Raw genomic sequence first — 870,793 nt, 5'->3', positions numbered from 1 at the left:
GGTCGGGGAGTCGGGCTGCGGGAAATCGACGGTGGCGCGGATCGCCGCCGGGCTCCTGCCGCCCAGCGCCGGCCGCGTGCTGATCGACGGGCAGGACGTCGCCGAACGGCCCGCCGCCGAGGCGCGGGCCGCTAGGCTGCGCGTGCAGATGGTCTTCCAGAACCCCCACGCCAGCCTGAACCCGCGCTTCACCGTCGAGGAGATCGTCGGCGAGGCGGTGCGCTACCACCGGCTGGTGCCGCGCGCCGCGCTGGCCGAGCATGTGGCGGCGCAGCTTCTGCGCGTCGGCCTCGACCCGGCGCTGCGCCACCACCATCCCCACCGCTTCAGCGGCGGGCAGCGCCAGCGCATCGGCATCGCCCGCGCGCTCGCCGTGGGGCCCGACCTGCTGGTCTGCGACGAGCCGGTGACCGCGCTCGACGTGTCGGTGCGCGCCGGCATCCTCAACCTGTTTCTCGATCTGCGCGACCAAGACGGTCTGGCGATCCTGTTCATCAGCCACGACCTGTCGGTGGTCGGCCACATCTGCGACCGGGTGGTCGTCATGTATCTCGGCCGCGTGGTCGAGGAGGGGCCGGTGGACGCCCTGTTCGAGCGCCCGTGCCACCCCTACACCCAGGCCCTGCTGGCCGATTCCCGCCGTGCCCTGCCGGATGGCGTGGCGCCGGTGCGCGGCGAGGCGCCGTCCCTGGCGCAGCGGCCCGCCGGCTGCCCCTTCCACCCGCGCTGTCCGGCGGCTCGGCCGGACTGCAAGCGTGAGGTGCCGGCGTTGCGTGGGGTGGGGGAGGGGCATCGGGTGGCCTGTCTGCTGGCGGGGTGAGCGGTTCGAAAGGGTGGAGTGGTTGCCCCCACCCTTCCCACGACTGCGCCGCGGGCCCCTTCCCTCCCCCGCTCCGCAGGAGAGGGAAATTTAGTCCCCTCCCCTGCGAAGCGGGGGAGGGCTAGGAGGGGGCAAGCCCCCGCTCCCGCAGACTGCCGAAAAGAGCCGATGTCCTTCTACCTCGTGCAATTCCTCAGCGGCCTCGCCACGGCGGCGACGCTGTTCCTGGTGTCGTCCGGGCTGACCATCGTGTTCGGCGTGACGCGGATCGTGAATTTCGCGCACGGCTCCTTCTACATGCTGGGCGCCTATCTCGGCTGGACGCTGGTGGAGCGTTGGGGGACCACGCCGCTGGGCTTCTGGGGCGCCGTGGCTGCGGCATCGCTGGCGGTCGGGCTGCTCGGCGCGCTGATGGAGGTCGGGCTGCTGCGCCGCCTCTACCGCTCGCCGGAGCTGTTCCAGCTGCTCGCCACCTTCGGCGTGGTGCTGGTGGTGCAGGACGCCGCCTCCTGGATCTGGGGGTCGGAGGATCTGCTCGGCCGGCGGGCGCCGGGGCTGCGCGGCTCCGTCGAAATTCTCGACCAGCCCTTCCCGCTCTACGACCTCGTGCTGATCGGGCTGGGGCCGCTGGTGCTGGGCCTGCTCTGGCTGCTGTTCAACCGCACGCGCTGGGGCACGCTGGTTCGCGCGGCGACTCAGGACCGCGACATGGCCTCGGCGCTCGGCGTCGATCCGGCGCGGCTGTTCACCGGGGTGCTGTTCCTGGGGTCGGCGCTGGCCGGGCTGGGAGGCGCGCTCCAGGTCCCGCGCGAGGCGGTGAACCTGCACATGGACATGGCCATCGTGGTCGAGGCCTTCGTCGTCGTCGTGGTCGGCGGCATGGGCAGCCTGACCGGCGCCTTCGTCGCCTCGCTGCTGATCGGGCAGTTGCAGGCCTTCGGCATCCTGGTCTTCCCGCAGATCACGCTGGTCCTGGTCTTCCTGTTCATGGCGGTGGTGCTGGTGATCCGCCCCTACGGGCTGCTCGGCCGCGCCGAGGACGCGCCGCCCACCGCCGCCAGCCCCGGCCCGCCACTGATCGCCGCGGCCGGCGCGGCGCGCTGGGCGCCCGCCCTGCTGCTCGCCCTGCTGGCCGCGGTGCCGCTGGTCGCCGGCGACTACGCGCTGATCGTGTTGACCGAGGTGGTGATCCTGGCGCTGCTGGCGGCCAGCCTGCATCTGCTGATCGGGCTGGGCGGCCTCGTCTCCTTCGGGCACGCCGCCTATTTCGGGCTGGGCGCTTACGGCGCGGCGCTGCTGGTCAAGCATCTGGCCGCCCCCATGCCGCTGGCGCTGGCCGCCGCCCCGCTGGTCGCCGGGCTGGGCGCGCTGGCCGCCGGCTGGTTCTGCGTGCGGCGGTCGGGCCTCTACTTCGCCATGCTCACGCTGGCCTTCGCGCAGATCGTCTGGTCGGTGACCTTCCAGTGGTACGGCTTCACCGGGGGCGACAACGGCATCCTCGGCGTCTGGCCGCCGGACTGGGCGGCGGGCAAGGCGGCCTATTACTGGCTGACCCTGGCGCTGTCCGGGGGCGCGCTGCTGCTGCTGCGCCGTGCCGCTTTCGCGCCCTTCGGCTACACGCTGCGCGCCGGGCGCGACTCCGCGCTGCGCGCCGAATCGGTGGGCATCGACGTTCGGCGGCACCAGTGGCTGAGCTTCGCCCTCGCCGGCTCCGCCGCCGGGCTGGCCGGCGGGCTCTACGCCTTCGCCAAGGGCAGCGTCTTTCCCACCCTGATGGCCGTTCCTGTGTCTGTGGACGCGCTGGTCATGGTGTTGATGGGCGGCATCCAGACGCTGAGCGGCCCGGTGGTGGGTGCGGCCCTGTTCCACCTGCTGGAGACCGAAGCGATGAGCCGGACCGACTGGTGGCGGCTGGTCCTGGGCGCCGTCATCCTGGTGCTGGTGCTCGCCTTCCCCAAGGGCGTCGCCGGCTTCGTCCGCGACCTGTGGACCCGCGGGAGGGACTTATGAGCCGCCGCCTCTCTGTAGAAAATCTCCAACGGGCCTTCGGCGGCGTGCAGGCCGTGCGCGGCGTGTCCTTCGCGCTGGACGCCGGGGAGGTTCTGGCGCTGATCGGGCCGAACGGCGCCGGCAAGACGACCTGCTTCAACCTGCTGAACGGCCATCTGCGGCCCGACGCTGGGACGGTGCGGCTGGACGGGGTGGACATCGTCGGTCTGCCGCCGCGCCGCATCTGGCGGATGGGCGTCGGTCGCACCTTCCAGATCACCGCCACCTTCGCCTCGATGACGGTGCGCGAGAACGTGCAGATGGTCCTCCTCTCCGTCCACAGGCGCCTGTTCGGGCTGTGGGTCCCGGCGGCCTCCGGGTTCCGCGACGAGGCGATGGCCCTGCTGGAGCGCGTCGGCATGGGCGCACAGGCGGAGCGGCCCTGCGGCGTGCTGGCCTATGGCGACCTGAAGCGCGTCGAACTCGCCATGGCGCTGGCCGGCGCCCCGAAGGTCCTGCTGATGGACGAACCCACCGCCGGCATGGCCCCCGGCGAGCGGCAGGAGCTGATGGCGCTGACCTCCTCCCTCGTCCGCGAGCGCGGCCTCGCCGTTCTGTTCACGGAGCATGACATGGACGTCGTGTTCGGCCACGCCACCCGCATCATCGTGCTCGACCGCGGCCAGCTGATCGCCGAGGGCACGCCCGACGCCGTGCGCGCCGACCCGCGGGTGCAGGCCGTCTATCTGGGAGGTGCGGCATGACCGGCCAGCCCCTTCTGAGCGTTCGTGGGCTCCAGGCCTGGTACGGGCGCGCCCACATCCTGACCGGAGTCGATCTGGCGGTGGGTCGGGGCGAGGTGGTCGCGCTGATGGGCCGCAACGGCGCCGGCAAGACGACGACGATGAAGGCGATCATGGGCCTGCTCGACCGGCGCTCCGGCGCGGTGGCCTTCGACGGGCGCGAGGTCTCCGGCCTGCCGCCGCACCGCATCGCGCGGCTCGGTCTCGGCTATGTGCCGGAGGACCGCCGCGTCTTCACCGACCTGACGGTGGAGGAGAATCTGGAGGTCGGCCGCCAGCCCCCCCGCGACGGAGCGCCCCACTGGACGCCGGAGCGGCTCTACGCCCTCTTCCCCAACCTCGCCGAGATGCGGGGCCGCCGCGGCGGGCGGATGAGCGGCGGCGAGCAGCAGATGCTGACGCTCGCCCGCACGCTGATGGGCAACCCGTCGCTCCTGCTGCTCGACGAACCGTCGGAGGGGCTGGCCCCGCGCATCGTGCAGCAGATGGCCGACGCCCTGCGCGCCCTGAAGGCCGAGGGGCTGTCGATCCTCGTGTCCGAACAGAATCTCGCCTTCGCCGCCGCGGTCGCCGACCGCGCGAGCGTCATCGAGAAGGGGCAGATCCGCTTCGAAGGCCCGATGCGGACGCTGCTGGAGGATGAAACGGTGCGCCGGGCCTATCTGGCGGTGTGAGGGCTGGCGGTGTGAAGACTCACACCAGCATGTCGAGGACGCGCTTGGTGTTCTCCTGCGCGACCTGCATGACCTTGACGTTGGCGGCAAAGTCGGTCTGGGCCGAGGAGAGGCTGACCACCACCGCTGGGTCGAGGTTGCCGGCGGCGAGTTGCGCGCCCGCCTCGTCGGCGCGGGACTGGGCGCCCTGAAGCCCCGCTAGGGCCGAGGCCTGGGCGTCGGGCAGGGACGGCATCCGCGGTGCGCCGAGCGCGCCGATGTCCATGGTGGAACCCCTCGATTGATCGGCGACCAGCGTACCCCTTTTTCGTCGGAAAAGCGATGGGGACCCGCCTGTGGGGACCGGCGGGCTGGTTCAACCCTCCGCCAGCCAGACGACCAGACGGTCGAGAAAGGCGCCGGCCTCCGCCGGGTCCTTCAGGCTCCATCCGGCGGCGCTGGGGGCTGGCGGGTCCATGACGCGGATGCCCACTCCCCGCCCCTCTCCACGCGCCGCCAGGGCGCGGAAGGCGTCCTCGTCCGTCTCGTCGTCGCCGAGATAGAGCGGCAGCGTCTCCGGTCCCGCCAGACCCAGGGTGTCGAGCAGCGACAGGACCGCCTTGCCCTTGTCCCAGGGGACGTTGGGCCGCAACTCGTGGATCTCCTTGCCGCCGGTGACGCGCAGCTCCGTAAAGGCCACAGCAACGTCCTGCACCGCGTCGCCGACCGACGCTTTGTGGTCCGGGACCACCCGCCGGGTGTGGATGGCAATGGCGAAGCGCTTGCGCTCGACCAGCGCGCCCTCGACCCCGTGCAGGCGCCGCAGCAGGTCTGCTTCGGCCGCGTCGAGGGCGCCCAGATACTCCTCGCCGATCTGGGTGCGCAGGCCCGGGCCGCGGATGTCGAAGCCGTGGCTGCCGGCGTAGATCAGATCGTCGATCCCGACATGGCGGGCCACATCCTCCAGATCACGCCCGCTGACCACCGCCACCGGGCACAGCCCGGCCAGCCGCCGGATCACCGCGCGCACGGACTCGTCGAGGATCGCCAGATCGGGCCGCTCCACGATGGGCGTCAGGGTGCCATCATAGTCGAGGAAGACGGCGGGCCGCCGGTCGCCCAGCATCGCCGCGAAGGCGTCGAACCGGACGAGCGCCGACGGCTTGCCTTCGGTGGAAGCAGGGGGGTGCTGGTCGGTCACGGGCGCTCTCCTTCGTGTCCGGGGCATCGTCGGTGGGCGCTGTCGCGCCGGCGCATGATCGGAACAACGGGCAAGCGCGCCATCAGGTCCGGATGCGTTAACCAACGACGTTATCGCACTCGATACGATTGTGACTCTTCGGTCACAGCGACCCCGGAAAAAGCAACGGCCCCGCAAGGGGCCATTGCTTCGGGGTTTTCACCCGCCTGAGATCTTTGTTAATTTTGCAGCGCAGCAAGAGATTGCTGCTTCGCCCTTCTTGGGCGTTTCCTCCCTAAACTCAGGCCGCTGTTCGTCAGCGGCCTTTTTTCTGCCAGAAACCTGTCCCTTCTGGCAATCCCTAACAAACACCATACCCCAACAAATCCAGCGGCATAATCCGCACAGATGAAAGGGTTTTGCCCCCACGACGCGCTCTTGCGCCGTCGGCCCCGCCGGGTTTTCCTGTCGGCCCACCGCCGATCCCCGCCGCAACCACCGGGTGCCGACTTGAATCACGCACACAGCCCCGCCGACGACCGGCCGCTCAAGGCGCTGGTCAACGCCACGCTCCATACCGGCGACTCGGTGCTGGCGGGCGCCGCCCTGCTGATCGACGGCCCGGCCATCGCCGCCATAGTCGCGCCCGAGGCGATTCCGCCGGAGACCGAGGTGATCGATCTGGGCGGCGGCATCCTCGCCCCCGGATTCATCGACCTCCAAGTGAATGGCGGTGGCGGCGCGCTGTTCAACGACACGCCCGATCTGCCGACGCTGCGCCGCATCGCCGAGGCGCATCGCCGCTTCGGCACCACCGGCCTGCTGCCCACCCTCATCACCGACTCGGCCGAAAAGCGTGGCGCCGCCGTCGCCGCGGTGCGCGCCGCGCTGGCACAGGGGATGCCCGGCGTGCTCGGCATCCATCTGGAAGGCCCGCACATCGCGCCGGAACGCCGCGGCGTCCACGACGCGCGCTTCATCGCGCCCCCCGACGCGGACGACCTCGCCCTGCTCGGCGGCCTCTCCGGCCTGCCGGCCCTGGTCACGCTGGCGCCGGAGGCGGTTCCGCCGGAGCCGATCCGCCGGCTCGCCGCCGCCGGCCTGCGCATCGCCGCCGGTCACAGCACCGCCACCTGGGCTCAGGCCAAGGCCGGCTTCGCCGCGGGCATCACCGGGGTGACCCACCTGTTCAACGCCATGAGCCCGCTCGGCTCCCGTGAGCCCGGCATGGTCGGGGCCGCGCTGGAGGACGATGCGGTCTGGTGCGGGATCATCGTCGATGGACACCATGTCCATGACGCCTCCGTCCGTCTGGCCTGGAAGGCGAAGGCCCCCGGCCGGCTGTTCCTGGTGACCGACGCGATGCCGCCGGTCGGCACTCCCGAAGATCACCCGGCCGGCAATTTCCAGCTCTACGGCGAGGACATCCGGGTGGAGGACGGGCGTTGTGTCACCGCCGACGGCACGCTGGCCGGTTCCGCCCTGGACATGGCGATGGCGGTGCGCAACGCCGTGGAACGGATCGGCATCCCGCTGGACGAGGCGCTGCGCATGGCCTCCGCCTACCCGGCCGATTTCATGGGGATGGCGGGACGGCGCGGCCGCATCCGGCCCGGCTTGGTCGCCGACCTCGTGCATCTCGACGAGCGGCTGCGGGTGCGGGCGACCTGGATCAGCGGCAAAATGGCCGTTCCGTGAAACACCCCCTGCACGCACGCGCAAATCTGTCGTATAGAGGCCGCAGAATTTTGACCCTCATACGCAGCATCGAGGAGATTTACCCATGGACATCGCCCTGATGGTTCTGGCCGTCGTGTTCTTCTTCTGGCAGACCGTTTCCGAGTGATCGGGGTCCGGACATCCGGACAAGCGAAAGGGCGGCTCCCTGGCGGAGCCGCCCTTTCGCGTTTCTGACCCATCAGTTCGGCCGCTGGCCGGAACCCTCAGTCGGCCAGCGCACCGCCATGGATCTGCGGGTGTTCCAGCCGCGCATGGGCGGAGGCGACCAGCCTCAACGTTTCCATGATCGTTCCGATCGCCTCGTTCAGGTCGGCCCGGCCAGCGGGCATCGGCATTCCCGACAGGACCGATTCCAGGTCGTCGGCGGCGTCCTGAAGAAGGACGCAGGCCTCCTCCAACTGACGTTTGACCATTACGCCGTTTGCAGGATGCGACGAAGGCGCCTTGTGCATATTGCGATAGGCATTTTGATTTGCAGTTTGCAGCGAAGACCCGCGCCGCCCCTTCTGAAATCCCGTGATGAAGCCGAACATGGGCCCTCTCCCTTCCGTGTCGGAGGGTATAGAGCAAAAGCCGCGCCAATTTCGAAACATCGGCCGAAGGGATCACTCCCTGGGCCAAAGCCACGCCGCGCCGCGCATACCGCTTTCGGCGCCATGGCGCGCCCGGAGGAAGCGGGTGCGGGGGGCCGGACTCAGCGCCCAGCGTCCCCACCGGGCCGGCACGGCCTCGAACAGCCCCGGCAGCTCCGACAGGCCGCCGCCGACCACCACCACGTCGGGGTCCAGCAGATTGATGACGGCGGCCAGCGCGCGGGCCAGCGCGTCGGCATGGCGGTCCAGCGTCGCCCGCGCCGGCGCGTCGCCGGCCGCGGCGCGGGCGGCGACCTCCGGCGGAGTTAGCGTCTCCCCCGTCCGCCAGAGATGCAGGCGCGCCAGACCGGCGCCGCACAGCAGCGTCTCGATGCAGCCCTCCCGCCCGCAGCCGCAGGGCACGGGCGGGCCGTCCTCCGCCACCCGCCAGGGCAGCGGGTTGTGCCCCCACTCTCCGGCGAGCGCGTTGGCGCCGGGCAGGATGCGACGGTCCGCGACGATCCCGCCGCCGACCCCGGTGCCCAGGATGATCCCGAAGACCAGGGGCGCCCCGGCCGCGGCGCCGTCCATCGCCTCCGACAGGACGAAGGCGTTGGCGTCGTTGGCGATGCGCACCGGACGGTCCAGCGCCCGCGCCAGATCGGCGGCGAAGGGTCGCCCGTCCAGCCAGGGCAGGTTGACCGCGCGCACGGTGCCCGCGGCGCCGTCGACGATTCCCGGCAGGCACAGGCCGACCGTGGCGTCCCGGCAGCCCGCCCCCTCCTCCAGCGCCGCCACGGTGCCGGCCAGCGCCTGCAGCGTCTCCGCATAGCCGCGCGGCGTGTCGGCGCGGTGCCGCGCCCGCTCCGTCCCGTCGGGTGCCAGGAGGATGGCGGCGATCTTGGTGCCGCCCAGATCAACGCCGATTCGCATCGGACCCATGCCCATGACGGACTCCCAGCGCGGGTGGACAGTGAAGGGGGTGGAAAAAGCAGTCCCCCCTATAGCGCAGCGCTCCGCCCGAATCAGCCATCCCGACGCGTGCCTCCTCCATAAGAGGTGGCGGTCCCGTCCCTTTGCACCGTCGCAGGACGACGGCGGACCACTAGAGTCAGGAGTGTAACGTCCCATCAATTGGATTGCGCGCGCCCCCATGGACCGTTCCGCTCCGAAAGCCACGCCATCCTCGAATCGCTCTGCGGCGAAGGCGAAGCCCCAACCCCAGGCCGCCGGCCTGCGCCCCGACCAGACGGAGGTCTTCGACGGCCTTCTCCTGGCCCTGCTGGCGCGCAAGCGGCTGCTGGTGCTGGTCGGCGAGGCCGGGTCCGGACGGGCCGCGGTCTTCCACCAACTCGTCGAGCAGGTCGGCTCCGACGGGGCGCTGGTTCTTCCGGTCGCCGCCAGCGCCGGGGCGCAGGTGGAGGATCTGGTGTCCGCCGCCGGCGACGCCGCCCTGCCCTCCGACAGCGACGACCGCGATTTCGACACGCTGATCGAGGAGTTGGAGGAGCGGCTCGACCTCGCCGGCACCGGCCTGCTGGCAGTGGAGAACGCGGGAGTCCTGGCCGCCCCGACGCTGGCCGACCTGATCGACCTCACCCGCTCCGAGACGCCGAGCGGGCGTTTCCTCCAGGTTCTTCTCTGCGGCACGCCGGAGATGGAACGGACCCTGGCCCGCCCCGGACTGGCCGAGGCGGTGCGCGAACTCGGCGTGATCTACCGCATGACGCCCGGCGCCGGCCCGTCCGTCGCCCCTGCCGCCGGGCCGGTGGCTGCGCCGCCGCGCGCCGCGCCGCCGCCGCCGCGCCGCGCCGCGGAGCGCGACGCCAACGACTGGCCGGCCAACGATTGGGACGCGCCGGACGGCTGGACGATCCCGGAAACCGGTGCCCCGGTCGCCGATCTGCCCGCCAAGCGCCCGCGCCGCCGTGCCGCGCTGGCCGGAGCTGCGATCACCACGCTGATCCTGCTGGGCGCCGCTGGAGCCGGCGTCGCCCTGACCGTTCCCGGGGCGACGCCCGAACGGGCGCTCGATTACGCCCGGCAGGGCTGGCAGGACATCCGCAGCTTCGTGACGGAGCGGGTGCACAACCCATTCGCCGACGAGCCCAGCCTGGGCAGCCGCGGCCCCGACACGCTGGCGATTGCCCGGCCGCAGAACCCCTACCTCGCCTCCCTCCCTGCCGAGGCGGGTGTGCCGGTGGCGGGTGTGCCGGTGGCGGGTCCGGCGCCGACCAGGGCCGACGCTCCGCCGCCCGCCGCGCGCACCATGAACGCCACGCCGGCCCCGAACCCGACGCCGACCCAAGCGCCGGCCCCGGCCCCGACCCCGACCCCGACCATCGCGGCGAAGCCGGAGCAGCCGGCCGTCGCACCGGCGGCCCAGGCGCCGAAGCCGCCGGTGCCGGTGCCGGTGCCGGTGCCGGTGCCGGTGGCCGATCCACTGGCCACGGAGACCGCCCAACCGCCCAAGCCGCGGGCGACGGAATACCGCACGGAGCAGAGCGAAGGCCCGACCGGTTCCGCCACCCTGCCGCCGCTGGTCGATGAGCCGGCGCCCCAGATGGCCGCCCCGGCGATGCCCCAGCCCGCGCCCCCCACGGCGTCCACGCCCTTCTCGGCCAGCGACAATGGCCTGAACCCACGCGTCCGCACCCTGGTCGATCAGGCCCGCCGGCAGATCGCCGCCAAGCTCCTGACCACCCCGCCGAACAACAACGCCTACGAGACGGTGTCGCGCCTGCGTGAGATCGCTCCGGCGACGCCGGAGATCCAGGAGCTTCTGACGACCATGGAGGAGACCTACCGCCGCTGGGCCTCGCTGGCGGAGCGCGACGGCAATTGGGACGAGGCGCGGCGCTTCTACGAGCGCGCCCTGATCGTCGCCCCCAGCACCGGCGATCTGCGCGACCGCATCAAGGCGGCCGGTGAAGGGCGCGTGCTTCCCGCCACCACCGCCTCCGTAGGAGCCGCCGCCGCGTCCGGCACCCCGTCGGCGCCCCCGGCCAACGCGGAGGTCCGGCCCGGACTGGACAGCCGTGACGGCGCCATCGCCCTGATGCACCGCACCGACGAGCTGAAGCGCGCGCTGGACGGCGGCGCCGATCCCAACAAGCGGGTGGACAACGGCAAGACCTTGCTGATGCTGGCCTCCGAGCAGGGGCTGACCGACGCGGTGCGACTGCTGATCGACCGCCGGGCCAAGACGGAGCTGCGCACCGCCGACGGCGCCACCGCGGTGATGTACGCCGCCTGGGGCGGGCACGAGGCGGTGATCCACGCACTGGCCGCCGCCGGCGCCGAACTCGACGCCACCAACGATGACGGCAAGACCGCCCTGATGGCCGCCGCCGCCCGAGGCCATGAAGGGGTGGTGAGGATCCTGGTCGACCGTGGCGTGTCGGTGGACCGGGTGGCCAGCCACGGCTGGTCGGCCCTGATGTACGCCGCCAACAACGGCCACGACCGCGTAGCCCGGATGCTGGTGGAGCGCGGCGCCAACCCATTCCGCATGGACACCGCCGGCAACTCCGCCCTCACCCTCGGCGCGCTGCAGGGCCACATGCAGGTGGTCGAGGCGCTGAAGCCGCACTGAGCGGCAAGCCAAGCAAAAAAGGACGGCGGGCGCCCCCAGGGACGCCCGCCGTTTTCGCATGTCGATCCTGCCCAACCCCCGGACGTTCAGGCGGCTTTGATCTCCGCCAGGAAGCTCTCGATCTCCTTGCGCAGCGTTTCCGACTGACGGGCCAGTTCGCCCGATGCGCTCATCACCTGACCGGCCGCGGCACCCGTTTCGCCCGCAGCCATCGTGACCTCTGTGATGCTGCCCGAAACCTGATGGGTGCCCGCTGCGGCCTCCTGGACGTTGCGGGAGATCTCGTTGGTCGCGGCGCCCTGCTCCTCGATGGCCGCGGCGATGGCGGTGGAGATGTCGTTGATCTGGCCGATGATGCCGCCGATGGCCGAGATGTCGCGCACCGCGCCGTCGGTCGCGCCCTGGATGGCAGCGATCTGGGCGGCGATCTCGTCGGTGGCCTTGGCGGTTTGGGAGGCCAGATGCTTCACCTCGCCGGCGACGACGGCGAAGCCCTTGCCGGCCTCGCCCGCGCGGGCCGCCTCGATGGTGGCGTTGAGCGCCAGCAGGTTGGTCTGGCTGGCGATGTTGGTGATGAGACTGACCACCTCGCCGATCTTCTGCGCGGCCTCGACCAGACCGCGCACCGTCTCGTTGGTGCGGGTCGCCTGCTCCACCGCCTGTCCGGCGATCTGCGAGGAGCGCGACACCTGCGTCGCGATCTCGCGGATGGAGCTGGCCATCTCCTCGGTGGCCGAGGCGACGGTCTGGACGTTGGCGCTGGTCTGCTCCGCCGCCGCCTGGACGGTGGTCGCCTGGATGTTTGTCCGCTCGGCCATGGAGGTCATGCTGTGGGCGGTGGCGTCCAGCTCCGAGGCTGCGGCGGCCACCGTGCGAAGGGAGGCCGCGGAGGAGTCCCCGAAGCGGTTCACCAGCCGCTCCACGGCTTCCGACCGGCGCTGCTTGGTCGCCTGTTCCGCCGCCTGGGCGGCGGCCAGCCGGTCCGCCTCGATCAGGCCGTCCTTGAAGACTTGCACCGCGCGGGCCATGGCGCCCAACTCGTCCTTGCGCTGCGCGCCGTCCACGGCGACCGTCAGCTCACGTCCCGCCAGCCGGTTCATCACCCCGGTGAGCTGCTGGATCGGCTTGGAGACGCCGGCGATGATCAGCAGCCCCATCATGGCGCCGAGGAGGGTCACGACGGAGATCGCGACGATGAGCAGGGTCTTGCTCGACCCGTAGGTCGCCTCGCCCCGGTCGGCGGCGATCCGACCGTTGCGGATGTTGAATTCGGACAGTTCACGCATGAGCGCCTGGGCCTTGCGGAACTCGGCGCGCGATTCGCCTTTGTAGAGTGCGGTCGCCTCGTTGTTGCGATTGCCCCGGGACAACGGAAGCAATTTTCGCTGGCTCAGTTCCTGGTAACGCTCCCAATGGCCCATGAGCTTCTGGAACGTTTCGGTCTCGTAGCCGGGGGTCAGCATGGATTCATATTTGCGAACCGCGTCCTGGAAGTTCTCCAGGGTCGCCGCCATGGTCTTCTCCTCCTCGGCCTGCTGGGCAGGCTCGATGGATAGAATGTGCGCGGACTCCAGAATCCGGTAGAACTCGAAATAATCGGTCATCCGGGCAATCTCGCCGACGCTCGGCAACCAGTTGTCGCGGATGTCCTTCCCCGCGTCATTCACCGTCGAAATGCGGTCTATGCTGAAAAGACCCAATGCGATGATAAACATGACGAGTATGGAAAACGAAGACACGATCTTCGCTTTTATCGTGACGTTCGATAGAACAGACATGCGACATTCCCTCCACGAATTCCCGAGCAAACCAGCGCGCCACCTTGTGCATAACTTGAATTTTTCATTGTCTGCAACGCGTTTCTAAGGGATTCTCCGACTACGACACACGCGATACCGACAGGGTTTCAGATTATGCAAGAGTTTCCCCAAAACAGGAGCGGAAAGCTCACACGCTTGACGTCGACAACGGGTTCATGATTCCTTTTAATCTAGGCGACAGGACCTTTTGACATTCTACGCCGCGTGCCGATGCCAACCGGTACTGCACTCGCCTCACTGTTTATCTCACATCATAAGTAAACTAGCTATTAAAGCGTTACGAACGCTAAAAACTTTTTTCTTTTTATTTATTGCATTGATGGTTTTGTAAAGTTTCTCACTTGAGAAACGTTTGTTTCGCGAGAGAATCACAGAACTCCAGCGAAGGCCGAAGGCGCAAAAAAAGCCCGCGGCCGCATTATGCACAGCCGCGGGCTGAACCACGAAAACTTGCGGTCCGGGACGGATCAGAGAGCGGCGAAGCGCGCCAGCATGGCCGCATGCGAGCGGATGCCGTTGTGCAGGCACTTCACCTCGAACTTCTCGTTGGGCGAATGGATACGGTCATCCTCCAGCCCGAAGCCGACGAAGATCGAATCGAAGCCCAGCGCCTGCCGGATGTAGCCTCCGACCGGGATCGAGCCGCCGCTGCCGACCAGCGCCGGCCTGTTGGCGAAGACGTCGCCCAGCCCCGCCATGGCGGCGCGCAGATAGGGGCTGTCGGTCGGCACCTGGACCCCCGGCGAACGACCGAACACCTTGATCTCCCAGCGCCCGTCGGCCGGTGTGCGCTCCTCCAGGAAGCTGCGGATGCCGGACAGAATCTTTTCCGGGTCCTGAGCGGGCACGAGGCGGCAGGACAGCTTGGCCGACGCCTTGGACGCGATGACCGTCTTGGACCCCTCGCCGGTGTAGCCGCCCCAGATGCCGTTGATGTCGCAGGTCGGGCGCGACCACAATCGCTCCAGCGCGCTGCGCCCGGCCTCGCCCACCGGGGTCTTCAGCCCGACGCCGGCCAGGAATGCCCCCTCGTCGAAGCCGAGGTCGCGCCACATCCCCTTTTCCTCGTCCGTCGGCTCGGCCACGTCGTCGTAGAAGCCGGGGAAGCGGACGCGGCCGTCCTCGTCGTGGATCTGGCCCAGGATGCGGGTCAGCGCGTTGATCGGGTTCAGCACCGCCCCGCCGAACATGCCGGAATGCAGGTCGTGGCTCGGCCCATGCAGCGTCGCCTCGACGTAGAGCAGGCCCCTCAGCCGGGTGGTGATGGCCGGCGTGTCGATGTTCCAGGCGTTGGTGTCGGTGATGACGCAGACGTCGGCCTTCAGCTCCTCCGCGTTGGCCTTCAGGAAGGGCAGCAGGTTCGGGCTGCCGGTCTCCTCCTCGCCCTCCAGCAGGACAGTCACGCGGATGGGCAGCGTGCCGTGCACGGCATGCCAAGCGCGGAACGCCTCGATGAAGGTCATCACCTGACCCTTGTCGTCCACCGCGCCGCGGGCGACGATGCGGCGGCCATGCTCGGCCTCGACGATGGCCGGCTCGAAGGGCGGGCTGTTCCACAGCTCCAGCGGCTCCGCCGGCTGCACGTCGTAATGGCCGTAATAGAGGATGTGCGGCACATCCGCGCCGCCCGGACCCGGATGGTGGGCGACGACCGCGGGATGGCCGGCCGTCTCGCGCACGGAGGCGTCGAAGCCCAGCCCGCTCAGTTCGCGCACCAGCCAGTCCGCGGCGCGGCGCACGTCGCCCTTGTAGGCCGGGTCGGTGCTGACGCTGGGGATGCGCAGCAGGTCGCAGAGGCGGCCAAGGGAGTCTTCGAAACTGCGGTCAACCTGCTGGAGAACGGGGTCGGCTGACAGGACGCTCGACATTCGGAACTGCCTTCGGTGTGAATGACTGGCACCGATGGTAGCGCATCGCGGTTCCGCGCCAAGCTCCACAAAGCGCAGGGGTGCCATCCTCGCGAAAGCGGCGTTCCCGGTTCCCGCCACGGGAAGCACAGGATGGCGGGACCGCGGCTCCGCCTTCGCGAGGATGCCCTGGACGCCGGCGTGTCAGACGGTCAGGTACCGCCGGACCTCGCTCTCCTCCAGCCCGTCGCGGCTGCCCGCCAGCATGACCTCGCCGCGTTCCATCACCGCCCAGTCGTCGGCCAGATCGCGGGCGAACTCGAAATACTGCTCGACCAGCAGGATCGCCATCGTGCCCTTGTCGCGCAGGTAGGCGATGGCCCGCCCGATGTCCTTGATGATGGAGGGCTGGATGCCCTCGGTCGGCTCGTCCAGCACCAGCAGCCGGGGCCGCGTCACCAGTGCCCGCCCGATGGCGAGCTGCTGCTGCTGACCGCCCGACAGGTCGCCGCCGCGGCGGTCCAGCATGGACTTCAGCACCGGGAACAGCTCGAACACCTCGTCGGGGATGGAGCGGTCGGCGCGCTTCAGCGGCGCATAGCCAGTCAGCAGGTTTTCCCGCACCGTCAGCAGCGGGAAGATCTCGCGCCCCTGCGGGACATAGGCGATGCCACGCCGCGCCCGCTCCGACGGGGCGAGCTTGGTGATGTCGCCGCCGTCCCAGGCGATGGTTCCGCCGGTCACCGGCTTCAACCCGACGATGGCGCGCAGCAGCGAGGATTTGCCGACGCCGTTGCGCCCCAGCAGGCAGGTGACCTTCCCCACCTCCGCCGTCAGCGACACGCCGCGCAGCGCCTGCGCCGCGCCGTAATGGAGATCGACAGACCGTACGTCGAGCATGCTTGCTTTCTCCTGAATCCCTTCTCCCCTCCGGGGAGAAGGTTAGGATGAGGGGGCGGCCGCAGGCCGGAAACGCTCTGCAATGAGGCTGCGTTTCCGCCCTTCAGGCGCCCCCTCACCCCGACCCTCTCCCCAAAGGGGAGAGGGGAATGTGGTTCGGTCACCGACCCAGATAGACGTCGATGACCTGCTTGTTGGCGCTCACCGTGTCGAGCGAGCCTTCGGCCAGCACCGAACCCTCGTGCAGGACCGTGACCTTCACGCCCAGTTCACGGACGAAGACCATGTCATGCTCCACGACGATCACCGAATGCTTGCCGGCGATGTCCTTCAGCAGATGGGCGGTCTGTTCCGTCTCCGCGTCGGTCATGCCGGCCACCGGCTCGTCGACCAGCAGCAGTTTCGGGTCCTGCGCCAGCAGCATGCCGATCTCCAGCCACTGCTTCTCGCCGTGCGACAGGCTGCCCGCCGGGCGGTCGCGCCGCGGCGACAGGCGGGTGATGTCGAGGATCTCCTCGATCCGCGCCCGGTCTTCCCGTGTGGCCGAATAGGTCAGCGTCTTCAGCGGGCGGCGCGGCGCCTTGAGCGACAGTTCCAGATTGTCCCAGACCGTGTGCATCTCGAACACGGTGGGGCGCTGGAACTTGCGGCCGATGCCCAGGTTGGCGATGGCCGGCTCGCGCAGGCTGGTCAGGTCGGTGCGGCCCTCGAACAGGATGGTGCCAGTATCGGGGCGGGTCTTGCCGGTGATGACGTCCATCATGGTCGTCTTGCCGGCGCCGTTCGGCCCGATGATCGCCCGCATCTCGCCCGGTTCGATGACCAGCGACAGGCTGTTCAGCGCGCGGAACCCGTCGAAGCTGACCGACACGCCGTCCAGATACAGCAGGGTGTCTTCCGTGCTCATGTCTCTCAGACTCCCTTCTGGTCCGCCGGCTTGGCGGTGACCGTGGCGCGCGCCGGCAGCCGGTCGCGGAGCTGCGCCGCCAGACCCAGGATGCCCTTGGGCAGGAACAGCGTGACCAGCACGAACAGGCCGCCCAGCGCGAACAGCCACAACTCCGGCAGCGCCGCCGTGAAGTAGCTCTTTCCGAAATTCACCAGCACCGCGCCCAGCACCGGCCCGGCCAGCGTGCCGCGCCCGCCGACGGCGACCCAGATCACCGCCTCGATGCTGCTGGCGGGGGAGAATTCCGACGGGGTGATGATGCCCACCTGCGGCACGTAGAGCGCGCCCGCCACGCCGGCCATACAGGCCGACAGCGTCCAGGCGAACAGCTTGTAGCGATCGGTCTCGTAGCCCAGGAAGCGCACCCGGCTCTCGGCGTCGCGCACGGCGATCAGCACCTTGCCCAGCTTGGACGCCACCACGGCCGACGCCAGGATGTAGCCGGCCGCCAGCGCCACCACCGTCGCCACGAACAGCCCGACGCGGGTCGAGGCGGCCTGGACGTCGAAACCCAGGATCTCCTTGAAGTCGGTCAGGCCGTTGTTGCCGCCGAGCCCCATGTCGTTGCGGAAGAAGGCCAGCATCAGCGCGAAGGTCATCGCCTGCGTGATGATCGACAGATAGACGCCGGTGACGCGCGAGCGGAAGGCGAACCAGCCGAAGGCGAAGGCGAGCAGGCCCGGCACCAGCATCACCATGATCGCGGCGAACCAGAACTGGTCGAAGCCGTGCCAGTACCAGGGCAGCTCCGTCCAGTTCAGGAAGACCATGAAATCCGGCAGGTCGGCGTTGCCGTAGACCCCGCGCGAGCCGATCTGCCGCATCAGATACATGCCCATGGCGTAGCCGCCGAGCGTGAAGAAGGCGGCGTGGCCCAGCGACAGGATGCCGACGAAGCCCCAGACGAGGTCGAGCGACAGCGCCAGCAGGGCGAAGCACAGATACTTGCCGAGCAGCGCCACCGTGTGGGTGGACAGGTGCCAGGGCGAATCCGGGGCCGTCCCCAGCGCCATCACCGGCACCGCCACGGCCAGCACCGCCAGGACGGTCAGCAGCACGCCGGCCTTCTTGTCCAGGCCCATCAGGAAGAAACGGGTCAGCATCGGATCAGGCCTCCACCGCCCGGCCCTTCAGCGCGAACAGGCCGCGCGGACGCCGTTGGATGAACAGGATGATGAAGATCAGCACCAGGATCTTGCCCAGCACCGCGCCCGCGTAGGGCTCCAGGAACTTGTTGACGCCGCCGAGCGCCAGCGCGCCGACCAGCGTGCCCCACAGGTTGCCGACGCCGCCGAACACCACGACCATGAAGCTGTCGATGATGTAGCCCTGGCCCAGGTTGGGGCTGACGTTGTCGATCTGGCTCAGCGCCACCCCGGCCAGCCCGGCGATGCCGGAGCCGAGCCCGAAGGTCAGCGCGTCCACCCGCGCGGTGCGGATGCCCATGGCGTTCGCCATGCTGCGGTTCTGGGTGACGGCGCGGATGCTCAGCCCGAACCACGTCTTGCGCAGCGCCACCAGCAGCGCGCCGAAAACGAGGAAGGCGAAGACGACGATCCACAGACGCCCGTAGGTGATGGTCAGCCCGCCCAGCTCGAAGGCGCCGGACATCCAGGACGGGGCGCCGACCTCGCGGTTCGTCGGCCCGAAGATGGAGCGCACCGCCTGCTGAAGCGCCAGCGACAGGCCCCAGGTCGCCAGCAGCGTTTCCAGCGGGCGCCCGTAGAGCCAGCGGATCACGCTGCGCTCGATGGCGACGCCGACCGCGCCGGAGACCAGGAAGGCGACGGGCAGCGCCACCAGGATGGAGAAATCGAACAGGCCCGGCGCCCACTGGCGGAAGGCCTCCTGCACCAGGAAGGTGGCATAGGCGCCGATCATCACCATCTCGCCATGCGCCATGTTGATGACGCCCATGACGCCGAAGGTGACGGCCAACCCGATCGCCGCCAGCAGCAGCACCGAGCCAAGCGACAGGCCGTACCACAGGTTCTGGGCGGCGCCCCACAGAGCGAGCCGCTGCTCGACGGACGCGATGGCCTTCGTCGCGGCGTCCTTCACCGCGTCGCTTCCGGTGTTGGCAGCGCCGTTCAGCAGGGCCCGCGCGTCCTGGTCGCCGCGCTCCTGAAGCACCGCGACGGCGGCGATCTTGTCGGCGTCGGGCGCGTCCCCGGCCAGCAGGACGGAGGCCCGCGCCTGGGTCATCGCGCGGCGGACGCGCTCGTCGGTTTCCTTGGCCAGCGCCGTGTTCAGCGCGTCCAGCGCGTTGGCGTCGCGGCTCTTGAACACCGCCTCGGCGGCCTGCCGCCGCGTGCCGGCGTCGGGGCTCATCAGGGTGAGCGCGCCGAGCGTCGCGCTGATCGTGCGACGCAAAGCGTTGTTGATGCGGATCTTCTCGACCGCGTTGCGGTCCGCCTCACCCAACGCGGCGCCGGTCAGCGGATCGGTCAGTGCGTAACCGCCGCCGGCGCGTTTGGCGACGACCACGGCGCCGTCCGCCTTGCGGACGTGCAGGTCGCCGGCCTGTAGGGCCTCGATCACCGGCACAACGGCGGGATCGCCGGTTTCGGCTAGCCCGGCGAGGGCCTTTTCGGTCTCGGCGTAGTTGCCGGCGCCCAGGCCACGGACCAGCGGGGCCAGATCGGCGGCAAAAGCGGCGGGTGCGGCCAGCGCCAGAAACGCGGCCAGCAGCCAGCAGAATGCGCGGTGCATCGCGGTTCCTGTGATGTGTCGGAAGGCAATTTTTCGAGAAGGGCGTTGCCCCCACCCCGGCCCTCCCCTGCTTCGCAGGGGAGGGAGAATGATCCCCTGCGTCAGCGGGGGAGGGTTAGGGAGGGGGCATCACGCAGACAGTTACCGAAAGACGTTCAGGCAGTCCTCACGACCCCTTGCCGCCGCACTTGCCGGTCTTCACGTTGAAGTTGCCGCAGGACATCGGGGCGCGCCAATCGGAGATCAGGTCCTTGCTGTCCGGCAGGAAGTCCGACCACTCGTCGCCGACCACGAGGCCCGGCGTCTTGGAGACGGTCTCGAACTGGCCGTTCTCCTGCACCTCGCCGATCAGCACCGGCTTGGTGATGTGGTGGTTCGGCAGCATGGCCGAGTAGCCGCCGGTCAGGTTCGGGACGGACACGCCGACGAGGCTGTCGATCACCGCGTTGCTGTCGGTGGTGCCGGCCTTCTCGACCGCCTTCACCCACATGTTGAAGCCGATGTAGTGGGCTTCCATCGGGTCGTTGGTGACGCGCTTGTCGTTCTTGGTGAAGGCCTGCCACTTCTTGATGAAGTCGCTGTTCTCCGGAGTGTCCACCGACATGAAGTAGTTCCAGGCGGCGAGATGGCCGACCAGCGGCTTCGTGTCGATGCCGGCCAGTTCCTCCTCACCCACGGAGAAGGCGACCACCGGGATGTCCTGCGCCTTGACGCCCTGGTTGCCCAGCTCCTTGTAGAAGGGGACGTTGGCGTCGCCGTTGATGGTCGAGACCACTGCGGTCTTCTTGCCGGCAGAGCCGAACTTCTTGATGTCGGCGACGATGTTCTGCCAGTCGGAATGGCCGAACGGGGTGTAGTTGATCATGATGTCCTCGGACTTCACGCCCTTGGACTTCAGGTAGGTTTCCAGGATCTTGTTGGTCGTGCGTGGGTAGACGTAGTCGGTGCCGGCCAGCACCCAGCGCTGCACGCCTTCCGTCGCCGCCAGATAGTCGACGGCGGGGATCGCCTGCTGGTTCGGAGCGGCGCCGGTGTAGAAGACGTTGCGCGAGGACTCCTCGCCTTCATACTGCACCGGGTAGAACAGGATGCTGTTCAGCTCCTCGAACACCGGCAGGACGGACTTGCGGCTGACCGAGGTCCAGCAGCCGAACACTGCGGCCACCTTGTCCTTGCTGACCAGCTCGCGCGCCTTTTCGGCGAACAGAGGCCAGTTGGAGGCGGGATCGACGACGACCGGCTCCAGCTTCTTGCCGAGAACGCCGCCCTTCTTGTTCTGCTCTTCGATGAGCATCAGCATGACGTCCTTCAGCGTGGTCTCGCTGATCGCCATGGTGCCCGACAGGGAATGGAGGATGCCGACCTTGATGGTGTCCTGGGCCGACGCCGGGGCGGCGAAGCCCGCGGCGAACGTGACGGCAAGGCCGGCGGCAGCCGCAAGGGTGCGACCGGTCTTGAAGCCCGACTGGAACCCCGTCTTGAACATTGTGAATACCCCCCGTTCTTTGGTCTGGCGCCCGCCTCAGGCGCCCGGGGGTGTCCTTCGCAAATGTGATGCCACAACGGGTTTTCAGGAAGGCGGGTCAGGGAATCCGCAGCGATTTACAGCCCAGCATTCGATTACGAATTATGCATGTCACTCTTTTATGATCAAATTTTACTCATTTCCGCCAGAATGACTGCTTTTTAGGCGCCGCTTCACACCGAAGACCGATGCCGTTCGACACAGACCGACAGCACCTCATCCAAAGGTCGTGCCCACCACCGGCGCGAGAATATTTCGACCTCGGAATAGCCTTGGAATCCAACGGCTTCCACCCAGCCACGGATCATTGGGATGTCGATCATTCCATCGCCCATCATGCCGCGATCCTCCAGCAGGTCGGCGGTCGGCACCAGCCAATCGCACACATGGAAGGCACACAGGCGATTCCGGCCCGCCCGGCGGATCTGCGCCTCCAGCTCCGGGTCCCACCAGACGTGGTAGACGTCCAACGCCACGCCCAGCGCTCCGGTTCCCTGCGGGTCCAGCCGGTCGCAGAGGTCGAGCGCGTGGCGCATCGTGTTCACGCAGGCGCGGTCGGCGGCGTACATGGGGTGCAGCGGCTCGATGGCGAGCGGGATCCCGGCGCCGCGGGCGTGGTCCAGCAACTCGGCAATGCCGTCCTCGACCTGGGCGCGGGCCAGCGCGATGTCCTTGGACGGCGGGGAGCCGGGGCGGGAGAATTGCGGCAGCCCGCCGACCACCAGCACAAGGCAGGGAGCGCCCAGCGCCACCGCCTCGTCCACCGCGCGGCGGTTGTCGTCGCGCACCTCGGCCCGGCGGTCGGGATCGGCGGGGAACATGCCGCCGCGGCAATAGCCGGACAGCTCCAGACCCAACTCACTCACCGCCCGGACGGCGCGGTCCAGCCCCACCGCGGCCACCTGATCCCGCCAGGGGGAGACGGCGCGGATGCCGTGGCGGGCGCAGGCGTCGAAGATCTGCAGCAGGTCGCCCTGCTTGCGCACCGTGGCCGTGTTGATGGACAGCCAGCGATGATCGCCGGAGAAGTCGCGCATGATCTGGAATCTCCTATCATTCTTGTCCCCTCTCCCCTCTGGGGAGAGGGTCAGGGTGAGGGGGTCCCTCAATGCCTGAGCGTCCGGTCCCCCGAAAACCCTCTCACCCGGCGCCTTCGGCGCCACCCTCTCCCCAGAGGGGAGAGGGAGTTATCCTCACACCGCTTCAATGCCGCGGACGGCCAGGACGTCGGCCATGCGCCACACCGCCTCTTCCGGGTCGCGCAGCAGCCCGGCCTTGTCGGCCAGCCGGAAAATCTCGGCCAGATGCAGGGTGGAGCGCGTGCCCTCCTGCCCGCCGATCATCGTGAAATGGTCCTGGTGGCCGTTCAGGTAGGCCATGAAGACCACCCCGGTCTTGTAGAAGCGGGTCGGCGCCTTGAAGATGTGGCGGGACAGCGGGACGGTCGGCTCCAGAATTTCGTGGAAGCGCCCCTCCTCGCCCGCCGCCAGCTCGGCCAAGGCCGCCGCCGCCGCCGGGGCAATGGCGTCGAAGATGCCCAGCAGAGCGTCGGAATGGCCCTCCGCGTCGCCGGCGATCAGCTCCGCGTAGTTGAAGTCGTCGCCGGTGTACATGCGCACGCCGGGGGCCAGACGGCGGCGCATGACGATCTCCTTGTCCTTGTCGAGCAGGGAGACCTTCACCCCGTCGACCTTGGCCGCGAAGTCGTTGATGATGCCGACCGCCGTGTCGACCGCCACCGGGAAATCGTCCGTCCCCCAATAGCCGGCCAGCGCCGGATCGAACATGTCGCCCAGCCAGTGAAGGATCACCGGGCTGCGCACCTGGGAAAGGATGCGGCTGTAGACGCGGACGTAATCCTCCGGCCCCTTGGCCACGCGGGCGAGCGCGCGCGACGCCATCAGGATCACCCGCCCGCCGAGGTCCTCGACCGCGGCGACCTGCGTCTCGTAGGCGCGGATCACGTCGTCGAGGGACCGAGCGTCCTCCGGCGCCAGATGGTCGGTGCCCGCCCCGCAGGCGATCAGCGCGTTGCCGCGCGCCTTCGCCGCGGTCAGGGAGCGCCGGATCAGCTCCAGCGAGGCGTTCCAGTCCAGCCCCATGCCGCGCTGCGCGGTGTCCATCGCCTCGGCCACGCCGAAGCCGAGGTCCCACAAATGCTCGCGGAAGGCGATGGTGCGGTCCCAGTCGATGGCCGGAGTTAGCCAGGGGTCGTTGTCGGCCAGCGGGTCGGCCACCATGTGGGCGGCGGCGTAGGCCACGCGGTTCAGCGGTCGGTCGGTGCGGGCGGGGAAGCCCCGCGCGGGGGCGACCTCGTAGCTTTCCAGCGAGCGGTCGGCGCGCGGCAGCTTGATGGTCAATGCCATGGACAAGGCCCTCCGGTCAGGCGGTCAGCGAGGGAACGTCGACCCAGCGGCGCTCCTTCCAGCTCTTCAGCGCGGCCTCGACGAGTTGGACGCCCTTGGCGCCCTCGATCAGGCCGTGGTCGAAGGGGGCGTCCTCGACGACGTGGCGGATGAAGGATTCCCACTGCGTCTTGAAGCCGTTGTCGGTCGGCTGGTTGTCGGGCACCGGCTGCCACGTCGCGTAAAAGTCCATGGTCTGCTTCTGGTCCGGGTTCCACACCGGGCGCGGCGTGCCCTGGCGCGGCTGGATCACGCAGTCGCTCAGACCCGCGACGGCCGAGCCGTGGGTGCCGTCCACCTGGAAGGTCACCAGATCGTCGCGGTAGACGCGCGTCGCCCAGGAGGAGTTGATGTGGGCGATGACGCCGCCCTCCAGCTCGAAGGTGGCGTAGGCGGCGTCGTCGGCGGTGGCCTGATAGCGCTTGCCCTGCTCGTCCCAGCGCTCCGGGATGTGGATGGCGCCGAGGCAGGAGACGCTCTTCACCTGCCCGAACAGGTTGTCGAGCACGTAGCGCCAGTGGCAGACCATGTCGAGGATGATGCCGCCGCCGTCCTCCTCCCGGTAGTTCCAGGAGGGGCGCTGCGCCGGCTGCCAGTCGCCCTCGAACACCCAATAGCCGAACTCGCCGCGCACCGAGAGGATCTTCCCGAAGAAGCCGCTGTCGCGCAGCATCTTCAGCTTCTGCAGGCCGGGCAGGAACAGCTTGTCCTGCACGGTGCCGTTCTTCACCCCGGCCTCCTCGGCCAGCCGGACGACGCGCAGCGCCTCCTCCAGGTTGGTGGCGATGGGCTTCTCGCAATAGACGTGCTTGCCGGCGCGGATCGCCGCCTCCAGCAGCGTCGGGCGCATCTGGGTGGTGCCGGCGTCGAAGAAAATCGTGTCGTCGGGGTTCGCCAGGGCCGCGTCCAGATTGTCGGTCCAGCGCTCCACGCCATGGCGCTGGGCCAGTTCGCGGATCTTCTCGGCGTTGCGCCCGACCAGGATGGGGTCCGGCATGACGCGGGACCCGTCGGACAGCGTGACGCCGCCTTGCGCCCGGATGGCGAGGATTGACCGGATCAGGTGCTGGTTCATGCCCATGCGGCCGGTCACGCCATGCATGATGATACCAAGGCGCTTCGTGCTCATGTCGGGGACTCCCTAGGGGATTATTCGTTCTGCAGGGGGGACAGGCGGTCCCACCGGGGCTGCGCCGCGCTGGCGAAGCCGGGGACGGCCAGGGTTTCGGTCGGCAGGCTGCCGCCCGCCGTGGCGAGGCGGACGATGCCGTCCCGCCGGGTGTAGAAGCCGGGATGCGCGTCGAGGAAGGCGTCGGCCTCCGGCGCTCCGTCGAAGCCGTTTCCGTACTGGTGGCCGTTGCGCTCCGCGTCGGCGATGCCGAGCAGCGCGACCAGGGCCGTGTCCTGCTGCACCGCCAGCCCGGCCTGACAGGTCAGGTCCTCCGCGGCGATGAAGTGCGGCGCGCCCCAAGCGGCGCAGCGCGCCCGGTTGAGGACGGCCTTGTAGAGGCCCTTGCAGGACTTGGACGACACGCCGCGGTAACCGGCGGCGCGGGCGCGCGGGAAGGCGTCGTAGCCGTCGTCGGACTCGTCGATGATGAAGGGAATGCGCTCCGCCACCGCGCCCAGCGGCGCCTCCAGAGCGCGCTCCCGCGCCACCGGCTGCTCGATGTAGAGAAGGCGCCCGCGGAAGCCGGCCAGCGCCGGCTCGCGCTCCAGCCCGTCCAGGAAGGCGGCGAGCGCGGAGGCATCCGCGTATTGCTCGTTGCCGTCCAGCGTGGCGCGGTAGTCGCCCGCCGCCGCGTCCAGAACGCCGGCGATCTCGGCCAGTCGTGCCAGATCGGCGGACGGATCGCCGCCCAGCTTGATCTTGAAGCGGCCCAGCCGCTCCCGCGCCAGCAGGGCGCGCAGCGCCTCCGGCTCGTCCAGCAGCCCGACCGTGTGGCGGAGCGCCACGGACGTCCGCGGCTCCAGCCCGGCGAGGAAGCCGTCAAGGTCGAAGCCCGCGAGATCCGGCGTCAGCCGCGCGTCGATCCCGGCGCGGTTCGCCCGCATGCCGGTGAAAAAATCCGTATTCAGAACCCGCAGCAGCCCGTCCAGCACCGCCTTGTCGATCAGCGCCGGCCCGTAGGCGGCGGTCAGGTCGGGCAGCCCGGCGGCGCGGCAGACCGCCCGCTGCGTCCCGTATGCCGCCGCGTGATGGCCGAAGGCGGTGTCCGTGCGATCCGTCCCGTAGGCGTCGCGGGCGAGGCGCAGGGAGCGGCGCAGGCCGTTCACCGTCTCGTCCGGGCTGCGGTCCGGGCGTTTGTCAAACCACTTCGGCATCATCATCTCGGCGGTGCCGCCCCACGCCTCGCCGACGCCGTCCACATGGACCAAAGCGCGGACGAAGGCCTGGGGAGCCGCCTCCACCGTCACGCTGCCGAAGCGGAAGGGCTTCACGAAGCGGACGGGGCGTTCATACAGGTTGATGGCGCGGATGGTGAGGAGGGGTGCATTGCCCCCACCCTTCCCACGGCTCTGCCGTGGGCCCCTTCCCTCCCCCGCTGACGCAGGGGAGGGAGTTGATTCCCCTCCCCTGCGAAGCGGGGGAGGATCAGGGAGGGGGCAAGACTCGTCCATCTCCTCACGCCCCCTCAGTCCAGATGCCCTTGGGCGTTGAAATGCGCCCGGATGCGCTGGGTCAGCTCGATAAAGACCGGGTGGCCCATGACATCCAGCGAGCGCGGGCGGGGCAGCGGCACCTCGTAGGTCGCGGCGATAGCGCCGGGACGCTCCGACATCACCATCACCCGGTCGGCCAGGAACACCGCCTCGGGGATCGAGTGGGTGATCAGCAGCACCGTCTTGCCCGTCTCGTGCTGGATGCGTTGCAGTTCGACGTTCATCTTCTCCCGCGTCATGGCGTCGAGCGCGCCGAACGGCTCGTCCATCAGCAGGATCTTCGGGTCGTGGACCAGCGCCCGGCAGAGCGAGGCGCGCTGCTGCATGCCGCCGGAGAGCTGCCAGGGGTACTTGCTCTCAAACCCCTCCAGCCCCGTCATGCGGATCAGCGCGCGGGCGCGCTCCAAATACTTATCGCGCGGCAGGCCGCGGACCTCCACCGGCATCATGATGTTGCGCAGCACCGTCCGCCAGGCGAGCAGCACCGGGCTCTGGAACACGATGCCGACGTCGTCGTGCGGCTCGGTCACCGTGGTGCCTTCGATGGTGATGGCGCCCTCGCTGACCGGCAGCAGGCCGGCGACCAGCTTCAGCAGCGTGGACTTGCCGCAGCCGGACGGGCCGACCACCACCAGGAACTCGCCGTCCCGCACGTCGAAGGTGATCGGGCGCAGGGACGGCACCTCCCCGTCGCGGGTGCGGTAGGTCTTGGTCACGCCGTCGATCTGGATCAGGGTCTTCTGCGACAGGCGGGCCGTTTCGGCCGATCCGACGACTTTCAACTGGGGCTGAGCCATGTCCCTGCTCTCCTGTCCGTCCGGCCTCACTGGCCCGCCGCGGCGGGATCGGGGAGGAAGTCGCGGGTGTAGAAGGCCTTCGGGTTCTTCTTCGCCGCGGCGTCCAGACCGCCGTATTCGACCAGCAGGTCCACGGTCTCGGCCATGTTGGCGTCGGTGACGCGGAAGGGCCGCTGCCCCTTGGTCTCCGCCGTGCGGTAGAGCGGCGTGGTGAGTTCAAAGCCCTCCAGCAGGGTGGCTTCCTGGCCGCCCTTGGGGTTGGCCTTGAGGATGGCGGCCACGGCCTCCTTCGGGTTCTTCTCCGCCCCTTCGACCGCCTTGGTCGTCGCGGCCATGAAGCGCTTCACGAGGTCGGGCTTGTCCTTCAGCGTCTCGGTGTGGGCGATGATGCCGGAGGAGACCATGTTGACGCCGTAGTCGGCGAAGCGGATCGGCGTCACCGACTTGCCGGTGGCGTCCTTGATCTTCATGCTCTGGTCCATGACGTAGCCCAGAAGCAGGTCGGCCTGCCCGTTGATGACGGCGTTCAGCTTGGTCTGGGCGTCGCCCGACACGACGCGGAAGTCACTCTCCTTCAGCCCGGTCTTCTTCAGGAACAGCGGCCAGATCTGGGACATGCTGTCGCCCGGCGTCATGGCGACGGTCTTGCCCTTGATGTCCTCGGGCTTGCGGATGTTCTTGTCGGTGAAGCCCATGGCCGACATCGGGCTGGTCTGGAGCAGCACGCCGGGCGAGGTGACCGGGGCGCCCTTCACCGCCGCCTTCATCATGGTCGGCACGTCGACGTAGCCGAAATCAACGGTCTTCGCGGCCACCGCCTGGGTCGTCACCGCCGACCCGCGGCCTTCCTGGATCTCCAGGTCGATGCCCTCGGCCTCGTACAGGCCCTTGTCCTTGCCGTAGTAGAAGGGGGCGTGCTCGCCATACACGTACCAGTTCAGCATCAGCACGACCTTGTCCGCGGCCTGGGCCGGAAGCGTTGTGGCCGTGAGGGCGCAGAGCGCCGCGAAGAGCGTCCGTTTCATCTCGTCTCCTCCCGAAGTGTGTCCGGCGTCGCTGTTGGTTTTGTTGTTGGCGTTACGACGTCGGGATGTAGTTGTGGCGTTGGCTCGCGTGCCAGGGGATGGCGAGCCGCTCGATCACGTCGATGACCCAGAAAAGCACCACCCCGATCAGCGCCAGCACCACCAGGGCCGCGAACATCAGGGGAAGTTCGAAATTGCCGATGGAGCGCTGCAGGACGAAGCCGATGCCGGAATTCGCCCCAACGAACTCGCCCACCACGGCGCCCACCACGGCCAGCGTGATCGACACCTTCAGGCCGGCGAAGATGGCCGGCATGGCGTGCGGCAGGCTGACCATGCGGAAGGTCTGAAGGCGCGTCGCCTTCATGGACTTAGCGAGGTCCATCATGTCGCTGTCCACCGACTTGAAGCCCTGCACCGCCGACACGACGATGGGGAAGAAAGCCAGCAGGAAGGCGGAAATCACCTTGGGCAGCAGCCCGAAGCCGAACCACACCACGAACAGCGGCGCGATGGCGACCTTCGGGATCGACTGCGAGAAGACCAGCAGCGGGTAGACGTAGGATTCCACCGTCTTCGACCCGGCGATCAGCATGGCGATGGGAATGCCGAACAGCACCGACAGGGCGAAGCCGCCCAAGGTCGCCAGCGTGGTCGGCACCGACGCCGCCAGAAGCTGGTCCCAGTCCGAGGCGAGCGCCAAGGCCACGTCGCCCGGTTTCGGTATCAGATAGGGCGGGATCGCGAAGATCCGCACCGACAGGTCCCACAGGACGGTCAGGACCACCAGGAACAGCACCGGCCGGAACCAGCCGGAATTGAGCAGACGCAGCAGCGTGGCACCCGCCCCGCCCCGTCGCGCCGCCGTTCCCGAAGCGGAACCGCCACGGGATGCATTCCCGTGAGCCGCCGCATCGACAGCCATCGCTCCTCCTCCCCCGGTCGTTGCGGCGCCGACGTGAGGCGCTCTTTTAACCGGCTGGTTAAAAGTAAGCCCGGCGCGGCAAAGCGGTCAACCCTGCCAAAGAGGTAGGACGGATGGTCAGGTATGCGGATTATTCATGATGAAACCACCAGCAGATTCACGCCCGCAGCGACGACAGGATCAGCTCCACCATATGGTCCAGCCGCTCCGCCTTGGCCTCCTCGGCCAGCAGGTCGCGACCGAAGATGACCGATAGGGTGTGGACGTTGGACAGGTAGAAGTAGGACTGCCCGGCGATGGAAATGTAGAGCTGCACCGGGTCCACCCCCGCCCGGAAGATCCCGGTGGCGACGCCGCGCTTCAGCACGTCGGCGATCATCTGCACGAAGGGCGAATGCATGGCGTGCACCTTGTCGGAGGTCTTCAGCAACTCCGCCCGGTGCAGGTTCTCGATGTTCAGCAGCGCCATGAACTCGGGATGGTCGAGGAAATATTGCCATGTGAAATGGATCAGCCGGGCGATGGCGGCGGGCGGGTCCAGCGTCTCCAGGCTCAGCGTGCGTTCGGTGGCGCGGATGTGCGCGTAGGCGCCCTCCAGCACCGCCAGATACAGGCTCTCCTTGTTGCCGACATGGTAGTAGAGCATGCGCTTGTTGGTGCCGGCGACCTCGGCGATCCGCTCCACGCGGGCGCCACCCAGCCCGTGGCGCGCGAACTCCTCCGTCGCGGCGGCGAGGATGCGCGCGCGGGTGCCCTCCGGGTCACGGGTGACCTTCGCAGCTTTGGCCGGCTTGGCTGCGGAAAGGCTCTTCTTCGGGTCTGTCAGCGTGTCCATCCAGGCCGGTCCTCGCATGGCGCGGCCGGAGGGCGAGCCGCAATGCGTTCCAATGTGGGGCATATCAGCCGAAACGGAAAGACGCGTTCCCTCTCCCGACAGGCTCATCGCCTATCAAGTCCCCTCTCCCCTCCGGGGAGAGAGTTAGGGTGAGGGGGGTGCGCTGTCATCGGACGTGTCGCCAAAGCACATCCCCCTCACCGGCCCTACGGGCCACCCTCTCCCCAGAGGGGAGAGGGCTATAAGGCCAAGGGAATTCAACGGCTCAGCAGCGTCGCGCCGCGCCAGATGCCGGGCTGCATCGAGCCGGCGGAGTCGATGGCCGCGCCCGGACCGTCCTGGATGCCGCCGCGGAACTGACCGACATGACGGGTGCCGCCGCGCATCGACAGTTCGCCCGGCCCAGCCGGAAGCCGGTCCACCACCACGCCGTTGAACCGCTCTCCGTTGGTGAAGGCCAGTTCGCCGTGACCGTCGACGCGGCCCTGGCGCACCTCGCCCGCGTAGGAATCGCCGTTGGCGAAGCGGTAGACGCCCGGCCCGTTCGGCACGGCGTTCACGAACGTCCCCTCGAAGCGGTCGCCGGATGGGAAGCCCAGGACGCCGTAGCCGGACATCTGGTCGTTCTTCCACTCCCCCTCATAGACCTGACCGTTGGCGAAGCGGTAGACGCCGACGCCGTTCCGGCTGATCGTCCCCTGGAGGGAAAAGTTGCCCAGCCCGCGGTTCCACGCCCCCTCGTAGACATCGCCGTTGGGGAAGCGGTGCACCCCGAAGCCCGACTCCCCTCCGCGGGCCTGACCGGCGGCGCGGCGGGCGGCGGCCTGGGCCTCGCGCGCCTTCGCCTCCGCCCCGCGCCCGGCGGTGGCCGAACGGGCGGCACGGGCGGCGGCGTTGCGGCCCGCCTGCACGGCGTCGCGGTAGGGTTCGGCCAGCCCGGCGAGGACCGGGTCCGCCCCGGAGGCGGAGCGCCCCGCGGCGCTCTCCCCGCTGCTGTCCGGAAGGGCGGCCAGCCGCGTCGGACCGGTCGTTCCGGACAGCGCGCCGGCCACCGGATCGACGTCGTTGCGGACCACCGTCGGCGGCGGGTAGGCGCTGGGCGCCGCTCCACCCGCCCCACCGCCCATGGACACCGCCTCGCCCGACCGGCCGGCCAGTGTCCCGGTGGTGATGTAGCCCTCCTGCCCCGACGAATCCCGCACCAGCACCCATCCGGAATCGGGCGCCGCCTGGAGCAGCGTCACCCGCTGCCCCTGCTCCAGATCGCGCAGGCTGCGGGCGCCCAGCACCGGGCGGGCGAACAGGTTGGCGTCGCGCGCCACCGTGTAGACGCCGGGCGCCAAAGCCGCCGGCTGAGGTTGTTGCGGCGGCTGGGCGGAGGCGACCGGTACCTCCTCCGGCTTGGCGAGGTTGCTGGCGAAGGCGAAACCGGTCTTCCCGTCCTGCTCGACGCGCAGCCAGCCGCCGTTGCGGCGGGTCCGCCCGGTGACCGCGACCTCGCTGTCGTGACGCAGCGTGCCGACGACCGCCGCCTTGGTGTCGGGACCGGCGCGCAGGTTGGTGTCGCGCGTCACCACCCGCTTCTCGTTCAGCGGGTCCACCTCCACCTCGGCGACCGCCGGGGCGGCGGGCTTTTCCTCCGCCTTCTGTGGCAGCGGCTTGGGTTCGATTGGCTTGGATTCGATTGGCTTGGATTCGGCCGGCTTCGCTTCGGGGGCCGTCGCCACCACGGCGGGCGGCGCCTCCTCCGTTCGGGCGACGACGGGGGCGGACGGCGCGCGCGGGCCGGGCACCAGCACGAGATCCGTGCCCAGCCGGTCCTGCAGCCAGGGGTGCTGCGTTCCGCGGGTGCGTCCGACGACGGTGCGGGCGACCTCGGCCAACGCGTCGCGCAGCGGCACGCCCGGCTTGACCATCTCCTGCGCCAAGGCGGTCGAGAAGGCGTCGGCCCCCTTGCCGGACGGCGTGGCGGGCGGCGTGCCGGGCCGGTGCGAATAGACGACGAACAGGTTGTCGAGCGCCGCCGGGGCTGCCAGCGCCGGTTTCACGGAGCGCCCCTCCTCGCCCATCGCCGACGCCAGCTTGTCGGCCAGCGGGTGGGCGGGCACCGGGTCGAACACGGCGACGGCCTTGCGCCCGCTGCGCTGGATCTCCTTCAGCGCATAGTCCAGCTCGATGGTGTCGAAGATCACGTCGTATTCCGAACCGGGCTTGGCATCCACCGGGACCAGGAAGCCCTTGGCCGACAGGCTCAGCGCCACGCCGGAATAATAGAGGAAGCCCAGGTCGGCCTGCCCCAGCGCGTCCTGGAACCGGCTCAGCGCCGCGACCATGCCGCGATGGTCGAGGTTCTCGGCGGCGGTGACGGTGAAGCCGGCGCGGCGCAGCGCGTCGGCGACGACCGCCGTGTTGGCGCCCACCCCGGCGGCCGGGCCGCCCTCCTGGTACTGCGCGTTGCCGATCACCAGCGCGACGCGCTTGTCGTCGGCGAACGCCAGGGGGGCAAAGGCAACGTTCGCCGTCACCAGAACCAGCGCAACAGTCCAAACGGCGCTCCGGGGCCAGCGCAACACGTCGATACCCTCCACCTGATTTTCTCTTTGACCACCCCTTTAGGGAGTCTTAGGCAGCGGCGGCTGTAATGATTTTGGTCGAAGGCCCGCCGGCCTCCCGTGAGCGGGCCGTCCGGTTCACGGATCGCCAAGCCTTTGAACGGTCAAGTCTAGCGCACCGGTCCGGCGCCCTTTTCTGCAATTTCGGGGGCGCCGCGGTCCCTTCCGCAGACGGTGCGTCCCACCAACGAACGCGAGCGGAGTCAGTTCAGATCGCGGGCGACCCGCAACCCGTCGGCGAAATAGCGCACGTCGGCGTCATAGCCGATGCGGGCGGTGACGGCGATGGCGTCCTGTCCGTCCCGCCAGGAGCCGCCGCGCAGCACCCGTTTGCGGCAATCGCCCTCCGTCCAGGCGCTGCCGTCCGTCGGGGCGCCCTTGTAGCCGGGGTTCCAGCAGTCGGCGACCCACTCCGCCACGCCGCCGCTGGTGTCGTAGAGGCCGAAGGCGTTGGGCTGGAAGCTGCCGACCGGCGCCGGCAGGGAGCGGTCGTCGCCCCCGCCGCAGTCGCGGCAGTTGGCGAGCCGCGCCCCCGGCGTCAGACTATCGCCCCATGCGAAGCGCGCCGCACTGCCGCCGCGCGCCGCGTATTCCCATTCAGCCTCGCTCGGCAGGCGGTAGCGCTGCCCGGTCTTACGGCTGAGCCACTCGGTGTAGGCCAGCGCGTCCTCGACATGGATGTTGTGGACCGGCGTGTCGTCGGAGGGGTTGCGCATCCGCGGCATGGCGGCGCAACCGCCGCCCTCCACGCAGGCCCGCCAGTTGGCGACCGTGACTTCGTAGACCCCGATGGCGAAGGGCCGGGCGAAGGTGACGCGGCGGGGCGGGCGCTGGCTGGCGTCGCCGCGCTCGCTGCCCATGACGAAGCTGCCGGCGGGAATGCGCATCATCGGCGGGCAGGCCGGGCAATCCTGGAAGCTGCTGCCGTTGCCCTGCGCCCGCCCCTGCGAGCCCCCCGGCTGGACCGGTGCGGCAAGCGCCAGCCGCTGGCGGTCCTCCGGCCCGGCGGGACGCAGCGCGGGACCACGGACGAAGCCCTGCACGCCGCCCTGGGTGCCGTCATCCAGGGCGACCCGGTACCAGTCGGCGTCGGCCACCCGGCCCAGCACCCGAACCGCACCCTCCTTGGCGAGGGTGCCGACCCGCTCCGACCGCGCATCCGGCCCGGCGCGCAACTCCGCGTCGGCGACGGCCACGTACATCCCCTCCCCGGCGGTGTCGAGCTGAAGCTCCGGCGGCGGAGACGCCTTGCCGCTGGATGCTCCATTGCCCGCACCATTGCCAGACCGCCCGCTGCTCCCCGCCCCACCCGCCGAGGAGAGCGCCGCGACCTTGGCCGATTCGGCGCGCAACCGGTTCAGCCGGTCCCGCGCCGGGGCGGCGAAGGGGCCGGTGCCGAACAGCCGCAGGAAGGCGTCCAGCGCATCGGCGTCGCGGCTGTCGCGCACGCGGCGCCACAGCGACTCCTCAAGATCGGCCTGCGGCGGGGCAGCGCCGGCCTCCTCCACCTCCAAAAGCGCGCTCATCGTCGTACGCCCGCCGCGCCCGTCCTCGACCAGCACACTGAACACCCCGGCGCGGCCCGCCGGCGCCCGTTCCGGGTCGAAGGTCAGGGCGGTAAGCCGCTCCGGCGCCAGCTTGTCGCCGGGCTTCAGCGGGGTGGTGCCGTCATGGACCTTGCCCCGCTCCGGCACGGTGCTGACCGTGAAGGTCAGCGGATCGTTATCGGGGTCGGTTGGCACCTCCAGCCGCAGGCTGTTGACCACGGCGCGCACGCTGCGCTCGGCGACGGCGACCGGCGGGCGGTTGCTCGGCTTGATGAGGATCGGCACGGCGCCCCGCGCCACCCCGCCGCGCCCGTCCATCACCGCAAACTCGAAGCTGCCGGCGTCGCCGAGGTGGGTGGCGTCGGCCCGGAAGGTCGCGGCGGTGAGCTGGTCGAGCGTCAGATAGTCGCCGATCAGCACCACCCGGTCGCCGATGCGCACCCCGCCGCCGCGCGGCAGGCCGGTCACCTGGGCGAAAAGCTGGTCGTTGTCGGGATCGCTGGGCCGCGCGATGCCCATCCCCTCCGTCCCACCGCGGTCGAACACCTCCAGCGTCTTGAAGGCGGCGAGCTGCGGCGGCCGGTTCTCCGGCAGCGGGTTGAAGTAGAAGGGGGCGGCCCCCAGCGATCCGTAGAGGAACGGTTCCTGGCGGCCCTGGGTGACCTGCATGACGTCGTCGCGCACGCGGCGGAAGAACAGGCTCAGCTCCAGCCCCGGCACGTCGAAGTTCTTCAGGAGCGACGCGGTGTAGGGGCTGTGGTCGCCCTGCCCGTCCTCGGCCACCGCGTCGGCGCGGGTGGCCATGGCGACCAGCGTGTCGGTCGGCGTGTCGTCGACGCGGGCGAATCCGGAATGAACCTCCGTCCGCTTGGTGCCGGACCGCACCAGCCGGTCGGCGAAGGGGTTGTTGCGGCAGGCGTCCAGGATCAGGATGCCCAGCTTGCGCGCCTGGGCCAGCTCGCCCATCGGCAGGTTCAGCGGCAGCGCCTCGTAGACCAGATCGCGCTCGCGCTCCAGCCGGGCGTCGGCGGGGATCAGGAAGTTGGTGCCGCCGACCTGCATGCCGTGGCCGGCGAAATAGAGCAGCGCCACGTCGGCCTGCGCCGCCTGGATGCCGAAGCCGCGCAACGCCTCCGCCATGCCGCGGTTGTCGAGGTCGTAGCGCTCCTCCACCGCGAAGCCAAGCTTGCGCAGGGCCGCCGACATGGCGCGGGCGTCGTTGCGCGGGTTGGGCAGTTCGGTGGCGTGACGGTAGGCGCCGACGCCGATGACCAGGGCGATGCGCTGCTCCGGCACGGTGGCCGCCAGACCGGGCGCCTCCCATGCCGCCACGGCCAGCAGAAGGCCGGCGGTCAGCGCCAGGAAAATGCGGCACGAGACGAAACGGCGAAGGCGTGCAGCCATGGTCACCCCATGCCATGGTCACCGGACGGCGGGGCGCGGACGCCCCCACATTCCAATCCGTCCAGTATTTGGCCGCGCCCCCAGGAACAAGAGGACAAAACCGGCTAAGGGCTTCCCACAGGCGGGGGCATGGTCCCCCGCAAGAAAGACGGGGCCTGCGGCGGGCGGCGCGGCGAATGCGCGATCCGGGGCGATCCAGGGCGATCCAGGGCGATGTTGTGCTTTCCCTTTGCCCGAAAGGTTTCTATATGACCCCTTCGACAACACAGGGATCATGCCATGCCGCCCGCCAAGCCGACGGTCGCCAAGATGACCGAAACCGAAATCGCCCGTGTGCAGAGCTATCTGCGCAAGACGCTCGGCAACGACAAGATCATCATCCAGCCGCCCGAGAAGGCCGGCCAGTCCGCAGAAGTCATGCTGGGCGACGAATTCGTCGGCACCCTGCACCGTGACGTGGACGAGGGTGAGGTCTCCTACGCCCTGCACGTCGTCATCCTGGAAGAAGACCTGCCGGCAGCCCCGACGGCCCGTCGCTGAGTCACGTCTTTCCAGCGCGGTCCTCTCCCGTCCCCGCGGCGGGAGGGGCGCTTGCCCGCGCGCCACTGCGCGCCGAATAAAAAGCCAGATGAGTGTCAGCCCGGCCGGCTGTGGCGGCGCAGTTCCGCGGCCAGCCCGGCCATCAGCGTCTCACCGCCCGACAGGGTGAGGCCGCGCACCAGGACCAGCGCCGGCAGATGGTTCCGGCGCAGCAGAAGCAGCCGGTAGCCGGCGCGCCGCCGACGGCCCTTCCCCGCTTTCCCGTCCTCCTCCGCATCCACGTCCCCGCCGGCCAGCGCCAGTTCCTTTTGGTGCTGCTGTACGGTCATCGTCTGGATGCGCGCCACGAACAGCGGGCGTTTGCCCTGCGGTGGGTAGAGCGCCACCCCGCGGATCGTGTCGTGGGGGACAAGCTGTCCGTGGGCGGTCAACCCTTCCGGCGCCACGACCAGCCGCACGGCGCTGCGCCGGGCCGCCCGCAGCAGCGTGATCATCCACATCAGCAGAAGCGGCACCGCGCACAGGACCCCCAGCCAGCGCAGCATCGAGGCCGTCGGCTCCAGCGTCAATTCGGCCACGACGACGAAACCGGCCAGCAGCAGGGCAGCGTAGAGGAGATGGGCGTAACGCTGGGGCGGCACACTGGACGGCGACGCCTCAAACACCGTCGCCTGCCCCTTGTCCTCGCGGGAGATCTCGACCTCGGGCATCCCGTCCGCATCCTCATCACGCCGCCACACACCGCCCTAATACCCTCGACGCGCCCAACATGCCAGAACAGCGGCGCCCACCCGCCTGTCCAGCGATCCGGTCACCTGTCCAGTCTTCCAGACAGGTTCGCTCCGGAGGCCCTTCCCGAAAGCACGGAAAACCGGCGCCGGAAACCCGCTCAAGCGCTGGCATGGGCATTGCTTTCCTTTGCAACGAAGCGTCCCGTGGCCGCGTCGTTCCCTGTGGCCATGGCGGCGATTCCTCCAAAGCATCTGGCCGGCCGCACCGTCGTTTCCGCGACGGGTGCGACCGGCACTTTTTTGGCCGGCACTTTTTTGGCGGGTGCGGCGTCAGTCCCCGGCGGGCGCTTCGGCCCCCTCGGTCGGGAAGTCGGCGGGAAGCGTGATCTCCAGCATCTCCAGATCGTCGGAGTGCGCGATCTCGACATGGCGGATGCCCGGCGGCTGGTGCACGCAGGAGCCGGCCTGCAACAGCACCTCTCCCACGCCTTCATAGGCGAATTTCACCCAGCCCTTCAGCACGTAGACCATCTGGAAATCCAGCGCGTGCCGGTGCCAGCCGCCGTGCGACGGCTCGCCGGGGCGGGCGCGGATGACGTGGGCGTTCGCCTTGCCTGCCGTGGCGGCGCGGATGCCGAGGTCGCGGTATTCGAAGAAGGGTCGCAGCCCGTCGCGCTTGAAGTCCGCCGGATCGGGGTGGCTGACCGCGAAGGTCACCGAATCATTCGCGGGCGCGTCGTTTTTGGACATGCCGTTTCCTCCCATCGTCATTGATTGCTCCAAGTATGACCGAAAGCCGCGTATACGGCATACCCCCGCCGCGCACGGCGCCATTGCGGCCCATGCAGGGCGCCGCGCTATAGTGATGCCCGCCGCGCACAAGACGTGGCCGCCAAAGAAGAAATGCCCGATCGGGAGGAAAGCATGGATCACGCCGTCGCGGAGTCCACCGGACAGCCGCCGCTGCCGCAGGACGTCGCCGTCAACCCCATCCGCTCCGCCGCGGACTGGCAGAGCCAGCGCGCCGCCTGCGAGGGCGACCCCGGCGCCTTCCACGGCGCCATCGCCGCGGAGACGATCCACTGGTTCGACGGCGCGCACTGGCTGATGCGCGATGCCGACGGCGTCTGGCGAGGCTGGAACGCCGCGACGGGTGAGGCGGCGGAGCGGGCGGACTGGACGCCCTGGACCCAGGCGTTCGACGGGTCCGAAGCGCCCTTCTACCGCTGGTTCGCGGGCGGGCTGACCAACGCCGCCTTCAACGAGGTGGACCGCCACGTCCTGTCCGGCCATGGGGCGGAGACCGCCTACTGGTACGAGGGCGATCGCTGGGACGCCGCCGCCAACGGCGAGCGCGGCGGCCCGGTCCATCACGTCACGCTGACCCGGCGCGAGTTGCTGATCCGCTCCACGCTGGCCGCTCTGGCGCTGCGCGGGCTCGGCCTCCGCCAGGGCGACCGAATCGCGCTGAACATGCCCAACATCCTCGACCAGATCGTCTGGACCGAGGGGGCGAAGCGCCTCGGCGTCATCTACACCGCCGTCTTCGGCGGCTTTTCCGACAAGACGCTGTCCGACCGTATCGAGAACGCCGGTGCCCGCGTCGTCATCACCGCCGACGGCGCCAGCCGCAACGCCGAGATGGCCCCCTTCAAGGAAGCCTACAGCGACCCGGCGCTCGACCGCTTCGTCGCCCTGCCCACGGCGCTGCGCATCACCGAGGAGGTTTTGCGCGCCAAGCTGGGAGACGACGCCCTGATGGAGCCGGTGCGCCGCGGGCTGGCGGGCGAGATCACCGTCGCCCCCGCCGACGTGATGCGCGAGCTTGGCCGGGCTCTGGACCGCGCCGGGACGCTCGACGCTGCCACCGTGGCCGACCTGCGCGCCAGCGTCGCCGAGGCGCTGACCGCCGCCCCGCCGCGCGTCGAGGCGGTGATCGTCGTCCGCCACGCCGGGCTTCCCGACATTCCCTGGACCGAGGGGCGCGACGTCTGGGCGCATGAGCTGCTGGCGACGGCCGAGGCAGCGCTGTGCGCCGCCGCCGGCCTGCCGGACATGGAAACCCTGCGGGCGCTTGACGACCGGGCGCTCTACGCCGCCGTGGCGAAGGCCGCTCCCTGCGTTCCGGTGGATGCCGAATATCCGCTGTTCATCATCTACACCTCCGGCTCCACAGGGAAGCCGAAGGGCGTGGTGCATGTCCATGGCGGCTACGTCGCCGGCCTCGCCCACACCATGAAGGTCAGCTTCGACGCCCTGCCGGGCCGCGACGCGATCTACGTCGTCGCCGATCCCGGCTGGATCACCGGGCAGAGCTACCTGATCACGGCCAGCCTCGCCGCCCGCATCCCTGGCATCGTGACGGAGGGAGCGCCCGTCTTCCCCAACGCCGGGCGCTTCGCCTCGATCATCGAGCGGCACAAGGTCACCATCTTCAAGGCGGGCGTGACCTTCCTGAAGACGGTCATGACCCACCCGGAGAACCGCGCCGACGTGGAGCGCTACGACCGCTCCAGTTTGCGCGTCGCCACCTTCTGCGCGGAGCCGACCAGCCCCGCCGTCCAGGCCTTCGGCATGGCGGTGATGACGCCGCAATACATCAACAGCTATTGGGCGACGGAGCATGGCGGCATCGTCTGGACCCACCCCTACGGCAACCCCGACCAGCCGCTGCGCGCCGACGCCCACACCTATCCCCTGCCCTGGGTGCTGGGCGACGTCTGGGTTCCCGAGAGCGAGCCGGACGCCACGGGCCGCGTCGCCTTCCGCCCCGCCGAGGTGGAGGAGAAGGGCGAGATCGTCGTCACCGCCCCCTATCCCTACCTGACCCGCACCATCTGGGGCGACGCGGAGAATGTCGGCAAGCCGGGCTGGAAGGGCGATTTCGACCGCTTCGTGGCGACCTATTTCGGGCGCTTCCGCAACGCCGAGGGCCGGCCGGTCTGGGCCTACCTGCAAGGCGACTTCGCGCGCAAATACGAGGATGGCAGCTTCAGCCTGCACGGGCGGTCCGACGACGTCATCAACGTGTCCGGCCACCGCATGGGCACGGAGGAGATCGAGGGCGCGATCCTGCGCGACAAGCAGATGAACCCCGACAGCCCGGTCGGCAACGTCATCGTGGTCGGCGCCCCTCACCGCGAGAAGGGGCTGACCCCCGTCGCCTTCGTCCTGCCCGCCAAGGGCCGCGACATCACCGCCGACGACGAGCGCCGGCTCAAGGATCTGGTGCGGCAGGAGAAGGGCGCCGTCGCCGTCCCCTCCGACATCCTCGCCGTTCCGGCCTTTCCCGAGACGCGGTCCGGCAAGTACATGCGCCGCTTCCTGACGGCGATGATGAACGGGGAGCCGTTGGGCGACACCTCCACCCTGCGCAACCCGGAATGCCTGACCGACCTGGAGGCGCGCATCGCCACTTGGAAGCGCGGCCAGCAGCGGGCCGAGGAACAGACCCTCATCGAGCGGCAGCGCTTCCTGTCCGTCCAGTACGACCGGCTGGCCGACGGCGTGCGCATGGCGACGGTGACCATCGACAACCCGCCGGTCAACGCCCTGTCCGACCGGCTGCTCGACGAGCTGGACACGCTGGTCGCCCATCTCGCCCGCCGGGCCGACGTGCGCGCCGTGGTGATCACCGGCACGGGCCGCAACTTCGTGGCCGGCGCCGACATCCGCCAGCTTCTCGACGAGGTGCGGGACGAGAGCGAGGCCCGCGCCCTGCCCGCCAAGGCCCACGCCGTCTTCCGCGCCATCGCGGCGATGGACAAGCCGGTCTATGCCGCCATCCGCGGCGTGGCGCTCGGCGGCGGCTGCGAGCTGGCGATGGCCTGCCATGTCCGGGTGGCCGATCCCCGCGCCCGGCTGGGCCAGCCGGAGATCAACCTGTTCCTGCCGCCGGGCTATGGCGGCACGCAGCGTCTGCCGCGCCTGCTGCTGCGCAAGGCCCCGGAGCGGGGTTACGGGCGGGCAGGGGCGGGGACTTCTTCTCCAAGAACAGGGCGATGCCATTCTTGGCGCCGTGCTCGGAGTCGAGGAGGAAGCGCGCAAAGGCGGCGATCTCGGCAGCAGAACCGGCGTCGAAGCCGTCGCGCAGGCCGGTGTCGACCAACTGGACGATGGTGTCGGCACTTGCCCCCACGACCGCGCATGCCCCCACCCTAACCCTCCCCGCTTCGCAGGGGAGGGAACTCCGCCGCCCGCCGATAAAACCCTCCCCTGCGCAGCGGGGAGGGAGGACCCGCGAAGCGGGAGGGTGGGGGCAATGCGCCCGTCTGCTGAAACAAGCCCACAGCGTCGGCCGCGGCCCCGTCGCCGACACCATCGTCCAGTTGGTCGACACCGGCCTGCGCGACGGCTTCGACGCCGGTTCTGCTGCCGAGATCGCCGCCTTTGCGCGCTTCCTCCTCGACTCCGAGCACGGCGCCAAGAATGGCATCGCCCTGTTCTTGGAGAAGAAGTCCCCGCCCCTGCCCGCCCGTCCGCGGCGCGACAGCCGCGACGGCGTGCTGCCCATCGGCAGCCCCTTCGTTCCCGGCGCCACCCCCCTGCCCCGCTGGCAGCTCGCCCAGGCCGTCGTTCGCGACCTGGAAACCGGCGCGGCAGCCCATGGCGACCCGGCACAGGCCGAAACCGAGGTGGTCATCCCCGTCCCCGAGCCCGGCCCCAACCAGGCGCTCGTCTACGTCCTGGCTTCCGAGGTCAACTACAACGACGTCTGGGCGCTGACCGGCATCCCCATCTCGCTGTTCGACGAGCATGACGAGGACGTGCACGTCACCGGCTCCGGCGGCGTCGGCATGGTCGTGCGCATGGGCGAGGCGTTGCAGGCCCAGGGGCGGCTGGCGGTCGGCGATCTGGTCGCCGTCTATTCCGGCGTCTCGGACCTGCTGGACCCGGAGGCCGGGGCCGACCCGATGTTCACCGATTTCCACATCCAGGGCTACCAGTCGCCGGACGGCAGCCACCAGCAGTTCATGCTGGCCGACGGGCCGCAGCTCTTCCCCCTGCCGCCCGGCCTCGCGCTGGAGGAGGCGGGCAGCTACATGCTCGCCGCCGGCACCGGCTACCGCGCGCTGTTCACGGCGCTCGACGTCCAACCCGGCAAGCGCCTGCTGGTCGAAGGTGCGGCGGGCGGCACCGGCGCCTGGACGGTGGAGCTGGCATTGGCCCGGCGCATGAAAGTGACCGGCATGGTGTCGTCGGAACGCCGTGCCACGGCCATCCGCGCCCGTGGGGCGGAGGCGGTGGACCGTTCCGTTGCCGAGGCCGCCTTCACCCGCATCCCCGCCGATCCGGCGCACTGGGGGGCGTGGGAGGAAGCCGGGCGCCCCTACATCGACGCGCTGCGCGCCGCCAACGGCGGCCACCTTGTGGACTACGCCGTCAGCCACGCCGGCGAGACGACCTTCCCGCGCACCTTCCAATCGTTGGCGGACGGCGGCGCGCTGACCTTCTTCGGCGCCTCCAGCGGCTACCACATGACCTTCCTCGGCAAGCCCGGCGCCGCCGAGCCCGCCGAGATGCTGCGCCGCGCCCGCCTGCGCCCCGGCGAGGCCGTGCTGGTCTTCTACGGCGCCGGGGCGGTGGGGCTGCGCGACGACATGGCGCTGTCGGCCATCGAGGCGGCGCGCGAGAGCGGCGCCCGCGTCTGCGTCGTTACCGACCGGGATTCCGAACGCGACTTCGTGCTGTCGCTGGGCTACGGCGAGGCGCTGGCCGGCGCCGTGTCGCTGGCCGAGATCACGCGCCGTGTGCCGCATTTCGACTGGCCCGACACCATGCCGGACCTGCCCGACCCGCAGCGCGAGACCGCAGCCTTCAAGGAGGCGGTGCGGCTGTTCACCGAAGACAGCTTCAAGCCGCTGGGCCAAGCGGTGGGCCGTATCCTGCGCGCCGCCGACAATCCGCGCGGCATGCCGGACGTGGTGGTGGAGCGGGCGCGGCGCGACACGCTGGCCGTCTCGACCATGCTGGTCAAGCCGCACACGGGGCGCGTGGTCTATTGCGGCGACATGAGTGGTCGTCGCTACAGCTTTTACGCGCCGCAGGTGTGGATGCGCCAGCGCCGCATCCTGATGCCATCCGCATCCATCGTCGGTACGCATCTTTCGAACGCTGCGGAAATCGCAGGGCTGAACCGCGTCATTGCGTCGGGGGCGGTCCGTGTGCCAACGACATACCTCGGGAACTGGGACGAGCTGCCCACGCTCCATCAGGCCATGTGGGAGAACCGCCTGCCGGAAGCGACCGGCGGCGCCGCCAAGGCCGTCGTGAACCACGCGCTGCCGGAAGCGGGCCTGACCTCGCGCGACGAACTGCTGATCGCCTGGGCGGGGTCGGCAACAGGAAAGGGACAATGAGGCTTATCATCAAGGACCTGTGCCACCGCTACGACGACCTCGTCGTGCTGGACGGCATCGACCTGACGGTGCAGGAGGGAGAGGTTCTGGCCGTCATCGGCCCGTCGGGCTGCGGCAAGTCCACCCTGCTCGGCATCGCCGGCGGCATCGTGGCGCCCACCTCCGGCACCATCGCGGTGGCGGGCGAGGTGCCGGACGGCTGCTTGAACCCGATCACCTTCATCTTCCAGGACTTCGCCCTGCTGCCCTGGCGCAGCGTCGAGGACAACCTGTCGCTCGTCCTCGAACACCACCCGCTGTCGACGGCGGAGCGGCGGGAGCGCATCGAATCCGGCCTGCGCCGCATGGGTCTGTGGGACTTCCGCAAGGCGCTGCCCAAGCAGTTGTCGGGCGGCATGCGCCAGCGCGTCGGCATCGCCCGCGCGCTGGCCGTGCGCCCGGCCATGCTGCTGCTGGACGAGCCGCTGTCGGCGCTCGACGCCCAGACGCGCGAGCTGCTGATGGAGGATTTCCTGTCGCTTTGGCAGCGCGAGCGGACGACCGCCCTCTACGTCACCCACAATCTGGACGAGGCGCTGCGGCTGGCTGACCGGGTCGTCGTGCTCAGCCGCCGCCCCGGCCGCCTGCGCGAGATCGTGACCATCGAGGAGCCGCGCGACCAGCGGCTGGAACCCTCCGCCCAGGCCCATCTGGCGGAGGTGCGCGACCGGCTGTGGCACCTGATCCGGGCCGAGGCCCAACTGGCCGACCGGGAGATCGCCGATGCCTGACACCAGCCTCCCCATGACCGAACGTTCCGCCACGCCGTCGCAACCCGTCCGCTTCCGCGGCGGCGGCTTCACGGTCAAGGGGCACCGCTGGGCGGCGCTGCTCGCCTTCGTGATCCTGATCGCGGTGTGGGAATCCACCAACCGCTTCGGCCTCGTCAGCGAGCTGTTCTTGCCGCCGCCGAGCGCGGTCGCCTCGGCGCTGGCCGCCATGGCGCAGGATGGATCGCTGTGGCAGCACCTGAAGGCGTCGCTGATGCGCATCGGCGTCGGCTGGGTCATGGGCACGGTGGCCGGCATGGCCGTGGGATTCGCCATGGGCATCGGGTCGGTGGCGCGGGCGGTCGGCGTGCCCCTGGTCTCGGCCTTCTTCCCGATCCCGAAGATCGCGCTGCTGCCGCTGTTCATCCTGTGGTTCGGCATCGGCGAGCCGTCGAAGTTCGCCACCATCGGCTTCGGCGTCTTCTTCCCTACGGTGATCGCCACCTACAGCGCCATCGATTCGGTGCCGCGCAACCTGATCCGCATGGCGCAAAGCTTCGGCCTGCCCTGGGCGTCGATCCTGCGTAAGATCGTGCTTCCCGGTGCCCTCCCCGGCATCCTCGCCGGCTTCCGCATCACCGCCTCCATCGCGCTGATCCTGGTGGTCGCGGCGGAGATGATCGGCGCGGAATACGGCATCGGCGCCTTCGTCCTGACCGCCGGCAACCTGATGCTGACCGACCAGCTCCTGGCCGGCGTGCTGGTTCTCTCGCTGCTCGGCCTGAGCATCGGGACCGTGCTGTCCATCCTGGAACGCCGCCTGCTGAAATGGCGGTGAGAAAAATGATGATTGAGAAAGGGAGACTGAGAATGACCGTCGTGCGTTGGAGCCGCCGTTTGGTTCTGGGTGCAATGGGTGCCGCGGCCCTGGCGCTGGCCGGGACGCCCGCCGCCGAGGCGCAGGGGTTGGAGAAGACCTCCATCGGCGTGCTGGCGCTGGCCTCTTCCGGCCCGATCTTCATCGCCAAGTCCAAGGGCTATTTCGAGAAGGAAGGGCTGGACGTTGATCTGAAGATGTTCACCTCGGCCCAGCAGGTGCCGGTGGCCGTTGCCTCGGGCGACGTGGATTTCGGCGTCACCGGCCTCACGGCGGGCTTCTACAACCTCGCCGCCAAGGGCGCCGTCACCATGATCGCGGCGCAGAGCCGCGACGAGCCGGGCTTCCAGCTCAGCGCCTATGTGGCGACCAAGGCGGCGCATGAGGCTGGGCTGACCAAGCCGGCCGACCTCAAGGGCAAGCGCATCGCCATCACCACGGTGGGCTCGACCTTCCATTACATGGTCGGCCTGCTCGGCCAGAAGCACGGCTTCACGGTCAAGGACGTGACCATGGTGGCGATGCAGGACGTGCCGAAGATGGTCGCCGCCTTCAAGGGCGGTCAGGTGGACGCGGTGATCGCCCCGGTGACGGTGGCCCGCCAGCTCGCCGCCGAAGGCTCCGGCACCATCCTGGGCTGGGTCGGCGACGAGACGCCGTGGCAGCTCGGCGCCCTCTTCACCAGCCCGAAGACCGTCGCCCAGCGCCGCCCGCTGGCCGAGAAATTCGTCAGCGCCTATCTGACCGCGCTGGCCGAATACCACGCCGCCTTCAACGCCAAGGACGCGTCGGGCGCCGTGGTGAAGGGCCCGGGCTACGACGAGCTTCTGGCGATCATCGCCGAGGCCACGAAGCAGAAGCCCGAGGTCGTTGCCGCCGGCCTGCCCTATGTCGAGCCGAAGGGCAAGCTGCTGGTCGACGACGTCGTCAATCAGGTGAAGTTCTGGCAATCCGAAGGCCAGGTGGACAAGACGCTGGACGCCAAGTCCGTGATGGACCTGACCTTCGTGAAATGAGCGGGAGACTTACCGCTTGCCCGGCCCGTAGACCTTCGGCTGGGAGAAGTTGATGTGGTCGAGAAGCTCCTGCGTCGGACAGCCGTCCACCGGGAGCTTCGCGGCCTTCTGGTAGGCGCGGATGGCGGAACGGGTGTTGGGACCGATCTTCCCGTCGATCACGCCGGGGCGGAAGCCCTGCTCGGTCAGCGTCTTTTGGATGCCTTCGACATAGGCAAAGTACATGTCCGGCGTCATGCTGTCGGTCGGACAGGCGGCGTAGGCCGGCGACGCGAAGGCCGTGGCGGCCAGGAAAGCGGCGAACAGGCTGCGGTTCATGGTCTCTCTCCGTTTCTTGTTGCGGAGATCAACAACGCAGAGGCCGCGTTTCTTCCCAAGGGATAAAAAGGGGGGGCTGCTTCGCCCCCTCCCCGGCCCTCCCCCGCTTCGCAGGGGAGGGAGGATCAAGTCCCCTCCCCTGCGTAAGCGGGGGAGGGTTAGGGTGGGGGCGAGACCTACCCCCACCCGCACTCACGCCGCAGCGTCGTCGCTCTGCCCCTTCAGGCGCGCGGCCAGTGCGGCTTCCAGGAACATGTCCAGGTCGCCGTCCAGCACCGCCTGGCTCTGCGAGGTCTCCACCTCGGTCCGCAGGTCCTTCACCATCTGGTAGGGGTGCAGGACGTAGGAGCGGATCTGGTGGCCCCAGCCGATGTCGCTCTTGGTCGCCTCAAGCGCGGCGGCGGCGTCCTCGCGGATCTTCAGCTCCCGCTCGTACATGCGGGCACGCAGCATGTCCCACGCCTTGGCGCGGTTCTTGTGCTGCGAGCGCTCCTGCTGGCAGGCCACCACGATGCCCGTGGGCAGGTGGGTGATGCGGATCGCCGAGTCCGTCTTGTTGACGTGCTGGCCACCGGCGCCCGACGCCCGGAAGGTGTCGATGCGGCAGTCCTTCTCGTTGATCTCGATGTTGATCTTGTCGTCGATCACCGGAGACACCGAGACGGCGGCGAAGCTGGTCTGGCGGCGGGCCTGGCTGTCGAACGGGCTGATGCGCACCAGACGGTGCACGCCGGCCTCGGTCTTCAGCCAGCCATAGGCGTTGTGGCCGCTGATCTGCGCGGTGGCGGACTTGATGCCGGCCTCTTCGCCGGGGCTCTCCTCGAGCCACTGCGTCTTGTAGCCGTGCTGTTCCGCCCAGCGGAGGTACATGCGCATCAGCATCAGCGCCCAGTCCTGGGCCTCCGTGCCGCCGGCGCCCGCGTTCACCTCGATGAAGCAGTCGTTGGCGTCCGCCTCGCCCGACAGCAGGCTCTCGATCTGGAGCTTCGCGGCGCGGTCGCGCAGCGCGTAGAGCTGGGCCTCGGCATCGGCAACCACGGTCGCGTCGCCCTCGGCCTCGCCCATCTCGATCAGCTCCAGGCTGTCGGACAGGTCGCGCTCAAGCGCGCGGTAGCCGTTCACCGAGGTTTCGAGCTGGGTGCGCTCGCGCATGATGGTCTGCGCGCGGGACGGGTCGTCCCACAGCTTGGGGTCTTCGGCGTGGGCGTTCAGTTCGTCGAGACGACGCAGCGCGTTATCCCAGTCAAAGATGCCTCCTCAGCAGCGCCAGCGATTCTCTAATCTCGCCGGCGGCCGCTTCGATCTCGGCCCGCATCGCAGTGCCTCCTCGTCAGCCAGAGTTGAACCAGTGTCTTGGCCCTTATGTAGCGGGTTGGGCGCGGCGTTGCACCCTCTTATTCCACAGCCTCCCCGGCTTCCGCGACGCTGGGCCAGACCGGAACGGTAACCCGCCGGAGCGCCGCCCCGTCACCGGGGCATCCCACCAACCCACTCGGATGAAACCGTTTTTGCGCCGCAAAACCACTTTCGCGGCGCGAATAAGTGGCAGCCCCCCGTGATAGCGTCACCAACGTTCGTGCCCGTCTCCCGGCGGGCGCGGGCTGTCGGCGCCCCCGTTTCCCAACAACAATAGCGTGGCCCCCCGATGAACTTCACCAGCCTGGGGTTCCTGCTGTTCATCACGGCCTTCACGGCGGGCTTCATGATGCTCGCCAGGACGCGGCTGTTCACGCCGCTGCTGCTGGTGTCCAGCTATGTCTTCTACGGCTTCTGGGATTACCGCTTCTGCCTTCTGCTCGCCGGCACGACGCTGCTCGACTTCTATTGCGGCCTGCGCATCGCCGACGCGCCGAACCGGGCCACCGCGCGCATCTTCATGCAGCTCAGCCTCGCCGCCAATCTGGCGATCCTGTTCTTTTTCAAATACTTCAACTTCTTCATCGACAGCGCGCAGGTGGCGCTGGCCTCGCTCGGCCTCGACGTCGGGCACCGCACGCTGTCCATCATCCTGCCCGTCGGCATTTCCTTCTACACCTTCCAAAATCTCAGCTACACGCTGGACCTCTATCTCGGCCATCTGGAGAAGCCGGAGCGGTCGCTGCTGCGCTACGCGACCTTCGTCGCCTTTTTCCCGCAGCTCGTCGCCGGGCCGATCGTCCGGGCGCGCGACCTGCTGCCCCAGATCCAGAACGGCCCCCGCCACGACGTCAGCTTCGCCTTCCGCTTCGCCGGGCTGGAGAAGATCATCTGGGGCTATTTCCTCAAGCTCGGTCTGGCCGACAACGCCGCCGCCGTGGTCGACGCCCGCTTCGCCCAGCCGGAGTTCTTCAACGCGCTGAACCACGCCATCGGGCTGATCTGCTTCTCGCTCCAGATCTACGGCGACTTCGCCGGCTACTCGCTGATCGCCATCGGTCTGGCTCAGATCTTCGGCTACACGCTCTGCCAGAACTTTGCCCGCCCCTACTTCGCCATGGGCATGAAGGACTTCTGGCGGCGCTGGCACATCTCGCTGTCCACATGGTTCCGCGACTACGTCTACATCCCGATGGGCGGCGGGCGCACCCACTGGCTGCGCATCCGCAACCTGACCATCGTGATGCTGGTGTCCGGCCTGTGGCACGGCGCCGCCTGGACCTTCGTCCTGTGGGGCGCCATGCACGCCACCCTGATGGCGGCGGAGGACGGCGTGCGCTGGCTGGCCAAGCGCAGCCCGCTGCGGCTGAGCGGCGCGCCGCTGATGGCGGGCAAGCTGCTGACGGTCGGGCTGGTCTTCCTTCTCATCACGCTGACCTGGCTGCCCTTCCGCGCCGACGACATGCACACGGTGCGGACCATCCTGGGCATCATCGCCGAGGGCGATTTCAGCCTGCCGCGCGGCATGCAGCAGATGAGCTATCTGGTCCGCGTCGCCCTGTTCGGCCTCGTCGTGCTGATGATCGACGCGATGATCGAGTTCGGGGCCGGGCGCCGCTACGCCGGGGTGAACGTCGTGGTCCGCTCCGCCGGCTGCGCCACGCTGATCCTGATGCTCCTGCTCTTCGGCAATTTCGCCAACCGATCCTTCATCTATTTCCAGTTCTGAGGGAGCCCGAACCATGATCCGCCTTTTGGCCGTCGTCGGACTGATCCTGGGCATGGTGGTCGCCATGGACCGCGCGGTGGCGTCCTGGATGGGCGACACGCTCCTCCAGTCGTCGGACCGCTTCATGACCGTCTACCGCGACGGGCCGCCCGCCGACGTGGTGATCCTGGGCAACTCCCGTGCCGACAACCACTTCCCGGTGGAGGAGGTGCAGGCGCTGACCTGCGGCCGGGTGCTGAACCTGGGCATGGGCGGCGCCCCCACCACGGTCGGCGACCTGCTGTGGGAGGATTACCTGGACCGGCACGGCGCCCCCCGCCTGCTGCTGGTCGAGCCGACGAGCGTGGTCGACGACCCCAAGGCGCTCGCCGACCTGCCGCTGCTGGCCTACTACTCGGAGCGGGTGGACGGCTTCATCCGGCAGGTCGACGCCACCATGTGGGCCTCCAACAAGCTGTTCAACACGCTGATCTTCAACAACAACCAGACGATCCGGCTGGCCTTCGACGGGCTGCACCCGACCGGCGACCGGACGCTGAGCGGCACCATGTCGCCCTTCCTCAAGGCCCAGCTCGAAAAGGCGCCGACGGAGCGGATGGAGGGCTTCCAGCCGAACTGGGACGCGCTGGACCGCATCATCGGCACGGCGCGGGAGAAGGGCACGCGGGTCGCCGTGGTCATCACGCCCTTCTTCCCCGGCTACATCGAGAAGGTGACCAACTTCGACGCCTTCTTTGAGGATCTGAAAGCCCGCCTGCCGCCCGACGTGCCGGTGATCGACACCCGCCGCGAGGTCGAGGACGAGGCCCATTTCGTGGACGCCCTGCACATCAACCAAGAGGGAGTCCGCGTGATGCTGGCGCGGATGGAAGACCGGTTGCGCCCGCTGGCCGACTGCCCCACCGACACGGCCCCGGCCGACGCCATCGCCCAGCTCCGCCCGGACACCCACACCGCCGCGCGGCCCTGAACCTCCGCACAAAAGAAAAGCCCCGCCTCCCGAATCGGGAAGCGGGGCTTTTTCCTTGTCGAACCCGTCCGGTCGAACCGGCCCGGTCAGTAGAGACCGCCAGTCCCCACCGTCGCCGCCGATGGCGGAGCCGCCGGAGCGCCCCAGCCGCCCGGCTGCTGCTGGGCCGCCGCGTCGCCGCCGGGCACCCCGCCGGTCCAGCCGCCGTCCGCGGCGTGGGCCGAGCCGTCCAGCACCATCTGCGGCTGGTCTGGGTTCGGCTCGGTGCCGGGGATGAAGGCCTCCCAGATCGCCTTGCGCTCGCCGGGCTGGGCAAGACGCCCGTTCTCCGGGTTGACGCGGACGAGGCGCAGGCCGCGCGGCACGCGGAACGGCGTGGCCGGCTGGTCCTTCAGCGCCACCTCCATCACGTCCTTGAACACCGGCACCGCCGCCGAGCCGCCGGTCTCCTTGGCGCCCAGCGAGCGCGGCTGGTCGAAGCCGATGTAGGTGCCGACCACGAGGTTGGGCGAGAAGCCCATGAACCACGCGTCATGGCTGTCGTTGGTCGTGCCGGTCTTGCCGGCCAGCGGCTTGCCCAGCGACAGCAGCTTCGTCGCCGTGCCGCGCTGCACCACGCCCTCCAGCATGGAGACCATCTGGTAGACGGTGCGCGGGTCGTTGACCTGCTCCCGGGTGTCGGCGACGGCGGGAACGGCCAGCCCGTCGTTCCAGGCCACCTGATTGCAGGAGGCGCAGGGGCGCGTGTCGTGGCGGAAAACGGTCTTGCCGTTGCGGTCCTGCACCCGGTCGATGAAGGTCGGGCTCACCCGTTTGCCGCCGTTGGCCAGCATGGCGTAGGCGGTGGCGAGGCGCAGCACAGTCGTCTCGCCGGCGCCGAGCGACATCGGCAGATAGGGCTGGAGGTTGTCGGTGATGCCGAAATTCTCGGACAGCGCCTTCACCTTGTCCATGCCGACGGCCTGGGCCAGACGGACGGTCATGACGTTCCGCGACTTCTCGATGCCGGCGCGCAGCGGCGTCGGGCCGTAGAACTCGTGGCTGTAGTTCTCCGGCCGCCAGATCGGCTGGCCGTGGCCGGGGTCGTATTCGAACGGAGCGTCCATCACCAGCGAGGACGGGGTGAAGCCCTGGTTCAGCGCCGTCAGATAGACGAAGGGCTTGAAGGAGGAGCCCGGCTGCCGCATCGCCTGGGTGGCGCGGTTGAAGGAACTCATCTGCGGGGAGAAGCCGCCGACCATGGCGAGCACGCGGCCGGTGTGCGGGTCGAGCGCGACAAGACCGCCCTGCACCGCCGGAACCTGCCGCAACGCGTAGGTGCCCGCCGGCGCCTCCTTGCCCTTCTCGTCCTTGCCGGCGGCCTCGACCAGGATCAGGTCGCCCAGCTTGGCAACGTCGGAGGGACGGCGGATCTCCGGGCCGAGCCGGTTGTCGTCGCGTTGCGCCCGCGCCCAGCGCAGCTCGGCCAGCGGCACCCGGCCGCGCGAGCCGTCCGGCAGGCCGATGTCGAGCGCCGCCGCCTCGTCGTCCTTCAGCACCACCGCCAGATGCCAGCCCTCAGACCCCGGAGGCGGCGCCATGGAGGCGAGCTTCTTCGCCCAATTGTCGAAATTCTCCATCTTGCCGACCGGCCCGCGGTAGCCGTGGCGGCGGTCGTATTGCACCAGCCCGGTGCGCAGCGCCTTGGTCGCCGCCCGCTGCAGCACCGGGTCCATCGAGGCGCGGACCGACAGGCCGCCCTCGTAGAGCGCCTGTTCGCCATAGAGCTTCACCAGCTCGCGCCGGACCTCCTCGGCGAAATACTCCGACGTCACATACTCCTGCTCGTCGCGCTTGCGCACGACCAAGGGCTTGGACTGGGCGATCTTGGCCTCTTCCGGGGTGATGTGCCCGTCCTCGGCCATGCGCCCGATCACCCAGTTGCGCCGCGCGATGGCCGCATCGCGCTGGCGTTCCGGGTGGTAGTTGCTGGGCGCCTTGGGCAGGGCCGCCAGATAGGCCGCCTCCTCGATGTCCAACTCGTCCAGCGCCTTGTTGAAGTAGTTCAGCGCCGCCGCCGCCACGCCGTAGGAGCGGTATCCCAGGAAGATCTCGTTCAGGTACAGCTCGAGGATGCGGTCCTTGCTGAAGGCCCGCTCGATGCGGACCGCCAGGATCGCCTCCTTGATCTTGCGCGAGAAGGACACCTCGTTGGTCAGCAGCATGTTCTTGGCGACCTGCTGCGTGATCGTCGAGGCGCCCATCGGCCGGCGGTCTCGGCCGAGATTCTCCACGTTGGTCAGGATGGCGCGGGCGATGCCGACGGGGTCGATGCCCTTGTGGTCGTAGAAGTTCTTGTCCTCGGCGGACAGGAAGGCGTTCGTCACGCGCTTCGGCATGGCGTCGATGGGGACGAACACGCGCTTTTCCGACGCGAACTCCGCCAGCAGGCGCCCGTCGCCCGCATGGACGCGGGTGGTCACCGGCGGTTCGTAGTTGGCGAGCTTGGTGTAGTCCGGCAGTTCGTGATCGTAATGGTCCAGCATGTAGACCAGCCCCCCCGCCCCGGCCAGGGCGAGGATCACGACGGCCATCAGGGCGGACAGAATAAAGCGCATGACGGTTCCCAGACAGGCATGGCGGCGGTCCCGCCGCCTTCGTCCGGGACAGAGACCGGGAAGACGCGGAACCGTCCGATGGGCGGCATCCTACACCGCGAGGGGCGGCAGTCCGACTCCCTCGCAGCCATGTCAGGAAAATGTGACGGCCACAAGGCGCATGCAAGAAAGTGGTGACCCGGCAGCGCGTATGCCCGCCCGCCCCCACCCGCATGGCTGTGACCGGATGGCGGCGCCCAACAGTCGATGCCTCAGCTCTTCTGCGCCCCGGTCAGCCATTTGAAATAGGCGTCGATGGTGCGGACCATGCCGCGGCCCAGCTTCTCGCGGTGGGCCGACTTGCTCAGCAGGCTGACGTCCTGCGGGCTCGACAGATAGCCCATCTCGACCAACGCGGACGGCATGTCCGGCGCGGTCAGCACGGCGAAGCCGGCCTGACGGTGCGGCTTGTTGGGGATCAGCTTGACCTCGCGGCCGAGATGCTCCAGCGCCATGTTGGCGAACCGCTTGGAGTGGTTCATCGTGTCGCGCTGGGCGAGGTCGATCAGGATCGAGGCCACCAGATCGTTCTCGGAGGACAGGTCCATGCCAGCCAGCGCGTCGGCCCGGTTCTCCTTGGCGGCCAGCATCTCCGCCTCGCGGTCGGAGGCCCGGTCGGACAGGGTGTAGATGGACAGGCCGCGCATGTTGGCGGAGCCGATGCTGTCGGCGTGCAGCGACAGGAACAGGTCGGCGTTGGCCTCCCGCGCGATGGCGACGCGGTCGCGCAAGCGGATGAACACGTCCTTGTCGCGGGTCAGCCGCACCCGGTAGCGGCCCGAACCTTCCAACTGGCGCTTCAGCTCCCGCGCCATCGCCAGCGTGATGTCCTTCTCATAGACCCCGCCGACGCCGACCGCACCGGGATCGACGCCGCCATGGCCGGGATCGACCACGACCATCGGCTTTTCGGGGACCGGCGCCGCCCGCGGCGGGACCGGCGGCGGCAGGGCCGCGGCGACCGGCACGATGGGGTCCTTGCGCGCCGGCGGGCGGACCGCGTCGCGGCTCACCGACGCCGTGGCCGTGGTGGCTGCGACCGGGGCGGAGGCGGCGAACTGCGCCGGGGTGGTGCGGGCGATGTCGAGGACGAAGCGCGGCTTGAAGCCGTCGCGCGGCGGGATGAGGTAGGACTCGACCACCCGCGCCGGGCCATCGGTTTCCACCACGAGGCGGGAAGCGCCGCCGTCGCGCCCTTCAAAGCGGTAGCGGGCGACCACCCCCTTTCCCGCCATCACCGTGTTGCCGCCCGGCCAGCTCACGTCCGGCAAATCGACCACGACGCGGTAGGGGGAGCCGTGCACCGACACGGTGAAGGGAACCGAGTCGGTGAGTTCCAGAACCAGCCGCGTCTTGTCGGGATGCAGACCGAGACGCGCGTTCAGGACGGCCACCCGCTCCTGGAGCGGCGGCGGAAAGGGCAGGGCCGCGGTGGTCTGGGCCTGCGCCGGGGCGCACGGCGGCGCGACCGCCCCCAGAAGGGCGCCCAGCACAGCGACAATCGCGAGCAATCGGGGCATCCGTTCCACCAGAAACCGCAAACCGGCAAAGCCAGCGGTCAGCTATAGCGCAGCGAAATCAAGGCGCTCAACGGTGGCGTCCGGAGGCGTGGCGGAATTGTCGGCGAGGGTGCCGTTCGTGCAACAGTGCCCTGCTATGCCCTCATCCCGGTGGAATGCAGCCGAACCGGATGCGGCGGACCGCAACTTTCGCCGAATTCCACGTTGTGCATGGTTTCGTGCTTGTCTATGGTAGCTCTGCGACATACCGCGACCCACCAGCCCACTCTTCCGAGAGGTTTCTCTCCGGGGTGACTGTGGGCGTCGCCCGCGGACCCCCACGGCCGAAATTTACATCATCGGGCGCGGTCCGGGGCGTGACGCTTCTGGGTTGCCGGTGGATTGGGACGAAACCTCGAAGCTGGTGCCGGCCGCAAGGCCGTAACCCGGAGGCCGAAGCCCGACCCGTCCTGGCTGCTTCGTCAGCGCCGTTCGACGGGTTAGGGGCCGGTTCCGCAGGCTTCGCTCACAACGATGACGCGCCCCGGCGGCTTGACCGTCGCGCGGGCGGCCTGGGGCGTCATGGGGATCTTGTATGGCCAAGCGCATGCTGGTGGACGCCACGCACCCGGAGGAAACCCGGGTTGCCGTGGTCAATGGGAACAGACTCGAAGATCTCGACTTCGAAATCGCCACCCGGAAGCAACTCAAGGGCAACATCTACCTTGCCAAGGTGACCCGGGTCGAGCCGTCGCTCCAGGCGGCCTTCGTGGAATATGGCGGGAACCGGCACGGCTTCCTGGCCTTCTCGGAAATCCATCCCGACTATTACCGCATCCCGATCGCCGACCGTGAGGCCCTGCTGGCCGAAGAGCGCCGGCTGGAGGAGCAGGCCGAGGCCCGCGCCGAGGCCGCCGCCGACGGCGCCGTGATGGCCGAGCCGATCCGTCCGGAGCAGGTGGAGGAGGAAGTCTCCCCGATGCCGGGCTCCTACGCGGAGGCCGAGGGCGACGGTTTCGAGGGCGACGTCCCGGCCTTCGCCACGGATGGCGGCTCGGATGAGGCCGCTGAGTCGGATGAGGCTCCGGAAGGCGCCGCTCCGGCCGAAAGCCCGGACGTCATCGGCGGGGACGAGGTCGAGGAGGCCCACCGCCGCCGCGCCCGCCCGCTGCGCAGCTACAAGATCCAGGAAGTCATCAAGCGCCGGCAGGTCATGCTGGTCCAGGTGACCAAGGAGGAGCGCGGCAACAAGGGCGCGGCGCTGACCACCTACTTGTCGCTGCCGGGCCGCTACTGCGTGCTGATGCCCAACACGGGCCGCGGCGGCGGGATTTCCCGCAAGATCACCAACCCCGCCGACCGCAAGCGCCTGAAGGAGATCCTGTCCGATCTCGACATTCCGGAAGGCATGGCGGTCATCCTGCGCACCGCGGGGCTGGAGCGCTCCAAGCAGGAAATCAAGCGCGACCTTGAATACTTGCTGCGCCTGTGGGACGACATCCGCGTCCAGACGCTGAAGTCCTCCGCGCCCTGCCTCATCTATGAGGAGGCGAACCTCATCAAGCGCTCGATCCGCGATCTCTACACCGACGATATCGACGAGATCTGGGTGGAGGGCAGCGCCGGCTTCAACACCGCGCGCGACTTCATGCGCATGATGATGCCGAGCCACACCAAGCGCGTCATGCAGTACCAGGACGACACGATCCCGCTGTTCCACCGCTATCAGGTTGAAACGCAGATCGACGCGATCCACAGCCCGGTCGTGCAGCTCCGCTCCGGCGGCTACATCGTCATCAACCCGACCGAGGCGCTGGTTTCCATCGACGTCAACTCGGGCAAGTCGACGCGCGAGCGCAACATCGAGGAAACGGCCTACAAGACCAACCTCGAAGCCGCCGACGAGGTGGCGCGCCAGCTCCGCCTGCGCGACCTCGCGGGCCTCATCGTGATCGATTTCATCGACATGGAGGAGCCCCGCAACAACGCCGCGGTGGAGCGCCGCCTGAAAGAGGCGATGAAGAACGACCGGGCGCGCATCCAGCTCGGCCGCATCTCCGCCTTCGGCCTGCTGGAGCTGTCGCGCCAGCGTCTGCGCCCGTCGCTGCTGGAAACCAACTTCGAGCGCTGCCCGCACTGCTCCGGCACCGGCGTCATCCGCTCGGTGGAGTCCGCCTCGCTGCACGTGCTGCGCGCCATCGAGGAGGAGGGCATCCGCAAGCGGTCGTCGGAGATCACCGTCTTCGTGCCGACCCGCATCGCGCTCTACATCCTCAACCAGAAGCGCGGCGAGCTGACCAAGATCGAGGACCGCTACCGGTTCCGCGTCATGGTCCAGGCCGACGACACGCTGATCGCGCCGGACCTGCGGCTTGAGCGCGTGAAGGCCCGCACGCCGGAGGACGACGTGCCGCTGGTCAGCGCCGAGCGCGTGCTGGCCGAGACCGACCGCATCCTGGCCGCCGAGGCCGAGGAGGCCGAGGAAGAGGCGCCCGTCGTCGAGGCCGCCGAGGTCGCCGGGGCCGAGGTCATCGAACGCGCCGACGCCGTCGGGGAGAGCGAGGGCGACCGCCGCCGCCGCCGCCGCCGCCGCCGTGGCCGCGGGCGTGACCGCGAGGATGGCCGCGCGCCGTTCGGCGAGTCCGCCGAAGCGTCCGACGAGGCGACCGAGGGCGACGAGGTCGAAGCGGAGACCGCCGACGCCGACGAGACGGCGGTCGACGAGGAAGCGATCGAGCGCGCCCAGATCGAGGCTCCGGAGTTCGTCATCAACGATGTCGATGTCGGCCCTGCCCACATCGAGGACGACGAGGACGAGGAGGCCGAACTGGCCACGTCCGACGCGGACGACGGCGCCGACGCGTTTGAGCCGAACGGCGATGGCGAGAGCAATGGAGAGCGCAAAAAGCGCCGCCGCGGCAAGCGCGGTGGTCGCCGGCGGTCCCGCCAGCGCGAGGGCCTGGAGGCCGGCGAGGGCATGCCTTCCGACGGCACCGAGGGCGAGGCGGACGCCGAGTCCTTCCCGACCGCCGTCGAGGCTGGCCGCGCCGTCAACCCGCCGGAACTGCCGGCCGACATGGAGCCGGTCGAGTTCGACTGGGTCCTGACCAGCGCGGTGGCCGCCGAGGCTGCTCCGGAAACTGCGGCGGACACCGCCGCGGAGGGTCCGGCCGCCGATGAGGCCGCCCCGGTGGCCGAGGAAGCTCCGGCCCGCAAGCCGCGCCGTGGCCGCGCCAAGGCGACCGCCGCCGAGGCCGCCGAAGCGGTGACGGCGGAGCCGGAAGCGGCCCCAGCCAAGCCGAAGCGCGCCGCGAAGGGCGCCGCCAAGGGTGGCAAGGCCGCCGCGAAGGCCGCCGCTCCGGAGGAAACCGCTCCGCCGCCGGCCAAGCCGTCGCGCAGCCGCAAGGCGAAGACCGCGGCAGCCGAGGCCGCCCCTGCTCCGGCGCCGGTTGCGGCCCCGGCCGCAGAGGAGCCGAAGAAGCGTCCGGCGGCGCGCAAGCGCAAGGCCGCTGCGGACGCTCCCGCCGAGGCGGCGCCCGCTCCGGCTCCGGTTGCGGCTCCGGTCGTCGAGGAGGCGAAGAAGCGCCCGGCGCGCAAGCGCAAGACCGCGGCGGACGCTCCCGTCGAGGCGGCGCCCGCTCCGGCGGTCAGCGAGGCGCAGGCGACCCCGACCCCGGCCAATGAGCCGGCCAGCGCGAACCCCGCTCCGGAGGCCAAGCCGCGCCGGGGCTGGTGGAACCGCTAAGCGCGTTTCATCGCCGTAAAGACTGGAAAAGGCGCCTCGCGGCGCCTTTTCCTTTTCCAGAAACCGCGAAGGGTCCCGACCATGAGCAAGGCCTTCACCCGGGAGAACGACTCCGCCCCCGACGACGACGAGGCCGACGATCCCAAACCCTTGCCCAAGGGCGTGAAGAACTACATGACGCCCGAAGGCTTCCAGCGCATGCAGGAGGAGCTGCGCTCGCTGCTGCGGGTCGAACGCCCGAAGGTGGTCGAGGTGGTGTCCTGGGCGGCCGGCAACGGCGACCGCTCGGAAAACGGCGACTACATCTACGGCAAGAAGCGCCTGCGCGAGATCGACCGGCGCATCCGCTTCCTGACCAAGCGGCTGGAATCGGCGGAGGTGGTCGATCCCACGCTCCAGAAGAACCGCGACCGCGTGTTCTTCGGCGCCACCGTCACCTACGCGCGGGAGGATGGAGCAGAAAACACCATCACCATCGTCGGCGCCGACGAGGTGGACATGGACCGCGCCCGTGTGAGCTGGATATCGCCCATCGCCCGCGCCCTGCTGAGGGCGCAGGAAGGCGACGTGGTGGATCTGCGCACCCCCGCCGGGCTGGAGCAGATCGAGGTCGTCGCCATCCGCTATCCGGGCGACGATGCGTGAAGAAGGCTGGGGCTACAGAAGCCCCAGTTCCTCCAGTTCGGCGCGCAGGCTGGATGCGCCGGAAAAACGGTGCGCCGTCATGCCGAGTGCGCGGGCGGCCTCGACGTTGGCGGGGCTGTCGTCGATGAAACAGCAGTCCGCCGCCGCCAAGCCGTAGCGGTCGAGCAGGAGTTGGAAGATCGCCGGGTCCGGCTTCACCAACCTCTCGTCGCCCGACACGATGATCCCGTCGAAGACGTTCAGGAAATCGAAGCGCGTGCGGGTCAGCGCCAGCTTCTCCGACGAGAAGTTGGTGATGGAGTAAAGCGGCGTTCCGCGCTGCCTCAACTCCATCAGGATCTCCGGGGTCCCGGCCATGGGGCCGGGCACCATCTCCTCCCACCGCTCGTGATAGGCGCGGATCAACTCGCAGCAGTCGGGAAACTCGGCAGTCAGGACGGCGACCGCCTCGTCCCACGGGCGACCGCGGTCCTGCTCCAGGTTCCAGGCCGGGGTGCAGACGTTGTCGAGGAAGTCCTCCATCAGGTCCTCGTACCCGTCGAACAGTTCGCGGTAGAGATGCCGCGGGTCCCATTCGATGAGCACCTGGCCGATGTCGAAGACGACGGTGGTCGGCTTGGTCATCGTCAATTCCCGCCCCGGCCTCAACCCTTGCGGGCCGCGGCGACGAGGTCCTTCATCTGGTCCAGCTTGATGGCGCCGGGGACCAGCTCGTCGCCGATGACGAAGGCCGGGGTGCCGCGGATGCCCAGTTCCTCGGCCAGCGCCTGGTTGGCGGCGATGACCTTCAACACCTCGGGGCTGTTCATGTCCTTCTTCAGCTTGTCGGTGTCCAACCCGACCGACTTGGCCAGCCGCTGGATCACGTCGTCGTCGAGCTGGCCGCGGTGGGCCATCAGGGCGTTGTGGAATTCCAGATACTTGCCCTGGCTGCGCGACGCCAGCGCCGCCTTGGCCGCGGTCATCGAGGCCGGGCTGAGGATCGGGAACTCCTTGAAGACGAAGCGCAGCTTGCCGTCGTCCTTGATCAGGCGCTCGGTGTCGGCTTGCACGGCCTTGCAGTAACCGCACTGGTAGTCGAAGAACTCGACCACCGTCACGTCCCCCTTGGGGTTGCCGGCCACCGGATCGGCGGGGTTCTGGAACAGCGCGGCCTTGTTGTCGGCCAGCGCTGCCTTGGCCTTCTGCTCCTCGGCCATCTTCTGGCGCTTCTGGAGCGAGTCCACGGCCTCCAGGATGATCTCGGGGTTCTTCAGGATGTAGTCGCGCACGACCTCTTCGACGGCCTTGCGCTGGGCGTCGTCCATCGGGCTCTGCGCCTGGAGGGCGGGGGCCAGCAGCCCCGTCGGAAGGGCCAGCGCTGCGGCGAGCGCCAAGGCGGCGGGGCGGAAGCGGGTCATGGCGAACTCTCTCGTGTGGAGCCTGGAGGGCGCGATTCGGGGCGATACTGTGGACCGGGACGGCGGGGTCAGGCAAGACGGCTGTGCGCCGCGCGAACGGGGGAGACTCACTTGCCGCCCGCCTGCCCGCGGATGTCCTGGGCGCGCAGCCAGCCGGGGGAGCCGGCGGGCAGCAGCTTCTCCGCCCGTTCCGCCTGGAAGCGGGCCATCGGCTTGTCGCCGCGGGCGAAGGCCTCCTCCGCGGTGGCGTAGGCGACCATGCCGGCGTTGCCCTTCATGCTCCAGGCCTGGGCCATCAGCCGCCACAGGAAGGCCGACTGCGCCTGCGTCTTGGACGCCACCTGAAGGTTGCGCAACGCCTCGTCGGCCAGCCGGCTGTCGTTCTGTTCCATCAGGGAGTGGGCCAGCGAGACGCGGATGCTGCCGGCGTCCGGCTCCAGCTCGATCGCCTTGCGGTAGGGCGCGGCGGCGTCCACCGCCCGCCCGTTCTGCAGCATCAGATCGCCCTTCATCTCATAGAGGAAGGCGTTCTTCGGCTCCTGGGCGATCAGCCCGTCGACCAGCGGCAGGGCCTGCCGGACCTCGCCGCGGCGGAAATAGGCGTAGGCCCGGCCGTAGCGCGCCACGAAGGACGGGTCGTCCGCCTTGTAGCGGCGCAGCGCCCCATTGGGGTCGAGATAGGCGTAGAGCTTGGCCTGGATGCGGCGGAACTCCTCGTTCCACTGGGCAGGAACCGGCTTCCTGCCGGCGCGTGACCGCTCCACGAAGTTGCGCACCGTCTCGATGCGCTCGCGGGTCAGCGGGTGGGTGCGGCGGTAGCCGGCGTCGCGGTCCACCAGCAGCGGGTCGTCGGCGGCGCCCAGCTTCTCCAGGAAGGTGACCAGCCCCTCCGCCGAGATGCCGGACTGCTCCATGTAGGACAGGCCCGCTTGGTCGGCCGAGGATTCCTGGCTGCGCGAGAAGGACAGGAAGTTGCGCTCCGCCAGATGCTGGCCCAGCATGACGCCCGCCGCGCCGGCCCCGGCGTTGCCCGCGGCGATGCCACCGACGATGCCGATGCCCATGCCGATCAGCGAGGACAGGAAGGCGTTCTCCATCGCCTCCGACCCGCGGACCAGATGGCCGCCGGCGATGTGGCCGGTTTCGTGGGCGATCACGCCGATGAGCTGCCCAGCATCCTCCAGCCCCAGCAGCAGGCCGGTGTGCAGGAAGATGTTCTGCCCGCCGGCGACGAAGGCGTTCATGGTGTTGTCGTTGACCAGGACGATGTTCACCGCGTCCGGATCGATGCCGGCGGCCTGGAAGATTGGCCGCGCCATGTCGCGGATGATATGTTCCGTCTCGGCGTCGCTCAGGAACTGCATTTCCTGGCGCCGCTGCGCGCCCGCGGGCGGCGACCACGACAGAACCATCACGGCAACCATGGCGATGACCGAAACCAGCCTGCTGGGCTTGCGCACCGTTACTTCCTCCGCACACCGGGGCACCGGGCAGCCGGTCAAGATGCCGGTCCGGGCGCCCCATTCCACCCGCCGAATCTGGCAAGGGTTGGGCGCGATTGCCATAGCCGCATCGCTGGTCGGCGGATGCGTCAACACGAAATACCGCACCGGCGCACCGGCCCAGAGCTTCGTCGCGGCCGACGAGCCGCGCGCGGCGGAGATCGGGCGCGACATCATCGCCCAAGGCGGCAAGGCCGGCGACGCCGCCACCGCGATGGCGATGGCGATGGCCGTCACCCTGCCGTCGCGCGTCGGGATGACCGGCGGCGGCGTCTGCGTGGTGTTTGACGCCGCGAGGAAGGAAACCCGCACGCTCGACTTCCTGCCCCGTCCCACCGGTGTCGGTGGCGCCGCCCTGCCCGGCTTCCTGCGCGGCGTCTACGCGCTCCAGGCCTCCACCGGGGCGATGCGCTGGGAGCAGGCGGTGGTCCCGGCCGAGCAGCTCGCCCGCTCCACCCCGGTCAGCCGGGCGCTGGCGCGCGACCTCGCCGACTCCGCCACCCGCCTGTCCGCCGACCCGGAGGCCCGCCGCGTCTTCCTGCCGGCCGGTGCGCCGCTGGCCGAAGGCGCGCCGCTGAGCCAGCCGGAACTGGCCGCCAGCCTGTCGCAGGTGCGCCGCAGCGGCATCGCTGCGATGTATGGTGGGCCGCTGGGTGGTGCCGTGGCGCAGGCCGCCGCCATCGACCCCACCACCGTCCGCGGTTTCCAGCCGCGCTGGACCGGCACCGCGGCGATCCCTCTGGGCATCGTCTCGATGCATTTCGCCCAGCTTCCCGAGACCAACAACGGCGCCGCCCTGACCGCCGCCTGGAACGCCGCTGCCGACCTGCCGCCCGATCAGCGTGCCGCCCGCGTGGCCCAGACGCTGGGCGCCACCGGCAACGGCGCCTCCGCGCCCGGCGCCGGCCTCGTCGTGATCGACCATGAGGAGAACGGGGTCGCCTGCTCCTTCACCATGGGGGCGCCCTTCGGTAGCGGCCGCATGGTGCCGGGCACCGGCCTGCTGGCCGCCCGCGGGGTGGATGGCGCCGGTTTCGGGGCACCCGCCCTGCTGACCAACGCCATCGTCGGTCGCACCCAGTTCGCCGGGGCGGCCAGCGCCGCCGGCAACGACGGCCCCGCCGCCGCTCCCGCCGCCCTGCTGACCGCCGCCCTGCCCGCCGCGCTGGACAAGGAGCCGGGCGCCGCCATCCGGGTCAGCCGCGCCGCGTCCGGGCCGGGCCGGGCCACCTTCGTCACCTGCCAGACCTCGATGGAGAGCGGCTGGAAGGAATGCCAGGTCGCCGCCGACCCGCGCGCCCACGCCCTGGGCATACTGGTCGAAACCGAGCGTTGATGTTCAGAAGTCTGGAATCATGAGCAAAGCACCCAAAGTCTCCAAACGGGGCGCCATCCCGCCCTTCTTCGTCATGGAAGTGATGCGCGCCGCCGCCGAGCGCGAAGCCGCCGGCCTGGAGGTCCTGCACATGGAGGTTGGGCAGCCCTCGACCGGCGCGCCGAAGGGCGTGCTGGAGGCCGCCCACCGCATGCTCGACGCCGACGTGCTGGGCTACACCGGGGCGCTGGGCATCCCGGCGCTGCGGGCGGCCATCGCCGGCTGGTACCGCGACCGTTACGGGATCGACGTGCCGGAGCGGCGCGTGGTGGTCACCACCGGCTCGTCCGGGGCCTTCCAGCTCGGTTTCCTGGCGGCCTTCGATCCGGGTGACCGGGTGGCCATGGCCTCGCCCAGCTACCCGGCCTACCGCCACACGCTGACCGCCATCGGGGTCGAGCCGGTGGAGCTGCCGACCGGTCCGGAGCACCGCTTCCAGCCGACCATCGACCTGCTGGAGCGGCTCGATCCGCCCATCCAGGGCCTGATCGTCGCCAGCCCGGCCAACCCGACCGGCACGATGCTGAGCCGGGAGGAGCTGACCGCGCTCGCGAACTGGTGCGACGCCAAGGGCGTGCGCCTCGTCTCCGACGAGATCTACCACGGCCTGACCTATGGACCGGAGGCCGTGACCGCCGCCGAGGTCAGCGAAAGCGCGCTGGTGGTGAACAGCTTCTCCAAATACTTCTCGATGACCGGCTGGCGGCTTGGCTGGATGATCGTTCCGGACGACCTGATCCGCTCGGTCGAATGCCTCGCCCAGAACCTGTTCATCTCCGCCCCCAGCCTGTCGCAGGCCGCCGCGGTCGCCGCCTTCGCCTGCACCGAGGAACTGGACGGCCACGTCGCCCGCTACGCCCGCAACCGCGAGCTTCTGCTGAGGGAACTGCCGAAGGCCGGCTTCGACAAGCTGGCTCCGGCGGACGGCGCCTTCTACATCTACGCCGACGTGACGGAGATGACCGACGACAGCGAGGCCTTCTGCAAGCGCATCCTGGCGGAGACGGGCATCGCCTGCACCCCCGGCGTCGACTTCGACCCGGCCCGCGGCCTCCGCTTCGTGCGCTTCAGCTTCGCCGGCTCGGAGGAAACCATCGCCGAGGCGGCCCGGCGGCTGATCGCCTGGAAAAAGTAAATCGGCCTTTCAATAGAAAAAGCCCTCTTCCGGGATGCCGGAAGAGGGCTTTTTCTTTAGGGTCTCAGTACGCGTATTCCTTGAACACCGGGTCCACGCTGCCACCCCAGGGGCCGTTGAACCTCGCCAGAAGCTCGTCGGCCGGGGTCTGGCCGGATTCGGCGATGTCGAGCAGCGTGTTCAGGAAATGCGCCTCGTCGTCGCCCCAGTTGTCGTTGCGGGCGCGGCGGGCCAGACCGCCGCGGGCGATCTCCAGAACCTCAAGCGCGACCTCCCGCACCGTGCGGCCGCGGAAGGGGGTGCGAAGGGCGTGGCGCGGCACCTCGGCGCGCAGATGGGCGCGCTCCTCCGTCGTCCAGCCCTTCACGAGGTCCCAGGCGGCGTCGAGCGCCTGAGTGTCGTAGAGAAGCCCGACCCACAGGGCCGGCAGGGCGCACAGGCGGCGCCACGGGCCGCCGTCGGCGCCGCGCATCTCCAGATACTTCTTCAGACGCACCTCGGGGAAGGAGGTGGTCATGTGGTCGGCCCAGTCTGTGATCAGCGGGACCTCGCCCGGCAACGCCGGCAGGCGGCCCTGCATGAAGTCGCGGAAGGACTGGCCGGAGGCGTCGATGTACGCGCCGTCGCGGTAGACGAAGTACATCGGCACGTCGAGCAGGTAGTCCACGTACCGCTCGAACCCGAAGCCGTCCTCGAACACGAAGGGCAGGTCGCCGGTGCGGTCAGGGTCGGTGTCGGTCCAGATGTGGCTGCGGAAGCTCTGGAAGCCGTTCGGCTTGCCCTCGGTGAAGGGCGAGTTGGCGAACAGCGCCGTGGCGATGGGCTGAAGCGCCAGGCTGACCCGGAACTTCTTCACCATGTCGGCTTCCGACGCGAAATCCAGGTTCACCTGCACGGTGCAGGTGCGCATCATCATGTCCAGGCCGAGATTGCCGCGCTTGGGCATGTAATCGCCCATGATCTTGTAGCGGCCCTTGGGCATCCAGGGGATCTCGTCGCGACGCCACTTCGGCTGGAAGCCGAGGCCCATCATGGCGATGCCCAGTTCGCCCCCGATCTCCTTCACCTGATCGAGGTGGCGGTGCACCTCGGCGCAGGTCTGGTGCAGGGTCTCCAGCGGGGCGCCGGACAGTTCCACCTGCCCGCCCGGCTCCAGCGTGATGTTCGCCATGCCCTGGGTCAGGGCGATCAGGTTGCCCTTTTCCTCCACCGGGTCCCAGCCGAAGCGCTGCAGGCGGGTCAGCAGTTCACCGATCCCGTCCGGCCCCTCGTAGGGCAGCGGCCGATGGTCGGAGACGCGGTAGGCGAATTTCTCGTGTTCGGTCCCGATGCGCCACTGGTCCGCCGGTTTGTTGCCGGATTCCAGATAGGCCGCCAGTTGGCGGCGGTCGGTGATCGGTTCACCACGCGTCTGCGGAGGTGCGGACATGGAAGCTCCCGCTTTCAAAAAGTCTGAATTGGCCAACGAGTCAAACGGCCCGCCTCGGAACAGCGGCGCGTCGAGCGGCCCTTACTCCCCGACGGTGGGGTCGGCCGGCGCGCGGAAGGGCGGTCGGGTGTCGCCCCCGTCCGCCGTCCAGTCCCCCGCAAGGGCCTGCCAGCAGGCGAGCGCCGCGACCACCGCCGTGTCGGCCCGGAGAATGCGGGGCCCCAGGCCGACGGGAACAACAAAGGGGAGTTTGCAAATTTCGTCAAGTTCGGACTGCGCAAAGCCGCCCTCCGGCCCGATCAGGAAGGCGGCGGGGCCGCGCGGACGGCCGCGGACGGCCTCCGCGATGGGGCGTACGTTCCCGGCTTCGGCGCACAGGTACAGCGTACGTTCGGCCGGCCAGCCGGCCAGCGCCTTGTCCAGCGGCAGCGGGTCGGCCATCTCCGGCACGGTCAGCCGCTCCGACTGCTCGGCGGCCTCGATGGCGTTGGCGCGCAGCCGGTCGGTGTTGACGCGGTTGGGGTCGGTGCGGCGGGTGAAGACCGGCCAGAGCCGCGACACGCCCAGCTCGCTGGCCTTCTCCGCGACGAAATCAATGCGCCCGCGCTTGATCGGGGCGAACAGCAGCCAGAGGTCGGGCCCGGCCGCCTGAGGACGCCGCTGCACCGTCACGGTGAGCGAGCACCAGCCCTTGCCGAAGCCGTCGATGGCGGCCAGCCATTCGCCGTCCTGCCCGTTGAAGACGGCCACGACATCGCCCTTGTCGAGCCGCAGGACATGGCGCAGGAAATGCGCCCGCTCGTGGTCGAGCCCCACCGCCTGCCCCTCGCCGAGGGGGCTGTCCACATAGAGGCGGGTCTTCGGTTGGTCTGACATGGCGCAAAGGTCTCCGGTGTGCGGCGCCGACTATAGCGATAACGCTCCGGGGCGGAAACGGCCCAGCCTTGCGGGGACCCACCCCCGCCGCTACCTTGCCCCCGGCTTCTTCCACTTCTCTTCCCGAGTCCGCCATGACCAGCCCTGCCTCCCCCGCTCCCGGCGCATTCACCGACATCCGGCGCGGCGATTGGATCGACCGCTTCGCCCCGGCGGCGGTCCGTCCCTATCTGCGGCTGGCCCGGCTGGACCGGCCCATCGGCACGTGGCTGCTGCTGTTTCCCGGCTGGTGGAGCATCGCGCTGGCCGGGTCGGGGCCGCTGCCCGACCTCTGGCTGATGGGCCTGTTCGCGGTCGGCGCGGTGGTGATGCGCGGGGCCGGCTGCACGGTCAACGACATCCTCGACCGCGACTTCGACGCCATGGTGGAGCGCACGCGGACCCGCCCTATTCCCTCCGGGCAGGTGTCGGTGAAACAGGCGCTGGCCTTCCTCGCCGTCCAGCTCCTGATCGGGCTGGCGGTGCTGGTGCAGTTCAACCCGCTGACCATCGGGCTGGGAGTGCTGTCGCTGGTCCTGGTCTTCACCTACCCGCTGATGAAGCGCATCACTTGGTGGCCGCAGGCCTTCCTGGGGCTGACCTTCAACTGGGGCGCCCTGATGGGCTGGACTGCGGTGCGAGGCGAGTTCGAGTGGCCGGCGCTGGCGCTGTACGCCGCGGGGATCGTCTGGACGCTGGGCTACGACACCATCTACGCCCACCAGGACAAGGAGGACGACGCACGAATCGGCGTGAAGTCCACCGCCCTGCGGCTGGGCGACCAGAGCAAGATCTGGATCTACGGCTTCTACACGCTGACTTTCGTGGGGATCGGCATCGCCGGGCGTCTGGCCGGGCTGGGCGGGCTGTTCCTGCCGCTGCTCTCGCTGGCCGCGCTGCAGCTGTCCTGGCAGGTGGCGACCTGGAACCCCGACGATCAGACGGATTGCCTGAAGAAGTTCAAGTCGAACCGCTGGTTCGGCTGGCTGGTGCTGGCGGCCTTCCTGGCCGGAAAGATCTAGGCGGCCGGGGACTTGGAGGGAGCTTAGCGCGTCAGCTCGGCGACGGTGCTGTCGGCGGAGCCCGGCTTGCGCGGCGGCAGGACCGCACGGACGCCCTCGGTAGAGGCCACCATCTCGACACTCTTCCGGGAAGCCGGCAGGGTCGGCTTGCGGGCCGGCAGCACGGCAGCGGTCTGGAGCGGCGGAACCGTCTTCGCGGCGGCGCCCTTGCCGGAGAGGGTGAGGGACGCGGTCAACACCTGCGGCTTGCGGCCCGGAACGGCAACGGCCTGCCCCTTCAGCGAGGCCTCCATCAGGCGCGGCCCGGCGGCGGGCTTGGGCGTGGCGCGGCCCTGCGGAGCCACGGCGAAGGTGCTGCCGATGCCGGCACCCCGGGCGTCGGCCTGACGGATCTCCGCCTCCTCGCCCTCCGGCAGGATGAAGCCATAGGTGGTGTAGACGCGCAGGCCGAGCTGGTCCGACGGCTCGTGCCAGACGCGGACGGCGGACCAATCGTTGCGCGGCGACACGTCGACCACACGCATGTTGCGGCGCAGACCGCGGCCGTCGAGCCAGGAGTGATCGACCTCGATGGTGCGGCGGTCGACAATGTGGCTGACCAGGGAAACGTGGCCGCGGCCCAGCCGCTGCGACCGCTTGAAGACGAGGACGGAGCCTAGGGTCGGACGCTGGTCGCGCTCATATTGTTGATTGGCGGCGGTGTTCCACCACGTCCAGGCGTCGCCCCGGATGTCGAAATCCGATATGGAGCGCACCGTGCGGACGCAATCCCCGTCCTGGGCCTGGGCTTTGGATATGACAAACGGGCTGAGAGCGATGAACGCCGCGAACGATGCGCAGAGTGCAATCCCTTTCGACCGCATATCAACCCCATGACCTTTGTTTTTCTCCTTTCGAACGGGTAACACGGGACAGCAGGTGTGTCTACTCCGTTTGAATTATGTAACCAAAACCGGTTGTGGATAGATCATCCACGCCCGCGCAGCCCCAGCCGGGAGTCCAGTTATGAACAACTTTTCTCAAATCGACTTCATCCGTTCCAACACGGTCGTAACACGGACTCCTTTGCTGCCCGAGATCGCGCTGCATCTGGCGACGGAAATCACACCGCTGTGGGAAGCTACCGAGGATTCTTTGAAAGAGTCCAATGTACCGCCGCCCTATTGGGCCTTTGCTTGGCCGGGGGGTCAGGCGGTGGCGCGGCTCGTGCTCGACCGGCCGGAGCTGGTGGCGGGCAAGTCGGTGCTGGATTTCGCCGCCGGCACCGGGCTGGTCGGCATCGCCGCGATGATGGCCGGGGCGGCGCGCGTGCAGTCCTGCGACATCGACCGCTTCGCCCTGGCCGCCATCGCCCTGAACGCCGAGTCCAACGGAGTCGATGTGAAGGCGGTCAGCGCCGATCTGGTGGACCGCCCCCTGCCCGGCATCGACGTCGTTCTGGCGGGCGACGTCTGCTACGAGAAGCCGATGGCCGACCGGGTGACCGCTTGGCTGCGCGGAATCGCCGCAACCGGCACGCTGGTCCTGCTGGGCGATCCGGGCCGCGCCTATGTCCCGCTCAGCGGAATCGAGCGGGTCGCGCAGTACAGCGTCCCGACCTCCCTGGAACTGGAGGACCGCGAGATGCGCGAAACGGTGATCTGGCGCCTGCTGCCGGAGGCCTGAGCATGACCACGACCGCCCCGCGCAAGGGCGCCACCCGGATGGCCGACATCCCGCCGGAGGTGCTGGCCGACCTGAACGCGGGCCGGCGCGAGACCGCCACGCTGGCCGAATCGCTCGCCATCGATTTCACCATCCTGCTCGCCGCCGCCGTTCCGGAAGCCGCGGGTGCTGTTTCCTTCGACCCGAAGGAGGGCGTGACCCGGCGCATGGCGGCGGCGGGAAGCGCGGCCGTCGAGCGCCTGGGCCTGGGTGCCGTGGAACGGCTGGCTGCCCACCCATCCGACACGGTGCGCGGCTGGGCCTGCTACGCGCTGGCGGCGGCCCACGGCCTGACTTTGGCGGAGCGGCTGGAGCGCGTTCGCCCGCTCGCCGACGACCCGCATTTCGGCGTGCGCGAATGGGCGTGGCTGGCGCTGCGCCCGCACATCGCCGCCGCCATCGACGAGGCGCTGGCTCTCCTCACGCCGTGGACCGCCGAGCCGTCGGAGCGGCTGCGCCGCTTCGCCAGCGAGGCCACCCGGCCCCGCGGCGTCTGGTGCGGCCACATCGGCGCGCTGAAGACCGACCCGGCGCGCGGCCTGCCGGTCCTCGACCCGCTGCGGGCGGACGGCGCGCGTTACGTCCAGGACTCGGTCGCCAACTGGCTGAACGACGCGGCGAAGAGCCAGCCCGGCTGGGTACAGTCCCTCTGCGCCCGCTGGGAGACGGACAGTCCCGCCCCGGACGCCACCCGCCGCATCGTCCGCCGCGCCCTGCGCAGCGTGAAGGAACCCGCGTGAGGCGGCACCTCATCACCCCTTGACGCGGCGCTCTCCAGGCCGATGCTAAGCGCCCCTACCCCTTGATCCGCCCCCATCGCATCCGAACGGACCCTCGACCATGCCCTACACCTCGTTGCGCGACTTCATCGACCGGCTGGAGAAGGCCGGGCGGCTGGTGGTGGTCCGGGAGCCGGTGTCCACGGCGCTGGAGATGACCGAGATCCAAACCCGCCTGCTCGCCGAAGGCGGCCCGGCGGTGCTGTTCGAGAACGTCATCAAGGCCGACGGCACCCGCTCGGAGATGCCGGTGCTGGTCAACCTGTTCGGCACGGTGGAGCGCGTCGCCTGGGGCATGGACCGTGAGCCGCATGAGTTGCGCGGCGTCGGCGAGACGCTGGCCTTCCTGAAGCAGCCGGAGCCGCCGGGCGGCTTCCGCGAGGCGATGGAGCTGATCCCGCTCGCCAAGACCGTGCTGTCGATGAAGCCGAAGACCGTCGGCTCCGCCCCCTGCCAGGAGGTGGTGCTGACCGGCGACCAGATCGACCTCGGCCGCCTGCCGGTGCAGAGCTGCTGGCCGGGCGAGCCGGCGCCGCTGATCACTTGGCCGCTGGTCGTCACCAAGGGGCCAACGGCCAAGCGCGAGGACGACTTCAACCTCGGCATCTACCGGATGCAGGTGCTGGGGAAGAACAAGACGATCATGCGCTGGCTGAAGCACCGCGGCGGCGCGCAGCACCATCACCGCTGGGCCGCCCACCAGAACAAATTGGGCGGCAAGCGCGAGCCGCTGCCCTGCGCGGTGGTCCTCGGCGCCGATCCCGGCACCATCCTGGCCGCCGTCACGCCGGTGCCGGACACGCTGTCGGAATACCAGTTCGCCGGGCTGCTGCGCGGCAAGAAGGTCGAGCTGGTGGACTGCAAGACCGTGCCGCTGAAGGTGCCCGCCCAGGCCGAGATCATCCTGGAAGGCCATGTCAGCCTGGACGAATACGCCGACGAGGGGCCCTACGGCGACCACACCGGCTATTACAACTCGGTCGAGCCCTTCCCGGTCTTCACCGTCACGGCGATGACCATGCGGCGCAACCCGATCTACCTGTCCACCTTCACCGGCCGCCCACCCGACGAGCCGTCGGTGCTGGGCGAGGCGCTGAACGAGGTCTTCATCCCCCTGCTGACCCAGCAATTTCCGGAGATCGTGGATTTCTGGCTGCCGCCGGAAGGCTGCTCCTACCGGATCGCCGTGGTCAGCATGAAGAAGGCCTATCCCGGCCACGCCAAGCGGGTGATGATGGGCGTCTGGTCCTTCCTGCGCCAGTTCATGTACACGAAATGGGTGATCGTCGTGGACGACGACATCGACGCGCGGAACTGGAAGGACGTGATGTGGGCGATGAGCACCCGCATGGACCCGGCCCGCGACATCACCGTGATCGAGGGCACCCCCATCGACTATCTGGACTTCGCCAGCCCCGAGTCGGGCCTGGGCGGCAAGGTCGGGCTGGACGCCACCAACAAGTGGCCGCCGGAGACCAAGCGCGAGTGGGGCCAGAAGATCCGCATGGACCAGGGCGTGGTCGACGAGGTGTCGCGCAAATGGGCGTCCTACGGTCTTCCGGGCAGCGGGACCCCGATCTGGAAGTGAGGCGTTAAGGGACGTCCCGCCTTTTCCAAGGAGTCCCGCCATGCCCAGCGACGCCGCCCATCCCCTCGCCAGCCCCATTGCCACCGTCCGCCTGATCTTCAGCGACGGCGGCGAAACCGCCGGGGACCTGTCGGTGGCCGAACGGGCGGGAAGCAACCTGTTCGTGGCGTCGGACGAGGGCGCTCAGGTCGTCCATTTGGCGGCCGAGGAAGGCGGCACCGTCTACCGACAGGACGCCGTCTTTTCCTTGGCGGACTTCCTTGCCCTGCCGGAGACCGAACCGGGCAAGGACGAGGCGGACATCGAGGGCATGGCCATCGCCGACGGCTGGCTGTGGGTCACCGGCTCCCACGCGCTGGCCCGCAAGAAGCCGGAGCGCGAGGAGAACAGCGCCGAGACGGCGCTGGAGCGGCTGACCGAGGTGCGTTGCGACCCCAACCGCTTCCTGCTCGGCCGCATCCCCCTGGTCACCGAGGCGGACGGGCGCTTCACCCCGGTCCGCCGCGACGGGAAGCGGACGGCCGGTTGCCTGAAGTTCCGCAAGGGCGGCAACGCGCTGACCAAGGCGCTGGCGGAGGACGAGCATCTGGCCCGCTTCGTCGCGGTTCCCGCCAAGGAGAACGGCTTCGACGTGGAGGGGCTGGCCGCCCATGGCGACCGGGTCTGGCTGGGGCTGCGCGGTCCAGTGCTGCGCGGCTGGGCCTGCATCCTGGAACTGGCGGTGGAGGACCATCCGGACGTCGAGGAACGCCTGCGGCTGCGCCCACTCGGGCCGAACGGCGAGAAGTACCGCAAGCATTTCGTCGATCTGGACGGGCTAGGCATCCGCGAACTGACCTTCGACGGTGAGGATCTGGTGATCCTGGCCGGGCCGACCATGGATCTCGACGGTCCCGTCGCCGTGTGGCGCTGGACCGACGCCCTGTCCGTCACCCACGAAACCGTCATCCCGCGCGACCGGCTGGTTCCTCTGCTGAACCTCCCGTACGGCAAGGGCGACGACCACGCGGAGGGCATCGCCTGCGTCCGCCGCGACGGCGCCCCGCCCGCCCTTCTGGTGGTCTATGACAGCCCGTCCAAGGCCCGCCTTCACGACGCCGGGACCACCGCCGACCTGTTCACCCTGCCCTCCCGCTACGATCCGGCCAACGCCTTCCGGGTGTGAACTTTTGTTCTCGATAACGCAACAATCAGTGTATGATTAAGCGGATTATCCCAACTTCGGGCATCGCTATTCTTGGCCTCAGACGACAACGGCCCCGACGCGGGGCACACGCTGAGACAAGGAGACCACGCCATGAACCCCAACACCGCCGCCATCGACAACCGCACCGCCCCCTACGCCGCCTTCCTGCTGCGCGTCAGCCTGGGCCTTCTGTTCATCGCCCATGGCCTGATCCTGAAGGTCTTTACCTTCGGCATCGCGGGCACGGTCGGTTACTTCGAGAGCCTCGGCTACCCCGGCCTCTTCGCCTATCTGGTGATCCTCGGCGAGATCGGCGGCGGCCTGCTGCTGGTGGCCGGTGTCTTCACCCGCTGGATTTCGCTGGCCCTGCTGCCGATCATGATCGGCGCGACGCTCCAGCACACCGGCAACGGCTGGGTCTTCTCGGCCCAGGGCGGCGGCTGGGAGTTCCCGGTGTTCTGGACGGTGCTGCTCGGCGTGCAGGCCCTGCTGGGCGACGGCGCCTTCGCCCTGAAGCTGCCGACCGCCGGCCGCAACACCCTTCAGAGCCGGCTGGCCTGACCCTGAAGCGAGCATGACGAGCGGCGCGCGGGCGGGCACCAGCCCCCGCGCGCCGCCGCATTTGTGCGGCGAGCGGACCGGACCTGAGGCGATATGCCCCTTCCTCTTCTTCTCCGGGCTCCCATTTGCTAGACAAGCCGGAGACCTAGCGGAGACCGTAATGCCCGTTTCGACCACCTCGCAACCTGACGTGCTGGCCCTGCTGGACGATCTGATCCGCAAGGCGAAGGGCGCCGGGGCCGACTCCGCCGACGCCGTGCTGTTCGACAGCGCCTCCCTGTCGCTGAGCCAGCGTTTCGGCAAGACGGAGAAGCTGGAGCGGTCCGAGTCGGGCGATCTGGGACTGCGCGTCTTCATCGGCAAGCGGCAGGCCATCGTCTCCTCCACCGACCGCAGCGCCAAGGCGCTGGACGAGCTGGTGGAGCGCGCCGTCGCCATGGCCCGCGTGGTGCCGGAGGACCCCTTCTGCGGCCTCGCCGACCCGGAGCAGATCTACACCACCCTCCCCGACCTCGACGTGTGCGACCCGTCGGAGCCCTCGGCGGAGCTTTTGATCGAACGCGCCCGCATCGCCGAGGAGGCCGCGCTGGCGGTCGAGGGCGTCACCAACTCCGAAGGCGCCGATGCGGGGTGGAGCCGCTCCACCATCGCCATTGCCGCGTCCAACGGCTTCACCGGCAGTTACGGGGTGTCGCGGCAGTCGCTCTCCGCCTCGGTGCTCGCCGGGACGGGCACGGGGATGGAACGCGACTACGACTATGACAGCAAGGTCTACGGCTCCGACCTGCGCGACCCGGCGTCGATCGGGCGCGAGGCCGGCGAACGCGCCATCCGCCGTCTGAACCCGCGCCGGGTCAAGAGCTGCAAGGTGCCGGTGGTGTTCGATCCGCGCGTTTCCCGCGGACTGCTTGGCCACCTGACCGGCTCGATCAGCGGGCCGAGCATCGCGCGGGGCACCAGCTTCCTCAAGGACAAGATGGGGCAGCGGATCTTCGCCGCCGGCATCACCATCGTGGACGACCCGCATGTGAAGCGCGGCCTGCGCTCCCGCCCCTTCGACGCGGAGGGCATCGCCACCACCCGCCGCAACCTGATCGAGGACGGACACCTGACAACGTGGCTGCTCGACCTGCGCTCGGCCCGCCAGCTCGGCCTGTCGACCACCGGCCACGCGGCGCGCGGCACCTCCGGCCCGCCGGGTCCGGCCCCGGCCAACGTCTACATGGCCCCTGGAACCAAGAGCCGCGACGAGCTGCTGGCCGAGATCCCCAACGGCTTCTACGTGACGGAGCTGATGGGCACCGGCGTCAACGGGGTGACCGGCGACTACAGCCGGGGTGCGGCCGGCTATTGGATCGAGAACGGCCAGATCGCCTATCCGGTCACCGAACTGACCATCGCCGGCAATCTGAAGGAGATGTTCCTGAACCTGGAGCCCGCCAGCGACCTGGAACTGCGCTTCGGCATGGACGCCCCGACCATCCGCATCGACGGGCTGACCATCGCCGGCCTGTGATCGCAACGGGAGGCGCCGCAAGGCGCCTCCTCTTCCTGTCAGCGGACCCCCTGTTAACGAACCACGCCGCGGACGATGTCGGCGATGGTGCCGTGGACCGCGTCCAGGATCAGCATGTCCGCGCCGGCCAGGATGCACTCCCAGCCGTTCATGCACACCGGCACCCGCTGGCGCAGATCGACGGGCGCCACCTTTTTGGCGATGCCCGGCGGCAGCGGCTGGCCGCGCGCCAGCTTCTTCGCGATCCCCGGCGGCAGGGCCGTCACCCCGACCGGATGGGCGACGAAATAGTCCCGGATGATCGTCACCTCGCCGCGGGACACCGACCCTCCTGAGGCGCGCCCTTTGGAGTCGTGCCCCCGGGTTTCGTAAGACGGCCCTCCCTGCGGCTTGCCATGCCCTCCGCCGGGACCACCGGCCCAGTCGGGCTTGTCCGCCAGCGCTGGGCCGGTGGCCGGACTGGCCATGGACAGCACCGCCAGAAGCGCCAGCGCGACACGCCCACTCCGGCGCCGCATCCGATCCTTACTCATGATCCGCATTCCCCTGCCTGCCGAAGGTGAGCCGCCAGCGCACCCCGCGGCCCTACCCCCATCGGATTAGCCTCAAGCTCCGCCGCTGGCCTGTGGCAAGGGCAGGATATCAGACCGTCACGCTCATCGGTCCGCCGGCGCCGCGAACCGACAGGTTGGGCAGGAAATCCCGGAACAGCGACAGGCTCTTCAGGTCGGACACGTATCCCGTGCCCTCCCCTCCCATCGTCTTTCCACCGATGCTCTTCATCACGTCGGCGGTCTGCGCGTCCTGGGCCTCCAGCGCGTCCTTCAGCACCGAGGCGAGCGCACTGCCGTTGCCCAGCCGCTCCATCGGCGCACCGGTTTCCTTCGTCGTTTTCTCGTAGCTGTACTGGAGTGCCGCCCGCTGCACCGACCAGTTGACCGACTCCTTTTCCTCCTGACTGGCCTCGTCAAGGAACTTCACCCCGGCGCGGTAGGCGGCGGCCTTGTCGGTGCCGAGGGGGTCGGCGGCGTCCATCGCCTGCTTCTGCTGGCGGGCCATGACGGACTGTGCCGCCTGCTGCTCGTTCTTGGAGAAGGTTCCGTCCTTGTTGCTGGCGATGGCGTGGAGGCTGCGCCGGTCGAAGCCGCCGAACAGCCGCTCCACGTCCTTTCCGGTGGGGTCGGAGTAGTTCACCCCCTTGCCTTCCTTCGCCATGGCCGTGTAGGTGGCATCCAGCGAGTCGCGGGCGTCCTGCACGACCTTCGCAAAGCCCTGGAGCCCCGGGGTCTGGCTGGTGGTCAGCACCGTGGTGGGCGGCGGCGGCAGGCCGGCGGCCTCCGCCTCCTCCTTGGCGGAGGGCTCGAGGTCTTTGCCCCCTGGGCGGCTCTTGTCGACCTCACCGCGCCCGATGCCGGGAATGTCCACGTCCGCGGCGTACTGCGCGAGACCATTCGCCCAGAGCTTCCCCTCAAAGCCCAGGTCATGCATTAGCTTGGCGGCGGCCTTTCCCTTCTCATTGTCCGGTGACAGCAGCCCACCCTCGCCGCCTTCCGCTTCCGCGCCGAAATCCAGTTTTTCGAACGCCTCCTCTCCCTTCTGCAGGGAATACGCGAAGGCCTTCCCCATGATCTTGTTCGGATCGCCACCGGCGGTTTCGACCGCCTCGCGCTGGATGTCCGCCGCCTCCGCGCGGAAGAGGGCATTGGCCGGGGCCATCGCCGCCTGGAACGCCTCGGTGTCCTCGTCCTTTCCGAAGGCGTCGTAAGCGGCGGTCCGCGCCTCGTTCAGGGCCGACATGGCCTTGCCCATGCGCTCCGTCTTGGTCTTGAAGGCTTTTTCAGCCAGTTCGGCCTCCTCCGCCCAGGCCTTGTCCTCCTCGTCCTGGGGCCGCTCCTTCACGTAGCGGTCCTTCACGGCGTTGGTCGCCATCTGACGCAGCCCAAGCGCCACGTCCTTCTCGGTCATCTTGCCGGACTTGACGAAGTCTTCCAGCATCGCGCGGCCCTTGGAGCCAATGGACGCGAAGACCTTCCCCGCCACACCGGTCAGCGACTTGGCCAGCCCGCTGAGTTCCACGCTGTCCTCACCCTTCAAGGCGGCCAAGGCCGCGGAGCCCGCGGAGGACCCGGCGTCAGAGGCCGCCTTCCAGGTCCCCTCCGCCTCGGCGGCACCCCCGGCGGGCTTCCATTTGGTGGCGGTCGCGGTGGTGCTGGCCGTGGTGGCCGAAAACAGGGCGTTGATCGACGTGGACATGGCTTCCCCCTTGCGGTCCCGCCTGGGCCGCGGGGCCTGAATCCTTAGAGACCAAAGTAATTATCGAATGTTCCCAAGTAATTTTCCCAAGAGATCCCTTAACGGACTCTTAAAAAGCTGTTCAGCGCGCCAGCACCGGCAGGACCCACGGGGCCAGCGCGATCTCCACCGGTAGACGGGCGATCACGTCGCCGTCGCCCTGCACGGGTTCCCCCACCGGCCCATCGATGACCACCCGCCGGGCCGGCAGGATGCGGTAGTCGGGGAAGCGCGGCAGACGACCGGCGGTGACGCCCCACAGATAGCGCAGGGTGTTCCCCCGCCCCGCCCGCGGGAACAGGCAGACGTGCAGCCGCGGGTCGGTCAGCCGGGCGTCGGGCGCGCAGACGAAGCGCCCTCCGTAGAAATGCCCCTTGGCGACGATGACGGAGGCGACCTCCACCGGCTCCGCATCGTCCACCGCCACGCGGTAGGGGCCGCCGCCGCCCGCGGCGATCCGGGCCAGCGTTTCCATCGCGTAGGCACCCTTGCCGATCAGCCGCTTCAGCCGCATGTCCACCCGCTCGACCACGCGGGCGTCCAGGCCGGCACCGGCCATCATGGCGAAGGCGCGTCCATTCGCCACACCCAGATGCACGGGCAGCGTGCGCCCTTCCGCCAGCACCCGCGCCACGCCCTCCGCATCCAGGGGCAGGTCCAGTTCATGGGCGAGCACGTTGGCGGTGCCCAGCGGCACGATGCCTAAGGGTATTGTCGTTTCCCCGCGTCCGCGCGCGCCCAGCCCGTTGACCACTTCGTTGATGGTGCCGTCGCCACCCGCGGCGACCACCGCGTCGAAGGCGCCAGGGGCCACCGCGCGGGCCATCGCCTCCGCGTCGCCGCGCCCGCCGGTGGCCCGAAGCGTCACCGGGGCCCCGTAGCGCTGCTCCAGCAGTTCCAGCACCGCACCCAGACGGCGCGCCCGGCGGGCGCCGGCCACCGGGTTGTGGATGACCAGAAGACGACGCCGGGTCGCCGCGGCCGGCCCGGACGCCTCAGGCACCGATTCGCCCCCGTCAGCCACACCAGCCTCCAATATGACCATCCTGTGTCAGTTTTGATGAAGTCATTTTTCGCCTTTGTTACGCTAACAAGAAGTCTTATCGAAATTATAGGCTCCTACAAATGCGAACACTTGAAAACATTGTCAAGACAATGGCCCACGGATATAGGGAAGACGTTTTACCGAAACCTTGCCGGAACGGCGATGGAGCGGGGCATGAACGCATCACGCGACGTCAAGCGATACCGCAGCATCTGGATCTCCGACGTCCATCTGGGCACGCGGGGATGCAAGGCGGAGTATCTTCTCGATTTCCTGAAGCACAACGAGTCCGACCACCTCTATCTCGTCGGCGACATCGTGGACGGCTGGCGGCTGCGCAAGACATGGTACTGGCCGCAGGCGCACAACGACGTGGTGCAGAAGATCCTGCGCCGGGCGCGCAAGGGTGTGCAGGTCTATTACATTCCCGGCAACCACGACGAGGCCGCCCGCGATTACGTCGGCCTGCAGTTCGGCGGCGTCCAGGTGGTCGAGGAGATGATCCACGTCACCGCCGACGGGAGGCAGCTTCTGGTCACCCATGGCGACCGCTTCGACGTGGTGGTGAAGTACGCCCGCTGGCTGGCCTTCATCGGCGACAACGCCTACGTGTTCCTGCTCCAGGTCAACACGCTGTTCAACTGGGTCCGCCGCAAGCTGGGCTTCCCCTACTGGTCCCTGTCCGCCTTCCTGAAACACAAGACGAAGACGGCGGTCGAGTTCATCGGCAATTACGAGACCGCTCTCGGCGACGAGGCCCGGCGCCGCAGGGTGGACGGGGTCGTCTGCGGCCACATCCACACCGCGGAAATCCGCGACATGGAAGGAATCCTCTATTGCAACGACGGCGACTGGGTCGAGTCCTGCACCGCCTTGGTCGAGCATCCCTGCGGCCGGCTGGAGATCATCGATTGGGCGGCGGACATCCGCCGGCGCGTCGCAACGACGCTGCCCGCCCGCATCCCGGCCAAGGAGAAGCCGGAGACTGTGAAGGAGAAGGCCTCCAAGGAGTCGGTTGCGGCGTGAACATCCTGATCGTCTCCGACGCCTGGCTCCCCCAGGTCAACGGCGTGGTGCGCACCATCGGCACCGTCCGCTCGGAGTTGGAGGCCATGGGCCACCGGGTCGAGGTGATCGGCCCCGACCGCTTCCGCACCGTGCCCATGCCCACCTACCCGGAAATCCGGCTGGCGCTGGGCGCGGGGCGGCGGCTGAACGCGATGATCGACGCGCTGCGCCCCGATTGCATCCACATCGCCACCGAAGGGCCGCTGGGCTTCGCCGCCCGGCGCTATTGCCTGCACCGCGGCCGGCCCTTCACCACCGCTTACCACACCCGCTTTCCCGAGTATGTGCGCGACCGGGCGCCGGTGCCGCTGGCGCTCAGCTACGCGGTGGTGCGCCGCTTCCACAGGCCGTCCTCGGCGGTGATGGTGGCGACGCCATCCATCGAGAGCGACCTCGCCGCCCGCGGCTTCACCAACATCCGGCGCTGGACGCGCGGCGTGGACACCGACCTGTTCCGCCCCCGCGCCAAGGAGTTCCTGGCGCTGCCCCGCCCCATCGCCCTCTATGTCGGGCGCGTGGCGGTGGAGAAGAACCTGGAGGAGTTCTTGAAGCTCGACCTGCCGGGCAGCAAGCTGGTGGTCGGCGACGGCCCGGCCCGCGCGGAGCTTCAGCAGAAATACCCGGACGTCCATTGGGCCGGCGCCCGCCATGGCGAGGAATTGGCCCAGCATTACGCTGCGGCGGACGTCTTCGTCTTCCCGTCGCGCACCGACACCTTCGGTCTGGTGCTGCTGGAGGCGCTGGCCTCGGGCGTGCCGGTGGCCGCCTTCCCGGTGCCCGGCCCGCTGGACGTGGTTGACGGTTCCGCTGTCGGCTGCCTGGACGAGGATCTCAAGGGGGCGATCGAGCGCGCCCTGACCATCCAGCCAGAAGTGTGCCGGAACTATGCCCTGAACTTCTCCTGGCGCCGCTCCGCCGAACAGTTCCTGGCGAACCTGCGCCCATTCACCTGAGGACGACATGGAGCGGGGCCGGCACGCGGCCGGTCCCCGCCCATTCCGATCACGCGGCGCGGATGCGCTGCATGAACAGGTCCACGCTCTCGCGCAGGCGGTCGGATTCGCGGTGCAGGTTGCCGGCGGACCCCAGCACCTCCTCGGCCAAGCTGCCGGTCTCCGACGCGCCGCTGGTCACCGCCCCGATGGTGTCGGTCACGCTGCGGGTTCCGCGTGCGGCCTCCTGCACGTTGCGGACGATCTCCTGGGTGGCGGCGGTCTGCTGCTCCACCGCGGCGGAGACGGTGATGACGATGTCGTTGATGCTGCCGATGGTGGCGCCGATCCCGCTCAGCGCCTCGGCGGAGCCACGCGCGACCTCTTGGATGCTGGCGATCTGGATGGAGATGTCCTCGGTCGCCTTGGCCGTCTGGTTGGCGAGGTTCTTGACCTCCTGCGCGACCACCGCGAAGCCTTTGCCGGCCTCCCCGGCGCGGGCGGCCTCGATGGTTGCGTTCAGCGCCAGCAGATTGGTCTGCCCGGCGATGCTGTTGATGAGCTGAAGCACCGCGCCGATCCTCTGCGCGGCGTCGACCAGCCCGTTCACCGTGGCGTTGGTCCGCTCCGCCTCGGCCACCGCGCCGCGGGCAACCTGCGACGACTGGGCGACCTGCCGGCTGATCTCGGCGATGGAACTGGTGAGCTGTTCGGACGCGGCGGCGACCGTCTGCACGTTGGCCGACGCCTGCTCGGCGGCGGCGGCGACAGCGAGCGACTGGCGGTTGGTGGCGGCGGCGATCTGCGCCATGCGCTGGGCGTTGCCCTTCATCTCGTCCGACGCGGCCACCGTGTTGTCGGCGATACCGCGGACGCTGCCTTCCATGCTGTCGGCGAGCTGGTTCAGGATGGCGCGCTTGCTCTCCTGCTCGGCCGCCGCGTAGGTCTCCAGCAGCACCTCGAGGTCGAGCCAGGCGACGCGGCCCAGCGTGTCGCGCAGGGCTGCCCGCTCCGTCGCCTTTCTCGATCCGAACAGCGATCCGCGCCCGTCCGCCGCGTCGAGACCCAGTTCGCGCACAATGCCGTTGGACACGGTGTGATGGCAGATGGCGACCGCATAGCCCGGCACGCCGTGGTCGTAGAAGGCTTTGGCCAGACGATGGGCGGATTCCAGGAAGCCCGGCCCGAGATCGCCCGAGACCACGCGGCTCCAATGGGCGACACGCGCGGCGTGGACGTCGGGCAGGGTCAGGGCGTCGCGGATTTCCGGCCAAGCCGCGAAGGCGCTGTGCCACTGCTCCAGCAGCGCAGGCAGACGGTGCTGCGCGAAATCCCGGTTGGCGCGCAGACGCGCGATGTCCGCTTCGGTGATGTTGAAGGCCCGGAGCCGGTTTTCCTGGCCGTCACGTTCCTGTACGCCCGCCATGATATTATCATCCCGAAATGTTGGAGGCTGGCGCATTGCCCGCCTTCCTTGAAGTTGCCAACGTTTCTACGCCGTCAGGATAGCATCGGATTGCTTCAAAATTATCATAATGGGTCGCAAAATCGTCATACCCTGGTATGCCGACAGCCCCCATCCGGCCATCAGCCTTCCGGTGGGCGCCAGCGCAAAGCCTTACCTCTGCCACAGCCCCCCGTGCTAAAGTGGTGGGGACCGTGGCCGGGAAATCTGGCCGCGCTGGTTTTGTCGGATGGCGTTTCGACCCGCATGCTTCAGTCACTCTACCGCGGCCTGACGACCCTCGCCGGGCCGGCGGTTCGTCTGTATCTCGACCGGCGTCTGGCCGCCGGCAAGGAGGACTCCGCCCGCCGGGGGGAGCGGTTCGGCACGGCCGCGCGTCCACGCCCTCCTGGGCGGCTCGCCTGGATTCACGCGGCCAGCGTGGGCGAAGCCAACTCGGTCCTTGTCCTCATCGACCGCCTGCTCGACGAAACGCCGGACCTGACGGTCCTGATGACCACCGGCACGGTCACCTCGGCGGAGCTGATGGCCCGCCGCCTGCCGGAGCGCGCCTTTCACCAGTATGTGCCGGTGGACCTGCCGACGGCGGTGGACCGCTTCCTCGACCATTGGCGCCCCGATCTGGTGCTGTGGACGGAATCGGAGATCTGGCCCAACCTGCTCGGCGCCGTTCGGGCGCGCGGCATTCCGGCGGCGCTGGTCAACGCGCGCATGTCGGAGCGCTCCTTCAACCGCTGGCGCTGCGCGTCGGGCCTGATCACGCCGTTGCTTTCGACCTTCCAGATCACGCTGGCCCAGTCGGAGGGGGACGCCGACCGCCTGCGCCGGCTGGGCGCACGGGGCGTCGTCAGCGTCGGCAACCTGAAATTCTCCGCCGAGCCGCCCCCCGCCGATCCCGCGGCTCTGGCGGCGTTGCGCGCGGCCTGCGCCGGGCGCCCCGTCTGGCTGCTCGCCAGCACCCACCCCGGCGAGGACGAGTTGGCCGCCGCGGTGCATGAGGCGCTGGCCCCGCGCCTGCTTGGCCTGCTGACCCTTGTGATTCCGCGTCACGCCCACCGCGGCGCCGACATCGCGGCTCTGCTGCGCGGGCGCGGCCTGACCGTCTCGCGCCGCGGCGAAGGCGCCCTGCCCGCCGCCGCGGACGCCGTGCACATCGCCGACACGATGGGGGAGATGGGGCTGTTCTACCGGCTGGCCCCGGTGGTCTGCATGGGCGGTTCCTTCGTGCCCCACGGCGGCCAGAACCCGGTGGAACCCGCCCTGCTCGGCAGCGCCGTCCTCTACGGCCCGCACATGTGGAACTTCACGGAGATCACCCGCCAACTCGAAGCCGCCGGCGGCGCCCTTCCGGTGGCCGGGGCGGAGTCCCTCCCCGACGCGGTCGAGCGCCTGCTGAGCGACGAGGCCGTCCGCACCCGCGTCGTCGCCGGCGCGACCACGGTGACCGAGGGCAACCGGCGGATCGTCGACCGCGCGCTCGCGGCGCTCGCTCCCGTCCTCGGCGCCGGACGCGTCCGGCCCGCGGCATGAGGACTCCCGGCTTCTGGTACGGGTCCGGCGGAGCCGCCGGGGCGGCTCTCGGCTGGGCGCTCGCCCCGCTGGGCGCGCTCTTCGGGCTGGCCGGACGGCTGCGCATGGCGGCGGGTCAGCCGGAGCGGGCCGCAGCCCCGGTCCTCTGCGTCGGCAATCTGGTGGCGGGCGGCGCCGGCAAGACGCCGGTTTGCATCGCCGTGGCCGAAGCCCTGCGCGCCCGCGGCATCGCCCCCGCCTTCCTCACGCGCGGTCATGGCGGGCGCGAGCGTGGCCCGCTGGCCGTCGATCTCGGCATCCACGATTCGGCCGCGGTGGGCGACGAGGCGCTGCTGCTGGCCGCACATGGCCCCTGCTGGGTGGCGCGCGACCGCGCCGCCGGGGCACGGGCGGCCATCGCCGCGGGCGCCTCCGTCCTGGTGATGGACGACGGTTTCCAGAATCCCGGCCTCGCCAAGGATTTGTCGCTGATCGTGGTGGACGGGGCGGTGGGTTTCGGCAACGGCCATCTCATCCCCGCCGGCCCCCTGCGCGAACCGGTGGCCCGCGGGCTGGCCCGCGCCGGGGCCGTCGTGGTGCTGGGCGACGACCGCGCCGGGGTGGAGCGCCGGGTGGCCGGCGCCCTGCCGGTCCTACACGCCCGGCTGGAGCCGGTCGAGGAGGCCCGTGCCCTGGCCGGACGGACGGTCCTGGCCTTCGCCGGCATCGGGCGTCCGGCAAAGTTCTTCGCGACGCTGGAAGCTCTGGGCGCCCGGGTGGTGGAGCGTGTCGCCTTCGCCGACCACCATCCCTACCGCCCCGAGGAGGTGATGGCCCTGATCGACCGCGCCAACGCGCTGGGTGCCCTGCCGGTCACCACCGTGAAGGACGCCGTCCGCCTGCCGGAGTCCCTGCGCGCCCTGGTCCGGGCGGTGCCGGTGCGCGCCGTCTGGCGGGACCCCGCCGCCCTCGACCGCTTGCTCGCCCCTCTTCTGACCGGGCTTCCGACTGGAGTTCCCAATGGCTAAGCCGCGCGGCCCCCTGGTGTCCTGGCTGACCCGCCGGGTCGGCTACCCGCTGGAGGCCGTTCTCGTCCACGGCTTCTGCGGCCTGTTCCGCGCCCTGCCGCTCGACCGCGCCTCGGCGCTCGGCGGCTGGATCGGACGGACCGTCGGCCCGCGCCTTCGCAGCACCCGCACCGCCCGCCGCAACCTGGAGCGCGCCTTCCCCGAGAAATCCCCCGCGGAGATCGACGCGATCATCCTCGGCATGTGGGACAATCTGGGCCGCGTCATCGCCGAGTACCCGCATCTGGACGCTATCGGCGCGTACGGCCCCGGCGGCCGGACCGAAGTGGTCGGCGGCGAGCACATCGACGCCCTGCGCGAGGACGGCAAGGCCGGCATCCTGGTGTCCGGCCATTTCGCCAACTGGGAAGTGAAGCCCGTCTGCTCCCGCAAGATGGGATTGGAACTGGCTGTGGTCTACCGCGCGCCCAACAACCCCTATGTCGGCCGGCTGCTGACCGAACTGCGGGGGGCCGCCGGCGGCACGCACATTCCGAAAGGGCCGGAGGGGGCGCGCGCGCTGATCCGGGTCCTGACCAAGGGCGGGCATGTCGGCATGCTGATCGACCAGAAGATGAACGACGGCATGCCCGTCCCCTTCTTCGGGCGCGACGCCATGACCGCCCCGGCGGCGGCGCAGCTCGCCCTGCGGCTTGGCATTCCGTTGGTGCCGGCGCGGACGGAACGGCTGGACGGCGCGCGTTTCCGCATCACCGTCCTGCCGCCGGTCGAGCCTCCCGACACCGGTGACCGCAACGCTGATGTGCGGATTTTGATGGAGCGCCTGAACGGCCTGTTGGAGCAATGGATTCGCGAGCGCCCCGCCGAATGGCTCTGGCTGCACCGGCGCTGGCCCGACTGACGGAGAAAGTCCCATGGCCCTGCCGCTCGACCCGCATCTGCTTCAACTCTACCTCGTCGCGGCGTTGGTCCTGACGCTGGCGCCGGGACCGGATTCGCTGCTGGTTCTGTCGCGCAGCGTGATGGACGGGCGCAACGCCGGGGTGGTCGCCACCGCCGGCATCACGTTGGGCAACCTGATCCACGCGCTGCTGGCCGCCGCCGGCATCTCGGCGCTGGTCGCCGCCTCGCCGGCCCTGTTCGACGTGCTGCGCTACGCCGGCGGCGCCTATCTGGGCTGGATCGGCGGGCGGGCGCTGTGGAGCGCCCTGCGGACCGGCTTCGGCCGGCGCGGCGGCGCGGAGGAGGCGACGGTCAAGCCCGAGTCGGCCCCGGCGCACCGCGTCTTCCTCCAGGCGCTGCTGACCAACCTGCTGAATCCGAAGGTCATCCTGTTTTACCTCGCCTTCGTGCCGCAATTCGTCGCACCGGCGCTCGGCCACGTCGCGCTGCAGATCTTCCTGCTGGGCTCGATCCTCGGCGTCATCGGCGGCCTCTACCTGCTGGGGGTCGCGACCCTCAGCGCCGGTGCGGCGCGCCGCGCGCTGTCAAGCGCACGGGTGCGGGCGGTTCTGGACGGTGTCGCGGGGGTGCTGTTCCTGGGTTTCGCGCTGCGCCTGCTGCTGACCGACCGGCGCATCGCCTGACGGCAAATCCGTCAGGCGGGAAAAGACGTTGCGGAGTCAGTGGACGAGCGTGGCCGGGGGTGTCATAGTGCCGCCCGCGTTTAACCGGCCAGCCCGTCCGGCCGAATGGCTTACCGACCGCGAGCGACGATGAGCGAGAAAATCTCCCTGATCACCTGGATGGCGAACATCCACATCCGGTTTGTCACCTGGCGCCGGGGCAACAAGGTCGGCACCGACCGCTTCGGCAACACCTATTACCGTTGCCCCAGCGCCATCGCCGGCGTGAAGGAACGCCGCTGGGTGATCTATGCCGGGGAACCGGATGCCTCCAAGGTGCCGCCGGAATGGCATTCCTGGCTGCACCACACCACCAAGGAGCCGCTGCCGGAAGGCAACAGCGCCTTCCACAAGCCGTGGCAGAAGGAGCATCTGCCGAACCTGTCCGGCTCGCTCCAGGCCTACCGGCCGCCCGGGCACCAGTATGCGGGCGGGCAGCGCGTGCGCGCCACCGGCGATTACGAACCCTGGACTCCGGGCTGAGACGCCTGCGCGGTCCTTTAGGAATCCCTCATGCGCCGCAATGTGATTGAAACCGTGCTCGGCGGGGTCGTCCTCGCCGTGGCCGGCTTTTTTCTGGCTTTTGCCTACACCAGCGCCGATTTGCGCAAGGTGAACGGCTACGCCCTCACCGCCAACTTCACCAGCATCTCCGGCCTGCAGAGCGGGGCGGACGTGCGGATCAGCGGCGTGAAGGTGGGGTCGGTCACCGAACTGACGCTCGACCCGAAGAGCTATCAGGCGGTCGTCCACATGTCGATCCACCCGGACATCAAGCTGCCCAAGGACACCGCGGCGGTCATCGCCTCGGAGAGCCTGCTGGGCGGCAAGTTCCTGTCGCTGGAGCCGGGTGGCGAAGAGGACATGCTCAAGCCGGAGGGCCGCGTCGAGTACACGCAGAGCACCCCCGGCATCGAGCAGCTCCTGGGCCAGGTCATCTTCTCGCTGCAGAACATGAGCAAGCCCGGCCAGGAGGGCGGCGAGCCGCCCAAGCTGTAAACGCCGCGCAATGACACGACGAACGAAGGGGCCTCGCGGCCCCTTTTTTCGTTTGGCGCATCCACTTTTTCCCAACCCCTTCGGAACAGCCGCGGCCACGCTGCCGTTTCCTTGCCCAGACCCAACACGGCACACTCATCAAAGGAGATCAGCGATGAAAGCCCGTTTCCTGGTTCTCGGCCTCGCCCTGCTCGCCGCCGCCTGCGGCGTCAACACCGAGGAGAAGGCCGCCAGCGGCGCGCTGGGCGGGGCTGCGGCGGGCGCCGTGATCGGCGGGCCGGTCGGCGCGGTGGTCGGTGGCGCCGCGGGTGCGGCGGGCGGCACCGCCACCCAGAAGGTCGAGGAGAAGAACGGCACCGCCGGTCCGTCCACCACCAACGCCCCCTATGGCGGCACCCGTCCCAGCGGCAGCATCACCCAGTAAAGCGGGCCCAACAAAGCTGGCATGGAGTAGACGGGGAGACGCTTCCGGGCTAGAAGGCTGTCGGGTTTCGGCCCACGCCGTTCGACATCACGGAAGCGATCCCCAGTGACGACGATCCAAGTGACGACGACTCCGAGAAGCCTCGCCGGCCCGATCGGTGGCAAACGCGTTCGCGGCGCGGCCCTGGCGGCCGCGCTGCTCTGCCTTCCGGTCCTGGGCCTGACCGGCCCGGCCAGCGCCGCTCCGGTGCCGGAAGAGATGGTCAGCCGCCCCGCCGCCAAGCTGCAGGGGCTCGACAAGATCACCGCCCGCACCTCCACCTTCACCATCGCGGTCGGCGAGACCAAGGCGCTCGGCAGCCTGCGCATCACCCTGCGCGCTTGCAAGGAGAACCCGCCGATCGAGCCGCCGGAGACTGCGGCCTTCCTCGAAGTGATCGAAAGCAAGCCCGGTGAGCAGGCGGAGCCGGTGTTCAGCGGCTGGATGTTCGCCTCCAGCCCCGCCCTGTCGGCGATGGAGCACCCGATCTACGACGTCTGGGTCCTGTCCTGCGAGGGCGACTGAGTCCGGCCCAGCGCCCCGCCCTCAGCCCTCCGGGCCGAACAACGCCGTGATGGCCGCGTCCTGGTCGACGCCGCCGAAGTCCGTCGGCACAGCCAGGGCGGCCGCCAGCCGGCGGCGGTACTCGGCGCGCGGGATCTCCATGGCGCCGAACTGGCTCAGATGCTCGGTCACGAATTGCGCGTCCAGCAGCGTGTAACCTGCCGCCCGCAGCCGGGCGACCAGATGCACCAGCGCCACCTTGCTGGCGTCGGTGACGCGGCTGAACATGCTTTCCCCGAAGAAAGCGCCGCCCAGCGCGACGCCGTAGAGGCCGCCGACGAGTTGGCCGCCGCTCCAGCATTCCACGCTGTGGGCGCAGCCGCGCTCGTGCAGTTCGGTGTAGAGCCGCAGGATGTCGCCGTTGATCCAAGTCTTCGGACGGTCCGGCGTCGGCTCCGCGCAGGCTTCGATCACCGCGCGGAAGGCCGTGTCGAAGCGCAGCGCGAACGGGCCGCGCCGCACCGTCTTGCGCAGCTTGCGCGGGACGTGGAAGCCCTCCAGCGGCAGGACGCCCCGCCGCTCCGGATCGAACCAGTACAGCTCCTCGGAGTCGGCGTTCTCCGCCATCGGGAAAATGCCGGCGGCGTAGGCGCGCAGAAGCAGCGATGCGGACAGTTCGATCATCGCGGACACTATAGCCGTTTGCCCCCTCGCCCCCGCAACGTTATCTCAGCGCACCACTTCCGCGCGACAGGTGGCTCCCACCATGGTATGCAACGGAAAGAGGTGTTCACCGCAGGAGCTCCAACATGAAGACGGTTCTGTCAGTCATCACCATATCGGTGGTTGCGTTCCTCTCGATGACCGGCGCGTCATGGGCGCAGCGCAAGGCGGAGCCCGGCACCTTCGATTACTATGTGCTCAGCCTGTCCTGGTCCCCCACCCACTGCGCCAAGAATCAGGGCGACGCCGATCCCGACCAGTGCGGGGTGGAGCGCAAATTCGGCTTCATCGTCCACGGCCTGTGGCCGCAATACAGCAACGGCGGCTACCCGGCCACCTGCACCCGCGACCGCACGGTCCCCCGCACCGTGGTTGACGCCACCATGCCGGTGATGCCCAGCGTCGGGCTGATCGTGCACCAATGGACGAAGCACGGCACCTGCAGCGGCCTGCCCGTCACCGACTATTTCGCGCAGGTCCGCAAGGCCTTCGCCAAGGTGAAGATCCCCGAGGCGCTTCAGGCCCCGAAGTCCGACCTGTCGATCCCGGCGGCCCAGGTGGAGCGCCTGTTCGTTCAGGCCAACCCGGGGTTGGAACCGGAGTCGGTGGCGCTGATCTGCTCCAAGCGCGATGTGGCCGAGGTGCGGCTGTGCCTGAACAAGGACCTGTCCTTCATGCCCTGCGGCGCCAAGGTGGTCGACCGCTGCCGCCGCGACGCCCTGCTGACCGCGACGCCGTGACATCCCATCCAGGATGAACGCTTTCGATGTCCCCTCTCCCCTCTGGGGAGAGGGATAGGGTGAGGGGGTTGCGCGTTGCGATGGGTTCCGGCAAAAGCGCACCCCCCTCACCGGCCCTTCGGGCCACCCTCTCCCCGGAGAGGAGAGGGTTTAGAATCTGCCTTAAACAAAAAGAGCCCTTCCTCCCGATGGGGAGGAAGGGCTCTTTTTGTTGAACCGTTCAACCGCTTACTTCTTCATGCCCATCAGCTGTTCGAGCCAGTGGATGTCGTAGTTGCCATCGATGAAGGCCTGCTGCGCGATGATGCGCTGGTGCAGGGGCAGCGTGGTGTCGACGCCGCCGATCACATACTCCTCGATCGTCCGGCGCAGCCGCATCAGGCACTCGTTGCGGGTGGTGCCGTGGACGACCAGCTTGGCGATCAGGCTGTCGTAGTGCGGCGGAATGCGGTAGCCGTCGTAGAGCGCCGAGTCGACGCGCACGCCCAGGCCGCCCGGCGCGTGGTAGCCGTCGATCTTCCCCGGCGACGGGATGAAGGTCTCCGGATGCTCCGCGTTCACGCGGCACTCGATCGAATGGCCCTGGAACCGGATGTCCGCCTGGCCGTAGCCGAGCGGGGCGCCGGTCGCCACGCGGATCTGCTCGCGCACCAGATCGATGCCGGTGATCATCTCGGTGATCGTGTGCTCGACCTGCAGGCGGGTGTTCATCTCAATGAAGTAGAACTGCCCGTCCTCGAACAGGAACTCCATCGTGCCGACGCCGCGGTAGCCGATGGCCGCCGCCGTCCTGGCCGCCAGATCGCCGATGAAGGCGCGCTGCTCGGCGTTCAGGGCCGGCGACGGGGCCTCCTCGATGACCTTCTGGTGGCGGCGCTGCACGGAGCAGTCGCGCTCGCCGAAATGCACGCAGTTGCCGTGCTCGTCGCCGAGAAGCTGGATCTCGATGTGCCGGGGCCGGCCGAGATACTTCTCGATGTAGACCTCGTCGTTGCCGAAGGCGGCGCGCGCCTCGCCACGGGCGAGCTGGTAGGCTTCCTTGAGCTGGTCGGGGTTGCGGGCGACCTTCATGCCCTTGCCGCCGCCGCCCGCCGCCGCCTTGATGAGGATCGGATAGCCGGTCTCGCGGCCGATCTTCTCCGCCTCCTCCAGCGTCGGCACCGGGCCGTCGGAACCGGGGACCACGGGCAGCCCCTGCTCCATCACCGTCTTCTTCGCGGTGACCTTGTCGCCCATGATGCGGATGTGCTCCGCGGTCGGGCCGATGAAGGTGAAGCCGTGCTCCTCCACCATCTCCGCGAACTGGGCGTTCTCCGACAGGAAGCCGATGCCGGGATGGATCGCGTCCGCCCCGGTGATCGACGCCGCCGACAGGATCGCCGGAATGTTCAGATAGCTTTCGCGGGCCGACGCGGGGCCGATGCACACGCTCTCGTCCGCGAGGCGGACGTGCATGGCGTCGGCGTCGGCGGTGGAATGCACCGCCACGGTCTGGATTCCCATCTCACGGCAGGCGCGGTGGATGCGCAGAGCAATCTCACCGCGGTTCGCGATCAGGACCTTCTCGAACATCGCCAAGGGATGATCCCCGCTCACTCGATGATCATAAGGACTTCGCCGAACTCCACCGGCTGGCTGTCGGAGACCAGGACCTCGACAACCGTGCCGCCCCGCGGGGCCTTGATGGGGTTCATGACCTTCATCGCCTCGATGATGAGGACGGTCTGGCCGGCCTTCACCGTGTCGCCGACGCGCACGAAGGGCGTGCCGCCCGGCTCGGCCGCGGCGTAGGCCGTGCCGACCATCGGCGAGGTGACGGCGCCGGGATGGCTGGCGGGCTTGCCCGCCGGGGCGGCGGCCGCAGCGGCGACCGGAGCGGGAGCGGCGACCGGAGCGTGCACGGCCACCGCCTGGGCGGCCGTCGGGCGGGTGACGCGGATCCGCTTCTCGCCCTCGGCAAACTCGATCTCGCTCAAGCCCGTCTCACGCAGGAGATCCGCCAGCTTGCGGACCAGATCGCCGTCGATGTCGAAGCTTGCCATGGTGTTCGTTTTTCCCGTGTTCCTTAGTCGCGCTCGAGGATATTCGCCATGGCGTCCAGCGCCAGCAGATACCCGTGAGGGCCGAAGCCGCAGATCATCCCCTTGGCCACCGCGGAAATGTGCGAGTGGTGGCGGATGGCCTCACGCTTGTAGATGTTGGAGAGATGCACCTCGACGATCGGCAGCTCGGACAGGATCAGCGCGTCCATGATGGCGACGGAGGTGTGGCTGTAGGCGCCGGCGTTGATGACGATGCCGTCATGCTCCGTCCGCGCCTGCTGAATCCAGGAAACGAGTTCGCCCTCGTGGTTCGACTGCCGGAAGTCGATGGCCAGCCCAAGCTGTTCGGCGCGTTCCTGGCACGCGCCTTCCAGATCGTCGAGCGTCATGGAGCCATAAATGTGCGGTTCGCGCACGCCCAGCATGTTCAGGTTCGGTCCGTTCAGGACCAGAACGGAAGCGTCGATGGCCACGGGCCACGCCCCTTTTCCAAGATCGAGTCCGCGCGTTTATAGCACTTTGCGTCGCGCTGGCAATGCCGCATGGCGCAAACATTACGCCCATTCGGCGTGTCCTGCCCCCTTCGGCGCCAAACGCCTCACGGCGCGGCGGACAGATGGCGGCGCAGGATCCCCTCGAAGGTTCCACCATCCTTCAACTTTCTCAATCCGGCGTTGAAGGCGGCCAGGATCGCCGCCGCCTCCGGCAGCGAGCGGGAGAGAATCAGGTGCTGCCCGGCGCGGGCGTAGGGCAAGGGGGCGATGCGGATCTCGTCCCCGGCCATCGCCTTCGCCACCGCGCTCCGCCCGGTGAATTCGTCGATGACGAAGGCGTCCACACGGCCCGAGGCGACCATCCGCACGCAAGCCGGCAGGTCCGCCGGGCTTTCCCGCGCCAGCGCGCCCGCCGCGGCCAGGTCCGCCAGGTCCGTCGGCAAAGCGTAGCCGACCGGCGCGCAGACCGTGCGGCCCCGGAAATCCTCCGGCGTGTGGAACACCATGCTGCTGTGGGCGGACAGGTAGACGAGCTGGCGCACCTCCAGCAGCGGGTCGGAGAACAGCATCTCCATCTCGCGGTCCGGCGCGCGGACATAGGGAAAGGTGCCGAGGAACCTGCCCGCCAGGACGCCATCGTAGCCGCGGCGCCAGGGCATGAAGCGCACGCCATAACGCAACCCGACCTCGTCGAAGGCACGGCGCACGATGTCGGTCAGCAGGCCGCCCTCCGGAAGATCCTCTCCGGTGAAGGGGGCGAAGTCGTTGCCGGTGACCAGGTCCAGGGCCGAGTCGAGCGGGGCCGCCCGGACGGGACCGATCGCCGCCAGCAGCAGGAGCATGGCCAGAAGACACAGCCGCCCCGCCATCGCCTTTCCCCTACCCCCTCTCCTGCGGACGCCCGCTCATTCCGCCGGGGCGCGGTTGCGCCGCCCGGCGGGGTCGGTGAACAGGTCGTTGATGCGCTGGACATGCTCCGCCACCGCCTCGCGGATGGAGAAGATGCGCTTCTCGGCGCCGCCGCTCCAGCCCGCCGGCTTCTTGCGGAAGATCGAGCGGAAGAAGCGGGTGTTGCGCAGGAAGCCCTGCTGCAGGTTGAGGTCCACGTCGCCGTAGCGCTCCGGCAGGCTGCGGGCGACCCGGCGGCCCATGAAGGAGCGCAGCCAGAAATGGCCGGCGCCGAACAGACCGGCCAGGACCACCAGCGCCACCAGCACCCCGATCGGCAGGCCGCCGGTCCAGGCCGGCTGCGACTGGGTCAGCCAGGTGAGGAAGGCCGACACCGTGTCGCCGCCGGCGAGGCTGGCGATCCCGCCGAACAGCAGGGCGAGCAGGGCCAGCCACACCGCGTCGCCGATCAGCACCAGCTTGCGCCAGCGCTTCATCGCCGCGGCGAGCTGCGGGACGATCTCGCCCTTCAGCTCCTTCACGAGGCTGTCGATCATGCCGACGATGCGGTAGGCGCGGGCGACCTCCACCTCGTTGATGCGCACCTGGAGTTCGGCGAGGTCGGAGTCGCGCCGCGCCTCGTAGCGGGCGCGCACCGCGTCGTCGGCGATGGCGACCGCCGACTTGCTGTCGTAGAGCGCGTAGAAGCGGCCCGAGACCAGACCGGCCTGGGCGATGGCGCGCTGCCACGCGCCGAACACCGCCTCCAGATTGTCTTCCTTCGCCGTGGTGTCGATCTGGTTCAGGATGTAGCAGACCTTGCGCGCGTCGGCGCGGTCCACCGTCTTCGCCACCAGATGCTTCAGCGTGTCCTGCATCGCCCCCGGCTCAGGGTGGCGCCCGTCGAAGAAGACCAGCACGAGGTCGGACAGCTCGACGATGTGGTCAACCAGCCGCAGAACCGAGCGGCGCTGGTCGTCGGCGTCGAAGCCCGGCGAGTCGATGAAGATCTTGCCGCGCGCCCGGTCGCCGGACAGCGTCTTGAGCTGCAGGTAGTTGTCGATGCGCTTGCCCTCGCCCGCCGCGACCTTCTCGATCTCGTCAGCGATCCGGTAGAAGGGAAAGCGCGGGTCGGCGTTCAGCGCGGTACCCGGCAGGGCCTCCCGCCGTGTTTCCGGGCCGTGGCAGATCACCGTGAACTTGTCGTCCACCGCCTGGTTGCCGGTGTTCTGCAGCGGCGCGCCGAGATAGCCGTTGAGGAAGGTGGACTTGCCCGCGGAGAAGGTGCCCAGCACCGCGATCATCGGCCACCACGGAATGCGCGTGGTCAGCGACTCGTGCGGACCCAGCAGACCCAGCCGGACCAGGACCCGGTCGAAATTGCGGAAGGTCGGGATGACCGGGAGAAGGTTCGGGTTTTCCGCGCGGAGATGCGCGTCCAGGGCGGCGAGGCGCTGCTGGAGGGCTTGCCTTGGGGTCATGGCCGGCCGGGTCCCGTCTGCTGTGAATTGGGGTGACGTCTGGTGTCGGGGGCATTCTCTAGCACGAGGCGCCGTTGCGATGGACAGCGAAATCGCCGTGGCCGGAAACGCCATGACGCCGCCGCCGCCTTGTGACCTTCTTTGGTGGTATGGATCGGAAAGGGGGCCTGGAACGTTGCTTTCGGCATGACTGCCGAAAACAACCCCGACACCGATTCCCTGCGCCTGACCGCGGAGGAACTCGCCTTCCTTCTCAGCGATCCGCAGAGCCGCGCGGACCGGGAGGAACGCAACGCCCGCGCCAACCGGAACCGCACCGAACGGCGGCGCAGCGATCCCGCCTATGCGGAGCGGCTGCGCAACGAGGACCGCTTGCGCCAGCGGCGGCACCGCGCCAAGGCGGCCATCGGCCGGCCCGAGCGTGAAGCGGAGTCGCCCGTTGCCCTGCCCGCCCTGTCGGCGACGGACGCCCTGCGCCGCCTGGAGGCCCATCTGGAGGAGGCCGCCACCGCGCAGGCGGCCCAACTGCGCCGCCGTCCGGAAGCCTTGCGGCGCTACGCCGCAGCGTTCGAACTGTACCGCGCCCTGTCGGACCGCGGGGAGCGCCCGACGCGCGGCGCTCTCGCCGCCGCCTTCGCCACGAGGCTGGGCCTCACCCTCACCCCGTCGCAGATCCAGAAGTTGCGCGATCAGGTGGAAGGGTTTGCCCGTCCGGGCGGCCCCTGGCATGCCGGCTGACCGGCGGGGCGGAAAGGCCGATACAGCGCGTCACGCAGACGGGCCGATGCGGCCTCTGTTCAGCTCGCAAACGGTCGTTAACTCGTTATTAACCATGAATTAAGGGGCCGTTAAGCCTTTCCGAGGGCTCCGCTGGGCATCGGAAACCACATCGCCGCGCTGCGTGACAGACTGTATCGGGCTTTACCGCCGCCCTACAGGTCGGTCGGCGCGTTCGGCACCGGGGGTTCGGGGTTCGGCGGCGCGGACTTCGGTGGTGCGGGTTCGGCCGGTGCCGGATTGGGTGGTGCCGGACGGGAGCGGTCGAGCCGTCGGATGACGATGTCGCCTTCCGGCGTGACTTCGGGGGGAGCGAACATCGGCACCTGCCGCACCCACCCCTCCAGCGCCTTCATCAGCAGCTCCACCCCCTGGCGGGCCTGTTCGCCCGGCGTGGAGGGCGCGCCGGGTGGGGGCGGCGTGTCGGCCGCCCCCACCGGCCCCGCCCACAGGGCGCCGGCAAGGACCAGGGGCACCATGATCTTCACGGAGTTGAGGCGGCGCGCGGTCATGGGTTCGTCACTCCCGGTTGGTGTGATGGCCTTCCCTGACAAACGTCCGCGCCGCCTTTTCCATCGCACGCTTTTTTCAGCGCGACCCGGTCAGAACTCCTTCCAATCGTCCTCATCGGCGGAGGCGCGCTGCAGGGTCGCCGCGGCCGCCTTGCCCGCTGTCGCCGAACGGGCCGGAGCCGCCGCCTTGCGGGCCACCGGCTTGGCGGAGGCCGGCTTGGTCGGGGCGATGCTGCGCCGCAGAGCCGGAGCCCCGCCGCCTTGATGACCGGCGGGAGCCGCCATGAAGGCCGCGGCGTCCAGCTTGAAGAAGCTGACCAGCGACCGCAGGTCCGTCGCCTGGTTGGCGAGCGACTGTGCGGCGGCGGTGGTTTCCTCGACGAGGGCTGCGTTCTTCTGGGTCATCTCGTCCATCTGCGAGACGGTGGCGTTGATCTCGTCGAGCGCCGCCGCCTGTTCCGAAGACGCTGAGGCCATCTCGGCGATCAGCCCGGCGACCTGCTGGACGCCCGACACGATGCCCTCCAGCGCGTCGCCGGCCTTCTTGACCAGTTCCACCCCGTCCTTCACTTGGCTGTCGCTGTCGAGGATCAGGCCCTTGATCTCCTTGGACGCCTGGGCGGAGCGCTGGGCGAGGTTGCGCACCTCCTGCGCCACCACCGCGAAGCCTCGGCCCGCGTCGCCGGCCCGCGCCGCCTCCACCGCCGCGTTCAACGCCAGCAGGTTGGTCTGGAAGGCGATCTCGTCGATCACCCCGATGATGTCGGTGATCTTACGGCTCGACGCCTCGATGCGCTTCATCGCGTCGATGGCCGAGTCCGCCACCGTCCCACCCGACTCCGCGGCGGTGCGGGCGTCGGCGGCCATGCCGTTGGCGCGCTGGGCGTTGTCGGCGTTGGAGCGCACGGTCGCCCCCAGCTCCTCCATGCTCGCCGCCGTCTCCTCCAGCGAGGAGGCCTGCTGCTCCGTCCGCTCCGCGAGGTCGCTCGACCCCAGCGAGACCTCGGACGCGGCGCCGGAGATCGCGTCGGTGGCGCGCAGGATCTGGCCGACGATCTCCGACAGCTTGGCGGAGGTGGTGTTGACGTCGGTCTTCAGCGTCTGGAAGGCGCCCTGGTAATCGCGCTCCACCCGCTTGTTGAGGTCGCCCTGGGCGAGCGCGCTGAGCACCGCGCCGAGGTCGGCGATGACCGCCTCCACCGTGTCGGTCAGGCGGTTGATGCCCTCCGACATCGTCCGATAGAAGCCGTCCTTGCCGGTCAGATCGAGTCGGCGCGACAGGTCGCCCTTCGACACGCCGTCGATCAGCGCGGCGATCTCCTCGCCGATCGCCGTCTCGCGGGCGCGCTGCGCCTCGTCGGCGCGGCGCTCGGCCTCCAGACGCTCGCGCTCGGCCTCGTCCATCGCCTTCTTCTGGATGGCGTTGTCCTTGAACACCTGCACCGCTTGGGCCATCCGCCCGATCTCGTCACGGTTGGCCAGCGCCGGAATGGTCACCGTCAGGTCGCCGTCGGCGAGGTTGGTCATCGTCTCGGTCATCGACACGACCGGCTTCACGATGGACCGCGCCACCGCCCAGGCCAGCAGCAGGCCGAACAGGAAGGCGCCGGCCGCGATCGTCATGTTGGCCGACAGGGTGCGGTCCATGCTGCCGGTGGTTTCGGCCAGCACAGCGTCGCGGTCCTTGCCCTCGATCGCGACGGTGCGGTCGGAGAGGTCGGCGAACTCGACGCCGCGCGCGCCCATCACGTCGACCAGCCGGGTGTTTTCCAGCATGACGGCGGCGGTCTCGCGGAACAGCGAGACGTAGCGGTCGGCCAGCTGGTCGGCGGCCAGCGCCGTGGCCCGGCGCGCCGGGTTGTTCAACCGCTCCGTCGCCCGGCGGATGGCCTCGCCGAAGGCGTCGTCGCGGGCCGACACTTCGGTGATGATCGACTCGTTCGGGCTGGTGAAGAAGCGCGACGCGGCCAGCCGCGCCATCAACAGCTGCTCCTGCGCGAGGGCGGCGTTGGCCGCCGCCTCGTGCTCGCCGTCGGCGATCAGGGTGGAGACGAGCTGCGACACGGTCTCGCGCGCCTTCTCGCCCGCCGGGACGAGCTGCTCGGCGTAGAGGCGGTCGCGGCGCAGACGAAGCTCCGCCAGCGTGTTGAAGTCGGTCACGTAGTTGGCGAAGACCTGGTTCATCCGCTCCAGCAGTGCGCGGCGCTCACCGGTCGTGCCGTCCAGGGCACCCCTTAGGTCCTTCACCAGGGTCGCCTGGACGGCGCGCACTTGGTCCGCCACCTTCGGGTCGCCGAACGTGTTGAAGGTCAAGGCGAGGCGGCGCATCTGGGCGACCTGCGCGTCGATGGAGCTGACCTGGATCGAGTGGTTGCTCACCGTCGCATAGGACTCGAAGCCGTCCCGCGCCACCCCGAGGCCTCTCACGCCGATCGCGACGACCACCGCCAGCAGCAGCAGAACCACGAGGAAACCGAAGTAAATGCGGGTTCCAACCTTGAAGCGCCCCGCCAGACTGCTTGTCTGCATCGACCTGATCCTTTGATTGCGATCCGGCGGCGCAGGGGAGCGTCGCCGCCAACCATCGCCGCCCACCGGCACCCCCGCCCCGATGCTGCCGGACCGGCGCTGCCTGTGGCGCGAACTCTATCCCATGCGACCTATCCGAATTTGATTATCAAAGTGTTTCCACACCAAGCTGCGGGCTCCAAATCACCACAATTCGACATAATCAGCACGCATACCGCGCCGTTTCTCTTCGTTTGTTTCCCAACCATCACGCCGGACCGGCACCGCAACCGGCACGCGCGATGCTGGCGCTCCCCCGCAATCGGTGTTTTCAGCATCCCGCTGCAACAAGGGCTCCAGAGAGTCCATATGCCATTATGCCTGTCCAAGTCATGGCATCGGCGCAGTAATCTCGGAGATTCCGCTTGCCTGCTGAAAAGTTCTGTGCAAACAATCCAAGCGACATTCTCAAATCCTACATATTTATTCGCAAGCATTGGAGTTCCGGGTCCATGAGCGAACCTGCGGCACGCAAAAGAGGGCGACGCGGGTCGCCCGAATCCTGGTCGGTCGACGCTCATGTCGGGCAGCGCGTACGCATGCGCCGCACCTTGTTGGGTATGAGTCAGGAGAAGCTGGGCGAAGCCATCGGCCTGACGTTTCAGCAGGTCCAGAAATATGAGCGGGGCTCCAACCGCATTTCCGCCGGAACGCTTTATCGCCTGGGACAGGTACTCGACGTTCCCGTCAGTTTTTTCTTCGATTGTTACGACGACCCGCAGGCACCGGTCGGAAAAACGCCCGCAGCGGACAACGCCCGGATCAGCGACAGTTCGATCAGCCGCCGCGAGGCGCGCATGCTTCGCTTGTGGCGGGCGGCACCGGAAGGCGTGGGCGACGAGCTTCTCTCGCTGCTGAGTTCCCTGTCCCCCCATCTGCATGACGCACGCGAGGACGAGCATGACGGGCCAACGGAAGCCGCGTCCTCGACCGCCATACCGGCAAGGACTTTCCCGCGCGAGGCGATCATGCTGACGGCCCCGGCGGCGCCGAAGGCCGTTCCGCCGGTGCCGGCCGGCAAGATGGTCCTGAAGGCCACCGTCAAGCCCCGCGCCAAGGCCGAGACGACGACCGGTGGCAAGCGGCGGCGTCACGGCGCCGTCTGGGACCCGGCGGACATCTACCGCGCTGGAAAGGCGCCCACCGGCAAACCCAGCAAGGCGTCCACCTGACGGCGGAACGACAATGGGGCGGCGCCATCGGACACCACCCCGCTGCCGGAAAACTCCAGGACGTCAGAATCAGAAACGCAGGATCGCCGCAGTCGAGGCACCGGACGGCAGTTCCGCCTTGGTCACCACATGCACCTCTCCGCCGCGCAGCAGCGTTTCCGTGGCGGCCTCCTCGACGAGGTCGATAGCGCCGTCCGTCTCGTGATGCAACGGGAAGGCCCGGTGATAGTCCTCCCGGAAATGGCCCCAGACCTTGTCGTTCTCAGCCACCAGAAGAACCCCGACCCGCCCTTCGCGCGCCGCCACCATCACGTCCTCGGCCCGCGTCGTCGTACGCTCCGCCGTGTTGCGGTCGCCGTAGAGGGCGTTGAACCGTTCCACCGCCGTCCGCCGCGTCGATTCGAACATCGGCCGGACCACCGCATAGGCGCGTCGATGCAGGTCGTCGATCTCCAGGGCATCGGGGTTCGTCACGACCCCCTCTTCCAGCATCCCCTGAAGATGCGCATCCCTGCGCAGATGCCCCTGGATTTCCTCGTCGGCCACCAGCACCAGCGGACCACGGAACGGTTTCAGGTGATCGCGCGCGCGGCCGGCCACCCGCCCGAGATACTCGATGAGATGGGCCTTGCGCAGTTCTTCCGGGTCTTCGCCGAAGTTGTGCGTCTTGACCATTGACACGCCGCCGCGGTCCGTGCGGTCGGCATGGCGGGCCGGCGGGGCTGAGTGAAGGTTGTTCTCGTAATTGGTTTCGGCATGGATTTCCGCGACGCCCTGCGGCAGGTCGGCATCCTCCTCCGCGATGCCGTGGCGCGTGGCGCAAAACAGGCGGGCCCGCCCGGCAGTGACGGCCAGGATCATGAAGGCCCCGTCGTCCGCCAGCAGCGGCAGCAGGGGCCGCAGCGTGAAGCGGGAGTTGACGACCACCTCCTCCGGCAGTTCAACGGGCACGCGGTGGATGGCCGACACGCCCTTGGCCAGGAAGATGGCCAGACCACGGTCCATGTGGCGCCAGAACTCGTTCTGCTCCAGCAGGTCGGACGCCGGTTTCAGGAAGGCTTCGGCGTCGGGCCGGCGCAGGCCGTGCTTCTCGCACAGCTGGTCCTGGGCCTTGGCAAGCAGGTTGCGCAGCCGGATCACGTCTTGGCGGATGTCGCGCCCGGCGATGTGGGTGGGCAGGAAGATGGACACCGCCGGGGCGGCATCGACGGTCAGGAGTCGTTCCAAGTCGTGTTTGCAGAACATCGCCTTCGTCGCCCTCCGTGTTGCTCGTTCGGGGAATTCCGATTGGAGCAACCGGCGCGTCGGGCCATGGTTCCGGGGTGCCTACCGACTGGGCAGGCGCCCGGAACAGGGCGTACGGCAACTCAGCCTATGACGCCCGCAGCGATGCGTCATCCACATGGGCCTGCAGGTCACCAGGTGCGGACCGGCCCGGTGTCGATGTGCACGAAGCCGCTGCGCGGGTAGTAGCCGACGCCGCCGGCCTCCATGCCGCGGGCCGCGGTGGCGATGGCCTTCAACTCGACATCCGGCAGCATCACGTCGATGGCCATGCCGCGGGTGTGGTAGCTTTCCTTCGCCACCCCGCGCGAGCGGCGGCGGGCCATGGCGTTGGTGCGGCGCGACCGGTAGCCGCAGATGACCCGGAAGGGCTCGTCGCTGTCCAGCGTGTGGTGCAGGCGGGCCAGGACGTCGAACAGGCGCGGATCGTAGCGACCGACCTGCTTGGCCCGATGATCGCGCAGCAACACGTCCAGCTTCTTCAGCGCGTCCGGTCGATAGGCGCCGTCGGCCCAATAGACTCCGCTGAACTGCTCGTTGGTGTTGATGTTGTGCAGGGCCAGTCGGCGGACGCCGCCGGCCAAGGGTGCCGCAAGGGCCGGCCCGGCGGGCACCAGGACCGGAACGGCCAAGGCGGTCAGGGTCGCGGCGGCGAAGGTCAGAAACCCACGGCGGCCAGTCTCGCGCCCATTCATCGGCGCGGCACGGTCGTCACTCCCCAAAAGCATCACTCCCTATGCATTTTGGTGATCGGGCCGCACCGTTCCAGCGCCGGACGGCCCCCTAGGGATTGTTCGAATAGGACCAAAATATTGTGGTCATAGCGAACGACTATTTCCTATAGGCTAGGGCTTGACCGGGATCAACCCGAAAATGGCCCGAATCGGTCACATATCGGCCTCCGGCGCCCCCACGCGCAATGGTTGCCCCCTGGCCGGAGGCCGTACGCCGATTTCCCGACCCCTGGAACGCGCGTCCCCGCCTCGCCGGACGGGGCTTCACGTACTACATTCGATAGAAAGCACGGGGGATCGGGCCACCTGTCAGCCGAGGACGGATCATGCACACATCCCAGAGGCCTACCGACCAACGACGCCGCCCGGCGCCGGTCCTGGCCGCGCTGACGCTGGCGCTGTCCGTGATCGCCGGCACGGCCGCCACGCCGACCACCGCCGAGGCGGCCCCCTACCGCGACACGCTGACCGGCTGGGCCGACCGGCTGGACGCCGCCGCCATGGTGCTGGAGGCGGAACCGGAGCGTCCCATCACCCGAATCGGGTCCGGACCGCTTCTCAAGAGGGGCAGCAGCGGCGAGCGCGTGGAGCGGCTGACGCAGCGTTTGGCCGAACTGGGTTTCCTCGACCGGCTGCGCCAGGGCGATCTGTACGACGAGGATGTGGACACCGCGGTGCGCGCCTTCCAGTTCAGCCAGCGCATGAAGGTCGACGGGCTGGTCGGCGGCGGCACGCGGGTGGCGCTGGATCGCAGCCCGCAAGAGGCCGCCGCCCAGATGCGGCGCAGCGCCCTGTCCATGCGCGCCTTCCGCGACACCGCGCCGGAGACCGTGATCCTGGTGAACCTGCCCAGCCAGACCACCACGCTGGTCCGTGACGGGGAGGAGGCGCTGACCATGCGCTCGATCGTCGGACGCCCGTCGCGCGAGACGCCGCTGCTCCAGGACCAGATCACCCACGTCATCGTCAACCCGACCTGGACCGTGCCGCCGACCGTCCTGAAGGAGGACAAGCTGCCCCTGCTGCGGGCCAAGGGCACGCCGGGCATCGCCAACGCGGTGGTCTATCTGGACGGCGCCCCGGTCGAGCCGGGCGTCGTGGACTGGCGCAACGTCTCGCCGCGCCGCGTGCGGATCGTCCAGCAGCCGGGCGATCACAACGCGCTGGGCCGGTACCGGTTCAACATGACCAACCCCCACAACATCTATCTGCACGGCACCAACGAGCCGCGGCTGTTCGACCGCGAGATCCGCACCGTCAGCTCCGGTTGCGTTCGCCTGGAGGACGCGCGCGGCATGGCCGAGGCGCTTCTGGCGACCGAGCATGTCTCGACCGCGCGGCTCGACCGCATGCTGGACCGGCAGGAGCCGCAGTGGATCAAGCTGACCCAGCCGGTGCCGGTGCGCTTCGTCTACTGGACCGCGACGGTGGATGACCGCGAAGCCGTCCGCCTGCACCCGGACATCTACGACCTGAACGAGGATCCCGCCCCCACAGCCGCGCCGGACCCGACCGGTCCGACCTCGGCCGATCCGATGCCCCCGGCCCAGAGAGCCTGAATTCAAGGAATTCCGTTCCGAGAAAAGCCATTCCAAGAAAAAAGCCCCCGCCGATTGGCGGGGGCTTTCTCGTCAGGTGGCCCGCAATTCGGTGTCGGACCCGGACGCCCGCCAGACCTTGGAGGCGGTCGGGCCGGTGTCGCCCGCGGTTTCCACATATTTCACCGGGTCGCCGGTCTTGAGCTGGTCCATGTCGACGTTCAGGCAGCTGTTCCGGTGGAAATAGAGCTGCGTCCCGGTGTTGGTCGTGATGAAGCCGTGATCCTCGGTCGGGTTGAGCTGCGAGACCCGGCCCGGCTGTTCCGGATCATGGACCTTCACGTCGCGGCGCATCTTGTCCTTGTATTCCTTCAACTGCCGCTCCGCGGCTTCGAAGGCGTCGCGGATCGAGGTGCGGGCGTCGGGGTTGGCGTAGCGCTCCTTCGCCTTGTTCGGCTTGCGGCTGACCACGATGTCCTGGCCCGGCACCATCAGCTCGATGTGGACGTCGAAGACGTTGCCGGTCTTGTGCTGGCGATGCTGGGCTTCCACGGCGACCCGCATGCCGACCAGCCGGTCGAACAGCTTTTCCGTCTTCTCCGCCCGTTCGCGGATGTAGGCCTCCAGCTCCGGCTGGGAGTCCATGTTGTGGAAGGCGATTTCCAGGTTCGTGTCCATGGGGGTCCTCTCTAAGCACGACGTGAGGAAAGCGGTGGGAGCCGCCGTCAGGAGTCGCGGGCCTGGCCGGGAATGCGGAATTCCTCGCCCTGGTCGGCGATGCCGGGCATCTCACCCTGGCTTTCCATGCTCAGCACGGGTTCGACCGGCTCGGTCCGCTCCGCGGTGTCGTCGGGACCGCGCGCCGGATTCGGGCGCAGGGTGTCCCGGTAATTGTCCTCGATGGCGATTTCCTCGCTCGCCAGTTTCCAATGGTCTTCGGCGCGATCCTCCGGACGGCCTTCACGCTCCCAGATCTGGTGAGCGCGCGCTCTGATCCGGCTTTCCAAATCATCCGCCATCCGGGCTGCCTCCTTTCCGTTCTTGTTCCGCGCCGCCCGCACCCTGCTGCGGGATAGGGCTTTGGGCCGGGCGCGCTCCCCGTCAACCGCGCCGGAACACCGAAGGTTCCTCCCGAAGGGATGATCGGAGCGGGCGAACCGATGGAGGCCGCGCCGTTTGAATTAATCCCGAAGGGGTGGTATTCGACGACGGCGACGATCCGGAGGAGAAACGTGTGAATCGGCCTGAACACGGACGCTCCCTCACGTCCTCCCTCCTCACGTGCATGCGCCGTTTCCGCTCCTCCCTGTTCGTGTTGCCGCTGGCCGCGGGAGTGCTGATGGCGCTCCCGGCTGGCGCCGCCCGCGCCGCCGATGGACCGTCGCTGCTGCAACTGGGCCTCTTCCAAAGGGAAGGGGATGCCTGGTGGGCGTGGGACAGCCTGCGCCGCCGCTCGCCCGATCTGGCGGACGGCCTCAACCCGGCGGTCGTTCCGCTCGACGCGCGGCGCCAGGGCGAGGGCGTCGCCCTGCGGGCCACCGCCCCGGTGGGGCTGGACGTGACGGCGCTGTGCCGCCGCATGCTCGGCGCCGGGTTCGGCTGCCTCGTCCTTGACGCCCCCTCCGCGCCGCCGCCCGCGCCTTCCCTGCCCGCGCCGCCTCAGGCATCGCCCCAAGCACCGGAGACCAGACCGCCCGCCGACAGCGCGCAACTCCCCTGCCCCGCCCCAACGTGGACGGCAAGGCCGACGGCGCGATCACCTACCCCCCGGAAGCCGCCCGGACCATGGCCGCCATCGAAAAGTCGGTGCGCCGCAAGGGCCGGCTGGGCGCGGTGATCCCCGACACGGCGCTCGACGTCATGCCGGCGACGCTGAAGGAGGAGGGTTGGAACCTCTGCGCCCTCACCTTCGACGACGGGCCGCACCGGGTGGTCACCCGCCAGATCCTGGACGTGCTGAACCGCGAGAAGATCCCCGCGACCTATTTTCCGGTCGCCAGTGTCGCCGAGAATCAGGGCGAGGTGATCCGCGACTTCATCGCCGCCGGGCACGAGATCGGCAACCACAGCCTGACCCACGCCGACCTGCGCGCCATGGACCCCGAGGCGCAGCGGCACGAGATCGCCGAGGCCAACCGCATCCTGCGCGGGTTCGGCGCCAATCCGGTGCTGTTCCGCCCGCCCTACGGGCGATACACCCCGGACCTTCTGGCCATCGCCCGCGAGGAAAGCATGAGCCCGGTCCTGTGGACCGTGGACACCCGTGACTGGCAGGTCCGCGACCCCGACCGCATCGTGCAGCATGTGAAGACCGAGGCGGGAACCGGCAGCGTGCTTCTGCTGCACTCCACCTACCCATCCACCCTCAACGCCCTGCCCCGTGTGATCGCCGCGATGCGCGCGAAGGGCTGCGAGTTCGTCACCCTGTCGGAATGGATCGAGCGGATGCACCAGATCGCCACGCCGGCGACGGCCATGGCCCCGACCCTGGTGAACGCCGGGGTGAACGCCGGGGCGAACGCCGCTGTCAAGGCCGTGGGGAAAGCCGGCGACGCGGCGCTCCGCACCGCCAATTGAACGGCGGTCGTCCGGTCAAGACCGTGCCCCTTACTTTCCGGTCTTCTGCTTGCGTATCTGCAGGTACTTGCGGATGGTCGCCTCGACCTCCGGCGGCAGCATGTTCCAGGCACCGGACACCGACCCGCCCTTGACCTCCTCGATGGTCACGGTGGCGGCGAAGCTGAATTTGCCATAGGCATCGTCGACCCGCAGCGTGATGCGCGCGGTCTGGCTGGGGATCAGGGACCCGTCGAAGCCGGTCGCCACGAATCCTTTGTGGCTGACTCCGGCCAAGGGAAAGCTCTTGCCGTCGAACTCGATCGCGTTCGACGGGCTCGCGGACGCGTTGGGCCGGCGCGGCGCCGCCTTCTTCTCGTCCTTGACGGTCACCTTCAGAAAATCGAACAACCCCATGCACAGCCCCCGCCGAACAGCGCCGTTCATCGCCACGGCGTCATCACTTTATGCGCGGACTTACAAAAGGGGGCAACCGTGATTTCCCCGACCGATGGCGCTTCAACCTTGCGGCGAAGCCGTCCTCTCACGGCAATCCGATCCGGCCGCCAGCGCTTCCTGAGCCCGCCGGACACACAGCAGGGCAAAGGGAAGCAAGACCACCAGCACCGCCGCCATGCCCACCGCCACAGCCAGCACCCCGACCATGTCGGCCCCGCCCAAATGAGCGGCAAGCGTCAGCAAAAGATGGAGGATCAACGCGGACAGCATCACCGCCGCCAAGGCCGGACCTGCAAATCCTTGCACGCGTCTGCACCGTGGCTCACCGGTCGCCGCGCGCCACGACCATCGCGGACGCGCCGCCGGGCAAGACGTCCCATAGACATCCAGCATGGGCACCCCTCCCGTCATCACTCATCCAGGGCCGGTTGATTTGGAGCAATACGGCAGGATGAGGCGCGACCACTATAGCGGCAAAAACGCGCGAAGCCTAAAATCTGAAGTACTTATTCTGATTGGACGGGCCTCACGCCAAAGGTTATGGGCCGGGGGCTGGGGTCCTCACCTCCCGCTTAGGCTCTCCACAGAGTCTGTGGATAACTGTGTTGACAAGGGCCGGCTTTTCCCGATTCGAGCCAAGCGTGACAAGGCCATAGCGCGAATTGCCCAAATTTTGGGCATGTCACACAAACCATTGAAATGCATTGCCTTTCCAGAACTGAGGGGGTGTTGCAGCGCTCACGCCTGTCAATCGGATTCTGATGCCGAACTCCCGGCGCGGCGATTTCGCGCGGGTCTGTGCCCTGTTGACAACTGAATGTCCGAATCCCCCGCATGGGGCACCCCGATCCCACCACCCCTCCTCCGGCCGATGGCGTTGGTTTGCCCAGCCATCCGTTCGCTGGTGTTACAATCCGGCGTTTCCTCCCGGGGTCAGGGTCACCGTGACCGCGGTTCCGCCGCCCGGCTTGCTGAAAACACGGATGCCGCCGCCCATACGCTCGATCAGAGCCTTGCAGATCAGCAGGCCGAGGCCGCTCCCCACCTCCCCGTCGGCACCGGGCGCGGCGTGGTGCGGATCGATGCGGAACAGATGGGGCTGAAGTTCCTCCGGAATGCCCAGCCCGTTGTCCTGGACCCGCACGGTCACCCGTCCGTCCGCCAGGGTGGACGACAGCATGACCATGCTTCCCGAGGGCGAGAAGCGCACCGCGTTCTCGATCAGATGCTTCAGCACCGTGTTCAGCGCGGACAGGTCGCCCAGCACCGGGGTGGCGACGATGCGGTTGACGATCAGGATATCGCGGGCACGCGCCCCCGGCTCCAGGTCCTCCAGCACGTCCTGGAGCAAGCCGCCCAGCTCATAGACGCGCAGTTCGAGCGGCACCTGATTCAGCTGCAGGCGGGACCACAGCGACAGGTTCTCGATGGTCCGCATCATCTGCCGCCCGGCGTCGCTGCACAGCGCCGCGTAAGCCCCCAGATGCGCGGTCCCCGGGGTGGGGCTGCCGCCCGCCGGATCGGGCGACGCCACGTCGGAGGAGATCATCTGGGTGGCGCCGAGGATGGCGCTCAGCGGGTCCTTCAGCTCCTGGCAGATCTGCCCCAGAAAGCGGTTCATGCGCGCGACCGCGTCCGCCAATTGATCCACCCGCAGGGCGCGCTGCGCCTCCTCTTCGAAACGGCGGGTAATGTCGGTCACGAAGATGCAGAAGCCCGGCGCCATCCCACCATCTTCGCCGTCCAGCCGTGAGTCGTTGAAGATCACGCGGAGCGGCGTCCCATCGGAGCGTGTCAGGGTGACGTCGTAGCTACGGTGCGGGGTCAGGTCACGGATGGCCGCCTGCCGCTCCAGAACGCCTCGGCTTTCCTCGGCCACATAGGCCAGCAGGTGGGTCCCGACCAGTTCCCCGGCCCGATAGCCAAGCAACGCACACAGCGCCGGGTTGACTGCGACAGTGATCAACTCGCCATCCAACACCCAGCAGCCCTGCGCGCTCTGATCCAGAATTCGCCGGCTCAAGGCGTCCCAATCGACCACCGGGTGCTTTGCCTTCGACAGCAGTGCCAGCATGCCACCTCCCGTCATCATCCTACGCGGGCGGTCACACGGCTGTGTGTGTTCGTGAATTTTCTTTCCATCCCGCCACGAATGATAAGCACGGGCGGCAGAAACCTTCAACAGAATGTGGGTTTCACCGATGTTATAGCGCCGTCATCGATTCACAATTTTCCGGAGTCGCAGTTTTCTTTTCAGTAACCGGACAGGTTTTCCAACATCTCGCCTCAATTTCTTATGACGCTTTTCATAGGCGGTATGACGATCGCATCAGAATCATCGATCTTCCGCCGTTGCCGCCCAGCAACGCAGAACCTCCGCCACGCTCCAGGCCTGCGAGATGCAGCCGCGCGGGCTGAAGGGCGGCTCGGCGTCGAAGATCTCCGAGATGGTGCCGATCCCCGCCTGATCGAGATGTGGCAGGAAGCCCTGGAGCAGCTCCCGCGCTCCCGCCTTGTCCTCCGGATGCAGCTTCAGCCACGCATCGACATAGGGACCGATCAGCCACCCCCAGACCGTGCCCTGGTGATAGGCGGCGTCGCGGGCGCGAAGATCGCCGAAGTATTTCGGCTTGTAGTCGCGCTGCCCCGGCGCCAGCGAGCGCAGCCCGACCGGGGTCAGCAGCCGCTGCCGCACCGTCTCCACCACAGGCTCCCAGCGGGCGCGGTCGAGCACCGGGTTGTCGAGCGAGACGGCGAAGATCTGGTTGGGCCGGCAGGCGTCGTCGTCCCCCCGCTCCCCGTCCACCACGTCGTAGAGGTGCCCGGCGTGGGCGCACCAGAAGCGCGTGTTGAAGGAAACGCGGGCCTGCTCCGCCAGCGCCTCCAGCGGGCGGGCGGCCTGGGCGTCCCCTTCCTCGGTCAGCCAGCCGGCGGTCAGGCGCAGCGCGTTGTACCAGAGCGCGTTGATCTCCACCGCCTTGCCCCGGCGCGGCGTGACCACCCAGTCCTCGACCTTCGCGTCCATCCAGGTGAGCTGGTAGCCTTCCCGCCCCTGGCGCAGCAGCCCGTCACCGGGGTCGACGGCGATGCCGAAGCGGGTGCCGCGCCGGTGATGGTCGATCACCTCGACCAGCCGGGGCAGCAGCAATTGCAGCGTGTGCCGGTCCCCGGTCGCCTGGACGTAGCGGTTCAGCGCGTGGAAGAACCACAGGGTGGCGTCGGCGGTGTGGTACAGCCCCTCGTCCTTGCCATCGGGGAACATGTTGGGAATCAGCCCGTCGCGGATGTAGTGCGCGAAGGTGCGCAGGATCCAGCCGGCCTCCATGTGGCGCCCGGTGGTCAGGGTCAACCCCTCCAGGCTGATCATGGTGTCGCGGCCCCAGTCGGTGAACCAGTGGTAGCCGGCGATCACCGTGCGCACCTCGTCGCCCTCGGCGCGGGCGCGCATCTGGTCGGCGACGCGGCCCGCCGGCACGAACAGGAAGCTGTCCGCCGACAGCACAAGCTCCGCCATCGATCCTTCGCGCAGCGACGGATGGGCCGTCCCGACGATGCGCCGCCGCCGCTCCTTCTCGAAGCGCAGGACGTCGGCGGGCGGCAACGCCCACAGCCGCTGCCACGGCTCGGTCGCCGCGACGAAGCTCAGCGTCTGGCCCTGGCTGAGGGGACCGCTGAAATAGCCCGGCGTCCACAGCGAGCCGCGCGATTCATAGCCGCGCTCCGCCTCCACCGGATAGACGATGTCGCGCCGCGCCCCGCCGTCCAGGGTCAGGGGAAGCTCCGCCCCCTCGATGGTCATGCGCAGCACCGGCAGTTCCGGCCCGGCCCAAATCTCGTACTCGTGGCCGCGGGCGGTGACGCGGTAGTCGCGGGCCAGCGGTTCGTCCACCGCGGATTCCAGTTTGCGGAAGGCCATCACCGGGCGAAGCCGCAGAAAGATCGGCTGCGGCGCCTTGACCACCCGGTAGGTGACATGGACGATGTTCTGCAGGTGCGGCAGCACGATCTGCTTCTCGATCACCACGTCGCCGAATTCGTAGCGCCAGACCGGCAGCCCGGACTCCATGCGGAACTCGGCGAGGCCGGAGGGCGCGGCATCGGACGGATAGTTCGGGTCGGGCCACTGGTCCGCCTGCGGGTTGTGGCCGGTCAGCCGCCGCTCGGTCCCGTCGCGCTCGATCAGCACGTCGTTGAGCTGGCTCAGCATCACCACCCGGCCCAGCGGCGCCGGCAGGGCCGCCACCAGAAGCCCGTGATAGCGCCGCGTCACCGCCCCCGACAGGGAGGAGGAGGCGTAGCCGCCTAGCCCGTTGGCGACCAGCCATTCGCGGGACAGCGCGGCGTCCGGCGTGGATCGCAGGGCGTCGCGGGTGATCTTGCGGATGAAATCAGCCATGGGTCTCCTGAGCGCTCGTGCCGTTGCCTTCGCCCCGTTCCTCGTCCGGAACAACGTCCGTGGCGGCCAGGACGACCGCCGCGTGGCCGGGAAGCCGCCAGCCGCCATCCGAGGTTTCCAGCGGGGCGATGCCGCAGCCGCCGTAGCGGGGGTCCTCGCTGGACCACAGGGGCGTCCAGTCCCTGCCAACCGGCGGCGCCAGCAGCGGTTCCGGCAGGATGTCCAGCCGCAGGTCGCGGCCCAGATTGACCAGCAGCAGCCGGTCGTCCCCATCCTCTCCATAAAAGCGCAGGACGAACGCCTCTTGGCCCAGCACGGCACCGTCCAGCCCGCCGTCGCCCTGGGCGCGGAACACCGGGTCCTCGCGGCGCAGACGCAGAAGGTCGCGGTGCAACGCCCAGACCTCGGCGTGGGTCTCCCGCTCCGCGTGGTCGAGCTTGCAGCGCCGGAAGGTCTCCTCGTCCTGCGGGCGCGTCAGATGGGCGCGCATGGCGGGGGTGGCGAGGCTGGGAAACTGGGACAGGAACTCCGCCCGTCCCGTCTCCACCTTGACGGCCAGATCGGGCTCGTGGTCGGCGAAGTAGTAGAAGGGGGCGCTGGCCGCGAACTCCTGCCCCTGGAACAGCATCGGCGTGCCGGGACCCAGCAGCGTCAGCGCGGTCAGCGCCCGGAAGCGCCCCGGCGTGGTCAGGGCGTGGATCCGCTGGCCGCGGCCCGAATTGGCGATCTGGTCGTGGTTCTGCAGGAAGGTGACGAAGGCCGGGCGCGGCAGCCCATGGGTGGGCGTCCCCCGCCGCTTGCCCTGCCAGCGGTACCATTGCCCCTGGTAGAGGAAGCCGTGCTTGACGGCCGACAGCAGTTCCTGCGGCGTGCCGCGGTAGTCGGTGTAGTAGGCCTCGTTCCGCCCGGTCAGCGCGACCCGGGCCGTATGGTGGAAATCGTCGTTCCACAGGGCGTCCAGCCCGCAGCCGCCCCGCTCCACCGGTGTGGCCATGGCGGCCTGCTGGGATTCGTTCTCCCCGATCAGCAGAGTGCCGCGCCCGCGCGCCGCTTGGCGGACGGCCTGCCCGATCTCCTGGATGATGTGTGGGGTGGAGCGGTCGAAGATTTGCTGGGTAGCGTCCAGCCGCAGCCCGTCGAGATGGTACTCGTCGATCCAGAAGGCGGCGTTCGCCCGGAAAAACTCCCGCACCGGGCCGCAGCTCGGGCCGTCGAAGTTGAGCGCGTCCCCCCACTCGTTCTTGTAGCGGGTGGTGAAGTAGTCCGGGGCGAAGCTGGACAGGAAATTCCCGCTGGGGCCGAGGTGGTTGTAGACCACGTCGAGGATCACAGCGAGGCCCAGCGCGTGGGCGCGGTCCACGAAGCGCCGCATGTCATCCGGCCCGCCGTAGAGCCGGGTCGGGGCGAACAGGTTCACCCCGTCGTAGCCCCAGCCGAAGCGGCCTGGAAACTCGGCCACCGGCATCAGCTCGAGGACCGTCACCCCCAGTTCCGCCAGACTTGGCAGTTCGCGCGCCGCCGCCGCCCAGGTTCCCTCCGGCGTGAAGGTGCCGATATGCATCTCATAGACCACCTGCCCGCGCAGGCCGCATCCCGCCCAGCCGGCGTCGGTCCAGGCGAAGGCGGCCGCGTCAACCACCTGCGACGGCCCCTCCGGCCCGTCGGGTTGGAAGCGGGACGCCGGGTCGGGGAAGGCCGGGCCGTCGTCGAGCTGGAACCGGTAGAGGCTGCCCACCGGCACCCCTTCGACCATCGCGGAGAAATAGCCATCGCCCTCCGCGTCCAGCGCCACCGCGCGCTCCTCCGGCCCGACCAGCAGACGGACGTTGCGGCAGGCGGGCGCCCACACCCGCGCCAGCGCGCGATCGCCGGGCGCGGGTTCGACGCCTATGGGACAACGGCGGACGGCGAAAGCCGAACCGCCGGCGTGCGCTGCATCGGGAGGACTCGACACGGGACGTTCCACCGCACTGTTTCGACCACCGCCCCCAACAGGCGCCGACCGGCTTCGTCCCATGGGTGACGGGGTTGACGGCGAACATCTGCGGTATCATCGAAGGGAGCGCCACGAGATGTTGTGCGCGTTCGTCGTCACCCGCCCGTTGGGCGACTCCGCGGGAGCCGAGCCCGCTGTCGTTGCATGAGTCCTACACCCGCTCCCCGAAACTCTCCGCCGCGGCGTCGATCACCGCGGGGTGGGCGCGCAGCCGGTTGAGAGCGGTGTCCCGCTGGGAGTCGTCCAGTTCCAGCGTGACGATGACATCGACGGCGCCGCCGCGCTCCGCGTCGCGCTCCTCGCGTCCGGTCTGGAGGACGTGGCCGCAGCGGTCGCGCAGGTCCCCGACGATCTCGGCCTCGACGCCGCGCCCCTTCTCCGCCAAGTAGGCGTAGACGATCTTCATGGCCTTCCACCCTTCATTCCGGCCCGCCGTCACGGCGCGAAGACGACCCGCATGCAGTCGTCGGTCTTCTCCTTGAACATGCGGTAGCCCTGGGGGGCGTCGTCCAACGCCCATTTGTGGGTCAACAGGTAGGATGGGTCGAGGTCGCCCTTCTCGATGTGCTCGAACAGGCGTTTGACGTAGCGCTGGCCGTGCTGCTGTCCCATGCGGAAGGTCAGCGCCTTGTTCATCGCCGCTCCCATCGGGAACTTGTCGAGAAGGCCGCCATAAACGCCGACGATGGACAGCGTGCCGCCCTTGCGGCAGCACTGGATCATCTGGCGCAGGACGGCGGGCCGGTCGCTCTCCAGCCGCAGGGCTTGCTTGCCGCGGTCGTAGAGATCCTCAATGGCCGAGGCGCCGCTGTCCGCCTCCATTCCCACCGCGTCGATGCAGACGTCCGGCCCGCGCCCGCCGGTCATCGCCAGCAGGGCGTCGTAGATGTCGACACGGCTGTAATCCAGCGTCTCCGCCCCCGCCTTCATCTGGGCGGCGCGCAGCCGGTCGGGAAAACGGTCGATGCCGATCACCCGCTCCGCACCCATCAGGAAGGCGCTCTTCATCGCCATCTGGCCGACGCCGCCGCAGCCCCAGACGGCCACCACGTCGCCCGGCTTGATGTTGCCCATGTCGGCGGCCATGTAGCCGGTCGGCACGGCGTCGGAGACGAAGACCGCCTGCTCGTCCGTCACCCCTTCCGGCACGCGGAAGCAGTTGGTGTCGGCGAAGGGGACGCGGATGTATTCGGCGTGGCTTCCGGCATAGCCGCCGAAGGCGTGGCTGTAGCCGAAGATGCCGGCGGTGCAGTGGCCGTAGGCCGCCTCCTCGAAGGCCGGTTGCGGGTTGGAGTTGTCGCAGAGCGAGAACTCTTCGTGCTGGCAGTGCCAGCACTTGCCGCAGCCGATGATCGACACGGTGATCACCCGGTCGCCACGGTTCAGCCGCGTCACCTCCGGCCCCTTCTCGACCACCTCGCCCAGGAACTCATGGCCGATGATGTCGCCGGCCCGCATGGTGGGGACGTAGCCGCCGATCAGATGCAGGTCCGACCCGCAGACCGAGGACAGGCCGACCTTGATGATCGCGTCCTGCGGGGCAAGGATCGTGGGGTCCGGCACCCGCTCCACCCGCAGGTCGTTCACGCCGTTCCAGCAGAGCGCCCTCATCCCGTCACCTCCTGCGTTCGCGACCGCGACCCGCCCCGCTCGGCCCGCCCGCTCGGCTGGCCGTCGATGGTGGGAAGCTCGCCGACCTCCATGATCCGCTTCAGGCGGCGCAACGCCTCGCGCGCCTGCTGCTCCGGCGCGGTGCCGAACAGGCGGGACACCGCGTTGCCGCCGACACCGCCCGGCGGGTGGTAGGCCAGCGTCAGGCTCACCTCCGTCCCGCGCCCGCCCGGCGCCGGACGGAACAGGACGGTGCCGCGATGCGGCAGGTCGGCCCCCTCCAGCGTGTGCCAGGTGATGAGTTCGTTCTCCCGGACCTTGTCGAGCCGGCTGTTCCAGACCACCGGAACGCCGCCGGGGCCATGGGCCTTCCAGCGGCTTTCCGTGTCGGACAGGATCTCCACGGCGTCGAGGTGGGGGAACAGCGCCGCCAGATGGCGGACGTTGCGCCAGTGGCGGAACAGCTTCTCGGCCGGGACCGCGATGGTGACGTTCGCCTGGGTGGTCGTCGGCTCCCGGCGCATCGCCGGCAGCGCGGCCTGCCGCAGCGGACTGGACAGCGGAACCCCCGCCGCCCCGGCGAGGAACAGCCCACCGCCGAGCGCAGCCAGCGCCCAGCTTCCCCGCCGCGCCCCGGCGAAACCCAGCGCCGTGCCGCCAAGGATGGCGGCCCAACGTTCGAGCGTCCCGGCGGAGCCCTCCGGGCGCCGCCCGCCGTCCCGGCCCCTGGTCATTGCCCGTCCTTCTTCTTCAGCAGGTCCAGCTCGTACAGCCCCTTCATCAGGTCGCGGTGCAGGTCGATGCGCTCCGCAATGTCGGTGTAGTGGGTGGCGTCCGGGGCCCGCCCGGCCTCGTCCAGCGCGCGGTCCCACTGGTTTCCGGCGAAATCGCCGCGCCCGACGAACATGACCGCGCGCAGTTCCATCCGTTGTTCGGGGGTCAGGTCCTCCAGCATCCGGTTCAACTGGCTCAGCGCGCCGCTGGCGTCGGAGGACAGGATGCTGAGGGCGTCGAGATCGGTCGGGTTCCGCGAACCGCGCTCGCTGGTCTGTTCCCCGAGGTCGATGTTGCGCATTCCCGCGAGGAAACGCTGACGGTCGGCCACGGCCTCGTACGCGAGGTCGGCGGCCTGCTTCACGGTATCGACCGAAATCTGTTTGAGCATGTGTCGCACTTCTTTTCAGTTGCACGGCTTTGCCCGACGCCAACAGCCGGGCCGGGGGTTCGTCGCGGAAGCGGTGGCGGTCAGCCGTCCCGCTTGCGCTGCTCGTCGGAGGCGCCGCGGGACCCGCCGGAGCCCGAGCCGCGCTCGCGCCCCTGCCCGCTGGACTGGTTCTGGCCGGGCTTGTTGCCGGCGGCCTTGTCCGGGTCCTCATGGCCGGACTTGGCGGCCTTTCCGGCGCCGCCGGACTGGTGCTTTTCCTGCTCGGTGTCGCGGTTGCTGCGGGACATGGGGTTTCTCCCGGTCTGGTTTGTCGGATTGGCGGCGCCCGGCGCTGCAGGGCGTTGCGCGTGGCCCTGATCGCGGGTTTCGTGTCGCGGACCGCCTCCCGGCACAACCGGAGACGGTGCGACGAGGTTCCGAAGCAACACGCCGGAGCAACAGAGATGCCCCGTGGCTTGTTAACCCCCGCAAGACCTTGGCAAGCCGGAGAACACCCATGCCGCTCCTGTCGGCGCAGATCGGCGAAACCGTGGACGAGGGGTTCGCCCCCGTGCGCCTGGATACCGACCGTGGTGCCGTGGACGCCCGCCTCTACGTCGCCCCCGATGGGCATAAGGCGGCGGGCACGCTGGGCGTCATCTGGCTGGGCGGCGTCGGCGGCGGCTTCGACTCGCCGGCCCACGGGCTTTATCCGCGGCTGGCGGAGGATCTCACGCCGGACGGCATCGCCTCGCTGCGCGTCCGCTACCGCAAGCCGCGCGCGCTGGACGAGGCGGTCTACGACGCGCTGTGCGGACTGACCTTCCTCGGCCGGATGGGCATCCACCATGTTGCCCTGGTCGGCCATTCCTTCGGCGGGGCGGTGGCGATCCAGGCCGCGGCGTCCAACCGCGGCGCGGTCTGCACGGTGGTGACGCTGGCAACCCAGGGGCTGGGCACCGACGCGGTGGCGGACCTCAGCTGCCCGGTGCTGCTGGTCCATGGCGAGGCCGACGAGGTGCTGACGCCGATGTGCTCCATCCATGTCCACCGCATGGCGCGCGAGCCGAAGAAGCTGGTCCTGATGCCCGGCGCCGGCCACTGTCTGGACGAGACCGCCGAGGCCGTCTGCCGCGAGGTGCGCGACTGGCTCAAGGCTCAACTGCTGGCGCGGTAGGGCATATCCTCTCCCCCCACGGCAGGCTCCGGGATTAGGCTGCGGCCACCTCCCCGAAAAGCCCGGAGCCTGCCGATGCTCGGCACCCTGACCCTTCTTCTCTCCTGCCAGCTGGCAGGGGAACTGACCGCCCGCCTGCTGCATCTGCCCGTGCCGGGGCCGGTGCTGGGCATGGTCCTGCTGTTCGTCGGCCTGCTGGTCCGCGGCGGCGTGCCGGAGCCGCTGCAAGAGACGGCGGGCGGCATCCTGCGCCACTTGTCGCTTCTCTTCGTTCCGGCGGGCGTCGGGGTGATGGCGCACCTGAACCGCCTGGAGGCGGAGGCCCTGCCCATCGCCGCCGCCCTGCTGGGCAGCACGCTGATCGGAGTCGCGCTGACCGCCTGGGTGATGAGCGTGCTGAGCCGCCGCGGCCCCGACGCCGAGACCGGCAATGGGGAAACCGGCAGTGGGGAAAACGCGTCATGAGCCCCGATTTCCACGAGATCTGGGTCTATCTGTCGGCCAGCCCGCTTGCCGGCCTGACCCTGACGCTGGCCGCCTATCAGGCGGGAATGTGGGTGTTCGAGCGGTTCGGGCGGCGGCCCGCCCTGAACCCAGTGATGATCGCGGTGCTGCTGATCGCCGCGACGCTGATGGTGGCGGGGATCGACTACCGCACCTATTTCGACGGCGCGCAGTTCGTGCATTTCCTGCTCGGCCCCGCCACGGTGGCTCTAGCGGTCCCGCTCTACCGCCAGTTCCAGCAGGTCCGGCGCTCCGCCGTGGCGCTGCTGGTCGCCCTGCTGACCGGGTCCGCCGCGTCGGCGCTGAGCGCCGTCGCCATCGCCTGGGCGCTGGGCGCGTCGGAGCGGACCATGCTGTCGCTGGCGCCGAAGTCGGTGACCTCCCCCATCGCCATGGGCGTGTCGGAGCAGATCGGCGGCCTACCCTCCCTCACCGCGGTCTTCGTGATCCTGACCGGGATCATCGCCGCGTCCTTCGGCACCTGGGTGCTGAACCTCGTCCGGGTGAAGGACTGGAGGGCGCGCGGCTTCGGCATGGGGGTGGCCGCCCACGGAATCGGCACCGCCCGCGCGCTCCAGGTGAACGAGGTGGCGGGGGCCTTCGCCGGGCTGGGGATGGGGCTGAACGGGCTGGTGACGGCCATCCTGCTGCCGGTCCTCTACCGCCTGTTCTTCACGTAAAGCCCCATTCTGCGAAAGAAGATTTCATGGAATCGTGGCTTGACAGAGCAAGCCTGCCTGCGCACAGTGTGGCCCATGATCCGCATCGACCACACGAACGCCCTTCTGCGACTTATCACCCCGGCGCTTTGAGCGTCCGGGTCGTCTGCGTTCGTCTGCCCTGTTCCCTGGTCGAAGTGTCTGTTTTCCCATGAGCACCTATTGCACGCGCCCATTCGGCACGCGCCCTTGCGGGGCGAAGCGTGTCTCCCGGCTGGGGCCGGGGCTGCGACTTAGGAACGGTCGCTGAGCCGCCCGGCAGCTCGGCGACCGTAGTCCCGCCGGTCCCCACACGACACGAGACAACGCCCCGCCGCGAAACCGGGGCTCCCAAGGGATCACGAAGCGTCATGAACCACATCGCCACCCCCGCCGCCGCCACGTCTGCGACCTCTGCTGCCAAGCACGAGAAGTACGTCCCCTTCGCCCCGGTGAAGCTGACCGACCGCCAGTGGCCGAACCGGACCATCGAGAAGGCGCCGGTCTGGTGCTCGGTGGACCTGCGCGACGGCAACCAGGCGCTGATCGAACCGATGGGTCCGGACCGCAAGCGCGCGATGTTCGACGCGCTGCTGAAGATGGGCTTCAAGGAGATTGAGATCGGCTTCCCCGCCGCTTCGCAGACCGACTTCGACTTCTGCCGCGAGATCATCGAGGGCGGCAAGATCCCCGACGGCGTGACCATCCAGGTGCTGACCCAGGCCCGTGAGGAGCTGATCCGCCGCACCTTCGAGGGCATCAAGGGCGCCAAGCGCGCCATTGTCCACCTGTACAACTCGACCTCCGAGTTGCAGCGCCGCGTCGTCTTCGGGCTGGACCGCCAGGGCATCGTCGACATCGCCGTCGCCGGCACCAAGCTGATCAAGCAGCTGGCCGCCGAGCATCCGGAGACCGAGATCGTCCTGCAATATTCGCCGGAGAGCTTCACCGGGACCGAGCTGGAGTTCGCCCTGGAAATCTGCGAGGCGGTGATGGAGACCTGGGGCGCCGACGCCGCCAACAAGGTCATCCTGAACCTGCCGGCGACGGTGGAGATGTCCACCCCGAACATCCACGCCGACCAGATCGAGTGGTTCTGCCGCAACATGAAGAACCGCGACGCGGCGATCATCTCCCTGCACCCGCACAACGACCGCGGCACCGGCGTCGCGGCGGCGGAGCTGGGCATGCTGGCCGGCGCCGACCGCGTGGAAGGCACGCTGTTCGGCAACGGCGAGCGCACAGGCAACGTGGACGTCATCACGCTGGCGCTGAACCTGCTGACCCAGGGCGTCGATCCGGAGCTGCGCATCGACGACATCAACGAGATCGTCCGCGTCGCCGAATACTGCACGCAGCTGCCCGTCCATCCGCGCCACCCCTACGCCGGCGAGTTGGTCTTCACCGCCTTCTCCGGCTCGCACCAGGACGCCATCAACAAGGGGCTGAAGGCTCTGGCCAAGTCCAACCACGGCACCTGGGAGGTCCCGTACCTGCCCATCGACCCGCAGGACCTGGGCCGCAGCTACGAGGCGGTGATCCGCATCAACAGCCAGTCGGGCAAGGGCGGCATCGCCTATGTGCTGGAGAAGGATTACGGCATCCAGATCCCGCGCCGCCTGCAGATCGAGTTCTCCAAGACGGTGCAGCGCATCGCCGACGAGACCGGCAAGGAACTGGCCCCCGCCGATATCCACAACGCCTTCAAGGCCGAGTATCTGGACATCGACGCCCCGCTGGCCCTGATCGAGCATTCGACCGAGCCGCGCGGCCCGAACTCCGGCGCCCGCGTGCTGAACGTTGTGGTGTCGCGCGACGGCGTGGTCAGCACGCTGAAGGGCTCGGGCAAGGGTCCGATCGACGCCTTCCTGGACGCGCTGCGCCAGGGGGCCGGCATCGACCTGCATGTGGTGGACTACCGCGAGCACGCCGTCGGCGAGGGCGAGGACGCCCAGGCCTGCGCCTATGTCGAGGTGAAGACCAACGACGAGCGCACGTTGTTCGGCGTCGGCATGGACGCGGACATCGTGACCGCCTCGCTGCGCGCCCTGGTCAGCGCCGCGAACCGCGCCACCCGGTAAGAAGTTTGGGGAAAAGGAAAAGGGGCGCCCGCTGGGGCGCCCCTTTTTTGTTGGGTGGGTGGAGAGTGGTCGAGACGGGCCCCCACCCTGACCCTCCCCCATCACCCCTCGATGCGCGAGAAGTCCGCGACCGCGTTCAGCGTCGCCCGGATCTGGCTGAGCAGCCGCAGGCGGTTGGCGCGCAGGTCGGCCTGCTCGGCGTTCACCGTCACCTTGTCGAAGAAGGCGTCCACCGGGCCGCGCAGGCGGGCCAGCGCCGCCATGGTGCCGGTGAAGTCCTCCTGCGCCAGCAGCGGCCGGGCCGTCTCGCCGGCACCGGACAGGGCGCCGTAGAGGTCCTTTTCCTCTGCGAGCGTCAGCAGGGCCGGATCGACCAGCTGGTCGTAGGCCTTGCCGTCCTTCTTCTCCTCGATGCGGACGATGTTGCTGGCGCGCTTGTAGGCGGCGAGCAGGTTCGCCCCCTCCTCCGACCCGACGAAGGTCTGGAGCGCCCTCACGCGGGCCAGCAGGCGGACGAGATCGTCCTCGCCGCCCAGCGCGAACACCGCGTCCACCAGATCATGCCGCACGCCCTGGTCACGCAGCGTGACCTTCAGACGGTCGGCGAAGAAAGCCATCAGGTCGGTGGCGACGCCATCGGCCGCGGCGAAACCGCCCACCGAATAGGCGCCGTGCGCGGCCTTGAAGAGCTGCGTCAGGTTCAGCCGCAGCCCGTTCTCCAGGATCAGCCGGATGATGCCCAGCGCCGCACGCCGCAGTGCGTAGGGGTCCTTCGAGCCCGTGGGCTTCTCGTCGATGGCGAAGAAGCCGACCAGCGTGTCGAGCTTGTCGGCCAGCGCCACGGCGACCGACACCGGCGCCGTCGGGCAGCTGTCGGACGGGCCGAGCGGCTTGTAATGCTCGGCGATGGCCTCGGCCACCGCAGGGTTCTCGCCCTCGCCCAGCGCGTAGTAACGGCCCATGATGCCCTGGACCTCGGGGAACTCGCCGACCACCTCGGTCACGAGATCCGCCTTGGACAGCAGGGCGGCGCGGGTCGCGGCGTCCGCGTCGGCGCCGATGGCGCGGGCGATCTCGGCCGCCAGAACCTGGACGCGGGTGACCTTCTCCGCCACCGTGCCGAGCTTGGCGTGGAAGGTGATGGCGCCCAGCTTGGACACACGGTCTTCCAGCTTCGTCTTGCGGTCCTGGTCCCAGAAGAATTTGGCGTCGGACAGGCGGGCGCGCAGCACGCGCTCGTTGCCGGCGACGATGGCCTTGCCGCCGTCCGCCGTCACCGTGTTGGCGACCACGACGAAGCGCGGGGCCATCTTGCCGGCCTTGTCCAGCAGGGCGAAATACTTCTGGTGCGTGCGCATGGAGGTGATGAGGACCTCCGACGGCACGTCCATGAACGTCTCGTCGATGGTGCCGACCAGCGCGACCGGCCATTCGACGAGGCCGGCGACCTCCTCCAGCAGCCCGTCGTCGGGCGAGAGGGTCAGCCCCTCCTGCGCGGCGAGAGCCTCGGCGTCGGCCTTGATCTTGGCCTTGCGCTCGGCGCGATCCAGCACGACGTGGGCGGCGCGCATCTTGGCCTTGTAGTCGGCAAAGTCGGTGACCGTGAAGGCGTCCGGCGACAGGAAGCGGTGGCCGCGGGTGCTGTTGCCGAACACCAGCTTGCCCTGCGCGCCGCCCAGGTCGAACGAGCCCTCCAGCACCGCGCCGCCGAACAGCGCGATGATCGAGTGCAGCGGGCGCACCCAGCGCACCGTGCCCGTGCCCCAGCGCATCGACTTCGGCCAGGGGAAGTCGCCCATGACCGCCGGGATGATCTCGGCCAGCACTTCGGCGGTGGCGCGGCCCTTCTTCTCCGCCACGGCGAAGTAGAAGACGCCCTTGCCGGTGTCGCGCTGCTCGCACTGGTCGAGGCTGGTCAGGCCGGCGGACTTCAGGAAGCCGGCGACCGCCTGCTCGGGCGAGCCGACGCGCGGCCCCTTCTTCTCCTCGCGGACGTCGGCGGCGCGCTCGGGCAGGCCGTCGATCACCAGCGCGAGGCGGCGGGGGGTGGAATGGGCCTCGGCCGACGCGAAGGTCAGGCCGTTGGCGGCCAGCTTCTCGGTGACGAGGCGCTTGAGGTCGTCCGCCGCGCGCGCCTGCATGCGGGCCGGAATTTCCTCGGAGAAGAACTCGATCAGAAGTTCGGGCATGTTGACCGACATGTTACTTGGCCCCCCCGGCGGTCCACGCCTCGCAGCAGGCTTTCGCCAGCGCGCGCACGCGGCCGATGTAGGCGGCGCGCTCCACGACGCTGATGACGCCGCGCGCGTCCAGCAGGTTGAAGAGGTGCGACGCCTTGATGCACTGGTCGTAGGCCGGCAGCGCGACGCCCTTGGCGATCAGCGACTGGCACTCCGCCTCGGCGTCCTTGAAATGCTGTAGCAGCATGTCGGTGTTGGCGTGCTCGAAGTTGTGGGCCGAATACTCGACCTCGGCGCGCTTGAACACGTCGCCGTACTTCACGCCCTGTCCATTGAAGTCCAGGTCGTAGACGTTCTCCACGCCCTGGACATACATGGCCAGACGCTCCAGCCCGTAGGTCAGCTCGACCGCGACGGGGTCGCACTCGATGCCGCCGACCTGCTGGAAGTAGGTGTACTGGGTGACCTCCATGCCGTCGCACCAGACCTCCCAGCCGAGGCCCCAGGCGCCCAGCGTTGGGCTTTCCCAGTCGTCCTCGACGAATCGGATGTCGTGCAGGGACGGGTCGATGCCCAGCACCTTCAGGCTTTCCAGATACAGCTCCTGCGGGTTGGCCGGCGAGGGCTTCAGGATCACCTGATACTGGTAGTAGTGCTGGAGCCGGTTCGGGTTCTCGCCGTAGCGGCCATCCTTCGGGCGGCGCGAGGGCTGCACATAGGCCGCCTTCCACGGCTGCGGGCCGAGGGCGCGCAGCGTCGTCGCCGGGTGGAAGGTGCCCGCACCCACCTCCATGTCGTAGGGCTGGAGGATCACGCAGCCCTGCTCCGACCAGAACTGGTGGAGCTTGAGGATCAGGGCCTGAAAGGACAGGCCGCGGCTGTCTTGGGAAGACCCGCTCGGGGAGGCCATCGGCGGTCACTTATGATTGGTGTGGAAAAACGCGCCGCACGATACGCGGCGGTATCCCCGGAATCAAGCGCCCGCCTGGGTTTAAGGTTCAGCGCCCGTAGGGGCAGACCGGCCGGCCGCAGGCCACGGCGGAGCGCGGGGCGACGTAGGCGCCGCATTCCGGGCACTTCTCCATGTCCTCAGCGCCCAGTTGGGACGAGCCGGCGGTGGCGGTGGGCTTTCCGGAGCCGCGACGCTCCCGCTCGCGCAGGCGCTCCCGCCCGACCGCGCCGACGCGGTTGTACCAGCGCCAGCCGAACCACACGGCGCCGATCACCAGGATCAGGAACAGGATTTTGGACAAGCTGAACATGGATGCAGGATTAGGGGGTGCGAGGCCACCCGGTCAAGAGGGGCCTTCACCCCGAGCGCACCCCGAACGGCTGATCCGTCGAAAATGGATCGAACATCGAAAGATGCGCCCGTCCAGCGCAAAGAATCCTTGTCGTCCGCAGCGGAAGCGGCACCTAATGGATGAAAACCGTGCGCAGAGGAGACGCAACGTCATGAACGCCAGCGCCTATCCGGTCATCGTCCGCCCCCTGCCCCCGGAACAGGGTGTCGGCTATGTGGCCGAGGTGCCCGACCTGCCGGGCTGCACCGCGGGCGGCGCCACCCCCGCCGACGCCAGCACGGCGGCGCTCGACGCCATTACCGCCTGGATCGAGAACGCCCGCCGCACCGGCGCGCCGGTCCCGCCCCCGTCCGAGCGTTTGCGCGAAGTCACCCAGTGAGAGTCCGGGATATTATTTGCAACGGGACATAAGCCTTCGCACCGAGCCCCCACCCTAACCCTCCCCCGCTGCGCAGGGGAGGGGATTGAGGGTCGTGCGGCGGAGTTCCCTCCCCTGCGCAGCGGGGGAGGGCTAGGGTGGGGGCCTCACGGCGACCACAAACGGAAAACTCAGAGGCCGTAGCGCGACCAGAGCGCGCGCTCCTCGACGGCGGACAGAACTGCCGCGGGGAGGTCCGCCGCAAGACGGTCCAGCACCGCTGTGCCCACCGGCGCGTCAACGCGGAAGCCCATGCGGCGGAACCAGCGCCGGTCCTCCTGCACCACGCGCAGCCGGACCTTTTCGCCGAAGCGGCCGCGCAGCACGGTGCGCAGGTCGCCGATACCGTCGATCAGCCCCAGTTCCAGCGCGCGCCGCCCCGCCCAGAAGGCGCCGGAGAACAGCTCCTCCTCCGCTCCGGACAGGCGGGCGCCACGGCGGTCGCGCACCATGGCCTTGAAGGCGTCGTGGATCTCCACCTGGATCGCCTTGAGATGGGCCACCCCGTCCTCCCGCTCCGGCGAGAAGGGGTCGAGAATCACCTTCTTGTCGCCCGCGGTGTAGAGCCGCCGCTCGATGCCGTAGCGCTGGATGAACTCGTGTGCGCCGAAGCCCGACGACACCACGCCGATGGAGCCCAGGATGCTGCTCTCGTCCGCCCAGATCTCGTCCGCCGCGCAGGCCAGCCAATAGCCGCCGGACGCCGCCGCGTCCTCGCAGAAGGCGAAGACCGGCACCTTCTTCTCGGTGGCGAGGTCGCGGATGCGCTTGGCGATCAGAGCCGACTGCACCGGCGATCCGCCCGGCGAGTTGACGACCAGCGCCACCGCCGCCTGACCCTTTGGCGCGAAGGCGCGTTCGATCAGCCCGGCCATGTTGGCCATGGTGAGACCCTGGCGGAAGGCTCCGGCCTGACCGATGACACCGGACAGGCGGAGGACGGACACGATCGGCCCGGCGTCGCGCCAGGGGCCGAACGGGAGTTTGGCGAGCAGCTTCGTCATGTTCATCGCCGGTTGAAATGGTGGCGCTGACGCCGGATTGAAAGCGTTGGCTTAAGCGATCAGCGGTTCCATGTCGCGCAGAATCCGCTGCGCCTGCCCGCCGTAGGCGCCGTCGGAGCCGTGCAGCACCAGCCCGGCGCTGAATCGCGCCGGCGAGCGCCCACCCTTCCGCGCCGCCAGCAGGATGCGCCGCGCCTCCTCCCCCGCCTTCGGCCAGAGCGGGACGAGCGTCAGGGCCCCGAATCGGGCGCCGTGCAGCGCGGCCAGGATCTCGTCCACCCGGTCGGCGCGGTGGACCATGGTCAGCGTGCCACGCGGCTTCAGCATCACGGCGGCGAAACGCACCCAGTCGGCCAAGCCCGCCTCCCCCTCCACGTTGGCGGCGGCCTTCCAAGGGTCGGGCGGGACGCTGGCCGCCCCGGCGCGCAGATAGGGTGGGTTCATCATCACCCGGTCGAAGCTCCCCGCGACCAGCTGCGGCGGCGGGGCCAGCAGGTCGCCCTCAAGGACGCCCACCCGGCCATCCAGCCCGTTGAGGGCGGCGTTGCGCCGGGCGAAGTCCGCCGCCTCCGCCCGCTTCTCCAGCCCGACGACCATGACACCCGGCACACGGGCGGCGAGGCACAGCGCCGCCGCCCCGGTGCCGGTGCCGACGTCCAACACCCGCTCCCCCGCCCCGGCGGCGGTGAAGGCGGCGAGCAGCACTGGGTCGATGGCGGCGCGGTAGCCGGCCTGCGGCTGGTGCAGGCGGACGCGCCCGTCGAGAAGCGTGTCGAACGCCGCGTCGCTTTCCATCGTCACGCCCCCAGCTCCTCCCCGGCGTCGCGCAGCAGGCGACAGGCGGCCGCATGATCCTCCTCGGCCACCATCAGGCGGCGGGGGATGGCGCCGATGGAGCCCTCCAGGATGCTGGTGTGGGTGTCCAGCACGATCCCCTCGATTCCCGCGTCGGTCAGCAGGGCGAGAAGCCAGCTCAGACGGACCGGATCGGTGGTGCGCAGAAGTTCCTTCATGAAATCCCGGCTGTTCTGTGCCCTTATTCGCCTTGCGGACTTGACCGAAGAGGCTATGCCGTTATGCTCCCTGCCGGAATTCGTCACGTCAATCATCATTGGAGTCGACCTTGGCGGTCGTGACCAACCTCGAGCCGAAAAGGCGGAAGTCCACCCCGCTCGACGATCTGACCGCCCTGGTGGCCGATGACCTGAGCGCGGTGAACGAGATCATCGTCCAGCGGATGCATTCGTCCGTCGATATGATCCCGCAGCTTGCCGGCTACCTCATCGCCGCCGGCGGCAAGCGCCTGCGCCCCGTCCTCACCCTCGCCGCCGCCGAGCTGTGCGGCTACAAGGGCGAGGACCACAAGATGCTGGCCGCGGTGGTGGAGTTCATCCACACCGCCACCCTGCTGCACGACGACGTCGTGGACGAGAGCGACCTGCGCCGCGGGCTCGCCTCGGCCAACGCGGTGTTCGGCAACAAGGCCAGCGTGCTGGTCGGCGACTTCCTGTTCTCCCGCAGCTTCGAGCTGATGGTGGAGGTTGGGTCGCTCGACGTGCTGCGCATCCTCTCCAAGGCGTCCGCGGTGATCGCCGAGGGCGAGGTGCTGCAGCTGCGCACCACCAACGACACCGAGACCAGCGAGCAGGCCTATCTGGAGGTCATCAAGGCCAAGACGGCGGAGCTGTTCGCCGCCGCCTGCCGCGTCGGCGCCGTGGTGGCCGCCCGCCCGCAGGCGGAGGAGCTGGCGCTCTACGACTACGGCATGAACCTGGGCATCGCCTTCCAGCTCGTCGACGACGTGCTCGACTATTCGGCTTTCCAGGCGAAGCTGGGCAAGACGGTCGGCGACGACTTCCGCGAGGGCAAGATCACCCTGCCGGTCGTGCTGGCCTTCCGCCGCGGCAACGACGAGGAGCGGGCCTTCTGGCGCCGCACCATGGAGGAGCTGGACCAGCAGGAGGGCGACCTGGAACGCGCCCAGGAGCTGATGGCCAGGCACAACGCGCTGAAGGACACCGTGGAGCGCGCGCGCCATTATGGCTCCATCGCGCGCGACGCGCTGGGCCTGTTCCCGGACACGCCGGTGAAGACCGCCCTGCTGGAGGTGCTGGACTTCGTGATCGAGCGCGATTTCTAAGCTCTGGGAACTTTTTCGCCGCCGGGGGTGATTTTCACGTTGCAGCCCCCGGATCGAGCGGCTATATACGCGGCCCACGGTGACGCTGGCGACGGCGCCACCGACGGACCGGAGAGTAGCTCAGCCTGGTAGAGCACTGCTTTCGGGAGGCAGGGGCCGGAGGTTCGAATCCTCTCTCTCCGACCAGCACGAAAAGGGCCGATGCGGCAACGCATCGGCCCTTTCGCTTTTCCGGCCCGGCCAACCAGCCGTTGCAGCGGCCTCCGCACCGGCTTTCGCGGTCCCGGCAAAAAAACATTCCGCAAATGCCGCTTATTCCCATTGCAGCCCGCGGGCAATGGGTCTATACACCCGCTCCACGGCGACGCTGGCAACGGCGGCACCGACTGGACCGGAGAGTAGCTCAGCCTGGTAGAGCACTGCTTTCGGGAGGCAGGGGCCGGAGGTTCGAATCCTCTCTCTCCGACCAACACGAAAAGGGCCGATGCGGCAACGCATCGGCCCTTTCGCTTTTCCGCTCCGCCGCTGCGGCACAGGCCGCGCTCCCGCCTGTTCTCCCTGGTAAGCGACACAAGACGGGGAGCGGACCCATGGAACAGGCGATCGGACAGGAACCCCAGGCGGCGGGCGGCCCGGTGGGGACTGAGATCGACCCCAAGGCCGTCGTGGTGTCCCGCGCGGTGCGCGACCTGCTTCAGCCCCACGGCTTCCGTCCCCGCGACATCGGCAGCGGCGTGGGCGGCGGCATGGCCTGGAACCGGCGCGGCGGCGATGACACCCACGAGATGATCACCTGCAACGGACGGTTGTCCGGCGACCCCGACCGGGCGGAATGGACCGCCGGGCGCTACGGCAACCGCGGCGGCTTCGTGGAGGTCACCGGCCTGACGCTGCGCGGCGCGCTGGACGCCGTGGCGGTCCTGCCCCGGCCGGTGCGGGTGGACGGTTCGATGGCCGAGGGCATCTACCCGTCGCTGGAGGACGCCCTCGACGACATCGCGTGACGGGTACTTCAGCGCCTCGTCGATCTCCACCTGATAGCCCTTGGCGAGGCGGTTGGTCTCGTTCGCCATGCCGACGACGGCCATCAGCTCGCCGAACTGGGCGTCGGTCATGCCGGCGCGGCGCGCCGCCGCCTCGTGCGAGCGGATGCAATAGTCGCAGCCGTTGGTCACGCTGACCGCGACGAAGATCATCTCCTTGACCAGCGGGTCCAGCGCGCCGGGGGCCATCACCTCCCTCAGGCTCTCCCAGGTGCGCTTCAGCGTGGGCGGGTGATGGGCGGCCATCTTCCAGAAATTGTTGACGTCCGGCACGTTGCGGGCCGCCTTGATGTCGTCGTAGACGGCGCGCACCTCGGGTGCGGCGTCGGCGTGCTCGATGGGCTTCAGGGGCATGATGGTGCTCTCCGCGGCAGGTTGAACGGTCATGAGGACGTCCGGTGCTGCGGCATTGTCTCCGGTTCCGCCCTGCGGAGCCATGGGAAGGGCCATATCCCCATGGCGTCCCCCACTGAAAGTCATAGGGCCGCCGGAAAGTTCAGGTTGCCCCGGCTGCCACGGACCGGCATAGCTTCTGGGCCACGGTGGCCCGCGCATGGCGCCCCGCCCCATCGCCACCCGTGATCGCGTTCCCCGCCTCCAACACCGCAGCCCATGCCTCTTCGTTACCTCTCCGCCCTGGCAACCGAATCAGCGAGAATGGTGCGCCTTCTGCGCATCCTGCTGGTGGCCTCCGTCCTGGTCCCCGCCCTGCTGTTCACCGCCATCGCCTGGCGCGACTTTCAAGAGGAGGAAGCGCAGGCGGAGCGCAACATCCGCAAGACCGTGCTGATTCTGCACGAGCACATGCAGAAGGTCTTCGACACGGTCGAGCAGGTCCTGGACCGGCTGGACGAGCGGACCACCGGCATGAGTTGGGACGAAATCGGCCGGTCCGATGACCTGCACGGCTATCTGAGGACGCTGGTCGAGGAGCTTCCACAGATCGGCGTCGTCGGGCTGGTCGATCCCAACGGCACGCTGCGCAACGACAACCGCCTGTTTCCCGCCCCGTTGATCAACGTCGGCGACCGGGAGTATTTCCGCACCCAGGCGGCCGGCGACGCCGGCATCCTCGTCAGCGAGGCGATCACCGGGCGCGGGTCGGGCAAACGGCAGTTCAACGTCACGCGCCGCCGCGCCGCCGCGGGCGGCCCGGATGGGCCGTTCAACGGCGTGCTGCTGACCGCGGTGCTGACCGATTATCTGGCCGATTTCTATCAACTCGTCGTCGCCGGTCCGAAGGAGGCGATTTCCCTCGTCCGTGGCGACGGCTCGGTTCTGGTCCGTTTCCCCTCGATGGGCGACCGGCAGGCCCGTCATGCCTCGGACAGCTTCCTGCTCGGCGCCATGGCGGCCGGGAAGACCGAAGGCGTGTTCCGCACGCGGGGCCGCATGGACGGCATGCCGAGGCTCAACGGCTTCATGCAGGTCGCGCCCTACCCGATCTACGTCACCTATGGCATCCCGATCGCCGAGATCCGGGCCGGATGGGCGCACAACGTTCTGACATACGCCGCCTTCACCGTGCCGGCGATGCTGGCTCTGGTCGGCATCACCCTGTTGGCGCTGCGCCGCGCGCAGAGCGAGATGCGGGCCGTCCGCCGCTGGACCGACGAGGCCCGCGCCCGCGAGTCCCTGGAGAACGCGCTGCGCCAGTCGCAGAAGCTGGAGGCGTTGGGCCAGTTGACCGGGGGTGTCGCCCACGACTTCAACAACCTGCTGACCGCCGCCCTGGCCAATCTGCATCTGATGGAACGGCATCTGCCGGCGGAGGGCGCGCGCTATCTGGACGGCACCCGCACCGCGCTGGAGCGCGCCCGGACGCTGACCGGGCAGTTGCTGGCCTTCTCGCGCCAGGAGGCGGTGGACCCCAAGGTGGTCGATCTGGGGGATGCCCTCCGCGCCATGGCCGATCTTCTGGAACGCTCCATCCGCGCCGACATCGCGCTGGACTGGGCGCTTCCCAGCGCCCCGCTGCGAGTGGAGGTGGACCCGGTCCAACTGGAGTTGGCGGTGCTGAACCTCGTGGTGAACGCCCGCGACGCGATGCCGGAGGGCGGGCGCATCCGCATCGCCGTCCGGCAGGAGGAAACGCCCGACGGCCCGCTGGCCGTTCTGGAGATCACCGACACCGGCGGCGGCATGCCCCCGGAGGTCGCCGCCCGCGCCTTCGAGCCCTTCTTCACCACCAAGCCGCACGGCAAGGGGACGGGTCTGGGCCTGTCGATGGTCTACGGCTTCGCCCGGCAGTCGGGCGGCAACGCGACCATTTCCAGCGCGCCGCGCCGCGGCACGGTCGTCCGCGTGACCCTGCCGGTGTCCGGCCGGGCGCCGGAGCCGGAAGCCGTGCCGGACGCGGTGGAGGCGGCTCCGAGCGGCCCGGTCCGCCTGCTCGTGGTCGAGGACAACGCGCTGGTCCTGATGGCCACCGTGGAGGGGCTGACCCAGGAGGGCTTCGAGGTGATGACCGCCGACCACGGCGCCGCCGCCCTGGAGATCCTGGAGCAGGACACCGCTTTCGACGTGATCGTGACCGACGTGGTGATGCCCTACGGCGTGTCGGGAATCGATCTGGCGCGGCGGGTCCAGGAGCGCTGGCCCGGCATCCGGGTCCTGCTGATTTCCGGCTACAGCCCGGAATCGCTGACCGGCCTGAAGGCCGACGCCGCCGTCCTGCCCAAGCCCTTCACCCCGGACCAACTCGCCGCGCGCGTCCGCGCCCTTCTGCGCACCGCGAAGACCGCCTGACCGGGGCCGTGCGACCGGAAGGACGGGTCAGAGCAGGACGCTGATGAACATCGGCGCCCACAGCACCGCCGACCAGATCAACCCCAGGAAGATGCCGTGGGTGAGGTCGGTGAAGGTCGGTTCCGACAGGCAGTGCATGCGCCAGAACGCTTCGCGGTCGTTCATTCCCTGACGCTGCCCGTGACGCTGCGGGGTGTGGTTCTGAGCGTCCTTCATGACCGTTTCCTTGCTGGGGACCAAATGGAAGGAACCGGTGAAGGGCGCCACGGTTCCGCACCGCAACGGGAACAATGATGGGGCAGGATGGGGCATGCCGAAAAGAGAAAGGCCCCCTGCCCTTTCGGACGGGAGGCCCTCCGGTCGGATGGGATGAGCCGCTTACTTGGTGCGGATCATCGGGGTGAGCTGGTCGCCCCAGTTGCCCGTCGCGTTGTGATAGCGGGCGGTGCGCATCAGCTCGACCGTCACGCCGGCTTCCACGGCCTTGACGACGGCGTCGTTCAGGCGGTGCAGGCTGTTGGCGAGGACGCGGATGGCGCTTTCCTGCTCGTCCGTGAGGTTCGAACGCTCGTCCGGCGGCGCATCCTGGAAACCCGGCTGATTCGTCATGCGGCTATCCTTCCCTTGTTCTCCGGCCCGGGTCTTGCGGCCCCGGCTCTGGCCCTGGTTCACCGGCGCCGTTGCGCCGGCATGGCCGGGTGCTGCGCTGCAAACCCGGCATTCAACGTCTTAACACATCACGCGCCGGGAGCAAGGGCGCGGCAAGACAACCTCGTTCGAAAGAGTCATGCCTCCCGCGGCAGAGTGCCGCTGCCCGGGGATGCCGGATGGGGGAAGGACCCCGCCGCGCTTCAATCGCACTGCGTTCGACGGACGGCGTTTGATCGGGGCGCGCTCCCGGCCTAGCTTTGCCGTCCAAGGGCAGACGCCGACAAAAACGATCCGCAGCCGATACAACGAAGAAAGACAGGACCATGGCCGACACCGCGACCGATTCCCGCTCCGTCGCCTTTCTGGGGCTTGGCACCATGGGCTTTCCCATGGCCGGCCATCTGGCCGTCCGGGGCGGCCACCGGGTGACCGTCTTCAACCGCACCGCCGCCAAGGCCGAGGCCTGGACCGCCCGTTTCGGCGGCACCAGCGCCCCGACACCCGCCGAGGCCGCACACGACGCCGAGGTGGTCTTCCTCTGCGTCGGTGGCGACGACGACGTGCGGGCGGTCGCCGGCGAGGCGATGGGCGCCATGAAGTCCGGCACCATCGTCGCCGACCATTCCACCGTGTCCGCCACCGTCTCGCGCGAGATGGCCGAGCTGGCCCGCGAGCGCGGCCTGTTCTTCCTCGACGCGCCGGTGTCCGGCGGGCAGGCCGGGGCGGAGAACGGGGTGCTGACGGTGATGGTGGGCGGCGACGCCGACGCCTTCGCCCGCGCCCAGCCGCTGATGGCCTGCTACGGCCGCTCCGTCACCCATATGGGTCCGGCGGGCGCCGGCCAGCTGACCAAGATGGTCAACCAGATTTGCATCGCCGGGCTGCTCCAGGGGCTGGCCGAGGGCATGGCCTTCGCGCAGAAGGCCGGGCTGGACGGGCACAAGGTCGTGGACGTGATCGGAAAGGGGGCGGCGCAGTCCTGGCAGATGGACAACCGCGCCAAGACCATGCTGGACGGCAAATTCGACTTCGGCTTCGCCGTGGACTGGATGCGCAAGGACCTGGGCATCGTGCTGGGCGAGGCCCGCAACAACGGCGCCAGCCTGCCCGTCACCGCCCTGGTCGACCAGTTCTACGCCGATGTCCAGGCGATGGGTGGCAACCGGCTGGACACCTCCAGCCTGATGACGCGCATGACGCGTTGAACAAAAAAGGAAAGGGGAGCGCCGCGGCGCTTCCCCTTCTCTCACCTCAGATGCGGACGACCTTGCCGGGGTTCATCCGGTTCTCCGGATCAAAGGCACGCTTCAGCTCGCCCATCACGGCGAAGGCGTCGCCGGCCTCCTTCTCCAGGAACTCCATCTTGCCGTAGCCGATGCCGTGCTCGCCGGTGCAAGTGCCGCCCATGGCGAGCGCCCGGTCGACCATGCGGTCGTTCAGGCGCTTGGCCTCGGCCAGTTCCTCCGGCTTGTCGGGGTCGATGACGTAGACGAGGTGGAAGTTGCCGTCGCCGACATGGCCGACCAGCGGGGCCAGCATCGAGGATTCGGCGATGTCCTTCTTGGTCTCCAGGATGCAGTCGGCCAGCCGCGAGATCGGCACGCAGACGTCGGTCGGCCAGCCCTTGGAGCCGGGGCGCAGCGCCAGCGCCGCGTAATAGCCGTCGTGGCGGGCCTGCCAGAGCTTGGAACGGTCCTCCGGACGGGTTGCCCAGGTGAATTCGCTACCGCCAAACTCCGCGGCGATGGCCGCGACCATCTCCGCCTGCTCCTTCACCCCGGCGGCGGTGCCGTGGAACTCGAAGAACAGGGTCGGGGCGACCTTGTAATCCAGCTTGGAATACTTGTTCACCGCGTCCATCTGGACCTCGTCCAGCAGCTCGATGCGGGCGACGGGGATGCCGGACTGGATGGTCTGGATCACCGTGTCCACGGCGCCGCGGATGTCGTTGAACGGGCACACCGCCGACGAGATCGCCTCCGGAATGCCATAGAGGCGCAGCGTCACCTCGGTGATGATGCCGAGCGTGCCCTCCGCCCCGACGAACAGGCGGGTCAGGTCATAGCCGGCGGCGGACTTGCGGGCGCGCCCGCCGGTCTTGATGATCCGGCCGTCGGCCAGCACCACGGTCAGCCCCAGCACGTTCTCGCGCATGGTGCCGTAGCGCACGGCGTTGGTGCCGCTGGCGCGGGTGGAGGCCATGCCGCCGAGCGAGGCGTCGGCGCCGGGGTCGATGGGGAAGAACAGGCCGGTGTCGCGCAGATGCTCGTTGAGCTGCTTGCGGGTCACGCCGGCCTGGACGGTGACGTCGAGGTCCTCCGGGCTGACGCGCAGGACCTCCTTCATGTTCGACACGTCGATGCAGACGCCGCCGGCCAGCGCCGCGACGCCGCCCTCCAGCGAGGTGCCGGTACCGAAGGGGATGATCGGCAGCTTGTGCTTGGCGCAGAGCTTGACGATGGCGCTGACCTCCTCGGTGGAGGTGGCGAAGGCGACGCCGTCGGGCGGGAAATTGGGGTGGTAGGACTCGTCCTTGCCGTGATGCTCGCGCACCGCTGCGGCGGTGGTGAAGCGGTCCCCAAGCAGGGCCTTGAACTCGGCCTTCATCTCGTCGGTGAAGGCGACGCGAGGCTGGGTGGCGGGTACGGCGGTCATGGACGAATCTCCCCGGGGGTCCTTTTGGCACGATGCCGTGCGGTGGTAGGACCGGAGAAGCTAAGCCCCGCCGCCCGCGCAGACAAGCGACTCGCGCGCATGGGTGGGGGGCTTGCGCTTTGATCCCCTCTCCCGCCCCGGGAGAGGGTGCCCGCGCAGCGGGCGGGTGAGGGTTGCGCAAGGATCAGGTGCTGATTCTCGGTGTTACCCTCACCCTTCCCGCGCGTTGCGCGGGCCCCTTCCCTCTCACGGGGCGGGAGAGGGATTCTCCCCGTCACGCCTCCTCGTAGCCGCCGCCGCCCGGCGTCTCGACGACCAGCACGTCGCCCTCCCCCATGGCGGTCTTGTCCTGGGGGCCGAGCTCCTCCACCGAGCCGTCGGTGCGCTGGACCCAGGTGCGGCCGATCTGGCCGGGGGCGCCGCCCTTCAGGCCGAAGGGAGGCACCCGGCGGTGGTTGGACAGGATGGCGGCGGTCATCGGCTCCAGGAACTTCAGGCGCCGCACCACCCCGTCGCCGCCACGCCAGCGCCCCGCCCCGCCCGATTCGCGGCGGATGCGGAAGCTGTCCAGCAGCACCGGGAAGCGCCATTCCAGCACCTCGGGGTCGGTCAGACGCGAGTTGGTCATGTGGGTGTGCACCGCGTCCGTCCCGTCGAAGCCGGGACCGGCGCCGGAGCCGCCGCAGACCGTCTCGTAATACTGATAGCGCTCGTTGCCGAAGGTCGTGTTGTTCATCGTCCCCTGGGCCGAGGCCAGCACGCCGAGCGCGCCGTACAGCGCGTCGGTGACGCACTGGCTGGTCTCCACGTTGCCGGCCACCACCGCGGCGGGATAGCTGGGCGACAGCATGGTGCCCGGCGGGATGACGATCTCGATGGGCTTCAGGCAGCCCTCGTTCATCGGGATCTCGTCGTCCACCAGCGTGCGGAAGACGTAGAGCACCGCCGCCCGGCACACCGCCGTCGGAGCGTTGAAGTTGCTGGTGAGCTGCGGGCTGGTGCCGGTGAAGTCCACCCGCGCCGACCGCTCGTCCTTGTCGATGGTGATGCGGACCTTGATGACCGCGCCGTTGTCCAGCTCCTGCACGAACTCGCCGTCGGTCAGCACGTCGATGACGCGGCGGACCTGCTCCTCGGCGTTGTCCTGGACCAGCTTCATGTAGGCGTTGACCGTCTCCAGCCCGAACTGGGCGACGATGCGGCGAAGCTCGCGTGCCCCCTGCTCGTTGGCGGCGATCTGGGCCTTCAGGTCGCCCAGGTTCTGCGCCACGTTGCGCGCCGGCTGCGGCCCGGCGGTGAAGAGGGCGACGACCTCCTCCTCCAGGAAGCGGCCGCGCTCGACGAGCTGGATGTTGTCGAGAAGGACGCCCTCCTGATCGATCGTCGTGCTGTCCGGCGGCATCGAGCCGGGGGTGATCCCGCCGACGTCGGCGTGGTGCCCGCGCGAGGCGACGTAGAACAGCACACGCTCGCCGGCCTCGTCGAAGACCGGGGTGATGACGGTGATGTCCGGCAGATGCGTGCCCCCGTGGTAGGGGTCGTTCAGCATGTAGACGTCGCCGGGGTTCATTTCCCCTTGGCGCCGCTCGACGATGGCGCGCACGCTCTCGCCCATCGAGCCGAGATGCACCGGCATGTGCGGAGCGTTGGCGATCAGCCCGCCGTCCGCGTCGAACAGGGCGCAGGAGAAGTCCAGCCGCTCCTTGATGTTCACCGAGTAAGCGGTCTTCTCCAACGTGAAGCCCATCTGCTCGGCGATGGACATGAACAGGTTGTTGAAGACCTCCAGCATCACAGGGTCGGCCTTGGTGCCGATGGCGAGGCGCTGCGGCAGTTCCTCGAAGCGGGTGAGCACGAGGTGGTTCTTGCGCGTCACCTCGGCGATCCAGCCGGGCTCGACCACCGTCGTGGCGATCCTCTCCTTGATGACGGCGGGACCGGTGACGCGGTTGCCGGGCTGGAGCCGGTCGCGGTCGTAGACCGGCGCCTCGCGGTCGGCGCCGCCGGTGTGCAGGGTGACGGTGGCGAGGCGGCGCGGCAGGGCGCCGGTGACGCTGGGCAGGTCCTCGTCGTCGGCGCTCTCGGTGCGGCCCACCGCCTCCACCGACACGGCCTCGACCACCAGGGCCTTGCCCTCCATCATGAAGCCGTAGCGCTGGCGGTGCGCTGCCTCGAAGGCCGCGGCCATGGCGTCGAGCGGCCCGAAATCGACGACCAGCGGGCTGTCGGAGCCCTCCACCTTGATGTGCGCCTTGCGCAGCACGGCCAGCCGTCCCTCCGGAACGCCCTGGCGGAGCAGTTCCATGCGCCCCTCGGCCTCCAAGGCGGCAAGCGTGGCGGTCAGCTCCTCGACCAGCGCGGCGTCGAGCCGCGCCTCCACCGCGCGCTCGCGGATCGCCACCGTGTCGGCGAGGCCAATGCCGTAGGCGGACAGCACGCCGGCGTGCGGGTGCAGGAAGACCTTGCGCATGCCCAGCGCGTCGGCGACCAGACAGACATGCTGCCCCGCCGCCCCGCCGAAGCCGTTCAGCGTGTATTGGGTGACATCGTAGCCGCGCTGCACCGAGATCTTCTTGATGGCGTTCGCCATGTTGTCGACGGCGATCTTCAGGAAGCCCTCGGCCACCTGATGCGGGGTCATCTCGGTGCCCAGCGCCTCATTCACCTCCTCGGCCAGCTCGGCGAACTTCTCGCGCACGATGACAGCGTCGAGCGGCTGGTCGGCCTCCGGCCCGAAGACGTGAGGGAAGAAGTCGGGGTGCAGCTTGCCGACCATCACGTTGCAGTCGGTCACGGTCAGCGGCCCGCCGCGGCGGTAGCAGGCCGGGCCGGGGTTGGCGCCGGCGCTCTCCGGCCCGACGCGGAAGCGCGCCCCGTCGAAGAAGCAAACCGAACCGCCGCCCGCCGCCACGGTGTGGATGTGCATCATGGGCGCGCGCATCCGCACCCCGGCCACCACCGTGTCGAAGGCGCGCTCATACTCCCCGGCGTAGTGCGACACGTCGGTGGAGGTGCCGCCCATGTCGAAGCCGATGACCCGGTCGAAGCCGGCCATGCGCGCGGTGCGCACCGCCCCGACGATGCCGCCCGCCGGGCCGGAGAGGATGGCGTCCTTGCCCTGGAACCAGCGCGCGTCGGTCAGCCCGCCGTTCGACTGCATGAACATCAGCCGCACGCCGGAGAGGTCCCCCGCCACCTGCTCCACATAGCGGCGCAGGATCGGCGACAGGTAGGCGTCCACCACCGTGGTGTCGCCGCGCCCGACGATCTTCATCAGCGGGCTGACCTGATGGCTGACCGACACCTGGGTGAAGCCGATGGAGCGGGCCAGCGCCGCCACCTGCTTCTCATGGTCCGGGAAGCGGTAGCCGTGCATCAGCACCACCGCGGCGGCGCGGAAGCCGTCCTGGTAGGCCTGCTCCAGCTGGACCCGCACGGCGCGCAGGTCCACGGCCTTCAGCACCGTGCCGTCGGCCTTGATCCGCTCCGGCACCTCGGCCACCCGCTCGTACAGCAGCTCGGGCAGGACGATGTGGCGGGCGAAGATCTTCGGGCGGGCTTGGTAGCCGATGCGGAGCTGGTCGCCCAGCCCTTCGGTGATGAGCAGCAGCGTGCGCTCGCCCTTGCGCTCCAGAAGCGCGTTGGTGGCGACGGTGGTGCCCATCTTCACCGCCTCGACCGCCTCCGCCGGGATCGGCTGGCCGGAGGCGAGGCCCAGCAGGTCGCGGATGCCCTGGATGGCGGCGTCGCGGTAGCGTTCCGGATTCTCCGACAGCAGCTTGTGCGTGACCACCGACCCGTCCGGGCGTTTGGCCACGATGTCGGTGAAGGTGCCGCCGCGGTCGATCCAGAACTGCCACCGGCCCTGCGCTTGGGACGCCATACCCAACTCCCTGATGTCTTGTCTCGACGCCTGATGTCTTGACGGGAGTGTGACGATACGCCGCCGCGGGTCAAGACGGGGTGCACGAAAGGGTGGGATGCGCCCCCTCCTCCTGCCCGTCCGGTCAGGCCGCCTTGAGCAGCGCGGGCAATCCGTCCAGCACGGCGTTCACCGCACCCGCCCCGTCCTCGAACGCCTCCAGCGCCAGCGAAACCTGGGAGGGCCGCGGCAGATCGAAAGTGATGGCGAATTCGCCGCCGTCGCGCTCCATCGTTCCGCCGAAGCGGCGCGACAGGGTGCGCATGCGGGTGTTGTCGGACAGGCACATCAGGTGGACCTGCCGGATGCCCCGGTTGGCGGCGATGGACAGCGAGCGGCGAACCAGGGTGGAGCCGACACCCCGCCCCTGAAACCCCTTTTCGACGCTGATCGCCAGCTCCGCGGCACCCGGCCACAGCAGCCGGTCGAAGCACAGCTCCACCGCGCCGCGCAGTTCGCCGCGGTCGAACAGGCCGAGCAGCGTCGTCCGCGTCCAGTCGAGCGACTCGCAATGTTTGACGATGACCTCGTCGGAGACGGTGCCGGTGAAGCGGGCGTAGCGGTCCGCCTTGTCCAGCCGCAGCAGATGCGCGCGGTACTTACCGCGCTCGGTGGGGAGAAGCTTGCGGATGGCGGACATGGGAGGACTCGTGGCGCTGGTTATTCGGGACATCGCACCGCTTCGCGTCGTCCGCTTCCCCATCGGCGGCATGGACCGGCCGCCCTCTTTTGTTGCGATGCAACATGGAGAAGACGGGAACCAAGGGCAAGGCCCCTGGCGACGACGGCACGACTCTGTTGCAGCGCAGCAACATCCCGCCTCGCCGGAAAATCCCATACCTCCAACGGATGAAAAGGGCGCGGCGCACGAAGATTTTTGGGAAACAACGAAAAAGTATGGGCCGGTTGGCGCGATACCGGACTGCCGGTATGCTGCTCAAGCGGTCGAAAGGCGGATAAAAATGAGCATCTGGGGCAGCGTCCTGGGCGGGGCGGCCGGTTTCACCATCGGCGGGCCGATCGGGGGCCTGATCGGTCTGGCCGCCGGTTACGCGATGGGGCGCGGCATCCGCGGCCTGTGCGGCCCGGCGGACGCCACCAAGTCCATCGCCTTCACCATCGGCGTGATCGCCCTGTCGGCGAAGATGGCCCGCGCCGACGGCGTGGTGAAGCGGGTTGAGGTGGATACCTTCAAGCGCCTGTTCCGCGTCCCGCCGGAGGAGCTGGACACGGTGGGCCACGTCTTCGACCTCGCCCGCAAGGACACCCACGGCTTCGAGGAATACGCCCAGCAGATCGCCGGCCTGTTCGAGGACCGCCGCGCCGTGCTGGAGGAGCTGCTCGACAGCCTGCTGGCCATCGCCGAGGCCGACGATGAACTGCACGAAACGGAAGTCGAGTATCTGCGCACCGTCGCCCACATCTTCGGCTTCAGCGACGACGAATTCGAACGCATCGTCGCCGGCCACCACATCGCCGGCACGCCGAACGAGACCGACCCCTACGGCGTGCTCGGCGTCTCCCGCCGGGCCAGCGACGAGGCGATCAAGGCCGCCCACCGGCGCCTGGTGCGCGAGCATCACCCGGACGTGCTGATCGCCCAGGGCATGCCACAGGAGTTCGTGGATCTGGCGACGCAGAAGGTCGCCGCCATCAACGCCGCCTTCGACCGGATCGAGAAGGAGCGCGCGCGCGGCTAAAGCCAGGCGTCGCGCCTTCCTTCCCGGCCGACGCATCCCCGCCCCGGCGCAATCGGGTGTCGCGAGCCTGCGGACCGCACGCTATATAAGCACACCTCCGCACACCGTATCGTTGGGTCATGGCTCCTCCCGCTCCGATCACCGCGCTCCAGGGCGTGTCCGTCACCTTCGGTGGCCGTCCGCTGTTCGAAACCATCGACCTGTCCATCGGGCGGGGCGACAAGGCCTGTCTGGTCGGGCGGAACGGGTCCGGCAAGTCCACGCTGATGAAGGTGCTGGCCGGCATGATCCAGCCGGACGGCGGTACCGTCTTCACCCAGCCCGGCGCCCGCATCGCCTACCTGCCGCAGGAGCCGGACTTCACCGACTGCGCCACCGTCCACGACTACGTCGCCGCCGGCCTGCCCGCCGACGAGCGCGACGAGACGCACCGGGTGGACGCCGTGCTGGACCGGCTCCAGGTGCCCGGCCATCTCGACCCCAACACGCTGTCGGGCGGCGAAGCGCGGCGCACGGCGCTGGCCCGCACGCTGGTCGGCGCCCCCGACGTGATGCTGCTGGACGAGCCGACCAACCACCTCGATCTGCCCACCATCGAGTGGCTGGAGGAGGAGTTGCTGGCCTACCGTGGCGGCCTTCTGCTGATCTCGCACGACCGCAGCTTCCTGAACCGCCTGGCCAAGCGGACGCTGTGGCTGGACCGCGGCACGGTGCGCGCCACCGACCGCGGCTTCGCCGAGTTCGAGACCTGGCAGGCCGAGGTGTTCGAATCGGAGGAGATCGCCGCCCAGAAGCTCGACCGCAAGATCGAAGGCGAGATGAAGTGGCTGCGCGAGGGCATCTCGGCCCGGCGCACCCGCAACATGGGCCGCGTGCGCGCCCTACTCCAGCTCCGCACCGACCGCGCCGAGCGCATCAAGGGCGGCCAGCAGGCCAAGCTCGCCGTCGCCGAGGCCGATCGCGGCGGCCGGCTGGTCATCGAGGCCGAGCACATCGCGAAGGGCTTCGACACGGCGGACGGCCGCAAGACCATCGTCAACGACTTCTCCACCCGCATCCTGCGCGGCGACAGGGTCGGGCTGATCGGGCCGAACGGCGCCGGCAAGACCACGCTGCTGAAGATGCTGACCGGCCAGATGGAGCCCGACAGCGGCACGATCCGGCTGGGCACCAACCTGGAAACCGCCTATTTCGACCAGCGGCGCGACGGGCTCGACCCCGAGGACACCATCCGCAAGGTGCTGTGCCCCTTCGGCGGCGACAGCGTGATGGTCAACGGCCAGCCGCGCCACGTCGCCGGCTACATGCGCGACTTCCTGTTCGACACGCGCCAGCTCGACAGCCCGGTCAAGGCCCTGTCCGGCGGTGAGCGCAACCGGCTGCTGCTCGCCCGGCTGTTCGCGCGGCCCAGCAACATGATGATCCTCGACGAGCCGACCAACGACCTCGACATGGACACGCTGGACCTGCTGGAGGATGTGCTCGGCGACTATCAGGGCACGCTTCTGCTGGTCAGCCACGACCGCGACTTCCTCGACCGGCTGGTCACCAGCACCATCGCGGTGGAGGGGGACGGGGTGATCGCCGAGTATCCCGGCGGCTATTCCGACTATCTGGTGCAGCGCCCGCCGCCCAAGGAGAAGGCCGCCGCCCCGGCCAAGGCGAAGCCCGCCGCCGCCCCGGCGGCCGCCAAGCCGAAGGGCAAGCTCAGCTACAAGGACCAGCGCGAACTGGACGACCTGCCCGCCCGCATGGACAAGCTGACCGCCGAGGTGGCGAAGCTCGAATCGGCGCTGGCCGACCCCGACCTGTTCGCCCGCGACGCCGCCAAGTTCCAGAAGACGTCCGATCAGTTGCAGGCGAAACAAAACGAGCTGGCCGCCGCCGAGGAGCGCTGGCTGGAGTTGGAGGCCCTGCGCGAGGAGCTGGAAGGCGGCCGCGGATGAGTCTGCGCGACTCGCTGCTGGCGCTCCTGGTCATGGCGACCTGGGGCCTGAACTTCGTCGTTGCCAAATGGGGTCTGGCGGAATTCCCGCCGCTGTTCATCATGGCGCTGCGCTTCATCGCGGTGGCGGCGCTGATCCTACCCTTCAAGCGGATTCCCTGGAGCGCGGTGCGGCCCATCGCGATCCTGTCGGTGACGCTGGGGACCGTGCATTTCCCGCTGATGTTCACCGGGCTGAACGGCATCGATGCGGCCACCGCCTCGCTGGCCGCGCAGGCGCAGGTGCCCTTCTCCTCCCTGCTGGCCGCGCTGGTCTTCAAGGACAAGCTGGGCTGGCGCCGCGCCGCCGGCATGGCCGCCGCCTTCGCCGGCGTCATGGTCATCGCGGGCGAGCCGCGACTGTCCGGATCGTTGCTGTCGCTGTTCATGATCCTCGGCGCCAGCTTCGCCTTCGCCGTCGCCAGCATCCAGATGAAGCTGATCGTCGGGGTGGACGGCTTCGCGCTGAACGGCTGGATGGCGCTGTTCGCGGCCCCGCAGTTGCTTCTGCTCTCCCTCCTGTTCGAGGAAGGACAGATGGCCGCGCTCACCGACGCCACCCTGTGGGGCTGGGGCGCCATCGCCTACATGGCGGTGGGCGTCACCATCGGCGCCTATGGGATGTGGTACCCGCTGTTGCGCAAATACTCGGTCAACCAGACCATGCCCTTCCTGCTGACCGTGCCGGTCTTCGGCGTTCTGGCGGGCGTTCTGCTGATGGACGATCCCTTCACGCTCCGTCTGGTCCTGGGCGGGCTGTTGACCGTGGGCGGCATGGCCGTCATCGTGAAGCGGCGCCCCACGGCGCTGGCGGAGAAGGTGACGAATCCGACCTGAGGACACCATGACGCTTACGGGCCTCGGATGCATCGACCGCCCCTCCCCCAACCACGGGCCGCGGCCCGAGGGGGTGGGGGTGGAGCTGCTGATTCTCCATTACACGGGAATGCCCACCGCCGAGTCGGCGCTGAGCCGGCTGTGCGATCCCGCCGCCCAGGTCAGCGCCCATTACACGGTGGACGAGGACGGCGCCATCCACGCCCATGTGCCGGAGGACCGGCGCGCCTGGCACGCCGGCCTGTCCTCCTGGCGGGGCCGGGCCGACGTCAACAGCCGCTCCATTGGAATCGAGATCGTCAATCCGGGGCACGAGTTCGGCTACCGCCCCTTTCCCGCCGCCCAGATGGCCGCGGTGGCCGATCTCTGCCTGGACATCATGGGCCGGCATGGAATCGCGCCCGCCGATGTGCTCGGCCACAGCGACATCGCCCCGGCCCGCAAGGAGGACCCCGGCGAACTGTTCGACTGGCCGGGGCTGGCCGCGTGCGGAATCGGGCTGTGGCCCCAGCCCACCGCGGCGGACGACTCGCCGGTCGACTCGGCGGAGTCCGTGGAGGATGTGACGGCGCTTCTGGGACGTTATGGGTACGACACCGCCGAATCGCGGGTCCTGATGTCCTTCCAGCGCCATTTCCACCCCGAACGCCTGACCGGGGAGCCCGATCCGGAAACGCTGCGCCGCCTGCGCGCGCTGCTGCGGATGACCGGGCGCTGAGAATCCGAATCGCCCCCGAACACCGTTGCGAATCGAAGTTGCGAATCGAACGGCGACCCTATACACAGTGCCGCGCCAGATGGCCGGATGGCCGCCTTCGACCTTTTGGATCGGGGGAGGAAAGTCCGGGCTCCACGGAAACACGGTGCCGGCTAACGGCCGGCGGGGGCGACCCTAGGGAAAGTGCCACAGAGAGCAAACCGCCACCGGCCTCGTGCCGGCGGTAAGGGTGAAAGGGTGCGGTAAGAGCGCACCGCGCGCCTGGCAACAGGGGCGGCACGGTAAACCCCACCGGGAGCAAGACCGAATAGGGGCGGCACGGCCCGCCATCTCTTATGGGATGGTCTGGGGCCAAGCGCGTTTCCGCGCCGCCGCCCGGGTTGGTTGCGTGAGGCGCCGGGCAACCGGCGTCCCAGATGAATGGCCATCCATCAGGGTAACCTGAGGACAAAACCCGGCTTACAGGCCATCTGGCGTTTATCCCCACCACCTCCGGATCACCGGACCACCCCTTTTCCGCGGCGCGGGACTGGGATGGCCCTCCCTTGTCCACAGATGTCCCCAGCTTCATCCACAGGCGGTGGATAACTGTGGGGCAAATTCCCATGCCGTCCCATGCCACGCCTCGGCAGGTTACCCCAGCAGGCTATACCATTCGTAGGGTGCGATTCGCCTTTATGGAAAGCCACATGATGGGAACCATTCGCGGGACTCACGGAACATCCTGCGAACTCTGTGAGGCAATGCCGCGTAATCGCTCATTAGCGCGCTGATACGTTGCCGATTCTCGCCGATTCGGATCACCTATTTGCACGCTGGCAACACATCGGCCCAAAAGTCTTGACAGCACCATATGAATACTGGAGGGGGCGTTGACGCCCAAACTGTCCCATGCTATCCCATGAAAGCCCAGTTCGGAGGGGGAACTACCCAACCAAGGTAGCCAAACCGGGCGCGTTCAGCGGCAAGAGCGGATAGGGCTTCGCGGCGGCGAAGACCGGCAACGGGATAAGGGGGGGCGTTCGTCAGGCCGATGGCCATTTTCCTGTCCACATACGTCAACAAAGTTGACAGGAAAGGCCGCTGCTCCATCCCGGCGCAGTTCCGGCAGTCGCTTGCCAAGACGTCGGCTCCCGGCACCGTCTATCTCTGGCCTTCGCTGAATCATCAGGCGCTGGAAGGCGCCGATCAGGATTATCTCGACGTGCTCTCCGAAAGCCTGGAATCCCCCGATCTGGATTCGGACGAGCGCGACATGATCGAGACCTTCATCTTCGGCAAGCTGATCCCCGTCTCGCTGGACACCGAAGGCCGAATCGTCCTGCCCAAGGAACTCGCCGAATTCGCTGGAATCGACGAGGAAGCCGCCTTCATCGGCCGCCGCAAGACCTTCCAGATCTGGGAGCCCGGCGCCCTGAAGGCCCATGAACAGACGCTGCGCGACCAGGTCGTGCGCAAGGACATTTCGCTGAGCCAGATCGTCGCCAAGGCGTCCCGCGCCGCCGCCGGCCGGGGAGGGGAGGGCGCATGATCGTGAAGCCCCCTGGCCCCGCTCCCACCTCCGCCGCCGTCCCGGCCTCTCCCCACATCTCCGTCCTGCTGAACGAGGTCGTGGACGCGCTCTCCCCGCGCGACGGCGGCGTCTATGTGGACGGCACCTTCGGCGCCGGCGGCTATGCCCGCGCGATTCTCGACCGGGCCGACTGCCGGGTCTGGGGAATCGACCGCGATCCCGAAGCCATCGAACGCGGCCGTAAGCTCGCCCTCGCCTATCCGGGCCGGCTGGAGATCGTCGAAGGCCGATTCGGCGACATGGACCGGCTGCTCGCCGAGCACGGCGTCGAATCGGTGGACGGCGTGGCGCTGGACATCGGCGTCTCCTCCCCGCAGATCGACGAGCCGGAGCGCGGCTTCTCATTCCGATTCGACGGCCCGCTCGACATGCGGATGGGACGCGATGGGCCGACCGCCGCCGACGTGGTGAACACCGCCACCGAGGCCGAACTGGCCGACATCGTCTTCCATTACGGCGAGGAGCGCATGGCCCGCCGCGTGGCCCGCGCCATCGTCGCCGCGCGTTTGGACACCCCGTTCGCGCGCACCAAGCAGCTGGCCGACGTGGTACGGTCGGTGGTGCCGAAGGGGAAGGGCGACGCCATCGACCCGGCGACCCGCACCTTCCAGGCGCTGCGCATCCATGTGAACGACGAGCTGGGCGAGCTGCGCCGCGGCCTCGCCGCCGCCGAGTCGCTGCTGAAGCCCGGCGGCCGTCTCGCCGTCGTCTCCTTCCATTCGCTGGAGGACCGGGAAGTGAAGACGTTCCTGAAGGAACGCTCCTCGCCCCCGCCCTCCCCGTCCCGACACGCGCCGAGCCTTGCGGCGGACGCGCGTTCCCCATCCTTCCGGCTCCTGTCGCGCAAGCCCATCGTGCCGACGGACCAGGAAGCCCACAGCAACCCACGCGCGCGCTCTGCCCGGCTGCGCGCGGCTGAACGCACGGCGGCGCCGGCCTATCCGGCGCCCGGCAAGGAGGCGGCATGAAATACAAATCCGCACTTTTCTGGGGGGGCCTGATCGCCGCCGCCGGCTTCGTCCTGTTCGAGACCAGCTACGAGGTTCAGGAGCTGGAGGAAAAGCTGGGCTCGCTCAACCGCAAGATCATGGTGGAGCAGGAGGCCATCCAGGTCCTGAAGGCCGAATGGAGCTTCCTCAACGACCCGACCCGTCTTGAGAACCTGTCGCGCGAGCATCTGGCGCTGCAGCCGACCGAGGCGCGCCAGTTCGTGGCGATGAACATCGTCCCGATGCGCCCCTCCCCCACCGTCGCGCCGGAGGAAGCTCCGCTGCCGCCGATGGTCCGCAACCAGACGCCGGGCAAGGCGCCGAACGTGGCGACGGCCTCCACCGGGGACAGCGTCGTGGGCGGCGGCGCCATCGTTCAGGGCGGCATTCAGGGCGGCGTGATCATTCCGGCCTCGGCCTCGCCGATCAAGCCGGCCCCGATCAAGCCCTCGGCCATCGTGCCCGCCTCGGCCAAAGTGCCGCCCCTGCCCTCCGCCGCCAAATCGGCCCCGGCGCCCGTGGTGACGACCAAGCCGACGGAGGTCGCCACCAAGCCGCCGGTCACCTCCCGGACGCTGGCGCCGCCGCCCGTGGCCCGTCCGCAGCCGCAGCAGGCCGGCTTCCAGGCCGCCCCGCCGCCGGCCGCGCCGGCCCAGCATGACAGCATCGGTCTTCTCGTCGCCCGTCTCGGAGCCAACCGATGAACGTTCCGCCGCCCGGCGTCGATCCCGCGCACGGCGCCTACAGCGTTCCGCCCCCGGCCTCCAAGCCGCGGACGTCGCTGTCGGTCGCGCTGGAGCAGAGCCGGAACCGGTTGATGGTGACCGCGGCCATGGTCGCCGTGGTCTTTACCGCCATCGGCGTGAAGCTGGTGGACGCGACCCTGTTCAACCACGCGGCGGAACCGCGCCCGCGCATGGCCGCGGAGGTCGACGCCCCGCCGGTCAACCGCGCCGACATCGTGGACCGCAACGGCAACCTGCTGGCGACCTCGCTCGCCACGCAGTCGCTCTACGCCGACCCGAAGCTGGTGAGCCGCCCGGACGAAGTGGCGCGCAAGCTGACCACCGCCCTGCCGGAGCTGGACTACAAGGACCTGCTGACCAAGCTCAGCGGCGACAAGCGGTTCGTCTGGATCAAGCGCAACCTGACGCCCAAGCAGCAGGCGGCGGTGTTCCGGCTGGGCCTGCCCGGCGTCTATTTCGAACGGGAGGAGCGCCGCTTCTACCCGGCCTCCAACCTGACCTCGCATCTGGTCGGCTTCACCGGCGTGGACAACAACGGTCTCGCCGGACTGGAGCAGCAGTTCAACAAGCGGCTGACCACCGACCCGAAGCCGCTGCAACTTTCGATTGATCTGCGCCTTCAGCACATCATGAAGAAGGAATTGCAGACAACGATCGAAGAATTCAGCGCCATCGGCGCCGCCGGAATCATTTACGATGTCCGCAACGGCGAAGTCATGTCGATGGTTTCGCTGCCCGACTTCGATCCGCACAACCCGACAGGACTTGACCCGGACACGCTGTTCAACCGCGCGACGCTCGGCGTGTACGAAATGGGCTCCACCTTCAAGATCTTCAACACGGCGATGTCTCTGGATTCGGGCAAGATCCGCGTGTCCGACACCTTCGACACCATCAACAACATCAAGGTCGGCCGCTTCACGATCCGCGAATTCCACGCGTTCAAACACAACCTGACCGTGGCGGAGGTGTTCCAGGAATCGTCGAACCTCGGATCGGTGCGCATGGCGCTGACGCTCGGCGTGCAACACCAGAAGTCCTTCATGACCAAGCTGGGCATGACCCGCCCGACCTCGCTGGAACTGCCGGAGAACGGCTGGCCGCTGGTGCCGAATCCGTGGCGGGAGGTCAACACCATGACCATCTCCTTCGGCCACGGCATGTCGGTCAGCCCGATGCACACGGTCAACGCCGCGGCCTCGATCATCAACGGCGGCGTGCTGCACCCGCCGACCCTGCTGAAGCGCGACCCCGCGGTCGAGGTTCCGGGCGAGCAGGTCATCAGCCCGAAGACCTCGGCGATGATGCGTCGCCTCTTCCGCTTCGTGGTCACCGACGGCACGGCGAAGTCGGCCAACGCCAAGGGTTACGTCGTCGGCGGCAAGACCGGCACGGCGGACAAGCAGAAGGGCCGGAGCTATGCCCGGAACTCCCGCATGTCGTCGTTCCTCGGCGCCTTCCCGATGCACGACCCCCGCTACATCGTCTATGTCCTGATCGACGAGCCGAAGGGCACCAAGAAGACCTACGGCTTCGCCACCGGCGGCTGGGTCGCCGCTCCCGCGGTCGGCCGGATCGTGAAGCAGATCGGCCCGCTGCTGGGCGTCCAGCCGGTGGACGAGGCTTCCCCAGAGGTCATCAACGCCACCTACATCAACACCGCCGGTCAGACGACCCCTCCCGCACCGCCGCCTCCGCCCGCGCAACCGAAAGGCAGCACCGTTGCTTCTGTCCCACCTGCTGGCAACAAGCCGCGCTGACGCGACGTCCTCCTCCGTCGAGGGGTCCGCCGTCGAAGTGCCAGCCGTCGATGTGACCGGGTTGACCGCGGACAGCCGCGCGGTCAGGCCCGGTTTCGTCTTTGCGGCCCTGCCGGGCGCGAAGGCGGACGGGCGCGCCTTCATCGCCGACGCGCTCGCCAAGGGCGCCGTCGCGGTGGTGGCGCCCATCGGGACCGCCCTGCCCGCCGGCAGCGCCGCGACGCTGGTCGCGGATGAGCAGCCGCGCCGCCTCTTCGCGCGCCTCGCCGCCGCTTTCCACGGGCGGCAGCCGGACACCGTGGTCGCCGTGACGGGGACCAACGGCAAGACCTCCACCGTCCAGTTCGCCCGCCAGATGTGGGACCTGATGGGCCTGAAGGCGGCCAGCCTGGGCACGCTGGGGCTGATTGGGCCGGGGCTGGACGACTACGGCGGGATGACCACGCCGGACCCGGTGTCGCTCCACCGCGACCTCGCCGCCGTCAAGGACAAGGGGATCGAGCATCTGGCGATGGAGGCGTCCAGCCACGGGCTGGAGCAGTTCCGTCTCGACGGTGTGGTCCTCAAGGCCGCGGGATTCACCAACCTGACCCGCGACCATCTGGACTACCACGGCACAATGGAGGCCTACCTCCAGGCCAAGGCGATGCTGTTCGGACGGGTGTTGCCCGATGGGGGAACCGCCGTCCTGAACGCCGACAGCGGCACCTTCGCCGAACTTGCCGGGATTTGTTCACAGCGCGGTCACCGCGTCTTCGGATACGGTCTGGCCGGTCGCGAGATCCGGGTGAACGGGGTCGAGCCGCTGACCCACGGCCAGCGCCTGGACCTGACGGTCCTGGGCCGCGACATCACCGTGGACCTGCCGCTGGCGGGCCGCTTCCAGGCGTGGAACGTGCTGTGCGCGCTCGGCCTGGTGATCGGCTCCGGCGCGGACCGTGACGAGGCTATGGCCACCCTGACCCGCCTGGAAGGCGTGCTGGGGCGTCTGCAGCACGTCGCCACCCACCCCTGCGGGGCGGCGGTCTATGTCGATTTCGCCCACACGCCCGACGCGCTGGAAACGGTGCTGCTGGCGCTGAAGCAGCACGCCCGGAGCCGCCTGATCGCGGTCTTCGGGTGCGGCGGCGACCGCGACCGCGGGAAGCGGCCGGTGATGGGGGAGCTGGCCGGCCGTCTGGCCGACCGCGCCATCGTCACCGACGACAACCCGCGCACCGAGGTGCCGGCGGCCATCCGCAAGGAGGTCCTGGCGGGCCACCCGGCCCTGGAGGAGATCGGCGACCGGCGCGAGGCCATCCGCGCCGCCGTCCGCAGCCTTCGGCCCGGTGACGTGCTGGTCATCGCCGGCAAGGGACATGAGCATGGTCAGATCGTCGGGACGGAGGTCCTTCCTTTCGACGACGCGACCGAGGCACGAGCCGCCGTGGCGGAGGTTGGAGCAGCATGAGCGAGGCCAAGACCGTCCTGTGGACCGCCGAGGACGCCGCCGCCGCCACCAGCGGTCAGGCGACGCGCTCCTGGGCGGCGACCGGGGTCAGCATCGACAGCCGCAAGGTGGCGCCGGGCGACCTGTTCGTCGCCATCAAGGGGCCGAACTTCGACGGGCACGACTTCGTGGCGAAGGCGCTGGAGGCCGGCGCCGCCGCGGCGCTGGTCAGCACCGTGCCACCCGGCGTGCCCGGCGACGCCTCCCTTCTGGCGGTGGAGCAGGACACGCTGGCGGCGCTGGGCGATCTCGGCCACGTCGCGCGGCTGCGCACCCAGGCCAAGGTGGTGGGCGTCACCGGCTCGGTCGGCAAGACCAGCACCAAGGAGGCGTTGCGCCATGTCCTGTCGGCGCAGGGCCGCACCTTCGCCACCGAAGGCAGTCTGAACAACCATTGGGGCGTGCCTTTGTCGCTGGCCCGCATGCCGGAGGACAGCGAGTTCGGCGTGTTCGAGCTGGGCATGAACCACGCCGGGGAGCTTGGCCCCCTGTCGCGGCAGGTGATGCCCGACGTCGCGGTCATCACCACGGTGGACGCGGCGCATCTGGAGTTCTTCGACTCCGTCGAGGCGATCGCCGACGCCAAGGCCGAGATCTTCGAGGGCATGAACCCCAACGGGATCGCCGTGCTGAACCGCGACAACCCGCATTTCGCGCGGCTGCTCGCCGCCGCGCGCACCCAGGGGCTGAGCCGCATCTGGAGCTTCGGCTCCCACGCCGACGCCGACGCGCGTCTGGTGGAGTGCTCGCTGCACGCCACCTGCAGCGCCGTGACCGCGGTCGTCCGGGGCGAGCGCATCCAGTACAGCCTGGCGCTGCCCGGCCGGCATTGGGTGATGAATAGCCTCGCCGTGCTGCTGGCGGTGAAGGCGCTGGGCGCCGACGTCGCCGCCGCGGGGCGCGCGCTGTCCACCATCGCGCCGGTGAAGGGCCGCGGCACGCGCAAGCGCGTCCAGGCCGCCCGGGGCGCCTTCACCCTGATCGATGAGAGCTACAACGCCAGCCCCGCCGCCATGGCCGCGACCTTCGCGGTGCTCGGCAAGACCGACCCCGGGGCCGGCGGCCGGCGCCTCGCCGTGCTGGGCGACATGCGGGAGCTGGGCGACCGCGCCGACACCCTGCACGCCGCGCTGGCCGAACCGCTGCGCGCCGCGCATGTGGACGCGGTCTACGCCTGCGGCCCGCATATGCGCGCCCTGTTCGACCGCCTGCCCGCCGCCATGCGCGGCGCCTGGACGGAGTCCAGCGCCGAGCTGGCCCCCATCCTGGCCGGTGCGGTGCGCGGCGGCGATGTGGTGCTGATCAAGGGTTCGCTGGGCAGCCGCATGGCGACGGTGGTGGACGCCCTGTCCGCCCTGGACACCAAAGACAGCAAACAAACCGAAAAGAACAACAACGGCTCCTTGCCCGCGGCTGACACGGATCAGACCGCGGCGCACGGGCACAAAGGCTGACCGCTTCACGATGCTCTACAACCTGCTCTTTCCCCTGGCGGACGTCTTCACGCCGTTCAACCTGTTCCGGTATCTGACCTTCCGGACGGGAGGCGCGGTGCTGACGGCGCTCGTCATCAGCTTCGTGTTCTTTCCGCGCCTGATCGCGTGGCTGAAACGCAAGCAGGGCGAGGGCCAGCCGATCCGTTCCGACGGGCCGGAAAGCCATGCGAAGAAGAAGGGCACGCCCACCATGGGCGGCCTGATGATCCTGATCGCCGTCTCGATCAGCACGCTGCTGTGGGTCGACCTGACCAACGCCTACACCTGGATCGTGCTGCTGGTGACGATCGGCTACGGGCTGATCGGCTTCGGCGACGACTATCTGAAGCTGACCAAGCGCAACACCAAGGGGCTGTCGGGCCGCTTCCGCCTGACCTGGGAGATCATCATCGGCGTCTCCGCCGCCGCCGCCATCATGTATGTGTCGGCGCCGCCGCTGTCCGGCGGTCTGGCCGTGCCCTTCGTGAAGGACTTCCTGATCCAGCTTTCCTGGTTCTTCATCCCCGTGGGCGCCTTCGTCATGGTCGGCGCATCGAACGCGGTGAACCTGACCGACGGGCTGGACGGGCTGGCCATCGTGCCGACGATGATCGCGGCGGGCTGCTTCGGCCTGATCGCCTACCTCACCGGCAACGCGATCTTCGCCAACTATCTCCAGATCCACCATGTGCCCGGTGCTGGTGAGCTTGCCGTTTTCTGCGGGGCTCTGGTCGGTGCGGGGATCGGTTTCCTCTGGTACAACGCGCCCCCCGCCATGGTCTTCATGGGCGACACCGGCTCGCTGGCCCTCGGCGGCGCGCTGGGAGCCGTCAGCGTGGTCACCAAGCACGAGTTCGTGCTGGCGATCATCGGCGGCCTGTTCGTGCTGGAAACCGTGTCGGTGATCGTCCAGGTCGCCTCGTTCAAGCTGACCGGCAAACGGGTGTTCCGCATGGCGCCTCTGCACCATCACTTCGAGAAGAAGGGATGGGCGGAGTCCACCGTGGTCATCCGCTTCTGGATCATCGCCTCCATCCTGGCCCTGGTCGGCCTGTCCACGCTGAAGCTCCGTTGAGGGTCGCCGCCCGATGATCAACCTGTTCTACATGGAAGGACTGCCGGTGGCGGTCATGGGGCTGGGCAAGTCCGGCCTCGCCACGGCGGAGGCGCTGACCCAAAGCGGCGCCGACGTGTGGGTGTGGGACGACAACGAGTCCAGCCGCGCCGCCGCGCTGAGCAAGGGCTACAAGGTCGTCGACCTGACCACCGCGGACCTGACCGAGCTGACCACCATCGTCTGGTCGCCGGGCATCCCGCACACCCACCCGAAGCCCCATCCGGTCGCCCTGCGCGCCCGCGCCGCGAACATCGAACTGGTCTGCGACATCGAGCTGCTGGCCCGGTCGGAGCGCGATTCGGCCTACATCGGCATCACCGGCACCAACGGGAAGTCCACCACGACGACCCTGATCGGCCATGTGATGGAGGCCGCCGGGCGGCGCATCGCGGTCGGCGGCAACCTGGGCACCCCGGCGCTGACCTTCCCCTCCGTGGGGGCCGGCGGCAGCTACGTGCTGGAGATGTCGAGCTACCAGCTTGAGCTGACCTACTCGATCACCTTCGACGTGGCGGTGCTGCTCAACATCACGCCGGACCATCTGGCCCGCCACGGCGGCATGGACGGCTACGTCGCCGCCAAGAAACTGATCTTCCACCGCCAGACCAAGCCGCGCACCGCAGTGATCGGCGTGGACGACCCGACCTGCCGGGCGATCTGGGAGGAGCTGAAGGCCAAGGGCGACCAGGTGATCTGGCCGGTCTCCGCCCTGGGTCCGGTGCCCGGCGGCGTCTACGCCGAGAACGGCTGGCTGGTCGACGACACCTTCGGCGCCGCGGAGCGCGTGGCCGAGCTGGCCGCCTTCCCGGCGCTGCTCGGAACGCACAACTGGCAGAACGCCGCCGCAGCCTATGCCGCCTGCAAGGCGGCGGGCGTGCCGACCCCGGCCATCGTCGCCGCCATGACCACCTTCCCCGGTCTCGCCCACCGCCAGCAGCTGGTGCGGACCATCGACGGCGTGCGCTTCGTCAACGACAGCAAGGCGACCAACGCCGACGCGACGGAAAAGGCGCTGGCGACCTTCGACCCGATCTACTGGATCCTCGGCGGTCAGGCGAAGGAGACCGGGCTGGACGGGCTGGAGGCCTACGCGCCGCGCGTCCGCCACGCCTTCCTGATCGGTGAGGCGTCGGACCGCTTCGCGGTGTGGCTGGAGGCCAACAAGGTTCCGCACACCCGCTGCGGCACGCTGGACGTGGCGGTCAACGCCGCGGCGGAGCTGGCGCTGGCCGAGGCGCTGCCCGGCGCCTGCGTGCTGCTGTCGCCCGCCTGCGCCTCCTGGGACCAGTTCGCGAATTTCGAGAAGCGCGGCGAGGCCTTCGCCGACGCCGTGAACCGCCTCGAAGGCAACGCCGTTCCGGGGGACCGCGCCTGATGATGACCTTCGACCGCACCGATCAATCCATCTTCGGCCGCTGGTGGTGGACGGTCGACCGCTGGCAGCTCGCCGCGCTGGCGGCGCTGATGGCGCTCGGCACGGTCCTGATCACCGCGGCCAGCCCGCCGGTGGCGGAACGCATCGGCATCCAGGACACCTTCTACTTCGTCGAACGCCACCTGATGATGCTGATCCCCAGCGTCGCCATCATGTGCGGCGTCTCGCTGCTCAGCCCGCGCGGCGTGCGGCGGGCGGCGCTGGTGGTCTTCCTGATCGCGGTGGCGATGGTCTACGCGACGCTGGTCGTCGGCGTCGAGATCAAGGGCGCGCGGCGTTGGATCCACATCCCCGGCCTGTCGATCCAGCCGTCGGAGTTCGTGAAGCCGGCCTTCGCGGTGGTCGGGGCATGGCTGTTCTCGCTGTCGCGCACCAACCCGGGCTTCCCCGGCACGATCCTGTCGATCCTGCTCTACGGCCTCACCGTCGGTGGCCTGCTGCTCCAGCCCGACCTTGGCATGACGGTGGTGGTGTCGGCGGTGTGGTTCTCGCAGTTCTTCCTGGCAGGTCTGAACATCATGCTGGTCGGCGGCCTGGGCGTGCTGGGCGTCGCCGGCCTCGTCGGCGCCTATTTCACGCTGCCGCACGTCCACAGCCGCATCAACCGCTTCCTCGACCCGTCGAGCGGCGACACCTATCAGGTCAGCCGCTCGCTGGAGGCCTTCGCCAACGGCGGGCTGATGGGCACCGGCCCCGGCCAGGGAACGGTGAAATACTCGCTGCCGGACAGCCACGCCGACTTCATCTTTGCCGTCGCCGGCGAGGAGATGGGGCTGATCTTCTGCCTGATCATCATCCTGCTGTTCGCCTTCATCGTGCTGCGCGGCTTCGCGCGGGTGTTCAACGACACCAACTACTTCGTGCTGCTGGCGGCGAGCGGACTGCTGATCCAGTTCGGCCTGCAGGCGGCGATCAACATGGGCTCCGCCCTGCATCTGATGCCGACCAAGGGCATGACGCTGCCCTTCATCTCCTACGGCGGCTCCTCGCTGCTGGCGCTGGGCTTCGGCATGGGCATGGTGCTGGCGCTGACCCGCAAACGCTTCGGCCCGGCGGAGTGACGCGCATGGCCGACACCCAACGTCCTATTGTCCTCGCCGCCGGCGGCACCGGCGGCCACTTCTTCCCGGCGGAAGCGCTGGCGCGCGAGCTGCTGGCCCGCGGCGAGGCGGTGGCCCTGGTCACCGACAAGCGCGGCCAGGCCTTCGGCGACAGCCTGCCGGAGGTGACGGTCCACCGCATCCGCTCCGCCGCCCCCGGCAGCAACCTGCTGGCCAAGATGAACGCGGCGTGGCAGATGGGCCTCGGCCTGCTCGGCGCCAACGCGCTGATGCGTCACCTGAAGCCGGCGGCGGTCGTCGGCTTCGGCGGCTACCCCTCCGTCCCCACGGTCTACGCCGCCGCGCAGAGCCGCGTGCCGGTGATGCTGCACGAGCAGAACGCCGTGCTGGGCCGCGCCAACCGGATGCTCGCCGCCGCCGCGCGCCGCATCGCCGTCGCCTTCCCCGAGGTCGCCTCGGTGAAGGAGGAGCACCGCCCGCGCCTCGTCCGCACCGGCAACCCGGTCCGCCCCGCCATCGCCGCCCAGCGCGACGCCGCCTACGCCGTTCCCGCCCCCGGCGGCCCCGTCCGCATCCTGGTGATGGGTGGCAGCCAGGGCGCCCGCGTCTTCTCCGAAGTCATCCCCGAGGCGCTGGGCCGGTTGCCAGCCGACCTGCGCGCCCGCATCCATCTGGCGCAGCAGTGCCGGCCCGAGGATCTGGAGGCCGCCCGCGCCGCCTACTCCGGCATGGGCCTCGGCGGGCTGGAACTGGAGAGCTTCTTCCGCGACGTGCCGGACCGGCTGGCCGCCTGCCACCTCGCCATCACGCGGGCCGGCGCCTCGACCATCGCCGAACTGACCTGCATCGGGCGCCCGGCCATTCTTGTGCCATATCCCCATGCCATGGACGACCACCAGACGGCCAACGCGCGGCAGCTTGCCGCCGCCGGGGCCGCCTGGGTGATGGCGCAGCCGGACTTCACCGCCGACGCGCTCGCCGCCCGCCTGACGGCGCTGCTGGAGTCGCCCGACGCGCTGACCGCCGCGGCGCAGGCCGCCCACGGCTGGGGCATGGCCGACGCGGCGCGCCGGCTGGCCGACGCCGTGCTCGACATGATCGCCAACCCCAACCACGCCCGAACCAAGGAAGCCGCGGAATGAACAAGGCAACGCGCAGCACCATCGCACGCCCCCGCTCGTCCCGGCCCCCCTCGTCCCGGCCCCTGGGCGACTGGCCGGCGGACATGACCCGGACCGAAGGCGCCTGGAGCAACCGGCCCGACTGCCCGCTGCTGCCGCGCGCCGGCGCCGGCTTCCTGCGCGACCGCCTGCACGTCACGATCGGTTCCCAGCCCCTTCCCTACGGCCTGTCCGACATGGCCGTGGACGCCACCCTCAGCCTGATGCTCCGCCGCGGAAAGTAATCCAGACATGCGCGCCCTCCCCCTCTCGATCGGCACCATCCATTTCGTCGGCATCGGCGGCATCGGCATGAGCGGCATCGCCGAAGTGCTGCGCAACCTCGGCTACACCGTCCAGGGCTCCGACTTGGCGGAGAGCGCCAACGTCAAGCGCCTGCGCGGGCTGGGCATCCAGATCAGCATCGGCCACCGCGCGGAGAACATCGCCGGGGCCGCGGTCGTCGTCGTCTCCTCTGCCGTCAAGCGCGACAACCCCGAGGTCGTCGCCGCCCGCGCCGCCCTGGTCCCGGTCGTCCGCCGCGCCGAGATGCTGGGCGAGCTGATGCGCCTGAAATGGGCCATCGCCATCGGCGGCACCCACGGCAAGACCACGACGACCTCGATGGTCGGCAACATGCTGGAGCACGCCAACCTCGACCCCACGGTGATCAACGGCGGCATCATCAACGCCTACGGCACCAACACGCGGCTGGGCTCCGGCGACTGGATGGTCGTCGAGGCGGACGAGAGCGACGGCACCTTCATCAAGCTGCCGGCCTGCATCGCCGTGGTCACCAACATGGACCCGGAGCATCTCGACTATTACGGCACCTTCGACAACATGCGGGCCGCCTTCGACAGCTTCGTCCAGAACATCCCCTTCTACGGCTTCGCCGCGCTCTGCATCGACCATCCGGAGGTGCAGGCGATGATCCCGCGCGTGTCGGACCGCCGCATCATCACCTACGGCTTCAGCCCGCAGGCCGACGTGCGCGCCGTGAACATGCGGCTGGGCACCGAGGGCGCCGAGTACGACGTGGTGATCGACGACCGCCACACCGGGGAGAGCCGGACGATCATCGGCGTGCGCCTGCCGATGTACGGCCCGCACAACGTCCAGAACTCGCTGGCCTGCTTCGCGGTGGGCAACGAGATGGGCCTGCCCGACGTGGTGATGCGCGACAGCATGGCGAAGTTCCAGGGCGTCAAGCGCCGCTTCACCAAGACCGGCGAGTCGAACGGCATCACCGTCATCGACGATTACGGCCACCACCCGGTGGAGATCGCCGCCGTGCTGAAGGCCGCGCGCACCGCCGGTACCGGCCGCACCATCGCCGTCGTCCAGCCGCACCGCTATTCGCGCCTCGCCAACCTGTTCGAGGAGTTCTGCACCTGCTTCAACGACGCCGACGCGGTGATCGTGGCCGACGTCTACGCCGCCGGGGAGCAGCCGATCGAGAACGTCAACCGCGACAGCCTCGTCGAGGGCCTGCGCATGCACGGCCACCGTCAGGTGCTCGCCCTGCACGGCCCGGACGAGCTGCCGCAGCTGGTCCGCGAGATCGCGCGGTCCGGCGACCTCGTGGTCTGCCTGGGCGCCGGCAACATCACCCAGTGGGCCAACGCCCTGCCGGGCGAGCTGGACAAGCTGTCGGGCAAGGCGTGACGGGTTTTTCTCCGATGACAGCCACAACCGCCTCCCTCATCGACCGGATGCCCGCCTGCCGCGGACGGCTGACCGCCGCGGCACCGCTGGCGAACGTCACCTGGTTCCGCGTCGGCGGACCGGCGGAGGTCATGTTCCGTCCGGAGGACGCCGACGATCTGGCCGGCTTCCTGGCCGGACTGCCGGACGACGTGCCGGTGACGGTGCTCGGCGTCGCCTCCAACCTGCTGATCCGCGACGGCGGCATCCCCGGCGTGGTGATCCGGCTGGGCCGCGGCTTCGCCGGCATCGCGGCGGACGGGCTGACTCTGGAGGCCGGGGCCGCGGCGCTCGACCTGAACGTCGCCGCGGTGGCGCGCGACGCCGGCGTCGCCGGGCTGGAATTCCTGTCGGGCATCCCCGGCACCATCGGCGGCGCGCTGCGGATGAACGGCGGCGCCTACGGCCACGAGATCAAGGACGTGCTGGTCTCCGCCCAGGGCGTGACCCGCCGCGGCGAACGCGTGTCCTACGACAACACCGGCATGGGCTTCACCTACCGCCACGCCGGGGTGCCGGAGGACGTCATCTTCACCGGCGCCACCCTGCGCGGCACAGTCGGCGACCCGGCGGCGATCGCGCAGCGCATGGCGGAGATTTCCGACCAGCGCGCCGACACCCAGCCGGTCCGCTCGCGCACCGGCGGCTCGACCTTCAAGAACCCGCCCGGCCACAAGGCGTGGGAGTTGATCGACAAGGCCGGCTGCCGCGGGCTGACCATCGGCGGCGCGCAGGTGTCGGAGAAGCACTGCAACTTCCTCATCAACCAGGGCACCGCCACCGCGGCGGAGCTGGAGGCGCTGGGCGAAGAGGTCCGGCGCCGGGTGTTCGAGACCTCCGGCGTCACGCTGGAGTGGGAAATCAAGCGGGTCGGCGTGGCCCGCGAAGGAGCGTCCGCATGACCACCCCCCACAAGAAGCATGTCGCCGTCCTGATGGGCGGCTGGTCGGCGGAGCGCGAGGTGTCGCTGGTCAGCGGCGCCGGCGTCGCCAAGGCGCTGGAGGAGGAAGGCTACCGCGTCACCGCGGTGGACGTGCAGCGCGACCTGGAGGGGCTGCTGCGCGCGCTGACCGACCCGCGCCCCGACGCGGTCTTCAACGCCCTGCACGGGCGCGGTGGCGAGGACGGGACGATCCAGGGCGTCCTGGAATTCCTCGGCATCCCCTACACCCATTCCGGCGTGCGCGCCGCCGCGGTCGCCATGGACAAGGCGATGACCAAGGCGCTGCTCGCCCCGGTCGGCGTGCGCTCGCCCAAGGGGCTCGTCCTCACCAAGGGCGAGCTGACCGGCGGTGCTCACCCGATGCCCGCCCCCTACATCGTCAAGCCGGTGGACGAGGGTTCGACCGTCGGGGTCACGCTGGTGCGCGAGGGGCAGAACAGCCCGGTCGGCGACGCCTGGACCTTCGGCGAGCGCGCCCTGGTCGAGGAGTTCATCCCGGGCCGCGAGCTGACCGTGGGCGTCATGGGCGGGCTGGACGGCGAGTGCCGCCCCCTGACCGTGACGGAGATCCGTTTCGAAGCACAGGTGTATGACTACACGGCTAAATACAGCGCCGGTCATGCCGTTCATACTGTGCCCGCGCAGATTCCCGAGAACGTCGCGGAAGAAGCCAAGAGGTTGGCGGTCCTGGCCCACCGAACCCTGGGGTGCCGCGGCGTTTCGCGCAGCGACTTCCGCTGGGACGATCGTAAAAGTGGGACGGACGGACTCTTTTTCCTGGAAATCAACAACCAGCCGGGCATGACGCCGCTGTCGCTGGTTCCCGAACAGGCCGCTGCCGTGGGGCTCACCTACGGGGCTCTCGTCGCTTGGATGGTGGAGAACGCCGCATGTCAACTCGACTGAGCATCGATCCGCAGTTCCGCGCCGGTTTCGGGGGCTCTGCGAACCGGGCCCGCGACGACATGCCCGTGCCGCCGCGCGCCATGGCGAAGTCGGCCCAGAAAGGCAACCGCCGCCGCGCCTGGCCGCGCTGGACCCGTCCCGCGGTCAAGGCGGCCATTCTGCTGACGCCGGTCCTGGTCGTCGCCGGCATGGCCGTGTCGGCGTGGCAGCGCGGCACCTTCGCCGAGACCACCGCGGCGTTGCAGGAAAGCCTGATCCAGACCAGCGCGTCCGCCGGCTTCGCCATCGCCGACGTTCTGGTCGAGGGCCGCACCGAGACCGACCCGGCGTCCATCCTGCGCGTGCTTGGCGTGCAGCGCGGCGACCCGATCCTCGCCGTCACGCTGTCCGACGCCAAGGAGAAGCTGGAAAGCCTGCCCTGGGTCGCCTCGGCCTCCATCGAGCGCCACCTGCCCGGCATCCTGTTCGTCCGCCTGACGGAACGGGAGCCGATGGCGATCTGGCAGCACGACCGCAAGTTCACCGTCATCGACCGCGAAGGCCGCCCGCTGGCCGACGCGACCGAGCTGGCGCGGCGCGGCAACCGGCGGATCGAGACACTGCCGCAGGTCGTCGGCGCCAACGCGCCGATGCAGGTGCCGAAGCTGCTCGCGGCCCTCGACAACGTGCCGGCTCTGCGCGACAAGGTGAGCGCCGCCTCCTGGGTCGGCGACCGCCGCTGGGACCTTAAGCTGAAGAACGGTGTCGTGGTGAAACTGCCGGAAGCCCGCATGCCGTCCGCGCTGCGCCAGTTGGCGGAGATGGACGCGACGGGACAGGTCCTCGACCGCGACATCGTGGCCATCGACCTGCGCCAGAACGACCGCGCCGTGCTTCAGACCTCCGCCACCGCCGTCCTGCCCTGGACGGAGGAGGACAACAAGAAGAAGCCGGGCAAGAAGACGTGATCCTCCGCCACACCTCCTCCTGAACCCCTTTTCTGAAACGCGGACGACCGGACGCATCGAGGCCATAGGGTTGTGCTGAACATGGGCTTCAACGGGGCGAAAAAGCCAAAACGAGCCACCCGCGGCGGGATCATCGCCGCGCTGGACGTTGGCTCGACCAAGGTGTGCTGCCTCATCGCCCGCGTCGAGGATGCGGGGGCCGTGCGCATCGTGGGGATCGGCCACCAGATCGCCACGGGCGTCCGCGCCGGCGCCATCATCGACATGGAAGCGGCGGAGACCTCCATCGGCGCCGCCGTCCACGCGGCCGAGCAGATGGCCAACGAGACGATCCGCGACGTGATCGTCAACGTGTCCTCCCCGATCTCCCACGGCTTCAACGCCGAGGTCCCCGTTTCCGGCCAGGAGGTGACGGAGAGCGACGTCCGCCGCGCGCTGGCCCACGCCCGCAGCCTGCAGGTCGGCCCGGACCAGGCGCTGGTCCACGCGATCCCCGTGGGCTTCGCGCTGGACGGCAGCCGCGGCATCCGCGACCCCAAGGGCATGTACGGCGAGCGGCTGGGCGTCCAGGCCCACGTCATCACCTCGCCCGCCGGGGCGGTGCGCAACCTGCAGACCTGCGTGGCCCGCTGCCATCTCGACATCGAGGGTCTGGTCGCCAGCCCCTACGCGTCCGGCCTCGCCTGTCTGGTCGACGACGAGATGGAGATGGGCTCCGCCTGCATCGACATGGGCGGCGGCACCACGACGATCTCGGTCTTCTCCGAAGGCACGCTGGTCTGGTCGGACTGCATCCGGCTGGGCGGCAACCACGTCACCAACGACATCGCGCGCGGGCTGACCACGCCCGTCGTCCATGCGGAGCGCATGAAGACGCTGCACGGCAGCGCCATCACCAGCCCCGCCGACGAGCGCGAGATGATCGACGTCCCCCAGGTCGGCGAGGAGGAGCGCCTCGGCGCCAACAACCTGCCGAAATCCTATCTGGTGCGCATCATCCAGCCGCGGCTGGAGGAAATCTTCGAGCATGTCCGCTCGCGGCTGGAGCATTCCGGCTACGCGAAGCTGGTCGGCCGGCGCGTCGTCCTGACGGGCGGCGCCAGCCAACTTCCGGGCATGCGCGAGCTGGCGCAGCTGATCCTGGACAAACAGGTCCGCATCGGGCGACCGACGCGGATCACCGGTCTGAACGAGGCGCAAGGCGGTCCGTCCTACGCGACCGCCGCGGGCCTCCTTCTCCACGCCGTGCGCAATCCGGCGGAACTTCCCGTGGCGGGCCATGAGGCTGGTGCCGGCACGGGGTTCTTCGGGCGTGTCGGCCTGTGGCTGCGGGAGAACCTATGACCCACCGGACATGGTTCCCGGCCCCAAAAAGGCTCCCGCAGCACCACCGCATTCCTGCCTAAAAACACCACCCGGACCCAACCGGGCAAAGAACCCGCGACGCAAAGCATCGAACCAATCAAAAGGTTGTGGAGGCCATAACATGATCAACGTGACCATCCCCAGCATCGAGCCCGAACTGAAGCCCCGCATCACCGTCTTCGGTGTCGGCGGCGCCGGCGGCAACGCCGTGAACAACATGATCAAGTCCAACCTGGAAGGCGTGGACTTTGTCGTGGGCAACACCGACGCGCAGGCCCTGAAGGGCTCGCTCTGCGAGAAGCGCGTCCAGCTCGGCACCACCATGACCCGCGGCCTGGGCGCCGGCTCCAAGCCGGACGTCGGCCGCGCCTCCGCCGAGGAGCAGCTCGAGGAGATCATCGGTCACCTCGAAGGCGCCAACATGGTGTTCATCACCGCCGGCATGGGCGGCGGCACCGGCACGGGCGCTGCCCCGGTCATCGCCCGCGCGGCCCGCGAGCGCGGCCTGCTGACCGTCGGCGTGGTGACCAAGCCCTTCCATTTCGAGGGCGCGCACCGCATGCGGCTGGCCGAATCGGGCATCGCCGAGCTGCAGCAGTATGTCGACACGCTGATCATCATCCCGAACCAGAACCTGTTCCGCATCGCCAACGAGAAGACGACCTTCGCGGACGCCTTCAAGATGGCCGACGATGTTCTGCATTCCGGCGTGCGCGGCGTGACCGACCTGATGGTGATGCCCGGCCTCATCAACCTGGACTTCGCCGACATCCGCTCGGTCATGACCGAGATGGGCAAGGCGATGATGGGCACCGGCGAGGCCGGCGGCGAGCGCCGCGCCATCGAGGCCGCGGAGGCCGCCATCTCCAACCCGCTGCTCGACGACGTGTCGATGAAGGGTGCCCGCGGCGTCCTCATCAACATCACCGGCGGCTACGACATGACCCTGTTCGAGGTCGACGAGGCGGCGAACCGCGTCCGTGACGAAGTCGATCCGGACGCCAACATCATCTTCGGCTCGACCTTCGACAGCTCGCTGGACGGCGTGATGCGCGTGTCGGTGGTCGCCACCGGCATCGACGCCGCGGCCATGTCCAACCCGCGCACCCTGCACCCGGTCAACCTGTCGCTGGTCTCCGACCGCAACGGCGGCAATGGCGGCGCCAAGAAGCCCGCCGGCGCGGCCGGCCTGACCCAGGCCGCCCCGGCGCCGCTCGCCTCCCCCGGTCAGCTCGCCCCGGCGATCCCCGGCGCCGGTCTGGCCCCGCGCCCGATGGGCGGGGTCGCGCAGCCCCAGGTCCAGCAGCCGCATCCGTCGGAGTTCCAGCAGCACGTTCCGGTCCAGCAGCCGGCGCCGCAGCCGGTCCAGCAGCCCATGGACCCGATGGTTCAGCACGCCCCGCAGCATGCGCCCCACCCGCACATGCCGATGGGCCATGACGGCATGCAGCCGGTGGAAACCGCCCCGGCCCGCAACGTCGCCACCGGTCCGCTGCACAGCGAGCGCCGCGACGGCCACTTCATCGCCCCGAAGGCCGCCGATCCCGGCCCGCGCCAGTCCTCGGTCCCGATGTCGAGCCAGCTCGCCGCCGCCGCCCAGGCTGAGCCGCCGGCCCGCAAGCCGAACTTCCTGTTCGGTCTGGTAACCGGTCTGGCCGGCCGCAAGGCCGAACCGGCTCCCCAGCCGGCCCCGCAGCATCAGCCGCAGCAGCACCATCAGCCCCAGCATCACCAGCCGCAACACCAGCAGCCGCAACACCAGCAGCCGATGATGCCGCAGCCGCCGATGGCCGCCCCGCAGCAGCCGATGGCCCAGCCCCCGCGCCCGCAGGCGATGGGCGACGGCACCACCCAGAAGATCGACGAGGAAGCGCTGGACATCCCCGCCTTCCTGCGCCGTCAGGCCAACTGACGCGTCACCGAGGCTGGCCCAATTGATCTGAGGGCAACAGCAACCCGCCGGTCGCCGCCGCCTCTTTCGAAGCGGCATCGGCGGGCATCCACAACCTGTTAGACTTCAACCGCCTCCAGAGCTTCGCAAGAACGCTCCGGGGGCGGTCTTTTCGTGTCTGGGGAGCGCCCTGGTTTGCGCCCGGCGACGGTGCTCTACCGTCCTGCAACAAACGGTAACAAAGAGTGATTTGTCGTCCACAGGGGGCAGTGATACCTAGCATATGCGGTCATAAGCGCTGACCCGCCCCTCCCAAGGGAGACCGGCGGCAAGTCGCGGACCGATCGCACCAAGACCAAGATTGAAACGGGACAGACACCGTGGCTCAGAATCGCATCAAGACCGAAGGCATGCTGCAGCGTACCCTGGCCAAGCCGGTGCGTTGCTCGGGCGTCGGGCTGCATACGGGCGCGACGGTCACCCTGACGATTTCCCCGGCCGAGCCGAACACCGGCATCGTCTTCCGGCGCACCGATCTCAGCGGCCCCGCCGCGGTGATCCCGGCGCGCTGGGACCATGTGGTCGACACCAAGCTGTGCACGGTCATCGGCAACGCCCACGGCACCACCATCGGCACCATTGAGCACCTGATGTCGGCGCTGGCCGGCTGCGGCGTGGACAACGCCGTGGTCGCGCTGGACAACATCGAGGTGCCGATCATGGACGGCAGCGCCGCCCCCTTCGTGGAGGCCATCGAGCGCGTCGGCACCGTGTCGCAGAACGCGCCCCGCCGGGCCATCCGCATCCTGAAGCCGGTCACCGTGACCGAGGGCAACAAGAGCGCCACCTTCACGCCGGACCACACGACGGGCTTCAGCTTCGAGATCGACTTCGCCAGCAAGGCGATCGCCCAGCAGAGCCACGAGATGGAGCTGGACGCCGAGACCTTCCGTGACGAGATCAGCGCTGCCCGCACCTTCGGCTTCCTGCACGAGGTCGAGGGGCTGCGCAAGATGGGCCTCGCCCGCGGCGGTTCGCTGGACAACGCGGTGGTCATCTCCGGTGACGAAGTGATGAACGAGGGCGGCCTGCGCTTCGACGACGAGTTCGTCCGCCACAAGATCCTCGACGCGGTCGGCGACCTCTATCTGGCCGGCGCGATGTTCGTCGGTCATTTCCATGGTGTCCGGTCCGGCCACGCCCTGAACAACCAGCTGCTGCGCGCTCTGTTCGCCGACGCCAGCGCCTGGTGCTACGAGACCCCGCCGAGCACGGCTCTGCCGGGCGCCGTCTGGCACGCGACCGAGCGGCTGGCCGTCGCCTGAGACGCGCCTCACAGCGTCGCGTTGCCCCTGCCCTCCCCTTCCGGGGAGGGCATTTTCGTTTTGCGCCCCCTCCCCTCTCGGGTTCGCGCGAGGCGAGGCACACGCACACTCCCCTCCCCTTCCGGGAGTGAAAGGATATGATTTCTGCGCCGTTTTCCCAGAATCACAATAAAATTGAATTATATCAATATTTTATGTTGTGTTTTTGAGACTTCGGCTGAGGTGGCTTCGTCGAAATCCCCTCTCCCGGGGCGGGAGAGGGGACATGAGACAACTCACTGCTCCGCGGCGTAGGCGCCGAAGCGGGTGTCTTCCTTCAGGATGTGCTTGCCCAACCAGTCGGCACAGAATTCGAACACCTCGTTGCCGGTGATGGTGTCGCGCTGGGCGTGGAAACGTTCGCGGTAGGATTCGACGTTGCGCGTCAGGGTGTCGTGCAGAGCCTTGTGTGCGGCGAAGGTCGGGTAATTGGTCTGGGCCATGTGCGCTTCTTCGCGCGCGAAATGATCCTTGGTGTAGTGGATCAGTTCGTCCAGGATCGCTTCGACGACATCAGGAGAGTCGCGGTTTTCGCACGCACCCAGCTTGTTGACGATGTCCACGAGAACACGATGATCCTCATCGAGTTCTTCGATGCCGACGCTCATCCAGCGCGACCATTGAATGGAGTCCATAGCGATCCCCCGTCTCATTTTTCTTATGGTGCTTCTCCCCTTTATGGAACCGGCGGCGAGGGGCGTCAACGCGGCACTCAGCCGCGCCGCCCCTCCCCTTCCGCCCCCCGGGCCACCCGGCGATCAGCCGGCGATCAGCTCGGCCCACTCCTGCTCGCTGAGGATGGTCACGCCCAGGTCGCGCGCCTTGGCGGCCTTGCTGCCCGCGTCCGCTCCGCAGATGACGTAATCGGTCTTGGCCGAGACCGAGCCGGCGACCTTGGCCCCCAGCGACTCCGCGCGGGTCTTCGCCTCGGTGCGGGTCATGGTCTCCAGCGTGCCGGTGAAGACCACCGTCTTGCCGGCGACCGGGGAGCCGCCGGCCGCCTTCGGGCGCTCGGCATCGGCCACCCGCACGCCTGCGGCGCGCAGGTTGTCGATGATGGCGCGGTTGCGCTCCTCCTGGAAGAAGCCGGCCAGTTCCTCCGCAGCGACCTCGCCCACGTCGGGGATGGCGACCAGTTCGCCCCAGCCGGGGCCGGGCTGCGCGTCGACGGCGGCGAGCATTGCCGCCTTCCAGTCCGCCAGCGCGCCGTAGCGCTCGGCCAGAGCCTGGGCGGCGCGGCTGTCCACCTTCTTGATGCCCAGCAGCTTGATGACGCTGTCCAGCCGCAACGCCTCCTGGCCGGCGTAGAAATCCAGCTTCGGCAGATTCTCCGGGTCGGCGAACCAGGCGAGCAGAGCGTCGGCCTTCACCGGGCCGAGGCCGTTCAAAGCGTGCAGGTCGCGCCACGCCTCCCCCGGCATGTTGGCGACGGCGCGCTCCATCCCCTCCAGCCAGCCGTCGATCGAGCCGTAATGGCGGGCCAGCGACTTGGCCGTCACCTCGCCGATGTGGCGGATGCCCAGCGCGAAGATGAAGCGGTGCAGGTCGATGCGCTCGCGCCGCTGGTTGATCGCGGCGAACAGGTTCTCGACCGACTTCTCCTTCCAGCCCGGACGGCCGAGGATGGCGATCTCCCCCGCCGCCACCCGGCGCTCCAGCGTGAAGATGTCCACGGGGGAGCGGATCAGCCCGTCCTCCCAGAACTCCTCGATGGTCTTCTCGCCCAGCCCTTCGATGTCGAAGGCGTTGCGCGACACGAAATGGCGCAGCCGCTCCTTGGCCTGGGCGGCGCAGATCAGGCCGCCGGTGCAGCGGCGCACCGCCTCGTCCGGTTCGCGCACGGCGAGGCTGCCGCAGACCGGACAATGGTCGGGGAAGACATAGGGCACGGCATCGGCGGGGCGCTGCCCCTCCACCACCCCGACGATCTGCGGGATCACGTCGCCGGCCCGCTGGACGGTCACCAGATCGCCGATGCGGACATCCTTGCGGGCGATCTCGTCCTCGTTGTGCAAGGTGGCGCGGCTGACCACCACGCCGCCGACGGTGATGTCCTCCAGCTCGGCCACCGGGGTCAGAGCGCCGGTGCGGCCGACCTGGATGGTGATGCCCTTCAACCGGGTCTGCGCCTGCTCGGCCGGGAATTTGTGGGCGATGGCCCAGCGCGGCGCTCGGCTGACGAAGCCCAGCCGTTGCTGAAGCTCCAGGCTGTTGACCTTGTAGACCACCCCGTCGATGTCGAAGGGAAGCGCCGAGCGCTCCTCGCCGATCTTGCGGTAGTGGGTCAGCAGGGCCTCGGCGCCGTCGCACAGGTTGGCCGGACGGTTCAGCGAGAAGCCCCAGCCGCGCAGCCGCTCGCGGATGCCCCATTGGGTGTCGGCGATCGGCTCCGACAGCTCGCCCAGCGCGTAGCCGAAGAAGCAGAGCGGGCGCGATGCGGTGATCCTCGAATCCTTCTGGCGCAGCGACCCGGCGGCGGCGTTGCGCGGGTTGGCGAACAGGTCCTCCCCCCGCTCCGCGTAGGCGCGGTTCATGCCCAAAAAGTCGTCGCGGTTCATGTAGACCTCGCCGCGCACCTCCAGCACCTCGGGGAACGGCGCCTCCAGGGTCTGCGGCACATCCTTGATGGTGCGGACGTTGGCGGTCACGTCCTCGCCCTCCGTCCCGTCGCCGCGTGTGGCGGCCAGGACCAGCCGGCCGTTTTCGTAGCGGAGCGAGCAGGACAGCCCGTCGATCTTCGGCTCGGCCACGAACTCCAGCGGGGCGTCGTCGGACAGGCCGAGGAAGCGGCGGACGCGGGCGACGAACTCGTGCGCCTCCTCCGGCTCGAAGGCGTTGCCGAGCGACAGCATGGGCAGCGCGTGCCGCACCTTGCGGAAAGCCGCCGCCGGGGTCGCGCCGACGCGCAGCGACGGCGAATCGGCCCGGCGCAGCTCCGGATAACGCGCCTCGATCCCGTTGTTGCGGCGGACCAGCGCGTCGTAGGCAGCGTCGGAAATCTCCGGCTTGTCCTGCTGGTGATAGAGCCGGTCGTGGTGGGCGATCTCCTGGGCCAGCGCGGCCAGTTCCGCCTGCGCCTGCTCCACCGTCAGCTCCTCCACGGGGATGCTGCGGAGCGCGGCGGGGGTATCGAACAGGTCGTTCATGGCGGGTCTCTTCGGTGCCTTCTCATGAGGATGACGCTGGAGGACGGCGCTGGATCGGCGGGCGCCGCCGGGGGCGCAGCATAGCGCCGCGGGGGCGTGCCGTGGAGTCCGGCCTTGAGCCGGTCTGGCATTCGGCTCCGGCCGCGCCAACCTTGAAACCGCGGACCTTGAGCAGACCTGGAAAGGTGCGGGGACGCGAGGGTTGCGTGTATGATGAACCGGCGCCCGTGAACGGATGTGCTGCATGAACGAGCCGACCAGCCGTGCGACCGCCGGCAGCCTGACCATCGACGATCGATTCGTCATCGCCGCGGCGCTTGACCGCATCCTGTACGACGATCCCGACCATTTCGCGACGGAGGACGCGCGCCTGCTGCGCCGCATGATCCCGCGCACCCGGTCCCCCTGGCTGCGGCTGGGTTTCCGGGCGGAAAGCCAGGGGCCGTCCATGTCGGGCCGGGCCGCCGGCGTGGGCGACGTGAAGATGGACGGCGACAAGAAGGTGGTCGAGGGCGGCGTGGGCGAGGCTCCGGTCTGGCGCTGCGGCCAGTACAAGATCTCCAACCACGGCGACGACCTGGAGATCTGGCAGGTGATGAGCGACGAGTTCGCCGAGGAGCCGAAGGGCGCCCGCCTGGAATACGGCGCCACGGGCACGCCGGAACGCCTAACCTTCTTTCAGCCCCGCGACCTGGAGTTGCGCATTCCTTTCACTGGCATCGCGATCGGGCTTCGTCTGGGCGGCTGGCAGCCTTGGAAGAGCGCCGCCTGAGACCGGCATAGACCTGCGCTTGGTTGTCGCATACCAGAGTATTAAAACGTTCCGGCAGTGAACAGCCAGACGGCGGGCAAACGTTTCCTCGCGGCATCTTTGCGAAGATTTCCAGCAACTTGATAATCTGCCTTATTTCCTATAACTCCGGCAAAAGACGGGCATGGGAAATTATGTGATTCCCCTGGTTTTCTCTTTTTATCTCCGGGAACTCGATTAATTTAATATTTTACAGAACCGCAATAAAGCATGAAACCAATCGTTAAAATTGTCATGTCCATGATGCCCGCATGGTGATAGCCGAGCGGTGATCAGCCGGGAGGAGCCCCGGCCCAGCCGCAGCTCAACGCTTGCCAACCAAGAACAAAGAGACGAACACCATGGACAGTGGCATTCAAGGCGGCATTCAAGGCAGCGTTCAGGAACGCCTCTCCTTTCTGCGGATTGGCGGTGAGACGGCCCCGCTTCTGAAGGAAGCCTGGAGCATCGCCGAACCGCACCTGCCCGTCATTCTCAAAGACTTCTACGACCACCTTCTCGCCATTCCCGAACTCCGGAAGATCCTGGATGGGAAATCCGTCGCGCGATTGAAGGACGCCCAGGTCAATCACTGGCGACATCTGTTTTCCGGCAGCTTCGACGACGTCTACCTGACGCGCGTGAAGGCGGTGGGCCAAGCGCATTACCGCATCGGCCTGCACCCGCGCTGGTATTTCGGAGCCTACCGGCTGGTCATGGGACGGCTGGGCGGGCTGATCGGCGAGCGGCACCGCCGCGATGCGCCGCGCGCCATGAGGATCATGGGGGCGGTGGAAACCGCGATCTTCCTCGACCTTGACCTATCCTTCGACGCCTATAGCACCGCCGTGATGACCATGACCAACCGGATGCTGGTCGAACTGGCGGAGAATTTCCGAGACACGGTGCAGGGCGCCATTGATAGCGTCGGCCAGTCTGCGGCGGCGGTCAACGCGGCGACCGGCGCGGTGCGCGGCATCGCCCAGGACACCGGCGTGCGCACGGAGCATCTGACCGGCGCGGTTTCCGGCACCGCCAGCAACGCCCGCGCCATCGCCGCCGCCGCCGAGGAACTGACCGCCACCAACCACAGCGTGGTGTCGCGCATGGAGAGCGCCTTCTCCATCGTCAACGAGGCGCAGGCCGCCACACAGCGCTCCACCGAGGCGGTCACCGCGCTGGCCGGCATCGCCGGGCGGATCGGCGGGACGCTGAAGCTGATCAACGCCATCGCCAACCAGACCAACCTGCTGGCTCTGAACGCCACCATCGAAGCGGCCCGCGCCGGCGAGGCCGGGCGCGGATTCTCCGTGGTGGCGGCGGAGGTCAAGGTGCTCGCCAAGCAGACCGCCGGAGCCACGGAGGACATCACCCGCCTGCTTCAGGAGATCGACGGCGCGACGGGCCGGACCCGCGACGAGATCGCCGGAATTGGCTCAGTGGTTGGAGCGTTGCGCGCCCATTCGCAGGACGTGCTGTCTATCATGGGCCAGCAGAACGAGGCGACACGGGAAATCGCCCAGAACATTCACGAGGCCAGCCAGTCCGCCGAACGGATGTCCGACGAGGCCGGGCACCTCGCCGACGGCGCACGGTCGGTCAGGGCGTCGGTCGAGGACGCCTTCCACACCACCGCCCAATTGAGCGGGATGGCGGAGGAACTGCGCGCCGCGCTGGACAAGTTCCTGTCGCACATGATGTCCCTGCGCGTGGCGGCGTGACCGGACGGGGGCGTTTCCACCCCTCGTCCTGATGACACGGCTCAGGGCGCCGTCGCTCAGGCCGCGTCGAACGGATGCAGCGGGTCGAGGTGATGATCCGTCGGCGCGGCGTGGGCGTGGAAATCCCCCGACAGGCCGAGATCCGCCATAGACGGCGCCGTGTCCGCATGGACCGGCGCCGCGGCCTCCAGCCCCTGGGCGACGAGGTGCTGCCACACCGTGTCCTGCCCGTCCGCCGACAGGGCGGAGGCTACGGCACCACTTCCCGAGGCGGTTCCGGAAGACGGGAACCAGGACTTGTCGGCGTCAACGACCAGCGTGCCGTTCCACCACAGGCCGGCCTGCCCCTTGACCACGTCCTTGCCGTCGAGTGCGCCCTTGTCATAGGTGACGTTCGACGCCGTCGGCGCGACGGCGTGGCCGTTGATGGTGAGTTTGTTGACGAACAGCGAGCGGTCCTGCCCATTCACCACGGCGTCGTTGTCGTACTGGACCTGGACCTTGTGCGCCTGATCGGCGGTCAGGTTGGTGGCGAAGGTGAAGTCCTTGCCCGCCGTGCCGACCGTGGCGCCGCCGATGGCCTTGCCGTCCACCAGCAGGTTGAAGTGAGCGTTCACCCCGCCCGCCGCGGCGCCGGAGGCGTTGACCGTGATGGTCGTGTTGGCGGGCACCGCCACAACCGGAGAATTCTGGGCCGGGAAATCCTTGGCCGGAGCATCGACCACCAGCGTGCCGCCCCACCACATCGACGACTGGCCCTTGACCACGTCCTTGCCGTCGAGAGCGCCCTTGTCATAGGTGACGTTGGCGGCGGTCGGGCTGTGGGCGGTGCCGTTGATGGTGACCTTGTTGACGAACAGGTTGCGGTCCTGGCCGTTCACGAAGCCGTCGTTGTCGTACTGGACCTGCACCTTGTGGGCCTGGTCGGCGGTCAGGTTGGCGGTGAAGCTGTAGTCCTTGGCCGCTGAATCCACCGTGGCCTGCCCCACCGTCTTGCCGTCCACCAGCAGCTTGAAATGGGCGTTGACCCCGCCGGCTGGCGCGCCGGAGGCGTTGACGGTGATCGTCGTGGCGCTCTGCGCCGTGGAGACCGGGGCGGACTGGGCGATCTTGGCGAGCAGGGCATCGGTGTCCAGCTCGAAATAGCCGGCGGTGCCCATGGCCTTGCCGGTGCTGCGGACGAGATCGAGGAACTCCCCCTGGGTCAGCCGGGTGCCGGTCTGTTCCACCCACGCCTGCTGCGCCTTCGCCACTGCCGCGGTGACCGCCGGGGCGGCGAAGGAGGAGCCGTTGGCCGTGTAGGTGACGCCCGACAGATTGGTGATGCGCACGTCGGTGCCGTCGGCGCAGACGTCGGTCAGGGTCGGGCTGCGCTGCGCCCAGGACGGGAAGGCTCCGTCGCCGGTGGAAGCCGAGACGCAGATCTGGTTCACGTCGGCCGAGTAGCTGGAGACGCTCTGCGACGCCCCGCCGTCGCCGCTGTTGCCGGCGGCGGCCACGGTCAGCACGCGCTTGGCGGTCAGCGCCGCCAGCTCGTCGGAGATCGAGGTGGTGGCCGCGGTCGTCTGCGCGCCGCCGCCCAGCGACAGGTTCACCGCCGTGATGTTGTAGGCGTCGGCGTTGGCGACGACCCATTGCAGGGCCTTCTCGATGTTGGCCTCGCTGGCGCCGCTGCCGTCGTCGGGCATGACCTTCAGCGCGATGATGCCGACGTCGGGCGCGTTCTCCAGGATCTCCGCGGTGACCAGGGCGCCGTGCGTGTTCGCGTTGGCGACCATGACATCGTTGTCGTTTCCGTAGAAGTCATGCTGGTAGACCAGCTGGCCCGTGTTCCAGGCGGAGGACAGGCCACTGTCGATCACAACGACGTTGCCGGCGGAAGCGGAGCTGTTCGACATCTTGCCAACCTTGTTCGTTCTTGGGCGAACGGCGCCCGGTTACCGGACGCGCTAGGCTGGACTATGCGTGTTTTGCTGTGGCCGCCGTATGACCGCTGCGGGCGATTGCTGTGACCTGAACGGAGGATTCAGCCCTCCCCCCTCTGGGGAGAGGGTGGCCCGAAGGGCCGGTAAGGGGGATGCGCTTCTTGGGAAGCTATCCCCGCCCGGCGATCAGGCTGTCGGCGGCGGCGCGGGCCTCGGCGGTGACGGTGGCGCCGGACAGCATGCGGGCGATCTCCTCGCGGCGGTCGTCGCCGTCCAGCTCGACCACGCCGGTCGTCACCTGCTCGCCCTTCACCGACTTCTGCACCTTGAGGTGGATGGAGCCGCGGGCGGCGACCTGCGGGCTGTGAGTGACGACAAGCACCTGGAGCCCCTGCCCGAGCGTCTTCAGACGCTCGCCCACCGCGGCGGCGACGGCGCCGCCGATGCCGGTGTCCACCTCGTCGAACACCAGCGTGCCGACGGTCGAGGTCTGGGCCAGCACCACCTTCAGCGCCAGCATGAAGCGCGCCAGCTCGCCGCCGGAGGCGATCTTGTTCAGCGCGCCGGGGGGCGAGCCGGGGTTGGTGGCGACCTGGAAGGCCACGCGGTCCATGCCCGACGCCGTCCAGTCCGACTCGTCGGCCAGCGGCTCGACCAGCGTGCGGAACTTCGCCTTTTCCAGCTTCAGCGGGGCAAGTTCGGCGGCGACCGCCGTGTCCAGGCGGCCGGCGGCCTGCTGGCGCTCACGGCTCAGCGACTCGGCGGCCTTGCGGTAGGCGTCGCGGGCGACCTCGGCCTCGCGGGCGAGGCGGGCCAGCAGATCGCCCTGGTCCTCGATCAGCAGCAGCCGGTCGGCCATGTCCTTGCGCAGGGGGGCCAGGGCGTCCACGTCCACCCCGTGCTTGCGGGCGGCGGCACGCAGGGCGAACAGCCGCTCCTCCAGCTTCTCCAGAGCCTGCGGGTCCATGTCCACGTCGGAGGACACGGCCTGGAGACCGGCGATCGCCTCCCCCGCCTCGGTCGCGGCGCGGTCCAGGGCGGCGATCACCGGGTCGAGCTTGCCGGCGGCCTTGTCGGCGATGCGGCTCAGTGTGCGGATGGCCGAGGACAGGGCGCGTTCCACCCCCCGGTCGCCCGACAGCTCCCCATAGGCGGCGTTCAGGGCGTCGACCAGCTTCTCCCGGTGCATCAGCACGGCGCGGGTCTCGGCCAGCTCCTCTTCCTCGCCTTGCTTCGGGGCAAGGGCATCCAGCTCGGCCACGGCGTGGCGGAGATACTCCTCCTCCGAACGGGCGCGGGCGATCTCGGCGGCGGCGTTGGCGCGCGCGTCCTCGACCTGCCTCCACGCCCGGTGGGCGGCGGCGACCTGGGCGGCATGGCCGGACAGCCCGGCGTAGGCGTCCAGCACGCCGCGGTGGGTTTGCGGATTCAGCAGGCCGTGGGTGTCGAACTGGCCGTGAACCTCGACCAGCTCCTCGCCCAGCCGCTTCAGCAGGCCGACGCCGACCGCCTGATCGTTGACCCAGGCGCGGCTGCGCCCGTCGGCGCTGACGGTGCGGCGGACGACCAGCCGCTCCTCGGGATCGAGCCCCTGCTCCCTGAGGATGGCGAGCGCCGGGTGGTCGCCGGACAGGTCGAACTCCGCCGTCACCGACGCCTGATCGGCGCCATGGCGGACAAGGCCCGAATCGGCCCGCGCACCGAGCGCCAATCCCAGCGCGTCGAGCAGGATCGACTTACCCGCACCGGTCTCGCCGGTGAGGACGCACAGACCCTTGCGGAAGCCCAGCCCCAGCCGTTCGATCAGGACGACGTCCCGGATCGTCAGCGACGCCAGCATGGATCGTCCTAGAACAGGGAGCTCCAGGCTCTGCTGATCCAGGACTTCTCGTTTCGCTCCGGACGCACGTTGGCGTCCACCAGCAGTGCGTAGCTGTCCGTGTACCATTCGCTGCCGGGGAAGTTGTGGCCGAGCACGGCGGCGGCGGTCTTCGCCTCGTCCGTGATTCCCAACGCCAGATAGCACTCCACCAACCGGTGCAGCGCCTCAGGGACGTGGGAGGTGGTCTGGTAGTTTTCAATCACCGTGCGGAACCGGCCGATGGCGGCGGTGTACTGACCCTGCTTCAGATAGAACCGCCCGACCTCCATCTCCTTGCCGGCGAGATGGTCGTTGGTCAGGTCGATCTTGATCTTGGCGTCGCGGGCGTACTGGCTGTCCGGGAAGCGGCGCACGACCTCCGACAGCGCGTCGAGCGCCAGACGGGTCATGCGCTGGTCGCGGCGGACGTCGGTGATCTGCTCGTAATAGGACAGCGCCCGCATGTAGTAGGCGTAGGAGACGTCGGGGCTGCCCGGATGAAGCTGGATGTAACGGTCGAGCGCCAGGATCGCGTCGTCGTACTTCAGATCCTGGTAATGGGCGTAGGCCGCCATGATCTGCGCCTTGCCCGCCCATTCGGAATAGGGGTGCTGGCGCTCCACCTCGTCATAGAGCTTGGCGGCGACCTTGAACCGCTCTTCCCGCATCGCGGCGTCGGCCTCTTGGTAGATCTGCTCGGCCGGACGCTCGACATACTGGTCCTCGGGTTTGGTCGAGGAGCAGGCGGTCAGGGCGGAAGCCAGGAGGAGGGCCGCAAGCGGCAGACGGGAAAAACGGCAGGGCATGGTCGTCGCGATGCTTTCGAAGTTGGCCCTATATAGCACGCCGGGGCGCGGGGGCGGCAAGCCGCTTCGGCGAACAAATTTCGAACCTCGCCGTCACGGTGCGACCCGACGTTCGGCGCGGAGGGCCGGAATGGACGGCGATCAGCCGAACTGATCAGCCAAAGAGGGCGTCGATGTCGGCCTGGCTGATGTTGCCCATCTCCTGATGGTCGGCCGGGCCGTGCAGCTCCAGCGTCTCGTCCATCTTGGTGACGGTGGGCGGCAGCGGCATCGCCTCGAACTCGCGCTTGTTCCAGTGGCTCATCATCGCGTCGACGCGCTCTTCGATGAAGGACAGGGCGCGGACGACCTTGGTGATGCGCTGGCCGGTCAGGTCCTGGAAGTTGCAGGCCTCGTAGATGCGGACGATCACGTCGTTCATGTCGTTGACGCGGTCGGCGTGGTAGCCCTCCGGCAGCGACGACTTCAGTTCGTGAACGACCTCCTCCAGCTCCTCGGCACAGGCCATGATGGTGTTGGTCGCGGCCTCGGTCGCCGAGACGACGGCGTTCAGTTCCTGCGACGCCTGCACGAACTTGTCGTCGCCGGCCAGCGGGTGGCGGATCGCCGCCATCTCCACCTTGGTGGCCTTGATCCGGCCCGAGATGTCGGCGATCTCGACCTGGATCTGGTCGATCTGCTGGGCGTCCATGGTCAGGAAGCGGTCGAGCTTCGCGCCAAGATCGCCGATGGCGCGGATGACGTCGCTGTTGTCCACGATGACCGGACCGGACGGCAGCGACGCCAGCGCCGGCGCCAGGGCAGAGGCGTCATCCACCACCGCCTGATAGGGATTGCCGGTCCGGCGGGCCTTCTGAAGCTCCGCCATGAAGGGTTTCGAGAGATTCCTCATGCGGGCTGCGCCTCTTTCCGAAGGGACGTCCGGGGCATCCGCGCACGCCGGCCCGTCTGGTCAGGATTGCCCGCTAAGGCCGGCATCGGCCCGGCGGGCGACGATCGTCATAACAAACTTCATGTCCCAATTCGCCCGCCGATTGGAGCGGCGGCAACTCTTCACAAATCCGACGCCGAACCGTCTTGTCGACCGTGAGGTCAGCCGAACAGAGCGTCGATGGCCGCCTGATCCAGCGGCGTCGGAGGCTCGTCCGCCGCGGGCGACGGGGCGGCCGCCGGCTTGGCCGCCGGCTTCGGGGCGGGCTTTGCCGCCGAGGCCGGCTTCGGCACCGGCTTCTTGGCGGCGGGGGCCGCAGCCGCAGCCGGAGCGGGTGCCGGCGGAGCCGCGGCCGGAGCGGGAGCCGGACTGTCGAACAGGCTGTCGATATCGGCTTGGCTGGCCTTCGCCGGGGCAGCCGGTGCCGGTGCCGGGCTGTCGAACAGGCTGTCGATGTCGGCCTGACTCGCCTTGGCTCCGGCCTGGGCCGCCTGGGCGGGAGCGGGCGCCGGTTCGGGCGGCGGCGGAGGGGGAACCGCCATCGCCGGGCTGTCGAACATGCTGTCCACGTCGGCCTGGCTGACGCCGAGGCCGTCGAGCTGGGGACCGTTCAGCAGATGGGAATCCGGCCGGGTGTCCGTGTTCTCAGGCGCGATCTGGAGGCCGGCGAGTTTCTCGACGCCCCAGATGTTGATCATCGCGTTGACGCGCTGCTCGATGTAGCGGAGCGCGTTGACCACCTTGCTGGTGCGCTGGCCGGTCAGGTCCTGGAACGAGCAGGCGGTGAAGATGTTCGTCACCTCCCCCTCGATCTCGGAGCACAGGCCGGGGTCGGCGCCGTCCGCCTTCAGCTTGCCCGACAGGTCCATCAGCCGCTCGGCGGCGTTCAGGATCTCGAAGGACGCGCGTTCGGTCGAGATGACGATGGCGTCCAGCTCGTTGGTCGCCGACATGATCTTGTCGCCGCCGGCGTCGGGCGGACGCAGGGCCGCGACCTCGCGCCGCGCCTGCTCAATGGAGGCCGCCATCTCCATCAGCTCCAGCCGCAGCACCTCGACGTGCTTGGAGGCTTCCACCGCCTCGCTCTGCTGATGCCAGGAGCTGCGGAACTCCAGCAGCATGTTGCGCACCTCCTCCGCCGCGGCCCCATGGGCCCGGCGGTGGAAGCGGCGCAGGAAGGCTCGCCCCTTGGTCGTGCGGGCGATCGCTTCCTCGATCTGGTCGAACTCTTCCTCGGAAAGCTGCGGAAGCTGATCCAACCCAACCACTCCTTACCCGCCGATGACGGCCTGGATCTTCTGCTTCAGGGTATCGGCGTTGAAAGGCTTGACGATGTAGTTGTTCACACCGGCCTGCTTGGCGGCGATCACGTTCTCGGTCTTGCTTTCGGCGGTGACCATGATGAACGGGGTCGAGGCGAGCTTGGCGTCGGCGCGGATCTCCTTGAGGAGCTGCAGGCCGGTCATCGGTTCCATGTTCCAGTCGGAAATGATGAGGCCGAACTTGCTCTCGCGCAGCTTCTGCAGGGCCGAGACGCCGTCGCCGGCCTCGTCGATGTCCGTGTAGCCGATCTGGGTCAGGAGGTTCCGCACGATGCGCCGCATGGTGGCGTAGTCATCGACGACAAGGATCTTCATCTACGCGTCTCCGCATTCTTCCGTTGCTAGGCCCCGGCCCGGCGTTCAGCCCGCCCGGCGCGGCATGGCGTGCGCCGAGGTCGGGCTGGTCCGACTGTGATGCCTTAAGTCTGCCGAAAAGTCATCCCTCACGGCCACACTGACGTACGCCCGTAAATATCGGGTTACCAAGACCGCCGAATTTGCGCCTCGCCCCGATGCGATGAGGCATCGCTCCAAGGCACGGATACGCGTCCGGCGGCGGTCCGATCAGACATACCCCTGCGCCGGGTGGGGACCTTGCCAGATTTCACAGGCGAACGCACGGGCTGATTCTCGCTCCACACACCCCCGCCAGCAACGGTCCACCCTGGGCCATTTCCCTCAAACGATGATCGGAGAGGTCGCCTGCCTCAACCAATGCGACACTTCCACATCTCCCTCACCCGCGAGCCGCGGCTCCAGCGCCTCGCGCACCTGTGTGTGGTAGGCGTTCAGCCAACCGATCTCTGCCTGGGTCAGCAGCGCCGGCTCGACCAGATTGCGGTCGATGGGGGCCAGGGTCAGCACCTCGAACCCCAGCATGGGCCGCTCCGCCATGGGCAGGTCGAGCGGCTGGACGACGATCAGGTTCTCGATGCGGATGCCATAGGCGCCGGTCTTGTAGTAGCCGGGCTCGTTGGACAGGATCATGCCGGGCTGCAGCGCCACGCTGTTCGGCACCTTGGAGATCCGCTGCGGCCCCTCATGCACCGAGAGGTAGCTGCCCACCCCGTGGCCGGTGCCGTGGTCGTAGTCGAGCCCCAGCGACCACAGCGGCAGGCGGGCCAGCGTGTCGAGCTGCGATCCGGTGGTGCCGCGCGGGAATCGCGCCGTGCTGACGGCGATGTGCCCCTTGAGGACCAGCGTGAAACGCTCGCGCATCTCCGGAGTCGGCGCGCCGATGGCGATGGTGCGCGTCACGTCGGTGGTGCCGTCTTGATACTGGGCGCCGCTGTCCAGCAGGAACAGGTTGCCCGGCTCCAGCCGGCGGGCGGTCGCTTCCGACACCCGGTAATGGACGATGGCGCCGTTCGGCCCGGCCCCGGAGATCGTGTCGAAGCTGAGGCCGCGGAAGCGGTCGTTGGCGCGGCGGAAGGCCAGCAGCTGGTCGGCTGCCGCGATCTCCGTCACAGTGCCCGAAGGCGCCTCCTGCGACAGCCAGTGCAGGAAGCGGACGAGCGCCGCGCCGTCGCGGATGTGGGCGGCGCGGGTACCGGCCAGCTCTGCCTCGTTCTTGCAGGCCTTGGGCAGGGCACAGGGATCGGGGTCGCGCTCCAGCTTGGCGCCGGCCATGTGCAGCCGGTCGAAGATCCAGGCTGAGGTGCTGGCCGGGTCGGCCATCACCTTGCGCCCCTCGCGCCCCAGGCCGTCGAGCGCGGCCCCCAGTTCGTCCGGGGCGCGCACGGCGACCTGGTTGCCGAGATGGGCCTCGACGCCCGGCGCCAGCTTGCGACGGTCGATGAACAGGTCCACCTGCGCGTCGTCCTTCAGGATCGCGAAGGACAGCGGCAGCGGCGTGCAGGGCACGTCCGCTCCGCGCAGGTTGAGCAACCACGCGATGGAGTCGGGCTGGGTCAACACCACGGCGCCGATTCCGTTGCGCGTCAGGTCACCGGCAATGCGGGCACGCTTGTCGGCGGCGCTCTCCCCGGCGAAGACAAGGTCCTGGGCGACCACCGCGGCCAGCGGGGGCGGCGGCTGGTCCGTCCACACCCGGTCCACCGGGTTGTCCGGGCAGGGCACCAGCGACAGGCCGATGCGCTCCAGCTGCTGGCGGGTGCGCTCCACCCAGCCGGCGGTGTGCAGCCACGGATCATAGCCGAGCCGTCCCCCGCGCGGCAGCGCCTCTCCCGCCCATTCGGTCAGCGGATCGTCGACCAGATGCCGGTATTCGTAGAGATCGCCCGACACCTCCGTCTGGACCTGGAGAGTGTAGCGCCCATCCACGAAGATGGCGGCGCGCTGCCGTCCCACGATGGCATGGCCGGCCGATCCGGTGAAGCCGGTCAGCCAGGCAAGGCGCTGGGCGCGCGGCGGCACATACTCGCCCTGATGCTCGTCGCCGCGTGGCACGATGAAGCCGTCGAGGTCAGCGCGCGCCAGCACGCCGCGCAGGGCGGCGATGCGGGCGGCGTAATCCGGCACCGCAGTGGGACGGCTATCGGCGATTTCGGCCTTCAGGGCGCGGAGCTGCCCGGCGAGATCCTCTGGGAACCGCACCCCGACCAGAACCATCCAGCCGTCGGGGTCTTCCCCCTCCGGCGCGGCGAGCACCCCGGCGACGAGGCTGCGAATGTCCGCGGGGGTTTGAGGCAGGCCCGCTTGGGCCAGAAGCTGCGCCAGGGTTTCGTCGCCGCGGTAAGCGCTGGACACGGGGGCTGATCCTCATCCGGTGAAGCCGTCCGCGACAGGCTAGGCAGGGACGCCCCACCGCGCAAGCGCGGGAAAGGGCATAGCCGCGCGAAGGCCCCGGCGGGACGCCTTACAGCCCCGAATCGTCGGGCAGGCCCAGCCGCTCCAGGACGCGCTTGCGGGCGAGGCCGCGGTCGACGTCGGGAACGTGCAGCAGGCCGCCGATGCGGCGCAGCAGGTTGGCCTCGAGGTCGTTCAACTCGCCGTCGGCGTAGGCGACCTCCCACAGCATCTCGATGATCCACAACCGCTTGTCCGGCGGGCAATGGTCGTTGATCACCGTGACGTAGCGGTAGTAGGGCGAGGCACCCTCCGTGTCGAAGACGGCGGCGGACAGCAGGTCCTGCGCTTCCTCCTCGCTCAGGTGGAAGTGGCGGCGGGTGACGTCGAGGATGCGCTCGCGCTCCGCCTGGGAAATGGTGTTGTCGGTGCGTGCGGCCTCGACCAGAAGGGCGGCGGCGGCGGCCTCCAGCCTGTGGCGGTCGTCGCCGGGGTCGTTCTCCTGGAACAGCGCCCTGATCCGGTTCAGCATCGGTCCTCCGCGGGTCGTCCATATATCCGGAAGACATTGGCGACGGGAGGACCGAAATCCAGGGGCTTCAGCCCTTTACGGCCTTCCGCTTCGGGCGCTTCACCACAAGGGTGGTCCATTCGCCGACCGGGATGCGCGCGACCAGATGAAGGCCCTGCGTGCGGTGCGCCTGGATGACGTGGCGCTCCTGCCGGTTCAGCAGGCCGGCCAGAACGGCCACGCCGCCGCGCTGCAGATGGCGCTTCAGTTTCGGCGCCATGCGGGCCAGCGGGCGGGCCAGGATGTTGGCGGTGATCAGGCGGTAGGGCTTGTGCTTGCCCACGATGGCGGTGTGGTAGCCGTCGCCGCCCTGCGAGCGGATGCGGGCCTTCACCCCGTTGAGCGCGGCATTGACGCGGGTGACGCGCACCGCCTCCGGGTCGATGTCCACGGCGGTGACCGGCACCCGCCAGCGCTTGGTCACCGCCAGCGCCAGGATGCCCGAGCCGCAGCCCATGTCGAGCGCCCCGCCCCGGCCGCGGCGCGGCAGGCTCATCCGGCGGGCCAGCCGGTCCAGCGCCATCAGACAGCCTTTGGTGGACCCATGCTCGCCCGTGCCGAAGGCGGTGGCGGCGTCGACCAGCAGCGGGATGCTGCCCGCCGGGACGATGCCCTCATGATGGGAGCCATGGACGAAGAAGCGCCCGGCCTGGATCGGCGGGAAGCCTTGATAGCTGTGCGACACCCAATCGATGAGCGGCAACTCCTCGACGATCAGCTTCGGCTCGGGGATGCCCATGGCCTCCGCCAGGACGGCGACGCGGGCGTTCAGCCGCGGCTCGTCCGGCTGCCCGTAGACCGTCGCCTCGACCAGCCAGTCGCCGTGCTCCTCCAGCTCGAAGGTGGACACCGCGTCGGCATGATCGCCAATCGCCTCGGCGAACGCGGGGGCGTGGGCTTCGGGAATGACGAGCGCGATGCGCCAGAGCTTGGAGGAGGACATGGGGAAGGTCGCCGATGATGGGGTGGTCGTTGTCTGGTGGGAGACTTAACCACAGAGACGCCGAGACACAAAGATTTCCTGCGGCCGGACGCACGGCTCCATCGCCGCACAGGGTTGCCGCATTCGGAAGCGGGCTGGCCAGAATGGATCGACCGCAGGGTGCGACGTTTTGGCCGACGAAAACGCGGCACGGGCCTGCCACCACTTTTCTTACCACTTTTGAGCGGGCACACTGTACCCGGGGATCAGCGGACCAGGGATCCGCAAGTGGCTGTTTTGTGGGTGCAGGGGGAGACGGGCTTGATGCAGCGTGCTTGCAAAGCGGCCAGGGCATGGATGACCGCGCTGGTGGCGGTTTCGGGAGCGGCGATGGTGTCGGGCTGCGCGCTCGATCCGGTCGGGCTGGCGATCGGAGCGGCAGGCTCGGCGTCTGGATCGGAGGCGTCGATGACGGCCGATGTCGCGTCCGCCTATCGGGGGACGGATTGCCCGACGCTGGCGGCGTTGCTGAAAGCCTACAACGACCCGCTGCCCACTCTGAGCGGCAGCGAACGCCAAGCGCAGATGATCCACATCACCGCGGTGCGGCAGCTCATGGCGGAGCAGCGCTGCCCGGCGGAGGGCACCGCGGCGGCGGCGAATGCGGGCTCCGCTCCGGCGGCGGCGCGCGAACCGCAGGGGGCGATGGGGGCGGCCGTGAGCCCGTTGACCGCCCAGCTGGCGCAGGCGGTGGGGCTGGAGGTGCCGCGCGGCCTGGTGGTGACGGCGCTGATGCCGGGCAAGGCGGCCGAACTGTCGGGCATCCGCGGGGGTGACGTGATCCTGGAGGTGCGCGGCGTTGCGGTGGACGATGCGGTGCAGATGCGCCGCGTGCTGGGCGCGGTGCCCAGCGGGCAGAGCGTGCTGGTGAAGCTGTGGCGCGCCCGCGAGTTGCGCGAGTTGATCGTCGGCCCCATCACCAGCACCACCCCGGCCCTGCCGCCGGGCGCGGTGTACGCCGAGGCGCCGGTCCTGCCCGCCGCGCCGGTGCGGGAGCGCTTCTGCGTGGCCCAGGTGATCGGTTCGGGCCTGTTCGCGAGCGGCGTGCACTCGCCGCTGTTCACGGTGCGCAACGACGGCAGCGAGGCGGAAAGCGCCAAGCTGACGGCAGCCTTTTTGGAGGCGGCGCGGAAGGCTCAACCCGGATACTGGCTGGCGCCGCACCCGCGGCCGACCTGCACCCGGGATTCGAAGGTCTGCACGTCGGCCAACGCCGACTCCGACGTGCTGATGATGATGTGCGAGACGGACCGCGGGAAGGGCGCGGAGATCTACGAAGCGCTGCGGCGGGAGCAGCCGCTGATCGAACTGGCCTGGTCGCCGTCGGCGCCGTGAGGCGAAGCCCCGGTCCGACCCGGCACCACCGCTCCGCCGCTCACCGACCCGACAGCCGGTCCGCGATGTCGTGCATCCCCTGCTCGCGCAGGATCGCCTGACGGTGGCGGATCAGGCGGCGGGCCAGCGCCTTCTCCACCTCGGCGCCGCCGAGCAGGCGCCCCTGCGGATCGCGCAGATGGGTGGCGAGGTGGTCGGCCAGCAGCGCCTCCTTCTTCGGGTCACGGCGGTCGAGCGGCTGGGTGCCGTTCAGCGAGTGCTGGATGCGCTCCAGCAGGACGGCGCGGCAGCAGGGCGCGCGCCCCCGGACGATCAGCGCCCCGACATGGGCGAGCAGGGGGCTGACCGGCTCGCTCTTCGGCTGCGGGTCGCGGCCCAGGATCAGGTCGGCCAGAGCGCACAGCCCCAGGGCGAGGTTCGGCTGCGCGCCCAGAAGCTCCTTCACCAGCTCGGCGGAGCCCAACGCGTCGGCCATCACCCCATCGAGTAGGGCGAGGTGCCGCGGCTCCACCTCCGGCCCGATCAGGTCGAGCAGCATCGCCAGCTTGCCCGCCAGCGAATTGCGGTCGGCCAGCTGGACGGTGAGCTGGCTGAGAAAGGCGAAGTCGTGTCCCTCCTCCCCCACCGCGGCGGCAAGGGCACGGCTGGAGCGGGACAGGTCGGCGGGATCGAAGGCCGGCAGGGACTTGCGCTCGGCCTGGAAATCGCGGGCGCGCGCCATCACGACGTCAGCGAAAGCCCGCAACTCGCGCGCCCGCGCCGGAACCGCGACGCCATGCCGGTCCGCATGGTGGCGGGCCACCGCCTGGAGCGCCGCCCCCAGCAGCAGGCCCTGCTCGTCGAGCTTGCGCAGGTAGGTCCAGGAATGGAGAAGCTCGGTCGGGGTGATGCGGAACTTGTCGAGGAAGGGGCGCAGCAGCCGGCCGGCGACCACCCGCGACTCGAACCCGTAGAGATCGCCGGGGGCCGTGCAGTAGGGCGCGCCCTCCGCCGTGCCGCCCAGCGCCATCGGCTTGTCCTTCACCACCGGGACGGCCTTCTGGAAGATCACCGTCTCCAGCGACAGTCCGGCCAGCGAGCGGAACTTGATGGCCTTGACCTCCTCAACCCCGCTGACCGCCAGCCAACTGCGGGCGGAGGCCAGGGCCCGGCGCTCGTCGTCGTAGGTCCCCTCGATGGTCCAGCGGCTCTCGCGGCGGATCTGGACCTCGAACGCGGTGCTGCTCTTGCCGAACACTGGGCGGGTTCCGTGGCTGTGGGTGCGCTGTCTGGACCCCACCAGTAGCCGAACGCCGCCGCCCGGCCTGTGACGATCGTCACCGCAGCGGGGCGCTGCGGCAATCGGTCACCCTGCCCCGACCATCCCGCCTGCGTCAGCCCGCCTTCTCCGCCGGCACCACGAAGCTGTCCATCACCTTCTTGCTACCGGCCTGGTCGAAGTCGATCTCCAGCTTGTCCTGGTCGACCGCCGTGACGGTGCCGTAGCCGAACTTCTGATGGAACACCCGCGCCCCCTTCGGGAAGGGCGCGTTCGGGCGGGCGCGGGGAGCGACCTGATAGGAACCGCTGTCCAGCGTGATGGTGCGCGGCGACGGGGGCTGCTGCCGGCCCGCCGCCTGCTGGCCGGCGCGGAAGGCGGCGTAGCTCGACGAGTCGCGGAAGCTCCCTCCTCCGCCGAAGCCGCCGCCGAAGCCGTTGCCGGCGTTGCCGCCGGGGTAGAGGCCGCTCGCCGCCTCCGCCTCGACGTCGCCGCCGGGGATCTCCTCGACGAAGCGGGAGGGGATGGCGCTGACCCAATTGCCGTAGAGCCGTCGGTTGGCGGCGTGGCTGATGTAGGCCCGCTTGCGCGCCCGGGTCAGCCCGACATAGGCGAGGCGGCGCTCCTCCTCCAGCCCGGCGATGCCGGTCTCGTCCAGCGCACGCTGGTTGGGAAACACGCCCTCCTCCCAGCCGGGCAGGAAGACCATGTCGAACTCAAGCCCCTTGGCGCCGTGCAGGGTCATCACCGTGACCTGATCGACGCCGGCGGCCTCGGCGTTCTCCATGACCAGGGCGACATGCTCCAGGAAGCCCGACAGGTTCTCGAACTCCGCCATGGCGGTGATGAGTTCCTTCAGGTTCTCCAGCCGGCCCGGCGCCTCGGGCGTCTTGTCCTCCTGCCACATGCGGGTGTAGCCGGACTCGTCCAGCACCATGCGGGCCAGTTCGGTGTGCGGCATGGTCGCCGACAGGGTGCGCCAGCGGAAGAAGTCCTGAAGCAGGTTGCGCATCACGCCACGCACCTTGGGCTTCAGCTCGTCCGTCTCGGTCAGCGCCCAGCCCGCCTCGGTCAGCGGCATCCCGCGCGAACGCGCCGCCTGATAGAGGCATTGCAGGGCCGCCGGGCCGACACCGCGCTTGGGCACGTTGACGATGCGCTCGAAGGCCAGATCGTCGTCGGGGGAGTTGACGACGCGCAGATAGGCCATCGCGTCGCGGATCTCCTGCCGCTCGTAGAAGCGCGGGCCGCCGATCACCCGGTAGGGCAGGCCCAGCGTGATGAAGCGCTCTTCGAACTCGCGGGTCTGGAAGCCGGCGCGGACCAGCACGGCGATCTGGGCGAGCGAGACGCCCTGGCGCTGCAGCGCCTCGATCTCGTCGCCGACCCAGCGGGCCTCCTCCTCGCCGTCCCAGACGCCGCGCACGCGCACCGGCTCGCCGCCGTCCGCCTGGGTCCACAGCGTCTTGCCGAGCCGCCCCTTGTTGTTGGCGATCAGGCCGGAAGCCGCGGACAGGATGTGCCCGGTGGAGCGGTAGTTCTGCTCCAGCTTGATGACGGTGGCGCCGGGGAAGTCGGCCTCGAAGCGCAGGATGTTGCCGATCTCGGCACCGCGCCAGGCGTAGATCGACTGGTCCTCGTCGCCGACGCAGCAGATGTTCTTGTGGGCCTGCGAGAGGATGCGCAGCCACAGATACTGGGCGACGTTGGTGTCCTGATATTCATCCACCAGGATGTATTTGAACTTGCGGTGGTATTCCGCCAGCACGTCCGGGTGCTTCTGGAACAGCGTGATGTTGTGCAGCAGGAGATCGCCGAAGTCGCAGGCGTTCAGCGTGCGCAGCCGCTCCTGGTAGGCGCGGTACAGCGCCACCACGCGCCCGCCGGCCACGTCGCCGCCATCGCCCTCGTTCAGCCGGTCCGGGGTCAGGCCGCGGTCCTTCCAGCGCTCGATCACGCCCAGCACCTGCCGCGCCGGCCACTTCTTGGAATCGACGTTCGCCGCCTCCAGAAGCTGCTTGATCAGGCGGATCTGGTCGTCGGTGTCGAGGATGGTGAAGTTGGACTTCAGCCCCACCAGCTCGGCGTGGCGGCGCAGGATGCGCGCGGCCAGCGCATGGAAGGTGCCCAGCCACCAGCCCTCCGGCTCGATCCCCACCAGATGGGCGACGCGCTCCCGCATTTCGCGGGCGGCCTTGTTGGTGAAGGTCACCGCCAGGATCTGGAAGGCGGCGGCGCGGCGCGTCATCAGCAAATGGGCCAGCCGGGTGGTCAGAACGCGCGTCTTGCCCGTGCCGGCGCCGGCCAGCACCAGAACCGGGCCGTCCATGGCCTCGACCGCCTCGCGCTGCACGGGATTCAGCCCGTCCAGATAGGCGAAACGCTGCGCCGGCGCGGGCGCCGGGGCGCCCGCGTGGCTGAGGGGATCATGGCCCAGCGGATCGTCGTAGGCGTAGGGATCGGACATGCGGCACCGGAGTTCCTGGGTGGGCTCTCCCGCGGTCGGGAGACGCCCTTCATCGAATGAGGACACCGTATATAGCACGCCCCCCGGCGCATCGAACCCCTTCCCTTGACGGAACGGCCGGGACGCTCCGCCAATGGGCATGGAACTAGGCCCATGGGCCAGGATGAACTCTGTCCGCACTATGTCCGACACCATAGCGCTTGTCTTATCACAATCGCTCGAAGTCACATCGGCCATAGGATCCCAAGAATCACCCACAGTCACAGACAAATCACAGGCTGAATCGAATTCAGGACCGATTGATTATTCCAGGTGAGACATTCGTGAACGGTTCGTTGGACGTTTTGTCTTATTTCGGCTTAGGGCATATGCCCATTGCGAGACATAATTTTTCCTTTGGGGAAATTTTCTGTTCCGCAAATCCGGGGTAAGGTCCAATCAGATCGTGGCACCCCGGAACCAAACGGACAGCCGCGGAGAGCGGCCCTCCCCCCGGACCGGATGTCCACGGAGGCGCCAGACGAACGACCGAATTGAAACAAACAGAGGGCGGGTAGGAACAATGGACCCCGTGAACGTTTTCCTGATCGACGCGAACAAGCTCTTCCGCGAAGGCATGAAGCGTCTGTTCGAGAACACGCCCTTCAAGGTGATGGGCGAGGCCGGCACCCTGCGCGAGGGCGTCCCCGCGGTCGAGGCGGCGGGCACCCAGCCCGACCTGGTCCTCATCGACCTCGTCAACGGCGGCGAGGACGAGGCCGACCAGCTCCGCGCCCTGCGCGACGGCCACCCCGGCATCCGCGTCGTCATCCTGACCACCGACCTGTGCACCCGCCGCCTGTCGGGCGCGCTCGGCGCCGGCGCCCACGGCTACCTGATGAAGGACATCGCCTGCGAAGCGCTGATGCAGTCGCTGAAGCTGGTGATGATGGGCGAGAAGGTGTTCCCGACCCATCTGGCCGAGCTGCTGATCAACGGCCGCAGCGAAGAGCTGGCGACCGAGGTCCCGGCCCGCCGCAAGGGCCTGTCCCAGCGCGAGATCCAGATCCTGCGCTGCCTGCTGAACGGCAACTCCAACAAGATGATCGCCAACCACCTCCACATCACGGAGGCCACGGTGAAGGTCCATCTGAAGAGCCTGCTGCGCAAGATCAACGCCTCCAACCGCACCCAGGCGGCGATCTGGGCGCTGAACAACGGCATCGGCGACCAGCCGGCGGAAGCCGCCGGGGTCAGCGCCAACGTGGTCTGATCCATCGTCTTGCGGTTCTGCCTTCCCGGCATCCACAGCGCCGGCCGCGCCATCCCGCGGCCGGCGCTGTCGCGTCCGGAGCACCCGCTTTGGGTGCGACGGCACGCCATAAGTGGTGCGCCATAGGACCAAAGGCCCTCTTCCGCCTCGAAATGATGATGGCTATTTCGGCAATACGCTCCGAATTTGTTTGGATCGCAGCCCCGACACGATGAGCATCATGGAATACAGCGCGGAAAAGCCGACCCTGAACGTTCTGCTTGCCGACGATCACCTGCTGTTCCGGGACGGGCTGCGGCGCCTGCTCGCCCAGTCGGACGACAGCATGGTGTTTCACGAGGCCGGGACGTTCGACGACGTCCGCCGCCTGTGCGACGGCGCCATCGCCTTCGACCTGATCCTCCTGGATCTCGGCATGCCGGGATGGAACGGCTTCTCCCTGCTCGGCGAGATCCACCAGCGGCTTCCCAAGGCGCTGCTGGTCGTGGTGTCGGGGTCGGAGAAGCGGTCGGACCTGCTGGCCGCGCTGGAAAACGGCGCCGCCGGCTTCATCCCGAAGTCGAGCAGCGCGAAGGTGATGATGGGTGCCCTGCAGCTGGTGCTGGCCGGCGGCGTCTATCTGCCGGAACAGGCAATCCGCGGCGACCGGATGGCCGATAGCGCGGCGCACGCCGGCAACGGTGCGGGGGACGCCGGTCCGCTGGGCTCCCTGGCCGACGGGGCGGGCGACCAGCTGACCCCGCGCCAGCGCGATGTGCTGAACCGCCTGCGCGACGGCAAGTCCAACAAGCAGATCGCGCACGAGCTGGGCCTGACTGAAGGCACGGTGAAGGTGCATGTGACAGCGATCCTGCGCCAGCTCGGCGTGCGCAATCGGACCCAGGCGGCGATCACCGCGAACGGTCTCTGACCGGACGCCCTTTTCCGGGCCTGTCCCGCTCAGGCCCCTCCCCGCTCCACCGAAGCGACCAGCGCGGCCAGAGCGCCGCGGATGGCCGCTTCGTGCTTGGCGGGCAGAACCTGCTGACCGGGAACGGTCACCACCGTCAGGTTGCGGCAACCGGTCAAGCGCTGCTCCAGAAAGGACGCGCCCGCAAAGCCGTCCGGCACGTCCTTCCCCTGCACCAGCGTGACCGGCACACGGACCGCGTCGAGCGCGGGCGCCATGGCCTGAAGCTCCGCCGCGCTGTCGCGGACGACCGGTGGCAGGATGCGGGCGGCGATGCGGCGGAACACGCCCGGCCGGGCCGCCTCCTCGGTCATCGGGTCGATCAGCAGAAGGCCGCCGATCAGTTCCGGAAATTCCAGCACGGCCCGCAGCGCCACCGGCACGCCGTTGCCGCAACCGATCAGCAGCGGCTTGCGCGAACGGCGGAGCGTCAGCAGCGGGCGCAGCGCCGCCGCCGGCACGCCGGGGTCGCCGCCGCGCAGACGGGAGGCGCCGCCGATCGGCGCCGGATCGGGACGCGGCACGGCCACCCACTCCTGCCCCGCCGGAACGGCGCGCAGCAGGCGGGTCCAGGCGCGGGATTCGCTCGACGCCGCATGGACCAGGATGATGCGCCGTCCGGTGGGATCGCCGGCGACGACGCAGCCCGGCCCCACCTCCCGCGATGCGCCGCAGCGTGACGTCGGCGCCTCGCCAGGCGACGACGGCACGATGCCGAACGCGGCCCCCGCGGGCCGCCCGGCGCTGCTGTGTATGGTCAAGGCTCCGCTCCCCGATTCCCGAACACGTCGCGGAGATCGTCTCCGCCAATTGACAGGGAGCCTAATGGAGGGTCTGCAGCCTTGTCCCGTACCATAAAAAGGCCCGAAATGGCGCGAACGGTGGCCGCAAATCCCGAAAATCGCAGGTTTTTACCCCAATTGTTGTGCAGTCCCGCCATTATAGGCGGAATCCACACAAGAATTGGGACTATCAAGGGCCGGAAACGTCAGTCAGCCGGCACCATCAATGAATGGTGTTGCCGTCGGGAAGCGCCTCGACCGGACGGTCGTCGCGCGGCTCGGACGGCCGGTGCAGCTCGCGCATCAGATCCCGCCAGTCCGGCGACCCGCCGAGCTGCTGGATCAACTGCGTGGAGAAGGCGAAGACGGCCATCTCCAGCGGTCCGTTGTCCTCGGCATGGGCGTTGACGGTCAGGCAGGATTCCGCGGCGCTGACGAAGATGGCCGACGCGATGGCCACCCCCGGTCCCGGCTCGGGCAATGGCACCGGGACCGGGGCGGACCCGGTGGTGCGCAGGGCCGACAGGTTCTCCACCAGCAGGCGCGTGCGGATGGCGGTGTCGATCGCCGCCCCCATGGTGTAGCCGGCCTCCGATTCCGCGGCGGAGCGCAGCAGGCGCAACCCCGCGATCACCCCGTGGGCGACGTCGGCGGTGCCGGCGCGCTTGGCCGCCGCGGCAATGGCGGTGCCAAGGATGGCGGTGACCACCGGCGCCATGCTTTCGGCGTCGTCGCCCATGACGGCGGCGTCGGTGGACTCTTCGTGGTTCTGGACCTCGTTCATGCGGCCTCCGATCCGGTGATACCCTGGATGGCGTGCGGCGCGGACCCCGGTTCCCTGCGGAACCGCTTTTTGCTCAAAGGTCCCTCTTTCGATCTGTGGCCTTTCCGGAGGGCATTCAAGCCACCGGAAGCCGGGAGGGGATGAATCTTTCGATGCGCCACTTTCGCCGATCCCTCCTCTGGGCGAAGCCGCCCGCCATCCCCACATGTGCGGGCAAAAGGAGAAACACCCGATGCCCTTCCTCAGCCTTCTTCTCAACATCCTGTGGGTGGTGACCGGCGGCATCTGGATGGCCGCGGGATGGCTCTTCGCGGCCGTCCTGATGGTCCTCACCATCGTCGGCATTCCGTGGGCGCGATCCGCCTTCACGATCGCCTGGTACACCCTGTTGCCCTTTGGACAAACCGCCGTCCGCCGGGATGAGTTCCGTGGCCGCGAGGACATCGGCACCGGCCTGCTCGGCACGCTGGGCAACATCCTGTGGTTCGTGCTGGCCGGCTGGTGGCTGGCGCTCGGCCACTTGGTGGCCGCGGTCGGCCTCGCCATCACCATCATCGGCCTGCCCTTCGCCTGGGCGCACCTGAAGCTCGCCCTGCTGGCCCTGTGGCCGGTCGGCACCGAGATCGTGACGGTGGACGAGGCGGAATCCCGCCGCCGCCTGCTTGGCCGCGGGGCCTACTGAGCGGACGGCTCCCGCTCCGCCATACCCTTCAGCATGACCGAGGCCCGCCAGAAGCCGAGGTCCGCCCCATCCACGAAATGGACGTGCCGGTCGGCGGCGAGGTCGCCGACCAGGCAGGTCACCGTGGAGGCCATCGCCCGCGCCGTGCCGTAGCGGATGCGCCCGGCCGCCGCGTGGCCGGCCAGCATGGCCTCGATGGCGCTGGCCTCCGCCTCCGTCACGTCCAGGACGAGGCGCGGCCCGCCCGCCGACTTGCGGAAGTCCGACCGTTCGGCCATGCCGCGGCGGTAGCGGTCCGGATCGAAGCCGGCCACCCGCCACCCGCCGCCCAGAATCGCGGCAAGCAGCGCGGATTTCCCGAGAAGCGACAGGGCGCAGGCCAGCCGCCGCCCGCGCGGGCGCGTCCGCGCCTCCAGCCACAGCGACCGCCAGGAGGGCGGCCAGCGCACCGCCAGCCGTTCCCCCATGCCGAGCGGCGCCGCCGTGACGGTCGGCACGATCCGTTCGATATCGGCCTGGACCCGGGCCAGAATCGACAGCCCCGGACTGCCACCGGGCAACGGATCGACGATCACGCACAGGATCACCCCGCGTCCGCTGTTCACCGGATTCCAGCGGCAGGATACACCCTCCAGCCCGGTCAGCGGGCCGGGCCGCGGCTCCAGCCGCCAGCGCGGATCGGCCTTCACCCAGGCGTCCGCCGCCGTGACCCCGCGCCCGAGGAACAGGCCGAAGGCGTCGCCATTGCCGAAATCCTGCAGGGCGACCAAGACCTCCAGCCCCTCGTCGAGAAGCGCCTGCACCGGCACGAGGCCGACGCGCAGAGGCACGTCCATCTCCGTCGCCGCCCAATGGGCGAGCGCCGACAGCGCCTGCTCCGCCGCCGCGCGGCGGCCCGGCGGAACCGCGGCGATGGCGCCATCCCCACCGAACTGGCAGGCGGGGGCCTGTTCCGGCTCCCGCACCGCCTCCGACAGGACGGCGACCACCGCGGCGGCCACGAAATTCACGTCGCGGTGCCGCCCCTCTCCGGCCAGACGGGTGCTCGCCACCACGTCGGCGACGGCCAGCGACCAGTCGCCGTCCAACGCCGCGTAATGGGTGGGATCGGCGGCTTCGGCGGTGAAGTCGCGGATGGACGGCAGAAGCATCGCCTTCCTCACGCCAGGAGTTTCCGGAGACGGGCCGCTCCAGTCTACGCCCCGGCCCGCGCCCTGTGAATCACTCCCATGAATCGCTTCCTGAACCCATCCGCAATGGACCCATCCCGGATTGTCGCTCAAAGCCGTCCGTTCCATCGTGCCGCCGTCCAATCCGGGGAGGAACGCCATGGGATTCGCGAACGACTGGAAATCCGCCAAGACGGCTTTTGAAACCGCCACCGGCAAGAAGAAGCCGAGCGCCAAGTTCATGGGCGTCTTCCACAAGTCCGGGCTGGAGGACGTGACCAAGGCGCTCGACAGCGCGCTTGGCAAGAGCGACGCCAAGGCGCTGGAGAAGGCGCTGCTCGACTATGTGAAGAGCGCCACCGCCTATCAGACGACGCTGGAGAAGTCGGCCAAGGCCGAAGGCGTCGCGACCATCGCCGCGGAGCTGAAGAAGCTCGGGCAGTCGCTGGACGACATCGGGCGCCGCGCCGGCGTGGCCGTCAACGAGCGCATCGCCGAGATGCGCGAGGACGCCGAGGCGGAAAAGGCCAAGGAGGCCGAGGAGCAGGGCAAGGCCGCCCGCGCCATCGCCGACAAGGTCGCGGTGCAGATCGACGGGCTGCTGAAGACCGCCAACGCCGACGTCAAGCTGCTCGATCAGGCCGCCGCCAACGCCGACCTCGCGCTGCGCAACGTGCTGGAGGCGCAGGGGGCGGGCAACGCCAAGGAGGCGAAGGCCCAGGCCGCCGCGGTCCAGACCGCCGCCAAGGCGGTGGACGCCCAGGCGAAGAAGATCGCCGCGACCGCCGTCCAGGCCGCCAAGCTGTTCTCCCAGGGCAAGGCCGCCGTCGCCAAGATGAAGCTCGACCCCAAGCAGTATGGCGGGCGCGACCCGGCCCAGGGGGCCTTCGACCGGGCGGACGGAATCGTCATGAAGCTCGACCAGATGAAGGATGACGCCGCCCAGGCCGCCAGCGAGGCCGCCGGCATCGTCAAGGAGGCCGCACAGGCGCTGAAGGGCGCCCTGGACCTGCGCGCCACCTACCTGTCGAGCTGCCGCAAGCTGGCCAAGCGGGCGCAGGACGCCGACGCCTTCTACGACACCGTCGCCCGCGACGTCGGCGGGCAGGCCGACCGCGCGCAGCAGGAGCAGATGGTCGCCGAGGAGGCGGAGGACGACAAGCGGGCAGCCTCGATCAAGACGGCGACCTTCTACATCACCCAGGTGCGCCAGCAGGCCGCCCAGGCGAAGAAGGAGATCCTCGCCGCCGCCAACGAGATCACCAGCACCCGCAAGTCCTTCCCGACCATGGTTTCCGACAAGGATCCCGACTTCGGCCCGCTGCTCGCCGAGGCGAAGGTGTCCCTGGACGGGCTTAAGGAATCGCACGCCGCCCTGACCAAGGCCGAGACCAAGATCGACAAGGTCGAGACCGCTCTCAAGAAGCTGGGGTAAGAAGCGCGACCGCCGAAGCCTCCCGCGCTGCCCGGAGTGCGTGGGAGGCTTCGGGCGCGGTCACATCATGACTTCGGTCAGGCTGTCCATCATCTCCCGCTCATGCTCGATCAGCATCAGCTCCTCGCCCATGAAGTCGCGCATGGACACGACGCCGACGACGCGGCCGTCGCGGACGACAGGCAGATGCCGCAGGCCATGGTCGGCCATCCGGCGCAACGCCTCGCCCACCGTGATGTCGTGGGCCGCGGTGACCGGGCACGGGGTCATCACCTCCGACAGCCGGGTCTGATCCGGATCCAGCCCGTCGGCCACCACGCGGTCGGTCAGGTCACGCTCGGTGAAGATGCCTTCGATCTGTTCGTCGACGGAGGCGGTGACCACGACGGACGCCACATGGGCGGCCTTCATCTGCCGCGCGGCATCCCGCACCGACGCCCCCGCCGGAAGGCTGATCACGCGGCGGCGGTTCAAAAGATCTCCGATGTTGCGATGCATCATGGCTTTCCTCCTCCAAGTGCGGATGTTTTGGAAGACCACGGCGGCTGTTTTCATTGGTCTGACCGCCGCGCCCGCGCCTCGTCGTCGGCGCGCGCCTCCTTTTGCTGTTCATTTGCGAACGCGAAAAGAATGCCGCATCTGCGAAATGCCGAAATGGGCGGAATCTGCCCACAGACCTATTTATCAAGTGTTGAAAAGGTAATCACTTTCTCATCACTTGACGAGCAAAGCCACCGTAAAACAACCTCATGGTTGCCATGACAGCGCAACATGCGACAAAACCACTCACCATTGCCTGACGGTGGTGGTTCTGGCACGGAAAATCAGACCATTTTCGCTGGCGGATCAAGCTTAACCATTATTAAAGGAAATAGGTCCGAAACTCCGGACAATTGCAGTTCTGTCACGATGTCGTCTGGAAAGGGCCTGGGCCGCCATGTCGTGGTTGTCGAAATTGAGCGGACGAGGCAAATCCACCGCGGCTTCCGCGTCCAACGCCAAGGAACGCCCCACCGATCCCCCGACCATCCGGATCGACAGCCACGAATATGTGCCGGAGGAATTCGTCCTCGGGTCTTTCCGCATCCGCCCCTATGACGGGGACTTGATCGCCAAGCAGCAGTTCGACTTCCGCATCCTCTTCCGGCTTGGCGAGGAACATTCGGATTTCGCCTGCCGGGGCGTCGTCGTGAAGATGGACGAGCAGGCCGGTCTGGTTGCCCGCTTCCACCAGCCGCCGCCGCTCCACACGCGCAAGTTGATCGAGTATCTGAAGCTCTGGAAAGGTCTGTAAACGCCGACCGCTCTCCCCCGCAAAAGGAAGGCCCGCCGTCACGACGGCGGGCCTTCTTCATTCAGCCTTCATTCGGCGGCCCCGGACGGACCGCCGGTCAGGCGGATTCCAGCGCCTTGCGGCTGTGCAGGGCGATCATCTGCTCCTCGTCGGTCGGGATGACGTAGACGGGGATGCGACTGTTCGGGGCGGAGATCAGCGGGCCGTTGGCCTCGTTCGCCGCCGGGTCGAGGACCACGCCGAGCCAGGCCAGCTTATCGCCCACCCGCGCCCGCACCGGAGCGGAGCGCTCGCCGATGCCGGCGGTGAAGACCAGGGCATCGATGCCGCCCATCGACGCGGCGAGCGCGCCCGTCTCCTTGGCGATGCGGAAGCAGAACAGCTCCACCGCCTCCTCGGCTTGCGGGTCCGCGCTGTCCAGCAGGGCGCGCATGTCGTTGGACAGGCCCGACACGCCGAGCAGGCCCGACTTGTTGTAGAGCAGCTTCTCGATGGCGTCGGCGCCCATGCCCTTCTGGCGCATCAGGTAGATCAGTACACCGGGGTCGATGTTGCCGCAGCGGGTGCCCATGGGCAGCCCGTCCAGCGCCGTAAAGCCCATGGTGCTGTCCACGCTGCGCCCGGCGTGGATGGCGCACATGCTGGCGCCGCTGCCCAGGTGGGCGACGACCACGCGGCCGTCCGCCAGTTCGGGCGCCAGCTCCGGCAGGCGGCGGGCGATGTACTCGTAGGACAGGCCGTGGAAGCCGTAACGGCGCACGCCCTCGTCGGTCAGCTCCCGCGGGATGGCGAACATCTGCGACTGCCAGGGCTGGCCGCGGTGGAAGGCGGTGTCGAAGCAGGCGACCTGCGGCAGTTCCGGATGGGCCTCGGCCAGCGCGCGGATGGCGGCGAGGTTGTGCGGCTGGTGCAGCGGGGCCAGCGGGATGAAGCTCTCAAGCTCCTCCATCACCGCCGGGGTCAGCAGCACCGGGGCGGCGTGGCGGGTGCCGCCATGCACGACGCGGTGGCCGGCGGCCAGCAGCTTCGCCCCGTCCAGCCGCCCTTCGATCCACTCCAGCAGGAAGGCCAGCAGGGCGGTGCGGTCGGACGGCTCGCCGGCCGCCCAGACCCGCTCGGCCAGCGGGCGCTTGGCGGCGTCCTTGGCCTCGAACTTCGGTTCGGTGCCGATGCCGGAGATCTGGCCGTTGATGGTCACCCGCAGCCCCCCCGCCCCGCTTTCCCGGAAGACCGAGAATTTCAGGCTGGAGGAGCCGGCGTTGATGACCAGGATGGCGTTGCCGCCACCCGCGTTCTGGCTGGTCATGACGGTCGCCCCTCTCACTCGGCCGCGGCGGCGGCGCCGCGGCGGCGGGCGGCGGCGGCCAGAACGGCCACGGCGCAGGACGCCAGACGGGTGCGCACATTGTCGGCGCGGCTGGTCAGGATGATCGGCACGCGGGCGCCGAGCACGATGCCGGCGGCGTCGGAGTTGGCCAGGAAGGAGAGCTGCTTGGCCAGCATGTTACCGGCCTCCAGGTCCGGAACGAGCAGGATGTCGGCTTGGCCGGCGACCTCGGACACGATGCCCTTGGTGCGGGCGGCTTCCAGGCTGATGGCATTGTCGAAGGCCAGCGGGCCGTCGAGGATGCCGCCCTTGATCTGGCCGCGGTCGGCCATCTTGCAGAGTGCTGCGGCCTCCAGCGTCGAGGCGATCTTCGGGTTCACCGTCTCGACCGCCGACAGGATGGCGACGCGCGGCGTTTCGACACCCAGAACCTTGGCGAGGTCGATGGCGTTCTGGACGATGTCGACCTTGTCTTCCAGCGTCGGGTAGATGTTGATCGCCGCGTCGGTGATCAGCAGCGTGCGCGGGTAGGTGGGCACGTTCATCACGAAGACGTGGCTGAGCCGCCGGCCGGTGCGCAGGCCGGTCTCCTTGCGGACGACCTCGGCCATCAGCTCGTCGGTGTGCAGGCTGCCCTTCATCACCGCCTCGCACTCGCCGGAGCGGGCCAGCCGGACGCCGGTCTCGGCCGACGCGTGGGAATGCGCCACGTCGACGATGCGGTAGCGGCTGATGTCCAGCCCGTGGGCCTCGGCGACCGACTTGATCTTGGAGGCCGGGCCGATCAGCACCGGGTCGATCAGGTTGGCCTCGGCGGCCTCGACCGCGCCCTTCAGCGAGCTTTCGTCGCAGGGATGGACGACGGCCGTCGGCACCGGGGGCAGCGATTCGGTCTTGCCCAGCAGCTCGTCATGGCCGTCGTGGCGGATGACCTGGACCTGCGGCAGCTCGTGCGCGGCGCGGCGGACCTTGCGGGTCGGCGCGATCACCTCGGCGAGGCCGGAGACGACCTCCTTGCCGTCCTGGTTGCGCGCCACGCAATCGAAGACGACGATGTTCTTCTCGCCGTGCTTCTCCTTGGCGGTGACCGTCACGGTGATGACGTCGCCCAGGCCCACCGGTCGCTTGAAGCGCAGGTCCTGGCCCATGTAGATCGTCCCCGGGCCCGGCAGCAGCGTGCCCAGGACGGCGGAGATCAGCGAGCCCGACCACATGCCGTGGCCGATCACCTTGTGGAACTGGCTGTCCGCCGCATACTCCTCGTCGAGGTGCGCGGGGTTGATGTCGCCGGACACCGTGGCGAACAGCTCGATGTCGGACATGGTCAGACGCCGCGACAGGCTCGCCTGCTGGCCGATCTGTATTTCCTCGAAGGTGACGTTCTCGATCATGGCTGAGCCGTTCTTGCCGAAGTCGGGGGTGGCGGGCGCGGTAACACGGTCCATTGGAGAAGCTCCTCAATCGGATAGCGGCTCGGAATCGTCTGATCCCCGGGCCGAATCCTCCCGGCCTGCGGATCGCCCTGTCGTCCGCGGCCTTTTTGTTGGACCCCTGGATTGGCCGGCCCTGGAAGGGCCGCCCGCCAGGGGCCGGTTCGGGGTGCCCTGAATAGCCTGGCACCGTGAAAGAGATGTGACAGGGTGGCGCATTTCGCGGTTCCGTTGCGGTGCAACAATGTCGCACCCCGTCGCCGCGCCGGTCCCGCCGCCTCACCGCACCCCGCGCCGACCGTCTTCGACGACCAGCGGAAATGTCGTTCCGTCACGGTCTTACGACGGCCCAAGGTCTCACCCCATGACCTATGTCAAGCGGTTGGAAGACGGAAACTGTTTACTTTCCAGCACCGCAAACCGCTCGCGCAGCATTGTATCACTGAGCAGGCGCAGCATGGCAAGACCTTGCGTGCGGAGACGCAGGATTGACGGATCGTTGGGATTTTCGTGGAAAGGCGAAGAAGGCGCCCGTCCATCCCTGCCGATTTTGCGGCGCACACACCCGCCGCACGCATGGCGAAGATGGCGAGGCCGGACAGGCTCAGGCGCTCACCGCCGACGAGGTGGGTTCCTCGGGCAGCGGGTTGTGGCGGTCGCCGATCATCAGCACGGAAATCGAAAAGACCGTGCCCTTGCCCACGCGCGACCGCACGTCGACCTGATGGCCCAGGATCTGCGCCGTGCGCCGCACGATCGACAGCCCCAGCCCCAGCCCGCGCCCGCTGTCCCGCTGGTCGGTGCCGCAACGGTAGAAATCGTCGAAGATCAGCTTGAGCTGGTCGGCGGGAATGCCCGGCCCGGTGTCCCACACCTCGACCAGCGTGTGGCCGTCGCGGCGCCGGCAGCCCAGCAGGATCGTCCCGGTCTCGGCGTAGCGCAGCGCGTTGACCAGCAGGTTGCGCACCATGCGCTCCAGCAGCACGGGATCGCTGAGCACATAGGCCGAGGTCGGCACCATCCGCAGGTCCATGCCCTTGCTGGCCGCCTGCTCCGCGAACTCGCGGCTCAGCCGGTCGGCGATGTCCTGGAACGGGAAGACCGTGGGGCGCGGCTTGACGTTGCCGGCCTCCAGCGCCGAGGTGTCGAGCAGCGTGTTCAGCAGCGTGTTGCCGGAGGCGATCGCCTCCCCCAGCTTGTCGGCCACCTCCATCTGCTTGGCGTCGGACAGGCGGGCGGACAGGATGTGATGGAACAGGCTCATCGCCTGGAAGGGCTGGCGCAGGTCGTGGCTGGCCGCGGCGAGGAAGCGCGACTTGGCCCGGTTTGCCCGCTCCGCCTCGGCATGGGCCTCGGCCAGCGCCTCGCGGATGCGCACCCCGTCGGAGATGTCGATGGCGGCGCAGATCACGCCCGACACCGCCCCGGCCTCGTCCCGCAGCGGTTCGACGATCAGGTCGAACACCTGCTCCGCGCCGGGCGCCGCGCCGACGCGGACCTCCTGCCGGGCTCCGGTGCCGGAGTCCAGAACGGCCCTCTTCACCGCGTCCAGCCGCGCCGCGTCGTCCGGCGCGTGGATGTCGGTGTTGGTCCGCCCGATGAAGGTCTCCGCCGCCCGCCCGGTCTGCGGGTTGTACATCCACATGTAGCGCAGGTTGCGGTCCAGGCTGAACACGGCGACTCGCGAATGGCGCAGCGCCATGCGGAACCGTTCCTCGCTTTCGCGCAGCGCGCGGGCCATGGCGGCGCGGGCGCGGGCCTCGGTCACCAGAAGGCGCTTGGCCTGCGCCTCGCGCCGGGTGTAGCCGGCCAGCGCGCCGGTCAGCAGAAGCCCCATCACCAGGACGATCCAGGCCGGATAATCCACCGACGCCAGCCCCGGCTCGGACGAAATCGCCAGCGCCAGGGTCCAGCGCCGGCCACCGATCACCAGATCGCGCTCGAGCACCGCGTCCCCGTCCTTGCGGAGTTCGCCGAAGGGAACGCCTTCCCGGTTCTCGGACGCGCCGGTGAGGTCGCGGGACGCCAGGACGCGCCCGCCGCCGCCCGCCGGCCCGTCGAGCAGATGCACGGCCCCATGCAGGCCGTCCACACGGTTGCCCGCCTCCTCCAGGAGGCGGGTGATGCCGAAGACCGAGGAGACGTAGCCGGCGACCTCCGCGCAGCGGTCGGCCCCGTCCATCTCATCCACAGGGTAGCGGTAGACGGGAAGATACAAACCGATGCCGCGCCCGGTCTCCCCCCGCGGACGCGGCGGCAGGGCCTCCGTCGCCGTCAGGTCACCCGACGCGCAGGCCCGCGCCAGAACCTCCGCCCGGTTGGGCAGGGAGAGGATGTTGATCCCCTGCCCAAAGGCCCCCCCGCGCTCCGGCTCCACCAACGTGTTGACGAAGAGATCCCCTTGGGCAGCCGCCGGGACCAGGCCGGGACCCTCATCTCCCGTCTCGCCCGCATTCCGAACGGTGAAGTCCCGGCGGCCGGCGGCCCGCATCGCCGCCTCCAGCGCGGGCACCTCCGCCGAGGACACCCGGCTTACCCAGGCGACCGACCACAAGCCGGGATAGAGCGGCATGATCGGCCGGACCGCCGCCGCGAAGCCGTCGCGGTCGGCCGGGCGGGGGTCGGAAAAGGCTGAGCGCAGAGTCCGCAGCAGCAAGGTGTGACTGCCGATCCGCTCCGTCAGGGCGTCATGGAACTGGGCGAACTGCCGCTCGTGCTGTGCGCGCTCCGCCTCGCGGTTGGCGGCGCGCATCTGGAAAAAAGCGCCAAAGGTCAGCGTCAGGCCGGCGGCGACCAGCACCGGGACCGCAAACGAGACCCTTCTCCTTCTGTCCAGCAGCGCCATCCCACCCGTTCCCAATGGCGTTTTCACCGAAATCGTCGGATCGTTCGACTATAGCAAGCGGTCCTGCGCCTCGATAATGGAAAAGCCCTTATCCTCCCAAATGGATAGTCGGTTCCAGCAAAAACACCGGGCGCGCTGACTATTGATTGTCGTTTGCATGGGCATTGAGCCCTCACTTTGATGTCAATTCTGCAATACAAGGTGAAGCGCCCCGCCCAAGCATTGGCAGCGACCCGAAACGTTTTCACGACTTCAGGCGTTCGCGGCCGAGAAGCCGCGCCACGGCACCCCGCAGGGCCATTGGCGCCACCGGCTTGTGAAGCAGCGGATAGCCGGACAGCCGCGCCTCGCGCAGGCGCATCGGGTCGGTGTCGCCGGTCAGGATCAGGCCGGGCAGCGTGGCGTCGAGCGCCTTGCCGATCTGGCGGATGGCGACGATCCCGTTCATCGCCCCCTTCAGCCGCAGGTCGGAGATGACGAGGTCGGGCGGCTGCGGGCCGGGGCCCAGCCGCTCCAGCGCGGCGTCCACCGAGTCCGCGGCGACCACCGCGCAGCCCCACTGGCCGAGCAGCGCGCCAAGCGCATCCAACACCATCGGGTCGTCCTCGATGACCAGCACGCGGGCGCGGCTGACGTCCTCGCCGGGCGCCGTGGCGTTGAGTGCGGCAGGCTCCGCGAGCGCCGGCGGCTCCTCGGCGCCGTCCGCGGCCCGCGGCACCAGAACCGCCAGCATCGTGCCGCGGCCGGGCGCCGAGTCCACCTCCAGCCGGTGCCCCAGCCGCCGCGCCAGCCCGCAGGCCAGCCGCAGCCCGAGGTCGATCACCGACGGATCGCCCGCCCCGTCCGGGCACCGCAACTCCTCCCGCAGGATGCGCAGTTGTTCGGGCAACAGGCCGCGCCCGGTGGACCACAGCTCGACCCGCAGGTCCGGCCCCTGGCGACGGCAGCCGAGCACCACCCGGCCCCGCTCGGTGTGGCGCAGGGTGTTGGCGATGAACCCCTGGAGAATGCGCTCCAGAAGCGAGGCGTCGGTGGCGATCCGCACCGAGCAGGGCAGCACCGAGAAGCGCAGCCCCCGCCCGTCGAAGCGCGGGGCCGCGTCCAGCGCCACCCGCGTCAGGATGCCGTTGACCACGGGGGCGCCGATGTCCGGCTGCACCAGACCGGCCTCCAGCCGCACGAGGTCGAAATGCCCGTCCACCATGCCGCGCAGCGACTGCACCGCGTTGCCCATGGCGCTCAGCAGATCGCGCGCCGCCGGGTCGGCCGGGGCGTTTCCCCGACCGGGAACGCTCTTCCCACCACCACCCGCGGCTCCGTCGAGGCGCCCTTCCAGCGCTCCAAGCAGCAGCGACAGGGCGGCCAGCGGCTGGCGCAGGTCGTGGCTGGCCGCGGCGAACAGGCGGCCCGACAGGTCGGCACCCGCCGCGGGTCCATTTCCGGCGGCCGCTTCGCCGGCAGCGCCCTCGCCAGCGGTGCGGCGGACGAACCCGCCGCCGCTGAGCGGCCAGTCGGTGACGGTGTGGCCGGCTGGCAGGCCACGGAAAAGAGGGGCCAGCGTTTCCGGCAGGGCGCCCTGGACCAGAAGACGCGCGGCGCTGGGCAGAGCCTCCGCCTCATCGTTCCAGGCGGACAGCCGGTCGTTGGTGTCGAAGACCAGGACCGCGCCATGCCGCCCCGCGCCTTGCCGATAAGCTCCCTCGCTCGTCACGGGCGGCGCCCCCCTGCCTGCACGCGGTTTCCTGATGACCGGAAGCGGTCCCGAGCAATCCAGGCTACGGAAGCGGCGCCAAGGATCAAGCCCGCCGTTCGTCCGATCCCCTGCAGGATAATCGGTTTGCAGGATGACCCAGCCGCGCAGCGTTCCGGCACGGCGCCCAAAGCCGCTGGCCTTCAGAACATTTGTGCGCATTTTTATATAAAAGTCAAGAAAAGGCACTGAATTGACGGCATAACCACGCAATAACACGATGGATTGTCGCAATTTGTCGGTTGCATGTTTCTCGAATCTTTTCGACTATGCGATCAATGGATGCCGTGACCGAAACCCCTTTCCGCGACCGACAACCGGAGGCGGCAACGCCGGCTGGCGCGGGGCATTCTGTGCTTTCGGACCGGGGTGAGCCGGAGGCCGGCGGATCGACCGGCGATGCGTTGGTGGGTGCAGCAATGGCGGCCCTTGCCGATGGTGTCGGTGTGCTGGCCGCGGTGCGGGATGCCACGGGTGCTGTCGGCGATTTCGAATGGCTCACGGCCAACCGCGCGGCGGAGCGGCTGTTCGGGCACCCCCTCGCCGGGCGCCGGCTGCGCGCGGACGATCTCCAGGATGGCGAGGACGCCGGTCTGTTCGCCTGCCTGGCCGATTGCGTGGCGGAGAAGCAGACGGTGCGCCGCCTGGTGATGGCGCCCGGAGGCGCGCGCTGGCGGATCGCCGCGACCCCGTTCGACGCCGGCATCGCGTCACCCTCCGTCTGCGTAACCCTCGTGGAACTCGGCCCCGAGGTTCCCGCCGTTCCGGAATCGGACCGCGCGCACCGAGCCAAGGCGGAATTCCTGGCGCACATGAGCCACGAGCTGCGCACCCCGCTGAACGCGGTGCTGGGCTTTTCCGAAGTGCTGCTGGCCGAGACCTTCGGCCCGCTCGGCTCTCCCCGCTACCACAGCTACGCCGCGGACATCCACGCCAGCGGCACGCATCTTCTCTCGCTGATCGACGGCATTCTCGACCTGTCGCAGAGCGAGGCCCCGCGGACGGAAATGCAGGAGGAGGCCATCAACGTGGCCGACGCCGCCCGTCAGGCGCTGGCCCAGGTCGGCGACAAGGCCGCGGCCCGCGGCGTCGACATCGGAGAGGATCTGTCCGGCGACCTGCCCCTGCTCTACGGCGACGCCCGGGCGCTGCAGCGGATGCTGACCAACCTGCTGTCGAACGCGGTGAAGTTCACCCCGTCGGGCGGGCAGGTGATGCTGTCGGCCAGCCCCATGCCGGACGGCGGGATCGGGCTGATGGTGGCCGACACCGGCGCCGGCATCGCCGAGGACGAGATGGCCCGCGTCCTGGAACCCTTCGGCAGCGCCGACATGACCGTTCCCCGCGGCACCACCGGGACCGGCATCGGCCTGCCCGTGGTCAAGCGGCTGATGGAGATGCACGGCGGACGCCTGGACCTGTACAGCGAGCCCGGCGCCGGCACGACCGCCATCCTGATGTTCCCGCCGCGGCGCAGCCTGCCCCACGCCGCCTCTCATGGCGCTCCCCTCGGCATGGCTTGAGCCGGCGCCCGCGCCTGCCCCTTTCGCGCGGCCCGGATTCGGCAGAAGTCCCTTGGCAAAGCCGCGAAGCCGGGTCATGGTGCCTTGTCGTTCCCGAACTGTTCCGTTTCAAATGGCTGATATCCTCTTGCAGGGCGACGAGCCGCCGCTCCCAGCGGGCGGCGCCGTCCCGATCTTCCGTGGGGTGCGCCGGGCGCTGGCCGCGCGCGGCTTCGTCAGCATGGCGGAGTTCCGGTTGGCCAGCGGGCGCCGCGCCGATGTCCTGGCGATGGACGGCGCCGGCACCGTCGTCATCGTCGAGGTGAAAAGCTGCGTGGCCGACTTCCGCTCCGACCAGAAATGGCCGGAGTACAGGGATTGGTGCGACGCCTTCTACTTCGCCGTGGACGACGCCTTTCCGCCGGAGCTGATTCCCGACGACTGCGGCCTGATGGTGGCCGACGCCTACGGCGCGGAAATTCTGCGCGAGGCGCCGGAACACCGGCTGGCTCCGGCGCGGCGCAAGGCGCTGACCCTGCGCGCCGCGCTGACCGGGGCCGGGCGCCTGCACCGGATCGAGGACCCGTCCTGGACCCAGGCCACCTCGCCGGTGTGATCGCCCCCCTTTGACTCTTTAACGCGTGATTGTCGGGCATGACCGAAGTCCCATGGCAAACCCTTGCCAAGCCGGTGTAAGCTCCGCCAGGAACGGGAACCGTCGGGCGGACATGCACGCACAGGATGCCAGCCCATCCACAGCGGCGGAACCACGCCGCGAGCGCCGGATTGCGCGGCTGAGCGCTCCCAGGGCTGGAGCTCCACGGCTCCGCGCACCCTGGGTCGGTGCACCCTGGGTCGGTGCGCTGGCCCTGGCCGCGCTGCTGACCGGTGCCGGCGCCGGCGGCTCCACATGGCTCGCCTTGGCCGAGACGGACGCCCGTGCCCGCGGCCAAGCCGCCCGGAACCTGGATGAGGCGCTCGACCTCATGCGCATCGCGGAGTTGGCCACCGGGCTGTCCGCCGACGCGGCCGAGCTGGAAGCGGCGGGCACCGCCCAGCGCCGGCTGACCGCTCACAACGCGTTGCGCCAGAAGACGCACCGGCTCGGCGCCACACTGGAGAGCCTGCCGCGGGAATGGGGCGCGGACCTGCGCTTTGCCGCCTTGGCCATCCGCGCGGAAGCGGACGAGCTGAACGCCACGGTGGAGCGCCGTCTGGCCGCTCAGCGCAGCCTTCAGGACCTCACCGAACAGGTGGCGGACCGCAGCGAGGCGCTGGCGGAGGCGCTCGCCACCCTACGCACGCCGTCACCAGGCGACGAAACCATGCGCCGGATCGACGGCTCACGGCAGGCGGTGGCTCTCCGGCTGCTCGCCGCCGGGACGGCGCCGGCCTCGGCCACCTCGGCGCGGGCCGAATTCCGCAAGGCCACGGCGGCGCTGTTCGACGCCCTGAACGATCTGCCGATCGACGCCGCCAGCCCCCGCCGCGCCGACGCCGCGCGCCAGCTCGTCGCGCTGGGAATGGACGAGCAGAACGTCTTCGATCTGCGGCAGGAGCAGGAGGGGCTGACCGCCAAGGCGGTGGGGATCGCCACGCTGCTGCGTGGCACCGCCAGCGACCTCGCCCACCGGGCCGGCCGCGGTGCGCAGGCCCTGCGGGACGGGCTGCGGGATGGGCTGGCCGCACCGAACACCCCGCGGTCGGGGGCCGAATTGTCCGCCGCCGCCCCCGCCGGGGTCGGGCTGCTCACAGGGTTGGCGGTCTTCGCGGTCGGCCTGGGCATCGCGCAGAGCCGCGCCCAGCGCACCGCGCCGCCCGATCCGGACAGGACGGAGCGGACCGGCGCGACGAACGAAGGGCCCTCGCTGCGCGTCCTGCTGGCCGAGGACGAGCCGGTCAGCCAGCAGGCCGCGGCCGCGCTGCTCCGCCGCGCCGGTCACGAGGTGACGGTGGTGGGCGACGGCCGGGCCGCCCTGTCGGCGGTGGAGCGGGATCGCTACGACCTCGTCCTGATGGACGTGCAGATGCCGGACATGGACGGGATCGAGGCGACCCGCCGCATCCGCGCCCTGCCCCATGGCGCCGGAAGCGCGGCGGCGGGGCTGCGCATCGTGGCACTGACCGCCTCCGCCGAGCCCGGCTCGGCGGAGCGTTGCCGGGCGGCGGGGGCCGACGCCGTTCTGGAAAAGCCGCTGCGCCTGTCCGCGCTGGACGCCATCCTGGACCACCGGTCCTCCGGCGCCGGCGTCGCGTCCGCGCTGGCGGGCATGCTCGCTCTGCCGGGCGGCGAACCCGGCCTTCCCGTGTTCGATGAGGACGCCATCCGCCAGATGCGCGAGCATCTGCCGGCGGAGCGGGTCGCCACCCTGGTGACCAACACCCTCGTCACGCTGCGCGGCTATCACGCCGCCCTGGAGCAGGCCTGGAACGCCGGGGACCGGGCGACCGCCGGGGCCATGGCCCACAAGATCGCCGGGGTGGCCGGCATTTACGGCTGCATGGCGCTGCGCAGCGCGGCACGGTCACTCGAAGTCGCGCTGGAAACCGGCGAGGGCGATCCCGACACCCTGTGCCGTGCGCTGGACGCCGCCGTTCCTCCGGCGCTCGCCGCGCTGGACCGGTGGAGCGACGGCGCCTAAAGCGAACTTCCGTTCGCTTTAGGCTCATATCGCCTCATTCGCCGGCTCTCAGCGGATGCCGATGGCATCCGCCTGCCGCCAGCGGGAACTCTGTTCCCGCGAGAGGCGGGCTCCGGTCGCATGTGCGACCGGGACCGCCGGCGCGGTCCAAAGCGGATTGCCATCCGCTTTAACGCACCGCCACCGGCTGGCTCGGCCCCGCGCCTTGCGGAATGTCCGACCGCCCCGCCCCCAGGTCCTTCTGCATCATCACTACGTCCAGCCAGCGCCCGAACTTCAGCCCCACGGCCTCGACCACGCCGCAGGTGCGGAAGCCCAGCGCGGCGTGCAGCCCGACGGACCCGGCGTTCTCCGACCCGCCGACCAGCGCCACCATCTGGCGGTAGCCCTGCTCCACGCAACGGTCGATCAGCGCCTGGAGCAACAGACGGCCGAGGCCCTGGCCGCGCGCCTCCTCGGCGATGTAGACGGAGTCCTGGATGGTGAAGCGGTAGGCGGAACGGACGTGGTAGGCGCTGCCATAGGCGTACCCCAGGACCACGCCGTCGCGCTCGGCGACCAGCCAGGGCAGGCCGGCGCCGGTGATGGCGCGGAAGCGCCCTTCCAGCTCCACTACGTCGGGCGGCTCCTCCTCGAAGGTGCCGACGCCATGAAGGACATGGTGCTCGTAGATTCGCTGGAACGCGGGGACATCCTCGATGCGGGCGTCGCGGACGGTGGGGATGCTGGTCATGGCGGGACGAGTCCGACGGGTGAAGGGGTGGACGACCATCCTGCCGCACGCATTTTGCTGTCGCAACCGTGCCACCCAGCCGATATGTACAGAACTGGAACGCGCTGTGTGCAACAGGGCTTTAGGGCAGGTCTTTTCAGGGCAAGGGGTTGGAAGCGATGAAGATCAACGGCCGGACGGTGCTCGTCTGCGATTGCGCCCACAGCATGGCGCTCGACGGCAAGGCGTTGGCCAGGGCCTGCGGGGCCGCGGCGGGGGCCGAGGGCGATTTGTCCGTCGCCACACAGCTCTGCCGCACCCAGCTCGACCGGTTCGAGGCGCGCATGGCGGAGGGCGCTCCGCTGCTCGTCGCCTGCACCCAGGAGGCCCCGCTGTTCGCGGAAATCGCGGCCCAGGACAATCCGGACGCCTCCTTGGCCTTCACCAACATCCGTGAGCGCGCCGGCTGGTCGGACGAGGGTGCCCTGGCGGGACCGAAGATCGCCGCGCTGCTGGCCGAGGCGGCCATGGACATCCCGCCGACCGGCACGATCACCCTGGCCTCGGAAGGCACCGCGCTGGTCTACGGCATCGACGAGCGCGCCATCGAGGTGGCCCGGCAGCTGTCCGGCAGCCTGGACGTCACCGTTCTGCTGAAGTCCCCGAAGGACGTCGCCCCGCCGCGCGTCATGGACGTGCCGGTCTTCAAGGGCACCATCCGCGCCGCCAAGGGCTGGCTCGGCAACTTCGAGATCGTGGTCGACGACTACGCCCCGGCCATTCCGGCCTCGCGCGCCGTCCTCGGCTTCGAGACGCCGCGGCACGGCGCCGCCTCGCGCTGCGACGTCATCGTGGACCTGACCGGCGGCGCGCCGCTGTTCCCGGCGCACGGCAAGCGCGACGGCTATCTGCGCCCCGACCCCGACAGCCCGGCAGCCGTCGCCAAGGCGGTGTTCGAGGCCGCCGATCTGGTCGGCGAGTTCGAGAAGCCGCGCTACATCGACTTCAAGGCCGACCTGTGCGCCCATTCGCGCAGCCGCAAGACCGGCTGCACCCGCTGCCTGGAGGTCTGCCCGACCGGCGCCATCACGCCGAACGGCGACCATGTGGCAATCGACCCGCACATCTGCGCCGGCTGCGGCTCCTGCGCCTCGGTCTGCCCGACGGGGGCCAGCACCTACGCCCTGCCGCCGCTCCAGACCGTCTACGAGCGGCTGCGCACGCTGCTCTCCTCCTACGCCAAGGCCGGCGGGACGGAGCCGGTCCTGCTCGTCCACGACCCGCGGCACGGCGACGAGATGATCTCGCTGATCGCGCGGTACGGCCGCGGCCTGCCGGCCCGCGTGCTGCCCTTCGCGGTGAACGAGGTGACGCAGCTCGGCTTCGACGTGTTCGCGGCGGCGCTGGCCTATGGTGCCGCGCGGGTGCGCGTTCTGGTCGGGCCGGGCAACGCCGGCGAGACGGCCGGGCTGGCCAGCCAGATCGGCTTGGCTGAAACCGCCATGGCGGGCCTGGGCTACGGCTCGGGCCGGGTATCGATCATCGACGCGCAGGATCCCGACGCGGTGGCCGCAGAGCTGTGGAGCCTGCCGCGCGAGGGCGCTCCCGCCCCCGGCACCTTCCTGCCGATGGGCGGCAAGCGCACCGTGACCATGCTGGCGCTGCGCCACCTGCACAAGGTCGCTCCGGAACCGATCGAGGTCCTGCCGCTGCCGCCGGGCGCCCCCTTCGGGCGGGTGCAGGTGATGACGGAGGGCTGCACGCTCTGCCTGTCCTGCGTCGGCGCCTGCCCGACCGGGGCGCTGCTCGACAACGCCGACAAGCCGATGCTGTCCTTCTCGCAGGACGCCTGCGTGCAGTGCGGCCTGTGCAAGACCACCTGTCCGGAGAAGGTCATCGCACTGGTTCCGGAGATCGATTTCCGCGACAGCGCCCGCGGCGCCAAGGTGCTGAAGGAGGAGGAGCCCTTCTGCTGCGTCAAGTGCGGCAAACCCTTCGCCACCAAGTCCTCGATCGACAAGATCGTCGCGGTGCTGGCCGGACGGCACGCCATGTTCGCCACGCCGGAGGCCGCCGACCGCATGCGCATGTGTGGCGACTGTCGCGTCGTGGACCAGTTCGAGCGGGGCGACTCGCCCTTCGCGCTGGGCGCCCCACGCGCGCCCCGCACCACCGAGGACTATCTGCGCGAGCGGGAGCTGGCCCAAAACGGCAAGGACGGCGGTCCGGACGGCGGCAGCGTCCACTGAGCGCGGTCGCTGGAAGGCGCGCGGTGCCGGGATTTGATTCCCGTCAAGTCCCGGCTCGGCGCTTCGTGGTCTCCTGCGCCTGAAATTCCAGGTGGCGAAAAATCCGTAACTCGGACCTATATATCAGGATCGGGTTCGGGGTCATAATCGCCGCCCGGACTGCACGATACGGACCCCCTTGGGGAGAAGCCTGACGATGACGACCGTTCCGCCGACCGCCGCCGCCCCGCTCGTCGATCCTTTCGGGCGGACCGTCAGCTATCTGCGCGTGTCCGTCACCGACCGCTGCGACCTCCGCTGCGTCTACTGCATGGCGGAGGACATGAGCTTCCTGCCCAAGGCGGAGGTGCTGACGTTGGAGGAGATCGACCGCGTCTGCTCCGCCTTCGTCAAGCTGGGCACCCGCAAGCTGCGCCTGACCGGCGGCGAGCCGCTGGTCCGCAAGGGCATCCATGAACTGATCCACAGCCTGGGCCGCCATGTGAAGGCCGGCGATCTGGACGAGCTGACCCTGACCACCAACGGCACCATGCTGTTCAAGTATGCCGGCGATCTGGTGGAGGCCGGGGTGCGCCGGATCAACGTGTCGCTGGACACGCTCGACCCCCATAAGTTCCAGGCGATCACCCGCTGGGGCCGGTTGGACAAGGTGCTCGGCGGGCTCCAGGCCGCCAAGGAGGCGGGGCTCCAGGTCAAGATCAACACGGTCGCGCTGAAGGGCGTGAACGACGACGAGTTCCACCGGCTGGTCGGCTGGTGCGGCGAGCAGGGCTTCGACCTGACCTTCATCGAGGTCATGCCGATGGGCGAGATCGGCGACGAGACGCGGCTCGACCAGTATCTGCCGCTCAGCCTCGTGCGGGCGGAGCTGGCCAAGCGCTGGACGCTGGACGAGATCGACTACCGCACCGGCGGCCCGGCCCGCTATGTGCGGGTGGCCGAGACCGGCGGGCGCATCGGCTTCATCACGCCCCTGACCCACAATTTCTGCGAAAGCTGCAACCGCGTGCGGCTGACCTGCACCGGTACCCTCTACATGTGCCTGGGCCAGGAGGACGCCGCCGACCTGCGCACCCCGCTGCGCCTCAGCGACGACGACGGGCTGCTGGTCCAGGCGGTGCGCGACGCCATCGCCCGCAAGCCCAAGGGCCACGACTTCATCATCGACCGCCGCCACCAAGGCCCGGCGGTGCCCCGCCACATGAGTGTGACAGGCGGATGATGGGCCACTCCGGCGCTGCCTCCAATCCCTCTCCCGCCCCGGGAGAGGGTGCCCGCGAAGCGGGCGGGTGAGCGTCGTGCGAGAAACAGGGCTTTCTTCCTGGCGGTACCCTCACCCTTCCCGTGCTTCGCACGGGTCCCCTCCCTCTCCCGGGGCGGGAGAGGGATGTGAAGTGCAACCGCGCCACCCTTCGACCGAAGCGGCCTTCTGCAACCGGGCACTCTGCGCTATGGTCCTCTGGACATGACCGAAACCGCCGCAAAGCTGCCCGCCGATCCGACCCTGGACCCGCTGGCGCCCGATTCCTCGGCCCGCAAGCCCGCCGATCTCCGCATCGCCTTCTGCGCGGCGAACACGGAAGAGGCGATGCGGGCGCGCACCCGGCTGGTCCACCGCTACGGCAACGCGCCGCTGGAGGACGCCGACGTCATCGTGGCGCTGGGCGGCGACGGCTTCCTGCTGGAGACGCTGCACCGCGCGCTGAAGCGCGACGGGCAGAACCCGCCGCCGGTCTACGGCATGAACCGGGGATCGGTCGGCTTCCTGCTGAACGTCTTCCGCGAGGACGAGTTGGCCGAGCGGCTGGCCAGCGCCCAGAGCGTCACGCTGCACCCCCTGCGCATGAAGGCCACCCGCTGCAACGGCGAGCAGATCGAAGCGCTGGGCATCAACGAGGTCTCGATGCTGCGCGAGACGCGGCAGGCCTCGAAGCTGCGCATCACCGTGGACGGCGTCGTCCGCCTGCCGGAGCTGATCTGCGACGGCGTGCTGGTCGCCACCCCCGCCGGCAGCACCGCCTACAACCTGTCGGCCCACGGCCCGATCATCCCGCTGGGCGCCGGGGTGCTGGCGCTGACTCCCATCAGCTCCTTCCGGCCGCGGCGCTGGCGCGGCGCGCTGCTGCCGCACAGCTCCAAGATCACCGTGGACATCCTGGAAGAGGTCAAGCGCCCGGTCAGCGCCGTGGCCGATTCGACCGAAGTGCGCGAGGTCATCCGCGTCGATGTGGAAGAAGCACGCGACGTCGCGCTGACCCTGCTGTTCGATCCGGAGCTGAATTTCGAGGAGCGGATCCTCAAGGAGCAGTTCTCGCCGTAACGCCCCTGCCCCGCCTCTTTGGCCCGGCCGTTACTCGGCGGCGCGGCGCGCGGTGCTGGCCTGCGCATGGGCGCAGATGCGCCGGGTCAAGGTGGTCAGGTCGGCCTGGAGCCGGGCGAAGCCCTCGTTCCGCTCCAGCGTTTCCTCGTTCATGTAGAGCCGGCGGTTGATTTCGAGCTGGAGGGAATGGCGGCCCCGCGCCGGGTTGGAATGGCGGGACACCAGCTCGACCCCCTTGAAGGGATGGTTCCGCGTGACCGTGTAGCCAAGCCCGGTCAGCACCTGCTCGACCAAGACGGTAAAGCCCGGTTCGCAGGTGGTGCCGTCGCGGTCGCCCAGCACGAAATCCATGCCCAGCTTGTGCGCCGCCCCCGGCCCGACCGCGGAGGGCATGGAATGGCAGTCGATGTGCCAGACGGCGCCGAACCGGTCGGCCAGATCGTCCATCACGCTGGCGACCTGGAAATGATAGGGCCGGTAGTAGCGGTCGATGCGCTCCGCTACCTCGGCCACCGACAGCCGCCCGTCGTAGAGCGGCATTCCCGGACGGCACAGCGTGCGGATCAGCCCCATGCCGGCGGCGCTCTTCTCGGTCGGGCGCAGCGGCTCGGGCCAGCGCCCGTCGAGAAGCGCCGGGTCGATGTCGTCGATGGCCCGGTTCGCATCGATGTAGGTGCGCGGAAAGAGGGCGCAGAGCAGCGTCGCGCCGTGCTCCGGCGCGTGGGCGAACAGCTCGTCCACATGGGTGTCCTCGGCCTGCCGCAGGGTGGACAGCGGGCAGACGAAGGCGAAGTCGCGCGGGTAGACGGTGCCGCTGTGCGGTGAATCGAAGAACACCGGCAGGCGCGGGACGATCGGATCGTTGCGGACGAGCACGTCCTCGATCACGAAACTCATGGCTGACCCCGGTGTACCAACTGCGCCGACCGACCACGGCACCTGCCCGGATGGCATAGCAGGGCGCTGCGGCGGATGGATTCGGGTATAGACGATGGCCGGGTGCCCGTCGACCAAAAACCGTCATACACCGGTAAGGCAAAAGACATGATCGGCCAGGGAAATGGCGGGGCTGGCGCAGCGCCGGACTCTCCGCCATACTGACCATTCAGCGAAAGCGCCCGGCACCGGCCAGACCCGCAAAGGCGAGATCCGCTTGACCGAATCCCTGCCACCGATCGAATTGACGCCGCCGGACATCGGCCCCTACCGTCGTGGAAACACCGGCATCGACCATGTCACGACGCTGGAGTCCGGACGCCCCGGCCAACACGCCGTCATTGTCTCGCTGATCCACGGCAACGAGATCAGCGGCGCGGTGGCGATGGACCGGCTGTTCCGGATGGGCTTGCGGCCCACCCGCGGGCGGCTGACTCTGGTCTTCGCCAACACCGCCGCTTATCAGAGCTTCGATGCCGAGCGCCCCTATGCCTCCCGCTTCGTGGACGAGGACATGAACCGCGTCTGGTCGCCGGAGGTTCTGGACGGACCGCGCGACAGCGCGGAACTGCGCCGCGCCCGGCAACTCCGCCCGGTGTTCGACGCCGCGGACGTCATCCTCGATCTGCATTCCATGACGGCGGACACCCCGCCCCTGACGCTGTGCGGACGGACGGACCGCGCCCGCGCGTTGGCCCGCCGGCTCGGCCACCCGGCCTGGATCGTCGCGGACGAGGGGCACGCGGCGGGGCGGCGCGTGATCGACTACGCGGATTTCGCCGAAGCGGACGGGCGGCGCACCGCCATCCTGGTCGAATGCGGCCAGCACTGGCGGAATGAGACGGCGCTGGTCGCCCTGGAAAGCGCCATGCGCTTCCTGCTCGCCCAGGAGATGATCGACCCGTCGCTGGCCGATCGCCACATCCGCCGCCACCCCGATCCGCTGCGCACCGTCGAGGTGACCGAGGCGGTGACCGCGGAAACCGACGAGTTCTTCTTCGACCAGCCCTATGTGGGCATGGAGATCATTCCCCGCGCCGGAACGGTCCTGGGCCATGACGGCAACCGCCCGATCGTGACGCCTTACGACGACTGCGTGCTGATCATGCCGGCGCGGCGACCCAAATCCGGACAGACCGCCGTCCGGCTGGGGCGGATCGTTCCTTGAACCGGACACAACGAGCGGCATGACCATCGGACCGGGGCTCCGGCCCTTCGCGCTCGCCCTCGCGCTGGGGACGGCGGGGGGCGCGCTGTTCAGCTATTTCCATCTGCCGCTGGCCTGGATGATCGGCGCCATGACCGCCACCACGGTCGCCGCCATGGCCGGTGTCGCGCTGCATGTGCCGAAGCCGCTGCGCAACGCCATGATCATGATCCTCGGCGTGATGCTGGGCAGCGGCTTCACCCCGGACATCCTGGGGCGGCTCGGCGAATGGAGCCTGTCGCTGAGCGCGCTGGCCGTCTATCTCGTGCTGGCGACCACGCTGGGCGTGCAGTACCTGCGCCGCGCGGCCCGGCTGGACCCGCCCACATCCTTCTTCACCGCCACCCCCGGCGGGCTGAACGAGATGGTGATGGTCGGCACGCAGATGGGTGGCGACAGCCGGACCATGGCGCTGTCCCACGCGCTGCGGGTGATGCTGGTGGTGCTGGTCATCCCCTTCGCCTTCCAGGCGCTGGGCCTGTACGACCCGGCGCGGCGCGGCGCGCTCGGCCCGCCTCTGCTGTCGCTCGCCCCGCTGGACGTGGCGCTGCTGTCCGCCTGCGCGCTGGGCTATCCCCTGGCGAAGCTGCTGCGCATCCCCGCCGCCCAGATCGTCGGGCCGATGTTGCTGTCCGCCGCGATCCACCTCGCCGGCCTGACCGAGGGCAAGCCGCCGGGCGTGCTGGTCGCCGCCGCCCAGGTGGTGATCGGCGCGTCGCTGGGTTGCCGCTTCACCGGGCTGAACATTCGCCGCATCGGGCGCGACGGGCTGACCGCGCTGGGTCTCACCGGGTTGATGCTGCTGGTCACCACGGCGGCGGCCTGGATGGTTGACGAGGCGACGGGGCTGGGACTCGCCGCGCTGATCCTCGCCTTCGCACCGGGCGGGCTGGCCGAGATGACGCTGGTCGCGCTGGCGCTGAACATCGACGTGGCGCTGGTCGCCACCCACCACATGGTGCGCATCATCCTGATCGTGACGCTGGCGCCCGGCTTCTATCTGCTGTGGCGCAAGTGGCGATCCCGCCGCGGCAAGACCTGACGAAACGCCTCGGGTTCGGCCGGCCAATCCGTCGCACACGCATGCGTGGAGTTTCCGTTGCGCCCGTCCCGCACCCCGTGCGAGGTGGAGGCGCGGACGGGTGGTGGGTGGCCACCACCCCGCCGCTCAACAAGGAGGCTCGGAGGATGAAGGAAATCCTCGGTCTCCTGATCCTGCTGCTCCAGATCGTCAAGGCGATCCTTGATCTTCTGAACCGGCAGTGATCGGGCCGGGAGGCGGGGGATAGGAGCCCCTGCCTCCCAAGCCTGATGATGGCGCCGCGCCCGCCCGATTGCAAGCCATCCGATCATTTCACGGCAGGCTTACCCTTTTCCCACTGAGGGTTCGTATCGATCAGCGGCACGCTGGAGATGGACATCTTCGCCGAGGCGTCCTTCACCTGCCGGCTGTAGACGACGTAGATCAGCGTGTCGTTCACCCGGTCGTAGATGCGGCGGATGGCGATGGACTTGAAGACCAGGCTCTTGCGCTCGGAGAAAACCTCCTCGCCCTTCTGCGACAGCTCGATGTCGCCGATCACCAGCGGCCCGGTGCGCCGGCAGGCGATGGAGGCGTTGGACGGGTCCTCGAACCAGTTTCCCTTGGTCAGCCGGTCGAGCACGCTGCGGTCGAAATCCACCAGATGGCAGGTGATGCCCTTGACCTTCGGGTCCTCGATCGCCTGCACCTGAAGCCCGTTGCCGGTCCAGTCGTTGGAGAAGCGCCCGACGACCGGATCGTCGGCCAAAGCAGCGGTGGAGGCGGCCATCGGTGGCAGCACGGATAGCGCCAGGACCATCAGGCCGCGGCGGATGTTTATCGAAGGGAACGGGCTGCGCATCTCGTGGAACTCCGGTCATCGCGAAGCGGGGCCGCGTGGGCGCGGTCCTGGAATACCCCTAAATCGGGCGGGGGTCCGGCGCCGTCAAGCGCTCCCCGGCCCGCTACTCCCGGAGTCCCTGCCCCCGATGAGCGACCGCACGATCGATCCGCCCCTCACCCCGCCACCGGAGCCGGTGACCGAGCCCCTGCCCCCGGCCCGGAACCCCCGCGACCCGGTGCGGGTGGCGGTTGTGGGGCTGTTCGTCATCGCGCTCCTGTTCACGCTGTATTTCGGGCGCGACGTTCTGCTGCCGATCATGCTGGCGCTGATCCTCAGCCTTCTGCTGCGCCCCTGCGTGCGCGGCCTCTACCGGCTCGGCCTGCCGGAGGCGCTGGGCGCGGCGGTGGTGGTGATCACGGTGTTCGGCGCCGGGCTGGGGGCCATTTACACGCTGGCGACCCCGGCGACCGAATGGGTCAACCGGATGCCCCGCGTGGTCAACGAGCTGGAGTTCAAGCTGGGCGACATCCGCGAAGGGATCGACCGCGCCCGCGAAGCCTCCCGTCAGATCGAGCAGATGGCCTCCGACCGCAATGGTGCTGCGCGGGAAGTCGTGGTGCGCGGCCCGTCGCTGGCCGAACAGGTGCTGCATCAGGCGGAGGCGGTGATCGCCAACGTGGTGATCCTCCAGGTGCTGCTCTATTTCTTCCTGGCCCGCGGACGGCAGAGCCTGGAGGCGCTGATCGGCACGATGCGCGACGTGGACGACCGCGTGCATTACGCCATGGTCGCCGCCACGGTGCAGCAGAACATCGCCGCCTATCTGGCGACCATCACGGTCATCAACATCGGGCTCGGCCTCGCGACGACGCTGGCGATGTGGCTGTGGGGGGTGCCCAACGCGGCGCTGTGGGGAACGCTCGCCGGACTCATCAACTACGTCCCCTTCATCGGGCCGGCGGTTATGACGGCGGTGCTGTTCCTGGTGTCGGCGCTCAGCTTCGACGGGAGCCTGAACATCTTCGGGCCGCCGCTGACCTTCGTGGCGCTGACCATGATGGAGGGCAACTTCCTGACCCCGATGATCGTCGGTCGGCGGCTGGCGCTCAATCCCATCGCGGTGTTCGTGTCCATCCTGTTCTGGGGCTGGATGTGGGGCATTCCCGGCGCGCTGCTGGCGGTGCCGATCCTGGCGATCCTGAAGATCCTGTTCGACGCGCACGAGCCGCTGAAGCCGATCGGCGCCCTGCTGGGCTGACGCTGTAGCTCTGGCCGGGGCGGCCCCGCCGTGGCATGGTCCGAGGGAGGAAACGACCGGATGGGAGGTGGGGTGATGGTGCTCAGCGGCCTGACGCTCTTCGTCATCGCGCTCCTGATCTTCGCGCTGGCGCTGGTTCTGCTGGGGGTGCGAACCGTGGCGCAGGGTCAGGAATGGACGGTGGAGCGGTTCGGCCGCTACACCCGCACGCTCCAGCCCGGCCTGCATCTGATTCTCCCGCTGATCGACCGCATCGGGCGCAAGCAGAGCATGATGGAGACGGTGCTCGACGTGCCCTCGCAGGAGGTCATCACCCGCGACAACGCCATGGTCACGGCGGACGGCGTGGTCTTCTTCCAGGTGATCGACGCCGCCAAGGCTTCCTACGAGGTCAACAACCTGGAGCTGGCGATCCTGAACCTGACCATGACCAACACCCGCACGGTCATGGGCTCGATGGACCTCGACGAACTGCTGTCCCAGCGCGACCAGATCAACGCCCGCCTGCTCGGCGTGGTGGACGAGGCGACCAGCCCCTGGGGCGTCAAGGTGACGCGCATCGAGATCCGCGACATCCAGCCGCCGCGCGACCTCGTGGACAGCATGGCCCGCCAGATGAAGGCGGAGCGCGACCGCCGCGCCTCCATCCTGGAAGCGGAGGGCCAGCGCCAAGCGGCCATCCTGCGGGCGGAGGGCGCCAAGCAGGCCGCCATCCTCCAGGCCGAGGGCCGGCGCGAGGCCGCCTTCCGCGACGCCGAGGCGCGCGAGCGCTCCGCCCAGGCGGAGGCCGAGGCCACCCGGCTGGTCTCCGACGCCATCGCCGGGGGCAGCGCCCAGGCCATCAACTATTTCGTCGCCCAGCGCTATGTCGATGCTCTGACGGCGGTGGCCGCCGCCCCGAACCAGAAGGTGCTGTTCATGCCGCTGGAGGCCGCCAACGTGATCGGCGCCATCGGCGGCATTGCGGAGATCGCCCGCGAAGCCTTCCCGAACCGCCCGCCGAACCAACCGGCGCCTTCCGGAACGGCCGCCGCCCCGCCGCCGGCACCGCGCAGCTCCTGGAATCGCGATGAACGGAATCAGGACGAGCCGAACAGGCGCGATGCGCCGATGCCGCCGGAGTCGTAAGATTGGGCGAAACCCCGAAGGCGGACCCGCAATGATCGAATTCTGGCACTGGTGGGTTCTGGCCGTGCTGCTGGGCGCGCTGGAAACAGTGGCGCCAGGGGCGGCCTTTCTCTGGCTGGGCGGGGCCGCCGCTCTGGTCGGCTTGGTGCTTCTGGTCTGGCCGTCGCTGCCGTGGGAGCATCAGGGACTGCTGTTCGCCCTGCTCGCCATCGCCGCGCTGGTGGGAACCCGCTTCCTGTCCCGCGGGTCAGCGCATACGACGCACACGCCGCATCTGAACCGCCGGACGGCGCAATACATCGGGACGCTGCACACGCTGGACGGCCCCATCGTCAACGGGCGGGGCCGGGCGCAGATCGGCGACGGGCTCTGGACCGTCGAGGGACCCGACCTCCCCGCCGGAACCCGCGTCCGCATCGTCGGTGCCGAGGGCACTCTGCTGAAGGTGGAGAAGGCCTAGGCGCCAGCCGAAACGGCGCGTCGGGGCTTCGGCCAGATCGTGCCGGATCTGTTCGGCGTGGCGTTCCAGCCGTTGTGCCAGAGCGTCCATCCTGCCGTCGCCGGTGGCCGCCGCGCGCTCCGCCGCCTGACGGCTGAACGCTTCCAACTCCCGCGCCATGGCGCGGTAATCGGGAACGTCGCCTCTCGATCCGGAAGTCCCGTCCATGGCCTCGCCATGCTGCATTGCCACAAATTACGAGGGTATGCTGGCACAGCGTGGAAGCGTCTGGAATCGGGCTTACGGCGGGTCCGGCTTCTCTTTCGGCACAGCGGCCAGGGACGCCTGGCTCTTCGGCCTATACCGTTCCGGAGAGTGGAGGTGTCAGTCGATCAGTTCGTCCAGGGTCGCGCGGACGACCTGCACGATCTCGCCGCCGAAGTGGCCCACGCCAAGGTCGCGGGCGCCGACGATGATGGACAGTTCGCGCTCCGTCGTAGGGGCGAAACGGGCGATTTCCGGCACCAGCTCGTCCGACAGGACAGCGTCGCGCGACAGCCCTTCACGGGCGGCCGCGCGATCCCGCCAACCGTTGAGGGCGGCGTTGATCGCGGCTTCGATCTGGAGGGATTCCTCCTTGCGCTTCAGATCCTTGTAAAGGACGAGAACACGCCAGCCGCCGTCGGCGTAGGCCGTGTCGATGCGCTGCACCTCGACCGTGCGCAGGAAGGAGGAGAGGTGCCCCTGGGCCTCGTCCGCGCTCGCGTCGGGGATCGTGAAGGTGCGGATTTCGGTGCTCATCCTGTGCCTCGATGCGTGCCTCGTCTTTCGCGCAAGACTACACGAAAGCGCCCGTATCCGGCTACTCCGGCACGATCCGGACGGATGCCCCCTTCGTCATAGGAAAACATGGCGGCACACGGGACCCTGCTCCCTCCCGGAGTGTTTGAGTCATAGGACACCGCGCGTCACTTGGGCGCGTCACTTGGGCGCATCACTTGGGCGCGTCGCTTGGGCGCACCGCTGGGAGGAGCAGAGGGACCATGACCGGGCCTGTTGAACCGCAAAAGCACCGGAAGGAAAGGAGCAGGCCGCAAGCGAAGCCGCGGCGGTTGTGGATCACCCTTCTGGCGGTGTTCCCCGCCCTGTTCGCGGCCGGGACGGCGGGGGCCTTCTGGACCGGTTACAGCCTCCATGACCGGCCCTTCGCCTGGTACAACAGCAACCGCATCGCTGCGACGGCGGAGCGGGCGGCGCGGGACCTGTCCCCCGTCGTGGTGGTGGCGCTGGGTGATTCGGCGCTGCGCCACGCCACCCTGGATGAACCCGGCATGGCCGCGCTGGCGGCGAAGCACGGGGTGGAAAGCCTGCATTTCCTGCGCATCGTCCACGACCACGCCCGGATCGAGGACTTCGAACCGCTGCTGGGGGACGTGCTGAAGCTCAAGCCGGCTTTGGTCCTCCTGGACGTGGACCTGCTGTTCGCGGAGCGCGGCGACTTCGCCGGCTTGCGCCGCTATGGCTCCCACCTGACCGAGGTGGCGATGCTCGGCCGTTCCTACCTGCCCGACCAGAGCACCCTGCAATACGCCAAGCCGTGCCACGCCGTCGGCCCGCAGGGCTGGACCGCCGCCGCCGCCGACCGTTGGGTCGAGACCCGCGACGACGCTGTCCGGATGAACGACGACTCGCCCGCCTTCGAGCGGGTGCGCCGTTTCGCCGATCAGGCGCGCGCCGCCGGGGTCGGAATCGCCCTGCTGCTTCCGCCCCGCCCGGCGGCGGTGGAGGAAAAGCTGTACGGCGCGGGCAACGGCTACCGCCCGGCGGCGCTTGACCGGCTGAGCGGGCAGGCCGACCTGCCGCTCTGGCGTTTCCCCGACTCGGCGCTTTCCAAGCCGGCCAAGGCGTCGGCCTTCTGCCGCAACGGCATGCTCGGACCGGAGGGCCGCGATGCCTATTCGGCATGGCTGGCCGGCGGGATCGCCGAACGCCTGTCGCATCCAAGGGTGGAAGAGGCCGCTCTCCAGTAAAAGTTGGCCCATCCCCGCCCGATGACCCGGTGCCGACACGGCAGCGTCATCAAAGTGCAATTCCCGGCGACCTAGAATGCGCCCGCATCCCCGCCGGACCCAGACCCACTGGCCCGACCGGCGGGGGATTGCGCCTCTCTTCGGCCACGGGGGAACCACAGATGAGCGCCGCCATGGATTTCTCCGTCCGCGAGGCCCCGGCCAGCACCGAGATCGTGCTGAGCGGGCGCATGACCTTTGCCGACCACGACACCTTCCGCGACGTGATCGCCACCTTCGAGCGCCCGGCGGGGCACCGGGTGGTCTTCGACCTGTCGCGGCTCGACTTCGTCGATTCCTCCGGCCTCGGCATGTTCATCATCGCCCGCGACACCGCGCAGCGGCGCAACCTGGACTTCGCGATCCGCGGCGCCCGCGACGAGGTGCGGCGCCTGATCACGATCGCCAAGTTCCACACCATGTTCAACATCGCCGACTGACGCGGCGGGAACGGACGCGATGGGGCACGCCCGCGCCATGACGGTGCCGCCCGGCACGGACGCCGCCGCTCCGCCGCGCCCCGCCCGCCCCGGCGCCGGTGCGTCGGTCTACGGGATGGAGCTGGGCATTCCGCTCGGCGGCTGCCGGGTGCTGATCGCCGACGACAGCGCCTTCAATCGTCGGACGTTGTCCCGCTTCCTGCAATGGGCCGGCATCACCCAGGTCGCCTTCGCCTCCTCCGCGGAGGAGGTGATGGAGCGGCTGGAGAGCTTCGCCCCCGACCTGCTGCTGCTCGACGCCGCCATGCCGCGGATGGACGGGATCGGCGTCTGCCGCAGCCTGCGCGGCGACCCGCGCTGGCGCGACCTGCCGATCCTGATGCAGAGCGCTCTGCACTCCGACCAGATGAGGACGGTCTGCTTCAGCGCCGGAGCGACCGACCTGATCGCCAAGCCGATCAACCCCGGGGAATGCATCGCCCGCGTGCGCTATCACCTGGAGCGCCGGTCGATGGTGCAGGAGCTGCGCGCCTTCCACGAGCGGGTGGAGCGCGACCTGCGGCAGGCCCGCGCCATGCAGCTCGCCCTGGTCCCGGAGGCGGCGGAGCTGGCTGGCCTCGCCGAGCGGAACGGGCTGGCGGTGGATTCGGTCTTCCGCGCGTCGGACGAGATCGGCGGCGATTTCTGGACGGCCTTCGCGTTCGATGAAAGCTGCGTCGGGGTCTTCGCCGCCGACCTGTCGGGCCACGGCATCGCCGCGGCGATCAACGCCTTCCGCCTGCACACGCTGCTGACCCGCACCCCGCCGGAGGAGTTGCGCGATCCCGCCCGCCTGTTGCGCCAATTGAACGGTCGGCTGTGCGAGATCCTGCCGCTGGGCCAGTTCGCCACCGCCTTCTACGGGGTGATCGACCGGGCCGACGATACGCTGCTCTACGCCGCCGCCGCGTCGCCCAGCCCCCTCCTGATGACCAACTTCGGCATCCAGCCGCTGGACGCCTCCGGCCCGCTCCTCGGCGCCTTCCCGGACTCGGCCTACACCAACCAGCGCGTGCCGCTGCGGCGCGGCGACAGCCTGTTCCTCTATTCCGACGGGCTGAGCGAAGCCCGGGACGCCGAGGGCGCCATGCTGGGCGAGGACGGCCTGCTCCGTCTGGCCGAGCGGGCGGCGGCGGAAGCCCCCGACCGCCCCCTTCCCGCCGTGATGGCCCGCCACGCCGCGATCCATGGCGACCACTTGAACGACGACGTGACCGCGCTCTGGATCACCCGCCGCTGACGCGCCGCAGCAATTTATCCATTGGCCCCATACCCTTATTCGAGTTATGGATATTTCTGCGTCGGGCGACGTGTAACAGGAGACGGAACGGATATGGCTTCGATCATGATCAAGAAGGCCGGCGAGGGCCTGATTTCCCAGGCTCACCGCAACGCCGACGTTGGCCCGACCAGCGGCAGCTCGGTCGTGTACGAGATTCTCAACGTGCCGGCGGGCGTGTCGGTGGACGACGTCATCGCCGCCTTCAAGACCTTCAAGCCGGCGGACAAGAAGTACGAGTACGACTACGCCGACCTGTCCAAGTAAGGCGCTCGTTCGCCCTTCCCGCGGTTCCCGCAAGGGCGGAAACCGCGGGAAACGGCCTTTACCCCTTCTTGGGGAAGCGCTCGATCCAGCGCTCCAACTCCGCCACATGCTCCGCCTCTTCCGAGGCGAACTCCTCGGCCATCATGCGGACCTCCGGGTCCGTGGTGGAGGCCGCCACGTCGGCGTAGAAGGCGTGCCCGCGCTTTTCGCTGTCGAGCGCCAGTTCCAGCGCGTACTCCACCGTCATCAGATAGTGCGAGCCTTCCATGGAGGCCGCTTCCGGGCTCTCGTCGTCCGGCCACTGGAAGTCTTCCGGGGCGAGCACCGGCACGTCGCGGAAGGCGGAGCGCTTGCGGGCGTCCGCCAGATGCAGGCGCGAGAACTCGGCCATCTTGGCGAAAAAGGCGGCGACGTCCGCGTTGCCGTAGGTCTTCATGGCCTCCGACAGGTCGGCGAAACGGTTGGCGGCGTTCTCCTCCAGCGCGCAGGCGTGGGCGAGGAACAGGGCGGGGTCGTGAATGTTGGCCATCGGGTCCCGAGATCGTTAAGTCACAAATGTATTGTGGTTATTTGAACCATAACGCCTTGTTGCGAAAGGTTCTCGGATCGCTGGCCGGTTGCGGGCGTCTGCGACACTTTGACACGCTCTCGACGATCTGCATCCGGAGGCGCAGCCCTCGCTCCGACGGCGAAGGGCGGGCAACATGAAACCTCTGCAATGATCGCCAAGAAACGCCGCCACGCGCTTGACCGGCTTCAATTCCAGGAATAGATCAGCACCAACGTCACCGCATGATTGACGGGCGTCCGGACGCGCGGTCCGGTCCCGCGCCGAGAAAGCAAGAGATGGACAGCCACAGTCGTCGACCCCGACCAATCTTCGGTACTCTGCCGATCCTGGGCTGACCTTTTCGCAGGTTTGCCACGGCCGGCCGCGATGCCGACAGCCGCACAGGTGAACCATGGTGACGTCTTCCATCACCATTCCGATGCCGTTCCGCGCGCTCACACACCAGGGCGCGTGCGTGCCCTTGCCGCCGCCAGCGCCGGGCTGACCGCCATCCTCCCCCTTTGACGCCCGCCCGACGCCGCACAGCGTCGGGTGCCTGCACACGCCGATTGCGCATGCCGAACGCGGCCGGACTCCGATCCGGCCGCAGGATGGAAGGGCCATGGTCTGGACCCAGACAAGCGTTTCCGTGAAAACGGCGGCCGCCACGCCCAATCGCTGGGACCTCGTGGCCCTGCCGCTGGTCGTCGGCCTGCTCGCCCTGGCCGCCGTCGGCGGTCACCAGATGACAGCACCATTGGCGAGCCTCGACGCGCCGGCCGTCGCGCTCGACCCCTGGAACCTGCCGGACTACGCGCTGCGCTCGACGCTGCGCATGCTGGCGGCGATGGCGGCCTCGCTGCTCTTCACCTTCACCTACGCCACGCTAGCGGCCAAGAGCCGCCGGGCCGGCATGGTGCTGATCCCGGTTCTGGACGTGCTCCAGTCGGTGCCGGTGCTCGGCTACATCTCCTTCACCGTGGTCTTCTTCCTGTCGCTGTTCCCCGGCAGCGTGCTGGGCGCCGAATGCGCGGCGATCTTCGCCATCTTCACCAGCCAGGCCTGGAACATGACCTTCAGCGTCTACCAGTCGCTGCGCTCGGTGCCGCGCGACCTGGACGAGGCGGCCACCAGCCTCCGCTTCTCCGGCTGGCAGCGCTTCTGGCGGCTGGAGGCGCCCTTCGCCATGCCGGGGCTCGTCTGGAACATGATGATGTCGATGTCCGGCGGCTGGTTCTTCGTCGTCGCGTCGGAGGCGATCACCGTCGGCGACCACACCGTCACGCTGCCCGGCATCGGCTCCTATCTGGCTGAGGCCATCGCGCAGAAGAACCTCGGCGCCGTCGGCTGGGCGGTGCTGGCGATGCTGGCGGTCATCCTGCTCTACGATCAGTTCCTGTTCCGCCCGCTGGTCGCCTGGGCCGACAAGTTCCGCTTCGAGCAGACCGGCGCGCAGGAGGCGCCCGAGTCCTGGGTGCTGCGGCTGTTCCAGCGCACCCGCGTCTGCCGCTCGCTGCTGGCGCCGGTCGAGGCTCTGCTCGGCCGGGTGGCGTGGCTGCGCCTGTCCCCCTCTCCTCACTCACCGCCGCCCTGCCCCCGGCCCTGCGGTGTCGGATCACCGGCCCGCCCTCCCCGCGCTTGAGTGCACGCTCGACCAAGTGTGGTACGCGGTCGTCGCGGCGGCAGCGCTCGGCCTGGGCTGGACCCTGGTGAGCTTCATCGCCGGCGGCGCCGGCTGGAGCGACGTCGGGACCGCGCTGCTGCTCGGGGCGGCGACCCTGCTGCGCGTCGTGGTGCTGATCGCCATCGCCTCGTTCGTCTGGGTGCCGCTCGGCGTGCTGATCGGGCTGCGCCCGCGCCTCGCCGAGGCGGTCCAGCCGGTGGCGCAGTTCCTGGCGGCCTTCCCGGCCAACCTGCTGTTCCCGGTCGCCGTCGTCGCCATCCTGCGCTTCGACCTGAACCCGGACGTCTGGCTCAGCCCGCTGATGATCCTCGGCACGCAGTGGTACATCCTGTTCAATGTCGTCGCCGGAACCTCCGCCTTCCCCAGCGACCTGAAGGAGGCCGCGTCCAGCTTCCGCATCCGCGGCTGGCAGTGGTGGCGCGACGTCATGCTGCCCGGCGTCTTCCCCTACTACCTGACCGGTGCGGTGACCGCGGCCGGCGGTTCGTGGAACGCCAGCATCGTCGCCGAGGCGGTGCGCTGGGGCGACGCCGAGGTCACCGCGCACGGGCTGGGCAGCTACATCGCCCAGGCGACCGCCGCGGGGGACTACCCGCGCATCGTGCTCGGCATCGCCGTGATGTCCCTGTTCGTCACCCTGCTCAACCGGCTGCTCTGGCGTCCGCTCTACGGCTACGCCGAACGCCGCCTGCGCCTTGCCTGACGGAGGCCGTACCCATGACGCAGAACTCGCCCCTTTTCGAACTCCGCGACGTCCGGCAGGCCTACCGCAAGCCGTCCGGCCAGCAGTATGTCGTGCTCGACAGCGTGGACCTGACGCTGCGCGACGGCGAGATCGTCGGGCTGCTCGGCCGCTCCGGCTCGGGCAAATCCACGCTGCTGCGCATCGTCGCCGGGCTGGCGCGGCCGACCTCCGGACAAGTCCTGCACCACGGCGCGCCGGTGGCCGGGCCGACCGACGGGGTGGCGATGGTGTTCCAGTCCTTCGCGCTGTTCCCCTGGCTGACCGTCGAGGAGAATGTGCTGGCCGGGCTGAAGGCGCTGCGCGTTCCCGCGAACGAGGCGGCGGCGCGCGCCGAGGAGGCCATCGACCTGATCGGCCTGTCGGGCTTCGAAAGCGCCTACCCCAAGGAGCTGTCCGGCGGGATGCGCCAGCGCGTCGGCTTCGCCCGTGCGCTCGTCGTCCAGCCGGAGATCCTGCTGATGGACGAGCCCTTCTCGGCGCTCGACGTGCTGACGGCGGAGACGCTGCGCACTGACCTGCTCGACCTGTGGATGGAGCGCAAGCTGCCGACCCGGTCGATCCTGATGGTCACCCACAACATCGAGGAGGCGGTGCTGATGTGCGACCGCATCCTGGTCTTCGCCTCCAACCCGGGCCGCGTGGCGGCGGAGATCCGGGTGGACATCCCGCACCCGCGCAACCGGCTGGCCCCGGACTTCCGCGATCTGGTCGATGACATCTATGGCCGGATGACCACGCGCAAGCCGCTGACCGCACCGGCGACGGCACCGGGGACAACGGCCGGGCGTCCGCGGCCGGTCTACGCCGAGCCGCTCCAGCACGTCTCGACGAACCTGCTGTCCGGCCTGATGGAGACGCTGGCCGCCCCGCCCTACCAGGGCAAGGCGGACCTGCCGCACCTCGCGGCGGCGCTGCGGCACGAGATCGACGACCTCTTCCCCATCGCCGAGACGCTCCAGATGCTCGGATTCGCCGAGGTGGCGGAGGGCGACATCCGGCTGACCGAACCGGGCCACCTGTTCGCCGAGGCCGGGGTGGACGACCGCAAGGCGCTGTTCGCCGAGCATCTGGTCCATTTCGTGCCGCTCGCCGCGCACATCGACGCCGCCCTGGCGGAGCGCGCCGACCACCGCGTTCCCTACGCCCCCTTCGCCCGCGAGCTGGAAGCCTTCATGAGCGAGGACTACGCCGAGGAGACGCTGAACGCGGTGACCGGCTGGGCCCGCTACGCCAAGCTGTTCACCCACGACACCGAGGCCGGGGTCTTCTCCCGGGAGGAGACCGAATAGCCGCCAGGACCCGGCGGAAGGCTTGACCGGGGCGCCCGCCGCTGCCAGGAACACGGGCGGCGCCCTTTTCCACCATCTTGCAGTGTCCATGAGCATCCCGCCCCTTCCCATCGCCCCCGTGCTTCCCGAGCTGCTGGCCGCGCTGGACGGCCGCGGCGTGGCGGTGCTCCAGGCGCCGCCGGGGGCCGGCAAGACAACCCGCGTGCCGCTGGCCCTGCTCGACCGGCCCTGGCTGGCCGGGCGCAAGGTGATCGTGCTGGAGCCGCGGCGGCTGGCCGCCCGCGCCGCCGCCCGCCGCATGGCCGCGATGCTGGGGGAAAGCGTCGGCGAGACGGTCGGCTACCGCGTGCGGCTGGACACCAGGGTCGGGCCGAAGACCCGGATCGAGGTGGTGACCGACGGCCTGTTCCTGCGCCAGCTTCAGGAGGACCCCGAACTGCCGACGGTCGGCGCCGTGCTGTTCGACGAGTTCCACGAACGCGGCATCGACAGCGATCTGGCGCTGGCCCTGGTGCAGGAGGCGCGCGGCGCATTGCGCGACGACCTACGGCTGGTGGTGATGTCCGCGACGCTGGACGGCGCCCCCGTCGCCGCCCTGCTCGGCGACGCCCCGATGGTGACCAGCGAGGGCCGGGCCTTCCCGGTGGAGACCCGCCACCTCGATGCTCCCGCCACCAACACCAGCGGCGGCACCCGCGTCGAGGACGCCGTGGCCGCCGCCGTCCGCCGCGCCCTGCGCGAGGAGAGCGGCAACGCGCTGGTCTTCCTGCCCGGCGCCGGGGAGATCCGGCGGGTGCAGAGCCTTCTGGAGAGCGGGGACCTCGGCCCCGGCACGGTGATCGCCCCGCTCTACGGCGACCTGACGGCGGACGCCCAGGACCGCGCCATCGCCCCCAGCCCGCCGGGCACGCGCAAGATCGTGCTCACCACCCCCATCGCCGAAACCAGCCTGACCATCGAGGGCATCCGCATCGTCGTGGACGGCGGGCTGATGCGCGTCCCCCGCTTCGACCCGCGCAGCGGCATGACGCGGCTTGTCACCGCCAAGGTTTCCCAGGCGTCGGCGGAGCAGCGGCGGGGCCGCGCCGGCCGGCTGGAGCCCGGCGTCTGCTACCGCCTGTGGCCGGAGCCGTCGCACAAGGCGTTGGCCCCCTTCACCCCGCCGGAGATCATGGACGCCGACCTCGCCCCGCTGGCGCTGGAGCTGGCGGTGTGGGGCGTGTCCGACCCGGCGTCTCTGGCCTGGCTCGACCCGCCGCCCGCCGCCGCCATGGCCCAGGCGCGGGAGCTGCTGCGCGAGCTGGGGGCGCTGGACGCCGGCGGCGGCATCACCGCCCACGGCCGCCGCATGGCCGGCTTCGGCGTGCATCCGCGGCTGGCCCACATGATGCTGAAGGGCAAGGCGATGGGGCTGGGCGCACTGGCCTGCGAGGTCGCCGCCCTGCTCGGCGAACGCGACATCGTCCGCGCTCAGCCCGGTTTCCGCGACGCCGACCTGCGGCTGCGGGTGGAACTGCTGCGCGGACTGGACGATGACGGGCGGATGCGCGGCGCCGGGCGCGGCCTGACGGTGGAGCGCGGCGGCGCCCAGCAGGCGTTGAAGCAGGCCCGGAACTGGAAGCGGCAGTTGGGCGTAAAAGGCAATGGTGGTGATCTCGGCGCCACCGGCCTGCTGGTCGCCCTCGCCTACCCCGACCGCATCGGCCAGCGCCGTCCCGGCGGCAACACGGGTGGGGCCGCCGCGCAATACCGGCTGTCCAACGGGCGCGGCGCGTATTTCCAGGACGCCGAGCCGCTGAGCGCCGAGGACTGGCTGGCCGTCGCCGACCTGGACGGCGCCGCCCGCGAGTCGCGCATCTTCCTCGCCGCCCCGCTCTCCCGGGCCGAGCTGGAGGAGGCCTTCGCCGAGCACATCCGCAGCGAGACCGTGGTCGCCTGGGAGGGACGGGAGCAGACGGTGCTGGCCCGCCGCCGCCGCATGCTGTTCGCCCTGGCGCTGGAGGACAAGCGCCTGCCCAACCCGCCCGCCGAGGCCATCGCCGCCGCCATGCTGGAGGGCATCCGGGAGATGGGGCTGACCGCCCTCCCCTGGACCGACGAGCTGCGCAAGTGGCAGACGCGCGTCCTGTTCCTGCGCCGCCGGGAGGGCGAGGAGTGGCCGGACGTCTCCGATGCCGCCCTGCTGGAGACGATGGAGGAGTGGCTGGCGCCCTTCCTGAACGGCGCGTCGCGCCGCGCCCATCTCGACCGGGTGGAGTTGGGCAACGCGCTGCGCGGGCTGCTGCCCTGGGCGATGCAGCAGCGGCTGGACAAGGAGGCGCCGACCCATGTTGAGGTGCCCAGCGGTTCCCGCATCCCCATCGATTACAGCGGGGACGAGCCGGTGCTGGCCGTCCGGCTCCAGGAGATGTTCGGGCTGGCCGAAACGCCGCGCATCGCCGGCGGGCGGGTGCCGCTGCTGCTGCACCTGCTGTCGCCGGCCCGCCGCCCGGTGCAGGTGACGCGCGACCTCGCCAGCTTCTGGGCCAACGCCTACAAGGCGGTGAAGGCCGACCTCAAGGGCCAGTATCCCAAGCATTATTGGCCCGACAACCCGCTGGAGGCCGAACCCACGGCGCGGGCGAAACCACGCGGACGGTAACAGGGAGGCGGATGGATATGGCGATCATCGGGGTGATGGGGTCGGGGCAGGAGGAATGGGCGGACTACGCGGAGCCGCTCGGAGCGTGGATCGCCGGGGCCGGGCACGACCTGCTGACCGGCGGCGGCGGCGGGGTGATGCGGTCGGCCGCGCGAGCCTTCCACGGCACGCCGGGGCGCCGCGGCCGCTCCATCGGCATCCTGCCGTCCGAGCCCGACCCGATCCGCGGCCATGCGCCCCTGCCCGGCTACCCCAACCCCTACATCGACCTGCCCATCCTGACGCCCTTCGCGCGCAAGCCGGCCGGCGCGCCGCCGACGGAGCTGAGCCGCAACCACGTCAACATCCTGACCAGCGACGTGATCGTCGTCCTGCCGGGCCGCCACGGGACCTTGGACGAGGTGCGGCTGGCCCTGCGCTTCGGAAAGCCGATGATCGGTTTCGGACCGGAGCTTGACTTTCAGGCCATGCCCGCCGAATTGCGGACAACCGGCGACTTCGGAACGGTCACGGCCTTCATCGCGGACGCCCTGTCCCGCCGCTGACCCTCCGTTCCCGGACAATACGACCTGTGGCAGGATGGCGGGCATGGATGCGCAAGGGATTCTCGACCTCAGCCGCTGGATCGCGGAGGCCGGGCTGCGGGGGGTGCCGGAGACGGACCTCATCGGCGGCTTCTGCGAACGGCTGGTCGCGGCGGGCGTGCCGCTGACCCGGACGGTGGTCGGGGCGGACACGCTGCACCCGACCATCGCCGGCCATGTGGTCACCTGGGACAGCAGCGGGCGCAACGCCGCGGAGGTGCGCCGGACCGAGTATGGCGGCGACGGCAGCGATCCCGACATCGACGAGAAATGGCTGCGCAGCCCCTTCCACCGGCTCTACACCTCCGGCGAGACGATGCTGCGCCTGCGGCTGACCGACGGCACGGAGGGCGGCGAGTTCCCGATCGTCGACGAGCTGCGGGCGCAGGGCGCCACCGACTACATGGCCATCGTCAACCGCCTCGGCCCCCGCGCCGCCATCGGGGAGCTGGATTGCATCTTCTCCTCCTGGGTGTCGCACCATCCCGACGGCTTCAGCGACGCCCAGCGCGACGCCCTTCTCACCCTCACCGGCAGTCTGGCGCTGGCGCTGCGCGGCCACGCCATGGCGCACATCGCCAACACGCTGGCGGAGACCTATCTGGGACGGGACGCCGGCCACCGGGTGCTGCGCGGTCACATCCGCCGTGGCGTCGCGGAGGAACTGGACGCCGTGCTGTGGTTCAGCGACCTCCAGGGCTTCACCCGCATCACCGACACCGCCGCCCCGGAAACCATCCTGCCGCTGCTGAACGACTATGCGGAGCTGGTGGTAACGGCGATCCATCGGCACCACGGGCAGGTGCTGAAGTTCATGGGCGACGGCATCCTGGCCGTCTTCGACCGCTCCAACGCCGAGGACGCCTGCCGGGCCGCCCTCGACGCGGCGGAGGAGGCGCGGGAGCGCTGCAAAGAGCTGAACGCCCGCCGCTCCGCCGCCGGGCTGCCGGTGACGCGCTTCTATCTGGGGCTGCACCAGGGGAAGGTGTTCTACGGCAACATCGGCGGGGTGGACCGGCTGGACTTCACCGTGGTCGGCCCCGCGGTGAACGAGGCCAGCCGCATCGCCGCCATGTGCCGGTCGCTCGACCAGGACATCCTGCTGTCCTCCGCCTTCACCGAGTCCGCTCCGGAATGCCGGGAGCGGCTGATCTCGGTCGGGCGCTACCTGCTGCGCGGCGTCGGCCGCCCGCAGGAGCTGTACACGCTGGACCCGGAGGCGGTGCCCCCACCCTGACCCTCCCCGCTAACGCAGGGGAGGGGACTGCCGCCGCCCCGCAATCATCTCCCTCCCCGCCCAGCGGGGAGGGTTGGGGTGGGGGCAACACGCGGCCCCACCCCGCCCCCAATCACCCCCGATGCCGCTGGGCGCGGTGACCGCGTGCTCCTTCAGGATGGCGTCGGACAGGGCCGACACCTCGACGAGCTGGACCTCGTAGCCCCACAGGTTGGCGATGTGGCGCAACACCGCCTTGGCGTCGCTCTCGTCCAGCAGCACGCCGTTGGTCACGCGGTGGTGCAGGATCAGCTTGCGGTCGCCGGCCAGATCCACGTCGACGATCTGAATGTCCGGCTCCAGGAAACCCAGGTCGTACTGCCGCGCCAGCAGCTTGCGAATGCCGCGGTAGCCGCGCTCGTTGTGGATGTTCTCGACCAGCAGATAGGGGTCTTCCGCGTCGTCGCGCACGCTGAACATCTTGAACTTCCGCATCAGGTGCGGGCTGAGATACTGGAGCACGAAGCTCTCGTCGCGGAAGTTGGCCCAGGCGTCGCGCAGGGCGCCCATGCCATCGCCCCGCCCGGCGAGATCGGGGAACCAGTAGCGGTCCTCGTCGGTCGGGGTCTCGGCGATGCGCTGGATGTCCTGCATCATCGCAAAGCCGAGCGCGTAGGGGTTGATGCCCGAGAAGCGCTGGTCGTCGAACTCCGGCTGGAACACCACCGAGGTGTGCGAATGCAGGAATTCCAGCATCGCGCCTTCGCTGATCATCCCCCGCCGGTGCATCTCGTTCAGGATGGTGTAGTGGGTGTAGGTCGCACACCCCTCGTTCATCAGCTTGGTCTGCTTCTGCGGATAGAAATACTGCGCCATGTGGCGGACGATGCGGAGGATCTCGCGCTGCCAATGCTCCAGCCGCGGCGCCTTCTTCTCCAGGAAATAGAGCAGGTTCTCTTCCGGCAGGCCGAGCAGCTTCTTGCGCTCCGACACCGACTTGGACGGGCGGTTGCCGCCGACAGCGACCTTCGGCACGGTGCGCCACAGGTCGTTGAAGGTCTGCTCCTGGTACTCCTGCCGCTCCCGCTCGCGCTTCTGCTCCAGCCGCAGGTCGAGGCTGCGCTTCTTCGGATACTTGTGCACGCCCTGGTTCATCAGCGCGTGGGCGGCGTCGAGCACCCGTTCCACCGCGTGGTGGCCGTAGCGGTCCTCGCACTGGGCGATATAGGACTTGGCGAATTCCAGATAGTCGAGAATGCCCTCGGCGTCCGTCCACTGCTGGAAGAGCTGGTTGTTCTTGAAGAAGTGGTTGTGGCCGAAGGCAGCGTGGGCGATCACCAGCGTCTGCATCGTCATGGTGTTCTCTTCCATGATGTAGCTGATGCAGGGGCTGGAGTTGATGACGATCTCGTAGGCGAGGCCGCGATAGCCTTTGCGGTAGAGCATCTCGTCGCGGGCGAAATGCTTGCCGAAGGACCAGTGCTTGTACATCAGCGGCATGCCGATGGACGAATAGGCGTCGAGCATCTGCTCGGCGGTGATGACCTCGATCTGGTTGGGATAGACGTTGAGGCCCATGTCCTTCAGGGCGATGTCCTCGATGGCGTCGTAGACGCGCTTGATCTGGTCGTAATCCCAGTCCGCCCCGTCGTAGAGCAGGCTGTTGGGCTTGTCGATCACAGCGCTCATGCCTCACATCCTCTCAAAACTCTGCGGGGCGTTGGCCCCGATTCTTGGTGTGGCCTCGCGGTGGCGGGCATTGCCCCCTCCCTCACCCTCCCCGCTTCGCAGGGGAGGGAAACGAAGCCCCCTCCCCTGCGTCAGCGGGGGAGGGTTGGGGTGGGAGCAAGGAGACGCCTACGCCCCCGCCTTCTCGCGGGCGAACAGGTCACGGAAGACCGGGAAGATCTCCCGGCGGGAGCGGACGCGGCGCATGGCAATCGGCAGGTCCGGCCCCTGGACCGTCTTGTAGGTCCGCCACAGCTCCGTCTCGCGGCCCAGCGCCGACAGGCCCATGTTGTGCTCCGCCGCGACCTCGATGTAGGCGAAGTACTGGCACAGCGGCAGGATGCCGTCCCGCAGCAGACCCGCCGACCGCGCGTTGTCCGACGACATGTTGTCGCCGTCCGACGCCTGGGCGGCGTAGATGTTCCACTCGTTCTCCGGATAGCGCTCCTTGACGATGCGCTGCATCTCCTCCAGCGCCGTGGAGACCACGGTGCCACCGGTCTCGGTTGAGTAGAAGAACGTGTCCTCGTCCACCTCCTTGGCCTCATGGGTGTGGCGGATGAAGACGATGTCGACCGAGCGGTAGCGCCGCTTCAGGAACAGGAACAGCAGCATGAAGAAGCGCTTGGCGAGATCCTTCATATGCTCGGTCATCGAGCCGGACACGTCCATCAGGCAGAACATGACCGCCTGCGCGATGGGCTTCGGCACCGTCTCGAACCGGTTGTAGCGGACGTCGATCGGGTCGATGAAGGGGATGCGCTTGGAGCGGAGATAGTGCCGCTCCAACTGGTCGCGCATCTCCCGCAGCTTCTCAGGGTCCTCGCCGCGGTCCTCCGCCTCGCGCAGAAGCGCCTCCAACTCCAGCATGTCCGCCGGCTTGGGCCGCTTCAGCGCGATGCGCCGGCTGAGGCTGTTGCGCATGGTGCGGACGAGGTTCAGGTTGGCCGGCGAGCCGGTCACCGAATAGCCCGCCCGCGTCAGCGAGTGGGACTCCGTCTGCTTGACCTTCTGCTTGACGAGGTCGGGAAGCTCCAGGTCCTCCAGGAAGATGTCCAGGAACTCCTCGCGGGACAGGACGAAGCGGAAATCGTCGTCGCCCTCCCCGTCCGGACTGCCTTCGTTGCCGCCGCGACCGCCGCCGCTCTCGGGCCGCGCGATGGTGTCTCCTTCCACATACTCCTTGTTGCCCGGCACGACGTAGTCGCGCACGCCGCCGGCGCCGGAGCGGTGGAAGGAGGGCTCCCGCACGCCGCCGGTCGAGATGGTCACCTTCTCGCCGTTTTCGATGTCCTGGATGCCACGTTTGCCGGAGGCATCCCGCACCGCCTTCACCACCTGCTCCTTGGCACGGCGCAGGAAACGCTGGCGGTTGGCCAGGCTCTTGCCTTGCGGATTCAGGCGACGGTCGATGATGTTCATCAAGGGGGAGCCCCTCCTACCCGTTCACGCTCGTGTGGCGAAGCGGGCCGTCAACCGGCCTGCTTCACGCGCATGTACCACTCGACCAACCGGCGGACCTGCCGCTCGGTGTAGCCGCGCGACATCATGCGCGACACGAACTCGTTGTGCTTCTTCTCGGTTTCGCCGTCCTTCTTGGACCCGAAGCTGATGACCGGAAGCAGATCCTCCACCTGGGAGAACATGCGTTTCTCGATCACCTCACGGATTTTCTCGTAGGACGTCCAGGAGGGGTTGCGCCCAGCGTTCGCCGCCCGCGCGCGCAACGCGAACTTGACGACCTCGTTTCGGAAGTCCTTCGGGTTGGCAATCCCGGCGGGCTTCTCGATCTTGGTCAGCTCCTGGTTCAGAAGCTCGCGGTTCATCAGCTGGCCGGTGTCCGGGTCCTTGAAGTCCTGGTCCTCGATCCACGCGTCGGCGTAATCCACATAGCGGTCGAACAGGTTCTGCCCATAGTCGCTGTAGGATTCCAGATACGCCTTCTGGATCTCGTTGCCGATGAACTCCGCGTAGCGCGGCGCCATCTCGGCCTTGATGAACTCGATGTATTTCTTCTCGGTGTCGTCGGGGAACTGCTCCCGCTTGATCGACTGCTCCAGGATGTACATCAGGTGGACGGGATCGGCCGAGATCTCGTTGGAGTCGTAGTTGAAGGTCGCGGCCAGAACCTTGAAGGCGAAGCGGGTGGAGATGCCGTCCATGCCCTCGTCCACGCCCGCCTGGTCGCGGTATTCCTGCATGGACTTGGCCTTGGGGTCGGTCTCCTTCATGCTCTCGCCGTCATAGACGCGCATCTTGGAGTAGAGGCTGGAGTTCGGATGGTCGCGCATGCGCGACAGCACCGAGAACTTCGCCAGCATCTCCAGGGTCGACGGCGCGCAGGGCGCGGTCGCGAGGTCGGAGCCCTTGACCAGCTTGTCGTAGATCCGCTGCTCCTCCTGCACGCGCAGGCAGTAGGGGACCTTGATGACGCAGATGCGGTCGATGAAGGCTTCGTTGTTCTTGTTGTTCTTGAAGGACTGCCACTCCGCCTCGTTCGAGTGGGCGAGGATGATGCCTTGGAACGGGATGGCGCCGATGTTCTCCGAACCGACGTAGTTGCCCTCCTGGGTCGCCGTCAGCAGCGGGTGGAGCATCTTGATCGGGGCCTTGAACATCTCGACGAATTCCAGCAGGCCCTGGCTGGCCCGGTTCAGGCCGCCGGAGAAGCTGTAGGCGTCGGGATCGTTCTGGCTGTAGACCTCCAGCTTGCGGATGTCGACCTTGCCGACCAGCGAGGAGATGTCCTGGTTGTTCTCGTCGCCCGGCTCCGTCTTGGTCACGCAGATCTGGCGCAGCTTGCTGGGGTGCAGCTTGACGACGCGGAAGCGGGAGATGTCGCCGCCGAACTCGTCCAGCCGCTTCACCGCCCACGGGCTCATCAGGCCGGTCAGGCGGCGGCGCGGGATGCCGTAGCGGTCCTCCAGCAGGTCGCCCATCTCGTCCGGGTTGAAGAGGCCGAGCGGGCTTTCGAAGACCGGGCTGATCTCCTTGCCGGCCTTCAGAACATAGACCGGGCACTTCTCCATCAGCGACTTCAGCCGCTCCGCCAGCGACGACTTGCCGCCGCCCACCGGGCCCAGCAGGTAGAGGATCTGCTTGCGCTCCTCCAGACCCTGCGCGGCGTGGCGGAAGAAGCCGACGATCCGCTCGATCGTCTCCTCCATGCCGTAGAAGTCGGCGAAGGCCGGATAGATCTTGATCGTCCGGTTCATGAAGATTCGGCCAAGGCGCGGGTCCTTGGCGGTGTCGACGATTTCCGGTTCGCCGATGGCGGCGAGGATGCGCTCCGGTGCGGAGGCATACATCATCGGGTCGTCGCGGCATTCCTGGAGGTATTCCGTGAGGCTCATCTCGACCTCACGGCGCCCCTCGTAGGACTGTGTGTAGCGCGTGAACAGTTCGTCGGCCGGGAACATTCCGCTCTCCGTGTCTCTTAGTCCGATGCGTCGGGGCTGCCGCCGGGAGACCCGGGCGGCGGGGGCGGCACCTGCCGCAGGTGCGAACTCTGGGGTGTCACGGACACAACGGTCCCGCGGCACCCCCGCTCACCGTCGAAAGCCAGACCTTTTATCCAGTTGCCCTTCAAATGAAGCGCCCCCTTCGGAGTGCTAAACTCGAATGCTTCAAAACTGAATGTAATGCTCGACCTAGAGCTTTCCAGGAGGAAAGCCTTGATAGTCTGAAAAGAGAGGCGGCCGGAGACACCGGTCATTTGTAATAGACCACGCGGCCGGGTTGTCCGGAATGGCCGGGGTGCAAGCACCGGCGGAGCGGGCAGCAAGAAAAACGAAGGTCGGCCGGGCTGAGACTTGCAACCGGCTTCCGGAGCACAGCCCGGATGCCGTTTGTCGGGGACTCGCTGGACCTTGCCGATCACCCATCGACCTCCAGTGCATCCTCGCGCCTTAACCAACTAAGGCGCTACGGTTAACAGCAAGCGTGACGGATATTCCTTAACAACCCGCTTCCACGTCCATCGCCGCCGCCTTGCCTCAGGATATTAACGCATGGGCGACGGGCATGGTCCACACCTTCCAAAGAAGGATGGTGAGCCTCATCACAGCAGATCAACAAGGCAGAATTTGGGTGAGCCGCCTTTGCCATTGCGGCGCACAATCCGTAGGGAATCCGGAAGGCGGCTTGAATCAAGCACTTGGCCGCGTTTTTGCAGTCCTGCCACAGGTCGGGGAAAAAGTGTGACCGACGGGGCCGCCCCAGATCGCCTCGCGTCCTCAGCCGAGCTTGGCGCCCAGCGTCCCCTTCAACGACTCCGGCGTGGCCGGCTTGACGATGAAGGTGTCGGCGCCGAAGGCCGCGGCCTCGTCCATGCGGCTCTGGTCGGCGCGGTTGGTCATGAAGACCACCGGCAGCGCGCGGTGGCGGGCGTCCGTGCTGGCCCGCAAGGCCTTCAGGAACCCCAGCCCGTCCATCGGCTGCATTTCCACGTCGCAGACGACCAGATCGGGTTCGTGCGCCTGCACCGCGGCCAGCCCGGCCTCGCCGTCGGCGGCCTGATGGACGGAGCGGAAACCCAGCGTGGCCAGCATCTTCGCCAGCACCATGCGGGTGAAGCTCTCGTCCTCGATCACAAGAACCGAAAAATCCCCGAACGCCGCCGACATCGCCTTGTTCCCCCGAGTCCGATAGGTCGTGTGTGTACGCCGCAAGCACGTCCTTTGCAACCGGCTCGCAACGCCTCCGGCCGGCTGGGAATCAGCTCGCGGAAGAACGGTTGCACGGCGGGGGGCGCTGGGGCTACACGGAGTCGCATGAGCTATCTCGACCACATCCGCGCGTGCAACGCGCACGACCTCTCCGGCTTCCGTCCGTTCGAGCTGGAAGGCCATCGCCTCGGCTGGATCCGCCACGCGCTGGCCGAGCAGCTTCCCGGCGTCGATCCCGGCTTCGTCGTCACCGCCGACCGGGTGACGCTGGCCCCGGAGGTCCGCGATTTCGAGGCGCGATCCTCGGTGCTGGCGCACGCCGCCCAGTTCCTCGTCGAGACGGGGGCGGTCTCTGCCCTGCGCGGCGAGTTTTACCCGGTCATGCCGGCCTGGGGAGCGGAGCCGCTGATGCGCATCGACCGCGCGGTGGTGGCACAGTTCGGCACTCCTGCCTATGGGCTGCACGTCAACGGTTTCGTCCGCCAGCCGGACGGCGGCCTGTCGCTGTGGATCGGGCGCCGCGCCCGCGACCGCGAGGTGGCGCCGGGCAAGCTCGACAACATGATCGCCGGCGGCCAGCCGATCGGCCTGACGCTGGCGGAGAACCTCGTCAAGGAAGCGCAGGAGGAGGCGGGGATCGACGCCGCCCTGGCGTCCCGCGCCGTCCCCGTCGGGGCCGTCACCTACCGCATGGAGACGGAAGCCGGGCTGAAGCAGGACACGCTGTTCCTCTACGACCTGGAACTCAACGCGGATTTCGTCCCGCAAAACACCGACGGCGAGGTCGAGCGTTTCGAGCTGTGGCCGCTGGACCGCGTCGCGGAGTCGGTGCGTGCGACGAAAGACTGGAAGTTCAACGTGAATCTCGTCGTCATCGACTTCATGGTCCGTCACGGCTGGCTGACGCCGGATGAGCCGGACTATCTGGAGATCGTGACCGGCCTTCGGCGGTAGACGCCGCCTCGGCAGCCATCGCCACGGTCACTCCGCCGCGGCCCGCGCCCGCGCCTCCTCCAGGTGGGACGACAGCTCGGACAGGGTGACCGGCTTGTGCAGGACGGTGAAGCCGCTGCGCCGGGCCTCGCGGATGCGGTCGGGGCTGGTGTCGCCGGTCAGCAGGATCGCCGGGATGAGGTCGCCGGCGAAGGCGTGGATGTCGCGGATGGCGTCCACCCCCGTCCGGCCAAAGCGCAGGCGGTAGTCGGCGATGATGACGTCGGGGAGCCGCTCCGCCCCGTCGAGTTGGCGTAGCGCCTCCTCCCCCGATGCGGCGGCCAGCACGTCCCATCCCCACTGTTCCAGCACCAGCCGCAGGCTTTGCAGGATCAGTTCCTCGTCATCGATGATCAGGGCCAGCGCGCCGGGACGGTCCAGGGACGGCATGGCGCGTTCCGTCCCGTTGGGATTCCAGGAAGCGTGCAAGGGAACCTCCACCGTAAAGCATGTGCCCCGCCCAGGACGCGACCGCACGCGAACCGGCAGGCCGAGCAGACGTGACAGCCGCTTCACCACCGCCAGCCCGAGGCCGAGGCCGCGGCTGCGGTCGCGTTCGGCGTTGCCGAGCTGGACGAACTCCTCGAAAATCTCGTCGAGCTTGTCGGTGGGAATACCGACGCCCGTATCCGCCACCTCGATGCACAGCATCATGCCGCGCCGCCGGCAGCCCAGAAGCACACCGCCCGACGCCGTGTAGCGCACCGCGTTGTCGAGCAGGTGGCGCAGCAGCCGTTCCAGCAGAGTGGCGTCGCTGCGGACCTGCGCCTTGAGCGGGCGCACCCGCAGCTTCAGCCCCTTGGCGGTCGCGCGCGGACCATAGTCGGCCTCCAGCCGCTCCATCATCTCGGCCACCGCGAAGGGCGCCATGTCGGGCGACACGATCCCGGAGTCGAGCCGGGCCACGTCCAGCAGCGCGTCGAGCAGGCCGCGCATCGCCTCGACCGCCCGGTTCATCGTCTGGACCAAGGGCAACTGCGGATGGCCGGACAGCCGTTCCGCCAGGACCGCACCGAACAGGGTCAGCGACTGGGCGGGCTGGCGCAGGTCGTGGCTGGCGGCGGCCAGGAACCGCACTTTGGCTTGGCCGGCGCGCACCACCTCATCCCGCGCGGCGCGCAGGGAATCCTCCTGCCCACGCAGCCGTGCCTCCACGCCCATGCGGCGGCTGGCGTCCACCGCGGTCATGACGATGCCCGTGGGCTCGCCACCGGGCTCCGCCGTCAGCGGCGTCAGCGCGATGTCGAACCAGTTTCCGTCACCCGTCAGGGTCAGTTCCTGGACCAGTCCCCGGCCCGCGGCGGCCATCGCCTGGGCGAAGCGCTCCGCCGCGTCCTCCCGGCCGCCCCAGACGAACGCGCCAACCATGGGTTGCCCGATCAGCAGAGCTTGCGGACATCCGATGGCGCGCAGCATCGCCGCGTTGAGATCGGCAATGCGTCCCTGTCGATCGAGCAGGGCGATCGCCACGCCGATCGTGTCAAAAACCCGCCGCAGCCCGGCGGGGTCGGCGGGACAAGGGTTGTCCTCCGCCTCCTCCTCTCGCATTGCTTGCCTCCTTCGGATTGCAAGCCGACCGACCGTTTGGCGCCAACCATTGGGCGGTGCAAACAATCGGTCGCGATTCAAAAGATACGTGCAAGAGGAAGAAGATTCCAGACAACCCGCCTCAAACGGATAGTTTGATCATCGTTGTAATACACACTTGGTGGTAGATCATAACTCTTCCGGAAAGCCGGCCTGGGCGCGGACCGCCGCCGCCGTCAGCCCTGATTCCCGAAGGGATCGCAAGGTCTTGGCGTTGTCCCGCTTGGCAAGACGCTCGCCCCGCTCATTCACCAGCAGAGAGTGATGATCGTAATCAGGAGGGACGACTCGAAGGAGTTCCTGAAGAAGTCGATGCGCGTGTGTCGCGAAAAAGAGATCGCTCCCGCGCGTAACCAGCGTCACGCCCTGGAGGTGATCGTCCAGGGTGACCGCCAAATGATAGCTTGTCGGGACGTCCTTGCGGGCCAGGACGATGTCGCCGAGGAGGCTCGGCATGGCGTCCTGCCAGCCGCGCCGCCGGTCGTGCCAGCGCAGCGGCCCGGTCATCGCCATGGCCTTTCCCACATCCAGTCGCACGGCATAGGCCGCCCCCGCGGCGATGCGGTCCTGCCGCTCCGGCTCCGACAGACCGCGGCAGGTGCCTGGATAGAGCGGACCGTCCGGACCGTGCGGCGCGTGGCCGGCGCGGGCGATCTCCGCGGCGATGTCCTTGCGGGTGCAGAAGCAGGGATAGACGGCGCCCAGATCGGCGAGCCGCGCCAGCGCGGCGCGGTAATCGTCCAGATGCTCCGACTGGCGGCGCACCGGCTCCTCCCAGGTCAGGCCCAGCCAGGCCAGATCCTCGCGCAGGTCGCGGTCGAACTCGGGACGGCAGCGCTGCGGATCGATGTCCTCGATGCGCAGCAAGAAACGCCCCCCGGCCTTGCGGGCGGTGATCCAGCCGAACAGGGCGGAATGGGCGTGCCCGAGATGGAGGTGGCCGGTCGGGCTCGGCGCGAAGCGGGTGACGACGTCGGTCATTCCCGCCTTATACCCCAACCGCGCCCGGCCCGCATGCGGGACCGCGGGCGCAACGGGTGGGAGTGCAACGGGCGGTCAGATGTGGGGGCGGTCAGATGTAGGGATTGTCCTTGATCGGTTCGACCGGGATGTCCTCGCCCTCCAGATACATGGCGAGGCGGCGGCGCAGTTCGCGGTCGAAGGCGTCGATGCGGCGCTGGCGGTCGCGCTCCTCGCGCTCGGCGCGTTTCTCGGCAAGGTCGATGATCGTGGCGCTCATGGATGTTCCCTTTGAAAGCGTCCCCCTCGGGCGCCGTCACCATCTCAGAGCATGGTTAACGCTCAGTAACCACGATGTCGGAAAATGCATGGTCAAGGCACCACAACCAAATGTCACAGGTTTCCGGTCGGCCTGCCGGAAACGCTGGAACCCGGTCCATCGAAAGGGTTACAGGATCGTGAAGAAATGACGCAGTGCGGCGCGACATATTGAGTTCGAAGCACAAATCAACTATGTATCTGGTGTTCCGGTCACCCGGCGGCGTGTCATCCCGCAAGGGGGAGCGGAACACCAGAAAGGTTCCAGACACGCCTCAGATAAGGGAGTGGCCATTGGCTCCACCACCCGATCACTGTCCGGCCCTGGTGCTGAACGCCGACTTCCGGCCGCTCAGCTACTTCCCTCTGTCGCTCTGGTCCTGGCAGGAGGCGGTGAAGGCCGTCTTTCTGGACCGGGTGAACATCATCTCCGAGTATGACCGCGTCGTCCGCTCCCCCACCTTCGAGGTCAAGCTGCCGAGCGTCATTTCGTTGAAGGAGTTCATCCCGGCGACGCGGCGGCCGGCCTTCACCCGATTCAACGTTTTCTTGCGCGATCGCTTCGCCTGCCAGTATTGTGGTCACCACTTCCCCACACAGGAACTGACCTTCGACCACGTCATTCCACGGTCGCGCGGCGGGCGCACCACCTGGGACAACGTCGTCACCTCCTGCTCGGCCTGCAATCTGGCGAAGGGAAACAGGCTGCCGCACAGTTGCGGCATGATCCCCCTCAGTCCCCCGTTCCAACCGAGTGCCTACCAGCTTCAAGAGAACGGACGTGCATTCCCGCCAAACTTCCTTCACGAAAGTTGGCGGGATTTTCTTTATTGGGACACCGAACTCGATCCGATGTAGAAACGCCGCGATCGGAAAGGCTGGACCGGGGAAGATTTGGGTATGGACGACGAGAACCCCTGCGTGGGCATCTGCATCATCGGCGAGGATGGCTATTGCGAAGGCTGCGGGCGGAGCGAGGACGAGATCTACGGGACTCCGCCCGCCCCGTCCCCCATTCCGGCGGAAACGGGAGTGGACGATAAGGCCGCCTGAGTCTGCTCGGTCCGCCCCCGGTCACACCCGCTCGGCCACCCAGATGACCGCCTTGGTGCCGGCCTTGATGGCGGCGGACAGCACCGGATAGGCCGGGGCCTGCTCCGCGCCGTTGAGAAGGCCGATGTCGCGGTGCTCCACCTCCTCCGCCTGGAATTTGAGAATGGAGGTCTTCAACTCCTCCTCCTCCGGGCCGAGGTGCTTCAACTGCGCCTCGTAATGGCCGTCGATGACCTGCTCGACGGCGACGGTGCAGGCCATGGCCGCCCGCTCGCCCATCACCGCGGTCCCGGCACCCAGCAGGAAGCCGGCCACGTGCCACAGCGGCTGCAGCACGGTCGGGCGCACCTGACGGGCGACGAGCTGCTTCTCGAAATACTGGAGATGCTCCAGTTCCTGATCGGCCATGTGGCGCAGGGTCTTGGCGTGCCGTCCCCGGCCCATGACGGAGAGCTGGCCTTCGTAGATGCGCTTGGCCCCATACTCGCCGGCATGGTCCACGCGCACGATCCGCGCCAGCCGTTGCTCCGGAGTCGGGTCGCCGGGCAAGCGCCCGCGCGGACGGGGCCGGGGGGCGGGAGACTCGCCGGTGGACGGGGCAGCGGCGGACGGGACAGCGGCAGCGGTGTCGAGCGGGGTCATGCGAAGGTCCTGGAAACCGAGGTCCGGATGTAGGCGGCGCGGGCCGCCGCGAAGGCGAAGGCGGACAGCGCCAGCGAAATCACGACGTTGTAGCCCGCCATCGAAATCCCGAACAGCGACCACGCCACTTCGTCGCAGCGGGTGACCGGGGCAGCGAGCACCTGGGCGCGCAATTCCTCCAGAGTCTGGGGCGCGCGCCCGCCGGCGCCGCAGGCCGAGGTGCCGGCCCACCAATGCTGCTCCACCCCCACATGATAGGCGGCGATCCCCGCACCGGCCAGCAGGGCCAGCCCGCTCGCCACCAGCAGCGCGTCGCCCAGCCCGCGCCATTGGCGGAACAGCAGGGTGACGATGCCAAAGGCCATCACCGCGCCGTAGGGCACGCGCTGCCACAGGCACAGGACGCAGGGCTGGTAGCCCAGCACGAACTGGAAAAACAGCGCGGCGGCCAGCACGCCGGCGCTGGCGATGGCCAGAAGCCCGGCGGTGTAGCGCGGATCGTCGATGGGGAGGCGGTTCATCATGCGGGTGAGATTAGCGCGCCCCACAGGCTTAGGCCAGACACGCCGACGCATCCGCACAAAACACTTTGTCCCAGGGCGATTTCCCCTCTATATAGCGGGCACCGGTCGCCGCGAGCGCCGGGTCCGGCAGGCACCGTGCGGGCGTGGCGGAATTGGTAGACGCAGCGGACTCAAAATCCGCCGTCCTCACGGATATGTCGGTTCGAGTCCGACCGCCCGCACCATCTTCCCTCCTGTGCCTACTCCACGGACCGCCGCAAGGCCACATCCGCCCTCCCCGCTTGTTTCCGTCACGCAGCCCCGGTCTTGGGGACCACAGCGGAGGACTCGACCATGGAGATCACTCGGGTTGGCGCTCAGCCATCCGTCACCGGACCGGCCGACTGGTTCACCGGCACGGTCCGCATCGACCCCATAATTCAGGCCAACGCCCCGGCCCGCACCGCGGCGGCCAGCGTCACCTTCGAACCCGGCGCCCGCACGGCGTGGCACACCCACCCTCTGGGGCAGACCCTGATCGTCACCGCCGGCTTCGGCCGGGTCCAGCGCGAGGGCGGCCCCATCGAGGAGATCCGCCCCGGCGACGTCGTCTGGTTCCCGCCCGGCGAGAAGCATTGGCACGGCGCGTCGCCGACCATGTTCATGACCCACATCGCCATCCAGGAGCAGTTGGACGGCAAGGCCGTCGACTGGATGGAAAAGGTCACCGACGAACAGTACGGGGCGTGAGGCAACAGGACCGCCCCAAAACCTCATTGCGTATGCGGGCTTGTTCCAAAGTCCAATTCGGCGGCCCGCCCCAGCCACTTAAAATGCGCGGCATCGACCGCCGCCGCGACCGGCGCCGCGGAGTTTTGGCTGGGGAGCCATCTCACATGACCGTTTCCAGATTCGTCATCGCCGCCGCCCTTCTGCTTGCCGCCGGCACGGCCAACGCCGAAAGCGGGCCGCAGCCCAAGACGGCCGAGGAGGCCGCCGGCAAGCAGATCTTCCATCAGTGCGCGGCCTGCCACTCGCTGGATTCCAGCAAGAACGCCTTCGGCCCGAGCCTGTACAACGTCGTCGGGCGCAAGGCCGGCTCGATCCCGCGCTTCGACTATTCCAACGCGCTGAAGACGTCCAACATCACCTGGACCGAAGACAACCTGCGCCATTGGATCGCCGGCAACGACAATTTCGTCCCGGGCACCCGCATGCGCCACGTCGCCATCACCGACCCGGCGGAGCAGGACTACCTGATCGCCTTCCTGAAGTCGCTGAAGCAGTAAGCATCGAAAAGCCGGTTACGGTGCGGCGACCGGAACCGGCTTTCCCTCCTCGGTGGGCAGGCCCGCCTCGGCCCAGCCGTCCGCCCCGTCGCGGTACCAGAGGACGCGGCGGTAGCCCATCGCCAGGGCGCGCTTGCCCGCGTTCCACGACATCCAGCAATCCGCCAGACAGTAGAACAGCAGGCCGCGCCCGCGGTCGCCGCCGGTCAGCCGCTCCAGGCTGGACCGGAAATAACCGTCCAACTCCGGCGTCAGAGTCCCAAGCCCGACGTTGGGAAGCCAGACGCTGCCGGGGATCTGCGGAAAGGGCTTCGGCACCAGCCAGGGGCCGCCGGGCAGCGTGCTGCGGTCCAGTTTCATCACGTTGATGGGAAGAGCGGCACCCGACTCCACCAGCGCGCGGGCCTGCGCTGTGTTCACCGTCTCCGCGCCGGGCAGCGACGCCGGGGTCGGCGACCGGTATTCGGTCATCCGGTAGCCGTCGGGCACCGGAACCGCGTCCGCTGCGGCGCCTCCCGCCGGCCCGGCCAGCAGCAGCGCCAACCCGGCGGCGCTCAACCAACGTGCGCGCACCACATCCCTCCCCCATTGTTCTGCGGCATCCACGAAATCCCCCCGTGCCCGACAGGGTCAAGTTGCCCGATAGTCGAATACCGGGGACCGATGGGCGGGGCCTAAGCTCAACGTTCGCCATCGTGGGATTCCCGCGTTCCGCTGCGCCACCGCACCGCAGAGGCCTGCCTTGCAAACGACCGCAGGACGCATCATCATCAGGCTAGGGAGGCAGGGGTCTAGCCACCCCTGCCTCCCGGCCCGATCCTTAGCGGTTCAGGAGATCAAGGATGTCCTTGATCAACCGAACCAGCAGGATCAGGAGAGTGAGGATCTTTTCGATCCTCGACGCCTCCTTGTGATGGGACACGGGCGGTGGCCAATCCGCCGCCCGGTCCACCGCGCAACCATGACGCGGCCCACCTTCCACACAAATGCAATTTTTGACGCAGGGGCGGTGCCATGCGCCTGATGTCCCTCGTCCGGCTGTTCCTGCTCCTGGCGCTGGTCTGCGTCGCCTCCGTGGCCCGTGCGGCGGACCGGCCCGCGGTGACCATCGGGGTGCTGAAATTCGGCACGGTCGCTTGGGAACTGGACGTCATCCGCCACCACCGGCTGGACGAGGCCGCCGGCTTCGAGCTGAAGCTGATGGAGCTGGCGAGCGGTCAGGCAGCGCAGATCGCCCTGCAGGGCGGCGCGGTGGACATGATCGTCAGCGACTGGCTGTGGGTGGCCCGCCAGCGCGCGGCAGGGGCCGACCTGACCTTCATTCCCCATTCCGCGGCGGTCGGCGCGCTGATGGTGCCGGCGGCCTCCCCCATCGCCTCCGTCGCCGACCTGAAGGGCAGGCGCATCGGCGTCGCCGGAACCCCCATCGACAAGAGCTGGCTGCTGCTGAAGGCGCTGGCCCGCGACCGCTACGCGCTCGACCTCGACGCCGCGGCGACACCGGTCTTCGCCGCCCCGCCCCTGCTGAACCAGAAGGCCACGACGGGGGAGCTGGACGCCGTGCTGAATTTCTGGCCCTACGCCGCCCGGCTCCAGGCGGCGGGGATGCGGACGGTCATCGGGGTGGACGGGATGATGCGGGACCTCGGCCTGACGGCCCAGGTGCCGGCGGTCGGCTTCGTCTTCCATGAGGGCTGGGCCAAGGCCAACCCGGCGGCGCTCGACGCCTTCGTCGCCGCCTCGCGCAAGGCCAAGGCGATCATGGCGCAATCCGACGCGGAGTGGGACCGGCTGCGCCCACTGATGAAGGCGGAGAACGAGGCCACCTGGGCGGCGCTGCGCGACCAGTTCCGCGCCGGCATCCCGAACCGCTGGACGGAGGAGGAGCGGGAAGCCGCGGCCAGGCTCTACGGGCTGATGGCCAAGCTCGGCGGGCGGGAGCTGGTGGGCAACGCCATGGCCCTGCCGGACGGCACCTTCTGGCCGGGGGTCCGCTTCTGATGCGGTGGCGGCGGCTGGCCCCGGTCCTGTCGCTGGCTCTGCTGGTCGGGCTGTGGGCCGTCGCCGCCGAACTGGCGGCCAGCCGCAGCCTGCCCGGACCCGCCGCGGTGCTGTCCGTGCTGGTCCGCGAGGCGGCGGACGGCGTGCTGTTCCATCATCTGGGGATCACGCTGGCGCGCATGGCCGCGGCCTTCGCTATCGCCATGTCCATCGGGTCGGCGCTGGGCATCCTGCTCGGCCGCTCGGCCACCGCCGACCGTCTGTTCGGTCTGTGGCTGACCGTGTTCCTGAACATCCCGGCGCTGGTCGTCATCGTGCTCGCCTATGTCTGGTTCGGCCTGACCGAGGCGGCGGCGGTCGGCGCGGTCGCCGTCAACAAGATCCCCAACGTCGTGGTCGTCCTGCGCGAAGGGACGCGCGCCATCGACGAGCAGTATGTCGAGATGGCGCGGACCTTCCGCATGGCGCGGTCCGACGTGCTGCGCCATGTGCTGCTGCCCCAACTCACCCCCTACTTCGCCGCGGCGGCGCGGTCCGGCCTTGCGCTGATCTGGAAGATCGTGCTGGTGGTCGAGCTTCTGGGCCGCAGCGACGGGGTGGGATTCCAGATCCACCTCTACTTCCAGATGTTCGATGTGGCCGGCATTCTTGCGTACACCGTCGCCTTCGTGGCCGTCGTCCAACTTCTCGAGCTGTGCGTCCTGCAACCCGTCGAGCAGCGGCTCACCCGCTGGCGGCCGGTGCGCGCTGAGGCTTGAGATCCGCTCCAAGCGCTTTGCCGGGCGGGAGGTCATCCGCGGCCTGTCGCTGACGGCAGCACCGGGCGAGTTCCTGGCGCTGGTCGGCCCGTCCGGCTGCGGCAAGACCACCGCGCTGGCTATCGCCGCCGGGCTGGACCGTGATTTCGATGGAACGCTCGACTTCGGCGGGCCGGAGCCGGTGCTTGGCTGCGTCTTCCAGACGCCCCGCCTGCTGCCCTGGCGCACGGTGCGGCAGAACGTGGCGCTGGTGCTGCCCAAGATGCGGCGGAGCGACGGCACCGCGGAGCGCTGGCTGGCCGCCATGGGTCTGGAGGCGGTGGCCGACGAGTATCCGGCCCGCCTGTCCGGCGGCATGGCGCGGCGGGTGGCCCTGGCCCGCGCCTTCGCGGTTGAGCCGGGCCTGCTGCTGATGGACGAGCCCTTCGTCTCGCTGGACGAGCCGACGGCGCAGCGGATGCGCAGACTCCTCGCCACCATGCTGGAACGGTCCCCGGCCACAGTGCTGTTCGTCACCCACAATCTGCGCGAAGCGATCCAACTGGCCGACCGCATCCTGGTGATGGCCCCCGGCCCGACGCGGGTGGCGGCGGAGGTGCCGCTCGGCACACCGCGCGCGCTGCGCGACGATGCGCTGGTCGAGCGCGTGCGGGCGGAGCTGTTGGCCCGACCCGACCCGGCCTTCCGACTGCTCGCCTGACTCTTTCGTCGAAACTGTGAAGCGGCTCACACCCGCGGCCGTCCACCGGGCGCAGTCTGTCCCGCTGCGATGAAACCGGCGGAGACGACGATGCGCACCCTGTTGCTGCCCCTGTTCCTGCTGGGCGCCGGCCTGGCGCTCCCGTCCGGCGCGGCGCGCGCCGGGGAGATCGTGATTTTGCAATCCGGCTCCCATGGCCCCAACCACGCCGACCGGTCGCGCGATCTGGCGATCATCGGCGATTTGGTCACCGGGTCCTCCATCATCATCGAACGGACGACGCGCGACGAGCAGCTCGGGCGGCGCGACCCCGGCCTGGAGGCCCGGCGCGCCGTGCGCAAGGCGGAGGCGAAGCGGCGCAGCAAGGACAAGGATTGGTCGGATTGGGCGGAGTTCGACGGCCACGCCCTGGACGGCTTCGGCTGGCTGGACGGCCCGGTGCCGCTCGGCTTCGGGCGTGGCGATCCGGGACAGGAGGCGGCGCGCGCCGCCGCGGACGCGCGGCGGATGCGGAACCGTTAGGCAAACCCCCGCGGGGCTATCGCCGTTGGCGCTCCATCCCTCTCCCGCCCCGGGAGAGGGTGCCCACGCAGTGGGTGGGTGAGGGTCGTGCGAGGATCAAGCCACCGATCCTTGGCGGTACCCTCACCCTTCCCACGCTTCGCGCGGGCCCCTTCCCTCTCCCGGGACGGGAGAGGGAACCTCAGATGCCGAAGCGGGCCTTTTCCAGTTGCAGCCGGTTGGCGAAGACCACGGCCTGGGTGCGGCTGTAGACCTTCAGCTTTTGCAGGATCGCCGAGACATGGGCCTTCACGGTGGTTTCCGTGATGCTCAGCTCATAGGCGATTTCCTTGTTCAGCTTGCCGGTGCCCAGCATCTCCAGCACGCGGAGTTGCTGTGCGGTCAGGGTCGACAGGCGGCGGGCGATCTCCGCCGTTTCCTCGTCCTCCGCCGCGGCGCCCTCCTCGACCGAGGCGGGCAGATAGACCTCCCCGGCCAGGATCTGGCGCAACGCGCCGGCGATGGCGTCCCGCGGCGTCGATTTGGGGATGAAGCCGGCGGCGCCGCAGCGCACCGCCTCCAGCATCACCTTGCGGTCCTCGTGCGCCGAGACGACGGCGACGGGGATGGCCGGGAAGCGGCGGCGCAGGGCGATCAGCCCGGTCAGACCGTTCATGCCCGGCATGTTGAGGTCGAGCAGGACGAGGTCCGGCTCCCCCTTGCCGCCGTGCATGGAATCGAGGATGGAGATGGTCTCGTCCAGGCAACCGGCCTCGTGGATCTCCTGCGCCTGGCAGGAATAGAGGACGGCGCTGCGCAGGGCGTCGCGCACCAGCGGATGATCGTCCGCAATCAGAATTCGGCTCATGGCGTGGTTCCCACGCTCATCGTTTCGGGGCGTTTCCGGGTGCGATCATGCCGGACTGTTCAAGAATGCGCAAGGACGGGAACGGGTATTCCCCAAAACAGCCGATCGCAGGCAATTCCGTTTCAAATCCATGCCCAAATCCTCTTGCAAGCGGTTCGCAAGAAAAGACGGCCCGAAGCTTTCGGGCCGCCCTTTCGTGGTCCGGTCACGGCACGGGGTTTCCCCGTCAGGCCTTCGGCAGCTTGAAGACCCAGAGCGAGCCGCCCTGGTTGATGTCCTTGACCAGCTTGGCGACATCGCCGCCCCACAGCGGCACCGCACCGCCCCAGCCGGAAACCACGGCCACATACTGCTCGCCGTCCTGTTCCCAGGTGACCGGGGAGCCGACGACGCCGGAGCCGGTGTTGAACTTCCAGACCTCCTTGCCGGACTTGGCGTCGAACGCCTTCAGATAGCCTTCCGGCGTGCCGGTGAAGACGAGGTTGCCGCCGGTGGTCAGCACGCCGCCCCACAGCGGCGCCGGGTTCTTGTATTCCCAGACGATCTTGCCGGTCTTCGGATCGATGGCGCGCAGCGCGCCGATGTAGTCATCATACAGCGGCTTGATGGTGAAGCCGGCGCCCAGATAGGCCGCACCCTTCTTGTAGGTGATCGGCTCGTTCCAGATGTCCATGCCCCACTCGTTGGCCGGGACGTAGAACAGCTCGGTCGCCGGGCTGTAGGCCATGGGCATCCAGTTCTTGGCGCCGAGGAAGGCCGGGGCGGCGAAGACCGACGTGCCCTTTTCAGCGCCGACCGGGGTGCCCGGACGGTTGTCGTCGTTGTAGACCGGCCGCCCGGTCTTCACGTCGATCTCCTTGGCCCAGGTGATCTTGGTCACGAAGGGCGAGGCGCTCAGCAGCTTCCCGTTGGTGCGGTCGAGCACGTAGAAGAAGCCGTTGCGGTCGGCCTTGGCACCGGCCTTGATGGTCTGGCCGTCCTTCTTCAGGTCGAAGGACACCAGCTCGTTCACGCCGTCGAAGTCCCAGCCGTCGTGCGGCGTGGTCTGGTAGTGCCACTTGATGTCGCCGTTGGCCGGATCGATGGCCAGGGTCGAGGAGGTGTAGAGGTTGTCGCCCGGACGCAGGTGCGAGTTCCAGGGCGCCGGGTTGCCGGTGCCGAAGAACAGCGTCTTGGTTTCCGGGTCGTAGGTGCCGCCCAGCCAGGTGGCGCCGCCGCCGGTCTTGTAGAGATCGCCCGACCAGCTGGCGTTCATGACGCCGGTCATGGTCGATTCCTTGCCATTGAGGGTGCCCATGTTGCCCTCGATGGTCGGGCGCTGCCAGACCAGCTCGCCCGTCTCGGCGTCGCGCGCCTCGACCATGCCGATGATGCCGAACTCGCCGCCGGAATTGCCGGTGATGACCTTGCCATCGACGATCAGCGGAGCGGCGGTCGCCGAATAGCCGGCCTTGTAGTCCTCGATCTTCTTCGACCAGACGACCTTGCCGGTGTCCTTGTTCAGCGCGACCAGACGGGCGTCCAGCGTCGCGAAGTAGATCTTGTCCTTGTAGAGCGCGGCGCCGCGGTTCACGACGTCGCAGCAGGGCATGATGCCCTCCGGCAGGCGGTGGTCGTACTGCCACTTCTTCTGCCCGGTCTTCACGTCCACGGCATAGAGACGCGAGTAGGAGCCGGTGACGTAGATCGTGCCGTCATGGATGATCGGCTGCGACTCCTGCCCGCGCTGCTTCTCGCCGCCGAAGGAGAAGGACCACACCGGGGTCAGCCCCTTGACCGTGTCCGGGTTCAGCTTGTCGAGCGGGCTGAAGCGCTGCGCCTGATGGCCCATGCCGTAGGTCAGGACGTCGCCCGTCGACTTGGCGTCGTTCAGCAGGTCGTCGTTGCTCGGCCCATCGGCGGCCAATGCGGGGCCGCTCAGGCCAAGGCCGGCGGCCATGGCGCTCGCAAGCAGGCAGGTGCGGAAGAGACGCTTCATGGTGCGGATACCTCCCAGGGGAATGGACAGCCGGAGTCGCGGGCAGAGATCATGCGCAGACGAATTGGCGGAACCCGCCTGCTTCGCCCGCCCGGCCTCGGCTTCTTTTCGGAACAATCAGGGGTTCGACGCGGGGCGACGCGGTCTCGCGAAGCCCCTATCCTTTTGACAGTAAAGCAGTTTACCGGCGCCCCGGATGGGGTCCATTGGCAAATAGTAGGATGGGCGGAGCGTTCTGCTGGAGGACGAGAACCGTTTCATTACGAACGGCTTCAATTCACCCGCGGCAACACGGCCTGCTCGATCCGCGGCCAGAGGTGCGAGACGGAGCGCCGGTACTCCTCGCGCAGTACGCCCATCCCGGCGAAGCGCTCGGGGATCGGCGCGTCGAGCAGTTCGGCCATGTCGGCCCCGGCCTCCGCCCGTTCGCGCAGCGTACGGTCCAGCCAGTTCAGCCAATCGCGGGTCTGGGCGATGGCCGCCTTGTCGGTGCGGATGCGCCCGTGGTTGGGCACCAGAACCGTCACGTCCAGCGCGTCCAGGGCATCCAGCGCCGCCAGCCATTGGCCGATGTCGGCGTGGGGCGTCGTCGGCGTCCGGTCGGAGAAGACGACTCCACCGGCGAACAGCACGCCCGTCGTTTCGTCCAGGATGGCGAGATCGGCGGCGGTGTGCCCCTCCAGCGGAATCAGCCGCAGCCGGTGCGCGCCGAAGACGACGGTGGAGCCGTAGACCGTCTCGGTCGGGACCAGCGGCTCGGTGCCGCGCATCCAGTCGCCGACGAGGCGGTACATGTTCTCAGTCATCCCCTGCCCCTCGGCCTTGATGCCCTCGATGGTGCCGGGAAGTGCGGCGATGGGCACGTCGGCGAAGGCGCGGTTGCCCAGCCAATAGTCGGGGTGCAGGTTGCTGACGAAGACCTTGCGGATCGGCTTGTTGGTGACCGTGGCGATGGCCGCACGCATCTCCTCGCCGAAGCGACGCGACGGGCCGGTCTGGATCACGATCACCCCGTCGTCGGTCACGATGAAGCCGGGGTTCAGGATGTTGCCCCCGTTGGTGCGGGTGAAATGCTCCCGCGTGCCCTCGAAGACCCAGGTGTCCGGCGCGATGGCGACGGGCTTCAGGTGATAGCTCAGCGGGCCCGCGGCCCAGCCGGGCGCGGCGGAGGCGATCAGAAGGAGAAGGGCGACGAGCGCTCTCATGGCAGCGCCCCTTGGACCCAAGGCAGCGGGATGGCCGCCTTGACCTCGCCGCCCTGGTTGTCGCGCCCGTCGAGCGTCAGGCTGCGCGCGCCCGCTGCGGGCTGAACCTCCAGTGTGAAGACGGGGTTCTCGGACAGCGGCTCTGCCGTCTGCAGCCGGGCCAGCGCCCGCCCGTCGGCGTCGCGCAGGGTCAGCGCCTCGATGAAGTAGGCGGGGATGCCGGCGACCAGACCGGTGTCCATCGGGTGGCGGACGAGGAAGCGCACGCGCGTCGCCTTGTCCTCTCCGCTCGGCGCCCAGGCACGGCCTTGCACCTCGCCCACATGGTCGGCCCAGTCGGTGGCGGCGTAGGTCGCGGGCGGCGCGGTGCAGCCGCCGCCCGCCGCGTCGAGCAGCTTGCCGCCGATGTGCCAGACACCGTCCGGCGTGCGGGCGGCGGCGCGCAGCGGTGTCGCCTGCTGCACCTTGAAGCGCGTGGCGATCACCGGCTTCGCCGCCAGTGGCTGGAAGCGCAGGATGACCGGGAAGGGGTTGAGGTCGGCGAACAGCACCATCTCCTCCACCGTGCCCAGGGCGGTGGCGTCGGCCATCACCGGGACAGCGGCGGCGTTCTCGGCGTTGTCGGGGGCGGTGACGGTCACGCGGTCGTCGAATTGCACGGGAGCCGTTCCGAACAGCTCCGGCCGCAGCACGTCCCACATGACGGAGGCGAGCGGGTCGGCGGGGTCCGGCGGGCCGGCATAAGCCGGGTTGGAGAGCGCGGCCAGGAGTGCCGCGGCGGCGAGATGGCGGTTCATGGCGGTTTTCCCCTCCCTTGCGTCGTAGTTTTTGTGCGGGCTCTTGCCCCCCACCCTGACCCTCCCCCGCTTTGCAGGGGAGGGCCGGGGTGGGGGGCAAGCGCCGTCACTCCACCGGAATCGCGTTGTGTGTCACCCCATGTTTCCGGAAAATCTCCGGCAGCGTCCCGTCCTCCAGCATCGCGGTTACCGCGTCGCCCACCGCGTAGGCGAGGTCGCGGGAGTTCTCCTTCACGGCCATGCCGATGTCCCAGCTCGACGCCATCATCCCGGGGAAGGTCACCGGCGTGATCGGGAAGCCGGCAGCGCGGTCGCCCAGCGCGGCCTCCACCTGGCTCTGCGTCGCGACGACGGCGGCGAGGTCACCCTTGACCAGGGCCTCGACCGCCTCGGGGATCGTCATGTAATGGACCAGACGCTCGCGCAGCCGCCCGCCGAAGGCCCCCAGCAGGTAGAAGTCGGGGATGCTGTCGATCTCCACCCCCACCGGCTCGTCGGGCAGGGAGGCGAGCATCGGCTGGGTCATGCGCATCGGGTTGCGGGCCAGCGCGAAGCCCTCCCGCTGATAGGGGCCGAACAGCACGGCCTCGGGGTTGCGCAGCCCGAACTCCTTCTGATAGGGCACATGCATCATCACGTCGGCCACGCCGCCCCCGACGACCGGACCGCGCCACACCGCGTTGCGCAGGTCGTCCGACACGGCCTCACCGGCGGTCAGCTCCATGAACTCGACGCCGACGCCCAGCCGCCCGGCGATGGCGCGGGCGAGGTCCACGTCCACACCGACCAGGGCGCCGCCCTTGCGGTGGGAGAAGGGCGGGTTGTCGCGGTAGACCGCGACCATCAGCCGCCCGGCGGCCACCACGTCGTCCAACGGGCGCGCGCCGGCGCGCCGGGGGAGAACCCCGGCGGCCAGCGCGGCGGCGGCGAAGGACAGCAGGTGGCGTCGCGTCGGAAGCCCCGTCATTCCAAACGCATTCATTCCTCGTGCACCGTCTCCAGCCACGACCGGATGGCCCACAGCGCCTCCTGGCCCAGCGCCTCGCCGAAGCGCGGCATGTAGGTGACGCCGTTGCGGATCGAGCCGTTGATCACCCGCTCCTTGAACCACTCGTCCCCGGTGTCGCCCTTGTCCAGAAAGCGCAGGTCCGGGGCGATGCCGCCCGACACCGCGCCCAGCCCATGACAGCGCGCGCAGTTCTGGTTGAAGGCGGAGGAGCCGATCTCGATCGCCCGCGGGTTGCCGCGGTAGGGGTTCGCGTCGCGCCATTCCTCGCCCAGCTTGTCGAGGCCGGTGGTGTCCACCGCCTGGGGGGTCACGTCGCCGTGGGCGAAGGCCGCCGTGGGGACAATCGTGGAGGCGACGGCGGCCGCGCCGGTCAGGAAACCGGCCATCGCAAGCCGGAGAAGCCGTGCGTTCATAAGGGGCGTCCTCATTCAGAGAAGATGCGAAGGGAGCGTTGTCCGTTGCCCCGGAGCATAGCGGGCGGTCCGTGCCGCCAATAATTGGACTTTGGTAGCAACCGTGCGTGGAGTCGGTCGCGATCGGACCGAACCGCAATTTTCCGACCGCGCAATCGTACCAAAGTTGCATTCCGGGACGCCGCCCGGCGGGGATACCCTGGTCTCCCGAAACCAAGCGAGTGCAAGCCCGCGATGCGTTTCAGCCTTTGGTTACCCTCCTTGATGCAGATCGCCTTGCTGGCCGGCGGGCTTTGCGCCTCGCCGGCCGCCTTTTCGCAGGAGGCGGCGCCCGCGGACAACTCCACGGTCCGCATCGCCTACCTGACGCAGGAGGTCGAGCATCCCCCCGCCCTGTCCAACCTCGACGAACCGCCCGCCGACGAAGGGTTGGCCGGCGCCCATCTCGCCGTGGCGGACAACAATTCCACGGGCCGCTTCCTCAAGCAACGCTTCGACCTGGAGGCGGTGACCGTCCCCATCGACGGCGACCCGGCGCAGGCGTTGCGCGACCTCGCCACCGCCGGGCACCGCATCGTCGTGCTGGACCTGCCCGGCGAGGCGCCCGGCGCGCTGGCCCGCCTGCCCGAGGCGGCGAACCTGCTGCTGTTCAACGCCGGATCCACCGACGACAGCCTGCGCAACGCGCTGTGTGCGCCCAACCTGCTGCACACGGCACCCGACCGCGCCATGCTGGCCGACGCGCTGGCCCAGTATCTGGCGGTCAAGCGCTGGACGAAATGGCTGCTGATCGTCGGCACCCGGCCCGAGGACCGGCTCTACGCCGCCGCGGTGAAGCGGGCGGCCAAGCGCTTCGGCGCCGAGGTGGTCGAGGAGAAGACCTGGAGCGAGGACCACGACGCCCGCCGCACCGCCCAGGCCGAAATGCCGGTCTTCACCCAGGGCAAGCGCCACGACGTGGTGATCGTCGCCGACGAGATCGGCGACTTCGGCGACTATGTGCTGTACCGCACCTGGGAGCCGCGCCCGGTCGCCGGAACGCAGGGCCTCGTCCCCACCAACTGGCACCGCGCCCACGAGGCCTGGGGGGCCGCACAGCTCCAGTCCCGCTTCAAGGCCGCCGCCCAGCGCGTCATGTCGCCCCGCGACCACGCGGTCTGGGCCGCCATCCGCGCGGTGGGCGAGGCGGCGACGCGCACCCGCTCCACCGATCCGGCGGCGCTGGCCGCCTACATCCGCGGGCCGGATTTCACGCTGGCCGCCTTCAAGGGTGTGCCGCTGTCCTTCCGCAGCTGGGACGGGCAGTTGCGCCAGCCGGTGCTTCTCGCCGCCGACCGCTCGCTGGTGTCCGTCTCGCCGCAGGACGGCTTCCTGCACCCCCGAACCGAACTCGACACGCTGGGCCACGACCAGCCCGAAACAGGCTGCCGCCGTTGATGGGCCGCCGCTGATTCTTCCCAATCATTTCCGCCAAGAGGACGCCGCCCCGATGACCACCGCCCGCTCCCTTCTTCTCGCCGCCCTGCTGGCCGGCTGCGCCGTTCCCGCCTTGGCGGAGACCGTGTATGTCTCGAACGAGAAGGACAACACCCTGTCCATCATCGACGGCGCGACCCTGACGGTGACGGAGACGGTGAAGGTCGGGCGGCGCCCTCGCGGCATCACGCTGAGCGCGGACGGCAAGCATCTCTACATCTGCGCCAGCGACGACGACACGGTGCAGGTGATGGACCTCGCGACGAAGAAGATCCTGCACAACCTGCCTTCGGGCGAGGACCCGGAGCTGTTCGCCCTGCACCCCGACGGCAAGCACCTGTTCATCGCCAACGAGGAGAGCAACGTCGTCACCATCGTGGACGTGCCCAGCCGCAAGGTCGCCTATCAGGTGGATGTCGGCGTGGAGCCGGAGGGCATGGCGGTCAGCCCCGACGGCAAATGGGCGGTGAACACGTCGGAGACGACGAACATGGTCCATTGGATCGACACCGAGAAGCGCGCCGTCGTCGACAACACGCTGGTCGACGCCCGCCCGCGCTACGCCCAGTTCAACAAGGACGGCAGCCGCCTGTGGGTGTCGGCGGAGATCGGCGGCACCCTGTCGGTGATCGACACGGCCGACCGCAAGGTGACGCAGACCATCCGCTTCAAGATCAAGGGCGTGCCCCAGGACCGCATCCAGCCCGTCGGAATCAAGCTGACCGACGACGGGCGCTACGCCTTCGTGGCGCTCGGCCCGGCCAACCACGTCGCGGTGGTGGACACCCAGACCTTCGCGGTGAAGGACTATCTGCTGGTCGGCCGCCGCGTCTGGCAGCTCGACCTGTCGCCCGACCAGAAGCGGCTCTACGCCACCAACGGAGTGTCGGGCGACGTGTCGGTGATCGACGTGGACAGCCTGAAGGTCGTCAAGTCGATCAAGGTCGGCCGCTACCCCTGGGGCGTCGCGGTGAAGGGGTAACGGAATGGGGACGCCCGCGCTGTCGGTCGAAGGGCTGAGCTACGCCTATGGGCGCGGGGCCTTCGCGCTGAAGGACGTGTCGCTGGCGGTCGGGGCTGGGTCCTTCACCGCCCTGCTCGGCCCCAACGGGGCGGGCAAGACGACGCTGTTCGCTCTGGTCACCCGCCTGTTCGAATCACCGGGCGGCACCATCCGCATCGGCGGCGTCGACCTGCGGCGGGAGCCGGCCAGGGCGCTCGGCCGCATGGGGGTGGTGTTCCAGCAGCCGACGCTCGACCTCGACCTGACGGTGCGGCAAAACCTGCTCTACTTCGCGGCTCTGCACGGCATCCCCCGCCGCACCGCCGAGGCGCGGGCGCGGGAGTCGTTGGAGCGGCTGGGCATGGCGGAGCGCATCGGCGAGACGGTGCGGGCGCTGAACGGCGGCCACCGCCGCCGGGTGGAGCTGGCCCGCGCCCTGCTGCACGAGCCCGCCCTTCTGGTGCTGGACGAGCCGACCGTCGGGCTGGACGTCCCGGCGCGGCGCGCCATCGTCGAGCATGTCCACGCCCTGTGCCGGGAGCGCGGCATCGCCGTGCTCTGGGCCACCCACCTGATCGACGAGATCGGCGAGGGCGACCGCGTGGTGGTGATCCACCGCGGCCGGGTCCGGGCCGCCGGGCCGGTGGCGGAGGTGAACCGCGCGACCGGGGCGGACTCGCTGACCGAGAGCTTCACCCGGCTGACCGCGAAGGAGGCGGCGTGACGGCCACCACTCACCATGCCGCTGCCCATTACGCGCGCGCTCTCGGCGGGATCGTCGGGCGCGAGGTGCTGCGCTTCGTCCACCAGCGGGAGCGCTTCCTGTCGGCCCTGGTCCGCCCGCTGCTCTGGCTGTTCGTCTTCGCGGCGGGCTTCCGCGCGGCGCTGGGCATCGCCATCACCCCGCCCTACGAGACCTACATCCCCTACGAGGTCTACATCGTCCCCGGCCTCGCCGGGATGGTGCAGCTGTTCAACGGAATGCAAAGCTCGCTGTCGATGGTCTACGACCGCGAGATGGGCAGCATGCGGATGCTGCTGGTCAGCCCCCTGCCCCGCTGGTTCCTGCTGACGGCGAAGCTGCTGGCCGGGACGGCGGTGTCGATCCTCCAGGTCTACGCCTTCCTCGCCGTCGCCTGGGTCTACGGGGTGCAGGCGCCGCCGCTCGGCTACCTCACGGTGCTGCCGGCGCTGGTGGTCAGCGGGCTGATGCTGGGGGCGCTGGGGATGCTGCTGTCCTCGGCCATCCGGCAGCTGGAGAATTTCGCGGGCGTGATGAACTTCGTCATCTTCCCGACCTTCTTCCTGTCCACCGCGCTCTATCCGCTCTGGAAGATGCAGGAGGCGGGGGAACTTCTGTATTTTCTGTGCACCGTCAACCCATTCAGCCAAGCGGTCGAGCTGATCCGCTTCGCGCTGTATCTGGACGTGAACCTGCCGGCGCTGGGCTGGACGGTGCTGGCGTTGGCGGTGTTCCTGGGCGGGGCAGTCTACGGCTACAATCCGGCGCGAGGCTTCCTCGCGCGGAAGGCGGGTGGGGAGTAGGTGGGGGCCCGTCGCCACCACTTTCCACGAAGGCTACCCCAGCAACCCCGTCATCACCGCCCGAAGCTGCGCCGGCCGCACCGGCTTGTTCAGCACATGGCAGCCCTTGGCCTGCGCCTCCTCCACCACCTCCGCGGTGCGGTTGGCGGTGATGAGGACCGACGGCAGATCGGCCCCGCAGCGCTCGCGCACCCGCGCGATCTCGGTGAAGCCGATCACTCCATCGTCCAGGTGGTAGTCGGCGAACAGCACGTCCGGAGCCAACGCCCCCAGCCCGGCCAACGCCTCGTCGCCCGATGCCGCGGTGGCGACGCTGCACCCCCAGCCCTCCAGCAACGCGCGCATGCCGGCGAGCACCGCCGGCTCGTTGTCGATCACCAGCACCCGCGTGCCGGCCAGCCGGTTCGAGGCGGTCTGCACCGGCGCCTCCAGCGCGCGCACCGGGCGGGCGTAGCGCCCGAAGGGCACCGTCACCGCGAAGACCGATCCCCGCCCCGGCTGCGACCGCACGGTGATGGGATGGTCGAGCATCCGCGCCACCCGCTCCACGATGGCGAGGCCGAGGCCCATGCCGCGCACCCGCTCGTTGGCGCAGGGCGTGTCGAGGCGGCGGAATTCCTGGAAGATCTCGCCCAGCTTGTCGGCGGGCACGCCGGGGCCGGTGTCCCACACCTCGATCCGCAAGCCCTCGCGCGTCCGTCGGCAACCGACCAGCACGCGCCCGGACCCGCCCCGCGCCGCCCTCTTCGCCTGGGTGTAGCGCAGGGCGTTGGACAGGAAGTTCTGCAAAATCCGGCGCAGCAGACGGATGTCGCTGCGCACCACGGCGTGGCTGGGAACGACGCAGAGGTCCAGCCCGCGCTCCTTCGCCACCGCCGCGTATTCGGTGGCCAGCGCGCCGAACAGGCTCTTGATCGGGAAATCGGCGATCTCCGGCCGCACCGCCCCGGCGTCCAGCTTGGAGATGTCCAGCAACGCCGACAGGAGGTCTTCGACCGAGGCCAGGGCGACGTCGATGTTGTCGACCAGCCCGCGGTTGGGCTCCGGCTGCTCCAGGTCGCCCAGCGCCGAGACGAACAGCCGCGCGGCGTTCAGCGGTTGCAGCAGGTCGTGGCTGGCCGCCGCCAGGAAGCGCGTCTTGGACAGGTTGGCCTGCTCCGCCTCCGCCTTGGCCAGCCGCAGCGCCTCCTCCGCGGCGATGCGCTCGGCGATCTCCTGCTGGAGCTGGCCGTTGAGCCGGGTCAACTCGGCGGTGCGCTCGACGACGCGACGCTCCAGGCTGTCCTTGGCGTCGGCCAGGGCCTCCGCCGCCACGCGCCGCTCGGTGATGTCGTGGATCAGGCCGAAATAGCCCAGCACCTCCGGCTTGCCGCCGCCGCGCCGCTCGCCGAAATGCGGGATGTAGGTGGCGACGGCGTAGCGCGGCGACCCGTTCTCGCCGGGCAGTTCCAGGTCGAAGGTGACCTCCTCGCCGGCCAGCGCCCGCAGCACGTAGGAGCGCCGCACCTCGTAATAGAGGTCGCCCAGCGCCGCCCACATGGGCTGGCCCTCGATCTCCTCGCGCTTGCGGTTGAACCAGCCCTCGTAGGCCTTGTTGACGAAGCGGAAGCGCTGCTCGGCGTCGACGTAGGCGATCAGCGCCGGCACCGCGTCGGTGACCAGCCGGATGCGTTCCTCGCTGTCGCGCAGCGCCTGCTCGGCCCGCTTGCGCTCGGTGATGTCGGTGAAGGTCAGGACGAAGCCGCCGCCCGGCATGGGGTTGCGGCTGATCTCCAGGACCGTGTCGTCCAGCCAGGGCTGCTCGACGAGGCAGCTCGGCATCATCAACGCCTTCAGCGACAGGCCATGGTCGCCGAGTGCGGCGTGGTGCAGCACGAAGTCGGCGAAGCCCGCCCCGCGCTCCGCCACGTTGGCGGGCAGGCGCAGCAGGCCGGTGAAGCGCTCGTTCCAGGCGACCAGCCGCTGGTCACGGTCGTACACCCCGACCCCCTGGGCGATGTTGTCCAGCGTCGCCTGCAAAAGCGCCGACTTCTCGGCCAGTTCGCGTTCGCGGCGGCGGGTCTCATGCTCCTTGATGTCGGTGATGTCGGTGTAGACGCCGACCACCCCGCCGTCGCGGGTCCGCCGCTCGTTCACCTGGACCCAGCGCCCGTCGGCCAGCCGGTATACGTAGGGACCCTTCAGAGCCCGGTGCTGGGCCAGCCGTTCCGACAGCCAGCGGTCAGGCCGCGGGTAGGCGTCGGCGATGGTGCGCGAGGAGGCCGCCAGCTCGGCGATCTCCTGGAAGCGGATGCCCGGCAGGATGCGGTCACGGATTTCCGGCCACAGGGCGAGATACTTGCTGTTGCACAGCACCAGCCGATCGTCGCTGTCGAAGATGGCGAAGCCTTCATTGACGGACTCGATGGCCTCCGACAGCCGGCCGCGCATGGTGTCGGCCAGTTCCTTGGCGCGGGCCAGCGCGCGGTGGCTGTCCTCCAGCTCGCGCAGGGCGCGCTCCAACTCCAGCGTGCGCTCGCGCACCTTCTGCTCCAGGACGATGGCGGTCTGAAACAGGGAGAAGGCGCCCCCCTGCACGTCCATCGACCGCTCCACCCGGTCCATCAGCACCTGGTTGATGCGGCGGAGCTTGGCGTTCTCGCGCTCCAGCGCCTCCAGCCGGCCGCGCTCGTCGGATGAGGGCGGATGGGTGGCGAGCGGCGGTTCGGCGGGGGGACGGGACGGTTCCCGCCAGTCGAAGATGAGCGTCATCGCGCACCTATCGCGACACCGGTGAAGGTCTGGTTGACGTGCATGGCGTTGTACTGTTCGCCGTAGGCGCAGAAGCCGATGACGTTGTGCCGCGCCAGCGCCGCCGACATGACGTGCTTGAGCTGCCGCTGCTCCAGCTCCAGCCGGCGCAGGATGCAGTCGCAGCCGAGCACGAGGTCGGGCGGCCCGCCGACCTCCGCGGCCAGCTTGCGCATCATCTCCTCAAGATTCTCCACGGGGTCGACGCCGCGGGCGACGGTCAGCACGATCCCCTCGTCGATGGCGCAGTAGAAGGTCAGGCTCTCGTCGTCGTTGACCTTCTGGATGGAGCGGACATGGTACTCGCCCCCCACCCGCACGACGACGGGATAGGCGGCGAAGATCAGGGGGGTCAGCGGCTCCCCCTCCAGCCCGACCATGCGGGCGTATTCGCGGCCCGCCGGCTCGGCGTTGATCTCGGTGACGATGCGGCGCTGCGGGTCGGCGCCGGTCACCACCATCTTGGCGTCGGACGCCACGAAATGCTCGGTCCGGAAGACCACGAAGCGGCGCGCCGTGGTGACCAGCATCAGCACGGCGGCGTTGGTGTGGAACCGCCCCTCGTGCAGGACGAAGGTGCGCTCGAAGCGCAGCTCGTCCCCGGCGGAACCGCCGAACAGCGGGATGTCCATCAGCACGCTGTGCAGCGCGCTGACCACCATCTCCTCCGCCCGCGACATGCCGTCGATCATCAGGAAGGCGAAGCTGCCATGATCGGGGAAGGCGTCGGTCCGGGCGGCCAGCGCGACGTCGCGCTGCTCCATCAGGCTGCGCAGGACGCGCGGCGCCTCGGCGATGGAGAAGCGGTCGAGATCGTCGATGCGCTGGGTGGCGATGGTGAAGTCGGCGCGCGGAAAGCCGATGCCGACCAGCGACCCGGCGGCGTAGCCGAAGGGCGTGATCTCCCCCGCCGTGGTGCAGCCGACCACCGGCACCGGCCCAAACAGCTCGGCCAGGGCCGCCGCCAGTTCCACTTGGTCGTAATGGGCGGAGCAGAAGACCAGCACCATCTCCAGTTCGGCTGCGCCGGCGGGGTTCCGTCCGCACAGCCCCTCGAACAGGTCACGCGCGGCGGCGCGGGCGTCCTCCGCCATCGAGACCGCCCGCGGCAGGGACGGGCTGGGCGCGGGGGAACTGGGCGGAGCATCGGAGAGAAGAGCGTCCGAGGCCGGATGGCTGGTCACAATGCGGGTCCCGAGAAGCATCGGCATGGCATCCAACACCCCAGACAGCCACCCGACACCGGAAGACCGGCCGGGAAACGTGGGCGGATGACCTATAGGTTACTTCAGCGACGCCCGCTGGGCAAAGCCGGCGCGGGGGTGCGGGCATGCGACCATGGTCTAAGGTCCGGCGGGGGACTGTTTCCCACGCAACGAAAAAGGCGCCTTCCGCCGTCGCGGAAAGCGCCTGAGTTCGGTTCCATATGCACCGCCACGCGGGGGAGCCGGTCTGAACACGGATCAGACCGCCCGGCGGCCGTGCCGACTGGGAAAGTCCCAAAGTCGAATCCTGAATACCGCATTCCACCGAACAGCGCTATGCCTTTTTCGTCATATCGCGTGGATCGGAACGCAGCGCCTCCACCTCGCCATCGGAGAACAGGCGCGAGCGGGTGAGAAAGCGCACGCCCTCCGGCGCCTCCAGCGAGAAGCTGGCGCCGCGGCCCGGCACCACGTCGATGATGAGTTGGGTGTGCGACCAGTATTCGAACTGCGCCGCCCCCATGTAGAAGGGACAGCCGCCGATCTCCCCCAGCCGGACGTCCTGCCCGCCGGGGCGGAACTCCCCGTCCATGAAGCACATCGGCGCGCTGCCGTCGCAGCAGCCGCCGGACTGGTGGAAGAACAGCGGCCCGTAGAGCCCGCGCAGCTTTTCGATCAGTTCCAGGGCCGCCGGTGTGGCGACGACTCGTTCGACCATGGGCGGATGCTCCCAGAAGGAATTCAGCCGGACAAGAAAAGGGCCGGAGGCCGAATGGCCGCCGGCCCAAGGTCGTCAGGGAGGAGACAGGAAGGTTAGAAGAAGCCCAGGGCCTTCGGGCTGTAGCTGACCAGCAGGTTCTTGGTCTGCTGGTAATGGTCGAGCATCATCTTGTGGTTTTCGCGGCCGATGCCCGACTGCTTGTAGCCGCCGAAAGCCGCGTGGGCCGGATAGAGGTGGTAGCAGTTGGTCCACACGCGGCCCGCCTGGATGGCGCGGCCCATGCGGAAGGCGCGGTTGCCGTCACGGCTCCACACGCCGGCGCCCAGGCCGTAGAGCGAGTCGTTGGCGATGGCGAGCGCCTCTTCCTCGGTCTTGAAGGTCGTCACGGACACCACCGGCCCGAAGATCTCCTCCTGGAAGATGCGCATCTTGTTGTGGCCTTCGAAGACCGTCGGCTGGACGTAGTAGCCGCTCTCCAGTTCGCCGCCCAGATGGGCGCGCTCGCCGCCGATCAGCACCTTGGCGCCCTCGGCCTTGCCGATGTCGATGTAGGAGAGGATCTTTTCGAGTTGGTCGATGGAGGCCTGGGCGCCGATCATGGTGGCGGGGTCCAGCGGGCTGCCCTGCTTGACCGCGGCGACGCGGGCCAGGGCCCTCTCCATGAACTTGTCGTAGATGCTCTCCTGCACCAGGACACGCGAGGGGCAGGTGCAGACCTCGCCCTGGTTCAGCGCGAACATGGCGAAGCCTTCCAGCGCCTTGTCCAGGAAGTCGTCCTCCTCGGCCATCACGTCCTTGAAGAAGATGTTCGGCGACTTGCCGCCCAGCTCCAGCGTGACCGGGATGATGTTCTCCGTGGCGTACTGCATGATCAGGCGGCCGGTCGTCGTCTCGCCGGTGAAGGCGATCTTGGCGATGCGCGGGCTCTGGGCCAGCGGCTTGCCGGCCTCGACGCCGAAGCCGTTGACGACGTTGATGACGCCGTCGGGCAGCAGGTCGGCGATGATCTCCATCATCACCATGATGGCCATCGGGGTCTGCTCGGCGGGCTTCAGCACGACGCAGTTGCCGGCGGCCAGCGCCGGGGCCAGCTTCCACACGGCCATCAGCAGCGGGAAGTTCCACGGGATGATCTGGCCGACGACGCCCAGCGGCTCATGGAAATGATAGGCGTAGGTGGTGTTGTCGATCTCCGCGATGGAGCCTTCCTGGGCGCGGATGCAGCCCGCGAAGTAGCGGAAATGGTCGATGGCCAGCGGCAGGTCGGCGTGGGTCGTCTCGCGGATAGGCTTGCCGTTGTCCAGCGTCTCGGCCAGCGCCAGCACGTCCAGACGCTCTTCCAGCCGGTCGGCGATCTTGTTGAGGACGCGCGCGCGCTCCGCCGGTGAGGTGCGGCCCCAGGCGTCCTTGGCCTTGTGGGCGGCGTCCAGCGCCTTTTCGATGTCTTCCGCGGTGGAGCGGGCGACCTCGCACAGCGGCTTGCCGGTGATCGGGGTCAGGTTGGTGAAATACTGACCCTTCGTCGGCGCCACCCACTGGCCGCCGATGAAGTTGTCGTAGCGCGGCCGGATGGCGACCTGCTTGCTGAGCGTTTCCAGGGCCTGATGGATCACGGCGGTTTCCTCCCGAAGCGGATTGCCCGAACTGAATGTCGTGGAATGACGTTTGGCGGGTTGTGCGCCCTGTGTCCGTTCGTCCGATGATCGGTATCCGTCACAGCGCCCCGCCGTTATCGCGGTTTCGGGGAAGGCCGGTAAATTCGACTTTGGTTGCAGAAGCTCGGGCCCCCAGATTCGGGACCGACCGTTGGCCGACAGATGATACCTTGGGCGGAGACCCTTCCGTTTCCCGGCGAGACTTCAGGACATGACGACCGACATCCGGCTGCGCTTCCTCCACCCCTCCGGCGCCATCGGACCCGGCAAGGTGTCCCTGCTGGAGGAGATCGACCGCACCGGCTCGATCTCGGCGGCGGCGCGGGCGCTCGGCATGTCCTTCCGCCGCGCATGGTTCCTGGTGGAAACCATGAATTCCGCCTTCCGCGAGCCGGTGGTGCGCACCAACGTCGGCGGGCGGGAGGGCGGCGGGACCGGCCTGACCGCCTTCGGCCAGGAGGTGATCGCCCGCTACCGCCGCATGGAGGAGGAGGCCCGCCGCGCTGCCGCCCCCCACCTCGCCTGGCTGGACGAGGCGCTGAAACCGGAGGCGGCGCTCGAAAAAGGCGCGGAATCCGCTGATCCAAAGTCCAATGGCCCGGACTCCGGCGATCCGTAAAGTCTCCCTCGACGCCGCGACCTTCCGCCGCGGCGAAACGAAGGAGGCCCCCGACCCATGCGCACCGCCGCCCGCACCGCCGCCCGTACGGCCTTGACCGCCCTGGTCCTTCTCGCCGCGGCGCCGCTCCCGGCCCTGGCCGACGGCGATCCGGCAAACGGCGAAAAGCTGTTCCGCCAGTGCAAGGCCTGCCACACCGTGGAGGCGGGCAAGAACCGCGTCGGCCCCACGCTGCACGGGCTGTTCGGGCGCAAGGCCGGCGCGGTGGACAACTACGCCAACTACTCCGAGGGGCTGAAGGCGTCGGGCATCCAATGGGACGCAGCGACGCTCGACCCCTATCTCGCCAACCCGAAGGCGGTGATTGCCGACAGCCGCATGGCCTTCGCCGGGGTGGCGAAGCCGGAGGACCGGGCCGACCTGATCGCCTATCTGGAATCCGCGACGAAGTGAGCGTCAGCGGGGCGGGAACCGGGACGGCCGCCAGCCTGTTGCCCGGTTTCTCACCCCGCAGCCGGAGAACGGCCATGGCCGACGACGACACAGCAGGACAAAAAGGCGCCGAGCCCAAGGACATTCACAAGACCGACATCGAGCCTCTTTGCGACGAGCAGAGCGGCGGCGGCGGGTCCAACCCGGACACGCGCTACCGCGGCATGCCGGGCGGTCATCCCGGCGGTTCCCGCGACGGCGACTGCGATCCGGTGTCGCGCGCCGACCCTGAGAAGGCGGAACCGGACACCGCCGAATCCGGGAGCAAGCCCGCGCCCCGCTAGGCCGATGGCTTAGCCTTTCCGGGGCCGCCCCGAATTGGTCGTAGCCGCTGACACGGTCCCCCGCTAAAACAGGGGCTCCCTCACCGGCACAACACGGGCTGCGACCGGCATGCTGAAGCGCCTTTACGACTGGACGATGGCCAAGGCGGCCTCGAAGAACGCCACCACCTGGCTGGCGGGGGTTTCCTTCGCGGAAAGCTCCTTCTTCCCGATCCCGCCGGACATCCTGATGGTGCCGATGGTGCTCGCCAACCGGCAGGCGGCGTGGCGGATCGCGACGATCTGCACGCTGGCCTCGGTGGTGGGCGGCATCGCCGGCTACATGATCGGCTTCTTCCTGTACGAGGCCATCGGCAAGGCGGTCATCGACTTCTACCACCTGGAAGCCCAGTTCGAGACGCTGCGCCATACCTTCGTCGAATACGGCGCGGAGATTCTCATCATCAAGGGCATGACGCCCATCCCCTACAAGCTGCTGACCATCACCGCGGGGGTGGCGAAGCTGAACATCTGGGTGTTCATCGGCGCCTCGATCCTGTCGCGGGCCATCCGCTTCTATCTAGTCGCCGCCCTGCTCTACTGGTTCGGGGAACCGGTGCGCGCCTTCATCGAAAAGCGGCTGACCCTGGTCACCACCGCCTTCGCCGTAGCGCTGATCGGCGGCTTCCTGGCGATCAAGCTGATCTGATCCACCCCGACTTCACTGCGGCACCGCGACGCCGTGCCGTCCTGTCCTGTTGATGCCGCAGCGAGGCATTGATGGGAGAGGACGGATGGACAGCGTGCGCGGGGCCGTGGTGGTCATCACCGGCGCGTCGAGCGGGATCGGGCGGGCCACCGCCCTGACCTTCGCGCGGGAGGGCGCCCGGCTGGTGCTGGCCGCCCGGCGGGAGGCCCTGCTCGGCGAGGTCGCCGAGGAATGCCGGGAATTGGGCGGCGAGGCCGAGGTGGTGCCCACCGACGTCACCGACGCGGAGGCGGTTCGGCGGCTGGCCAACCGGGCGGTGCAGATGTTCGGCGGCATCGACGTCTGGGTGAGCAACGCCGGGGTCGGGGCCGTCGGGCGGTTCGAGGACACCCCGTTGGAGGCGCACCGCCGCGTCGTCGAGACCAACCTGTTCGGCCCGCTGCACGCCGCCCACGCCGTGCTGCCGCTGTTCCGCCGGCAGGGCCATGGTGTGCTCATCAACACGGTGTCGGTCGGGGCCTGGGCGCCCGCCCCCTACGCCGCCGCCTACGCGGCCAGCAAATTCGGGCTGGAAGGGCTTCTGGAAAGCCTGCGGGCGGAACTGGTCGACGCGCCGGGCGTCCATGTCTGCGGCGTCTATCCCTTCTTCACCGATACGCCGGGCATGTCCCACGGAGCCAATTACACCGGCCACCAGCTGGACGCGGAAAGCCCCTTCTACGACGACCCGCAGGACGTGGCGGACACCGTGCTGGCCGTGGCCCTGCGCCCGCGTGCCCAGGCGATGGTCGGGGCGATGACCCCGCTGACCCGGCTGGGGCACGCGGTGGCGCCACGCCTGATGGAGAAGATCGCCGGCCACGGCGCACACCGCCATTTCAGCCGGACCCCGCCCGCCGCGACAAGCGACGGCAACCTGTTCCGTCCGGTGGAACGCGGCCGCGGCGTCACCGGCGGCTTCCGCACCCCGCCGCCCGCCTGGGTATCGCCCCTGCTCGTCGCCGGGGTCGCGGCCGCTGCGGCGGCGGCCTACGCCGGCTACGCGCGGAGCAAGAACGCAAACCACTGAGGGCTTTGAGTTCGGGAACGGGTTGGTCCAGAATGCCGGCCCGTTCCCCCAAGCCCCCGAGTCCATCATGCCGAAGCCGACGACCCCGCGCGGCCGTCCGCCCGCCCCCGCCTGCCCGCTCCCCGCGTCCGGCCCGCGCCGGCAAGGACATGCGCCGGGAGGAGCCGCGGGAAGAGCCGGGGAAGCTGTTCCGCGTCGCCGGCCTGTCCGCCGTCTCCGCCCTGTTCGCCCATGACGCGGCGCGCGTGGAGCGGCTGTTCTTCGAGGAGCGGCTGAAGGCGAAGACCGGCGACTTCTGCAAGGCGATGGCCGCGGCGCGTAAGCCCTACCGCATGGTGGAGGCCGATGAGCTGGCGAAGGTCGCCGGAACGGTCCTGCACGGTGGCGTCGTCGCGCTGATCCCGCCGCGCCCGGTGCCCGCCTTCGACACCGAGGCGGCGAAGCGCTGGGCGGCGGACGGGCAGCCGTTGCTGATCCTGGACGGAGTCGGCAACCCGCACAATCTGGGCGCCATCCTGCGCACCGCCGCCTTCTTCGGCCTGCGGCGCGTCGTCGTGTCGGACCATCCCGGACAGGCCCTGCCGTCGGAGTCCGCCTACCGGGTGGCCGAGGGCGGGTTCGAATGGGTGGAGCTGTACCGGGCGGCCAATCTGCCGACGGTCCTGAAGCGGCTGCGCGAGTCCTACCGGGTGGCCGGAACGGCGCTGGGCCGGGGCCGGGCGGTGGTCACCGACCCGGCGGCCCTCGCCACGGGGGAGCGGCCCGCCGCCGTCGTGCTTGGCAACGAGGAAGACGGGCTTCCCCCCGCCACCCTCGCCGCCTGCGAGGACATCCTGACCCTGCCCGGCACCGGCCGCATCCAGTCGCTGAACGTCGCGGCGACCGCGGCCATCCTCATCCACGCGCTGGCGAAGCCGGGCTGAGAGCCGGACCTCAGCCGCCCAGGGCGATGATCAGCACCAGCGCCACCACGATGACCGAGACGACGGGCAGCATGTCCACCCCGCCGCGGTCCCAGGTCGGCGCCCGGCGTGAGCCGTGATGCGCGCCGTGGGCGTGGCCCAGCCCCTCGTCGGCCCAGCCATGTTCGGACGGGCGGGCGCCGGGTGCGGAGACGGCGGGAGCCGCCGGGCTGGCGATGGTGGCCACCCCGGCCCCGCGCTGGTAATCGCTGCCACCACCGCCGCGCGGGCGCTTCAGCCGCTCGTCGGTCAGTTCCACGTCGATGCCCGCGGCCTCCAGCCGCTCCACCACCACGGCGACCTCCTCCGGGGTCATCGTCTCCACCGGCACGTCCTTGCCGAGTTGCTCGACGCTGAGCCGGTTGCCGTGCTGGCGTCCCTTGGCAATCAGGCGCTGGAGGGTGGCGTCGTCGATCGTCATGATTCTCTCCCCGCGGTTCCACCTTGGACTGAACATTCCGAAGGGTAAACACGCGGGGCCGCGGAAGGCTCCCGCGCAAAGGCGCCGACTTGCCTCCGGGGCGGGGCGACCCGACATAATCCCCAAATCCTACGCCATCGGAGAGGCCGAGATGCTCGGAATGTTCATGCGCAAGCCCCTGGCGCTGCCCAGCGCGGCGGAGGCCCTGCCCGGACGCGACACGCCGGTTCCCGTGCCGCCGCGCCACCATGTCAACGGCAACCCGCTGACCCCGCCCTATCCGGAGGGGCTGGAGGTCGCGGACTTCGGGCTCGGCTGCTTCTGGGGGGCGGAGCGCAAGTTCTGGAAGGTGCCTGGCGTCTGGTCGACCATGGTCGGCTATCAGGGCGGCCACACGCCCAACCCGACCTATGAGGAGGTCTGCTCCGGCCGCACCGGCCACACCGAGGTGGTGCGCGTCGTCTACGACCCGGCCAAGGTCGGGTTCGAGGAGCTGCTGCGCGTCTTCTGGGAGGCGCACGACCCGACCCAGGGGATGCGCCAGGGCAACGACGTCGGCACCCAGTACCGCTCGGCCATCTACACCCACACGGACGCCCAGCGCACCGCCGCCGAGGCCAGCCGCCAGTCCTATCAGGCCCGCCTGGAGCAGGCCGGTTTCGGCCCGGTGACGACGGAGCTGCGCGAGGCCCCGCCCTTCTACTACGCCGAGGACTATCACCAGCAGTATCTGTCCAAGAATCCCGCGGGCTATTGCGGGCTGGGCGGGACCGGGGTGACCTGCGCGGCGTGACGCGGTCTTGCGGTGCGGGGGCTGAACCATGGAGACGGTTCCCGCCCCCACTGCGGCATCCGGGCGACAGGGTTAAGCCGGCTTGAACGGGGCGGTCCCTTGCGGTTGCGCCTGCCCGTCCCTTCCGGGTATGGTTCCGGCGGTCCATGAAAGCTCCAGGGGGTAGCCCCGCGGGGCGCCGCCCGAGAATTCCGCGCCCAATCCATGATCAAGGAAAGAACCGAGCTGGCGACGCCGCACCTGAGCGGCCTGCTTGACTTCTGGCTCACCAAATGCACTGGCGGGAAGCCGCCGGTGTCCAGCAGCATCGCCCCGGCCGACCTGCGGCCGTGGAAGGATAATATTGTGATTTTCGAGGTCATCGGCGACGACGACTTCGTTTATTCCTATTACGGCCAGTCGCTCGCGGCGGCCTTCGGGCATTCGCGCCTGGGCGCCACGCTGGACGATCTGCCGGAGGAGCAGCGGGCGATCCTGCGCCCCGAATACGCCTCGCTCCTGCGCGAACGGCTGCCGGTTGCCCGTGTCTACACCGCCGATTTCAGCGGCGTCATGCGGACCTGGGAGCGGCTGGCGCTGCCGATGTCCAGCGACGGCGAAACCATCGACAAGATCCTGGTCGCCGCCTACGAACTGCCGCCGGACGAACCGCCCTGCGCCGCGCTCATCCCCGCCGCGGCGGATGAGGAGGCGGAGGTGGAGATCGACATTCCGGATGATGACGGGCCGGATGATGACGGGCCGGAGGCGGACGACGCGGTGGACAGCGAATCCGAGTCCCTTGCGGACGAGGGCGCCGACATCGACGACGATACGGACGGGACCGCGGACACCGAAGCCGGAACCGAGACCGAGACCGAGACCGACGATACCCCCGACGACGCCGCCGACGACGGCGAGTCCTTCTCCACCGAACAGAAACCGGGAGCCCCGGCATGACGCCGCGCACGCCCCACCTGACCGCGCCCGCGACCCAGTCGGGAGTCGTCACCGCCGACGAATTCAATCTGTGGTGCGCGCTGAACGGCCGCCCCTTCAACCTGATCCCCAACGCGCGCCCGGACGGGCGGCTGCTGTGGGACGTTGAGGTGCTTCCCGGAACCCCGCGCGCCGGCACGGTCTATTCGACCAACCTCGGCGACGAGGCGCTGGCGGTGGTCGCCGGCTTCGCCTTCCTGTCCGGCGTCGAATGGGCCTATGAGGCGCGCCCCGCGGAAACCGCCGTCCCGCCCCCGGCGTCGGACGCAGCGGTGGACGCGCCGGACGAGGTGGAAGACGTCCTCATTCCCGACGCCGAGGATCTGCCCGAAGATCTGCCCGAGGCCCTGTCCGAGGAAGCGGAGTCGGAGGAAGCCGAGGACGACACCTTGGCCCACGAGGACGACGCGGCCTATGAGGACGACGCGGAGGACATCGGCGACACCGACACCTTCGACGACGAATCCGAGCCCGAATCCGACGAGGCAGCGCTATCCGTCGGCGAGGACGATCCCTACGCCCTGCCCGGCACCACGCTTCTCCAGAATCCGCCGCCACGCCCGCCGCAGCAGCATGACGAGACGGTCCTGGCCCGCAACGCGCGGATGCTGGAGACGGTGCTGCGGAACTTCCGCGTCCGCGGCGAGATCATGGACGTGCGCCCCGGCCCCGTTGTGACGCTCTACGAGTTCGAACCGGCGCCGGGCACCAAGTCGGCCACGGTCATCAACCTGACTGACGACATCGCCCGCTCAATGAGCGTGGTCACCGCCCGAATCGCCATCGTGCCGGGCCGCAGCGTGATCGGCGTCGAGTTGCCGAACCCGGTGCGCGAGATGGTCTATCTGCGCGAGATGTTCGACCATGCGGCCTTCGCCGAATCGCAGGCCCACCTCGCCATCGCGCTCGGCAAGGACATCAGCGGGGAGCCGGTGGTCGCCGACCTCGCCCGCATGCCGCACCTGCTGGTCGCCGGCACCACCGGTTCGGGCAAGTCGGTCGCCATCAACACGATGATCCTGTCGCTGCTCTACCGGCTGCCGCCCGACCGCTGCCGCTTCATCATGGTGGACCCGAAGATGCTGGAGCTGTCCGTCTATGACGGCATCCCGCATCTGCTGACCCCGGTGGTGACCGACCCGAAGAAGGCGGTGATCGCGCTCCGCTGGGCGGTGCGCGAGATGGAGAGCCGCTACGAGGCGATGTCCAAGCTCGGCGTGCGCAACATCGAGGGCTACAACGCCCGCATCGCCGAGATGATCGCCAACGGCGAGCCGATGCCCCGCCGCACCGTCCCCGGCGAGGCCGAGGCCGTCTTCGACCTGACCCCGCAGGAGCCGACGCCGCTCCCCTACATCGTGGTCATCGTGGACGAGATGGCCGACCTGATGCTGGTCGCCGGCAAGGAGATCGAGGCGGCGATCCAGCGCCTCGCCCAGATGGCCCGCGCCGCCGGCATCCACCTGATCATGGCGACGCAGCGCCCGTCGGTGGACGTCATCACCGGCACCATCAAGGCCAACTTCCCGACCCGCATCAGCTTCCAGGTCACCTCCAAGATCGACAGCCGCACCATCCTCGGCGAGGCCGGGGCGGAGCAGCTTCTCGGCCAGGGCGACATGCTCTACATGGCCGGTGGTGGCCGCATCACCCGCGTCCACGGCCCCTTCGTCTCCGATTCGGAGGTCGAGGAGATCGTGCAGTTCATCAAGTCGCAGGGCGCCCCCAACTATGTCACCGCCATCACCGAGGAAGAGGATGAGGCGGTCGCCGACGAGGACGACGAGAGCGGCGGCGGCAATTCCGGCGACGACCTCTACATGCAGGCCGTCAACCTGGTGGTGCGCGAGGGCAAGGTGTCGGTCAGCTTCATCCAGCGCCAGCTCCAGATCGGCTACAACCGCGCCGCCCGTCTGGTCGAACGGATGGAGACGGAGCGCGTGGTCGGCCAGGCCAACCACCAAGGCAAGCGCGAGGTGCTGCTGTCCCCCGCCGGCCTGTCGGCCAAGCGCGCCGGGGTCTGAACGCAGGAGATGGGGCGATGAAGGCGCATTTCGAACGGTTCGCGCGCTACAACCGCTGGGCCAACCGCCGCCTCTACGCGGTGGCGGCCGACTTGTCGGACGCCCAGTACCGCGAGGACCGCAGCGCCTTCTTCCGCTCGGTGCGGGGAACGCTGAACCACATCCTGGTGGCCGACCGGGTGTGGCTGCGCCGCATCGAGGGCGACGGGCCGACGCCCTTCGCCCTGGACGAGATCCTTTATGACGGCTTCGACGATCTGCGCGCCGCCCGCGAGGCGGAGGACGAGCGCATCGTCCGCGTCGTGGCGGAGCAGGAGGAGGCCCGCTTCGCCACCGACCTCCACTACCGCTCGCTGGCCGGGCAGGCCTTCACCATGCCCTTTTCCGCGGTGCTGGCCCATGTCTTCAACCACCAGACCCACCACCGCGGGCAGGCGCACACCCTGCTGACGCAGTTCGGGCTGGCCGCGCCCAGCATCGACTTCGCCTATTTCCTGTTGGACAAGTAGGCGCGCCGGGCCCCTTACACCGTCCTCACATGCGCGACGGCGACAGGCGGAACTCCACCACTTGGCTGGTGTGGGCGAGCTTGTCGATCAGTTCCATCGGGTCCGGCGTGCCGTTGGCCTGGAGCGTGAGCTGATACTCCAGGTGGCCGCTGCCGTTGCGCAGGTGGAAGGCCCAGGACACGATCTCGTAGCCGTGCTCCAGCGCCTTGACGCGGATCACCTCCGCCGGGGGCGCCTGATTGCGCTCGAAGACGAGCATCACCTGGACCACCGTGTGGTGGGGCAGCACCGCCTCCAGCCGGCGGAAGGCGCTCATCACCAGAATGACCAGAAAGGCCAAGCCGATGGCCGCGGCGTAGAAGCCCAGCCCGACGGTCACCCCGATCGCCGCCGCCGTCCAGATCGACGCCGCGGTGGACAGGCCGCGGATGGAGAAGCCCTCCCGCATGATGACCCCGGCGCCGAGAAAGCCGATGCCGGTCACGATGCCCTGGACGACCCGCGTCGGGTCGCCGCCCCCGCCGCTTCCGCTCCCGATGCCGCCGTACCACAGGCCGGGATAGGCGTTGACGACGGTCAGCGCCGTCGAGGCGAGGCAGACCAGCGCGTAAGTGCGCATCCCCGCCGCCCGCCCGTGGAAGGAGCGCTCGTACCCCATCAGAATGCCGAGCCCCAGCGCCCCGACCAGATGCAGCAGGATGACGCCGTTCACGGCTAATTCGGCCGGCGACCAGTAGGCGGACAGGTTCAGCATGACGCCCCTCCCCCCAGGACGATCGGTCCCGGAAAGCACAGTGTAGCGCCGATTGGTTGGCGAAGGATCACCCTACCCCCACCCTAGCCCAGCCCGCCCAGCGTCCAGCGGGCGAGCAAAGCCACCAGCATACCCTCCGCCGTGGCCAGCATCAGCCGCAGCATCAGGCTCACGAGGTCGGTGAAGCGGTCGCGGCGGGGAAATACCTCGGCCAGCATGCCGGCAACGGCACGGCGCAGGCTCAGGCTGACGAGGCCGATCACCAGCGCCACGACGGCGGTGCCGACCACATAATAGAGTGCGCCCTTCCAGCCGGCGAAGCTCTGCGGGTGTTCCAGATAGAAGAGCGTGCCGACGACGATCCAGACGGCGGACGGCCAGACCCCCACCATGTCGGCGCCGCCGGCCGGCCTGGCACCGCCGGGCGCCGGCATCGGAGACTCCGGTGGGGGCTCCGCGCTCCAGGGCACCGCGGCCTCCGTCAACCCCCCGGCACGTGCCGGAAAGCCAGCACGCGGGCCGGGCGGCCGTCCTCGTCGGACAGCGGCAGCAGCAGTTCGACGAAGCGCGCGCCCGGCAGCATCGGGTCGTCGCGCACCAGCAGGCCGCGCGGCTCCCCCGTCTCCAGACAGGCGCGCAGGTCGGCGTTGAAACGCGCCGCCGCTTCGGCGGGGTGGCAATCGCTGACCGGGCGCGGCACCGCGCGCTGGCCGATCCGGCGCTGCACCGCCCGCCCGCAGGCGCGGTAGAGGAAATCCTCGCCGCCGCGCAGCGGCTCCATCAGGCACAGGCGCGGCACGCATTCGCGGATCTGCGCGGTGTCGATGTCGCGCGCCTCCGGCATCGCGCGCCCGCGGCGGACGCGCCGCCAATGGACGTAGATCAGGCTGGCGATCTGCGGGATCTGCTCGAGGTCCAGCGGCTCCGACCGGCAGACCGGCGGCGCGGGGGGCGGCGGCGGAACGGCGGCCGCGGCCGGAACCGCGCGCACCGGCGCGGCCGCCACGGCCTCCGCAACCGGCTTCGCGGCGGCGGGCGCCGGGCGGCTGGCGAAGACCGGCTGACGCTCCGGCCGTCCGCCGTGCTTCTTCAGCATCGGCAGCGGCGCCCAGGTCTGGCAGGTGTGGTAGGAGCGCGTGACCTTCCGGTAATCCTGGCTGGTCGCCGTCCGGCACTCCCCCTCCGCGCTGTAGCGGTCGACGTGGACGAGCGTGTTGTCATCCGACAGGGCGCGGTCGCCCCCCCACGAAACGCAGGCGGCGCAGGCGCGGCTGTCCTTGGCGAAAGCGTGGGTCATCGTCGGGTGCGAACTCCGGAGGCGGTCAGGACGGGTGTGCGGGCTTCTCCCGCTGGCGAGGATCGGAACACGCCGGGTTTCCGGCGCACCCCGATTGATGACGCCCTTTCGGCGCGGGTTCAAGCCTTGCCTCGCCGCCCGCTGGCGATGTTTCAGACATGTGGCCCGCGCATCATCCCACCCCTTCCCCCGCGCCGCCTTGTTCCCTATAAAGGGGCCTCGCAACGACATATTGATCCGTGCCCTCTCACACCCGCGCCCCGAAAGGGGCCAATGGCGCGAGGGGGCTTTTGCTGCACGAACGTCGAGAAGCGGACCCATGCCCAAGCGCACTGATATCAAATCCATCTGCATCATCGGCGCGGGGCCGATCGTCATCGGCCAGGCTTGCGAGTTCGATTACTCCGGCGTCCAGGCGTGCAAGGCGCTGCGCGAGGAAGGCTTCCGCGTCATCCTGGTCAACTCCAACCCGGCCACCATCATGACCGATCCGGGTCTGGCCGACGCCACCTACATCGAGCCGATCACCCCGGCCGTGGTGGCGAAGATCCTGGAGAAGGAGCGCCCCGACGCCCTGCTGCCGACCATGGGCGGCCAGACCGCGCTGAACACCGCCATGGCCCTGTCCGACGACGGCACGCTGGAACGGTTGGGCGTGGAGATGATCGGCGCCAAGCGCGACGTCATCGCCAAGGCCGAGGACCGCATCCTGTTCCGCGACGCCATGGACAAGCTGGGCCTGGAATCGCCGCGCTCGCGCCTCGTGCGCAACATGCAGGAGGCGACCGAGGCGCTGGAGTTCGTCGGGCTGCCCGCGATCATCCGCCCCAGCTTCACGCTGGCCGGCACCGGCGGCGGCATCGCCTACAACCGCGCCGAGTTCGAAGACATCGTGCGCGGCGGCCTGCGCGCCAGCCCGGTCGGCGAGGTGCTGATCGAGGAATCGGTGCTGGGCTGGAAGGAGTACGAGATGGAGGTCGTCCGCGACAAGGCGGACAACTGCATCATCGTCTGCGCCATCGAGAACATCGACCCGATGGGCGTGCACACCGGCGATTCGATCACCGTCGCCCCGTCGCTGACGCTGACGGACAAGGAATACCAGATCATGCGCAACGCCTCGATCGCGGTGCTGCGCGAGATCGGGGTGGAGACCGGCGGCTCCAACGTCCAGTTCGCGGTGAACCCGGCGAACGGCCGTCTGATCGTCATCGAGATGAATCCGCGCGTGTCGCGCTCCTCCGCGCTGGCGTCGAAGGCCACCGGCTTCCCGATCGCCAAGATCGCCGCGAAGCTGGCCATCGGCTACACGCTGGACGAGCTCACCAACGACATCACCGGCACCACCCCGGCCAGCTTCGAGCCGACGATCGACTACGTCGTCACGAAGATGCCCCGCTTCACCTTCGAGAAGTTCGCCGGCACCGAGCCGCTGCTGACCACCTCGATGAAGTCGGTGGGCGAGGCCATGTCGATCGGCCGCACCTTCCAGGAGTCGGTGCAAAAGGCGCTGCGCTCCATGGAGACCGGCCTGACCGGCTTCAACGAGGTGCGCATCGGCGACAGCGACACGCCGGACGCCGCCGCCATCCGCGGCGCGCTGGCCCGGCCGACGCCGGACCGCCTGTTGGTCATCGCCCAGGCCTTCCGCCACGGCTTCACCGTCGCCGAGGTCCAGCAGGTCTCCAAGTACGACCCGTGGTTCCTGGAGCAGATCAAGGCCATCGTGGACCGCGAGCAGGCGATCCGCAGCGGCGGCCTTCCGACCGACAAGGCCGGCTGGCAGGCGCTGAAGCAGATGGGCTTCTCCGACGCCCGTCTGGCCGAGCTGGCTGGCACATCCGAGGGCGAGGTCGCCGAGGCCCGCCGCGCCGCCGGGGTCACGCCGGTCTTCAAGCGCATCGACACCTGTGCCGCCGAGTTCGCCTCGCGCACGCCCTACATGTACTCGACCTACGAGACCGACGGCACGGGTGCCGCCGAGTGCGAATCGGACCCGACCGAGAAGAAGAAGGTCGTCATCCTGGGCGGCGGGCCGAACCGCATCGGCCAGGGCATCGAGTTCGACTATTGCTGCGTCCACGCCGTCTACGCCCTGCGCGAGGCCGGCATCGAGACCATCATGGTCAACTGCAACCCGGAGACGGTCTCCACCGACTACGACACCGCCGACCGCCTGTATTTCGAGCCGCTGACCGCCGAGGACGTGATCGAGCTGGTCCGCGTCGAGCAGCGCAACGGCACGGTGCTCGGCTGCATCGTGCAGTTCGGCGGCCAGACCCCGCTGAAGCTGGCCGACGCGCTGGAGAAGGCCGGCATCCCGATCCTCGGCACCTCGCCGGACGCCATCGACCTCGCCGAGGACCGTGAGCGCTTCCAGAAGCTGCTGCACCAGCTCGACCTGCTCCAGCCGGCCAACGGCCTCGCCCGGTCGCTGGAGGAGGCGGAGACGGTCGCCGCGCGGATCGGCTTCCCGGTGGTCATCCGCCCGTCCTACGTGCTGGGCGGCCGCGCCATGGAGATCGTCCACGACATGGCCGGGCTCAAGCGCTACATGGGCAACGCCGTGAAGGTGTCGGGCAAGAACCCGGTGCTGATCGACAGCTACCTGCAGGACGCCATCGAGGTGGACGTGGACGTGGTGGCCGACGCCACCGGCCAGGTCTACATCGCCGGCATCATGGAGCACATCGAGGAGGCCGGCATCCATTCCGGCGACTCGGCCTGCGCGCTCCCGCCCTACTCGCTGCCCGCCGAGACCATCGCCGAGATCGGCCGCCAGGGCGAGGCGCTGGCCCGCGCCCTGCACGTCGTCGGCCTGATGAACGTCCAGTTCGCGGTCAAGGACGGCACGGTCTACATCCTGGAGGTCAACCCGCGCGCCAGCCGCACGGTGCCCTTCGTCGCCAAGGCCACCGGCACCGCCATCGCCAAGGTCGCCGCCCGCGTCATGGCCGGCGAGAAGCTGGCCGACTTCACGCTGAACGGCCCGACCCCGCCGCACACCGCCGTGAAGGAGGCCGTGTTCCCCTTCGCCCGCTTCCCCGGCGTCGACATCGTGCTCGGCCCGGAGATGAAGTCGACGGGCGAGGTGATGGGCCTCGACCACAACTTCGCGCTGGCCTTCGCCAAGTCGCAGCTCGGCGCCGGCGTCACCCTGCCGGTCCAGGGCACCGTCTTCATCTCGGTGAAGGAGCGCGACAAGCCGTCGGCCGTGCAGATCGGGCAGAAGCTGCACGCCATGGGCTTCCGCGTCCTGGCGACCACCGGCACCGCGGCGGCGCTGCGCCAGGCCGGCGTCCCGGCGGAGTCGATCAACAAGGTGGTGGAAGGCCAGCCGCACATCGTCGACGCGATGATCAACGGCGAGGTGCATCTGGTCATCAACACCACGGACGGCGCGCAGGCCCTGTCCGACAGCTTCAGCCTGCGGCGCACGGCGCTGACCTACAACCTGCCTTACTACACCACCATGGCCGGTGCACGCGCGGCGGTGGAAGCGATTGCCGCACTCCGGAACGGCAGCCTTGAAGTCGCGCCGTTGCAGTCGTACCTTAGCGGTTCCTATTAGGACGGTTTACGGCGCGGCGGACCTCCTCCGCCGCGCCGTAGCTTTCCCAGGGCGCTGCGTCGGCATGGTGATGGATTGAACGATGGAAAAAGTTCCAATGACTGCGGCGGGATACAACCGCCTGCAAGAGGAGTTGAAGCACCTCAAGACTGTCGAACGGCCCAACGTCATCAAGGCGATCGCCGAGGCGCGTGAGCACGGGGACCTGTCGGAGAACGCCGAATACACCGCCGCGCGTGAACGCCAGAGCTTCATCGAGGGCCGCGTCGCGGAGCTGGAGGACAAGATCAGCCGCGCCGAGGTCATCGACCCGACGAAGCTGTCCGGCAGTTCGGTGAAGTTCGGCGCCACCGTCACGCTCGCGGACGAGGACACCGACGAGGAGATCACCTACCAGATCGTCGGCCAGGACGAGAGCGACATCAAGAACGGCATGCTGTCCATCCAGGCGCCGCTGGCCCGCGCGCTGATCAACAAGTCGGTCGGCGACAGCGTGGAAGTCTCCACGCCGGGCGGTTCCAAGGTCTACGAGATCGTCACCGTCGCCTTCAAGTAAGCGCGGGTTCAAGCTTCAGGGGCCGGTTCGCAAGGCGCGGCCCCGCCACCGACCGCGAACCGAAACGCCCCGCACCGACAACCGGTGCGGGGCGCTTTGTTTTCATCCTTTGTTTCATCCCTGGAACAGCCTGCTAGCCCCGCAGCCGCTCCGCCAGGAAGGCGCTGACCCGTTCGATGGCATCCTTGCGGGCGGACTCGTCGGTGCCGACCGTCGCCTCGCCCGCCGGGGCGGTCGCCAGATTGCGGCGCTTGCGCAGCGGCGCATGGGGGGAGTCGAAGCCGTGATGGGCGTCGGGATAGACCACCACCTCGGTGCGCTCCTTCACCGGCTCGCGGCTCGCCAGTTCCAGGCAGCGCTCGGCCGGGGTCCATTCGTCCTTGCCGCCCAGCAGCATCAGCAACGGCCCTTCCGGCTGCCAATCGGTGTCGCTCAGCGGCGTCCGGCAGCCGGGATAGAAGGCGATGGCGGCGCGGAAGCCATTCCCCTGCCCGCCCGGCCCATAGGCGGCCAGCACGGTGCCCGCCCCCTGCGACCAGCCCATCAGGGCGATCCGGTCGCTGTCGACGTCGCTGCGCGCGCGCAGATAGGCCAGCGCCGCCCAGGCGTCGCGCTTGCGCTCCTCCGTCGCCCGGACAGGGCGGTCCTTCACCGTGCAGACCTCCGCCACGCCGCGCGGGCCGAAGCTGTCGACCATCAGCACCGCGTACCCCTGCTCGCGCAGCGTCAGCGCCCAGTCGATGTGCCGGGAGGCCACCCGCCCGGTCTTCGCATAGAGGCCGCTGCAGCCATGCAGCAGGACGACGGCGGGATAGGGGCCGTCGGCCCTGGGGCGCAGGAAGCGCCCGGTCAGGGGCGTCGGGGCGCCACTGGTCAGGTCGGCGTCGAGCGAGGGGAAGCGGACGATCTCCTCCGCATGGACGCCCGGCGTGGCCGCCACCGCCGGCGGGGAGCCGAGCAGGGGCGGCAAGGCCAAAGCGGCGGCGAGCGCCAGCGTCGGCAGGAAAAGGCGCGGCGGAAGGGCACGGCGTCGGGGTGAGGCCATCATCGTCTCCCGGTCACGGGCAATATCGGCATAGTCGGTTGCGCGCAAGTTTATCACCTTCGCCGTGGAAAGCATCGCACGTGCGAAGACGGGCAGGAATCCATTTTCGGAAACGCTCGGCGTTACAAAATTGCGCGAGGGCCGCGTTCCCGAAACGCGAACAGCCGACACCACATCCCATGCGCGGGGTACGGTGCCGGCTGTCCCGGAAAAGGCATCGCGTCGGTGCGGCGCCGCGTCAGCGGCGCGCCACTCGGGTCGAGGACTCGCCCTCGTCCTCCTCGTCGTCATCCTCCAGTGAGTCGGGGATGTCCGGCGAATCGACGTCGATCGGCACACCGGGGGTGTGCTTCGACGTGCGGATCGACAGGGCCGACTTGACGTGCGCCACGTTGGGCGCCGCCGTCAGCTTCGTGGTCAGGAAGCGCTGGTAGTCGTCCCAGTCCTCCGCCACGATCTTCAGCAGGAAATCATACTCGCCCGCCAGCATGTTGCATTCACGCACCATGGGCCAGGAGTTGACGAGTTCCTCGAATTTCTTTAGGTCCACTTCAGCTTGGCTGGACAGGCCAACCTGGGCGAACACGGTGACACCGAACCCGAGCGCGTCGGGGTTGATGTCGGCGTGATAGCCGCGGATGAAGCCCGCCTCTTCCAAGGCGCGGACACGCCGCAAACACGGAGGGGCAGAGATGCCGGCACGCCTCGCGAGTTCTACGTTGGTCATCCGGCCGTCATTTTGCAGGTCGCGCAAAATCCGCCGGTCAATTCGGTCGAGTTTGACCCGCCGCATGGTTTGCTCGGTCGCTCCGGGGGTGATTTGAAGAAAGGATATTACACGGCGAAGCCATCCACGCCAAGCAAGAAACCCGTATCGGCGTTGGTGGAAAAACTTTCTATCGATGTATCCGGCCCCGACGCCCACCCAGACGCGACAACCAGCCGCATCCCCAAACCATTCGTGTGACGATGCATTCCTCTCTTTCCGGTTCCCTTACCTGCTGGGTCGTGTCGGACGGCAAGCCCGGCATGGAAAACCAGTGCATCGGCCTTGCCGAGGCGCTGGGCCTCACTCCCGTCGTGAAGCGCGTGCGGCTGCGCAGCCCGTGGCGTCAGCTCAGCCCCTTCCTGCGGCTGGGCAACCGCTTTGCCGCCGGGCCGGAGGGCGATCCCATCCGCGCGCCCTGGCCCGACCTGATGATCGGCTCGGGTCGCCAGGCCATCGCGCCGCTGCTGGCCGCCAGCAAGCAGTCGCGCGGGCGGACCTTCACCGTCTACATCCAGGACCCGCAGATCAATCCACGCCATTTCGGCCTCGTCGTGGTGCCCCGACACGACCGGCTGCGCGGCCCCAACGTGATGGCCACCCGCGGCGCCCTGCACCGGGTGACGCCCAAGCTGCTGGCCGAGGCCGCGCAGCGCCACGCCCCCCGGCTCGCCGACCTGCCGCACCCGCGCGTCGCCGTGCTGATCGGCGGCACCAACGGCGTCTACGCCCTGACCCCGACCATCATGGGCGACGTCGCGGAGAAGCTGTCGGAGTTGGCCCGCAGCAAGGGAGCCGGGCTGATGGTCACCCCGTCGCGCCGCACCGGCGCCGACAACGAGGCGATCCTGCGCGCGCGCCTGAACGGCCTGCCGGCGGAGGTGTGGGACGGCACGGGGGAGAATCCCTATTTCGCCTATCTCGGTCTGGCCGACGCGGTGGTGGTGACCTGCGACAGCGTGTCCATGACCTCGGAAGCCTGCTCCACCGGAAAGCCGGTCTATGTGATCGAGCTGGAGGGCGGCTCGCCCAAGTTCCGCAGTTTCCACGAAGAACTCTACAAGGAAGGCATCACCCGTCCCTTCACCGGGGCCTTGGAACACTGGACCCACCCAACATTGGACGACACCCGGCAAGTCGCCGAGGAGTTGCGCCATCGCCTTCTGGCCCACCGTGCCAAGCACGGCGCCTGAAATCCGGCGCGCACCACGCTTCGCGATGCCGCGGCGTGTTGTTGTTTGCTTGCGCTGTTCAGGAAGGAATCCTGTCAAACGGTTCATGAACGCTAATTCATTTAGCGCGTGTGCCGCCCTATGGTAATTCGCCTTTACCGCTGGGACGCATTGGATCTTTTCGCATGGTTTCGCCTGACGCGGTCCAGGATGCCTTCATCCGCTCCCTGGACGATGCCCCGACCAAGGATGACCCCTACCGCCACTGGCTGCTGTCGCGCGCGCTCACCGACGAGGCCGCGGACGGCATCGCCGCCTTGCCCTGGGCGCCGCCGCCGATTGGCGACACCATGGGCAAGCGGGACACCAACAACGCCACCCGCAGCTATTTCTGCGCCCGCAGCCGGGCCGAGCATCCCGTCTGCGACGCGGTCGCAACGGCCTTCCAGCGCCGGGCGGTGACGGAGGCGATCGAGCGGACCTGCGGCGTCGATCTGGCCGGCACCTCGCTGCGCATCGAATACTGCCAGGACACCGACGGCTTCTGGCTGGAGCCGCACACCGACATCGGCGTCAAGAAGTTCACGATGCTGATCTACCTCTCCAAGGGGCCGGACTGCGCCAACTGGGGCACCGACGTGCTGAACGCCACCCGCACCGTCGTCACCCGCGCGCCCTACGCCTTCAATGGGGGATTGGTCTTCGTTCCCGCGACGGACACGTGGCATGGCTTCGCCCCGCGCCCGATCCGCGGCGTCCGCAAGTCGATCATCGTGAACTATGTCGGCCCGGAATGGCGCGCGCGCCACGAGCTGGCCTTCCCCGACACGCCCGTGGCCTGAATTGCTGCCGTCTGGAGACCGCCCCATGTCCATGCCCACCTCCCTGCTGGATCTGGACCGCTTCCGCGCCACCCCGCTGCAGCACGAGCCGTTCGACTTCCTCTGCGTCCCCGGCTTCGTGAAGCGGGAGCATCTGGAGACGCTGCACCGCGACTACCCCAAGGTGGACAAGCCCGGCTCCATCCCCCTGGGCGTCTTCCCACAGGGGCCGGCCTTCGACGCCCTGATCGAGGAGTTGCGCGGCGAGGCGGTCTGCCAGGCCTTTTCGGAGAAGTTCGGGCTGGACCTGTCGCGCTACCCGACCATGTTCACCGCCCGCGGCATGTGCCGGGCGACCGACGGCAAGATCCACCCCGATTCGGCCAGCAAGATCGTCACCGTCCTGATCTACATGAACCCGCCCTGGGAGGCGTCGGGCGGGCGCCTGCGCGTGCTGCGCAGCCCGAACCTGGAGGATTACGCCGCCGAGGTGCCGCCGGACGAGGGCACGCTGCTGTGCTTCCGCCGCTCCGACACCTCCTGGCACGGGCACCATTCCTTCGAGGGCCGGCGCCGCGCCGTGCAGATGAACTGGGTCCGCAACAGCGTCTACATCTGGCACGAGCAGTGGCGCCACCGCGTCGGCGCCTGGCTGAAGAACCGCAAGGGCGCCGCGCCGGCCCACTATTGAGGGGCATTCCCCGGGCGGTCGGGGTGAAACATCGTCCCCATGATGGGCCGGCATGGCAGGCTTTCCGATGACAGCGCGCCAGATCTGGACCATATGTTCGGCGCGGCCCTATGGTCCGCACCAGACCAGATCGTGACGGACAGAGCGATGCCCAGCACCCACCACACCAAGGTTCTCATCATCGGCGCCGGTCCTGCCGGCTACACCGCGGCCATCTACGCGGCGCGCGCCAACCTGCAGCCGCTGATGGTGCAGGGCATGCAGCCGGGCGGCCAGCTCATGATCACCACCGACGTCGAGAATTATCCCGGCTTCGCCGACCCCATCCAGGGGCCGTGGCTGATGGAGCAGATGCAGAAGCAGGCCGAGCATGTCGGGACCAAGATGGTCTTCGACCTGATCACCGACGTCGACTTCAGCCAGCGCCCCTTCGTCTGCAAGGGCGACTCGGGCGACACCTACACCGCCGACAGCGTCATCATCGCGACCGGCGCGCAGGCGCGCTGGCTGGGCATCTCCAGCGAGGAGATCTACCGCGGCTTCGGCGTGTCGGCCTGCGCCACCTGCGACGGCTTCTTCTTCCGCGGCAAGGAAATCGCAGTGATCGGCGGCGGCAACTCCGCGGTGGAGGAGGCTCTGTACCTCACCAACCACGCCTCCAAGGTGACGGTCATCCACCGCCGCGACAGCTTCCGCGCCGAGCGGATCATGCAGGACCGGTTGTTCCGCAACCCCAAGATCGAGGTGGTCTGGGACAGCGTCGTCGAGGAGATCGTCGGCGAGGGCGACGGCTCGCTGGGCAACCCGCGCGGCGTCACCGGCGTGCGCGTGAAGAACGTGAAGTCGGGCGAGGAGCGGGTGATCCCGGTGGCCGGCGTCTTCGTCGCCATCGGCCATGTCCCGGCCACCGCCGTCTTCCAGGGCAAGGTGGAGACCGACTCCGAAGGCTACATCGTCACCGCCCCCGACTCGACGGCCACCAACGTGCCGGGCGTCTTCGCCGCGGGCGACGTGAAGGACAAGATCTACCGGCAGGCCGTCACCGCCGCCGGGATGGGCTGCATGGCCGCCCTGGAGGCCGAGCGCTGGCTGGCCCACCACGAGGGCGAGCCGAGCCCGGCGGGCAATTGGTAAACTGTTGGCGGGGGCCGGGCGACCGGTCCCCTCTTACCGCCCCGGTTGGTCAGCGCCGGTTCATCATCCCATCGACGCTGAACCGCCCGGCCCCGGAGGCGATCAGCGCGAGGAAGCCGCCGATGATGGCGAGGTTCTTCATGAACTGGATGCGCTGCATCCCCTGGGCCTCCGGCGGGTAGGTCCAGTAGCGGTGAGCGATCAGCGTCGCCATGATGGTGAAGAGGACCAACGCCGCGGCGGCCAGCCGCGTCCAGGCTCCCAGCACCACGGCCAGCCCGCCGAAGCACTCCACCGCACCGCCCAGCGCGGCCAGCAGCATCGGCATCGGCAGCCCCTGCCCGCCCAGACTTTCAGCGAAGCCGCCGAGATTCATCAGCTTGCCGAAGCCGCTTTCCACGAAGATCGCTCCGATCAGCAGCCTTGCGGCCAGCAGCAGCGCGTCCTGCGCGCCCGTCGCCGCCCGGTCCGCTCCCCGCGTCCGGTCGAAATTGTAGGAGGCCATGGCGCCCTCTCCCGCGTCCATCGGACATCCCAGGAGAACGCGCAGCCCCACCCTGTTGTTTCGTCCCCTGTTCTTTTGTCCGGCCCCAAAAGGACGGGGCGCCGCCCCGAAGGACAGCGCCCCATCGAATCGCAGGCCGCTGGGCGGTGCCGACTACTCCAGCATGGAGCGCAGCATCCAGGCGGTCTTCTCGTGGATCTGCAGGCGCTGGGTCAGCAGGTCGGCGGTCGGCTGGTCGTTGGCCTCCTCGGCGGTCGGGAAGACCTTCCGGGCGGTGCGGGCGACGGCCTCATGCCCCTCGACGAGCTGGCGCAGCATCTCCTGGGCGTTCGGAACGCCCTGCTCCTCCTTGATCGAGGCGAGCTTGGTGAACTGCGAGAAGCTGCCCGGCGCCGGATAGCCGAGGGCGCGGATGCGCTCCGCCACCTCGTCCAGGGCAGTCCACAGCTCCGTGTACTGGGTCATGAACATGGTGTGGAGCGTGTTGAACATCGGCCCCGTGACGTTCCAGTGGAAGGAATGCGTCTTCAGGTACAGGGCGAAGGTGTCGGCAAGCACGTTGTTCAGGCCTTCGGCAATGGCCTTGCGGTCGGCTTCCGCGATCCCGATGTCGATCTGCATGGTTTCTCAATCCTCCGAGGGGTTGTCTTCCATTCTTGGCTGCAATCGAGGCTACGCCCCGCTGCGCCCCGGGTAAAGACCCTACTTTAGAAACTTTCTAAAAAGCAGCCCTGCGCAACCCGCATGCCCCGGCATGCCGTGAAGGCCTCCCCGACAAGCTTGGGCGCGCCCGGTGCGGGTCAAGATGTGCGCCGCAACCGCATCCGTATCAAGCATCGGGATCGGGCATCGGGATCGGGCATCGGTATCGAGCGGCCCGAACGCGCGGCCCCACGGCGTCAATGGTACAGCCCGACATAGGCGACCAGATCCTGGCCCGGCACCCGCTTCACGAAGGTGGTTTTCGGCTCGATCCGGTCGCTGGCCGGGTTCAGCCAGCGGTACTCCACCCAGCCCTCGCCCGAGTCCCGCGCCACCGACAGGATGTCACGGACGATGTCGCGCCCATCGGGGTCCTTCACGTTGATCACGCTGACCCCGACCCCGGCGGGCCGCGGCGGATAGACCTTCCACACCCCGGCGAAGTCGATGACCGTGACGTAGAGCGCCCCGTGCTTGAACTCCCCGTCGCGGTTGAACGCCGCCGCCGCCGCCTCCAGCCCCTGGGCGGCGATCAGCTCCGCCGCCTTCAGCGCGACGGCGCGGACCTGCTCCCGCTCCGGATCGCCGGGCTGCGCGTGCACACCCGCGGGGTGGAGCGCTACGATCAGAAGGGCGGTCAGCAAGCCCCATAGGACCCGGAGCGGCGGCACTCGGACGAAGGCGCTCATGGCAAATCCCCCGGACCGGCCAATGCGGGAACGTCATGCGGAAAAGGGCGCCGATCGGTTCGCCCACTGTCGAAAGAAAGTCGGCCTCCGGCAATCCGCAATCCTGCGGCCTATTGCCGCAAAGTTCCGCGCGGGCCACACTGTCCCCAGCGTCCGGCACCAAAGGCCCGCCCGGCCTCCGCCGATCGATCGGCTCCATCCAACGGTGCGCGCCGGCCCGGACCGCATTTGGGAGGAGCAACGCATGCGCATCGCAATCATGGGGGCGGGCGCGGTCGGCGGCTATTTCGGCGCACGCCTCGCGGCGACCCACGGAGCCGAGGTGCATTTCATCGCCCGCGGCCGGCATCTGGAAGCCATCCGCCGCGACGGTCTGCGCATCGAGAGCGAGGCCGCACCCCTGCATCTGACCGACGTCCGCGCGACCGACGACCCGGCGGAGGTCGGGCCGGTGGACCTCGTGCTGTTTGCCGTCAAGCTGTGGGACACCGACCGCGCCGCGGAGGCCTGCCGCCCCCTGGTGAAGCCGGGCACCGTGGTCGTCACCGTGCAAAACGGCGTCACTGGGATGGACACGCTGTGCCAGATCCTGGGGCGGGAGCATGTGGCGGGCGGTGTCGCCCACATCGGCGCCACCATCGCCGCCCCCGGCGTGATCCGCCACACCGGGACGCTGGCCCGCCTGACCTACGGAGAGCTGGATGGGCGCCCCTCCCCCCGGCTGACCGCTTTCCACGCGCTGGCTGAGGCGGCCGGGTTCGAGGCGGTGCTGTCCGCGGCGATCCTGCGCGCGCAGTGGGAGAAGTTCGCCTTCCTGGCACCCTTCAGCGGGGTCACCGCCCTGACCCGCCAGCCCGCAGGGGTGATCCGCCGCGTTCCGGAAAGCCGCGCCCTGTTTCTGGACGCGGTGGCGGAGGTCGCCCGGCTGGCCCGCGCCCGCGACATCGATCTGGGCACCGGAATCGTCGCCCGCGTCGAGGCGCTGCTCGACGGCCTGCCGCCCGCCATGACCTCGTCCATGCTGAACGACCTGACGCGGGGCGGGCGGCTGGAACTGCCCTGGCTGTCCGGGGCGGTGGTGCAGCTGGGGTCGGAGCTGGGGGTGCCGACACCCGTCCACCGGGTGGTCGCGGCGGCCCTGGCGCCCTACGCCGACGGACCGCCCTAAGGAATGACACCCCAGCGGGGGCGGCGTGACGTCATGCCGCCCCTTTTTTCCATCGACAGGTCCCCCGCCACGGGTGGACCATAACCTTGAAAAGGCACTGTTTTTAAAGCACCGGACCAGTCCGGCACCCTGTCAGGGCCATGCGCGCCGCCGGTGATTCCGGCCACAGCGTCCCACCCGGCCCACCCAGGCCACCCGGCGTTCCGGCCGATGCCCACTCGGGAAGACGCCATACGGGAGGTGTGCATGCCCCATACTCAGATCCAGACGGCCCGCTGCGCTGCGCTGGTCGGCCCCTATCTCAGCGGCAAGACATCGCTTCTGGAAAGCCTGCTGTCCGCCGCCGGGGCGACCACGCGCAAGGGCAGCGTCCGCGACGGCAACGCGGTCGGCGACAGCTCCCCCGAGGCCAAGGCCCGGCAGATGAGCGTCGAGGTCAACGTCGCCTCCTTCGAGTTCCTGGGCGAGCGCTGGAGCGTGCTCGACTGCCCCGGCTCGGTGGAACTGGCCTGCGAGACGCAGAGCGCCCTGATGGTGGCGGACGTCGCCGTGATCGTGGCCGAGGCGGTGCCGGAAAAAGCCGTGCTGCTCGCCCCCCTGTTCAAGTTCCTCGACGACAACCGCATCCCCCACCTGCTGTTCATCAACAAGGTGGACAGCCTGGGCGACCTGCGGGTGCGCGACGTGGTGCAGGCCTATCAGGCGGTGTCGGCGCGCAAGCTGGTGCTGCGCGAGGTGCCGATCCGCGAGGGCGGCAAGATCACCGGCTTTGTCGATCTGGTCAGCGAGCGCGCCTGGCACTTCAACCCTCACAAGCCGTCCAACCTCGTCCAGATCCCCGACAGCCTGAAGGATCGCGAGCACGAGGCTCGGCAGGAGATGCTGGAGGCGGTGGCCGACTACGACGACGCCTTGCTGGAAAAGCTGCTGGAGGACGTCGCCCCCGACACGCAGGAGGTCTATGACCGGCTGGCCAGCGAGCTGGCCGACGACCTGATCGTCCCGGTCTTCTTCGGCTCTGCGGAGAACGACAACGGCATCCGCCGTTTGCTGAAGGTACTGCGCCACGAGGGGCCGGACGTCGCCACCTCGGCGGAGCGCGCCGGCATCCCGGCGGATGCCACGGTGGCCGCCCAGGTCTTCAAGACGCTGAACGGCTCGCACGCCGGCAAGATCAGCCTCGCGCGGGTCTGGCGCGGCACCGTCAACGACGGCATGACGCTGGGCGGGGAGCGGGTGTCCGGCGTCTTCCGCATGATGGGCCACAACCAGGAGAAGCTGTCCCAGGCGGCGGCCGGCGAGGTGGTGGCGCTCGGCCGGCTCGACAAGGCGGCGACCGGCGACCTGCTGACCGACAAGGGCAACGCCGGCCGGTCGGCGCTGTGGCCGGAGCTGCCGCCGCCCGTCTTCGGCCTCGCCCTGCACGCCCAGAATCGCAACGACGAGGTGAAGCTGACCGCGGCCATCCAGAAGCTGGTCGAGGAGGACCCGTCGCTGAAGCTGGACCAGTCCACCGACACCGGCGAGCTGGTGCTGTGGGGCCAGGGCGACATCCATCTCCAGATCGCCATGGACCGGCTGCGCAACAAGTTCAACGTCTCGGTCAAAGGCGTGCCGCCGCAGGTGCCCTACCGCGAGTCGATCCGCAAGGGCACCGCCCACCACGCCCGCTTCAAGCGGCAGACCGGCGGCCACGGCCAGTTCGCCGACATCCATGTCGAGGTCAAGCCGCTGCCCCGCGGCACCGGCTTCCAGTTCGAGGATGGCATCGTCGGCGGCGTCGTGCCGCGCCAGTTCATCCCGGCGGTGGAAACCGGCGTGCGCGATTACGCGGTGCGCGGGCCGCTGGGCTTCCCCGTGGTGGATTTCGCGGTGCGGCTGACCGGCGGGCAGTTCCACGCCGTGGACAGCTCCGAGATGGCCTTCAAGACGGTGGCGCGGCAGGCGATGACCGAGGCGCTGCCGTCCTGCGAGCCGGTGCTGCTGGAGCCGATCCTGACCGTCTCCATCGCCGTGCCCAGCGACTTCACCTCGAAGGTGCAGCGGCTGGTCAGCGGGCGGCGCGGGCAGATCCTCGGCTACGACGCGCGCCCCGGCTGGCAGGGCTGGGACGAGGTGAAGGCCTATCTGCCGCAGGCCGAGATGCACGACCTGATCGTCGAGCTGCGCTCCTTGTCGCTCGGCGTCGGCACCTTCACCTGGAGCTTCGAACGGCTGCAGGAGCTGACCGGCAAGGCCGCCGACAAGGCGGTGGAGATCCGCAAGGAGACGCTGGCCGCACCATAAGCGGCGGTGTGTGGGTGCACGGGGCCGGAGGAGCGTCCTCCGGCCCCTTTGTCATGGCCGGAAGGCGCGTGGCGATCGTTCAGGCGCAAGACCGGAGAAAGAATATCAGCCTAACGATGAATCAGCACACCAAACATTAAGCAAGTCTTCATAACCCGCCATGTGATGATGGCAAGCGAGCGATGCATCGATTGCGCTTCTGGTATTAGGTATACCAGGATACTTTATCTTCATCGAACGATGGAGATGATCATGACCTACGCGACTGCAACCCATCTTCACGCCAACCAGAACGGCACGAAGGGTTCAACTTTCCTGCAGGCATTCAAGTCCTTCATGGAAGCCTGGTGCGAGAAGTCCCGTCTGTACGGCGTCCTGTGAACATGCCTTGCGGACATCCGGACAACACCGGACGACGAAAGGGCCGCGATCCAGTCGCGGCCCTTTCTGATTCCAGTGTCGTTCAAATCGGCGCGTTTTTCGTCTTTCGGCGCTGTCACACCGACACGGCTTCAGTCCACCGTTTCCGTTGCAATCCACAGATGACGGCGGGTTCCGCGGGGAGGCCGGTTCATGTTGGCCGGACGCCCCCAGGGTCGCACGGGAGCGAGAAGGGTGCCCGGATCCCGGTGGCTTTCCCATACCGCGGTCAGTACGGAGGCAATGCCGGTCGCGGCGAAGGTGGCGAGGCACAGCGCCACGGCGAGTGAGATTGGTTCCAGAACCATGGAAGCTCCCGCACAAACTGGTCGGCGTGCCGGCTTCGGGCAGCGCAATCCTCTGAGGCAACGCCCCGACAACAGATTGACCGGCGCGCGTTGCACGGCTTCCCGCTCGCCTTGCCCTTCAGCATAGATGCTTTCCGTTCCGCAGGACCCGCGCTTTTTTCACAGGGCGGCAAACCACATAAATCCGCGCGGAGTGGAGCGGCTTTAAAATTTGGGCAGACCATGGATTAAAAACCTAGATGATGCGTCTCCCGCGCCATCGTCGCCGCGGATTTTGGCGAGCATGGCCATCGGTTTTCATCCATAAAGATACCAAAAAAATTCATACCCATAATACTGAGACAAGAAAAGGCTGCCCCTGACTCAACAGGGACAGCCTTTTGGGAGGCGACGCAGCGTGTGGCCCAAGCTCGCTGAGTCCACCGACATATGGACGTATCAAATACCCTGCGCAACCGGCCGACTTGATCATGAATTCCTTTTCATGACTCACGCATTGATCATAGACGATATGGGTAGAGCCGGTTTTAGTCCCCGATTGTCTCATTTTTTCTGAGTCTGAAAAACGTCCCTCCCCGCCAGATTTTTTTCCTACACATCGCTGATATTTGGCATACCAAACTATGGCGTGTAGGAAACCAGCCCCTGCAGCAAAGCACGGATCGGAAAAGGAGCCGGACGGAACCGGGCCGAAAATTTCTCGAACGGCCCGACGCCAATCGACAGGCCAATCCTAGGGAGGAACGGGAATGAGCGTCAGCTCGACGAACAGCGCGGCCATCGACGCCGATGGCCTCTATGGCGGCACCGCCGCGAACGGAAGCACCAAGAAGGTCATCCGGCTGGATGCCCCCGGCACCGGCTTCATGGACACCTGGAAGGCCATGGGTCCCGGCATCGCCGCGGCGATGACCGGCATCGGCGCCAGCCACATCATGCACGCGCCGACCGCCGGGGCGCTGTACGGCTACGACCTGCTGTGGGTGATCCTGGCCGCCTACATCATCAAATACTGCGCCTTCGAATTCGCCCATCGCTACACGATGGTGAAGGGCGAATCCATCATCAACGCCTATCACCGCGTCGGCACCTGGCCGCTGTGGTTCATGATCTTCCAGGGCTTCGCCAACACCGTGGGCATCGCTGGCCGCGCGCTCGGCTGTGCGGCGTTGATGTGGGCGGCCTTCCCCTTCATGTCGATGCAGCTCTGGGCGGTGGCCATCCTGCTGCTGACCGTCGGCATCCTGTGGATGGGCAGCTACAAGGCGGTGGAGGGCATCTGCAAGATCCTCATCATCGTCTTCGCCGTGTCCTGCTTCGTCGCCTTCGCGCTCCAGGCGCCGCCGCCGGGCGAGTATCTGTCGCGCCTGCTGCCGACCCTGCCGCCGATCGGGTCGATGATGCTGTTCGGCGCCATGTTCGGCTATTTCCCGACCACGCTGGAAGTCGCGCCCATGCAGTCGAACTGGGCCGTCGACAAGAAGGCCGGCATGGTCAAGGTCAACGAGATGCGGACCCAGGGGCACACCGTGCACATGGATCCCAACTACATGAAGAACAGCCTGATCCTGTTCAAGCGCGACATGAATATCAGCTACGTCATCTCGATGCTGTCGGGCATGATCTTCCTGATCGTCGGCGCCGTCGTGCTGCACCCGCAGGGTCTGGTGCCCAAGGGTTCGGAGATGGGCGTGACCATCGCCAGCATCTACACCGACACCTTCGGCGCGTGGATCTTCCCGGTCATCATCGCCGGCGGCGTGGCCGCGCTGTTCTCCACCGTCTTCACCTACTTCGACGGTCAGGCCCGCCTGTTCGAGGAATGCGTGGTCCGTCTGAAGCGCGACTGGGACACCGCGGCGATCCGCAAGCTGCTGTACCGCGGCATGCAGGTGACGTGGCTGGTCGCCGGCATCGCGGTGGTCTACGGCCTGCCCGAGCCGATCTTCGTGGTCCAGCTCGCCTCGGTCATGGCCCTGGTCTTCTCGCCGGTCCTGTTCTGGCTGACCATCAAGGCGGTCAAGGACAACTTCACCAGCGATTTCGAGCGCGATCTGCTGCCGAGCAAGTTCCAGTTCGCCTGGGCCTGGGGTGGAACCATCGGCCTGATTGGCTTGACGCTCTACGTCCTCATCACAAAATTCTTCATGTGATGACGCGCGACTGAATGTGATGACGCGCGACTGAAAATGACGCGCAGCTGATAAGAAACCTGCGATGGCGTCATGGCGAAGCCGCCATGACGCCACATTCTTTTCACAAATTGCGTCTTCACGAACTCCACGACAACTCCGTTCTTCCGGCCGATCAGGACCGACGAACCAGGAAAGGAAACAAGCGCCATGGATGCTCACAGGCAACCCGCCGGCCGGCGCCCGGCAGCCTTCATCAGGGAGTTCATGAGCAACGAGGCCTCGGGCGGCATCCTGCTGATGGTCGCCGCGGCGCTGGCTCTGGTGGTGGCGAACTCCCCCCTGTCCACCGCCTATTTCGACACGCTGCACACCTACGTTCTCGGGCTCAGCATCGGCCATTGGATCAACGACGGGCTGATGGCGATCTTCTTCCTGCTGGTCGGGCTGGAGATCAAGCGGGAGATGCTGGACGGCCAGTTGTCCACCTGGTCGTGCCGCGTCCTGCCCGGTGTCGCGGCGGCGGGCGGCATGCTGGTGCCGGCGCTGGTCTATCTCGCCTTCAACGCCGGCAACCCGGCCACGGTCAACGGCTGGGCCATCCCGGCGGCGACCGACATCGCCTTCGCGCTCGGCGTGCTGTCGCTGCTCGGGCCGCGCGTTCCGGTCTCGCTCAAGATCTTCCTGACGGCCCTGGCGATCATCGACGATCTGGGTGCCGTCATCATCATCGCCCTGTTCTACACCGCCGACCTTTCCCTGCCGGCGCTCGGCGTGGCGGCGCTGCTCCTGGCGGCGCTGATCGGCCTGAACCGGTTCGGCGTGCGCACCCTCCTGCCCTATCTGGTCCTGGGCGCGGGCCTGTGGGGCGCGGTTCTGCTGTCGGGCGTGCACGCGACGCTGGCCGGCGTGACCCTGGCGCTGACCATCCCGCTGCGTCCCGCTTCCGGCGCAGCGGCGGACCCGCACGCGCCGCTGCTCCGGCTGGAGCATGGCATCCACCCCTGGGTCGCCTTCCTGATCGTCCCGGTCTTCGGCTTCGCCAACGCGGGCGTGTCCTTCGCCGGCATGAGTCCCTCGATCCTCACCGGCTCGCTGCCGCTGGGCATCGCGCTCGGTCTGTTCCTTGGCAAAATGGTCGGCGTGTTCGGCACCGCCTGGCTGACGATCCGGCTCGGCTTCGCCGGCATGCCAGCGGGAGCCACCACCGCACAGCTCTACGGCGTCGCCCTGCTGTGCGGCATCGGCTTCACCATGAGCCTGTTCATCGGCGCGCTGGCCTTCCCGACTTCGCCGGAGCTGGGCGACGCGGTGAAGGTGGGCGTCTTCGCCGGGTCGATCCTGTCCGCGACGGCGGGCGCCCTGGTCCTGCGGCTGGTATCGGCCAAGGACGCCGCGCCGGCCCTGCAGGCCGCGGGCGTCGACCGCGGCGCATAAAATCAGCAGTACACAAACGAAAAGAGGGGGCCTTGTGGCCCCCTCTTCCTTTTCCGCCGGTCGCAACCGCCGGAAATCAGTCCTTCAGGCGGATCAGGCCTTCAGATTGCCGCAGGCGCGCTGGATGCGCTTGCAGGCCTCTTCCAGAGCCTCGGTGCTGGTCGCGTAGGAGATGCGGAAGTGCGGGGCGAGGCCGAAGGCCGAACCCTGGACGACCGCGACACCTTCCGACTCCAGCAGGTAGGTGACGAAATCCTCGTCGGTCTCGATCACCTTGCCGTCCGGCGTCGTCTTGCCGATGGTGCCGGCGCAGGACGGGTAGACGTAGAAGGCGCCTTCCGGCTTCGGGCAGGAGATGCCCTTGGCCTGGTTCAGCATCGACACCACCAGATCGCGGCGCTGGGCGAACACCGCGGCGCGCTCCTTGATGAAGTCCTGCGGACCGTTCAGCGCCTCGACGGCGGCCGCCTGGGCGATCGAGGTCGGGTTGGAGGTCGACTGGCTCTGGATCACGCCCATCGCCTTGATCAGCGCCTTCGGGCCGCCGGCGTAGCCGATGCGCCAGCCGGTCATGGCGTAGGACTTCGACACGCCGTTGACGGTCAGCGTGCGGTCGTACAGCGCCGGCTCGACCTGGGCCGGGGTCACGAACTCGATGCCGTCGTAGAGCAGGTGCTCGTACATGTCGTCGGTCATCACCCAGACCTGCGGGTGCTTCACCAGCACGTCGGTCAGGGCCTTCATCTCGTCGCGCGTGTAGGCGGCGCCCGACGGGTTGGACGGGGAGTTCAGGATCAGCCACTTGGTCTTCGGCGTGATCGCCTTCTCCAGGTCGGCGGGCTGCAGCTTGAAGCCCTGCTCGGCCGGGCAGGAGACGAAGACCGGCGTGCCTTCCGCCAGCTCCACCATGTCCGGGTAGGACACCCAGTAGGGGGCCGGGATGATGACCTCGTCGCCGGAGTTCAGCGTCGCCATCAGGGCGTTGTACAGCACCTGCTTGCCGCCGACGCCGACCGTGATCTGGTCGGGCGCGTAGGTCAGGCCGTTCTCGCGCTGGAACTTGGCGCAGATGGCCTTCTTCAGCGCGGGCGTGCCGTCCACGGCGGTGTACTTGGTGTCGCCGGCCTGGATGGCCTTGATGGCGGCGTCCTTGATGTTGTCGGGGGTGTCGAAGTCCGGCTCGCCGGCGCCGAGGCCGATGACGTCGCGACCGGCCGCCGCAAGCTCGCGGGCTTTCTGGGTGACGGCGATGGTCGGCGAGGGCTTGATGCGCGACAGACGGGACGCGATGATCGACATGGCGTACTGGCCCCTATGACGAAGGTGGCGGAAGGTTCGGGTGAGAACTTGGTATGACCGCGCGAACGCGACGCGGGACCTTACTTCCGCCTTATTGCTCTTGCAAGCCGATCACTCCCTGAGCGGGGCGGTTTCCCGGCTGGCGGACGCGCCGTTCGGCGCAAAGGCCGGATGCTGCACCGCACAGGCCCGGCTTGACAGCCCGCGCCGCGGACGGGGTATCTTACCTCTTTCTAATCAAACCCATCATCCGGAGGATCTGCATGCTCACCCGCGTCACGCTGGCCGCCACGGCCGCCCTGCTCCTCGTCGGCGGCACGGCGATGGCCCAGGATTCGATCAAGGCGCGCAAGGACGGTTTCCAGACCAGCAAGAACGCGATGGCCGAGATCAAGGACCTGCTGGGGAGCGACAAGGTCGCCCAGGTCGGCCCGGCCGCCCAGCGCATGAGCGCCTTCGCCGCCCAGATCCCCACCCTGTTCCCCGCGGGCAGCGACAAGGGCGACACCAAGGCCAAGGGCGACATCTGGGCGAACAACGCCGACTTCACCGCCAAGGCCCAGGCCTACGAGGCGGCCGCCAAGGGGCTGGAAGCCGCCGCGGCGTCCGGCGACAAGGCCGCCACCGCCAAGCAGTTCGCCGCCGTGGGCGGCGCCTGCAAGGCTTGCCACGAGCGCTACCGCGCCGACTGATCCGGCCGGTCCGCAAACACGTCCTTCCCCGCCGGTCGCGGGGAAGGACCCTTGCGGCGAGCCTCAGCCCGCCTGCACCACCGCCGCCACCAGACCCGCCGCCGCGGCCAACACCGCCAGGGCCAGAGTGGCCGGACGGCGCTTTGGCGACTCGACCGGCGCATCCGCCGGAATCGCCTTCCGCCCCGTGACCATCGGGCGGATCAGATTGTCCCGCTTGACCAGCAGATAGGCCAGCACGGCCAGCACATGCACGCCGATCAGGATCAGGATTCCGTCGGCCAGGATGCGGTGCAGCGTGCTGAACCCCGCCACCATACTCCCCGATGCCAGCGCCACCAGCGGCCCGTCCACCAGGATGTCGTCGGAGGTGAAGAGGCCGGCCACCGCCTGGAGCGTCAGCGCCCCCAGCAGAGCCAGCACCATCAGCCCGCCCATCGGGTTGTGCCCGACGACCGGCGCGGGTTCCTTGCCGCCGCGCCCGGCGCGGAGCATCCCGCAGGCGTAGGCGAGAACCGCGCGCGGACCCTTCACGAAGTGGCTGAAGCGCGCCGTCTGGCTGCCGATCAGCCCCCAGACCAGCCGGAACAGCAGGAGCGCCAGGATCGCCTCCCCCGCCAGCATGTGGATGGTCATGCGGTCGGTCTTGGCGGAGACGACCGCGACCGTCACCAAAAGGACCAGGCTCCAGTGAAACAGGCGCGTCGGCAAGTCCCAGACGGCCACGTCGCGCCGGGCCTTCGTGCGATTTGTGGTATTACCAACAACCATGAATCACCCCTCGCTTCGTCTGTTCTTCCTTAGACTATGCCCCAAGGCGGTGCCTTTTGCCCAGCTTTCGGAAAAAAAGCGACAATCGAGAGGGTAGGCGGCGGCGCAGCACTGTCATTGCACTTGAAGAAGCGGGCGGACGACGGATATGACGTACTCAAAAATCCGGCCAACCCCGTTCCACCCCCGTCCAATCAAGGATGCCCGCGTCATGCCCGACAAGCAGCTTCTCCACCTCGTCTTCGGCGGCGAACTCGTCCGTCCCGATTCCGACCAGTTCGTCGATCCGACGAAGGTCCACATCGTGGGCATCTTCCCCAACTACGACGAGGCGTACAAGGCGTGGCGCGGCGCCACCGGGATGACCATCGACGACGCCCACACCCGCTACTTCATCGTGCACCTGCACCGCCTGCTCGATCCGTCGGCGGATGGGCACAAGCACGATTGACGGACGGCCGCAGCGGCGGCGCGGGGAACCCTCTGCGCCGCCGCTGTGTTAAGGCCTCCCGATGGCGGTCTTTTTCACCAGCGACACGCATTTCGGCCACGCCGGCGCGCTCAGCCGCTTCCGCCGCCCCTTCACGTCGGTCGCGGAGATGGACGAGGTCATGGCGGCCAACTGGAACGCCACGGTCGGCCCGGACGACGAGGTGTGGCACCTCGGCGATTTCGCCCTACACCGCAAGCCGGACGCCATGGCGGCGCTTCTGGAGCGGTTGCACGGCACCAAGCACCTGATCACCGGCAACAACGACGGCCCCGCCACACTGGCCCTGCCCGGTTGGGCGAGCGTCCAGCCTTACGCGGAACTTTCGCTGGGCGAGCGGCGGCTGGTGCTGTGCCACTACGCCTTTCGCACCTGGAACGGCATGTACAAGGGCGCTTTGAACCTGCACGGCCACAGCCACGGCCAGTTGAAGGGTATGCCCCGGCAATTCGACGTCGGTGTGGATGTGTGGGATTTCCGCCCGGTGACCGTCGATGAAATTCTTGCCTCACGGCAACGGACGAAGAAACGGGAATAGTCCATGCGACGCCTGCCTCGGCCTTCCGCAAAGAAAGGGCGGCGCAGCGGGAATGGCGTGGATGGCGTCCGATGGAAATCGGCTGAGCCGGCTTGGTCTATGGACCGGCTCCACTCAGCGGCTTGCTGAGAAAATCTGGCGGAGGGCCAAGTTCGAGGCGAGGTTCCCTGACCCCGACAAGGCCGCCAAAAGACAGGTGCGGTCGGAGTCCGAGACCGTTCCACTGCTCAACAGGGAAAATACAGGGAAATGCGGCTGGTGCGCTGACGTGGGCTGGCGTTGGGGATACCGTTTGGTGCTGACATTTTCAGCCTTGCGGCGCGCTCAACCGATTCGGACGCCAATCGGAAACAGGGAATTCCTGTTCGTTGTATCCGTGGCCCTGAACGCTTGGTCATGCCCCACAGTTCCCACACCACGCTCGGGGACGCGACCGGTCGTGTTCTGGGAGGAGGGCCGGTTGCGGCCGGCTGGACGGGTCAACATGACCCGCTCGGACCTGGAGGGTTTTGGCCGTTCGCTGACCAAGGAGGATGAGGTCGTTGTTGAAGCGACCAGTAACAGCATGGTTCGCTTCAGGATAAACCCGCCGAGCACGAAATTCCGGATACCCCCAGCAGGACTGCGCACCCCGCATGATGGTCACGGACATGCTGAGGCCGTACGCCGCAGCCAAGCTGGTATATCAGCCGGCGTTGGAGCATTCCCAGCACAAGGGCATCAACAACCGGGCCGAAAATTCGCTCCAACCGACCTGACGCCGTGAGCGTCAGATGAAACGCTTCAAATCAGCAGGCCAAGTTCAGCGCTTCCGATCCATCCGCACCCCCATCGCCAGTTTATTTCCAACTCTGTCGTGACCACCACGCCGCCACCGACTTCCGCACTGTTCGGGCCCAGGCATTCGCCGTCTGGATCGGTGTCGCCGGTGTGCCGTTGATGGAGCACAGCTCTCGGAGCGCGACCAGAACACGCAAGTCCAGGCCATATTGGCACAGAGAACTCCATGCAATGGCAATTGCCCCTCATGGATCTACATTTCCCCCGTCAGGATATCTGTACAGCGGTTCGGGGATCATGTTGGATAATGTCTGTGGGACCGATTAATGTCCCCTTGGCCGACAGAGGAGCGCGGCCCATGCGTGCTCATTCACGTTGCACCCGTTTCGCTTACACGTTTTGCGGCGTTCTTCTGATCGCACTGGCGACCGTTGCCATCGCTTGCCCGGCGGACGCCCGTCCAGGCGATGTCCGGACCGTCTACGCCGTGCCGAAAAACCCTTCGCACGAGGCGATTTACCGGACGTTGCAGGACAAGCGCGTGTTGGAACGCATCCGCGAACGCGTTGAGGGAATCGACCTGCCGCGCGTGCTGACCATCAGGACCGAGGGGTGCGACGGTGAGATCAATGCCTCCTACGAGACCTCCGACGCCACGCTGACCATCTGTTACGAATATCTCGCCTACATCCAGGAACTCGGACAGAACATCCCACCGGCCGGTGTCAGCGAGGGGCTGACGCCTGCGAACTACATCGTCGGCCCCTTTCTGGAGGTCGTGCTTCACGAACTCGCCCACGCCATTTTCGATCTGAAGAAAGTGCCGATCCTGGGCCGTGAGGAGGATGCCGCCGATCAAATTGCCGCCTACACGTTGTTGCAGTTGGGCAAGGACGAGGCCCGCCGGGTGATCGCCAGCGTTGCCGTCATGTACGCGAGCGAGGCGAAGGAAGCGCCGACGGAGTTGAAGGACTTCGCGAACGAGCACAGCTTGCCAGCCCAACGTTTCTACAACTTGATGTGTATCAGCTATGGCTCCGACCGGAAGAGCTTCGGCGATTTCGTGGAGAAGGGCTATCTGCCGGCCGAACGGGCCGAACTGTGCGAAGAGGAGTACCGGCAGGTCAAGTTTGCCTACGAAAAGCTCGTGGCGCCCCATTTGAGGGGGGTGCGAAAGGCGAACCGCTCCGGGTGAGCATCCGCTCCGGCCTTCCCGCGTTGCAAAGGCAAAGTGAAGTTTGACCACCCCCGTTTTCCGTGTAGAGGGAAGCTGGTCAAGTGGCTTCAAGAACGCGATGGCAAAAATCAAAAAATCAATTCCAATGGAAAACCGCTTCTATCGCAGAAGCGGCACGACAATAGGTTTGTTTTCGAGCAGGTGGACATCATTATTATAGCCAAAAATCAGATACCCTGCGATGGCTATTGCCCCAACGACAACAATCGTTTTTGCTATCAGGATGATGAGGTATTTATACTGGGTTTTTTCCATTGGCTTCCTGCGGCTCTGCATCATGTTCATTGCCTCGAGAGAACCGAATGTTATTTGGAACGCAAGGCGCCCGAACGTTCGCAATTTTTCCTGATCTGCGAACGTCGAAGTCCGTTTGTTCCATGTCGCTAACGTCGACCACCCAACCGACCGCCACCTAGCCTGCCTCCACCAAAGCTGCCGCGATCAAACGAGCCGGTCCGGGTTCCGGCGCCACTGCGATCCGGGCCACCGCCGGATCCTGCCGGGAAGCGCGATGGCCCGGCCGCGGCAGGCGTCACGGAACGGAGCGTCCCATCGCGGACGCGGGTCTGCATGCTGGAAACCACCTGTTGTCGCTTCTCCGCATCCAAGCCGCTCCATGCTTGTTGCACGCGCGCGCGCTCGTCGGCGCTGAGAGCGTTCCATCGGTCACGAATCTGCTCCTTCTCCTCGGGTGAGAGCGTGTCCCATTTCCGCTTGAGCGCGGCCTTCTGCTCGTCGGTCAGCCCGGCGAGGAAGTCCACGTCACCCTCATCATAGTAGTAGACCCAATCGTCATCATAGAACGGGTAGCCCCAAGGGTCGTTCACATATGCAACGCTCCCCGATCCGGCACAGCCGGCCAGGACGACGACCCCCAGTGCTCCCGCCAGAAACCCGCGTCGCGACCACATGCCGATCTTTCCCTTGTTTGCAGGTTGGAACAACGTAAGTCTTGGTCGAAATCACGGGCGTGCTGCTGCTCACATGGATTGGCTGCCATTTGGCGTTTGTTACATCCGCATGACCACCCGCCCGTCGATCTCGTTGTTGCGCATCCGGCTGAACACGTCGTTGATGTTCTCCAAGTGCTCGACCGAATAGTGAACCTTCACCTTGCCGTCGCCGGCGAACTGGAGGCATTCGGCGAGGTCCAACCGGGTGCCGACGATCGATCCGCGGATCGTCTTCCGCATCAGAACCGTGCTGAAGATGTCCAGTTCGAACGATCCGGGCGGCAGGCCGACGAGGGCCATGGTGCCTCGCTTGGCGAGCATGCCGAGAGCCTGATTGAAGGCATGCCGGGACACAGCGGTGACGAGCACGCCCTGGGCGCCGCCGCACAATGCCTTGACCTCGGCAACCGGATCGGTCGTCTTCGCGTTGATCGCGGCATCCGCGCCCATGGCACGGGCGAGCGCCAGCTTTTCGTCGGAGATGTCGACGGCGATCACGTCGAGCCCCATGGCCTTCGCGTACTGCACGGCAATGTGGCCGAGTCCGCCGATCCCGGAGATCACAACCGTGTCGCCGGGCTTGGTGTCGGTTTCCTTCAGCCCCTTGTAGACGGTTACGCCGGCGCACAGGATCGGGGCGGCCATTTCCCAGTCAAGCCTGTCCGGCAGGTGGCCGACATAGTTGGGATCCGCGAGCGTGTACTCCGCGAAGCCGCCGTTGACGGAGTAGCCGGTGTTCTGCTGCAGGTCGCACAAGGTTTCCCAGCCGGCGAGACACTGCCGGCAGTGCCCGCAGGCCGTGTGCAGCCAGGGAACGCCGACCCGGTCGCCCTCCTTCACCGCGGTCACGCCGGCGCCCACCGCGGCAACGGTGCCGACACCCTCATGGCCTGGAATGAAGGGGGGGTTCGGCTTCACCGGCCAGTCGCCGTCGGCCGCGTGCAGGTCGGTGTGGCAAACACCCGACGCTTCGATCTTGACCAGGATCTGGCCCGGACCGACCTCCGGCACCGGAACCTCTTCGATCGACAGCGGCATTTTGAATTGGCGGACCACCGCCGCTTTCATCGTTTTTGCCATGGTTCCCTTCCTTGCCGTGGCTTCCATAGGAACGTTGATGATATCCAGCATGGCGGCGATGCCGTTGCCGGGCATTCCGGCGCTTTTCGGTTCAACGCTCCACGCTGGATCAGCTTTTCCGCTCCCTTGACGATCAGAAGGCCAGGACCGTGCGAAGCACGATGACGTGCGCCTTGTCATCCGGCGAGCCCGTGGCCGCGGTCTCGGGGCGATCGCTGTTGGCGAGCACATAGTCGTATTGGGCGTTCACGGTCAGGCCCGAAGCGACCGTGTAACCGGCACCAACTTCGTAGGCCGTCACCCGCCGGCTGCCTGGGTCGAGCATGGAGCCGGGGTCGACGCCGTACTTGTAATTCGCACCCACCACGATGGCTCCGGCGGTGTACTGCACACCCGCGGTCCAGTTGTACATATCGTCCGCGAAGAAACCGGGACGTTTGTTCTGGCCCGATTTGCCGAAGCTGGTGTAACTGCCGCCGACGGCGAAGCCGGCATAACCGAGTTGGGCGCCAACCTGCCAAGCGTTCAGGTCGCGGAAGGAGTCAGCGGCCACCGTGCTGTCCGAGGACGTGCCCCAGAAATAGCCGGCACTGGCCTTGACGTCGAAGCCGAAGACGTTGCCGTCATAGTTCGCGCCAACCTCGACCAGATTGGCGAAGGAGTTGGTGACGCCCTGGTTGGCGATCGCCGAAGACGCTTTCAACCGGTTGACGTCCTGATTGAAGGAATCGTTGCGCGGGGTGTAGCTGGCACCGAACTGCACGCCGGCAAAACGTGGGGAGAAGTAGACGATCTTCGTTGCGTTGGCGTCCGGTGTCAGCGACGGCCACAGGATGCTGGCGGCGTTGACGGCTTCGGCGACCCCACCGAGGACGTCGGAGCCCTGATACCGGCCATTCGCCGGGTTGACGGACTGCCCGGCCGTCGTCGGGCCGACCCAGTTCGTCACCTGATCGAGATCGATGATGCTGGTCGGCAGATAGTCGCCCGGCGTCGAGATGAAGGTCTCATCGTTGAAGGAGTTGGACACGCCGAGGCGCACCTCGCCAAGCCTGCCTTGTGCGAAGATGAAGGCACGGTCGGCGTTGACGCCGGTGTCGGAACCGGAGGCGCGGATGCGGATGCGCCCACCATACTCCAGGCCGTCGTCCGCTTTGGCGACTGGTGTGATGTGCACGCGGAAGCGGTTGCGGAACTCGGTCGAACGCAGGCCGGAGTCAAGGTCCTGATTGACGAAGCCGGCTTCGAAGAAGGCATCGCCACCGATTTTTATCTCGTACTTGGCCTGGGCATTGGCTTCCCCGGCGCCCGTTGCCAGTGCAACGGCAGCGCAGCCCGCCAGAAAACAGCGGTTCATGATCGTCCCCTCCATCCTGGCAGTGATCACTCCACACGTTGAGCCAAAAGACGGAATTGCTCATATCCGCGCCGGGCAGCGGCCGACGCCATCGTGCAAAGGCTCGTCAGCCTTGCAGAGGCGGTGCGTTGCCCGGAGGCGTGTCGATGGTCGTTCTCCACACCCGCAGACCGGAGACAGCGAAGAGAATCGTCACCAAGGGATTGAGAATGTTGAAGAAGCAGTACATGGCGAAGCCCGTCGCCGACACGCCGAGCGCTGCCGCCATGTAGGCTCCGCAACTGTTCCAGGGGATCAGCGGTGAGGTCACCGTCGCCGAATCGCCGACGACGCGCGACAGCAGCACCGGGGCGAGGCCCCTCTTCGCGAATTCCGCCTTGAACAACCGGCCCGGCAGGGCGATCGAAATATACTGGTCCGAGGTGACGATGTTGGCGCCGATGCAGGTGGCGACCACGGTCGCCACGAGCCCACCGACGGACCTCATCCGATGGATCACCGGGTCGATCAGGCGATTGAGGAGCCCGGCATGCTCCACCGTCGCGCCGAACGACAGCGCGGTGATGATCAGCCACACCGTGTTCATCATGCTGGACATGCCGCCCCGCGTCAGGATGACATCGAGGGACTCGTTGCCGCTGTGCGCGACGTAGCCGTTGGCGAGCGCCATCCACACCCCCTTCAGCATGGCGACGGCGGCCGGCATCTCCGGTGCGGCGGCGAAGGCGACGACGCGCGCCGGCTCCAGGACGACCGCCAGAAGACCGCCTGCCAGGGCGCCGAAGAAGATCGTGATGAAGGGCGGGAACCGGGCGATCGACAGGCCGAGAACCAGCAGCAGCGGCGTGAAGGCCCAGAGCGACACCGTGAAGTGGCTTTCGATGCCGGATATCATGGCGGTCGCGTCGAAATCGCCGGGCGCCCCCAGCATCCCGAAGAGAAGGATGGCGGCGAGCAGGGCCGGAACCGAAGTGAACAGCGATTCCCGGATGTGCTCGTAGATCCCGGCCCCCGTCACCGCGGTCGCCAGATTGGCGGTGTCGGACAGCGGGGAGGCCTTGTCGCCGAAATAGGCGCCGGAGATCACCGCGCCGGCCGTGATTTCCGGCGACAGGTTCATGCTGGCCGCCACGCCCATCAGGCCGATGCCGATGGTGCCCGCCACGGTCCAGGAGCTTCCGATGCTGAAGCCGACCAGGGCGCAGATGATTGCGGTCGTCGCGTAAAAATAATGGGGACTGAGGATCTGGAGGCCGTAATAGACCATCGCCACGATGGTGCCGCTGAGCGCCCAGGTGCCGATCAGCGCGCCCACCGCCAGCAGGATCATGATGGCCGCGAGCCCGGTGGCGATGCCGTCGACCACGGCTTGGCGCACCCCCTCCCAGGGCATCCCGTTCTTGTAGGCGATCCCCGCCGCGATGATCCCGGAGAACAGCAGCGCCACCTGGTTCGGCCCGGCGGAGGCGTCCTTGCCGAACAGGAGGTAGGACAACGCGAGCAGAGCGATGAGGGCGATCATCGGAAGCAAGGCGTCAAGCAGGGTGGGCCGACGCGCCTCCCGCTTTTCTCCAGCCGCTGTCGGGATATGGTTCGAGACGTGGTTCGCCATGGTCGCAGCCCCCTTTTCCGGATCGCCGCCCCAATCAGGCCGCCTATCCGTGCCAACTCGTCGTCGTGAAGGCGTTGTCGATCAGCGTGCCCTTTTCGCCGCGCACGATCGCCGGAATGTCGGCGAGCGCCCCGATCGCGGCGGTTCGCCCCGTCGCCGTCGCGAACCGGCAGGCGGCGTCCACCTTCGGCCCCATGGACCCGGCCGGGAACGTGTGCCGGCCCATCGCGTCGGGGCTCGCGCGATGGATGGCCCGCGCGTCCGGCGTTCCCCAGCCGAGGAACACGGCCTCGGCGTCGGTCGCCATGATGAGAAGGTCGGCACCCAGCTCGCGCGCCAGCAGCTCCGAGCAGAGGTCCTTGTCGATCACCGCCTCGACGCCGACCAGCGTGCGTTCCTTGGCCGGCTGGTACATGGCCGGCTGGTACATGGTGGGTATCCCGCCGCCGCCGGCGCAGATCACGATGGTTCCCTGATCCAGCAGCCAGCGGATTGGCCGGATCTCGAAGATGCGCTTGGGGGCCGGCGACGGCACGACCCGCCGCCAGGACGCGCCGTCCGGCTTGAACACCCACCCCTTCTCGGCGGCGATGCGCTCGGCCTCGGCGGCTCCATAGACCGGCCCCACGAACTTGGTTGGATCGCCGAAGGCCGGGTCGTCGCCGTCGACCTCCACCATGGTCAGCAGCGTGGCGAAAGGCACCTCGAACGGCAGCAGGTTGCCCAGCTCCTGCTCGATCATGTAGCCGATCATGCCCTCGGTCTCGGCCCCCAGGACGTCCAGCGGATAGGCCTCGTCCGGCCGGTAGGCGGCGCCCTGGAGCGCCAGAAGCCCCACCTGCGGCCCGTTTCCGTGGCTGATCACGAGCTGATGCTCCCGGGCGACCGGGGCCATGGCCTCGGCGGCGATGCGGATGTTGCGGCGCTGCACGTCGGCGGTCATCGGCTCGCCGCGTTTCAACAGAGCGTTGCCTCCCAAAGCGACGACGACGCGCATGGTCTCATTCCCCTCTCATTCCCCCAACGTGGCGACGAGAAGCGCCTTGATCGTGTGCATCCGGTTTTCCGCCTGTTCGAAGGCGATGTTCGCCTCCGATTCGAAGACCTCGTTGGTCACCTCGAGCCCGTTGGGCATCCCGTAGTCCTCGGCGATCTGCCGGCCGAGCGTCGTCTCGCTGTCGTGGAAGGCCGGCAGGCAGTGCATGAACTTGACCTGCGGGTTGCCGCTTGCCGCCATCAGCTCCGGGTTGACCTGATAGGGCTTCAGCAGCGCGATCCGCTCCCGCCAGACGTTCTTGGGCTCGCCCATCGAAACCCACACGTCGGTGTGGATGAAATCGACCCCGGCCACCGCTTCGGCGGTGTCGCTGGTGATGGTCAGCCGTGCGCCGGACGCCGCCGCGAGCCGGTGAGCGATGGCGGTGTACTCCTCCGACGGCCACAGGCTCTGCGGTCCGCAGATGCGTACGTCCATGCCCATCAGGCAGCCGACGATCATCAGCGAATGGCCCATGTTGGACCGGGTGTCGCCGACATAGGCGTACGTGATGTCGGTGATCGGCTTGTCGCTGTGCTCGCGCATCGTCATGACGTCGGCGAGCATCTGGGTCGGGTGGTATTCGTCGGTGAGGCCGTTGTAGACCGGCACACCCGCGTACTTCGCCAGCTGCTCCACGCCGCCCTGCGCGGCGCCGCGGTACTCGATGGCATCGTACATCCGGCCGAGGACGCGCGCGGTGTCCTTGAAGGACTCCTTGTGGCCGATCTGCGAGCCGGCGGGATCGAGGTAGGTGACGTTGGCGCCCTGGTCGTGGCAGGCGACCTCGAAGGCGCAGCGGGTCCGCGTCGACGTCTTTTCGAAGATCAGGCAGATCTCCTTGCCGCGCAGGTGCTGCTGCTCGGTCCTGGCGTACTTCGCACGCTTGAGGTCGCGCGCGAGGTCGAGCACATAGCGGAACTCCCGCGGCGTGTAATCCTGGACGGTGAGCAGCGACCGGTTGCGCAGATTGAAGCTCATCTTTTCCTCCTGGGGTTCCCTCCGGGCTCGTTGTCCGCGGCTGGTCGTCAGTAGGCGGGCTCCCGCCAGATCGGGCAGGTCATGCAGTGGCCGCCGCCCCGTCCCCGGCCGAGTTCCGCCCCGCGGACGGTGATGACCTCGACGCCGGCCTTGCGCAGCAGCGTGTTGGTGTAGGTGTTGCGGTCGTAGGCCACGACCACGCCGGGTTCGAGGGCGACGACGTTGTTGCCGTCGTCCCATTGCTCGCGCTCCGCCTCGTAGGCGTTTCCGCCGGTGCCGACGACGCGGAGCCTGGAGTAGCCCAGCGCGTCGGCCACGACCTCCAGCAGCGGCCTCGCCTCGGGCCGCACCTCGAAGCGTCCCTCGTCGTCCAGGGGATAGGCGCTGTAACAGCGGATCTGGTCGACGACCTCCCGGAAAACCGTCACCAGATCGCGGTCGCAGAACGAGAACACCGTGTCCAGATGCATGGCAGCACGGCTTTTCGGCATCAGGCAGGCAATGACCCGGGACGCCGCGTTGTTGCGGAACAGCGCGCGGGTCACTTGGCCGACCGCTTGGCGGTTGGTGCGCTCTCCCATGCCGATGAGGACGATGCCCTTGCCAACCGGCATCACGTCGCCACCCTCCAGCGAGGCGCCGGTGAAGTCCTCGTCCGAATCGCCCCACCAGATCGTGAAGCCGCCATCCCGGAAGCGGGGATGGAACTTGTAGACCGCCCGCTGCAGCAGCGTCTCCGGCTTGCGGGCCGGCCAGAACATCGGGTTGCAGGTCACGCCGTTGTAGATCCAGCAGGACGGGTCCCGCTGGAACAGCGTGTTGGGGATCGGCGGCAGCACGAAATCGGTGCCACCGAACGCCTCGTTCAACAGCACGCTCACGGTGTTGTCCGGCAGGTCCGATATGGCGATGCCGCCGATGAGGTGGACGGCGAGTTCCCTGGACGGCATCTCGTCCAGCCAGGGGCGCATGACCTCCACGGCGGCGACCCCGACGGTGTTGGCGGTGACGCGGCGGTCGAGCACGAACCTGCGCGCCTGAGGATCGTCGAGCGTTTGCGCCAGCAGGTCGTGCAGGTCCAGCACCTCGACCCCGCGCTCCTCCATCTTCAGCACGAGGTCGTGATGGTCCTTCTGCGCCTCGTGCACCCAGATGACGTCATCGAACAGAAGGTCGTGGCAGTTGCCGGGGGTAAGGCGCTGGTGCGCCAGCGACGGCCGGCAAACCAGGACGGTCCGCAGCTTGCCGACTTCCGAATGCACGCCGACTTCAGACATGACGCATCTCCCTGCTTCGATGGCCCGGTATTCCGTGCGGGCCTTGTTGTCTTGTGACGGCGCGGCGGCCATCACAGCGGGCTGATCGTGCCGGTCCACATGAGCCAGGCGGCGAGCACGGCGAGGACAGCGATGGCCGCCGCGATGGCCACCTCCACACTGGTGAAGGCGCGCTCTCCGTGCTCGCGTCGGGCCCGGACATAGACGAGGATTCCCGGTGCGAAGAGGACCGCGCACATCAGCAGGTACTGAAGGCCGGCCGCGTAGACGAGCCAGAGGCCGTAGGCCGTCGCCAAGGCACCGACCAGGATGCCCTTCGTCCGCGATTCCGCACCGTAGCCTTCGCCGGTCAGGGCCAGTTTCAACGCGTAGGCGCCGGACAGAACGTAGGGGGGAAGGATCGCGACCGAGGCTATGAAGTAGAAGAACTGGTAAGCGCTGCGCGAAAAGAAGCTGAGCGCGAGGAAGAGCTGGATCAGCAGATTGGTTGCCCAGAGCGCGTTCACGGGCGACCCGTTGGCATTCTCCGCGGCGAACCATTTCGGGAAAGTCCCGTCGCGGCCGCAGGTGTAGGGGATCTCCGCGCACAGCAGCGTCCAGGAGAGGAAGGCGCCGCCGACCGAGATCACCAAGCCGATGTTGATCAGGGCGGCGCCCCACGGGCCGACGAGTGACTCGAACACGCCCGCCATGGACGGCACCTTGAGGTCGGCGAGTTCGGGTTGCCGCAGGACGCCCGTCGCCAGCAGCGAGACCAGCACGTAGATTCCCAGCGCGCCGACGAAACCGATCACGGTCGCCCGCCCGACGTCGGAGCGGCGGGCCGCACGGGCGGAATAGACGCTGGCGCCCTCGATGCCGATGAACACCCACAGAGTCACCAGCATGGTGCTCTTCACCTGCTCCATGAGCGAACCGAGGCCGCCCGTGCCGGACCCGGCGCCGGTTCCCCAGAAATCCACCGTGAAGCGATCCCAATGGAAGCCGACGATGGCCACCAGGACGAACAGGAACAGCGGCACCAGCTTGGCAATCGAGGTGACGACGTTCACGAAGGCCGCCTGTTTGATGCCGCTGAGCACGAGCGCGTGGATCAGCCACAGGCACAGCGACGCGCCGACGATGGAGGGCAGGTTGTTGCCGTCGCCGAAGATGGGGAAGAAGTGGGACAGGGCCGAGAAGATGGCCACCGCGTAGGCCACGTTTCCAAGAAAGGCGCTCAGCCAATAGCCCCAGGCGCTGTTGAAACCGACGAACGGTCCGAAGCCGGCCTTGGCATAGGCATAGGGGCCCGCGTTCAGGTTCGGTTTGCGCACGGCCAAGTTTTGGTACACGAAGGCGAGCATCATCATGCCGATGCCGGTGATCATCCAGCCGATCAGGATGGCGCCGGGCGACGCACCTTTGGACATGTCCGATGGAAGATTGAAAACGCCGCCGCCGATCATCGAGCCGACAACGAGCGCAACGAGGGGGAGCAAGGTCAGCTTGTCCGACTTCTGGGTCTGCGCTACGCCAGCGTTTTTCACCGACACGAGATCGTTCACGTCAGCCGTCGTCATCGCTGCCTCTCCGCTATCCTCGCCTCCCTGCCGTCATCTCCCTGTCGTCAAGGATTTCCTCCAATGAGGCGGGCAATGAGGCGGGCAATGAGGCGGAGCGTCTTCCGCTCCAGCGCCGACCGGTCACGTCCATTGAATGGCCTTCAAGGAATGGAGACCGGGAATGGAAGTCCCAAACTTGACTGTTCGACGGCCCGTTACATAAGTTCGATACGGTTTCCACGTCACTATTCGTCGCTTGCATTGTTTTCTAAGGACTTGGCGGAGCGAAAAGGACTTTCGCCACGCCGTGAACAGGGACGTGATACGGTATCCCAACCAATGATTTTTGACATATCAAAGGACAAGCTCACTTGCGCAATATATTTATTTCGCAATTGCGAATTTGCAGTTGCGAAATAAGAGAGCTGCTTGGCTCCAGCTTAAGGAAGTGCGATTTTACTTTTCATCAACCGCCAAATTTTGATGGATCCGCCGTCGGCAGAACGCAGCTCCAAAGGACTGCAGATTTTCGGCAGTGATCTGGGGCGGTGATCTGGGTAGTCTTGAAACCGTACGTCTTGAGCATCCTGTGTGTCAGCGCGAGGAGCGCGGCGGGAAAACGAAAACCGCGGTACGGGTTGGTGAGCATGCCCGGCAACCAGCCATGCCGGACCGTTTACCACCAACCTGACAACACACGACCGTTCACCGGAAACGGCGAAGTGCCGGTTTATGCTTGGGTTGATCCGATGGATGACATGAACTGCGTGTTCAATCGAACGCGCGATGGAAAGAATCACGGCCGTACAGTCGTGACCGCCTGGTCGTCCGATGAAACGATGCACCAAAAGAGAGGAGAGTTGGAACTCTGTCGTGTGCGTCCATTTTTCCGGTGGGTTTCACTTCTGCTTTCGTCATACAGAATTCCCGTCTGTCGTGCCATTGCGACGCACGGCCAAACAGCGGAGAACATCCGGATATGGCCAAATCCATTCAGTTCAAATCAGGCGATTTGCTGTTCCGGCGGGGGGACGCGAGCGACTGCGTTCTTTGGGTCAAGCATGGGGAAATCGAAGTCCTGCGCGAGAATGGCGACAACGCCATCCTGATCGGGCATGTGCGGGGCGGCGAGTGGCTGGGCGAGATGGGCGTCATTGAAGGCCGCAGCCGGAGTGCCACCGCCCGGGCCGTCAGCGATGGCGCCGCGGAAGTCCTTTCCCCGCAGGAGTTCCTGGACCGGGTGAGCCGGGACGCATCCCTGGCGCGCGGGTTGATCCAGCGTCTCAGCATCCGCCTGCGGACGATCGAGGACAAGATTGCCGGCGACCTGCTGCTCTCGACGCGCGAGGCGGAAACGGCGGAGAACGGCGCGCCGTCGTCGGAGGCCCTTACCAACGACAACGAACGCATTCTATTGACCGCCGGGTCGGACTCCCTGCGCAGCCGGATCGGTCCAAGCTCAATTCAGGTTGGGCAACTGCCCTTCGTGGTCGGTCGGCTCCCGATCAACGGCGAGGCACCGCCCCCACGGTCACCCGATCTGTCCATCGACGATCAGCCGCCGTTTCGCCTGTCGCGCGATCACTTCATGATCAGCCGCAGCCAGGGCCGGCTGCTCGTGTCCGATCTTGGCAGCACGCTTGGGACGGTCGTCAACGGGCAGCCGATCGGGCACGATTTCATGAGGGACACCGCCCTTCTGAACCACGGTGAGAACCGCGTCGTTGCGGGCGGCTGGGGATCGCCCTTCGAGTTCATCGTTTCCATCGGCTGAAGGGGCGTTGCCGAACAAAAGCGCTTTTTCGCATCCCGCGAAGCGGATGCCGGACCCAGGTCATACACCGATGAGACCGAGACGGAATGGGCGGGCACTGGCACTCTGACCGCTGCCACGCTTGGTGGAATGATGGATGCCGCACACCGACCCGATCCAACGCCGAGAGGTCGGGCGTGGCATCGCAGAGGACCGCGTCACATCACCAGGGCTGCGGGAGGCGGGCATGGCCGAAGCGCTGTCAGTCAAGGAAAAGGCTCTCATTGACGCATACTGGCGGGCAGCCAACTATTTGTCCGTTGGACAGATTTATCTTTATGACAATCCATTGCTCAAAGTTCCCCTTACCCTCGAACACATAAAGCCGAGGTTGTTGGGGCATTGGGGAACCACACCCGGCTTGAATTTCATCTATGTCCATCTGAACCGGATGATTCGGCAATTGGATCTGAACATGATCTGTATTGCCGGTCCTGGGCATGGCGGACCAGCCATGGTCGCGAATGCCTATCTTGAGGGAACATACAGCGAAGTCTACCCGAACATCTCGCCGGACGAAGAGGGCATCAAGCGCCTCTTCACCCAATTCTCGTTTCCCGGCGGGATTCCCAGCCACGTGGCGCCGGAGACGCCCGGTTCGATTCATGAAGGCGGCGAACTCGGATACGCCGTGTCCCACGCGTACGGAGCCGCCTTCGACAACCCCGACCTGATTGTTGCCTGCATCGTCGGCGACGGGGAGGCGGAAACCGGACCCCTGGCGACGAGCTGGCATTCCAACAAATTCCTCAACCCGCTCAGCGATGGCGCCGTTCTGCCGATCCTGCACCTCAACGGCTACAAGATCGCCAACCCCACCATTCTCTCCCGGATCAGCCACGAGGAGCTGGAGCAGCTGTTCCGCGGGTATGGATACATCCCCTATTTCGTGGAAGGCCACGAACCGGACGACATGCATGAACGCATGGCCTCCACTCTGGACACGGCCATCGCCGACATTCGGCGGATCAAGGACGACGCGCGCCGAAACGGGGTCACGCAGCGTCCCCGCTGGCCCCTGATCGTGCTCCGCACACCGAAGGGATGGACATGCCCGAAGGAGATCGACGGCAAGCGGGCCGAGGATTTCTGGCGTTCGCATCAGGTTCCGATGGGGGAAATGCATGAGAACCCGGACCATGTGCGTGTTCTCGAAGAATGGATGAAAAGCTACCGACCCGAGGAGCTTTTCGACGAGCGAGGCCGCCTCCGCCCCGACCTCGCCGACTTGGCCCCCCGCGGCATTCGCCGTATGAGCGCCAACCCGCACGCCAATGGCGGCACGCTCCTGCGCGATCTGCGTCTTCCGGATTTCCGCGACTACGCCGTCCCGGTGGAGGCTCCCGGCGTGGCTGTCGCAGAAGCCACCCGCGTGATGGGGCAGTTTCTCCGCGATGTGATGAAGCTGAACCTCGACGCGCGGAACTTCCGGCTCTTCAGTCCCGATGAGAACAACTCCAACCGCTGGCAGGACGTGCTCCAGGTCACGGACCGGACATGGCTTGCCGACACCGTCCCGTGGGACGACCATCTCGCCCCGGACGGCCGGGTCATGGAGATGCTCAGCGAACACCAATGCCAGGGGTGGCTTGAAGGCTATCTGCTGACGGGTCGGCACGGTTTCTTTTCCTGCTACGAAGCCTTCATCCATATCGTCGATTCGATGTTCAACCAGCACGCCAAGTGGCTGAAGGTCTGCCGGACCATTCCCTGGCGGCGTCCCGTCGCCTCGCTGAACTACCTGCTGTCCAGCCATGTCTGGCGCCAGGACCACAACGGCTTCAGTCACCAGGACCCCGGCTTCATCGACCATGTGGTGAACAAGAAGGCCGACGTCGTCCGGGTCTATCTGCCACCCGATGCCAATTGCCTGCTGTCGGTCACGGACCATTGCCTGCGCAGCCGGAACTGCGTCAACGTCGTCGTCGCCGGGAAGCAACCGGCCCCGCAGTGGTTGACGATGGATGAAGCCATCAGGCATTGCACGGCCGGCCTGGGGATCTGGGAATGGGCCAGCAACGACCGCGGCGGCGAACCCGATGTGGTGATGGCCTGCTGCGGCGACGTGCCGACGCTGGAGACCCTGGCGGCGGTCGATCTCCTGCGCCATTACGCCCCGGACCTGAAGGCCCGCGTCATCAACGTCGTCGATCTCATGACCTTGCAGCCCCCGGGGGAGCATCCGCACGGGCTTCCGGATCGCGACTTCGATGCGCTGTTCACCACCGACAAACCGATCATCTTCGCCTTCCACGGCTATCCCTGGCTCATTCACCGGCTGACTTACCGGCGGGCCGGCCACGGGAACCTGCATGTGCGTGGCTACAAGGAGGAGGGCACCACCAGCACGCCCTTCGACATGTGCGTGCTGAACGATCTCGACCGGTTCCACCTCGTGGGCGACGTGATCGACCGGGTTTCGGCGCTCGGCGCGAGCGCCGCCTACGTCAAGCAGGCAATGCGCGACAAGCTCATCGCGCACAAGGAACACATCCGGCGGTATGGCGACGACATGCCCGAGATCGCGGGATGGATATGGGACCAGACGGGCGCGGGCCAAACCGGAGCGGTCGCAGCCGCCTCGACCGAAGCCGACAATGTTTGAACCATAAGACGATGGTCGGGCCATCCGTCGGACGGCGCGGCGGCTGCGACCGGGCGAGGAGGAAACGCCATGAGCAGCGACATGACCATGGCCGACGCAACGGCGTCGAACGTCTCCGGATCGACGGATCTGCTCCAGCGATACGGGTGCGGCCCGATCCACTTCACCGGAACGCACGACGCGCTCTACGAGCGGCACCTGATGTTCGACCATGTGGTCGATCCCACGTCGGTCGGTCCCCGCGAACGCTACGAGGCGGTCGCCCGCTCCGTGCGCGACGTGCTGTCACAGCGGTGGCTTCGCACCGAGCAAACCTACGAACGCGAGAACCCGAAACGCGTCTATTACCTTTCCCTGGAGTTCCTCATCGGGCGCTCCCTGGCCAACAACGTCATGAACCTTCTTCTCGATCCGGTCGTGGCGCGGGTCGCCGACGAGAAGGGGATCGACTGGCTTGCCCTGCTCGACGAGGAGCCCGACGCCGGGCTGGGGAACGGGGGGCTTGGCCGGTTGGCGGCCTGCTTCATCGACTCCATGGCCACGATGCAGATCCCGGCCATGGGATATGGGCTCCGCTACGAATACGGCATTTTCCGGCAGAGCCTGCGGGATGGCTGGCAGCAGGAACAGCCCGACAACTGGCTGCGCCGGCCCGATCCCTGGGAGGTCGCCCGGCCGCAGGAGGCCGTGGAGATCAGGCTTGGCTGCTCGTTCGAGGTGCGCAACGGGACGTTCGCCGCCGTGCCCGGCCGGCCGTCCAGCCTGCTCGGCATTCCGTATGACCGCCCCGTCATCGGATACGGCGGCCGAACGATCAACACATTGCGGCTCTGGGCGGCGGCGGCACCGCACGCGCTGGACTTCCAGGCGTTCAGCGCCGGCGACTTCGTCAGCGCGCTCGCCGAACGGCTCTCGGCGGAGTCCCTCACACGGGTCCTGTACCCCGACGATTCGACGAGCATGGGTCAGGGCCTGCGTTTCGTGCAGGAGTATTTTCTGGTCGCCTGTTCCCTGGCGGATCTCGTGCGGCGCTTCCGCCGGACCAATTTGGTCGGCAGCCCGGCCGATTGGCGGGTGCTTCCCGACAAGGTCGCCGTCCAGCTCAACGACACCCACCCGAGCCTGACGGTGTCCGAACTGATGCGGATCCTGCTCGACGACGCGGGGCTCGGCTGGGAGGAGGCGTGGGATCTCACGCGGCGGACACTCGCCTACACGAATCACACCCTGCTGCCCGAGGCGCTCGAAAAATGGCCGCTGCCCTGGTTCGAGCTTCTGCTGCCGCGCCACCTGGAGATCATCCTGGAGATCAACCGCCGGCTTCTCGACGAAGTGCGGGCCCGCTTTCCCGGCGATGAGGGCCGTATCGAGCGTGTGAGCTTGGTCGAGGAGGGCGGTCCACGGAAGATCCGGATGGCCAACCTCGCCATCGTCGGATCGCACAGCACCAACGGGGTCGCTGCGATCCATTCCGATCTGCTGCGCACCGTGACGGTCAAGGATCTGGCCGAACTGTATCCCGAGCGCTTCAGCAACAAGACCAACGGCGTGACGCCCCGGCGTTGGCTTCGGCTGGCCAACCCCGCCCTCTCCCGCTGCATCACCGACGCCATTGGGGACGGATGGATCACCGACCTGTCCCAATTGGCCAAGCTGACGCCGCTTGCCGACGACGGGGCTTTCCAGGACGCCGTGCGGGAGGCCAAGCGCGCCATGAAGCACCGCTTCGTGGCGTGGCTTGCATCGACCAGCGGCATCGCCGTCGATCCCGACACGATCTTCGACTGCCAGATCAAACGCATCCACGAATACAAGCGGCAGCTTCTGAACGCGTTGCGGATCGTCGTGCTCTACAACCGGATGCGGCAGAACCCCGGCCTCGACATGGCGCCGCGGACCTTCTTCTTCGCGGGAAAGGCGGCTCCCGCCTACCGTCTCGCCAAGGTGATCATCAAATTCCTCAACAACCTCGCCGTCGCCATCGACGACGACCCGGTGGTGCGCGGCCGTCTCAGGGTGGTGTTCCTGCCCGAGTACGGCGTGTCCCTGGCCGAGAAGCTGATTCCCGCCTCCGACGTGTCCAACCAGATCTCGACGGCGGGCTATGAGGCGAGCGGCACCAGCAACATGAAGTTCATGATGAACGGCGCATCGACGATCGGCACGCTCGACGGCGCGACGATCGAGATGGCGCAAGCCGCAGGCGAGGAGAACTTCTTCCTGTTCGGGTTGACGGCGGATCAGGTGAGCGGCAGCGCCGGCTGGTACAGCCCTTTCTGGCATCACCACAACGAACCGGAAACCCGCGCTGCGCTGGATCTGATCTTTTCCGACCATTTCAGCCGCAACGAACCGGGCATCTTCGAACCTCTGCGCAACGTTCTGCTGACGGGCGGGGACCGGTTCATGCATCTCGCCGATCTCACAGCTTATCTGGAGGCGGATCGGCGGTTGCTGGCGTCCTACGCGGCCCCGCAGGACTGGACGCGCAAGGTCATCATGAACATTGCCGGGTCCGGCCGGTTCTCCAGCGATCGCACCATCGCCGAATACGCCGCCGAGATATGGGATGCGAAGCCATGCCCGGTGCCGTAAGGGACGGATCGGCGGTCCAGATGGACGCGGATACGGGGCGGACCGGCACGCCCAGTCCCCCCGCTCGGGGAGCCGCGGCGCCGCTGGGAGCGATCCCCACCGGCCAGGGGACGAACTTCAGCGTGTTTTCGAAGCACGCGACCGGAATCGAGCTGCTGCTTTTCGACCGCGCCGAGGATGCGGGGCCTGCGCGCGTGATCCGCCTCGATCCCTCCACCCATCGCACCTATCATTACTGGCACGTGTTTCTTCCCGGCGTGACGGCCGGCCAAATCTATGGTTATCGCGCCGAGGGGCCATGGGACCCCGCCCACGGCCTGCGCTTCGATCGGGACAAGCTTCTCCTCGATCCCTATGGCCGCGCGGTGGTCGTTCCGGACCGCTACAGCCGCGACGACGCCCGCAAACCCGGAGACGATTGCGGCGGCGCCATGAAAAGCGTGGTTGTGGATCCGGGATCCTACGATTGGGAAGGCGACGCACCGTTGCGCCGGTCGTCCGCGCAGACCATCGTGTATGAGATGCATGTGCGCGGATTCACACGCCATCCCCGTTCCGGCATCGGCGAGAAGACCCGCGGCACGTTTGCCGGGCTGATCGAGAAGATTCCGTACCTTCAGAAATTGGGCGTCACCGCGGTGGAGCTGCTGCCGGTGTTCCAATTCGATGCGCAGGATTGCCCGCCGGGAAAGGTCAATTACTGGGGATACGCGCCGGTCTCGTTCTTTGCGCCGCATGCGGCGTACAGTTCGCGTTCCGATCCGCTCGGTCCGCTGGACGAGTTCCGCGACACGGTCAAGGCTCTGCACCGCGGCGGCATCGAAGTCATCCTCGACGTCGTTTTCAACCACACGGCGGAAGGCGACCACAGCGGGCCGACCCTGTGTTTCCGAGGGTTGGACAATCCCACCTATTATCTTCTCGAAGATGACCGATCCCGCTACGCCAACTACACGGGCACCGGGAACACCTTGAACGCCAATCACCCTGTCGTCCGGCGCATGATCGTGGACAGCCTTCGATACTGGGTCGAGACGATGCATGTGGACGGCTTCCGCTTCGATCTGGCCTCGGTTCTGTCCCGCGACACATCGGGGCATCCGATCCCGAACGCACCGATCCTGTGGGACATCGAAACGGAACCGGCGCTTGCCGGTACGAAGCTGATCGCCGAGGCTTGGGACGCGGCGGGCCTTTATCAGGTCGGCAGTTTCGTCGGCGACAGCTGGAAGGAATGGAACGGACGGTTCCGTGACGACGTGCGTGCGTTTTTCCGCGGTGAACCGGGATCGGTGACCCAGATCGCGGACCGCATCCTGGGCAGCCCGGAGATCTATGGGCATGAGGAGCGGGAGGCTGAACAAAGCGTCAACTTCGTGACCTGCCATGACGGCTTTACGCTCAACGACGTGGTGTCCTACGACCGCAAGCACAACGAGGCGAACGGCGAAGGCAATCGCGATGGCGCGGACGACAACCGCAGTTGGAACTGCGGCGTCGAAGGCCCGACCGACGACCCGGCAATCGAGCGGCTGAGAAACCGTCAGGTAAAGAATTTCCTGACCGTGACGATGCTATCGCTCGGCGTCCCGATGATCACGATGGGCGACGAGGCGCGGCGCACTCAGTCCGGCAACAACAACGCCTACTGCCAGGACAACGAAACCAGTTGGTTTGATTGGACGCTGGTCGAGACGCACGCGGACGTGCACCGGTTCGTGACTGTGCTCAACACACGCCGAAGCCTGCGGGACAGGATGTACGAGCGGGTGCCTTTGCGGCAGCTGCTCCGGAAGGCGAAGATAACCTGGCACGGCGTGACCCCCGAGCAACCGGATTGGAGCCGCGATTCCCACAGCATCGCCGTCGAAGCGAAGGTGGAGCAGGGCCGGCTTCGCATTTACCTGATCCTGAACGCCTACTGGAAACCGCTTCGCTTTGAACTTCCGCCAGCAAATGACGGCAGTGTTGGCCCATGGCACCGATGGATCGACACCTCGCTCGCCCCCCCATGTGATATCGTCGAGTGGAGCTTAGCGCCGACGCTGAGTGAGTTGTCCTATCTGGTGGAAGCGCGGTCCGTCGTCGTGCTGATCCATGACGCCGGCGAACCGACCCACCTGTCGTGACCCGTACCAAGCGTTGGTGTCTGGTTTTGGCGGAGGGAGACCGTGAGCATCCCCCGGCACAATGGACAGCGGGTTATGCGACCTGCAACTTGGCCTGCTCAGGAGTTCTGTAGCCAATCGCCGAGTAGAGGCGTTGGCGATTGTAGTAGGGGCTGTTAGCGCTTGATCCAATCGACGGCGGCGGCGAGGCAAAGGACGCCCATGAAGGAGTTGGCAGTTGTCTCGTAGCGGGTGGCAATTGCCCGCCACTCCTTGATCCTGGCCCAAAAGCGCTCGACGAGGTTGCGGTTGTTGTAGATCCAAGCCGGACAGGCGACCGGCGCATCGGTCTCGCTTATGCGTGATGCACTCTCTCGCATAAGCACCAATTGCCGCTTAAAGAGGAAAGCGACAAAAAATCCCTTGTTTCTAAAGGGGGAAAATGAACTGGCGGAGAGCGAAGTCCGAGGCGGGGTTCCCTGGCCCCAATGTGGCTGACAAGAGACAGGTTCGGCCAGAGTCCGAGACCGTTCCACTGCTCAACAGGGAAAATACAGGGAAAATCGGCTGTTGCGCTGACGTGGGTTGGTGTCATACCGATGGCGCATGAAGGCTTCCATTGCTTGGAATTCATGCGAATTGCGGCCACCAGTGGAACCATGTGGCGGCGCGGATACGGTCGGGATCATCGGCGAGACCGCAGCAGCGATCGGCGAGTGCTTGATCGAGGGCATCGAGATCCTCGAAGTAGGTGTTGGCGATCGTCTCGTTGGTCAGTGGCCAGAGATGCTCGGCGGGCTGCAATTCGGGGGAATACGGGGGTAAGAACTCCAGCGTGATGCCCTCCGGGATGTCCAGCGAGCCGGCGACATGCCAGCCCGCGCCATCGAGGACGATGAGCACCTGCTTGGTGGGCCCGGCCCCGACCTCGCGGGCAAAGGCGTCCAGGATAGCACCGAACATGGGCGCATCGAGGCCATCGACGAGAAACCAGATCACCTGTCCGGTGCTCGGCCGTACGAAGCCCGCGAGATACATCCACTCGAAGCGCTGGTGGCCGCGCGCCACCGGCCGGCGGCCGCGCGGCGCCCACACTCGGCGGAGCACCGGCTTCAGCCCGACGCGATGCTCATCCATCGCCCACACCTCCAAGGGTGTGTCCGGGTCTTCCTGCTGGAGGGCCTGCACACGGCGGCGGAACCGGGCCTTGAAGACCTCCTGGGCCAAGGGATCGGCTTCGGCATGGCGGGGGCGCGGTATTTGGCGGGTGAAGCCGAGCCGGCCCAGATAATCGGTGCCGCGCCGGGGTGAGACGAGCCGGCCAAGCATGCCGGCGATCCACTGGGCGACCGAGTGGCCCGTCCACAAACCGCGGCCGGGCGGCGGATCGGCCAGGCTAGTCCTCAGGCTTTGTCGCTGGTTTTCGTCGAGCAGCGGTCTGGCGCCGGGGTTGAACTGGCGCTGGTCACCCAGCCCCGCAACCCCGGCCTCGTTATAGCGTCCCACGATGACGCTGACCCAGCGCGGCGTGTACCCCGTCACCTCGGCCACGAACTGGGCCGAGCGCCCACTGGTCAGCAGCCAGATGATTTGCAGATGCGTCCGCTCCGTCGCATCCGTCGCGGCCTTGTACAGCCGATGCAACTCATCGGCGTCAAGGTGATGAACCAGGTGAACCTTGCTGCCCATGCCAAATCAGGTGGATCGGGCTCGCCTCAAAGGAAGCCTTCACACGCCGTCGGTATCACTCATACACGGCGTCGCGCGGACCGGTATCTCCCAACGCCATTTTGACGAAGGCATCAGCCGTCAGGTCTGCGTCGAGCAACGCACCATGGTGGGCGAAGCGATCACTCCGGTCGAGCCACAGCCGATCACACAGCGCATCGAGCGAGCCAGAAGCACCGGGGAAGACCGCGTGCGACATCTCCTTGGTACAGATGAACCGGTCCGCCGAGAACGTGTCGGCACCCCATGCGGCGCGTCCGCAGCGCACAAACTCGTAGTTCAGGAAGTCCATCTCGTTCTCATAGGCATGCGCCACCAGAAGGTCCTCGCCCAGAAAGGCGAGAAGCGCGTCGGCCACCTCGGGAAAGCGGGGCGCCACCTTCAGGTCGGCGGGCTTGATGCCGTGCACCTTGATGGCGTCGGGATGGAGAGGGGCGTCGGGGTTGACCCGCGACTCCCAGCTGCGCGCTTTCCTCCAGCCATCGCCCTCACGGATGATCTCAAGACACCCGATTTCGATGATGATGCCGGGCTGACGCAGGCCCTTGGGCGCCTTCCTGATGTCCTGGAGGCTCGGCAGGCGCCGTCCGGTCGTCTCGATGTCGATCGCGACCAGCCGGTCACGTCCTTCCCACGGCTGCATGCTCATTGATATCCAATCTTTCGTCGGTAGAGCCACCTGTGGCACGGATGTGAAACAAGGACAACGCTCCGTCACGCCGCCCAGAGTAGCATGGCGAAAGCGCCGGCCGCCGATCAGCGACACCACGGTCACAAGCGGCCGGCCCATGCCGTCGAGGCTCTTGATCCTGATGGGTCAGGATAAAGAGTCGCTGGCATAAGGCATGACGGCCGCGCCATGACCGGCGCGACTACCGGTGAGCAAGGAGTATCGCTGTGAAAATTCCCGGCCCCGAGCATCCCATCACGATCATCCCCAACCCGAATCGGATCCGTGTCGTCTTCGCCAGCCGGGTCGTCGCCGACACGGCACGCGCCCTGACGCTGACGGAGGCGAAGTTGCCCGTGGTCCAATATATTCCCCGCGCGGATGTTGACATGACGGCCTTCGAGCGCACGGCGCACACGACGCATTGCCCTTACAAGGGCGATGCCACTTACTACAACCTGCGCGTGGGTGATCGCATCGCGATCAACGCTGTCTGGACCTACGAGACTCCCTATCCCGCCGTGGCCGCCATCCGAGAACATTTGGCGTTTTATCCGGAACGCGTCGATTGCATCGAAGAGCACGCGGCCACATAGCGGCAGCTGGCGGAAGGCTCCGCATGCGGTGTTGCTCTCATCGCAATGCCAGCTCCGTCTGCTCCTGACCCATAGCGGACTTCCACCCACGACCGCAAAGCGCCAAAACCCGTCATACCCGATGTTGTCCTGAAACCCGCCTAACAATCATTTAGATCTCCTGTCAAAACCCAAAGGAGTGTGCGGAAGCCGTTGATTTACCTCGGTCCTACTCGGTTTTGATCCGCGCTTTTAGTCCAGAACGCCATCGCCAAAGAAGGTTGACGGGCAAGTTGGAGAATGGCCACCAACCAGCCGATTGGTGGAAGGGAATAGTTGGGGGCTGGGCGCCCACTTTGAATTGGAGGTCGACCGGTAGCCTTCGGTTCACTCGCGCAGAAAGTTGCTATTGGCCAAGCGCCTCGCAATTTTCGGGACATATACATACCATGCAAGGAGCGCCAGATGACCCGGTTCAGAATTTTGGAGCAAAAAGACATTGGCGAAGAGGACTCCCCCAAGCTGGCGTGAGCTCATGCAGCTCCGTCGCGCGCTCCAAAAACGGCTGCCAAACGATCGGTTCTTGAAGACCGTGCTCACCGGCTGCTTCCGTATCGGCCAGGACAAGGAGAATCCCTTGCGGGGAAACTTCCTGGCGAGCGGCTTGCGGGAGGTCATTGGCCATGTGCTACACAGCCTCGCTCCCGATAAGGCGGTTCGAGCCTGCGTATGGTTCGTCCAAGCCAAGGACACCCCGACTGTTACCCGTCAGCAGCGCGCAAGCTATATCGTGAGAGCCGGGCTTCCCGACAACTTCGTCAGCAACACCATCAAAGTTGATGTGCACGAGTACAGCAAGCCCCTGATCGAGGTGATGGATAGGCTCAGCAAGGCGACCCACGTCCGCCCCGACACGATCCTTACCAAGGGCACCAAGATCCGCCAAATGGTTCAGGATGTGCTGCTCGGCATTGATCAACTGCTCCAAGCTGCTGCCGATAGCCGAGAGGCCATCAACAAAGCCGTAGCGGACGTTATGCATGAAGCAGTCTTCGAGAAACTTATCTCTGAGACGATTCAGGAACTCGACGAGCTATCTACCCACACAACGGTCGAGGGGCACCAGATCGAAGAGGTGAGCGTAACGAAGCTGGATTCGGTCGAGATCAGCTACCGTGTCACCGGCGAAGTCGAGGTCGAGTTACAATATGGTTCTAACTCGGACGTGGATAATGACATCGGCTTTCGGCAGGACGATTCCTATCCCTACGTCGTGACCGTCACCTGTGCCGTGGCTAAGCCCATGGACGTGCGGGCTGACGATCTCAATGTCGCGATCGACAATCGGAGCTTCTTTGAGTAACTGACACCAAACGATTAGCCCGTGGCTTCGCCTCTTTAATCTAGAAGAGCCCATTCAGGGACGCGCCCGAGCGCGTTTGGGCATTGATGGATCATATGGGAGGTTTAGCGGACACACCGTAGACCAGTATCGGGTGTCCGCTTCGGCTCAATAGCTGGTCTCCCCAAGCGGCAACTCATGACCCAATACGAACACGCACTCACCGTGTGAGCGAGTCGCCAAATCCCCCTTTGGCGCACTGGGTTGTCAACAATCAATTCTTATGCAAAAGAAAAATTACTCTGAAGCCATGGATACTGATGCGCCGACTACAGCAATTATATTTCTGATCATTGCGTAGCTCGCAATTGTTGTTCTGTATTTACCGCATGTTCTTCGCGAAATCAAAAAGCTCAACTGCAAATTTCTGCATAACGTTTATGTCGTGCGTCGCCATTACCTGACTTACCGCGTTGTTAATGTGGGTTCTGATGGCAATATCCATTTCCCAATATGCTTTTTGATCTAACAATGTGTACTTAATCAATTTAGTGCACTCTCTCCAGTATACAACTCTTCCTTCAGGAATTTCCTCTGACGTGAGCTCTTGAGGCTGATTCAATTGATAGAACGGCCTATCGCTTTGGTTCTTCTGCCCGTGCCAATAGGGCTTATAACTGAAATGGGCTGGCTGCTTTTCAGCGATATACGCCATACACAACAACGAAATAACATCAAGAGCACTGAATTCATATATGTAAACCATAGCTGCCCCGTCAATTTTTATAATTTTTCTGACAGTTTCTGCGCATGATTTGTAGTGTGCAAGCGTTACGCTTGAGCCAAGCGCGCTTTGCATGAGAATCCGCAACTCATTGGACCACCTGTTCAAGAACGACAGAATATCCGGTAAGTGGCAAACAGTCACATTGACAGCACGCCCCTGTTTGATTTGATCAAATTTGGAGTTAAAGCGAATTATATCTGCTTCTATCGATCGCACCGGAAGATCGGCCTTCGTGAGCGCATCAACAACCTCAGAATGTGCCTTGTTTCGATTTTCCACTTGCGCGCGGCGAAGATAAATTAGGAGATCAAGATCTAGGCGTTGAGCCAACCGGCCAGTGCCGTAGGTGGTGCGAAGGTGATCCAAGCCTTCCTTTGCCATTTCACAGGCCCGATTGCTAAGAGCAATATTACCACTCGATAAAACTCTTACCTTTTCCCTGATGAAATCTTCTGAAACGCCGACGTCGTGAGTAAGGGCCATAAACGTTGAGCGAATCCTGCCCCGACACTCAGCACCAAGCTCAGTCCCCAGATGAACTGTTAGTTCATCAATGATACGCTGTTTCTCGGCCGCTTCCTTTATGGCATGGGCATCGTTAAACTCGAATGATGGACGCTTTCGACCTGGCATCTTTAAGAAAGAGCAAAGCTTTGGGCTGCAAAGGCTGCTGTTCAGCCCCACTTGGTATCGGTACAGAAGCTTTATAACCTTGAGGGTAATGGTTCTATCAACTTCGTAGTACGACCTAACTGGTATATCAAGAATCTCCTTGATCAAAAGCTTGGTAGACTTCAAAGCAGAATCATCGGCGCTGGATCGATGTCCAATTTCCCGCTCTAAGGCGGCATAAGTCTGAAACTCATTCGGTAGCCTCCGACCGTTTCCGATGTCGAAAGCCCCAAGCAGGATGCGGCCTCGCTCCTCTTCAGTAAGCACCTCAAATAAAGCTGACAATAGGCTATGGCGTTGCGAGCGGAACAAAGTCCACTGGTGACGATGGTCCGAATATCTCCTGTTGAAGATATACGCCGACCATGTGTGATCTGGTATTTTAGCCATGCCTGGAATATTTGATATGCAATCAAAAATTTTTCCACGCATATACTCTACGCCAATATCATCAATTTCCATTTTTTAGATCCTAAGCTCAAAAAATGGGCGCCGGCACGGTCGGCGCCCATCTTCCGTCATCCATTCCCTCCGACGACCCGCAGATTCGAGCGTTGAGGCGGCTGATTTGCAAGTTTCAAATTGTAGGTATCGATGAAGGTCGTGATCGCTTCGGCTGCGGTTTCACGGAGGAAAGCGTCCCATCCGCCGCGATCACTGATATGGGCAAGCTGGGCGCTTGTGCCGGACAGGTGTCGGCCGTTCCGGATCAGCCTCAGCGAGCAGGGCTTTGCTGAAGTATGGATTTGCTCCGTCATAACGTGATGCTCCGTTTCTAGTGAGGCCGGGTCCCGTTTGTCGGCGCGGCCGCTGGAACCCGGGTCTGAAGTTGACAGGGCTGCTATCGGAAACCAGGGGGAGATATTTTAATGAAGACGCCTGTCGGCTCGAATGCCGTGTAACTCGCGACGGCCGCGCTATAGCGCATCCGTGCAGGAGTTGCCTTCACGCTCAAACCGAATCCACAGGTGGGCATGGCTCCGGTTCCCCGGCTGGCTACAGCCCAAACGGGCATCGCTGGCAAAGGAACATCCTTCCATCTCGTCCGCCAATCGGCCCTTTACCGGCCTACCGCCGACCTGTCCGCCAATCCAACCCGAAGATGGCAAATTGGGCAGGCGTTTGCCGGACGGGTTTCCGGACAGGGAGCAACGACTACCGAAAACGCAATTTGGTCGGCTTATGGCGCAAAGCGGTCTTGGACAAAAGTCCGCTTTGGGTCAGGACGAGCCGGGAGATGTCTCCGTTGCCGAGGGCACTCCCCCATTGCTCTTTAAATCTCGGTCTGCTCGGCCAGCGCCAGAGCATCCTCAACCTGGATCCCAAGATAGCGGACCGTGCTCTCCAGCTTGGTGTGGCCGAGCAGGAACTGGATAGCACGCAGATGCCGGTTCCCCCATGCCAGCGAGCGCACCTCAAGTTTGCTTTGCTGCCCACACCCGCCCGGCCCAGTCGCCGGTCAGCTCCGCCTGTCCCTCCTCTCCCCGGATGAAATCCGCGCAACGGCGCAGAGCCATGTCCAGCGGCAGACGAGCCGGTCCTTTCAGGCTGCATTCCCAGACAGTCAGAAGCCGCCAGCCGGCAGCGCGCAAGGCTTCGGCAGTGCGCCAGTCACGTGTCCGGTTGCCGTCCAGCTTCGCCGCCCAGAACTCCGGCCGGGTCGCAGGCATCTTGCACATGGGGCAGTCATGGCCATGCCAAAAACAGCCATGGACCAGAACAACCGCCCGGTGCCGCGGAAACACCAGGTCGGGGCGACCGGGCAGGTCCCGCGAGTGCAGGCGAAACCGCAACCCCGCCGCGTGCAGCCCCCGGCGCAGCATTAACTCCGGCTTGGTGTCCTTGCCCCGGATCCGGCTCATGTTATGCCGGCGCTGTTCCGGGGTCAGCACGTCCACTAAGGCGATCCTCCTTTGGCATCCGCCACCACCAAGCGCAGTGCCGCCGTGATTTCAGCGGCCGCCATGCCCGGACGCAACGTCACCGCACCGAAACGGAATCCGGCCCGGTAGTCCGGATGAAACAGGCGTCCGGGCAAAGGTGTCTCCTGGTAGCCCGGCTTCAGCACCGGCAGGTGCGGCGTCAGCAGATAGGCCGCCGTGACGATCCCCTCCGCCGCGCCGGACGCGGCCTCGCGTACCAGAGCATCGCGGTAGGTGTGGATGGAGCCCAGCGCGTCGTTCAGCCCGTCATCGATCCGGTACTTCGCATCCAGCACAATGACGCGACCGTCGCCACCAAGCGCCGCAGCCTCCTGCGCCACCACCACGTCCGGCGTCATGGTCCGGCTGTAGGAACCTTGTCCGTCCGGCTCGACCCAGAACTCTCGGTACTGCTTCTGGAAGCAAAGCTTCCAGCCACCGCCCACCGGCACGGTGACGGCGCCCGCGGCCAGCGTCACGCCGCCGGCGCTGTCACCGATGAACAGCTCGCAGATATCGAGGCCATCCGGGCCGAACTCCTCCGCTCCGGCCCTTACCAGCCGCAGGAAACACCACAGCTCGTAGAGCTCGAAGGTCCGGGCCAGCGGCAGATTCAGAAAGTTGCCGAACACTGCAGCAATGCCGAGGTTCATGTCCTGCGCGACACGGTAGAACCGACGATAGGCGGGATCGTGGCGGAACACTGAGGACAGGGTCAGACGCGGCGGAGCATCGCCCGCCTCCGCGAACGGGGCCGCAGTGGCAAGGCGTCCGACCCGCCGCGCGAGCCGGCGACACCGCTCCGCCCAGAGCGCCGCCCCCCGGCGCAGCCCGGCATCATCCCCGTGGCGCCCGTTCGCCAGCGTCTCGGCGACCGCAGTCAGCCACGCCGCCCAAGACCGCAGGCAGGCAGCCATCTGCCGGTGCTCCGGCAGATCGAACGAGTTCTGCCGCTGCCGGACACGGATGCGTTCAGGCAGGAAACCCTGCAACGGCGCTGGCAGGCGCGAGGGGGCGGCGGTTTCCCGGACAACGCGCCCCGACCGGAAGGACCGCAGGATCTCCGGACCGGTGGCGTGGCTTGCGCGGTGATAGGGAAGCACGGCCTCTCCGGCTTTCAGAATGCGGCGCGGGTTGCGCTCGATGGCCGCGATGATGTCTTCCAGCTCTCCAATGCGCGACCGCAGGAATTCCAGCCGGGCGATGGCCGGCGGCCGGTTGCCGGTGCCCTTCGCGATCGCCTTGCGGAAGCTGCTGAGCGCGAACAGGGCGAAGGTGTCGTCAAGGATCTCACGCACCATCGTGTCGAAGTCGTCGCGCGTCAGCTTGCGCCGGTCAGGATCGGTCACGATGTCGAAGCGCCTCGGCGCTTGATTGGGCAACCGCAGTTCCGCGTCCACCACGCCGGCGTGAAAGCCGGGCGACCAGCGCCATCGGACTGAGCCGGGCGTCGGCGAGCGCAGCGCCTCTAATGCCACCTCGTCAATCAGCAGATCGGCCTCGCCGGCTTGCGCACAGTCGCGCAGCTCGAACAAGTAGCTGCCGGTCTCCTGAACCGTGCCCGGCGCTACGGCGTCCGGCTCCGGCCAAACCCGCCATGCTGCACCGGTGGCCTCGCTACGCATGAACAGAGCGTCGGCCATACCGGCACCTCAGCGGTTGGCCTGGAACGAGCCGAAGTCGTCCAGATCGGCGGTGAGCTTCGCCAGGAGGTCCTGCGACCGCTGAAACCCGCCAAGCACCCTGGCCAGCCCGGTCAGCAGCGGTCGCTGGCGTTCGGTGCCGCGCAGCTTGACCAGGATCTTCTGCACCATCAGATCGTCAGCGGTGTCGCCGGGATCAGCCTGAAGATGCTTCGACGCAAAGGCATGATAGCGCACCACCTCCTCCGCCACCCGGTAGCCGAATCCCAGACCGTGCCTAGTCATGAGCTCGTGGACCTGGAGCAGGAGGGGCCCGGCGATCCCCCGGGCGTTCGCCAGCGTCGCGTCGCGATTTTCCAGAGCGTCCAGAAAGCCTTTGAGGTCGACCGCCGACATGTCAATGACATGCGCACGGTCAAGCACCTTGTCGCTGACCGGATTGGTGGTCTCGTCGATGTTGATCGTGCTGATGATGTAGAGGTTGGACGGCAGCGGCAGCGCCGCCGGAATGCTGGTGCCGGTCGACCCCTCCAGGGGCACACCGTTGGAATGCAGCTGCAGCGGCTCCCCGTTCTCGACGCAGGAGAGCACGTCGGAAAGGTAATATTCCACACGCGCCAGATTGAGTTCGTCGAGCACCACGAAGACCGGTGAGTCGCGGTGCGCCGTCGCTAGCAACACCGCCTCCAGGAAGGGGGGCACCATGTATCGGTTCGACAGCACGTCGTAATAGCCGGTCAACCCCGTCGGATCGGTCCACTCCGGGCGCACCGGGCAGACGACCAGAAAGGGATCCTGCTCCTTGTCTGTCTTCAGCCCGTGGACCGCACGGGCGTACTTCAGCGCCAGCTGCGTCTTCCCAGTGCCCGACAGGCCGGCAAGGATGACGAAATGCTTGTGCGGCAGAAAGTTCAGCGCAGCGTGAAAACGGCGGACCTCGCCACCCGGATAATGCCCGCCCAGTTCCCTGACGGCGTTCTCGATCTCCGCAATGCCAATCGTCTCCGGCATGCGCTGCATATCGGGGCGGACTGCGGCGGCATCGGCCCACACCCGGAGCTCATGCACCTTCTCCCGTCCGATCAGGCTGCCGAGGTAGCCGACGAACTCCCGCGCCAGAAGGCTTCGGGCTGCCGAAGCCGCCGGTGGCCAGATGCTGAAGAGAATGGAATCGATCCGCGCCATGCACCCGGCGTCGAGCGGCGGATCATTTGGCCCCGGCCGCACCGACTCCATGAAGTCGTGGTTGTGGAAGAACAGGTGGCCGCTGTCCGTAATGTAGAATTTGACGTTGTTGCTGATCTTCCCTGCCTTTCCGCCGTTCGCGACGGCGTCGGCATTGCGCTGCCCGCCCTCATGGAACAGCTTAAGCAGACCGTCATTCACCCGGCCGGCCTCGCTCGTCACGGTGATGGCGAAATACACTTCGTCCTGCGGCGGGAAAGTCAGCACGCACAGGAAGATGAATTGCCCGATCGGCGGCGTTCTGCCGCCAGCCAGACCCGCCGAATAGGCCTCAAGGTTGTTCGTGCACGCGAACAATCCGCCCTCGATCACCCTGGCGCTGTTGGAGAATCCGAAATTTCTGGCAATGCGGGCGCCCGGCCGGAGATCCGGCCGGGCGGTGATCGCCTGCTCAAATTGCTGCTGCCGTTCGGTGGCCGACATGATCGTCCTGCGCCTCGATGCCCCGCAGGGCGGTCATGATGGTTTCCGCAAGCGCCCTGGCCATCAGCGGCGGAACGGCGTTGCCGATCTGGCGGAACGCCGGGTTCATAGTGCCGCAGAAGACGAAGCCGTCGGGGAAGGATTGCAGCCGCGCCGCTTCACGCACCGAGATGGTCCGCGCCTGCTCGCTGTCGTAGTGGATGTGACTGTAGCTGTCCTTGCCGAGATGCGCCATCAACGTGCGCGCCGGCTGGTCGCGCCACATCTTGCGCCATTTGTTGGGAAACTTGTTGACGTCGTACGGCGGTACGATGGAGGCCCGCAGGCGCTCGTACTCCGCCGACCCCTTCCGCACGGTGAGGCCCTTCTGCTTGAACCCGGCAATGCGCTCGTCGAGCATCGCCAGGGCGTGCCGGTAGGCTTCCGGGTATTGATCGCCGGGATGCAGCCGGGCGAACAGCTCATAATCGCGCGGCAGATAACGGATGACGTGATCCCTGACGCCCTCAGCAGGCGCCTCGAATCCCGGCCAGCTGCGCATCAAGCGGGCGTAGGCCGAGAGGGTCCGTAGTTTCGGGTAGGCGACCGGCTCATCGAAGCGCCGGGCTCCCCGCTTCAGCTCACCGGATGCAAGCTGCCGGCGGGCAAAAATGGGCGCCAGATCATGGAGCGCCTGCTCGGCGGTCACCGCGGCCGGGAAGTCAGGAGTGACCGCCGGCGGTTCGAGATAATCATGCGCATCTCCGACCTGCCCGTTGAGGAGTTTCAGCGCCACCGACCGCGACCCCTCGTAGCCGGGTGGCAGGACGGCCCAGTGTGTCGGCTCGGGGAAGCTGACCTTCCGACCGAGCTCCCGGCGCAGGGCAATCAGGAACATGCGCTCGCGCATCTGCGGGACACCGTAGAAGGCGGCGTTCAGCAGGGTATAACCGCAGACGTAGCCTTTCTGCTCCAGAACCTCGCAGATTTCCCCGGCGATGTTCTGCCCGCCATGGTTCAGGACGTCCGGGACGTTCTCGACCAGCACGGCCAGCGGCTGGAAGGCGTCCACATAGCGCAGATACTCTTGGTACAGCCGGGCGCGAGGGTCATGGCGGAAGGCCTGAGGGTGTGCATCGATCTCACGCAGCTTCGGGCGGCCAACCCGGGCAAAGGCTTGGCAAGGCGGACCACCCACGATCACGTCGAAGGCATCGGCCACCGGTCCCAGCTCCAGCTCAGCTGTGAGGTCTTCCGGATGGGTGACGGTGATGTCCCGGGCGACGCTATGACGGGAATCGCCGCCATGGAAATTCAACCCGTGAGAACGGGCGGCATCGGGATCGAACTCGACAGCCGCGCGCAACGCGTAGCCGACGGCGTGGAAGCCAAGCGACAGCCCGCCACAACCGGCAAACAGGTCAAGCACGCGCGGCTTCGCACCGGCACGTATCCGGGCGATCTTCTGAGCGATGCCATCCATGATCAGTTACCATGCCCCTTCATATCGCCAGCCCGCACCATGACGACGCATCCTGCCATCCGATGAAGTCCAGGAAAAAAGCAACGGCCGCATCGACCGTTCATGCCTTCTTGGCACGATCCGTGCCGGCTTGGCGCCGGTCACATGCAGGCGCACTCTCCCGCAGGAGCAACGCGATGCTGACCGGACGGTTCAAGGCGGCAGGCATAGCCAACTCCTAATATGGGACACCCCATGTATATGCCATGCTCACGCTGAGCACACCACACTTTGCTGGTTACCGAGAGTGGCTCTCAGCCTCGGCCGTTGGCGTGGCTGGCTCCCGCCGGCCCAACTCGCCAAGGCCCATGTCGGCGGCTGGCCATCAGCGAGACGCCATTCGGTTCATCGACCATGATCCTGGACGGCCCAACAGACTGGATCTCAACAACGCTTCACCATCAGACAACTACCGTGAGAGATTGGTTAGATCCCATCTGAATTTCGCGAGAATCTCCACTGGCTCAACTCCAATCGCAAGGCAATAGCGAACATAATCGAGTACGTCCATGAGCACTTCACGGCGTTCATATTTTGATACGAACGACTGCGTTGTTCCCATTCTCTGAGCAACTTCCACCTGCGTGACGTTGCGGCTCTTCCGTTCAGCGATCAACGCCTCCACTAACCGCACATAACTGGGATGATACCGATCCCGGTTCGCCACGCTGACCTCCCCCCTCGAAGTCGAGCAGGGGTAAGACACTGGAGCAAATAGTCATGATATGACTTTTTCTCCTTGACCGGTGTTCAACCTGGAGCCTTACTTGCACCGACCTTGGCGCTCGAAAGAGAGTTCACAGTTGATGATCTCGCCACAAAAAGCCGCACCACAAGAGCTCGAATCATCAAAGCAAGAGCATCTTTCGCATATTCGAAATGAAACAGAGGAGCTCGAATCAAATGCACATGACTCTCAGCACTACGCAGATTGGTAGGATTGGCGAGAACATCGTCGGAGCGCAGCTCATGCTGGCCTCGGCCGGCCGCCTCTCCCCCTTCGTACCGCTCGCCGACGATGGCGGCGTCGACCTCCTCGTGCACGACAAGGTTACCGGCTGCTCGGTCACGGTCCAGGTGAAGGGGCGTGTCGCAAAGGACGACAGCGCGCTCGGCTACGTGCAGTTCGATGTCCGCACCAGCACGTTCCGGGACGGGCCGGACATGTTCCTCCTGGCCGTACTGCTCGACATGCAGCAGGGAAGCGTGCAACGCGCTTGGCTGATCCCCATGGCCGAACTGCCGGCCATATCAATGCGCAAGGCCGAGAAGCTGGCGATCACCCCCAGCCCGAACAGCGCATCGAAAGACCGCTACACCCCCTACCGCTGCCAGGACATGCGCGAGGTGGCCGAACGCCTCATCGACCACCTGGACCGCACCGGTGTGGAAAGCTGACGTCGGGACACGGTCCGGGAAAACGTTAGAACAAGCCCCCTGCCGTCCGGCGCCCGTCCATGGCACAAGAGTGTTGCCTGGAGCGAGGGCCGGCGGCGAGGGCGATCCGAAGCCGCCTGTGGTAGCTCCGACAGTGAGGGCGCGACGCCCGATGGGCCCGTGTCGGAACCGGGATTCCGGTGGACACGGCGAAAGCCATCGCGGGTCACGCCATTTTCATGTTCGGCGTGTCCCCGCTCAACACGGGAGCCACGTCGTGGCCGAACTCCACATCGAATACCGCAGCGTCGCCGCGCTTCAGCCGCACGACCGCAATGCGCGCACCCACTCCCCGAGGCAGATCCGGCAGATTGCCGACAGCATCGGGGCGTTCGGCTTCACCAACCCGATCCTCCTCGACCGCCAGGATCGGATTATCGCCGGACATGGCCGCGTCGCCGCCGCCAAGCTGCTCGGCCTCCCGACTGTACCGGCCATCCGTCTGGAGGAGATGACCGAGGCGCAGAGGCGCGCCTACATCATCGCCGACAACAAGCTCGCCGAAAACGCCGGCTGGGACCGCGACCTCCTGGCTCTTGAATTGAAGTACATCACCGAACTGGACATCAGCTTCGATCTCACCCTCACCGGCTTCGAGGTTGGTGACATCGAAATCCTGCTCGATGGCACGGGATCGGACGAAGCCGCCACGGCTGACCAAGTGCCGGAACCGGATTTCACGGCACCACCGGTATCGCGGCCCGGCGATCTGTGGCTGCTCGGCCCGCACCGTCTCCTGTGTGGTGACGCCCGTGATCCGGCCGCCTTCGCCCGTCTCATGGACGGTCGGACGGCGCAGATGATCTTCACCGATCCCCCTTACAACGTGCCGATCGCCGGACACGTCTGCGGAGCCGACAGCGTCCGCCACCAGGAGTTCGCCATGGCCTCCGGCGAGATGTCCGAGGCCGAGTTCACCACCTTCCTCACCATGGTGCTGCGGAACCTCGCCGATCACAGCGCGGACGGTTCGATCCACTACGTGTGCATGGACTGGCGTCATCTCCACGAGCTGTCGACCGCCGGACGCGCCGTCTACGCCGAACTGAAGAACGTCTGTGTCTGGAACAAGGACAACGGCGGCATGGGAACCTTCTACCGCTCCAAGCACGAGCTGGTCTTCGTCTTTAAGAACGGCCGGGCGCCTCACATCAACAATTTCGAACTGGGGCAGCATGGCCGCTACCGCACCAACGTCTGGGACTATGCGGGCGTCAACACGCTGAAGCCCGACCGGCTCGACGAATTGCGGATGCATCCCACGGTCAAGCCGGTTGCTCTGGTCGCGGACGCGATCAAGGACTGCTCCAGGCGGGGCGGGATTGTCCTCGATGCCTTCGCGGGGAGCGGCACGACGTTGATCGCCGCCCACCGCGCCGACCGGCAGGGCTACGCCATCGAACTCGACCCACGCTACGTGGACACGGCGATCGGCCGCTGGCAGCGGGAAACCGGAGAGCAGGCCGTCCACGCCGACACCGGGCTCAACCACACCGATACCCAGACCCGGCATCCCACCACGCACGACGACACGGCCACCCGGGAAGACTGCCATGACTGGTGATGACGAGGTTGGTTACAAGAAACCGCCGGCATCGCACCGGTTCCAGCCCGGAAAGTCCGGGAACCCGAAGGGACGACCAAAGAAAAGCAGGAATTTGCACACCATGCTGATGGATATCCTCAAGGAAACGGTCACGCTCCGCGAAGACGACAAGGTGAGAACGGTGTCCAAGGGAGAGGCGATGCTGCTGGCCCAGACGCTTAAGGCGATGAAAGGGGATACCAGAGCATTCGAGGTTATTCTGAAGCTGGAAGCCAAAACGGCCTCATCCTCTGAGCCGGAACCAACCGGCGTGCTTGGTGTTCCCGGGCCGCTCACCGAAGAGGAATGGGAGAAGCGGGTCGACCAACATCAAGCCAAATACCGCGGAAATATTGACAACGAGGACGTTGCCTAATCCTTCTTTTTCGAATCTGAAAAAAGAAGAACGGGCGCTGTCCTTCGGAAATGCTCGAACCCAGCGGAAGAAAGCAATGGAACCTTCCTGAAAGGAATGGCTGGCAGCCGCCAAGAGAGCGTGACTGTGGGTCCAAGGCGACGAGCCGCGCACCACCGACCAAGGACCCACAGCCATGCCCGTCTACCTCATCCACCACGATAGCGTCACTGCACACACGACCACCTGCGGCCTTCCCGCCGACGCCCTGCTGATCCGCTCGGAAGAGGAGCTTGCCGCCAGCGGGCTCTCCCTGCCCCGCCTGACCGCTCTGTGGAATGCCCTGCCCGGGGTGCTGTCCAAGCGCTTCAAAACCCGGGCAAGTGCGGTCCACGGCCTCTGGGCCGGCCTCCAGAAGCTGGAGCCCACGCCACCGCCCGCTGAAGACAGCACCCCGGCCATCTCCAAACAGGCGCAGGTGATCGTCCTGCTCCGCCGCAAACAAGGCGCCACCCTCGACGAGATCGTTGCCGTCACCGGCTGGCAGAAGCACACCGTGCGTGGCGCCATTTCCGGCGCCCTCAGGAAGAGGCTCGGGCTCACGATCGAATCGACCCGGACCGACGCGGGCCGCCTTTATCGCATTGTCGATGCCGGTTGAGGATCGGCCCATGGCGCACCGTCCCCCCACCAGCATGCCCGGTGATCCCGAGGCGATCATCGACGCCCTCCGCACCTTGAGCCTCGACGACCTCCGTCTGGAGTGGGGACGCCGGCTCGGGCGCCCCGCCCCGGCGTGCCGGAGCCGGGAGATCCTCGCCGGGCTCATCGCCTGGGAGCTTCAGGAAAAGACCCATGGCGGGCTCACCGCCGAGACGCGGCGGCGGCTGACGCGACTCGCCGGCACCTTCGAGCGCAACCCCAATCACCGCCCGGCTCCCACCCTGTCCCTCAGCCCCGGGACCGTGCTCAGCCGAGAGTGGCGCGGCGTCCATCATCAGGTCCGTGTGCTCGAGGACGGCTTCGAGCATCAGGGCGAGCGCTTCACCAGCCTCTCCCCCATCGCCCGGCGCATCACCGGCACCGCCTGGTCGGGGCCGAAGTTCTTCGGGCTGCGGCTGGACCGCGGCAAGGACCGGCCGGCATGACACGGCCCCCGACCGTCCGCTGCGCCATCTACACGCGCAAATCCTCCGACGAGGGGCTGGAGCAGTCCTTCAACTCGCTCGACGCCCAGCGCGAGGCCTGCACCGCCTACATCGCCAGCCAGGCGCACGAGGGCTGGCGGCTCACCGGTCCGTCCTACGACGACGGCGGCTTCTCCGGCGGCTCCATGGAGCGCCCCGGCCTGCAGCGCCTGCTCGCCGACCTCGGCCAGGGGCGCATCGACGTGGTGGTCGTCTACAAGGTCGACCGGCTCACCCGCTCGCTCGCCGACTTCGCCCGCATCGTCGAGATTTTTGATGCACAGGGCGCTTCCTTCGTCTCGGTGACGCAGCACTTCAACACCACCTCCTCGATGGGCCGGCTCACCCTCAACGTGCTGCTCTCCTTCGCCCAGTTCGAGCGCGAGGTCACCGGCGAGCGCATCCGCGACAAGGTCGCCGCGTCCCGCCGCAAGGGGATGTGGATGGGCGGCACGCCGCCGCTCGGCTACGACGTCCGCGACCGCAAGCTGGTGGTGAACGAGGAGGAGGCGGAGCGGGTCCGCCTGATCTTCGAACGCTACGGCGACCTCCGCTCGGTGAAACAGCTGGTTGCCGACCTCCGCACGCGCGGCATCACCAGCAAGCGCTGGACCACCCAGGCCGGGGGAACGCGCGGCGGCGGCCCGTACGGCCGCGGCAACCTGTACAAGCTGCTGCGCAACCGCGTCTACCTCGGCGAGGCGGTGCACAAGGGCACCCCCTACCCCGGCGAGCACGCGGCGATCGTGCCGCCGGAGCTGTGGGAGCGGGTGCAGGCGATCCTGGAGGCCAACCGGGTCGAGCGGGAGAACCGCCCCCGCGTTGCCGGCCGGCCGCTGCTGACCGGCCTGATCGTCGACGACCGCGGCAACATCATGAGCCCGTCGCATTGCGTCAAGAGGGGACGGCGCTACCGCTACTACACCAGCCAGGCGCTCCTGCAGCACCGTCCGGAAACGGCCGGCACGCTGACCCGGGTGTCGGCCCCGGCCATCGAACAGCTGGTGGAGGATCGACTCTGCGCGCTCATGGCCGATGCCGGGCGACGGGACTGGGAGCGGCTGGCGGTGCAGGAGAAGGTCCGCCGGCTGGCCGTCCTGGTGCGGCGCATCGAGGTGGGCGCGGAGCGGGTCCGCATCACGCTGCCGCATGGCGACGGCGTCGATCCGGGGAATGCGCTGCGCCTGATGCAGAGGGGCGAGAGCCTGATCGAGGACGTCGATGAACGAATCCTGGAAATCCCCGTCCGCCTGAAGACGTGGGGCGGCCGCCGGGTGATCGTCGGTCCCGACGGCCAGGACCTGACCGCCCGGCCGCGTGTCGACGAGGCGCTGGTCAAGGCGCTGGCCCGGGCGCATCGCTGGTGCCGGCGCCTCGCCTCGGGACAGGTGGCGTCGGTGTCGGATCTGGCCACCGAAGCCGGCTGCACCAAGGCCTACATCCGCCAGATCCTGAGGCTGGCCTTTCTCGCCCCCGACCTCGTCGACGCCATCCTGCGCGGGGAGCAGCCGCGCCGCCTCACCCTGGCCATGATGCTGGAAACCGACATCCCGCTGGCCTGGAACGAGCAGCGCCGGCTCCTCGGCTTCCCTTCCCGCTGATCATATCCCGATCCGGGAAAGAGCGCGGCGCCCCCTCGGGGCGCCGCGCTCTTTCGTCAGTGTCACTCACCCAACCTTGGACGGCGCTGTCGGGCGATCGTGGTCTTGGCGGAAACGCGACGGTTCCGGTCATGCGTGGAGTTTCCGCAAACCGGGAGACAGCGCCATGGCAGGCGAGTAACCTTTCGCGCCCGAAAGGGAAGTCGATCACGGACCGGCGGAGAAAACCGGGCACAGACCGGCCAAACAGCGCGGGTTGTGTCCCTCTACAGGGGCGATGTCTGGGGAAGTATAACGCTAACCGCCCGGAAGTACGGTGGTATCTCGTTTCTGCTGACGCCACAGCAAAGTCAGCAGGAAAAACTGGCGGAGGGAGAGGGATTCGAACCCTCGATACCCTTTTGAGGTATACACACTTTCCAGGCGTGCGCCTTCAACCACTCGGCCACCCCTCCGCAGAGGCCGCGTTTATATCCAGCCCGAAGGCGGCGCGCAAGCCCCTGATATCACTTTTTTGGAAAAATCTTGCGCCGCCTTCGGGATGATCCGCGGGGCGGATCGAAGCCACCTTCCCTCAGCCGAGGCCGCGGACGAGATCGCCCACCGTGCGGCACAGCAGGTCGATGTCCTGGTCGCGCGACAGGCGGTGGTCGCCGTCCTTCACCAGCGTCACCCGCACATCCGAACCGCTAAGGCGATCGGCCAGGGTCAGGCTGACCTGCCAGGGCACATCCGGGTCGGCCATGCCGTGCAGCAGGCGCACCGGCTTGTCGAAGGCGATGGGCTGGCGCAGCAGCAGGTGGTTGCGCCCGTCCTCGATCAGGGCACGGGTGATCGGCTGCGGCTCCGGCCCGTAGTCGGAGGGGCGCAGCCAGCGGCCCGTCTCCAGGATCTCGCGGCGGACGGACTCGTCGAAGAGATCCCACATCAGGTCTTCGGTGAAGTCCGGGGCGGCGGCGATGCCGACCAGGCCGGCCACCCGCTCCGGACGGCGCAACGCGGTCAGCAGCATCATCCAGCCGCCCATGGAGGAGCCGACGAGGATCTGCGGCCCCACCGTCACGCGATCCAGGACGGCCAGCGCGTCGTCGGCCCACAGCCCGATGGTGCCCTCGTCGAACCGTCCGCTGGAGGCGCCGTGCCCCTGATAGTCGAAACGGGTGAAGGACAGCCCCTCGCCCGCCGCCCATTCCTCCAGGGCCAGCGCCTTGCTGCCGGTCATGTCGGACATGAAGCCGCCCAGAAACATCACGCCGGGGGCCAGCCCTTCCGGGTCGCGGCCGGGGGTGTGACGATAGGCTATGGTCGCGGCGCCGCGCTTCAGGCTATGGTGCGCGCCGCCCGGCGACGGGACGGGGCCGGCTGCGGGTTCGTTCATATCGGACACCTCTGTGGGCCAGGACTTTAGGAATCTGTGACTATGGACGTCGAATCCCAGCTTAGCACCGGCGAGAACCCGCGCAACCCGGCCAACGCCTTCGCGAAGGGCGCCTTCGCGGCCGCCGGTCGCCGGCCCGTCGTTCTCCAGGTGCTGCCGGCGCTGGTCACCGGCGGGGCCGAGCGCGGCTGCATCGACGTGGCGCTGGCGCTGGCCCAGGCCGGAGCTTTGCCGCTGGTGGCGTCCGAAGGCGGGCCGATGGCGGCGGAGTTGGACCGCGCCGGCATCCGCCACATCACCCTGCCGCTGGCCTCCAAGAACCCGCTGGTCATCCGCCGCAACGCGCGCAAGCTGGAGGCGATCATCCGGGAGAACGACGTGGACATCGTGCACGCCCGCTCCCGCGCCCCGGCCTGGAGCGCCTGGCTGGCCTGCCAGGCGACCGGCGCGCGCTACATGACCACCTTCCACGCCCCGTACAATTACAAGAACGGGCTGAAGCGCTGGTACAATTCGGTGATGGCGCGGGGCGAGCGGATCATCGCCATCTCCGGCTTCATCCGCCGCCACATCCTGGAGAATTACGACGTCGATCCGGCGGTCATCCGCACCATCCACCGCGGCATCGACCCGCTGTCCTTCGCGCCGGAGCGTGTCAGCTCCGCCCGCATGATCCAGCTCGCCCAGAAATGGCGGCTGCCGGACGACAAGCCGGTGATCCTGCTGCCCGGCCGCCTGACCCGCTGGAAGGGCCAGACGGTGCTGATCGACGCGCTGGCGAAGCTGGGGCGCAAGGACGTCTGCGCGTTGCTCGTCGGGTCCGACCAGGGCCGCACCGGCTACCGGCAGGAGCTGGAGGAGCAGGTGCGCCGCGCCGGGCTGGAAGGCGTCGTCACGATGACCGACCATTGCAACGACATGGCCGCCGCCTACCGGCTGTCCACCGTCGTCGTCTCCGCCTCGCAGGAGCCGGAAGCCTTCGGGCGGGTGATCGTGGAGGCGCAGGCGATGGGCCGCCCGGTGATCGTGTCCGCCATCGGCGCCTACCAGGAGACGGTGATTCCCGGCGAGACCGCCTGGGTGGTGCCGCCCGCCGATCCCGACGCGCTGGCCAAGGCGCTGGACGAGGCGCTGTCCCTGACGACGGAGCAGCGCGACGCCATCGGCGCCCGCGCCCGCGCCTTCGTCGCCGAGCGCTACACCAAGCAGCGCATGTGCGCCGACACGCTGGCCGTCTATGCGGAGCTTCTCGCCGAGCCCCGGCGCGCCCGGCAGGGCCGCTGAGCCGCCCCCCTTCCTCCCGCCCGTCACATCACCGGACCTCATGACCGACATCGTCCAGCTTTCCGGCATCGCCCCCGTCATCGACCGTTACGACGGGGTCATCCTCGACCTGTGGGGCGTCCTGCACGACGGTGAGCGGCCCTATCCCGGCGTGCCGGAGTGCCTGGACCGGCTGCGCGCGGCGGGCAAGGTGATCTGCCTGCTGTCCAACGCGCCGCGCCGCACCGGCGGCGTCATCGCCAAGCTCGACGGCATGGGAATCGGGCGCGAGCGCTACCACCATGTCATGACCTCGGGCGAGGCCGCCTATGACGCGCTGCGCGACCGCGACGACCCGTGGCACGCAGCACTGGGGCAGCGGCTGTACCACATCGGCCCCGACCGCGACATGGACGTGTACGAGGGGCTGGGCTACACGCTCGCGGCATCGCCGGACGAGGCCGATTTCGTCGTGAACACCGGCATCGTCGACTTCGGGGAATCGCTGTCGGTCTACGAGCCGGCGCTGGAGGCCTGCCGCCGCCGCAACCTGCCGATGGTCTGCGCCAACCCCGACCTGATCGTGATGGTCGGCGAGCAGATGGTCATCTGCGCCGGCACGCTGGCCCAGCGCTACGAGGCGATGGGCGGCGACGTCTTCTGGCATGGCAAGCCGCACGCCCCGGTCTATGACCGCTGCCTGTCGCTGATGGGCATCAAGGACAAGGGGCGCATCCTGGCGGTGGGCGACAGCCTGCGCACCGACGTGGCCGGAGCCAACGCCGCCGGAATCGACGTGGCGCTGGTCACCTTCGGCATTCATCGCGACGAGCTGGGGGGGGCCTGGGGCGAGGCGGTCGATCCGGACAAGCTGGCCGCGGCGGCGGCGGCGGCCGGCCACCAGCCGACCTACGGCCTGCCCAGCCTGCGCTGGTAAGAGGGACGGCGTCCCGCTCCTCGATTCAATCGAAGGGCGGGATGGCGTCGTCCATGGCCTTGCGCAGAATGCTGGACGGCCCATCTTCGGAGAAGCCGCGGCTTCCGATGGCGTTGCGGAAATAGCTGACAATGAAGACGCGGATCGAGGCGGTCAAATTCGCCTCACCGCGCCTTTGATCGATCTGGGTGCAGATGTCGTTCAGAGTCAGCCCCTCACGCTCACAGATTTCCTTCAAGGAGTCCCAAATATAGGGCTCCATCCGAAGACTGGTGCGTCGGCCCGAAACCTTGACATTGCGACAGACCAGGACCGGCCCTTCCTTGTTCCCCTGTCTGCCCGCCATATCGTTGCCCTTGGTCCCCTGCCGTTGCGGAAAGGCGCTCGCGTTTCCGGCGAATATACATTCACTTGTATGATGATATTGCAAGCGGCGTGTGGGCACAAAGCCAATTTCGACCGGGGGTCGCGATCCCAGCTCGGAGTTCACCGTTCCCGCCACCGCGCAACCTTGGCCCGGGCAAATGCCGCTTCCCTTCCCAGGCGCCTTCGCTGTACCAGTGCTTCGATGGGCCGACACAAGCTGTAGTGGTCACTTCCGGTGGAGAACGAGCGATGGTGCGACCGGCGGCGTGGGGGATCGCGGTGACGCTGATGGCCGGGCTGGCGCCCGTCCTGCCGGCCCGCGCGTCCGACCTGCCCATCGACCGCATCCGCGCCGAGGTGTCGCGCCTCGTCCCGCCGCTCTGGACCATCGAGGAGATGACGGCGGACCCGGTTCCCGCGCCAGCGCCTGAGGGCAGGACCGCCGCAAAATCCGCCGAATCGCGGGCCGCCGTCCGAATCGGGGCCAAGCTTCGGCTCGCCAAGCCGACCTATATGGTGGAAAGCCGGGACGGCGCCATCACCTTCATCCGCCCCGTCGCCGAGGCCGGTCTGGAAAAGACGCTCACCGCCACGGCGCTCGCCACGCTTGGCCCCAACGGCTGGAATGCCCGCATCGAGCTGCGCAACCCGGAGGTGCTGGAAGGCATCGGCCAGCCGCTGGAAGAGCTTCCCGGCCGCCCGGTGCTGGCCGGCTCCGCCGAGGCCAACCGCTTGCGCGAGCAGATCGCCCGCGACGCCGAGGCCCGCGGCGCCGAGGAGGACGCCCGCCGCCGCCGCGAGGAGGATCTGCTCGCCCGGCAGGCCGCCGCCACCAAGGCGGAGGAGGAGCGCGCCGCCGCCGAACGGCGGCAGGAGGAGGCCCGTGCGGCGCGGATCGCCGACCTGCGCACCCGGATTCAGGGCGCGGACCGCCCGTCGCGGATCGCCGCCTACGAGGCGGCGCTGGGCGGCAACGATCCGTCGCTGCGCCAGATCGCCATGGAGGCGGCGCTGCAGAGCCGCGACGCGGTGCTGGGCAATCTGGCGCTGAAGGACTGGATCGCCCGCCGCAAGGCGGTGCCGGTGCAGCTCTACGCGACGAAGGAGGACCCGCATTCCGAAACGGTGCTGAACAACCTGGGTCCGCTGACGCTGGAGATCGATTCCGTCAACCCCGTCAACGGCGCGCTCGCGGGACGTCTGGGCGCCCCCGGCTACAGCATCGCCAAGCCCTCCGCCGCCATGGGCACGCTGGCGCAGACCACCCTGACGGTGAACGCCTACGGCTGCGTCCTGTCGCTGCGCCTGACCGAGCAGCAGACCCTGGACGGGCTGTTCCGCTGCCAGACCCTGCCTGCGCTGATCGCCCGCGTCGTCGTGGACTGAGGCGGCGGATGCGCCGGGTCGCCCTTCCCCTTCTCGGACTTCTGGCGCTGTTCGGCGGCCCCTCGGCGCGGGCGGACGAGGCCGAACCGACCTTCACGCCGCGCCCGCCGCCGACCGCCGTTCTGCCCCGGCTGACGCCGCTGGGAGCGGCGGGGAAGGCGCCGCCGCAGGCTCTGGCGCCGCTGCTTCCCTTGCCGGTGCTGACGGCACCCGCGTCGGCGTCGGCAGCGGAACCGCTCGCCGCTGCTGCTCCCAGGGTGGAGCCCCGGCGCAGGCCGCCACCGATACCCTTGCCGCCCCCTTGCCGACCCGCAAACCCTCCGGCCCCGCCCCCACGACGGTCACGGAAAGCGCGCCGGCAAACCGCTTCAAGGGTGGCTACGCCAAGGCGTCCAAGGAGGATCGCGGCTGCGCGCTGCCCGGTCCCATCGCCGAGGAGCGCAGCGCCGACACGCGCCGCCCGGCCATCGCCGTGGGGACGCGGGTGCGCGTCCGCGCCGCCGCGAACCTGCGCGTCGCCCCCTTCTGCGACGCCAAGGTGGCCGACGTCCTGGAGCGGGGGGAGACGGTCACCGTGATGGCCGCCTTCGGGTCCTGGTACGAGGTCGGGCGGAACGGGCGGTCGCTGGGCTTCGTCGGCGCCTCCCTGCTCGCCGGGGCGAAGGGCCGCTAACCCTTCACCCGGGCCGCCTCGACCATGAAGCGGCGCCAGATCTCCGCCGGGACGGAGCCGCCGGTCACCCCCTTCATCGGCGTGTTGCCGTCGTTGCCGACCCACACCCCCACCGTCAGGCCGCGCCCGGCCACGCCGTCGGCGAAGCCGATGAACCAGGCGTCCCGGTAATCGTTGGTGGTGCCGGTCTTGCCGCCCGCCCCGCTCTTGGCGAGCGCCTCCGGCAGGCGGGCCGTCCTGCCGGTGCCGTCCCGCATCACCTCGCCCAGCATCGCTTTCAGGGCGGCCGAGATTTGCGGGTCGATCACCCGTTCCGCCTTCGGCGGCGTGTAGCTGTAGATCGTCCGCCCGGCGGGATCGCCGATGCGCTGGAACAGATGGCCATTGACCTTGCTGCCGCCGTTGGCCACCGCCGCGTAGGCCTGGGTGATTTCCAGAAGCGACACCTCGCTGACCCCCAGCGCGAGGCCGAGATCCGGCTCCAGCGGCGACTCGACGCCGAGACGGCGGGCGGCGGCGGCGATCTCCTCCGCATGGCCGCGGGTCAGCCGGGCCGAGGCCGTGTTGGTGGAATGGGCGAAGGCGTCGGCCAGAGTCACCGAGGACGGGTAGCGGTTGTCGAAATTGCGGATGGCCCGCCCGTCCGTGAACTCCATGCGGGAGCCGTCGACACGGGAGTCCGGGGTCAGCCCGCGCTCCAGCGCCGCCAGGAAAACGAACAGCTTGAAGGCCGAGCCGGGCTGGCGGCGCGCCTGGAGCGCGCGGTTGAAGTGGTCGCGCCGGGCCGCCGCGTCGCGCCCGCCGATCATCGCCAGGATCGCCCCGTCGCCGTCCAGAGCGACCAGGGCGACCTCCGCGTCGCCCAGGCCCTTGGCGTGGCGCTTCAGGGTGGTTTCCACGCTGCGCAGGGCGGCGGCCTGAAGATCGCGGTCGAGCGTGGTGCGCGCGGTGAAGGTCGGCCCTGGAAGATCGCCGCCGTAGCGGTCGGCGGCAAAACGGTCGAAACGGGCCTTGGCCGTCTCGCGAAAGTGGCCGGTGGACAGGACCGCCGCCTTGTTGGCCGCGGCCAGCATCGGGCGCTGGCGCTTGGTCTGCTCCGCCGTGCGTTCGGTGATGAAGCCGGCGTCGGCCATGGCGTCGAGCACCAGGGCAGCCTTGGCCTCCGCCTTCTCCAGATCGGCGAAGGGGTTCAGGCGGGAGGGGGCGGGCAGCGCGCCGATGAGCATCGCCGACTCCTTCAGCGACAGCTTGCCCGCCGGCTTGCCGAAGAAGACACGGGCGGCGGCGTCCACCCCGTACGCGCCGAAACCGAAATAGGCGCGGTTGAGGTACAGGTACAGGACGTTCTTCTTGCCGAGCTGCTCCTCGAAATCGCTGGCGCTGTACAGCTCGTACGCCTTGCGGGACCAGCGGTTGTAGCGGTTGAGGAAGATCAGCTTCATCGTCTGCTGGGTCAGCGTGCTGCCGCCCTGGCTGAAGCGGCCGGACGTCACCGCCACGGCCAGCGCGCGGGCCAGCCCCTGGAAGTCGATGCCGTCATGCTCCAGATAGCGCCGGTCCTCCTTGGCGATCAGCGCCTGGATCAAATGCTTCGGCATCTTCTCCAGGGTCAGCGTGTCGCCGTACGTCTCGCCGATGGAGCCAATGAAGCGCCCCTGCCGGTCGAGGAAACGCACACCGTGGCCGCGGTTGTACGCCAGCACATCGTCGACGGTGCGGAACTCGTCCCCGAACAGGTCCATCGCCTGGGCGGGGGGCGGCACTGGGAGGCCGGACAGCAGCGGCAGCGCGAGCGTCAAAGCCAGGGCAGCGCGGCGGAGCAGGGATGATCGGAGCATCGGCCGAATGGTGGAGGCGGAATGAGCCTCACGTCGGCGCACCGTCCCGCTTCCGCAATGCCGCTACCCCGTAATTGCGAATCCCTGGAGCGGCATCAGCGAACAAAAAGGCCCGCCGGAACCGGCGGGCCTTTTTGAGGACGCGTGTGCTCTGCGGACGGCGGGCGGGCCGTCGCGCCGAAGGGTCACCTCGGCGCCAGGACCATGACCATCTGGCGGCCTTCGAGCTTCGGCATCTGTTCGACCTTCGCCAGTTCGTCCAACTCGTCGCGCACGCGGACCAGCACGTTCATGCCAAGATCCTGGTGCGCCATCTCGCGCCCGCGGAAGCGCATGGTCACCTTGACCTTGTCGCCTTCCTCAAGGAAGCGGCGGGCCGAGCGCATCTTCACGTCGTAGTCATTGTCATCGATGTTGGGTCGGAGCTTGATCTCCTTCACCTCGATGATCTTCTGCTTCTTGCGCGCCTCGGCAGCCTTCTTCTGCGCCTCGTACTTGTACTTGCCATAGTCAAGGATCTTGCAGACAGGAGGCTCAGCCTGGGGGGCGATCTCGACGAGGTCGAGACCCGCATCCTCAGCGGCCAGCAGCGCATCGCGCAGCGAAACGACGCCCACCATCTCGCCGTCGGCACCGACGAGACGGATCGAGCGAGCCGTGATCTCCCGGTTTACCCGCGGTCCATCGCGGGTCGGAGCGGCTTCGGACGGTATCCTGGCTATGGACGCTTCTCCATGACTGGAAACCCACCGGGGCGCGACCTCCCGGAGGGAAGCCCGCCCGAACGGTGCGGTCGGTTAGAACGGCGAATCGAAGGCGGCGGCGCCCGCGGGGGACCGCGCCTCCTCACTCAGTTTATTGAGAGCGGCTTCGAGGGCAAGAACTTCCTGATCCTTACCACCGAGGGTACGCAGCGCGACCGTCCGCTCCTCCGCCTCGCGCTTGCCCACCACCACCAGGACGGGAACCTTCTGAAGGCTGTGTTCGCGGACCTTCAGGTTGATCTTCTCGTTCCGGGTGTCGAGTTCGGCCCGGATGCCGCGGCGCTTCAGCAGGCTGACCACCTCCTGCCCGTAACCGTCGGCCTCGTTGGTGATGGTGCAGACCACCGCCTGGACCGGGGCGAGCCACATCGGGAACTTGCCGGCGTAATGCTCGATCAGCATGCCGATGAAGCGTTCCAGCGACCCCAGGATCGCCCGGTGCAGCATCACCGGGCGGTGGCGGGCGCCGTCCTCGCCGATGTAGGAGGCGTCGAGCCGCTCGGGAAGGTTCGGATCGTACTGGAGCGTGCCGCACTGCCAGGTGCGCCCGATGGCGTCGGTCAGGTGGAACTCCACCTTCGGGCCGTAGAAGGCGCCCTCGCCCGGCAGGTCCTCATACTCCAGCCCGGCGGCGTCGAGCGCTTGGCGCAGCGCGCCCTCCGCGCGGTCCCACAGATCGTCGGAGCCGGTGCGCACGTCGGGACGCAGCGCCAGCTTCACCGCGATCTTGTCGAAGCCCAGATCGCGGTACACGCCGAGCTGCAGCTTGAAATACTCCGCCGCCTCACTCGCCACCTGATCTTCCGTGCAGAAGATGTGGGCGTCGTCCTGAGTGAAGGCGCGTACGCGCAGGATGCCGTGCAGCGCGCCCGACGGCTCGTTGCGGTGGCAGGCCCCGAACTCCGCCATGCGGATCGGCAGGTCGCGGTAGGAGCGCAGACCGTGCTTGAAGATCTGCACATGGCCCGGACAGTTCATCGGCTTGATGCCGAGCATCTTCTCGCCGTCGTCCGCCGAGACCTTGAACATGTTGTCGCCATACATGTCCCAGTGGCCCGACGCCTTGAACAGCGAGCTGTCGATGAGCTGCGGCGTCTTGACCTCGACATAGTCCGCCTGGCTCAGCTTGGTGCGGATGTAGGTCTCCAGCGTGCGGAACAGCGTCCAGCCCTTCGGGTGCCAGAAGACCGAGCCGACGGCCTCCTCCTGCACGTGGAACAGGTCCAGCTCCTTGCCCAGCCGGCGGTGGTCGCGCTTCTCCGCCTCCTCGAGCTGGTGCAGGTAGGCCTTCAGCTCCTTCTCGTCGCGCCAGGCGGTGCCGTAGATGCGCTGGAGCATGGGGTTCCGGCTGTCGCCGCGCCAGTAGGCGCCGGCCACCTTCATCAGCTTGAAGCCGTTGCCGACCTTGCCCGTGGTCGGGGCGTGCGGGCCGCGGCACAGGTCCAGCCAGTCGTCCTGGCGGTAGACGCTGATGTCCTGGTCCGCCGGGATCGCCTCGATCAGCTCGGCCTTGTAATGCTCGCCGAGCTTCTTGAAGTAGGCGACCGCATCGTCGCGGGTCCAGACCTCGCGCACGATGGGAACGTCCTTGGCGACGATCTCGCGCATCTTCGCCTCGATCTTCTGCAGATCGTCAGGCGTGAAGGGCTCCTCGCGCGCGAAGTCGTAATAGAAGCCGTTGGCGATCGCCGGACCGATGGTCACCTGCGTGCCCGGATAGAGCTTCTGCACAGCGTCGGCGAGGACGTGGGCGGCGTCGTGACGGATGACCTCGAGCGCGTCGGGATGACTGCGCGTGACGATCTCGATCTTGGCGTTGGTGGTGACGGTGGTGGTGAGGTCCTTCACCTCGCCGTCGAGCTTGACGGCAAGCGCATCCTTGGCAAGGCGCGGTCCGATCGACTGGGCAATCTCAAGCCCCGTCACCGGCCGGTCGAACTCCCGCACGCTGCCGTCGGGCAGCGTGATGGCGATGTTGGACGTCACCGAAGTCACCATTTGACTGTTTGCATCGCACCCGGCGGATGCCGGGAGGCGAAATCTCTAATGCGGGCAGGCTTTCTGTCAAGGGCGCCGGGGGCATTTCCGGCCCGAATTCGCCGCCCGAACGGCGAATTTTCTTGCATAATTAATTCACGGCAAAATTATCTCGTGGCGGTTTGCGCGCCGGACGCGGCCCGCCGAACAGGTAGCCCTGGCCAAAGTCGATGCCGCTGCGCAGGATCGCGTCGAGCTGCGCCTCCGTCTCGATCTTCTCGGCGATGAGGTCGACCCCCGTCCCCTCCAGGCGGCGGCGCAGCGCCTCGACGCGCGGCGCCAGGGCGGGGTCGATCAGCAGGGTGCAGTCCAGCTTCAGGTAGCGGATCTCGTGGCGCAGCAGCGCGTCCACGTCGATGTCCAGGTCGCTCACCCGGTCCATGGAGAAGCGGAAGCCGATGCGGGACAGCTGCGACAGAATGCCCATCGTCACCGCCCCACCCGCCCGCAGCTCCTGCTGGCTCAACTCGAACACCAGCTTGGGCACCAGCGTCTGGTTCCGGGCCAACAGATCGAGGAACTGCCGCATGAACGCCGCGTCGCTGAGCGTGGCAGCGGACATGTTGCAGAAGAAGCCGATGGCGTGCTGGCGCCGCTCCGTCTCGCGGATCAGTTGGATGCAGCGGACCAGCAGGAGATTGTCGATGGTGGCCATCAGCCCCGCGCGCTCCGCGATCTCCAGATAACGGTCGGGCAGGATCAGCGCCCCGTCGGCGGCGCGTACGCGCGAGAACACCTCGAAGAAGCGGTGCTTGCGCTGGGGCAGGCTGACGATGGGCTGGAGGTGGATGTCGATCCGGTCGGCGGCCAATGCCTCGCGCACCGCTTCCAGAACCGCGGCGTCGTCCATCGGCGTCGCTTCGGCTCCGGCCGCGGGCGGCGGGTCCGGAATGCGCGGGGCTTGGAGCCCTGGCCGGGCCGGGCGGGATGCCGCCGACGGTTCATGCTCTCCCGACGATCGGGATTCGCCGAGCCGGGCGACCAGCGTGTGCAGGAGCTTGACCTCCTGAAGCACGGCCTCGTGGGCGGCGGAAGAAGGAACGGCGTTGTCGGTTTCCGCCCCCGGTGCGATCCGCTGCTCCAGCCGTTCGGCCAGCGCATCCACGCTCTTCTGAAGGTGGTCCAGCCGGCGCAGGGTGTCACGCTGCCGGCGGGCCAGGCGGCGGTGCAGGTCCGCGACGCCACCCGCCAGAAGGACCAGCCCACCACCGATCCAGCCCACCGCCGGGTCGGTGCCGGGTCGCAATTCCGGCAGGCCGAGGGCGACCGAGGCCGCCGCCGTGGCGACGGCCAGCCCATGCAGGAAGGCCGCCAGGGCCGCCATGCGCCCGCTCAGCGGTGATCCGCCCCCACGGCGTCGCTCAGCGAGGCGAAGCCGTCGCGGCGCAGCAGGGCGGCAAGGTCGCGCCGGATCGCCAGAACCAGCGCCGGCCCGGCATAGACCAGCGCGGAATAGAGCTGCACCAGCGAGGCGCCGGCGCGGATCTTGGCGTAGGCGTCGGCGCCCGACGCGATGCCGCCGACTCCGACCAGCGGCAGCTTGCCGCCGGTCAGCCCGTACATCTCGCGCAGGACCGCGGTTGAGGGCACGAAGAGCGGCTTTCCGGACAGGCCCCCGGCTTCCCCGCGCAGCGGCTCGGGGATCTCCGCCGGGCGGGCGATGGTGGTGTTGGAGACGATCAGCCCGTCGATGCCCGACTCCAGAGCGACCGCGGCGATGTCCGCCTTGTCCTCGTCGGTCAGGTCCGGGGCGATCTTCAGCAGGACGGGCGGCGCCTTGGCCAGCCTGCAGGCCGACCGGGCGTCGAGAACGCGGCCAAGCAGGGTGCGCAGCGGGTCGCGCCCCTGGAGCGCACGCAGGCCCGGCGTGTTGGGGGACGACACGTTGACGACCAGATAGTCGGCCAGAGCCGCCACCCGGGTCACGCCGAGGACGTAATCGTCGGCCGCCTCCACCGTGTCCTTGTTCTTGCCGAGGTTGGCCCCGACAAGTCCCGGCGCCTTGCGCCCGCCGGACAGGCGCCGCTCCAGCCGTTGGGCGAAGGGCTCCAGCCCCTCGTTGTTGAATCCCATGCGGTTGATGACGGCCCCCTGCTCCGGCGCGCGGAACAGGCGCGGCTTGGGGTTGCCGGGCTGCGGGCGGGGGGTCACGCTGCCCGCCTCGACGAAGCCGAAGCCCAGCCGCAGCATGGCGTCGACCACCTCGGCGTTCTTGTCGAAGCCGGCGGCGAGGCCGACCGGGTTGGCAAAGTCCAGGCCGAACACCCGGCTCCGCAGGATGGGATCGTCCTTTTCCCGCACCGGCGGCATCAGCCCGCTCGACAGGGCCTTGATGGTCAGCCCGTGCGCCGTCTCCGGATCGAAGCTGCGCAGGACGGGGCCGACGATGGGAAACAGGTCGATCACGGTGTGGTGTCCTTGAAGGTCGCCGGAAAGAGGTGGCGGCCGTCCGGCCCCAACGGCAGCGGGTCGGCGCGCAGCACCGCCGCGGGCAGCAGCGGGCCGTAGAGATGGGGGAAGAGCTGGCCGCCACGCGACGGCTCCCACTTGAGCGCGTCGCCCAGCGCGGCGCCGTCCACGGTCAGCAGGACGAGGCCGTCCTGCCCGGCGCGGTGCTTGGCGGCACTTTCCTCGACCTGGGCGCCGGTGGAGAAATGGATGAAGCCGTCCGCCGCATCCTGCGACGAGCCGTGGTAGGCCCCGGCGGCGAGCGCCCGCTCCCACTCCGCGGCGCGGCACATATGAAAGATGATCCGTTCAGTCATGGCGGGGCGACCTTACCGCAAAGCCCTCCGCCAATGCCAGCCGTGGCAAAAACGGGAGAACCGGCGGAGCGTTGATAACTTCAGAATGGGACGTTGCGCTGTTTGCTTCGCAATTTGCAAACGTGGCTTTGGGAATCCCCTGACATTTTGCAGAAGGAAAATTCGCCGTTCCGCCGCATCGCACCCCGGCGACCACACGGAAAAGCCGCAAAATCAAGGACTCTCCAGGGCATCCACCCCTTCTTCGGCAACTTTTCGGAGTTGGCATCGGGATTGCTGAGAGATGGGCAAGCAAGGAGATGCCCCATGAACGCGATTGCGATGAATGTTGTGAAGGAACGCCACCCGGTGGAACACGCGCTCGACTCGCGCATCCATGGAGTGATCGTGTCCAGCGTGGACAGCGCCCCCCTGACCGCCTCCGTCGAGCCCAGCAGCACGCCCGTCCCGCTGAAGCCCTCGGCGGCGATGCTGGCCGCCGGGTCGCGCGCCGGCGGCGTCTCGGTCGAGACGGCCTGGAAGATCTATCTGGCGATGATCAAGGAAGCCGCCTGACCGGTCCGTTCCAGCCTCTCCTTCCGCGGCGGCGGTCCGGACCCGGATGTCCGGCCCGCCGGAACGCGACACGGAGGCGTCGGTGCAGCACGAGGCGTCATTCGACGTCGTCGTAGAACTGCAACCCGCCGATCTCGGCACAGACGCTGCGCCCTTGCGCCCATTGCGGGTTCGCCCCCGCCCGGTGCAGGTGAGTCGCTCCGCCCGTCGGGTCGTCGAGCAGACCGGCCACCGCGCGGCGGGCGATCCGTTGGGCGGCGGCGAAGACCGGGTCCGCGGCGGTGACCGACAGCAGCCCCAGCCGTCCTGGCGCGTCCGGGTCCCAGCAGGGAAACTGTCCCGGCAGCCGGCAGACGGCGACCACGTCATTCCCCCACCACCACCCGCCATGGTCGCGCGCCCGGCTGACGCGGTTCATCACGACCGCCGCCACCGCCTCCATGGCCCGCACGGACTCGCCGCGCGCCTCACCCCACAGGGTGCGGGCGAGCGTGTCGACGGCTTGGCCAGGCGCATCGGCGGCCGGCCCCTGCGGCGCGGCCACCGGTCCGGGTTCCGGCTTCAGGACACGCGGCCTCATCGGCGGCCCCCGTCGCCGTAGGGCGGGGCGTAGGGCTGGACGAGCGGCGCGCAGCCGTTCTCCAGCTTGGTCTCGATGCGCAGCAGATGGTCGGTCAGCCGCCGCTCCACATCCTTCAGCGTCGCGACCGAGACATAGGTCTTGGCGACCTCCAGCTTGTAGGCGGCCAAGCTCTCACGCACCTGCAATTGGGCGGTATCGGCGCGCGCCCGCACCGTCTCCAGCGCGGTTTCGGCATCCCGGCGCAGCCGCGCGATCAGCCAGAACAGCCCGCCCATCACCGGCAACTCGACCGCCGTGATCCACCAGGACAGGTCGATGGACTCCTGCATCTCCGTTCTCCAAGGAAAAAGGCAAAAGAAAGGGCCGCCCTCCGGTCAGGGAAGGCGGCCCGTCGAACCACGGGACTTCGCGGGAATGGTCACACGTCCCATTCCTCAACCGGGGGCGGCGCCGCAACGGCGCGCCAGTCCGGCTTGCGGCCCGGCAGCGGCTGGCGGTCGAAGCGGAAGGGCTCGCAGGACAGCGCGCCGGCCACCGCGTCCAGCCCGTCGTCGCGGCCGGCGTAGCGTGCGTCCGGCGACCATTCGCGCATCTCGCGGATGAAGGGCGTCTCCCACACCGCGGCGTGGGCGAGCAGCCGACGGTCAGCCAGCAGCGCGTCGAACGCCTCGCGGATGCGCAGCGCCTTGGCGCGGCGGCTGGCCTCCTCGACCACGGCGGCGGCGACCTTCTCCGTGCGCAGCGCCTTGCGAAGCAGGCCGGGCAGGAAGCGCCCAATGCCGTTGATCTCCACATGCACCGCCGGCAGGTGGTGCCGCTCCAGGAAGCGGGCGACCTGGAGGCATTGCTGCTCCGCCTCGGTGTCCGGATCGCCGGGGTCCACCGACAGGTAGAGCACGCGGTGCAGATAGAAGCGCCCGTCCTCCCCGCCGAACACCGCGGCGACAACGCTGGAATCGCCGGGCTTGCCGCCCTCCGCCGCCGGCCGCGCGAAGGCCGGGTCCCACCAGCAGGAGGCCGAGGCCATGCGCAGGCCGTTCAGCGTCAGCACCGCCCGCCCCGCCGACTCCCGGTAGTCCAGCTCGCCGTCGTAGCGGCCCAGCCGGTCGGGGTCGAGGAACCCTTCCGCCTCGTTGACCGGCTGCAGCAGCATCTGGCTGGTGAACTTGTTGGGGCCGGTCGTCTTGCGGATGCGGTTGACGTGGGCCTCGCCGAAGCGCTGCGGCCAGGCGTAGCGGCGCCGGCCGTCCGGGCCGTCGGTGTAGACCGGCAGGACCAGCCGCGCGAAGCCGTCCAGGAAAGGCCGCGTCTCGCCCGCCTCCGCCCGCGGCTCCTCCGCGTAGATGGAGTAGTAGCTGTGCGGCGTCCCGACATAGAGCTGCACCCCGCCCGGCACCAGCAGATAGTCGATCTCCGCCAGCCTCTCGCGCAGGTCGGCGCGCTTGCCCGGACTGCCGGAGGTGCGCGGCACCTCGACGTCGTCGCAGATCACCACGTCGGCGCGGCTGCCCGTGATGTTGCCACCCACACCCGCCGCCACCATGGAGGGGTCGCGCAACTCCTGAGCCCGCACCACGGTGAACTGGTCGGCCGCCCACTGGTCGCGCTCCTTCGCCGGGGGCTTCAGGCCGCGGGTGTCGGGATGGCGCTCGATGATGCGCTTGACGTTGCGCACCATCTTCTTGGCCAGCTTCAGGTCCGCCGCCAGGACGAGCAGCCGCCGGTTGGGGTCCTGGTAGAGCATCCAGGCCGCGAACAGGCCGACGATGGACGACTTGCCCGCCCCGCGGAAGGCCATCAGCAGAAGGCGCGGCCCGATGCCAAAAGACCCGACTCCGACGGCTTGCCGTTCCAGCCACGCAGCGATCTGCAGATGGTGGCGGGGGGTGGTCAGCTCCGATTGCCGGTTCCAATCCTGGACGAAGGCGAAGAAGCCCTTCTTGCGCGTTTCCGCCGCCTCCATCACACCACCCGTCCCAGAATGTGCCAGCCGGCGCCGTTGGACATCGCCGTGACCGCACTGCCGGTGGCGCCCAGGGTCACCGGAGCGTTGTCCGGCCCACTGCCGCCCTGCACGGTGACGGTGACCGGGTTGCCCGACACGTCGGCCTTCTTGACCGTCACCGTGCGTCCGACCGCGTGCAGCGCCCCCGCCTGCGGCAGCCGCACCGTGACCGCGCCATTGAAGGCGCTGACCAGATACAGCGCCTGATTCAGGTCCGGCTCGAACAGGCCCGGCCGGTCGTGAAAATAGGCGTTGCCCGGCCGATTGTTGCCAGCCACCACCCACCAGCCGGCCCCGTTCGAGACGATGGTCACGAAGTCGTAGCGGTTGCCCAACGCCACCGTCCGGCCGTCCGGTCCCGGCCCGCCCTCCTCGGTGATGGTCAGGCGGTGGAGGGAGGCGTCCGTCCGCTTCAGCGTCACCGCATGGCCATTGGCCGCCCCCGCCGCCGGCAGCCGAAGCTCCACGTCGCCGCTGTAGGCGCTGACCAGATAGACGGAACTGGTCAGGTCCAGCACGACCACCCCGCCGGCCTGCGGCTCCACATACTCGGTGTCGTAGCGCAGGGCCTCGACGACCAGTTCGGAGACGCGGCTGCGCCCCAGCCGGTTCTTTTCCGGATAGCCGGCGTTCACCGCCGTGTAGCGGCCGCCCGACAGGTCGTGGATGGCCGGGCCGGCGGACATCGACAGCAGGTTGACGATGGCCGTTTCCACCGACCCGGCGTCGAGCTGCACATTCGGTACGCCGCCCAGCGACTCCGCGTAGAAATTCAGGATCAGCGTCTTGTCGGTGTTGGCGCCGACGCGGAAGCAAGCCAGCGCCATGGTCGACAGGTTGGCCTCGCAGTCCTGGAAGCTGTTGTTGTACTTGCCCTGCTCCACGAAGAAGCCGCAGCCGGCGATCGGCGCCGACAGGGAATAGACGCGCACCATGGAAAAGCGGTTGGCGTTGGGCGTGTCGCCCTCCCCCGTCCGGGTCAGCCACACCCCGTGCAGCGACGGACGGGCCACCAGCACGCGCGACACCATGTTCCAGTAACAGGGCCAATTGGGGTCGGCATAACCGTCGAACAGCAGCCCGACCCGCGGGTCCCAGACGGTCAGGTCGCTCAGCGTGTTGTGCACGCAGGGGCCGTCCCGCCCAAACAGCTTCACCGCGGCGTCGCCTCGCTCCAGCCGCAGGCCGCTCACCGTGGCGTAGCCGTCCGGCAGATGGATCAGGTCGAACGCGGCCGAGGCGCCGGCGATGACCGACCTTTGCCCCGCCCCATACAAGGTTTGCCCATAGCCCACAGTCAGCGTGTTGGTGATCCGATAGGTGCCCGGCGGCACATGAACGGCGTTCGCACTGGTCAGCGCGGCCTGGATCGCCCGCGTGTCGTCCACGACCCCGTCGCCGACCGCGCCGAAATCCCTCACCGACAGGGCGTCGGCCAGCTTCTCGCGCACCGGGCGGCGCACCGCGCCGGCGCCGGGTGCGACGAAGGTCGACAGCGCCTCCTCGTCCACCGGTGGGCGTGCGATGGGATTTCCCACCGTATCGAAGGCCAGGAGCTGGCCCGCCCGCACCGTCCGTTCCGGCAAGCGGTTGGAGGCCGGCAGGTCGGTGTCGGTGTAGCGCAGCATCAGCTCCTGGTCCCCGGCCACCTGCTGGAGCGCGGCGGTCAGCTGGTCGAACTCGCGGTTCAAGCTGGCGGCCGGCAACGGCCCGCTCTCCAGGAAGTCGCTCATCCGCTCGATGGGCAGGCGGCGGCGCAGCAGGACGGGCGTCCCGGCTTCCGGCGGTATGGCGAAGGCCACCGTGCCGCCCGCCGTCTCCCCGGCGCCGCTCACCGCATAGCCCGTGGTCTGCCGCGCCGCGCCCAGGAAGACTTGGAGGTCGTTGTCCTCGAAGACCGGGAACGGAAAGGTGAAATCCGTCTGCACGCCGTCGGCAAGATACTGGACGCGCGGGTTGCCGCGCGGAACGTCGATTGCGCTGGGCATGGGTGCGCCCCTCCTGCTGCGTAGAACGATAAGATTCGGCGGGGCGGAAGAGTCAGTAGAAGCGGCTCATGAACTCCAGCCGCTGGCGCTCGGCGAGCTGCGCCTGTTCCAGCAGGTTGCGGCGGCGCACGCTGTCGACTTCCTGCTGGATGGCCTCGCGCTTCAGCCGGTCGGCACCCTCCGCCTCCCCGCGCTCCGCGGCGCTGTCCTTGACGACACCGAGCAGGATCGCCTCGCCCGAGCCGTCCGCCGCGCTGACCCCGTTGGAGCCGAGCGTCGCGCGGGTGCGCGCCACGGTGCGGCGCAGGACGTCCACACGCCGCCGCTCGTCGGATTGCGCGGCGGCGGACATCTGGGCCAGCCGCGTGCGGGCGTCCCCTTCCTTATCGGCCAGCGTGGCGGCCTGCCCGGTGCGGAGCTGCTGGGCGGCAAGATTCTGGCTCTGCGCCAGCCAGTCCATCTCGCGGCTGCGCTGCCGCTCCGCCTCAGCGCGGGCCTGCTCCTCCTTCTGGCGCTGAAGCTCCTGGTCCTGGCGCCGCAGTTCGTCCTCGCGCTGCCATTGCAAGCGCTGCTGCTCCGCCTGCTGGGCGTATCGGCGCTCGTCGGCGGCCTGCTGCCGGCGTGCGCTGTCCGAGGTGCCGGAGACGCGGTCCACCGTGTCGGCGACGGAGTTCGCCAGCGGCAGAGCCGTCATGGCCAGGGTCGTGATTCCGCCCATCAGTCGTTCACCCTCAGTTCCATGGTTACGGACAAAAGCGTGAAGGGCAGCGGCGCGTCCTGCCGGATGCTCCACAGCGGCCGGTCGCTGTCGCGCCGCCAGCCCAGCGCCCGCAGCTTGCGGTCGCCGGAGACCAGCGCCGGAACGCCGCCCGTCGGCTGTGGCCCCGTCCGGTGCAGCGGCAGCTCCTGAAGGCCGCGCCCCAGGTCGGCGTGGAGCGCCGCCGTTTCCTCCAGCCGGAAGCCGACGGAGACCAGCCGCACCGCGTCGGTTCCGCCCGCCTGCCCAAGCAGGCTGACCGGCAGCGGCTCAATGCGGTGGCTGTAGGGCAGCCCGGCCTCGACGTGGCGGGCCGGCGGGTCGAGCACGATCTTGCCGGCGGCGACGGTGGCGTCGGCGCGGACCGTCCCGTCGGCGACCACCGCGACGGTGCGCCCCTCCAGATGGTCCAGCCCGCTCCACACCGCGGTCGGGGCCTCGTGGTCGCCGACCAGGGCGGCGTCGAGATTCAGCCCGTCGTCGAAGCGCTCCACGCTCCACCGCCCGGCGCGATCGACCAGCGCGTAGACCTCGTCCCCGACCACCGCAACGGAGCGCACCGCCCCGTCCGTCTCCAGCCGGGTCCAGGCGGTCACCTGCTCCAGGCGGTAGACGGTCAGGGCGCACAGCGCGCCGTCCTCCATCACCACGAACATCAGCCGGCGGCCCTGGTCGTAGTCCTGGTCGCGCGGCTTCACCACCAGATGGCGGGCCAGCAGCGCCAGATCGTTGGCCTGATAGGCGGCCTCGGTGTCGGTGTAGAGGAATTCGCGGATCTCCCGCCCGTTGCGCGACACGAACAGGGTGGCCCCGTCCACATCGCGCGGCGGCACGGAGCGGTCGACGGGCGAGCCGATGCGCGTCTGCCGGTGGACCTGGATGTTCTGCGGGGTCAGCGGATCGCCCGACACCATGTATTCGGCGCCCGAGGTGAAGACCTGGAGATGCCGCCCGGAGAAGACGGCGCGCACCGCGTTCACCTGATCGGACAGGATGCCGAACTCGATGGCCTCGTCGTCCTGCCCGGTTCCCAGGTCGAAGTTCCACAGGTCGGCGGAGCGCGACAGCCACAGCCGGTTGGGCAGGTCGCGCGACCCGCCGATGACCAGCCGGTCCTGGTGGAAGGCCGCCGACACCGGCCAGCCGCGCAGCGGCGAGAAGGACTGTTCGTCCCAGGCCGTCGTCGCGGCGGTTCCGGCCAGCGTCTCCAGCACCGTTGCGGTGACCTGCGTCGCCGAGACCACCCCCTCGACGCGGAGCTGTTTGCCCTGGATGCGCAGTCGGGTTCCCTCCTGCTTCGGGTCGAAGGCCGCGGCGGAGGCGGTCACCGTCACCAGCCCGTCGGTGCCCGACGGGGTCAGCGTCACGGCCGGGTCGGCGAAGCGGTAGAAGGGCATCGCCACCCGCTCCCCGTCCGCGACGTAGCTCCAGCCGCTCAGCGCCCAGGCGTCGGCGCCGCTGCGGGTCAGCTTGCGCGGCGGCACGTCGGGGTGGCAGACCAGCAGCGTGTCGGCGCTCTGCGTCCAGGTGATCTGGGCCAGCTGGGCGGCGGTCCAGGGGGCCTCCACGCTGGCGATGGGCGTGTCGTTGCCGTAGACGTCGATCCGCCCCTCGGAAAAGACCAGCAGATAGGTCTGCTCCGTGTTGAACTCGAAGGCGACCAGCCGCCCGTCGCCGCGGGCCGGATCGACGAAGGCGAGGCCGGAGCGGCGCGTCACGCCGCCGGTCGGGTGGATGAACAGGTTGCGCAGCGCCAGCGCCCCATTGTCGTAGGCGCGCAGGTCGCCGCGCCCGAGCAGCCGGCGGGAAATCTCCCCCGCCGTGAAGTTGGTCTTCACCTGACGAACCCGCGCCATCAGCCCCTCGCGTCGATCAGGGTGAAATCCTCGAAGCCCGGCTGGCTGTCCTGCAGGGCGTCGATCTGGCGGGCGCGGCGGAACTCGCTCTCGGCCAGCCGCTGCAGCAGCTCCGCCCGGCTCGTGCTCTCGGTCAGCGGAATGCAGAACTCAGCGGCCAGCCGGGCGATCAGCGCCTGGTCGAAGAAGGCGGGAAAGTCCTCCTCCGCCGGACGTCCGACATAGGTCAGCACCACCGCGTCGGACGCCGCGTGCAGCGCCCGCCCGGCGATGCGGTAGTCGAGACCGCGGCCCCGCCCGCCCGACCCGGCGCCGAGCGCGCGCAGGAAATCGGCGGGAAGCTGGAACGCCACGCCGTAATCGGCGACCGGGTCGTCGGCCAGCCGCGCCAGCCGCGCCTGCCGGGTGGCGAAGCTCCAGGCGTTGGCGGAGAGCAGCGCGTCGCGCGCCGGCTCAAAGAGCGCCCCCGCGACCTCCGCCTCGGCGGTGCCCTCGTCGAAGGCGGTGATCGCCGTCGCCCCGATCTTGATGAGCGCGCGGCTGCACAGCCCGATAGCCGTCAATGCCATGGGATCGATCCTTCGGATCAGAGGGAGACGAGCTTCCATAGCCCTCTCCCCTCTGGGGAGAGGGTGGCCCGCAGGGCCGGTGAGGGGGATGTGCGTGGCGAAAACGTTCGGCAAACGCGCATCCCCCTCACCCTGACCCTCTCCCCGGAGGGGAGAGGGAACATTGAAGGGAACCCGTCAGTCCGTGTTGGACGCGCCGAAGGGCGACAGGTTGGTGACGTCCACCACCCCCGCCGCGTTGGCGGCGACCACGAAGACGCCGGCGGCGGGCGTCCCGGCGGTGCCGGTGTTGGCCAGGATCATGTCGCCGCTGCGCAGCAGGTCGGACGCGCCGTTGAAATAGCCGCTGTTGTCCACCGCCGCGGCGGCGTCCGGCGTCGTGTAGTGCCACAGGGTGAAGCCGTTGGCGTAGGCAAGGACACTCAGGTCCTTCGGAAGATAGGCCATGGGGAAAACTCCGTTTCGATCGTCGGCAGGGAGGGCGTCAGGCTTCCAGGCAGCGCATGGTGACGACGCCCGCCGCGTCGATCAGGCCGGCGCCCTGCGACATCATGTTGTTCACGAAATGCGCGGCCCGATCGCCGTGCCACGAGATGTCCGTCTTCACGTCGGCGCCGGAAGCGTGGCCGACGGCCGTCTTGTGGTACCAGTGGCACAGCCGCACGCTGCCCTCGGCCTTCAGGCCGGAATGGGGCATCCACAGCGTGCCCAGCCAGCGCTTGGCCTGGGTGCCGCGCCAGGGCAGCTCGTCGGCGCCGACATATTCGGTGCTGGCGAACTCATCGATGCCCAGGAGCTGGCTCCACTGCTTCCAGCCGACGACGGCGTAGCGCTGGCCGTCGTCCGGCACGTCGGACTCGCCCAGCTTCTCGAAGGCCGTCAGCACCTTCGCCTTGGTCAGCCCGTCGCCGGAGCCGCCCGCGTAGTTGGTGGACCGGTTCAACTCGCCCAGGATGAGTTCGTCGGTCTTGCGGCCCAGCGCGTAGGCGCCGGCGCTGGCGATGATCTGCCGCTCGTCGATGTTGGTCTTCAGCTCGTCCAGCCGGTCGACCCAGTCGCCGGCGTAGAAGTCGTAGAGGGTGCATTCGACCGGCGTGTGGTCCAGGTTCATCACCGGAACCGCGCCGTGGCGCGCCTTGGTCGACGCGGTGCCCTTGCCGACCTTCTGGAAGACGGTGGAGGCGCCCTGGACGTTGTTCTTCGTGCGCACCGTGTTGCGCAGCTTGGAGCCCATGCGCTGGTAGGCGTCGTGCACTTCGCGTTCGAACTGTTTGACGAAAGCCTGGGCGACCGAGGTTGACATCGGATTATATTCCTTTCGCGTTCTGCGGGGGTCCCGTCCGGCGGGAAGCATTCCGCCACCCGGTTGTCAGGCGCGCCCGATCCCGGAAAAGGACGAGGGGACGCGCGCCCGGCCGCGGGCGAAGCGCGAAAAAAGAAAGGGGCTGGCCGGGCCTTTCGGTTGTCCGGTCAGCCCCTTTCAGGACAGGCATGGAGGGAGGTTCGGGATGCCGCGGCCCGTCGCGTGAGGGGACGCACGACGGGCGTTGGCAAGTCCGTTTCTAGGACAATCGCCCTGCCATGTCAAGAATATTTTCCTTTGTCGAACAGCCATTCCCTTACCGCGGTACCCCCTCGGGGAACGGAATATCCCCCGGAGCCACGCTGTTGATTGGTTGGCCTCAACGGCCCGAAAACACGGCATAAAAAAGGAATACGCTTCATGAAGACGATCATCACCGCCTGTGGCGTCGCCGCGCTTCTGCTCGCCACGCCGGCCCTGGCCGAAAGCACGTCCGCAACCACCGCCAAGGAGGTCCCGAGCAACAAGGCGACCGGGCAGGTCGCCGCCACCCACGGTTCGCTCGACCCGGCGGTTGCGAAGATGACCGCGGCCCAGCTCAAGGGGAAGGACGTCTACGGCAGCGACGGCAAGGACATCGCCGAGATCGAGGGCATCGTCCGCAAGGGCGGCCAGACCTTCGCGGTGATCGATGTCGATCACATCGCCGACATCAGCGACAGGGACGTCGTCCTGCCGCTGGAGCGGCTGCACATGAAGGGCAAGCGTCTGACCGTCGACATGACGGAGAACGACCTCAAGGGCCTGGAGTCCTGGCAGAAGGACAAGTACGAGGACGTCAAGGGCGCGCTGCGCTGACGTCAGGGCCGAATCGGGAGGACGGACCGGGGGCGACGGCCCCCGGTTCTTCCGGATTTCACGCCGACCGGCGCAGGCGCATGGCCAGCAGATCGGCGGCCTGACCGGCGGGAACCGGGCGCCCGGTCAGCCAGCCCTGGACCAGGGTGCAGTTGTGGTGGCGCAGGAAATTGGCCTGCTCCTGCTTCTCCACCCCCTCCGCCACCACATCCAGCCCCAGCATGTCGGCCATGGCGATGATGGTGGAGACGATGCCGTTGTCCTCCCGCTCGCTCGGCACGCCGTTCACGAAGGAGCGGTCGATCTTCAGCGTCGTCACCGGCAGCCGCTTCAGGTAGCTCAGCGAGGAATGGCCGGTGCCGAAATCGTCCACCGCCACGCGGATGCCCATGGCCTTCAGCGCGGCCAGGACGGACAGGGCGTGGTCCATGTCCTGCATCACCGCGCCCTCGGTGATCTCCAGCTCGACCAGATCGGGCGACAGGCGGTGGCGATCGATGATCCGGCGGAAATCCTCGGCGGAGCGCTGGCGCAGGTGGCGCGGCGAGATGTTGACGGCCACCGGCACCGGCTCCAGCCCGCGGTCGATCCACTCCCGCAACTGCCGGCAGGCCTCGTCCAGCACCCAGTCGCCGAGCGGCACGATGAAGCCGGTGTCCTCGGCGACCGGGATGAACTCGCCGGGCGGGATCATGCCGAAGCCGGGCTTGTCCCAGCGCAGAAGCGCCTCGAACCCTTCCAGCGCTTGGTCGATCAGCGACACCTTGGGCTGGTAGTGGAGCTGGAACTCCCCGCGCGCCAGCGCCGCCCGCAGGTCGCGGTCCAGCGCCAGATGGCGGTGCGCCTGGTCGGCCAGCTCCTTGCGGAAGAAGGCGTGGCGCTTGCCGCCGGCCCGCTTGGCCGCATAGAGCGCCGTGTCGGCGGAGCGGATCAGTTCCTGCGCGCTGTCGGCATGGTCGGGGAACAGGGCGATGCCGATGGACGGGCGGACGTAATGTTCCGTGCCCATCAGCAGCACCGGCTCGTCGAAGGCCGCAAGGATGCGCTGGGCGGCGATCTCCGCCTCCTTCGCCTCGCCCACCTCGTCGAGGATCACCGCGAAGTCGTCGGTGCCGATGCGCCCCACCGTGTCGCTGGCCCGCACCGTGACGACGATCCGCGAGGCGACCTCCTGCAGCAGCAGGTCCCCGGCGTGGTGGCCCAGCGTGTCGGTGATCAGCTTGAAGCGCGACAGATCCAGGCACAGAACCGCGAAGCGGCGGCCATGGCGCCGCGCCCGCTCGATGGAGGTGTCGAGCAGCGACTCGATCAGGGCGCGGTTCGGCAGGCCGGTCAGCCGGTCGCGCGTGGCGAGGCGCAGCAGTTCCCGTTCGTGACGCATCCGCTCGGTCATGTCGGCCAGCGCGCAGACGTAGCTGCGCCGCCCCTGCACGTCCAGGCAGGATAGGGAGAGCGAGGCGTCGATCCGCCCGTCCTCCCGCTCGATCGCCAGCTCCTCGGCGCGCTCCGTGCGGCCGCTGGTGCCCGTTCCCGCCGCGCAGTCCCCGCCCGGCGTCCCCAGCCCAAGCCCCGGCCCGAGCAGCCGGGCGACCCGCTCGCGGTCCTCCTCGGCGAACAGGTCGGCGAAGCGATGGCCGTCGAGCCGCTCCGCGGGCACGCCGAACAGCGCGACGGCGGCGGGGTTGTACTCCTCGACCAGACCGTCCTCGCCGACCAGCACGATGGCTTCGCCGATGTTGTTCATGATGCCGAACAGCCGCTCGTCGCGCACGATCAGCGCCTCGGCGGCCTGCCGGAAATAGTCCATGGCGCGGGCCATGGCGCCGAACTCGTCCTTGCGGTCGCGGCCGGGGATGTCGATGCCGGTCTGTCCTTCGGTCAGCCGCTCCATCCGCTCCGACAGCGCCTCGATGGGACCCAGCACATGCTGCGACAGGAACACCGACAGCGGCCAGCTCAGCACCAGCAGAACGGCGATGAACAGGACGAAGGCCAAGGCCTCCATGGCGAATTCGCGGTCGAGGTCGTCGGTCCCGCTGGCCGCCGCGATGGCCCAGCCCCAGGGCTCGAAGGTCAGGCTGGCCCGGACCGAATGCCCCTCGTCCATCCAGCCCTCGGGCACGCGCCCATCGGTGAAGACGCTGACATGGAAGGGATCGCGCCCCAGCGCCCGCAGAGCCAGCCGCGCCTGCCCCTGGCCTTCGTCCCGCGGCAGGGCGCCCGCCTCGATGGCCGCGTTGATCTCGCCAAGCATGGCGTGGGCCGACCCGACCAACGCGTGGGTCAGCCGTCCCCGCTCCGTGATCAGACCGCTGCGCAGCAGGTAAAGCGCAGGGATTGCCGCCATGAGGCAGCCGATCAGGCCGATCCAGGTCAGCCAACGGATCTTGCGGCGCAGCGTCATCACGGTTCCGGCGGCAATCGTCGCACCCGGCCTGTGCTTCCGGCCGGTTGTCATTCTGCGCGAAAGCGTCGCTTTTTTATTTCAAACACGCAACGGCCAAGTTGCCTGCCCCGTCCCCCCTGCGTCTTTTTCAATCCGTCTGCGACATTTTGCCCATCCGGCGCGGCGTGGCTTCGCAAAACCCTCCCGAGAGGCCGCGCAATGCCACGCCGCGCCAACGGTCCACAGGCTCAGGCGGTGGGATAAAGGCGCCGGAACCCGTCGGTCACCTTCGACACCACCGCCGGGTCGCGGTCCCGCCAATAGCGGGGGTCGCGCATCAGCGCCTGCAGTTCCGCCTCCCCTCCGGCGGACGGCGCGCCGGCCGGCATCGACAGGGCGGCTGGCTCGCCACCGGTCATCATCCGGTGAAGCGCCATCACCCCTTCATAGGTGGTCGACAGCCCCTCCACCGCCGCCGGCGGCAGGTTCTTCACCGCCCAGGCGTGGAGTTGCCGCGACACCTCCCGCCAGCGCTCGGCCCCGCCGAACTGGGCGGACAACCGTTCGACCTCGCGTTCCGCCTGGAACTCGGCGGCCAGTTCCTGGATCAGCGGGACCAGCCGCTCGGCGGCGAGGTCGTAGACGAGCTGCGCCTGCTCCGGCGTGAAGCCGGCGCCGTGCAGGCGGCCGTTGATCGCCGGATCCGGCTCGAACAGCCCGTGGTCGCAGGCGATGCAATAGCCCTCCGGCCCATCGGGCACACCCGACGCCACCAGCAGGCCGGGCCGCTCGCCATCACCAGAGGCGGGGGCGGGAGCGGACAGCTTGCGCTCCAGCTCCAGATAGGATTTCAGCAGCGCCTCCACGCGCACCGCACCGGTTTCCGGGTCGCGGAACTTCTCGGGCACCGCGGGCGGGGCGCCGGGAACGGTCGACGTCAGCAGGTTCTCGGCCATGGATAGCTCCTTATACGATGAAAGAATCAGGCACCCTGCCCACGGGCGGTCAGGGCGAGAATGAGGGCGACCAGACGGCGTTGGCCTTCCAGGTCGCGCAGCGCGGCGTCGGAGGCGTCGGGACCGAGCGTGCGTTCGAGCGTCATCGCCGTCAGCGTGGCCAGCACCCGCGCCCCGTCCGGCCCGGCGAAGCAGCGGGCGAAGCTGGGCGCCGGATCACCGGCCGGAACGGCCTCGGCGAACGAGGCTCCATCCAGCCAAGCCCAGCCGCCATTGTTCCACTCCGCCGGATCAGCCATGGGGCGCCTCCGCCCGCACCAGCTTGGCGGGCACGCCGAAGGCCTCGCCCAGCCAGCGCGCGGTCGCCGCGACGTCCACCGCGGACAGCGCCTCCGGGCCGAGCTGGCGGGCGGTGTCCAGCCAACGCAGCGTCGCCTGGACGTCGCGCTGCGCCTGCGCCTGGGCCAGCGGGGAGCGGTGTTGCAGCGCCACCGTGCGCCCATCCACCGCGATGTCCGGGATCTCGCCGCGGCGGCGCAGGATGCCGACGGCGCGCAGCACCAGCGGGGTCAACAGCTCCGCCTGGAGCCGCCCGTAGGTCGCGCCGAGCAGCCGGGCCATCTCGGCGGAGCGTTCGACCACCTCGGTCGCGGTCATGCGCGGCTGGTCCAACGGCCCCAGCCGGTCGGCCAGCAGCGCGTGGCGGATGCGCGCCCGCAGGTCGTCGAGCACGAGCTGCGACACGTCGAACCGGCCGGGGTTGGCGAGCGGCGTCAGCCCGGCCGACCCCACCGCCTTGGGGATGATCGTCCCCGGCACCAGCCGGATGGTGGCGGGGTTCAGCACCCCGTCGTCGTCGGCCTGCCAGATGCCGGTGACGGCGACGGAGGCGTTCTTCAGCACCAGCTCCACCACCTTGTTGGCGGTCTTGATGTCGGGCAGCGCCTTCATGACCGGCGACCGGCCATAGGTTTCCCCCGGTGCCTTCAACCAACGAAAGTTGATGAACGGCGATTGCGCGAAGCGCCCCTCGGCCAGCGTGGCGGGATCGGCCAGACCGCTGTCCAGCACCACCGTCCAGCGGTAGGCCAGCCCGTCCGGCAGCACCGCCTCGACCAGCGGAAAGCGGCTGTCCGGCTCCGCGGCGCCGCGTTCGCGCACTTCGTCCGGGATGGTCACGCCGGGAAAGCGGCGCTCGATCTGGGCCAGCGTCGCCTCGCTGCACCGGAAGGTGCCGTCCAGCCGCCCGTCCGCCCCCTCCTCCAGCACCGCCTCGGCCAGCGGCACCGCGGTGAAGCGCAGGCTGGACGCGGCGCCCGGCGGGGCCTCCTCCATCAGCAGGCAGGCGGTGCCCACCGTCACAAGGTCGAGGAAGGCTTGGTGGATCTCCACGGCGAAGTTGGAACGGTCGACATGCGCCTGCACGATGCCGGCGGCGCGGTCGAGCATCGGGGCCACGCGGTCGCGCTCCCCATCGGGCAGCGACGGGCCGGGCTGCAGCCCGAACCAGCGCGACCAGGGCGGGGTCAGTTCGGCCAGCAGGCTGGCGGCGAGCTGCTCCACCGCGTCCGGCGCGGTGCCGTCGAACAGCCGGTCCACCCGCCGCTCGCCGGGAGTGCCGCCGCCGCGGAAGGGCTGCCCGTTGGGCAGGGCGTGGTCGTAGCAGTCCTGCCAATGGCTTTCCCAGACCGACCGGCGCTCCCGCGCCGCCCGGTAGCGTTCCAGCAGACGCTCCGGGCTGTTCGGCGACGCGGATGCGGCATCCCCCTTGCGGACCCCCTGGGTGGTGCCGTGTGCGGTGTCCTTCATGGCCTCACTCCCCCAACAGGCGCTTGCGCAACGGCACCAGCGCGCCGACGTCCAGCGCGCCCCGCCAGGAGGTCTGGACGGTCCCCACCCGTCCCCGGTTGCGCCGCTGGATCAGCGCTTCTGCGGCCTTCGCCGGGTCCTTCTCCTCCTCCGTCGCCGAAGGCGGGATGACCGGGTCGACGGTGGGCGGCACCGCGGGAGCCGGGACCTCGACCACCGGGGCGGCGGGTGCCGGCACCGGTTCCGGGGCCGTGTTCCACCAGGGCGTCGTGATGGGAACCGGCGCAGGAGCTTCCACCGGCGCCGGGGTCGGCTCGGGGGCAGGCTCGGGAGCGGGGGCGGCGGGGGTTGAGGGACGGGCGCGGGATTCGGGGTGGGGTCCGGGGCGGGGGCGGGCGGCGCCGTCGGCCGCGGCGCCTTGAACAGGTTCGCCATGGGCGGGGTTTCCTTGTTCGTGGTGAGACAGGACGACTGGAGGCGGGGGCGGGACGGCGGCGCCGATCAGGACGCGGCGGGACGCGCCAGCCACCGGTAAAGCTGCCACGGCGTCAGGACCGCGGGCGCGTGCAGCCCCAGCAGGCGCTTGACCGCCTCGACGCAGGTGAAGGGCGCCCAGGGGGCCGGGCGGGTCAGGCCACGCCGCACCGACGCCGGGGCCACCGCCATCCCAATTCCGCGGTACCAGCCCGGCAGGTCGAAGGCCGCGGGCAGGTCGAGGACCGACACGTCGGTGAAGGGCGAAAGGGGATCGACGATCACCCAGTGGCGCCCGTCATGCAGCAGCGCGAAGCAGTGGCGGAATCCCGGCTTCAGCAGGCGCAGCCACCACAGCTCCGCCTCGCCCCGGAAGACCACCCAGGCGCGCGGCGCGTCCGCTCCGGCCCGGCAGGGCCCCACTTGGCAGGGCCCCACTTGGCACGGCTGGGGCATCGGCGCGCTCACTGGACGATGCCCTTCTCGCGCAGCACCGGGCGGAGCCGGTCGAACGCCTCCTGCCAGAGGGTGTGGGCGCGCTGCTCGTGGTACCGCGCCGGGTCCGGCGCCATCAGGCGGCGCCCGTAGTGGACCAGCACGTGCAGATGGTCGCGGATCAGCAGGCGGCGACGGTACAGCCGGTCCACCGCGCACAGCACGTCGCCGGGCTCGCAAGGACGTTGGACCAGCCCCCGCCCGGCGGCGATGCGCGCGCCGGCGGCCTTGGCGTCCTGAGCCTGGACCGACCAGAACCACGCCTCCTCCGCGCTGCCGAATGGTTCCCCGACGGCGTCGGACAGAACCATGAACGTGTTGCGGTGCTGGACCATGCGTGAGGTCTCCCTGAGAATTGCAGCTTTTGGGTTCGCGGGCGCAGCTTCGCTCTCGGGCGGAGCGCCGGATGGGCCGCGGCACGCGCGGCTGGCGAACACATGTTCACGTTATGTACCGATTAAAGTCCTTCGTCAAGGACAATGTGAATAGGTTCCTAGGGACGGGCTGGTTCGTTTATGTGATTATCCTCCCATGCTCAAACATGCGGACATTTGGCGGGCGATCGACCGCCTCGCGGCCCAGCACGGGCTGTCGGCCTCCGGGCTCGCGCGGCGCGCGGGGCTCGACCCGACGACCTTCAACAAGAGCAAGCGGACCACCGGCGACGGCAAGCTCCGCTGGCCCTCGACGGAGAGCGTGTCCAAGGTTCTGGAGGCGACCGGCGCGTCTCTGTCGGAATTCGTCAGCCTCGTCGGCGATGCCGCGGGCGCCGGCTCGCTCCAGCGGGTGCCGGTCATCGGCTATGCGCAGGCGGGCAACGCGGGTTTCTTTGACGACGCCGGCTTTCCTTCCGGCGTCGGCTGGGATGAGCTTCTGTTCCCCAGCATCGGCGACCCGCACGCCTACGCGCTGGAGATCGCGGGGGACAGCATGGACCCCGTCTACCGCGACGGTGACACCATCATCGTCTCGCCCGCCGCGCAAATCCGGCGCAACGACCGCGTCGTCGTCCGCACCAAGGGCGGCGAGGTGATGGCGAAGCAACTCCTTCGCGAAACCGCCACCAAGGTCGAGCTGATCTCCATCAACCGCGCCCACCCGGACCGCAGCATCCCGCGCGCCGAGGTGGCCTGGATGGCCCGCATCGTCTGGGCAAGCCAGTAAGCGTCGGCCCTGCGGCACTCTGTCCTAGGATATTTTTCCTTTACATCGGTTATCAGAAGGCTTACCGTCCGAGGATGACCGGATCCACCGGGGCGCCGTCGCGTCCACTTCCCGCCCCGCTGTCCCTCATTTCACATCGTTTGGATGATCTCGAACGCCGTCACGACGACGCGCCGCCCCGCGGCGTGCTTCGGACGGCGCTTCTCGACGGAGCGGACCGGCACGCCACCCTGGCCCGCGCCGCGGTGCTTCGCCTGCACGACCGCTTGGCCGCCGAGGCCCGGCAAGGCGTAGCGCGGCGCCGCCGCACCCTGCCCGCCGACCGGACCGCCGGCGACGCGTGGCTGTCCCGCCTCACCGCCGCTTTGGCCCACCATCGCAACGCCGCCAGCCTCCTGCTCCTTGCGGGGGCTTGAGCCGGGGCCGCCCTCACGCGGCCGGAGGAGCGCCGGTCTCGTCCGCCTTGGAAACCTCTGTGTTCAGGGCAACGACACGGGCGGTCTTCGCCTTCCTTGCGCGCGGCTTGCGAACCGGCGCCTCGGCAGGCGGAACCTCCACCGGTTCGGCCACCTCCTTCGCAGCGGCCTGTACGGCGATCGGCGCCGCCTCGGCCCGCTCCGTGGCTTTTTTCAACAGCTTGTTCCTTGAAAAGCCGGAGTCCCGCAACGCCGTTTTCAACTCCTCCCACGCCAAGCGGATTTCCCTGGCGAAGGCCCGCGCGTCATCGTCGCGGTGGGTGCGGAAATATTCCGCCGCCTCCCGCATCTGGGCCGGCAGGGTTTCCGCCCCGGCGCGCACCGCCTCGTTGCGCAAGCGGTTGTGGCGGTCGTCCAGATAGGTGAGGATCTCCGACAACTCCTCAGCCGTGCAGCTTTTCTGGAGCCTGTCAGTGACCACGGGCACGGCCTTGTCGATCTTTCCGACCAGTTCCGATCGACCGCGCTTCAGGTCCGGATCGTAGACGGTGCGGATCACCTGGATCACGCGGCGCCGTTCGCGGAATTGCATCATCTCCCCCCTCGACGGAGTCCTTCGATGGACTGATTCACCGTTTCGAAGAAATCATGCCGCGGAACGGGCCGCCTATCAAGCCGGTTTCCGGGCCGCATACCGCCCGAAAACCGGCATTCCGGGTCATCCGAAGCGGATCAGCGGAAGGCGAACTCCCAATAGAGCCCGCGCGCCCGCGCCGCCAGGGGGCCGGGTTGCAGGGCACGCGTCTCGACGCGGGTGACCGGCACCACCTTCGCGTAATTGCCGGTCGAGAAGACCTCGTCCGCCTCCAGCACGTCGCGGGGGCTCAGGGTGGCCTCCTCCACCGCGACGCCGTCGTCGCGCAGCAGGGCGATCACGCGCTGGCGGGTGATGCCGTTGAGGAAGGTCCCGTTGTGCACCGGCGTGCGCACCACCCCGTCCTTGGCGATGAACAGGTTGGCCGTCGCGAACTCCGCCACGCCGCCGATGGGGTCGAGCATGATGGCGTTGTCGAAACCGCGCTCCCGCGCCTCCTTCAGCGCCAACCCGGCGTTGGGGTAGAGGCAGGCGGCCTTGGCCTCGGTCGGCGCCATGTCCGGCATCGGACGGCGGCGGCTGGACAGGCAGGCGGTGAAACCCGCGGCGCTGGGCAGCGGCGCCTCGTAGACCGACAGGACGAAGCGCGTGCTCTCGGCGTCGGGCGCGACGAAGCCCTCCTCCGCGTAAAACATCGGCCGGATGTACAGCTCGGCCTCCTTGGGGAAGCGGCGGATGCCGTCCCAGCACAGCTCCTCGATTTCCCCGGCGGTCAGCATGGGGGCGAGGCCCATCACCTGGGCGGAGCGCACGACGCGGGCGCAGTGGCGGTCGAGGTCGGGGGCCACGCCCTGGAAGGCGCGAGCACCGTCGAAAACGACCGAAGACAGCCAGAGCGCGTGAGTCATCGGGCCGACGATGGCGGGGTTGCCCGCGATCCATTCGCCCTGGATGTAGCTCAACGCCTGACCGGCCGTGCTGCCCATGATCTTCTCCCTTTTTGGCTTCGGGTTGGTTCTATCCGGATGGTTCGCTCCCTCGAAAAGCATACCCCCTCATCGCCGCCGGTCAACCTGCGCAGACGGGCCAGCCGGACGGTTGATGCAGGACACCCTCACCACACCGGGAGCGACCGACCCATGGGCTGGACCTACTCGAGCGCCTTTCCGCAGCCGTTGCGCGCGGCCCCGCCCTTCCCGCCGCCGGGCCAGGACGTTCCCACCCCGGGCCCCCTGACCGACAACCCGGACCTGCCCACCCCCGGCCCACAGGAGGACATGCCCTCGCCCTGCCCAACGACGACCTGCCGCCGTCCCGGCCCACCGATCCCGACTTCGCCTGAGCCGCGACGACGCCGACGGGCCAAAGCAAACGGGGCGCCCCCTTCCGGAGGCGCCCCGTTCTTCATCGGTGAACCGAAACGGACGGATCAGCGGCGCTGAACCATCAGCTTCTTGATCTCGGCGATCGCCTTGGCCGGGTTGAGGCCCTTCGGGCACGCCTTGGTGCAGTTCATGATGGTGTGGCAGCGGTAGAGGCGGAACGGGTCCTCGAGGTTGTCGAGGCGCTCGCCCGTCATCTCGTCGCGGCTGTCGACGATCCAGCGGTAGGCCTGGAGCAGGATCGACGGGCCGAGGTAGCGGTCGCCGTTCCACCAGTAGCTGGGGCAGGAGGTCGAGCAGCAGAAGCACAGGATGCACTCGTAGAGGCCGTCCAGCTTGGCGCGGTCCTCCGGCGACTGCAGACGCTCGCGGCTCGGGGCCGGCGACTGCGACTGCAGCCACGGCTTGATCGAGGCGAGCTGGGCATAGATGTGCTTCAGGTCGGGGACGAGATCCTTCACCACCGGCATATGCGGCAGCGGGTAGATCTTGACGTCGCCCTTCACCTCCTCGATGGCCTTCAGGCAGGCCAGCGTGTTGGTGCCGTCGATGTTCATCGCGCAGGACCCGCAGATGCCCTCGCGGCACGAGCGCCGGAAGGTCAGGGTCGAGTCGATGTTGTTCTTGATGTAGATGATCGCGTCCAGGATCATCGGGCCGAACTTGTCGAGGTCGACGACGTAGGTGTCGACCCGCGGGTTCTGCCCGTCATCCGGCGACCAGCGGTAGATCTTGAAGGTCTTCGCCCGCTTGGCGCCGCTGGCGGCGTTGATGGTCTTGCCGACGCCGACCTTGGAATTGGCGGGCAGGTTGAATTCGACCATGGTTCGTATCCTTGCCTTGCTCTTGCCGCCTTAGTAGACGCGGGCCTTGGGCGGGAACACCTGCACCTCGTCGGTCAGGGTGTAGAGATGGACCGGACGGTACCCGATCTTCGTCTCGCCCTTGTCCGACACCTCGATGACGGTGTGCTTCATCCAGTTCTCGTCGTCGCGGTCCGGATAATCCTCGCGGGCGTGGGCGCCGCGGCTCTCCGGCCGGTTCTTCGCCGAGTGGAGCGTGGCGACCGCCTGGTACAGCAGGTTGTCCAGCTCGATGGCTTCGACGAGGTCGGAGTTCCAGACCAGCGAACGGTCGCTGATCGCCATGTCGCCCTTCTTGGCAAAGGTCTGGTCGATCAGCTTGACGCCCTCCTCCAGCACCTCGCCGGTGCGGAAGACCGCGCAGTTGTTCTGCATGGTCCGCTGCATTTCCAGGCGAAGCTCCGACGACTTGATGGAGCCCTTGGCGTTGCGGATGCGGTCGAAGCGCTCCAGCGCGACGTCGGTCGCGGCGGCAGACGACGACACCGACTTGCCCTTCTCGACGATCTCGGCGGCGCGGATGGCCGCCGAACGGCCGAACACCACGAGGTCGAGCAGCGAGTTGGAGCCCAGGCGGTTCGCGCCGTGCACCGACACGCAGGCCGCCTCGCCGATGGCCATCAGGCCGGGCACCACGCGATCCGGGTCCTCGGCGGTCGGGTTGACCACCTCGCACCGGAAGTTGGTGGGGATGCCGCCCATGTTGTAGTGCACCGTCGGGAGAACCGGGATCGGCTCCTTGGTGACGTCCACACCGGCGAAGATCTTGGCCGTCTCGGCGATGCCGGGCAGGCGCTGGTGGATGATCTCCGGCGGGAGATGCTCCAGGTGCAGGTGGATGTGGTCCTTGTGCTCACCGACGCCGCGGCCCTCGCGGATCTCGATGGTCATCGAGCGGGACACGACGTCGCGCGAGGCGAGGTCCTTGGCCGACGGCGCATAACGCTCCATGAAGCGCTCGCCGTTGGAGTTGGTGAGGTAGCCGCCCTCGCCGCGCACGCCCTCGGTGATCAGACAGCCGGAGCCGTAGATGCCGGTCGGGTGGAACTGCACGAACTCCATGTCCTGCAGCGGCAGGCCGGCGCGCAGCACCATGCCGCCGCCGTCGCCCGTGCAGGTGTGGGCCGAGGTGGCGGAGAAGTAGGCGCGGCCGTAGCCGCCCGTCGCCAGAACGACGAGCTGGGCGCGGAAGCGGTGGATGGTGCCGTCGTCGAGGTTCCAGGCCACCACGCCCTTGCAGACGCCGTCCTCCATGATGAGGTCCAGCGCGAAATACTCGACGAAGAACTCTGCCTCGTGCTTCAGCGACTGCTGGTAGAGGGTGTGCAGGATGGCGTGGCCGGTGCGGTCGGCCGCGGCGCAGGTACGATAAGCCTGCTGCTTGCCGTAATGGGCGGTCATGCCGCCGAAGGCGCGCTGGTAGATCTTGCCTTCCGGCGTGCGCGAGAAGGGCACGCCGTAGTGCTCCAGCTCGATGATCGCCGGGATGGCCTCGCGGCACATGTACTCGATGGCGTCCTGGTCGCCCAGCCAGTCCGACCCCTTGACGGTGTCGTACATGTGGAAGCGCCAGTCGTCCTCGCTCATGTTGCCGAGCGCCGCCGAGATGCCGCCCTGGGCGGCCACGGTGTGCGAACGGGTCGGGAAGACCTTGGTGATGCACGCCGTCTTCAGGCCCTTCTCGGCCATGCCGAAGGTGGCGCGCAGGCCCGCACCGCCGGCACCGACGACGACGACGTCATAGGAATGATCGATAATATCGTAGGCGGCCATGGCTCGTCAGGCTCCGAACGAAATCTTGAGGACGGCGATGACGCAGGCGGCACCCAGCACGAAGCACAGGGCTTTCACGGCCAGGATGCTCAGGATCTTCGCCATCTCATTGTGCACGTAGTCCTCGATCACCACCTGCAGCCCGGCCTGGGCGTGGTGGAAGGTGACTACGGCGGTCAGCACCATCATCAGCGCCGAGAAGGGCGACTCCAGCCACGCGACGAAGGCCGCGTGGTCGGCGCCCAGATGGCGGATCACCCCGAAGACGAACCAGACGGTCAGCGGAACCAGGGCGATGGCGGTCACGCGCTGGTGCCACCAATGCTCGGTGCCGTGCTTGGCGGAGCCCAGGCCGCGCGCGATCTGCAGCGGCGAGCGGAGGGTCTTGCTGTTGGACGCCATGTCTTCTCTCCTCACCACACGGCCAGGCCGATGATCCAGGTCAGCACGGTCAGCACGACCGCCGCACCGATGACGATCTGGTTGCCGCGGTCGGCCTCGCTCAGCTCGAACGCCTTGCCGGCGTCCCACACCAGATGCCGGATGCCGTTGCACAGGTGATAGTAGAGCGCCAGCGACCAGCCGAACATCAGCAGCAGCCCGAAGAACGAGCCGATGAAGTGCTGCGCGCGCTCGTACGCGGCGGGGCTGGTGGCGGCGGCGACCAGCCACCAGGTCAGCAGAAGGGTCCCGACGGCCAGCCCCACGCCCGTGATGCGGTGCGTGATGGACAGGAGCGCGGTCCTGGGGAGTTTGTAGACTTGCAGATGCGGAGAGAGCGGCCGACCGCTGCCGTTTGCCATTGCGTCGTCCTCAGTTCGGCGACCGGTCGCGGCAAGGAGGGCTGTTGCCGCGACGGCGGGTGATGCGAGACCGAAAGTTTTAAGCCCTGCTGTGTTTGGCGATTGAATTACGCCTCTACCGCACACGAGTCAACGGCAGGGACTTGGCCGTGGCCAAAATGGCGCACCGCGGGAAGTGCCTGAAAACTAACGGGCTTTGCTGCAGCTGGTATTACCAGGGCCGAAACCCGGTTTCGCCGTTCAGCCTATTACTTGTCGAAGCGGCGAACATTCTCCACCATCATCGAATACATCTGGGTAATCAGCTCCGCCGGACGCAGCCGGCCGAAGGGAATGTTCTCCTTGGCCCACTCCACCAGCCCCTCGGGCGGGCGGACCGGAGCGACCTCGTAGCCGGCCTTCTTCAGCGCGTTCATCACCGAACGCGCCTGCTTGGTGTAGTCCTCGTTGAAGAAGGACTTGTCCGCGTCCTTGATCGCCTTGGCAATGATGTCTTCGAGCGGAGTGGCCATGCCCCGGTGTGCCGGTCGCGGTCGTTCGTGATGGGGCGGACACGGTGTCACAACGCGGGCGCTGTTGCAATTCCATTGGGAACCGCATACCTCAAGCCCTCTTCGCACCGCATATCACAGGGATTAACCGCCATGGGCTACACAGTCGCGGTCGTCGGCGCCACCGGCAACGTCGGACGGGAAATGCTGAACACCCTCGCCGACCGCCGCTTCCCGGCCGACGCGGTGATCGCCCTGGCCGCCGACAGCGCGGTGGGCAAGGAAGTGTCCTTCGGCGAGGACGCGGTGCTGAAGGTCGAGGACGTCGGCCGCTTCGACTTCAAGGGCGTGGACATCGCTCTGTTCGCCGCGGACGCCAAGGTTTCGGCGGCCCACGCGCCGCGCGCCGCCGCGGCGGGCGCCGTGGTGATCGACGCCAGCCCGCAGTTCCGCATGGACCCCGACGTCCCGCTGGTGGTCCCGGAGGTCAACGCCGACGCGCTCGCCGGTTACGCGAAGAAGAACATCGTCGCCAGCCCCGGCGGCGCGGCCATCCTGTTGGCCATGGCGCTGAAGCCCCTGCACGAGCAGGTCACGGTGAGCCGCGTCGTCGTCTCCACCTATCAGGCGGCCTCGGACGCCGGCAAGGAGGGGATGGACGAGCTGTTCAGCCAGACCCGCGCCATCTACGTGAACGACCCGGTGCAGAAGTCCGTCTTCTCCAAGCAGATCGCCTTCAACGTCATCCCGCACATCGGCCCCTTCATGGAGGATGGTGCGACGCGGGACGAGTGGGCGATGAACGTCGAGACGAAGAAGATCCTCGACCCCAAGATCAAGGTGAGCGCAACCTGCGTCCGCGTCCCCGTCTTCATCGGCCATTCCGCCGCGATCACCATCGAGTGCGTCGAGCCGGTGACCGCCGAGGAGGCCCGCCGCATCCTGCGCAAGGCGCCGGGCATGCAGGTGATCGACCAGCAGGAGAACGACGGCTACATCACCCCGGTCGAGATCGCCGGCGACGACCCGGTCTTCGTCAGCCGCCTCCGCGAGGACTACACGGTGGACAACGGCCTGTCCTTCTGGGCGTCCACCGACAACCTGCGCAAGGGCGCCGCGCTCAACGCCGTGCAGATCGCTGAGCTGCTGGTGAAGGAGTATCTCGACGCGTGATTCCGATCCGTCCCTCCCGCCCGGACGACGCCCCGGCGCTCTTTGCCGTCTGGCTCGCCGCGGTGCGCAGCACGCACGACTTCCTGAGCGAGGCGGACATCGGCTTCTACGCCGACCTCGTGCGCGACCAGTATCTTCCGGCGGCGGCGCTCATGGTCGCGGTGGACGGCGACGACCGGCCGGTCGGCTTCCTGGGCATGAGCGGGCGGAAGATCGACACGCTGTTCGTCGATCCGGCGTGGCACGGCCAGGGGATCGGCCGTGCCCTGGTCGCCTCCGCGTTGGACAGCGGGTGGGGACTGACGGTCGACGTGAACGAACAGAACAGCGCCGCACGGACTTTTTATCGGCGCCTCGGCTTCCGGGAGGTCGGGCGCTCCGCGCTGGACGACAGCGGCCGCCCATTCCCCTTGCTGCATCTCGCCCTCGATGGCTCCGGCCGACGCGAACCGACCGGAGCCTGAAAGGCTTACTTGACGAACAGCCGGTAGAGGGCGGAATGGTCCAGCCCGCCGTCGCCCTGTTCGGCCAGCAGTTCGAACAGCTCCAGGCTCAGGCCCAGCGCGGGAAGCTGGATGCCGGATTGCTCCGCCAGTTCCTCCGCCTGCTTCAGATCCTTGATCTGGGTGACCACGCGGCCGCCCGGCGTGAAGTCGCCAGACACCATGCGCTGGCCGTGCAGCTCCAGGATGCGCGACTCGGCGAAGCCGCCGCGAATGGCGTCGCGGACCTTGCCCGGCTCCACCCCCGCCGCCTTGGCCAGCGCCAGCGCCTCGGCCACCGCGCCGATGCTCAGCGCGACGATCACCTGATTCGCCATCTTGGCGACCTGCCCCGCCCCGCTGTCGCCGACATGGGTGATGCGCTGGCCCATCGCCTGGAACAGCGGCAGGGCGCGGGCGAAGGCCTCCTCCGTGCCGCCGGCCATGATGGTCAGGGTGCCGGCCTCCGCCGCCACCGTGCCGCCGGACACCGGGGCGTCGACCCACTCCGCGCCCTTGGCGCGGACGGCCTCGGCCAGCTTGCGGGTCGCCCCGACCGCCGTGGTGCCCATGTCAATGACGAGATGGCCGGGCCGCAGCGCGTCGATCAGCGCCGCGGCCACCGCCTCCACCGCCACGGTGTCCGACAGCATCAGCACGATGGCGTCGGCGCGGGCGGCGACCTCCGCCGGTCCAGCGGCGGGGCTCATGCCCTCGCCGGCCAGCTCCTCGACCGGGCCGGGGCTGCGGCTGCTGATCACCAGGGCAGCACCGGCCTTCGCCAGATTGCGGGCCATCGGCCGGCCCATCAGGCCCAGCCCGATGACGCCAACCGTCCGTCCCGCCAGACCTGGCCGTCCGGTCATGTCACCGGCCGTCACAGGCGGGTGTGGCGCGCCCGCGCGCCGCGTTCGATGGCGGCGGCGCACAGCCGGTCCACGCCCAGCTTGTGCCGGATCAGTTCCAGCATCCGCAGTTCCTCCTGCGAGGCCGACGGGTCCGCCGCGGCGATGTCGCAGGCGAGCGCGTAGGCGGTCTCGGACAGCTTGGACGGAATGGCCTCCTTGACGATCTGGAGCGTCGTCTCCAGCCCGTCGGCGTCGGCCAGCAGGCCGGAGCATTCGCGGGTCACATCGGTCAGCCGGTCGATGTCGAAATCCTTGAAGATCGGCAGGTAGCGGACGTTCTCGCCGATGGCCTCAAGCTCCGCGTCCGTCATGTCGCCGTCGCACGCCGACACCAGCACCATGACGTAGATGAGCGCGCTGTGATGGTTGATCATCGAAACTCCTGCGGAAAAAGGGCCCCGCCCAATCTTGCCCGCCCCCCGCGCGCCGTCAAGGGAGGGAGCGCCGTCAAGGGAGCTATGCCCGGGGCGGACGGGTGGGTCCCTCGACAGGGGACGGGTTGCCCCTTAAGGTCGGCCCCATGTCGGTGGTCTTCAACGTGGCGCTCCCGGTCTTCGCCATCATCCTGGCGGGCGTCCTTTCCGGTAAGGCGAAGCTTCTTGGTCCCGCCTCGTCGGAGGCGCTGAACAAGTTCGTCTACTGGATGGCCCTGCCGCCGGTGCTGTTCCTCGGCACCGCGAAGCGCTCGCTGCCGGAGATCTTCAACGGCCCCTTCATCGGCGCCTTTCTCGGCTCGATGCTGGCGGTCTACGCGCTGGGCGCCCTGCTGGGCTGGCTGATCCACCGGGAGCGCACGCAGATCCAGTGCATGCAGGGGCTGAACGCCTGCTTCTCCAACACCGGCTACATGGGCATCCCGCTGTTCCTGGCGGCCTTCGGCCCGGACCGTCTGGCCCCGGCCATCCTCGCCACCGTCATCATGAGCGCGATCATGGTCGGCATCGCGGTGATCTGGCTGGAGTTCGCCAACAGTCAGGGCGGCGGCATCGGCAAGGCGCTGCGCGACGTCGGCCGGGCGCTGGTCAAGAACCCGCTGATCATCTCCACGGCCCTGGGGCTCGCCTGGTCGGTCTTCCTGTCCGGCGTGCCGGTGCCGCGCCCGATCGCCATCTACTGCGACCTGATGGGCGCCTCCGCCGGTCCCTGCGCCCTGTTCGCCATCGGCCTGTTCCTGGCAACCCAGAGCCTGAAGGCCAACCTGCTGGAGGTCGGCTGGATCAGCGCCCTGAAACTGGTGGTGCAGCCGGCGCTGGCGTGGTTCCTCATCCAGACGCTGTTCCCGCTCGACCCCTTCTGGGCCGGATCGGCCATCATCCTCGCCGGGCTGCCCACCGGCGCCCTGACCTTCGTGGTGGCCAGCCAGTACCGCATCTATGTGGAGCGCACCTCCGCCGCGATCCTGATGTCCACCATCGCCAGCGTGGTCACCCTGTCCTTCCTGCTGGCCACCTACGCGCCGCCGCTCTGAACCTTGGCTTGCGGTCGTCTGGTCGCGCTCGCCTCTTGAGACATTCATCTTTCTTAAAAGAAAGAAACCATTTGAAAAGCGGGAGACAGCCTCCCTGCGTCATTCTTGCGTCTTTCTTAATATTTGCTGTTCAATCATTTGATCACGGCAAATCCAGCGCCCAACGCACGGGCGCTGGTCTGCCGAATCCTTTCGTTCAGACTCATAACAATCGACCGCCGCCGCATCGTTTCGGGGGAAAGAGATACGCGCCATGTCCATGCTGAGTTCCATGACCATCCGGACCAAGGTGGTCGCCGCCACCGTCTGTGTCCTGCTGATGTCAGTCGCCCTGGGACTGTTCGCCGTCGACCGGCTGAGCACCGTCAACCACGCCGCGGAGGAAATCCGCTCCAACTGGCTGCCCAGCGTCACCGCCATCGGAGAGATCGACGGTGCGGCCAACGATTACCGCATCCTGGAGGCGTCCCACATCCTGGCGCTCTACCCGGCGGAAATGGCCGAGGTTGAAAAGGAGATGACCACGGTTCTGAACCGCCTGGCGGAGGCCCGGCGGAAATATGAGCCGCTGCTGGCCCCCGGTTGGGAAACCCAGACCTTCAGACGCTGGGAGGCGGCTTGGGATGGCTATCTGAAAATCAGCCAGGGCAAATTGCTTCCCCCCTCACGAGCCAACGAGAACGAGAAGGCTACAGGCATCTACCGGGACGAATCGCGCAAGGCGTTCGATGAGTGCTCCGCGCTCGTCAATGACCTGACCACCTCCAACGTCCAGAACGCCACGAAGGCGGCGGACTCGGGGCGGGCGACCTATGTCGGAGCGCGGAACTGGATTCTGGGCGCCATCGCGTTCGTGGCGGTCCTCTGCCTGTTCGCCGGCATCGCCATGACGAAGTCGGTCGCCCGGCCCATCGTCGCCCTGACCTCCATCATGGACCGTCTGGCCAGGCGCGACCTCGGAGTCGCGGTGGAGGGCGGCAACCGGCAGGACGAGATCGGCGCCATGGCCCGCGCGGTGCAGGTCTTCAAGGACGGCCTGATCGAGGCGGAGCGCCTGACCGCCGCCCAGGCCGCCGAGGAGGAGAACAAGCGCCGCCGCACCGAGCGGATCGACTCGCTGATCCGCAACTTCGACGGCGCGGTGCACAGCGTCCTGCAGACCGTGGGCGCCGCGGCGTCGCAGCTCGACACCACCGCCCGCAGCATGACCGACATCGCCGAGCACACGCGGGCCGAGGCGGGCAGCGCGGCGGCGGCGGCGGAGCTGACCTCCGCCAACGTGCAGACCGTTGCCGCCGCGTCGGAGGAGATGGCCGCCTCCATCACCGAGATTTCCCAGCAGGTGTCGCAGTCGGCCGGCATCGCCGGCAAGGCGGTGGACGAGGCCGACCGCACCAACGCCACCGTGCAGGGGCTGTCGGAAGCGGCCCAGCGCATCGGCGACGTGGTGGACCTGATCCAGAACATCGCCGCCCAGACCAACCTGCTGGCTCTGAACGCCACCATCGAGGCGGCACGGGCGGGCGAGGCCGGCAAGGGCTTCGCCGTCGTGGCGAGCGAGGTCAAGAGCCTCGCCAACCAGACCTCCAAGGCGACGGAGGAGATCGCCCAGCAGATCGGCGCCATCCAGGCGGCCACCGGCGGGGCGGTCGGCGCCATCCGCGGGATCGGGGCGACCATCTCCTCGATCAACGACATCTCCTCCTCCATCGCCGCCGCCATCGAGGAGCAGGGTGCGGCGACCCAGGAGATCAGCCGCAACGTCCAGCAGGCGGCGCAGAGCACCCAGGAAGTGACCAGCAACATCAGCCGCGTGTCGCAGGCCGCGACCGAGACCGGCAGCGCCGCGACCCAGGTGATGTCGGCCTCCGGCGACCTGAACCAGGGGGCGATGCGCCTGAAGAGCGAGGTGGAAAACTTCCTCATCGCCATCAAGGCCGCCTGAGGATCGCAAGACAGGACCGGTGGGCGGCCGCGGGACCGCTCACCGGCAGCCCCGTTGCAGCACGGGTTCCGGCTTCCCGCTTCTCCTCATACTTTCGAAGAAGCGCGCGGCAATCGGTTTGACAACCGGCGGCTGTCACGGCACTCCATGACCGTCACGCGTCTTTTTCCAACAAGAATACAAAATGGAGGAACCGCCATGCTGAGCATCTATGCGCAGCACGCGCAGACCTATTTGCTTGTCCTGATGATAAGCACGACGCTTTTCTTCGCCCTGCCGATTTTCGTGGCGCCGCTCGCCTGGGCTCGCCTGATGCTCTGGCGCATCCCGCAGGACACCGACCTCGCCGTTTATTTCGGCCGCTGCCTCGGGGCATTCATCCTGATCGTCGAATTCCTGATGCTGCGCGGCGCGACGACGGTGGAGGCGACCGCCTACGCCTTCGATGTCCTGTTCGGCGTGTTCGGGCTGATGCTGGCGGTCCATGTCTACGGCGCCATCCGGCGCATCCAGCCGATCACCGAAACGCTGGAGATCGGCTTCTGGGCGCTATTGCTTCTGCTCAACACGTGGTTCTACCCGGCCCCTGCCGCCTGATGGGACCACGGCTCCGCCGCTGTTGCCCCACTCCTGTTGCCAAGCCGCCGCTGCCCGTATAATGTGCACCGTGCATCAAGAGTTGAGCGGACGCTCAACGCCAACCTGCTTTCCCGAGCAAGGTGGCGTCCCGAAGGGGGATGTGGCCGGACCGGCAAACAAACGGGGTTCGCCATGACGTCTGTTCCGACCGATGCACCGACAGCGGAGCCGGACGAGTCATGCCCATCAAGATACCCAACGATCTTCCCGCCTTCACCGCCCTGCAGGCCGAGGGCGTCATGGTCATGCGGGAGGCCGACGCCATCCGGCAGGACATCCGGCCCCTGCGCTTCGGCCTGCTCAACCTGATGCCCGACAAGATCCGGACCGAGACGCAGATCGCGCGCCTTCTCGGCAGCACGCCGCTTCAGGTCGAACTGTCGCTGATCCGGATCACCAACCATGTGCCGCGCAACACCGCGGCCGACCATATGAGCGCCTTCTACCGGTCGTGGGAGGACGCGCGCCGCGAGACGTTCGACGGCTTCATCGTCACCGGCGCCCCGGTCGAGACGATGCCCTTCGCGGAGGTGTCCTACTGGGACGAGCTGTGTTCGGTATTCGACTGGACGCAGAGCCACGTCCATTCCTGTCTGAACATCTGCTGGGCGGCGCAGGCCGCCGTCCATCATTTCCACGGCGTGCCGAAGCATCTCCTGCCGCGCAAGGCATCCGGCGTGTACCGGCACCGCAACCGCGCCCCCGCCTCGCCCTATCTGTGCGGCCTGTCCGACGGCGTGCCCATCCCGGTTTCGCGCTGGACCGAGGTGCGCGAGGAGGACATTCCCCCCAAAAGCGGCCTGCGCGTGTTGCTGGACTCCCCAGAGGCTGGCCCTTGCCTGCTGGAGGACGCCGCCCACCGGTCGCTGCACATGTTCAACCACATCGAGTACGACACGGACACGCTGCGCAACGAATATGTCCGGGACGTCGCCAAGGACGCGGCCACGCCGGTTCCCCAGGGCTATTTCCCCGACGACGACCCGAGCCTCCCGCCCGAAAACCGGTGGCGGAGCCACGCCCATCTGCTGTTCGCCAACTGGATCAACCAGATCTACCAGACGACGCCCTTCGACGTCGCCCACATCGGCACGGGTGGATAGGCCGTCTACCAGCCCCGCAGGAACCCCGCCGTCGCCTCCACCGCCTCCTTGATGCCGACGCGGCGGACCTCCACCCCCTCTGGGAAGGCGCCGAACAGGCGGCTCGGCATCATCGGGTCGAGCAGCACGAACACCCCGGTGTCGTCGGCCCGCCGCACCAGCCGGCCGAAGGCCTGCTTCAGCCGCAACCGCGCGATCATGTCCTCGTAGCGCCGCCGCCCGAAGGCGTCGCGGCGGGCGCGGTGCAGGATGTCGGGGCGCGGCCAGGGCACGCGGTCGAACACGATCAGCCGCAACGAGCGGCCCGGCACGTCCACCCCATCGCGCACCGCGTCGGTGCCGAGCAGGCAGGCGTGCTCCTCCCCCCGGAAGATGTCGATCAGGGTCGCCACGTCCAGCGGGTCGACATGCTGGGCGTAGAGCGGGACGCCGGTAGCGTCCAGCGGCTCCACGATGCGGTCGTAGACGGCGCGCAGCCGGCTGATCGCGGTGAACAACCCCAAGCCCCCGCCCCCCGCCGCCTGGAACAGCGTGCGGTAGGCCGACGCCACCTGCCCCAGATCGTCCTTGCGCACGTCGGTGACCACCATCACCCGCGTGCGGTTGGGGTAGTCGAAGGGCGACGGCACCTGGGCGCGCAGCGCCGGCTTCGGCAGATGGCTGGCGCCGCAGCGGTCCTCCGCCGCCTGCCAGTCCATGGCGACATCGCCGGTGCCGTCGGTCAGGGTGGCCGAGGTGACCACCATGCCGTGCGCCGGCCCGGCCAGCGCCTCGGCGAAGGGAACGGTAGGGTCGATCCAGTGGCGGTAGAGCCCGACATCGACGTCGCGCCCGTCGATCCGCTCCACCGCGAACCAGTCGACGAACTGCGCCGGGGTCTCCACCGGCAGCGTCTTCAGCATGGCCCGCCACGCCTCGACCGTCAGCACGCCGCGCCGGGTCAGGCTGCGCGCCATGGCGTCGATGCGCCGCCGCTGGTCGCTGTCCAGCTCCGCCGTCTCGTCTTCCAGCCTTGCGGCCAGCCGCTTGGCCAGCCCGGCCAGCGGTTCCGACAGCCGGACGAGCGCCGCTTCCAGCGCCTCGGCGGCGTCGAGCAGCCCGTCCACCGGATAGGCCTTGTCGGCCTCCAGGCTGTAGGGGCCGCCCTGCCCCGCCGTGCGGGAATAGACCTGACGCCGCGCGGCGAGCAGGAAGGCTTCGGTCGGCCCCTGCAGGTTGTCGGCGGACAGCCGCGCCGCCCAGCCCTCCGCCGGCAGGACGCGGGCGCCCAGCATCACCGCGTCCATCAACTCCTGCGCCCGCTCGTCGCTGGCGACCAGATCCTCGATGCGGCGCTTCAGCCCGCGGGCGCGGCTGCGCCCCGTCTCCTCCGCCCCCAGCAGCCAGCGCCGCAGCTCCTGGGTCTCGCGCCCGGTCAGATGCCCGGCGAAGGCGCTGTCCGCCGCGTCGAAGACATGGTGCCCCTCGTCGAAGACATAGCGGGTGGGCAGCGTCGGCTCCTCACCGCCGCCGAGCGCGGCCTGCACCATGACCAGCGCGTGGTTGGCGATCACCACGTCGGCCTTGCGGGCGCGGCGCACGCTTTTCTCGATGTAGCAGCGGGCGTAATGGTCGCAGGCGGAGTAGATGCACTCGCCCCGCCGGTCGGCGAGGCCCAGCGTCCGCCCGCGCCCGGCGATGTCGACCAGCCAGCCGGGGAAGTCGCCGCCGGTCAGGTCGCCGTCGCGCGTCGCCGCCGCCCAGCGCGCCATCAGCCCCACCCCAATGGCGTGGTGGGGCTGCATCGGCATGCCGCGGACGGCCTCCTCCAGGTTCAGCAGGCACAGGTAGTTTTCCCGGCCTTTGCGCAGCACGACCTTGCGCGCCTTGGTCGCCGGCTCGGGGTAGAGACGGTCCAGCTCCGCGTCGATCTGGTGCTGGAGGTTGCGGGTGTAGGTGGAGATCCACACCGTGCCGCCGTTCTTCTCCGCCCACACCGTGGCCGGCGCCAGATAGCCCAGCGTCTTGCCGACGCCCGTTCCGGCCTCCGCCAGAACGACGTTCGGCGTGTCGGGCGCGGGGCGCGGGGCGAAGGCGGCGGACACCGCGCTGGCATAGTCGGCCTGCTGCGGGCGCGGCTCGGCCACCTTGCCGGGCACGCTGGCCGACAGCATCACCGACAGCCGGCGGCGCGCCTCGTCCGGCTCCACCGGGTGATGGGCGGGCGGCGGCTCGGGCGGGCCGTCCTGCCATTCCTTGATGCGGGTCCAGACGCGCAGGCCGGCACGTGCGGCGCCCTTCTCCGGCCCGTCCGGCTTGCCCAGCGCGGCCAGAACGGCGGGCGCCCACAGCCAGCCGGCGCGCCCCATCTCCCAGGCGAAGGCCACGGGGTCAGACGCCTCCTCGCGCCCCGGCGTGCCGAGCAACCCCAGCAGCTTGCGCACCGCCCGGTGCAGGGCCAGCGCGTCGTCCTCCAGCCCGTCGGGGATCGGCAGGTCCAGCGCCTCGGCCAACCCGCGCGGGGTCGGCACGCAGAAGCGGGCGGGCAGGACGAAGGCGAACAGCTCCAGCAGGTCGAAGGCGGCGAAGGGCTCCGTCCCCAGCCGCCGCGCCATCGCCCGCGCGTGGCAGACCAGCGGCGGCTGGCGGCGCGCCCGCTTCGCCGCGGCGGCGGGCGGCAATTCCTCCACCTCCCCGTCGCCGGTCAGCAGAACCACGCGCCGCGCGCCGGCGACCAAGGCCGGCGCGTCATCGAGGCTGAAGGACGGGAGGGAGGGCGCCGAGGTCAGATCCATGGCGCGCAGTATAAAGGTCCCCGCCGCCGCAATGCGAGCAAACCCGTGTTGACCGATCGGCCCGCCCCCTCGAAAGTGCTCCCCCGCCCTTGAGCGTCGCAGAGGAGAGGTCGAGCGCATGCGGTTTCCGGTCCGGCGTCTGCTGAGACTCCTGATGGCCCTGGCCGTCGCCCTGGTGGCCTTCAGCGTCGGCTGGGCGGCGCTCTACCGCGTGGTGCCGGTGCCGGCCACGCCCCTGATGCTGATCCGCGCCGCCGGAGGGTCCGGGCTGGCGCACGACTGGGTGCCCATGTCGCAAATTTCTCCCCACCTCGCCCGCGCCGTCATCGCGTCGGAGGACACGTTGTTCTGCGGCCACGGCGGCTTCGACTGGGCGGCCATCGAAGGCGCCTTCGAGGACAACGAGGAGGGCCGGCGCCTGCGCGGCGGCAGCACGATCAGCCAGCAGACCGCCAAGAACGCTTTTCTCTGGCCGGACCGCAGCTGGACCCGCAAGGGCATTGAGGCGTGGTTCACCCTGCTGATCGAGACGCTGTGGCCGAAGAGCCGCATCCTGGAGGTCTATCTGAACAGCGTGGAGTGGGACGACGGCGTCTACGGCGCCGAAGCCGCCGCCCGCCACCATTTCAAGAAGCCGGCCTCGGCCCTGACCCGCCGCGAGGCCGCCCTGCTGGCCGTCGTCCTGCCCAACCCCCGCAACTGGTCCCCGAACCCGCCCGGCGCCTATGTGGCGCGGCGGGCCGGCGTCATCGAGCGGCGCATGGCCGTGGTGGAACGGGACGGGCTGGCCGACTGCGCACGCTAGGCTTTGCCGGCAGTTTTTCAACCTGAGAACTTGATTGTCGACCGTCAATACAGCCTGTGGTAATCTGATCTGAATGCCATAGGCGACGGAGTGTTTCGGCTTACCGACATTCTTCGATTGTTGGCAAACCTCGGCAACGGGAGAGCCGTCAGATGAACGTCACGGAGCCATCGGTGGGTGCGGCCCGGCAGCCGGCCCCCCTGTCCGCCACGACATCGTCCGCTCCCAAGCACGCAGCGGAAGCGAAAGAAGCAACCGGCGGCCCCTCCAACGGCACGCGCGACGCGGCTGCGGTCGTCACGCTGTCAGAGTCGGCCCAGGCGTCCCTGGCGTCCCAGACCTCGATCCAGGCCGCGGGCAAGAAGGATTTCGCGACCGTCGCCAAGGAGGCACGGGCGGCCATCGACGCCAAATACGCGGAGTTGGCCGCGAACGGCAAGCCGATGGACTACATGCACGCCACCCAGGAAAGTTGGGACACCGTCTATGGCGGGCTCGACCGCCGCTCCCTCTTCGCCATCGCCAGCAACAGCGACGGCAGCTTTTCCAAGGACGAGCAGGACACCGCCCAATCGATCATGTCTCAGCAGCAGGGGCAGGCCATGATGGCCGCGGACCCGACGGGCAACGATCACGCCGCCCGCTTCCGGGCCGGCGTCGCCTTCTTGGAGGGCGTCAGCGACGAGGAGAAGGGCTCGGCCAACTGGGCGGTCCAACGCGCCGCCACCCAGTTCGGCTATGAGCAGTCGATGCGGAGCAGCGGCCGCGAGCCGGACGATCTCGACAGCGAGAGCCCGCTGGTCGCCATGATCAAGGGCGCGATGGATCGCCTCAAGGACACGTCGCCCGAGTCCGTCGCCACCGGCGGCTATGTCAAGGATCTGAAGGACATGCCCCTGTTCCGCGACGGCGTGCCGACGGTTGCGGCCGGCCCTGGTCCGTCGCTCGACATCCGGGCATGAGGGCCTACGCCCCGCCCCCCGACATCCGAAGACTGACCACCCCCGCGACGATCAGCAGGATCCCCGCCAGCTTCAGGAAGTTCAGCGACTCGCCGAACACCCAAATCCCGATCGCCGCGATGGCCGCGGTGCCGACCGCCGACCAGATGGCGTAGGCCACGCCGACCTCGATCTCGCGCAGCGCCTGGGCCAGCATCGCGAAGGCCACCAGATAACAGGCCACCACCGCCAGGCTGGGCCACAGGCGGGTCATGCCGTCGGACATCTTCATGGCGACGGTGCCCACGATCTCGAAGGCGATGGCGACGGACAGAAACAACCAGCTCATGCGGGTCCTCGGCGGGTGATCCACATCCAGACATGCGCCCGAACCGTGAAACGGACAAGCGGCGCCCGTTGACGGACGGCGCGCTGCGCCCTAGGGTCGCTGCCTTTCTACATATCCGTCGAGTTTTGAAGGGGCTCTACCATGACCGGCGAGCGGGAATTGGCGTTGCAGGCGAAGGCGTGGCCGTTCGAGGAGGCGCGCAAACTGGTCGCGCGCTTCGCGAAAGAGCCGCCGGCCAAAGGCTACGTCCTGTTCGAGACCGGCTACGGTCCGTCGGGCTTGCCGCACATCGGCACCTTCGGCGAGGTGGCGCGCACCACCATGGTCCGTCAGGCCTTCCAGCGGATGAGTGACATCCCGACCAAGCTCTTCTGCTTCTCCGACGACATGGACGGGCTGCGCAAGGTCCCGGACAACATCCCGAACAAGGAGCTGGTGGCCGCCAGCCTCGGCAAGCCGCTGACCCAGGTCCCCGACCCGTTCGGCACGCACGACAGCTTCGGCGCGCACAACAACGCGCGGTTGCGCGCCTTCCTCGACAGCTTCGGCTTCGAGTACGAGTTCCAGTCCTCCACGGACTGGTACAAGTCCGGCCGCTTCGACGAGGCGCTGCTCGGCGTGCTGCGGCGCTATGACGAGATCATGGCCGTCATGCTGCCGACGCTGGGCGAGGAGCGCCAGCAGACCTACAGCCCGTTCCTGCCCGTCTCCCCCTCCACCGGGCGCGTGCTGCAGGTCCCGGTGCTGGAGCGCGACGTGGACGCCGGCACCATCGTCTTCCAGGACGAGGACGGGAAGAAGGTCGAGGTGCCGGTCACCGGCGGCCATGTGAAGCTCCAGTGGAAGCCCGACTGGGGCATGCGCTGGTACGCGCTGGGCGTTGATTACGAGATGTACGGCAAGGATCTGATCCCGTCGGCCGAGCTGGCCGGAAAGATCGTCAACATCCTCGGCGGCACCCCGCCGCAGGGCTTCAATTACGAACTGTTCCTCGACGACAAGGGACAGAAGATCTCCAAGTCCAAGGGCAACGGCCTGACCATGGAGGAGTGGCTGGCCTACGCCCCGCCGGAGAGCCTCGCCCTCTACATGTTCCAGAAGCCGAAGTCGGCCAAGCGCCTGTATTTCGACGTGATCCCGCGGGCGGTGGACGAGTATCTGGCCTTCGTCGCCAAGCTGCCGGTGGAGGAGCCGGCCAAGGCGCTGGAGAACCCGGCCTGGCACATCCACAACGGCACGGCGCCGGCGGTGCGGTCGGACGTGTCCTTCAACTTGCTGCTGAACCTTGCCGGGGCGGCGAACGCCGAGACCAAGGACGTGATGTGGGGCTTCATCAGCCGCTACGCGCCCGAGGCGACGCCGGAGAACAGCCCCTTCCTGGACAAGCTGGTCGGCTACGCCGTCCGCTACTACCAGGATCAGGTGAAGCCGACGAAACGCTTCCGCGCCCCCACCGACGCCGAGCGCGCCGCGCTGGAGGAGCTGCTGAAGCGTCTGGACACCATCCCCGCCGACGCGGCGGGCGACGTCATCCAGAACGAGGTCTTCGCCGTGGGCAAGGAGCATGGCTTCACCGAGCTGCGCGCCTGGTTCCAGGCGCTCTACGAGGTGCTGCTCGGCCAGACCACCGGCCCGCGCATGGGCTCCTTCATCCAGCTCTACGGCCTGGACGAGACCAAGGCGCTGATCCGCGAGAAGCTGGCTGCCTGAGCACCGTCCATCGGCCTTCTCCCCTCCCCCGTGCCGCGGCCCGCCGCGGGGGAGGGTTTTCCCAGCGGACCGGCAAGCCTCACGAACAATCCGCCCGGCATGCACACCGCCTTCAAGGAAGGTGGCGCCCAAGGGCATGCCCGGATGGATGTCTCTCAGCATTCGACGAGACTTCACCCGCCATAGTTCTGGTCACAAACAATACTCCCAATCCGATCGTTTGCGTTTCCATCATCCGCCTGTTCGGCTCGAATGTGTGCAAACGGTCGAAATCCTGCCCACCCGCTGGGCAAACAACATTTTATTCCCGCATCGCCATGCGCACACCGCACCGCACCAATACCAACTTGGTATTACCATCCGCTAAGGTCAAAGCCTATGATCCGCCCCGTTACTGCTTTTGCAGTGCGTTTCCTCCCTAAACTCTTCAAGGCCGCGCCCCATCGGGGTTGCGGCCCTTTTTCTTTTCAACCTCCGCTTTTCGACGCTTTGACAGCATCAACCGATGGCAGGATTGGCGGCGCAGGGTATGGTTGCGCACAGCGGACGCCGGTGACAAGTTCGGCCCCATTAGCGGCCCGTTAACCGGCGCGTCGTTGGATATTCAGATGCAGCCACGTCAGGCCCCCCACCCCGATCAAGAGGACGACCGTCCCGGCGCGGCCCGCTCGGTGCCGCGGGAAGACTCCTCCGCGGACGACGGGGTGGACCCGGACCTACTCGGCTATCTGTTCGACGATTCTCCCCCCGCTCCTCCTGCGCCGGAACCGGTCCGCCGCCGCGTCGGCACGGCGCTGGTCGAATCGCGGCGGGCCGGGATGGGCGATGCCGGAGTCCGCGCGCATCTGGCGCGCAAGCTGTGCCGGCTGCTGCCCGACCTGCCCCCAGACCGCCAGGACAAGGCCACCGCCACCGCCCTGCGCACTCTGGAGCGGCTGGCCCGCGATCACGCGGCCCATGTGCGGACGGCGCTGGCTGGGGCCCTGAAGGACGTCGCCTGCGCCCCGCCCGCCGTGGCGCGCACGCTGGCCCGCGACGTCGAGCGTTCGGTGGCGGAGCCGATCCTTCATTGCTGCGCCACCCTGACCGACGACGACCTGCTGGAGATCATCGCCAGCCACCCTGCGGGCTGGGCGCTGTCGGCCATCGCGCGGCGGCCGGCGGTCAGCGCGCCGCTGTCCTGCGCCATCGTCGACACGGGCGATGCGGAGGCCACGGGCGTCCTGCTGGACAACGACGGCGCGGTCATCCCCGAAGACCGGCTGGAGGATCTGGTGGAGCGGTCGGGCGGCCATCCGGACTGGCAGGCCAAGCTGGCCAGCCGCCCCGCCCTGTCGCAACGGCTGGCCCTGCGGCTGGCGGAGTTCGTCGACGACTCGGTGGCCGACCTGCTGCGCCGCCGCACCGATCTGGACGCGGTCACCGCGGCGGAGGTCGCCGCCGTGACCCGCCGCCGCGTCGCCTGGGTCGAAGGGCGCGATCCCGCCGAGTCGCCGGGGCGCCGCGCCGTCCGCCTGCACCGGCAGGGCGCCTTGGACGAGACGGCGCTCGGCGACGCCCTGTCCTGGGAGGAAACGGACTTCGTCCGCGCCGCCCTGGCCCTGCGCGCCGCCGTCCATCCGGGAATCGTGGACGACATCCTGCGCTCCGGCGATGCCCGCGCTGTCACCGCCCTGGTCTGGCGCGCGGGCTACTCGATGCGCTGCGCCATGCGGGTGCAGGTCCGTGCCGCCGGCATTCCGCCGCGCGCCGTGCTGAACGCCCGCCAGGGCACCGACTACCCGCTGCCCGCGGCGGACATGACCCGCCACCTCGCGCTCTACGGCGTCCGTTCCTGACGCCGTGGAGCGCTGTCCCCGTTATTTCCCTTACTGGATCTCCAGCGGCCGGCGCGCCGGGGCACGCCGCGTGTCGGGGGCCAGCGTCGGATCGTTCTGATACAGCGGGCGCGACGGATCGGTGTCGATCAGTTGCGGTGGGGTGACGATCTCCTCGCCCGACCCGGAATCGAACTGGATCACCGCCATCCGGCGCACATCCTCGCACAGGGCGCGCTTGCGCAGGGTCGCCGGGTCGCTCGGCCCGTCGAAGGCCACCAAGGGCACCACGATGCCGCTGCGCTCCCCCGGCGGGACGGAGGTGTACACATAGTTCGACACGGGCCGGCAATACAGGATGTCGGTGGCCGACGGGGTATTCACTGGAGCGCCGGCCGCCGCCTCGCCCGGCAGCGCACCGGCCAATGGAGCCTTGGCCAGTGCGGTCTCATAATCTGCGACGGTTTGTCCCAAGGCCGCACCGCCGCTCCCCAGGGCCAGCGTCACAGTCAGGCAAAATGCCGGTGCAAAGCGAATCATGGTTCTTCCCCCCAATCCCGAACAGCCTTGAAAACCTATCCAAAGAATAGTGCGCCGCACCCGCAACGCCAAATTCCTGTTTGCCGTTCCGGCCATTCGCCGTAATCGATTGCACAGTTCCGTGCCTCGTGCTTGCGGTCACGCTTGCCCTCGGGCCGGAATCGCGCTAGGAACCGCCCTCGAAATCTCAGGGCGCTGGATCCCTAGGACGCTAAACTCAATCGGTTCTGTCCTCCGCTGAATGGGGGACGCTCACGCTTAGGGAAACGCTCCATGGCTCGCAAGAAGATTGCGCTCGTCGGCGCCGGCCAGATTGGCGGCACGCTGGCTTTGCTCGCTGCCCAGAAGGAACTCGGCGACGTCGTCCTGTTCGACATCGCCGAAGGCATGCCGGAGGGCAAGGCTCTCGACCTGGCTGAGACCTCGCCGGTCGAAGGCTTCAACGCCAAGCTCAGCGGCGGCAACGACTACTCGGTCATCGAAGGCGCCGACGTCGTGATCGTCACCGCCGGCGTGCCGCGCAAGCCGGGCATGAGCCGCGACGACCTGATCGGCATCAACACCGGCGTCTGCCAGACCGTCGGCGAGAACATCAAGAAGTACGCCCCGAACGCCTTCGTCATCGTCATCACGAACCCGCTGGACGTGATGGTTTGGGTGCTCCAGCAGGCCTCCGGCCTCCCGCCGGAGCGCGTCGTCGGCATGGCCGGCGTGCTCGACTCGGCCCGCTTCCGCTATTTCCTGGCCGACGAGTTCAAGGTGTCGGTCGAGGACGTCACCGCCTTCGTGCTGGGCGGCCACGGCGACACCATGGTCCCGCTCGTCCGCTACTCGACCGTCGCCGGCATCCCGCTGCCGGATCTGGTCAAGATGGGCTGGACCACGCAGGAGAAGCTGGACGCCATCGTGCAGCGCACCCGCGACGGCGGTGCGGAAATCGTCAAGCTCCTGAAGACCGGCTCGGCCTTCTACGCCCCGGCCGCGTCCGCCATCCAGATGGCCGAGTCCTACCTGAAGGACCAGAAGCGCGTCGTTCCGGTCGCCGCCTACCTGACCGGCCAGTACGGCCAGAACGACCTCTACGTCGGCGTCCCGACGATCATCGGCGCTGGTGGCGTCGAGAAGATCATCGAGATCGAACTCTCCGCGGAAGAGAAGAAGATGTTCGATCACTCGGTCGACGCTGTGAAGCAGCTCGTCGAGGTGGTCAAGAAGCAGCAGGCTGAGAAGGCCGCCTCTTAAGGCGGCCTGTTTTTTGCCTGCGCGACGGCCTGCGGCCTTGTCGCCCCGGCGCGGACGGTTGAACCGTCCGCGCCGGGTGGTACAGTGACCGCGGACGTTCGCGCCAGCCGGCGTAAGGCTTCCTGAAGGACTCAGCTCCCACGAAGACTTGCGCCCTGGCGCGCCCGCCAGCAGGAAACGCCTGCCCGATCTTCGCCCATCGTCAGCCGACCACACTCTGTCAGCCGACCATAAAAACAGATGGACGCCCGATGAACATCCATGAGTATCAGGCCAAAGGCCTGCTGAAGAAGTACGGCGTCGCGGTGCCCCGCGGCGGCGTCGCCTACACCCCGCAGGAAGCCGAGACCGTCGCCCGCGAGCTGGGCGGCCCGGTGTGGGTCGTGAAGTCGCAGATCCACGCGGGCGGCCGCGGCGCCGGCCGCTTCAAGGACAACCCCGAGGGCAAGGGCGGCGTCCGCGTCGTCAAGTCCATCGAGGAGGTCGGCAAGAACGCCGCCGAGATGCTGAACCACGTGCTGGTCACCAAGCAGACCGGTGCGGACGGCCGCGAGGTCAAGCGCCTCTACGTCGAGGAAGGCGCCGACATCAAGCGCGAGCTGTATCTCGGCATGCTGACCGACCGCGCCACCGGCCGCGTCACCATCATGGCGTCCACCGAAGGCGGCATGGAGATCGAGGAGGTCGCCCACAACACGCCGGAGAAGATCGTCAAGGTCGCCATCGACCCGGCCACCGGCATCCAGGGCTACCACACCCGCAAGGTCGCCTTCGCGCTGGGCCTCGAGGGCAAGCAGGTCTCCGCCGCCGCCAAGTTCATCGTCGCCGCCTACCAGGCCTTCGTCGACCTGGACTGCGCGATCGTCGAGATCAACCCGCTGATCGTTACCGGCTCGGGTGAGATCCTGGCGCTCGACGCCAAGATGAGCTTCGACGACAACGCCCTGTTCCGTCACAAGGACGTCGAGGAGCTGCGCGACGAGGCCGAGGAAGACCCGGCCGAGATCGAGGCGGCCAAGCACAGCCTCAACTACGTCAAGCTGGATGGCAACATCGGCTGCATGGTCAACGGCGCCGGCCTGGCGATGGCGACCATGGACATCATCAAGCTGTACGGCGGCGAGCCGGCCAACTTCCTCGATGTCGGCGGCGGCGCCACCAAGGAGCGCGTCACCGCGGCCTTCAAGCTGATCCTCTCCGACCCGAACGTCGAAGGCATCCTGGTCAACATCTTCGGCGGCATCATGCGCTGCGACGTCATCGCCGAAGGCGTGGTCGCGGCGGCCCGCGAGGTGCACCTGCACGTTCCGCTGGTCGTCCGTCTGGAAGGCACGAACGTCGAGCTGGGCAAGAAGATCCTTGCTGAGTCCGGTCTGCCGATCCTGTCGGCCGACAACCTCGCCGACGCCGCCGAGAAGGTGGTCAAGGCCGTGAAGGAGGCCGCGTAAGATGGCTGTTCTCGTCGATAAGAACACGAAGGTGATCTGCCAGGGCTTCACCGGAGCCCAGGGCACCTTCCATTCCGAGCAGGCGATCGCCTACGGCACCAAGATGGTCGGCGGCGTCACCCCGGGCAAGGGCGGCACCAAGCACCTCGACCTGCCGGTCTTCGACACGGTGGCCGACGCGGTCGAGAAGACCGGCGCCAACGCCAGCGTCATCTACGTGCCGCCGCCGTTTGCCGCCGACGCCATCCTGGAGGCGATCGACGCCGAGATCCCGCTGGTGGTGTGCATCACCGAGGGCATCCCGGTGCTCGACATGGTGCGCGTCAAGCGCGCCCTGAGCAACTCCAAGACCCGTCTGATCGGGCCGAACTGCCCGGGCATCATCACGCCCGACGAGTGCAAGATCGGCATCATGCCCGGCCACATCCACAAGCGCGGCAAGATCGGCATCGTCTCGCGCTCGGGCACGCTGACCTACGAGGCGGTGGCGCAGACCACCGCGGCGGGCCTGGGCCAGACGACCTGCATCGGCATCGGCGGCGACCCGGTGAACGGAACGAACTTCGTGGACAGCCTGGAGCTGTTCCTGAAGGACCCGGAGACCGAGGGCATCATCATGATCGGCGAGATCGGCGGCGACGCCGAGGTCAAGGGCGCGGAGTTCATCCGCGACTCCGGGACCAAGAAGCCGGTCGTCGGCTTCATCGCCGGGCGCACCGCGCCTCCGGGCCGCCGCATGGGCCACGCCGGCGCGGTGATCTCCGGCGGCAACGACACCGCGGACTTCAAGATCGAGTTCATGAAGTCCGTCGGCATCGCCGTCGCCGACAGCCCCGCCAGCCTGGGTTCCACCATGCTGAAGGTCTTCAAGGGCTGATAAAGCGGTAGGCGGGACCCCATATTCCCGCCGACTGCCGAAGGACCGGCGGCCCCCTGTCTCCTCCCGGAGATCCGGGGGCCGCTCGGTCCCAGCGACAAGCAAAAAAACTCTCTGAGGGAACCGGGCAAACGCCCGAGGCAAACATATGTCCGCTAATCTGGAGAAGACCTCGTTCCTGTTCGGCTCGAACGCCGAATATGTCGCGGAGTTGTACGCGCGCTTCCTGAAGGACCCCTCCTCGGTGGATTCGAGCTGGAACGGCTTCTTCAGGGAGCTGGACGACGACTCCCGCGCCGTCCTGAACGAGCTGAACGGCCCGTCCTGGAGTCTTGAGGAGGGCACGCTCGCCAACGGCGCGCTCGACCCCGTCGCCGCCTCGCTGGAAAGCATCGGCGCCCCGGCCGCGACCAACGGCAACGCCGGCCTCGTCGCCCATGCCCAGCAGGTCTATGGCGGCATCAGCCACCAGCAGCTGCGCGCCGCGACGCTCGACAGCATCCGCGCGCTGATGCTCATCCGCGTCTACCGCGTGCGCGGCCACATGAACGCGCATTTCGACCCGCTGGGTCTCGAGAAGCGCGAGCCGCACCCGGAACTGGACCCGGCGACCTACGGCTTCGGTCCGGGCGACATGGACCGCCCGATCTTCCTGAACTACTCGCTGGGCCTGGAGACGGCGTCGCTGCGCCAGATCCTGGAGATCCTGCAGAAGACCTACTGCGGGAACATCGGCGTCGAGTTCATGCACATCCAGGATCCGGAAGAGAAGGCCTGGATTCAGGAGCGCATCGAGGGCGGGCGCAACCACACCGAATTCACGGTGAACGGCAAGCGCGCCATCTACGAGCGCCTGATCGCCGCCGAGGGCTTCGAGAAGTTCCTCCAGCTCAAGTACACCGGCACCAAGCGCTTCGGCCTTGAGGGCGGCGAGTCGATGATCCCCGCGCTGGAGCAGATCCTGAAGCGCGGCGGCCAGCTCGGCCTCAAGGAGGTCGTCGTCGGCATGGCCCACCGCGGCCGGCTGAACATGCTGACCAACTTCATGGGCAAGCCCTTCGCCGCGGTCTTCTCGGAGTTCCAGGGCAACCCGTCCAGCCCGCAGGACGTGCAGGGCTCGGGCGACGTGAAGTACCATCTCGGCACCTCGTCGGACCGCGACTTCAACGGCAACATCGTCCACCTGTCGCTGACCGCCAACCCGTCCCACCTGGAATGGGTGAACCCGGTCGTGCTGGGCAAGGTGCGCGCCAAGCAGGCGCAGCGCAACGACCTGGAGCGCGAGCAGGTCATGGGCGTGCTGATCCACGGCGACGCCGCCTTCGCCGGCCAGGGCATCGTGGCCGAGACGCTGGGCCTGTCGGAGCTGCGCGGCTACCGCACCGGCGGCACCGTGCATTTCATCATCAACAACCAGATCGGCTTCACCACGAACCCGACCTATTCGCGGTCCGGCGTCTACTGCTCGGACATGGCGAAGATGGTCCAGGCGCCGATCTTCCACGTCAACGGCGACGACCCCGAGTCCGTCGTCCACATCAGCCGCATCGCCGCCGAATTCCGCCAGAAGTTCAAGCGGGACGTGGTGATCGACATGGTCTGCTACCGCCGCCACGGCCACAACGAGGGCGACGAGCCGGGCTTCACCCAGCCGCTGATGTACAAGAAGATCCGCGCCCACGGGACCACGCGGGAGCTGTACGGCAAGCAGCTCGTCGAGGAGAACGTCCTCACCCAGGCCGAGTCCGATCAGATGATCCAGGACTTCATGAAGAAGCTGGAGGGTGAGTTCGAGGCCGCCAACTCCTTCAAGCCGAACAAGGCCGACTGGCTGGAAGGCAAGTGGTCGGGCCTGGAGGCCGCGAAGACCGACGACGAGCGCAAGGGCAACACCGGCGTGGCGATCGACGTGCTGCGCGAGGTCGGCAACAAGCTCTGCGAGTACCCGAAGGACTTCGCGATCAACTCGAAGATCGCCCGCCAGCTCGAGGCCAAGAAGAAGTCGCTGGAGACCGGCGAGGGCATCGACTGGGCGACCGCGGAAGCGCTCGCCTACGGCACGCTGCTGGTCGAGGGCAACGGCGTCCGCCTGTCGGGCCAGGATTCCGGCCGCGGCACCTTCTCGCACCGCCATGCGGTGATGTACGACCAGAACACCGAGAACAAGTACATCCCGCTGAACCACCTGCGTCCCGACCAGGGCCCGTTCGAGGTGCATGACAGCCCGTTGTCCGAGGCCGCCGTGGTCGGCTTCGAATACGGCTACTCGCTGGCCGAGCCGCACAGCCTGACCCTGTGGGAAGCGCAGTTCGGCGACTTCGCCAACACCGCCCAGACCATCATCGACCAGTTCCTCTCGTCGGGCGAGTCGAAGTGGCTGCGCATGTCCGGCCTCGTGCTTCTGCTGCCGCACGGCTACGAGGGCCAGGGTCCGGAGCACTCCTCGGCCCGTCCGGAGCGCTTCCTGCAGATGTCCGCCGAGGACAACTGGCAGATCTGCAACCTGACGACCCCGGCGAACCTGTTCCACGCCTTCCGCCGCCAGATGCGCCGGCCCTTCCGCAAGCCGCTGGTGCTGTTCACGCCGAAGTCGCTGCTGCGCCACAAGCTGTGCGTCTCCAGCCTGTCGGAGCTGGCCGAGGGCACGAACTTCCGCCGCGTGCTGGGCGAGACGGCCACCGACCTGCTGCCGAACGAGCAGATCCGCCGCATCGTGGTCTGCACCGGCAAGGTCTATTACGACCTGCTGCAGGAGCGCACCGCGCGCGGCATCAAGGACGTGGCGCTCGTCCGGCTGGAGCAGCTCTACCCGTTCCCCCGCTCCGCCCTGACCGAGGAGTTCGCCCGCTATCCGAACGCCGAGGTCGTGTGGTGCCAGGAGGAGCCGGAGAACCAGGGCTACTGGGCCTTCGTCGACCGCCGTCTGGAAGGCGCCCTCACCTCGATCGAGCACAAGGCCTCGCGCCCCAGCTACGTCGGCCGTCCGGCCGCCGCGTCGCCGGCCACCGGCCTGCTCAAGCGTCACAACCAGGAGCAGGCGAAGCTTCTGGAAGACGCGCTCGTCATCCGCTGACTCGACGCCCAGGCGTAGAACAAGAAAGTACGAGAGGAACTTATGGCTACCGAAATCAAGGTCCCCACCCTGGGCGAGTCCGTCTCCGAGGCGACCGTTGCCCGCTGGCTGAAGAAGGTCGGCGACGCGGTCGCCGCCGACGAGGCGCTGGTCGAGCTGGAGACCGACAAGGTCACGCTTGAGGTGAACGCCCCGTCCGCCGGCACGCTGGCGGAGATCGTCGCCGCCGACGGCGCCAACGTCGGCGTCGGCGCCCTGCTGGGTGTCCTCGGCGAGGCCGGCGCCGCCGTGGCCGCTCCGGCCGCGGCCGCCGCTCCCGCCACCGCCCCGGCCAAGACGGCCGCCCCGGCGGCGGCCCCGGCCCCGGCGGGCGCTGCCGCCCTGGCCGACGCCGGCCCGGCCGCCCGCAAGCTGGTCGCCGAGAAGGGCCTCGACGCCGCGCAGATCGCCGGCACGGGCAAGGACGGGCGCATCACCAAGGGCGACGTGATCGACCACACCGCCAAGCCGGCCGCGGCCCCCGCCGCCGCTCCGGCCGCCGCGCCGCAGAAGTACCAGTGGACCGCCGGCACCGCGGGCGACCGCCCGCGCGCCGCGCAGGAGGAGCGGGTCCGCATGACCCGTCTGCGCCAGCGCATCGCCGAGCGTCTGAAGGAAGCCCAGAACAGCGCCGCCATGCTGACCACCTTCAACGAGGTGGACATGACCAACGTCATGGCGCTGCGCAACGAGTACAAGGACTTCTTCGAGAAGCGCCACAAGGTGCGTCTCGGCTTCATGTCCTTCTTCGTGAAGGCGGCCATCCAGGCGCTGAAGGAAATCCCGGCGGTCAACGCCGAGATCGACGGCACCGACCTCGTCTACAAGAACTACTACGACATCGGCGTCGCCGTCGGCACGCCGCAGGGTCTGGTGGTTCCGATCGTCCGCGACGCCGACAAGCTCGGCTTCGCCCAGATCGAGGGCAAGATCGGCGAGCTGGGCAAGAAGGGCCGCGACGGCAAGCTGTCGATGGACGAGCTGACCGGCGGCACCTTCACCATCTCCAACGGCGGCGTCTACGGCTCGCTGATGTCCACCCCGATCATCAACCCGCCGCAGTCGGCCATCCTGGGCATGCACAAGACCCAGGAGCGCCCGGTCGTCGTGAACGGGAAGATCGAAATCCGCCCGATGATGTATCTGGCCCTGTCCTACGACCACCGCATCATCGACGGCAAGGAGGCGGTGACCTTCCTCGTCCGCATCAAGGAAAACATCGAGGACCCGCGGCGCCTGCTGCTGGACGTCTGATACGCACAAAGGGATTGCGGGGGGCACCGTCCTCCCGCACCCGACCGCCGGGGACGAAAATCCCCGGACCTCAAAAAAAGGCGCCTCGCGGCGCCTTTTTCTTTGCCGTCCGGGTGCCGAGCGCCTGCCTTCGCAGGCATCACACCAGCGCCGCCGCGATCCTTACGGCGGTGTCTTCCGGCTTCACCACCCGCTCGGCGGGCAGGCGCAGGGTCATGGTGGTCCCGGCGCCCAGCGTGCTGGCGCAGATCAGCGAACCGCCGTGCAGTTCCATGAAGTTCTTGGAGATCGACAGCCCCAGCCCGGTGCCCTCGAACTGGCGGCTGGCGGAGTTGTCGGCCTGCCGGAAGGGCTGGAACAGATGCTTCATGAACTCCTTGGGGATGCCGATCCCGGTGTCGGTCACCGACAGGGCCAGGGCGCCGTCCTCCTCGACGCGGGCGGCCAGGGTGACGCTGCCGCCTTCCGGCGTGAACTTCACCGCGTTGGACAGCAGGTTGAGTAGCACCTGCTTGAACGCGCGGCGGTCCACCCAGACGGTGGGAAGGCTACCGGACAGGCCGTTGCGCAGGTCCACCCCGCTGTCGGCGGCGCGGTCGCGGACCATGGTCAGGCATTGGGCCACCGCCTCGCAGGGGTCGATCACCTCCTCGGACAGCTCGTAGCGGCCCGCTTCGATCTTCGACATGTCGAGCACCGCGTTCACGATGTCCAGCAAATGCTTGCCGCTGTCGTGGATGTCCTTCGCGCAGGACTTCTGGCGTTCGTTCAGCTTGCCGAAGAACTCGCTGTCGAGGATTTCCGAGAAGCCGATGATGGCGTTCAGCGGCGTGCGCAGCTCGTGGCTCATGTTGGCCAGGAAGTCGGACTTGGCGCGATTGGCCATCTCCGCCTGGCTCTTGGAGGCGAGAAGTTCGGCCTCCTGCTGCCGGCGCTTGGTGACGTCGCGGATGACGCCGACGAAGACGCGCCGCGGCGCGCCATTCTCGTCCGGCCCCCCCTCCCCGTCGGGCCCACCCAGCCGCAGCGCGCTGACTGCCAGGTTGATCGGGAAGGTGCTGCCGTCGCGGCGCAGCGCCAGAACCTCGCGGTCGTTGCCGATGATGCGCGATCCGGCGTTCGGACGGTATTCGGCCATCGAGCGGTCGTGGCCGGCGCGGAAACCTTCCGGCAGCAGGATGTTGACGCTCTGCCCCACCACTTCCGCCTCGGCATAGCCGAACATGCGCTCCGCCGCGGGGTTGAAGGTCTCGATGATGCCGCGGGAGTCGATGGTGACCACCGCGTCCACCATGGATTCCAGGATGCCGCGGATGCGCCGGGAGGCGCGCTCCAGCCGGTTCTGGTCCTGCTCCCGCCGGGACTGCTGCCGCTCCACGTACCAGGTCAGCAGGGCGATCACCATGGACATGGCGAGGCCCATGGCGACCCACACCGCGCTGTCGCGCTTCCATTCGCCCAGCGCCTCGGCCTTCGGCAACGTCGCGGCGACGGTGAAGGGATAATCGGCGACGCGGCGGACGCTGGCGATGCTGGGGCGCCCGTCGGTGGGCAGCACGCTGTCCAGCGTCGCCGCGTCCCGTGTGCGCAGCGCGGTGTCGACCTCCGGCCAGTCGGCAAGGGTGGCGAGCCGTCGGCGGCCCTCGTCCCAGGGGCGGTGGATCAGCACCGTGCCATCGGCGAGCGCCAGGGTGACCGTGCCCTCCAGTCCCAGCCGCAGTCCTTCGAAGCCGGCCCCGAGCCGCAACGGGTTGATCATGGCGACGACAACCCCGGCGAAACTCCCGTCCGGGTGGGACCAGCGGCGGCTCATCGGAATGACGTAGGTGCCGGGGAAGGCCATGCTGGGAATCGGCGCGCCGACGTGAAGCCCGCCGTCCGAGGCACCCTCGTCCCGGTGGACCGCAAAATAGGGCCGGTTGGTCAGGTCGAAGGCCGGCGGGCTGCTGTCGGCGGAGTGGTGCAGGACGCGCCCCTGCTCGTCCACCACGATCAAGCCGGAGACCGGGCCGATGGCGTCGCGCCGGTTGCGCAGAAGGGCGTTCACCGACGGCGCCGCCACGGTGCGGGCCTGCGGGTGGGTGTCCAGGACGGTGACCAGATCGGACAGCAGCAGGTCCACGCTGAACACCGTGCGGACGGCCTGCTCCTCCAGGATGCGGGCGAGGTTCCGGGTCGAGCGCTCGGCCCCCTGGACGGCCTCGGCGTGGCGCTGCCAGACGCCGTAGGCGATCATCGCGTTCACCACGACGATGAAGGCCACGCCGGACGCCCTCATCAGGAAGCGCACCGACCCCAGAACCTCGAACAGCCGCTCCCCCAATCCGGAGGGGGCCAATCCGGAGGGGGCCAATCCGGAGGGGGCCAGTCCGGCGGACCCCATTCCAGAGGGCGGCAAGGTCGCGTCGCGAACCGGATTGCGGCTGGCCATGGCTGTGAACAACTCTCCGCACGCAGTACAACAAGGCCGTTGAGGGACCGCCCGCGTGGCATTGCCCAACGTAAGACGGTACCGCCCCCGGCCACCGCCAATCTCACGCGAAAACCATAATGGAAGTTTAACCTTAATGCATCAATGAACCCGATCAGCCGCACGAGCGATTGCCGCTTTGCCTGACGGTCTCCGGGCGTTAAGAATTCGGACGGGTTGGAGACGGTTGCGCAAAGGAACAGGGACGATGGACAGCCAGAAAGACCGCAAGGCCGCGATCCTCGCCGCCACGCTGTCGTCGCTGTGGACGGACACCGAACCCGCCGTGCGCGAGCGTGTGACCGCCATCGCGCTCGCCGACGCCGAGGCGATCTCGGGCGTCTTCTACGCGATCCTGCTGGACCGTCCGGACAGCAACACCTTCCTCAGCCATGCGCTGGTCCAGGAACGGCTGCGCCCCTCGCTGGCGCGCTGGATCGGCGCTCTGTTCACCGCCTCCAGCGACGCGGCCATCGCGGCGGTGCTGGAACAGAATTACCAGGTCGGGCTGATCCACGCCCGCATCAACATCCCGCTGACCCTGGTCAACGCCGGGATGCGGATCATCAAGAAGGAGCTGTCCGCCCGCCTGCTGGCCGCCGACCTCAGCCGCGCGCAGACCGCGTCCGCCATCCTGTTCGTCGGCGAATTGCTGGACACCGTGCTGGACAACATGCACGAGGCCTATCTGGGCGACCTGCTGGGCAACGTCCGCCACCAGCAATCCCTGAAGATGTTCATGAGCGGCCCCAATCTGGCGCTGGAGGGCGAGCGGCTGAAATCGTCGCTGTTCGATTGGCTGCGCAACACGGTGGTGTCCTTCTACGCGCATGAGGACAGCAACCACGCTAGCCCGCCGCCCATCGAATCCTCCGATTTCGGCCTGTGGCTGAACCACAAGGCGGAGCTGACCTTCGGCCGCGTCACCGAATTGGACCTCATCCGCGAGCGCACCAACCGCATCAGCGCCAAGGTGACCGCCGCGGTGGAGGGCGGCTGGATCACCCCCGCCTTCGTGAAGGAGTTGAACAACGACGTCACGGAGATCGCCTACGTCCTCGGCACCATCATCGAGAAGGCGATGGAGATCGAAAGCGGGCGCGACCCGCTGACCCGCCTGCTGACGCGGCGCTTCATGCCGGCGATCTTCCAGCGCGAGGTTGCCATCAGCCTGCGCCACGGCAAGCCCTTCGCCGTGCTGCTGATGGACGCCGACCATTTCAAGACGATCAACGACACGCTGGGCCATCAGGCGGGCGACTCCGTCCTGTCGGACATTGCGGAACTGCTGCACACCCACGTCCGTGCCGGCGATTTCGTCTTCCGCTATGGTGGGGAGGAGTTCCTCATCCTGCTGACCGAGATGGACGAGGCGGCGCTGCGCGTGAAGGCCGACCAACTGCGCCGAACGGTCGAGGAGCACCGTTTTCACGGTGCCGGGAACGGGCTGCGGGTCACCGCCTCGATCGGAGCGGCCCTGCACGAGGGGCACCCGGATTACGAACACACCGTCCGCCGGGCCGACGCCGCCCTCTACGAGGCCAAGCGCCAGGGACGCAACCGCGTGGTGATCGTATGAATGGTGATCGTATGAATGGTGATCGCCTGAGCGCATCTGTATCCCGGCATCGGGCGTTGCCCCGCGGGGATGCATCGGCTACGTAAGACCTTTCCCTGCCGAGACCCGCGAATTCCATGTCTGACGGACCGCTTTCGCTCTACCGGGCCCGCCGCGGCACCGGAACGCTGCGCCCCGACCCCGACCAGGAACTGGCCGCCGAGAAGCTCCAGAGCCTCCACAAGGCGCTGAAGGGCTACAGCCCACAGCCGGCCGGGAAGGCCGGCGGAGCGAAGGCTGGCTGGCTGGAGCGGTTCGGGCTGGGCCGCCCGCGCTCCGAACCGGCTGAGGCGCCGCAGGGCCTCTACATGTACGGCGGCGTCGGGCGCGGCAAGTCGATGCTGATGGACCTGTTCTTCGACACCGCTCCGGTGGAGAAGAAGCGCCGCGTCCATTTCCACGAGTTCATGCTGGAGGTGCACGAGCGCATCCACCAGCACCGCCAGTCGGGCAAGAGCAAGGGCAAGGACGCCGACGACGCCCTGCCCGAACTGGCCCGCGCGCTGGCCGACGAGGCGTGGCTGCTCTGCTTCGACGAGTTCCACGTCACCAACGTCGTGGACGCGATGATCCTGGGCCGGCTGTTCACCAGCCTGTTCGACCTCGGCGTGGTGGTGGTCGCGACCTCCAACTGGCCGCCGGACATGCTCTACAAGGACGGGCTGCAGCGTGAGCTGTTCCTGCCCTTCATCGCGCTGCTCAAGGATAAGCTCGACGTCCTTGCGCTGGAGGGTCCCACCGACTACCGGCTGGACCGGCTCCAGGGCAAGCCCGTCTATTTCTGGCCGCTCGGCCCGGAGAGCGACGCCAAAATTCGCCAGACCTTCGAGACGCTGACCGACGGCGCCCGGGGCGAACCGACCCATCTGTCGGTCCAGGGCCGGAAGGTGGAGATCGCCTGCGCCGCCAAATGCGTCGCGCTGGTGGATTTCTGGAGCCTGTGCGGCAAGCCGCTGGGCGCCGCCGACTACATCGCCATCGCGACGCACTTCCACACCGTGCTGATCCACGGGGTGCCGACGATGAAGGACGAGCTGCGCAACGAGGCCAAGCGCTTCATGACGCTGATCGACGCGCTCTACGAGCACAAGGTCAACCTCGTGGTCGCCGCCGAAGGCCCGCCGGAGCGGCTGTACCCCGAGGGCACCCACGCCTTCGAGTTCGAACGCACGGTCAGCCGCCTGATGGAGATGCAGAGCGAAGACTACCTGCGCCAGCAGCACCTGACCTGAGGGGCCGGGGCGCCGCGCCCCGCCCGTGTTACCACGGGGATGCCGCCCTACTCCCGTTTCGCGCCGAAGATATGCGGGCGCCCGACGTTGTATTGCTGAACGTCGGTCCAATGGTGAGGGAGAGGGCGAAGCATGCCTTGGCGGTCGCGGTGCGGTGCACTGACGCTGGCGCTTTTTCTGACGGCACCGATCCATTCCGCCCCCGCCGCCGCGGCGGGCAGCGTCGATTGCTGGCTGCTCGATGGGGACGCGCTGACCCGGGCGCGCGAGGGCGGCTTGTGCAAGGACGCCTTTTCCCGCAATTCGCAGACCGGGGCGGCGCCGGTCGTCACGGTGACCGCAGCCCCCCTGCCCGCCCGCAAGCCCGACCCGCCCCCGAAGAAGCGGGTCGTCACCGTCCAGCGCAAGGCGAAGGCGCAGCCGGACTCCCAGGCGGCGGCCATCGTCCGGCCCGCGGGCCGGAGCGGAGCGGTCGCCGAGGTGGATTTCGGCACCCAGTTCAAGCGCGACTGGAACGCCCTGATGAAGAAGCTGCTTGAGCCGTAAGGCCCAAGCCAAGTCAGGTGCGGGTCAGGTGCGGGCCTCGTCCAGCCACTTCCGCACCGCCGGCGCCTCATAGGCGGCGAAAGCGTCCAGGATGCCCGGCGCGGTGTCGCGGACGATCAGCATGTCGCGGTGCTTGGGCTGCATGAAGCGCTCCCCCGCCACATGGTCGAGGAATCCGGCCAGCCCGTCGTAGAAACCGGAGGCGTTGAGCAGGCCACAGGGCTTGTCGTGGCGGCCGAGTTGCGCCCAGGTCCACACCTCGAACAGCTCCTCCAGCGTGCCGATGCCGCCGGGCAGCGCGATGAAGCCGTCCGACAGCTCGGCCATCAGGGCCTTGCGTTCGTGCATGGTGGCGACGATCCGCAACTCCTGAAGACCCTGGTGACCGACCTCCTTGTCCATCAGGAATTGCGGGATGATGCCGGTGACCGTGCCGCCCGCCGCCAGGACCGAGTCGGCGATCCGCCCCATCAGGCCGGTCCGCCCGCCGCCGTAGACGAGGCCGATGCCACGCTCCGCCATGTGGCGGCCAAGCTGCTCCGCGGCCTCGCCATAGGCCGGGTTGGTGCCGGGGTTGGACCCGGCATAGACGCAAATCCGCATGTCGTTCCTCTGTTCGCGCCGTCCGTGGGCGCGTGATCGTAAGGGGCTTACCGGACGCGGGTGGCCGTGAAGCGCTGGCCAGGGTTCACGAACTCGTCCTGCGCCGCGATCAGTTGCAGCTCCCGCGTGCCCATCCGGCGGGTGGTCTGGAAGATGGCGTAGATCGCCGCCGCCGCCTGCTCCAGCGCCTCGGCCGGATCGAAGGCCTTCAGGTAATGGGCCAGGAACAGGGCGGCCACCGCGTCGCCCGACCCGTTGGGCGGCGGGTCCAGCGGCAGGCGCGGGGTGGAGACCAGCCACGCGCCGTCCCGGTCGTCGGCCAGCATCTCGATGTGACCGGGGTCGGCGTCCTTGCGGGTCAGGCTGGTCACCAGGACCAGCCGCGGCCCGCGCTCCCGCAAGGCGGCGGTGGCGGCCAGCGCGTCGTCCAGCGTCTCCACCGTCCGGCCGGTCAGATACTCCAGCTCGAACTGGTTGGGGGTCAACAGGTCGGCGGCGGGGACGGCGTGGTCGCGGATGAAGTCCGGCAGGCCGGGGCGCACGAAGAAGCCGCGCCCGACGTCGCCCATCACCGGGTCGCAGGCGTAGACGGCGCGCGGGTTGGCGGCCTTCAGCCGGGCCGCCGTCTCGACGATCACCTGTCCCAGCCCGACGTCGCCCATGTAGCCGGAGAGCAGGGCGTCGCAGGTGGGCAGGACGCCGCGCGCGGCGACGCCATCCATCAGGTCGGCCACATGCTCCGCCGTGAAGACCTGTCCGGTCCATTCGCCGTAGCCGGTGTGGTTGGAGAACTGCACCGTGTTCACCGCGATGGCGTCGCAGCCCAGCCGTTGCAGCGGGAACACCGCGGCGCGGTTGCCGACATAGCCGTAAGCGACGTGGGACTGGATCGAAATGACGGTCTTCATGGGCGGACGATCCGAAAGGTTGGGCGCGCATCCTAAACCGTCCGCACCACACGCTGGAGATGTTTCCATGCAGACCAGCCCTACGCACCGCATGGACAGCCCGCGCTCCTGCGGCTAATCCTGCGGCAACGACACAAGACCGCTTGAGGGAATGCCATGGCCGCCACCGCCCGCCCGCGCCGCAGCGTGCTCTACATGCCCGGCTCCAACGCCCGCGCCCTGGAGAAGGGGCGCAGCCTGCCCGCCGACGGGCTGATCCTCGACCTGGAGGACGCCGTCGCCCCCGACGCCAAGGCGGAGGCCCGCGCCACCATCAGGGCGTCCATCGCCGCGGGCGGCTATGGCGGGCGGGAACTGGTGGTCCGCACCAACGGGCTGAACACGCCCTGGGGCTACGACGACCTCGTGATGGCGGCCGCCAGCGGCGCCGACGCGGTGCTGCTGCCGAAGGTGGAGAGCCCCGACATGGTCCGGCAGGCCGAGGCGGTGCTGCGCGCCAACGGCTCGCCCGACGGGCAGACCATCTGGTGCATGATGGAGACGCCGCTGGGCATGCTCAACGCGAAGGAGATCGCCGGGGCCAGCCCGAAGCTGGGCGGGCTGGTGATGGGCACCTCCGACCTCGCCAAGGATCTGCACGCGGCGCACACGCGTGACCGGCTGCCGATGCTGACCAGCCTGGGCCTTTGCCTGCTGGCGGCGCGGGCTTACGGCCTCGCTATCCTCGATGGGGTGCATCTCGACCTGAACGACGATACGGGCTTCGCCGAGTCCTGCACCCAGGGGCGGGAGCTTGGCTTCGACGGCAAGACGCTGATCCACCCCAAGACCATCGCCGCCTGCAACGCCGCCTTCGCTCCCGGCGCGGAGGAAGTCACCCAGGCCCACCGCATCATCCAGGCCCACGCCGAGGCCGTCGCCCAGGGCAAGGGAGTGGTGCTGGTGGATGGGCGGCTCGTGGAGAATCTGCACGTCGAGAACGCCCGGCGCCTCGTCGCTCTGGCCGAGGCGATCCGGGCGCTGGAGGCGGCGGGCTGACGCCCACCGCCCCTCTCATGAACTGAGCGCTCAGGAATCGCGGCGCGCCTGGGCGTCCTTGACGAACTGCGACACCCGCCCGATCTCGCGCGGGTCGGTTTCGACCGTCCGGCGTCCGCTGGGGATCGGGCGCATGCCCTTGCGGGGGGTGCGTCCGGGGGACGGATGCTGGGGCTCCGCGTCCTTCCTGCGCTTCAGGGCGTCCTGAAGGTTGGCCTGGATGATCTCCCGCCGCCGCTCGGCACGGAACCGCTCCAGCCGCCCGTTCACCCGCTTCAGCGCCCGCGCGTAGACCTGTTTCTTGGCGGACAGGCCGCGCTCGCTGGCGTCGGCCGATTGCTGGCCGGTGCCGCTGGCCTTGCCCCGCCGCCCGCGGCGGCGCGAGGCGATGATGTCGCGCGCCCGGTCGCGCTCCCCACGCAGCCAGCGGGCGAGCGTCAGGGTCTCATCGGGCGGCAAGCCCTCCAGCTCCGGGTAATGGCTCCTGCGGACCTGCTCGAATTCCTTTTCGGACAACAGCCGCCGTTCGGCCGTGAATTCGACTCCCATCGTTGAACCTCCCTGCTTCGTGGTCCCGCTTCGGCTTACCCCCGTCCGCTCAACCGATCGGGCGGCGAAGCGTTCCCGGATGCAGTCCGATGGATCCTGCTGCCACTTAGGGGTGCCGAAGGAATCGGAATCACGACCTCCCCGGAACCAAGTCGCCCCCCATCGGTTTTCCGACATGTGGCAGAGGTGGAGGTTGAAGATGGCCTCGAAAGACAACGGCCAAGACGAAGTCCAATCCGGGAGCGGTCGCACATCGAACCGCGGCTTCGCGTCGATGGACCGTGACCGGCAACGCCAGATCGCCAGCAAGGGCGGGGAAAGCGTGCCAGCCGACAAGCGCAGCTTCTCCAAGAACCCGGAACTCGCCGCGGAGGCGGGGCGGAAGGGGGGCCGGAGCGTACCGGCGTCCTCCCGCAGCTTCTCCAAAAACCCGTCCCTGGCCGCCGAAGCCGGGCGGAAGGGCGGGCAGGCGAGTCATGGCGGACGCGGGGCCGCCCTGCGTCCGGGCGAAGGCGACTGACGGTACCAACGAAAAAGCCCCTCTCCGGAACCGGAGAGGGGCTTTCTTTTCATCGTCCGCCGGTCGGCGTCCTCCGGCCCGTCGGACCGGGGCCGCCGCAACCGGTCAGGAGGCCAGCTTGTCCAGCTCGCGCAGGATCGAGTCGCCCATGACGGTCGTGGAGCAGCGGGCCATGCCCGGCGCCATGATGTCCGCCGTGCGCATGCCGCCCGACAGCACGTTCTGCACGGCCTTCTCCAGCATCTTCGCCTCCTCGTCCATGTTGAACGAGTAGCGCAGGCACATGGCGAAGGACAGCAGAGTCGCGCAGGGGTTGGCGAGGTCGCGGCCGGCGATGTCCGGGGCGGAGCCGTGCACCGGCTCGTAGAGCGCCTTGCGCTGGCCGTTGGCGTCCGGGGCGCCGAGCGAGGCCGACGGCAGCATGCCGAGCGAGCCGGTCATCATCGCCGCTTCGTCCGACAGGATGTCGCCGAACAGGTTGTCGGTGACGATCACGTCGAACTGCTTCGGGTTCTTCAGAAGCTGCATGGCGCCGTTGTCGGCGTACATGTGCTCCAGCGTGACGTCGGAGAATTCCTCCTGATGGAGCTTCGTGACTTCCTGGCGCCACAGGAGGCCCGACTCCATCACGTTGGCCTTCTCCATCGAGTGGAGCTTGTTGCCGCGCTTGCGCGCCAGCTCGAAGGCGACGCGGGCGACGCGGCGGATCTCGCTGGTCGTGTAGACCTGGGTGTTGACGCCGCGGCGCTCGCCGTTGCCGATGTCGGTGATGCCGCGCGGCTCACCGAAATAGACGCCGCCGGTCAGCTCGCGGACGATCAGGATGTCCAGGCCCCGGATGACGTCGGCCTTCAGGGTCGAGGCGTCGACCAGGGCGTCGAACACCACCGCCGGGCGCAGGTTGGCGAACAGGTTCAGCTCCTTGCGGAGCGTCAGCAGGCCGGCTTCCGGACGCTTGGTGTAGTCGGTGGGGTTGTCCCACTTCGGGCCGCCGACGGCGCCCAGCATCACCGCGTCCGCCGCCAGCGCGTCGGCCAGCGTCTCATCCTTCAGGGGAACGCCGTAGGCATCGATGGCCGCACCGCCGACCAGCCCCTCGGTGACGTCGAAGGTGACGTTGCGCTTGCGGTCGAGCCAGTCGATGACCCGGCGCACCTGGCGCATGACCTCCGGACCGATCCCGTCGCCGGGCAAAAACAGAAGCTTCTTGTTGGCGGGCATGGCGCACGCACTCCCCATTGGAGACTTTATCAGTGTTGTCTAATCCGCGGACCGACAGGCCGGAAGTTGGGTCCACCCCCGCCGGTCCGCAAGGCCGTCATGGCCTGATGCCATTGGGCCGGTATCGGTTTGGCTTGGTTCAGCCCCAGAGCCAGGGCTGGCCGCCGCGCTGCTTGCCTTCATACTGGTCGATGAAGGCGGCCTGCTGCATGGTCAGACCGATGTCGTCCAGCCCGTTCAGCAGGCAATGCTTGCGGAAGGGATCGACCTCGAAGCTGATCTTGCCGCCGTCCGGACCGGTGATCTCCTGTTTCTCCAGATCCACCGAAACGATGGCGTTCGACCCGCGCGACGCGTCGTCGAGCAGCAGGTCCACCTGTTCCTTCGGCAGCTTGATCGGCAGGATGCCGTTCTTGAAGCAGTTGTTGAAGAAGATGTCCGCGAAGCTCGGCGCGATGATGCAGCGGATGCCGAAATCGGCCAGCGCCCACGGCGCATGCTCACGCGAGGAGCCGCAGCCGAAATTGTCACCCGACACGAGGATCTTGGCGCTGCGGTAGGCCGGCTTGTTGAGGACGAATTCCGCGACCTCGGCGCCTTCGGGGGTGTAGCGCATCTCGTCGAAAAGATGCTTGCCCAGCCCGGTCCGCTTGATGGTCTTCAGGAATTGCTTGGGAATGATCATGTCGGTGTCGACATTGATCATCGGCAGCGGCGCCGCAACACCGGTGAGAACCGTAAACTTTTCCATCGCCAGAATCCTGTCGCGCAAAAGAGGCGCAAGCGTGTGCATGCGGAGTTCGGTGAATAGCAGACCCGTCCCGCCATTGCCAGAGGAAGCTTGCCGCAAAAGCCGCTCGCGGCGCGCGATTCCGCATCCCGGAACACAGCCGGACGCAACGAAATTGCTCCCGAATTCCCTCCGCCGCCATCGACCCGGCATCCCGTCCTTGCTGCGGGGCGCTCCCTCGCCTACCAAGAGGCGGACGTTTCCCTGGGTTCCGCGATCTCCATGACCTTGCTCCCCGCCGCCCGCCGCCCGCGCACCGCGGCGCTCGCCTTCCTGCTGCTGGCCCCGCCGCTTTACGGCCTGCTCGGGCTGGCGCTCGGCATGGACGCCAATTGGGACCTGCGGAACTACCATTGGTACAACGCCTACGCCCTGCTGACCGGGCGGCTGGGCATGGACATGCTGCCGGCGCAGATGCCCAGCTTCTACAACCCCCTGCTGGACGTGCCCTTCTATCTGCTCGCCAGCCATCTTCCGGCGCGCGCGGCGGGCTTCGTCTGGGGGACGCTGCACGGGCTGAACCTGGCGCTGGCCTTCCTGCTGGCCCACGCCACGCTGCGCGTCGGCAGCGCGGGGCAGCGGGTGACCCTGGCCGCCCTGCTGGCGGTCATGGCCGGTTTCGGGGGCGGGACGCTGGGGCTGCTCGGCACCACCTTTCACGACAACATGGTCAGCCTGGGCGTGCTCGGCGCGCTGGTCGTGGTGGCGGGATCGCTGCCTCGGCTGATCGACGGGCCGGCGCCCGGCGCCTTCGCGCGAGCGGCGGCGGCGGGGCTGCTGGCCGGGGCGGCGATGGGGATGAAGAACCCCACGGTGATCTACGCGGTCGGTCTCTGCCTCGCCTTCCTGGCGCTGCCCGCGCGGCCCTGGCGGCGGCTGTGGCTGGCCTTCTTCTTCGGCGTCGGTGTGCTGGGCGGGCTGGCGCTGTGCGGCGGCTTCTGGATGGCCCACTTGTGGGTGGAGTACGGGAACCCCGTCTTCCCGCACATGAACCAGATCTTCAAGTCGCCCTTCGCCGCGCTGTCCGGCTACGTCAACGTCGGCTTCTTCCCGGACTCGCGGCTGGAGCGCCTGTTCTTCCCGCTGGTCTTCCCCTTCGCACCGCTGAAGGTCGGCGAGGTCCCCTTCTTCGACCTGCGCGTCCTGGTGCTGTTCCTTTTCGTGCCCGTCGCCGCGGCGCTGGCGCTGCTCGGACGGCTGTTCCGCCGCCCCTCTGCGGGATTGACCGAAACAGCCGCCACCCGCTACCTGCTCACCGCCCTGGCGGTGACCTACGCGCTGTGGGTGGGGATGTTCTGCATCTACCGCTATCTGGTGCCGCTGGAGATGCTGGCCCCGCTGGCCATCGTCATGGCGGCGGGCCTGTTGCCGGTGCCGCGCCGGGCGGCGCTCGCTCTGGCGGCGGCGCTCCTGCTGCTGGTCCAGGCCACCGCCCGGCCCGCCGACTGGGGCCGCCTGCCGTGGAGCGAGCGCTGGGTGGAGGCCGCCGTGCCGCCCATCGAGGACCCGGACGACACGATGGTGCTGATGGCCGGCTACTGGGCGATTTCCCATGTCGTCCCGGCCTTCCCGCCGCGCATCCCCTTCGTGCGCATCCAGTCCAACTTCCTCCAGCCGGACTCGGTCGGCAACGGCTACCTCGCCCTGATGCAGGACAAGGTGGGGGCGCACCGCGGGCGCTTCCTGATGCTCAGCACCATCCCCGACACGCCCGGTGCCGCGAAGGCCGCCGCCCTGCTGGGGCTGCGAGTGGCGCAGGACAACTGCCGCGTCATCCCCAACAACCTGGGCGAGCCACTGAACCTCTGCGCTGTGAAGCGAATGGCGGACCTTGAAAGGTCAGTGGATTAAATCAGGCGATTGTGCTGTTTAACCTTACACCGGCACCGTTTCGAAGCGCATCGCCATGACCGTCTCCACCATTGATCGACCGGCCGACCGTCAATCCGACCGGGCCGCGGCCTCCGTCGCTCCAGCCACGGACCCGGACCCGGACACCGCTCCCGTGGTGGCGGTGCTGATCCCCTGCTACAACGAAGAGGCGGCCATCGCCGCCGTCGTGCGCGACTTCCGCGAGGCGCTGCCCGACGCGACGGTCTATGTCTACGACAACAACTCGTCCGACCGCACGGTGGAGGTGGCCAAGGCCGCCGGCGCCGTGGTCCGGCACGAGCCGTTGCAGGGCAAGGGCAACGTCATGCGCCGGATGTTCTCCGACATCGAGGCGGACGTCTATGTGCTGGTGGACGGCGACGACACCTACCACGCGCCGTCCGCCCCGCTGATGGTCAAGCGGCTGTGGGACGACCAGCTCGACATGGTCAACGGCGCCCGCGTCACCGAGATCGTCAAGGCCTACCGGCCCGGCCACCGCTTCGGCAACAAGCTGCTGACCGGCATGGTCGCGCTGATCTTCGGCAACCGCATCCAGGACATGCTGTCGGGCTACCGCGTCTTCTCGCGGCGCTTCATCAAGTCCTTCCCGGCACTGGCCAGCGGATTCGAGACGGAGACGGAGCTGACCGTCCACGCGCTGGAGCTGAACATGCCCATCGCCGAGCTCAAGGCGCCCTACAAGGACCGCCCGCCGGGCTCGCACAGCAAACTGAACACCATCCGCGACGGCGTCCGCATCCTGCGCACCATCGTCAATCTGGTGAAGGAGGAGCGCCCCCTGCCCTTCTTCTTCGCCATCTTTGCGGCGCTTGCCGCGGCGTCGGTGATCCTCGCCTGGCCGGTGGTGGCGACCTATCTGCAGACCGGGCTGGTGCCGCGCCTGCCCACCGCCGTTCTGTCCACCGGGCTGATGCTGTTGGGCTTCCTCAGCCTGACCTGCGGATTGATCCTCGACACGGTCACGCTGGGCCGCCGCGAGGCCAAGCGCATGCGCTACCTGTCCATCCCCGCGCCGGGCGTCCATCCGGTCCGCAAGGCCGCCGGGTCCTGACCATGGGCGATCTCTTCGGACCCCTGTCCGACAGCCGGCTCGGCCGGCTGGCCGTGCAGTTCGGCAAGTTCGGCCTCGTCGGCGTGGTCGGTCTGGTGGTCGACACGGCGGTGGTCTACGCGCTGGTGTTCGGTGCCGGGCTGGAGTTCTTCGCCGCCCGCATCCCCGCCTATCTGGCCGCCGCCACCACGACCTTCGCGCTGAACCGCGCCTTCACCTTCCGCGGGGCGGCCGACGCGCCGCTCTACCGGCAATGGGCGACCTTCCTGGCCGCCAACGCCTTCGGCGGGGCGGTGAATTACGGCGTCTCGGTCGGGCTGGAGGCCGCCCTGCCGCTGGCCGAGGCCCACCCGGTGCTGGCCGTCGCCGCCGGTTCGCTGTCCGGCATGGCGCTGAACTTCGCCGCCTCCAAGCATCTGGTCTTCAAGGGCGCCTGACCTTCGGGCTGCCAAGGGCAACCTCCCCTTCCGGATATCTCCCGAAGCCTCATTGTGCGCCGCCGCGGACACCCGAAGTCCATGGAATGGGGCGCATCCAACGGGAATGGCCCCGACACCGACCTGCCTTGGCAAGGAGCCGGGAGGAAGCCATGAACAACAGCGACGTGCTGTGGGCCTGGGTGGCTGGGGTCACCGTGTCCATAGCCCTGCTGGTCGGGCTGTCCCGCGCGGACGGTCCGCCAACCCACGCTGTGGAGGGGCATTTCACGCTGCCCGACATGGCGATGGGCGCCGCGGGCTGGGATTACGGGGCGTGGGAGCGGACCGGCGGAACGCCGCCGCGGCCCGAGTCGGAGGACACCCTCGCCCGGATGCTCGACCTGCTGGAGGGCATCCCCCCGGCATCGGGCGCCACCCTGCCCGACGGGGACACCGCCGACATCGGCGGGGCCGAAACCCAGTGACCCCGTGAACTGTTTGCCACGACCACCCCGTGCAGCCATGGACTCCGCAGGCCCGGTCGCCATATAACGGCGGTCATGACGCGCGAATTCCTGAAGATGCACGGGCTCGGCAACGACTTTGTCGTGATCGACGCCCGCAAAACGCCGTACTCGCCGGCCGAGGCCGAGGTGCGTGCCATCGCCGACCGCAAGACCGGGGTGGGCTGCGACCAGTTCATCGTGATCGAGCCGGCGAAAACGGACGGCACGGCGGGCTTCATGCGCATCCGCAACGCCGACGGCGGCGAGGTGTCGGCCTGCGGCAACGCCTCGCGCTGCGTCGGCTGGCTGCTGATGGAGGAGGCGGGGGCGGAGCGCGTCGCCTTCGAAACCAACGCCGGCATCCTGCAGGCCGGCCGCGCCGACAACGGGCGCATCACCGTGGACATGGGTCAGGCCAATCTGGACTGGACGCAGATCCCGCTGGCGGAACCGGCCGACACGCTGCGCCTCGACGCGGTGTCGCACGGCGGCTTCGCCGGTCCCACGGCGGTCAGCATGGGCAACCCGCACGCCGTCTTCTTCGTGGACGACGCCGAGGCGGTGCCGCTGGCCGAGGTCGGCCCGGTGTTCGAGAACCACCCGGCCTTCCCCGAGCGCACCAACGTCGAGTTCGTCCAGGTGCTGTCCCCCACCGCCGTCCGCATGCGGGTGTGGGAGCGCGGGGCCGGCATCACCCAGGCCTGCGGGACCGGCGCCTGCGCCACCGCGGTCGCCGCGATCCGCCGCGGGCTGACCAACCGCAAGGTCGACGTGATCCTGGACGGTGGCACCCTGACCATCGAATGGCGTGAGGATGGCCACGTCCTGATGACCGGCCCGGTCGCCCTCAGCTACACCGGGCGGCTGTCTCCGGAGCTGGTCGCCGTCTGAGCGGCCTCCATTGAAGCGTAGGGCCGCCCGTTAGGCTGAAAGAGCATGAGCGACACTGTGACCAACGAGCCGGAGATCGTCACCTTCGGCTGCCGCCTGAACACCTACGAATCCGAGGTGATGCGCACCCACGCCCGCAACGCGGGGCTGGAGGACGTCGTCATCGTCAACACCTGCGCGGTGACCTCGGAAGCGGAACGGCAGGCCCGCCAGACCATCCGCAAGCTGCGCCGCGAGCGGCCGAACGCCCGCATCGTGGTGACCGGCTGCGCCGCCCAGATCGACCCGCAGCGCTACGGCGCCATGCCGGAGGTCGATCAGGTCCTGGGCAACCAGGAGAAGCTCCAGCCGGAAAGCTGGGGCCTGGCCCCGGCGGAGAAGGTGCTGGTCAACGACATCATGTCGGTCAAGGAAACCGCCGGGCACCTGATCGGCGGCTTCGAGGACCGGGCGCGCGCCTTCGTCCAGGTCCAGCAGGGCTGCGACCACCGCTGCACCTTCTGCATCATCCCCTATGGCCGCGGCCCGTCGCGCTCCGTTCCCATCGGCGCGGTGGTGGAGCAGGTGCAGGCGCTGGTGAAGGCCGGCTACAACGAGGTCGTGCTGTCCGGCGTGGACATCACCAGCTTCGGCCCCGACCTGCCGGGCACGCCGACGCTGGGGCAGATGGTGCGCCGCCTGCTGGCGCTGGTGCCGGAGCTGCCGCGGCTGCGCCTGTCCTCGCTCGACTGCATCGAGATCGACGACGACCTGTGGCGCCTGATCGAGACGGAGCCGCGGCTGATGCCGCACCTCCACCTCTCGCTCCAGGCCGGCGACGACATGATCCTCAAGCGCATGAAGCGCCGCCACAGCCGCGCCGACGCCATCGCCTTCTGCGAGCGCGTGCGCTCCCTGCGCCCCGACATGGTGTTCGGCGCCGACTTCATCGCCGGCTTCCCCACGGAAACCGACGAGATGTTCGAGAACACGCTGCGGCTGGTCGAGGAGTGCGGCCTGACCTGGCTGCACGTCTTCCCCTACAGCCCGCGCCCCGGCACCCCGGCCGCCCGCATGCCGCAGGTCGACGGCGGCCTCCGCAAGGAGCGCGCGGCCCGTCTGCGCGCGCTCGGCGCCGAGGCGGAGGCCCGCACGCTGGCCTCGCTGGTCGGGCGCGAGGTGTCGGTGCTGGTCGAGAAGGACGATCTTGGCCGCACCCAGCATTTCGCCGAAATCCGCCTGGGCACGCCCCGGCCCCCCGGCTCCGTCCTGCGCGCCACGGTCACCGGCGTGGCCGGCGGCGCGCTGACCGGCACCCCCCTTTGAGAACAGTGGACACACCATGATCCTGCGTTGGTTCGGCCGCAAGAAGCCCGAAGAGCAAGCCCGCAAGGACGAGACGACCGCCCCGCTCCCGGAGCCGGTTGTCCAGGAGCCGATTGTCCAGGAGCCGCCTGTTCCGGAACCGCTCGCCGAGGAGCCGCCCCCGGTGCCCGAGGTGGTGCCGGAACCCGAACCCCCCCCGCCCGCGGTCGAGACCCCGCCCCCGCCGCCCATCGCCCCGCCGTCCGAGCCGGAGGAGCGCGAGGACGCGCCGGAGATCGTCCGTGAGGACCTCCCCGCGGCCCTGATGGCCGAAGAGGAGAAGCCCAAGAAGGGCTGGTTCGCCCGGCTGAAGGACGGCCTGTCCAAGTCCTCGTCCAAGCTGACCGAGGGCATCTCCGGCATCTTCACCAAGCGCAAGCTCGACGACGAGGCGCTGGAGGAGCTGGAGGAGCTGCTCATCACCGCCGACCTCGGCCCGACCACGGCGGCCAAGGTGACGGCGGAACTGGCCCGCACCCGCTTCGGCAAGGAGGTCAGCCCCGAGGAGGTCAAGGCCACGCTGGCCGCCGAGGTCGCGAAGATCGTCGGCCCGGTGGCCAAGCCGCTGGTCATCGACGCGACGCTGAAGCCGCACGTCATCCTGGTGGTCGGCGTCAACGGCACCGGCAAGACGACGACCATCGGCAAGCTGGCCCGCCAGTTCCGCGCCGAGGGCAAGACGGTCATGCTGGCCGCCGGCGACACCTTCCGCGCCGCCGCGGTCAGCCAGCTGAAGATCTGGGGCGAGCGCACCGGCTGCCCGGTGATCGCCCGCGACACCGGGGCCGACGCCGCCGGCCTCGCCTTCGACGCGCTGGAGGAGGCGCGGCGCCAGGGCGTGGACATCCTGCTGATCGACACCGCGGGCCGCCTGCAGAACAAGGCCGGCCTGATGGAGGAGCTGCGCAAGATCGTCCGCGTCATCAAGAAGGTGGACGAGAGCGCCCCGCACACCACCCTGCTGACGCTGGACGCCACCACCGGCCAGAACGCGCACAATCAGGTGGAGGTGTTCCGCGACATGGTGAACGTCTCCGGCCTTATCCTGACCAAGCTGGACGGGTCGGCGCGCGGCGGCGTGCTGGTCTCGCTGGCCGAGCGGTTCAAGCTGCCGGTGCACGCCATCGGCATCGGCGAGGGCGTCTACGACCTGCGCCCCTTCGACGCCGACCAGTTCGCCAAGTCGCTGATGGGGTTGCCGTCCCAGTAACGGCGCCCCCAAAGGCACAGGCAGGGGGCACAGGCAGGGGGGCCGGGTGAGAAAGGGGCTTCCGACAGCTTCGCCCAAGCCCTATTTGAAGACTATGACGGCTGCCAAGACCTCCCCCTCCCCCGTTCCTCCCGGTCCTGTCGAGCGCTTCACCGACGCGGACGCCGCCCTGGCCCTCGTCAAGGACCTCTACGACCGCAACACCACCTATCTGCGCGACCGCTTCGCCGCCTTCACCCGCGGCGAGGACGGCGGACGGCGGGAACAGGCCCATTATCCCTACGTCCGCCTCTCCACCGCCTCGGCGGCCACGGTGGACACGCGGCTGGCCTACGGCTTCGTCGAGGGGCCGGGCACCTATTCCACGACGCTGACCCGCCCCGACCTGTTCGACCGCTATTACCGCGAACAGCTCTCGCTCCTGCTGCGCAACCACCATGTTCCGCTGGAGGTCGGGGTCAGCGACGAGGCCATCCCCATCCATTTCGCCTTCCCTCAGGGCATGCATGTCGAGGGCGACCTGACGCCGGAGCGGCTGGCCGGGCTGCCTGATCTGTTCGACCTGCCCGACCTCGCCCGCATGGACGACACCATCGTCAACGGCACCTACGAGGAGTCGCTGGACGCGGTGAAGCCGCTGGCCCTGTTCACCGCGCCGCGGGTGGATTTCTCGCTGCACCGGCTGCGCCACTACACGGCGACGGCGCCGGAGGATTTCCAGAACTTCGTCCTGTTCACGAACTACCAGTTCTATGTGGACGAGTTCATCCGCATGGCCCGCGAGATCATGGAGCCGACCGCCGATCCCGAACTGGCCGCCTACCGCAGCCAGTACGACCGCTTCGTGGAGCCCGGCGGCGTCATCGTTCAGAACGCCAATCTGGGTGGCGGCCCCGGCGAGGCGCCGACGAACGGCGCACGGCTGCTCCGCCTGCCGCAGATGCCCGCTTACCACCTGACCCGACCGGACGGCAACGGAATCACCCTGGTCAACATCGGCGTCGGCCCGTCGAACGCCAAGACGATCACCGACCACATCGCCGTGCTGCGCCCGCACGCCTGGATCATGCTGGGCCACTGCGCCGGGCTGCGCAGCACGCAGCGGCTGGGCGACTATGTGCTGGCCCACGGTTACGTCCGCGACGACCATGTGCTGGACGCCGACCTGCCGACCTGGGTGCCCGTCCCGGCGCTGGCCGAGGTGCAGCGCGCGCTGGAGACGGCGGTGGAGCGGGTGACCGGCCTGTCCGGCTACGCGCTGAAGAGCATCATGCGCACCGGCACCGTGGCGACCATCGACAACCGCAACTGGGAACTGCGCGACCACCGCGAGCCGCTGATGCGCTTCAGCCAGAGCCGTGCCGTCGCGCTGGACATGGAAAGCGCCACCATCGCCGCCAACGGCTTCCGCTTCCGCGTTCCCTACGGCACGCTGCTCTGCGTTTCCGACAAGCCGATGCACGGGCAGTTGAAACTGCCGGGGATGGCCGACCGCTTCTACCGCGAGCGGGTGGACCAGCACCTGAAGATCGGCGTGCTGGCCATGGAGCTTCTGCGCGAGCACGGCATGGAAACCCTGCATTCCCGCAAGCTGCGCAGCTTCGCCGAGGCCGCTTTCCAGTAAGACAAGCTGTTTTGCCCCACCCGAAAGCGCAGGCGCCAAAGGGCGCCCGCGTCTTATCTTAGGGTGCCCGGCAACGAAGGGAATTTGACCATTATGGCCGTGCGTTCAGGTTGGAGCGTCATCGCCGCCCTCTCACTCGGGCTGGCGGCGGGACCGGTGCTGGCTCAGGACAATGTTCCGAAAACCGACAGCGTTCCGAACACGGACACCACTCCGCCAGCGGAAACCACGCCCCGGGCCGGCCCGTCCATCGGCTTCTGGGTCGACAACGACCTGTTCGGCGGCGGCACCGACCGTTACTACACGAACGGAGTCCAGTTCTACTACGTCTCCGGCGACCGCCCGACCTACGGCAACATCGACTGGCTGGCCAACCTCGTCCCCTGGATCGGGGAGCATGGGGTGCGGCGCTACGGCATCGCCTTCGGCCAGAACATGTACACCCCCAGCGACATCACCAAGCCGATCCCCGACGCCACCGATCGCCCCTACGCCGGCTGGCTGTACGGGCGCCTGTCGGTGATTTCCGAAGAGACGCGGCAGGTGGACCGCATCGACCTGGACATCGGCATGGTCGGCCCGGCCTCGCTGGCGGAGCAGACCCAGAAGACGGTGCATCGCATCGTGCCGGGCGCCCGCTGGCCGGAGGGCTGGGACTACCAGCTCAAGAACGAGCCGGGCATCATCCTGAGCTACGAGCATGTCTGGCGCGCCGAGCGCCCGGCGCGCATCGGCCCCTTCGAGGCAGACATCAGCCCCCACGTCACGGCCAGCGTCGGCAATGTCCTGACCTTCGGCGGGGCCGGCGTCACGATGCGGCTGGGCGGCAACATGGCGCCGCCGGTCGGCGCGCTGATCCTCCGCCCGACCGCCAGCATCCCCTATCAGGACAGCGTGGCCGCGGGGGCGCCGCGCCCGCCCTTCTCCTGGTACGTCTATGCCGGGGCGGAGGGGCGCGCCGTCGCCCGCAACATCTTCCTCGACGGCAACAGCTTCCGCGACAGCCGGTCGGTGGACAAAAACAACTTCATCGCCGCCTTCCAGATCGGCGTGACGCTGCGCTACGACCGGTTCGGAATCTCCTACGCCCAGAATTTCCTGTCGCCGGAGTTTGAGGGGCAGAAATCCTACAGCAACTACGGTTCGATCCGCGCCTCCTACCGGTTCTGACCGGGCACGGAGGCGTCCCCTCGCTTCCCTCTTTATCCCAGGCCCGGTTCGGTCTATGTGAGGATCATGAACCAATACGCCCGACTGCTGATCGAAGCCGGCCCGCTGGCGGCCTTCTTCATCGCCAATTCCCAGGCCGGCATCATGATCGGCACCGCCGTCTTCATGGTGGCGATCAGCATTTCCGTGCTGGTCTCCTGGCGGTTCGAACGCAAGGTGCCGGTGATGCCGGTGGTCGGGGCGGGCTTCGTCCTGCTGTTCGGCGGGCTGACGCTGTGGCTTCAGGACGACCTGTTCATCAAGATCAAGCCGACGCTGGTCAACCTGCTGTTCGCCGCGGTCCTGTTCGCGGCGCATCTGACGCGGCGCAACGTGCTGAAGCACGTTCTGGGATCCGTCCTGAACCTGTCCGACGCGGGCTGGCGCACGCTGGCGATCCGCTGGGCGTGGTTCTTCCTGCTGCTGGCCGCGCTGAACGAGGTGGTGTGGCGCACCATGACCACCGACGCCTGGGTCAACTTCAAGGTGTTCGGCATCATGCCGCTGACCCTGCTGTTCAGCGCCTTCCAGGCCCCGCTGATCCTGCGCCATCAGGTGCCGGAGGAGCAGTCCACCGAGAAGTCCTCGTCCTCCGCCTCCTGACCGCCCCCCTCCTCCCTGACGGAGCGCCTCCACCATGTCACATGACTACCCGCGCGACCTGATCGGCTACGGGTCCCGTCCGCCGCACCCCTACTGGCCGGGTGGGGCGCGGGTGGCGGTGCAGTTCGTCATCAACTACGAGGAGGGCGGGGAGAATTGCGTCCTGCACGGCGACGCCGCGTCGGAGGCCTTCCTGTCGGAGATCGTCGGCGCCCAGCCCATCGTCGGCATGCGGCACATGAACATGGAATCGATCTACGAGTACGGGTCCCGCGCCGGCTTCTGGCGGCTGCACCGGATGTTCACGCAGCGCGACCTGCCGGTGACCGTCTACGGCGTCGCCATGGCGCTGGAGCGCAACCCGGACGCCGTCCGCGCCATGCAGGACGCCGGGTGGGAGATCGCCACCCACGGCTACCGCTGGATCGACTACCAGCATCTGCCGGAGGAGGTGGAGCGCGAGCACATGCTGCGCGCCATCGAGGTCCACACCCGCGTGACCGGCTCCCGCCCGCTCGGCTGGTATCTCGGGCGGTGCAGCCCCAATACCTGGAAGCTGGTGTCGGAGGAGGGTGGCTTCCTCTACAACGCTGACAGCTATGCCGACGACTTGCCCTACTGGGACGACCGCTTCGGCCGGCCGCAGCTGATCGTGCCCTACACGCTCGACGCCAACGACATGCGCTTCGCGACCAACCAGGGCTTCAACACCGGCGAGCAGTTCTTCACCTATTTGAAGGACAGCTTCGACGTCCTCTACGCCGAAGGCGAAGACCAGCCGAAGATGATGTCGATCGGGCTGCACTGCCGTCTGGTCGGGCGGCCGGGGCGCGCCGCGGCGCTGGCCCGCTTCCTCGACTATGTGCGGGGCCACGAGAAGGCGTGGGTCGCCACCCGGCTGGACATCGCCCGCCACTGGATGGCCGAGCATCCCTACCGCCCAACGGCCTGAACCCGGAAAAAGCGTCCTTGGTGCGCCTTCGCGCCCAACTTTCTCACGCCAATTCGTCGCATCGGCGTTTGAACGAACGTCGAAATACAGTAGAAGGTCTTTGGATCGTGGCGCCGCCCTTCGGGGCCGCGTCCCCGTGACTTCCGACTCCTTGCGATCTTCAACTGGGTGCGCACGCCGCCGTGACGTTCAAGGATGAGATGAAGGCCGCCGGCCAGAAGGCGGAACACAAGCCGTCCCCGATGGCCGATGCCCCCGCTGACGATGGCGGGGAGGCACGGGACGACATCGCCCGCCTTCTGCGCGCCCTCAACGACGACCTGAAGGCCGACCCGGCGGAGGAGGACGATCTCCTGTCCCCGGACGCCGGGCGGAAGGCGGAGCGGCACCTGCCCATCGGCAAGATCGCCGCGGCGCTGGCCGCCGCCATCGGCATCGGCGCGGTCGTCGTGATGCTGGATCAGGGTGGGGAGGCGCCGTCCGCGCCCCCGGCACCGCTCATCACCGCCGTTCCCAGCGCCCCGGCCCCCGGCGGCGCCTCGCCCGGCACCGGAACTCCGGCGAAACCGGAAGCGCTGATCACCCGCGCGGCCCCTGCCGCTGCGCCGGCCCCCGCCGCGCCGGCCCAGGCGCCGATGCAGACGCAGACCGTCGTCGCTCCGGCCGCACCGGCGCCCACGGTGACCACGCCGCCCATGGCGCTGCCGCAGATTCCGCCACCGGCGTTGAAGGTTCCGGAGCCGCCGGCCCTGCCGTCGCCCGCCGCTGCCAGACCGGCCGAGCCCGTCCCCGCGCCGCACCCCGTGGAGACGGCGGAGAGCGCGAAGGTCCCGGCGCATCCGCCGGCTTCGGCCATGGCGCCGTCCCCGGCCGAGCCCGCCAAGGCGCCGCCCCCCGCAAAGACCGCGGAAACGGCAGAGCTTCAGGCCATGCTGTCGGCCCCGCCCCCGCCAGCTTCGGCCCAGCGTCAAGCCGCCGCGGCACGCCCGGCGCCGCAGCCCGCCAAGCCGGCGCCCAAGACCGCCTCCACCCCGCCTGCCACGGCGCCCGCTACGGCGTCCTCGTCGGGCGTGCTGACGCCGCCGGCGTCCACCGCCGCTCCGGACGGGCGCTACACCGTGCAGGTCGGGTCCTTCCAGCAGGCCGACAATGCCGAAGGGTTGGTCCGCCGCCTGCGCGGTCTCGGCTTCAACGCTTACGCGCTGGACTGGACCGACGCCGAGCAGCGGTCCTGGCACGTCGTCCGCGTCGGCGGCTATGCCGACACCGCCGCCGCCCGTCAGGCCGCCGCGTCGCTGAAGGGCAAGGTGGAAGCGCAGCCCATCGTCGTCTCGACGCGCTGACCGCAGGCAACGGCGCCACCGCGACAAACTGTCGCTCCTCTCTATTCCGCTTCTTTCCTTTGGAAAAGCCCGTCCGCAATTTCGGTATTGCAGGCGGGCTTCGTCTTGATCTGTCCTTCTCCTTGCCGCTAACATGGGATTGAACAGGCACGCATATTAGAACAAGCGCAGCCGCAAGAAGCCGGCGCATCAGACCGGCGAACCGGAGGAAACCCTGGTATGAAGCCGACGATCCTGGTCGCCGACGATGAGCCCAGCATCGTCCTCTCTCTGCAAGTCCTGCTGCAGAAGGCGGGCTTTACCGTGCGCATCGCCCGCAACGGCGAGGAAGCCCTTGAGTCGGTTGCGGAAAGCACGCCCGACCTGATCCTGCTGGACGCCATGATGCCGCGGCGCGACGGGTTCGACGTCTGCCAGTCGCTGCGCGCCAATCCCGCCTACCAGTCGCTGCCCATCATCATGCTGACGGCCAAGAGCCGCGACGTGGAGCGGCAGAAGGGCATGGCGCTGGGCGCCACCGACTACATCACCAAACCCTTCTCGACCCGCGACCTCGTCACCACCGTCCGCAAATACCTGAACCCCGAAAGCAACCAGGGCGGAACCGCGGAGCCTCAGCCATGAGTGCCCCGGCGACCACCGGAACCGCCGGAACCGCCGCGCCGGCAACCACCCCGACGGAGCCGCGCCGGATCATCCCCCTGGCCTTCCGCGCCGCCGGCGTCGGCCTGCCCCTGCTGTCGGTGGGGGCCGCGGTCGGCTTCAGCGCGAACGGCGACCCGAACGCCTTCGTCACCTACGCCGTCACCATGACCGCCGCCGTCACCGCCGCGGTCTGGGGCCTGTGGGGGCTGGTCGACCGGCGTCTGCTGCGCGCCTCGGAAACGCTGAGCCGCGAGGCCGGGCTGATCGCCCATGGCACGGCGGACGGCAAGACCGGCGCACGCATCCCGCTGGCGCGCTACGGCGACCTCGCCCCGGTGGCCAAGGCGGTCAACGAGCTGTCGGACAAGCTGGCCGCCGCCCGCCGCGACACCGCGCGCACCGTCGCGGAGTCGACCGCAAAGGCGGAGGAGCAGAAGACGCGGCTGGCCGCCGTCCTGCGCGACCTGCACGAAGGCGTCCTGGTCTGCAACCTGAAGCACCAGATCCTTCTCTACAACCAGACGGCGCTCGACATCCTGCATCTGGCCGGCGACCTCGGGCTGGGCCGCTCGCTGCTGCATTTCGTGGTGGCGGAGCCGGTCACCCACACGCTGGAGCGGCTGACCCTGCGCGTGCGCGAAGGGCGGCACGTCAACCACGAGCACGGCACCACCGCCCAGTTCGTCGGCGCCACGACGGACGGGCGCATCCTGCTGGCCGGGCGCATGAGCGCCATCCTGCAGGACCCGCCGGAGGGCTCGGACGAGCCGCCGACCATCACCGGTTACGTCATCACGCTGTCGGACGCGACCAGCGAGCTGGCCGCGCTCGGCCAGCGCGACGCCCTGCTCCGCGAGGCGACGGAGGGATTCTGCGCCCCCATCGCCAACCTGCGCGCCGTTCTGGAGACGCTGGACGACACGCCGGAGCTGGGGCCGGAGGAGCGGGCCGCCTTCCAGGCCGCGCTGATGGAGTCGTCCAACACCCTGTCGGAGCGGCTGGCCCGCGTCACCAACGAATACCGCAGCGTCGTCACCGGCTCCTGGCCGATGAGCGACATCCACTCCACCAACCTGATCAACCTGATCCGCCACCGCGTCGGGCCGGAGGCACAGTACGGCGTGACGCTGACCGGGCTGCCGCAATGGGTGCACGGTGACAGCTACAGCCTCGTCATCCTGGTCGGCTATCTGATCGAATACGTCTACGCGCTGACCGGGGTCCCCGCGTACGACCTGTCGGTGGAGCCGGGGGACCGCTGGGTCTATCTCGACATCACCTGGCGCGGCCCGTCGGTGCCCAGCGGCATCGTGGACAGTTGGCTCGACCACCCGCTGCCCGACGCGCTGGGCGGCCTGACGGTCGGCGACGTGCTTCAGCACCACAAGAGCACGATGTGGAGCGAGCCGGTGAAGGGGCCGGGGTCGGAAGGCGAGCTGCTGTCGCGCCTGCGCGTGCCGTTGCCGCCCGCGCTGAAGCCGCCCTCCGCCCACACCGCGGCTCGCGGCGGCGCGCGGCCGGAATTCTTCGACTTCAACCTGCTGCACCAGCCGCTGGCCACCAGCGAGCTTGGTCGCACGCCGCTCGACCAGCTCCATTACGTGGTCTTCGACACCGAGACGACGGGCCTGTCCCCCAGCACCGGCGACGAGATCATCCAGATCGCCGCCGTGCGCGTCGTCGGCGGGCGCATCCTGACCGGCGAGACTTTCAACACGCTGGTCAACCCGAAGCGGAGCATCCCGCCGGAATCGATCCCCTTCCACGGCATCACCGACGCGATGGTCGCCGACAAGCCGACCATCGACAAGGTGCTGCCGCAGTTCCGCGGCTTCGTGTCGGGCGCGGTGCTGATCGCCCACAACGCCGCCTTCGACCTGAAATTCCTGAAGATGAAGGAACGGGCCTCGGGCGTGCGCTTCGACAGCCCGGTGCTGGACACCATGCTGCTGTCGCGGATGCTGCTCGGCGAGGGCGGCGACCACACGCTGGACGGCATCGCCGAGCGGCTGGGGATCGAGGTGGTGGACCGCCACACGGCGCTGGGCGACAGCCTCGTCACCGCCGCGGTCTTCCTGCGCATGGTCGAGATGCTCAAGGAACGTGACGTCCGCACGCTCGACGACGCCATCCGCGGCGCCAACATCATCGTCGAGCTGGCGGCGCGGGAGCGCGCCTTTTGACCGGCGGGCCAACCCTGCACCCCGCTTCCCCGCAACCCGCACCCCCTCCACCGCGCCGGGCGGGCGCCGACCGCCTGATCGCGCTGTTCCTGTTCGGCGTGGTCGCCTTCAACCCGCCGCTGCTGCGCGTCTTCGGCGCCGGGGACTCGCTGTTCGGCCTGCCGCTGCTGTACGTGTACGCATTGGGGGTGTGGGGCGGGGTGATCGCGCTGTCGGCGGTGCTCCTGGAACGCAGGGGGCGCTGACATGCCCTGGCCCGCCATCGTCGCCGCCAGCTTCGCCTACCTGCTCCTCCTCTTCGCCATCGCCTGGTGGGCGGACCGGCGGGCCGACGCGGGGCGCAGCGTCATCGCGTCCCCGTACGTGTACGCGCTCTCGCTGGCGGTCTATTGCACCGCCTGGACCTTCTACGGCTCGGTCGGTCGGGCGGCATCGCTGGGCATCGGCTTCCTGCCGATCTATCTCGGCCCGACCCTGCTGATGCTGCTGGGGCCGCTGGTGCTGCGCAAGATCCTGCGCATCGCCAAGGCGCAGCGCATCACCTCCATCGCCGACTTCATCGCCTCCCGCTACGGGCGCAGCCAGGGGCTGGGTGGGCTGGTGGCGCTGACCGCGGTGATCGGAGTGACGCCCTACATCGCCCTGCAGCTCAAGGCCGTAGCGGTCAGCTTCGACGTGCTGTGGGGGACCGACCCGTCCGGCGCCACCGGCGGCCTGTCCCTGCCAGTCGTCTTGGACAACGCCTTTTACGTCGCAGTGGTCATGGCGGCCTTCGCCATCATCTTCGGCACGCGCCACATCGACGCGGCGGAGCATCACGAGGGCATGGTGGCGGCCATCGCCTTTGAATCGGTGGTCAAGCTGGTTGCCTTCCTGGCGGTCGGCGCGGCGGTGGTCTGGGGGCTGCACGACGGCCCGACCGAGCTGTTCGCCACGGCCGCGGAGCATCCTGAGATCCGCAACCTCTTCACCTCCGCCCCGGCGCTGGCCGACGGGTCGTGGCTGACCATGACGCTGCTGTCGATGGCGGCGGTGCTGTGCCTGCCGCGCCAGTTCCAGGTGACGGTGATCGAGAATGTGGACGAGCGACACCTGACCCGCGCCCTGTGGCTGTTCCCGCTCTACATGCTGCTGATCAACCTGTTCGTCCTGCCGGTGGCGGTGGCCGGGCTGATGCGCTTTCCCGACCGGGCGGTGGACCCGGACATGTTCGTGGTGGCGCTGCCGCTGGCCGCCGGGAACGAGTGGCTGGCCCTTCTCGCCTTCATCGGCGGGCTGTCGGCGGCCACCGGCATGATCGTGGTCGAGGCCATCGCGCTGTCCACCATGGTGTGCAACGACATCGTGATGCCGCTTCTGCTGCGCGCCCGCAGCGCCCGGCTGGAGCGACTGCACGACCTGTCGCCGCTGCTGCTGACCATCCGGCGCGCTGCCATCGTGGCGATCCTGCTGCTCGGCTACCTGTATTTCCGCATCGCCGGCTCGGCCTACGCGCTGAGCGCCATCGGGCTGATCTCCTTCACGGCGGTGGCTCAGTTCGCCCCGGCGCTGATCGGCGGCGTCTACTGGGCGGGGGCGACCCGGCGCGGCGCGCTGGCCGGCCTCAGCGCCGGCATCCTGACCTGGGCCTACACGCTGCTGCTGCCCAGCTTCGCGCGGTCCGGCTGGCTGCCCGCCTCCTTCATCGACCAGGGGCCGTGGGGCGTCGCCCTGCTGCAGCCCTACGCCCTGTTCGGGCTGGACGGCATGGACCCGCTGACCCACGCCCTGTTCTGGAGCATGCTGCTCAACATCGGCCTCTACGTCGTGGTCTCCCTGCTCGACCGCCCCGGCCTGGGCGAGCGGGCGCAGGCCACCGCCTTCGTGGAGGTGTTCCAGCACCGCGACACCCCCCTTCCCGCCGGCGCGTGGCGCGGCACCGCCACGGTCGGCGACCTGCAACGGATCGTCGCGCGCTTCCTCGGTCCGCAGCGGGCGGAGGCGGCCTTCGCCCAGTATGTCCGCCGCAACGGGCCGCTGGAGCCGGACCGCCGGGCCGGGGCGGAGCTGGTGCGCTTCGCCGAGCGGCTGCTCGCCGGGGCGATCGGCGCCGCCTCCGCGCGGGTGGCGCTGGCCTCCGCGGTGGAGGGCGGCGAGGTCAGCTACCCCGAGCTGATGCGGATGCTCGACGAGACCAGCCACGTCATCGAATACAGCCGCCAGCTCGAACACAAGACGGCGGAGCTGCAGCGCGCGTCGGCCGCGCTGCGCGCCGCCAACGAGCGGCTGACGGAGCTGGACCGGCTGAAGGACGAATTCCTGTCCACCGTGACGCACGAGCTGCGCACGCCCCTGACCTCCATCCGCGCCCTGACCGAGGTGCTGCACGACAACCCCGACATCGAGCTGGAGCAGCGGCAGGAGTTCCTCGGCCTCGTCATCACCGAGAGCGAGCGGCTGACCCGCCTGATCAACCAGGTTCTCGACATGGCGAAGATCGAGGCCGGGGAGATCGACTGGCAGGTCCGTCCGATGGACCTCGGGGCCGCGCTGGAGCAGGCGGCGGCGGCCACCGCCCGGCTGTTCCACGAGCGCGGCATCGCGCTGGCCGTCACCATCCCGCAAGGTTTGCCGGCGGTGCGCGGCGACCATGACCGGCTGGTGCAGGTGGCGGTGAACCTGCTGTCCAACGCCGCGAAATTCACCCCGGCGGGCGGGCGGGCCTCGCTGTCCGTGACGGTGGAAGGCGACCACCTGCGCGTGTCCGTCACCGACAGCGGCCCCGGCATCGCCGCGGAGCATCAGGCCATCGTCTTCGAGCGCTTCCGGCAGGTCGGCGACACCATGACCGACAAGCCGCAGGGCACCGGGCTGGGGCTGGCCATCTGCAAGCGCATCGTCGAGCATCTCGGCGGCCGCATCTGGGTGGACAGCGCCCCCGGCCGCGGCGCCACCTTCGCCTTCACCGTGCCGCAGGCGGAAGCGCGCGTAAAAGAGGCGTCCTGAATCAATCGGAAGACGAAACGATCGGGGCACCCCGCCCGATAACACCCTTGGTTGACACAGGTCAGTCCAGTTGCCTTAACGAATCCTTATACGTGTTTCTGGCAGGTTTTTTCCCAAATGCCGGACATGGAAGCCCTCCCGGTGCCGGTTCTGCCCGGTCGGGTGGCAAGGAGACGAGCGGTGACACTGATCAAGTGGAGCGACGAGGGGGGGACGGTGCGCCTGGGCCTGCCCAGCGACCTCGACCTTGCCATGGCTCAGCCCCTTCTGGACAGCCTGCGCGCCGGTTTCGCCGCCTCCGAGACCGTCATCGCCGAGGCCGCCGCCGTGGAGCGGGTCAGCACCGCCTGCGTCCAGGCGCTTCTGGTCGCCTCCCGGCATGCCGCCGAACACAACCGGACGTTCGCCATCGCCCAGCCGTCCGAAGTCCTGGCGGAAGCCTGCGAGGATCTGGGGCTGGACGGCTGGTTGAAGCAATGGAGCCAAGCGTGAAGAAGAAGGTACTCACCGTCGACGATTCGCGGACCATGCGGGACATGGTCTCCTTCACGCTGAAGGGCGCCGGTTACGACGTGGTCGAAGCCGCCGACGGCCAGCAGGCGCTGGGCGTCATCGGCGCCAACAAGGTGGACCTCGTCATCACCGACCTCAACATGCCGGTGATGGACGGGCTGACCCTGATCCGCCGCCTGCGCGCCACCCCGGCGCACCGCACGCTGCCCATCCTGATGCTGACCACCGAGGCCGACGAGAAGAAGAAGTCCGAAGGCCGGGCGGTGGGGGCGACCGGCTGGATCGTGAAGCCCTTCAACCCGGAGAAGCTGATCTCCGTCGTGCAGAAGGTGTGCGGCTGACGCCGCGTCCTGGCTTGTGAGGGGGCGCCCGTGGAAGACCTGAGCCGGTTCAAGCAAACCTATTTCGACGAAAGCGCGGAACTGCTGGAGGTCGCCGAATCCGGCCTGCTGCGGCTGACGCCGGGCGAGGTCGATTCCGACGAGGTCAACGCCATCTTCCGCGCCGTCCATTCCATCAAGGGCGGCGGCGGCGCCTTCGGCTTCACCGAACTGGTCGCCTTCGCGCACGAGTTCGAGACGGTCATGGACGGGGTGCGCAACAACACCGTTCCCGTCACGACCGAGCTGGTGGACACGCTGATCCGCGCCAACGACCTGCTGGGCCAGATGCTGGCCTACGCGCGGGAGGGCGACCCAGCCCCGGCGGGGACCACCGACGGCACCGTGGCCGCCCTGCGCCGCCACCTGTCGGTTGGTGCTCCGCAAGCCCAGGCTCCGGCGGCTGCTCCCGCCGCTCCGCCGCTTACCCCCGTCTACGCCGACGACGAGGATGACGAGGCCGGCCTGTTCGGCGATGCCATGGCCGCCATCGCCGCTGCCCGTGCGGAGGAGGACCCGGTCCCCCCCGGCAAGCTGCGCTGGACCATTGTCTTCCGGCCGCGGTCCGACCTGCTGATGTCGGGCAACGAACCGGCCTTCATGCTGCGCGCTCTGCGCCGGCTGGGCGACGCCACCGTCGAATGCCACACCGACGCCCTGCCCAATCTCCAGAACCTGGAGGCGGAGCTTCTCCACCTCTCCTGGACGGTCACGCTGATCGCCGATGCGGACGTCGATCTGGACAAGATCAACGACGTCTTCGAGTTCGTGGCCGACGACTGCGACATTCGCATCACCGCGGAGGCGCCCCCGCCCGCCGCCCCCGAGGCGCCGCCACCCGTCACCGATCCGGTGCCCGTCGCCGCCGCGGCCCCGTCGGCGGTCGCTGTCACGATCCCCGAAGCGTCCCCCAAATCCCCTGGGGCTGAAACCCCGAAAGCCGAAGCCGCCCGTCCGCGCCCCAACGGCGGCGGGGCGGAGCATGCCGGGCTGACCAGCCACACCATCCGGGTCGATCTCGACAAGATCGACCGGCTGGTCAACATGGTCGGCGAGATGGTCATCACCCAGGCGATGATCGCCGAGCATGTGCGCGAGCTGCCCCCCGGCGAGTTCCAGGAGCTTCTGGAAGGGCTGGAGCAGCTGGCCCAGCACACCCGCGAGCTGCGCGAGAGCGTGATGTCGATCCGCGCCCAGCCGGTGTCGAGCGTCTTCTCCCGCATGCCGCGGCTGGTCCGCGAATGCGCCGCCACGACCGGCAAGGAGGTCCAGCTCGTCACCAGCGGCGAGACGACCGAGGTGGACAAGACGGTGGTGGAGAACCTCGTCGATCCGCTGACCCACATGATCCGCAACTCCATCGACCACGGGCTGGAAGGGCCGGAGGAGCGGGAGCGCGTCGGCAAGCCGCGCGCCGGCACCGTGCACCTGTCGGCGCAGCACCGCTCGGGCCGCATCGTCATCGAGATCACCGACGACGGGCGCGGCATCAACCGGCCCAAGGTGCTGTCCAAGGCCATCGAGAAGGGCCTCGTCCAGCCGGGCGCCACCCTGTCGGACGAGGAGATCGACAACCTGATCTTCCTGCCCGGCTTCTCCACCGCCGATCAGGTGTCCAACCTGTCGGGCCGCGGCGTCGGCATGGACGTGGTGCGGCGGAACATCACCTCGCTCGGCGGGCGCATCGGCGTCTACTCCACGCCGGGTGAGGGCTCGCGCTTCGTGCTGTCGCTGCCGCTGACCCTGGCGGTGCTCGACGGCATGGTGATCTCGGTCGGCGAGGAGCGCTTCGTCCTGCCGCTGACCAACATCGTGGAGAGCCTGCGCCCCAAGGCGGCGGACCTGCACGGGCTGGTCGGCAAGTGCGACGTGATGATGGCCCGCGGCGAGTATGTGCGGCTGGTCTACCTGCACCAGCTGTTCGGCATCCCCGACGCCGTCGCCGACCCCACCCGCGCCTTGGTGGTTCTGGTGGAGACGGAGGACGGCTCCCGCCTCGGCCTCGTCGTGGACGAGGTGCTGGGCCAGCAGCAGGTCGTCATCAAGAGCCTGGAAGCGAACTTCCGCCGCCTCGATGGCGTGGCCGCCGCGACCATCCTGGGCGACGGGCGCGTCGCCCTGATCCTGGACGTCGCCGGCCTGCGCGAGATGAGCCGGCACATGGACTCCAGGGCGCCGCGTCCGCCGGTGGCCGCGCTGCCCGCACCCGCACTCGAACCGGTCTGAGGCCACAGCGATGAGCAGTTCCACCGCGCTCGCCACCGTCGGCGGTACCCGCACCGACGCCCGCAACGACGTCATGGCGGTCAACGCCGCCGAGGAGCAGTACGTCACCTTCACCGTCGGCAGCGAGGAATACGGCGTCAACATCCTGTCGGTCCGCGAGATCCGCGGCTGGACGCCGGAAAGCCGCCTGCCGAACCTGCCGGACTATGTGCGCGGCGTCATCAACCTGCGCGGCATCATCATCCCCATCTTCGACCTGCGCGCCCGCTTCGGCGGCGGTGCCACGTCGGTCACCAAGCGCCACGTCGTGGTGGTGATCCAGGTGGGGGAACGCACCCGCGGCATCCTGGTCGACGCCATCTCCGACATCCTGGCGATCGGCCACGACGCCATCAAGCCGCCGCCCGACGTGGACGGCGGCATGGTCGACGCCGAGTATCTCAGCGGCCTCTACACCGCCGACGACCGCATGGTCACGCTGCTGAGCGTCGAGAAGCTGTTCTCCGTCGAGAACAGCGAGCTGGACTCGGCGACCAGGGCCCTGCCGGCGCTGGAGCGGGCGTCCTGAACAGCACCCCACGGAGGTGCCCAGACAGGCGCCGACGGGGGTGCGTCATGTCGCGGCTTTTCACACGGGTTTGTTTCAAATAAGGGCTAACGCCGGTACGACACGGCGGGCAAGGGGGATGGCATGGCGAAAGGGATCGGTTCGTTCGTTGGGGCGATGGGCATCTCGAAGCGGCTGTGGCTGGCCTTCGCGCTCCTGCTCGCCCTGCTGGCCGCCCAGGTCGCCGCCAGCCTGCTGAGCATCCGCAGCCTGAACGGCAGCGTCGACGCGGTGCTCACCGGCGGCGAACTCGCCACCTTCGCCAAGGACCTCTCGGCCCGGCTCGCCAACCAGCGCATCCACGGGCGCGACTATCTGGTGTCCGGCGACCCCGCCGCGCTCAACCGCCAGCGGGCGCTGCGCACCGAGTTCGATCAGGCGCTGGCCGCTCACGGCGCGGCCATCCAACGCTCCAGCCAGGCGGAGGCCTTCGCCGAGCTGGCGCGGCTGCACACCGAGTACCACACCCAGTTCGAGGCGATCCGCGTCGTCCGCGACCGCTACGACGCGGCCATCCGCCAGACCATGGACCCGCTGGGCACCCAGATCACCGGGACGCTGGAGCGCATCGTCGAGGGCGCCCAGGCCACCGGCGACAAGGACGCCGCCCTGGTCGGGGAGGAGATGGAGAAGCACTGGGTGCTGACCCGCCTCTTCGCCAACCGCGCGCTCGGCATGCGCGACGCTGCCGCCGCGGGGCCGATGGAAAAGAACCTCGACGAGATGCTGGAGCATGTGCGCGAGGCGCAGGCCCTGCTGACCGAACCCCGCGTGGCGGCGATGCTGCGCGAGGTCGCGGAGCGCGCGCCGGGCTACCGCACCGCCTTCCGCGATGCCGTCGCCGCCGACAAGGAGATCGACCGCCTGCGCGCCGAGGTCGTCGCCAAGGTCGTCACCGCCCTGAACGCGACGCTGGAGTCCATCGCGACCGCCATCCAGGCCGAGCAGAAGGCGATCGAGGGCCGTGCCGAGGCCGAGGTGGAGAACAGCGTCCTGCTGGCCCTGCTGCTGGGCGGCCTGTCGCTGCTGCTGGGCATCGGCGCCGCGCAGGTCATCGCCCGCTCGATCACCGGCCCGGTCCAGGGCATCCGCAAGGTGATGAGCGATCTCAGCGACGGCCATCTGTCGGTCACCGTCCCCCACACCGACGGGCGTGACGAGCTGGGCGCGATGGCCCGCGCCGTCGCCGCCTTCAAGGAGGACGCGGTGACCGCCGTGCGGGCGGGAATCGCGCTCGACCGCGTGTCGTCCTGCATCATGACGGTGGGCGAGGACGGGACCGTCACCTATTGCAACGCCGCCGCCCTGGCGATGTTCAAGGCCGCCGAGAGCGACCTGCGCAAGGCCCTGCCCGCCTTCGACGCCGCCGGGCTGATCGGGACGACTCTCGACGCGCTCGACACCGAGGCTCCGCGCCTGCGCAGCAGCCTGACCGGCCTCGCCAGCCCCTACAAGGGCATGGTCAAGGCGGGCCGCCGCAGCTTTGAGATCACCGCCAGCCCGGTCGCCGGACGCCACGGCGAGAAGCTGGGCCTCGTCGTCGAATGGCGCGACCTGACCGCCGAGCTGTCCATCGAGGCGGAGATCGCCGGCATGGTGGACAGCGCCGTTCGCGGCGACTTCTCGCAGCAGATCGCGCTGGACGGCAAGACCGGCTTCTTCCGGCTGGTCAGCGAGGGCATGAACCGGCTGGCCGCCAACGTCTCCGGCGTGACCGAGGATCTGGCCGCCATGCTGGAATCGCTGTCCCAGGGCGATCTGTCGCGGCGCATCGACAAGCCGTACGAGGGGGTGTTCCTGCGCCTGAAGGACGATTTCAACGGCACGACGGAAAAGCTGTCGGAGATCGTCCGCCGCATCAACGGCGCCGCCGAGTCCATCGCCGCGGCCAGCCGCGAGATCGCCGACGGCAGCCTCGACCTGTCCGAGCGCACCGAGCAGCAGGCCTCCTCGCTGGAGGAGACGGCGGCGAGCATGGAGGAGCTGGCGGCCACCGTCCGCTCCAACGCCGACAACGCCCAGCAGGTCAACACCTTCGCCAACGACGCCCGGCGCGCCGCCGAGAAGGGCGGTCAGGTCGCCGCCAGCGCGGTGGAGGCGATGCGCGGGATCGAGCGCTCGTCGCAGAAGATTTCCGACATCATCGGGGTGATCGACGAGATCGCCTTCCAGACCAACCTGCTGGCGCTGAACGCGGCGGTGGAGGCGGCGCGGGCCGGCGACGCCGGGCGCGGCTTCGCCGTGGTGGCGCAGGAGGTGCGCAACCTCGCCCAGCGCTCCGCCCAGGCATCCAAGGAGATCAAGACGCTGATCCTCGACAGCGGGGCGCAGGTCAAGGACGGAGTGGAGCTGGTCCGCTCCGCAGGCTCCTCGCTGACCGACATCGTGGCGGGCATCGCGCGGGTCGCCGACCTCGTGTCGGAGATCGCCCGCGCCACCGCCGAGCAGGCGTCCGGCCTGGACGAGGTCAACACCGCCGTCGCCCAGATGGACGAGATGACCCAGAAGAACGCCGCGCTGGTCGAGGAAAGCACCGCCGCCGCCCGCTCGCTGGAGGAGCAGGCCGGGCAGCTGCGCCAGCAGATGGCCTTCTTCTCGCTGGACGCCGGCCACGCCCACGGTGCATCCGAGCTGGCCCGCCACATCCAGCTGATCGAGAACACCAAGATCGACCATGTGACCTTCCGTGACACCGTGCTGAAAACCGTCCAGGGCCACGGCGAGGCCACCGCGGACCGGCTGGCCGACCATCACGGCTGCCGCCTGGGCAAGTGGTACGACACGGTGACGGATGCCGCCGTGCGCTCCTGCCCGTCCTTCGACCGGATCGCCGAGCCGCACGCCCGCTTCCACGAGGCCGGCAAGCGCGCCCTGCGCGCCCATGAGCAGGGGGACGACGCCGCCGAGGCGCAGGCGCTGGCCGATCTCGACCGGCTGTCGGGCATCGTGCTCGGCCTGCTGGACAAGCTCGCCGGCGAAGCGCGGGCCCAGGCCCGCGGGCGGGCGGCATGACCACGGCCCCCAGCCCGGTTCCGGACTCCGATGCCGCCGACCGCGGCGCCGTCCCCGCGGCAACCTCCGGCCGGCGGGAGTTCCCGTTCGAGCGGCGGCACTTCGACTTCATCGCCCGCATGCTCTACCAGCTCGCCGGGATCGCGCTGGCCCCGCACAAGATCGAGATGGTCTATTCCCGCCTCGCCCGGCGGCTGCGCGACCTGCGCCTGCCAGACTTCGACACCTACTGCGCCCTGCTGGAGAGCGAGGAGGGGGCGAACGAGGTCGGCTTCCTGGTCAACGCCCTGACCACCAACCTGACCAGCTTCTTCCGCGAATCGCACCATTTCGACTTCCTGGCGAAGACCGCGGTGCCAGAGATGCGCGCCCGCCACGCCGGGGAGTCCTCCCACCCGCGGCTGCGCATCTGGTCGGCCGGCTGCTCCTCCGGGCAGGAGCCCTACACCATCGCCATGGTCCTGGCCTCCAGCTTCGGTCCGGAGCTGCGGCGCTGGGACGCGAAGATCCTGGCGACCGACATCGACACCCACATGGTCGACACCGCCCGGCGCGGCGTCTATCCCGCCGATCTGGCGAACAGCATCCCGGCCCCCCTGCGCGACCGCTTCACCCGGCGCCAGCGCGAGGCCGGCGAGCCGATGGTGGCGATGGAGGAGGAGTTGAAGCGGCTGATCACCTTCAAGCCGCTGAACCTGCTGGAGCACTGGCCCATGAAGGGGCCGTTCGACGCGATCTTCTGCCGCAACGTGCTGATCTATTTCGACCGCGTCGGGCGGACCCAGGTCATCGGCAACTTCGCCCGCATGCTGGAGCCCGGCGGCTACCTGTTCCTCGGCCATTCGGAGAGCCTGTACGGCGTGTCGGACCGCTTCCGCCAGACCGGCCCCACCATCTACCGGAGGCTGTGACGCATGACCGCATTCGCAAGCCGCCGTGCGGCGGAGGCCCGGCAGACCGGCGGCTACTTCCACCCGCAGTTTCGCGCCCACACGATGAAGGTCTTCCTGGGCCATCATCTGGTCAGCGACCGCTCGGACGTGATGATGGTGACGACGCTGGGCTCCTGCGTGGCCGCCTGCGTCCACGACCCGGCGACGGCGATCGGCGGCATGAACCATTTCCTGCTGCCCGAGGTCCCGGAGTCCGAGGACGCCGGCACCGGTGCGGCGGCGCGCTACGGCTCGGTCGCCATGGAGCGGCTGATCAACGACCTGCTGGCGCGCGGCGCCCAGCGCGGGCGGCTGGAGGTGAAGCTGTTCGGCGGCGCCCGCGTCATCGATTCCAGCTTCGACGTCGGCCAGCGCAACGCCGCCTTCGCGCTCGACTATGTCCGGCGGGAGGGGCTGAAGCTGATGGGCCAGGATCTGGGCGGCGCCTCGGCCCGGCGCATCCACTATTTTCCCCACACCGGCAAGGCCATGCGCAAGATGCTACGGCCCGAGGCCCTGTCGGAGACGGCGAACCAGGAACTGCATTTCCGCTCCAGCCTGCGGCACCAGCCGATCGAGGGCGACGTGGAACTGTTCGGGGAGGACTGAGCCATGACACGCTCCATCCGCGTCGTGATCGTGGACGACAGCAGCCTGATGCGGGAGATGCTGAAGGCCGTCATCTCGGACGAGCCCGGCATCGAGGTCGTCGGCGTCGCCCGCGACCCCTACGAGGCGCGGGACGTCATCAAGCGGACCAACCCGGACGTCGTCACTCTGGACGTCGAGATGCCGCGGATGGACGGGCTGTCCTTCCTGGAGAAGATCATGACGCTGCGCCCGACGCCGGTCGTCATGGTCTCCTCCCTGACCCAGGAGGGGTCGGAGGCGACGATCCGCGCGCTGGAGATCGGCGCGGTGGACTGCGTGGCCAAGCCCGACGGCTCGGAGGGCCACGGCTTCGAGGCGATGGCCCACGAGCTGGTCGGCAAGATCCGCATCGCCGCCACCGCCCGCCTGTCGATGCGGCGGCCCAAGCCCGCGGCCTCGCCCCTCCAGACGCCGCGCCGTGCCGGGTCGGGCACCCGCTTCATCGCCATCGGCGCCTCGACCGGCGGGGTGGAGCGCATCCGCGACGTTCTGGCGGTCATGCCCGCCGACTGCCCGCCCATCGTCATCACCCAGCACATGGGACCGAGCTACGTCCCCAGCTTCGCCGCCCGGCTCGACCGCATCTCGCCGCCGTCGGTGGAGGTCGCCACCCAGGGCGCCCGGCTGGTCCAGGGCACGGTCTACATCGCCCCCGGCGACCGGCATCTGGTGATCATCCGCGACGCCCAGGGCTATTCCTGCCACATCCAGGACGGCCCGGCGGTCAGCGGCCACCGCCCGTCGGTGGACGTGCTGTTCTCGTCCGTCGCCAAGGCGGCGGGGGCGAACGCGGTGGGGGTGATCCTGTCCGGCATGGGCCGCGACGGGGCGTCGGGCATGCTGGCGATGCGCGACGCGGGGGCCTATACCATCGGCGAACAGGAATCGAGCTGCGTCGTCTACGGCATGCCGCGCGCCGCCCGGGAAGCCGGGGCGGTCGCCGTCGAACTGCCGCTGGCGCAGATACCGGCCGAGATGCTGCGCGCGTTCGACGCCATCGGCGAACACCGCACGCGCGCGAACTGAGGAGCAGCACCATGTCTTTCTACGGCCGCGCGCCCCGCCTGGAAGCCGGACCGGAACCGGAGAAGCCGGACCTTCCCGACGATGGCGCTCCCGTGCACAGCCTGCCCGAGATCGGCGAGAAGATCGCGGTCACCGGGGAGCTGCTGGCGACCTGGATGGGCTACGCCGACATCCAGCGCCGCACGCTGGAGGCCGTGCAGAACGAGCTGACCCGCACCTCCTCGACGGTCGAGGACGCCACGCTTGACCTCTCCTCCCGCTTCCGCGAGCTGGCCGAGAAGGCCATGCAGCAGTCGGAGCGGGTGGAGGAGATCGTCGGCATGGCCGGCTCCGTCTCCATCGACGGGGAGCGGGTGCCGATGGACCAGCTGGTCACCGGCATGCAGCAGATGATCGCGGACATGATCTCCAACATCGTCATGCTGTCGCGCCACGCCATGAGCATGGTCTATCTGCTCGATGACGTGCAGAAGGACGTGGCGGAGCTGGAGAAGTCGATCGGCGACATCGACGCCATCAACCGCCAGACCAACTTCCTGGCGCTGAACGCCACCATCGAGGCGAGCCGCGCCGGCGAAGCCGGCCGCACCTTCGCGGTGGTCGCTCAGGAGGTGCGCCACCTCTCCCGCAACACCGGGGCGCTGGCCGACCGCATGCGCTCCAAGGTCACCGCGGTGGTCAAGGGCGTGCGCAACGGCCACGACATCCTGCGCCAGATCGCCGACACCGACATGTCCCCCCAGATGCTCGCCAAGGAGCGGGTGGACAAGACCATGGACAGCCTGGTCGACCAGACCAACCACTTCCAGGCGGTGCTGGAGACGGCGGCGACCGTGTCGTCGGACATGTCCGCCACCATCAGCCGCATGGTCACCGGGATGCAGTTCCAGGACCTGACCAAGCAGCGGCTGGAGGCCATCAACGACAGCCTCGCCATCATGGCGGAAGGGCTGAACGAGCTGGAAAACCGCACCCGCGTCGAAATGCCCGCTTCCTTGGGGCCGCAGGTTCCGCAGGAATGGCTCGACGAACTGCTGGGCCGCTTCAAGCTGAGCGAGATGCGCCAGCGCTTCGTGCGCCGTCTGCTGCTGGAAGGTACGGCGCTGGACGAGCATGGCGTCCTTGACGTCGATGCCGGCCAGGACGACAGTTCCGGCGGCGACATTGAACTTTTCTGAAGCCGAGGGATTCTCTGGAATCCCCGGCCTGTCTTGCTCCATTCTGGCGTGGTCCGCAAAGGCCACCCGCCCCAATGCCCCAAGAACACCCTTCAGGAACACCGGACCGATGGACTACGGAATTGAGGACAAGGAGCAGGAAACCCTGGTTCGGTTGCGCGGTCGTCTGACCTTCAACGACCACGCCAAGCTGCGCGCCCTGATCCGGGAGATGCTGCAGAACAAGGCCAAACGTCAGGTGCTCGACCTTTCCACGCTGGAATTCGTCGATTCGGCGGGAATCGGCATGCTGCTGATCGCGCGGGAGGAAATGGCGAACGCGGACAAGCAGCTCGTCCTGCGCTCCGCCGCCGGACAGGTCAAGCGCGTGCTGACCGTAGCCCAGCTCAACAAGATCGTCACGATCGAGGACTGACCGCCTTGGTCCCCTCCCCCACCCGCGTCGCCGCCCTGCAAGGCCTGGGCGTGCCGTCCGACCGGCTGGACCGGCTGTCGGCGGCGCTTCGGCTTCCGCCCCGGCGGCCCGGCTCCCCGGCGGGGGAGGCGTTCGGCGCCTCCGTTCTGCTTCTGGTGGGCGATGCCGGCGCCGTGGAGGCGCCGGAGTTCTGGCAGCGGCCCTTTGGCGCCTGGATCGAGATCGCCGGACTGTCCGACGCCCAGATCGTCGAGGCCGCGCACCGCGCCGCCCGCGCCGACCTGTTCGCCTGCGTGACGACGGTGACCGCCAACCGCCTGCATCTGGCCGGGCGCATCCTGAACGGGCTTGCCGCCCTGCATCCCATGCCGGAAGCCCAGCGCGACGACATGGAACTGGCGCTGCACGAGGCGATCAGCAACGCGGTGGTCCACGGCAACCTTCAGGTCGAAGGCATGAAGGGGCTGAGCGTCGAGGCGCTGGAGCGCTTTTCCCACGACCTGGCCGCGCGCATGGCCGACCCCGCCTTCGCCGAGCGCCGGATCGAGGTCACCGCCTGGCTGGAAAGCGCTTGCGCGGTGGTCGAGGTGGCCGACGAGGGAACCGGCTTCGCCCGGCCGGAGCGCATCGACTACGGCGCCTCGGGCCGCGGGCTGGACCTGATCGCCGCCATCGTCGAGGAACTTCAGCTTCTCGACGGCGGGCGCCGCATCCGCATGAGGTTCCCTCTCTGATGGACGACGCCATCGCCGCCTGCCGCATCCTGGTGGTGGATGACACCGACTTCAACCGCACACTGATCGGCGCCCTGCTCACCGAAGCCGGCTTCCAGAACATCGCTTATGCCAAGGATGGCTTCGACGCGCTGGAGCAGATCGCGGCGGAGGCGCCGGACCTGCTGATCCTCGACATCATGATGCCGGGAATGGACGGGTTCGAGGTGTGCCGCCGCCTGCGCGCCGACCACGCCTACGCCGACCTGCCGGTGCTGGTGCAGACCGCCCTGTCGTCCAGCGACGACCGCAACCGTGCCTTCGCCGCCGGCACCACCGACCTGATCTCCAAGCCGCTGGACCGGACGGAGCTGGTCGCCCGCGTGCGCATCCACCTCCAGAACCGGGTGCTGATCCGCGACCTGCAGACCTACCGGGCGCGGGTCGAGGGGGAGCTGGCGATGGCCCGCTCCATGTACGACCATCTGCTGCCCTCCGCGGCCCTGTGCGCCGCGCTGACGGACAGCGCGGGGGTGACGCTGCGGTCGCACACCGCGCTGTCCTCCGATCTGGGCGGCGACCTCTGGGGGGTGCTGCCGCTGGCGGGCGGGCGGTTCGGTCTGTTCCTGCTGGACATGGCCGGGCGCGGCGTGTCGGCGGCGCTGAACGCCTTCCGCATGCACACGCTGATCCACGAACTGGCGCCCCATCTCGGCGAGCGGCCCGGCGCCTTCCTGACCGAACTGAACGAGCGGGCCGTCTGCCTGCTGGAGCTTGGGCAGCACGCCACGGTGATCTACGGCGTGGTGGACGGCGCGGCGGAACGCTTCACCTACGCGGCGGCGGCGGCGGCCCCGCCGGTCCTGATCTCGCCCGGCAACGCGGCGTTGGTCTTCGGCGAGGGGGCTGGCCAACCGGTGGGCATCGCCGCCGGCGCCCGCTACGAGGAGCAGAGCCTGCCCTTCCCTCCGGGCTCGGCGTTGGTCCTGCACTCGACCGCCGTGCTGGAGGCGCTGGGCGGGGGCAGCGGCGGCTTCGCCGCCCTGCTGCGGAGCGCCGCCGTCCAGACCGCGATGGCTGACGACGATGGTGGCGGGGGCAGCGGGAGCGGCGGCGCCTTCACCGCGGTGACGACGGCGCTCGCCGCCGCCCAGGGCGACGTGCCGCTCGACGACCACACGCTGGTCTGGATCGGGCGCGGGGGTGCGCGATGAACGACCTGCCGGAGGTGCCGGGGCTGGAAACGGCCCGCGTCCTGGTGGTGGATGACAACCGGGTGAACCGTCATCTGCTCCAGGCCCTGCTGGAACGCGGCGGTGTCACCCGCATCGATATGGCAGAGGACGGCAACGACGCGCTGGCCCGGCTGGACGCCTTCCGGCCCGACCTGATCTTGCTCGACCTGATGATGCCGAACCTGGACGGGTTCGAGATGTGCCGGCGCCTGCGCGCGCTTCCCGCCTGGAAGGATCTGCCGGTCCTGGTGCAATCCAGCCTGAACCGGGCGGAGGACCGCGCCAAGGCCTTCGCCGCCGGGGCCACCGATTACGTGACCAAGCCGATCAACGCGGTCGAGCTGCTGGCCCGCGTGCGCATCCACCTGCAGAACCGGGCCCTTCTGCACGATCTCCAGCGCTTCCACGAGCGGACGGAGAGCGAGCTGTCGCTCGCCCGCAAGATGCAGGAACGGCTGATGCCCTCGCCGGAGCGGTTGGCCGAGGTGGAGGCTGCGGCGGGGGTGGACATCGCCGCTCATTTCGCCCCCTCGTCGGAGCTGGGCGGCGATTTCTGGGACCTGCGGCACGACGCCGTTGCGCCGGGCCAGGGACAGGTGCAGGGACAGGGCCGGACCATGCTCTACATGGTCGATTTCTCCGGCCATGGCGTCGGGGCGGCGCTGAACACCTTCCGCCTGCACGCGATCTGCCAGCAGATGGGAGTGTCCGGCCTGACCCCGGGCGAGTTCCTGTCCACCATCAACCGCCGACTGTGCGCGCTGCTTCCCAACGGGCAGTTCGCCACCATGCTGGCCGGGGTGGTCGAACCGGCGGGGAACCGCTTCGTCTACGCCTCCGCCGGGTCCACGCGCCCGATGGTCTGGGCGCCGGGCGATTCCGCGCCGCTGCTGGGCGACAGCGCCGGCCTACCGCTCGGCCTGCTCGCGTCGGCGGAGTATGAGGAGCGCTCCCTTCCCCTGCCCCCCGGCGGGCGCCTGTTCCTTTATTCGGACGGTGCCATCGAGATCCCGGTCGGCAGCGACGTTCTGGACGAGCCGGGCCTTGCCGCCCTGGTCGCCGAGCGGATGGACGAGACGGATGGTGGCCGTTTCCTGGACGGGTTGCTGGACCGCCTGCGCGCCGTCGGCCCGATCGACGACGACCTGACCGCGCTGCTGCTGACCCGCAAGGGCTGACCGGCCCATGGAACCAACGGGCGCATGACCGCCAGCTCGCCCCACGCCGCCCCCTTCCGGGTCGTTCTGGACACCAACATCCTTGTCGGCTACGCCCTGCTTGGCGCCGAGGTGCCCCGCCGCAGCCTGGCCATCCAGCGCAGCGTCGACGCGGTGCGGGCACAAGGAACCGCCTTCGTCTCCGACGCCACGCTGGCGGAACTGCGCGAGGTGCTGATGCGCCCGGACTTCGACCGCTACCGCCCAGCTGGGGAACGTGCCGCATTCCTGGCCGCCTTCGCCGCGGAGGCCCGGCGGGTCGAGCCCGCCCCGGTGGAGCGGCTGTGCCGCGACCCCGAAGACGACATGTTCCTGGCCGTGGCGCTGGCCGCCGACGCCGACTGGCTGGTGACGGTGGACCGGCAGCTTCTGTCGGTGCGTCGGGTGGGCCGCACCCGCATCCTGCGCCCCGAGCGGTTCCTGGACGCGATCGCCTGACTCCGCGTTTTGCGTTTCCGCCTGCAAAATTTCCGCTCGACTTCCAGCATGCGTTCCCTAGAATGAAAAGAGAACACTTCGCAAACTAGCGGTGAACGGATCGCGGGTGACCGGATGAGCACGCAACCTCTCCTGTTCGACAGCCTGCCCGAGACGGAGCGGGCGCGCAAACCGGCGCGCCGGTCCCGCGCCTCCACCGTGGCGGCGCCGGTGGCCGTCGACGTGGTGCGGGAGGACGTTCCGTCACCATCGGCGCCGCCGCCCATGACCCTCGCGCTCGTCCCGCCGCCGCCCGTCCCGATGGCGCCGCGCGCCGACTTCGACCCGGCGGCCCTGACCAACGCAGAGTTGCGGGCGCTGGCGCAAGCATTGCCGGACCACAAGCTGGCCCATTTGCTGATCGAAGCCGCACGCGAGTTGAAGCGCCGCGCCGCGCCGGGGGCTTGGGAGGAGGAAGGAGAGGACGGCCCGTCCGAACCGAATCCCCTGTTGCTGCGCGCCGCCCGGCAGGCGGTCGGCGAATTGTCGGGCGAGGATGGTTGACCAAGTCACGAACACTGACCGATTCACAGAATACGTGCCTGGAAACAAAATAATCCCGCCGCAATAGATCGTTTCGTACCCCAACTTTGTACGGTTCCCTCCCCCCGATTCGGGAATGATGGCGCGACAAGACACGCACTTATGTGCAATGATGTGTCCGTAGCCTGACCAATGGCCGCGCCTGCGTTTCCCTGGCGCATCGCCGGCGGTCCGAGCCGAAAAGGAACGACCCGCGGGGAGGGTGATTTGGACTGGATGACCTGGCTCCAGGATTGGGGCGATGCCTTCTATCCCCTGGCCTTCATATGGGCCTTCTTCGAAGGCGAGACCTTCGTCATTTTCGGCGGGATGGGCGCGCATCTGGGGATCATCAACCTATACTGGTTGGTTGCCGCCGTCTGGATCGGCAGCTTCATGGGCGATCAGTGCTATTTCTGGATCGGCCGAAAATGGGGCGGCAAGGCGCTGGCCCGCTTCCCGGCGGCGGAGGCCCGTGCGACGCGCGTGCTGTACTGGCTGGAAACCTACGGCGTCGGCTTCATCCTGGCCTTCCGCTTCCTCTACGGGGTGCGCAACATCGCCTCGGTCGCCGTCGGCACGTCCCGCATGCCTTGGCGCAAGTTCCTATTCTGGAACTTCATCGCCGCCGGCATCTGGGCTTGGAGCTTCGCCGGGGCCGGCTACCTGTTCGGCGAGGCCGCTGCCGCCATCGGCGAGAACGGCCCGAAGATCCTCCTGCTCATCGCGCTGGGCATCGGCGTCACCATCTTCGCCGTGAAGAGCGTGATGTGGGTCCGCCGCCGCTACGCCGCCTCTGAGACGCAGGCGTAACACCCCCCTCTCCTCGAGGATCAGGCAAAGAGCCGCCGCGGGCAACCGCGGCGGCCTTTTTGTATCGGCTCCCTCACGCTCGGCGGGCGATCCATACGGCGGTCAGATCGTCGCGCAGCGGCAGGCTGGTGCGGGCGTAGAAGCGCTCCAGCAACGGCCCCAGCGGGCGGGCGCGGTTGGCGGCGATGGCGCCACGCAGCAGGCCGGGGACCCCATCCTGGCCGATCGGTTCGTTGTCCGGGCCGCTGCATTCGATCAGCGCGTCGCTGTAGAGGAACAGGCAGCTCCCGCGCGGCAGGCGCAGGCTGCGGTCGGCATAGACGGCGCGACGCGACGCCCCCAGCACCAGCCCCGCCGAGTCGAGCAGCCGAAGCTCCCCCGCGATCCCCACCACCGGATTCGGCGCCCCGGCCGAGGCGTAGGTCAGCGTGTCGGTGTGCAGGTCGAGGATGCCGAAAAAGGCGGTGGCGAACTGCCCGACCGGCAGCACCTCCTTCAGCGCCAAGTTCAGCCCGGCCAGCCACTCCGAGGGCGGCACATGCTGCATGGGGAAGCGGTCGATCAGCGTGTGCAGACGGAAGGTGTTGATTGCCGCGGTGATGCCATGGCCTGCGAAATCGACCAGCAGGAAGGCGACGCGGTGGCTGTCCAGCGGATAGACGTTCCAGAAATCGCCGCCCAGCTCCGACGAGGTTTCGAAATGGGCGTCCAGCACCAGCTCGTACCGCTCGGCGACGGCCTCCAGCTCCTTCGGCTCGGGCAGCAGGGACAGCTGCATCGCCTTGGCGTGCTTCAACTCCCGCTCGACCCGCCCACGGAAATTGGCGAGGTCGGTGAACAGCTTGCGCTTTTCAAGCTGGTGGCGGACGCGGGCGACGCATTCGCCGGGCTTGATCGGCTTGGAGATGAAATCGCTGCCGCCGGCCTCGAAGCAGCGGACCTGCTCCTCGTCGCTGTCCAGCGCCGTCTGGAACAGGATCGGCAGCTCCTCATGGGTCAGCCGCTCGCGCAGGCGCCGGCACATCTCCAGCCCGTCCATCACCGGCATGCTGACATCCAGCAGGACGAGGTCGGGGCGGAAGCTTTCCACCTTGCGCAGCCCCTCCACGCCGTTCTCGGCGACCTCGATCTGGGTCAGCCCGGCGCGGCGGATCATCAGGGCCAGCGACTTCCTGTTGAACTCGTTGTCGTCAACGATCAGGACACGGCTGGCGGCGAGGGAAATGGGCATGCGCGAACCCGCCCGCCCGTCACAGGTCGAACTGCAGCAGGGTGCAGCGCCCGCCGTCGGTCACATGGATGCGCCGGGCCAGCGCCCGCATGAACACGAAGCCGCGGCCGGAATGGGCGCCGCTGTCGGTGTCCTGCGGCAGGGCCGCGGCGTCGAACCCGTTGCCCTGGTCGACCACCGCGATGGACAGGCTGTCGGCGGTCCAGCGTGCGAAGATATCGATCCGCCGCTGCCGCACGGCACCGTCGCCCAGCCGTTCGCGGAGCAGCCGGCTGAACAGGCGGTAGCCCTCCGGCTGCTCCTTGGTCGCACTGGGGATGCCCAGATTGCCGTGAACGATGGCGTTGGCGATGGCCTCGTGCAGGCACAGCTCGACGTTGCCGCGCCGCTCCGGCGTCAGCACGCCGCGCCGGGTCAGCTCGTCGCACACCAGAACCGCGCATTGCAGGCCGTAAGCGGTGCCGGTGGTCAGCGACAGGTAGAATCCCCGCTCCACCGGCGGGGCGCCCAGCCAGTCGGCGTCGATGGCGCCGGTCCCCTCCTCCCGCTCCGTCAGCTCCACCGTCAGGAAGGGGTTGAGCCCGAAGGCGCCGCGCAGGATGTCCCGGTCGGCCTGGGCCAGCAGCACCGCGGCGGCGGCCCGGCCATCCACCGCGTCTGCGACGCCTCCCGCGGCCCCGCCCAGGCCGAAGCGCGCGGCGACCCGCGCGGCGATGTCCGCCGGCACGCGGTCCCGCACCACGCTGAAGGGTCGCACGGCGCCGGCCGGACCGGGGGGGTGGCTGGCGGAGGGGGCTGGGAAACCGTCCATCACCCGCTCACCGTTCGATGGTGACGACTTCGCCGATCCGCGCCAGGTCGATGGATCGCAGCACATCGCCCTGCAGCTTGCGGAGGACCATCTTGATGTTGCGCTGCTCCGCCTCGTCCTGAAGGATCAGCAGCATGCCGATCCCTGCGGAGTCGATGAAGGTCAGCCCGTCCATGTCCAGGATGAAGCGGCGCGCGCCCTCGCCGTTGAGCAGATCCACGATGTCGGGAAGGCTGTCATGGTCGGTGAACTCCAACCGGCCGCTCACCAGCACCTCGATGGTTTCAGAGGTCCGGCGCACCTGGAAATTCATGACATCCTCTTGTGTTGCACCGCGCAAGCGGCTCCCGCGAACAGTAGTGCAAGGCCGACCCCCCCTCAAGCTTCAAGTATACATTTCGCTAATTTCGTCGACCATAGGAAGAATTTTCACGCTTCACACGCCATAGACGGATGGCACCGGTTGATAGTACAACCGCGTTGCCGGTGAAGGCGGCGCCGTGCCGCCGCCCCGCTCCGGTCATGCGACCCCGCAGCGGGATACCCCTTCATGACGGTGATCGAGCAGGCGTGGAAGACGGTGCCGACGGTGTCGGCGAAGTTCCTGCTGATCCTGATTCCCATCCTGATGCTGACCACGCTCGGCTTCTCCTCGATCTTCTTCTACGGCAAGTACAAGGATCTGCGCGGCGCCCTGCGCGACCGGATCGAGGCGGTGGCGGAGATCAACGCCGTCGCCCTGTCCTCCAGCCTGTGGGCCGTGGACGTTCCGGCGATCCGCAACATCATCCAGGCGATTTCCGTCAACCGCGAGCTTCTGTGCATCGAGGTGGCGGACGAGCTGGCCGACGGCCATTTCGCGTGGCCGGAAGCCGACTGCCGTCCCTTCACCGGGCACGAGGCCGTGCGCCGTCCGATCCAGGTGCAGAACCGGCGGCTCGGCACGCTGACGCTCCATTTCAGCTACGCCCCGGTCGACGAGCAGATCCGGCAGGAGATGGTCAACACGCTGTGGCTCCTGCTTCTGATGCTGGTCGGCACGCTGGTCACCGCGCTGACCGCCCACCGGCTGACCATCGGCGTGCCGCTGGGCCGGCTGATCGCGTCGATCCGCACCGCGGAGCAGGAGCATCTGCGCCAGCCCGTGCATTGGTCGTCGGCCGATGAGCTGGGGCGGGTGATCGCCGCCTACAACGGCATGCTGACCCGGCTTGACGAGGAGGAGGCCGCCCTGCGCCAGAGCGAGGAACGGCTGGGGCTGGCCATCGCCGCCACGCGGTCCTCCGTCTGGGATTACGATCTGCGGACCGGCCAGTACTGGTGGTCGAAGGAGTTTCCCGCCCTGCTCGGCTACGGCCCGGCCGAACTGGCGATGACCGCGCGGACCTGGGAATCGCTGATCCATCCGGAGGAGCGGCGGCGGGTCATCGCGGAGTCCCGCAGCCGCGTGCGCGACAAGGACAGCGCCCATTCCATCGTCTACCGCATGCGGCGGCGGGATAGCGGCTGGAGCTGGATCGAGGACCGGGCGACGGCCCTGCGCGACGGCGCGGGAACCGCGGTCCGCCTCACCGGCACCATGTCCGACGTGACGGAGCGCATGCAGGCCGAACAGGATCTGGCGCGCGAGCGGAACGTCCTTCAGATCACGCTCGACAACACCGACCAAGGCATCATCATGGTGGACCGCAACCTGCGCGTCGTCATGTCCAACCGCCGCGCGGCGGAGCTTCTCGACGTGCCGGCGGCCTTCCTCGCCCGCAACCCGCTGTTTCCCGAGATCATCCAATTCCAGCGCGCCCAGGGTGCCTTCGAGGATTTCAGCATCGATCCCGACCTGGAGTTGGACGAGACCGCCGTGGTCCCCGACCAGCCCTTCGCCTTCAAGCGGCGGCGGCCCGACGGCACGATCATCGAGGTGCGGTCCAACCCCCTGCCGGAGGGCGGATTCGTCCGCACCTTCACCGACGTGACGGTGGAGGCGCGCTCCGCCGAGGAGGTGTTCCACGCCATGGAGGCGCTGGAGACCGCCTACGCCGACCTCAAGGAGACCCAGGACAGCCTCGTCCAGGCGGAAAAGATGGCCTCGCTCGCCCTGCTGGTGGCCGGCGTCGCGCATGAGATCAACACGCCGGTGGGCATCGCCTACAGCTGCTCCACCCATCTGGCGTCGAAGACGCGGACGCTGACCGAGGCCTTCGCGAAGGGCACCCTGAAGAAGTCCGACCTGACCGCCTACGTGGTGGCGGCTGGCGAATCCTCGCGGCTGATCGAACAGAACCTGACCCGCGCGGCGGAACTGATCCAGAGCTTCAAGCGCGTCGCCGTCGACCAGACCAGCCAGGAGCGCCGCCGCTTCGACCTGCGCTCCTATCTGGACGAGATCATCACCTCGCTGGGACCGCGCCTGCGCAAGAGTCCGCACCGCATGACCGTCGCCTGCCCGGACGGCATCACCATGGACGGCTACCCCGGCGCGCTCAGCCAGGTCATCACCAATCTGGTCATCAACGCGCTGATCCATGCCTTCCCCGACGGCCGCGAGGGCACGATGGCGCTGAGCGTGGCGGAGCTGCCGGACGGCGAGCTGGACATCCGCTTTTCCGACGACGGGGTCGGGATCGCCCCGGACAATCTGCCCAAGGTGTTCGAACCCTTCTTCACGACCAAGCGCGGCACCGGGGGCAGCGGCCTCGGCCTTCACATCGTCTTCAACCTGGTGACGCAATCGCTGGGGGGCCGGATCTCGGTGGACAGCCCGGCCCCAAGCGACTCCGCCCCCGACCACCCCACAGGCGGGGGCACCACCTTCCTCCTGCGGATTCCCGTGACGGCGCCCCGGATGGCCAGCGCCACCGGGAAGGGTCCGGCAACCGATGCAGCATGACGGACGCAGCATGACCGACGAGCTGATCATGCCCGACACCGACCCCAACTCAGACGACGAGATCCTGTTCGCCGACGAGGAGGGCGAGGACGGGGACGACACCCCGCCCTGGCCCATCCTGGTGGTGGACGACGAGGACGACGTCCATTCCATGACCGCCCTCCTGCTGGACGACGTGGAGTTCCAGGGCCGCCGGCTGGAGCTGATCGGCTGCCGCTCCGCCGCCGAGGCGCGCGCCGTTCTGCGCGCCCGCCGGGACATCGCCGTCATCCTGCTGGACGTGGTGATGGAGGAGGAGGACGCCGGGCTGACGCTGGTCCGCTGGGTACGCGGCGTGCTGGGAAACCTCGACGTCCGCATCATCCTGCGCACCGGCCAGCCGGGGCAGGCGCCGCAGCGCGACGTGATCGTCGGCTGCGACATCAACGACTACAAGTCGAAGGCCGACCTGTCGGCGGAGGGGCTGTTCACCGCGGTGATCGCGGCGCTGCGCGCCTACGACCACATCCGCTTCATCGAGACCAAGGTGGCCGAACGCACGCACGAGCTGCGGCAGAGTCGCGAGCAGATGCGCGCCATCCTGGAGTCGAGCCCGGTCGGCGTCTGCGCCTACACCCACGACGGCGTCCTCGTGATGTGCAACGACCGGCTGGTCCATCTGCTGGGCGTGCCGAAGGAGCGGCTGATCGGCGTCTCCATCGCGGACCTGTTCATCGAGCCGGACAACACCGAGGCGCACGAGACGCACTGGACCTTCTTCCGCCGCTCGCTGCGCGACGCCGAGGTGCGGGTGCGGCGGGCCGACGGCTCCGTCTTCTGGGCGCTGGTGTCGGTGGACCCGACGCTGCTCGACGGCCGCCCGGTCCATCTCGCCTGGGTCTACGACATCACCCGGCGCAAGCTGGCCGAGCGCCGGATGGAACAGGCCAAGGAACAGGCGGAGCAGACGACCACCGCCAAGTCCGCCTTCCTCGCCACCATGAGCCACGAGATCCGCACCCCGATGAACGGCGTGCTGGGCATGCTGGAGTTGCTGGAGCGCACGCCGCTGGACGGCGGGCAGCGCGACACCGTGGCGACCATGCGGGAATCGGCGGCCTCGCTGCTGCGGATCATCGACGACATCCTCGACTTCTCGAAGATCGAGGCCGGCAAGATGGACCTGGAGCAGGTGCCCGTCTCCGTCCCCGCCCTGGTCGAAGGGGTGGCCGAGACGCTGGCCCCGGCGGCGCGGGCCAAGGGGCTGGCGCTGCTGACCTACGTGGACCCGGCGATCCCGCCGGCGCTGATCGGCGATCCGGTGCGGCTGCGCCAGATCCTGTTCAACCTGTGCGGCAACGCCATCAAGTTCACCGAGCGCGGGCGCATCGTCGTCCAGGCCACCCTGGCCGCCAGGATGGACGGCAACAGCCAGGGCGGCACCCGGCTGCGCATCGAGGTGGCGGACACCGGCATCGGCATTTCCGAGACGGCGCGCCGCCAGCTCTTCCAGCCCTTCACCCAGGCGGAAAGCTCGACCGCCCGGCGCTTCGGCGGCACCGGGCTGGGCCTGTCGATCAGCCGGCGGCTGGTCGCGCTGATGGGCGGGGAGATCGGGGTGGACAGCGCGCCGGGGGTGGGCTCCACCTTCTGGGTCGAGCTGACGCTGAGCGCCACGGCCGACGCCGCCCCGCCCGAGCCCCCGCCCGGTCCCGCGGCGGTGGACGAACCGGGCCTCTCCGGCCTGACCGTCCTGGTCGGCCTGCCGGACATGGAGGAGCGCCGGATCGTCGCCCACTATCTGGAAGCGGCCGGGGCACGCGTGCTGGCCGCCGGACAACCGGACGCCTTGGCCGAACAGGCCCGCATGGCCCAAACGGAACGCGGCGCCCTGAACGTCGTGGTGGTGGACGAGGCTCTGCACACCCCCGCCGCCGCCCAGGCGCCGCAATTGCTGGGCCGCCGCGTCGGGGAAGCGCAGGTGCCGACGGTGCTGCTGCAGGACCCCACCACCGTCGGCGGCCGCCTCGCCGACGGATCGGTCCCGGTGAGCCGACCGGTCCGCCGCACGCCCCTGGTGCGCGCCGTGGCGGTGGCCGCCGGGCGCGCCCTGACGGACGCCGCATCCGGCGAAGACCCGCCGCCCGCCGTGCGCTGCGCCCCGGCCGTGCTGAGTCCGGAGCGCGCCATCACCGAGGCGGAGGCCCGCGGGCGGCTGATCCTGGTGGCGGAGGACAACGCCATCAACCGGAAAGTCCTGCAGATGCAGCTCACCTCGCTGGGCCACACGGCGGAGCTGACCAACGGCGGGGCGGAGGCCCTGGCCGCACTGGGGCGGCGGCGCTACGCCCTGCTGCTGACCGACATCCAGATGCCCGAAGGGGACGGGGTCGAGCTGACCCGCCGCATCCGCGCGGCGGAGCGCGCCACCGGCGCCCATCTGCCGATCGTCGCCCTGACCGCCAACGCCGCCCCGGCGGACATCGAGAGCTACCGCGCGGCCGGCATGGACGAGGCGCTGAGCAAGCCGCTGGATCTGGCGAAGCTCGACGCCGCGCTGTCCCGCTTCCTACCGCCCGCAGTGGCCGACCCGGTGGCACCCTCCCGGTCCTCCCCACCCGCGACGACCCCGCAGCTCGACCAGCCCCCGATCGACCTCGATGTCCTGCGCCGGCTCTGCGGCGACGACCGGGCGCTGATGGACGAGCTGCTGAACGACTTCGTCGGGATCGGCCGCCACATCGCGGACGAGGTCAGCGACGCCGTCGCCGCGCGGAACGGAACGGCGATCCATGCCGGCGCCCACAATCTGAAGGGCTGCTCCCGCAACGCCGGGGCGACGCCGCTCGGCGACGCGGCGCAGGCGCTGGAGCAGGCGGTGATGCAGGACGTCCCGTGGGAGCGGGTGACCGCGCTGGCCGCGGCGCTTGAGCAGGCGATGCGGGAGGTCGAACGATTCATCGCCGCGGCGTCGGAGCCCTGAACGCCCCTTAAAGCGAACTTCCGTTCGCTTTAGACTCATATCGCCTCATTCGCCGGCTCTCAGCGGATGCCGATGGCATCCGCCTGCCGCCAGCGGGAACTCTGTTCCCGCGAGAGGCGGACTCCGGTCGCATGTGCGACCGGGACCGCCGCCGCGGTCCGAAGCGGATTGCAATCCGCTTTAAACACCCTTTGTCCGTTCGAACCGGCGCGCGATTGGGGTATCGTCCCCGCGACCCGCCACGCCGCGAGACGCGCATGAACCGCCGCCAGTTCTCCAGCCTGCTGCTCTCCTTGCCGGTGCTCCCCTACGCGGCCCCGATCGCCGCGCAGGAGAAGGTTCCTGCCCTGGGAGAGGAACTGACCCCCTTCGGCGCGGTGCGCGGCCCCAGCCGAACGCGGGCCATCCCGCCTTGGAAGGGAGGGCTGACCCGTGTCCCCAACGGCTGGAAGCCGGGCACCCATCTGCCCGACCCCTACGACGAGGATGGGCGCTGGTTCACCGTGGGTCCGGCGGATCTGGACCGCTACAAGGTCCGCCTGTCCGCCGGCCTGCAGGCGATGCTGACCAAGTATCCGTCCTTCGAGATCCCGGTCTTCCCCAGCAACCGCAGCGCCGCCGCTCCCCAGCGCGTCTACGACGAAACGATCGAGAACGCCCGGCGCGCCAAGCTGGGCGAGAACGGTCTGGCGTTGAGCGGGGCGCGGGTGGGCGTGCCCTTCCCCATCCCGGCCAACGGCGTGCAGGCGATGTGGAACCACATCCTGCGCTGGCGCGGCAATTCCTTCAGCCGCACCGGCGCCACCGTCCTGCCGGAATCCGGCGGCATCTACACCGCGGCGGTCTACCGCGAGGACTGGCAATCCAGCTACGCCGCCGGGATCGACGGCGGCCGCCCCTTTCACTACCGCCGCACCACCCTGATGCCCAAGGCGGAGGCCGGGACCACCCTGCTGCTGCACGGCACGCTGAACCCGATCCAGGCCGGTTTCGCCGCTTGGTTCCGGCAGGGGGAAACCGGCAAGCCCGTCCGCGCGCCCGACTTCGTCTACGACACGCCGGACCCGGCCAGCGGCGGCATCCGCACCGCCGACATGCTGGACATGTTCGGCGGACCGCTCGACCGTTTCGACTTCGCGCTGGTGACGCGCCGGGAGATGTATGTGCCCTACAACGCCAGCCGGATGAACACGCCCAATCTGGCTCCGGCGGATTTCCTGTGGCTGGGCCATCCCAACCCACAGTTCCTGCGCTACGAAATGCACCGGGTGTGGATCGTCGAGGCGCGGCTGAAATCCGGCTTCCGCCATGCCCTGCCGGAACGCACCTATTATCTGGACGAGGATTCCTGGCAGATCGTCATGGCCGACCATTACGACGCCAAGGGCGATCTGGTCCGCTACGCGGAGGCGCACGGGATCGCCTATCCCCAGGTGCCCGTCTTCGCCCCGGCCTTGGAGATCACCTACGACCTCACGGGCGACCGCTATGTGGTGAACGGCCTCGACAACCAGCTCGCCCCGCCGGACTTCGCCAAGCCCCTGCGGCCCGAGGACTTCGCCACCGACACGCTGGAACGCAAGCGGCGGCCCTGGTGAGAGATTGGCAGAGTGAGATGGGCGGAGAGAGACGGGCGCCGGGCGGCGGTCAGTGCCGGACCGGGCCGGCGACCCATTGGCTGACGATGGTTTCCGCCTGGAAGGGCGGGGTTTCGGGATGGTGGTAGCGGAAGACGGTCACCGCCGCTTCCAGCGCGTAGCGCTCCGGCTGGCCGCAGTCGCACAGGCCGGCGTAGCAGCGCTGGACCGCGTCGCGGCAATTCAGGCTCACCGCCGGGTAGGGGTCGATCGTCAGCCAGCGCATGCTCTTCATCGACGCTCCCCGCCTTCCCCAGAGTTGCCGTCCAGCGCGTCGCCACCGTCGAGAGACACGCTGTCGAGCGGAACGCCGTAGATTTCCAGCCGGTGACCGACGATGCGGTAGCCCAGCTCCCGCGCGATGCGCTCCTTCAGCGCCTCCAGCTCCGGGCTGGCGAATTCGATGATCCGCCCGCTGCGCGTGTCGATCAGGTGGTGGTGATGGTCGGTGGACGCCTCTTCATAGCGGGCGCGGCCGTCGCCCAGGTCCACCTTCTCGATCACCTGCGCGTCTTCCAGGAGGCGCATGGTCCGGTAGACCGTGGCGATGGAAATGCGCGGGTCGATCAGGATGGCGCGGCGGTGGACCTCCTCCACGTCGGGATGGTCCTCCGACTCCGACAGGACCTGGGAGATGACCCGGCGCTGGCCGGTCATCTTCAGTCCCTTTTCCAGGCACAAGGATTCGAGACGCGACGTCATTGCCCCACCGCCTTTGCCATCCGTTGCGGCGCCGTGTCCCGCGATCCGGGGCGCCATGCTGCAGCGCCGATCATAATACTGAAATTCATTCGCAATCCTATACCCCGTTTTTTTGTCCGGGAATTAACGCGGCAAAAAGCCGCACTCCGCGCAAAGCGACACCTCCCGCCCCCACTGTCCTCCGCCATGGCCGCCCGACCCAGGGACATTTCCGGTCCGGAACGCGGCCAAGGCCCTTGTTTGCTTGCCAAAAGCCGCCCCACCGCCTATGTGTGGTCGGTCGATTTTGCTTTGGGGTTGCCGGCTCCTCGTCGTCCCGGTACCGGCGCCGCTTGCGCCTTCCCACGGTGAATTGATGGCTCCGCGCACTCCCGCGGCGGAGCGCCCCAAGCCACGCCGCCCCGGCACCGTCCGGGCACGGCCCAGGTGCAGCCTCTGTTCACGTGACCAGGACCCTCCCCGTATGACCGAATTCAGTGGCCTCGGCCTGATCGAGCCCCTTCTGCGCGCCGTCGCCGAAGAGGGTTACCAGACCGCCACGCCGATCCAGGCCGGCGCCATCCCCGTTCTTCTGGAAGGCCGCGACGTGCTCGGCCTCGCCCAGACCGGCACCGGCAAGACCGCCGCCTTCACCCTGCCGATCCTGCAGCGGCTGTTCCAGAACAAGAAGCGGACGCAGGCCAAGGCGCCGCGCACGCTGATCCTGACGCCGACGCGCGAACTGGCGCTGCAGATCGGCGAGAGCTTCCGCACCTACGGCCGGCACCTGCCGATCCGCCGCACGGTGATCCACGGCGGCGTCGGGCAGAGCCCGCAGGTCGCCGCACTCGCCCGCGGCATCGACGTGCTGGTGGCGACTCCGGGCCGCCTGCTGGACCTGATGGCCCAGAAGCAGTGCGTGCTCGACCAGGTCGAGATCTTCGTCCTGGACGAGGCCGACCGCATGCTCGACATGGGCTTCATCCGCGATGTGCGGAAGGTGGTCGCGGTCCTGCCGAAGCAGCGCCAGACCCTGCTGTTCTCCGCCACCATGCCGGAAGCCGTGGTCGAGCTGGCGCACAGCATCCTGACCGACGCCGAGCGGATCGAGGTGGCGCCGCAGTCCACCACGGTGGAGCGCATCGCCCAGCGCGTGCTGTTCGTGGACCGCGCCGACAAGCGCCGCCTGCTCGCCGACCTCCTCCAGGAGGGCGCCATGGAGCGGACGATCGTCTTCGCCCGCACCAAGCACGGCGCCGACCGCATCGCCGACCATCTGAAGAAGGCCGGCGTTCCGGCCGACGCGATCCACGGCGACAAGTCGCAGTCGGCCCGCGTGCGCGCGCTGGAATCCTTCCGCAGCGGCGACCTGAAGGCGCTGGTGGCGACCGACATCGCGGCGCGCGGCATCGACATCGACGGCATCACGCACGTCATCAACTTCGACCTGCCGAACGAGCCGGAAAGCTACGTCCACCGCATCGGCCGCACCGCCCGCGCCGGCACCGACGGCAGCGCGGTGTCCTTCTGCGACGCGGAGGAGGTGGCCTATCTGAAGGCCATCGAGAAGACCATCCGCCAGCCGGTCCCGGCGGACCACGACCATCCCTACCACGCGTCGGTGGTGGCGGCGATCCACGCCTCCTCGGCCAAGCCGCCGAAGCCGGCGCCCAAGCAGCCCCGTCCGGGCCGCGGCCAGCCCCAGCAGCAGCCGGGTGGCGGCAAGCCGCAGGGCCAGAGGGCTCAGGCGCCGAAGGCCCAGGGTGCGAAGCCGCAGGCGCCGCAGGGCGCGCGGGTTGCCGGCGCCACCGGCGACCAGCCGTTGAAGGCCAAGGTGTCGGCCAACCAGCAGAACCGCCACAACCGCCGCCCGGCCCCGCACGGCGGCCAGCCGGGCGGGAACAAGCGGTCCGCGGCCTGAGTCCAAGCAACCTGTGCCTGTTGGGTGCGCGGCGGGATCACCGCCCGCCGCGCACCGCGCGATTTGCCACGGCCTGCTCGTCGATCACCGCGCCACGGGTCGGCGCAGCGCCGCTGTCGCCGTAGCGCTGGACCTGGGCGCTCCCGCCGAGCTGTTTGGCGATGGCCGCGGCGATCACGTCCCGCCGCTGCGCTTCGGACAGGGCGGCGGTCTGCCGCTCCAGCACGGACCAGTCGAGCCGCGCCGCAAGCCCGTTGCTCATCTGCGTCTGGCCGTCCCGCCAGACGGCGGCGACGACCTGACCGCCCTGCCGGAACACGGTGTGCGCCTGCACGGCGCGGCTGCGTGCCGCGACTGCCGGGTCCACGGCGTTGGGATCACCGGCGATCCTCATCTGCTGCTGAAAGGCGGAATCGCCGACCCCGACCCGCGCCATCATCTCCGGCGTGGCCTTGGTCGCCGCCGAAAAGCGGGTGCCCCCGCCACCGTTCAGTGCGTACGCGCCTGACGGGCCATATCCCGGCGCGGAGATGGACAGGCTGCTCATGAAACACCCCCTGGTTGATCGTTGACTCCCCCTCGGCAACTTCCCCCTTAGCAGTTTCCGTGCCATCGCCGGCAGCGCCTGACCGCAGGCATCCGCCACGGCGGAAGGGGGGCGGAAGGGACGGTGGACCGGATGCGCAGAGCCGAATTTTCCCAGCGAGGGTGAAAGAAATGCCGATGGCGTCGAACCATTTCCTTGCCCATCAAAGAAAAGCCGCCGCGATGGCCGCGGCGGCTTTGCCGTTTCGTGACGATGGGCCGGTCAGAGCAGCGTCGTCAGATTGACTGCGTAAGAGTCGGAGCTGTAAAGATACTCGATGGTGTTGTTGCCACCCAGATAGAAGTCCTGGATGATCACGCCATCATTCAGATAGCCGTCGCTGAAATCGGCCACGCTGGAGATCCACAGGTCGTTGCTTCCCGTCGGACGGAAGAAGGCGAGGTTCGCCATCGTCACATCGGTGAAGTACACGACGTCGGACGTTCCGCCGCCATAGCCCGGCATTCCGGCTTCCGACTTGTCATCGTTGATGAGATCGACGCCGCCATTCGCCGAATGATAATAGACGTCGTTGCCCGCCCCGCCATACAGCGTGTCGTCACCGGCTTCGCCCAGCAGGTGATCGTTCCCCGAACTGGCCAGAAGGCTGTCGCTCCCGTTGCCGCCATACAGCGTGTCGTTGCCGTCGTCGCCGACCAGAATGTCGTTTCCATTGAAACCGTAGAGGAGATCGGCACCGCTCCCCCCCTGGATCACGTCAGGATAGCTGCTGCCATACACGGTGTCGTTGCCTGCACCCGCGGCCGAGCCGTTGGCGGTCTCGTACTGCCCGGGAACCAATCCCCGCAAATCGATCACTTCGGACGCGGACGTTCCATTGATGACGCTCATGTCGATTCCCCACTTATTTCATGCATCTTCCAATGAATGTTCGGAGAATCTTTTCATTTGACCGACCGCCGGCGTTCGCCGATCGGTTGATCATGTTCTCCGAACAAAGGCTCCTCACCCGTGTTCGCTCATGCACACAACAGCACGTGGCTGAACATTGTTTGGCGGATGCTCTCCGAGCAAGATCTGTCATGAGCAAAATAAAGAGTCAACAACAATAAAATGCACACAAGGGCATTATTTTCATTACTTATCTATCTAATCAAAAACAGAATACAAAAGCAGGACAACGAACAGCGTGCTTGCGTCGGTGATATTTCACTTTTTCTTTTGTCGATACACGAATGAAATGAGGAAATAATCGCGTGTCGACATGAAAAAGCCCTCCGCCCGATGGGGAGGAGGGCCAAGCGTGATTGGCATGGACTCATGCCGCCGGCATCACCGCGCGAAAATCTGCCCCATGTCCTGGAAGCTCTTGAACTCAAGGGCGTTCCCGCTCGGATCGAGGAAGAACATGGTGGCCTGCTCGCCCGCCTGACCCTTGAAGCGGATCTGCGGCTCGATGAGGAATCGCACGCCTTCGGCCTTCAGCCTGTCGGCCAGCGCGTGCCAGTCGTCCCAGTCCAGGATCACGCCGAAATGGCTGGCCGGCACGTCCTCGCCATCGACCGGGTTGGTGGCGCGGGTTCCGGCATCCTCCGTCACATGAGCCACCACCTGATGGCCGTACAGGTCGAAGTCGATCCAACGATCGGACTCACGCCCCACCCCGCAGCCCAGCAGGCCGGCGTAGAAGGCGCGCGCCTCCTCCTTGTCGCGAACGGGGAAGGCGAGGTGGAAGGGCGGAACGGGTTTGCGGTCGGTTGCGCTCATGCTCGTCGGGGTCTTCGCCCCCTCCCTGCTGGTGATTGCCTGAGCAGCCTACTCGGGTAATCACCAGCCTGTCTCGGGATCGAACAGGTGTGCCTCTCCCCATCCGGCAAGAGGTCAGGCGATCCCTTCCGCCGCCAGAGCCGCGGCCACCGCCGGGCGCGCGGCGACGCGGGCCATGTAGGCGGTGATGTTCGGGCAGCCGTCCAGCGGCAGGCCGACCCGCGGCGCCCAGCGCAGCACCGTAAAGCAATAGGCGTCGGCCACCGTAAAGCGGTCACCCGTCAGGTAATCCTTGCCGGTCAGCCCGGCCTCCACCACCGCGAACTTGGCCGTCAGCGTCTGCTTGGCGATGTCCTTGAAGGCGTCCGGCGTGGTCGGACGGAACAGCGGGCTGAAGGTCTTGTGCAACTCCGTGCCGATGAAGTTCAGCCACTCCAGCACGCGGTAACGCTCCATCGTCCCGACGGCGGGCAGCAGACCGGTCTCCGGCACGCGGTCGGCGATGCACTGCACGATGGCGGCGCCCTCGGTCAGGATGGCGCCGTCGTCGAACGCCAGCGTCGGCACCTGGCCCTTCGGGTTGACGGCCAGGAAATCGCTGCCGTCCTCCAGTGTCTTGGCAACGAGGTCGACGGCCGCGACATCGAAGGCCAGACCGCTTTCGCGCAGGACGATGTGCGGCGACAGCGAGCAGGCGCCCGGCTTCAGGTAGAGCTTCATGACGTTTCTTATCCTTGTTTCCGGCGGGACATGACGGATCGACAGTGGGGCACGGGACACGGGCGATTGCAACCGCCCCACCCCGTTCAATCCGGCAAACGCCGTCCGCTCTCCGAGTCGAACAGGTGCAGGGCGTCGGGCGGCGCGCCGACGCGCAGGGTTTCGCCCTCGCGGCAGAACGGCAGGCCGGCGACTCGGACCACCATCCCCTCGCCGTCCGGCAGGCGGCCGTAGACCACCGTGTCGGCGCCCAGGGCCTCCACCAGATCGACCGTGACGATCAGCGGCCCGTCGCCGGGCGTGCCCAAATTTTCTGGGGCCAGATGCTCCGGCCGTACGCCGAGCTTGACCGGCCGCCCGGCCATGTCGGGCCGCGGGCGCGGCAGGACGAAAGCGGTGCCGCCGGGCAGCACCACCCCCTGCCCGGCGGCGTCGAAGCGCGCGTCCAGCACGTTCATCGGCGGCGACCCGATGAAGCCGGCCACGAACAGGCTGGCCGGACGCTGGTAGACCTCCAGCGGTGTGCCGACCTGCTCGGCCACCCCGTGATTCATCACCAGGATGCGGTCGGCCAGCGTCATCGCCTCGACCTGATCGTGCGTCACGTAGAGGCTGGTGATGCCCAGCCGGTCCTGGAGCCGCTTGATCTCGACGCGCATCTGGGTGCGCAGCTTGGCGTCCAGGTTCGACAGCGGCTCGTCGAACAGGAAGGCGGCGGGCTCGCGCACGATGGCGCGGCCCATGGCGACGCGCTGCCGCTGCCCGCCGGAAAGCTGGCTGGGCCGGCGGTCGAGGAAGCGGTTCAGCTCCAGGATCTCCGCGGCCTTGGCGACGCGGGCCTGGATATCCGCCTTGGGCAGGCCACGGATCTTCAAGCCGTAGGCCATGTTGTCGAACACGCTCATGTGCGGGTAGAGCGCGTAGTTCTGGAACACCATGGCAATGTCGCGGTCCTTGGGCTCCAGCTTGTTGACCACCCGCCCGCCGATGGCGATCTCGCCGCCGGTGATGCTCTCCAGCCCGGCGACCATGCGCAGCAGCGTGGACTTGCCGCAGCCCGAGGGGCCGAGCAGCACGAGGAACTCCCCATCCGCGACGCTGATGTCGATGCCCTTGATGGCCTCGACGGCGCCGTAGGACTTGCGGACCCGATTCAGATCGACCGTTGCCATTTCTTATTTCTCACTGTCCACAAGGCCTTTGACGAACCAACGCTGCATCAGCACGACCACCGCCACCGGCGGCAGCATGGCCAGCACCGTCGTCGCCATGATGAGGTTCCAGTCGGTCGCGGCCTCGCCGTTGCCGATCATCTTGGTGATGCCGATGACCACCGTCTCCATCTCCGCGCTGTTGGTGATCAGCAGCGGCCAGAGATACTGGTTCCAGCCATAGATGAAGAGGATGACGAACAGCGCCGCGATGTTGGTGCGCGACAGGGGCAGCACCACGTCCACGAAGAAGCGCAGCGCCCCCGCCCCGTCGATCTTCGCGGCCTCCACCAGCTCGTCCGGGATGGTCAGGAAGAATTGCCGGAACAGCAGCGTCGCCGTGGCCGAGGCGATCAGCGGGATGGTCAGCCCGGCGTAGCTGTCGATCAGCCCGAGGTTGGCCACCACCTCGTAGGTCGGGATGATCCGCACCTCCACCGGCAGCATCAGCGTGATGAAGATCATCCAGAAGAAGACCATGCGCAGCGGGAAGCGGAAAAAGGCCACCGCGTAGGCCGAGATGATCGAGATGGCGATCTTGCCCAGCGCGATGACCAGCGCCATGACGAGGCTGTTCCACATCATGATGCGCACGGGCGTGTGCATGACGCGGTTGCCCTGCGATTCGCTCCAGGCCGAGGCGTAGTTGTTCAGCATCTCCCCGCCGGGCGTCAGCGGCAGGTTGCCGCGCCCGATGGTGGCGGCGTCCCAGGTCGAACCGATGACCGTCACGTAGATCGGAAAGGCGAAGATCAGGACGCCCAGCATCAGGATCAGGTGCGGGACCATGTCCATCAGGCGCCCGCCGGAGCGCGGGGTGTCGCGGTCGCGGTTCATGAGTAATGCACCTTGCGCTCGACGAAGCGGAACTGGATGGCGGTCAGCGCGATGACGATGACCATCAGGATCACCGACTGCGCCGAGGAGCCGCCCAGGTCGTGGTTGACCACGCCGTCCTGGTAGACGCGGAAGATCAGCGTCTCCGTGGCCTTGCCCGGCCCGCCATGGGTCAGGGCGTGGATCGTGCCGAAGGTCTCGAAGAAGGCATAGACGATGTTCACCACCAGCAGGAAGAAGGTGGTCGGCGACAGCAGCGGGAAGGTGATCGTCCAGAAGCGGCGCACCGCCCCCGCCCCGTCGATGCTCGCCGCCTCCAGCACGGAGCGCGGGATGGCCTGCAGCCCGGCCAGGAAGAAGATGAAGTTGTAGGAGACCTGTTTCCAGCTCGCCGCCAGGATGACCATGGTCAGCGCCTGCCCGTCGTTCAGCCGGTAGTCCCAGGCGTAGCCGAGGTTGTTCAGCGCGCGGCCCAGGATGCCGATGTCCGGGTTGAAGATGAACATCCACAGCACCGCCGCCACCGCGGGCGCCAGCGCGTAGGGCCAGATCAGCAGCGTCTTGTAGGCGGACGCCGCCCGGATCTTCGCATCGGCCAGCACCGCCAGCCCCAGCGCGGAGACCAGCGACAGGAGGGTCACCGACGCGCTGAAGACGATGGTGGTCTTGACCGTCTCCAGATAGTTCGGGTCGCTCAGCACCGCCTGGAAATTCTCCAGCCCGACGAACTGGCTGCGCAGCCCGAAGGCGTCCTGGAGATGCACCGACTGCCACAGCGCCTGCGCCGCCGGCCAGATGAAGAAGATCAACGTCACCGCCACCTGCGGCGCCAGCAGCAGGTAGGGCAACGCCCTGTTGTCGAAAATCACGCGACGTTGCATGGAATCCCTTTCAACCCTCTCCCCTCTGGCGAGAGGGCAGCCCGAAGGGCCTCTCGCGCTGGCCTATGGCCAGCGCTGACGGCGTCAGGCGGATGCCTATGGGCATCCGCTGAGAGCCGGTGAGGGGGTTGCGCGTTTCCGGCACGTCCGGCAAAAGCGCAACCCCCTCACCCTTAACCCTCTCCCCAGGGGGGAGAGGGGATATGACGTCGGGTTTTGGCCCGTGTTGCTCAGTTCTTGTTGGCGCGCTCGAAGTTGCGCAGGACCGTGTCGCCGCGCTTCACCGCGTTGTCCAGCGCCTGCTGGGCGGTCTGCTGGCCCTGGAACGCCCGCTCCATCTCCTCCTGGATGATGTTGCGGATTTCCGGCAGGTTGCCCAGCCGCAGCCCCATGGTGTTCTCCGTGGTGGCGGTGCGGGTCAACTGCTCCGCCGGCACCTCGGCGCCGGGGTTCTTGTCGTAGAAGCCCTCCTTCTTCGCCATCTCGAAGCCCTGCAGCGTCACCGGGACGTAGCCGGTGTCCATGTGCCACTTGGCGTCCACCTCCGGGCGGGCGAGGTAGCTGAAGAAGGCGGCGACGGCCTTGTACTCGTCAGCGGTGCGCTTGGGCGAGGTCATCACCCAGAAGGCGGCGCCGCCGATGATCGAGTTCTTCGGCGAGGAAATGGCGTCCGGCCAGTAGGGCAGCGGAGCGGCGCCCCAATTGAATTTGGCCTCCTTGACGATGCGCCCGCGCAGGCCGGACGAGGCCTGGATCATCGCGCATTCGCCCGACGGGAACAGCGAGTCCGCGGCGTTGTCGCGGCCGCCGTAACGCAGCGCGCCTTCCTTCTGCAGGTCGATCAGCGTCTGGAGATGCTTCACGAAGAACGGGTCGTTGATCTTCAGCGTGGCGTTCAGCCCACCGAAGCCGTTGGCCTCCGACGCGAAGGGCTTGTCGTGGAGTGCGCCGACCTGCTCGAACTGCGTCCAGGTCGGCCAGGAGAAGGTCATCGGGCAGGTCACGCCCGCCGCCTTCAGCTTGCGCGCCGCGTCGGCCACCTCCGGCCAGGTCGCCGGCGGCTTGTTGGGGTCGAGCCCGGCCTTCTGGAAGGCGTCCTTGTTGTAGAAGGTGATGGTGGTGGAGCTGTTGAACGGTAGGGCCATCATCTTGCCGTCCTTGGAGCTGTAATAGCCCCGGACCGCCGGGATGTAGGCCGCGGCGTCGAGCCCCGACCCCGTCTCGCTCATCAGCTGGTGCACCGGCTTGATGGCCGGGCCGGCGGACAGCATGGTGGCGGTGCCGACCTCGAACATCTGCACGACGTGCGGGGCGTTGCCGGCGCGGAAGGCGGCGATGGCCGCCTGCATCGTCTCCGGATAGCTGCCCTTGAAGGTCGGGTTGACCTGGACCTTGTCCTGGCTGTCGTTGAAGCCCTTCACCACCTGCTCGAGCTGGCCCCCGAGCGGCTGGGGCAGGCCATGCCAGAATTCGACGACGGTTTTCTGCTGGGCGTAAGCGGCGCCGGTGAAACCGGCGGCGAGCGCGAAGGCGGCCGTCGAGACGGCGAGCTTGCGGCGGGTCAGCATGGTGGTCTCTCCCTGGAACCAATCGATTGCGTGATGTGCTGACATGCAGGGCGCGGGTTGCGGTCCCGCGACGGTCTTGTGAAGATTTGGTGACGTGTCCGGAACACGCGCGCAGGGGCGCGCCGCATCCGCTCCTGGCGGTTGCAACGTTGATCCTGCGTAAGGCATGGAACGGGACTTAAGGCGGTGGCGGATGTTGCGCCGACATTGATGATTTTCCTCCCCGCATGTGTGTTTCTTTTTTGCAAGCCTTAAGGACAGAGGGGGAGGCTGTCAATCAGCCGTACGTATCAGTACGGACTATCACCTTTACGTCATCTCTCGGGGTGCCATGTTTGGGCGAGTGCCCACAGCGCGGAGTCGTCCCGGCACAGGGACCCGGCCATCTGCGACAGGCTGTCCCCCATCAGGCCGGAGGAGCGCAGCAGGCAGTAGGACCGGCTCGGCGCCGACAGATAGAGCGACGCCGTCGGGGCCGCGACCGGCGGCGCGGGATACAGCGCGGCGGGCGGCGGGCAGTAGTAGGGCTGCGCACCGGGGTTGTAGCCGGGCACCAGCCGGTCCAGGCCGGGCCGGGGACCGAAGACACAGCCGCGCTGGTCCCAGTCCAGGCTCGTCGTCTGCGCGGCGGCGGGCAGGACGACGAAGACGGCCATCGTCATCCCCGCCAGACAACCGGCCAGCCGGCACCCTGCTTTGCGATGCATGCTTCCCTCCGATCCCAGGCCACGCCCGTGGCGCACCCAGACCATGACGCCGGGGCCGGCGGGCCGTGAACGGCCCCGGCCTTCAGAGGAAGTATGCGCGCTCCATCGACGCCCGGCGCGGCGCCGATGGACGGGTCGGCAAGCGCAAGCGAGGACGGCGCTCTCTGTTCGTTCGGTGGGAAGGAGGAAAGGCGGCTCCCCGCCCCGTCACGCCGCGCTGCTGCTCTCGACCGGCAGTTCCGCGGCGCTCGCCGCCGCCAGCGGGACGTCCACCGCGAAGACGGACCCCTTGCCGGGCACCGAGCGCAGCGAAACCGTCAAACCCAGCAGCGTCGCGAGGCGCCGGACGATGGCGAGGCCGAGCCCCAGCCCGTGCCGGCGGTCGCGGTTCGGGTTGCCGAGTTGGCGGAAGTCGTCGAAGATCGCCGACTGGTCGGCGGGAGCGATGCCGAGGCCGGTGTCCCACACCTCGATGCGCAGCGCCCCGCCGCGCCGCCGCGCCGCCAGCAGCACGCCGCCCGACTCGGTGAAGCGCAGGGCGTTCGACAGGATCGGGCGCAGAAGCTGCTCCAGCAGCACCGGGTCGGTGCTCACCTCCGCGTCCGCGGGGCGGACGTTGAAGCGCAGGGCCTTGGCGTCGGCCTCCGGCGCGAACTCGTTGAGCAGGCGACCCAGCGTCTCGTCGATGGGGAAGGTCTGCACCTGCATCCGGACCAGCCCGGCCTCCAGCTTCGACACGTCCAGCAGGGCGCGCAGAAGCGCTTCCGCCGCCTCGATCGACATTTCCAGCTTCTCGCCCAGATCGCGCGCGCCGGGATCGGTCAGGCGCCCCATCAGCAGATGGTGGAACAGGTGCATGGCCTGGAAGGGCTGGCGCAGGTCGTGGCTGGCCGCCGACAGGAAGCGCCCGATGGCGGTGCGTCCCGTCTCGGCTTCCTGGCGGACCCGCTCGGTCTCGGCCTTCGCGCGCTCGGCCTCGGCGCGGGCGGCAGCCAGAGCGGCGGCGTTGGTGTCGGCGATGGCGGCGACCGCGGTCACGACCCCGTCCGCGTCGCGCACCGGACTCAGCACCATTTCGCCCCGGGGCAGCAGGCCGAAGGCCGACACCGGAGTCCCGGTGAGAACGACACGGCGAACCTGCGCCTCCACCTGGGAGACGATGGCCGCCGGAACGCCCAACTCGGTCAGATCCTTGCCGTCCACCTCCTCCGGCAGCCGGCTGAAGGCCGCGGCAAAAGCCTGGTTGACCACGAGAAGCCGCGCGTCCAGCCCAAGCAGAGCGTGAGCGGCGCCGTTGGCGGAGACCAGAGCCTCAAGCCAGATCGCACGATCAGTCATATGACCTTCGGTTGAGTTCTTTCTGGTATACTCGACCACAACTTCACCGCAAAAACTGAGATTACAGCACACTTATCTGGCCACTTGGGCATCGGAGTCAAATATCACATGCAAAACTCACTTGGGACAAATTCCGTTTGAATGTGAAGGACAACGCCCCCATTGGCCCAAGCCGGCCGCGCGGGCTATAAGTCAGGTATGCTTTTCCGCCGCAAATCCCACCCCTCCAAAACCCAGGCCAAAACCCAGGCTCCACGCCCCAAGGCCCCGCGCGCCCTGGCGGTCGCCGGCCTGCCCGTGCCGCTGGAGCTGCGGGAAAGCGCCCGCGCCCGCCGGATGACCCTGCGGGTGGACGCCGGACGCGGGCTGATCCAAGTGGTGATCCCGGTGGGCGTCCCGGAAGCCGAGGCGCTGCGCTTCGTCGGGCGGCACGACGGCTGGGTCCGGGCGCGGCTGGCCGCCCTGCCGCCGCAGCTTCCCTTCGCCGACGGGGCGGTGGTGCCCTATCTGGGGATCGACCACATCATCCGGCACAGCCCGGACCTGCGCGGGGCGACCCGGCGCGAGGACGGCGCGATCCTGGTCGGCGGCCGGGCGGAGCATGTCGCCCGCCGGGTGCGTGACTTCCTGATGGCGGAGGCGCGGCGCGAGCTGGCCGAGCGGTCGCGCACCAAGGCGGCACTGATCGGCGCGCGGGTCGCCGCCGTCACCGTGCGCGACACCAAGAGCCGTTGGGGAAGCTGCTCGGCCACCGGGCGCCTCTCCTTCTCATGGCGGCTGATCCTGACGCCGGAGTCCGTGCTGGATTACGTGGTGGGGCACGAGGTGGCGCATCTGCGCGAGATGAACCATTCCCAGCGCTTCTGGACGCTGTGCGCGCAGCTGACCGGCGACGTGCGCACGCCCCGCCTCTGGCTGAAGGCCAACGGCACGCGGCTGCTTCGTTATGGCGAGGGCAGCGGCGAGGGGACGGAAATGGTTTCACCTGCAAATGACGGTCATGCCGAAACGCCGTGACGGGGTCGCGCCGAGCCTCTGCTAGAGTGCGCCTCCCCCATCGTTCCCGGCCCGACTCCCTCCATGCCCCGTCCCGATTCCCTGACCGTCCGCGTGCTGCTGACGGCGCTCGTCGCCTTCGGCCCGCTGTCCACCGACCTCTACCTGCCGTCCCTGCCGACGCTGGTCACCGTGTTCGACACGGACATCGCCACGGTGCAGTTGACCCTCTCGGTCTTCCTTGCCGGCTTCGCGGTGTCGCAGCTCGTCTACGGGCCGGTGTCGGACCGGTTCGGGCGGCGGCCCGCCCTGCTCGGCGGCATCCTCATCTATCTGGTGGCGAGTGCCGCCTGCGCACTGACCGACGACATCGAAACCCTGATCGTCGCCCGCTTCTTCCAGGCGCTCGGCGCCTGCTGCGGCCCGGTGGTGGCGCGGGCCGTGGTGCGCGACGTCTTCGGGCGCGACCGGGCCGCCACCGTGCTGGCCTACATGGCAATGGCCATGACGCTGGCCCCCGCCGCCGGCCCCATCCTCGGCGGCGTCCTGACGGAGTGGTTCGGCTGGCGGAGCAACTTCCTGCTGCTGACCGGCTTCGCCGCCCTGATCCTGGCCGCCACCTGGGCTCTGATGGGGGAAACCAACGCCAACCGCGACGAGACGGCGCTCCAGCCCGGCCGGTTGTTCGCCAACTACGCGCTGCTGCTGCGCGACCGCGGCTTCGTCGGGCAGATGTTGACGGTGGCCTTCGCCTACAGCGGCATCTTCGCCTTCATTTCCGGGTCCAGCTTCGTCCTGATCGGGCGGCTGCACCTGACGCCCGCGCAGTTCGGGGCAAGCTTCGGCGCGGTGGTGCTGGGTTACGCGGTGGGGTCCTTCCTCGCCGGGCGGCTGAGCGCGCGGCTGGGCGGGCCGCGGATGATCCGCACCGGCACGGCGGTTTCGCTGGCCGGCGGGCTGCTCGGGGTGGCGCTGGCGCTGGGCGGGGTGCTGCATCTGGCGGCGGTCATCGCCCCGGTCTTCCTCTTCCTGCTGGGCGCCGGGCTGACCCTGCCCAACGCCATGGCCGGGGCGGTTGGCCCCTACCCGATGATGGCCGGGCTGGCCTCCTCGCTGGTCGGCTTCGTGCAGATGACGGTGGCGGCGCTGGTCGGCGTGGTGCTCGGGCACACCCACGCGGACAGCCAGCTTCCCATGATGACGGCCATCGGGCTGGTCGCGCTGGGCGGCGCGCTGGCCCACCGGCTTCTGGTCAGTCCTCGGACTTGACCGAGTCGGGAATCCAGCGCAGGACGTAGGAGAAGACGATCGTCACGGCAAGGCAGAGCGCCAGCGCCATCCCCGCCAGCACGTAGAATCCGGCCCCGCAGGCGATGCCCAGCGCGCCGGCCATCCAGATCACCGCCGCGGTGGTCGCCCCGCGCACCGTCGTCCCGGCGCGGAACATCACCCCAGCGCTGATGAAGCCGATGGCCTGGGCGATGCCCTGGATGACGCGGGTGGGGTCCATGTCGCCCCCGCCGGTCCCCTTCCCGGCCATGCCCCAGTAAAGCTCCAGCGCAACCAGGGTTGTCACCGCCGCGCTGATGGCCACCAACGTGTGGGTGCGCAGCCCCGCCGCCTTGCCCCGGACCTCGCGGTCGAGTCCCAGCGCCGCGCCGCAAACCGCCGCCGCGGCCAGCCGGGCCGCCATGTCCCAGGCCGGAATGGCCGTACTCAAGTCCATGTTATTCCTCCTTATTTTTACCTTTGCGTAACGCTTGCTACTTTTTTGCGCCCGGCCGCATTTTTCACTTTAAAAGGCGGCTCGTTCGATCTATGTAACCGCAACTCGCAAGCGCACGTGCCGCTGGCCCGCCCCTCGTCCTTTTCGAGATGTGGTTATGCAACGACGTAACGCGTGATCCCCGACCGTCCCTTAAGCAAGGCGGCGTCTTGGAGGTTACGATGGTTCATGTTGTTGTGGGTGGGCGCCGGCTCACCCGTCTCCGACTCTTTCCGGTTCTGTCCAGTCCGGTCCTTCCCCGCAAGGCAACACGGCAGTCCAGTATGGGCGGCCTGAGCGCCTGACCGTCTTTTCTTTTTGACCGGTCAGCAGCGCGCGGCCGCTCCGCCCCTGCTTTTTCACAATTCGTCCGACACCTTCATCTTGCGTCCGGGAGACTGAGATGACCGATAAGATTGCGCGCTTTTTCGAAGAGCAGCGCCCGCAGACCCCGTGCCTCGTCGTCGATCTGGACGTCGTGGAAGCGAACTACCACGACCTGGAGGAAGCGCTCCCGGACGCCCGGATCTTCTACGCCGTGAAGGCCAATCCGGCGCCGGAGATCCTCGGCCTGCTGACCCGTCTGGGCTCCGCCTTCGACACCGCCAGCGTCCCGGAAATCCAGATGGTGCTGGCCGCCGGCTGCGCGCCGGAGCGCATCTCCTATGGCAACACCATCAAGAAGGAAGCGGATATCCGCCGCGCCTTCGAACTGGGCGTGCGCCTGTTCGCCTTCGACAGCGAGGCGGAGTTGGAGAAGATCGCCCGCGCCGCCCCCGGCGCCCGCGTCTTCTGCCGCATCCTGACCTCCGGCGAGGGCGCCGAGTGGCCGCTGTCGCGCAAGTTCGGCTGTGACCTCGCCATGGCGCGGGAGCTGCTGCTGAAGGCCAAGGGCATGAACGTCGTTCCCTACGGCGTGTCCTTCCACGTCGGCTCGCAGCAGAAGGACCTGATGCAGTGGGACCACGCCATCTTCCAGGTGGCGCAGCTGTTCCGCGAGCTTGAGGTGCTGGGCGTCGACCTCGGCATGATCAACCTGGGCGGCGGCTTCCCGACCCGCTACCGCACCGACGTGCCGGAGACCACCGCCTACGGCCAGGCCATCTTCGAGTCCCTGCGCACCCACTTCGGCAACCGCCTGCCGGAAGCCATCGTGGAGCCGGGCCGCAGCATGGTCGGCAACGCCGGCATCATCGAGAGCGAGGTCGTCCTCGTCTCCCGCAAGTCGGCCAACGACGTGAAGCGCTGGGTCTATCTGGACATCGGCAAGTTCAGCGGTCTCGCCGAGACGATGGACGAGGCGATCCAGTACCCGATCCAGGTGATGGGCGACGATGGGGAGGGCGACAGCGAGGCCGTCGTTCTGGCCGGCCCGACCTGCGACAGCGCCGACGTGCTCTACGAGCGCGCCGAATACAAGCTGCCGATGGACCTGAAGGCCGGCGACCGCGTGCGCATCCACGCCACGGGCGCCTACACGACGACCTACTCGGCGGTCTGCTTCAACGGCTTCGCCCCGCTCCAGCAGATCTGCATCTGATCGGGCGGCGTTTCGGCTGAGAAAAAGGCCACTTTTCCTTCGGGAAGAGTGGCCTTTTCTTTTGACCGCTTGCGGAAACCCCAGGACCCGGATGCGAAAAGGGCCGCTCCCTTACACAGGGGCGGCCCTTTTCCTTGCGGTCTCCCGCAGCCGTGACGGCGGCATCAAGCCTTCCAGAACGGCTTGCTGATCTCGCCTTCGACGTCGATCTGGGAAATGCCGATGTCGTGCAGCATCCGGTCGTCCAGCCGAGCCAGCTCGCGGCGGGTGATGGTGCGCTGCCGCCACAGGGCGAACGTGTCCAGAACGCTGTCCAGCACATACGCCACCGGAGCAGGGCGCAGGGTACGACCGGCGGGGGCCGTGCGCAGAGCGATTGCCATGGTGGTCATCCTATCTTTGAAGGTCCCGAGGGGGCCTGCCGGAAGTGGCCGCCGCGCCCTCGCTTTGTGAGAAAGAATATTGCTCATCCCGCGCAAACCCGCCACCGCCATGTGGGTATGCGAGCCGTGAGCTTTCTCGATAGCTGTCGTAGGAATATCACCGATGCAAGAATAATGGACGAATGCACAGCTTTTGGGCACCACAAATTGTGCAGTTGACCAACAAACAGTGTTCGAAACGGAGCGCTGGACAGCCGCCGCAGAGCGTCCTACCTGTGATCCCGACCGTCGTCCGACACCGAGTTCTTCCCATGATCGACACCATCGCCTTCGACGGCGACGACACGCTGTGGCACAACGAATCCCTGTTCTCGATGACGCAGGACCGCTTCCGCGCGCTGCTCGCCAACCACTTGGCCGACCCGGCGGACATCGACCGGCGGCTGTTGCAGGCCGAGCGCGAGAACCTCCGCGTCTACGGTTACGGCATCAAGGGCTTCGTCCTGTCGATGATCGAGACGGCGGTGGACCTGACCGACGGGCGCATCGGCGGGCGGGACATCCAGAGCCTCGTAGAGTTCGGCAAGGCGATGCTGGAACACCCGGTCGACCTGCTCGACGGGGTGCAGGAGGTGGTGGAGGGGCTGTCCGGCCGCTACCGGCTGCTGCTCGTCACCAAGGGCGACCTGTTCGACCAGGAAAGCAAGATCGCCCGCTCCGGCCTCGCCGAACGCTTCGACGCCATCGAGATCGTCAGCGAGAAGGACCCGGCCACCTACCGCCGCCTGCTCGACCGCCATGGGGTGGACCCGGCGCGCTTCGTCATGGTGGGCAATTCCGTGCGCTCGGACATCCTGCCGGTGCTGGCCGTGGGCGGCCACGCCGTCCATGTGCCCTACCATGTCACCTGGGCGCACGAGGTGGCCGAGCCGCCCACCGAGAACTACCGCCGCATCGACAGCCTGCACGGCCTGCCGCCGCTGCTCGCCGCCTGGTGAAAGGGAAACCGTGATGAGCTTCGCCCTGCTGACCGACCCCGCCCGCCCCGCCGTGGAACCCGAAACCGGCGGCCCGGCCGCCGACCGCGTCCTGTCCGGCGCGCCAGTCTTCACCACCTGGAACGAGTACGAGTCGGCGGACGGCAAACGCTTCGCCGGGGTCTGGCGCTCCACCCCCGGCTCTTGGCGGATCGTCTACAACGAGTGGGAGTATTGCGAGATTCTGGAGGGCACCAGCGCCATCAGCCACGCCGACGGGCGCCGCTGGACCGTCGGCCCCGGCGACCGCTTCACGCTGGAGCCGGGCTTCGACGGTGTGTGGGAGGTGCTGGAGACCACGACGAAGCGCTATGTGGTCATTCTTCCCTGAGAGGCAGTTCATCTGCACTCGGCCATTTTAACCCTCTCCCCTCTGGGGAGAGGGTGGCCCAAAGGGCCGGTGAGGGGGTTGCGCTTTTGCCGGGCGTGGCGCCACGCGCAACCCCCTCACCCTAACCCTCTCCCCAGAGGGGAGAGGGAACATCAAGCGATTCAGCCAGACGGCCCGAACAGATGGACGGCGCCGAGGTCGGCACGGTTGAGCACGACGACCGCCTTGCGCCCGATCTCCACGGCCAGCGCGCACAGCGCCATGATCGACAGCACCAGCACGATCCGCGCGATGTCGCGCGCCCAGGCGCGCCGCTTGCGCCGCCGTGCCGCCAGATGCGCGGCCAGCTTCTGCCGCAGGGCGCTGCCGCGCCGCCCGTAGCCTCCCGCCCAGCCCCAGCCGCCCCTCGTCGGCGGTGATGGGGGTGGCTCGTTCGGCGCCGTCTCTGGCGTGGGCGTGATGGGAACGGGCAGTCCGGCGCCGCCCGCGGGCGTCGAATCGGCGTTGGGTGCGCTGGTCGGGGTGGCGGTCGCGCCGGTCGGGTCGGTCGCGGTCACGGCGGTCATCCTGCGGCGGAGGAACGGTCGATGGGCCGTTATCTACGCCCTTTTCATGAAAGCGCAACACGCCGCGCCCGAACACCCGGAAAGGCCACATGGAAACAAGCGGGGGGGGAAACAAGCGGGGACGCGGCGGAACGCCGCACCCCGCCCTCGCCTCAGCGCCGGCCGCGCGGGTCGCGGCTCAGCCCCTTGGCCTCCAGCTCCGCCAGATACTCCGCCCACAGGCGGTCCTGGTCCTCGCCCAACTCGTACAGCAGCTTCCAGGAGTAGATGCCGCTGTCGTGCAGGTCGTCGAAGACGATGCGCAGCGCGTAATGGCCGATGGCCTCCAGGCTCATGATGCCGACGTGGCGGCGGGCCGAAACGGTCTGCTTCTGGCCGGGACCGTGGCCCTGCACCTCGGCGCTGGGGCTGTGGACGCGCAGGAACTCCGCCGGGTAGGAGAAGGTCCGGCCGTTGTCGAAATCGACCTCCAGCCGCTTCTCCTCCTTCTTCAGCCGGACTTCCACCGGCCAGTGCTTGGTGCCGAAGGCGTCCGACGCGAATTGCTCGTCGGACATCAGGCGGCCCCCGGCTTCCCGTCGAGGCTGCGGGCCTCGTCGATCAGCATGATCGGAATGCCGTCGCGGATCGGATAGGCCAGCCCGGCGCGGTCGCTGATCAACTCGGCGCGCTCGGCGTCGTAGCGCAGCGGCCCCTTGGTCAGCGGGCAGACGAGGATCTCCAGAAGCTTCGGATCGACGCGCGCCTGCGTCTTGCCGTCGGCGGGCGTGTCGTCGTGGGGGTGGGCGCTCATGGATCGGGCCTCGCAGTCGGAAAGTGCAGTGTCGGTCGAAGGAAACGGTCAGTGACGCAGCGCGCCGCCGTCGCCCTCATGGCCGTCGAGAATGGCCATCTCGACCAGGGCGATCAAGAGCTTCGCGCGCTCCGGCAGGTCCGGCGTCTCCAGAAGGGCCTGCTTTTCGCTGGGCGAGAAGGGACAGATCATCGCCAGCGAGGTGACCAGCCGCTCGTCCGGCGTGCCGTCAATGGCCTTCCAGTCCACCGACAGGCCCTGCATCTTGAAATAGCCTTTCAGCCCGGCCAAAAGCCGTGGGCGGTCCAGCCCGCAGCCGTCGCTCAAGTTCCCGGCGCGCTCCAGCGGGTCGATCAGATCGCCGGTGAAGCGGTCCCAGTCCGCGGCGACCCGGCGGTAGCCGCGCTGGCCCTCCAGCTCCCGCATGATGGCGAAGCGGCTGACCCCGGTCAGGGTGATCAGGTAGCGGCCGTCCTCGGTCTCGGCGAAGCTGGTGATGCGTCCGGCGCAGCCGGTGCCGTAGACCGCCGGCTCGCGCAGGCGGCAGGCCGGATCGGTCGGCTGGACCATACCGATCATGCGGTCGCCGGCCAGAGCGTCCTCGACCATCGCGAGGTAGCGCGGCTCGAAGATGTTCAGCGGCAGGCGTCCGCGCGGCAGCAGCAGGACCCCCGCGAGAGGGAAGATCGGGAGCTGCCGCGGGAAGCGGTCCGGTGACGGGTCGATGGGGTTCCGGCTCATGCGACGAATATAGAACCCCCGGACACGGCGAACAGAGCGACCGCGAACGAAGCGGCCTCCAACGAAACAGACTCGCGGCCCGGAGTCGCCCCCGGGCCGCGAGCCCCCGTGATCAGCGGAACAGGATCGACGACAGCTTGCGGCGGCTCTGCACCGTCAGCGGGTCGGTCGGGCCGAAGGCCTCGAAGAACTTGACGAGCTGCTTGCGGGCGGCCTCGTCGTTCCAGGCGCGGTCGCGGCGCACCAGTTCCAGAAGCTCGTCCACCGCGGCCTCGCGCTTGCCGGCGGCGAACAGCGCGAGCGCGAGGTCGAAGCGGGCCTCGTGGTCGTCCTCGTTGCGGGCGACCTTTTCCGTCAGCTCCGGGATCGGGCCGGCGTTGGCGGCCTGCTCGGCGACCTCCAGCGCGCTGCGCACCGCGGCGATCTCCTTGTCCTTGGCGATCTGCTCCGGCACCTTGTCGAGCATCTGCTTGGCGCGGGCCAGCTCGTCGTTGACGATCAGGCAGCGGACCAGCCCGGCATAGGCCACGGCGTTCAGGTTCTCCGGATCGGCCTGCAGGATCTCGCCGTAGATCTCCGACGCGGTCTGGGTGTCGCCGGCCTCCAGCGCCTCCTTGGCCTGGGCCAGCGCCTCCTCCAGGATGTCGCCCTCGCCGCCGCCCGCGGCGCCGGCCAGCTTCAGCAGCTTCTCCACGAAGGCCTTCACCTGCGACTCCGGCAGGGCGCCCATGAAGCCGTCCACCGGACGCCCCTGGAAGAAGGCGTAGACCGCCGGGATCGACTGCACGCGGAGCTGCGAGGCGATCATCGGGTCCTTGTCGGTGTCGATCTTGACCAGCCGCACCTTGCCCTTCGCGGCCAGAACCGTCTTTTCCAGGATCGGACCGAGCTGCTTGCACGGGCCGCACCAGGGCGCCCAGAAATCGACGATCACCGGCACGGACTGCGACGCCTCGATGACGTCGGCCATGAAGGCGCGGTCGCTGCTGTCCTTGATCAGGTCACCGGCGGCGGGGGCGGCACCGGCGGCGACGGGCTTGTTGGCGGGCGGAATGGAGAACATGGCGGTCACGTATCCCTTTGCGATCTCGCGTGATAGATGAGCGCACGGGGCGCGTTAAGCAAGCGTCGGCTGAGAGTCCGGCGGCTCCTCGCCGAAGGGCACGATCAGCGGCTCGTGCCCGCCGGCCCGCAGGAAGCGCAGCAGGTCCGCGGCAGCGATGGCCGTGGTGCGGTCGTTCAACAGCGGATGGTAGTTCAGCGGGTCGTGGGCCAGCATCTGCTCCTGCAGCACCACCCTCACCCGCCGCTCACGGTCGTTGACCACCGAGAAGGGCGTGACCGAGCCGGGCCGCACGCCGAGATGCCGCCACAGCCGGTCGACTGAAGCGAAGGACAGCCGCGCCGACCCGATCACCTTGTCGAAGCGGTTCAGTTCCACCCGCGCGTCCTCCAGCGCGACGACCAGCCAGTGCTGCTCCTTCTTGTCCTTCAGAAACAGGTTCTTGCAGTGGCCGCCGGGCAGCGCGCCGCGCAGCGCCTTGCTTTCCTCCACCGTGTGCAGCGGCGGGTGGCGGTGGGTCACGGTGCGGATGCCGAGCGCCGCGAGATGCTCCAGGAGCTGCTCCGGGCTCGTCGGCAGCGGCTCCTCGGCCCTGCCCTCGGGGGTGTCGCGGGTGTCCATGGAGCCATCTTTAGCGGCGCCGGTAACATTCGTCCGGGAAAATCTGTCCGGGCGCCCGAGAAAAGTGAAACATGACGCTTGCATTGCGCCGATCCATGAGTATAGTCCGCCGCACGCCGCCGGACGGCACCGCACAACGGTCCGAACGGCAGCGAAACGGAGCGCGGGCGTAGCTCAGGGGTAGAGCACAACCTTGCCAAGGTTGGGGTCGAGGGTTCGAATCCCTTCGCCCGCTCCATTCTCCCGACGGAGGCGGTGATCCTTCGGAGGGAAACAGGACGGTTGATGGAAAGGCTGGACCTTCGGGTGCCGGCCTTTTTCGTTTTCCCCTCCCGACCGCATCCCTTCCCCGCGCGTTGCGATCCCGCAACCGACGCCATCGCTTCCGACGCCGAGTCTGCGCCGCGGCACTCCGCCGCCTGCAACCGACGCCTTGGCCCTGACATTCCCAACCTCGAACCAGCGCAGCCATACAGGGCGGGCAACGCCAAAATTCGCAACCAAAGGGCGTTAACCCTAGCAAACAGCATGCTTTTGTAGGTCATTCCACGCGCACATACCCCATATGAACGCGTGAATAAATTTACTTCTCGGCAACCTACTTGCGTATGACCGCCCGAGAGACTATGCTTCAAATACGAAACAAATAGAACTTCTATCCGGTTAGGGTTGTATGCACCATGGATGGTCTGGTGGCGTCGGACGGGCTGAGCCCGTGATTTTCCCGGACAGGACGCTCCTGTCCGGCTGGCGTCCGCCGCTCCGGCAACACCGGCCCTCCCCCGCCTGATCGTCATCGGCTCCGCTGTCGTCGCACTGCGACCGGCGGTGCCGCTGGTCGCGCTTCCAAGCCCCGCTTCGTACAGCCCAGACGGCAACCCGCCCAGACGACAAGAGGTCCTTCCCATGGCTATGCAACGCTACATCGTGAATTTTCCGCGCCTGTCCCCGGACATGCTGGAAATCTGGAAGACGGTCCCCAGCAGCATCGCGTCCGACGTGCAGAACCGCTGCCAGAGCATGGACGCCCGGATCAAGCCCTGCGCCCCGGGCATGCGCATCTGCGGGCAGGCCCGCACTGCCGTTTCGATGCCGGGCGACAACAGCATGCTGCTGACCGCCTGCAGCCTGGCCGAGCCGGGCGAGGTGGTGGTGGTCGCCGGCGCCGGCCTGGAGGAGGTGGCGCTGGCTGGCGAATGGGTGGTCCGCGGCTGCAAGTCGCGCGGCCTGGGCGGTCTGGTGATCGACGGCTCTGTCCGCGACCTTCAGGAAATCCGGACCATCGGCTTCCCGGTCTTCGCCAAGGGCTCGGTCCCGCGCGGCCCGCACAAGGCCTTCGGCGGCAAAATGGATGTCCCGGCCGGCGTCGGCGGCATGGTGGTCAACCCGGGCGACCTGATCATCGGCGACGATGACGGCGTGACCGTGGTGCCGCTCGCCGTGATGGACGAGGTGCTGCGGCGCTGCCTGGAGCTGATGGCCAAGGAGAAGGTGTGGTCGCAGCAGCTCGACGCCGGCAAGTCGCTGATGGAGGTGCTGGGCGTGCCGGAACCGGAAATCGTCGAGACGCCCACCCTGCGCTGACCCCCGGCATCCGCCGGACCACGCGAGCCGGCGAACCGCACAGCCCTTCGAGCCGCCCCAAGACCGGTTTCCGTCGCCATGACGCTCATCTTTCAAATCGTGCTGCCGATGTTCGTCCTGGTCGCGCTCGGCTTCTACGCCGGGAAATCGGGCAATTTCAGCAACACGGCGGCTCAGGGGCTGTCGCGCTTTCTCGGCATCTACGCCCTGCCGGCGCTTCTGTTTGCGGCGATGGCCAAGGCAAAGATCCCCGATCCCATCGAATGGGGATTCGTGGCGTCCTTCTTCGTCGCGGCCTTCATCATCTTCGGGCTGGGTGCCGCCTGGATGCTGTCCATCCGGCGGCGTGACGAGGCGGCGATCGGCGGCTTCGCCCCCTCCTTCTCCTCCATCGGCCTGCTCGGCGCGCCGATCCTGATGGACGCCTACGGATCGTCGGTGGCCATCCCGGTGATGCTGCTGATCCTGTTCCAGTCGCCGCTGCTCTTCACCACGGCGACGATGATCGCCGAGGCGCAGCGGACGGCGGGCGGACGGCCGGTCGTCGCCGCGGTCAACGCCGTCAAGGCGACCCTGCTCAGCCCGATGATCCTGTCGATCGTCGTCGGCATGGGCTTCAATCTGAGCGGCGTCCATGTGCCGGACGCGGTCATGAAGGCGGCGGACTACGCCGCGGCCACCGTTCTGCCCTGCGCCTGCTTCACGCTGGGGACCTCGCTGTCCTTCGGGAAGCTCTCGGGCAAGTTCGGCCAGGCGCTGGTCCTGGCGGTGATGAAGACGGTCCTGCACCCGGTGCTGACCTGGGTGCTGGCGGTGGAGGTCTTCCACCTGCCGCCGGACTGGCTGGCCCCCGCCGTGACCGCGGCGGCGCTGCCCATCGGCGTCAACGTCTACGCCTTCGCCGAGCGCTACCAGACGGGGCGGGAGCTGGTGTCGATGTCGCTGCTGCTGTCCACCCTGATGTCCCCGATCTCGATTTCCGTCGCCTTCATGGTGGCGATGGGCTGACGCGGTCATTTCGACGCAGGCTGTTTTCATTATGCGTCCATTTGACGCTTGTCACGCACGCTCGATCGCGCGGAACTCCAAGAAACCACGCCAGATAGAAAGCATTCGTCGAAAATCGCCCTGATTTCCAGATGCCCGATCCGGTCAGCACGATTGATACACGAATAGAGAGTCTGTATCTTCCACTTTGAAGCGTCAAAGACGCTTCCATTGGGTCGATTTGACAGCGCTGGGCCTATGAACCGCTCCTTTTCGCGAGAATGGCGACCAAACTCCGCCGCTGTGCCGGCAACGGGATCGGCCATCCACGAAGATAGACATACCGAAGTATGCGTTCATCAAAAGCAAGGCGATGACGGATCTTCGTGTCGTTCCTGACCCAACATTTCAATGCTGTCAAAATCAATGACCATCGATCTTTACGGGAATTTCAGAAAAGGAGGCCCAGCCTGTGTCCGCATCGGGACGGGCGGGATCTCCCGGGACCCCACCGTGTCCGCGGCCAAGGGGGTCTTCCGCAATAACGCAGGAAAGAAGGGCATCCAGATGATCATTCGCAGCAAGTTCCTGGCGCTGGCGACCGGGACCCTGGCGCTGGCCATGTCGACGACCGCTCTGTCGACGGCCCGGGCCGCCTATCCCGAGAAGCCGATCACCGTGGTCGTCGCCTACGACGCCGGCGGTTCGACCGACGTGACCGCGCGCCTGCTGGCTCCCTTCATCGAGAAGCATCTGGGCGGCACCCGGATCGAAGTGGTGAACAAGCCGGGCGCCGGCGGCGAGATCGGCTTCGCGGCCATCGCCGACGCCGCGCCGGACGGCTACTCCATCGGCTTCTGCAACACGCCGAACATGGTGTCGATCCCGATCGAGCGTCAGGCCCGCTTCTCGGCGGACCGGCTGGACGCGCTGGTCAACGTCGTCGACGATCCCGGTGTGTGGAGCGTTCCCGGCGACAGCGCCTTCAAGACGCTGAAGGACGTCGTGGAGCACGCCAAGGCCAACCCGAACACCGTCACCGTCGGCACCACCGGCGTCGGCTCGGACGACCAGCTCGCCATGCTGCTGGTGCAGCGCCAGGCGGGCGTGCAGTTCACCCATGTGCCCTTCTCCGGCTCCGCCGCCAACTACAAGGCGATGCTCGCCAAGAAGATCCAGATCAGCGGCCAGAACCTCGGCGAGGGGCTGCGCGGCCAAGCCTCCGACCAGATCCGCGTGCTGGGCGTGATGAGCAAGGAGCGCTGGAAGGCCGCCCCGGACATCCCGACCTTCGCGGAGCAGGGCTACCCGGTGCTGATGGCCTCGCTGCGCGGCGTCTGCGCGCCGAAGGGCCTGCCCGCCGACGTCCGCGCCAAGCTGGTGGACGCCGTCACCAAGGCCGCGACCGATCCGGAGTTCGTGGCGAAGGCCGAGGCCAAGGAGACCTTCCAGCCGCTGCGCGTCCTCGGCCCCGACGCCTTCGCGGCGGAACTGAAGCAGCTCGACACCGAGCTGAAGTCGCTGTGGCAGTCGTCGCCCTGGCTGAAGTGATCCGGGGCTGACGCGACCCGGGCGGGCTGGTCCGTCCGGGTCCGGCCCATCCGCGAAACCACCCGCCGCCGGCCGCCCGGCCTGCGACGGGTGCGGTTCAAGCCCCCCTGACCATCCGGCGCCAACGGACCGGCCAATGGTTGAAGCAGGTGCTCCATGACTTTCCTCAATCACCTCCACATTCCCACCAAAATGGGAATCCCGGCGGCGACAGCGATCCTGGGCATGCTTGCCATCGCGTTGCTCGGCGGCTCCGCCATCACGGAACAGTCACGCCTGCTGGACACGCTGTTCAACCGCTCCTTCACGCGGGAAGCGGATGTCCAGGCGTTGACCGACACGCTGACCGTCGCCCACGCCGGCCTCTACCGGACGGTGATCCTCAGCACCGCCAACGCCTCCCCCAAGGCGGTCGAGGATGAATCGAAGGCCCTGACCGAACAGATCACCAAGCTGAAGACCCAGGCGGATAAGATGAAGGGCCAGTCCGCCGCGACCGAGGAGGAGGGGCAGATCCTCCAGCGCTTCGGCTCCGACACCGCGGCCTATCAGGCGAAGGTGACCAGCTTCCTCGACCTGCTGAAGATGGGCGTCGATCCGCTCGACTTCCTGCAGGAGGTCCAGGCGGCCTACGGACGCCTGAACGGCACCGCCCGCGACTACCTGACCTACCAGCGCCAGCAGTCGGCCGACGCCTACGCCAACGTGAACGCGTCGGTCGACGCGACCACCCAGGCCTTCATCGCCTCGGCGATCGTCGCCCTGCTGATCACGGTGGGTGTCGCGCTGTTCATCGGCTTCAACATCGCCCGTCCGGTGGTCCGCCTGACCACGGTGATGGAACGGCTGGCCCAGGGCCGGCTGGAGGACGAGGTGCCCGCCGCCGAGCGCGGCGACGAGATCGGCCAGATGGCCCGCACCGTCCGCGTCTTCAAGGAGAACGCGCTGCGCGTCCAGGAGATGGCGCGCGAGCAGGAGGCCATGCGCGCCCGCGCCATGGAGGAGCAGCGGCGGGCCATGAACAGCCTCGCCGCCGACCTGGAGGCGTCGGTCAAGGCGATGATGGGAGAGGTGGTGCGCTCTGCCGACTCCATGCGCGGCGAAGCCAACGTCATGCTGGAGAACGCCCGCCAGACCAGCCACCACAGCGATTCGGTCGCCCACGCCGTGCAGGAGGCGACGAGCGAGGTGGAGAGCGTGGCCGCCGGCGCCGAGCAGCTCCGCGCCTCCATCGACGAGATCACCCGGTCCATCACCCAGTCGACCCAGCTCGCCCGCGGCGCGGTGGACGAGGCCGGACGGACCGACTCGATCGTCCAGGGCCTCAGCGAGGCCAGCCGGAAGATCGAGGAGGTGGTCGGCCTCATCAACAACATCGCCGGCCAGACCAACCTGCTGGCGCTGAACGCCACCATCGAGGCGGCCCGCGCGGGCGAGGCCGGCAAGGGCTTCGCGGTGGTGGCGCAGGAGGTCAAGAGCCTCGCCAACCAGACCGCCAAGGCCACCGACGAGATCGGCGCGGAAATCGCGGCGGTGCAGGCGGCGACCACCGCGGCGGTCAACGCCATCCGCGCCATCGTCAACACCATCCGGCAGGTGGACGAATCGCTCAGCACCGTCGCCGCGGCGGTGGAGGAGCAGGACGCCGCCACCCGCGACATCAGCGAGCGCTCGCAGCGCGCCGCCACTGACACGGTGGCCGTGCTCCAGGAAATGCGGCTGGTGCAGCAGGCGGCGGAAACCACCGGCCATTCCGCCGGCGCCGTCCAGACCACGACCGAGGAGCTGTCGCGCAGCTTCAACCGGCTGGACAACGAGATCGAAGCTTTCATCACCCGCATCACCGCGGCCTGACCCGGCCCGATACGGTGAGGACGCCGTAGCGTCCTCCGGCAGCGCCCATGAAAAAGGCCCCTCTTCCAGGTGGGAGAGGGGCCTTTTTCATGCGGCCTCGCCTGTTTGCTTTTCCCGGATCACTTCAGCCAGGGGAACTCGCGCCAGAGATTGCGGAAATCGCCGTCCAGCTCCTTCAGCTCCGCGGAGAAGGCTTCCGAATCGAGGATGCGCAGCGGCTGGTAGGTGTCGCGGGCCTTGCTCTGGAACTCCGGATCGTTGGCGGCCTTGGTCACCGCCTCTACCAGCTTGGTGCGGATCTCCGGCGGCAGGCCCTTCGGCGCGCCGACACCGCGCAGCGACGCCATGGTGATGTTGTAGCCCAGTTCCTTGAAGGTCGGCAGGTCGGGCGCCATGTCCCAACGCTGCGTGCTCATCACGCCCAGGATGCGGATGTTGTCGCCGCCGGCCTTGCCGCGCAGCCCTTCGCCCAGATTCTGGCCGCAGATCTGGGTGTGGCGGCCGAGCATGGAGCGGTAGTTCTCCGCGCTGCCCGGAAACGGCACGTGGGTGAAGCGGACATTCGCCTGCCGCTGGAGCAGCAGCATGCCCAGATGGTCGTCCGAGCCGACGCCGGTGGAGCCCAGCGTGATGGTGTTCGGGTTGGCCTTGGCCTGGGCAACCAGATCCTCCACCGTCTTATAGGGGCTGTCGCCGTGGACCGTCATGATCCCCGGGTCGTCGACGATGTTCACCAGCGGGTCCAGCCGGTCGAGCGTGAAGCGGGCGTTGCGCTCGATCGGGATGGTGACGACGTTCGGCGTGTTGATGAAGCCGATGGTGTACCCGTCCGGCGTGGCGTCGGCGATGGCCGCGAAGCCGATCTCCCCCCCGGCGCCGCCGCGGTTCATCACCACGATCCGCGCGCCGCCGCCCAGGTATTTCTCGATGAAGGGCGCCAGCATACGCGCGGTCACGTCGGTCGATCCGCCCGCCCCGTAGGCGACGATCATGGTGATCGGCTTCTCCGGGTAGGCGGCCTGGGCCGCCGTCGCGCCCAACAGCAGGGCACAGGAGGTCAGGAGGCTGGAAAAGAAACGTCTGGCTTTCATGGTCGGCTCCGCCAAATGCTGCCGCAAGATCACCACACGGGAGCGCCACCAAGGAACGCCTCTGTGGTATCGGTTGCGCAATTCATAGTAACACGATTTTTTGTACACAATAGTATTTAAGGCGCAACCGGAGTGAGAGAAACGGACACATTGCCGCGCCGCCCATCGTCACCGAAAGGCGACGGCAAAACGGCCTTTCCACCTGGGAAAGGCCGTTCAGTCCCGTTCCGTCACGCGGCAACGGAAATCAGTTGATCGGTTCGGCGCGGTTGCCGAACAGGGCGCGCAGCTTGCGCCCGATGGTCGCCACCAGCATGCCCTGGTTGCCACCCTCCGGCTTGGGGAACCAGTCCGGCTCCTCGGTCTGGATACGGCGGATCACCGTCAGGAACGCCTCGACCACCAGCGGGTCGAAATCCTTGCCCGCCCGCTCGGCGATCCAGGCGATGGCGTGCTCCACCCCCCAGGCCTTGCGGTATTGGCGGTTGGTGATGAGGGCGTCGAACACGTCGGCCACGGCCATGATCCGCGCCGACACCGGGATCGCCCCACCGCGCAGCCCTTCCATGTAGCCCGACCCGTCGTAGCGCTCGTGGTGGTAGCGTGCGATCTCCGCGGCGATCGACAGCAGGCTGCGCCCGCGCAGGGGCAGCGCCGCCTCGCTGAGGATGCGGTGGCCGATCACGGTGTGGCGTTGGATGGCGGCCATGTCGTTGTTCGCCAGCTCGCCCGGAATGCCCAGCGTCTCGTCCGACACGCTCAGCATGCCGACGTCGTGCAGCAGGGCGGCCAACCCGACCTTCTCCGCCAGCTCCTCGTCCAGCTCGTCGGCGAAGCGGCCGTGGATGCGCAGCTCGCGCGCGATGTCGCCGACCAGCCGCTCGATCCGCTGGAGATGGCCGGCGGCGGCGTTGTCCTTGTATTCGGCGAGCGACCCCATGGCGAGGACGGTGGCCTTCTGCGCGGTGTTCAGCTCCTCGAACAGCAGGGCGTTCTCGAAGGCGATGGAGCATTTGTTGCGGAACAGCTCCAGCAGCTGCCACTCGCGCGCGGTGCCCTCGTTGTTGTGGCCCTCGACGTAGATCATGCCGATGATCCCGCCATGGGCGCGCAGCCGCAGGGCGCAGTAGCCCGGCTCCACGATGGTTTCGGAACTCGGGCTCAGCCGCTCCAGCGCAGCGGCCACGTTGGGCTCGCCCAGCTCGGCGACGTCCACGTCCTTCCACTTGGCGAAGCGCCCGGTGGAGGCGCGCACGCGGATGCGGCGGTCGCGCGGCAGCGTGTCGCCCTGGATGCACAGCAGGGCGTGCCGCCCGATGCCCAGCAGCCCGACGACGCGCGGCAGGATGTTGGGGAACAGCACGTCCGGAGTGCGCATCTCCAGCAGGCCGGTGGTCGCCACCAGCATGCGGGCCAGCGCCTTGCGCCCGGCCGCCTGGGTCTGCAGGTTGAGGAAGGCGCGCAGCCGCGGGACGACCGCGGTGCGCAGCGTGCGCGCCGTCAGCCCGTCCTTCAGGCGGTAGTCGCTGACGTCGTGGCCCTCCACCACCACCTCCTCCGGCGCCCGCTCGGGATGGGCGGTGCAGACCAGGATGCGGACACGGCTGTTCCCCAGATCTTTGCGGATGTGGTCGATGAGGCCGAGCCCTTCCGGCACCCCCTCCGCCGCGGGGTCCAGCACCGGCTCCAGCAGGACGGCGGCGGTGCCGGGGTTGCGGTACAGCGCCTCCCGCGCCTCGGCGACGGTCGCGGCGGTCAGCACCGTCACCGGCGCCCCGTCCAGCGCGAAGCCGTCGAGCGCGGCGCGCGTCAGCCCGGCCAGCGCCGGATCGGGATCGACCACGAGGACGTGCAGGCGGGGCTTGGCGGGCGGAACCGGGGTGGCCTCCGGCGGGCGGGCGTCGTCGTTGGGCATAACCGTCTCGATGGTTGCGCGCGGTGCGCGCGCCTGCACAAAAAATACGCCCACTTCTCGATTCATTCAACTTTCATCGGTTTGGACACGAAGGGCTTCTCCGTAATAACCGCCTCTTCCGGTTACGCCCCTCCGCCTGTTGCCTGTCGCGGCAAATCGGCTACCCTTTGCCTACAACGGCGGCAAACCGCCGCAAAAAATCAGGGAAGGATTGGAGCGATGGCTCTCAGGGCCGAACAGCTCAAGGACGAGCTGACCGAAGAGGTCGTGCGGCAGGTTCGCGAGCGGCTGGGCCGCAGCCGCGCGGCACCGGCGGAGCGCTTCGTACGGCAGTTCTACGACAACGTCCCGCCCGACGACATCATCCAGACTCCGGCCGAGCAGCTCTACGGAGCGGCGCTGGCCATGTGGCAGTGGGGCCAGCAGCGCGAGGCGACGGACCGCGCCAAGGTCCGCGTCTACAATCCCCGCGTCGAGGAGCATGGCTGGCAATCCCACCGCACGGTGGTGGAGATCGTCAACGACGACATGCCGTTCCTCGTCGACTCGGTGACCGCGGAGCTGAACCGCCAAGGGCTGACCGTGCATCTGGTCATCCACCCCGTGGTGCGGGTCAAGCGCGACGCCGACGGCCAGCTGGTGGAGATGTACGAGCCGGCGGCGGCCCCCACCGACGCGGCCCCCGAATCCTTCATGCATGTCGAGGTCGGCGCGGTCACCGGCGCCGCCGCGCTGGAGCAGGCCCGTGAGGGGTTGGAGCGCGTGCTGGCCGACGTGCGCGCCGCCGTCGCCGACTGGCGGGCCATGCGCCAGCAGGTGCGCGCCGCCATCGTGGAGGCCGACTGCGCCCGCGCCGCCGTCCCGGCGATCATCCCCGACGACGAGGTGGACGAGGCCAAGGCCTTCCTGTCCTGGGCCGACGACGACCATTTCACCTTCCTCGGCTACCGCGAATACCGCTTCGAGAGCGGCGCCGACGGGGCGGACTCCTCGCTGGGTCTGGTCGCCGGCAGCGGTCTGGGCATCCTGCGCGACGACTCCGTCACCGTCTTCGACGGGCTGCGCAACTACGCCACCCTGCCGCCCGACGTGCGCGACTTCCTGCGCAACCCGCGCGTGCTGATGGTGACCAAGGGCAACCGCCCCTCCCCCGTGCACCGCTCCGTCCCGATGGACGCCATCCTCATCAAGCGCTTCGACGCCGAGGGGCGGATCGTCGGCGAGCGGCTGGTCGCCGGGCTCTTCACCTCCGTCGCCTACAACCGCAGCCCGCGCGAGATCCCCTATCTCCGCCGCAAGGTCGCGGAGGTGATGGAGCTGGCCGGCTTCGACCCGCAGGGCCATGACGGCAAGGCGCTTCTGCACATCCTGGAGACCTACCCGCGCGACGAGCTGTTCCAGATCCAGGTGCCGGAGCTGCTGGACATCGCGGTCGGCATCCTGCACCTGCAGGAGCGGCAGCGGCTGGCCCTGTTCGTGCGCAAGGACCCGTTCGAGCGCTTCGCCTCCTGCCTTGTCTACGTGCCGCGCGACCGCTACGACACCACGCTGCGCCGGCGCATCCAGTCCATCCTGGAGGCCGCCTACGACGGCACCTGCACCGGCTTCACCACGCAGCTGACCGAAAGCGTGCTGGCCCGCCTGCATTTCATCATCCGGACCGAGCCGGGCCGCGTGCCCGCCGTCGACGCCACCGATCTGGAGGCGCGGCTGGTCCAGGCGTCGCGCGGCTGGGACGACCATCTGCGCGACGCGCTGGTCGAGGCCCACGGCGAGGAGCAGGGGCGCACCCTGTTCCGCCGCTACGCCGACGCCTTCCCCACCGCCTACCGCGAGGAGTTCAACGCCGAGGCCGCCGTCTTCGACATCGAGCGGATCGAGAAGGCGACGGCCCAGGGCACGCTGGGCATCAACCTCTACCGCCCGCTGGAGGCCGAAGGGGACGAGCTGCACGTCAAGATCTACCACGAAGGCCGCCCGGTGCCGCTGTCCGACGTGCTGCCCATGCTGGAGCACATGGACCTGAAGGTGATCACCGAAGCGCCCTTCGAGATCGCCATCGCCGGCCACGCCGCGCCGGTGTGGATCCACGACTTCACCGCGCGCTCCCAGAACGGGCTGCCCATCGACTGCGCGATGGTCAAGGAGAAGTTCCAGGACGCCTTCGCCGCCGTCTGGGACGGCCGGATGGAGGATGACGGCTTCAACCGCCTCGTCCTGCGTGCCGGCCTGACCGCGCGGGAGGTGACGGTGCTGCGCGCCTACGCCAAGTACCTGCGCCAGGCCCGCATCCCCTACGGGCAGGACGTGGTGGAAAGCACGCTGGCCGGCCATCCGGCCATCGCGCGCAAGCTGGTCGCCCTGTTCCACAGCCGCTTCGACCCGGCCCGCCGCCCGCAGAACGATCCGGGGCTGGCCGCGGAGATCGAACGCGCGCTCGACGGGGTGAAGAACCTGGACGAGGACCGCATCCTGCGGCGCTTCCTCAACCTGCTGTGCAACACTCTGCGCACCAACGCCTATCAGAACGGCGCGGACGGGCGGCCCAAGACCTACCTCTCCTTCAAGATCGACAGCCGCCACATCGACGACCTGCCGCTTCCCCGCCCGATGGTCGAGGTGTTCGTCTACAGCCCGCGGATGGAAGGCGTCCATCTGCGCGGCGGCAAGGTGGCACGCGGCGGCATCCGCTGGTCCGACCGCCGCGAGGATTTCCGCACGGAGATCCTCGGGTTGATGAAGGCGCAGATGGTCAAGAACACCGTCATCGTGCCGGTCGGCTCCAAGGGCGGCTTCGTGGTCAAGCGCCCGCCGCCGCCGTCCGCCGGGCGCGAGGCGGCGCTGGCCGAGGGCATCGAGTGCTACAAGACGCTGATGCGCGGCCTGCTGGACATCACCGACAACCTCGACGCCGGGGGCGCGGTGGTGCCGCCGCCCGAGGTGGTCCGCCACGATGGGGACGATCCCTATCTGGTGGTCGCCGCCGACAAGGGCACCGCGACCTTCTCCGACATCGCCAATTCGGTGTCGGTGGACCACGGCTTCTGGCTGGGCGACGCCTTCGCGTCCGGCGGTTCCGCCGGCTATGACCACAAGAAGATGGGCATCACCGCCCGCGGCGCCTGGGAGTCGGTGAAGCGCCATTTCCGCGAGCTGGGGCACGACACCCAGACCCAGGACTTCACCGTCGTCGGCGTCGGCGACATGTCGGGCGACGTGTTCGGCAACGGCATGCTGCTGTCGAAGCACATCCGCCTGCTCGCCGCCTTCGACCACCGGCACATCTTCATCGATCCCGACCCCGACGCCGCGCGGAGCTGGGAGGAGCGGCAGCGCCTGTTCGACCTGCCGCGCTCCTCCTGGGCGGACTACGACGCGTCGCTGCTGTCCGCGGGCGGCCGCATCTTCGACCGCTCCGCCAAGTCGCTGGAGCTGACTCCGGAGATCCGCCAGCGCTTCGGCATCGCCAAGGACCACGTAACCCCGCTGGAGCTGATGCAGACCCTGCTGAAGGCCGAGGTGGACCTGCTGTGGTTCGGCGGCATCGGCACCTACCTGAAGGCGGCGGAGGAAACCAACGCCGAGGTCGGCGACAAGGCCAACGACGCGCTGCGCATCGACGGGCGGGACGTGCGGGCCAAGGTGATCGGCGAGGGCGCCAACCTGGGCGTCACCCAGCGCGGCCGCATCGAGGCGGCGCAGCACGGGGTGCGGCTGAACACCGACGCCATCGACAATTCGGCGGGCGTGGACACCTCCGACCATGAGGTGAACATCAAGATCCTGCTGAACGACGTGGTCGTCCGAGGCGACATGACGCTGAAGCAGCGCGACCAGCTGCTCGCCGCCATGACCGACGAGGTGGCCGGTCTGGTGCTGGCCGACAACTACCTGCAGAGCCAGGCGCTGACCGTCGCCCGCGCGCAGGGTCCCGACGCGCTGGAGGCGCAGGCCCGGCTGATCCGCTCGCTGGAGAAGGCGGGCCGGCTCAACCGCGCCATCGAGTATCTGCCCGACGAGGAGGAGCTGTCCGCCCGCATGGCCAACCGCGAGGGGCTGACCCGGCCCGAGCTGGCGGTGCTGCTGGCCTACGCCAAGATCACCCTCTACGACGATCTGCTGGCGTCGGACCTGCCGGACGATCCCTTCATGGCCGACGACCTCACCCGCTACTTCCCCAAGCCGCTGCGCAAGACCCATGCGGAGGCGGTGGGGCGGCACCGGCTGCGGCGGGAGATCATCGCGACCAGCGTCACCAACAGCCTCGTCAACCGCACCGGCCCGACCTTCGTCAAGGAGATGATGGAGAAGACCGGCATGGGGCCGGCGGACGTCGCCCGCGCCTACACCATCGTGCGCGACGCCTTCGGCCTGCGCTCGCTGTGGACGGGGATCGAGGATCTCGACACCGTCGTCCCGGCCGCGCTCCAGACCAGCATGATCCTGGAGACGGTCCGCCACATGGAGCGCGCCGCCGCCTGGTTCCTGGCGAGCTGCCAGCAGCCGCTGGACATCGCCCGCGAGACGGAGGCCTTCCGGCCCGGCATCGAGACGCTTCTGGCCGGTCTCGACAACGTGCTGGACGCCGAGGAGACGGCCCGCCTGACCGCCCGCGTCGCCTCCTACCAGGAGCAGGGCGTTCCCGCCGAGCTGGCCCGCCGCATGGCGGCGCTGCCGGTTCTGGCCGCCGCCCCCGACCTCGTCCGCATCGCCGGGCGCACCGGGCGCGGGGTGGCGGACGTCGCCGCGGTCTACTTCATGCTGGGCCGCCGCTTCGGCCTGGAGTGGCTGCGCGACAAGGCCGCCGCGGCGAAGGCGGAGAACCATTGGCAGAAGCAGGCGGTGGCCGCCCTGGTGGACGACCTGTTCGCCCACCAGACCGCGCTGACCACCCGCGTTCTGGAGGCGGTGGACCAGCTTCCCGCGGAAGCTCCCGTTGAGGCCTGGATCGCCCACCGCCGCCCGGTGGTGGAGCGGGTGGAGCAGCTCCTGTCCGAGCTGCGCACCCAGCCCAACGTCGACCTGTCGATGCTGGCGGTGGCGAACCGGCAGCTCCGCGGACTGACCGCGGGGTAAACGGCTTGAAACCCCTCGTCCGGCCCCCTTCGGGCGGGTCCGGACGAGGGTTTCCCATGCGTCCGCCCCGCTTTCCGGCTATGGTGCGGCCATTCCAAGGAATGTCCGCCCAACCGGAGCCCGCCGCGATGACCGACCCCCAGCCCACCCTGAACGACGCCATCCGCCTGCTGCGGACGAACGATCTGGGCGGGGCGGAGGCGGCCTGCCGGGCGATCCTGGCGACCGACCCGCACAACGCGCAGGCCCTGCACCTGCTGGGAGTCGTCGCCGCCCACACCGGCCATCCCGACGGCGCGCTCGACCTCTTCGCCCTGGCGATTTCCGAGGATGGCAAGGACCCGTCCTTCCACAACAGCCGCGGCAGCCTGCTCTTCCAGCTCGGCCGCGCGGCGGAGGCGGAAGAGGCGTTCCGCGCCGGCATCGCCCTCAACGACCGCCTGCCGGAGCTTCACGGCAATCTGGGCAACGCGCTGAAGGCGCTGGGCCGGCTGGAGGACGCCGAGGGCGCCTTCCGCGCCGCCCTGGCCCTGCGCGGCGACGCGCCGGAGATGCACAATTTCCTGGGCACCACCCTGCGCGAGCTGGGCCGGCTGGACGAGGCGGAGGCCGCCTTCCGCGCCGCGCTGGAACGGGCGCCGGAGTATCTGGAGGCCCGCTACAACCTCGCCGAGGCGCTGAGCACCCGCGGCGCCCTGGAGGAGGCCGAGGAGGCGTTCCGCATGGTGATCGCGGCGGCGCCCCGCTTCGTCCCCGCCCATGTCGGCCTCGCCCACACGCTGCAAAGCCTGGACCGCGCCAACGAGGCGGTGGAGGCCATCGAGGCCGCCCGCGCCATCGCGCCGGACCACCCGCTGGTGCAGTTCACCCGCCGGCTGATCTATTCCAACGCCGTCCCCGGCTGGCACCTGCCGATGATCAACGATTTCGAGCGCAACGACGCCTACGAGGCGGCGCTGAAGCGCGCGGTGACCCCCGACTCGCTGGTCCTGGAGATCGGCACCGGCTCGGGCATCGTCGCCATGATGGCGGCGCGCGCCGGGGCGCGGAAGGTGGTGACCTGCGAGGTGAACCCGATCCTCGCCCGCATCGCCCGCGAGACCGTCGCCAACAACGGCTACGCCGACCGCATCGACGTGGTGCCGAAGCTGTCCACCCGTCTGTCGGTGGGCGAGGGCGGCGACCTGCCGGAGAAGGCCGACGTCTTCGTGTCGGAGCTCATCAACATCGGCATGCTGGCGCCGCGCATGCTGTCGGTGCTGCAGCACGCGCGCACCCATCTGGTGAAGCCCGGCGGCGCGATCATTCCGCGCGCCTCGACCGTCTACGCTATGCTCGTGGAGACGCCGGAACTGGCCCGCATCAACCCGGTGAAGACCATCGGCGGCTTCGACATGTCGACCTTCGACGTGTTCCGCTCCCCCGGCTATCAGCAGATCGACCTCGGCGCCGAAACCCACACGCCGCTGTCGGCCGCCTTCACCGCGCTCGACTTCGACTTCACCCGCAACATGCCCGAGGAGGGCGGCCGCGAGATCGCCGTGGAGATCACGGCGGAGGGCACCTGCCACGGCGTCGCCTTCTGGTTCGATCTGCAGATGGACGAGGAGGTCGTCTACCACTCCGAAAGCCGGGCGCGGACGAACCACTGGAAGCAGGCGATGACCTATCTGGAGACGCCGATCCGCGTGCGTCCCGGCGACCGGCTGACCATCGTCGCCCGCTACGACAACAACCAGATTTCGTTCGGCGTGGGCGGCTGAGCGGACGCGCGCCTTCGGCGTTTCCCGCAAGCCGACGCCAGCCGACCGACGCCGAACCGGAGAGGATCCATGAGCACCGACAAGACGCCCGACCACAACCCCACCGCCCTCTCCACCCCCTTGCCCGACCTGTCCGATCTGGACCGGCAAAAGGCGGAGATCGAGGCGATCCAGGCGCAGATGATGGACTTGCGCGCGCGGATCGACACACGCCTGGACGAACGTCGCCCCACCATCGACGTCGTTCCGGTTCACCTCGACGAACCCGCGCCGTCCAATTCGCCCGCGGCCATTCGCCATACCGAATAAAGCTTCGCTCTTTTGACAACTTCCGCCTGAACGCGCTAGGCTTCCATCAACGAATGGCGGCAGCGACCGAAGTGCCCGCCTGGATGGTCGGGAGGGCCTCATGTCGATCAACCCGTCGAACGCGCCAGCCTCCGGCCTCAGCCTCGGTTTCAGTCTCAAGGCGGCACTGACCGTGCTGGGCGCTGACAAGGGAGCCCCGTCGCAGACCGCCGCCGGTCAGGCGGCGTCGGCCTCCGGCGGCTCGGCTGTCTTCGTCACCCTGTCCGTCGAAGCCCAGGCCTTCATGGCGACCACCACCGCGTCCAAGGCCGGCAAGACCACGACCAGTGCCGCGGCGGGGGACCCCTACGCCGCCTATTTCCCGATGCGGGACGGCAAGCCCGCCACGGCGCTGGCCAAGGCGGTGTCCGATCCGGGGGCAGTGTCCAGCTCGGCGGGCCTGAGCGGGCCGGCCATTGCCAAGGACGCCCGCGCCCGCATGGATGCGCAGTACGAGGCCATGAAGGCCGGCGGGAAGGCCTTCGACTTCGACAGCTTCGAGGGTCGGGACTGGTACTCACTGATGGGCGATCTCGACCGCCGCTCGCTGGAGGCGGTGCGCAGCAACGCCGGTGGCCACTTCTCCAAGCAGGAGCAGGACATCGCCCAATCGATCATGGCGCAGCAGGAGGGGCTGGCCATGGGCCTCTACAACGGTCCGATCAGCCAGGAGGCCAGCTTCACCGATCCGTTCCGCAGCGACGAGGCCGCAAGGATGAAGGCGAACCTCACCTTCCTGGACGCCGTCGGCCCCGAGGAGAAGACCTCGACCGAATGGGCGACACGCCGGGCGTCGGCGCAGGTGTCCTACGAAATCCACACGAGGGAGAAGGGCGATGAACCGGAAAAGCTCGACAGCGACAACCCGCTCGCGACCCTGATCAAGCAGGCGATGGACCGGTCGCAGTCCGACCCGCTGCGGCACATCCCCAAGACACCGGACGAGTTGAAGACACAGGCGTGGTTCAAGGGCTTCGAGTCCCGACTGGACGCCACCGCCGCCCGGAACGTGGCGCAAGGCATCGCCCAGGGCATGGCGCTGGCGAAAGCCACCACGCCGGCGGCGGACTCCGCCAAACCGGCGTAGCTCCGCCCCCGGGTTGGCATTCCCGGCCACTTTGCCTAGAGTGGGCCATCCCGGACAACAGACGGCCGATCCTTCAGCATGCCCCACACCGCCGAGGCGCCGAGCCGCCGTGCCATCGCGTCCTGGTGCCTCTACGACTGGGCGAACTCGTCGTACAACACTATCATCACGACCTTCATCTTCTCCGTCTATTTCGCCCGCGGCGTGGTCGGGGACGAGGTGGCGGGCGCCTCGCGCTGGAGCGCGGCGCTGACCGTCGCCGGGCTGCTGATCGCCCTGCTCAGCCCCGTGCTGGGCGCGGTGGCCGACCGGACGGGGCGGCGCAAGCCGTGGATGGCGCTGTTCACCAGCCTGACCGTGGTCTTCTGCGCCGCCCTGTGGTGGGTGAAGCCCGACCCGTCCCATGCCCTGTTCGCCCTGGTCTGCGTGGTCATCGGCACCGTCGCCTTCGAGCTGGCGAACGTCTTCTACAACGCCAGCCTGACCGCGCTGGCGCCGCCGCGCATGCTCGGGCGGATCTCCGGCTGGGGCTGGGGCATCGGCTATTTCGGGGGCTTGGCCTGTCTGGTGGTCGCCCTGTTCGTCTTCGTGAAGTCGCCCACCCCGCTGTTCGGCCTGCTCGACACGGCGGAGCAGGCGCCGGTGCGCGCCACCGCCCTTCTCGCCGCCGCCTGGTACGGGCTGTTCGCCATCCCCTTCTTCCTGTTCGTCCCGGACGTGCCGGCGACCGGCCTCGGCATCCGTCAGGCCGCGCGGGAGGGCATGGCGACGCTGCGCCGGACGCTGGCGGAGACGCGCAAATACCGCAACACGCTGCGCTTCCTGATCGCCAGCGCGATCTACCGCGACGGCATCAACACCATCACCGCCTTCGGCGGCATCTTCGCCGCCCACGCCTTCGGCATGAGCTTCGAGGAGATTCTGCTCTTCGCCATCGCGCTGAACGTGGTGGCCGGCGTCGGGGCCATCGGCTTCGCCTGGGTGGACGACCGGATGGGGGCCAAGCCGACCATCCTGGTCAGCCTGATCGGCCTGACCGCCTTCGGCGTGCCGCTGCTGCTGGCGACGGAGAAGGCATGGTTCTGGGTGCTGGCCCTGGGGCTGGGTGCCTTCTTCGGGCCGGCGCAGGCGGCCGGGCGGTCGATGATGGCGCGGCTGGCCCCTCCGGGCATGGTGGGCGAGATGTTCGGGCTCTACAGCCTGACCGGCCGCATGGCCGGCTTCGTCGGTCCGCTCGCCTTCGGGCTGGCCACCGCGCTGTTCGAGAGCCAGCGGGCCGGCATGGCGAGCGTTGTGGCTTTCTTCGTCATTGGTTTTGGGCTTATGCTGACGGTTCGGGAGCCGGCACCGGGCGATGCGAATACGGTGCGACAGTCCGCCGCGGCATGACGGCGGATTCACTCAGCGGAAGCTGCTAACTTGCCTTTTGCTGCGACGCACAACGAACTTTGCGCGGAGGGCGGAACGGACATGTTGCACATCAAGGACATCGAGGCCTTCGCGCACATCAACGAGGCGCTGGCCCGCGACCACGCCGCGGCGCGTGGGGAAGACGAGTCGACAGGGCGTCCGTCGGGGCATCATCCAGCGATGCATCCGGCGATGCTGATCGCCATGGCGGCGACCGGGCGGCTGAAGCCGGAAGACGGTGCGGACGGAAAAACGCCGCAGACCGAAGCCGCCCTGCTGGCGCGGCTGATGGGGGCGCGGCGGGGGTCGTGACGTGCTGAGGGTATCGGCGTAATGCCCCCACCCCGACCCTCCCCCACTCTCGGCGGACCAAAGGTCCGCCGAGAGCGGGGGAGGGTCAGGGAGGGGGCAAAAGCCAGCCGAACGGGGTTAGCATGACCGACACCGCCGTCATCGACAGCATGGACACCAGCATGGGCACCGACACCATCATCGCGGACATCGCCGCGGCGCTGAAGACGCGGGGCGTGGTGCCCTATCTCGGGCCGGGCGCCTTCGCGCTGCTGCCGGAGGCCGACTGCCCGATCCCGCGCACCTCGCTGGAACTGGCGCAGCGGCTGAACGCCAAGGTCGCCGCGCCGGGCCGCATCCGCAGCCAGTTGACCGCGGTCGCCCAGTTCATCGAATCGCGGCGCCACCGCAAGACGCTGGACGGCATCCTGAACGAGATCTTCAAGCGCGAGGTTCCGGCGACGCCGGTTCACGCGTGGCTGGCCACCCTGCCCGCCCCGCCGATGATCGTCGATGTCTGGTACGACAACACGCTGGAAAGCCTGCTGACCGCCGATGCGGAGCGGAGCTGGGGCCAGATCCAGGGCCTGTCCCACCCGCAGGGCGTCGGCGAATGGGTGAAATACTACGCGCCGGGCGGAGCGGAGGTCGAGGCCGGCGCGGCGTCGGTCTGGGAGACCCTGCTCTACAAGCCGTCGGGGAGCGCCGCCCCGGCGGGGAACTACCTGATTTCCGACAGCGACTTTGTCGAGATCCTGACGGAGATCGACATCCAGACGCCGATTCCCGCCGTCGTTCAGGAACGCCGGGCGGGCCGGAGCTTCCTCTACCTCGGCTGCCGCTTCGATCAGGAGATCCAGCGCACCTTCGCCCGCCAGATCGCCAAGCGGTCGTCGGACAAGCACTGGGCGGTGATCGAGGGCGAGCTGTCGAAGAACGAGGCGCGCTTCCTGGAGCTGCAGAACATCACCCGCCTCGACCTGCCCCTGGACGAGGCGGTCCGCCGGATCGGCGAGGCGATGGCGGCGTAAAAACCCCTCTCCCCTCTGGGGAGAGGGGACATAAAGAGGGAACGCAGCGTTCCTTACGCCGCGACCGGGGTCGCCAGGGCGTCGATCTCCTGCTGGGCGGCGGCCAGCGCCTTGGCGCGGGCGTCCGGACCCATGCCGACGCCCTCGGCGCGGATCACCGTCACGTCGGTGACGCCCAGGAAGCCCAGAACCGTGCGCAGGAAGGCCTCCTGGTGGTCCAGCGCGCTCATCGCCGCGTTGGTCGAGTAGACGCCGCCGCGCGTCGAGGCGATGTAGACCTTCTTGCCGCCGGCCAGACCGACCGGGCCGGTCTCGGTGTAGCGGAAGGTGCGGCCCGCCTGGGCGATGCGGTCGATCCAGGCCTTGAGCTGGGTCGGGACCGTGAAGTTGTACATCGGAGCGCCGATCACCACGACGTCGGCGGCCAGAAACTCGTCGACCAGCGCGTCGGTCAGGGCCAGCTCCTCCTGCTGGCGGGCGGTCAGGCCCTCCAGGTTGCGGAACTTCACGACCTGCATCAGCTCGCCGGTCAGGTGGTCCGGCGGGGCGACGGTCAGGTCGCGGGCGGACACCTCGGCGTCCGGAGTCGCCTGGCGCAGCGCCGCGACGATGGAGCCGGTGAGCTGGCGCGAAACGGAGGCGTCGCCCAGCGGGCTGGAATCGATGCGAAGGATCTTCATGGTCACGTCTTCCTGTCCGGGAAGCGGGGCGCCGGTCCGGCACCGTCACCGCTTCGGTTTGTCTCGGAGGTGACCATAAGCCCGCCTACGCCAATCGATTGAGCTCCGATTTCGCCAATCTTCGTTGCACAGATCAGAACAATCCCCGGTCAGCGCACCCGATTGCCGCCCTTGAACACGACCATCTCGCCGCCCTTCATGACGGTCCAATCCTCGTCGCGGGTCAACGGGCGGGTGGCGACCACCGTCACCACGTCGTTGGGCGTCGTCTCCTTGGCGAAATCGACGCTCATGTCCTCGTCGATCAGCGTCGCCGGGCCGAAGGGAGCCTTGCGGGTCAGCCAGGCGAGGTTGGTCGCGCAATGGCACCACAGATACCGCCCGTCGCTGAGCAGCATGTTGAAGACGCCAAGCCCGCCGAGGTCGGTGGCGAGGTCGCGGATCAGCCGCATCAGCGCGCCGCTGCTCTTGGGCGGTTCCGGGTACTGCATGCGGATTTGGTCGAGCAGCCAGCAGAAGGCGTGCTCGCTGTCCGTCGTCCCGACCGGCTCGTAGAAGGTCAGCGTCCGGTCCTTGATGCCCTTGAGCTGGCCGTTGTGGGCGAAGGTCCAGACGCGGCCCCACAGCTCCCGCGTGAAGGGGTGGGTGTTTTCCAGCGACACCCGGCCGCGGTTGGCGCGGCGGATGTGGGAGATGACCACGCAGGACTTGATCGAATAGCTGCTGACCAGCCGCGCGATCTCCGACTCGCAGCTCGGCGCCGGGTCATGGAAGGCGCGGCAGCCCTTCCCCTCGTAGAAGGCAATCCCCCAGCCGTCACGGTGCGGACCGGTCTGCCCGCCGCGGCGCATCAGGCCGCGAAAGCTGAAGCAGATGTCCGTGGGCACGTTGGCGCTCATGCCCAGGAGTTCGCACATGGATCGGCCCCCATCGCAGGATTGTCGGATATCAGACAGGACGGGGGCAAACCTACGACAGTCGGGGTTGTCCCGTCACCTCTTTGCGGGCGGTGGACAGGGCGGCATCCCGGCGCGGGCGCAGCCTTCCAGCTTGCCCTCCGGCGCCCCGGCGGCCAGCCCGATCCAGGCGTCCACCCGCTCCGCCTCGAAGCCGCAGTCGCGGCGGTCGCCGACCTGCATCAGCGGACGGCGGATCAGCAGCGGCGTTTTCAGCATCAGCGCCAGGGCGGCGGCCTCGTCCAGCGCGTCCGGGTCGACCTCGCCGTTCTTCACCGCCGGGGCGCTTCGGTTGAACCACTCGGCCACCGGTCGATCGCCGAAGAAGGGGCGCAGGCGGTCCGCCGTCCAGGGCTCGGACAGCAGGTCGCGGGCATGGACGGTGTGCCCGGCCTCCGCCAGCAGCGCCTTCTGGCGGTTGTTGCCGGCGCAGCCGGGCTTTTCGAAGAAGATCACGTCGGCCATGGTCGAAATCACCCCTGCTTGAGCGCCGGGGAGCGGGCGAGCAGCCCGTCCACCTGGGCGCAGATTTCGTTGTAGACGTCGCGGTCGAGCTTGCGCAGCCAACGCGGCGGGATGGTTTCCACGCCATAAGTGGCGCCGGCCAGCATGCCGGCGATGGCGCCGGTGGTGTCGGCGTCGCCGCCCTGGTTGACGGTCTCGACGACGCAGGATTCCACGGAATCGGTCTGGAAATAATAGTGCATGACCGTCTGCATCGTATCGACGATGTAGGCGGTGGCGAGGCCCCGGTAGGGCTGGAACTTGAATTGCCGGTGCTTCGCGATGAGCTTGTTCGATTCGTCGCGCACGTCGCGCACGCTGCCGCCCAGCACCAGACGGCGGACCATATGGCCGAGCGTCAGGGTCGCCGCGTCGGACATCGCGTTGCAGTGGGTGATGTGCGCCTGCTCCACCGTCCAGCGCTCGAAGGCGTCGTCGTCGCCCAGCGTCGCCAGGGCGACCGGCAGGTTGCGCATCGCCGCCCCGTTGCCGGCGTGATACTCGCTCTCCGGCTCCGACAGGGTGCCGTGCATGATGAAGCGGCGGATGCCGCGCCGTGTCGTGTCCCCGACATCGACGGGAACGCCCTTCAGCCAGACGGCGAACTCCTCCGCGGCGCGGCGGGCGTCCCACTCCGGGGCGGCCAGGATGGCACGGCCGAGATGGATCGACATCTCGGTGTCGTCGGTCACCTGCCCGGCCGGCAGCTTCAGCCAGCCGCCGCCCTTGATGTGCTTGTGCACGCCGTATTGGTGGGCGATCTCGCCCTTTGTCAGAAACTCGACGGTGGCGCCCAACGCGTCGCCGCAGGCCAGCCCGAGATAGGCGCCCAGCGCGCGTGAGCGGATGGAATGGTCAGTCATGGGCCGGATCTGTCCCGTGATCGGTTGTCAGAGAAGCGACACCCCCACCCTGTAGTCCCCGCCGACGACCAGATACTCGCCCTCCCCCTTGAAGGGGTAGCGGGGCAGGATGTCGCGGAAGAAGACCACCTTGGTGAGCGGCACCCAGGTTTCGAGGATGTAGTCCCCGAACTGGCCGGCGATGTCGCGCTCGATGGAAAAGGAGCTGAGGTTGTTGAGGCGCAGGACCGCCGTGCGCTTGTCGGGGCGCGCGACGATGTGGTGCTCCTCGAAATTGTTGACGCCGCGGTAGAGCCGGATGTGGCTGGCGCGGGACGGCATCGGCGCGTCCGGCCAGCCGCGGCGCATCCACCACTGGCAATATTCGTACAGCAGGTCGAGCTGCAGGTTGATGTTGTTGTTGTGGAAGCGGGTGGCGACCTTCTCCTCGCCGTAGGTCCGCCACGCGTCGGAAGCGAACCGCAGGATCGGCTCCTTGTGGAAGGTGGGCAGCAGCCCGAACCGGCTCTCCACCCAGCCCTTCAGAACCGCACCCTCGGCGTTGTTGCTGTCGAACAGCCATCCCTTCAGCAGGCGCAGGTAGCTGGCGCGGTAGCGCCGCCGCCCGTCCGCGCCCTCGGCCCCGGAAAAGTCCGGGTTCAGCCCGAAGGTGAAGGCCATGTAGTGCTGGAAGATGTCGGCTGCGATCAGGCTGTCCGGGCTCTCGTCGAGCGCCTCGAACAGCACGGCGTGCTCGCTGCGCGTGCCGCCGATGCGTAGGCGCCGCGGTTCGTCGTTGAAGGACTCCGCGCACAGCGCTTCCGCCGTCACGTTCAGCAGGTTGGTGCGATGCGCCTTCAGCGCCAACGGCGAATCCGGATCGATCAGCCGCCCCCGCGCATCCCTCAAGCCACCGCTCGCCGAACCGTCCGCCATCGCACTCTCAAATCCACAATTAATTCATGGATACCGCGAAGCGGCGCTTCCGCCAAGGGTCCGCGTCACCGCAGGGCGACGTCGCGCAGCCCACGATACATTTCGAATTCAAAAACAATTCGATTAAACAGCCGAAACAACTTTTGGCTTACTCCAAATATCTTAAAAATATCCGTTTGAACGGATGATGAGACGACACCATAGTTCTTCGATTGGGACTCAGTGCATCGCAAGACGAGGCAAGGCCATGTGGCCGATGAAGCGAAAGGAACAGGAGACGCGCAACCGGGCGGCACAGCCCCCGCGCGTTCTTCTTCCTTCCGCCGTCTCGGAAAAGATGCCGATGCGTTCGGGACGGGCGCCGGTTCCGCTGCGTGGCTCCAAGGAAGCCCGCGACGCCGTGACGCTCGCCCGGCTGCTGCGCGGCACCATCACCCCGCTGCGCGGCGATGAGGTGCTGGCCCTGCTGGAGCCCCATCGCCCACGTCTGGTGCCCAAGCCGGTCAACCCGCTGGCCGCCATGCTCGGCCAGCCGCAGGGCCGCCTGCTGGAGGCGCTGCTGCGCCCCACCGCGCCGATCATCCTGGATGTTCTGCTGCCCCGCCTGCGCGACCATCTGATCGACCGCATCGTGCACAACAAGGGCACCGCCGAGGATGGGCTGCCCGGCGCGCTGGAGGTGGCCACCGCCCTGCGCGCCCTGGTCGCCCTGCTGCGCGGCGCCGGGCGCGGCGCCGTGCTGTCGGTGGTGTCGGCCATCGAGGCGGACGCCCGCGCCGACGCCGATCGTCTGGTCCGCGGCGAAGCGCCCGTCGCAACCGCGGAAGACGATCCGGCGGGCGCCGCCGGCGCCATGGACAGCCTCGCCCACGCCCTGCTGCGCTTCGAGGCGCGGCGGCTGGTGCTGGAGACGCTGGGCGCCACCGTCGCCCTGCGCGACGTCGTCTATCAGTCGCGCCGCTTGACCCGCCACGCCCTGCGCCGGGCCGCGGAGGCCATGGACGGCTTCGGCGCCGACCGCGGTATCAAGGCGCTGCACGCCAGCCTCGCCACGCTGGCCTCGGTGGACGGGCTGCTCGTCGTCGCGATGCGGAACCTCGACGACCAGGAGGAGCACCGCGAGGAGGCCAACGCCTTCGTCGAGCCCGCCGACCGCAAGGCGATGAACGACTGCCTGTCGGCGGCGTGGCGGCTTTCCGACACGCTGTTCGATCTTGTCGGAAAGGCCGCCAACGGCGGCGACCTCGACGAGCTGCTGTTCGAGGCGCTGCTGCGCCAACTCCGCTCCCTGCACCAGTTCTGCACCGACCTCGACCATGCCGGGCGCCCGGCGGTGCTCGACACGCTGGAGCGCCGTCTGGCCGAACGCAGCCGCGCGCTGGCCGGCATCGCCGGGGAGCGTCTCGTCGGCATCCTGCTGGCCCGCCCCGCCGACCCGGCCAAGGCACGCCGCCTGCTCGCCCGCGGCCAGTCGCTGGCCCAGCTTCTCTACGACATGGGCCAGGACGGCGACGAGTTGGAGGCGCTGGCGCTGCGCCTCGTCGTCGCCCGCGACGCGCTGAACCACGCCGCCGCCTGACGGCACAAAGGCGCCGTTCGTTCATCCCTTCCGTTTCATTGCGAGAGACCCGACAAAATGTCGGGCTTTGTCGGGTATGTCACAGGCCCGACAAAGCGGACCGCGCGCGTCCGCAATCTTGTTTCTTGTTCATTTTCAATAACTTAAAAATTTTCCGCGAACTGGCACGGGGGATGCAGAGAAGGGGTCGAAGCGGCCGCTGGGCAGGCCGCCCCGGAATTGAAGACACCCTGTAGACCCAAGCAAAGGAGTAACCTCCCATGTCTTTGCGCCAGATTGCGTTCTACGGTAAGGGCGGTATCGGCAAGTCCACCACCTCCCAGAACACCCTGGCCGCGCTGGTCGAGCTGGATCAGAAGATCCTGATCGTCGGCTGCGATCCGAAGGCCGACTCGACCCGCCTGATCCTGCACGCCAAGGCGCAGGATACCGTGCTGCACCTCGCCGCCGAAGCCGGCTCGGTCGAGGATCTGGAGCTCGAGGACGTTCTCAAGATCGGCTACAAGGGCATCAAGTGCGTCGAGTCCGGCGGTCCGGAGCCGGGGGTCGGCTGCGCCGGCCGCGGCGTGATCACCTCGATCAACTTCCTGGAAGAGAACGGCGCCTACGACGACGTCGACTACGTCTCCTACGACGTGCTGGGCGACGTGGTGTGCGGCGGTTTCGCCATGCCCATCCGCGAGAACAAGGCCCAGGAAATCTACATCGTCATGTCCGGTGAGATGATGGCGCTCTACGCCGCCAACAACATCGCCAAGGGCATTCTGAAGTACGCCCACAGCGGCGGCGTGCGCCTCGGCGGCCTGATCTGCAACGAGCGCCAGACCGACAAGGAAATCGACCTCGCCTCGGCCCTGGCCGCCCGCCTCGGCACCCAGCTCATCCACTTCGTGCCGCGCGACAACATCGTGCAGCACGCCGAGCTGCGCCGCATGACGGTGATCGAGTACGCGCCGGACAGCCAGCAGGCCCAGGAATACCGCCAGCTCGCCAACAAGGTCCACGCGAACAAGGGCAAGGGCACCATCCCGACCCCGATCACGATGGAAGAGCTGGAAGAGATGCTGATGGACTTCGGCATCATGAAGTCGGAGGAGCAGCAGCTCGCCGAGCTCCAGGCCAAGGAAGCCGCCAAGGCCTGATCCCTGGGTCCCTGACGGGGCACAGGTCTGAACTGGCCCCCTCCCCAGCCCACCCCGCCTTTGTGCGCGGGGTGGGAGAGAGGGGGCTCGGTCCCGCGCTGAAGTGGCGCGGACAATGAGAGCATGCAGGAGACTGGCACCATGAGCCTGTCCGTGAACGAAGGCGTCGACGTCAAGGGTCTCGTCGACAAGGTTCTCGAAGCGTATCCCGAGAAGTCCCGCAAGCGCCGCGCCAAGCACCTGAACGTGCTGGAGGCCGAGGCCAAGGACTGCGGCGTCAAGTCGAACATCAAGTCGATCCCCGGTGTGATGACCATTCGTGGTTGCGCCTACGCCGGTTCCAAGGGTGTGGTGTGGGGTCCGATCAAGGACATGATCCACATCTCCCACGGCCCGGTCGGCTGCGGCTACTACTCCTGGTCCGGCCGCCGCAACTACTATGTCGGCGACACCGGCGTGGACAGCTGGGGCACGATGCACTTCACCTCCGACTTCCAGGAGAAGGACATCGTCTTCGGCGGCGACAAGAAGCTGCACAAGGTGATCGAGGAGATCAACGAGCTGTTCCCGCTCGTCAACGGCATCTCCATCCAGTCCGAGTGCCCGATCGGCCTGATCGGCGACGACATCGAGGCGGTCGCCCGCGCCAAGTCCGAGGAGCTGGGCAAGCCGGTCGTTCCGGTTCGTTGCGAAGGCTTCCGCGGCGTCTCCCAGTCGCTGGGCCACCACATCGCCAACGACGTCATCCGCGACTGGATCTTCGAGAAGACCGAGCCGAAGGAAGGCTTCGTCTCCACCCCGTACGACGTCACCATCATCGGTGACTACAACATCGGTGGCGACGCCTGGGCCAGCCGCATCCTGCTGGAGGAGATCGGCCTGCGCGTGATCGCCCAGTGGTCGGGCGACGGCACGCTCGCCGAGCTGGAGAACACGCCGAAGGCGAAGGTGAACCTCATCCACTGCTACCGCTCGATGAACTACATCGCGCGCCACATGGAAGAGAAGTTCGGTATTCCGTGGATGGAGTACAACTTCTTCGGCCCGTCGCAGATCGCCGAGTCCCTGCGCAAGATCGCCGCTCTCTTCGATGACACCATCAAGGAGAACGCGGAGAAGGTCATCGCCAAGTACCAGCCGATGGTCGACGCCGTCATCGCCAAGTTCAAGCCGCGGCTCGAAGGCAAGAAGGTGATGATCTACGTCGGCGGCCTGCGTCCGCGCCACGTGGTCGACGCCTACCATGACCTGGGCATGGAGATCGTCGGCACGGGCTACGAATTCGCCCACAACGACGACTATCAGCGCACCCAGCACTACGTGAAGGAAGGCACGCTGATCTACGACGACGTCACCGCCTTCGAACTGGAGAAGTTCGTCGAGGTGATGCGTCCGGACCTCGTCGCCTCGGGCATCAAGGAAAAGTACGTCTTCCAGAAGATGGGCCTGCCCTTCCGCCAGATGCACTCCTGGGATTACTCGGGTCCGTATCACGGCTACGACGGCTTCGCGATCTTCGCCCGCGACATGGATCTGGCCATCAACAACCCCGTCTGGGGCATCATGAAGGCTCCGTTCTAAAGCGGCCTCTGGAAGATAGGAGTAATGAGCATGTCCCACCCCGTTTCCCAGAGCGCCGACAAGGTCATCGACCACTTCACGCTCTTCCGTCAGCCCGAATACAAGGAGCTGCTCGAGCGCAAGAAGACGGAGTTCGAGTACGGCCACTCCGACGAAGAGGTCGCCCGGGTTTCCGCGTGGACCAAGACGGAAGAGTACAAGGAAAAGAACTTCGCCCGTGAGGCAGTCGTCATCAACCCGACGAAGGCCTGCCAGCCGATCGGCGCGATGTTTGCGGCCCAGGGCTTCGAGGGCACCCTGCCCTTCGTCCATGGTTCGCAGGGCTGCGTCGCCTACTACCGCACGCACCTCACCCGCCACTTCAAGGAGCCGAACTCCGCGGTCTCCTCGTCGATGACGGAAGACGCGGCGGTGTTCGGCGGCCTGAACAACATGATCGACGGCCTGGCCAACGCCTACGCGCTGTACAAGCCGAAGATGATCGCCGTGCTGACCACCTGCATGGCGGAAGTCATCGGCGACGACCTCTCGGGCTTCATCAACAACGCGAAGAACAAGGAAAGCGTCCCGGCGGATTTCCCGGTTCCCTTCGCCCACACCCCGGCCTTCGTCGGCAGCCACATCGTCGGCTACGACAACATGATCAAGGGTGTTCTGACCCACTTCTGGGGCACGTCGGAGAACTTCGACACCCCGAAGAACGAGAAGATCAACCTGATCCCGGGCTTCGACGGCTTCGCGGTCGGCAACAACCGCGAGCTGAAGCGCATCGCCGGCCTGTTCGGCATCGACCTGACGATCCTGTCGGATGTGTCGGACAACTTCGACACCCCGGCCGACGGCGAGTACCGCATGTATGATGGCGGCACCCCGCTGGAGGCCACGAAGGAGGCCGTCCACGCCAAGGCCACCATCTCCATGCAAGAATACTGCACCCCGCAGTCCCTGCAGTTCATCAAGGAGAAGGGCCAGCAGGTCGCCAAGTACAACTACCCGATGGGCGTCACCGGCACCGACGAGCTTCTGCTGAAGCTGGCCGAGCTGTCCGGCAAGCCGGTCCCGGCGGAGCTGAAGCTGGAGCGCGGCCGTCTCGTCGACGCCATCGCCGACAGCCACACCCACCTGCACGGCAAGCGCTTCGCCGTGTACGGGGACCCGGACTTCTGCCTGGGCATGTCGAAGTTCCTGATGGAGTTGGGCGCCGAGCCGGTGCACATCCTGTCCACCTCCGGCTCGAAGAAGTGGGAGAAGCAGGTTCAGAAGGTGCTCGACGGCTCGCCGTTCGGCAAGTCCGGCAAGGCCTACGGCGGCAAGGACCTCTGGCACCTGCGCTCGCTGCTGTTCACCGACAAGGTCGACTACATCATCGGCAACAGCTACGGCAAGTATCTGGAGCGCGATACCAAGATCCCGCTCATCCGCCTGACCTACCCGATCTTCGACCGCCACCACCATCACCGTTACCCGACCTGGGGTTACCAGGGGGCTCTGAACGTGCTGGTGCGCATCCTGGATCGGATCTTCGAGGACATGGACGCCAACACGAACATCGTCGGCGAGACCGACTACTCGTTCGATCTGGTGCGCTGACCTCCCTCGGCCGGCGCGGGGTCTCCATCCCCCCGCCCGGCCGCTTCCCCGGAGAGCCGGAGCCCACCGCAAGGTGGGCTCCGGCTTTTCCTTTTGCCGGCCAGTCGCCTCGCCTATAAACAAGGACAAAAATTGTCTGTGTTCTCAGCTTGCGCCCGATAACGCGGACTTATACGGTCAGTGTTGTCGAGACCGTTGGACGGGCCACGCCATGGCACACCTCACCGCAAGCGTCGAAAACGGCATCCACTGCCTGCTCTGGCTGGCCGCCGCCGGCGACACGCCGTTGAGCAGCCGGGATCTGGCGGAGTTGCAGGGCATCTCCCCTCTTTCGTCGCCAAGATCTTTCCGAAGCTGGAGAAGGCGGGGATCGTCACGGCCAGCGAAGGGGTGCGCGGCGGTTACCGCCGCCCCCGCCTTTACGAGGCGGTGCTGGAAGGCATGGCGCCGGACCTCGCCACGCTGTTCGAAGCGGTGGGCGTCACCGGCACCGACGGCGCCCGGTTCACCCTGCCCTACGACCGTTTCGTCCTGGCCGCCGGCAGTCGCTTGTTCACCCCGCCCATTCCCGGTCTCGCCGAGCACGCCTTCAACGTCGGCCAGTTGGACAGCGCGCACGCCCTCGACGCCCACCTGAAGGCTTTGGCCACCCAGACGGAAACGGCGGCGCGCAACACCGTCGTGGTGGCCGGCGGGCGCCCGCGCCAACCCTCTGGCGGCGCAGATCAGCGGCGACCATGACCGGTTCGGACGCGTCCCGGCCGATCCGTTCCTGCGGGCGGGCAGCAGCGACGGAATCTTCGTCACCGGGGACGTGGCGCGGGCGGCCACCGACGATCTCGGCAACGTCGCCGCGATGTCCTGCCAGCACGCCCTCAGCTTGGGCCGCGTCGCCGGCCACAACGCCGCGGCGGAGCTGGTCGGCCTGCCACCCACCCCTATAGCCAGCCCAAATACGTGACCTGCCTCGATCTCGGCCCGTGGGGAGCGCTCTTCACCGAGGGCTGGGACCGGCAGGTCCGGCTGACCCGCGAGGAGGGCAAGGCGGTGAAGCGCGAGATCAACACCAAGTGGATCTACCCGCCCCAGCCGGACCGCGACGCCGTGTTCGCCATCGCCAACCCCGAATATGTGATCGTTCCCTGACGATGGTTCTGCGGAACCGCGTCCCTTGCCACCGCAGGGACGCGGTTCCGTACAGGTGTTACTTCCGGTGGAACGTCCTGACCGCTTCAGCCCACACCTTTCGCAGATGCACCAGCCTCACAGCTTTTCATGGAAAGAGTTCAATGAGAAACGGCCTCGGTCGCTCTTGTGGATCTCCTCTTCGATGCCTGTTGGTTGAACAGAACAGGCATACAGATCTCTGAGCCGTGAGTCGTTACCACCGGAAGAATGACCACAACATCAATAAAAAATTGCGTCCGATTAACTATCGACAAAACGGCATATCTTTATGAATACAATCATCGCCGAAACGGCACGGCACTCCGCGACACCGCATGAACATCAATTAATTGTTTTTTATATAAATTGCCGATAACCTCAAATCATCATTCCCTTCTTGCGCCATAAGGACAATCAACATGACCTTTAAAACCTTTCTAAGGTTGGCAGACACGGAAGCGACGGAAATAACCAGCGCATTAGACAAATCTAATGGCATAATTACCTTTGACACATCTGGCAACATATTGTCGGCAAATGATCAATTTCTCCGATGTATGGGCTACAGCTTTGAGGAAATCAAAGGGAAACATCACCGGATATTCGTCGACCCGAAACTCCACGACAGCCTGGATTACCGGGATTTCTGGGAGCGTCTGCGCCGGGGCGAGTTCCAATCCTCTCTGTACAAGCGCATCGGCAAGGGCGGGCGTGAGGTTTGGATCGAAGCTTCCTACAACCCGATCAAGAACCGCCAGGGCGTCACTCACAAGGTGGTCAAGGTCTGCACCGACGTCACCGAACGCCATCTGGAACACATCGATCTGCGCGGCAAGGCGGAGGCCATCTCCAAGTCCCAGGCGGTGATCGAATTCACCCCCGACGGCAAGGTCATCACCGCCAACGAGAACTTCCTGTCCCTGCTCGGCTACACGCTGCCCGAGATCGAAGGGCGCCCCCACAGCACCTTCGTCGACCCGGCGGAGCACGGAAGCGCGGACTACCGGGCCTTCTGGGAGAGCCTCCGGCAAGGCCGTTTCCAGGCCGCCCAGTACAAGCGGATCGGCAAGGGCGGCCGCGTGGTATGGATTCAGGCTTCCTACAACCCGGTGTTCGACACCAGCAACCGGCTGTCCAAGATCGTCAAGTTCGCCACCGACATCACCCGCCAGGTGGAACTGCTGGATCAGTTGAAGGCGCTGATCGACAACAACTTCACCGAAATCGATGCCGCGCTCTCCGCCGCCGGCCGGCAGGCCGAGGACGCCGCTCAGCGATCGGGTGCGACCCAAGGCACGGTCCAGACCGTCGCCGCCAGCGCCGAGGAACTCGCCGCGTCGGCCCGGGAGATCGCCGACAGCATGATCCGCTCCCGTCAGGCGGCGAGCACCGCGATGGACGAGACGGGGAACGCCGACCGGGCGGCGGCGCGCCTGACGGAGGTCGCCAAGGCGATGGGCGGCATCGTCGATCTGATCAGCTCGATCGCCAGCCAGATCAACCTGCTGGCGCTCAACGCCACCATCGAGGCGGCACGGGCCGGCGAGGCCGGGCGCGGCTTCGCGGTCGTCGCCAACGAGGTCAAGAATCTCGCCAACCAGTCGGCCAACGCGACCGCCCAGATCTCCAAGGAGATCGAAGGCATGCAGGCCGTCTCGTCCGACGTGGTCGCGTCGCTGGGCAACATCCGTCAGGCCACCAGCAACCTGATGGAGTTCGTCACCGTCTCCGCCGGGGCGGTGGAGGAGCAGAGCGCGGTGACCGGCGACATGTCCACCAACATGCAGAACGCGTCGGCCTCGGTCAGCGCCGTCGACCACAACATCGGCGCGATCAACTCCGCGATCACCCAGATCGCCTCGGCGGTCTCGGAAACCAAGGAAGCCGCCAAGGTTCTGGCCCGTTGAGGGCGCGCGCCTTACGCGGCCTGCCATCGCCCTACGCTGTGCGATACCCGACAAAGTCCGCGATTGTCGGGTATCGCACACGAGGCCATTCACAATAACTTATTGAATATAAACAATTCCCCGTCTGGCACACCTCCTGCATATGACTGATCCACAGGCGCCGATGTCGGCCAATGGCGGGAGAAGGTCATGCTCCAGGAAAAGCTCCAGGACGTCTTCAACGAGCCGGGTTGCTCCACCAACCAAGCCAAGTCGGAGAAGGAGCGGAAGAAGGGTTGCTCCAAGGCTCTGAAGCCGGGGGCCGCCGCCGGGGGCTGCGCCTATGACGGCGCGATGATCGCGCTCCAGCCGATCGCCGACGCCGCCCACCTCGTGCACGGGCCAATCGCCTGCCTCGGCAATTCCTGGGACAACCGCGGCACCAAATCGTCGGGCTCGCAGCTCTACCGCACCGGCTTCACCACGGACATGTCGGAACTCGACATCATCCACGGCGGCGAGAAGAAGCTCTACAAGGCGATCAAGGAGATCGTGCAGCAGTACGATCCGCCGGCGGTGTTCGTCTACCAGACCTGCGTCCCCGCCATGATCGGCGACGACATCGAGGCGGTCTGCAAATTCGCCGCGAAGAAGCTGGGCAAGCCGGTGATCCCGGTGATGGCGCCGGGCTTCGTCGGGTCGAAGAACCTGGGCAACAAGCTGGCCGGCGAGACGCTGCTCGACCACGTCATCGGCACGGTGGAGCCGGAGGTGACGACCCCGACCGACATCTGCATCGTCGGCGAATACAATCTGGCCGGCGAGCTGTGGCTGGTGAAGCCGCTGCTCGACGAGATCGGCATCCGCATCCTGTCCTGCATCTCCGGCGACGGGCGCTACAACGAGGTGGCGCAGGCCCACCGGGCGCGGCTGACCATGGTGGTCTGCTCCCAGGCTCTGGTGAATGTCGGGCGCAAGATGCAGGAGCGCTGGGGCATCCCCTATTTCGAAGGCTCCTTCTATGGCGTGTCGGACATGTCGGACACGCTGCGCACCATGGCCCGCATGCTGGTGGAGCGCGGTGCCGACAAGGCCATCATCGACCGCACCGAAGGCGTCATCGCCCGCGAGGAAAGCCGCGTCTGGCGGCGCCTGGAGCCTTACCGGCCGCGCTTCGACGGCAAGCGCGTCCTGCTGTTCACCGGCGGCGTGAAGAGCTGGTCGATGGTCACCGCTCTGGAAGGCGCCGGGCTGACCATCGTCGGCACCTCCACCAAGAAGTCCACCAAGGAGGACAAGGAGCGCATCAAGAAGATGAAGGGCGAGGAGTTCCACCAGTGGGACGACCTGAAACCCCGCGACATCTACAAGATGCTGCGCGACAGCGAGGCCGACATCATGATGTCCGGCGGCCGGTCGCAATTCATCGCGCTGAAGGCCAAGGTTCCGTGGCTCGACTTGAACCAGGAGCGCCACACCCCCTACGCGGGCTATGACGGCATCGTCAACCTGTGTGAGGAAATCGACAAGACCCTGTCCAACCCGATCTGGCGGCAGGTGCGTCTGGCCGCTCCCTGGGATGCCAAATCGGATGCCAAGCCGGTGGGAGCGTAACCGCCATGGGCACCATCCAGCGCTTCCCCCACTCCGCCAAGGCGGCCTCCACCAACCCGCTGAAGATGAGCCAGCCGCTGGGTGCGGCGCTCGCCTTCCTCGGCGTGGACCGCTGCATGCCGCTGTTCCACGGCAGCCAGGGCTGCACCGCCTTCGGGCTGGTCCTGCTGGTCCGCCATTTCCGCGAGGCCATTCCGCTTCAGACCACGGCGATGGATCAGGTCTCCACCATCCTTGGCGGCTACGAGAATCTGGAGCAGGCCGTCCGCACCATCCACGAGCGCAACGCGCCCGCCCTGATCGGCGTCGCCACCACCGGCGTGACCGAGACCAAGGGCGAGGACATGGCTGGCCAGTATTCGCTGTTCCGCCAGCGCAACCCAGCCCTGGCCGGCCTGAAGCTGGTCTTCGCCAACACCCCGGACTTCTCCGGCGGCTTCGAGGACGGCTTCTCCGCCGCGGTGACCGGCATCGTCGAGGAGGTGGTCCAGCCGTCGGAAACGACCGTGAAGGGCCAGATCAACGTGCTGGCCGGCTGCCACCTGTCGCCGGGCGACGTGGAGGAGCTGCGCGACATCATCGAGAGCTTCGGCCTGTCGCCGATCTTCCTGCCCGACCTGTCGCTGTCCATGTCGGGCCGCCAGCCGGACGACTTCACGGCGACCTCGCTGGGCGGCGTGACGGTGGAGCAGATCGCGTCCATGGGCGCGTCGGAACTCACGCTGGTGGTGGGCGAGCACATGCGCGTCGCCGCCGCCGCACTGGAGCTGAAGACCGACGTGCGCAGCGTCTTCTTCGACCGGCTGACCGGGCTGGAGGCGTCGGACCGCCTCGTCCGCACCCTGTCGGAGCTGTCGGGCCGTCCGGTGCCGGCGAAGCTGCGGCGCCAGCGCGAGACGCTGGTCGACGCAATGCTGGACGGGCATTTCTTCTACAGCCGCAAGCGGATCGCCGTGGCGCTGGAGCCGGACCTGCTCTACGCCGTCACCAGCTTCCTGGCGGACATGGGGGCGGAGGTGATCGCCGCCGTCTCGCCCACCCAGACCGCCGTGCTGGAGAAGCTGAAGGCCGCGACCGTAATGGTTGGCGACCATTCCGACGTGGAGACCCTGGCCCGCGACGCCGACCTGATCGTGTCGAACTCCCACGGGCGGCAGGGGGCCGCGCGCATCGGCGTGCCGCTGCACCGCATGGGGCTTCCCATGTTCGACCGGCTGGGCGCCGGGCTGAAGGTCCATGTCGGCTACCGCGGCACGCGCGAGCTTCTGTTCGAGATCGGCAACCTGTTCCTGTCCCGCGAGATGGACCACGACGGGCACGGCCACGGCCATGCCCAGGGTCATCGTCATGGGGACGGGCATGAACACGGCCAGCACTGCGGGAGCGGATCATGCGGATGCAGCGCCGGCTGAGTGTGGTGGGCCAGGCCGAGGAGGGCCGGCCCCGCAAAGGAGGTTCCATGAAGGTCGCTTTCTGCACCCAGGACATGCAGCACGTCGATGCGCATTTCGGGTGGGCCAAGAACATCGTGATCTATGAGGTGGACAAGGCCGGCTACACGATGGTCGAGACCTGCCAATTCGGCGGCTCGATGTTCGAGGACGGCAACGAGGACAAGCTGATCCCGAAGCTCGACGCGCTGGCCGACTGCGCCATCGTCTACCTGTCGGCCATCGGCGCCTCCGCTGCCGCCCGCGTGGTGGCGAAGAAGATCCACCCCGTGAAGGTGGAGGCTACGGACACCATAACCGCCCTGCTCGACCGTCTGGTCGAAACCATCAACGGCAACCCGCCGCCCTGGCTGCGCAAGGCCCTGAACGCCGGCCAGCCGCAGGAGCTGGCCTTCGACGAGGAGGATTGAGAGCATGACCGACACCACCGTGGCCGCCGGGAGCGATCTCGCCGAGGCCTTTCTGAAGACCCTGGTCATGCTGTTCCGCGCCGAAGACAGCTACGGCGCCTGGGAAGGCAAGAGCGACGAGACGATCCTCGCCCCCTTCATCCTCGACAAGGAGGCCCGCGCCGCCATCCCGATCATGGGCGATCCGGACCCCGACACGCTGTGGCGGCTGGAGCTGTTCTACAAGGCCGTCGGCATCACGGTCGAGAAGCAGACCGGCCACATCGCCTCCCCCATCATGAAGATGAGCCACGAGGGCTTCGGCCGCATGGTGCTGACCACGGGCCGGCTGGTCGTGGTGTCCAAGCACCTGCGCGACGTCCACCGCTTCGGCTTCCCGTCGCTGGAGAAGCTGGCCGCCGACGGCGCCAAGATCGTCGAGGAGGCCGTGGCGCTGATCCGCAAATATCCCGACGTCGCCGATCTGTGAGGATTCCGCCATGTCCGACATCGACGCCCTGAAGGACGAGGTCAAGAAGCTGAACGCCCGCGCGACCCAGAAGAAGATGGACCTGCACGACCTGTCGGAGGAGCTGCCGCAAAACTGGCAATCCATCCTCCAGGTCGCCCAGGAAACCTACGACGCCTACAAGACCCTGACCGAGAAGCGGGCCGAGTTGAAGGCGCTGGAGAAGGCGTCCGTCTGAGCGGCCTGACCGGTAAGCCGTGCCCCACCCTACCCCTCCCCCGCTCTCGGCGGACCGAAGGTCCGCCTGTCGCGTCAGCGCAAACCTATGGTTTGCGCGAGAGCTGCGCAGGGGAGGGAACTGCCGCCGCTTCGCAGAAGGCACCCTCCCCCGCCCAGCGGGGGAGGGCCGGGGTGGGAGCAACACCCACGCCCACATCCCCACCAAACACCCCCACACCAAGCCCGATTGAGGAGCAGACGATGGCTGAGTTCGTGACCGGCACCACCCGTGGCGGCGCCGCCTGGACGCCGAAATTCGTGGAAAAGATCGACCAGAAGATGTGCATCGGCTGCGGCCGCTGCTTCAAGGTCTGCGGCCGCGACGTGCTGGAGCTGATCGGCATCACCGAGGACGGCGACATCGTCGACGCCTTCGACGACGAGGCCGAGAAGAAGGTCATGAGCGTCAAGAACGCCGGCAACTGCATCGGCTGCGAGAGCTGCGGCAAGGTCTGCTCCAAGAACTGCATCACCCATTTGCCCCAGGCGGCCTGACGGCCGCCGAACTGGTCTGAGACGGCCTGACGGCCGCCCGCCCCCGGAGGAGGACGCCATGGGCATCCTGCACGCCGCCCCGCCGGGGGTGGGCGACATCACGCGGCTGTACCGTTGGCTGACCGACCGCCAGGGACGCTGCAACGTCTTCGACGCGCATCTGTTCGCTTGCATCCTGTCCCGCCGCTGGCCGGCGGGTCCGGGCGCGTTGGGATTGGACGACCGGGCGCTCGGCCAGCTTCTCGACCGCTACTTTCCTGGCGCCTTCGCGTCCGGCCTGCCGGTTTCCGACAGTTCCCCCACCCCCCTGCCGCCGCTTCTCCAGAGCGAAGCGGACGACATCGCCGCCCTCCTGCTCGCTCACCGCTCGTTGGGCATCGAGGAGGAGGAATGGCTCGCCGCCATCGTCGCGCGGGCCATGCTCGACGAGGGCGAGCTGTGGCGGGACCTCGGGCTGGCCGGTCCGAGCCACCTCGCGGCGCTGATGGAGCGCCATTTCGACTCGCTGGCCCGGCTCAACGCCACCGGCACCCGCTGGAAGGCCTTCCTCTATCGCTTCCTCTGTGCGCGGGACGGGCTGATTCCCTGCAACGCCCCGGTCTGCCGCGATTGCGGTGCGGAGGCCGTGTGCTTCGGGGCAGCGGATTGATCCGATCACCATAATCCCGTTGTGCCGGATCGACACGCCAAGTCAGGATCGCGCCCACCGTTTCACTCCTGAATCTGGCCTAGTCCGCATACGCACGGACTGGAGCAAACCCACGCCTGTGCGCCTTTCCAATGGTCCATGCGGCAAAATCATTCTTTCTAGCCGACCAACGGCTATCGGCATCCGCCCCATGACGTGCGCTATCCATCGCTCTGCCGGCACCGCGTCGGCTTCGACGCAATCAGAAGACGAAAAATAAGCCGATGCGGGCGCAGCATCTCCGTTGTGACTTACGATAGATTGATTTAGCATCACACTCATTCATCCTTCAGTGGCATACCGACGTATGATTGGGTGCCCCAGGCAAGCTGTTCCAAAAATAATCAGGAACGAGGTGATAAGCTATGCCCTACTCCATACCGCTCTCTGAATACTCAGATGCTTTCCAGGTCCACACCTCCGGCCCCTATGTCGGCGATTGGCACCTCAATGGCCTAGGCGGCAACGATACGCTGATCGGTTGGTATGGTAACGACACCTTCGAGGGAGGCTCGGGCGACGACTATCTGGTCGGCGGCGTGGGGCTCGATGATTTGTACGGCGACAGCGGAAACGACACGCTCTACGGTGAAGAGGACGCCGACTATCTGGATGGGGGCAGCGGAAGTGATCTGCTCTATGGTGGAGCCGGAAACGACACGCTGTACGGCGGCGGCGCTCTGCCCGGTGCGCCCAACGCCGACTTTTTGTATGGTGGTTCTGGCAATGATCAGTACTACCATAACTTCTCTGCCGGCGGGATTACGGTCATCAACGATCTGTCGGGCAACGAGTTTAACAACACAGACACCCTTCGCCTTCTAAATGCTACAGGCGCGCTCTCGTTGCGCTGGGGGAGCGACCGCTCAACTCTGTTCATCTATCAGGCTGGCGAATTCGACGATGGTACCTTTGACAACGGGGTGGTGATCACTGGAATGCTCACCAACCTCGGGGCAAGGAGCGTTGGAACAATCGAAAACATGTATGTGAACGGCTCCCACGCGTCCAACTGGCTGACCACCGTGGAGAACGGCTGGCAATCGACGATCTGGTGAGCGCGCGACCTCAATGCCTCACAGGCGCAGTACCGGCGCAAAACGTCGATGCCGTGCCTGTGAGGGCTTTCGGCGGGGACGAATGGGACACCCGCCCAACAGGCGGATGACAGGCCGGGAGTATTTGTCACGCCTCGCCACATGATAAGGTTGAACAACTCGACATGGAGACCATGACATGTCTGTGTCCAGCATCACGCCCGCCCCATCGCCCCTGACCAGCCCGCTGGCCATGCCCAGTCCGTCTCCCCCCGTCAAATCGCTTGGAACGGGCGGCACGATGTCGGTGGAGGACAGCGTATCGCTCAGCGAACTCGGCAGGTCGTTGCGTGGCGACTCCCTCGTCGCGTTCGAAGCCCTGTCGGACAAACAACGCGCCCAACTGGTCGGCTTGGTCGACAGCGGAAAAATCACCGGGGAGGAGGTTCACGACGCGCTGAAGCAACGTCTCAAGCAAGCGCGCAGCAGCGCCGTGGCCGCAACCGATCGTATGTTCGAGATCGATCACGCCGACCTGCTGCGCAACGAGGCCACCAGCGCCGACGACCTGCGCAGCGCGCTCGGCAGCACGCTCGCAAAACGGTCCTCCCTGATGGACAAGTTGGCCTCGGCCATGAGCGAAGGCGACCGGGCCGCCACCTCCGATGCCCTGGCCGCGCGCACCCAGGGACCTCTGCCATTCGCAGACCGGCTCAACATGAACCGCTTGATCATGCCGGGCTTTTTTGGGACGGATTTCACCGACTCCCGTCTGAACTATACCAAAAAGGAAGGCGATGCCGCTTACAAGCTGAAGTCGCTGGGCGTCAGTCTCGACGGCATAGACGGTGCGTTGCGCGGCATCGGGGAGAAGGACGCCGCCGCCATCCTGTCGGAGCGCGCCGGCCTGCCCTCCTCCCGAACCGTGGAGAAAGATTCTGAATTCTCGCTCGAGGACGCGGCCATCAAGCCCCTTATCGCCGGTCCATCCGGCGGCGAGTCGCTCCCTGATCGACGCGCTTGGCTGCGCGCCCTCGACCCGATCCTGTCATCCGCAAAGCCCGGTGCCGTGTACAGGTTCGACGTTCCCAAAGATCACGGCATAAACCGCAGCAATCCAGCCCAAATCACCGAGGCGGCGGGATCGGCGCAATCCGCCGTCAGCGTCGATTACGTGCGGGGCCTAATTCCCCATTATTGATTGCCCTATTCCCCCTGACGCTTAGGCCGCCCCGTCCAGCCCTTTCACCAGCGCGGCGATGACGCCATAGCCCACCTGATCCTGCGGGTCGATCTCCGCCAGCTTGGCGAGGATCGCCCTCGTCTCCTCCACCCGCCCGCTGCGCAGGCTGATGAAGGCCAGCGCCTTCAGGGTGAAGAGGGTGAAGCGCGGCGGCCCTTCCTTCGTCCAATCCGCGCTGTCCGCGCGCAGACTCCGCCAATCGCCGGGATAGCCGCCCTCGCGCGCCGCCGCGTCCAGCCCGATCGTCGCCACTCGCTCCGCGTCCGCGAAGCGCTTGCGGTTGAAGTAGAATTTGTAGAGCGCGTAGAAGACCGGCAGGACGCGCGGCCCCATCCGGTGCGCCTCCCACAGCAGGGCCTCGCAGGCCACGGCGTCGGGGCGGGCCTTCACCGCCTCCTGCAGCTTCTCGTCGATGTGCTCCGGCACCTCGCCGAAGGCCATGCGCCCGTTGGACATCCGCAGTTCGACCGGCCGCTCCATCACCCGTTCCCTTCCGTTGTTTTCCGACACTGTGCGCCTGACCGACAATTCTGTATGAGCCGCAAGCGGACTTCGCAAAAGCCCATAAACAAATTGTGCGTCCTTTCGTCGCAGGATGTCATAAACCCGACAGGGGTCCGACCTGACAATTGTCGGGAAGGCATCAGCCCGCCGGCCTGACAATCATTCAAAATCAATATCTTAGTAGTTGGCACGCCGCTTGCTGTTCTATGACCAGGATCGGTCGGCATGCCCGACGGAGCATTTGGAGGCGGCAGACATGGTGACCCTGACGGATGCGGCGGTGAACACCCTGGAGCGCGTGCTGGCGAAGTCCGGCGGTGCTGCGGCCGGGCTGCGCATCGCGGTGGCGGACGGCGGCTGCGCCGGCATGAAGTACCAGATGGGGCTGGAGGCCACGGCAGGCGACGAAGACGCCGTGCTGACCTTCGGCCCGGTGACGATCTTCGTCGATCCGACCAGCCAGCCCTTCCTGACCGGCGTGGTGGTCGATTTCGTCGAAGGGGTCGAGGGCGCGGGCTTCAAGTTCGACAACCCGAACGCGACGGGCAGCTGTGGCTGCGGCAAGTCCTTCTCGGCGGGACCGGGGGGCAGCTGCTCCTCCGCGCCAGCGGCCGGCGGCTGCGGCACCGCCCACTAACCCCGAACACACTCCCCCCACCCGGTAACGCGGGAAAGGCAAGGCGTCATGTGGAACTACACCGACAAGGTCAAGGAACACTTCTTCAACCCGAAGAACGCCGGCGCGCTGGATGAGGCGAACGCCGTGGGCGAGGTCGGGTCGATCACCTGCGGCGACGCCCTGAAGCTGATGATGAAGGTCAACCCCGACAGCCAGGTCATCGAGGACGCGAAGTTCCAGACCTTCGGCTGCGGCTCGGCCATCGCGTCCTCGTCGGCGCTGACGGAGATGATCATCGGCAAGACGGTGGACGAGGCGCTGGCCGTCACCAACCGTGATATCGCCGAGTATCTGGGCGGCCTGCCGCCGGAGAAGATGCACTGTTCGGTCATGGGCGCCGAGGCGCTCCGCGCCGCCATCGCCAACTTCAAGGGCGAGGAATGGGTCGACGACCATGAGGAAGGCGAGCTGGTCTGCAAGTGCTTCGGCATCGACGCGGCGATGATCGAGCGCGCGGTGACCGTCAACAGCCTGACCACGCTGGAGGAGGTCACCCACTACACCAAGGCCGGCGGCTCCTGCCAGACCTGCCACGAGAAGATCGAGGAGGTTCTGGAGGCCGTGCTCGCCAAGACCGGCGCGCTGGCCCCGCCCAAGGCCCACGCCCCCGGCACGGTCGGCCTGGACGCCATCAAGCCGCTGGCCCCGAAGGCCGAGGCCCCGGCGGCTCCGGCGAAGCTGACCAACGTGCAGCGCATGCAGAAGATCATGTTCGCCATCGAGGAGTTGCGCCCGCAGATCCAGCGCGACGGCGGCGACGTGGAGCTGGTGGACATCGACGGCAAGGACATCTACGTCCGCCTGACCGGCGCCTGCTCCGGCTGTTCACAGTCCGCCGGCACCATGATGGGCGTGCAGGCCAAGCTGGTCGAGGCGCTGGGCGAATTCGTCCGCGTCAAGCCGGCCTCCCTCCTACCGGCGGGGGCCTGAGCCATGACCGCACAGGGCATTTACCTGGACAACAACGCCACCACCCGCGTCGATCCGGAAGTGCTGGCGGAGATGCTGCCGCTGTTCACCGAGCAGTTCGGCAACCCCTCCTCAATGCACGGCTTCGGCGCCGCGGTGGGCGGCAAGATCGAATGGGCGCGCAAGCAGGTGCAGGCGCTCCTCGGCGCCGCCCATGACAGCGAGATCGTCTTCACCTCCGGCGGCACGGAGAGCGACAACACCGCCATCCTGTCGGTGCTGGAGGCTTATCCGAAGAAGAAGAGCATCGTTACCAGCGTGGTCGAGCATCCCGCCGTGCTGGCGCTGTGCGACTATCTGGAGAAGAAGCGCGGCTACACGGTCCACCGCATCGGCGTGGACAACCGGGGCAACCTGGACCTCGACGCCTACAAGGCGGCGCTGGGGCCGGACGTCGCCATCGTCTCGATCATGTGGGCGAACAACGAGACCGGGACGATCTTCCCGATCGAGGAGCTGGCCCAGCTCGCCAAGGCAGCGGGGGCGGTGTTCCACACCGACGCTGTGCAGGCGGTCGGCAAGATCCCGATGACGCTCGCCAACAGCGCGGTGGACATGCTGTCGCTGTCCGGCCACAAGCTGCACGCGCCCAAAGGCATCGGCGCGCTCTACGTCAAGCGCGGCCTGCGCTTCCGCCCGATGCTGCGCGGCGGCCACCAGGAGCGCTCGCGCCGCGCCGGCACCGAGAACGCGCCGGGCATCGTCGGGCTGGGGGCGGCGGCACAGCTGGCCCTGCTGCACATGACCGACGAGAACACGCGGGTGAAGGCGCTGCGCGACAAGCTGGAGCAGGCCATCCTGGCCGCCGTCCCGAACTGCTTCGTCACCGGCAACCCGGCCAACCGCCTGCCCAACACCTGCAACGTCGCCTTCGAGTACATCGAGGGCGAGGCGATCCTGCTGCTGCTGAACGAGGCCGGCATCGCCGCCTCGTCGGGGTCGGCCTGCACCTCCGGGTCGCTGGAGCCGAGCCATGTGATGCGGGCCATGGGCGTGCCCTACACCGCCGCCCACGGCGCCACCCGCTTCTCCCTGTCGCGCGAGACGACGGAGGATGAGATCGAGCGGGTGATCGCGGTGGTCCCCGGCATCATCGCGAAGCTGCGCTCGCTGTCGCCCTACTGGTCGCAGGCGGGCGCCCCGAAGGAGTTCGCACCGGTTTACTCGTAACACCGAGATCGCAGGCCGGGCCGGACCCGCGCCCCGGCAACCCGCCCGACGACACCCGCCGGGACGCGGTTCCCCGGCCCGGTCTGCGACACAACACCCTGGCCCCGTTGCCCCCACCCTCCCCACTGCGTGGGTCCCCTCCCCTCCCCGCTTCGCAGGGGGGGCCTTGATCCCCTCCCTGCGAAGCGGGGGGAGGGTTAGGGAGGGGGCAAGACCCACCGCTGATTACGCTCAGATTGAGGATGTGACCGAATGCCGATGGCCGGTTCCACCATCATCAACGACACGACGCTGCGCGACGGGGAGCAGACGGCGGGGGTCGCCTTCACGCTCGACGAGAAGATCGCCATCGCCCGCGCGCTCGACGAGGCCGGCGTGCCGGAACTGGAGATCGGTATCCCCGCCATGGGGCCGGAGGAGCGCGAGGGCATCCGCGCCGTGGCCGCGCTGGGACTGAAGGCCCGGCTGATGGTCTGGTGCCGCATGCACGACACCGACCTGAAGGCGGCGCTGGACTGCAAGGTCGGCTTCGTCAACCTGTCGATGCCCGTCTCCGACATACACATCACCAAAAAGCTGAAGCGCAGCCGCGCCTGGGCCTTGGCGGAGATCGAACGCAAGGTCAAGACGGCCCGCGACCACGGGCTGGAGGTCAGCCTGGGCGGTGAGGACTCCTCACGCGCCGACATGGATTTCCTGATCGCCGCGGCCACCGTGGCGCAGGAGGCCGGCGCCCGCCGCTTCCGCTTCGCCGACACGCTGGGCGTGCTCGATCCCTTCCAGACGCGCGCCTGCATCGAGCGGCTGCGCCGGGCCACCGACCTGGAGATTGAGATCCATTCCCACGACGACCTCGGCCTCGCCAACGCCAACTCGTTGGCCGCCGTGCTGGGCGGGGCGACCCACGTCAACACCACCGTCAACGGGCTGGGCGAGCGCGCCGGCAACGCCCCGCTGGAGGAGGTGGTGGTGTCGCTGAAGGTGCTCTACGGGCAGGACTGCGGGGTGGACACCCGCGCGCTGGGGGCGATTTCCGACCTCGTGGAGCGCGCCTCCAACCGGCCGGTGGCGGTCAACAAGTCGATTGTCGGCGACGCCGTCTTCACGCACGAGGCCGGCATCCACGTCGACGGGCTGCTGCGCGACCGAGCGACCTACCAGAATTTCGACCCCGCCGAGGTGGGGCGCGAGCACCGCATCGTGCTGGGCAAGCATTCAGGCACGGCCGGGGTGAAGATGGCCTACGGCCAGCTCGGCATCACCTGCGACGACGCCATCGCCCAGGCGGTGCTGCCGCGGGTCCGGGCGCTCGCCACCCGCGCCAAGCGCGCCCCGACGGCGGAGGAACTGCGCGCCTTCCACGACGACGCCACCCGCTGGAACTGCGTCTCCTCGTGATCCGGAGGACCACACCATGGCCGCGATTGACGCCCACCCGGACCTCGCCATGAATGAGACCAGCCTCTGGCGGCTGCTGCGCGAGGATGTCGCCTGCGTCTTCGACCGCGACCCGGCGGCGCGCAACGTCTTCGACGTGCTGACCTGCTACCCCGGCATCCATGCGCTGGTGGTCCATCGGCTGTCCAACGCCGCGTGGCGGCGGGGTCTGCGCTGGCCGGCGCGCTTCCTGTCCTATCTGGCCCGCGCCCTGACCAACATCGACATCCACCCCGGCGCCACCATTGGCCGCCGCTTCTTCATCGACCACGGGGCCGGAGTCGTCATCGGCGAAACGGCGGAGGTCGGCGACGACGTGACGCTCTACCACGGGGTGACGCTGGGCGGCACCTCCTGGACCAAGGGCAAGCGGCACCCGACGCTGGGCGACGGCGTGCTGGTCGGGTCCGGCGCCAAGATCCTGGGGCCGATCACCGTCGGCGCCCAGTGCCGCGTCGGCGCCAACTCCGTGGTGACCAAGGACGTGCCGGAGGGCATGACAGTGGTCGGCATCCCCGGCCGTGTCGTCCGACCGGACACCCAGCGCCGGCTGGCCGCCCACGGCATCGACCTCGACCACCACCTGATGCCCGACCCGGTCGGCAAGGCCATCGCCTGCCTGATCGACCACATCAACCGCATCGAGGCCCGGCTGGAGGCCCACGCGGCGGAGGAGGCCACGCGCCCCGCTCCCCCACTGAGCAGCATCCGGCTGGACGATCTGCCACTCGACGGCATCGTCTGCCGGAGCTGCGGCAACCTGTGTGACCAGGACGCCTGCGGCAACCGCGAAACTCCCGACCCCCACTCTCCCGACTTCGGCGCGCGCGCCGATCACTACGTCATCTGAACGGAAAGGACCCCGCCATGAGCTTCAAGGACGATCTGGAGGATCTGGAGACCGCGGAGGACTTCCTGCGCTTCCTCGGCGTCACCTACGAACAGCGCGTGGTGAACGTGAACCGCCTGCACATCCTGCAGCGCTTCCACGACTATCTGTCCTCCGACACCGGCATGGAAGGGCTCGACGACGAGGGCATGGCCGCCCGCTACAGCGCCCATCTGGAGCGCGCCTATCAGGACTTCGTGGCGTCCAACGCCATCGCCGAGAAGACCTTCAAGGTCCATCAGGAGGAGGCGCGCAAAATGGCCGACCGCTTCGTCCCGCTGGACGCCCTGCTGCCGACCTGATCCGTTTCGTCCTTCGTTTCCAAGACGGCCTGCGGACCCGCCCCCGGCGAGCGCCCGCGGGCCGTTGTGCTTTCCGGACATCCTCCGCGCTCTGTGCGGCCGTTGTCGGGTTTGTCCGGTAGGCGACAGAGGTCGAACCGGGTTGTGGCGTCGGTCCGGCGGTGACGGAAGCCCGCTGTTGAGAAGCCGACACGTCCGTTCTTTGTCGTTTTTGCGACAATCTCTCAACAGTCATAAAGCTATTTAAATTCAATGTTTTACCGCTCTTCGCAAATCTGGCACGCCGCTTGCTGGTAGGGCCATAGCCACGCCGCGCGACAGGCGGCGGAATGTCAAGGAGACCGGGATGCACATCGTTGTCTGTATCAAACAGGTGCCCGACAGCGCCCAGATCCGCATCCACCCCGTGACGAACACGATCATGCGTCAGGGCGTCCCGGCCATCATCAACCCCTTCGACCTCTTCTCGCTGGAGGAGGCGCTGCGGATCAAGGACAAGGTCGGCGCCCGCGTCACCGTCCTGACCATGGGGCCGCCGATGGCCGAAACCTCGCTGCGCAAGGCGCTGTCGCTGGGCGCCGACGACGCGGTGCTGCTGACCGACCGCAAGTTCGCGGGATCGGACACGCTGGCGACCTCCTACGCCCTGACCTCGGCGATCCGGAAGCTGTCGGAGGAGGAGACGGTCGACCTGGTCTTCTGCGGCAAGCAGACGGTCGACGGCGACACCGCGCAGGTCGGTCCGGGCATCGCGACGCGGCTGGGCTTCCAGCAGCTCACCTACATCACGAAGATCGAATCGATCGACCAGGCCGCCAGGGAGATCGTCGTGCACCGCCGCTCCGAAGGCGGCGTGCAGGTGCTGAAGACCGCCCTGCCCTGCATGATCACGATGCTGGAAGGCACGAACACCATCCGCTTCGGCAAGATGGACGACATGTTCCGCGCCGCCCGCTACGGCCTGAAGACCTGGAACAAGGACACCACCGGCGCCGAAGAGACGAAGGTCGGGCTGAAGGGCTCGCCCACCGTCGTGTCGAAGGTCTTCGTGCCGAAGCCGCGCGCCCAGAAGGCGACGATGGTCGAGGCCGAGACCCCCACAGCGGAGGCCCAGGCCGCCGCCGCCGTGGAAGCCATCTTCGGCGCCCAGCCGAAACTCGCCGACGAGCTGCTCGCCCGCGCCGCCGCCGGCCTGTGACGCGCTGGCCTTGACGCGCCGTTCCTGACGAATCCTCCGCCGGAGACATCCCGATGAGCGAACCAAGCAAGCCGCAGGGACGCAAGTTCCAACTGCCCGAGCACCTGAAGGAATACAAGGGCATCTGGGTGATCGTGGAGCAGGAGCGCGGCTCCGTCCATTCCGTGTCGTGGGAGCTGGTGGGCGAGGCCCGCAAGCTCGCCGACAAGCTGGGGGTCGAGGTGGGGGCCGTGGTTCTGGGCGCCGACAGCCCGGAGCTGAACGCCATCTGCGGCGACGCCTTCACCTACGGCGCCGACGTCGTCTACAAGGTGACCGACCCGGTCCTGGCCGACTACCGCACCGATCCCTACACGCGGGTGATGACCGACGTGGTCAACACCTACAAGCCGGAGATCGTGCTGCTGGGCGCCACCACGCTGGGCCGCGACCTCGCCGGCGCCATCGCCACCACGCTCGCCACCGGCCTGACCGCCGACTGCACCGAGCTGGACATCTATATGGACAACCGGTCGCTGGCGGCCACCCGCCCGACCTTCGGCGGCACCCTGCTCTGCACCATCCAGACGCTGGCCTACCGGCCGCAGATGGCCACGGTGCGTCCGCGCGTGATGTCGATGCCCGACCGCGACGACAGCCGCACCGGCCGCGTGGTCGAGGTGTTCCCGAACCTGCGTGAGACCGACGTCATCACCAAGGTGCTGAGCTTCATCGCCGACCGCGAGCAGAACGAGGCGCAGCTCGCCTTCGCCGACATCATCGTCGCGGCGGGCAAGGGGCTGGGCAAGCCGGAGAACCTGAGGCTGGTCTTCGACCTCGCCAAGGTTCTGGGCGGCGAGGTCGGGGTGACCCGTCCGCTGGTCCAGGCCGGCTGGACCGGCTTCGACCGTCAGGTCGGGCAGACCGGCAAGACGGTGCGCCCGAAGCTCTACATCGCCGCCGGCATCTCCGGCGCCATCCAGCACCGGGTCGGCATGGAGAAGTCCGACCTGATCCTGGCCATCAACACCGACCCCAACGCGCCGATCTTCGACTTCGCCCATCTCGGGCTGGTCGGCGACGCGCTGACCATCCTGCCGGCCCTGACCGACGCTTTCGGCAAGCGCCTGTCGGTCAACCGGCTGGCCGGCTAAGCAACCGGACGAACAGGAGCCACAAGGACCATGGTCGAAAAGTTCGACGCCATCGTCATCGGTGCCGGCCCGTCCGGCAACGCGGCGGCCTACACGCTGGCCAAGCAGGGCCTCAACGTTCTTCAGCTCGAGCGCGGGGAGTATCCCGGCGCCAAGAACGTCCAGGGCGGCATCATGTACGCCGCCGAACTGGAAAAGATCATCCCGGACTTCCGCGAGGATTGCCCGACCGAGCGCCACATCATCGAACAGCGCATCTGGCTGCTCGGCGACGACAACTACATCGGCACCAACTACCGGTCGGAGGCTTTCAACAGCGACAAGCCGAACCGCTACACGATCATCCGCGCCAACATCGACAAGTGGTTCTCCGAGAAGATCCGCGAGGCCGGCGGCCTGCAGATCTGCGAGACCACGGTGACGGAGCTGATCCGCGACGCCTCGGGCAAGGTGATCGGCGTGCGCACCGACCGCGAGGGCGGCGAGATCCACGCCGACGTGGTCATCATGGCCGACGGCGTGAACGCCCTGCTGGCCCGCCGCACCGGCTTCCAGCAGGAGCTGGCGCCGCAGAACGTCGCGCTGGCCGTCAAGGAGATCCTGTTCATCGACCCCGAGCTGATCCAGCAGCGCTTCGGCCTGAAGGACGAAGAGGGCGTGGTCATCGAGATCATGGGCAAGGTGACCAAGGGCATGGTCGGCACGGCGTTCCTCTACACCAACAAGGAATCGCTGACGATCGGCATCGGCTGCCTGATCTCCGACTTCAAGGAGGGCGCCATCCCGCCCTACAAGATGCTGGAGGACCTGAAGAACCACCCTGTCATCAAGCCGCTGATCGAAGGGGCGGAGATGAAGGAATACGCCGCCCACATGATCCCCGAGGGCGGCTACAAGGCGGTTCCGCAGCTCTACGGCGACGGCTGGATGGTGGTCGGCGACGCCGCCCACTTCAACAACGCCGCGCACCGCGAAGGCTCCAACCTCGCCATGGCGTCGGGCCGCATGGCGGCGGAGACGGTGATCGAACTGAAGCAGGCCGGCAAGCCCTTCAACGCCGCCAACCTCGCCGCCTACAAGAAGAAGCTGGACGACAGCTTCATCATGAAGGACCTGAAGAAGTACCGGAACCTGCCGGGCATCATGCACGAGAACAAGCAGTTCTTCGGCGCCTATCCCGACACGCTGACCGCCGCCGCCCACAGCTGGTTCACCGTGGACAGTGTGGACAAGAAGACGAAGGAGAAGGAGATCATGAAGTCCTTCGTCAAGAAGCGCTCGATCATGGGTCTGGTCGGCGACGCAATCAAGCTGGTGAGGGCCGTACGATGAGCATCGTGGTCAAGATCGAAGAGAAGCTGTACCAGAACCGCTACATCGTCGACGAGAGCCGGCCGCACATCCAGATCCGCAACGACGCGGTCTGCAAGTCCTGCGAGTCCCAGGCCTGCACCGTCTGCTGCCCGGCGGCCTGCTACACGAAGAACGAGACCGGCAGCGTGACGCTGGCCACCGACGGCTGCCTGGAATGCGGCACCTGCCGTGTGGTCTGCCAGGACAAGGAAAATATTCAGTGGGACTACCCGCGGGGCGGCTACGGCATCAGTTATAAGTTTGGTTGAGGAACGCACCGGCGGTCCTACGGCCTTCGCCGCTGGTCCGCCGGTCGTCTCCCTCTCCTATCCGCCATGACTGAAACCCCTTCCCGCTCCGCGGGGAGGGGTTTTCTTCGTTGCTCCCATCCGAATTTTCAGCCCGCCCAGCGGGTGCAGAAGGGACGAAGACTGCACATATCCGTTGTATCGAGACCCGCGGAACGAGGGAGACGGAACATGCAACTTCGTGTCTGCTTCGAGAACATGAAGTCGGTCAACGTCAACGACGCGTCCATGATGCGGCATTATGCCGAAAGCTATCTCGCCGACTTCCGGCCAGAATGGGCAGGCTTCATCATGCTGCCGCACAACGAGACCCAGCGCGCCACGATGGAGCCGGCTTGGCAGATGCTGATCCGCAACGCCACGCCGGACATGGAACGCCGTCTACTGGAGTATGTCCGGGGCAATCCGATGGCCGCCTACCATGTGCACATCTACCGCCGCGATCATGGGAACGAGGTCAAGGTCCATTGACGCCCGAGGGGTTGGACACGGGGCACCGCCCGTAATCACCCACCGGCTGTTCGGACAGGGCCCGGATCGCCCGGCCCGCTGTGCAGAGCAGAAGCAAGGAATCGCCGTTCGCGCCCATCCCGCGGACGGCGATTTTTTCGTTCCGTCCACGCCTGTCGCCTCCGAAACCCGCACCGTCGCACGACGATGGGAAAAAAGCGGGTGCCTGTCGAAATCCGCGGGAAGTTTGCAATGCGCCTCTCCATCAAAATCCTTCTTCTTGTGGTCCTGAATCTTCTCGGCCTTCTGCTCGCCGTCAGCGACGTCGTCGGGCTGCGCGCTCTCAACATGGCGAACGCCGACCTGCGGTCGGTGCATGACGAGCGCGTGCTGCCGCTGCGCAACCTGAAGATCATCTCGGACGCCTACGCCGTCTTCATCGTCGACGCCTCGCACAAGGCCCGCAACGGCAACTTCACCTGGGACGAAAGCTTGGCGTCGACCCGCAAGGCGAAGGAGGACATCCGGTCGCACTGGTCCGCCTATCTGGCCAACCCGCTCAACGCCGAGGAACAGGCCCTCGTCGATCAGATCAAGCCGGATATGGCCAAGGCCGACATCCTGATCGAGCGGCTGATCGGCATCCTGTCGGACAAGGACGGCCGGGCGCTGGATGGCTTTGTCCGGAAGGAGCTGTACCAGACCATCGACCCCGTCACCGACCGCATCGGCCTGCTGATCGACCTCCAGGTGCGCGTCGCCGGCGAGAATTATGAGGCGGCCCAGAAGACCTACGACATGGCCAGCATGACCGCCTGGACGCTGCTGGCCGTCGGCATCGCCATGGTGCTGCTGGGCGTGATGGTGGTGGTCCGCCGCGTCGTCGGCCCGGTCGGGCGCCTGACCGCCGCGATGCGGCGTATCGCCGATGGGGACTACGCCGAACCGGTGCCGGGAAGCGGCGGGCACGACGAGATCGGCGCGATGGCCCGCGCGGTGGAGGTGTTCAAGGCCAACGGGCTGGAGAACCAGCGCATGCGCCAGGAGCAGGAACGGCAGCGCGAGCAGGCCGAGATCGCCAAGCGCGACGCGCTGGAGAACATGGCCCAGACGGTGGAGCGCGAAACCCGCAACGCCGTGGACCGGGTGGCCGAGCGCACCGGGCAGATGGAAGGCAACGCCGCGGCCATGGCCCGGTCGGCGGACGCCGTCGGGGCGAACAGCCAGTCCGTGGCCGCCGCCGCGGAGCAGGCCCTGCGCAACGCCCAGACCGTCGCCGCCGCCTCGGAGGAACTGGCCGCTTCGATCCGCGAGATCGGCACCCAGGTGGCGCAGGCCAGCAGCATCACCCGAATCGCCGTGGAGAAGGGCGATCTGGCGCGCGGCACCATCCAGTCGCTGTCCAACGCCGTGCAGAAGATCGGTGACGTCGCCCAGCTCATTCAGACGATCGCCAGCCAAACCAACCTTCTGGCGCTGAACGCCACCATCGAAGCGGCACGGGCCGGGGAAGCCGGCAAGGGCTTCGCCGTGGTGGCCAGCGAGGTGAAGAATCTGGCGAACCAGACCGCGCAGGCGACCGAGGACATCGCCACCCAGATCGGCGAGATCCAGGCCGCGACCGGCGGGGCCGTGGCCGCCGTCTCCACCATCACCGACAGCATCACCGAGGTCGATCAGGTGGCCGCCGCCATCGCCGCCGCGATGGAGGAACAGGCTGCCGCGACCCAGGAGATCAGCCGGAACGTCAACCAGACCGCCGACGCCGCGCGCGAGGTCTCCCGCCGCATCGCCGAGGTCTCCAGCGAGGCGCAGGCCACCGGCGACCGCGCGTCCGACGTGCGCACCGTCGCCGACGACGTCTCGGGGAGCATCGACGAGCTGCGCGGCATCCTGGTCCGTGTCGTCCGCACCTCGATGAGCGAGGTGGACCGTCGCCGCGAGGCCCGCTACGCGGTGGAACTGCCCGCCCGCGCCGACACCCCCGCCGGCAATCGGATCTGCCGCCTGCACAACCTGTCCTCCAGCGGTGCTGCGCTGCAGGTGTGGGACGGCGCCACGAACGGCGCGCGGGGCACGCTGCACATCGACGGCTTCGGCATGCCCCTGCCCTTCACCGTCGTGACGGTCGAGACCCAGAGCTGCCACGTCCGTTTCGAGCTGCCGGACGAGGCGAAGGCCGGCTTCGAACAGCGGTTCAACGCGCTGGTCCGTGACCGCGCCCTGCGGCCGATGGCCGCCTGATCGACTGATGGGGATGGCGCCGGCTCGCTAAGCCGGCGCCATCCCATGAATGTAGGCGGCGGCACGGCCAAGTTCATGGTCGGCGCGGGCGACCAGCCCGCCGATGCCGTCCAGCCTCCGGTCCACGCAGGCCAGCTCGATGGCGTCGCTCGCCGCGGCGAGATCGCGCGCGCCCACCGTGCGGGAGGACCCCGCCAGCTTGTGGGCGGCCTGACGCACGCCGTCCCAATCCTCCGCCGCGTGGGCGGCGACCAGACGGTCGCGGCTGGCGCTGTTGGAGATGATGAACTCCTGCAGCAACTGCCCGACGAACTCCATGTCCCCATCGAACAGCGTCGCCAGCACGCCCACGTCGATGGGCGGCGCGTCGGGGCGGTAGTCCGGCGTCGCGACGGATGCCGAGGGAACCGGCGCCGGTTCGGACGCGGGCATGGACGGCAAGTGGCGGTCCAGCAAGCGGCGAAGCTGGCCGATCTCCACCGGCTTCGACACGGCGTCGTCCATCCCCGCGGACAGGCAGCGCTGGGCCTCGCCGGCCATGGCGTTGGCGGTGACCGCGATGATGGGCAGGCGCGGGCGCCCTTTCGCCGCCTCCTCGGAACGGATCAGGCGGGTCAGCTCGAAGCCGTCCATCTCCGGCATCTGGCAGTCGGTCAGCAGAAGCGCGTAATCGCCGGCGCGCCACAGGGCCAGCGCCTGGACGCCGTCCTCCGCCATATCCGCCGTATGGCCGAGCAGGGCGAGCTGCCGCTGGATGACCTGTCGGTTGGTCGGATGGTCCTCGGCCACCAGGATGCGCGGCGGGGTCGCCGTTCCATCTGCCGCCTGGGACGCTCCGGCCGGGCCGGGATGCCCCACCTCGGCCTCGACCGCCGGCCCGCGGCCCGCGGCGGCCAGCACGGCGCGCACCAGATGGCCGCGGCGCACCGGGCGGGCCAGACCGACCGCGTCGATCAGGGAGCCACGCCCGCCCAGCAGCACCCGCCCGCGCGCCAGCCCAAGCGCTGCGGTGTCCAGCGCCTGCAAATCCGCTTCCGAAGTGGTGAGCACGACGTCGCAGGGCGTGCCGGGCGGCAGGGCCCGCATCCCCGCCACCGCGTTCGGCGCGTCCAGCAGCACGGCACCGTCGGTGTTCAGGTAGCGGGCGAGGAACCGCCGTTCTTCCGCATCGGAGGCCAGGAGCAGCACCGACAGCCCGGCCAGCGGCGGAGCCGCGACGCCCGCGGCGTCGCCGTCCGCGGCAAGATCGGCGGTGAAGGTGAACCAGAAGGTGGAACCGCGGCCGGGCTCGCTCGTCATTCCGACTTCGCCGCCCATCAGCTCGGCGAGACGACGACAGATCGACAGACCCAGCCCGGTGCCGCCGAAGCGCCGGGTGGTCGAGGCTTCCGCCTGGGTGAAGGGGCGGAACAGCTGGGCCTGCGCTTCCGTGGCGATGCCGATGCCGGTGTCGGTCACGGTGATCCGGATGGTCGCCCGCCCGTCCTCGAACCGCGCCAGCTCGGCGCGGATGCGGACCGAGCCGGAGGGGGTGAACTTCACGGCATTGCCGGCGATGTTGAACAGCACCTGCCGGATGCGCACCGAATCGCCCATGACCAGCGGCGGCAGGTCGGGATCGACGTAGGTGACCAACGTCAGGTCCTTCTGCCGCGCCGCCGGGGCCAGCGTCTCGGCCACTCCCTCCACCACCGACGACAGCGACACCGGGGCGCGCTCCAGATCCAGCCGCCCAGCCTCGATCTTCGAGAAGTCCAGGATGTCGTTGATGATGGTCAGCAGCGCTCCCGCAGAATCGCGCACCACGGCAACCAGCTCCTGCTGCTCGGGCGTCAGCGGCGTGTATTCCAGCAGCTCCAGCATGCCCTGGACGCCGTTCATCGGGGTGCGGATCTCGTGGCTCATCGTCGCCAGGAACAGCGACTTGGCCTGATTGGCCGCCTCCGCCTCCGCCCTTGCCGCCTCCGCCGCCTCGGTCGCGGCCACCAGCTCGCTGGTGCGGTCGGCCACCTGGTTTTCCAAGTTGCGGTTCAGCGCCGTCAGCTCCTCGTACAGATGCACGTTGTCGAAGCCAACCGCGACCTTGGAGCAGAAGACCTCCAGCAGCCGCCGCTCGTCCTCCGTCAGGGGGCGCCGGTGGCTGATGTGGAACACGGTGTCGTGGTGCCGCGAGGTGGAGCGGAAGACCAGCAGGCTGCGCTCCCGCTCATACCGGTTCCGCCCGTCGGCCAGCGCCTGCGTCACCGCCTCCGCCGCCTCCGCCGGAAGGGCGGCGCGCACCGGCTTGCCCTCCGCCGCCGCATGGATGCCGCCGGCCCCCAGGACCAGCGGGTCGCGCGCGGCACCACCGGTTTCCTCCTCCGTCCAGCGGCTGCACAGGGCGATCCCGTCGCAGGGCGGGCAGATCTCGGCGATCTTCGCCACCGCGCCGCGGACGAACTCCGCCATGGTCCGCTTGTCGAGCAGGGCGGAGGAGGCGTCCAGGATGCGCTCCAGCCCCTGGCGGTGGTCCTCGATGGCGGTGATGTCCTGATAGCCGCGCAGGGCGGCGACGACCGAGGTGAACAGCTTCTGCGCCGTCAGCTCCGTCTTCGATTTGTAGTCGTTGATGTCGTAGTTGAGGATGACGTCGCGTTCCGGCGCCTGCCCCGGCTGGCCGGTGCGCAGGATGATGCGCACCCGCCGGTTGTTCAGCTCGCTGCGGATCATGCGCACCAGCCGCAGACCGGCGTCGTCCGATTCCATTACCACGTCCAGAAGCACCACGGCGATGGCCGGGTTCTGCTCCAGCAGGCTGCGCGCCTCCGCCGCGGTTCCGGCGGACAGGAACTGCGCCGGACGGCCTTCGAAGGTGAAGCCGCGCAGGACCATCTTGGTGGTCGCGTGGATCGCGGGATCGTCGTCGACGATCAGGATGATCCATGGATCGACGGGCTCCGGCGCCGTTTCCCTCGCCGTGTCGGCCTCGATACCCGGCTCGTCGTCGGCGAAAAGAAACTCGTCGCTCATCGAACTCCCTCCGCACCGCCGGCAGTGTCCGGTCGCGGGAGGATATCACAGGGCCGCCGCGCGTGAACATGCTCCTGCGGCCTGCCACAACCCTTCATCGGCAAGGCACCGAGACCGATGACAACCCCAAACTGCGCCCCGCCCATCAGCCGCCGTGGTCGCCACCCGCGGCATCGGCGTTGCAGAAGCGGCGCAACGCGTCCAGGTCGGCGACGGACACCGTCCCGCCCTGTGTCTCCACCCCAACGCCGCGCAGCTTCGCCAGCGCGCGGGAGAAGGTTTCCGGCTGCATGCCGAGGCGCCGAGCGATCAGCGCCTTGTCGAAGGGCAGCGCGAAGCTGGTGGCGCCGCCCCCCTCCGGACAGAAGCGCAGCAGGAAGCTGCCGACCCGCTGCGCCGTCGGCTGCACCTGCAACTGCTCGATCTGCTGAACGAGATGGCGCAGCCGCACCGACAGCGACCCCAGCATGGCGAAGGCGATCTGGTCGTCCTCGCGCAGGCAGCGGGCGAAGCCCTCCGCCGTCAGGGTCATGACGCGCGAGTCGGCCACCGCCTCCGCGCAGACCGGGAACTTGCCGCTGGCGAACATGGCGGCCTCGGCGAAGGTCTCGCCGGGGGCGACGATGGTCACCACCGCCTCCGCCCCGTCGCGGGTCAGGCGGTAAAGCTTCACCCAGCCGTCGAGCAGCGCGAAGAAGCGGTCGGCGTCCTCGTCCTGAACGAACAGGGTGGTGCCGCGCGGCACCGTGCGCACCTGCGCGGTGCTGACGAGAAGTTCCAGAGAGCGGTCGGGCAGGCGCCCGAACAGCGCGTTGGACCGCAGCGTTGCGGCATCCTGGGGCCGGAAGCCCGGCGGATCGTTCCTCATGCCTTCCCTCACCTCTTCACCCTCCCCCACAGTCTCGGCCGGGATGCCCAGCGGACGGGCCATTCCGTCGCACCGGCGATGGACGTTCCGCGCCGTCGGCACGCCCCCCACACCGCCGTGTCCCGGGACCCGCGGGTCCATGCCGCCCTGGCACTGTCGCAGCATGCACAAGGTTTGGGCAAGATGGGGATTCACCACAACGACGCCGGAGCCTTGGGCAATGGCATCGGCGGCCCGGAAACGAACCGGGGCGCCTCCTTGCGGAGACGCCCCGGCCGTTCTTCAAAGGCTGAAGAGGCTTAGCGGTACTCGACCTTGCCGGCCTCAGGACCCTTCTGGCCCTGGCGGACGGTCACGCGCACCTGATCGCCTTCCTGGAGCGACTGCATGCCGGAGCGACGCAGAACGTTCACATGGACGAAGACGTCCTTGCCACCGGTGCTCGGCGTGATGAAGCCGAAGCCCTTGTCGGCGTTGAACCACTTGACGGTGCCGTCGACCTCTTCGCCGCCGCCGGCGTCGTTGCCCCAGCCGCCGCGGTCGTAACCGCCGCCGCCGCCGCCGTAGCCGCCACGGTCATAGCCGCCGCCGCCAAAGCCGCCGCCGGCGCCCGCGCGGGCCGGACGGGCCGGAGCGCGGGACGCGGTGGACGTGTCCACGGATTGAATGGAGGCAACCTGCGGGCCCTTCGGGCCGCGGGCGAGGTCGCAAACGATGGTCGCGCCTTCGTCGAGCGCGTCATAGCCGGCGGCCTGAACCGCGGAGACGTGCAGGAAGGCGTCGGGCGAACCGTCCTCGGGGGACACGAAGCCGAACCCCTTGGTGGGGTTGAACCACTTCACAGTGGCGGTAACGTTGGCCTTGGTGATCTCGGGAGCGCGGTAGCCCTGGCGGGGCGGGCGGTCGAACATGTGTCTTCAAGCTCATAAAGGATGCCGAATTATCTTTGTCACAGGGTACGAGCCGTCCGTCAAGCACGCCAAAGGCCAGACGCCCTTTCCTGCGACATTCGGCCAGGGGAAATCCGCCCGTTCGGAAGGGGTGCCGGTCCCGAAGACGCCCGGCACTGCCCACGGCGGCCTCCGCGCGCCCTCCCCCGCCCCGGCTCGGGGAAGGGAGGAGTTTCTTTCGCCAATTGAATAACTTAGGACATCTTCCACACTTTTCGTAAGAGGACGCGCCGCATACCGGGGCAGGCACCGCAAACGCCGCGCGCATACGTCTGTGACAAAATCCCGACATGGTTGTCTTTGCCAAGGGTCATAGAGGCGCCAGCCATTCCCCCAGTTTCGTCCAGCGCCGCCGCCCCTGCGTCCCACGCACCGCCATGGCGAGCGCGCGGCGCTGGCCGAGCATGACCACGAGCCGCTTGCCCCGCGTCACGCCGGTATAGATCAGGTTGCGGTGGAGCATCGTGTAATGCTGGGTCACCACCGGGATGACAACCACCGGGTATTCGGACCCCTGGCTCTTGTGAATCGTCGTCGCGTAGGCCAGGACGATCTCGTCCAATTCTCCGAAATCATAGGTCACCGGACGGCCGTCGAAGGTGGCCGTCAGCACGCCTTCTTCGGTATCAATGGCGGATACGATGCCGAGATCGCCATTGTAGACCTCCTTGTCGTAGTTGTTCTCAACCTGCATGACCTTGTCGCCGGGGCCAAAGGTCCAGCCGAATCGCTCGACTCGGGACTCGCCCGGTGGGTTCAGCACCCTCTGCAATTCGATGTTCAGTGAGCGCGCGCCGAGGCCCCCGCGATTCATCGGGCAGAGGATTTGCACGTCGCGCACCGGGTCGGCGCCGAATCGGCGGGGAATGCGGTCGCGGACCATCTCGATCAGCTTCGCCACCCCGGCCTCCGGAGTCACCGCCTCGACGAAGTAGAAGTCGCTGTCCTCCCCGGCCTTCGGCATCTCCGGCATCTGGCCGGCGTTGATGCGGTGGGCGTTGACGATGATGCGGCTGGTCGCCGCCTGCCGGAAGATTTCGGTCAGCCGCACCACCGGCACCGCGCCGGAGGCGATCACGTCGCCCAGCACCTGCCCCGGCCCGACCGAGGGCAGCTGGTCCACGTCGCCGACCAGCAGGAGGGCGGCCCGCCCCGGCACGGCGCGCAGCAGGGCGTTCATCAGTGGCACGTCGACCATGCTGGTCTCGTCCACCACCAGCAGGTCGCAGTCCAGCGGGTTGGTCTCGTCGCGCTTGAAGCCGCCGGCCTGCGGGTCGGTCTCCAGCAGGCGGTGGATGGTCCGCGCCTCCAGCCCGGTGCTCTCGCTCAGCCGCTTGGCGGCGCGGCCCGTCGGGGCGGCCAGCGCGATCGACACGCCCTTGGCCTTCAGCATGGTCAGGATGCTGTTCACCAGCGTCGTCTTGCCCACCCCCGGACCGCCAGTGATGACCAGCAGCTTCGACGTCGCCGCTTGGCGCAGCGCCTCCCGCTGCCCTTCGGCCAGCGTGATCCCGGCCTTCGCCTCCACCCAGGGAATGGCCTTCTCCGCGTCGATCTCCGGCCAGGGCACGGGGCCGCCGGCCAGCCGGCGCAGCCGCTCGGCAATAGCCCGCTCCGCCCGGTGCAGGCTCGCCAGGAACAGGCAGGGCTCGTCGCCCAGGCTGTCGGCGACCACCGCGCCGTCCTGCCGCTCCAGCTCCGCCGCGGTCTCCAGGATGGACGCGTCGATCTCCAGCAGCTTCACGGCCATGGGGATCAGCTCGGCCACCGGCACGCCGCAATGGCCCTGGTCGGTCGCCTCGGCCAGCGCGTAGGCGATGCCGGCCCGCGCCCGGATCATCGCGGTCTTCTCGATGCCCAGCCGGGCGGCCACCGCGTCCGCCGTCTTGAAACCGATGCCGCGGATGTCGCGGGCCAGCCGGTACGGGTTCTCGGTGATCAGCCGGATGGCGTCCGGCCCGTAGGTCTTGAAGATGCGCACGGCGCGCGAGGTGCCGACCCCGTGGCTGTGCAGGAAGATCATGATCTCGCGGATCACCTTCTGGTCGGCCCAGCCGGCGATGATGCGCTGCGCCCGCTTCGGCCCGATGCCGGTGACCTGCCGCAGCCGGTCCGGCTCCTGCTCGATCACGTCGAACACCGCCTCGCCGAAGGCCTTGACCATCTTCTTGGCGTAGACCGGCCCGATGCCGCGGATCAGGCCGGAGCCGAGATACTTCTCGATCCCCTCCACCGTGGTCGGCGGGGTGGCGCGCAGGAAGTCCGCCTTGAACTGGAGCCCATGGTTGCGGTCGTTCACCCAGGCGCCGCTGGCCTGAACGAACTCCCCGGCGCCGATGGTGGCGGCGTGGCCGACCAGCGTGACGAGGTCACGCTGCCCGCGCACCTTCAGCCGCAGCACGCAGAATCCCGTCTCCGGGCTGTGGAAGGTCACCCGCTCCACCAGCCCCGACAGCGGTTCCCGCGGGGGTCCCGCCGCGGTGGAGGCATCGCCGGATATGCTCATGCCACCCAACATAGGTGCTGGCGGGCCTTTGGGGGAGTTCCCCGCGCAACCGCCGCGGCGCGGCAATTCGGGGGAAGACCGCGACGCCGCGAATGTGTACCTTGTCGCGCGAATCCCGCGCCGGACACCGGACCGAACGGACCGCGCCGGAGCGGGATTGCGGTGAAAAAAACGTCAGCCAAAGAACGACAAACCGAAAAACCGCGGTGTCTACGACTTCGGAAGGAAAGAGCAGCAATGGTGACGGAACGCATTCAGGTTGGCGGCTTGCAAGTTGCCACGGAGCTTCACCGCTTCATCGAGAACGAAGCCCTGCCGGGCACCGGCGTGACGCCGGAGCAATTCTGGTCGGGCCTTGACGCAATCCTCCACGATCTGGCCCCGCGCAACCGCGCGCTGCTGGCCAAGCGGGACGCGCTCCAGGCCCAGATCGACGAGTGGTACCGCAGCCGCCGCGGCCAGCCGCTGGACCGCGCCGCCCACACCGAATTCCTCAAGGAAATCGGCTATCTCCTGCCGGAAGGCCCGGACTTCGCCGTGACGACCGAGAACGTCGATCCGGAAATCTCCACGACCGCCGGCCCGCAGCTCGTCGTGCCGGTGATGAACGCCCGCTACGCACTGAACGCCGCCAACGCCCGCTGGGGCAGCCTGTACGACGCGCTCTACGGCACCGATGCCATCCCCGACACGGACGGGGCGGAGCGCACCGCCGGCTACAACCCGAAGCGCGGCGAGAAGGTCATCGCCTTCGCCCGCGACGTGCTGGACCGCGCCGCGCCGCTGTCCGACGGGTCGCACGCCGACGCCGCCGGCTACACGGTGGACAACGGCCGCCTCGTCGTCGCGCTGAAGGACGGCCGCAGCACGGGTCTGGCCGAGCCGGAGCGTCTGGTCGGCTACAACGGCGCGCCGTCCGCCCCGACCGCCATCCTGCTGGCCGACAACGGCCTGCACATGGAAATCCGCATCGACCGCAGCCACCCGATCGGCAAGACCGACGCGGCGGGCGTCGCCGACCTCGTGCTCGAATCCGCCCTGACCACCATCCAGGACTGCGAGGATTCCGTCGCCGCCGTGGATGCCGAGGACAAGGTGCTGGCCTACCGCAACTGGCTGGGCCTGATGACCGGCAGCCTGACCGCCAGCTTCCCCAAGGGCAGCGGCACGGTGGAGCGCCGGCTGAACCCCGACCGAAGCTACACCAGCCGCAACGGCGAGACGATCACCCTGCCGGGCCGCAGCCTGATGCTGATCCGCAACGTCGGTCACCTGATGACCAACAGCGCGGTCCTGCTCAACGACGGCAGCGAGGCGCCGGAGGGCATCCTCGACGGCATGATCACCTCGCTGATCGCGCTGCACGACGTCAAGGGCGCCCGCCTCAACAGCCGCGCCGGCTCGGTCTACATCGTGAAGCCGAAGATGCACGGGCCGGAGGAGGTCGCCTTCGCGGACGAGCTGTTCGCCCGCGTCGAGGACGCGCTGGGCATCGCGCGCAACACGCTGAAGATGGGCATCATGGACGAGGAGCGCCGCACCACGGTGAACCTCAAGGAGTGCATCCGCGCCGCGGCGGCGCGCGTGGTGTTCATCAACACCGGCTTCCTCGACCGCACCGGCGACGAGATGCACACGGCCATGGAAGCCGGCCCGATGATCCGCAAGAACGACATGAAGTCGTCCGCCTGGATCAAGGCCTATGAGGACTGGAACGTGGACACCGGCCTGCTCTGCGGGCTCAAGGGCCACGCCCAGATCGGCAAGGGCATGTGGGCGATGCCCGACCGCATGGCCGACATGCTGGCCGCCAAGGTCGCCCACCCGCAGGCCGGCGCCAACACCGCCTGGGTGCCCTCACCCACCGCCGCCACGCTGCACGCCCTGCACTACCATCAGGTCAACGTCGCCGCCCGCCAGGAGGAGCTGGCCCGGCGCGAGCGCGCCAGCCTGGACGCCATCCTGACCATCCCGCTGGCCGACCGCCCCAATTGGTCGGAAGAGGAGATCCAGCAGGAGCTGGACAACAACGCCCAGGGCATCCTCGGCTACGTCGTGCGCTGGATCGACCAGGGCGTCGGCTGCTCCAAGGTGCCGGACATCAACAATGTCGGGCTGATGGAGGACCGCGCCACCCTGCGCATCTCCAGCCAGCACATCGCCAACTGGCTGCTCCACGGCATCACCACCGAGGCGCAGGTCATGGAGACGATGAAGCGCATGGCCGCCGTGGTGGACAAGCAGAACGCCGGCGATCCGCTCTACCGCCCGATGGCCGCCGACTTCGACGGCAGCGTCGCCTTCCAGGCCGCCTGCGACCTCGTCTTCAAGGGCCGCGAGCAGCCGAACGGCTACACCGAGCCGGTGCTGCACCGCCGCCGCATCGAGGCCAAGGCAAAAGCCGCCGGCTGAGCCGACACGCCCCCCGGCACGCACCGCAGGCCCTTTTCCGGAGGCCCTTCCCCGTTCGCGGGGGAGGGCCTTTTCTTTGCAACCCCGCAATAAAATGACCAGAACCAGGACACACAATCACGCCCCACAGGAAACAAAACAAAGATATTTGATTACAAACAAAACCACCGTCCGCTCACAACCTTTTTCCGAACAAACTCCCGCCCACGAACGTCTGATCATCGTACGAACCCTTTTCATACAGGAAACAAACCTTTTTCATAAGGCAAACACCCGCCATTAATCCGTAATAGGAACAACGGAAAACTTGATTCCAGGCTCGATTGGATGAATTGTCCGGCCGGAACATCTGATGGCGGCAAGTCCGCAGCAGAAATATATGGAATGGAGCATTGTCATGAATTTCTTGCACGCCATGACCATCAAACGAAAGACAACGCTGGTCTCGGTGTTTGTTTTTATCGTCATGGCGGTCGCAACATTCTCTGTCGGGACCGAAACATCGCGTCAGGAGCGTCACCTGCTCCACGTCCGCCAGACCGCGGACGAGGTGAGCGGCAAAGTGGTGCCGCTGAGCGAGCTGATCGCCAACATCCGTTACGACGTGGCTCAGGTGCAGCAGTGGTTGACCGACGTGTCTGCGACGCGCGGGCTGGATGGGCTGGATGACGGGCCGGCGAAGGCGGACGAGCACGCGAAGGGCTTCGCCCAGCACGCCGAGGCGGCCCATGCCATCGCGCGGGCGCTGGGGCTGACGGAGATGGTGCGGAGCATCGCCGCCACCCAGGCCGCCTTCCCGCCCTTCTATGAGCTGGGCCAGCGCATGTCCCGCGCCTACGTCGACGGCGGCCCATCGGCGGGGAACGCCATGATGGGGCAATTCGACGCCGCGGCCGAAGGCATGGACAAGGAGATGGAGCGGCTCCTCTCCACCATGGAGAAGGTGCGCGGGGATCGGCTGAACGGCCTCGACGCGGCGGTCACCAACATCGAATCCTCCACCGCCACGCTGAAGACCCTGCTGATCACGACGGCCACGGTCACGCTCCTTCTGATCGCCGCCTCCATCGTCTTCCTGCGCCGGGCCGTGGTCGGGCCGATTGACCGGATGCGGCTTACCATGACCGACATGGCCGCCGGCAACCTGCGGGCGGAGGTCGGATTCGAGGGGCGCGGCGACGAGATCGGCCAGATGGCCGATGCCGTGCGCGTCTTCCGCGAAGCCGGCCTGGAGAACGAACGCCTGCGCGCCGAACAGGAACATGCCCGCGCGGCCGGGGAAGAAGAGCGGCGCCAAGCCCTGGCCACCATGGCCGACACGGTGGAGCGCGAAACCCGCGCCGCCGTGGAGCAGGTGGCCCGGCACGCCGGGCAGATGGCCAGCAACGCCGAAGCGATGGCCGCTTCCGCCGGAATGGTCAGCGACAACGCCCAGAATGTCGCCGCCTCGGCAAGCCAGGCGCTGTCCAACGCCCAGACCGTCGCTGCGGCGGCCAACGAGCTGTCGGCCTCGATCCGCGAGATCGGACGGCAGGTGACCGCATCGGCATCGGTGACCGGACAAGCCGTGGAGAAGGCCGGTTCCGCCAGCGCGATCATCGGCCATCTGTGGGAGGCGGTGGAGCGCATCGGCGCGGTTGCCCGCCTGATCGGCGACATCGCCAGCCGGACGAACCTGCTGGCGCTGAACGCCACCATCGAGGCGGCCCGAGCCGGGGATGCCGGAAAGGGCTTCGCGGTGGTGGCGCAGGAGGTCAAGAACCTCGCCAGCCAGACCGCCCGCTCCACCGAGGAGATCGCCACGCTGATCACCGATGTGCAGTCGGTCACCAAGCAGGCCGTGGACCGGGTGGGCGAGGTTGCCGCGACCATCGACCAGGTCTCCGACATCTCCTCCTCCATCGCCGCCGCGGTCGAGGAGCAGGACGCCGCCACCCAGGAGATTGCCCGCACGGTCAACGAGACCAGCCACGCCGCGCAAGAGGTGTCCAGCCGCATCGCGCTGGTGTCCGAGGAGGCCAACCAGACCGGCGAGCGGGCCGGCGGCATGCGCGCCGTCGCCGGGGACGTGGCGCGGAGCATCGACGACCTGCAGAGCATCCTGGTGCGCGTGGTCCGCACCGCGACCAGCGACGTCGACCGCCGTCGCAACACGCGCTTCCCGATCGACCTGCCCTGCACCATCGACGGCGCCGGTGCCGGCACGGGCAGCAAGGCGCGGATCGCCAATCTCTCGTCCGGCGGCGCGATGATCATGGACGCGCCGATGATGACCGTGGGCACCCCCGGCACCCTGCGTGCGCCCGGCCTGTCCCGCCCCGTGCCCTTCACGGTAAACGCCTGCGAGCCGCGACAACTGCACGTGAAGTTCTGCGTGCCGGAGGCCGATCAGCCGGCGTTGGACCGCGATCTGGAAGCCCTGGTGCGCGGCGCGGCGGCGAACCGCAGCGCGGCCTGACGCACGACGCCGCAAGGCCCTTGCCCACCGGGGCGAGGGCCGACACCAGTCGGATGGCAAAGCCCAGATATGGCGAAGGCCGGAAACCCGTCTGGGTTCCGGCCTTCGAGGATGGTGGGCGCGACAGGGATTGAACCTGTGACCCCTACGATGTCAACGTAGTGCTCTCCCGCTGAGCTACGCGCCCATCCGTGTCGCCGGTCGGTTCGGGGTTCGGCATCCGTCTTGCGTCCCGTCCGGCGTGGGCGTGGGGTGTACCATCATCCCGGAGGTCTGGCAAGCCTGGATTTCACTTTTTTGCGGCCCAACGACGAACGCGGCCATTTTTTCCGCCGGCGGGACGGCAGGCGCCTCACATCTGTTGGGGCGTGAGCGGGACGGTGCGTGACAGAGCCGTCCGGGTCCACTACATCACAGTGCCATGGATGCTTCCGTCGACGCCGCCACACCGGAGCCGGCCTTCGAACTTCTGGCCCCGGACGAACAGACCAAGCCGCTGGTGCTGGCCTCGCCGCACAGCGGCAACCGCTATCCGGCCGAGTTCCTGGCAGCGGCGCGGCTCGACCCGCGCGCACTGCGCAAGTCGGAGGACTGCTTCGTCGACGAGATCTTCGCGGGCGCTCCGGCGTTGGGCATACCGCTGATCCGCGCGCTGTTCCCCCGCGCCTTCCTGGACGTCAACCGCGAAGCCTACGAGCTGGACCCGGAGATGTTCGCCGACCCCCTGCCGCCCTATGTGAACACGCGCTCGCCGCGCGTGGCCGCGGGGCTGGGCACCATCGCGCGGGTGGTCGCCAACGGCGAGGACATCTACCGCGGCAAGCTGCGCTTTTCCGAAGCGGTGCGGCGGGTGGAACAGTGCTACACCCCCTACCACGCCGCGCTGCGCCGACTGATCGAGGACACCCGCGCCCGCTTCGGCCACGCGGTGCTGATCGACTGCCATTCCATGCCCTCCCCCGGCCTGGGCGACCGTGACAACCGGCGCAGCGACATCGTGCTGGGGGACTGTTTCGGCAATTCCTGCGCCCCTGCGGTCACCGAGACGGCGGAGCGGTTCCTGCGCGGTCTGGGTTACACGGTCAGCCGCAACGCGCCCTACGCCGGCGGCTACACCACCCGCCATTACGGACGCCCGCGCCAGGGTGTCCATGTGCTCCAGATCGAAATCAGCCGCGACCTCTACATGGACGAGGCCACGCTGTCGCGTTTGCCCTTCCTGACCGTCCTGACCCGGCACATGCATGAGATGGTGGACAACATCGCCCACCTGCCACCCACCCCCCTTGCCCCGCGCTGACCAGCCCGTCGCGCCGGGCCGCGCACAAAAAAAGGCCGGGGCAAAGGCCCCGGCCCGAGTCTAGGGAGGAAACGCCCAAGAAGTGCGTTACGGCACCGCCCGCGTCGCAGACACGATCGATGCCGCACTGCACAATATGATGACGTCCCGTTCAGGGATCAAGAGGGAAAATGTTTTTGCATGTCATTCAATGGTTTAACCAAAGTTAAGACAAAGCTTCGACGCGGCGCAAACAGCCGTTTATGCTGCATTGCACACAGAATCCCGGCCCTGCTCCCGCACAATCTGGGGCTGGCGGCGCGCCCGCCAACCCACCCCGGTCCTTCGGCATAACCCATTCGACCGATAGGGAACCAACCCCCCACACGGTCGTTTTGTCCCTGCGCGTCCCGGGGTCTGCCCCGCCACACGCGATTCGGCCGCCTTTTCAAGCGGCCGTCCGGCACCGGAGAACCACCCACGTGAGCAGACTGGTCGTCGTATCCAACCGCGTCGCCCCCATCGACGAAGGCAAGCAGGCCGCCGGGGGCCTCGCCGTGGCCGTGCTGGCCGCGCTGAAAAAGACCGGAGGCATCTGGTTCGGCTGGAGCGGCACGGTGGTCGAGGAGGAATCGCAGAGCGAACCCCGGCGCACCGACGTCGGGCGCCTGACCTACGCGACGCTGGACCTCAGCCGCCGCGACTTCGAGGAATACTACAACGGCTTCGCCAACCAGACCCTGTGGCCGCTGTTCCACTACCGCGTCGGCCTGATCGAGGTCAGCCGCCGTACGCGCGAAGGCTACAAGCGGGTCAACGGCTATTTCGCGGAGAAGCTGGTCCCGCTGCTGCGCCCCGACGACATGGTGTGGGTCCATGACTACCACCTGATCCCTTTCGGCGAGGAATTGCGCCAGCGCGGCTGCACCCAGCGCATGGGCTTCTTCCTGCACACGCCTTTTCCGGCCCCGGAGATCCTGGTGGCCCTGCCGAACCACCGGGAGCTGATCCGGGAGCTGTGCGCCTACGACCTCGTCGGCTTCCACACCCAGGTCGACCTGCGCAGCTTCGCCGACTACATCCGGCAGGAGCTGGACGGCGAGGTGGAGGACCGCGGCCCCGAGGGCGGCATGCTGATCCACGCTTTCGGCCGCACGCTGCTGGCCCGCGCCTTCCCCATCAGCATCGACACCGAAAATCTGGTGGGCATCGCCGAGACCGCCGCCCGGTCCCGACACACTCAGCGGCTGAAGGAGAGCCTCGTCGGGCGGCGGCTGATCATCGGGGTGGACCGGCTGGACTACTCGAAGGGCCTGCCGCAGCGCTTCCAGGCCTTCGAACAGCTCCTGGCGGCCTATCCGGAGCATTGCAACCGCGTCTCTTTCCTCCAGGTGGCGCCGCCGAGCCGGGAGGACGTGCCGGAATACATCGCCATCAAGCGCGAGCTGTCGGAGCTGTCGGGCCGCATCAACGGACGCTTCGCCGAATTCGACTGGGTGCCGATCCGTTACCTGAACAAGAGCTTCGGGCGGCGCGTGCTGGCCGGCTTCTACCGCACCGCCCATGTCGGGCTGGTGACTCCGCTGCGCGACGGCATGAACCTCGTCGCCAAGGAGTATGTGGCCTGCCAGGACGCCGACGATCCCGGCGTGCTGGTGCTGTCCACCTTCGCTGGAGCCGCGCGGGAACTCGATTCAGCGCTGATCGTCAATCCCTTCGATATCGAGGCGGTGGCCGACGCCCTCCAGCGCGCCCTGACCATGTCGCTGCCCGAGCGCAAGGAGCGCCACGCCGCGATGATGCGCACCCTGCGCAGCCACGACATCGGCTGGTGGCGGGAAAGCTACGTCGATGCCTTGACGCGCGCGCCGTACGGGTGAAACTGATCCCATGACCACAGACCGCAACGCCGTTTCCGGCCCCGTCACCCTGGTCGCCGACATCGGCGCCACCAACGCCCGCTTCGGCCTGATCGACGGCACGGGCATCCACGGTTCGCGCGTGCTGCGCTGCGCCGACTTCCCGTCGCTGGAGGCGGCGGCGCTCGCCTATCTGGGCGGCGTGGCGCACGACGCCCGGCCCAGCCGCGGCGCCTTCGCCATCGCCGGACCGGTGACCGGCGACGCGGTGCTGATGACCAACCGCGGTTGGTCCTTCTCCACGGCCGAGGTGCGCGGCAAGCTGGGGCTGGAGCGGCTGGCCGTCATCAACGACTTCACCGCCGTCGCCCTGTCGGTACCCCGCCTCACCGCCGCCGACGTCCGTCAGGTGGGCGAGGGAGCGCCGGTGCCGGGCCGCGTCGTCGGCGTGGTCGGGCCGGGCAGCGGGCTGGGCGTGTCGGGGCTGGTGCCCGGTACAGAGGGATGGACCGCGCTGGCCGCGGAGGGCGGCCATGTCACCATGGCCCCAGTCAGCGACCGCGAGAGCGCCGTCCTGGCCCAGCTCCGCAAGAGCTTCGACCATGTGTCGGCGGAGCGGGTGCTGTCCGGGCCGGGGCTGGTCAATCTCTATCAGGCGCTGTGCGTCCTCGACCACCAAGAGCCGGAACCCTTCACCCCGGCCCAGGTGTCGGATGCTGCGACCGCCAACACCAACCCACATTGCGTGGAGGCGGTAGAGATGTTCTGCGCGATGCTCGGCACCGTGGCGGGCAACCTCGCCTTGACGCTGGGCGCGCGCGGCGGCATCTACATCGCGGGCGGCATCGTGCCGAAGCTGGGCACCCTGTTCACCCACTCCCGCTTCCGCAAGCGCTTCATGGAGAAGGGCCGGATGCGCGACTTCCTGGCCCCCATCCCGACCTACGTCATCACCCACGAGCTTCCCGCCTTCCTCGGTCTGGCGGAGGCCGCCGAGCGGGCGTAACGGCGCTTAGGCCGACAGTCGTGAGGCGGCCAGCGTGATGTCGGCCAGGAAGGTGGGCTGCTCGGCGAGTTGGCCGCGCAGGATGTAGCTGGGATGGAAGGTCGCCACCACCTCCGCCCCCGGCACGAGGCGGCAGGGCTGGACCGTGCCGCGCAGCTGCATGATCCCGTTCAGCCCGGTCAGCGCCCACAGCGGCGTGCGGCCCAGCGCGACGATGACACGGGGGGCGAAGCCCTCCAGCGTTCGCTGCAGATGATCGATCTCGCCGGAGAAGTCCGCCAGCACCCAGTCGGAGGTGCCGAACGACCCCCAGCGCTCATCCAGCGCCCGCCCCTCCTTCTTCGCACGGGTGCGGGAGGCGAAGAAATGCCCCACCTTGTTGCCCGGCGGCTGGTAGCGGAAGACGTTGGCAACGAGGCATTCCGCCCGCTCCACCCCGGCCGCCTTCAGCGTCTCGTCGAGGAGCTGCCCGCTGCGCCCGACGAAGGGAACGCCCCGCCGGGCCTCCTCCGCCCCCGGCGCTTCCCCCACGATGGCGAGGCGCGGCCCGGCGGCGGTCTTCGTGGGCTGCTGGTAGTCGGCGAAGGGCAGGTCCGTCATGCGCGCGTCCCTTGCTGGTCGTGAGGCTTGCCGCCGCGAGGCTTCGGCCCCAGCATTGTTCGAAACGAGGAGTCCGAACCAACAACACCGGAGGGCACGAGATGGCGACACAACAGGAGCTGGCGGGAAAGAGCTGCGAACCCTGCCGCGGCGGCATCCCCCCAATGGATCGCGCGATGGCGGAAAATTATCTGGTGCAAGTGCCCGGCTGGTCGATCAGGCCGGACCCCGACCGGCTGGAGCGCGACTATCGATTCTCCAACTTCCGCGAGGCGCAGCACTTCGCGATGCGGGTCGGCGATCTGTGCGAAGCGGAAGGTCACCACGCCGAGATCCTCTACGGCTGGGGCCATTGCACCGTCACTTTCTGGACGCATAAGATCAAGGGCCTGCACGAGAACGACTTCATCATGGCCGCCAAGGTCGAGGGGCTGATGGACGAACCCTACGCCCCGGTGTCGGAGTCCATGGGCGACGTCTCCCCCACCGCGCGGCACGGTTGATTTTCTTGTCTCTCCTCTGTTTTTTCCCCTCTCCCCTCCGGGGAGAGGGTTAGGGTGAGGGGAGTGCGCTTTCGCGGGACTTCCCGCAAAGCGCACCCCCCTCACCCGGCCCTCCGGGCCACCCTCTCCCCGGAGGGGAGAGGGAAAATCAGCTTGAAGGACGAACCATGCCCACCGCCCAGCCCGCCGTCATCCAATGGGGACTGTCCAGCTACAGCGGCTGGGGCGTCAATGGGCTGCAACTGGCGCTCAGCTGGACGCGCAGCGGGCGGCTGGTGCCGGTCTGCTCACTGCCGCTGCGGTTGGAGGACATCGCGCTGTCCCCGCTGGAATGGCGGCGCATGAGCGGCTTCGTCCGCGAGTCCGAGGCGCTCTGCCAGCAGATCGCGCCCCATGGGGGGCAGGAGGTCAAGGTGTCGGTGCCGGTGCTGCGCGGGCTCGGCAACAACCTCGTCGGCAGCCGGTCGGTGGAGGGCGTGACCCTGCAAGGCCTGCCCACCGTCGGCGTCTGCTATCTGGAAGACAGCGCCATCGACGCGGAGGGCCGGGCGCGGGCGAAGCAATGCTCGGCCATCGTCGCCGGGTCCAGCTTCGTCGAGCGGGTGCTGACCGGCGCCGGCATCGGGCCAGTGCGGACGGTGCTGCAAGGCGTCGATCCCACGCACTTCCACCCAGCGCCCAAGATCGGCTGGTTCAAGGACCGCTTCGTGGTCTTCTCCGGCGGCAAGCCAGAGTTCCGCAAGGGGCAGGACCTCGCCCTGCTCGGCTTCCGCGCCTTCGCCGAGCGCCATCCGGAGGCGCTGCTGCTGACGGCGTGGCACAACCCCTGGCCGGAAAGCGCCCGCTCGATGGAGGCCAACCCCGCCGTGGCGCCGGTGTGCTTCCACGAGGACGGGCAGTTCGACGGGGCGGGCTGGGCGGTCGCCAACGGGTTGCGCGCCGATCAGGTGATGGACCTCGGCCCGGTGCCCAACACCGACATGGCCCGCATCCTGCGCGAGGTCGATGTCGGCCTGTTCCCCAACCGCGGCGAGGGCGGGACCAACCTCGTCGCCATGGAAGCGATGGCCTGCGGCGTGCCCGCCATCCTGTCGGCCAACACCGGGCATCTCGACCTGATCGGGGCGGACCGCTGCGTCCCGCTGACCCGGCAGGGCACCGTCCAGGCCTCCTTCGGCACCGAGGGCTGGGGCGAAAGCGACGTGGAGGAGATCGTCGCGGCGCTGGAAGGGCTGTGGGCCGACCGCGACCGCGCCGCGGCCACCGGGCGGGCGGGTGCCGCCTTCCTGGCCGGGCTGACCTGGGACCGCTACGCGGAAGGTGTGGCCGACGTCGTGGAGTCGGTGCTGTAGAGCCTACAGCGCTTTCACCGCCGCCAGAAGCCGCTCCACCTCCGCCTCGTCGTTGTAATAATGGGGAGAGGCGCGGATGACCTCGGTCAGCCCGCGGGCCTCCATGTCGAAGGGGGTCGAGGGCGCGGAGGACACCGACAGGTTGATCCCCTGGCCGCGCAGAGCGGCCTTGATCGCCCGCGGGTCATGGCCATCCACCGTGAAGGTGACGATGGCGCAGCGTTCCGCCCCGAGATCGCGCACCGTCACGCCGGGAAGCGCGTCCAGACCGTGCCGCAGCCTGTCCGCCAGCGCGAAGGCGCGGTCGCGGATCGCCTCCAGCCCCCAGGACAGCGCGTAGTCCACCGCCACCCCCAAACCAAGCCGGGCGGCGGTGTTGCTCTCCCACAGCTCGAAGCGGCGGGCGTCGGGGCGCATGGTGTAGCGGTCCGGCCCGGCCAGCGCGCCGCCGCTGTGGTCGAGCGTGTACGGCTCGATGCGGTCGAGCCACTCCTTGCGGACATAGAGGAAGCCGGTGCCCCGCGGCGCGCGCAGGAACTTGCGCCCGGTCGCCGACAGGAAGTCGCAGCCCAGCGCCTCGACGTCCACCGGCATCTGCCCGACCGTCTGGCAGGCGTCGAGCAGATAGGGAATGCCGTGCCGCCGCGCTACCCGCCCAATGGCGGCCGCCGGGTTGACCAGCCCGCCGTTGGTCGGAATGTGGGTGATGGCGATCAGCCGAACCGGCCCCTTCCCCGGCTCCCCGATCATCGCCTCCAGCGCCGCGACGGAGGTCTGGCCGGTCTCGTCGCTGGGGATCACCTCGACCACCACGCCGGTACGCCGGGAGGCTTGCAGGAAGGGGATCAGGTTGGCGGCGTATTCGGCGCGCGCCGTCAGGATGCGGTCGCCGGACCGGAAGCCCTCCCCCGGCAAGGCGGCCAGCGCGTTGAAGGCCATGCCCCAGGCCGCCGTCGCGCTCTCCGTCAGGGCCACCTCCGCGCGCGAGCAGGCGAGCAGGCGGGCCACGGAGTCGTAGACGCCCTCCAGCCGGTCGTCGGCCCGCTCCGCCGCCTCGTAGCCCCCGATGGTGGCCTCCAACGTCAGATGCGCGGTCACGGCGTCCAGCACCGGCTGAGGCGCCAGGGCAGCCCCGGCGTTGTTGAAATGGGCGACGTGCCGGGTCCCCGGAGTCTCCGCGCGCGCATGCACGACGTCGATGGTCATTCGTCCATTCCTTCAGTCATTCCATCCGGTTCGCCAATGTGGACGGCCAGCCAGACGGTCGGGGCGTCGGGATCGGTCCAAGCCACGCGGTGGCGCCGCCGGGCGGGGATCATCACCCAATCGCCGGGGCCGAGCGCACGTTCCGCCTCGCCCTCAAGCTGCAAGCGGGCGCCGCCCTGGACGACGAGCACGAACTCGTCCCAGTCCTGATCGTACCAGAAGCCGTCCGGCGATGTCTGACCGGTGGACAGGATGCGCTCGATGCGCACCGTCCCGGATGATGCCGTTTCCGACAATGTCGTGAAAAGCTCGTCCGGTAAGGAACCAGACGGCAGACCCGCCAGCAGATTGCCGGCCGGGACGCTCATCCCCAAAGTTCGGGGGCCGGCGGGCACAGCGTGCCGCCGTCGTAATGCAGGGCCGGCGTGCGGTCCTCGGCCAGCAGCAGCGGCCCGTCGAGATCGACGTAGCGCGCCCCCTGGGCCAGCAGGACCGCCGGCGCCATGGCGAGCGAGGTGGCGACCATGCAGCCGACCATGATGTCGAAGCCGGCCTCCTGCGCCGCCTGCTTCAGCAGCAGCGCCTCGGTCAGGCCACCGGTCTTGTCCAGCTTGATGTTCACCACCCGGTAAATGCCCTTCAGCCGGTCGAGCGAGTCCAGCCCATGGCAGGACTCGTCGGCGCCCAGCGGCACCGGGCAGTCGATGCCGCGCAACGCCTCGTCCTCGCCGGCGGGCAGCGGCTGCTCGATCAACTCCACCCCCAGTTCGGCCAGCACCGGGGCGAAGCGGTGGAGCATCTCCAGCGTCCAGGCCTCGTTGGCGTCGACGATCAGACGGGTGGCCGGGGCGGCCTCGCGCACCGCGCGCACGCGATCGAGGTCGCCCTCCCCGGTCAGCTTCATCTTCAGCAGCGGATGGTCCGCCGCCCGCGCCTTGGCGGAGGCGGCCATCGCCGCGGGTTCGTCCACGCTCAGCGTGTAGCAGGTGGTCAGCTTCTTCGGCGCGTCGGGCAAGCCGGCGAGCCGCCAGGCCGGTTTGCTCGCCTGTTTGGCCTCCAGGTCCCACAGCGCGCAGTCCAGCGCGTTGCGCGCGGCCCCCGGCGGCAGGAGGGTGCGCAGCCGCTCGCGGTCCAGCCCATCCGCCACCGCCCCGGCCAGGGACTCCAGCGTCTTGACCGTCTCGTCCAGCGACTCCCCGTAGCGGGCGTAGGGCACGCACTCCCCACGCCCCCGCTTGCAGGATTCGACCACCTCGGCGACCACGACCTCGGCCTCGGTCTTGGCGCCGCGCGATATGCGGAAGGTCCCCGCGATGGGGAAGGTATCGCGGCGGACGTAAAGACGGCGGGCAGTGGACGACATGAAACTCTCCAGCAACGCGGCGGACCCGAAGTGTAAGCAAACCCGCCGCGATGACCAGAGCAGGGTGCGAATGCCAGCCTTACCCGTGAAGCCCGGCCCCATTGACGCCCGTCTGCTGCTGGCGCGGGTCCGGGTCCTGCACGATCACCCCGTACCAGCCCAGTCCCTTGTAGGTCTCGTAGCCCGGCGTCAGGGCGTAGCCGTAGGTGCGCCCGGCCGCGTCGGCGTAATGGCCCATGCTCTCACCGCTGCGGCGGAGTTGGACGGTCTCGCTGAGGATACCGCGCCCGTCGGACGAGGCGATCACCCGGTGCCGTGCGTCCAGCAGAAGGCAGCGCGAACGCGAGCGTTCCTCGTCCTCCAGCCGGACGCCCTGGACGACGGCGGCGGCCTGCGGTTCCCAATCGAAGAAGATGCCCAGCACACCGATCGGGTCGCCGTCCGCCTCGCCGCCGCGCCGGATCGCGGTGGCGTAGGTGGCGACCACCCGGTCCTCCAGACGGCCGTTGCGCGCCACGTCGCCCACCGTGAACTCGCCGCCGTTGCGCGTGGCCAGCGCCTGGCGGAACCACCCCTCGTCCCCCACGCGGGCGCCCTGGGCGCCGGGGTAGCGGCCGGGACGGCCGGTGGCGATCACCTCCCCCTTCAGGTCGGCAATCCACAGGTCGAGATAGACGGTGTAGGATTCCAGGATGACGCTCAGCCGGTGTGAGGCGTGCTGGCGGTTCACCTCGGTCGGGTCGGCGGCGCAGTCCACCACCGCGCTGTCGGTCGCCCACCAGCGCACATCGCAGGACCGCTCGTACAGGTTACGATCGATGATCTCGATCATGTTCAGCGACAGATCGGCCAGACGCCGCCCGTGCATCTCCTGCACCATGGCGCTGCCGGTGGTGGTCAGGTGATCGACGCGCGAGACGATCTCCGACCGCAGCTCCTTGGTGATGGTGTTCACCTGCTTGGAAATCTCGGAGACTTCGTTCGCCACCACCGCGAACCCGCGCCCGGCGTCGCCGGCCCGCGACGCCTCGATCAGGGCGTTCATCGCCAGCATCTTGGTGCGGCGGGTGATGTCTTCGATCAAAGACACCTTCCGGGAGGCGACATCGAGGACGCCTCGGGAAAGCTCGAACAGTTCGTTTCCGGCCACACTCATCCCGAACACCTCTGTGAGTTTGGGTGGGATATCTTTTTAGACGTCCAACCATCAAACGCTGTGCCAAACGCCTTTTCAGAACCATCGGGACGCGCAAAGCCGCGGAACGCCTGTGTTTGCGGGCGGCGCTCCGGGTTCGGCTTCAACGTTCTTGAGATGTCAGTTTCGAAATTGTGATGAATTCGGCGTCATATTGGAGTCCGAACAATCACACGCGGCACCGTCTTCGCTGCGCCACACCCGACGCATCGCGTGCGCCGCAACAAAAGCAACGGTTTCTCCTAAAAAATGAGGCAAAAGGTCGCACACACCCTGCCCGCCGCTGCGACGCTGCTTAGCATGCAAGCAAATGACGGCCTGCTAATCAATGCCCGGTTTTTGAGCAAGCGCAACTTTCAGGCAAAACAGCCCAGGTTGCACAAAATCGTGTCAGGCGACCTTGTGCATCTCGTCCAAGAAAAGCTGCACCTCACGGGTCAGCCGGTCGGCTTGAACACTCATCCGCTCCGACGCGGCGAAGACCTCGTGGGCGGTGCCGCTGGTGCGCTCGGCGGCGGTGGTGACGTCCTGGATGTCCTCGGTGACGGCGCGGGTGCCGGCGGCGGCCTGATCCATGTTGCTGACGATCGAGCGGATCGCCGAGCCCTGCTGCCCGATGCCCGCGGCGATGCCGCCAGCGATCTGGTTGATGTCCTGGATGGTGTGGCCGATGCCGACGATGGAAGCCACCGCCACGTCCGTGGAGGACTGGATGCCGGCGATCTGCCCGGCGATGTCGCCAGTGGCCTTGGCGGTCTGGTCGGCCAGCCGCTTGACCTCCTGCGCCACCACGGCGAAGCCCTTGCCCGCCTCACCCGCACGGGCGGCCTCGATGGTGGCGTTGAGCGCCAGCAGATTGGTCTGGCTGGCGATGTCGTTGATCAGAGTGACCACCTCGCCCACCGTCTTGGCGGCCCCCGACAGCTCGGCGATCAGCGCGTTGGAGCGCTCGGCCTCGCCCGCCGCGTTGGCGGCAACCTTGGCGACCTCCTCCACCTGCCGGGCGATCTCCCGGATCGACGCCGACAGCTCCTCCGTCGCCACGGCGACGCTGCCGACCGAGGAGCCGGTCTGCGACGCGGCGGCGGCGACCGAGGACGCCTTGCCGGTGGCGGTCTGGGCGTCGGTCTCCATGGTGCGGGCCGACATCTCCAGTTGGTGGGCGGTGCCGGACACCTGTTCGCAGACCGCGCGGATCTGCGTCTCGAAGCGGTCGGTCACCCCGGCGAAGCCCTTCACCTTGACGGCGATGGCGTCGGTGGCGGTGTTGATGGTGCGCGACGCGTGCAGGAAGTTGCCCTGCATGCCCTTCAGCACGATCCGCCGGAAATACTTGTTGGCCGACACGTAGCTCATCGAGGCGGTGGCCTCGCGGATGAAGGCGTCGGTGCGGTCGATCGAGTCGTTCAGGGCGTGCATCAGCTCGCCGAGGTCGCCCTTCTCCCGCACATTGACGACCCGCGCCTCGAAATCGCCGCGCGACACCGCCTGACAGACGGCCACCGCCTGCCCCACCGCGACGCGGGCGCGCACCATGCACAGCATGACACCGACCAGCGCGGCCAGCGCCGCGGCCCCGATCCCGATGCGCAGCGGGGCACCGCCGACGTCCAGCGAGTCGGTCACCAACAGCGCTGCGACGAGCAGCGCGGCGACCGCCCCCAGCGCGAACGCCTTAGAGAGAGAAGACGAATTCGTCATACCCGATCCCCTTCTCCGTCAGCAGCCCGACAACGGTGGCAAAGGCCTCGTTCATGCCCTGCTTGCGGTCTTCGTGGCGGTTTTCGATGTCCAGAAGCGTGCGGTAGAGCGGCACCACCTTGTCGATGGCACCGCGGTCCGGAACCCGGCGCGACGAGTGGTAGCCGACGAGCCGACCGTTGACGTCGTAGCTGGGGGTGACGTGAGCGAAGACCCAGTAATGGTCGCCGTTGCGCGCCCGGTTCACGACGTAGGCGAAGATCTCCTGTCCCGCCCCCAGCGTGTCCCAAAGCAGTTTGAACACGCAACGCGGCATGTCCGGATGGCGGACGATGGAATGCGGGGCGCCCATCAGCTCCGCCTCGCTGTAGCCGGCCACGCGCTGGAACACGCGGTTGGCGTAGGTGATCCGGCCCTTCAGGTCGGTCTTGGAAACGATGACCTCGTCGGCGTCGAAGAACCGCTCGACCCCGGTCAGCGTCCGGTCGCGGGGGCCGGGACTGAGAACAGCGCTGTGTGCCATGTGCCTGCGGTCGCGGGCCGAGAGCCCGGCGCCCCCTTATTGGTTCGCGGTCGGTTACAGGGCGTACATCTCCCCATCCGCGCGTTCCCGTCGGGCACTGGCGGACGCCGCAAAATAAAGACCATGCAGGTTATACAAAAGATTAAATTTGTTGCCGGACGGAAATATGATTCAGCTCAACCGTCCGCCCGACATCGCTCAACCGTTGACTGGACGCAACAATGTGGCGTCGCCTCACTCCGGCGGATAGGGAACGGTCAGCAGCCGGCCGATGGGCGGGTTCTCGACGATGGCCGTCATGCCGTCCGGCCAGCGCACCTCCAGCCGCTCCACCGCGCGGGCGCTGCCCAGCCCGAAATGGGCCACCGGCTCCATCTGGCAGAGATAGCCCGACCCCGCGCAGACGGACCGCACCTGCCGACGCCCATTGGCCATGCAGGTGACCACGGCGCCGCGCGCCGGCGCGCCGTAGGGGGTCAACGGCAGCACGCGCAGCCACCCGTTGTGGTTCGCCGCCGTTCGGTACAGCGACAGGGGCTGCGGCGATCCGCCGCCATGCCCGCCGCCCACCCCATTTCCATGAGCGACCAGCAGTTCCAGCCGTCCGTCGCCGTCGATGTCGGCCACAGCGGCCCCGGTCCCCAACCCCTTGGGTTCCAGCGCGTCGCCGATTTCGATGGCCTGCCAGCGCTCATCGCGCCAGCCGAACAGGCGGTTGGGCTCGCCGTGCAGGTTGAAGAACAGCTCTTCATAGCCGTCGTTGTCGAAATCAGCGGCGATCACGCTGGACACCCGGCCCGGAAAGGACATTTCGGGATCGGCCTCGTCCACGAAGCCGCCGCCGGAGCGCTGGACGAACAGGCGCTGCGGTCCCTCCCAGGCGCCGACCAGCAGGCCGAACCCGCCGTAGCCCGGCCCGTCCACCGCGGCCACCGCCCGCCCCGCAAAGCGCGAATCGGCGACCCCCCGCTCCTCGGCGATCTCCTCGTAGGTGCCGTCGCCCAGGTTCCGGAACAGGAAGTTCGGCCCGCCCTCGTTGCAGGCGAACAAATCGACGCGGTCGGACAGGAACGGCAGGGCGAGCAGCCCGCGCCCGGCGCCGATCAGGTCGATGCCCGCGTCCTCCGCCGCGTCCTCCAGCCGCCCGCGCCGGCTGAGTTCGAACAGGCGGAAGGGGCCGCCGTCCGCCGCCACGACGAAGCCGTAGCGGCCATGGCCATGCCGGTCCATGGCGACCACCGACCGCCCGGCGACACGGTTCGCCATGCCGGCGTTCTCCGGCTGGGCCAGCAGGTCGAGCCAGTGCTTGCCGAAGCAGGCGAACAGCCGGTCGCCCATCTCCTTCGGTCCGCTCGCCCGGTCGGAGTTCAGAACGTACAGTTCCTCCCGCCCGTCGCCGTCCACGTCGGCGGCGGCGATGGCGACCGCGCAACCCGAGGCGTCGGCGAGCAGCGGCCCGGCGATGTCCACCAGCCGGGAGCCGTCCCATTTGAGGATGAGGTTGTTGGTGGCGTAGCCCGTGACCACCACTTCGAATGCCCCGTCACCGTCGACGTCGGTCACGGTGATGCCGTTGGACAGGCGCGGCTGGTTGCCGTCGATCAGCCGCGAGCATTCGAAGAACATCGGCCGCCACTCCCTCACTGCCGCGACACGGCCCGGTGAGGGTTTGGCCCGCGAAGGCCGGTCCCTGACGGGCTCTAATCCGTTGATACCTCTTCGAACGGCTGAGGTAAACCCGCACGGAAGTCCAGCCCGCCAGGGAACTGCGGCCTATGACCGCGCAGGAAGCGTCCCGAAGGGCATGAAAAATCCCGCCGCAGCGGGCTGGCTGCGGCGGGATCGGTTCTCCGGGCGCACGGGACGCTCAGCGGCGCTTCTTGACGCCGCCGTTGGTCAGGGAGCCGCCGGCGGCCAGCTTGACCGCATCGGACTCGTCGCCGTCCTTGGCCGCGACCGGACGATTCCCGGCCACCGCCAGCTTGGCGCTTTCCTTCAGCGCCTTGGCGGCCGCCTCGCGGGCCGGCAGCTCGATGTTCAGCTCCAGCGTCGAGCAGTCGCCGCCGCGGTCCAGCTTCACCTCGACCTTGTTCTGGTCGATGTCGATGTACTTGGCGATGACCGCCAGCAGCTCCTGCTGGAGCATCGGCAGATAGTCCGGCCCGGTCCGCCCGGCGCGCTCATGCGCCATGACGATCTGGAGCCGCTCCTTGGCCTGGACCGCCGACGCGCGCGGGGCGGAGCGGAAAAAGCTGAAGATGCTCATGCGGACCTCCGGAGGAGGCGGCTGAACAGGCCCTTCTTCTGGGGCGTGACGAAACGGTGCTCGACGTCCTCGCCCAGGAAGCGGGAGACCGAGTCCAGATAGGCCTGGCCGGCGTTGGACGCCTCGTCGAGGATGACCGGCATGCCGACGTTGGAGGCGCGCAGCACGGCCTGGCTCTCCGGGATCACGCCGAGCAGCGGGATCGCCAGGATCTCTAGCACGTCGTCGACCTTCAGCATCTCGCCGCGCTCCACCCGCTCCGGGTCGTAGCGGGTGAGGAGAAGCTGCTGGGTCACCGGCTCCAGCCCCTGCTCCGCCCGGCGCGAGCGGGAGGCCAGCACGCCGAGGATGCGGTCGCTGTCGCGGACCGAGGAGACTTCCGGGTTGGTCACGATCACCGCATGGTCGGCGAAGTACAGCGCCATCAGCGCGCCCCGCTCGATGCCCGCCGGGCTGTCGCAGACGATGTAGTCGAAGTCCTTGGAGAGTTCGTTCAGAACCTTCTCCACGCCTTCGCGGGTCAGGGCGTCCTTGTCGCGGGTCTGCGAGGTCGGCAGGATCGACAGGTTGTCGATGCGCTTGTCCTTGATCAGCGCCTGGCTCAGCTTCGCTTCACCGTTGATCACGTTGATGAAGTCGAACACCACGCGCCGCTCGCAGCCCATGATGAGGTCGAGGTTGCGCAGCCCGACGTCGAAATCGATGACGACCGTCTTGAAGCCGCGCAAGGCGAGTCCGGTCGCGAAAGCGGCGGAGGAGGTCGTCTTGCCGACGCCGCCCTTGCCGGAAGTCATGACGATGATCTTGCCCAACGGAGCTTCTCCCACGTTCCTAAATGTTGCCGCCAAGGTCCGGTTACCGGGTTACGCAGATCGGGGCCTGTGCCGGGCACGCTTTGCGTGACACCGTCCTCGCACAGAGGGCCGTTCGACAGAAAGCGCTCAAAAGCGTCATCACTGGGGCTCCATGTGAAGGTAGCCGTCGCGCAGGAAGATCTGCACCGGCTTCTTCAGCACGTCGTTCCCGAAATCCTCGCTGACGCGGTACAGTCCGGCCACCGAGACGACCTCGGCTTCCAGGCTGTGACAGAAGATTCGCGCGTTGGTGTCGCCGGACACGCCGGCCAGCGCCCGGCCGCGCAGAGCGCCGTAGACGTGGATGTTGCCGTCGGCCACCACCTCCGCGCCGGGGGACACCGGGGCGGTGATGACCAGATCCGTCTTCTCGGCGTAGATCTGCTGACCGGAGCGCACCGGCTCGGTCACCAGCAGCGCCGGGCGGTAGACCGGCTCGGGCGGCGGAGCCGGAATGGGGGCGGCGCCGGCCTGCGGATCGGCGGCGGGGGGGGCTGCGGACTCCAGCTTGGCGGCCCGCCCGGCGGGCATCGGGGTCAGCCCGGCGGCGAGCGCCCCTCGTGGACCGCGCGCGGCCCGCCCCGGAAGCCGACCGGCAGCAGGTAGAGCGCGCGCAGGTTGGTCACCAGGGCGGCGATGTCGAAGCGCGGAGTGTCCTCCGTCAGCTCCTCGAAATCGAGGACGACGGGGGCGTTGCGGAAGAAATTGGGCGCCTGCCGAACCTTGACGGCGAGTTGGGTGAAAAAGTCCGGCGACGCCGGATCATTCACCTTCAGCACCATCATGGTGAAGGAATTGCCCCGCAACTGGAACGGACCGTCCCGATCGGCACCCTGCCTGGCGCTGCTCACCGCTGCCATCCTGCTTGTGTTCCTGCCGAATCCGTGTCGTCCGCATGTCTGGGGCCATCGGCCAGGCACCAGGGCGGAAGGGTCAACCACCCGGGTTCTAGCGGCGCAGGCCCCATCCGTTCAAGCCTTTCCCAGCGCCGATGGAGTGACAACCACCGGACACACGCGCCTTGGGCCGGAACAGGGGGTCCCCGTCCGGGCTGGAGGTCCATGTGTTGCGTCAGCGGAAGGTCTCACTACAAAGTATGGTAATGGAACTGGATTCGTCGGGCAAAGGGTTTTGCAGGGATATGCCCTTTTCGCGCTGCGGCATCTTTCCCCCTCCACAGCGCCCGCAAAGATGGTTTGCAAGACCTCAACACACCATCTTGGTCGTGACGATGGCGGGTTCCCTCCGCCTCTGGCGGTAGTCCGTCGCCGTCGCGCCTCCACCTGCGGCTCACCCACAACATCTTGTGTGAATCTTTTGCGATGCCCGCAATTTCGCCTGACGTTCGCCGTCGCTCGCCCTATGTTTGTGGTGTGAGGTTCCTATTCTGACGAAGAGGTTCCGCTTGCATCCTGCTTCGTTCACGAGCGTCCGAATGTCGCCGGCACCCCATCACGGGCGTAGCCGACGGGACGCACGCCTCGCACCGGCAAGCCAGACTCCGGCCACCCTGTTGCACAGCAACATCGACGACCTCCCCCTTGCGGGAGGTTTTTTTGTGCCCGGAGCCGCCCGCCCACCAACGTGACGTTAGGAGAGCGATATGGCCAGACGCCAGAGCAAAGGCAGCGCCGTTTCAGCGTCCGAGTCGACGGTCCACCCACTGTTCCCCGCCGCCGGCTGGGACCCCGTGGGCGGCGCCGACCGCCGCGACCAGAGCTATCTCCGCAAGGTCAAGCCCCAGAGCCCCAACCAGAAGAGGCTGCTGGAGGCAATCAAGGACCATAACCTCGTTGTGGCGCTCGGCCCCGCCGGCACCGGCAAAACCTATCTGGCGATCTCCTCCGCGGTGGAGGCGCTGGAGGAGGGCAAGGTCGACCGCATCGTGCTGTCCCGCCCGGCCATCGAGGCCGGTGAGAGCATCGGCTATCTGCCGGGCGATATGCACGAGAAGATGGCCCCCTTCCTGCGCCCGCTCTACGACGCGCTGAGCGAACGGCTGGGCGCCAAGCGCCTGCGCGCCCTGATGGCCGACGGCACCATCGAGATCGCGCCCGTCGGCTTCATGCGCGGTCGCACCCTGAACAACGCCTTCGTGGTGATCGACGAGGCGCAGAACTGCACCTACGCCCAGGTCAAGATGCTGCTGACCCGGCTGGGTTGGCACTCCACCATGGTCCTGACCGGCGACCCCGACCAGACGGATCTCTTGGACAACCTGTCAGGCCTGGCCGACATCGCGCGCCGGCTGGAGGCGGTGGAGGGCATCGCCGTCGTCCGCCTGAGCGACACCGACATCGTCCGCCACCCTCTGGTCGCCAGCATGCTGACCGTGCTCTGAAGCCGTCGGCAAACGAACGGCGTCGACGCGCAACCACCCTTCCGGTACGCAACTGCGGGAGGCCTTCGGGCCTCCCCTTTCTTTTTCACGGCCCCACGAACTTTCTCTTCCAAACTTCTGGACGGCGGCCCGCGACGTTTTCTCACCCTGGGTTGATCCGCCTTGACGACGATCAGGCCCCCGGAGCAAAAGTAACAAAAAATTTAGCAGAATTTCCGGACGGTCACCGCTCCGTCCGGGACCGGCGCCGATGTGCCGGACATAAGGAAGATTCCGGAGGAACGTCAGGTGTTCGAGCGCATCAGCATCAAGGGTAAGATCTCCGTCATCCTGGGCGTCGCGGCCGTCGGCCTCGCGCTGATCTCCGCCGTCAGCCTGTTCGGCCTGCGCGCCGAGATGATGAAGGACCGCCAGGACAAGACCCGCAGCGTGGTGGAGGTCGCGCACAGCCTCGTCGCCCATTACGAGGCGATGGAGCGCAAGGGCACGCTGACCCGCGACGCCGCCCAGGCAGCGGCCAAGGACGCGCTGCGCCGGCTGCGCTACGCCGGTTCGGAGTATTTCTTCGTCATCGACCGCGCGCAGCGCATGATCATGCACCCCATCCGCCCGGAGATGGACGGGCAGGACCAGTCGCGCACCGCCGATCCGAACGGCAAGCTGCTGTTCGTCGAGATGACCCGCGTCGGCGTCGCGGCGGAGGGCGGCTTCGTCGATTACCTGTGGCCGAAGCCGGGCCAGGCGGAGCCGGTGCCGAAGATCTCCTATGTGCGCGGGTTCGAACCCTGGGGCTGGCTGATCGGTTCGGGCATCTATGTGGACGACGTGGCCGCCGCCTTCCGCGAGGCCGCCCTGTTCCTCGGCGGGCTGGGGCTGCTGATCGCCCTCGCGGCGACGGGCATCGCCCTGCTGGTCAGCCGGGCCATCGTCGGCCCGCTGCACGCCATGACCGGAGTGATGCAGACTCTTGCCGGCGGCGACACGGCGGTGACGGTGTCCGGCACGCAGCGCGGCGACGAGATCGGCGTCATGGCCCGCACCCTGGACATCTTCCGCAGCAACCAGATCGACCTGCAGCGCCACTGGGAGCGCCAGCAGGTGGAGCACCGGGTGACCGGGCAGCGCGCCCGCGCCCTGGAACGGCTGACCGAGCGGTTCGACGCCACGGTTTCCGCCATGGTCGGTGCGGTCGGACAGGCGGTGCAGGCGCTGGAGAACACGGCGCGCTCGCTGTCCGACACCGCCGACCGCAACATGCGCGAGGCGGCCTCGGTCGCCGGGGCGTCGCAGCAGGCGTCGGTGAACGTGCAGACCGTCGCTGCCGCCGCCGAGGAGCTGAGCAGCGCCATTGCCGAGATCGGCACCCAGGTCGCCACCTCCTCGCACATCTCGCTGGAGGCGGTGACCGCCTCCCGCCAAGCCAGCGAGCGCATCGACGGGCTGGGCCACGCCGCTCAGAAGATCAACGAGGTCGCCGACCTCATCACCAGCATCGCCAGCCAGACCAACCTGCTGGCGCTCAACGCCACCATCGAGGCGGCGCGGGCCGGCGAGATGGGCAAGGGCTTCGCCGTGGTGGCGGGCGAAGTGAAGAACCTCGCCGGCCAGACCGCCAAGGCGACGGAGGAGATCGCCGCCCAGATCAGCGAGGTGCAGCAGGCGTCCCACGGTGCCGTCACCGCCATCCGCGAGATCGCCGGGATCATCGCCCGCAGCGACGAGATCGGCACCTCCATCGCCGCCGCGGTCCAGCAGCAGGGTGCGGCGACCGGCGAGATCGCCCGCAGCGCCGGGGAGGCGGCCCAGGGCACGCGGCAGGTCTCCACCAGCATCGACGAGGTTTCGGCCTCCGCCCTGGAGACGGAGAAGGCCGCCAACAGCCTGCTCGACGCCGCGGAGAGCCTGGCGCAGCAGGCCGGGTCCCTGCGCGCTCTGGTCGACGCCTTCCTGGTCAATGTGGAGGCGATCAACAGCGCGGAGTTGGTCACCCTCTTCGCCCCCGCCGGCGAGGAGGTCTTCATGCCCTGGAACGACACGCTGGCCGTCGGCCAGGAGGACATCGACAACGACCACATGATCCTGGTCGCGCTGATCAACCGGGCGGCGCGGCGCATCCGGGGCGGCGAAGTGCCGCAGGCCATCGGGGCGGCCATCGACCAGCTCGTCGCCTATACGGTTCTGCATTTCGAAGAGGAGGAGCGGGTGATGCAGCGCTCGGGCTATCCAGACTTCGTGCAGCACAAGGCGCAGCACGACGCACTGCGCAAGCGCGTGGCCGAACTGAAGCAGCGCTTCGCGGCCGGGGAGGCGCGGGTCGGCGACGATCTGCTGGCGCTGTTCCGCGACTGGCTGACCGGCCACATCCAACGCTTCGACAAGCGCATCGGCAACCATCTGGCCCGGCCGGACGCACCCGCGCGCAAGGCCGCGTGAGGAGCGTCCGGCATGGCGGAGTTTCTGAGCGACCTGTTCATCGGCGCCCTTCCAAAGCTGACCGCCGCGCTGCTGGCCTGGGCTCTCATCAGCTTCGTTGTCTGGAAGCCCCGCCTGACCTGGATGCTCCTCGCCCTGCTGCCGGGCGGCATCGCCACCGTCGCGGTCTACGCCGCGACCGGCACGGTGAGCGGCACCGCGCTCGCCCTGATCGTCCTGACCATCGCGCCGGCGGCGCTGGCGCTACGCTGGGCCGCGCGGCGCCTCTGGTGAGCGCGCGAAGCTCCCGCCTTGGGCAGATTGTCCTCTTGACCTGGACCGTGCGCCGCCCCATTCCAGTCGGTCATGAAAGCCCGACTCATCCGCATCGCCGCCGCCTCCGTCGTGGGGCTCGTGATCGCCGCCGGCATCGCCTGGTGGCAGGTCGACAACGCCTCCAGCACGGTGCAGAGCAGCGTGCCCATCGGCGGCCCCTTCACCCTGACCGACCAGGACGGGAAGACGGTCACCGACGCCGACTATCGCGGCAAGTACCTGCTGATCTACTTCGGCTACACCTATTGCCCCGACGTCTGCCCGACGGAGCTGGGCACGATGGCCCGCGCCATGGATCTGCTGGGCGTGCAGGCGGACAAGGTGCAACCGATGTTCATCTCGGTCGACCCGGAGCGCGACACGGTGGCGCATCTGAAGGACTATGTCGGGCTGTTCCACCCCAATCTGGTCGGGCTGACCGGCACGCCGGAGCAGGTCAAGGCGGCGGCCAAGGCCTACCGGGTCTATTACGCCAAGGCGCCGCAGGAGGGCGGAAAACCGGAGGATTATTTGATGGATCACTCCAGTTTTCTTTACCTGATGGGTCCCGACGGGCGCTTCCTCGGAGTGTATCCGGCGGGCACCACCGCCGACCGCGTGGCCCAGGATCTGGGCACCCGCATTGCCGGCTGACGGAAAACATGAGCGGAGCCGCGCCCTTTGACCCGGTAATACCAAGGTTTCGGCGCGGTTTTGTTGGGTTTTCAAGCACTTGTATTAAGGGTTTTGCGACTTGACAGGGTTGTGCCCTGTCCGTATGGTCTCGCCGCTTTCGCGTGGCTGCGAGACAACGGGGACAACGAAGCGACATGAGCGACGAAAAGCCCCCGCCGTCTCTGGCAGAGCTTGACGCCCGACTGAAGAAGGCGCGTGAAGGGAAGGAATCGCAGAGCGGTCCGGGGAAATATCACCGGCTGCCGCAGAGTCCTCTCGGCATCGCCTTTCGAATCGGGACTGAGCTGGTCGCTGCCATGATCGTTGGCGTCGGTGGCGGGCTTCTGCTCGACCGCTGGCTCGGAACGGCGCCCTGGGGATTGATCGTCATGTTCTTCCTCGGCGCGGCGGCCGGAATTCTGAATGTCTACCGGGCCATCACCGGGCTCGGATTAGCCCCCGGCTACCGCCGGGCCCGTGAGGATGACAACGAGCGCCCCAACGGCGACGCACACTGAGCGAGGACGACCTTGGATCCGCTGCACCAGTTCCAGATCAACCCGATCCTCCAGATCGTGATCGCCGGGTATGACGTGTCCTTCACGAACTCGGCCTTCTTCATGGTCGTGGCGGTCGCGCTGATTTACGCGCTGCTCGTCTTCGGCATGTCTGGCCGCGCCCTGGTTCCGGGCCGCCTGCAGTCCCTGGCCGAGATCTTCTACGAATTCGTCGCGAACATGGTTCGGGACAACGCCGGGCACGATGCCCGCCCGTACTTCCCGTTCGTCTTCGCGATCTTCATGTTCGTGCTGTTCGGCAACCTCGTCGGCATGATCCCGTTCACCTTCACCTTCACCAGCCACATCATCGTGACCTTCACGCTGGCGGCGACGGTGTTCGTGTTCGTGACCGTCCTGGCCCTGATGAAGCACGGCCTGCATTTCTTCAGCTTCTTCATGCCGCACGGCGCGCCGGTGGCGCTCGCCCCGATCCTCATCCCGATCGAGGTGATCTCCTACCTGATGCGTCCCGTCAGCCTGTCGATCCGACTGTTCGCCAACATGATGGCCGGTCACACCATGCTGAAGGTGTTCGCGGGCTTCACGGTTATGATGATCAGCGGCCTGGGCGCCGTCGGCTTCCTCGCCGGCCTCGTCCCGCTGGCCATCAACATCGCGCTGACCGGCTTCGAGTTCCTGGTCGCGTTCCTGCAAGCCTACGTCTTCTCGATCCTGACCTGCCTGTACATCCGCGACGCGCTGGAACTGCACTGAGCCCCAGCGCCGACCCGGATCACCTCGTTACCTTTTCCACCACAGTTCACCCTTACCTAGAGGAATGAGTACCATGGAAGCTGAAGCCGCCAAGTACGTCGGTGCCGGTCTGGCCGTTATCGCCCTCGCCGGCGTCGGCCTGGGTATCGGCAACATCTTCTCGACCCTGATCGGTTCGATCGCCCGCAACCCGGCCGTCCAGCCGAAGGTCTTCCCGATCGGCATTCTGGGCTTCGCGCTGACGGAAGCCGTCGCGCTGTTCGCCCTGCTGATCGCCTTCCTGATCCTGTTCGCCTAAGGCCAGAGCGAACTTTCAATTTCGCTCTGACGCGGCGCCGGGCTCTCGAAGTTTCGGCGCCGCATTCTTGCCTAGGGGGACCGATCCATGCCGAACCTGTTGGCCAAGCGACGGCTGGTCCGCTGGTCGGGTGCTGCGGGCGCCTCGCTCGCCACTCTGACCGTGCTTGCCGGTAACGTCCTGGCGGCGACGGCGGAGCACGCGCCGGAAGCCGCCCATGGCGGCGAGCATGCCGCCGGCGGCCTGCCGCAGCTCAATCCCGCCACCTTCCCCACCCAGATCTTCTGGCTGGCGCTGACCTTCATCACCCTCTACTACCTCCTGTCCAAGAAAGCGCTGCCGCGCGTGGCCGAGGTTCTGGAGGAGCGCCAGGAGCGCATTTCGCGCGACCTGAGCAAGGCCGCTTCGCTCAAGGAAGAGGCCGAGGCCGCCATGGCCCAGGTCGATCAGTCCCTCGCCGGGGCCCGTTCCGAAGCCCAGGCCCTGATCGCCCAGGTCGCCGCCGAGATCGACGCGAACAACCACGCCCGTCAGGCCCAGTTGAACGCCGAGAACGCCGAGCGTCTGCGCAGCGCCGAGGCGAACATCGCCGCGGCCAAGGAGCAGGCGATCGCCAACGTCCGCTCCATCTCCGCCGACATCGCCCGTGACGTCGCCGGCCGTCTGGCCGGGCTGAACGTCGACGCGGCCCAGGCCGATGCGGCGGTCGCCGCCGTGATCGAGGAGCGCCGGTCATGAACACGCCTGAAATGTGGGTCGCCATCGCCTTCATCATCTTCGCCGCCCTGGTGTGGAAGAAGGCGTCCGGCGCGATCACCGGCCTTCTCGACGCCCGCGCCGAGAAGATCCGGGCGGAACTGGACGAGGCCCAGCGCCTGCGTGAAGACGCCCAGGCGCTGCTCGCCAACTACCAGCGCCGTCAGCGCGACGCGCTGAAGGAGGCCGAGGCCATCATCGCCCACGCCCGCGAGGAGGCCGACCGCCTCCGCTCGCAGGCCGGCGCCGATCTCGAGGCCTCGCTGAAGCGCCGCGAGGCCCAGGCCATGGACCGCATCGCCCAGGCGGAAGCCGGGGCGCTGGCCGAGGTCCGTAACCTGACCGTCGACATCGCCATGGACGCCAGCCGTCGCATCCTGGAAACCGGCATCCAGCCGGCCCAGGCGGACAAGTTGATCGACCAGTCGATCGCCGAGCTGCCGAAGCACCTGCACTGAGATCGTTGCTCCACCGGCAACGGTCTTTCGAAAAACCCCGGCCTAGGCGCCGGGGTTTTTCTTTGGTCGAATGGTCCGGCAACCCGGAGCCCATTCCATGACCACGACCCAGCCGGCCACCGCCCTGCCCTCTTCCGCCTTCCCCAGCGTCTTCGTCTCGCACGGCGCCCCCACCCTCATCATCGAGGATTCGCCGGGCCGCCATTTCCTGGCCGGTCTGGGCACGCGGCTGGGCCGCCCGAGCGCGGTGATCGCGGTGTCGGCCCACTGGACGACCCAGACCCCGGCGATCAGCGGGGCGGCCCGGCCGGACACCATCCACGACTTCTACGGCTTTCCCCGCGCCCTCTACGCGATGCGCTACACGGCCCCCGGCGCTCCGGCACTCGCCGACCGCGTACGGGCGCTGACCGGCGCCGCGGTGGACCCCGGCCAGGGACTCGACCACGGCGCCTGGGTGCCGCTGATGCTGATGTATCCGGAGGCCGACATCCCGGTCGCCCAACTGTCCGTCCAGCCCGGCGCCACCGCCGCCGACCACATCGCGCTGGGCCGCGCCCTGGCGCCCCTGCGGAAAGAGGGCGTGCTGATCCTGGGCAGCGGCGGCGCCGTCCACAATCTCGGCGATTTCCGCTTCGGCGAGCGCGACGTGGCCGGCTGGGCGGAGGACTTCGCCGGCTGGCTTGACGGGGTGCTGACGGCGGGCGACGAGGCGTCCCTGGCCGGCTGGAAGACGCTTTGCCCGCAGGCCACGGCGGCGCACCCCACCGACGAGCATTTCCTGCCCCTGCCCATGGCCTTCGGCGCCGCCGGAAGCGCGGTGCGGACGGAGCGGCTTCACACCGGGTTCGAGCATGGCAGCATCGGCATGCAAGCCTACGCCTTCCATGGCACGATCTGAGACAAAGCCAGAGATGTTCAAAGAGGGGATGTTTAAAGGGGGCTGAACCTTACGCACTTGTCTGTTTGCGCCGTTGCCTCGCCAAGCTACAATCCGCGCCACCCGTCCGTGCACACGGAGGGGTTTCTGACAACGTCGGGCTTTTCCCGCCCGCAACCTTCGGCCGGATCTCGTGGCTTACGAACGACAGCGCGTACGGGACGTGGCGTGAAGCGGAACGGAACCCTGCCCCGGTCCGGCGACGCCCTCCCCCTCGGTGCCCCGGCCCGCCCCGCGCGCTCCCTTCCGGGGCTCGGTCTTCTGCGCCGCCTGGACGAGCTGACGCTCGCCGCGCGCGTCGGGCTGGGCTTCGGCGTGATTCTCGCCCTGGTCCTTCTGCTGGCGCTGATCGGCGTGGCCTCGCTCTACGGGGTCAGCCGCGAGGTCGGTACCTTCTCCGGCTACGCCGACGCCTCCCAGACCGCCGCCGACCTGGACATCGGGCTGCGCGACCTGGAGGTCTCGGTCCGCGACCATCTAGCCGAGGGCGACCAGCAGAGCCTGCTCGACGCCGGGTTGCGCCGCGACGGCCTGCTTGAGCGGCTGACCGCCCTGGCCGGAATGGTGCAGGACGACGCCGACCGCCGCTCGGTGGAGAGCGCGCGCAAGGCGCTGGACGCCTACTGGAGCGGCTTCGAGGCGCTGGTCGCCCTGCGCGGCGAGCGCGCTCGGCTGACCGAGTCGGTGTTGGAACCCCAGATCTCCCAGATCCGCGCCGGGCTGGGCCGGTTGAAGGACGCGGGTGGCGTCGATTCGGCGGCGCTGGCCGGCGACGCGACCGTCGCCATCCTGATGATGCAGGACCATCTCGGCCGTTACGTGGCGCGTCGCGACGACCGCGACTCGCTGCGCATGCGCGCCGAACTGGGCAACGCCCGCGCCAAGCTGGCGGAGATGAACCGCTATCTCTGGGTCCCCGGCACCCGCCAGACCATCGACGAGGTGGAGGCGGCGCTGGCCGGCATCGACGGGGTGCTCAACGGCATCGAGGCCTCCCTGGTCGACGAGGACGGGCTGCGCGCCGAGCGGCTGACGCCCAACGCCGCCGTCGTCGCCGCCCAGGCGGCGGAAATCCGCCAGCGCAACGACGCCGTGGCGGCGGCGCTGCGCGGCAGTCTGGCCGACCAGTCCTGGCGCACGGTGCGCATCGCCCTGTGGGCGGCGCTGGGGGTGACGCTGGCGGGGCTGGCGATGGTCTGGTTCGTCAACCGCCGGGTCGCCCGTCCGGTCGCCGGCATGGCCGCCGCGGTGACCTCGCTCGCCGCCGGGCGGACCGACATCGCCCTGCCGCCGGACGAGGGGGCGGACGAGGTGGCCGCCATGGCCCGCGCCGTCCGCGTCCTGCGCGACAACACGGCGGAGATCGAGCGCCAGCGCCAGGAGGCCGCCGACCGGCACGGCCAGATCCTGCGCGAGAAGGAGCGCGCCGACGCCGCCAACGAGGCGAAGACCCATTTCCTGGTCAACATCGGGCAGGAGCTTCACGCCCCGCTCAACGAGATCGTCGCCTCCAGCCAGTCGCTGATGGGCGAGCTGCACCGCCTGGGTGCCGGGGAACTGGCGACCGACATCGAGCAGATCCAATGGACCAGCGAGCAGATGCTGACGCTGGTCGACGCCATCCTCGACTACGCCCGGATCGAGGCCGGCAACATGGACGTCGTGCTTCAGGATTTCGACGTGCACCGTCTGCTGATCGAAGCGCGGGAGCGGACGCTGCCGGCCGCCGACCTCAACGGCAACGAGGTGACGCTCCAGGCGGAGGCCGCAGCGCTCGGCCAGATGTATTCGGATTTCGGCAAGGTCCGGCAGGCGCTTCTGAACCTGCTGGACAACGCTTGCAAGTTCACCCAGGGCGGCGCCGTCCGGATGGCCGCCGAGCGGGTCGAGCGTGATGGCGAGCCCTGGCTGCGCTTCACCGTGACCGACAGCGGCAGCGGCTTCGCCACCAGCCAGACCGCCCGGCTGTTCCAGCCCTTCGTCCAGGGCGGCAGCGGCGTCAAGCGGCGCGGTGCCGGACTCGGCCTGACCCTGGTCGGCCATTACGCCGCCATGCTCGGCGGCGACATCGAGGTGGCGAGCGAGCCCGGGCATGGCACCCGCGTCACGGTGGCCCTGCCCGCCTACTACCAGCCCCCGGCGGAGGAACGCCCGCTCCAGGTCGGCACCGCCGGTGCGGCCAAGCGCCCTCTGGTCACCGTCGCCCCCCTGCGCCCCGTCGCCCAGCTGGCCTCCTGACGTCGGGAGCCGTTGGCCGTCAGGCCTCGCGCGGGCGGGCGGTATCCTCCGGCGCGGCCCCCTCGACGGGCGGCAGGCCGTACTTCATGCGGCGCATCTTCTCGGCGACGCGCGCGATCTCCTCGGGCGGCAGGATGACCGGCTCGCCCAGCAGATGGGCGTGGAGATACTGGCGGGCCAGCGTCTCCACCTCCACCGCCAGCGCCAGCGCGCCTTTCAGCGTCTTGCCGAGCACAATCATGCCGTGGTTGGCCAGCAGGCAGGCCAGCCGCCCCTCCAGCGCCGTCACGGCGTGGTCGGACAGCTCCTGCGTCCCGAAGGTGGCGTAGGGCGCGCAGCGGATCGAATCGCCGCCGGCCAGAGCCACCATGTAATGGAAGCTGGGAATGCCCCGGCCATGGACGGCCAGCGCCGTCGCGAAGGTCGAATGGGCGTGCAGCACCACATCCACGTCGGGCCGCGCCTTCAGGATGTCGCGATGGAAGCGCCACTCCGACGAAGGCCGCCGCCGGCCCACATAGGTCCCGTCGAAGCCCATCTCGACAATGTCCTCGGGCGCCGTCTCGTCATAAGGCAGGCTGCTCGGCGTGATCAGGAAGCCGCCCTCCACCCGCACCGACAGGTTGCCCGACGAGCCCTGGTTGATGCCAGCCCCGTTCATGGCGAGGCAGGTGTCGATGATGGCGCGGCGCGGCACCGGGTGGGACAGGCTGCTCATGGGCGGCGGTCTCGCTTGTGGAACGGACGGTAGGCGAACGGGCCATGGGCGTGCCCATCCTGTCAAGGACGGTCGGGGTCAGGGACGGTCGGCGTCCGCCTTGCTCATCAGGTCCCAATGGCGGACCACCGCGTCGTAGCCGGCGGACAGGGCGCCCTGCCCGTCCGGGGTGAAGGCGACCGCCAGGACCGGCTTCTCATGGCCACGGAAGGAGGCGAGTTGCCGCCCGGTGGCGATGTCCCACAGCCGGACGCGCCGGTCGCCGCCCCCGCCGGACAGCAGGGTCCTGCCATCGGGAGAGACGGCGACGGAGGTGACGAAGCCGGTGTGCCCATAGAGCGTGCGCAGCAGCGTTCCGGCCTCCAGGTCCCACAGCCGCACCGTCTCGTCGCTGGACGCCGTGGCGGCCAGTCGCCCGTCGGGGGACAGGGCCAAACCGTAGACGCTGCCCTCATGCCCTTCCAGCACCGCCTTCTCCCGACCGGTCGCGGCGTCCCAGACGCGGATCTGGAAGTCGTAGCCGGCGGAGACCAGCCGCCCGCCGTCCGGGGTGTAAGCCACGGCGTTTACGTTGGCGCCATGCCCCTCCAGCACCCGCAGCGCGGCGTCGCTCTCCGGGTCCCAGACGCGGATGGCAAAGTCCCAGCCCGCGGAGGCGAAGCGGCGGCCGTCCGGCGCCACCGCCAAACCCGCCACGGTGCCGGTGTGGCCTTCGAAACGGCGCAGCGACCGTCCATTTTCCAGGTCCCAGAGGATGATGGCGGCGTCGCGGCTGCCGGTCAGGGCCTGCTTGCCGTCCGGCAGGAAGGCCACGGCGGTGACGCCGGCGGCGTGCTCGTGAAAGGAGGCAATTTGGGAGCCGGAGGCGAGGTCCCAGAGGATGGCCGAATAGTCCCAGCTTCCCGTCAGGGCGCGGGTGCCGTCGGGCGACATGGCGACGGCGTTGACCATGGCGCCATGGCCGATCAGGTCCGCGGCACGGGACAACAGGGGTGCGGTCAGGACAGGCGCGGTCGCGGCCAGCGCGAGAAGCCGGCGGCGGGTGTGGCTCGGCGGGTTCCCCGGATGACACCCTCTGCCCATGCCCGAACCGCCTCCTGAAAAGGAAAAGACCGGCAGCCTTGCAGCCACCGGTCAGGGGGTAACAGGTATTAGCGCCGGTTGTCTTCAGCGCCAAGTGTGCCCGCGGGCGACCGCGGGGTTGTTGGAGGTCCGGTTCGGCTCGTAGCTGCCGCCCTGGGGCAGGCTGTAGCCAGCCGCGTGGTGGCGGAAGGGCGGAAGCGCGAGACCGGTCGCCGCATCGACGGTCAGGGTGTTGACCATGAAGGCGGCGTTGCCGGCGGTCCCCGGCATCATGGCGGCGACCTTGTAGACGGCGGTGCCGTCCTCCAGCGCCGCCTCGGTCACGCGCAGGACCTGCACGTTGTAGGTCTGCTCGACGATCCGTTTCACCTCGTCCGCCGACTTGGCCGCCGGAGAGGCCGGGACGGAGGTTTGTGCGGCGGCCGGAGCGGCGAGCGCCCCGGCCAGCAGCAGGCCGATCAGGAAGGAACGCATGGATGGGATCCTCACTCGGCGGGCGCGCGGTGGCGGCCCTGGTGATGGCCCCCGTGACGGCCGGGGGTCTCGCCGGTGACCTCCTGAACCCACAGCGAATGGTGCTCGCGCGCCCACTGGAGTTCGACGTCGCCGGAGCCCATCGCGTCGAAGGCGCCTTCCATGCCGACCGAGCCGATGTAGATGTGTGCGATGATGACCGCGGTCAGCACCACCGCCACCGCCGCGTGGATCAGCTGGTAAAGCTGCAGGTCGGCCAGCGAGGCGAAGGAGAAGGGCCACAGCAGCTGCACGCCCGTGAAGCCCAGCGCCGCACCGCCCAGCACCGTCGCCCAGAAGATCACCTTCTGGCCGGCGTTGAACTTCTTCGCCGCCGGATGCACGCCCTTGCTGAACAGCCCGCCGGCCTTCAGCGCCCAGGTGATGTCGTTGCGCTCCGGGATGTTGTGCTTCACCCACATCACGAAGATGAGGACGATGCCCAGCATGAAGGCGAAGCCCAGGTAGTTGTGGGCGAACTTGCCGTACTGGGTCATCGTGGCGAACACCTCCGGACCCAGCAGCGGCAGGACGGTGTAGCGCCCGTACAGCACGTTCAACCCGGTGAAGGCCAGGATGACGAAGCTGCCGGCGGTCAGCCAGTGCACGCCCCGCTCGAAGGCGTTGAAGCGCTGGATGGTCCGGCCGGTCTTCTTGCCGTCGATCCGGATGCGCCCGCGCACCAGGAAGAACAGGACGAGCAGCCCGATCATGCCGCCCAGCACCCAGCCACCATAGGTGGACAGCGGGCCGTTGCGGACCGAGCGCCACAGCTCCCCTTCCGACTGCACCAGCACGCCGGCGCTCTTGTTGGGGATGGAGACGTAGCCCTGCTCGCCAGAGCGGATCCCGCGCCACAGGTCGGTCTTGGAGGTGCCGTCGGCCGGCTGGCTGGCGATTGGCGGGAATGCCTCCGCCGCCGAAGCGGAGGAGACGTTGGCCATGACCAGGGTCAGCGCCAGCATCATGACGCCCAGAAGCACGATCTGGAACGGCGACTGGAGCCAGCCCTTGGCCAGCCCGGCCTTGGAATGATTTGACGTCATTGCGTCAGCCCTTCCCTTGAGAACAGCGTCCATCGGAAACGCCCCCTCAGAAACGCTGGCCGGCCGAGCGCTGCTGGAGCGCCTGGACCTGATCCGCGGACAAAGGACTGTCCGCGGCGCCGCGGTAGGCGCCCTTCTCCAGATGGATCGGGCGCGCCTGCTCCTCCTCGTTGCACCCCGCCAGAAGCGGGGTGACGAGAAGGAGCGCCATCGCACAGACGGTGCGGCGGATCACGGTCAAGACCCCGCCTTCATCTGATAGGCGGTGCCCCAGCCCCAGGCGCCGGACCCGAAGCCGCGGGCGACCACGCGCTCGCGGTAGATGTCCGACACCTTGTCGCCGTCGCCGGCCAGAAGGGCCTTGGTCGAGCACATCTCGGCACAGAGCGGCAGCTTGCCTTCGGCCAGACGGTTGCGGCCGTACTTCTTGTACTCCGCGTCCGTGTTGTCGGCCTCCGGGCCGCCGGCGCAGAAGGTGCACTTGTCCATCTTGCCGCGCGTGCCGAAGTTGCCGGCCTGCGGGTACTGCGGGGCGCCGAACGGGCAGGCGTAGAAGCAGTAGCCGCAGCCGATGCACAGGTCCTTGTTGTGCAGGACCACGCCCTGCTCGGTCTGGTAGAAGCAGTCGACCGGGCAGACGGCCTTGCAGGGCGCGTCGGAGCAATGCATGCAGGCGACCGAGATCGACCGCTCACTCGGCTTGCCGTCGTTGATGGTGACGACGCGGCGGCGGTTGATGCCCCAGGGCACCTCGTGCTCGTTCTTGCAGGCGGTGACGCAGGCGTTGCATTCGATGCAGCGGTCCGCGTCGCAGAGGAATTTCATGCGGGCCATGGTGATGAACTCCTAGCGTCTCAGGCCGCCGAGATCCGGCAGAGGGTGGTCTTGGTTTCCTGCATCTGCGTGACCGAGTCGTAGCCGTAGGTCGTGGCGGTGTTCGCCGCCTCGCCCAGCACGATCGGGTCGGCGCCCTGCGGGTACTTGGCGCGCAGATCCTGGCCCTGGAAGTGGCCGCCGAAGTGGAAGGGCATGAAGGCGACGCCGCGGCCGACACGCTCGGTCAGCATGGCCTTGACCTTCACCTTGCCCTGCTCCGCGCCTTCGACCCAGACCATCTGGCCGTCCTTGATGCCGGCGTTGTTGGCATCGAACGGGTTGATCTCGACGAACATGTCCTGCTGCAGCTCGGCCAGCCAGGGGTTCGACCGGGTCTCGTCGCCGCCGCCCTCATACTCGACCAGACGGCCGGAGGTGAGGATGATCGGGTACTCCTTCGACACGTCGCGGTCCTGGATCGACTTGTAGAGCGTCGGCAGGCGCCAGGACTTGGTGTCCTTGTAGGTCGGGTAGCTGGCGACCAGATCGCGGCGCGGCGTGTAGAGCGGCTCGCGGTGCACCGGCACCGGGTCCGGGAAGTTCCAGGCGACGCAGCGGGCCTTGGCGTTGCCCGGCGGGTTCAGGCCGTGCTTGATCGCCACGCGCTGGATGCCGCCCGACAGGTCGGTGGTCCAGGACACGGCGCCGATCTTCTCGCCCCCGATCTTCTTGATGACGGCCATCTCGGCCTCGGTCAGGTCCCCGGTCCAGCCCAGCTTGTCCAGCATGGCGTAGGTGACTTCCGGGTAGCCGTCCTTGATCTCCGACCCGACCGGGTAGGAGCCCTCGGCGAGCAGCGTTACGCCGTTGCGCTCCACGCCGAAGCGCGCGCGGAAGGCGCCGCCGCCCTCGGCGACCGGCAGGGAGGTGTCGTAGAGGTTGGCGGTGCCCGGATGCTTCATCTCCGGCGTGCCCCAGCAGGGCCACGGCAGTCCGTAATAGTCGCCGTCGCACGGGCCGCCGTTGGCGCGCAACGTGGTCTTGTCGAAGGTCGCCTGATGCTGCATGTGCAGCTTCAGCCGCTCCGGCGACTGGCCGGTGTAGCCGACCGACCACATGCCGCGGTTCCACTCCCGCGTCGTGTCCTCGATGTCCGGCTCGTTGCCGTGGAGCTTGATGTTCTTGAACATCGGCTCGGCGAAGCCGAACTTCTTGGCGAACAGGTACATGATCTCATGGTCCGTCTTCGCTTCGAAGAGGGGCTCCATGATCTTGTCGCACCACTGGACGGAGCGGTTGGACGCGGTGCGCGACCCGACGGTCTCGAACTGGGTGGCGGCGGGCAGCAGGTAGAAGTTGTCCTTGCGGTCGGACAGGACGGCGGTCATCGTCGGGAACGGATCGACGACGACGAGCAGCTCCAGCTTCTCCATCGCCTTCTTCATGTCCGGAAGGCGGACCTGGCTGTTCGGCGCGTGACCCCAGAAGACCATGCCCTTGATGCTCTCGGGCTGGTCCATGTTCTCCTTGGCTTCCAGGACGCCGTCGAACCAGCGGGACACCGGGATGCCGGTGGCCTCCATCAGCTTCTTGTCCTTGAAGCGGGCCAGGATCTCGTCATAGGAGACGTCCCAGACGCGCGCCCAGTGGCGCCACGCGCCCTCCGCCAGACCGTAGTAGCCGGGCAGCGAGTCCGAGGTGACGCCGAAGTCGGTGGCGCCCTGCACGTTGTCGTGGCCGCGGAAGATGTTGGTGCCGCCGCCCGTCACGCCGACGTTGCCCAGGGCGAGCTGGAGCACGCAGTAGGCGCGGGTGTTGTTGTTGCCGATGTGGTGCTGCGTGCCGCCCATGCACCAGACGAGCGTGCCCGGACGGTTGGAGGCCAGCGTGCGGGCGACGCGCTTCAGCTGCGAGCCCGGAACGCCGGTGACCTTCTCGACCTCTTCGGGAGTCCACTTGGCGACCTCGGCGCGGATCTCGTCCATGCCGTAGACGCGCTTGGCGATGTACTCCTTGTCCTCCCAGCCATTCTCGAAGATGTGCCAGAGGATGCCCCAGATCAGGCCGACGTCGGTGCCGGGACGGAAGCGGATGTACTCGTCGGCCTTGGCCGCGGTGCGGGTGAAGCGCGGATCGGCGACGATCAGCGGGGCGTTGTTCTGCTCCTTGCCCTTCAGGATGTGGAGCATGGAGACCGGGTGGGCCTCCGCGGCGTTGGAGCCGATGAAGAACATCGCGCGCGACTTCTGGATGTCGTTGTACGAGTTCGTCATGGCGCCATAGCCCCACACGTTCGCCACGCCGGCGACGGTGGTGGAATGGCAGATGCGGGCCTGATGGTCGACGTTGTTCGTGCCCCAGAAGGCGGCGAACTTGCGGATCAGATAGGCCTGCTCGTTGCTGTGCTTGGCCGAGCCGAGCCAGAAGACCGAATCCGGGCCGGACTTCTCGCGGATTGCCAGCAGCTTGTCGCCGACCTCCTGGATGGCCTGGTCCCAGGAGATCCGGGTCCACTTGCCGTCCACCATCTTCATCGGGTAGCGCAGGCGGCGGTCGCCGTGGGCGTGCTCGCGCACCGCCGCACCCTTGGCGCAATGGGCGCCCAGGTTGATCGGGCTGTCGAAGCTCGGCTCCTGGCCGATCCACACGCCGTTCTGCACCTCGGCGGTGACCGTGCAGCCGACCGAACAGTGGGTGCAGACGTTCTTGACCAGCTTGACCGGCGCGCCCGCGGCGGGGGTGGCGGTCACCGCCTCGGCCTTCTTCACCATGCCGAAGGGCATGGTGGCGGCGATGGCGGCGCCACCGGCGGCGATGCCCGAGGTGCGGAGGAACGAACGACGGTCGACGGTGTTACCGGTCAGGCCGGAAACCATCTTCGCCAGCGAACGGCCACCGGACGCGGCCGCTTTCTTCTTTGTCAGCATGTGCGGCGGTCCTTCTTAGAAGCGGCTCAGTTCGTAGACCGTCCGGACATGGTCGGTCTCGCGGTAGCCCTGGGCGGGAGCGGGCTCGGCGGCCTGCACCGGCTCCGCACCCGCCACGGCGCCCACGGCGGCGGCGCCCAGAGCGCCGACGCCCAATCCAGCCGCGCGGAACAGGTCGCGCCGCGCCAGCGTGGTCTTTTCCTTCTTGTCCGTCATAGCTTCACCCTATTCTTCGCGGCTTCCCCGAGACTGAAGACCGATGGGACGCCCGGTTTCCGGGCCTTGTTTTGAGCGTTTCCGGACCGGCCTTGTCGTGGACCGGTCTCGTTGTTGTCGTCTGTTCGGCGGCGGTGCCGGTGTGCGGTCGGGCCCCCCCGTCACGCCGCCATGTCGAAGGCTTTCCCCTCGACCTCCAGATACCGGTGACCCAGCGTGCCCACCGCGCGGTAGAAGGCGGCGGACGGCGTGGATTCCAGATCGGTGAAGAACCTGCCGGCCCAGGAGCCGATGTGGCGGTCGAAGAAGCGGCGCTGCGCCTCCAGATCGGCCGGGGCGTCGAAGGCCCCGGTGATCAGACCCGCCATCATCTCGGCCAGGGCGGCGATGTGGTCTTCGGGTTCCTTCACCTCGTCGGCGCGGGCGATGCCCAGCAGCGCCATGTCGCCGCGCAGCTCGGCCAGCGGCTTTTCGTGAAGGAAACCCGTGAGATAGTAGGACCCGTAGGGGGACAGGATGCCGCCGCCGACGCCGATGAAGAGGGTGTTGAACTCCTCTTCCACCGCGGCGGCGTCCGTGCCGCGGGCGGCCTCGGCCAGACCGCGCAGCGCCTGCCCGAGGGGGCTCGCGTCGCCGTCCAGCGCCGCCAGGGCGGCCAGGAATTCCCCGCCGGGCGGGCGGGCAAGCAGATGCGCCAGCAGCGCGTAGAGCTGCGCCCGCTGCATCTCTTCCGGCGGCAGGGCCGACGGATCGTGTTCACCGGTCACGGACACGGCGTTCATCCCTCCCGACACGACGAAAGGACCAGATTGGCGAAACTCCGGCACCCGGCCCCACCCGTCGCGACAACGGCGGCGCATTGGCTCGCCCGCTGCAGGCTCACGGCGTCATGGGCCGGCGCCCGAGACGCCCTGGACCGACAACCTCATATTGCACCCGCGAAAAGCCTCGCCACATCAGAGGCTTAACGTTCAGTGTCGGGGTATTAAAGGGCAGATTCGCGGTGTTTGTCAACAAAGGTTGACTCAGAAGTGTGCTTACCGCGACTTGGGCTGGACTATCGCTATGCTTTTTTTATCATATCGATGTCCGGTTCCTGCGAAGCAGAGGGGACCTGCTCGGGCTCCGAACCTTCGGGAAGGGCCGCTGTTTCTTTCGCGTCCTCATCGGCGTTGCCGTCTGCGGCCGTCTCACCGGCCATCTCGCCAGTCGCCTGCTCCGCCTTCTCAGCCGCCTCTTCCGCGGCGTCGAGAAAGCCCTTGCCGACGCGGTAGAGCGTCTTCACCGGCGACGAGCCGGTGAACAGGCTGGCGTAGTCGTCGGCATAGTCCTTCAACCCGTCGTCGTTGGCGAAGACCGGGTCGGAGGTCCACAGCTTGCGCAGCGCCTGCCGATGCAGATCGTCCGGGACCTCCGCCCGCAGGAAGGGGGTGAAGTCGGACTCCAGCGTCAGCTCCTCCACGGGGGGGAGGTCCTTCAGCGGGTCATCGGCTTCCGGAGTGGTTTCGACCGGTTCGGCCGCCGCGTCCACCGGGAGTTGCGTGGGCGGTTCCTCGACAGGCGGCGGCTCCACCGGTTCCAGGGCCGGCTCCGGCTCCGGGGCGACGGGCTGCCGCTTCAGGCGGGACCAGCGGGAGAGGAAGGATTCGTCGGTCATGCTGTGTCTCGGGAATTGCCGGACCTTGCCCCCACCCTAACCCTCCCCCGCTTTGCAGGGGAGGGAATCAGTTCCTCCCCTGCGAAGCGGGGGGCGGCCGGGAGGGGGCGCGGCGCCGGAGCCCCATCAAGAAGTCATCACCCCTGCTTCGGGAAGTGCCGCTTGCGCTCGCGCTTCACGAAGGGGACGTCCACATGGTGCTGCTCGGTGAAGTCGCGGACCAGCGCCGTGACCTCTGGCGGCATCGGCACCGTCTCCACCATCTCCACGCCGCTGACCTGATAGGCTTCGCATTCGTGAGCGGAGGCGGTGACGACGAAGGGCACGACTCCCCCAGGCTCGCCCGTCTCGTCCGGGCGCAGCACGACCCAGAGGCGCGGCGGCTCCTGCGACAGGTTCAGCTTGTAGCCTTCGGTGTCGCTGCGGAACAGCTCCAGCGGCAGGGTTGCCGCGTGGAAGTGCGCCCAGCCCTCCCCCTCGCGCAGCAAGCGCCAGGGACCGTCGACCGGCGGGGCGCCGGGAATCACCGACACCGGGCGCCACGCCCATTCCGCCCAGGCGCTGGTGCCTTTGCGGCGCTCCAGCACGATGCCGAGGGCCATCGTCTCGATCTTGTTGAGGGTCTCGCTCATCGGACCAGTCCCGCCGCCATCAGCCGTTCCGCCTCCGCCAGATCGTCGGGACGGTTGGTGTTGAAGAAGGGGTCTACCGGATCGGTGGCGAAGTCGGCAACCGCCAGACGATACCGGGCCGTCCAGGCATCGACCTTGCGCATGTCCTCCTCCACCATGGCGCGGCGCAGGTCGTCGGCGAGGTCAACCCGCCACAGCCCGAAGACCGGATGCTCCTGCCCGTCGGAGCGGGCGCAGGCGAGGTCGGCGCCCTCGCGCTCTACCGCCGCGACCAGACGCGCGACCAGATCGCCGGGAATGAAGGGCGCGTCGGTGGCGAAGCTGGCCAACCAGCGGCAGTCCGGCGCGTGGACCCGCGCCCATTCCATCCCGGTCAACACCCCGGCCAGCGGTCCGGCGAAGCCCTCCACCACGTCCGCCGCCACCGGCAGGCCGAAGGCGGCGAAGCGCGCCGGGTCGCCGTTGGCGTTGAGCACCAGCGGCCCGACCTGCGGGCGCACGGTGGCGACGATGCGCTCCAGGATGCTGCGCCCGCCCAGCGTGCGCAGGCTCTTGTCGCCGCCGCCCATGCGCCGCGACAGGCCGCCGGCCAGCAGCACGCCGGCAATGCCCTCACTCGTCATCGCGGCTCCCCTTGCGCTGGTGGCGCCCGCCCTCGTCCCCGACCGCGGCCGGGTCGGCGTCGAAGTCCAGCCGGTCGGTGCCGGCCAGGGCAAGGAAGCGCTTGCCCTTGGCCCGCCCGACCATGGTCAGGTTGGCCTGCCGTCCCAGCTCCACCCCCCAGGCGGTGAAGCCGGAGCGGGAGATCAGGATCGGGATGCCCATCTGCACCGTCTTGATGACCATCTCGGAGGTCAGGCGCCCGGTCGTGTAAAAGATCTTGTCGTGCGCCGGCACGCCGTGCAGGTGCATGTAGCCCGCCACCTTGTCCACCGCGTTGTGCCGCCCGACGTCCTCCATGTAGACGAGCGGGCGGTCGTCCTGGCACAGCACGCAGCCGTGGATGGCGCCGGCCTCCAGATACAGGCTGGGGGTCAGGTTGATCTTCTTCGACAGGGCGTAGATCCAGGAGGTCTTCAGCCGCGCGTCGGGGTTCAGCCGCACCGACTCGAAGGTCTCCATCACATCGCCGAAGGCGGTCCCCTGCGCGCAACCGGAGGTCAGCGTCTTCTTCTTGAGCTTCTGCTCGTAATTCGTGGCGCGCTCGGTGCGGACGACGACGGTGTCGATCTCCTCGTCGTAGTCGATGCCGGTGATCCGGTCGTCGCGCTTCAGCATGTTCTGGTTGAGCAGATAGCCCACCGCCAGATAATCGGGGTAGTCGGCGATCGTCATCATGGTGACGATCTCCTGCCCGTTCAGGTACAGCGTCAGCGGCCGTTCCACGGTGACCGACGCCTCCACCGGGCGCCCGTCCTGATCCAGCCCGGAAACGCGCTCCGTCAGCTTGGGATTCGCCGGGTCCGGCCTTATGGTGAATTCCGAGAGGTCCATGACCGGAAGAGTGGGGAAGATTGCGCGCCGGGGCAAGCGGCGGATGATCGGCTCCCGCAAGACGGAAGCGATGCGGCCCCGATTTGACGCGCGAGCGCTTGGTATGCACGAGTATCCTTATGCATGAGTTCGGTCTGGCCTTCGTCACCGCCTTCCATCTGATCGCCGATTTCGACCCCGGTCTGGTGGGGATCGTCGGCCTGTCGCTGCGCGTCAGCCTGACCGCCGTCCTGCTGTCGGCCCTGATCGGCCTGCCGCTGGGCGCCGCCGTCGCCGCCTTCCGCTTTCCCGGACGGCGCGCGGTGACCCTGTTCCTGAACACGGCGATGGGGCTGCCACCGGTGGTGGTGGGGCTGATCGTCTATCTGATCCTGTCGCGCTCTGGCCCGCTGGGTGTGCTGGGGCTGCTGTTCACCCCGACCGCGATGATCGTGGCCCAGACGGTGCTGATCGTGCCCATAGTCGCCGCCCTGACCCGCCAGATCGTCGAGGATCTGCTGGTGGAGTATGGCGACCTGCTGCGGGTGATGGGGACCGGGCCGCTGACCACCCTGTTCACCCTGCTATCGGAGGCGCGCTGGAGCCTGTTGACCATCGTGCTGGCTGGCTTCGGCCGGGCCTCGGCGGAGGTCGGGGCGGTGATGATCGTCGGTGGCAACATCGACCGGGTGACCCGCGTCATGACCACGTCCATCGCGCTGGAGACCAGCAAGGGCGACCTGCCGTTGGCGCTCGGCCTCGGCGTCATCCTGATGACCCTGTCGCTGTCGGTGAACTTCGCCGCCGCCATGGTGCGGGAGACGCGGCGGGCCTGAGCCACCGCTGCCTCCGCGATTCTGGAAAATTTGCAAAGCCGTTCGAACTTTCCCATAGTCGCCGCCACAGCCCGCAACCAAGGCGGGCAAGAACCTGGAGAGGGATAGTCCGATGCTGCGCCGTTCTTTCGTGCTGGGATGCGCCGCCGCGGCGGCTCTGCTGCTCGGCTCCGTTCAGCCGTCCACCGCCGCCGACCGCTTCATCACCGTGGCCTCCACCACCTCGACCGAGGATTCGGGGCTGTTCAAGTCGATCCTGCCGAAATTCACCGAGAAGACCGGGATCGAGGTCCGTGTGGTCGCCAAGGGCACCGGCCAAGCCATCGACATCGCCAAGCGCGGCGACGCCGACGTGCTGTTCGTCCACCACAAGCCGTCCGAGGACAAGTTCGTCGCCGAGGGCTTCAGCACCGAGCGCAAGCCGGTCATGTACAACGACTTCGTGATCGTCGGGCCGAAGGCCGACCCGGCCAAGGTCGGCGGCAGCAAGGACGTGTCCGCCGCGCTGAAGAGCATCGCCGCCGCCAAGGCCCCCTTCGTGTCGCGCGGCGACGATAGCGGCACCCACAAGTCGGAGCAGGCGCTGTGGAAGACCGCCGGCGTCGACCCCACGGCGGGTGACGGCTGGTACCGCGCCATCGGCCAGGGCATGGGCGCCACGCTGAACACCGCCGCTGCGGTGAGCGGCTACGCCATGACCGACCGCGCCACCTGGCTCAGCTTCAAGAACCGCGGCGATCTCGACATCCTGGTGGAGGGCGACAAGCGCCTGTTCAATCAGTATGGCGTCATGCTGGTGAACCCAGCCAAGTTCAGCCACGTCAAGGCCGCCGACGGGCAGGCCTTCGTGAGCTGGCTGGTGTCCGCCGAGGGTCAGCAGGCCATCGCGGACTACACGATCAACGGCAACTCGCTGTTCTTCCCGAACGCCAACGAGCCGGGCGCCTGACCGGCCCGCGCTCCGCGGACATGAGAAAAGGCGCAGCCCCGTGGCTGCGCCTTTTTCATTGGGTGGAAAAGAGTGGGCGGAAAAGAGCCGGCTTACAGCTTCTCGTTCAGCGACACCGGGACGCAGCGGTGGCCGCTGCGGGTCAGCTCCGAGCAGACCTTGCGGGCGGTCCCCTCGTCCAACCCGACCATGCGGGCACGGTAGACGGTGGAGCCGTTGGACTTCACCGGAGTCACCGCCGGCTTGGCGGCGCGCAGCAGGAAGGGCGCCTGCTTGGTCGCCTGGGTCAGCGCCCGTTTGCTGGCCTCCCGCGTGGAGAAGGCACCGACCTGCACGCCCCATTTCGACCCGTCCGCCTTCGGCGAATCGGCGTCCTCGTCGCGGGCGCGGGCCGGCGGGCGGACCGCGGCGGGGGTCGAGACGGTGGAGGCGAGCTGCGCGATGGTCTCCGCCTTGGCCGGCGGCTTGCCCTTGGCGGTGACGCGCGGCGCGTCCTCGTCCCCGGCGCGGGCGACGACCGGAGCCTCCGAACCGCGACTCGGCTTGTCGAACGCCTTGTCCAGGATTGCTTCCATGCGGGCGTCGCGCGAGGCCGCGGACTTGCCACCCAGCACCACGGCGACCAGCCGGCGCCCGTCGCGCACCGCCGACGCCGCGAGGTTGAAGCCGCTGGCCACGGTGTAGCCGGTCTTGATGCCGTCCATGCCCTCGTAGCGCGACATCAGCCGGTTGTGGTTGTTCAGGCTGCGCCCGCCATAGACGAAGGCGCGACGGCTGAAATAGGGGTAATAGCGGGAGTGGTCGGACAGCATCGCCCGCGACAGAATGGAGAAGTCGCGCGCCGTGGTCAGCTGCTCCATGTTCGGCAGGCCGTTGGAGTTGCGGAAGACGGTGTTGCGCATGCCCAACTCGCGGGCCTTGCGGGTCATCATCTCGGCGAACTTGGCCTCGCTGCCGCCCAGCGCCTCCGCCAGCACGACCGAGGCGTCGTTGGCCGACTTGGTAACCAGCCCGAGGATCGCCTGCTCCACCCGCAGCGTCTTGCCGGCGCGCAGCCCCAGCTTGGTCGGGGACTGCGCTTCCGCCCAGGCCGACACCGGCAGCGCCTGGTCCAGCCGCAGCCGCCCAGAATCCAGCGCGTCGAAGGTGAGGTAGAGCGTCATCATCTTGGTCAGCGACGCCGGGTAGGTCAGGGTGTCGGCGTTTTCCTCGTGCAGCACCTCACCCGTGCGCGCGTCCACGACGATCGCCGCGTATTTCGCGGCCAGCGCCGGCAACGGGGCCAGAACGGTCACCGCCAGCACCGCCAGGGCGCCGCATAGCCCCCGGCCGCACAGCCCTCGAACGAAAGGGGTAATGCTGAAGGCACTCCCCAGAGTCGAACGTCCATTCGCCAAACGTTCTGTGGCCTGTTCCCCCTCCGTTTCGCGCCCGCGCCAAGCGAACGCCAAAAGCAGGCTTCGAACGGTCTGGCCCGTTACGTTCATGATGCCCCCGCCAAAGGCTAATACTTGCTGTTTGGCGCAATGGTAAATTCCATGCAAAACAGTGTCTAGCGACAATTCGTTAATTTGCCGCTTCGATTTCTTCGGCGGCGCTGTGACGAAATTGGATGAGGCACGGACCCGTAAGGGGCGAACCGCGTTGAAGGAGCGCGACCGCCGATCCATCTTCCCGGAAGCGCAGGACCATTTCCCTTCCCGACTGGACGCGAGGCACCTCATGACCCGCCCGCCCGTGCGACGCCCGACGACTCCGCGCGCTGCCCCACGGGATGGACGAAGAGGGAGATTTGCCAAGCTAACGGGAATGACGGTGGCTGCGGCTGGACTGCTCGCCGGCTGCGCCTCGGTCGGGCCGACCGATAACCCGGTGGCGCGCAAGCTCACCTGGGTCAGCTACCTCAACGGCGACGATCTGCGCGCCGCCTGCACCAAGGGGGAGACCGACCGATACCGGCTGGTCTTCAACGCCGACTACCAGAAGCATGTGCGGACCTACGACATCGTCGGCGACCGCGGCACCGGCGGCGCGATGGTCGAAGCGCGCGTGCTGGAGGCCACCGACCTCGCCCGCATCGATCTGGACGACCCGGCGGCGGTGGCCCGCGGCCCGGTGGCCAAGGCCCAGCTGTCGCCGCGCCAGTTCGCCCTCTTCGTCCTGCGCCTCTACGAGAGCGGCGCCTTCGAGCCGGCGCCGAGCGGGGTGCGCCTGCCGTCGAACGGCGTCTACTGGCTGATCAACGGCTGCCGGCGGGGAAGCTGGTTCTTCAACGCCTACCCCTACCCGTCCGACCGCTTTTCCGACATCCGGTTCGACGGGCCGCTGAAGGAGCTGGAGGGCAGCGGCCAGGGGACCGGCGTGCCCTACCCCGCCCTGCCGCGCCCGCAGGACGCGCCGCGCACCCTGCCGACCGGCGGACAGGTGGACAGCGCGGGCGTGGTGTTCGAGGTCCAGGTGGGCCGCGACGGACTGGTCGGACCGACCGCGCCCTTCGGGACGTGGCTGTTCGCCGGGAAGTAGCGGGGCAAGGCGCTTGCCCCGCCCGGCCCTCCCCGCTGGGCGGGGGGGAGAAAAGCCCCTCCACCTCGAAGAGGGGAGGGTTAGGGAGGGGCTGGAGACTAGACCACCTCTTCCTCAGCGACATCCGCCCGCGCGCCGGCGGACAGCAGCGTGTCCACCCACGGACCGTCCGGCATACGCCGGGCCAGCTCGGTGATGTTGCGGTTCCACCACAGGCGCTGCTCGACCAGATCGTCGTAGTCGAAGTTCGACTGGCGCCACAGCCGCTCCTGGGCGTTGAAGGTCACCATGTCGATGGGGAAGCCGACGTCGTTGGACGAGAAGCGCGTGCTGTCGAAGGACAGGTAGGCGATCTTCAGCGCCGTCTGCATGTCCGTGCTGTAGGACAGCGCGCGGTCCAGGATCGGCTTGCCGTAGGCGGTGGCGCCGATCGACAGGTAGGGCGTGCGCTCGTCCACCTCGATCCAGTTGCCCTCCGGATAGACCAGGAACATGTAGGGCTCGCGGTCCTCGGCGAGCTGGCCGCCGATGATGGCGTGCAGGTTGAAGGCCAGCTTGGACGCCTCCAGCGACTCCTTGTCCTCCGCCGCCACCTGGCGCAGGCAGGCCGTGAAGGCCGACAGCGCGTCCAGCATGGTCGGATAGCTCTCGCCGCGGCGCCGGGACATGTCGCGGCGCAGGTAGGCCAGCGTCTTGTCGCGCACGCTGCGCAGGCCGGAGTTCAGGATGAAGAAGCGGTCGCCGCCGCTGCCCACCATGGTCACCTTGCGCGCGGACGACAGCTGCGAGCCGCTGGTGATGCGCCCGTCGGACAGGCCGATCAGGCCGTCGCGGGTCTTGATGCCGAGGCAATAGGTCATGAAAGAACGTTCCTGAACTGATAGCTGCGACGTTCCGCCGCGGTTGGTCTGACCTTTGGCCGAAGCGCGTCCCTTCGGCGGGCAGGGTAGGATTGGGCAGGATCGGCGGTAAAGCTTTCGTAAAGGCTCCGCCCAGTCGAGCCGAAGTGGATCGGTTTTCCCATGAGGCGGAACGGTGGAGCATTCGCCGTACCGACCAAGCAAAGGGATCGGGCTCAACTGATATATTGTGCGACGCACAAGATTCTTTGTTGACTCCACGGACATCTGCCCATAGTTTAGCCATTGCTGCACTGCAGCATTTTCGGGCCCGGAGCCGTCCGGGTCTCCCCAACGCAGCCGGTCTGCGCCCCGCAGGCGGACAGTCCGCCGGTCCGGGTTGATGCGCGCCGGGCTTCGACGAAGGAAGGAACGCAAGGCATGACGACCGTGACGAAGGCCAAGCCGGCCCCCGCCCCCACCCAGGCGTTCGAGAGCGCCGCCGCCCAGGCCAAGGAGCAGGTCGAGGGCTTCGTCAAGGCTGGCCAGGAGCAGGCCGCGAAGACGTTCGAGCAGACCGCTTCCGCCACCAAGGAGCAGGTCGAGAAGCTGTCCGCCCAGCTCCTGAAGATCTCCGCCGAGCTTCAGGCCTTGAACAAGGCCAACGTGGAAGCGCTGATCCAGAGCGGCAGCATCGCCACCCAGGGTGCGGAGGAGCTGACCCGCGAGGTGACCGCCTACGCCCAGGCCTCCTTCGACAAGTCGGTCACCACCGGCAAGGCCCTGCTGACCGCCAAGTCGCTGAAGGAGGTCGTCGATCTCCAGAGCGAGTATGTGAAGGCCAGCTTCGACGCCTTCGTCGCGGAATCCTCCCGCCTCCAGGGCATCGGCACCCGCGTCGCCACCGCGGCCCTGACCCCGCTGAAGGACCGCGTCTCGGTCACCGTCAGCACCCTGTCCAAGCCGATCGCCGCCTGACGCGGCGACACCCCAGAACCACGAAGCCCGGCCGTTCTCCGACGGCCGGGCTTCGCGCGTGAAGGGGCTGGCCGGGACGCGCCAAAGTTTTTGTGCACCGCACAAAATCCCGTTGACAGGCGCTTTCTCCTGCCTTAAGTTTAGCCATGCTGCATTGCAGCATCGACCCGACGCCCGAAGCCACGGGGTCGCTGGTCGGATCATCCGCGCGGTCGCCAATCGGTGGGTCCGGCGCGGGTCAACCCGATGAAATTCGAGGAGCCGTTCCATGACCGACAAGTTCGCCGCCGCCACCAAGACCTTCGAAGACGCCGTGTCCGCCGCCAAGCTGAACGTGGACGGCCTGGTCAAGTCCCAGCAGGAGCAGTTCGAGAAGGCCTCGGCGCAGATCCTGAAGGGCTTCGACGAGCTGACCGCCCTGACCAAGGGCAACGTCGACGCCGTCGTGAAGTCGGGCACCATCGTCGCCAAGGGCGCCGAGGAAGCCGGCAAGCAGGTCGCCTCCTTCACCCAGTCCTCGCTGGAGAAGAGCGCCGCCACCGGTAAGGCCCTGCTGGCCGTCAAGACCATCCAGGAGCTGGTCGAGCTGCAGAGCAGCTTCGCCAAGGCGAGCTTCGAGACCTTCGTCAAGGAGAGCGCCAAGCTGCAGGAGCTGTCGCTGAAGACCGCCAAGGACGCCTTCGCGCCGATCAACGACCGCCTCCAGGTCACGGTCGAGACGCTGTCCAAGCCGGTCGCGGCGAAGGCCGCCTGATTCAGGCCGGCCCCAGACGTCAGCCTGAGACAAAATGACCCGGAGCCAGCAATTCCACAGACCCGGTCGCGAGGCCGGGGCGGCTCCCCCCTCCATCGCCCCCGGGACGCAACCGTCCGGGGGCATGGACGGCGCAAGGCGGTACCGCTTTAAATCCTGCCGCCTCACGGCATTGTGAAGTTCCGGGAAAGCCCGGCGGTGCAGACCGCCGGGCTTGTTTGTTTTCGGGCGATGGGCATCTACAGGATGCCGGCATCGGGCGCCGGCCGTGCTATTTTTGGCACGCCGGTGCGGCAGTTCTGCCGCAAAGCGGATGTTTTCCACCAATTCCGGGGTAGCCGGGCAGGTTTCGTTCCGAATGGGCCTCTCCCAAATGGGGACTCACCGAAAACGGCCCCTTCCCACCGCGCCCGGAGTTCTCATATCATTCATGCGACGTACATCGCGATGCTGACCTGTTGAGACCATGGCCGAAAACGACAAACACGGCGACGAGGGCACCACTACGGGCGTGGTCATCAAAACCAAGCCTAAGACTAAAAAGCCCTCGATGTATAAGGTCTTGATGTTGAACGACGACTACACACCTATGGAATTCGTCGTTCATGTCTTGGAGCGCTTCTTTGCGAAGTCGCGCGAGGAGGCGACACGGATCATGCTGCATGTGCACCGGCGGGGTGTGGGCTTGTGCGGCGTGTTCACCTACGAAGTGGCGGAGACGAAAGTCACGCAGGTGATGGACTTTGCGCGCCAGAACCAGCACCCGCTGCAATGTACGCTAGAAAAGGATTAAGGCCACAGATGCTGTCGCGTAACTTGGAACAGACGCTGCACCGAGCCCTGGCCCATGCGAACGAGCGCAGGCACGAATACGCGACGCTCGAACACTTGCTGCTCGCATTGACCGAGGATGCCGATGCAATGGCCGTCTTGCGCGCTTGTGGGGTCGATCTGGACCGCCTGCGCGCCGAACTCTCGGATTACCTCGACAACGAGCTTGCGAACCTGATCACGAACAGGCCCGATGATGCGAAGCCGACGGCTGGCTTCCAGCGGGTGCTGCAACGCGCGGCCATCCACGTCCAGTCGTCGGGACGTGAAGAGGTGACGGGAGCAAATGTGCTCGTCGCCCTGTTCTCTGAACGCGAAAGCCACGCGGTCTATTTCCTGCAGGAGCAGGAGATGACCCGTTTCGACGCGGTGAACTACATCTCTCACGGAATCGCGAAGGCCCCGGGCCGCTCGGAAGCGAAGCGCGTTACCGGAGCCGACGAGGACGCGGCGGCGGAGAAGGTCGTGAAGAAAGGCAGCGAAGCCCTAGAGGCTTATTGCGTCAACCTGAACAAGAAGGCGGCCAGCGGGAAGATCGATCCGCTGATCGGACGGGAGCAGGAGGTCGAACGGACCATCCAGATCCTGTGCCGGCGGTCGAAGAACAACCCGCTGTATGTCGGTGACCCCGGTGTCGGCAAGACCGCCATCGCCGAGGGGCTGGCCCGCCGCATCGTCCATGGCGAGGTTCCGGAGGTGCTGAAGGGCGCCACCATCTTCGCGCTCGACATGGGCTCCCTGCTCGCCGGTACGCGGTACCGCGGCGACTTCGAAGAGCGCCTCAAGGCCGTCGTCTCCGAACTGGAGGCCACGGAAGGTGCCGTCCTCTTCATCGACGAGATCCACACGGTCATCGGCGCCGGTGCGACCTCGGGCGGTGCGATGGACGCCTCGAACCTGCTGAAGCCGGCCCTCGCCTCCGGCTCGCTGCGTTGCATCGGTTCGACGACCTACAAGGAATACCGGAACTATTTCGAGAAGGACCGGGCGCTCGTCCGGCGCTTCCAGAAGATCGACGTCAACGAGCCGACGGTCGAGGATGCGATCAAGATCCTCCAGGGGATCAAGACCTACTACGAAAAGCATCACCGGGTGAGCTACACCAACGACGCGATCCGTTCGGCGGTGGAGTTGTCCGCGAAGTACATCGGCGACCGCAAGCTGCCGGACAAGGCCATCGACATCATCGACGAGGTCGGCGCCGCGCAGATGCTGCTGCCGGAGAACAAGCGGAAGAAGAAGATCTCCGTCAAGGACGTGGAGGCGGTGGTCGCCAAGATCGCTCGCATCCCGCCGAAGTCGGTCAGCCGCGACGACAAGGAGACGCTCCTCAACCTGGAGCGCGACCTGAAGACCATGGTCTTCGGCCAGAACAAGGCCATCGACGCGCTGGTCTCCGCCATCAAGCTGGCCCGTGCCGGCCTGCGCGAACCGGAGAAGCCGATCGGCAACTACCTGTTCACCGGCCCGACCGGCGTCGGCAAGACCGAGGTGGCCCGCCAGCTCTCCCTCACGCTGGGCATCGAGCTGACCCGCTTCGACATGTCGGAGTACATGGAGCGGCACACCGTCTCCCGCCTGATCGGCGCCCCTCCGGGCTATGTCGGGTTCGACCAGGGCGGCCTGCTGACCGACGCCATCGACCAGCATCCCCATTGCGTGCTGCTGCTCGATGAAATCGAGAAGGCGCATCCGGATCTGTTCAACATCCTGTTGCAGATCATGGATCACGGTAAGCTGACCGACCACAACGGCAAGACGGTGGACTTCCGCAACGTCATCCTCATCATGACCTCCAACGCGGGCGCCTCGGACATGGCCAAGCCGGCCATCGGCTTCGAGCGCGAGCGTCGGGTCGGCGAGGACATGGAAGCGGTGGAGAAGCTGTTCACGCCGGAGTTCCGCAACCGTCTGGATGCGATCATCCCCTTCGCGCCGCTGACCCAGGAGGTCATCAACCGCGTGGTGGACAAGTTCATCATGCAGATGGAAGCGCAGCTCGAGGACCGCGGCGTCACGATCGAACTCGACGATCAGGCTCGCGAGTGGCTGGGCAAGAAGGGCTACGACCCGCTCTACGGCGCGCGTCCGCTGGGCCGCGTGATCCAGGAGCACCTGAAGAAGCCGCTGGCGGAGGAGCTGCTGTTCGGCAAGCTCGCCAAGGGCGGCCTGGTCAAGGTCACCGTGAAGGACGACAAGCCCGCCTTCGACTACACCGAGGGGTCGCGCAAGCGGCGCTCCGGCGACGAGGACGAGGACGAGGTCGTGCACGAACTGGCGGAATGACGCCGGTTCGCACGGAACGCGAAAAAGGGGGCCGCAAGGCCCCCTTTCTTTTTGCCCGGCTGTTGGATCGCCGAGCGATCACTCCTCGACCAGAACGACCGCGTCGTTGGAACTCTTCATCAGGGTGATCCCGTGCAGACAGTCGCGCTCGGCCGTGTAGCCCTCGCTGCTGACGGCGATGGTCTCGCCGTTGGCGGCGTGGAAGGTCCAGCGCCATTCGTTGCGGTGATCCTTGTAGACCCTGTACTTGGGAGCCTTGCCCGTGGACATGTTTTCCTCCTCGCCGTTGGTCTGATACGGACGGTGGAGGCGGCACGAATGTGAAGGGCGGACGGTTGCATTCCCGATGCCGCATCACGGACACTCCTCCCAGGCGGCACCCCCAAAACAAAGCACGCCGAAACGAAGAATGAGGAAACGCACCATGCCCCTGCCCTTCCTGAGCGGACTGCGCATCATCGATCTCGGCCAGTATCTGCCGGGTCCCTACGCCGCCCAGATGCTGGCCGACCTCGGCGCCGAGGTGGTGAAGGTGGAGCCGCCGAGCGGCGACCCGCTGCGCCAGATGGGCCCCACCGACGCCGACGGCACGACCGCCGCCTACAAGCTGCTGAACGCTGGCAAGACCATCATCCGCCTGAACCTGAAGGACGAGGGCGACCGCACCGCCTTCGAGACGCTGATCGCCAGGGCCGACGCCCTGGTGGAAAGCTACCGCCCCGGCGTGCTCGACAAGCTGGGGGTCGGCCACGCCCGGCTGCGCGCGCTGAACCCGCAGCTGGTCCACGCCAGCCTGTCCGGCTGGGGCAGCAGCGGCCCCTACGCCCGGCGGGCCGGCCATGACCTGAATTATATGGCGGTCGGCGGCGGCCTGGATTCCTCGGGCACGCCGGACCGCCCCTCGATCAGCCACCCGCCGGTCGCCGACTTCGCGTCGGCCCAGCAGGCGGCGCTGGCGGTGGTCGCCGCCCTGTTCGGGCGCCAGCGCAGCGGCGAGGGTTGCTTCCTCGACCTGTCGATCATGGAGACGGTGCTGGGCTGGCAGGGCTTCAACCTGACCGCCGATGCCCGCGGCGAGGTCCCGGCCCGCGGCGAGGCGCTGCTGTCGGGCGGAGCCGCCTGCTACCGCATCTATCGCACCGCCGACGGCCGCTTCGCCACCCTGTCGGCGCTGGAGGCCAAGTTCTGGCAAGGCTTCTGCGAGGCGGTGGGACGCCCCGACTGGATCGCTCGGCAAGCCGACCCGTTGCCCCAGACCTCCCTGATCGCGGAGGTGGACGCCCTGTTCGCCAGCCGCAGCCTCGCCGACTGGAAGGCGCTGCTCGACCCCGTGGACTGCTGCTTCGAGGCCCTGCCGACGCTGGCGGAGATGCCGGAGCATCCGCACATCGCCGCCCGCGGCCAAGTCCGCGTCACGCCGGGGCCGGAGCCGCTGGTGGAGACCTTGATGGGCCTGCGCGTCGATGGCGGTGCTCCGCCCGAGCGTACCCCTTTGCGCGAGTCCACCGCCGCCGCGGTGCTCGCCGCCTGGACGTAAAGCCTACAGGGCGATGAGGGGCCCGCCGCCGTCGCGCGGCGGCCGCGCGTCCAGCGGGCCGCGGCGGGCACCCATCAGGCTGGCCTTCGACAGGTTCGCCGCCGCGTCGTCGCAGCCGCGCAGGTCGGCGGAGGCGAGGTTGGCCATCTCGAAGCTGGCGCCAGCCAGCTTGGCCCCGGTCAAGCGGGCGCCGCGCAGGTCGGCAGCGGCCAGCGTGGCGTTCGTCAGGTTAGCGGGCCAGCTCCGCCCGGTTGGGGTACCGTCCGGGTTGCGCAGGTCCACCGTGCCGAGATCGGCGCCGTGGAGATCCACCCCGGTCAGATCGGCCCCGCTCAGGTTCGCCCCGGTCAGCACCGCCTGGTCCAGCCGCGCCCGGCGCAGGGTGGCACCGCCGAAATCGGCCAGCGAGAGCGAGGCGTTGGACAACCGGGCCTCGTCCAGGTTTGCGTCGCGGAACACCCCGCCCGACAGGTCGCAGGCGGTGAGGTCCAACCCGCGCAGGTCCATCCCGGTGAGGTCCGCCCGCAGCCCGGCCCCGCCGCCGCTGTTGATCCACAGGATGTGGGCGTCCAGCACGCTGCGCACCAGCATCGGCAGAGCGTCGGCGTTCCTCATATAGACGGCACCGCTGAGGTTGGCGCCTTGCGTGTCCGCCACGGTCAGGTCGACGTTGCGCAGGGTCGCCTCGCGCAGGTCGGCGTTGCGCAGGATGGCGCGGGTCAGGTTGGCGCCGTTCAGCACGGCGCGCTTCATCTTGGCCCCGCTGAAGTTCGCCTCGGTCAGGTCGGCCCCGGCCAGATTGGCGGCGAACAGGTTGGCGTTGCTGAAGTCGCCGCCCGCCGTCGAGGCGTTGGCCAGTTCGGCGTGGCTGAGGTCGGCGCCCTTGAAATTGATGCCGTCCATCCGCGCGTCCGTCAGGTTGGCGGGCCGCCGCTCCTCCTCGTCCTCGCGCCCGGCGCGGTGGACCATGATCTGGCCAGGGCGCAGATCGGCTCCCTCGAAGTCGGTGCGGGTCAGGTCGGCCTTCAGGAAGTTCGTCCCGCGCAGGTCCGCCCGCGCGAAGGAGGAGCCCACCAGCTTCGCCCGGCTGAAATTCGCCCCGAACAGGTCGGACATGGCGAAGCTGACCTCCTCAAGCTGGGCATCGGAGAAGTTGCCCTGGGTGAGGATGGCCGTTTGCAGGTTGAAACCCTTCAGCCGGAGCCTCGACAGATCGACGCCCTTCGCCTGAAGGCGCACACCGCCCGGCTTCAGTTTGAGATAGAATAGATGGTCCCGCACCTGCTTCAGGAATTCCATGGTGCGGTCGGTCATCGGGCGGGTCCGTCGGTCGGCTGGTCCCGCCCACACTACGCTTTGCGCATGGGCAGTAAAGGAGAAATCCCCAATCGTCCGCCACCCCTGCAATGCCGGGGGCGCATGCCGGACCGGGGTCATAAGGCAGTCTCTAAACCATTGAACGAAAACGCGGTTAGGGTTTGGGAGAGAGGAAGCATGACGAGTTTCGACACGGAGTGCCTGCGCCGCGCCATCGCGCTCAGCCGCACACACATGCAGGGCAACGCCGGCGGCCCCTTCGGCGCGGTCATCGCGCGGGACGGCCGGATCATCGGCGAGGGGTGGAACTGCGTGACCTCCAGCAACGACCCGACGGCGCACGCCGAGGTCGTCGCGATCCGCAACGCCTGCCGCGATCTCGGCAGCTTCAGCCTCGCCGGGGCGACCGTCTACACGAGTTGCGAGCCCTGCCCGATGTGCCTGTCGGCGATCTACTGGGCGCGGATCGAACGCATCGTCTACGCCAACGCGCGCGACGACGCGGCGTCCATCGGTTTCGACGACGCCTTCCTATACACGGAAATCGCCCTGCCGCTGGAACAGCGGGCGATCCCCATGCAGCGTTTGCTGGCCGACGAGGCGCGCGCCGTCTTCGACGAATGGGCCGCCCGGCCCGATCGCGTTCCCTACTGATCCGGCCTTACTGATCCGGCCCTATTGCTCCGACACGCCATCCTGGCGGTAGGGTGACAGTTCCATCAGCGCCTCCCGCTCCGCTGCCACGCTAGGCCGCTCGCGGCGCAGGTAATCGGCGATGGCACGGTGGAAGCCGGGGTCGGCCACCCAGTGGGCGCTGTAGGTCGGCACCGGCAGATAGCCGCGCTGGATCTTGTGCTCCCCCTGGGCGCCCGCCTCGACCCGGCCGAGGCCGCGCTCGATGGCAAAGTCCAGCGCACGGTAATAGCACGCCTCGAAATGCAGGAAGCGGTAGCTGCCGTCGGATCCCCAGTTGCGGCCATAGAGGGCGTCGGCCCCGATCAGATTCAGGGCGCCGGCCACCCACTCCCCGTTGTCCTCGCACATCACCAGCATGACCCGGTCGGCCATGGTCTCGCCCAGCAACCGGAAGAAGGCGCGGTTCAGATAGCCGCCGCCCCATTTGCGGTCGGCGGTCTCCAGATAGAAGCGGTGGAAGGCGTCCCAATGCTCCGACTTCAGGTCGGCGCCGGTCAGGCTGTGCAGCCGGACGCTGCTCTCCGCCACCTCGCGCCGTTCCTTGCGGATGGCCTTGCGCTTGCGGCTGTTCAAGGTTCCCAGGAAATCGTCGAAGCTGGCGTAGCCACGGTTTTCCCAATGATACTGCACGCCTTCGCGGAGCAGCCAGCCGGCCTCGCCGAGGCGGCGCCAGTCACCCTCCTCCGGAAAGGTGACGTGGACGGAGGAGACGCCGTAGCGCCGCGCCACCTCCTCCATCCCTTGGATCAGGGCGCCGGCGACCGCGTCCATCCCCTGGGTCGAGGCGCCGGGCCGGACGAGCAGGCGCGGCCCCGGCACCGGGGTGAAGGGCACGGCGCACTGCAGCTTCGGGTAATATTGCCCGCCCGCCCGCTCATAGGCGTGCGCCCAAGCATGGTCGAAGACATACTCGCCGTAGGAATGGTTCTTCAGATAGAGCGGCACTGCCCCCATGATCCGCCCCGCCCCGTCGAGGGCGGCGAGGTGGCTGGGCTGCCAGCCGGTGCGGCCGATGGCCGACCCCGATTCCTCCAGCGCCAGCAGGAAGGCGTGGCTGAGAAACGGGTTGTCCGGCCCGGCGCAGGCGTCCCATTCCCGGGGGTCGGCCAGACCGATGCCGGTCAGAACCTTGACGGTGATGGCCTCCCCGGCGCCGGGGCCGATGTCCTTGCCGTCGGGCATGCTCTCTCCTTCACGGATACGCCGAGGGAGGTGGGCGCTTTTCCGCGCCGCGGCAAGAGGCTGGCCCCTCCCCCGGCCGGACCCCCGGATCAGGCCAGTTCGAGGATGGCGTCCACCTCGACCGCCACGTTGCCGGGGAGCGACGGGGCGCCGACCGCGGCGCGGGCATGCTTCCCGGCGTCGCCGAACACCTGCATCATCAGCTCCGACGCGCCGTTGATGACCAGCGGCTGGTCGTGGAAGTCCGGGGTGCCGTTGACGAAGCCGCCCAGACGCAGCACACGCACCACCCGGTCGAGATCGCCGCCGCAGGCCGCCTTCGCCTGGGCGATGATGTTCAGCGCGCACAGCCGCGCCGCCTGCTGGCCCTGCTCCACCGTGAAGTCCTGGCCCAGCTTGCCGATGAAGCGGCGCTCGCCGTTCCACACGGTGACCTGCCCCGACACGTAGAGCGTGTTGCCCGACTGGGTGTAGGGCACATAGGCCGCCACCGGGGCCGCCGCCTGCGGCAGCTCGATCCCCAACTCCTTCAGCCGCGCCTCGATGCGTCCGGCCATGCTTCATCCCTCCGTCTTCGTTGCGGGCGCCGAGAACGCCGCGATGGGTGGCGCCCCGATGGGCGCGACAGCCCGACGATAGCCCCCTCCGCCGCCGTCACCAAGGGCTTACCGGCACCCTTCGCACACGGTCCGACCGACCCCCAACTGGGTAGTTTTGTCCCGGGGTCCGAGGCGCAACACCCTTTCTGCCCGGCAAAACTTTCCGCCGCCCTAGGAAGGGCCGTCCGGCCAACCAAAACCGAATCGTCGGGCACGCTCCATAAATGTCTTTTCAGAACAGTAAGTTATCGGGATTTTTAGGAACTGGCACGGGTCTTGATAGAGGAGGACCGCGCAAATGCACGTTGCCTCGCTTCGGTTTCAAGCACCAGCCGCGGGGCGAGCCTCAGAAGGAGACTTGGAACCATGGCCATCAACGACGTCACTCTCACCGCGTCAATGCGCACGAATCTGCTGCAACTGCAGGGCGTGAACGAAAAGATCGGTGTCAAGCAGAACATCCTCTCGACCGGCAACAAGATCAATTCGGCGCTCGATGGCCCGACTTCGTTCTTCGCAGCGAAGAGCCTGACCCAGCGCGCCGGTGACCTGTCGTCGTTGAAGGACGCCATGGGTCAGTCGATCAGCACCATCAAGGCCGCCGACAAGGGCGTGACCGCGATCGAAAGCATGATCGAGCAGGCGCGCGGCCTGACCACCGCCGCCTATTCCGCGCTCGGCACCGACGCCGGCTCCGTCGCCACCCGCAAGACGCTGTCCGCCCAGTTCAACGCGCTGAAGGAGCAGATCGACAAGCTGGCCGGCGACAGCGGCTATGCCGGCAAGAATCTGCTGGCCGGCAACGGCCTGCGGCTGGACTCCACCAGCGAGTCGCGCCGCGCCGTCAACACCATCCAGGGCATCGAGAACGCCCGCATCACCAACGTGGTGGCGACCGACACCTACACGGTGCGCGTCAAGGGCGACGGCTCCATCGAGGGCGCGGCCGGCGAGATCAACAGCGCCGAAATGGCCCACGGCCTAGTCGGCCTGAAGCTGTCCGGCACGATGACCACCTCGCTCGGCAGCTTCTCCGACGTGCAGATCGAGGTCCGTGGCGCCTCGGGCCGCGAGCGGTCGTTCATCATCACGGACGGCAACGAGTCGCGCACGATCACCTACTTCGACAACAGCCAGACGATGGCTGCCAACACGACGAGGACGGCCTCGACGGGTACCGCGCAGGTCACCAATGTGACGCTGGGCGGCACGATCGAAGCCGGTGACAGCTTCACCATCACCGTCGAAGACCAGACCTTCACCTACACCGCCACCGCCGGCGACGTGGCGATCGGTCAGACCGCGCGCAACAACATCGCCAACCAGCTTAAGGCGTCGATCAACAGCGCGCTGGGCGCCAACGGCCGCCTCAGCGGCAAGGACGTCCAGACCGTCACGGTCGGCTCGACGGGCACGATCACGCTGTCCGGCGCGACGACGACCAATGCCGCCCGCGAGATGACGGTCAAGGCGACCGCCGAGAACGCCCTGACCAAGCGCATCTCCGAGAGCTTCGCGTCGGGCACCATCGTGTCCTTCACGGTCGACCGCAAGCTGCTGGAGCAGGCTGCCAACGCCGGCAACGGCATCTCGACGATCGAGAAGAAGGTCGACATCCAGATCCAGGTCAGCAACCTGAGCGGCGCCACGGTGACCCGCGACGGCATGTCCAAGCGCGGCGAGGGCAAGCTGTCGGACGGCGAGAACGCCTTCGCGTTCGACACCGGCACGGTGCGCTTCAACGTCGATCAGAAGAGCATCAAGCAGGCGGCGGCGGCCAACTCCGCGGCCAACCTGGTCTCGGTGCAGGTGACCGACGCCAACACCTCCAACGATCTGACGGTGCAGCTCAACGAGCGCAACACCAACGCGATCACGGTGAAATCGCAGAACCTGAGCACCAGCGGCCAGGGCCTGCGCATCGACTACGCGCAGAACGACTGGACCGACCGCGCCGACATCGACAAGGCGGTCGCCAGCATCGACTACGCGAAGCAGAACCTGCGGTCGGCTTCTCAGACGCTGTCGACCAACCTGAACATCATCACGACCCGCGAAACCTTCACCAAGGAGTTCAGCGACGTGCTGGTCGAAGGCGCCAACAAGCTGACGCTGGCCGACCAGAACGAGGAAGGCGCCAGCCTGCTGATGCTGCAGACCCGTCAGCAGCTCGGCACCATCGCCCTCTCGCTGGCCAACCAGTCGCAGCAGTCGATCCTGCGTCTGTTCTAACCGGCAAGGTCCAGCCGGCGACCACAGGCCGAGGCAAGGCATTGCGCAGCAGGCGCCCCAACCGGGGCGCCTGTTTCCTTTTGGCCGCCTTACCGCAGGGCGGCCTCGATCAGGGTCCGCGCGTCGGCGGCCAGCTTCGCCCGCTCCGGCGCGCGGGTGTACATCATGTGCCCCCCCTCATAGACCGTCACGGCGACCCGGTCGGCCTGCCCGTCCGGCAGCTCCAGGCGGGACGCCACCCAGCGCGACGCCATGTAGGGGGTGATGAGGTCGGTGCGCCCATGGGCGATCAGCACCCGCAACGCGGGCTGCAAGGTCAGGGCGGCCTGGAGGTCGTCCACCGCGCTGGGCTGGCCGGAGCGCGGCCATTCCCAGCCCCGGTTCACCCGGTCGCTGAGCAGCTCGAAGGGCACCTCCGTCCGCACGCCCAGCCACTCGTGGGCGTAGGCGGCGAAGGCGGTGGTGTAGGTCGGCACCGTGCCCTTCAGGAAGGGATCGAAGGGAAGGCGCGCCGCCGACGGATCGGGGTCCGCGGCGGTGAAGGTGCCGTCGTAGACGCTGGCGACCCGCCCCTTCCCACGCAGCAGCTCGCGGGCAAAGATGTCGGTGGGGATCTCGCCGCGGAAGCGGGTCACCAGCTCCTCCGGCAGGCCGATGGTCCGCGCCACCTCGGCGAAGAAGCCCTGCGCCGCGCCGGGCCGGCGGTAGTCCAGCCCGGCCAGCCCGGTGAGGTATCCGGTGAAGGCGTAGCGCTCGGCCGCCGCCGCCGCCTGCTCCGGGGTGCCGGCAACCAGACCGTTGGCGGCGGCCGAAGCGGCGTAGGCGGGCAGCCGCAGCGCCGGCACCAGAAGCCCGCCGCCGCCGCGGATGGTGGCGAAATCAACCACCGGCGACACCATGATCAGCCCGTTGACCGCGATGCCGGTGTCGTCGATCAGCCGGTTGGCCATCTTGGCGATGCGGAAGCCGCCATAGCTTTCCCCCACCAGGAACTTCGGCGACTCCCAGCGGCCGTTGCGGGTCAGCCAGAGCCGGACGATCTCGACCATGGCCCGGCTGTCGGCATCGACCGACCAGAAGCGCTTGCCAGGGTCCCCGTCCCGCCGCGCGCCCTCCTCCTTTCCACCGTCACGCCGGATGCCGCGGCTGTAGCCGGTGCCGACCGGATCGACGAAGACCAGATCGGTGAAGGCCAGCCAGCTGTCCGGATTGTCCAGCAACGGGGCCGGTGGCCGGGTCAGCGACCCGTCGTCGTTGAAGCCGACCACCTTCGGCCCCAAGGCCCCCAGATGCAGATAGGCCGAGGATGCCCCCGGCCCGCCGTTGAACACGAAGGCGACCGGCCGCTGGCCGCGCGGCGCCCCGTCCAGCGTGCCCCCATCCAGCGTATAGGTGACGGTGAAGACACGGGCCGCCGCCTCCTCGCGCGGACCGTCGCGCAGGGGCAGGAATTCCGCCACCGCCGTATAGGCGAGCGGTCCGGATGGCAAGGGCAGTTGGTGCTTGGTCTCGCTGCGCTGGGCGTCGAACCCGCCGGCGCGGTCCGCCGGCTTCGGGGCGCCCTGGTTCTGTTCGTTCCGGGCCGGAGTGTTCTGGGCCGGAGTATTCTGGGGCGCCGCGTCCTGAGCACCCGCGACATGGAGCGGCGGCAGCGCCAGCGCGGCGAGCAATGGCAGAAGGCGGAGGCGGCGGTTCATGGCACGTCGCATGGCGCATCCCGTCGGCTGTGTCGTCACAGCCCCGCATATTGACCCTCACCCGGTGTCCGGCAAGGACACAGACCTTCTGTCGCGCGCCTCGGATCTCTATCAAAACCGCGACAATTTATCTCAATTCAAACCATTGATGCACATACGACCGTGTTTATGATGCCCAGGCTTCCACCACCTTAAGCCGAGTCATCGCGATCATGGACATGCCCGCCGAGAATTTTCAGGATCTCGTCTGGAGCGACGATCTTGCGTTGGGCGTCGAGCATATCGACGAGCAGCACAAGCATTGGATCGAACTGGTCCAGGCCTTCCATGTCGCCGTCGCCGAAGGCCGCTCCCGCGAGGAGGTCTACCGGACGCTGGCCGATGCGGTGGTCTATACGGAGATTCACTTCGCGAGCGAGCAGAAGGTGATGGAGGAGGCCGGCTATCCTTTCCTGGCCGACCATCTGGTCCAGCATTCCCTGGCCTGGGAGCAGTTGCACGCCTTCACCACCGGCAACGTGCCGGAGGAGAACATCGCCGAGTATCTGGCGACCTTCCTGCCGCAATGGCTGATGCTGCACATCAACTCCGCCGACCGCCAGTTCGCCCGCTGGCTGAAGGAGCGCGACGCCGTCCCGGTGGAGCTGGCCGACGCCCAGCTGTCCGGACGCGTCTTCCCCAACATCCCGGTCTGAACCCGCCGGAGCGCGCTCTCACCGGAGCCCGCACAAAAAGGCCGCATGAAAAAAGGGGAGGTCCGAGGACCTCCCCTTTTCCACGCCATGCCGGGGATGGAACCGGCTGGCCTCAGCTGCAGCCCGTGGTGGAGCCGCAGGTGTCGCACTTCAGGCAGGTGCCGTTGCGGACAAGCGTCATGTTGCCGCACTCCCCGCACTGATCCCCCTCGTAGCCGCGGGCGCGAGCCTCGCGGATGCGGTCGTAGCGCTGGTCGCTGTTGCTGCCGCCGTAGGCCGTCCCGGTGGTGCCGCCGACCGGGGCCGTGCCGCCGGCATGGACCACCGCGGCGCCGACCGCCGGGCTGGAGGCCACCGCCGCATGGGCGGCGGACGCCGTGGCCTGGACCGCTGTGCCGGTGGCGGCCAGGGCCGCCGCCGCAGAGACCCGCTGGGTCTGCCCGCCGTTCAGGACGCGCAGGTTGTTGCGGACGTAGCCGGTGGACGCGACCTTGCGGACGATGTCCGACGGCTGGACCGCGCCGGTCTCCGGCAGGTCGCCCTGCTTGTCGCCGCTGCCGACCGTGAAGGGCACCAGATCCTCCGGCGTGGCGTGCGCCAGATCGGTGCGGCCCAGGTAGGAGATGGCGATCTCGCGGAAGATATAGTCGATGACCGAGGTCGCCATCTTGATGGTGTCGTTGCCGGTCACCATGCCCGACGGCTCGAAGCGGGTGAAGGTGAAGGCCTCCACGAACTCTTCCAGCGGCACGCCGTACTGCAGGCCGATCGACACCGCGATGGCGAAGTTGTTCATCAGCGAGCGGAAGGCGGCGCCCTCCTTGTGCATGTCGATGAAGATCTCGCCGATGCGGCCGTCCTCATACTCGCCGGTGCGCAGGTAGATCTTGTGGCCGCCGACGGTCGCCTTCTGGGTGTAGCCCTTGCGGCGGTGCGGCAGGCGCTCGCGCTCGGTGCGCTTGCGCTCGATGATGCGCTCCACGACCTTCTCGACGATGCGCTCGGACACCATCTGGGTGCGGGCCGCGTTGGCCGCCTCGACGATCTCCTCGACCGCGTCCTCCTCGTCGTCCAGCAGGGCGGCGGAGAGCGGCTGGCTCAGCTTGGAGCCGTCGCGGTACAGCGCGTTGGCCTTGATGCCCAGGCGCCAGGACAGCAGGTAGGCGTCCTTGCACTCCTCGACCGTCGCCGTGTTCGGCATGTTGATGGTCTTGGAGATGGCGCCGGAGATGAAGGGCTGCGAGGCGGCCATCATGGTGATGTGCGATTCCCAGGACAGGAAACGCTTGCCGATGCGGCCGCAGGGGTTGGCGCAGTCGAACACCGGCAGATGCTCGTCCTTCAGGAAGGGCGCGCCCTCCAGCGTCATGGCGCCGCAGCAGAAGGTGTTCGCCGCCTCAAGCTCGGCCTTGGTGAAGCCGAGAGCGGTCAGCAGGTCGAAGCCCGGCGCGTCCATCTGCTCGGCGGGGATGCCCAGCGTGTCGACGATGACGTCGGCGCCGACCGTCCAGCGGTTGAAGGCGAACTTGATGTCGAAGGCGGTGGCGAGGTTGCCCTCCAGCTTCTCCAGCACCTCGGCCGGGAAGCCCTTGGCCGCCAGAGTCTCGTGGTTGACACCCGGCGCGCCCTTCAGCGTGCCGTGGCCGACCGCGTAGCGCTCGATCGCGGCGATCTCGTCGGCGGTGTAGCCCAGCGTGCGCAGAGCCTCCGGCACCAGACGGTTGACGATCTTGAAGTAGCCGCCGCCGGCCAGCTTCTTGAACTTCACCAGCGCGAAGTCCGGCTCGATGCCCGTGGTGTCGCAATCCATGACCAGACCGATGGTGCCGGTCGGGGCGACCACCGTGGCCTGGGCGTTGCGGAAGCCGTGCTGCTCGCCCAGCTCCAGCGCCATGTCCCAGGCGCGGACGGCGGCCATCGCCAGTTCCTGCTCCGGGCACTCGTCGGCGACGAAGGGCACCGGCTTGACCGACAGGCCCTCGTAACCCTCCATCTCGCCGCAGGCGGCGCGGCGGTGGTTGCGGATGACCCGCAGCATGTGGTCGCGGTTCTGCTCATAGGCCGGGAAGGCGCCCAGCTCCTGCGCCATCTCGGCGGAGGTGGCGTAGGCGACGCCGGTCATCACCGCGGAAATGGCGGCGCAGTAGGCGCGGCCTTCCGCCGAGTCGTAGGACAGGCCCGACGCCATCAGCAGGCCGCCGAGATTGGCGAAGCCCAGGCCCAGCGTGCGGAACTCGTAGGAAAGCTGGGCGATCTCCTTGGACGGGAACTGCGCCATCAGCACGGAGATTTCCAGCACCATGGTCCACAGGCGGCAGGCATGCTCGAACGCCTCGACGTCGAAGGAACCATCCTTCAGACGGAACGACATCAGGTTCAGCGAGGCGAGGTTGCAGGCCGTGTCGTCGAGGAACATGTACTCCGAGCACGGGTTCGAGGCGTTGATGCGCCCCGAGGCCGGGCAGGTGTGCCAGTCGTTGATCGTCGTGTCGAACTGCACGCCCGGATCGGCGCAGGCCCAGGCGGCGTAGCCGACCTTGTCCCACAGGTCGCGGGCGCGGAGCTTGCGATGGACCGTGCCGTCGGTGCGGCGGATCAGGCTCCACTCGTCGTCGTTCAGGACGGCCTGGATGAAGTCGTCGGAGATGCGCACCGAGTTGTTGGAGTTCTGGCCGGCCACCGTCAGGTAGGCGTCCGAGTCCCAATCGGTGTTGTAGGTCTTGAACTCGATGCTGGTGAAGCCCTGGCCGGCGAACTGGATCACGCGCTGGACGTAGTTCTCCGGCACCTGCGCCTTGCGGGCGGCGACGATGGCCTTCTTCAGCTCCTTGTTGACCTTCGGGTCCTGGCCGTTCTGGGCGGCGGCCATGATCGCGGTCAGGTGCTCGCGGCAGATCTTGGAGCCGGTGACGAGGGCGGCGACCTTCTGCTCCTCGGTCACCTTCCAGTCGATGTAGGCCTCGATGTCCGGGTGGTCCATGTCCACCGTGACCATCTTGGCAGCACGGCGGGTGGTGCCGCCCGACTTGATGGCGCCCGCCGCGCGGTCGCCGATCTTCAGGAAGCTCATCAGGCCCGACGACTTGCCGCCGCCGGCCAGCTTCTCACCCTCGCCGCGCAGGCGGGAGAAGTTGGAGCCGGTGCCCGAACCGTACTTGAACAGGCGCGCCTCGCGGACCCACAGGTCCATGATGCCGCCCTCGTTCACCAGATCGTCGGCGACGGACTGGATGAAGCAGGCGTGCGGCTGCGGGTGCTCGTAGGCCGAGGCGGAGGAGGTCAGCAGGCCGGTCTTGAAATCGACGTAGAAATGGCCCTGGCTCGGGCCGTCGATGCCGTAGGCCCAGTGCAGGCCGGTGTTGAACCACTGCGGGCTGTTCGGGGCCGCCATCTGGGCGGCCAGCATGAAGCGCATCTCGTCGAAGAAGGCGCGGGCGTCGGCTTCGGTGTCGAAATAGCCGCCCTTCCAGCCCCAGTAGGTCCAGGTGCCGGCCAGACGGTCGAAGACCTGCTTGGCCGACTTCTCGCCGGAATAGCGCTTCTCCTTCGGCAGCGCCGCCAGAGCCGATTCATCGGCGGTCTTGCGCCACAGCCAGGACGGAACGGTGTTCTCCTCGACCGCCTTCAGGGCGACCGGAACGCCGGCCTTGCGGAAATACTTCTGGGCCAGGATGTCGCTGGCGACCTGGCTGTAATTCTCGGGAACCTCGATGTCCGTCTGCTGGAAGACCACAGAGCCGTCAGGGTTGCGGATCTCGCTCGTCGTGCGGCGGAAGCCGAGAGCGGCGTAAGCATCCTGACCCTCTTTCGTGAAACGACGCTGGACCCGCATGTGACTCGTGCTCCCTCTGGCTGGCGAACAAAGGTGTCGCGCTCCGTGCGGCGCAGCTCGCGCTGGCTGACGAACGCAACACCCTGTATGTTGGTGCGCATCCTAGCCTCAAGCTTTAGGCCAAGCAAGACCCGGCCCAAGATATTGTGTGCTTGACGCGGGCCTACCTCCTAGATATGGCGCGTCAGGTCAACGGACCAAGCCGCCGCGGGTTCCCGAGAAAAATCGCCCCACCCCCACATCTAGTCCCGCGCCGAACGCCTCCGGCGCCCGATTCCTGTAAGGAATCCGTCACTTTCGCGGGCTCATCGGACCCCTCCGACTGCAGGAGCCACGGGGGGCGAATCGGCGGTACACCCTTCTCCGGCCTCCCATACCCGCCAACCCACTTTTGCCCGCTGGACCGGTCCCGTGGCGAGGCACCCGGACGGCGCCCCGAGTCGCCCCACGATGTCACAGGCGGTCCCGCGTGACCTTTCCCGCTCCCTCCGGTTGGAAGGGTCGGTTTCGTGCAACGAGGAGACCTTCCATGCACAAGACGGTGATCGCGACCCTGTCCGCCCTGGCGCTGACGACCGGCGTCGCCGCGGCCCAGACCGGCACCGGCGGTTCGGCACAAACCCCGGGCGCCCAGGCCCCGAACTCGGTCATTATGGACCAGGGGCAGAGCGCCCGACCGGCCGGCCCCACAAGCGGAGCCCCGGCCAGCGCCAGCGTCGAGCATCTGATGAGCCGCACGGTGATCGGCGCCGACGGCGAGAAGGTCGGCAAGGTGTCCGACGTGATCCTCGGCCCGGACGGCAACGCACAGCTCCTGGTGATTCAGAGCGGCGGTTTCCTCGGCATTGGCGGCAAGGAGATCGCCGCGGACATCGCGCTGGCCGACGTGCTTCCGGGCAACGGCCCAATTACGCTGCGCGACGTCACTCAGGCGAGCGTGCGCGACATGCCGGAGTTCCAGTACAGCGACAGCATGACCTCGCTGAACCGCGGCCCGAAGCACAGCGGCGAGTCGAACAAACAGTAACCATCAGGTGACACCGCCCCTCTCCCACCGTGGGAGAGGGGCTTTGCCCTTTACGCCTCCACCCCGCGCTCGCGCAGGTAGGCGCCCAGCTTGGTGTCCACGCCCAGAATGTGGCCGGACAGCCATTTGGCGAGGAAGCCGAGCACGAAGGCGCCCTTTTCCCCACCCGCATCCAGCGCGCTGTTTACGTCGTGCAACTGGCGGACGAAGCTATCGTGCAGCGCCTTGTGGGCGGCGTAGTCGGGATAGCCGTGCTCGCGCATCAGCGTCTCTTCCCGGTCGAAATGGGTGTCGGTGTAGTCGAGCAACTCCCCCAGCACGTCCTGGATCTCGCTGTCGGCGCGGAACGCGTTCACCGCGGTGACGAACTCGTTGAACAGCTCGAACAGGCGCTTGTGGTCAGCGTCGATCATGGCGTTCCCGACGCCGAAGCCGTCCTGCCACGCCATCGTCTCCCAACGCGGGTCGGCAAGGTTCGGCTTCATCGTCTTCGGCTGCGTTGTGTTTAATTGCATGACGTTTCCCCCTTCAGGAAACATCCTTATAAGCCGCCGCCCACCCGCAGCCGGGGCGGCAGATAGTCACACTGACAGTATGGCTATAGGATTGCCGGTCAGTTCATCTGAGCCAGCGGCAGGTTGACCAGCAGATTCTGCGGCTTCAGGCGCAGCTTGCGGTCGGCGGTCATCGCCAGGGCCAGATAGACGGGCCGCCCGGCGATGTCGGCGCGCATCGCCGCGGAATCGGCGAACTCGAGCCGGAACAGCGACAGGATGCGGGCCAGCCGTTCCTCCCCCACCTCGGCCCCGTTGTAGAGGTCGTTGAGGATCGCCGTGGCCTCCCCGTCCAACCCGACATGCCAGACCCAGCGCTCGTCGCTGATCCGCTGCACCGGCTGGATCGACACCGCTACCCCCAGGAAATGCCGCACCCAGCCCTCCAGGACACGGCACAGCGCGTCGAGACCGGCCGCGGCGAAGGTCACGTCCAGCACGGTGTCGTGCCGCGAATCGCGCTCCCAATAGCGGGGGTGGTTGGTCTCGTCGAGGACGTCAAGATCGACGGAGCGCGGGGCAGTCCCGGCCTCCACCACCAGCCGGCCCAGGCTGCCGAAGCCGCCGGTCGCGGCCAGCATCTCCACCGTCTCGCTGTCAGCCAGCCGGACGCGCCCGTCGTCCACCGACACGGTCTGGGGCCGGAAGAACAGTTCGCCCGCCCGCGCGCGCAGGCCCGACGGTGTGCCGTCCAGAATGTTGCGCAGGATCACATGGGCCATCTGGTCGATGAACAGCCCCGGCACGCCCCGCGCGCCCTCGCGGAACAGGCGGAGGTAGCAACCCTCGACCGTACCGGCAGCGAGCAGCCGGTCGCGGAAGCCCAGCCAGACCGTCCAGTTCTCCCGCGCGTCCGCATCGGCCAGCGCCTCCACCATGCCCGGCGGGACGGGGCGGGTGGGATCGTCGAGCAGGCCGGCGAACAGTGCGTGCTCGGTCTCGCAGGCGTCCTCGGGCGGGCGCATCTCCGGCCGCATCAGATAGGCGCGCAGGAAGTCCGGCGTGACCGCCAGCCAGCCGTCGGCGTCGCGCGTCAGCAGATGGAAACCGGACTCTTTCCAGAAATCGGACATGGAAGGCAGACCCTTGAACATAAGAGCGGGCGTGGAAGCAGGCGCAAAGCGTCCCTCATGTGGGCGCGCGGGCGCCCGCGCCAAGGACCTAGCACAGCCCGCCCTACAGATGCCCGGCTTACAGAGGTAGGGCGGCGAGGAAGGCGTCGATGTCCGCCCACACCCGGTCACGGATGTCGTCACGCTCCATCAGCAGCTCGTGCTTGGCGTCGGCATGCTCCTTCAACACGGCGTTGCCCAGCCGGGCGGCGGCCAGCCGGTGCGACTCCGAGCGGACGACAGCGTCGGCGGGGGCGCTCAGCAGCAGAATGGGCGTCGTTACCCGCTCCAGCGGCGCGGTGAAGCGGATGTGGTCGGCAGCGCGCAGGGCCGCCCGCACCCAGCCGAAGCTGACCCCGCCCACCCGCAGTTCGGGCCGGTCGCGGAAGGCGTCGTGGTAGGTGGCGTAGCGGCGAGGGTCCGAAGTGATCGGGTTGACCGGGGTGAACAGCCCCTCCACCGGGTCGTAATCGTGCTGGCCGAAGGCGTATTCGGCGGCCCGCCCACGGGCGCACAGGCGCTCGGCCAGCCAGACCGCCATGCGGCGCGGCACCGGGCCGGTGAAGATGTCGAACATCGGCGCCGTCAGCACCGCAGCGTCGCACAGGGCCGGGTTGCGGAGCAGGGCCATCAGGGCGACCAGCCCGCCCATGCTGTGGGCGACCAGCAGCAGCGGCCCGCGCTGCCGCGGCCTCACCAGCCGCTCCACCACCTCGTCAAGATCGCCGGCCAGCGTGTCGAAGCTGTCCAGGTGATGGATCTGAGGGTTGGGCAGGGGACGGTCGGACAGGCCCTGGTTGCGCCAGTCGAAGGCGAAGACCTCGAAGCCGCGGGCAAGCAGCTCCCCCACCGTCTCGGCGTATTTCTCGATGAACTCCGCCCGGCCGGTCAGCAGCAGCGCGGTGCCGCGCGGCGGGGCTTTGGTGGCCGTCCAATGGGCGGTGCGCAGCCGCGTCCCGTCCCCCATCGTCACCCAGCCGAACCGTGGCTCCACACCCAGATCCGCCACGCTCACGGCCATTCCTGCGCTCTCCATCTTTGAGGGGATGATTGAACCATCATCGGACCGGGCAGGTCCAGCCCACGGCGGCGGTGCCGGTGATCCAGTGGAACCCCCGACCTCCCACGGATGTTGTCCAGGTCCAATGGGAGGTACATTCGAATGCACATGGCGCGTACACTGTCCATGGCGCTCTGCGCCTTGTCCCTGTCCTTGCCTCTGTCCCCCATGGCCGCCCAGGCCCAGCCCTCATCCAAATCACAAAGCCCCAAGGACGCGTCGGTGCCGCCGATCGCCGTGGAACGCACGGACGAGGGCGAACCGGTGATCGTCCATGAGGGCGAGGCGTCTTTCTATGGCGGTTCGTTCCACGGCAAGAAGACGGCCAGCGGCGAGCGTTTCGACCAGAACAAGCCGACCGCCGCCTCGCGCGAGCTGCCGCTGGGCAGCAAGGTCACCGTGACCAACCAGGACAACGGCAAGAGCGTCGACGTCATCGTCAACGACCGCGGCCCCTATGTGGACGGGCGGGTCATCGACCTGTCGAAGAAGGCCGCCAAACAGCTCGACATGATCGAGGACGGCGTGGCCCCGGTCCGCGTCGAGGCCAAGCCGTCCGAACAGCCGACCGAGTCCGTGAAGGAGAAGGTCGAGGCCAAGGCCGAGAAGGCCGACAAGACTCAGGTCGCCGAACAGCCCTCGTCTGACAAGAAAGGGATCGGCGCGGCCCGGTCCGGTTCGTCGCGCGCCGATCAGCAAAGCGGGTCGGGGTCCGACCGCTAAACTTTCTCTCGCGGCGGACGGGCGGTCCTGCGCGCGCGCTGGCCGCGGTCGAAGGCGGCCAGCAGCGCGCCCAGCCCGTCCGACGCCGCGTGGCGTGACCACAGGAAGGGGCGCAGCATGTTGCGGGTGCCGAAGCCGTGCACATGCACCGTGCGGCGCCCCAGCGCCTGCAACCCCTCCCGCGCCACGTCCAGCGGATCGGCAGCCCCCGGCAGGGCGTTCAGGGCGAAGCCGGCGCGCTTGCCGAAGGCGGTGCGGGTGGCGCCGGGGCACAGGACCAGCACATCCACCGGCTTGCGCTTCAGCTCCGTCGCCAGCGCCTCGCCATAGGCCAGGATGAAGCTCTTGCTGGCGCAGTAGGTCCCGAGGAACGGGATCGGCTGGAAGGCCGCCGTGCTCGACAGCAGGATCAGCCCCGCCCGCCGCCCGTCGCGGGCCGCCCGCTCGATCATGCCGGGCAGCAGTGCGCGGGTCAGCACCGTGGTCGCCACCACGTTCAGCTCCACCGTCGTCCGCTCCGCCTCCGGGCTGTTGTCGAGCACCGGCCCGAAGGCGCCGGACCCGGCATTGTTGATGAGCAGATCGATCTCCAGCGTCTCCGCCTTCTGGATCAGGGCGTTCCGCCCCGCGTCAGTGGTCAGGTCGGTGGCCAGCACCTCCACCCGGCGTCCGGTGGCCTCCAGCTCCGTCTTTGCGGTGGTCAGGGCCTCGGCGTTGCGGGCGGCCAGCAGCAGGCCGGTGTCGGCGGACAGGGCACGGGCGAAGCCGGCGCCGATGCCGGAGGTGCCGCCGGTGACCAGCGCGAAGCGGTGGGGCATGGGTCGGATTCCGTCGCGGTTCGGGGGGATGAGAGGTGACGGTTGGCCGCGGCGGCGCGAAGTCAAGCCATCCGCCCCCGAGTCGCCCCGCATTCCGCGGTGCAGCAGGCCGAATTGTCAGTGTACATATTAACTGAAGCCGCTCCGGACTTTTACTGTCACGGAACTGAAATCGCCGGACCAGAGGAAATAGGCAGGACGCCGCGACTGCCTCCTCTTTCGAAAGAGGTTAGCGGTTTTTTCACTTTTTCAGGCGAGTCGTGTTGCCATCACGTGGTTGCAGTGCATATATCGCATTGCACCATACGTGTTGTCGCACCGCACGGTCGGCGCTTCTGGCCGGTGCTTGATGAAAAGGAACCGCGGTATGGATGATGTTCGCCAAGTCCTGAAGGACAACGAGGGCCACTGCATCGAGGATTTGACCGTCGGCATGACGGCGTCCTTCGCGAAGACGGTTACCGAGGCGGACATCGTGCTGTTCGCCGGCATCTCCGGCGACACCAACCCGGTCCACCTGAACCAGGAATACGCCAGCGGCACCATGTTCCAGGGCCGCATCGCCCACGGCATGCTGAGCGTCAGCTTCATTTCCGCCGTTCTCGGCACCAAGCTGCCCGGTCCGGGCGCCATCTACATGAGCCAGACCGTGCGCTTCAAGGCGCCGGTCCGCGCCGGCGATACGGTGACCGCCCGCGCCACCGTCACCGAGATCATCCCGGAGAAGCGCCGCGCCGTCGTCCGCACGGTCTGCACCGTCGGCGAGACGGTGGTGATCGAGGGCGAGGCCCTGCTGATGGTCCCGTCCCGCGGGTGATCCCGTCAAGCCCTTAGGGCGGGCAAGCCTTCAACAAGCGAAATGACTTGCCGGTCGCCGGTGCGTAGACCACGCGCCGGCTCCGGTCTATATAAGACGCCCATGGCATGGCCCGCCCCGGCGGGCCGCCATCGTTTCCGGGGGCCGTGCGCGGCCCGCAGACCATCAGGGCGTGACGCATGCGATTGTTCCGACACACCGCCGACCTGCCGGAGGACGCCCGCGGGGCCGTCGTCGCCCTGGGCAACTTCGACGGGGTGCACCGTGGCCATCAGGCGGTGATCGCCACCGCTCAGCGGATCGCCCGCGATCTCGGCGCGCCCTCGGCGGTGATGACCTTTGAGCCGCACCCCCGCTCGGTCTTCCGCCCGGACGACGCCCCCTTCCGCCTGTCGCCCTTCCGCGTCAAGGCCCGCCACATCGAGGCGCTGGGCGTCGATCTGCTGTTCGTCTGCCATTTCGACGAGAGCTTCCTGCACAAGACCGCGAACGCCTTCATCCAGGAGGATCTGGTGGCCGGGCTGGGCGTGCGGCACGTCGTCTGCGGCTACGACTTCCTGTTCGGCCATGGCCGCGGCGGCGATCCCGCCCTGCTGCGGCAGGCCGGCGCGGCCCACGGCTTCGGCGTGACCGAGGTCGGGCCAGTGGCCGACGATGCGGACGGCGTCTATTCCTCCACCCGCGTGCGCGACGCGCTGGTCGCCGGCAACCCGCGCGAGGCGGCCCGGCTGCTCGGCTCACCCTGGGAGATCGAGGGGCGCGTGGAGCATGGCGACCACAAGGGCCGCACCATCGGCTTCCCCACCGCCAACGTCGAGCTGGCCGACTACCTCCGTCCCGCCTTCGGCGTCTACGCGGTGCGCACCGGGGTGGACCAGGGGGCGGGCACGGTCTGGCGCAACGGCGTCGCCAACCTGGGCCGCCGCCCGACCGTGGGCGGAACGGTGGAGCGGCTGGAGACCCACATCCTCGACTTCGACGGCGACCTCTACGGCCAGCATCTGCGCGTCCAGCTCATCGAGTTCCTGCGGCCGGAGCGCAAGTTCGGCAGCTTCAACGAGCTGAAGGACCAGATCGTCCAAGACGCCGCCGCCGCCCGCGCCGTGCTGGCCCGGGAACCGCGGTCGGAAGGCTGAGCGACGATGGACCGCGTGATCCTTCTGCTCTTCATCCTGAACCAGGGCGGCCCGACCACCATCGAGTTCCAGACGATGGAGCAGTGTAAGGCCGCCGAGCCCGCCATCGTCCAGGCCTACCGCGAGATGACCGGCAACCCGGTGCTGACCCGCTGCATCGCGCTGGCGCTGCCGGGGAAGTGAGTCCATATGGACCGCCCGCGGTGTTCCAGGTTAACCTGACGCACGGATTCCACCGGGAGGGTCCCATGCCCGACGGCCACCTCTACGACACCGACTGGTACGCCTGGACCCTGGAGCAGGCCGCCACGCTTCGTCGGATGGCGGAGACGCGCGTCAACTCCGAGTTGGATATGGAGAATCTGGCGGAGGAGGTCGAGAGCTTGGGCCGCAGCCAGGAAAGCGCGCTGGTCAGCGCCCTCACCAACGTCATCGAACATCTGTTGAAGCTGGAGCATTCGCCCGCCCCGGCGCCACGCAACAAATGGATGCTCAGCGTCGTGGAACAGCGCGGCCGGGCGGTCTACGCGCTGGAGGACAGCGGCACCCTGGCGCGCAAGGCGCCCGATCTTCTTCCGAAGGCGTGGAAGCAGGGGCACCGGCTGGCGGTCAAGGCTCTGGAGCTGTTCGACGGCGTGGCGCCCGAAGCCCTCCCCACCGATTGCCCCTACAGCCTCGCCCAAATTCTGGACGACGACTTCATCCCGGCCAACCGGCACGGGCTGGGCTGACCGGCAAGGACCGGCCATTGCGATTCGCACGCCGGGGGGCTACACACGGGGCAGTTTGAGCCTCCCTGGGAGCCGTTAGGCCATGACCACCGCCGCTTTGCCCGCCCCTGCCAATGGTGACCGGGCGACCATCGCCGCCACCGCCGCGAAGATCCTGCTGGAAATCAAGGCGCTGCATTTCAACGCCGAGACGCCCTTCATCTTCACCTCCGGCTGGGCGAGCCCGGTCTACACCGACTGCCGGCGCATCGTGTCCTTCCCGCGCGCCCGCAAGGCGCTGATGGACTTCGCCGTCCAGACCATCGAGCGCGAGATCGGCTACGAGAGCATCGACGCGGTGGCCGGCGGCGAGACGGCGGGCATCCCCTTTGCCGCCTGGATCGCCGAGCGGCTGGAACTGCCCATGCAGTATGTCCGCAAGAAGCCGAAGGGCTTCGGGCGCAACGCCCAGATCGAGGGCGTGCTGACCGAGGGGCAGCGGGTCATCCTGGTCGAGGACCTCGCCACCGACGGCAAGAGCAAGGAGAACTTCGTCACGGCGCTGCGCAACGGCGGCGCCACCGTGACCGACAGCTTCGTGATCTTCCATTACGGCATCTTCCCGCAATCGAAGACCAACATGGACCGCATCGGCGTCCGCCTGCACGAGCTGTGCACCTGGTGGGACGTGTTGAAGGTCGCCCGCGAGAACCAGTACTTCGACGAGAACACCCTGTCGGAAGTCGAAAAGTTCCTGAACGACCCGGTCGGCTGGTCCGCCGCCCACGGCGGCAAGGCCAGCTTCGACTGACGCCGCCCGGAGGCGCCGCGCCTTGACCGCACCGCCCACACCGCTAATATCCCGCGCGATGCTGCATCCGGCGTGGGTCATGGCGCGTATGGCGCGAATTACCAACCCGGCCTCCTGAGGGGGGCCGGGACCGCCTCGTTTGTGCGTGCGTCGGGGGCCTGACCGCTGCCGCCCGACGGTTCTGCTTCAGGTTCAGGAAATCCCCGACATGACCCGCGACTACAAGTCCACCGTCTTCCTGCCCCGCACCGACTTCCCCATGCGCGGCGGCCTGCCCACCAAGGAGCCGGAGCTGCTGAAGCGCTGGGAGGACATGGGCCTCTTCCAGCGGCTGCGCGAGACGGCGAAGGGCCGTGAGAAGTTCGTCCTGCACGACGGCCCGCCCTACGCCAACGGCAACATCCACATCGGCCACGCCGTCAACAAGGTGCTGAAGGACGTCATCGTCCGCTCGCGCCAGATGCAGGGCTTCGACTCCAACTACGTCCCCGGCTGGGACTGCCACGGCCTGCCCATCGAGTGGAAGATCGAGGAGAAGTACCGGGCCGAGGGCAAGGACAAGGACGAGGTTCCGCTCAACCAGTTCCGCGCCGAGTGCCGCCAGTTCGCCCAGAAGTGGGTGGACGTGCAGGCCGGCGAGTTCCGCCGCCTGGGCGTCGAGGGCAACTGGGCCGACCCGTACCTGACCATGACGCTGCCCGCCGAGGCGCAGATCGTCCGTGAGATCCACAAGTTCGCCATGAACGGCGGCCTCTACAAGGGCGCCAAGCCGGTCATGTGGTCGGTGGTCGAGAAGACCGCGCTGGCCGAGGCGGAGATCGAATACCACGACCACACCTCGACCACCGTCTTCGCGCGCTTCGCCATCTGGGGCTCGCCGGCGCCGGAGGTCGACGACGCCAACATCGTCATCTGGACGACCACCCCCTGGACCCTGCCGGGCAACCGCGCCATCGCCTTCGGCGAGGACATCGAATACGCGACCTACAAGGTGCTGGCGGTCGAGGAGGGCAGCCTCGCCGAGGTCGGCGAGCGGCTCGTCATCGCCACCGCGCTGGCCGAAAGCGTCTTCAAGGAAACCAAGATCGCCGACGCGCGGCTGCTGCACCGCTTCCCCGGCTCGCGTCTGGCCGGCGGCTACTGCCACCACCCGCTGACCCGCAGCGGCTACGACTTCAAGGTGCCGCTGCTGGCCGGCGACTTCGTGACGACCGACGCCGGCACCGGCTTCGTCCACATAGCACCCGGCCACGGCGAGGACGACTTCCACCTGGGTCAGGCCAACGGCATCGAGGTGCCGCAGACGGTCGGCGAGGACGGGCGCTACTACGACCACGTCCCGCTGTTCGCCGGCCTGCGCGTCTACACCGCCGAAGGCAAGCCGGGCGAGGCCAACGGCGCCGTGCTGAAGGCCTTCCAGGAGGTCGGGGCGCTGCTCGCCAAGGGCCGCGTCAAGCACAGCTACCCGCATTCCTGGCGCTCGAAGGCCCCGCTGATCTTCCGCACCACGCCGCAGTGGTTCATCTCCATGGAGACGAACGACCTGCGCAAGACGGCGCTGCAGGCGATCTCCGACACGACGTGGTTCCCCGCCCAGGGCGAGAACCGCATCCGCGCGATGATCGAGCAGCGCCCGGACTGGTGCATCAGCCGCCAGCGCGCCTGGGGCGTGCCGATCGCCCTGTTCGTCCGCAAGGACAACGGCGCGATCCTGCGCGACGCCGAGGTGTTCAACCGCATCGCCGACATCTTCGAGAAGGAAGGCTCCGACGCGTGGTTCGCCCGCCCGGCGCAGGACTTCCTCGGCAACGCCTACCGCGCCGACGACTACGAGCAGGTCAGGGACATCGTCGACGTGTGGTTCGAGTCCGGCTCGACCCACGCCTTCGTGCTGGAGCAGCGGCCGGAGCTGAAGTGGCCGGCCTCCCTCTATCTTGAGGGCTCCGACCAGCACCGCGGCTGGTTCCACTCCTCCCTGCTGGAAAGCTGCGGCACGCGCGGCCGGGCGCCCTACGACGCGGTGCTGACGCACGGCTTCACGCTCGACGAGCAGGGCCGCAAGATGTCCAAGTCGCTGGGCAATGTGGTCGCCCCGCAGGAGGTCTGCGACAAGTACGGCGCCGACATCCTGCGCCTCTGGGTGGTCAGCACCGACTACACCGAGGACCAGCGCATCGGGCCGGAGATCATCAAGTATCAGGCCGACCACTACCGCCGCCTGCGCAACACGCTGCGCTACATCCTCGGCGCGCTGGCCGACTACACCCCGGCGGAGCGCATCGCCGTCGCCGAGATGCCGGAGCTGGAGCGCTGGGTCCTGCACCGCCTGTCGGAGCTGGACGCCCTGGTCCGCGGCAAGATCGAGGCCTACGACTTCCACGACCTGTCGGTGGCGATCCACAATTTCTGCGCCGTGGAGCTGTCGGCCTTCTACTTCGACGTCCGCAAGGACAGCCTCTACTGCGACGCGCCGGGCTCGGTCCGCCGCCGCGCGGTCCGCACGGTGATGGAGCATCTGCTCTCCACCCTGACCGCGTGGCTGGCACCGATCCTCTGCTTCACCGCGGAGGAGGCGTGGCTCGCCCGTCCCGCGGGCCTGACCGGCGTCGAGGGCTGGACCGAGGAAAGCGTCCATCTGCGCGTCTTCCCGGCCATCCCGACGGAATGGCGCAACGACGATCTCGCCGCCAAGTGGGAGTCCATCCGCACCGTCCGCCGCACCGTCACCGGGGCGCTGGAACTGGAGCGGGCCAACAAGAAGATCGGTTCGTCCCTGCAGGCCAACCCGACCGTCTTCGTGGACGCGGCGACCAAGGCATTGCTCGACGGCGTGGACTTCGCCGAGATCTGCATCACCTCGCAGATCACCGTGGCGGAGGGCACGGCGCCTGAGGGCGCGTTCGTCCTGCCCGACGTGGCCGGCATCGCGGTGGTGCCCGGACTCGCCGAAGGGGGCAAGTGCGAGCGCTGCTGGAAGATCCTTCCGGAGGTCGGCACGAACGCCGCACACCCGACGCTGTGCCTCCGTTGCGCCGAAGCCGTGGACGCGGAACCGGCGTTCTAATACGCGTTGCCGGAGCCTGCGCCTTATCCCCTCTCCCCTCTGGGGAGAGGGTTAGGGTGAGGGGGTTCCGCTTCCTCGACGCGTCCGGCAAACGCGCAACCCCCTCACCCCGACCCTCTCCCCAGAGGGGAGAGGGAGCAGGAGCACTTCATGAGCAGCCTCTCCACGTCCGGCAGCCGCAGCCACACGGTCTTCGGCCTGTCCGTCGCCGCGCTGGTGGTGGTCCTCGACCAGCTCACCAAATGGTGGATCCTCGACGTGGTCATGCAGCCCTACCCACGGGTCATCGAGGTCACGCCCTTCTTCAATCTCGTGCTGGCCTGGAACACCGGGGTCAGCTTCGGCACCTTCGGCAGCTCCCACGCCTGGATGCCCTACGTGCTGGCCGCGGTGGCCTTCGCCATCGTGGTGGCGCTGCTGCTGTGGCTGCGGCAGGCTGACCGGCGCTACCTTGCGCTGGCGCTGGGGATGGTGATCGGCGGGGCCATCGGAAACGTGATCGACCGGTTCCTGTACGGGGCTGTCGCCGATTTCCTCGATTTCCACATCGGGGGGTGGCATTTCTGGGCCTTCAACGTGGCAGACAGCGGAATCAGCGTCGGCGTGGCGCTTCTCGTGCTGGATGGGCTGTTCGCCGGCCGCGAAAAGTCGTAATAGTTCACGCGACGGAGCCGCTATAAGGGACGCGGCCCGACGACAAGCGGCCTGACGACTAGACGACGGGACTCGAACGTGACCATGCTTTCCTTCGCCTCCTCCATCGCGCGGCGCTCCACCCGTTCCCTGGGGCGGGGTCCGCTGCTGGGCTTGGCGCTCGTCGCGCTGGCGCTCACCGGATGCACCGACGTCCGCCGCTCCATCGGCCTCGACCGCACGAGCCCGGACGAGTTCACGGTCGTGTCCCGCGCGCCGCTGACCATGCCGCCGAGCCTCGCCCGCCTGCCGGAGCCGCGCCCCGGCGCGGCGCGCCCGCAGGACGCCACGTCGGCCGCGGTGGCCGCCGCCTCGGTCTTCGGCGGCTCCTCGCGCGCCACCGCCGCGGGCGGCCGGACGGCTGCCGGTACCGCCGGCGAGTCGGCCCTGATCGCCCAGGCCGGCGCCAAGAGCGGCATCGAGCCGGGCATCCGCAACAAGGTCGACCAGGAGACGACCCAGCTCGTCGTCGCCGACAAGAGCTGGATCGACTCCCTGCTGTTCTGGCAGACGCAGGAGCAGCCCTACGAGGTCGTCGATCCGAAGAAGGAAACCCAGCGCCTGCGCGAGGCCCAGGCCACTGGCAAGGCGCTGAACGACGGCACCATCCCGACCATCGAACGCAAGCGCCGGGCGCCGCTGGAGGGCCTGTTCTAAGCCGATTTCGGGGACCCAATTCAGGGCATTGTTCCGGGCGCTTCGCCGCACCAGTATCTAGGGGGCGTTCCCAGACGGGGACGCCCCCTTTTGCATTCCCGTCCCCTTCGCTCCCAACGAGAGGCCCATGCTCCCCAACGGCCCCACCGCCCCGCCACCCTGGAAACGGCCCTGGCGTCGGCTTGCCGCCGCGGGCGTCCTGGCGTTCGCCCTGGCCGGCGCCACCGCCGCCGCCGCCCCCGCCTTCGCCGCCGAGAAGGGCGTCTTCTTCCCGGAGACCTTCACCCTGTCCAACGGCATGCAGGTCGTGCTGGTGACCAACCAGCGCGTGCCGGTGGTCACACACATGGTCTGGTACAAGGTGGGCGCGGCGGACGAGCCGCGCGGCGTGTCGGGCATCGCCCATTTCCTAGAGCATCTGATGTTCAAGGGGACGGAGGAGGTTCCGCCCGGCGCCTTCTCCCGCATCGTCGCCAAGAACGGCGGGCGCGACAACGCCTTCACCTCCTGGGACTACACGGCCTATTTCCAGAACGTGGCGCGCGACCGGCTGGAGCTGGTGATGAAGATGGAGGCCGACCGCATGTCGAACCTCCGCCTCACCGACCAGCTGGTCTATCCGGAGCGCGACGTCATCATCGAGGAGCGCCGCCAGCGCATCGAGAACGAACCCGCCGACCGCATTGGCGAGCAGGTCAACGCCACCCTCTACGTCCACCACCCCTACGGCACCCCGATCATCGGCTGGCCGCAGGAGATGGCCACGCTGACGCGGGAGGAGGCGGAGTCCTTCTACAAGAGCTGGTACGCGCCCAACAACGCCGTGCTGGTGGTGTCCGGCGACGTGACGGCGGAGGAGTTGAAGCCGCTCGCCGAGAAATACTACGGCGGCATCCCCACCCGCCCGGTGCCGGAGCGCGTCCGCGTGCAGGAGCCGCCGATCAGCGCCGCCCGCCGGGTCATCCTGCGCGACGACGAGGTGCGCCAGCCCTCGATCCGCCGCAATTGGCTCGCCCCCTCCTACCGCACCGACAAGGAGGGTTATGCCTACCCGCTCCAGGTGCTGTCGGAGATCATGAGCGGCGGCCCGACCTCCCGCCTCTACCGCAGCCTCGTCGTCGAGCAGCGCATCGCGACCTCGGCCTGGCTGGGCTACAGCCCGTCGTCCTGGGACATGACCTCGCTGGCGGCGGGCGCCTCGCCGGCTTCCGGCGTCACCATGGAGAAGCTGGAAGCGGCGCTGGAAGCCGACATCCGGACGCTCGTCGAGAAGGGCGTGACCGAGGAGGAGGTGGCCACCGCCAAGAAGCGCATGCTGGCCGAGGCCGCCTACGCCCGCGACAGCCTGACCGGCCCGGCCCAGACGCTGGGCGCCGCCATCGCCACCGGCCAGAGCATCGACGACGTGGAGAACTGGCCGGTGCGCATCGACGCGGTGACCGCCGATCAGGTCAACGCCGCCGCCCGCGCCGTTCTGGGCCAGACCAACCACGTCACCGGCCTTCTGCTGCCGCTCCAGGACAAGGGAAGCTGAGATGATCGTCCTATCCAAGCGCCTCGTGTCCAAGCGCGTCTTCGGCGTCTGTCTTTTCCTTTTCGCCTTCGCCATCACCACTCCGGCAGCCGCCATCGAGATCAAGCGGGTGGTCAGCCCCGGCGGGATCGAGGCATGGCTGGTCGAGGACCGCAAGGTCCCCATCATCGCCCTGGAATGGGCCTTCGAAGGGGCCGGCGCGTCCGACCCCAAGGGCAAGGAGGGCCTCGCCAACCTCGCCGCCCGCACGCTGGACGAGGGCGCCGGTCCCTATGACAGCCAGGCCTTCGCCGCGCGGCTTCAGGACAACGCCATCGCGCTGGGCTACGACGCCGGACGCGACGGCTTCGGCGGCAGCCTGCGCACGCTGAGCGACCGCCGCGACGAGGCGTTCGAGCTGACCCGCCTGTCGCTGGCCGAGCCGCGCTTCGACGCGGAGGCGGTGGAGCGCATGCGCGCCGCCGTGCTGTCCAGCCTGCGCCGCGATCAGGCCGATCCCAACTACGTCGGACGGCGGCTGTTCTATTCCACCGCCTACCCCGGCCACCCCTACGGCGACGAGATCCGCGGCACGCTGGAGTCGCTGCCGACGATCACCCCGGACGACCTGCGCGGCTTCGTGAAGACCGGCTTCGGGCGCGACCGGCTGGTCGTCGCCGCAGCGGGCGATATCAGCCCGGAGGATCTCGGCCGCGCGCTCGACCATGTGTTCGGCGGCCTGCCCGCCACCTCCGCGAACGCCGCCATCCCCGACGTCGAGCCGAAGGGGCTGGGCGAGACGCTGGTCGCCACCCGACCGACCGCGCAGACCGTCATGCTGATGGGCCAGACCGGACTCAAGCGCGCCGACCCCGACTGGTACGCGGCGACCGTGATGAACTACGTCCTGGGCGGCGGCGGCTTCGGCTCCCGCCTGATGGAGGAGGTGCGGGAGAAGCGCGGCCTCAGCTACGGCGTCTACAGCTACCTGATCCCGATGGACCATTCCGCGCTGGTCATGGCCGGCGGCAACACGGTGAACGCCAAGGCCGGTCAGGCCCTGGACATCATGCGCCAGGAATGGAAGCGCATGGCCGACCAGGGCGTGACGGAGGAGGAACTGGCCGACGCCAAGACCTACCTCACCGGCAGCTTCCCGCTGCAGCTCAGCAGCACGCAGGCGATCGCAGGCATCCTGCTCCAGGTCAAGCGCGACGAGTTGGGCATCGACTATCTCGACCGCCGCAACGCCTTCATCAACGGCGTCACCCAGGCGGACGTGCAGCGCGTCGCCAAGCGGCTGCTCGACCCCAACCGGCTGCTGACCGTGCTGGTCGGCCGTCCGGAAGGCGTGACCGCGACGCGGACCATCGACGGGGGGAGCTGAGAAAGGCGCCGCGGTGGGCCCCCCACCGCGGCGACCCTTCTTACGCCAGATCCGGTCTTACGCCAGATCCGGCTGGCTCCCCGGAAAGCGCGGATCGCCGGGATCGATGGGGCGGCCCGGCACCTTGCCGGGGATGATCCCCACCTGATCGGGCCGCTCGTCCTCGCGGCGTTCCTCCTCGGCCGGACCCGGCGGGTTCAGTTCGGGTTTGTTCGGATCGCTCATGGTCACCTCCTGTCCCGAAAAGAACACAGGGCAACGGTTGCCGGTTTCATCCACCGCCCCGCATAGTCCGCTCAAACTAGACCGCTTCACCTAGACCTTTGTGCACGTTGGATGCGCCGCTTTGGCGCGTACCCGGCGCGCACCGATCGGTGCTAGGCTCCGCGCACGCGAGAAGGAGGCAAAATCCCGATGTCAGCGCTCACCCGTTCGCCCGCCTGGGAAGCCCTGGCCCGTCATCGCCAGGACGTTTCGACCCTCCATATGCGCGACCTGTTCGCCGCCGACGCCGACCGCTTCAACCGCTTCTCCCTGGAAGCCTGCGGCCTGCTGTTCGATTATTCGAAGAATCGCATCACCGAGGAGACCCGGACCCTTCTGCTCGACCTCGCCCGCCAGCAGGACGTGGAAGGCTGGCGCGACCGCATGTTCGCCGGGGAGCGGATCAACATCACCGAGGACCGCGCCGTCCTGCACACCGCGCTGCGCAACCGCTCCAACCGCCCGGTCATGGTGGACGGCCAGGACGTGATGCCGGAGGTGAACGCCGTCCTGCACCGGATGGAGCGCTTCGTCCGGCAGGTCCGCGACGGCGCCTGGACCGGCTACACCGGCCACCCGATCACCGACATCGTCAACATCGGCATCGGCGGGTCCGACCTTGGCCCGGTGATGGTGACGGAGGCGCTGACCCCCTACCTGCACCCGCAGATCGGCGTGCATTTCGTCTCCAACGTCGACGGCACCCACATCAGCGAGACGCTGGAATGGCTGGACCCGGAGACGACGCTGTTCGTCATCGCGTCCAAGACCTTCACCACCCAGGAGACTCTGACCAACGCCCACACCGCGCGGCGCTGGTTCCTGGAGAGCGCCGGCGACCCCGCCCATGTCGCCAAGCATTTCGTCGCTGTCTCCACCAACGAGGCGGAGGTGCGCAAGTTCGGCATCGACCCGGACAACATGTTCGGCTTCTGGGATTGGGTCGGCGGGCGCTATTCGTTGTGGTCGGCGATCGGGCTGTCCATCGCGCTCGGCATCGGCATGGACCGCTTCACCGAGCTGCTGGCCGGCGCCCACGACATGGACGAGCATTTCCGCACCGCGCCGCTGGAGCGCAACATGCCGGTGCTTATGGCGATGCTCGGCGTCTGGTACGTCAATTTCTGGGGCGCCAAGTCCCACGCCGTGCTGCCCTACGACCAGTATCTGCACCGCTTCCCGGCCTATCTCCAGCAGTTGGACATGGAGAGCAACGGCAAGACGGTGGACCGGCAGGGCGCGCGGGTGGATTACGCCACCGGCCCGGTGGTCTTCGGCGAGCCGGGCACCAACGGCCAGCACGCCTTCTACCAGCTGATCCACCAGGGGACGGAGCTGGTGCCCGCCGACTTCCTCGCCCCGGCGGAAACCCACAACCCCATCGGCGACCATCACCGCATCCTGCTGTCGAACTTCTTCGCCCAGCCGGAAGCCCTGATGCGCGGCAAGACCGCCGACGAGGTGCGCGCCGAGATGACCAAGTCCGGCAAGCCGGCCGACGCCATCGAGCCGCTGGTTCCCCACCGCGTGTTCGAGGGCAACAAGCCGTCCAACAGCATCCTGTTCAAGAAGCTGGACCCGCACACGCTGGGCGCGCTGATCGCGCTGTACGAGCACAAGGTGTTCGTCCAGGGCATCGTGTGGGCCATCAACAGCTTCGACCAGTGGGGCGTGGAACTGGGCAAGCAACTGGCCGGCAAGATCCTGCCCGAACTCCAGAACGGCCCGACCACCGCGTTGGGGCACGACAGCTCGACCAACGGGCTGATCGGCTGGTACCGCAAGCACCGCTGAGCGGCGGAGGATCGCCTTCCGGTTTTATTGCCAAAGGGGGAAAACAACCATAAAATCATCGTCACGGGATTGCTCGACCGTGAGGGATGCTCTGATGGACGTTTCACCCCCTTTGGCTGGCGCCCCGGCCGTTGCCACGACGAAGACCATGTCGGCGGCCCAAGGCGGCGCAATCAGCTCTCCTGGGGCGGCAACGACCGCCACCACCACCACGGGCGCCAAGGACACGCTGTCCCTGAGCCCCCTGGCGGCGAGCCTGAAGGGGCCTTCGCTGGACCTGTTCAACAAGCTGAAGCAGAACGAGCGCACCCTGCTCAACGGCCTCGTGGACAGCGGCAAGGTCACCGGCGGCGACGTGAACAACGCGCTGATGGGCAGCCTGAAAATGGCTCGGTCCACGGCCTTCATGAACGGAGGCCGGATGTTCGAATCCCAGAACCGCGGCCTCTTCGCCCGCGCCAACACCGTCACGGCGGATGAGATGCTGAAGGCGACCGACGACACGCTGGCCCGGCGCAAGGAACTGGTCGCGCGGCTGGGAGAATTGGACAAGAACGGCCAGGGCGGCTCCGACGACTGAGATCCTGCGCGCTCTTTCCGGAGTGGAGCCCGGCGCGGGCACCGGGCAACCCAGCGCGGAACCCATGGCAACCGCCGGGCGACCGCCCATTTACGCCAGACCCGGCTCATCTCGCCCTATTACATGAAGTTGGGCGACCCCTTTTTCATCCGCAGCGGCGAAGAGGAAGCGGCAAGCAACAAGCTGAAGGACGCTGGCGTCTCCCTGTCCAGCCTCACGGACGCCGCCCGCGGCATGGGCGAAGACGATGTGGCAGGCATGGTGAGGGAACAGGCGTCACATAGGGCCGAGATCATGCGGAGGAACGGCGGCTGAGTCAGCGCAGCGGGGCGCTCCCGCAGTAAATCCTTGTGCAGCACATCGATCGGGCGTAGGGTTCACGCCATGAACCCCGTGCGCCTCACCTCCTCCGCCCTTCTGGGGCGATTTTGGTACCGCTGGTACACACCGGCGGCATAGGTATCGCACACCCACGATGCACCCAAAGCCGCCCGACCCGAGGCGGCTTTTGTGTTTTCAGCACGCGGTGCACGCAAAATCCTCCTGACGGTCACGGCGGCCTCCCTTACCAACCGGAGGTCACATCATGTCCGATTTCGATTTCGACGTCGTCCCCCGCCCCCCCGGCCGCATGCCCCCCCCCCCCCCCAACGGACCGGAAACCGGGGGCGACGGCCCCCCCCGCCGCCAAGCCCGGCCCGCGGTGCCCGCCCCGGGCCGGGGGCGCCCCCGCCTTCCCCGCCCCGCCATGGCGGTACGGGACGGCGGGGCGGTCCATACGCAAGAACGGCCGCCGCTTACGGCAGCGTGACCGGCGCGGCGGTGGCGAAGCCGAGCTGGCCCAGTTGCGCGTCGAAGAAGTAATTGTAGGCCAGCAGCAGGTTGATGCCCGTGTTGACGAAGGCGATGTCGGCGTCCGGCACGACCGGTTCCAGCGACGCCGGGGCCGCCGCGGTGGACAGCGCGGTGTTTATGGCGAAGATGTCCTTGACCGGGGCCGCGCTGGACATGGAGAAGCTGTAGGTCATCACAGGCTCCGCGTCGGGGCTGGACCCGTTCGGCACGGCGATGGTGATTTCCGCTCCGCCGAGATTGGCCACCCAGTTCTTCACCTGCGGAACGCTCATCATCGCGCCGGTGACCCCGCTGTCGAGCAGCAGCGTGGCGCTCAGCGGCAGCGCGTCGTTGATCGTGCTGACGGTGATGGTCGCCGGAGCGGTCAGCCAATAGGGCTGGGCCGGCGCCGCCGGCCAGGAGGTTCCCGATGCCGGGGCGCAGTTGCAGTCGTTGGTGACGTTCGGCGTGACCGGCGGCTTGGCCGAAGTCAGCGCGACGGTCTGCCCGTTGAAGGGGGCGGCCGTGAACTGGGTGGTCGTGACGCCCAGCGCTATGCAGCCGCTCGCCCCGCTCCCCGCCGAGGACAGCAGATAGGACGGGTAGAGCGGCTGGCCGTTCGCCGACGCCGAGAGGAACGGGTTGCTCAGCGTATAGACCACCTGATCGGATTGACCGGCGTTCGCGGTGTAGCCCAGCGCCGGGCGGCCGAAGCCGACGCCCATCATGCCCATGCCCGGATCGACCGGACTCTGGACGCCGGGCGTGCCGGTGTTGCCGGCGTATTGCGCGCCGAAGACCACCAGCGGCCCGGCCTCGCAGACGGAAACGACCTGCTTCGAGTCGTCCAGCGACGCGCCGAGCGCCAGGCTGGGCACGAGATAGAGGCAGCCGGCCAGCGTGTTGCCCGACGGGTGATAGGTGATCTGCGCCGGCCCGAGCGACACAACGCCCGCGGCCAGCCCCTTCGACGTGGCGCCGTCGATCATCAGCAAAGTTGCGGGGATGACGATGCCGGTCGAACCGGTGTCGACCTGCACCTCATGCAGCAGGCCACTCGGCGTGCCGATGGTGACGTTGAGGGAGTTGCTGTAGCCCGGCAGGTTGAAGGGCTGGCGGACCACCGGAATATCGACTGGCGCGGCGTAGGTGATGGGGGTATCGGACATGTGCTGCTCCCACAAAAAATCGGACGGAGCAGCACATTTCCTCAGATCAAATGAACATTCAAACATCTCATCAATACGCACGCATTTGTATTATTATAATTTCCTAGAAAAAAGGAGAAAGAGACCAAGAATGCTTGATGGCTTATATTTTCACGGACCACGACGACGATTCGTCCTCCAGTTTATTGCCCCAAGAAAAGAAGCGGACGCCGACACGCGCCATCCGACCGGACGCTTCCGCCGCATGGACAACCGACCCCGCCCCCGGCATCATCGCTCACCACCTCGGGATGCATCCCGAAGGCCGCACCATCGAAAAGCGGGGGAAGCGCGCATGTCCATCACCGACGTCACCAGCAGCACGCCCGCCGCTTTCGGCGCCAACGCCAAGCCGGCTCCGGCAAAAGGACCCGATGCTGCCACGTCGGGAACCGCCGCGCCAACGATCGGCCGCAACGGCGCGGTGGATATGGTCAGCCTGTCTCCCGACGCGGTCCGGGCCATGAAGGCCGGGGTCATCTCCTTCACGGTGCCAAAGGCCGACGAGGCGGCGGCGAAGGACCCGGTGGCGGCGCGCATGGAAACCATGCTCGCCCGCCGCGACTACGACCTCAAGCAGGCCGACTACATGCGAGAGGCGATGGGCATGCTGCGCCAGACGCTCAACCTGCCCGAGGACCAGCCCATTTTCCTGGGTGGCGCTGCGCATGGCCTGCTGGACAAGCTGGCGGCGAAGAACGGCCTCCGCAAACCCGAGATGCCGGACGCGCTGCGCGCCGCCGGGGTGAAGGACCCGTTCGCGGAGGACGCCGACGCCGAGTCCGGCGTGATCGGCGTCGGCATCCCCAACAGCGGCAAGGAGATGCAGGTCGTCTTCGACCGGCTCGGCCTCGCCGGCCGGTTCGCCAAGACGGACGATCCGCTGCGCATGATCGCGCTGAAGGACGGGAGCGACCACAGCGGCCCGCTGCTCGGCGCCATCAAGGAGGGAACGCTGGGACGCCTCACCGACACCCGGCCGGACCAGGGTGCCAGCCTGTGGGCGGTGACCGACCGAGATGGGGAATCGAACGCCCGGGTCCTCGCCTCCGTCCGCTCGGTCGGCATGGACGACGTCGCCACCGACATGGCCACGAACCTGCTGAAAGGGCTGAAAGGGCTGTTCGCCGGGGCCTGAGGCCCGCCGCGCCGGTTCGCCGCGCACGCCCCCGCTCATGGTGGTATTCCTGGCGTGAGCCTACTATATTTGGCGGATGCCGATCCGCATGTTGCCCGACACGCTCGTCAACCGCATCGCCGCCGGCGAGGTGATCGAGCGGCCCGCCGCCGCCGTCAAGGAACTGGTGGAGAACGCCATCGACGCCGGGGCCACCCGCATCGACGTGGTGGTGCGTGATGGCGGCAAGTCGCTCATCACCATCACCGACGACGGCTGCGGCATGGGACCGGACGATCTGGCGCTCGCCGTGGAGCGGCACGCCACCTCCAAGCTGCCGTCCGACGACCTGCTCGACATCCGCTCCTTGGGCTTCCGCGGGGAGGCGCTGCCCTCCATCGGTGCGGTCAGCCGCCTGACCCTGACCAGCCGCCCGCGCGGCGCCGACAGCGCCTGGGCGCTGACCGTGGACGCCGGCCTGAAGGGCGCGCCGCAGCCCGCCGCGCTGGCCCAGGGCACCCGCGTCGAGGTGCGCGACCTGTTCGCCGCCGTGCCCGCCCGCCTGAAGTTCCTGAAGGCCTCCCGGACCGAGTTCGACCACATCGGCGACTGCATCGAACGGCTGGCCATGGCCCATCCCGGCGTGGCCTTCACGCTGGACGGCGACAACCGCTCCCCGCTGCGCCTGTCGGCGGCGCAGGGCGACCTGCTCGACGCCCGGCTGACCCGGCTGGGCGCCCTGATGGGCCGCGATTTCCAGGACAACGCCGTGCCCGTGCAGGCGGCGCGCGAGGGGGTGACGCTCGCCGGCTGGATCGGCCTGCCCACCCTGCACCGCCCGACGGCCCGCCACCAGCATCTGTTCGTCAACGGCCGCCCGGTGCGGGACAAGCTGATGGTTGGCGCGGTGCGGGCGGCCTACGCCGATTTCCTGCCGCGCGACCGCCACCCCATGCTGGCGTTGTTCCTCGACCTCGACCCGCAGGAGGTGGACGTGAACGTCCATCCCGCCAAGGCGGAGGTGCGGTTCCGCGACCAGGGCTTGGTGCGCGGGCTGATCGTTGGCGCGCTCAAACACGCGCTGGCCGAGGCCGGGCATCGCGCCTCGACCACCGTGGGGCTGGCGACTCTGGGTGCGCTGCGCCCGGAGAGCAGCGAGATGGACGCGGACGGAGCCATTCCATCGCCCTCCCCCCTGCCCTACCGCAGCCCGGGGCACCAGCCGGCGCAGTCCTGGGGCGGCAGCTACGGCTCCGTCGTTCCGCGCGGGCTGGCCGACCGGGCGACCGCCTTCCAGGCGCCCCATCAGGCGCCGCTCCCTCCCTTGCAGGGCCGCCTCGCCGGCTGGCAGGCCGCGCCCGCCGCGCGCCCGCCGGACTACTCGGCCCAGGCCGCCGCCACTGCTCCGCCGCTGGACAGCCACCCGCTGGGCGCGGCCCGCGCCCAGGTCCACAACACCTACATCGTCGCCCAGACCAGCGAGGGCATCGTCATCGTCGACCAGCACGCCGCCCATGAGCGGCTGGTCTATGAAAGGATGAAAACCGCCCTGTTGGAGGGCGGCGTTAAGCGGCAGGCCCTTCTGATCCCGGAACTGGTGGAGTTGGACGAACCGTCCGCCAACCGTCTGCTGGGCCGCGCCGCGGAACTGGCCGAGCTGGGCCTGGCGGTTGAGGGTTTCGGCCCCGGCTGCGTCCTGGTGCGCGAAGTGCCCGCGCTGCTGGGCCAGAGCGACGTGAAGGGCCTCGTCCGCGACCTCGCCGAAGAGTTGGCGGAGTTGGGCGATGCGCTGTCGTTGAAGGAACGGCTGGAGCATGTGTGCGGCACCATGGCCTGTCACGGCTCCGTCCGCGCCGGACGGTCGCTCAGCGTCGAGGAGATGAACGCCCTGCTCCGCCAGATGGAGGCCACCCCCCACAGCGGCCAATGCAACCACGGCCGCCCGACCTATGTGGAGCTGAAGCTGTCCGACATTGAGCGGCTGTTCGGGCGCCGCTAGATTTGTCGGACACCACCTGCGCCCACCATGGCCGAGAGGACCGGGGTTCAGCCCGGTTCGTCATCGTGATCCCCGCGCTTCTCCGGCAAGCCAGTCGACGAAGCCGGCAACCAGCTTTCCGGCAGCGGCCTGACGTGGAATAAGCGCGACATACCCCGTCCTCGGCACCCGGATCTCCGGCAGCGGCGTCATCAGCCTTCCGTTGGCAACGTCGATCCCGAGCATTGGCAACGGGCCGATCCCAATGCCAAGCCCATCTTCCACCGCCTGACGGGTCACGAAAAAGTGATCAAATATCTGGCGGGGATGCCCGGCAAGGTGTTCGAGCCCTGCCGCCTCCAGCCAGTTCGCCCAATCACCGGCGCGGGTTTCGCTTGCAAGCAGCGTATGTCCCTCGATGTCGGCGGGCTTCCGGATCGGCCGTCGCGCGAACAGCGCCGGGCTCATGATCAGCGTATCCACATCATCCAGCACCGGGACGACGCGATGGTGAGGCCACACGTCGTCCCGGGCTACGCCGCGCCGGATCGCCACGTCGACCCCACCGCGCAATTCCTCAAGCACGGTCGAAACCGTGGTAACCGCGACTTCGACCTGCGGATGATCGGCGTGGTACCGGTTGAGGCGCGGGATCAGCCAGCGCATCGCGAAGCTGGTCGGGGCGCTGACACGCAAGATGCGGCGCGCGTCGGGCCGGCCACACGCTTCCGCCGCGACGGCCAGACGATCGAAGGAAAGACCGACCTCGGCGGCGAAAATTCTCGCCATCGGCGTCGCGACCATGCGGCGTCCGTCCTTCATGAAGAGCCTCTGCCCGAGCCAGCTTTCGAGCGCAGCGATCTGGCGGCTTACCGCGCCATGGGTGAGGCCGAGTTCGGCCCCGGCTTCGGCATAGCTGCCGGTCCGAGCCGCAACCTCGAAAATGCGCAAGGCGTTCAAGGGGGGAAGGCGGCGCATGTGCGATCCGTGAGAAAAACGAACGTTACTCGTGATGCAAAGCATACTAGTCGATGAAATCTCACACGTATACCATGCTGTTGAGATGAGCCCAGCTGAGCAATGCCCGTTGCATTTGCGAGAAATCCATCAACGATGAAATCGAGACATTGCAGTAATCAACAAAAGAGAAGCCTGGCGGGGGCATGCCTCGCCCACGCGCTGCACGACGGGTACACCGACGCTCTCTATGTTTTCCTGCCGGTATGGCAGGCGCAGTTCGGCCTTTCCTATGCAGCGCTTGCCGTCGTCCGCGCGCTCTATTCCGGGACGATGGGAGGCCTGCAAATCCCGGCCGACCGAGTGCTCCGCAGCTTGTCGCCGCGAGCGGCGTTGATCCTGTCGACCGTCCTCGCATTGACGGGCTTGCTGATCATGGCGTCGCCGTTCGGCTTTGCGGGTCTTTGCATCGGCCTCGTGGTGGCCGGCGTCGGATCGAGCATCCAGCACCCATGTGGGTCCATGCTCGTCACCGTGAGTTACGGCACGGCATCGCGACACCCGCTCGGCATCTACAACTTTTCGGGCGATCTTGGAAAAGCCGCGCTGCCGGCACTCGTCGCGGTGCTGCTGCCGACTCTCGGCTGGCAGCCGGTGCTGGGGCTGATGGCGGTGCTTGGAATCGCCCTGTCGGTCGTCCTGGTGCCGCTGGTGCCGGCGGTCCCCCTCACCAGGACCGCCAAGACGGGGGCGGCTTCCGGCCAGGGCCGCGGCGGCTTCGGCATTCTGACGGCGATCGGCGCGCTCGATACGGCGACCCGCATGGGCTATCTGCTGTTTCTGCCCTTCCTCATCCATGGACAGGGTGGAGACTCGGCGACGGTCGGAATCGCGCTCGCCCTGCTGTTCATCGGCGGTGCGTTCGGAAAGGCGACGTGCAGCCGGCTCGGGGAGCGGCTGGGGGTCGTCGGCAGCGTCATGCTGACCGAAGCCGCAACGGCCTTGCTGATCACGGCGACGCTGTTCACGCCGTTGACGCCAACGCTCATCCTGCTGCCGCTGCTCGGCATCGTGCTCAACGGCACCTCTTCGGTGCTCTACGGCACCGTGCCGGAGCTTTCCGACGGCGATACGGGCCGGGCTTTCGCGGTTTTTTACACGAGTGTGATCGGTTCCGGAGGCGTTGCACCGATCCTCTACGGCGCGATTGCCGATCACAGCACCCAGACGATTGGTGTGCTGGCCTCGGCGGCGACCGCCGCCCTGATCGTTCCGCTTGTCCTGACGCTGAGGCCCCATCTGAGCAACTCCACCGCGGGACCGTACGGGCAGGCCGGCGTCTCCCGGCACCGGAGTTGAGGTGGATTGGCCAAGGCCGGCAATGAGCCGCCGGCATTCCGTTGCTTCCCGCCACCGCATGAAGGCTCTTCCAATGAACACCATCCCTCAGGCGCCGCTGATTTTGATAACGGGTGGCGGGCGTGGCATGGGCGCGGCGACCGCACGGCTTGCCGCCGCCCAGGGCTACGATGTCGCAATCAGCTTCGTCGCCAACGAGTCCGCGGCCCGTGCGGTGGCGGCGGATGTGGAAGCTCTGGGGCGCCGGGCTTTGCCCGTGCGCGCCGACAGCGCGGACCCGGCGCAGGTCACCCAGTTGTTCGCCGCGATCGACCGGGAGTTCGGCCGGATCGACGTCCTGGTCAACAACGCCGCGGTGCTTGCGCGGCAGTCCCGGACCGAGGATCTCGACTTCGAGCGGATGCAGCGCATCTTCGCGGTCAACGCGATCGGCCCGATCCTCTGCGCGCAGCAGGCAGCGAAGCGCATGTCGTATCGCCACAACGGGCGGGGCGGCGTGGTGATCAACATCTCATCGGCATCGGCCCGGCTCGGCAGTCCGAATGAATATGTCGACTACGCCGCCTCGAAGGGGGCCCTTGAAACCTTCACGATCGGCTTCGCCAAGGAGGTCGCGCGGGACGGCATCCGCGTCAACTGCATCCGCCCCGGGCATATCTACACGGACATGCATGCGAGCGGTGGAGAGCCGGGACGGGTGGATCGAGTCAAGGACTCGATCCCCATGGGACGAGGCGGTCAGCCCGAGGAGGTCGCGCGGGCGATCCTATGGCTGGCGAGCGCCGAGGCCTCCTTCATCACCGGCACGTTCCTCGATGTCACCGGCGGCAAGTGAGCAACGGGGTCGGCGTTGGGCCCTGCCCTCGACGAACCGTACCAACACAGATCATATCAGCGCCTCGGCCTGTGCGAGCGTCTGGCCCGCTGCATAGAGGACCCGCGTCCTTCTGATCGCTGTCGGGTACGCCGATGCCGACGACGGCGATACCCTGCGCAGCGATCCCGTGGTCATCACCGCCCTGTTGGAAACGGCTGCCCTGCGCTTCGCACCAAAGCCGCGAAGTCCTGTTCGGCGTGGTAGGAGGAGCGGGTCAGCGGGCTTGCCGAAACCAACCGGAAACCCTTGGCCCGTGCTGCTCGTTCGTATTCGGCGAACTCCCCCGGCGGGGCGTAGCGCACCACCGGGTGGTGGCGCGGCGTGGGCCGCAGATACTGGCCGATGGTCAGGAAATCGACGCCCGCCACCCGCAGATCGTCCATGACCTGAAGCACCTCGGCGCGCTCCTCGCCAAGGCCCAGCATGATGCCGGATTTGGTGAAGATCTCCGGGTGCCGGTTCTTGGCCTGATCGAGAAGGCGCAACGAGTGATAGTAGCGCGCCCCCGGCCGCACCGTCGCGTACAGGCGCGGCACGGTTTCCAGGTTGTGGTTGAAGACGTCCGGCCGGGCATCGGCGACGGTCTCGATGGCTCCCGTCTTGTTGCGGAAGTCGGGAGTCAGGATCTCGATCGTCGTTGCGGGCGAGACGGCGCGGACCCGTTCAATGCAACGCACGAACTGCCGGGCACCGCCGTCCGGCAGGTCGTCGCGGTCCACCGAGGTGATGACCACATGGCGCAGGCCGAGTTCCAGAACCGCCTCGGCCAGCCGGTCCGGTTCTTGCGGATCGAGCGCGTCGGGCCGTCCGGTCGCCACGTTGCAGAAGGCGCAGGCCCGCGTGCATACGCTGCCCAGGATCATCACCGTCGCGTGCCGCTTGCTCCAGCATTCGCCGATGTTGGGACAGGCGGCCTCCTCGCAGACCGTGTGCAGGGCATGTCGGCGGACGAGGGCGCGGGTGTCCTCATTGGCACCGGTCGACGGCGCGCGGGCCCGAAGCCAAGCCGGTTTCTCGGCCTGATGAACAAGCGCAGTGGGTGACGCGGGCATGGCCGTTACTCCGCCGCGACGGCCGGGGCCGCCGGCTGCACGATGATCTCCACGTTCCGGTCCTTGTTGTGGACCAGTTCTTCGAACCCGCGCGAGACGATCATGTTCGTTTCCTCCAATTGTGTCGTTGCCAATTTTGCCGTTGAACGGTGCGCGTCGGCTCGAAATCGCCGGGTTGCGGTCAGATGAAGACCATTCCGCCGTCGACCAGCAGGGATTGGCCGGTCATGAAGTCGGAATTGGACGAGGCGAGGAAGCGGGCCACCCCCACCAGATCCTCCGCCGTCGAAGGACGGCCCAGCACGGCCCCGGCCGCGAAATGGTTGAACGCCTCGTCCTCGGCCGTCGTCAGGCCAGTGTCGCGGAATCCCTTGTCGATGATCTTCCACATCTCCGTCGCGACGACGCCGGGGCAGATCGCGTTGGCGGTGATCTTCTCCTTGCCGAAGGCGCGCGCCGCCGCCTGGGTCAAGGCAACCACCGCGAACTTGCTGGCCGAGTAATGGGCGAGCGGTTCGTACCCTTGCTTGCCGGCGATGGAGGCGGTGTTGATGATCTTTCCACCCCCGCCTTGCGCGCGGAAGGTCTTGATCGCCTCCTGCATGCCGATCAGCACACCCAGCGCGTTGACGTCGGTGACGAAACGCCAGTCCTCCTCCGTGATGTCGAGAAAGGGCTTGGTCTGGGCGACGCCCGCGTTGTTGAAGATGACGTCGAGGCGCCCGAAGGAGGCGACGGCCGTGTCGATCATGTGGCGGACGGCGGCGCGGTCGCGGACGTCCACCGTGACCGCGACGGCGTCGCCACCCTCCGCGCGGATGGACTCCGCCACCGTCCGCGCATCCTCCTCCGTACGATCGGCAATGATCAGCCGCGCACCGTCGGCCACGAGCGCGCGGGCTATGGTGGCGCCGATCCCGCGGCCGGCACCGGTGACGATGATGCTCTTGTCCTTGAGGTTGGGCATGGTGCGTCTCCAGGGGCCGGCTTGAGAGAGCCGCAAGCCGGCCGGACGGGTGGAAGGGTCAGGCGTTTTTCGTGACGTGGTCCTTGAGGAGGGCGTTGACCTTCCCGGCCGCCTCCATCTGCACCATGTGACCGGCGTTCGGGACCACCTCGACCCGCGCGGCGGAGCGTAGCGCGGTGGCGTGGGCGGCGGGGATGACGCGATCCTCCGCGCCCCACACGACCAGCGTCGGCACCTTCGCGGCCTCGACCGCCTCACCGAGAATGGCCGTCTGTTCCCCGTTCCCGAACATCGAGGACGCAATGGCCCGAAGCGCACCGTCCACGCCGTCCAGCCGCTTGTACTTCAGCAGGTCGTCGGTCATCTGGCGGTTGACGAGGCCGGCGTCGGCGAACAGGGTCTCCAGCACCGGCTTCAGGTCGCGGCGCGAGGTCGCGTCGATGAAGCCCGTGATGTAGCCCTGGTTGATCTCCCGCCCCAGGCCGGCCGAGCAGATCAGCGACAGCGACGCCACCCGCTCCGGCGCGTCGAGCGCCGTGCGCATGGACACCGCACCGCCCATGGAATGGCCGACCAGATGCGCGGCCTTGATGCCCACCGCGTCCATGAAGTCCCGCACCGCTTTCGACAGGCCGGACAGCGTCGGATCGGGCAGCGTCTTGGCGGACTGGCCGTGCCCCGGCAGATCCAGCGCGTAGACCGTGGCGCCCTCCGCCAGGGCGTCGATGGTGAACAGCCAGTTGTCGAGGTCGCCGCCGAAGCCATGGACCAGCAGCACGGTCGTCGCCCCGTCGCCGCGCTTGGCGTAGCGGATGGTGCCCGCCGCCGTCTCGGCGAACTTGTAGCGCGGGCCGGCATCCGCCCCGTCCTCCTCGCCGTCGGCGGCGGGGACGGCGTAACCGGCGATGAAGGCATCGATGTCGCTGTCCGGCACGTCGGGTTCGGCCAGCACGGCGATCAGCGCCTTCACCGGGTAGACGGTGCCGGGCTCGCCCAGCACCCGGCGCAGCACGCCGGTCTCGCCGGCCTCGACCACGTTGGTGATCTTGTCGGTCTCGACCTCCAGCAGGTCGTCGCCCAGGTTGACGGTGGCTCCCGGCTGCTTCAGCCAGCCGGTGACCTTGCCCTCCGACATGGACAGGCCCCACTTGGGCATGACGATGGGCTTGATGCGCTCGTTGAGAGTGGTCATGAAAAAGTGGCTCCGGGATCAGGCGGCGAGGGTGCTGCGGGGCGAGGGGGCCATCGTGCGGCGGACGGCGGCGGCGACGGCCTCGGCGCTGGGGATGTAGAGATCCTCCAGCGAGGGCGAGAAGGGCACCGGCGTGTGCGGCGGCGTCACCATTTGGATGCCGGACTTCAGCGCGCCGAAGGCGTTCTGCGCCACGAAGGCCGAAATATCGGTGGCGAGGTTGCAGCGCGGGTGCGCCTCGTCCACCACGACCAGCCGGCCGGTGCGCTCCACGCTGTCGATGATGGTGTCCCAGTCGATGGGCGACAGGGTGCGCAGGTCGATGACCTCCGCCTCCACCTTGTCCTTGGCGAGCGCGTCCGCGGCCTCCATGGCGCGGTGGACGGTCAGGCCGTAGCTGACGATGGTGACGTGATCGCCGTCACGGAGCACGTTCGCCTCGCCGAAGGGGATGGCGTAGGACTCCGCCGGCACCTCGGTCTCATGGCCGTAGAGGTTCTTGTGCTCGCAGAAGATGACCGGGTCGTTGTCGCGGATCGACTGGATCAGCAGGCCCTTGGCGTCATAGGCGTTCGACGGGCAGACGACCTTCAGCCCCGGGATGTGGGTGAACAGCGGGGTGAGCATCTGCGAATGCTGGGCCGCCGCGCGGAAGCCCGCGCCGACCATGCCGCGGATCACCACCGGCGTTTCCGCCTTGCCCCCGAACATGTAGCGGAACTTGGCCGCCTGATTGAAGATCTGGTCGAAGCAGACGCCCATGAAGTCCATGAACATCAGCTCCGCAACCGGGCGCATGCCGCAGGCGGCGGCGCCGATGGCCGCACCGATGTAGGCGGATTCCGACAGGGGCGTGTCCAGCAGGCGGTCGCCGTGCTTGGCGAACAGGCCCTTGGTGACGCCCAGCACGCCGCCCCAGGCGTCGTCCTCGCCGGGCGCGCCGGTGCCGCCGACGATGTCCTCGCCCATGAGGATGACGGTCGGGTCGCGGCGCATTTCGAGGTCCAACGCCTCGTTGATCGCCGCCTTCATGCTGATTTTGCGGGACATGGTGTTTCCTCCGGTGAATGCCGTTTTTTGGCGTGGGCCGCTCAGTAGGCGACGTAGACGTCTTTCAGCAGGTCGGCGGCGACGGGCAGCGGAGCCGCCTTGGCGCAGCGCACGGCGTCCTCGATCAGCGCGTTCACCTCGCGGTCGATGGCCTCCAGCTCGGCGGGGGCGACGGTGCCGGTTTCGGTCAGGCGCTGGGAGAGCAGCTTGATGCAGTCGCGGTTGGCGCGCAGGTTCTCCACCTCGCCCTTGGCGCGGTAGGTCTGGGCGTCGCCTTCGAAATGGCCGTAGAAGCGGACCATGTTGCATTCCAGCAGCGCCGGGCCGCCGCCTTCGCGGGCGCGCCTGATGATTTCGCCGGCCGCCTCGTGCACCGCGAAGAAATCGGTGCCGTCCACCGTCACGCCGGGCAGGCCGAAGCCGGTGGCGCGGTCGATGTAGCTGTCGCAGGAGACCGCCCATTCCATGGCGGTGGACTCGGCGTAGCCGTTGTTCTCCACCACGAAGACGACCGGCAGGTTCCACACCGCCGCGAGATTCATGCTCTCCAGGAAAGTCCCCTGGTTCGACGCGCCGTCGCCGACGAAGGTGATGCCGACCCCACCGTCGCCCCGGAACTTGGCGGCCAGCGCCGCCCCGCAGATCAGCGGCGCGCCGGCGCCCAGGATGCCGTTGGCGCCCATCATGCCCTTCGACAGGTCAGCGATGTGCATCGATCCGCCCTTCCCCCGGCAGGCGCCGGTGGAACGGCCGTAGATCTCCGCCATCATCTCGTGGACATCGACCCCCTTGGCGATGCAATGACCGTGGCCGCGATGGGTCGAGGCGATGCGGTCGTTGTCGTTCAGGTGCATCATGATGCCGGTGGCGCAGGCCTCCTCACCGGCGTAGAGGTGCACGAAGCCCGGAATGTCGCCCTTGGCGAAGTCGATGTGCAGACGCTCCTCGAACTCACGGATGGTCCGCATGGTCCGGTAGGCTTGCAGCAGGTCCGCTTTGTCGAGTGGATAAGGATTGTTGGTCACTGACGTTTCTCCCTTGTCAGATTTTTCAAAGGCAGGTTTTTCAAAGACGGGCTTTTTCAAAGCTCGGCCGTGACCGGCGCCGGGGCGCCGGTCAGCAGCCTGTTCTGGGCGGCGTACTGCATGCAGCCGCCCACGTTCACGGTGCGGAAGGCGTCGTCCCGGAGCGTCAGGGAGACGCGGTCTTGCGCCGAGAATGCGATTTCCCGCTCGCCGTCGAGCGCGATGGAGCCGGCCTTCACCTCCGGCACGAAGGGCACGCCGGCCGGCATGCGGCGCCAATCAGCGACGCCGACCGAGGCCATCAGCCCCGGCGCGATGGGCGCGCGCAGCACCGTCATGCCGGTCGCCGGCGTGCCGAGACGCACCATCAGTCCGCCGCTCTCCTCCCGCGTTACCGGCTCCAGCAGGCCGGCGATGGCCGACATGCCGATGACCTCCGGGTCGGCGAAGGTGACGAACAGCTCGCGGAAGCTGTCCGGCTTCCACAGGGCGCGGGCCCCGACGTAGCGCTCGGTCACCAGAGCGACATCGACCAGCGCGATCTCCTCCACCCGGCCGTTGAGCGACACGTCGATGCGCTTGTTCGCCGCGAAGGCGATGTCCGCCGGCACCTGCCCGGTCACGGCCAAGCCGGTCGCCAGCCCGGTGATGGTCGGCTCGCGGTGTTCGGGAAAGGCGTTGTTGGTGCCGGTGGAGATGCCGGCCACGGGGACTGCCCCGCAGTGCGCCACCACGGCGCGGTGCGTGCCGTCGCCGCCCAGCACGACAATGGCGGCGACTCCCGTCCGGCGCATCTCGTCCGCCGCCCGATGGGTGTCGGCGACGGTGCCGGTGACCGGCATGGGCAGCGGGTGAATGGTGGGATAGGGCGCCTCGCCGTGCGCCGCCGCCCGTGACAGCCCGCGCGCCACATGACGCCCGATGCCGCCATGCTCCGGCATCATCATGACGTCGGTGACCCCGCAGGCGCGCAGCGCGGCCAGCACCCGCAGGACGATGTTGGCGCGATCCGTGATCTGGAGGTTTGCCGCGTTCGCGACGACCCGGCGGATGTCGCGTGCGGATACTGGATTGGCAATGATGCCGATGACCGGTGCCACGCGTCCTCCCCTTCGCTTCGATGTTTTGAAGGGGTGTATGGCAAGAGCCGTGCCAAATGTGCGTACGGCTGACTATCGTTGTTCTGCAACAGTTTGCGCGACGAGTGGCGGTGTTGCGATCGCCTCACCTGTTGCATGACCTGTTGCAGGGGCGCTGCAACAGGTGTTGCATGCCTCAATCCAACCGGTGCGGCGGGACGATGCCGAAACGGCGCATCTGGCGGTGGATGGTCGAGCGGTCCACGCCCATGTCCCGCGCCGCCGCCGACACGTTCCAGTGCAGGCGGCGCAACACCTCGCGCAGGCGGACGGCGGGGTCGGCGCTGTCCGGGGCGGGCGTCGGAGCGCTGGCCGGCCACGCCTCGAACACGCCGCTGCGCTGCACGGGGTCGGGAATGTCCATCAGTTCGATCAGCCCGTCGGTGCAGACGGCGCAGGCGTAGTCGAGCGCGTTCACCAGCTCGCGCACGTTGCCGGGCCAGCCGTGAGCGCGCAGGGCCGCCAGCGCCGGAGCGGCGATGGTGTAGTCGACGCCGTCCCGCTCCGTCCGCTCGGCCAGCAGCCGGTCGATCAGCCAGTCGAGGTCGCCGCGCTGGCGCAACGGCGGCACGGTGAACACCGCGCCGTTGAGACGGAAATACAGGTCGTCGCGGAACGTCCCGGCCTTGATCAGTTCGACAAGATCGCGGTGGGTGGCGGCAATGACGCGCACGTCCACCGACACCGCCTTGGTGCGGCCGATGGGGGTGACCTCCCGCTCCGCCAGGACGCGCAGCAGGCGTGTCTGCGACGACAGCGGCATGTCGCCGATCTCGTCCAGGAACAGCGTGCCGCCGTCCGCCTCCAGGATCAGCCCCTTCCTGCCCCGCGACGTGGCCCCGGTGAAGGAGCCGGGCTCATGGCCGAACAACTCGCTTTCGATCAGCGCCTCCGGCAGCGCGGCGCAGTTCACGGCGATGAAGGGCTTGGCCGCGCGCACGCTCGACCGGTGCAGGGCCTTGGCGAGGTGTTCCTTACCGGTGCCGGTCTCGCCATGGATAAGCAGGCTCATCCGCGTGTTCACCAGCTTCGCCGCGCGCGTCAGCACCGCTTTCAGCGCCGGATCGCCGCCGCACATCGCCTGGAGCGGTTTGGGCAGGCTTCCCTCGTCTTCTTTGCGTGGGCGCGGGACGGCGATGGCCGGCGGCGGCATCGCCTGCGCGAACAGGGGTGTCCCACTGCGCCGCAGCCGAAGGGTGCGCTGGTCGGTGGGCAGAGAGCGCACGAACCGCACCAGGTCATCCACTTGGCAGTCGAACAGGTCGGAGAAGGACCGCCCGATGAGATGCTCCCGGTCCTCCCCCTCGCCGGCCAGCAGTCGACACGCACGGTGATTGAATCCGATGATCCGCCCGGCGCCATCCAGCGCGATCACGAAGTCCGGATCGACCTCCGCGAACTCCTGGGAGGCGGAGAGCTTGACCACCCACTCCCGGCGGAAATTGTTGTAGAGGTTGGCGTTTTCGATCTTGTGCGTGTAAGCCTTGACCAGCTGGAGGGCCAGATACTGGCTGATCTTGGGCTCCGGCGAACGGAGCGCGGAGATGTCCAGCACCGCCGCAAGCCCGCCGCCGCTGTGGAACACCGGGGCCGCCGTGCAGGTGAGGGGAATGTGGGTCGCGTCGAAATGGTCCGTCTGGTGGACGGTCAACGCCTCGCCCGTGGCGATGCAGGTGCCGACCGCGCAGGTGCCGGCCCGGCCCTCGTTCCAGTCCGCGCCGAGATAGAGGCCGGTCCGGCGCAGGTCGTTGTCCGACGCCCGGTCTCCGATGAAATCGACGGTGACGCCGTTGCTGTCGGTCAGCAGCAGGGCGTAGCCCATGCCGGCCACCTGATGATACAGCGCCTCCAGCCCGAAGCGGGCCATGCGCAGGAACTCGTCCATCGCGTCGCGGTGCAGGCACAGGCGCTCGTGCGGCAGAATGTAGGCCTCGCGCCGGACGGTCGGATCCAGCTTGTGGTCGGCCACGCACCGGCGCCAGGATGCGGTGATGATGGCGTCGCGCTTCGACGCGATCCCTTCCGAGACGCGGACCAATTCGTTGATGTGCGCCGCTTTGGCGTTCTCCATCAGCGTATCCTCCCTGGAGCGCAATCGCTCTGATCTGGTCAGCCAGATCGGAGCAATATATCAAGCGCCTCGTCACACAGGCAATTTGTGCAATAGTATTGCAGGCACTTGAGCCGCGGCCCGGAAATGAGCCCCTCGGCTGGGCCTGTTCAGGTTCCGGCAGCTTTCGTGCCAGCCTCCGTTTCGGAGGTGAAGGATGCGGCGCCGCGCCGCTCTTCGACCAGTGACGGCGACTTGGTTGTGCACCGCAACGCTCCGACGGCGTCCCGCTGACCAAAAGCCATGGTGAAAGCCGCTGCGATCGACTGTTAAAGCCAGGAACCATGCGGGACAACAACGTGCCGACGCACCGGCCTGCCTTCGGACCCTTCATTCTTGGGACTCATCGGCCATAAGGCAGCCTAAGCGTTCGGATCGGGGGCCAGGAACATGAGTCGAGATCCGCACGTCGGGGGAAGCGCACAGGGGAGCACACGGGCGTCCACCCGGCCGCCCGCCCGGTATGATGACGAGTTGGAGCAGGCGCTCACCGCGGCCGAGGATGCCCGCGATGAGGCCATGCGCATGGCCCGGGAAAGCGACCGTCTCCAGGCGCTTCTGATCGACCGCGATCGCGAGGTGGCCCGTTTGCGGGCGGAAGCCGAGCAACGCGAGGCGATCTCCCGGACGCTGTTGAGTCAGGTCGAGACGACGGTGCGCGACCGGCATTTCCGGGACGCCAGCACAGCCGAGGAGTTGCAGGTCGCCTTGGAGGAGTTGGAGGTCACCAACGCCGCCCTTGCCCAAGCCAACGAAGAGCTTGAGAAGAAGATCGTCGAGAGGACCGCGGCCATCCGCGCGAGCGAGACCAAATACCGCCTGCTGTTCGAGGCGATGGACGAGGGCTTTCTGCTCGGCGATGTCCTCTTTGACGAAGCCGACCGGCCGGTCGACATCCGGTTTCTTGAGGCGAATCCCTCCGCGACCCGCTTGATGAGGCAGGATGTCGTCGGGCGGCGGCTTCGGGAGATCGATCCGTCCTTCGAGCCCCATTGGTACGAGGTCTTCGGCCGCGCCGCGCGCGCCGGCAAGGCCACCCGTGCGGAGTTGTGCGCGAAGCCGTTGCGCGCCTGGTTCGACTTTTGCGTCTTCAAGGTGGGCGATGCCGACGACCGGCATGTCGCCATCGTGTTCAAGGACGTCACCGAGCGCAAGCGGATCGAAGACGCGCTGAAGCGGTTCAACGCCACCCTGGAAGAGCGGATCGCCGAGCGCACCCGCGAGCGTGACCACTTGTGGGAGCTCAGCGAGGACCTCCTCGTCTATGCCGATTACGACGGCCGCCTGCTGCGGATCAGCCCGTCCTGGTCGCGCCTGCTGGGCCATGAGCATGCGGCGTTGCTCGCGCGTCCTTACAGCGAGATCATTCACCCGGAAGACATCGGGCTGGTGCAGGCGGCGCTGGACGAGCTTCGCGACCGCCGCCGCCCCATGCGGCTCAAGTGCCGGATCCTTGCGGCGGACGGCTCCTGGCGCTGGATCGCCTGGGTCCTCTCGCCCGATCCGGACGGTTGCCACCTGCACGGCGTCGGCCGCGACATCACCGCCGAGGAGGCGGCCAGGGCGGCGCTTCACACCGCCGAGGAGCAGCTTCATCAGGCGCAGAAGATGGAGGCGGTGGGCCAGTTGACCGGCGGTGTCGCCCACGACTTCAACAACCTGCTGATGGCGGTGCTCGGCAACCTCGATCTGCTGCGCAAGCACCTGGCCACCGACCCCAAGGCCAAACGGCTGATCAGCGGCGCCATGCAAGGGGCGCGGCGCGGGGCGACGTTGACCCAGCGGCTTCTCGCCTTCGCTCGACGCCAGGATCTGCAGACGCAGCCGGTTGCCTTGGGTGCCCTTCTGGACGACATGAGGAATTTGCTGGAACGCTCGGTAGGCCCGCGCATCGTGGTTCGCCTGAAGGTGCCCGCCGCACTGCCGCCGGCCCTGGTCGATCCCAACCAACTCGAACTGGCGATCCTCAATCTGGCGGTCAACGCCCGCGACGCCATGCCGGAGGGCGGCACGCTCACCTTCGACGTCACCGAAGCAGCCGGAACCGCAGCGGGCGGGCGCGCATCCGGCCCCTTCCTGCTCCTGAGCGTTCAGGACACCGGCATGGGCATGGACGCGGACACGCTCGCGCGGGCCGTCGAGCCGTTCTTCTCGACCAAGGGCGTGGGCAAGGGCACGGGGCTCGGGCTTTCGATGGTGCACGGGTTGGCGGTGCAGTCCGGCGGGGCGTTTCGGCTGTCCAGCGCGCCCGGTCGGGGGACCCTCGCGGAGCTGTGGCTGCCGGTGGCCGCCACGCCGGCCGAAGCCGCGGAGCCGACCATGGACCCCGCTGTAGACCCTGCTGTGGAACCGGTCGTGGAAGCAGCCCCGGCCACGATCCTTGTTGTCGATGACGACGCGTTGATCGCCATGAGCACCGTCGACATGCTCACCGATCTCGGCCACACCGTCCTTGAGGCGAACGCCGGCCCGCCGGCGCTCGATGTGCTGAGAGGGAACCAGGACATCGACTTGCTCGTGACCGACTACGCGATGCCCGATATGACGGGGGCTGAACTCGCATGCGAGGCGCACAGGATCCGTCCGGATCTGCCGGTGCTGCTGGTGACCGGCTACGCGGATCTTCCCGACGGGGCCATCATCGATGTGCCGCGGCTCGCCAAACCGTACACGCAACAGCAGCTCGCCATGGCCGTGGCCAAGCTGCTGGCGGGGTAGCCAGAGCCGCTCGAACGTGAAACAAGCGGGCGCGGGAGGTATGAACAGGATGTCTTCCCGGACGCGATATGCCTTTTGAACCAGCGCACCAGGGCGTTGCTGACAGGTTGGCGGAACAGCCGGTTGTCGGCAGAGGCTCAATACCCCGCCAGCACCTCCAGACAGGCAGCCGGTGGCTCGGGGATGGCTTTGGGTGGCCGGGGCACCGGCGCTTCCTTCGGCGGCTCGAACCAGCTCAGAAGCTCCTGGCCGCAGCCGTCGCCCGGCGGAATGGGGGCTTGCGGGACGCAGGCCGTCGATCCGGCCGGGCAGTTCATCCGCACGTGGAAGTGCGAGTCGTGCCCACCCCACGGGCGCACGGCGTTCAGCCAGGAGCGGTTGCCCTGCTCGCTCTGGCACAGCGCCAGCTTGATCGCCGGGTTCACGAACACCCGCGCGACCTTCGGGCTCGTCGCCGCCAGTTGCAGAAGGCGGGCCTGACGGGGACCGAAGCGCTCCGGCAGAACGCGCTGCGTCTGCCGGTTCACCATGGTCGGGAAGTCTGTCCGCTCCCGCGCGTCACGCGCGAGCGGCGGCTGGTCGAGATCGAACCACACGTCGACGTCGAGACCGATCTGGTGACTGGCGTGTCCGCTTTCCATGCGGCCGCCATAAAGCTTGGAGATGTCGCCGATGGCCAGCCGCCCGAGCCGCTCGGCCTGCGCCCGGCGGGCAAGGTCCTGAACGAACGCAATGGTGTCGGGGTGGCCGTGGTTCCGGTTCCGCGACAGGTTGACCGCCTGATAGCCGAGGCCCTCGGGAGGCAGCGTCTGCGCACCGCGAATGCAGCCGTTGGCGTAGCTGCCGATCGGCTGTGCCGAAAGGGACGGCATCGGCGGCTGCAAGGCCACCGTGCTTAGGTCCATCGGCACGGTGCCGGAAACCGGGGACGACGATCGGGGGGCCGCATCGGCCGCCATCGCGTCGCCGGTGAACCAAACCCCGCAAAGGATCGTCAGCGCAGCGAAAGACCATCGTCGAGCCATGACCGGCCTGAAACCTCTCATCTTTGAGCCGACCCGACATTAGCATGGGGCTTGTGGTCTGGGCGTGCATTGCGTGGGAGGTCGGGGTCTCATCACCAAAGCCGCCCGGCGCACACCCGCGAACCGTTGGACGGGGGGTGCGCCGGCAGCGGCGGGTGTCGTCAGAGGCCGTGTTGATCGAGCAGCAGTTGCCCGTCGCGCGCCACGTCGTCGCCATGGTCGAACAGGTTGCGCCAGGACGCGACGCCCGCGGTGATGTCCGGGTGCGACACGGCGGAGGAGAAGGCTTCGACGCCGATCAGTCCCTGATAGTTGGCCGCCTTCAAGCGGCGCAGCATCGGGGCGAAGTCGATGGACCCCTCCGTCAGGCGGCCACGATGGTTCTGGTCGATCTCGAAATAGCCGAGATGGGGCATCGCCAGCTCAAGCGCGCCCAGCAGGTCGTTCTCCTCGATGTTCATGTGGAAGGTGTCGAGATGGATGCGGACGTTGTCGGCGCCGATCAGCTTGAGCATCCGGACGGCCTGCTCCGCCGTGTTGATCAGGTTGCTCTCGTACCGGTTGACCACTTCGAGCGCCAGCAGCATCCCGTAGGACGCGGCCCGTTCGGCGACGATCCGCAACCCGTCCGCCGCCGCCTGGAAGTTGGCGTCGCTCGGCACCCTCGACGCCTTGCCGAAGGCGCTGTAGAGGATGCCGCCCATGCGATCCGCGCCCATGTCGCGCGCCAGGGCGAGCGCCGCGCAATGCCGCTCGACCCCGCGGCGGTGCACCTCCGGGTCGGTGCTCGAAATGTCGTTGTCGACCTGAAGCGGCGAGGTCGCCACGGGGCGCACCCCCGCCCGCTCGCAGAGCGCGGCGATGGCCGCCGGTTCGATGCTGTCATGGTCGCGGATCGGCACCACCAGCTGGCCATAGCCGAAGGCCGCGGCCCGTTCGGCCGCGTAGGCACCGTCCTTGGTGGACCATTTCGGAATCCAGGTGTAGCTGTGGATCGACCGTCTGTTCATCTCGTTTCCTCCTGTTTGCGCCCGCGTGCGGGGCCGTTGGTCTTGCCGCCGGTTCGCAAAGGGCAAGCGGCCCCCTTCCCCGCCGGCGGTCCAACCGGCCTGGGTCTGCGTCCGTCAGTGATGCCCGGATAAACCGTCCGGCGGTGGAGCCCCCCGGCGGGGTCCCGGACGGGGTCTATTCGAAGAGAATGTCGTGACGCTTGAGGATGTCGTCGCGCATCGCCTCGATCATCTTCAAATGGGCCAGCAGGAGTGACTGGGTTCCCGCGACGTCGTTCGCCATGATCGAGCGCATCAGCTTGACGTGGTCGGCGATCGCATCGTCCTCATGATGGGCCTCCTGAAGCTCGAGGAAGCGCACCCGTGTCAGATGCGTCCTCACGTCGCTCAGCATCTCCAGCAGCATGACGTTTCCCAGAACCCCGATGACGGTGTCGTGGAACGCCACGTCCAGTTCGGTGAAACCGACATAGTCCTTCTCCCGCACGACCTGTCTCTGCTGCTCGATCAGCGACAGCGCCTTGCTTTGCGCCGCGCTGTGATCGGCGGTCTTGTTCCAGATGCGCGCCACCTCGCCGAACGCCGACACCTCCAGCGCCTCCCGGATGAACTGGGCCTCCTTCACCTTGGCCACGGACAGGTGGGACACCTGCGCCCCGCGCTGCGGCAGGATGCTCAGCAGCCCTTCGTTCGCCAGCCGGGAAAAAGCCTGACGCACCGGTGTCCGGCTGACGCCGTATTCGTCGGCGACAGCGTTCTCGTAGATCATCGAGCCGGGCTGGAACGACAGCGAAATGATCCTCTTCCGCAGTTCCCTGTAGATCACGCTGTCCAGCGTGTTGCGTTCCAACACCAGCCGTTCGTTCTTCACCGTGTTCCCCCAGCCTCCGTGCAAGCGGACATCGCCCTTTCCGAGCCCAGAATCGCGATTATCGCCGGAGCGGATGAACCCACGCAAGGTCGCAGCGCCGCTGAACACAGTCCGGAACGCGGGCGGAACCGGACCGATGACTGATACAGCCGGACGAACACTTTGACATTACTGGTTGCACCTCCCATCCGTCACGCCGCTCTTGCCCGGCGGAATCCCGCCCGACCGTGCGTTCGATTGGACACCAATCAAAACGCCTTATGGATGATCCGTAGCACCTTGCATCCTTGGATACAAGTGTGCAAGATAACCGAACGTTGCACTGGCCGAGCCGTTCGCCGTCCGTGCATGGCCTGCCCGTTCCCCGTGGACGGTCAGTAAACGAACGAACCAAGGGCAGTCTCAGGCTCCATGCTCAAAGCAACGAGCGCTCTTTGTCTCCGAACTCATAAGAAATTCTAGGGAGTAGGAAGTGACCAACATGTCCAAGCGCCTTGGCGCTCTTCTCGGAGCCACCGCACTGACGCTGATCGCGGGCATGGGAATGGCCCAGGCCCAGACGCAGAAGCACATCCTGCGCATGAACCATGTCCATAGCCCGGTCGAGGCCTATCATTCGGCGTTCCAGGAATGGGCCAAGCGCGTCGAGGAGCGGACCAACGGCGGCCTGAAGATCGAGGTCTTCCACAGCGCCCAGCTCGGCAACGAAGAGGACATCATCGAGCAGATCCGCCAGGGCGCCAACATCGGCCAGAACACCGACGCGGCGCGCCTCGGCAACTACGTCCGCGAGATCGCGGTCCTGAACGGCCCGTACTTCGTCGAGACGCTCGACGAGGCCTTTGCGCTGTCGAAGCTCGACATCGTCAAGAAGTGGAAGACGGAGCTGGCGGACAAGCACGGCCTCCAGGTCGTCTGCTTCGACTTCGTGCAGGGCAAGCGCCATGTCTTCGCCAACAAGCCGGTGCGCAATCCGGGTGACTTGTCCGGGCTGCGAATCCGCACCCCGCCCGCCCCGATCTGGCAGGAATCGGTGCGCGCCATCGGCGCGGCCCCGACGGCGATGAGCTTCGGCGACATCTACCCCGGCCTTCAGCAGCGGGCCGTCGACGGTGCGGAACTGACCTACGCCAACATCCGTCCGGGCAATCTCCAGGAGGTCGTCCGGAACGTCAGCGAGACCGGTCACATCCTGCTGATCAACTTCGAGGTCGTCAGCTCCGCCTGGTTCAAGAAGCTGCCCGCCGACTACCAGACCGCGCTGGTCGAGGAATGCAGCGCCGCCGGCCAGAAGGTGTCGAAGGTGCTCGCCGACGCCGCCGAAGGTGAGAAGGCCGCGCTGGTCAAGGGCGGAATGAAGGTGACCGACAACGTCGATCTGGAGGCCTTCCGCAAGGCCGGCGACGCTGCGTACCAGAAGCTCGGCCTCACCGAGGTGCGCGCGGCCGTCTACAAGGAATTGGGACGCTAAGTCATCCGAAGCCGGCGAGGCCTGCCTTATGAAGACTCTCTACGACTATGTGTTGAAGCTGGAGGCGATCCTCGCCGGCTTGTTCCTGATGCTGATGGTGGGGTTGCTTCTGCTGGGCGGCGTGGCGCGGATGATGCAGCACCCGCTCAACTGGACCATCGATCTGGCGACCTGCTTCTTCGCCTGGGCGGTGTTCCTGTGCGCCGACATCGCCTGGCGCAAGGACATGCTGATGTCCCTCGATCTGGTGACCGCGAAGCTGTCCGAGCGGTACCAGCGGACCCTGCTGTTCGTGAACTACGCGGCGATCGCGCTGTTCCTCTGCTACGCCGTCTACGGCGGAATCCTGCTCGCCTGGACCAGCCGGTCCCGGACCTTCAACGGCATTCCCGGCGTCAGCTATTCCTGGGTCACCTCCAGCATCGCCGTCGGGGCGGCCCTCATGCTCATCACCACGATTCTCAAGATACGGGCCCTGATGCGGTCCGACGGCGTTCCGTGCGCCGCTGCCGCCAGCGGGGAGACCGCCTGACCATGCTGCTCGTCGTTCTGGCCTTCGCGGTCTTCCTTCTCATCGGCATGCCGGTCGCCTTCGCGATCGGCATCTCGGGGGTGCTGTTCTTCCTGCAGCACCCGGAACTGCCCTTCACCATCCCGCTCCAGGTGACGGTGTCCCAGACCCAGAATTTCGCCCTGCTCGCCGTTCCCCTGTTCATCATGGCGGGCAACTACATGAACCGGTCGGGCATCACCGAAAGCCTGCTGAATCTGGCGTCGGTGGCCACCGGACACTTCAAGGGCGGCCTCGCCCAGATTTCGATCGTCCTGTCGGCGCTGATGGGCGGCGTGTCGGGATCGGCCATCGCGGACGCGGCGATGCAATCGCGCATCCTCGGCGAGGAGATGACGAAAAGGGGCATGTCGCGCGGCTTCACCGCCGGCGTGATCTCCTTCACCTCGCTTCTCACCCCGCTGATCCCGCCGGGCATCGGCATGATCCTGTACGGGACCATCGGCCAGGTGTCGATCGGGCGGATGTTCGCGGCGGGCTTCGCCCCGGCGCTTCTGCTCGGCATCGCCATGAGCATCGCCGTCTGGTACACCTCCAACAAGCGCGGATACCCTCCCGAGCGGGCGAAACGGGCGTCCCTGTCGGAGGTCGGCAGCGCCCTGAGGGGCGGTGTCTGGGCTCTGCTGTTCCCGGTCATCCTGCTCGTCGGATTGCGCATGGGCATCTTCACGCCCTCGGAGATCGGCGCCTTCGCGGTGCTGTACGCGCTGTTCATCGGCTTCGCCATCTACCGCCGGCTCAAGGCGAAGAGTTTCATCGAGGCGCTTGAGGTCAGTCTCGCCGACGTCGGCTCCGCGATGTTCCTGATCAGCCTGTCGGCGATCTTCAGCTACGGCATCGTCTTCGAGCGAATCCCGGAAGTCATCGCGTCGTCCCTGACCAGCCTCACCGACAACGTCCAGCTGGTGATGGTGCTGATCGTCCTCCTGGTCCTGGTGGCGGGCCTGTTCATCGACGCGACGGTGATCATCATCATGATGACCCCGATCTTCCTGCCCGCGGTGCGGGCGATGGGCGGCGATCCGGTGCATTTCGGCATCGTCTTCATCGTTGCGGCGACCATCGGCAACTTCACGCCTCCGGTCGGGGCGGCAATGTTCACCGTCTGCTCGATCCTGAGGGTGTCGGTGGGCGCCTATGTGCGGGAGTCCCTGCCCCTGATGATCGCCATCGGGCTGACGACCCTGCTTCTGATCTTCGTGCCCGAGTTCATCCTCCTGATCCCGAACCTGCTCTTCGGATGATGACGGCACGCCGGGAGGGCGGCGGAGACGACGCACTCCCGGCCCCTGGGCACATCGAATCCCTGCGTCCAACCCGGCGTCCGCTGCGGCGCCGACTGGTGGAGTTCCAAACACGATGACCGGCAGACTAGACGGAAAACGCGCGCTGGTGACCGGCGCGGGACAGGGCATGGGACGGGCCATCGCGCTCGCCTTCGCCCGGGAGGGGGCCAGCGTCGTCGCGGCCAGCCGCACGCTGTCCAAGATGGAGGATCTGCCCCGCATCGATTCCAAAATCACCCCCGTCGCTCTCGACGTGACCGATCCGGCGGCGGTGCGGCGCGTCGTCGCCGAGGCCGGGCCGCTCGACATCCTCGTCAACAACGCTGGCTGGGTGCACAACGGCACCATCCTTGACTGCAGCGACGAGGATTGGGCGCGCAGCCTGGACCAGAACGTCACCTCGATGTTCCACACCATCCGGGCGGCGCTTCCCGGCATGATCGAACGGCGCCGAGGCTCCATCGTGAACGTCGCCTCGGTGGCGTCGAGCCTGACCGGCGTCGCCAACCGCACCGCCTACGGGACCAGCAAGGCGGCGGTGATCGGCCTGACCAAGGCCGTGGCCCGCGACTTCATCGGCGCCGGCGTCCGCTGCAACGCGCTGTGCCCCGGCACCACCCACTCGCCGTCGCTGGAGGAACGCATCCAGTCGAGCGCCGACCCGGAGGGCATGCGGGCGCAGTTCATCGCGCGCCAGCCGATGGGCCGCCTGGGCACCGTCGAGGAGATGGCCGCCGCCGCGGTGTATCTGGCCAGCGACGAGTCCGGCTTCATGACGGGCAGCCTGCTCGTCGCCGACGGGGGGCAGACGCTGTGACCGGACCGGCTCACCCGACCGCCCGCTATGGCGCGGATGCCCTGGACTCCTTCTGCCGCGCGGTGTTCCTGGCCGCGGGAGCGGACGAGGCGACGGCGGATGCGGCCACCCGGGCGATGATGCACGGCTCCCGGCTGGGGGTCGACAGCCACGGTGTGCGGCTGCTCGGGCACTATGTGGCCACCATGACCCACGGACGGGTGAACCCGCGCCCCGCCCCGCGCATCCTGTCGGAATTCGGCGCCGTCGCCACGCTGGACGCCGACGACGCCCACGGCGCGCTCGGCGCCTATCGCGCCCAGGAGAAGGCGGTCGAGCTGGCCGGCCGGTTCGGCATCGGCGCGGTCGCCATCCGCAACAACTCCCATTTCGGCCCGGCCGGCGCGTTCGCGCTCGCCGCGGCGGAGGCGGGCTGCATCGGCATGGCCGTCTGCAACTCCGACAGCTTCATGCGGCTGCACGACGGCGCCGAACGCTTCCACGGCACCAACCCGATCGCCATCGCCGTTCCGGTGAAGGACGGCGATCCGTGGCTGTTCGACATGGCCACCAGCGCCATCCCCTACAACCGCGTCCAGCTCTACCGCAGCCTCGGGCTCGCGCTTCCCGAAGCCACCGCGTCGGACCCCGAGGGGCGCAACACCACCGATCCCGAACGAGCCGAGATGCTGGCGCCGCTGGGCGGCGAGTTCGGCTTCAAGGGGGCCGGGTTGGCGGGATTCGTGGAAATCCTCAGCGCCGTCCTGACCGGCATGAAGCTGAGCTTCGAGATCCTGCCGATGCCCGGACCGGACCTGAGCACGCCGCGCGGCATGGGCGCCTTCGTGATGGCGATCCGTCCGGAGGCCTTCCTGCCGCAGGAGAGCTTCCAGGACAACATGGCGCGCTATCTGGCCGCCCTGCGCGGGTCCCAGGCCGTACCGGGCCGAACGGTCATGGCGCCCGGCGACCGCGAATGGGCCGAGGCCGAGCGCCGCAGGACGCTTGGCATTCCCATCGACCAGACGACCGTCGACAGCTTCAACCAACTCGCCCATGCCTATGGCATTCCCGCTCCGGCCCCGGCGGCCTCACCCGCATAAGGCCGGGTGGAATGAAGAAGGTGGCGCCGGAGGCGATCCGGGGCTGACGGTGTCGTGGTTGGTCGCCGGGCACGGCGTCCACCGGTCCCCGATCAAGGCACGGAGGAAGCGTCGCCCGGCTCGTTTCCTCCGCTCCATTCCCGGATGAGGCCGTACGCCACGGCGAGCAGCGTCGGGCCGAGAAAGATGCCGATCAGGCCGAAAGCGATGAGACCGCCGACGATGCCCAGGAAAATGATGATGAAGGGAAGATCGCTGCTTCGACCGATCAGGATCGGGCGCAGGATGTTGTCGAGGCTGCCGACCAGCAGGCCGACCCAGGCCACCAGGAAGATTGCCATGCCGGTGCGGCCCTGGCTGGCCAGCCAGATCGCGGCGGGCAACCAGATCAGCGCCGGCCCCATCGGCACCAGCGTCAGGAAGAAGGTGACGAAGCCGAGGAACAGGGCGCCGGGAAGCCCCACGATCCAATAGCCCACGGTGGCGGCGATGGCCTGAACCAGCGCGGTGCCGAGCACGCCATGGACGACCCCGTTGATCGTTTCGGCGGCGACGTCGAGGGATTGCCGCGCGCGGTCGCCGGCGATCCGCCCCACGATGCTGCGCAGCCGGCGCACGGCGGTGCGACCGTCCCGATAGAGGAAGAAGGCGATCAGGACGCTCAGCGCGATCAGCGACGTCCCTGAGAGAAGATGCCCTCCGCTCGCCAGCACCCCGTCGCGGATCCGGCCGAGATAGGGTTGGAGCGTCGTGCGCAGATTGGACTCGCCGCTCGCCAGCACGCTCCAGACCTCCTGTAGCCGGTCCCCTAGAATCGGAATGCCGGCCAGCCAGTCCGGCAAAGGTGGAACCCCCCGGTCCATGGCCGCGTGAAGCGTCTCGAAGACCTGGAAAACACTCTCCGACAGCTTCATTCCAAGCGCGACGAGAGGCACGACGAGAACCGCCATGATCGCCAGCGTCATGATCGCCGCCGCCAGCGTCGTGCGGCCGCCGAGCGCGCGCTCGATGCGCCGATGCAGCGGCCAAGTGCTGAAGGACAGGATGACGGCCCACAGGATCGCCGCGATGAAGGGGCGCAACACGACGAAGCAGCCAATCAGCAGGACCAGCATCATGGACAGGACGAGCGCCTTGCGGACGTAGCTCATCTCGTGCCGCTCCGGGACCTCCGAGGCGTCGGCGTGCGGCATGAACCGGTCGTGAATGAAGTCCGCCATGGCTTCTGTCCCTTTCAGCGTGCAATGGTCCGAGCACCGCCGGTCTTGCGGAAATTCATCGGGTGGGAATTCGACTCCCGCACACGCATGATATCGAGCCGGACACGGCGGCAGGATTGGCGGCAGGATCGGCGGGTGGTCACACGCCGCTCGTCACCCCCTTGGTGGGCGCCGCGCCCGGCGGGTGCATGGCGCCGTCGTACCTCGGCTTGGCGCGCTCCTCCGCCGCCGGTTCCCGGATCCGGAACCAGGCGACGTAGAGCGCCGGCAGGAAGAGCAGCGTCAGCAGGGTCGCCACGATCAGGCCGCCGATGATCGCGTAGGCCATGGGACCCCAGAACACCTCCGGCGCGATGGGGATCATGCCCAGGCTGGCCGCCGCCGCCGTCAGCAGGATCGGCCGCACCCGGTGCATGGTGGCGTTGATGACGGCGTCCCAGGGATGCTCCCCGGCCTCCAGATGCTCGTCGATCTGGGCAATCATGATGACCGAGTTGCGGACGATCATGCCGATCAGCGCGACCACGCCCAGAATGGCGACGAAGCCCAGCGGCGTGCCGGTCGGCAGCAGCGCCGCGACGACGCCGATCAGGCCGAGCGGCGCCACGCTGATGACCAGGAACAGCTTCTGGAAGCTTTGCAGCTGGATCATGAGGATGGTCAGCATGACGAAGACCATGATCGGGAAGACGGCGGTGATCGAGGCCATGCCCTTGGCGCTGTTCTCCACCGTGCCGCCCGCTTCGACGGTGTAGCCGGGCGGCAGGCTGCGCCGCAGCTCGTCCACCGCCGGGGCAAGCTGCTGCACCACCGTCGCGGCCTGCAACGGGGGGACCAGATCGGCCTGGACGGTGATGGTCGGCAGGCGCGTCCGCCGCCAGACCACCGGCTGCTCCAGGCCGTAGCGCATGGTCGCGACCTCGCCCAGCGGCACGGTGCGGCCGTCCGGAATGGCGATCTGAAGGTTGCGCAGCGTCTCGATGGAGCTGCGCTCCGCGTTGGTCGCCTGGGCGACCACGTCGATCAGGTAGATATCGTCGCGCACCTGCGTGAAGGCGGCGCCCGATACCGTGGCGTTCAGCGCCTGGTTGAGCGACTTGGAGCTGATCCCCAGCAAGCGGGCCTTGTCCTGGTCCACATCGACCCGCACCACCTTCGACGGCTCGTTCCAGTCGTAGTTGACCAGCAGCGTGTAGGGGTTGGTGCCGATGGTGTCGGCCATCCGGGCGGCGATGGCCCGCACCTCGCCCACGTCCGGTCCGGAGACGCGGTACTGGATCGGCCAGCCGACCGGCGGCCCCATCTCCAGCGGGCTGACCCGCGTGTTCAGATCGGAGAAGTTCTCGTTCAGCACCTTCTCCAGCCGGGCGCGGACGGCCTCGCGAACCTTGTAGCCCTTGGTCACCACCACGGCCTGCGCGAAGTAATCGTTGGCCAGCTGCACGTCGAGCGGCAGGTAGAAGCGCACGGCGCCCTGGCCGACGTAGAAGCTCCAGCGCTCGACATCGGGGTCGGCCGCCAGCACCTTCTCGAAGCGATCCACCACCTCCTCGGTCGACCGGATCGAGGCCGTCTGCGGCAGGGTCAGATTGACCAGAAGTTCCGGGCGGTCGGAGGCGGGGAAGAACTGCTGCTGGACGAAGCGCAGGCCGAAGACCGACAGGCCGAACAACAGCAGCGTGGCGACGATCACCAGATAGCGCGCCCGCATGGCCAGGCGCAGGCTGCCCCGGAACATCCGCATCAGGCGTCCCGGTTCGCCGCCATGCTTCGATTTCATGGTCTTGGGCAGCACGTTCACCCCGATGAGGGGCGCGAACAGGACCGCCACGATCCAGGAGAACAGCAGCGCCATCGCCACCACGGCGAACAGCGTGAAGCAGTATTCCGCCGCACCGCCCTGGGCGAAGCCGATGGGGATGAAGCCGGCCACGGTGATCAGCGTGCCGGTCAGCATGGGAAAGGCCGTGGAGGTGTAGGCGAAGGTCGCCGCCTTATCGAGGCTGAAGCCCTCCTCCAGCTTGGTGATCATCATCTCCACGGTGATCATGGCGTCGTCCACCAGCAGGCCGAGCGCGATGATCAACGCGCCCAGCGAGATGCGCTGGAGCGTGATGTCGAAGAACTCCATGCCGATGAAGGTCATGCCCAGCACCAGCGGGATGGAGGTCGCCACCACCAGCCCGGCGCGCAGGCCCAGGCTGATGAAGCTGACCACCAGGACGATGACGACGGCCTCCTTCAGCGCCTTGGTGAAGCCGGCGACCGATTCCTCGACCACCACCGACTGGTTGGCGACGAGGTGGACGCCGATGCCCACCGGCAGGTTCGCCTCGACCTGCCGCATCCGCTCGCGGATGCCCTCGCCGAAGGTCAGCACGTTGCCGCCGGCCGCCATGGAGATGATCATCCCGATGGCCGGCTGCCCGTTGTAGCGGAACAGCGGCGACGGCGGATCCGCGTAGCCGCGCCGGATGTCCGCCAGGTCGGCCAGCCGATAGAATTTGTCGTTGGCGCGCAGGCTGATGGCGCGCAGGCTGTCCTCCGACGTGAAGGCGCCGCTGACCCGGACCGAGATCTTCTCGTCGCCCGCCTGCACCACGCCGGCCGGCGCCACGGCGTTCTGGGCCTGAAGCTCGGCGATGACCTGCTCGCGGTCGATCCCCATCGCGGCCAGCTTGCGCGTCGAGAAGTCGAGGTAGATCCGCTCGTTCTGGACGCCGACGAACTGGATCTTGCCGACGTCCGGCACGCGCATCAGGTCGGCCCGCGCGGTCTCCGCGTAGTCCTTCAGCTCGCGGTAGCTGAAGCCGTCGGCGGTGAAGGCGAAGACCGTGCCGAATGTGTCGCCGAACTCGTCGTTGAAGGCCGGCCCCTGCACGCCCTGGGGCAGGGTGGCTTTCATGTCGGCGATCTTCTTGCGGACCTGATACCACAGGTCGGGCACCGCCTCGGCCGGCGTGTAGTCCTTCAAATTGACGTAGACGACCGAGATGCCGGGCTTGGTGTAGCTCTTGACGTAGTCGAGATAGGGGATCTCCTCCAGCTTCTTCTCGATCGGGTCGGTCACCAGCTTCATGGTGTCCTCGATGGTGGCGCCGGGCCAGTTGGCCTGGACCACCATGGTCTTGATCGTGAAGGCCGGGTCCTCCTCGCGACCGAGGCGCATGTAGGCCATGCCGCCCGCCAAGGTCAACGAGATGATCAGGTACCAGACGAAGGAGCGGTGGCGCAGAGCCCACTCGGAGAGATTGAAGCCGGTCATGGTGCCGCCGCCGTTTCGATTTTCTGGTTGAGCCGGACTCTCTGGCCTTCGCTCAGGCTGTGCACGCCCGCGGTGACCACGACGTCGCCGCGGGTCAGGCCCTCGGTGACGATGACCGGGCCATCGCTTTCCCTGGCCCGGATCACGACCGGCTGGCGCCGGACGGTCTGGGCCTTCGGGTCGACGACCCAGACGAAGCTCCGCCCCCCCTCCTCGAACAGCGCCGTTCCCGGCAGCTCGACCACCGGGGCGGGGGGCTGCTTCAGGCGGCCGACGACGGTCGCGCCGAGGCGCAGGGCGTCGGGCGGGTTGTCCAGCGCGATCCGGACGGTGTGGGTCCGGGTGACGGGATCGGCCTGGGGCGAGATCTCGCGGACGCGGCCCACCGCCGCGATGTCCGGTGCGCCGGCCAGCGCGACCTCGATCACCGGGTCCTTCGGCGCCGCCCGGATGCCGGTTTCGGCGACGTTGAAGACGGCTTCGCGCTCCTCCGGCTGGGCGACGCGCACCACCATCTGGCCGGCTTCGACCACCTGTCCGGGCTCGGCCCCGATGGTGGTCACCACGCCGTCCCGATCCGCCCGCAGCTCCGTGTAGCCGACCCGGTCGCGGGCCGATTGCAGCGCCGCCTGCGTCGCGACGACCTTGGCGTCGGCGGTGCGCATCGCCAGCAGCGCCGCGTCGTACTGCGCCTGGGGCGCGTTGCCGTTGGCCAGCAGTTCCCGCTTGCGGTACTCCTCGTTGCGCGCCTGCACCTGATCGGCCTGCGCGGAGGCGAGGTTCGCCTCGGCGGTCCGCAGCGCGTTGCGCTGGTCCTGGTCGTCCAGCCGCGCCAGCACGTCGCCGGCCTTGACCAGACTGCCGACATCGGCCTTGCGCTCGACCAGTTTTCCGGCGATGCGGAAGCCAAGGTCGGCGTCGGCCCGCGCCTCGATGGTTCCGGTGGCGGAGCCGCCCATCCGGAAGGTCACCGGCTCCACCGTGATCGTTCGCACCGGGCGGATCACCGGCGCCGCGTCGGCGTGATGGCCGCCCTGCGGCTGACAGGCCGCCAGCGTCGGGGCCAGGGCCAGCAGCGCGATGAGAAGCGGGTTCGTGGTTGGCTGCCGCATGCTTGGGGGCCGCATGGTTGGTCGCGCGATGCGGGTCATGCGCCGCTCCCCTGCTTGATGGTGACCTTCTGGTCCGGCCGCAGCTTCTGGACGCCGCCGACCACCACCAGATCGCCATCGCTGAGGCCGCTGGAGACGGTGACCGTGCCGGTGTCGTATTGCAGGACGGAGACGGGGCGCAGGCTCACCGTGTCGGCCGGCCGCGCCACGACCCAGACCGCCGGGTCTCCATTCTCCGTCTGGAACAGCGCCGAGGACGGCAGATTGACCACCGGGCGCGCCGGCAGCTTGGCCCGCCCGACGACGGAGGAGCCGAGCAGGAAGGCGTCGGGGGCGTTGGGCAGGGAAACCTTCACGGTGTAGGTCCGGGTCACCGGATCGACCCCCGGAGACACCTCGCGGATCGTTCCCTCGGTGACGGTCTTCGCATCATTGACGAGCCGCACCTCGACCGTCGGCAGGCCCTCCCGTCCTTCCAGCCGGATGCTGGCGCCCGGCACCTGGAAGACCGCTTCCCGCTCTCCCGGATCGGCCAGCCGCAACACCGTCTGGCCGACGGCGACCACTTGGCCGGGCTCCGCCATCTTCGCCGTGATGACCCCGTCGCGGTCGGCCCGCAGTTCGGTGTAGGACAGCGTGTCGCGGGCCGAGCCCAGCTGTGCCTGGGCGGAGTTCAGCTCGGCCTGCGCCTGCTGGTAGCGCTTCTGGGCGTTGTCGTACTGGACCCGGGTGGTGAAGCCGTTGGCGAGCAGGGAGCGCTGGCGCTCCTCCTGCGTCCGGCTCTGCTCGACGGCGGCCTGCGCCGCCGCCACGTCGGATTCGGCTGACTTCACGGCGTTGGTCTGGTCCTGGTTGTCCAGCCGCGCCAGCAGTTGGCCGGACGTGACCGTCTGCCCCACATCCACCAGCCGCTCGACCACCTTGCCGCCGACGCGGAAGCCGAGGTTGCTCTCGTGGCGGGCCTGTATTTCGCCGGTCAGCGCGGCGGTGCGGTCGAACTGGCTCACCTGCACCGGCAGCGCGCGGATCAGCGTCGCCTCGGCCGGTGGCGGTGCCGGCTGCTCGCAGCCGAGAAGCAGGAGGCCGGCGACGATCGCCGATCTGGATGACCCAAAGCCGGATAACCAGGACATGGTGCCTCTCTCCTTCTCGGGGCCGTGTTACGCGGAGCGGTGGCGGCGGAGGATGTCGCGGGTGTGGAGCGCGATCATCCGTTCCTCGTCGGTCGGGATGACCCAGCCCTTGACCCGGCTGTCCGGCGTCGTGATGCACAGCGCGTTCGCGGCGTTGGCCGCCTCGTCGAGGTCGAAGCCGAGCCAGCGCGCCCGCTCCGCGATGGCCTTGCGGATGGCTGGCGCCCGTTCGCCGATGCCGGCCGTGAACACCAGCCCGTCGATGCCCCCCATGGCGGCGGCCAGCGCCCCAATGGCGAGGCTCGCCCGGTAGACGAAGCAGTCCAGCGCGAGTCTGGCGCGCGGGTCGGTGCTGGCCAGCAGGTCGCGGACGTCGTTGCTGATGCCGGACAGCCCCTTCAGGCCGCAGTCGTGGTACAGCAGCCGTTCGATGGCGCGGGCGTCCATGCCCTTGTCCATCAGGTACAGGACCACGCCGGGGTCGAGCTGCCCCGGCCGCGTGCCCATCGGCAGCCCGTCCAGCGCGGTGAAGCCCATGGTGCTGTCCACGCTGCGCCCGTCCCGGATGGCGCACATGCTGGCCCCGCTGCCGAGATGCGCGACGACGACGCGCCCGCCGGCGATCTGGGGGGCGAGGTCCGGCAGGCGCCCGGCGATGTATTCGTAGCTCAGGCCATGGAAGCCGTAGCGCCGCACCCCCTCCCGGTGGAGAGCCTCCGGGATGGCGTAGCGGTCGGCCGGTTCGGAATGGTGCCGGTGAAAGGCCGTGTCGAAGCAGGCCACCTGAAGCACGTCCGGCAAGAGCTTCCGGATCGCCCGGATCGGCGCCAGATTGTTCGGCTGGTGGAGCGGGGCGAGCGGGACATAGGTTTCCAGAGTCCCGATCACCGCGTCGTCCACCGCCATATGGGTGTCGTAGGTCGGTCCGCCGTGAACCACCCGATGCCCGACCGCCACAGGCATGGCGCCGCTCAGCCGTTCCCGCAACCACGCGCCGAGAAAGGTCAGCGCGCCGGGAACCCCGTCACCGGACTCCGCCGGCAAGGGAACGCCTCCGTCCTGGAGAACCAGCCGGGGCGTCGTGCCGATCCCCTCGATCCGGCCGCGCAGGCGCACCGGCAGCGTCCCGTCCGCCGCATCGAACAGCTGGAACTTGATGCTGGAGGAACCGGCGTTGATGACCAGGATCGTTTCGGTCATGCCCGTCTCGGTCATGGTCGTTTCGGTCATGGCGACCTCACCCCTTCACCGGCTGCTCGACCCGCTGCTGGTGCGCGTACAGGGCCGCCACGGCGCAGGAGGCCATGCGCGTCATGACGCTGTCGGCCCGGCTGGTCAGCACGATGGGCACCCGCGCGCCCAGCACGATGCCGGCGGCATCGGCGTTCGCCAGGAAGGTCAGGTTCTTGGCGAGCATGTTGCCCGCCTCCAGATCCGGCACGACGAGAATGTCGGCCTGCCCGGCGACCGGGGACTCGATACCCTTGATCCTCACCGCTTCGGGGCTGATGGCGTTGTCGAGCGCCAGTGGCCCGTCCAGCAGGCCGCCGGTGATCTGCCCACGGTCGGCCATCTTGCACAGCGCGCCGGCCTCCACGGTGGAGGGGATTTTCGGGTTGATGGTCTCGACCGCCGACAGGATCGCCACCTTCGGCTGGGGATTCCCCAGCGCCCGCGCCAGATCGATGGCGTTCTGGATGATGTCGCGTTTGTCCTCCAGGGTCGGCGCGATGTTCACCGCGGCGTCGGTGATGAACAGCGGCTTCCCGTAGGTCGGCACGTCCATGATGAAGACGTGGCTGATGCGCCGCTCCGTCCGCAGCCCGCTGTCCTTCCTGGCCACCTCGCGCAGCAGCTCGTCCGTGTGCAGGCTTCCCTTCATGAGAAGCTGGGCACGCCCCTGGCGCACCAGTTCCACCGCCGTGGCGGCGGCGGCGTGGCTGTGGGGCACGTCCACGATCTCGTATGGGGCGATGTCGAGCCCGGACTCATCCGCCACCGCCCGGATGCGCGCGGCCGGACCGATCAGGATCGGGGTGATGAAGCCCTGGCGGGCCGCATCGACGGCACCGCCCAGGGACGAGGCGTCGCAGGGGTGCGCCACCGCCGTGGGAACGGGGGGAATCTCGCGGCAGGCGGCGACCAGCCGTTCGTACTTTTCGTGCCGATGCGGAGAGGGTGGCTGGTTTCCGGCCATGGCGTTCCCTCCTCACCAGCGCAGATAGAGTCCGACATCCCCCGGCATGCCGCCGGGATAGTCCAGGATCTGCGCCCGCAACTTGTAGCCCTTGGCCCGCAGGGTCTTGTCGAAGACCTCGTAGGCTTCGCGAGCGAAGCCGGTCAGGGAATTCGGCCAGTCCGGCTCGAAATTGTTGATCGCCCGGCCACCGTCGGTGCAGTAGCTGCTCGGGAAGCGCGCAATCTGGATTTCCTTCACGCCGCGCGACGCGGCGTCGCGCACCGCGCGCGTGAACCGCTCCTTGGCGTCGGGGCGGATGTGCTGGTTCATGAAGGCTTCGCGGACGGTGTCCTGTTCCTTCATGTGCTTCTTTTCCCGCTCCAGGGCTTCCTGGAGCAGCGCCATCTCGTGCTCCTCGGCGAGCTTCCGGAGTTCGGCGGGCGAGATCAGGTCATCGCCGATGTCGGGGACGGCCGTGGCCGCCTTGCTCTGATCAATGTTGCTCATGATGCGTTCCCCTTGTTGTTTGTCAGCCTTGTGCGTCGGCGCCGGGTTCACTTGGCCTTCGCGGTGCCCATCACGCCGCGCTGCGTGTCCGCCCTGCTGATGTCGGTGGCGGCCTTGCCCAGCGACGATCCGCCGGCCCCGGGCAGCACGCGCAGGGGTGGTTCGCGCCCGGCCTCGATACGCTCCTCCTTGTTGTGCAGAAGGGCGTCCACCTGCCGCAGGCGGGCGCGCTGGTCTGGGGTCAGCGGTCCGGATGCCTCCAGAACGCGCTCCGCCAGCGCCATCACCTCCTTGCGCTCCTTCTCGCCGGACAGAAGCTTGGGCAGCGCGCTCATCGCCGCGGCTTCGTCCATCAGCATCAGGAAGACCTGTTCGCGGAAGACCGCGCGAACGGCGTCGACGGTCAGGTGCTGGGTGCCGGAATGCTCCTCACGGATTTTCCGCAGCATCTGGAAGGCGCGCTCGTCGAGGGCGCCTTCGCCGCGCCGCGCGTGGATCAGGACGCGGAACAGCGCCTCCCGCACACCGCCTTCCTCGACGCGGGCCATGATCTCGGCCATCCGCTTCTCGACCAGGGCTTCGAACGCCTCGTCGCGGACATGCGGCGGCCGCGCGTCCTCGCCCGGCGCGGCCAGCCCGACCAGAGCCTGAAGGAGCGGTGCGTTGTAGAGGCCCATGAACAGGCGCTCGACGGCGCCGTCGCGCGCGTCCCGCCAGCGGTCAAGCCCCTGCACGATCTCGTCCGAGACGCGGTTCTGCGCGCTCAGGTACGGGTTGTCCGGGCTCACCGGGCTGCGGTGCTCGCGCACCCAGTCGGCCATGGGGCCGACCGGCGCCATGAAGGGGTTGAGGCGCGAGAACAGGTAATACTGGCTGCGCGCCGGGTTCATCATACGCAGCCATTCGGCGAAGGGCTCGTTGACGGTCGCCTGGATGCAGGGCCGGACGAAGGTGGCGTACAGACCCTTGTTGATGTCCGAGATGCGGGCCACCGCGGCGAAGCGCCGGTCGTCCTCCGGCGTGTTGCCGCCAAGCCCACGGATGTCGTCGAGCGTGCGCGGCTCGAACCGCGTCACGTAATCGCCCGCGACCAGATCGGCGCCGGGGACATTCGGGTCCTTCGGCTGGAGGATCATCTCGTAGAGACCGGGTGGCAGCAGGTCGATGAAGTCGATGTTTTCGACGAACTCCGACGTTTCCTTGCGGGCGACGCGGCCGGACACGAAGATGCCCAGGTGCCCGATGTCGTGATGGAGGTTGTAGACGATGGTCTGCTCGTGGGCCCGGATGTCCTCGACGTCGCTGTAGAGGTCGAGGATCCAGCCCAGCGCCTGTTGCGGCGGCGTGATGTTGTCGCCGAAGGACGCGAAGACCAGGATGGGCGAGCGGATGTTGCGCAAATCCAGCCGGCGCCCGTTCCGGACGATGCCGCCGCTGGTCATCTTGTTGCCGACGAACAGCTCGTCGGTGATGGCCTCAATCTCCTCCCCGTTCATCAGGAAGAAGCCGCTCCACCACTTTTCGAATTCAAGGTACCGGTCCGCTTCCGTGTCGATATGGGCGTACAGGTTGTACGCCTTCTTCCAATAGGTGTTGGCCGGGTCCAGCTTCTCGAAGTTGCCGACCAGATGCGCCCCGTCGAAGCGGCCGTTGCCGAGATCGCTGGCCAGGGCGGCGAGCCAGGCGCCGCCATAGAGCCCGCCGAGGTAGCGCATCGGGTTCCGCCCCTTCACGCCAGCCCAATAGGACAGCGGTGAGCCCGCGATGATGATCGGTCCCATCAGGTCGGGCCGGACCGCGCTCAGCGCCATCACCGCCCAGCCGGCCTGGCAATTGCCGATGACGCACGGCTTGCCGCCCGCATTGTCGTGCAGTTTTCCGACATGCTCGATGAAGAAGGCCTCGGCTTCACCCACGTCGGCGAGGGTCTGGCCCGGCTCTGGTTCAGGATGGAAACCGATGAAGTAGCAGGGGTGGCCGGCGCGTAGAGCGGTGCCGATCTGGCTGTCCGGCTTGAAGCCGCCGATCCCGGGCCCGTGACCGGCGCGCGGATCGACGATCACGAACGGGCGCTTGGCCGGGTCCATGCCGACGGCGGGGTCCGGCAGAATGCGAAGCAGCATGTAATTGCACGGCCGCTTCAGCTTTCGTCCCTCCATCACGACCTCGTACGGGAAGGACAGGACGGGTGGCTTTCCTTTATCGGCGTGGTCCATGAACTGGTCGCCGCGGCGCCGCAGGACATCCAGGAACAGGACCCAGCGCTGCATGGCATCGACGCCATAGTCGAAAGCGTCCTGAAACGGGTTGGGAAGATTGAACGGGTTGGGGAAAGCCGGCGTTGGCCAACCACCATCCGTGTCTTTCCCGGCCACACTCTCTTCGACCGGCTTTGCCCCCGCCTGTTTCACCCCTGTTGATTTTGCTGCGGTCCCGTTTTCTGCGGGTTCGACGAAGGAGCCGAGAAAGGGAAATGCCGCGGTCCAGGCGGAAAACCAGCTCGCCAGAGGCTGCTGTTCCGTCAGGGGACGCACCCGCCGATTTTTCATCACATGTCCTCTTTGGCTGTACGCTCCTGCGCCGGCTGTGCGTTCGCTGTGCCGACCGGCTTCTTTGCATCCGCGAAGGCGTTGCGACGCCGGCGCTGCGGATACCGACCCATGATGAGAACGTGAGGGGCCAAGGCGCTGGCTTCGACACTGGCTTTAAGACACGGGCTTTAAGACACGGGAAATACTGCACCGCATCATCCGCCGCGTTGAAGCATGCAACTGTTGGCGCTGTTACCGTATCAGGCTGCTTTCCCTTGGTGGTTCATTCCCGAAACAGTGCGGCGGCACCGTCTTCCGGTGGGGATTCGGGCTTTGAATTTTTCATGAATGAGATTCGGATTTTGGCAAACCCAACCCAGCGGGTCTTTGTGTGTTTTTGTTTAATAATTTTATGGAATTTTTCTTTCATTAAGTAATAATGCGCCCTGCAAGGGGGTAAATTCGGCTCGTTCATTGGCATAATGAACAGAAGATGACCCTCTTCACATGACCGATACGGTGGGCGTTACCGTAGCATGACTGCGCTTTGGCTTGGAGGAATGCTACCTTCCAAAGCACAGTGTCTTGCGAGTTAAATTCTCGCCCCCGACCTGTGCACCCCGTCCATCCGATCGGCGGTCCATCGATTTCGCATCGGGCCGGCCGGTTCGTCGGGGAAGCGTCTCCTGTCCCTGAAAATCCGCTTACAAAAAGCCGCCCACAAAAAGCGCTGGGAGCAAACCATGAAACACCGAACCAAGGTCGCTCTGGCCGTTGCCCTGACGGCGACGGTGATCACCGCCGCGAACGCGCAGATGGGGCCGGCCCCCACGGAAACCAATTTTCAGGTCCGCACCACGGGCGACCTTGTGCGGCTGTGCGAAGCCACGCCAAACGACCCGACCGGTATCGCGGCGCTCCATTTCTGCCACGGTTTCGCCGTCGGCGCCTATCAATACCATCAGGTCGTAACGGCCGCCGAAGGCAAGCGCCAGCTGGTGTGCGCGCCGACGCCACCACCGTCGCGCAACGACGCCGTTTCCGCTTTCGTCACCTGGGCAAAGCAGAATCCCAAGCTGATGGACACGCCGCCGGTGGATGGGCTGTTCCGCTTCCTGTCCCAGCGCTACCCCTGCCGCGCCTGATCCCGCCGGCATCCGCTTCCTCCGCCGCGGTCCACGGCCTTCGATCAAAGGCCAACCAGGATGGGAAAGACCATGAAACCCACACAAATCCTCCGCGTCGCCGTCGTCGCGCTTCCCCTTGCAGCGTGCGCCGACATGTCACCGACCCAGCAGCGCGCGCTCACCGGCACGACCGGAGGTGCTGCCGGCGGAGCGCTGATCGGCGCCATCGCCGGCAACGCCGGCATGGGTGCGGCCATCGGCGCCGGTGCCGGTCTGGCCGGCGGTCTGCTCTACGACTATCACAAGCGGACCGAGGCCTCGGCCTACCAGCGCGGCGTCCAGCAGGGGTCCACCCAGCAAAGCGGCACCCAGTGACCCGCGGCGGTCATGCTCTGAGGCGGTCATGCGCTGAGGTGGTCATGCGCTGACGGGGACGTTCTCGCCATGCCGCCGATCCCGCTGGATGGCAGGCGCGTCCTCGTCACGGGCATCGCCAACGACTGCGTAAAGGACAATCGTGAAGCTTGGCCAGCCTTTGTCATGCCGTGACGTTGTCATGCTGCGGCGTGGCTGGCATTCTGATGGCCATGATACCGTTCCTGGCGCATGAACCACGATCCTGCGAGCAGACCGTTGCCGCTGCGGCGGTTGTTCGCGACGTTATCGGCGGCGGCGCCTCAGCCGCGTATCTCTACGGATCGGCGGTCGCGGGCGGCCTGCGCCCGAACAGCGATCTCGACATCCTCGTCGTCACCGAGCGATCGCTGTCAAACACTGAGCGCGTCGCGATCATCCGTCAGCTTCTGCCGATCTCGGGAAGCACCGCCGTCGGCGGGCCGGGCCGCCCCATCGAACTCACCATCCTCGCCCGCCCGGCCCTGACCCCATGGCGTCACCCCGGTTGCCTTGAGCTTCAGTATGGCGAATGGATGCGCGCCGAGTTCGAGCGGGGCGGCATGCCCGAATGGCCGTGCCGGGATCCCGACGTCGCCGTCCTGATCGAGACGGCCCGCCGCGGAGCCCTGCCGCTCTTCGGCCCGCCCGTCGACTCGGTCCTCGGCCCGGTGCCGCGCGCGGATCTCGTCCGGGCCATGATGGACATGGTGCCGATCCTGATTCCGGGCATCGAAGAGGGGGACGACAGACGAAACGGGCTGCTGACCCTGGCGCGCATCTGGACGACGCTCACGACCGGCGAGATCCTCCCGAAGGATCAGGCCGCCGATTGGGCGCTCGCGCGCCTGCCCGAGGAACACCGGCGCGTTCTGGCGCACGCCCGGGCGGCCTATCTCGGCGAGGAGCGGGAGGATTGGAGCGATCTCGCGCCGGGGGTGCGACCGCATGTCGACCACATCATCGCACGCATCCGGACCCTGACGGCTGGCACATCACCGGAGTGATGACGGATCGGCGGGGGCTGGCAGGGCGGAAGCGTCCGCGCCATGACAACCCTCACAGCGGTCAGTAACCGGGCGGCGCAGTGACGGTGACGTAGGTGACGCTTCCGTCCACATAGCTGCGGTTGTACCAGGTTCCACCGCAGCCGTAATAGCTGACGCCGCCGTACGGCACGACGGTGGGCGTGCAGGGAAGCACCGTCACGTAGTTGGGACCCGCCGTGGCGGCACCGGCGATGTAGCCGGCGGTCGCTCCCACCGCCGCACCCGCAAGGGCCCAGCCCCAATCGTCATCATCGTCGTCATAATGATGACCATCCCAGTCGTTGGCGATGTTCTGCGCCGCGTAGGCCCGCGATTCCGTGCGTTCGGTCTGGCCTTGCTGGCGGGCTTCCGTGCGTTCGGTCTGGCCCTGCTGGCGCTGGCCCTGCCGCTCGGTCCGCTCCTGCTGGCCCGAAGTGCGCGTGTCGGCCCGGGCTTCCGTGCGCGTCTGCTTCGTCTCGGCGCGCTGCGCGGAACGCTCCGTAGCGCCGGACTGCCGGGACGCCGTCTGTGCGGAGGCCATCCGGTCGCTCGACCGCTGGGTGGCACCGGCCTGACGAGCCCCCACTCCCGCCGTGGATCGTCCCGCCGAGGAACGTTGAGCGGAAAAGCCGCCACCCGCCGCCGGACCGGACCGGGAATAACCCCCTCCGCCCGCTCGGCCACCGCCGCCGCCGCGACCTCCTCCGCCGCGGGCATAGGCATCCGCGACCGATCCGGCCACCAGCAGCAGGGATGCGGCGATGGAAATGGCAATTCGTGAAGTTGGCGTGTTCATTTCGGCGCTCCTTCCGAACCGCCGGCCGCGTTGCGGCGGACACGGATCATGACCGGAATGCGTTCCGCGCCGTCCGGAGGATGGAAGGCGAGTTGCGCCGGCTGGACGTCCGGGTTGAGATTCCAGTCGGAGAATTCGGCCCGGTATTGCGGCTCGCCCTCGTCGGCCTTGTAGGTGATGGTCACGCGCTCCGGCAGCGGCGGGCCTTCGGTGGCGATCCATATCTGGAAGTCGACATCCTCGGTGCGCCCCGCCAAGTGATCGGTCGGCACCGCCGTGAGCATGTCCCGCTCCACATAGTCGAGCGTCTGAAGGCGTTGCTCCAGCTCGTCCGGCAGCGTGCTGACCAGCAGCAGCGCCAGCGGCAGCCGCACCCGAAGATCCTGAACCAGATAGCGCACGGCGTCGTCGATCGTGCCGGCCCGTTCGATCTGGGCATAGACGTTCTCGTCCGGGTTGAACACGGAGATCGCCTTGCCGTCGAACGTCACCAGCGACCGCTTCCCATCGCTTTCCTGCGCTTCGACCCGCAGCCCGTCGGGGCGGTTCAGGGTGAGGGCGCGCCTCTCGCTGAACGTGATCTTTTCCCCCGTGTCCTGAACCACGTCGTAGCTGGCCCGGATGGTCACGGTGAAGCGCTGGGTCTGGGCGAGCGTGTCGGCCATGCGCGTCAGGACGGTCATCGCCTCGTCGTCGATTGCCGAATCTTCCGGCTCGTCCTGCTCGACCGCTTGCGGCGGACTGTCGGACGGTGGCGCCTCGGCCCCGAAGGCCGGCCCGACCAGGGCGAAACCGACCAGGGCGAAAACGCAGAGCACCGGGCACAGCGCCGACCGTATCAGCCACCTGGGTCCGTTCATCGATATCCCTCCTGCCCCGCCTCCTGCCCCGGACGCCGCGCCGGCGGCATTGATGAAAGGCCTGGAGCCATTGAGCCGCGTGGAGCGGAGCCATTGAAAGTAGCAGCCACGGTCGATGCGGGCCGCTACGGTAACGCTGCCCCAAGTTGCCGGTGGGTTGCCGGTGCGCCCGGAACCGGTCGAGGCCCTGTTGGGTGGAACACGGTGATCGCGCCAAGTACGCTACCGTAACATCCATTACGGTAACCGAGACCGCGGAAGCCGTCCGATGCTTACGCTCGTCAACGGGCTGGGCGTTTCCTGAACAGTCGGGCCGACGGCAGGGATCAGCGAAGTCCAGGCTACTGTAGAATACTCGTCAGAGCCGGCGTCTCGGGCTACAGGACTTGGCTGTGGACAACAACGCACCACACCGGACGGCCCCAGATCCGCCCCCCAACTTCGCGCTTTGAAGACGGCGCTGGAGCATGCCGGGCAAGACAGGAGGACAGCATGAAGCGTCGTGCAACCTTGCCAACGGTCACCGCCACCGCAGTGGGCATCCTCTGCGGCGTACTCTTGGTGCCGGGCACCGTTCCGCACCCGGCGTCGGCGCAGGACAGGCCCGTTCTGACGAACGTCATTCCGGAAAGTGCCGCCGTCACGCTCCACGCGAAAATCACGGACATCGATGCGTCCAAGCGGAAGGTCACGCTGGCCGGACGGTCGGGCACGCCAGTCACCGTCATGGCCGGGCCGGCGGTGCGATTGGAGATGCTGAAGGTGGGAGACACCGTCGACGCGCAGTTCTACCGCTCCGTGGCCTTCATGGTGTCCCAACCCGGTGCGCCCGTGCCCGAGGACGAGATCCAGCAGACGGTCGCGCGCTCGGTCGAGGCGCCGGGCGGCATCGGGGTGCAGGTGACGCGGCTCAGCGGGCTGGTCGTCGGCATCGACCTCGGCGCGAACAGCATCGACCTCGTCAATCCCAACGGCGGCGAGGTCTACACCGTCAACGTGACGGACCCCGCCCGTCAGGCGAAGCTTCCCTCGCTGAAGGTCGGCGACACGATCACCGCAGTCGTCAGCGAAGCCCTCGCGGTGTCGATCGAGCCGGCGCGCAAGAGCTGGTTCTGAGAGCTGGTTCTGAACGGCGGTCCTCGCGAAGGCAGTCGAAGGGTGGGGGCCAAGAGCACGGGCGGAGGGCATGGGAGTGCACGCAAGCCAGGATGCCCGGCCAGTGGCGACGGGCGGCGCAGAAGCCCGCGGGATGAGGCGCCCGCCCCTTCCGAGGGGCTTCGCCGCCGCGGTCCTGCTGGTCTGGACGCTTCTTGCCGGGGGATGCGCGACGGCGGTCAGCGTCGAACGCGTGGACCACGGCACCGTCCACCAGCAGCTCACGCACAACGTCCTGTCGGCGCACGCGCTCAGCGATCCGAGCCACAACGTGCTGCGCCGGTGGTCCCTGACGGACCGCTTCCTGACGCAACCGGAGAACGCCATGGCCGATCTCCGCGCGCTGGTCACGCAGGGGCATGGCGGCGCCGACGAGATCTTCGCCTTGGCCGAGATGTCGTTCCTGCACGCCGAGGAGCGGGGAGGGCCGCCCTATTATCTGGCGTCCGCCCTCTACGCCTACGCGTTTCTCTTTCCGGGAGGACTGGACCAGCCGCCCAGCCCCTACGATCCCCGGTTTCGGCTGGCCACCGACCTGTACAACCGTGGCCTGACCTCCGGGCTGTCGACGGAGGACCGAACCGGCATCGCCATTCGGGAGGCCCGCCACCCGCTGCCGTTCGGTGAGTTGGACGTGGCCTTCGATCCTCGGGAACTGGCGTGGGGCGGGCGCCAGCTGACCGGCTTCTTTCCGGTCGCCGAGCTGCAGGTTCACGGCCTCGACGCCCGTTATCGCCAACCCGGCATCGGCGCTCCCTTGGCGGCGGGGACCACGCAGGGCACCCTGGCGAAGGGCTTCCAGGTCGCCCCGCGCGTCAAGACGCCCGTGACCGCGCTGCTGCGCATTCCCGATCCCTGGCGCCAGATCATGGGCGGGCAGGTGCGCGCGCAACTTGAACTCTATCCCGCGTCGGAAACCGAAGCGGTGCTGATCGACCGCCAACCGGTGCCGCTGGAGGTCGAGCACACCGCCACGCTGGCCTACATGCTGGACGGCATGCCGGTCTGGGAATTCGAGTTCGGCGGCTTCCTGCGCGGCGGCCTGCTGGACAAGGTGCCGTCCCGCCTCGTCGCGCTGGAACCGTACCGGTCCGGCCGCATTCCCGTCGTCTTCGTCCACGGGACGGCATCGAGCCCGGTGCGCTGGGCCGAGATGCTGAACGATCTGAGAAGCGACCCGCGCATCCGCGACCGCTTCCAGTTCTGGTTCTTCAGCTACGAGACCGGCAATCCCGTTCCCTATTCCGCCCTGTTGCTGCGTGACGCACTGCAGGAAGCGGTGTCCACCCTGGACCCGTCCGGGCGGGAACCGGCGCTGCACGAGATTGTCGTCATCGGACACAGCCAGGGGGGGCTGCTGACCAAGATGGCGGCGGTGAACACCGGCGCCCAGCTATGGAACGCGGCGTTCCGCAAGCCGCCCGACCAGCTTCCGCTCGACCGGGAAGCGCGCGATCTTCTGACACGCGCCCTGTTCGTGAAGCCGGTTCCGTCGGTCAAGCGCCTCGTCTTCATCGCCACGCCGCACGGCGGCAGCTATGTCGCCGGCAACCGGATCAGCCAATTCGTCGCGAGCCTGGTGCGATTGCCGGGGCGCATCCTGAGAGTGACCTCGGAGATCGGCCAGCTGGACAGCGCCAGCACCACGCTTGCCGGGCAAACAGGGTTTGGCAGCGTCCACGCCATGACCCCCGGCAGCCTGCTGGTCCAGACCCTGGCGCACATACCCATCGCCGAGGGGGTCAAGGCGCACTCGATCATCGCGGTGCGCGGCGACGGACCCGTCGAAACCGGCGACGATGGCGTCGTGGAATACAAAAGCGCCCACATCGACGGGGTCGAATCCGAGTATGTCGTGCGTTCCGGGCACTCGACGCAGTCCGATCCGCGCACCATCGAGGAGGTGCGCCGCATCCTTCTCCTCCATTGGGATGAATCCTGCACGAAACGCAACGCGTGTGGGCCGCCGGGCGCCAGCGCCCCGCGCGTCGCGAGCCGGACCCGATGATGGCGGCTCCCATGATGGCGGGTCTGGCGAGCGCCGTTTCCGCTCTCATTCTGTCCGGTATCCTGCTGTGCTCCGCGTCTCTGCGGGCGGACGAGGCGCCATGGCTGCCCGTCTCGCAAGTCATGTCCGAGCTGGCCCGGAATCCGGATTTCGTGGAAGCCCTGTACCGGCGCCTGGGGCGCAATCCGAAGGCGGGCGGCATTCTGGGGCCGGATGAGATCAAGCGGCTGCGCGAGATGATCCTCGGCAAGGATTTCGAGGGGCTGGACCGGTTTCCCGGGCTGACCGTGCAGGGAATGGGCCGGTCCGTGCGGCTTGCTGGGGCGATGCTGGACCGTCCCAGCGACGATGACCTCGCACCGGAGCCCGCGCCGGTCGAGAAGGCGCCGGCCGAGAAGGCGGTTGAGACGGCGGCCGAGGCGACGATCGACGAGGGGCTGGGCATTCCCGCCGCCGGCACCCCTCCGGCGCTGGATGCCTATCTGCGCCCTCTGGGTTTTGGGCTGGAAGCCGGCGACCGCGTCGATCCCGCGCTGGCCGAACGCTACGCCGATGGCCTGCGTCTGGCCGAACTGCTCAACCGCCTTTCCCTGAACGCGCCGGATGGCGGGCGACGCCACCGGGTCGTCCTTGACGGCCAATCGCTGGACACGCCCCGCGCCCTGGTGGAAGCGTTGGCGCGGAGCGGCCATGACGTGGAGGTTCGCGATTCACGGTATTTCGCCAATTTTGGCGACCTGATCTATCAGGGCCGCGACGTCCTGACGCCGTTCTGGATCGACACCCGACTGCCGGTCCCCGGGACGGACCGCAACCTTCTGGTTCCGGTCAGCCATTCCCAGCACGAACTCGTCGTCCGCGGCCCGGTGGTCAACGCGGATCTGTCCTTCTATTTCGGAATCGACGGCCAGGCCGTGTTCCGCCCGAGCGTGACTCGCGATCAGGCCTGGGTCATGGGCAGGGTGGCGCACCACTACCGTGGGGAGGAGGCGATGGAGGTGATCCGCCTCGCCGGCGTCATTGTGCGCGCCTACGACACGATCAAACGGCGCCATCCGGAGCTGCCGTTCGGTGGCTACTACGCGCTGGGCGTCTGCAACGACGTGAACGCGATGATCGAGCTGCGCATGCGGGGCGAGACGACCCTGTTCCCGCTGACGCTCGATCCGCAATTCTTCACGGACGAGGGTGAGATCGGCCGGCTTGCCGAGAGCCTGCCGTTGGACAGCCGATGGCGGGGGGTGGCGGACCCGCGGCGTATTCTGGGGTCCCTTCCCGTGGACGACCTCGCCGCGCTCCCCCTCCCCTCGCTGAGGGAGGATTTGGAGAAGGTCCGCACGGCGTGGGAGAGTGGTCGCCTCTCACGGCCGGGTGTCGGCGACGTCGCCCTTTTTGCCGTAGTGGCCGGACTTCTCGCCGCCGGCCTGTGGTCGGTTCGCCTGTGGCTCGTGCGGCGGCGGCGCTGACCCAAGGCGCTGACCCAAAGTGACCGTTCGGCCTCACTCCGTGGGCCACTGCAGCTCCGGAATGACCTTCAAGGGGTAGTTGGGGCTCTCGTAGCCGTCCGGGTCCTGGCGCTTGGGCAGCTTCACGGTTTCCCTGGGCAGCTCTTCGTAGGGGATGTGGTCGAGCATGTGGCGGATGATGTTCAGGCGCGCGCGCCTCTTGTCGTCCGACCGCGCGACGAACCACGGCGCCCAGGAGGTGTCGGTCTCCGCGAACATGTCGTCGCGGGCACGCGAATAGTCGTACCAGTGGCCGTAGGATTTCAAATCCATTGGCGACAGCTTCCAGACCTTCCGCCCATCGTTGATCCGTGCTTCAAGGCGGCGCGTCTGCTCCTTCGGGCTGACTTCGAGCCAGTATTTCAGCAGAACCACCCCGGACTCGATGATGGCCTTCTCCACGCTCGGGACGGCGTCGAGAAACCGCTTCGCCTGCTCCTCGGTGCAGAAGCCCATCACCCGCTCGACTCCGGCGCGGTTGTACCAGCTCCGGTCGAAGATGATGACTTCCCCGGCGGCGGGCAGGTGCGGGATGTAGCGCTGAATGTACATTTGCGACTTTTCACGTTCGGTCGGCGTGGGCAAGGCGACAACGCGGAACACGCGTGGGCTCACACGCTCGGTGATGGCCTTGATGGTTCCGCCCTTGCCGGCGGTGTCACGCCCCTCGAAGACGATGCAGACCTTCATACCTTTGTGAACAACCCATTGTTGCAGCTTCACCAGTTCGACATGAAGTTCCGCAAGCGCTCTTTCATAATCCCGCCGCTTGAGCTTTGGTTGCGCGCACTCCACGCGATGGGCGGTCTTCAGTTTCTTTGCCATGCTCATCATCCTCGCGGACGGGTGTTGGGTGTGATCCGTGACGGGACTGGCGGTTCATTGGCAAAAACGGCAAACAGAAAACGGCGAACAGACTTGGCGGCAGCCGGCCGATGGTCATACACCATCGATCCGGCTCTGGAGTTCGAGCAGAATTTCCTGCTCAAGATCCGCGATAAGAGCGCGGCACGCGGCGGTGCGTTTCGAGCGTCGCCCGCTGTTCGACGCCTCCCAACCCCGCAAAATCTCGACGGCCTCTCCGTAGTCTTCGCAGAGACTGCGAAAGAACCGGTTGTCCGCGCTGTGTTGTTTGATCATCTCCTCCAAATCCGGGAACCGCTCCACGACGTGCCGCAGCTTGTCCGACATGGGCGAGTCTCCCCGGTTCTGGAAGAGCGCCGGGGTGCCTGCCTTGTTCCGGACTTTGCTCTTGACCAACCTGCACCGGATCGTCCGCCGCCTTGAAGGGTGAAACGGTTGGCTTTGATACCGTAACAGGCAAAAAGAGCGGCGTTGTGCGCGTCACGAAAAAGGTAAGGACTACCATTCCGAAGGAAGTAATGAAGCCAGGGCGTGGGCGTGAAGCGGCTATACCGTCAGTGAGTGTTCCAGTCTCCATTTCTTAGGAATAAACTGCGCACTGCCCTTGTCCGGCATGGGTTTCTGCAATGATCGCACCCGCCGCTCATGCGCGGAAACTTGCTGTGCATTCGAACAAATTTTCTCGATGTTGTGTCGTGCGCCTCGTGATCATGACGTCTACAGCTTCCAGTGCCCGGCCCCAGCGCTTGGCTAATGTGGACCGTCCCGGCATGGACCGCATGGTGTAGCAACCCCTTGTCCTAAGGGCACGGCTGCCGGATGGACTTAACGGAAGGAGGGCGCTCGTGCTTCACGCCTCCGACGAACCGCAGGCCACTGATTTACCAGCTTCCGCCATCACGGCACCGCTCATCGATGCGGCGTTGGCGCGCGTGCTGGCCAGCCGCAGCCTGCGCGGGTCCGCCCGTGGCCGCCGCTTTCTGCAATTCATCGTGCAGGAGGCTCTGGCCGGGCGCGCCAACCGCATCAAGGCTTACACCATCGCCATGGACGTGTTCGACCGCGACGCCAGCTTCGACCCGCTGCTCGACCCGGTGGTCCGCATCCAGGCCGGCCGCCTTCGCCGCGCCCTGGAGCATTATTATCTGACCGAAGGCGCCACCGACCCCCTGCGCATCGCCATTCCCAAGGGCGGCTACGTCCCCCAGTTCTCCCTGGTGCCGGTCACGGCCGGGGCCGACCTTCCGGACGAAGCCTCCGGTCCGGCATCCGTGCCAACCCGTGCGAGGCTGACCCTATCCCGCGCGCCGCTGATCCTCGGACGCCGCATCGACCGCCCGCTCCGCTGGCTGGCCGCCGCGGTCGCAGTCATGCTTCTGGCCTTGGCCGGTCTGGAACTCTTCGCCGGGTGGCGCGGCGTCGCTCCCGACCCGTCGAGGAGCGCCCTGGAGCGCGCAACGGCGCCGGCCGCGCCACAACGAGCGGTGCGCGGTCCGGCCCTGCTGGTCCTGCCGTTCACCAACGGCTCCGGCGATCCGACGCTCGACCTCGTCGCCGACGGCATCACCGAGGACCTCGTCGCGGCGCTTGTCCGCTTCGACGATTTTCTGGTCTTCGGCGCCGACACCAGCTTCCGCTACCCATCGGCGCCGGCGCTGCGCGAGGCCGTGCCGACCACCCGTGTCGACTATCTGCTGAAGGGCAGCGTCGCTCAAACCGGTGACTACATCCAAGTGACGGCCACGCTGATCGCGGCCAAGGACCATCGCTACCTGTGGTCGGACAGCTTCCGTCGCGCGGTCACGCCGACCAGGCTGTTGGACCTGCGTCACGACATCGCCGTTCAGGTCACCCGCACCTTGGCGCAATCGGACGGCGTGATCGAGCGCGCGGAGGCGCGGTTGAACGAACAGCACGCGCCGCAGGATCTGTCGTCCTACGCCTGCCTTCTGCGCACCCGCCAGTATTGGCGCCAGCTCAGCGTCGCCCTCCATGCCGAGGTGCGGGATTGCCTCGAACGGACGACCAGGAGCGACCCCGGCTATCCGGAAGCCTGGGCGGCGCTCGCCATGGTCACCATCGACGAAGCCCGGCTCGGCTTCAACCCCAGTCCGGCCCGGCCCAACCCGATCGATGACGGGCTGCGGTTGGCCGAGCGCGCGGTGGCGCTGGCTCCGGACAGCGCGTTGTCCCATCAGGCGCTCGGGCTTGCCTGGTGGCTGCGCCGCGAGCCGCAGCGCAGCATCGCCGCGTACGAGCAGGCGCTCGCGCTCAACCCGAACGACAGCGCGATCCTCGCCGACCTTGGGCGCTGCTACAGCTTGACCGGCGAGTGGGAGCGCGGAATTCCACTGATCCGCGAGGCCTTCACGCGCAACCCGGCACAGCCGAGCTGGTACCGCATCGTGATCGCCACCTATCATTACGTAAACGGTCGCTACGAGGACGCGCTCGACGAGATGCGGCGGGCCAATCTGGGGCGCGAGGTCATTCTTGGCCACGTCGCGCTGGCGATGATACACGGTCAGACCGGAAACCGGGCCGAGGCGGCGAAGGCGGTCTCCGAAATCCTGCGGCTCGACCCGAACTTCCCGATCAAGGCGATTTCCGAATTCGAACGCCGCAACATCCACCCCGACATCATCGCCCGGATCGTTGACGGCTTGCGCAAGGCCGGACTTGCCATTCCACCGCCGCAGATGGCCGACGGCGAGAGGCTTTGAGTGCTGTAATGCGACGCGGTGTTACCGTAGCATTCCTGAAAGCGACCGTACGCTTCCTCTGAAACGACGCCGGCTTGCGGTCCCATACCAGGACGAAGCAGAGCATCCTGGTCTGAAAGGGGGGATCGGCCATGGCCGTGAAGGTGCGAATGGCATTCACATTGATGGTGGCTCTGGCAGCCCCCCCGCACATCGCGGCGACCGCGGCGACGGCTTCCATGGAACATGCACGCGACGCCCGGATCTTCGAACTTCTCGACGACGATGAGGACGGCCGCGTCTCCATGATGGAATTCAAGAACAACCAAATGCTGGTGTTCTATATTCTCGACCGCAACAAGAATCTCGCTCTGACCGCCGACGAAACATTTCTACCCGCCGATGTCTTCGCGAGCATCGCCGGAGCTGACGGCAAGATAGACACCCTTGAGTTTCTTGACATCGTCGATGCGGCTTTCAAACAGGCGGACACCAATCACGACGAACTGCTGGACCGGCAGGAATTCGCCGCGCTGCTGAGTCGTGTCCGGAGCCAATGAGTGACGAGACTGTCCGTGAGTGGAAAGAGCCAGCGGGAATTCCAGGCATTGAGCGCCATGGAGGCCGGTTGCGCCGTCATCAGCCGCGCCGTCGTCGGTTGCCGACCTGCGATTGCCGGTATCGAGCGGCGCCGGTCACGTCCTACCGCTCCCAGGCGCGGACGATGGCGTCGATGGTGCCGTCCCGCTTGAGCTTCTCGTAGGCCGCCTGCAACCGCTCGGCCTTCTCCGCCCGCAGTTTGGGGACGGATATGTAGCGCGGCACCATGGCCAACGGTTTGGGCAGGATCTTGACCGCACTCGCCCGGCCCTCGCTCTCGGCAAGGTATTTGAGCACCTGCAAATCGCCCGCGATGGCATCGACGCGGCCGAGAAGCAGGCGCCGGAAGGACACGACGTTGCTGCTGCTGCGGACCTTCTCGAACAGGGACGATTTGTCGAACTCGGGGGTGTACTCGAAGCCCTCGACGACGCCGATCCGCAGACCCTGCAGATCGTCGATGCGCGTGTAGGTGATCTCCGAGTTGCTGCGGACCATGAGCACGGTCGCCCCGACACGATAGGGTCCGACCAGATGGCCACGCTCCAATCGGCGCGGCGACGTGAAGAACTGGAAGGCGACGTCCACCTCGTTCTCGTCGTGCGCACGCACCACCTCCGGCCAAGCCATGGGGCGGTGAACCGGGTAGACGCCGATGTCCTTCAGCATGGCATCGACGATCTCCGTGTCCATTCCCGTGCGCTTGCCGCGCTCGGTGAAATTGTACGGCGGGAAATAGTCCTCGGAGGCAACCGTCCAGTTCTCCGCGCGCGCCGGAACCACGGCCATAAGCAGGGCCAGAACCAAGGCGGCGACCGGCAATCGCGCCACAGTCGCCAAACACACGCTCACCGTCGTCCTCATCAACCGTCTCCGCTCACATCCTGACATCGCCTGTCGCCGGGCACCGCGTACAGGGCAATCCGATCGTCCTCAATGGGAAAAGAGCGGGCGGGTGTGATATCGCATCGGAGACGGCGCTCATGGCTTCCTGCCGGGTGCGGAGGGGACCGGCTCCGTCCGCGAACGGGGGAGCCGGTCCCACTCACTCAACCGAGGCCGGTCAGGCGGCGGCGCGCAAGCGCATCGCCCCGACCAGATCCTCGATGGTCACCACCGGCATGCCGTGACGCTCGGCGAAAGCCACCAGTTCGGGCAGGCGGGCCATCGTGCCGTCGGGGTTCATCACCTCGCACAGCACCCCCGCCGGACGGCGCCCGGCCAGGGTGGTCAGCTCGATGGTCGCCTCGGTGTGGCCGCGCCGCGCCGCCAAGCCCCCGGCGTGGGCGCGGATCGGGAAGACGTGGCCGGGCCGGGCGAGGTCCTCCGGCCGGCAGCCGTCGGCGATGGCGGTGCGGATGGTGGTCACCCGATCCGCCGCCGACACACCGGTGGTCACACCCTCCCGCGCCTCGATGGAGACGGTGAAGGCGGTGCCGAAGCGCGCCGTGTTGCTGCCGACCATTGGCGGCAGGTCGAGGCGGCGCGCGTCGGCGTCGGTCAGGATCAGGCAGACGATCCCCGACCCTTCGCGGATCAGCAGGGCCATCTGTTCGGCGGTGATGGTCTCGGCGGCGTAGATCACGTCGCCTTCGTTCTCGCGGTCCTCGTCATCCACGACGACGACCCCACCGCCCTTGCGGATGGCCTCCACGGCGCGGACCACCCGCTCCTCGGCGGTGCCGAAGCGGTCGAGAAGGCCGGTGGTGGACATGGTGGAAAGCGGGTTGCCGGCAAAGGTCTGATTCATGGTTCTCACTCCGGTTGGGGCGAGCCTGAATCAGGGCGCAAAGAGACATCCGGCGGCGCGCGGGACACCCCGCGCGGACCGCCGTCGCAGGCCAGCGCACGCGGACCACGCGCCACGCCATGCGCAGCGGGCGGACCACGGTCGATGACCGGCTCGTCCTCTTCCATCCGGACTGTCACCGTCGGCTCCGGCCTTGAACCGGATCTGCTGACCCCCCGGCCTGACGGCCGGGAGCGCTCGCGGGCTCCCCCTCTTGCGAGGGGCTACCGCCGGTCGGGATTTTCACCCTGCCCTGAGAACAAGCGTCTGATGCGCCGCCCCCGGATGGGGACAGCGCCGCCAGCGTCCCCCAGCGTGCCGGGCAAAGTCAAGACCGCTTCGCCCCGCCGACCGGCCCTTCCGTCCGGCGCAGCAGGTAGTCCAGCCCGCCCAGCCGGTACCAGCGGTAGCCGTAGGGCTCCAGCACCAGGCGGTGCCGCCCGTCCTCCTCGGGGTCGTTGTGGTCCTCGGCCAGCAGATTGACCAACCGCGGCGATTCCCCCGTGCCATCGACCGCCAACGCCACCTCGTGAGGACGGTCGTCGAGGTTATGGACGACCAGCACCGAGTTGTTGCGCCAGTCGTAGCGGATCGCCAGCACCGCGTTCGACCCGGTGGGCAGCACCTGATAGTCGCCCCAGCCAATTTCCGGGCATTCCTTGCGCATGCGGATGATGCGCTCGGTCCAGTTCAGCAAGGCCGACGGCTCGCGCCGCTGGTGGGCGGCGTTGATCCGCTCATAGCCGTAGGCGCCACCGCTGATGACCGGGTGCACGGGGTCGTCCGCCTTGGTGAAGCCACCCTGCGGCTCGTCCGACCACTGCATGGGGGTGCGGGCGCATTCGCGCTCCGGCAGGGACAGGTCGTCGCCCATGCCGATCTCGTCGCCGTAGCGCAGGACCGGCGTGCCGGGCAGAGTGAACAGCAGGCTGTAGGCCAACTCCAGCCAGCGCCGGTCGCCGCGCAGCATCGGGGCCAGCCGGCGCCGGATGCCGCGGTCGTAGAGCTGCATGTCCTTGTCCGGGCCGAAGGCGTCGAAGACGCGCTTGCGCTGCGCCTCGGTCAGGCGCCCGAGGTCCAGCTCGTCGTGGTTGCGCAGGAACAGGCCCCACTGGTTGGTGCTGGGGCGCGGCACCCGGGTGACGTCCAGGGCCTTGGCCAGCGGCCGCGTGTCCGCCGTCGCCAGCGCGTAGAACAGGGTCTGGTTGACCTGGAAATTGAAGACCATGTGCATGCGGTCGCCGTCGTCGCCGAAATACTCCTGGTCGATGTCCGGCAGCACGTTGGCCTCCGCGAGCAGCACGGCGTCGCCGCACCGCCACTGCACGAACTCCCGGAAGGTGCGGAGCATGTCGAACTGCTGCTTGGGCTTCTTCACCTCCGGCCCCTTGGTCGCGATGACGAAGGGCACGGCGTCCATGCGGAAGCCCGACACGCCCAGCTCGATCCAGAAGCCCATCACCTTCAGCAGTTCGGCCTGCACCTCCGGGTTGGCGGTGTTCAGGTCCGGCTGGAACTCGTAGAAGCGGTGGAAGTAGTAGGCGCGGGCCTCCTTATCCCAGCTCCAGGTCGTCTTCTGCACGCCGGGAAAGACGACTCCTTCGTCGGCGTCGGTCGGCTTCTTGTCCGACCACACGTACCAGTCCCGGTAGGGGGACTCCGGGTCCTTGCGCGCCGCCTGAAACCAGGGATGCTGGTCCGAGGTGTGATTGACCACGAGATCGATGATGACGCGGATGCCGCGCTGTTTGCAGGCGTGGCTGAACTCCACGAAGTCGCCCAACGTGCCGTAGCGCGGATCGACGTTGTAGTAATCGGAAACGTCATAGCCGTGGTCCCGCATCGGCGACGGCTGGAACGGCCCCAGCCAGACGCAGGTCACACCCAGCCCCTGCAGATAGTCCAGCCGGCGCTGCAAGCCCTGGAAATCGCCGACGCCGTCGCCGTTGGCGTCCATGAAGCTGCCGACCGACAGGTTGTAGATGATCGCGTTCTTGTACCAGAGATCCTTGATCATGGCCCGCCCCGCCTTGGACGCGGCGCCCGCCGCCGCTCGTCCTAGGCCCTAACAGGGCCGACCGGCCGAGGTCCCGCCACCCCGCCGCGCCAACCGTAAGGGGGTGTCCTACGCCCTTAGGAAAAAGGTTAATGTATAGTTAAGGTCACAAGAAAGCCTTCTATCCTGCCCGCATGATGTCCCCCAAGACGCACAGAACCAGGGGAATCGTGCCATGAAGCGTGCCATGCGCCAGACCGCCGCCCAGAACGGCACCGCCCAGAACATCGCCAGCCAGAACATCACCAATCAGGGCGGCACCGGCCAGACCACCACGACGCAGGCCGTCAGCTACGCCTACGGGAACAACGCCGGTGCCCTGGCGGCGGCTCCCGCGGCGCCGGTTCCCACCAGCTTCGCCCCGGTGACCATCAACTACGCGGAAACGCGGGCGGACGGCGGCTTCGGCTGGGACGTGAAGTACGACCTCGCTTTCGACGGCACGGCCTTCACCGTGCAAACCCGCATCCATCTGACCGGCGACGACGCCGGCGCGTTGAAGCAGGTCTGGGAGCAGGGGATCGAGGGGATCTGGGGCGACAAGTACAGCCTGTCGGACGGCACCAGCAGCTACGCCATCCGCTTCGACGTGCAGTTCGTGGCGGCCGGGAACCAGCATTACAACGTGAACGTCAGCAACAGCTACGGGCGCTGCGACATGCTGAACTGGTGCACCCAGACCGACTGGGGTCCCGATTACCAGGACGAGCTGGCGGCCCACGAGTTCGGGCACATGATCGGCGCCTTCGACGAGTATGCGGGCGGAGCCACCTACGGCAACTTCGCCGCCACCGGCACCATCATGTCGGACCTGACCCCGACGCTGCGTCCCAACTACATGAACTCCATCGACTATTACGCCGAGCAGTTCACCGGCAAGACCTTCCAGATCGTGGAGATCCCGAAGAACCTGACGCTGACCGGCAACACATGGGCCGACAGCCTCTATGGCGGGGCGGGCAACGACACGCTGAGCGGGCTCAGCGGCAACGACCAGCTGTTCGGCGGTGCCGGCAACGACCTTCTGTGGGGCGACGCCGGAAACGACACGCTGCGCGGACAGGCCGGCAACGACGCGCTCCATGGCGGCTCGGGCGCCGACCTGCTGATGGGGGACGAGGGGAACGACACGCTGTGGGGCGATGCCGGCAACGATACGCTGTGGGGCGGCTCGGGGGCGGACCTGTTCGTCTTCACGCGCGGCGGCGGTCAGGACCGCATCGCCGATTTCAGCCGCACGCAGAACGACCGCATCCAGATCGCTTCCAACATGACCTACCGGCTGGGATCGGACGGCAGCGGCAGTGCCCTGCTCGACTTCGGCGGCGGCGACCGGTTGACCCTGGCCGGCATCGCTCCGAACCAGATCACCTCGGCCTTCTTCACCTACGGCTGAGGCAGCCCGTAACGCAGGAACTGGACGCGGGTGTCGCCGTAGCGGCGCTCGTCCAGTTCCGCGAAGCCGGGCGGCAGGGGCAGCGGATCGCGCCCGGCGACCTCGACCACCAGGATGGCACCGGGGGCCAGCCAGCCGGCCTTCGCCAGCCCAGCCAGCGCCCGCGGCGCCAGATCCTGGCCGTAGGGCGGGTCGAGGAAGCCCAGCGTGCAGGAGCGGCCCAGCGGAGGCGGCGGGCGGGTGGCGTCGGCGCGCAGGACCGCGGCGTTCGCCCCCTCCCCCAACGCCGCGACGTTGGCCCGCACGGCCTCCAAGGCGGCGCGGCCCAGGTCGAGGAAGCTGGCGTGGGCGGCCCCGCGGGACAGCGACTCCAGCCCCAGGGCGCCGGTTCCGCAGAAGGCGTCCACGACGACGGCGCCCTCCAGCAGGTCGGCGCCGTCCGGCCCCCAGTCGGCGTGGGACAGGATGTTGAACAGGGATTCACGGGTGCGGTCGGTGGTCGGCCGCGTGTCGCTCCCCCCCGGGGCGGCCAGCCGCCGCCCGCGGTGCTTACCGCCGACGATCCGCACGGGTCCGCTCCGGCCCCCGGCCACCGCCCTCGGACGACGCGCCACCGCCGCCGCGCGGCTTCGGCCCCGGCTTCCCGCCGCCGCCGGGCTTTCCGCCCTTCAGCGTCAGCGTGCCGGGCTTGCCCGCCGGCTTGCCGTCCGGTTTGTTGGAAGCGGGCTTGCCGGAGGCGGACTTGGCGGACGCGTAGCCGCCCGAGGCCGGCTTGGCCGGGCCGCGCCGGTCGGACGCGGTCTTCGGCTCCGCCTTGGCCCAGCCCTCTTTGGCGTCGCGCGGCTTGGACGCCTTGGCCGGAGCGGCGGAACGGCCCTTGGCGCCTTCGGCGCCGGCACTCTCAGTCTTGGCGGCCGTGGCGGCAGAGGACTTGCCGGCGCCCTTGGCCTTGCCATCCTCCGCCGGATCGGCGCCGGTGAAGAATCGGGACACCTGCTCGCGCACGACGCGCTTCGGCACCTCCTCGACGGCGCTCTCCTCCAGCTTGCCGAGCTGGAAGGGGCCGTAGGCGACGCGGATCAGCCGGTTCACCTGGAGGTCCAGCGCCTCCATCACCTTGCGGATCTCGCGGTTCTTGCCTTCCTTCAGGCTGACGGTCAGCCAGGCGTTGCGGCCCTGGATGCGGTCCAGAACGGCTTCGATGGGACCGTACTTCACCCCCTCGATGGTCGGTCCCTTCGCCAGCTCGGCCAGCTTCACCTCGTTCACCTCGCCGAAGACGCGCACGCGGTAGCGGCGGGTCCAGCCGGTGGCCGGCAGTTCCAGGAAGCGGGCCAACTCACCGTCGTTGGTCAGCAGCAGCAGCCCTTCGGTCGTCAGGTCGAGCCGACCGACCGAGATGACGCGCGGCATGTCCGGCGGCAGCCGTTCGAAGACGGTGGTGCGGCCCTTCTCGTCGCGGGCGGTGGTGACCAGCCCGGACGGCTTGTAATAGCGCCACAGCCGCGCCGGCTCCGGCTCGGGGATGACCTTGCCGTCCACCTGCACGACGTCGCCGGACCGCACGACGCAGGCCGGGCTGTCCAGGGTCGTGCCGTTGACGGCCACGCGGCCGTCGGTGATCCAGCGCTCGGCGTCGCGGCGCGAGCACAGGCCCGCACGCGCCAGCCGCTTGGCGATGCGCTCGCCGGCATCGGGCTCGCCCGCGTCCGCATCGGCGGCGCCGGGCATGGCTTTGGAATGTTCGAAATCGGGGGTGTCCATGGGCACGGACCATAGGGCTTGCAAGCCCCGCCCGCAACCCACGGCACGGGGTCCCCGCCGTTATTCTTCGAGGCGGAAGCCGACCTTCATCACCACCTGGAAGTGGGCGACCTTTCCACCGCTGACGTGGCCGCGGATCTCGCCCACCTCGAACCAGTCCACGTTCTTCAGCGTCTTGGACGCCCGCTCGATGCCGTTGCGGATGGCGTCGTCGATGGTGGTCTCGGCGGTGCCGACGATTTCCACCTTCTTGTAGACATGGTTGCTCATGGATGTCCTCCCTGTTTCGTCCGATGCTTAACAACGCCGGAGGGCGTTCCGCGGCTTGACGAAAACAGGGAGCGCCGGGCAGGGTGCCCCGCATGAGCCGCCCCCCCTCCCCCATGGACATCGCCTTCGACGAGGCCGAAGCCGCCGCATCCCGCGGGGAGGTGCCGGTGGGTGCCGTCGTGGTCGATCCGGCGACCGGCGCCGTGCTGGCCCGCGCCGGCAACCGGACCGAGGAGCTGAACGACCCCACCGCCCATGCCGAGGTGCTGGCGATCCGCGCCGCCTGCACGGCCTTGGGCGAGCCGCGCCTGCCAGGGCTGGACCTGTATGTGACCCTGGAGCCCTGCGCGCTGTGCGCCGCGGCGATCAGCTTCGCCCGGCTGCGCCGGGTCTATTTCGGCGCCTACGACCCCAAGGGCGGCGGGGTGGAGCACGGCCCCCGTTTCTACCACCAGCCGACCTGCCACCACGCCCCGGACGTCTACGGCGGCATCGATGAGACGCGGGCGGGGGAGATGCTGCGCAGTTTCTTCAGAGACCGCCGCCCCGGTTGAGTGCCGGGGCGGCGTTTCGTCACTGCAGCCGGGACAGGCTGGCCACCGTCGCCTGACTCCATGCGTCCTCGCACTCGCGGACCAGCGGGCCCCGCATCGCGCGGCAGCGCTCCACCACCGCCCCGGCCTCCGGCATACGTCCGGCCTCGACCAGGAGTCGGATGCGGAGCGGATAGCCCCGCTCGCCCCCGCCGAAACGCCGTTCCCTGGCGTCGAGGGCGGCCAGCGCCTGGGACGCCCGGCCGGCGGCCCGGTGCTCGGCGATCAGCAGGTCGAACGCCTCCAGCGGGGCGGACGCACTTTTGACGGCGATTTCGAGGTCCTTCACCGCGAGATCCGGACGGTTCTGCTTCGTATGGAGCCGATAGTAGGTTATCCGCAGATAGGGATCGGACTCGAAGCCTCCCTTGGCGACCTCCTTCAAGGCGGCCTCCGCCTCGGTGAGACGCTCGTTCGCGATCAGGCTGTCCGCACGCTGCACCAGGACGCTGCGCGACAGCGCCTTCAGAGCCGAGCCCTGGAACACGGCTTTCTCGTAACCCACCGTGTTCTTGTCGCGGGCCGCGCTCTCGAACAGCTGCTCGCGGACCGCATAATCGCTCAGATCCGCAAACCGCTGTTCCGCGGAATTGTGACCCACCCGCAGTTGCTTGCCGATCTCCCCCAGGATCTTGGCCGGACCGGCCGACAGTTCCTTGAAGGCGGCGTTGATGCCCGCGCTGTACTGCCTCGACACCATCAGGGCATTGATCTGATCCTCCAGCCTTTTGCGCTCCTCCTCGGCCTTGGCACTCTGCTTGCGCGCATCGTCGGCGAAACGCTCCATCACGACTTGGAAGACGTTGGTGTTGTAACCGGCCTTCTCCAGAAGATCGAAACCAAGGAGATCGGCCTCGTCTTCCTGCTGGCGAGCCCAGGACGGGTGCGCCACGGTGTCCTGGAAGGCGCGATAGGATGTGTAGATCAGCGTCGCGTTCCTGGCCATCTCCGGATTGGAGCGGGGAGCCGCGGACAGCAGCGCCCCCATCCCCGTGTCCTCGACCGTTTTCTGAGCCGCGTGCTCGCGGTCGGCGTCCATGTGATTGAGCAGAAGGTGTGACACCTCGTGAGCCAGGATGAAGGCGAGTTCGTCCTCATTCTCGGAGTTCACGAACACCCCCTGCGAGATCAGGATGGTGTTCGCCGGAACGGCCTCCGCCACATAGGCGGGATTGTTGGTCACGACGATGGTGACGGACGGCTTGGCATGGGGCCACGCCTTGAGGAGACGTGCCAGGACCTGGTTCGCGTAACGCTGCAGCGGTTCCGCTCCAGCCAGCTCACGCGTGCCCGGCGGAAGCGGGTCACGGCCGTCGAGCGACCGCGCCGACGCTCCCGACGGCTTCTGCAGCGATGCGGCGAGAGCCGCCATGGAGCCGCCCCCGGCGTCCGGAAGACGCCGCTGCTCCGCGACCTCGACGAACCGCGCGGGAACGGATTCATAGGTTCGCTTGCCGCTGAGTTCCGTGGTCAGCGTGTCGAGCGACTTGCATCCACCGGAGAGCAAGGTCAGGCCGAGCAGAACGGGAACGAGCGGGCGGCGCAAGGCGGTGTTCACTTGCATTCGGAGGCGCCTCGCGACGAATAGGTCGTCCCACTGACCCGCTGGGCCGTCTGGCATTCGGTGAGCACCTGGGCCTTGGCCGACACCTGCACCTGGAACGGGCTGAGCCACACCTCCTGTCCGCCCGCGTTCACCTTCACGTAGCGGGTGTTGCGGTTGTAATCGGCCGCATCGAAGGGAACCGGTGGGAAGGCTTCCTTGGGCAACTCCCCCCTCTTGCCGCCCATTTCATCGAAGACGGCGACCTTGCCCCCCGGTCCGGACATGATCTTTTCAATCTTCACCTTATCTTGCGCTATCGCTGACGCCGCGAATGAGCACAGAGCAAGCAAGGCCACAGCGGAGATCCTGATCACGCCATTCCTCCTTCAATTCGGGGTTTTGACATTTTGGGATTTTTCCTGCGCTTCCAGCAGGCGAAGCTCTTGGAACCGCTTGGCAAGCACAATGCGGGCCGGGCCGGCGATCGCAGCGCCCGCGACGGCAACGCCAATCCAGTTGGCCGGCTCCAAGTCGTGCAACCACACAAGGCAGGCCGACAGAACGAGGCCGAGAAGCGAACCGGCCCCCATGAGCAGCAGGGTCCACAGCACGGCGGACAGCAACGTCCGAGGGGCGATCAAATTGCCGATCTTACGGGCCGCGAAAGCGAAGGCCGCCATGGCGATCAGTTCCACCAGCACCGACATGTCAAGATCGCCAAGCCCGAGCTTGCTCCACTCCTTCATGAATCCGGCGCCGCGAACGATCAGGTTGTCGATCGCCATGGCGTGCAGAAACATCCCCGGAACGATGCCGTACACCGGGGAGGGGCCGACATCCTGGACACCGGAGAACATGGCCCCCACCACGACGATCCGACCGGCCAATGTGGCCGACACGGCGTCACGGTTGACGTCCTTCACTGATTCCGGCGCCGTCAGCCACTCCGCCCGGATCACGGGATGGTAGGCGCACCCCGCCGGCGCGGTGGACAGCGCACCGCTCTCGAACGGCGTCAGGGTCCGGATCACATTGCCGAGCACATCCGCAACAGACCCGTCGGGACAGCCCGCCGCAAGCTGCTGATGGTCGGGGTGCATGGCCTCCGCCCCGGCCGGCCGGACGCGCCCCCATTCGATGGTCAGGGCTGTGTTCCTGAAGGCGTCCTGGTTGGCCAGGGGGTCGTTCTTGCCGCCTTTGCACGCGGCGTCTTGCCCGCAATGCTCGATGTACGCCGCCAGCGCCGCCGACAGTCGCGGCGAACCGCAGTAATTTTCAGCAAACAAGTCGACATGGGACGCGCCGTCGCGGATAAGAGGATGGACCTCCAGCCTCACCGCATCGCGCAGTTCCTGGAGGTTCTGCCGTCCGGCCGTGGCGCATCCCGACTCATCCTGCTGGCTGCTTCGCGCCACCGTCATGAAGACGGGAAAATCATCCATCTCCTTGACAAGACGGCCCAGGCCATCCGGATCTCCAACCCTGTTCCTGTCGATGATCATCAGATCCAGAAGGATGCTTTCGGCGCCGGCTTTCTTGATCTCTTCGATCAGGCGCGCGTAGAAATCGAACGACGGCGGATAAGACTCGCCGCTGGCGGCAAGCGTTTGGTCGTCGATCTGGACGACGGCGATTTTCTTCTGCCCCTTGTCGGGATAGAAGCTGGCGGCAAGCCGCCGATAGGCATCCAGCGATGTCCGACCGCTGGAACCGTTGATATCCAACGGGTTGAGGACGGCCGCCAGAACGACCAGAAGCGGTACGAGCGAGAGCTTGAGCAATCGATCGCCCAGCCGTCGCCACCCGGCGCAGTGCGTGGGCAGGCGAGCGACGAGGCGTTGCCAAATATCGGCCACGGCCGGCAAACGTTTCTTCGCATCAGGAGCCGGCATGACAGTGACTCTGAGTCCTCAACAAAATGGCCGGCCAGCCTCATCCGCAAGGGAATCAAAGCTGGAGTCTTTGCAATTTTATCGAGATGACGGCGAAGAACAATATTAATTTTGAATTAGTTTTTGCTCGTCATGCATATCTTGGAATGCAATCCACCAGCGGACACGCGCGAGGCATAGGCTGCTCACCGCCCGCCCCCAACCGCGACGGGGAGGCGGAACGAGCGCACGCGCAAAAACGGAGGAGCGTCGCCGCCCCTCCGCGCTCGGACTTCGTCAGATTTGCGCGGTCAGCGCCCCACCGCCCGCCAGCCGATGTCGCGGCGGCAGAAGCCGTCCGGCCAATCCAGCGCGTCGACACCCTGATACGCGCGCTTCTGCGCCTCGGCCACGGTCGGCGCCTTGGCGGTCACGCCCAGCACGCGCCCGCCGGTGGACAGCACCCGGCCCTCGGAGAACTTCGTGCCGGCGTGGAAGACGGTGACGCCCTCCACCGCGTTGGCAGCCTCGAAACCCTTGATCTCCGTGTTCTTCACGTAGTCGCCGGGATAGCCGTTCGCCGCCATGACGACGCACAAAGCCGTCTCGTCGTGCCAGCGCAGGTCGATGTTCTTCAACTGTCCATCCGCCGCCGCGATCAGCGCGGCCAGAGCGTCGGACTTCAGGCGCATCATCAGTGTCTGGCATTCCGGGTCGCCGAAGCGGACGTTGAATTCCAGCGTCTTCGGCACCGGGTTGCCGGCGGCGTCCTTGCCGATCATCAGACCGGCGAACAGAACGCCCTTGAAGGGACGTCCCTCCGCCGCCATGCCCTTGACGGTCGGCTCGACGATCTCGCGCATCACGCGGGCCTGAAGGTCCGGAGTCAGCGCCGGGGCCGGGGAATAGGCGCCCATGCCGCCGGTGTTCGGGCCGGTGTCGCCGTCGCCCACCGCCTTGTGGTCCTGGGCCGAGGCCAGCGGCAGCGCCGACTCGCCGTCGCACAGCGCGAAGAAGCTGACCTCCTCGCCGTCCAGGAACTCCTCGACCACCACCTCGGCCCCGGCGGCGCCGAAGCGGCCCTCGACCAGAGCCTCGTCGATGGCGGCGAAGGCCTCCTCCTCGGTGCGGGCGACGGTCACGCCCTTGCCGGCGGCCAGACCGTCGGCCTTGACCACGATGGGCGCGCCGTTCTTGCGCACGAAATCCTTGGCGGCCTCGACGTCCTTGAAGCGGCCATAGGCGGCGGTCGGCACGCCGTACTTGGCCAGGATGTCCTTCATGAAGCCCTTGGAGCCCTCAAGCTCCGCCGCCGCGGCGCTGGGGCCGAAGGCCTTGATGCCAAGGGCGGTCAGCTTGTCGACGAGGCCGAGCACCAGCGGCCCTTCCGGCCCGACCACCACGAAGTCGATGGCCTTGTCCTGGGCGAAGCGGACCAGGGAGTCCACATCCTCCGCGCCGATGGCGACGCATTCGGCCACGTCCGCGATGCCGGCGTTGCCCGGCGCGCAGTAGAGCGTGTCGCACAGCGGCGAGTTCTGAATGGCCCAGCACAGCGCATGCTCGCGCCCACCCGACCCGACCACCAGGACTTTCATGGCACCTCGTCCTTCCACGCTTGTTGCCGACACCGCGCCTTGTATCATGGTGCCGCCATGACTCAAGACCTTGATATGACCTCTCCGCTGATCGCCCCCGAGCCGCGCCCCGGCTCGAACCTGCCGGAATTCTCGGTGGGCGACCTCGCCCGGCGCCTGAAGCGCAGCATCGAGGAGGAGTTCGGCTTCGTCCGCGTGCGCGGCGAGATCTCCCAGCCCAAGCGCCACAGCTCCGGCCACTGCTACCTCCGCCTGAAGGACGACACGGCGGTGATCGAGGCGGTGTGCTGGCGCGGCACCGCCTCGAAGCTGGCCGTCCAGCCGGCGGAGGGGCTGGAAGTCATCGTCACCGGGCGCATGACGACCTACCCCGGCCGCTCGCAATACCAGCTCATCATCGAGTCGATGGAGCTGGCCGGCGAGGGTGCTCTCCTGAAGATGCTGGAGGAGCGCAAGAAGCGCCTCGCGGCGGAGGGGCTGTTCGACGCCGGGCGCAAGAAACCCATTCCCTTCCTGCCCGACGTGATCGGCGTCGTCACCTCCCCCACCGGGGCGGTCATCCGCGACATCCTGCACCGATTGCACGACCGTTTCCCGCGCCGGGTCCTGCTCTGGCCGGTCGCCGTGCAGGGCGAGCGGGCGGCGGCGGAGGTCACCGCGGCGATCGAGGGCTTCAACCGAATCCCGCCCGGCGGACCGGTGCCGCGCCCGGACCTGCTGATCGTGGCGCGCGGCGGCGGCTCGCTGGAGGACCTGATGGCCTTCAACGAGGAGAACGTCGTCCGCGCGGCGGCGGCCAGCCGCATCCCGCTGATCTCGGCGGTGGGGCACGAGACCGACACCACCCTGATCGACTTCGCGTCCGACCGCCGAGCCCCCACCCCCACGGCGGCGGCGGAGATGGCCGTGCCGGTGCGGGCGGAGCTGCTCGCCCAGGTGCTGGACGACGAGCGGCGCATGGTCGGTGCCGCCACCCGCCTGCTGGCCGAACGGCGGACACGGGTGGAGGGGCTGGCCCGTGGGCTCGGCGACCCGCGCGCCCTGCTGGAAAGCCACGCCCAGCGGCTGGACGACCGGGCGGAGCGGCTGGCGCTGGCCGCCGCCGCCCTGCTCGACCGCCGCCGCACTCGGCTGAACGAGCTGGGCGCTGCGCTGCGCCACCCGCGCGAGAAGCTGGCCGAGGCCGGGCAGCGGCTGGCGTCGGAGTCCCGCGCGCTCGACGGCGCGCTGCGCCACGCCGTTGTCGCCGCGCGCGGCCAGTATGAGCGGGTGGCCGGGCGGCTGACGCTCGGCCCGATCCGGGTGAAGTTCGGCGACGGCGGCCGGCGGCTGTCCGACCTGACACCGCGGCTGGACCGCAGTTATGGCAAGGCGGTGGAGGAACGCGCGGCGAGACTGACGGCGGTGGGGAAGCTTCTGGAAAGCTATTCCTACAAGGGCGTCTTGGAGCGCGGCTTCGCCCTGGTGCAGTCCGGCGACGGCAAGCCGCTGACCAGAGCCGCCCAGGCCACGCCGGGTCTGGCGGTGTCGCTGGTCTTCGCCGATGGCCAAGCCGCCGCGACGGTGGACAGCGGGCCGCGGGTGGCCGCGCCGCCCGCCACAGCGCCCGAGCCGAAGCCCAAGGCCACCAAGGCCAAGCCAGAGCCGAAGAAGCCGCAGCGCCCGCCGGTTCAGGGGAGTTTGTTCTGAGGGATAACCTTACCCCCACCCTAACCCTCCCCCGCTGACGCAGGGGAGGGGACTGCCGCCGCTTCGCAGAAATCTCCCTCCCCTGCGCAGCGGGGGAGGGCCGGGGTGGGGGCAACGTCGGCCCCTCAAGCCCCGCCGGCGAAGGTCCAGCGGGTCGTCTCGCCGCTGCGGAAGGGCAGCACGGCCTCGCCCTCGGCGGTCAGCACGATGTCCGGCGTCGTGGAGGGGGTTCGCTCCAGCACCACCTTGTCCTCGTTGACCGGCAGGCCGTAGAAGCGCGGGCCGTTCAGGCTGGCGAAGGCCTCCAGCTTGTCCAGCGAGCCCGCCTCCTCGAAGGCTTCGGCGTAGAGTTCCATGGCGTTGGCGGCGGTGAAGCAGCCGGCGCAGCCGCAGGCGCTCTCCTTCGCGGTCACCGTGTGCGGGGCGGTGTCGGTGCCCAGGAAGAACGGCCCCTCGCCCGAGGTCGCCGCCTCGACCAGGGCCACGCGGTGCGTCTCGCGCTTGGCGATCGGCAGGCAGTAGAGGTGCGGGCGGATGCCGCCGGCGAACAGGTGGCTGCGGTTGATCAGCAGGTGGTGCGCCGTGATCGTCGCCCCCACCCGGCCCGTGGCGGCGTGCTCGCGCACGAAAGCCACGGCCTCCGCGGTGGTCGCGTGCTCCAGCACCACGCGCAGCGCCTTGTAACGCTCCAGCAGCGGGCCGAGGGTGCGCTCCAGGAACACCGCCTCGCGGTCGAAGATGTCGACATGGGCGTCGGTCACCTCGCCATGGATCAGCAGCGGCATGCCGATCTCCGCCATGCGCTCCAGCACCGGGGCGATCTTGCCGAGGTCGGTCACGCCGTGGGCACTGTTGGTGGTGGCGTTGGCCGGGTAGAGCTTGGCGGCGGCGAAGACGCCGTCCTCGAAGCCCTGGGCCAGATCGTCGGCGTCGGTGCCGTCGGTCAGGTAGGCGGTCATCAGCGGCGTGAAGGCGTGGCCCTCCGGCAGGGCGGCCAGGATGCGCTCCCGGTAGGCCACGGCGTCCGCCGTGCGGGTCACCGGCGGCTTCAGGTTCGGCATGATGATGGCGCGGCCGAACTGGTGGGCGGTAAAGGGCAGCACCGCCTTGAGCATGGCGCCGTCGCGCAGGTGCACATGCCAGTCGTCGGGACGGCGGAGGACGAGACGGTCGGTGGGCATGGCGGCTCCGGCACGGATGCATGGGGGGTTGCCGGAGTTCTAGCCCCTTACGGCCCCCCGCTCAACGGTATCGGGGCGGTATCCGGCCACAGCGTTGGTGACGGGACCGGCGAAAGCCGCTAGAACCCTAGCCGAATCCCTAGGGACATTCGAAGCCGGACCCGCGCCGATGAGCCTGATCACCCCCCGCACCCCGCCCGGAACGATGGAGCTGCTGCCGCGCCAGCAGGTGGCCTTCCAGCGTCTGCTCGACACCATCCGCCGCGGCTACGAGCGGTTCGGCTTCGTGCCGGTGGAAACCCCGGTGTTCGAGACGGTGGACACCCTGCTGACCAAGTCCGGCGGCGAGACCGAGAAGCAGGTCTATTTCGTGCAGTCCACCGGCGCCCTCCAGCAGGGGAACAAGCCGGACATCGCGCTGCGCTTCGACCTGACGGTGCCGCTCGCCCGCTACGTGGCGGAGCATGAGCGCGACCTCGCCTTCCCCTTCCGCCGCTACCAGATCCAGCGCGTCTACCGCGGGGAGCGGGCGCAACGCGGGCGCTTCCGCGAATTCTACCAGTGCGACATCGACGTGATCGGCAAGGACAGCCTGTCCGCGCACTATGACGCGGAGATCCCGGCGGTCATCTACCACGTCTTCCGCGAGCTGGACTTCGGCGGCTTCACCATCAACGTGAACAACCGCAAGGTCCTGCTCGGCCTGCTTGACGGGCTGGGCGTGGACGACGCGGAGAAGCGCGTCCTGGTCCTGCGCGAGATCGACAAGCTGGACAAGATCGGCCGCGACAAGGTGCGCGACAGCCTGACCGGCCTCGGCATGGCCGCCGACGCCGCGGATAAGATCCTGTCGCTGATCGACGCCAAGGGCACGAACGAGGAGACGCTCGCCGCGCTGGGCGCGCTGGGCATCGAGAACGAGACCTTCGTCCAGGGTGTCGCGGAGCTGACCACCGTCATCCAGGGGCTGAAGGCTCTCCAGGTGCCAGACGGCGTGGTGCGCATCAACCTCGCCATCGCGCGCGGACTCGACTACTACACCGGCACGGTCTACGAGACCTTCCTGAACGACCACCCGGGAATCGGCAGCGTCTGCTCCGGCGGGCGCTACGACAACCTCGCCAGCCACTACACCAAGTCGAAGCTGCCGGGTGTGGGCATCTCCATCGGCGCGACGCGGCTGTTCTACCAGTTGATGGAAGCCGGCATCATCAAGGACGGCGGCGCCACCGCCCAGGTCCTGGTGACGCAGATGGACCCGGCCCTGTCGGCCGACTATTACGGCCTCGCGACGGCGTTGCGGGCGGCGGGCATCAACACGGAAATCCAGCTCGACGGCGGCAAGCTCGCCAAGCAGATGAAATACGCCGACAAGGCGGGCATTCCGCTGGTCGTCCTGATGGGCTCCGACGAGAAGGCCCGCGGCACGGCGACGCTGAAGCATCTGGTGAAGGGCGAGCAGGTCGAAGTCCCGCTGGCCGACCTCGCCGCCAAGGCGAAGGAACTGCTGGGGGCATAGCTCCCCACCACAGAAGGCCCCGCCCATGGCCACCGTCGCCGAAGCCCTGAACCTCGCGCTCGACCATCATCTGTCCGGGCGGCTGGAGGAGGCGCGGCTGCTCTACGGCCGCATCCTGGAGGTGGACCCGGACAACCCCCACGCCCTGCATTTCGCCGGGCTGCTGGCGGCCCAGACCGGCGCGGTGGCGGACGGGGTGGCGATGATCGACAAGGCGGCGGCCCTCCTGCCGCTCGCCGCCGACATCCACGGCAACCTCGGCAAGGCGCTGATGGCGCTGGGCACGCCGGACGGGGCGGCGCAGGCCGCCGCCGCCTTCCGCAGCGTCCTTGCCCTGCAACCCGATGGCGCCGGCGACTGGTTCGCCCTGGGCGGCGCCCTGATCGAGGCCGGCAACGGTCCCGCCGCCCACCGCGCCCTGACCCGCGCCCTGACGGCCAGCGCCGCCACCGACAGCGAACCGCTGGCCGAAGCCTTCGAGCGGGCCGGCCTGCTGCTCTACGCCGTCGCCGACTGGGCAAGCGCCACCGACGCCTTCCGCAAGGCACGCACCCTCGCCCCGCAGCGCGCCGAGGCGCACCGCATGCTCGGCGCCGCGCTGGCCCAGACGGGCGACCCGGAGGGCGCCGTGGAGGCGCTGGACGCGGCGCGGCGCCTCGATCCCACCCTGGCCGAGGCGCAGACCAACCTCGTCCATCTCCTGGTCACGCTGGGCCGTTTCGACGAGGCGGAACGGGCCGGGCGTCGGGCCGTGGCGCTGGACCCCAGCAACGCCGACGCCTACGGCAACATGGCGCCGCTGCTGGAGCAGACCATCCGCGTCGCGGAGGCGCTGCGCCAGTGCGAGCGGGCGGCGCGCATCGCCCCGGACCGCGCCGCGTTCCAGCGCAACCGCCTGTCCCTTCTGCTGCACGAAGGCCGCCGCGATGAGGCCGTCGCCGCCGGGCGGGAGGCCATCCGCCTCGCCCCCGCCGACGCCGAGGCCCATCTGGCGCTCGCCGCCGCCCTGCTCGCCTCCGGCCAGTTCAAGGAAGGCTGGGAGGAGTTCGAGTGGCGGTGGGAAACCCGGCAGCTCGACCCCGTGCACCGCAGCTTTCCTCAGCCGCAATGGACGGGGGCGGAGGATGTGGCGGGTCGGACCATCCTGCTCTACGCCGAACAGGGACTCGGCGACACCTTGCAGTTCGTCCGCTACGCGCCGCTGCTGGCCGCACGCGGAGCGCGGGTGGTGGTCGGCTGCTCCCCCGCGCTGGTCCGGCTGATGGAGCGGGTGGACGGCGTGTCCGCCGCCGTCGCCTGGGGCGGAGAGCTTCCCGCCTTCGACCTGCACATCCCGATGATGAGCCTGCCCCGCGCCTTCGGAACGGATCTGGACAGCGTCCCGGCCACGGTGCCCTATCTGCGCGCCGATCCCGCCGACGTCGCGGCGTGGCGCGAGCGCCTTCCGGTGAAGGATGGGCGTGTGCGCGTCGGGCTGGTCTGGGCCGGGTCGCCGCGCACGGTGCGCGGGGTGGCGAGCCCGATCGACCGGCGGCGCAGCCTGCCACTCGCCGCCCTGGCCCCCCTGGCCGAGGTGCCGGGGGCGCGCTTCGTCAGCCTCCAGATGGGGCCGGGCGCGGCGCAGCTGGCCGAGGCCCCGGCGGGCATGGACATCGCCGACCCCATGAGCGGCGTCCGCGACTTCGCCGACACCGCGGCGCTGGCCGAGACGCTGGACCTCGTCATCACGGTGGACACCTCCGTCTGCCACCTCGCGGGCGGGCTGGGGCGGCCCACCTGGACCCTGTCGCGCGCCGACGCCTGCTGGCGCTGGCTGGGCAACCGGGAGGCCAACCCCTGGTACCCGACCATGCGCGTGTTCGGCCAGGACCGTTCCGGCGACTGGTCCGGCGTGGTCGCCCGCCTGCGCGCGGCGTTAACGGATTTCGTGGCGGCACACGGTCACGCCGCTTAACCACACAACCGCTGGGCGCATTCGTGGCACCGACGCAACGGTCCGCTACGATTTTGAGTTACACCGATTTCGGGGCGGACTCGCACACTCGAAGGGCGAGGGATTACACCGGTTGTTAACCAAGGCGCCTCTACATTCCGGCCATATCGTTCGGCCAGTTTGCCGAGCATTTTAACCAATTCGCGGGCGTCGCCCGCGGTCATGGCTGGAGCCGGACATGACACGGTTGTGGGTGCGACGCGCGATCTGGGGTGTGACGCTGGCGGCGACGCTGGGCGGCGGCGCCCTTCTGGCGCAGGAGGAAATGCGCACGTCGCGGTTGCAGGCCCGCCTGCTCGCCGGCTACGCCAAGGACATGACCTACACGCTGAGCGAGGGGCCGAATCCCGCCGCGCGCCACCCCACCCAGGGTCCCTACAACGAGCGGATGGGCTATGTCGGGCTGCCAGGCTATCTGCGCTCGCTGACCTCGGATATGTACGCGGTGGAGATGCAGGCGCATCTGTCGCCGACGCTCGACCAGTTCATGGCCGCCGGCGGCTTCCCGATCTACCACGAGAAGACGCGCGCCGGCCTGACCCTGCTGGACCGCAACGGCACCGCGCTGTTCTCCGCCCGCTACCCGGAGCGGGTCTTCGCCAAGTTCGAGGACGTGCCGCCGCTGGTCGCCGCCACGCTGCTGTTCATCGAGAACCGCGAGCTGCTGAACACCGACGAGCCGCGCCGCAACCCCGCCGTGGAGTGGGACCGCTTCGCCGGCGCCGTGGCGATGCTGCCGGTGCAGTGGGTCAAGCCCGGCCAGCGCTCCCCCGGCGGCTCGACCCTGGCGACGCAGATCGAGAAGTACCGCCACTCTCCCGACGGCCAGACCAACGGCGCCACGGAGAAGCTGCGCCAGATGATCTCGGCCAGCACCCGCGCCTATCTGGACGGCGAGGACACCGGCGCCCACCGCCGCCGCATCCTGATCGACTATCTGAACTCCACCCCGCTGACCGGACGCCCCGGCTTCGGCGAGGTGAACGGGCTGGGCGACGGGCTGTGGGCTTGGTTCGGCACCGACCTCGCCATCGCCGAGAAGGTGCTGTCGGAGGAACCCGCCGACGCCCGCGCCCTGCAATTGAAGGCGCTGGCCTACAAGCAGGTGCTGAGCCTTCTGCTCGCCCAGCGCCGCCCCTCCTATTACCTGATCCAGGACCGGCAGGCGCTGGAGCGGTTGGCCGACAGCCACCTGCGCGTTCTGCACGGCGCCGGCGTGATCGACACCGCGCTGCGCGACGCCGCCCTCGGCCTGACGCTGAAGTTCCGCGAGGACCCGCCGCAGGCCCAGACCGCCAATTTCGTGGAGCAGAAGGCCCCCAACGCCATCCGCGCCCGGCTTCTCTCCATGCTCGGCGTGTCCAGCCTCTACCAGCTCGACCGCATCGACCTGACCGCCGAATCGACGCTCGACGCCCCGGCGCAGCAGCGCGTGGTCGAGGTTCTGGCGAAGCTGGGCGACCCGGCCTTCGCCGCGCAGATGGGGCTGACCGGCGAACGGCTGCTCGACACCAAGGGCAGCGACCTGTCCAAGATCATCTACTCGGTCACGCTCTACGAACGCGGGCCGGACGCCAACTACCTGCGCGTCCAGGCCGACAACCTCGACCAGCCGCTGGACATCAACGAGGGCGCCAAGCTCGACCTCGGCTCCACGGCGAAGCTGCGCACGCTGGCGACCTATCTGGAAATTGTGGCGGAGCTGCACACCCGCTACGCCCACCTGCCCAAGGACTTCCTCGCCGACGTGGAGGAGGAGGCGTCCGACAACCTGACGCGCTGGGCCGCCAACTGGCTGTCGACCTCCAGCAACCGCGGATTGAGCGCCATGCTCGACGCCGCCATGGAGCGCCGCTATTCGGCGAACCCCGGCGAGGCCTTCTTCACCGGCGGCGGGCTGCACAGCTTCGTGAACTTCAACGCCAGGGACAACGGCAGCATCCTGAGCGTGACCGAGTCGCTGCGCAATTCGGTCAACCTGCCCTTCATCCGCATGATGCGCGACGTCGTGCAGTTCTATCTGTCCGAAGGCGGCGACGACAGCACCGACATCCTGCACAACCCCGACCACCCCGCCCGCCAAGCCTATCTCGCCCGCTTCGCCGACAAGGAAGGCAGCGACTTCCTGAACCGCTTCTACAACAGCTACCGGAAGCACACGCCGGACGCGATGCTGAACATGCTGGCCGCCCGGTCGCGGCCGATGCCGCACCGCCTGTCGGTCATCTTCCGCACCGTGCGCCCGCAGGCCGGGGTGAAGGAGTTCGGCGCCTTCCTGCGCGCCCGCCTGCCCGACGCCAAGCTGGACGACGGCGACATCGCGTCGCTCTACGGCAAGTACGGGCCGGACAAGTTCCCGCTGAACGACCTCGGCTATCTGGCGCGCGTCCATCCGCTGGAGCTGTGGCTGGTCTCCTACCTGCAGAAGCGCCCCGACGCCAAGCGGCAGGAGGTGCTGGAGGCCAGCGTGCAGGAGCGCCAGGAAAGCTACCGCTGGCTGTTCAAGAAGGGCCAGTCGGCCCAGAACACCCGCATCCGCATCGGGCTGGAGGAGGAGGCGTTCCAGCGCATCACCGAGCAGTGGCGCAAGCTGGGCTACCCCTTCGAAACGCTCGTGCCGTCTTTCGCCACGGCCATCGGCAGCTCCGCCGACCGCCCGGCGGCCCTCGCCGAACTGGTTGGCATCATCCAGAACGACGGGGTGCGCCAGCCGACCGTGCGCGTGCGCAAGCTGCATTTCGCCGCCGGCACGCCCTACGAGGCCGTCGTCGGGCTGGGCGAGCTGCGCGGCCAGCGCGTGATGAAGGCGGAGGTCGCGGCCACCCTGCGCAAGGCGCTGATGGACGTGGCGCAGAACGGCACGGCCAAGCGCGTCTGGGGCTCCTTCAAGGACTCCTCGGGCGCGGTCATCCCGATCGGCGGCAAGACCGGCACGGGCGACCACCGGCTGGACCGCTACGGCCCCGGCGGGCACCTGATCGAGTCGCGGGCGGTGAACCGGACGGCGACCTTCGCCTTCTACATCGGCGACCGCTTCTTCGGGACCATGACCGCCTTCGTCCATGGGCCGGAGGCCGACAACTACCGATTCACCAGCGCCCTGCCCGCCCAGCTGCTGAAGAGCATCGCCCCGGCGCTGCAACCCCTCATCGACCCCGGCGTGACCAAGACGGCCGACACCGGCAAGCCGCAGACCGGGCTGTGAATGACGGGGCTGTGACCGGCGCGTTGGGGCCGCCGACCCGGACAGTGAAAAGGCCCGCCCCGGAAAACCGAAGCGGGCCTTCATCGTAAGCCGAAGAGAAAACGGCCGGGCGCGCCTTACGCCAGGGCGGGCTCCTGCGCGATGGAGACGGCGGCCGGGAGGGAGGCCAGCAGCAATTCCAGCTCCGCCGCGGCGACGTTCAGCGGCAGGCTGGGACGGCAACCGCGCAGCGTCTCCAGCGCCCGGTCGAAGGCGCTTTCATGATCGCCCTGATCCAGATCGCTCTCATCCAGCGCCGCCAGATAGGCGTGCGCAACGGCGGCGGTCTCCTCCGGTGTCAGATCGTCAACCTGTAAGGACGTGTTTGGGAGCATGATGGCGGTTCCCGTACAAACAGAAGCGGAAACCGGCAAGCTACGAGAACATGGTTAACAAGGCGTTGCCGGACCGGCGCCACGGCCCTGCGCAAAGGGGGGGCACGCCGAGGGGGGCGCAGCCTGCAGCCACGCCCCCTCCGACCGGCCCCGAGCGGCTTCGAGCTGATCAGCTCTCGCCGTAAATCTGCTCCTGCTGGTAGGCGACGATGCCCACGCGCTGGATCAGATCGAGCTGGGTCTCGATCCAGTCGATGTGCTCTTCGGTATCGTCGAGCAGTTCGGTGAGCTGCGCGCGGGTCTCGTAGTCGCGAACCTGCTCGCACAGGGTGATGGCGTCGATCAGATCGGTGCGGGCCTTGTGTTCCACCTTCAGATCGTTGCCGAGCATTTCCGGCACATCCTCACCGATCATCAGCTTGCCCAGATCCTGAAGGTTGGGGAGACCTTCCAGGAACAGGATGCGCTCGATCATCTTGTCGGCGTGCTTCATCTCGTCGATGGATTCTTCGTAGATCTTGTGCGCAATGCGCTTCAGGCCCCAGTTCTTCAGCATACGGGCATGCAGGAAGTACTGGTTGATCGCCGTCAGCTCGTTGGTCAGGATCTTGTTCAAATGGGTGATGACCTGCGGATCGCCCTTCACGTCCTGCCTCCTGCGGTTCGTTTGTCGATTAGCGACGTTTCTGGAATGACCATGCCCCATTTGTGGAGCCTTGGCAACCGGCTGGACGGCAGTCGATCAAACAAATTCTCCGCACCGCAACAAACCAGTCGTCGCAATTGCGAGTGAATATCAAAAACGATTTCAGAGAGGTAGGGCGATGCACTTGAAATCACAAAAACTGATGAACGCCTGATGACCGTTATATTTCGCCTTCCCGCAACCACGATTCACATTTTCTTGTAATTTTTGAGTTCCGAATGCCGCCTCTACAATACCCATGAAGAACAGCAAGGCTCACGGGAACCTGACGCGGGCCAGCCACCAGTCTGCCACCGGTTGGACCCGCGCCCTTGGGCGCGAGATCCCGAACATCGTCATCGTTGGATTTGTGGTGCGGGCGGCGGGACTCGAACCCGCATGCCGTTGGCGAAGGATTTTAAGTCCTTTGCGTCTACCGATTCCGCCACGCCCGCGCACCGTCGCGGACCGGCTCGGAGAACGGGTTGCCCCCGCCCGCCGGAGTTGCATATCATTGTATGCAGCTCACCGTTCCGCTGGATTGACTTAGACAATCAGCGGGCGTTTGGTCAAGGATTGAGCGCGTTTAAAGCGCCGGACACGCAAAAATTCCCGCAACCCTGGCGTTCAAGGGAGATGAGTTTGGAATCGATCAACTGGTTGGCTGTGGTGAGCGTGCTGATGGTCGCCGTGCTGGTCGTCCCGGCGGCCCTGCGGCGCAACCGCAACACTTGGCTGCCCTACGCGGCGATCTGGGTCGCCGCCATCGTGGTGCTGGTCTGGGCATACGACAGCTTCGGGCCGTTCTGAACGGCCCCGGATCCAGGCCGCCGTCGCCTGGCGCCGGTCAGGGCCGCGTGTCCTCGTTCAGGGTCATGATACCGATGCCCATCGCCACGCTGCCGAAGGTGAGGATGAGGCTGGCATACAGCATGATCGCGGCAATAATGCCATGATCGCTGTTTCCCATCAGAGTCGCCAGATTGGCGACGTCAAGAACCAAAAGCCCCGTCGCCAGAACAACAGCCCCGGCCACGCCGGATGCCAGATGTTTCAGCAAGAACAGGATCGCCGCTTTTTCGAAGGGTTTCATGGCACGACTTTTCATGACCGTCACTTCACAACCCTCAACATAGAATTACCCACAGCGGCGACAATATGACCAAGGACGGCTTGGCGTCGTAGGGGGATCTCTAGCCTTTGGTCCCCACCGTGACGTTCGGCGTACCGCCCAAGCGCAGGACGATGCCCGCCAACTCCTCCGTGGCCGCCACCACGCGGGTCTCGTCGGTGCCGCGCAGCACGAGGCTGACGCCGAAGAAGCCGTTGCGGAAATAGGGATAGCTGCCGATCTCCAGGTCGGCGTAGCGATCCTGCAAGGCGCCGAGGTCCGCGGCGATCTGCCCCTCGGCCAGTTCGCAGGCCACCGTGCGGGCGTGCAGGTCCGGCCCGCCCTCCAGCTGCGGCAGGACGCCGTCGAGCATCGCCTGCATGATGTTGGGCACGCCGGCCATGACGAAGACGTTGCCGATGCGGAAGCCCGGCGCGGCGCTGATCGGGTTGTCGATCAACGACGCCCCCGCCGGGATGTTCGCCATGCGCAGCCGCGCCTCGTTCAGCTTCGACGGGTCGCCGTAATGGCGCTCCAGCCGGGCCACGGCCTCGGCGTTGCGCTCCAGCGGCACACCGAAGGCCTTGGCGACGCAGGCCGAGGTGATGTCGTCGTGGGTCGGCCCGATGCCGCCCGTGGTGAAGACGTAGCCGTAACGGCCGCGCAGGGCGTCCAGAGCCGCGATGATCTCCTCCTCCACGTCCGGGACGACGCGCGCCTCGCGCAGACGGACGCCAATGCCGGCCAGCTTCTCCGCGATGTGCGGCAGGTTGGCGTCCTTGGTGCGGCCCGACAGGATCTCGTTGCCGATGACGAGGACGGCGGCGGTCGGGTTCGGCGAGGCAGGGGACGTGGACATGCGGAGTCGGCTCCGTTCTCGGTTGAGGCGGGGATGGCGGGACCGGCGGGCTTGCCGGATGGCGGGGGCGCGCTTTAACCTGGGGCCCAAGATGCGCTTCCCCACCCCCCTCCTGCAAGGCCGCCTCGTCCGCCGCTACAAGCGGTTTCTCGCCGACGTGGAGCTCGACGGCGCCCTGGTCACCGCCCATGTGCCGAACTCGGGCAGCATGATCGGGGTGGACGCCCCCGGCTCCGCCGTCTGGCTGTCACGGTCGGACAACCCCAAGCGCAAGCTCGCCCATACGCTGGAGTTGGTCGAGGCGCTGGACGATCCGGACGCCCCCTGCCTCGTCGGCGTCAACACGTCGCATCCCAACGGGCTGGTCGCCGCCGCCATCGCCGCCGGCACCATCCCGGAACTGGCCGGCTATGCCCGGCTGCGCCGCGAGGTGAAGTACGGCCGCAACTCCCGCATCGACATCTTGCTGGAGGACGAGGCCCGCCCGCCGGCCTATGTCGAGGTGAAGAACGTCCATCTGCGCCGCCCCGCGCAGGGCGACGGGCGGGCCGCCGAGTTCCCCGACTGCGTGACCGCCCGCGGGGCCAAGCATCTGGTGGAGATGGCCGAGATGGTCCGCCAGGGCGCGCGGGCGGTCATGGTCTACCTTGTGCAGCGCGCCGACTGCGCTTACTTCCGAGTCGCCGCCGACATCGACCCCGCCTACGCCGCCGGATTGCGCCTCGCGCTCGAATCGGGGGTGGAAGCCGTGTGCTGGTCCTGTAGGATCACCCCGGAGTCGATCACGCTGGAACGGCCTTTGCCGATCCTGCTTGGGCCGATCCGCACGGATTGACCGCGCTTTCTGTTCACCGCCGGGACTGCCGGCGCGTTTTCTTGGGACCTGATCTGTAGGGGACGATTCTCTTGGACCACGACGACCTCGATTCCCATCGCATCCGGATTCATGGGCCGGAGGATTTCGAGGGCATGCGCAAGGCCGGACGGCTGGCCGCGGCCACGCTCGATTTCATCACGCCCTACGTCCAGCCGGGCGTCACCACCGGCGAGTTGGACCGGCTGCTGGAACAGCACATCCGCGACCATGGCGGCGTCCCGGCCCCGCTCGGCTACCGCGGCTTTCCGAAGGCCAACTGCATCTCCGTCAACCATGTCGTCTGCCACGGCATTCCCGGCGACAAGCGGCTGCAGAACGGCGACATACTGAACATCGACGTCACCCCGATCCTCGACGGCTGGTACGGCGACAGCAGCCGCATGTATCTGTGCGGCGACGTCGGCGTGAAGGCGAAGAAACTGGTGGACGTCACCTACGACGCGCTGATGATCGGCATTGCCCAGGTGAAGCCGGGCGCCACGCTGGGCGATGTCGGCCACGCCATCCAGACCTTCGCGGAGGGCCACCGCTATTCGGTGGTCCGCGACTTCTGCGGCCACGGGCTGGGCCGCGTCTTCCACGAGCCGCCGTCGGTCCTGCATTTCGGCAACCCCGGCACCGGCGCCGTCCTGCGCGAGGGCATGATCTTCACCATCGAGCCGATGATCAACGCCGGCCGCTACGACGTGAAGATCCTCGGCGACGGCTGGACCGCGGTGACCAAGGACAAGTCGCTGTCCGCCCAGTTCGAGCATTCCATCGGCGTGACCAAGGACGGCTGCGAGATCTTCACCCTGTCCCCCGCCGGCTTCCACAAGCCCCCCTACGCCGTCCCGGCCGAGGAAGCGACCGCCGCCGTATGACATTCCCGCGGATGTGATTTTCGCGCGGAAGAGGTATAGTCCCGACGCACACACTCGTATGGTGGCGTCGGGATGGCGGGACGGAAGAGCGCGAAGCGGTCGGGGGAGGCGGAGGAGGCTCAAGGGCTTCCCGGGCTGGAGCCGCCCCCTGACGTCTCTGTGGAAGAGGCCCATCACGAGGCCCATCACAAGGGCCACCGCCAGCGTCTCTACACCCGCTTCCTCGACGGCGGGCCGGACGCGCTCCAGGATTACGAGCTGCTGGAAATGATCCTCTTCGCGGTCAACCCGCGCCGCGACGTGAAGCCGCTGGCCAAGGCGCTGATCCGCGATTTCGGCGACATCTGGAGCGTCGTCAACGCCCCGCCGCCCCGCCTGCGCGGCTACTGCGTGGGAGAGGTCTCGCTGGCCTCCGACAAGGCTGTCGCGACGCTGCGGGCGGTCGGGGCGGCGGCGCTGCGCGGAATGCGGCAGCGGGTGATGGACCGGCCCGTTCTGGCCAACTGGCAGTCGCTGCTGGACTACTGCACCGCCGCCATGGCGCATCAGCCGATGGAGCAGTTCCGCCTGCTCTTCCTCGACCGCAAGAACAAGCTGATCGCCGACGAGGTGCAGCAGACCGGCACGGTCGACCACACCCCGGTCTACCCGCGCGAGGTGGTGCGGCGCGCGCTGGAGCTGTCGGCCAGCGCCATCATCCTGGTGCACAACCACCCCTCCGGCGACCCCACCCCCAGCCGCGCCGACATCGAGATGACGAAGGAGATCCTGCGCGCCGCCCACAGCCTGGGCATCGCGGTCCACGACCACATCATCGTCGGCAAGGGCAAACATGTCAGCTTCAAAGCCCAAGGGTTGATGTAGCCGCAACCCTGTCCCGCAGTCCCATCTTGTCGCCTGGATCAGCGCCCCCATATGTGCGGCGTTCGTCACCATAGAGGTAGCACCATGGGCCTTTTCGACATGTTCAAGGGATCGGCGCCGCTGGATCTCACCCCTCGCCGGGCGTTGGTCGTCTCGCTGATCTACTGCATGGGTTCGGACGGGGAGATGGACCCGGAGGAGGTCGGCCACCTGCTGTCCGTGATGGGCCGCAGCGCCACGCGGGAGGAGCTGGACCGCTGCTTCAAATACGCGCGCAGCACCCCGCCCGACACCTTCCTGGCCGCCGCCACGCCGAACCTGAACGAGCAGCAGCGGCTGTGCATCCTGCTGAACATGCTCGACAGCGCCATGGCCGACGGCGAGGCCGAACAGGGCGAGCGTGACCTGATCGCGCGCTTCCAGCAGGCCTTCGGTCTCGACGATGCCAAGCTCGGCCCCTACTTCCAGGCGCTGGTCGCCAAGAACGACCGCAGCGTGCTGGGGGCGTAGGACCGCCTTCGCGGCGCATCGCCCGTCAGCCGACCACCCCGATCGTTTCAGGTGCGGCGTGACGGGCGATGAAGGCCACGAAATCGTCGTAGGGCATGGGGCGGCCCAGCAGATAGCCCTGGATCTGGTCGCAGCCCAGCCGGGCGAGGCCGCCGAACTGCTCCTCCGTCTCCACCCCCTCGGCCAGGGTCTGCATGCGCAGCGAGCGCGCCATGCCGATGATCGCCTCGGCAATGGCCCCACCGTCGGAGCCGTCGGTCAGGCTGGTCACGAAGGAGCGGTCGATCTTCAGCTTGTCGACGCGGAAGCGCTTCAGGTAGCTGAGGCTGGAATAGCCGGTGCCGAAATCGTCGATGGCCAACGCCACCCCCATCTCGCGCAGCCGGGCAAAGGTGCCTGTCACCATATCGGACTCGTCCATCAGGACGCTTTCCGTCACCTCCAGCTCCAGGCAGCGGGCCGGCACCTTGTAGGCGTCCAGCCAGAAGGCCACGCGGTCGGCCAGACCGGGACGGCGAAGCTGCACCGCCGATAGATTGATGGCGATGAGAAGCGGATGGCCGCGGGCGAGCAGGTCGGCGGCGCGGCGGCAGGCCTCGCCCAGCACCCAGTCGCCGATCGGCTGGATCAGGCCGGTATCCTCGGCCACCGGAATGAACTGGCCGGGCGGGATCATCGTGCCGTCGCGGCGGCGCCAGCGCAGCAGGCCCTCCGCCCCGACGAGGCGGCGGCCGTCCACCGCGAACTGCGGCTGGAAATGCAGCTCCAGCTCGTTGTCGGCCAGGGCGTGGCGCAGGTTGCTTTCCAACCACATCCGCTCCGACGCCCGCTTGTTCAACTCTGGCGTGAAGAACTGGTGGTTGGCGCGCCCCGCCTCCTTGGCGGCGTACATCGCCATGTCCGCGCATTTCAGAAGCGCGTCGATGGTCGTCGCGTCGTCGGGGTAGAGCGCGATGCCGATGGACGGGGAGATCTGCAACTCGTGCCCGTCCACCGGGAAGGATTCGGTCATCGCCCGCAGGACCTTGCGGGCCACCGAGCAGGCCGCGTCGGGACCGTCCAGGTCGTTGACGAGGATGACGAACTCGTCGCCGCCCTGGCGGCTGACGGTGTCGCTGGCCCGCACCGTCTCCAGCAGCCGCGCCCCCACCGCGCGCAGCAGCCGGTCGCCGACGCCGTGCCCCAGGCTGTCGTTGATGGTCTTGAAGCGGTCGAGATCGACGAACAGCAGCCCCACCTTCGTGCCGTGCCGGTCGGCGGCGAGCATGGCGCGTTCCAGCCGGTCGCGCAGCAGGAAGCGGTTGGGCAGGTCGGTCAGGAAGTCGTACTGCGCCAGATGCCGGATGCGCTCCTCCTGAGCGCGCTTCTCGGTGATGTCGGAGAAGGCGGCGATGTAGTTGACGGCCTCCCCCGCCTCGTTGCGCACCATCTGGATGCTGAGCCACTCCGGATAGACCTCGCCGGACTTGCGCTTGTTCCAGATCTCGCCGGACCAGTGGCCCTCCTCCTTCAGCTTCACCCACATCTCGGCGTAGAAGGCGCCGTCCTGACGGCCCGAGGCGAGCATGGCCGGATCGCCGCCGATCACCTCCTCGCGGCTGTAGCCGGTGATGCGGCAGAAGGCGTCGTTGACCGCGACGATGCGGTTCTTCTCGTTGGTGACGACCATGCCTTCGGCGGCGTTGTCGAACACCTTGGCGGACAGCCGCAGCTCCCACTCCGCGCGCTTGCGCTCCGAGATGTCGCGGGCGATGGCGCAGTAGTAGGCGTCGCCGTCGTAGGTGACGCGGCTGGCCGTCACCTCCAGCTCCAGCGCGCGCCCGTCGCGGGTGCGGTAGAGCGTCTCGTAATGGGCCGACGCCTCGGACGCCTCGTCGCGGAAACGCTCCAGCAGGTCGGCGTGGCCACCGGCCAGCCCGGCGAGCGGGGCGCCCAGCGCGGCGCAGCCGAAGGGGTTGACGTAGGCGATGCGCAGCTCCGCATCCGCCAGCACGACAATCTCGGACACATGGTCCACGAAGAAGTTGGCGAGGTAGAGCTGCCGCGCCCGCTCGCGCAGCATGCTGTCGCTCTCCCGCATGTTGGACTGGTAGCCGCGGACGATGCGGCGGACCCAGCCGGTGACCAGCCAGGACACCCAGGCCGAGGCGCCCAGCGCCAGCGCCAGAACCGCCACGGTGGTCAGAATGCGCTTCTTCATGCCGGCGCTGATCTCGGCCCGCCGCTGCGCCAGCACGGAATCGATGTCATCGGTGTAGAAGCCGGCGACCAGCACCCACCCCCAGACGTCCGGCGCCGAGGCATAGGACAGTTTCGGCGCCGGACGCCCGGTCACCGGATGCACCCAGTCGAAGCGCAGCTCCCCGCCGCCCGCAAGCCCGGCCTCCAGCAGGCGGGTGACCAGATCCCGCTCGGTCTCCCACGGCAGGTCGCGGGCGTTCCTGCCCTCCGCCGCCGGGGAGGTCGGGGAGAGCAGCACCTCGCCATCCTCCCTCATCACGGCGATGAAACCCGAATCCCCGAAACGCCGGGCGCGCAGCCGCTCCAGCGTCTCGCGCTGAAGCTTCTCCTCCACCGCTCCGACATAGTCGCCGGTGCCGATCAGCCAGTTGAACGGCTCGAACCGGCGGACGTAGGCGAACTTGTCGGACATGCTGTGCGGGTTGCCCGGCGCGTACCAGCGGTAGCGGGTGAAGCCCTGCATCTCCGGATCGTCCACGGCGCGGATCAGGTTGCGCATGATCGGGCGCCCCTGGTCGTCGCGGTTGTCGATCAGCGAGCTGCCTTCCCGCTGCGGGTCGGTGGGCAGCAGCACGCAGGTGCCCTGCATGTCGTCGATGAAGTAGTAGCCGCGCCCGCCGAAGAAGCGCAGCGGCCGCAGCGTCTCCTTGATCGACTGCCGGATCGACTCCTCGGGCAGATACTCCTTCTCGCGCTCGTAGATGGTCCAGGCGATGCCGTAGGCCTCGTCCACCTTGGCGCGCAGTTCGGCGCGCAGCAGCGGTTCGGTGCGCGACCGCATGTAGGCGAGGTAGGACCGCGCGTTCTCCAGCTCCTCCTGCAGGGTCTGGCGCTGCACTTCCAGGTAGCGGGCTTCGGTCTGCTTCAGGTCGGCTTCGAAATCCAGCCGGTGCTGCCAGATGAAGTAGGCGCCCAAGCCCACCACCACCGCCGCGACCAGAAACAGGGACGCCAGGAACTGCAGACGGTAAAGGCGCCTTTCGTCCGAAGTCCGGGACGGCTCGCGCATCAACTCGGCGATCGGATCGGACAACGAAAGCCCTCCTGGAACCACGCCCGGCGTTGCCCGTCCACGGCGCATATGACACATCATTAGTGCGCGTGGCCGGGACTCGGCAAGTTCAAGGTGAAGAAACCGGCGCGGCCAATTGCCAGTCTTTGCGATTTTTCCGGGAAGACAAGCCTGCCCTCGAAAACCTTATGACGCGCACCCCGCGTCCACCGGGGCTGTGAAGGGGCTTTGCAGCGCCGTCCGGCGCGGTTATGGTCCCGCGCGCGGGCAATAGGGGGCGGTTTCCGCCATTGCAATGGCCCAATGCACCCCCGCCCGCCGCCGAAGCGTTCAGGTCCGCCACCCCCGGAGAGTCCGATGATCCCCCGCTACACCCGCCCCGAAATGGCCCGCATCTGGGAGCCGGAGAACCGGTTCCGCATCTGGTTCGAGATCGAGGCGCACGCCTGCGACGCGCAGGCGGAGCTGGGAGTCATCCCGAAGGAGGCCGCCGCCGCCGTGTGGGAGCGCGGCAAGTGGGAGATCGACCGCATCGACGAGATCGAGCGGGAGACCCGCCACGACGTCATCGCCTTCCTGACCAACCTCGCCGAACATGTCGGGCCGGAGGCGCGCTTCGTCCACCAGGGCATGACCTCGTCGGACGTGCTGGACACCTGCCTCGCCGTGCAGATGACCCAGGCCGCCGACCTGCTGCTCGACGACATGGACAAGCTGCTGGCCGTGCTGAAGCGCCGCGCCTACGAGCACAAGGACACCGTCACCATCGGGCGCAGCCACGGCATCCACGCCGAGCCGACGACCTTCGGCCTGAAGCTGGCCGGCCATTACGCCGCCTTCGCCCGCGGGCGGGAGCGTCTGGTCCAGGCGCGCGCCGACATCGCCACCTGCGCCATCTCCGGCGCGGTCGGCACCTTCGCCAACATCGACCCGCGGGTCGAGCAGCACGTCGCCGCCAAGATGGGGCTGACGCCGGAGCCGGTGTCCACCCAGGTCATCCCGCGCGACCGTCACGCCTTCTATTTCTCGGTGCTCGGCGTCATCGCCTCGTCGATCGAGAATCTGGCCGTGGAGATCCGCCACCTCCAGCGCACCGAGGTGCGCGAGGCGGAGGAGTATTTCCATCCGGGCCAGAAGGGCTCCTCGGCGATGCCGCACAAGCGCAACCCGGTGCTGTCGGAGAACCTGACGGGTCTGGCGCGCATCGTCCGCGCCGCCGTCGTCCCGGCGCTGGAGAACGTCGCCCTGTGGCACGAGCGCGACATCTCCCACAGCTCGGTCGAGCGCATGTTCGGCCCCGACGCCACGGTGACGCTGGACTTCGCTCTGGCCCGCCTGACCGGCATGATGGACAAGCTGGTGGTCTATCCGGAGCGCATGCAGAAGAACCTGGACGACCTGGGCGGCCTGGTCTTCTCACAGCGCGTCCTGCTGGCCCTGACCCAGGCCGGGATGAGCCGCGAGGACAGCTACAAGGCGGTGCAGCGCAACGCCATGCAGGTGTGGGAGAAGGGCGGCAACTTCCTCGACCTGCTGTCGTCGGACGCCGACGTGGCGAAGCACATCTCCCGCGAGACGCTGGCCCCGATGTTCGACATGACCTACCACACGAAGAACGTCGACATGGTGTTCAAGCGCGTGTTCGGCGAGTGAGGGTTCGGGGGCTTCGATGATCTTCGGAGCCCCCACCCTTCCCGCTTCGCTTCGGCCCCTCCCCTCCCCCGCTATCGCAGGAGAGGGAGCTTTATCCCCTCCCCTGCGAGAGCGGGGAGGGTCAGGGAGGGGGCAACACCTCCCCCACGCGACAACTCTACTCCGCGTGCACCTGCTGACGGGCGACGTCCAGCAGTTGGGCCAGCTCCTTCTCCACCCGGTGGTCGGAGATGTCCACGCCCTTGGCGTGCAGGTCGGCGGCCAGACGGTCGCGGATGTCGTGCGGTCCGGTCGCGCCGATGTCGGCGTCGATGATCTGGCGGACGTAGGCGTCGGCCTCGCCCCCGGTCAGGCCCAGCAGGCTTGCCGCCCAGAGTCCCGCCAGCCGGTCGCGGCGCGCGCGAATCCTGAAGAGCAGGTCCTGGTCGTGCTGGAACTTGTTCTCGAAGGCCCTCTCGCGCTCGTCGAAGGTCGTCATGGGACCCGGCTCCTTGGATTGGTTTTGCGCTCCCAGATACAAGACTATATAGCCGGTGGATCGGGCGTCGTCATCGCCCCTACCCACCGGCCAATCGACGAATCCGGCGTGCGGCGACATACCCAAGAGGGAAGCGGAAGGCAAGATTCCCCATGTGCAGCGTGATCCTCCTGCGACGACCGGACGCAACATGGCCCCTCATCCTGGGCGCCAACCGCGACGAAATGGCCGGACGGCCCTGGCAGGCGCCGGCACGCCATTGGCCCGACCGCGCCAACGTCGTCGCCGGGCTGGACGAACTGGCCGGCGGCTCTTGGCTGGGCATGAACGACGAGGGCGTCGTGGCCGCCGTGCTGAACCGCATGGGCACGCTGGGGCCGGAGGCCGGCAAGCGCTCCCGCGGCGAGCTGGTGCTGGACGCGCTGGATTTCGCCGACGCGGCGGAGGCGGCGGAGGCCATGGCGCAGCTCGACACGCGGGCCTACCGCCCCTTCAACCTGCTGATCGCCGACAACCGCGACGCCCGGCTGCTGGTCCACCGCGGCCCCTCCCCGCGCAACCGCCCGGAGGTGGTCGAGATCCCCGAGGGCGTGCACATGGTCACTGCCAGCGACCTGGACGACGTGGCGGAGGACCCGCGGCAGGCCCAGTATCTGCCCCTCTTCCAGCACGCGGCACCGCCCGACCCGGAGCGGGGCGAAGCCGGCGACCGGTGGGGCGGCTGGCCGGAGTTGCTGGCGAGCCGCATCTGGGACGACGGCGAGCGGGGTGAGCGCGGGGCGATGAACTTCCTGCTGCCCAGCGGATTCGGCACGGTGTCGAGCGCGCTGATCGCCCTGCCCGCCGTGGAGCGCCCGGATCTGGACCCGGTCTGGCACTTCGCTGCCGGCCGCCCTCACGAGGCGCCGTGGCAGCCCGTCCCGTTGGGGCCCGTCCCGTTGGGGCCCGTCCCGTTGGGGTAGGAGCCGCCGCGGACCCCGCGCATTGTGTTCCCTGGGCCAGCTTGCTATATCACTTGTGCATATCCCCTGGACCGGTCCCCCGCCGGTCCAGGCTACACGTTTTTGGACGATCTCTCATGACACGACGTCGGCGCATCTACGAAGGCAAGGCGAAGGTCCTGTTCGAAGGTCCGGAGCCGGGCACGCTGGTGCAGTACTTCAAGGACGACGCGACCGCCTTCAACAACCAGAAGAAGGGCATCATCACCGGCAAGGGGGTGCTGAACAACCGCATCTCCGAATACCTGATGAGCCGTTTGTCGGAAATCGGCGTGCCGACGCACTTCGTGCGCCGCCTGAACATGCGCGAGCAGCTGGTTCGCGAGGTCGAGATCATCCCCATCGAGCTGGTCGTGCGCAACACCGCCGCCGGCTCGCTGTCCAAGCGCTTCGGCATCCCCGAGGGGACCCCGCTGCCGCGCTCGATCATCGAGTATTATTACAAGTCCGACGAGCTGAACAATCCCATGGTCACCGAGGAGCACATCACGGCCTTCGGCTGGGCGGCTCCGCAGGACCTCGACGACATGGTGGCGCTGTCGCTCCGCGTGAACGACTACCTGTCGGGCCTCTTCCTCGGCATCGGCCTGCGGCTGGTGGACTTCAAGCTGGAGTTCGGCCGGCTGTGGGAGAACGAGGAGATGCGCATCGTCCTGGCCGACGAGATCAGCCCCGACAACTGCCGCCTGTGGGACATCAAGACCAACGAGAAGCTGGACAAGGACCGCTTCCGCCAGGACCTCGGTCAGGTCGAGGAGGCCTACCAGGAGGTCGCCCGGCGCCTCGGCATCCTGCCCGAAGGCGGCCCGGTGGACGTCAAGGGCCCCAAGACCGTCCAGTAATCAGTTTCCCCCAACCCATCAGCACCATCAAGCGAGCGGACATCCGATGAAGGCGAAGGTTCACGTCACCCTCAAGCGCGGCGTTCTCGACCCCCAGGGCAAGGCCATCGCGCACGCGCTGCACACGCTGGGCTTCGACGGCGTCGAGGACGTCCGCGCCGGCAAGGTCATCGAGCTTCAGCTCAAGAGCACCGACGAGGCCGCCGCCCGCAAGGAGGTCGAGGCCATGTGCAGCAAGCTGCTGGCCAACACCGTGATCGAAGACTACGCGATCGAGCTGGTGGCCTGAGAGCTGGTGGCCTGAGAGCTGGTGGCCCAAGGCCGTCCGCGCTCAATCCTGCCTGTCGGAAAATGGGGGATGCGCAACCGCTGCGCATCCCCCATTTTCGTTCGACCATGTCCATCGCCCATCTCTCCGCGCTCGATCCCATCTTCGCCGAGTCCCTGCGCGTCGGCGGCCCGACGGTGCGCGACTTCCGCCGCCCGGACGGCTTTTCCGGCCTGCTCTGCCTGATCATCGAGCAGCAGCTGTCCACCACGGTCGCCGCGGCGCTGTGGGCCAAGCTCCAGGCCATGGTCGGGGTGGTGACGCCCGACGCCATCCTGGCCCTGCCCGACGAGGATTTGCGGGCCTGCGGCCTGTCGCGCCAGAAGATCGGCTACGCCCGTGGGCTGGCCCAGACCGTCGCGGACGGCCGGCTCGACTTCGACGCCATTCACAAAATGGACGACGAGGAGGCCATCGCCGCCCTGATCGCGCTGAAGGGCATCGGGCGCTGGACCGCCGAGATCTACCTGATGATGGCGCTCGGCCGACCGGACATCTGGCCGGTCGGCGACCTCGCCATCCAGCTCGGCGTGCAACGGCTGAAGGGCTGGGCGGAGAAGCCGACCCAGGCACAGCTCCTCGCCGTCGCCGAGCCCTGGCGCCCTCACCGCAGTCTCGCCGCACAGCTCGTCTGGCACCACTATGTGGCGTTGCAGGAGCAGGCCAGAGCCCTCAAACCGGCCAAGAGCAAGAAGACGCCCAAAGGAAAGACGACACCGTGACCGAGATCACCATCACCGCCGTCCTCGTCGGCAAGGCCGCCCCCTTCGGCCCGCCGGGGCGGACCAGCGCCATCGCCAAGTCCCCGGTGGACGGCCCGCGCACGGTCGGCCCCGAAGGATTCCTGGACGACGAGCAGGCCGACCGCCGCGTCCATGGCGGGCCCGACAAGGCCATCCACCATTACCCGCTGGACCACCACCCGGCGTGGCGGGACGAGCTGGGCGGGGACGCGCCGCTGCTTGGCCAGCCCGGCGCCTTCGGCGAGAACCTCGCGACGCTGGGCCTGACCGAGGCCGACGTCTGCGTCGGTGACCGCTTCCGCGCCGGCACCGCGCTGCTGGAGGTCGCCCAGGCCCGCCAGCCCTGCTGGAAGCTGAACCACCGCTTCGCCGTGCCCGACATGGCCAAGCGCGTCCAGACCACCGGGCGCACCGGCTGGTACTATCGCGTACCGGAACCCGGCGCGATCGGCCCCGGCGACCGGCTGGCCCTGGTCGAGCGCCCCTACCCGCACTGGACGCTCGCCCGGCTGCTGCACGTCCTTTATGTGGACACGCAGAACCGCGAGGCGCTGGCCGAGATGGCCGCCCTGCCCGTGCTGGCCCAGACGTGGCGGACGCTGGCCGAACGCCGGCTGACCCAGGGCGTCGAGGACTGGACCAAGCGCCTGAACGGCGGCGACTGATCCCTCAGCGGCGGGCGGTCCCCCACAGCACCCCCGCCGCACCCACCGCCACCAACGCCAGGACGGCGGACAGCAGAAGCGTCGCCGTCTCCCCCGCCCGTTCGATGATGACCGCGTAGCCCATCGGCGCCAGGGCGGCGGCGTAGAAGCTCGGCACCAGCAGCCGCCCGACCGTCCGGCCGTAGCTCTGCGGGTCGAACAGCACCAGCGGCAGCGTGCCGCGCACGATCGTCGCCAACCCGGCCCCCGCCCCGAACAGCAGGGAGAAGGCGACCCCGGCGGCCAGCGCCTCGCCGCTCCACAAGCCGATCAGGAAGCCGGGCAGCGGCAGGCCGCAGGCGATCAGCGCCAGGGCGGTGGGGTGCAGGCGGGACCCGGACAGCACCTCGCAGAGCCGGGCCGAGGACTGGCCGACGCCGCGCACCGTGGAGATCCACACCGCCGCCGCGGGCGCCGCCCCCAGCCCGACCAGGATGCCGATCATGTGCGCCGACATCGCCGAGGTCAGCACCCCCACCGCCGTGGTCATCACCATGTAGAACAGCGGCGCCACCCAGGCCCGCCGCCGCGGGTCCGCGGGTCCGGCGGCCTCCGTCCCGGCAGGCGGCGCCGGGCGCACGTAGCGGTCGGACGGGATGGCGGCGTGCAGCGGGATCGTCAGAAGCGCGATGACGGCGTAGGCGACCAGCGCGCCCCGCCAGCCCCAGGCATCGGCCATCGCCTGCCCCACCGGCCACAGCACCGTCGAGGCCAGCCCGCCCAGCAGGGTGATCTGCGAGATCGGCACCCGCGCCAGCGGGCCGCCCAGCCGGGCCAGGGCGGCGAAGGCCGCCTCGTACAGGCTCGCCCGCATCGCCAGACCCAGCACCAGCCAGGAGGCGTAGTAGCTCACCAGCCCCGTCGAGGAGGCCAGCCCCAGGCAGCCCGCCGCGGTCAGCAGCGAGCCGATGACCATCACCGGGCGGCCGCCCCAGCGGTCGATGGCCCGCCCGACGCTGCCCGACACCACCCCCATGACCAGCAGCGCCGCCGTGAAGCCGCCGAAGGCCACCGGCAGGCTCAGGCCCAGGTCGGCGGCCATGGGGTTCCCGAAGATGGCGATCAGGTAATAGGAAATCCCCCAGCACAGCAGCTGCGAGACGCCGAGGAACCAGACCAGCCGGCGTGTGATGTGCGACATGACGGACCAGGAGACGACGGAAAGCGGCAGGCACCCTAGCCAGCCGGTCGGACACCGACAAACGACTTGTCTTCCGCCAACCGGTGAGAAAAACTCAACGGATGTCCTCCCGCTTCCCGCCGCTGAACGCCCTGCGCGCCTTCGTCGCCGCCGCCCGCCATTCCAGCTTCCGCCTCGCCGCGGAGGAGCTGAACGTCACCCCCGGCGCGGTCAGCCGCCAGATCCGCAGCCTGGAACTCTTCCTCGGCGTTCCGCTGTTCGACCGCAGCCAGCGGCAGGTCCGGCTGACCGAGGCCGGGGCGCGCTACTTCACCCGCATCGCCGACCTGTTCACCGAGATCCAGCAGGCGACCGACACGCTGCTCGACGGCGACGGCCGGCGGACGCTGCGGGTGGACTGCATCCCGACCTTTGCCATGCACTGGCTGCTGCCGCGCCTGCCTCTGTTCCAGCAGCGCTTCCCCGAGCTGGCGGTGTCGCTGTCCACCGCCCCCGGCCCGATCGACATCGGCCGTCCCTTCGACTACGCTATCCGCCGCGACCCCGCCCATTTCGCCGGGCTGAAGCCGTTGCCGCTGATGCGCGAGCATTGCGTGCCGGTGTGCAGCCCGTCCTTGCCGGGGCTGGAGACGCTGCGCAGCCCCGCCGACCTGACCCGCCGGACGGTCATCACCATCCGCGCCCGCGCTGACCTTCTGCCAGCTTGGAGCACGGCCCACGGGCTGGAGCTGGACGCCTTCCGCAGCCGGATGGAGGTCGACCACACCTACTTCGCCATCCAGGCGGCGGAGGACGGGCTGGGCGTCGCCATCGTGCCGCGGCTGTTCGTGGAACGCCCGCTGGAGACCGGGCGGCTGACCGCGCCGCTGGGGGCCGAGGGGGTGGTGTCCGGCCACTATTACCTGCTGGAAAGCCGCCAGCGCGGCCACACCGAGGCGCCGGCCTTCCCCGATTGGCTGCGCGAACAGGCCGCCGGCGCGTCAACACAGGGCCGATAAGGGAGAATGGTGGGGTCCTTGCCCTTGCTTTGGCGGGGCGGGGCCTTTAGTGTCCGGCCTCGAACCGTTCCCCCCACGACGCCGGATTTTCCAAGCCCCATGAAGGCCGCCGTCATCGTTTTCCCCGGCTCCAACCGCGAACGCGACGCCGTCGCCGCGCTGGAGGCCGCCAGCGGAACCAAGCCGCATCTGGTCTGGCACCGCGACACCGAACTGCCCAAGGTCGATCTCATCCTCGTGCCGGGCGGCTTCTCCTATGGCGACTATCTGCGCTCCGGCGCCATGGCGGCGCACTCGCCGATCATGCGCGAGGTCAAGGCGCGGGCCGATCAGGGCGTGCGGGTGCTCGGCATCTGCAACGGCTTCCAGATCATCACCGAGGCGGGGCTGCTGCCCGGTGCGCTGATGCGCAACGCCAAGCTGAAGTTCATCTGCCGCACGGTGCATCTGCGGGTGGAGAACACGGACAGCCCCTTCACGGCCAAGTACCGCAAGGGCCAGATCGTCCGCTACCCGGTGGCGCACGGCGACGGCAACTACTGGACCGACGCCGAGACGGTGAAGCGGCTGGACGGCGAGGGCCAGGTGGCCTTCCGCTACGTCAGCGACGAGGGCGACGCCGTTCCGCGCTGGAACCGGAACGACTGGAATCCGAACGGTTCGCTGGACAACATCGCCGGCATCTTCAACGCCAAGCGCACCGTGCTCGGCCTGATGCCGCACCCCGAGGACGCGGTGTCCGCCTTCCATGGCAACACCGACGGCAAGCCCATGTTCGATGGTCTGGTGGAGGCCCTGTCGTGACCACCGCGCAGCAGCCCGCAGTCTCCCTGGAGATGGCCCGCGAGTTCGGCCTGTCCGAAGGGGAATACAACAACGCCCTGGAGATCCTGGGGCGCCAGCCGACCTACACGGAGCTGGGCATCATCTCGGTGATGTGGTCGGAGCATTGCTCCTACAAGTCGTCGAAGAAGTGGCTGATGACGCTGCCGACCACCGGCCCGCAGGTCATCTGCGGCCCCGGCGAGAACGCCGGCGTGGTCGATGCCGGCGACGGCGACGCCATCATCTTCAAGATGGAGAGCCACAACCACCCGTCCTACATCGAGCCCTTCCAGGGCGCGGCGACGGGCGTTGGCGGCATCCTGCGCGACGTGTTCACCATGGGCGCCCGGCCCATCGCCAACATGAACGCGCTGCGCTTCGGCGCGCCCGAGCATCCCAAGACCCGCCATCTGGTGTCGGGCGTGGTGGCCGGCATCGCCCATTACGGCAACTGCGTCGGCGTGCCGACGATTGGCGGCGAGACCAACTTCCACCCGGCCTACAACGGCAACATCCTGGTCAACGCGATGACCGTGGGCGTGGCCAAGGCCGACCGGATCTTCTATTCGGCCGCCGCGGGCATCGGCAACCCGGTGGTCTATGTCGGCTCCAAGACGGGCCGCGACGGCATCCACGGCGCCACCATGGCGTCGGCCGAGTTCAGCGAGGATTCGGAGGAGAAGCGCCCGACCGTGCAGGTCGGCGACCCCTTCACCGAGAAGCTGCTGATCGAGGCCTGCCTGGAGCTGATGGAGACGGACGCCATCGTCGCCATCCAGGACATGGGTGCGGCCGGTCTCACCTCCTCCTCGGTCGAGATGGCCGGCAAGGGCGGGCTCGGCATCGAGCTGGTGCTCGACGACGTGCCGATGCGCGAGGAGGGGATGACCCCCTACGAGATCATGCTCTCCGAAAGCCAGGAGCGCATGCTGATCATCCTGAAGCCCGGCCGCGAGGAGGTCGCCAAGGCGATCTTCGACAAGTGGGAGCTGGACTTCGCCGTGATCGGCACGCTGACCGACACCGGCAAGCTGGTCATCAAGATGCACGGCCAGACCTGGTGCGACATGCCGATCGCGCCGGTCTCCAACGCCTCGCCGCTCTACGACCGCCCGTGGGAGCCGACCCCGGCCGCCGCGGAGCTGGAGGACGCCGTGCGCGCCCTGCCGGCGGACAAGACGCTGGGCGACATCCTGGAAAAAATCATGTCCTGCCCCGATCAGGCGTCCAAGCGCTGGATCTGGGAGCAGTATGACAGCCTGGTGAACGGCGACACCCGCTTCATGTCCGGTCAGGCCGACGCGGGCGTGGTGCGGCTGCCGGGCCAGAGCAAGGGCATCGCCGTCACCACCGACTGCACGCCGCGCTACTGCCTCGCCGATCCGGTGCGCGGCGGCGCCCAGGCGGTGGCCGAGGCCTACCGCAACCTGTCCGCCGTCGGCGCCCTGCCGCTGGCCGTCACCGACAACATGAACTTCGGCAACCCCGAGAAGCCGCGGATCATGGGCCAGTTCGTCGGCGCCATCCAGGGCATGGCCGACGCCTGCCGCGCGCTGGACTTCCCGGTCGTGTCGGGCAACGTGTCGCTCTACAACGAGACCAACGGCGAGGCGATCCTGCCGACCCCGGCCATCGGCGCCGTCGGCCTGCTGCCCGACGCCATGATCGCCGTCGGCATTGCCTTCAAGAACGAGGGCGACACCATCCTGCTCGTCGGCGAGGGCACCGGCCATCTCGGCCAGTCGCTCTACCTGCGGGAGATCCTGGGCCGTGAGGACGGTCCGCCGCCGCCGGTCGATCTGGCGGTGGAGCGCCGCAACGGCGAGTTCGTCCGCGGCCTGATCGCCGAGGGTCTGGTGGTGTCGAGCCACGACATCCAGGACGGCGGCCTGCTGGTCACCGTGGCCGAGATGGCCATGGCCGGCGGCATCGGCGCCACCCTGTCGGGCCTCGACGGTGCGGACGCCGGCACCCTGTTCGGCGAGGACCAGGGCCGCTACGTCCTGGCCGTCCGCGCCGACAAGGCCGCCGCGGTGCAGGAGAAGGCCAAGGCCGCCGGCGTGCCGGTGAGCGTGCTCGGCAAGACCAACGGCACGGCCCTGACCGGCCGTGGCGGCGAGGCGATCACCATCGCCCGCCTGAAGAAGGCCAACGAGGCCTGGCTGCCCGGCTACATGGCCGCCGCCGAGTGATCGGACGCGGCTGAGGGGTCGAAGAACGGAAGGCCGGGCTGACGCCCGGCCTTTTCGTTTTGGGGCGGAGTCTTGCCCCCACCCTTCCCACGGCTTCGCCGCGGGCCCCTTCCCTCCCCCGCTTCACAAGGGAGGGGTTATCCACCGCAAACATCATCCCCTCCCCGCCCAGCGGGGGGAGGGTTAGGGTGGGGGCCGGTGGCGCGAACCCTTCGCACCGCGGAATGTCGTCGCTTCTCCGGTGACAAACCCGGCCGCTCCGCCTAATTATACGGGCAGCGCCCGCATGGGCAGGGTTTGACGGAACAGGATGACGGCCATGGCGATGGAAGCCGCGGTGATCGAGAAGCTCATCAGGGAAGGCATCCCGGACGCGACGGTGGAGATCGCCGACCTGCGCGGCGACGGCGACCATTACGCCGCGCTGGTCACCTCCGCCGCCTTCAAGGGCAAGTCGCGCGTGCAGCAGCACCAGATGGTCTACGCCGCCCTCCAGGGCAGGATGGGCGGGGAGCTGCACGCCCTGGCCCTGACCACCGCCGTGCCGGAAGGCGTGTAGGACGGCATCCCGCAAGGCACCCCCAAGACACGATGACATCGTAAGAAGGCCGAGAGACATGGTTGACCAGAACGTCAAGGATCGCATCGAGCAGGACATCAAGGGCAACGATGTCGTGCTGTACATGAAGGGCACGCCCGTCTTCCCGCAGTGCGGCTTCTCCGCCGCCGTCGTCCAGGTGCTCAGCACCGTCGGCGTGAAGTTCAAGGGCATCAACATCCTGGAGGACCCGGGCCTGCGCCAGGGGCTGAAGGACTACTCGAACTGGCCGACCTTCCCGCAGCTCTACGTCAAGGGCGAGCTGGTCGGCGGCTGCGACATCGTGCGCGAGATGTACGAGTCGGGCGAGCTGCAGTCTCTGCTGGCCGACAAGGGCGTCGCGACGGGCGCCAACGCCTGATCGGCCATCCGCCACAGACGTGTGACAAAGGGCTCCGCCACCGCGGGGCCCTTTTCCTTTGACGGAACAGGCCCCCGCCCACCTCTGTTTTCCCATCGACGATTCCGCGGAGGTGTCGGCACGGAGAAGACACGGACAAGGAGGCCCGGTCATGGACAGGCGCGTGTTTCCAGCGGCGGCGCTGCTGGCTCTGATGGCTCTTCCCGCTCTGGCGCAGGGCCAGGAAGGAACGGTGCCCAAGCAGGAGCGGCTGACCGCCTGCCGGGACGAGGTGTCCCGCTTCTCCGACCTGTTTCTGGGTGACAAGGTGGTGGCCGGCGGGCGCAACCACACCGCCCTGACCGGCGAGCAGAAGGACCGGCTGCGCGGCCTGCTGGGCGAGGCGCGCTCCGCCGCCGGCAAGGGCGATCCGGACGGCTGCGTGGACCGGCTGCGCGAGGCCCGCGCGCTGGTCCGCAATGAGGGCGTCGGCACCAACGTCCCGATCGGCCGGGGCTCGTCGGGGTCGTCCGGTTCCATGCCGCGCAACAGCGTGCCCAGCGGAAGCGGAAGCGGCACCGCAGGCGGCGGAGGCGGTTGAGCGGAAAACCCCTGCGGGAAATGCGGCATTCCCGGCGCGCAGTGCGGGCATGAGGGGGCGTTCCTATCGCCCATTTCTTGGCCATGGTAAAGGGGAGTCATGGCCCAGACTCCCTCCCCCTCCTCGCCGCAGGCCGACGGGCACAACCCCGCCACCCTGGGCTTCGCCGCCGCCCTGACCGCCTTCCTGATCTGGGGTGGGCTGGCGCCGGTCTTCTTCAAGCAGCTCGGCAATGTCGGGGCGGTGGAGGTCGTCGCCCACCGGGTGCTGTGGACGGTGGTGCTGGTCGGGCTGTGGCTGGTGCCGACGCGCGGCCTGTCCGGCATTTTGCGCGGGGTGGGGAGCTGGCGGCGCCTGGGCATCTTCCTGGTGACGACCGCGCTGATCGGCAGCAACTGGACCATCTTCATCTGGGCCGTGAACAACGGCCATATGGTCCAATCGAGTCTCGGCTATTACATCAACCCGATCATCAACGTCCTGCTGGGCATCGCCTTCCTTCAGGAGCGGCTGTCGAAGCGGCAGGGCGTCGCCGTGCTGATCGCGGCGGCGGGCGTCCTGAGCCTCGTCCTGTCCTACGGGGAGGTTCCCTGGGTGGCGCTGTCGCTGGCCTTGACCTTCGGCGTTTACGCGCTGGTGCGCAAGAAGGCGGCCATCGACCCGCTGATCGGGCTGCTGGTGGAAACCGTGCTGCTGGTGCCGCCGGCCATCGTCTATCTGCTGTGGCTGAACGCCCAGGGCCTAGGGAGTTTCGGCGCGCACGGGCTGGGCACCGACCTGCTGATCATCCTGACCGGCCCGGTGACCGCCATCCCGCTGGTGCTGTTCATGGTCGGCGCCGCCCGGCTGAAGCTGTCGACCATCGGCATCCTGCAATACATCAGCCCGACCGGGCAGCTTCTGCTGGGTGTCGCGGTCTATGGGGAGGCCTTCACCTCCTCGCACCTGCTGGCCTTCGGCTGCATCTGGGTGGCCCTGGCGCTCTATTCGGCGGACGCGCTGTTCACCCACCGGGCCGCCCGCGCCGAGGCCCGCGCTGAACAGAACCGGGCCGAGCAGAACCGGGCGGAGCAGGCCCGCGCCGCCGCCTGCCGCGCCGATTGAGGTGGCTCAGGCCCGCGGCGCGAGGCCGTGGGCCATGGTGTGGGCGAGCGTCTTCACCACCTCGTTGACGCGGTCCGGGCAGCGCCCGAACACCACCTGATCGAGGAAGCCCAGACCGAAGCTGAGCGTGGCGATGCCCGCCGCGACGTGGGCGAGGTCGGCGTCCGCCGCGATCGCCCCGCGCTCGCGGAAGATCTCCAGCCGGCTGAGCAGGCAGGGGATGCGGCTTTCCGACAGGGTGCGCGCCATCTCGTTCGCGATGTCCGGATCGACCAGCGCGCGCGCCAGCATCACCCGCGTGAAGTCGCGGCACTTCCAGGCGTGGCGGAGCTGGTGCAGCAGAAACGCCGCCAGATCCTCCTCCAGATCGTCGCCGGGCGGCGGCATGGCGCAGCCGCTCCCCTCCTCGCGCCCGTAGCGTTCCACGACGGCCAGCAGCAGGCCGGCCTTGCCCGAGAAATAGCGCTGGATCAGCTGCTCGTTCACGCCAGCACGGCCAGCGATGTCGCGCGTGGTCGCGGCGTCGAAGCCGCGCTCGGCGAACACCATCTTGGCAGCGTCCAGCAAGACGCCCTTGGTCGCCTCGCGGTCGCGCTTGCGCGCGGGCGCGTCGGCACCGGCGGCGCAACAGCCGTCGTCAACAGCCGGGGCGGTGGCCGGGGTGTCGGTCTTGTCCACGATACAGGCCCTCTCACTGGCCGCCGATCCGTGCGGCGGCTGAAATGATAATAGGTATGCACGCGCATACTTGACAAGCCCGGATGGCGCTGGCAAGTATGTACCCACATACATACCGGGCGCCGCCCAACCCGCGGAACCCCGGACCCCACTTTGGGACGCCCCAACTTGGGATGCCTCACTTGGGACCCGATTTTTGAATCGAGAGGGCAACCGCATCATGACCACCGCCGATCTGTTCACGCCGCTGCGTCTTGGCTCCATGGAGCTGCCGAACCGCGTCATCATGGCGCCGATGACCCGCAGCCGCGCGGGCGAGGGCAACGTTCCCACCCCGCTGATGGCCGACTATTACGGCCAGCGCGCCTCCGCCGGCCTCATCATCACCGAGGCGACTCAGGTCTCGGCCACCGCCCAGGGCTATCCCAGCACGCCGGGCCTCCACACCGACGCGCAGACGCTCGCCTGGCGCCGCATCGCGGAGGAGGTCCACGCCAAGGGTGGCCTGATCGCCGCGCAGCTCTGGCACGTCGGCCGCATCTCCCACACGGAATTCCAGCCGAACGGCGCCCTGCCGGTCGCCCCTTCGGCCATCGCCGCCGCCGGCGAGTCCTACACCAGCAAGGGTCTGCTGCCCTTCCCCACCCCGCGCGCTCTGGAGACCGACGAGATTCCCGGTCTGGTCAAGGCGTTCGCGGACGCCGCCAAGCGGGCGGTGTTCGACGCCGGGCTGGACGGCGTGGAGATCCATGGCGCCAACGGCTATCTGATCGACCAGTTCCTGCGCGACCGCACCAACAAGCGCACCGACCGCTACGGCGGCGGCGTGGAGAACCGGGCGCGCTTCCTGCTGGAGATCGTGGACGCGGTGACCACCGCCGTCGGCGCCGGCCGGGTCGGCGTCCGGCTGTCGCCGACCGGCACTTTCAACGACATGGCGGACAGCGACCCGCGGGCGCTCTACACTCACGTCACCGAGGCGCTGAACCCCTTCGGCCTCGCCTTCCTGCACGTCATCGAAGGCCAGCCGGGCCACCACATGGCCCCGCCGGAAGGCGCTCCGCACCTCGCGGCGGAGCTGCGCCGGATCTTCAAGGGTCCCTTCATCATCAACGGCGGCTACAGCAAGGAGCAGGCCGAGGCGGCCATCGCCGCCGGCGCGGCGGACGCGGTGAGCTTCGGCGAGCCCTTCATCGCCAACCCGGACCTGCCGGAGCGTTTCCGCCGCAACGCGGCGCTGAACGCGCCGGACAAGGCCAGCTACTACGGCGGCGACGCCCACGGCTACACCGACTATCCGGCGCTGGAAACGGCCGACGCCTGATCCCTCTCCCCCGCGGGGATTGCCCCCGATCCCCGCACCTCAAGGCCGGGACCCGCAAGGGTTCCGGCTTTTTTCTTTCCACTGCGCCACCAGCGCGGACGTTGCCCGTTCCGGGAATCGGCTGTTATCCTGAACCGAGCGAAGGAGACGGGCATGAGCGTTATTCTGCCGCGCAACATCGAACAGATGGCTGAACGCCGCGCCAGCGAAGCCGGCTTTCAGGATGTGGCCTCCTATCTTGCCCATCTCATCGCCGCCGATGCCCGCGATGCATCCGACGAGGCGCTGGAAGGCGCCTTGTTGGAAGGGCTTGAAGGAGACGGCGGAGAGTGGGATGCCGAGGCAATGCGGGCCGAATGCCGGGCCGCGCTGGCCGCAACCCGTAAAGACATCTGAACGCCATGCGCATCCTTCCGAGCCCACGCGCGCGGAAGGATATTCTCGACCATTATACGTACATCGGTCTGCAGGATGAGGCGGCGGCTGAACGCTTTTTGACCGCCATCGAGCGTAGTTTCGCCCGGATCGCCGAGCATCCCGACATAGGATCGACCCGGCTTTGGCACAATCCGGCGCTTCGCGGCATACGGGCGTGGCCCGTCGGCGGGTTTGGCCGTTACCTGATCTACTACCGCCGCCAGGGGCCGGATGCGCTGAGGATTCTACGCATTCTCCATGGAGCGGCACTGTCCGAAGAGGTCTTGCGAACGCCGTACTGAGAGACGACCGCCCATCCCCAAACGAAAAAGACCGCGCCCGGAGGCGCGGCCTTTCGCGTGTCGGCTGGGCCGAACGGTCAGCGCGAGTAGAACTCGACGACCAGGTTCGGTTCCATCTGGACCGGGTACGGAATGTCGGCCAGCAGCGGGACGCGGACGAAGCGGCCCTTCAGGGCGCCCGTGTCGACTTCCAGGTAGTCCGGGGTGTCGCGCTCACCCGAGGCGGTGGCCTCGAGGATGAGGGCCATCTGCTTGGACTTGGCGCGCACCTCGATGGTGTCGCCTTCCTTGATCTGGGCCGACGGGATGTTCAGGCGGCGGCCATTGACCAGGATGTGGCCGTGGTTGATGATCTGGCGCGCGGCGAACGGAGTCGGCGCGAACTTCATGCGGTAGACCACCGCGTCCAGGCGGCGCTCCAGCAGGCCCACCAGGTTCTCGCCGGTGTCGCCCTTGCGGCGCACGGCCTCGGCGTAGATGCGGCGGAACTGCTTCTCGCCGATGTTGCCGTAGTAGCCCTTCAGCTTCTGCTTCGCCATGAGCTGCAGGCCGTAGTCGGACGGCTTCTTGCGGCGCTGGCCATGCTGGCCCGGGCCATACTCACGCTTGTTGATCGGCGACTTGCCACGGCCCCAGAGGTTTACGCCGAGGCGGCGGTCGATCTTGTACTTGGACTGTTGACGCTTGGCCATTTTGGTCCTCGATGTAACACGAGTTGGTTTTGTCCCGGTAGTTCCGCGGAACAGGCCGCGGACGGGGCGCAAATAAAAGGCACGCCCGCTTTCCCAGGAGTGAAGGCGCGCACTATACGGATTCGGCGCGCCTTGTCAAACCATGAGTCGGGTCAAACCATGTGTCGTGTCGGTTCACGAAGCCTCAGCAGCACTCGTCCTCGAGCTGGCGCAGCATGGCCAGACCTTCCTCGTCCTCGTGTTCCTCGAACAGGTCGGAGATGTAATAGACGTTGGCGCAGAGCAGGCACAGCCCGTCCGCCTGACGCTTCAACGGATCGTCGGCCACGGCCAGCTTCGCCCGGAAACGTTCCCAGAAGGCGTTGGTCTTGGCCGGGTCGTCGATGTGCATGTACAGGCGCTCGATGATGCGGCGGGAGTTGCCCTCGCAGTCGATGCCCTTGAAGGAGACGTAGCGGTCGGGAGTGTCGGTTGCGTCCACGGTCGTGCTTCCTGCGGAAGAGGGTTGTATTGACATCCCTCATCGCGGAAGGCGGGTCCAGGAACAAGACCCGCTGCACGAACGGCGGGCGGACGGCGCGAACGGCGGGAGTCCTGCGCGAACGGTTCGCGCTCTCACCACTCAGGCGGCGTGCGACAGCTCTTCCTCGGTGAAGTCCAGCAGCGTGTTCAGCCGCTGCGGGGTCAGCGCTTCGATCCCCTCGTGCCACATCACCTCGCCAAACAGCGCGTGCAGCGCCGCCAGACGCTCCGGCGCGAGCCCGGTCAGGCGATCGCCGTAATACTCCACCACGAGCTGGTCCACATAGGCGTGGTCGTCGTCCAGGAAAGCCATGGCCGTATCTCCTCGTCATCGTGGCGCCCACCCGATGCGGGCGCCGGCCATGGCTTTGTTCTACGCCTGCGGCGGCACCGGACGATTGAGGCGGATCAACCGCCGCCCGAAGTCACAGGCCGGCGGAAACAACCCTGATGCGCGTGAGGGGAAAGGCTAGAGGGCCAACAGCTTCTTCAACTGCTCGATCCGGCCGCGGCTGACCGGCACGCGGGGGGAGCCGGGGGCGGCCATGACGAAGGCGGCCCGCCCGTCGCTGCGGTCGATGGCCTGGGCGTGGCGCAGGTTGACCAGATAGCGGCGGTGCGCCCGCACGAACTGCCGCCCGTCCAACCGCGCCTCCAACTCCGACAGCGAGAGCGAGCAGAAGAAGGCGCCGTCCGCCGTGTGGACCCGCGTGTAATGGCCGTCGGCCTGCACATAGACCGCATCGGCGGGGTCGATCAGCACCACGCCCTGGCGCGTCGTGATCGGCAGCTTCACCAGCGGCGTGACCGGTTCGGGCACCGCGTCCGCGGGCGGCGGCGGAGCCGGCTCGGAAAGCGCCTTCCCGTTCACCTCGAACAGCATCAGGGCCAGCGCGGCCCCGCCGCCCGGTGGCAGGGCGGTGGCCTTCACCACGATGGTCCGCCCCGGCAAGGCAACCATCATGGAGCTGGCCGCCGCCGGGGAGTCCGGGTCGTGCGCCGCGGCCAGCAGCAGTTCCACCTTGGCGCGACTGCCCGGCGGGTGCAGGTCGTGCAGGCTGGCTCCCAACAGCGGGCGGTCGCGCCCCAGCATCCGCGCCACGGAGGCGTTGACCGACACCACGCGCCGGTCGCCGTCGAGCAGGACGAGGCCAACGTCCATATGCTGCAAGGTGTATTCCATGGGGCAGTATAGGCAGCGATTGGCCCCGGAAGGGAAGAGGTTAGGGAGAGGTTACGGTTCGCCCTTGCGCCGCCCGGTCAGCGCCGCGACGACGCCGTGGAAGGTGCGGACCTCCTGCTCGGTCATCTGCATCCGCTCCAGCGCGTTGCGCAGGGTGCGGACCATGGAGGGGCGCTTCTCCGGCGAGGTGAAGAAGCCGGTGCGGTCGAGGTCGCCTTCCAGATGCTCGAAGAAGTTCACAAGCTCCGCCTTGGTCGCCGGGCGGGTCTGGCCGGTGTGCAGCACGCGGTCCGGCGGGGTCTCGCCGGTCTGGAACCATTCGTAGCCGATCAGCAGGACCGCCTGCGCCAGATTGAGCGAGGAGAAGGCCGGGTTCAGCGGAACGGTGATCAGCTTTTCCGCCAGCGTCAGGTCGTCGTTGACCAGCCCCGTGCGCTCCGGCCCGAACAGCACGCCGGTCTTGTGCCCGGAGTCGACATGGGCGCGCAGCTCCGTCGCCGCGACGCGCGGGGTGACGAACTCCTGGATCATCCCGCGAGTGCGGACGGTGGTGGCGAAGACCACGTTCAGGTCGGCCACGGCCTCCGCCGTCGTGTCGTAGAGTTTCGCCCCGTCCAGCACCGGATCGGCGCCCGACGCCGCGGCCACCGCCTTCTCATTCGGCCAGCCGTCGCGCGGCTTCACCAGACGCAGCTCGGTCAGGCCGCAGTTGAGCATGGCCCGCGCGCAGGCGCCGATGTTCTCGCCGAGCTGGGGCTGCACGAGGATGATGGTCGGGCCGCCCAGGACGGAGGGCCGGTTGGGGTCTTTGCCGGAGGTCATGATCTGAACTTTGGTCTCAGCTTCGCGGTGTTGCGCCGCCTTTAAACAGCTTGAATGTGTAACTGTCCACCAGCGCCTCCATCGACGCCTCGATGATGTTGGTGGAGACGCCCAGCGTCGACCATTCCTGCCCGTCGCCGTTGCGCGAGCGGATCAGCACGCGCGGCATGGCGCCGGTGCCGTCCTTGGCGGCCAGGATGCGCACGCGGTAGTCGGACAGCTTCACCCCGTCGAGCAGCGGGTACAGCGGCTCCAGCGCCTTGCGCATCGCGGTGTCCAGCGCGTTCACCGGGCCGTTGCCCGACGCCACCTCGTGATACTCCTTGCCGCCGATCTTCACGCGGACGACGGCTTCGGACTCGACCACCAGCTCGCCCTTGGCGTTGTAGCGGCGCTCGTCGGTGACGTGGAAGCGCTTCAGGGTGAAATAATCGGGCACCTCGCCCAGCTCGCGGCGGACCAGCAGCTCGAAGCTGGCCTCGGCGGTGTCGTAGGCGTAGCCCTCGGTGTCGCGCTGCTTCACGAGGTCGAGCAGGCGGTTCAACCGCTCGTCCTTCGGGTCCACGGCCATGCCCATCTCGCGCAGCCGCGCGATGACGTTGGCGCGGCCCGCCTGGTCCGACATGACGATCTGGCGGCGGTTGCCGACCGCCTCCGGCTCGACATGCTCGTAGGAGGACGGGTCCTTCTCAACGGCGGAAACGTGCAGCCCGCCCTTGTGGGCGAAGGCGCTGGCGCCGACGTAGGGGGCGTGTCGGTTCGGCGCGCGGTTCAGCCGCTCGTCGAACTTGCGGCTGATCTCGGTCAGCCGCGGCAGGTCGGCGGGCCTGATGCCGACGTCGTAGCCCATCTTCAGCATCAGCGACGGGATCAGCGACACGAGGTTGGCGTTGCCGCAGCGCTCACCCAGCCCGTTGATCGTCCCCTGCACCATCCGCACCCCGGCGCGCACCGCGGCCAGCGAGTTGGCGACGGCGTTCTCGGTGTCGTTGTGGCAGTGGATGCCCAGCCGGTCGCCGGGGATGCCGTGCTCATCGATCACCTGCCGGACGATCTCGTCGACCTCATGGGGCAGCGTGCCGCCGTTGGTGTCGCACAGCACGACCCAGCGCGCCCCCGCCTCGTAGGCGGCCTTGATGCAGGAGGCGGTGTAGGCCGGGTTGCGCTTGTAGCCGTCGAAGAAATGCTCGGCGTCGAACAGCGCCTCGCCCTTGGCGGCCTTCAGCGCGGCGATGCTGTCGGCGATCAGCTCGATGTTTTCCTCGCGCGGGATGGCCAGCGCCACGTCGACATGGAAATCCCAGGTCTTGCCGACGATGCAGACGGCGCGCGCCTTGGATTGGATCAGGGCGGCGAGCTGCGGGTCGTTCGCGGTGCTGCGGCCGGGACGGCGGGTCATGCCGAAGGCGGTGAAGGTCGAGCGGGCGAGGTCCGGCGCCTCGGCGAAGAACTGGTCATCGGTCGGGTTGGCGCCGGGCCAGCCGCCTTCCACATAGTCGATTCCCAGCCGGTCGAGGTCGCGGGCGATGGCGATCTTGTCGGCGACGGAGAAATCCACGTCCTGGGTCTGCGCCCCGTCGCGCAGCGTCGTGTCGTACAGATAGATGCGTTCGCCCGTCATTGCCGCCGCCCGAAGATATTGGTCGCCCGAAGGAAGGTCATAGGACTGTCCGGAGGGCCGGAAGAATGGACGATGCGCTTCGCCATCTCAATGCTTTTGATCGAACCCGTCAGGAATGCGGGGCTTTGCCGCGCCGGACATAGGCGCGCAATGGAGGTAATAGGACAAATGTACTGACCGAATAAACCATCGTCTGTGCTACACAGCCGCCCCTCTGCATGGCGCCCATCTCACGGGTGCGGTACTCTTTTCTGGCCGGACGCCTGTTAGTCTGTATGATCACCGGCCCTTGTGAACGGATGGATTGGACACAGTGACTCCCGCGGGTGATGACGACCAGGACAAGCTCGTCATGGTGATCGACGACGAGCGGACGGTTCTGCAGGCCCTCAACCTCCTGCTGGAGATGTGGGGGTACCGGGTCGTCACCGCCGAAAGCGAGGGCGAAGCCGTCGACCGCCTGTCCCTCGCCGGGGAAACACCGCACGCCATCCTGGCCGACTACCGCCTGCGCGAAGGGCGCACCGGCGTCCAGGCCATCGACCGCATCCGGGCGGAGGCCGGGGCCGAGGTGCCGGGCGTCATCATCACCGGCGACACCTCCACCGAAGGGCTGCGCGACGCCCGCGCCCGCGGGCTGACCGTCCTGCAGAAGCCGGTGCTGCCGCCCCATCTCCAGGCGGTGCTGACCAAGGTGCTGCGGGAACAGTCCGCCGGCACGGCGTGACGGGCCGGGCCGGCATGGACATTCCCTTAGCGCCGGCGCCCTCCGCGCCGCGCCAGCCGAAGCACGACAAGCCGAAGCACGACAAGCCGAAGCGCAAGCGCGCCGCCGTTCCCGACGGGCGGCTGTTCCGTTCCTGGGAAAGCTGGGTGGTCTTCGGGCTGGGGCTGCTGCTGACCAGCCTCGCCTGGTGGCTGCTGACCGAGCAGAACCACCGGCTGGCCGAGGCGCGCTTCCGCGCGCTCGCCCGCGACTTGGCGGGCGACGTCACGGCGCGGCTCGACACCTATGAACAGATGCTCCAGGGCGCCGTGGCGATGGTGGACGCCGGCGGCGGGCAGGTCAGCCGCACGGAATGGCGGGCCTACGTCACCGGCCTGCATGTGGAGGACCGCTATCCCGGCATCCAGGGCATCGGCTACGCCAAGCGCGTGAAGGCTCCCGATCGGGAGCAGCACGAAGCGGCTCTGCACGCCGCCGGCTTCTACAGCTACCGCGTGACGCCGGAGGGGGAGCGGCCCGAATATTTCCCCATCATCTACATCGAGCCCTTCGCCAGCCGCAACCTGCGGGCCTTCGGCTTCGACATGCACGCCGAGCCAACCCGCCAGGCCGCCATGGAGCGCGCCCGCGCCAACGGCACCGCCGCGGCGACCGCACGGCTGCGGCTGGTCCAGGAAACCGAGGAAGACGTGCAGCCCGGCTTCCTCATCTATGTGCCCGTCTACGACCAGGCACTGCCCCTGACCACCACCAACGACCGGCGCGAGGCGTTGCTGGGCTTCGTCTACAGCCCCTTCCGCGCACACGACCTGATGCGCAGCATCATGGACCAGGGCGCGTCCCAACTGTTGGACATCCGTGTCCATGACGGGACGGAGGCCACGTCGGACTCCCTGATGTTCGATTCCGCAATCGCCCAGGACGCCGCTTTTCAGGAGGTTCTCTACGTCGAGGTGTTCGGCCGTCCCTGGACGCTCGTCCTGTCCGGCACCCACGCCTTCGAGGAGAGCGTGGCCAGCGCCACGCCGCGGGCGGTTCTGTTCGCCGGCCTGATCATCACGCTGCTTCTGGTCGCCACCGTCAACTCCGTGCTGCAGGACCGCGACCGTATGGCGGAGCTGCGCCGCAGCTACGACGCGCTGGCGCTGGCACGGGCCGAGGCGGAGCAGGCCAACGCCGCCAAGTCGCGCTTCCTCGCCGCCGCCAGCCACGACCTGCGCCAGCCGCTCCAGACGCTGGGCATTTATCTGCACATGATCGGCGAACAGGCGGACGGCCCCCGGCTGCGCAAGCTGGTGGACGCCGCCCGCGACGGGTTCGAGGCGACGCAGCGCTTGCTGAACTCGCTGATGGACATCGCCACTCTGGAAACCGGCGTGATCAGCCCGCAGCTGTCCGAGTTGGATCTGCCCGTCTTCCTGGAGCGCATCTGCGAGGAAGGCCGGCTGGAGGCCGCCGGCAAGGGGTTGGGCTTCCGCGTCACCTGCGGCGGTGCCCGCGTGACGACCGACCCGGCGATGCTGGAGCGGATCGTCCGCAACCTGCTGAGCAACGCGCTGAAATACACGCCCAGCGGCACCATCCGGGTAACCTGCCGGCAGGCGCGCGGATTCACCGCCATCAAGGTGCAGGACACCGGCCCCGGCATTCCGCAGGACCGGCTGCATCTGATTTTCGAGGACTTCTACCAGATCGGCAATCCGGAGCGCGACCGGCGCAAGGGCCTCGGCCTCGGCCTCGCCACCGTGGCGCGGCTCAGCCGCCTGCTCGGCTACCGGGTGCGGGTGCTGTCGCGCCCGGGACGCGGCGCCATCTTCCTGGTCGAGATTCCCGACGAGACGCCCGCCCCCCGCCAGACCACCGAGACCGTGACCTCCGTGGCCTGACAGCCTCCGGTCCTTTTGGCAATCACCGACGCCGCGTCGTCCCGGCACGGCTGAGAACAGCCGCGCCGGAACCGGTGATCACCGAGTCGGCGATTGCCAAATCCGGGACCGGATCAGGCCGTCGCCGGCCGGGCCGACCGGGCGCGCATCAGCATCCACACCGCCGACACGCCGGCCAGCTTGGACGCGAGGCTGGCCGCCCAGACCGTCGGGTCCCAGATGCCGAGCATGCCGAAGAACAGCGCCGTGTCCACCGGCACCGACAGGGCGGCGCTGATCCACAGGCGGTCGCGCAGCGGGCGGCGGGTGACGGTGAAGACGCCCCAGTCGATCAGCTCCGACACCGCGAAGGCGGTGACGCTGGCCGTCGCGACGAAGGGGTCGGCCAGCAGGAAGGACAGCAGCGTGGCGGCCAGCATGGCGGCCAGCGACCAGTGGCCATAACGGACCTGGACCATGTCGCGCAGAATGAAGATCAACCCGGCCCAGCAGGACCACACCAGATCCAGATGCGGCGCCAAGCTGAAGGCGTAGTTGATGGCGAGTACGCTGCCGATGTAGGCGGCGAGCCAGAGCATGACGGAATCCTCCAAAAGCCACCCGCGGAAATACGGGCGCGAACGACGGCGCCACCCGCGTGAATGCGAGCGCTCCGCAGCGGTCTTGTAACAGGTCCAGACCGTCGGCGTGAACCCTCGGCGTGCCCCGGAGCGGACAGGGCGCGGACGGGGCGCAATCGGCGGGAATGGCTTACCCCCACGTCGGTCCCCCGCATGCGCCGCCGCTTCTAACGCATCCGGACGATGCCGCGGCGCGTTCGTTCGGAGAGGTGAAACGAAAGAGACCCCGAAAGGTGTGGGCGATGGCGGCGGTGGGCGTAACGAATGGACTGGGCGGCACACGGGATCACGCGCTGGACGCGGCGCGCAGCCTGCTGATGATCCTCGGCGTGCCCTACCACGCGGCGCTGATCTACACGCCGGGCTACGACTGGGTGATGAACTCGCCCGACGGCATCGCCTGGATCGGGCTGTTCGCGGATTTCATCCACAGCTTCCGCATGCCCGCCTTCTTCCTGATCTCCGGCCTGCTGATCACCCACAGCCTGCGCCGGCACGGACCGCGGGCGGTGCTGACCTCGCGCGCCTCGCGGCTGCTGGTGCCGCTCGTCGCCATGGCGGCGACGTTGAACGTCGCGCAGTTGTGGATGGAAAGCCGCGCGGTCGACCCCGGCCTGGCCGCGGGGGAGTTCCTCACCCAGACCATCCCCGCGGCCTTCTGGAGCGGCGGGCTCGTCTATCACCTGTGGTTCCTGGTCGAGCTGTTCATCAGCGTGCTGGCGCTCTGCCTCGCCTACCCGCTGCTGGTCGCGCTGCACCGGTGGATGGCGGAGCGCGCGCCGGGGCTGGCCCGCTGGCTGGCCGATCCGCCGGACTGGCTGCCGCCGCTCCTGCTCAGCCTCGTCATGATGGGGGTGCTGGGCTTCGACAACATCTCCGACCGGCTGGTGATGCCGCTGGTGCCGACCAACTCCACGGCGGTGAGCATCGTCACCTCGGCGGGCTTCTTCGCGGTCGGGGTGCTGATCGCCCATTGGCCGGGCGGCGCCGCGCGCTACGCCAAGGCGAGTTGGGTGGTGGCGCTGACCTATCTGGTGTGCTTCGCCATCCACATCGGCATGGTCGGCGTGGAGAAGCCCATGCCGGTGCGCTTTTTCGACGAGGCGTTGCGCGCCGTCGCCGCCTGGTCGGCCTTCCGCTTCGTCCTCGGCCTGACGCAGTCCTTCTTCTCGGCGGAGAGCCGCCGGGTGCGGGCGCTGTCGCAGGCCTCCTACACGATCTACCTGCTGCACCATCTGGTGGTCATGGCCGCCGGCTTCGCCCTGCTGGCCGTCGCCGCGCCGCCGCTGCTGGAGTTCGCCGCGATCACCACGGTCGGCCTGTTCGTGCCGCTGGCGGTCCATCACGGGCTGGTGCACCGCTCGCCGGCGCTGCGCTTCCTGATGAACGGCGTTCCGCCGGGGGAAGCGAAGAAGCAAAGCGGTCCGGCGCGCAGCCGCGAGGCGATGGCGCGCCGGACCGGCTAGAGCGTTACGCCCGCTTCCAGGTCGTGCCTTGCGGGCCGTCCTCCAGGACGATGCCGAGGTCCGCCAGCTCCTTGCGGATGCGGTCGGCCTCCGCATAGTTCTTGGCCTTGCGTGCGGCCAGACGGTCGTCGATGCGCTGCTGGATGTCGGCGTCCGACAGGGCGGCGGCCCCCTTCGGCGCCCAGCGGAACCACGCCTCCGGATCCTGCTGGAGCAGGCCCAGCGCCTCGCCCGCGGCGCGCAGCGCGCCCTTGGCGGCGGCCTTTCCCGCCTCCCCCGTCGCCTTGTTCACCGCCGAAGCAAGCTCATGCAGGTGGGAGATGGCGAGCGGGCTGTTGAGGTCGTCCTCCAGCGCGGCCAACACGTCGAACGGCAGTTCGGCCTGCGCCGGAGCCGGGTCGCCGCGCAGCGCCTGATACCAGCGGTCGAGCGTTGCCTTGGACTGCTTCAGCCCCTCGCGGGTGAAGTCCAGCGGCTGGCGGTAGTGCGCGCTCAGCAGCGTCAGGCGGATGGCCTCGCCAGGGAACTCGTCCAGCAGATCGTGCACGGTGAAGAAGTTGCCCAGCGACTTGGACATCTTCTCGCCCTCGACGGTCACGAAGCCGTTGTGAACCCAGTAGCGGGCCAGCGGCTCGCCGCCGTGGGCGCAGCGGCTCTGGGCAATTTCGTTCTCATGGTGCGGGAAGATCAGGTCCAGCCCCCCGCCATGGATGTCGAAGGTGACGCCCAAATGCTCCTTCGCCATGGCCGAGCACTCGATGTGCCAGCCGGGCCGGCCGCGGCCCCACGGGCTGTCCCAGCCGGGCTGGTCGGCGGCGCTCGGCTTCCACAGCACGAAGTCGGAGGAGTCGCGCTTGTAGGGGGCGACCTCGACGCGGGCGCCGGCGATCAATTCGTCCAGCGAGCGGCGGGAGAGCTGCCCGTATTCCGCCATCGACGGCACGGAGAACAGCACATGCCCTTCCGCGGCGTAGGCGTGGCCGCGCTCGATCAGCAGCCCGATCAGGGCGACCATGTGCGAGATGTGGTGCGTGGCGCGCGGCTCGATGGTCGGTCGCAGCGCGTTCAGCGCGTCCATGTCGGCGTGGTAGAGGTCCGCGGTGCGCTTGGTCAGCGCCTCGATCGGCTCCCCGCTGTCGCGCGAGCGGTCGATGATCTTGTCGTCGACGTCGGTGATGTTGCGGACGTAGGTCACCGCCGGGTACAGCCGCCGCAGCAGCCGGAACAGCAGGTCGAACACCACCACCGGGCGGGCGTTGCCGATGTGCGCGGTGTCGTAGACCGTGGGTCCACACACATACATGCCCACCCGGTCCGGACTCATCGGCTCGAAGCGTTCCTTGCGGCGGGTCAGCGTGTTGTAGAGGTCCAGCGGCACGGCGCCATATCTCCTGTGAGAGGGTCTTCCAAATCCCCCTCTCCCCTCCGAGGAGAGGGTCGGGGTGAGGGGGAAACGCCGGCCCATTGCAGGGCTTGTCCGGCGCAGAACTTTTCCGGCCTTTCGGCCGCCCCCTCATCCTAACCTTCTCCCCAGGGGGGAGAAGGGACTCTTACGCGGTCTCTCCCGCGAGGCGCTTCTGCGCGCGGGTTCGGCCGATCAGGGGTAGCAGGTTCTTCAATTCCGGTCCATGGTCCCGCCCGGTGAGGGCGCGGCGCAGGGGGAGGAACAAATCCTTGCCCTTCCGGCCCGTCTTCGCCTTCACCGCACCCGTCCAGGTTCCCCAGGTGGAGAAGTCCCACGGCTCCTCCGGCAGCAGGGCCGCCGCCTCGGCCAGGAAGGCGGGATCGTCCGCCACCGGGGCGACCGGGGCGTGGGTCACCGCCCACCAGTCGCGGGCCTCGGCGACGCGCGACAGGTTGGGGCGCACCGCCTCCCAGAAGGCGGCGTCGGCATCATCCAGACCGAGCGCGGCCAGCTCCCCGGCGACCCGTTCGAAGGGCAGCAGGTGGAGGATGCGGGCGTTCAGCCGCAGCAGCTCCTCCGGGTCGAACTTCGGGGTGGCACGGGACACCTTGGCGATGTCGAACTCGGCCACCAACTCGTCCAGAGTCAGCCGCGGCTCGATGGCGTCGGAGGTGCCGAGTTTGGCGAGCAGGCTGGCCAGTGCCATCGGCTCGATCCCCTCCTCCTCGCGCAAAGACGCCACAGACAGGCTGCCCAGCCGCTTGGACAGGCCCTGTCCCGTTGCGTCGGTCAGCAACGGCAGATGGGCGAAGACCGGGACCGCTCCACCAACCGCCTCAAAAATTTGGATCTGCACCGCCGTGTTGGCGACGTGGTCCTCGCCGCGGATGACGTGGGTGATGGCGAGGTCGGCGTCGTCCACCACGCTGGTCAGCGTGTAGAGCGGGCGCCCGTCCTCGCGGATCAGCACGGGGTCGCTGAGAGCCGCGCCCTCGAAATGCACCGGCCCGCGCACGAGGTCGGTCCATTCGACCGGTGTGTGCTCCAGCTTGAAGCGCCAGTGCGGCTTGCGCCCCTCCGCTTCCAGGCGGTCGCGGTCGGCGTCCCTCAGGCGGAGCGCCGCGCGGTCGTAGATCGGCGGACGGCCCTGCGAGACGAGGCTGGCGCGCTTGAGGTTCAGCTCCTCCGGCGTCTCGTAGCAGGGGTAGAGCCGCCCGCTGGCCTTCAGCGCCGCGGCCACCTCGTCGTAGCGGCCATAGCGGTCGCTTTCCCGCGCGAAGCGGTCCCAGGTCAGGCCGAGCCAGGTCAGGTCCCGCTCGATCCCCTCCGCGTATTCCGGCTTGGAACGCTCCTCGTCCGTGTCGTCGAGGCGCAGCAGGAAATTGCCGCCCGCCTTGCGCGCGAACAGCCAGTTGACGAGCGCGAGGCGCACATTGCCGACATGGAGGAGACCGGTCGGGCTGGGGGCGAAGCGGACGGCGACGGACATGCGGGCATCATTCGAAAGTCGGGACGGGCCGGCAGTCGTAGCACGCCGCGCGCCCGTCCGAAAGACGCCCATCAGGCGCCGCGGGGCCTATCGCGTTTGGCGTCTGACCCCTCTCCCGCCTCTCCATAATTTCCAGCGCAAATAGATTGTTTCGAATGAAACAATTCTTGCGCGGAGCGGTGCCGGAGGCGATCCTGTCCCCCTGTGCGGGTTTTCGACCCGCGAAACCAATTGGAACGGGAGAGCGGCCATGAAGCTGGCCGAAGCCCTGCTGCGCGCGCTGAAGGATCGCGGCGCACAGGCCATGTTCGGGATTCCGGGCGATTTCGCCTTGCCCTTCTTCAAGGTGGCGGAGGAAACGCAAATCCTGCCGCTCCACACACTGAGCCACGAGCCGGCGGTGGGCTTCGCGGCGGACGCGGCGGCGCGCTACAGCTCCACGCTGGGGGTGGCGGCGGTCACCTACGGGGCGGGCGCCTTCAACATGGTGAACGCGGTGGCCGGCGCCTACGCCGAGAAGTCGCCGGTCGTCGTCATCTCCGGCGCGCCGGGCACGACGGAAGGCAACGCCGGCCTGCTGCTGCACCACCAGGGCCGCACGCTGGACACGCAGTTCCAGGTGTTCAAGGAGATCACCGTCGCCCAGGCGCGGCTGGACGACCCGGCCAAGGCCCCGGCGGAGATCGCCCGCGTGCTGGGCGCCGCCCGCGCCCTGTCGCGCCCCGTCTATCTGGAAATCCCCCGCAACATGGTCAACGCCGAGGTCGAGCCGGTGGGCGACGACCCCGCCTGGCCGGTGGACCGCGACGCGCTGGCCGCCTGCGCGGACGAGGTGCTGGCGGCCATGCGCGCGGCCACGTCGCCGGTGCTGATGGTCTGCGTCGAGGTCCGCCGCTACGGGCTGGAGGCCAAGGTCGCGGAGCTGGCGCAGCGGCTGGGCGTGCCGGTGGTGACCACCTTCATGGGGCGCGGCCTGCTGGCCGACGCGCCGACCCCGCCGCTCGGCACCTACATCGGCGTCGCCGGCGACGCGGAGATCACCCGGCTGGTCGAGGAGTCGGACGGGCTGTTCCTGCTCGGCGCCATCCTCAGCGACACCAACTTCGCGGTGTCCCAGCGCAAGATCGACCTGCGCAAGACCATCCACGCCTTCGACCGGGCGGTGACTCTGGGCTATCACACCTACGCCGACATCCCGCTGGGCGGGCTGGTGGACGCGCTGCTGGAGCGGCTGCCGCCGTCCGACCGGACGACGCGCGGCAAGGAGCCCCACGCCTATCCGACCGGCCTGCAGGCGGACGGCGAACCGATCGCCCCGATGGACATCGCCCGCGCCGTCAACGACCGCGTCCGCGCCGGGCAGGAGCCGCTGCTGATCGCCGCGGACATGGGCGACTGCCTGTTCACCGCCATGGACATGATCGACGCCGGGCTGATGGCGCCGGGCTACTATGCGGGCATGGGCTTCGGCGTGCCGGCGGGCATCGGGGCGCAGTGCGTGTCGGGCGGCAAGCGCATCCTGACCGTGGTCGGCGACGGCGCCTTCCAGATGACCGGGTGGGAGCTTGGCAACTGCCGACGGCTGGGCATCGACCCCATCGTGATCCTGTTCAACAACGCCAGCTGGGAGATGCTGCGCACCTTCCAGCCCGAATCCGCCTTCAACGACCTGGACGACTGGCGCTTCGCCGACATGGCGGCGGGCATGGGCGGCGACGGCGTCCGCGTGCGCACACGGGCGGAGCTGAAGGCGGCGCTGGACAAGGCCTTCGCCACGCGCGGGCGCTTCCAGCTGATCGAGGCGATGATCCCGCGCGGCGTGCTGTCCGACACGCTGGCCCGCTTCGTCCAAGGGCAGAAGCGCCTGCACGCCGCACCCCGGGAGTAAGGTCGGAGGAGTAGGCGTGAGCGCGGCCGTGGGGTAGGGTTTCCGGCAACCCTCCCCACCGGGGCGGAACACGGGAAATGAACAAGGAGGACTCACCCCATGTCGGACAAGCCGTTGCGCATCGCGGTCGTGCTCTCGGGCTGCGGCGTCTATGACGGGGCGGAGATTCACGAGGCGGTGTGCACCCTGCTGGCGATCAGCCGCGCTGGGGCGGAGGCCGTGTGCTTTGCCCCCAACGTCGCGCAGGCCCACGTCGTCGACCACCTGACCGGCGAGGAGGCGGCGGAGACCCGCAACGTGCTGGCCGAGTCCGCCCGCATCGCCCGCGGCAAGGTCGCCGACCTCGCGACCTTCGACGCGGCGGCGGTGGACGCGCTGATTTTCCCCGGCGGCTTCGGCGCGGCCAAGAACCTGTGCGATTTCGCCTTCAAGGGCGCGAACTGCACGGTCAACCCGGACGTCGAGGCGGCCGTGCGTGCCATGCGCGACGCCGGCAAGCCGATCGGCGCCCTGTGCATCGCCCCGGCCATCCTGGCCACGCTGTTCGGCCCGGAGGGGATCGAACTCACCATCGGCTCCGACGCCGTGACCGCCGCCGCGCTGGAGAGCCTGGGGGCGAAGCACAGCGTCACCGGCCATGGCGAGATCGTGACCGACCGGCGTCTGAAGGTCGTGACCTCTCCCTGCTACATGCTGGACGCCAGCCTCGCGCAGATCGCCGAGGGCGCCGAGAACGCCGTCCGCGCGCTGATCGGGCTGGCCCGTTAAGCTGTTGTTGCGCTTGCGCTAAGGGGCGGATGCCGAAGCGGGATACCCCCTTCGGCATCGCTACCGCGCAACAATTCGTTAACCATAAAAGCCCACCCTGTCCCTGCTTTCGGGCAGAATTTATTCAGGGACGAGGACGGCGATGACCTGCATTGTTGGCTTGGTGGACGGCGATCGTGTGTGGATGGGCGGTGACAGCGCGGGCGTGAACGGCCTGGACATCACCGTGCGCGCGGACACCAAGGTGTTCCGCAACGCCGACCTGCTGATCGGCTTCACCAGCAGCTTCCGCATGGGCCAGCTTCTGCATTACCGGCTGGAGCCGCCGCACCGCGACCCCGAGGCCGACGTCTTCCGCTACATGGTCGTCGATTTCGTGGACGCCGTGCGCGGCTGCCTGAAGGACGGCGGCTACGCCCACCGCTCCAACGACGTGGAGACCGGCGGCACCTTCATGGTCGGGTACGAGGGGCGCCTCTTCTCCATCCAGTCCGACTATCAGGTGGGCGAGGCGGTGCGCGGCTATCACGCCATCGGCTGCGGGTCCGACTACGCGCTGGGCTCGCTCGCCTCCACGGTCGGCCTGCCGGCGGAGGAGCGGGTGCTGAAGGCGCTGGAATGCGCCGAGCTGTTCAGCGGCGGCGTGCGCGCGCCCTTCACCATCCAGTCGATGGTCCGCCGCCCGCATCTGGCGTTGACCGAAGCGGCGTAAAGTCACAATAAAATTCAGGACTTTCCGCGCCGTTTTCGCCATCCGGCAAGACGGCGCGAAGTCGTGCCCGCACCGCGGCAAACTGTGTTATAGGGATGCCGCTCCGTCCCAAAGAGATGGAGAACAAAAAGACCATAAATACAGTGGGTGCTAGAGAATGGTTGACCAAACTGTTGGTGACGCGGATCGTTTGATTGGCGAAGAATCTCGCGGTGTCTCGGGCTTGGTGCATGGCCTGCCGGCTTACTGCAATTCGCCTTACTTCGTGTTTCCGGCGCTGATCCTTCTGCTGATCATGCCGCTGTCGATCATTTTCCACCCGTCCTGGATCGTTCCGCTGGCCGAGCTGTACGCGGTCGGCATGATGGCGACGATCATCCGCCTGACGCGCGGGTGAACTGCGGGTCTTGCTCCCACCCTTCCCATGATGCGCATAGGCCCCTTCCCTCCCCTGCGAAGCGGGGGAGGGTTAGGGAGGGGGCAATGCGCTTTACTCCCTCAACACCTCACGCAATGCTCTCGAACCCGTTGGTGATCGGATAGCGCCGCTCGCGGTTGAAAAGCCGCGGTGTGATCTTCGGGCCGGGAGGCGCCTGGCGGCGCTTGTATTCGGCCAGATGCAGCATGCGCCAGACCCTGTCCACCACCTCCGGCGCGTGGCCGCGGGCGGCGATCTCCGCCACGCCCAGATCCTTCTCCACCAGACAGCGCAGAATGTCGTCCAGCGCATCGTAGGGCGGCAGCGTGTCCTGGTCGGTCTGGCCGGGCTTCAGCTCCGCGGTCGGGGCCTTGACCAGCACGCGCTCCGGAACGACGCGTCCCGCCGGGCCGAGCGCGCCCTCCGGCACCTGCGCGTTGCGCCAGCGCGCCAGCGTGTAGACGGTCGTCTTATAGACGTCCTTCAGCACGGCGTAGCCGCCGCACATGTCGCCGTAAAGCGTGGCGTAGCCGACCGACATCTCCGACTTGTTGCCGGTGGACAGCACCATGGGGCCGAACTTGTTGGACAGCGCCATCAGCGTGACGCCGCGGGAGCGCGCCTGAATGTTCTCCTCCGTGGCGTCCGGGTCACGACCCGCGAAGGCCGGCAAGAGCATCCGCTCGAACGCCTCCATCGCCGGGACGATGGGAACGGTGTCCAGCTTGCAGCCCAGCAGCTCCGCCGATTCCGCGGCGTCGTCCAGGCTGTCCTGCGCGGTATAGGGCGACGGCATCATCACGCCGTGCACCCGCTCGGCGCCCAGGGCGTCCACCGCGATGGCCGCCGACAGCGCCGAGTCGATTCCACCCGACAGGCCCAGGACGACGCCGGGAAAGCGGTTCTTGGTCACATAGTCGCGCAAGGCCAGCACCAGCGCCGCGTAGACCGACTCCAGACCCTCCGGCGGAGCGACGCATTCCGTGTCGGCGCAACTCCAGACATCGTCGGCGCCGCGCTCCCAGCGGGTGATCAGCAAATGCTCGGTGAAGGCGGGGGCCTGCGCAACCAGCCGGCAATCGGCGCTCAGCGCGAAGCTGGCACCGTCGAAGACCAGCTCGTCCTGTCCGCCCACCTGATTCACGTAGAGCAGCGGCAGGCCCGACTCGGTGACCCGCCGCACGGCAAGCTGGACGCGCTGGTCGTGCTTGTCCAGCTCGAACGGGCTGCCGTTGGGGACCACCAGGATCTCCGCCCCGCTTTCCGCCAGCGTCTCGATCACGTCGGTGGACCACATGTCCTCGCAGATCGGAACACCCAGCCGCACGCCGCGGACGTTGATCGGGCCGGGCAGCGGACCGGGGACGAAGACGCGCTTCTCATCGAAGACGCCATAGTTTGGCAGGTCCACCTTGAAGCGGGTCGCCGCGACCGTTCCGCCGTCGAGCAACAGGGCGGCGTTGTGGCGTTTGTCGCCATCGCGCCAGGGCGCGCCGACCAGCAGGGCCGGGCCACCATCCGCCGTCTCGGCGGCGAGTTCACGCACCGCCTGCTCCACCACGTCCAGGAAGAAGGGCTTCAGCACCAGATCCTCCGGCGGGTAGCCGGTCACTGCCAGCTCCGGGCAGACCACAAGGTCGGCGCCGCGCGCGGCGGCCTCCGCCCGCGCGTCGCGGATGCGGTCGATGTTGGCGGCGATGGCGCCGACGGTCGGGTTGATCTGGGCCAGCGCGATGGAGAAGCGGTCAGTCATGGCGGCGTCGTCCGAGAAAGCGGCGGATCGGCGACACCGTAACAGCCGGAGGCCGGGGGCGGAAGCGGCGCACGGCCGCAGCGGAACCGCCCCACCGCAAGCTGTGTTGCCGGAAGGACAGGACGCCAACAGAAGGATGACCGGTCATGCAGAAGTCCGGGCAGGGTTCCGGTGCCACGACCTCCGTCTGGATGGACCGCGGCGGGGCGGCGATGCCCGCCGGGACGGTCGCCCCCACCGCCGCGGCGCTGGGCGCCCTGCGCCCTGATGTGATCGTCGTCGGGGCGGGCATCGCCGGGGTGACCACCGCCTATCTGCTCCAGCGCTCCGGCAAGTCGGTTCTGCTGCTGGACGACGGGCCGCCGGGCGGCGGCGAGACCGGGCGCACCACGGCGCATCTCTCCAACGTCATCGACGACCGCTTCACCGAGATCGAACGGCTGCACAGCGAGTCCGGCGCCCGCATGGCCGCGGACAGCCACGGCGGCGCCATCGACACCATCGAGCGGATCGCCCGCGAGGAGGGCATCGACTGCGGCTTCGCCCGGATCGACGGTTATCTGATGCTGGCGCCGGGGCAGGACCCCGCCAGTTTGGACCGCGAGCGCGACGCCGCCCGCCGCGCCGGGCTGGACGATGTGGAGCGGCTGGACACCCCGCCCATCCGGCATCCCGGCCCCTGCCTGCGCTTCCCCCGGCAGGCCCGCGTCCACGCGCTCGATTATCTGGCCGGGCTGACCCGCGCCTTCCTGGCGCGCGGCGGCGCGCTGGCCACCGGGGCGCATGTCTCAATGATCCGGCAGGACGGGGAGCGCGTGCGCGTCGAGGCCGGGCCGGACCACGCGCTGGTCGAGGCCGATGCGGTGGTCGTCGCCACCAACTCCCCGATCAGCGACCGCTTCGCCATCCATTCCAAGCAGGCGCCCTACCGCACCTACGCCATTTCCCTGCGGGTGCCGAAGGGCAGCGTGCCCGACGCCCTCTATTGGGACACGCTCGACACCTATCACTATGTGCGGCTCCAGCCGGAGGCCGACCACGATCGGCTGATCGTCGGCGGCGAGGACCACAAGACCGGCGAGGCCCGCGACATGACCGAACGCTGGGCCGCGCTGGAGGCCTGGACGCGCGCGCATTTCCCCCAGGCCAGGGCGGTCGAGCACCGCTGGTCCGGGCAGGTGATGGAGCCCTTCGACGGGCTGGCCTTCATCGGCCCCGACCCGGCCTATGGCGGGCGGGTCTTCGTCGCGACCGGCGACAGCGGCATGGGCATGACCCACGGCACCATCGCCGGGCTGGTCCTGTGCGAGCTGATCCACGGCAGCGGCAGCCCGTGGGCCGCGCTGTACGACCCCGGCCGCAAGATGGCCAACAAGCTCGGCACCTACCTGCGGGAGAACCTGGACGCCGCCCGCCACTTCCTGCCCTACGTGCAGGGGCCGGAGCTGGAGGGGGAGGACCGCATCGAGCCCGGACAGGGCGCGGTCCTGAAATCGGGCGTCTGGCCCGTCGCCGTCTTCCGCGACGAGTCGGGGGCGCTGCTCCGCCGCTCCGCCATCTGCCCCCATCTGAAATGCGTGGTGCGCTGGAATCCCGGCGAGCGGAGTTGGGACTGCCCCTGCCACGGCTCCCGCTTCGCCGTGGACGGAACGGTTCTGAACGGCCCGGCCACCCAGCCCCTCGCGCCCGTGGAGGACTCCGCAAGCAAAAACTGATAAAATCCTTCGAAACCGAAGAGTTTCGACCGGGCGTTGCAGGAGCCCTGCGACGAATTAACCTGTGGTAAAGGACTCCGGTACGATCATACCCTTACGGCGAAACGATCACGCGCGGGAGGCGGCGATGTATTACTCGGAAATGTCCGGACCGACAGGGACGACCAGCACGGTCCTGCAACAGGCGAACAACGCCAAGAAGGCAACCGAGAGCAAGGCCGCGGACGGCGCCAAGGCCACCGCCACGACCGCCGCCGACGCCGCGACTCCCGCGAAAAGCGCCAGCCCGGCCTACACGATCAGCCAGTCGATGGAAAACCTGCTCGACAACCTGTCGGGCAAGAAGCCCGCCGCGGCGGGTGCCGACGGTGCCAACTCCGGAGCGGCGGGCGACGCGGCCGCCGGCGGCAAGACCGGCTCCCAGGCGATGGCCGACCGGGCCAAGCAGGCCGAGCAGATCATGCAGAAGGCGCTGGAGCAGTCCAAGGGCCTCTCCGGCCTGTTCGAGAAGGCCATCGACAACATGGCCGGCGATCTCGGCAGCCTGCTCGGCGGGCTGGGTATGTCGGACGACGACGTGAAGGGCGCCGTCGGCGATTTCGGCAGCGCCATGAAGGACAAGCTGAAGTCCATGGATTTCAGCCAGATGGGCATGAGCATGGAGGAGGCCCGGTCGCAGTGGTCCATCGAGTCCCGCGGCATGGAGCTGACCATCCAGGATGGCGACAAGTCGGTCCGCATCTCCTTCGCCAAGTCCACCCTGGACTTCACCCGCGAGGACCGCGGGCTGGCGGCCACGCTGAACGCGGACGGCTCGGGCAGCGCCATGTTCTCCGCCGCCACGACCAAGGTGTCCGGCAAAGCCACCGGCATGATCGTCCGCGCCAACGGCTTCAGCGATGACGAGATCAAGGGCGTCCTGGAAAAGCTGAACGGCATGGCCGCGAAGGGCGGGATGAACGGCCTCGGCGCCCTGACCCCGACCAAGAGCGCCGATGGCGTGATGCACCTGAACCTCGACCTGTCGCAGCCCATCCCCGGCCTGACCGACGGCAGCAGCGCCGCCAAGGGCGCCGCCGCAGCGGAAGCGTCCCAGAAGGTGGACATCAAGGCGTGAGGAGGGGCGGGTCGTTTTCCCGGAAGGGACGCCCGCAAAAGGGGTGCGATCTGTGATAACGGGGGCCGGCGCTTGCCGTCCAGCCGGCTCCCTGTATAGAAGCGGCTTTCGCTGTTTCGGAGTTTCGCTTCCCCATGACCGACCGCAACGCCGTTCTGGCCGCGAACCGGGCTTTTTACCAAGCCTTCACCGGGCGTGACTTCCCCGCCATGGACCGGCTGTGGGCCTCCCGCCTGCCCGTGTCCTGCATCCATCCCGGCTGGACCATCCTGTTCGGCCGGGAGGCGGTGGTGTCGAGTTGGCAGGACGTTCTGCGTTCCCCCCGCGGCCCAGCGGTGCAGGCACGCAACGAACGCGTCAGCCTGTACGGCGACACCGCCGTCGTCCTCTGCGAGGAGATCGTGGGAGACGCGGTGCTGGCGGCGACCAACCTGTTCGCGCGCGAGGACGGCGAGTGGCGGCTGGCCCACCATCAGGCCGGACCGGTCGCCGAACCCGCCTCGCAAATCCTGACGCCTCCCGACCGCCTGCCCCCCGGCGGCCTGCTGCACTGACGGGCGGCCCCTCTTCCCCCTCGCGCGTTCAGCGACGCTCCGCCGCCCTCTCCAACTGCCAGATCAGATCGCCCACCACCCGGTCGGCGGTGATCCGCTCGGGGTCGCTGTTGGTCAGAGCCACCGCGGCCCAGCGGTGGGCGCGTGAGAAGGCGATGTAGGCGTTGAAGCCGCCGGTGGAACCGGAATGCCAGAGAATCGGCGTGCCGTCCGCCGCCCAGGCGACGAACCAGCCCAGCGCCATCGCCCCCTGCCCGAGCGCCCCCGGGTCGCGCAGCGCCCGCCCGTCCACCTGCACCGACTGGGCGAGCGCCAGCGTCCCGGCGGTCTCCTCGTCGCAGGCGGCCTTTCCCAGGCCGGTGCAGTCGCCCATGTTGGCGCGCAGCCAGCGCAGCAGGTCGTCGGCGGTGGAGTAGAGGCCGAAGGAAGGCTGCATGGCCGGCGCCTCCCAATCCGGCACCACCTGCCCGCGGGCGTGGCCCACCGCCTTGCGGGCGCGCTGCCCGGCCGTGGGCGTCAGGGTGGTGTCGGTCATGCCGAAACGGTCGGTGACCACCCGTTTCAGCAGGGTCTCATAGGGAATGCCGGAGGCGGTGGACAGCGCCTCGCCCAGCACCGCCATGCCGACATTGGAGTAGCGGAAGCGCGTGCCCGGCGGCACCGTCAGGCTGAAGCCGGACAGCCACGCCCCCACCTCTTCCCGCGTCAGCGGCTTGTAGGGGTTGCGCGGGTCCTCCAGCCGGCTCCAGGAGAAGCGCGGTGTCTCCGGCACGTTGGGCAACCCGGCCGTGTGGGTGGCGAGGTCGAGCAGGCGGATCGGCGTGCCGTCGAAGTCCGGGGCGTGGACCGGCTTGGGCAGATGGCGGGCCAGCGGGTCGGTCGGGGCGACGCGCCCGGCGCGGATCAGCTCGGCCAGGATGGTGCCGGTGAACGGCTTGGTCAGCGAGGCGATCTGGAACAGGGTGCGCCCGTCCGGCGGGCCGCCGTCGGGCCGCCCGCTGTCGCCGCGCCCGACGACGAGGCTGCGCCCGTCGCGGATCACCCCGACGACGATGCTGCCCGCCCCCGCCTCGGCCAGCCGCCGGTCGGCCAGCGCGGTCACCGCCTCCCGCAGACGGTCCGGGGCCACTCCGTCCGCCGGGGCCGGGGCCGTCGCCCAGACGGTGAGCGTAAGAAACGACACGACACCGAGCACCGGCCCCCGCATCCCCACCCTCCGTCATCGGCGCGCGGAATGGGCGCGCTGAGGGAAGAGTGGGAAGCGGTCCCGCCCGGCGGTACGCCCGCGGACGGACATCACGCCAACGGAGCAGGCCGCGCCGGGCGGGTTAGGCCGGTAAGAAGCGGTTTACTCGGCCGGATTTTATTCGGTGGGAATTTCCGCCAGCGGCGGGCGGCGGTCCTTGACGATGGTCAGCGGCACGTCGGCGGCGGCGACCTCGATGATCGGCTGGCCGCCCAGCAGGCTTGGGCACTGCTTGACCTGGGTGAAGGCCATGAAGAAATCGGCCTTGCGCCAGTCCAGACCGGTGCCGTTGACCAGCTTCAGCCAGGGCGGCAGCTCGAAGCGCACGGCCAGCGTGTTGCCGCAGACCGAGAGGGTGTACTGGCGCGGCGGCGCCTTGCCGCCATTCTCGCGCTCCACCAGAGCGATCAGTTCGGCCAGCGCCTCGTGCTGGGAGTTGCCCCAGTAATCCAGCTCGAACCGGCCCTCGGCGCCCTTCAGCCCGCCGGTGAACTGGTTGTAGTAGACGTACTGGTTCGGGTGCATGGCGCCGAGCTGCCACGCGTACAGCACGGCCACCGCGATGGCCGCCGCCCCGTACGCCTGCCCCGTACGCCGGCCCAGCGCCTCCGCCCCGCTCCACAGCCGGTCGAAGGCGATGCCGGCCAGCACCGCCATCGGCGGCGCCACGAACAGGAAATGGCGGATGCCGTTGTAGACGGACGGGCGCATCAGCATGAACAGGATCACCGGCAGGAAGGCCGCCAGGGCCAGCGGCACCCAGCGCACCGCGCCGAAGGCGCCGTCCACGCTCCGCCAGCCGCCGCGCACCACCCAGAGGGCGGCCAGCACCACCGCAGCCAGGGTGCCCAGCAGAACCGCCTCCGGCAGCTTCACCCCCAGATAGACCGGCAGGTAGAGCGCCGGCGGGGCGGCGGAGCTGACCATCTGCCCCATGAACAGCGTCTGGATGTCGATGGGGAAGTGCGAGACGACGCGCAGCGCCTCCAGCGGGTTCAGCGGCTTCTGCACCGCCCAGGGCCAGAACAGCGCCATCACCGCGTAGGCCAGCGGAATGGCCGGCAGCAGGGGCGGCACGGAGCGCCGAACGACGCCCAGCGCCGGCCGCAGCCCGCCCTGCCACGCCACCAGCACGATATAGAGCGCCAGCGCCACCGCGAGGTAGAAGCCGGCCAGAACCCCGCCCACCCGGATCGACAGGGTCAGGCCTAGCGCCAGCCCGAACTTCAGCACGGCGCTGCGGCGCGGGGCCGGCATCTGGCCGATGATGCGGCTGGCGAAATAGAGCGTCCACACCATGCCCGCGGCGAAGGGCACGTCCTTGGTGTTGTTGAACATGGCGCCGTAATAGACGCCGGACAGCGCCAGCAGCGCCGCCGCCAGGAAGCCCGCCCGCGGCCCGGCCAGCAGCCGGGCGTAGCGCCAGCAGCCGGCGATGCCCAGCACCCCGACCAGCGCGCAGAGCAGGTGGCGCGTCTCGTACTCCTCGAACGGCGAGATCGGGACCACCAGGGCGGTCATCAGATCGAACAGCCCGCCATACAGGTACAGGTCCTTGAAATGGAAGGCCGAGCGGTCGGTGAAGCCGGACAGGTAGAAGGACAGCAGCTTCTTGCCGTAGATGTGCTGCACCTCCTCGTCGGTGCTGATCCCGTAGTTCCGGAAGGTCAGCGCGGCGAGGATGATCAGGCACAGCAGAAGCGCGCGCGCCATGTCGTCCCACAGGGCGCCGGCGCGGCGCTGGGAGAGGGCGCCCGCCGGGGGCGCCGCCCCGAGGGGATTCAGGCCGATCGGCGGCATCAGACTCATGAACGGCGGTCCTCGCTTCCGGGCTGGCGCCAAGCGCCTGCATTGGCCCCCGGATTGGCCGCCAAATTGGCTGATGGATTGGATGCCGGAGCCGCGGCCTCGTCCTCGAAGCCGTGCGCGGAACGGACGATGTAGAGGGGGCGCCCCTTCACCTCGTTGAAGACGCGGCCGAGATAGTCGCCGATGACCCCCAGCGTGACAAGCTGGATGCCACCCATGAACAGCACCGCGGCCAGCAGCGATTCATAGCCGGGCACATCAATGCCGTAGATCAGGGTGCGCAGCAGGCGCAGCAGGATGTAGACGAAGGCGAAGCCGGAGATCGCCATGCCCACCAGACTCCACACCCGCAACGGAAAGGTGGAGAAGGCGGTCAGCCCGTCGAAGGACAGGCTGAGCAGCTTCAGAAAGCCCCATTTGGTGTCGCCGCCGGCGCGCTCCCCCTGCTGGTAGGGGATGCTCGCCTGACGGAAGCCGACCCAGGCGAAGATGCCCTTCATGAAGCGCGTGCGTTCCGGCATGCGGTTGATGACGTCGACCACCCGGCGGTCCATCAGCCGGAAGTCGCCGACCTCGCGCGGCAGCTTGACCTCCGACAGGTTGTCGAAGATCCAATAGAAGGCGCGGGCGAACGCCCGGTGCTTCAGGCTCTGCCCCACCCGCGCGTGGCGCACGGCGACGACGACGTCGTAGCCCTCGCGCCACTTGGCGAGGAACTGCGGCAGCAGCTCCGGCGGGTGCTGCAGGTCGGCGTCCATCGGAACCACGGCGTCGCCGGTGGTGTGGCGCAGCCCGGCCGACAGGGCCAGCTCCTTGCCGAAGTTGCGCGACAGGTCGACCACCTTGACCCGTGGGTCGTCGTCATGGACGTCGAGCAGGCGGTCGAGCGTGTCGTCGCGGCTGCCGTCGTTGACGCAGACCACCTCCCACTCGGCGTCCAGCCGGTCGAGCACGGGCACCAGCCGCTCGAACAGCGCCGCAATGTTGGGACCTTCGTTGTAGAAGGGAATCACCACCGACAGGCGCCCCCGCTTCGTGCGGGCGGAGCGCGACGGCTTCGGGGCGGAAGCGGTGTCACCGGTGACGGGAGTGGGGGTGGGGGCAGGGTTGGCGGAGGTCGCCAGAGTGGGCGCGTCGGTCAGGGACATGGCCGGCCGTTGGGTCAGATGATCACGAGCCGGGTCGGAAGGGTCCAGGCAGGCGTCCCCGGCGGGGCGCTTCGCCCTTTGGCATATAGCACGATACATGTGGATGAGCAAAACGCCTCTATTGTGACCATCCACGGCCTAAGCCGTGACCAGCACACCGCTGGAACCGGCGCCGGAACGGTCCGTCGCTGGTGGGCTAACGCCACGGTCCCGACAAATATTCCAAGGCTCTGCAAAACCGCCAGAACCCGGAAGGATAAGGGCTTCCCCAAGCGTGCGTGGAGGGGATCCATGCCCGTTTTCGGGAGCCGGAAACCAGTTGGCACACTTAATGAATTGGTAAGCGGACGCTGCCATGTTTTGTATCTAAACCATCAGCCTCATCCGGAGTTTTCCCGACCATGAGCCTGTTCAACCATCTTCGGGTCGGCACCAAGATCACCGCGGCGAACGCCGGGGTTCTCCTCTTCCTGGTCGCCATCGGCGGCATCGGGGTCTACGCCCTGATGGACGCCAAGCACGGCTTCGCGACCTATCAGACCCTGGCCCGCCAGACCACCGAGGTCGGGCGCATCCAGGCGACGATGCTGGAGGTCCAGCTCCAGGCCAAGACCTTCCTGCTGACCGGCAGCGAAGAGGCCGCCCACATGGTGGACTCGCTGGCCGCCGACCTGGACGGGCGGATCGACGAGGCCAAGACCCTGTTCACCGAGCCGACGCTGAGCCGCACGGTGACGCAGATGGACGATGAGTTGGGCCAATACCGCGAGGCCTTCACCCGCATCATGGAGTTCCAGGCGACCCGCAACGAGGCGTCGGCGGAGCTTCTCGACCTCGGGGTCAAGATGGAGAAGGCGCTCAGCGGCGTCATGGACAGCGCCTACGCGGACGGCGACACCGAGGCCGCCTATCAGGCGGGCATGGCGGCGCGCCACTTCCTGGCCGCCCGCAACACCGCCAACCGCTTCCTGACCGACGGCTCGGCGGAGAGCGCCGACATCTTCCGCAAGGAGTTGCAGAACGCCCGCGAGCGCGGCAACGCGATGCTCGCCAAGCTGACCGAGCTGGAGCGCCGCCGCGGCGCCTCCTCCTTCCTGGCTTACCAGCGCGTATTCGCCACTCAGTTCGAGAAGGCGATCGTCGCCACCACCAAGCGGGACGAGCTGGTCTCGCAAGTGCTGGAGACGCTCGGCCCGACCGTCAACGCACGGGTCGAGCAGCTCCGCGACGCCAGCGCCCGCCAGCAGGCGGCGCTCGGCACCACCGCCACCGAGAACATCGACCGCGCCCGGACGGTGACCACCGCCGCCGCCGCGGTCGCCGTCCTGCTCGGGCTGATCTCCGCCCTGCTGATCGGGCGCGGCCTGTCGCGGCCCATCGTATCGATGACCGACACCATGACCCGGCTGGCTGGCGGCGACCGCCGGGTGGACGTGCCCGGCCTGGGCCGCGGCGACGAGATCGGCGGCATGGCCAAGGCCGTCGAGGTGTTCAAGCACAGCCTGATCGACGCCGACCGCATGGCCGCCGAGCATGCGACCCGCCGGGAGCGGTCGGAGCGCATCGACTCCCTGACCCGCGAGTTCGACCGCATGGTGATGGACGTGCTGTCCCGCGTCTCCTCCGCCGCCACCCAGCTCAACAGCACGGCCCAGGGCATGTCGGTCACCGCCGAGCAGACCACCCGGCAGGCCAGCGCCGTCGCCGCCGCATCGACCCAGGCCACCGCCAACGTGGAGACCGTCGCCGCCGCCGCCGAGGAGCTGTCCAGCTCGATCCAGGAGATCAGCCGGCAGGTCGCCCAGAGCAACAGCATCGCCGGGCAGGCGGTCAGCACCGCCGAGCGGACCGACGCCACCGTGCGCGGGCTGGTCGACGCCGCCCAGCGCATCGGCGAGGTGGTCCAGCTCATCAACGACATCGCCAGCCAGACCAACCTGCTGGCCTTGAACGCCACCATCGAGGCGGCGCGGGCCGGCGAGGCGGGCAAGGGCTTCGCCGTCGTCGCGTCGGAGGTCAAGAGCCTCGCCAACCAGACCGCCAAGGCGACCGAGGACATCTCCGGCCAGATCGCCGGCATCCAGCAGGTCAGCCGCGAGGCCGCCGGGGCAATCGCCGAGATCGGCCGCGTGATCGGCGAGATCAGCCACATCTCCACCACCATCGCCGCCGCGGTCGAGGAGCAGGGTGCGGCCACCCAGGAGATCAGCCGCAACGTCCAGCAGGCCGCCCGCGGCACGCAGGAGGTGTCGGGCAACATCGCCGGAGTGACCCAGGCGGCGGAAGCCACCGGCGATGCCTCCCGTCAGGTGCTCGACGCCGCCGATGGGCTGAGCGGCGAGGCGGAGGGGCTGCGCGGCTTCGTCTCGCGCTTCCTGACCGACATGCGGGCCGCTTGACGGTTTCGTCTTCCCCCCTCCTCCATCGGATTGCGCTGGAGGAGGGGTTTTTCTTGCGCCACGCCGGCCCTGTTGGGCAAATAGGGGTCACTGCGCACCCCGGACTGCTTTTCCCATCATGATCCTGACCCCGATCCCGGCCGAGACGATGCCGGAGGCCCTGGCGACCTTCGAGCGCCTGCTGGCCGGCAAGCCCCTGCCCCTCGCCGCCTTCCGGCGCATCGCCGCCACATGGCCGGTGCCCGGCGGCGTCGACACGCCGGAGCAGCGCGCCGAGGCGGTGCGGCTGGCCCACGCCCACGGCATCGGCACGCTGGACGAGCCTCCCAACGCCTCCTTCATGTGGGACGGCGAGGTCATCCGGACCGATGTGGAATCCACGGTCATCGTGCATGAGGTCGCCCACTGGCTGGTCGCCGCGCCCGAGCGCCGCGCGCTCTACGACTTCGGCCTGGGGCCGGGGCCGGAGACGACACTGCGCAAGGAGGCGCGCAGCCAGCAGAAGCTGACCTTCGAGGAATGCATGCACGAGGAGCAGCAGACCTCCCTGCTCGGCGTGCTGTGGGAGGCCGAGCTGGACCAGCCGGCGATCCTCGCCTTCCTGGAGCAGAACTGGATGGAGCGCTGGGAGCGGGAGAGCACCGCCGCCTTCTTCATCCGCCATGTCGAGGAACTCTTCACCCGCGGCCTGATCGACGCCGAGGGCCGCCCGTCCACGGCGCGCGCCTGGGCGGACAAGCGGGCGGACGAACGGATGCGGGCTGCCTGACATTCGCGCTGCCCACAAATCAATCATAATACCCCCGGAGGCTGGACCGTCATGACCCGCAACCTGCTTACGCTGGCCTCCGCGCTGGCCCTGCTCGCCACCCCGGCGGCGGCGGACACGCTGAAGATCGGCATGATCACCACCCTGTCCGGCCCCGGCGCGGGGCTGGGCATCGACATCCGCGACGGCTTCGCGCTGGCGGTGGAGCATGCGGGCGGCAAGCTGGGCGGGCAGGACACCCAGGTCATCGAGGCGGACGACCAGCAGAAGCCCGACGTCGCGGTCGGCCTCGCCAACCGCATGGTCGAGCGCGACCGCGTGCAGGTGGTGACCGGCGTGGTCTGGTCGAACCTCGCGCTGGCGATGCTGCCGACGCTGGCCGGCGGGCAGACCTTCTTCATCAGCCCGAACGCCGGCCCGTCGCAGCTGGCGGGCGCGCAGTGCAACCCGTACTTCTTCAACGCCGCCTACCAGAACGACCAGATCCACGAGGCCGTGGGTAAGCATGTCCAGGACGAGGGCTTCAAGAAGGCCTATCTGATGGCCCCCAACTACCCGGCGGGCAAGGACGGTCTGGCCGGCTTCAAGCGCTACTACAAGGGCGAGGTCGCGGGCGAGGTCTACACCCAGGTCGGGCAGCTCGACTACGCGGCGGAGCTGGCGCAGCTCAAGGCCGCGGCGCCGGACGCCGTCTACGTCTTCTACCCCGGCGGCATGGGCATCAACTTCATCAAGCAGTATGAGCAGGCCGGGCTGAAGGGTGCGGTGCCGCTGTTCGGCCCCGGCTTCTCCTTCGACCAGGACATCCTGGCGGCGGTCGGCGAGTCCGCGCTCGGCGTCAAGAACTCGGCGCAGTGGAGCCCCGACCTCGACAACGCCGCCAACAAGAAATTCGTCGCCGACTTCAAGGCCAAATACGGGCGCATCCCGTCCATGTACGCCGCTCAGGGCTACGACACGGCGCTGCTGATCGACACGGCGGTGAAGGCGGTCGGCGGCAACCTGAAGGACAAGGACAAGCTGCGCGCCGCTCTGGCCTCGGCCAAGCTGCAGAGCCTGCGCGGCGAGGTGGCCTTCAACACCAACCACTACCCGATCCACAACATCTACCTGCGCGAGGTGGTGAAAGGGGCTGACGGTGCGGTGACCAACAAGACCGTCGCCACGGTCTTCACCAACCACGCCGACGCCTACGTCAAAGACTGTCCGATGAAGTGAGGCGCAGCCAGGACGCCGGAGAATGGACGCGCTCCTCCTCGTCGAACAGGGGCTGAACGGGCTTCAGCTCGGCGTGATGCTGTTCCTGATGGCCGCCGGGCTGACGCTCGTCTTCGGCATCATGGACCTCATCAACCTCGCCCACGGCACCTTCTACATGGTCGGCGCCTACCTGACGGCGGCGCTGGTGCCGGTGCTGGACAGCTTTCCGCTGGCGCTGGCGGCGGCGGTTCTGCTGACGGCGCTCCTCGGGCTGGTGGTGGAGGCGGTGGCGCTGCGCACGCTCTACCGCCGCGACCACCTGGATCAGGTGCTGGCGACCTTCGGGCTGATCCTGTTCTTCAACGAGCTGGTGAAGATCGTCTTCGGCCCGGTCCCCATCTTCCTGAACCCGCCGGCGGCGCTGGCCGGGACGGTGGACCTGTTCGGGCTGAAATACCCGGCCTTCCGGCTGGCGATCCTCGCGGTGGGCATCGCGGTGGCGGTGTTCCTGTGGCTGCTGATCGCCCGCACGCGGGTCGGCATGCTGATCCGCGCCGGCGCCACCAACCGCGAGATGGTGATGGCGCTGGGGGTGGATGTCCGGCTGCTGTTCGGGCTGGTCTTCGCGCTGGGCTGCGGGCTGGCCGGGCTGGCCGGCGCCATGGCCGGGCCGGTGCTGGCCGTTCAGGTCGGCATGGGCGAGCAGATCCTGATCCTGACCTTCGTCGTCATCGTGATCGGCGGCATCGGCTCGATCCGCGGGGCGCTGGCCGGCGCCCTGCTGGTCGGCATGGTGGACACGCTGGGCCGCGCCCTGCTGCCGGCCGCCTTCCGTCTGGTGATGGACGCCGCCAACGCCAGCGCCGCCGGGGCGGCCCTGGCCTCCATGGCGATCTATGTGCTGATGGCGGTGGTCCTGGCGATCAAGCCCAAGGGGCTGTTCCCGGCGCACTGAGGTCCGGAATTCTTGGAGGCAACGGAATTCACACGGATTTCGCGGATTTGGACACGGATGACACGGATTTTTCTGGTCCGTGCGCAACGCGAGACGCTTCGGTCAGCACGCGCCGGGCACGACCAAAAAGAAATCCGTGCTTAAATCCGTGAAATCCGTGAAGCCCTGCTGCCCGCCGAGAATCCCGAACCTTACCGCGGCCCGTAGGCCACCGGGTCGGCCAGTCCGGCCTCCGAGAAGCCCTTCAGCCGCAGCAGGCAGCTGTCGCAGGAGCCGCAGGCGGTGCCGTCCGGCGCCGGGTCGTAGCAGGAGTGGGTCAGGCCGTAATCCACCCCCAGCTCCAGCCCGCGACGGATGATGCCCGCCTTGTCGAGCGTCATCAGCGGGGCGTGGATCGTGAACCGGCTGGTGCCCTCCACCCCCGCCTTGGTGGCGAGGTTCGCCATGGTCTCGAAGGCGGCGATGTATTCGGGTCGGCAGTCCGGATAGCCGGAATAGTCCAGAGCGTTCACGCCGATGAAGATGTCCGACGCCTCCAGCGTCTCCGCCCAGGCCAGCGCGAAGGACAGGAACACCGTGTTGCGCGCCGGGACGTAGGTCACCGGGATGCCTGTCCCCAGATCGGCCGCGCTGGCGTGTTTGGGCACGTCGATGGCGTCGGTCAGAGCGGAGCCACCGAAGGCCCGCAGGTCGATGTCGGCGATGACGTGGCGGTCAACCGCCATGGCCGCGGCGACGCGCTTGGCCGCTTCCAGCTCCACCGCGTGGCGCTGCCCATAGCGGAAGCTGAGCGCGTTCAGCCGGTACCCCTGCTCGCGCGCGATGGCCAGCACCGTCGTGGAATCCAGCCCGCCGCTGACCAGCACCACCGCATTCTTCGCGTTCATCTCTCAATCCTTTTCCATGGCTACTGACCTTTCCCATGGCCACATGGCCGGCCCGGCATAATCCCGTCCTTGTCCATGGGTCAACGCCAACGGCAGACGCCGCGCAACATCCCCGTGGCCGGATCGAAAAAACCTCAGGCTGTTAACGCTTCGGAAATTCCCCCGGCAGCATAGTCGTTGGCACGACGAACTTTCAGAAAGCAGGCATAGAACCGGCACCGCGACCTCCGCCGGTTGCAGGGGAGACATCGCCGTGAACGCAGTCCAACCGCCGCCCAGCGCCCAGGACGAACACGCGGAATCGCCCTGCACTGGCCCCACCTGTGACTGCACCGGTGCCGCCAAGGCGGCGGATTGCCAATCCTCCTGCCATCTGAACGACGCGGCCTTCCGGGACCGCGCCAAGGAAATCCTGTTCAGCGGACGGGTCATCACCGCCGGAGCGGTGCATCTGATCGGTCTGGAGGACATCCGGGCCCAGCTCGGCGACCGCTGGGAGCGGGTAAAGGAGCGGGTCCAGATCTACACCACCCGCCTGCTCGAAAAGATGCTCTCCCCTCACGACGTGTGGTTCCGGCACGGCGAGGCCCAATTCATCATCGTGTTCGCCCACGCGGACATACAGGCGGCCCAGCTGATCTGCGGGAAAATCGTCGAAGACCTTCATCAGGCCTTGCTGGGGCACAGCGACACCAGCCAGATCATCGTCAAGACCGCGCTGGTGGAAATCGACGGCAGCGTCGCGGTCGGCAGCGCACGGTTGGACGACTTGCTGCTCCACGCGGCCTACCCTTCGGAACGACCGTCCGCCAAGCCGCAGCCCGGGGAGCGGTTCGAGGAGAGGCAGCGCCTGTCTCTGACGGATTTCGCGCTCGGGAACGGTGAGCCGCCGCCGCGGCCCAAGGTGCTGTTCCGCCCGGTCTACGATGTGCGAAACAAGGTGATCTCCACCTACACCTGCCGGCCGGATCTCCACACCTGCCGGCACATCAACCAGATCACCGCGGATGACGTCCTGCAGGAGGAGGCCATCTTCGATTACGACATGGAGACCCTGTGCCATGCCGTCCGCACCTACAATGAGCTGTACAAGAACAAATTCCGTTACGCCCAGACCATCCCCGTCCATTTCGAGACCCTCGCCTCGGTGCGGCGGCGGCGGGAGTATCTCCAGTCCTGCCGGATGATCCCCAATTGCCTGATCCCCTTCCTGGCCTTCGAGCTGGAAGGATTGCCGCAGGGCATTCCAAACGGCCGGCTGGCCGAGATGGTCACCATGCTGCGCCCCTTCGGCCGCGCCACCATCATCATCCTGAGGGAGGAAACCCCCGACATCGCGGTTTACGCCAACGCCGGCGTCAAGGGCGTCGGGCTGGCCATGGATTTCAGGGACGGCGATCAGCGCTGCATCGACAAGATCAACGCCTTCTGCCCCGTCCCACGCAAACACGGTCTGTTCGCCTATCTGGACGGCATCCGCAACATCGAACAGTTTCAGGCGGCGATCGAAGCCGGGGCGGCCTATGTCAGCGGGCCCGTGGTCGGCAAGGATTCCGACGTTCCCGAACACATGCGGCGCTGCACCGAAAAGCAGATGCTGATGAGGGCCAGAGTTAAGGCACGGCGCTAGTCGGCATAGGCACGTTCGGAAAAGGACGCTTCTTTTCGCATAGTCCGTCTGCAAAGGCCGGCCCCACGCTTCCGTTAACGCATTAGCAAGTGCGAAAGGATCATGCTGTTTGTGCAGTCGATCCATTCAAGTTCGCACCCATTCCAGGCGGCTGCCCTGCCTTTGGGTTCGCGCTCCCCACAACCGGAAAGGGAAGCTCGACCATGGTCACACACCATCCCTCCGGTCCGGACGATGCCCCACCGGAACACGACCCACCGAAACACGACGACGGCCTCACCCCGTCCTTGGCTCCGTCCTCCACCCAATCGATCGACGAGTCCTTCAAGGAACGCGCCCGGCAGATTCTGACGCACAGCCAGACGGTCACCGCGGGGTCCGTCCACCTGATCGGCCTCGATGAGATCCGGAATGAGCTGGGCGACCGCTGGGGAAGCGTAAACGAGCGGGTGCACGTCTACACCGAGCGCATGCTCAAGAAGGTGCTGTCGCCGCGCGACGTCTGGTTCCGCTATGGCGAGAACCACTACATCATCGTCTTCGCCCAGGCCGACCGGAAGGCGGCGCAACTGACCTGCAGCAAGGTGATGGAAAGCCTGCACCAGGCGCTGCTGGGCCACGCCAACACGCGGCGCATCACCGTCAAGACCGCGGTGGTCGATGTCGGCGGCGGGGTCGCCCTGGACACCGCACGGCTGGCCGACCTGCTCAAGGACGCCGTCCACAAGCCGGAAGGCGCCGCGCCGGCTTCTCCCGCGGCGGCGGACGGCGCCATTCCGGCGGCCATTCCGGCGGAGGCGCGGCACCCGCACTGGACCGAGATGCCGACGGACACCATCACGCCGCAGAGCCGGCCCAAGGTGCTGTTCCGTCCGGTCTTCGACGTGAAGCACAAGGTGGTGTCGACCTACTGCTGCCGCACCGATGCGGACACGGCCCGCTATCTGAACCTGATGGACTCCTTCGACCCGGAGCGAGAGGAGGCGGTCTTCGACCTGGACATGGAGACGCTGAGCCTCGCGGTCAGCACCTACAACGAACTGTACGCCAACAAATTCCGCTACGCCCAGACCATCCCCATCCATTTCGGCACGCTCGCCTCCAGCCGGCGGCGGCGTGAATACATCCAGACCTGCCGGATGATCCCGCGCGTGCTGATGCCCTTCCTGGCCTTCGAGCTGGATGGGCTGCCGGCCGGCGTTCCCTATGGGCGGCTGGCGGAGATCGTGGCGATGCTGCGCCCCTTCGCCCGCGCCGCCATGGTCATCCTGCACGAGGACGCGGGCGACCTGTCGGTCTACGCCACCGCCGGCGTCAAGGGGGTCGGGCTGCGGCTGGACGGGCGGGAGGACGAGCCGCACATCCTGGAGCGGGTCCAGACCTTCTGCCCCGGACCGCGCAAGTTCGGCATGTTCGCCTACGTGGACGGCATCCGAAACCCGGTGGAGCTGGAGGCGGCGGAGGCCGCGGGCGCCGCCTATCTGAGCGGCCCCATCATTGGCGAGGATTCGGAGGTGCCGGAGCACATGAAGCGCTGCACCGAACGCCAGCTCCTCCAGCGGTCGCGGCGGCGGCGCCACCACGACACGCCCTGGGGGTGAGCAGGCGGGGCTAAGCGGGCAGGCACCCGCTGTCGGCGCGACCTTTTGTGTTCAAGCCCGCCCATCTGTGCGAAAAGACGGGGTTACCAATTGGCCTGCTGATTGGTTGACCGCCCCTCTTTTCCGGCCCTCCATGCCCCCGACCGCGCCCCGAACCGCCCTGCTCTCCCGCCCCCGCATCGCCCTGCTGATCCTGCTGGCCGTCGCGCTGGCGCTTCCCACCGTCGCCGACTGGATGGGGGAACCCTTCTACGTGCGGCTGGCGACGCGCATCCTGGTCTTCGCCCTGGCGGCGGTCAGCCTCGACCTGATCCTGGGCTTCGGCGGGATGGTCAGCTTCGGCCACGCCGCCTTCGTCGGGATCGGCGGCTATGCCGTCGGCATCCTGTTCGCGCACCAGTCGGACGGATCGACGCTGTTCGGCTTTCCCGGCACGGTGAACGGGCTGATCGTCTGGCCGCTGGCCATGCTGGCCGGGGCGCTGGCGGCGCTGCCGGTGGGGGCGATCTCGCTGCGCACCACCGGCGTGCCCTTCATCATGATCACGCTGGCCTTCGCCCAGATGCTCTTCTATCTGATGACCGGGCTGAAGGCCTATGGCGGGGACGACGGCATCGCGCTGTGGAGCCGCTCCACCCTGCCCGCCCCGCTGAACATCACCGACCACACCACCTTCTATTACGTGGTGCTGGGGCTTCTGGTGGCGGCCTTGGCGCTGGGCTGGCGGCTGGTCAACTCCCGTTTCGGGCGGGTGATCCGCGGCGCCAAGGACAACGAGCGGCGGATGGCCGCGCTCGGCTACCCGGTCACCCGCTACAAGCTCGTCGCCTTCGTCATCGCCGGGGCGCTGGCCGGGCTGGCCGGGGCGCTGCTCGCCAACGCCACCATGTTCGTCGGGCCGCAGTATCTGCATTGGAGCCGCTCGGGCGACCTGATCGTGATGGTCGTGCTGGGCGGCATCGGCACGCTGATCGGTCCGGTGCTGGGTGCCGCCGCCCTCCTGCTGCTGGAGGAGTTCGTGCCGGAGCTGATGGACCTTGCCCACGCCGGGCTGGGCGAGCATTGGAAGATCGTGCTGGGGCCGGTGCTGATCCTTCTGGTGCTGTATGCCCGCAAAGGATTGTGGGGCGTCGTCGCGGGGAGGCGCCCATGAGCCGCCCGCTATCGAGCCCCCCCCTGCTGAGCACCGACTCGCTGGTCAAGCGCTTCGGCGGGCTGGCCGCCACCGATGGCCTCTCGCTGTCCGTCGCGGAGGGGGAACTGCACGCCTTGATCGGCCCGAACGGGGCCGGCAAGACCACCCTCATCGGCCAGCTGTCGGGGGAACTGACCCCCGATTCCGGGACCATCCTGTTCGACGGGCGCGACGTGACCCGCCTGCCCGTGCACAAGCGGGCGCAGCGCGGGCTGGCGCGCAGCTTCCAGATCACCTCGATCTTCCCCAGCTTCACGGCGCTCGACAACGTGGCGCTGGCGGTGCAGGCCCACGCCGGGCACAGCTTCCGCTTCTGGCGCGACGCCGGGCGCGACCGTCGACTGGCAGACCCCGCCCGCGCCGTGCTGGAGCGGGTTGGGCTGGGCGCGCGCGCCGACACCCGCGCCGACGCGCTGGCCCATGGCGAGAAGCGGCAGCTCGAACTGGCGATGGCCCTGGCCACCGGGCCGCGGCTGCTGCTGCTCGACGAGCCGATGGCCGGCATGGGGCCGGAGGACTCCGCCCGCATGGTCGAGCTGCTGCGGGAGTTGAAGGGCGGCGTGACGATCCTGCTGGTGGAGCACGACATGGACGCCGTCTTCGCGCTGGCCGACCGCATCACCGTTCTGGTGCGCGGCAAGGACCTCGCCAGCGGCACCCCGGAGCAGATCCGCAACGACCCGGCGGTGCGCGAGGCCTATCTGGGCGACGAGCTGGAGGTCGCCTGATGCTGCGCGTCGCCAACCTGACCGCCGCCTACGGCTCCAGCCAGGCGCTGTTCGGCATGGAGCTGTCCGTCGACGCCGGGGAGGCGGTGACGCTGATGGGCCGCAACGGCATGGGCAAGACCACGACCATCAAGGCCATCATGGGCCTCGTGGCGCCGACCGGCGGCACCATCGCCTTCGAGGGCGCGGAGATCGCGGGCCGCCCGCCGCACCGAATCGCGCGGGCCGGCATCGCCCTGGTGCCGGAGGGGCGGCAGGTCTTCCCCACCCTGACCGTGCGCGAGAACCTGATCGCCACCGCCGCCAACCGCTTCGGGCGGCGCGATCCCTGGACGGTGGAGCGGGTCCACGCCCTGTTCCCCCGGCTGGCCGAGCGCGCCGGCAACCTCGCCCGCAACCTGTCGGGCGGGGAGCAGCAGATGCTCGCCGTCGGGCGCGCCCTGATGACCAACCCGAAGCTGCTGATACTCGACGAGGCGACGGAGGGGCTGGCCCCGCTGGTCCGGCAGGAGATCTGGGACTGCCTCGCCCGCCTGAAGGACGAGGGGCAGGCGATCCTGGTAGTGGACAAGAACGTGCACGCCCTCGCCGCCCTGGCCGACCGCCATCACGTCATCGAGAAGGGGCGGCTGGTGTGGTCCGGCAGTTCCGCCGCCCTGCTCGCCGACCCCACCTTGAAGGAGCGCTATCTTGGCGTCTGAAGCCCTGTTTGGCGGCCCCCAGTCACAAAAGTTGACCGCCGCCGAGATCGACCGCCAATACAATTTCCGCAAGCTGGTGCCGGAGCACCCGGCCTATTTCGCCCGCTGGCAGGCGGAGAGCGAGGCGGTGCGCGCCCGGCTCGGCGGGCGCTATGACATTCCCACCGGCCCGCACCCGCGCCAGCGCGCCGACGTCTTCCCCGCCGGAGAGGGAGCGCCGGTGCTGGTCTTCATCCATGGCGGCTACTGGCGGGCCCTGTCGAAGGACCTGCATTCCTTCATCGCCGCGCCCTATGTGGAGCGCGGGGTGACGGTCGTCCTGCTCGGTTACGGCCTGTGCCCGGACGTGACGATGGACGAGCTGTGCGGCCACGCCCAGGCCGGCCTGGACTGGGTGTTCGCCAACGCGGCCGGCTTCGGCGGCGATCCGCGGCGGGTGGTGGTGTCCGGCCATTCGGCGGGCGGCCATCTGACGGCGAAGCTCGTCTCGGAGAATCGCGACCGCGTGGCCGGCGGCATCCCGATCAGCGGCCTCTACGACCTGGAGCCGATGCTCGGCTTCGAGGTGAACGAGCAGCTGCGGCTCGATCCCGACTCGGCGCGGCGGCTGAGCCCGATCCACGCCGTTCCCGCCCCGGCCCCGCTGCTGATGCCGGCGCTGGGCGGCCTTGAGACCGACGCGATGCACCGCCAGCAGGCCGACTACGCCCTGGCCTGGGCCGCGCAGGGCAACGCGGTGCGGGAGATCGTGGAGCCGGGCGCCGACCATTTCAGCGTGGTCGACCGCTTCGCCGAACCGGGTAGCCTGCTGTTCGAAGCGGCGCTGGCGATGCTCAAGGACAGCTGAGGGACGCTCCAGGCCGGAAACAAAAAAGCCTTCCCAGTCGGGAAGGCTTCTTCGTTTGAGCGTTCGCTCGAATGAGAGTGGCGGATGGGGGGAGATTCGAACTCCCGATACCCTCGCGGGTATGCCGCATTTCGAGTGCGGTGCATTCAACCGCTCTGCCACCCATCCGCTGCCCCGTTTCCGGGGTGGCGCGGAACCTACCCAAAAGCTTTTGGGGATGCAAGCCCTTGTTTGCAGGAAAATGAACGGGAAAATGCCACCATGCCTGTTGACTCCCGGTGGCCCATCAGTTAAATCCCCGCTCTCACGAACGGGCTTGCACCTCAAACGGTGGGCGAGCGGCCCTTCCGTTTGTTTTGAGATAGGCAGTGACGACGATGTTTGCAGTGATCCGCACCGGCGGCAAGCAGTACAAGGTCGCCAATGGCGACGTGATCCGCGTTGAGAAGCTCGAGGCCGAGGCCGGCGCTTCCATCACGCTCAACGACGTGCTGATGGTCAGCGACGGCGGCAGCACCACCCTTGGCACCCCGACGGTTGCCGGCGCTGCTGTGACCGCCGAGATCGTCGCCCAGGATCGCGGTCCGAAGATCATCGTCTTCAAGAAGAAGCGCCGCCAGAACTACCGCCGTAAGAACGGCCACCGCCAGGACCTGACCGTCCTGCGCATCACCGGGATCAACGGCGCCGCCTGAACGGCCGCCGACCAGTCACAGGAGTAACTCCCCATGGCCCATAAAAAAGCAGGCGGCTCCTCGCGCAACGGCCGCGATTCCGCTGGCCGCCGCCTCGGCGTGAAGCGTTTCGGTGGCGAGAACGTCGTTGCCGGCAACATCATCGTCCGCCAGCGCGGCACGAAGTTCCACCCCGGTGAGAACGTCGGCATCGGCAAGGACCACACCCTGTTCGCCAAGGCGAACGGCACCGTGGCCTTCAAGCGCAGCACCCAGGGGCGCACCTACGTCGCCATCCTGGCGGCGGAGGTCCCGGCGGTCGCGGCCGAGTAATCTCGTCCGGCCCGTACGGTGTAATCGGATAAATCGGGGGTTCGGGCAACCGGCCCCCGATTTTCTTTTGTTGATGTGGTGGTCACCGCCCCCTTCCCTCGGTTGGAGGACGGTGCGCAAACGGTAGATTGGCCGGCACGGTCCCCGATGAAGTTCCTCGATCAAGCCAAGGTGTATCTGAAAAGCGGCGACGGCGGCCCCGGCGCCATTGCCTTCCGCCGCGAGAAGTTCATCGAGTATGGCGGACCGGACGGCGGCAACGGCGGCCGTGGCGGCGACGTCGTGATCGAGGTCGTGAACGGCCTCAACACGCTGATCGATTACCGTTACAAGCAGCATTTCAAGGCGCAGCGCGGCAACCACGGCATGGGTGCCAACCGCAACGGCGCCAGGGGCGAGGACGTGGTCCTGCGCGTGCCGGTCGGCACCCAGATCCTGGACGAGGATCAGGAGACCGTCCTGCTCGACCTGACGGAACCCGGCCAGCGCGTCGTCATCCTGAAGGGCGGCGACGGCGGCTTCGGCAACGCCCATTACAAGACCCCGACCAACCGCGCCCCGCGCAAGTCGCACCCCGGCTGGCCGGGCGAGGAGCGCTGGGTCTGGCTGCGGCTGAAGCTGATCGCCGACACCGGCCTGCTCGGCCTGCCCAACGCCGGCAAGTCCACCTTCCTGGCCGCGACCACCGCGGCGCGCCCGAAGATCGCCGACTACCCCTTCACCACGCTGGCCCCCAACCTGGGCGTCGTCCGCGCGGGTGACGAGGAGTTCGTCATCGCCGACATCCCCGGCCTGATCGAAGGCGCGCACGAGGGGCACGGGCTGGGCGACCGCTTCCTCGGCCATGTGGAGCGCACCCGCGTGCTGCTGCACCTGATCGACGGCACGGCGGAGGACGTGGTCCAGTCCTACACCACCATCCGCAACGAGCTGGTCGCCTATGGCGGCAACCTCGCCGACAAGCTGGAGATCATCGGCCTGAACAAGGCCGACGCCCTGCTCGACGAGGAGGTCGCGGAGAAGAAGGCCGCGCTGGAGGCGGCGTCGGGTGCGGAGGTGATGGTTCTGTCCGGCGCCACCGGCCAGGGCGTCCAGGCGGTGCTTTACCGCTTGCTCACGCTCATCAAACAGTCCAAGGAAGAGGAGCCCGACGTCATCCAGGCTCCGGTCACGCGCTCCATCCCCCGGCCCCCGGTCGGCCAGAAGATGGACGACGAGTATGCGGGCTGGAACGAGGAGACGGGCGAGTACGACGATCTCCCCGAAGACGACTCGGATGAGGACGCGGCCGGGGACGACTCGGACGGAGACGACTGGGACGATGAAGGCGACGATGACGGTGACGACACCGAGCACAGCGGCAACGGCGACGACAACGCCAAAGGCTGATACCTCCTCCCTGCTCCCCACGTTGCTCGACGCGCGGCGGCTGGTCGTCAAGATCGGCTCCGCCCTGCTCGTCGACAGCGCCACCGGCCGGATGCGCCGCGAGTGGCTGGACGCGCTGGCCGACGACGTGGCGGCCTGCCGCAAGCGCGGCCAGGAGGTGGTGATCGTCACCTCCGGCGCCGTCGCCTGCGGGCGCGAGCATCTCGGCCTCGTCGGGCGCGCCCTGCGGCTGGAGGAGAAGCAGGCCGCCGCCGCCACCGGCCAGATCCGGCTCGCCGCCGCCTATCAGGAGACGCTGGCCCGCCACGGCCTGACCGTCGCCCAGGTGCTGGTGACGCTGGAAGACACCGAGGAGCGCCGCCGCCACCTCAACGGCCGCGCCACCATCGACACGCTGCTGAAACTGGGCGCCGTCCCGGTCATCAACGAGAACGACACGGTCGCCACCGCGGAGATCCGCTTCGGCGACAACGACCGTCTGGCGGCCCGCGTCGCCCAGATGATCAGCGCCGATACGCTGGTCCTTCTGTCGGACATCGACGGCCTCTACACCGCCGACCCGCGCAAGGACCCCGACGCCCGGCACATCCCGGTGGTCCAGGAACTGACCTCCGACATCGAGAACATGGCGGGTGAGCCGCCGCCCGGCTACAGCTCCGGCGGCATGGTGACTAAGATCGTCGCGGCGCGCGTCGCGCTGGCCGCCGGCTGCCGCATGGTCATCGCCAAGGGCAAGCGCATGAACCCGCTGGCCGCTCTGGAGCAGCGGCCCGAGCAGGGCGGAGCGCTGTGCACGTGGTTCCTGCCCGCCGCCTCCCCCTCCTCCGCCCGCAAGGCGTGGATCGGCGGCAACCTGAACGCCCACGGCGCGCTGACCGTGGACGCCGGCGCCCTGTCGGCGCTCGCCCGTGGGGCCAGCCTGCTGCCCGCCGGGGTGCGCACCGTCGAGGGCGACTTCGAGCGCGGCGACGTGGTGGTGGTGAAGGCGCCGGACGGGCGCGAGGTGGCGCGCGGCCTGACCGCCTACGCCGCCGAGGACGCCCGCCGCATCGCCGGCCGCAAGAGCCACGAGATCGAGGAGATCCTCGGCTACCGGGGCCGTGACGAGATGATCCACCGCGACGATCTGGTGGTGCGGTGAGCGGTTCGATCGTGGGCCGCCCGCCCCTCCAGGCGATCCTGTGGGACATCGACGGCACGCTGCTCGACAGCGAGCCGTGGCACCAGCGCGCCACCATTGCGGTTTGCCGGCTGCACGGCCATGCCCTGTCCGACACGGACTACGCGGCCACGCTGGGCGTCGCCTTCCCCGAGCTGTACGCCAGGCTGCACGCCGCCCGGCCCATGGCCCTGACTTTCCGGGAATGGGCGGACGCCATCACTGACCTCTATCTGGAGCGCATCGCCGAGGTGGAGGCGCGGGCCGGCGCCCTGGCGCTGGTCGACGCCTTCGCGGAGCGGGGGCTGCTGCAGGCCTGCGTGTCGAACAGCGGACGCCGCGTGGTCGACGCCAACCTGCGCCACATGGGCAGCCCGCATTTCCTGTTCGGCCTCAGCCGCGACGACGTGAGCAAGGGCAAGCCGGACCCCGAGCCCTACCTGACCGCCGCCGCCCGCCTCGGCGTGCCGCCCGCGGCCTGCGCGGTGATCGAGGACAGCCCGACCGGCGCCCGCGCCGCCAAGGCCGCCGGCATGCTGACCATCGCCTGGCCACAGCACGCCGACCTGCTGTTCGAGGCCGCCGACCATGTGGTGGCGGACCCGGCGGGGCTGGATTGGGATAGCCTATGCGGCCTTGCGGAGCGCATGGCGGCGGACTGACCGCCGCTTGCCCTTTTCACCCCTTGGCGACGAAGAAATAGACGGTCATCGCCACGCCCACCGCGATCACGAACTTGCGCAGGATCGGCGGCGGGATGTGGCGGGCGACGGCGGCCCCGGCGTAGCCGCCGGCCACGGCAGCCACCATCATAATGAGCGCCTCGTTCCAATAGACCGCACCGCCGAAGACGAAGGCCACCACCGCGACCGCGTTCAGGCAGCCGGAGACCAGCGCCTTCAGCCCGTTCATCGCGTGCAGATCGGTCAGGCCGAAGACTCCCAGCGTCGCCAGGATCAGGATGCCGATCCCCCCGCCGAAATAGCCGCCGTAGATGGCGATGAAGAACTGCACGATCAGCACGGTGTTGTGACCGACCTTGAAGTTGCGGCGGATGTAGGCCGACACCTTCGGGCCGAAGGCGAACAGCACCGTCGCGAACAGCAGCAGCCAGGGGATGATCTCCTCGAACACGCGCTGCGGCGTCCACAGCAGGAGCAGCGCGCCCAGCAGCCCGCCGATCAGGCTGACGCCGAGGAAGGCTGGCAGGCTGACCTCCTTGATCCGCCCCAACTCCCGCCGGTAGCCGTAGGCGCTGGCCAGCGCGCCCGGCGACACCGCCACCGTGCTGGTCGCGTTGGCGTTCAGCGGTGGCACGCCGGCCATGATCAGCGCCGGAAAGGTCAGGAAGCTGCCGCCACCGGCCACGGCGTTGAGCACGCCCGCGAAGAAGGCGGAGACGATCAGCAGCAGGGTCAGCATGGGGACACGGTCCGGCGGGTGGAAAAGCCCGCGGACTATGCCCTCTCGGCAAAGCTTCCGGTACTGCGTTTTCGGCGGTGCGGTATTTCACGCACGGCCGGTGGGGTCTAGCGGGTCGGGGGAAGCGTACGGAGGTAGGCGACCAGGGCGCCCAACTCGCCATCGCTCATGGACTTGTAATAATGATAGCCCATGGGCGGGCTCAGCCGGCTGCCGTCGGGACGTACACCCTCGGTGATCGCCTTGCGGATCTCCGCATCGGTCCAGCCGCCCAGCCCATGCTCCTTGTCCTGCGTGATGTTGCGGGACACCGCGTTGCCCCACGGCCCGGTGAAGTTCCGCCCGCCGGCCCCCATGCGCGTCATGTCGAGCCGCCCGTCCGGCAGCATCGGCGTGTGGCATTCCATGCAGTGGCCGAGCGGGCCGGCCATGTACGCGCCGTACGTCACCGGATCCGTACGCGGCACCTCGGCCACCGACCCGACCGGCGGTCCGTAGGCGGCGGGAAGCGCCATGCGATACTCGGACTTCGGGACAGAATGCCGCACCGGCGGCACGCTGCGCAGATAGGCGACGATGGCGCGCAGGTCGCCGTCCGACAAGCCGCGGTAGAAGCCGAAGGGCATCGGCGGCCCGATCAGGCTACCATCGGGGCGCCTGCCTTCGCGGATGGCGGCGATCAGCTGCTCGTCGGTCCAGCGCCCGATCCCCGTCTCCGGATCCGGCGTGATGTTGGAGGCGTAGGCGGTGAAGGGCTCCTCGACGAAGGGCGTCCCGCCGGCCAGTTCTTTTCCCGCGACCGGACCGTTCGGCCCCTGCGGCGTGTGGCAGTTGCCGCAGGCGACGATGCCGTTGACCAGGGCGCGCCCCCGCTCCAGCGGTGTTTCCGCCCAGGCCGATCCCCCCAGGCACACCACCCCAACGGCCACGGCGGCGCCGCGGCGGACCAGCCGGTTCATGAAAGGCTCCCTCGCCAATGTTGCATGAGGGAACGCTAACCACGCAACAATCCGTGGCCCAGGCTGAATGTTGAGTATTCCACTCAGCTTTTCGGCTTAACCGGCATGGCTTTCGCGGAAACGCAGGATCGGCTATGGTTCCGGCCCTTTTCAATTGGCGAACGCCACTGGAGTGAGACCGATGTCCGCCCTGCTTGAGACCACCGACGCCTTGCACGATCAGATGCTCGCCCTCGGCCGCGCCGCCCGCGCCGCCGCGGCGGAGCTGGCGACCGTGCCAAGCCCGTCGAAGGATCAGGCCTTGCGGGCGGCGGCTGCCGCGATCCGCGCCCGCAAGGCGGAGATCCAGGCGGCCAACGACGCGGATGTCGCCGCCGCCCGTGAGCGCGGCCTCGCCGGTCCCATGATCGAGCGCTTGGCCCTCAACGACGCCCGCATCGAGGCGATGGCCAAGGGGCTGGAGGACATCGCCGCCTTCCCCGACCCCATCGGCGGCGTCATCGCCGAATGGACCCGTCCCAACGGGCTGGCCATCCAGCGCGTGCGCGTGCCGCTGGGGGTGATCGGCATCATCTACGAGAGCCGCCCCAACGTCACCGCCGATGCCGGCGGCCTCTGCCTGAAGTCGGGCAACGCGGCGATCCTGCGCGGCGGGTCGGAGAGCATCCGCTCGTCCCGCGCCATCGCCGCCTGCCTGACCGATGGCTTGCGCGCCGCCGGGCTGCCGGAGGCGGCGATCCAGCTCGTCCCGACCACGGACCGGGCGGCGGTCGGCCACATGCTGACCATGCGCGACTGCATCGACGTGATCGTCCCGCGCGGCGGCAAGTCGCTGATCCAGCGCATCGCCGAGGAGAGCCGCATCCCGGTCATCAAGCATCTCGACGGCAACAACACCGTCTATGTCGACGCCGGGGCCGACCCGGAGAAGGCGCGCAAGGTGGTGATGAACGCCAAGATGCGCCGCACCTCGATCTGCGGCGCCGCCGAGACGCTGCTGGTCGACCGCAAGATCGCCGACGCCATGCTGCCGGTGCTGGTGAAGGACCTGCTGGACGCCGGCTGCGCCGTCCGCGGCGACGCCGCCGCCCAGGCCGTCGATCCGCGCGTGACGGCGGTGACGGCGGAGGACTGGGACACCGAGTATCTCGACGCCATCATCGCCTGCGGCGTGGTGGACGGGGTGGACGGGGCGATCGACCACATCAACCGCCACGGCTCCCACCACACCGACGCCATCGTGACCGAGGACCCGGCGGCGGCGGAGCGCTTCCTGCAGCGCATCGACAGCGGCATCGTGCTGTGGAACGCCAGCACCCAGTTCGCCGATGGCGGCGAGTTCGGCATGGGTGCTGAGATCGGCATCTCCACCGACAAGTTCCACGCCCGCGGCCCGGTCGGGGCGGAGCAGCTGACCAGCTACAAGTATGTCGTGCGCGGCGATGGCCAGACGCGGCCGTAAGCGCAGGCTTTTCCCCCACCTAACCCTCCCCGCTGGGCGGGGAGGGAACGAAGGCGCCCCATCCCCCCTCCCCCGCCCAGCGGGGAGGGCCGGGGTGGGGGCACCGTGAAACCACCCCCACCGCTACGCCGGCCCGCTGCACGCCGGCCTGCGCGTCGGGCTGCTCGGCGGGTCCTTCAACCCGGCCCACGCCGGACACCGGCACATCAGCCTGTACGCGCTGAAGGCGCTGGGGCTGGACCAGGTGTGGTGGCTGGTTAGCCCGCAGAACCCGCTGAAGCCGGTGCGTGGCATGGCGCCGCTCGCCGAGCGGCTGGAGGAGGCCCGGCGCACCGCCCGCCATCCGGCCATCCGGGTCACCGCCATCGAGCGGGAGCTTGGCACCCGCTACACCGCCGACACGCTGGCCAAGCTGACGCTCCGTTTCCCCAAAACGCGCTTCGTCTGGCTGATGGGGGCGGACAATCTTCGGCAAATCCCCCGCTGGCGGCATTGGACGCGCATCTTCCGGCTGGTGCCGGTTGCAGTTCTCGCCCGTCCAACTTATTCTATAGGGGCGCTTGGTGGCATAGCCGCTCAGCGCTATGCCCGTCGCCGGGTGAGCATGCACAAGGCCAAGGGGTTGGCCGGTTCGAAAACACCGGCCTGGATTTTCCTCCGCAACCCGCTGCATCCGGCTTCGGCGACGGCGATCCGCCGGGCACGCGCCAGCGGGTCGTGACCCTGTATCGCGAGGTAGGTACCATCAACACGTTCATCGAACCGGCCGCGCCCGTTGTGCGGCCCGCGCCCGTTCCCGTTCCCCAGCCGGACGAACTGAAGGCGCTCGTCGAGACGTCCCTGGACGACGATCAGGCCGAAGACGTCGTCGTCATCGACCTTGCCGGCAAGACCAGCATCGCCGACTACATGATCGTGGCGTCGGGCCGCAACACCCGGCACATCGCCGCCATGGCCATGAAGCTGGCCGACCGCATGAAGCAGGCCGGCCTGCGCGGCGTCGAGGTCGAGGGCCTGAACCAGTGCGACTGGGTTCTGGTCGATGCCGGGGACGTCATCATCCACCTGTTCCGCCCGGAAGTCCGGACCTTCTACAACATCGAGAAGATGTGGGGTCTGGAAACGCCGCGGCCCTCCGCCGAGCGCATGAGCGCCTGACGGACACCATTCGGGACGGGTGAGGAACGGGAGTCGGACCGATGCGTCTGTGGCTTGCCGCGGTTGGGCGGTCACGGACCGGTCCGGCGCGCGACCTGTATGACGAGTATGCCGGCCGCCTGTCCTGGCCGCTGACTCTGCGCGAGGTCGAGGTGAAGAAGCGCCTCGCCTCCGACGAGCTGAAGCGGCAGGAGGCGGAGCTGCTTTTGGCCGCCATTCCGGCCGGGGCCATCGTCGTGGCCCTGGACGAGCGCGGCAAGACCATCACCAGCGAGGCCTTCGCCGCCAAGATTGGCGGTTGGCGGGACCAGGGGGCGGGCGACATCGCCTTCCTGATCGGCGGGGCCGACGGCCACGGCGACGCGGTGCGGGCGCGCGCCGATTTTCTTTTGGCCTTGGGCGCCATGACATGGCCGCATATGCTGGTGCGAGGCATGTTGGCGGAGCAAATCTACCGTGCCCAGCAAATTCTGGCCGGACACCCCTATCACCGTGCATGACTCCCATTGTGCGCGTGCGCAGGCGTGCCATTTTCTGATCCGGCCCAAGGCGATGCGCGCGTAAAAAGGCATCAGCCACAAGAAACCGCGTCAAACAGTTCGACCGAGACCCGCAACCCGACCGTGACAGGCGTATGAGGACCGTGATGACCGAGACCAATCGTCCCCGACCCGTAGTGCTGTGCATCCTGGATGGCTGGGGCTACCGCGAGGAACGCGAGGACAACGCCATCGCCCAGGGCAACACGCCCAACTGGGACCGGCTGTGGTCGTCGGAGCCGCGCGCCTTCCTGGAGGCCAGCGAGGAGGAGGTCGGGCTGCCCAAGGGCCAGATGGGCAACTCCGAGGTCGGTCACATGAATCTGGGCGCCGGCCGCGTCGTCCGCCAGGATCTGGTGATGATCGACCACGCCATCGTCGAGGGCGAGCTGGAGCGCAACGCCGCGCTGAACGACCTCGCCAAGACGCTGCTGGCCTCGGGCGGGCGCTGCCACATCCTGGGCCTGCTGTCGCCGGGCGGCGTCCATTCGCACCAGGACCACATCGCGGCGCTGGCCGGTGTGCTGGCCCATGAAGGCGTCCCGGTCGAGATTCACGCCTTCACCGACGGCCGCGACGTGCCGCCGCAGAGCGCCAAGGACCAGATGGCCGAGTTCATGGCCGACGTCCACGCCCTGCCCGGCGTCAACGTCGCCACGGTCAGCGGGCGCTACTACGCCATGGACCGCGACAAGCGCTGGGACCGCGTCGCCAAGGCCTACGCCGCTCTGGTCAGCGCCGAGGGCCTGACGGCGGCCGACCCGATCCAGGCCATCGAGCAGAGCTACGCCGCCGGCACCCACGACGAGTTCATCCTGCCGACCGTCATCGACGGCTACACCGGCATGAAGGACGGCGACGCCATCCTGATGGCAAACTTCCGCGCCGACCGCGCCCGCGAAATCCTGGCCGCCTTCGTCGACCCGGCCTTCGACGGGTTCGAGCGCGCCTCGGTCCCGAAGCTGGCCGCCGCCGTCGGCATGGTCGAGTACTCGTCCACGCTCGCCAAGCTGATGACGACCATCTTTCCGCCGAAATCCCTGACCAAGGTGCTGGGCGAAGTGGTCAGCGAGGCCGGATTGACCCAGTTGCGCATCGCCGAGACGGAAAAGTACCCGCACGTCACCTTCTTCTTCAACGGTGGCGAGGAGCGCGTGTATCCGGGCGAGGACCGCATCCTGGTGCCGTCGCCGAAGGTCGCGACCTACGACCTCCAGCCGGAGATGTCCGCCGCCGAGGTGACCGACAAGGTCGTCGCCGCCGTGGACAGCGGGAAATACGATCTGGTGGTCATCAACTACGCCAACCCCGACATGGTCGGCCACAGCGGCATCCTGCCCGCCGCCATCAAGGCGGTCGAGGCGGTGGACGTCAGCCTGGGCCGGCTGGAGGCCGCCGTGCGCGCCCAGGGCGGCGTGATGCTGGTCACCGCCGACCACGGCAACTGCGAGCTGATGAAGGACCCGCAGACCAACGGCCCGCACACCGCCCACACGCTGGACAAGGTGCCCTTGGTGCTGGTGAACGGCCCCGCCGGGGTGTCCGCGATCCGCAGCGGGCGTCTGGCCGACATCGCCCCGACGCTGCTCGACCTGATGAAGCTGCCGCAGCCGGCGGAGATGACTGGCAAGAGCCTGATCGACCGCGCCAGCGCGCGGGCCGCCGCGGAATAAGGCAGAACCGGGCATGGGCGCAGGGCGCGATCATCCGGCGGGTGTTGCTCTGCTCCCCCTCCCCGTCTCCGTTCCGCAAGGCGCCGGGCGGAGACGGGCGTTTTCTTGGCGGTCAGCCCTGCTGACCGCCACCCTTCTCGTCATCTCCACCGCCGCCACCGCGCAGACCGAGTCCCCCGGGCAGACTCTGAAGCGGGTGGAGCAGGATCTCCAGACCGACAAGGCCCTGCAACGGCAGCTCGACCGCCAGTCGCAGACGCTCCAGAAGGAATTGGACGAGCTGCGCGACCGGCTGGTCGGTCTGGCCGACCAGGAGCGGGCGCAGGAGGACGAACTCGCCCATCTCGAAGAATCCCTGACCGCGCTGGAGACGCAGGAGCGCAACCAAGCCGAGAAGCTGGAGGGCGAGCGGCAGCAGATCGCCGCCCTGCTCGCCGCCCTGCAGCGCGTCGCCCGCATCCCGCCGGAAGCGGCGCTGGCCCGCCCGGACGGGCCGGTGGACACGCTGCGCTCCGCCCTGCTGCTGCGCGACACGGTGCCGGCCCTGCGTGCCCGCGCCGACGCGCTGGCCCAGGCGCTGACCCGGCTGGCCGAGACGCGCGAGACGCTGCAGGCCCAGCGCGGCCGCACCTACGCCGCCCGCCTCACCCTGATCGACCGCCAGAAGGAGATCGGCCAGCTCGTCGCCCGGCGCGAGGAACTGTCGCGCCAGACCGAGGAGGAGCGCCAGCAGGTCGCCCAGCGCACCGCCCGGCTGACCGGTCAGGCCGCCGACCTGCGCCAGCTGATGGACCGCATCGAGGCCGAACGCCGCGCCGCCGCCGCCATGGCGGCCAAGCGCGAGGCCGAGCGGCTGGAGGCGGAGCGCCGCGAAGCCGAACGCCGCCTCGCCGAGCAGCGGGCCGCGGAGCAGAAGGCGGCCGAGCAGAAGCTGGCGGAACAGAAGGCGGCGGAGCAGCGCGCCGCCGAACAGAAACTCGCGGAGCAGCGGGCCAACGAACAGCGGGCCAAGGCCGAGGCGGAAACCGCCCGCACCGCGCCCAGCCCGCCCGCCGGGGAACGCCTGCCGGTGGGCGGCCGGGTGACCGTCCGCTACGGCGAGGCCGACCGCTACGGCGCGACCAGCCGGGGCGTCACCATCCAGGCCCGCGCCGGCTCGACGGTGGTGTCACCGCAGGCCGGAACGATCGTCTTCGCCGGGCCGTTCCGCGGCTATGGCCAAATCTTGATCGTGGAACACAGCCACGGATATCATAGTCTCATCGCTGGATTTGGCCGCATCGACACGGCCGTCGGACGGCGCGTGGCCACGGGGGAACCCATCGGCCTGATGCCCGCCGACGGGTCACCCGATCTTTACTTCGAGCTAAGACGTCACGGACAGCCGATCAATCCACAGCGCGGTTTCGGCGCCCCGGAGGGGAAAGGACAAGGGTAGATGAGGATAGTCAAGCGTGCCGCCACCGCCGCGGCCCTGGTGTTTCTGGGGGCCGGCGTCGCCACCGTCACCGCGCAGGTGAACAGCACCGGCAACAGTTCCGAGACCTACCGCCAGCTCAACCTGTTCGGCGACGTGTTCGAGCGCGTGCGCGCCGAGTATGTCGAGTCGACGACGGACGAGCAGCTGATCGAGTCCGCCATCAACGGAATGCTCACCTCGCTCGACCCGCATTCCAGCTATCTGAACCGCAAGAGCTTCCAGGACATGCAGGTTCAGACCCGCGGCGAGTTCGGCGGGCTGGGCATCGAGGTGACGATGGAGAACGGCCTGATCAAGGTCGTGTCCCCCATCGACGAGACGCCGGCCTTCCGCGCCGGGCTGCAGCCGGGCGACCTGATCATCCAGCTCAACGGCGAGGCCGTCATGGGCCTGTCGCTGAACGAGGCGGTGGAGAAGATGCGCGGCCCGGTGGGCAGCGACATCAAGGTCACCGTGCGCCGCGGCGAGGCCGGCGAGCCGTTCGAGGTCACGCTGACCCGCGCCGTCATCAAGGTGCAGTCGGTCCGCTACCGCACCGAGGGCGACATCGGCTACGTCCGCGTCACCAGCTTCAACGAGCAGACGCAGCAGGGGCTGGAGAAGGCCATCGCCTCGATCCAGCAGCAGCTGGGCGACAAGCTGAAGGGCTACGTCCTCGACCTGCGCAACAACCCCGGCGGCCTGCTCGACCAGGCGGTCTCCGTCTCCGACACCTTCCTGGAGAAGGGGGAGATCGTCTCCACCCGCGGCCGCAAGGCGGAGGAAGGCACGCGCTACAACGCCAAGCCCGGCGACCTCGCCAAGGGCCTGCCGGTCGTGGTGCTGATCAACGGCGGCTCGGCCTCGGCCTCGGAAATCGTCGCCGGTGCTCTGCAGGACCACAAGCGGGCGCTCGTCCTCGGCACCCAGTCCTTCGGCAAGGGCTCGGTCCAGACGATCATCCCGCTGCCCGGCCACGGCGCGATGCGCCTGACCACGGCGCGCTACTACACGCCGTCGGGCAAGTCGATCCAGGCGCTGGGCATCACCCCGGACATCGAGGTGCACCCGGCCCGCGTCGAGGAGACCGACCAGGGTCTGATCCGCCGCCGCGAGAGCGACCTGCGCGGCGCGCTGCGCAACCCGGACGCCCCCCGACCGGCCACCACCCAGCCGGCCCCGGCGCCGGGCGCCAGCAACGCTCCGGCCCCCGGTGCAGCGCCGGGTGGTGCGGCCCCCGGTGCAACCCCGGCTCCCGCCAACGGCAACGCCCCGGCGGCGCCGTCCGCGGAGAATGGGGAGGGCGCACCCAACCAGCCGCCCTTCGACTACCAACTGGCCCGCGCGCTCGACCTGCTGCGGGGCGTCGCCCTGTTCCAGGCCCGCGCGCACTGAGGGGAGGTAACGGGTCCGTGAACGCTGCCGCCCTGCTGGGCCGCCTGAAGCCCGCGAAACGGGAACGTTCCGGACCCGGCCTGCTGGCCCGCCTCCGGCGCCGGAAGGCCGGCGGCGATTCGGACGACGCGCCGCGCGCAGGCAAGGAGCGCCGCCCGCTGTCGCCCCTCGCCAAGAGGCTGCTCGGCGCCTACGCCGTGCTGGCCCTCGGGCTGGGCGGGCTGGGCGGCTGGCTGGCGATGAACGCGGCGCACACCACCGAGGCGTGGCAGGCCGCGATTCCCAGCGTCGAGGTGGCGGTGAAGGGCGCACAGCTCCCACAGCCGCCGACAGCACCGCCCGCCGCGGCGACGGTTCCCGTCCAACCGGCTCCGCCTGCGGCCTCGCCTCCGGCGGCTCCCCCGCCACCCATCGTCGCGGCTCCCCCGCCGCCGCTCGCCGTGGTCATGAACGAACCGGTCACCCTGACGCCGGCCCCCGTCCCCGGCTTGGTCGAGGATTCGCGCAACGGGCCGCTGCCGCGCATCGCCGAGGACGGGCGCAAGCCCTGGCAGGTCTACGCCCGGCCCTTCCCCGCCGCCGACCGCCGCCCGCGCATCGCCATCGTGCTGGCCGAGATGGGCATCTCCGGCGTGACCACCGGCAACGCCCTGCAGAAGCTGCCGCCGACCATCACGCTGGCCTTCGTCCCCTACGCCGACCGGCTGGACAACTGGGTCGAGCGCGCCCGCGGCAAGGGGCACGAGGTGATGCTCTCCGTCCCCATGGAGCCGCAGGACTACCCACGCAACGACCCCGGCCCCAACGCCCTTCTCACCATGCTGCCGCCGGAGCGCAACATGGAGAGGCTGGAATGGTCGCTGGGCAAGGCGGTCGGCTATGTCGGCATCACCAGCACCACGGGCAGCAAATTCACCGCCAACCCCGACGCGGTGAACCCGGTCGTCGCGGCTATGAAGGCGCGCGGCCTGATGGTGCTCGACGCCCGCGCCAACCCGCGCAGCGTTGCCGGAACCCTGGCGGGTCAGGCGGGCGTGCCGCGGGCCTTCGCCGACCGCGTGATCGACCGCGACCTGTCGCGCGGTGCCATCGACGACCAGCTCGCCGAGCTGGAAGCCATCGCCAAGGCCAACGGGGCCGCGGTGGGCATCGGCGCGCCCTACCCCAGCACCATCGAACGGATCAACCTGTGGCTCACCGGGCTGGCCGACCGTGGCATCGCCATCGTGCCGGTCTCCGCCGTGGCCAACATGCAGAAGCAATGAGGCGCATGAGCAAGAAGCCCATCGACCGCGAGTCCCTCCCCTACCGCCCCTGCGTGGGGGTGATGCTGCTGAACGACCGCGGGCAGGTCTTCGTGGCCCGGCGCTGCGACAGCAAGGACGCTTGGCAGATGCCCCAGGGCGGCATCGACGAGGGAGAGGGCGTGCATGAGGCCGCCCTGCGCGAGCTGAAGGAGGAGATCGGCACGGACAAGGCCGAAATTCTCGGGGAGACGGCGGAAAAGCTGCGCTACGACCTGCCCGATCATCTGCTGGGCAAGGTCTGGAAGGGCCGCTGGCGCGGGCAGGAGCAGGTCTGGCTGGCCGCCCGCTTCACCGGCGCGGACGCCGACATCGACCTCGCCACCGAGCATCCGGAGTTCGACGCCTGGAAATGGGTCGATGCCGACGATCTGCCCGGCCTGATCGTGCCCTTCAAGCGCCCGGTCTACGAGTCAGTGCTGTCGGAGTTCGCCCCGGTGATCGCGGCTCTGCGGCGGGGCTGCCCCCGCCGAGTCCGGCCTGTTCAGGCGACCTTGGCCAGCCGCTTGGCGCGGCTTTCGATCAGCCACCAGGCGCCGCGGGCCGCGACGCTGTAGAAGCGGGTGTGCGGCTTCAGCCCGCAGGCCTTGAAGACCATCGCCACCGCGCGGTCGACGTGCTTGGGCCGGTAGCGGCCGTAGGCGCGACGCATGTAGGCCTGATTGTAGGTCTTGTGCGCGTAGGGCTCGCCCTCCGGCGCGTTGGCCGCGTAGTAGGCGTAGGCCAGCTCGTCGTCCTCCGACTCGCCGATGCGCGACAGCGCCACCTTGAGCCGCTGGAACTTGTTGAGCTGCTCCAGCTCCAGATACTTCTTCGTGTAGGTGTAGAAGAGCTTGAAGTGGCGCAACTCGTCGGCGGCGATGTTCTTGCAGATCAGCTTGAGGACCGGTTCGTCCGTCGAGTCGCCGATGGCCGCGTAGTAGCTGCTGGTGCCGGTCTCGACCATGCAGCGGGCGATCATCTCGCCGGTGCGCGAGCCGCGGACCGAGGCGTCGAGGTCGATCGGCACCTTGTAGCCGGCGCGGAAGCGCTCGACGGCCCGGTCGAAGTTGAAGGTCGGATCGACCAGCTCCGCCCATTTGCCGAGCGCGCGGCCATGCTGGACCTCTTCGACCGCCCAGCCGTGCGCGACCTCCTGGAACTCGGGATCGTCGTGGAAGACGTTGCAGAGATAGGCCGTGTAGTCGTCGGCGTTGAACTCCACCAGGGCCGCCGCCTTGATGAGCGGGACGAGATCGGGATCGACCTTGCCGTGGTCCAATTGATCCCAGGGAAGCTCTTCGTATTTCCAGTGCAACGCCACACTCCACTCCCGCTGCTGGCCGCCGTTCCGGGCCGGTTGTTCCACGCTCTGACGGAGAACAGGACCATAAAAACAAAAACGCCTCGACGGACGGGCCGGGAGGCGTTCGATCCCTTGCGGGATACTATGTATGGCTGCGAAGGCGCAATGCAACGGAAACGGCCCAGCCGGCGTTCGCCGCCGCCGGGCCGTGCCCGCTGTCAGTGCGTGGTCGCGCCGGTCGCGTCGAGCTTGGCGCGGGCGATGGCGATCTTCGCCTCCACGCGGGCCTTCTCGTCGTCGGACTTGGCGTCTTCCAGATCCTCGCCCAGGTCGCGGATCTGCTGCTCGACCTTGGCGCGGTCGATCTCGGCAACCGCGATGGCCTCCTCGGCCAGGACGGTGCAGCGGGTCTCGGTCACCTCGGCGAAGCCGCCGGCGACGAACACCCGGTCGACCACGCGATCGGCCTCGTAGACGTCGATCACGCCCGGACGGACGGTCGAAATCATCGGCGAGTGGCCGGCGAGGACGCCGAAGTCACCTTCCGAACCCGGCACCACGACCATGTCGACGGGCTGCGAGGTCAGCAGCTTCTCCGGAGAGACCAGCTCGAATTCGACTTTATCGGCCATGGGTTTCCTGGTGCCTCTTCATAAGAACCCCCTCCCCCGCGCGGGCGGAGGAGAGGGTTAGCCTCGTTACCGAACCTCAGCCGACCCTGATCAGGCGGCTTCGGCGGCCAGCTTCTTCGCCTTGGCGATGGCTTCGTCGATGGTGCCGACCATGTAGAAGGCCGCTTCCGGCAGGTGGTCGTAGTCGCCGTTCACGATGCCCTTGAAGCCCTTGATGGTGTCTTCCAGGCTGACGAGCACGCCCGGGGTGCCGGTGAACACCTCAGCGACGTGGAACGGCTGCGACAGGAAGCGCTGGATCTTGCGGGCGCGGGCCACGACCAGCTTGTCCTCTTCCGACAGCTCGTCCATGCCCAGGATCGCGATGATGTCCTGCAGCGACTTGTAGGTCTGCAGAACGCGCTGCACCGAACGGGCGACGGTGTAGTGCTCCTCACCGACGACGCGCGGGTCCAGGATGCGGCTGGTCGAGTCCAGCGGGTCCACCGCCGGGAAGATCGCCATTTCGGCGATCGAACGCGACAGAACCGTGGTGGCGTCCAGGTGGGCGAAGGAGGTGGCCGGGGCCGGGTCGGTCAGATCGTCGGCGGGCACGTAAATGGCCTGCACCGAGGTGATCGACCCCTTCTTCGTGGAGGTGATGCGCTCCTGCAAGGCGCCCATGTCGGTGGCCAGCGTCGGCTGGTAACCCACCGCCGACGGGATGCGGCCCAGCAGAGCCGACACTTCCGAACCGGCCTGCGTGAAGCGGAAGATGTTGTCCACGAAGAACAGCACGTCCTGGCCTTCCTCGTCGCGGAAGTACTCCGCGAGGGTCAGACCGGACAGGGCGACGCGGGCGCGCGCGCCCGGCGGCTCGTTCATCTGGCCGTACACCAGGGCTACCTTGGAGCCCGGGCCGTCGAGCTTGATGACGCCCGACTCGATCATCTCGTGGTAGAGGTCGTTGCCCTCACGGGTGCGCTCGCCCACGCCCGCGAACACGGACACGCCGCCGTGCGCCTTCGCGACGTTGTTGATCAGCTCCATGATGGTCACGGTCTTGCCCACGCCGGCGCCGCCGAACAGGCCGATCTTGCCGCCCTTGGCGTAGGGAGCCAGCAGGTCGATGACCTTGATGCCGGTGATCAGCACTTCGGCGTCCGTCGACTGCTCGACGAAGTCCGGGGCCGCACGGTGGATCGGCAGGGTGCGCTCGGCGCCGACGTCGCCGCGCTCGTCGATCGGCTCACCAATCACGTTGATGATGCGGCCGAGGGTGGCCGGGCCGACCGGCACGGCGATCGGGGCGCCGGTGTCCGTCACTTCGGCGCCGCGGACCAGGCCGTCGGTGCTGTCCATGGCGATGGCGCGGACGGTGCTCTCGCCGAGGTGCTGGGCAACCTCGAGCACGAGGACCTTGCCGTCGTTCTGGGTGTGCAGAGCGTTCAGAATGGCCGGCAGCTCGCCGTCGAACTGGACGTCGACAACGGCGCCCGTGACCTGCGTGATCTTGCCGACGGCGTTCGTCGCCTGGGTGGTGGTGGCCATGGAGTAAAGCTCCCTCGGAACTCGATAATTGTCGGATGTGCCGTCGTATCGACCGCGAACGCTGCGCCTTTAAACCGCCTCGGCGCCGGAGATGATCTCGATCAGCTCCTTGGTGATGTAGGCCTGGCGCGTGCGGTTGTAGGTGATCGTCAGCTTGTTGATCATGTCGCCGGCGTTGCGCGTCGCGTTGTCCATCGCAGTCATGCGGGCGCCCTGTTCGGACGCGGCGCTTTCCAGGAGGGCGCGATAAACCTGGATCGACAGGTTGCGCGGCAGCAGCTCGGCGAGGATCTGCTCCTCGTCGGGCTCGAACTCGTAGATCGCCTTGACCTCGGCGCCCGCGGCCTCCTCGTCCGCCTGCGCCTCGACGGCGAAGGGAACGAGCTGCTGGACGGTCACGATCTGGGAGATCGCCGACTTGAACTTGTTGAAGATCACCGAGCAGACGTCGAACTCGCCCGCGTCGTACATCGCCAGAACCTTCTGCGCGACGACATCGGCGTCGGCGAAGGACAGCTTGCGGCGGCCCACATCCTCGTAGGTCTCGACGATCAGCGAGCCGAACTCGCGGCGCAGCTGGTCGCGGGCCTTGCGGCCGACGGTGAGCAGCTTGACCGTCTTGCCTTCCGACTGGAGGCGCTGGATCTGGCGGCGGGACTCACGGACGATGGCGCCGTTGAAGGCGCCGCACAGGCCACGGTCGGAGCTGATGATGACGAGGAGATGCACCTGATCGGAACCGGTGCCGGTCATCAGCTTCGGGCCGTTGCCCGAGTCCTGCACGTTGGCCGCGAGAGAGGCCAGCATGCGGCCCATGCGCTCGGCGTAGGGACGACCGGCTTCCGCCTGCTCCTGCGCACGGCGGAGCTTGGAGGCGGCGACCATCTTCATCGCCGAGGTGATCTTCCGCGTCGATTGGACGCTGGCGATCCGGTTCTTTAGGTCCTTGAGGTTAGGCATGCCGGCCCTTCATTCCGCTCGGGGTCGTTCGGGTTGACGGACGGGGCGCAGGAACTGCGCCCCCGCCGTCGATCAGACGAACACCTTGGAGAAGTTGTCGAGGAAGGCCTTCAGGCGCTCCTCGGTCGCAGAGGTGATCTGCTTCTCGTTGCGGATCGTCGCCAGGATGTCGGCCCCCTTGGACCGGACCTCGGCGAGGAACTTCTGCTCGAAGCGGTTGACGTCCTCGACCTTGATCTTGTCGAGGTAGCCCTTCACGCCCGAGAAGATCGACACGACCTGCTCTTCGACCGGCAGCGGCTGGAACTGCGGCTGCTTCAGCAGCTCGGTCAGACGGGCGCCGCGGGCCAGCAGGCGCTGGGTGGCGGCGTCGAGGTCCGAGGCGAACTGCGCGAAGGCGGCCATCTCGCGGTACTGGGCCAGCTCCATCTTGATGGTGCCCGCGACCTGCTTCATCGCCTTGATCTGGGCGGCGGAGCCGACGCGCGACACCGACAGGCCGACGTTGATGGCCGGACGGATGCCCTTATAGAACAGGCCCGTCTCGAGGAAGATCTGGCCGTCGGTGATCGAGATCACGTTCGTCGGGATGTAGGCCGACACGTCGCCGGCCTGCGTCTCGATGACCGGCAGGGCGGTCAGCGAGCCGTTGCCGTGGGCGTCGCCCATCTTGGCGGCGCGCTCGAGCAGGCGGCTGTGGAGGTAGAACACGTCGCCCGGGTAGGCTTCGCGGCCCGGCGGACGGCGGAGCAGAAGCGACATCTGACGGTAGGCGACGGCCTGCTTGGACAGGTCATCGTACACGATCAGGGCGTGCATGCCGTTGTCGCGGAAGTACTCGCCCATCGTGCAGCCGGTGTACGGCGCCAGGAACTGCAGCGGGGCCGGCTCCGACGCGGTGGCCGCGACGACGATGGAGTATTCCAGGGCGCCGGCGTCTTCCAGCGTCTTGACGATCTGGGCGACGGTCGAGCGCTTCTGACCGACGGCGACGTAGATGCAGTAGAGCTTCTTGCTCTCGTCGTCGCCCTGGTTGATCGGCTTCTGGTTCAGGAAGGTGTCGATGACGACGGCGGTCTTGCCGGTCTGGCGGTCACCGATGATCAGCTCGCGCTGGCCGCGGCCGATCGGAACCAGGCTGTCGACGGCCTTCAGGCCGGTCTGCATCGGCTCGTGCACCGACTTGCGCGGGATGATGCCGGGGGCCTTGACCTCGACGCGGGTGCGGGTAACGTCCACCAGCGGGCCCTTGCCGTCGATCGGGTTGCCCAGGCCGTCCACGACGCGGCCCAGCAGACCCTTACCGACCGGCACGTCCACGATGGTGCCCGTGCGCTTGACGGTGTCGCCTTCCTTGATCTCGCTGTCGGTGCCGAAGATCACGACGCCGACGTTGTCGGTCTCGAGGTTCAGCGCCATGCCCTTGATGCCACCGGGGAACTCGACCATCTCGCCGGCGCGCACGTTGTCCAGGCCGTGCACGCGGGCGACGCCGTCACCCACGGAGAGGACCTGACCGACCTCGGCGACGTCCGCCTCGGTCCCGAAATTCGCGATCTGCTGCTTGAGGATCGCAGAGATTTCTGCGGCGCGGATATCCATCAGACTGATCCCCCTGAGGCCTTCATGGCGAGTTGCAATTTGTTCAGCTTCGTGCGCACCGAGGTGTCGACCATGCGCGAGCCGAACTTAACGATCATGCCCCCGATCAGCGCGGGATCGACCGAGGTGTTGACCAACACCTTGGAGCCGATCGACGCCTTCAGCGTGTCGGTGACCGCGGCCAGCTGAGCGTCGCTCAGCGGCTGGGCGGAGGTGACCTGGGCGGTCACTTCGCCGCGACGGCGGGCCAGTTCGGCGAGATAGCCTTCGATCATGCCTTCCAGCGCGAACAGGCGGCGGTTCTTGGCCACCAGCCCGATGAAGCGCTTGGTCAGATCGGACACTTCGGCGCGGTCCAGAACCGCGGCCATCGCCCGGCCTTGGTCGGCGCGGCTGATCACGGGACTGCGGACGAGGCGGCGAAGGTCGGCGCTCTCAGCCAGGATTTGCTTCAGCGCAACCAGATCGCTCGCGACCTGATCCAACGCTTTGTTCTCGTCCGCAAGCTCGAACAGCGCGATGGAGTAGCGCGTAGCGAGTTCGGAAACGCCTGTACCTTCGATTGCCACCTGATCCCTCGAATTGAGTTCGGTAGACGGTGAATTTTCAGGGCCTTAAATAGGGCAAAACCCACATCGCGGCGGCCCAGCCCGCGAAAGCGAGCGGTCCAATATCACAGGATTAGGCCCTGCGCAACGGGGTCTGGACAATTTGCACGCGGCTTGCGTGCGGCGTTTTGCGCCCCTGCGGCGTGGGGTCCGTTCTTGGCGGCGGGCGCTGGAAATGGGCATACCACTTCACAACCGCAACGGATCACCTCGGCGCCCGCAGGCCCTGCCCCCTTCGCGGTCCGTTTTTCCGGGTCCCGTTCCGCGACGGTCCAGGGACCAGACTGTGACCTAACGCGCCACTTAACACCCGTTTAACCATTCACGCGCACGGTCGCCCCATAGCCCGTCTGACAGGACAAACCCAGGCCAATCATGACCGTCGTCGCTTTTTCCTGCGCCCGCTTCACGCCCGCCGACCTCAACGACTTCGAGGCGGTGGCCGAGCCGAAGCTGCGCCTTGGCCATTGGGCCGGGGTCATCCGCGAAACGGGCCGGGAGCATGACCGGCTCCTCGTTCTCTTGCCCGGCGTGGACCGTCCCGTCTTCCGGTTCGAGCGCGACGGGCGCGGGCGCTACAGCCTGTCCTTCAACGACCGCTCCGGCTGGTACGGCATCGGATCGGGAGGCAGCGCCGCCGAATGCCTGTCGATCTGGCGCCCGCGCCCGCGGACCGATCGCTCCGTCTCGGTGCTCTGAGCGCCTTTTTCACCCTTCGGAAAAGTCCGAGTCGACCGCCCGACGACCTGCCGGATCGCCCACCGACGAACCCGGTCAGCGGTAGACGCCGACCGACAGCAGATAGGGCTCGCCGCCCAGAATGATGCGGCGCACGATCATCGTCTTCGGCGCGATCTGGCCGGACAGTGGATCCGTCCATTTGTAGCTGACGGCGCCCGAGTCCCGCTCCGCCACGATGTCCAGCGCCTCCTGGATGAAGGGCTTGCCGTCGACGTCCTTCAGGTCCTTGAGGTTCACGCCGTTCAGCGACGGCGTCCATCCGTGGGCCACCATCACGCCGTCGCGGTCGATCAGCATCGGGTAGAGGTCGCGGTCGATCAGCGCGCCGTCGCGCTGGGCGAAAGCCTCCGGCGCGCCCTCCGCGCCGTGCTGGCGCAGATAGCCGCTGGTCTTGTCGAGCAGCGCCTTGGCATCCGATTCCGTCCCCCGGGTCTGGGCGGGCACGCCCGCCGCCAGCGCGATGATGGCCAGCAGGGCGAGAACTGGAAGAACCGTCAGCAAGGTATGGACGTGGAAACGATCGCGCAGCCTGGACATGAGATCGCTCAGCGAAAGATGACTTCCATACTCTGGTAATACCATGACCCGCTGGCCGCAACGGACCAAACGTCACAGGTGCCCTGCGGAGCGCGCAGGGACAATCCGTCGCAGCCCCCCTTTACAGGAACCCGACATTTCTTAGCGGAAGCTGCGCCATTACAGGAAGCTGTAGGGGTCCACATCCACCTGCACGCGCACGTTGGGCGGAATGTCCACCTGCTCCAGCCACTGGGCGATCAGGGGTTGCACCTGAACGGTGCGCGGCGCCTTCAGCAACAGACGCCGCCGGTGACGCCCGCGCAGCAGGGCCAGCGGCGCCGGGGCCGGACCCAGCACGGCAACGGTGTCGCTGCGCGGCGCCGCGCGGCCCAGGGCGATGGACAGCTTCTCCACCGCCGCCGCGTCCTCCCCCGACACGATCAGGGCGGCCAGCCGTCCGAAGGGCGGCATCCCGGCCTCCAGCCGCATCTCCGCCTCCAGCTGGTAGAAGCCGTCGCGGTCCCCAGCGGCCAGCGCCTGCATCACCGGATGTTCCGGCATATAAGTCTGCAGCATGACCCGTCCCGGCCGCTCGCCGCGCCCGGCGCGCCCGGCCACCTGATGGAGGAGCTGGTAGGTCCGCTCCCCCGCCCGCAAATCGCCGCCGGCCAGCCCGAGGTCCGCGTCCACCACCCCGACCAGGGTCAGCATGGGGAAATGGTGGCCCTTCGCCATCACCTGGGTGCCGATCAGGATGTCCAGCTCGTGGTCGGCGATGCGGCGGACCATCTCCTGGATGGCGCGGGGGCCGAACAGCGTGTCCGACGCCATGATGGCGGCGCGGGCGTCGGGGAACAGCTCCGCCACCTCCTCGGCGATGCGCTCCACGCCCGGACCGCAGGCGGCCAGGGTCCCTTCCTCGCCGCATTCCGGGCAGGTCGGGGAGAGCGGCTGCGACAGGCCGCAATGGTGGCACTGGAGCTTGCGGGCCAGCCGGTGCTCGACCAGCCACGCCGTGCAGTTGGGGCATTGCAGCCGGTGCCCGCAGGCCCGGCACAGCGTCAGCGGGGCGTAGCCGCGGCGGTTGAGGAACAGCATCACCTGCTCCTTCTCCGCCAGCGTCTGCTCGATGGCCTTCTTCAGCGACGGGGCCAGCCAGTGGCGGGCCGGCGGCCGGTCCTTGCGCAGGTCCACCAGCTCCACGTCGGGCAGCACGGCGCCGCCGTGGCGGCCCGGCAGCTCGATGCGGGCGTAGCGGTTGCTGTCGGCGTTGACCTTGGTCTCCAGCGACGGCGTGGCGGAGACCAGCACGGTGGGGATGCCGCCGAGATGCGCCCGCGCGACGGCCATGTCGCGGGCGTGGTAGATCGACCCCTCCTCCTGCTTGTAGGCGGAGTCGTGCTCCTCGTCGATGATTATGACACCGAGGTTCTTGTAGGGCAGGAACAGGGCGGAACGGGCTCCGACGACCACCGGAACCTCGCCGTTCGCCACCGCCCTCCAGGTGTCGCGGCGCTGCGCCCCGGTCAGCTCGGAATGCCACTCCGCCGGCGGCGCGCCGAAGCGGCGGGCGAAGCGCTCCAGCCACTGCGCCGACAGGGCGATTTCCGGAAGCAGGACCAGCGCCTGCTTGCCGGCCTTCAGGGCGGCGGCGATGGCTTCGTAATAGACCTCCGTCTTGCCGGAACCGGTCACCCCGTCGAGCAGCACGGTGGAATAGACGCCGGACTCCACGCGGGCGCGCAGGTCCGCCGCCGCAGCCTCCTGGTCGGCGGACAGGGTGGGGCCGGGACGGTGGCAGTCGGGCCGCCCGAGCTTGGTCGGCTGGAGCAGCACCGGCTCCAGCAGCCCGGCCTCGGCCAGCCCGCGCACCACGGTGACGCCGCAGCCGGCCTCCTCCGCCAACTCCGCCGGGGTGCGCGGCGGGCCGTCGTCCAGCAGGGCGAGGACGCGCCGCCGCGGGTCGGTCATCTTGAAGCCGGGCGGCGGTTCGGCATCGGGCTTGCGCAGGTAGGCGAGCATGGCCTTCGCCGGCTCCAGCGCCGACGGCACGCTGATCGCCATGCGCAGCACGTGGCCCGGCGGCGTCATGGTGTAGGCGGCGACCCACTCCACGAACTTGCGCTCGACCTCGGGCATCGGCGGCACGTCGAAGCGGCGGACCACCGGCTTCAGCCGGGCGGCCTCCACGACTCCGGCACCGTCGCCCCACACCACCCCCAGCACGCGGCGCGGCCCCAGCGGAACCTCCACGTAGTCCCCGGGGACGAGGGTCATCCCGGCGGGCACGCGGTAGTCGTAGGCCTCGCGCAGCGGCAGCGGCAGCAGCACGCGGACGCGCGGGTCCGCATCCGCCGGCACCGTGCCCTGCAGAAGAGCCTGCGCTGAATCTCCGGAACCGGCCCCGGATTTGGCCCCGGATCTGGCGGAATTTTCACGCATCGGCTAGAGTGCCCCCTGGCCGCGACGCCGGGCAGCGAATCCCGGGAAACAGGGCACGGTCTTCCTCAGCAAGTATGGATTCCAGGTCATGAAGTTCTTCGTTGACACCGCCGACATCGCCGAGATCCGCGATCTGGCCGACACCGGCCTGCTGGACGGTGTTACCACCAACCCCTCCCTCGTCGCCAAGACCGGTCGCAGCTTCCTCGACCTCGTGGCCGAAATTTGTGATGTGGTGAGCGGCCCGGTCAGCGCCGAGGTGGCGTCCACCGACTTCGAGACCATGCTGGCGGAAGGAAAGAAGCTTGCCAAGATCGCCGACAACGTCGCGGTCAAGGTTCCGCTCACCCAGGCCGGCCTGAAGACGTGCAAGGCGCTGTCCTCCGAAGGGACGATGGTCAACGTCACGCTGTGCTTCTCCCCGGCGCAGGCCATCCTGGCCGCCAAGGCCGGCGCCAGCTTCGTGTCGCCCTTCGTCGGCCGCCTGGACGACATCGGGCAGGACGGCATGGGCCTGATCGCCGACATCGTGGAGATTTACAGCAATTACGATTACTTCAAGACCGAAGTGCTGGTCGCCTCGATCCGCAACCCGATCCACATCGTCGACTCCGCCCGCCTGGGCGCCCACGTCGTCACCGCCCCGCCGTCGGTGCTGAAGCAGCTCTTCAACCATCCGCTGACCGACAAGGGCCTCGCCCAGTTCGTCGCCGATTGGCAGAAGACCGGCCAGTCCATCCTCTGAGGACGGCAGCATGGGCCGGGAGCCGGGACACACCCCCCACAGGAAGGACGCGCCGACCGCCGAGGAGGTGCACGCCTACCTGCGGGACCATCCCGACTTCCTGGTCCATCACGGCGATCTGGTCCACCACCTGACCCCGCCGTTGCAGGACCGCGGGCGCGGGGTGGTGGACCTGCAGGCCTACATGGTCGAGCGTCTGCGCGGCGAGGTCCGCCTGCTGAAGGACCAGCAGCGCGAGCTGATCGGCACCTCGCGCGCCAACATGAACAGCCAGAACCGCATCCACGCGGCGGTGCTGTTCCTCCTCGACGCCCAGAGCTTCGAGCAGCTCATCCAGACCATCACCACCGATCTGGCGGTGCTGCTCGACCTGGACGTCGCCTGCCTGATCGTCGAATCGAACGGCCAGGACACCCCACATGTCCAGACCTCCGGCGTGCGGGTGGTCGAGCCGGGGACCGTCGACCGCTGGCTGGGCAAGGCCGACGTGGCGCTGAACGCCGACATCCAGGGCGACCCGGAGTTGTACGGTCCCGGCGCCGGGCTGGTGCGGTCGGAGGTTCTGATCCGCCTCCAGGTGTCCAGCGAGACGCCGGACGGCATGCTGGCCTTTGGCAGCCGAGAGCCCGACAGCTTCCACAGCGGCCAGGGCACCGAGTTGATCGGCTTCCTCGCCCGCGTGGTCGAGCGGGTGATCCGCGGCTGGCTCGAACTGCCGGCCTGACCCCACGGAACGCATGACCGGAAAACAGAACCCCGTTCTCGGCTTCGCCGCCCAGCCCGATGTGCAGGACGTGCTGGTGCACTGGCGCCGCTGGATGGAGAGCGAGCGCAACGTCTCGCCCCACACGCTGACCGCCTACATCGGCGACGTTGCGACCTTCCTGGAGTTCATCACCGGCTATCAGGCCAAGCCACCGTCGATGAACGACCTCGCCGCGCTGACCGTCACCGATTTCCGCTCCTGGCTGTCCCACCTCGCCATGAAGGGGATCGGCTCCAACAGTCGGTCGCGCGCCCTGTCGTCGGTGCGCAACCTCTTCCGCTGGATGGACCGCGACGGACGCCTGCACAACCCGGCGATCAACACCTTCTCCGGCCCGCGCATCAAGCGTCCGGCGCCGAAGCCGCTGACCGTGCTGGACGCCGACCGGCTGCTGGAGGAGTCGGAGAAGGAGCCGGACGAGCCCTGGGTCGGCAAGCGCGACCGGGCGCTGTTCACCCTGCTCTACGGCTGTGGCCTGCGCATCTCGGAGGCGCTGAACCTGACGCGCCGCGAGGCGCCGCTGGGCGAGACGCTGCGCGTCACCGGCAAGGGCAACAAGGAACGGATCGTCCCGGTGCTGCCGGCGGTGACGGAGGCGGTGCGCGCCTACATGGACGCCTGCCCCTACCGCCAAGGGCCGGACGCGCCGCTGTTCGTCGGGGTGCGCGGCGGGCAGCTCGCCCCGGCCATCGCGCAACGGCGGATGCGCGACCTGCGCCGCCTGATGGGGCTGCCGGAGACCGCGACGCCGCACGCGTTGCGGCACAGCTTCGCCACGCATCTGCTGGCGGACGGCGGCGATCTGCGGGCGATCCAGGATCTGCTGGGCCACGCCTCGCTGTCGACGACGCAGCGCTACACGGACGTGGAGAGCGAGCAGCTGATGCAGGTGTACCGCTCGGCGCACCCGCGGGCGAAGAAGACGCCGTAGGGTCGGAGTCCCCTCTCCCCTCTGGGGAGAGGGTCAGGGTGAGGGGGTTGCGCGTGGCGGTGCGTCCGGCAAAAGCGCAACCCCCTCACCGCCCGCTTCGCGGGCACCCTCTCCCCAGAAGGGAGAGGGTTATGAGAGAAACGCGCCTTAGATGTGCAGGGCGCGGCCGTCCACGGCGAGAGCGGCTTCCTTGGTCACTTCCGACAGGGTCGGGTGGGCGTGGCAGGTGCGGGCGATGTCCTCGGCGGACGCGCTGAACTCCATCGCCACGGCCAACTCGGCCACCATCTCCGACACGTTCGGGCCGACCATGTGGACGCCCAGCACCTTGTCGGTGCGCGCGTCGGCCAGGATCTTCACGAAGCCGTCGGTCGTGCCGCTGGCGCGGGCGCGGCCGTTGGCGGTGAAGGGGAACTTGCCCGCCTTGTAGGCGACGCCGGCGGCCTTCAGCTCCTCCTCGGTCTTGCCGACCGCGGCCACTTCCGGCCACGTGTAGACGACGCCGGGAACGAGGTCGTGGTTGACGTGGCCCGCCTGACCGGCCAGCAGCTCGGCGAGCGCGACGCCCTCCTCCTCGGCCTTGTGGGCCAGCATCGGGCCCTCGACCACGTCGCCGATGGCGTAGATGCCCGGCACGTTGGTCTCGAAATGAGCGCCGATCTTCACGCGGCCGCGGTTGTCCATCTCCACCCCGACGGCGTCGAGGCCCAGCCCGTTGGTGAAGGCGCGGCGGCCGATGGCGACCAGCACGACGTCGGCCTCGACCTCCTCGGCGGCGCCGCCGGCGGCGGGCTCGACCGACAGGGTGACGCCGGTGTTGGTGACCTTGGCGCCGGTGACCTTGGAGCCGAGCTTGAAGGTCATGCCCTGCTTGCCGAGGATGCGCTGCATCTGCTTGGACACCTCGCCGTCCATGGTCGGCAGGATGCGGTCCAGGAACTCGACCACGGTGACCTCGGCGCCGAGGCGGCCCCAGACCGAGCCCAGCTCAAGGCCGATCACGCCGCCGCCGATGACGACGAGGCGCTTCGGCACCTCCGGCAGTTCCAGGGCGCCGGTGGAGGAGACGATCTTCTGCTCATCGATCTCGATGCCCGGCAGCGGGGTGACTTCCGAGCCGGTGGCGATGACGATGGCCTTGGACGCCGTGATGGTGCCGATGCCCTCGACCTCGACGGTGTTCGGGGCGGTGATGCGACCGGCACCCTTCAGCCAGGCGATCTTGTTCTTCTTGAACAGGAATTCGATGCCGCCGGTGTTCTCTTTGACGACCTTGTCCTTGTGGGACAGCATGCCCGGCAGGTCCAGCTCGACGCCGCCGACCTTGATGCCGAACTTGGCGAGGCCGTGCTTGGCCTCCTCGTACTTCTCCGACGCGGCGAGCAGCGCCTTGGACGGGATGCAGCCGACGTTCAGGCAGGTGCCGCCCAGCGCGCTGCGCTTCTCGACGCAGGCAACCTTGAAACCGAGCTGCGCCGCACGGATCGCGCAGACATACCCGCCGGGACCGCCGCCGACCACGACGACGTCGAAAGTGCTTTCAGCCATTGGGGGCTTTCCTTCCGCCATTTTTGTGTTTGCCAAAAGCCGTCCCGTCCAGCGGGGAGGGCCGCGCGCCGATTTATGCCGCCGCTCACGCCAACTGGCAACGGGACAGTTCGTCCGGGGGGAGGGATGCCGGGTTGAAAGACCGGCATGGGAACAGCCGGAACCCATGCCGAGATGAACGGGACCGGGGGCCGCTCCCCGGTCCGGGCCGCATCACACCGAAACGGCGACCAGGAACAGGCGCGGGGCGCCGCCTTGAGCCACGTTCGCCAGGGTGGTGACCTGGTTGTTCACCTGATTGTTGAACACGTCGTACACATAGGCGGTGCGTCCGCCCGCCCAGAACCAGCCGAGCGTCGGGTTGCCCCCTCCGACGTCGGCCTGCTGGAAGATGCCGAAGGTCGCCAGCATGGAGACGTAGTTCAGGCCGGCGTTGCCGAGGCGCAGGGTCTGCTGCTTGATGATGTCGGCCTCGAAGCGGCCCCAGGCGTCATGAATCGGATTGGCGTGGGTCTGGTTGATGCACTTCAGCTCGATGTAGACGTCATCCGCGATCCCGGCGTTGCGGCACAGGTAGAAATCGGCGCGTGCGGCGGCGCGGCGATTGGCCGACACCCCCCAGGCCGGGCCGACCGCGGTGTAGGACAGAAAGGGGTTCCCACCGTTGGTGGAGGGGTAGGGCTGCTCCCGTTCGCAGGTCCAGTTGCCGGGAATGTTCAGAAACCCGTGCGCGATTTCCAGCTGGAGCCAGACCTCCCAGCCGCCGCGGATGTTGGCGTTCTGGGCGAAGACGTCGGCCCGTTGAAGATTGATGTTCCCGTTGTTGAATTCGGCTTGGATGGTGTTCAGGAGTTGCTGGCAACGCATGGCGATGTCCCTTGCTGCGACTGGACGCCGGAGCCGCGCTCCAGGCTTCTGCAAGGGGACGGTTTCGCGGGGCCTCGCGTGACTGGAAATCCACGGTCGCCCAGGGCCCCGGTCACTCCGTGAAGAAATCCAGCAGCGCCTGCGCCGTCTCCTCCGGCGCCTCCTCGGGGATGAAGTGGCCGGCGGGCATCACATGGCCCGCGATGGCCGGGGCGTAGCCGCGCCAGATGCCCAGCGGGTCGTCGTAAAGGCGCCCGACCGCGCTGTTGCGGCCCCACAGGAACAGGGCCGGGCATTCCACCTTGCGCCCCGCCGCGCGGTCCTCGCGGTCGTGCTCCAGGTCGATGCTCGCCGCGGCGCGGTAGTCCTCGCACATGGCGTGGACGGTGGCGGGATCGCGGAAGGCGGTGCGGTAGGCCTCCATCGCCTCCGGCTCGAAGATGTCGGCGCTGCTGCCGATGGAGCCGAGCACCTGCCCCAGGTAGAAGTCCGGGTCCGACCCGATCAGCCGCTCCGCCAGATTGTTGGGCTGGATCAGGAAGAACCAGTGGTAATAGGCGGTCGCCATGCGCTGGTCGATGCGGGCGAACACCTCCAGCGTCGGCACCACGTCCAGGAAGGCGACGCGTTCCACCCGGCCGGGATGGTCGAGGACCAGCCGGTGGGCCACCCGCGCGCCGCGGTCGTGCCCGGCCAGCCGGAAGCGGTCGAAGCCCAGCGCGGCCATCACCGCCACCTGATCGCGCGCGTTGGTGCGTTTGCAGTAGGTCTCGTGCGCGGAATCGCCCGGCGGCTTCGACGATTGGCCGTACCCCCGCAGGTCGGTCAGCACCACGGTGAAGCGCTCGGCCAGCCGCGGCGCGACCCGGTTCCACAGGGCGTGACACTGCGGAAAGCCATGAAGCAGAAGGAGCGGCGGCCCCTCGCCCCCGACCAGCGTGTGGATCTCGGCGCCATCGGTGGCGATGCGGTGGCGGGTGAACCCTTCGAACATGCGCGCCCTCCCCCTATCCGTTTGAGTGTGGAGAACTGTCCTTCCGCACGGCGAGGCTTCGGAAACCTTTGGCGGGTTTCTCGCGTTTTTCAGCCGATTGTTTTCGACCTCAAGAGGAAAATGCCATGCGTAGCCTGAAGAAGCTCGTCCTTTTCGCCGCCCTGGGCGCCGCCCTGACCACCAGCCTCGCCGCCTGCAACACCGTCGAAGGCATGGGCCAGGACGTGCAGGCGGGCGGCCGCGCGGTGGAGCGCTCGTCGGACAGCGTCCAGAAGAAGATGTGATCGCGCAACGCGGACGCCCCGGAGCTTCGGCTCCGGGGTATCGGCGCCCCGATTTTCAACGTCCCGAATTCAGCGCTGCATGCGCTTGATGGTGTTGGTTGTGCTTTGGCCGTCCACGAGGTCGGCCAGCACGACCTTACCGCCGTAGCTCTGCACGAATCCGGCGCCGACTACCGTGGCAACGGTGTAGTCCGCCCCCTTCACCAGCACGTCGGGCCGCAGGGCGCGGATCAGCTCCTCCGGCGTGTCCTCGCCGAAGATCACCACCAGATCGACGCAGGCCAGCGAGGCGAGCACCGTCGCCCGCGCCGTTTCGGTCTGCACCGGGCGCGTCTCGCCCTTCAGCCGCTTCACCGAGGCGTCGCTGTTCAGCCCCACCACCAGCACATCGCAGGCGGCCTTGGCCTGGTTCAGCAACGCGATGTGGCCGGGGTGCAGCAGGTCGAAGCAGCCGTTGGTGAAGCCCACCCGCTTGCCGCGCGCGCGCCAGCGCGCCGCGCGCTCCACGGCCTGTTCCAGCGTGTCGACCTTCTCCTCGCCGCTGCGCCATTCCTGCTCGTGCAGGGCGGACAGCAACTCCGGCGCGCGGACCACCGCGGTACCGACCTTCCCCACCACGATCCCGGCGGCCAGATTGGCCAGCCGCGCCGCGTCGGTCAGCTCCACCCCCACCGACAGGGCGGAGGTCAGTGTCGCCACCACCGTGTCGCCGGCGCCCGACACGTCGAAGACCTCGCGCGCGTTGGCCGGCAGATGGGTGGCGCCGTCGCGGGTCACCACCGACATGCCGCGCTCGCTGCGCGTGGCGACCACCGCGTCGATGCCGCAGGTCTCCAGCAGGAAGCGGCAGGCGGCCTCGACCTCCGCGTCGCTGTCGGCGGGCATTCCCGTCGCCTGGATCAGCTCCTTGCGGTTGGGCGTGATCACGCTGGCCCCGCGGTAGCGCCCGAAATCGTCGCCCTTGGGATCGACCACCACCGGCAGCCCGGCCTCCCGCGCCGCCTGGATGAGCTGCGAGACCAACCCATCGGTCAGCACGCCCTTGCCATAGTCGGACAGGATCACCGCGCCCACCGTCAGCATGCCGGTGCGGGCGGCGACCATCACCTCCTCCTCCGACCCGATGGCGGCGATGGTTTCGGCGTCGGCGCGCAGAAGCTGTTGGCGCCCGCCGATGAAGCGGGTCTTCACCGTGGTCTGGCGCCCCGGCTCGGCGACCAGCCCACCGCCGTCGCCCGTCTCCCTCGCCACGAGGCGCACCAGTTCCAGCCCCGCCGCGTCCTCGCCCACCACCGACACGAAGCGGCAGCCGGCGCCCAGCGCCATGACGTTGGCGGCCACGTTGCCGGCGCCGCCGAGCATGGCCGTCTCGCGCTCGATCCGCAGCACGGGGATCGGCGCTTCGGGGGACACGCGGTCGACCGACCCGTAGATGAATCGGTCGAGCATGACGTCGCCGACGCACAGCACGCTGGCGTGGGACAGGGAGTCGATGTGACGGGCAAGGTCGCTCATGCCGGTTCTACTACCAATCTTGGGAGTGGCGCGCCAGAGCGGAGCGCTCGTATCCCCTCTCCCGAAGCGGGAGAGGGGATAATAAGGTCCGGCAACTGGCCTGCGGCGGCATCCTGCCCTATCCTCCGGCATCCCCTGCCCCAAGACGTTGCCCCCGGACGCCGCCCATGCCCCTGCCGCCCGTCACGAGAAGCCTGTCGGCCAAGCTGCTGGTGCTGACCGTGCTGTTCGTCCTGCTGGCGGAGGTGCTGATCTACACGCCGTCCATCGCCCGCTACCGCCTGACCTATCTGGAGGAGCGGCTGGCGGCCGCCCATCTCGCCGCCCTGTCGGTGGAGGCGACGCCGGACATGATGGTGGCGATGGAGCTTCAGAACGAGCTGCTGGCCCATGTCGGCGCCCATGCGGTGGAACTGATCCGGCCGGACAGCCGAGTCTACATGCTGTCCCGCTCCATGCCGCCGACGGTGGACGCCGTCTTCGACCTGCGCGGCGCCATGGCGCCGCGGCTGACCGCCGACGCCTTCATGGCGCTGGCCCAGCGGCGCGACCGGGTGATCCGGGTGATCGGGCCATCGCCCAAGGACCCCGCCTTCCAGGTCGACATGGTGATGGACGAGCGGCCGATGATCCAGGCGATGATCGACTTCTCGGGCCGCATCCTGGCGCTGTCGGTGGCGATCTCGCTGATCGCGGCGGTTCTGGTCTTCGTCTCGCTGACCCGGCTGTTGGTGCGGCCGATGCGCCGGCTGACCGAGGGGCTGGTCGCCATCCGTCGCGACCCGGACGGCACACCGCCCTTCCAGCCGAGCGCCCGCACCGACGAGATCGGCGTGGCGGAGCGCGAGCTGGCCGACATGCAGGCCACCATCCGCAGCGCGCTGCGCCAGCGTGAGCGGCTGGCCGCGCTGGGCACCGCGGTCGCCAAGATCAACCACGATCTGCGCGCCATCCTGTCCACCGCCGCCCTGCTGTCGGAGCGGCTGGCCGAGAGCGCCGACCCGGAGGTACGGCGGGTCACGCCGCGGCTGATGGCCTCCATCGACCGGGCGGTGGAGCTGTGCGGCCAGACCATGACCTACACCCGCGACGGCCTGCTGCCCCTGGCACGGGCCGAGGTGCCGCTGCGCCCGCTGGTCGAGGAGGCCGGGGCCGCGGCGCTGGCCGCCCTGCGCCCGGACGGGGAGCGGGCGGAACTGCGCTGGAACAACCGGGTGCCGAAGGGGCTGACCGTCCGCGCGGACGCCGCCCAGCTCTCCCGCGCGCTGGTCAACCTGGGGCGCAACGCGGCGCAGGCGGGGGCTGGAGCGGTTACGGTGATGGTGGAGACCCGGCCCGGCGGCGGGCTGCTCCTGCTGGTGGCCGACGACGGGCCGGGCCTGCCGCCGCGGGCGCGGGACAACCTGTTCCAGCCCTTCGCCGGCTCGGCAAGGGCGGGTGGCGTCGGGCTGGGCCTCGCCATCGCGCGGGAGGTGCTGCGCGCCCATGGCGGCGACCTGCGGCTGGTGGAGAGCACCGCGGCGGGCACCGTCTTCGCGCTGGAGCTTCCCCTGGGGATCGTCGTGGAGGGTGCCGGCCGGTTGGGCGAAATGCCCACATCGGATTCGCCCATCCCGGATTGATTTCCGGCGCCCGCTCCACCAGAATTCGCGGCACGGTCAACCCGTCGGCATCCCGCCGGGCGCACGCCCCGCGCGGGACCGGCAGCGAAGGAAGGGAACGGGACTTTGGAAGGCACGGGCAAGTGGATCACCGGGGGAATCCTGGGCTTCATGGCGTTCATCGGCCTGCTGGCGGCGTCGCGCGCGGCGGACACGGCGTTCTATTATGGCGGCTGGCTGCTGGCCATCGGCTGCATCGGGACGATCTTCATGATGGTCACAAAGCACTACAACCACATGGACGAGCAGATCGCCCGCCAGCGCGAGCAGGAATAACCCCCAAACCCCTTCAACCGGTGGAGGCCGGGCATGCCGTGGGACCCCGAACAATACGCACGGTTCGAGTCCTGGCGCCGCCGCCCGGCCCACGACCTCGTGGCGGCCCTGCCCTCCCTGACCCCGCGGACGGTGGTTGATCTCGGCTGCGGAGCCGGGCAGCTCGCCCGCCTGCTGGCCGAACGCTGGCCGGAGGCCGAGGTGCTGGGGGTGGACAATTCCCCCGCCATGCTGGAGCGCGCCCAAGGCACGCCGTCCCGCGTGCGCTGGCTCCAGGCCGACCTTGGGGTCTGGCACCCCGACCGACCGGTCGATCTGCTGATCTCCAACGCCGCCCTGCACTGGCTGGACGGGCATGAGCGGCTGTTCCCGGACCTGCTGCGGGCGCTGGCCCCCGGTGGGGTGCTGGCCGTGCAGATGCCCCGAAACTTCGAAGCGCCCTCGCACCGCCTGCTCTACGAGACGGCGGCGGACGGCCCCTGGGCCGAGCGGCTGGCGCCGGTCCTGCGCACCGCCCCGGTGCACGCGCCGGAGGTGTATTACGGCTGGCTCGCCCCGCTCACCCGCCGCCTGGATCTCTGGGAGACGGAGTATCTCCAGGTCCTGGAGGGCGACGACCCGGTACTGCAATGGACGCGCGGCACGACGCTGCTGCCCGTCCTGGACACGCTGACGGGCGCGGAGCTGGACGCCTTCCTGGCGGCCTACCGCGCCCGGCTGAACGCCGCCTACCCCCGGCGCCCGGATGGCCGCACGCTGTTTCCCTTCAAGCGGCTGTTCCTCGTGGCGCGGGTGTAGACGGACGGCTTCCGGACGTTACGACGCCGGCCTGGGCTGCTTCGCGGCTGTGAGGATGTTCGCCACGCCCACCGCGTTCATGCCGGCGCGGGTGCCGATGGCCGACAGCGACTCGCCGGGCTGCGCCTCGATGTTGGCGGCCTTGAGCGCCTGGATGGCCTTGTCGGGGTCCAAACCGAAGACCGGCGCCACCGTCGCCAGCGGGGCGTTCGCCACCGCCCGCATCATCGCACCGGGGCCGCCGGTGGAGGCCGGAGTCCCGGTCATCGCCGTGAAGACCAGCGATCCGGCGACGCTGACCACGAAGGCCGACAGCGCCACGTTGCGCTTGAAATACTGGAGGAAGGCCGTCCAGTTGCGCGCCAGATGCCACAGGCCGATGGCCGAGAAGCCGACGCTGAGCCATTCGTGGGAGAAACGCACCAGATTGCCGTTCCAGTGCAGCAGCAGCATGATTCCCGTCACCGTGGAGACGACGAACAGGACGATGGTTACCGGCGTGACGATCTGCCGGGTGATGGTGGAGGTGAGGGAGGGCATGGGGGACGGCTCGCGGGTTGAACGGAATGCGGCCAAAGTGAGGCCGGATTGTAACCGCTTGATGTCCCGCGCCGCCGCCGAACGTAACAGAGTGTAACGGCACCCGGCGCCGCCCGCGCTTGACCGCCCCGCCCCACGGTCCAGATGACTGCGTGATCGTGGTGCAACCATAGGGGCTTCCGGTTCATGGGCACGCAGGAACAGCCGGAAGCATGGCGCGACGAGAGCGAGGAGCGCCTGCGCGCCTTCATCGAAAGCGCGCCGCGCAAGATGTGGATCGCCCGCACCGACGGGACGGTCGAGTTCTTCAACCGTGAGTGGCGCGACTACACCGGACAGGGCGGCGCCGAGGGCATGCTGAATTGGCGGGAGGCCGTCCATCCCGCAGACCGCCCACGTCTGGATGAGGTGCGCCACCGGTCGGTTCCCCTGGGCCAGCCCTACGACGTCCAGGTCCGGCTGCGGCGGCAGAGCGACGGGCTGCACCGCTGGCACATCGGGCGGGTTTCCCCCGTCCACCTGCACGGTCGCCTGATCGCCTGGATCGGCGCCGCGACGGACATCGACAACCGCGTGCGTGCCGAGGCCGCCCTGCGCGAGAGCGAGGCCAACTTCCGCACCATGGCCAACGCCATCCCGCAGCTCGCCTGGATGCGCGATCCCTCCGATTACAGCATCTGGTACAACCAGCGCTGGTTCGACTTCACCGGCACCTCGATGGAGCAGATGCAGAACGACGGCTGGTGGACGGTGATCCATCCCGACCACGCCGACCTGATGCTGGAGGCCGTCACCGCCGCGCGGGCGGAAGGCCGGTCCTGGGAGTATACCGCGCCGTTGCGCCGCCGCGACGGCGTGTACCGCTGGCACCTGTTCCGCGCCGTGCCCATCCGCGACGAGACCGCCGACACCATCACCCGCTGGTTCGGCACCAGCACCGACATCAACGAGCAGCGCGAGGCGCAGGAGCGCCAGCGGCTGCTGACCCAGGAAGTCAGCCACCGGGTGAAGAACAGTCTGGCGCTGGTGGCGGCGCAGCTCTCGCTCCAGGCCCGCGCGTCGGACAACGACGATGCCCGCAACGTCCTGATGGACGCCTACAGCCGTGTCCTGACCATCGCCGGGGTGCACGACCATCTGTGGCGGCAGTATGATGCGAGCTTCATCGACATGTCCGGCTTCCTGCACGGTCTCTGCCGGAAGCTCCAGGAAACCGCGCCGGGCCATGACCTGAGCTTCACCGGCGACCGGGTGATCGTGCCCACCGATCAGGCCGTCCCCATCGGGCTGGTGGTCAACGAGCTGGTGACCAACGCTTTGAAATACGCCTATCCCGGCGACCGTGGGGGGCCGATCCGTGTGACCCTGCGCCGGGACGGCGAGGACGCGATGATCCTGGAGGTGATGGACCAGGGCGTCGGGCTTCCCGCCGGCTTCGACCTGTCCGCGCCGACGAAGAGCCTCGGCATGCGGTTGCTGGTCAACACCGTCCGGCAGATCAACGCCACGGTGGACGCCGAACGCCTCGATCCGGGAACCCGCTTTGCCGTCGCCATTCCGGTCGGACGGTGATCAGAATGAACGAACCACTCCGACGCGCCTCTATTCCTTCTCCCCCCTTGGGGAGAAGGTCAGGATGAGGGGGTGCCGAAGGCACACCAACTGGGCAAAACAAGCACGCTTCTTCGCCCTACCGGACGTATCGCCCCCTCACCCAACCCTCTCCCCAGGGGGGAGAGGGCTTCTTGGCCGGGATTGACGGCGCTCCGTCCGCTCACGCCTTCTCGATGTAGGCCAGCAGCGGTTCCCAGTCGGCGCGGTGCTCGGCGGCGCGCTTGCCGGTCAGGTCGAACAGGCTGAGACCGGAGGCCGCGGCGTCGGCGTAGATCTGGCTGTCGCGCAGGCGGGTCACCACGCTGTGCCCGACCCCGCCGAGAAACTGGTCCAGCCGGTCCGCCGCCTTGGTGCGGGGGCGCAGGCGGTTGCCGACCACCGCCACCGACTTGCGGTTCTTGGCGATCGACTTCAGCTCCTCCAGCTTGCCGAGGAAGCGCTGCGTCGCCTGCTCGTCGAAGGCGCTGGGCAGCACCGGCAGGACGACGACATCGGCCATCCGCACCAGATCCTCGATCTGCTTGGTCTTCAGAGCGGCCGGCGCGTCGATGACGAGGCGCTGGATGCCCTTCGGCGCGTCGGACAGGTCCTTCGCCCAGTCCAGACCCACCAGGGCGGAGGCCGTGGCCGGGCGGCGGGCCAGCCAGCCGAGCGAGGAGCGCTGGCGGTCCACGTCGGCCAGCGCCGTGCTGTGCCCAGCGGCGGCGCTGGCCGCGGCGAGGTGGGTGGCGATCGTGGTCTTGCCGCAACCGCCCTTGATGTTGGCGACGAGGATGGTCCGCATGGGTGGGAAGATTACCCCTCCCGGTCAGGCTTTGACCAGAAGGCTTTCGCGTCGGCGAACTCCTCCCACAGGCCACGCAGCGCCGTCTCGGATTCCGCCACGCCGCGGGCGTGCCAGCCGATGACGATGCCGGCAGCGCGCGGCTCGCCCGGCTCGGGGCGGCTGCCGTCGTCGTGCAGCTCGTGCAGCAGGCGGGTCGCCGTCGCCACGTCGTTCAGATGGCCCAGCGCGTCCTGGAAGGCCGACAGGTCCTGGATGTAGCGGCGGGCCGGCTTGTCGTCGTAGAGGCTGCGGAAGAACTCCGCCGCGTAGCGCAGCTTCTTCAGGGCGATGCGCAGTTCGTGCCGCTCGGTCACCGACAGGCTCGCGAAGCCGTGGCCGGCGCGGCGGGCCTTCTTGGCGCGACGCGACAGCAGATGGTCGGCCAGATCCTCCACCGGGTCGAACAGCCGGGCGGAATGCTCGCTGACCGGCTGGTCGCGCCAGCCCCGCGACTCGACCCAGGCGCCGAACTTCAGCAGGAAGGTGGTGTAGCGCTCCGACCGGATGGCCTCGCGCACCCCTTCGTAGGCGCGGTCGCGGCGGGCGCGCGCCGCCGCGGCGAGCGCGTCGATGTCCTCCTGGAGCGGCTTGCCGTGGCCGTCGGCGCGGTGGAAGGAGTCCTTCACCGGCTCCAGCAGTTCGGCCAGGAAGACGTCCCAGTCGCGCGCCGGGCCGAGGCTGCCGCCCAGCCACTTCACCTCGCCCACCAGCCAGGCGTAGGACCCGGCGGGGATGAAATCCTTGAACAGGGCGAGCGCCGAGCGCAGGCGGCGCAGCGCCACGCGCATCTGATGGACGCCCTCCGCGTCCTCGCCGATCAGGGTGACGGCCTCGTTCGCCAGCATGTGGCCGATGCAGGAGCGCAGGATGCGGGCCAGCGCGCCTTCCACCGTGGTGTCGGCGTCAAGCTCCAGCTTGCCCGCCTTGACCACCTTGTCCACCGACCCGTCGGCAAGCGCATAGCCGCGCTCCGCCTTGGTCCGCGGGTCGAGCCGCAGCGGGGCGGCCTGGGCCAGCTCCAGCGCCAGATCGTAGAGGGCGGCGGCGGAGCCTTCGAGAAGCTCCAGCTCCACCTCCGACACGGGGATGGAGGCGCCGTCGGGGGCGCGGATCTCGCCGCTGTCGAAGGCGACCTCGATGCGGCTGGCGGTTTCGCTTTCGCCCATCGTCACCACGCGCACGGTGCGCTGGATGAGCGTGGTGAAGAGCGGCTGCAGTTCGGCCGCGCTGATCGAGCCCAGCAGGTCCAGCGCCTCCGGCGATTCGATGGCCGACAGGTCGGGGGCCGGTCCGGCGACCGGATGCTCCCACTCCGCCCGGCCAAGCTCGCCGCGCTCCGGCGCGCCCTTGACCGTCTGGAGATGCTGGTTGCCGACCTTGCGCACGCGCAACGTCACCAGACGCCCGGCCAGACGCCGGTCGGCGGTGTCGTAATAGGTGCTTTCCAGGGTCTTGGTGCCGGCTTTTCCCTTGGCGCGGGATGCGACCGCCGGGCAGGACCGGAGCTTCGCCATGTCTTCGGCCCTGACGGCCAGCTTCAGCTCGGTTTCCCGGTTGGACTCCGCTTCGACCACCATTCGTGCCCCGTCGTTTCCGGTGGGTCCCCGTTTTGCACAGGCCCCAGCCCCGGTCAAGTTACAGAACCATGACGCTTTTGTTGCAGTCCCCGCAATCAGGTGTCCGTCTTTTCCAACACCAGGAGCTTGGACATGTAGGCGAGCGACGTCTCGCGCAGGCGCAGCCCGGCAGCGGCGAACAGGGCGGGCAGGTCGTCGCGGGCGTAATGGGCGTAGAAGGGCTCGTGGAAGGACTGCGGAAAACGGTCGATCAGTCCGTCCATCATCGGATTGTCGCCATACTGCACGCTGTCCATGAAGACCAGGATGCCGTCGGGCTTCAGCACGCGGCCCATCTCGGCGGCGGCCTGGGCGCGGATCTTCGGCGGCAGTTCGTGGAACAGGTAGATGCAGGTCACGATGTCCTGCGACCCGGTGACCAGCGGGATCGCCTCCGCCGCTGCCTGGACCAGCGCGCTGCTGCGCGCCCAGGGGGCGAGGTTGCGCCGCGCCTCGCGCAGATAGGCCGGGGAGAGGTCGAGCGCGGTCACCGGCAGGCGCGGGTGGTTGTCCTTCACGAAGGTCAGGAAACGCCCCGTCCCGGCGGCCACGTCGAGCAGGCGGCAGTCCACGCTACGGCGCGTTTTCAGATGCTCGAAGATCGGTACCAGGGTTTGACGGCGCATGGCATCGGCGCCACCACCGAACAGCACCTCCACCTGATGGTCGTAGAGACGGGCGCTCTCCTCCGTCAGATAGCCGCCGGTCTGGTAATGGAAGTTCTGGCGGTAGTAGGCGGGCAACCCCCCGCTGCCGGGCGGCGGATTAGCCCGCACTTCGACCGCCGCGTGGTCGCGGCGGCGGCGCGACACCTCCGGCACGTCGCGGAAGAAGGCCGCGGCGTCGGTCAGCAGCCGGCGCGGGTCGGGCATCAGGTCGTGCGGCAGGCGGTAGTAGCCCGCCTCGATGTTGGCGAGGTCGCGGGCCAGCAGGGCGCGCAGTTCCTCAAGGATCGCGCGGGTGCCGGGCACCGGACGCCCGCCGAGCGAGGTGGTCCGCGGCGGTCCGGTGATCCGCCGGCCGATCCGCGCGGCCATCATGTACTGGCCGAGGAACCAGGCGACGCGGGCGGACTGGCTGGCCGCGTAAGCCAGCCGGGGGGCCAGCCGGGCGGAGGACTGCGGGGTGATCCTGTTCATGGACATAGAGATGGGATCGCCGGCCCCGCCCGCCCAGAGCCCGGTCCTTTCGCCGCATGGGGCAACCGGTCGCCCACGCGGGCCGTTGCAAAGCGGGCGCCCCTGTGCTGGATTGCCCGGCAAAAGTTCAACCCGTAGGGACAGCAGCCATGACCGAGTTCAACACCATCGACGACCTCGACGTGAACGGCAAGACGGTGCTGGTGCGTGCCGACCTCAACGTCCCGATGCAGGACGGCAAGGTCTCCGACACGACCCGCATCGACCGTCTGGCGCCGACTCTGACCGAGCTGGCGAAGAAGGGTGCGAAGGTCGTGGTTCTGTCGCATTTCGGCCGCCCGAAGAACGGTCCGGACGCCAAGAACTCGCTGCGCAACGTGCTGGACGCGCTGAGCGCCGCCGTCGGCCAGACCGTCGCCTTCGGCGAGGATTGCGTCGGCGACAAGGCCAAGGCCGCCATCGACGGCGTCCAGCCGGGCGCTATCGTGCTGCTGGAGAACACCCGCTTCCACGCGGAAGAGGAAAAGAACGATCCGGCCTTCGCCAAGCAGATCGCCGCTCTCGGCGACCTCTACGTCAACGACGCCTTCTCCGCCGCGCACCGCGCCCACGCCTCGACCGAGGGTGTCGCCCAGTATTTGCCCGCCGCCGCGGGCCGCCTGATGCAGGCCGAGCTTGAGGCGCTGACCAAGGCGCTGGAGAAGCCGGAGCGTCCGGTGGCCGCCGTCGTCGGCGGCGCCAAGATCTCCACCAAGCTGGACCTGCTCGGCAACCTCGTGAAGAAGGTCGACATGCTGGCGCTGGGCGGCGGCATGGCCAACACCTTCCTCTACGCCCAGGGCGTGGATGTCGGCGCCTCGCTCTGCGAGAAGGACATGGCCGATCAGGCCCGTGCCATCATGGAGACCGCCAAGGCCGCCAACTGCGAGCTGCTGCTGCCCAAGGACTTCATCGTCGCCAAGGAGTTCAAGGCCGGTGCGGCCAACCGCGCCGTCCCGGCGGACGGCATCGGCGCCGACGAGATGGCGCTGGACGTCGGCCCCAAGACGGTCGAGTTCCTGGGCCTGAAGCTCCAGGGCGCGAAGACGGTGGTGTGGAACGGCCCGCTCGGCGCCTTCGAGATCCAGCCCTTCGACGCCGGCACCAACGCCGTCGCCGGCCTCGTCGCCGAGCGCACGTCGGAAGGCGGCCTGCTGTCGGTGGCTGGCGGCGGCGACACCGTGTCGGCGCTGGCCCATGCCGGTGTGGACGAGAAGTTCACCTACATCTCCGCCGCCGGCGGCGCCTTCCTGGAGTGGCTGGAAGGCAAGGACCTGCCGGGCGTCGCCGCGCTGAAGAAGAAGTAAGGTTTGGGGGAAATGGGTGGGTGGTCGGGACGGGCCCCCACCCTTCCCGCTGCGCGGGCCCCTTGCCTCCCCCGCTTCGCAGGAGAGGGAGTTGTCCCCTCCCCTGCGTCAGCGGGGGAGGGTCAGGGAGGGGGCAACCTCCCCATGCAACCACGCTACAGCGGCCGCCGCGCCTTCAGCGCCGCGGTCAGAGTCCCATCGTCCAGATAGTCCAGTTCCCCGCCCACCGGCACGCCGTGGGCCAGACGGGACACGGACACCCCGCTGCCGGACAGGCGGTCGGTCACCACATGGGCGGTGGTCTGCCCGTCCACCGTGGCGTTCAGCGCCAGGATGACTTCGGTCACCGCCGGGTCCTTCGCGCGCTCCACCAGGGACGGGATGTTCAGATCGTCCGGCCCCACCCCCTGCAAGGCCGACAGCGTGCCGCCCAGCACATGGTAGGTGCCGTGGAAGGCGCGCGTGCGCTCCAGCGCCCAGAGGTCGCCGGCGTCCTCCACCACGCAGATGGTCGAGCGGTCGCGGCTGTGGTCGGAACAGACGGAGCAGGGGTCGCGGCTGTCGAGGTTGCCGCAGACCGAACAGTTGCGGATGGCCTCCGCGGCGAGCGCCATGGATTCGGACAGCGGCACCAGCAGGCTGTCGCGGCGCTTCATCAGGTGCAGCGCCGCCCGCCGCGCCGACCGCGGCCCCAGCCCCGGCAGCTTGGACAGGAGCTGGATCAGGCGCTCGATTTCAGGTCCGATCATTCACGGCTTCGTTCGTCAATGGGTGGCTGGGCCGACCCTGCGGCCCGGCCTTTCAACGCTTAGAACGGCAGCTTCATGCCCGGCGGCAGCTTCATCCCGCCCATCAGGTTCTGGGTCTCGTTGGCGACGTGCTGCTCCACCTTGGCCTTGGCGTCGTTGAAGGCGGCGATGATCAAGTCCTCCAGGACCTCGATGTCCTCCGGATCGACGATCGACTTGTCGAGCTTGATCTTCTTCATCTCGCCCTTGCCGTTCACCGTCACGTTGACCATGCCGGCGCCCGACTGGCCGGTCATCTCGACCTCGCCCAGGCGGGCCTGCATCTCCTGCATCTTGGCCTGCATCTGCTGGGCCTGCTTCATCATCTGGCCGAGGTTCTTCATGGGTCAGAAATCTCCTTCATCGTCGAGCGGGTAATAAACCCCGTCGTCCTGCTGCATGACCATAAGGTCGGGATTCTCCCCGTCATCCGCAACCTGGGGCTCGGCCTCGACCGCCGCCTTGAGGTCGCGGACATCGGTGATCTTCGCGCCGGGAAAGGCGTCCAGAACGGCGCGCACGACCGGATGCGCCTCCGCCTCCTCCAGCGCGCGCTTCTGGGCGGCCTGCTCCTGCTGGATCAACGTCGGCTCGCCCGGCGCGTCCGAGACGATGACGACCCAGCGCTGGCCGGTCCATTCCGTCAACAGTTGGCCGACGCGATTCGGCAAGGTGGACGGGGCCAGGGTCGTCAGCCGCAGTTCCAGCCGCCCCGGCTCCAGGCGCACCAAATGGACGCTGCCGGTCAGATGGCCGTAGAGCGCGCCCTCGCGCTTCTCCGCGAAGACCTGGACCAGCGTGCGGAAGTCGCGCGGCATCGCCACGCGCTCCTCGTCCGCCACGGCGACGGCAACGGTTTGCACGGGTTTGGCAACCGGCTGCGGGTTCGGCTGTGCCTGGGCGACGGCGCGCACGGCGGAGCCGCCAACCGCCACCGGCCCGCCACCGGGGCCGCGCGGGGCTCCACCGCCACCCTGGCCACCTTGCCCGCCGCCATTTTGCAAATTCTGGAACTGGCGGATCAGATCGCCCGGAGTCGGCATATCGGCGGCGTAGGACAGCCGCACGATGACCATCTCCAGGGCCTGCTGCGGCACCGGGGCAGCCTGCACCTCGCCCAGCCCCTTCAGCAGGAGTTGCCACGCGCGGGTCAGCGCTGGCATACCGAGCTTCGCCGACAGGGCGGCGCCGCGGGTGCGCTCCGCCTCCGGCAGGCCGGGATCGTTGGCGCTGTCCGGCACGACCTTCAGCCGCGTCAGATTGTGCACGAGGTCGAGAAGGTCCTGGAGGATCACCACCGGATCGGCGCCGACGCGGTGCAGATCGGACAGCAGGTCCATCGCCTCCGCCGGCTTGGCCGAGACGGCGGCCTCGAACAGGTCGATCACCTTGCTGCGGTCGGCCAGACCTAGCATGTCGCGCACCTGCTGCGCGGTCACCGTGCCGGCGGCCAGCGCGATGGCCTGGTCGAGCAGCGACAATCCGTCGCGCACCGACCCGTCGGCGGCACGCGCGATCAGGGCTGCGGCGTCCGGCTCGATCCCCGCCCCTTCGAGGCCGGTGATGCGGGTGAAGTGCTCCTTCAGCACCTGGGCGTCTACGCGCCGCAGGTCGAAGCGCTGGCAGCGCGAGAGCACCGTCACCGGCACCTTGCGGATCTCGGTGGTGGCGAAGACGAACTTCACATGGGCCGGCGGCTCCTCCAGCGTCTTCAAAAGCGCGTTGAACGCGCTCTTGGAGAGCATGTGGACCTCGTCGATGATGTAGAGCTTGTAGCGCGCCGAGACGGGGGCGTAGCGCACGCCGTCGATGATCTCGCGGATGTCGTCCACGCCGGTGTGGCTGGCGGCGTCCATCTCCATCACGTCGACGTGGCGGTCCTCGGCAATGGCGCGGCAATTGTCGCAGACGCCGCAGGGTGTCACCGTCGGCCCGCCGGTGCCGTCCGGCCCGGTGCAGTTCAGCGCGCGGGCGATGATGCGGGCGGTGGTCGTCTTGCCCACCCCGCGCACGCCGGTCAGCATGAAGGCCTGGGCGATGCGGCCCGAATGGATGGCGTTGGTCAGGGTGCGGACGAGCGCGTCCTGCCCGATCAGCTCGGCAAAGCTCTTCGGACGGTATTTCCGCGCCAGCACCCGGTAGGCGAGGCCCCCGGACGTCCCGGAAACGGAAGAGGACATATCGGCAACGGTGGTATCGGTCACGCGGCTGGCCCGGTAATCGGCTTCACGACGGAGCGCAGAATAGCGTCACGGCACGGGGCTGTCGCCGTTTCAATTCGCTGCAGGAATTTATGGGGAAGGGTGGGAGACTGGACGAACGACCCGAGCCGAAACTCGTTACGGCTGCTTCCTTCCGGACCTGACCGGGTTGGCGAGGGACTCGTCCGCCGCCAGCCTCCCGCGCCTTATATCGGCGATAGGGCCATCATATGCAAGGCCAATCTGCCGGCTTTCCGTTTGAGGGAGAACGAAAAAGCCCCGCGTCCGATGGAACGCGGGGCTTTTGCCTCATTCCCAGATGAGACCGATGCGCGTTACTGCGGCAGCGGTGCCGGGCTGTCGGACAGGGAGCGCAGATAGGCGATGATGTTCGCCCGGTCCTGGTCCTTCTTCACGCCGGCGAAGGTCATCTTGGTGCCCGGCGCGTAGGCCTTCGGGTCGTAGAGGAAGTGGTTCAGCTCGTCGTAGTTCCAGGGGCCGGCCTTGCCCTTGATGGCGTCGGAATAGGCGAAGCCGTCCAGATGGCCGTGCGGGGCGCCGACGATGCCGTAGAGGTTCGGGCCGACCTTGTTCGCCCCCCCCTTGTCGAAGCTGTGGCAGGCGGCGCAGGCCTTGGCCGCGGATTGGCCGGCGGCGGCGTCGGCCTTGGCGAGCAGCGGGGCGATCTCGGCGGGGCCGGGCGGGGGGGCGCCCCCCCCGGGGGCCGGGGGGGCGGCCTCCCGCATGGCCACGACATAACCGGGCTTCTCAGGCGTCTTCGGGTGCACCAGAACTTCCGCGGCGAAGCCGGCCAGCATGGCGATCAGACCCGCCAGCAGCACGGCGCCGAAAATCTTGTTCCACTCCATGCTCATAACGTCTTGTTCCCCTTTTTTGTCGTGCCGCGGGCCCGTCGCCAGGGCTGGCTGGTTCTCCGCCGCACGATAGCGTGACCGCGGCGGCTTGTCACCGCTTCGGCCCCCTCCCTTGCCACAGGAATATCGGTTCTCCGACTGTTGGCCACCTGAATATTGGAGTGACGCCGCTTGACGCAAAGGGCGATCCATGGTTCACCCGCGCCACCTTTCCGACGCGACAGGGGGCCGTTCCATCATGAACGCCGACATGAACGCCAGCGCAGACACCCAGGGCACGGCGAACCCGCCGCCCTCAAATCCAATCGTCGTGATTCCCGCCCGCATGGCCTCCACCCGCCTGCCGGGGAAGCCGCTGGCCGACATCGGCGGCGCGCCGATGATCGTGCAGGTGTGGCGCCGCGCCATGGAGGCGGAGATCGGCCCGGTGGTGGTCGCCTGCGCCGAGCCGGAGATTGCCGCGGCGGTGGAGGCGGCGGGCGGCACCGCCGTGTTGACCCGGCCCGACCATCCCTCGGGCTCCGACCGCATCTTCGAGGCGGTCAGCCTGCTCGATCCGGAGGGGAAATACGACGCGGTGGTGAATGTGCAGGGCGACCTGCCGACCATCGAGCCGGCGGTGGTCCGCGCCGCCTTCGCCCCGCTGTCCGACCCGCAGGTGGACATCGCCACGCTGGTGGTCGAGATCACGCGGGAGGAGGAGCGCACCGATCCCAACGTGGTCAAGGCCGTCCTGGAGCTGCCGCCCGGCGCCCGGCGGGGCCGCGCCCTCTATTTCAGCCGCGCCACCGTCCCCTGGGGCGACGGGCCGCTGTTCCACCACATCGGGCTGTACGCCTACCGCCGCGCCGCGCTGGAGCGCTACGTCCGCCTGCCGCCCTCGGCGCTGGAGCAGCGTGAGCGGTTGGAGCAGCTCCGCGCCCTGGCCTTCGGGATGCGCATCGACGCCGCCGTCGTTGACGCGGTTCCGCTCGGCGTCGATACTCCCGCCGACTTGGAGCGCGCCCGCGCGATCCTCGCCAAGCGCACCTCCCTCTAAAAGAAGACCTCTCGATGACGACCTCGAACGTGATCGCCTTCCAGGGCCTGCCCGGCGCCTATTCGGACCTGTCCTGCCGGACGGTCTTTCCGGAGATGACGACGCTGCCCTGCGCCACGTTCGAGGACGCCTTTGCCGCCGTGCGCGAGGGGCGCGCGGCGCTCGCCATGATCCCGGTGGAGAACTCCATCGCCGGGCGCGTGGCCGACAACCACCATCTGCTGCCTGAAGGCGGCCTGCACATCATCGGCGAGCATTTCCAGCGGGTGAACCACCAGCTCCTCGCCCCGAAGGGCGCGACTCTCGCTGGGCTGAAGACAGTGCGCAGCCACATCCAGGCGCTGTCCCAGTGCCGCAACATGACGCGCGAGCTGGGGCTGACGGCGATCTCCCACGCCGACACCGCGGGCGCCGCCGCCGAGATCGCCAAGCTGGGCGACCCGCAGCACGCCGCCATCGCCTCCTCGCTGGCCGCGGACATCTACGGGCTGGACATCCTGAAGGGCGGCATCGAGGACGCGGAGCACAACACCACCCGCTTCCTGATCCTGTCCCGCGAGCCGAAGACCCCGCCGCTGCCCACCGAAGGGACCGGGGCCAAGATCATCACCACCTTCGTCTTCCGCGTGCGCAGCGTGCCGGCGGCCCTCTACAAGGCGCTGGGCGGCTTCGCCACCAACGGCATCAACATGACGAAGCTGGAAAGCTACATGGTCGGCGGGCACTTCACCCAGACCCAGTTCTACGCCGACGTGGAAGGCCATCCGGAGGAGCGCTCCCTGCGTCTGGCGCTGGAGGAGCTGGCCTTCTTCGCCCGCGCGGGCGAGGTGAAGATCCTGGGCGTCTACCCGGCCAACCCCTTCCGCTATCAGGAAAGCCAGCGCATCGGCGAGGATTGAGGGGCGGGGCGGGCCGCGCTCGCCCCACCCTTCCCACGGCTTCGCCGCGTGTTCCCTCACTTCCCCTCGGCGATCCATTCGTCGATCAAGCGGCGGGCGATGCTGTCGGGGCGGGCGAGGCGGAACTCCTCGCTGGGAGTAAAGGTCCGCAGGAAATCGCGGTCGAACCAGTGGGCCGTCTCCAGCTCCTCCAAGTCCGTCTGGATGTCCAGCGTCACCGCCCGCGCGCTGAAGCCCAGCATCAGCGAGGACGGGAAGGGCCAGGGCTGGGACGAGTGATAGCGGATGTCGGTGACTTCCAGCCCCACCTCCTCCAGCACCTCGCGCCTCACGCTGTCCTCCAGGCTTTCGCCCGGCTCGACGAAGCCGGCCAGCACCGAATGCATGCCCGGTGGGAAGCGGGAGTTGCGGCCCAGCACCATCCGCCCGGCCCCGTCATGGACGAGCATGATCACCGCCGGGTCGGTGCGCGGGAAATGGTGGGTGGCGCAGTCCGGGTTGGTGCAGACGCGCACATGCCCGCCCTCGGCACCCGCCGCGACCGAGCCGCAGACGCCGCAGAAGCGGTGCCGGGCGTTCCACCAGGTGATGCCGCGGGCGTAGGCGCACAGCCCGGCCTCCGTCGCCTCCATCACCGGGCCGACGGCGCGCAGGTCCTCGAAACGGCCGAGCCCGGCCAGGGCCGGATGCTCCTCCGGCGCTTCCAGGCCGGTCAGGTCCACGGTGAAGTGCGGAATCCCGTCCAGCAGGCCGAGGAAGACCGGCTCCACGCCCCAATCGCCACCACAGGCAACGGCGACCGCGTGGGCCGAGTCGGCGTCGCCGGTCACGAAGTTGCGCGATTTCGCCACGGGCAGCAGGCGCGCGTTCGGCGAGGCCCAGGCGTCTTTCAGCCAGTCCTTGTCCTTGCGGCGCACGGCGGCGCGGTCGAGCGGGATGCCGGCATAGGCGTTCGGGCGGGCGTTCGGGCGGTCGGGTGGGGAGGAGCGGTCGTGCATGGCGAAGAAGCTGCCACAAGCCCGCGGAACGGGGAAGCGGCGTCCCGCGCAACCCTCCTCCTTCATTCATGGTTTGCGCCGGGAGAGCACCCGACTAGGATGCCGCCCTCGTCCCAACCACGCGCGATCCGGCGGAGCGACCATGACCGAACCCTGCCCCACCCCCCTGGTGACCCTGGCGGAGCGTCTGGCCGACGCCTCCGGCCCGGTCATCCGCCAGTATTTCCGCACGCCGGTGGCGGTGGACGACAAGGCCGACGCCTCCCCCGTCACCATCGCCGACCGCGAGGCGGAGCGGACGATCCGCAGCATCATCGAGGCCGAGCGCCCCGACGACGGCATCTATGGCGAGGAGTTCGGGACGAAGAACCTGGACGCCGAGTGGGTGTGGGTGATCGACCCCATCGACGGCACCAAGTCCTTCATCACCGGCCGCCCGATCTTCGGCACGCTGATCGCCCTGCTGCACCGCGGGCGCCCGGTGCTCGGCGTCATCGACCAGCCCATCGTCCGAGACCGCTGGCTGGGCGTCGAGGGGCGCCCGACCCTGTTCAACGGCCAGCCGGCCCGCGTGCGCGCCTGCGCCGGGGGGCTGGCCGCGGCGACCCTGGGCACCACCTCGCCCGACCTGTTCCCCGGCACGGACCAGGATGCCTTCCGCCGGGTGGCGGGGGCGGCCAAGGTGTCCGTCTATGGCGGCGATTGCTACAGCTACGGCCTGCTGGCGGCGGGCTATTACGACCTCGTCGTCGAATCGGGGCTGAAGCTGTACGACTTCGCGGCGCTGGTGCCGGTGGTGACCGGGGCCGGCGGGCTGATGACCGATTGGGACGGGCGGCCGCTCGACGCCAAATCCAGCGGACGTGTGGTCGCCGCGGGCGACGCCCGCACCCACCGCGAGACGCTGGCCGCCTTGGCCGGCTGAGACAGGAGGACCACGCCCATGGCAACCATCGCCACGCCCGCCCGCTCCGTCTTCGAGACCTCGCCGGAGAAGCTGCGTCCCTTCCTGCACTCGCTGGCCGGCCGGGTGTCGGGCGGGGCCAACTGGATGGTCCGCAAGAAGACGGTCTGCGACCTGCTGCTGGGGCTGGACGCCTTCTTCGCCCTTCCGGCGGAGGAGCGCCGCGCCCTGATGGGCGCCGGAGACGACGCCGCCTCCCAACATGGAGCCCAGGACGGCACCGGGCCGGAGGACTTCCGCAATGTCCTGCCGCTCTATGTCGGGGCGATCCTGGAGGGGCTGAAGGAGGAGGCCGTAAAGCAGCCGGAGCAGGCGGCGATCTACATCCTGTCCATCCACCCGGAGCACCAGATGGCCGCCGAGGAATGGATGCTCGCCGACCCGCGCAACGGTAAGGCGGTGCGCCGGATGATGCGGTCCGACCGCCGCTACCGTCAGCTCATGGAGCGCATGGCCGACCACTGGAAGAAGACCCGCGCCGGTCAGGGCAGCAGCGAGACGGCCAGCAGCCCCAGGTAGATGCCGATGAACAGGCCGAGGACGATGCCGTAATCCTCGTCGGTCATCGGGTTGGAATCGGGGTCGAACTGCCGCATGATATACTCCCTGTGCGTCAACGGATGTTCAGAATAACCGTTGACGCCCGCGAAGTTCCCGCGACAAGGCCGTGACTTCCACTGGGTGGGGCCGGGTTGGGGGTGAACATCCCCATAAAAAACGGACCGCACCGGAGGGGCACGGTCCGCTGAGTCGGGAGGGACCCGAAGGGAAAGGGTCAGAAAGGGCTCAGATGGCAAAGGCTCAGGTGGACGGCCGGGCCTCGCCGGTGATGGCCGGTTTCGGCGGCATCTCCTCGGCCAGCGCGCGGTAGGCCAGCCCGCCGAGCAGCCCGCCGACCAGCGGCGCCACCCAGAAGGCCCAGAGCTGCTGCAGCGCCCAGCCGCCGACGACCAGCGCCGGCCCCGTGCTGCGCGCCGGATTCACCGACGTGTTGGTGACGGGGATGCTGATGAGGTGGATCAGCGTCAGCGCCAGACCGATGGCCAGCGGCGCGAAGCCCGCGGGCGCCCGCCGGTCGGTGGAGCCCAGGATGACGATCAGGAACATGAAGGTCAGCACCACCTCGATCAGCAGGCCGGAGGTCAGGTTGTACGCGCCCGGCGAATGCTCCCCGTACCCGTTGGCGGCCAACCCCTTGGCGGCCAGCGACCAGTCGGCCTTGCCGGTGGCGATGACGTACAGCACCAGCGCCGCCAGGAAGGCGCCGACCACCTGCGCGATGACGTAGGGCAGGATGTCCTTGGCCGGGAAGCGCCCGCCGGCCCACAGCCCCACCGTGACCGCCGGGTTCAGGTGGCAGCCGGAGATGTGGCCGACCGAGTAGGCCATGGTCAGCACCGTCAGGCCGAAGGCCAGGGAGACGCCGGTCAGCCCGATCCCGACCTCCGGAAAGGCGGCGGACAGCACGGCGCTGCCGCAGCCGCCGAAGACCAGCCAGAAGGTGCCGAGAAACTCCGCGCTCGTGCGCCGGAACATCGTCATGTCACCACCTCGTCGGGCTTGCCGCATTTCCGCCTTTTTTGCGCCCCCGGACGGGCCGGCGCCAGCGCACGGGCGTAAGATACCGTTGCGTACGCGGACTTGACGCGCCGCAAGGCGCGTACATGCTAGGGCTGATCCGCCTTATCATCTCAGGCCCAACCACATCAGGACCGACGATGCGCCGAGTTCTCGCTGCCGCCCGGACGACTGCTTTCTTGGCTCTCCTTGCGCTGACGGCGCCAATCCAGGCGAACGGTGCCCAGGCGCAGACGGTCACCGTCCCGGCCCTGAAGCAGTTCGGCGAGCCGGAGTTCAAGCCGGGCTTCACCCATTTCCCGCACGCGAACCCGGAGGCTCCCAAGGGCGGACAGATCACCCTGGCCGCGCAGGGCAGCTTCGACAGCCTGAACCCGATCATCCTGCGCGGCGTCACCCCGCGCACGCTGGGGCTGATCGCCGACTCGCTGATGGTCGGCTCCGGCTGGGAGATGGACGCCGCCTACGGGTCGCTGGCGGAGTCGGTGGAGTTGCCCGACGACAAGAGCTGGGCCGTCTTCCACCTGCGCCGGGAAGCGCGCTGGCACGACGGCGTACCGGTGACCGCCGGCGACGTGGTGTTCGCCTGGGATTCCATCCAGGCGCACGGCAACCCGTTCCTGAAGTCCTTCCTCGACCGCGTCGCCGCGGTGGAGGCGCTGGACGAGCACCGGCTGAAGATCACCCTGAAGACCACCGGGGAGATGAAGCCGATCATCGACTTCGCCACCAGCATCGCCCCCCAGCCCGAACACTGGTGGACCGCCAACGGGCGCGACATCTCCAAGACGACGCTGGAGCCGGTGCTGGGCAGCGGCCCCTACCGCATCAGGACCGTCGATCCCGGCCGCTCCATCACCTACGAGCGGGTGGCCGACTGGTGGGGCCGCGACCTGCCCACGGCGCGCGGCTTCTACAACTTCGACAGCGTGAAGGTCGATTACTACCGCGACGACGACGTGATGTTCGAGGCCTTCAAGGCCGGCGCCTACGACTTCCGCACCGAGCACCGGGCGCAGCGCTGGACCACCGGCTACGACTTCCCCGCCGCCAAGGATGGCCGGGTGAACCGCGTCGAGGTGAAGAGCGACCTGCCGCTGGGCGCCCAGGGCTTCCGCCTGAACACCCGCCGCGCAAAGTTCGCCGACCCGCGGGTGCGCGAGGCGCTGGGCTATCTGTTCGACTTCGAATGGATTCAGAAGAACATCCTGTACGGCCAGTATCTCCGCACCACCTCCAACTTCCCCAACTCCGACTTCGGCGCCAAGGGGCCGCCGACGCCGGAGGAGCTGGCCCTGCTGGAGCCCTTCCGCGCCCAATTGCCGGAGCGCGTCTTCACCACTCCCTTCGAGCCGCCGAAGACCGACGGCAGCGGCAACAATCGCAACAACCTGCGCGAGGCCATGCGCCTGCTCCGCGAGGCCGGGTGGGAGCTGAAGAACGGCCGGATGACCAGCGCCAGGACCGGCGAGGTGCTGAGCATCGAGTTCCTCGACGGCACCGGCGCGCTGACCCGCGTGATCCAGCCCTATGTGGAGGCGCTGCGCAAGGCGGGCATCGACGCGGTGCTGCGGGTGGTTGACACCGCCCAGTTCCAGGCGCGCACCGACGAGTTCGACTTCGACGTGGTGGTGGCGAACTTCAACTTCTTCACCCCGCCGGGGACCGAGCTGCGCAGCTATTTCGGCTCCGCCGCCGCCGACGTCCGGGGATCGGCCAACTACGCCGGCATCAAGGAGCCGGCGGCCGACGCGATGATCGAAAAGGCGCTGGCGGCGAAGGATCTGGCGTCCGTCCAGGCGGCGACCCGCGCGCTCGACCGCGTGCTGCTGTGGGGATTCTACATGGTGCCGCACTGGTACAACCCGGACAACTGGATCGCCCACCGGACGACGCTCGGCTTTCCGGAGAAGACGCCGAAATACGATCTGGGCTTCCGCAACAGTGGCTTCCCCGAGGCGTGGTGGGTGAAGCGATAGCCCCTTAAAGCCGAGGCTCCGCCTTGATTGTGCCACAAGGGAGACCCTACCTTACCGGAAACAATAAGGACCGAGAGGGGCATGAGGAAGACCGGTAAAGCGATCCTGGCCGCGGTCATGTGCCTGTATCTGGCGGAACCCTTCGCCACGGCCCGTGCCCAATCCACCCAGCCGGAGGACGCCCAGAAATCCGCGGGGCACGCCGTCACGGCCCATGGGACGCCCAAATACGGGCCGGACTTCCAGCATTTCGACTACGTCAACCCCGACGCCCCGAAGGGCGGCGAGATCAAGCTGGCGACCTACGGCAGCTTCGACAGCCTGAACCCCTTCATCCTGCGCGGGTCGACCGCCGCCGGGGCCACCCTGCCCTTCGACACGCTGACGGTGGAGAGCGGGGACGAGGTGCTGACCCGCTACGGGCTGCTCGCCGAGACGATCACCGTCGCCGAGGACCGGAGCTGGGTGCGCTTCACGCTGCGCCCGCAGGCGCGCTTCCACGACGGCGCCCCGGTGACCGCCGACGACGTGGTGTGGAGCTTCGAGACGCTGCGCGACAAGGGCCACCCGCTCTACCGCACCTACTACGCCGACGTGACGAAGGCGGAGAAGACCGGCGAGCGTGCGGTCACCTTCACCTTCCGCGACGGCGGCAACCCCGAGCTGCCGGTCATCATGGGCCAGTTGCCGGTGCTGCCGAAGCATGTGTTCGAAGGAAACGGCTCCGGGGTGCGCGACTTCGCCAGCACCACGCTGGACCCCATCGTCGGCAGCGGCCCCTACCGGATCGTCGAGGTGCAGCCCGGCCGCTCGCTCGTCTTCGAGCGGGTGCAGGACTGGTGGGCCAAGGACCTGCCGGTCAACCGCGGGCGTTACAACTTCGACCGCATCCGCTTCGACTATTACCGCGACCTCGACGTGGTGTTCGAAGCCTTCAAGGCCGGGGCCATCGATTTCCGGGTGGAGCATTCGTCGAAGAACTGGGTGACCGGCTACGACGTGCCCGCGGTCCGTGACGGCCACATCGTCCGCGAGGAGATCAAACACCAGGACCCGCAGGGCATGCAGGCCTTCGTCTTCAACAGCCGCCGCCCGGTCTTCGCTGACCGCAAGGTGCGCGAGGCGCTGAATTACCTGTTCGATTACGAATGGACGCGGGCGAACCTGTCCTACGGCCTGTTCCAGCGCACCAAGAGCTTCTTCTCCAACTCCGAGTTGGCCTCCACCGGTCTGCCCTCGCCGGAGGAGCTGAAACTGCTGGAGCCGTTCCGGGGTAAGGTGCCGGAGGAGGTCTTCACCAAGCCCTTCGAGCCGCCGCAGACCGACGGGTCCGGCAACATCCGCCCGAACCTGCGCACGGCGCTGTCCTTGCTGAAGGAAGCCGGGTGGGAGCTGAAGGGCAACAAGCTGCTCAACGCGAAGACCGGCGAGCCGATGCACTTCGAGATCCTGCTGGTGCAGCCGGACATGGACCGCATCGTCCAGCCCTTCGTCCGCAACCTGGAGCGCGCCGGGATCGAGGCGGCCATCCGCGTGGTGGACACCGCCCAGTACCAGAACCGGATCGACCGCTACGACTTCGACATGGTCATCCAGCGCATCCTGCAATCGACCTCGCCCGGCAACGAGCAGCGCGACTACTGGCAGGCGGCCCGTGCCGACCAGCCGGGCAGCCGCAATCTGGCCGGCATCAAGGACCCGGTGGTGGACGCACTGATCGACCGGGTGATCCAGGCCCCCGACCGCGAGAGCCTGATCACCGCGACCCGCGCGCTCGACCGCGTGCTGCTGTGGGGCTGGTACGTCATCCCGCAATGGCACGACGACGTGCGGCGCGTCGCCTATTGGAACCGTTTCTCCCATCCGGCGGTTGCGCCCAAATACGGCTTGGCCTTCACCGACACCTGGTGGGTCGATCCCGACAAGAACGCGAAGCTCGCCAACACGGCCCGCCGCGCGGCGCCCTGAGACGGCAAACAGAAAGGCGAACCCGCGCGATGCTGGCCTACATCATCCGCCGTCTGCTGCTGATCATCCCGACGCTGTTCGGGATCATGGTCATCAATTTCCTGATCGTGCAGATCGCCCCCGGCGGTCCCATCGAGCAGATGATCGCCCGCGTCCAGGGCACCGCGGTGGAGGCGACCGCCCGCATCGGCGGCACCGGCGGCGGCGAGACCGGCGGCCCGGCGGCGCAGCAGGCCCAGGGCGGCGACACCGGCAGCCGTTACCGCGGCGCCCAGGGGCTGGACCCGGAGTTCATCAAGCAGCTTGAGAAGGAATTCGGCTTCGACAAGCCGCTGCACGAGCGCTTCATCCACATGATGTCGAACTACCTGATGTTCGACTTCGGCAAAAGCTACTTCCGCGACCGCAGCGTCGTCGATCTGGTGATCGAGAAGATGCCGGTGTCGATCTCGCTGGGCATCTGGACGACGCTGATCGTCTATCTGGTGTCGATCCCGCTGGGCATCGCCAAGGCGGTGCGCGACGGCCAGCCCTTCGACGTCTGGACCTCCGGCGTGGTCATCGTCGGCTACGCCATCCCCAGCTTCCTGTTCGCCGTGCTGCTGATCGTCGTCTTCGCCGGTGGGCGCTATTTCGACCTGTTCCCGCTGAGGGGGCTGGTGTCGGACAACTGGGCGAGCCTGCCTTGGTGGCAACAGATCCTCGACTATGCGTGGCACATGGTGCTGCCGGTGCTGTCCATGGTGATCGGCGGCTTCGCCGGGCTGACCATGCTGACCAAGAACTCCTTCCTGGAGGAGATCAACAAGCAGTATGTCGTGACCGCCCGCGCCAAGGGCCTGGCGGAGCGGCGGGTGCTCTACGGCCACATCTTCCGCAACGCCATGCTGATCGTCATCGCCGGCTTCCCCGGCGCCTTCATCGGCATCCTGTTCACCGGCGCCCTGCTGATTGAGGTGATCTTCTCGCTGGACGGGCTGGGGCTGCTGGGCTTCGAGGCGGCGATCAACCGCGACTATCCGGTGATGTTCGGCACGCTGTACTTCTTCACGCTGCTGGGGCTCATCATGAACCTCGTCGGCGACGTGACCTACGTCGCCGTCGATCCCCGCATCGACTTCGAAGCGCGGAGGGTGTGATGAACATGCATCCGTTTCTGGCGCTTGCCCCCTCTCCCCTCTGGGGAGAGGGTTGGGGTGAGGGGGTTGCGCTTGTGCCGGACGCACCGCCACGCGCAACCCCCTCACCCTCCCCTCTCCCCAGAGGGGTGAGGGCAAACGCCTGTCAGGAGGGTCATGCATGACCGGCGACCGCTTCCTCGGCATGCACGTGACGCCGCTCACCCGGCGGCGGCTGGCGAATTTCCGGGCGAACCGGCGGGGCTTCTGGTCCTTCTGGATCTTCCTGGTGCTGTTCACCCTGTCGCTGGGCGCGGAGTTCATCGCCAACGACCGTCCGTTGCTCATCAAATACGACAACGCGCTGTATTGGCCCGTCTTCACCGCCTATCCGGAAACCACCTTCGGCGGCGAGTTCGAGACGGAGACCGATTACCGCGACCCCTATGTGCGCCAGCTGATCGAGGAGAAGGGCTGGATCGTCTGGCCGCCGATCCCCTACGGCTACCGCACCATCAACTACAACCTGCCGGTCCCCGCCCCGGCCCCGCCGTCCGCCGACAACTGGCTGGGCACCGACGACCAGGGGCGCGACGTGACGGCGCGGCTGATCTACGGCTTCCGCATCTCCGTGCTGTTCGGGCTGGTGCTGACCGCCTTCTCGTCCGTCGTCGGCATCATGGCGGGGGCGGTCCAGGGCTATTTCGGCGGCATCACCGACCTGCTGTTCCAACGCTTCATCGAGATCTGGCAGGGCCTGCCCACCCTGTTCCTGCTCATCATCCTGTCCAGCGTGGTGACGCCGAACTTCTGGTGGCTTCTCGGGCTGCTGCTGCTGTTCTCCTGGACCTCGCTGGTCCATGTGGTGCGGGCGGAGTTCCTGCGGGCGCGCAACTTCGACTATGTGCGCGCCGCCCGCGCGCTGGGCGCCACCGACGCGACGATCATGGTGCGCCACGTGCTGCCCAACGCCATGGTGGCGACGCTGACCTTCCTGCCCTTCATCCTGAACGGGTCCATCACCACGCTGACAGCGCTCGACTTCCTGGGCTTCGGCCTGCCGCCCGGCTCCCCCTCGCTGGGCGAACTGCTGGCCCAGGGCAAGGCCAACCTCCAGGCGCCCTGGCTGGGCCTGACCGCCTTCTTCGTGCTGGCGATCATGCTGAGCCTGCTGATCTTCATCGGCGAGGCGGTGCGCGACGCCTTCGACCCGCGCAAGACCATCGGCCAGCTCTCCACCGCCACCGGAACCGCCAACGAGGCGGCCGCCGTGGCGCAGAAGGCCGCGGAATGATGCCCCCCACGACCACCACCCCAAGAAGGCGGAACCGCCCATGACCGACATGACGACCAATGGGACCGACGATCTCCTCCAGGTCCGCAACCTCCATGTCGAGTTCCGCTCGGGCGGCGGGGCGATGCACGCGGTGAAGGGTGTATCCTTCGACATCGCCAAGGGGGAGACCCTGGCGCTGGTCGGCGAGTCCGGGTCGGGCAAGTCGGTCACCGCCCTGTCGATCCTGCAACTGCTGCCCTACCCCATGGCGCGCCATCCGCATGGCTCCATCCGCTTCCGCGGGACCGAGCTGGTGGGGGCGGAGGAGAAGGTGCTGCGCGACGTGCGCGGCGACCGCATCGCCATGATCTTCCAGGAGCCGATGACCTCGCTGAACCCGCTGCACAGCATCGAGCGGCAGATCAACGAGACGTTGTTCCTGCACAAGGGCCTGTCCCGCGCCGCCGCGCGCAAGCGCACGCTGGAGCTGCTGCGGCTGGTCGGGCTGCCCAACCCGGAAAAGCGGCTGAACGCCTACCCGCACGAGCTGTCGGGCGGCCAGCGCCAGCGCGTGATGATCGCCATGGCGCTCGCCAACGAGCCCGACCTGCTGATCGCCGACGAGCCGACCACCGCGCTGGACGTCACCATCCAGGCACAGATCCTGGAGCTGCTGAAGGACCTCCAGCGCCGCTTCGGCATGGCGCTGCTGCTCATCACCCATGACCTGGGCGTGGTGCGTAAGATGGCCGACCGGGTCTGCGTGATGAACCAGGGGGAGATCGTCGAGCAGGCCGACGTCGCCGACATCTTCGCCCGCCCGCAACACCCCTACACGCGCAAGCTCCTGGCCGCGGAGCCGAAGGGCGACCCGCTGACCCCGCCCGCCGACGCGCCGGAGATCATGGCCGCCGACAACCTCAAGGTCTGGTTCCCGATCAAGAAGGGCCTGCTGCGCCGCACCGTCGATCACGTCCGCGCCGTGGACGGCGTGTCGGTCAACGTGCGGCAGGGGCACACGGTCGGGGTGGTCGGCGAGTCCGGTTCCGGCAAGACGACTCTGGGCCTCGCCCTGCTGCGCCTGCACGCCAGCGAGGGGGCGATCCGCTTCGACGGCAAGGACATCCAGGGCTGGCAGGCGAAGAAGCTGCGCGGTTTGCGCCGGGAGATGCAGGTGGTCTTCCAGGACCCCTACGGCAGCCTGTCGCCCCGCCTGTCGGTCGGCCAGATCATCGGCGAGGGTCTGACGATCCACCGCATCGGCTCCGGCGCCGAACGCGACGCGATGGTGGCCAAGGCGCTGGAGGAGGTGGGGCTCGACCCGTCCAGCCGCCACCGCTACCCGCACGAGTTCTCCGGCGGCCAGCGCCAGCGCATCGCCATCGCCCGCGCCCTGGTGCTGAAGCCGAAGTTCGTGGTGCTGGACGAGCCGACCAGCGCGCTCGACATGTCGGTGCAGGCGCAGATCGTCGACCTGCTGCGCGACATCCAGGCGCGCAACAACCTCGCCTACCTGTTCATCAGCCACGACCTGCGGGTGGTGCGGGCGCTCAGCAGCCACGTCATCGTCATGAAGGACGGCAAGGTGGTGGAGCAGGGACCCACCCGCCGCATCTTCGAGGAGCCGCGGGAGGAGTACACCCGCGCCCTGCTCGCCGCCGCGCTGAACCTGGAAGCCGTCAAGTCCGACGCCGTGCGGATGTAGCGTCGCCGCGTTCGCTATCCCCTCTCCCCCCTGGGGAGAGGGTTAGGGTGAGGGGGTTGCGCGTGTCGGTACGTCCGGCAAAAGCGCAACCCCCTCACCGGCCCTTCGGGCCACCCTCTCCCCAGAGGGGAGAGGGCTATGAGGGTCAAGTGCGATTGCCTTGGCTCCGCAGGCGCTTCGCCTTCGTGGCGTTGGGCGGCGCCTTCGGCCGATGCGGCGATGCCTTCGGGGAGTCCCGCCCCGGCACCGTCAGCTCGCGCCATTGGCCAGGCGCCAGATCGTCCAGCGTCCAGTCGCCGATGGACCAGCGGATCAGCCGCAGGGTCGGGAAGCCGACCGCGGCGGTCATGCGGCGCACCTGACGGTTCCGCCCCTCCTTCAGGGTCAGGGCGATCCAGCTTGTCGGGATGGCGGCGCGGAAGCGCACGGGCGGGTCGCGCGGCCACAGGCCGTCCGGCTCCTCCATCCGGCGGGCCTCGGCGGGCAGAGTCGGCCCGTCGTTGAGCGTCACCCCGTCGCACAGGCGCTGCAACGCCTCCTCGGTCGGGACGCCTTCCACCTGCACCCAGTAGGTCTTGGGCAGCTTGTGCTTGGGCGAGGCGATGCGGGCGATCAGCGCGCCGTCGTCGCTCAGCGCCAGCAGCCCCTCGCTGTCGCGATCCAGCCGCCCGGCGGCGTAGACTCCCTTCACCGGCACATGGTCGGCCAGCGTCGGACGCCCCTGCTCATCAGTGAATTGCGGCAGCACGCCATAGGGCTTGTTCAGCAGGATCAGACGGGGCACGGTTGGCTCGGAAGGGTTCGACGACGAACAATAACATTACAGGGGTTTGCACCGTGACGCTGCTTTTCTGCTCCACCACCGACCGGTCCGACCGCTGGCTGAGCGAGCTGGATGCCCGCCTGCCCGGCCTGGAGGTGCGGGTGTGGCCCGAGATGGGGGACCCGGCGGACATCGAGATGGCGCTGGTGTGGAAGCCGCCGCACGGGCTGCTCGCCACCCTGCCGAACCTGAAGCTGATCGTGTCGCTGGGCGCCGGGGTGGAATCGCTGCTGCTCGACCCCACCCTGCCCGAGGTGCCGCTGGTCCGCATGGTGTCGGAGGGGCTGACGGTGGACATGGCCGGCTATGTGGCGCTGCAGGTGCTGCGCTGGCACCGGCTCCTCGACGAGTACAAGGCGCTCCAGCAGGCCGGGCGGTGGGAGCCGCTGGACCCCTGCCCGGCGTCGGAGGTGAACGTCGGCATCCTGGGCATGGGCGAGCTGGGCATGGCCTCGGCCAAGACGCTGCTGAGCATGGACTACCGTGTACTGGGCTGGAGCCGGACGCCGAAGACGCTGCCGGGGGTGGAGAGCTTTTCCGGACCCGACGGGCTGGCGGCGATGCTCGGGCAATGCAACCTGCTGGTCTGCCTGCTGCCGCTGACGGCGGAGACGCGCGGCCTGCTGAACCGCAAGCTGTTCGCCGCCCTGCCCAAGGGGGCGGTGGTCGTCAACGCCGCGCGCGGCGGCCATCTGGTGGAGGACGATCTGCTGGCGGCACTGGAGAGCGGGCACATCGCCGGGGCCAGCCTGGACGTGTTCGCGGAGGAGCCGCTGCCCGTCGGCCATCCCTTCTGGACCCACCCGAAGGTGCATGTGACGCCGCACGTCGCCGCCGTCACCCACCCGTCGCGCTCCGCCGCGGTGGTGGCCGAAGCGATCACCGCCTTCCGTGAGGGGCGCCCTCTGCCGAACCTCGTGGACCGCAGCCAGGGCTACTGAAAACGGCAGCCGGTCAGGCGGGCACCGCCACAGGATTGGAGGCGCTCAACTGCGCCTCCAGCCGCGCCTTGGCGGAGGCCGCCACCTCCTCCTCAGCGCGGATGACCGCCATGTCCTCTGGCGCCACGGCGCCCGCAGCGACGACCAGTTCGGCGAAGTCGGACAGGAAGACGCTGCCCTTCACGGTGCGCTGGACGAGCACACTGCGCTTGTCCTCGACGTCGCGCTTGCGCTTGATGAAGCCGAGCAGCGACAGCCGGTCAAGCGCGCGGGTCACCGCGGGCTTGGAGATGTTCAGCGTCGCCGCCAGACCGCGCACGGTGTGCGGCGGATCGGTCAGATAGACCTGGAGCATGATGGCCATCTGCCGCGCCGACAGGTCCGGCCCGTCCTGCCGGACGCTGGCGATCAGAGCCGTCCGCCACAGGCCGAGCGCTTTCAGGTTCCGTGCCATGATTTCCCCCCGCGTACCGCGTCCCTTGCCCCGAAGGCCCCCGCATTCGGAACGCGCGGCGAAGGAGTGTCCCCCAACCCGGCCCGGACAGGCAAGCGTTTCGCAACCGGATCGATCGGTCAGGGTGTCGCGGGAGCGGGCAAGTCCGCGAAGCGGGAGGGTGGGGGCCTCGTCGGGAGCCCGCTCAGTAGATCAACTCGTTCTCGCCGCTGCCTTCGGAGATGACGATTTCGCCGCGGGCGGCCAGATCCTTGGCGAGCTGGACCATGTACATCTGGGATTCGTCCACCTCGCGGACGCGGACCGGCCCCATGGCGGCCATGTCCTCGCGCAGGATCTTCGCCGCGCGTTCGGACATGTTGGAGAAGAACAGGTCTTTCAGCGTCTCCGACGCACCCTTCAAGGCGGTGGCGAGCTTCTGCTTGTCGACGCTGCGCAGCAGGGCCTGGACGCCCGAGGGGTCGAGCTTGGACAGGTCCTCGAAGGTGAACATCAGCGACTTGATGCGCTCGGCGCTGTCGCGGTTGCGTTCCTCCAGGGCGGCCATGAAGCGGTGCTCGGTCGTGCGGTCCAGGCCGTTGAAGATTTCCGCCAGCATCTCGTGGCTGTCGCGGCGGCTGGTGCGGGCGAGGTTGGTCATGAACTCGGTGCGCAGCGTGCGCTCCACGTCGTCCAGAACCTCCTTCTGCACGGCCTCCATGCGCAGCATGCGCATGATGACCTCCATCGCGAAGCTCTCCGGCAACTGGGTCAGCACGCGGCCGGCGTGTTCCGGGCGGATCTTCGACAGCACCACCGCCACGGTCTGCGGGTATTCGTTCTTCAGGTAGTTGGACAGGACCGATTCGTTGACGTTGGCCAGCTTGTCCCACATGGTGCGGCCGGCCGGACCGCGGATCTCCTCCATGATGGAGTCGACCTTGTCCTTGGGCAGCGTCTTCAGCAGCAGGCGTTCGGTGGAGTCGAAAGAGCCGACCAGCGAGCCGGTGGCCGACATCTGCTCCGCGAATTCGACGAACAGGCGCTCGATCAGGTTGGCGGAGACGGTGCCGAGGTTCGCCATCACCTGCGACAGCTCCTTGATCTCCTCGTCGTCCATCATCGCGAACAGCTTGGACGAATGCTCCTCGCCCAGCGCCAGCATCAGGATGGCCGCCTTCTCCGGACCGGTGAGGGTGCGATAATCCTCACGAACCTTCAGCGCCATGTATCCGCCTCCAAAAACCCGGCCGGCACCCGAGTCCACCGGTCCTACCCGAAGGTTTTAGTCCTTTCCGAATCGGCACGCCACCCCCGCGACGCCCGCGGGGGTGACAATTTTAACCATATGCCGCTTGTTGAACCGCTCTGTCACCCGAACCGCTTGGCGATAACGGCATAGGCCGCGCGCAGGCCCAGCGCCTCGCCGCCTTCCGGGCGTCCGGGGCGGGCGCCGCTGTTCCAGGCGAAGGTGTCGAGATGCGCCCAGGGCGTGTCCTTCGACACGAACTCCTGAAGGAACAGCCCGGCGGTGATCGCCCCGGCCATGCCGTTGCTGGTCACGTTGTTGAGGTCGGCGACCTTGCTGTCCAGCCCCTTGCGGTAGGGCGCCCACAGCGGCAGGCGCCACAGCGGGTCGCTCTGCTCCTCCCCGGCGGCCAGCAGGTCGTTGGCGAGATCGTCGTCGTTGGCGAACAGCGCCGGCAGGTCCGGCCCCAGCGCGACGCGGGCGGCCCCGGTCAGGGTGGCAAAATCGATCAGCAGGGCGGGCTTCTCCGAATCCGCCTCGGCCAGCGCGTCGCACAGGATCAGCCGGCCCTCGGCGTCGGTGTTGCCGACCTCCACGCTCAGGCCCTTGCGCGTCTTCAGCACGTCCATCGGTTTGAAGGCGTTGCCGGAGATCACGTTCTCCACCGCCGGGATCAGAACGCGCAGCCGCACCGGCAGCCCCGCCATCATCACCATGCGGCCCAGCGCCAGCGCGTGCGCCGCCCCGCCCATGTCCTTCTTCATCAGCAGCATGCCCGACGACGGCTTGATGTCCAGCCCGCCGCTGTCGAAGCAGACGCCCTTGCCGACGATGGTCACCTTCGGGTGCGTCGGGTTGCCCCAGCGCAGATCGATCAGCCGCGGCGCGCGCGGGCTGGCCCGGCCCACCGCATGGATGGCCGGATAATCGCGGTCAAGCAGACCGTCGCCGACGATGACGTCCAGCCCCGCCTCGAACTCCGACGCCAGCGCGGCGGCGGCGGCAGCCAGCTCCGCCGGGCCGAGGTCGTTGGCCGGCGTGTTGACGAGGTCACGCAGCAGATAGGTCGCGGTGGCGGTGCGCTGCACCTCGCCCTGGTCGGCGTGCTTGGGCCAGACGAGGTTGGCGAAGGACTTCTCCGACGCCTTGTAGCGCCCGAAGCGGTAGCTGCCGAGCGCCCAGCCCAGCGCCAGACGGGTGGCGGCGCGGCGGTCGAGCGCGGCGTCCACCGCCTCGTCCAGCTGGTAGTTCCCCGGCGGCAGGCCAGCGGGCAGCCCGGCGAGGCCCCACAGGTCATCCAACGCCGACACGCCGGCCAGCACGCGGGCGACCGCTCCGCCCTCCCCTGGCAGGAACGCGGTGGAACCGGCCTCCCCCGTAAAGTTCACAGCCTTGACCCAGGCCGCGGTGGCGGGCGGCTGACCCTCCAGCCACGTGGCGAGGCCGGCCTTGTTCAGCGGGGTGATGGTCACGGTGCCGGGGCCGGCCGTGGCGAGCAGGGTGGCGAGCAAGGCGGGCGTCCTTCGTCAGGAAACGGAAACAGTGATGGAAAGCATGGCGCGCCGGAGCGCCCCTGAAAAGGGGGATTGCGTGCCGGCTTGCCGCAAGGTCGCAGGACAGGCATGCTCCGCCACCCTCTTCCTTCGCGACCGAGGCGCATCCATGGACGACCTGACGCTGGTCATCGGCAACAAGGCCTTCTCCTCCTGGTCCCTGCGGCCCTGGCTGGCGCTGAAGCGGACCGGCCGGCCCTTCCGCGAGATCGTCATCCCGCTGCGCCAGCCCGGCACCGCGGCCCGCATCGCGGAGCATTCGCCCTCCGGCCGGGTGCCCTGTCTGCGGCACGGCGACCGGGTGATCTGGGACTCGCTGGCGATCTGCGAGTATCTGGCGGAGTCCTTCCCCGAGGCTGCCCTCTGGCCGGCGGACGTCCACGCCCGCGCGGTGGCGCGGTCGGTCTCGGCGGAGATGCATTCGGGCTTCGCCGCCCTGCGCAACTTCATGTCCATGGACCTCAAGGCCTTCCGCCCCGGCGTGGGCCGCAACGCCGAAAGCGAGGCCGACATCGCCCGCGTCTTCGCCCTGTGGCACGACGCGCGGTCCCGCTTCGGGGCGGGCGGCCCCTTCCTGTTCGGCGGCTTCTCCATCGCCGACGCCATGTACGCGCCGGTGGTGACGCGCCTCCTCACCTACGGGGTGGAGATGGACGGGCTGTGCGGCGACTACGCGCGGGCGGTGATGGAGCTGCCGGCCATGGCGGAATGGGTGGCCGCCGCCAAGGCGGAGCCCTGGGACCTCTACGCGGACGAGCGCGACCCCCAATAGGACCCGGAATAGGACGACGTCAGGGCGTCGCCCCGCCGGTCGGTTCGTTGGCGGCGTTGCCGATCAGCCCGACCTCGCGGTAGTAGCGCTCGGCGCCCGGGTGCAGCGGGACGGAGACGTTGGCGACCGCCTTGGTGGCGTCGAAGCTGCGCCCCTTGGGGTGGCCCTCGATCAGCAGGCGGCGGGTGTTCTCGTGCCACAGCGCCTTGGTGACGCCGTGGATCAGGGTGGGGTCGCGATCGGCGCGGACCAGCAGCTCCGCCCCCACCCCCAGCGTGTGGATCTCCGGGACGCCGGGGTAGGTGTCGGCGGGGATGGTCTGGTCCATGTAGAAGCGCTGGCGGATTCGCAGCCCGTCGGCGACCTCGCCGTCGAGCGGGATCAGGCGGATCGGCTCGCGGTTCGCCACGTCGGTGACCGCCGCCACCGGAAAGCCGCCGACCATGAAGAAGGCGTCCAGCTCCTTCTTGGCCAGCCGGTCCGCCGCGGTGCCGGGCTTCAGGTAGGCCGGGGGCCGCAGCTCCGCCTCCTTCACGCCGAAGGCGTCGAGGATCGCCCGCGCCTCCACCAGCACGCCGGAGCCCTCCTCCCCCAGCGAGACGGCCTTGCCCTTGAGGTCGGCCACGCCGTGAAGGTCGCTGTCGGCGCGCACGACGAGCTGGATCGCCTCCGCGTAGAGCATACCGATGGAGCGCAGCCCCTCGAAGGGCGCCTTGCCGTGGAAGATGCCGGAGCCGGTGTAGGCCCAATAGGCGATGTCGGCCTGGGACATCCCGGCCTCGACCGCGCCGGAGCGCAGCAGCTCAATGTTCTCCACCGAGCCGAGCGTCGCCTGCGCCACCGCGATCAGACCCGGCACGCCGCAGCTTCCCCCGCGGTCGCAGGGGCGCGAGCCGGGCGGATTGGAGATGGCGTTGGCGATCAGCCCGCCGATCGGGAAATAGGTGCCCGACGTGGTGCCCGTGCCAATCCGGAAATAGCGGATGTCCTGCGCCTCGGCACCCCGCGGCAGCAGGCCGAGCAGAGCGGCCCCCGCGACACCGGCCAGGAGATGGCGGCGGCTGGGAAGACCTTGGGAGGAAAGGCGGGGGTTGGCTCCTGCGCGCAGCACCGGCGGGTCCACCTTTCCTGCTGGCCAGCCGTCCCGGCGGCATTGGGCCATCGGCGGCGTGTGTTGGACACGCTCTTACAAGAATACCCGCAGCCGGGCTTTTTCAAGGCGTCGGGGGCTTAAAAGACGCCCGCCAGATCAAGAACCCCGGCGAGTGCTACCGCGCCGCCACACATTTGCACGACTCGGCCCGACGCCGCCTGCCCCACCGCCACCGACAGGCCCAGCCCGGCGCCGATGACCAGCAGCACGCCGGACGACAGCCCGGCCCAGAACAGCGGCCCACCCATATGCACATAGCCGTGGAAGGCCCCCGCCGCAGCGACCGTCAGCACACCCAGGGCCAACGGAGCCTTCAGCCCGAGGGCGACCAGTCCGCCCATCAGGATCAGCGACGCCGACAGCCCTTCCGCGGCGTAGGGCAAACGGATGCCGATCTGCGCGGCCAGCCCGGCGGCCAGCACCGCGGTCAGCGCCGCCACCGGAAGCTGCCAGACCGAAGGGCCGCCGTTCTGCCCGCTCCACAGCCCGATGGCGAGGAAGCCCAGCAAATGCTGGAGCACCCACACCGGTTCGGTCAGGCCGGTGCCGAACGGCCCGGTCACCGTCATCCGCGCCAGCGCGGGCGCGGCACCGGCGCCGATCAATGCGAGCGCCAGAAGAACCGACCGGATCGCCACCATTCCCTACCCCTTTTCCCCAACGTCTCTTGCGCAGCACCGGGCCGGTATGGCCGCTGCGCGGGGTGGGGTCAAGTGACCAGGGTGGCGGGCTTCAAGAACCGGGGATGATCAGTAGCCCAGGGGGCCGGGGCCGTACTGGCGGAGGTCCTGCTGCTTGCGGAGCAGGTCGCGCTGCTGCAGCGGGTCGAGCCGGCCCATGGCGTCCTCGGTGCGCAGCCGGTCGACCTCCGGGCTCATCAGGTCGCGCTTGGCGCGGTCGGTCAGCCCCTGGGTCGAGCCCGGCGCCGGCAGGGCGGGGGTGGCCGGCTGGTCGATGGGCGGCGGCGGCGGGGACGAGCTGCCGCGGCGGCGCACCGGCGGCGGCTGGTTGGGCGCCTGCGAGGCGTCGGAGAGCTTTTGCGTCGGGGCGGGCGGAGGTTGCGGCGCGGGGGCCGGGCGGGCGTTCTCCTCCGCCTGGATCTGGCGCAGCGTCTTCAGCCCACCGCTCTGCGCGGACACCGGCGGGGCCGCCTGGGCCCGTCCCGGCATCTCGTCGTGCACCTCCGTCGCGCAGGCCCCCAGCGCAAGAGCGACGAGCGCGACGGCGACGGGCAGGAAAGCGGCGGTGGGGCGGAGCGGTGTCATACCAACCATGTCGTGTCCCGCGGAGACGGGACAAGGCCCTGCCGGCGATCCCCCTTCTTGGTGAGGCCGTAAGGGGACTCCCAACCGCCGGCTTTTGCCGCTAGAATGTTCTTGTTTTGTTCGAGACAGGGCGATTGGCGCGACAAGCTGTGAAAGGAGGGGGCATGGTGGAACGGGAGACCGAACGGACGGCGCGGCGCATCCTGTCCCTGTGGCTGCCGCGGCTGCCCACCGACGCCCACAGCCGCCGCCATCCGGAGCGGCGCGACCATCCCCTGGCCGCCATCCTGGCCGAGCGCGGGCGGCTGGGCGTGGCCGCCGTCAACCGCGCGGCGGCGGAGGCCGGGGTGCATCCCGGCATGAGTCTGGCCGACGCCCGCGCCATCGAACCCGCCCTGGCCGTCTTCGACGCCGAGCCCGAGTCGGACGCCCGCCTGCTGGAGCGGATCGCCGGCTGGTGCACGCGCTACACCCCTGGACCACCCCGGACGGGCCGGACGGGGTGGCGCTGGACATCACCGGCTGCGCCCATCTGTTCGGCGGCGAGGAGGCCATGGCCGCCGACCTGTCCGCCCGCCTGGGTGCGGCAGGCTTCGAGTCGCGGCTGGCGGTGGCGGACACCCCCGCGGCGGCCTGGGCGCTGGCGCGGTTCGGGAGGGAGGCCCCCACCTTAACTCCCCCGCTGGGCGGGGAGGGATCTTGCCCTCCCCGCCCAGCGGGGAGGGGGACCCGCGAGCGGGAGGGTGGGGGCAACCGGGCAGACACCCTCCCTCTCCCCCTCCCCGTCGCCGCGCTGCGTCTGCCCGCCGCCACGGTGGACGGTCTGGCCGCGGTGGGGCTGCGGCGGATCGGGGACCTGCATGCCCTCCCCCGCGCCACGCTGGCCGCCCGCTTCGGGCCGGAGTTGCTGCGGCGGCTCGACCAAGCCTACGGGCGGCTGGACGAGCCGCTGTCCCCCCGCCTGCCGGTGCCGCCGCACAGCGTCCGCCTCGCCCTGCCCGAGCCGATCACCACCGCCGAGGCCATCGCCGAGGCGCTGCGCCGCCTGCTGGCCGCCCTCTGCGCCGGGCTGGAGAAAACCGGCGAGGGCGCCCGCCGGCTGCGGCTGGAGCTGCACCGGGTGGACCGCCGGCTGGAGGACGCGCCCCAGACGTTGGCCATCGGCACCGGCCACCCGGTGCGCCGCCCGGACGCGCTGATGCGGCTGTTCGCCCAGAAGCTCGACCGGGTGGAGCCCGGCCCCGGCCTGGAGCTGATGGTGCTGTCGGCCACCGAGGCCGGCCCGCTCGCCGCCGCACAGGCCGCGCTGGATGGCGGTACGGACGGGCAGCCGGAACTGGGCGAGCTGATGGACCGGCTGGGCAACCGGCTGGGGGAGCGGGCGGTGCTGCGGCTGGTCCCGCGGCAAAGCTGGCTGCCGGAGCGCAGCGTGGCCCCCGCCTCGGCCTTCGCGGATGCCTCCGGCGGTGCGCTGTGGCCCGCCGACCGCCCGCGTCCGGTGCGGCTGCTCGCCCCGCCGGAGCCCATCGAGGCCATGGCCCTGCTTCCCGACGACCCGCCGGTGATGTTCCGCTGGCGCGGCGCCCGGCACCGCATCCGCCGCGCCGACGGGCCGGAGCGGATCGCGGCCGAATGGTGGCGGCGCGACGGCGAGCCCCGCGACTATTACCGCGTCGAGGACGAGGCCGGGCGCCGCTTCTGGGTCTTCCGCCAGGGGCTGTACCGGCCCGGCGTGGCGGCGCTGTGGTTCCTGCACGGCTTCTTCGGGTGACGGGGCCGCCATGACCCCCTACGCCGAACTTCAGGTCTCGACCAGCTTCACCTTCCTGGAGGGCGCGTCCCACCCGGACGAGCTGGCGCTGACCGCCGCCGGCCTCGGTCACGCCGCCGTGGCGGTGACCGACCGCAACTCGCTGGCCGGGGTGGTGCAGGCGCACGCCGCCGCCCGCAAGCACGGCCTCCGTCTGATCGTCGGCTGCCGGCTCGACCTCACCGACGCGGACAGCCTGCTCGCCTACCCCACCGACCGGGCGGCCTACGCGCGGCTGTCGCGGCTGCTGACGCTGGGCAAGCGGCGGGCGCCCAAGGGGGCCTGCTTCATCGGCCGCGCCGACGTGCTGGAGCATGCGGAGGGGATGCTGTTCCTGCTGGTGCCGCCGGACCGGCGCGACCCCGCCTTCGTCCACGCGCTGCGCGGCTGGCGCAACGATCTGGGGGATCGTCTGCACCTCGCCGCCAGCCACCGCTACCGCGGCGACGACCAGCGGCGGCTGTCCTGGCTGGCCGGGCTGGCCGAGGCGGAGCGGGTGCCGCTGGTCGCCACCAACGACGTGCTCTACCACACGCCCGCCCGCCGCCCGCTGGCCGACGTGATGACCTGCATCCGCAGCGGCACGACCATCGACGAGGCGGGCTGGCGCCTGTCCGCCAACGCCGAGCGGCACCTCAAGGCCGGGGTGGAGATGGCCCGCCTGTTCCAACGCCACCCCGACGCCGTCGCCCGCACGGTGGAGATCGCCGCCGCCTGCCGCTTCTCGCTGGAGGAGCTGCGCTACGAATACCCGGACGAAGTGGCGGAGAACGGGCGCAGCCCGCAGGAGACGCTGACCGACCTGACCTGGGCCGGGGCGGTCCAGCGCTACCCGGACGGCGTGCCGGAGACGGTGGCGCAGACCCTGCACCGCGAATTGGCGCTGATCGGGCAACTCGATTACGCGCCCTATTTCCTGACGGTGTACGACATCGTGCGCCACGCCCGCTCGCAGGACATCCTCTGCCAAGGGCGCGGCTCGGCGGCCAATTCAGCGGTCTGCTACTGCCTCGGCATCACGGAGGTCGATCCCGCCACCACCAAGTTGCTGTTCGAGCGCTTCATCTCCTCGGCCCGCAACGAGCCGCCGGACATCGACGTGGATTTCGAGCATGAGCGGCGCGAGGAGGTCATCCAGTACATCTATCGGAAATACGGGCGTGAGCGGGCCGGGTTGACCGCCACCGTCATCCGCTACCGCGCCCGCGGCGCCATCCGCGAGGTCGGCAAGGCCATGGGCCTGTCCGCCGATCTGGTGGCGCGGCTGTCCTCCTCCGTCTGGGGCTGGAGCCGCCACGGCGTGGACGAGGAGCGCGCCCGACAATACGGCTTCGACCCCGACGACCCGCGGCTCCGCCAGACGCTGGAGCTGGCGCAGGAGCTGATCGGCTTCCCCCGCCACCTGTCGCAGCATGTGGGCGGCTTCGTCATCACCCGCGGCCCCCTGAGCGACCTCTGCCCCATCGCCAACGCCGCCATGAAGGACCGCACGACCATCGAGTGGGACAAGGACGACATCGACGCGCTGGGCATCCTGAAGGTGGACGTGCTGGCGCTGGGGATGCTGACCTGCCTGCACCGCGGCTTCGATTTGCTGAAGCAGCATTGTGACAGTGACCTGACGCTGGCGACGGTGCCGCAGGGGGACCCGGCGACCTACGACATGCTGTGCCGGGCCGACAGCCTGGGCGTCTTCCAGGTGGAAAGCCGAGCGCAGATGTCCATGCTGCCCCGCCTGCGGCCCAAGAAGTTCTACGATCTGGTGATCCAGGTCGCCATCGTGCGCCCCGGTCCGATCCAGGGCGACATGGTCCACCCCTACCTGCGCCGCCGCAACAAGGAGGAATTGGTTACATACCCATCCCCCGACCTTGAGGCGGTGCTGAAAAGGACGCTGGGCGTGCCGCTGTTCCAGGAACAGGCGATGCAGATCGCCATCGTCGGCGCCGGCTTCAGCGCGGAGGACGCCGACCGGCTGCGCCGCGCCATGGCGACCTTCCGCAAGACCGGAGAGGTCCAGCTTTTCCGCGACCGGTTCATCGAGGGTATGGTCGGGAAAGGCTACGACCGCGCCTTCGCCGAGCGCTGCTTCCAGCAAATCGAGGGGTTCGGCGAATACGGCTTCCCCGAGAGCCACGCGGCGAGCTTCGCCCTGCTGGCCTATGTGTCGGCCTGGATGAAGTGCCATCACCCGGACGTGTTCGCCGCGGCGCTGCTGAACAGCCAGCCCATGGGTTTCTACGCCCCCGCCCAGATCATCCGCGACGCCCGTGAGCATGGGGTGACCGTGCTGCCCCCGGACATCAACCGGTCGGATTGGGATTGCACGTTGGAACCCCTGTCACCCTCTCCCGGGACGGGAGAGGGAATAAGGCATGCCCTGCGCCTCGGCCTGCGGCTGGTCCGGGGAATGGACGAGGAGGACGCGCATCAACTCGTGCTGTGCCGCGGGGCGGGCTACCGCGATCCCTACGACCTATGGCGCCGCGCGCGCATGCCGGTCGCCGGGCTGGAGCGGCTGGCCAAGGCCGACACCTTCCGCTCCGTCGGGCTGGACCGGCGGGCCGCGCTGTGGGCGGTGAAGGCGCTGGGGGCGCAGCCGCTGCCGCTGTTCGCCGGCCTCGCCGACTCCGCCCAGGACGAGCCGCAGGCCCTCCTTCCGGCCATGGCGCTGGGCGAGCATGTGGTGATGGACTACGGCAGCCTGTGCCTGTCGCTGAAGGCGCACCCCATGGCGCTGCTGCGCGATGGCTTCACCGGAGTGGCCCCGGCCGAACGGCTGGGCAAGGTGCGGGCCGGCACGCGGCTGACCGTGGCGGGGCTGGCGCTGGTCCGGCAGCGGCCGGGCAGCGCCGAGGGCGTGGTCTTCATCACGCTGGAGGACGAGACCGGCATCGCCAACCTCGTCATCATGCCGGACGTGTTCGAGACATTCCGCAAGACGATCATCGGCGCCCGCTTGATCGCCGCCACCGGCCGGGTGGAGCGCAGCGGCAAGCCCAACGACGAGGGCGGCGAGGTCATCCACCTGCGCGTCGCGCGGCTGACCGACCTGACGCACCGGCTGCGCGACCTGACCGACCCCGAGGCGCTGCCCAACCGCTCCGCCGCCACGGTCTTCCCGGAGGGGCGGAACTTCCGCTGAGAAGCGGTTGGAAAGGAATGGTCAGTCGATCAGGTCCGCGACCTCGCGGACCCGGCCGTTGTCGATCATGAACTGGACCAGATCGGGACGCTCCCGGCCATAGCTCCGGTGGCGGGCGCGGACGGCGGCGACCAGTTCGCCCCGGCGCTCCAGGATCTCGTCGGCGAATTCGATCATGCGCAGGTTGGGCCACGCCTTGTGGCGGATGCCGACCACGGCGGCCATCGCCTCGGCGGCGGGACGGTCCGGGCTGGCCTGGGCCAGGATCATGGTCAGGGCGGCGGTCGAGCGCGAAATGCCGGCGTGGCAATGGACCAGCAGCCCGCCCACTCCGGTCAGCTCGGTCATCAGGTCGCGCCCGAAGGCCAGGATGCGCTCGACGTCGGCGCGCTGCGGCAGGGACTGGCCCATGTAAGGGTCGATGATGTCGTGGAAGCGCAGTTCCAGCCGCTTGTGCTCGCCGTAGGAGCCGAAGGCGGTCGGCTCCGGGTGGCCGGGGTCGAGGATCGACAGGACGTGGGTCACGCCGGCCTCGCAGAAGCCGTTCAGCTCCTCGATGCCGCAGACGGTCAGTCCGAAGGGAACGAAATCGCGAGCCATGGTCCTCGTCTCTTGCCGTGCGCGCGGAGGGCGGCGCGGTTCGCATGTGGCGCCGCCGGTCCGTGCCGTCAAGCCGATCAGAGGTCCAATCAGAGGACGTTGAACAGATACAGCAGAAGAATGATCGGAATGGGAATCCCGACAAGCCACAGCAAAACGCCCTTCATGGATCGCTCCCTTGGTTGAGGCCCGAGCGGCCGATGCAATCCCCAACAGCGCAACAGCGCATTGGTTGCCACGGCCGCCCTGGTCGAGGGGGGCTTACCCGGAAAGGGCGATCCCGGAAGAGGTGCGGATTATTCCGGCCCGTCCTGATCCGGAGCGGGCTCTGCCGCCTCCGCGCGGGGGAGCGGAACGGGGCGTGGGCGCGGCGCGCGCAGCTTCTTCAGAAGCAGGGCGAAAGGCTTCAGCGCGCGGTCGAGGACCGCCGGCTCGGCCTCCAGCCGCGACAGCAGGAAGGCGGCGGCCTCCAGGGTCGACACGCTGTCGCGCCGCGGCTCCTTGCGAGCCTGCCCGTAGAGGGAGCGGAACTTCGGGTTCAGCACGATGCGCCGGCACTTCAGGAGCCACGGATTGCGCCACCACAGCGTCTTGGCCTGGCTCCAGGTGCCGTCCAGGACGATGACACCCTCCAGGTCGGCCAGAACCAGATCGCTGTCCTTCTGCGGGACGCCGCCCTTGTCCACCACGGACACCTCCGGCAGAGGGGCCGCACCCTGCTTGACCGGGCCGAGATAGAGCACGCCCCAGCGCTTGTAATCGACCTCGCGTCCGAGGATGCGCTTCAGGTTCGACCAGCTCAGCCCCACCTTCAGCGCGGAGTTCTTGAACTGGAGATGGGTGATCTGCGCGGTGCCCAGCGTTTCGCGCTTTTCCTGCGGGTGCTGGAGGATGAGCAGGAAGACGGCGTTGTCGATCGGCTCCACCGCCTCGCAAACGCACAAATGCATAGGTTTTAGGCAGGTGGGGCAGGATTCGGCGTGCATGGTCGGTCTCGGAGAAGGAACATCCGCGGAAAAAGCGGGAGGCGGGGACTATGGGCTTCCCACCCGAAAAAAGGAACGGGCCTCAAAAAGAAACGGGGTCCGAAAAGAAACCGGGCGCATTAAAGTTTGCATAACGCGTGATCTGCATCACTTAGAGGCCTGGACCTTGCATGATAGCGTCCAGACACACAGGACGGGTTGGGCCGAGGGCGGCCGACAGGACCGCTCCCCGGGCTCTCCCGACGCTCAGAAGGAGGCTTGCCATGCTGCCCGCTCATTTGGCCGCCCGCTTGCTGGAGCAACGCCGGGCTCAGGAATCGGCGGAATTCGCCCGGCAACTGCCGCTCTACGCGGACGACGCGCCCTTTCCGCCCGACGCCGATCCGGATGGCGAGACCGGGCAACCCCTGCCCGACTGGGCCACCAACTACTGACAGGAAAACGACGGGTGGCTGTCGCGTAGGCGACATCACCGTCCGTCCCTCCCGTCCGCATCACGCCACCTCGGCCCAGGACGGTCCGTGTCCGCCCACCGGAACCGGACGCCGAACCGGGGTGGATGCGGGCGCGGGAACGGCCCGCTCCGGTGCTTGCGCCGGGACCAGGGCACCGTCACGCCATTCCACAAGCCACGCCCCCGGGCGACCGCCCCGGCAGCGCTCCAGTTCCGCGCGCCAGCGCGGATCGCCCACGCCCGGCTCCGCCGTCCAACTGGGCGCCGGCGCGATCCGCCAGCGGGTGACCGCCGCGCTCGCCGCCGAGCGGCGGGCGGTGCTCTGCAACAGGAATCCCGTCACACCCGACGACTCGGCGGCCAGTTGAAGCCGGCGGCTCGCCGTCAGGTCCAGCCCACCGACCTCCCCCAGCACGGCGGACAGCCGCCTGCAGCGCAGCGCCTCCTCCATCGCCCACAGGGCGTCGGCGTCGCGGGTCGCGCGCACGGCGATCAGCCGGTCCGGCGTCAGCCCATAGGCGGCCAGCCCGGCGGCGTGCAGGTCGCGCCCGCGCACGACCCACAGCGCGGGCGCCGCCGCGCTGGCGAGGCGGGCCAGCAGATGCGCGGCGAAGGCCGTGCCGGCCCCCGGCTCCTCCCCCGCCACCTCGTGCAGGCAGCCGAGCGGCAGACCGCCCGCCGGAAAGGCTCCGTCGAGATCCGGCAGGCCGAAGGGCAGCACCCGCGCGCCTTCCCCGCCCAGCCCTTCCAGGCCCCGGATGCGGGCGCGCAGATCGGCCAGAACCGCCGCCCGGTCCGGCGGGGGCGCTTCGATGCAGGACCCAGGCACAGGAAGTTCGGGCATGACTCGCTTCCGCTGAGCAGGTATTTGTTCCTGATAGGTTCTATCATGCCCCATCCGCCCAGGGGAGTCCGGAAATGCAAAAGGGGGCGGCCTTTCGGACGCCCCCCTCGCGAGACCGGTTGAGGAGTGGAGAGTGGTCAGCCGGCCTGTTGGATCGCCGACAGGACCCAGCGCCCGCCGCGCGGACGGGTGAAGGTCCAGATTTCCGTGGCCTCGACCGAACGGTTCGGGTCGCCCTCGACCACACGGTTGCTCGCGCGGTCCACCGTCACGTCGGTCAGCGAGAAGCGCATCGCCACGGTGGCGTATTCCGCGTTGCCCTCGCGCCACGCCTCGGCCAGGTCGCCCTGGAGCAGGCGGACGTCGGACAGGCGGTTGACCACGCCGCGGTTGTGGTTGGCCGCCAGTTCCTCGGTGAAGTAGGAGGCCATCTCCGGCGTCACGGCGTTGCGCAGGGCCGTCAGGTCCTCGTTGCCGTAGGCGGTCTGGACCGCGACCAGCGTCTGCTCGAACGCCTGATAGTCGGCCGGAGCGATGCCCAGGTCGTCACGGCGCACGCCAGGACGGCCGGACGAAGCCGGACCCGCCGCCGCACCACCGCGAGCGCCACCACCCAGCGGGTTCGAGCGCGCGTCCACCGCCTCGCGGTTCATCGCACCGGGGTTCATGGCGCCCGGATTCGGACCGGCATAGGCGGCGTTGGAAGCGCCCATGCCCGCCGGCCGCGCCGCGCCCGCCGAACGGTTGCGGAAGAAGCGCATGGCCAGACGGACCAGGAAGACGACCAGCAGGATCTGGAGGATGAAGCCCAGGATGCCCGCGAAGCTGCCCAGCCCATCGAGGAAGCCGCCGCCGAACAGCATGCCAGCGATGCCGGCGCCGATCAGGCCGCCCATCAGGGCCGGCATGAAGCCGCCGCGCGAGAAGAAGCCGCCGCGCTGCGCCGCCGCCGGCGACGCCATGCCCGGCTGCTGCATACCCGGCTGCTGGGCGCCCGGGGTCTGGGCCGGGGCCGCCGACCGCTCCATCGGGGCGGCGCGCGGCGCGGTGTTGGTCTGGGCCGGCGCCTCGTAGGTGCGCGAGCCGCGGCTGCCCGCGGAACTGCTCTTGCCGGCGCGGGCGTCGGCGGTGCCGGCGGTCAGCGCCACGGCCAGCGCCAGAGCGACGGCGCCGAAGGCGCGGGCCGGAGTGCGGGAAACGGTGCGGGGGGATCGCGTGTTCTGGGTCATGGCCGTGTTCGGTAAAGCCCTCGTTTCGGGGGACGCTCACTCATGTAGCGTCCTCCTATATGGTATGGCAGCCCTGCTGTTTTAGAGGGGGCCGCAACCAAACCGGCCAAAAAATGCGCAGGCCGCCCGTTGCGCCCGATCAGGCGGAGGCGCGCTCCCACACCGTTTCCACCCTATGGAAAGTTCCCGCACCGGCCGGAACGACCGGCGGCAGCGGCGCGGGCAGCCGCTCCGCCGCTTGCAGCGCTGCCCAGACGCGGCGGCGCACCTCGATCTGGCGACGGCAATCGCGCGAGCAGTAGAGCGGCGCCGGGCCGCGCGGCGAGCTGCGGCGGAACGGCTGTCCGCAGCAGGCGCAATAAAGTGTGGTCATGGTGATCCTCCCTGCTTTTTTCCGATGACTGGTGCCCCGCCCATCACCCTGTGGAGCGGGCGCCCGTTCGGTTCTTTTCGGTCTAAAGTCTCGATCTGCGCGCACCATTGTTGTGCCTAAGGACGTCCCAGACCAGAGATGCCTTCGGCATATGGCCGCTCGAAACCCCGGCGATTCCGGAAAAATCGTCGGAACAACAATCGCTTGGCTTCCCACAAATCCAGATCGCGCGTCCATTCGCCGCACCCGGTCGTCACCCCCCTCTCCGTTCGGACGATGACCCTGCGTCCGCCCGACCATCCGTATGACGATGGCCCCGCCCAGACCGTGAGCGCGTCCGTGGTGCCGGGCACCCGATGGAGATAGGCCGGGAACCGCCGGGCACAGCCGCGGGTTGCTCCCCCGTCACGCCCGACCGGCTCCGCCCACGGCTTCATCCACCGGCGGCTCCCCACGGCGGCTCTCCTGCTCCGGTGAAGCCCCATGAGCGACATCCGCACACGCCCCGCGCCCGCTACCAGCCTCTCGGGCGTCGCCACGGCGGCGCCGGTCATCTCCATCGACCTGGAACGGCTGGAACGGCTGCGCCGGCTGACCCGGCTGATGGACACGCGCTGGCGCGTTCCCGGCACCCGTATTCCCTTCGGGCTGGACGGCATCGCCGCGCTGGTCCCGGTCGCTGGCAGCACGGCGACCACCGTGGTGGCCGCCTACATCATCATGGAAGCCGCCCGCTTCGACCTGCCGAAGAGCCTGATCGCCCGCATGGTCGCCAACATGGCGGTGGACTGGGCCGGCGGCTCGGTCCCGGTGGTCGGCGCCCTCTTCGACATCGGCTTCAAGGCCAACCGCCGCAACCTGAACCTGTTGCTGGAGCATCTGGAGAACCGGCTGGCCGCACCCAACTGACGGACCGGCCAGACGGGCGGGCGTTCACGGCCGGGCGTTCGAACGCTTGACTTGTGTCAAAGCGGTGGAAGGCGGTCTGCACGATCCTCCCCGCCATGAACGCGATCTCCCCCGTGGCCTGCGCCACCGCCCCGACCGCCCCGCTGAACGCCGCCCTGCTCGCCAAGTACGACGGGTTGCGGGTGCCCCGCTACACCAGCTACCCGACGGCGCCGCACTTCACCGCCGCCGTGGGGGCGGAGCGCTACGCGGACTGGCTGGCGGAGCTGGACACGGCGGCCCACACAGGGTCGCTGTACCTGCACGTGCCCTTCTGCGCGAAGATGTGCTGGTACTGCGGTTGCCACACCAAGATCGTCGCCCGCTACGCTCCCATCGCCGAGTATCTCGGCCATCTCCGGCGCGAGATCGGCATGGTCGCCGACCGCATTTCCGGACGGCTGCGGGTGCGGCACATCCATTTCGGCGGCGGCACCCCGACCATGATGGCGCCGGACGACTTCGAATCGCTGATCGCCCTGCTGCGCGAGCGCTACGACGTGACGGCGGACGCGGAGATCGCGGTGGAGATCGACCCGCGCACCCTGACCCGCGAGATGGCCGAGGCGCTGGGCCGCGCCGGGGTCAACCGCGCCTCGCTGGGCGTGCAAGACTTCGACGCCGGGGTGCAGGCGGCCATCAACCGTATCCAGCCGCGGGAGCAGACCGAGCAGGCGCTGGAGTGGCTGCGCGCCAACGGCATCCGCCACATCAACCTCGACCTGATGTACGGCCTGCCCGGCCAGTCGGTGGAGAGCGTCGCCCGCTCCGCCGAAATCGCCCTGACCATGGCGCCGGACCGGCTGTCGGTCTTCGGCTACGCCCATGTGCCGTGGATGAAGTCCCACCAGAAGAAGATCGACGAGTCGGCGCTCGCCGGCACGCTGGGCCGGTGGGAGCAGTTCGCGTCCATCGCCGGGGTGCTGACCGACGCCGGTTTCCAGCCCATCGGGCTCGACCACTTCGCCAAGCCCGACGACGAACTGGCCATCCAGCAGGCCGAGGGGCGGCTCAGCCGCAACTTCCAGGGCTACACGACCGACGACGCGGAGGTGCTGCTGGGCTTCGGCGCGTCCTCCATCGGGGCGCTGCCGCAGGGTTACGTGCAGAACGCCGTTCCCTTCGACCAGTACGCCCAGGCCGTCGAGGCCGGACGGTTCCCGACCGGCAAGGGGCTGACGCTGACCGCCGACGACCGGCTGCGCCGCGACCTGATCGTGCGCCTGATGTGCGACCTGTCGGTGGACGTCGGCGCGGTGGCCGAGGCCCATGGGCTGGCCGCCGGGACCTTCGACGCCGACCTTGAGGCCATGGCCGATCTGGTGGGCGACGGGGTCGCCGTGGTGGAGGGCCGCCGCGTCCATGTGCCGGAACCCGCCCGCCCGCTGATGCGCATCGTCGCCGCGCGCTTCGACACCTATCTGTCCACCGGCGCCGGGAAGCACAGCCGCGCGGTGTGAGCGTGATCCCCCTGTGACCGGCAGGAAAAGGATGTGATCGGCAGGAAAAAGGACGCTTTTTCCTGCCTCTGGCCTTCCGCGCGCAAATCGGCGAAACTGACGCCTGTTGAACATCTTTGCGGACGCGGCAAAGGAACAGGCTCCAGGGACGGGCACCGATGATCACGCTCTACACCTTCGCCTCGCCGAACGGGCAAAAGGCTTCGATCCTGCTGGAAGAGCTGGGTCTCACCTACAAGGTCCACAAGGTCGACCTCGTGGCCGGCGAAGGCCGTCAGCCCGACTATCTGGCGGTCAGCCCGATCGGCAAGATCCCCGCCGTCGTCGAGGATCTGCCCGGCGGCAGGAAGCGCCGCCTGTTCGGGTCGGGGGCCATCCTGCTGCACTATGCGGAGCGCACCGGCCGCCTGCTGCCCGAGGACGAGGACGAGCGGGCGGAGGCGATGAGCTGGCTGATGCTGGGCGTCAGCGACCTCGGCCCCTCGGGCTTGAGCAAGTTCCGCTTCGCGGTCATGGCGCCGGAGAAGATCCCCTACGCCATCGACTATTTCAAAGGCGAACTGCAGCGCATTCACGCCGCGATGGAGGAGCGTCTGGGCGGGTCGGACTATCTGGCCGGCGCCACCTACTCCATCGCCGACATCGCCTGCTTCCCCTTCGTGGCAGTGGCCGCCAAGGCGGAAGGCAACGTGCTGGACCGCTACCCCAACCTGAAGCGCTGGCACGACGCGGTCGCCGAACGCCCGGCGGTCAAGCGCGGCATGGCGGTGCCGGAGTGAGCCGCTGCATGAACCGCCCGACCGCCGGCTTGCTTGCCCTCGCCGTGACGCTTCCCCTTCTCGGCGCCTGCCAGACCGCCCCGGACGGGACGGAGACGCAGGCCCTGCTCCCCGCCGACGCCGATCCCGGCACCTATTGGCAGGGCGATCGCAGCCAAGCTTACGAGCGCGCTTATGTGGTCGCCCGCAACCCGCAGGAATGGAACGATCTCTGGGCCCGCGTCGGCGAGGCCGCGCCGGGGCCCCTGCCCGGCGACCGCATGGCCGCGGCGGTCTTCCTCGGCCCGCGCGACACCGGCGGCTACGGCGTGTCCATCGTCAGCGCGCGGGCGGCGGGCGGCGATGTGGTCGTCGGCTACCGCGAGCGGGTTCCGGGTCCGGCCCAGGCGGTGGCGCAGATGCAGACGTCGCCTTATGCGGTGCGGTTGATCCCGATGGCGGCTGGGGCGGCGAAGTTTCAAAGGGAGAAGTGAGGGGCCGGTTGCGTATTTCCCCCACCCCAGCCCTCCCCCGGGCGGGGAGGGAGCTTGAGCCTTCTGCGATTGTCTCCTCCCCGCCCAGCGGGGAGGGTTAGGGTGGGGGCACCAATGACTACCGCTTCCCCACCACCCGCGGGTCCAGCGCGTCCTGCAGCCCGTCGCCCAGCAGGTTGACGGCAATCACCGTCAGGAAGATCAACAGCCCCGGCCACACCGCCAGCAGGGGCGCCGTTCCCACCAATTCCTGCGCGTTGGTCAGCATGTTGCCCCAGGAGGGCAGCGGCGGCTGGATGCCCAGCCCGAGGAAGCTCAGCACCGACTCCAGCAGGATCACGTTGCCGACCGTCAGCGTCGTCGCCACCACGGCGGGGGCGGCGACGTTCGGCAGGATGTGGGCCAGCATGATGCGGCGGCTGCCCGCCCCCATCGCCACCGCCGCCCGCACATAGTCGCGCCGCCGCGCCGACAGGGTGGCCCCGCGCACCAGCCGCGCCACCGTCGTCCAGCCGAACAGCGCCACCAGAACGACGATGCGCAGCAGGCTGGCATCCTCCGCCCCCGCCACCTCCGGCGGGATGCCCAGCCGCGTCAGGTCGATGGCGCCCAGCACGATCAGCAGCGGCAGCAGCGGCAAGGCGATCAGCCCGTCGGTGACCCGCATCAGCAGATCGTCGAGCCGCCCGCCGAAATAGCCGGCCAGCAGCCCGATCCCCGTGCCGATGACGGCGGAGGCCAGCGCCGCCGCCACGCCCACGAACAGCGACACCCGCCCGCCGTAGAGCAGCCGCACCAGAACGTCGCGCCCCAGTTCGTCCGTGCCCAGCGGGTGCAGGGCCGAGGGCGGGCCGAAGCGGTCGAGCAGGCTGATGCCCGTCGACTCCACCCCCAACCAATGTTCCACCCAGGGTGCGGCGGCCGCCGCGACGGCCAGGACGAGCAGCAGCAGGGCGCTGACCACGGCCAGCCGGTGGCGGGCGAAGCGCCGCAGGAAACGCCCCGCCCTCACGCCCCGTCCCCCTTGAAGGAGATGCGCGGGTCCAGTCCGGCGTAGGCGGCGTCGGCCAGCAGGTTGCCGGCCAGCGTCGTCAGCGTGGCGAACAGCAGCGCCACCAGCGCCACGTTCAGGTCGTTGCCCATGATGCTGTCGTAGATCAGCTTGCCCATGCCCGGCCAGGCGAACATCGTCTCGGTCACCAGCGCGCCGGAGAAGAGGGCGCCGAACTCCAGCGCCACGATGGTCACGATGGGGATGGTCGCGTTGCGCAGCGCGTGGCGCCAGACCACCCGCCCCTCCCCCAGCCCCTTGGCGCGGGCGGTGCGGACGTAATCCTGGCGAAGCTCCCCCATCATCGCGGCGCGGACGTAGCGCGTGTAGCCGCCGATGCTCGCCAGCGTCAGCGAGGCCACCGGCAGCACGAGGTAGGGCAGCCGCTCCCACCAGCCCTCTCCCCCCACCGGGCCGAGCCCGGAGGCGGGCAGCCATTGCAGTTCCACCGCGAAGAGCAGGATCAGCAGCAGCGCCAGCCAGAAGGCCGGGACGGAGATGCCGGCGAAGCAGAACAGGTTGATGGCGTTGTCCGCCCAGCCGTAGGGCCGCCGCGCCGCGTAGACGCCGAGCGGCAGAGCCACCGCCAGGGTCAGCGCCATCGCCGCCCCGAGCAGCAGCAGCGTGTTGCCCAGCCGCGGGAGGAGAATCGTCAGAACCGGCTGCGCGTAGAGCCGCGAGAAGCCGAAATCCCCCATCAGCGCCGCCTGGAGCCAGTGTCCGTAACGGTCCAGCAGGGGCTTGTCGAGGCCGTAGAGCGCCTTCAGCCGCGCCGCATCGGCGGGCGTGGCGCGCGGGTTGCCGGCCAGCATCATGTCCACCGGATCGCCCGGCATCAGCGTCATCAGCACCGTGATGACGAAGCTCATCAGCAGCAGGACGACCAGCGCCTGGAGCAGGCGGGAGGCGAGGAAGCGGGTCATGGTTCCCCCTCCCCAGCCCTCCCCCGCTTCGCGGGAGAGGGGGCCAACTTTCCCTCTCCCGCGAAGCGGGGGAGGGAGGGACCCACGCGCAAGCGTGGGAGGGTGGGGGCAACCACCCGCGACACCCTCACTCCTTCGCCTTCCACGTCTCGATCCACAGCGTGCTGGAATCCAGATGCCCGGTCGGCACCACGCCCTCCAGCCAGGGCGGCAGGATGAACGGATCGGCGCGGAAGAACAGCGGCAGGTTCGGCAGGTCCTGCGCGTAGAGCGTCTGAAGCTTCGCCCACAGCGCGCGGTTGGCGTCGGGCTCGCAGACATGCTCCAGGTCTTCCAGGACCTTGTCCATCTCCGGGTTCCGGTAGCCGGTGTAGTTCTGGCCCGCCCAGTTGTTGGCCTCCGTCGGGATCATGCTGGAATGCAGGATGGTGCGCGGGATGTTCTCCGGCGCGCTGATCCAGGCGAACAGCGCCATCGACTTGAAGCGGCGCTTCTCCAGCGTGTCGCCGAACAGGACGCGGGCCGGCTCGTTGACGATGCGCACCTCCACCCCGGCCTGCCGCCATTGCGCCTGGAGCACCTGCTGCAGCACCTCGCGGGAGCGGTTGCCGGCGGTCGTCATGATCTCCAGCGCCAGCCGCTCCCCCTTGGCGTTGTGGCGCACCCCGGCGCGCCGCTCGCTCCAGCCCGCCTCGTCCAGCAGCCGACCGGCCAGCGCCGGGTCGAAGGCATAGGTCGGGTAGCCCGGCGCGTGCACGCGGTCGAGCGGGCTGATCTCGTTGTGGGCGACCGGCTGGCGCCCGTCGTAGAGCTGCTTGGAGATCGCCTCGCGGTCGATGGCGTGGAGCAGCGCCCGGCGCACCCGCACATCGGCCAGAGCCGGGTTGTCGAGATTCAGCTCGACATGCTCGAAGAACAGGCCCGGCTTGTAGAAGACGTTGTAGCGGCTGCCGTGCCGCTTCTCGAAGGCGAGCACCTGGTCGAGCGGCAGGCCGGTCTCCCCCGGCACCATGTCGACCTGCCCGGCAAGCAGGTTGGCCTCCAGGGCGGCGGTGTTCTCGATGGACTTCACGATCACCCGCTTGAAGGCCGGCTTCGCCCCCCACCAGGTCGGGTTGGGCTCCAGCACCACATGGCTGCCCGGCTCGACCTGGGCGATGCGGTAGGGGCCGAACCACAGGCCGGGATTCGTCGTGTCGGTCTCGTATTTCGAGCGGTTTCGGTAGGTCGCCGGGTCGGCCTCGAACACCGCGCGCTCCAGATGGGCGGGCAGGATCTCGAAGTCGTTGATCTCGGCGTAGCTGCACACCGCCTTGTCGCGATGGATGGTGAAGGTGCGCTCGTCCTTGGCGTCGATCGCCACGATGTCGCGGGCGAACAGGTCGAAGTTGCTGTAGCCGCTCTGCGGGTGCTTGCCCACCGTCCAGGTGAACAGCACGTCCTCGGTCGTCACCGGCGTGCCGTCGCCCCAGGTCGCCTTGGGGTTGATGGTGTAGGTGACCTTGATGCCCTTCTTGCCGTCGGCCCGCGTCTCGACCTCCGCGGTGCCCTTGTCCAGCGCCGGCAGCTCGGTGCAGAGCAGGCAGGTCAGACGCCAGTCGGGATCGTAGGCGGTGAAGGGCCGGCGCACCATGGACAGGACGTAGCTCTTCGCCATCATCGCTTCCATGGAGGGGTGCCAGTTGGACGGGAACTGGGTCATGCCGATCACCAGCTCGTCCTTCGCTGCGAAGGCGGGCGAGCCCATGGGGGCGGCGGCCAGAGCGGCGGCCAGGGTGAAAGCGGCCAATCCCGTTCGCGCCAATCCCGTTCGCATCGCGGCGTCATCTCCGTCCGGTGAAGTCCCGGCTACGAACTATGGGGACCCGCAGCCCCGCGGTCCAGAGTGGAAGCAGGCTTTGCGAAGTCCTTGACGGATCGGGGGCGCGGGTGTTTGTGGTCTGCCCCATACGCAACCGAATGGATGGGGAGTCCGACACGCCATGGCCGGCACCGTGACCCTGACGCGCGACGGCGTCGTCGCCACGCTGACGCTCAGCAACCCCGACAAGCTGAACGCCTTCGACAAGCCGATGTGGCTCGCGCTGATCCCGCTGCTGCGCCAGCTCGGCGCGGACGACACGGTGCGCGCGGTGGTGCTGCGCGGGGCCGGCGGACGCGCCTTCAGCCCCGGCGCCGACATCTCCGAGTTCGAGACGGAGCGCAACAGCCCCGAACAGGGCGCCGACTACGGCGTGCTGATGGACGAGGGGCTGACCCTGCTGCGCGACCTGCCGCACCCGACGCTGGCGGCCATCCAGGGGGCGTGCTGCGGCATCGGGCTGGCCGTCGCGCTGGCCTGCGACCTGCGGGTCTGCACAGCGGGGAGCCGCTTCGGCGTGCCGGTCAGCCGGCTCGGCATCTCCATGGCGCTGCCGGAGCTGAAGCTGCTCCACGACATCGCGGGCGGCCCGGCGGCGCTGGAAATCCTGCTGGAGGGCCGCGTCTTCGGCGCGGACGAGGCCAAGGACAAGCGGCTGGTCCACCGCCTCGTGGCCGACGAAGCCTTCGAGGCCGAGATCGCTGCGACCTGCGAACGCATCGCCGGGGGCGCCCCGCTGGCCGCCCGTCTGCACAAGCAGTTCGTCCGCCGCCTGTCCGACCCCGCCCCGCTGTCGGAGGCGGAGATCGCCGAATGCTACCACTGCTTCGGCACGGAGGATTTCCGCGAGGGCTACCGGGCGTTCCTGGAGAAACGCAAGCCGGTCTTCAAGGGGCGGTGAGGGGCCGCGCATGCCAGGGTTCGCGCCATAGCGGTGGTTTCCGGACGGGGAAGTCCAGATTGGGAAAATTGCCTCCCCGTCCCACCGCCCCATCCCCCGCCATGCCTTCCGCCATGCCCCGCGCCACCCGCTACATTCCCTTCATCATCGCCTGCGCCCTGTTCATGGAGAATCTGGACGCGACGGTGATCGCCACGGCGCTGCCGGAGATCGCACGGTCGATGGGCGAGGACCCGCTGCGCCTCAGCCTCGCCATGACCTCCTACATGCTGGCGCTGGCGGTGTTCCTGCCGGTCAGCGGCTGGATGGCCGACCGCTACGGCACGCGGACGATCTTCGCGGCGGCCATTGGGGTGTTCACCGTCGGCTCGATCCTCTGCGGCCAGGCGGACGGGCTGTACGAGCTGGTGGGCGCGCGCATCGTCCAGGGGCTGGGCGGGGCGATGATGGTGCCGGTCGGGCGGCTGATCCTGCTGAAGACCGTGCCCAAGGAGAAGCTGGTCGCCGCCATGGCCCAGATGACCCTGCCGGCGTTGATCGGCCCGGCGCTGGGGCCGCTGGTCGGCGGCTTCATCGCCACCTACGCCTCCTGGCGCTGGATCTTCTACATCAACGTGCCGATCGGGCTGATCGGGATCGCGCTGGTGCTGACCCTGATCCCCAACGTGCGGGAGACCGAGCGCGACCCCTTCGACGGCCGCGGCTTCATGCTGAGCGCGCTGGCCCTGGCCGCGCTGATGTTCGGGCTGGAGAATGTCGGCCGCGGCGTGCTGCCGCCGGTCGCGGTCGCCGGGGTGCTGGGGTTGGGCTTCGCCGCCGCGTGGCTCTACCTGCGCCATGCCCGAGGGATGGAACGGCCGGTGCTCGACCCCTCGCTGCTGCGCCTGCCGACCTACTTCGCCTCGGTCATGGGCGGCACGCTGTTCCGCATCGGCATCGGCGCCGTGCCCTTCCTGATGCCGCTGATGCTGCAGGTCGGCTTCGGGCGCACGCCCTTCGAGTCCGGAGCGCTGACCTTCGCCGGGGCCGCCGGGGCGCTGACCATGAAGGCGCTGGCCGGCCCCATCCTGCGCCGGCTGGGCTTCCGCCAGGTGCTGACCGCCAACGCGCTGCTCAGCGGCCTGATCCTGGCGAGCTACGCCGCCTTCCGGCCCGAGACGGCGCACTGGGTTATCCTGGGCGCGCTGCTGATGGGCGGCTTCTTCCGCTCGCTGCAGTTCACCGGCCTGAACAGCCTGGCCTACGCCGAGGTGCCCAAGGAGTGCCTGAGCCGCGCCAACACGCTGGCCAGCGTGATGCAGCAGGTCTCGCTCAGCCTGGGCGTTGCGGTCGGGGCGACGGTGCTGCACCTGACGCAGAGCGTCACCAGCGGCCCCGGTGCCGCGCTGACACCCACCGACTTCGTGCCGGCCTTCCTGACGGTCGGAGGGATGGCCTGCGTATCGGCCCTGTTCTTCCTGCGGCTGCCGCCCGACGCCGGCGCGGAGATCAGCGGCCACCGCGCCCGCGCGCGGGCCAAGGAACCGCCGCGCGCGCTCGAAGCGGCCGACTGAACCCCAACCGGATCGGCCGCAACCGGATCAGATGCAGCCGGGTCAGCGGTCTTCCCAGTCCGGCTCGTCCGCCTTGAGAAGCTCCAGGAGCCGGGCGACCCGGCCCGAGGGGGGATGCCGCGTCGCCTCCCCCATGTAATCGTCGGCGCCGGTCCAGCTGGTGGCCTCCATCAATTCGGCGGGCGTCGCGCCCGTGCCGATGATGCTGGCGATGCGCATATCGTCCAGGCGCCCGCAGATGTCGATCACCTGATCGCGGGTGAGCGCCGGCTGATGCTGATCGGGCATTCGGAACCCCTCCTTCCCAAATCCGCGTCACACCCGATTTGCGGCCCATCCGACGCCCGGCGCAACGGCGCAAGGGTAGAAGCCCCGCAGCAACAAGAGGGAGGTGCCTTCCCAGGGGTTGCCGGCCCGAGTCTCCCAATCCTGCGCCGGGTCTCGATTATCGTCCGAGCAAATCCAGCGCAGCGAAGTCGTCCTTCGGTTGCGGGAACGGCAAAAATCCCACAATGCGGGATAAACAAATGTGCGCTCTTCGCAGCACAACGGAAAATTCTTACCAAGCTTGGCTCTTTTTCGTGCGGTGGGCCTTTGGTTGGGGGTGCGTTCGCCGCGCGTTCCCGGTATAAATGAGCATGGCGGCTATGCGCCGTCTTCAAGAATGAACGGGAGGCTCCCCGCCAGGGCGCGGGCAGCAAGACAGGCATGATGGACTGGGACAAGCTTCGGGTCTTCCACGCCGTGGCCGAGGCTGGAAGTTTCACGCACGCCGGCGAGACGCTGAACCTCAGCCAGTCGGCGGTCAGCCGCCAGATCAGCGCGCTGGAGGAGAGCCTCGGCGTGCCGCTGTTTCACCGGCACGCGCGCGGCCTGATCCTGACCGAGCAGGGCGAGCTTCTGCACCGCACCGCCCGCGACGTCTTCGCCAAGCTGTCGATGACCGAAGCGATGCTGACCGAAAGCCGGGAGCATCCGAAGGGTCCGCTGCGCGTGACCACCACGGTGGCCTTCGGCTCGACCTGGCTGACCCCGCGCGTCAACGAGTTCCTGTCGATCTACCCGGACATCCAGCTCACCCTGCTGATCGACGACAACGAGCTGGATCTGGCGATGCGCGAGGCGGACATCGCCATCCGCATGAACACGCCGCGCCAGCCCGACCTGATCCAGCGTCACCTGATGTCGGTGCATTTCCATCTCTACGCCCATCAGGACTATCTGAAGAAGCGCGGCGCCCCGAAGATCCCCGCCGACTTGGACGGTCACGACATCGTCGCCTATCCGCCGGACGTCCGCGCGCCCATCGCCAACGTCAACTGGATCAACGAGGTTGGCGATCCGGCGCCGGGCGCGCGCAAGCCGATCCTGCAGGTCAACAGCATCTACGCCATGTACCGCGCCGTGGAGAGCGGCCTGGGCATCGCCGCCCTGCCCGACTTCCTGGTGGACGGCAGCAAGGAGTTGACGCGCGTCCTGCCCGATGTGGACGGCCCGAAGGTCGACGCCTACTTCGTCTATGCCGAGGAACTGCGCCATTCCAAGCGCATCGCGGTGTTCCGCGACTTCCTGGTGAAGAAGGTGGCGGAGTCGGCCTTCTGACCCAGCCCAGCCTTTGAGCAGACACCATGTTTGCCTGTTATTGATGCAAAGGCGCCCGGTGAGCCATGCCGGGCGCCTTTCTTTTTGTACGGATTGTACCGAAACCCGTCTCGCATCTTTGCAATCCGGTTGCCGTTTCCCGTGCGAGGCCACCTGCCCTTCAGCACCATACGCATCCGCACGCCAATTTCTCACGTCTCTTCAAGCCCTTACAAGCTATGCGGTTCTCGCATGGCCGAATTGGATATTTGGGGATGGAATCCTTTGGGCAGAATGGTCAAATCTTGGGCGTTGGATGTTGCGCCGCAGCATCCGGCGTTTCGTCCCGGAAGCCCGCTTCCGGGGTTGGGTCCTCGGACCCAGCGTCTCCCAGACGTGAAGCCTCCCTGTTCAACTCGCCGCTAGCCCACTGGGTTAGCGGCAGTTTTTTTGTCGGGATGGCACCTGTGGGCACAGGATGGGAGGAACCGACGCGTTATCGGACGTCGGGAAGCCGGGCACCCTCACGCGCGTAGATCTGGCGCGGCGCGCAATATTCATCGAGTTGCACCACCACGGCTCCAGGTTGGCTGTTCAAGCCCACCCAGGCATCGTAGCCGACGATGTCCCCCGGTATGTTGCGATACAGGCCGTAGGCAAGATAGCGGACGTCGGACACCGGTATCCGCACCCCGGCGAGGGAGGAGGCGACGGCCCCGTTGCAGCGGTTCGGGCTGAGCCGATCCAGGGCGCTCACCGCGCCGGGTTCGGGGGCGGCCTGCGGCGGCGGGCTAAGCCCGGTGCAGGCCGCTACAAGAACCACCGACGCGACGGCTCCACCCCGTTGGAACGCCCGGAGGCACTCCGCCCTTCCGACTGTTCCGCCCATCATCGGATCATCCTCCTGCACGCCGCTCCCTCGTCCCCTCGGATCAACAGGCAGGAGGACGTCCTGTGCCGGGGCGCCAACCCACGGCCAGAGCGCCTCAATCCACCACTTTGATGCCCTTGGGGCGGTTCGTCTCGGTCGGCAGATGATCGGCGGACAGGACACGCTGGTAGGTGCCGTTCGTCTGCACCATCACGCGCTGGCCAGGACCGAAGATCGGCTCGTTGGTTGCCTGCTCCTGCACGATGGTGATCGTGCGGCCGGTGGCGAGCGTCACCACATATTCGATCCCGGTGCGGTCCGAAATCGCCTGTTCGGCCACGGCGCCGGCCACGGCGCCCACCAGCGCACCGCCCAGGATCGCCGCCACGTTGCCGGAGCCCTTGCCGACGTTGGACATCGCCAACCCGCCGGCAGCGCCGCCGACCAGCCCGCCGGCCCCCGTGTTCTGCCCCTGGATGTCCACCGGACGGGTCGCCATCACGGTGCCGAACTCGACCGAGGTCGCTTGGCCGACATCCCGGTAACTGTAGCGGTTCTGGCTCTGGCCGGCACAGGCGCCGAGCGACAGGACCGTCAGACCCAGCATCGCCACAGCCAGACCACGCTTCATCGATCGGCTGTGTTTCGTTTCTTTATCAAGGAAGGACATCGCACCCTCATGCACGCACAGCGCGGCGCCCCGAACCGGGCGCCACCGCCGCGAGCATGGGCGGGCAGCGGGCCGTTGTCCATGCGAGAATACGTCATTGCGGTGCCGTTCCTGCGACACCCACTCCTTTCAGACAGGTCTTTTTAGACAGGAAGCCTCGAAGCGGACCGGCCCGTCACCAGCCCCGGCCCGACGACCAGCCGCCATAGAACTGCACGCTCGGCCCCGGATAGGGACGGGGCCCCCAATCGTTGCGCCAGGCGCGGTGGTGGTGGTGACGGGGCGGCGGTCCCCAATAGGGGGCCGGGGCGACCACGATGGGCGGCGGCGGGCGGTAGCCCGGCACGACGATCACCCGGCTTCCCGGCGGCGGCACGATCACCGAAGGACCGCCATAGGGAGAACCGCCATACCAGGAGCCGCGGTCACGCGGGCCATGCGCGTCCGCCGCCGTGGGAAGAACGGCCAGCGCCAGCGCACCGGCGATGCCCAGCACCGCCATGCGGGCCGCCGGACGGAACACCGCGGCCACGCCCGGAGGACGCATGCGGTGGAGGAACGTGGGGATCAGCGCGCTCATGCCGGCCTTCCTTCGCAGGTCCGGCGGCGCCCCTCGACCGAAGTCCGTCGGCCGAAGCCCGGCGCCGCCTCACTGGGATGAACAGGCGGCCCTGCCGGACTATTCCCGGACGGCCGTATGGCCGAATGGCCTCAATGGCTCATCAGGACCGGAACCGTCATGTGCTCCAGCATGTAGCGGGTCATGCCCCCCAGCACCTGTTCGCGCAGCCGCGAGCGGCCATAGGCGCCCATGACCAGAAGATCGCAGGATTCGTCGGCGACGGTGTTCAGCAGCGTGTCGCCCGGATCGATCTGGTCGGTCACGATGTGGGTGGCCTCCACACGGCAGCCGTGGCGCGACAGATGCTTGGCGATGTCGGCGCCCGGCTCGTCGCCGATGCCGGCAGGACCGGCCTTGGGGTTGACGGCCATCACCACCACGCGCTTGGCGGCGGTCAGGATGGGCATCGCGTCGGCCACCGCGCGGGCCGCTTCACGGCTGCCGTTCCAGGCCACCAGCACGCGCTCCCCGATGTGAGGGAAAGAGCCGGCGTAGGGCACGACCAGCAGCGGACGCCCGCATTCGAACACCAGATCCTGCGGCAGAGCGATCGGGCGATCACGGTCGCGGTGCGGGTCGGCCTGCCCGATCACCACCACGTCGGCGTAGCGCCCATGCAGCGCCGCGCTGTCCGTCGGGTGGCCATAGAGGATCCGCCATTCCGAGCGGTCGGTCAGGCCGTTGCGGCGCACCGCGTCGGTGAAGAGAGCCTCCGCCCTGGCGGTCTGGTTCTCGGTGTAGCCGCGCTGCATGGCGCGCACCTCGTCCGGCAGCTCCGCCTCGACATAGCCCGGCAGGGTCAGCGGAACGATGGGGTAGAGGCCGGTGATGTGGCTGTCGGTGCGCGCGGCCAGTTGGGCGGCGGCATCGATTCGCGCCGCAGCGGCGGCGGTGTCGTCGACGACCACCAGCAGATCCTTGAGTGCCATGGCGATTCTCCCTCGCTCGCGCGGGTGGGCGATCGTTGTGCACCACCTCTTCTCGCGCATTGGTCGAAATTATAGCCCGGCATGGCCCTCTCTGACGATGGTCAGAATAGGGAACGCTGGCATGACGCATCTGCGCGCGCCGCCGGTCCGATCGCCGGCCTAGGATTCGACCATTCGCGGCCTTTCGCAGCCCCGGCAACCTGCCGTGGTCCGGCACGGATCGGCACGCCGCCTCCGGCCCCGCCCGCCACCGATGCCGCAAAATCAATCACCGCCAATCGAAACATCAACCGTGATTTGCATGAATACCCGAGTATGAAGGTCGGTTCTGTCGTCGGGCAACTATAGTGGGGCGATGCTTTCCACCGTCTTCGGCGGCTTTGGTTTTGACGGGCAGGCATTCTTTCGCGTAAGTGTTGATCGTGGTTTTCCCAACGGTGTCTCGACCATTCCCGCCCATGAAGCCGGACCCTCACCTCGCCTCCCTTGCCGCAGCCCTGTCCGGCACCGCTTCCGGGGCTCCGGCGCTCGACACCCTGCGGCAGCTTCTCGACGTCATACCGGCGATGGTCGGCCTGCTCGACACGCAGCGGCGGCACCTCTACGCCAACCAGGCGTATCTGGACTATATGGGCCGCAAGCTGGACTCCCTCATCGGGACCACGGTGGGCGACATCCTCGGGCCGGAAACCCAGCGCAACAACAGCGCCGCGGTTGAGCGCGCGCTGGACGGCGAGACGGTGCAGGTGGAGGGCTGGCTTCCCCGATCCGGCGGCGGCAACGACTACGTGACGCGGGTGCACGCGCCCTACCGCGGCCCGGACGGCTCCATCGCCGGCTATTTCGTCATCATGCAGAACATGACGGAGCGGCGGCGCACCCAGGACGACCTCTTCCGGCTGGCCTACTACGACCCGGTGACCGGGCTGGCGAACCGGCTCCTGCTGGTCAAGCACATGGCCGATTTCCACGGCATGGGGGAACCCTTCACGCTGGTCATCGTGGATTTCGACCGCTTCGTCGACGTGCGCACCAGCCTGGGCCAGAGCTTCGCCAACGAGATCCTGACCGATGTCGCCACGCGGCTGAGCGTGCGGGCCGGTTCGGTGGACCTGATCGCCCGCATCAGCGACCACGCCTTCGCGCTGCTGATCGGCGGCACGCAGGACCCGCTGGCGGTGGAAGAGCGGCTGGCCACCATCGCGTCGCTGGTCCGCTCCGCCAAGACGGCGTCGGGCGCCTCGGTTTTCCTGTCGGCCAGCATCGGCGTTGCCGCCTCCTGCGACACCCACACCCGGCCCGAGGACGTGCTGCGCGACGCGGAGATCGCCACCGGCCGCGCCCGCGAGCAGGGCGGCGGGCGCCACGCCTGGTTCGACCCGGCCATGCACGCCCGCGTCGTCGAGCAGGTGCGGCTGGAGCACGACCTGCGCCGCGCCCTGGAGCGCGGCGAGGAGCTGTGGGTCGCCTACCAGCCAATCGTCGAGATGGTCACCGGCGGTCTGGCCGGATTCGAGGCTCTGGTGCGCTGGAACCATCCGGAGCGCGGCAACATCCCCCCCGGCGTCTTCATTCCAATCGCCGAGAGCACCGGCCTGATCGTCACGCTGGGCGCCTGGGTGCTGCGCGAGGCGTGCCGGCAGATCGCCGCATGGCAGGATCAGCGCCTGCCCGGCTCCGCCAACCTGTTCATGAGCATCAACCTGTCCACCCGCCAGTTGAACGACCCCGACATGGTCTCGCTGGTGCGCGACGTTCTGCGCGAAACAGGGGCCGAGCCGTCCTGGATCAAGCTGGAGATCACCGAAAGCGCGGTCATGGAAAAGGCCGAGCAGTCGATCCGCCTGCTGCAGACCCTGCGCGGGCTGGGCATCAAGATGTCCATCGACGATTTCGGCACCGGCTATTCGTCGCTGTCCTACCTGCACAAGCTGCCCATCGACAGCCTGAAGGTGGACCGCTCCTTCGTCATGGCCATGCACCAGTCGGAAGAGAACCGCGCCATCGTCCGCATCATCATGGATCTGGCGCGGCTTCTCGGCTTCGACGTCATCGCCGAGGGCATCGAGACGAGCGCCGACGCCAACCTGCTGCGCGCGCTGGCCTGCGACTATGGGCAGGGCTACCATTTCGCCCGTCCGATGCCCGCCGCCGACGCCGACCGGCTGGTCGGGGCCGAGCATCTTCCCTGGCAGGTGCCGCGCTGAGCGGCTGATGCCGCTCCGTTTTCAAGACGGAGCGGCATCGCTTTTTCCCTTCAATAATAGGGCGCGCCAAGCCCTTCGGCCTCGAATGCCGCCATGACCGCGGGCCGCTCCAGCACGCGGGCGAGGTAGGGGCCGAGGTTGGGCAGGCGGCGCGCCGGCGAGCCCATGAAGCGGGTCCAGCGGGCCAGCATGAACAGGTAGGGATCGACGGCGCTGTAGCGGTCGCCCAGGAACCACGCCTTATCACCCAGTTGACGGTCCAGCAGCGTGAAGCGCTCCAGCAGCCGCGCTTCCGCCATCGCCTTGACCGAGGCCTGCGCCTCCGCCCCTTCGGCGTGACGCTCCGGGTAGAAATAGACCAGCATGTCGGCCTGGACGGTGTTGGTCAGGAAGACCAGCCACTGGTAGAAATGCGCGCGCTCCGCCGTGCCGGGCGCGGGGGCCAGCCCGGCGGCCGGGTGCGAATCGGCCAGATGCAGGCAGATCGCTGCAGCCTCGAACAGCACCAGATCGCCGTCGACCAGCGTCGGCACCCGTCCGTTGGGGTTCAGCCGCAGATAGTCCGGCGCCTTGTGCGCGGCGGTGGCGCGGTCCAGCAGGACCAAGTCAAAGGACAGCCCGATCTCGCGCAGCAGGATGTGCGGGGCCATCGACGCGCTGCTCGGCATTCCATACAAGGTGATCATCGTTCCCCTTCTCTTCCGAAACTCCGGAGCTTGTGCAACGGGCCTGGGCGCCATGCAGGATGGGAATGCCCGCCCCACCCCCCGATTCTCCGGCTTTGTCAGGAGGGCCAACCATGCCTATGATCGGGAGCGCCGTTTAACATTTTCAACAGCGGCGAACCAGCATCGGCAACGACCGACTCCGGCAGCGAACACAGGGATAGAGATCATGACCGAACAGGGCGTCGCGGCGACTGAAAGTTCTGGGCCCGACAATCATGGCGCCGGAAACTCCGCCGCCAGCCGCGACAAGGCGTATTTCCTCCACCCCTACACCAACCTGCACGCGCACGAGACCCAGGGCCCGCTGATCATCGAGCGCGGCGAGGGCGTGCGAGTCTTCGACGACAGCGGCAAGGAATACATCGAGGGTCTCGCCAGCCTGTGGTGCGTGTCGCTGGGCTGGGGCGAGGAGCGTCTTGTCGAAGCCGCCACCCGCCAGATGCGCAAGCTGCCGACCTACCATGTGTTCGGCCACAAGAGCCACGAGCCGGGCATCGATCTGGCCGAGCGGCTGATCAAGCTGGCCCCGGTGCCGATGTCCAAGGTGTTCTTCGCCAACTCCGGGTCGGAGGCGAACGACACCGCCGTCAAGCTGGTCTGGTACTACAACAACGCGCTGGGCCGCCCGGAGAAGAAGAAGATCCTGTCTCGCGTGAAGGCCTATCACGGCGTCACCGTGGCGACGGCCAGCCTGACCGGCTTGGTGAACAACCACCGCGATTTCGACCTGCCGATCGCGCGCATTCAGCACACCGACTGCCCGCACCACTACCGCTTCGCCGAGCCGGGCGAGAGCGAGGAGGCCTTCGCGACCCGTCTGGCGGAAAGCCTGGAGGCGCTGATCCTGGCCGAGGGGCCGGAGACCATCGCCGCCATGTTCGCCGAGCCGGTGATGGGGGCCGGCGGCGTCATCGTTCCGCCCGCGACCTACTTCGCGAAGATCCAGCCGATCCTGAAGAAGTACGACATCCTCCTGGTCGCCGATGAGGTGATCTGCGGCTTCGGGCGCACCGGCAATTTCTGGGGCAGCCAGACCATGGGCATGCAGCCGGACATCATAACCTGCGCCAAGCAGCTGTCCTCCGGCTATCTGCCGATCTCCGCCGTGATGGTGTCGGACGCGGTCTACCGGGCCTGCGTCGAGGAGAGCAAGATGATCGGCACCTTCGGCCACGGCTACACCTACTCCGCCCATCCGGTGGCGGCGGCGGTCGCGATCGAGACGCTGAAAATCTACGAGGAGCGGGACCTGATCGGCCATGTCCGCGCCGTCGCCCCGCTGTTCCAGCGCCGGCTGAAGGCCCTGGCCGACCATCCGCTGGTCGGCGAGGCGCGCGGCGTCGGGCTGATCGGCGCCCTCGAACTGGTCGCCGACAAGGAGACCAAGACCCCGTTCGATCCGGTGGGCCGGGCCGGCGCCGTCGTGAACGGGCTGAGCCAGGAGAACGGCCTGATCATCCGCGCTATGGGCGACAGCGTGGCGGTCTGCCCGCCGCTGGTCATCGGCGAGGAGGACATCAACCTGATGTTCGACCTCCTGACCACCGCGCTGGACGCCGCGATCCCCGTCCTGCGCGGGTAACGGCCGGTTCCGCGACGAGAAAGGGCCGCCCCGCCATCCGGCGCGGGCGGCCCTTTTCATTCGATGAGAGGCGTCAGGACCGGGCGGTGTTGATGACGTGCGACGAGACCGGCACGCCCGCCGCCGCCGCGTCGCGGATCAGCGCGTCGGCGGTCGGCCAGACCATGCGCCCGTCCAACTGCACCAGCGTGTCCTCGCGCACGGCTATGTAGCCGCCCACGCTCGCCATATAGATCAGCCGCGCCAGACGCTCCGGCCGCGGCGCGGGCTCCACCGGCTGGGCCACCGCCTCGGCGCGGGCCGGGGACGGCCCCGCGGGACGCCGCGGCAGAGACGGCGCCGGGGAGACCGCCGGGGAGACCGCCGGGGAGACCGCCGGGGAGACCATTGCGGCGGGGGCCGGACGGAAGGGGATGACCTTGCTGCCGCCGGGACCGGTGGCACCATGGCTCAATTCCGGGCCGGACATTCGCCGGCCACGCGCGCTGTCGAACGTCAGAACGGCACTCATCGCACGACACTCCCCATCAACGGCTTGACGAACCCTCTCACTTACTCCCTGTCTTCGTCCATACGACCTTGTTCGTAAAATAATAAGACAATGGTATTCGGCATAATCGGACAGGATATACTTTGATCTTTGCTGTCCGTTATATGTTGATAATATTCACGTTCACTTGCGATCATCAACGAAATGCAGGGACGAAAGGGTGTTTCACAGCCTCGGCAACAGCGCGACGGGTGACGAACATGAATCGCCCCGCGCGGACGATCGTCCATAGGTCGAATGGCCCCGCGGCGGCGGATCGGCGAGAATTGCCTCCTTGCCGGGCAGACCTTTTGACCTCGGTCAATGCCGGGTGGCAACACGGCAACGATCATGCCATCTTCCTAACGTGCTAGGCCCGGTGGCTGGACCGCCCGGACGGCACCCGCCCCTTCGGATGAATGCGAACGGAACGCGCGATGGATTACGAGAGCTTTTTCCGCACCCAGATCGCCAGCCTGAAACAGGATGGCCGCTACCGGGTCTTCGCCAACCTCGAACGGCAAGCGGGGAACTTTCCGAAAGCCACCTTCCGCGACGCCGCCGGGAAGGAGCGGGAGGTCACCGTCTGGTGCTCCAACGACTATCTGGGCATGGGCCAGAACCCGGTCGTCCTGAAGGCGATGCACGACGCCATCGACGGGGTGGGTGCGGGTGCGGGCGGCACGCGCAACATCTCCGGCACCAACATCTACCACGTGCTGCTGGAGCGCGAGCTGGCCGACCTCCACCGGAAGGAGGCGGCTCTGCTGTTCACCTCCGGCTACGTGTCCAACGACGCGACGCTGGGGACGCTGGGCAAGCTGCTGCCCAACTGCGTGATCCTGTCCGACGCGCTGAACCACAATTCGATGATCACCGGCATCCGCAACAGCGGCGCCGAGAAGCACATCTTCCGCCACAACGACCCCAGGCACCTGGACGAGCTGCTCTCGCAGATCGCCCCGGACCGCCCGAAGGTCGTGGCCTTCGAGAGCGTCTATTCCATGGACGGCGACGTCGCCCCGATCCATGACCTGTGCGACGTCGCCGACAAGCACGGCGCCATGACCTATCTGGACGAGGTGCACGCGGTCGGCATGTACGGCCCGCGCGGCGGCGGCGTGGCGGAGCGCGACGGCGCCATGGACCGGCTGACCATCATCGAGGGCACGCTGGGCAAGGCGTTCGGCGTCCAGGGCGGCTACATCACCGGCTCCACCGCGCTGGTCGACTGCATCCGCAGCTTCGCCGCCGGCTTCATCTTCTCAACCTCCCTGTCGCCGGTTCTCGCCGCCGGAGCGCTGGCCAGCATCCGCTACCTGAAGACCAGCCAGAGCGAGCGCGACCGGCACCAGGAGCGCGCGGCGACGCTGAAGCGGCTGATGGCCGAGGCCGGCCTGCCGGTGATGCCGTCGGCCAGCCACATCGTTCCGGTGATGGTCGGCGACGCCCACCGCTGCAAGCGCGCCTCGGACGAGCTGATGGAACGCCACGACATCTACGTCCAGCCGATCAACTACCCGACCGTGCCGCGCGGCGGCGAGCGCCTGCGCTTCACCCCCACCCCGCTGCACAGCGACGCCGAGATGGCGCGCCTCGTCGACGCCCTGCTCGACGTGTGGAGCCGCCTGGACCTGCGTCTGGCGGCGTAAGCCCCACAGCACCCCTCCTCCAGGGAGGAGGGGATTCGGTGATCTCCCGGCGATGATGGCATCGGCGCTCTGGACTTGTGGGCCGGAGCGCCTTACCTTTAGACGTATCTGAGAACGTTTCGCAACGTTCGGTCCGTAAACGTCGACAGCCACCGCCCAGGGGTTCGCCATGTATCGTGACAACTCGCTGATGCCGAAGGAGGCCGTGCGCCTCGCCGTCCTGGGCACGCTGATCCAGAACGGGCCGCAGCGTTACGCCGAACTGGCCGGCGCGCTCCGCCATTTCCTCGACCGCATCGTCGGCCCGTCGCTCGACCTCATGGGCACGTCGCTGGAGATGCTGCGCTACGAGGGGCTGATCGAGGCGCTGGACGGCACCGGCATGGAGGACAACGCCCTGCTCGGCGCGACCGAGGCCGGACGGGCGGAATTCGACACGCTGATGCGCGCCAACGTGCGCGCGCCTTCGGCGGACGGGCTGAACAAGCTGGTCATCGCGCTGAAGCTGCGCTTCCTGCACCTGCTGGACGTCGAGTCGCAGCGCGACCAGATCGACCACCTCGCCTCCCTGTGCGAGACGGAGCTGGCCCGGCTGGGCGACCTGAAGCGGGCGAGTGCGGGAACCGACGGCCATTTCGCCGAATGGCTGGAGCACGACATCGCCCAGGCCGAAGAGCGGCTGAACTGGTTCAACAATCTCCTGTCGCGGTTGTGATCGGCGCGGCGTTTTAGCCGCCTTTCATGCCAACATTTGTTCCGCGTTAGGGTTCTGGTGTAACTTTCGGGGCCATACTGCCTAACCCGAAAGCATAGTCAGGACCCTCTCCCATGGCTTCCAACCTGTCGCCCGACGATCTTGAAGACCGCCTGCGCGTCGAATTCATGGACGACGCCCGCGACCGGCTGGAAGTGATGAACGCCGCTCTGGAAGGCTTGTCCAAGGGCACGCGGGAGGAAAGCGCGGTCATCGGCGTGCTCCGGCTGGAGGCCCACAACTTCAAGGGCATGGGCACCAGCTTCGGCTACCCCACCGTCAGCCTCGTCGCGCACCGCCTGGAGGATTACCTGTCCGGCCTGAAACGGCTGGAACAGCGCGAGTTGAACGACGCGCAGACCTTCGTGGACCGGATCGCCGAGCTGGTGGACCGCGCCGAGCAGCCGCAGGTTGCGGAGACCAACCGGATCATCCGCGCCCTGCCGGTGCGCTACCAGTTCGAGATCACCGACATCCAGATCAGCAACGTCGAGATCATGCTGGTCACCCCGTCCAAGGTCGTCGCCAAGAAGGTGGGCGGAGAGCTGGCAGCCTGCGGCTTCCGCACGGTGACGGTCAGCGACCCCATCGAGTCGATCAGCCTCGCTGTGCGCGTCCCGCCGGACATGCTGATCGCGTCGATGGTGATGGACGGCCTGTCCGGCCTGGACCTGATCCGCGGCCTGCGTGCGATGAGCGTCACGCACAATGTGCCGATGGCGCTGCTGACCTCGATGAGCCTGGACAACCCGGCCCTGAAGGAAATCCCGCACGGCGTCTCGGTCATCCGCGTCGGTGAGCATTTCGGCGACGACTTCGCGGCGGTGGTGGCGAAGCACAACCTCGGCTGAGGTGGCTGAACACCGTTGCGGGCAAAATGACTTCACGGATTTCGCGGATTTAGAGCACGGATTACACGGATTTTTCTTTGATGCTCGCCCAGTAGTGGCTTGTCGAGGAGCCCTTGCTGAGCAAGCGATCTAAAAAATCCGTGAAATCCGTGAAAAGATCGGTGAAATCCGTGTGAATCTTGTGATCCCAGTCCGTCACTCGCAACGGGCAACCACCCGCCTCAATACAGGTGCTGCCCGCCGGTGATGAACATCTCCGTTCCGGTAACGTAGCCCGAGTCGGGACCGCACAGGTAGAAGACCACCGCCGCCACATCCTCCGGCGTGCCCATGCGCTTCAGCGGAATGCGCGGGATCAGCACGTCATATTCCGGCCCGGTCATGGCGGTCTCGATCTCGCCCGGCGCCACGGCGTTGACGCGCACGCCGATCTCGGCGAACTCCACAGCCATCTCACGGGTCAGGCCGGACAGCGCCGCCTTGGAGGTCGAATAGGCCGACCCCGCGAAGGGGTGCACCGAATGGCCGGCGATGGAGGTCACGTTGACGATCGCTCCCTTCGCCCGCGACAGCGGCGCCGCGAAGCCGCGGGCCAGCACCAGCGGAGCGAAGAAGTTCAGCTCGAACACCCGGTGCCATCCTTCGATGGCCCCGTTCAGGCAGCCGAGACGCTCCTTGATCGGCGTCTTGGGCGAAATGCCGGCGTTGTTGATCAACGCGTGCAGCGGCCCGCCGTCCAACGCCCGGTTGGCCTCCTCCAGGAAACGGGCGCGGCTGTCCGGATCGGACAGGTCCGTCGGGATGTGGTGGGTCCAGTTCGGATCGCGCCGGCAATGGTCCGGCACCTCCTCACGGGAACAGGAAATGACCCGCCAGCCCTCGGCGCTGAAGCGCTGCACGGTGGCGTGGCCAATGCCCCGGCTCGCGCCGGTCAGAATGACGGTTTTACGGTGCGGCATGATGTCCGAGGATACCCCGCTTCGCCGCACCGCGCCAGCGCGGCCGTTGCCGGTCAGACCATGCACCGTTGACGGGCGCACCCCACCGCCCAACCTTCAGCCTGAGGCCAACCGTTTCACCGACTCCAGGAGGACCGCCGACGTGCTCCCCCGTTTGATGGCCGTCCTTCTGCTCTCCGGCAGCCTGTTGGCCGGCCTGGGTGACGTCACCGCGGCGAAGGCCGCCGCCCAGACCAATGTCTGCGTGCCGCCCGGCGGCTGGTCCGACGCCACCGCCCGCCCGCTGAACGCCGCCGATTTGCTGCGCCGCGCCGCGGCCTCGCCAGCCGTGCTGCTGGGAGAGCGGCACGACAACGCCGACCACCACCGCTGGCAACTGCACAGCCTGGCGGCGCTGCACGCGCTGAACCCCGATCTGGCGGTCGGCATGGAGATGTTCCCGCGCAGCGTCCAGCCGGTCCTCGACCGCTGGAGTGCCGGGCAGCTGACCGAGGCGGAGCTGCTGCGCGAGACCAACTGGCCGAAGGTCTGGGGCTACGACGCGCGCTTCTACCTGCCGATCCTGCATTTCGCGCGGATGAACCGGCTGCCGGTGGTCGCGCTGAACGTCGACCGCGGGCTGGTCAGCCGCACCGCGCGTGATGGCTGGGCCGCCATTCCCGCCAACGAACGGGAAGGCGTGGGCGACCCGGCCCCTCCTCCCGCCTCCTACACCGAGCGGCTGCGCCAAGTGATGGCCGCCCACGGCCCGACCGAGCGGCGCTCCGGCAGCTTCGAGCGATTCGTCGAGGCGCAATCCGTCTGGGACCGCGCCATGGCCGAGCGGATCGCCGAGACCCACCGCCAGACCAACCGCACCGTCGTCGCCATCCTGGGCCAAGGGCACATCGAAGGCCGCGACGGCGTCCCCCACCAGCTGGCCGACCTGGGCATCCGGCACAGCGTCGTCCTGCTGCCCTGGGACGAGGATCGCCCCTGCGCCGAGCTGGACGGGCGGATCGCCGACGCGGTCTACGGGCTGGGCGAGAGCGAGGCGCCGGCCGAGACGCCCCGCCCCCGGCTGGGCGTGATGCTTGAGCCAGGAACCGAGGGGGTGCGCGTGCGCTCCGTCACCGAGGGCAGCGTCGCCGCCGCCGCCGGCCTGACGGCGGGCGACCTCGTGGTCGCCGCGGCGGGGTCCCCGGTCCGCGAAGCCTCCGACCTGACGGCGGTGGTGCAGCGCCAAGCCCCCGGCACCTGGCTGCCGCTGACCGTCAAGCGCGAGCAGGGCACGGCGGAGCTGGTGGCGAAGTTCCCCGCCTCGCCCGCGGTGGAATAACGGGGCGGAGTGATCGGGAGCTAGAGCATTCGCTCCCACTGCGCCAAAACGTCCGGCGTGGGGTTCATCGCCGGGGCGAAGTCCTGGCGGCCCAGCCGCGACCGGTGTTCGCGCAAGGCCCACTGGACGGTCGGGAAGGCCAGATCGTCCCAGGGAATCTCCTCCCAGCGGAACAGCCCGACCTCCTGGCTCTCCGGCCCGGCGGACACGTCCGGCGACAGCAGGCGGGCGCGGAAAATGAGCTGCACCTGGCTGATGCGCGAGATGTCGTAGACGGCCAACAGCGAGTCGATGGCGATCCTGGCCCGCGCCTCCTCCCACGCCTCGCGGGCAGCGCCCTCCATGGTGCTTTCCCGCTCCTCCATGAAGCCGGCGGGCAGCGTCCAATAGCCTTTGCGCGGTTCGATGGCGCGGCGGCACAGCAGGATGCGGTCCTCCCACGTCGCCACCGACCCGACGACGATCAGCGGGTTCTGGTAGGCGATGTAGCCGCAGTCCGGACAGGTCAGCCGCTCGCGATCCTCGCCGGGCGGAATGGTGCGGACGCGGGGACCCTTGAGGGGGCCGGGAGGGAAACCGGAGGGGGAGGACGGATCGTCGGGCATCCGTCGGATATGGCGCAGACGGCGACGGCGGGCAAGCCCGCTTCACCGACCCGCATCGCAGGCGGAACGGAGCCGCGGAGAGGGTTCTTCTTTGTTCATTGCCCGTTCTCTTTCCTGATTCGTTCCTGTAGTCTCGCCGGTGGTCTCGGCATTTGCAGCGATCTTCGGGGAATTTCATGCAGTTCGCGTTCGACGCACAGTCGGTGGCTCTCGGCGGCCTTGCCGGCGCCCTTCTCGGGGCGATCCTCGCCGGCATGATCGTGCGCCTCTACGCCGCACGCGCCGAGGCGGAGGCCGCCGCCATCCACGCCGAACTGGTCACCCGGCTCGACGTCGCCGAGCGAATCGAGGGCGACCTGCGGGAGGAGGTGGAAGCCCGCGACCACCAGATCACCCGGCTGAACGGCGAGCTGTCCGCCGCCCGCGAACGGCAGGCGGAGCTGTCCACGACGCTGGCCCGCGAGCGCGCGTCGGCGGCGGAGAAGCTGGCTCTCCTGGAGCGCGCGCAGGCCACCCTGTCCGACAGCTTCAAGGCCCTGTCGGCCGAAGCCCTGCGCTCCAACAACCAGAGCTTCCTCGACCTCGCCAAGGAGACGCTGACGACCTTCCAGGAGCAGGCGCGCGGCGACCTGGAGAAGCGGCAGACCGCCATCGCCGACATCGTCGCCCCGGTCCGCCAGTCGCTGGAACGCATGGACGGCCAGATCCAGGAGATGGAGCGCAGCCGCGCCGGCGCCTACGAGGGGCTGAAGCAGCAGGTGCTGTCGCTGGTGGAGACCCAGGCCCAGCTCCGCGCGGAGACCGGCAACCTCGTCCGCGCCCTGCGCAGCCCGGTGGCCCGCGGGCGCTGGGGCGAGATCCAGCTCCGCCGGGTCTGCGAGATGGCCGGGATGCTCGACCATTGCGACTTCGTGGAGCAGATGAGCGTGGAGGCCACCGGCGGGCGGCTGCGCCCCGACCTCGTGGTCAAGCTGCCCGGCGGCAAGACCATCGTGGTGGACGCCAAGACGCCGCTGGAGGGCTATCTCGACGGGGTGCAGGCCGCCGACGACGGCGCCCGCCGCGACGGGTTGTCGCGCCACGCCCGCCATGTGCGGGAGCATATGAAGCAGCTCGGCACCAAGGCCTATTGGGACCAGTTCGCGGATTCGCCGGAATTCGTCGTGCTGTTCCTGCCCGGCGAGAACTTCTTCTCCGCGGCGCTGGAGCACGACCCGGCGCTGATCGAGGCGGGCATCGACCACCGGGTGATCCTCGCCACCCCGACGACGCTGATCGCGCTGCTGCGCGCCGTCGCCTACGGCTGGCGGCAGGAGCGGCTGACCGACAGCGCCCGCGAGATCAGCGCCTTGGGCGCCGAGCTTTACAAGCGCCTGCACGACCTGGGCGGCCACATGGAGCGGTTGGGCGGGCAGCTCGAAAAGGCCGTGGGCAGCTACAACGGGGCGGTCGGCAGCCTGGAGTCCCGCGTCCTGGTCACCGCCCGACGCTTCCGCGATCTCCACGCCACCCCGGACAGCGCCGAGGAGATTCCCCTGCTGGAACCGCTGGACCACGCACCACGCCCGCTCCAGGCGCCGGAGCTTCGCGCGGCCGAGCCCCGGGCAACGGAATTGAGGGCAACAGAATTGAGGGCGGCGGAACTGCGAGCGGCAGCCAGGGCGTAGGGCTGAAGTCTGCAACCCAGATTTGCCCGTCTTGTTTCGCCTTGCAAAGGAGGGGAGCGGTCCCAATTTCCCTCCTGTCATTCTGCTTCGGACTGCCGGCCTGCTACGCCTTCGGGTGCCCAGATCGTCGCTATGCCTGGACACAGTCTGATGCGCCGCACCGGCCGATGCGGCGCCTTTCATACTAATCGGAGAGCAATCATGCCCGTCGGTACCGTCAAGTGGTTCAACAGCACCAAGGGTTATGGCTTCATTCAGCCGGACAACGGTGGTGCGGACGTTTTCGTCCACATCTCCGCGGTTGAGCGCGCGGGTCTGCGCAGCCTGAACGAAGGCCAGAAGGTGTCCTACGAGGAGCAGCGCGATCCGAAGCGCGGCAAGACCTCGGCGGAGAACCTGAAGGCCGTCTGAGCCACGTCTCACGGCACGGCATCGGAGGGGGCACCGGGAAACCGGTGCCCTTTTCCGTTGCGCGCTTTTCCTCTACAAGCACCCCCCTGACGTTCGGAGTTTCCCCCCATGGCCAAGACCAAGAAGAAGCAGCCGGTGGACAGCGCCTACGTGCTGTTCGACGTTCTGTACGAAGACGGCGCCCGCACCTCCAACCGCAAGGTTCCCGGCACGCTGGTCGGCGGCCTGGACGGCGACGAGCCGGCCCGCGGCTTCATCGAGGAGCAGGACCGCAAGATCGCCGAGATGTCCGGCAATCCCCGCGGCCCCATCAAGTCGATCACCCGCTCGCCCCTCTGAGGCGCGGCCGTCCCGATGGGATCGGCGGGGGCGCGCCGCCGGCGGGGGGCGGGGGCGGGGGCGCGGGGGGCGAGGGGCGCGGCCGCCCCCGGGGCGGGGGGGGGGGGGGGGGGGCGCCCCCCGGGTTCGCGCGGCGCGGCGCGGGCAACCCGCCGCAGCTCGGCGCGGGCGCCACCCGCATCGGGGAAACCCTCGGCTGGGTGCCGAAGCACGGCGATCTGGGGGTGG

787 protein-coding genes, 8 tRNA genes, 2 other RNA genes, 5 pseudogenes and 2 riboswitches are annotated in these 870,793 nt (G+C 68.4%); of the genes and pseudogenes, 428 read left to right on the top strand and 374 right to left on the bottom strand.

The window, feature by feature from the left end; all coding sequences use genetic code 11:
• The 4 genes from ACWPXE_RS21370 to ACWPXE_RS21355 form a co-directional block, all read left to right on the top strand.
• A partial coding sequence (locus tag ACWPXE_RS21370; protein WP_454019379.1) for an oligopeptide/dipeptide ABC transporter ATP-binding protein occupies window positions 1–820 on the top strand: 820 nt, incomplete at its 5' end.
• 168 nt (window positions 821–988) lie between these two features.
• Window positions 989–2,830 carry an ABC transporter permease gene (locus tag ACWPXE_RS21365; protein ID WP_454019378.1) on the top strand — a complete coding sequence of 614 codons (1,842 nt, stop codon included), beginning with the start codon at window positions 989–991 and terminating at the stop codon, window positions 2,828–2,830.
• On the top strand, window positions 2,827–3,573 hold the full coding sequence (locus ACWPXE_RS21360; RefSeq protein ID WP_454019377.1) for an ABC transporter ATP-binding protein: 747 nt from the start codon (window positions 2,827–2,829) through the stop codon (window positions 3,571–3,573). The genes ACWPXE_RS21365 and ACWPXE_RS21360 overlap by 4 nt, the downstream gene beginning before the upstream one ends.
• Window positions 3,570–4,286 (top strand): ABC transporter ATP-binding protein, encoded by a 717-nt coding sequence (locus tag ACWPXE_RS21355; RefSeq protein WP_038526759.1) that lies wholly within the window; start codon window positions 3,570–3,572, stop codon window positions 4,284–4,286. Before ACWPXE_RS21360 ends, ACWPXE_RS21355 begins: the two co-directional genes overlap by 4 nt.
• A 19-nt stretch (window positions 4,287–4,305) precedes the next feature.
• Here the strand turns inward: ACWPXE_RS21355 and ACWPXE_RS21350 are convergent, their stop codons facing one another.
• Window positions 4,306–4,551, bottom strand: coding sequence for a hypothetical protein (locus tag ACWPXE_RS21350; RefSeq protein WP_454019376.1), 246 nt, complete (start codon window positions 4,549–4,551; stop codon window positions 4,306–4,308).
• A 90-nt stretch (window positions 4,552–4,641) separates the two neighbouring features.
• Entirely contained in the window at window positions 4,642–5,466 is an 825-nt protein-coding gene (gene otsB, locus ACWPXE_RS21345; protein WP_454019375.1) for a trehalose-phosphatase, read from the bottom strand.
• Between the two features lie 489 nt (window positions 5,467–5,955).
• On the opposite strand from otsB, the gene nagA reads away from it, so the two are divergent.
• Entirely contained in the window at window positions 5,956–7,143 is a 1,188-nt protein-coding gene (nagA, locus tag ACWPXE_RS21340) for an N-acetylglucosamine-6-phosphate deacetylase (protein WP_454019374.1), read from the top strand.
• Window positions 7,144–7,388: 245 nt separating this feature from the next.
• Here nagA and ACWPXE_RS21335 read toward each other — a convergent pair whose 3' ends face one another.
• Together ACWPXE_RS21335 and ACWPXE_RS21330 are read right to left on the bottom strand one after the other, a co-directional pair.
• Window positions 7,389–7,718 (bottom strand): hypothetical protein, encoded by a 330-nt coding sequence (locus tag ACWPXE_RS21335; protein WP_129557155.1) that lies wholly within the window; start codon window positions 7,716–7,718, stop codon window positions 7,389–7,391.
• A gap of 72 nt (window positions 7,719–7,790) precedes the next feature.
• Window positions 7,791–8,705, bottom strand: a complete 915-nt coding sequence (locus ACWPXE_RS21330) for an ROK family protein (RefSeq protein ID WP_454019373.1) — start codon at window positions 8,703–8,705, stop codon at window positions 7,791–7,793.
• 205 nt (window positions 8,706–8,910) lie between these two features.
• On the opposite strand from ACWPXE_RS21330, the gene ACWPXE_RS21325 reads away from it, so the two are divergent.
• Window positions 8,911–11,352: an ankyrin repeat domain-containing protein gene (locus tag ACWPXE_RS21325; protein ID WP_454019372.1), complete on the top strand. Its 2,442-nt coding sequence runs from the start codon at window positions 8,911–8,913 to the stop codon at window positions 11,350–11,352.
• An 86-nt stretch (window positions 11,353–11,438) separates the two neighbouring features.
• Here the strand turns inward: ACWPXE_RS21325 and ACWPXE_RS21320 are convergent, their stop codons facing one another.
• The 17 genes from ACWPXE_RS21320 to ACWPXE_RS21240 all read right to left on the bottom strand — a co-directional run bounded on the left by ACWPXE_RS21320 (window position 11,439) and on the right by ACWPXE_RS21240 (window position 35,319).
• On the bottom strand, window positions 11,439–13,130 hold the full coding sequence (locus tag ACWPXE_RS21320; protein ID WP_454019371.1) for a methyl-accepting chemotaxis protein: 1,692 nt from the start codon (window positions 13,128–13,130) through the stop codon (window positions 11,439–11,441).
• Between the two features lie 509 nt (window positions 13,131–13,639).
• Complete coding sequence (locus ACWPXE_RS21315) at window positions 13,640–15,040, bottom strand: dipeptidase (protein ID WP_454019370.1); 1,401 nt, start codon at window positions 15,038–15,040, stop codon at window positions 13,640–13,642.
• Window positions 15,041–15,223: 183 nt separating this feature from the next.
• The gene (gene urtE, locus ACWPXE_RS21310; protein WP_014241091.1) at window positions 15,224–15,919 is read right to left on the bottom strand and encodes an urea ABC transporter ATP-binding subunit UrtE; all 696 of its coding nucleotides are present in this window, start codon (window positions 15,917–15,919) and stop codon (window positions 15,224–15,226) included.
• A gap of 160 nt (window positions 15,920–16,079) precedes the next feature.
• Window positions 16,080–16,826 (bottom strand): urea ABC transporter ATP-binding protein UrtD, encoded by a 747-nt coding sequence (gene urtD / locus ACWPXE_RS21305; protein ID WP_035675131.1) that lies wholly within the window; start codon window positions 16,824–16,826, stop codon window positions 16,080–16,082.
• A gap of 5 nt (window positions 16,827–16,831) precedes the next feature.
• On the bottom strand, window positions 16,832–17,971 hold the full coding sequence (urtC, locus tag ACWPXE_RS21300) for an urea ABC transporter permease subunit UrtC (RefSeq protein WP_454019369.1): 1,140 nt from the start codon (window positions 17,969–17,971) through the stop codon (window positions 16,832–16,834).
• Window positions 17,972–17,975: 4 nt separating this feature from the next.
• Window positions 17,976–19,580 (bottom strand): urea ABC transporter permease subunit UrtB, encoded by a 1,605-nt coding sequence (urtB, locus tag ACWPXE_RS21295; RefSeq protein ID WP_454019368.1) that lies wholly within the window; start codon window positions 19,578–19,580, stop codon window positions 17,976–17,978.
• A 166-nt stretch (window positions 19,581–19,746) separates the two neighbouring features.
• Window positions 19,747–21,066, bottom strand: coding sequence for an urea ABC transporter substrate-binding protein (gene urtA, locus ACWPXE_RS21290; protein ID WP_237903147.1), 1,320 nt, complete (start codon window positions 21,064–21,066; stop codon window positions 19,747–19,749).
• Window positions 21,067–21,278: 212 nt separating this feature from the next.
• The gene (locus ACWPXE_RS21285) at window positions 21,279–22,142 is read right to left on the bottom strand and encodes a sugar phosphate isomerase/epimerase family protein (protein ID WP_454019367.1); all 864 of its coding nucleotides are present in this window, start codon (window positions 22,140–22,142) and stop codon (window positions 21,279–21,281) included.
• A gap of 156 nt (window positions 22,143–22,298) precedes the next feature.
• Entirely contained in the window at window positions 22,299–23,471 is a 1,173-nt protein-coding gene (locus ACWPXE_RS21280) for a dihydrodipicolinate synthase family protein (RefSeq protein ID WP_454019366.1), read from the bottom strand.
• A gap of 16 nt (window positions 23,472–23,487) precedes the next feature.
• Window positions 23,488–24,639: a Gfo/Idh/MocA family protein gene (locus ACWPXE_RS21275; RefSeq protein ID WP_038526728.1), complete on the bottom strand. Its 1,152-nt coding sequence runs from the start codon at window positions 24,637–24,639 to the stop codon at window positions 23,488–23,490.
• A 20-nt stretch (window positions 24,640–24,659) separates the two neighbouring features.
• Window positions 24,660–25,952, bottom strand: coding sequence for a hypothetical protein (locus tag ACWPXE_RS21270; RefSeq protein WP_454019365.1), 1,293 nt, complete (start codon window positions 25,950–25,952; stop codon window positions 24,660–24,662).
• Between the two features lie 194 nt (window positions 25,953–26,146).
• A complete protein-coding gene (locus tag ACWPXE_RS21265; RefSeq protein WP_454019364.1) occupies window positions 26,147–26,971 on the bottom strand; it encodes an ABC transporter ATP-binding protein in 825 nt (274 codons plus the stop codon).
• 26 nt (window positions 26,972–26,997) lie between these two features.
• Complete coding sequence (locus ACWPXE_RS21260) at window positions 26,998–27,996, bottom strand: ABC transporter substrate-binding protein (RefSeq protein WP_149163148.1); 999 nt, start codon at window positions 27,994–27,996, stop codon at window positions 26,998–27,000.
• Window positions 27,997–28,048: 52 nt separating this feature from the next.
• The gene (locus ACWPXE_RS21255) at window positions 28,049–28,921 is read right to left on the bottom strand and encodes an ABC transporter permease (protein ID WP_454019363.1); all 873 of its coding nucleotides are present in this window, start codon (window positions 28,919–28,921) and stop codon (window positions 28,049–28,051) included.
• A 157-nt stretch (window positions 28,922–29,078) separates the two neighbouring features.
• Entirely contained in the window at window positions 29,079–29,756 is a 678-nt protein-coding gene (locus ACWPXE_RS21250) for a TetR family transcriptional regulator (protein WP_454019362.1), read from the bottom strand.
• Window positions 29,757–30,013: 257 nt separating this feature from the next.
• Window positions 30,014–32,281 (bottom strand): SH3 domain-containing protein, encoded by a 2,268-nt coding sequence (locus ACWPXE_RS21245; RefSeq protein WP_454019361.1) that lies wholly within the window; start codon window positions 32,279–32,281, stop codon window positions 30,014–30,016.
• Between the two features lie 290 nt (window positions 32,282–32,571).
• Window positions 32,572–35,319, bottom strand: coding sequence for an SUMF1/EgtB/PvdO family nonheme iron enzyme (locus ACWPXE_RS21240; protein WP_454019360.1), 2,748 nt, complete (start codon window positions 35,317–35,319; stop codon window positions 32,572–32,574).
• Between the two features lie 279 nt (window positions 35,320–35,598).
• Here ACWPXE_RS21240 and ACWPXE_RS21235 point away from each other — a divergent pair, with 279 nt between their 5' ends.
• The gene (locus tag ACWPXE_RS21235; protein ID WP_014241108.1) at window positions 35,599–35,859 is read left to right on the top strand and encodes a DUF3126 family protein; all 261 of its coding nucleotides are present in this window, start codon (window positions 35,599–35,601) and stop codon (window positions 35,857–35,859) included.
• A gap of 95 nt (window positions 35,860–35,954) precedes the next feature.
• Here ACWPXE_RS21235 and ACWPXE_RS21230 read toward each other — a convergent pair whose 3' ends face one another.
• Together ACWPXE_RS21230 and ACWPXE_RS21225 are read right to left on the bottom strand one after the other, a co-directional pair.
• Window positions 35,955–36,569 carry a hypothetical protein gene (locus ACWPXE_RS21230; protein ID WP_454019359.1) on the bottom strand — a complete coding sequence of 205 codons (615 nt, stop codon included), beginning with the start codon at window positions 36,567–36,569 and terminating at the stop codon, window positions 35,955–35,957.
• 351 nt (window positions 36,570–36,920) lie between these two features.
• A complete protein-coding gene (locus ACWPXE_RS21225; protein WP_014241111.1) occupies window positions 36,921–37,340 on the bottom strand; it encodes a cupin domain-containing protein in 420 nt (139 codons plus the stop codon).
• A 174-nt stretch (window positions 37,341–37,514) separates the two neighbouring features.
• Here ACWPXE_RS21225 and ACWPXE_RS21220 point away from each other — a divergent pair, with 174 nt between their 5' ends.
• The 5 genes from ACWPXE_RS21220 (at window position 37,515) to ACWPXE_RS21200 (ending at window position 45,591) form a co-directional block, all read left to right on the top strand.
• Window positions 37,515–40,751: an AMP-binding protein gene (locus ACWPXE_RS21220; protein ID WP_454019358.1), complete on the top strand. Its 3,237-nt coding sequence runs from the start codon at window positions 37,515–37,517 to the stop codon at window positions 40,749–40,751.
• Window positions 40,752–40,918: 167 nt separating this feature from the next.
• Window positions 40,919–42,949, top strand: coding sequence for an alcohol dehydrogenase catalytic domain-containing protein (locus ACWPXE_RS21215; RefSeq protein WP_454019357.1), 2,031 nt, complete (start codon window positions 40,919–40,921; stop codon window positions 42,947–42,949).
• The gene (locus ACWPXE_RS21210; RefSeq protein WP_454019356.1) at window positions 42,946–43,719 is read left to right on the top strand and encodes an ABC transporter ATP-binding protein; all 774 of its coding nucleotides are present in this window, start codon (window positions 42,946–42,948) and stop codon (window positions 43,717–43,719) included. The genes ACWPXE_RS21215 and ACWPXE_RS21210 overlap by 4 nt, the downstream gene beginning before the upstream one ends.
• On the top strand, window positions 43,712–44,536 hold the full coding sequence (locus ACWPXE_RS21205; RefSeq protein WP_454019355.1) for an ABC transporter permease: 825 nt from the start codon (window positions 43,712–43,714) through the stop codon (window positions 44,534–44,536). The genes ACWPXE_RS21210 and ACWPXE_RS21205 overlap by 8 nt, the downstream gene beginning before the upstream one ends.
• Window positions 44,537–44,568: 32 nt before the next feature.
• Window positions 44,569–45,591 (top strand): ABC transporter substrate-binding protein, encoded by a 1,023-nt coding sequence (locus ACWPXE_RS21200; RefSeq protein ID WP_454019354.1) that lies wholly within the window; start codon window positions 44,569–44,571, stop codon window positions 45,589–45,591.
• A gap of 9 nt (window positions 45,592–45,600) precedes the next feature.
• On the opposite strand, the gene ACWPXE_RS21195 is transcribed toward ACWPXE_RS21200, so the two are convergent.
• The gene (locus ACWPXE_RS21195; RefSeq protein WP_035675189.1) at window positions 45,601–45,909 is read right to left on the bottom strand and encodes a peptidoglycan-binding domain-containing protein; all 309 of its coding nucleotides are present in this window, start codon (window positions 45,907–45,909) and stop codon (window positions 45,601–45,603) included.
• A 192-nt stretch (window positions 45,910–46,101) separates the two neighbouring features.
• A protein-coding gene (prfB, locus tag ACWPXE_RS21190; protein ID WP_145674376.1) for a peptide chain release factor 2 occupies window positions 46,102–47,224 on the bottom strand; the annotation gives its coding sequence in 2 pieces (ribosomal slippage) (window positions 46,102–47,154 and window positions 47,156–47,224; 1,122 coding nt in all).
• A gap of 330 nt (window positions 47,225–47,554) precedes the next feature.
• Here prfB and ACWPXE_RS21185 point away from each other — a divergent pair.
• Entirely contained in the window at window positions 47,555–48,994 is a 1,440-nt protein-coding gene (locus ACWPXE_RS21185) for an MBOAT family O-acyltransferase (RefSeq protein ID WP_454019353.1), read from the top strand.
• Window positions 48,995–49,007: 13 nt separating this feature from the next.
• Window positions 49,008–49,964, top strand: a complete 957-nt coding sequence (locus ACWPXE_RS21180; protein WP_454019352.1) for a hypothetical protein — start codon at window positions 49,008–49,010, stop codon at window positions 49,962–49,964.
• An 86-nt stretch (window positions 49,965–50,050) separates the two neighbouring features.
• On the opposite strand, the gene ACWPXE_RS21175 is transcribed toward ACWPXE_RS21180, so the two are convergent.
• Both ACWPXE_RS21175 and ACWPXE_RS21170 read right to left on the bottom strand, forming a co-directional pair.
• The gene (locus tag ACWPXE_RS21175) at window positions 50,051–52,561 is read right to left on the bottom strand and encodes a penicillin-binding protein 1A (protein WP_454019351.1); all 2,511 of its coding nucleotides are present in this window, start codon (window positions 52,559–52,561) and stop codon (window positions 50,051–50,053) included.
• A gap of 251 nt (window positions 52,562–52,812) precedes the next feature.
• Window positions 52,813–54,120, bottom strand: a complete 1,308-nt coding sequence (locus ACWPXE_RS21170; RefSeq protein ID WP_454019350.1) for an N-acetylmuramoyl-L-alanine amidase — start codon at window positions 54,118–54,120, stop codon at window positions 52,813–52,815.
• A gap of 574 nt (window positions 54,121–54,694) precedes the next feature.
• Between ACWPXE_RS21170 and ACWPXE_RS21165 the strand changes: the two genes are divergently transcribed.
• Both ACWPXE_RS21165 and greB read left to right on the top strand, forming a co-directional pair.
• Window positions 54,695–57,844 (top strand): Rne/Rng family ribonuclease, encoded by a 3,150-nt coding sequence (locus ACWPXE_RS21165; protein WP_454019349.1) that lies wholly within the window; start codon window positions 54,695–54,697, stop codon window positions 57,842–57,844.
• Between the two features lie 81 nt (window positions 57,845–57,925).
• On the top strand, window positions 57,926–58,489 hold the full coding sequence (gene greB, locus ACWPXE_RS21160; RefSeq protein ID WP_454019348.1) for a transcription elongation factor GreB: 564 nt from the start codon (window positions 57,926–57,928) through the stop codon (window positions 58,487–58,489).
• Between the two features lie 12 nt (window positions 58,490–58,501).
• Here greB and ACWPXE_RS21155 read toward each other — a convergent pair whose 3' ends face one another.
• From ACWPXE_RS21155 to ACWPXE_RS21145, 3 genes are all read right to left on the bottom strand, one after another.
• The gene (locus tag ACWPXE_RS21155) at window positions 58,502–59,113 is read right to left on the bottom strand and encodes an HAD family hydrolase (RefSeq protein ID WP_454019347.1); all 612 of its coding nucleotides are present in this window, start codon (window positions 59,111–59,113) and stop codon (window positions 58,502–58,504) included.
• Window positions 59,114–59,133: 20 nt separating this feature from the next.
• Entirely contained in the window at window positions 59,134–59,889 is a 756-nt protein-coding gene (locus ACWPXE_RS21150) for a DsbA family protein (protein ID WP_237903130.1), read from the bottom strand.
• 107 nt (window positions 59,890–59,996) lie between these two features.
• Window positions 59,997–61,349 carry a M48 family metalloprotease gene (locus ACWPXE_RS21145; protein ID WP_454019346.1) on the bottom strand — a complete coding sequence of 451 codons (1,353 nt, stop codon included), beginning with the start codon at window positions 61,347–61,349 and terminating at the stop codon, window positions 59,997–59,999.
• Between ACWPXE_RS21145 and ACWPXE_RS21140 the strand changes: the two genes are divergently transcribed.
• Window positions 61,318–62,727: a gamma-glutamyltransferase gene (locus ACWPXE_RS21140; RefSeq protein WP_454019345.1), complete on the top strand. Its 1,410-nt coding sequence runs from the start codon at window positions 61,318–61,320 to the stop codon at window positions 62,725–62,727. The two genes, ACWPXE_RS21145 and ACWPXE_RS21140, sit on opposite strands and share 32 nt — an antisense overlap.
• 19 nt (window positions 62,728–62,746) lie before the next feature.
• On the top strand, window positions 62,747–63,901 hold the full coding sequence (locus ACWPXE_RS21135; RefSeq protein ID WP_454019344.1) for a pyridoxal phosphate-dependent aminotransferase: 1,155 nt from the start codon (window positions 62,747–62,749) through the stop codon (window positions 63,899–63,901).
• 64 nt (window positions 63,902–63,965) lie between these two features.
• Here ACWPXE_RS21135 and ACWPXE_RS21130 read toward each other — a convergent pair whose 3' ends face one another.
• Entirely contained in the window at window positions 63,966–65,330 is a 1,365-nt protein-coding gene (locus ACWPXE_RS21130; protein WP_454019343.1) for a glutamate--cysteine ligase, read from the bottom strand.
• Window positions 65,331–65,411: 81 nt separating this feature from the next.
• On the bottom strand, window positions 65,412–66,206 hold the full coding sequence (locus ACWPXE_RS21125; protein WP_454019342.1) for a 16S rRNA (uracil(1498)-N(3))-methyltransferase: 795 nt from the start codon (window positions 66,204–66,206) through the stop codon (window positions 65,412–65,414).
• Window positions 66,207–66,340: 134 nt separating this feature from the next.
• Here ACWPXE_RS21125 and ubiA point away from each other — a divergent pair, with 134 nt between their 5' ends.
• Window positions 66,341–67,267: a 4-hydroxybenzoate octaprenyltransferase gene (gene ubiA / locus ACWPXE_RS21120; protein WP_454019341.1), complete on the top strand. Its 927-nt coding sequence runs from the start codon at window positions 66,341–66,343 to the stop codon at window positions 67,265–67,267.
• 23 nt (window positions 67,268–67,290) lie between these two features.
• Here ubiA and ACWPXE_RS21115 read toward each other — a convergent pair whose 3' ends face one another.
• Window positions 67,291–68,022 carry a CHAP domain-containing protein gene (locus ACWPXE_RS21115; protein ID WP_454019340.1) on the bottom strand — a complete coding sequence of 244 codons (732 nt, stop codon included), beginning with the start codon at window positions 68,020–68,022 and terminating at the stop codon, window positions 67,291–67,293.
• A 250-nt stretch (window positions 68,023–68,272) separates the two neighbouring features.
• Here ACWPXE_RS21115 and ACWPXE_RS21110 point away from each other — a divergent pair, with 250 nt between their 5' ends.
• The 6 genes from ACWPXE_RS21110 (at window position 68,273) to ACWPXE_RS21085 (ending at window position 74,601) form a co-directional block, all read left to right on the top strand.
• On the top strand, window positions 68,273–68,932 hold the full coding sequence (locus ACWPXE_RS21110) for a class I SAM-dependent methyltransferase (protein ID WP_454019339.1): 660 nt from the start codon (window positions 68,273–68,275) through the stop codon (window positions 68,930–68,932).
• 2 nt (window positions 68,933–68,934) lie between these two features.
• On the top strand, window positions 68,935–69,711 hold the full coding sequence (locus ACWPXE_RS21105; protein WP_454019338.1) for a HEAT repeat domain-containing protein: 777 nt from the start codon (window positions 68,935–68,937) through the stop codon (window positions 69,709–69,711).
• 100 nt (window positions 69,712–69,811) lie between these two features.
• Window positions 69,812–71,338, top strand: coding sequence for a UbiD family decarboxylase (locus ACWPXE_RS21100; RefSeq protein ID WP_454019337.1), 1,527 nt, complete (start codon window positions 69,812–69,814; stop codon window positions 71,336–71,338).
• 40 nt (window positions 71,339–71,378) lie between these two features.
• Entirely contained in the window at window positions 71,379–72,503 is a 1,125-nt protein-coding gene (locus tag ACWPXE_RS21095) for a DUF3616 domain-containing protein (RefSeq protein WP_454019336.1), read from the top strand.
• 132 nt (window positions 72,504–72,635) lie between these two features.
• Window positions 72,636–73,085: a DoxX family protein gene (locus ACWPXE_RS21090; RefSeq protein WP_454019335.1), complete on the top strand. Its 450-nt coding sequence runs from the start codon at window positions 72,636–72,638 to the stop codon at window positions 73,083–73,085.
• Window positions 73,086–73,245: 160 nt separating this feature from the next.
• Complete coding sequence (locus ACWPXE_RS21085) at window positions 73,246–74,601, top strand: TldD/PmbA family protein (protein WP_454019334.1); 1,356 nt, start codon at window positions 73,246–73,248, stop codon at window positions 74,599–74,601.
• A 53-nt stretch (window positions 74,602–74,654) separates the two neighbouring features.
• Here ACWPXE_RS21085 and ACWPXE_RS21080 read toward each other — a convergent pair whose 3' ends face one another.
• From ACWPXE_RS21080 to ACWPXE_RS21070, 3 genes are all read right to left on the bottom strand, one after another.
• Window positions 74,655–75,134 carry an anti-virulence regulator CigR family protein gene (locus tag ACWPXE_RS21080; protein ID WP_454019333.1) on the bottom strand — a complete coding sequence of 160 codons (480 nt, stop codon included), beginning with the start codon at window positions 75,132–75,134 and terminating at the stop codon, window positions 74,655–74,657.
• 109 nt (window positions 75,135–75,243) lie between these two features.
• Window positions 75,244–76,854, bottom strand: a complete 1,611-nt coding sequence (locus tag ACWPXE_RS21075) for a hypothetical protein (protein WP_454019332.1) — start codon at window positions 76,852–76,854, stop codon at window positions 75,244–75,246.
• 121 nt (window positions 76,855–76,975) lie between these two features.
• Window positions 76,976–77,917: a diacylglycerol/lipid kinase family protein gene (locus ACWPXE_RS21070; protein WP_454019331.1), complete on the bottom strand. Its 942-nt coding sequence runs from the start codon at window positions 77,915–77,917 to the stop codon at window positions 76,976–76,978.
• A gap of 195 nt (window positions 77,918–78,112) precedes the next feature.
• Here ACWPXE_RS21070 and ACWPXE_RS21065 point away from each other — a divergent pair, with 195 nt between their 5' ends.
• Both ACWPXE_RS21065 and ACWPXE_RS21060 read left to right on the top strand, forming a co-directional pair.
• The gene (locus ACWPXE_RS21065; RefSeq protein WP_454019330.1) at window positions 78,113–78,964 is read left to right on the top strand and encodes a UDP-2,3-diacylglucosamine diphosphatase; all 852 of its coding nucleotides are present in this window, start codon (window positions 78,113–78,115) and stop codon (window positions 78,962–78,964) included.
• Window positions 78,961–79,959: a glycosyltransferase family 4 protein gene (locus tag ACWPXE_RS21060; RefSeq protein WP_454019329.1), complete on the top strand. Its 999-nt coding sequence runs from the start codon at window positions 78,961–78,963 to the stop codon at window positions 79,957–79,959. Before ACWPXE_RS21065 ends, ACWPXE_RS21060 begins: the two co-directional genes overlap by 4 nt.
• Before the next feature lie 49 nt (window positions 79,960–80,008).
• On the opposite strand, the gene ACWPXE_RS21055 is transcribed toward ACWPXE_RS21060, so the two are convergent.
• On the bottom strand, window positions 80,009–81,364 hold the full coding sequence (locus ACWPXE_RS21055) for a methyl-accepting chemotaxis protein (RefSeq protein WP_454019328.1): 1,356 nt from the start codon (window positions 81,362–81,364) through the stop codon (window positions 80,009–80,011).
• A 285-nt stretch (window positions 81,365–81,649) separates the two neighbouring features.
• On the opposite strand from ACWPXE_RS21055, the gene ACWPXE_RS21050 reads away from it, so the two are divergent.
• The 8 genes from ACWPXE_RS21050 to ACWPXE_RS21015 all read left to right on the top strand — a co-directional run bounded on the left by ACWPXE_RS21050 (window position 81,650) and on the right by ACWPXE_RS21015 (window position 87,552).
• Window positions 81,650–82,933, top strand: a complete 1,284-nt coding sequence (locus ACWPXE_RS21050; RefSeq protein WP_454019327.1) for a 3-deoxy-D-manno-octulosonic acid transferase — start codon at window positions 81,650–81,652, stop codon at window positions 82,931–82,933.
• A complete protein-coding gene (gene lpxK, locus ACWPXE_RS21045) occupies window positions 82,930–83,940 on the top strand; it encodes a tetraacyldisaccharide 4'-kinase (RefSeq protein ID WP_454019326.1) in 1,011 nt (336 codons plus the stop codon). The genes ACWPXE_RS21050 and lpxK overlap by 4 nt, the downstream gene beginning before the upstream one ends.
• Window positions 83,933–84,841, top strand: coding sequence for a lipid A biosynthesis lauroyl acyltransferase (locus ACWPXE_RS21040; protein WP_454019325.1), 909 nt, complete (start codon window positions 83,933–83,935; stop codon window positions 84,839–84,841). Before lpxK ends, ACWPXE_RS21040 begins: the two co-directional genes overlap by 8 nt.
• Window positions 84,842–84,854: 13 nt before the next feature.
• Window positions 84,855–85,526, top strand: coding sequence for a LysE family translocator (locus tag ACWPXE_RS21035; RefSeq protein ID WP_454019324.1), 672 nt, complete (start codon window positions 84,855–84,857; stop codon window positions 85,524–85,526).
• Between the two features lie 129 nt (window positions 85,527–85,655).
• The gene (locus ACWPXE_RS21030; protein ID WP_145674412.1) at window positions 85,656–86,048 is read left to right on the top strand and encodes an NADH:ubiquinone oxidoreductase subunit NDUFA12; all 393 of its coding nucleotides are present in this window, start codon (window positions 85,656–85,658) and stop codon (window positions 86,046–86,048) included.
• A gap of 30 nt (window positions 86,049–86,078) precedes the next feature.
• Entirely contained in the window at window positions 86,079–86,564 is a 486-nt protein-coding gene (mlaD, locus tag ACWPXE_RS21025) for an outer membrane lipid asymmetry maintenance protein MlaD (RefSeq protein WP_109067801.1), read from the top strand.
• Window positions 86,565–86,718: 154 nt separating this feature from the next.
• Entirely contained in the window at window positions 86,719–86,988 is a 270-nt protein-coding gene (locus ACWPXE_RS21020) for a hypothetical protein (protein ID WP_454019323.1), read from the top strand.
• 105 nt (window positions 86,989–87,093) lie between these two features.
• The gene (locus ACWPXE_RS21015; RefSeq protein ID WP_454019322.1) at window positions 87,094–87,552 is read left to right on the top strand and encodes a DUF2155 domain-containing protein; all 459 of its coding nucleotides are present in this window, start codon (window positions 87,094–87,096) and stop codon (window positions 87,550–87,552) included.
• A gap of 21 nt (window positions 87,553–87,573) precedes the next feature.
• On the opposite strand, the gene aat is transcribed toward ACWPXE_RS21015, so the two are convergent.
• Window positions 87,574–88,215: a leucyl/phenylalanyl-tRNA--protein transferase gene (aat, locus tag ACWPXE_RS21010; RefSeq protein ID WP_454019321.1), complete on the bottom strand. Its 642-nt coding sequence runs from the start codon at window positions 88,213–88,215 to the stop codon at window positions 87,574–87,576.
• Window positions 88,216–88,340: 125 nt separating this feature from the next.
• On the opposite strand from aat, the gene ACWPXE_RS21005 reads away from it, so the two are divergent.
• On the top strand, window positions 88,341–88,994 hold the full coding sequence (locus ACWPXE_RS21005) for a ribonuclease T2 family protein (protein ID WP_454019320.1): 654 nt from the start codon (window positions 88,341–88,343) through the stop codon (window positions 88,992–88,994).
• A 228-nt stretch (window positions 88,995–89,222) separates the two neighbouring features.
• Here the strand turns inward: ACWPXE_RS21005 and accC are convergent, their stop codons facing one another.
• The 5 genes from accC to ACWPXE_RS20980 form a co-directional block, all read right to left on the bottom strand.
• Complete coding sequence (gene accC, locus ACWPXE_RS21000) at window positions 89,223–90,566, bottom strand: acetyl-CoA carboxylase biotin carboxylase subunit (RefSeq protein ID WP_237903104.1); 1,344 nt, start codon at window positions 90,564–90,566, stop codon at window positions 89,223–89,225.
• Window positions 90,567–90,586: 20 nt separating this feature from the next.
• The gene (gene accB / locus ACWPXE_RS20995) at window positions 90,587–91,036 is read right to left on the bottom strand and encodes an acetyl-CoA carboxylase biotin carboxyl carrier protein (protein WP_014241157.1); all 450 of its coding nucleotides are present in this window, start codon (window positions 91,034–91,036) and stop codon (window positions 90,587–90,589) included.
• Window positions 91,037–91,059: 23 nt separating this feature from the next.
• Entirely contained in the window at window positions 91,060–91,509 is a 450-nt protein-coding gene (gene aroQ / locus ACWPXE_RS20990) for a type II 3-dehydroquinate dehydratase (protein WP_014241158.1), read from the bottom strand.
• A gap of 125 nt (window positions 91,510–91,634) precedes the next feature.
• Entirely contained in the window at window positions 91,635–92,399 is a 765-nt protein-coding gene (locus tag ACWPXE_RS20985; RefSeq protein WP_454019319.1) for a substrate-binding periplasmic protein, read from the bottom strand.
• A gap of 36 nt (window positions 92,400–92,435) precedes the next feature.
• Window positions 92,436–93,899: a dynamin family protein gene (locus tag ACWPXE_RS20980; protein ID WP_454019318.1), complete on the bottom strand. Its 1,464-nt coding sequence runs from the start codon at window positions 93,897–93,899 to the stop codon at window positions 92,436–92,438.
• A 186-nt stretch (window positions 93,900–94,085) separates the two neighbouring features.
• On the opposite strand from ACWPXE_RS20980, the gene ACWPXE_RS20975 reads away from it, so the two are divergent.
• A complete protein-coding gene (locus ACWPXE_RS20975; protein WP_454019317.1) occupies window positions 94,086–94,637 on the top strand; it encodes a hypothetical protein in 552 nt (183 codons plus the stop codon).
• 194 nt (window positions 94,638–94,831) lie between these two features.
• On the opposite strand, the gene ACWPXE_RS20970 is transcribed toward ACWPXE_RS20975, so the two are convergent.
• Together ACWPXE_RS20970 and ACWPXE_RS20965 are read right to left on the bottom strand one after the other, a co-directional pair.
• Window positions 94,832–95,188 (bottom strand): hypothetical protein, encoded by a 357-nt coding sequence (locus ACWPXE_RS20970; protein WP_454019316.1) that lies wholly within the window; start codon window positions 95,186–95,188, stop codon window positions 94,832–94,834.
• A gap of 90 nt (window positions 95,189–95,278) precedes the next feature.
• Entirely contained in the window at window positions 95,279–97,717 is a 2,439-nt protein-coding gene (locus ACWPXE_RS20965; RefSeq protein WP_454019315.1) for a methyl-accepting chemotaxis protein, read from the bottom strand.
• 491 nt (window positions 97,718–98,208) lie between these two features.
• Here ACWPXE_RS20965 and ACWPXE_RS20960 point away from each other — a divergent pair, with 491 nt between their 5' ends.
• Window positions 98,209–98,928: a helix-turn-helix domain-containing protein gene (locus ACWPXE_RS20960; RefSeq protein WP_454019314.1), complete on the top strand. Its 720-nt coding sequence runs from the start codon at window positions 98,209–98,211 to the stop codon at window positions 98,926–98,928.
• A 69-nt stretch (window positions 98,929–98,997) separates the two neighbouring features.
• Here ACWPXE_RS20960 and ACWPXE_RS20955 read toward each other — a convergent pair whose 3' ends face one another.
• A complete protein-coding gene (locus tag ACWPXE_RS20955) occupies window positions 98,998–100,155 on the bottom strand; it encodes a baeRF3 domain-containing protein (protein WP_454019313.1) in 1,158 nt (385 codons plus the stop codon).
• A 188-nt stretch (window positions 100,156–100,343) separates the two neighbouring features.
• Entirely contained in the window at window positions 100,344–100,940 is a 597-nt protein-coding gene (locus tag ACWPXE_RS20950) for a DUF882 domain-containing protein (protein WP_454019312.1), read from the bottom strand.
• Between the two features lie 332 nt (window positions 100,941–101,272).
• Between ACWPXE_RS20950 and ACWPXE_RS20945 the strand changes: the two genes are divergently transcribed.
• Window positions 101,273–102,505, top strand: coding sequence for a L,D-transpeptidase family protein (locus ACWPXE_RS20945; RefSeq protein ID WP_454019311.1), 1,233 nt, complete (start codon window positions 101,273–101,275; stop codon window positions 102,503–102,505).
• A 72-nt stretch (window positions 102,506–102,577) separates the two neighbouring features.
• Here ACWPXE_RS20945 and ACWPXE_RS20940 read toward each other — a convergent pair whose 3' ends face one another.
• Window positions 102,578–103,162 (bottom strand): HPF/RaiA family ribosome-associated protein, encoded by a 585-nt coding sequence (locus tag ACWPXE_RS20940; protein WP_237903094.1) that lies wholly within the window; start codon window positions 103,160–103,162, stop codon window positions 102,578–102,580.
• A gap of 47 nt (window positions 103,163–103,209) precedes the next feature.
• Window positions 103,210–103,503, bottom strand: coding sequence for a DUF2934 domain-containing protein (locus tag ACWPXE_RS20935; protein WP_038526604.1), 294 nt, complete (start codon window positions 103,501–103,503; stop codon window positions 103,210–103,212).
• A gap of 320 nt (window positions 103,504–103,823) precedes the next feature.
• Here ACWPXE_RS20935 and ACWPXE_RS20930 point away from each other — a divergent pair, with 320 nt between their 5' ends.
• Entirely contained in the window at window positions 103,824–104,321 is a 498-nt protein-coding gene (locus tag ACWPXE_RS20930; RefSeq protein WP_454019310.1) for a hypothetical protein, read from the top strand.
• Entirely contained in the window at window positions 104,270–105,061 is a 792-nt protein-coding gene (locus ACWPXE_RS20925) for a polysaccharide deacetylase family protein (RefSeq protein ID WP_454019309.1), read from the top strand. The genes ACWPXE_RS20930 and ACWPXE_RS20925 overlap by 52 nt, the downstream gene beginning before the upstream one ends.
• Window positions 105,062–105,091: 30 nt before the next feature.
• Here ACWPXE_RS20925 and ACWPXE_RS20920 read toward each other — a convergent pair whose 3' ends face one another.
• From ACWPXE_RS20920 to ACWPXE_RS20875, 10 genes are all read right to left on the bottom strand, one after another.
• Complete coding sequence (locus ACWPXE_RS20920) at window positions 105,092–105,457, bottom strand: hypothetical protein (RefSeq protein ID WP_454019308.1); 366 nt, start codon at window positions 105,455–105,457, stop codon at window positions 105,092–105,094.
• Window positions 105,458–105,559: 102 nt separating this feature from the next.
• Window positions 105,560–105,781 carry a hypothetical protein gene (locus ACWPXE_RS20915; protein WP_454019307.1) on the bottom strand — a complete coding sequence of 74 codons (222 nt, stop codon included), beginning with the start codon at window positions 105,779–105,781 and terminating at the stop codon, window positions 105,560–105,562.
• A 625-nt stretch (window positions 105,782–106,406) separates the two neighbouring features.
• Window positions 106,407–107,573, bottom strand: a complete 1,167-nt coding sequence (locus ACWPXE_RS20910; RefSeq protein WP_454019306.1) for a PAS domain-containing sensor histidine kinase — start codon at window positions 107,571–107,573, stop codon at window positions 106,407–106,409.
• Between the two features lie 261 nt (window positions 107,574–107,834).
• Window positions 107,835–109,895, bottom strand: coding sequence for an amylo-alpha-1,6-glucosidase (locus tag ACWPXE_RS20905; RefSeq protein ID WP_454019305.1), 2,061 nt, complete (start codon window positions 109,893–109,895; stop codon window positions 107,835–107,837).
• Entirely contained in the window at window positions 109,888–111,849 is a 1,962-nt protein-coding gene (treZ, locus tag ACWPXE_RS20900; protein ID WP_454019304.1) for a malto-oligosyltrehalose trehalohydrolase, read from the bottom strand. The genes ACWPXE_RS20905 and treZ overlap by 8 nt, the downstream gene beginning before the upstream one ends.
• Before the next feature lie 193 nt (window positions 111,850–112,042).
• On the bottom strand, window positions 112,043–112,297 hold the full coding sequence (locus ACWPXE_RS20895) for a hypothetical protein (RefSeq protein WP_454019303.1): 255 nt from the start codon (window positions 112,295–112,297) through the stop codon (window positions 112,043–112,045).
• A gap of 29 nt (window positions 112,298–112,326) precedes the next feature.
• Window positions 112,327–113,502 (bottom strand): zinc-dependent alcohol dehydrogenase, encoded by a 1,176-nt coding sequence (locus tag ACWPXE_RS20890; RefSeq protein WP_454019302.1) that lies wholly within the window; start codon window positions 113,500–113,502, stop codon window positions 112,327–112,329.
• Window positions 113,499–114,236 carry an SRPBCC family protein gene (locus ACWPXE_RS20885; protein ID WP_454019301.1) on the bottom strand — a complete coding sequence of 246 codons (738 nt, stop codon included), beginning with the start codon at window positions 114,234–114,236 and terminating at the stop codon, window positions 113,499–113,501. Before ACWPXE_RS20885 ends, ACWPXE_RS20890 begins: the two co-directional genes overlap by 4 nt.
• Window positions 114,233–114,667, bottom strand: coding sequence for a DUF3775 domain-containing protein (locus tag ACWPXE_RS20880; protein ID WP_038526583.1), 435 nt, complete (start codon window positions 114,665–114,667; stop codon window positions 114,233–114,235). The genes ACWPXE_RS20885 and ACWPXE_RS20880 overlap by 4 nt, the downstream gene beginning before the upstream one ends.
• A gap of 80 nt (window positions 114,668–114,747) precedes the next feature.
• On the bottom strand, window positions 114,748–114,954 hold the full coding sequence (locus ACWPXE_RS20875; RefSeq protein WP_038526580.1) for a hypothetical protein: 207 nt from the start codon (window positions 114,952–114,954) through the stop codon (window positions 114,748–114,750).
• Between the two features lie 209 nt (window positions 114,955–115,163).
• Here ACWPXE_RS20875 and ACWPXE_RS20870 point away from each other — a divergent pair, with 209 nt between their 5' ends.
• The 4 genes from ACWPXE_RS20870 to leuA all read left to right on the top strand — a co-directional run bounded on the left by ACWPXE_RS20870 (window position 115,164) and on the right by leuA (window position 119,106).
• On the top strand, window positions 115,164–115,823 hold the full coding sequence (locus ACWPXE_RS20870) for an alpha/beta hydrolase (RefSeq protein ID WP_454019300.1): 660 nt from the start codon (window positions 115,164–115,166) through the stop codon (window positions 115,821–115,823).
• Window positions 115,824–115,898: 75 nt separating this feature from the next.
• On the top strand, window positions 115,899–116,288 hold the full coding sequence (locus ACWPXE_RS20865) for a CidA/LrgA family protein (protein WP_454019299.1): 390 nt from the start codon (window positions 115,899–115,901) through the stop codon (window positions 116,286–116,288).
• The gene (locus ACWPXE_RS20860) at window positions 116,285–117,007 is read left to right on the top strand and encodes an LrgB family protein (protein WP_454019298.1); all 723 of its coding nucleotides are present in this window, start codon (window positions 116,285–116,287) and stop codon (window positions 117,005–117,007) included. Before ACWPXE_RS20865 ends, ACWPXE_RS20860 begins: the two co-directional genes overlap by 4 nt.
• 389 nt (window positions 117,008–117,396) lie before the next feature.
• Window positions 117,397–119,106: a 2-isopropylmalate synthase gene (gene leuA / locus ACWPXE_RS20855; protein ID WP_454019297.1), complete on the top strand. Its 1,710-nt coding sequence runs from the start codon at window positions 117,397–117,399 to the stop codon at window positions 119,104–119,106.
• Window positions 119,107–119,207: 101 nt separating this feature from the next.
• Here the strand turns inward: leuA and glyS are convergent, their stop codons facing one another.
• The 3 genes from glyS to ACWPXE_RS20840 form a co-directional block, all read right to left on the bottom strand.
• Window positions 119,208–121,295: a glycine--tRNA ligase subunit beta gene (glyS, locus tag ACWPXE_RS20850; protein ID WP_454019390.1), complete on the bottom strand. Its 2,088-nt coding sequence runs from the start codon at window positions 121,293–121,295 to the stop codon at window positions 119,208–119,210.
• 13 nt (window positions 121,296–121,308) lie between these two features.
• Window positions 121,309–122,196 carry a glycine--tRNA ligase subunit alpha gene (locus tag ACWPXE_RS20845; protein WP_035675330.1) on the bottom strand — a complete coding sequence of 296 codons (888 nt, stop codon included), beginning with the start codon at window positions 122,194–122,196 and terminating at the stop codon, window positions 121,309–121,311.
• An 88-nt stretch (window positions 122,197–122,284) separates the two neighbouring features.
• The gene (locus ACWPXE_RS20840; RefSeq protein ID WP_454019296.1) at window positions 122,285–122,548 is read right to left on the bottom strand and encodes a hypothetical protein; all 264 of its coding nucleotides are present in this window, start codon (window positions 122,546–122,548) and stop codon (window positions 122,285–122,287) included.
• A 193-nt stretch (window positions 122,549–122,741) separates the two neighbouring features.
• Between ACWPXE_RS20840 and ACWPXE_RS20835 the strand changes: the two genes are divergently transcribed.
• Complete coding sequence (locus ACWPXE_RS20835) at window positions 122,742–122,969, top strand: type II toxin-antitoxin system HicB family antitoxin (RefSeq protein ID WP_137139102.1); 228 nt, start codon at window positions 122,742–122,744, stop codon at window positions 122,967–122,969.
• Window positions 122,970–123,139: 170 nt separating this feature from the next.
• Here the strand turns inward: ACWPXE_RS20835 and ACWPXE_RS20830 are convergent, their stop codons facing one another.
• The 3 genes from ACWPXE_RS20830 to ACWPXE_RS20820 are packed head-to-tail and all read right to left on the bottom strand — an operon-like array spanning window position 123,140 to window position 125,025.
• A complete protein-coding gene (locus ACWPXE_RS20830; RefSeq protein WP_454019295.1) occupies window positions 123,140–124,012 on the bottom strand; it encodes a S49 family peptidase in 873 nt (290 codons plus the stop codon).
• Window positions 124,013–124,063: 51 nt separating this feature from the next.
• The gene (locus tag ACWPXE_RS20825; protein ID WP_454019389.1) at window positions 124,064–124,807 is read right to left on the bottom strand and encodes a tRNA1(Val) (adenine(37)-N6)-methyltransferase; all 744 of its coding nucleotides are present in this window, start codon (window positions 124,805–124,807) and stop codon (window positions 124,064–124,066) included.
• A 2-nt stretch (window positions 124,808–124,809) separates the two neighbouring features.
• On the bottom strand, window positions 124,810–125,025 hold the full coding sequence (locus tag ACWPXE_RS20820; protein ID WP_014241194.1) for a putative signal transducing protein: 216 nt from the start codon (window positions 125,023–125,025) through the stop codon (window positions 124,810–124,812).
• Between the two features lie 110 nt (window positions 125,026–125,135).
• Between ACWPXE_RS20820 and ACWPXE_RS20815 the strand changes: the two genes are divergently transcribed.
• The 4 genes from ACWPXE_RS20815 to ACWPXE_RS20800 all read left to right on the top strand — a co-directional run bounded on the left by ACWPXE_RS20815 (window position 125,136) and on the right by ACWPXE_RS20800 (window position 127,156).
• On the top strand, window positions 125,136–126,152 hold the full coding sequence (locus tag ACWPXE_RS20815) for a polyprenyl synthetase family protein (RefSeq protein WP_454019294.1): 1,017 nt from the start codon (window positions 125,136–125,138) through the stop codon (window positions 126,150–126,152).
• A 109-nt stretch (window positions 126,153–126,261) separates the two neighbouring features.
• Window positions 126,262–126,338: transfer RNA gene (locus ACWPXE_RS20810), tRNA-Pro, on the top strand.
• Between the two features lie 206 nt (window positions 126,339–126,544).
• Window positions 126,545–126,621, top strand: a tRNA-Pro gene (locus tag ACWPXE_RS20805).
• A 121-nt stretch (window positions 126,622–126,742) separates the two neighbouring features.
• Entirely contained in the window at window positions 126,743–127,156 is a 414-nt protein-coding gene (locus tag ACWPXE_RS20800) for a hypothetical protein (protein ID WP_454019293.1), read from the top strand.
• A gap of 51 nt (window positions 127,157–127,207) precedes the next feature.
• Here ACWPXE_RS20800 and ACWPXE_RS20795 read toward each other — a convergent pair.
• A pseudogene (locus ACWPXE_RS20795) lies at window positions 127,208–127,441 on the bottom strand (carboxymuconolactone decarboxylase family protein); the annotation flags it as partial.
• A 411-nt stretch (window positions 127,442–127,852) separates the two neighbouring features.
• Between ACWPXE_RS20795 and ACWPXE_RS20790 the strand changes: the two are divergent.
• Window positions 127,853–129,943 (top strand): ATP-binding protein, encoded by a 2,091-nt coding sequence (locus tag ACWPXE_RS20790; RefSeq protein WP_454019292.1) that lies wholly within the window; start codon window positions 127,853–127,855, stop codon window positions 129,941–129,943.
• 27 nt (window positions 129,944–129,970) lie between these two features.
• Here ACWPXE_RS20790 and ACWPXE_RS20785 read toward each other — a convergent pair whose 3' ends face one another.
• Together ACWPXE_RS20785 and ACWPXE_RS20780 are read right to left on the bottom strand one after the other, a co-directional pair.
• Window positions 129,971–130,159, bottom strand: coding sequence for a hypothetical protein (locus ACWPXE_RS20785; protein WP_454019291.1), 189 nt, complete (start codon window positions 130,157–130,159; stop codon window positions 129,971–129,973).
• A gap of 162 nt (window positions 130,160–130,321) precedes the next feature.
• Window positions 130,322–130,552, bottom strand: coding sequence for an SMc00767 family acetate metabolism repressor (locus ACWPXE_RS20780; RefSeq protein WP_094301980.1), 231 nt, complete (start codon window positions 130,550–130,552; stop codon window positions 130,322–130,324).
• Window positions 130,553–130,917: 365 nt separating this feature from the next.
• On the opposite strand from ACWPXE_RS20780, the gene ACWPXE_RS20775 reads away from it, so the two are divergent.
• A complete protein-coding gene (locus ACWPXE_RS20775) occupies window positions 130,918–131,799 on the top strand; it encodes an NAD(P)-dependent oxidoreductase (RefSeq protein WP_454019290.1) in 882 nt (293 codons plus the stop codon).
• Between the two features lie 46 nt (window positions 131,800–131,845).
• Here ACWPXE_RS20775 and ACWPXE_RS20770 read toward each other — a convergent pair whose 3' ends face one another.
• The 3 genes from ACWPXE_RS20770 to ACWPXE_RS20760 all read right to left on the bottom strand — a co-directional run bounded on the left by ACWPXE_RS20770 (window position 131,846) and on the right by ACWPXE_RS20760 (window position 137,811).
• A complete protein-coding gene (locus ACWPXE_RS20770; protein ID WP_454019289.1) occupies window positions 131,846–133,249 on the bottom strand; it encodes an FAD-binding oxidoreductase in 1,404 nt (467 codons plus the stop codon).
• A gap of 274 nt (window positions 133,250–133,523) precedes the next feature.
• Window positions 133,524–137,132 (bottom strand): hydantoinase B/oxoprolinase family protein, encoded by a 3,609-nt coding sequence (locus ACWPXE_RS20765; RefSeq protein ID WP_454019288.1) that lies wholly within the window; start codon window positions 137,130–137,132, stop codon window positions 133,524–133,526.
• Window positions 137,133–137,256: 124 nt separating this feature from the next.
• Window positions 137,257–137,811, bottom strand: a complete 555-nt coding sequence (locus ACWPXE_RS20760) for an N-acetyltransferase family protein (protein WP_454019287.1) — start codon at window positions 137,809–137,811, stop codon at window positions 137,257–137,259.
• A gap of 322 nt (window positions 137,812–138,133) precedes the next feature.
• On the opposite strand from ACWPXE_RS20760, the gene ACWPXE_RS20755 reads away from it, so the two are divergent.
• The 23 genes from ACWPXE_RS20755 (at window position 138,134) to lpxC (ending at window position 164,299) form a co-directional block, all read left to right on the top strand.
• Window positions 138,134–138,871, top strand: coding sequence for a TerB family tellurite resistance protein (locus tag ACWPXE_RS20755; protein WP_454019286.1), 738 nt, complete (start codon window positions 138,134–138,136; stop codon window positions 138,869–138,871).
• Between the two features lie 119 nt (window positions 138,872–138,990).
• Window positions 138,991–140,817: an ATP-binding cassette domain-containing protein gene (locus ACWPXE_RS20750; RefSeq protein ID WP_454019285.1), complete on the top strand. Its 1,827-nt coding sequence runs from the start codon at window positions 138,991–138,993 to the stop codon at window positions 140,815–140,817.
• The gene (locus tag ACWPXE_RS20745) at window positions 140,814–141,692 is read left to right on the top strand and encodes a DMT family transporter (RefSeq protein WP_174439575.1); all 879 of its coding nucleotides are present in this window, start codon (window positions 140,814–140,816) and stop codon (window positions 141,690–141,692) included. The genes ACWPXE_RS20750 and ACWPXE_RS20745 overlap by 4 nt, the downstream gene beginning before the upstream one ends.
• A gap of 7 nt (window positions 141,693–141,699) precedes the next feature.
• Window positions 141,700–142,410: an N-acetylmuramoyl-L-alanine amidase gene (locus tag ACWPXE_RS20740; protein WP_454019284.1), complete on the top strand. Its 711-nt coding sequence runs from the start codon at window positions 141,700–141,702 to the stop codon at window positions 142,408–142,410.
• Between the two features lie 75 nt (window positions 142,411–142,485).
• Window positions 142,486–142,888, top strand: an RNA gene (gene rnpB / locus ACWPXE_RS20735) — RNase P RNA component class A.
• A gap of 555 nt (window positions 142,889–143,443) precedes the next feature.
• Window positions 143,444–143,941, top strand: a complete 498-nt coding sequence (locus tag ACWPXE_RS20730; RefSeq protein WP_038526524.1) for a division/cell wall cluster transcriptional repressor MraZ — start codon at window positions 143,444–143,446, stop codon at window positions 143,939–143,941.
• Window positions 143,938–144,951 carry a 16S rRNA (cytosine(1402)-N(4))-methyltransferase RsmH gene (gene rsmH, locus ACWPXE_RS20725; protein ID WP_454019283.1) on the top strand — a complete coding sequence of 338 codons (1,014 nt, stop codon included), beginning with the start codon at window positions 143,938–143,940 and terminating at the stop codon, window positions 144,949–144,951. The genes ACWPXE_RS20730 and rsmH overlap by 4 nt, the downstream gene beginning before the upstream one ends.
• A complete protein-coding gene (gene ftsL, locus ACWPXE_RS20720; protein ID WP_454019282.1) occupies window positions 144,948–145,676 on the top strand; it encodes a cell division protein FtsL in 729 nt (242 codons plus the stop codon). The genes rsmH and ftsL overlap by 4 nt, the downstream gene beginning before the upstream one ends.
• Window positions 145,673–147,478: a peptidoglycan D,D-transpeptidase FtsI family protein gene (locus tag ACWPXE_RS20715; protein WP_454019281.1), complete on the top strand. Its 1,806-nt coding sequence runs from the start codon at window positions 145,673–145,675 to the stop codon at window positions 147,476–147,478. Before ftsL ends, ACWPXE_RS20715 begins: the two co-directional genes overlap by 4 nt.
• 37 nt (window positions 147,479–147,515) lie before the next feature.
• Entirely contained in the window at window positions 147,516–148,928 is a 1,413-nt protein-coding gene (locus ACWPXE_RS20710; protein WP_454019280.1) for a UDP-N-acetylmuramoyl-L-alanyl-D-glutamate--2,6-diaminopimelate ligase, read from the top strand.
• Window positions 148,925–150,421 (top strand): UDP-N-acetylmuramoylalanyl-D-glutamyl-2,6-diaminopimelate--D-alanyl-D-alanine ligase, encoded by a 1,497-nt coding sequence (locus tag ACWPXE_RS20705; protein WP_454019279.1) that lies wholly within the window; start codon window positions 148,925–148,927, stop codon window positions 150,419–150,421. The genes ACWPXE_RS20710 and ACWPXE_RS20705 overlap by 4 nt, the downstream gene beginning before the upstream one ends.
• 10 nt (window positions 150,422–150,431) lie before the next feature.
• Window positions 150,432–151,517 (top strand): phospho-N-acetylmuramoyl-pentapeptide-transferase, encoded by a 1,086-nt coding sequence (gene mraY / locus ACWPXE_RS20700; protein ID WP_454019278.1) that lies wholly within the window; start codon window positions 150,432–150,434, stop codon window positions 151,515–151,517.
• 13 nt (window positions 151,518–151,530) lie between these two features.
• Window positions 151,531–152,934 (top strand): UDP-N-acetylmuramoyl-L-alanine--D-glutamate ligase, encoded by a 1,404-nt coding sequence (gene murD / locus ACWPXE_RS20695; RefSeq protein WP_454019277.1) that lies wholly within the window; start codon window positions 151,531–151,533, stop codon window positions 152,932–152,934.
• Window positions 152,934–154,055, top strand: coding sequence for a putative lipid II flippase FtsW (ftsW, locus tag ACWPXE_RS20690; RefSeq protein ID WP_454019276.1), 1,122 nt, complete (start codon window positions 152,934–152,936; stop codon window positions 154,053–154,055). The genes murD and ftsW overlap by 1 nt, the downstream gene beginning before the upstream one ends.
• A 5-nt stretch (window positions 154,056–154,060) precedes the next feature.
• Window positions 154,061–155,197, top strand: coding sequence for an undecaprenyldiphospho-muramoylpentapeptide beta-N-acetylglucosaminyltransferase (murG, locus tag ACWPXE_RS20685; RefSeq protein WP_454019275.1), 1,137 nt, complete (start codon window positions 154,061–154,063; stop codon window positions 155,195–155,197).
• Window positions 155,194–155,460 carry a hypothetical protein gene (locus tag ACWPXE_RS20680; RefSeq protein ID WP_188259134.1) on the top strand — a complete coding sequence of 89 codons (267 nt, stop codon included), beginning with the start codon at window positions 155,194–155,196 and terminating at the stop codon, window positions 155,458–155,460. The genes murG and ACWPXE_RS20680 overlap by 4 nt, the downstream gene beginning before the upstream one ends.
• A gap of 7 nt (window positions 155,461–155,467) precedes the next feature.
• Entirely contained in the window at window positions 155,468–156,883 is a 1,416-nt protein-coding gene (murC, locus tag ACWPXE_RS20675; protein WP_014241223.1) for a UDP-N-acetylmuramate--L-alanine ligase, read from the top strand.
• Between the two features lie 14 nt (window positions 156,884–156,897).
• On the top strand, window positions 156,898–157,824 hold the full coding sequence (gene murB / locus ACWPXE_RS20670; RefSeq protein ID WP_454019274.1) for a UDP-N-acetylmuramate dehydrogenase: 927 nt from the start codon (window positions 156,898–156,900) through the stop codon (window positions 157,822–157,824).
• Complete coding sequence (locus ACWPXE_RS20665) at window positions 157,821–158,771, top strand: D-alanine--D-alanine ligase (RefSeq protein WP_454019273.1); 951 nt, start codon at window positions 157,821–157,823, stop codon at window positions 158,769–158,771. The genes murB and ACWPXE_RS20665 overlap by 4 nt, the downstream gene beginning before the upstream one ends.
• On the top strand, window positions 158,756–159,718 hold the full coding sequence (locus ACWPXE_RS20660; RefSeq protein WP_454019272.1) for a cell division protein FtsQ/DivIB: 963 nt from the start codon (window positions 158,756–158,758) through the stop codon (window positions 159,716–159,718). The genes ACWPXE_RS20665 and ACWPXE_RS20660 overlap by 16 nt, the downstream gene beginning before the upstream one ends.
• A gap of 81 nt (window positions 159,719–159,799) precedes the next feature.
• Window positions 159,800–161,062, top strand: coding sequence for a cell division protein FtsA (ftsA, locus tag ACWPXE_RS20655; RefSeq protein ID WP_041811946.1), 1,263 nt, complete (start codon window positions 159,800–159,802; stop codon window positions 161,060–161,062).
• A 142-nt stretch (window positions 161,063–161,204) separates the two neighbouring features.
• Window positions 161,205–162,995, top strand: coding sequence for a cell division protein FtsZ (ftsZ, locus tag ACWPXE_RS20650; protein ID WP_454019271.1), 1,791 nt, complete (start codon window positions 161,205–161,207; stop codon window positions 162,993–162,995).
• A gap of 359 nt (window positions 162,996–163,354) precedes the next feature.
• On the top strand, window positions 163,355–164,299 hold the full coding sequence (gene lpxC / locus ACWPXE_RS20645; protein ID WP_454019270.1) for a UDP-3-O-acyl-N-acetylglucosamine deacetylase: 945 nt from the start codon (window positions 163,355–163,357) through the stop codon (window positions 164,297–164,299).
• Window positions 164,300–164,574: 275 nt separating this feature from the next.
• Here lpxC and ACWPXE_RS20640 read toward each other — a convergent pair whose 3' ends face one another.
• Together ACWPXE_RS20640 and ligA are read right to left on the bottom strand one after the other, a co-directional pair.
• Complete coding sequence (locus ACWPXE_RS20640; RefSeq protein WP_454019269.1) at window positions 164,575–164,973, bottom strand: bacteriohemerythrin; 399 nt, start codon at window positions 164,971–164,973, stop codon at window positions 164,575–164,577.
• 123 nt (window positions 164,974–165,096) lie between these two features.
• On the bottom strand, window positions 165,097–167,484 hold the full coding sequence (gene ligA, locus ACWPXE_RS20635; RefSeq protein ID WP_454019268.1) for an NAD-dependent DNA ligase LigA: 2,388 nt from the start codon (window positions 167,482–167,484) through the stop codon (window positions 165,097–165,099).
• Between the two features lie 244 nt (window positions 167,485–167,728).
• Here ligA and ACWPXE_RS20630 point away from each other — a divergent pair, with 244 nt between their 5' ends.
• Window positions 167,729–168,256 carry a hypothetical protein gene (locus ACWPXE_RS20630; protein ID WP_237903051.1) on the top strand — a complete coding sequence of 176 codons (528 nt, stop codon included), beginning with the start codon at window positions 167,729–167,731 and terminating at the stop codon, window positions 168,254–168,256.
• A gap of 380 nt (window positions 168,257–168,636) precedes the next feature.
• Window positions 168,637–169,995, top strand: a complete 1,359-nt coding sequence (locus tag ACWPXE_RS20625) for a protoglobin domain-containing protein (RefSeq protein ID WP_454019267.1) — start codon at window positions 168,637–168,639, stop codon at window positions 169,993–169,995.
• 56 nt (window positions 169,996–170,051) lie between these two features.
• Here the strand turns inward: ACWPXE_RS20625 and ACWPXE_RS20620 are convergent, their stop codons facing one another.
• From ACWPXE_RS20620 to ACWPXE_RS20580, 9 genes are all read right to left on the bottom strand, one after another.
• Window positions 170,052–171,893 carry a carbohydrate-binding domain-containing protein gene (locus ACWPXE_RS20620; RefSeq protein ID WP_454019266.1) on the bottom strand — a complete coding sequence of 614 codons (1,842 nt, stop codon included), beginning with the start codon at window positions 171,891–171,893 and terminating at the stop codon, window positions 170,052–170,054.
• 196 nt (window positions 171,894–172,089) lie between these two features.
• Window positions 172,090–173,760, bottom strand: coding sequence for a DNA repair protein RecN (gene recN / locus ACWPXE_RS20615; protein WP_454019265.1), 1,671 nt, complete (start codon window positions 173,758–173,760; stop codon window positions 172,090–172,092).
• A gap of 8 nt (window positions 173,761–173,768) precedes the next feature.
• Window positions 173,769–174,587, bottom strand: a complete 819-nt coding sequence (locus ACWPXE_RS20610) for an outer membrane protein assembly factor BamD (protein ID WP_014241237.1) — start codon at window positions 174,585–174,587, stop codon at window positions 173,769–173,771.
• Between the two features lie 154 nt (window positions 174,588–174,741).
• On the bottom strand, window positions 174,742–175,479 hold the full coding sequence (locus ACWPXE_RS20605) for a protein phosphatase CheZ (protein ID WP_454019264.1): 738 nt from the start codon (window positions 175,477–175,479) through the stop codon (window positions 174,742–174,744).
• Window positions 175,480–175,679: 200 nt separating this feature from the next.
• Window positions 175,680–176,786, bottom strand: a complete 1,107-nt coding sequence (locus ACWPXE_RS20600) for a protein phosphatase CheZ (protein WP_454019263.1) — start codon at window positions 176,784–176,786, stop codon at window positions 175,680–175,682.
• Between the two features lie 3 nt (window positions 176,787–176,789).
• Window positions 176,790–177,155 (bottom strand): chemotaxis response regulator CheY, encoded by a 366-nt coding sequence (locus ACWPXE_RS20595; RefSeq protein ID WP_014241240.1) that lies wholly within the window; start codon window positions 177,153–177,155, stop codon window positions 176,790–176,792.
• Between the two features lie 363 nt (window positions 177,156–177,518).
• On the bottom strand, window positions 177,519–179,549 hold the full coding sequence (locus tag ACWPXE_RS20590) for an aminopeptidase P family protein (protein WP_454019262.1): 2,031 nt from the start codon (window positions 179,547–179,549) through the stop codon (window positions 177,519–177,521).
• 109 nt (window positions 179,550–179,658) lie between these two features.
• A complete protein-coding gene (locus tag ACWPXE_RS20585) occupies window positions 179,659–180,120 on the bottom strand; it encodes a tellurite resistance TerB family protein (protein ID WP_014241242.1) in 462 nt (153 codons plus the stop codon).
• A gap of 67 nt (window positions 180,121–180,187) precedes the next feature.
• A complete protein-coding gene (locus ACWPXE_RS20580; RefSeq protein WP_145702678.1) occupies window positions 180,188–181,102 on the bottom strand; it encodes a 50S ribosomal protein L11 methyltransferase in 915 nt (304 codons plus the stop codon).
• A 303-nt stretch (window positions 181,103–181,405) separates the two neighbouring features.
• On the opposite strand from ACWPXE_RS20580, the gene ACWPXE_RS20575 reads away from it, so the two are divergent.
• On the top strand, window positions 181,406–182,476 hold the full coding sequence (locus ACWPXE_RS20575) for a PDZ domain-containing protein (RefSeq protein ID WP_454019261.1): 1,071 nt from the start codon (window positions 181,406–181,408) through the stop codon (window positions 182,474–182,476).
• A 40-nt stretch (window positions 182,477–182,516) separates the two neighbouring features.
• Here ACWPXE_RS20575 and ACWPXE_RS20570 read toward each other — a convergent pair whose 3' ends face one another.
• Window positions 182,517–183,713: a hypothetical protein gene (locus ACWPXE_RS20570; protein WP_454019260.1), complete on the bottom strand. Its 1,197-nt coding sequence runs from the start codon at window positions 183,711–183,713 to the stop codon at window positions 182,517–182,519.
• Window positions 183,714–183,849: 136 nt separating this feature from the next.
• The gene (locus ACWPXE_RS20565; RefSeq protein WP_454019259.1) at window positions 183,850–186,201 is read right to left on the bottom strand and encodes an ATP-dependent helicase; all 2,352 of its coding nucleotides are present in this window, start codon (window positions 186,199–186,201) and stop codon (window positions 183,850–183,852) included.
• Between the two features lie 562 nt (window positions 186,202–186,763).
• Between ACWPXE_RS20565 and ACWPXE_RS20560 the strand changes: the two genes are divergently transcribed.
• Window positions 186,764–187,453 carry a LuxR C-terminal-related transcriptional regulator gene (locus tag ACWPXE_RS20560; RefSeq protein ID WP_237903040.1) on the top strand — a complete coding sequence of 230 codons (690 nt, stop codon included), beginning with the start codon at window positions 186,764–186,766 and terminating at the stop codon, window positions 187,451–187,453.
• Window positions 187,454–187,700: 247 nt separating this feature from the next.
• Complete coding sequence (locus tag ACWPXE_RS20555; RefSeq protein ID WP_454019388.1) at window positions 187,701–188,363, top strand: LuxR C-terminal-related transcriptional regulator; 663 nt, start codon at window positions 187,701–187,703, stop codon at window positions 188,361–188,363.
• Window positions 188,364–188,392: 29 nt separating this feature from the next.
• On the opposite strand, the gene ACWPXE_RS20550 is transcribed toward ACWPXE_RS20555, so the two are convergent.
• Together ACWPXE_RS20550 and ACWPXE_RS20545 are read right to left on the bottom strand one after the other, a co-directional pair.
• Window positions 188,393–189,163 carry an alpha/beta fold hydrolase gene (locus tag ACWPXE_RS20550; RefSeq protein WP_454019258.1) on the bottom strand — a complete coding sequence of 257 codons (771 nt, stop codon included), beginning with the start codon at window positions 189,161–189,163 and terminating at the stop codon, window positions 188,393–188,395.
• Window positions 189,164–189,407: 244 nt separating this feature from the next.
• Window positions 189,408–189,968 (bottom strand): hypothetical protein, encoded by a 561-nt coding sequence (locus tag ACWPXE_RS20545; RefSeq protein ID WP_237903037.1) that lies wholly within the window; start codon window positions 189,966–189,968, stop codon window positions 189,408–189,410.
• Between the two features lie 232 nt (window positions 189,969–190,200).
• Between ACWPXE_RS20545 and ACWPXE_RS20540 the strand changes: the two genes are divergently transcribed.
• Window positions 190,201–190,650, top strand: coding sequence for a YccF domain-containing protein (locus ACWPXE_RS20540; protein WP_454019257.1), 450 nt, complete (start codon window positions 190,201–190,203; stop codon window positions 190,648–190,650).
• Here ACWPXE_RS20540 and ACWPXE_RS20535 read toward each other — a convergent pair.
• Entirely contained in the window at window positions 190,644–191,801 is a 1,158-nt protein-coding gene (locus ACWPXE_RS20535; RefSeq protein ID WP_454019256.1) for a DUF3095 family protein, read from the bottom strand. The genes ACWPXE_RS20540 and ACWPXE_RS20535 overlap by 7 nt on opposite strands.
• 178 nt (window positions 191,802–191,979) lie before the next feature.
• Here ACWPXE_RS20535 and ACWPXE_RS20530 point away from each other — a divergent pair, with 178 nt between their 5' ends.
• Window positions 191,980–193,254, top strand: coding sequence for a hypothetical protein (locus ACWPXE_RS20530; protein WP_454019255.1), 1,275 nt, complete (start codon window positions 191,980–191,982; stop codon window positions 193,252–193,254).
• A gap of 60 nt (window positions 193,255–193,314) precedes the next feature.
• On the opposite strand, the gene ACWPXE_RS20525 is transcribed toward ACWPXE_RS20530, so the two are convergent.
• Entirely contained in the window at window positions 193,315–193,755 is a 441-nt protein-coding gene (locus ACWPXE_RS20525) for a CBS domain-containing protein (RefSeq protein ID WP_454019254.1), read from the bottom strand.
• A gap of 436 nt (window positions 193,756–194,191) precedes the next feature.
• Here ACWPXE_RS20525 and ACWPXE_RS20520 point away from each other — a divergent pair, with 436 nt between their 5' ends.
• A complete protein-coding gene (locus ACWPXE_RS20520) occupies window positions 194,192–194,548 on the top strand; it encodes a hypothetical protein (RefSeq protein ID WP_237903032.1) in 357 nt (118 codons plus the stop codon).
• Between the two features lie 97 nt (window positions 194,549–194,645).
• Here ACWPXE_RS20520 and ACWPXE_RS20515 read toward each other — a convergent pair whose 3' ends face one another.
• The 4 genes from ACWPXE_RS20515 to ACWPXE_RS20500 form a co-directional block, all read right to left on the bottom strand.
• Entirely contained in the window at window positions 194,646–195,854 is a 1,209-nt protein-coding gene (locus ACWPXE_RS20515; protein ID WP_454019253.1) for an acetate/propionate family kinase, read from the bottom strand.
• A 14-nt stretch (window positions 195,855–195,868) separates the two neighbouring features.
• Entirely contained in the window at window positions 195,869–197,320 is a 1,452-nt protein-coding gene (locus ACWPXE_RS20510) for a bifunctional enoyl-CoA hydratase/phosphate acetyltransferase (RefSeq protein WP_454019252.1), read from the bottom strand.
• A 589-nt stretch (window positions 197,321–197,909) separates the two neighbouring features.
• Window positions 197,910–200,150, bottom strand: coding sequence for an ATP-binding protein (locus tag ACWPXE_RS20505; protein ID WP_454019251.1), 2,241 nt, complete (start codon window positions 200,148–200,150; stop codon window positions 197,910–197,912).
• A 244-nt stretch (window positions 200,151–200,394) separates the two neighbouring features.
• Window positions 200,395–201,861, bottom strand: a complete 1,467-nt coding sequence (locus tag ACWPXE_RS20500; protein WP_454019250.1) for an ATP-binding response regulator — start codon at window positions 201,859–201,861, stop codon at window positions 200,395–200,397.
• Window positions 201,862–202,319: 458 nt separating this feature from the next.
• Between ACWPXE_RS20500 and ACWPXE_RS20495 the strand changes: the two genes are divergently transcribed.
• From ACWPXE_RS20495 to ACWPXE_RS20485, 3 genes are all read left to right on the top strand, one after another.
• Window positions 202,320–203,423, top strand: coding sequence for a sensor histidine kinase (locus ACWPXE_RS20495; protein ID WP_454019249.1), 1,104 nt, complete (start codon window positions 202,320–202,322; stop codon window positions 203,421–203,423).
• Window positions 203,424–203,535: 112 nt separating this feature from the next.
• Window positions 203,536–204,018 carry an MmcB family DNA repair protein gene (locus ACWPXE_RS20490; protein WP_014241270.1) on the top strand — a complete coding sequence of 161 codons (483 nt, stop codon included), beginning with the start codon at window positions 203,536–203,538 and terminating at the stop codon, window positions 204,016–204,018.
• A gap of 112 nt (window positions 204,019–204,130) precedes the next feature.
• Entirely contained in the window at window positions 204,131–206,044 is a 1,914-nt protein-coding gene (locus ACWPXE_RS20485; RefSeq protein WP_454019248.1) for a response regulator, read from the top strand.
• A gap of 169 nt (window positions 206,045–206,213) precedes the next feature.
• Here the strand turns inward: ACWPXE_RS20485 and ACWPXE_RS20480 are convergent, their stop codons facing one another.
• Entirely contained in the window at window positions 206,214–206,777 is a 564-nt protein-coding gene (locus tag ACWPXE_RS20480; RefSeq protein ID WP_454019247.1) for an N-acetyltransferase family protein, read from the bottom strand.
• A gap of 158 nt (window positions 206,778–206,935) precedes the next feature.
• On the opposite strand from ACWPXE_RS20480, the gene ACWPXE_RS20475 reads away from it, so the two are divergent.
• The 3 genes from ACWPXE_RS20475 (at window position 206,936) to ACWPXE_RS20465 (ending at window position 211,325) form a co-directional block, all read left to right on the top strand.
• Window positions 206,936–209,005, top strand: a complete 2,070-nt coding sequence (locus tag ACWPXE_RS20475; protein ID WP_454019246.1) for a 4Fe-4S binding protein — start codon at window positions 206,936–206,938, stop codon at window positions 209,003–209,005.
• 196 nt (window positions 209,006–209,201) lie between these two features.
• Entirely contained in the window at window positions 209,202–210,227 is a 1,026-nt protein-coding gene (gene moaA / locus ACWPXE_RS20470) for a GTP 3',8-cyclase MoaA (RefSeq protein WP_454019245.1), read from the top strand.
• 243 nt (window positions 210,228–210,470) lie between these two features.
• On the top strand, window positions 210,471–211,325 hold the full coding sequence (locus ACWPXE_RS20465; RefSeq protein ID WP_237903023.1) for an NAD kinase: 855 nt from the start codon (window positions 210,471–210,473) through the stop codon (window positions 211,323–211,325).
• Between the two features lie 30 nt (window positions 211,326–211,355).
• On the opposite strand, the gene ACWPXE_RS20460 is transcribed toward ACWPXE_RS20465, so the two are convergent.
• Window positions 211,356–212,222 carry an N-formylglutamate amidohydrolase gene (locus ACWPXE_RS20460; protein WP_454019244.1) on the bottom strand — a complete coding sequence of 289 codons (867 nt, stop codon included), beginning with the start codon at window positions 212,220–212,222 and terminating at the stop codon, window positions 211,356–211,358.
• Between the two features lie 256 nt (window positions 212,223–212,478).
• Between ACWPXE_RS20460 and ACWPXE_RS20455 the strand changes: the two genes are divergently transcribed.
• Both ACWPXE_RS20455 and ACWPXE_RS20450 read left to right on the top strand, forming a co-directional pair.
• Window positions 212,479–213,429, top strand: a complete 951-nt coding sequence (locus ACWPXE_RS20455) for a succinylglutamate desuccinylase (RefSeq protein ID WP_454019243.1) — start codon at window positions 212,479–212,481, stop codon at window positions 213,427–213,429.
• Window positions 213,430–213,448: 19 nt separating this feature from the next.
• Window positions 213,449–214,510 carry an AbrB family transcriptional regulator gene (locus ACWPXE_RS20450; RefSeq protein ID WP_454019242.1) on the top strand — a complete coding sequence of 354 codons (1,062 nt, stop codon included), beginning with the start codon at window positions 213,449–213,451 and terminating at the stop codon, window positions 214,508–214,510.
• A gap of 307 nt (window positions 214,511–214,817) precedes the next feature.
• Here the strand turns inward: ACWPXE_RS20450 and ACWPXE_RS20445 are convergent, their stop codons facing one another.
• Window positions 214,818–215,351, bottom strand: a complete 534-nt coding sequence (locus tag ACWPXE_RS20445; protein WP_454019241.1) for a CreA family protein — start codon at window positions 215,349–215,351, stop codon at window positions 214,818–214,820.
• Between the two features lie 127 nt (window positions 215,352–215,478).
• On the opposite strand from ACWPXE_RS20445, the gene ACWPXE_RS20440 reads away from it, so the two are divergent.
• The 3 genes from ACWPXE_RS20440 (at window position 215,479) to ACWPXE_RS20430 (ending at window position 218,179) form a co-directional block, all read left to right on the top strand.
• A complete protein-coding gene (locus tag ACWPXE_RS20440; protein ID WP_454019240.1) occupies window positions 215,479–216,591 on the top strand; it encodes an AI-2E family transporter in 1,113 nt (370 codons plus the stop codon).
• Window positions 216,592–216,666: 75 nt separating this feature from the next.
• Window positions 216,667–217,719, top strand: a complete 1,053-nt coding sequence (locus ACWPXE_RS20435; protein WP_454019239.1) for an SPFH domain-containing protein — start codon at window positions 216,667–216,669, stop codon at window positions 217,717–217,719.
• 31 nt (window positions 217,720–217,750) lie between these two features.
• Entirely contained in the window at window positions 217,751–218,179 is a 429-nt protein-coding gene (locus tag ACWPXE_RS20430; protein WP_454019238.1) for an NfeD family protein, read from the top strand.
• Window positions 218,180–218,542: 363 nt separating this feature from the next.
• Here ACWPXE_RS20430 and ACWPXE_RS20425 read toward each other — a convergent pair whose 3' ends face one another.
• Entirely contained in the window at window positions 218,543–218,959 is a 417-nt protein-coding gene (locus ACWPXE_RS20425; RefSeq protein ID WP_014241284.1) for an HRDC domain-containing protein, read from the bottom strand.
• A 311-nt stretch (window positions 218,960–219,270) separates the two neighbouring features.
• Between ACWPXE_RS20425 and ACWPXE_RS20420 the strand changes: the two genes are divergently transcribed.
• The 4 genes from ACWPXE_RS20420 to ACWPXE_RS20405 all read left to right on the top strand — a co-directional run bounded on the left by ACWPXE_RS20420 (window position 219,271) and on the right by ACWPXE_RS20405 (window position 222,252).
• Window positions 219,271–220,188 carry a hypothetical protein gene (locus ACWPXE_RS20420; RefSeq protein WP_454019237.1) on the top strand — a complete coding sequence of 306 codons (918 nt, stop codon included), beginning with the start codon at window positions 219,271–219,273 and terminating at the stop codon, window positions 220,186–220,188.
• A gap of 161 nt (window positions 220,189–220,349) precedes the next feature.
• Window positions 220,350–220,667: an STAS domain-containing protein gene (locus tag ACWPXE_RS20415; RefSeq protein ID WP_236778167.1), complete on the top strand. Its 318-nt coding sequence runs from the start codon at window positions 220,350–220,352 to the stop codon at window positions 220,665–220,667.
• 19 nt (window positions 220,668–220,686) lie between these two features.
• Window positions 220,687–221,946, top strand: coding sequence for a PP2C family protein-serine/threonine phosphatase (locus tag ACWPXE_RS20410; protein WP_454019236.1), 1,260 nt, complete (start codon window positions 220,687–220,689; stop codon window positions 221,944–221,946).
• 93 nt (window positions 221,947–222,039) lie between these two features.
• Window positions 222,040–222,252: a hypothetical protein gene (locus tag ACWPXE_RS20405; protein WP_014241290.1), complete on the top strand. Its 213-nt coding sequence runs from the start codon at window positions 222,040–222,042 to the stop codon at window positions 222,250–222,252.
• 58 nt (window positions 222,253–222,310) lie between these two features.
• Here ACWPXE_RS20405 and ACWPXE_RS20400 read toward each other — a convergent pair whose 3' ends face one another.
• Window positions 222,311–222,781 (bottom strand): ferritin-like domain-containing protein, encoded by a 471-nt coding sequence (locus tag ACWPXE_RS20400; RefSeq protein WP_454019235.1) that lies wholly within the window; start codon window positions 222,779–222,781, stop codon window positions 222,311–222,313.
• A 643-nt stretch (window positions 222,782–223,424) separates the two neighbouring features.
• Here ACWPXE_RS20400 and ACWPXE_RS20395 point away from each other — a divergent pair.
• From ACWPXE_RS20395 to ACWPXE_RS20370, 6 genes are all read left to right on the top strand, one after another.
• Window positions 223,425–224,444, top strand: coding sequence for an ABC transporter permease subunit (locus ACWPXE_RS20395; protein ID WP_454019234.1), 1,020 nt, complete (start codon window positions 223,425–223,427; stop codon window positions 224,442–224,444).
• Entirely contained in the window at window positions 224,410–225,189 is a 780-nt protein-coding gene (locus ACWPXE_RS20390) for an ABC transporter permease subunit (protein WP_454019233.1), read from the top strand. The genes ACWPXE_RS20395 and ACWPXE_RS20390 overlap by 35 nt, the downstream gene beginning before the upstream one ends.
• Before the next feature lie 14 nt (window positions 225,190–225,203).
• Window positions 225,204–226,520, top strand: a complete 1,317-nt coding sequence (locus ACWPXE_RS20385) for an ABC transporter ATP-binding protein (RefSeq protein WP_454019232.1) — start codon at window positions 225,204–225,206, stop codon at window positions 226,518–226,520.
• Between the two features lie 88 nt (window positions 226,521–226,608).
• The gene (hrpB, locus tag ACWPXE_RS20380; protein ID WP_454019231.1) at window positions 226,609–229,161 is read left to right on the top strand and encodes an ATP-dependent helicase HrpB; all 2,553 of its coding nucleotides are present in this window, start codon (window positions 226,609–226,611) and stop codon (window positions 229,159–229,161) included.
• A gap of 17 nt (window positions 229,162–229,178) precedes the next feature.
• Complete coding sequence (locus tag ACWPXE_RS20375) at window positions 229,179–229,706, top strand: SLOG cluster 4 domain-containing protein (RefSeq protein ID WP_119507371.1); 528 nt, start codon at window positions 229,179–229,181, stop codon at window positions 229,704–229,706.
• Window positions 229,707–229,749: 43 nt separating this feature from the next.
• Window positions 229,750–230,982: an adenylate/guanylate cyclase domain-containing protein gene (locus ACWPXE_RS20370; RefSeq protein ID WP_454019230.1), complete on the top strand. Its 1,233-nt coding sequence runs from the start codon at window positions 229,750–229,752 to the stop codon at window positions 230,980–230,982.
• A gap of 9 nt (window positions 230,983–230,991) precedes the next feature.
• Here ACWPXE_RS20370 and ACWPXE_RS20365 read toward each other — a convergent pair whose 3' ends face one another.
• The 4 genes from ACWPXE_RS20365 to ACWPXE_RS20350 all read right to left on the bottom strand — a co-directional run bounded on the left by ACWPXE_RS20365 (window position 230,992) and on the right by ACWPXE_RS20350 (window position 237,314).
• The gene (locus ACWPXE_RS20365) at window positions 230,992–232,650 is read right to left on the bottom strand and encodes a SpoVR family protein (protein ID WP_454019229.1); all 1,659 of its coding nucleotides are present in this window, start codon (window positions 232,648–232,650) and stop codon (window positions 230,992–230,994) included.
• A gap of 168 nt (window positions 232,651–232,818) precedes the next feature.
• On the bottom strand, window positions 232,819–234,111 hold the full coding sequence (locus ACWPXE_RS20360; RefSeq protein ID WP_035682340.1) for a YeaH/YhbH family protein: 1,293 nt from the start codon (window positions 234,109–234,111) through the stop codon (window positions 232,819–232,821).
• A 50-nt stretch (window positions 234,112–234,161) separates the two neighbouring features.
• A complete protein-coding gene (locus tag ACWPXE_RS20355; RefSeq protein ID WP_059398629.1) occupies window positions 234,162–236,108 on the bottom strand; it encodes a PrkA family serine protein kinase in 1,947 nt (648 codons plus the stop codon).
• Between the two features lie 816 nt (window positions 236,109–236,924).
• Window positions 236,925–237,314 carry a response regulator gene (locus tag ACWPXE_RS20350; RefSeq protein ID WP_454019228.1) on the bottom strand — a complete coding sequence of 130 codons (390 nt, stop codon included), beginning with the start codon at window positions 237,312–237,314 and terminating at the stop codon, window positions 236,925–236,927.
• A 147-nt stretch (window positions 237,315–237,461) separates the two neighbouring features.
• On the opposite strand from ACWPXE_RS20350, the gene ACWPXE_RS20345 reads away from it, so the two are divergent.
• On the top strand, window positions 237,462–238,310 hold the full coding sequence (locus ACWPXE_RS20345) for a DUF4743 domain-containing protein (protein ID WP_454019227.1): 849 nt from the start codon (window positions 237,462–237,464) through the stop codon (window positions 238,308–238,310).
• Window positions 238,311–238,337: 27 nt separating this feature from the next.
• On the opposite strand, the gene ACWPXE_RS20340 is transcribed toward ACWPXE_RS20345, so the two are convergent.
• From ACWPXE_RS20340 to ACWPXE_RS20330, 3 genes are all read right to left on the bottom strand, one after another.
• Complete coding sequence (locus ACWPXE_RS20340; RefSeq protein WP_454019226.1) at window positions 238,338–239,897, bottom strand: hybrid sensor histidine kinase/response regulator; 1,560 nt, start codon at window positions 239,895–239,897, stop codon at window positions 238,338–238,340.
• A gap of 168 nt (window positions 239,898–240,065) precedes the next feature.
• A complete protein-coding gene (gluQRS, locus tag ACWPXE_RS20335; RefSeq protein WP_454019225.1) occupies window positions 240,066–240,917 on the bottom strand; it encodes a tRNA glutamyl-Q(34) synthetase GluQRS in 852 nt (283 codons plus the stop codon).
• A gap of 91 nt (window positions 240,918–241,008) precedes the next feature.
• Complete coding sequence (locus ACWPXE_RS20330) at window positions 241,009–241,176, bottom strand: hypothetical protein (RefSeq protein ID WP_014241314.1); 168 nt, start codon at window positions 241,174–241,176, stop codon at window positions 241,009–241,011.
• A 332-nt stretch (window positions 241,177–241,508) separates the two neighbouring features.
• Between ACWPXE_RS20330 and ACWPXE_RS20325 the strand changes: the two genes are divergently transcribed.
• The gene (locus ACWPXE_RS20325; protein ID WP_237903002.1) at window positions 241,509–242,072 is read left to right on the top strand and encodes an HNH endonuclease; all 564 of its coding nucleotides are present in this window, start codon (window positions 241,509–241,511) and stop codon (window positions 242,070–242,072) included.
• Between the two features lie 42 nt (window positions 242,073–242,114).
• On the top strand, window positions 242,115–242,267 hold the full coding sequence (locus ACWPXE_RS20320) for a DUF1289 domain-containing protein (protein ID WP_237903001.1): 153 nt from the start codon (window positions 242,115–242,117) through the stop codon (window positions 242,265–242,267).
• Window positions 242,268–242,288: 21 nt separating this feature from the next.
• Here the strand turns inward: ACWPXE_RS20320 and ACWPXE_RS20315 are convergent, their stop codons facing one another.
• On the bottom strand, window positions 242,289–242,909 hold the full coding sequence (locus ACWPXE_RS20315) for a demethoxyubiquinone hydroxylase family protein (protein ID WP_454019224.1): 621 nt from the start codon (window positions 242,907–242,909) through the stop codon (window positions 242,289–242,291).
• Window positions 242,906–243,433, bottom strand: a complete 528-nt coding sequence (locus ACWPXE_RS20310; RefSeq protein WP_237902999.1) for a disulfide bond formation protein B — start codon at window positions 243,431–243,433, stop codon at window positions 242,906–242,908. The genes ACWPXE_RS20315 and ACWPXE_RS20310 overlap by 4 nt, the downstream gene beginning before the upstream one ends.
• A 137-nt stretch (window positions 243,434–243,570) precedes the next feature.
• Between ACWPXE_RS20310 and ACWPXE_RS20305 the strand changes: the two genes are divergently transcribed.
• The 3 genes from ACWPXE_RS20305 to ACWPXE_RS20295 all read left to right on the top strand — a co-directional run bounded on the left by ACWPXE_RS20305 (window position 243,571) and on the right by ACWPXE_RS20295 (window position 244,701).
• Window positions 243,571–243,657 (top strand) — tRNA-Leu (locus ACWPXE_RS20305).
• A gap of 109 nt (window positions 243,658–243,766) precedes the next feature.
• Entirely contained in the window at window positions 243,767–244,162 is a 396-nt protein-coding gene (locus ACWPXE_RS20300) for a (R)-mandelonitrile lyase (protein ID WP_454019223.1), read from the top strand.
• A gap of 146 nt (window positions 244,163–244,308) precedes the next feature.
• Entirely contained in the window at window positions 244,309–244,701 is a 393-nt protein-coding gene (locus ACWPXE_RS20295) for a c-type cytochrome (RefSeq protein ID WP_014241321.1), read from the top strand.
• Window positions 244,702–244,716: 15 nt separating this feature from the next.
• Here the strand turns inward: ACWPXE_RS20295 and ACWPXE_RS20290 are convergent, their stop codons facing one another.
• The gene (locus ACWPXE_RS20290; RefSeq protein WP_454019222.1) at window positions 244,717–245,274 is read right to left on the bottom strand and encodes a PQQ-dependent catabolism-associated CXXCW motif protein; all 558 of its coding nucleotides are present in this window, start codon (window positions 245,272–245,274) and stop codon (window positions 244,717–244,719) included.
• 441 nt (window positions 245,275–245,715) lie between these two features.
• Between ACWPXE_RS20290 and ACWPXE_RS20285 the strand changes: the two genes are divergently transcribed.
• The 4 genes from ACWPXE_RS20285 (at window position 245,716) to ACWPXE_RS20270 (ending at window position 248,682) form a co-directional block, all read left to right on the top strand.
• Window positions 245,716–246,702, top strand: coding sequence for an ABC transporter substrate-binding protein (locus tag ACWPXE_RS20285; RefSeq protein WP_454019221.1), 987 nt, complete (start codon window positions 245,716–245,718; stop codon window positions 246,700–246,702).
• Window positions 246,702–247,460, top strand: coding sequence for an ABC transporter permease (locus ACWPXE_RS20280; protein ID WP_454019220.1), 759 nt, complete (start codon window positions 246,702–246,704; stop codon window positions 247,458–247,460). The genes ACWPXE_RS20285 and ACWPXE_RS20280 overlap by 1 nt, the downstream gene beginning before the upstream one ends.
• Window positions 247,351–248,160, top strand: coding sequence for an ABC transporter ATP-binding protein (locus tag ACWPXE_RS20275; RefSeq protein ID WP_454019219.1), 810 nt, complete (start codon window positions 247,351–247,353; stop codon window positions 248,158–248,160). Before ACWPXE_RS20280 ends, ACWPXE_RS20275 begins: the two co-directional genes overlap by 110 nt.
• A 90-nt stretch (window positions 248,161–248,250) precedes the next feature.
• The gene (locus ACWPXE_RS20270; RefSeq protein WP_454019218.1) at window positions 248,251–248,682 is read left to right on the top strand and encodes a hypothetical protein; all 432 of its coding nucleotides are present in this window, start codon (window positions 248,251–248,253) and stop codon (window positions 248,680–248,682) included.
• Window positions 248,683–248,863: 181 nt separating this feature from the next.
• On the opposite strand, the gene ACWPXE_RS20265 is transcribed toward ACWPXE_RS20270, so the two are convergent.
• The 6 genes from ACWPXE_RS20265 to pedF form a co-directional block, all read right to left on the bottom strand.
• Window positions 248,864–249,529, bottom strand: coding sequence for a response regulator (locus tag ACWPXE_RS20265; protein WP_014241328.1), 666 nt, complete (start codon window positions 249,527–249,529; stop codon window positions 248,864–248,866).
• 226 nt (window positions 249,530–249,755) lie between these two features.
• A complete protein-coding gene (locus ACWPXE_RS20260; protein ID WP_454019217.1) occupies window positions 249,756–251,507 on the bottom strand; it encodes a methanol/ethanol family PQQ-dependent dehydrogenase in 1,752 nt (583 codons plus the stop codon).
• A 272-nt stretch (window positions 251,508–251,779) separates the two neighbouring features.
• A complete protein-coding gene (locus ACWPXE_RS20255) occupies window positions 251,780–252,712 on the bottom strand; it encodes a quinoprotein relay system zinc metallohydrolase 1 (RefSeq protein ID WP_454019216.1) in 933 nt (310 codons plus the stop codon).
• Window positions 252,709–253,509, bottom strand: coding sequence for a quinoprotein dehydrogenase-associated SoxYZ-like carrier (locus ACWPXE_RS20250; RefSeq protein WP_454019215.1), 801 nt, complete (start codon window positions 253,507–253,509; stop codon window positions 252,709–252,711). The genes ACWPXE_RS20255 and ACWPXE_RS20250 overlap by 4 nt, the downstream gene beginning before the upstream one ends.
• Window positions 253,510–253,615: 106 nt before the next feature.
• Window positions 253,616–254,476, bottom strand: coding sequence for a substrate-binding periplasmic protein (locus ACWPXE_RS20245; RefSeq protein ID WP_454019214.1), 861 nt, complete (start codon window positions 254,474–254,476; stop codon window positions 253,616–253,618).
• Between the two features lie 11 nt (window positions 254,477–254,487).
• Window positions 254,488–254,931 (bottom strand): cytochrome c-550 PedF, encoded by a 444-nt coding sequence (gene pedF / locus ACWPXE_RS20240; protein WP_454019213.1) that lies wholly within the window; start codon window positions 254,929–254,931, stop codon window positions 254,488–254,490.
• 264 nt (window positions 254,932–255,195) lie between these two features.
• On the opposite strand from pedF, the gene ACWPXE_RS20235 reads away from it, so the two are divergent.
• The 4 genes from ACWPXE_RS20235 to ACWPXE_RS20220 are packed head-to-tail and all read left to right on the top strand — an operon-like array spanning window position 255,196 to window position 258,955.
• Window positions 255,196–256,368, top strand: coding sequence for an ABC transporter substrate-binding protein (locus ACWPXE_RS20235; RefSeq protein WP_454019212.1), 1,173 nt, complete (start codon window positions 255,196–255,198; stop codon window positions 256,366–256,368).
• Between the two features lie 52 nt (window positions 256,369–256,420).
• Window positions 256,421–257,389 (top strand): YVTN family beta-propeller repeat protein, encoded by a 969-nt coding sequence (locus ACWPXE_RS20230; RefSeq protein WP_454019211.1) that lies wholly within the window; start codon window positions 256,421–256,423, stop codon window positions 257,387–257,389.
• Window positions 257,390–257,393: 4 nt separating this feature from the next.
• Window positions 257,394–258,134: an ABC transporter ATP-binding protein gene (locus ACWPXE_RS20225; protein WP_454019210.1), complete on the top strand. Its 741-nt coding sequence runs from the start codon at window positions 257,394–257,396 to the stop codon at window positions 258,132–258,134.
• Window positions 258,131–258,955 carry an ABC transporter permease gene (locus ACWPXE_RS20220; protein WP_454019209.1) on the top strand — a complete coding sequence of 275 codons (825 nt, stop codon included), beginning with the start codon at window positions 258,131–258,133 and terminating at the stop codon, window positions 258,953–258,955. The genes ACWPXE_RS20225 and ACWPXE_RS20220 overlap by 4 nt, the downstream gene beginning before the upstream one ends.
• A gap of 33 nt (window positions 258,956–258,988) precedes the next feature.
• Here ACWPXE_RS20220 and ACWPXE_RS20215 read toward each other — a convergent pair whose 3' ends face one another.
• The 4 genes from ACWPXE_RS20215 to adh form a co-directional block, all read right to left on the bottom strand.
• Complete coding sequence (locus tag ACWPXE_RS20215) at window positions 258,989–261,706, bottom strand: NahK/ErcS family hybrid sensor histidine kinase/response regulator (RefSeq protein ID WP_454019208.1); 2,718 nt, start codon at window positions 261,704–261,706, stop codon at window positions 258,989–258,991.
• Window positions 261,703–262,956, bottom strand: a complete 1,254-nt coding sequence (gene nosP / locus ACWPXE_RS20210; RefSeq protein WP_454019207.1) for a nitric oxide-sensing protein NosP — start codon at window positions 262,954–262,956, stop codon at window positions 261,703–261,705. The genes ACWPXE_RS20215 and nosP overlap by 4 nt, the downstream gene beginning before the upstream one ends.
• A 328-nt stretch (window positions 262,957–263,284) precedes the next feature.
• Entirely contained in the window at window positions 263,285–263,668 is a 384-nt protein-coding gene (locus tag ACWPXE_RS20205; protein WP_454019206.1) for a DUF779 domain-containing protein, read from the bottom strand.
• Between the two features lie 95 nt (window positions 263,669–263,763).
• Complete coding sequence (adh, locus tag ACWPXE_RS20200) at window positions 263,764–265,284, bottom strand: aldehyde dehydrogenase (RefSeq protein ID WP_237902980.1); 1,521 nt, start codon at window positions 265,282–265,284, stop codon at window positions 263,764–263,766.
• 253 nt (window positions 265,285–265,537) lie between these two features.
• Between adh and ACWPXE_RS20195 the strand changes: the two genes are divergently transcribed.
• The 6 genes from ACWPXE_RS20195 to ACWPXE_RS20170 all read left to right on the top strand — a co-directional run bounded on the left by ACWPXE_RS20195 (window position 265,538) and on the right by ACWPXE_RS20170 (window position 269,401).
• Window positions 265,538–265,945 carry a winged helix-turn-helix domain-containing protein gene (locus tag ACWPXE_RS20195; protein ID WP_454019205.1) on the top strand — a complete coding sequence of 136 codons (408 nt, stop codon included), beginning with the start codon at window positions 265,538–265,540 and terminating at the stop codon, window positions 265,943–265,945.
• A 57-nt stretch (window positions 265,946–266,002) separates the two neighbouring features.
• The gene (locus tag ACWPXE_RS20190) at window positions 266,003–266,398 is read left to right on the top strand and encodes a c-type cytochrome (protein WP_454019204.1); all 396 of its coding nucleotides are present in this window, start codon (window positions 266,003–266,005) and stop codon (window positions 266,396–266,398) included.
• A 74-nt stretch (window positions 266,399–266,472) separates the two neighbouring features.
• Window positions 266,473–266,721 carry a hypothetical protein gene (locus tag ACWPXE_RS20185; protein WP_454019203.1) on the top strand — a complete coding sequence of 83 codons (249 nt, stop codon included), beginning with the start codon at window positions 266,473–266,475 and terminating at the stop codon, window positions 266,719–266,721.
• A gap of 109 nt (window positions 266,722–266,830) precedes the next feature.
• Complete coding sequence (locus tag ACWPXE_RS20180; RefSeq protein WP_145677520.1) at window positions 266,831–267,409, top strand: YqaA family protein; 579 nt, start codon at window positions 266,831–266,833, stop codon at window positions 267,407–267,409.
• Window positions 267,410–267,494: 85 nt separating this feature from the next.
• Window positions 267,495–268,478 (top strand): SDR family oxidoreductase, encoded by a 984-nt coding sequence (locus ACWPXE_RS20175; RefSeq protein WP_454019202.1) that lies wholly within the window; start codon window positions 267,495–267,497, stop codon window positions 268,476–268,478.
• Between the two features lie 149 nt (window positions 268,479–268,627).
• Complete coding sequence (locus ACWPXE_RS20170) at window positions 268,628–269,401, top strand: TrmH family RNA methyltransferase (protein ID WP_454019201.1); 774 nt, start codon at window positions 268,628–268,630, stop codon at window positions 269,399–269,401.
• 10 nt (window positions 269,402–269,411) lie between these two features.
• Here ACWPXE_RS20170 and ACWPXE_RS20165 read toward each other — a convergent pair whose 3' ends face one another.
• Window positions 269,412–269,861, bottom strand: a complete 450-nt coding sequence (locus ACWPXE_RS20165; protein ID WP_454019200.1) for an RNA polymerase sigma factor region1.1 domain-containing protein — start codon at window positions 269,859–269,861, stop codon at window positions 269,412–269,414.
• A 151-nt stretch (window positions 269,862–270,012) separates the two neighbouring features.
• Here ACWPXE_RS20165 and msrA point away from each other — a divergent pair, with 151 nt between their 5' ends.
• The 4 genes from msrA to ACWPXE_RS20145 all read left to right on the top strand — a co-directional run bounded on the left by msrA (window position 270,013) and on the right by ACWPXE_RS20145 (window position 274,165).
• Window positions 270,013–270,654 (top strand): peptide-methionine (S)-S-oxide reductase MsrA, encoded by a 642-nt coding sequence (gene msrA, locus ACWPXE_RS20160; protein ID WP_454019199.1) that lies wholly within the window; start codon window positions 270,013–270,015, stop codon window positions 270,652–270,654.
• A gap of 204 nt (window positions 270,655–270,858) precedes the next feature.
• The gene (locus ACWPXE_RS20155) at window positions 270,859–271,593 is read left to right on the top strand and encodes a PAS domain-containing protein (RefSeq protein ID WP_454019198.1); all 735 of its coding nucleotides are present in this window, start codon (window positions 270,859–270,861) and stop codon (window positions 271,591–271,593) included.
• Window positions 271,590–273,656, top strand: a complete 2,067-nt coding sequence (locus ACWPXE_RS20150; RefSeq protein ID WP_454019197.1) for a DNA translocase FtsK — start codon at window positions 271,590–271,592, stop codon at window positions 273,654–273,656. Before ACWPXE_RS20155 ends, ACWPXE_RS20150 begins: the two co-directional genes overlap by 4 nt.
• 17 nt (window positions 273,657–273,673) lie before the next feature.
• On the top strand, window positions 273,674–274,165 hold the full coding sequence (locus ACWPXE_RS20145) for a DinB family protein (RefSeq protein WP_454019196.1): 492 nt from the start codon (window positions 273,674–273,676) through the stop codon (window positions 274,163–274,165).
• Window positions 274,166–274,190: 25 nt separating this feature from the next.
• Here the strand turns inward: ACWPXE_RS20145 and ACWPXE_RS20140 are convergent, their stop codons facing one another.
• The 3 genes from ACWPXE_RS20140 to ACWPXE_RS20130 form a co-directional block, all read right to left on the bottom strand.
• Window positions 274,191–274,919: an MgtC/SapB family protein gene (locus tag ACWPXE_RS20140; protein WP_454019195.1), complete on the bottom strand. Its 729-nt coding sequence runs from the start codon at window positions 274,917–274,919 to the stop codon at window positions 274,191–274,193.
• An 83-nt stretch (window positions 274,920–275,002) separates the two neighbouring features.
• Window positions 275,003–275,353, bottom strand: coding sequence for a hypothetical protein (locus ACWPXE_RS20135; protein ID WP_454019194.1), 351 nt, complete (start codon window positions 275,351–275,353; stop codon window positions 275,003–275,005).
• Between the two features lie 47 nt (window positions 275,354–275,400).
• Window positions 275,401–276,216, bottom strand: a complete 816-nt coding sequence (locus tag ACWPXE_RS20130) for a hypothetical protein (protein WP_454019193.1) — start codon at window positions 276,214–276,216, stop codon at window positions 275,401–275,403.
• Between the two features lie 319 nt (window positions 276,217–276,535).
• Between ACWPXE_RS20130 and carB the strand changes: the two genes are divergently transcribed.
• A complete protein-coding gene (gene carB / locus ACWPXE_RS20125; protein ID WP_449226526.1) occupies window positions 276,536–279,787 on the top strand; it encodes a carbamoyl-phosphate synthase large subunit in 3,252 nt (1,083 codons plus the stop codon).
• 82 nt (window positions 279,788–279,869) lie between these two features.
• Complete coding sequence (greA, locus tag ACWPXE_RS20120; protein WP_079285121.1) at window positions 279,870–280,343, top strand: transcription elongation factor GreA; 474 nt, start codon at window positions 279,870–279,872, stop codon at window positions 280,341–280,343.
• A gap of 133 nt (window positions 280,344–280,476) precedes the next feature.
• Here greA and ACWPXE_RS20115 read toward each other — a convergent pair whose 3' ends face one another.
• Together ACWPXE_RS20115 and ACWPXE_RS20110 are read right to left on the bottom strand one after the other, a co-directional pair.
• Window positions 280,477–281,388: a dienelactone hydrolase family protein gene (locus ACWPXE_RS20115; protein ID WP_454019192.1), complete on the bottom strand. Its 912-nt coding sequence runs from the start codon at window positions 281,386–281,388 to the stop codon at window positions 280,477–280,479.
• Window positions 281,389–281,626: 238 nt separating this feature from the next.
• The gene (locus ACWPXE_RS20110) at window positions 281,627–282,181 is read right to left on the bottom strand and encodes an Lrp/AsnC family transcriptional regulator (protein WP_035675586.1); all 555 of its coding nucleotides are present in this window, start codon (window positions 282,179–282,181) and stop codon (window positions 281,627–281,629) included.
• A gap of 236 nt (window positions 282,182–282,417) precedes the next feature.
• Between ACWPXE_RS20110 and ACWPXE_RS20105 the strand changes: the two genes are divergently transcribed.
• The 4 genes from ACWPXE_RS20105 (at window position 282,418) to trxB (ending at window position 285,972) form a co-directional block, all read left to right on the top strand.
• Window positions 282,418–283,347 carry a mitochondrial fission ELM1 family protein gene (locus ACWPXE_RS20105; RefSeq protein WP_454019191.1) on the top strand — a complete coding sequence of 310 codons (930 nt, stop codon included), beginning with the start codon at window positions 282,418–282,420 and terminating at the stop codon, window positions 283,345–283,347.
• 164 nt (window positions 283,348–283,511) lie between these two features.
• Entirely contained in the window at window positions 283,512–284,168 is a 657-nt protein-coding gene (locus tag ACWPXE_RS20100; RefSeq protein WP_454019190.1) for a 2OG-Fe(II) oxygenase, read from the top strand.
• A gap of 25 nt (window positions 284,169–284,193) precedes the next feature.
• On the top strand, window positions 284,194–284,838 hold the full coding sequence (locus ACWPXE_RS20095) for a 2OG-Fe(II) oxygenase (RefSeq protein ID WP_454019189.1): 645 nt from the start codon (window positions 284,194–284,196) through the stop codon (window positions 284,836–284,838).
• A 147-nt stretch (window positions 284,839–284,985) separates the two neighbouring features.
• Entirely contained in the window at window positions 284,986–285,972 is a 987-nt protein-coding gene (gene trxB / locus ACWPXE_RS20090) for a thioredoxin-disulfide reductase (RefSeq protein WP_035675595.1), read from the top strand.
• Between the two features lie 49 nt (window positions 285,973–286,021).
• On the opposite strand, the gene ACWPXE_RS20085 is transcribed toward trxB, so the two are convergent.
• From ACWPXE_RS20085 to ACWPXE_RS20075, 3 genes are all read right to left on the bottom strand, one after another.
• The gene (locus ACWPXE_RS20085; RefSeq protein ID WP_454019188.1) at window positions 286,022–286,477 is read right to left on the bottom strand and encodes a DoxX family protein; all 456 of its coding nucleotides are present in this window, start codon (window positions 286,475–286,477) and stop codon (window positions 286,022–286,024) included.
• 153 nt (window positions 286,478–286,630) lie between these two features.
• The gene (locus ACWPXE_RS20080; protein WP_035675596.1) at window positions 286,631–287,098 is read right to left on the bottom strand and encodes a Dps family protein; all 468 of its coding nucleotides are present in this window, start codon (window positions 287,096–287,098) and stop codon (window positions 286,631–286,633) included.
• Between the two features lie 278 nt (window positions 287,099–287,376).
• The gene (locus ACWPXE_RS20075) at window positions 287,377–287,868 is read right to left on the bottom strand and encodes a cache domain-containing protein (RefSeq protein ID WP_454019187.1); all 492 of its coding nucleotides are present in this window, start codon (window positions 287,866–287,868) and stop codon (window positions 287,377–287,379) included.
• A gap of 244 nt (window positions 287,869–288,112) precedes the next feature.
• On the opposite strand from ACWPXE_RS20075, the gene ACWPXE_RS20070 reads away from it, so the two are divergent.
• From ACWPXE_RS20070 to nhaA, 5 genes are all read left to right on the top strand, one after another.
• The gene (locus tag ACWPXE_RS20070) at window positions 288,113–289,036 is read left to right on the top strand and encodes a ketopantoate reductase family protein (protein WP_454019186.1); all 924 of its coding nucleotides are present in this window, start codon (window positions 288,113–288,115) and stop codon (window positions 289,034–289,036) included.
• A 246-nt stretch (window positions 289,037–289,282) separates the two neighbouring features.
• Entirely contained in the window at window positions 289,283–291,322 is a 2,040-nt protein-coding gene (locus ACWPXE_RS20065) for an elongation factor G (RefSeq protein ID WP_454019185.1), read from the top strand.
• A 252-nt stretch (window positions 291,323–291,574) separates the two neighbouring features.
• Entirely contained in the window at window positions 291,575–291,703 is a 129-nt protein-coding gene (locus tag ACWPXE_RS20060) for a hypothetical protein (protein WP_454019184.1), read from the top strand.
• A gap of 1,096 nt (window positions 291,704–292,799) precedes the next feature.
• Window positions 292,800–294,203 carry an Nramp family divalent metal transporter gene (locus ACWPXE_RS20055; protein WP_454019183.1) on the top strand — a complete coding sequence of 468 codons (1,404 nt, stop codon included), beginning with the start codon at window positions 292,800–292,802 and terminating at the stop codon, window positions 294,201–294,203.
• Window positions 294,204–294,392: 189 nt separating this feature from the next.
• On the top strand, window positions 294,393–295,619 hold the full coding sequence (gene nhaA / locus ACWPXE_RS20050; protein WP_454019182.1) for a Na+/H+ antiporter NhaA: 1,227 nt from the start codon (window positions 294,393–294,395) through the stop codon (window positions 295,617–295,619).
• 93 nt (window positions 295,620–295,712) lie between these two features.
• Here the strand turns inward: nhaA and ACWPXE_RS20045 are convergent, their stop codons facing one another.
• Window positions 295,713–296,918: an aspartate transaminase gene (locus ACWPXE_RS20045; protein WP_454019181.1), complete on the bottom strand. Its 1,206-nt coding sequence runs from the start codon at window positions 296,916–296,918 to the stop codon at window positions 295,713–295,715.
• A gap of 263 nt (window positions 296,919–297,181) precedes the next feature.
• Here ACWPXE_RS20045 and ACWPXE_RS20040 point away from each other — a divergent pair, with 263 nt between their 5' ends.
• Window positions 297,182–297,610, top strand: coding sequence for a cytochrome c (locus ACWPXE_RS20040; RefSeq protein WP_200527645.1), 429 nt, complete (start codon window positions 297,182–297,184; stop codon window positions 297,608–297,610).
• Between the two features lie 63 nt (window positions 297,611–297,673).
• On the opposite strand, the gene ACWPXE_RS20035 is transcribed toward ACWPXE_RS20040, so the two are convergent.
• Entirely contained in the window at window positions 297,674–298,381 is a 708-nt protein-coding gene (locus tag ACWPXE_RS20035) for a cytochrome b/b6 domain-containing protein (protein ID WP_454019180.1), read from the bottom strand.
• Between the two features lie 211 nt (window positions 298,382–298,592).
• Here ACWPXE_RS20035 and ACWPXE_RS20030 point away from each other — a divergent pair, with 211 nt between their 5' ends.
• From ACWPXE_RS20030 to ACWPXE_RS20020, 3 genes are all read left to right on the top strand, one after another.
• Window positions 298,593–298,832, top strand: coding sequence for a DUF4170 domain-containing protein (locus tag ACWPXE_RS20030; RefSeq protein WP_035675610.1), 240 nt, complete (start codon window positions 298,593–298,595; stop codon window positions 298,830–298,832).
• 61 nt (window positions 298,833–298,893) lie between these two features.
• Entirely contained in the window at window positions 298,894–299,409 is a 516-nt protein-coding gene (locus tag ACWPXE_RS20025) for a metallophosphoesterase family protein (protein ID WP_454019179.1), read from the top strand.
• 1,138 nt (window positions 299,410–300,547) lie between these two features.
• On the top strand, window positions 300,548–301,384 hold the full coding sequence (locus tag ACWPXE_RS20020; protein ID WP_454019178.1) for a DUF4344 domain-containing metallopeptidase: 837 nt from the start codon (window positions 300,548–300,550) through the stop codon (window positions 301,382–301,384).
• Between the two features lie 141 nt (window positions 301,385–301,525).
• Here the strand turns inward: ACWPXE_RS20020 and ACWPXE_RS20015 are convergent, their stop codons facing one another.
• The 9 genes from ACWPXE_RS20015 to arcD all read right to left on the bottom strand — a co-directional run bounded on the left by ACWPXE_RS20015 (window position 301,526) and on the right by arcD (window position 311,284).
• Entirely contained in the window at window positions 301,526–301,705 is a 180-nt protein-coding gene (locus tag ACWPXE_RS20015; protein WP_454019177.1) for a hypothetical protein, read from the bottom strand.
• Window positions 301,706–301,809: 104 nt separating this feature from the next.
• Window positions 301,810–302,253 (bottom strand): hypothetical protein, encoded by a 444-nt coding sequence (locus ACWPXE_RS20010; protein ID WP_454019176.1) that lies wholly within the window; start codon window positions 302,251–302,253, stop codon window positions 301,810–301,812.
• Between the two features lie 183 nt (window positions 302,254–302,436).
• On the bottom strand, window positions 302,437–303,534 hold the full coding sequence (gene adhP, locus ACWPXE_RS20005) for an alcohol dehydrogenase AdhP (RefSeq protein WP_454019175.1): 1,098 nt from the start codon (window positions 303,532–303,534) through the stop codon (window positions 302,437–302,439).
• 58 nt (window positions 303,535–303,592) lie between these two features.
• Window positions 303,593–304,816, bottom strand: coding sequence for a porin (locus ACWPXE_RS20000; protein WP_454019174.1), 1,224 nt, complete (start codon window positions 304,814–304,816; stop codon window positions 303,593–303,595).
• A 106-nt stretch (window positions 304,817–304,922) separates the two neighbouring features.
• Window positions 304,923–306,428, bottom strand: a complete 1,506-nt coding sequence (locus ACWPXE_RS19995) for a Na+/H+ antiporter NhaC family protein (RefSeq protein WP_454019173.1) — start codon at window positions 306,426–306,428, stop codon at window positions 304,923–304,925.
• Between the two features lie 43 nt (window positions 306,429–306,471).
• Window positions 306,472–307,425, bottom strand: coding sequence for a carbamate kinase (gene arcC, locus ACWPXE_RS19990; RefSeq protein ID WP_454019172.1), 954 nt, complete (start codon window positions 307,423–307,425; stop codon window positions 306,472–306,474).
• Between the two features lie 15 nt (window positions 307,426–307,440).
• Window positions 307,441–308,445: an ornithine carbamoyltransferase gene (locus tag ACWPXE_RS19985; RefSeq protein WP_454019171.1), complete on the bottom strand. Its 1,005-nt coding sequence runs from the start codon at window positions 308,443–308,445 to the stop codon at window positions 307,441–307,443.
• 47 nt (window positions 308,446–308,492) lie between these two features.
• The gene (locus ACWPXE_RS19980) at window positions 308,493–309,722 is read right to left on the bottom strand and encodes an arginine deiminase (RefSeq protein ID WP_454019170.1); all 1,230 of its coding nucleotides are present in this window, start codon (window positions 309,720–309,722) and stop codon (window positions 308,493–308,495) included.
• 71 nt (window positions 309,723–309,793) lie between these two features.
• Entirely contained in the window at window positions 309,794–311,284 is a 1,491-nt protein-coding gene (gene arcD, locus ACWPXE_RS19975) for an arginine-ornithine antiporter (protein ID WP_454019169.1), read from the bottom strand.
• Between the two features lie 874 nt (window positions 311,285–312,158).
• Between arcD and ACWPXE_RS19970 the strand changes: the two genes are divergently transcribed.
• The 4 genes from ACWPXE_RS19970 (at window position 312,159) to glgX (ending at window position 320,408) form a co-directional block, all read left to right on the top strand.
• A complete protein-coding gene (locus ACWPXE_RS19970) occupies window positions 312,159–313,040 on the top strand; it encodes a cyclic nucleotide-binding domain-containing protein (RefSeq protein ID WP_454019168.1) in 882 nt (293 codons plus the stop codon).
• Window positions 313,041–313,176: 136 nt separating this feature from the next.
• On the top strand, window positions 313,177–315,684 hold the full coding sequence (locus tag ACWPXE_RS19965; protein WP_454019167.1) for a phosphoketolase family protein: 2,508 nt from the start codon (window positions 313,177–313,179) through the stop codon (window positions 315,682–315,684).
• Window positions 315,685–315,753: 69 nt separating this feature from the next.
• Entirely contained in the window at window positions 315,754–318,279 is a 2,526-nt protein-coding gene (locus ACWPXE_RS19960; RefSeq protein ID WP_454019166.1) for a glycogen/starch/alpha-glucan phosphorylase, read from the top strand.
• Window positions 318,280–318,299: 20 nt separating this feature from the next.
• Complete coding sequence (glgX, locus tag ACWPXE_RS19955; RefSeq protein WP_454019165.1) at window positions 318,300–320,408, top strand: glycogen debranching protein GlgX; 2,109 nt, start codon at window positions 318,300–318,302, stop codon at window positions 320,406–320,408.
• Window positions 320,409–320,563: 155 nt separating this feature from the next.
• Here glgX and ACWPXE_RS19950 read toward each other — a convergent pair.
• From ACWPXE_RS19950 to ACWPXE_RS19940, 3 genes and pseudogenes are all read right to left on the bottom strand, one after another.
• Window positions 320,564–320,734, bottom strand: a pseudogene (locus ACWPXE_RS19950) (transposase); the annotation flags it as partial.
• Between the two features lie 283 nt (window positions 320,735–321,017).
• The gene (locus ACWPXE_RS19945; RefSeq protein ID WP_454018128.1) at window positions 321,018–322,076 is read right to left on the bottom strand and encodes an IS630 family transposase; all 1,059 of its coding nucleotides are present in this window, start codon (window positions 322,074–322,076) and stop codon (window positions 321,018–321,020) included.
• 55 nt (window positions 322,077–322,131) lie between these two features.
• On the bottom strand, window positions 322,132–322,764 hold the full coding sequence (locus tag ACWPXE_RS19940; RefSeq protein WP_454019164.1) for a 3'-5' exonuclease: 633 nt from the start codon (window positions 322,762–322,764) through the stop codon (window positions 322,132–322,134).
• 248 nt (window positions 322,765–323,012) lie between these two features.
• Between ACWPXE_RS19940 and ACWPXE_RS19935 the strand changes: the two genes are divergently transcribed.
• Both ACWPXE_RS19935 and ACWPXE_RS19930 read left to right on the top strand, forming a co-directional pair.
• Complete coding sequence (locus ACWPXE_RS19935) at window positions 323,013–323,381, top strand: DUF427 domain-containing protein (RefSeq protein ID WP_035683362.1); 369 nt, start codon at window positions 323,013–323,015, stop codon at window positions 323,379–323,381.
• A 514-nt stretch (window positions 323,382–323,895) separates the two neighbouring features.
• Window positions 323,896–324,723 carry a pPIWI-associating nuclease domain-containing protein gene (locus ACWPXE_RS19930; RefSeq protein ID WP_454019163.1) on the top strand — a complete coding sequence of 276 codons (828 nt, stop codon included), beginning with the start codon at window positions 323,896–323,898 and terminating at the stop codon, window positions 324,721–324,723.
• A 361-nt stretch (window positions 324,724–325,084) separates the two neighbouring features.
• On the opposite strand, the gene ACWPXE_RS19925 is transcribed toward ACWPXE_RS19930, so the two are convergent.
• The 8 genes from ACWPXE_RS19925 to ACWPXE_RS19890 form a co-directional block, all read right to left on the bottom strand.
• Entirely contained in the window at window positions 325,085–326,623 is a 1,539-nt protein-coding gene (locus tag ACWPXE_RS19925) for a hypothetical protein (protein WP_454019162.1), read from the bottom strand.
• Window positions 326,624–326,679: 56 nt separating this feature from the next.
• Window positions 326,680–326,919 (bottom strand): hypothetical protein, encoded by a 240-nt coding sequence (locus ACWPXE_RS19920; protein ID WP_454019161.1) that lies wholly within the window; start codon window positions 326,917–326,919, stop codon window positions 326,680–326,682.
• Window positions 326,920–327,434: 515 nt separating this feature from the next.
• The gene (locus ACWPXE_RS19915) at window positions 327,435–327,575 is read right to left on the bottom strand and encodes a hypothetical protein (protein WP_454019160.1); all 141 of its coding nucleotides are present in this window, start codon (window positions 327,573–327,575) and stop codon (window positions 327,435–327,437) included.
• Window position 327,576: 1 nt separating this feature from the next.
• On the bottom strand, window positions 327,577–328,059 hold the full coding sequence (locus ACWPXE_RS19910) for a very short patch repair endonuclease (protein ID WP_454019159.1): 483 nt from the start codon (window positions 328,057–328,059) through the stop codon (window positions 327,577–327,579).
• Window positions 328,059–329,726, bottom strand: coding sequence for a DUF2357 domain-containing protein (locus ACWPXE_RS19905; protein WP_454019158.1), 1,668 nt, complete (start codon window positions 329,724–329,726; stop codon window positions 328,059–328,061). The genes ACWPXE_RS19910 and ACWPXE_RS19905 overlap by 1 nt, the downstream gene beginning before the upstream one ends.
• Window positions 329,727–329,735: 9 nt before the next feature.
• Window positions 329,736–331,394 carry an McrB family protein gene (locus ACWPXE_RS19900; RefSeq protein WP_454019157.1) on the bottom strand — a complete coding sequence of 553 codons (1,659 nt, stop codon included), beginning with the start codon at window positions 331,392–331,394 and terminating at the stop codon, window positions 329,736–329,738.
• On the bottom strand, window positions 331,363–332,856 hold the full coding sequence (locus ACWPXE_RS19895; RefSeq protein WP_454019156.1) for a DNA cytosine methyltransferase: 1,494 nt from the start codon (window positions 332,854–332,856) through the stop codon (window positions 331,363–331,365). Before ACWPXE_RS19895 ends, ACWPXE_RS19900 begins: the two co-directional genes overlap by 32 nt.
• Before the next feature lie 448 nt (window positions 332,857–333,304).
• Window positions 333,305–333,520: a helix-turn-helix domain-containing protein gene (locus ACWPXE_RS19890; RefSeq protein ID WP_454019387.1), complete on the bottom strand. Its 216-nt coding sequence runs from the start codon at window positions 333,518–333,520 to the stop codon at window positions 333,305–333,307.
• Between the two features lie 284 nt (window positions 333,521–333,804).
• Between ACWPXE_RS19890 and ACWPXE_RS19885 the strand changes: the two genes are divergently transcribed.
• The 6 genes from ACWPXE_RS19885 to ACWPXE_RS19860 all read left to right on the top strand — a co-directional run bounded on the left by ACWPXE_RS19885 (window position 333,805) and on the right by ACWPXE_RS19860 (window position 339,060).
• Window positions 333,805–334,293 carry a hypothetical protein gene (locus ACWPXE_RS19885; protein WP_454019155.1) on the top strand — a complete coding sequence of 163 codons (489 nt, stop codon included), beginning with the start codon at window positions 333,805–333,807 and terminating at the stop codon, window positions 334,291–334,293.
• Window positions 334,294–334,549: 256 nt separating this feature from the next.
• The gene (locus tag ACWPXE_RS19880; RefSeq protein WP_454019154.1) at window positions 334,550–335,896 is read left to right on the top strand and encodes a site-specific DNA-methyltransferase; all 1,347 of its coding nucleotides are present in this window, start codon (window positions 334,550–334,552) and stop codon (window positions 335,894–335,896) included.
• The gene (locus ACWPXE_RS19875; protein WP_454019153.1) at window positions 335,886–336,293 is read left to right on the top strand and encodes a DUF5681 domain-containing protein; all 408 of its coding nucleotides are present in this window, start codon (window positions 335,886–335,888) and stop codon (window positions 336,291–336,293) included. Before ACWPXE_RS19880 ends, ACWPXE_RS19875 begins: the two co-directional genes overlap by 11 nt.
• Before the next feature lie 175 nt (window positions 336,294–336,468).
• Window positions 336,469–336,933, top strand: coding sequence for a DUF3489 domain-containing protein (locus ACWPXE_RS19870; RefSeq protein WP_454019152.1), 465 nt, complete (start codon window positions 336,469–336,471; stop codon window positions 336,931–336,933).
• Window positions 336,934–336,943: 10 nt separating this feature from the next.
• A complete protein-coding gene (locus ACWPXE_RS19865) occupies window positions 336,944–337,420 on the top strand; it encodes a DUF2924 domain-containing protein (protein ID WP_454019151.1) in 477 nt (158 codons plus the stop codon).
• Window positions 337,417–339,060: a recombinase family protein gene (locus tag ACWPXE_RS19860; protein WP_454019150.1), complete on the top strand. Its 1,644-nt coding sequence runs from the start codon at window positions 337,417–337,419 to the stop codon at window positions 339,058–339,060. Before ACWPXE_RS19865 ends, ACWPXE_RS19860 begins: the two co-directional genes overlap by 4 nt.
• Before the next feature lie 364 nt (window positions 339,061–339,424).
• Here the strand turns inward: ACWPXE_RS19860 and ACWPXE_RS19855 are convergent.
• Window positions 339,425–339,515, bottom strand: a tRNA-Ser gene (locus ACWPXE_RS19855).
• Window positions 339,516–339,634: 119 nt separating this feature from the next.
• The gene (locus tag ACWPXE_RS19850) at window positions 339,635–340,438 is read right to left on the bottom strand and encodes an alpha/beta hydrolase (RefSeq protein WP_454019149.1); all 804 of its coding nucleotides are present in this window, start codon (window positions 340,436–340,438) and stop codon (window positions 339,635–339,637) included.
• A 42-nt stretch (window positions 340,439–340,480) separates the two neighbouring features.
• Between ACWPXE_RS19850 and ACWPXE_RS19845 the strand changes: the two genes are divergently transcribed.
• Together ACWPXE_RS19845 and ACWPXE_RS19840 are read left to right on the top strand one after the other, a co-directional pair.
• Window positions 340,481–341,722 (top strand): glycosyltransferase family 4 protein, encoded by a 1,242-nt coding sequence (locus ACWPXE_RS19845; protein ID WP_454019148.1) that lies wholly within the window; start codon window positions 340,481–340,483, stop codon window positions 341,720–341,722.
• Window positions 341,723–341,762: 40 nt separating this feature from the next.
• Window positions 341,763–342,638, top strand: coding sequence for a TIGR01459 family HAD-type hydrolase (locus tag ACWPXE_RS19840; RefSeq protein ID WP_454019147.1), 876 nt, complete (start codon window positions 341,763–341,765; stop codon window positions 342,636–342,638).
• 25 nt (window positions 342,639–342,663) lie between these two features.
• Here ACWPXE_RS19840 and ACWPXE_RS19835 read toward each other — a convergent pair whose 3' ends face one another.
• Window positions 342,664–342,984, bottom strand: coding sequence for a ribbon-helix-helix domain-containing protein (locus tag ACWPXE_RS19835; RefSeq protein WP_082188189.1), 321 nt, complete (start codon window positions 342,982–342,984; stop codon window positions 342,664–342,666).
• A 269-nt stretch (window positions 342,985–343,253) separates the two neighbouring features.
• Between ACWPXE_RS19835 and ACWPXE_RS19830 the strand changes: the two genes are divergently transcribed.
• Window positions 343,254–344,390, top strand: a complete 1,137-nt coding sequence (locus tag ACWPXE_RS19830; RefSeq protein ID WP_454019146.1) for a hypothetical protein — start codon at window positions 343,254–343,256, stop codon at window positions 344,388–344,390.
• 301 nt (window positions 344,391–344,691) lie between these two features.
• Window positions 344,692–345,063 carry an SH3 domain-containing protein gene (locus ACWPXE_RS19825; protein ID WP_454019145.1) on the top strand — a complete coding sequence of 124 codons (372 nt, stop codon included), beginning with the start codon at window positions 344,692–344,694 and terminating at the stop codon, window positions 345,061–345,063.
• On the opposite strand, the gene ACWPXE_RS19820 is transcribed toward ACWPXE_RS19825, so the two are convergent.
• The 6 genes from ACWPXE_RS19820 to ACWPXE_RS19795 form a co-directional block, all read right to left on the bottom strand.
• A complete protein-coding gene (locus ACWPXE_RS19820; protein ID WP_454019144.1) occupies window positions 345,060–346,901 on the bottom strand; it encodes a transglycosylase domain-containing protein in 1,842 nt (613 codons plus the stop codon). The two genes, ACWPXE_RS19825 and ACWPXE_RS19820, sit on opposite strands and share 4 nt — an antisense overlap.
• 185 nt (window positions 346,902–347,086) lie before the next feature.
• Window positions 347,087–347,614, bottom strand: a complete 528-nt coding sequence (gene infC, locus ACWPXE_RS19815) for a translation initiation factor IF-3 (protein ID WP_035675720.1) — start codon at window positions 347,612–347,614, stop codon at window positions 347,087–347,089.
• 84 nt (window positions 347,615–347,698) lie between these two features.
• Window positions 347,699–349,663 carry a threonine--tRNA ligase gene (thrS, locus tag ACWPXE_RS19810; RefSeq protein WP_454019143.1) on the bottom strand — a complete coding sequence of 655 codons (1,965 nt, stop codon included), beginning with the start codon at window positions 349,661–349,663 and terminating at the stop codon, window positions 347,699–347,701.
• A 130-nt stretch (window positions 349,664–349,793) separates the two neighbouring features.
• Complete coding sequence (locus ACWPXE_RS19805; protein WP_454019142.1) at window positions 349,794–351,026, bottom strand: EAL domain-containing protein; 1,233 nt, start codon at window positions 351,024–351,026, stop codon at window positions 349,794–349,796.
• Between the two features lie 8 nt (window positions 351,027–351,034).
• Window positions 351,035–352,108, bottom strand: a complete 1,074-nt coding sequence (locus ACWPXE_RS19800) for a quinone-dependent dihydroorotate dehydrogenase (protein WP_454019141.1) — start codon at window positions 352,106–352,108, stop codon at window positions 351,035–351,037.
• Entirely contained in the window at window positions 352,105–352,467 is a 363-nt protein-coding gene (locus ACWPXE_RS19795) for a DUF952 domain-containing protein (RefSeq protein ID WP_454019140.1), read from the bottom strand. Before ACWPXE_RS19795 ends, ACWPXE_RS19800 begins: the two co-directional genes overlap by 4 nt.
• Before the next feature lie 306 nt (window positions 352,468–352,773).
• On the opposite strand from ACWPXE_RS19795, the gene ACWPXE_RS19790 reads away from it, so the two are divergent.
• Window positions 352,774–353,022: a hypothetical protein gene (locus tag ACWPXE_RS19790; RefSeq protein WP_014241509.1), complete on the top strand. Its 249-nt coding sequence runs from the start codon at window positions 352,774–352,776 to the stop codon at window positions 353,020–353,022.
• Between the two features lie 97 nt (window positions 353,023–353,119).
• Here the strand turns inward: ACWPXE_RS19790 and ACWPXE_RS19785 are convergent, their stop codons facing one another.
• From ACWPXE_RS19785 to ACWPXE_RS19745, 9 genes are all read right to left on the bottom strand, one after another.
• The gene (locus ACWPXE_RS19785) at window positions 353,120–353,602 is read right to left on the bottom strand and encodes a cell wall hydrolase (RefSeq protein ID WP_454019139.1); all 483 of its coding nucleotides are present in this window, start codon (window positions 353,600–353,602) and stop codon (window positions 353,120–353,122) included.
• Window positions 353,599–353,934, bottom strand: a complete 336-nt coding sequence (locus ACWPXE_RS19780) for a hypothetical protein (RefSeq protein WP_454019138.1) — start codon at window positions 353,932–353,934, stop codon at window positions 353,599–353,601. The genes ACWPXE_RS19785 and ACWPXE_RS19780 overlap by 4 nt, the downstream gene beginning before the upstream one ends.
• An 89-nt stretch (window positions 353,935–354,023) precedes the next feature.
• Window positions 354,024–355,568 (bottom strand): phage terminase large subunit, encoded by a 1,545-nt coding sequence (gene terL, locus ACWPXE_RS19775; protein ID WP_454019137.1) that lies wholly within the window; start codon window positions 355,566–355,568, stop codon window positions 354,024–354,026.
• Window positions 355,568–357,598, bottom strand: a complete 2,031-nt coding sequence (locus ACWPXE_RS19770; RefSeq protein ID WP_454019136.1) for a glycosyl hydrolase family 28-related protein — start codon at window positions 357,596–357,598, stop codon at window positions 355,568–355,570. Before ACWPXE_RS19770 ends, terL begins: the two co-directional genes overlap by 1 nt.
• Before the next feature lie 52 nt (window positions 357,599–357,650).
• Window positions 357,651–358,316 (bottom strand): hypothetical protein, encoded by a 666-nt coding sequence (locus ACWPXE_RS19765; RefSeq protein ID WP_454019135.1) that lies wholly within the window; start codon window positions 358,314–358,316, stop codon window positions 357,651–357,653.
• On the bottom strand, window positions 358,316–360,211 hold the full coding sequence (locus ACWPXE_RS19760) for a hypothetical protein (protein WP_454019134.1): 1,896 nt from the start codon (window positions 360,209–360,211) through the stop codon (window positions 358,316–358,318). Before ACWPXE_RS19760 ends, ACWPXE_RS19765 begins: the two co-directional genes overlap by 1 nt.
• Window positions 360,211–360,780, bottom strand: coding sequence for a hypothetical protein (locus ACWPXE_RS19755; RefSeq protein WP_454019133.1), 570 nt, complete (start codon window positions 360,778–360,780; stop codon window positions 360,211–360,213). The genes ACWPXE_RS19760 and ACWPXE_RS19755 overlap by 1 nt, the downstream gene beginning before the upstream one ends.
• A 177-nt stretch (window positions 360,781–360,957) precedes the next feature.
• A complete protein-coding gene (locus ACWPXE_RS19750; protein WP_454019132.1) occupies window positions 360,958–361,227 on the bottom strand; it encodes a hypothetical protein in 270 nt (89 codons plus the stop codon).
• A 37-nt stretch (window positions 361,228–361,264) separates the two neighbouring features.
• Window positions 361,265–362,083, bottom strand: a complete 819-nt coding sequence (locus tag ACWPXE_RS19745; RefSeq protein WP_454019131.1) for a phage capsid protein — start codon at window positions 362,081–362,083, stop codon at window positions 361,265–361,267.
• 420 nt (window positions 362,084–362,503) lie between these two features.
• Here ACWPXE_RS19745 and ACWPXE_RS19740 point away from each other — a divergent pair, with 420 nt between their 5' ends.
• The gene (locus ACWPXE_RS19740; protein WP_454019130.1) at window positions 362,504–362,941 is read left to right on the top strand and encodes a PRC-barrel domain-containing protein; all 438 of its coding nucleotides are present in this window, start codon (window positions 362,504–362,506) and stop codon (window positions 362,939–362,941) included.
• Between the two features lie 58 nt (window positions 362,942–362,999).
• Here the strand turns inward: ACWPXE_RS19740 and ACWPXE_RS19735 are convergent, their stop codons facing one another.
• From ACWPXE_RS19735 to ACWPXE_RS19705, 7 genes are all read right to left on the bottom strand, one after another.
• Window positions 363,000–365,345, bottom strand: coding sequence for a putative bifunctional diguanylate cyclase/phosphodiesterase (locus tag ACWPXE_RS19735; protein ID WP_454019129.1), 2,346 nt, complete (start codon window positions 365,343–365,345; stop codon window positions 363,000–363,002).
• 230 nt (window positions 365,346–365,575) lie between these two features.
• The gene (locus tag ACWPXE_RS19730; RefSeq protein ID WP_454019128.1) at window positions 365,576–366,283 is read right to left on the bottom strand and encodes a capsid assembly protein; all 708 of its coding nucleotides are present in this window, start codon (window positions 366,281–366,283) and stop codon (window positions 365,576–365,578) included.
• Between the two features lie 26 nt (window positions 366,284–366,309).
• Window positions 366,310–366,582: a Bbp19 family protein gene (locus ACWPXE_RS19725; RefSeq protein ID WP_454019127.1), complete on the bottom strand. Its 273-nt coding sequence runs from the start codon at window positions 366,580–366,582 to the stop codon at window positions 366,310–366,312.
• Window positions 366,575–368,092, bottom strand: coding sequence for a portal protein (locus ACWPXE_RS19720; protein ID WP_454019126.1), 1,518 nt, complete (start codon window positions 368,090–368,092; stop codon window positions 366,575–366,577). Before ACWPXE_RS19720 ends, ACWPXE_RS19725 begins: the two co-directional genes overlap by 8 nt.
• Before the next feature lie 4 nt (window positions 368,093–368,096).
• On the bottom strand, window positions 368,097–368,390 hold the full coding sequence (locus ACWPXE_RS19715; protein WP_454019125.1) for a hypothetical protein: 294 nt from the start codon (window positions 368,388–368,390) through the stop codon (window positions 368,097–368,099).
• A gap of 203 nt (window positions 368,391–368,593) precedes the next feature.
• The gene (locus ACWPXE_RS19710) at window positions 368,594–368,989 is read right to left on the bottom strand and encodes a hypothetical protein (RefSeq protein ID WP_454019124.1); all 396 of its coding nucleotides are present in this window, start codon (window positions 368,987–368,989) and stop codon (window positions 368,594–368,596) included.
• Window positions 368,990–369,030: 41 nt separating this feature from the next.
• Entirely contained in the window at window positions 369,031–369,396 is a 366-nt protein-coding gene (locus tag ACWPXE_RS19705; RefSeq protein WP_454019123.1) for a hypothetical protein, read from the bottom strand.
• A 196-nt stretch (window positions 369,397–369,592) separates the two neighbouring features.
• On the opposite strand from ACWPXE_RS19705, the gene ACWPXE_RS19700 reads away from it, so the two are divergent.
• A complete protein-coding gene (locus tag ACWPXE_RS19700) occupies window positions 369,593–370,225 on the top strand; it encodes a S24 family peptidase (RefSeq protein ID WP_454019122.1) in 633 nt (210 codons plus the stop codon).
• 74 nt (window positions 370,226–370,299) lie between these two features.
• Window positions 370,300–370,641 (top strand): hypothetical protein, encoded by a 342-nt coding sequence (locus tag ACWPXE_RS19695; protein ID WP_454019121.1) that lies wholly within the window; start codon window positions 370,300–370,302, stop codon window positions 370,639–370,641.
• 13 nt (window positions 370,642–370,654) lie between these two features.
• On the opposite strand, the gene ACWPXE_RS19690 is transcribed toward ACWPXE_RS19695, so the two are convergent.
• The 7 genes from ACWPXE_RS19690 to ACWPXE_RS19660 form a co-directional block, all read right to left on the bottom strand.
• The gene (locus ACWPXE_RS19690; RefSeq protein WP_454019120.1) at window positions 370,655–371,236 is read right to left on the bottom strand and encodes a hypothetical protein; all 582 of its coding nucleotides are present in this window, start codon (window positions 371,234–371,236) and stop codon (window positions 370,655–370,657) included.
• 137 nt (window positions 371,237–371,373) lie between these two features.
• Window positions 371,374–372,222: a branched-chain amino acid aminotransferase gene (locus tag ACWPXE_RS19685; RefSeq protein ID WP_454019119.1), complete on the bottom strand. Its 849-nt coding sequence runs from the start codon at window positions 372,220–372,222 to the stop codon at window positions 371,374–371,376.
• Window positions 372,223–372,665: 443 nt separating this feature from the next.
• Window positions 372,666–373,442, bottom strand: coding sequence for a succinate dehydrogenase iron-sulfur subunit (locus ACWPXE_RS19680; RefSeq protein WP_014241601.1), 777 nt, complete (start codon window positions 373,440–373,442; stop codon window positions 372,666–372,668).
• 30 nt (window positions 373,443–373,472) lie between these two features.
• On the bottom strand, window positions 373,473–375,254 hold the full coding sequence (gene sdhA, locus ACWPXE_RS19675) for a succinate dehydrogenase flavoprotein subunit (RefSeq protein WP_145622812.1): 1,782 nt from the start codon (window positions 375,252–375,254) through the stop codon (window positions 373,473–373,475).
• Window positions 375,255–375,260: 6 nt separating this feature from the next.
• Entirely contained in the window at window positions 375,261–375,656 is a 396-nt protein-coding gene (gene sdhD, locus ACWPXE_RS19670) for a succinate dehydrogenase, hydrophobic membrane anchor protein (protein ID WP_454019118.1), read from the bottom strand.
• An 11-nt stretch (window positions 375,657–375,667) separates the two neighbouring features.
• Entirely contained in the window at window positions 375,668–376,057 is a 390-nt protein-coding gene (gene sdhC, locus ACWPXE_RS19665) for a succinate dehydrogenase, cytochrome b556 subunit (protein ID WP_174440460.1), read from the bottom strand.
• Between the two features lie 248 nt (window positions 376,058–376,305).
• Window positions 376,306–376,569, bottom strand: a complete 264-nt coding sequence (locus ACWPXE_RS19660) for a hypothetical protein (protein ID WP_014241604.1) — start codon at window positions 376,567–376,569, stop codon at window positions 376,306–376,308.
• Window positions 376,570–376,701: 132 nt separating this feature from the next.
• Between ACWPXE_RS19660 and ACWPXE_RS19655 the strand changes: the two genes are divergently transcribed.
• Both ACWPXE_RS19655 and ACWPXE_RS19650 read left to right on the top strand, forming a co-directional pair.
• Complete coding sequence (locus ACWPXE_RS19655) at window positions 376,702–377,721, top strand: aspartate-semialdehyde dehydrogenase (RefSeq protein WP_454019117.1); 1,020 nt, start codon at window positions 376,702–376,704, stop codon at window positions 377,719–377,721.
• Window positions 377,718–378,185: an acetyltransferase gene (locus tag ACWPXE_RS19650; RefSeq protein ID WP_454019116.1), complete on the top strand. Its 468-nt coding sequence runs from the start codon at window positions 377,718–377,720 to the stop codon at window positions 378,183–378,185. The genes ACWPXE_RS19655 and ACWPXE_RS19650 overlap by 4 nt, the downstream gene beginning before the upstream one ends.
• A 5-nt stretch (window positions 378,186–378,190) precedes the next feature.
• Here the strand turns inward: ACWPXE_RS19650 and ACWPXE_RS19645 are convergent, their stop codons facing one another.
• Both ACWPXE_RS19645 and ACWPXE_RS19640 read right to left on the bottom strand, forming a co-directional pair.
• Entirely contained in the window at window positions 378,191–379,069 is an 879-nt protein-coding gene (locus ACWPXE_RS19645; RefSeq protein WP_454019115.1) for an NAD(P)-dependent oxidoreductase, read from the bottom strand.
• An 11-nt stretch (window positions 379,070–379,080) separates the two neighbouring features.
• The gene (locus ACWPXE_RS19640) at window positions 379,081–379,485 is read right to left on the bottom strand and encodes a tellurite resistance TerB family protein (protein WP_014241609.1); all 405 of its coding nucleotides are present in this window, start codon (window positions 379,483–379,485) and stop codon (window positions 379,081–379,083) included.
• 146 nt (window positions 379,486–379,631) lie between these two features.
• On the opposite strand from ACWPXE_RS19640, the gene ACWPXE_RS19635 reads away from it, so the two are divergent.
• The 4 genes from ACWPXE_RS19635 (at window position 379,632) to ACWPXE_RS19620 (ending at window position 384,266) form a co-directional block, all read left to right on the top strand.
• A complete protein-coding gene (locus tag ACWPXE_RS19635; RefSeq protein ID WP_145704114.1) occupies window positions 379,632–380,579 on the top strand; it encodes an AEC family transporter in 948 nt (315 codons plus the stop codon).
• 253 nt (window positions 380,580–380,832) lie between these two features.
• Window positions 380,833–382,524, top strand: a complete 1,692-nt coding sequence (locus tag ACWPXE_RS19630) for a HAMP domain-containing methyl-accepting chemotaxis protein (RefSeq protein WP_454019114.1) — start codon at window positions 380,833–380,835, stop codon at window positions 382,522–382,524.
• Between the two features lie 198 nt (window positions 382,525–382,722).
• Window positions 382,723–383,121 (top strand): hypothetical protein, encoded by a 399-nt coding sequence (locus ACWPXE_RS19625; RefSeq protein ID WP_454019113.1) that lies wholly within the window; start codon window positions 382,723–382,725, stop codon window positions 383,119–383,121.
• A gap of 67 nt (window positions 383,122–383,188) precedes the next feature.
• Window positions 383,189–383,293, top strand: a riboswitch (SAM-I-IV-variant riboswitch).
• A 49-nt stretch (window positions 383,294–383,342) separates the two neighbouring features.
• A complete protein-coding gene (locus ACWPXE_RS19620) occupies window positions 383,343–384,266 on the top strand; it encodes a homoserine O-succinyltransferase (RefSeq protein WP_454019112.1) in 924 nt (307 codons plus the stop codon).
• Window positions 384,267–384,271: 5 nt separating this feature from the next.
• Here the strand turns inward: ACWPXE_RS19620 and ACWPXE_RS19615 are convergent, their stop codons facing one another.
• Entirely contained in the window at window positions 384,272–387,040 is a 2,769-nt protein-coding gene (locus ACWPXE_RS19615; protein ID WP_454019111.1) for an ATP-dependent DNA helicase, read from the bottom strand.
• Between the two features lie 118 nt (window positions 387,041–387,158).
• Here ACWPXE_RS19615 and mtgA point away from each other — a divergent pair, with 118 nt between their 5' ends.
• Together mtgA and ACWPXE_RS19605 are read left to right on the top strand one after the other, a co-directional pair.
• On the top strand, window positions 387,159–387,845 hold the full coding sequence (gene mtgA, locus ACWPXE_RS19610; protein ID WP_454019110.1) for a monofunctional biosynthetic peptidoglycan transglycosylase: 687 nt from the start codon (window positions 387,159–387,161) through the stop codon (window positions 387,843–387,845).
• Between the two features lie 152 nt (window positions 387,846–387,997).
• Window positions 387,998–388,807, top strand: a complete 810-nt coding sequence (locus ACWPXE_RS19605; protein WP_454019109.1) for a hypothetical protein — start codon at window positions 387,998–388,000, stop codon at window positions 388,805–388,807.
• Between the two features lie 4 nt (window positions 388,808–388,811).
• Here the strand turns inward: ACWPXE_RS19605 and ACWPXE_RS19600 are convergent, their stop codons facing one another.
• Window positions 388,812–389,135 (bottom strand): DMT family transporter, encoded by a 324-nt coding sequence (locus tag ACWPXE_RS19600; protein ID WP_038529606.1) that lies wholly within the window; start codon window positions 389,133–389,135, stop codon window positions 388,812–388,814.
• A 141-nt stretch (window positions 389,136–389,276) separates the two neighbouring features.
• Here ACWPXE_RS19600 and ACWPXE_RS19595 point away from each other — a divergent pair, with 141 nt between their 5' ends.
• The gene (locus tag ACWPXE_RS19595; protein ID WP_454019108.1) at window positions 389,277–390,845 is read left to right on the top strand and encodes a lysine--tRNA ligase; all 1,569 of its coding nucleotides are present in this window, start codon (window positions 389,277–389,279) and stop codon (window positions 390,843–390,845) included.
• A 608-nt stretch (window positions 390,846–391,453) separates the two neighbouring features.
• Window positions 391,454–392,683: a DUF2336 domain-containing protein gene (locus tag ACWPXE_RS19590; RefSeq protein ID WP_454019107.1), complete on the top strand. Its 1,230-nt coding sequence runs from the start codon at window positions 391,454–391,456 to the stop codon at window positions 392,681–392,683.
• A gap of 30 nt (window positions 392,684–392,713) precedes the next feature.
• Here the strand turns inward: ACWPXE_RS19590 and ACWPXE_RS19585 are convergent, their stop codons facing one another.
• Window positions 392,714–393,202 carry a hypothetical protein gene (locus ACWPXE_RS19585; protein ID WP_454019106.1) on the bottom strand — a complete coding sequence of 163 codons (489 nt, stop codon included), beginning with the start codon at window positions 393,200–393,202 and terminating at the stop codon, window positions 392,714–392,716.
• 273 nt (window positions 393,203–393,475) lie between these two features.
• Here ACWPXE_RS19585 and mdh point away from each other — a divergent pair, with 273 nt between their 5' ends.
• From mdh to odhB, 5 genes are all read left to right on the top strand, one after another.
• Complete coding sequence (gene mdh, locus ACWPXE_RS19580) at window positions 393,476–394,444, top strand: malate dehydrogenase (protein ID WP_237902896.1); 969 nt, start codon at window positions 393,476–393,478, stop codon at window positions 394,442–394,444.
• Between the two features lie 251 nt (window positions 394,445–394,695).
• Window positions 394,696–395,892, top strand: a complete 1,197-nt coding sequence (gene sucC, locus ACWPXE_RS19575; protein ID WP_454019105.1) for an ADP-forming succinate--CoA ligase subunit beta — start codon at window positions 394,696–394,698, stop codon at window positions 395,890–395,892.
• A gap of 1 nt (window position 395,893) precedes the next feature.
• Entirely contained in the window at window positions 395,894–396,769 is an 876-nt protein-coding gene (gene sucD, locus ACWPXE_RS19570) for a succinate--CoA ligase subunit alpha (RefSeq protein ID WP_059398577.1), read from the top strand.
• A gap of 148 nt (window positions 396,770–396,917) precedes the next feature.
• Entirely contained in the window at window positions 396,918–399,842 is a 2,925-nt protein-coding gene (locus ACWPXE_RS19565; RefSeq protein WP_454019104.1) for a 2-oxoglutarate dehydrogenase E1 component, read from the top strand.
• A 42-nt stretch (window positions 399,843–399,884) separates the two neighbouring features.
• A complete protein-coding gene (gene odhB / locus ACWPXE_RS19560; RefSeq protein ID WP_454019103.1) occupies window positions 399,885–401,135 on the top strand; it encodes a 2-oxoglutarate dehydrogenase complex dihydrolipoyllysine-residue succinyltransferase in 1,251 nt (416 codons plus the stop codon).
• Window positions 401,136–401,274: 139 nt separating this feature from the next.
• Here the strand turns inward: odhB and ACWPXE_RS19555 are convergent, their stop codons facing one another.
• A complete protein-coding gene (locus ACWPXE_RS19555) occupies window positions 401,275–403,566 on the bottom strand; it encodes an ATP-binding protein (protein WP_454019102.1) in 2,292 nt (763 codons plus the stop codon).
• 247 nt (window positions 403,567–403,813) lie between these two features.
• Here ACWPXE_RS19555 and ACWPXE_RS19550 point away from each other — a divergent pair, with 247 nt between their 5' ends.
• From ACWPXE_RS19550 to ACWPXE_RS19540, 3 genes are all read left to right on the top strand, one after another.
• Window positions 403,814–405,184, top strand: a complete 1,371-nt coding sequence (locus tag ACWPXE_RS19550; protein ID WP_454019101.1) for a diguanylate cyclase — start codon at window positions 403,814–403,816, stop codon at window positions 405,182–405,184.
• A gap of 116 nt (window positions 405,185–405,300) precedes the next feature.
• Window positions 405,301–406,455, top strand: coding sequence for a cell division protein ZapE (zapE, locus tag ACWPXE_RS19545; protein WP_454019100.1), 1,155 nt, complete (start codon window positions 405,301–405,303; stop codon window positions 406,453–406,455).
• 132 nt (window positions 406,456–406,587) lie between these two features.
• Window positions 406,588–407,001, top strand: coding sequence for a hypothetical protein (locus ACWPXE_RS19540; RefSeq protein WP_454019099.1), 414 nt, complete (start codon window positions 406,588–406,590; stop codon window positions 406,999–407,001).
• Window positions 407,002–407,025: 24 nt separating this feature from the next.
• On the opposite strand, the gene ACWPXE_RS19535 is transcribed toward ACWPXE_RS19540, so the two are convergent.
• Together ACWPXE_RS19535 and pdxY are read right to left on the bottom strand one after the other, a co-directional pair.
• A complete protein-coding gene (locus tag ACWPXE_RS19535; RefSeq protein WP_454019098.1) occupies window positions 407,026–407,604 on the bottom strand; it encodes an LOG family protein in 579 nt (192 codons plus the stop codon).
• Window positions 407,605–407,651: 47 nt separating this feature from the next.
• Window positions 407,652–408,512 carry a pyridoxal kinase PdxY gene (pdxY, locus tag ACWPXE_RS19530; protein WP_454019097.1) on the bottom strand — a complete coding sequence of 287 codons (861 nt, stop codon included), beginning with the start codon at window positions 408,510–408,512 and terminating at the stop codon, window positions 407,652–407,654.
• Between the two features lie 156 nt (window positions 408,513–408,668).
• On the opposite strand from pdxY, the gene ACWPXE_RS19525 reads away from it, so the two are divergent.
• Entirely contained in the window at window positions 408,669–409,550 is an 882-nt protein-coding gene (locus tag ACWPXE_RS19525) for an HpcH/HpaI aldolase/citrate lyase family protein (protein ID WP_454019096.1), read from the top strand.
• 30 nt (window positions 409,551–409,580) lie between these two features.
• On the opposite strand, the gene ACWPXE_RS19520 is transcribed toward ACWPXE_RS19525, so the two are convergent.
• Complete coding sequence (locus tag ACWPXE_RS19520) at window positions 409,581–410,099, bottom strand: hypothetical protein (RefSeq protein ID WP_454019095.1); 519 nt, start codon at window positions 410,097–410,099, stop codon at window positions 409,581–409,583.
• Window positions 410,100–410,298: 199 nt separating this feature from the next.
• On the opposite strand from ACWPXE_RS19520, the gene ACWPXE_RS19515 reads away from it, so the two are divergent.
• Entirely contained in the window at window positions 410,299–410,619 is a 321-nt protein-coding gene (locus ACWPXE_RS19515; protein WP_079285003.1) for a con-10 family general stress protein, read from the top strand.
• Between the two features lie 105 nt (window positions 410,620–410,724).
• Here the strand turns inward: ACWPXE_RS19515 and leuB are convergent, their stop codons facing one another.
• Both leuB and leuD read right to left on the bottom strand, forming a co-directional pair.
• The gene (leuB, locus tag ACWPXE_RS19510) at window positions 410,725–411,840 is read right to left on the bottom strand and encodes a 3-isopropylmalate dehydrogenase (protein WP_145622841.1); all 1,116 of its coding nucleotides are present in this window, start codon (window positions 411,838–411,840) and stop codon (window positions 410,725–410,727) included.
• Between the two features lie 139 nt (window positions 411,841–411,979).
• On the bottom strand, window positions 411,980–412,591 hold the full coding sequence (leuD, locus tag ACWPXE_RS19505; RefSeq protein WP_145677319.1) for a 3-isopropylmalate dehydratase small subunit: 612 nt from the start codon (window positions 412,589–412,591) through the stop codon (window positions 411,980–411,982).
• Window positions 412,592–412,852: 261 nt separating this feature from the next.
• Between leuD and ACWPXE_RS19500 the strand changes: the two genes are divergently transcribed.
• The 32 genes from ACWPXE_RS19500 to ACWPXE_RS19345 all read left to right on the top strand — a co-directional run bounded on the left by ACWPXE_RS19500 (window position 412,853) and on the right by ACWPXE_RS19345 (window position 447,408).
• Window positions 412,853–414,481, top strand: a complete 1,629-nt coding sequence (locus tag ACWPXE_RS19500; protein ID WP_454019094.1) for a hypothetical protein — start codon at window positions 412,853–412,855, stop codon at window positions 414,479–414,481.
• Window positions 414,482–414,536: 55 nt separating this feature from the next.
• A complete protein-coding gene (locus ACWPXE_RS19495) occupies window positions 414,537–415,577 on the top strand; it encodes a glycosyltransferase family 2 protein (protein ID WP_454019093.1) in 1,041 nt (346 codons plus the stop codon).
• Between the two features lie 2 nt (window positions 415,578–415,579).
• Window positions 415,580–416,014 carry a GtrA family protein gene (locus tag ACWPXE_RS19490; protein WP_454019092.1) on the top strand — a complete coding sequence of 145 codons (435 nt, stop codon included), beginning with the start codon at window positions 415,580–415,582 and terminating at the stop codon, window positions 416,012–416,014.
• Window positions 416,015–416,166: 152 nt separating this feature from the next.
• On the top strand, window positions 416,167–416,481 hold the full coding sequence (locus ACWPXE_RS19485) for a hypothetical protein (RefSeq protein ID WP_454019091.1): 315 nt from the start codon (window positions 416,167–416,169) through the stop codon (window positions 416,479–416,481).
• 75 nt (window positions 416,482–416,556) lie between these two features.
• Complete coding sequence (gene dapF / locus ACWPXE_RS19480) at window positions 416,557–417,393, top strand: diaminopimelate epimerase (RefSeq protein ID WP_454019090.1); 837 nt, start codon at window positions 416,557–416,559, stop codon at window positions 417,391–417,393.
• 45 nt (window positions 417,394–417,438) lie between these two features.
• Entirely contained in the window at window positions 417,439–418,698 is a 1,260-nt protein-coding gene (mtaB, locus tag ACWPXE_RS19475; protein ID WP_454019089.1) for a tRNA (N(6)-L-threonylcarbamoyladenosine(37)-C(2))-methylthiotransferase MtaB, read from the top strand.
• Window positions 418,699–418,714: 16 nt separating this feature from the next.
• Window positions 418,715–419,947 (top strand): signal recognition particle-docking protein FtsY, encoded by a 1,233-nt coding sequence (ftsY, locus tag ACWPXE_RS19470; protein WP_454019088.1) that lies wholly within the window; start codon window positions 418,715–418,717, stop codon window positions 419,945–419,947.
• A 94-nt stretch (window positions 419,948–420,041) separates the two neighbouring features.
• Window positions 420,042–421,571, top strand: a complete 1,530-nt coding sequence (locus ACWPXE_RS19465; RefSeq protein WP_454019087.1) for an AMP nucleosidase — start codon at window positions 420,042–420,044, stop codon at window positions 421,569–421,571.
• 93 nt (window positions 421,572–421,664) lie between these two features.
• Complete coding sequence (locus tag ACWPXE_RS19460) at window positions 421,665–422,741, top strand: lipid A deacylase LpxR family protein (RefSeq protein WP_454019086.1); 1,077 nt, start codon at window positions 421,665–421,667, stop codon at window positions 422,739–422,741.
• Window positions 422,742–422,807: 66 nt separating this feature from the next.
• Window positions 422,808–423,383, top strand: a complete 576-nt coding sequence (locus ACWPXE_RS19455; protein ID WP_237904857.1) for a septation protein A — start codon at window positions 422,808–422,810, stop codon at window positions 423,381–423,383.
• 34 nt (window positions 423,384–423,417) lie between these two features.
• Window positions 423,418–424,335, top strand: a complete 918-nt coding sequence (gene puuE / locus ACWPXE_RS19450; RefSeq protein WP_454019085.1) for an allantoinase PuuE — start codon at window positions 423,418–423,420, stop codon at window positions 424,333–424,335.
• A 182-nt stretch (window positions 424,336–424,517) separates the two neighbouring features.
• A complete protein-coding gene (locus tag ACWPXE_RS19445) occupies window positions 424,518–425,678 on the top strand; it encodes an SPOR domain-containing protein (RefSeq protein WP_454019084.1) in 1,161 nt (386 codons plus the stop codon).
• 219 nt (window positions 425,679–425,897) lie between these two features.
• Complete coding sequence (locus tag ACWPXE_RS19440) at window positions 425,898–426,302, top strand: response regulator transcription factor (protein WP_454019083.1); 405 nt, start codon at window positions 425,898–425,900, stop codon at window positions 426,300–426,302.
• A complete protein-coding gene (locus tag ACWPXE_RS19435; RefSeq protein ID WP_454019082.1) occupies window positions 426,299–428,506 on the top strand; it encodes an exonuclease domain-containing protein in 2,208 nt (735 codons plus the stop codon). The genes ACWPXE_RS19440 and ACWPXE_RS19435 overlap by 4 nt, the downstream gene beginning before the upstream one ends.
• Complete coding sequence (locus ACWPXE_RS19430) at window positions 428,503–428,751, top strand: hypothetical protein (protein ID WP_454019081.1); 249 nt, start codon at window positions 428,503–428,505, stop codon at window positions 428,749–428,751. Before ACWPXE_RS19435 ends, ACWPXE_RS19430 begins: the two co-directional genes overlap by 4 nt.
• A 1-nt stretch (window position 428,752) precedes the next feature.
• Window positions 428,753–431,491: an ATP-binding protein gene (locus ACWPXE_RS19425; protein WP_454019080.1), complete on the top strand. Its 2,739-nt coding sequence runs from the start codon at window positions 428,753–428,755 to the stop codon at window positions 431,489–431,491.
• A gap of 180 nt (window positions 431,492–431,671) precedes the next feature.
• The gene (locus ACWPXE_RS19420) at window positions 431,672–431,983 is read left to right on the top strand and encodes an STAS domain-containing protein (RefSeq protein WP_454019079.1); all 312 of its coding nucleotides are present in this window, start codon (window positions 431,672–431,674) and stop codon (window positions 431,981–431,983) included.
• Window positions 431,968–432,345, top strand: a complete 378-nt coding sequence (locus ACWPXE_RS19415) for a response regulator (protein ID WP_014241666.1) — start codon at window positions 431,968–431,970, stop codon at window positions 432,343–432,345. The genes ACWPXE_RS19420 and ACWPXE_RS19415 overlap by 16 nt, the downstream gene beginning before the upstream one ends.
• A gap of 30 nt (window positions 432,346–432,375) precedes the next feature.
• Complete coding sequence (locus ACWPXE_RS19410) at window positions 432,376–434,610, top strand: chemotaxis protein CheA (protein WP_454019078.1); 2,235 nt, start codon at window positions 432,376–432,378, stop codon at window positions 434,608–434,610.
• Between the two features lie 10 nt (window positions 434,611–434,620).
• On the top strand, window positions 434,621–435,178 hold the full coding sequence (locus ACWPXE_RS19405) for a chemotaxis protein CheW (protein WP_454019077.1): 558 nt from the start codon (window positions 434,621–434,623) through the stop codon (window positions 435,176–435,178).
• Between the two features lie 123 nt (window positions 435,179–435,301).
• Window positions 435,302–438,229, top strand: a complete 2,928-nt coding sequence (locus ACWPXE_RS19400) for a methyl-accepting chemotaxis protein (RefSeq protein WP_454019076.1) — start codon at window positions 435,302–435,304, stop codon at window positions 438,227–438,229.
• Entirely contained in the window at window positions 438,226–439,140 is a 915-nt protein-coding gene (locus ACWPXE_RS19395) for a CheR family methyltransferase (protein WP_454019075.1), read from the top strand. The genes ACWPXE_RS19400 and ACWPXE_RS19395 overlap by 4 nt, the downstream gene beginning before the upstream one ends.
• Before the next feature lie 3 nt (window positions 439,141–439,143).
• Entirely contained in the window at window positions 439,144–439,770 is a 627-nt protein-coding gene (locus tag ACWPXE_RS19390; protein WP_014241672.1) for a chemotaxis protein, read from the top strand.
• Window positions 439,771–439,773: 3 nt separating this feature from the next.
• Window positions 439,774–440,838, top strand: coding sequence for a protein-glutamate methylesterase/protein-glutamine glutaminase (locus ACWPXE_RS19385; RefSeq protein ID WP_454019074.1), 1,065 nt, complete (start codon window positions 439,774–439,776; stop codon window positions 440,836–440,838).
• 11 nt (window positions 440,839–440,849) lie between these two features.
• Window positions 440,850–442,016: a methyl-accepting chemotaxis protein gene (locus ACWPXE_RS19380; RefSeq protein WP_237904846.1), complete on the top strand. Its 1,167-nt coding sequence runs from the start codon at window positions 440,850–440,852 to the stop codon at window positions 442,014–442,016.
• 109 nt (window positions 442,017–442,125) lie between these two features.
• Window positions 442,126–442,431 (top strand): STAS domain-containing protein, encoded by a 306-nt coding sequence (locus ACWPXE_RS19375; protein WP_014241675.1) that lies wholly within the window; start codon window positions 442,126–442,128, stop codon window positions 442,429–442,431.
• A gap of 5 nt (window positions 442,432–442,436) precedes the next feature.
• Window positions 442,437–443,165: an ATP-binding protein gene (locus tag ACWPXE_RS19370; RefSeq protein WP_454019073.1), complete on the top strand. Its 729-nt coding sequence runs from the start codon at window positions 442,437–442,439 to the stop codon at window positions 443,163–443,165.
• The gene (locus ACWPXE_RS19365; RefSeq protein WP_454019072.1) at window positions 443,165–444,358 is read left to right on the top strand and encodes a response regulator; all 1,194 of its coding nucleotides are present in this window, start codon (window positions 443,165–443,167) and stop codon (window positions 444,356–444,358) included. Before ACWPXE_RS19370 ends, ACWPXE_RS19365 begins: the two co-directional genes overlap by 1 nt.
• Window positions 444,355–445,557: a PP2C family protein-serine/threonine phosphatase gene (locus ACWPXE_RS19360; RefSeq protein ID WP_454019071.1), complete on the top strand. Its 1,203-nt coding sequence runs from the start codon at window positions 444,355–444,357 to the stop codon at window positions 445,555–445,557. The genes ACWPXE_RS19365 and ACWPXE_RS19360 overlap by 4 nt, the downstream gene beginning before the upstream one ends.
• 24 nt (window positions 445,558–445,581) lie before the next feature.
• Window positions 445,582–446,034 (top strand): putative toxin-antitoxin system toxin component, PIN family, encoded by a 453-nt coding sequence (locus tag ACWPXE_RS19355; protein WP_454019070.1) that lies wholly within the window; start codon window positions 445,582–445,584, stop codon window positions 446,032–446,034.
• A gap of 114 nt (window positions 446,035–446,148) precedes the next feature.
• On the top strand, window positions 446,149–446,577 hold the full coding sequence (locus tag ACWPXE_RS19350) for a hypothetical protein (RefSeq protein WP_454019069.1): 429 nt from the start codon (window positions 446,149–446,151) through the stop codon (window positions 446,575–446,577).
• Window positions 446,578–446,832: 255 nt separating this feature from the next.
• Window positions 446,833–447,408: a DedA family protein gene (locus ACWPXE_RS19345; RefSeq protein ID WP_237904919.1), complete on the top strand. Its 576-nt coding sequence runs from the start codon at window positions 446,833–446,835 to the stop codon at window positions 447,406–447,408.
• A 73-nt stretch (window positions 447,409–447,481) separates the two neighbouring features.
• Here the strand turns inward: ACWPXE_RS19345 and ACWPXE_RS19340 are convergent, their stop codons facing one another.
• Genes ACWPXE_RS19340 through ACWPXE_RS19330 form a run of 3 tightly spaced genes read right to left on the bottom strand, consistent with a single transcriptional unit; the run spans window position 447,482 to window position 449,763 of the window.
• Entirely contained in the window at window positions 447,482–448,639 is a 1,158-nt protein-coding gene (locus ACWPXE_RS19340; protein WP_454019068.1) for a PP2C family protein-serine/threonine phosphatase, read from the bottom strand.
• A gap of 19 nt (window positions 448,640–448,658) precedes the next feature.
• On the bottom strand, window positions 448,659–449,450 hold the full coding sequence (locus ACWPXE_RS19335) for an ATP-binding protein (RefSeq protein ID WP_454019067.1): 792 nt from the start codon (window positions 449,448–449,450) through the stop codon (window positions 448,659–448,661).
• Window positions 449,451–449,457: 7 nt separating this feature from the next.
• Window positions 449,458–449,763 carry an STAS domain-containing protein gene (locus ACWPXE_RS19330; protein ID WP_454019066.1) on the bottom strand — a complete coding sequence of 102 codons (306 nt, stop codon included), beginning with the start codon at window positions 449,761–449,763 and terminating at the stop codon, window positions 449,458–449,460.
• Between the two features lie 237 nt (window positions 449,764–450,000).
• On the opposite strand from ACWPXE_RS19330, the gene ACWPXE_RS19325 reads away from it, so the two are divergent.
• The 3 genes from ACWPXE_RS19325 (at window position 450,001) to ACWPXE_RS19315 (ending at window position 456,897) form a co-directional block, all read left to right on the top strand.
• Entirely contained in the window at window positions 450,001–452,337 is a 2,337-nt protein-coding gene (locus tag ACWPXE_RS19325) for a PAS-domain containing protein (RefSeq protein ID WP_454019065.1), read from the top strand.
• A 10-nt stretch (window positions 452,338–452,347) separates the two neighbouring features.
• Complete coding sequence (locus ACWPXE_RS19320; protein ID WP_454019064.1) at window positions 452,348–455,299, top strand: ATP-binding protein; 2,952 nt, start codon at window positions 452,348–452,350, stop codon at window positions 455,297–455,299.
• 257 nt (window positions 455,300–455,556) lie between these two features.
• Window positions 455,557–456,897, top strand: a complete 1,341-nt coding sequence (locus ACWPXE_RS19315; RefSeq protein ID WP_454019063.1) for a DUF1329 domain-containing protein — start codon at window positions 455,557–455,559, stop codon at window positions 456,895–456,897.
• A 49-nt stretch (window positions 456,898–456,946) separates the two neighbouring features.
• Here ACWPXE_RS19315 and ACWPXE_RS19310 read toward each other — a convergent pair whose 3' ends face one another.
• Together ACWPXE_RS19310 and ACWPXE_RS19305 are read right to left on the bottom strand one after the other, a co-directional pair.
• A complete protein-coding gene (locus ACWPXE_RS19310; protein ID WP_014241688.1) occupies window positions 456,947–457,171 on the bottom strand; it encodes a hypothetical protein in 225 nt (74 codons plus the stop codon).
• A complete protein-coding gene (locus tag ACWPXE_RS19305; protein WP_454019062.1) occupies window positions 457,168–457,638 on the bottom strand; it encodes a Fur family transcriptional regulator in 471 nt (156 codons plus the stop codon). Before ACWPXE_RS19305 ends, ACWPXE_RS19310 begins: the two co-directional genes overlap by 4 nt.
• Before the next feature lie 463 nt (window positions 457,639–458,101).
• Between ACWPXE_RS19305 and ACWPXE_RS19300 the strand changes: the two genes are divergently transcribed.
• Window positions 458,102–459,538, top strand: a complete 1,437-nt coding sequence (locus ACWPXE_RS19300; RefSeq protein WP_200484673.1) for a DEAD/DEAH box helicase — start codon at window positions 458,102–458,104, stop codon at window positions 459,536–459,538.
• Window positions 459,539–459,575: 37 nt separating this feature from the next.
• Here ACWPXE_RS19300 and ACWPXE_RS19295 read toward each other — a convergent pair whose 3' ends face one another.
• The 10 genes from ACWPXE_RS19295 to ACWPXE_RS19250 form a co-directional block, all read right to left on the bottom strand.
• Complete coding sequence (locus ACWPXE_RS19295; RefSeq protein ID WP_454019061.1) at window positions 459,576–460,085, bottom strand: hypothetical protein; 510 nt, start codon at window positions 460,083–460,085, stop codon at window positions 459,576–459,578.
• 261 nt (window positions 460,086–460,346) lie between these two features.
• The gene (locus ACWPXE_RS19290; RefSeq protein WP_454019060.1) at window positions 460,347–460,976 is read right to left on the bottom strand and encodes a calcium-binding protein; all 630 of its coding nucleotides are present in this window, start codon (window positions 460,974–460,976) and stop codon (window positions 460,347–460,349) included.
• A 441-nt stretch (window positions 460,977–461,417) separates the two neighbouring features.
• The gene (locus tag ACWPXE_RS19285) at window positions 461,418–461,852 is read right to left on the bottom strand and encodes a VOC family protein (RefSeq protein ID WP_349600925.1); all 435 of its coding nucleotides are present in this window, start codon (window positions 461,850–461,852) and stop codon (window positions 461,418–461,420) included.
• A 114-nt stretch (window positions 461,853–461,966) separates the two neighbouring features.
• Entirely contained in the window at window positions 461,967–462,572 is a 606-nt protein-coding gene (gene gstA, locus ACWPXE_RS19280) for a glutathione transferase GstA (RefSeq protein WP_454019059.1), read from the bottom strand.
• An 86-nt stretch (window positions 462,573–462,658) separates the two neighbouring features.
• The gene (locus ACWPXE_RS19275; protein ID WP_454019058.1) at window positions 462,659–463,744 is read right to left on the bottom strand and encodes a sn-glycerol-3-phosphate import ATP-binding protein UgpC; all 1,086 of its coding nucleotides are present in this window, start codon (window positions 463,742–463,744) and stop codon (window positions 462,659–462,661) included.
• 3 nt (window positions 463,745–463,747) lie between these two features.
• Window positions 463,748–464,620, bottom strand: a complete 873-nt coding sequence (gene ugpE / locus ACWPXE_RS19270; RefSeq protein ID WP_454019057.1) for a sn-glycerol-3-phosphate ABC transporter permease UgpE — start codon at window positions 464,618–464,620, stop codon at window positions 463,748–463,750.
• A complete protein-coding gene (ugpA, locus tag ACWPXE_RS19265) occupies window positions 464,617–465,501 on the bottom strand; it encodes a sn-glycerol-3-phosphate ABC transporter permease UgpA (RefSeq protein ID WP_454019056.1) in 885 nt (294 codons plus the stop codon). Before ugpA ends, ugpE begins: the two co-directional genes overlap by 4 nt.
• Before the next feature lie 230 nt (window positions 465,502–465,731).
• Complete coding sequence (gene ugpB / locus ACWPXE_RS19260; RefSeq protein ID WP_454019055.1) at window positions 465,732–467,069, bottom strand: sn-glycerol-3-phosphate ABC transporter substrate-binding protein UgpB; 1,338 nt, start codon at window positions 467,067–467,069, stop codon at window positions 465,732–465,734.
• A gap of 314 nt (window positions 467,070–467,383) precedes the next feature.
• A complete protein-coding gene (locus tag ACWPXE_RS19255) occupies window positions 467,384–467,776 on the bottom strand; it encodes a hypothetical protein (RefSeq protein ID WP_454019054.1) in 393 nt (130 codons plus the stop codon).
• Window positions 467,777–467,983: 207 nt separating this feature from the next.
• Window positions 467,984–469,114 (bottom strand): ATP-binding protein, encoded by a 1,131-nt coding sequence (locus ACWPXE_RS19250; protein WP_454019053.1) that lies wholly within the window; start codon window positions 469,112–469,114, stop codon window positions 467,984–467,986.
• A 198-nt stretch (window positions 469,115–469,312) separates the two neighbouring features.
• Between ACWPXE_RS19250 and ACWPXE_RS19245 the strand changes: the two genes are divergently transcribed.
• The gene (locus ACWPXE_RS19245) at window positions 469,313–470,131 is read left to right on the top strand and encodes a M48 family metallopeptidase (RefSeq protein WP_454019052.1); all 819 of its coding nucleotides are present in this window, start codon (window positions 469,313–469,315) and stop codon (window positions 470,129–470,131) included.
• 63 nt (window positions 470,132–470,194) lie between these two features.
• Window positions 470,195–471,379 (top strand): multidrug effflux MFS transporter, encoded by a 1,185-nt coding sequence (locus tag ACWPXE_RS19240; RefSeq protein ID WP_454019051.1) that lies wholly within the window; start codon window positions 470,195–470,197, stop codon window positions 471,377–471,379.
• Here ACWPXE_RS19240 and ACWPXE_RS19235 read toward each other — a convergent pair.
• Entirely contained in the window at window positions 471,363–471,836 is a 474-nt protein-coding gene (locus ACWPXE_RS19235; protein WP_454019050.1) for an MgtC/SapB family protein, read from the bottom strand. The genes ACWPXE_RS19240 and ACWPXE_RS19235 overlap by 17 nt on opposite strands.
• Before the next feature lie 442 nt (window positions 471,837–472,278).
• Here ACWPXE_RS19235 and ACWPXE_RS19230 point away from each other — a divergent pair, with 442 nt between their 5' ends.
• Complete coding sequence (locus ACWPXE_RS19230; RefSeq protein ID WP_149164406.1) at window positions 472,279–473,415, top strand: type III PLP-dependent enzyme; 1,137 nt, start codon at window positions 472,279–472,281, stop codon at window positions 473,413–473,415.
• Window positions 473,416–473,579: 164 nt separating this feature from the next.
• On the opposite strand, the gene ACWPXE_RS19225 is transcribed toward ACWPXE_RS19230, so the two are convergent.
• Window positions 473,580–473,798 carry a DUF1127 domain-containing protein gene (locus ACWPXE_RS19225; RefSeq protein ID WP_014238561.1) on the bottom strand — a complete coding sequence of 73 codons (219 nt, stop codon included), beginning with the start codon at window positions 473,796–473,798 and terminating at the stop codon, window positions 473,580–473,582.
• Between the two features lie 311 nt (window positions 473,799–474,109).
• Between ACWPXE_RS19225 and ACWPXE_RS19220 the strand changes: the two genes are divergently transcribed.
• Window positions 474,110–474,796: an HAD family hydrolase gene (locus ACWPXE_RS19220; protein ID WP_237904821.1), complete on the top strand. Its 687-nt coding sequence runs from the start codon at window positions 474,110–474,112 to the stop codon at window positions 474,794–474,796.
• 13 nt (window positions 474,797–474,809) lie between these two features.
• Window positions 474,810–475,166 carry a cupin domain-containing protein gene (locus ACWPXE_RS19215; protein ID WP_454019049.1) on the top strand — a complete coding sequence of 119 codons (357 nt, stop codon included), beginning with the start codon at window positions 474,810–474,812 and terminating at the stop codon, window positions 475,164–475,166.
• Between the two features lie 161 nt (window positions 475,167–475,327).
• On the opposite strand, the gene ACWPXE_RS19210 is transcribed toward ACWPXE_RS19215, so the two are convergent.
• The 6 genes from ACWPXE_RS19210 to ACWPXE_RS19185 form a co-directional block, all read right to left on the bottom strand.
• On the bottom strand, window positions 475,328–475,723 hold the full coding sequence (locus ACWPXE_RS19210; protein WP_454019048.1) for a hypothetical protein: 396 nt from the start codon (window positions 475,721–475,723) through the stop codon (window positions 475,328–475,330).
• Between the two features lie 161 nt (window positions 475,724–475,884).
• Complete coding sequence (locus tag ACWPXE_RS19205; protein WP_109072064.1) at window positions 475,885–476,289, bottom strand: gamma-butyrobetaine hydroxylase-like domain-containing protein; 405 nt, start codon at window positions 476,287–476,289, stop codon at window positions 475,885–475,887.
• Window positions 476,289–476,525: a Trm112 family protein gene (locus ACWPXE_RS19200; protein WP_014238566.1), complete on the bottom strand. Its 237-nt coding sequence runs from the start codon at window positions 476,523–476,525 to the stop codon at window positions 476,289–476,291. Before ACWPXE_RS19200 ends, ACWPXE_RS19205 begins: the two co-directional genes overlap by 1 nt.
• Window positions 476,526–476,573: 48 nt before the next feature.
• Window positions 476,574–477,266, bottom strand: a complete 693-nt coding sequence (locus ACWPXE_RS19195) for an LON peptidase substrate-binding domain-containing protein (RefSeq protein WP_454019047.1) — start codon at window positions 477,264–477,266, stop codon at window positions 476,574–476,576.
• A 112-nt stretch (window positions 477,267–477,378) separates the two neighbouring features.
• Window positions 477,379–478,329, bottom strand: coding sequence for a tetratricopeptide repeat protein (locus tag ACWPXE_RS19190; protein WP_454019046.1), 951 nt, complete (start codon window positions 478,327–478,329; stop codon window positions 477,379–477,381).
• A 54-nt stretch (window positions 478,330–478,383) separates the two neighbouring features.
• On the bottom strand, window positions 478,384–478,950 hold the full coding sequence (locus ACWPXE_RS19185; protein ID WP_454019045.1) for a prolyl-tRNA synthetase associated domain-containing protein: 567 nt from the start codon (window positions 478,948–478,950) through the stop codon (window positions 478,384–478,386).
• A gap of 163 nt (window positions 478,951–479,113) precedes the next feature.
• On the opposite strand from ACWPXE_RS19185, the gene ACWPXE_RS19180 reads away from it, so the two are divergent.
• From ACWPXE_RS19180 to ACWPXE_RS19160, 5 genes are all read left to right on the top strand, one after another.
• Window positions 479,114–479,188: transfer RNA gene (locus ACWPXE_RS19180), tRNA-Gly, on the top strand.
• A 668-nt stretch (window positions 479,189–479,856) separates the two neighbouring features.
• A complete protein-coding gene (locus tag ACWPXE_RS19175; RefSeq protein WP_237904815.1) occupies window positions 479,857–480,534 on the top strand; it encodes an RraA family protein in 678 nt (225 codons plus the stop codon).
• A gap of 78 nt (window positions 480,535–480,612) precedes the next feature.
• On the top strand, window positions 480,613–481,542 hold the full coding sequence (locus tag ACWPXE_RS19170) for an AEC family transporter (protein WP_014238572.1): 930 nt from the start codon (window positions 480,613–480,615) through the stop codon (window positions 481,540–481,542).
• A gap of 546 nt (window positions 481,543–482,088) precedes the next feature.
• Window positions 482,089–483,072: a Bug family tripartite tricarboxylate transporter substrate binding protein gene (locus tag ACWPXE_RS19165; RefSeq protein ID WP_237904813.1), complete on the top strand. Its 984-nt coding sequence runs from the start codon at window positions 482,089–482,091 to the stop codon at window positions 483,070–483,072.
• A 156-nt stretch (window positions 483,073–483,228) separates the two neighbouring features.
• Window positions 483,229–484,926, top strand: coding sequence for a methyl-accepting chemotaxis protein (locus ACWPXE_RS19160; protein WP_103040414.1), 1,698 nt, complete (start codon window positions 483,229–483,231; stop codon window positions 484,924–484,926).
• 119 nt (window positions 484,927–485,045) lie between these two features.
• Here the strand turns inward: ACWPXE_RS19160 and ACWPXE_RS19155 are convergent, their stop codons facing one another.
• Window positions 485,046–486,017 carry a Bug family tripartite tricarboxylate transporter substrate binding protein gene (locus ACWPXE_RS19155; RefSeq protein ID WP_237904811.1) on the bottom strand — a complete coding sequence of 324 codons (972 nt, stop codon included), beginning with the start codon at window positions 486,015–486,017 and terminating at the stop codon, window positions 485,046–485,048.
• A gap of 247 nt (window positions 486,018–486,264) precedes the next feature.
• On the bottom strand, window positions 486,265–487,932 hold the full coding sequence (locus ACWPXE_RS19150; protein WP_454019044.1) for an HD domain-containing phosphohydrolase: 1,668 nt from the start codon (window positions 487,930–487,932) through the stop codon (window positions 486,265–486,267).
• Window positions 487,933–488,151: 219 nt separating this feature from the next.
• Here ACWPXE_RS19150 and ACWPXE_RS19145 point away from each other — a divergent pair, with 219 nt between their 5' ends.
• The 7 genes from ACWPXE_RS19145 (at window position 488,152) to ACWPXE_RS19115 (ending at window position 498,938) form a co-directional block, all read left to right on the top strand.
• Window positions 488,152–493,008, top strand: coding sequence for an NAD-glutamate dehydrogenase (locus ACWPXE_RS19145; RefSeq protein ID WP_454019043.1), 4,857 nt, complete (start codon window positions 488,152–488,154; stop codon window positions 493,006–493,008).
• Window positions 493,009–493,136: 128 nt separating this feature from the next.
• Window positions 493,137–494,771, top strand: a complete 1,635-nt coding sequence (locus ACWPXE_RS19140) for a tetratricopeptide repeat protein (protein ID WP_454019042.1) — start codon at window positions 493,137–493,139, stop codon at window positions 494,769–494,771.
• Window positions 494,772–494,840: 69 nt separating this feature from the next.
• Window positions 494,841–495,080, top strand: coding sequence for a hypothetical protein (locus tag ACWPXE_RS19135; RefSeq protein ID WP_454019041.1), 240 nt, complete (start codon window positions 494,841–494,843; stop codon window positions 495,078–495,080).
• Between the two features lie 100 nt (window positions 495,081–495,180).
• A complete protein-coding gene (locus ACWPXE_RS19130) occupies window positions 495,181–496,206 on the top strand; it encodes a hypothetical protein (RefSeq protein ID WP_454019040.1) in 1,026 nt (341 codons plus the stop codon).
• Between the two features lie 78 nt (window positions 496,207–496,284).
• A complete protein-coding gene (locus ACWPXE_RS19125; protein WP_454019039.1) occupies window positions 496,285–497,595 on the top strand; it encodes an MFS transporter in 1,311 nt (436 codons plus the stop codon).
• An 81-nt stretch (window positions 497,596–497,676) separates the two neighbouring features.
• Window positions 497,677–497,928 (top strand): hypothetical protein, encoded by a 252-nt coding sequence (locus ACWPXE_RS19120; RefSeq protein ID WP_237904804.1) that lies wholly within the window; start codon window positions 497,677–497,679, stop codon window positions 497,926–497,928.
• A gap of 122 nt (window positions 497,929–498,050) precedes the next feature.
• Entirely contained in the window at window positions 498,051–498,938 is an 888-nt protein-coding gene (locus ACWPXE_RS19115; RefSeq protein ID WP_454019038.1) for an SIR2 family protein, read from the top strand.
• A gap of 53 nt (window positions 498,939–498,991) precedes the next feature.
• On the opposite strand, the gene ACWPXE_RS19110 is transcribed toward ACWPXE_RS19115, so the two are convergent.
• From ACWPXE_RS19110 to ACWPXE_RS19090, 5 genes are all read right to left on the bottom strand, one after another.
• The gene (locus tag ACWPXE_RS19110) at window positions 498,992–499,618 is read right to left on the bottom strand and encodes an FMN-dependent NADH-azoreductase (protein WP_145705054.1); all 627 of its coding nucleotides are present in this window, start codon (window positions 499,616–499,618) and stop codon (window positions 498,992–498,994) included.
• A 149-nt stretch (window positions 499,619–499,767) separates the two neighbouring features.
• Complete coding sequence (locus ACWPXE_RS19105; RefSeq protein WP_149166711.1) at window positions 499,768–500,535, bottom strand: class II glutamine amidotransferase; 768 nt, start codon at window positions 500,533–500,535, stop codon at window positions 499,768–499,770.
• 75 nt (window positions 500,536–500,610) lie between these two features.
• Complete coding sequence (locus tag ACWPXE_RS19100) at window positions 500,611–501,039, bottom strand: ArsC/Spx/MgsR family protein (protein WP_454019037.1); 429 nt, start codon at window positions 501,037–501,039, stop codon at window positions 500,611–500,613.
• Window positions 501,040–501,047: 8 nt separating this feature from the next.
• Window positions 501,048–501,941, bottom strand: a complete 894-nt coding sequence (gene draG, locus ACWPXE_RS19095; protein ID WP_038528969.1) for an ADP-ribosyl-[dinitrogen reductase] hydrolase — start codon at window positions 501,939–501,941, stop codon at window positions 501,048–501,050.
• 27 nt (window positions 501,942–501,968) lie between these two features.
• The gene (locus ACWPXE_RS19090) at window positions 501,969–502,856 is read right to left on the bottom strand and encodes an NAD(+)--dinitrogen-reductase ADP-D-ribosyltransferase (protein ID WP_454019036.1); all 888 of its coding nucleotides are present in this window, start codon (window positions 502,854–502,856) and stop codon (window positions 501,969–501,971) included.
• 343 nt (window positions 502,857–503,199) lie between these two features.
• Between ACWPXE_RS19090 and ACWPXE_RS19085 the strand changes: the two genes are divergently transcribed.
• From ACWPXE_RS19085 to ACWPXE_RS19010, 16 genes are all read left to right on the top strand, one after another.
• Window positions 503,200–504,435 carry a hypothetical protein gene (locus ACWPXE_RS19085; protein WP_454019035.1) on the top strand — a complete coding sequence of 412 codons (1,236 nt, stop codon included), beginning with the start codon at window positions 503,200–503,202 and terminating at the stop codon, window positions 504,433–504,435.
• Window positions 504,436–504,695: 260 nt separating this feature from the next.
• On the top strand, window positions 504,696–505,577 hold the full coding sequence (gene nifH / locus ACWPXE_RS19080) for a nitrogenase iron protein (protein ID WP_014239786.1): 882 nt from the start codon (window positions 504,696–504,698) through the stop codon (window positions 505,575–505,577).
• A 141-nt stretch (window positions 505,578–505,718) separates the two neighbouring features.
• On the top strand, window positions 505,719–507,158 hold the full coding sequence (gene nifD, locus ACWPXE_RS19075) for a nitrogenase molybdenum-iron protein alpha chain (protein ID WP_014239785.1): 1,440 nt from the start codon (window positions 505,719–505,721) through the stop codon (window positions 507,156–507,158).
• 30 nt (window positions 507,159–507,188) lie between these two features.
• Window positions 507,189–508,748, top strand: coding sequence for a nitrogenase molybdenum-iron protein subunit beta (gene nifK / locus ACWPXE_RS19070; RefSeq protein ID WP_454019034.1), 1,560 nt, complete (start codon window positions 507,189–507,191; stop codon window positions 508,746–508,748).
• A 390-nt stretch (window positions 508,749–509,138) separates the two neighbouring features.
• Window positions 509,139–509,489, top strand: coding sequence for an FAD-dependent oxidoreductase (locus ACWPXE_RS19065; RefSeq protein ID WP_454019033.1), 351 nt, complete (start codon window positions 509,139–509,141; stop codon window positions 509,487–509,489).
• Between the two features lie 216 nt (window positions 509,490–509,705).
• Complete coding sequence (locus ACWPXE_RS19060; RefSeq protein WP_454019032.1) at window positions 509,706–509,894, top strand: hypothetical protein; 189 nt, start codon at window positions 509,706–509,708, stop codon at window positions 509,892–509,894.
• 440 nt (window positions 509,895–510,334) lie between these two features.
• Window positions 510,335–511,822: a methyl-accepting chemotaxis protein gene (locus ACWPXE_RS19055; protein WP_454019031.1), complete on the top strand. Its 1,488-nt coding sequence runs from the start codon at window positions 510,335–510,337 to the stop codon at window positions 511,820–511,822.
• A gap of 189 nt (window positions 511,823–512,011) precedes the next feature.
• Window positions 512,012–513,415: a nitrogenase iron-molybdenum cofactor biosynthesis protein NifE gene (gene nifE, locus ACWPXE_RS19050; RefSeq protein ID WP_454019030.1), complete on the top strand. Its 1,404-nt coding sequence runs from the start codon at window positions 512,012–512,014 to the stop codon at window positions 513,413–513,415.
• Between the two features lie 5 nt (window positions 513,416–513,420).
• A complete protein-coding gene (nifN, locus tag ACWPXE_RS19045; RefSeq protein WP_454019029.1) occupies window positions 513,421–514,827 on the top strand; it encodes a nitrogenase iron-molybdenum cofactor biosynthesis protein NifN in 1,407 nt (468 codons plus the stop codon).
• Window positions 514,828–514,874: 47 nt separating this feature from the next.
• Window positions 514,875–515,276 (top strand): nitrogen fixation protein NifX, encoded by a 402-nt coding sequence (gene nifX / locus ACWPXE_RS19040; RefSeq protein ID WP_454019028.1) that lies wholly within the window; start codon window positions 514,875–514,877, stop codon window positions 515,274–515,276.
• A 4-nt stretch (window positions 515,277–515,280) separates the two neighbouring features.
• A complete protein-coding gene (locus ACWPXE_RS19035) occupies window positions 515,281–515,745 on the top strand; it encodes a NifX-associated nitrogen fixation protein (protein ID WP_114860858.1) in 465 nt (154 codons plus the stop codon).
• A gap of 10 nt (window positions 515,746–515,755) precedes the next feature.
• A complete protein-coding gene (locus ACWPXE_RS19030) occupies window positions 515,756–515,962 on the top strand; it encodes a CCE_0567 family metalloprotein (RefSeq protein WP_454019027.1) in 207 nt (68 codons plus the stop codon).
• Between the two features lie 242 nt (window positions 515,963–516,204).
• Window positions 516,205–516,498 (top strand): ferredoxin III, nif-specific, encoded by a 294-nt coding sequence (gene fdxB, locus ACWPXE_RS19025; RefSeq protein ID WP_200484395.1) that lies wholly within the window; start codon window positions 516,205–516,207, stop codon window positions 516,496–516,498.
• Window positions 516,499–516,556: 58 nt separating this feature from the next.
• Window positions 516,557–517,147: a nitrogen fixation protein NifQ gene (locus ACWPXE_RS19020; RefSeq protein WP_454019026.1), complete on the top strand. Its 591-nt coding sequence runs from the start codon at window positions 516,557–516,559 to the stop codon at window positions 517,145–517,147.
• A gap of 404 nt (window positions 517,148–517,551) precedes the next feature.
• On the top strand, window positions 517,552–518,244 hold the full coding sequence (locus ACWPXE_RS19015) for a calcium-binding protein (RefSeq protein WP_454019025.1): 693 nt from the start codon (window positions 517,552–517,554) through the stop codon (window positions 518,242–518,244).
• A gap of 178 nt (window positions 518,245–518,422) precedes the next feature.
• Window positions 518,423–519,424 (top strand): hypothetical protein, encoded by a 1,002-nt coding sequence (locus tag ACWPXE_RS19010; RefSeq protein ID WP_454019024.1) that lies wholly within the window; start codon window positions 518,423–518,425, stop codon window positions 519,422–519,424.
• A gap of 21 nt (window positions 519,425–519,445) precedes the next feature.
• On the opposite strand, the gene ACWPXE_RS19005 is transcribed toward ACWPXE_RS19010, so the two are convergent.
• Complete coding sequence (locus tag ACWPXE_RS19005; RefSeq protein WP_454019023.1) at window positions 519,446–519,946, bottom strand: hypothetical protein; 501 nt, start codon at window positions 519,944–519,946, stop codon at window positions 519,446–519,448.
• A gap of 280 nt (window positions 519,947–520,226) precedes the next feature.
• Here ACWPXE_RS19005 and ACWPXE_RS19000 point away from each other — a divergent pair, with 280 nt between their 5' ends.
• The 12 genes from ACWPXE_RS19000 to ACWPXE_RS18945 all read left to right on the top strand — a co-directional run bounded on the left by ACWPXE_RS19000 (window position 520,227) and on the right by ACWPXE_RS18945 (window position 532,102).
• On the top strand, window positions 520,227–520,607 hold the full coding sequence (locus tag ACWPXE_RS19000; protein WP_014239772.1) for a HesB/IscA family protein: 381 nt from the start codon (window positions 520,227–520,229) through the stop codon (window positions 520,605–520,607).
• A gap of 48 nt (window positions 520,608–520,655) precedes the next feature.
• Complete coding sequence (nifU, locus tag ACWPXE_RS18995; protein ID WP_454019022.1) at window positions 520,656–521,579, top strand: Fe-S cluster assembly protein NifU; 924 nt, start codon at window positions 520,656–520,658, stop codon at window positions 521,577–521,579.
• A 3-nt stretch (window positions 521,580–521,582) separates the two neighbouring features.
• Window positions 521,583–522,788 carry a cysteine desulfurase NifS gene (nifS, locus tag ACWPXE_RS18990; RefSeq protein WP_454019021.1) on the top strand — a complete coding sequence of 402 codons (1,206 nt, stop codon included), beginning with the start codon at window positions 521,583–521,585 and terminating at the stop codon, window positions 522,786–522,788.
• A 252-nt stretch (window positions 522,789–523,040) separates the two neighbouring features.
• Window positions 523,041–524,186 carry a homocitrate synthase gene (gene nifV / locus ACWPXE_RS18985; RefSeq protein ID WP_454019020.1) on the top strand — a complete coding sequence of 382 codons (1,146 nt, stop codon included), beginning with the start codon at window positions 523,041–523,043 and terminating at the stop codon, window positions 524,184–524,186.
• 16 nt (window positions 524,187–524,202) lie between these two features.
• On the top strand, window positions 524,203–525,075 hold the full coding sequence (gene cysE, locus ACWPXE_RS18980) for a serine O-acetyltransferase (RefSeq protein WP_454019019.1): 873 nt from the start codon (window positions 524,203–524,205) through the stop codon (window positions 525,073–525,075).
• Between the two features lie 17 nt (window positions 525,076–525,092).
• Window positions 525,093–525,416: a nitrogenase-stabilizing/protective protein NifW gene (gene nifW, locus ACWPXE_RS18975; RefSeq protein ID WP_454019018.1), complete on the top strand. Its 324-nt coding sequence runs from the start codon at window positions 525,093–525,095 to the stop codon at window positions 525,414–525,416.
• A gap of 346 nt (window positions 525,417–525,762) precedes the next feature.
• Window positions 525,763–526,614, top strand: a complete 852-nt coding sequence (locus tag ACWPXE_RS18970) for an electron transfer flavoprotein subunit beta/FixA family protein (protein WP_454019017.1) — start codon at window positions 525,763–525,765, stop codon at window positions 526,612–526,614.
• Window positions 526,615–526,667: 53 nt separating this feature from the next.
• Entirely contained in the window at window positions 526,668–527,747 is a 1,080-nt protein-coding gene (locus ACWPXE_RS18965) for an electron transfer flavoprotein subunit alpha/FixB family protein (RefSeq protein WP_454019016.1), read from the top strand.
• Between the two features lie 30 nt (window positions 527,748–527,777).
• The gene (locus ACWPXE_RS18960) at window positions 527,778–529,079 is read left to right on the top strand and encodes an FAD-dependent oxidoreductase (protein WP_376996329.1); all 1,302 of its coding nucleotides are present in this window, start codon (window positions 527,778–527,780) and stop codon (window positions 529,077–529,079) included.
• On the top strand, window positions 529,076–529,369 hold the full coding sequence (locus ACWPXE_RS18955) for a ferredoxin family protein (RefSeq protein WP_094305907.1): 294 nt from the start codon (window positions 529,076–529,078) through the stop codon (window positions 529,367–529,369). The genes ACWPXE_RS18960 and ACWPXE_RS18955 overlap by 4 nt, the downstream gene beginning before the upstream one ends.
• Window positions 529,370–529,579: 210 nt before the next feature.
• Window positions 529,580–529,879, top strand: coding sequence for a hypothetical protein (locus tag ACWPXE_RS18950; protein WP_014239762.1), 300 nt, complete (start codon window positions 529,580–529,582; stop codon window positions 529,877–529,879).
• 231 nt (window positions 529,880–530,110) lie between these two features.
• Window positions 530,111–532,102, top strand: coding sequence for a methyl-accepting chemotaxis protein (locus ACWPXE_RS18945; RefSeq protein WP_454019015.1), 1,992 nt, complete (start codon window positions 530,111–530,113; stop codon window positions 532,100–532,102).
• 27 nt (window positions 532,103–532,129) lie between these two features.
• Here ACWPXE_RS18945 and ACWPXE_RS18940 read toward each other — a convergent pair whose 3' ends face one another.
• The 4 genes from ACWPXE_RS18940 to recD2 form a co-directional block, all read right to left on the bottom strand.
• Entirely contained in the window at window positions 532,130–535,111 is a 2,982-nt protein-coding gene (locus tag ACWPXE_RS18940) for a DUF3369 domain-containing protein (protein WP_454019014.1), read from the bottom strand.
• A 145-nt stretch (window positions 535,112–535,256) separates the two neighbouring features.
• On the bottom strand, window positions 535,257–535,979 hold the full coding sequence (locus tag ACWPXE_RS18935) for a Crp/Fnr family transcriptional regulator (RefSeq protein ID WP_454019013.1): 723 nt from the start codon (window positions 535,977–535,979) through the stop codon (window positions 535,257–535,259).
• Between the two features lie 299 nt (window positions 535,980–536,278).
• The gene (locus ACWPXE_RS18930) at window positions 536,279–536,890 is read right to left on the bottom strand and encodes a cold-shock protein (protein ID WP_145679138.1); all 612 of its coding nucleotides are present in this window, start codon (window positions 536,888–536,890) and stop codon (window positions 536,279–536,281) included.
• 349 nt (window positions 536,891–537,239) lie between these two features.
• Complete coding sequence (gene recD2, locus ACWPXE_RS18925; RefSeq protein WP_454019012.1) at window positions 537,240–539,435, bottom strand: SF1B family DNA helicase RecD2; 2,196 nt, start codon at window positions 539,433–539,435, stop codon at window positions 537,240–537,242.
• 240 nt (window positions 539,436–539,675) lie between these two features.
• Between recD2 and ACWPXE_RS18920 the strand changes: the two genes are divergently transcribed.
• Together ACWPXE_RS18920 and ACWPXE_RS18915 are read left to right on the top strand one after the other, a co-directional pair.
• Window positions 539,676–541,847 (top strand): malate synthase G, encoded by a 2,172-nt coding sequence (locus tag ACWPXE_RS18920; protein WP_449226843.1) that lies wholly within the window; start codon window positions 539,676–539,678, stop codon window positions 541,845–541,847.
• 550 nt (window positions 541,848–542,397) lie between these two features.
• Window positions 542,398–544,305 (top strand): methyl-accepting chemotaxis protein, encoded by a 1,908-nt coding sequence (locus ACWPXE_RS18915; protein ID WP_454019011.1) that lies wholly within the window; start codon window positions 542,398–542,400, stop codon window positions 544,303–544,305.
• Window positions 544,306–544,417: 112 nt separating this feature from the next.
• Here ACWPXE_RS18915 and ACWPXE_RS18910 read toward each other — a convergent pair.
• Window positions 544,418–544,492, bottom strand: a tRNA-Val gene (locus ACWPXE_RS18910).
• 234 nt (window positions 544,493–544,726) lie between these two features.
• On the opposite strand from ACWPXE_RS18910, the gene ACWPXE_RS18905 reads away from it, so the two are divergent.
• The 3 genes from ACWPXE_RS18905 to glk all read left to right on the top strand — a co-directional run bounded on the left by ACWPXE_RS18905 (window position 544,727) and on the right by glk (window position 548,449).
• Complete coding sequence (locus ACWPXE_RS18905) at window positions 544,727–545,605, top strand: N-formylglutamate amidohydrolase (RefSeq protein ID WP_454019010.1); 879 nt, start codon at window positions 544,727–544,729, stop codon at window positions 545,603–545,605.
• A 461-nt stretch (window positions 545,606–546,066) separates the two neighbouring features.
• A complete protein-coding gene (gene otsA / locus ACWPXE_RS18900; protein WP_237904055.1) occupies window positions 546,067–547,464 on the top strand; it encodes an alpha,alpha-trehalose-phosphate synthase (UDP-forming) in 1,398 nt (465 codons plus the stop codon).
• Window positions 547,465–547,474: 10 nt separating this feature from the next.
• Entirely contained in the window at window positions 547,475–548,449 is a 975-nt protein-coding gene (glk, locus tag ACWPXE_RS18895) for a glucokinase (protein WP_454019009.1), read from the top strand.
• A 6-nt stretch (window positions 548,450–548,455) separates the two neighbouring features.
• Here the strand turns inward: glk and ACWPXE_RS18890 are convergent, their stop codons facing one another.
• A complete protein-coding gene (locus ACWPXE_RS18890) occupies window positions 548,456–549,049 on the bottom strand; it encodes a uracil-DNA glycosylase (protein WP_454019008.1) in 594 nt (197 codons plus the stop codon).
• A 101-nt stretch (window positions 549,050–549,150) separates the two neighbouring features.
• On the opposite strand from ACWPXE_RS18890, the gene ACWPXE_RS18885 reads away from it, so the two are divergent.
• Entirely contained in the window at window positions 549,151–549,552 is a 402-nt protein-coding gene (locus ACWPXE_RS18885; RefSeq protein WP_376996338.1) for a 4a-hydroxytetrahydrobiopterin dehydratase, read from the top strand.
• Window positions 549,553–549,719: 167 nt separating this feature from the next.
• Window positions 549,720–550,904 carry a glycosyltransferase family 4 protein gene (locus tag ACWPXE_RS18880; RefSeq protein WP_454019007.1) on the top strand — a complete coding sequence of 395 codons (1,185 nt, stop codon included), beginning with the start codon at window positions 549,720–549,722 and terminating at the stop codon, window positions 550,902–550,904.
• Between the two features lie 3 nt (window positions 550,905–550,907).
• Here the strand turns inward: ACWPXE_RS18880 and ACWPXE_RS18875 are convergent, their stop codons facing one another.
• The 11 genes from ACWPXE_RS18875 to ACWPXE_RS18825 form a co-directional block, all read right to left on the bottom strand.
• Complete coding sequence (locus ACWPXE_RS18875; RefSeq protein WP_454019006.1) at window positions 550,908–552,110, bottom strand: aminotransferase class V-fold PLP-dependent enzyme; 1,203 nt, start codon at window positions 552,108–552,110, stop codon at window positions 550,908–550,910.
• Window positions 552,107–552,478: a cupin domain-containing protein gene (locus ACWPXE_RS18870; RefSeq protein WP_454019005.1), complete on the bottom strand. Its 372-nt coding sequence runs from the start codon at window positions 552,476–552,478 to the stop codon at window positions 552,107–552,109. The genes ACWPXE_RS18875 and ACWPXE_RS18870 overlap by 4 nt, the downstream gene beginning before the upstream one ends.
• On the bottom strand, window positions 552,475–553,473 hold the full coding sequence (dgcA, locus tag ACWPXE_RS18865) for an N-acetyl-D-Glu racemase DgcA (RefSeq protein WP_454019004.1): 999 nt from the start codon (window positions 553,471–553,473) through the stop codon (window positions 552,475–552,477). The genes ACWPXE_RS18870 and dgcA overlap by 4 nt, the downstream gene beginning before the upstream one ends.
• A gap of 79 nt (window positions 553,474–553,552) precedes the next feature.
• Entirely contained in the window at window positions 553,553–554,629 is a 1,077-nt protein-coding gene (locus ACWPXE_RS18860; RefSeq protein WP_454019003.1) for a methyl-accepting chemotaxis protein, read from the bottom strand.
• A 429-nt stretch (window positions 554,630–555,058) separates the two neighbouring features.
• Window positions 555,059–556,369, bottom strand: a complete 1,311-nt coding sequence (locus ACWPXE_RS18855; RefSeq protein WP_454019002.1) for a methyl-accepting chemotaxis protein — start codon at window positions 556,367–556,369, stop codon at window positions 555,059–555,061.
• Window positions 556,344–556,892 carry a PAS domain-containing protein gene (locus ACWPXE_RS18850; protein WP_094305923.1) on the bottom strand — a complete coding sequence of 183 codons (549 nt, stop codon included), beginning with the start codon at window positions 556,890–556,892 and terminating at the stop codon, window positions 556,344–556,346. The genes ACWPXE_RS18855 and ACWPXE_RS18850 overlap by 26 nt, the downstream gene beginning before the upstream one ends.
• A 234-nt stretch (window positions 556,893–557,126) precedes the next feature.
• Window positions 557,127–558,518, bottom strand: coding sequence for a CRTAC1 family protein (locus ACWPXE_RS18845; protein ID WP_454019001.1), 1,392 nt, complete (start codon window positions 558,516–558,518; stop codon window positions 557,127–557,129).
• A gap of 241 nt (window positions 558,519–558,759) precedes the next feature.
• Window positions 558,760–559,158 carry a cell division topological specificity factor MinE gene (gene minE, locus ACWPXE_RS18840; protein WP_454019000.1) on the bottom strand — a complete coding sequence of 133 codons (399 nt, stop codon included), beginning with the start codon at window positions 559,156–559,158 and terminating at the stop codon, window positions 558,760–558,762.
• Window positions 559,155–559,970, bottom strand: coding sequence for a septum site-determining protein MinD (minD, locus tag ACWPXE_RS18835; RefSeq protein WP_014239738.1), 816 nt, complete (start codon window positions 559,968–559,970; stop codon window positions 559,155–559,157). The genes minE and minD overlap by 4 nt, the downstream gene beginning before the upstream one ends.
• A 141-nt stretch (window positions 559,971–560,111) precedes the next feature.
• Window positions 560,112–560,543, bottom strand: a complete 432-nt coding sequence (gene minC, locus ACWPXE_RS18830) for a septum site-determining protein MinC (RefSeq protein WP_454018999.1) — start codon at window positions 560,541–560,543, stop codon at window positions 560,112–560,114.
• Window positions 560,544–560,548: 5 nt separating this feature from the next.
• Window positions 560,549–560,863, bottom strand: a complete 315-nt coding sequence (locus ACWPXE_RS18825; protein ID WP_454018998.1) for a hypothetical protein — start codon at window positions 560,861–560,863, stop codon at window positions 560,549–560,551.
• 752 nt (window positions 560,864–561,615) lie between these two features.
• Between ACWPXE_RS18825 and ACWPXE_RS18820 the strand changes: the two genes are divergently transcribed.
• The 11 genes from ACWPXE_RS18820 (at window position 561,616) to ACWPXE_RS18770 (ending at window position 571,719) form a co-directional block, all read left to right on the top strand.
• Window positions 561,616–562,353, top strand: a complete 738-nt coding sequence (locus ACWPXE_RS18820) for a PhoH family protein (protein WP_454018997.1) — start codon at window positions 561,616–561,618, stop codon at window positions 562,351–562,353.
• A 288-nt stretch (window positions 562,354–562,641) separates the two neighbouring features.
• On the top strand, window positions 562,642–564,786 hold the full coding sequence (locus ACWPXE_RS18815) for a bacteriohemerythrin (protein ID WP_454018996.1): 2,145 nt from the start codon (window positions 562,642–562,644) through the stop codon (window positions 564,784–564,786).
• Window positions 564,787–564,798: 12 nt separating this feature from the next.
• Window positions 564,799–565,059: a hypothetical protein gene (locus ACWPXE_RS18810; protein WP_454018995.1), complete on the top strand. Its 261-nt coding sequence runs from the start codon at window positions 564,799–564,801 to the stop codon at window positions 565,057–565,059.
• Window positions 565,060–565,131: 72 nt separating this feature from the next.
• Window positions 565,132–565,734, top strand: coding sequence for an SCO family protein (locus ACWPXE_RS18805; RefSeq protein WP_119507426.1), 603 nt, complete (start codon window positions 565,132–565,134; stop codon window positions 565,732–565,734).
• A 176-nt stretch (window positions 565,735–565,910) separates the two neighbouring features.
• Entirely contained in the window at window positions 565,911–566,273 is a 363-nt protein-coding gene (locus ACWPXE_RS18800; RefSeq protein WP_014239729.1) for an AtpZ/AtpI family protein, read from the top strand.
• 12 nt (window positions 566,274–566,285) lie between these two features.
• Entirely contained in the window at window positions 566,286–567,029 is a 744-nt protein-coding gene (locus ACWPXE_RS18795) for a F0F1 ATP synthase subunit A (protein WP_094305931.1), read from the top strand.
• A 73-nt stretch (window positions 567,030–567,102) separates the two neighbouring features.
• Window positions 567,103–567,327: an ATP synthase subunit C family protein gene (locus ACWPXE_RS18790; RefSeq protein WP_014239727.1), complete on the top strand. Its 225-nt coding sequence runs from the start codon at window positions 567,103–567,105 to the stop codon at window positions 567,325–567,327.
• A gap of 87 nt (window positions 567,328–567,414) precedes the next feature.
• Window positions 567,415–568,065: a F0F1 ATP synthase subunit B family protein gene (locus ACWPXE_RS18785; protein WP_051140136.1), complete on the top strand. Its 651-nt coding sequence runs from the start codon at window positions 567,415–567,417 to the stop codon at window positions 568,063–568,065.
• Entirely contained in the window at window positions 568,062–568,541 is a 480-nt protein-coding gene (locus tag ACWPXE_RS18780; RefSeq protein ID WP_172428638.1) for a F0F1 ATP synthase subunit B family protein, read from the top strand. Before ACWPXE_RS18785 ends, ACWPXE_RS18780 begins: the two co-directional genes overlap by 4 nt.
• Window positions 568,542–568,638: 97 nt before the next feature.
• Window positions 568,639–569,442, top strand: a complete 804-nt coding sequence (locus ACWPXE_RS18775; RefSeq protein WP_454018994.1) for a DODA-type extradiol aromatic ring-opening family dioxygenase — start codon at window positions 568,639–568,641, stop codon at window positions 569,440–569,442.
• A gap of 207 nt (window positions 569,443–569,649) precedes the next feature.
• Window positions 569,650–571,719 carry an ATP-binding protein gene (locus tag ACWPXE_RS18770; RefSeq protein WP_454018993.1) on the top strand — a complete coding sequence of 690 codons (2,070 nt, stop codon included), beginning with the start codon at window positions 569,650–569,652 and terminating at the stop codon, window positions 571,717–571,719.
• 19 nt (window positions 571,720–571,738) lie between these two features.
• Here the strand turns inward: ACWPXE_RS18770 and ACWPXE_RS18765 are convergent, their stop codons facing one another.
• The 13 genes from ACWPXE_RS18765 to fdhD all read right to left on the bottom strand — a co-directional run bounded on the left by ACWPXE_RS18765 (window position 571,739) and on the right by fdhD (window position 582,821).
• Window positions 571,739–572,437 carry a class II aldolase/adducin family protein gene (locus tag ACWPXE_RS18765; protein ID WP_454018992.1) on the bottom strand — a complete coding sequence of 233 codons (699 nt, stop codon included), beginning with the start codon at window positions 572,435–572,437 and terminating at the stop codon, window positions 571,739–571,741.
• 78 nt (window positions 572,438–572,515) lie between these two features.
• On the bottom strand, window positions 572,516–573,520 hold the full coding sequence (locus ACWPXE_RS18760) for a WD40 repeat domain-containing protein (protein WP_454018991.1): 1,005 nt from the start codon (window positions 573,518–573,520) through the stop codon (window positions 572,516–572,518).
• Between the two features lie 84 nt (window positions 573,521–573,604).
• Entirely contained in the window at window positions 573,605–573,994 is a 390-nt protein-coding gene (locus tag ACWPXE_RS18755) for a hypothetical protein (RefSeq protein ID WP_454018990.1), read from the bottom strand.
• Window positions 573,995–574,005: 11 nt separating this feature from the next.
• A complete protein-coding gene (locus ACWPXE_RS18750; RefSeq protein ID WP_454018989.1) occupies window positions 574,006–575,079 on the bottom strand; it encodes a formate dehydrogenase subunit gamma in 1,074 nt (357 codons plus the stop codon).
• Between the two features lie 46 nt (window positions 575,080–575,125).
• Window positions 575,126–575,320: a hypothetical protein gene (locus ACWPXE_RS18745; protein WP_454018988.1), complete on the bottom strand. Its 195-nt coding sequence runs from the start codon at window positions 575,318–575,320 to the stop codon at window positions 575,126–575,128.
• On the bottom strand, window positions 575,317–575,913 hold the full coding sequence (gene fdh3B / locus ACWPXE_RS18740) for a formate dehydrogenase FDH3 subunit beta (protein WP_454018987.1): 597 nt from the start codon (window positions 575,911–575,913) through the stop codon (window positions 575,317–575,319). The genes ACWPXE_RS18745 and fdh3B overlap by 4 nt, the downstream gene beginning before the upstream one ends.
• Window positions 575,914–575,933: 20 nt before the next feature.
• Window positions 575,934–578,822, bottom strand: coding sequence for a formate dehydrogenase subunit alpha (locus ACWPXE_RS18735; protein WP_454018986.1), 2,889 nt, complete (start codon window positions 578,820–578,822; stop codon window positions 575,934–575,936).
• 15 nt (window positions 578,823–578,837) lie between these two features.
• Window positions 578,838–579,038 carry a hypothetical protein gene (locus ACWPXE_RS18730; protein WP_038529100.1) on the bottom strand — a complete coding sequence of 67 codons (201 nt, stop codon included), beginning with the start codon at window positions 579,036–579,038 and terminating at the stop codon, window positions 578,838–578,840.
• 161 nt (window positions 579,039–579,199) lie between these two features.
• Window positions 579,200–579,811 carry a TorD/DmsD family molecular chaperone gene (locus ACWPXE_RS18725; protein ID WP_454018985.1) on the bottom strand — a complete coding sequence of 204 codons (612 nt, stop codon included), beginning with the start codon at window positions 579,809–579,811 and terminating at the stop codon, window positions 579,200–579,202.
• A 290-nt stretch (window positions 579,812–580,101) separates the two neighbouring features.
• Window positions 580,102–580,695 (bottom strand): DUF3306 domain-containing protein, encoded by a 594-nt coding sequence (locus ACWPXE_RS18720; protein ID WP_454018984.1) that lies wholly within the window; start codon window positions 580,693–580,695, stop codon window positions 580,102–580,104.
• Window positions 580,696–580,832: 137 nt separating this feature from the next.
• Window positions 580,833–581,327 (bottom strand): DUF3305 domain-containing protein, encoded by a 495-nt coding sequence (locus ACWPXE_RS18715; RefSeq protein WP_114859184.1) that lies wholly within the window; start codon window positions 581,325–581,327, stop codon window positions 580,833–580,835.
• Window positions 581,324–581,950: a molybdenum cofactor guanylyltransferase MobA gene (gene mobA / locus ACWPXE_RS18710; protein ID WP_449226355.1), complete on the bottom strand. Its 627-nt coding sequence runs from the start codon at window positions 581,948–581,950 to the stop codon at window positions 581,324–581,326. Before mobA ends, ACWPXE_RS18715 begins: the two co-directional genes overlap by 4 nt.
• Complete coding sequence (fdhD, locus tag ACWPXE_RS18705; RefSeq protein ID WP_094305944.1) at window positions 581,940–582,821, bottom strand: formate dehydrogenase accessory sulfurtransferase FdhD; 882 nt, start codon at window positions 582,819–582,821, stop codon at window positions 581,940–581,942. Before fdhD ends, mobA begins: the two co-directional genes overlap by 11 nt.
• A 119-nt stretch (window positions 582,822–582,940) precedes the next feature.
• Between fdhD and ACWPXE_RS18700 the strand changes: the two genes are divergently transcribed.
• Both ACWPXE_RS18700 and ACWPXE_RS18695 read left to right on the top strand, forming a co-directional pair.
• On the top strand, window positions 582,941–583,636 hold the full coding sequence (locus ACWPXE_RS18700; RefSeq protein WP_454018983.1) for an ABC transporter permease: 696 nt from the start codon (window positions 582,941–582,943) through the stop codon (window positions 583,634–583,636).
• A 112-nt stretch (window positions 583,637–583,748) separates the two neighbouring features.
• Window positions 583,749–584,585 carry a substrate-binding domain-containing protein gene (locus ACWPXE_RS18695; protein ID WP_454018982.1) on the top strand — a complete coding sequence of 279 codons (837 nt, stop codon included), beginning with the start codon at window positions 583,749–583,751 and terminating at the stop codon, window positions 584,583–584,585.
• Window positions 584,586–584,677: 92 nt separating this feature from the next.
• Here the strand turns inward: ACWPXE_RS18695 and ACWPXE_RS18690 are convergent, their stop codons facing one another.
• A complete protein-coding gene (locus tag ACWPXE_RS18690) occupies window positions 584,678–585,880 on the bottom strand; it encodes a serine hydrolase (protein WP_454018981.1) in 1,203 nt (400 codons plus the stop codon).
• 514 nt (window positions 585,881–586,394) lie between these two features.
• Here ACWPXE_RS18690 and ACWPXE_RS18685 point away from each other — a divergent pair.
• The gene (locus ACWPXE_RS18685) at window positions 586,395–587,108 is read left to right on the top strand and encodes a hypothetical protein (protein ID WP_454018980.1); all 714 of its coding nucleotides are present in this window, start codon (window positions 586,395–586,397) and stop codon (window positions 587,106–587,108) included.
• Window positions 587,109–587,206: 98 nt separating this feature from the next.
• Here the strand turns inward: ACWPXE_RS18685 and ACWPXE_RS18680 are convergent, their stop codons facing one another.
• Window positions 587,207–587,968 (bottom strand): peptidase, encoded by a 762-nt coding sequence (locus ACWPXE_RS18680; RefSeq protein WP_454018979.1) that lies wholly within the window; start codon window positions 587,966–587,968, stop codon window positions 587,207–587,209.
• 420 nt (window positions 587,969–588,388) lie between these two features.
• Between ACWPXE_RS18680 and ACWPXE_RS18675 the strand changes: the two genes are divergently transcribed.
• The 4 genes from ACWPXE_RS18675 to clpA all read left to right on the top strand — a co-directional run bounded on the left by ACWPXE_RS18675 (window position 588,389) and on the right by clpA (window position 592,796).
• Entirely contained in the window at window positions 588,389–588,925 is a 537-nt protein-coding gene (locus tag ACWPXE_RS18675) for a phasin family protein (RefSeq protein WP_094305950.1), read from the top strand.
• A 268-nt stretch (window positions 588,926–589,193) separates the two neighbouring features.
• The gene (locus ACWPXE_RS18670; protein ID WP_237904087.1) at window positions 589,194–589,679 is read left to right on the top strand and encodes a phasin family protein; all 486 of its coding nucleotides are present in this window, start codon (window positions 589,194–589,196) and stop codon (window positions 589,677–589,679) included.
• A 466-nt stretch (window positions 589,680–590,145) separates the two neighbouring features.
• On the top strand, window positions 590,146–590,472 hold the full coding sequence (gene clpS / locus ACWPXE_RS18665; protein WP_035672033.1) for an ATP-dependent Clp protease adapter ClpS: 327 nt from the start codon (window positions 590,146–590,148) through the stop codon (window positions 590,470–590,472).
• 8 nt (window positions 590,473–590,480) lie between these two features.
• Window positions 590,481–592,796 (top strand): ATP-dependent Clp protease ATP-binding subunit ClpA, encoded by a 2,316-nt coding sequence (gene clpA / locus ACWPXE_RS18660; RefSeq protein WP_035672029.1) that lies wholly within the window; start codon window positions 590,481–590,483, stop codon window positions 592,794–592,796.
• 78 nt (window positions 592,797–592,874) lie between these two features.
• Here the strand turns inward: clpA and ACWPXE_RS18655 are convergent, their stop codons facing one another.
• Window positions 592,875–593,066, bottom strand: coding sequence for a YegP family protein (locus tag ACWPXE_RS18655; RefSeq protein WP_454018978.1), 192 nt, complete (start codon window positions 593,064–593,066; stop codon window positions 592,875–592,877).
• 154 nt (window positions 593,067–593,220) lie between these two features.
• Here ACWPXE_RS18655 and ACWPXE_RS18650 point away from each other — a divergent pair, with 154 nt between their 5' ends.
• Window positions 593,221–594,333, top strand: a complete 1,113-nt coding sequence (locus ACWPXE_RS18650) for a CaiB/BaiF CoA transferase family protein (protein ID WP_454018977.1) — start codon at window positions 593,221–593,223, stop codon at window positions 594,331–594,333.
• 3 nt (window positions 594,334–594,336) lie between these two features.
• Here the strand turns inward: ACWPXE_RS18650 and ACWPXE_RS18645 are convergent, their stop codons facing one another.
• A complete protein-coding gene (locus ACWPXE_RS18645; RefSeq protein WP_454018976.1) occupies window positions 594,337–595,647 on the bottom strand; it encodes a pentapeptide repeat-containing protein in 1,311 nt (436 codons plus the stop codon).
• Between the two features lie 180 nt (window positions 595,648–595,827).
• Between ACWPXE_RS18645 and ACWPXE_RS18640 the strand changes: the two genes are divergently transcribed.
• Window positions 595,828–596,304, top strand: a complete 477-nt coding sequence (locus tag ACWPXE_RS18640; protein WP_119509153.1) for a nucleoside deaminase — start codon at window positions 595,828–595,830, stop codon at window positions 596,302–596,304.
• A 21-nt stretch (window positions 596,305–596,325) separates the two neighbouring features.
• On the opposite strand, the gene ACWPXE_RS18635 is transcribed toward ACWPXE_RS18640, so the two are convergent.
• The gene (locus ACWPXE_RS18635) at window positions 596,326–597,528 is read right to left on the bottom strand and encodes a GNAT family N-acetyltransferase (protein ID WP_454018975.1); all 1,203 of its coding nucleotides are present in this window, start codon (window positions 597,526–597,528) and stop codon (window positions 596,326–596,328) included.
• 89 nt (window positions 597,529–597,617) lie between these two features.
• Window positions 597,618–598,085 (bottom strand): RidA family protein, encoded by a 468-nt coding sequence (locus ACWPXE_RS18630; protein ID WP_137140093.1) that lies wholly within the window; start codon window positions 598,083–598,085, stop codon window positions 597,618–597,620.
• Window positions 598,086–598,493: 408 nt separating this feature from the next.
• On the opposite strand from ACWPXE_RS18630, the gene ACWPXE_RS18625 reads away from it, so the two are divergent.
• Window positions 598,494–600,359 (top strand): flagellin N-terminal helical domain-containing protein, encoded by a 1,866-nt coding sequence (locus ACWPXE_RS18625; RefSeq protein WP_454018974.1) that lies wholly within the window; start codon window positions 598,494–598,496, stop codon window positions 600,357–600,359.
• A gap of 89 nt (window positions 600,360–600,448) precedes the next feature.
• Here ACWPXE_RS18625 and ACWPXE_RS18620 read toward each other — a convergent pair whose 3' ends face one another.
• Window positions 600,449–602,068, bottom strand: a complete 1,620-nt coding sequence (locus ACWPXE_RS18620; protein ID WP_454018973.1) for a S10 family peptidase — start codon at window positions 602,066–602,068, stop codon at window positions 600,449–600,451.
• Between the two features lie 200 nt (window positions 602,069–602,268).
• On the opposite strand from ACWPXE_RS18620, the gene ACWPXE_RS18615 reads away from it, so the two are divergent.
• Window positions 602,269–602,751, top strand: coding sequence for a bacteriohemerythrin (locus ACWPXE_RS18615; RefSeq protein WP_454018972.1), 483 nt, complete (start codon window positions 602,269–602,271; stop codon window positions 602,749–602,751).
• A gap of 112 nt (window positions 602,752–602,863) precedes the next feature.
• Here the strand turns inward: ACWPXE_RS18615 and ACWPXE_RS18610 are convergent, their stop codons facing one another.
• Entirely contained in the window at window positions 602,864–606,583 is a 3,720-nt protein-coding gene (locus ACWPXE_RS18610; protein WP_454018971.1) for a vitamin B12-dependent ribonucleotide reductase, read from the bottom strand.
• Window positions 606,584–607,112: 529 nt separating this feature from the next.
• Between ACWPXE_RS18610 and ACWPXE_RS18605 the strand changes: the two genes are divergently transcribed.
• Complete coding sequence (locus ACWPXE_RS18605; protein WP_454018970.1) at window positions 607,113–607,610, top strand: PRC-barrel domain-containing protein; 498 nt, start codon at window positions 607,113–607,115, stop codon at window positions 607,608–607,610.
• A gap of 50 nt (window positions 607,611–607,660) precedes the next feature.
• Here the strand turns inward: ACWPXE_RS18605 and ACWPXE_RS18600 are convergent, their stop codons facing one another.
• The 3 genes from ACWPXE_RS18600 to ACWPXE_RS18590 form a co-directional block, all read right to left on the bottom strand.
• A complete protein-coding gene (locus tag ACWPXE_RS18600) occupies window positions 607,661–608,125 on the bottom strand; it encodes a bacteriohemerythrin (RefSeq protein ID WP_454018969.1) in 465 nt (154 codons plus the stop codon).
• 98 nt (window positions 608,126–608,223) lie between these two features.
• Window positions 608,224–609,237, bottom strand: coding sequence for a DUF6352 family protein (locus ACWPXE_RS18595; RefSeq protein ID WP_454018968.1), 1,014 nt, complete (start codon window positions 609,235–609,237; stop codon window positions 608,224–608,226).
• Between the two features lie 118 nt (window positions 609,238–609,355).
• Window positions 609,356–610,297, bottom strand: a complete 942-nt coding sequence (locus ACWPXE_RS18590) for an alpha/beta fold hydrolase (protein WP_454018967.1) — start codon at window positions 610,295–610,297, stop codon at window positions 609,356–609,358.
• 141 nt (window positions 610,298–610,438) lie between these two features.
• On the opposite strand from ACWPXE_RS18590, the gene ACWPXE_RS18585 reads away from it, so the two are divergent.
• Window positions 610,439–611,059 (top strand): septal ring lytic transglycosylase RlpA family protein, encoded by a 621-nt coding sequence (locus tag ACWPXE_RS18585; protein ID WP_454018966.1) that lies wholly within the window; start codon window positions 610,439–610,441, stop codon window positions 611,057–611,059.
• Here ACWPXE_RS18585 and ACWPXE_RS18580 read toward each other — a convergent pair.
• Window positions 611,056–611,877 carry an SDR family NAD(P)-dependent oxidoreductase gene (locus tag ACWPXE_RS18580; RefSeq protein ID WP_454018965.1) on the bottom strand — a complete coding sequence of 274 codons (822 nt, stop codon included), beginning with the start codon at window positions 611,875–611,877 and terminating at the stop codon, window positions 611,056–611,058. The genes ACWPXE_RS18585 and ACWPXE_RS18580 overlap by 4 nt on opposite strands.
• 367 nt (window positions 611,878–612,244) lie before the next feature.
• Between ACWPXE_RS18580 and ACWPXE_RS18575 the strand changes: the two genes are divergently transcribed.
• The 10 genes from ACWPXE_RS18575 (at window position 612,245) to ACWPXE_RS18530 (ending at window position 622,665) form a co-directional block, all read left to right on the top strand.
• Window positions 612,245–612,694, top strand: coding sequence for a MaoC family dehydratase (locus ACWPXE_RS18575; protein ID WP_014239679.1), 450 nt, complete (start codon window positions 612,245–612,247; stop codon window positions 612,692–612,694).
• A 179-nt stretch (window positions 612,695–612,873) separates the two neighbouring features.
• Window positions 612,874–613,830 carry a bifunctional riboflavin kinase/FAD synthetase gene (locus tag ACWPXE_RS18570; RefSeq protein WP_454018964.1) on the top strand — a complete coding sequence of 319 codons (957 nt, stop codon included), beginning with the start codon at window positions 612,874–612,876 and terminating at the stop codon, window positions 613,828–613,830.
• Window positions 613,831–613,836: 6 nt separating this feature from the next.
• The gene (locus ACWPXE_RS18565) at window positions 613,837–614,013 is read left to right on the top strand and encodes a hypothetical protein (protein WP_014239676.1); all 177 of its coding nucleotides are present in this window, start codon (window positions 613,837–613,839) and stop codon (window positions 614,011–614,013) included.
• Window positions 614,014–614,078: 65 nt separating this feature from the next.
• Entirely contained in the window at window positions 614,079–614,561 is a 483-nt protein-coding gene (locus ACWPXE_RS18560; RefSeq protein WP_454018963.1) for a DUF29 domain-containing protein, read from the top strand.
• Window positions 614,562–614,643: 82 nt separating this feature from the next.
• Window positions 614,644–615,351, top strand: a complete 708-nt coding sequence (locus ACWPXE_RS18555) for an orotate phosphoribosyltransferase (protein ID WP_145689012.1) — start codon at window positions 614,644–614,646, stop codon at window positions 615,349–615,351.
• 208 nt (window positions 615,352–615,559) lie between these two features.
• Window positions 615,560–618,415: an isoleucine--tRNA ligase gene (gene ileS, locus ACWPXE_RS18550; RefSeq protein WP_454018962.1), complete on the top strand. Its 2,856-nt coding sequence runs from the start codon at window positions 615,560–615,562 to the stop codon at window positions 618,413–618,415.
• A gap of 150 nt (window positions 618,416–618,565) precedes the next feature.
• Entirely contained in the window at window positions 618,566–619,069 is a 504-nt protein-coding gene (gene lspA / locus ACWPXE_RS18545; RefSeq protein ID WP_454018961.1) for a signal peptidase II, read from the top strand.
• An 84-nt stretch (window positions 619,070–619,153) separates the two neighbouring features.
• Window positions 619,154–619,765, top strand: a complete 612-nt coding sequence (locus ACWPXE_RS18540; protein WP_454019386.1) for a DUF3035 domain-containing protein — start codon at window positions 619,154–619,156, stop codon at window positions 619,763–619,765.
• A 127-nt stretch (window positions 619,766–619,892) separates the two neighbouring features.
• Window positions 619,893–621,299 carry a M16 family metallopeptidase gene (locus tag ACWPXE_RS18535; protein WP_454018960.1) on the top strand — a complete coding sequence of 469 codons (1,407 nt, stop codon included), beginning with the start codon at window positions 619,893–619,895 and terminating at the stop codon, window positions 621,297–621,299.
• 1 nt (window position 621,300) lies between these two features.
• A complete protein-coding gene (locus ACWPXE_RS18530) occupies window positions 621,301–622,665 on the top strand; it encodes a M16 family metallopeptidase (protein ID WP_454018959.1) in 1,365 nt (454 codons plus the stop codon).
• A gap of 57 nt (window positions 622,666–622,722) precedes the next feature.
• On the opposite strand, the gene ACWPXE_RS18525 is transcribed toward ACWPXE_RS18530, so the two are convergent.
• Window positions 622,723–622,890, bottom strand: coding sequence for a hypothetical protein (locus ACWPXE_RS18525; RefSeq protein ID WP_454018958.1), 168 nt, complete (start codon window positions 622,888–622,890; stop codon window positions 622,723–622,725).
• 189 nt (window positions 622,891–623,079) lie between these two features.
• On the opposite strand from ACWPXE_RS18525, the gene pgi reads away from it, so the two are divergent.
• From pgi to ACWPXE_RS18510, 3 genes are all read left to right on the top strand, one after another.
• On the top strand, window positions 623,080–624,723 hold the full coding sequence (gene pgi, locus ACWPXE_RS18520) for a glucose-6-phosphate isomerase (RefSeq protein WP_454018957.1): 1,644 nt from the start codon (window positions 623,080–623,082) through the stop codon (window positions 624,721–624,723).
• Between the two features lie 94 nt (window positions 624,724–624,817).
• Window positions 624,818–625,303 carry a hypothetical protein gene (locus tag ACWPXE_RS18515; RefSeq protein WP_454018956.1) on the top strand — a complete coding sequence of 162 codons (486 nt, stop codon included), beginning with the start codon at window positions 624,818–624,820 and terminating at the stop codon, window positions 625,301–625,303.
• 123 nt (window positions 625,304–625,426) lie between these two features.
• Window positions 625,427–625,618, top strand: a complete 192-nt coding sequence (locus ACWPXE_RS18510; protein ID WP_454018955.1) for a hypothetical protein — start codon at window positions 625,427–625,429, stop codon at window positions 625,616–625,618.
• Window positions 625,619–626,100: 482 nt separating this feature from the next.
• Here ACWPXE_RS18510 and ACWPXE_RS18505 read toward each other — a convergent pair whose 3' ends face one another.
• Window positions 626,101–627,306: a hypothetical protein gene (locus ACWPXE_RS18505; protein WP_454018954.1), complete on the bottom strand. Its 1,206-nt coding sequence runs from the start codon at window positions 627,304–627,306 to the stop codon at window positions 626,101–626,103.
• Between the two features lie 334 nt (window positions 627,307–627,640).
• Here ACWPXE_RS18505 and ACWPXE_RS18500 point away from each other — a divergent pair, with 334 nt between their 5' ends.
• Window positions 627,641–628,483, top strand: coding sequence for a hypothetical protein (locus ACWPXE_RS18500; protein ID WP_454018953.1), 843 nt, complete (start codon window positions 627,641–627,643; stop codon window positions 628,481–628,483).
• 76 nt (window positions 628,484–628,559) lie between these two features.
• Window positions 628,560–630,461 (top strand): DNA mismatch repair endonuclease MutL, encoded by a 1,902-nt coding sequence (gene mutL / locus ACWPXE_RS18495; RefSeq protein WP_454018952.1) that lies wholly within the window; start codon window positions 628,560–628,562, stop codon window positions 630,459–630,461.
• Between the two features lie 60 nt (window positions 630,462–630,521).
• On the opposite strand, the gene ACWPXE_RS18490 is transcribed toward mutL, so the two are convergent.
• Window positions 630,522–631,418 carry a LysR substrate-binding domain-containing protein gene (locus ACWPXE_RS18490; protein ID WP_454018951.1) on the bottom strand — a complete coding sequence of 299 codons (897 nt, stop codon included), beginning with the start codon at window positions 631,416–631,418 and terminating at the stop codon, window positions 630,522–630,524.
• Window positions 631,419–631,553: 135 nt separating this feature from the next.
• Between ACWPXE_RS18490 and ACWPXE_RS18485 the strand changes: the two genes are divergently transcribed.
• Together ACWPXE_RS18485 and ACWPXE_RS18480 are read left to right on the top strand one after the other, a co-directional pair.
• Window positions 631,554–632,756 carry an MFS transporter gene (locus ACWPXE_RS18485; protein ID WP_454018950.1) on the top strand — a complete coding sequence of 401 codons (1,203 nt, stop codon included), beginning with the start codon at window positions 631,554–631,556 and terminating at the stop codon, window positions 632,754–632,756.
• A gap of 73 nt (window positions 632,757–632,829) precedes the next feature.
• A complete protein-coding gene (locus tag ACWPXE_RS18480) occupies window positions 632,830–633,591 on the top strand; it encodes an SDR family oxidoreductase (RefSeq protein WP_454018949.1) in 762 nt (253 codons plus the stop codon).
• A 176-nt stretch (window positions 633,592–633,767) separates the two neighbouring features.
• Here ACWPXE_RS18480 and lipA read toward each other — a convergent pair whose 3' ends face one another.
• From lipA to ACWPXE_RS18445, 7 genes are all read right to left on the bottom strand, one after another.
• Entirely contained in the window at window positions 633,768–634,685 is a 918-nt protein-coding gene (gene lipA, locus ACWPXE_RS18475) for a lipoyl synthase (protein WP_454018948.1), read from the bottom strand.
• 181 nt (window positions 634,686–634,866) lie between these two features.
• Window positions 634,867–635,652: an SDR family NAD(P)-dependent oxidoreductase gene (locus tag ACWPXE_RS18470; protein ID WP_454018947.1), complete on the bottom strand. Its 786-nt coding sequence runs from the start codon at window positions 635,650–635,652 to the stop codon at window positions 634,867–634,869.
• A 58-nt stretch (window positions 635,653–635,710) separates the two neighbouring features.
• Entirely contained in the window at window positions 635,711–636,844 is a 1,134-nt protein-coding gene (locus ACWPXE_RS18465) for an acetoin dehydrogenase dihydrolipoyllysine-residue acetyltransferase subunit (protein WP_454018946.1), read from the bottom strand.
• Between the two features lie 18 nt (window positions 636,845–636,862).
• Complete coding sequence (locus tag ACWPXE_RS18460) at window positions 636,863–637,894, bottom strand: alpha-ketoacid dehydrogenase subunit beta (protein ID WP_454018945.1); 1,032 nt, start codon at window positions 637,892–637,894, stop codon at window positions 636,863–636,865.
• Between the two features lie 41 nt (window positions 637,895–637,935).
• A complete protein-coding gene (locus ACWPXE_RS18455) occupies window positions 637,936–638,919 on the bottom strand; it encodes a thiamine pyrophosphate-dependent dehydrogenase E1 component subunit alpha (protein WP_454018944.1) in 984 nt (327 codons plus the stop codon).
• A gap of 56 nt (window positions 638,920–638,975) precedes the next feature.
• A complete protein-coding gene (locus ACWPXE_RS18450; RefSeq protein ID WP_454018943.1) occupies window positions 638,976–640,019 on the bottom strand; it encodes an ATP-NAD kinase family protein in 1,044 nt (347 codons plus the stop codon).
• A gap of 175 nt (window positions 640,020–640,194) precedes the next feature.
• Complete coding sequence (locus ACWPXE_RS18445; RefSeq protein ID WP_454018942.1) at window positions 640,195–642,129, bottom strand: sigma-54-dependent Fis family transcriptional regulator; 1,935 nt, start codon at window positions 642,127–642,129, stop codon at window positions 640,195–640,197.
• Between the two features lie 513 nt (window positions 642,130–642,642).
• On the opposite strand from ACWPXE_RS18445, the gene ACWPXE_RS18440 reads away from it, so the two are divergent.
• A complete protein-coding gene (locus ACWPXE_RS18440) occupies window positions 642,643–644,886 on the top strand; it encodes a PAS domain S-box protein (RefSeq protein ID WP_454018941.1) in 2,244 nt (747 codons plus the stop codon).
• 137 nt (window positions 644,887–645,023) lie between these two features.
• Here ACWPXE_RS18440 and mepA read toward each other — a convergent pair whose 3' ends face one another.
• The 3 genes from mepA to ACWPXE_RS18425 all read right to left on the bottom strand — a co-directional run bounded on the left by mepA (window position 645,024) and on the right by ACWPXE_RS18425 (window position 647,792).
• Window positions 645,024–645,758, bottom strand: coding sequence for a penicillin-insensitive murein endopeptidase (mepA, locus tag ACWPXE_RS18435; protein ID WP_454018940.1), 735 nt, complete (start codon window positions 645,756–645,758; stop codon window positions 645,024–645,026).
• A 314-nt stretch (window positions 645,759–646,072) separates the two neighbouring features.
• Window positions 646,073–646,921 carry a sugar phosphate isomerase/epimerase family protein gene (locus ACWPXE_RS18430; RefSeq protein ID WP_454018939.1) on the bottom strand — a complete coding sequence of 283 codons (849 nt, stop codon included), beginning with the start codon at window positions 646,919–646,921 and terminating at the stop codon, window positions 646,073–646,075.
• Window positions 646,922–647,096: 175 nt separating this feature from the next.
• Window positions 647,097–647,792, bottom strand: a complete 696-nt coding sequence (locus ACWPXE_RS18425) for a GntR family transcriptional regulator (RefSeq protein WP_454018938.1) — start codon at window positions 647,790–647,792, stop codon at window positions 647,097–647,099.
• Between the two features lie 481 nt (window positions 647,793–648,273).
• Here ACWPXE_RS18425 and ACWPXE_RS18420 point away from each other — a divergent pair, with 481 nt between their 5' ends.
• From ACWPXE_RS18420 to ACWPXE_RS18400, 5 genes are all read left to right on the top strand, one after another.
• Complete coding sequence (locus ACWPXE_RS18420) at window positions 648,274–649,263, top strand: C4-dicarboxylate TRAP transporter substrate-binding protein (protein ID WP_454018937.1); 990 nt, start codon at window positions 648,274–648,276, stop codon at window positions 649,261–649,263.
• A gap of 28 nt (window positions 649,264–649,291) precedes the next feature.
• Entirely contained in the window at window positions 649,292–649,795 is a 504-nt protein-coding gene (locus tag ACWPXE_RS18415; protein ID WP_237904134.1) for a TRAP transporter small permease, read from the top strand.
• Window positions 649,796–649,797: 2 nt separating this feature from the next.
• Window positions 649,798–651,078, top strand: coding sequence for a TRAP transporter large permease (locus ACWPXE_RS18410; protein WP_454018936.1), 1,281 nt, complete (start codon window positions 649,798–649,800; stop codon window positions 651,076–651,078).
• A 115-nt stretch (window positions 651,079–651,193) separates the two neighbouring features.
• Window positions 651,194–651,937, top strand: a complete 744-nt coding sequence (locus tag ACWPXE_RS18405; RefSeq protein ID WP_174450175.1) for an SDR family oxidoreductase — start codon at window positions 651,194–651,196, stop codon at window positions 651,935–651,937.
• Window positions 651,934–653,019 carry an Ldh family oxidoreductase gene (locus ACWPXE_RS18400; RefSeq protein WP_454018935.1) on the top strand — a complete coding sequence of 362 codons (1,086 nt, stop codon included), beginning with the start codon at window positions 651,934–651,936 and terminating at the stop codon, window positions 653,017–653,019. Before ACWPXE_RS18405 ends, ACWPXE_RS18400 begins: the two co-directional genes overlap by 4 nt.
• Before the next feature lie 92 nt (window positions 653,020–653,111).
• On the opposite strand, the gene ACWPXE_RS18395 is transcribed toward ACWPXE_RS18400, so the two are convergent.
• The 8 genes and pseudogenes from ACWPXE_RS18395 to ACWPXE_RS18360 form a co-directional block, all read right to left on the bottom strand.
• On the bottom strand, window positions 653,112–654,239 hold the full coding sequence (locus tag ACWPXE_RS18395; RefSeq protein WP_454018934.1) for an AI-2E family transporter: 1,128 nt from the start codon (window positions 654,237–654,239) through the stop codon (window positions 653,112–653,114).
• Between the two features lie 139 nt (window positions 654,240–654,378).
• Entirely contained in the window at window positions 654,379–657,504 is a 3,126-nt protein-coding gene (locus tag ACWPXE_RS18390; protein WP_454018933.1) for an efflux RND transporter permease subunit, read from the bottom strand.
• Entirely contained in the window at window positions 657,501–658,655 is a 1,155-nt protein-coding gene (locus tag ACWPXE_RS18385) for an efflux RND transporter periplasmic adaptor subunit (RefSeq protein ID WP_454018932.1), read from the bottom strand. The genes ACWPXE_RS18390 and ACWPXE_RS18385 overlap by 4 nt, the downstream gene beginning before the upstream one ends.
• Complete coding sequence (locus ACWPXE_RS18380; protein WP_454018931.1) at window positions 658,652–659,749, bottom strand: efflux RND transporter periplasmic adaptor subunit; 1,098 nt, start codon at window positions 659,747–659,749, stop codon at window positions 658,652–658,654. The genes ACWPXE_RS18385 and ACWPXE_RS18380 overlap by 4 nt, the downstream gene beginning before the upstream one ends.
• Window positions 659,750–659,776: 27 nt before the next feature.
• Window positions 659,777–660,979 (bottom strand): acetate/propionate family kinase, encoded by a 1,203-nt coding sequence (locus tag ACWPXE_RS18375; protein ID WP_454018930.1) that lies wholly within the window; start codon window positions 660,977–660,979, stop codon window positions 659,777–659,779.
• Window positions 660,980–660,986: 7 nt separating this feature from the next.
• Window positions 660,987–661,916, bottom strand: a pseudogene (locus ACWPXE_RS18370) (bifunctional enoyl-CoA hydratase/phosphate acetyltransferase); the annotation flags it as partial.
• Window positions 661,917–661,958: 42 nt separating this feature from the next.
• Complete coding sequence (locus ACWPXE_RS18365; RefSeq protein WP_454018929.1) at window positions 661,959–662,435, bottom strand: hypothetical protein; 477 nt, start codon at window positions 662,433–662,435, stop codon at window positions 661,959–661,961.
• A gap of 47 nt (window positions 662,436–662,482) precedes the next feature.
• Window positions 662,483–664,705, bottom strand: a complete 2,223-nt coding sequence (locus ACWPXE_RS18360; RefSeq protein ID WP_454018928.1) for a DUF3141 domain-containing protein — start codon at window positions 664,703–664,705, stop codon at window positions 662,483–662,485.
• Window positions 664,706–665,709: 1,004 nt separating this feature from the next.
• Here ACWPXE_RS18360 and ACWPXE_RS18355 point away from each other — a divergent pair.
• The 3 genes from ACWPXE_RS18355 to ACWPXE_RS18345 all read left to right on the top strand — a co-directional run bounded on the left by ACWPXE_RS18355 (window position 665,710) and on the right by ACWPXE_RS18345 (window position 667,493).
• Window positions 665,710–666,111: a Rap1a/Tai family immunity protein gene (locus ACWPXE_RS18355; protein WP_103038961.1), complete on the top strand. Its 402-nt coding sequence runs from the start codon at window positions 665,710–665,712 to the stop codon at window positions 666,109–666,111.
• Window positions 666,112–666,183: 72 nt separating this feature from the next.
• Window positions 666,184–666,468, top strand: a complete 285-nt coding sequence (locus ACWPXE_RS18350; RefSeq protein WP_237904145.1) for a glycine zipper family protein — start codon at window positions 666,184–666,186, stop codon at window positions 666,466–666,468.
• A 149-nt stretch (window positions 666,469–666,617) separates the two neighbouring features.
• Window positions 666,618–667,493 carry an aminoglycoside adenylyltransferase family protein gene (locus ACWPXE_RS18345; protein ID WP_454018927.1) on the top strand — a complete coding sequence of 292 codons (876 nt, stop codon included), beginning with the start codon at window positions 666,618–666,620 and terminating at the stop codon, window positions 667,491–667,493.
• Window positions 667,494–667,554: 61 nt separating this feature from the next.
• On the opposite strand, the gene ACWPXE_RS18340 is transcribed toward ACWPXE_RS18345, so the two are convergent.
• Together ACWPXE_RS18340 and ACWPXE_RS18335 are read right to left on the bottom strand one after the other, a co-directional pair.
• Window positions 667,555–668,055 carry a hypothetical protein gene (locus ACWPXE_RS18340; RefSeq protein ID WP_454018926.1) on the bottom strand — a complete coding sequence of 167 codons (501 nt, stop codon included), beginning with the start codon at window positions 668,053–668,055 and terminating at the stop codon, window positions 667,555–667,557.
• Between the two features lie 251 nt (window positions 668,056–668,306).
• Window positions 668,307–669,170: a DUF2092 domain-containing protein gene (locus tag ACWPXE_RS18335; RefSeq protein WP_454018925.1), complete on the bottom strand. Its 864-nt coding sequence runs from the start codon at window positions 669,168–669,170 to the stop codon at window positions 668,307–668,309.
• Window positions 669,171–669,662: 492 nt separating this feature from the next.
• On the opposite strand from ACWPXE_RS18335, the gene ACWPXE_RS18330 reads away from it, so the two are divergent.
• The 3 genes from ACWPXE_RS18330 (at window position 669,663) to ACWPXE_RS18320 (ending at window position 673,799) form a co-directional block, all read left to right on the top strand.
• Window positions 669,663–670,286: a hypothetical protein gene (locus ACWPXE_RS18330; RefSeq protein ID WP_454018924.1), complete on the top strand. Its 624-nt coding sequence runs from the start codon at window positions 669,663–669,665 to the stop codon at window positions 670,284–670,286.
• A 133-nt stretch (window positions 670,287–670,419) separates the two neighbouring features.
• Complete coding sequence (locus tag ACWPXE_RS18325) at window positions 670,420–672,333, top strand: esterase/lipase family protein (protein WP_454018923.1); 1,914 nt, start codon at window positions 670,420–670,422, stop codon at window positions 672,331–672,333.
• Window positions 672,330–673,799 (top strand): hypothetical protein, encoded by a 1,470-nt coding sequence (locus ACWPXE_RS18320; protein ID WP_454018922.1) that lies wholly within the window; start codon window positions 672,330–672,332, stop codon window positions 673,797–673,799. The genes ACWPXE_RS18325 and ACWPXE_RS18320 overlap by 4 nt, the downstream gene beginning before the upstream one ends.
• Before the next feature lie 33 nt (window positions 673,800–673,832).
• On the opposite strand, the gene ppk2 is transcribed toward ACWPXE_RS18320, so the two are convergent.
• Window positions 673,833–674,663, bottom strand: a complete 831-nt coding sequence (ppk2, locus tag ACWPXE_RS18315; protein ID WP_454018921.1) for a polyphosphate kinase 2 — start codon at window positions 674,661–674,663, stop codon at window positions 673,833–673,835.
• Window positions 674,664–674,777: 114 nt separating this feature from the next.
• Window positions 674,778–675,029, bottom strand: a complete 252-nt coding sequence (locus ACWPXE_RS18310; protein ID WP_014239554.1) for a hypothetical protein — start codon at window positions 675,027–675,029, stop codon at window positions 674,778–674,780.
• Window positions 675,030–675,547: 518 nt separating this feature from the next.
• Between ACWPXE_RS18310 and ACWPXE_RS18305 the strand changes: the two genes are divergently transcribed.
• Both ACWPXE_RS18305 and ACWPXE_RS18300 read left to right on the top strand, forming a co-directional pair.
• Window positions 675,548–677,425: a tetratricopeptide repeat protein gene (locus ACWPXE_RS18305; RefSeq protein ID WP_454018920.1), complete on the top strand. Its 1,878-nt coding sequence runs from the start codon at window positions 675,548–675,550 to the stop codon at window positions 677,423–677,425.
• A 131-nt stretch (window positions 677,426–677,556) separates the two neighbouring features.
• On the top strand, window positions 677,557–677,964 hold the full coding sequence (locus ACWPXE_RS18300) for a hypothetical protein (RefSeq protein WP_454018919.1): 408 nt from the start codon (window positions 677,557–677,559) through the stop codon (window positions 677,962–677,964).
• Between the two features lie 142 nt (window positions 677,965–678,106).
• On the opposite strand, the gene ACWPXE_RS18295 is transcribed toward ACWPXE_RS18300, so the two are convergent.
• From ACWPXE_RS18295 to ACWPXE_RS18285, 3 genes are all read right to left on the bottom strand, one after another.
• On the bottom strand, window positions 678,107–678,868 hold the full coding sequence (locus tag ACWPXE_RS18295; protein WP_454018918.1) for a substrate-binding periplasmic protein: 762 nt from the start codon (window positions 678,866–678,868) through the stop codon (window positions 678,107–678,109).
• Between the two features lie 199 nt (window positions 678,869–679,067).
• Window positions 679,068–679,754 carry a 3,4-dihydroxy-2-butanone-4-phosphate synthase gene (ribB, locus tag ACWPXE_RS18290; protein ID WP_454018917.1) on the bottom strand — a complete coding sequence of 229 codons (687 nt, stop codon included), beginning with the start codon at window positions 679,752–679,754 and terminating at the stop codon, window positions 679,068–679,070.
• 151 nt (window positions 679,755–679,905) lie between these two features.
• Window positions 679,906–680,058, bottom strand: a riboswitch (FMN riboswitch).
• Window positions 680,059–680,121: 63 nt separating this feature from the next.
• Entirely contained in the window at window positions 680,122–681,810 is a 1,689-nt protein-coding gene (locus ACWPXE_RS18285) for an alpha-amylase family protein (protein ID WP_454018916.1), read from the bottom strand.
• 214 nt (window positions 681,811–682,024) lie between these two features.
• On the opposite strand from ACWPXE_RS18285, the gene ACWPXE_RS18280 reads away from it, so the two are divergent.
• Window positions 682,025–683,245 carry a calcium-binding protein gene (locus ACWPXE_RS18280; RefSeq protein WP_454018915.1) on the top strand — a complete coding sequence of 407 codons (1,221 nt, stop codon included), beginning with the start codon at window positions 682,025–682,027 and terminating at the stop codon, window positions 683,243–683,245.
• Here ACWPXE_RS18280 and rsmD read toward each other — a convergent pair.
• Genes rsmD through ACWPXE_RS18265 form a run of 3 tightly spaced genes read right to left on the bottom strand, consistent with a single transcriptional unit; the run spans window position 683,236 to window position 685,279 of the window.
• Window positions 683,236–683,814, bottom strand: a complete 579-nt coding sequence (rsmD, locus tag ACWPXE_RS18275; protein WP_454018914.1) for a 16S rRNA (guanine(966)-N(2))-methyltransferase RsmD — start codon at window positions 683,812–683,814, stop codon at window positions 683,236–683,238. The genes ACWPXE_RS18280 and rsmD overlap by 10 nt on opposite strands.
• Complete coding sequence (locus ACWPXE_RS18270) at window positions 683,795–685,009, bottom strand: pseudouridine synthase (RefSeq protein ID WP_454018913.1); 1,215 nt, start codon at window positions 685,007–685,009, stop codon at window positions 683,795–683,797. Before ACWPXE_RS18270 ends, rsmD begins: the two co-directional genes overlap by 20 nt.
• A 60-nt stretch (window positions 685,010–685,069) precedes the next feature.
• Complete coding sequence (locus ACWPXE_RS18265) at window positions 685,070–685,279, bottom strand: dodecin (protein ID WP_014239544.1); 210 nt, start codon at window positions 685,277–685,279, stop codon at window positions 685,070–685,072.
• A 113-nt stretch (window positions 685,280–685,392) separates the two neighbouring features.
• On the opposite strand from ACWPXE_RS18265, the gene ACWPXE_RS18260 reads away from it, so the two are divergent.
• Window positions 685,393–685,833, top strand: coding sequence for a nucleoside deaminase (locus ACWPXE_RS18260; protein ID WP_454019385.1), 441 nt, complete (start codon window positions 685,393–685,395; stop codon window positions 685,831–685,833).
• Between the two features lie 19 nt (window positions 685,834–685,852).
• On the opposite strand, the gene ACWPXE_RS18255 is transcribed toward ACWPXE_RS18260, so the two are convergent.
• The 4 genes from ACWPXE_RS18255 to purD form a co-directional block, all read right to left on the bottom strand.
• The gene (locus ACWPXE_RS18255; RefSeq protein ID WP_454018912.1) at window positions 685,853–687,436 is read right to left on the bottom strand and encodes a M48 family metalloprotease; all 1,584 of its coding nucleotides are present in this window, start codon (window positions 687,434–687,436) and stop codon (window positions 685,853–685,855) included.
• A complete protein-coding gene (locus ACWPXE_RS18250; RefSeq protein WP_454018911.1) occupies window positions 687,427–687,792 on the bottom strand; it encodes a hypothetical protein in 366 nt (121 codons plus the stop codon). Before ACWPXE_RS18250 ends, ACWPXE_RS18255 begins: the two co-directional genes overlap by 10 nt.
• 12 nt (window positions 687,793–687,804) lie before the next feature.
• Window positions 687,805–689,310, bottom strand: a complete 1,506-nt coding sequence (locus ACWPXE_RS18245; RefSeq protein WP_454018910.1) for a CHASE2 domain-containing protein — start codon at window positions 689,308–689,310, stop codon at window positions 687,805–687,807.
• A 290-nt stretch (window positions 689,311–689,600) separates the two neighbouring features.
• A complete protein-coding gene (gene purD, locus ACWPXE_RS18240) occupies window positions 689,601–690,887 on the bottom strand; it encodes a phosphoribosylamine--glycine ligase (RefSeq protein WP_454018909.1) in 1,287 nt (428 codons plus the stop codon).
• 75 nt (window positions 690,888–690,962) lie between these two features.
• Here purD and xseA point away from each other — a divergent pair, with 75 nt between their 5' ends.
• Window positions 690,963–692,576, top strand: a complete 1,614-nt coding sequence (xseA, locus tag ACWPXE_RS18235; RefSeq protein WP_454018908.1) for an exodeoxyribonuclease VII large subunit — start codon at window positions 690,963–690,965, stop codon at window positions 692,574–692,576.
• Between the two features lie 125 nt (window positions 692,577–692,701).
• On the opposite strand, the gene pyrC is transcribed toward xseA, so the two are convergent.
• Window positions 692,702–693,757: a dihydroorotase gene (gene pyrC, locus ACWPXE_RS18230; protein WP_454018907.1), complete on the bottom strand. Its 1,056-nt coding sequence runs from the start codon at window positions 693,755–693,757 to the stop codon at window positions 692,702–692,704.
• A gap of 169 nt (window positions 693,758–693,926) precedes the next feature.
• Here pyrC and hisS point away from each other — a divergent pair, with 169 nt between their 5' ends.
• The 3 genes from hisS to ACWPXE_RS18215 all read left to right on the top strand — a co-directional run bounded on the left by hisS (window position 693,927) and on the right by ACWPXE_RS18215 (window position 700,474).
• Window positions 693,927–695,276 (top strand): histidine--tRNA ligase, encoded by a 1,350-nt coding sequence (gene hisS, locus ACWPXE_RS18225; protein ID WP_454018906.1) that lies wholly within the window; start codon window positions 693,927–693,929, stop codon window positions 695,274–695,276.
• 25 nt (window positions 695,277–695,301) lie between these two features.
• Entirely contained in the window at window positions 695,302–697,230 is a 1,929-nt protein-coding gene (locus ACWPXE_RS18220) for a tetratricopeptide repeat protein (RefSeq protein ID WP_454018905.1), read from the top strand.
• 217 nt (window positions 697,231–697,447) lie between these two features.
• On the top strand, window positions 697,448–700,474 hold the full coding sequence (locus ACWPXE_RS18215; protein WP_454018904.1) for a transglycosylase domain-containing protein: 3,027 nt from the start codon (window positions 697,448–697,450) through the stop codon (window positions 700,472–700,474).
• A gap of 116 nt (window positions 700,475–700,590) precedes the next feature.
• On the opposite strand, the gene ACWPXE_RS18210 is transcribed toward ACWPXE_RS18215, so the two are convergent.
• The 3 genes from ACWPXE_RS18210 to ACWPXE_RS18200 form a co-directional block, all read right to left on the bottom strand.
• The gene (locus ACWPXE_RS18210; protein ID WP_454018903.1) at window positions 700,591–700,848 is read right to left on the bottom strand and encodes a hypothetical protein; all 258 of its coding nucleotides are present in this window, start codon (window positions 700,846–700,848) and stop codon (window positions 700,591–700,593) included.
• Between the two features lie 169 nt (window positions 700,849–701,017).
• Complete coding sequence (bfr, locus tag ACWPXE_RS18205; RefSeq protein WP_035671636.1) at window positions 701,018–701,494, bottom strand: bacterioferritin; 477 nt, start codon at window positions 701,492–701,494, stop codon at window positions 701,018–701,020.
• Between the two features lie 410 nt (window positions 701,495–701,904).
• Window positions 701,905–701,988, bottom strand: a tRNA-Leu gene (locus ACWPXE_RS18200).
• Window positions 701,989–702,169: 181 nt separating this feature from the next.
• On the opposite strand from ACWPXE_RS18200, the gene ACWPXE_RS18195 reads away from it, so the two are divergent.
• Window positions 702,170–702,343: a hypothetical protein gene (locus ACWPXE_RS18195; protein WP_237904170.1), complete on the top strand. Its 174-nt coding sequence runs from the start codon at window positions 702,170–702,172 to the stop codon at window positions 702,341–702,343.
• Window positions 702,344–702,380: 37 nt separating this feature from the next.
• On the opposite strand, the gene ACWPXE_RS18190 is transcribed toward ACWPXE_RS18195, so the two are convergent.
• Together ACWPXE_RS18190 and ACWPXE_RS18185 are read right to left on the bottom strand one after the other, a co-directional pair.
• Window positions 702,381–702,626 carry a hypothetical protein gene (locus ACWPXE_RS18190; protein ID WP_145625590.1) on the bottom strand — a complete coding sequence of 82 codons (246 nt, stop codon included), beginning with the start codon at window positions 702,624–702,626 and terminating at the stop codon, window positions 702,381–702,383.
• A 100-nt stretch (window positions 702,627–702,726) separates the two neighbouring features.
• Window positions 702,727–703,503, bottom strand: a complete 777-nt coding sequence (locus ACWPXE_RS18185; RefSeq protein ID WP_454018902.1) for a competence/damage-inducible protein A — start codon at window positions 703,501–703,503, stop codon at window positions 702,727–702,729.
• Window positions 703,504–703,594: 91 nt separating this feature from the next.
• Here ACWPXE_RS18185 and sfsA point away from each other — a divergent pair, with 91 nt between their 5' ends.
• The 4 genes from sfsA (at window position 703,595) to ACWPXE_RS18165 (ending at window position 706,617) form a co-directional block, all read left to right on the top strand.
• Window positions 703,595–704,338: a DNA/RNA nuclease SfsA gene (gene sfsA, locus ACWPXE_RS18180; RefSeq protein ID WP_454018901.1), complete on the top strand. Its 744-nt coding sequence runs from the start codon at window positions 703,595–703,597 to the stop codon at window positions 704,336–704,338.
• 134 nt (window positions 704,339–704,472) lie between these two features.
• Window positions 704,473–705,243: a type I methionyl aminopeptidase gene (map, locus tag ACWPXE_RS18175; RefSeq protein WP_419468828.1), complete on the top strand. Its 771-nt coding sequence runs from the start codon at window positions 704,473–704,475 to the stop codon at window positions 705,241–705,243.
• Window positions 705,244–705,315: 72 nt separating this feature from the next.
• A complete protein-coding gene (gene radC / locus ACWPXE_RS18170; RefSeq protein WP_454018900.1) occupies window positions 705,316–706,107 on the top strand; it encodes a RadC family protein in 792 nt (263 codons plus the stop codon).
• An 84-nt stretch (window positions 706,108–706,191) separates the two neighbouring features.
• Window positions 706,192–706,617 (top strand): tellurite resistance TerB family protein, encoded by a 426-nt coding sequence (locus tag ACWPXE_RS18165; protein WP_454018899.1) that lies wholly within the window; start codon window positions 706,192–706,194, stop codon window positions 706,615–706,617.
• 25 nt (window positions 706,618–706,642) lie between these two features.
• Here the strand turns inward: ACWPXE_RS18165 and ACWPXE_RS18160 are convergent, their stop codons facing one another.
• Window positions 706,643–709,891 carry a bifunctional diguanylate cyclase/phosphodiesterase gene (locus tag ACWPXE_RS18160; protein ID WP_454018898.1) on the bottom strand — a complete coding sequence of 1,083 codons (3,249 nt, stop codon included), beginning with the start codon at window positions 709,889–709,891 and terminating at the stop codon, window positions 706,643–706,645.
• Window positions 709,892–710,227: 336 nt separating this feature from the next.
• Between ACWPXE_RS18160 and purB the strand changes: the two genes are divergently transcribed.
• Window positions 710,228–711,523, top strand: a complete 1,296-nt coding sequence (purB, locus tag ACWPXE_RS18155) for an adenylosuccinate lyase (RefSeq protein ID WP_035671612.1) — start codon at window positions 710,228–710,230, stop codon at window positions 711,521–711,523.
• Between the two features lie 157 nt (window positions 711,524–711,680).
• Here the strand turns inward: purB and ACWPXE_RS18150 are convergent, their stop codons facing one another.
• Entirely contained in the window at window positions 711,681–712,001 is a 321-nt protein-coding gene (locus ACWPXE_RS18150; RefSeq protein ID WP_454018897.1) for a DUF1476 domain-containing protein, read from the bottom strand.
• Window positions 712,002–712,153: 152 nt separating this feature from the next.
• On the opposite strand from ACWPXE_RS18150, the gene ACWPXE_RS18145 reads away from it, so the two are divergent.
• The 5 genes from ACWPXE_RS18145 to ACWPXE_RS18125 all read left to right on the top strand — a co-directional run bounded on the left by ACWPXE_RS18145 (window position 712,154) and on the right by ACWPXE_RS18125 (window position 715,580).
• The gene (locus tag ACWPXE_RS18145) at window positions 712,154–712,963 is read left to right on the top strand and encodes an NRDE family protein (RefSeq protein ID WP_454018896.1); all 810 of its coding nucleotides are present in this window, start codon (window positions 712,154–712,156) and stop codon (window positions 712,961–712,963) included.
• Window positions 712,964–713,079: 116 nt separating this feature from the next.
• Window positions 713,080–713,844, top strand: a complete 765-nt coding sequence (purC, locus tag ACWPXE_RS18140) for a phosphoribosylaminoimidazolesuccinocarboxamide synthase (protein ID WP_014239519.1) — start codon at window positions 713,080–713,082, stop codon at window positions 713,842–713,844.
• A 46-nt stretch (window positions 713,845–713,890) separates the two neighbouring features.
• The gene (gene purS, locus ACWPXE_RS18135; protein ID WP_014239518.1) at window positions 713,891–714,133 is read left to right on the top strand and encodes a phosphoribosylformylglycinamidine synthase subunit PurS; all 243 of its coding nucleotides are present in this window, start codon (window positions 713,891–713,893) and stop codon (window positions 714,131–714,133) included.
• Window positions 714,134–714,240: 107 nt separating this feature from the next.
• The gene (locus ACWPXE_RS18130; RefSeq protein ID WP_454018895.1) at window positions 714,241–714,894 is read left to right on the top strand and encodes a DNA-3-methyladenine glycosylase family protein; all 654 of its coding nucleotides are present in this window, start codon (window positions 714,241–714,243) and stop codon (window positions 714,892–714,894) included.
• Window positions 714,891–715,580 (top strand): MOSC domain-containing protein, encoded by a 690-nt coding sequence (locus ACWPXE_RS18125; protein ID WP_454018894.1) that lies wholly within the window; start codon window positions 714,891–714,893, stop codon window positions 715,578–715,580. Before ACWPXE_RS18130 ends, ACWPXE_RS18125 begins: the two co-directional genes overlap by 4 nt.
• A gap of 4 nt (window positions 715,581–715,584) precedes the next feature.
• Here the strand turns inward: ACWPXE_RS18125 and ACWPXE_RS18120 are convergent, their stop codons facing one another.
• Window positions 715,585–716,760: an MFS transporter gene (locus tag ACWPXE_RS18120; RefSeq protein ID WP_454018893.1), complete on the bottom strand. Its 1,176-nt coding sequence runs from the start codon at window positions 716,758–716,760 to the stop codon at window positions 715,585–715,587.
• A gap of 101 nt (window positions 716,761–716,861) precedes the next feature.
• On the opposite strand from ACWPXE_RS18120, the gene ACWPXE_RS18115 reads away from it, so the two are divergent.
• From ACWPXE_RS18115 to rarD, 7 genes are all read left to right on the top strand, one after another.
• Complete coding sequence (locus ACWPXE_RS18115) at window positions 716,862–717,758, top strand: LysR substrate-binding domain-containing protein (RefSeq protein ID WP_454018892.1); 897 nt, start codon at window positions 716,862–716,864, stop codon at window positions 717,756–717,758.
• A gap of 99 nt (window positions 717,759–717,857) precedes the next feature.
• On the top strand, window positions 717,858–718,562 hold the full coding sequence (gene purQ, locus ACWPXE_RS18110; RefSeq protein ID WP_454018891.1) for a phosphoribosylformylglycinamidine synthase subunit PurQ: 705 nt from the start codon (window positions 717,858–717,860) through the stop codon (window positions 718,560–718,562).
• Window positions 718,563–718,594: 32 nt separating this feature from the next.
• Window positions 718,595–720,775, top strand: a complete 2,181-nt coding sequence (gene purL / locus ACWPXE_RS18105) for a phosphoribosylformylglycinamidine synthase subunit PurL (protein WP_454019384.1) — start codon at window positions 718,595–718,597, stop codon at window positions 720,773–720,775.
• Window positions 720,776–721,094: 319 nt separating this feature from the next.
• On the top strand, window positions 721,095–721,334 hold the full coding sequence (locus ACWPXE_RS18100) for a BolA family protein (protein WP_035671673.1): 240 nt from the start codon (window positions 721,095–721,097) through the stop codon (window positions 721,332–721,334).
• A gap of 58 nt (window positions 721,335–721,392) precedes the next feature.
• Window positions 721,393–721,734, top strand: coding sequence for a Grx4 family monothiol glutaredoxin (grxD, locus tag ACWPXE_RS18095; RefSeq protein ID WP_014239508.1), 342 nt, complete (start codon window positions 721,393–721,395; stop codon window positions 721,732–721,734).
• A gap of 151 nt (window positions 721,735–721,885) precedes the next feature.
• Window positions 721,886–722,314, top strand: a complete 429-nt coding sequence (locus tag ACWPXE_RS18090; protein WP_454018890.1) for a hypothetical protein — start codon at window positions 721,886–721,888, stop codon at window positions 722,312–722,314.
• Window positions 722,315–722,413: 99 nt separating this feature from the next.
• Window positions 722,414–723,418 carry an EamA family transporter RarD gene (gene rarD / locus ACWPXE_RS18085; protein WP_454018889.1) on the top strand — a complete coding sequence of 335 codons (1,005 nt, stop codon included), beginning with the start codon at window positions 722,414–722,416 and terminating at the stop codon, window positions 723,416–723,418.
• A gap of 6 nt (window positions 723,419–723,424) precedes the next feature.
• Here rarD and ACWPXE_RS18080 read toward each other — a convergent pair whose 3' ends face one another.
• Complete coding sequence (locus ACWPXE_RS18080; protein ID WP_454018888.1) at window positions 723,425–724,096, bottom strand: TetR/AcrR family transcriptional regulator; 672 nt, start codon at window positions 724,094–724,096, stop codon at window positions 723,425–723,427.
• Between the two features lie 220 nt (window positions 724,097–724,316).
• Here ACWPXE_RS18080 and ACWPXE_RS18075 point away from each other — a divergent pair, with 220 nt between their 5' ends.
• The 3 genes from ACWPXE_RS18075 to ACWPXE_RS18065 all read left to right on the top strand — a co-directional run bounded on the left by ACWPXE_RS18075 (window position 724,317) and on the right by ACWPXE_RS18065 (window position 726,139).
• A complete protein-coding gene (locus ACWPXE_RS18075; RefSeq protein ID WP_454018887.1) occupies window positions 724,317–725,420 on the top strand; it encodes an alkene reductase in 1,104 nt (367 codons plus the stop codon).
• 153 nt (window positions 725,421–725,573) lie between these two features.
• The gene (locus ACWPXE_RS18070; protein WP_454018886.1) at window positions 725,574–725,816 is read left to right on the top strand and encodes a hypothetical protein; all 243 of its coding nucleotides are present in this window, start codon (window positions 725,574–725,576) and stop codon (window positions 725,814–725,816) included.
• A 5-nt stretch (window positions 725,817–725,821) separates the two neighbouring features.
• The gene (locus ACWPXE_RS18065; RefSeq protein WP_454018885.1) at window positions 725,822–726,139 is read left to right on the top strand and encodes a type II toxin-antitoxin system RelE/ParE family toxin; all 318 of its coding nucleotides are present in this window, start codon (window positions 725,822–725,824) and stop codon (window positions 726,137–726,139) included.
• Between the two features lie 77 nt (window positions 726,140–726,216).
• Here ACWPXE_RS18065 and rpsD read toward each other — a convergent pair whose 3' ends face one another.
• The 6 genes from rpsD to cimA all read right to left on the bottom strand — a co-directional run bounded on the left by rpsD (window position 726,217) and on the right by cimA (window position 730,979).
• A complete protein-coding gene (rpsD, locus tag ACWPXE_RS18060) occupies window positions 726,217–726,831 on the bottom strand; it encodes a 30S ribosomal protein S4 (protein ID WP_014239501.1) in 615 nt (204 codons plus the stop codon).
• A gap of 184 nt (window positions 726,832–727,015) precedes the next feature.
• Window positions 727,016–727,312 (bottom strand): N(2)-fixation sustaining protein CowN, encoded by a 297-nt coding sequence (gene cowN / locus ACWPXE_RS18055; RefSeq protein WP_094303160.1) that lies wholly within the window; start codon window positions 727,310–727,312, stop codon window positions 727,016–727,018.
• Window positions 727,313–727,453: 141 nt separating this feature from the next.
• Window positions 727,454–727,666 carry a hypothetical protein gene (locus ACWPXE_RS18050; RefSeq protein ID WP_145625007.1) on the bottom strand — a complete coding sequence of 71 codons (213 nt, stop codon included), beginning with the start codon at window positions 727,664–727,666 and terminating at the stop codon, window positions 727,454–727,456.
• Between the two features lie 156 nt (window positions 727,667–727,822).
• Window positions 727,823–728,515 carry a PAS domain-containing transcriptional regulator gene (locus ACWPXE_RS18045; protein ID WP_454019383.1) on the bottom strand — a complete coding sequence of 231 codons (693 nt, stop codon included), beginning with the start codon at window positions 728,513–728,515 and terminating at the stop codon, window positions 727,823–727,825.
• A gap of 72 nt (window positions 728,516–728,587) precedes the next feature.
• Window positions 728,588–729,358 carry an RNA methyltransferase gene (locus ACWPXE_RS18040; RefSeq protein WP_454018884.1) on the bottom strand — a complete coding sequence of 257 codons (771 nt, stop codon included), beginning with the start codon at window positions 729,356–729,358 and terminating at the stop codon, window positions 728,588–728,590.
• Window positions 729,359–729,374: 16 nt separating this feature from the next.
• Window positions 729,375–730,979: a citramalate synthase gene (gene cimA, locus ACWPXE_RS18035; RefSeq protein WP_454018883.1), complete on the bottom strand. Its 1,605-nt coding sequence runs from the start codon at window positions 730,977–730,979 to the stop codon at window positions 729,375–729,377.
• 352 nt (window positions 730,980–731,331) lie between these two features.
• On the opposite strand from cimA, the gene ACWPXE_RS18030 reads away from it, so the two are divergent.
• Together ACWPXE_RS18030 and ACWPXE_RS18025 are read left to right on the top strand one after the other, a co-directional pair.
• On the top strand, window positions 731,332–731,706 hold the full coding sequence (locus ACWPXE_RS18030) for a response regulator (RefSeq protein WP_454018882.1): 375 nt from the start codon (window positions 731,332–731,334) through the stop codon (window positions 731,704–731,706).
• Window positions 731,707–731,720: 14 nt separating this feature from the next.
• Window positions 731,721–733,592 carry a CHASE domain-containing protein gene (locus ACWPXE_RS18025; protein WP_454018881.1) on the top strand — a complete coding sequence of 624 codons (1,872 nt, stop codon included), beginning with the start codon at window positions 731,721–731,723 and terminating at the stop codon, window positions 733,590–733,592.
• A 113-nt stretch (window positions 733,593–733,705) separates the two neighbouring features.
• Here ACWPXE_RS18025 and ACWPXE_RS18020 read toward each other — a convergent pair whose 3' ends face one another.
• Complete coding sequence (locus tag ACWPXE_RS18020) at window positions 733,706–734,170, bottom strand: preQ0 transporter (RefSeq protein WP_137102420.1); 465 nt, start codon at window positions 734,168–734,170, stop codon at window positions 733,706–733,708.
• A gap of 284 nt (window positions 734,171–734,454) precedes the next feature.
• Here ACWPXE_RS18020 and ACWPXE_RS18015 point away from each other — a divergent pair, with 284 nt between their 5' ends.
• The gene (locus ACWPXE_RS18015) at window positions 734,455–735,678 is read left to right on the top strand and encodes an acyltransferase family protein (protein WP_454018880.1); all 1,224 of its coding nucleotides are present in this window, start codon (window positions 734,455–734,457) and stop codon (window positions 735,676–735,678) included.
• Window positions 735,679–735,682: 4 nt separating this feature from the next.
• Here ACWPXE_RS18015 and cysS read toward each other — a convergent pair whose 3' ends face one another.
• The gene (cysS, locus tag ACWPXE_RS18010) at window positions 735,683–737,056 is read right to left on the bottom strand and encodes a cysteine--tRNA ligase (protein WP_454018879.1); all 1,374 of its coding nucleotides are present in this window, start codon (window positions 737,054–737,056) and stop codon (window positions 735,683–735,685) included.
• A 172-nt stretch (window positions 737,057–737,228) separates the two neighbouring features.
• Window positions 737,229–738,572 carry a glutamate--tRNA ligase gene (gltX, locus tag ACWPXE_RS18005; protein ID WP_454018878.1) on the bottom strand — a complete coding sequence of 448 codons (1,344 nt, stop codon included), beginning with the start codon at window positions 738,570–738,572 and terminating at the stop codon, window positions 737,229–737,231.
• Between the two features lie 250 nt (window positions 738,573–738,822).
• Between gltX and ipdC the strand changes: the two genes are divergently transcribed.
• From ipdC to ACWPXE_RS17985, 4 genes are all read left to right on the top strand, one after another.
• A complete protein-coding gene (gene ipdC / locus ACWPXE_RS18000; protein ID WP_454018877.1) occupies window positions 738,823–740,460 on the top strand; it encodes an indolepyruvate/phenylpyruvate decarboxylase in 1,638 nt (545 codons plus the stop codon).
• A 99-nt stretch (window positions 740,461–740,559) separates the two neighbouring features.
• Entirely contained in the window at window positions 740,560–741,228 is a 669-nt protein-coding gene (elbB, locus tag ACWPXE_RS17995) for an isoprenoid biosynthesis glyoxalase ElbB (protein ID WP_454018876.1), read from the top strand.
• Between the two features lie 142 nt (window positions 741,229–741,370).
• On the top strand, window positions 741,371–741,940 hold the full coding sequence (locus tag ACWPXE_RS17990; protein WP_014239485.1) for a hypothetical protein: 570 nt from the start codon (window positions 741,371–741,373) through the stop codon (window positions 741,938–741,940).
• A gap of 157 nt (window positions 741,941–742,097) precedes the next feature.
• Window positions 742,098–742,337: a hypothetical protein gene (locus tag ACWPXE_RS17985; protein ID WP_454018875.1), complete on the top strand. Its 240-nt coding sequence runs from the start codon at window positions 742,098–742,100 to the stop codon at window positions 742,335–742,337.
• 109 nt (window positions 742,338–742,446) lie between these two features.
• Here the strand turns inward: ACWPXE_RS17985 and ACWPXE_RS17980 are convergent, their stop codons facing one another.
• A complete protein-coding gene (locus ACWPXE_RS17980; RefSeq protein WP_454018874.1) occupies window positions 742,447–744,111 on the bottom strand; it encodes an NAD+ synthase in 1,665 nt (554 codons plus the stop codon).
• Window positions 744,112–744,257: 146 nt separating this feature from the next.
• Here ACWPXE_RS17980 and ACWPXE_RS17975 point away from each other — a divergent pair, with 146 nt between their 5' ends.
• The 3 genes from ACWPXE_RS17975 to ACWPXE_RS17965 all read left to right on the top strand — a co-directional run bounded on the left by ACWPXE_RS17975 (window position 744,258) and on the right by ACWPXE_RS17965 (window position 747,497).
• Window positions 744,258–745,826, top strand: coding sequence for an FAD-dependent oxidoreductase (locus ACWPXE_RS17975; protein ID WP_454018873.1), 1,569 nt, complete (start codon window positions 744,258–744,260; stop codon window positions 745,824–745,826).
• Between the two features lie 127 nt (window positions 745,827–745,953).
• The gene (locus ACWPXE_RS17970) at window positions 745,954–746,943 is read left to right on the top strand and encodes a hypothetical protein (RefSeq protein ID WP_454018872.1); all 990 of its coding nucleotides are present in this window, start codon (window positions 745,954–745,956) and stop codon (window positions 746,941–746,943) included.
• A gap of 134 nt (window positions 746,944–747,077) precedes the next feature.
• Complete coding sequence (locus tag ACWPXE_RS17965) at window positions 747,078–747,497, top strand: nuclear transport factor 2 family protein (RefSeq protein ID WP_188259067.1); 420 nt, start codon at window positions 747,078–747,080, stop codon at window positions 747,495–747,497.
• Between the two features lie 28 nt (window positions 747,498–747,525).
• Here ACWPXE_RS17965 and ACWPXE_RS17960 read toward each other — a convergent pair whose 3' ends face one another.
• From ACWPXE_RS17960 to ACWPXE_RS17950, 3 genes are all read right to left on the bottom strand, one after another.
• On the bottom strand, window positions 747,526–748,680 hold the full coding sequence (locus tag ACWPXE_RS17960; RefSeq protein ID WP_237904201.1) for a serine hydrolase domain-containing protein: 1,155 nt from the start codon (window positions 748,678–748,680) through the stop codon (window positions 747,526–747,528).
• A gap of 180 nt (window positions 748,681–748,860) precedes the next feature.
• Window positions 748,861–750,552 carry a glycosyltransferase family 39 protein gene (locus ACWPXE_RS17955; RefSeq protein ID WP_454018871.1) on the bottom strand — a complete coding sequence of 564 codons (1,692 nt, stop codon included), beginning with the start codon at window positions 750,550–750,552 and terminating at the stop codon, window positions 748,861–748,863.
• On the bottom strand, window positions 750,549–751,700 hold the full coding sequence (locus tag ACWPXE_RS17950; protein ID WP_454018870.1) for a glycosyltransferase family 2 protein: 1,152 nt from the start codon (window positions 751,698–751,700) through the stop codon (window positions 750,549–750,551). Before ACWPXE_RS17950 ends, ACWPXE_RS17955 begins: the two co-directional genes overlap by 4 nt.
• Before the next feature lie 401 nt (window positions 751,701–752,101).
• Here ACWPXE_RS17950 and ACWPXE_RS17945 point away from each other — a divergent pair, with 401 nt between their 5' ends.
• The 4 genes from ACWPXE_RS17945 (at window position 752,102) to ACWPXE_RS17930 (ending at window position 757,023) form a co-directional block, all read left to right on the top strand.
• Window positions 752,102–754,099, top strand: coding sequence for a HAMP domain-containing methyl-accepting chemotaxis protein (locus ACWPXE_RS17945; protein ID WP_454018869.1), 1,998 nt, complete (start codon window positions 752,102–752,104; stop codon window positions 754,097–754,099).
• Window positions 754,100–754,217: 118 nt separating this feature from the next.
• Window positions 754,218–754,868, top strand: a complete 651-nt coding sequence (locus tag ACWPXE_RS17940) for a hypothetical protein (protein WP_454018868.1) — start codon at window positions 754,218–754,220, stop codon at window positions 754,866–754,868.
• Between the two features lie 51 nt (window positions 754,869–754,919).
• Entirely contained in the window at window positions 754,920–756,086 is a 1,167-nt protein-coding gene (locus ACWPXE_RS17935) for an ABC transporter substrate-binding protein (RefSeq protein WP_454018867.1), read from the top strand.
• 22 nt (window positions 756,087–756,108) lie between these two features.
• Window positions 756,109–757,023 (top strand): branched-chain amino acid ABC transporter permease, encoded by a 915-nt coding sequence (locus ACWPXE_RS17930; RefSeq protein ID WP_454018866.1) that lies wholly within the window; start codon window positions 756,109–756,111, stop codon window positions 757,021–757,023.
• A 191-nt stretch (window positions 757,024–757,214) separates the two neighbouring features.
• Here the strand turns inward: ACWPXE_RS17930 and queC are convergent, their stop codons facing one another.
• The gene (queC, locus tag ACWPXE_RS17925) at window positions 757,215–757,910 is read right to left on the bottom strand and encodes a 7-cyano-7-deazaguanine synthase QueC (RefSeq protein WP_454018865.1); all 696 of its coding nucleotides are present in this window, start codon (window positions 757,908–757,910) and stop codon (window positions 757,215–757,217) included.
• A 253-nt stretch (window positions 757,911–758,163) separates the two neighbouring features.
• Between queC and ACWPXE_RS17920 the strand changes: the two genes are divergently transcribed.
• The 6 genes from ACWPXE_RS17920 (at window position 758,164) to ACWPXE_RS17895 (ending at window position 764,612) form a co-directional block, all read left to right on the top strand.
• Window positions 758,164–759,540, top strand: a complete 1,377-nt coding sequence (locus tag ACWPXE_RS17920) for a hypothetical protein (RefSeq protein WP_454018864.1) — start codon at window positions 758,164–758,166, stop codon at window positions 759,538–759,540.
• A 203-nt stretch (window positions 759,541–759,743) separates the two neighbouring features.
• Window positions 759,744–761,141, top strand: a complete 1,398-nt coding sequence (locus ACWPXE_RS17915; RefSeq protein ID WP_454018863.1) for a hypothetical protein — start codon at window positions 759,744–759,746, stop codon at window positions 761,139–761,141.
• Between the two features lie 133 nt (window positions 761,142–761,274).
• A complete protein-coding gene (locus ACWPXE_RS17910; RefSeq protein ID WP_454018862.1) occupies window positions 761,275–762,294 on the top strand; it encodes a branched-chain amino acid ABC transporter permease in 1,020 nt (339 codons plus the stop codon).
• Window positions 762,291–763,064 carry an ABC transporter ATP-binding protein gene (locus ACWPXE_RS17905; protein WP_454018861.1) on the top strand — a complete coding sequence of 258 codons (774 nt, stop codon included), beginning with the start codon at window positions 762,291–762,293 and terminating at the stop codon, window positions 763,062–763,064. The genes ACWPXE_RS17910 and ACWPXE_RS17905 overlap by 4 nt, the downstream gene beginning before the upstream one ends.
• Entirely contained in the window at window positions 763,064–763,765 is a 702-nt protein-coding gene (locus ACWPXE_RS17900; RefSeq protein WP_454018860.1) for an ABC transporter ATP-binding protein, read from the top strand. Before ACWPXE_RS17905 ends, ACWPXE_RS17900 begins: the two co-directional genes overlap by 1 nt.
• Window positions 763,755–764,612 carry an alpha/beta hydrolase gene (locus ACWPXE_RS17895; RefSeq protein WP_454018859.1) on the top strand — a complete coding sequence of 286 codons (858 nt, stop codon included), beginning with the start codon at window positions 763,755–763,757 and terminating at the stop codon, window positions 764,610–764,612. Before ACWPXE_RS17900 ends, ACWPXE_RS17895 begins: the two co-directional genes overlap by 11 nt.
• Before the next feature lie 78 nt (window positions 764,613–764,690).
• On the opposite strand, the gene ACWPXE_RS17890 is transcribed toward ACWPXE_RS17895, so the two are convergent.
• A tRNA-Ser gene (locus ACWPXE_RS17890) sits at window positions 764,691–764,780 on the bottom strand.
• A gap of 209 nt (window positions 764,781–764,989) precedes the next feature.
• On the opposite strand from ACWPXE_RS17890, the gene rplU reads away from it, so the two are divergent.
• The 5 genes from rplU to ACWPXE_RS17865 all read left to right on the top strand — a co-directional run bounded on the left by rplU (window position 764,990) and on the right by ACWPXE_RS17865 (window position 768,829).
• Window positions 764,990–765,307, top strand: coding sequence for a 50S ribosomal protein L21 (gene rplU, locus ACWPXE_RS17885; RefSeq protein ID WP_014239459.1), 318 nt, complete (start codon window positions 764,990–764,992; stop codon window positions 765,305–765,307).
• 33 nt (window positions 765,308–765,340) lie between these two features.
• Window positions 765,341–765,619 carry a 50S ribosomal protein L27 gene (rpmA, locus tag ACWPXE_RS17880; protein WP_454018858.1) on the top strand — a complete coding sequence of 93 codons (279 nt, stop codon included), beginning with the start codon at window positions 765,341–765,343 and terminating at the stop codon, window positions 765,617–765,619.
• A gap of 147 nt (window positions 765,620–765,766) precedes the next feature.
• Entirely contained in the window at window positions 765,767–767,008 is a 1,242-nt protein-coding gene (gene obgE, locus ACWPXE_RS17875) for a GTPase ObgE (RefSeq protein WP_454018857.1), read from the top strand.
• On the top strand, window positions 766,941–768,149 hold the full coding sequence (gene proB, locus ACWPXE_RS17870; protein WP_454018856.1) for a glutamate 5-kinase: 1,209 nt from the start codon (window positions 766,941–766,943) through the stop codon (window positions 768,147–768,149). Before obgE ends, proB begins: the two co-directional genes overlap by 68 nt.
• Window positions 768,146–768,829 (top strand): HAD family hydrolase, encoded by a 684-nt coding sequence (locus ACWPXE_RS17865; protein ID WP_454018855.1) that lies wholly within the window; start codon window positions 768,146–768,148, stop codon window positions 768,827–768,829. Before proB ends, ACWPXE_RS17865 begins: the two co-directional genes overlap by 4 nt.
• Before the next feature lie 16 nt (window positions 768,830–768,845).
• Here the strand turns inward: ACWPXE_RS17865 and ACWPXE_RS17860 are convergent, their stop codons facing one another.
• The gene (locus ACWPXE_RS17860) at window positions 768,846–769,589 is read right to left on the bottom strand and encodes a sulfite exporter TauE/SafE family protein (protein ID WP_454018854.1); all 744 of its coding nucleotides are present in this window, start codon (window positions 769,587–769,589) and stop codon (window positions 768,846–768,848) included.
• A 107-nt stretch (window positions 769,590–769,696) separates the two neighbouring features.
• Complete coding sequence (locus ACWPXE_RS17855; protein ID WP_454018853.1) at window positions 769,697–770,548, bottom strand: c-type cytochrome; 852 nt, start codon at window positions 770,546–770,548, stop codon at window positions 769,697–769,699.
• A 181-nt stretch (window positions 770,549–770,729) separates the two neighbouring features.
• On the opposite strand from ACWPXE_RS17855, the gene ACWPXE_RS17850 reads away from it, so the two are divergent.
• The 9 genes and pseudogenes from ACWPXE_RS17850 to ACWPXE_RS17810 form a co-directional block, all read left to right on the top strand.
• Window positions 770,730–772,010, top strand: a complete 1,281-nt coding sequence (locus ACWPXE_RS17850) for a glutamate-5-semialdehyde dehydrogenase (RefSeq protein WP_454018852.1) — start codon at window positions 770,730–770,732, stop codon at window positions 772,008–772,010.
• A 136-nt stretch (window positions 772,011–772,146) separates the two neighbouring features.
• On the top strand, window positions 772,147–772,731 hold the full coding sequence (locus tag ACWPXE_RS17845; RefSeq protein ID WP_454019382.1) for a nicotinate-nucleotide adenylyltransferase: 585 nt from the start codon (window positions 772,147–772,149) through the stop codon (window positions 772,729–772,731).
• A gap of 56 nt (window positions 772,732–772,787) precedes the next feature.
• Window positions 772,788–773,168 (top strand): ribosome silencing factor, encoded by a 381-nt coding sequence (gene rsfS / locus ACWPXE_RS17840; protein WP_449225198.1) that lies wholly within the window; start codon window positions 772,788–772,790, stop codon window positions 773,166–773,168.
• 41 nt (window positions 773,169–773,209) lie between these two features.
• Window positions 773,210–773,668 (top strand): 23S rRNA (pseudouridine(1915)-N(3))-methyltransferase RlmH, encoded by a 459-nt coding sequence (gene rlmH / locus ACWPXE_RS17835; RefSeq protein WP_014239449.1) that lies wholly within the window; start codon window positions 773,210–773,212, stop codon window positions 773,666–773,668.
• Window positions 773,669–773,814: 146 nt separating this feature from the next.
• Window positions 773,815–775,380, top strand: a complete 1,566-nt coding sequence (gene gpmI / locus ACWPXE_RS17830) for a 2,3-bisphosphoglycerate-independent phosphoglycerate mutase (RefSeq protein WP_454018851.1) — start codon at window positions 773,815–773,817, stop codon at window positions 775,378–775,380.
• Between the two features lie 13 nt (window positions 775,381–775,393).
• Window positions 775,394–776,818, top strand: coding sequence for a murein hydrolase activator EnvC family protein (locus ACWPXE_RS17825; protein WP_454018850.1), 1,425 nt, complete (start codon window positions 775,394–775,396; stop codon window positions 776,816–776,818).
• Complete coding sequence (locus ACWPXE_RS17820; protein ID WP_454018849.1) at window positions 776,819–778,234, top strand: S41 family peptidase; 1,416 nt, start codon at window positions 776,819–776,821, stop codon at window positions 778,232–778,234.
• A 17-nt stretch (window positions 778,235–778,251) separates the two neighbouring features.
• Window positions 778,252–779,499 carry a divergent polysaccharide deacetylase family protein gene (locus tag ACWPXE_RS17815; RefSeq protein WP_454018848.1) on the top strand — a complete coding sequence of 416 codons (1,248 nt, stop codon included), beginning with the start codon at window positions 778,252–778,254 and terminating at the stop codon, window positions 779,497–779,499.
• A gap of 5 nt (window positions 779,500–779,504) precedes the next feature.
• Window positions 779,505–779,972: pseudogene (locus ACWPXE_RS17810) on the top strand (RNA pyrophosphohydrolase); the annotation flags it as partial.
• A 50-nt stretch (window positions 779,973–780,022) separates the two neighbouring features.
• On the opposite strand, the gene ACWPXE_RS17805 reads toward ACWPXE_RS17810, so the two are convergent.
• The 6 genes from ACWPXE_RS17805 to ACWPXE_RS17780 all read right to left on the bottom strand — a co-directional run bounded on the left by ACWPXE_RS17805 (window position 780,023) and on the right by ACWPXE_RS17780 (window position 786,116).
• Complete coding sequence (locus ACWPXE_RS17805) at window positions 780,023–780,841, bottom strand: acyl-ACP desaturase (protein ID WP_145674686.1); 819 nt, start codon at window positions 780,839–780,841, stop codon at window positions 780,023–780,025.
• A 200-nt stretch (window positions 780,842–781,041) separates the two neighbouring features.
• Window positions 781,042–781,455, bottom strand: a complete 414-nt coding sequence (locus ACWPXE_RS17800) for a F0F1 ATP synthase subunit epsilon (RefSeq protein WP_014239442.1) — start codon at window positions 781,453–781,455, stop codon at window positions 781,042–781,044.
• Between the two features lie 90 nt (window positions 781,456–781,545).
• A complete protein-coding gene (gene atpD / locus ACWPXE_RS17795; RefSeq protein WP_014239441.1) occupies window positions 781,546–782,985 on the bottom strand; it encodes a F0F1 ATP synthase subunit beta in 1,440 nt (479 codons plus the stop codon).
• 69 nt (window positions 782,986–783,054) lie between these two features.
• A complete protein-coding gene (locus ACWPXE_RS17790) occupies window positions 783,055–783,945 on the bottom strand; it encodes a F0F1 ATP synthase subunit gamma (protein ID WP_014239440.1) in 891 nt (296 codons plus the stop codon).
• A 72-nt stretch (window positions 783,946–784,017) separates the two neighbouring features.
• On the bottom strand, window positions 784,018–785,547 hold the full coding sequence (gene atpA / locus ACWPXE_RS17785) for a F0F1 ATP synthase subunit alpha (protein WP_035671446.1): 1,530 nt from the start codon (window positions 785,545–785,547) through the stop codon (window positions 784,018–784,020).
• A complete protein-coding gene (locus tag ACWPXE_RS17780) occupies window positions 785,547–786,116 on the bottom strand; it encodes a F0F1 ATP synthase subunit delta (protein WP_014239438.1) in 570 nt (189 codons plus the stop codon). The genes atpA and ACWPXE_RS17780 overlap by 1 nt, the downstream gene beginning before the upstream one ends.
• A gap of 414 nt (window positions 786,117–786,530) precedes the next feature.
• On the opposite strand from ACWPXE_RS17780, the gene ACWPXE_RS17775 reads away from it, so the two are divergent.
• Window positions 786,531–786,854 carry a hypothetical protein gene (locus ACWPXE_RS17775; RefSeq protein ID WP_149164255.1) on the top strand — a complete coding sequence of 108 codons (324 nt, stop codon included), beginning with the start codon at window positions 786,531–786,533 and terminating at the stop codon, window positions 786,852–786,854.
• 75 nt (window positions 786,855–786,929) lie between these two features.
• Here ACWPXE_RS17775 and ACWPXE_RS17770 read toward each other — a convergent pair whose 3' ends face one another.
• Together ACWPXE_RS17770 and ACWPXE_RS17765 are read right to left on the bottom strand one after the other, a co-directional pair.
• Complete coding sequence (locus tag ACWPXE_RS17770) at window positions 786,930–787,433, bottom strand: cache domain-containing protein (protein WP_454018847.1); 504 nt, start codon at window positions 787,431–787,433, stop codon at window positions 786,930–786,932.
• A 159-nt stretch (window positions 787,434–787,592) separates the two neighbouring features.
• Entirely contained in the window at window positions 787,593–789,857 is a 2,265-nt protein-coding gene (locus ACWPXE_RS17765; protein WP_454018846.1) for a primosomal protein N', read from the bottom strand.
• 88 nt (window positions 789,858–789,945) lie between these two features.
• Here ACWPXE_RS17765 and fsa point away from each other — a divergent pair, with 88 nt between their 5' ends.
• The 3 genes from fsa to ACWPXE_RS17750 are packed head-to-tail and all read left to right on the top strand — an operon-like array spanning window position 789,946 to window position 792,299.
• A complete protein-coding gene (gene fsa, locus ACWPXE_RS17760) occupies window positions 789,946–790,602 on the top strand; it encodes a fructose-6-phosphate aldolase (protein ID WP_094301851.1) in 657 nt (218 codons plus the stop codon).
• A 10-nt stretch (window positions 790,603–790,612) separates the two neighbouring features.
• Complete coding sequence (locus tag ACWPXE_RS17755) at window positions 790,613–791,326, top strand: DUF484 family protein (RefSeq protein WP_454018845.1); 714 nt, start codon at window positions 790,613–790,615, stop codon at window positions 791,324–791,326.
• A gap of 13 nt (window positions 791,327–791,339) precedes the next feature.
• Window positions 791,340–792,299: a tyrosine recombinase XerC gene (locus ACWPXE_RS17750; RefSeq protein WP_145681411.1), complete on the top strand. Its 960-nt coding sequence runs from the start codon at window positions 791,340–791,342 to the stop codon at window positions 792,297–792,299.
• A 147-nt stretch (window positions 792,300–792,446) separates the two neighbouring features.
• Here ACWPXE_RS17750 and lpdA read toward each other — a convergent pair whose 3' ends face one another.
• The 3 genes from lpdA to ACWPXE_RS17735 form a co-directional block, all read right to left on the bottom strand.
• Window positions 792,447–793,847 (bottom strand): dihydrolipoyl dehydrogenase, encoded by a 1,401-nt coding sequence (gene lpdA, locus ACWPXE_RS17745; RefSeq protein WP_454018844.1) that lies wholly within the window; start codon window positions 793,845–793,847, stop codon window positions 792,447–792,449.
• A 213-nt stretch (window positions 793,848–794,060) separates the two neighbouring features.
• The gene (locus ACWPXE_RS17740) at window positions 794,061–794,714 is read right to left on the bottom strand and encodes a hypothetical protein (protein WP_454018843.1); all 654 of its coding nucleotides are present in this window, start codon (window positions 794,712–794,714) and stop codon (window positions 794,061–794,063) included.
• A 112-nt stretch (window positions 794,715–794,826) separates the two neighbouring features.
• The gene (locus ACWPXE_RS17735; RefSeq protein ID WP_454018842.1) at window positions 794,827–795,708 is read right to left on the bottom strand and encodes an alpha/beta fold hydrolase; all 882 of its coding nucleotides are present in this window, start codon (window positions 795,706–795,708) and stop codon (window positions 794,827–794,829) included.
• 125 nt (window positions 795,709–795,833) lie between these two features.
• On the opposite strand from ACWPXE_RS17735, the gene ACWPXE_RS17730 reads away from it, so the two are divergent.
• Window positions 795,834–795,992 carry an entericidin A/B family lipoprotein gene (locus ACWPXE_RS17730; protein ID WP_038526216.1) on the top strand — a complete coding sequence of 53 codons (159 nt, stop codon included), beginning with the start codon at window positions 795,834–795,836 and terminating at the stop codon, window positions 795,990–795,992.
• Between the two features lie 69 nt (window positions 795,993–796,061).
• Here ACWPXE_RS17730 and rfaE1 read toward each other — a convergent pair whose 3' ends face one another.
• Entirely contained in the window at window positions 796,062–797,507 is a 1,446-nt protein-coding gene (rfaE1, locus tag ACWPXE_RS17725) for a D-glycero-beta-D-manno-heptose-7-phosphate kinase (RefSeq protein WP_454018841.1), read from the bottom strand.
• 167 nt (window positions 797,508–797,674) lie between these two features.
• On the opposite strand from rfaE1, the gene ACWPXE_RS17720 reads away from it, so the two are divergent.
• From ACWPXE_RS17720 to ACWPXE_RS17710, 3 genes are all read left to right on the top strand, one after another.
• Window positions 797,675–799,129 (top strand): sensor histidine kinase, encoded by a 1,455-nt coding sequence (locus ACWPXE_RS17720; RefSeq protein WP_454018840.1) that lies wholly within the window; start codon window positions 797,675–797,677, stop codon window positions 799,127–799,129.
• A 150-nt stretch (window positions 799,130–799,279) separates the two neighbouring features.
• A complete protein-coding gene (locus tag ACWPXE_RS17715) occupies window positions 799,280–799,444 on the top strand; it encodes a hypothetical protein (protein WP_160174793.1) in 165 nt (54 codons plus the stop codon).
• A 33-nt stretch (window positions 799,445–799,477) separates the two neighbouring features.
• The gene (locus ACWPXE_RS17710; protein ID WP_454018839.1) at window positions 799,478–800,242 is read left to right on the top strand and encodes a methyltransferase domain-containing protein; all 765 of its coding nucleotides are present in this window, start codon (window positions 799,478–799,480) and stop codon (window positions 800,240–800,242) included.
• A gap of 18 nt (window positions 800,243–800,260) precedes the next feature.
• On the opposite strand, the gene ACWPXE_RS17705 is transcribed toward ACWPXE_RS17710, so the two are convergent.
• A complete protein-coding gene (locus tag ACWPXE_RS17705; RefSeq protein ID WP_454018838.1) occupies window positions 800,261–800,782 on the bottom strand; it encodes a DUF4405 domain-containing protein in 522 nt (173 codons plus the stop codon).
• A gap of 186 nt (window positions 800,783–800,968) precedes the next feature.
• Here ACWPXE_RS17705 and ACWPXE_RS17700 point away from each other — a divergent pair, with 186 nt between their 5' ends.
• The gene (locus tag ACWPXE_RS17700) at window positions 800,969–802,354 is read left to right on the top strand and encodes a sensor histidine kinase (protein WP_454018837.1); all 1,386 of its coding nucleotides are present in this window, start codon (window positions 800,969–800,971) and stop codon (window positions 802,352–802,354) included.
• A gap of 202 nt (window positions 802,355–802,556) precedes the next feature.
• Here ACWPXE_RS17700 and ACWPXE_RS17695 read toward each other — a convergent pair whose 3' ends face one another.
• The 3 genes from ACWPXE_RS17695 to ACWPXE_RS17685 all read right to left on the bottom strand — a co-directional run bounded on the left by ACWPXE_RS17695 (window position 802,557) and on the right by ACWPXE_RS17685 (window position 805,983).
• Complete coding sequence (locus ACWPXE_RS17695) at window positions 802,557–803,180, bottom strand: nucleotide-binding protein (RefSeq protein ID WP_454018836.1); 624 nt, start codon at window positions 803,178–803,180, stop codon at window positions 802,557–802,559.
• Between the two features lie 11 nt (window positions 803,181–803,191).
• Entirely contained in the window at window positions 803,192–804,799 is a 1,608-nt protein-coding gene (locus ACWPXE_RS17690; RefSeq protein WP_454018835.1) for a CYTH and CHAD domain-containing protein, read from the bottom strand.
• Window positions 804,800–804,894: 95 nt separating this feature from the next.
• Window positions 804,895–805,983 carry a class I SAM-dependent methyltransferase gene (locus ACWPXE_RS17685; RefSeq protein WP_454018834.1) on the bottom strand — a complete coding sequence of 363 codons (1,089 nt, stop codon included), beginning with the start codon at window positions 805,981–805,983 and terminating at the stop codon, window positions 804,895–804,897.
• A 143-nt stretch (window positions 805,984–806,126) separates the two neighbouring features.
• Here ACWPXE_RS17685 and ACWPXE_RS17680 point away from each other — a divergent pair, with 143 nt between their 5' ends.
• Entirely contained in the window at window positions 806,127–807,323 is a 1,197-nt protein-coding gene (locus tag ACWPXE_RS17680; RefSeq protein ID WP_454018833.1) for a phosphoglycerate kinase, read from the top strand.
• Window positions 807,324–807,478: 155 nt separating this feature from the next.
• Here the strand turns inward: ACWPXE_RS17680 and recR are convergent, their stop codons facing one another.
• The 5 genes from recR to ACWPXE_RS17655 form a co-directional block, all read right to left on the bottom strand.
• Window positions 807,479–808,072, bottom strand: a complete 594-nt coding sequence (gene recR / locus ACWPXE_RS17675) for a recombination mediator RecR (RefSeq protein ID WP_014239410.1) — start codon at window positions 808,070–808,072, stop codon at window positions 807,479–807,481.
• Window positions 808,073–808,131: 59 nt separating this feature from the next.
• Window positions 808,132–808,455, bottom strand: coding sequence for a YbaB/EbfC family nucleoid-associated protein (locus ACWPXE_RS17670; RefSeq protein ID WP_014239409.1), 324 nt, complete (start codon window positions 808,453–808,455; stop codon window positions 808,132–808,134).
• A 3-nt stretch (window positions 808,456–808,458) separates the two neighbouring features.
• Window positions 808,459–810,315 carry a DNA polymerase III subunit gamma/tau gene (locus ACWPXE_RS17665; RefSeq protein WP_454018832.1) on the bottom strand — a complete coding sequence of 619 codons (1,857 nt, stop codon included), beginning with the start codon at window positions 810,313–810,315 and terminating at the stop codon, window positions 808,459–808,461.
• 99 nt (window positions 810,316–810,414) lie between these two features.
• Window positions 810,415–810,512: signal recognition particle sRNA small type (ffs, locus tag ACWPXE_RS17660), an RNA gene on the bottom strand.
• Between the two features lie 135 nt (window positions 810,513–810,647).
• The gene (locus tag ACWPXE_RS17655) at window positions 810,648–811,187 is read right to left on the bottom strand and encodes a c-type cytochrome (RefSeq protein WP_454018831.1); all 540 of its coding nucleotides are present in this window, start codon (window positions 811,185–811,187) and stop codon (window positions 810,648–810,650) included.
• Between the two features lie 250 nt (window positions 811,188–811,437).
• Between ACWPXE_RS17655 and ACWPXE_RS17650 the strand changes: the two genes are divergently transcribed.
• Complete coding sequence (locus ACWPXE_RS17650; RefSeq protein WP_454019381.1) at window positions 811,438–812,226, top strand: 3-deoxy-manno-octulosonate cytidylyltransferase; 789 nt, start codon at window positions 811,438–811,440, stop codon at window positions 812,224–812,226.
• 14 nt (window positions 812,227–812,240) lie between these two features.
• Window positions 812,241–813,125: a prephenate dehydratase gene (locus ACWPXE_RS17645; protein WP_137115037.1), complete on the top strand. Its 885-nt coding sequence runs from the start codon at window positions 812,241–812,243 to the stop codon at window positions 813,123–813,125.
• A 56-nt stretch (window positions 813,126–813,181) separates the two neighbouring features.
• On the opposite strand, the gene nudC is transcribed toward ACWPXE_RS17645, so the two are convergent.
• Entirely contained in the window at window positions 813,182–814,123 is a 942-nt protein-coding gene (nudC, locus tag ACWPXE_RS17640; RefSeq protein ID WP_454018830.1) for an NAD(+) diphosphatase, read from the bottom strand.
• Between the two features lie 142 nt (window positions 814,124–814,265).
• Between nudC and hisN the strand changes: the two genes are divergently transcribed.
• A complete protein-coding gene (hisN, locus tag ACWPXE_RS17635; protein WP_454018829.1) occupies window positions 814,266–815,048 on the top strand; it encodes a histidinol-phosphatase in 783 nt (260 codons plus the stop codon).
• Window positions 815,049–815,066: 18 nt separating this feature from the next.
• Window positions 815,067–815,606 (top strand): hypothetical protein, encoded by a 540-nt coding sequence (locus tag ACWPXE_RS17630; RefSeq protein WP_454018828.1) that lies wholly within the window; start codon window positions 815,067–815,069, stop codon window positions 815,604–815,606.
• Between the two features lie 282 nt (window positions 815,607–815,888).
• Here the strand turns inward: ACWPXE_RS17630 and aqpZ are convergent, their stop codons facing one another.
• Complete coding sequence (gene aqpZ, locus ACWPXE_RS17625) at window positions 815,889–816,629, bottom strand: aquaporin Z (protein WP_174440093.1); 741 nt, start codon at window positions 816,627–816,629, stop codon at window positions 815,889–815,891.
• A gap of 215 nt (window positions 816,630–816,844) precedes the next feature.
• Here aqpZ and ACWPXE_RS17620 point away from each other — a divergent pair, with 215 nt between their 5' ends.
• The 5 genes from ACWPXE_RS17620 to ACWPXE_RS17600 all read left to right on the top strand — a co-directional run bounded on the left by ACWPXE_RS17620 (window position 816,845) and on the right by ACWPXE_RS17600 (window position 824,711).
• Entirely contained in the window at window positions 816,845–818,644 is a 1,800-nt protein-coding gene (locus tag ACWPXE_RS17620) for an extracellular solute-binding protein (protein WP_454018827.1), read from the top strand.
• Between the two features lie 81 nt (window positions 818,645–818,725).
• Window positions 818,726–820,612, top strand: coding sequence for an extracellular solute-binding protein (locus ACWPXE_RS17615; protein ID WP_454018826.1), 1,887 nt, complete (start codon window positions 818,726–818,728; stop codon window positions 820,610–820,612).
• Between the two features lie 29 nt (window positions 820,613–820,641).
• A complete protein-coding gene (locus ACWPXE_RS17610; protein WP_114861849.1) occupies window positions 820,642–821,751 on the top strand; it encodes a microcin C ABC transporter permease YejB in 1,110 nt (369 codons plus the stop codon).
• 160 nt (window positions 821,752–821,911) lie between these two features.
• On the top strand, window positions 821,912–823,024 hold the full coding sequence (locus ACWPXE_RS17605; RefSeq protein WP_454018825.1) for an ABC transporter permease: 1,113 nt from the start codon (window positions 821,912–821,914) through the stop codon (window positions 823,022–823,024).
• A gap of 49 nt (window positions 823,025–823,073) precedes the next feature.
• On the top strand, window positions 823,074–824,711 hold the full coding sequence (locus ACWPXE_RS17600; RefSeq protein ID WP_454019380.1) for an ABC transporter ATP-binding protein: 1,638 nt from the start codon (window positions 823,074–823,076) through the stop codon (window positions 824,709–824,711).
• Between the two features lie 145 nt (window positions 824,712–824,856).
• Here ACWPXE_RS17600 and ACWPXE_RS17595 read toward each other — a convergent pair whose 3' ends face one another.
• A complete protein-coding gene (locus ACWPXE_RS17595; protein WP_454018824.1) occupies window positions 824,857–825,495 on the bottom strand; it encodes a pseudouridine synthase in 639 nt (212 codons plus the stop codon).
• 53 nt (window positions 825,496–825,548) lie between these two features.
• Here ACWPXE_RS17595 and ACWPXE_RS17590 point away from each other — a divergent pair, with 53 nt between their 5' ends.
• Complete coding sequence (locus ACWPXE_RS17590; RefSeq protein WP_454018823.1) at window positions 825,549–826,475, top strand: 2-hydroxyacid dehydrogenase; 927 nt, start codon at window positions 825,549–825,551, stop codon at window positions 826,473–826,475.
• A gap of 13 nt (window positions 826,476–826,488) precedes the next feature.
• Here ACWPXE_RS17590 and ACWPXE_RS17585 read toward each other — a convergent pair whose 3' ends face one another.
• The 3 genes from ACWPXE_RS17585 to ACWPXE_RS17575 all read right to left on the bottom strand — a co-directional run bounded on the left by ACWPXE_RS17585 (window position 826,489) and on the right by ACWPXE_RS17575 (window position 829,668).
• Window positions 826,489–826,929 (bottom strand): MarR family transcriptional regulator, encoded by a 441-nt coding sequence (locus ACWPXE_RS17585; protein ID WP_454018822.1) that lies wholly within the window; start codon window positions 826,927–826,929, stop codon window positions 826,489–826,491.
• Window positions 826,930–827,113: 184 nt separating this feature from the next.
• Window positions 827,114–828,136 (bottom strand): flagellar motor switch protein FliG, encoded by a 1,023-nt coding sequence (fliG, locus tag ACWPXE_RS17580; protein WP_014239388.1) that lies wholly within the window; start codon window positions 828,134–828,136, stop codon window positions 827,114–827,116.
• A gap of 143 nt (window positions 828,137–828,279) precedes the next feature.
• The gene (locus tag ACWPXE_RS17575; protein ID WP_454018821.1) at window positions 828,280–829,668 is read right to left on the bottom strand and encodes a leucyl aminopeptidase family protein; all 1,389 of its coding nucleotides are present in this window, start codon (window positions 829,666–829,668) and stop codon (window positions 828,280–828,282) included.
• Between the two features lie 151 nt (window positions 829,669–829,819).
• Here ACWPXE_RS17575 and ACWPXE_RS17570 point away from each other — a divergent pair, with 151 nt between their 5' ends.
• Window positions 829,820–830,482: a glutathione S-transferase family protein gene (locus ACWPXE_RS17570; RefSeq protein WP_454018820.1), complete on the top strand. Its 663-nt coding sequence runs from the start codon at window positions 829,820–829,822 to the stop codon at window positions 830,480–830,482.
• Between the two features lie 19 nt (window positions 830,483–830,501).
• Here ACWPXE_RS17570 and ACWPXE_RS17565 read toward each other — a convergent pair whose 3' ends face one another.
• From ACWPXE_RS17565 to ACWPXE_RS17555, 3 genes are all read right to left on the bottom strand, one after another.
• Entirely contained in the window at window positions 830,502–831,593 is a 1,092-nt protein-coding gene (locus tag ACWPXE_RS17565; protein ID WP_454018819.1) for a TAXI family TRAP transporter solute-binding subunit, read from the bottom strand.
• A gap of 119 nt (window positions 831,594–831,712) precedes the next feature.
• Window positions 831,713–832,276 carry a HupE/UreJ family protein gene (locus ACWPXE_RS17560; protein WP_237904264.1) on the bottom strand — a complete coding sequence of 188 codons (564 nt, stop codon included), beginning with the start codon at window positions 832,274–832,276 and terminating at the stop codon, window positions 831,713–831,715.
• Between the two features lie 108 nt (window positions 832,277–832,384).
• On the bottom strand, window positions 832,385–832,900 hold the full coding sequence (locus ACWPXE_RS17555) for a hypothetical protein (protein ID WP_454018818.1): 516 nt from the start codon (window positions 832,898–832,900) through the stop codon (window positions 832,385–832,387).
• 164 nt (window positions 832,901–833,064) lie between these two features.
• On the opposite strand from ACWPXE_RS17555, the pseudogene ACWPXE_RS17550 reads away from it, so the two are divergent.
• The 3 genes and pseudogenes from ACWPXE_RS17550 to ACWPXE_RS17540 form a co-directional block, all read left to right on the top strand.
• A pseudogene (locus ACWPXE_RS17550) lies at window positions 833,065–833,313 on the top strand (Y-family DNA polymerase); the annotation flags it as partial.
• 44 nt (window positions 833,314–833,357) lie between these two features.
• Window positions 833,358–834,671, top strand: a complete 1,314-nt coding sequence (locus tag ACWPXE_RS17545; protein WP_454018817.1) for a Y-family DNA polymerase — start codon at window positions 833,358–833,360, stop codon at window positions 834,669–834,671.
• Window positions 834,672–834,681: 10 nt separating this feature from the next.
• Window positions 834,682–837,855 (top strand): error-prone DNA polymerase, encoded by a 3,174-nt coding sequence (locus tag ACWPXE_RS17540; protein ID WP_454018816.1) that lies wholly within the window; start codon window positions 834,682–834,684, stop codon window positions 837,853–837,855.
• A 21-nt stretch (window positions 837,856–837,876) separates the two neighbouring features.
• On the opposite strand, the gene ACWPXE_RS17535 is transcribed toward ACWPXE_RS17540, so the two are convergent.
• Window positions 837,877–838,455 (bottom strand): tyrosine phosphatase family protein, encoded by a 579-nt coding sequence (locus ACWPXE_RS17535; protein WP_454018815.1) that lies wholly within the window; start codon window positions 838,453–838,455, stop codon window positions 837,877–837,879.
• A 296-nt stretch (window positions 838,456–838,751) separates the two neighbouring features.
• On the bottom strand, window positions 838,752–839,441 hold the full coding sequence (locus ACWPXE_RS17530; RefSeq protein ID WP_454018814.1) for a tRNA-uridine aminocarboxypropyltransferase: 690 nt from the start codon (window positions 839,439–839,441) through the stop codon (window positions 838,752–838,754).
• A gap of 263 nt (window positions 839,442–839,704) precedes the next feature.
• Here ACWPXE_RS17530 and ACWPXE_RS17525 point away from each other — a divergent pair, with 263 nt between their 5' ends.
• Window positions 839,705–839,875, top strand: a complete 171-nt coding sequence (locus ACWPXE_RS17525; RefSeq protein ID WP_454018813.1) for a hypothetical protein — start codon at window positions 839,705–839,707, stop codon at window positions 839,873–839,875.
• Between the two features lie 60 nt (window positions 839,876–839,935).
• Here ACWPXE_RS17525 and ACWPXE_RS17520 read toward each other — a convergent pair whose 3' ends face one another.
• The 3 genes from ACWPXE_RS17520 to ACWPXE_RS17510 all read right to left on the bottom strand — a co-directional run bounded on the left by ACWPXE_RS17520 (window position 839,936) and on the right by ACWPXE_RS17510 (window position 842,341).
• On the bottom strand, window positions 839,936–840,739 hold the full coding sequence (locus ACWPXE_RS17520; RefSeq protein WP_454018812.1) for an ImuA family protein: 804 nt from the start codon (window positions 840,737–840,739) through the stop codon (window positions 839,936–839,938).
• 137 nt (window positions 840,740–840,876) lie between these two features.
• On the bottom strand, window positions 840,877–841,968 hold the full coding sequence (locus ACWPXE_RS17515) for a TIM44-like domain-containing protein (RefSeq protein WP_454018811.1): 1,092 nt from the start codon (window positions 841,966–841,968) through the stop codon (window positions 840,877–840,879).
• Between the two features lie 139 nt (window positions 841,969–842,107).
• Window positions 842,108–842,341: a hypothetical protein gene (locus tag ACWPXE_RS17510; RefSeq protein ID WP_454018810.1), complete on the bottom strand. Its 234-nt coding sequence runs from the start codon at window positions 842,339–842,341 to the stop codon at window positions 842,108–842,110.
• Window positions 842,342–842,824: 483 nt separating this feature from the next.
• Here ACWPXE_RS17510 and ACWPXE_RS17505 point away from each other — a divergent pair, with 483 nt between their 5' ends.
• The 4 genes from ACWPXE_RS17505 (at window position 842,825) to ACWPXE_RS17490 (ending at window position 846,001) form a co-directional block, all read left to right on the top strand.
• Window positions 842,825–843,250 (top strand): DUF4112 domain-containing protein, encoded by a 426-nt coding sequence (locus ACWPXE_RS17505; protein WP_454018809.1) that lies wholly within the window; start codon window positions 842,825–842,827, stop codon window positions 843,248–843,250.
• A gap of 95 nt (window positions 843,251–843,345) precedes the next feature.
• On the top strand, window positions 843,346–844,749 hold the full coding sequence (gene hemN, locus ACWPXE_RS17500; protein WP_454018808.1) for an oxygen-independent coproporphyrinogen III oxidase: 1,404 nt from the start codon (window positions 843,346–843,348) through the stop codon (window positions 844,747–844,749).
• A gap of 158 nt (window positions 844,750–844,907) precedes the next feature.
• A complete protein-coding gene (locus ACWPXE_RS17495) occupies window positions 844,908–845,528 on the top strand; it encodes a glutathione S-transferase family protein (RefSeq protein ID WP_454018807.1) in 621 nt (206 codons plus the stop codon).
• An 8-nt stretch (window positions 845,529–845,536) separates the two neighbouring features.
• The gene (locus tag ACWPXE_RS17490) at window positions 845,537–846,001 is read left to right on the top strand and encodes a protease complex subunit PrcB family protein (protein WP_454018806.1); all 465 of its coding nucleotides are present in this window, start codon (window positions 845,537–845,539) and stop codon (window positions 845,999–846,001) included.
• Between the two features lie 118 nt (window positions 846,002–846,119).
• On the opposite strand, the gene ACWPXE_RS17485 is transcribed toward ACWPXE_RS17490, so the two are convergent.
• The 3 genes from ACWPXE_RS17485 to ACWPXE_RS17475 form a co-directional block, all read right to left on the bottom strand.
• Window positions 846,120–847,013 carry an ABC transporter permease gene (locus ACWPXE_RS17485; protein ID WP_454018805.1) on the bottom strand — a complete coding sequence of 298 codons (894 nt, stop codon included), beginning with the start codon at window positions 847,011–847,013 and terminating at the stop codon, window positions 846,120–846,122.
• Window positions 847,010–847,975, bottom strand: a complete 966-nt coding sequence (locus tag ACWPXE_RS17480) for an ABC transporter permease (RefSeq protein WP_454018804.1) — start codon at window positions 847,973–847,975, stop codon at window positions 847,010–847,012. Before ACWPXE_RS17480 ends, ACWPXE_RS17485 begins: the two co-directional genes overlap by 4 nt.
• A gap of 127 nt (window positions 847,976–848,102) precedes the next feature.
• Window positions 848,103–849,764, bottom strand: coding sequence for a peptide ABC transporter substrate-binding protein (locus tag ACWPXE_RS17475; protein WP_454018803.1), 1,662 nt, complete (start codon window positions 849,762–849,764; stop codon window positions 848,103–848,105).
• A 193-nt stretch (window positions 849,765–849,957) separates the two neighbouring features.
• Here ACWPXE_RS17475 and ACWPXE_RS17470 point away from each other — a divergent pair, with 193 nt between their 5' ends.
• Window positions 849,958–850,737 (top strand): enoyl-CoA hydratase-related protein, encoded by a 780-nt coding sequence (locus tag ACWPXE_RS17470; protein WP_454018802.1) that lies wholly within the window; start codon window positions 849,958–849,960, stop codon window positions 850,735–850,737.
• Complete coding sequence (locus tag ACWPXE_RS17465; RefSeq protein WP_454018801.1) at window positions 850,650–852,290, top strand: DHA2 family efflux MFS transporter permease subunit; 1,641 nt, start codon at window positions 850,650–850,652, stop codon at window positions 852,288–852,290. The genes ACWPXE_RS17470 and ACWPXE_RS17465 overlap by 88 nt, the downstream gene beginning before the upstream one ends.
• A gap of 42 nt (window positions 852,291–852,332) precedes the next feature.
• On the opposite strand, the gene ACWPXE_RS17460 is transcribed toward ACWPXE_RS17465, so the two are convergent.
• Entirely contained in the window at window positions 852,333–852,578 is a 246-nt protein-coding gene (locus ACWPXE_RS17460; RefSeq protein WP_014239362.1) for a hypothetical protein, read from the bottom strand.
• Window positions 852,579–853,001: 423 nt separating this feature from the next.
• Between ACWPXE_RS17460 and ACWPXE_RS17455 the strand changes: the two genes are divergently transcribed.
• Entirely contained in the window at window positions 853,002–853,892 is an 891-nt protein-coding gene (locus ACWPXE_RS17455) for a LysR family transcriptional regulator (protein ID WP_145625596.1), read from the top strand.
• 475 nt (window positions 853,893–854,367) lie between these two features.
• Here ACWPXE_RS17455 and ACWPXE_RS17450 read toward each other — a convergent pair whose 3' ends face one another.
• The 4 genes from ACWPXE_RS17450 to ACWPXE_RS17435 all read right to left on the bottom strand — a co-directional run bounded on the left by ACWPXE_RS17450 (window position 854,368) and on the right by ACWPXE_RS17435 (window position 856,963).
• Window positions 854,368–854,694, bottom strand: coding sequence for a hypothetical protein (locus ACWPXE_RS17450; RefSeq protein WP_454018800.1), 327 nt, complete (start codon window positions 854,692–854,694; stop codon window positions 854,368–854,370).
• A gap of 163 nt (window positions 854,695–854,857) precedes the next feature.
• Complete coding sequence (locus tag ACWPXE_RS17445) at window positions 854,858–855,373, bottom strand: hypothetical protein (protein ID WP_454018799.1); 516 nt, start codon at window positions 855,371–855,373, stop codon at window positions 854,858–854,860.
• A gap of 214 nt (window positions 855,374–855,587) precedes the next feature.
• Entirely contained in the window at window positions 855,588–855,992 is a 405-nt protein-coding gene (locus ACWPXE_RS17440) for a hypothetical protein (protein ID WP_454018798.1), read from the bottom strand.
• A 131-nt stretch (window positions 855,993–856,123) separates the two neighbouring features.
• A complete protein-coding gene (locus ACWPXE_RS17435; RefSeq protein ID WP_454018797.1) occupies window positions 856,124–856,963 on the bottom strand; it encodes a universal stress protein in 840 nt (279 codons plus the stop codon).
• Between the two features lie 458 nt (window positions 856,964–857,421).
• Here ACWPXE_RS17435 and ACWPXE_RS17430 point away from each other — a divergent pair, with 458 nt between their 5' ends.
• Complete coding sequence (locus tag ACWPXE_RS17430; RefSeq protein ID WP_454018796.1) at window positions 857,422–859,170, top strand: putative bifunctional diguanylate cyclase/phosphodiesterase; 1,749 nt, start codon at window positions 857,422–857,424, stop codon at window positions 859,168–859,170.
• A gap of 50 nt (window positions 859,171–859,220) precedes the next feature.
• Here the strand turns inward: ACWPXE_RS17430 and ACWPXE_RS17425 are convergent, their stop codons facing one another.
• The gene (locus ACWPXE_RS17425) at window positions 859,221–859,856 is read right to left on the bottom strand and encodes a glutathione S-transferase family protein (RefSeq protein ID WP_454018795.1); all 636 of its coding nucleotides are present in this window, start codon (window positions 859,854–859,856) and stop codon (window positions 859,221–859,223) included.
• Window positions 859,857–860,064: 208 nt separating this feature from the next.
• On the opposite strand from ACWPXE_RS17425, the gene ACWPXE_RS17420 reads away from it, so the two are divergent.
• Window positions 860,065–861,480 (top strand): aspartate aminotransferase family protein, encoded by a 1,416-nt coding sequence (locus ACWPXE_RS17420; protein ID WP_454018794.1) that lies wholly within the window; start codon window positions 860,065–860,067, stop codon window positions 861,478–861,480.
• A 73-nt stretch (window positions 861,481–861,553) separates the two neighbouring features.
• Here the strand turns inward: ACWPXE_RS17420 and ACWPXE_RS17415 are convergent, their stop codons facing one another.
• Entirely contained in the window at window positions 861,554–861,991 is a 438-nt protein-coding gene (locus ACWPXE_RS17415; RefSeq protein ID WP_454018793.1) for a hypothetical protein, read from the bottom strand.
• 41 nt (window positions 861,992–862,032) lie between these two features.
• A complete protein-coding gene (locus ACWPXE_RS17410) occupies window positions 862,033–862,362 on the bottom strand; it encodes a hypothetical protein (RefSeq protein ID WP_454018792.1) in 330 nt (109 codons plus the stop codon).
• 84 nt (window positions 862,363–862,446) lie between these two features.
• Between ACWPXE_RS17410 and hemA the strand changes: the two genes are divergently transcribed.
• The 3 genes from hemA (at window position 862,447) to ACWPXE_RS17395 (ending at window position 865,266) form a co-directional block, all read left to right on the top strand.
• Window positions 862,447–863,661, top strand: a complete 1,215-nt coding sequence (gene hemA, locus ACWPXE_RS17405) for a 5-aminolevulinate synthase (RefSeq protein WP_454018791.1) — start codon at window positions 862,447–862,449, stop codon at window positions 863,659–863,661.
• 169 nt (window positions 863,662–863,830) lie between these two features.
• On the top strand, window positions 863,831–864,376 hold the full coding sequence (locus ACWPXE_RS17400; RefSeq protein WP_149164193.1) for a hypothetical protein: 546 nt from the start codon (window positions 863,831–863,833) through the stop codon (window positions 864,374–864,376).
• Between the two features lie 113 nt (window positions 864,377–864,489).
• Window positions 864,490–865,266 carry an Hpt domain-containing protein gene (locus tag ACWPXE_RS17395; protein ID WP_149164192.1) on the top strand — a complete coding sequence of 259 codons (777 nt, stop codon included), beginning with the start codon at window positions 864,490–864,492 and terminating at the stop codon, window positions 865,264–865,266.
• A gap of 221 nt (window positions 865,267–865,487) precedes the next feature.
• Here the strand turns inward: ACWPXE_RS17395 and ACWPXE_RS17390 are convergent, their stop codons facing one another.
• Entirely contained in the window at window positions 865,488–866,225 is a 738-nt protein-coding gene (locus ACWPXE_RS17390) for an SDR family NAD(P)-dependent oxidoreductase (protein WP_059399062.1), read from the bottom strand.
• A gap of 142 nt (window positions 866,226–866,367) precedes the next feature.
• Between ACWPXE_RS17390 and ACWPXE_RS17385 the strand changes: the two genes are divergently transcribed.
• On the top strand, window positions 866,368–867,543 hold the full coding sequence (locus ACWPXE_RS17385; protein WP_454018790.1) for a ChaN family lipoprotein: 1,176 nt from the start codon (window positions 866,368–866,370) through the stop codon (window positions 867,541–867,543).
• Window positions 867,544–867,563: 20 nt separating this feature from the next.
• Here the strand turns inward: ACWPXE_RS17385 and ACWPXE_RS17380 are convergent, their stop codons facing one another.
• Complete coding sequence (locus ACWPXE_RS17380) at window positions 867,564–868,148, bottom strand: NUDIX domain-containing protein (RefSeq protein WP_454018789.1); 585 nt, start codon at window positions 868,146–868,148, stop codon at window positions 867,564–867,566.
• Window positions 868,149–868,324: 176 nt separating this feature from the next.
• On the opposite strand from ACWPXE_RS17380, the gene rmuC reads away from it, so the two are divergent.
• The 3 genes from rmuC (at window position 868,325) to ACWPXE_RS17365 (ending at window position 870,565) form a co-directional block, all read left to right on the top strand.
• The gene (gene rmuC, locus ACWPXE_RS17375) at window positions 868,325–869,815 is read left to right on the top strand and encodes a DNA recombination protein RmuC (protein ID WP_454018788.1); all 1,491 of its coding nucleotides are present in this window, start codon (window positions 868,325–868,327) and stop codon (window positions 869,813–869,815) included.
• Window positions 869,816–870,016: 201 nt separating this feature from the next.
• The gene (locus ACWPXE_RS17370) at window positions 870,017–870,226 is read left to right on the top strand and encodes a cold-shock protein (RefSeq protein WP_014239340.1); all 210 of its coding nucleotides are present in this window, start codon (window positions 870,017–870,019) and stop codon (window positions 870,224–870,226) included.
• 108 nt (window positions 870,227–870,334) lie between these two features.
• Window positions 870,335–870,565 (top strand): hypothetical protein, encoded by a 231-nt coding sequence (locus ACWPXE_RS17365; RefSeq protein WP_145674796.1) that lies wholly within the window; start codon window positions 870,335–870,337, stop codon window positions 870,563–870,565.
• The last annotated feature ends 228 nt before the right edge of the window (window positions 870,566–870,793 follow it).

The organism is Azospirillum sp. Marseille-Q6669 (assembly GCF_965111635.1).
This window is presented reverse-complemented; position numbering and strand designations above follow the sequence as displayed.

Bases quoted from the DNA above. Each gene is read 5' to 3' on its own strand.
- ACWPXE_RS21365 (WP_454019378.1), top strand. From the start codon at position 989: ATGTCCTTCTACCTCGTGCAATTCCTCAGCGGCCTCGCCACGGCGGCG.
- ACWPXE_RS21360 (WP_454019377.1), top strand. From the start codon at position 2,827: ATGAGCCGCCGCCTCTCTGTAGAAAATCTCCAACGGGCCTTCGGCGGC.
- ACWPXE_RS21355 (WP_038526759.1), top strand. From the start codon at position 3,570: ATGACCGGCCAGCCCCTTCTGAGCGTTCGTGGGCTCCAGGCCTGGTAC.
- ACWPXE_RS21350 (WP_454019376.1), bottom strand. From the start codon at position 4,551: ATGGACATCGGCGCGCTCGGCGCACCGCGGATGCCGTCCCTGCCCGAC.
- ACWPXE_RS21335 (WP_129557155.1), bottom strand. From the start codon at position 7,718: ATGTTCGGCTTCATCACGGGATTTCAGAAGGGGCGGCGCGGGTCTTCG.
- ACWPXE_RS21330 (WP_454019373.1), bottom strand. From the start codon at position 8,705: ATGGGCATGGGTCCGATGCGAATCGGCGTTGATCTGGGCGGCACCAAG.
- ACWPXE_RS21325 (WP_454019372.1), top strand. From the start codon at position 8,911: ATGGACCGTTCCGCTCCGAAAGCCACGCCATCCTCGAATCGCTCTGCG.
- ACWPXE_RS21320 (WP_454019371.1), bottom strand. From the start codon at position 13,130: ATGTCTGTTCTATCGAACGTCACGATAAAAGCGAAGATCGTGTCTTCG.
- ACWPXE_RS21315 (WP_454019370.1), bottom strand. From the start codon at position 15,040: ATGTCGAGCGTCCTGTCAGCCGACCCCGTTCTCCAGCAGGTTGACCGC.
- urtE (WP_014241091.1), bottom strand. From the start codon at position 15,919: ATGCTCGACGTACGGTCTGTCGATCTCCATTACGGCGCGGCGCAGGCG.
- urtD (WP_035675131.1), bottom strand. From the start codon at position 16,826: ATGAGCACGGAAGACACCCTGCTGTATCTGGACGGCGTGTCGGTCAGC.
- urtC (WP_454019369.1), bottom strand. From the start codon at position 17,971: ATGCTGACCCGTTTCTTCCTGATGGGCCTGGACAAGAAGGCCGGCGTG.
- urtB (WP_454019368.1), bottom strand. From the start codon at position 19,580: ATGCACCGCGCATTCTGCTGGCTGCTGGCCGCGTTTCTGGCGCTGGCC.
- urtA (WP_237903147.1), bottom strand. From the start codon at position 21,066: ATGTTCAAGACGGGGTTCCAGTCGGGCTTCAAGACCGGTCGCACCCTT.
- ACWPXE_RS21285 (WP_454019367.1), bottom strand. From the start codon at position 22,142: ATGCGCGACTTCTCCGGCGATCATCGCTGGCTGTCCATCAACACGGCC.
- ACWPXE_RS21280 (WP_454019366.1), bottom strand. From the start codon at position 23,471: ATGGCATTGACCATCAAGCTGCCGCGCGCCGACCGCTCGCTGGAAAGC.
- ACWPXE_RS21275 (WP_038526728.1), bottom strand. From the start codon at position 24,639: ATGAGCACGAAGCGCCTTGGTATCATCATGCATGGCGTGACCGGCCGC.
- ACWPXE_RS21265 (WP_454019364.1), bottom strand. From the start codon at position 26,971: ATGGCTCAGCCCCAGTTGAAAGTCGTCGGATCGGCCGAAACGGCCCGC.
- ACWPXE_RS21260 (WP_149163148.1), bottom strand. From the start codon at position 27,996: ATGAAACGGACGCTCTTCGCGGCGCTCTGCGCCCTCACGGCCACAACG.
- ACWPXE_RS21255 (WP_454019363.1), bottom strand. From the start codon at position 28,921: ATGGCTGTCGATGCGGCGGCTCACGGGAATGCATCCCGTGGCGGTTCC.
- ACWPXE_RS21250 (WP_454019362.1), bottom strand. From the start codon at position 29,756: ATGGACACGCTGACAGACCCGAAGAAGAGCCTTTCCGCAGCCAAGCCG.
- ACWPXE_RS21240 (WP_454019360.1), bottom strand. From the start codon at position 35,319: ATGGCTGCACGCCTTCGCCGTTTCGTCTCGTGCCGCATTTTCCTGGCG.
- ACWPXE_RS21235 (WP_014241108.1), top strand. From the start codon at position 35,599: ATGCCGCCCGCCAAGCCGACGGTCGCCAAGATGACCGAAACCGAAATC.
- ACWPXE_RS21230 (WP_454019359.1), bottom strand. From the start codon at position 36,569: ATGCCCGAGGTCGAGATCTCCCGCGAGGACAAGGGGCAGGCGACGGTG.
- ACWPXE_RS21225 (WP_014241111.1), bottom strand. From the start codon at position 37,340: ATGTCCAAAAACGACGCGCCCGCGAATGATTCGGTGACCTTCGCGGTC.
- ACWPXE_RS21220 (WP_454019358.1), top strand. From the start codon at position 37,515: ATGGATCACGCCGTCGCGGAGTCCACCGGACAGCCGCCGCTGCCGCAG.
- ACWPXE_RS21210 (WP_454019356.1), top strand. From the start codon at position 42,946: ATGAGGCTTATCATCAAGGACCTGTGCCACCGCTACGACGACCTCGTC.
- ACWPXE_RS21205 (WP_454019355.1), top strand. From the start codon at position 43,712: ATGCCTGACACCAGCCTCCCCATGACCGAACGTTCCGCCACGCCGTCG.
- ACWPXE_RS21200 (WP_454019354.1), top strand. From the start codon at position 44,569: ATGACCGTCGTGCGTTGGAGCCGCCGTTTGGTTCTGGGTGCAATGGGT.
- ACWPXE_RS21195 (WP_035675189.1), bottom strand. From the start codon at position 45,909: ATGAACCGCAGCCTGTTCGCCGCTTTCCTGGCCGCCACGGCCTTCGCG.
- ACWPXE_RS21185 (WP_454019353.1), top strand. From the start codon at position 47,555: ATGAACTTCACCAGCCTGGGGTTCCTGCTGTTCATCACGGCCTTCACG.
- ACWPXE_RS21180 (WP_454019352.1), top strand. From the start codon at position 49,008: ATGATCCGCCTTTTGGCCGTCGTCGGACTGATCCTGGGCATGGTGGTC.
- ACWPXE_RS21175 (WP_454019351.1), bottom strand. From the start codon at position 52,561: ATGCGCTTTATTCTGTCCGCCCTGATGGCCGTCGTGATCCTCGCCCTG.
- ACWPXE_RS21170 (WP_454019350.1), bottom strand. From the start codon at position 54,120: ATGCCCCGATTGCTCGCGATTGTCGCTGTGCTGGGCGCCCTTCTGGGG.
- ACWPXE_RS21165 (WP_454019349.1), top strand. From the start codon at position 54,695: ATGGCCAAGCGCATGCTGGTGGACGCCACGCACCCGGAGGAAACCCGG.
- greB (WP_454019348.1), top strand. From the start codon at position 57,926: ATGAGCAAGGCCTTCACCCGGGAGAACGACTCCGCCCCCGACGACGAC.
- ACWPXE_RS21155 (WP_454019347.1), bottom strand. From the start codon at position 59,113: ATGACCAAGCCGACCACCGTCGTCTTCGACATCGGCCAGGTGCTCATC.
- ACWPXE_RS21150 (WP_237903130.1), bottom strand. From the start codon at position 59,889: ATGACCCGCTTCCGCCCCGCCGCCTTGGCGCTCGCCGCAGCGCTGGCC.
- ACWPXE_RS21140 (WP_454019345.1), top strand. From the start codon at position 61,318: ATGACCGAAACCAGCCTGCTGGGCTTGCGCACCGTTACTTCCTCCGCA.
- ACWPXE_RS21135 (WP_454019344.1), top strand. From the start codon at position 62,747: ATGAGCAAAGCACCCAAAGTCTCCAAACGGGGCGCCATCCCGCCCTTC.
- ACWPXE_RS21130 (WP_454019343.1), bottom strand. From the start codon at position 65,330: ATGTCCGCACCTCCGCAGACGCGTGGTGAACCGATCACCGACCGCCGC.
- ACWPXE_RS21125 (WP_454019342.1), bottom strand. From the start codon at position 66,206: ATGTCAGACCAACCGAAGACCCGCCTCTATGTGGACAGCCCCCTCGGC.
- ubiA (WP_454019341.1), top strand. From the start codon at position 66,341: ATGACCAGCCCTGCCTCCCCCGCTCCCGGCGCATTCACCGACATCCGG.
- ACWPXE_RS21110 (WP_454019339.1), top strand. From the start codon at position 68,273: ATGAACAACTTTTCTCAAATCGACTTCATCCGTTCCAACACGGTCGTA.
- ACWPXE_RS21105 (WP_454019338.1), top strand. From the start codon at position 68,935: ATGACCACGACCGCCCCGCGCAAGGGCGCCACCCGGATGGCCGACATC.
- ACWPXE_RS21100 (WP_454019337.1), top strand. From the start codon at position 69,812: ATGCCCTACACCTCGTTGCGCGACTTCATCGACCGGCTGGAGAAGGCC.
- ACWPXE_RS21095 (WP_454019336.1), top strand. From the start codon at position 71,379: ATGCCCAGCGACGCCGCCCATCCCCTCGCCAGCCCCATTGCCACCGTC.
- ACWPXE_RS21090 (WP_454019335.1), top strand. From the start codon at position 72,636: ATGAACCCCAACACCGCCGCCATCGACAACCGCACCGCCCCCTACGCC.
- ACWPXE_RS21085 (WP_454019334.1), top strand. From the start codon at position 73,246: ATGCCCGTTTCGACCACCTCGCAACCTGACGTGCTGGCCCTGCTGGAC.
- ACWPXE_RS21080 (WP_454019333.1), bottom strand. From the start codon at position 75,134: ATGAGTAAGGATCGGATGCGGCGCCGGAGTGGGCGTGTCGCGCTGGCG.
- ACWPXE_RS21075 (WP_454019332.1), bottom strand. From the start codon at position 76,854: ATGTCCACGTCGATCAACGCCCTGTTTTCGGCCACCACGGCCAGCACC.
- ACWPXE_RS21065 (WP_454019330.1), top strand. From the start codon at position 78,113: ATGAACGCATCACGCGACGTCAAGCGATACCGCAGCATCTGGATCTCC.
- ACWPXE_RS21055 (WP_454019328.1), bottom strand. From the start codon at position 81,364: ATGGCGGGCGTACAGGAACGTGACGGCCAGGAAAACCGGCTCCGGGCC.
- ACWPXE_RS21050 (WP_454019327.1), top strand. From the start codon at position 81,650: ATGCTTCAGTCACTCTACCGCGGCCTGACGACCCTCGCCGGGCCGGCG.
- lpxK (WP_454019326.1), top strand. From the start codon at position 82,930: ATGAGGACTCCCGGCTTCTGGTACGGGTCCGGCGGAGCCGCCGGGGCG.
- ACWPXE_RS21040 (WP_454019325.1), top strand. From the start codon at position 83,933: ATGGCTAAGCCGCGCGGCCCCCTGGTGTCCTGGCTGACCCGCCGGGTC.
- ACWPXE_RS21035 (WP_454019324.1), top strand. From the start codon at position 84,855: ATGGCCCTGCCGCTCGACCCGCATCTGCTTCAACTCTACCTCGTCGCG.
- ACWPXE_RS21030 (WP_145674412.1), top strand. From the start codon at position 85,656: ATGAGCGAGAAAATCTCCCTGATCACCTGGATGGCGAACATCCACATC.
- mlaD (WP_109067801.1), top strand. From the start codon at position 86,079: ATGCGCCGCAATGTGATTGAAACCGTGCTCGGCGGGGTCGTCCTCGCC.
- ACWPXE_RS21020 (WP_454019323.1), top strand. From the start codon at position 86,719: ATGAAAGCCCGTTTCCTGGTTCTCGGCCTCGCCCTGCTCGCCGCCGCC.
- aat (WP_454019321.1), bottom strand. From the start codon at position 88,215: ATGATCGAACTGTCCGCATCGCTGCTTCTGCGCGCCTACGCCGCCGGC.
- ACWPXE_RS21005 (WP_454019320.1), top strand. From the start codon at position 88,341: ATGAAGACGGTTCTGTCAGTCATCACCATATCGGTGGTTGCGTTCCTC.
- accC (WP_237903104.1), bottom strand. From the start codon at position 90,566: ATGTTCGAGAAGGTCCTGATCGCGAACCGCGGTGAGATTGCTCTGCGC.
- accB (WP_014241157.1), bottom strand. From the start codon at position 91,036: ATGGCAAGCTTCGACATCGACGGCGATCTGGTCCGCAAGCTGGCGGAT.
- ACWPXE_RS20985 (WP_454019319.1), bottom strand. From the start codon at position 92,399: ATGGCGGGGCGGCTGTGTCTTCTGGCCATGCTCCTGCTGCTGGCGGCG.
- ACWPXE_RS20980 (WP_454019318.1), bottom strand. From the start codon at position 93,899: ATGACCCCAAGGCAAGCCCTCCAGCAGCGCCTCGCCGCCCTGGACGCG.
- ACWPXE_RS20975 (WP_454019317.1), top strand. From the start codon at position 94,086: ATGACTGCCGAAAACAACCCCGACACCGATTCCCTGCGCCTGACCGCG.
- ACWPXE_RS20970 (WP_454019316.1), bottom strand. From the start codon at position 95,188: ATGACCGCGCGCCGCCTCAACTCCGTGAAGATCATGGTGCCCCTGGTC.
- ACWPXE_RS20965 (WP_454019315.1), bottom strand. From the start codon at position 97,717: ATGCAGACAAGCAGTCTGGCGGGGCGCTTCAAGGTTGGAACCCGCATT.
- ACWPXE_RS20960 (WP_454019314.1), top strand. From the start codon at position 98,209: ATGAGCGAACCTGCGGCACGCAAAAGAGGGCGACGCGGGTCGCCCGAA.
- ACWPXE_RS20950 (WP_454019312.1), bottom strand. From the start codon at position 100,940: ATGCTTTTGGGGAGTGACGACCGTGCCGCGCCGATGAATGGGCGCGAG.
- ACWPXE_RS20945 (WP_454019311.1), top strand. From the start codon at position 101,273: ATGCACACATCCCAGAGGCCTACCGACCAACGACGCCGCCCGGCGCCG.
- ACWPXE_RS20940 (WP_237903094.1), bottom strand. From the start codon at position 103,162: ATGGACACGAACCTGGAAATCGCCTTCCACAACATGGACTCCCAGCCG.
- ACWPXE_RS20935 (WP_038526604.1), bottom strand. From the start codon at position 103,503: ATGGCGGATGATTTGGAAAGCCGGATCAGAGCGCGCGCTCACCAGATC.
- ACWPXE_RS20930 (WP_454019310.1), top strand. From the start codon at position 103,824: ATGGCGCTCCCGGCTGGCGCCGCCCGCGCCGCCGATGGACCGTCGCTG.
- ACWPXE_RS20925 (WP_454019309.1), top strand. From the start codon at position 104,270: ATGGCCGCCATCGAAAAGTCGGTGCGCCGCAAGGGCCGGCTGGGCGCG.
- ACWPXE_RS20920 (WP_454019308.1), bottom strand. From the start codon at position 105,457: ATGGGGTTGTTCGATTTTCTGAAGGTGACCGTCAAGGACGAGAAGAAG.
- ACWPXE_RS20910 (WP_454019306.1), bottom strand. From the start codon at position 107,573: ATGCTGGCACTGCTGTCGAAGGCAAAGCACCCGGTGGTCGATTGGGAC.
- ACWPXE_RS20905 (WP_454019305.1), bottom strand. From the start codon at position 109,895: ATGGCTGATTTCATCCGCAAGATCACCCGCGACGCCCTGCGATCCACG.
- ACWPXE_RS20895 (WP_454019303.1), bottom strand. From the start codon at position 112,297: ATGAAGATCGTCTACGCCTACTTGGCGGAGAAGGGGCGCGGCGTCGAG.
- ACWPXE_RS20890 (WP_454019302.1), bottom strand. From the start codon at position 113,502: ATGAGGGCGCTCTGCTGGAACGGCGTGAACGACCTGCGGGTGGAGCGG.
- ACWPXE_RS20885 (WP_454019301.1), bottom strand. From the start codon at position 114,236: ATGACCAGGGGCCGGGACGGCGGGCGGCGCCCGGAGGGCTCCGCCGGG.
- ACWPXE_RS20880 (WP_038526583.1), bottom strand. From the start codon at position 114,667: ATGCTCAAACAGATTTCGGTCGATACCGTGAAGCAGGCCGCCGACCTC.
- ACWPXE_RS20875 (WP_038526580.1), bottom strand. From the start codon at position 114,954: ATGTCCCGCAGCAACCGCGACACCGAGCAGGAAAAGCACCAGTCCGGC.
- ACWPXE_RS20870 (WP_454019300.1), top strand. From the start codon at position 115,164: ATGCCGCTCCTGTCGGCGCAGATCGGCGAAACCGTGGACGAGGGGTTC.
- ACWPXE_RS20865 (WP_454019299.1), top strand. From the start codon at position 115,899: ATGCTCGGCACCCTGACCCTTCTTCTCTCCTGCCAGCTGGCAGGGGAA.
- ACWPXE_RS20860 (WP_454019298.1), top strand. From the start codon at position 116,285: ATGAGCCCCGATTTCCACGAGATCTGGGTCTATCTGTCGGCCAGCCCG.
- leuA (WP_454019297.1), top strand. From the start codon at position 117,397: ATGAACCACATCGCCACCCCCGCCGCCGCCACGTCTGCGACCTCTGCT.
- glyS (WP_454019390.1), bottom strand. From the start codon at position 121,295: ATGCCCGAACTTCTGATCGAGTTCTTCTCCGAGGAAATTCCGGCCCGC.
- ACWPXE_RS20845 (WP_035675330.1), bottom strand. From the start codon at position 122,196: ATGGCCTCCCCGAGCGGGTCTTCCCAAGACAGCCGCGGCCTGTCCTTT.
- ACWPXE_RS20840 (WP_454019296.1), bottom strand. From the start codon at position 122,548: ATGTTCAGCTTGTCCAAAATCCTGTTCCTGATCCTGGTGATCGGCGCC.
- ACWPXE_RS20835 (WP_137139102.1), top strand. From the start codon at position 122,742: ATGAACGCCAGCGCCTATCCGGTCATCGTCCGCCCCCTGCCCCCGGAA.
- ACWPXE_RS20830 (WP_454019295.1), bottom strand. From the start codon at position 124,012: ATGACGAAGCTGCTCGCCAAACTCCCGTTCGGCCCCTGGCGCGACGCC.
- ACWPXE_RS20825 (WP_454019389.1), bottom strand. From the start codon at position 124,807: ATGGAAAGCGACGCGGCGTTCGACACGCTTCTCGACGGGCGCGTCCGC.
- ACWPXE_RS20820 (WP_014241194.1), bottom strand. From the start codon at position 125,025: ATGAAGGAACTTCTGCGCACCACCGATCCGGTCCGTCTGAGCTGGCTT.
- ACWPXE_RS20800 (WP_454019293.1), top strand. From the start codon at position 126,743: ATGGAACAGGCGATCGGACAGGAACCCCAGGCGGCGGGCGGCCCGGTG.
- ACWPXE_RS20790 (WP_454019292.1), top strand. From the start codon at position 127,853: ATGGTGCGCCTTCTGCGCATCCTGCTGGTGGCCTCCGTCCTGGTCCCC.
- ACWPXE_RS20785 (WP_454019291.1), bottom strand. From the start codon at position 130,159: ATGAAGGACGCTCAGAACCACACCCCGCAGCGTCACGGGCAGCGTCAG.
- ACWPXE_RS20780 (WP_094301980.1), bottom strand. From the start codon at position 130,552: ATGACGAATCAGCCGGGTTTCCAGGATGCGCCGCCGGACGAGCGTTCG.
- ACWPXE_RS20775 (WP_454019290.1), top strand. From the start codon at position 130,918: ATGGCCGACACCGCGACCGATTCCCGCTCCGTCGCCTTTCTGGGGCTT.
- ACWPXE_RS20770 (WP_454019289.1), bottom strand. From the start codon at position 133,249: ATGACCGCCGTACCCGCCACCCAGCCTCGCGTCGCCTTCACCGACGAG.
- ACWPXE_RS20765 (WP_454019288.1), bottom strand. From the start codon at position 137,132: ATGGCGTCCCAAGCGCAGGGCCGGTGGCAGTTCTGGATCGACCGCGGC.
- ACWPXE_RS20760 (WP_454019287.1), bottom strand. From the start codon at position 137,811: ATGTCCGCCATCCGCAAGCTTCTCCCCACCGAGCGCGGTAAGTACCGC.
- ACWPXE_RS20755 (WP_454019286.1), top strand. From the start codon at position 138,134: ATGAGCATCTGGGGCAGCGTCCTGGGCGGGGCGGCCGGTTTCACCATC.
- ACWPXE_RS20750 (WP_454019285.1), top strand. From the start codon at position 138,991: ATGGCTCCTCCCGCTCCGATCACCGCGCTCCAGGGCGTGTCCGTCACC.
- ACWPXE_RS20745 (WP_174439575.1), top strand. From the start codon at position 140,814: ATGAGTCTGCGCGACTCGCTGCTGGCGCTCCTGGTCATGGCGACCTGG.
- ACWPXE_RS20740 (WP_454019284.1), top strand. From the start codon at position 141,700: ATGACGCTTACGGGCCTCGGATGCATCGACCGCCCCTCCCCCAACCAC.
- ACWPXE_RS20730 (WP_038526524.1), top strand. From the start codon at position 143,444: ATGGCCATTTTCCTGTCCACATACGTCAACAAAGTTGACAGGAAAGGC.
- rsmH (WP_454019283.1), top strand. From the start codon at position 143,938: ATGATCGTGAAGCCCCCTGGCCCCGCTCCCACCTCCGCCGCCGTCCCG.
- ftsL (WP_454019282.1), top strand. From the start codon at position 144,948: ATGAAATACAAATCCGCACTTTTCTGGGGGGGCCTGATCGCCGCCGCC.
- ACWPXE_RS20715 (WP_454019281.1), top strand. From the start codon at position 145,673: ATGAACGTTCCGCCGCCCGGCGTCGATCCCGCGCACGGCGCCTACAGC.
- ACWPXE_RS20705 (WP_454019279.1), top strand. From the start codon at position 148,925: ATGAGCGAGGCCAAGACCGTCCTGTGGACCGCCGAGGACGCCGCCGCC.
- mraY (WP_454019278.1), top strand. From the start codon at position 150,432: ATGCTCTACAACCTGCTCTTTCCCCTGGCGGACGTCTTCACGCCGTTC.
- murD (WP_454019277.1), top strand. From the start codon at position 151,531: ATGATCAACCTGTTCTACATGGAAGGACTGCCGGTGGCGGTCATGGGG.
- ftsW (WP_454019276.1), top strand. From the start codon at position 152,934: ATGATGACCTTCGACCGCACCGATCAATCCATCTTCGGCCGCTGGTGG.
- murG (WP_454019275.1), top strand. From the start codon at position 154,061: ATGGCCGACACCCAACGTCCTATTGTCCTCGCCGCCGGCGGCACCGGC.
- ACWPXE_RS20680 (WP_188259134.1), top strand. From the start codon at position 155,194: ATGAACAAGGCAACGCGCAGCACCATCGCACGCCCCCGCTCGTCCCGG.
- murC (WP_014241223.1), top strand. From the start codon at position 155,468: ATGCGCGCCCTCCCCCTCTCGATCGGCACCATCCATTTCGTCGGCATC.
- murB (WP_454019274.1), top strand. From the start codon at position 156,898: ATGACAGCCACAACCGCCTCCCTCATCGACCGGATGCCCGCCTGCCGC.
- ACWPXE_RS20665 (WP_454019273.1), top strand. From the start codon at position 157,821: ATGACCACCCCCCACAAGAAGCATGTCGCCGTCCTGATGGGCGGCTGG.
- ACWPXE_RS20660 (WP_454019272.1), top strand. From the start codon at position 158,756: ATGTCAACTCGACTGAGCATCGATCCGCAGTTCCGCGCCGGTTTCGGG.
- ftsA (WP_041811946.1), top strand. From the start codon at position 159,800: ATGGGCTTCAACGGGGCGAAAAAGCCAAAACGAGCCACCCGCGGCGGG.
- ftsZ (WP_454019271.1), top strand. From the start codon at position 161,205: ATGATCAACGTGACCATCCCCAGCATCGAGCCCGAACTGAAGCCCCGC.
- ACWPXE_RS20640 (WP_454019269.1), bottom strand. From the start codon at position 164,973: ATGGACTCCATTCAATGGTCGCGCTGGATGAGCGTCGGCATCGAAGAA.
- ligA (WP_454019268.1), bottom strand. From the start codon at position 167,484: ATGAACGACCTGTTCGATACCCCCGCCGCGCTCCGCAGCATCCCCGTG.
- ACWPXE_RS20630 (WP_237903051.1), top strand. From the start codon at position 167,729: ATGAACGAGCCGACCAGCCGTGCGACCGCCGGCAGCCTGACCATCGAC.
- ACWPXE_RS20625 (WP_454019267.1), top strand. From the start codon at position 168,637: ATGGACAGTGGCATTCAAGGCGGCATTCAAGGCAGCGTTCAGGAACGC.
- ACWPXE_RS20620 (WP_454019266.1), bottom strand. From the start codon at position 171,893: ATGTCGAACAGCTCCGCTTCCGCCGGCAACGTCGTTGTGATCGACAGT.
- recN (WP_454019265.1), bottom strand. From the start codon at position 173,760: ATGCTGGCGTCGCTGACGATCCGGGACGTCGTCCTGATCGAACGGCTG.
- ACWPXE_RS20610 (WP_014241237.1), bottom strand. From the start codon at position 174,587: ATGCCCTGCCGTTTTTCCCGTCTGCCGCTTGCGGCCCTCCTCCTGGCT.
- ACWPXE_RS20605 (WP_454019264.1), bottom strand. From the start codon at position 175,479: ATGAGGAATCTCTCGAAACCCTTCATGGCGGAGCTTCAGAAGGCCCGC.
- ACWPXE_RS20595 (WP_014241240.1), bottom strand. From the start codon at position 177,155: ATGAAGATCCTTGTCGTCGATGACTACGCCACCATGCGGCGCATCGTG.
- ACWPXE_RS20585 (WP_014241242.1), bottom strand. From the start codon at position 180,120: ATGCTGAACCGGATCAGGGCGCTGTTCCAGGAGAACGACCCCGGCGAC.
- ACWPXE_RS20580 (WP_145702678.1), bottom strand. From the start codon at position 181,102: ATGTCCTCCTCCAAGCTCTGGCGCATCGCGCTCGTCATTCCCGAAGCC.
- ACWPXE_RS20575 (WP_454019261.1), top strand. From the start codon at position 181,406: ATGCAGCGTGCTTGCAAAGCGGCCAGGGCATGGATGACCGCGCTGGTG.
- ACWPXE_RS20565 (WP_454019259.1), bottom strand. From the start codon at position 186,201: ATGTCCGATCCCTACGCCTACGACGATCCGCTGGGCCATGATCCCCTC.
- ACWPXE_RS20560 (WP_237903040.1), top strand. From the start codon at position 186,764: ATGGACCCCGTGAACGTTTTCCTGATCGACGCGAACAAGCTCTTCCGC.
- ACWPXE_RS20545 (WP_237903037.1), bottom strand. From the start codon at position 189,968: ATGAACGAGGTCCAGAACCACGAAGAGTCCACCGACGCCGCCGTCATG.
- ACWPXE_RS20540 (WP_454019257.1), top strand. From the start codon at position 190,201: ATGCCCTTCCTCAGCCTTCTTCTCAACATCCTGTGGGTGGTGACCGGC.
- ACWPXE_RS20535 (WP_454019256.1), bottom strand. From the start codon at position 191,801: ATGCTTCTGCCGTCCATCCGCGACTTCACCGCCGAAGCCGCCGATCCC.
- ACWPXE_RS20530 (WP_454019255.1), top strand. From the start codon at position 191,980: ATGGGATTCGCGAACGACTGGAAATCCGCCAAGACGGCTTTTGAAACC.
- ACWPXE_RS20525 (WP_454019254.1), bottom strand. From the start codon at position 193,755: ATGATGCATCGCAACATCGGAGATCTTTTGAACCGCCGCCGCGTGATC.
- ACWPXE_RS20520 (WP_237903032.1), top strand. From the start codon at position 194,192: ATGTCGTGGTTGTCGAAATTGAGCGGACGAGGCAAATCCACCGCGGCT.
- ACWPXE_RS20515 (WP_454019253.1), bottom strand. From the start codon at position 195,854: ATGACCAGCCAGAACGCGGGTGGCGGCAACGCCATCCTGGTCATCAAC.
- ACWPXE_RS20510 (WP_454019252.1), bottom strand. From the start codon at position 197,320: ATGGACCGTGTTACCGCGCCCGCCACCCCCGACTTCGGCAAGAACGGC.
- ACWPXE_RS20505 (WP_454019251.1), bottom strand. From the start codon at position 200,150: ATGGCGCTGCTGGACAGAAGGAGAAGGGTCTCGTTTGCGGTCCCGGTG.
- ACWPXE_RS20495 (WP_454019249.1), top strand. From the start codon at position 202,320: ATGGCGGCCCTTGCCGATGGTGTCGGTGTGCTGGCCGCGGTGCGGGAT.
- ACWPXE_RS20490 (WP_014241270.1), top strand. From the start codon at position 203,536: ATGGCTGATATCCTCTTGCAGGGCGACGAGCCGCCGCTCCCAGCGGGC.
- ACWPXE_RS20485 (WP_454019248.1), top strand. From the start codon at position 204,131: ATGCACGCACAGGATGCCAGCCCATCCACAGCGGCGGAACCACGCCGC.
- ACWPXE_RS20480 (WP_454019247.1), bottom strand. From the start codon at position 206,777: ATGACCAGCATCCCCACCGTCCGCGACGCCCGCATCGAGGATGTCCCC.
- ACWPXE_RS20475 (WP_454019246.1), top strand. From the start codon at position 206,936: ATGAAGATCAACGGCCGGACGGTGCTCGTCTGCGATTGCGCCCACAGC.
- moaA (WP_454019245.1), top strand. From the start codon at position 209,202: ATGACGACCGTTCCGCCGACCGCCGCCGCCCCGCTCGTCGATCCTTTC.
- ACWPXE_RS20465 (WP_237903023.1), top strand. From the start codon at position 210,471: ATGACCGAAACCGCCGCAAAGCTGCCCGCCGATCCGACCCTGGACCCG.
- ACWPXE_RS20460 (WP_454019244.1), bottom strand. From the start codon at position 212,222: ATGAGTTTCGTGATCGAGGACGTGCTCGTCCGCAACGATCCGATCGTC.
- ACWPXE_RS20450 (WP_454019242.1), top strand. From the start codon at position 213,449: ATGACCATCGGACCGGGGCTCCGGCCCTTCGCGCTCGCCCTCGCGCTG.
- ACWPXE_RS20445 (WP_454019241.1), bottom strand. From the start codon at position 215,351: ATGCGCAGCCCGTTCCCTTCGATAAACATCCGCCGCGGCCTGATGGTC.
- ACWPXE_RS20440 (WP_454019240.1), top strand. From the start codon at position 215,479: ATGAGCGACCGCACGATCGATCCGCCCCTCACCCCGCCACCGGAGCCG.
- ACWPXE_RS20435 (WP_454019239.1), top strand. From the start codon at position 216,667: ATGGTGCTCAGCGGCCTGACGCTCTTCGTCATCGCGCTCCTGATCTTC.
- ACWPXE_RS20430 (WP_454019238.1), top strand. From the start codon at position 217,751: ATGATCGAATTCTGGCACTGGTGGGTTCTGGCCGTGCTGCTGGGCGCG.
- ACWPXE_RS20425 (WP_014241284.1), bottom strand. From the start codon at position 218,959: ATGAGCACCGAAATCCGCACCTTCACGATCCCCGACGCGAGCGCGGAC.
- ACWPXE_RS20415 (WP_236778167.1), top strand. From the start codon at position 220,350: ATGAGCGCCGCCATGGATTTCTCCGTCCGCGAGGCCCCGGCCAGCACC.
- ACWPXE_RS20410 (WP_454019236.1), top strand. From the start codon at position 220,687: ATGGGGCACGCCCGCGCCATGACGGTGCCGCCCGGCACGGACGCCGCC.
- ACWPXE_RS20405 (WP_014241290.1), top strand. From the start codon at position 222,040: ATGGCTTCGATCATGATCAAGAAGGCCGGCGAGGGCCTGATTTCCCAG.
- ACWPXE_RS20400 (WP_454019235.1), bottom strand. From the start codon at position 222,781: ATGGCCAACATTCACGACCCCGCCCTGTTCCTCGCCCACGCCTGCGCG.
- ACWPXE_RS20395 (WP_454019234.1), top strand. From the start codon at position 223,425: ATGGTCTGGACCCAGACAAGCGTTTCCGTGAAAACGGCGGCCGCCACG.
- ACWPXE_RS20385 (WP_454019232.1), top strand. From the start codon at position 225,204: ATGACGCAGAACTCGCCCCTTTTCGAACTCCGCGACGTCCGGCAGGCC.
- hrpB (WP_454019231.1), top strand. From the start codon at position 226,609: ATGAGCATCCCGCCCCTTCCCATCGCCCCCGTGCTTCCCGAGCTGCTG.
- ACWPXE_RS20375 (WP_119507371.1), top strand. From the start codon at position 229,179: ATGGCGATCATCGGGGTGATGGGGTCGGGGCAGGAGGAATGGGCGGAC.
- ACWPXE_RS20370 (WP_454019230.1), top strand. From the start codon at position 229,750: ATGGATGCGCAAGGGATTCTCGACCTCAGCCGCTGGATCGCGGAGGCC.
- ACWPXE_RS20365 (WP_454019229.1), bottom strand. From the start codon at position 232,650: ATGAGCGCTGTGATCGACAAGCCCAACAGCCTGCTCTACGACGGGGCG.
- ACWPXE_RS20360 (WP_035682340.1), bottom strand. From the start codon at position 234,111: ATGAACATCATCGACCGTCGCCTGAATCCGCAAGGCAAGAGCCTGGCC.
- ACWPXE_RS20355 (WP_059398629.1), bottom strand. From the start codon at position 236,108: ATGTTCCCGGCCGACGAACTGTTCACGCGCTACACACAGTCCTACGAG.
- ACWPXE_RS20350 (WP_454019228.1), bottom strand. From the start codon at position 237,314: ATGTCGGCGGCGTTCGGGGATTTTTCGGTTCTTGTGATCGAGGACGAG.
- ACWPXE_RS20345 (WP_454019227.1), top strand. From the start codon at position 237,462: ATGAGCTATCTCGACCACATCCGCGCGTGCAACGCGCACGACCTCTCC.
- ACWPXE_RS20340 (WP_454019226.1), bottom strand. From the start codon at position 239,897: ATGCGAGAGGAGGAGGCGGAGGACAACCCTTGTCCCGCCGACCCCGCC.
- gluQRS (WP_454019225.1), bottom strand. From the start codon at position 240,917: ATGACCGACGTCGTCACCCGCTTCGCGCCGAGCCCGACCGGCCACCTC.
- ACWPXE_RS20330 (WP_014241314.1), bottom strand. From the start codon at position 241,176: ATGAGCGCCACGATCATCGACCTTGCCGAGAAACGCGCCGAGCGCGAG.
- ACWPXE_RS20320 (WP_237903001.1), top strand. From the start codon at position 242,115: ATGGACGACGAGAACCCCTGCGTGGGCATCTGCATCATCGGCGAGGAT.
- ACWPXE_RS20315 (WP_454019224.1), bottom strand. From the start codon at position 242,909: ATGACCCCGCTCGACACCGCTGCCGCTGTCCCGTCCGCCGCTGCCCCG.
- ACWPXE_RS20310 (WP_237902999.1), bottom strand. From the start codon at position 243,433: ATGATGAACCGCCTCCCCATCGACGATCCGCGCTACACCGCCGGGCTT.
- ACWPXE_RS20300 (WP_454019223.1), top strand. From the start codon at position 243,767: ATGGAGATCACTCGGGTTGGCGCTCAGCCATCCGTCACCGGACCGGCC.
- ACWPXE_RS20295 (WP_014241321.1), top strand. From the start codon at position 244,309: ATGACCGTTTCCAGATTCGTCATCGCCGCCGCCCTTCTGCTTGCCGCC.
- ACWPXE_RS20285 (WP_454019221.1), top strand. From the start codon at position 245,716: ATGCGCCTGATGTCCCTCGTCCGGCTGTTCCTGCTCCTGGCGCTGGTC.
- ACWPXE_RS20280 (WP_454019220.1), top strand. From the start codon at position 246,702: ATGCGGTGGCGGCGGCTGGCCCCGGTCCTGTCGCTGGCTCTGCTGGTC.
- ACWPXE_RS20270 (WP_454019218.1), top strand. From the start codon at position 248,251: ATGCGCACCCTGTTGCTGCCCCTGTTCCTGCTGGGCGCCGGCCTGGCG.
- ACWPXE_RS20265 (WP_014241328.1), bottom strand. From the start codon at position 249,529: ATGAGCCGAATTCTGATTGCGGACGATCATCCGCTGGTGCGCGACGCC.
- ACWPXE_RS20260 (WP_454019217.1), bottom strand. From the start codon at position 251,507: ATGAAGCGTCTCTTCCGCACCTGCCTGCTTGCGAGCGCCATGGCCGCC.
- ACWPXE_RS20255 (WP_454019216.1), bottom strand. From the start codon at position 252,712: ATGAGAGCGCTCGTCGCCCTTCTCCTTCTGATCGCCTCCGCCGCGCCC.
- ACWPXE_RS20250 (WP_454019215.1), bottom strand. From the start codon at position 253,509: ATGAACCGCCATCTCGCCGCCGCGGCACTCCTGGCCGCGCTCTCCAAC.
- ACWPXE_RS20245 (WP_454019214.1), bottom strand. From the start codon at position 254,476: ATGACGGGGCTTCCGACGCGACGCCACCTGCTGTCCTTCGCCGCCGCC.
- pedF (WP_454019213.1), bottom strand. From the start codon at position 254,931: ATGAACGCACGGCTTCTCCGGCTTGCGATGGCCGGTTTCCTGACCGGC.
- ACWPXE_RS20235 (WP_454019212.1), top strand. From the start codon at position 255,196: ATGCAGATCGCCTTGCTGGCCGGCGGGCTTTGCGCCTCGCCGGCCGCC.
- ACWPXE_RS20230 (WP_454019211.1), top strand. From the start codon at position 256,421: ATGACCACCGCCCGCTCCCTTCTTCTCGCCGCCCTGCTGGCCGGCTGC.
- ACWPXE_RS20225 (WP_454019210.1), top strand. From the start codon at position 257,394: ATGGGGACGCCCGCGCTGTCGGTCGAAGGGCTGAGCTACGCCTATGGG.
- ACWPXE_RS20215 (WP_454019208.1), bottom strand. From the start codon at position 261,706: ATGACGCTCATCTTCGACTGGCGGGAACCGTCCCGTCCCCCCGCCGAA.
- nosP (WP_454019207.1), bottom strand. From the start codon at position 262,956: ATGCCGATGCTTCTCGGGACCCGCATTGTGACCAGCCATCCGGCCTCG.
- ACWPXE_RS20205 (WP_454019206.1), bottom strand. From the start codon at position 263,668: ATGGTCGAACGAGTCGTCGCCACACCGGCGGCCCTGGAACTGATCGAA.
- ACWPXE_RS20195 (WP_454019205.1), top strand. From the start codon at position 265,538: ATGACGACCGACATCCGGCTGCGCTTCCTCCACCCCTCCGGCGCCATC.
- ACWPXE_RS20190 (WP_454019204.1), top strand. From the start codon at position 266,003: ATGCGCACCGCCGCCCGCACCGCCGCCCGTACGGCCTTGACCGCCCTG.
- ACWPXE_RS20185 (WP_454019203.1), top strand. From the start codon at position 266,473: ATGGCCGACGACGACACAGCAGGACAAAAAGGCGCCGAGCCCAAGGAC.
- ACWPXE_RS20180 (WP_145677520.1), top strand. From the start codon at position 266,831: ATGCTGAAGCGCCTTTACGACTGGACGATGGCCAAGGCGGCCTCGAAG.
- ACWPXE_RS20175 (WP_454019202.1), top strand. From the start codon at position 267,495: ATGGACAGCGTGCGCGGGGCCGTGGTGGTCATCACCGGCGCGTCGAGC.
- ACWPXE_RS20170 (WP_454019201.1), top strand. From the start codon at position 268,628: ATGCGCCGGGAGGAGCCGCGGGAAGAGCCGGGGAAGCTGTTCCGCGTC.
- ACWPXE_RS20165 (WP_454019200.1), bottom strand. From the start codon at position 269,861: ATGACGATCGACGACGCCACCCTCCAGCGCCTGATTGCCAAGGGACGC.
- msrA (WP_454019199.1), top strand. From the start codon at position 270,013: ATGCTCGGAATGTTCATGCGCAAGCCCCTGGCGCTGCCCAGCGCGGCG.
- ACWPXE_RS20155 (WP_454019198.1), top strand. From the start codon at position 270,859: ATGATCAAGGAAAGAACCGAGCTGGCGACGCCGCACCTGAGCGGCCTG.
- ACWPXE_RS20150 (WP_454019197.1), top strand. From the start codon at position 271,590: ATGACGCCGCGCACGCCCCACCTGACCGCGCCCGCGACCCAGTCGGGA.
- ACWPXE_RS20145 (WP_454019196.1), top strand. From the start codon at position 273,674: ATGAAGGCGCATTTCGAACGGTTCGCGCGCTACAACCGCTGGGCCAAC.
- ACWPXE_RS20140 (WP_454019195.1), bottom strand. From the start codon at position 274,919: ATGCTGAACCTGTCCGCCTACTGGTCGCCGGCCGAATTAGCCGTGAAC.
- ACWPXE_RS20135 (WP_454019194.1), bottom strand. From the start codon at position 275,353: ATGCCGGCGCCCGGCGGTGCCAGGCCGGCCGGCGGCGCCGACATGGTG.
- ACWPXE_RS20130 (WP_454019193.1), bottom strand. From the start codon at position 276,216: ATGACCCACGCTTTCGCCAAGGACAGCCGCGCCTGCGCCGCCTGCGTT.
- carB (WP_449226526.1), top strand. From the start codon at position 276,536: ATGCCCAAGCGCACTGATATCAAATCCATCTGCATCATCGGCGCGGGG.
- greA (WP_079285121.1), top strand. From the start codon at position 279,870: ATGGAAAAAGTTCCAATGACTGCGGCGGGATACAACCGCCTGCAAGAG.
- ACWPXE_RS20115 (WP_454019192.1), bottom strand. From the start codon at position 281,388: ATGGCCTCACCCCGACGCCGTGCCCTTCCGCCGCGCCTTTTCCTGCCG.
- ACWPXE_RS20110 (WP_035675586.1), bottom strand. From the start codon at position 282,181: ATGCGGCGGGTCAAACTCGACCGAATTGACCGGCGGATTTTGCGCGAC.
- ACWPXE_RS20105 (WP_454019191.1), top strand. From the start codon at position 282,418: ATGGAAAACCAGTGCATCGGCCTTGCCGAGGCGCTGGGCCTCACTCCC.
- ACWPXE_RS20100 (WP_454019190.1), top strand. From the start codon at position 283,512: ATGGTTTCGCCTGACGCGGTCCAGGATGCCTTCATCCGCTCCCTGGAC.
- ACWPXE_RS20095 (WP_454019189.1), top strand. From the start codon at position 284,194: ATGTCCATGCCCACCTCCCTGCTGGATCTGGACCGCTTCCGCGCCACC.
- trxB (WP_035675595.1), top strand. From the start codon at position 284,986: ATGCCCAGCACCCACCACACCAAGGTTCTCATCATCGGCGCCGGTCCT.
- ACWPXE_RS20085 (WP_454019188.1), bottom strand. From the start codon at position 286,477: ATGGCCTCCTACAATTTCGACCGGACGCGGGGAGCGGACCGGGCGGCG.
- ACWPXE_RS20080 (WP_035675596.1), bottom strand. From the start codon at position 287,098: ATGCAGATCGACATCGGGATCGCGGAAGCCGACCGCAAGGCCATTGCC.
- ACWPXE_RS20075 (WP_454019187.1), bottom strand. From the start codon at position 287,868: ATGAGCGCCTTCGTCCGAGTGCCGCCGCTCCGGGTCCTATGGGGCTTG.
- ACWPXE_RS20070 (WP_454019186.1), top strand. From the start codon at position 288,113: ATGCGCATCGCAATCATGGGGGCGGGCGCGGTCGGCGGCTATTTCGGC.
- ACWPXE_RS20065 (WP_454019185.1), top strand. From the start codon at position 289,283: ATGCCCCATACTCAGATCCAGACGGCCCGCTGCGCTGCGCTGGTCGGC.
- ACWPXE_RS20060 (WP_454019184.1), top strand. From the start codon at position 291,575: ATGACCTACGCGACTGCAACCCATCTTCACGCCAACCAGAACGGCACG.
- ACWPXE_RS20055 (WP_454019183.1), top strand. From the start codon at position 292,800: ATGAGCGTCAGCTCGACGAACAGCGCGGCCATCGACGCCGATGGCCTC.
- nhaA (WP_454019182.1), top strand. From the start codon at position 294,393: ATGGATGCTCACAGGCAACCCGCCGGCCGGCGCCCGGCAGCCTTCATC.
- ACWPXE_RS20045 (WP_454019181.1), bottom strand. From the start codon at position 296,918: ATGTCGATCATCGCGTCCCGTCTGTCGCGCATCAAGCCCTCGCCGACC.
- ACWPXE_RS20040 (WP_200527645.1), top strand. From the start codon at position 297,182: ATGCTCACCCGCGTCACGCTGGCCGCCACGGCCGCCCTGCTCCTCGTC.
- ACWPXE_RS20035 (WP_454019180.1), bottom strand. From the start codon at position 298,381: ATGGTTGTTGGTAATACCACAAATCGCACGAAGGCCCGGCGCGACGTG.
- ACWPXE_RS20030 (WP_035675610.1), top strand. From the start codon at position 298,593: ATGCCCGACAAGCAGCTTCTCCACCTCGTCTTCGGCGGCGAACTCGTC.
- ACWPXE_RS20025 (WP_454019179.1), top strand. From the start codon at position 298,894: ATGGCGGTCTTTTTCACCAGCGACACGCATTTCGGCCACGCCGGCGCG.
- ACWPXE_RS20020 (WP_454019178.1), top strand. From the start codon at position 300,548: ATGCGTGCTCATTCACGTTGCACCCGTTTCGCTTACACGTTTTGCGGC.
- ACWPXE_RS20015 (WP_454019177.1), bottom strand. From the start codon at position 301,705: ATGATGCAGAGCCGCAGGAAGCCAATGGAAAAAACCCAGTATAAATAC.
- adhP (WP_454019175.1), bottom strand. From the start codon at position 303,534: ATGCCCGGCAACGGCATCGCCGCCATGCTGGATATCATCAACGTTCCT.
- ACWPXE_RS20000 (WP_454019174.1), bottom strand. From the start codon at position 304,816: ATGAACCGCTGTTTTCTGGCGGGCTGCGCTGCCGTTGCACTGGCAACG.
- ACWPXE_RS19995 (WP_454019173.1), bottom strand. From the start codon at position 306,428: ATGGCGAACCACGTCTCGAACCATATCCCGACAGCGGCTGGAGAAAAG.
- arcC (WP_454019172.1), bottom strand. From the start codon at position 307,425: ATGCGCGTCGTCGTCGCTTTGGGAGGCAACGCTCTGTTGAAACGCGGC.
- ACWPXE_RS19985 (WP_454019171.1), bottom strand. From the start codon at position 308,445: ATGAGCTTCAATCTGCGCAACCGGTCGCTGCTCACCGTCCAGGATTAC.
- ACWPXE_RS19980 (WP_454019170.1), bottom strand. From the start codon at position 309,722: ATGTCTGAAGTCGGCGTGCATTCGGAAGTCGGCAAGCTGCGGACCGTC.
- arcD (WP_454019169.1), bottom strand. From the start codon at position 311,284: ATGACGACGGCTGACGTGAACGATCTCGTGTCGGTGAAAAACGCTGGC.
- ACWPXE_RS19965 (WP_454019167.1), top strand. From the start codon at position 313,177: ATGCCGCACACCGACCCGATCCAACGCCGAGAGGTCGGGCGTGGCATC.
- ACWPXE_RS19960 (WP_454019166.1), top strand. From the start codon at position 315,754: ATGAGCAGCGACATGACCATGGCCGACGCAACGGCGTCGAACGTCTCC.
- glgX (WP_454019165.1), top strand. From the start codon at position 318,300: ATGGACGCGGATACGGGGCGGACCGGCACGCCCAGTCCCCCCGCTCGG.
- ACWPXE_RS19945 (WP_454018128.1), bottom strand. From the start codon at position 322,076: ATGGGCAGCAAGGTTCACCTGGTTCATCACCTTGACGCCGATGAGTTG.
- ACWPXE_RS19940 (WP_454019164.1), bottom strand. From the start codon at position 322,764: ATGAGCATGCAGCCGTGGGAAGGACGTGACCGGCTGGTCGCGATCGAC.
- ACWPXE_RS19930 (WP_454019163.1), top strand. From the start codon at position 323,896: ATGCAGCTCCGTCGCGCGCTCCAAAAACGGCTGCCAAACGATCGGTTC.
- ACWPXE_RS19925 (WP_454019162.1), bottom strand. From the start codon at position 326,623: ATGGAAATTGATGATATTGGCGTAGAGTATATGCGTGGAAAAATTTTT.
- ACWPXE_RS19920 (WP_454019161.1), bottom strand. From the start codon at position 326,919: ATGACGGAGCAAATCCATACTTCAGCAAAGCCCTGCTCGCTGAGGCTG.
- ACWPXE_RS19905 (WP_454019158.1), bottom strand. From the start codon at position 329,726: ATGGCCGACGCTCTGTTCATGCGTAGCGAGGCCACCGGTGCAGCATGG.
- ACWPXE_RS19900 (WP_454019157.1), bottom strand. From the start codon at position 331,394: ATGTCGGCCACCGAACGGCAGCAGCAATTTGAGCAGGCGATCACCGCC.
- ACWPXE_RS19895 (WP_454019156.1), bottom strand. From the start codon at position 332,856: ATGGATGGCATCGCTCAGAAGATCGCCCGGATACGTGCCGGTGCGAAG.
- ACWPXE_RS19885 (WP_454019155.1), top strand. From the start codon at position 333,805: ATGACTCTCAGCACTACGCAGATTGGTAGGATTGGCGAGAACATCGTC.
- ACWPXE_RS19875 (WP_454019153.1), top strand. From the start codon at position 335,886: ATGACTGGTGATGACGAGGTTGGTTACAAGAAACCGCCGGCATCGCAC.
- ACWPXE_RS19870 (WP_454019152.1), top strand. From the start codon at position 336,469: ATGCCCGTCTACCTCATCCACCACGATAGCGTCACTGCACACACGACC.
- ACWPXE_RS19865 (WP_454019151.1), top strand. From the start codon at position 336,944: ATGGCGCACCGTCCCCCCACCAGCATGCCCGGTGATCCCGAGGCGATC.
- ACWPXE_RS19860 (WP_454019150.1), top strand. From the start codon at position 337,417: ATGACACGGCCCCCGACCGTCCGCTGCGCCATCTACACGCGCAAATCC.
- ACWPXE_RS19850 (WP_454019149.1), bottom strand. From the start codon at position 340,438: ATGAACGAACCCGCAGCCGGCCCCGTCCCGTCGCCGGGCGGCGCGCAC.
- ACWPXE_RS19845 (WP_454019148.1), top strand. From the start codon at position 340,481: ATGGACGTCGAATCCCAGCTTAGCACCGGCGAGAACCCGCGCAACCCG.
- ACWPXE_RS19840 (WP_454019147.1), top strand. From the start codon at position 341,763: ATGACCGACATCGTCCAGCTTTCCGGCATCGCCCCCGTCATCGACCGT.
- ACWPXE_RS19835 (WP_082188189.1), bottom strand. From the start codon at position 342,984: ATGGCGGGCAGACAGGGGAACAAGGAAGGGCCGGTCCTGGTCTGTCGC.
- ACWPXE_RS19830 (WP_454019146.1), top strand. From the start codon at position 343,254: ATGGTGCGACCGGCGGCGTGGGGGATCGCGGTGACGCTGATGGCCGGG.
- ACWPXE_RS19820 (WP_454019144.1), bottom strand. From the start codon at position 346,901: ATGCTCCGATCATCCCTGCTCCGCCGCGCTGCCCTGGCTTTGACGCTC.
- thrS (WP_454019143.1), bottom strand. From the start codon at position 349,663: ATGGTGACTTCGGTGACGTCCAACATCGCCATCACGCTGCCCGACGGC.
- ACWPXE_RS19805 (WP_454019142.1), bottom strand. From the start codon at position 351,026: ATGGCGGCCCTGGCGGCCTTCCTGCATGGGCTGGCCGTCGCCACGGCG.
- ACWPXE_RS19795 (WP_454019140.1), bottom strand. From the start codon at position 352,467: ATGACTGAACGGATCATCTTTCATATGTGCCGCGCCGCGGAGTGGGAG.
- ACWPXE_RS19790 (WP_014241509.1), top strand. From the start codon at position 352,774: ATGAACGCGATTGCGATGAATGTTGTGAAGGAACGCCACCCGGTGGAA.
- ACWPXE_RS19785 (WP_454019139.1), bottom strand. From the start codon at position 353,602: ATGAGGCCGCGTGTCCTGAAGCCGGAACCCGGACCGGTGGCCGCGCCG.
- ACWPXE_RS19780 (WP_454019138.1), bottom strand. From the start codon at position 353,934: ATGCAGGAGTCCATCGACCTGTCCTGGTGGATCACGGCGGTCGAGTTG.
- terL (WP_454019137.1), bottom strand. From the start codon at position 355,568: ATGGAGGCGGCGGAAACGCGCAAGAAGGGCTTCTTCGCCTTCGTCCAG.
- ACWPXE_RS19770 (WP_454019136.1), bottom strand. From the start codon at position 357,598: ATGCCCAGCGCAATCGACGTTCCGCGCGGCAACCCGCGCGTCCAGTAT.
- ACWPXE_RS19765 (WP_454019135.1), bottom strand. From the start codon at position 358,316: ATGGGCGGAATCACGACCCTGGCCATGACGGCTCTGCCGCTGGCGAAC.
- ACWPXE_RS19760 (WP_454019134.1), bottom strand. From the start codon at position 360,211: ATGGCGCGGGTTCGTCAGGTGAAGACCAACTTCACGGCGGGGGAGATT.
- ACWPXE_RS19755 (WP_454019133.1), bottom strand. From the start codon at position 360,780: ATGGCATTGACGGCTATCGGGCTGTGCAGCCGCGCGCTCATCAAGATC.
- ACWPXE_RS19750 (WP_454019132.1), bottom strand. From the start codon at position 361,227: ATGGCCTATCTTCCGAAGGACCTGAGTGTCCTTGCCTACGCCAACGGC.
- ACWPXE_RS19745 (WP_454019131.1), bottom strand. From the start codon at position 362,083: ATGTCAACCTCGGTCGCCCAGGCTTTCGTCAAACAGTTCGAACGCGAA.
- ACWPXE_RS19740 (WP_454019130.1), top strand. From the start codon at position 362,504: ATGAAGACGATCATCACCGCCTGTGGCGTCGCCGCGCTTCTGCTCGCC.
- ACWPXE_RS19735 (WP_454019129.1), bottom strand. From the start codon at position 365,345: ATGACGCTGCGCCGCAAGATCCGTTGGCTGACCTGGATCGGCCTGATC.
- ACWPXE_RS19730 (WP_454019128.1), bottom strand. From the start codon at position 366,283: ATGGCCGAGAACCTGCTGACGTCGACCGTTCCCGGCGCCCCGCCCGCG.
- ACWPXE_RS19725 (WP_454019127.1), bottom strand. From the start codon at position 366,582: ATGGCTGATCCGGCGGAGTGGAACAATGGCGGCTGGGCTTGGCTGGAT.
- ACWPXE_RS19720 (WP_454019126.1), bottom strand. From the start codon at position 368,092: ATGAAGGACACCGCACACGGCACCACCCAGGGGGTCCGCAAGGGGGAT.
- ACWPXE_RS19705 (WP_454019123.1), bottom strand. From the start codon at position 369,396: ATGGTCCAGCACCGCAACACGTTCATGGTTCTGTCCGACGCCGTCGGG.
- ACWPXE_RS19700 (WP_454019122.1), top strand. From the start codon at position 369,593: ATGCTCAAACATGCGGACATTTGGCGGGCGATCGACCGCCTCGCGGCC.
- ACWPXE_RS19695 (WP_454019121.1), top strand. From the start codon at position 370,300: ATGACCGGATCCACCGGGGCGCCGTCGCGTCCACTTCCCGCCCCGCTG.
- ACWPXE_RS19690 (WP_454019120.1), bottom strand. From the start codon at position 371,236: ATGATGCAATTCCGCGAACGGCGCCGCGTGATCCAGGTGATCCGCACC.
- ACWPXE_RS19685 (WP_454019119.1), bottom strand. From the start codon at position 372,222: ATGGGCAGCACGGCCGGTCAGGCGTTGAGCTACATCCAGGGCGAATGG.
- ACWPXE_RS19680 (WP_014241601.1), bottom strand. From the start codon at position 373,442: ATGGTCGAATTCAACCTGCCCGCCAATTCCAAGGTCGGCGTCGGCAAG.
- sdhA (WP_145622812.1), bottom strand. From the start codon at position 375,254: ATGGCCGCCTACGATATTATCGATCATTCCTATGACGTCGTCGTCGTC.
- sdhD (WP_454019118.1), bottom strand. From the start codon at position 375,656: ATGGCGTCCAACAGCAAGACCCTCCGCTCGCCGCTGCAGATCGCGCGC.
- sdhC (WP_174440460.1), bottom strand. From the start codon at position 376,057: ATGGCAAACGGCAGCGGTCGGCCGCTCTCTCCGCATCTGCAAGTCTAC.
- ACWPXE_RS19660 (WP_014241604.1), bottom strand. From the start codon at position 376,569: ATGGCCACTCCGCTCGAAGACATCATTGCCAAGGCGATCAAGGACGCG.
- ACWPXE_RS19655 (WP_454019117.1), top strand. From the start codon at position 376,702: ATGGGCTACACAGTCGCGGTCGTCGGCGCCACCGGCAACGTCGGACGG.
- ACWPXE_RS19645 (WP_454019115.1), bottom strand. From the start codon at position 379,069: ATGACCGGACGGCCAGGTCTGGCGGGACGGACGGTTGGCGTCATCGGG.
- ACWPXE_RS19640 (WP_014241609.1), bottom strand. From the start codon at position 379,485: ATGATCAACCATCACAGCGCGCTCATCTACGTCATGGTGCTGGTGTCG.
- ACWPXE_RS19635 (WP_145704114.1), top strand. From the start codon at position 379,632: ATGTCGGTGGTCTTCAACGTGGCGCTCCCGGTCTTCGCCATCATCCTG.
- ACWPXE_RS19630 (WP_454019114.1), top strand. From the start codon at position 380,833: ATGTCCATGCTGAGTTCCATGACCATCCGGACCAAGGTGGTCGCCGCC.
- ACWPXE_RS19625 (WP_454019113.1), top strand. From the start codon at position 382,723: ATGCTGAGCATCTATGCGCAGCACGCGCAGACCTATTTGCTTGTCCTG.
- ACWPXE_RS19620 (WP_454019112.1), top strand. From the start codon at position 383,343: ATGCCCATCAAGATACCCAACGATCTTCCCGCCTTCACCGCCCTGCAG.
- ACWPXE_RS19615 (WP_454019111.1), bottom strand. From the start codon at position 387,040: ATGGATCTGACCTCGGCGCCCTCCCTCCCGTCCTTCAGCCTCGATGAC.
- mtgA (WP_454019110.1), top strand. From the start codon at position 387,159: ATGCGGTTTCCGGTCCGGCGTCTGCTGAGACTCCTGATGGCCCTGGCC.
- ACWPXE_RS19605 (WP_454019109.1), top strand. From the start codon at position 387,998: ATGAACGTCACGGAGCCATCGGTGGGTGCGGCCCGGCAGCCGGCCCCC.
- ACWPXE_RS19600 (WP_038529606.1), bottom strand. From the start codon at position 389,135: ATGAGCTGGTTGTTTCTGTCCGTCGCCATCGCCTTCGAGATCGTGGGC.
- ACWPXE_RS19595 (WP_454019108.1), top strand. From the start codon at position 389,277: ATGACCGGCGAGCGGGAATTGGCGTTGCAGGCGAAGGCGTGGCCGTTC.
- ACWPXE_RS19590 (WP_454019107.1), top strand. From the start codon at position 391,454: ATGCAGCCACGTCAGGCCCCCCACCCCGATCAAGAGGACGACCGTCCC.
- ACWPXE_RS19585 (WP_454019106.1), bottom strand. From the start codon at position 393,202: ATGATTCGCTTTGCACCGGCATTTTGCCTGACTGTGACGCTGGCCCTG.
- mdh (WP_237902896.1), top strand. From the start codon at position 393,476: ATGGCTCGCAAGAAGATTGCGCTCGTCGGCGCCGGCCAGATTGGCGGC.
- sucC (WP_454019105.1), top strand. From the start codon at position 394,696: ATGAACATCCATGAGTATCAGGCCAAAGGCCTGCTGAAGAAGTACGGC.
- sucD (WP_059398577.1), top strand. From the start codon at position 395,894: ATGGCTGTTCTCGTCGATAAGAACACGAAGGTGATCTGCCAGGGCTTC.
- ACWPXE_RS19565 (WP_454019104.1), top strand. From the start codon at position 396,918: ATGTCCGCTAATCTGGAGAAGACCTCGTTCCTGTTCGGCTCGAACGCC.
- odhB (WP_454019103.1), top strand. From the start codon at position 399,885: ATGGCTACCGAAATCAAGGTCCCCACCCTGGGCGAGTCCGTCTCCGAG.
- ACWPXE_RS19555 (WP_454019102.1), bottom strand. From the start codon at position 403,566: ATGGCCAGCCGCAATCCGGTTCGCGACGCGACCTTGCCGCCCTCTGGA.
- ACWPXE_RS19550 (WP_454019101.1), top strand. From the start codon at position 403,814: ATGGACAGCCAGAAAGACCGCAAGGCCGCGATCCTCGCCGCCACGCTG.
- zapE (WP_454019100.1), top strand. From the start codon at position 405,301: ATGTCTGACGGACCGCTTTCGCTCTACCGGGCCCGCCGCGGCACCGGA.
- ACWPXE_RS19540 (WP_454019099.1), top strand. From the start codon at position 406,588: ATGCCTTGGCGGTCGCGGTGCGGTGCACTGACGCTGGCGCTTTTTCTG.
- ACWPXE_RS19535 (WP_454019098.1), bottom strand. From the start codon at position 407,604: ATGCGGATTTGCGTCTATGCCGGGTCCAACCCCGGCACCAACCCGGCC.
- pdxY (WP_454019097.1), bottom strand. From the start codon at position 408,512: ATGAAGACCGTCATTTCGATCCAGTCCCACGTCGCTTACGGCTATGTC.
- ACWPXE_RS19525 (WP_454019096.1), top strand. From the start codon at position 408,669: ATGGCCGCCACCGCCCGCCCGCGCCGCAGCGTGCTCTACATGCCCGGC.
- ACWPXE_RS19520 (WP_454019095.1), bottom strand. From the start codon at position 410,099: ATGGGAGTCGAATTCACGGCCGAACGGCGGCTGTTGTCCGAAAAGGAA.
- ACWPXE_RS19515 (WP_079285003.1), top strand. From the start codon at position 410,299: ATGGCCTCGAAAGACAACGGCCAAGACGAAGTCCAATCCGGGAGCGGT.
- leuB (WP_145622841.1), bottom strand. From the start codon at position 411,840: ATGCCCGCCAACAAGAAGCTTCTGTTTTTGCCCGGCGACGGGATCGGT.
- leuD (WP_145677319.1), bottom strand. From the start codon at position 412,591: ATGGAAAAGTTTACGGTTCTCACCGGTGTTGCGGCGCCGCTGCCGATG.
- ACWPXE_RS19500 (WP_454019094.1), top strand. From the start codon at position 412,853: ATGACCTTGCTCCCCGCCGCCCGCCGCCCGCGCACCGCGGCGCTCGCC.
- ACWPXE_RS19495 (WP_454019093.1), top strand. From the start codon at position 414,537: ATGACCGTCTCCACCATTGATCGACCGGCCGACCGTCAATCCGACCGG.
- ACWPXE_RS19490 (WP_454019092.1), top strand. From the start codon at position 415,580: ATGGGCGATCTCTTCGGACCCCTGTCCGACAGCCGGCTCGGCCGGCTG.
- ACWPXE_RS19485 (WP_454019091.1), top strand. From the start codon at position 416,167: ATGAACAACAGCGACGTGCTGTGGGCCTGGGTGGCTGGGGTCACCGTG.
- dapF (WP_454019090.1), top strand. From the start codon at position 416,557: ATGACGCGCGAATTCCTGAAGATGCACGGGCTCGGCAACGACTTTGTC.
- mtaB (WP_454019089.1), top strand. From the start codon at position 417,439: ATGAGCGACACTGTGACCAACGAGCCGGAGATCGTCACCTTCGGCTGC.
- ftsY (WP_454019088.1), top strand. From the start codon at position 418,715: ATGATCCTGCGTTGGTTCGGCCGCAAGAAGCCCGAAGAGCAAGCCCGC.
- ACWPXE_RS19465 (WP_454019087.1), top strand. From the start codon at position 420,042: ATGACGGCTGCCAAGACCTCCCCCTCCCCCGTTCCTCCCGGTCCTGTC.
- ACWPXE_RS19460 (WP_454019086.1), top strand. From the start codon at position 421,665: ATGGCCGTGCGTTCAGGTTGGAGCGTCATCGCCGCCCTCTCACTCGGG.
- ACWPXE_RS19455 (WP_237904857.1), top strand. From the start codon at position 422,808: ATGAACCAATACGCCCGACTGCTGATCGAAGCCGGCCCGCTGGCGGCC.
- puuE (WP_454019085.1), top strand. From the start codon at position 423,418: ATGTCACATGACTACCCGCGCGACCTGATCGGCTACGGGTCCCGTCCG.
- ACWPXE_RS19440 (WP_454019083.1), top strand. From the start codon at position 425,898: ATGAAGCCGACGATCCTGGTCGCCGACGATGAGCCCAGCATCGTCCTC.
- ACWPXE_RS19435 (WP_454019082.1), top strand. From the start codon at position 426,299: ATGAGTGCCCCGGCGACCACCGGAACCGCCGGAACCGCCGCGCCGGCA.
- ACWPXE_RS19425 (WP_454019080.1), top strand. From the start codon at position 428,753: ATGCCCTGGCCCGCCATCGTCGCCGCCAGCTTCGCCTACCTGCTCCTC.
- ACWPXE_RS19415 (WP_014241666.1), top strand. From the start codon at position 431,968: ATGGAGCCAAGCGTGAAGAAGAAGGTACTCACCGTCGACGATTCGCGG.
- ACWPXE_RS19405 (WP_454019077.1), top strand. From the start codon at position 434,621: ATGAGCAGTTCCACCGCGCTCGCCACCGTCGGCGGTACCCGCACCGAC.
- ACWPXE_RS19400 (WP_454019076.1), top strand. From the start codon at position 435,302: ATGGCGAAAGGGATCGGTTCGTTCGTTGGGGCGATGGGCATCTCGAAG.
- ACWPXE_RS19395 (WP_454019075.1), top strand. From the start codon at position 438,226: ATGACCACGGCCCCCAGCCCGGTTCCGGACTCCGATGCCGCCGACCGC.
- ACWPXE_RS19390 (WP_014241672.1), top strand. From the start codon at position 439,144: ATGACCGCATTCGCAAGCCGCCGTGCGGCGGAGGCCCGGCAGACCGGC.
- ACWPXE_RS19385 (WP_454019074.1), top strand. From the start codon at position 439,774: ATGACACGCTCCATCCGCGTCGTGATCGTGGACGACAGCAGCCTGATG.
- ACWPXE_RS19380 (WP_237904846.1), top strand. From the start codon at position 440,850: ATGTCTTTCTACGGCCGCGCGCCCCGCCTGGAAGCCGGACCGGAACCG.
- ACWPXE_RS19375 (WP_014241675.1), top strand. From the start codon at position 442,126: ATGGACTACGGAATTGAGGACAAGGAGCAGGAAACCCTGGTTCGGTTG.
- ACWPXE_RS19365 (WP_454019072.1), top strand. From the start codon at position 443,165: ATGGACGACGCCATCGCCGCCTGCCGCATCCTGGTGGTGGATGACACC.
- ACWPXE_RS19360 (WP_454019071.1), top strand. From the start codon at position 444,355: ATGAACGACCTGCCGGAGGTGCCGGGGCTGGAAACGGCCCGCGTCCTG.
- ACWPXE_RS19355 (WP_454019070.1), top strand. From the start codon at position 445,582: ATGACCGCCAGCTCGCCCCACGCCGCCCCCTTCCGGGTCGTTCTGGAC.
- ACWPXE_RS19350 (WP_454019069.1), top strand. From the start codon at position 446,149: ATGAGCACGCAACCTCTCCTGTTCGACAGCCTGCCCGAGACGGAGCGG.
- ACWPXE_RS19345 (WP_237904919.1), top strand. From the start codon at position 446,833: ATGACCTGGCTCCAGGATTGGGGCGATGCCTTCTATCCCCTGGCCTTC.
- ACWPXE_RS19340 (WP_454019068.1), bottom strand. From the start codon at position 448,639: ATGCCCATTTCCCTCGCCGCCAGCCGTGTCCTGATCGTTGACGACAAC.
- ACWPXE_RS19335 (WP_454019067.1), bottom strand. From the start codon at position 449,450: ATGGACGGTTTCCCAGCCCCCTCCGCCAGCCACCCCCCCGGTCCGGCC.
- ACWPXE_RS19330 (WP_454019066.1), bottom strand. From the start codon at position 449,763: ATGAATTTCCAGGTGCGCCGGACCTCTGAAACCATCGAGGTGCTGGTG.
- ACWPXE_RS19325 (WP_454019065.1), top strand. From the start codon at position 450,001: ATGACGGTGATCGAGCAGGCGTGGAAGACGGTGCCGACGGTGTCGGCG.
- ACWPXE_RS19320 (WP_454019064.1), top strand. From the start codon at position 452,348: ATGACCGACGAGCTGATCATGCCCGACACCGACCCCAACTCAGACGAC.
- ACWPXE_RS19315 (WP_454019063.1), top strand. From the start codon at position 455,557: ATGAACCGCCGCCAGTTCTCCAGCCTGCTGCTCTCCTTGCCGGTGCTC.
- ACWPXE_RS19310 (WP_014241688.1), bottom strand. From the start codon at position 457,171: ATGAAGAGCATGCGCTGGCTGACGATCGACCCCTACCCGGCGGTGAGC.
- ACWPXE_RS19305 (WP_454019062.1), bottom strand. From the start codon at position 457,638: ATGACGTCGCGTCTCGAATCCTTGTGCCTGGAAAAGGGACTGAAGATG.
- ACWPXE_RS19300 (WP_200484673.1), top strand. From the start codon at position 458,102: ATGACCGAATTCAGTGGCCTCGGCCTGATCGAGCCCCTTCTGCGCGCC.
- ACWPXE_RS19295 (WP_454019061.1), bottom strand. From the start codon at position 460,085: ATGAGCAGCCTGTCCATCTCCGCGCCGGGATATGGCCCGTCAGGCGCG.
- ACWPXE_RS19290 (WP_454019060.1), bottom strand. From the start codon at position 460,976: ATGAGCGTCATCAATGGAACGTCCGCGTCCGAAGTGATCGATTTGCGG.
- ACWPXE_RS19285 (WP_349600925.1), bottom strand. From the start codon at position 461,852: ATGAGCGCAACCGACCGCAAACCCGTTCCGCCCTTCCACCTCGCCTTC.
- gstA (WP_454019059.1), bottom strand. From the start codon at position 462,572: ATGAAGCTCTACCTGAAGCCGGGCGCCTGCTCGCTGTCGCCGCACATC.
- ACWPXE_RS19275 (WP_454019058.1), bottom strand. From the start codon at position 463,744: ATGGCAACGGTCGATCTGAATCGGGTCCGCAAGTCCTACGGCGCCGTC.
- ugpE (WP_454019057.1), bottom strand. From the start codon at position 464,620: ATGAACCGCGACCGCGACACCCCGCGCTCCGGCGGGCGCCTGATGGAC.
- ugpA (WP_454019056.1), bottom strand. From the start codon at position 465,501: ATGCAACGTCGCGTGATTTTCGACAACAGGGCGTTGCCCTACCTGCTG.
- ugpB (WP_454019055.1), bottom strand. From the start codon at position 467,069: ATGCTGACCCGCCGCAAGCTCGCCGTCTCGACGGCCGCCTTCGCGCTC.
- ACWPXE_RS19255 (WP_454019054.1), bottom strand. From the start codon at position 467,776: ATGCATCGCAAAGCAGGGTGCCGGCTGGCCGGTTGTCTGGCGGGGATG.
- ACWPXE_RS19250 (WP_454019053.1), bottom strand. From the start codon at position 469,114: ATGACTGATCGTGCGATCTGGCTTGAGGCTCTGGTCTCCGCCAACGGC.
- ACWPXE_RS19245 (WP_454019052.1), top strand. From the start codon at position 469,313: ATGCTTTTCCGCCGCAAATCCCACCCCTCCAAAACCCAGGCCAAAACC.
- ACWPXE_RS19240 (WP_454019051.1), top strand. From the start codon at position 470,195: ATGCCCCGTCCCGATTCCCTGACCGTCCGCGTGCTGCTGACGGCGCTC.
- ACWPXE_RS19235 (WP_454019050.1), bottom strand. From the start codon at position 471,836: ATGGACTTGAGTACGGCCATTCCGGCCTGGGACATGGCGGCCCGGCTG.
- ACWPXE_RS19230 (WP_149164406.1), top strand. From the start codon at position 472,279: ATGACCGATAAGATTGCGCGCTTTTTCGAAGAGCAGCGCCCGCAGACC.
- ACWPXE_RS19225 (WP_014238561.1), bottom strand. From the start codon at position 473,798: ATGGCAATCGCTCTGCGCACGGCCCCCGCCGGTCGTACCCTGCGCCCT.
- ACWPXE_RS19220 (WP_237904821.1), top strand. From the start codon at position 474,110: ATGATCGACACCATCGCCTTCGACGGCGACGACACGCTGTGGCACAAC.
- ACWPXE_RS19215 (WP_454019049.1), top strand. From the start codon at position 474,810: ATGAGCTTCGCCCTGCTGACCGACCCCGCCCGCCCCGCCGTGGAACCC.
- ACWPXE_RS19205 (WP_109072064.1), bottom strand. From the start codon at position 476,289: ATGTCCGACGAGCAATTCGCGTCGGACGCCTTCGGCACCAAGCACTGG.
- ACWPXE_RS19200 (WP_014238566.1), bottom strand. From the start codon at position 476,525: ATGAGCGCCCACCCCCACGACGACACGCCCGCCGACGGCAAGACGCAG.
- ACWPXE_RS19195 (WP_454019047.1), bottom strand. From the start codon at position 477,266: ATGAGCCGGAACCCCATCGACCCGTCACCGGACCGCTTCCCGCGGCAG.
- ACWPXE_RS19190 (WP_454019046.1), bottom strand. From the start codon at position 478,329: ATGTTCTCCATTCCGCCCGCCAACAAGCCCGTCGCCGCCGGTGCCGCC.
- ACWPXE_RS19185 (WP_454019045.1), bottom strand. From the start codon at position 478,950: ATGGACACCCGCGACACCCCCGAGGGCAGGGCCGAGGAGCCGCTGCCG.
- ACWPXE_RS19175 (WP_237904815.1), top strand. From the start codon at position 479,857: ATGGCTATGCAACGCTACATCGTGAATTTTCCGCGCCTGTCCCCGGAC.
- ACWPXE_RS19170 (WP_014238572.1), top strand. From the start codon at position 480,613: ATGACGCTCATCTTTCAAATCGTGCTGCCGATGTTCGTCCTGGTCGCG.
- ACWPXE_RS19165 (WP_237904813.1), top strand. From the start codon at position 482,089: ATGATCATTCGCAGCAAGTTCCTGGCGCTGGCGACCGGGACCCTGGCG.
- ACWPXE_RS19160 (WP_103040414.1), top strand. From the start codon at position 483,229: ATGACTTTCCTCAATCACCTCCACATTCCCACCAAAATGGGAATCCCG.
- ACWPXE_RS19155 (WP_237904811.1), bottom strand. From the start codon at position 486,017: ATGAAAGCCAGACGTTTCTTTTCCAGCCTCCTGACCTCCTGTGCCCTG.
- ACWPXE_RS19150 (WP_454019044.1), bottom strand. From the start codon at position 487,932: ATGCCCAACGACGACGCCCGCCCGCCGGAGGCCACCCCGGTTCCGCCC.
- ACWPXE_RS19145 (WP_454019043.1), top strand. From the start codon at position 488,152: ATGGCTCTCAGGGCCGAACAGCTCAAGGACGAGCTGACCGAAGAGGTC.
- ACWPXE_RS19140 (WP_454019042.1), top strand. From the start codon at position 493,137: ATGACCGACCCCCAGCCCACCCTGAACGACGCCATCCGCCTGCTGCGG.
- ACWPXE_RS19135 (WP_454019041.1), top strand. From the start codon at position 494,841: ATGAGCACCGACAAGACGCCCGACCACAACCCCACCGCCCTCTCCACC.
- ACWPXE_RS19130 (WP_454019040.1), top strand. From the start codon at position 495,181: ATGTCGATCAACCCGTCGAACGCGCCAGCCTCCGGCCTCAGCCTCGGT.
- ACWPXE_RS19125 (WP_454019039.1), top strand. From the start codon at position 496,285: ATGCCCCACACCGCCGAGGCGCCGAGCCGCCGTGCCATCGCGTCCTGG.
- ACWPXE_RS19120 (WP_237904804.1), top strand. From the start codon at position 497,677: ATGTTGCACATCAAGGACATCGAGGCCTTCGCGCACATCAACGAGGCG.
- ACWPXE_RS19115 (WP_454019038.1), top strand. From the start codon at position 498,051: ATGACCGACACCGCCGTCATCGACAGCATGGACACCAGCATGGGCACC.
- ACWPXE_RS19110 (WP_145705054.1), bottom strand. From the start codon at position 499,618: ATGAAGATCCTTCGCATCGATTCCAGCCCGCTGGGCGACGCCTCCGTT.
- ACWPXE_RS19105 (WP_149166711.1), bottom strand. From the start codon at position 500,535: ATGTGCGAACTCCTGGGCATGAGCGCCAACGTGCCCACGGACATCTGC.
- ACWPXE_RS19100 (WP_454019037.1), bottom strand. From the start codon at position 501,039: ATGGCCGACGTGATCTTCTTCGAAAAGCCCGGCTGCGCCGGCAACAAC.
- draG (WP_038528969.1), bottom strand. From the start codon at position 501,941: ATGACTGACCATTCCATCCGCTCACGCGCGCTGGGCGCCTATCTCGGG.
- ACWPXE_RS19090 (WP_454019036.1), bottom strand. From the start codon at position 502,856: ATGGCGGACGGTTCGGCGAGCGGTGGCTTGAGGGATGCGCGGGGGCGG.
- ACWPXE_RS19085 (WP_454019035.1), top strand. From the start codon at position 503,200: ATGCGTTCGGGACGGGCGCCGGTTCCGCTGCGTGGCTCCAAGGAAGCC.
- nifH (WP_014239786.1), top strand. From the start codon at position 504,696: ATGTCTTTGCGCCAGATTGCGTTCTACGGTAAGGGCGGTATCGGCAAG.
- nifD (WP_014239785.1), top strand. From the start codon at position 505,719: ATGAGCCTGTCCGTGAACGAAGGCGTCGACGTCAAGGGTCTCGTCGAC.
- nifK (WP_454019034.1), top strand. From the start codon at position 507,189: ATGTCCCACCCCGTTTCCCAGAGCGCCGACAAGGTCATCGACCACTTC.
- ACWPXE_RS19055 (WP_454019031.1), top strand. From the start codon at position 510,335: ATGACCTTTAAAACCTTTCTAAGGTTGGCAGACACGGAAGCGACGGAA.
- nifE (WP_454019030.1), top strand. From the start codon at position 512,012: ATGCTCCAGGAAAAGCTCCAGGACGTCTTCAACGAGCCGGGTTGCTCC.
- nifN (WP_454019029.1), top strand. From the start codon at position 513,421: ATGGGCACCATCCAGCGCTTCCCCCACTCCGCCAAGGCGGCCTCCACC.
- nifX (WP_454019028.1), top strand. From the start codon at position 514,875: ATGAAGGTCGCTTTCTGCACCCAGGACATGCAGCACGTCGATGCGCAT.
- ACWPXE_RS19035 (WP_114860858.1), top strand. From the start codon at position 515,281: ATGACCGACACCACCGTGGCCGCCGGGAGCGATCTCGCCGAGGCCTTT.
- ACWPXE_RS19030 (WP_454019027.1), top strand. From the start codon at position 515,756: ATGTCCGACATCGACGCCCTGAAGGACGAGGTCAAGAAGCTGAACGCC.
- fdxB (WP_200484395.1), top strand. From the start codon at position 516,205: ATGGCTGAGTTCGTGACCGGCACCACCCGTGGCGGCGCCGCCTGGACG.
- ACWPXE_RS19020 (WP_454019026.1), top strand. From the start codon at position 516,557: ATGGGCATCCTGCACGCCGCCCCGCCGGGGGTGGGCGACATCACGCGG.
- ACWPXE_RS19015 (WP_454019025.1), top strand. From the start codon at position 517,552: ATGCCCTACTCCATACCGCTCTCTGAATACTCAGATGCTTTCCAGGTC.
- ACWPXE_RS19010 (WP_454019024.1), top strand. From the start codon at position 518,423: ATGTCTGTGTCCAGCATCACGCCCGCCCCATCGCCCCTGACCAGCCCG.
- ACWPXE_RS19005 (WP_454019023.1), bottom strand. From the start codon at position 519,946: ATGGAGCGGCCGGTCGAACTGCGGATGTCCAACGGGCGCATGGCCTTC.
- ACWPXE_RS19000 (WP_014239772.1), top strand. From the start codon at position 520,227: ATGGTGACCCTGACGGATGCGGCGGTGAACACCCTGGAGCGCGTGCTG.
- nifU (WP_454019022.1), top strand. From the start codon at position 520,656: ATGTGGAACTACACCGACAAGGTCAAGGAACACTTCTTCAACCCGAAG.
- nifS (WP_454019021.1), top strand. From the start codon at position 521,583: ATGACCGCACAGGGCATTTACCTGGACAACAACGCCACCACCCGCGTC.
- nifV (WP_454019020.1), top strand. From the start codon at position 523,041: ATGCCGATGGCCGGTTCCACCATCATCAACGACACGACGCTGCGCGAC.
- cysE (WP_454019019.1), top strand. From the start codon at position 524,203: ATGGCCGCGATTGACGCCCACCCGGACCTCGCCATGAATGAGACCAGC.
- nifW (WP_454019018.1), top strand. From the start codon at position 525,093: ATGAGCTTCAAGGACGATCTGGAGGATCTGGAGACCGCGGAGGACTTC.
- ACWPXE_RS18970 (WP_454019017.1), top strand. From the start codon at position 525,763: ATGCACATCGTTGTCTGTATCAAACAGGTGCCCGACAGCGCCCAGATC.
- ACWPXE_RS18965 (WP_454019016.1), top strand. From the start codon at position 526,668: ATGAGCGAACCAAGCAAGCCGCAGGGACGCAAGTTCCAACTGCCCGAG.
- ACWPXE_RS18960 (WP_376996329.1), top strand. From the start codon at position 527,778: ATGGTCGAAAAGTTCGACGCCATCGTCATCGGTGCCGGCCCGTCCGGC.
- ACWPXE_RS18955 (WP_094305907.1), top strand. From the start codon at position 529,076: ATGAGCATCGTGGTCAAGATCGAAGAGAAGCTGTACCAGAACCGCTAC.
- ACWPXE_RS18950 (WP_014239762.1), top strand. From the start codon at position 529,580: ATGCAACTTCGTGTCTGCTTCGAGAACATGAAGTCGGTCAACGTCAAC.
- ACWPXE_RS18945 (WP_454019015.1), top strand. From the start codon at position 530,111: ATGCGCCTCTCCATCAAAATCCTTCTTCTTGTGGTCCTGAATCTTCTC.
- ACWPXE_RS18940 (WP_454019014.1), bottom strand. From the start codon at position 535,111: ATGAGCGACGAGTTTCTTTTCGCCGACGACGAGCCGGGTATCGAGGCC.
- ACWPXE_RS18935 (WP_454019013.1), bottom strand. From the start codon at position 535,979: ATGAGGAACGATCCGCCGGGCTTCCGGCCCCAGGATGCCGCAACGCTG.
- ACWPXE_RS18930 (WP_145679138.1), bottom strand. From the start codon at position 536,890: ATGTTCGACCGCCCGCCCCGCCAGGGCTACCGCGCTCCCGAGATCACC.
- recD2 (WP_454019012.1), bottom strand. From the start codon at position 539,435: ATGAGCATATCCGGCGATGCCTCCACCGCGGCGGGACCCCCGCGGGAA.
- ACWPXE_RS18905 (WP_454019010.1), top strand. From the start codon at position 544,727: ATGGATGCTTCCGTCGACGCCGCCACACCGGAGCCGGCCTTCGAACTT.
- glk (WP_454019009.1), top strand. From the start codon at position 547,475: ATGACCACAGACCGCAACGCCGTTTCCGGCCCCGTCACCCTGGTCGCC.
- ACWPXE_RS18890 (WP_454019008.1), bottom strand. From the start codon at position 549,049: ATGACGGACCTGCCCTTCGCCGACTACCAGCAGCCCACGAAGACCGCC.
- ACWPXE_RS18885 (WP_376996338.1), top strand. From the start codon at position 549,151: ATGGCGACACAACAGGAGCTGGCGGGAAAGAGCTGCGAACCCTGCCGC.
- ACWPXE_RS18880 (WP_454019007.1), top strand. From the start codon at position 549,720: ATGCCCACCGCCCAGCCCGCCGTCATCCAATGGGGACTGTCCAGCTAC.
- ACWPXE_RS18875 (WP_454019006.1), bottom strand. From the start codon at position 552,110: ATGACCATCGACGTCGTGCATGCGCGCGCGGAGACTCCGGGGACCCGG.
- ACWPXE_RS18870 (WP_454019005.1), bottom strand. From the start codon at position 552,478: ATGAGCGTCCCGGCCGGCAATCTGCTGGCGGGTCTGCCGTCTGGTTCC.
- dgcA (WP_454019004.1), bottom strand. From the start codon at position 553,473: ATGTCGTCCACTGCCCGCCGTCTTTACGTCCGCCGCGATACCTTCCCC.
- ACWPXE_RS18860 (WP_454019003.1), bottom strand. From the start codon at position 554,629: ATGAGTGTGGCCGGAAACGAACTGTTCGAGCTTTCCCGAGGCGTCCTC.
- ACWPXE_RS18855 (WP_454019002.1), bottom strand. From the start codon at position 556,369: ATGACGAATTCGTCTTCTCTCTCTAAGGCGTTCGCGCTGGGGGCGGTC.
- ACWPXE_RS18850 (WP_094305923.1), bottom strand. From the start codon at position 556,892: ATGGCACACAGCGCTGTTCTCAGTCCCGGCCCCCGCGACCGGACGCTG.
- ACWPXE_RS18845 (WP_454019001.1), bottom strand. From the start codon at position 558,518: ATGTTCTTCGAATGCTCGCGGCTGATCGACGGCAACCAGCCGCGCCTG.
- minE (WP_454019000.1), bottom strand. From the start codon at position 559,158: ATGAGCATCTTCAGCTTTTTCCGCTCCGCCCCGCGCGCGTCGGCGGTC.
- minC (WP_454018999.1), bottom strand. From the start codon at position 560,543: ATGCCCGCCGGGCGGGCCGCCAAGCTGGAGTCCGCAGCCCCCCCCGCC.
- ACWPXE_RS18820 (WP_454018997.1), top strand. From the start codon at position 561,616: ATGGCCAGACGCCAGAGCAAAGGCAGCGCCGTTTCAGCGTCCGAGTCG.
- ACWPXE_RS18810 (WP_454018995.1), top strand. From the start codon at position 564,799: ATGGCGGAGTTTCTGAGCGACCTGTTCATCGGCGCCCTTCCAAAGCTG.
- ACWPXE_RS18805 (WP_119507426.1), top strand. From the start codon at position 565,132: ATGAAAGCCCGACTCATCCGCATCGCCGCCGCCTCCGTCGTGGGGCTC.
- ACWPXE_RS18800 (WP_014239729.1), top strand. From the start codon at position 565,911: ATGAGCGACGAAAAGCCCCCGCCGTCTCTGGCAGAGCTTGACGCCCGA.
- ACWPXE_RS18790 (WP_014239727.1), top strand. From the start codon at position 567,103: ATGGAAGCTGAAGCCGCCAAGTACGTCGGTGCCGGTCTGGCCGTTATC.
- ACWPXE_RS18785 (WP_051140136.1), top strand. From the start codon at position 567,415: ATGCCGAACCTGTTGGCCAAGCGACGGCTGGTCCGCTGGTCGGGTGCT.
- ACWPXE_RS18780 (WP_172428638.1), top strand. From the start codon at position 568,062: ATGAACACGCCTGAAATGTGGGTCGCCATCGCCTTCATCATCTTCGCC.
- ACWPXE_RS18775 (WP_454018994.1), top strand. From the start codon at position 568,639: ATGACCACGACCCAGCCGGCCACCGCCCTGCCCTCTTCCGCCTTCCCC.
- ACWPXE_RS18765 (WP_454018992.1), bottom strand. From the start codon at position 572,437: ATGAGCAGCCTGTCCCACCCGGTGCCGCGCCGCGCCATCATCGACACC.
- ACWPXE_RS18760 (WP_454018991.1), bottom strand. From the start codon at position 573,520: ATGGGCAGAGGGTGTCATCCGGGGAACCCGCCGAGCCACACCCGCCGC.
- ACWPXE_RS18755 (WP_454018990.1), bottom strand. From the start codon at position 573,994: ATGCGTTCCTTCCTGATCGGCCTGCTGCTGGCCGGGGCGCTCGCCGCT.
- ACWPXE_RS18750 (WP_454018989.1), bottom strand. From the start codon at position 575,079: ATGACGTCAAATCATTCCAAGGCCGGGCTGGCCAAGGGCTGGCTCCAG.
- fdh3B (WP_454018987.1), bottom strand. From the start codon at position 575,913: ATGGCCCGCATGAAATTCCTCTGCGACGCGGACCGCTGCATCGAATGC.
- ACWPXE_RS18735 (WP_454018986.1), bottom strand. From the start codon at position 578,822: ATGCTGACAAAGAAGAAAGCGGCCGCGTCCGGTGGCCGTTCGCTGGCG.
- ACWPXE_RS18730 (WP_038529100.1), bottom strand. From the start codon at position 579,038: ATGACGGACAAGAAGGAAAAGACCACGCTGGCGCGGCGCGACCTGTTC.
- ACWPXE_RS18720 (WP_454018984.1), bottom strand. From the start codon at position 580,695: ATGACCGACGAATCCTTCCTCTCCCGCTGGTCCCGCCTGAAGCGGCAG.
- ACWPXE_RS18715 (WP_114859184.1), bottom strand. From the start codon at position 581,327: ATGAGCGAGACCCTCAACAAGATCGAGACGATGGCCCTCGGCATCGTG.
- mobA (WP_449226355.1), bottom strand. From the start codon at position 581,950: ATGACGAGTGAGGGCATTGCCGGCGTGCTGCTGGCCGGCGGCCTGTCG.
- fdhD (WP_094305944.1), bottom strand. From the start codon at position 582,821: ATGGACCTCTCGGAATTCACCATAAGGCCGGACCCGGCGAATCCCAAG.
- ACWPXE_RS18700 (WP_454018983.1), top strand. From the start codon at position 582,941: ATGCATGAGTTCGGTCTGGCCTTCGTCACCGCCTTCCATCTGATCGCC.
- ACWPXE_RS18695 (WP_454018982.1), top strand. From the start codon at position 583,749: ATGCTGCGCCGTTCTTTCGTGCTGGGATGCGCCGCCGCGGCGGCTCTG.
- ACWPXE_RS18685 (WP_454018980.1), top strand. From the start codon at position 586,395: ATGACGGTGGCTGCGGCTGGACTGCTCGCCGGCTGCGCCTCGGTCGGG.
- ACWPXE_RS18680 (WP_454018979.1), bottom strand. From the start codon at position 587,968: ATGACCTATTGCCTCGGCATCAAGACCCGCGACGGCCTGATCGGCCTG.
- ACWPXE_RS18675 (WP_094305950.1), top strand. From the start codon at position 588,389: ATGACGACCGTGACGAAGGCCAAGCCGGCCCCCGCCCCCACCCAGGCG.
- ACWPXE_RS18670 (WP_237904087.1), top strand. From the start codon at position 589,194: ATGACCGACAAGTTCGCCGCCGCCACCAAGACCTTCGAAGACGCCGTG.
- clpS (WP_035672033.1), top strand. From the start codon at position 590,146: ATGGCCGAAAACGACAAACACGGCGACGAGGGCACCACTACGGGCGTG.
- clpA (WP_035672029.1), top strand. From the start codon at position 590,481: ATGCTGTCGCGTAACTTGGAACAGACGCTGCACCGAGCCCTGGCCCAT.
- ACWPXE_RS18655 (WP_454018978.1), bottom strand. From the start codon at position 593,066: ATGTCCACGGGCAAGGCTCCCAAGTACAGGGTCTACAAGGATCACCGC.
- ACWPXE_RS18650 (WP_454018977.1), top strand. From the start codon at position 593,221: ATGCCCCTGCCCTTCCTGAGCGGACTGCGCATCATCGATCTCGGCCAG.
- ACWPXE_RS18645 (WP_454018976.1), bottom strand. From the start codon at position 595,647: ATGACCGACCGCACCATGGAATTCCTGAAGCAGGTGCGGGACCATCTA.
- ACWPXE_RS18640 (WP_119509153.1), top strand. From the start codon at position 595,828: ATGACGAGTTTCGACACGGAGTGCCTGCGCCGCGCCATCGCGCTCAGC.
- ACWPXE_RS18635 (WP_454018975.1), bottom strand. From the start codon at position 597,528: ATGCCCGACGGCAAGGACATCGGCCCCGGCGCCGGGGAGGCCATCACC.
- ACWPXE_RS18630 (WP_137140093.1), bottom strand. From the start codon at position 598,085: ATGGCCGGACGCATCGAGGCGCGGCTGAAGGAGTTGGGGATCGAGCTG.
- ACWPXE_RS18625 (WP_454018974.1), top strand. From the start codon at position 598,494: ATGGCCATCAACGACGTCACTCTCACCGCGTCAATGCGCACGAATCTG.
- ACWPXE_RS18620 (WP_454018973.1), bottom strand. From the start codon at position 602,068: ATGCGACGTGCCATGAACCGCCGCCTCCGCCTTCTGCCATTGCTCGCC.
- ACWPXE_RS18615 (WP_454018972.1), top strand. From the start codon at position 602,269: ATGGACATGCCCGCCGAGAATTTTCAGGATCTCGTCTGGAGCGACGAT.
- ACWPXE_RS18610 (WP_454018971.1), bottom strand. From the start codon at position 606,583: ATGCGGGTCCAGCGTCGTTTCACGAAAGAGGGTCAGGATGCTTACGCC.
- ACWPXE_RS18605 (WP_454018970.1), top strand. From the start codon at position 607,113: ATGCACAAGACGGTGATCGCGACCCTGTCCGCCCTGGCGCTGACGACC.
- ACWPXE_RS18600 (WP_454018969.1), bottom strand. From the start codon at position 608,125: ATGCAATTAAACACAACGCAGCCGAAGACGATGAAGCCGAACCTTGCC.
- ACWPXE_RS18595 (WP_454018968.1), bottom strand. From the start codon at position 609,237: ATGTCCGATTTCTGGAAAGAGTCCGGTTTCCATCTGCTGACGCGCGAC.
- ACWPXE_RS18590 (WP_454018967.1), bottom strand. From the start codon at position 610,297: ATGGCCGTGAGCGTGGCGGATCTGGGTGTGGAGCCACGGTTCGGCTGG.
- ACWPXE_RS18585 (WP_454018966.1), top strand. From the start codon at position 610,439: ATGCACATGGCGCGTACACTGTCCATGGCGCTCTGCGCCTTGTCCCTG.
- ACWPXE_RS18580 (WP_454018965.1), bottom strand. From the start codon at position 611,877: ATGCCCCACCGCTTCGCGCTGGTCACCGGCGGCACCTCCGGCATCGGC.
- ACWPXE_RS18575 (WP_014239679.1), top strand. From the start codon at position 612,245: ATGGATGATGTTCGCCAAGTCCTGAAGGACAACGAGGGCCACTGCATC.
- ACWPXE_RS18570 (WP_454018964.1), top strand. From the start codon at position 612,874: ATGCGATTGTTCCGACACACCGCCGACCTGCCGGAGGACGCCCGCGGG.
- ACWPXE_RS18565 (WP_014239676.1), top strand. From the start codon at position 613,837: ATGGACCGCGTGATCCTTCTGCTCTTCATCCTGAACCAGGGCGGCCCG.
- ACWPXE_RS18560 (WP_454018963.1), top strand. From the start codon at position 614,079: ATGCCCGACGGCCACCTCTACGACACCGACTGGTACGCCTGGACCCTG.
- ACWPXE_RS18555 (WP_145689012.1), top strand. From the start codon at position 614,644: ATGACCACCGCCGCTTTGCCCGCCCCTGCCAATGGTGACCGGGCGACC.
- ileS (WP_454018962.1), top strand. From the start codon at position 615,560: ATGACCCGCGACTACAAGTCCACCGTCTTCCTGCCCCGCACCGACTTC.
- lspA (WP_454018961.1), top strand. From the start codon at position 618,566: ATGAGCAGCCTCTCCACGTCCGGCAGCCGCAGCCACACGGTCTTCGGC.
- ACWPXE_RS18540 (WP_454019386.1), top strand. From the start codon at position 619,154: ATGCTTTCCTTCGCCTCCTCCATCGCGCGGCGCTCCACCCGTTCCCTG.
- ACWPXE_RS18535 (WP_454018960.1), top strand. From the start codon at position 619,893: ATGCTCCCCAACGGCCCCACCGCCCCGCCACCCTGGAAACGGCCCTGG.
- ACWPXE_RS18530 (WP_454018959.1), top strand. From the start codon at position 621,301: ATGATCGTCCTATCCAAGCGCCTCGTGTCCAAGCGCGTCTTCGGCGTC.
- ACWPXE_RS18525 (WP_454018958.1), bottom strand. From the start codon at position 622,890: ATGAGCGATCCGAACAAACCCGAACTGAACCCGCCGGGTCCGGCCGAG.
- pgi (WP_454018957.1), top strand. From the start codon at position 623,080: ATGTCAGCGCTCACCCGTTCGCCCGCCTGGGAAGCCCTGGCCCGTCAT.
- ACWPXE_RS18515 (WP_454018956.1), top strand. From the start codon at position 624,818: ATGGACGTTTCACCCCCTTTGGCTGGCGCCCCGGCCGTTGCCACGACG.
- ACWPXE_RS18510 (WP_454018955.1), top strand. From the start codon at position 625,427: ATGAAGTTGGGCGACCCCTTTTTCATCCGCAGCGGCGAAGAGGAAGCG.
- ACWPXE_RS18505 (WP_454018954.1), bottom strand. From the start codon at position 627,306: ATGTCCGATACCCCCATCACCTACGCCGCGCCAGTCGATATTCCGGTG.
- ACWPXE_RS18500 (WP_454018953.1), top strand. From the start codon at position 627,641: ATGTCCATCACCGACGTCACCAGCAGCACGCCCGCCGCTTTCGGCGCC.
- mutL (WP_454018952.1), top strand. From the start codon at position 628,560: ATGCCGATCCGCATGTTGCCCGACACGCTCGTCAACCGCATCGCCGCC.
- ACWPXE_RS18490 (WP_454018951.1), bottom strand. From the start codon at position 631,418: ATGCGCCGCCTTCCCCCCTTGAACGCCTTGCGCATTTTCGAGGTTGCG.
- ACWPXE_RS18485 (WP_454018950.1), top strand. From the start codon at position 631,554: ATGAAATCGAGACATTGCAGTAATCAACAAAAGAGAAGCCTGGCGGGG.
- ACWPXE_RS18480 (WP_454018949.1), top strand. From the start codon at position 632,830: ATGAACACCATCCCTCAGGCGCCGCTGATTTTGATAACGGGTGGCGGG.
- lipA (WP_454018948.1), bottom strand. From the start codon at position 634,685: ATGCCCGCGTCACCCACTGCGCTTGTTCATCAGGCCGAGAAACCGGCT.
- ACWPXE_RS18470 (WP_454018947.1), bottom strand. From the start codon at position 635,652: ATGCCCAACCTCAAGGACAAGAGCATCATCGTCACCGGTGCCGGCCGC.
- ACWPXE_RS18465 (WP_454018946.1), bottom strand. From the start codon at position 636,844: ATGACCACTCTCAACGAGCGCATCAAGCCCATCGTCATGCCCAAGTGG.
- ACWPXE_RS18460 (WP_454018945.1), bottom strand. From the start codon at position 637,894: ATGTCCCGCAAAATCAGCATGAAGGCGGCGATCAACGAGGCGTTGGAC.
- ACWPXE_RS18445 (WP_454018942.1), bottom strand. From the start codon at position 642,129: ATGGAGAACGCCAAAGCGGCGCACATCAACGAATTGGTCCGCGTCTCG.
- mepA (WP_454018940.1), bottom strand. From the start codon at position 645,758: ATGCCGTCCCTTTCGGCACAGCCGATCGGCAGCTACGCCAACGGCTGC.
- ACWPXE_RS18430 (WP_454018939.1), bottom strand. From the start codon at position 646,921: ATGAACAGACGGTCGATCCACAGCTACACCTGGATTCCGAAATGGTCC.
- ACWPXE_RS18420 (WP_454018937.1), top strand. From the start codon at position 648,274: ATGTCCAAGCGCCTTGGCGCTCTTCTCGGAGCCACCGCACTGACGCTG.
- ACWPXE_RS18415 (WP_237904134.1), top strand. From the start codon at position 649,292: ATGAAGACTCTCTACGACTATGTGTTGAAGCTGGAGGCGATCCTCGCC.
- ACWPXE_RS18410 (WP_454018936.1), top strand. From the start codon at position 649,798: ATGCTGCTCGTCGTTCTGGCCTTCGCGGTCTTCCTTCTCATCGGCATG.
- ACWPXE_RS18405 (WP_174450175.1), top strand. From the start codon at position 651,194: ATGACCGGCAGACTAGACGGAAAACGCGCGCTGGTGACCGGCGCGGGA.
- ACWPXE_RS18395 (WP_454018934.1), bottom strand. From the start codon at position 654,239: ATGGCGGACTTCATTCACGACCGGTTCATGCCGCACGCCGACGCCTCG.
- ACWPXE_RS18390 (WP_454018933.1), bottom strand. From the start codon at position 657,504: ATGACCGGCTTCAATCTCTCCGAGTGGGCTCTGCGCCACCGCTCCTTC.
- ACWPXE_RS18385 (WP_454018932.1), bottom strand. From the start codon at position 658,655: ATGACCCGCATCGCGCGACCAACCATGCGGCCCCCAAGCATGCGGCAG.
- ACWPXE_RS18380 (WP_454018931.1), bottom strand. From the start codon at position 659,749: ATGTCCTGGTTATCCGGCTTTGGGTCATCCAGATCGGCGATCGTCGCC.
- ACWPXE_RS18375 (WP_454018930.1), bottom strand. From the start codon at position 660,979: ATGACCGAAACGACCATGACCGAGACGGGCATGACCGAAACGATCCTG.
- ACWPXE_RS18365 (WP_454018929.1), bottom strand. From the start codon at position 662,435: ATGAGCAACATTGATCAGAGCAAGGCGGCCACGGCCGTCCCCGACATC.
- ACWPXE_RS18360 (WP_454018928.1), bottom strand. From the start codon at position 664,705: ATGCAGCGCTGGGTCCTGTTCCTGGATGTCCTGCGGCGCCGCGGCGAC.
- ACWPXE_RS18355 (WP_103038961.1), top strand. From the start codon at position 665,710: ATGAAACACCGAACCAAGGTCGCTCTGGCCGTTGCCCTGACGGCGACG.
- ACWPXE_RS18350 (WP_237904145.1), top strand. From the start codon at position 666,184: ATGAAACCCACACAAATCCTCCGCGTCGCCGTCGTCGCGCTTCCCCTT.
- ACWPXE_RS18340 (WP_454018926.1), bottom strand. From the start codon at position 668,055: ATGGCCTCCGCACAGACGGCGTCCCGGCAGTCCGGCGCTACGGAGCGT.
- ACWPXE_RS18335 (WP_454018925.1), bottom strand. From the start codon at position 669,170: ATGAACGGACCCAGGTGGCTGATACGGTCGGCGCTGTGCCCGGTGCTC.
- ACWPXE_RS18330 (WP_454018924.1), top strand. From the start codon at position 669,663: ATGAAGCGTCGTGCAACCTTGCCAACGGTCACCGCCACCGCAGTGGGC.
- ACWPXE_RS18325 (WP_454018923.1), top strand. From the start codon at position 670,420: ATGAGGCGCCCGCCCCTTCCGAGGGGCTTCGCCGCCGCGGTCCTGCTG.
- ACWPXE_RS18320 (WP_454018922.1), top strand. From the start codon at position 672,330: ATGATGGCGGCTCCCATGATGGCGGGTCTGGCGAGCGCCGTTTCCGCT.
- ppk2 (WP_454018921.1), bottom strand. From the start codon at position 674,663: ATGGCAAAGAAACTGAAGACCGCCCATCGCGTGGAGTGCGCGCAACCA.
- ACWPXE_RS18310 (WP_014239554.1), bottom strand. From the start codon at position 675,029: ATGTCGGACAAGCTGCGGCACGTCGTGGAGCGGTTCCCGGATTTGGAG.
- ACWPXE_RS18300 (WP_454018919.1), top strand. From the start codon at position 677,557: ATGGCCGTGAAGGTGCGAATGGCATTCACATTGATGGTGGCTCTGGCA.
- ACWPXE_RS18295 (WP_454018918.1), bottom strand. From the start codon at position 678,868: ATGAGGACGACGGTGAGCGTGTGTTTGGCGACTGTGGCGCGATTGCCG.
- ribB (WP_454018917.1), bottom strand. From the start codon at position 679,754: ATGAATCAGACCTTTGCCGGCAACCCGCTTTCCACCATGTCCACCACC.
- ACWPXE_RS18285 (WP_454018916.1), bottom strand. From the start codon at position 681,810: ATGATCAAGGATCTCTGGTACAAGAACGCGATCATCTACAACCTGTCG.
- ACWPXE_RS18280 (WP_454018915.1), top strand. From the start codon at position 682,025: ATGAAGCGTGCCATGCGCCAGACCGCCGCCCAGAACGGCACCGCCCAG.
- ACWPXE_RS18270 (WP_454018913.1), bottom strand. From the start codon at position 685,009: ATGGACACCCCCGATTTCGAACATTCCAAAGCCATGCCCGGCGCCGCC.
- ACWPXE_RS18265 (WP_014239544.1), bottom strand. From the start codon at position 685,279: ATGAGCAACCATGTCTACAAGAAGGTGGAAATCGTCGGCACCGCCGAG.
- ACWPXE_RS18260 (WP_454019385.1), top strand. From the start codon at position 685,393: ATGGACATCGCCTTCGACGAGGCCGAAGCCGCCGCATCCCGCGGGGAG.
- ACWPXE_RS18255 (WP_454018912.1), bottom strand. From the start codon at position 687,436: ATGCAAGTGAACACCGCCTTGCGCCGCCCGCTCGTTCCCGTTCTGCTC.
- ACWPXE_RS18245 (WP_454018910.1), bottom strand. From the start codon at position 689,310: ATGCCGGCTCCTGATGCGAAGAAACGTTTGCCGGCCGTGGCCGATATT.
- purD (WP_454018909.1), bottom strand. From the start codon at position 690,887: ATGAAAGTCCTGGTGGTCGGGTCGGGTGGGCGCGAGCATGCGCTGTGC.
- xseA (WP_454018908.1), top strand. From the start codon at position 690,963: ATGACCTCTCCGCTGATCGCCCCCGAGCCGCGCCCCGGCTCGAACCTG.
- pyrC (WP_454018907.1), bottom strand. From the start codon at position 693,757: ATGCCCACCGACCGTCTCGTCCTCCGCCGTCCCGACGACTGGCATGTG.
- hisS (WP_454018906.1), top strand. From the start codon at position 693,927: ATGAGCCTGATCACCCCCCGCACCCCGCCCGGAACGATGGAGCTGCTG.
- ACWPXE_RS18220 (WP_454018905.1), top strand. From the start codon at position 695,302: ATGGCCACCGTCGCCGAAGCCCTGAACCTCGCGCTCGACCATCATCTG.
- ACWPXE_RS18215 (WP_454018904.1), top strand. From the start codon at position 697,448: ATGACACGGTTGTGGGTGCGACGCGCGATCTGGGGTGTGACGCTGGCG.
- ACWPXE_RS18210 (WP_454018903.1), bottom strand. From the start codon at position 700,848: ATGCTCCCAAACACGTCCTTACAGGTTGACGATCTGACACCGGAGGAG.
- ACWPXE_RS18195 (WP_237904170.1), top strand. From the start codon at position 702,170: ATGAGTTTGGAATCGATCAACTGGTTGGCTGTGGTGAGCGTGCTGATG.
- ACWPXE_RS18190 (WP_145625590.1), bottom strand. From the start codon at position 702,626: ATGAAACCCTTCGAAAAAGCGGCGATCCTGTTCTTGCTGAAACATCTG.
- ACWPXE_RS18185 (WP_454018902.1), bottom strand. From the start codon at position 703,503: ATGTCCACGTCCCCTGCCTCGCCGAACCCGACCGCCGCCGTCCTCGTC.
- sfsA (WP_454018901.1), top strand. From the start codon at position 703,595: ATGCGCTTCCCCACCCCCCTCCTGCAAGGCCGCCTCGTCCGCCGCTAC.
- map (WP_419468828.1), top strand. From the start codon at position 704,473: ATGCGCAAGGCCGGACGGCTGGCCGCGGCCACGCTCGATTTCATCACG.
- radC (WP_454018900.1), top strand. From the start codon at position 705,316: ATGGCGGGACGGAAGAGCGCGAAGCGGTCGGGGGAGGCGGAGGAGGCT.
- ACWPXE_RS18165 (WP_454018899.1), top strand. From the start codon at position 706,192: ATGGGCCTTTTCGACATGTTCAAGGGATCGGCGCCGCTGGATCTCACC.
- purB (WP_035671612.1), top strand. From the start codon at position 710,228: ATGATCCCCCGCTACACCCGCCCCGAAATGGCCCGCATCTGGGAGCCG.
- ACWPXE_RS18150 (WP_454018897.1), bottom strand. From the start codon at position 712,001: ATGACGACCTTCGACGAGCGCGAGAGGGCCTTCGAGAACAAGTTCCAG.
- ACWPXE_RS18145 (WP_454018896.1), top strand. From the start codon at position 712,154: ATGTGCAGCGTGATCCTCCTGCGACGACCGGACGCAACATGGCCCCTC.
- purC (WP_014239519.1), top strand. From the start codon at position 713,080: ATGACACGACGTCGGCGCATCTACGAAGGCAAGGCGAAGGTCCTGTTC.
- purS (WP_014239518.1), top strand. From the start codon at position 713,891: ATGAAGGCGAAGGTTCACGTCACCCTCAAGCGCGGCGTTCTCGACCCC.
- ACWPXE_RS18130 (WP_454018895.1), top strand. From the start codon at position 714,241: ATGTCCATCGCCCATCTCTCCGCGCTCGATCCCATCTTCGCCGAGTCC.
- ACWPXE_RS18120 (WP_454018893.1), bottom strand. From the start codon at position 716,760: ATGTCGCACATCACACGCCGGCTGGTCTGGTTCCTCGGCGTCTCGCAG.
- ACWPXE_RS18115 (WP_454018892.1), top strand. From the start codon at position 716,862: ATGTCCTCCCGCTTCCCGCCGCTGAACGCCCTGCGCGCCTTCGTCGCC.
- purQ (WP_454018891.1), top strand. From the start codon at position 717,858: ATGAAGGCCGCCGTCATCGTTTTCCCCGGCTCCAACCGCGAACGCGAC.
- purL (WP_454019384.1), top strand. From the start codon at position 718,595: ATGGCCCGCGAGTTCGGCCTGTCCGAAGGGGAATACAACAACGCCCTG.
- ACWPXE_RS18100 (WP_035671673.1), top strand. From the start codon at position 721,095: ATGGCGATGGAAGCCGCGGTGATCGAGAAGCTCATCAGGGAAGGCATC.
- grxD (WP_014239508.1), top strand. From the start codon at position 721,393: ATGGTTGACCAGAACGTCAAGGATCGCATCGAGCAGGACATCAAGGGC.
- ACWPXE_RS18090 (WP_454018890.1), top strand. From the start codon at position 721,886: ATGGACAGGCGCGTGTTTCCAGCGGCGGCGCTGCTGGCTCTGATGGCT.
- rarD (WP_454018889.1), top strand. From the start codon at position 722,414: ATGGCCCAGACTCCCTCCCCCTCCTCGCCGCAGGCCGACGGGCACAAC.
- ACWPXE_RS18075 (WP_454018887.1), top strand. From the start codon at position 724,317: ATGACCACCGCCGATCTGTTCACGCCGCTGCGTCTTGGCTCCATGGAG.
- ACWPXE_RS18070 (WP_454018886.1), top strand. From the start codon at position 725,574: ATGAGCGTTATTCTGCCGCGCAACATCGAACAGATGGCTGAACGCCGC.
- ACWPXE_RS18065 (WP_454018885.1), top strand. From the start codon at position 725,822: ATGCGCATCCTTCCGAGCCCACGCGCGCGGAAGGATATTCTCGACCAT.
- rpsD (WP_014239501.1), bottom strand. From the start codon at position 726,831: ATGGCCAAGCGTCAACAGTCCAAGTACAAGATCGACCGCCGCCTCGGC.
- ACWPXE_RS18050 (WP_145625007.1), bottom strand. From the start codon at position 727,666: ATGGCTTTCCTGGACGACGACCACGCCTATGTGGACCAGCTCGTGGTG.
- ACWPXE_RS18045 (WP_454019383.1), bottom strand. From the start codon at position 728,515: ATGGACGTTGGCCTCGTCCTGCTCGACGGCGACCGGCGCGTGGTGTCG.
- ACWPXE_RS18040 (WP_454018884.1), bottom strand. From the start codon at position 729,358: ATGACCTCCGGCAAAGACCCCAACCGGCCCTCCGTCCTGGGCGGCCCG.
- cimA (WP_454018883.1), bottom strand. From the start codon at position 730,979: ATGACGGGCGAACGCATCTATCTGTACGACACGACGCTGCGCGACGGG.
- ACWPXE_RS18030 (WP_454018882.1), top strand. From the start codon at position 731,332: ATGGTGATCGACGACGAGCGGACGGTTCTGCAGGCCCTCAACCTCCTG.
- ACWPXE_RS18025 (WP_454018881.1), top strand. From the start codon at position 731,721: ATGGACATTCCCTTAGCGCCGGCGCCCTCCGCGCCGCGCCAGCCGAAG.
- ACWPXE_RS18020 (WP_137102420.1), bottom strand. From the start codon at position 734,170: ATGCTCTGGCTCGCCGCCTACATCGGCAGCGTACTCGCCATCAACTAC.
- ACWPXE_RS18015 (WP_454018880.1), top strand. From the start codon at position 734,455: ATGGCGGCGGTGGGCGTAACGAATGGACTGGGCGGCACACGGGATCAC.
- gltX (WP_454018878.1), bottom strand. From the start codon at position 738,572: ATGTCCGTCGCCGTCCGCTTCGCCCCCAGCCCGACCGGTCTCCTCCAT.
- ipdC (WP_454018877.1), top strand. From the start codon at position 738,823: ATGAAGCTGGCCGAAGCCCTGCTGCGCGCGCTGAAGGATCGCGGCGCA.
- elbB (WP_454018876.1), top strand. From the start codon at position 740,560: ATGTCGGACAAGCCGTTGCGCATCGCGGTCGTGCTCTCGGGCTGCGGC.
- ACWPXE_RS17990 (WP_014239485.1), top strand. From the start codon at position 741,371: ATGACCTGCATTGTTGGCTTGGTGGACGGCGATCGTGTGTGGATGGGC.
- ACWPXE_RS17985 (WP_454018875.1), top strand. From the start codon at position 742,098: ATGGTTGACCAAACTGTTGGTGACGCGGATCGTTTGATTGGCGAAGAA.
- ACWPXE_RS17980 (WP_454018874.1), bottom strand. From the start codon at position 744,111: ATGACTGACCGCTTCTCCATCGCGCTGGCCCAGATCAACCCGACCGTC.
- ACWPXE_RS17975 (WP_454018873.1), top strand. From the start codon at position 744,258: ATGCAGAAGTCCGGGCAGGGTTCCGGTGCCACGACCTCCGTCTGGATG.
- ACWPXE_RS17970 (WP_454018872.1), top strand. From the start codon at position 745,954: ATGTATTACTCGGAAATGTCCGGACCGACAGGGACGACCAGCACGGTC.
- ACWPXE_RS17965 (WP_188259067.1), top strand. From the start codon at position 747,078: ATGACCGACCGCAACGCCGTTCTGGCCGCGAACCGGGCTTTTTACCAA.
- ACWPXE_RS17955 (WP_454018871.1), bottom strand. From the start codon at position 750,552: ATGAGTCTGATGCCGCCGATCGGCCTGAATCCCCTCGGGGCGGCGCCC.
- ACWPXE_RS17950 (WP_454018870.1), bottom strand. From the start codon at position 751,700: ATGTCCCTGACCGACGCGCCCACTCTGGCGACCTCCGCCAACCCTGCC.
- ACWPXE_RS17945 (WP_454018869.1), top strand. From the start codon at position 752,102: ATGAGCCTGTTCAACCATCTTCGGGTCGGCACCAAGATCACCGCGGCG.
- ACWPXE_RS17940 (WP_454018868.1), top strand. From the start codon at position 754,218: ATGATCCTGACCCCGATCCCGGCCGAGACGATGCCGGAGGCCCTGGCG.
- ACWPXE_RS17935 (WP_454018867.1), top strand. From the start codon at position 754,920: ATGACCCGCAACCTGCTTACGCTGGCCTCCGCGCTGGCCCTGCTCGCC.
- ACWPXE_RS17930 (WP_454018866.1), top strand. From the start codon at position 756,109: ATGGACGCGCTCCTCCTCGTCGAACAGGGGCTGAACGGGCTTCAGCTC.
- queC (WP_454018865.1), bottom strand. From the start codon at position 757,910: ATGAACGCGAAGAATGCGGTGGTGCTGGTCAGCGGCGGGCTGGATTCC.
- ACWPXE_RS17915 (WP_454018863.1), top strand. From the start codon at position 759,744: ATGGTCACACACCATCCCTCCGGTCCGGACGATGCCCCACCGGAACAC.
- ACWPXE_RS17910 (WP_454018862.1), top strand. From the start codon at position 761,275: ATGCCCCCGACCGCGCCCCGAACCGCCCTGCTCTCCCGCCCCCGCATC.
- ACWPXE_RS17905 (WP_454018861.1), top strand. From the start codon at position 762,291: ATGAGCCGCCCGCTATCGAGCCCCCCCCTGCTGAGCACCGACTCGCTG.
- ACWPXE_RS17900 (WP_454018860.1), top strand. From the start codon at position 763,064: ATGCTGCGCGTCGCCAACCTGACCGCCGCCTACGGCTCCAGCCAGGCG.
- rplU (WP_014239459.1), top strand. From the start codon at position 764,990: ATGTTTGCAGTGATCCGCACCGGCGGCAAGCAGTACAAGGTCGCCAAT.
- rpmA (WP_454018858.1), top strand. From the start codon at position 765,341: ATGGCCCATAAAAAAGCAGGCGGCTCCTCGCGCAACGGCCGCGATTCC.
- obgE (WP_454018857.1), top strand. From the start codon at position 765,767: ATGAAGTTCCTCGATCAAGCCAAGGTGTATCTGAAAAGCGGCGACGGC.
- proB (WP_454018856.1), top strand. From the start codon at position 766,941: ATGAAGGCGACGATGACGGTGACGACACCGAGCACAGCGGCAACGGCG.
- ACWPXE_RS17860 (WP_454018854.1), bottom strand. From the start codon at position 769,589: ATGCTGACCCTGCTGCTGATCGTCTCCGCCTTCTTCGCGGGCGTGCTC.
- ACWPXE_RS17855 (WP_454018853.1), bottom strand. From the start codon at position 770,548: ATGAACCGGCTGGTCCGCCGCGGCGCCGCCGTGGCCGTTGGGGTGGTG.
- ACWPXE_RS17850 (WP_454018852.1), top strand. From the start codon at position 770,730: ATGTCCGCCCTGCTTGAGACCACCGACGCCTTGCACGATCAGATGCTC.
- rlmH (WP_014239449.1), top strand. From the start codon at position 773,210: ATGCGTCTGTGGCTTGCCGCGGTTGGGCGGTCACGGACCGGTCCGGCG.
- gpmI (WP_454018851.1), top strand. From the start codon at position 773,815: ATGACCGAGACCAATCGTCCCCGACCCGTAGTGCTGTGCATCCTGGAT.
- ACWPXE_RS17825 (WP_454018850.1), top strand. From the start codon at position 775,394: ATGGGCGCAGGGCGCGATCATCCGGCGGGTGTTGCTCTGCTCCCCCTC.
- ACWPXE_RS17820 (WP_454018849.1), top strand. From the start codon at position 776,819: ATGAGGATAGTCAAGCGTGCCGCCACCGCCGCGGCCCTGGTGTTTCTG.
- ACWPXE_RS17800 (WP_014239442.1), bottom strand. From the start codon at position 781,455: ATGGCCGATAAAGTCGAATTCGAGCTGGTCTCTCCGGAGAAGCTGCTG.
- atpD (WP_014239441.1), bottom strand. From the start codon at position 782,985: ATGGCCACCACCACCCAGGCGACGAACGCCGTCGGCAAGATCACGCAG.
- ACWPXE_RS17790 (WP_014239440.1), bottom strand. From the start codon at position 783,945: ATGCCTAACCTCAAGGACCTAAAGAACCGGATCGCCAGCGTCCAATCG.
- atpA (WP_035671446.1), bottom strand. From the start codon at position 785,547: ATGGATATCCGCGCCGCAGAAATCTCTGCGATCCTCAAGCAGCAGATC.
- ACWPXE_RS17775 (WP_149164255.1), top strand. From the start codon at position 786,531: ATGACCGTCGTCGCTTTTTCCTGCGCCCGCTTCACGCCCGCCGACCTC.
- ACWPXE_RS17770 (WP_454018847.1), bottom strand. From the start codon at position 787,433: ATGTCCAGGCTGCGCGATCGTTTCCACGTCCATACCTTGCTGACGGTT.
- ACWPXE_RS17765 (WP_454018846.1), bottom strand. From the start codon at position 789,857: ATGCGTGAAAATTCCGCCAGATCCGGGGCCAAATCCGGGGCCGGTTCC.
- fsa (WP_094301851.1), top strand. From the start codon at position 789,946: ATGAAGTTCTTCGTTGACACCGCCGACATCGCCGAGATCCGCGATCTG.
- ACWPXE_RS17755 (WP_454018845.1), top strand. From the start codon at position 790,613: ATGGGCCGGGAGCCGGGACACACCCCCCACAGGAAGGACGCGCCGACC.
- ACWPXE_RS17750 (WP_145681411.1), top strand. From the start codon at position 791,340: ATGACCGGAAAACAGAACCCCGTTCTCGGCTTCGCCGCCCAGCCCGAT.
- lpdA (WP_454018844.1), bottom strand. From the start codon at position 793,847: ATGGCTGAAAGCACTTTCGACGTCGTCGTGGTCGGCGGCGGTCCCGGC.
- ACWPXE_RS17740 (WP_454018843.1), bottom strand. From the start codon at position 794,714: ATGCGTTGCCAGCAACTCCTGAACACCATCCAAGCCGAATTCAACAAC.
- ACWPXE_RS17735 (WP_454018842.1), bottom strand. From the start codon at position 795,708: ATGTTCGAAGGGTTCACCCGCCACCGCATCGCCACCGATGGCGCCGAG.
- ACWPXE_RS17730 (WP_038526216.1), top strand. From the start codon at position 795,834: ATGCGTAGCCTGAAGAAGCTCGTCCTTTTCGCCGCCCTGGGCGCCGCC.
- rfaE1 (WP_454018841.1), bottom strand. From the start codon at position 797,507: ATGAGCGACCTTGCCCGTCACATCGACTCCCTGTCCCACGCCAGCGTG.
- ACWPXE_RS17720 (WP_454018840.1), top strand. From the start codon at position 797,675: ATGCCCCTGCCGCCCGTCACGAGAAGCCTGTCGGCCAAGCTGCTGGTG.
- ACWPXE_RS17715 (WP_160174793.1), top strand. From the start codon at position 799,280: ATGGCGTTCATCGGCCTGCTGGCGGCGTCGCGCGCGGCGGACACGGCG.
- ACWPXE_RS17710 (WP_454018839.1), top strand. From the start codon at position 799,478: ATGCCGTGGGACCCCGAACAATACGCACGGTTCGAGTCCTGGCGCCGC.
- ACWPXE_RS17705 (WP_454018838.1), bottom strand. From the start codon at position 800,782: ATGCCCTCCCTCACCTCCACCATCACCCGGCAGATCGTCACGCCGGTA.
- ACWPXE_RS17700 (WP_454018837.1), top strand. From the start codon at position 800,969: ATGGGCACGCAGGAACAGCCGGAAGCATGGCGCGACGAGAGCGAGGAG.
- ACWPXE_RS17695 (WP_454018836.1), bottom strand. From the start codon at position 803,180: ATGCGGACCATCCTCGTCGCCAACATCAAGGGCGGTTGCGGCAAGACC.
- ACWPXE_RS17690 (WP_454018835.1), bottom strand. From the start codon at position 804,799: ATGGTGGTCGAAGCGGAGTCCAACCGGGAAACCGAGCTGAAGCTGGCC.
- ACWPXE_RS17685 (WP_454018834.1), bottom strand. From the start codon at position 805,983: ATGTCCATGAACAGGATCACCCCGCAGTCCTCCGCCCGGCTGGCCCCC.
- ACWPXE_RS17680 (WP_454018833.1), top strand. From the start codon at position 806,127: ATGACCGAGTTCAACACCATCGACGACCTCGACGTGAACGGCAAGACG.
- recR (WP_014239410.1), bottom strand. From the start codon at position 808,072: ATGATCGGACCTGAAATCGAGCGCCTGATCCAGCTCCTGTCCAAGCTG.
- ACWPXE_RS17670 (WP_014239409.1), bottom strand. From the start codon at position 808,455: ATGAAGAACCTCGGCCAGATGATGAAGCAGGCCCAGCAGATGCAGGCC.
- ACWPXE_RS17655 (WP_454018831.1), bottom strand. From the start codon at position 811,187: ATGAGCATGGAGTGGAACAAGATTTTCGGCGCCGTGCTGCTGGCGGGT.
- ACWPXE_RS17650 (WP_454019381.1), top strand. From the start codon at position 811,438: ATGAACGCCAGCGCAGACACCCAGGGCACGGCGAACCCGCCGCCCTCA.
- ACWPXE_RS17645 (WP_137115037.1), top strand. From the start codon at position 812,241: ATGACGACCTCGAACGTGATCGCCTTCCAGGGCCTGCCCGGCGCCTAT.
- nudC (WP_454018830.1), bottom strand. From the start codon at position 814,123: ATGCACGACCGCTCCTCCCCACCCGACCGCCCGAACGCCCGCCCGAAC.
- hisN (WP_454018829.1), top strand. From the start codon at position 814,266: ATGACCGAACCCTGCCCCACCCCCCTGGTGACCCTGGCGGAGCGTCTG.
- ACWPXE_RS17630 (WP_454018828.1), top strand. From the start codon at position 815,067: ATGGCAACCATCGCCACGCCCGCCCGCTCCGTCTTCGAGACCTCGCCG.
- aqpZ (WP_174440093.1), bottom strand. From the start codon at position 816,629: ATGACGATGTTCCGGCGCACGAGCGCGGAGTTTCTCGGCACCTTCTGG.
- ACWPXE_RS17615 (WP_454018826.1), top strand. From the start codon at position 818,726: ATGAGGAAGACCGGTAAAGCGATCCTGGCCGCGGTCATGTGCCTGTAT.
- ACWPXE_RS17610 (WP_114861849.1), top strand. From the start codon at position 820,642: ATGCTGGCCTACATCATCCGCCGTCTGCTGCTGATCATCCCGACGCTG.
- ACWPXE_RS17605 (WP_454018825.1), top strand. From the start codon at position 821,912: ATGACCGGCGACCGCTTCCTCGGCATGCACGTGACGCCGCTCACCCGG.
- ACWPXE_RS17600 (WP_454019380.1), top strand. From the start codon at position 823,074: ATGACGACCAATGGGACCGACGATCTCCTCCAGGTCCGCAACCTCCAT.
- ACWPXE_RS17585 (WP_454018822.1), bottom strand. From the start codon at position 826,929: ATGGCACGGAACCTGAAAGCGCTCGGCCTGTGGCGGACGGCTCTGATC.
- fliG (WP_014239388.1), bottom strand. From the start codon at position 828,136: ATGGCGCTGAAGGTTCGTGAGGATTATCGCACCCTCACCGGTCCGGAG.
- ACWPXE_RS17570 (WP_454018820.1), top strand. From the start codon at position 829,820: ATGGACGACCTGACGCTGGTCATCGGCAACAAGGCCTTCTCCTCCTGG.
- ACWPXE_RS17560 (WP_237904264.1), bottom strand. From the start codon at position 832,276: ATGGTGGCGATCCGGTCGGTTCTTCTGGCGCTCGCATTGATCGGCGCC.
- ACWPXE_RS17555 (WP_454018818.1), bottom strand. From the start codon at position 832,900: ATGACACCGCTCCGCCCCACCGCCGCTTTCCTGCCCGTCGCCGTCGCG.
- ACWPXE_RS17540 (WP_454018816.1), top strand. From the start codon at position 834,682: ATGACCCCCTACGCCGAACTTCAGGTCTCGACCAGCTTCACCTTCCTG.
- ACWPXE_RS17535 (WP_454018815.1), bottom strand. From the start codon at position 838,455: ATGGCTCGCGATTTCGTTCCCTTCGGACTGACCGTCTGCGGCATCGAG.
- ACWPXE_RS17530 (WP_454018814.1), bottom strand. From the start codon at position 839,441: ATGCACGCCGAATCCTGCCCCACCTGCCTAAAACCTATGCATTTGTGC.
- ACWPXE_RS17525 (WP_454018813.1), top strand. From the start codon at position 839,705: ATGCTGCCCGCTCATTTGGCCGCCCGCTTGCTGGAGCAACGCCGGGCT.
- ACWPXE_RS17520 (WP_454018812.1), bottom strand. From the start codon at position 840,739: ATGCCCGAACTTCCTGTGCCTGGGTCCTGCATCGAAGCGCCCCCGCCG.
- ACWPXE_RS17515 (WP_454018811.1), bottom strand. From the start codon at position 841,968: ATGACCCAGAACACGCGATCCCCCCGCACCGTTTCCCGCACTCCGGCC.
- ACWPXE_RS17510 (WP_454018810.1), bottom strand. From the start codon at position 842,341: ATGACCACACTTTATTGCGCCTGCTGCGGACAGCCGTTCCGCCGCAGC.
- ACWPXE_RS17505 (WP_454018809.1), top strand. From the start codon at position 842,825: ATGAGCGACATCCGCACACGCCCCGCGCCCGCTACCAGCCTCTCGGGC.
- hemN (WP_454018808.1), top strand. From the start codon at position 843,346: ATGAACGCGATCTCCCCCGTGGCCTGCGCCACCGCCCCGACCGCCCCG.
- ACWPXE_RS17495 (WP_454018807.1), top strand. From the start codon at position 844,908: ATGATCACGCTCTACACCTTCGCCTCGCCGAACGGGCAAAAGGCTTCG.
- ACWPXE_RS17490 (WP_454018806.1), top strand. From the start codon at position 845,537: ATGAACCGCCCGACCGCCGGCTTGCTTGCCCTCGCCGTGACGCTTCCC.
- ACWPXE_RS17480 (WP_454018804.1), bottom strand. From the start codon at position 847,975: ATGACCCGCTTCCTCGCCTCCCGCCTGCTCCAGGCGCTGGTCGTCCTG.
- ACWPXE_RS17470 (WP_454018802.1), top strand. From the start codon at position 849,958: ATGGCCGGCACCGTGACCCTGACGCGCGACGGCGTCGTCGCCACGCTG.
- ACWPXE_RS17465 (WP_454018801.1), top strand. From the start codon at position 850,650: ATGCTACCACTGCTTCGGCACGGAGGATTTCCGCGAGGGCTACCGGGC.
- ACWPXE_RS17460 (WP_014239362.1), bottom strand. From the start codon at position 852,578: ATGCCCGATCAGCATCAGCCGGCGCTCACCCGCGATCAGGTGATCGAC.
- ACWPXE_RS17455 (WP_145625596.1), top strand. From the start codon at position 853,002: ATGGACTGGGACAAGCTTCGGGTCTTCCACGCCGTGGCCGAGGCTGGA.
- ACWPXE_RS17445 (WP_454018799.1), bottom strand. From the start codon at position 855,373: ATGAAGCGTGGTCTGGCTGTGGCGATGCTGGGTCTGACGGTCCTGTCG.
- ACWPXE_RS17440 (WP_454018798.1), bottom strand. From the start codon at position 855,992: ATGAGCGCGCTGATCCCCACGTTCCTCCACCGCATGCGTCCTCCGGGC.
- ACWPXE_RS17435 (WP_454018797.1), bottom strand. From the start codon at position 856,963: ATGGCACTCAAGGATCTGCTGGTGGTCGTCGACGACACCGCCGCCGCT.
- ACWPXE_RS17430 (WP_454018796.1), top strand. From the start codon at position 857,422: ATGAAGCCGGACCCTCACCTCGCCTCCCTTGCCGCAGCCCTGTCCGGC.
- ACWPXE_RS17425 (WP_454018795.1), bottom strand. From the start codon at position 859,856: ATGATCACCTTGTATGGAATGCCGAGCAGCGCGTCGATGGCCCCGCAC.
- ACWPXE_RS17420 (WP_454018794.1), top strand. From the start codon at position 860,065: ATGACCGAACAGGGCGTCGCGGCGACTGAAAGTTCTGGGCCCGACAAT.
- ACWPXE_RS17415 (WP_454018793.1), bottom strand. From the start codon at position 861,991: ATGAGTGCCGTTCTGACGTTCGACAGCGCGCGTGGCCGGCGAATGTCC.
- ACWPXE_RS17410 (WP_454018792.1), bottom strand. From the start codon at position 862,362: ATGATCGTTGCCGTGTTGCCACCCGGCATTGACCGAGGTCAAAAGGTC.
- hemA (WP_454018791.1), top strand. From the start codon at position 862,447: ATGGATTACGAGAGCTTTTTCCGCACCCAGATCGCCAGCCTGAAACAG.
- ACWPXE_RS17400 (WP_149164193.1), top strand. From the start codon at position 863,831: ATGTATCGTGACAACTCGCTGATGCCGAAGGAGGCCGTGCGCCTCGCC.
- ACWPXE_RS17395 (WP_149164192.1), top strand. From the start codon at position 864,490: ATGGCTTCCAACCTGTCGCCCGACGATCTTGAAGACCGCCTGCGCGTC.
- ACWPXE_RS17390 (WP_059399062.1), bottom strand. From the start codon at position 866,225: ATGCCGCACCGTAAAACCGTCATTCTGACCGGCGCGAGCCGGGGCATT.
- ACWPXE_RS17380 (WP_454018789.1), bottom strand. From the start codon at position 868,148: ATGCCCGACGATCCGTCCTCCCCCTCCGGTTTCCCTCCCGGCCCCCTC.
- rmuC (WP_454018788.1), top strand. From the start codon at position 868,325: ATGCAGTTCGCGTTCGACGCACAGTCGGTGGCTCTCGGCGGCCTTGCC.
- ACWPXE_RS17370 (WP_014239340.1), top strand. From the start codon at position 870,017: ATGCCCGTCGGTACCGTCAAGTGGTTCAACAGCACCAAGGGTTATGGC.
- ACWPXE_RS17365 (WP_145674796.1), top strand. From the start codon at position 870,335: ATGGCCAAGACCAAGAAGAAGCAGCCGGTGGACAGCGCCTACGTGCTG.